Origin of the sequence: Alteribacillus bidgolensis (assembly GCF_002886255.1) — a bacterium.
In the GTDB taxonomy this organism is placed as follows: Bacteria; Bacillota; Bacilli; order Bacillales; family Marinococcaceae; genus Alteribacillus; species Alteribacillus bidgolensis.
Window position 1 is genome coordinate 3,518,286 of sequence record NZ_KZ614149.1, and the last position, 824,526, is coordinate 4,342,811.

The window sequence follows — 824,526 nt, forward strand, 5'->3', positions numbered from 1 at the left end:
TTACAAGAATGTAGAGAAATCATCCAGAATTTACCAGAGTTAAAGGCTAAATTCGACGCTTTTGAAAAGAAACCTCAAAAGCTCCTGTTGTTAAACAAACATCATATCTCCTCAGAGAAATATAAAAGACTATCCACAATCACACCCTATGAGAAATTTTATAACCGAGTGATCATTGCGAATTACGGGTATGAATTGAGGGGTTACCGGATTCCATGGCAATTGTTCGGAACAGGTCACGTTTCGGTTTCTAAAAAAGCGATCGAGCAGGCAGGACTATTTTCAGAATACCCAGGATATGGATGGGATGACTTAGAAATGGGCTACCGTCTTTACAAGAACGGAGCTGTTTTCACCAGTGACGAACGTTTAGTCAGCTATCATCAAGAACATCCGATAGCCAAAACGATTCGGGATGAATCGAAGGAAAATTATTTCAGATTCCAGGAAACGTATAAAGAGATTGGTCAAATGATTATCAGCCTAACTTTTTTACCTGTACCATTTAACCTCCATAAAACGAATCAAATCTTAATCAATTATCATGCACTTTGTAAACAATTCCCTGATTCCTACAAATCTATCAAACAATATTTTCATCGTATGTTGCGTAAAATTGGCAGGCTATATAGTCAGAATAAATCGATTACACATCTCTCTGACAAAAAAATAAACAAAGATGCTCTTTCCAATGAAAAACAACAATTAAGGAAACTCAAACGATATCAGATGTTTCTTAAGTGCTTTGAAACCCTTGAAAGATTATAAACAAAAAACGAAAGGTAGTGGTGTGTTTTGAAAATAACGTTTGCAGCAATCACCCTCAATAAAGGAGGGGCACAAAGAATGCTTGTGGAGCTTGCTAATGGTCTTTCCCAAAAAGGACATGATGTAGCAGTCGTAATGCCGCCACAAGGGGCTATTGAATATCCGTTACAAGTTAGAGTAATCCGGACAAAAGGACAGAATATTACTATAAATGATATACCGAGGAGTAACGTCATCGTTTCCAATTTTTATACGTTGACCTCCGTATGTGAACAGGCCAGCCGTGCTGGTAAAGGGACACATGTGAGGATCAGCCTTTGCTATGAACCTGTATTCCTGCCAGATCATGAAGCTTCTTTCAAGAGCTATCATAGGAGTAAAAATCTTGTCGTCCTTTCCAATTGGCAGCAACAACTTATTAAATTGAACCATGGAATTGAAGGATCAATCGTACCTGTAGGTATCAGCGGAAGCTTTAGAAATCTAGGTAATAGAAGATCAAACAAAAATTTGGAAGTGAGCGCGATCGTAAGAATTCAAGAGGGTGGATATTCATGGCATAGGGAACAGGAATATCTCATTGAAACATTCACAGCATTAAAGAAGAAATATCCACGAGTGACCTTCAATTTGATTTCTCCCCCTAATGAAGTCAAATCCTCTCCGACTCTTCAGCAATACCATTTAAAGCACTCATTCCAATCATTAAGGCCTCGTGATGATGTGCAGCTTAACCGATTCCTGAGTAAGACAGATATATTTGTGAGCTCATCATCCATTGATACAGCTTCATTGCCTGGTCTTGAAGCGATGAAATGCGGAGCAGCATTAGCAACCGTATATTCAGGTGGAAATATGGACTACTGCCGTCATGGAGAAAACTGTTTATTATCCTATCGCCATGAAAATAAGTTATTTGAACACATTTCGACTCTCATTAATAACCCACAGCTTCGTCACAAGATTGCAATAAAAGGAGAAAAGGAAGCAGCCAAATGGACATGGAATAGAAGTGTAAACCTTTTCGAGCTAGCAATCAAAAGATTCATGAACAGGAGGTAACAGCATGATAAGTGTTCCGCATGGTGGAACACTTATAAATAAATTCAATCATCTTACCCATAAGGAAGAATTAGAAACTTGAAGAAAATAAACTCACGACAGGCTACTTTCTTATCCCTTTTAAAAAGTACTCCCTTATTCAATTTTAAATTGTTTAAGAATTTATCTACTAAGAAAGGATGAAAACAAATTGACAACCCACCTAAAAAGTAATATCCAACCCTTCTTTGTAAATTCAATAGCAAAAAGTGGTACTCACTTAGTAAGACCCCTACTAGAAGGTATTCCATCACTTAAGCACTTTGCCTTCATTTACCCTGGCAAACTACAACAACTTTCTGAACATAAATTAATTCTATCAAAAATGCCAAGTAATCACTTTGCAAACGGTCATATTTTCTATTCAAAGGAATATGAAAATATGTTACACACGCTGAACCTAAAACAAATCTTCTTATATCGGGATCCGAGAGACATTGTTGTATCTTATGCCTATTTCTATATGAAATTAAAAAATACCCCACCCCATCGGTTCTTTATTGAAAATAATATGAATGTTAAACAACGTTTATTAGCATTTATAAATGGATTTAAGACAGACTATGTATACAGGGGTGACATTAATTCGTGGTATCGAAATTTCATCGAATGGAAATATGCAGATCATGTTCTTCCTATAACCTATGAAAGTCTCGTTAAGTCTAAACAATCGCAAAGGAAAGTGTTAGCTGAAATAATCAGGTACCTAGAAATAGAAAATAATCCAGAAAGAATTAATTTATTAATAAAAAATATGCAAGAAAATGTTGATCCTATTAAGTCCGTAACTTTTCGAAAGGGACAATCAGGTAACTGGAAAGAAGAATTTGATGAAAAAATAAAAAAACATTTTAAAAGAGTTGCTGGTAAACTGTTGATTGAATTGGGCTATGAAAAGGACTATAACTGGTAAAGATAGATTTATCTTCTTGATTAAATGTAAAAGGTATCTAGGAAGTTAGTTCAAAACAAAATCGCTAAATTCTGTCAAATTAGAGTAAAAAACCCAAAATGACTAGATTTTGACGTTTATAAGAATTACCTTTATCCTCCCTGGTTGTCCTACAATACCATCTGGAGGATATCGTGTTTTCTATGAATACTCAAGTGAACTAGTAAAACAGCCACTATTATCTAGACAGATGGCAATTTCCCTCCTACTCTAAAATAACATAGCAACGTGTTATTATTGTTTGTCCGACAATATTTTTCTTCCCCCTATAAGAAAAATGAACTATAAAGGCAAGCTAATCTAAAAAGTCCAAGGGTTAGGTTCAGTTGCTGCTGCACAATACTGGTTGCAATCAGCACAATCAATTATCAATCAAAATGCTGATGCTATTCTTTTTCCTAAACCCCTCATTTAATCCATTTAATTAGAATGTATTATCCTTCTATCAGGAAATATTCTTTTCATAATTGCTTTGAAACTATTGTTATTTTCAATCAAAAATTTAACAGTATTTCTTTCATAAAAAATATCCGTCATGTAGGAAAAACATACATTTTTGATATTTTGTACTCAAGTATAATCGAAAGATATTGTCTTTTCATATAATATATTAATTCTATTAAGAAAAGGGGGGATATTTAATGGCGAAAGAATTGGTAAACTATCAATCCAGTGTCCCTACAAACTTCAACGATTCTATAAGCAGAAGTGTGTCAGAGACTCCCATTTCAGTAGCACTTTTTGGAATGACTACTTTCACGAGTAATACAAACGTGGTTTTATTTGGTTCAGTCGGTTTAAGATCAACATTGGGTACTCCAGAGGTCTTGTTTAAAGTCATACGGGATACAGCCGTTATTGGTAGCACTCTGTCTTCACCCATAGCTGCAGGAGAGTTCTTTAACGTCCCAATCAGTTTTGTCGATCTAAATGTTCCACCAGGATTCCATAGATATACGCTGACAGCAGAATTGACAACCAGCTCAGTTACTACTAACGCCGACATTGTGGGACCTGTGACTTTTACAGGCTTGGCAATTACAACTTAATGCCAAAAGGTGTAAGCGTCAAATAATCCCCACCTTTAAAAGAGATGGGGATTATCTTTGTGTGCCCGGCATGCGCACACGCTTTAGGGTTCAAGTCCCGAACGGTGAAGGTCGTTGTAACCGCTAGCCAAAGGCAAGGGTGTCTATCGCGTGGTGGAATCTGAAGTTTGTCTTGTTTGCGGTTACAAAATACAAACAAGGCAGGCGAGAAAGGATCGAGTTCGAATCCTTCCTGCACAATCACTGCCAATCCGTCTATGACTTCCGTAAATCGGTGCTTCCCCCGTGCCAAGAAGACACGCTCGACAGCCGCTTCGTTTAACATGAGGCTTTTAATACCTTGATAACGTCCGATAATAAGACGGGGGCAAAGCCAGGTCTCACCTCGATGGTGGCTGATCCTACATGGATAGGTAAGGATCCATTAGAAGGAGAAAAGGCTTCGTTTACCTCGACAGCCATCCAAGTGGAAGCAGAAGAATATCGTGCGCTTCTTTTCTTATATTCGTTAATTTCCTTAGCCAGTACCGCATTTGAGGAACAGAAATGTCATTTTGCATCGTACACCATTTTGGGACACTTAGCCCGCTTACTTGAAAGTCGGCAATACGCTTCTCCCACACCTTTATCCGCTCAGCTGGGCTTATCGCAAAACCTCCTCTTTAGATCTTGAGGAGATTATCCCATAATCTATAAGCAATAAGAAGGTGTGCTCTATTTTGATGCTTCGAATAATTTCACAAAGATTATGCGATTAACAATTTTAATGGAATAAGCATAAAAAGACCGACATATATTGCGTATCGTCGGTTTTTCTTTATACTTTAGGAAAGTTTAACTTTGCTAAAAGATCAAAGTATAAGAAAAAAACTACGGCTTCCGCCATTTGGACTTGGCGGTAAGCCAAGTTTTTCTAATGCAAAAACATACTATCAGTTATACAGCTAGGCCTGTTCTACATTCTCTAAGTTTTGGATCAGCCCTTTGTTGTGCAAATTAGTCTTTTTGATCTTCTAGCTGACGATAGAAAGTCAAAATGTCCTTTAACGAAGTTTCAAATGAAATGCCGGGAACCCATCCCAATGCTTTCATTTTTGAAACATCTACTCGGATCGGGGCCTCTTTCGTGTTAGATTTGTTTACAGTAACAGGGACTTCTTTGGGGGATAACGATTGATACTTAGAAACCAATTGGCCAAGTGAATGACTTTTCCCCGATGCAATTTTATAAATTTCATTATTGTTTCCGTATTTAAAAAGGGTTTCATATGCTTTTACTGCATCTCTAACATCAAGAAAATCTCTATGAATGCAAGGATCACTGATTGTAATCGGTTTCGCTGGCATTTCATTTTCTGTTTTAACAATTTCTTGTGCGATGAGTGAACAAACGCCTTTGGAATGCCCAGGTCCAATAAGATTATTAGGATGAGCAATAATAATATCCAAATTATATAATTTGGACCAAGACTCTGAAACTAGACTTTGAAGCGTTTTACTTAAACTATAAGGATGGGGAGGGTATTTATCTTGTAGAATATCGTATTGAAGAGCAGAACCAACAATAACAACTTTACAAGATGGATGTTCCGTTCGTAAGGCATCAAGCAAATATAATGAAGACATCACGTTTGCTTCCATTATCATAATTGGATTAACCCATGATTCCTTTACATGATTTTGACCAGCTAAATGCAGGATATATTCAGGCTTTACCTTATAAATCAATTCCTTAACACTTGTTTGATTTGTTAGATCACAACACTCTACTTTTACATTGTTTATTTTTGCATTGTTTTTGTTTCTTACAACGGCAATAACATCGATTCCTTGCTTTGAAAAATGATTACACGCATGTTGACCTGTAAAACCATTAGCTCCTGTAATGAGTAATTTAGATTTACTTTTCATGGGCGATCCATCCAGGCTTTGAGGTTTGTAATCATTTTTTCATAACTTGGAACAAAATATGAAAAATCCTTTCTGGTATTAATTAACGTTCGGTCTAATACAATTTCGTGATCTGGAATAATGGTCACATCATTTTTATAAAAAATATTTTGAATGAGTTTTAATAGATCATATTTAGAAATCTTACTGGGAGAGACAAGATGATATAAACCAGACACTTTATTTTTAATCATTTCTTCAATGGCTATAGCAAGTTCTAAGGTTGTAACTCCATTCCACATTACATTTTTATACCCTTTAATTGTTCCTTTTTGTTTCATAAACCAAAGAAATAAGCCAATCCCATTCTCTTTCAATTCTGGTCCTATAATGGAAGTCCGGATAGTTAAATGTTTCTCACTTTTTACTTCTCCAAGTGCCTTCGTAATAGCATAAGCAGAGGTACCATCAGGTCTATCATTTTCTTTATAACCGCCGCGATCTCCTGAAAAAACACAGTCAGTGCTTATGTGGATTAATTTACTTCGGTATTGATCTGCTTTTTTTGCAAGTAGATGTGGAAAGATACTATTAATATAAAAGGATGCTTCTCTATTTTTGCTTGCATCATCATTTAATAAACCAACACAATTAATAATAATATCTGGTTTTATTGATTCAATGACTGTGTCTAGTGCCTCGAGATCCCAAACATCCAAGATTATACTTCTATTATCAGAAGGGTTTCTCGAAGTGTAATGTACTTCATAGTTTTGTTGCTGAAAGTAATCTGTGATCATATGACCTGCCATGCCTTTACCGCCAATGATCAATAGATTCACTAGATAAACCCTCCCTTTTTTAACATATCTTTAATGTCATTTTTAGTCATTAAGGAATGATTTGAATTGTAATTATCCAGGTTAATAGGAGGGTAGCTAGAGTAATGATCGTTTAATCCGTCAATATTTATAGCTGGTAAAATGACATAATATTCCTTATCATAAATGACTGTTTTATTACTTTCATATTCGGTTAATAAAATTTCATGTAACTTTTCACCAGGGCGAGTGCCGAGTTCTTCGATGATGACATTTGGTTTTCCTGAGTCTTCTATTAATATATTGGCTAGGTCCAAAATTTTGCATGTTGGCATTTTCATGACAAAAATTTCGCCGCCTATACTTTCATAGGATGCTTTAAATAATAGTTTAATTGCATCCTCTAGTGTTAAAAAGAATCTTGTCATTCGTTTATCTGTTATTCCGATTTTAGATTTTTTTTGTATTTGGTCTTTAAAAACGTGAATTACACTTCCATTTGTCCCTAGAACATTTCCCCCACGTACACAAATAAATTTTGTATCTTCCGTTAACGTATTTGCATGAATGATTAAACGTTCACCTAGTGCTTTTGTAAAACCATAGAAGTTTGTAGGGTTGGCTGCTTTGTCTGTTGAAATGTAAATGACTTTTTTAATATTACGTTCAATAGAAGCCTCAATAACATTTTGAGTACCATTAACATTCGTTTTTAAACCTTCATAAGGTTGGTCTTCACAAACAGGAACGTGTTTTAATGCAGCAAGATGAAAAAGATAATCTGCTCCTTTACAAGCTTCACTCAATGCTGATTTATCGCGAATATCCCCTATAATAAAGGATAGTTTTTTGTTATTATCAAATTTGTGCTTCATTTCCACTTGAGTAAATTCATTTCTTGAAAAGATACGAATTTCTTTTGGATTTTTATCCAAAAGTTGTTTAACTAATTCGTACCCCCATGAACCAGTTCCACCAGTTATTAAGATGGTCTTATTACAAAACAAAATTTGCACCCCCTAGAATAAACTTAACGACTTTGTCTGAAACATTTGTGTCAGTATATCCATCCGGACATACCCATGTTTTTGAATGGTTTGTCATAACTTTTACAGAGTCAAGAATATTTGACTTATTTATCCCTGATAACATATTGCTGCCGCAATCAATAGTTTCAGGTCTTTCAGTTGTTGTTCGGACAGTGACTGTAGGAACATGAAATATACAACATTCTTCTTGAACTGTTCCGCTGTCGGTCAGCACACAATATGAAAACTGTTCTAGCTTAACGAAGTCAAAAAAGCCGAATGGTTCATAAAATTCAATGAGAGGATGTAACTCTACATCATTCATTTGTTTCATCCTGGATTTTGTTCTTGGGTGTAAACTGCAGACAACTCTTTTATTAAAGGTTTCAGCGACAGCATTTAATCCATTAGTAATCTCTATTAGATTTTTCATTTCATCAACATTCTCTGCTCGATGGATAGTAACTAGAAAATAATCATGCGGTTTCAGATTAATTTTTTTTAAAATGCCACTTTCGTTTATTTCTTTTTTATAGTGTTCAAGCACTTCATATATAGGATTACCAGATAGCATGATACGATTATTGGCGATTCCTTCTTGAAGCAAATGTTCCTTGCTATTTGGGGTATAAGGGAGGTTGAAGCTTGAAACGGCATCAACAATACGCCGGTTTTTTTCCTCTGGCACCCGCCAATCAAAACAGCGATTACCTGCCTCCATGTGAACAACTGGGATCCCCATTCGTTCTGCTAATATTGCTCCTAATGCACTGTTTGTATCCCCTAACACTAATACTTTGTCAGGCTTCTCTTTTAATAAAATTTTTTCTAATTCTAAAAACATTCTTGAAAGCTGTTCACCTAGGGACTGCTGCTTATCAAATAATATATAATCTGGTTTTCTAAGCCGGAGTTGATCAAAAAATACATCATTTAGGGTGGATGTAAAATTTTGTCCAGTATGAACGATAATGTGTTTGTTAGATGAATGATCGAGTTGCTTCATAATTAAACTAAGTCGAATAATCTCAGGTCTAGTACCTAAAATTGTCATAACTTTCATTGTATTACCCCTCCATAAAGTTGAGGCTTTATAAATAAGATATGAAATGAAAAATAATTTGTCCTAGACCGATGACTTAACAAAGACAGAAAAGTGGCTTTTATCCTAATGGAAAAAGGTAATCCAATATGAGGGGAAGGGGGTTGGAATGTACACTAGGGCGAGTGAGAAAGCAAGGTGTAAAGAGTTTGGCGCTGACGAGAAATACCAAAGGTGAGGAGTTTTAATACTACCTATCAAAAAACTTCTTACAAAAAGGCCAAGCTTAATAGCTCAAGCGTGAAATTGCCTCATTTCTAGAAGTTAAAGAGAAACTAGAATTAATAATTTTAATTTTAATAAATGTATTTAAGCTGTACTAGAAACTCATATCGTTTTTCCACTTTTGACAAGCGTCGGATGTTTATATGTGTTTGTTTTTCTGACTTATTATAAGATATATGTCAATTTTATAAGAGGTGAGTTTTTTTAGTTGGCTAAACAAAACGATCCAATCGTTGAACAGTTTGTTCAACAAGATAATAGTACAGAAAACTTAGCTGTGGTGATTATTTTAAAAGATGACTGCAAAACAGTTGATATTTCTCAGCTATGTTCTTTAGAAGAGACAGACGAACCAAAATATCATTTGAAGGAGATAAAACAAATAACCGGAAAATTTTGCAAAGGAACATTAAAAAAGCTTATCGACCACCCAATCGTGAAACATGTTCATCACGATTATGAGGTTCATATAAATTTAAATATAGCCACGGTTGCTATCGGAGCCAAAAATGCCAATAACAGGCATAATTTAACCGGAAATGGTGTTACTGTTGCAGTTATTGACTCTGGTATTTACCGGCATTACGATTTAATTTATCCAACCAATAGAATTATAGGTTTCAGAGACTTTGTTAATGGACGGACCGTTCCATATGATGACAACGGCCATGGGACTCATGTGGCAGGTGCCATAGCAGGAAACGGGGCTGCTCGAGCGGACATTTTAGCGTGATCCGGTGATTTAAAAAACAATAGGGGGTAACAAATGACAGAAATACAATTAGTATAAGTGATGATGTTCCTGCTCCATATACAAGTAGTAAACCAACCGTTAATGGTTTTATAAAACCAGATGTAGCTGTTCCTGGTACGAATATCGTATCTCTGATATTACCTAATTCAACGTTAGCTAATGAACTGCCAAACAATCGAGTCGGGAACAACTATTTCACCTTAACAGGAACATCGATGGCAACAGGCATTGCTTCAGGAGTTATCGCGATCATTTTGCAAGCATATCCGACGTATTCCGGATATAGTAAAAGTTCGTCTGATAGAAGCGAGCCACTATTTTGCCGTGGACTTCCCAGGATACTGATTGATAATGAAACTAATAACAATGACCAGGCACTACCATTCCTTATAGCAGATAAACCTGGCAGCCACTGTTGCAGTGGTTAGGCGACAGCTTTATCAATTTTATTCATGTTTCTACTGTCCCCGTCAGCTCAGTCATAATATAAACCAAGTTCACTCGCTTAACGGCAAAATTCAGTATAGGGATTGAGGTGGTGTGGCTAACAAGCAGATCATGACTCATGTATATAAGACTTCAGATTTCTTCTCCTAGTGACCTAGGGATAAACGCGTCGTTCTTTTTCTATATAATTTTTTTTGAATAAATGGAGCAGTGTAGTGCCAGCAGTTTTAGGAATATGCATGAAGATCGCAAGTTTATCAGCTGGATTATTTATCTTATTACCCATATTTCAGCCCCTTATTTAATTATTTTTATGATAACCATCATAAGGCTCGTTAAAATGAGATGCTAAATCGATTGAAGTACCAAGTGTCATCATGCTTTCTTCTTTTAATGTAAGCATTCCGTTGATGTAACACTCCGTCCTTTAGTACGTATTTCTCGACTTTTTTGGGGTCTTCTTTTTTGATTAAGTTTTTACATTTTTTTATGCGGCTTTGATTAAAGTGGGAATAGGCCATTCTCAATAAATTATAATTAATATGATGACTGCTTAATTGGTAGGGGTGTGATTGTCTAAATAAGTGTAAAATTGTAACACTTGGGAGAACGCTGCATCGATAACCAAATAACCATAGTTTAATGGAAAGTTCAATATCTTCAAATCCCCACCTTTTAAACCCCGTGTCAAACCCGCCAACGTTATTGAAAATTGACTGTGAAATTATAAAACACCCACCTGGCAGTATAGCTGTATCGGAGATGTTTTGACATTTTCCCTTCCAATATACACCAAGGTTTGATTTGAGGGACTGGCCGTAACCTATAGAAGAAGGATTATTCACATCGGCAATAGCTGGACAAATTGCATCTGTTTTACCGTCTCTTAAAGGTTTTAATAATTTATCGATCCAATAATCTTTGAAAAATAAATGAGCGTCACAAAAAGCGAAATACTTACCCTTGGCGTTTTTTGCTCCAAGGTTTCTAGCGTTTGCTGCTCCGATTCCTTCTGTTCGTATAAGCTTAATGTGATTGCGTTTAGAATAAGTTTTAATAAAATTACAACATCCATCATTTGAGCCATCATCTACTACAATTACTTCATAGTGGTAATTGGAGTGGGTTACGAATAAGGAATCCAGTGTTTTTTTAACATTATCGCCTTCATTTTTAGCAGGGAAAATAATGGAGACTTCTGGAGAGGCTGATTTCATAAATAACTCGCTCCTTTATACTACATAACATTCCTACATATGATATGTAGTGTTATACGGAATGTGTACGGGAGATAAAAAGACCAAGCATTTTGGCTAACCATGCTTGGCTTATAAGATAAGAGCTTTAAATATAGTTATTCTTTTTTAAGAATTTCATGATTTGTTGAGTGGATTCATTAACACTCTGTTTGTCTGTTTCTACAATGATTTCTGGTTGATCTGGTTCTTCATATGGGGAGTGAATGCCGGTAAATTGGCCTATTTCGCCATTTCTTGCCTTTTTATATAAACCTTTTGGATCTCGTTTTTCACATTCTGAAAGGTCGCATTTTACATATATCTCGATAAACTCATCTTTCTCTAAAAGCGCTCTTACCATATTTCGGTCTGTTTGATAAGGTGATATAAAAGAAACGAGTGTAAGAATTCCCGCATCAACAAATAACTTGGATACTTCTCCGATTCTTCGAATGTTTTCTTTTCTATCTTCAGGCCGAAAACTCAAATCTTTATTAAGACCGTATCTTATATTATCTCCATCTAAACGATAAGACAGCACACCAGCATCGAATAATTTTTTTTCAACTTCCACAGCTAAAGTAGACTTTCCTGAACCGGAAAGCCCTGTAAACCATAGAACAGCACTTTTGTTTTTAGTTAATGTTTGACGATTCTTTTTTTGCACGTGTCCGGAATGCCACGTAATGTTTTTTGATTTCATATATAAAAATCCCTTTCTTCTTATATCCAAGTTACATATACAACAAGAATAGTAGTAACCATCACCAAAAAACTGAGAGGAATACCGACTTTTATATAATCTTTAAAAGTGTAGCCCCCGGGTCCATAAACGATTAAATTAGTTTGGTAACCAATAGGGGTTATAAAACTGGCTGAAGCAGCAATGGTTACAATCACTGCTAACGAAAATGGATCTATTTGAACTTGATTAGAAATTTCTATAATTATAGGGAACATTATCACAGCAGCTGCATTATTTGTAATAAACTCTGTAAAGATGTTAGTAATGATATAAACAGTAACTAACATGGCAATTACACCGAAAGGTTCGATGAGTAGAACAAGTTTGTTTGCGATCCATTGAGCTGTACCGGTAGTAGATAGAGCGGTTCCGATTCCTAGCGAACATGCAATTATCATTAAAACGTTAAATTGAATATATTGTTTTACTTCGGAAGGTGTTATGATTCGAAAGAGTAATAATAATGTTGTAGTTATTAATACAGCTGTAAACATAGAGACTACATGGAAGGACACTAGAGAGAGCATGATGAAAAAAATAGAAATAGAAATCCAGCCTTTTTTTCTGTCGCTTTTAGTGTAAACGTTTTGAGAAACATGGGTCATTACATAAAAATCATGCTCAATTCCACTTTTCTGAAAATCAGGACCGGTTATTAATAGAAGGGTGTCTCCCGGTTTCAAGACAATGTCTCCGATTTTACTTTTTATCCGTTCATTACTCCGATGTACAGCAATAACTGCACAATCATATTTAGCTCTGAATTGAGTGTCTTTAATTTTTTTGTGTAAGAGCGAAGAGTGATGAGAAACAACCGCTTCGACAAGTTTTGTTTTGTTCGTTTTTAATTCATCTAGCGGAGGGCAGGTGTTTGTCTCGAGATGAATGCCTTTTATATTTTGGATTTCTGAAATAGTAGAAAGGTCCCCGGTGAAAATAAGGCGATCACCTGGTTTTATAATAGTAGTACTTTTTATAGGAGTAATTCTTTCATTGCCACGTATAATCGAAATAAAATAGATACCTTTTAAGTTTCGTAGACCAGCTTCGTTGATCGTACAATGGGTAAGGGGGCAACCTTTATCGATTAACACTTCACCAAGGTATTCACGATATTTTTCTTTAACCATTTCTGTCATCACTTTATGATTTGGTAAAATGCGGTGTCCGATCGTAATGAGATAAATAATACCTAAGATAGTAATCGGTAATCCGATTATACTTAGAGTGAAAATAGAAAACCCTTGCCATCCCTCTTTTAGCATTAATTCGTTCACAATTAAGTTTGTAGATGTTCCAATTAAAGTTATAGTTCCCCCTAATATCGTTGCATAGGATAACGGTATTAAAAATTTAGACGGTGAGATTTTGTTCGCTTCACACCAATTTCGAATAACGGGAGTTAATGTAATGACAATAGGTGTGTTATTTAAAAAAGCTGAAAATCCGGAAAATGGTATAATCATTTTTAACAATGCTTTTTGGGTAGAGTCATGAGAATTTAATAGGTTAGTAATAAGGCGGTCTATGATTCCGCTTTTTTTTATGGTACCTGCAATAATAAACAGCATTGCAATCGTTAGCATTGCTTGATTAGAAAACCCTTGTGCAGCTTCTTGTGGTGTTATGATCCCAGTTATAGTAAAAAAAGTTAGCGTCAAAAAAATAATAAGAGCAGGTCTTGCTATCTCGAAAAATAATCCACACATCATACATCCGACTGTAAATAAGACAAAAACCATTTCCCATGTCATGACAAACCAGATCCTTTTTCTAGAACAATGGAAGTGAGCGTCATTTTTTCTTTAATCCTTTAATAAGGATCTCTGCTACTTCTGGCCGGGTAAACTCTTTAGGTGGTTTTTGACCTTGTCGTAATATTTCCCTTACTTTCGTTCCGCTCAAATGCATATGATTTTCTGATTTGTGCGGGCATGTTTTGGAAGTACCCATGTTTTCGCAACTCTTACAATAAAAAGCATGCTCAAACTTTAAAATGGATATATCAATTTCATCGGATGAAAATGTATCAAAAATTTGTTGAGCTTCATACGTTCCATAATAATCTCCCACTCCTGCATGATCTCTTCCAACAATAAAATGGGTGCATCCATAATTTTTTCTTACGAGAGCATGGAAAATGGCTTCTCTTGGTCCGGCATATCTCATTGCAGCTGGAAAAATCGCCAGCCGAACTCTATTTTTAGGATAATAATTATTTAGAAGGGTATGGTAACTTTCCATACGAATATTAGCCGGTATGTCATCTTTCTTTGTTTCCCCCACTAAAGGGTGAACGAACAAGCCATCTACCATTTCTAAAGCAGATTTTTGTATATACTCATGTGCTCGATGAATAGGATTTCGGGTCTGAAAACCAACAATGGTTTTCCAACCTAAGTTATTAAATATATTTCTTGTCTCTATAGGGTCAAGCGAATATTCGTTAAAAGGTTGATGTGACGGACGGTTTAAAAGAATGATGGGACCGGCAAGATATACATCCCCTTTTTCGTACAGTTTTTTAACGCCGGGATGTTTTTTGTCTGTAGTACCGTAGACATGTTTTGCTTCCATTTCTTTATTATATTTATATTTTTCTTTAAAGTGAAAAATAGCATAGATAGTTCCGTCCTCACCTCTCAAAACTATATCATTTCCAGGTCTATAACGATCAGCTTCTGCTTTTGAAACGGCTAGTGTAATAGGGAGGCTCCAAACTAAACCATTAGACAGTCTCATGTCTTTTAATACACTCATATAGTCTTTTTTATTCATAAACCCATCTAAAGGACTATAGGCTCCATTTGCAATTAATTCAAGATCCGATAACGTTTCCTTTGAGATGGTTATAGTTTCCATGTTTTTTGTTTTGTTCAACCATTCTTTTTTTTCATGATTTTCTGCAATTTGCTGTATTAAAATGCCGCCATGTGGAGGAATCATCTTTTCACTTCCTTTCCATTCACAAAATTTTTTTAATTCAGTACTTAGAAAGCTGACCATTTCTTTTGGTGTTATACTTTTGTTGTTTTCTCCTAACTCATAGGCCAATTGAAGAACTTTTAATAATTGATATTCATCAAAATTTCTAAATGAATTTTTCATTTTTTTTACCTCAACTTCATACAAAGCACTACACTATGTTATGCAATTCATATAATTGAGCCACGGCTATAATGGACATTGTTATAGTCTTGTTAATAGCCGGGTTTTAACGAAAGATGGGACAGCTCCTCAAAAAATTCACATAACGTTTATTAAAAAAGTGTATACATGTAACATTTTTTTGAATTTTTACGACAGAGAAAGTAGAAGAAATTTCATTAAATTCCACTTTTTATGAATTTGTGTTCCCAGTATTACAAGAAATGAGGAGGGGTTTTTATCGATAAAAAGAAAATAATACAATTGGCAGCATTAGCAGCTGCCGTTGCAGGCGCGGGACTGCTTTATTTGTCGGACGCTAATGGTTCTGCTGATGACACAGATGCAGTAAGTGCAGAAGAAACCGTACAGGAGGGTACACTGGTCGTCAGGGGAGAAGGGAACGTCAGTGTGACACCGGACTTGGCTCATATTCGTTTGGGAGCAGAAGCAGCCGATTCCTCAGCAGATAAAGCGCAAAGTAAAGTGAGTGAGCAAATGAATGGGGTCCGAGAGCAGCTTAAGGATTTTGGTGTGGAGGAAGAAAATATACAGACTGCTAATGTTGGTGTTTATCCTTATCGTGAGCCAGGCCAAGAAGGTGAGGAACAGTTCCGTGCCCAGCATATTCTTGAGGTGGAATATGAAGAAATTGATAATGTTGGGGAGTTGCTGGATGCAGTGGCCAAGGCAGGAGCCAATCGGATAGAGCAAACGCGTTTTGCCTTGCAAGATGAATCGGAGGCAGAACAGCAAGCATTACAAAAAGCTATTGAAAAAACGAAAGGAAAAGCAGCAGCGATGGCAGAAAGTGCTGGAAAAGAAAGCGGGGAAGTACTGCAGATTGCTGAAGGGGATGCCCAGATCCAATTTCCAATGCAAGAAGTTGCAGAAGAACAGTCAGCTGCACAAGATACTGCTGAGCCAAATGGCACTTCGGTGGAAGCGGGAGAAGTAGAAGTGGTGCAGTATGTTGATGTTGTCTATCAATTAAAATAAGTTAATAAACATGTTGGTCAGCCCAAAAGTTCATGGAGAAGGACAAGATAACGCAATGATCCGACCTGTCTTTTGTCCAGGTGGTTATTGAGTGGTTGAATTAATTGTAACCGGTCATGCCTTTGTAGATTATGCTGTAGTAGGCATATGTCAGCAAAGGAGGAAAGTATGTGGCTATTGTTCGAAGAGGAACGTATTTTGTATATACGATTCAGTCGGGAGATACCTTATACAGCATAGCGAACAGGTTAGGTAGCAATGTTTCTGATATTACTCTTATAAATGTCCTATATCCGCCTTTTACGGACCCTGGTTTAATATTTTCCGGACAGCGGATTATTGTTCCTTATCCATACAACCCGCGCAGCCAGGTCGTTTATTTCGTGCAGCCCGGAGATACACTACAGTCCATCGGGCGCAGTTTTGTAATGCCAGTCAACCAGCTTATTGAAGCTAATCCGCAGATCGAAAGTCCGGAATTATTACAGGCATTTGATATGGTTGAAATACCGGCGAGGGTGTACGTCGTTGAATCTGGTGATTCTTTAGCCAGTATAAGCAGGAAACTTGATGTATCCGCGCAAACAATCATTGCTATGAATCAAGGAAGGACAGGATTTTCACCTGATGTTATCTATTCAGGATATGGCTTGTTGGTTCCTTAAGGATGAAAACAAACGGATTAATATCTTGAGTAATTAATCAAACGTTTGATTAATATACGTAATGAAAAATGGGCAGCCAATCGTTTTAAGGTGTTTAAATAGGTGATACTGTCACCTGTTTTTAATCCGCAAACGGGTCAGATTGTTGAGGAGACAGTAAGATTCAGAATACTAATTAAAGATTGTTTGTGAAGTATTACACTTAAACTCCCTCAGGTATATTCAAATTTCTGACAAATGCTCGCGTATTCGCAGGATTTCAAACCAATTTTCAGGTCAATAACGGACAAATGTTTAGGATGATTAAACTGATCGATTTCCCCAATTTCGGAAATGATTGTTGCTGCAATCTTTCCACCAATAATGGGGATGTGTTAAGGGAAGGGAAACGTTCAGCCTTTATGCGCTATCACTATCATGTTCAGAGCGGTGAAGAAAAGCCGAAAACAGAGGAAGCCCTTACGATGGCTTTTCTGCTGTTTAATTATGTGCACCGGCAATAATGGAATAGAAAACTGTTACTAAAATCGTTTAAACAGCACCCGGGTGTGTTTTCACGGTCATCAATTCCGCTGTCGTCTTGAAAAAGCGTTTGTGGAGGTTGAAAGGACGTCTTGCTGCTAAAATAAATACATGGCTGTCCGCCCCTCTCCACTGCAATCAGGGATATCGAAGTCTTTATATCTCCAGCAAATCCGATTTAAAATAGTGGTAGTTGACGTGATTCAGCATATTGACCCCGAAAAAGTTTTTCAGCGCCACCGCTGCACCGCCTAGAGCGCAGGCGTTATCTCCTAAAAAGGAAGCGCGGATCTGAAGGTAATTGTTGAATTTTGACGTCAATTTCCGTTCCAGGTTATTGATGAAATCCGTGTGGCCATTGATAAACGCTCCGTTTAAAATAATTTTTTCCGGGTTAAAAATGTTGATAATGTTGTTCAGTCCAATCGATAAATAATCCAAATAGTAATCCAGCACTTCACTGTCTACGCCTTCTTCTAGTATTTGCTGAATGGATTCCTGAGGAGATAACTCAGGGTACTTTTCGTTTAATTGTTTTTTTAAAGCCTTTTCCGAAGCATAGAGTTCCCAGCATCCTTTATTGCCGCAAGGGCAGGGGATGCCTTTTGGCTCCACGATCATATGGCCGATTTCTCCGGCAAATCCCTGGTACCCGCGGTAGATGTTATGATTATTTATGATGCCAAGGCCTATCCCGGAATACAGCGTGATGCAGAATAAATCTGGAATATGTTCATAGTACACCTGTTCGGCAAACACGCATAAATTGGCATTATTGTCTACATATACGGGCTTATTATAGGTTTCTTTTAACACGTTTTCTACATGAAGGCGGGACCACTGCTGCTTTGGTGTATAAATAATTTCATTTTCATTGCTGACAATACCATGAACCCCTACTCCGATTCCGATCAGCCCAATTGGCTTGTATTGTTCGTTAAATTGGGTGATGGCAGGGGTAAGATGATTCATGAGTTGTTCCATGACTTCCTCGAAATCTATAGTCTCTAATGGGACCCAGGTTTTGTGGAACAATTCTCCCTTTAAGTCGCAAAAAGCTAATAGAATGCTGTGTTCGTCAATATCGATCCCTACGCTATAACCGGCTCCGCCGTTAATTTCCAATAGAATCGGTTTTCGTCCGCGAGACACTGATTCTCCTTCCGTTTTTTCTATCACAATATTTTCATTAATCAGCTCATTCACCTGAACAGAAATAGTAGCTTTATTTAACCCGGTATTGCGGGATAAGTCACTTCTTGATAAGGAAATATTTTTTATAATTTCCTCTATTAATATTCTGCGGTTCAATTGTTTAATGTAACTCGCATCTCCTGTATCCACGATCTCTTCCTCCTCATTCATAAAATGTCAGCCTTATTATAAACAAAAACTGGGACTTTGCTATAAAAAATTTTAAAAACGTCTTGAAAAATGAAACGCTTACATATAGTATAAAATTAATAATTTGTTTAGTAAACAAATAAATTATAGAGAAACTAGATTTTTCCTTTTAAAGTTACGGGAGGTATCCGTATTTATGAAAACGTTTATTTCAGAAGACTTTCTGCTGGAAGGAGAAACGGCGAAAGAACTTTATCACAATTATGCGAAACAGATGCCGATCATTGATTACCACAATCATTTAGTGCCGGAAGAAATTCTTGAAGATAAAAATTATAAGGATATTGCAGAAATTTGGCTTGCCGGTGATCATTACAAATGGCGTGCGATGAGAGCAAACGGGATTCATGAATCTTTCATAACAGGAGATAAAACCAATTACGAAAAATTTGAAGCCTGGGCTGCTACCGTTCCGAAACTTCTCGGCAATCCGCTGTATCACTGGACGCATTTAGAGCTGCAGCGGTATTTCGGGATAGACGAGCTTCTGGATGAAACGACAGCACCGGCTATCTGGAAAGAAGCCAATGATAAGCTGCAGCAGTCCGATTTTTCCGTACGTTCGCTGCTGAAACGGGACAACGTTACGTTTGTCGGCACTACTGACGACCCGGCCGATGACCTTGCGGCTCATAAGCAGCTGCATGAGGAAGGGTTTGATGTCACGGTGTCTCCATCGTTCCGGCCGGATAAGGGATTGAAGATCGAAAAAGCTGGGTTTGGAGAATGGCGGAAAGCGTTGGAACACGCAGCCGGTTTTTCCATTGAAACGTATGACGATCTGTTGAAAGCCTTTTCGAAACGAGTGAACTATTTTGATGCGCTCGGCTGCCGGAGTGCAGACCACGGTATCACGGCCATGTTTTATGAACCGGCGGCAAAAGCTGATGCAGAATACGTGTTTGAAAAGAGGCTGAACGAAGAAGAACTCACTACAAAAGAAATCGGGCAATACAAGACTTATACGCTGTTTAGTCTGGCGGAAATGTATGCTGAGAAAGGCTGGGTGATGCAGCTTCATATCGGCGCATTGCGGAATAATAATACAAAGATGTTTGAAAAACTCGGGCCTGACAGCGGGTTTGACTCGATCGGGGATGATCTGCTTGCCAGACCGCTTTCTCGTTTTCTCGATTCATTAGAGAAAAAGAATGTTCTTCCTAAAACAGTGCTCTACAGCCTGGATGCCCGTGATAATTATATCCTCGCAACAGCGGCAGGTAATTATCAAAACGATGAAGTCCCCGGGAAGATACAGTTTGGCACAGCCTGGTGGTTTAACGATCATATCGACGGGATGGAAAATCAGATGAAAATTCTCGCCAATACTGGTCTAATCAGTAACTTCATCGGAATGCTGACTGATTCGAGAAGCTTTTTATCTTTCTCCCGGCATGAGTACTTCCGAAGAATATTATGTAATCTGCTCGGCGGCTGGGTTGATCGGGGAAGAGCTCCGAAAGATATGGAACTGCTGAAAAAATACGTTCAGGATATTTGTTATTACAACGCCAAACGTTATTTCAAATGTTGAACGATAAAGGAGGAACAAAAGATGGAAATGAGTTTCCGCTGGTACGGGGAGTATGATCCGGTAACGCTGGAGCAGATCCAGCAGATTCCCGGAATGACTGGTATCGTCTCCGTCGTATATGACATTCCGGCAGGGGAAGTCTGGCCGCTTGAACGGATAGAACGGTTAAAACAAACCATTGAAAATCAGGGATTGAAACTGAATGTAATTGAAAGTGTTCCAGTTCATGAAGAAATAAAAATGGGAGCGGCGTCTCAGGACAAATGGATAGAAAACTATAAAGAAACCCTTCGAAATCTCTCGAGGGCAGGAATCCGCACCGTCTGCTATAATTTCATGCCTGTCTTTGACTGGACACGCTCGGAGCTGGATGCTGTGCTTCCGGACGGCTCGAATTCATTAAAATACGACGAAGAAACGGTGCAGTATATTGATCCGTTAAGTGGGGAGCTGATGCTTCCAGGATGGGATCTCTCCTATCAGATCGAGGATTTAAGAAAAATCATGGACACTTATCAGTTTATCTCTGAACAGCAGCTCATGGATAATCTTATCTATTTCCTGGAACAGGTAGTACCTGTGGCAGAAGAAGAAGACGTCCTGCTGGCCATCCATCCTGATGATCCGCCCTGGCCGATCTTTGGACTGCCCCGGGTGGTGACCAACAAAGAAAACGTGGAGTATATGCTTCATCGGGTGGACAGCCCGAATAACGGAATCACATTTTGTACCGGTTCCTACGGGGCTGACCCAGAAAATGATTTACCCGGCATTATCGAGTCAGCAAAAGGGCGTATCTATTTCGTCCATGCGAGGAATGTGAAATGGACCGGACCGCGGTCATTTCAGGAAACCTCTCATTCTATCAAAGATGGCTCTCTTGATCTGACGGCCGTGCTGCAAAAATTGCATGATGTCGGGTTTTCCGGGCCGATTCGGCCGGACCATGGCCGGATGATTTGGGGAGAAACCGGTCGTCCTGGATATGGGTTATACGATAGGGCCCTAGGTGCAGCGTATTTAAACGGTATTATCGATACACTAGAAGAAAAGTCAGGAGAATAAAAGTATGCAGTTACCATTTCATGTAGATTTGAAAAATAAAACAGCAGTTGTTACAGGCGGCAGCGGGGTACTCGGCTCCGTGTTCAGTGAAGCGCTGGCAGCCGCTGGTGCCAAGGTTGTCGTCCTTGCCCGAAATAAGGAAAAGGTGGATGACGTCACGGGGCGTATTATACAGCAAGGGGGGGAGTGTCTAGGATACAGTGTGGATGTATTGGATAAGAAGGCATTGGAAGAAGTCCATCAGGAAGTCAAAGAAAGATTCGGTCCGTGTCAGATTTTAATCAATGGAGCCGGCGGCAATCATCCAAAAGCAACAACCACGAGTGAACGATTCTCGTTGGAGGATCTTCAGGATGAAAACAATCAGACCTTTTTTGACCTGGAGCCTGAAGCGGTCGAAAAACTTTTTCAGCTTAATTATCTGGGCACCTTAATACCAACCCAGGTGTTTTCCCGCGATATGGTAAAGGAAGAGGAGTCTTCGATTATCAATATTTCATCGATGAACGCCGTCCGGCCATTAACGAAAATACCAGCATATAGTGGTGCCAAGTCAGCGATCAGCAATTTTACCCAATGGCTGGCGGTTCATTTTTCGAACACAGGGGTGCGGGTGAATGCGATGGCACCGGGATTTTTCCAAACCGAACAGAACAGGGACTTATTATTTGATGAAAATGGAGAATTCAGTGCCAGAGCCAATAAAATCCTCTCACAAACGCCAATGGAACGTTTTGGAAAACCGGAAGAACTCATCGGAACGCTGCTCTGGCTTGTGGATCATCACTTTTCCGGTTTTGTCAACGGCATTGTCGTTCCGGTTGATGGTGGATTCTCAGCATATTCTGGAGTGTAAGCCAATATAAAAATAAATTTTATGAAAAGGGTTTCAATGATAAAGGAGAGAGTAAAATGAAAAAGTATATGAAAGCGTTAGGAATTGGAAGCTTGTTACTGTTTGCTGCAGCCTGTGGAAATGGAGAAGAGCAATCATCAGGGGATAACAGTACGTCCGGCGGTTCTTCCGATGGAGAAAGCGCAGCTCAACAAGAAGAATCACATGACCTCAGACTGGCCCACAATTTGGGGGAAGACCATCCGGTGCATAAAGGTCTGGTAGATTTTAAAGAACGTGTAGAGGAAAAGTCAGACGGTAATATGACGGTTAAAATCTTTCCGAACGGAACCCTGGGATCGGAAAATGAAGTACTAGAACAGGTGCAGAACGGCGGTATTGATATGACGAAGGTTTCGGCAGGAGCACTGGAAAACTTTGCTTCGGAGTACGCCGTCTTTAGTCTTCCTTATGTATTTGAAGACGAAGATCATTTCTTTGAAAGCATGGAGTCCGACGCTGTGCAGGAATTGTATGAAGGTACGGAAGAAGAAGGATTTATCGGAGTAACGTACTATGATTCCGGGGCACGCAGTTTCTATACCCAGGATACACCGATTGAACATCCGGATGATCTCAAAGGGATGAAAATCCGCGTGATGAATAGTGAAACCCAGATCGATATGGTCGAAACGATGGGCGGTTCTCCAACACCGATGCCATACGGAGACATTTACACCGGCCTGCAGCAGGGTGTTATTGACGGGGCGGAAAGCAACCCGACGGCTTTGACGACCGGCAATCACGGCGAAGTGGCCAAAGCATTCTCGTATGACCAGCATACACGTATCCCGGATATCGCTGTGATGAGTGCAGACACATGGAATACCCTTTCTGAAAATCAGCAGGAAATCATTAAGACTTCTGCAGAAGAATCGACAGAAACCCAAAAAGAAATCTGGTCGGAAGCAGTGGAAGAAGCAAAAACAGAAGCCAAAGAAATGGGCGTCGAGTTCTATGAGGTCGATAAGGAACCTTTCCGCGAAGCGGTAGAACCAATGATTGAAGATTACCGGGAAGACGAAGCGATTGCTGACCTGCTTGATGAGTTTGAATCCTTGCGTTAGTTTTTTTCAGAATTCATTGTCCACGGCTGTACGGCTGAGGCAATAAATTTTCACTCCTTAACAGAAAAGGGATGACTCATGCTATATCCAATACCAACACCCAAAAGGGATAGAAGCCAATTATCAGGTTTCTGGAAAGCGTCTGTAGATCTGAAACACGGCCTGCCCAAATTTTGGGAAGTTCCCGTACCATCAAGCATTAATGAATTTCTACCGGAAGAAATTCCTCAGGATTTTATCGGCGATGTTTGGTATGAAACGGAATTTTATTTCCCCTTCCTGGATTGAAGAAGATAATCAAGTGTTTGCGTATCGGGGGAGCTGCTTACGGGCTGAATGGAAGGAAATTGGGAAGTCACAAAGGCGGCTATCTCCCGTTTGAATTTGAAATAAGCCATCTGCTGAAACGTACTGAAAAAACCTGCCATCATCAAAGTGATCAATGAATTGGACTGGACCTCGCTTTCTCCTGGAGAAGTCGTGGAAGAGAATGGGCGGAAAATGTTGAAACAGCACCACGATTTGATGAAGCCCCTGCTGTAGGGATGCTTGGCCAGGCCGTTCTGGCTGTTGGAGAATTGGATGGCGTGTTTGCGGAAGATAAAGTGAATGAACAGACGCTGGCTCATCATAAAATAAAGCCATCATGAAAAAGTTGATCAGCCGGGATGAAAATCCCCCGATTGTCGTCATGTGGTGTGTTGCGAATGAGGCTTCAACCATGGAAGAAAACGCACATGCGTATTTCAAAGAACTGATTGAAGAAACGAGAAAATGGGATGACCGTCCGCTTATGAATGTCAATCTAATACTGATTGAGCCGCAAAAATGCTTTGTATCTTCTTTAGTAGATGTGATGTGATCGGGTGTATTTTGGATGGTATTCCAATCAGGGGAATTTGGATAAAGGAAAACGTGTGTTAAGAGATCATTTACTGTCATGGAAGCAGTATCACCATAAGCCGGTCATGATGAAAGAATATGGAGTGGATACAATCCCCAGGGCATGCATAAATATCCTCCTGTCATGTTCTCTGAAGAATTTCAGGTTGAATTTTTACGAGCCTATCATGAAATATTTGATACATTAGGCTGGCTTATAGGAGAACATGTATGGAATTTTGCTGATTTTATGACAAAGGAAGGAATAATAAGAGTGGACGGAAACAAAAAGAGCATTTCACCAGAGACGGGATCCTAAAAGTGCTGCATATTATTTAAAACAGCGCTGGAATAATCAGGAGAAGGAGGGCATTTATGCTGAATAAAATGAAAACCCTCATCAGCAGAATTGTGATGATTGTTGCTTCTATACTAACCGTAATTATGGTAGCGGGAGCATTTTGGCAGGTATTCAGCCGGTACGTGCTGGGAGATCCCAGTGTATATACGGAAGAGCTTCTTAAGTTTCTTTTGATTTGGGTTGCTCTGCTGGGAGCAGCGTATGCGTTTAGCGTGAATGAACATTTAGCGATTGTGTTTCTGAAAAATAAATTGAAAGATAAAAAAGCATTAACCCTGCAATGGTTGATAGACGGTTTGGTAATAGCTTTTTGTATAGCCGTCCTTATTATTGGAGGCTGGGATTTATCAAATTCAACGATGGGGCAGTTGACACCTATTCTTAATATCTCAATGGGATGGGTGTACATGATTCTGCCAATATCGGGATGTCTCATCATCTTTTTTCAGCTTATCAATATCAGTGAACGGAAAAAGGAGCTAAAAAACCGCGAACAGAGTGCTCAAACAGAAGGAGAAGTCATTAGAGAGTAGGTGAAGAAAGTATGGCGTTTCAAGCCGCAATAGTATTATTTGCAACATTTTTTATGTTGTTAGGTATTGGTGTTCCTATTTCCGTTTGTATAGGGATTGCCTCACTGACGGCAGCATTGCTTGCTGTTCCGCTTGATATTATTTTATTTACAGCTGCCCAGAATATGGTCGGCGGCATCAATAGTTTTGCCCTGCTGGCGGTGATCTTTTTTATTTTGGCCGGCAGTATTATGAATAACGGCGGGATAGCGATCCGCCTGATTAATCTGGCAAAATTAATAGCAGGACGGTTGCCGGGGTCGCTTGCTCATACTAATGTGGTAGGGAATATGTTATTTGGATCCATTTCAGGATCGGCGGTGGCGGCAGCTGCTGCAATCGGCAGTGTCATGTCTCCGCTTCAGGCTCAGGAAGGATACAAACGAAGTTATTCAGCGGCAGTAAACATTGCTTCTTCCCCTACCGGCTTTTTGATACCCCCGAGTGGAGCACTAATTATCTATTCCCTTGTGAGCGGCGGAACATCGATTGCTGCGCTCTTTATTGCCGGATATCTTCCTGGAATTCTGATGGGGCTGTCGATCATGGTAGTCGCTTACTTCATTGCAAAAAAAGAACAGTATCCAGTAGCGGATCCTATTCCATTTAAAGTAAAGATCAAAGTGATTCTGGATGCGATTCCAAGCCTGATGCTGATTGTGATTGTTATTGGAGGTATCGTGGCAGGTATTTTCACAGCGACAGAAGGGGCTGCAGTTGCTGTCATCTATGCTACGCTGCTTGCCTTGATTTACCGCTCCATCAGCTGGCACGACATTCCAAAGATTTTAACAGAATCGATCACGATGACCGGGATTGTCCTGTTTTTGGTAGGGGCTTCTTCTGTCATGTCGTGGTCGATGACGATTACCGGCATCCCCGGAGAAATCAGTAACGCGATTCTAAGCATATCGGATAATAAGATTATCGTATTGTTTATGATGATGGTCATTCTTTTAGTCATTGGAACGTTTATGGATATCACCCCGGCTGTACTGATCTTCACACCGATCTTTCTGCCGATTGCGACGCAGATGGGAGTAGATCCGGTACACTTCGGAATTATCCTCATCTTTAACCTGGCGATCGGGATTATGACACCACCGGTTGGAAGTGCGCTGTTTATCGGAAGCAGTGTCGGAAAAGTTTCCATAGAGGAGGTCATTCCTACCTTGGTGAAATTCTTCGCTGCCCTTATTATTGCGTTATTCCTGGTCGTCTATATTCCGCAGATCAGCCTGTTTCTGCCGCAATTGCTTAATTTATTGTAAAGGAGTAGGAAAGCATGAATATGGATGCTTATCGTTTTCGCTGGGTGGAGGGAAGACCTTCCTCCATCCATCTAATCAATGCAGCAGAAGATACAGAAATCCGGATATGGATTCTGGAAGAAAATATTTTTCGAATATATATAAAAGGCATCAATGAAAAACCTCTGCCGACCTGGACGGTGGCCCCGGGGATGGAGGATGTGCCGTATGAAGGGCGGAACCGGCTGGACCTTTCTCCGTTCACGTGTCCCGCCTATTCTGTAAATAAAATAAATGAGCAAGAGTTTGAACTCTTTACTTCCAAGTTAAAACTATATATTTTTATGGATTCCCTAAAGTTCATCTGGTATGAAAAGCAGAATGGAGACTGGAAAGAAATAGCGAGAGACCGGGATACACAAAGCTATAACCTGGATGGAACCCTGGGAAGAGGGCGGTTTCATTATATGAAACGATGCAGGGAAGAAATGTTTTTCGGCTTGGGGGAAAAGGCCGGACCGTTAAACCGGCATGGTCACCGGTACCGCATGCAAAACATGGACCCGATGGGGTATGATCCTTATTTAACCGATCCATTGTATAAACATATTCCCTTTTTCATGACGAGGACAAAAAACAGGCAGTGGTACGGGATGTTTTATGACAATTTGTCTACGAGCGTCTTTGATATGGGAAAGGAACTGGATAACTATCATGGCTTTTACCGTTACTATCATGCTGAATCCGGGCCGCTTGATTACTATATGATCAGCGGAAAGGATGCTGCGGAGGTTGTGGAAACGTATTCCTGGTTAACGGGGAAAACAGCGTTTTTCCCGAAATGGAGCCTGGGTTATTCTGGATCGACGATGACCTACACCGATGCTCCGGACGCCCAGGTTCAGATGAATCAGTTTATTCAGGATTGTGAAGACTACGAAATTCCATGCCATTCTTTTCAGTTATCCTCCGGTTATACATCGATCGAGAGCAAACGTTATGTGTTCAACTGGAATACGACCAAATTTCCTGAACCCAAGCGTTTCACCACGTATTACAAAGAGCACGGGGTGAACCTATGTGCCAACATTAAACCGTGTCTGCTGAAGGATCACCCGATGTATGAGGAATTGAAAGAGAAGGGGTATTTTATTAAGAACCGTACTGGGGAGGAAGAAGAACTGGTTCAGTTCTGGGACGATCTCGGAGCCTATATCGATTTCACCAACCCGGGAGCGGTCGAATGGTGGAAGGAAAAAGTAAAAGAGAAGCTCCTTTCCTATGGCATTGATTCTACTTGGAACGATAATAATGAATTTGAAATATGGGACGGGGAGGCAAAACTACATGGGTTCGGTAGCGGATTAAACATGGAGGACTGCCGTCCGGTACTTTCCCTTCTTATGACGAAAACGTCGCTGGATGCACAGAAAGAATTTCAACCCTCGGTGCGTCCGTATGCAATTACGAGATCAGGCGGCCCCGGTCTGCAGCGATACGCCCAGACCTGGTCAGGCGACAACTATACGAGCTGGGACACGTTGAAGTACAACGTATTAACCGGTATTGGACTAAGCCTGTCCGGCGTTTATAACTTCGGACATGATGTCGGCGGTTTTGCGGGTGGGGCCCCGGAACCGGAACTGTTCATCCGCTGGATTCAGAACGGCATCGTTCATCCGAGATTCACTATTCATTCCTGGAATGACGACGGTTCCGTCAACGTACCGTGGATGTATCCGGACCACATCAAGCCGATCAAACGTCTGATGGATTTCCGGGAAACCATTACTCCATATTTGTATCAGCTCATGAAAGACGCACACGATCAGTATAAACCGATGATCCAGCCGATGTTTTATTACTTTGGTCATGACGAGAAAACATTGGAAGAATCGTACCAGTTTATGCTAGGAGAACAGGTCCTTGTTGCCCCCGTCGTGGAAAAAGGGGTACGGGAAATTGACGTCTACCTTCCTAACAATGTGAAAGGCTGGTATGACTGGCATACCGGAGTATTCTATACCGGCGGCCAGGCGATTACAGCAGCGGCTCCGATGGACCGAGTGCCATTGTTTGTGCAGGCTGGTTCTATTATTCCGATTGATGATAAAGAAGATAAAATGGAGAAGGGAGAACAGCGCGGCTATCTTTGCTTTCCTCTGCAGGAGGAAGGTAGTGTCCAGTTCAGCCATTACGAAGATGATGGAGTGTCCATTGATTATAAAGAGGGTATCTATACGGTTAATGAGATGGAACTCCGGACTAACGCTGGCGGCTTAGAAATAAATATAGCAAGCACCGGTTCCTACATCCTGCCTTATAAGGAGATTACGCTCTACTTTCCAAAGGCACTGGACGACGGGTTGATCATCAACGATCAGACGTGGACATCCTCTTCTTCAGAATATACGATAGACATTAAATGATGGGAAAGGGCATTATGATTAGTTCATAGTGCCCTTTCTATTAGGATGAAAATGGAGAAAGAACTGTTAAGCTGTCTTAAAGACCAAACAGATCCTTGTATTTAGAGAAAAAGCCTGTTTAAGCGGGATATCCAATTATCCTCAGGCGAAAAGATTATATGCATTCTACACTGGCTTGGGAGGTTCTATTTATTCGAGGTGTTTCTACGACAAATGGCAGAATAAATTTTTTCCTGGGAAATGTTGTCGAATAAAAAGGGGAAACACTGCTATTTCCGGTTTAACGGTCAAAGTGGAAGCCTCCAGGTGGAGGAAGGACGCCCTATGAAAGTTTTTATCGTAATTGGAAGACTTGTCATTGGAGGGTAGCTGGAGAGTCTTCTTTGGAAGACCATTTGGATAGATGAAAAACGAATTTTCGTGAAGGGGAAGGGCTGGTTGCAAAGGCTTTTGTTACCACTATTTTTTGTTGTGGAGGCGGTGCCTGTAATAGAAGCTTTCGACAGCAGGCTGCGTTTAGATCATAATGTGTTATTTACCATAATCTATTATTCTGATTCCCCTTTGTTTAGTTTTTGTTAAGGGTGTTTTTGCTCAAACTTTATTTCAAAGCAACACATTAAAATTCAAGCATAACTGATGTTATGTTCGGTTTTCATGATAAAATACAACACTTGATAAATATTCACGTGTGACATGAAAAGGTACGAATCGTTGCCGTATCCCAGCGTAGGAAATGTCAAGTAATGGGTATACAAATCGGGCGCTTATCGATTATAACAAAAGGAATTATTTAGCTGGTAACAATGCAAAGAGGTGATAGTCGGGGGATATTTTACAAATGGTTTTTGGGTTCATACTTGCATAAGTAGTAAGCACTCTTAGACATCTAACGGGTAATTATAGTCGATTTTGTTTTACTCTAAGGTGAATGAGGTCACTTGTAGTAGAAAAAGGATAGGATAAGCCGATGTCTCTGCTTACCTATCCTTTTTCTTGTGACTTTAAAGTGTTTTAATTATTGTCTTGACTTTCAATAAAATTTTCACGGTGCACTTGTTATTTTTCACTAAACAAAATTTGAAGGCCTATGATGGTAAATAATCCTCCTTGAATAATATTCATACGTCTGGAAACTCCAGGGTTTTCCAACACGAAACGGCTTGCTTTGTTGGCTGTGAAACTAACGATAGAAAAAATGACAAGAGCCTGAACAAGAAAAACAAGTCCAAGTATCAACATTTGCACTGTTACAGAACCAGCTGCAGGGCTTGTGAACTGAGGAAGCAGAGCTAGAAAAAACAGAGATACCTTGGGATTGAGCAAGTTCATAATAATGCCTTTTTTGTATAGTGCCAGGTATTGAAGAGGGCTTGTTCCGTTAGATAAACCAGTTTTTGATCTATCTCGAAAAGCAAGCCATGCTAAGTATAGAAGATAAGCGGCTCCCGCATATTTGACGATTGAAAATGCAATAGAAGATTGATAGATAATAGCAGAAATTCCAGCCGCAGCTGCTGTAATATGCACAAGCAAACCGGAGCAGAGACCAAGCGCAGTGGCAATTCCTGCTTGTTTATTTTGAGAGATGCTTTGCGCAATAACAAATAAAATGTCAGGTCCTGGGGAGAGCGTCAGCACCACTGCAGTTCCTATAAACGCTAGTATGACAAGAGGGTCCATGTGCACCATTCCTTTACAAGCGATTAATTTCTAAATAAAAGTATACAAGAGAAAGTGAACGTACGAAAAGCAGCATCTAATATGATGAGGCGAAACGTTTTATTAAGAAACTATAGAGGATCGCTTTTGTAAAAAGTGACGTACGTAATCACTAAATTGACTGATCGAATCTTTAGCAAAACGCTGTACTCTCGAAGCTACCCAAAGCGGTCGCTGAATGTGGATGCCGCTGACGTCCACTTCATAAAGAAGGCCTGCTTTAAGTTCTTGTCTTACCGCAAGACGTGATACATAACCATAACCAAGACCAGACTGGACAGCACTTTTTATGGCTTGCGTCGTGCTTAATTCTAGTGTGTTTTCTAATTGGTTAAGATTTATTTTTTCAAATAGATGGTTTTCAACAATCTGCCGGCTCGCTGAAGTGCTTTCCCGATGAATCATCCGGTCGTTCAAAAGCTCTCTTGGCACAATATGTTTTTTCTCTGCCCATCGATGGTTAGGGGGTACGATCAAAACAATATTGTCGCTTGCAATAACTTTTTTATCAAATTCGGGATTATGTACTTCTCCTTCAACAAAAGCAAGGTCGATATTTTCTTCTTCGAGATCTGCCAGTACAGCAGGAGTGTTACTGATTGACAAATGTATTTGAAAAGAGGGACTCTCCTGTTGAAAAGCGCTGATAATTTCCGGAAGGACATATTCGCCGAGAGTATAAGACGAACCTATCTTTAAGGATTGCGTTTGGATCCCGCGCAACATTTCAATAGCTGCTACCGACTGTTCATATTCTTTTACGATAAATTTAGCATGATCATACAATCTTTCACCTGCGGGGGTCAGTACGACAGTACTATGTTCACGATCAAAAAGGAGGGTGGAATAATGTTCTTCCAGCTGTCTAATTTTTTTTGTAACAGCCGGCTGTGATAAATAAGCTCTTTTTGCGGCGGCGCTTATGCTTCCTTCTTCTATGACGTAACAAAAAAGCTGGAACGTTTGAATGCGCATAGATAACATCTTCCTTTACATTTGAAAAATCATACTAGCTCCTATAACAATGACTACAGTCGCAAGCAGTCTTGTAATGGTGGTTCCTTTCATTTTTTTTGAAAGAATTGCACCAGCCTGGGCACCTGCAAGCACCCCTGCTCCACTCCAGAGAACGATATTCCAATCCACTGCATTGTTTACAATACCAGGTATAAGACCGCTGAGAGAATATAAAGCAAGAGCAAAAATCGAAGTAGCGGTTGCTGCTTTTAATGACAACCCAAAGCCATAAACCAAAATAGGAACGAGAAGCCAGCCGCCGCCAATACCAAAGAACGAAGAAATAACACCAAGCATACTGCCAATACCTAACAGTACAGGCAGTTTTATCGTTTGATCTTCATTTAATTCTTTTTCATTTAAAGTATAACTGTTCTCTGCTGTTGCTGCTACTTCATCTTTTGCCTGAGGTGTTTTTTTTAAAATTAAGTATAAACCGAGGCCGATTAAAAGACATGCAAATAAGGCGTAAAAAACAGCTTCAGAACTAAATCGAACGAGTCTTTCTCCTAACAGGGTTCCAGGGAAGGCCCCGGCGGCGAGAAGTAAACCGGTTCGAAGCAAAACCCGGTGTTGTTTTAAAAATACGGGCAAGCCAGCAGCAGCGTTTAGGAAAACAATAGCCAGGCCGGTGGCAGCTGCTGCTTCTGGAGAAATATCATAAAACATTACCAAAACAGGGACGAACAAAAATCCGCCGCCTGCACCAATAATGGTTCCATAAGTGCTCGCAGTAAAACCAAGTAAAATAAGAGCTGTAATAACCATTTGTGTAACCTCCTAGCTAATTTCATTTATATCATGGAGGAAGCCGATAAAGTGGTAATAAGACAAATATGAATAGTCTATAACTGATTGTTATAACATCGATGGTAAAAAGCTTATCATTTAATATCTTGGCCTTTATTTATCTGAAAATTACTTAAAAAATATTGACTAAATTATTTAACTATTATAATATCTACTAAAGTTCAAAATAAGAATATATTTTTCTCAATGTGAACCAACTAAGAGGAGGGAAATATTTTGTCTGAAATAGTGAGTAATGAAAAGTTAGTGCGAGAATTAGAAGAAAAAGCAAAATTTATTCGCCTGGAGACAGTCCGTCTTATTGATATAGCAAAGAGCGGGCATTATACCAGCGTTTTTTCATGCGCAGAACTGTTTTCGGTATTGTATTATCATGTAATGTCCGTGGATCCGAACAACCCTGATTGGGAAGATCGCGATAGATTTGTACTAAGTAAAGGCCATGCAGCCGTAGGTTTGTATCCTGTACTGGCTGATCATGGCTTCTTTCCCAAAGAATGGCTAGACAGCTACACGAGAGTTGGAAGCGCATTCGGCGATCATCCGGATATGAGAAAAATCCCTGGGATTGATTTTAGTTCAGGTTCTTTAGGCCAGGGGCTCTCGGTATCGACTGGTATGGCTATTGGAGGCAATATGAGCAATAAAGATTATAAAGTATATTGTATGCTCGGTGATGGTGAATTAAATGAAGGACAAATCTGGGAAGCTATTTTATCAGCAGCCAACTTGAAATTAAATAATCTGGTTGCCATTGTAGACCGGAATCAAATGTCACTAGACGGTTTCACAGAAGACATCATGCCAGTAAATCCGATTGACCAAAAATTTGAAGCATTTGGCTGGGAAACTCGTCATGTTGATGGGCATAATTTGACCGAATTAGTGGAGTTGTTTGATGAAATATCATCCACGAAAAGAGAAAAACCTCTCGTTATCATTGCTGATACGCTGAAAGGTAAAGGCGTTGAAGGAATGGAGTTAAATAACGATTGGCACTTAGGTTACCTGGCGGAAAAAGATCGAAAAAAAGTAGAGGAGGAAATCCATCGTGGTCTACAATCCCGTACATGAAAAATTTGATAATAGTTTGGAAGAAGGTTCATGGAATATTAGCATTGCAAACGGTGAAGGGAGCTCGGCAGTAAGCGGAAAAGTATTGGCCGATATACGTAATGAACGGGATGACATAGTAGTCTTTACTGCAGACGTCATGTATTCCAATCGATTAGCCGATTTTGCAAAAGCTCATCCAGAGTCGTTTATCAATTTTGGTATCTCCGAGCAGCATATGGTCTCAGCAGCTGCAGGTATAGCTACGACAGGGAAAATTCCTTATATCGGAACCTTCGCTTCGTTCCTGTCACTGCTTAGTTGTGAACAAATCCGCACATCTGTTGCTTACCCAAACCTGCCTGTACGTTTAATCGGTCATCACTCCGGTATGACAATGGGCTTCTATGGTACTTCTCATCATGCATTAGAAGACCTTTCTATTCTTCGTTCGATGGCAGAAATGACGATCATTTGTCCAACAGACCCTGCGCAAGTGGAGGCGGCGATTAGGTCTACGGTTGATCATCCAGGCCCGATATATTTCCGGATGGGACGCGGAAGAGATAAACAGGTGTATGAAAACGTATCGGAGGCTTTCGAACTTGGGAAAGCCAATGAACTTCGTGACGGAAAAGATGTCAGCGTCATTACAAATGGTTTGACATTGAGGTCGGTCGTTGACGCAGCTGCTCAATTAGAAGAAGAAGGTATTAGTGTAAATGTTATTGATATGCATACGATAAAACCGTTTGATGATGAAGCTGTTAAACAGGCCGTTGCAAAAACAGGAAAAATTATGACCGTAGAAGAACATTCTGTTATCGGAGGAATAGGTAGTTGTGCAGCTGAAGTGATAGCTGACAACAATTTAAATTGTGAATTTTCGCGTCATGGAATTTACGATGAATATGTACTAATTGGTCCGCCAGCTGCTTTATATAATCATTATGACCTTGATGCAGAGGGTGTTGCTAAAAGAATACGCGAATTTGTAATCGGTTCTAATAAAGAATAAGTGAGAAGCAGGTTATGTTCTTACAGGAAAATTTTGTCATTGGCGGATGATTATTTGGAAAAACAATGAGCAGGTAATGGACAATAGTGGCATAATCGGCCACTGCGTGTGGCCGATATTGTAGTTATGATAAACTTGTGGCAAATGCAAAAATAAATCATTTTGAACTGCAAAAATAAAAATAGGTTCAGGAGGATGCCATGAATGGATTCTAGCATTGAAGAGACGACTACAGAAAGTAAGCAAAGCAAAACGGTAGGAGTACTGGAAAAAGCGATATTAGTGATTGAGGCACTTGAAGATACGAAAGATGGTATTGGTTTAACAGAAGTGGCCCGGCGTACAGGTGTAAATAAAACTAGTTGTTATCGAATTTTACACACATTAATGGGAGATAACATGGTTGAATACGGTGAGCGTCAAGGCACTTACCGCCTAGGTGTTCGTATGCTTGAGCTTGGGGGCGCAGTACAAAGAAGAATCAATTTGCGGCAGCTTGCACTTCCTGTGATAACGGATTTAACACAAAAAATAGAAGAGACCAGCTTTTTATGCTTGTTAAATAAAGACAGGGCAGTATGTATTGAACGCATAGAAGGTGAACATGTTCAAGTGTTAGCAATGCGAGTTGGAGATTCCTGGCCGCTTTATCAAGGAGCTGCTCCTCGAGCGATATTAGCTAATCTCGAAGATAAAAAGATAGAAAGTATATTGTCAGAAAAATCAATTGAACCAATCACATCTAAAACGCCTACAGATCCGAATATGTATTGGAATATGGTCGAAGATATAAGAGAAACAGGATATTCTATTAGCCGAGAGGACGTTACACTTGGAGTAGCTGCTTTAGGAGCACCTGTTTTTGATCACAATGGAAACATCGTGGCAGCAGTTAGTGTCAGCAGCACTGTTCATAGAATATCAAAAGAAAGTGAAAAAGATATTTCCGAACATGTCATAGGTGCAGCGAATGAAGTTTCCCGGCGAATGGGGTGGACAGGTAATAATAAATAAAAAGAAATTAAAGTTCATTGGTTTTCGCGCATGTTTGCATCGTAAGAGGATATCTCAACAAACGGACTTTTGAGGCATCCTCTTATATTTATACAATAGTACGAACAAACCTCTTTATATACTCTCTTACGTTTCAACACGTTTTTATGTTAGTTGTTGCCAAGTAAAACTGAATCAATTTTCTAAAAATTGTTGACTGCATAAAGCAGCTATTATAAACTTTCATTAAAGTTCAAATTGAGAAATAATGGTTCTTTATTTGAACTGTTTAAATTTACAGCTTAAAATACTTCATTACACGAAATATTCATAGTTGCCTAAGATAGCAGTTTATTCATTAGGGGAGGGATATAATGTCCATGGCAAAATTGCCTTTTAACATAGGTATTCACCCTATTAATTGGGTCGGGGAAGATGTACGGGAACACGGAGATCATTACACATATGAACAGGTAATGGAGGAGATCGCACAATTAGGATTTAAAGGAACCGAAGTGGGTCGGAAATTTCCCACTAACGAAAAAGATTTAAGAAAAGCTCTGGACCGTTACAGATTACAATTGACCACGCAATGGAAATCCGTTCTCTTTTCTGACCCGGATCAACATGAAAGAGAATGGAAATCGTACCGGGAACATGTTGAATTTTTGAAAAGGTTCAATTGTAAAGTAGTTAGTACGGCAGAAATTGGCGGGTCTATACTTAATCAAGATCCACGCCGCGGTCAGGATGAAACGTTTGTAAAAAGGTTAGATGATGACGGGTGGAAATACCTGGTCGAAGGGTTAAATAAAGCAGGAGAAATTTGCCGGGAACATGGCATGCATTTGGTGTATCACCATCATGCAGGTACAGTCGTTGAGCAGCCAGAGGAAATAGATCGTTTAATGGAAATGACGGATAAAGAAGCTGTCTCTCTTCTTTATGATACAGGCCACGGCTATTATGGAGGGAATGATCCATTACAATTATTGAAAAAACATTTTGATCGTATCAAATATATTCATTTAAAAGATGTCAGACAAGACATTTTAGGTAGGGCAAGACAGGAAAAATACAGTATCAGACAATGTATTAGAGAAGGAATCTTCACAGTGCCGGGTGAGGGTTGCCTAGACTTTGCACCAATTATTAACTATTTAATTGAAAACGATTATTCTGGCTGGGCTTTAATAGAAGGTGAACAAGATCCAGAAGTTTATAATCCGTATGAATATGCAAAACGTTCAAAAGCTTTTCTTGAAAAACTAGCAGGGGTTTGTTTGTAAAGGTAACAAAGATAATTAGCGGCAAAAGAGAAAGCGCTTACCTAATAACTCGAAATTTATATTATGCCCAAAGTATGTCAATCTAGCACAGCCTTTCTTTATCCAGAATTTTCCTCCATCGGAGGAGGTCCACTTTTGAATGGAACAATTAAAACAGGGATATGCCTCTGGTCTTTGCCTATTGAGGGGCCGTATGTATGTGAATTGGCTTTTGATTTAGGATTTGAAGGGATTCAATTAGAATTAGGAACGTATGAAAGGGGATTTCCTTTATAGAAAAAATATGTACAAGATGCATATCTGGAAATAGGGAAAGCATACAACATTGAATTTTCTTTCCATTGCAGTTAGAGAGTTGGATCACTACGGAATGACCCGGCCCGGCCGATCTCAGGAAAAGCAAATTTCAAAACAAGGGATCAAGAAAGCTATTGAAACAGCACGAGACATGCATATTCCGGTCGTTATGCTAGAAAGCTTTATGGATGGCGAGGTAAAAAACGAAACAGATTTTCAAAATGTGGCGGCTTGTCTTAGAGAGGCCTGTGATTTGGCAGAAAACTATAACGTTATCATTGGGACAGAGAATGTTCTGAGAATGTTCTATCTATTGATGAAACAAAAAGGTTATTTCAAGACGTAAACAGATCGAACTTAAAGTTATATTTCGATACACAGAACTATTATTTATTTAAAGGGTATGATACAGGAATTACACCCTTACTTTTGTGAAGTACATGCGAAAGACGGTTAGAAAAACTTGGCTTACGCCAAGTCCTAAATGGCGGATGCCCTAGTTTTTCTTATAACTTTGATCCTTTAACAAAATTAAACTTTCCTAAAGTGCAAAGATAACATTAGCAGCTGCCTTTTAGGAGAAGGAAATTCGTCATTTCATTCCTCCATGAAAGAACTGATAAAAAGCGATATACGGGTTGGATTAATATAGAAAATTATTATGATTTACTTCCTTTAAGATTAGAACATGATGATGAATTAACATTGATTAAAAAGGATCTAGACACTCTTAAAAGTGCTATCCTGTCAAATTCCAACAAAGGGGCGTGGTGAGTGACATGAAAGAATCTATTAATTGTGCCATCTTGGGATTAGGGAGACTTGGATATTGGCATGCATGTAACTTAGCAAAAATAAAGGGAGCAAATCTTACATGTGTTGTTGATCCTCTAGAAGGCAGAGCGGAGCAGGCGGCGCGAGAACTCGGAGCAGAGAAGTGGTCTCAAGACGTAGAAGACATCATTAAAGATGACAATATCGAAGCGGTCGTCATCGTCACTCCTACTAGTACACATGCTGAACTTCTCACTAAAATGGCTGATGCTAAAAAACATATTTTTGTAGAAAAGCCATTAACACAATATGTAAGTGAAGCTGATCAAGTCATTGACGTTATAAGAAAGAATCAGGTTTTCTGTCAAGTAGGATTTATGCGCAGGTTTGATCCAGATTATGCGGAAGCAAAAAGAAGGATACAAAATGGTGATATTGGACAGCCCTTATATTTTAAAGGAGTTAGTCGGGATGGAAATATCCCGCCAGTAGAGTTTCTAAAAAACAGCGGTGGTATTTTCCTTGATTTAGCTATTCATGAATATGACATTGCTAGATATTTATTAGATCAAGAAATCAGCGAAATTCATTCAACTGGAAGCGTCTTGTTACATTCTTTTATGAAAGATTTAAATGATGCCGATTCGGCCAATTCTTATTTGACTTTTGATCAAGGTGCTGCCGGAGATATTGAAGCGAGCTGGATTGCCCATAATGTATATGATGTTAGAGGTGAAGTGATAGGAAGCGAAGGGGCGATACAAATTGGGTCGATGAGACGCCGCAACATTAATATATTAAATAAATCAGGGAGCAGGCATGAGTTAATATCAGATTTTCCTGCGAAATTTAAGGATGCTTATTATTTAGAAGTAGAACATTTTATAGATTCCCTGCGTAAAAGCAAAGCGCCTTTATGTAATGAAATAGATGGAAGGATTGCGCTTGAAGCAGCTGCAGCAGCAACAAAATCTTTTCATACAAATAAACCAGTTAAGCTGCAAGCTATTTATTCATAGCATTTGATGGCAATTTACAAGGAATATACAATCTACCCGTTATTTTCTGAGATGAAAGGAGAGTATGTGATTGAAAACTCGAAGAACCATTCGATGTGCATTAATTGGCGTAGGGAGACTGGGGTACGTGCATGCAAAAAACTTAGTTTATAACGTTGAAGATGCAGAACTAGTTTATATCGTCACTTCTAGAGAAGAAAGTGCAAGAAGAGCAGCTGCAGAGTTAGGAGTAGAAAAGTGGACAACAGATGTAAAAGAAGTGTTTGAGGACGCGTCTATTGATGCAGTCATAATAGCAACACCTACGAATACACATACACAGTTATTGAAAGACGCTGCACTTCACAAGAAACATATATTCGTAGATAAACCTTTAACGGAAACAGTAGAAGAAGCGAAGACAGTAAATGAAATAATCAAACAAAATAATGTAAAGTGTATGGTTGGATTTATGAGACGATTTGATCCGGATTATGCAGAAGCGAAGAAAGTTATTGAATCCGGGGCGATAGGCAGACCGCTGAAATATATAGGAATTAGCCGTGATCCTGGCTCTCCTCCGGAAGAGTTTATAAAAAATAGCGGTGGTATTTTTCTTGACCTATGTATACATGAATATGACATTGCTCAATATTTATTAGGAGCAAAAGCGAAAGCTGTCTCTTCTTTTGGTAAAACACTTCTCCATCCATTTATGGATAAATATAATGATGTTGACCAGTCTATAAGTTATTTAGAATTCGATAATGGATCAGTCGCTTCGGTTGAAGGCAGTCGTAATTCTTCTTATGGGTATGACATCAGAGGAGAAGTGATAGGCACGGAAGGGACAATTCAAATAGGCTCATTAAAAGAAAAACAAGTGAAAACACTAAATCAAACAGGTTCTTACCATCAAAATGTCCCTGACTTTCAAGATAAATTTGAAGATGCTTTTAGGTTAGAAATGATACATTTTATAGATTGCATGAAAAACGACCAGAAACCACTTATTACGGAAATAGATGGAAAACAAAACATGGAGGTTGCGGCAGCAGCTAAAAAATCTTTTGAAAAGTCAGAAAAACAAGTAGTGGGTTAAATAAAGAAATTAAAGAAAACTTGGCTAGCGCTAAGCCTTTAGGTAAAGGCAATTGCCTAGTTGCACTTATACTGATTTCTCAAAATTTTAACGATGGCGATGATTCATCCATGCTAAAATTTTATACTTATCAGTGTAAAAAAAGGGAAAGCTGTCCTTATTCGTTTAAAATCAACGTTTGGACAGCTTTTGCTTTCGATTGAACATAAAAAAGTTGTTAATCTTTACTTGATTTATATATAGTAAGAAACTATACTGTGGGTAAGCGCTTTCCCTATGAAAAGGGAGGAGATACATAGAGAAAGCATAACGGAACCACAAGAGGTATGGGCTATTGGCGATGCCTATTCACGTCCAGAATTTGAAGACATTCAAGATGCAGAAACTGGTGCTGCAATGGTACGATTTGAAAATAATGCGATCGGTATTTTTGTAGCTGGAAGAAATAGCACTCACGGATATCATATAGAAACAGAAATTATCGGCACAAAAGGAAGTATACGAATTGGCACGCTGCCTGAACGAAACCAAATTGTGTTGATTCAAGAAAATGGAGCTGTAAAAGAATGTTACGATGGCTTCCGGGAAAGATTCGAACAAGCGTTTTCAAGTGAAGTGGAAGAATTTGCACAATGTATTTTAGAAGGAAGAAAACCTGATGTGACGGTCCAAGATGGAGTAGAATCAACAAGATTAGGCTATGCTTGTAAAAAATCGTTTGAAACAAGACAGCTTATTAATATACAAGCGGAACAATTGGTAAATAATTAAAATAGGTTCTATTATATATTAAGTTCTGGTGAACGAAAGTGAATAGCAAGAGAGGCGTTTCACATGGAAAATAGCAAAAGTGAGGCAAAAAGTATGAAAGTTACCATATATGATATAGCAAAAAAAGCCGGAGTGTCTATTGCCACTGTCTCTAAAGTAATAAACAATACTGGCAGTATGCGGGAATCTACACGGCAGAGGGTACTAGAAATAATGCAGCAGCTAAACTATCAACCTAGTGTAATGGCGTCAGCATTAATGGGTAAGAAAACGGAAACAATTGGATTACTAGTTCCTGATATATCCAACCCTCTTTTTTCTGAAATGGCTCGTACGATTGAAGATCGTGCCCATGACCAAGGCATGAGTGTGATAATGTGCAGCACAGACGATAACCCAGAGAAAGAAAAAAAATACGTAGAATTATTGCAGCGAAAGCAAGTAGATGGATTTATCGTAGGTGCAAGTTTTCATGATAAAAGTTTGCTGCAAGAACTGATTGATAATAACATTCCGCTGGTTATGCTGACACAGGATGAACCCTCTCTTGATGTATCAAAAGTTACTGTTGATGATTTTAAAGGTGGATATGAGGCAACTTCGCATCTTCTTTTCAATGGACACCAGAACATTGCAATTATTGCCGAATATGCATATAGCAGCAACTTGCGTATTAATGGCTATAGAGCTGCACATGAAGTGTATGGAGCTGTAAGTAAAGAGGAATATATTTATCGTACAACGGCGTCCATATTAAATGGCAAGAAATATTTCGATAAATTATTTAGCAGACAGGATGTTGAACTGCCTACAGCCATCTTTGCTTGTAACGATCAACTGGCAATAGGTGCTATTCAAGCTGCAAAAGAAAAAGGGCTTCAAATTCCAAATGATGTATCCATTGTTGGATTTGATGATACGATTTTAGCGACAACTACTGTTCCGGGCTTAACAACGATTGCTCAACCTATTAAAACGATGGGTGAAAAAATAGTAGATGTACTCATAAAAGAAATTAAGGCAGGTAAATCATTAAAAGAGCGGTTCTTGTATAATCCCGAGTTGATTGTTCGAGGCACCACTAATGTATTTAACGAAGGAACAGTGGATAAACAGTAATTCAAATACTAGTTTTGATAAAATGTGTAAGCAGAAAATGATCCTTATCTTCATGCCAAGCAGTTGAAAACAGTAGACCAATTACAACAAACTGACAAGACACCATAGAGATGTTAGTTGTTACTTATTAAGTTTTACTTATACAAAGCATAAAAAAATGGAACTGGGATATAAGCCAGTTCCATTTTTGGATGGATTAGAAATTTAATTTGGCACTTTTCTTATGCTTGTTGAGGGAATGCTTCCCAAGCTGCTTCAAACGTTCTTTGACTTCTTCTTGGGAAAGTTCATGTTCTTCTACATAGCGGTTTCTTGGATGAACTCGGCATTCATGGGTGCAGCCGCGCAAGTATTTATGCTCATTTTCCTCTGAACAAATAATTTGCTTGTTACAATCAGGGTTTGAGCAATTGACGTAACGTTCACACGGTTCTCCGTCAAAATGATCGCGGCCGACTACGACATGATCGACTTGGTTTATAGGAACACTGATACGTTCATCGAACACGTAGCATTTTCCGTCCCAGAGTTCCCCTTTTACTTCTTCATCTTTTCCATAAGTGACAATGCCGCCGTGCAGTTGACGAACATTTTCAAACCCTTCTTCTTTTAACCAGCCTGAAAACTTTTCACAACGAATGCCGCCTGTGCAGTACGTTAAAATTTGTTTTCCTTCTAATTTATCTTTGTTTTCTTTTACCCAATCAGGCAGTTCGCGGAAGCTGTTAATGTCAGGGCGTATCGCACCGCGAAAATGGCCAAGATCATATTCATAATCATTACGGGCATCCAAGATAATAGTCTCATCTTGCTGCATTGCTTCATAAAATTCTTTTGGCTCCAAATACTCTCCGGTTTGCTCGTTAGGATTAATGTCTTCATTAAGCCGTAACGAAACAATTTCGTCACGATGACGGACGTGCATTTTTTTGAAGGCATGCTCTTCTGCATCATCTATTTTAAATTCTATATCAGCAAAACGGGGATCTTTTTTCAGATCTTCCATATATTTGTTGGTCTGCGCCACCGTACCTGAGACGGTTCCGTTAATACCTTCAGAAGCAATCAAAATCCGGCCTCTTAACCCGAGGTTTTTACAATACTCTAAATGCTCTGCAGTCAATGTTTCAGGGTCCTCTATAGGGACGTACTTGTAATAAAGTAATACACGATAATTTTTTTCCATTTTTATCACCTATTGTTTAATATTTGCAAGATATCAACCGTATAGGCGCATACGACTCTTTCTTACAATGTACTATTGTAACCGATTCGTACAAAATAAGAAAGGGGAGGTCTTTATGGAGAAGTTAAATCTTGGAAAATACAATTTCTTTATTATACGTTGGGATGGACAGGAAATTGGAGAGCCAGCTTAAAAAGGAGAGGGTTAGGATCATAAAAGTAACAAAGTGGCGCATAAAGAGAAGAAAGAGCGGCATAAATCAGGAAAATAAGAGTGTATGTAAATAAATGTAGAAAATAATACTGAAAATAAACGATCTGGTATGATAAAAACATAAAAAATTGCTTATTAAAAGGGGATTTACATGAAGGAATGGATAAATGAATTGAATAGCTTTTTTTCTGCCAATCAAGTGCTGACAGAACCAGCCGATCGATACAGCTATAGTTTTGATGGCTCATTTGGAGAATATCTTCCCGACGCTGTAGTGCAAGTCAAAACAAAAGAAGAGGTTGTCCACGTCATGAAAACAGCAAACCGGTATAAAGTACCGGTAACTCCCAGGGGACAGGGTACCTGTTTAAGCGGCGGACCTCTTCCAGTTAAAGGCGGAATTGTACTGGATACTTCTCAGTGGCCGGCAAGTATTGATGTTACACCGGATGACTTGATTGCAGTAGTGTCTCCAGGAGTATTGACGGCATCTATTAATCAAGAAGTGGAAAAGTATGGGCTTACGTACCCGCCTGATCCAAGCAGTGCCCATGTCTCAACGATTGGAGGCAATCTTGCTGAAAATTCAGGCGGTCCGCGCGGCCTGAAATATGGAGTTACCAAAGATTATGTTATTGGTTTAGAGCTAGTGACACCAGAAGGGGAAATCATAAAAACAGGCGGCAGGACCATTAAAAACGTAACAGGCTTTGACCTGACCAAACTCGTGATTGGGTCAGAAGGGACGCTGGGGGTTATTACCAAAGCTACATTAAAGCTCGTGCCAAAGCCACCTGCAGTTCAAACGTTAATGGCAGTCTTTGATGAGGTAGAGCTTTCTGGCAAAGCCATTTCAAAAACACTGACCTCTGGCATTCTTCCTTCTAAAATGGAATTTATGGATCAAGCCTCGGTACAAGCGGTGGAAAATTACAAGCCATCTGGCCTTCCTGTTGATGCTGCAGCTTTATTAATGATAGAACTTGATGGCCGCGCAGAAGCGATAAAAGCTGAAGTAATTCAGGTGGAGAAAATAATGAAGGAACTTGGTGCAAAAGATATTGTGGTGCCAAAAAATGAAGAAGAAGCAGCAAAGATCTGGCAGGCTAGAAAACAGGTGTCACCAGCTATAGCGAAAATAAAACCGACAAAAGTTTCGGAAGATGCCACTGTCCCGCGCAGCAAAATTGCAGAAATGATGGAAAGACTAAAGGTTATAAAAGAAAAATATAATATTGAACTCGTAGTATTCGGCCATGCCGGGGACGGGAATTTACATCCTAATATCATGTGTGATAAACGTAATGAAGAGGAGATGATAAGAGTTGAACAAGCTGTTGGAGAGATTTTTGAGGCAGCGGTAGAACTGGGCGGAACGTTGTCTGGTGAGCATGGTATCGGTACAATGAAAGCGCCTTTTATGGAACAAGAACTAGGATCAGCAGGACTTGATATGATGAAAAGAATTAAAGACAGCTGGGATCCAAATGGCATCATGAATCCAGGCAAAATGTTTCCGGAACGTGACCAGAAGTTGGTGCTGCGAAATGAATGATTTAAAAACACTTCAAGAAAAATTGCAATACGATAAAACATTTGATTGTGTTCAATGCGGCTACTGTCTGCCTGCTTGTCCAACCTATGAAACAATGGAAAAAGAAACCCATTCACCGAGAGGGAGAATTAATCTGGTTAAAATGGCTGCTGAAGGTAAAACTTCTCTAGAGGATTTAGAAGAACCCATTGAAAAGTGTTTGGGATGTATGGCATGCACAACTGTTTGTCCAACAAACGTGCAGTACGGAGCTATTTTAGAAGGGGCAAAAGAAACTCTAGAGGACAATAAAGAAAAGTCAAAGAGAAGCGAGAAAACAGAAGAATTTTTGTTCCGATCATTCTTCCCTTCCTCTAAATGGATGAATAGGTTAGGAAATGCCACCTGGCTTTACCAGGCAACAGGCTTGCAAAAAGTCGCTCGTTCTCTGTGTTTGACTGCGATGGCTCCATTACACTTAGGGGAATTTGAAAAAGTTATCCCTTCGCAGCCTTCCCCGTCTAAAAGAAAAAAACGGTTGCAGCGTGTGGAACCAGAAGGAACCCCTGCTGCGAAAATCGCCTTTTTTACCGGTTGCGTGATGGACAGCGTCTTTTTTGAAATTAATCAACAAACAATAGAATTAATGAAGCTTTCAGGTGCGGAAGTTATATTGCCAGAACATCAGACATGCTGTGGTGCTCTACATGCTCATTCGGGCAAGGTTGGATTATCGAAAGAACTTGCGATGGAAAATATTAAAGCTTTTGAAGATGAGAATATTGATTATATTGTGAACAACGCCGGGGGATGCGGTGCTCGTTTGATAGAATACGATCACTTATTTGAAGAAGGCACAAAGTGGCATCGACGTGCAAAAGCTTTTACCGAAAAAGTAAAAGACATATCTGAAGTGTTGGTGGAACTTGATGCATTGGAGTTTTCTGCACCTGTAGAAAAATTAGTAACCTATCAACCTTCTTGTCACATGACAAACGTGCAGCGCGTAACGAAGCCGCCTCGTCAATTAATAGAACAGGTGCCGGGGGTTAAGCTGCGTGAAATGAATAACCCTGATTTCTGCTGCGGTTCGGCGGGTGTTTATAATATTGTAAATTACGAAGATTCCATGGAAATTTTAAATAAAAAAATGGAAGATGTGAATAAAACGAATCCAGAAGTGATTGTTACGACAAATCCTGGCTGTTTACTGCAAATGAAACTAGGAGTAGAGCGAGAAGGAAAAAGCGGCGAGGTTCAGGCCTTTCATCTAGTAGAATTATTGATGGAAGCTTCTCCTCGCCCTAAGAAATAAAACGTTTTGATAAGAAAAGACAGCCTGTCTGATAGGTCTTGGCAAATAAATTAATCAAGAATGCGGGCTGCGATTTCTTCTCCAATTGGGATAGAAGCCGTTGCAGCTGGAGACGGAGCATTACAGACATGAAGGCTTCGTTTACCCTGGATAACATGAAAATCATCTACTAAACTGCCATCTGCTTTCAAAGCTTGTGCTCGTACTCCAGCGGGCCCTGGCTCTACATCTTCTCCGGTAATGTCAGGAATGAGTTTTTGCATACTTTGAACAAATTTTTTTTTGCTGAGGGAGCGGATCATTTCATTCGTTCCTTCTTTTGCATACTTTCTTGCCAGCTTCCAGAAACCGCTGTATTTCATGACTTCCATGAAGTCTTTAGCATGAAAATCTGTTTTGCGGTACCCTTCGCGTTTGAAACCTAGGACAGCATTAGGCCCTGCTTCTACTTCACCATTTATCATTCGTGTAAAATGAACCCCTAAAAAAGGAAAATCAGGGTTAGGTACGGGATACACCAGGTTATTAACGAGGTGTCGTTTTTCTTTTTTCAGCTTAAAATATTCCCCGCGAAACGGGATAATCTTCATGTCTGTATGGTATCCCGCCATTTTTGCGATACGATCACTATGTAACCCTGCACAGTTAATGAGTATTTTTGCCTCAAAAGTGCCGCGGTTCGTCTCGATAAACGTACTTTCGGTTTTTTCAGTAATTTTCTGAACTTCTGTGTTAAGGCGCAAATCTCCGCCGCTTTCTTCAATAAGAGAAGCAAACGTTTCAGCTGCCTTCTTGAAATTAACAATCCCTGCGGCTGGTACATGAATGGCTTCTACTCCAGCCACATAAGGTTCTTTTTCCTTTAACTCTTCTTTTGATAACTTTTGAACCCGCAATTCATTGTCCAATCCGCGTTGATAAAGGTTGTTCAATAAAGGTCGTTCCATATCGTTTGCTGCTACAATGACTTTTCCGCAAATGTCATGTTCAATGTTATGTTTTTGACAAAAAGAAACGATAGATTTGTTTCCGGCTCTAGCAAATCTAGCTTTATAGCTGCCAGGCTTATAATAAATACCAGAATGAATGACTCCGCTGTTGTGGCCGGTTTGGTGTGCTGACCAATTGGATTCTTTTTCGATAACTAAAATAGAGCATCCCGGTTGACGCCGTGTAAGTGCATAACCTGCAGAAAGACCAACAATTCCTCCTCCGATAATGGCGTAATCGTACATATTATTCCTCCTGTCGTACTAGTATGATGATAGAACGGTTAACGTAAATGTATGCTCTTTATGGGCATCTGTCAACGTAACAAAAAATCTTTCATAAAAATTTGACAACGCTTACATAATATAGTAACCTATCAATAGGTTAATAATTCCGTGATGGAGATTAGGAGATCCACGCCAAATTTTTAGGGATTGCTTACTGGAGCAATTTGTGCCTAAAAGATTGGTGTGGATTTTTTTGTTCTTTAGAAAAGTTTAACTTTGCTAAAGAATCAAAGTTTAAGAAAAACTACGGCATCCGCCATAAGGAATCGCGGCAAGCCGGGTTTTTCTAATTATTGAGGCCTCAAACAATCTATCCATCTAATCGCTTTAACCAAATACGTATAATAATAGGAGGAACTTTCTATGTCGCCCTTTATTGGTGAGCTGATTGGAACGATGATTCTAATCATTTTCGGAGGCGGAGTTGTTGCCGGTGTTGTTTTAAAAGGGTCCAAGGCAGAAGGTGCAGGATGGGTTGTTATAACAATAGGCTGGGGTCTTGCCGTTACAATGGGAGTATATGCTGTAGGTAATTTTAGCGGAGCGCATATTAACCCGGCAGTAACACTTGGCTTAGCAGCTTCCGGTGATTTTCCATGGTCTGATGTGCCCTATTATATTACCGCACAAATGATAGGAGCTTTTATTGGTGCATGCATTGTTTTTTTCCACTATTTAGCTCAGTGGAGAAAAACAGAAGATCAAGGAGCAAAATTAGCAGTATTCTCTACCGATCCTGCTGTGAGAAGTTATTCGGCGAATCTTGTAAGTGAAATAATAGGAACGTTTATTCTTGTACTTGGACTAGCATTTATCGGTGCAAATGAATTTACAGAAGGATTGAATCCGTTAATTGTCGGGCTGTTAATCGTTGCTATCGGGATGTCGCTTGGAGGTACGACTGGATATGCTATTAATCCGGCTCGGGACCTTGGGCCGAGAATTGCTCATTTTTTACTTCCAATTCCGGGAAAAGGGACATCGGACTGGAAATATGCGTGGGTGCCGATCGTTGGACCTTTAATTGGAGGTATATACGGGGGAATGTTTCATAAAGCCGTCTTTTTAGGGGAAATAGGATCGATGTTTTGGCCAATGAGTGTTTTTATAATTATTCTTTTCATTTATGCTCAAATGCAAAACGCACGCGAGTATAATGAAGCTAACGTAATAAACCAAAAAGAACACATCAATGCAGAAAAGTCTGTGTAGTACGATATTAACGGGTGAGGTGGTTGAAGATGGAAAAGTATATTATGGCTCTGGATCAAGGAACGACAAGCTCTCGGGCAATTCTTTTTAATCAGGGTGGAGAGATTGTGAAAGTTGCACAAAAGGAATTTACGCAGCATTTTCCTAAACCAGGCTGGGTAGAGCATGATGCGAGTGAAATTTGGGGGAGCATTTTAGCAGTTGTTGCGACCGCCCTGGCTGAAGCTGATATTAAACCGGAACAAATTGCTGGCATCGGAATAACCAATCAACGTGAAACGACAGTGGTTTGGGATAAAAATACAGGGAAGCCCGTTTATAACGCGATTGTCTGGCAGTCGAGACAAACGGCAGATATTTGCGAAGAATTAAAAGGTCAGGGGCTGAATAATACATTTAAAGAGAAAACGGGACTTCTTATTGATGCTTACTTTTCCGGTACCAAAGTGAAATGGATATTAGATAATGTGGATGGGCTCCGTGAAAAAGCAGAGCGCGGTGACCTGCTTTTTGGCACAATCGATACGTGGTTGATATGGAAGCTGTCCGGAGGAGAAGTTCATGTTACAGACTATTCGAATGCTTCTAGAACACTGATGTATAACATACATGAATTAAAGTGGGATGAAGAGCTATTAGACATTTTAGGTGTTCCAAAAAACATGCTTCCTGAAGTGCGTCCTTCTTCTGAAGTGTATGCGAACACAGCAGGATATCACTTTTTTGGAGAAAATATTCCGATTGCTGGGGCTGCAGGTGATCAGCAGTCTGCCTTGTTTGGGCAGGCATGTTTTGAAAAAGGGATGGCTAAAAACACATACGGTACAGGCTGCTTTATGCTGATGAACACTGGCCAGGAAGCAATTGTTTCAGACCATGGACTGCTCACAACATTAGCTTGGGGTATAGATGGGAAAGTTGACTATGCCCTTGAAGGAAGTATTTTTGTCGCCGGCTCAGCAATCCAATGGCTGCGCGATGGCCTGCGAATGTTTCATGATGCAGCTGATTCTGAGAAATATGCCAATCGGGTTTCTTCGACAGATGGGGCATATGTAGTTCCTGCATTTGTAGGGCTGGGAACGCCTTATTGGGATTCAGATGTTCGCGGAGCTGTTTTTGGGATTACTCGTGGTACAGAGAAAGAACACTTTGTCAGAGCAACGCTTGAGTCATTGGCATATCAGTCAAAAGATGTGCTCGATGCAATGATTGCTGATTCCAACATCGATTTAAAGACGCTCCGTGTCGATGGCGGTGCGGTCAAAAATAATTTTCTCATGCAATTTCAAGGAGATTTATTAAATGTGCCGGTAGAACGGCCGGTAGTTAATGAAACAACTGCTCTAGGTGCCGCTTATTTGGCAGGTTTAGCCGTTGGCTATTGGAAAGATCGAGCGGAAATTGCAACTCAATGGAAAGTAGAAAAAACATTTTCGCCTCAAATGGGTGACGAACAGCGAAAAAAATTGTATAATGGATGGAAGAAGGCAGTTAAAGCTGCTATGGTATTTAAATAAAAGAGATTATAAACAAGTTAATAGATGGTTGGAGACAAGGAGAAACCAGAAAACCCTTTCCAGATGAGAAGGGGATTTTCTGGTTTCTTTTTTTACTTTATTGAAAGCATATTTTGTCTAACGGAATAAGACTAAACTAGCTAAATGTTTATGTAATAAAAAGGAGGCATCTTAAAGATGAATACTTTTTCAAATAAGCATCGACAAAAGGTAACAGAACAATTAACATGTGAAGAATTTGATGTATTAGTTATTGGCGGGGGGATTACTGGGAGCGGAATTGCACTTGATGCTGCTACAAGGGGGATGAAAACAGCACTTGTTGAAATGCAGGATTTTGCAGCCGGCACTTCTAGCCGCTCGACGAAACTTGTACACGGGGGACTTAGGTATTTAAAACAATTTGAAGTGAAGATGGTGGCAGAAGTGGGGAAAGAACGAGCCGTTGTGTATGAAAATGCTCCTCATGTTACTGTACCAGAATGGATGATGCTGCCTCTTCATAAAAACGGAAATTTTGGTCCGCTTTCGACTTCCATTGGTCTTCGAATATATGATTTTCTGGCTGGAGTAAAGCGAAGCGAACGAAGAAAAATGCTTAACAGAGAAGAAACATTAAAAAAAGCTCCTTTATTAAAAAAAGAAAAGTTGCTTGGCAGCGGATATTACGTGGAATACAGAACAGATGATGCTAGACTAACGATAGAAGCAGCAAAAGAAGCGGTTCAAAACGGTGCTTCTTTAATAAATTATACAAAAGTCACTGATTTTTTATATGAGGACGGCAAAGCAGCCGGTGTAGTGGTAGAGGATCTATGGACAGGTGAGACTTATCAGATAAGAGCACGTAAAATTATTAACGCAGCGGGTCCATGGGTAGACACTTTACGTTCAAAAGATGGAGCTAAACATGGAAAACACCTTCGGTTAACTAAAGGAATTCATTTAGTGTTTGATCAAAGCGTCTTTCCTCTAAATCAGGCTGTTTATTTTGATACACCGGACGGCCGCATGGTATTTGCGATCCCAAGAGATGGAAAGACTTATGCCGGTACGACTGACACAGTATATGAAGGGGATCCTGCCCATCCTAAAATGACAGTAGAGGACCGGCAGTATGTATTAGATTCCATAAACTATATGTTTCCAGATGTCAAAATTTCGGTAGAGGATGTAGAATCGAGCTGGGCTGGACTGCGTCCGCTTATTTATGAAGAAGGAAAGGATCCTTCAGAAATATCCCGAAAAGATGAAGTATGGGAACACGATTCTGGTATTTTGACCATCGCCGGTGGAAAACTTACCGGTTACCGAAAGATGGCAGAAATTGTGGTTGATAAAGTTTCTAAGAAGTTAAAAGAAGAATATGGTATCGTTTATCAACCCTGTCAGACAAAGCAATGGCCGCTTTCTGGAGGGAATGTAGGCGGTTCAAGTAATTTTAAATCATTCGTCGAAGAAAAAATAAAAGCGGGCCTTCAGATTGGGCTGTCTGAACAGGAAGCTGAATCGTTAGCAAAAATGTACGGTTCTAATGTAGATGTCTTATTTGATCATGTGGCAAAAAGCAAACAGGGAGCGGGTACGTCACCTCTTGCCCCTTCTATTTATGCTCAAGTAATGTATGCTATAGAAGAAGAAATGGCAGGAACCCTGGCAGATTTCTTTGTTAGAAGAACGGGAGCTCTGTTTTTTAATATTCAGTGGGTACAGCAATGTAAAGACGAAGTGCAGAAATTGATGGGTGAGGAACTAGAGTGGAGTGAAGAACAAAGCGAAAAATACCGAACAGAACTAGAAAATGCCTTACAGGATGCGGTGAAACCTTTAAATGAAGAGGTTAAATTAACGTCGTAGAAAAAACGGAAAGGGAGGAGGCTATTTACATGCATTTTGGAGGACAATCAATCCTGCCTGCAGCCCGTTCGATAAAAGAAGTAGAACGGCTGATGGAAAGTGATTTTGAGTATATTGTTTTACTGCATACTCATATTGGCCAGCTTAGCAGTTTAGTAAAAGAATTGAAACGAAATCATAAAAAAGTACTTTTGCATGCTGATATGGTGCAAGGATTGAGAAACGATGAGTATGCGGCACAATTTCTGTCTCAAACGATCAGGCCCGCGGGTTTGATTTCTACTCGAAATAATGTCGTAGCAGCAGCAAAGCAGGCTGGACTGCTAGCTATACAGCGTTTATTTTTATTAGATTCAATGGCCCTTGAAACGAGTTATCGGCTGATGCAAAAGAATAAACCAGATTATATTGAAGTACTCCCCGGCATTTTACCAGCTCGAATCATACATGAAGTGCAAAGTGAAACAGGAGTTCCTCTTATCGCAGGCGGACTTATACGGAATAAAGAGGATGTAAAAACTGCTTTTGAAGGAGGAGTAGTCAGTATTACAACTTCTCGCAGCGAATTGTGGAAAGAAGGAAAAAAGAGTAAGCAATAGGATCAGCGGAACAAGCTCCTGGTAAATTTATCGTTCTTAGGCGAAAAGACTCCCACTTCAAGAAGCGACAGCGGGAGATGAATCGCCTTCGGACAAGATATGGCTTTAGCTATATCCATTGTCGACTATCCCTACTGTCTTCTTGTTAAGAAGGGGAAAATATTTTAAACAGTTATCTCCCACTTCAAACAGACCAAGGTTGTAAGTTGGAGTAGTTCAAACAATCAGCTGTCTATGCAAAAAGAAGCTGGATTTGATGGAGGCGAACTGCACGGTGCAAATGGCTATCTTCTTGATCAATTTTTATCCGAAACAGTAAACGTTCGAAATGATGAGTACGGAGGGTCTGATGAAAAGAGGCTGCGATTTATATTAGAGCTGATTAGGGATGTTCGAACGGCAATAAAAGACCGGTATGATTCTTGGGCTTCGTGTTTCTCAGTTAAAAGCGACCAACCCGCATTTCCGCTGGTCTGGAGGAGAAAAAGATGCTGAGACTATTTTTAGTGCACTAGGAAATTCCGACGTTGATTATATACACTTGTCTGATGACGATGCAGCTACATCTGGTTTTGGGGAAGGGACTATGACAATGAGTAAAGCTGTAAAAAAATTTACAGATGTGTCTGTGATTGCATGCGGAAGTCTCAGCAATCCTGAAAAAGCGGCTTCCCTTATTGATCAACAAGCTGCAGACTTTGTTGCGATTGCCCGCCAGGCTCTAGCGAACCCAGATACTCCTAATCGAGTACGTAAAAATAGGAATCTAGATGATTTTGACAAAGAAAAGATTATCCTTCCGAAAGCTTACGTAAAGGACTTTGAATTAGAACAAGAACTGGTAAGAGAGGATTAATATTTAACATAACATAAACTTTGTCCACTGATGGGCAAAGTTTTTACTTTCTAAATAATGTTATAATGGACGGACATTATATTTGAAGGTTGTGTGAACCGGGAAATAAGTGAGGGATCGGCATGGTTAAATCTGTAGATAGAGCATTGACGATTATTAAACTGGTCAGTACAAAAAAAGATGGGTACGGGGTTACGGAATTAGCCAGTCAACTAGAATTAAACAAAAGTTCTATATTTCGTTTACTTTCTACATTAATGGAGCACGGATTTATTGAACAGGATGCAAAAACGAAAAAGTACCGTTTAGGATACCAATATTTAGAATTAAGCTCAAAGCTGCTTGATTCCATTGATATTCGTAAAGAAGCAGCACCTTATCTTAAAGAGCTTGAAGAATTAACGAATGAAGTGATTCACTTGGTTATTTATTCGCAAAAAGAAGCTGTCTACATTGAAAAACTGGAAGGAAATGAAACGCTTCGCATGCACTCACAGGTTGGTAAAAGGGCACCGATGCACTGTACAAGTGCCGGAAAAACGATTTTAGCTTATTTACCAGAAGGGGAAGTCAGAGAAATTATTGATCAGAAAGGACTGCCTCCCCATACAGATAAAACGATAACGGAACCTGATAAATTAATGGAAAACATTAAAGAAATTCGAGACCGTGGATATGGGATCGAAAAAGAAGAAAATGAAGTAGGCATTACATGTATTGCCGTTCCCATATTTAATTTCCGAGGCGAAATTGTAGGTGCTATTAGTATTTCCGGTCCTTCCATTCGAATGGGGGAAGAGAGGATGAATGATTTAAAAAATAAATTTTTGGAAATTGGCAGTCGAGTCTCGCGTCGACTGGGTTATGGCGGTAATAGTGGAGAAGAAGTTTAATATAACTTGTTCTCCATTTTTTTATACTTTGAATCAATTTCATAAGTGCTATTTTGATTATCAAAAACGAACATTATATCGATTGTAGCGGAAGGCGGCGACTCCCTCCGGAAAGGTTGAGCTGAAGACCTCGCAGGCAGCTTGCTAGTTTTTCTAAAAAAATGTCTGAACAATTGAAAAAGTAATAAGGGCATGATAAAATATAAACAAACAGAAACAACGTTTCATAATAAGCAACAATATGAGAGGAGCAATAACAATGAGTAATTATGTGAAAACAGGCAATTTACAAGTAGCATCTGAACTGTATGAATTTATTAATCAAGAAGCTATACCAGATACAGGTATAACAAGTGAAAAGTTCTGGCAGGGTCTGGATAATATTATTCATGAGCTGGCACCTGAAAATAAAGAATTATTAGAAACACGTGATGAAATCCAGGAAAAAATCCATAGCTGGCATAAGGAACATAAAGGTTCATTTGATTTCAATCAGTATAAAAATTTTTTAAAGGAAATAAATTATTTAGAACCAAAAGTAGAGGACTTTCAAGTATCAACCCAAAATGTGGATGATGAAATTGCCCGGCAGGCAGGTCCGCAGCTAGTAGTTCCGATGAGTAACGCAAGATATGCATTAAATGCAGCGAATGGAAGATGGGGAAGTTTGTATGATGCATTATATGGAACAGATGCGATCAGTGAAGAAGGCGGTGCGGAAAAGACTAGTGCATATAATCCAACCCGTGGTCAAAAAGTTATAGAATATGCAAAAAACTTTCTTGATGAAATTATTCCATTAGAGCAAGGGTCTCATAAAGAAGTGGTGAGTTATACCATAGATAACGGTGCCCTTAAAGTAACGCTTGAAAGCGGGGCTGCTTCAAGTCTTAAAGATGCTTCCAAATTTGCAGGTTACCAAGGAAGCAAAGAACAACCTACAGCCGTTTTGGTACAAAACAACGACCTTCATTTTGAAATTCAAATTGATCCAGAACATGCAATAGGAAAAACCGATCCGGCAGGTGTTAAAGATATTTTATTTGAATCCGCTGTCACATCTATTATGGATTGTGAAGATTCCGTTGCAGCTGTTGATGCCGAAGATAAAGTGCTTGTCTATCGAAACTGGCTCGGGTTGATGAAAGGTGACCTAACGGAAATTTTCCAAAAAGGGGCGAAAACCGTAACTCGGTCCCTCAACCCAGATCGTACGTACCAATCCTCAAGTGGAGAAGAACTAACACTGCCGGGAAGGTCCCATATGCTGATTCGAAATGTCGGCCATTTAATGACCATCAATGCTGTTTTAGATAAAAACGGTGATGAAGTACCTGAAGGGATTTTAGACGGAGCAATCACAAGTTTAATTGCTAAACATGATCTCTTAGGAAATGGAAAGTATAAAAACTCCGCTAAAGGTTCCGTATATATCGTTAAGCCAAAAATGCATGGATCAGAAGAAGTCGCTTTTGCTAACAAGTTGTTTAATAAAATAGAAGATTTGTTAGGGCTTGAACGTCATACCTTAAAAATCGGGGTCATGGATGAAGAGCGGAGAACGTCCTTGAACCTAAAAGCGTGTATTCGAGAAGTAAAAGAGAGAATTATATTTATTAATACAGGGTTCTTGGACCGTACAGGGGATGAGATTCATACCTCCATGGAAGCTGGTCCAATGATACGAAAAGGGGAAATGAAAACGTCTACTTGGCTCCAGGCGTATGAAAAATCAAATGTATTTAAAGGGTTAGAATCAGGATTGCAAGGCCATGCCCAAATTGGTAAAGGCATGTGGGCTATGCCTGAATTAATGGCAGATATGCTGGCACAAAAAGCAGGCCAATTAAAAGCTGGAGCCAATACAGCGTGGGTGCCTTCACCTACTGCGGCTACTTTGCATGCCCTTCATTATCATCAAGTAGACGTAAAAGAAGTTCAAAAACAATTACTAGAAAGCTCAGAAAATCTTGAAGATGAGATTCTTCAAATCCCTGTGGCTGAAGAACCAAATTGGAGTGCAGAAGAAATTCAGCAAGAACTCGATAATAATGCTCAAGGTATTTTAGGTTATGTTGTGCGTTGGGTGGAAATGGGTATCGGCTGTTCGAAAGTGCCGGACATTAATAATGTTGGCTTGATGGAAGACCGGGCAACCCTTCGTATTTCCAGTCAGCACGTGGCAAGCTGGCTTCATCAGGGTATTTGTACAAAAGATCAAATTCTAGAGACACTGAAGCGGATGGCAAAAGTGGTAGATGAACAAAATAAAGGCGTACCGGGATATAAGCCATTGTCTGAAAACTACGATGAGTCTGTTGCCTTCCAAGCTGCGTGTGACCTCGTCTTTCAAGGTTATGACCAGCCAAGCGGCTATACAGAACCAATTCTTCATCAACGCCGCATCGAAGCTAAAAAGAAAATACCAGCACAGAAATAATGCAGGCAAAGCTGCTCCGCTTTTAAACGGGGCAGCTTTTTCACCTTGTTAGGTATTGTCATCAGTTTAAGCTAAACTGCGGCATTTAACGTATAAGACGTGGTGTTATTAGGAAGTTTTTTTACAAGGTGATATGCCGAGTTTTTCTAAACATTTATAGTGATTGTGCAGGAAAAGTGATTTAAATGAAGAAACAATAACTTTAAAAGGGTGTGGTGATAATTAATACCAATGGTTTCATATATGCTGCTGATATGACAAACCAATTGGCCGAAGAATTACCCGAAAAGTTATGGGACAAGCCATTAATTGCTGAATTGGGAACGATTCGAAAATGGTTTATGCACATGATTCGAGTCAGAGGCGTCTACGCTGGTTCTCTTATGACAGGTAAAGTAGAATTTCCAGGACATTTAGTGCCAGGAGATGCATCTATCATTCTTGAATTAAGACGAAGCACAGAAGAATTATCCTGGGCGTTTGAAGAAACACAGAAGCACCGAATCCTTATGTATCAGGAATATATTACACCGGAGGAATTGCTTCACATAGCCATTCAGCATGAAGGCATCCATCAAGGGCAATACTATATAGCATTTCAACAAGCTGGGATTAAATTACCTGAACAGTGGCGAAGAGATTGGAACATGTGAATACTTCAGTGGATAACTATCATTTTTTAAAAGTCTAAAAATGAATAGTTTGTTTCTTAGTTTCTTATAAATGTTTTTTACATTAATAAGAAGCTTTTTTTATACTTTAAGAATGTTTAACTTTGCTAACGGAAAAAAGTATTAGAAAAGACGAAGGCTTGTAACGTACAGGATGTGTGCGTTTTTAGAAGAGGAAATCCGAACTTTTCTCATTTTCCTATTGAAAACGATCCCAAACATTGATACTATGAAAACACTTACATATTAGACATCTGATGACCTAATGTGTTGTATAGTGAAAAGGAGTGGAACAATTGAGTACAGGAGCCTTGTCATTTTTAGCCATAATACCTATCATAACAGTATTATTTTTTCTCGTATTTCTTCGCTGGCCGGCAAAAAAGGCGATGCCGATTGCTTTTCTTGTAACTGTATTGGTTGCTTATTTTGTTTGGGAAGTACCTGTTAATCAGATTGCTGGGGCTAGTTTGCAAGGAATTACTACTGCCTTGGAAGTTCTCTTTATTGTGTTCGGCGCAATATTAATGCTGAATACGTTGAAAGAAAGCGGCGCGATACAAACTATTCGTCAAGGGTTTACTGATATTAGTCCAGATCGAAGAATTCAAGCCATTATTATTTGCTGGTTATTTGGCTCTTTTATTGAAGGTGCATCTGGTTGGGGCACACCGGCTGCTATTATAGCTCCTTTATTAGTTGCCGTTGGATTTCCAGCGATGGGAGCTGTAATGGTTGCCTTAATTATTCAATCAGCACCCGTTTCGTTTGGAGCGGTGGGAACACCGATATTAATAGGAGTGCAGTCGGGCCTTGCGGGCTCTTCTGCTGTAGAAGAAACAGCAGCCTCAATAGGAATGACATTAGACCAATATGTTCGCATGATTGGCGGAGAAGTAGCCATTTTTCATGGAATTGTCGGTTTATTTATTCCGCTGTTTATGGTAACCATGCTGACGTTCTTTTTTGGGGAAAATCGTTCGATTAAAGAAGGTCTGGCCGTTTGGAAGTTTGCATTATTTGCGGGGCTGTCGTTTACGATCCCTTTTACTTTAGTAGCTAATTTACTGGGTCCTGAGTTCCCTGCGATGTTTGGTGGATTGATAGGACTTGCAATTGTCGTGCCTGCTGCTAAAAAAGGCCTGTTTATGCCGAAAAAAGATTGGGATTTTGCAGCGTCTTCCACATGGGATCCGGCATGGACTGGAAATCTGAAAATTGAACCAGCTCAAACCTTGCAGCCGGTATCCCCAGTAAAAGCCTGGATTCCTTATATTATTGTAGGGGTATTGCTTGTGATCACGCGTTTAGAGTCGCTTCCATTTGGAGCATGGCTTAAAGCATTTGTCATAAAAGCAGAAAAAGTATTTGGAAGCTCAATTTCAATTGAAAGCACCCCTTTATTTTTACCCGGGTTTATATTATTAATAGTTTCTGTATTATCTGCGTTTTTATATAAAATGAATCGTTCCACATACGGAAGGGCCTGGAAAGAGTCAGGAAAAACAATTTTGGCAGCGTCACCTGCACTGCTTTTTTCTGTACCAATGGTTCAAGTTTTTATTAATTCCGACGCTAACAATGGCGGTTTTGAAAGCATGCCGCTTGTGCTTGCAGAAAGTGTTTCGGGGCTTGCAGGAAGCAATTGGCCAGCAGTTGCACCGGCCATTGGAGCATTAGGTGCTTTTGTAGCAGGAAGTAATACAATTAGCAACATGATGTTTTCTTTATTCCAATTTGGAACGGCGCAGAATGTCGGCATTAATCCATCGATTGTCGTTGCTCTTCAAGCAGTGGGCGGTGCTGCTGGGAATATGATTTGTGTGCACAACGTTGTAGCGGCTTCGGCTGCTGCAGGATTAATTGGAAAAGAAGGAGAACTAATTAGAAAGACTTTCATACCAACTGTTTACTATGTGTTCTTCGCTGGAGGGGCAGGATATATATTCATTCACGGTCTTGGCTTCAACATTGGAACAGTGATGGCTGCCATTATCGCCGTATTGTTCCTTTATGCTTGCTATCAAGGACAGCTTCAAAATAAAGCAGAGCAGCAGTTTTACAAATGGAACCGAAGTGCCTAAGGAGGCGGATGATTAATGAAAGTATCTCTATTTATTACATGTCTTGGCGATGTGTTTTATCCAGGTGTCGGAAAAGACATGGTTGAGCTGTTAGAAAGACATGGGTGTGAAATAGATTTTCCCGAAAATCAGACTTGCTGCGGGCAGCCCGCATACAACAGCGGCTACCATAAAGATACAAAGAAAGCCGCAAAGCATATGATAAAAACGTTTGAACATGCTAATGCCGTCGTCACTCCTTCCGGTTCATGCGCTGCGATGCTTAAAGAGTATCCACAACTATTGAAGGATGAACCGAAATGGGATGAAAGAGCTGAAGCCCTGGCAGAAAAAACGTATGAGCTAACACAGTTTTTATATAGAGTGCTTCATGTCACGGATACTGGAGCATCTCTAGTGGCAAAAGCGACGTATCATACATCCTGCCACATGACTAGGCTGCTTGGAGAAAAGGAAGCGCCATTTCAGCTCCTATCAAACGTTAAAGGACTTCAATTGAAAGATCTCCCGAACAAACAAAACTGCTGTGGTTTTGGCGGAACCTTTGCAGTAAAAATGACCTCCATCTCAGAACAGATGGTAGATGAGAAAGTAGATCACGTTGAAGAAACGGAAGCTGATATTTTAATAGGAGCAGACAGCGGCTGCTTAATGAACATTGGCGGACGTATTAACCGGAAAAATAAACCTATTAAAGTAATGCACATTGCCCAAGTACTGAACAGCAGGGAAGCCTAAAAAGGAGGAATCGGCTATGCCAATGAAAATTGGGGAACGTTCTTTTGAGAGCCGTGTGAATAAAGGACTTGGCGACTCTTATATGAGAGAAACTGTCCGAGAAGCTCAAGGCAGGCTTCATACAAATAAAGCAAAAGCAGAGGAAGACTTAGGCCAGTGGGAAGAGTGGAGGACTCATTCAGAGGAAATTCGTTCACACACCCTCGAAAACCTCGATTTTTATTTAGAACAGCTTAGTGAAAATGTTGTAAAAAACGGGGGACATGTGTTTTTTGCTCAAACCGCAGAAGAAGCGAATGAATACGTGAAAGAAGTAGCAGCTAAAAAAGAAGCAAAGAAAATCATTAAATCAAAATCGATGGTGACAGAAGAAATCAGCATGAATGATGCGTTAGAAAAAGCAGGCTGTGAAGTGATTGAATCCGACCTCGGGGAGTATATTCTGCAAATCGATGATCACGATCCGCCTTCTCACATCGTCGCCCCAGCTCTGCATAAAAACAAAGAACAAATTCGGGAAACGTTTGAACGGTTAAAAGGGTACGATAAAACTTCTAAACCCGAAGAGTTAACGCAGTTTGCGCGTGAACGGCTCCGCCAGGAATTTTTAGAAGCAGATATCGGTATCACCGGCTGTAACTTTGCTGTGGCAGAATCGGGAAGTGTTTCGCTTGTTACCAATGAAGGAAATGCCCGTCTTGCTACAACGATCCCGAAAACGCAAATTAGCGTAATGGGTATGGAAAGAATTGTTCCTACATGGGAAGAGCTCGATGTTTTGGTTAGTATGCTGTGCAGAAGCGCTGTCGGCCAGAAACTGACAAGCTATGTAACGGGTCTTAGCGGACCTCGTGAAGAAGGCGACCTGGATGGACCAGAAGAATTCCATCTCGTTATTGTGGATAACGGACGTTCCAACATTCTCGGGACTGCATTCCAATCAGCGCTTCACTGCATACGTTGTGCAGCCTGTATCAATGTGTGCCCGGTATACCGCCATGTCGGAGGCCATTCTTACGGCTCTATATATCCAGGGCCAATCGGAGCAGTACTCTCTCCATTACTTGAAGGCTATGAAGACCATAAAGATTTACCGTACGCATCAAGTCTTTGTGCAGCCTGTACAGATGCTTGTCCGGTAAAAATTCCACTTCATGAACTGCTGATTGAACATCGCAAAGTCATTGCCGAAGAAGAAAAGAAAACATCTATTGGTGAAAGTTACGCGATGAAAGGTTTCGGGTTAGCCGCAAGTTCGCCGGGACTGTTCCAGATGGCTGCAAAAACGGCGCCTTACATGTTATCGCCATTTTCAAAAGACGGATTCATAGAAAAAGGCCCTGGACCGCTCGGTGGATGGACGGACGTACGAAGCTTTCCTGCTCCAGAGAAAGAGCGTTTCCGTGATTGGTTTAAAAACAGAAAGAAGGAGGATTCTTGATGAGACAGGGAACAATACAAAATAAAGAGTCCTTTTTAAATAATATTGCTGAAAAACTTGGACGTGAACGAAGAACCTCCGGTGTGGAGCGGCCCTTTTATCAAAAACAGCCTCAATGGGATATTATGGCTGATTATACAACCGATCAACTTGTTAATGTGTTAAAAGAGCAATGTACAGCGATTCACACGGATGTTAGAGAAACAAATATAGACGGCCTGCCTGCTGTAATTGATAATGTGATGAAAGAGTATGGGGCCAAAAAAGCTTCTATTTGGGACGATCCTCGTTTTGTAGAGTTCGGATTGACGCCTTTTATAGAAAGGCCGGATGTAAGCATCTGGGGCTCGGCGCCTGATGAAGATGATATTAAAATCACAGAGCAGGCTGATATCGGAATTACATTTTCTGATTATACGCTGGCAGAATCAGGAACAGTCGTTTTAATGAACGGAGGCGGAAAAGGGCAATCTGTCAGTCTGTTACCTACCTTCTATATTGCTTTGATTCCATTAAGCACGATCGTGCCGCGCATGAGCCAAGTAAGCAAGAAAATTCATGAAGAAGCCCAAGCTGGTAATCGAGTCCCTTCCTGTATAAACTTTATATCTGGTCCAAGTAATAGTGCGGACATTGAACTGAACCTGGTGGTGGGAGTACACGGTCCGGTAAGAGCTTGTTATATTTTAATCGATGACAGGTAATAGAAGAAAATCGAGCGGCTCTTGTGGTATAATGATAGCTCAAAAGGCAATGAAGGAGACTCCCGCATGAGCTTTAAACAAATTGAATCTAAAAAAATCTCGGAAATAGTCCGAGAGCAAATAGAAGAAATGATTAAACGAGGTGATGTGCAGCCTGGGGAAAAACTGGATTCTGTCGTTCAGCTTGCGGATCAATTTCAAGTGAGCAGGTCAGCTGTCCGCGAAGCGTTGAGCGCACTTCGGGCTGTCGGGATCGTAACAATTAAGCAAGGGGAAGGCACGTTTGTAAACAATTATGATTTTTCCAGCGTACTTGATCCGATGAAACCTGAACGGATTATTTCGAAAAAAGAAATGCTTGAATTGTTTGAAATAAGAAAAATTATGGAAGTAGGTGCCGCAGAGCTTGCTGCCGTAAAAAGAACGGAAGAGCACCTGAAAAACATAGGTAACGCTTTACAAGACATGCTGCGTGCTTCAGGAGAAGACAATGTAGGAGAAGCATCAGATGTTGCTTTTCATTTAGCTATAGCGGAAGCCTCTAAAAATAATTTAATGTTAGACGTGATGAATCAGCTGTCAGATACATTGCGAAAATCAATGTTTGAAAGCAGGAGGGTTTGGCTGTTTTCGGAAAAGCAAACACTTAAACGACTGTATGAAGAGCATGAGCTTATCTATTTGGCTATTAAAGCAGAAGATGCTGGCCAGGCAAGAACAGCAATGCTTAAACATTTAACCAATGTCGAACAAACGTTAATTAAAGGATTAGAAAGCTAAAGGTGCCCGTAGATGGGCATCTTTTTTTTGGAAATGAAGCCCATATCTAAGTCCTTGTAACCCCCTGTAAAGAGAATTAATGGTAATACTTTACATTTTCATCATCTCTGTTCTTCGTTTGGCCGATTCCTTCTTCAGCCATTTTCTGCCGGAATTTTTCATATAAAAATAATGCGAGCATGTCGAAACGCTCTTGTTCTGAAAGATTATCTATCATCTGAATCATATCTTTTCTGCTAAAGGACTGCATAATCCCTTCAATAATAATTAATGCGTCCTCTTCATCTCCAGTGAGTTTATTTTTATATAATTCGTACAGGTTATCTACAAATTCCATAGTATCGATCCTTTCTCTTTTTTTAGACGTATATGTAGCATAAGTGGAATTTACATGTTTTATTCTTAAAAAAACTCACATGCTATAAGAGAGGTGAAAAAAATGAAAAAACAATCAAAAAAGAAATTTAAATTTCCAACACAGGCTAATACTACAGGTGAAATTGGTGCTCATACTAGTTTGAAAATGAACAAACCTTTTGATACGGAAGACAATTTTGCAGGTGATTCTGTGGGTGAGCATAAACAATTAGAAGCAGCCAATGAAGATTTTGCTGAAAAGGAGATCTCTCAAACGTTTAATAACTCATAATAAAGAGCCGTCCTTTCTTGAGAAGAAAGGACGGCAAATAAATAATTCACTTATTTAACAATTTATCAAGTGAATCGATATTTTCTCTCATTAAAGAAAAATAATCTACCTTCTCTGACGTTTCATGCAAGCTCTCTAAATTATTCAAATAGACGGGCTTGGCCCCTATCTCTTCTGCAAAAGCTTCGGCTGTTCCAATGTTGAAGCTTTTTTCGAAGGCAACATATTGAATATTCTCTGTCTTGGCTTTTTCAATTAGTATTTGCATTCGTTTCTGGGATGGTTCGTTTGAAGATACCGTTTCTGTTATCGGAATTTCATCAAAATCATATCTCTCTGCCCAATAGGTATATCCTGGATGGGCAACAAATACAGAATGTTTATTGGTGTCTTTTAGGGCCTCTTCAAACTCTTTATCAAGTTCCTGCAAGTCTTTTTCTAGCTGTTCCGTGTTTTCTTCAAAGTCAGACTTGTGTTCAGGATCCAGCTCTATTAAAACGTCTTTAATATGGTGAGCTATTTCTTCTGCTTTTACCGGATCGATCCAAACATGGGGATTCTTTGGGCTGTGCGTATGTGCTTCTGATGTTTCATCTTCATGATGAGAATGTTCATGTGTATAGGTTTTATCCCCGTGAGTGTGACTGTGGGAATGAGATGCTGCAGTTTCCCACTCGTACTGCTGATATTCCACTTTTTCAATGTCTTCTGCCACGTCGACAGTTGTCACGTCTTCGTTTTTTAATAATGGCAAAATCGTATCGTTTAAGCCTTCCATACTTCCAGTTGTATAAAGAAACCCGTCTGTTTCTGCTTTCCTTCGCTCATTAATTGTGCCACTGACTTTCCTTCATGGGCCCCTTCTGCAATATAAGAACTGATAAGGGCGATTGCTTCTGGATAATTCAATTTTATTCCTCGTTCTTTACGCTGTTTAGCCAATTCACCCGCCATAAAAGTCAGGAGCTTTTCTTGTTCAATCGGAGATAGTTTCACAGGCTGCACCTCTTTTATCTATAAATAGAAATTGTTAGTGTACCTTACATGAAATGTGAGGATCCATAATGATGTATTTCTTTTATTGATTATTTATTTCCTTCATATGGAAGTAGAAACTTAAACTCGAAAATCATCGTTAATATTTCTTACAATTTTGCTGAAAACACTATCGTTATTCATTAACGTTAATAACACAAACAGCGAAGGGGGAGCACAATGAAATATTTATCGCACAAGCCAACATTGTATTTATTTACTTTGGCATTATTTTTTATAATGCTTGCTGCTTGTTCAGAAGGCGGAGGAGAATCGGTTACGGATGCTGATGAAGTGACTGGAGCAACGGGTGTAGCTTCTGAAGGAGAAACTGGGGGCGCAGAAGAATCAGAAGAAATTGAAGTAAGATGAGGATCAAATTCCTGTTGGTATCCTTCATTCTTTAAGTGGAACGATGGCTATGAGTGAGACATCAGTAAGAGATGCTGAATTACTGGCCATTGAAGAAATAAATGAAAATGGTGGTGTATTAGGAAAAGAATTGGTTCCTATTATAGAAGACGGTGCTTCGGATGAACCAACTTTTTCAGAAAAAGCTTCCAAGCTGCTACAGCAAGATGAAGTTCATGTAATATTTGGAGGTTGGACTTCATCAAGCCGAAAAGCGATGCTTCCTGGCATTCAACCAAATATTGTAAAAGACATCCAAGACGTTATTTTAAATATTAAAGAAACAACAAACACTTCCATGATACTTGTTGAACAAAACATGTCGTTTGCAAAAAAAGCAGGTGATTATTTTTATGTAATGGATCGAGGAAAAATAGTGTATGAAGGTGCTGAATTAATAGAAGAAGAGGTAAAGCAATTTTTAAGTATTTAATAAAACCAGACATGAGCGATTAGGGCTCATGTTGTTTTTTTGCCTTAAAAATTGTATATAGTAAATGGAAAAAGTGGGAAAATTAAAAGCTTCTACGTATATGGAAATTCCAGGAGATCCTATTTTAATAAAAAAATATTGGAACAAACGGATAAATAATGAAATAAATCAGTCTGGCCAGAATTACCGGCAGACTGGTATTTTTTATACCAATATGTGCAGTTTATAAAATAATAAGTTTATAAGTTGCACAATATTTACGGAAATTCTATAAACTTTTTTGTTTATAAAGTTTATAGAAAGATATCTTTGTATTTCTTGTTATATCTATTGATTTCTTATTTGTTTGAATTTTTGGCTTTGGTTAGATATATGATAAAGTTCATAAACAGAAAAGTTGATAGGGGGATGACGATGAAAGAAAAGGCGTTTAATGATATTCAGCAAACACAAACACAATTTGTAGAAAAGATTGCTGATAATATGCATTCCTTTGGCGTATCCACAACGGTGGGCAGAGTATTAGGTATTATTTATATGAATCGTGAACCTATGACGCTTGATGAACTTTCAAAAGAAACAGGGATGAGCAAAACGAGAATGAGTCAAGTTGTTCGTGAAATGATTGATCTGAATATAGCAGAGCGTGTTTTTCAAGCAGGAGTTCGCAAAGATTTATATCAGGTGGAACAAGATTATTATCAAACGTTTATCTCCCTATTCACGTCAAATTGGAGAAAAGCGATAAATAAAAGCAAGTATTTTGAACAAAGATTAAGAGCAAGATTAGAAACGATTCAAAAAGAAGAAGAACTGACGGAGGAAGCGGAAGAACAGGTGAATGAGCTTCTTCATGAAATACATCAATGGATTGAATATTATGACTGGATTCAACGGCTTATAGAATTCTTTGAGAGCGGAGAAATATTCAATCATGTTCCTAAAAATCCGAAGGAGGAAAAGTAAATGAATAAAAATGTTATTATTTCATGCGCTGTAACTGGCGCTGGAGATACAGCTTCAAAAAATCCGGAGGTGCCGGTAACACCAAAAGAGATTGCTGATTCTGCCATAAAAGCAGCCAAAGCGGGGGCAGCTGTTGCCCATATTCATGTACGTGACCCTAAAACCGGCCAGCTCAGCCATGACGTAAGCTTATTTCAAGAAGTTGTCGAACGCATTCGCGAATCAGATACGGATGTCATTATTAATATTACAGCCGGTGGCGGCGGAGATTGGATTCCAAGTGATGAAGATCCCACAAGAGGCGGAGAAGGAACAGATATTCAAACCCCTGAAGAGCGTCATGAACCGGTTGGACTGCTCCTCCCTGAAATTTGCACTCTAGATTGCGGAAGTGTGAATTTTGGAGACCAGATTTACATTAGCCCAGCTGACTGGCTGAGAAAACAAGCCGAATTAATTAAAAAAAGCGGAGTTAAACCAGAACTTGAATGCTTTGATACGGGACATATCCGGTTTGCTAATCAATTAATAAAAGAAGAATTAGTTGAAGAACAGCCATTATTCCAATTTTGTTTGGGGATACCGTGGGGAGCAGCAGCAGATGCCGAAACCATTTCATACATGAAACAACGTATCCCAGAAGACAGTAATTGGGCAGCTTTTGGAATAGGTGCTATGCAAATGCCTATTGCCGCAGAGTCCGTACTTCAAGGTGGAAACGTTAGAATAGGTCTAGAAGATAATCTATATTTGAAAAAAGGTGTATTAGCAACAAATGAACATCTGACAGATAAAGCAGTAAACATCGTGCAAAGTCTAGGAGCAAATGTACTAACTCCCCGAGAAGCGCGTGAAAAATTAAAATTAAGAAAACCATAGTTAAATTTAAAATAAGATATAGACTGTTTATCATTCCGTATATGATCAGTCTTCAAATATCCATTTATAGGAAAAAATGTAATTATTTATATAAAAACTGGAGGAAAGCAACCATGTCGACACAAAAACAACAAACAGTGGCAGTAGTGGGAACTGGTGTTATCGGCGCAGGCTGGATTACAAGGTTTTTAGCTCAAGGGTTTGATGTAATAGCCACAGACCCTGTAGACGGAGCAGAAGCTCAAATGAGAAAAAAGGTTAAACAAGCATGGCCTTATATGGAACAAAGAGGTCTGGCTGCGGGAGCTTCAATGGAACGGCTGTCTTTTACAAATAATTTGCAAGAAGCTGTTCAAAATGTTTGTTTGATCCAAGAAAATGTCCCAGAAAGAGAAGAACTTAAGAGAAAAGTGTTGGCAGAAATCGACAAACATGCTGATACAGACGCTATTATAGCTTCTAGCACTTCCGGTATTACACCGTCAGTATTACAGCAAAACTGCAGCAATCCTGAAAGAGTAATAGTAGCCCATCCTTTTCATCCGGTTTACCTGCTTCCTCTGGTTGAGATTGTAGGTGGTACAGCTACAAGCCAAGAGAGCATTTCTCAAGCTGAAGCGATCTATAAAAAGGTTGAAATGAAGCCGCTTCTAATCGAGCGGGAGATTGAAGGCCACGTAGCGGACCGCTTGATGGAAGCTTTATGGCGGGAAGCCTTGCATCTTGTTAATGACGGAGTAGCTACAACCGAAGAGGTCGATGCAGCGATCACTTATGGAGCTGGACTGCGCTGGGCACAAATGGGACCATTTTTAACTTTTCATCTAGCAGGTGGAGAGCAAGGCATGCGCCACATGCTGCATCAATTTGGTCCGGCATTAAAACTGCCCTGGACAAAACTAGAAGCCCCCGAATTAACGTATGAGTTAAAAGAGCGTGTGATTGAAGGATGTGAGACGAGTGCTGGAAATCATTCTGTTGAAGAACTAGAAGCTAAGCGAAATGAATTTTTAGTACGGCTGCTTGATTTAGTAGAAGAATATTGGCCAGAACCACAAAGCATAATGGGAAACAAAAAGGAGCTTTCTAATGGTTGATTTCACAAAACCCATTACCTCAGAAACTATTCAACGTGAATGGGTAGACTATAACGGACATATGAACGATGCCGCATATGCCAGCGTATTCAGCTTAGCTGTTGATAAATTGATGGAATTAATCGGTTTGGATGAAGCCGGAAGAGAGCACTTCCAATATACGGTATATACGCTTGAGACTCATTTATGTTATTTGAAAGAAGCCTATGAAGGTGAAGAGCTAGATATCACTTTTCAACTGCTTGACTATGATGCAAAGCGAATGCACGTATTTTTCTTCATGACAAATACTAACGGAGAAGAATTGGCAGTAAGTGAACAAATGCTAATGGGCATTGATATCAAGGAAGAGAGGCCTGCTCCATTCCCTGAAGAGGTGTATGACGTAATAAAGGCTGCGAGTAAACAACAAGAAAACTGGTCTGTCCCTGATCGAGCAGGAAGAAAAATTGGAATTAGGAAAAAATAAATTATAGGAAAGAAGCATTCAAAGGAGAATGGTTCATGAGTAAAATCAACGTACAAGAATTAACGAAAATATTTGGCTCCTCTCCAAAAGAAGGGCTGAACTATTTAGAGCAAGGAGAAACGAAAGATAAGATTCTTGAAAAAACAGGCATGACAGTCGGTGTTAATCGAGCTTCCTTTTCTGTAGAAGCCGGAGAAATCTTTGTCATTATGGGACTTTCCGGGAGCGGAAAATCAACATTAATTCGATTAATCAATCGTTTGATTGATCCTACTGATGGCAAAGTGCTAATCGATGATGAAGATATTACAAAGATGGACAAGCAAACATTAACAGAGACGAGAAGAGAGAAATTGGGGATGGTCTTTCAAAAGTTCGGCCTTTTCCCTTTTCGAACAGTACTTGCCAATGTGGCATACGGGCTTGAAATTCAAGGTGTTGAAAAAAGTAAACGAGAGGAACAAGCACGTCGTGCCATTGAAGATGTTGGCTTGAAAGGCTATGAAAATAGTTATCCAGATCAATTAAGCGGTGGAATGCAGCAGCGGGTTGGGTTGGCCAGAGCACTGGCAAATGACACAGACATTCTATTAATGGACGAAGCATTTAGTGCACTCGACCCTCTCATTCGTCAAGAAATGCAAGATGAATTGCTAGATTTACAAAACAAATTAAACAAAACTGTTCTTTTTATCACTCATGATTTGGATGAAGCTTTAAAACTTGGAGACCGAATCGCAATTATGAAAGACGGACGGATTGTACAAGTTGGCACGGCAGAACAAATTTTAGAACATCCAGCAGACGATTATGTATCGAATTTTGTGAAAGATGTTGACCGTTCGAAAGTGCTTACCGCTGCTCACGTGATGAAAAAACCAGCCGTTTTAGCCGCTTATAAAGACGGGCCTAGAGTAGCTGTAAGAAAGATGGAAGAAGCAGGTGTATCTAGTATTTTTGTAGTCGATAAAACAAAACGTCTTATAGGATTATTAACGATTGATGATGCTATTAAAGCATATAAAAATGATATATCTATGGAAGAGGTTCTACGTACTGACTATCATTCTACTAGACCAGATACTCCTCTTCACGAATTGATTGCTTATGCAGCTGATACAAAATACCCTATTACAGTTACAGAAGAGGGCAGGTTAACAGGAATTATCTCACGCGTTTCTATTCTATCAGGTCTCGTGTTAGGTAAGGAGAAAGAAGAGGTGACCACCGTATGAAAAACTTGCACCTCCCTTTAGAAGATTGGACTAATTCATTTGTAAATGAATGGCTGCTCCCAGAACTCGGTGATTTCTTCAATCAATTGAGTGACGGTATTGAGTTGATAGTAGATGGGGTCACGGATGGATTGCTTATTGTTCCACCTTTTCTTCTAACATTCATTGTCGTGGTTTTATCTTTTTGGTTAGCAGGCAAAGGGGTAGGGTTATTCTCACTTGCAGGATGTATCTATTTAGGTGCGGTGGATTTATGGCCCGAAGCCATGCAGACGGTAGCAATTGTTATAGTTGCGACCCTGTTGTCAGTCATTATTGGCGTACCGTTAGGTATTATAAGTGCCAAGAATAGATTTATGAATCAATTAACTCGGCCGGTACTTGATTTTATGCAGACTCTGCCAAGTTTCGTTTACCTGATTCCAGCTATTTTGTTATTCGGTCTCGGCGGTGTTCCGGCAGTTATTTCTACTTTTATCTTTGCAACCCCGCCAGCTGTAAGAATGACTAATTTAGGGATTAGACAAGTTCCAGAAGATATTGTGGAAGCTTCGAAAGCATTTGGCTCTACTACGTGGCAGATGTTGTTTAAAGTGGAACTTCCAATGTCTCTTCAAACCATTATGGCTGGCGTAAATCAAACCATCATGCTGGCCCTTTCCATGGCTGTTATTTCCTCCATGATTGGAGCACCAGGACTTGGCTCAACCGTTCTATCAGGTATATCGAACGTTAATGTAGGACTAGGTTTAACTGGCGGTTTAGGAATAGTCGTATTAGCGATTATTATTGACCGGCTTACCCAAGGGATCGGCGATAAACTTTAAAATCAATAGAGGAGTGTATGTTTTATGAAAAAAATAGGTATTAGTATACTAGCAGCTATAAGTATCACTGCACTAGCAGCATGCGGGGATTCACAAGAGCAAGAAGCAAGCGGAGAAAATGAAGGATCTTCCGGCAGTGGAGAAACGATTAATATGGGTGTCACGCCGTGGAGCAGTACCGTTCCTCCAACAGAAGTGGCTACTCTTATTCTTGAGGATATGGGATATGAAGTAGAAAAAACGGAAGCTGACGTAGGGGGAGTATTTACCGGTCTTTCTAGAGGAGACCTTGATGTATTTATGGATGGCTGGTTTCCAATGCACAAAAATTATATAGAACAATTTGGAGACAGTATTGACGAAACAGCTGTAAGTTACCCAGAAGCCGAAATTGGCTGGGTTGTCCCATCTTATATGGAAGAAATTGATTCTATAGAAGATTTAAAAGGGAACGAAGATAAGTTTGATAATGAGATGTATAGTATTGAAGAGGGGGCAGAAGCAACAGAAACCTCTCGTGAAATGACAGAAGGCTATGACTTAGATATGGAAGTAGTAGCTTCCAGTGAGGGAGGAATGCTTGCCGAGGCTTCCCGTAAAATTCAAAATGAAGAACCAGTAGTGTTTTACGGCTGGCGTCCGCACCCTATGTTTAATGATTATGATTTAAAAGTGCTTGAAGATCCTCAGAAATTCTTTGAGACTTCGGAAGTACGTGTTATTACAAATAGTAACTTGCAAGAAGAAGCACCAGAAGCGTATGAATTTTTAAGCAACTGGAGCATTAGTATTGAAGATGTGGAAGAAATGATTGTAGAAATTGATGAAAATGATCGAGACCCAGAAGAAGTGGCTCAAGAGTGGATTGACGATCATCAAGAAGAAGTCAATGAGATGAAGAGTGATTAAACCAACTTCATACGAAAAATTATGAAAGGGCAGGGGGAAACCTGCTCTTTTTTACTTTAGTAAAATTTATTTTATTAAGCAAAACTTTGGCCTTGGCTAATCACTATATTGATACGGAAAAAGTAAGCGTTGTGTATATGGATATCATATATAACTAAAACAATTATCGTATATGAAAGCTTTCGATTAATTGTAATTTTTATTAAAAATCCTTTTAAATCAAGGGTTACACAAATAATGACTTAATATCTCTCAAATAAAAATACACAATCATTTTACTGCTTAAAAGCATTTAAGCTTTAAATGAGATTCTTGAGTGAATATTTAAACAGCTATAACATTACAATTAACCACCGATTATTGATTCAATAATAAGGAGGCGAATATAACAAAGCCGGTTAAATGAATAAAATTTTATTGATAAATCCTGTTATGGATTTATCCGCACACAGACTATTCATGGTTAAACATAAATTTTCATAATATTACCATTTTACGGATTTTTAAGGTTCAGCTGGTGTGCTGGAAAATTAGCTATCAATAAATCTTAAGAAAAAGGAAGGTGGCACTTAAACGATGTTAGATAAATTTCCTATGCAGCAAATCTTAAATGAAGAAGGAAAAGTCAATCTAGACGCTAAGATAGACAAGATATCGATTGAACAAATAAAACATTTTTATTATCTCATGCTAAGAGCTCGTCTACTGGACAAAAAATCAGTGAAACTGCAGCGTCAGGGCCGGATTGGAACGTATGTGCAATATGAAGGCCAGGAAGCAGCACAAGTTGGCAGTGCTGCGGCATTAGAAAAAGGCGACTGGATGTTTCCGACATATCGGGATCATGCCGCAACCTTAACGTTTGGTCATTCCATGAGAAATCTTCTGTTAAATTGGCGGGGGCGAATTGAAGGAGGACTTCCTCCTGAAGGAGTCAATATTTTTCCGCCTGCTATTCCAATTGCTTCTCAGCTTCCACAAGCGGCCGGCGCTGCATGGGCCGAGAAAAAACGAGGCCGTGATCGTGTTTCCCTTGTTTATTTTGGAGACGGTGCAACATCGGAGGGCGATTTTCATGAAGGGTTGAATTTTGCGAGCGTTTTCCAAGTGCCGACAGTATTTTTTAACCAAAATAATGGGTTTGCGATCAGTGTGCCGATGGAAAAGCAAATGAATACCAAGACGATTGCCCAAAAAGGACTGGGCTATGATATGGAATGTGCCCGTGTAGATGGAAATGATATATTGGCTGTATATTTTGCAGTTAAAGAAGCGGTCGAACGTGCTCGTAATGGCGAGGGGCCGACGTTACTAGAAGCGGTGACTTGGCGTTACGGAGCACATACAACGGCAGATGATCCTTCAAAATACCGGGATCAATCAGAAAGTGAGAAGAGACGGGAGACAACAGATCCACTTCTTAGGCTGGAACGATATTTGAATAATGAAGGTGAATGGGATGACGCCTGGGCGGCAGCGTTGCAAGAAGATATTAATAAAGAAATCGAAACAGCCTTGGAAGAAATGGAAAATTATCCAGAGCCTGATATGAGTCAATTATTTGATCATGTGTTTGATGTGCCGACTTGGACGATACAAGAACAAATTGATGAACATCTAGCGGTGAAAGGAAGGAAATCCTAATGACAACATCTGTTCAAATGAAAAAACTGACCATGATTCAAGGTATTAATGATGCCATGTGGACAATGCTTGCTGAAGATGAAAATGTGTTAGTGATGGGGCAGGATGTCGGCGTGAACGGCGGGGTGTTTCGAGCGACGGAAGGTCTCTATGAGGAGTTTGGAAAAGAACGGATTATTGATACACCGCTTGCTGAATCCGGTATTATTGGAACCTCCATTGGTCTTGCGGTTAACGGTTTTAAGCCAATTGCGGAAATGCAGTTTTTTGGTTTCATTTATCCGGCTTTTAATCAGATAATGACCCACGCGACCCGGATACGCCAGCGTTCCATGGGACGTTATACCGCTCCGATTGTTATTCGTGCTCCATACGGTGCAGGGGTGAAAGCGCCAGAAATTCATTCTGATAGTGTGGAAGCTTTGTTTACGCATATGCCGGGTATTAAAGTAGTCGTCCCATCAAATGCGTATGATGCAAAAGGGCTTCTCATTGAAAGTATTAACGATCCGAACCCTGTTTTATTTTTAGAGCCCATGCGTTGTTACCGATCTTCTCGAGTAGAGGTGCCGGAAGAAAAATATACAATTAAACTCGGAAAAGCTGCAGTGCGAAAAGAAGGGGAGGATATCTCTGTTTTCACGTGGGGAGCGATGACGATTGAAACGATGAAGGCAGTAGAGCAAATCGAAAAGGAACAAAATGTCTCATGTGAAGTCATTGACTTGCGGACTTTGTATCCAATGGATAAAGACACCATTGCAGCCTCCGTCCAAAAAACAGGAAGAGCTCTCATTGTTCATGAAGCCCCGGCTACTGGAGGTGTTAGCGGTGAAGTTATGTCTGTAATTAATGATACGTCGTTTTTATATCTGCGTTCCCCAGTGGAAAGGGTATGCGGATTTGACATACCGGTACCTGTTTATTCATTGGAAAATGAGTATATACCAAGCCCGGAAAAGATAAAAAACGCCATACAGCGGAGTATATCGTTTTGAAGTATACCTATTTAATGGAAAGGAGACGTCCCGATGATAGAAGTAAAACTTCATGATATTGGTGAGGGTATGCATGAAGCTGAAATTTTAAATTACTATGTGCAGCCGGGCGATACCGTAAAAAATGATGAACCGCTTGTAGAGGTTCAAACAGATAAAATGAGTGCTGAATTGTCAGCACCAAAAGCAGGTAAAGTGGATGAAATATTGGCAAAAGTAGGAGATGTAGTCGAAGTTGGAGACACCATTCTTCTTATTAATGATGGTCATAAAAGCGGGCAAGAATCAACAGCAGAATATACCCAGTCAAAAGCAGAAGCCCCTTCTCCAACTGGTGAAGCTGCTGTTTCCAGTCCTGTTGCAACAGTAACACCACCTCGGCGAAAGAGAGTAATCGCTGCACCATACACAAGAAAAATTGCCCGAGATAACGACGTCGATATTGAACAAATTAAAGGCAGCGGGCCGGCGGGCAGAGTTGTTGAGGATGATGTCTATGCATATATTAGTTTGCAGGAGCATGGTGATGACAGCAATGATACTTCTGATATTAAAGCGCCGGTGCCAGAATCGGCAGCTATGCGAAGTACAGAAGAAGAGGCCGGTTCTTTCTTTGTCCTGCCTTTTTTCATTTATGTTAACGAAGTAGACATGACCAAGATTTTAGAAATAAAGGATAAATTATATAATCAGTATAATTTGGAAATAACCGTTCAGGCGTTTTTAATAAAAGCTTTGCGAGAAGCTCTCCGCCACTACCAGTCTTTAAATAGTGGAGAAGAAAGATGCCATTTGGGGCTGGTTACAGTTGAGAACGGGATGAGAGTTCCAGTATTGGAAGATGTACAAAACCTGTCTATTTCTCAGATCGATGACACACTAAAAACTGTAACAGAGCAAGCAAAACAAGGGGAAGAGAATCAAGAAGGAAAGATTACCTTTGCTATAAGCAATACAGACCCTGAGAAACCCCCGGTTCGTCTAACACCGATCGGCTATTCAAAAGGAAACATGATGACTTTTCACCGAATAAAAGAAAAGCCGGCCGTTTATCAAAAGGAAATTCATATCCGCCAGCTGATGGACGTTTCGCTTACTTGTGACAGACGTGTAACGACAGGAGCTGAAGCAAGTGCATTCATGAATTATTTCATTCAATTAATAGAAGAACCGAACCTTTTGTTTGTGGAGCTGATATAAATGGTGGTGGGAGATTTTGCTCACGAAATAGAAGTTGTCGTTATTGGAGGTGGTCCTGGAGGCTATCATGCGGCTATCCGTGCTGCTCAGCTAGGTAAAGAAGTAGCGATTATTGAACAGAACAAGACAGGTGGAATGTGTTTAAATGACAGCTGTATACCCTCTAAGCTTTTTACTGAAGCAGCAGGGAGGATACAAAAAGCGAAAGAGATGGAGTTTTTCGGTATTCATGTAAATGGAGAGCCTTCCATTGACTTGAAAGCACTCCAAGCACGTAAAGAAAAAGTTATAGGTTCTCTTCATCAGGGAGTAGAAGCGTTATTGAAAAAATATAAAATTCAGCGTATCCAAGGTACTGCTTCTTTTATATCCGATACGGAAATAGGCGTTGAACGACAGGACGCCTTTGATAAATATAAGTTCGAGCAGGCAATTATTGCTGCAGGAGCATCTTATAAGCTTCCCGAAGAAATACCAGCTAACAACGAGAGAATAATATTTGGTGCTTCCCTATATCGATTAGAAGAAATCCCAAAACATCTTATAGTATATGGATCGGATTATATCACGTTAGAAGCAGCATCTGTATTTGCCAGTTTTGGATCTAAAATAACGATTATTCTGGATCAAGAGAAGCGTGATTTTTCTTTTGACGTAAGTATTAATAAAGAACTTTCTCGTTTGTTGAAAAAGAGAAAAATTAAGGTTTACAAAGAAGCTAAAATCACGGATGTGAATACGTTAGAACAAGCGGTTTACGTGACCGTCGTAACTTCTAAAGGGGAAACGGCAATAGAAGCATCGCATCTTTTCACAGCTGGTAAACAGTCAGCTAATACAAACATGCTGCAACTAGAAGCATGTGGAGTTGAAAAAACGGAAGATGGGTTTATACCTATAACGAATACGACCCAAACGAGCCAATCACACATATATGCTGTCGGCGATGTCACAGCATCAGCGTCTCTAGCCGTGGAAGCAATCAAGCAGGGGAAAGTAGCTGGTGAACAGGCAGCAGGAAAAAATAGTGAATGGGAGCCGGGACTTTGTCCGGTTGTTGTTCATACGGTAAAACCGATTGCAGTTGTTGGTCTGACGGAAGAAGAAGCACTTCAGGAAGGACATGATATTTTAATAAGTCAATTTCCTCTTCGTGCGAATGGCTATGCAGCCCTGTCCAATGAAACAGAAGGTCTTGTAAAAATAATTAGTGAAAAAGAAACAGAAGTGATCTTAGGATATCATGCTATTGGGTATGGGGCAGCACAAATGATAACCGCCGCCGTTCAAGTTCTTGAGATGGGAGGGCGCATGGAAGATGTAACATATCCCTATTATCCTCACCCAAGTATTAATGAAGCATGGTTAGAAGCAGCAGAAGGACTTCTCGGGAAAGCAGTGCATCAACCTTAGAAAAGGGGTGGAAAAGTGGTTGCAAAAGGAGAACTTGTAAAAGAAACAATAGAAATAGAAGGAGTAACAAGAAATTATTTATATTATGTTCCTTCCTCCCTTCAAGACGAGGCATTAGTACCGCTGCTATTCAGTTTTCATGGAGCAGGCAGTGATGCAAACTATCACAGCAGATTAACGAACTTTCATAAGTTAGCAGAATCAGAACAATTTATTGTTATTTATCCTGAATCAAAACAAATAAAGAATGGGGATCCTCGTTCAAAACAATGGAATGAAGGGAAAGAAGGAAACTTAGCGTATCAAACGGGTTCAAAAGATGTTCAGTTCATCAAAGAATTGTTACATCAATGGAATATCACGTATAACATTGCTTCTGATCAAGTATATGCAACTGGTTTTTCGAATGGAGCCAGCTTTAGTTTAAGGCTGGCACTAGAGATGCCAGGCACATTTTCGGCTGTGGGAGCTGTCGCTGGTCCGCTGCCGAAAGTTTATAAGAAGAAGGAGACGGGTGTACTGCCGCCATTAGTATTTGTGATGGGAAATGAGGACCCAGTTGTGCCATATGCGGAGGAAGACGCAAAAGGGGAAGTATCTTATGAAGTGGACGGATTGTTGGGAGCGAAGTCTACGGTAGAATGGTGGACCTATCAATCTGCTTCCTCCTGGGAAATAAAAAATGAACGATTATCTCCTATTTCTCTTCATGACTCTACACGTGTGGAAAGAAGTCTTTACGTAGCAGAAAAGGAGGTTATGACAGCAGTTCTTTACACGGTGAAAGGGGGAGGACATACTTGGCCGGGCGGTCCGAAAGTGCAAGTTCCAGCGTTCGGTAGGGTGAGCAGACAAATAGATACTAGCAAATTGCTGTGGGACTCGTTTCAATTATTAAATCAACAGAAATCAACTTTATTAGGAGACGAATAATGACAGAATGAAGATTTTTTATTTTCATATTCAATTACAATAATTATAATTTTTAAAATATATTGACAAAAACACCGAACGTTGTTATATTTAGAAGGATTAAGTGTATACATTAATTGAATTTTCTGATTATTTTATTGCTCAGTTACTTGTCAGGAGGGATGTCATGTGAAGTAGGACATATTTAATCTGTTTAATGGAAGGTACATACAACAAGGAATAACAATAAAAGTTAAAACAGGGTCATTACGTCTAGTCAATATACAAAAGAAATAGAAAAATGTGATGGATGCAAAAAAATATCACAATAACGGACGGAAAGGAGCAAAACACTTGATATTTCCAGAAGAAATAAATGTTCGAGACGTAACGTTAAGAGATGGTTTGCAAAATGAAAATTATCATTTGAGTACTGAAAATAAATTACGTTGGCTAGATCGTATTATTAATGCAGGATTTTCTTGTATTGAAGTCACTTCTTTTGTACATCCAAAATGGGTGCCGGCTCTTCGTGATGCTGATGAACTAGCAAGACAACTCCCGATGTTAGAGGGGGTGGAGTATGAAGCGTTGATTCCTAATCAAAAAGGTCTTGAGCGATTTATGAATACAGGTATCGGTACCGCTAAATTTTTTCTATCGGCAAGTAATGCTCATAACAAAGCGAACCTTAATAAAACTACGGATGAATCTTTAAATGCAGTAGGGGATTTAATACAGCAGGCCCGTAAAGACAAGAGAAAAATAGTCGGTGGAATTGCTACAGCATTTACGTGTCCTTATTCCGGAAACGTACCTTATTCAGAGGTAGAAAGAATTGCAGAACGACTGATTGACAGCGGGGTCGATGAATTGGGACTTGGCGATACAATAGGGACAGCTGCTCCTAAAAGGGTGTATGAATATTGCAGCAAGTTAGCCGATAAATTTCCTGATGCTCTAATCAGCCTGCACCTGCACGACACCTATGGGTATGGTTTAACAAATGTTTTAGCAGGCATGCAAGCTGGAGTTAGATTGTATGATGTAGCACAGGCGGGTTTAGGAGGTTGTCCATATGCCCCGGGGTCGCCAGGGAATATTAAAGCAAGCCAAGTGTTAGAATTTTTGGAACGGCAAGATATCAACTTTGAGATCAAACTAGATGATGTAAAAACGTTTGATAGAGAATTTCCAGAAGTACTATACAAAAAACAGAATAAGGTCCAGAGTTAAATTTTGCTCAATTATGTATACAATTTCTTAATATTTAGAATAAATAAGATTCAAGTAATATAGTTTAATTCAATCGATGCCTCTACTTATAGTGATAGGGGCATAAAAAACAAATATTTGTAAGCGTTGCCAATACGGAAACATGAAGAGGTGGGAAAATGAAAAAATATTTAATGGTGTCCTTAGCTGTTGTTTTTTTACTTGCAGGATGCGGAGAAGAAGAAAGTGCTGGAGGCTCTGATGAAACCACTGGAAAATCTGACGATACGGTACATCTGACTTTTGCTACAACAAATGATGATTCAGGAATCACGGCCGCTATGAGAGAACATTTTGATGAACGTATTACTGAATTAAGCGACGGTTCTATTGAAGTAGAATATTTTATGGGAGGGCAATTAGGAGGCGAAAATGAACAGTTAAGCCAAATGGAAGCTGGAGAAATTGATCTAGGAATGGGGGTGCTGCATGCAGACTCTTATTATCCCGAGTACAATGCCATTAATGTTCCATTTCTGTTCAAGGACTTCGAAGCTATGCAGAAGTTTATCGATGATGACATGAGACAGCAGATTAATGAAAAGGCTATAGAAGAAGGCGGGATACGGACGTTAGGTATGCAAAGCTATGGTGGGCGCTGGGTCACTTCAAATAAACCATTTTCTAATCCTGAAGAATTAGAAGGGTTAAAAATAAGAATGCCTGAATTTGAAACATGGGTTCCTGTATTTGAAGAGCTGGGTGCCCTTCCAACCCCAATATCTGCAAGCGAAATTGTGTCAGCATTGCAAACAGGTACAGTCGATCTCCCAAGAAAATACACTTAATAATATTGTAGGCAGACAGATGTGGGAATATCAGGATTATGCAATTGATGTAGGTCACATCGAGGCGGTGTATGAGTTTTTAGTAAGTGAAAAAACATGGCAGGAGAATTTAAATGAAAGTCAACAAAATGCTTTAGAGGAAGCTGTTCAAGACACAGTAGATTATTTAGCAGATATAGTTGACGAAGAAAACAAAGAATTTGTAAAAACAATAGAAGAGGAAGGTATGGAAATAATTGAAGTGGACAAAGAAGAATTTCGACAAGCTGCTATGCCTGCTACAGATGAAATTGTGGAAACAATGTTAGCCCCAGGGTTAGAGGAAGATATTGAAGAAGCCAACCAAGACTAATTATTATTTCAATCTGTTTTGTTTTTCCGTACGCTTCTTGGGTTTGTAATAGAGGATAAAAGAGTACAAGCCCAAGAAAGACTCTTTTTCCTTTACATAAACAGATTAAAACAGGGGTTGATAAAGTGGTTCGTAAAAATTATAAACGTTTGTACGCAAACGCTAATAAGGCTATTGAACATTTTTCGACTTGGATGTTAATTGGTTTATTTATAGCAGTTCTTTTACAAGTATTTTTTCGTTATGTATTAAACTCTCCCTTAACATGGACGGAAGAAGCAGCGCGGTATTTAAACATTTGGATTGTATTATTCGGAACAGCTGTTGCCGTTTGTGAAAGGGATAATTTACGGGTCGATTTAGTCGATATAGCAGTAAAGAAATGGCCGTATAAAGCCCAGGTTATATTTTATTTCGTTACTACACTGCTTTGTCTGCTAGTTGTGATTAGCTTTATTAAAGGAGGTTATGAAACAACGAAAGATCAATGGACCATTAGTATGAACGTTCTTCCATTTCCGCAAGGATTGTTATTTTTGGGAATGCTTATAGCAGCTAGTTTTATGTTCTGGTTTTTTCTGCATCAATTAATAGAGCATCTTAAAGCATTAATAAAAAGAGATGCAGGGGGAATAGTAAAATGACGATGATCATCATGATAATAACGTTAATCGTTTGTCTTTTGGTAGGTATTCCAGCAGCATTTTCAATAGGATTATCCACTCTTTTATATTTTGTAATAGAACGAGGATTTTTTAACGTTCCAGATTTAATGGTAGTCAACCGAACGATTTTTGGGATGGATTCCTTTGTTTTACTCGCATTACCTCTTTTTATTATAGTAGGAAAAGTCATGAATGAATCAGGTGTAACGAATCGTCTTTTTGATTTCGCCTCGTCTTTAGTAGGTCATTTCAGGGGAGGCCTGGGACAAGTAAATGTTGCTGCGAGTATGATTTTTTCAGGAATGAGCGGTTCTGCTACAGCCGATGCAGCAGGGTTGGGAGCTGTTGAGATTAAAGCAATGAAAGATGCTAAATACCCGGCAAGGTTTGCTTGCAGTATTACCGCGGCATCTGCTGTTATGGGTCCAATAATACCGCCAAGTGTTGCACTGGTGATGTATGCCATATTTGCAAATGTGTCTTTAAACCAATTATTAATAGCAGGTATCCTTCCAGGGTTATTAATGGGTATCATGTTAGCAATATTCGTAGCATATGAAGCAGTGAAAAATAACTACCCTTCTGAAAAAAGGGCCACATTAAAAACGATACTGCTTACTGGTAAGAAATCCATTCTTCCTTTACTGACACCAATCATATTAGTAGGCGGCATTTTAAGTGGAATTTTCACAGCCACTGAGGCAGCCGCGATTGGATCACTATATGCTATTATTCTAGCTACTGTCGTTTATCGAACCATTTCGTTTCGCAAGCTGTATAATATTTTTAAAAGTTCGATGCGAGACAGTGCGGTAGTGATGATATTAATTGCAGTTTCAAATGTGTTTGCATGGATTCTGATACGGGAGCAAGTTCCTAATTATTTTACCGATTTGGTTGTTGCTATTAGTGAAAACTATTATATAGTAATGGGACTTCTTGTTATTTTTTTAAGTTTAATGTCGATGTTTTTATCAACTATTGTGAGTATTTCCATTGCAACTCCAGTAGTGGTTCCTCTAGTACTTGAAGTCGGCGGGGACCCGCTTCATTTTGGTATTGTTATGGTATTAACCTTGATTATAGGTGAACTCACTCCTCCAGTCGGTATGGTGCTTTTTGCTATTAAAAGAGTAGGAGATATTGAATTTGTTGAATTAATAAAAGGAGTTGTACCTTATTTAATCGCATTATATTTGGTTGTCATATTAATTATAATCTTTCCGCAGATTGTGGTATTTTTACCAAACGCGTTCTTATAGCTTTAGGTGACAATGGATTTTTATATCTAATTAAACCTCCATTTTATCAAAAAACTTGTCCTTTCTAATCAAAAAACATACAAAATTATCTGAATTATGTTAGAATGATTTCTAAGCTTCAGTTCAGAAAATTTAGAAACATAAAGTGGAGGGAGATAGGTTATGTCTATGAGAGAGAAGGCATTGGCTATGCATAAGGAGAATCCCGGGAAAATCGGGACGTATTCAACAGTAGAGGTGAAAAGTAAAGAAGACTTGGGATTGGCTTACTCTCCTGGTGTTGCTGAACCTTGTAAGGAAATCGAGGAAGACCTACACCAAGTATACGATTATACGAGCAAAGGCAATCTAGTAGCAGTAGTAAGCAATGGTTCTGCAGTGTTAGGGCTAGGAAACATAGGTCCAGAAGCTTCGCTGCCTGTTATGGAAGGAAAAGCGATTTTATTTAAGGAATTTGCAGAGATCGATGCATTTCCTCTCAGTATTAATAAGAAAGATACAGAAGGATTTGTAGAAACGGTAAAAGCATTGGAACCTACCTTTGGCGGTATCAATTTGGAAGACATAAAAGCACCAGATTGCTTTATTATTGAAAACGCTTTACGTGAAGCTCTAAATATTCCCGTTTTTCATGATGATCAGCACGGAACAGCTATCGTAACACTTGCTGGATTAATAAATGCATTCAAATTGGTGGATAAAACAGTGATAGACAGCCGCATCGTTATTAACGGAGCAGGTGCAGCGGGTGTAGCGGTAACAAAACTGCTGCTGTCCCTAGGAGCAACAGATGTAGTGTTATGTGATTCTAAAGGAGCAATTTATGAAGGACGAACAGAAAGAATGAATGATATAAAAACAGAATTATCTCTTGTCACAAATCGTGAAAAAGTAAAAGGAACACTCGATGAGGTTATGAAAGGAGCAGACGTTGTCATCGGAGTTTCTGCCCCTGACAGCATTACAAAAGAGATGGTTCAGTCAATGAATACAGATCCAATTATTTTTGCCATGGCTAATCCTATACCAGAAATTATGCCTGAAGAAGCGAAGGAAGCCGGGGTAAAGGTTATTGGGACGGGCCGCTCTGATTTCCCTAATCAAGTGAACAATGTGCTTGCTTTTCCTGGCGTTTTCCGAGGTGCTCTAAACGTTAGAGCCTCTGAAATCAATGAAGAAATGAAAATAGCAGCAGCTAACGCCATTGCAAATTTAATTACAGAAGACGAGCTGACTCCAGATTATGTTATTCCTAACCCATTAGATCCTAGGGTCGTTCAAGCAGTATCAAGTGCTGTTGCAGAAGCGGCTATAGAGACAGGTGTCGCAAAACAACCTGTAAATCAAGAAGTGGTTGAATCTTCTAAAGTATAAAGAAACAGAAGGCGCAGTAAGCGAAATGATGGTGCCTTCTTATTTCAACATAGCAATGCCGAATATTTGAATTGGGTTCTCTTTGGTGATAGAATACTAATGTCATTATGCTAAGCCTAGCAGCTCAGAGAAAGAGCAAAAGCCTCCTAAGCTCATAAGATAGCTTTAGGAGGCCTTTTTTGATGTTTTATAGCATTTTGCAAACATGTGATTTCTTGCAGTTATAGTATTTTAAATGTTCCACTTTTCTTTGGTGTGACTTCTTCCGTTTGCAATTTCGTTTGCAGTTTCTTTACCAGATAAAAGTCCTTCCAGTTTATCAGCAGCTTTTTGTTGAAGACTTGGTGGCGTGTGAGTATTTATCAAGTGTAATCTGAATAGAAGCGTGGTCTTTTTCATTTGATACTCATATAAATCAAAGGTAGAGGAAGCAACATTAAATTTTACTACATTATAAATCCAGTCTTTTAGAAAGCCCCCATATTGCATTTTAAAAGGTTCTATAAATGTATCATCATGGAGTTTCTAAAGCATCTCGCCAAACCATTTCCTGCTGCTTTTTCACTTCCGTACCCGGAAGACCATTTTTGCTTTCACTTTCCGTTTTTTCATCATACCCGATATCAACAATAATAGCGTGTTTCGTTCCCCTTTTACGGATATGCCCTTCATTAGATATCCTCCTTCAATATTAAAGAATCATAAAGAGACTTTTTAATTTTTGGGATTGTTAATGTTCTAAACGTTTCGAAGCCAAATCGTATTCAACCTGAAATGTCTCAGCAATACGAAGAGCAGCATAATCAAATAGTCGTGGTAAGGGATGTTTCTTGAGCATAAAAGTTGGTACGTAAAAATGTTGAGTAAAATGATCTGTTTGCCAATCCTGGTAATCAATAAAAGGCTGCGGTAAATTGGTGTGATTTCTAGCGTTTGGAGAACGTGACTATTCTCGCTGTGCATTTGGACCGTTTAAGGACCAAGACGTTGTCGAAACTTTCTTTGTGATGTACGCATTAAGACAAACAAATAACCCAATATATGTACCAAAAAAGCACTGTATTTACAGTGCTTTAGGGATTAACTATTTTCTTAACGCGGGTAAAAGGTTTCGTTTACTTCCCATGATTCAACCATTTGTCTGGCTGCCATAGGATTATATCCCATACCCATAAGATACGTAATTGCAGCAACTTCTCGTAAAGCGTGCTTATAAGAAGTATACTGGGCTTCTTTTAATCCGTATTGGACAACAGGTTCCACTGTATTTAAAACCATGTGTTTTAATTGGTGAGGATTATGATAAGGATTCTGGTCCATGTGATGGGGGTTTTGGTTCATGTGATAAGGGTTTTGATCCATGTGATAAGGGCTTCGGGAGAAGGAATTCATTAAAGTCACTCCTTATTATTTTTAAAACCAATCTCACTATATGAATTATTAGACATTTGAACACGGCAAACGCCTAAATAAAACGCCAAGAGTACAAAACTACCTTAAATATTACACATTCAGATGATAAAGCGAAACGAATGGGGGAGATCAGAGGGCAAAACAAGGGAGAAGTGGCATGGGCTTCGAGGAGTTTCTTAATAACACCGATATTCAGTATAAAAACGAATATACGCTGTTCAAGTTGAGCAAGGAATGAGCGTTTTATTAGATTACTTGGTTGGAGTGAATAAGTATACTTCCGAGTTAAGGAGAGTGAAGCAAAGTGAATATGCAAATAGAGTGGCAAAAGAAAGTGATTGGAAGAGTTCGTATTATTAGAGAAAAAAGAAGTTATTAAAACTGGAAGTAAAAAACAGGCAAAATAAATAAGGCTCCTCTCTCAGGACGGCTCGTACAGGCAAAACGAGTATACCACAGGGAGGGGCTCCCTTCACGATTCTAGAATTAGGACCGAAATAATTTATAAAAAAGCAAGCAAACTAGGGTTGCGTGAAACCTTTAGAGATCATAAGGGAAAACTTAGAACAAAAAACAGTAAGTAGACCAAGCCATAAATAATCTTTCTGACATGGTAGTGGTAGGTTGCTTCTGGAATACCCACGACGAGGAGAATATCTTTTAATCGGAATCCCTCTTCTTTGAGTTCGAATGCCACCTTTGCTTGTGCTTTTCGTGGAAGGCATCCGGATTCTCTCGAAAAGCTCTCATTTTTTTTAGGTAGGCTATTTTCTAGTCGCAATAATTCATTCTCGCGTTCTAGTTCTTCTTCACGTGTTAACTTCTTCTCTTCTTTTTTCTTTGGTTTATTGGTGTTTTTAGACATAGAAGGTCGCCCCTTTAATCTTGGTTTCAGGCCTTCTATCCCTTTTGTTTTATAGGCTCTTATCCAATCTTGTATTGGTGTTTGAGAGGGCATATTGTATTTTTTCGCTAATGATTTATATCCAAGATTTCCATTTAAATATTCGGTAACAAGCTTTATTTTAAACTCTTCACTATATTTGGCCATAAAAACACCCCCGAAAGTTAGATTTTCTACTCTAACTTTTGGGGGTCGGCACCGATATAGTCCTGCTCTTCTTTTGTACATATAAAATTTACATGCTGAAATAGGGGAACAGAAAACGGGGCAGAATTTCATCATATCTGACCTCTTTAACGTAACAACTTTGAATTTAACATGTAAACTAAATCATAAGTATTGATACTGTCAGATCTTTGTTATCTAAAACCTCATGTTTGCAATGATCCACAGTCTTTGTTTACCCAATGTTTGACAATTCTCTAAACCATTGATAAATTAATAGTCATGAAGGATAAGCCCTAGTAGCTCAGAGGAAGAGCAACAGCCTCCTAAGCTGTAGGTCACAGGTTCGAATCCTGTCTAGGGCGCCACTTTCAAAATTATATATTCCAAATTGGGGTTGAATGAGGCAGGATTTATTTTTCTGCTTTTTTTACTAAAATGAGATGCAGCCCGACAAACTCAATTTTTCTGATTGGTTTTATTTTGTTTAGATTTTTTAGAAGTTTCATTACCACTTGCAAATTCATAAGAAGCTTCAAACTCTGTTTCTGAGATCTTATGTCCTTTCACAGTCTTATATTCCACGCCCCGATAGCCGGTATCATTTTTTTTATTCATCTTTGAAACCTCCTTGTCTTTGAATATCTTTATGTTTTTCCTTTGTTTGATTTTTATGCGTTCTTAAAAAGAGTCCATCAGAGCAAGTAAAGACCAAAAGAGTGTTTGACATTAATCATTATTTGCTTTTAAATCCAATGTCTGTATTATCGTAAAAACGGGAATACTATAACGGGTGATACATATGAAAGCAAATGAAAACGATTATCATAAATACAGCGAAGCAATTGATAAAATTCAAGAAGGCAATAACGCCATGATCGAACTGTTTAATGAACTTGAAGATGATGATCCATTAATTCATTTTGGTGAAGATGTAATGGAAAACATCGAGAAAGCCAAGAAAAAATTCGGCGATGATGTTGTCGATGAAAAAATCAATACCGTTGTGCGTGAAATGTTGTCCTGGTTAGATTTAAACGATGTAGAATGAATAAGTAACCAAAGCTACATAATTTAGAAAATTCCTCACCATTCCTCTATGTTTGGCCCCGACTCTCTTCTTTTTTAACAAATCTTTGTATAAATCTTAAAGAAATATTCTTTTTCATTAATGGAAAAAATAGTACGATAAGATATAGCTTAATGAAACGAATCGAAGCCGAAGCTGTTTTTTTATTTGTTTAAAGACTGCAGATGGAACAGTAATTAAATATAAAGACAACAATATAGTTAATCAAAAGGGTACATAAACAAGGCGGTCTTATTATTCAAGAATGGAGCGGCATGTTAAAGAAGTGGATAAGAATAAATTAGTATTAGGCCAAAAAAATCTGGCCTTATTAAGGTCAGATTTTTTTGGATTTCGCTATTTTCCCTGAAAATTAGGTTTTCGCTTTTCTTTAAAAGCCTCTAATGCCTCCCGGCGGTCTTCAGTAGGGATGATGACTTCATAGGCTTTCGATTCAATCGCCATACCAGAATGAATGTCAACATTACTGCCGTGATGAATAGCATGTTTTGCCTGTATAACTGCCAGCGGACCGTTTTTCATTATTTCATTGGCTAAGTTTAAAGCGGTATCCATTAATTGATCAGCAGGCACGGCTTTATTCACAATCCCCAGTGCTTGGGACTCTAATGCATCAATCCGACGTGCAGTGAGAATAAGCTCTTTTGCTTTTGAAGGGCCGATTAAGTTAGTCAATCGCTGAGTTCCCCCAGCACCTGGAATGATAGCCATACTTACTTCGGGAAGCCCCATTGTAGCTGTTTCTGCTGCAAAACGAAAGTCACAAGCAAGAGCCAGCTCAAAACCGCCTCCGAGAGCATATCCTTTTATAGCCGCAATCGTAGGTTGAGGAATTTCTTCAATCAACGTGAATACCTTTCGGATTTTATTTACATTACGCCGTACTTCTTTCTCACTTAGTGTGCGTCTTTCCTTTAAATCAGCACCTGCGCTGAATGCTTTTTCTCCAGCACCCGTAACAATGACAGCACGAACATCTTTGTCTAGCTGAATCGCTTCGGCTTTTTCTTCAAGTTGAACAAGCGTATCGTAATTAAAACAATTCAACTGCTCTGGACGATTAATTGTAATAGTAGCAAGATGCCCGCTTTTTTCAAGCAAAACGTTACTCATTATGCAGCCTCCCCAATTTATTTGTCTAACGGGACGAAATAATCGCTTTTGCGATAAGCTAAAGCTTCCATTGTTGCAATTAATTCCCCATTGCTTTCCACATTTATTTTATACCATCCCATTTTGTGATTTTTCTTTTCTTCTACTGCTGTTGCTCGAAGACGCGAGCTTTTTTGGCCAGCAGCCATATAGTTGACAGTAGTAGAGAGCCCCACCGCTGTTTTTCCATAAGAATTGCACGCCGCTGCAAAAACGTAATCAGCAATAGCAAATGTGACAGCTCCGTGTACTGTTCCGTGTGAATTGATCATGTTATCCGTTACATTTAATTCTGCAACAGCTGTCCCTTCCCCAATTTCAAGTAATTTAATTCCCAAAAACTGAGCGTAAGGTTCATTTTCCATTACTTTAAAAATGTGCTCTTTGTACTGATGGTGAAGCTCCACTTCGTTAACTGCTGACTTCAAACAAACCCCTCCTCATATTATCTAGTGTCTAAGCAAATAGAATATAGAAGAAACTTTCGTATTATAAATATAACAAAAAAACAAAAGTCGTTTCAATATTGTTATATAAATATTAATTTAAAAATGAAAAAGGTTATCAATACCGTAATAAAAAAAACAATTACATAATAAAGCATGACGAAAAATAAATTTGATGGAAAATATGTGTTATACTAACAAGAGTTTGTTAACATTTTCTTTATGGGTATATGTTTTAACTTTTCTTTATTATCTCAAGTTTTTTCATAGTGATTTATTATGATAAAAGGAGATTTGATAAGAAATGAAGGATGGACTAGAAATAGGGAAGACAGAGACTTTTATGGTGACTGTAACAGAAGATATGTTTGCCCAATTTGAAGGGGAAATAATTCATCCTGCATATTCCACAGTTTCAATGGTTTATCATATGGAACTAATATCTAGAAAATTAATTTTACCTTATTTGGAGTCAAATGAGGAAGCCATGGGTGCTGCTGTTTAAGTTAAACACTCTGCCCCGTCTCCACTTGGTTCGACAATTACTGTAACGGCAGCTGTTAAAAAAGTACTTCCGCGTTCCATTGTTACTGGGGTTACACTTAGGAATGGATGGGGAATTATTGGCGAAGGAGAAGTAAAGCAAGCTGTTTTACCCAAGTCTTATATTAGAAAACAATTATCTTTATTGGAAAGCTAAATAGCAAAGCAGGTAAATGATGAAGGAAAAAACTTGTAATACCCCCTTTGTTGTGATATTATCTAAATTAGAATTTATTTATCGTTTAACGAATTCTTTTTTGTATACATTGTCAGATAATTATAAAAATAAAAGAGGGGGATAAAACATTTGAAAAAAATTATACAGTCTCAAACCCTTCAAAACCAAGCTTATGATTATTTATTTAATAAAATTGTCAGCGGGGAGCTCCCTCCTGGTGAACGATTAATCGAAGAAAAGATCGCTAAAGAAACAGAGATCAGCCGAAGTCCGATTCGTGAGGCAATAAGAAGATTAACTAGTGAGGGATTGGTTTCCGTAAATCCTAGAGGCGGTGTACGGGTATATCAGGCATTACACTCAGATTTCAAATATCTGTACGAATGCCGCAAAAGTTTAGAACCGACAGCTGCTTCGTTAGCAGCTAAACGCATGAATGAGGTAAAAAAAGCAGAGTTAAATAAATTAGTGAGTGAGAACATGATGGCACTTGAGGATGAAGATTATAAACAGTTGAAAATAGTAAGCAGCAGATTTCATGAATTAATTTTAGAAGGAAGTGGAAACCCTTACTTAATTAAATTGATGAAACAGTTGAATTCGCTGCTAATGTTTTATCGAAATAAAATAGTTGATATAAGTCAAAGATTGGAAAAAGGAAGTATTGAACACCAAGATATTTGGAGAGCCATTCAAAAAGGCGATGAGGAAGACGCTGAAAAAAGAATGAGGGAGCATATCGAAATCGATTATCAGTTCTATATATCTAAATATGGAGAAAATGATAAAGGAATGAAAACTTTATTTTAAATAGAGGGGGCTTATTATAAATTATTAACATTAAGAGACCAAGGTGTAACATTAAGGTAATAACATGGGTGAAGTGGATGAGAATACCATGAACATTTTTATTATGAAATACTTGAAAGATGCATATTATTTTAAACTTAAAACCAGGCGGGATTTAAAGCTAGTAGACGAACAAATCCCGCCAAATCATTTAAATAATGAAACAATTGTAAGCGCTTGGTTTAAAATGTATACAATGTCTGAAAATTCAAAAAGGAGTTGTTATTATGGTTAAGCCATTAGAAGGAATTAGAATATTAGAATTAGGTACACTAGTTGCTGCGCCATTTGCAGGCAAAATCTTTGCTGAATTTGGTGGAGAAGTTATTAAAGTCGAAGATCCAAAAAAAGGAGATCTTTACGTAACTGGCGTGTATTACACGATGACAATACATCTTTATGGTGGCGTGTTCAGGGAAGGAATAAGAAATCGGTAACTATTGACCTTCGCACCGAAGAGGGGCAAGAGCAAATTAAAGAATTAGTAAAGGAAACAGATATCGTCATCGAAAATTTTCGACCAGGAACCTTAGAAAGATGGAACATTGGTTATGAAGATTTAAAAGCAATAAATCCTAGTATAATTATGACAAGAATATCAGGTTATGGCCAAACAGGACCTTATAGAGATAAAGCAGGTTTTGGCAGTGTTGGGGAATCGATTGGCGGTTTGCGGTACTTAACTGGAGAACCTGATCAACCGCCAGTAAGAGTCGGGGTCCCTCTAGGTGATTCTCTAGCTGCTTTGTATGCAGTGAGCGGAACATTAATGGCCTTGAGAAGTAGAGATAGAGATCCTATGAGAAAGGGACAATATGTAGATGTAGCCCTTCATGAATCTGTCTTTTCACTTCTAGAGGGAATGCTGCCGGAGTATGACCTTAAAGGATTGGTGAGAGAACGAACAGGTTCCATTTTACCTGGAATTGCGCCTTCAAATACGTATGAGTGTGCGGATGGGAAATATTTGGTTATTGCAGGGAATGGGGATAGTATTTTTAAACGTCTTATGCGTGCTATAGAAAGGCCAGACCTTGCGGATGACCCTCAATATGCTACAAATCAGGGGCGAGCAGAAAAAGTAGAGTATTTGGATCAAGTAATCGGAGAGTGGACCAAGAAATACCCACTAAAAGAAGCCCAAAAAATACTGGACGAAGCAAGAATTCCAGTAGGTCCTATCTACAGTATTCAAGACATTGCGCATGATGAACATTATCAAGCTCGAGATATGTTAGTTAAGGCTCAATTGCCTGATGGAGCAGAAGTAATGGTGCCAGGAGTAGTGCCAAAGCTTTCAGAAACACCTGGAAGTATTGAATGGGTAGGTCCAGAATTAGGTCAGCATAATGAAGAGATTCTGAAAAAGAAAAACTATTCTGAGAGTTAAAAAGTAAGTCAATATACTTCACATTATCGAATGACCAGTCCTTGAAATAAATCCTCTAAAGAATGTCTGGATACATTCTTTAGAGGCAGGTAGATGGTTACTTTTAATGAAGATATATAAAAATGTAAGCTTAAAAAAATACATTGATTGGTTTACTGGCGTGAGTCACATTAAAAAGTGTTAGAAGGTTATCTATTGAAACTAAAAATGAAAACGTTTACCAATGGCTTGATTTTATGAGATAAAAGTATTAGCCAGACGTAATGACTAATTAAAAGAAAGGGATTTCCAGTGATAGCATTAGTTGGTTTTGTTACGTTTATATTGATTATTACTTTACTGCTGGTCTTTAAAGTTTCTCCTGTACCGGTTTTTATTGTTGTTCCAGCTCTTGGTGCTTTAATGATAGGGGTTAGTCCTGTAGAAATTGGAAGTTTTATTGGAGACGGCATATTACAAGTTATGGATGTTGGAACTCTGTTTATTTTTGCGATGCTGTACTTTGGCATTATGTCTGATGCTGGCTTGTTTGATCCTTTAACAGGTAAGTTAAAAGATATGGCTGGAAGTAATATAGTTTTAGTGACAATTGTAACTGTCTTCATTGCAATGGTCTCACATTTGGATGGGACAGGAGCATCGACCCTTCTAGTTACTATTCCAGCACTTTTGCCTGTCTATAAAAAATTACAGATGAATCCACTAATATTGCTTTTAATAGTCGTCATGAGTGCTGGTGTTATGAATCTCATCCCGTGGGGCGGGCCACTAGCGCGAGTGGCCGTAGTATTAGATATCGATCCGAGTGCTTTATGGGTCCCTCTTATTCCCGTTCAGATTATTGGGATAGCGGCTGTCTTATTAACAGCTATATACCTAGGTAAGAAAGAAAAAAAGAGAATTAAAAATTATTCCATAGAACACCCGAGTGAGGCATCAGAAGCCAACTTAGAATTGGCATCTTCTGTAGAGCAGGAAGCAGAGGTATCAGGTGATGCAGATTTAAAAAGACCTGGCCTTTGGTGGTTCAATCTGATTCTAACTATTGCTACTATTGTTACATTAATTTTTACTGAAATCGAAATAAGTGCGGTTTTTATGATTGTTTTTGCACTGGCTCTCGTTATTAATTACCCTAACGGAAAATTGCAAATGGAGCGGATGCGTGCACATGCTTCTGAAGCGTTTACTCTCGTTACTATTTTAATTGCAGCAGGAGCTTTTTTAGGAATTGTATCCGAAAGTGGAATGGTGGAAGACATGACTACAGGGCTTATTTCTGTTATCCCTGAAGCAATCGGGCCTTTTATACATCTCATTATAGGGGTTATATCCGTTCCTTTATTAATGGTTTTACCACCTGATGCATATCTTTTTGCCTTTGTATCTTTACTAGTAGAAATTGGTGCTGAACACGGTGTGCCTGCAACATCTGTAGCCTATGCATCAGCGGTCGGAGCAACTATTTCTGGATATATAAGTCCTCTTGTTCCAGCAACTTATCTAGCCATTGGTTTAGCAAAAACGGATTTAGCTACCCATATTAAGTTTTCCATTTTTCCTATGTGGCTCCTTAGTATATTATTATTAGCGGCTTGTATTCTGCTTGGTTTAGTTACGATATAGTACACAATTTTCATAAAAAATATTAAAGAAAAGGAGAATGTCACATGTTGTATAAGTTTAATGAAAGTTACCCAAAAGTAGATTCTACTACCTATATAGCTCCAGGTGCTCATCTTATTGGAAATATTGAACTTGAACAGGAGACCTCCGTTTGGTTTAATACTGTTTTAAGAGGTGACAATGATAAAATTAAAATTGGAAAGGGATCAAACGTTCAAGACGGAACTATCGTACATGTTGATGAAGGCTACCCAGTCACAGTCGGGGAATATGTAACCGTAGGACATAATGTTACTTTACATGGCTGTACGGTAAAGGACGGGGCATTAATTGGTATGGGAGCAACTATTTTAAATGGAGCAGTTATTGGAGAAGGAGCTTTAGTTGCTGCAGGCGCATTAGTGCCAGAAGGGAAAGTTATCGAACCAGGAATGCTGGTGGCGGGTGTTCCAGCTAAAGAGATAAAGAAATTGTCTCCTGAAAACATTGAGAAATCTAAAGAAGGGGCTCTTCATTATATCAACAATGGATCAATGTTTAGAAAAGAGGGGCTTGATACAAACGAAGTGTCTTAATTGATATCTGCCAAATCCTTACCTGGCAGCTTAATAAAATATTTGGTAAAGCTCTTAGGTAACTTCTACGTTAGATTTATTTGCTTCTATGCCTGGAACAGGATGTTCGAGAATCTAGCAGATTGGCAAAATGCAGGTATTGGAAGTGATAATATCGATAATATAGGTTCATCTTCTGTCTCACTGCACTCCCGCTGCCCTATTTTAAACAGCAGGTTGATGCAGTGAGCTCAAACTCCTTATATTAGGGTACTAAAAAACCTGCTGGAAAAATGTTTCCAAACAGGTTTCTGTTTTTTTAGCCTGTCTTCTTATCGAGTTCTGCTTCATCTGCTTTGGCTTCAGAAATGTTTTTCTCTTCTTTTTTCCCGATAAGAATGAAACATAAAACAATTCCTATTCCCATACCCCAGGCTGGTCCTTGAAAAGCGGTTAACATACCAATAATTAAAACAACACCACGAGAAGTATTATTTTCCACCATCGACATCGCAACGTATGCACAGGCAAAACCCGTGAGTAACAACGTAACAGAGAGAGCGACAGGGAATAAAGGCATAATGATTCCGATTATAGGAAGGAGTAATCCTAATGGAATGGCCATTAAATAAAAATTGAAAGGCCCCGTAAAAATAGAATCCATTACATGCCTGCCTTTTTTGTAACGTTCTATGAGAAATACCTGTACCCCTGTCCATATTGGTCCGTGTACCCAAAGAAGCGGCCCAGCCGTCAACAGTTGAGCAAGGTTTCTAAGAGCAAGCGTATAATGACTGCGGGTAGGATTGATATCAATCTTTTCGTCTTTTCTCGCACTGTCTGCATCTTTGAGCAGAGTATGTGCCACCAATAGGTCGCCGAATGCTAGTACATAAATCATTAAACTAATAGGAATGGCAGCGATGAAAATATCCCACGAAGGTAAGCCAATAGACCATACAGATAAGGATGCCAGAGTTTCGCCAATTGGCGGAACAAAGAATCCCCAAGATATGTCGAAACGTACTTCTCCACTTATGAAACCTGCAATACCTCCGCCGGCTAACGCTACGAGAAGGGCATTAGCGGTTGCAGATAACTTCATTTTATTACTAGGCAATTTGGAAAATGGGATGGAAAACATTAGTATAAGCACTATGACCCAGGCAGTGATCAATGAAAAAGGCATTTTAGGAAGTCTATCCAGTTCTGATTGAAAAGCTGCAATAGCTGCCCCCATAATAACCCCTGCTTTTAATGAATTTGGAACGAGGCGATTAAACTTTTCTCCCAGTTTTGTAATGCCAAAGAAAAAGAAAAGAACAGCTACGATTAAGGTGACAGCAAACATTGCATGTATAGCTTCTGTTCCCGGTGTAAACGCATTCATAAAAACGATTGTTAAAGGAAGCCCTGAGGTTATTGCTCCAGCGGCATACACATCACCAAATAAAAAGGTTTGAGCCAGTACCCAAAACAACATGACTAAACTGACAGTCCATGCCACTTCAAAAGACACCTCGAAAAACTGCATCATTAAAGGAGTGACAGACCCACAAGTGGCTAAGAGAAGCAGACCGCCTTGAATATGCTGGCTGGGTGTGATGTTAATGTGGGCCCCTGGTAATCTCATGGTGAAGGGGCCCCATTTTATCCCAGGATGGATATCACCATATTGCCTTTCTTTTTTCATAAAATAAAAATCCTCCTTTTGTAATAATTTTTTGAAAATTTATTTTAGGCTGTCCTAAGAGAGCAGCGAAAATTATCTAGCAACTGGAATTTACGAGACTTCTGCGGTCGTCGGCTAAGAAAAGGAACTTCTACGAAGAAATAAGGAACTTCTACTAAAACCGCATACGTCCTGTGTACAACGTAGAAGCCGCCGCATCCTGCGGAAGTCTGTCCTGTGACCAACGCCGACACTAGAACGTCCGGTTCGTCGAAGCGACAGTGTGAAGATCCGCAGTGAAGGATTTGCTTAAACGAACGTCCAAGCGCGGCAAAGAAGACACTACGAGAACAAGCAAAGAGAGTTGGATTAGATATCGAACTTATGCTCTGAGGGTGAAAACGTGTATATTCCAGTTGCGTTTGCTGATCACTGACTTATGGGACAGCCCTTAAAACTGTTTCAAGAGCTTGAAGCAAATAAACTAGTACTATGTCCGGGATGTAATTTCGCAGATGGGTCAATGAATGCTTTAGCATGGTTTACAGCTGTTGGAGCTTCTCCAAAACCAGTAGCAATTAATTTTACTTTTCCTTCATAGGTACAAACATCACCAGCTGCATAAATTCCCGGTATATTAGTTTCCATCTTGGGGTTAACAACAATAGCATTTTTGTTAATGTCTAGTCCCCATGTTTTTAACGGCCCTAAAGAAGTAACAAATCCGAAATTCACAATAAGGTCGTCAACGTCTACTAGATAGGTAGAGTCTCCTTTTACTTCTTTGATCAGGACTTGTTCAATATAATCTTCTCCTATAATTTGACCGACTTCATAAGGGGTTTTCATCTCTACTGAAGATTCTTTTAAAAGCTCTAAACTATGCTCGTGTGCACGAAACGCTGAACGTCGATGGATGAGGGTTACTTCTTTAGCAATTGGTTCAAGGGCCAGAGACCAATCTACTGCAGAATCTCCTCCTCCGCACACTAAAACGCGGCGTCCTTTAAATTTATCAAGGTCTTTAACAAAATAATGCAAAGAGCGTTCTTCAAACTGTTCAGCTCTATCAACTTTTAATTTGCGTGGTTGAAAGGCGCCTGCTCCTGCGGTAATAATGATACTGCGGGAATAATGAGTATCACTAGGTGTGGAGATCTTAAAAGTGCCGTCATCTAAACGAACAACATTTTCTACAGATTCATTTAAGCAGATTTCAGGTGAAAAAGCTTGAGCTTGCTCATGAAGCTGACTCACTAAATCCTGTGCTTTAATTTTTGGAAAACCAGCTACATCATAAATATATTTATCAGGATATAGTGCAGATAGCTGCCCGCCAACTTCTGGCATGCTGTCAATCAATTTTACGGAAGCTTGCCTCATCCCTGCATAAAATGCAGTGAATAGACCTACTGGCCCAGCACCAATAATGGTCATGTCAAATACTTTGTTTTCACTCATTTTTCAACACTCCTGATTTAATCAAATTTCAACGGGTCACCATCGAAAGCTTCATTTGCTTGCTTTATAGAGTCTGTTGGACAGCCCTCCATGGCGTCTTCTAAATCATCTAGAAGTTCCTCGTCTACTGGTTTATTTCCTTGATTGTCATCTCCGATATAAAAGGACAGCCCCTCATCATCATAATCAAATACTTCAGGTGCGGCAGCGCCGCATGCTCCGCAGGCAATGCAAGTGTCTTGATCTACGATAGTATATACAGCCATTATTAAACCTCCTAAATATAACGTTTAAAAAACGACATGTTTTTATATGTTATATAAAGGATACGAAAATATATAACCGATGTCAATATGAAAACGTAATCATTTTAGTTTTATACGAAAAAAATAGCCGCTTTTTATAAAGCAGCCTGAAAGAAACGTATTATGCTATTAGAATGTGTGTATTTCTCTAAAAAGAGAGATGATTTGAAACGGTGCGTGCTTCGTTCATCATGCGTTGAAATAATTCTGAAACAGTTGGAAGGTCTTCGATCAAACTCGATACTTGGCCTGCATTGACGTGACCTTCTGTTAGTTTGCCTTCGATCGCACCTTTGATGTGGCAGCTTTCATCTGTTTTTTGATCATATTCCTCTGCAGATATTTTATTTTTCTCCCATTCGAGTAGTTGATTTGCATAGGTGGTTTTTAGAAGGCGTCGAATTTTTTTATAGGGTCTTCCTGTAATTACTGTTCCACTTGCATCACTTTTGCATATTGCCTGTTTGTAATTTGAATGCACATTCGCGTCTTCTGTAGCAATTAAACGAGTTCCTAACTGGACTCCTTGAGCCCCTAAACTTAAAGCAGCTAAAAGACCACGGCCGTCTCCAATGCCGCCTGCTGCAACAACTGGGGCTTTTACAACCGATGCTACTTGAGGAATTAAAGTAAACGTTGTTAGTTCGTCATTAGCATTTATACCTGCTGCTTCAAACCCCTCTGCAATAATGACATCAGCGCCGGCTTTTTCAGCTTTTAAAGCTTGAGAAGGATTAGATACGACACACATGACAATAATATTTTCTTTTTTTAACATTTCAATATAAGGAGAAGGATTGCCAGCAGATAAAGAAACGACAGGGACGTGGTGTTTTGCAGCTATAGATAAGATTTTTTGAACATCTGGATGCACAGAAAGCGGGACATTGATAGAAAAAGGTTTATGTGTTTGAGATCGCACTTCTTTTACCATTTTTTCAAAAACTGAAGGAGAGAGAGTTCCTGCCCCCAGTGTTCCAAGACCTCCTGCTTCTGAAACAGAAACGGCAAGATCTGGATGACTGACATTTCCCATCCCGCCTTGCAAAAACGGAACATCGATATTTAATAACTTCATTAAATCATTCATATATAAGCACCACCGTTTGAAATGTGTTATATTAAAAAGTATAACATGATAAGATAAGGAGGGGAATAAATGATTTATCGGTATAAGGATCATTCACCAACCATTCATGAATCGGTTTACGTAGCGGATGGAGCTAGAGTAATAGGAGATGTGGAAATAGGAGCTGAATCCAGCATCTGGTTTAACGTTGTTCTTCGCGGAGATGAAGCGCCAATTAAAATAGGTAAGCGATGTAATATTCAAGACAATACGGTTTGTCATTTATATGACCAGTATCCTCTATCTCTTGAAGATGAGGTATCCATTGGGCATAGTGCTATTGTTCATGGGTGTGCATTAAAAAAGGGGGTTTTGGTAGGCATGGGTGCTGTTGTATTAGACGGTGCAGAAATAGGAGAGTATTCTATTATAGGAGCCAATGCTCTCATTCCTTCTGGAAAAGTTATCCCACCTCGTTCATTAGTGCTTGGTTCTCCGGGAAAAGTGGTGCGTAGTCTAACAGATAAAGATCTCGCTCTTATTGAGGAGACAATTGAAACGTATGTTCAAAAAGGCCGGGAATTTCAGCATACAGAAATATTAGAACAAATAAGTAGATAAATATAAAGAAGAAGGTGCAGCTGTGTATTGCCGCACCTTCTTCTTTATACTATCCGTAAGGCAGTTTACGTGCATTTACGCTCTGTCTTCGCCTTTAAGCCTCGCCGGCAAGCCGATATTTTCTATGGTAAGCTCCCGCGCTCTTTTTATGATTTATCTGTCGATTGATTATGAATTAAAGGGTGATTTAAAAAATCATAACCATTATCTTTCTGAACATCAGGATTGCCTTGTTCAAACACAGATTCGAAGAAACGGTTAGCAGGTTTTGCCAGCGTTTTATAATAATCAGCGAATAGAGCAGCAGCCGAGTCACCCAGCCAGTTTTTAGGCAGTAATTCTTGGGGAAGACCGGGATCCACAAATAAAAATTTACGATACTGGTGTACGAGCATGGTCCGTTCAACAAAACAACTGCCGTCAGTCATATCTCCTTTTTCAATTTTACTTTTATCAATGATATATTTCTGGCTGTAATCTTGAATGAACTGAGAGTATAATTCGTTGATTTCATCTAAATCCCAGCAATTCTCCACTAAACTTTGATGGTCTTTCATTCCTTCGTGAGAGGCCCGAAAATAATTAACATAATCTTCAATTTCATATTTTTGAATTAAGTTGTTGATTTGTTCATCGAGTGGATTTGGAGTAATCCAGCAGCTATTAGAGAGTAAACCAAACCCGCTCCAGACAAGCTCTTTTCTTAATTCATCCCGTATATGGCGTTTTTCTTCCGGAATCGTATAAACAAGAATCCGCCATTCCCCGTCCCAAGAAGGGGATTCTATTTTATAAATTCGTTCGGCAGCTTCATCCATTCGTTTACGTCCGCGCTCTGTTAAAGAATAATAACTTTTGTTTCCCTTTTTTTCTGACTGGAGCCACCCTTGTTTGCTCATTCGGGAAATAGCGGCACGCACTGATTGTTCATTGTGCCCAAATTCTTGGAGAAGGCGGATCAAACTGCCAATCCATATTACATTTCCGTAGTGGCGGATGTAATCTCCGTATAAAGTGAAAATCATTGAACGAGTATTAAATGTTTTCTCCATTGTTTATCCAATCCTTTGTCGTCTATTTTTTTATACTTTAGGAAAACTTTAATTTTGATAAAGGATCAAAGTATAAGTAAAACTACGACTTCCGCCACTTGGACTTGGCGGAAAGTCTAGTTTTTTCAATTGTAGCAAATTTTTACATTCAATAAATACACTAATATTGTTTGTTGAATATTTTACAACAAAACGAAAAAACGTCATACCATTTTATGTTTTTAAAAAAGAAATGAAACAAAAAAAGCGAAGGATTTGGTAGTCCTTCGCTTTCAATAATGTATTATGATGAAGCAGATAATGAAGCGGAAGAGCGATTATCAATAATACGTTTTGCTTTTCCTTCCGAACGCGGCAGCTCTTGAGGCTGTTTCAAGCAAACTTCCATGGTAACGAGAGCTTCTGTTTTTAGAACTCCTTGAATCTTTCTTATTAAGTCTTTTGCAGACTGATGTTCCAAATCTTTTTCAGGCAATGTTTTCAAAAATGCTTCACTTACTTCCACATGTAATTGTGCGTGATCCATTACTCCTTTTTTCAAAAGATGAATTTGATAATTTGTTCCTATTTCTTCCATTTGTAAAATGCAGCGTTCTATTTCAGAAGGGAACACGTTGACACCGCGAAGAATAATCATATCATCGATTCGGCCTTTGATTCTGCTCATTTTGGTTGTTGTCCTTCCGCAACCGCAAGTCTCCCGAGTAATAGAAGCAATATCTCCTGTACGGTAACGAATGATGGGTAAAGCTTCCTTCGTGAGACTGGTAAAGACAATTTCACCATCTGTTCCCTCTGGCACAGGCATTAAAGTGTCAGGGTCAATAATTTCAACGTAGAAATGATCTTCAGCTATATGAAGCCCATCCTGGCAGTCCTTGCACTCCATTGCAACACCTGGCCCCATTACTTCACTAAGTCCATATATATCCATAGCTTTTATATTAAATAACTTCTCAATAGTGTCTCTCATTTCTTCAGTCCAAGGTTCTGCCCCAAGAATAGCATATTCAATAGAAGTAGAAGCTGGGTCAATGCCAATGTTTTTCATCGTTTCGCCTACATTTAATATATAAGAAGGTGTTCCACAAATAATGCGAGGTTTAAAATCTTGTATAAGTGTAATTTGCCTCGATGTATTTCCACCGGAAATCGGAACCGTTACACAGCCTAATCGTTCAGAACCGTGATGAATACCCAGTCCTCCAGTAAACAAACCATATCCGTACGCATTATGCAACACATCTCCTTTTCGACCGCCAGCCATATAAATGGCACGTGCCACTATATCAGCCCAATTGTCTATATCATTTTGAGTGTAAGCAACTACTGTTGGTTTACCGCTAGTACCAGAAGAACCATGCAGACGAACTACATTTTCCATTGGAGTGGCAATTAAGTTATATGGATAGTTTTCGCGCAGATTATGTTTTTTCGTAAAGGGAAGGCGGCTTACATCATTCCAACTTTGAATATTATCTGGCGTGATCCCTTGTTTTTTAAATTCCTCCTGGTAAAAAGGAACATTAGAATAAACACGTTTAATTGTTTGTTTTAAGCGTTTCCATTGTAAGTCTCTCATTTGCGAACGATCTAGTGTTTCCTCTGAAACAAAAGTAGTCATTCAAAATCCCCTTTCATAATAAAAATTAAACGAAAATAATTTTTTTGTAATATTTGAAACGGTGATAATACATTCAAAATAACGGTATTTGAAAACGCTGTCAATAGACAAGGAGAAATTTTAAAAGTTAATAAATTCCTGTTTATGCTGATTTGAAAGCAAATAAGCTTATTGAGAAATAATTAAATAAAAATTTTCCCATTGATATTTATATAACATTTATATATAATGACGTTAAATAAACGTAATAAGAGGTGTCGCGATGTATAACTTTGTGGAACACGGTGGAAAAGTGACCGAAAATACTGCCAACGAAGATCCTATTCTATATGAGCAATTCATGGCCCGCATTGAAGCGGGAGAAAAAATTGAAGCAGATGACTGGATGCCGGAAGAATATCGGCAAACTTTAATTAAACTTATTTCCATGCATGGAATAAGCGAAATAATGGGAGCGCTCCCAGAAAAAGAATGGACACCAAAAGCTCCTACATTAAAAAGAAAACTTGGAATAATGGCTAAAGTACAAGATGAGATGGGACACGGCCAACTGCTTTTACGAGTGGCTGAAGATCTATTGAAACCTTATGGAAAACAAAGAGAAGATTTAATGCATGATTTATTAAAAGGAGATTTAAAGTTTCATAATGTGTTTCATATGAATACAAAAACATGGGCTGATGCAGGAGTGGTTGGCTGGTTAGTAGATGGAGCAGCAATTATTTCGCAAACAAATATGTTAGATGCATCTTATGGTCCTTATCAACGGGCGCTTCAGCGCATTTGTGCCGAGGAGGTTTTCCACGCACAGCACGGGGAAGCAATTATTATGGCATTAGCTGAAGGAACTGAAGAACAAAGAAATATGCTGCAGGAGGCTGTCAATCGTTGGTGGCCGGCGCTATTAATGTTTTTCGGTCCTGGTTCAGCTTCTACTACAGGTTCTTCTAAGCAGGAAGTTACAACGAAGTATAAAATCCGCAAAAGTTCAAATGAAGAGCTGCGTCAGGCTTTTCTTGATAAATATCTACCTCGTGTATTCTCTTTAGGACTAACTGTACCAGATGACACGCTCCATTATAACGAGGAAGAAAAGCACTGGGTCTACCAGCAGCCTGATTGGAATGAATTTAAGCAAATCATTGGCAACAATGGGCCGCGTTCAAAAGAGCGTTTGCGTTTAAGGGAAATTGCTTATGAAAACAACCGATGGGTGAGACAGGCACTAGCACCTTCTCCAGCTTACTCATAAATGAAATCAATAGAGAGGAGAGAAAAGACAATGGGAGAAAAGCATGATGGTTCAGAATTTTATCAAGAGTATGAAGTATTCAGTAAAAAAAGTGACAAGGCTCCTCTTCAACACCAATTCAGTCTGTTAGCTCCGAATGAGGATATGGCACTTAGCATGGCCCAAGAAAATTTTATGCGCAGAGAAAATGTTGTTGATGTGTGGGTTGTACCACGCACTAACATTAGATCGATGACAAGTAAAGAGCGTCAACAATTGACCAAGCGATTAGATAACAAAGACTATCGCACGACGAAAGGATATGGTTACTTAAGAAAAAAATGGCGTGATAAAGAACAAGACATGTTAGATGAAAAAGAAATTTTATCTTGGAAAGAGGTGAAAAAAGGATGACAAAAATCGAATCAGCAAAACAAGCAAAGCAGGACTCTTCTTATTGTGAAGCACTTACTGAATTGCTATATCAATTAGCTGATGATGATTTTATTGTTTCGTTTCGGGGATCAGAATGGCTTGGATTAGCCCCTCATATTGAAGAAGACGTCTCCTTTTCTTCCATTACTCAAAACACGATGGGGCATGCCGTTTTATATTATCAGTTACTAGAAGAGCTTGGGGAAGGGGAAGCTGATGTATTGGCCCATGAGCGTCCTCCTGAAAAACGCCGTAATGCTATTTATTTAGAAAGGCAAAATGGAGATGGCTCTTATTTGGATGAACCTTATTACGATTGGGCGTTGACTGTCATTCGTCAATATTTATATGAAACGTTTAAAAAAGTGAAACTAGAAGCTCTCACAAAGAGTTCTTATGAGCCGCTGGCAGATACCGCTCAAAAAGTTTTAATGGAGCAGACTTATCATCTTGCTCATTGGAAAACGTGGGTTTGGCAGCTGCAAAATTCAACCGAGGAAGCAAAAACACGTCTTCAGTCACGATTGAAAGAAGCGTGGGGGGAATTTTTGGACGTTCTAGAACTTGGACCAAAAGCGAACGACATGGAAAAACATCAATTGATCGTTGCAGAAAGTGATCTTCAAAAGAAATGGCTTGAAGAGATAAAAGAAACGTTAGTGGTGATTCCAGCTGAACCACTTCAAAAAAATAATGGAAGCGGCAGAAACGGTGAACACACACAAGACCTAACACAAGCTTTAGCGACACTTAGTGAAGTCTATGATCAAGATAAAAATGCAGTCTGGTAAGTCTTTTTAAAAGGAGATATAAACATGAAACAAGATCACAAACAAATAGAGTTAGAGACTGTATTAAAAAAAGTAGACGATCCAGAACTTCCTTCTGTCAGTGTAGTGGACCTTGGTATGGTACATGAGGTGAAAACAGACAACAAGCATGTCTCTATCACAATGATACCTACTTTCGCAGGTTGTCCAGCTCTAGATATTATCGAGACAAACGTCAAAGAAGCGGTAGAACAAGTAGATTGGGTAGAAAGCTGCGATGTCACTTTTTCATTTCGGCATAAGTGGTCTACAACTGCTATTACAGCTGAAGGAAAGAAGCAGTTAAAAAAGCACGGTGTTGCTCCGCCGCCTGAAAGTTATCAGCCAGGTGAAGAGTGGTCTGTCGATTGTCCATATTGTGGATCTCTTTATACATCGATGGAAAATGTATTTGGTCCGACTGCCTGCCGCAGTATATTGTATTGCCGTTCTTGTAGAAATCCGTTTGAAGCCATGAAACCTGTGATCGATTATTCTGCCGTTTAATTTTAATAAAGGAGTGTTTAAAAATGGTTAAGCTAATTGCTTTGTACAAACAACCGAAAGACAAAGAGGCATTTGATGAGCATTATTTCAATACCCATACACCGATTACTAAGAAGATTCCTGGTTTAAGGGATATCAAAGTAACTAAAATTGTCGGTTCACCGATGGGCGAGAGTGAGTATTACTTGATGTGTGAAATGTTTTATGATGATCACGATGCGCTGCAAACAGCAATGAAAACGGATGAAGGCAAGGCCTCGGGAAAAGATGTGATGGAATTTGCTGGTGATATTGTATCGCTTATGATCGGTGAGGAAGTTCATGAATAAAGAACATATTAAAGTGTATTCAGACGGAAATACAGGAGTCATTGAGCTTCACCGTCCAAAAGCAGCGAATGCACTAAATCGGCGGATGGTTGATGAGATTGTAGAGCAAATGGAGGCCTTTGATCGTGATAAAACCATCCGAGTCATAGTAGTAAAAGGGAATTCTAAAGCATTTGCTGCAGGTGCTGATATTGAAGAAATGATGGAAGATTCGCCATTATCTTTAGAATTCACGAATCCTTTTGCAGTATGGGATAAGATGATGTTAATTAAAAAGCCGATGATTGCTGCCGTTAACGGTTTCGCATTAGGCGGGGGGTTTGAACTTGCGCTTCATTGTGATCTGATTGTAGCTGCAGAAGATGCAAAATTCGGATTTCCTGAAGTAAATCTTGGTGTCATGCCAGGAGCTGGAGGCACTCAGCTTTTAACAAAGGCGATGGGCAGGGCGAAAGCTTTAGAATGGATTTGGTTAGGTCAGCCGATGGATGCACAAGAAGCTAAGCATTACGGAGTTATTAATAGGGTGGTTGCTCCTGAATTAGTAGAAGAAGAAGCTTTAAGGCTTGCTGAACAGCTTTCAGAACAAGCTCCTGTTTCCTTGCGTTTAATTAAAGAAGCAGTGCATGAGGCAGTAAATACACCTCTGCAGGACGGTCTGACGTTGGAACGCAAAAACTTTTACCTGGCATTTGCTTCACAGGATCAAAAAGAAGGAATGAAAGCATTTACGGAAAAACGACGTCCTTCTTTTAAAGGAGTGTAAGTATGGGAGAAGCGTATCAGACTATTAAAGCAGAACAAGAAAAGGGAATATCAACAATTGTTTTGAATCGCCCATCAGCTTATAACGCCTTTACTCCTGAGATGAACAAAGAAATGATTGACGCATTGCGTAAGGCTAGTAAAGATGATGAAACAAGATGCATTGTCATAACAGGAGAGGGGAAAGCATTTTGCTCGGGAGAAGATCTTGCAGGAGTAGATGAAGATACAAATCACGCTGATTTTCTTCGAAACCGCTATCATCCTATGATGAAAGCTATGAAACAGACGACAAAACCGATTGTAGCAGCTGTTAATGGAACTGCTGCAGGGGCAGGGATGAGCTTAGCTTTAGCAGCTGACTTTCGTCTTGTTCAGCCTGAAACTAAATTTATAAGTGCTTTTATAAATATTGGGTTAGTTCCAGATTCCGGTTTCATGTACAATCTTCCCCGTTTAATTGGGTACGCGAAAGCTATAGAAACAGCTGTTCTTGGAAAACCGATTACGGGAGATGAAGCTTATCAGTTAGGACTTGCTACGGAAGTGATTGAAAGAGAGGAATGGAAAGAGAAAGTAAACCAATTTGCTGATGCACTGGCTGACATGCCAACGAAATCTATTACTCTCATTAAACGGTGCATGATGGATGGCATGCATCAGTCATACGAAGAAGCGCTTGAAAAAGAAGCTCAGGCACAGCGTATTGCCGGCTTGTCTTGTGACCATAAAGAAGGACTGCAAGCTTTTAAAGAAAAACGAAAACCAATATTTATTGGAAACTAATGAAGGAGTGAAAATTTATGGATAATACGATGACAAAGGAAGTAATAACAGAAGCAGGAACAATGAAAAGAGACCATTATGCCATGGTTATTAACGGTGAGCGTGTTGAAAGCAGCTCTAAAGAAACATTTGAAACGTTTAATCCAGCTAAAGGGGAAACGCTGGCAACTATTGCAAAAGCAACACAAGAAGATACAGAAAAAGCTGTGCAAGCAGCAAGACAAGCATTTGATCATGGAAAGTGGCGCAAATATCCGGTTGGAAAGCGTGCACGTGTATTAAATAATATTGCTTCTATTATGAGAGAAAGATTTAAAGATCTTGTTGAAATGGAAGTTTTAAATAGCGGTAAATCTGTGGGAGCTGCTCAGGCGCAAATCAATCAATCTATTGAAGACTTTGAATTTTATGCGGGTGCGATAGTTGGCCATAGAGGTACTGTTAATAACATGCCGAACGGATTCTTTAATTATACTCACAAAGAACCAGTGGGTGTGTGTGCTCAAATTATTCCTTGGAACTACCCAATGATGATGGCAGCTTGGAAAATAGCACCGGCCATTGCAGCAGGCTGCTCGGTTATTATTAAGCCCGCAAGTCTCACGCCAATCACCGCTATACTTCTTAATGAAATTTGTCACGAAGCAGGGGTGCCAGAAGGTGTAGTAAATACTGTGCCTGGTTCAGGAAGAGTTATCGGAGATTATCTTGTGGAGCATAAAGATATTAATAAAGTAGCTTTTACAGGATCTACTCCGACTGGAAAGGATATTATGGGGAAAGCTTCTGATTCTCTAAAGAGGCTGACGCTTGAGCTTGGAGGCAAATCTCCAAATATTATCTTTGACGACGCGGACATTGATGCAGCCGTGGCGGGATCCCTCTTTGGTATTTACTTTAATACCGGCCAATCTTGTGAAGCGCGTTCACGTATGTTTGTTCATGAATCCATTTATGATGAGTTTATGGAGAAATTCATTGAAAAAACAGAAAAGCTTCAATTGGGTGACCCGTTCGACAAAGGCACACACCTAGGTTCTATCATTAGCCGTGAACAACTTGAGATTATTGACAGCTACGTCCAATCAGCCAAAGAAGCAGGAGCTACTATTGAAACAGGTGGAAAAGAAAAAACGATTGAAGGGTTTGAAAATGGACATTGGTACGAGCCTACTGTGATTACAAATGTGACACCTGATATGAAAGCGGTTCAAGAAGAAATCTTCGGTCCGGTTGTGGTTGTAGAGAAATTCACAGAGGAAAAAGACGTTATCCAACGTGCTAATGATACAGAATACGGTTTAGGTTCAGCAGTATGGACAACAAACCATGCTACTGCGACACGCGTTGCTCATCAAATTGAAGCAGGAATTGTAATGGTAAACTGCCCATTTTCCGCATTCCCTGGGACCCCATTTGGAGGATACAAACAGTCCGGTTTTGGCAGAGAACTATGCGTGGAAACGCTAGATCTTTATATGGAAGATAAAAGTGTTCTTTCCTACTATGGACCAAAGCCAATAAATCCATTTGGAGTATAAGAAGAAAGGAAGATCGGCCATGACTTTACAAAATGTTACGGTCGCCGGAGCTGGCGTAATGGGGCGAGGCATCGCATATGTCTCGGCCCTTGCCGGTTTCCATACGACCTTAGTAGATGTATCGAACGAACAGTTGGAATCGGCGTATGAGTATACTAAAAAAACAACCCAAAAAGGAATAAAAAGAGAAAAATTAACAGAAGAACAGGCAGAACAATTGCTTCAAAACCTGCATACATCGACAGAATTGAATACAACAGTAAAAACAGCTGATTTATTTATAGAAGCAGTCCCAGAAAAACGCGATTTAAAGAAAACAGTAATGGAAACCGCGGATAACCATGCACCGGAACATACCATATTTGCTTCTAATACATCTACAATGAGCCCGACAGAACTTGCTTCGTATACGAAGCGATCCCCTCAAGTAGCCATTATGCACTTTTTTAATCCAGTCCACCGTATGCCGTTAGTAGAAATAGTGAAAGGGTTAGATACAAGTAATGAAACGGTATCTATTATAAAAGATGCTTCTATTAAAATGGGAAAAGAAACCGTTGAAGTGAATGAATTTCCAGGATTTGTTACTAGTCGGATTAGTGCTCTAGTGGGAAATGAAGCGCTCTACATGCTTCAAGAGGGGGTAGCGTCAGCAGAAGATATCGACAAAGCAGTCCGGCTAGGTCTAAATTATCCTATGGGCCCTTTGGAATTGGCTGATCTAGTAGGATTAGATGCTCGTTTAAATAATTTAAAATATTTACATGAAACATTAGGTGAAAAATACCGGCCGGCCCCTTTACTTGAGCAGCTTGTGAAGGCTGGAAGACTTGGGAAAAAAAGCAATCATGGTATTTATAAGTACGAATAGTAAAGAAAGGAGTGAAGAATGGTGGAAGAAGTTGTCATTATTGATGCCGTAAGAACTCCTATCGGGCGTTATAATGGTGCGCTGAAAAGTGTTCGCCCAGATGATTTAGGAGCGGTGGTACTTCGAGCATTAAGAGAACGAAATCCTAATCTACCAGTAAGTAATGTAGAGGAAGTCGTTTTCGGGAATGCTAACGGTGCTGGCGAAGATAACCGGAATGTCGCACGCATGTCCACACTTCTGGCCGGTTTTCCTGTTGAGGTTGCAGGGACAACCATTAATCGGCTATGTGGTTCAGGTTTAGATGCAGTTGCTTATGCAGCTAGAGCGATTGCTTTAGGTCAAGGTGATGTCATGATAGCCGGAGGAACAGAAAGCATGACAAGAGCACCGTATGTGATGGGAAAACCAGATCAGGCTTTTAAACGCGGCAATCAACAACTGCAAGATACAACCATTGGATGGCGGTTTACCCATCCGCAGATGGAAGAAATGTACGGAACGGATTCTATGCCAGAGACTGCTCAAAACGTAGCAGAAGAATATAAAATTTCTCGTGAAGCTCAAGATGAGTTTGCTTACCAAAGCCAAATGAGAGCGAAAACAGCGATGGAAAGCGGTCGTTTACAAGACGAAATTGTTCCAGTAACGATAGAAGATCGTAAAAAGGGTTCTTATGAAGTAAAAGAGGACGAACATCCAAGGCCAAATACTACAATAGAAAAACTAAATAAATTACCTTCGTTATTCCAAAATGGCAGTGTTACTGCTGGGAATGCATCAGGGGTTAATGACGGAGCTTCAGCAGTCTTGTTAATGAGCCGCAAAAAAGCAGAAGAACTGGGCCTTAGTCCATTAGCAGTCTATGTAACCTCGGCTGCAGCTGGTGTGGAACCGCGGATAATGGGTGTTGGCCCTATTAGAGCAACACAAAAAGCATTGGAACGGGCTCATTTAACAATTGAAGATATGGATCTAGTTGAATTAAATGAAGCTTTTGCTGCTCAGTCCTTAGCGTGTATCCGTGATTTGAACTTGAACCAAGATATCGTTAATGTAAATGGTGGAGCCATTGCTTATGGTCATCCTCTAGGAGCCAGCGGTGCGAGAATTTTGACTACTCTAGTACATGAAATGAATAAAAGAGGCAGCAAACGAGGTTTAGCTACCATGTGTATTGGGGTAGGACAAGGTATTTCGATGATTGTAGAAAACGTTAAGTGAAAGTTAAAAATTTGGTCACACTAACCTCTATTTATATTTTAAAAAAAGAGAAGCTAGTAAAAACTCAATCTAATAAAACACATTTGAAAATGCTAATCCTTAAGGTTAATCTTACCTTAAGGATCTTTTTGTTTAATGGAAAAGAAAAAATTTGTTGTATAGGAAGTAAAATGATAGAAGGGGGGGAACTGATGGAAAAGCGATTTAACGATGTTCAGATTGAGTGTGTAACAGGAGATATAGCAAACCAGACTGATATATCAGCTGTCGTTAATGCTGCCAACGCTGTATTAAAAAGCGGCGGTGGAGTTGCAGGTGCATTGCATCGTGCAGCAGGACCGGAGTTAGCAGAAGCAGGTAAACCGATAGCCCCTATTCAACCAGGACAAGCCGTTATCACCCAGGCGTTTGCTCTGCCTAATGACTATGTTATCCATTGTCTTGGACCAGTTTACGGGGTGGATAAACCTGAATCTTCTCTACTTCGACAATGCTGCCAACATGCGATTCGTTTAGCAGAAGAAAATAAAATAAGAAACATTGCTTTCCCATCTATTTCTACTGGCGCGTTTGGCTATCCAATGGAAGAAGCTGCAGAAATAGCGGTTGATGAAGTTGTAAAGCAAACCAAACATTTACGGTTTGCCCTTTTTAGTGAAAAAGATGAAGAAATATTTTAAAAAACAATTTATCGTATTATTTCATAGACAAAATTAGAAGAAGTGCTGAAAAACAGGTAATAGACTTGTTTTTGGTCTATAAATTTTCCTCTTACGGACATGAGTTCAAATAATTATGATATTCATGTCCTTGAATATTCAAAGCGGAATGGGAGCTGAGAGCCATTACAGCAGCACTTTTAGAGGAAGTTCTCATCAGTATTGTCTTGTTTATCGACGTTACTTTATGTTGGTTTGGAATTCGTAAAAGAAGTATGAGGTGTTTTTTAACAGGTTTTCTATTGATAACTGCGTTTTTGATTTGGTTTATCCGAGAATAGATGGATTAACAGAAGGATTAAGACACATGTGAATGACAGGAGGCAGAGATATGGAGCAAATGATAGCAGGCAAAACATTAAAAGACTGGCTGGAAGCTTACCCTTTGTTAGAAAGCTTAATGGAGACAAAAGAAATTTTTTGGAAAAATGAACAAAAGCTCTCATTTGCTCAAGGAAACAAAACATTACCCCTTTCTTTAAACGATATTAATGAAGCCAAAGAGCGTTTCCAACGTTTTGCTCCCTACGTAAAAGAGATGTTTCCCGAGACTGTACAAACGGAAGGAATCATAGAATCACCCCTGCGCTATATACCAACAATGAAAGGTCAGCTTGAAGCATGCTATAGAAAGAATCTAACAGGAGAGCTGCTTTTAAAATGTGATCATGAGTTGGCTGCTGCGGGTTCTATTAAAGCACGGGGCGGGTTTCATGAAGTGTTGAAGCATGCAGAATTTCTTGCTATAAAACATGGTCTAGTTACAAAAACTGATAATTATCGAGTATTTGCTGATAGTGAGTTTAAAGACGTCTTTAATAACTACTCGATTGTTGTTGGTTCAACAGGAAACTTAGGGCTTAGCATTGGGATCATCGGAACCGCACTAGGATTTCGTGTTACCGTTCATATGTCTTCGGATGCAAGACAATGGAAAAAAGATTTATTGAGAGAAAAAGGTGCCGTTGTCATTGAACATACTAAAGATTATGGTTTGGCTGTCTCAGAAGGACGAAAAGAAGCAGAGAAAGATCCTTCTAGTTATTTTATCGATGATGAACATTCGTTAGATTTGTTTTTAGGTTATGCTGTTGCAGCCAAACGTTTAAAAGATCAGTTAGATGAAAACGGTATTGTTATTAATGAAAAACGTCCCTTGTTTGTTTATTTACCTTGCGGAGTCGGAGGAGGACCTGGTGGAGTGGCCCTTGGCTTGAAACTCTTGTTTCAGGATAATGTTTACTGTTTTTTCGCTGAGCCAACTCATTCTCCGTCTATGTTAATTGGCATGATGACCGGGGAACATGATCGTCTTTCTGTCCAAGATTTTGGAATAGATAATAAAACAGCAGCGGATGGACTGGCTGTCGGAAGGCCTTCTGCTTTTGTCGGCCGTTTAATGACTCCTTTTATCGATGGCATTTATACCGTAAGTGATTCTGGTCTCTTCAAGCTCCTGACATGTCTGGCTGATTCGGAAAACATTTACCTTGAGCCATCAGCGCTCGCAGGAATGCCTGGTCCCTTTCGCCTTTTCCATCAGAAAGGCTTTCCTATGAAAAATGCTGTTCATGTTGTTTGGGCAACAGGAGGCAGTATGGTACCTAAAAAAGAAATGCAGGAGTATTATCAACGAGGAAAGAGTCATATTGAAGAATAAACGAAGGTGAGTATCGTGAAAAATATTATAGCAATTGGTATTGGAGCAGCCATAGGTACATATTTGCGTTATTTTTTAAACCTCCAAACCCTCTTTGTTGGATACCCAATTGGCACTTTGATAGAAAATTTGGCGGGAAGCCTTTTGTTAGGGTTATTGTCAGGATATTTTGCAGCGATCATACCAAAGGATTGGGTAAAGGCAGGACTTGGAGTCGGCTTTTGCGGAGGCTTTACTACCTTTTCTACTTTCGCTTCAGATACGGTATGGTTGTTTCTTGATCAAAATCTTTGGCAGTCGCTTTTATATGTGATAACAACAATTACTGGCGGAGTTCTATTAGCTTTCCTAGGCTTTGCTCTAGGTCAAAAAACTGGTAATAAAAAGGTACTGGAGAAAAGAATGGGGGAGCAGCAATGATTAGCATTTACTTAACGATTGGGGGAGCTTCTGGTGCCATTTGCCGATATTTACTAGGAAAGTTTATGACGAAATTTCAATCGAATATATCCTTTCCTATTGGTATGGTAACCGTAAATATTATTGGCTCATTAGGTCTTGGGTTGTTTTTTGGTCTTGTTTACGGAGAAATTCCTTTAGGGGCTTATGAAGAGCCGCTATTTGCTTTATTCGGTATTGGATTTTTTGGTGCGTTTACGACGTTTTCCACTTTTAGTATGGAAACTATTCAATTGCTTGAAAAAAGGAAATATAAACCGTTGATATATTATGTGTTCCTCTCATTCACAGGGTCCCTCATTTTTTTCATCATCGGACTTTCATTCTCCCTTACTATATAGCTGCAGAGCACGATTGAAAACGTGCTCTGCAGCTTTTCCAGCCATTTATCAAAGGCCTATACAACAGGCTGGTTGATTTTCTTCCCTTACTCTCATTGGAGGGGTATTGTGTACATATGAGGGGGCAGGGTTTAAAGCAGGGATTTGTCCCATTGGCTGAGGCTCAGAATCATATTTTTCTTTAGGAACGTAGAAGGAACGACAGCGATGCTGTTCTAACTCTTCAATTGCAGTCATCCACTGGTTTTGATGCATCGTATCACGGGCAATCAAAAAGGAAAACATATCTTTTACACCATCGTCTGCTGATTCATATAAACGGGTTACTTGAAGGCGACCTTGTGATTCAGCGTTTAAGTTAGCCCGGAAAACAACCAATAAAATAAGGTTCCACTTGCAATCGTGTACCTTGCATTCCCTGTGCTGTCATTAGGCTGAGCCCCTAAACCAGACACGATCATCACATGCTGAGGATTCATTCCGCCCATGACAGCTCCTAGCAAGGGGTCTTGGGCTGCTTTTTCTTGTGTTTCAACAGGTGCGTTGTCCAGTAATTGGGCAATCATCGTAGCTAGCATTTCTACATGAGCCAATTCTTCTGTTCCTATATCTAACAGCATGTCCCCGGTATTTTTCATTTCCTTGGCAATTCCAGCCTTGAAAAAGATATTGCATTGCCACTGTAATTTCCCCGAATTGTCCACCCAGCATCTCTTGAAGCTTTTTAGCGTATACAGGATCGGGATGATCTGGTTTGGCGTTGTATTAAAGATCTTTTATATGGTAAAAAATAAATTTCCCCTCCCTGGTCTTTTTACGAATAAGCTTTTGTGTTTTTATCCAAAATGGCATTGGCCACGTATTTATGGAAGAACCATTCTCCTGCACCTATCAAAAGGGCAGATATGAATGCTAAGAAAAATGGAACAGCTTCGTTTAAGACAAGCGGGCCGATTAACCAGATAACCAGCGTACATAAACCGATATCTGCAATGGTAGACACCCAATTGTTGGTGGCTCTTAATATAAACATATCTCCAACAATATAAGCAGCACCAACCACAATGAAGGACAATCCTATCGTGTTCCAAGCTGGATAACCATTGGCCAAAGATAAAACAACAAGAAGTACAAATAAAACAAGAGCTGTTTTAATGATTAATGCTGTTACATGGTTCATATCCCCACTCCTTTCTTTTATCAAGACATCTTTAGGATTTGAATTATTCTTTCACATATCCAAGAAAAAAAAGGAACCTCTATAATCGTCTTCTGATTTTAAAACTTATCCCTTTTTAATAACGAAATCTTAGCGAAAAGCCAAGTTTTCTAACGTAAGACGTATAAAATTATTCTTCTACAGCAAACTATTGGCAGAAACCGGGGAGGTCTTTACTGTGAGAAGAATAAATCAAATAAAGCGATCTCCTAAATCCGCACGCAGTTATCTCAATAGAAATAAATGGTCAAACACCTTGTTTCAATCAACTCTCCAAACGTTAGAGAATTGTGCTGATCTAAAACAATACAGTTTAATAAATAAGGACCTTCAATTTTTGTATTTTGAACATTTAATTGACGAAGATGCGTTAGAACGTGAAATATTAGCACGGTTGGAATTGGTGTCTAAAGATCAAATACTGACCTACTTACAAAATGCTCAATTTGAACATATAGAAACAAGTGAAAATCTCGTTGAAAAAATTATGGAAGGGTATGTGGCGGTGTTTTATAGAAATGGAAGAGCATGGGTTACCGATATGTACGGGCCTGAAGTTCGTTCCATTAGACCTTCCGAAACAGAAACCACCATTGTTGGTAATCACGATGCGTTTATAGAATCGCTTTATACTAACCTTTCCCTTGTCCGAAGAAGATTAAAAACCCCTAAATTAAAAGTTTTACTGTTTGAGGTTGGAGAGATTTCACGCAGCGAAATTGCTCTGTTATACATTGATGGGTTAGTCGATGAGGATTTACTGCAAACGTTAGTCGATAAAATTAAAGACGTTGAAATAGATATTGTTATTGATTCTCCTATGTTTGTGCAGCTGATAGATGATCATCCATATTCTTTTTTTCCACAATATTTATCTACAGAACGACCTGATATTGTAATATCCAATTTAAGTCAAGGAAAGATTGCAGGATTTGTAGAAAACAGCCCGGTTTCATTTCTTTCTCCGACGAATTTTTTTGATTTTTTTCATTCACCAGACGACATGAGTCAGCGCTGGCTGGTTGGTTCTGCTACCAGGTTAATGAGATTTCTTGCGTTTTTTATCACCCTGACGTTTACTGCTTTTTATGTTGCTGTTACAACTTTTCATTATGAAATGATTCCAGAGAGTCTGTTGATTTCTTTGGCAGAGTCACGAAATCGAGTGCCGTTTTCTCCCTTAATTGAAGCGCTGATGATGGAAGTGACAATAGAATTATTAAGAGAAGCAGGGGCAAGGCTGCCTACAAAAATAGGTCAAACTATTGGGATTGTTGGGGGTATTGTAATTGGGCAGGCTGCTGTACAGGCTGGATTAGTAAGTAATACATTAATTATTGCGGTTGCGATCTCGGCCATTGCTTCTTTCGTTATGCCAAGTTATATGCTTAGCGCTGCCTTAAGAGTTGCCAGGTTTGGATTCATTTTGTTAGCCGGAGTACTAGGTAATTTTGGGCTCGTTCTTGGTATCACTTTATTACTTATTCATTTAAGTACTTTAAGTAATATCTCCACACCGTATTTCAATCCGCTTGTACCGCTGCACCCTAAAGATTTAGCGAGTGCTGTTCTTCGTCTGCCGTATTGGCAGTACAGCGAAAGGACGACACAAGCACTTACTCGGAATAAGAGAAATAATAAAACGTCAGGAAGAAGATACGTATGAAGAGCTATGAAACGGAAAAACTGCACCCCATTCATTTGATATTTCTCACTTATATGCTCCAATCTTCAGTGATTTTATTCAGCATGCCAAGATATGTAGCAGAGATTATCGGTACAAACGGATGGGTTATTCTTCTTCTTTTCAGCGGTGTGGTGATGTTTAATATTTTTCTTATTCAGCTTGTTTATAAAAAAGGAGAGGGAAAGACTGTATTTGACATTATAAACCGGAGCTTGCCGACTTTTTTTACATACACGCTATATGCATTGATAGCGATTGTTTGGGCTCTTGTTGCAGTTGTTATTGCTAAACAATACATTTTTATTATTCAAATCATTTCTTTCCCGACCACTCCATCTTATTATTTATTAAGCATGTTTATGGTGCTTCCATTTCTTTTACTGCTGCATCCTGTTTATAAAATGGTTAGGGTGTCGTCTGTATTTTTTATTTTAGCGGGAATTACCATATTATTAACTGTATTTGTATGGCCTGAATTTTCCTTTGAACGGCTGACAACTTTTTTCTTTAAGGAGGCCGATAATCCATGGAATTGGAATGAGTTGTTGAATATTTACAGCGGTTTTTTAGGGTATGAAGTTTGTCTTCTCTTAATCCCTTACATTACAAAACATTCTCACTTGTTCCGTTCCTTTTATTTGGGTAATGGTTTTACTACATTTGTTTATGTTTACACCGTTGTTTTATGTTTAGGTTTTTACAGTTTTGAGCAAATAAAACATGTATTGTATCCCACTTTGCATTTTTTTAGTTACATTGAATTTCCATTTTTAATTAGAGTAGAAAATTTAGTTTACAGCTTGTTTTTAGTAAAAGCATTAGTAACGGTAACTTTCTTTTACTGGATGAGCAGTGAAGCTGTTCAACAAATTATTAAAGTGAACAAGCCCTCTTACTTGCATATTAGTATTATCGTTATGTCTATTCTTTTGACCGCACCATTTAATACCAGGCAGGAAATGGAGAAAGTGATATCCTTTACAGGTAAGGCTGAAATGGCAATAGCCTTTTTCCTTCCATTATTGCTTCTATTATTACTGAGAAGAAAAAGGAAGGTGCTGGTATGAGGAAATATGTAAGTTTTCTCATAATGGGGCTTATGCTCGGGTGCAGTGATCAGCATATTGTAGAGGACGTTGGTTTCGTTCAAGTACTCGGTTTGGATCTAATGAAAGAAGAAGAGGAGGATAAATTTTTAATATCTGCGATCGTTCCGCAAATTGAACCAGATGCTGAAAATGAACGAGAATTCTTAACAACTGTTTCGGACAGTGATAAAGACGCGATGTTAAGTTTATCCCGGCAATCGAACCGAGAAATTGAAAATGGCCAGCTGCGAAATGTTCTTTTCGGAAAAGAAGCGGCTGTAAATGGTATAGCTGAACAAATTAAAACAATGAACCGTGATCCCATATTCGGAACGAGGGTTAAAGTAAGTATCGTAAATGGCCAGGCATACAAATTATTAAGTGAACCGTATACTCAGCACCCCCAGGTTAGTGTATACTTAGATGCTCTTATTGAAAAAGAATCGAAGCTTCATATGACGCCTGAAACGAGGTTACATCAATTTACAAGAGACCTGTTTGAAGATGGAATCGACCCTATAGCCCCCATTATTAAAATGGGTGACGACAAAATAGCCTTAGATGGGATAGCGCTGTTTAATGATGATAAGTATGTAGACAAAATAGATCCGATCGACGCAAGAATATTTTTCTTTCTTCATGGAAATTTTAGTGCAGGTTCGGTGCACTTAACAGTAGAAGAAAAAGAAAAGAAAGAGAGTGCGCAATTATTATTTGATTCGATACGAAATAAGCGAAAAGTAACAGTACAAACGGGGGGGAATACCAATGATATAAAGATAGATGTGGAAATTTTTATTAAGGGAGCGCTTTTGGAATATAATGGCCCTCTAGATATAACGAAAAACCAAGATTTACGAACGCTTGAGAAGCAATTAGGGAAATCAGTGGAAAAAAGAGCAAAAGAGGTGATTGAAACATTACAAGCTAAACAGGTGGACAGCCTCGGGCTAGGAAAAAAAGTTAGAAATAGTCTTTCTTATCAGGAATGGAGCGGTTTGGATTGGCAGGAGGTTTATCCAAACATTGATATTCAACCACATGTGAAAGCAGAAATTAATGATATCGGTGTCTACAGTTAATAAACGTTTATACCAATTTTCTAATCTGCCTAGTAATAGTAGTCGTTTCACCACACTAGGTTCCTTTCATTTCCATATAATTTATAGAAATGACAATAAGGAGGGTGAGATGGTGAAGCAAAACCCTAAATTAAAACAAATGTTAGTAAGAAGATTGCTCAAAAAACATGGTGTCGACTATAAGTCGATGGACTTGTCAAAAAAGGAAAAAGAAGAACTGAGAGAAGTAATAAAAGAAATAGAAGAAAATGTAGAAAACTTTTTACAAAAGCAATATACAACAACCCAAATCGAAAATAATGAAGCAACGGAAAAATAAAATTAAACGAATTTAATTGGAAGGGCGTCTATTCTTGATAGTCTTTTAAGCATAGAATACAGAAGAAGGGAGGGACCTGAAAAATGGCAAGAAGAAATTCAGAAAGACGCTGGGATTTGCTTGATCCTACGGTAAATCATGAGGATTGTAATTCGACTAGAAGAAGGAGAACAAAGTAACAAAACGGTACAACTCTCTGAAGAATATATTAAAATTATCGATTCATGTGACGTGACAGTAGAGATGACAGAATTAAAGGCAGCATTAAGCCTCCAGGCTGGTTTGCAGACTGTTATTTTAATATTGGTAACTATTTACGATTGGAGATTCTGAAAAAGCAGACCGCTTTACATAAGAGCTAATTCAAACAGCTAAAATAAAACAATTGACGTATCAGAACATTTTAGTGGAAAATAGTCGAGAAGTAACTATAGAAAAAGTAGACACTCAGCTAGCAGCGAATATTCAGTTGTTGTTGCAGCTGTTAATTGCTGTGGTTATCGTTGTTGACATCTTCTAAGGAGGGATTTGGCGGAAATGAATAAGAACCTTAAAAAACACGAAGGTTCTGTATTGATTTCCGCCACTTTTTTGCAGGGCAAAAAATGCGATTTCATGCAGCGTTTCATGTAAAATATTTTATTGCATGGATTTAAGAGAAGAAAGGTTTTATGCCATCATGGTTTTTGAAATGTTTATAGTGTTTACTGTGTTATTCCTTGGCAGCTTTTTTCAAGGGGCAAGCGGTTTTGGTTTTGGACTATTTGCTATGAGTTTTCTTCCGTTCTTATTCACCTTGAAAGACAGCACACTGCTCGTTGTATCTTTAGCGTTAGTAACGTCACTAAGTATTTTTATTAAGGTATATAAGCATATTCATTATCGTAAGCTTTTTTTTCTATTAAGTGCTGCCTCTCTAGGGCGTGTAGGTGCTTTTTTTATTCTTCATAACTTTGGAGAAATGGATATTTTAAAAAAAGTACTAGGTTTCGTTTTAATTGGAATGGTGATATACATACTAATGCAAAAACAAAAAGATGAGGCAAAGGAGAAAGAGAATGCGATTTTTCCTATTGTATTAGGATTTTTAGGAGGGTTGATAGGCGGAGTATTTGTGGTAGGAGGTCCGTTTTTTGTTTTTTATTTTATGGTGGCCTGTAAAGACAAATACGCGTATTCTGCTAACTTACAGGCAACGTTTGTAGTTACTAGTATCGTTACCGTTGTGATGCACGGGGTAAGTGGTGACTTTAGCAGTGAATTTCTGCTATATTTTCTCGTAGGATTTGTCAGCGTTCTTGCCGGAACTCGATTAGGAATGCATTGGTTTGATCGTTTATCACAAGTCCATATTAAAAACATTGCAAGTTTGATTGTCACCTTTGCTGGTTTAAATTTAATTTTCTTTTCTTAGTTGGAAGGGTGTGATTGAAATGGCTGAAAAAGATAAACAAACAGTAGATTCTCTATACATACAGCAGCACCTTGCCAATGAAAGAACATATTTAGCTTGGATTCGTACATCGATTGCGATTATGGGGGTAGGTTTTTTTGCTACGAGTCTTCATTTTACAACTCCTTTAAGCAACTACTACGAAGAATTTATGGCAATTTTAATTAGTATCATTGCCTTTCTTATTAATGCGGTCATTATTACGGTTTCTACTTACATTTATTTAAAAAACAGAAAAACGATAAATACGGGGGAATATCGCGCATCCAACATTGCAATTATTTTTACAAGTATATTAATGACACTTATTTTAGCACTATTGTTGACGTATTTTCTGACCTTCAATTGAAAGAGTACTTTTCCCTTCAAGACAAAATTTATTTACACAAAAAGCATGCCCCTGAAATTTAATAGCGGGCATGCTTCATAATGCTTGTACATTTTTAAAATGTTGTCAAAGTAAAACGGCAGCATTTGCCAATTTTTTGCATTTTACCAGTCATAGTAATTGACAATACCGTCGTAGACAGCATCAGCTGCTTTTTCTTCATAGTTTGGCTGTTTCATCCGTTCTGCGTCTTGTGTGTTAGTGAGAAAACCTAGTTCGATCAACGTACTTGGCATCGTTGTGTTTTTAATGACATAAAATCCTGCTTCGGCTACTCGTCTATCATTCATCTTGGTTTGCGACACTAGTTCATCCTGAATAGATTCAGCCAATGCCTTGCTTTCTGCTGCTTTGGAATCGTTATTATAAAATGTTTCAGCTCCTTCAGCTGCTGGGCTGGCTGCATTTGCATGAATGCTTACGAATGAATCGGCATCAGCTTCTTCTGCTATTTCTACTCGCTCACTTAGCTCTAAAAATGTATCATCGTGTCGGGTCATCACAACATTGACATCATCTTTTTCTAATCTTTCTTCCACTTCAAGTGCTACATCTAATACGATTTCCTTTTCAACAAGTCCATTAGCAGAAGCACCATTGTCATGGCCTCCGTGTCCAGCGTCAATAACGATGGTTTTATCAGTAAGGGTGCTTTCACCTGGTACTTTTTCTTGAAGGTAATAACGGTGAACATATCCTTGTTCCCCATTATAATCAACTAACGCCCAGTCCGCGTTAACATGTTCATAAACATCTATGATATCGCCTGCATCAAGTTTTCCGATTTTGTCACTATCTGCATCAGCCGCTGACCTGATATTTAAGTCAGACACCATTGCTTTCGCTTCAGCGATAATTTGATTATCGTGTGATGAGGAAGACTGGTCTCCTGACTCCTCTGATTGATCTGTCTCTTCTGGTTCATCGGTTTCATCTGGCTCTTCTGATTTGACGTCATCGGCTTTTTCTATGTAGCTATGATAAACATATAACCATTCATTATTGTGTTCTGTTTTAAGCCATTCGCCGTTTTTTTCATAAATATCAATCGTTGTGCCATCTTCAAACTCTGTGACTGTATTATAGTCCATTCCTGGACCGCTTCGTGCATTCAACGTGTCCTCAACATTCACTTCTCCTTCAAAAAGAATATTATCATCTTGTAATTCTTCTTTTGAAGGTTGTTCTTCTACTTGTTCTTTCTCACCAAGATTTTCTTCCATTGCTCTTGCCAAATAGGCTGAAACTTCTGCCCTTGTAGCATTTTCATTTGGTCTGAAGTTATTTTCGTCTTCAATTATTCCATTTTCTGCTAATGTGGCTATGTATCCTTTTGCCCAAAACTCAGCCGAAATATCTTCAAACTGTACGTCTCTGTCGTTGTTCTCTGCTTCTTCGCCGAAAAAGGCTCGTCCTATAATTGCTGCAACTTGAGCACGTTCAATATTTCCATTTGGATCAAAACGACCATCTTTTTTTCCAGTGAACACTTCTAGTTCAGCAGCTCGTTCAATATGTTTAAATGCCCAAAATTCTGTGTTCACATCTGAAAATGTCGGCGAATCTGGAGTGCGGATGGTACCTGAGCTCAAAGCATTGGACATCATTTTCGCTGCTTGAGCACGAGCAACTTCTTCTTCTGGACCAAAATCTCCTGACTCACGTCCATCTACTATACCTTCTTCAGCTAGATAAGAAATTTCTTCTTTAGCCCAGTAGTCTGCTCCCACATCATTAAAGGCTTCAGCGTGATCTATGTTTGCTGTAGATAAAAAGGAAACGGAAACTACGGCCGTTAAAATTGAATATGTAATTTTTTTCCTCAAAACGACAAAATCCTCCCCTCATTCTCTTTCATTGAAAAATTACGGCAATATTCTCCATTTTTTTCACCTGTGCCTAGGATACCATGTGATAGTTTTATAGACTAGATATTCTGAAACTTTTACATAAATTGAGCAAAAAATAACATAATTTTTATAGGAAATGTTATGTTTTACCTCTATTTACAAAAATAGGTAGTTTCCTGTGTTTAAGGTTATTAGATAAAAGGTAATGCCGTTCATAAAAAGAGTAGAAAGGCGTGTGTAACGGTCATGCAAGCTGTAACTTTTCAAAGTAAAAATAACATGAAGGTAAAGCAAGTAGAAGATCCTTCTATTCAAGAAAAAGACGATATGATAGTGAGGATTACTGCTAGTGGAATATGTGGATCTGATTTACATTTATACAAAGGCGGCATACCTTTGCCGGATTATATAGTGGGGCATGAACCAATGGGCATTGTAGAAGAAACTGGACCTGAGGTCAAAAATATAAAGAAAGGCGACCGTGTTGTTATTCCTTTTAATATTAGCTGTGGGGAGTGTCATTACTGCAAAAACCAAATGAAAAGCCAATGCGATAACTCCAACCCTCATGCGGATAACGGCGGTTTATTCGGATATTCCAAACAGATGGGTGACTATCCAGGCGGACAAGCAGAATATTTAAGAGTACCTTTTGCTGAATTTACCTCATTTGTTGTTTGAGAAAGCAGTGAACTAGAAGATGAAAGTCTATTATTCTTATCTGATGTGATTCGAACACAGCGGGGTAAAACAAGGTGACACAGTGGTTGTGCTCGGCTGCGGGCCAATTGGATTAATGGCTCAAAATTTGCATGGGTGAAAGGCGCAGCTAGAGTTATCGCCGTAGATCAAGTACCTCATAGGCTTGAGCATGCTAAGCCAATAACGTAGAAACGTACAATTTTGGTGAACATGACGAAATAGGATCTCTTTTGCATGAAAATACGAAAGGAGGAGCAGACGTCGTCATTGACTGTGTAGGAATGGACGGAACTGTCCCTCCGAGTAAAAAGCACGGTTCTGAAGGAGACAATCAATTTGGTACGATCAGTCCAATTGTCACTGCCTCTCAGGCCGTTGGCAAATTTGGGACCGTACAATTAACCGGTGTGTACGGGACGGAAGCGAACAACTTTCCTCTTGGTGACTTTCTTTACAAGAAATGTTTCTTTAAAAATGGGGCAAGCCCCTGTCATTCACTTGATGAAATTGTATGAGATGGTGGAAAATAAAGAATTCGACCCAACAGATATCATTACTCACAAAATGCCGCTTGCAGAGGCAGATGAAGCGTACCGCATTTTTGACAAAAAGAAGACGGTAATATAAAAGTGGTGTTAAAACCGTAATAAAAGAGAAGGGAAGCCGCAAATGGTTTCCCTTCAGGCATGTTAAAATGCTTATTCCTGCTCTGAACGTTTAGGTTTTTTATCCCAAGCTTCGATATTATTTAAACCTGGAATGCTGTCCTTATAAAAAACAGGATCTTTCCCTAACTTACGCTGTTGTTGATAATCTTCAAGGGCAGAGACAGCAATTTTGGTGAGCAAGGCTGCAGCTATGAGGTTTACTAATGCCATGGATCCCATGAATACATCAGCAAGGGCCCATATGATTTCTAGTTCACTCATCGCACCTACCATTACCATGATTAAAAAAGCGACCCGGAATGCTTGAACATAGGCAGGATTTTCAGAGATAAATTCAATATTTGCTTCCCCGTAATAATAATTTCCGAGAAGGGAACTAAAGGCAAAAAAGAAAATAGCGATCGTAACGAATACTTGTGCCCAGTCTCCTAAATGAGTATTTAAGGCAAGCTGTGTCAATTGTATTCCATCCGATTCACTTGACGTATGGACGCCGGCTAAAATAATAAGAAACGCAGTCGAGCTGCAAATAATTAACGTATCTGTAAAAACACCAAGTGTCTGAACCAGGCCTTGTTTTACGGGATGACTAACATGAGCAGTAGCAGCAGCATTTGGTGCACTACCCATACCGGCTTCATTAGAAAACAATCCTCGCTGAACACCATTCATAATCGCTGCTCCTAAGCCGCCCCCAGCAATTTCTTGTAATCCAAAAGCATTACTAACAATGAGAGAAAAGACTTCAGGTAAAGCCCCGATATTAAAAAACATCACTACCAATGAGACGATGATATAAATAATAGCAAAAAACGGAACAACAAATTCAGATACTACCGCAATACGGCGTATACCACCAAAAATAATGATACCAATCAAAACAGCAATAGTACTCCCAACCCAAAAAGGACTAATATCATAAGCGCCAGTAAAGGCTTGAGAAATAGTATTGGTTTGTACGGCGTTAAATATTAAACCAAAGCATAAAGTAATAAGAATGGCAAATAATACCCCCATCCAGCGCATGCCGAGTGCTTTTTCCATATAGTAAGCCGGTCCGCCGCGGAAGCCGTCCTTATCTTTCACTTTATACATTTGAGCGAGTGTACTTTCCACAAAGCCAGTAGCTGCACCTACTAGGGCAATCATCCACATCCAAAAAATTGCTCCAGGCCCTCCAGCAGTGATAGCTAAAGCCACCCCCGCTAAATTTCCTGTTCCTACGCGGGCTGCTGTACTAATAGTAAAAGCTTGAAATGGAGTAGTGCCTTTCTTTTTTTTGAAATCGGTGCGGTCCGTTCCTTGAACCAAAAGCATTACCATTTCTTTTACCATTCTGAATTGAACAAAACGCGTTTTTACTGTGAAAAATACACCCAAAAACAATAACAATCCAACAAGAATGTACGTCCATAAGATTTTATTACTAAGATCTACAACGTCACCAAGCCATGTATCCATGGTCAGCCAAGTGTCCACAAAATCACTCCTTAAAAAAAGCCTAGTTTAAAAAATATAAAGGAAAGGGTATACAATTGAAAGAATGAAAAAAGTGCGTGTGAAAATCAAGTGCAAATATGATTTTCCTATTAAGATTTGGTAATTAAAAGGTTTTATCAATTGCGGATGAGTATTAACAAACTTTTCACATTTATCTTTTCATACCCTTCCTTTTTCTGAGGCATACTAAACTTCAAAAGAAAAGGAGGGAATGAATTTGGAAAAGCCTAAACCAGATGATCGTTCTAACAACGCAGAAAGAATTGAAAATAATATTGGGCACACGCTGCAAAATATGAATGAGGCGAGAGACTTTGAAAAAGCTCACGCTGAGGAACTGAGTCAAGAAGATAAGCAGCAGATTGAAGAGAAAAACCAACGTCGTGAAAGAGCAATAGAAGGCATGCGTGAAGAAATCAAAGATGAAGTAAACGATCAGCAGAACAACTCGTAAAAACGGACAGGCATAAAGGTGTATATCACCTTTATGCCTGTATATGTTTTTTATTTTTGGATCTATTTATCTTTGCAAAAAAACCTTTTATTAATATCTGCCCTCGAGGTAATCAAGGCCTTCTATTATGGGAGTACTTAGGTATTCTCTTCATCCAAATCTTCTTTTTTTATTATTGTTCCATCTCTATAGCTGAATCATTTAAATATTATCTTCATAAATCCACTTATTTGTATTTCTTGTCGGGAATCGTTTATAATAGCTTAATTATAAATATAAAACCTCCCTTAGACTTCATCTTTTGTCTACTAGAACCCTCCACGTTCAACTATTCAGCTGTACAATTAACTTAATAATTCTATATGGGGGTGGGGAAAATATATAAGTTATTAATTTCTGACCGTGATAAGCAAGAAGTTCTAGGAATTCAATGGTTTATTTCCAAATATTCTTTACCCATCTCAACTATTCGAACAGCCTACCATTTATCGGATTTGTTAGATGATCTAGAGAACTCTGTACCTGACATTGTATGTATTGAATTAGATATGATTGGAGAAGACAAATGGGAAATATTTAAATTTCACATTAACAGATATACAAAGCAGGTTATTGCACTTACTGCAGAGCCGACTTTTGAGCGAGCTATGCAGGCAATGGATCTTCAAGCATTAGATCTGTGGGTGAAGCCGCTTGCTCCGCCTAGTGTTAAACATTCCTTGCAGCAAGCTATAAGAAATCTTTCTAATTACTCTAAAGAGGTACATTCCGAATTAACAAAGCCATCGGTGGACTATGAATCATTGTTTATTGAAGATCGCAATCCTTATCCCTACCCTGTTTATTTATTGAAAACAGAGTATGTAAATGATTTAACCTATTTACGTAAATTTATAGAACAATTTGATTTTTACTTTGAACCATCAGTTTTCTCGACAAGTGATCGGATTGTACTTGTATTTCATCACGAGTTTACGGAGACAGTCACGCAGGCTCAGCGCTTTTTGCGGGAATGGGAGCTAAAGGCAGGAAGTCCGTTAGCTATTGTTGTACATTCGCAAAGTGGTGAAGAATCGCTTCACCAGATTTATTTAAAGCTGCGAAAAGTAATGGAAACTACTTTTTTTACTGGGTATCAACAGGTATTTGAGACAAAACGTTTTCATACTTGGAAAGATATGGACCCCTTTTTAACAATGGAAGATCAAAGAAAATGGGTTTATATGTTAGAAGAAGCGAGAGGAAATGATATTAAAAAGTGGATGTACGAAGAGTTTTTTGATTTGGCGCCGCCATACCCCGAGCCCGGATTGCTGCGAACACGTTTAACAAGTATTCTTGCACAAATACGGCGGTTTATGAATCGAAATGGAATGAATAGTAAAGATCGTGAAGAATACTACAAGAATGTGTTTGATAAAATTTTATATAGTCCTGTGCTCTACCGTATTGTTCAGGACATTATTCTTTTTTCAAACTACCTTGTCCAGTCTATGGAGGAACAGCCTTCTCAAGTGAAGGGAGATGCAGTAGAAGCAGCGGTTTCGTATATGGAGAAAAATTTCACTGATTCAAAATTGGATTTAAAGACAGTGGCTGCTTATGTAGGGCGGAGTCCTTCCTATCTCAGTCATTTACTTTCAAATAAATATAACCGCTCTTTCCGTGACCTTCTGTTATCCATGCGTATTCAAAAAGCAAAAGAGCTCCTTTCCTCGGATGAAAGTGTTCAAAATATTGCTCGCTCTATAGGCTTCAACAACCCAAATTATTTCAGTCGCGTGTTTAAAGAATACACCGGACAAACACCGAGAGAATATAGGCGTTTCCATTAGTTTTTTAAAAGTGAAAATGAGAAGAAAAAAGAAACCCCGTGACATCATTTAAAGGTGTTACGGGGGAATTTTAGGCCTCTTTAACGCCAGAAAATGCAGGTTTAGGTACATCATATTAGGATAAACAAAATTTTATGTCTTATGGAATTCGTGACTGGACAGGTTTTAATAAACACATCAAATGGGCGCCTAAGTATATGATCGCCCGCTAATATTCAGCGGCAAATAAATAAAGAAATTTCTGAATATTAATTGACAGCGCGAAAGACAAACGGTATATTTTATTTAAGGAATATATTAAGAATTAATCCTTAAATAATTCGGTTAATTTTCCTTGTAAAGGAGGTGTATATAGGTGTGAAAAAAATTAAGTATTCTGTTGCGTTGGAACAACAGGCTGGAAAGGGTCCAAATTGATACATTCGTTCATTCTAAAACAAAATAGGGGGGATAAAACAATTGACTAACCAATTAAAAAGATCTTTAGGGTTATGGGCTGCAGTTGCAGCTGCTGTTGGAATTGTAGTTAGTTCAAGTGCCATGGTGTCGTTAGGAGAGGGTTTTGGTATTGGCGGTCAAGGATTTATATTTGCTATGGTTTTTGCACTGGTATTAAACCTTTGTGTCGCATTTACCTTTGCTGAGCTTTCAGGAATTCTTCCTCGTGCTGGGGGTTTAAACCGATACACTCTTCCTGCAATGGGATCATTTATAGGGATGATTGCTGTTATTAGTGGTTATGTACTTGTAACGATATTTGCTGGAAGTGCAGAAGCTGGAATAGCAGGGCTTGTATTTAGTGAAGTGTTTTCAATAGAAATTAATTCTACCATTATCTCCATTAGTGCTGTTGTTATTTTAGGTTTGGTTAACATATTCGGAGTTAAATTTTTTAGTTGGACGCAAATAGTATTAACAACTCTTTTAATCGCTTCAACAGTAATTCTTGGGATTATAGGACTAACAGGTATAGGGTCTGGAGAACCGTTGTCATATTCACTGGATTTCAATCCTATGGGCTGGGGAGTATTAAGTTTGACTGCACTGGCATTTTGGCTTTTTGTAGGAATCGAATTTGTAACTCCGCTGGCCGAAGAAATAAAAAAGCCAAAAGTTTATATACCACTATCAATGGTTTTAGGATTGGGGATTATTTTTGCTGCAGATTTGCTTTTTGGATTTGCTGCCATTAAGTACGTATCATTAAATAATTTAGCAGAGTCTGCATCCCCTCACGTAGTTGCGGCTGAAGCTATTTTAGGACAAACAGGGTTGATGTGGATGGGGATCGTCACGGTTCTTGCCACAGCAAGTACTTTAAATACCCTTATTAGTGCAATATCGCGTATGCTTTTTGCGATGGGGCAAGAAGGAGAAATGCCAAAAGTTTTTAGCAGCCTTAACCGGTGGGGTGCTCCTTGGGCAGCTATCTTTTTCCTATGCATTCTTTTTGTTTCATTCTTACTTATAGGGATAACTAACAGTTCTTCCATAACAACCTTCATTTTAGCTGGGTGCTTGTGCTGGATGATTGCGTATATAGTTGCTCACTTGAACGTAATCATATTGCGATTTAAATATCCAAATGTAAAAAGAGGATTCAAATCTCCTTTTGGAATTACTTTTCAGGTTCTCGGTATAACAGGGATGCTTTATATTATCTTTAACATATTTCCCGATCCTGAAATAAAAGCTCAAATTTATAAGTATACAATTGTATTTTTAGCTATAACAGTAATTTATGCTATATGGTGGATAAAGTTTGTAATGAAAAAAAAGTTGTTCGAGACCATCCCTTTAGAAGATTTACTGGATGAATCTTCCACAGAGATTGAAAACGAGTCTCCAGATGCTAAAGAGAACTTTAATATTTAAAAGATCAACGCTTATTTTTTTATTTCAAAATTTTTAAAAATAACAACATTTTTCATTGACAGAAGTCAAAAAATTCTGTATATATTAATTTAGGAATATATCCTTAATAGTTCCTTTTATAAAATTTAATTATTATTTACTCAAAATTTGGGAGGTCTGAATTATGGCTGTCTATCAAACATCTTTACAAATTGAAAACTTAAATGGATTAGATAAGAAATATTACTTACATCCAACAACTGTACCAAAAAAGTTTATCGAAGAAGGACCGAAAATTACTTTCCATAAAGGAGATGGAGTCTATGTCACCGACGTAAAAGATGACACTTATATCGACGGCGTTTCGATGCTTTGGAATGTTAACTTAGGGCATGGGCAGAAGGAACTGGCAAAGGCCGCATATGAGCAGATGAATACTCTTGCTTACAGCTCATCGTTCTATGGTTATTCTAATGAAAAAGCTGTACGCTTGGCCGAAAAAGTAGTCTCCTTAGCTCCTGGTGATTTAAGTGCAGTTTTTTTCACATCTGGAGGTTCAGAATCAAATGATACGGCCTTTAAACTAGCACGATTTTATTGGCATTTGAACGGACGCAAAAATAAGAAAAAAATTATTTCGATCAACCGTAGTTACCATGGTGCAACGATAGCTGCAGGATCAGCTACTGGTATAGATGCTTTCCACAACTTTGCTGGCTCAAAAGATATAGACATTATACAAGCTAAATCACATTTGACTAATTGTGAGTTAGGCGATAAAAGTGATCCGAATTATGAAGGGTGTATTCGTGACATCATCGAAAAAGAGGGGGCAGAGTCGATTGCTGCAATTATAGTAGAACCTGTACAAGGGGCTGGTGGGATTCATATTTCACCAGAAGGTTATTTAAGAGCAGTAAAAGACCTCTGTGAAGAAAACGAGATTTTAATGATTTCTGATGAGGTTATTTGTGGATTTGGCCGTACGGGAAAGATGTTTGGAATTGATAACTGGGAAGTTGTACCTGACATTATGAGCGTGGCAAAAGGTATTACAAGTGGATATGCTCAGTTGGGCGGAGTTTTAATTAATAAAGATATCAGGGACACAGTCATTCAATATGATCAAATTTTAGGGCATGGATTTACTTATAGCGGTCATCCAACAGCTTGTGCAGTTGGTTTGAAAAATATCGAGATACTCGAACGGGATAACATTCTTAATAACGTAAACAACATGGAAAAGGAACTTATGAAAGGATTTGATTACTTATCAGATAAACACCCCCATGTAGCTAAAACAAGAACGTTAGGATTGCTTGCCGGGTTTGATTTACAAGCGGACAGGGATACAGATAAACCATTCGATGAATCAATTAGAGCAGCTTCCTTTATTGTTGAGGAATGTTTCAAACGCAAATTAATATTAAGAGCAGCTGATTTTGAAAAAGGAAAAAATATTGTTGCGATAGCTCCGCCGCTTATTGTTAATAAAGAAGAAATAGAGGAAATGATCAACATTATAGATGCAACACTTACTGATTTTAAGAAAACTCTTATTAAATAAAAGGTAAGATTATACGGATTTTCCTAGGAGGATTGTGAATGACAAACCAAATGCTTGAATTAAGTAGTAAGGTAAATAAGTTCTTAGAGGGATCAAAAAAAATGTATATTAATGGAGAGCTTGTCAAGTCCACATCTTTGCAAACATTTAACACTATTAATCCGGCCACTGGTGAAGTATTAGCATCGGTTTATGAAGCAGGGAGAAAAGATGTAGATTATGCAGTATGTGCAGCTAAAGGTGCTTTTGAAAATGGACCCTGGGCAAAGATGAGTGCCGCAGAAAGAGCAAAGTATATATTTAAATTAGCTGATCTTATTGAAGAACATCAAGAAGAGTTGGCTCAGTTAGATACACTGGATAACGGCAAGCCAATTAGTGAAATGAGAGCGGCTGATTTACCAAATACGATTGAACAATTTCGTTATTTTGCAGGGTGGGCAACGAAAAATATGGGACAAACGATACCAGTATCTCCTTCATTTTTTAATTATACCCGCCATGAGCCTGTAGGAGTTGTAGGGGCCATCATTCCCTGGAATTTCCCGATCATGATGGTTGGGTGGAAAGTGGCTCCAGCATTGGCTGCTGGTTGTACCGTCGTGTTAAAACCAGCTGAACAAACACCATTATCTGCTCTATATTTTGCAGAATTAGTTGAAAAGGCTGGTTTTCCGAAAGGAGTGGTAAATGTTGTACCGGGGCACGGAGAAATTACTGGCAACACACTTGTAGAACATCCAGATGTAAACAAAATTTCTTTTACCGGCTCAACTTCTGTAGGGAAAAAGATAATGAAACAAGCTGCTGACTCAATGAAACGATTAACACTTGAGCTTGGTGGAAAATCTCCCAATATCGTCCTTCCGGATGCAGACCTTTCAAAGACCATTCCTGGTGTTTTCGCAGGTATCATGACTAATCAGGGAGAAATTTGCAGTGCGGGATCCAGAGTCTATGTCCAAAAGGACCAGCTTGCGGAAGTGGTTTCCGGCTTAGTATCTTACGCTCAGCAAGTTAAACTGGGCAATGGGTTAGAGCAGGATACGGAAATGGGGCCTCTAGTTTCTGAAGATCAACAAAAGAGGGTATTAAACTACATTAGTAACGGAATAGAAGAAGGGGCAAAAGTGTTAGTTGGTGGTGGAAAAACGGATAAAGGATTTTTTGTAGAGCCAACGGTGTTTGTTGATGTAGAAGAAGATATGACGATTGCTCGAGAAGAAATATTTGGCCCGGTAGTTGTGGTAATGGCTTACGAAACAGTAGATGAAGTTATTGAACGAGCAAATAATTCTCCATATGGGTTAGGGGCAGGAATCTGGACAGAAAATATTAGAAATGCTCATAATATTGCTAATCGGTTGAAATCAGGAAGCGTGTGGATTAATTGTTATGATTTAGTAGACCCTGCGTCTCCTTTTGGTGGCTACAAAGAGTCCGGATTTGGAAGAGATATGGGTTCTTATGCATTAGAGAACTATACCGAAGTAAAAAGCGTTTGGGTGAATTTAGATTAATCATAAATCCTGAGAACATAATTGAATAACATAAAGGCAGGAAATCACAAAATTATCTAGAGTGTCAGAAAATGTAATGGGATGGAAGGAGATGGTAGTATTAAGTTTGCGATGTTTGTGGTTGATAGAGAAGAATAGGAATAGCTGTAATGGATGTCGGATTACCCCAAAGACGCATTAAATGAAAGCATTTTTTGTTAAAAGTAACGAAATGTTATAAAGAGATTAGTTTTTCAAGTGATAAATAAATGTCAGCTGAAACGCCAATTGTGGTGAAACAGCATATCTTTAACACCTAGCTTAAAGGATAAAGACGGATATCGTCTGTAAAAAAAACAGCGATATCCAGTTATTTTCCTCAATAGCATCAAATCGAACAGGAAGCCTTAACCATATATTTTAAGAATTAATTTAATATATCAGAAAAATCTTAATATTTATACTTTTTCTATCAATTACTAATTTTGTTTGATGATTAATCCCATAAAAATGAGCGTTCACCTTAGAATAATTATAAAGTGAACAAAATTAGATGGATATTACTGGGAATTTATTCGACGTCACAGAGATAGGTCTGTATATTCTATTTAAGGAATATATTAAGAATTACTCCTTAAATAGTTGTTTGAACATACGAATTAAGAAAATGTATAAGAGGAGGGAAAAGGTATGAATCCTTTAAAAGCATTGAGTGTTATTGTTGTTCTAGCGTCTGTTATGATATTAGGTCCTTTGCTGACAGGATCGAATATAACTATTTTCTATCTACCTTTAAATATATTTATTTTATGGATCTTATATTTAATTGTTATCCCTATCATTTGGTATTTAGTAAAGAAAGTAAAAATAGAATCGTAAGGTTTGCAATATCGAAATTAACTGAATAATAGATATTTTATTGGAAGAAAATTTAGATTATTTACAACAAAATGCTAGAAAGGATTTTGGTCCTTGCCTTTACTTTAAATTATTACTATTAGAGACTAAAGAGACTTTTGTTTCGTAAGTAAACTGAAAGTATGATATTCCTTTATAAAAGGAGGAAGCTGATGAATACAATATTGATAGTGGTTATAGTTTATTTATTAGCTATGGTTGTGATTGGGTTTTTGTACAGTAAAAAAGCTTCACAAGATGGTGAAAGTTTTTTAGTTGCCAATAGAAACATGGGATCATTCCTAGGTGGAGGTTCTCTGGCATCTACATACGCCAGTACTTCGAGCTTCTTAGGAACATTAGGAGCAATGTATGCGTTTGGAGTGGCTTTTGGTTTATGGCAAAATGCCGGGGTTCTGATTGGGTTTACCTTGGCAACTATATTTATAGCTCCCAAGTTCAGGGCTTATGGGTCACTTAGTTTTTCGCAATTTTTTGAATTAAGGTATAACAAAAAAGTACGATTTGTAAGTGCTATCGTTACTATAGTTGCTATGTTTGTCTATATAATGGCTCAATTACAAGGCGGAGCGTATGCTATACAGTATGTACTGGGAATAAACTATTGGGTAGGTGTACTTTTAATTGGAGCGGTGTTTATTTTGTATGTAGTATTAGGAGGAAGTCATTCGTCCATTATTGCAAGTTTTACCCAGTTTGTAATGATGATGATCGCAATGCTTACAGTTACTGCTGTAACCATTATAGTAGAGCCATGGGGTAATACTACTTCTCTGGCACTTGAAAATGATCCGGTAATGTTGAATTTATGGGGGAATGAAGGACCGTTTTATTCAATAAGTATATTTTTTATGATGATCTTAGGAGCAATGAGTGCCCCGCAAGTCTACCTTATGTATATGTTTTCTAAATCTAATAAAGTTGCACAAAAGAACTCTGCATTGGCTACCACCTATCTTAGTATTTTCTATTTCATTTTGTTATTGGTAGGAGTTTTTATTATCGGGAATTTCCCTAATTTAGAAAATCCAGATATGGGTTATTTTCATACACTTGACATGCTGCCAACAGTAGTAGCCGGAGTGTTTGTGGCAGCTGTTTTAGCTGCAGCTATGTCATCAACAGATGCAATGTTACTCAATGCTACTTCAGCTATCACTAATGATTTATATAGTATTATTTCAGGAAAAACTCTATCTAATAATGTAGTAGTTTTTGTTAATAGAATAGTTGCTTCCATTATAGGGATAATTGCCATTTTAGTAACGTTAAATCCACCCAATTTAATCTTATTAGTAATGGCTCTGGCACAATCTTTAATGATAGGTGCTTTCTTGATTCCTCTTGTCCTTGGTTTATGGTGGAAAAAAGCTACAGCAAAGGCCGCATTGGCAGGAATGATAGGTGGTTTTAGTGTGGCAGTTATTGCTCAATTCATTCCACTCCCCACCCCTTTTATAGGCGGACCTTTAGGCGCTTTAACTTCATTAATTCTTATGGTAATCGTTAGTCATAAAGAAAGAAAAAGTGTTTATCAGGACGCTGATATTGCACAATAAGTGCTTAATAGAATAACAAGGAGTTTTACGAATGCATCTAAAAACGAGTCGAGGGCTAGTTTTGCATAGCTTCTCTTCGACTCGTTTTGATTACTATTAGTGTTAGACGGGTAATACAGTTATATTTGTTAATAGTTAAGTTAGTCTATATATTTTTCTTGGGCGGCCTTTCGATGTCGGGACTTCTTCACCGACAATTTCTGCCAACCCTTCCTGAATTAAGCCATTTAAAATTCTTCTTGCATTACGTTGTGTCATGTTGAGCCAAGTGGAGAGTTGGGAGGCGGTAATACTATGATTTTCTGTCTTTTCTTGGACAGATAAAATTTTGTTATAGGAAGTAACGGCTACACCGCACCGCTTGAGTTTTTCAATCACCTCTGGGTCCTCTGTTCGAAAGCTGAACGAAATATTTTGTTCTTGTTTTAAAGGTCCTTCAATAGTCCCCTGCTCATCTCCGAGGAATATACAGGAATCTCCATAGTTCTCTGCATAATGAAGAGCAAGGGTTGCTTTGTTATCCGCGGATAGAGCTGTATCTCCATATCCTATACCAATATGGACGTTAAGATTAGTCAAAGATGAAATCTTCTCCATGAGTGGTTTACCCATTTGTCCTTTATTTTGAAAGCTTGACCTTGTAGAAAAGACCATAAATTGCCCCATTCCATTGGAATGGTAGGTTCCCGATATCAATTCAGCAAAATTCAGAATCTCTGCTTTTAATTTCAAATGTAATCGGTGGACTTCATATGAAATGGAATGATCATCCACTTTTTCTTCGAGTTTAGTTAAGTTGACATGCATAATAGCTATTTGCAATTGTTTAAAATGTTGTGTTTGAAATTCTAAATAAGCCTTGTCTAAGGTTTCTTTTATATTTTGTTTGGATGGAATTATTCGGAATACGGGAATGTTTTTTCTTTGCAGCTCATCATATACGGATTGAATGCTGGTAACGCAAATATCTATTTTTTTATTGGAATAGAGTTGTTCATGGTAGAAAACAATTTCGCCGGTAGTTTTTATCTCATTTTTTAATTCATAAGAATAAATTTGTTTACAAGAAATATCCAATTCTTTATATATATCATATAAAACATTTATATTTACGGAATCGTAACTGATTCTTTCTAAATTATACTGATGGTTATAGCTTATTTTAAGCATCATTTCTTTTATACTTGAACGATCAATCGATAAATGGAAAAAGAGTTGTGTTTCATTACTATTTATTGCACGGATATAAGGAGCAAGCCCTGAGAAAATCCATACATCTACTAAGTGTGCATTTTTTTTAATAATTTCTAATGTCTCCTCTTCACTTTCGTAGGGAAAGGCGTGAAGGTGAAATGTAGATTCCAATTCTTTTGTGACGTTACAGATTCTTTTTACTGAATTCTCCGGTCCTACAATACCAGCTTGTACCTTCATAATTATCCTCCATTCAAGTCACCTACTTCAAATTTAATCGGTATTTATTCCGGGGTCTTCCTTTTTTTTCCGATGGTTCGGAACCAATTACTAAGGCTAATTCAGCTTCAACCAATTCTGATAGAATGCGCCTTGCATTTCTTTCTGTCATTTGCATCCATGTAGATATATCTAAAGAGGTAATGGATTCATTATTTAACTGTTTTTGAAGGGTCATGATTTTATGAAAAGTAGAAAGAGTAACGTTACATTTTCTCAGCTTCTTCATAATATCTTCATTCGTTGATTTCTCTTCAAATATGAGGTCCTCCGGATTGTTTAAAGGGCCGTCTACTCTTCCATTAGAGTCGACTATAAAAGCAGAAAACGGTCCATAGTTTTGGCTGTAGTATAATGCAGAACGTGCATTTTCTTCTGCATTCAAAGTAGATTCTCCATATCCAATTCCTATGTTCATAGGTAAATTTATCAATAATGCGCATTTATTTAGAAGCTCTTCGATCCGGTATTGTTTTTCACTTAGTGATCCACGGGTTGAAAACGCAATAAATGTCCCCATTCCCACAGGGACAAAAGAACCTGAAATATCCTCTGCAAAACTTAAAACCAAATCTTCGAGCTTTAATTCCAATCTATTTGTATCATAATTCATTTCTTGATAATTCATCTGTTTTTTCTTCTTTTTGACTTTGATAAAAAGGATAGCAATTTGTGATTTTTTAGAATGATCAGCATCCCATTTTTGCAAGGCTGCTTGTAAATTTTCTCGAATGTTCGTTCGGCTGGGGAGGATCCGATACACTGGAATATTTTTTCTTTTTAGTTCCTCGTAAATGAACCGAAGAGCGGTTACACAAATATCTACCTTGTTTGATTGGTACATGTTCTCATGGAATAACAAATATTCCTCAAGGGGGGTACTAGATGAATATTCTTTTATTCCTAAGTGGTCTGTAGGCAATCCCAAATCTTTATAGGTTTCGATAACATTCTTTTCCGTTAAAAAATCAATGCTTAACCGACTTAGATTTTTTTGGTCGTTATACCCTATTTCCATTAGCGTTTTAATGAGACTAAATCCATCTGTTAAAAGATAAAAAAAAGGCTGTTTTGATTTGCTTTCTTCGGCAAATGGATACAGACCTGGGCCGGAAAAAATCCAAACGTCTACGTATTCATAATTGTCGTTAATAATCGACGTGGTTTCAGAAGGTTTTTTATAAATAAAAGGAACAGCTAATATTGTTTGTTTAAATTCATCGTTAATTATTTTAATTATGGAATCAACTATATCCTGCGGGCCTACAATTCCTGCTCTCATTTTTTATTTTTGCCCCCTTTTCTAATTTAAAAACTTAAATATGTACAAATGTATAGACCACGATAACGGACCATTATAACTCAGTATACCGGATTATTTTTAGACAAGTAAAGGTTTGGAAGTGCTTTGTACTTTTCTAAAAGCGATTAGAAAAAATGAAATTGTAAAATAATTTTTGAAAAAACCTTGCTATTCAGACAATTCATCATATATAATATCTTTAAAGGAATATATCCATAAATATTCCTTAAATGAAAAAGAGAGAGGTGTTGGATATGAAAGTTGACGTAGAGACGTTTAAGCAAGCTATGGGGCGCTTAGCGACTGGTGTTTCAGTTATTACCACGAAAAGTAACGATAAACAGAATTTCGGACTAACGGCTAGTTCAGTTACGTCCCTGACAGCAGAGCCGCCAATGCTCCTTGTTTGTGTTCATAAAGATACTGGCACGAGAGATGCAATTACTGAATCAGGATACTTTACCGTTCACGTACTTGGAGAAGATCAGGAAGATCTTGCTATACGATTTGCAAAACCTAATCCAGATAAATTCGCTGGGCTGCATATAAAGGAGGGGGAATTTGGTACTCCCTTACTAACTGACTATTTCGTTAGAGTTGAATGTAAAGTTGAACAAGAAGCAGTTGGTGGAACTCATTCTGTTTTCATGGGTGAAATGCTCAAAATAGATATTCAAGAAAAAGAACCATTACTTTATTTTAAGGGAGAGTTTGGGGAGTTTGTTTCAACTAAATAATCTAAAGGAGGAATACTTATGGCATTGATGACAGGAGAAGAATATAAAAAGTCATTAAATGATGGAAGAGAAGTCTATATTGACGGGGAAAAGGTTAAAAATGTGGCTGATCACCGCTCTTTTAAGCCTATAGTTGAAGCAAAAGCTAGAATGTATGATCTCGGCCATAAGCCTGAGTTTAAAGATAATACAACTACGACCCTTCCAGACGGGGAAGAAATCTGCCTCGCTTATAAGCTGCCAAAAGATAAAGAAGATTTAACAGCTATTCGAACATATGTAGATACAATCCTTGATGATTTGGGCGGTGTTGTTTATCGTGTCGGTGATGAGACCATTGGTGAGATGTGGTCCTTATACGATGCCCAGGATAAGCTCAACGAAAATGATCCCGCCTACGCAAAAAACATTAAGTATCATGTTGATCGAGTAGCAAGAGAAGATTTATTTCACGTCTCTGCTAATACAGATCCAAAGGGAGACAGAAGTAAGCTCTTTAGTGGTAAAGATGGAGGTACATTGTTACACGTAGTGGAAGAAAATGATAAGGGAATTGTTGTAAAAGGAGCCAAATTTGAAACAGCAGCTGCATACGCTCATCAAGCTTTTGTAAAGCCTACCATATTGGATTGGCAAGCTGGAGAAGAAGGTATGGCACCATTTGCTTGTGGTTTTATTTGTGACATGGGAGCTCCTGGACTAAAACACATTTGTCGGAGTCCTCTAGATACGGAAAAAAATGAAACGGATTACCCGATTTCAACAAAGTTTGACGAAATCGATACCTTGCTTATTTTTGATAACGTTCTTATTCCTTGGGAGAATGTCTTATTTCATCGTTCGTTAGAATCGGCCGCTTATATTCGTAATACGCTTCATCGTTATTCTGCGTTTAATTATGTACTCCGCGTGCTGCGTAGAGCAGACTATTTACTTGGAACAGCACTGTTAAATGTTGAACAAACCGGTCTTACAAAGTTGCAGGCTGTTAAGGAGAAAATATCCGAATTAATTAGTTATCGAGAAGGAATAAATGCACATTTAACTGCTGCAGTCGCCAATGCCGAACGTAGTCCTGGAGATTTAATGATGCCAAATCAATCGCTTCTCTATACTGGACGAATTTACGCTCTATCGCATTTTCCTGCGATGGCACATTTAACAAGGGAACTTGTTGGAGGACAGTTAGCTGTAACACCAGACTCTGTAACACTTTCGGATCCTGCTATAAAGGGTTACATTGATAAATATTATTCAGTTGGTGAAGAGTGGAGTGCTGAAGAAAGAGGGAAATTGTTGTACTTTGCTCGTGATCTTTTGAATTCTTCTTATGCTGGTCATAGAACGACGTTTGAATTGTTTGCCCAAAGTCCTCCGTTTGCTCAACAGATGGCAGCTTTTAGTAGTTTTGATATGGAACCACAGCGTGAAATGGTTAAAAAAGCAGCCAATTTAAAAACATTGGTTAGTCAAAAGAATTAATGTTTGTGGCCAAGGAGTGAAAGAGAATGAAAGTCCATACGCCCCACAACCTAGATATTTGTGCTTCGGTACTTACTATTGGAGCTTTGGACGGTGTTCATAGAGGACATCAGGCGTTGCTCTCAAAAGCAAAAATAAGAGCTGAAGAATTAGATGTACCTTTCGTTGTATATACCTTTGATCCCCCGCCAAAAGTTTTTTTTAGAAATTGTCTCTTGCTAACTACATTAGAAGAAAAATTAGAACGACTTGAAAATATGGGGGCTGACCATGTTATCGTAGGTTCATTTAATGAGTTGTTTGCAAAACAAGATATTCCGGTATTTATAAAAGAACTAAAAGAAATTTGTCCAATTGAAATTTGGGAAGGTCCTAATTTTCTTTTTGGAAAAAATAGAAAGGGAACTATCCAAACGCTTAGTCAACATTTCAACGTCAAAATTCAACCACCTGTTATATGTGAAAAAGGAGAGGTTATCTCCTCATCTCGTATCCGTCAGCTTTACAAGGAGAAAAACAGCACTCAAGCTAATCATTTACTTGGTTGGAAGAATTCACTTATAGAAATTTAAAATTATATTGTTTTGAATATTCTTAAAAAAGGGAGCGGATATACAATGGAAATTAAAAGATATCGTAAGTTTAAAACGAATAACTTTTATCCATCCGATATGGGAGAAGAATCTCATCATGTGAATAATGAATTTAGTATGGTAGTCCGTGCTGGGAATCACATTTTTATGCGAGGTCAAACAGCCTTTGACTTAAAAGGAAACTTTCATGGAGAGAATGATGTAACGGCACAGATGGAAAATGCCTGCTGTTGTGTAAAACAATTACTTGAAGAAGCCGGTGGGAAAATGGAGGATGTGTGTAAAATCACAACTTATCTCACCGACCGTTCCTATCGTAAGGAAGCTTATGCGGTTATTGCAAAACATTTTAAAGGGATTTATCCAGTTAGTACAGGTCTCGTTGTTCAGGGGCTGGCTCTTCCGGAGATGCTTGTGGAAATAGACGTAGAAGCGGTTATCAGTGATAGTTAAATAACATTATAGGAGAGGAGAAAATGTATGGATATAACAAGCACCTTTTCAGTAGCCGGAAGATGTGAAAGAACGGGGCAATTAGGACTTATAGTTACTTCTAGCAGTCCTGCTGTTGGAGCAAGGTGTGCACATATCAAACACAAAACAGGGATTGTTTTGAGTCAAAATGTAACGGATCCACGACTTGCAACTATTGGCCTTATGGTTATGGAACAAGGATTTACGGCAAATGAAGCCGTAAAAACGATGAAAGCGGCCTCTGAATATTTACAGTATCGTCAGCTGGCAGCGGTTGACACTAAAGGCAACTCTTCTGTATTTACAGGGGAGCAAGCTTTAGGAACAAATGGAGAGTTCGCTGCTCCTAATGTGGCTTGTGTTGGAAATCTTTTAAGTGATGAAATGATTCCTAAAGCCATGGGTGAGTATTATTTAGCTCATTCTGATTTAAATCTAGAAGATAGACTATATGGTGCAATGGAAAAAGGATTTCAAATGGGTGGAGAAATGGATGATGAGCGAAGCATCGCTCTGTTAACGTACACGGACGAACCTTTTCCTTTTATCGACCTGAGAGTTGATTACAGCTTAGACCCTTTGAGTGATCTAAAACAAATACTTGAGGTTTACAAACCTCAAGCCAATGATTATAAAGTTAGAGCACTTAATCCAACACAAGCTCCTTCCTACGGTGTTAAAGGGGATGAATAATTTGGAGCATGTAGATCTCAAAGGAATTAATATAAAGAGATTAATGAAAGATATAGATGATTATGCGTGCTATGGATTAAATGCACAAAACGGTATTACACGCCCTAGTTTTTCGGAAGAGGATATAAAAGTTAGGAAAAAGTTCATTCGTGAACTTAAAGCCTTAGGCCTTGAAGTAAAGGTTGATGGTGCTGCCAATATTTGGGCTAAGAAAAAAGGAAATGGAAACAAAAAAGGATCTATAGTAATCGGCTCTCATCTCGACTCGGTCCCAAACGGTGGGAAATTTGATGGACCTTTAGGCGTTCTAATGGCAAAAGAACTTTTAGTCACTTTAGAAGAACAACACATTCTTTTAGATCATGATTTAGAAATTGTCTCTTTCACTGCGGAAGAATCTAATGACTTTAACTTGTCTACCTTTGGAAGCCGGTCTTTTTCAGGAAAACTTGACGTTAATGATTTAAAACAAACTAAAGACAGCTCAGGCATAAAGGTTGTCGAAGCATTAAAAAGGGTAGGCGGTGACATTGAGGCCTATTCTGCAATGTACAAACAACATGATGAAAAGAAAGCGTTTATAGAGCTCCACATTGAACAAGGAAAACAACTCGAAGAAAAAAACACATCTATAGCTTCTGTTGCACGTATTGCTGGTATCTACAGAAACAAATTGACTGTAACAGGAGAAGCTAATCATTCTGGTGCCACAAAAATGAACACACGCATAGATGCGCTTACTGCAGCATCAGAAATGATCCTTCAGGTTGAGGAAGTCTCTCATAAGAACATAAAAGAAGTTGTTGGTACGGTTGGTAAACTAGAGGTTTCCCCAAATGCAACAAATATCATTCCTGGGCAAGTAGAGTTTACTTTGGAAATTCGAGGAAAAGGCAGTGAGAGTTCCTTTCGTAAAGTAATAGCCGATATTTTAAATCGTTGTAAAGAAATAGCAGTGAACAGAAGAGCTGATTTACAACAAGAGATCATTATGGATCAGTCTCCTATTCTTTTAGATAGAGACTTAGTAAATATATTAAATCGCTCAGCTGCGAATATAAATGAACCATGTCTTTCACTTACCAGCATGGCAGTTCATGATGCAGCACATATGGCAGCAGTAACTAAATCAGCTATGCTGTTTGTTAAAAGTGTAGATGGAAAAAGTCACTGTCCAGAAGAGTACAGTACTCCGGAAGATATTGCAATAGCGGGAAAAGTACTATTAAATTCTATCATTGATATAGATAAATTTTTAAAATAAAAGATTTGTCCTTTCATATATACCTCACTATTTATTAGGAAAAACGTCAAAAAAAATATTATTGTCATACAGAAACCATAGGTATTTAAAAAATACATTATGGTTTCTGCTTTTTGAAAATGAAACAATTCTTTGGCCTAGAAGATTGGATGAATTAAGGGGGAAAATAATGAAGAGTATAGAGGTAGATGCAGAAAAAAACACACGCTTGGAGAAAGACTTTTTAGGAGTTAAAGAAGTTCCTGAGCATGCTTATTACGGTATTCAGACCTTGCGTGCCGTTGAAAACTTTCCAATCACAGGTTATCGGATTCATGAAGAGTTAATTAAAGCATTTGCTATGATAAAAAAAGCAGCAGCTCTTGCTAATAGGGATGCCGGTCGGCTTTACAAAGACCACTGCAATGTAATTGTCGAAGCAGCAGATGAGATAATAGAGGGGAAAAGGAGCGATCAATTCATTGTGGATCCAATTCAAGGTGGTGCAGGAACATCAATAAACATGAATGTGAATGAGGTGATAGCTAATAGAGCACTCGAAATACTTGGGCACAAAAAAGGAGACTATGTCCATCTTAGTCCAAACAGTCATGTTAATATGTCCCAATCAACAAACGATGCATTCCCAACTGCTATTCACATCGCCTCTTTAAAACTATTAAAAAAACTTCTAACAACGTTAAGGGTCATGCAAGACATTCTTCTTCAAAAAGCTGTTCAGTTTGATGATGTGATTAAATTAGGACGTACACATTTACAAGATGCTGTGCCAATTCGTCTTGGACAAGAATTTAAAGCATATAGTAAGGCGTTAACACGTGACATTGAACGTATACAACAATCTTGTCAACATCTATATGAAGTAAATATGGGTGCCACTGCAGTGGGAACAGGATTGAATGCAGATCCCTATTACTGTGAAGCAATTATTAAACATTTAGGGCACATTAGTAAGTTGCCGCTTAGAAGAGCAGAACACCTCGTAGATGCGACACAAAATACTGATGCCTATACAGAAGTATCAGCTGCATTAAAAGTTTGCATGATTAATATGTCGAAAATGTCAAATGATTTACGTCTGATGGCTTCTGGTCCTCGTGCAGGGCTGGCTGAAATTTTTTTACCGGATCGTCAGCCTGGCTCGTCAATAATGCCTGGGAAGGTTAACCCAGTTCTTCCTGAAATGATAAATCAAGTTTCATTTCAAGTGATAGGTAACGATCATACCATTTGTTTAGCTTCTGAGTCTGGTTAATTCGAACTCAATGTCATGGAACCTATAATTGTTTTTAATTTACTTCAATCGATTAGTATAATGAATAATGCATGTAAGTCCTTCACGGAAAACTGTTTAAAAGGTATTGAAGCAAATAAGGAACGCTTAAAAGAGTATGTAGAAAAAAGTGTAGGAATTATTACAGCAATAAATCCTCATATTGGTTATGAAATGACATCACGTATCGCACGTGAAGCTATCTTAACAGGAAAAACAGTTCGTGAATTATGCTTACAGTTTGACATACTAACAGACTCCGAATTAAATCTTATACTAAATCCTTATGAAATGACATATCCTGGAATCGCAGGAAAAACACAAATGCAATGTTAGAGCACTTAACAATTAAACAACATATATATGAGCGATATATTTCGCTCATTTTTTTTATCTGCAACCTGTTGAGTAATTAACCTAGATTCCATATAATTTTATCTTTTCTAAATTTTGTTCTATAAAATAAAAGCGCTTTCGAATATTTTTTTATAGATATTGCATATTTTTATAGAAAATCGAAAGTTAATCATCTATTTTTTCGTTGTATCCGTTGATACCATTTAATTAATCCAAAAACGAAGAAAGGATGAATGAAATGACAAAAACAAAATACAAGCAAGTGAAACAATACACGGGATCAGATTTGAACACAAAAGGCTGGCTTCAGGAGGCAGCTCTGCGGATGTTGAACAATAACCTTCATCCAGACGTGGCAGAAAATCCAGAAGATCTCGTCGTATACGGGGGGATTGGGAAAGCTGCTCGTAATTGGGAATGTTACGAGGCGATTGTTGATACGTTGAAAACACTTGAAGATGACGAAACATTACTGGTTCAATCCGGAAAGCCCGTTGCAGTCTTTCCTTCCCATAAAGATGCCCCTAAGGTGTTGATTGCAAATTCTAATCTTGTACCGGCTTGGGCAAACTGGGAGCATTTCCATGAGCTTGATCAGAACGGCTTGATGATGTATGGACAAATGACGGCAGGAAGCTGGATTTACATTGGAAGTCAGGGGATTGTCCAAGGAACCTATGAAACGTTTGCAGAGTGTGCAAAACAGCATTTTGGTTCAGACATGAAAGGGTCAATTACGGTAACTGCAGGGCTTGGCGGCATGGGTGGAGCTCAGCCATTGGCCGTAACAATGAATGGCGGAGTGTGTATTGCAATTGAAATTGATCAACACCGAATCGATCGTCGTATCGAAACTAAATATCTAGACGTTTCGACAGATAGTTTAGAAGAAGCGGTGCGTTTAGCGAAAGAAGCAAAAGAGAATAAGCAGGCTCTTTCTATTGGATTATTGGGAAATGCAGCAGAAATTTTGCCAAAAATGAATGAATTAGGATTTATACCTGAAGTTTTAACGGACCAAACGTCCTCACATGATCCGCTCAATGGCTATGTTCCCGCGGGTATGGATTTGCAAACGGCCATTGAGCTTCGTGCTAAAGATCCAGATCGCTATATAAAGCTTTCGAAACAAACAATTGCATCTCATGTACAGGCTATGCTTGTTTTGCAAAAACAAGGAGCCGTTACATTTGATTACGGAAATAACATACGCCAGGTTGCTAAAGATGAAGGCGTTGAGAATGCTTTTAATTTTCCTGGGTTTGTGCCAGCTTATATTAGGCCGCAGTTTTGCGAAGGAAAAGGTCCATTTCGCTGGGTAGCGTTATCAGGAGATCCAGAAGATATTTATAAAACGGATGAAGTTATCTTAAGAGAATTTAGTGAAAATGAACATTTATGCAATTGGATACGTATGGCTCAAGAAAAAATTAGTTTTCAAGGACTTCCTTCCCGCATTTGCTGGCTTGGTTATGGAGAACGGGCTAAGTTTGGAAAAATCATTAATGATATGGTCGCCAGCGGGGAATTAAAGGCGCCGATTGTCATTGGGCGTGATCATCTTGATTCAGGATCTGTGGCATCTCCAAACCGGGAAACAGAATCCATGAAAGATGGCAGTGATGCAGTTAGTGATTGGCCAATTCTTAATGCGCTTATCAACAGCGTAGGCGGCGCAAGCTGGGTTAGTGTCCACCATGGCGGAGGTGTTGGCATGGGTTACTCCCTTCATGCTGGAATGGTAATCGTAGCAGATGGAACGAAAGATGCAGAAAAGCGCCTTCAACGAGTTTTAACAACAGATCCGGGAATGGGTGTGGTTCGGCATGTGGATGCTGGTTATGAACTTGCCGAAAAGACAGCTCAAAATAAAGGGATTCAAGTACCAATGCTTCGTAAATAAAAAGAGGAGGGGTAGTGCATGACACAAAAAATGTTTATTACAAACGCTGCACAATTGATTACGATGGCTGGCAGCACGGATGGTCCAGCTACGAGAGAAGCTATGTCTCAATTAAACTTGATTGAAGATGGAAGCCTTTTTATGGAAGACGGTAAAATCGTTGAAGCGGGTCCTGATAAGGAAATTCGTGAAAAATACCAAGAGCATTTTCAGTCTGCTGAACAAATAGATGCGACGGGAAAGATAGTTGCTCCAGGACTAGTTGATCCCCATACCCACCTTGTTCACGCCGGAACGAGAGAAAATGAATACGCCATGCGTCTAAAAGGACGAACGTACATGGATATCATGCAGGCGGGCGGCGGTATTCACGCAACTACTCGAGCAACTCAGCAGGCTAGCCATGAGCAGTTGTATGATGAATCAAAAAAAAGATTGAATCAATTTCTTCTGCATGGTGTAACTACAGTGGAAGCAAAGAGTGGTTACGGATTAACGCTTGAACACGAGCTCAAACAGCTGGAAGTGGCAGAACAGCTAAATAATGACCATCCGGTTGATCTTGTTTCGACCTTTATGGGTGCTCATGCTATTCCAATGGACGAAAAAAATAACCCTGATAAGTTTGTTGATCGTGTGATTCAAGAGATGCTTCCGGAAGTAGCTGATAAAAAGCTGGCTGTATTCAATGATGTCTTTTGTGAAAGAGGCGTTTTTACTCCGGAACAATCGAGAAGAGTCTTAGAAGCTGGAAAAGAATACGGGCTGATACCAAAAATTCACGCAGACGAAATTGAACCATATGAAGGAGCAGAATTAGCGGCATCAATAGGAGCTATATCTGCGGATCATCTACTAAAAGCTTCAGAGAATGGGATAAAGAAAATGGCTGAGGCAGGGGTAGTTGGTGTGCTATTGCCCGGAACAGCATTTTTCTTGATGGCTGAATTTGCCGAAGCAAGAAAAATGATTGATGCCGGTGTAGCAGTGGCTTTATCCACCGATGCAAATCCGGGATCTTCTCCAACGATTTCACTTCCATTCATTATGAATTTAGGCTGCTTAAAAATGGGTATGACACCGGAGGAAGTATTGACAGCGACTACCATTAATGCCGCTCACGCAATTGGGTGCGCATCAGAAGTCGGAAGTCTTGAATCGGGAAAAAAAGCGGATGTCACCATTTTTGATGTGCCAAACTATCTCACATTATCGTATAAATATGGAATGAATCACGTGGATACGGTTGTAAAAGCTGGGATTCCGTTAGTAAGAGGAGGGCAGTTGCAATGAGCAGCTACCCGTATCCAATGTTAGACAAACCGAGTATGATCTGGTCTCGTCAAACGGATAAAAGTAAAGATATAAAAGTACATGAATGGATTGAAACGGCAGGGGAAGCCGAACCTAATTGGGAAGATTATGACGTGACTATTCTAGGAGTCCCTCTTTCAAAATCATCCATCAGTACTTCTGCTGCTAGTGAAAACCCGGAAGCAATGAGGCAGGCGTGGAAGGCATTTAGTACCTATAACTTGGATGAAGAAATCGACTTGGCTCAGCTAAAGGCTATCGACCTTGGAAATGTAAAGCAACATGTGACTAATATTGAATATACACATCAACAAATCCAAGACGCTATGGTCGCTATGCGAACGAACCATCCACATACATTGCCAATTTCAATGGGCGGCGATCATTCCATTACAGCGATGCTGGTCAAGGGCTGGAAGCAAGCCCATCCGAATGAAAATATTGGGATACTGCAGTTAGACACGCACTTTGATTTGAGAGACCCTAAATTAATCGGCCCAGCGAACGGCACACCAATACGCAACCTGATTGAAAGTGAAACCATTCAGGGAAACCACGTCCATAATATCGGATTGCATGGTTTTTTTAACGCTAAGGAACTTAAGGATTTCGCAGACAAAGCTGGACTTCACTATACAACGATGAAACAGGCAAGAAAAAAGGGAATTTCTAATGCTATCAATTATGCTTTACATCAATTGGAAGAAGAAGTAGATACCATTTATTTGACTGTAGATATGGATGTGTTAGATATCGTACATGGCCCGGCAGCTCCAGCAGCAACACCGGGAGGAATGTACTCAGAGGAATTGTTTGAAGCTGTTCAAATTGCCGGACAACACATCAAAGTAAAGGCTATGGATATTGTTTGTTTAGACCCGAGAAAAGACGTTGGAGAACAATCAGTCAAAAGCGCTGTCCATACTATGCTGTCTTTTTTAACGGGATATTGTAAAAGGTGAGGGATAATTAAGATCCCTCTCCTATTAAAAATATTTCTATATGGGGAGGCATTTATATGGAAAATCATCAAAAGAAGTCCCCGGCTGAGTACCAAGAACAGCAATGGACGAGCAATTTATTAAAATTTATTGTTTTTAGTCTAATCGGTATTTTTACTTTTTTTATTCCAATTAAGGTAAATGGAACTACTTCTATTGCTCTCGATCATTTCGTTACCTATATTCAAACGACATTTACTGCTTTTGTTCCATACTATGTATTACTAGTTATTATTTCTGGAGCGGTCTATCCTTTTATTAATCATTCATGGAATAAAGATTTGGCTAATATAATTTTATCCATTTTTAAAATTTTCGGGGCTGTCGTTGCTGTTATGCTTGTTTTCCAATTTGGTCCTCATTGGCTGTTCGACCCGAGTATGGGACCATTTCTTTTTGAAAATCTTGTCATACCGGTTGGTTTACTGGTGCCAATTGGTTCTGTTTTTCTTGCTTTATTGGTTGGATATGGGTTGTTAGAATTTATAGGAGTTGTTTTGCAGCCTGTAATGCGACCGATTTGGAAAACGCCCGGACGGTCTGCCATTGATGCTGTGGCCTCATTTGTGGGCAGTTACTCGATTGGTTTATTAATTACAAACCGAGTTTTCAAAGAAGGAAAATACACGATAAAGGAAGCGACAATTATTGCAACCGGTTTTTCCACCGTTTCAGCAACATTTATGATTGTTGTGGCAAAAACACTTGGTTTAATGGAAATTTGGAACACTTATTTCTGGGTGACCTTATTCGTAACCTTTCTTGTAACCGCTATCACTGTTAGGATCTGGCCGTTAAGTAAAGAGAGTGATCAATATATCAATAACCGGGAAGGCCGTCCTGAGAACATCATTGAAAAGAATCGTCTAAAAGCTGCCTGGTTTCAAGCTATGAAAGCAGCAGAATGTTCTCCATCGCTTCTAAAAAACGTTTGGCTTAATTTAAAGGATGGATTGATTATGACAATGGCTATTTTACCATCCATTCTGTCGGTTGGGCTGCTTGGATTAGTACTTGCTGAATACACTCCTATGTTTGATATCTTGGGTTACATTTTTTATCCATTTACTTGGATGATGCAGGTTCCTGATCCATTGCTTGCAGCTAAGGCATCGGCAGTCTCCATTGCCGAAATGTTTCTCCCGGCTCTTCTGGTTACAGAAGCACCAATGATTACAAAATTTGTAATTGGTACGTTGTCAGTTTCAGCTATTTTGTTTTTCTCAGCGTTAATACCATGTATTTTATCTACGGATATCCCAATAAGTATTCCGAAATTAATTGTGATTTGGATTGAACGTGTGGTATTAACGATTATAATCACAACTCCTCTGGCTTATTTATTACTTTAAAGCTAAAGTTGCGACCAAAAATGAAATCAGGGAAACGATAAAAGGGGTAATAGTATGAACGCAGTAAGTGTCAAAAGTACGGCTGAACAGACAGATCTACTATCAGCAACACAGCATGAAATAAAACATGCTTTATCAAAGCTTGGTTATAAAGAAGAAGTATATGAACTGCTTAAAGAACCTGTTCGCACATTGACCGTTCGGATACCGATAAGAATGGACGATGGCAGTGTCCAAGTTTTTACCGGATATCGTTCTCAGCATAATGACGCAGTTGGTCCAACGAAAGGCGGTGTTCGATTCCATCCCTCTGTAACGGAAAATGAAGTAAAAGCTTTATCAATTTGGATGAGTTTAAAGTGCGGCATTGTCGATGTGCCTTTTGGCGGAGGTAAAGGTGGAATAGTTTGTGATCCTAGGGCGATGTCTTTTTTAGAAACGGAGCGGTTAAGTAGAGGGTACGTGCGGGCAATAAGTCAAATCGTAGGACCGACAAAAGATATTCCAGCCCCTGATGTATTTACGAATTCGCAGATTATGGCTTGGATGACGGATGAATACAGCCGGATTCGTGAATTTGACTCACCTGGTTTTATTACCGGAAAACCAATTGTTCTTGGTGGTTCAAATGGCCGTGAAACGGCGACAGCCATGGGAGTAGCCATTTGCGTTGAAGAAGCAGCGAAGAAAAAAAAGCTTGACTTAGATGGTGCAAGGGTGATTATTCAAGGATTTGGTAACGCAGGAGGCTTTTTAGCGCAAATTCTTAACGAACGAGGCGCCCTAATTGTGGGAATATCTGACGCAGATGGCGCATTATATGATAAAGACGGGCTGGATATTGACTATTTACTCGAACGGCGTGATTCTTTCGGAACAGTAACCAATTTATTTTCGAACACAATTACAAATGAAGAACTGCTCGAATGTGAATGTGATATTTTAGTGCCGGCAGCTATTTCAAATCAAATCACCGAAAAGAATGCATCAAACATTAAAGCTGAAATTGTCGTTGAAGCCGCCAATGGTCCGACAACATTAGAAGCTACGAAAATTTTAACAAAACGAGATGTGCTGCTTGTCCCAGATATCCTGGCTAGCTCCGGGGGTGTCACTGTTTCCTATTTTGAATGGGTGCAAAATAATTTAGGGTACTACTGGTCTGAGGAGGAAGTATTAGAAAAACTGAAAAAGAAAATCGTTACTGCTTTTCATAATGTCATTGATACAGCAAAACTTCATCATGTGGATAATCGTCTAGCCGCTTATATCGTTGGTATCCGAAAAATGGCGGAAGCTTCAACATTTCGCGGATGGGTGTAAAAAAGGGGGAAAAAGAGATGAGCAGCTATCGAACAGTCCAAAGTGAATACCAAGGAAAAGTAGAAAAAGTTTTCGTTAATCGAGGAGGATTCGTTCATGAATGGGAACCTCTTTTTTCTATTAAAACTGCTCACGGTTCAGTCAAAAAGGTAGAAATAAGCAGCTGCGGAATAGTTGAAAAAGTGAACGTACGTACCGGAGACATCGTAGTAGCGGATATGACATTAGCTATACTAAAAGAAGATCAATTACCTAGCGGCAGTGATTAACGCACGGAATATCCAGGTATTAAACCACAAAAAAATGTATTGACATGGTTTTGAAAAAACGCTTACAATTACTATTAGTTAAAAGCTGTTAGTTATTAGTTATTAGATTTGTCTGAAGTTATCAGACCGAGATGGAAAAGAGTGTTAATAATGTCCTTAAGTAAGGATTCTCGTATTGGGAGAAGTGCTATTCTCCTAGTGCTCAGCGATGACAAGAGCGAAGAATTAGAAAAGATAAAGCAATTAGATTGGAAATGCTGTACAGGAAAAGTTGGCTCGATGGAAGCTCATAAAGTGGTAGCAGCTATCGAGACAGCAGCGAAGAAGAATGAAATTGTAGAAACCGGTCTTTATCGTGAAAGTCATGCATTGTACCATGCCATTATCGAATCACTGCATGGTGTAACCCGAGGGCAGGTTCAATTAGGATCAATGCTGCGTACAGTGGGACTAAGCTTTGCCATTGTCCGGGGTACACCCTATGAAAATAAGAACGAAGGAGAATGGATTGCTGTTTCCTTATATGGCACGATCGGTGCACCAGTAAAAGGGGCCGAGCATGAAACAATTGGATTAGGTGTTAATCACATTTAAATAAACTGCCCACAGTTATTAGTAGAGTTTAGGGGGCTATATCATTGCAACCGTTAACGTTGCATTGATATAGCCCCCTTTTTATTGGCACTTTAACCAAGTAAAGAAACTAGAGGAGTGAGAAACATGGTGACATTAACAGGGCATTCACTTAATTTTACTGAAATGAAACAAGTATTGTTTGAGGGGGAGAAAGTTAAAGCTGCAAAGGAAAGCATAGAGGATGTGAAAAAGAGTCGTGAAGCTGTAGAATCTATCGTGGAGAATCAAGAAATTATTTATGGTATTACGACTGGTTTTGGAAAATTCAGCGATGTGCTAATTCAAAAGGGGGATGTGGAAGTACTCCAAAAAAACTTGATTCATTCGCATGCGTGCGGAGTTGGTGAAGCTTTTCCAGAAACCGTTTCACGAGCCATGCTAGTGTTAAGGGCTAATGCCCTCCTGAAAGGGTATTCTGGTGTGCGTCCGCTTATTATTGATCGTCTGCTAGAGCTTGTAAACAAACAAATTCACCCAGTCATTCCTCAGCAAGGGTCTCTTGGGGCAAGCGGAGACTTGGCGCCATTGTCTCATTTAGCCTTAGTCCTTCTCGGGGAAGGAGAAGTGTTTTATAAAGAGGAGAAAGTACCTGCCATACATGCTTTAACACAGGAGAAAATTAAGCCTATTACTTTAACAGCTAAAGAGGGTTTGGCACTTATTAACGGTACACAGGCGATGACAGCAATGGGAATTATTTCCTATTTAGAAGCAGAAAACCTTGCCTATCAATCAGAAATTATTGCTGCAACCACAATAGAAGGGTTGTGCGGTATAATGGATGCGTTTGATGAAGAAATTCATATGGCACGCGGCTACCAAGAACAAGTAGAGGTAGCAGAACGAATTCGAAAATACTTGAAAGACAGCCAATTAACAACAAAACAAGGAGAGTTGCGTGTCCAAGATGCATATTCTCTCCGTTGCATCCCGCAAGTGCACGGGGCGACATGGCAAACGCTTCATTATGTTAAAGAAAAGCTTAAAATTGAAATGAACGCAGCGACAGATAACCCGCTTATCTTTAATAATGGAGAGAAAGTAATTTCCGGTGGGAACTTTCATGGCCAGCCCATTGCATTAGCAATGGATTTCATGGGAATTGCCATGGCGGAGCTGGCTAACATTTCCGAGCGCCGAATTGAACGGCTTGTTAATCCTCAGCTGAATGATTTGCCTCCGTTTTTAAGCCCGGAACCAGGATTGCAATCTGGTGCCATGATTATGCAGTACGTGGCAGCATCACTTGTTTCAGAAAATAAGACACTGACTCATCCGGCAAGTGTTGACTCCATTCCTTCTTCTGCAAATCAAGAAGATCATGTCAGCATGGGAACAATCGCTTCGAGGCATACAGCAAAGGTAATTGAAAATGCATCCCGAGTGTTAGCGATTGAAGCAATCTGCAGTATGCAGGCAGCTGAGTATCGCGGAAAGAACAAAATGGCACCTATGACAAGAGCATTTTTGGAAGCAGGCCGGACAATTGTTCCGTTTATTGAATCTGACCGGATGTTTTATAAAGATATAGAAGCTATGTACAGATGGATAAAAAAAATTCCAATAACATCTGTTGGAATGGAAAATGAAACGGTGCATTCTTAAATTTCACAGGTGAAAGGAGAGGGTTATTTGTTTAATGCAGTAGTGATATCTGTTTTAGTTATGGTGATTTTAAGTTTGTTGCGGCTAAACGTTGTGTTAGCGATACTGTTTGCAGCCCTTTCAGCAGGGGCTGCTGCTGGGTTATCATTTTCGGAAACGATTGAAATGCTCGTTTCTGGAATGGGTGGACAGGCTAACACCGCCTTAAGCTACATTTTACTTGGAGCATTTGCTGTTATGATCGGTTACTCTGGAATAACAGGATTTCTCGTTAAACACTTAATTAATATTTTAAAAGGGAAAAAAGCCGTGTTACTACTAACTATTGCAGGTGTGGCATGTTTGTCGCAAAACGTCGTTCCTGTACACATTGCTTTTATTCCTATTTTGATCCCGCCGCTCCTGCACTTATTTGATACTATGAAGCTGGATCGCAGAGCTGTAGCGACCGCTTTAACTTTCGGCTTAAAAGCGCCATATGTCATGATTCCTGCGGGTTTCGGTTTGATTTTTCATGGAATTATTAGAGACGAAATGAATGCGAATGGCATGTCAATCAATCTTGGGCAAATCCCAATTGCATTGCTTTTACCAGGCATTGGAATGTTATGTGGTCTATTGTTTGCTATATTTATAACCTTTCGAAAAGATCGAGAAACATCAGTCCAGCAGATGAGAGATATATCAGCAGCAGAAGAGACTGCCGCAACGACAGAAAAGAAAATGATATTTACAATGTCTCACTTTTTCACCATAGTTGCTATTATTTCTGCTCTTGCCGTGCAGTTAGCTACAGACTCACTAATTTTGGGAGCGCTTACTGGTATTATTCTAATGTTAGTATTCAGGATCGTTCCGTTTAAAGAAGGAGAAAACATAGTTAACGACGGCATTAAAATGATGGGGATGATTGCGTTTGTAATGCTGGTTGCTTCTGGGTATGCTACCGTTTTGCAAGATATCGGGGCTGTAGAGGAGTTAGTCGAAACATCTTCAACTATTGTCGGTGATAGCAAATTTTTGGGAGCTGTTGCAATGCTTTTTGTTGGAATGATAATAACGATGGGAATTGGCTCATCTTTTGGAACCATTCCTATTCTCGCTGCGCTGTTTGTACCTCTTTGTAGTGCGCTAGGCTTTTCTCCGCTAGCAACGGCTGCATTAATTGGTACAGCGGGAGCAGTTGGTGATGCAGGCTCTCCAGCTTCTGACAGCACCCTTGGGCCAACATCTGGTTTGAATGCAGATGGGAAGCACAATCACATTTGGGACACGTGTGTTCCAACATTTTTACATTTTAATATTCCTCTCTTAATTTTTGGATTAATCGCTGCATTAATTTTATAACGATCTTCCTTTTAGGCCAGCGAAATATTAAGAATCAATACACTCAACTCTAGTTAATAGAGCTGTCATTGTAATGTGTTAAAAAAAGGATGCTTTCCTATAGGAGCAGCATCCTTTTTTTATAGGATAAGAAAGTATAAAATGTTGCGCATTGATGTCTAGCTTCAGCGCCCAGCCTTTCGGAGGCCCGCGGCGATTTAAGAAACGTTTGCTATAATCGCGAACATCGTGTTCGCACCGGAAAAGTCAGCCCATCCTGTGCAAGCCAGTTCGGCGTTCTTACAGGACGTGAGTAACTTAGCCGAACGTCTTAAAAACAAGAGCGCTTGCGCTTTTCTTATTTGTACGAGCAGCTAACAAACAAAATGAGAAGATTGATTCGATTAGACAAAGAAATACATAGATTTGTCTTAAATTGAAACCTTTATTTTTTCTTTTTCGTAACAAATGAATAAGATGTTGAATGAAGGCAGGTGAGAAGAAAAAAGGGTAAGGGACTAGAGGCGAAATTCCCTTATGCATTTATTTTATTTTTACCAATTGATTGGTTATGTACAGAAAGTCATGTTTACCCTTAACTTTAATTAAAGGAGGAATAGAGATGATTGAAGGTTTATTTATGATTATTTTGTTTATTCTTATTTTCTTAGCCGTTATCGCGGGGGTCGTGACATTTATTATCTTTCGAATTCGCTATAAAACAGCAAGTTCAAATGAAGCGCTGATAGTCACCGGTCCAAATTTAGGAGATCCCGAAAAAGAGAAAAATGTGTTTGAAGATCAAAATGGGCGTTCTGTGAAAATTATTCGCGGCGGAGGGTATCGTCTTCGTATGTTTCAAACGGCTACACCGATTGATTTAACATCTTTCCAGCTGCAAGTAGACTCAGAGAAGGCGTATACAAAAGAAGGTATTCCTGTACGAGTGGCTAGTACGGCTGTCATCAGTATAGGCAGCGAATTAGAGATAATGGCAAACTTTGCAGAGAAATTTTTAGGGAAAAAACAAAATGAACGAGAATCTGAGTTAAATGATGTGTTAAATGGTCATTTGCGTTCCATTATTGCTTCCCTTCCGATTGAGAAAATTTATAATGACTTTAAAGAAGTCAATACACAAGTAAAGAAAATCGCTGAAGCGGATCTGAAAGGGATGGGCTTTGAAATTACGTCATTTGCCTTAAATGATGTAGAAGATGTGGATAAAGAAAACGGCTATATTGATGCGCTAGGGCGCCCTCACATTGCTGACGTACAGAAAAAGGCTAATATGGCAGAGTCCGATGCAAAGAAAGAAACACGTATTTATCAAGCAAAAAATGATCAGGAAGCACAAGATGAAGAAAATCGCCGGTTAACAGCCATCGCCGCTTCCAAAAAAGAAAAAGATATTAAAGAAGCTGAATTCCAAAAAGAAACAAACCGAGCGGAAGCGAATGCAGCCCAGGCCGGTGAGCTTGAAAAACAAAAATTAGCTCAGCAGGTGAAAGAAGAAGAACTCCAAGTACAATACATAGAAAGACAGCGGGCTGTCGAGCTAGAAGAAGAGGAAAATAAACGTCGGCGTTCCATCGCTGATGCACAAGCTTATGAAACAACGAAAAAAGCCCAGGCCGAAGCAGATAAAGAACGCATAAAAGGGGAATCTGAAGCAGAAGTGATACGCCAGCGTGGTATTGCAGAAGCAGAATCTAAAGAACGTATGGCAAAAGCAATGGAGCAATACGGGGAAGCTGCTATAGTGGAAATGCTATTAAACGTGCTGCCTGATTATGCGGAGAAAGTTTCTGCACCGCTTTCACAAATTAAGGATATGAAAGTTATTGATATGGGTGGAAGTCATTCTCAAGGCGGATCTTCAAAAATAGCAAATAATGTCACTTCAACGATGCTTGGTATTCAAGAGTCTTTGAAGGAAGCAACCGGTATGGACTTGAAGGCTATGTTAGAAAGCTATGTTTCGCGAGGAAACATCGATAATGTTGGTTCTTCCAATGAAGCGTATGACCAAGGAGTAGCCGCAACCAGGGAAGAGGATGAAGAAATAAAAAAGACAGAGGAAGATAATATAGTAGATGATTCTAAAAACGAAAACACAAATTCGGATAAAAACTAAATGACACTACTTCAAATAGGGTTCTTCAATCAATGGGTGCAATTTTAGAATAAAAAATTGCACCCTGTTTTCATGTGGGTTTAAACAATGGAAAGTGATGAGTATATGAGTTTTATCGTTACTAGGCGAGAAGACTCCTACTTCAAGGAGCGTTAGCGAGTAAGTGGGAGATAAATCGCCTTCGGACAAGAGATGGCTTTAGCTATCTCTATTGTCTGATAATTCCCTCCGTCTCCTTGTTAAGACAGCCAAAATATTTTGAATAGAAAAGAGAATATATGCCCTTTTTCGTGCCAATGTCTTATAATAAGAGTAGCTTCATGGGGAGAGGTGGGGGAAATGGTGGTTCACAAAGCATATAAACTCCGGATCTATCCAACCAAAAAACAGGAAGTACTTATTGCGAAAACCATTGGTTGTAGTCGTTTTGTGTTCTATCATTTCCTTGCTAAATGGAGAGGCACGTATCAAGAAACAGGCAAGGGATTAACGTATAACGCTTGTTCCAAACAGTTAACACAACTCAAGAAAGAATGGATTTGGTTAAAAGAAGTGGACAGCGTTGCTATTCAATCTTCTCTTAAAAAACCTTGCCGATTCATATACGCGATTCTTCAAGAAAGAGAACAAAGCACCACGATTTAAGTCGAAAAAGAACAGAATGCAATCTTATACGACGAAACAAACAAATTGATATTCTTCCCTTAATGGGTTACCGCTGTATTGGCATAGACTGGAGGGGCTTTGGTAATTCAGATAAACCAATAAACGGCTATACTTATAACAGACTGGCTAATGATATTCGTATCATAGTGGGTACGCTTCAATTAGACAATTTTACGCTCCTAGGCCACTCTACCGGGCAGCACAAGGATATTAAATAAATCCGCAAATATTATGATCAGCGAGAAAATTGTCGGAACAAGCAAAAATTTTGTCGTTTTGCTCGAACATCTACATTTTATCAGCGAACAGCTTTTTTAACTCATCCAAATGCTTATAAACATCGGTTTCCAAACTGCGTCTATAAAGCACAGCTGCTGGATGATAAATCGGAAGAACAGCATACGTTTTCGTTGAAAAACAATAGGTATTTTTCTCCCAATCATCCAAGCAGCGGACAGCAGTCTCAACAGGAACCCCAGTCACTTCATCCATTCGTGGAGAGTTTCCCAACAAACGCCAATACGCGATGCGCCCCATTGGTACAATGATTGGAGGATTTGTCCATTTTATCTCCGCATCAAGAATAGGTGCATGGGCTGCAATTTCTTTTTGATTTGGGGTGCGATTATATTTACGAGCTTCTTTTCCACGACGCTTTTCCCATTTATAAGGCCGGCTGCGAACGGCACTTGTAATGTAAATATCTTTTCGCGATAAACCGAGATACTTAAGGTATTGATTAAAATGCTTCCCCGCTCTTCCGCTAAAAGGAATACCGTTGTTTATTTCTGTTTCCCCTGGAGCTTCACCAACAAACATGACGGCAGGATGCTGGGGCCCTTTTCCGTATACAAATCCTTCACAATCAAAAGGTTCTATTCGCTTTTGGCATTGTTTTATAAGGTCTTCCGATAACATGGACATCTCCTCTAGTTATTATCTTTAAGGATAGAAAGCAGTTGATCTATTGGCTGGTTTCCTCTCACTTTCTCCATTTCCCGAAAAGGACAGCCATTTATGAGAAGCCTTTCTAGCACGTGTTCCATCGTAAATTGTGTTCGCTCTAAAGAATCAGATACTTCTTCCCAAAAAAGCGGACAGGCTATCAAGGGTTCTGTTTTTCCTCTCAAGGAATACGGTGCAATAATTGTTTTTCCCTGTCTATGTTGAGGGACATCAATATAAAGTTTGCTGCCGCGGTTTTTCTTAAGTCGTTCCTGGGTGAAGAGTTCAGGAGATTTTTTTGTTAAAAAAGCTCCAAATGAAGTTGTTATTTTATTTGTATCATTCCATGTATATGTTTCTTCTGGCAGTGGTAAATAAACTTGCAGGCCTTTATTACCTGAAAACTTCACAAATGAAAATAAACCACATTCATCACAAAGCTCTTTTAACAATAATGCCCCTTTGATGGCAAGTTGAAAATAATCCGGGTCTGGCGGGTCGAGGTCAAAAACAATTTCATCCACATACTTTGTATGATAGCGCTGAAATGGTATATGCCATTCTAAAGCAAGTTGATTAGCCAGCCACAAAAAAGTCTCTACTTTATTACATAAAACATATTGATTATCGTCAAGTTTAACGGTCTCCACAAAGTCAGGAGCATAATCTGGACAATCCTTTTGAAAGAACCCTTCTTCTTTGATTCCATGAGGAAAACGAATAACAGTCAAAGGACGGTCATTTAAAAAAGGAAGAGCAAAAGGAGCGATGTTTCTTGCATAATGAAGAAAATCAATCTTTTTTACGCCTTTGTCAGGCCAAAGAGGTTTGTCAGGATGAGTAATACTGACCGTTTTCGGAAAGCGTAAGTCAGAAAGATACAGCCGTTCTTTCGTGCACTTAGAAACTGGTGATTCTAAAAGAATCCGGGAAAAACGTGGTTCACGCAGTTCTTGTTCTTTTCTGGTGGTGTAGGTTGCTTCTACGACGATAGAAGGGTCTATATAATACATTTTTTTCGATACATCCCAATCGCCATTTTGTTTAATGGTTTCTGTAACGGCTTCTTTTTCATGAGATGAAAAGCCATGTGCACATTTCCCTATTGGAAGTATCTCTTCATCGTCGAAAACACCTAAATGAAAGTAATCATTGGCAGGATCATACGCAGTTATAAAGCAAGGTGTTACAAATGGCGTTTTATATTTTAACCATTGACTGGTACGCCCTTTTTCATAATGAGAGGTTATGTTTTTCATCACGATTCCTTCACTTCGGCAAGTCTTAATTTCCTCGATGATGTTAGAAATATCATTATATGAGGGGAGAAATTGAACGCGCTCTGTGCATTGAGGATCTGGATTTAGGGGGAGGTCTGCATGTATCATCCATTCTTTTAATGCCTTTTTTCGGTCTAGCCAGTTTTTCTCCAACAAGCTTTCTCCATTTATTTTGAGACAATCAAAAGCAAGAAAACAAACAGGACGTTGTTTAGCTTCTTTGTATATAGAATTAGTTGAACGCAAACGATGGCGCCTTTGCAGCATGTAAAAATCCGCTTTTCCCCAGTTGTCCAAAACAGTAAGTTCCCCATCAAGCTCTATGGTCTTATTCACTGGAAAAAATTGTTCTGCTGTTTCAACAATTTCAGGAAATCTGTCTTCTAATGCATGGCCATTTTTACTGCTAAGTACAAGTTTTTTGCCATCCCAAGATAACAAGGCACGGTAACCATCGTATTTTATTTCATAACGCCAATTTTTCCCTTTTAGTATTTCATTTGTACGTGATGGTTTCATCCAGGCCATTGAACGATTCTTTCCCTTCTTCTTTTTAATCTGACATTTAGTATGAATGAGAAAGGCTTCTCTCATGCACAATATAAAGAAAAGAACCTGCAAATTAAAAAGGAGGAAATCGGAGATGCATACGATGTGGAAAGGGAGTATACAATTTGGCTTGGTCAGTATTCCTATTAAAATGCATGCCGCTACAGAAGACAAAGATGTTTCTTTTCGAACACTTCATGAAAAATGTAAAACACCGATAAGATACGAAAAAGTTTGCCCTGTTTGTGAAGAAAAAGTGGAAAAAGACGACCTTGTGAAAGGATATGAGACAACAAGCGGAGGTTTTGTCATTGTTAGTCAGGAAGAAATCGAATCCCTGCGAAAAGAAACGAATGAAAAAGCCGTAGAAATACTGGATTTTATCGATATAGATGAGATAGATCCGATCTATTTTAATCGGAGCTATTACCTTGGACCAAATGAAGGCGGATCAAAAGCTTATTCTCTTTTAAGAAAAGCTCTAGAAGACTCCAGAAAAGTAGGCGTTGCCAAGATTATGATCCGTTCTAAAGAACAATTGGCTTTATTGCGTGTTTACAATAATACACTCCTTATGGAAACGTTACATTATCCCGATGAAATAAGAAATGCAGCTGATGTACCGAATGTACCGGAGGCAGAAAATGTGGAAGAAAAAGAGCTTGAAACGGCCAAATTGCTCATTGATCAACTGACAGCCGCGTTTAAACCAGAAAAATATGAGGATGAGTACCGTCAAAAACTGCTCAATCTAATTGAGGCAAAAGAAAATGGAGAAGAGGTGGTTGAAACAAAAGAGGAACCTAGAAAAGATAATGTTACTAATTTAATGGAAGCACTGCAGGCTTCTGTAGATAAAAATAAGAAGAAAACAACCGATAAAAAGACAAAAAAAGCACCGGCTGCCAAAAAACGACAAACGGCTCCGAAGAAAAAAGCAACATAGGATGACAATTAATACTAAAAAACTTGGCAGCAAGCCAAGTTTTTTAATAGGCAAAGACTTTTGTCTTCCTTGCTTGATGGGCACAAACACCGGGGAAATTGTAGTATGTCTCTTCATATCAGTGGTTTTGAGGAAAAACAAGACTCCATCATTTAATATTTCAAGTTAGGGCCTAAGTCATAAATTGGCCACAAACTTGAAATTCAACGTTTCATTTTGCTCGAATTCGTTAATTTATAAAAATGTAACATCAAAAATAATTACAATCTTCGAAAGGAGATGGCAGACATGGCAAAAAGAGATAATCGTAAAATGAGTTTAGAAGAAGCAGGTCGTAAAGGCGGAAGAACGACAGCTAAACAGCATGATAGAGAATTTTATCAAGATATCGGCCAAAAAGGCGGAGAAACCACTTCTAATGAACATGACAAAGAATTCTATCAAGACATCGGTCAAAAAGGTGGAGAAACCACTTCTAGTGAACACGACAAAGAATTCTATCAAGACATCGGCCAAAAAGGCGGAGAGACGACTTCTAGTGAGCACGACAAAGAATTCTATCAAGACATCGGCCAAAAAGGTGGAGAAACCACTTCTGAGAAACATGACAAAGAGTTCTATCAAGACATTGGTCAAAAAGGCGGAGAAACCACTTCAGAGGAACATGGAGAAGAATTTTATGAAGATATCGGTCAAAAAGGCGGAGAAGCTCGCAGCAGACAACGCAGAAAATAGAATTCAATCTGTTCGAAAGCCGCGTAAAGAAAGGAGAGGTTTTTATGCAAACTATTCAAAAGCATATGACAACCTTTGCCGAATGCTGCAGCCCTTCTGATGATCTCTATACTTTGGCTAAAAAGATGAAAGAAAATGAGATTGGTTTTCTTCCTATTGTCAAAGACGATCATTTAGTTGGATGTGTAACAGACAGAGATGTGGTTATCGATGGACTTGCAAAAGAAGTGCAGCCTAATGAAGTTACCGCAGAAAACATCATGCAGGAAAAAGTCATTACTGGTTACCCTGATATGTCGGTCGATGAAGCCTCTAGGTTAATGCAAGATCATCAAATTCAGCGGTTAGTAGTCACAGAAGATCAAAAAGTGAAAGGTGTCGTTTCTATTGGGGATCTGGCGGTCTCAAAAAATGCTGATCAAGCAGCAGGGAACACACTAAGCGAAATTTCAAAACCACATCCATCATAAAAAATCAACAGCATCCATAAAGCAAGAAATATCCACGCTAATGAATGATCCCTTTATGGATGCTTTGATTTCCTTTATACCAAAATAAAATAATGAATGCAAGAAAACCACCAAAAAATGGGTGGTTTTTCTTTTTCTACATAAGGAAAGAGCAATTTTGCTAAAGGGGAAAGTATAAGGAAATTACGGCTTCCTCCATTTGGACTTGTTCTAAACTATCATAGTTAAATTAGGTGAAATCGACGTTTTTAAGGTGAAGTTTCCCGCAGGTATTGACGTTATAGTTGACGAAGATATTAGGGGGGGTATAAAGAAATGAATGACTAGAAATTAACTTGGAGTTTTTTAAATTTTTAGAAAGAGGTGAGAGCTGGCAATGGAGCAGCTGAAACGGGAGACGTGGAAGCGCTTTGTTCAAGAAGGGACACTTGATACGTCCAGGATGGAAAAAAGAATTGCAGAATCCTGGTTTCATTGTCGTCAAACCGGAGTAGATCCTTATAATGGAAAAGGAGTGCTGCTTTTAAATGGAAGAGAATTAGAAGAGAGAAAACAAAAAAATTCACGCTTGATTCAAGTAGCAATGCCCTTTTTACAAAATCTTGCAAAAATGTATGAACAGTTAAATGTCGTTTTATTACTTGCCGATCGTGATGGTTATGTGCTGCGTATGATGGGAAATACATCCGCATATCAAATCGCCAAGGACATTAATTTTACCGAGGGTGTAAAATGGACGGAAGAAGAAGTAGGAACAAACGCTATTGGTACAGCCATTAGTACTACAGAACCTATTACGATTACAGGTGTCGAACATTACTCTGTTGCTTCTCAAAATTGGAGCTGTTCTGCCTCACCTATCTATGATGAAGACGGAGAACTTCTTGGAGTGTTAGATATTTCTAGTCCGTTTTCAAAAGACACATATGAACACATATTGGGTACAGTCGTCGCTGCTGCTTATGCTATTGAAAACAAATGGAAAAAGCAAATGAAAGAAGAAGAAGTAGAATTGTTATCTTGGGCTTTAGAATCCCCTGCATCAACTCCATATATATTATGTAATCGTAAACATAAAATTGTATACATTCATTCAGACCTTAAAGATTACCCTGTTCAGGTCGGTAAGACTTTACAAGAATATTCTTCCCAAGGCATTATTCATGCATCAAAAACACCAATTTTATCAAAAGGAACAGAAGACATGATCGGTTATAATCTTCAAATCCAAGCACCAAAGCAGTCTGTTCAGAAACATTCTATAACAAATGAATCTGTTTCGTTTGAATATCCAGGTGTAAAAGGCAAAAGCCTAGCGTTTCAAAAAACAATCCATGAAGCAAAGAAGGCTTCGAGAACAGATGTCACAGTTCATTTGCATGGAGAAACCGGAACAGGAAAAGAAATGTTAGCTCAATCAATTCATCAAAATAGTACACGAAAAAAGGGCCGATTTATTGCTGTAAACTGTGGTGCTATACCTGAAAACCTTTTAGAAAGTGAACTTTTTGGATATGCGGATGGTGCCTTTACTGGCGCCCGCCGAAGTGGAAAGGAAGGAAAAATAAAACAAGCGGATGGAGGAACTTTGTTTTTAGATGAGATTGGTGAAATTCCACCATCTATGCAAATTACACTTTTACGTGCTCTCCAAGAAAAACAAGTAGCACCGATAGGAGGAGATCAAACTGTCTCGGTGGATTTTCGTTTAATCACTGCGACAAACAAAGACTTACGAAAGTTAGTGAAGGAATTAGAGAAGATCTATTTTATCGTTTGTATGTGTTCCCAATTGAAATTCCATCATTACGTAAGAGGTCCAATGACATACCTTTTTTCGTTCAACATTTTTGCAAAAAGACAAGTTTCCCAAATAAATGGCCAAAAGAGTTGTTGGAAATTTTAATGAATTACTCATGGCCTGGAAATATCCGAGAGTTATTTAATGTCCTTGAAAGAGCACAAACGATATATTGTGACAGATACCCGTCCGCGTCCGAACTTCACTCTCTTCTCACTTCTGCTTCTCTTGAAAAAAGAAATATTGATGAGAAATCTGAATTTTCCTATCGAGAAGAAATAGAGAAAGATACATTGAAAAAGGCCCTTCAAGAAACCGGCGGGAAAGCTGCTCAAGCTGCAAAATTATTAAATATACCGAGAAGTACATTTTATCGGAAAATAAAAAAATATAAACTTTAAAGGATATGAGACAAAACGAGAAAATATGAGACACAATCTTAATTTGTCTCACTCATGTTTTAGATAAAAACAGAAGCTTGTCCAAAAACGCTTAATTGTAAGCGTTTTCTTTTTTGGCATAAGTTTTGCAAATATTTATGTGTAGAAAATTTGAAGGAGGGTTTTTATATGGGTGTTTCTGAAGTCCAGCAAACGAACCTCACATCAGAAAAAGCAAAGTGGATGTATCAAAAAATGGCAGAAATTCGCAGATTTGAAGATCAGGTGCACGAAACGTTCAGTAAAGGAGTGCTGCCCGGTTTTGTCCATTTATATGCTGGAGAAGAAGCGGTGGCAGTTGGGGTATGTGCTCATCTCGATGATATAGACAGCATAACAAGCACGCATCGCGGGCATGGCCATTGTATTGCAAAAGGCTGTGATCTAAAAGGAATGATGGCAGAGTTATATGGCAAATCCACTGGATTGTGCCGAGGGAAAGGCGGGTCCATGCATATTGCGGACATCGAAAAAGGGATGCTTGGGGCAAACGGAATTGTCGGAGGAGGATTTCCACTTGCTACAGGTGCAGCGTTAACAGCAAAACTAAAAAAATCAGGTGCAGTAGCTGTTTGCTTTTTCGGAGACGGAGCCAATAATCACGGTACATTCCATGAGGGTATTAACATGGCTGCGATTTGGGATTTACCAGTGGTTTTTGTAGCCGAAAATAATGGGTACGCAGAAGCTACACCATTTGAATATGCTTCAAGCTGTGAAAATATTGCCGAACGTGCTGCTTCCTATGGGATTCCTGGAGAAACAGTAGATGGAAAAGATACTATGGCAGTGTATGAAGCCGCAGAAAGAGCAATCGAAAGAGCAAGAGCTGGGAAAGGTCCTTCCCTAATTGAATGTAAAACATACCGAAATTATGGGCATTTTGAAGGGGACGCTCAAACGTACAAACCCGAACCAGAAAAAAAGGAACATTTAACAGAGCTGGATGCAATTATACTTTTTCGTCAATTTGTACTTAAGAATGGATTGGCAAGTGAGGATGATCTTCATACAGTCGATGAAAATGTAAAAAAAGAAATAGAAGAGGCGGTTTCTTTTGCAGAAGAAAGTCCAATGCCGGAAGTGAAAGAACTGACAACAGATGTCTACGTTTCTTATAAAGAATAAGGAGGGGTAATAATGGGTAGAGTTATTACGTTTTCAGATGCATTAAATGAAGCAATGAAGCAAGCGATGCGTAAGAATGAGGATGTCATTTTATTAGGAGAAGATATAGCTGGCGGCGCTGAAGTAGATCATTTGCAGAACGAAGATGCTTGGGGCGGAGTAATGGGTGTAACAAAAGGACTTATTCAAGAGTTTGGAAAAGACAGGGTCTTGGATACTCCGATAGCAGAAGCAGGTTATGTAGGAGCTGCTGTTAGCGCCGCGGCAACGGGAATGCGTCCAATTGCAGAATTGATGTTTAACGACTTTATAGGAAGCTGTTTAGATGAAGTGATGAATCAAGGAGCGAAACTTCGTTACATGTTTGGCGGCAAAGCAAAAATCCCATTAACCATCCGTACGATGCACGGAGCTGGTTTTAGAGCGGCGGCCCAGCATTCACAAAGCTTATATGGATTGTTTACTGCAATCCCGGGTGTAAAAGTAGTGGTCCCATCTACTCCAGCTGATGCAAAAGGGATGTTGATCGCTGCCATTGAAGATGATGATTTAACTGTATTTTTTGAAGATAAAACTTTATATAACACGAAAGGAGAAGTAGAGGAAGAATACTACACTATTCCAATTGGAAAAGCAGATATTAAACGGCAAGGAGAAGATTTAACGATAGTAGCAATAGGTAAACAGGTTCATACGGCTCTAGATGCCGCTGATCAATTAGCTAAAAAAGGGATTGAAACGGAAGTGGTTGATCCACGCAGTCTATCCCCTCTTGATGAAGAAACGATTTTGCAATCAGTGATGAAAACGAGCAGACTTATCGTTATTGATGAAGCAAATCCAAGATGCAATGCAGCCACTGACATATCTGCCATGGTAGCTGACAAAGGTTTTGATTACCTCGATGCCCCTATTAAGATGATTACCGCTCCTCATTGCCCCGTTCCATTTTCTCCGGTCCTAGAAGATGTTTATCTGCCAACACCAGAGAAAGTGGTGGAAGTGGTATCTGAGTTAATTGATGATGACTCCAGCGTAGCAATGTAGAAAAGAAAGAGGACCTGTCTGGCACGGGAAAGACAAGTCCTCTACATATAAAAAGGAGGGTGAGACGGTATGGCTGAACAAATTGTGATGCCGAAATTCGGGATGAGTATGGAAGAAGGAACCGTAGTGGAATGGTTAAAAAGAAAAGATGAACCCGTAAAAAAAGGAGAACCAATTGTAACGATAAGTTCTGACAAAATAACAAATGAAGTAGAAGCGCCTGTTGAAGGTTATTTAATCAAAGTAACGGCGAAAGAAGATGAAGTGGTTAAAGTAGGGAAACCAGTAGGTTATATTGGGGAAAAAGGAGAAGCAGTAGAAAGCACAACATTGGAAAAGGATGTATCAGATAAAGGAAGCAACTCGTCTTCCCAATCCAGCTCTTCAACTGCTGTTAAAGCTCCGCCTTCTGTTCCTGCTGTGAAAAAAACCATTAAAATATCGCCCGCGGCCAAGAAACTAGCAAAAGCGAAAGGAATTCCAATAGAAAATGTAACTGGCACCGGGCCAAATGGACGAATTACAAAACAAGATATAGAAAAGCAGGCGGAGCACACTTCTGGTGAAAACGAAAAAGAAGAGATGATAAAAAACGATCTGTCTGTGAAAGAAGAGATGAACACACAGCCAGTAAAAGGTATGCGCAAAGTGATTGCTGAACGTATGCATAGCAGCCTTCAACAAAGCGCACAGCTTACGATTATGAAAAAAGCGGATATAACTGAACTTCTTCATCTCCAAAAACAAGTTCGTGAAGAGCTTAAAGAAAGCGGCGTTGAATCAAAACTAACTTTAACTGCTTTTGTTGCTAAGGCTGTAACGGAAGCATTAAAGAACCATCCTTTCATAAACAGCTCATTTGAGAACGAGACGATAACTTTATATAGCTCTATCCATTTAGGGATTGCTACTTCATTGGATGACGGGCTGGTTGTTCCAGTCCTTAAAAATGCAGATGAAAAATCTGTCGGTGATTTAAACCAATGCATCCAATTGTTGAGCAGTAAAGCTAGACAAGGGGAGTTGACAGCAGATGAAATGAAAGGATCTACATTCACTATTACAAACCTGGGAGCAGCCGGAGTAGAATTTTTTACTCCTATACTTAATCCGCCGGAAGCAGGAATTCTTGGTGTGGGGATGGCTCAAGAAGCAGCAAAGTTTGAAAATGGAACAGCTGTACCACGACAATATTTGCCACTCAGCCTTACATTTGATCACCGAGTAGTTGATGGAGAACCAGCGAGCCGCTTCTTAAATAATATAGCTTCCCTATTAGAGAAACCGTATCAGCTTTTACTATAGATAAAGTATAGGAGGGAAACCCGTGGGGACGGAAGACAGCGTAGAGACATTGGTAATAGGCGCCGGGCCAGGCGGTTATGTGGCAGCTATCAGGGCTGCCCAGCTTGGTCAAAAAGTTATGATTACAGATAAAAGTAAATTGGGCGGGGTTTGCTTGAATGCAGGCTGTATACCGTCAAAAGCATTAATAGAAGCAGGTCAAAAATACAAAATACCAGAAACCTCTCATACGATGGGGATTCGATTTAAAAAACCAGAGTTAAATGTTAAAGAATTACGTGGCTGGAAAAATAGTATTGTTAAGAGATTGACTGATGGAGTGAGCGGGCTTTTAAAAGCAAATAATGTAATGATAACTCCAGGAAAAGTTTCTTTTGTCAATGAAAATACGGTTCTTATAAAAAATGAACAGGGGCAATCAAAGGTTAAGTTTAATTCGTGTATTATTGCAACAGGTTCAAGGCCGGTAGAAATTCCAACGATTCCAAATGGAAAAAGGATAATCACTTCTGATAAAGCTCTAGATTTTAACGAGCTGCCCTCAAAAATGAACATTGTCGGTGGAGGCTATATTGGAATTGAGCTTGGTACAGTGTTTTCTAACTTTGGAGTGGAAGTAACCATTATCGAAGCAGGAGAAAGGATTCTTCCAGGTTTCTCTGAGGATATGGCAGCCCTTGTAAGTAAAAAGTTAATAGACCGTCCAAATGTAACAATAATGACAAATACTGCAGTCGAAAGTGCAATAGAAAATGATGAAGACGTTCAAGTTACAGTTTCTGCAAATGATACAACGCACGTATTAGATGGAGAGTATTTACTTGTCACGGTAGGAAGAAAGCCCAACAGTGATACACTAGAGTTACAAAATGCCGGTATTGAACGGGATAAAAAAGGCTTTATCCCTGTAAACCAACAATGCCAAACAAATCAAAAACATATTTTTGCTATCGGTGATCTAACTGAAGGTCCTGCTTTAGCTCATAAAGCTTCTCTTCAAGGAAAAATAGCTGTAGAAGCGATTAATGGAGAAATGAATGATTTTACGGATTATCATATCCCAGCCATCGTTTTTTCCGAGCCGCAATTAGCTGTAGTGGGTCTTACTGGACCGCAGGCAGAGGAGAAAGGGTATAATATTGAAACCGTCTCGTTTCCTTTTACAGCAAATGGAAGAGCAATGACCACAAAAGAAGAGGAAGGCTTTACACGTTTAATAATTGATAAGGAGGACGGCACGCTTCTTGGAGCTGAAACAGCTGGTCCTAATGCTTCTGAGTTAATAAATAAACTAACCGTCAGTATTCAGGCTGGATTGACTGCTGAAGATTTATCGCTTACTGTTCATGCTCATCCTACTCTTGGAGAGACTATAATGGAGGCGGGAGATAAAGCTCTTGGGACACCCGTTCATATTATATAATGCAATCTTTCACGTTGCAGCTGGATGAAGTGATCGGCTGCATGTAGAAAAGAAATTATAAAATGGATAAAACAGTAAAAAAACGTCGCAGCTTTTTTAGCTGCGACACTTTTTACTCCAGCGTTCGGTTGTTTTCATCTACTTCAAATGTCGTTTCCGGCTCCGGATTTTCTCCTGCTTGTAAAATGCCGTCTCCTCCACAAACACTGCATGAATACTTCCATTGTTCATCGTCCATCAAAAGGCCTGTGCCATCACATGCTTTACATACACTTTGGTTTAAATCCATTGCTGTTCGCTCCTTTAAGGGAGTACTAACCTATGCATTTCTTATTTGCTTGTCTTTGACCCAATTAATAAGTCCTCCTGTTAACATGATTTCCACTTGACGGTCAGATAATGCATGGAGCATCTTGATTTCTTTATTTTTATCTTTGAGAGAAGCTTTAAGCTCATTTCCTTTTTTGATATTTTCTCTTAAGTTTTTCATTACAATAATGTCTCCCGGGTCAAACTGGTTATAATCATCTTCATTTGCAAATGTCAGTGGAAGAATACCGAAATTTACAAGGTTTTGCCAGTGAATTCGTGCAAAGTCTTTAACAAAAACAACACGAAGACCTAAATAACGCGGGGCCAGGGCAGCATGTTCACGGCTTGATCCTTGGCCGTAGTTGGATCCTCCTACAATAGCATGGCCGGATTTTTCTTTTAGGCTCAGGGAACGGTTGTAATAATCTTCGTCTAAAATTTCGAAGGCAAACTTGCTGATTTCAGGTAAATTGCTTCGGTACGGTAGAACTCTGGCTCCGCCAGCTAAAATTTCATCAGTAGAGAAGTTGTCTCCTACTTTTAAAAGAACGGGAACTTCTATCTCATCTGGGAGCGGTTCCATATCAGGAAGAGAAGCAATATTGGGTCCTTTATGCAATTCTGTTTTTTTCGCTTCCTCTAAAGGCAGCGGTTCTTCAAGCAGACGGAAATCAACGGTTGGTTTATCAGGGTCTTTCACATCTGGATATTTCATATCAAGCGTACGCGGATCCGTGATTTTTCCTTTTAAAGCAGATGCGGCGGCTACCTCAGGACTGCAAAGAAACACACTGTCTTCTCTTGTACCGGAGCGCCCTGGAAAGTTACGAGGTGTCGTACGTAAACTATTTCTTCCTGTAGCTGGTGCCTGCCCCATTCCTATACAGCCGTTACAGCCCGCCTGATGAAGTCTGGCACCAGAAGATAACAGGCTGGCAATATGTCCATTTTCTACTAGGTCTGTAAGCATTTGTCTAGATGTAGGGTTAATATCAAATGACACGCCGCTTGCGATTTGCTGTCCTTTTACGATTTCTGCTGCGACAGCGAAATCACGGTAACCTGGGTTAGCAGAAGATCCAACATAAGATTGGTAAATGTCTTCTCCAGCTACCTCATCAATCGCTACTACATTTCCTGGGCTGGAAGGTTTAGCAATGAGCGGAACCAGTTCAGAAAGATTAACCTCTTCATTAATATCATAGGAAGCGTCTTTGTCAGCAGTTATTTCATACCAGTCATCTTCTCGGCCTTGGCTTTTGAGGAAACGTTTAATTTCCTGATCGGAAGGAAATACACTCGCAGTGGCACCTAGTTCTGCGCCCATGTTCGCAATGACATGACGGTCCATAGCGCTTAATTCTTCTAAGCCTGGTCCATAGTATTCCATGACCTTTCCTACACCACCTTTTACATCATGGCGGCGGAGCAATTCTAAAATGATATCTTTAGCGCTTACCCAATCTGGAAGTTTTCCTGTGAGTTTTATCCCCCATATTTGCGGCATTTTTACATAGAATGGTTCTCCGGCTATAGCCATTGCCACATCAATACCTCCTGCACCCATTGCAAGCATTCCCATGCAGCCGTTCGCGCAAGTATGACTATCAGAGCCAAGCAGTGTTCTTCCTGGCTTGGCGAGCCTTTGCATATGGACAGGATGACTGACGCCGTTACCCGGCCGGCTGAAATGAAGACCAAACCGTTTAGCGGCGCTTTCTAAAAACAAATGATCATCAGGGTTTTTGCTGTCTTCTTGAATGACATTGTGATCGACATATTGAGCGGAAGCTTCTGTTTTAGCCCGTTCAATTTCCATCGCTTCAAGTTCAAGCATTACCATAGTCCCTGTGGCATCTTGCGTTAGTGTTTGATCAATAGAAAGTCCAATTTCTTCTCCAGGTGTCAATTTGCCAGAAACTAAATGTTCATTAATGAGTTTTTGAGATACATTTAAAGCCATGAAGTGATCCCCCTTTTATGAGATTAGCAAAACTTGGCTTACCGCCAAGTCTAAATGGCGGAAGTCGTAGTTTTGTTTATACTTTGCTCCTTTAAAAACTTTAAATTTACCTAAAGTATAAAAAACACATACCAATTTATTTAACTTATTCCTTTTGCAAGGATAGAATAAACAAAGAAATGGTTTCACAAGTAAATCGTAAATAAAAATGTTACAATAAAATCATGAAACGTTGTCTTTATTAATACGTACAAACATAGAGATTTAATACAAATAAGAAAATGGAGGAAATCAAAGTGGGCAGAAGAATTTTACTATTTATCTTAACCAACATTCTCGTTATTACTACAATTACGATTGTGTTTACGCTCTTACGTATGGCTGGTGTAGATATTTCTACGTACACAGCTGACGGCGGCATAAATTATCTGGCTCTTTTTATCATTAGTGCAGTGATTGGTTTCTCGGGTTCCTTTATATCACTGGCTTTGTCAAGATTCATGGCTAAAAAAATGATGGGTGTCCGCGTCATTGATCCGGGCAATAGTACAGGAGCAGAACGCCAGCTTGTCGAAAAAGTTCACCGTCTCTCTAGAAATGCTGGTCTGATGTACATGCCGGAAGTAGGTATTTATAACTCAAGAGAAGTAAATGCTTTTGCAACCGGTCCGTCTAAAAAGCGTTCCTTAGTAGCTGTGTCCACCGGCTTACTAAATTCAATGGACGAAGATGCGGTTGAAGGTGTACTAGCTCATGAAGTTGCTCACGTTTCTAATGGTGATATGGTTACCATGACGCTTCTGCAAGGTGTAGTAAATACTTTTGTCGTTTTCTTTGCACGTATTGCTGCAGCGATCGTTTCCCGCTTTGTGCAAAATGATGCAATGCGAGTATTTGTACACTTTGGCGCTATTATTGTGTTCCAAATTTTGTTTTCTATTCTTGGAAGCATAGCAGTTATGGGATTCTCCAGATATAGAGAATACCACGCTGACCGCGGCGGGGCAGATCTTGCTGGTAAAGATAAAATGACACATGCCTTACAGTCTCTTAAAGCACATGTAAATAAGGTTGATAATAGCCAGACTTCCATGCAGACATTAAAAATAAACAATAAATCTTCTATGGCTATGTTATTTTCATCTCATCCGCCGTTAGAAGAACGTATTCGACGTTTGCAGGAAAGATAATATATAGGGGGATCTCTCGTAAGTCGGCAATAACCGATTTTAGGGAATCCCTTTTTTCATTAAAACGGTGTTAAATTTGCCCTTTATGTTCTTTGTACAGGCTCATCCTTCATATTTTAAAGGGGACTATGAATATGAAGGAGGGCCTTCATTGAAAAATAATTGGGAAAGGGCGGCTCGGGAAGAACACTTATTTTGGCTTCAGATCCTTGGTGACCATGCTCGTTTCATCCACGATACACTAGCGCCTTCAGAAACAGATTATATTGCAGCAGCACAAGGGTATGCCGACTTATTTGATCAGCTGTTAGAAAGAGTCAGGAATGGTGGAAACTCTTTAGAAGAATTAACAGTTCGTGCAGAGCAGGCAGCAAAAGATATTCGGTTTTTAAAACTGCAAATTATCCGAACACAATTGACCGGCAGAATTAAAATTGAACTGACTCCTACATTTATTAATCACATGGTAAATGAAGTGGAAGAGTATTTACGTATTCTCGCTTTTTTAATAAGAAAAGAAGTGCCACCTGTTTGCCACCCGCTTCACCATCATCTTATCTGGCTTATTGATGCAGCTGGGCATGCCGGGGCAATTACAGATTCGCTGGATAAAGTGGAAACCGCATTAAAAGAACGCTCGAAGATGTTTGAAAAAGATTTTGATCACTTTTATTTAAAAGCAGTGGAAATGGCAGGATATTTGCGTTCCAACGTAGATAACTTCCCGGCTCTGCAACGTATGAATCATCAAGTAAGTTTAGAACTCCATATTTTCAGCTGCTTTTTAAATGAATTGGAAGAAATGGGATTGACCAGGGAAATGCTGGGAACTCTGACTCCTCTGATGGCAGATCATATGGCCAGGGAAGAATGCTACTATTTAATGAAGGTAGCTGAATCTGCACATTTACAAGAACCAGATTGTGATCCGGCAAAACCAAGAGTAGAATCATAAATATTTTTTCTCCCTTTTTAGGGAGATTTTTTTGTACTTTAGGAACGTTTAACTTTGTTAAAGGAACAAAGTATAAGCAAAACTACGACTTCCGCCATTTGGACTTGGCGGTAAGCTGAGTTTTTCTAATTCTCATCTGGAAATTGTTTTACCTTTGGAGTAAAATGTAGGCACTCGAAATAAAAATATAGCACGAATGAGGGAGAATGATGGAGGAGAAACAACAGGCATGGGGAGTCGCTGCAGCAAGTCTTGCCTACTTGTTCTGGGGCTTCCTCCCTTTGTATTGGAAACTGGTAGGTCATGTTCCACCAGAAGAGGTTCTGGCCCACAGAATAATATGGTCCGTAGGATTTATGGTAATTGTTTTATTTCTGTTGGGACGTTTGCAAGGAGTTTGGAAAGAAATAAAGGCAACCTTTTCTTCAAAAAAGTCAAGCCTTGCTATAACACTAGCAGCGATACTTATCAGCTTAAATTGGTTTATTTTTATATTTGCGGTTAACAGTGACCGTGTGATCGAAGTTAGTCTAGGTTATTATATTAATCCTCTTATTAATGTACTGCTTGGCACCCTCTTTTTAAAAGAAAAATTATCAAAAGCTGAAGGGGCAGCATTTCTGTTAGCGGCAGCCGGGGTTTTATTATTAACATTTTATTATGGCTACATTCCTTGGGCGGCGCTAAGTCTTGCTTTATTGTTTGGGATGTATGGTTTAATTAAAAAGACTGCTGCTGTGGGGGCATGGGCTGGATTAACGATTGAAACGCTCCTTATGACGCCGTTTGCATTATTATTTTTGTTTTTTATAAGAAATGGAGAAACCCCATTTTTTTATGGCAGCTTGGAAACGGCTTTATTGTTAATAGGAGCTGGAGCAGCAACGGCTATTCCATTACTGTTATTTGCAGCAGGGGCGAAGCATATTTCTTTTTCTTTAATAGGTTTTCTTCAATATTTTGCTCCAACCATTATGCTCATATTAGGGGTCTTTCTTTTTCATGAACCATTTAGCCGTCAACAGTTGATTTCCTTTATTATTGTCTGGATCGGCCTTATTATCTTTACCGTCTCGCGCTCGAATACGACATTGCGAAATCGAAAAGAAAAGCTTGCCGATCAAAAAGCAGGTGCTGGTTAATAAGGTGAAATGTTTGAAACGGTAAGGTTTCTTTCCTCGTAGAGATAACAAATAGAATAAAGAGGAGGGAACCTGCATGCAAGCAGCTGATGAAATATATTTCTCTGATAATTTTTTCTCTGCTGGCATCACAGATATTTTTGATAAAAACGAATATAAAATTGGACAGCTTGATTTAAAAAGTGCGTTTACTTCAAGTGTTGATGTAATAGATCCAAGTGGAAGTATTCGTTTACATGCTGCATTTCCTTTGTTTTCACGTCGCTGGGTCCTAAAAAATAAAGAAGATGAACGGATTGGGGATCTGAGCAGCACTTTTTCCTTTTTTGCAAAAAGATTTAAATATGATGCGGTAGGACGCGGCGTTTACCGTGTGGAATCGGAAGCTTTTTCTCATGAATTTACAATGACAGAAGAAAGGGGAAATAATAAAATAGCTGTTTTTGAAAAAATTAGCGGTTTTATGGGAGCTCCAGCTTATAAATTAGTCAATTATTCAGAGGTATTAAGCAATGATGAACTCATTGCTGTAGTTATGGGAGTACGAATGATACTTAAAAAACGACGAAATAATAACGCTGTCCCTCCTCCCGGTCAGTAATAATGTTTATGTACTGCTGTCCCTTGAGTAAGTCAGGGGATGGCTTTTTTGAATCTGGTTTTTCAGACAACCTGCTTCAGTCTGTGCAAATGAGGCTATAGCATAAACAAAAAGTCATAAGTGTATAAAAATGGTTCAAAAATACACCAATCTAACAAATATCTTCTCGCATGTAATTCAAATGTCAAATACTTCTATTCAAAAAAGTCGGACAGGCCCAAAAGATATTCATAAAAGATAAAAATATAATCATTAAACAGAAAAAGCAGTACATAAAAGCTTCTAATCAAAGCAATTTCCCCAAATCAAGAACAATCCCACCCCTATTACTCAGCATAGGTAAATGTGACTTCCTCTTTCAAGGCGCTTGCGCTTTTGTTATGAGATAGGAAAGTATAAAATTTTGCACTTTGCTGTCTAGCTTCAGCGCCAGCCTCTCGGAGGCCCGTGGCGATTTAAGAAACGTTTGCTAAAATCGCGAACATCGTGTTCGAACCGCAAAAGTCAGTACATCCTTAGGAACCTTCTGCTAAAAACGCACACGTCCTGTGTGCAACGCAGAAGTCACCACATCCAGTGGAAGTAAGAGCGCCTTAACGGCCTGGAGAACATTTACCTGTCAAGGCTGATAAGGGCGCTTGGACTTTTCTTATGAAAACGAAATCTTTGAAGGTTTTATGAATAATTTGTGTTCATTTTGAAACATTTCCGTGAGCGTTATATGAAAAGTGACTGTCCAACCCCTGTTTACCAAGTCAATTTGCTACGATATTCGTAAAGATAGAAGTGTGATAAAAATCACCTGGGAAGGAGTGTGTCATAGGGTGAAAAACATATTACGAGTGAAGCGCTGGGCAATACTGCCTGCTTTTACTCTTTTGTTATTAGTAAGCGGCTGTGCTGAATTAACCGTTTTAGATCCAAAAGGGCCGGTAGGGGAAAGCCAAAAAGAACTAATTGTTTTTTCCATCATTCTCATGTTGTTAATAGTAGCAGTAGTTTTTATTGCGTTTACCTATATGATTGTTAAGTATAGAGAGCGGCCTGGACGTGATGAAAAGGATTATGATCCTGATCATCATGGAAATACAAAACTAGAAATTGTATGGACAGTGATTCCATTAATTATTGTTACTGCATTATCGATTCCTACAGTGACGACAATCTATGAATTGGAAGAACCACCTGAAAGTTCAAGTGATAAAGATCCGCTTGTTGTATACGCAACGGCAGCTGATTGGAAATGGTTTTTCAGCTATCCAGAAGAAGGTATTGAAACGGTGAACTATCTTCATATTCCTACTGATCGAGCGGTAGAATTCCGTCTGTCTTCTGCTGATTCTATGGCTTCTATTTGGATACCTGCTCTTGGGGGACAGAAATATAACATGGCAGGAATGGAAAATACCTTGTACCTTCAAGCGGATGAAGAAGGAACATATCAAGGCAGGAACTCTAATTATAACGGTTCAGGTTTTGCGGAGCAGACGTTTGAGGTACACGCTGAAAGTGAGGAAGACTTTGAGAGCTGGGCAGAAGAAGTGCAGAATGAAGCACCGCAATTAACTCAAGAAGAATATGATTCTCTTCTTACTCCTGGACTATTAGAAGAAATGGAGTTCTCTTCGACTCATCTGGATTACGTGGATCATGGAACAAATGAGGGACGCGACTATTTAATAGAACGACATAAAGGTGCTTTTGAAGAGCCTTTGCATCTTAAAGGCGGAAGAGGTGTCGAGGATGAATAACCTGGGCATTGTGAAAGTTGGTGAGATAACGTGGAATTTATAGATTTTTTGTTAGAAGATTTCTTTGTGACCGGTCAGCCATTAATATATGGGGCAATGGTTTCTATTGTTCTAGTATCTATTGCGATAGTATTTGTTTTAACCTATTTTAAAAAGTGGGGATGGCTTTGGCGTGAATGGATAACAACCGTTGATCATAAAAAAATTGGGATTATGTATATCATTGCAGCTTTAGCAATGCTTTTCCGAGGCGGGGTAGACGCACTTTTAATGAGAACACAGCTGACGCTCCCTGGAATGGAGTTTCTCGATTCGCAGCACTATAACGAAATTTTCACGACACACGGTACTATAATGATAATTTTTATGGCGATGCCGTTTTTAATTGGGCTGATGAACTATATTGTTCCATTGCAAATTGGAGCAAGGGATGTAGCTTTTCCATTTTTAAACGCCCTTAGTTTCTGGTCTTTTGCTTTTGGAGCAATGATATTTAATCTCTCTTTTGTCATCGGAGGTTCTCCCGATGCAGGGTGGACCAGCTATACGCCTATGGCAGGAGCAGCTCTGAATCCTGGGCCAGCTCAAAACTATTATTTAATAGGTTTGCAGGTTGCAGGGATAGGAACGTTAGCAACTGGTATTAACTTTATGGTCACGATTTTAAAAATGCGTGCACCAGGTATGAACATGATGAGACTTCCTATTTTTACATGGTCTACGTTTATTACATCTTTTATTATCGTGTTTGCATTTCCTATCTTAACTGTAGCGCTTGCACTCATGACGATTGACCGTATATTTGGGTCTCATTTCTTTACTTTGACAGGTGAAGGAATGCCAATGATGTGGGCTAACCTCTTTTGGCTTTGGGGCCACCCGGAAGTATACATTGTAATTCTTCCAGCATTCGGTATATTTTCTGAGGTGATTTCTACATTTGCCCGTAAGCAGTTATTTGGTTACAAGGCAATGGTATATTCCATGGTTGTTATCGCAGGTCTCAGTTTTATTGTTTGGGTCCACCATTTCTTTACAATGGGTGCAGGAGGCGGAGTGAACTCATTTTTCTCCATCACTACCATGCTTATTGCTGTACCTACTGGTGTTAAGATATTCAACTGGCTCGGTACGATGTATAAAGGACGCATACGATTTGATACGCCGATGCTTTGGTCGCTTGCGTTTATACCTTGTTTTGTTATTGGCGGTGTAACAGGCGTAATGCTGGCTATGGCAGCGGCAGACTATCAATACCATAATACGTACTTCTTAGTCGCACACTTCCATTACGTATTAATTGCAGGAACAGTATTTGGATGTTTTGCAGGGCTGACTTTCTGGTATCCAAAAATGTTTGGCCACAAAATGAATGAGAAACTGGGTAAAATAAGCTTTTGGCTCTTTGTTATCGGGTTTAATGTATGTTTCTTCCCAATGTATTTCCTTGGATTTGCAGGAATGCCAAGACGTACGTATACCATTGAACCAGAGTGGATGCCATTAAACGTAACCGCATCTATTGGCGCAGTTCTTATGGCTATTGGTTTTGCCGTATTCGTTTATAATATTTATTACAGTTTCCGCTACAGCAAACGAGAAACCCATGGAGATACATGGGACGGCAGAGCGCTGGAATGGGCTACTACGACACCTGTCCCATTTTATAACTTTGCGACCGTACCTAAAGTAGAAGGACCGGAAGCTTATTGGATATTAAAAGAAAAAGGCGGGACCACTTATGAAAAAGACAAAGTAGAGCCTATTCATATGCCGAGCGATTCGGGCATCCCGTTTATCATGATGGCATTTATGTTCGTTGCAAGCTTTGGTTTGATTTGGGAATGGATGTGGATGGCCATTCCAGGCATAATTGGAGTTCTTGTTTGTATGGTTATCCGATCCTTTGATTATGATGATGGTTTTTACGTATCGGTTAAAGAAATTAAAAGAATAGAAGAGAAGGCAAGGGAGGGAGAACAATGAGTGCACACACAGATTTAAATACTGGACCTCTGGAATATCGGTCGCATGAAGGGCGCATGACTATTTTAGGGTTTTGGATTTTTCTTGGAGCAGAAGTAGTATTGTTCTCTACTCTTTTTGCTACTTACGCTGTGTTATTCGGAAAAACAGCTGATGCTCCTGTTCCGGCAGAGCTGTTTGAACTGCCAATGGTTTTAATTATGACCTTTTTGCTTTTAACAAGCAGTTTCACATGCGGTATAGCTATTCATCATATGAGACGCGGATCTTTAAAAGGGCTGTTTGTCTGGCTTGGCATAACATTAGCTCTTGGACTCGGGTTTCTTGGATTTGAAATATATGAATTTGTTCATTATGCGCATGAAGGTGCATCACTTCCATCAAGCGCTTTCTGGTCTGCCTTTTTTGTATTAACCGGAACACATGGTTTACACGTGCTTTTAGGGATCGGCTGGGCTGTTCTTATTTTAATTCAGCTTCGTCAGCGCGGCCTTACGCCGGTAACGTCCAGAAAAGTATTTGTTGTTGGGTTATACTGGCATTTTCTTGATGTAATTTGGATCTTTATTTTTACAAGTGTTTATCTGATTGGGATGGTGGTATAAATGAGTGAACTTACCAAACGCTTCCCTAAACAGCATATTATTGGATTTGCAGCTTCTATTATTTTAACAGTAGCAGCCGCATGGGCAGCTGTTAGTTCTGATCTTCCAACACCATGGGTCATCACTTCAATTATGGTGTTGGCTGTTATTCAGGCAGGTATCCAGCTTTTTATGTTCATGCATATGACAGAAAGCGATGGCATTATACAGACCGGCAATATGCTTCATGGTTTCTTTATTGCTGCAGTTATAGTGGCAGGGTCTATTTGGACGATGTCATTTGGTTTTACCCATGATCATGATGACGGCGGTAATAGTGGCAATAATACTGAAACAGAACAACACGAGCATATGGGTCATTAAAAAAATCCCCGTGTAGGCTAAGCTTCACGGGGATTTTTCCTATTTCATTTGAGAACGCAGCTCAGATCGGAAGGAAGGTAATTTTTTCGTATCTAGTTCTTTAAAGAAATTAATCAAAAGCATAATAAGCGCAACATCTGCTAGTAGTAAACTTCCGTAAAAAGCTATAATAGAAGTAGGAGCATTAAGCACGGTAATAGAGGTGAAATGGCTAAGAAAGTAATCCCACATTCCGAGCATCAGCGCTCCTTGTAAAATGGCAAGGCCCCACATGCGGCGGCGAGCAAAAAATAATGGACTTACCGTAGCAAACAACATAAAAATCAATAAAATATCCATTTTTTAACACCTCTTTAAAAGTAAACGGTTTCAATAGTTTGTTGCTATTATTGTAACAAATCATTCACAAAAAAGACATAAATAATTCAATAAATAAACAAATCTTTTTTAGACGAAAAGCAGGGTAAGATGATATGCAGTGGAAAGGAATACAGTGTTTTAAAACAACTAGATACCTAATTTGCACTCCCTATACAAGACTTTTGTCTGAAATTATCTGTGACAAATATACTAATAAATGCTAGAATTTTTTCTATATGAATTATTAATTAGGAGGTGCTTACTTCATGTCATCTCTGAAATCAAGAGCGGCAGCAAATCTACAGAAAAAAGCCGAAAATAGGGCAAAAGAATTAAGAGACTTGATTGAAACAGGAAAGCTTAAAGAAAACCCAGGAGTAGTTAGAGAAAAGTTAGATGAATTTTTAGAGGATGACGAATATTTGCTTATCGTAGACAAAAATGGATGGAGTCATTTACATACGAATCGATTGCGAGAGGGTCACACTTTTAATGATGAAGTTGGTTTGAAAGCAGCACGAACTACAGAAGCTTTACTTCAATTATATCCCCGAAACACTGGAGAATTACTAATTGATGCGTCTTGTCCAATCGGCTCAAGCCCTGATGGGGAGTCATTTAATTTAAGAGTTGGAAGAGTGGCACATAAAAAACTGCTCGGTCCTGTTATATTCAGTTTAGCCTTTCTGCCTGTTCTTTTGTTTTTTTCGCTGCAAATTCTTTTATCCGGATCTAATGCATTGTGGTGGGCAGGTCTGATTACTATTATTCTTGCAGGAGGATTAGGGTTTTATTTCCACCGAATTCTCACATCTTCCCTACGACAGTGGTATACCGTTACAAGGGCAACATCAGCTGGAAAATTAAACGAACAGGTAAAAAATCAATCAAGAAGTGAATTTCATCAAATTGGCTTTGAGATTAACAAAATGGTAATCGGTATAAGAAATATGATAAAAGAAATTGATCATGCTGCACATTCTGTCAAAGAAATTAGTAATACACAAGAAAAAGAAACGATGGAACTTTCAGCAGGGTTTGAACAAACGGCCTCTGGGATGCAGGAATTTCAAGCTGGAGCGGAAAATCAAATGTCTTCCCTTCAAACAGCCCAAATTACCATGCAGGAAATGATGGGAAACATCACCAATATGAAAAACGGAATTCTTGAAGCAGTAGATCAATCGGAGGAATCAAGCAGGGAAGCAGAGAAAGGCAAATTTGCAGTTGATTCCTCAGAAGAAAAAATGAACCACATTCAAGAAACAGTAGAAAATTCAACAATAAAAATTAAATTTGTTACTGCAGATGCGGATGAAATGATAAAAAAAGTGTCTTAATATTACAGATATTGCGGAACAAACCAACTTACTTGCTTTAAATGCGTCTATTGAAGCGGCTAGAGCAGGGGAGACAGGAAAGGGATTTGCAGTTGTAGCTTCGGAAGTAAGAAAATTGGCGGAAGATACTAATACATTTGCCAATGATATTTTGAAAACGCTGACAAATACTAGAGAAGAGCTTGGAAGTGCCGTTTCGCAATGATAGTGCAGACGTTATTGCAGAAGGTGTAACTATAGTACAGCAAGCTGGAGATTCCATTAGAAAACTATATGATTCTGCTGCTAACACAAGGACAGCAGTACAGGACAATATGAAAATTGCAGACAAATTAATGACAAATGGAGAAGAAGTAAGTGGTATTATGGCGGATATAAATAAAATTGCAGAAGAGTTTACAGATACAGTCACACAAAATGTAAGCAGTATGGAGCAACAAGTTGCAGGTGTACAGCAAATTACGTCTGATGCTGCTAAGCTATCACAAGAAGCTAATCAATTAAACAAAATTGTAAGCCGTTTTCATTTAGATAAAGAAGAATAATTTGACTTAAAAAGAAGCCTCCATTCATGTAGTGGAGGCTGTAATGATGTAATACTCACTGTGCAGTACATCTTATTATCTTAAAACATTTCCCCCGGAGATTTTTACGGATTCACCTACAATATTTGAAGCAGCGTCAGTTAATAAGTAAGCAATAGTATGAGCAACTTCTTTTGGATCGGTTAATCGTCCGGATGGAATGCTGTTTTTGGAGATTTCGAGCTGGTCTTCAAATGAACGGTTCTCTCGGATTGCTTTATTTTTTATAGCGGCTTGCCCCATCTCCGTTTCAACATAACCAGGACATACAGCATTGACACGAACGCCATGAGTAATGGCTTCGACTGCCATGGAGTGAGTGAAGCCAATCAAGGCGAATTTTGATGCAGCATATGCTGTATTTCCACGGGTTCCCCGTAAACCTGATAAGGAGGAAACATTAACAATAGCTCCTTCTTTCTTTTCTCTCATCTTTTCATAAACGAGCTGACTAAGTAAAACAGCAGATGTGTAATTTATATGCATAATGTTCTCCATTTCCTGTTGGGTGAGGTTTTCAACGGTACCACCGCCAATCACCCCTGCAGAATTTACCAATAATGAAATAAAACCGTTAGCGTCACAAGCAGTCTCAACAAGTTTTTTTCTATCGTTTTCATTTCCAATATCTGCAGCAAACGGAAACATGCGGGCATCGGGAACGTTTTTTTCTACGTCGTTTTTTAATTGCTTTAACTTTTCTTCTCTACGACCAGTGATAGTAACAGAAGCTCCCATCGAAGCGAGCACCACCGCAGTTTCATATCCAATGCCGCCTGTTGCTCCTGTGATTAGTGCATGTTTTCCTTTTAAAGCATCGTTTGCAAATACGGGCATAACATTAACTCCCTTCCGCTTTTTAATTTATGTTTTAGGAAAGTAACAAATGACTAAGATCTTGCCATTTGGAGTTAGCAAAAAGCCAAGTTTTTCTCATTATTTAAGAATGTTTAATTTTTACAGGATTAAAGTATATGTAAAACTACGGCTTTCAACATAAGGAGTCGGTGGTCTTCTAATAAAAAGTTAATATAATAAATGCGAAAAGTAAAACAGCAAGGAACATTATGAGAACGTTTATCAGCTTAATAAACAAAATATTCCATTTATCTGGCGTTAGTTTTTAATAAAACAATATAAAAGCTCAGCTTTTAGAAAATTCGATAAATGGCGAGCCTGCCATACTATCTTTATGTATAGTAATAGTATAATAACGCCACATCCCGTGGCAAGGCTGGTATTCTTACCCCTGGCGTCTTTTTTTCATACGGTTTACCAAAAATTATATTTCCCTAACAGTACTAAAAAAGACATGGGGTTATTATCTCTATGTCTTCAAATATTCTACCAGCTGGCCTTTTTGACTCCTGGAACTTGTCCTTTATGAGCAAGCTCACGAAATGCTATACGAGAAAGGTTAAACGTGCGCATATAACCACGTGGTCTTCCAGTCAATCCGCAGCGGTTATGAAGACGGGTTGGAGAAGAGTCGCGTGGAAGCTTGCGAAAAGCTTCATAGTCGCCTTTTTCTTTCAACTCCCTGCGCAGATCAGCGTATTTTTCAACTAGTTCTTGCCGTTTTTGTTCTTTGGCTACTTTTGCTGCCCGTGCCAATATAATTTCCTCCTTTCTTACATATCTTAATGATTTATAGAAAATCGTAATCAATACGATTAATGATAGGTGAAATATCATAACATAATATTACTTAATAGTAAACAATTGAAAGAGATGCTGTAGTAGAAAAAAGGAGAGGTTATTCCCCTCCCTCTAACTGTTTTCGTTCATTGAAAAATACTTTATAACCATTCTGAACAAACAAAATAACCGTGAGAGCAACGGCCCCAGCTACACCGAGAAGAATAGCTATTTGATATTCTATGGCAGTAATTGGGTTTACTCCGGCTAGTATTTGTCCTGTCATCATCCCCGGTAAAAAGACGATCCCTGTTCCGACCATCGAATTAATGGTGGGAAGTATAGCTGAATCAAATGCTTGGTTTACCATTTTTCGAGTTGCTTCCTTAGGAGTAGCTCCTAGCATTAAGGCTGCTTCTACACGAGAGCGCTGGTCTTTCATATTTTCCATTAGTGTTTGTACACCTAAAGTAATACCTGTCATTGAATTTCCTATAATCATCCCCGCTATCGGGATGAAATATCGCGGTTCATACCAGGGGGAGAATTGGATAACAACGAAATTAAAGTAAATTAAACTTGAAAGTGTGCCTGCAGCCATAGAAACAGCAATAATTTTTTTCATTTTTTTGTTTAAGTCAATACGGATGCGCTTATATATGTTCCAAATCGCAAAGGTAACCATAATTAATACGACCGTAATCGTCAGAAGCGGGTGAGGGTTGTCGAATAAATACATCAATATGTATCCTACAATCAGCAACTGAAAAGTCATCCGCAGTGTAGATATTAATATTTCTTTATTTCTTGGAATTTTTCTTAGTTTTACAATGATTAGTAAAAGGATAATAAAGACATATGCAGAAAGGAGCTGCCATAGAGTTAGGTCGATAATGTTATCGTTCACGTTTAACACTTCCTTTTATGGAAAACGGGGTAATGTCCACTATATTGTCGGCAAATGCCTTTGCTATCGCTTTTGAATGAGTTACAAAAACAACGGTTTTTTCATGCTTTCTAGCATGTTCAATAAACCGTTCCATCACCTCATGTTCTAAATTTTCATCGAGTGCTGAAGTAGGTTCGTCTAATAAAAAAACAGAGGAATCTAAAAGTATCATTCGAGAAAGAGCGAGTCGCTGCTGTTCCCCTCCTGAAAGAGTTTCTGCTTTATCTTCTAAGTTTTTGTTTAAATAAAAATAATTCATCGCCTCTATTAATTTTTCCTCATTTACTAAAGTTTTATCGGCAAATATAAGTCCAGCTTCCAAATTATCTTGTACTGTTTCGCCAAAAAGTACAGGTGATTGCGACAGCATAGATATATCTCGTCTTAATTCAACAGGATCTAACTCCTCCACGGGTGTTTCGTTATAAAAAATGGTCCCGCTTGTAGAGGAAATCATATTGTTCATTAATTTTAACAAGGTCGACTTTCCCGTGCCGCTTTCGCCAACAAGACAGGTAATTTGTTTCTTATTGATAGTGAGTTTGTTCAATTTTAAAATATCTTTATAGACCACATCCTGAAAAGTAAACAACGTTGTATCCTCCTCTCTTAATATATTTTCTCTTTATATAGTATCGCCATAAATGCTTTTATACAAAAGAGACGTCCCGTTACTATCGATATGATAAATAATGGAAGGGAGAGATGACTGTATGAGTATACTGCAAGATAAGTTTGTGAAAAACACGATTATTGATGCAATAGGTATTGAATTTGTGGAGATCAATGAGAATAATGTGGTTGCAACCATGCCGGTTCATGATGCATCTCGTCAGCCTATGGGAATGCTTCATGGAGGTGCTTCGGTTGTGCTTGCAGAAAGTGTAGCAAGTATAGGGGCATGGAATCTTGTTGACCAAGAGACTGAGTATGTAGTAGGCCTTGAAATTAATGCAAATCACATTCGAGGGAAAAAAGCGGGGAAGTGACAGCTGTTGGAAAGCCGGTACATAAAGGCAGAACGACAATGGTGTGGGAGGTAAAAATAACAGATGAAAGGGACAAGCTGATTTGTATCTCACGCTGCACGATTGCTGTTCGTAAACAGGCCGATATGTAAGTCGTTTCCCTTTTATTTTCAAAATAATCAGACATATAATATAAGAAACCGTCCTAGGAGGTATAAAATATATGCCAGAAAAAAACAAGGAACAAATTATACAGCTGCTCACTTTGGTAAATGGGAAGATTTAAAAGACTATAAGATAGAAGAACCAGTGAAAGCGAGAGGAAAAGCTTTTTTGAATGACATTTTAGGTCTGAACGGGATGGAAGTTTCTATGAATTCATTTCCTCTGCAGACCTTTATGCCTTTTCACCATAAACTTGGTGAAAATGAAGAACTTTATATTTTTGTCAAAGGTCAAGGGCAGTACCAGGTAGATGAAGAGATTTTTGATGTAGAAGAAGGGACGGTTGTGAGAGTAGCTCCAGCCGGAGTAAGAATTTTTAGAAACAATTCTGATGAAAATTTATATTTTATTTATGTACAGGCAAAAGAAAATTCCTTGCAGCATAATAATATTTCGGATGGAATTGTTGTCGAAAAACCAGTGGAATGGTAGGAGTGGTTTAATAGAGTAGTCCTGCTGGGAATATAAAAAAAGACAACTCTGTAAGGAGAGTGTGACTCATGATTGAAATTGCAAGAGGAGAAGGAGAATTTTATATTTTGAAAAATGGTGAGAAAAAAGCGGAAATCACTTTTTCTCATGACAACAATAGCAATATTGTCATTGAACATACGTATGTTGCCGAAGAATTAGGAGGCCAGGGCATAGGAAAGCAGCTGGTAGCAAAAGTGGTGGAAAAAGCAAGAGCGGAAAATAAAAAAATTATCCCTCAATGTGACTATGCAGAAAAACAATTAAAGAAAAACGAAGAATACCGTGATGTTCTCGTTTCAACCTAAACAAATGATTAGGCAAAAGAATTACCTGTTTCTTCAGTTCTGCATATTTTCTGATTTATATTAAGAATATAGAAGAGCGCGGCTTTATAGGCCGCGCATGTTTATTTAATACTTTAAGAGTGTTTAAATTTTTTAAAGGAACAAAGTATAAGTAAAACGACGACTTCCGCCATATGGACTTGGCGGTAAGCCAAGTTTTTCTAACTACTTGATATTATTGTTATACCACTCTGCTGCACCTTGTACTTCCTCTAAAGTGAGCTGGTGACCACTTTGTTCCCATTGAACGTTTACTTCAGCGCCAGCGCCTTTTAACAGTCTGCTAAGTTCCTCTGTTTCTTCTGGCGGGCAGATAGGATCATTTGCTCCAGCTCCTATAAAGATACTTTTACCTTTTAAATCAGGAAGCCCAATCCCTTTACGGGGAACCATAGGATGATGGAGCAATGCTCCTTTTAGAGAATCTTTATAATGAAACAACAAACTGCCGGCAATATTTGCTCCATTAGAATAACCGACAGCAACAACGTTTTGACGGTCAAATTCGTATTTTTCGGCACTATCATTTATAAATTCATAAAGCTCGTTTGTACGGTATATAAGGTCTTCTTCATCGAAAACCCCTTCTGCTAAACGTCGGAAAAAACGCGGCATGCCGTTTTCCGAGACGTTGCCTCTTACACTCAACACACTAGCTTCGTCGTCAATCATACGCCCGACCTCAAGTAAATCTTCTTCTGTTCCGCCGGTGCCGTGCAAAAGTAATAGTACGGAAGCGTGTTTGTTTTTCCCTTCTTTATAAATATGCTTCATCTTAGAGTCCTCCTTTCTTATCGTATAAAGCGAATATAAATATTCCTCACTCACCACCCATTGGAAACAGATGATTCAGCGCTTGAACATTTCAATTGTTCTTTCAAACGATCAAAACTGCAGAAATCAGCACCCTATATTCAGAAATTCAGAATTTCTTCAATAGGTTTATTCAGGCTTATAATCCAGCGGTTTTAATTTTGCTTCAATTTGTTCGCGCTGCGGCTCAAGGTAAGGGGGGAGCGCTAATGATTCTCCTAGGTGATCTAGATCCTCATCTCCATCAAACCCGGGTCCGTCTGTTGCGATTTCGAATAATATTCCGTTTGGCTCCCTGAAATAAAGGGACCGGAAATAATACCGCTCGACAAAACCGGAATTAGGCAGTCCGATATAACTAATATGCTGAATCCACTTTTCTAGTTCGTCTAAGTCCTCTACACGAAAGGCAACATGATGCACACCGCCCCGGCCTTGACGTTCAAATGGAAGATCTGGATGTTCTTCTAAATGGATTTCTGCCCCGCTTCCTCCTTCACCGGTTTCAAACACGATAATGTCTGATTGTCCTTCTTGGTCAGACGAGTACCTATCCTTTTTCCGAAAACCCATCACGTCAGTTAATACTTTAGTAGTAGGCGCAGCATCTCTAACTGTTAACTTTATAGGACCGAGCCCGGTCACACCATGTCTTTGCGGAACAGGAGCTTTTTCCCAAGGGATGCCTCCAGGAACGCCCTCATTGTTTTCGTCTGATACGAGAATTAAGCGCTGGCCTTCAAAATCTTTAAATGCAATTGTATCTCTGCCGCCGCGTTCTGCAACCTCGTCATGCTCTACGCCGTGTTCTTCGAATCTTTTCTTCCAATAAAGCAGGGCCTCATTGTCCTGTACTCTTAAAGAAGTAGCAGAAATACTGCTTGCTCCAGGATGATTTGGAGCGGCCATCGGTATTTCAAAAAAAGTCAGCTCTGTACCAGGATTGCCGCGTTCATCTCCGTAAAATAAGTGATAGACAGAAGTATCGTCTTGATTGACTGTTTTTTTAACGAGCCGAAGCCCCATAATTTTTGTATAAAAATCAAGATTATTTTTTGCATTAGCTGTGATAGCTGATAAATGATGAATGCCTTTTAAATTCATTATAATTCCTCCACTTTTTCATTTTGCTGCTGAAGCTTTTTTAATAAGTTCAACAGTTGTTTTTGTTCTTCTTTTTCAAGCCCTTGAAATTGAGAAGCTTGAAATTGTTCTTGATGCGGAACTACTTCTTCGAATAAAGAATTACCTGCATCTGTTAAGGATATAACCTTCTTTTTCCAAACCTGCTCCCGCTGGACCCAGCCCAGTTCTTCCATGCGCCGTAGGATCTGGGTTATATTCCCTTTTGTAACAAAAAGTTTAGCTGCCAATTCATTTTGGGTTAATGGCTGATAGGTTCCAACTTGGACGAGCACATCAAATTGGGCAGCACTCAGCTCCCATCTTTTTAAATGCTTATTCGACCGGCGTATACTCTGGTTATAAAAACGAGATAAACGAAACCAGAGAAGAAGGGCCAGCCGCTCGTCGTGCTTGGATAAAGACGGGATATTTTTAAATTGTGACATCATTTATCCATCCCTTTTCCAATCTATTTCCTTATCAGTTTATCCCTAAACTGATAAAGATGCAAAAGATTTAATTTAAAAAAACAGGGTCATAAGACTTATAAATGCAAATCAACAGCTGAAAATATTTTTATTTTTAATAAAAAAGAAACAAGTAAAAAGCTTGTTATAAAAGGAATTTCATCACTAATTTAATAAGAGAAGTTATTAATTAATTATGCCTAATTTACAGCATAATTATTGACTTTCACTTTGCTAATGACATACAGTAGTTGATGAAAATGATATTCGTTATCAATTAACGTCAGCCTTTTAGGAGGGCGTTTTTTAAAATCGAATTATTGATAATGATTATCACTATTGAATAAATAATGAAAAGGGGCTGCATAATGGTTTTGTTAAAAACAAAAGAAACAAAAACAGAGGAAAATATAGACTCCTTTTTTATACAAACAGCTGCAAAAACAAATCAACCGTTTCAAGAAATGATGTTCAGCACAATAAGAATGCTTATGGACACGATGGATAAAACAGAAAAGCCTTATTCTGGAAAAACACCTCTACAAATAAAAGAGATGCTTGAGCAGCCTGACCTCTATTCCTATCGTGGAGAAACATGGGAAACAGTACTCGAAGATGTGAGAAGGTATGCAGTCGAACCAGCCATTAAAGTGCAGCACCCTGCGTGTATGGCTCATTTACAGTGCCCGGTTGTGAACCCTTCCATCGCAGCAGAGCTTATTTTAAGTACGTTGAATCAATCTATGGATTCCTGGGATCAGAGTCCTGCCGCCACTTATTTAGAAGATAGACTTGTGAAATGGATGATAGAGCTTGCTGGTCTTCCAGAAACAGGAGACGGTGTGTTCACAAGTGGAGGCACACAGTCGAATTATATGGGGCTGCAGCTGGCGAGAGACACCTGGTGCCAGAGAATACTCGGCCATTCTGTTCAAGCAAATGGAATGCCGCCAGAAGCTGAACGTTTCCGGATACTTTGTTCTGAAGATGCTCATTTTACGGTGAAAAAATCGGCTGTTCAGTTAGGTCTTGGCGAACAAGCAGTCACTACAATAAAAACAAATAATAATAAAGAAATAGACGGTCAAAGCTGCCTGAGCACTGTAAAAGAATTGAAAAAGGAGGGATTGCTTCCAATTGCCATTGTGGCAACAGCAGGTACAACTGATTTTGGAAGTATTGATTCCTTAATGGAGATTGCTGATATAGCTGAAGCAGAGGGCATGTGGTATCACATAGATGCGGCCTATGGAGGCGGGCTTTTATTTAGTGAAAAACATAAAAAACGGTTAGCAGGAATCGAACGAGCAGATTCCGTTACGATAGATTTTCATAAAATGCTTTTTCAGCCAGTCAGCTGCGGTATCTTTCTTGTTAAAGAAGCTGGCAGCTTAACGATAAACAGCCAAAAGGCTGATTATTTAAGTCCAACAGAAGATGAGGAGTGCGGTATGCTGCACCTTGTTGACAAATCTGTTCAAACGTCGAGAAGGTTTGATGCATTAAAACTTTGGATGACCTTGAGGCAAATAGGGATTGGAACTGTAGGGGAGTGGCTCGAAAATATTATAGAGGTGACAAACGAATTACATGCAGAAATGACACGTCATGAAGCTTTTGAAACAGTATTGAAACCATCTATCAGTACTCTTGTTTTTCGTTATATTCCCCAGAATGATATGCCGGAAATCATAGTGGACCAATTAAATCGAAGCATCAAAAATGAGTTGTTTTATGAAGGACAAGCAGTGCTTTCTAAAACAAAATTACAAAGTAAACAGTTCTTAAAAATAACATTATTACATCCTGATACTAATTTTCACAAAGGAAAGCAAGTATTAGAAGCTATTATCCAAAAAGGCAAAACGTTAGAAGAAAAATGGAGAGGAGAAGAGATATATGGATAGTGGAAAGGCAGCAGAGCAAAAATCTATCGAATGCTTTTTAAATTGCTATGTTAGAGAAACTGGCGAAGGAAAAATGGAAGACGGAATATTACATCTGCCGCTTAAGGAACAAGGAGCAGAAATAAAAGCAAAGCTGCATTATACATCTCTAACAGGCCGGCATCTCTACTCTTTCCCATTGTTTTACCGCATGAGAAATCAACCGGACTGGATAGAAGCAGACCTTGTCACACTGGTCAGCTTGTTATCGAAAGAGCTGTCTCTCACATATAAAGGGCAGTCTATTCACATGCAGGAAATGATGAGGAGAGTGCTGTTTAGTACTGAAAATATGACATTGTTTTTGGAAAAAAGACAAGAAGAAAGCAGTCAGCTTTATGATCCTTTCAGAAGCTTTCTTGAATCTGAACAATCATTACTTTACGGGCACTTACTTCATCCAACACCGAAAAGCCGGCAGGGAATGAATGAAAAAGAAACAAATCAATATTCACCGGAAACACAGGGACAATTTCATTTACGTTATTTTTTAATTCATGAATCCATAGCTGAACTAGGAGGAGAAGAGGCAGAACAAGCTGTTTTATCTCTGTTAACAGAAGAAGAAAAGCAAGCAGCTGGCAGAAAATCTGGTTTTCAGCTTTTCCCAGTCCATCCCCTCCAGGCAGAGCAGCTGCTGGAAACCTCTCCCATCCAAGAATTAATGCAAGAGGAGCTGCTTTTTGATCTTGGAATTATGGGCCAAAAGGTTTCAGCGACTTCTTCGATTCGAACGGTCTATAATGAAAACTTGGATTATATGTTTAAGTTTTCTATACCGGTTAAAGTAACAAATTCCTTACGTGTAAATAAGAAAATTGAGTTAGAGAGAGGGCTGACCGTAAATAAAATTCTTGATAGTAAGATAGGCAAGCAGTTAAATGAATTTTTCCCTGGCTTTTTTGTAACGCGTGATCCTGCCTACTTAGCATTAAAAGGGGAAAAAGAGAGTGGGTTAGAGGTTGTTATTCGGGAAAATCCTTTCAAAAAAGAAAAAGCTGCAGAAACCACATTAATAGCAGGACTATGTCAAGACGCTTTACCAGGTGAAAAACCACATATACAAAGAATCATGGAAGAACTCGCAGAACAAGAAAATAGAAATGTGGAAGAAGTCAGCATCGATTGGTTTAAGAAATATTTAAATATATCTCTGCAGCCTTTATTGTGGCTTTACTTAACGCATGGTATTGCATTGGAAGCACATCAGCAAAATTCCGTTTTAAAAATGAACAAAGGCTATCCAGAATCTTTTTATTACAGAGATAACCAGGGTTATTATTTTGCGTCATCCAAACAGGACTATTTGCAGCAGTTTGTACCAAACTTGAAGGAAAAAAGCGACACAGTCTGCGAGGATAGTCTTGTCGATGAGCGGCTGCGTTATTATTTCTTTTTTAACCATATTTTTGGTTTGATTAATGCATTTGGCTGCAGCGGATTAGTACAGGAAGAAAAGCTATTGCAGATGGTCAAAGAAGAATTGAAAAACTTTATTCCAGTCTCATCTCACTCAAAATCAAATATATTAAACACATTACTTGATCAAGAAGCGCTTCCATGCAAAGCGAATTTGCTGACACGCTTCCATGATATGGATGAATTGGTCGGTACATTAGAGACACAATCTGTGTACACTGAAGTGAAAAATCCGCTCGTTCATAAGGAGGTTAGAGCTGTTGATTACTCACATGAAACAAACGTCGTATAAAAATGAGCTGGCGGATGGACAATCTGTTGAGTTTCGGCCGTTTCAGCGAAGAGAAGACGAAGAACGTCTATTTCAATGGATGCATAAAGAGCATGTTATCCCTTATTGGCAGCTGAATCTCACAAGAGAAGCTTTTCGCTCTCACATTGACAAGGCGGTAAGAGATACTCATCAGCAATTGTGGATCGGATTGGTAAACGGCATCCCTATGAGTTATTGGGAGACGTACGACGTAAAAGATGATGTAGTAGGCCGCCATTATAAATATCAGCTTGACGATCAAGGAGTTCATTTATTATTTGGACCAGAGTCATTTTTAGGAAAAGGACTGGCTGCCCCGCTGGTTAAAGAAATGCTTTCACTTATCTATGACCACTCGAAGGCAGTAAAAATTGTAGCAGAGCCTGACATTAGAAACCACAAAATGATTCATGTTTTTCAAAAGTGTGGTTTTCAGCCAGTTAAACCTATAAATCTGCCTGATAAAATCGGCCTTTTGATGGTTCATTACAGAGAAAAAGGAGGGGAAATGCTTGAGCGCTGAGCAACCAGAGTTACTCGATGTAATAGGGGTAGGCATTGGTCCGTTTAATTTAGGGATGGCTGCCCTTTTAGATAAGATGCCGAATACGAAAGCTATGTTTTTTGACCAAAAGCCGGAATTTAATTGGCATCCGGGAATGTTAATGGAAGGCACCACGCTTCAAGTTCCATTTATGGCTGACTTAGTAACGATGGCAGATCCTAAAAGTCCGTACAGCTTTTTAGAGTATTTAAATCAACACAACCGGCTTTATTCCTTTTATTTTTATGAAAGGTTCCATATTCCACGCCGGGAGTATAACCATTATTGCCAATGGGTGGCCAAGCAGCTCCCGTATTGCCAATTTAACAGCAGGGTAGAGCGAATAGAAGGAGAGCCGGGAAGTTGGGCGGTTTATGTGCGTAGTGTCGATAGCGGATCCTTAGAAAAATATAATGCGAAAAATCTCGTTATGGGAGTGGGCACAGTACCTGTTGTTCCAAACATAGAAGGGTTGGAACCTTCTGAAAATATATTTCACACAGCAGAATTTATGAGTAAAAAAGAAGTTTGGAAAAATGCACCTGTTGTCACGGTTATCGGTTCTGGACAAAGCGCAGGCGAAGTATTTTATGAGCTCTTAAGCAGCAAGTCATCCTCTCAGCAAATAAATTGGGTGACGCGTTCACGGGGATTTTTTCCAATGGAATATTCCAAGCTTGGTTTAGAGCACTTCTCCCCTGATTATAGCAATTACTTTCATTCATTGCCGCAGGATAAAAAAGATAATCTGCTTCCTAAACAGGATCTCCTATATAAAGGAATGAGCACCGATACGATTGCTGCTATTTATGATCTTATGTATGAACGATCCATTGGAGGAGAAAAGCTCAACTTACTGTTAAAACCGTTAAGTGAGCTAGAGAGAGGAACAATAAAGGGAGATCGTTATACGCTTACTTTCCGCCAATGGGAGAAGAACAAATCATTTGATCTTGATACCGATGCAGTCATTATGGGAACAGGCTATAAGCCAACTGTTCCGCAATGTTTAGAAGGAGCCGGCCCCTTAATTGAATGGGATGAAAAAGGGAGATTTAAAGTGAAGAAACATTATGAAGTGTCTTTAAAGCCGACAGCTGCTGGCGGTGGACGGCTTTTTGTTCAAAACGGAGAAGTTCATACCCATGGACCTGGTGCTCCAGACCTTGGATTAGGGGCCCATCGTAATGCGGTAATTATTAATGAAATCACAGGTGAAAATATTTATCCCGTACAGGAAACCAATGTATTTCAGCAGTTCGGATAATTACATAAGAAGGGATGAAAAAAAATGAAGTATGCCGAAGAATTATCACAAACATTAACACCTGAAATGTGGGAAAAAGCTAACCGTTTACTTACTGCTAAAATGCTGCAGGAGTTTATGTATGAAGATATGATAGAGCCTGAACCTGCAGCTGTAGAAGGAGATTATACGGTTTACAGCTTAGAGCTCGATGAGGGTATTGTTTACACTTTTCATGCAAAGAAGCGTTTGTTTGACAGTTATTCTGTGAATGCTGAATCAGTAATGAAACAAGAAAACGGCAGACAAGCTCCATTGAATGCCAAAAGCTTTCTTCTCGAACTTCAATCTCTATTAAACATGGAAAGTACCACTGTCGGCCATTTAATAAAAGAATACGAGCAGACCTTATTAGCGGATTGTCATTTAATGAAGAAAGATACAACGGCCGAAGAATTAACTCATCTGGATTATGCTGAACTTGAAGGCGAAATGTCCGGACATCCTTGGATTACTTATAACAAAGGCAGATTAGGGTTTAACTATGAAGATTATCTTCGTTATGCACCAGAGAAGAAGCAAGCAGTTACTCTTTATTGGATCGCTGTCCATGAGGATATAGCAGAAGGTCACCATCTTCAAACTATTGATTTTTCTTTCTTAAAAGAAGAAATGGGCTCTTCGCTGTGGAAGAGAGCAAATGATAAGTTAAAACAGGAAGCTCGGGAAGGGCAGGAACAATTCTATTACCTTCCTGTTCATCCCTGGCAGTGGGAAAATGTTATTATACAGCGGTTTGCTGAAGAATTGGCTCAAAAGAAAATTATTCCGCTAGGGGAAGGAAATGACCAGTATCTGCCGCAGCAGTCCATCCGTACGTTTGTAAATCAAACGCATCGATCCAAATATCATGTGAAGCTGCCAATGAGTATATTAAACACCCTGGTTTACAGGGGACTTCCTGGAGAACGTACAGTAATAGCCCCTCGGGTTACAAGCTTTATTAAAGGTATATGGGAAAACGATGAATATTTAAAAGACACATGTAAGCTGGATTTGCTTGGAGAAGAAGCGAGTGTTCACGTGTATCATCCGGCCTATGACAACGTAGTAGGCGTGCCTTATCAGTATAAAGAAATGCTCGGTGCTATTTGGCGGGAAAGTGTTTACAATGTACTTGAAGTGAATGAAAAGCCTGTGACGCTTGCAGCACTTTTGCATGAAGACTGGAATGGCGACACATTAGTTGAACACTGGATAAAACAATCCGGTCTCACCGCAAATGAATGGATAAAACAGTTAAACGCCGCGATTTTACCGCCGCTGCTTCATTATTTATATCAGTACGGCACTGTGTTTTCCCCACATGGTCAAAATACCATTATTGTACTTGAAAACGGGAAACCAAAACGATTAATCATGAAAGACTTTGTGGATGATGTAAATATTAGTGATCAGCCTCTGCAGGAACTTCAGCAATTAGAACCAGAGTTAAAAGAAGTACTGAGAAGTGAGCCGCCAGAAGGTCTTACTCAATTTATTTTTACTGGCTTATTTATTTGTCATTATCGTTATCTAGCTGATTTATTAGATAGAAAAGGTTTGCTAAATGAGAATGAATTTTGGAAAGCAGTACGACAGCAAATTATTAATTATCAACACCAATTCCCTCATCTTCAAAAACGTTTTGACATCTTTGATCTTTTTAAGCCGAGAATGACAAAGCTGTGCTTAAATCGTAATCGAATGATGGCTGAAGGATACAGCGATAGTGATGACAGGCCGCACGCGTCTGAGTATGGATTAGTCCCTAATGCTTTGGCAGAGAGCCGCTCAGAAAATCCAGTATAAAAATAAAATAGAGCTGCTTATTACTCTGAATAAACATGAAAAATACAGAAAGAAGCTGTTTCAAAAAGGTTTTTTTCAGCTGAAATACACTTCGCTTTCACCCTCAGGGTACAAGTGCGAACATCTACTCAAACTCTCTTTGATTGTTCTCGTAGTGTCTTCTTTGCCGCGGGCAACGCTTCAGCTTCCTCGTGAGCAAAGACCGCTCACTGCGAGATCTTCAGCTGCTGCTTTTCCGGAGGGAGTCTACGTGTATTTCAGCTGAAATTAATTAAAAAATTTAGCCGACTCAACTTGAACATGTACCTGTTAAGTAGGCACTAATAAAACACTGTCAATCAAATTCTGAGTAGTAAGGACAAATTCATGTGCTAAAATGCCCCATTTCTTAGTTAAGGCGTTCAAGACGACGATCGGGTCATGCCCTGTTAGCTACACGCTTGATGTAAGAAGGATTTGTGAATTGGAATCCCTAGACACTGTGCAGCAGGGTCCCTTTTCCAAATCCTTTTTCTTTTAATTGGGCTAACACGTTATAGACGAGAGACATCCCATTCATTTTCAGACACACAAAAAACCCCTAAAGTTAGTCGATGGAAACTGTCGTAATTATAGAATACAGGCAGTTTCTTTTTCGTGTCTACTTTATGGGTATAATATCAACTTATGAGACAGCTCCTCTTTTTTTTCATGGCCTGTTATGCCGCTATTTTTCATTGGGAAAACGGAACTCATCGGTAGCAGCGTCAAGCTGGTTCGCTGAAGCGGCTACTTTACTAGAAGCTTTTTTAATGGCCTCCACAGATTGTAATAGTTTCTCTAGTTCTTTTTCAATGCTGTCATTTTGATTTTTTGTTTGATTCATAGCATGCAAGATATCATCAAAGTGTTTATCTGTGAATTCAACGCTTTCTGATCCCTTTATGTTCTTTGTTTGAAAAGTACGTTTTTTGCTGCTGTTTAGAAAAAGGTGATAACATTTTCATTGATTTCCTCCAGCCTCTTTTTATTATAAACAAATGTATATTACTAATAACTTCGGTCTATAAAAAATTTTTGAAGTAGATTCCATAATTCGGCCAAAATCCTTACTCTTATTATAAAAAAATTGTAGAATAAAAGAGTTGGCAACAAAGGGGATTATAATATGAAAGCGTACTTGTTTTTACTAATTACTGCTGTTATCTTTTCAGGTAATATTATTGTAGGAAAGGCAATCAATGACCTTCCTCCTTATACGATTGCATTTTTTCGGGTCTTTATTGCACTTTTAGTTGTCCTTCCGATAGGCTGGAGGCAAGCCAAACAGTATCGGCCTGTTTTTCAAGAAGAGTGGAAGCCGCTGTTAGGACTGACCCTCACAGGAGTGGCTTTTTTTAATTCGTTTATTTATGCATCTTTGCAATTTACAAGTTCAACGAATGTAGCGATTATGGAATCTGCCATTCCAGTAGTGACCATTATATTTAGTATGCTATTTTTAAAAGAAAAATTGTTTGGTGTTCAATGCCTAGGTGTGATTTTATCAGTTGGTGGTGCTATTTGGGTGATAACAGAAGGGTCATGGCAGGTAATTCGTGACCTTGCATTTAATATAGGGGACATTATAATGATTGCGGCTGTTCTGACGTGGGTCGCTTATTCTATTTTAGTTAAGTTTCATATGATGAAGTTTCCGATATACGGAAGCTTATTGGTCATGCTTGCAGCTGCCAATGTTGTACTGCTTCCAATTGCTTCCATTGAGTGGATAATAGGTGGATTTCCGGCAGTTTTTCAACTCAATCATTCATTAGGTCTATTATATTTGGGCATCTTTCCTTCTGTTATTGCGTTAATACTATGGAATAAAGGAGTTGAAGAAGTCGGTCCATCACAGGCGTCCGTATTTCTTAATTTACTGCCTGTTTTCACTATTATAGGATCGCTCCTTTTTCTTGGCGAAAAAATTACGATCATTCAAGTGCTCGGCGCTCTCGTGGTGATCAGCGGTGTATTACTTACTACCAAAACGAAAAAAGGGAGGGCTGCAAAAAAAGACAGTTGTCGTAAAAAAGTGACAACTGTTCTTGCCTGTACTTTAGGAAAGTTTTGCTTGTTAAAGGATCAAAGTATAAGTAAAACTACGACTTCCGCCATAGGACTCGGCGGCAAGTCGAGTTTTTCTAATAGCTTAGTTTGAATCTCTTTAGGAAGAAATAAATTCACCGCCATTAATGTGAATAGATTGACCAGTCATATAGGAAGATTCCTCAGAAGCAAGAAATACATATGCACCAGCATGCTCAGATGGTTGTCCGGGCCGGCCCATTGGACTGGTTGTACCAAAATTTGCTACTCCTTCTGCCGGGAAGGTGGAAGGAATTAATGGAGTCCAAACAGGACCGGGAGCCACCATGTTGATGCGAATACCTTGCTTTGCGAGCGGTTCTGCAAGGCTTCTTGTGAAAGCCACAATAGCTCCTTTCGTTGCTGAGTAGTCGATAAGACTTGGATGGCCGCGATAGGCATTAATCGATGTCGTGTTAATAATTGAACTGCCTTCTTTTAGATGAGGAATAGCTGCTTTTGTAACGTGAAAGTAGGAATAAAAGTTTGTTTGAAATGTTTCTTCCAATTGTTCGGCTGAAACCCCAAAAATGTCATCTCTTACATACTGTATAGCTGCATTGTTCACTACAATATCTAACTGTCCAAATTCATCTACGGATTTTTGTACAATATCTTTACAAAAAGCTTCTTTTTTTAGATCTCCAGAAAGAAGTAAGCACTTAACCCCTTCTGCTTCCACCAGTTCTTTCGTTTCTTTAGCATCTTCGTGTTCGTCCAAGTAAGCAATTGCAACGTTAGCACCTTCTTTAGCATAAACCATAGAAACAGCACGCCCGATCCCGCTGTCTCCGCCTGTGATTAATGCAGTTCGTCCTTTTAATTTATCGCTGCCTGTGTACTCTTTTGGCTGAACTGGCAGATGATTCATTTCAGATTCAATACCAGGTTGTCTTGGTTGTGTCTGCGGGGGCTGACCATCTGTTTGTCGTTGTCTGATATCCATGTTTGCTTCCTCCTTTAGGTATCCTGAAAAATGAAACTGTTTTATTTGTTCCACATCATAAGGAAACATAAACAAGAAAATGAAACAAAGCTGGACTCGTTAGGACGAGGTTCCAGCTCTGTTTATGGAATCAGAAGCAAGCAGCATAATGGTCATATCGTCCATTGGCGGATTGTGAAGCCCAGCTCTGACATCCCTGTAATAACGCTGTAGCGGATTTTGGCTGGATAAGCTTTTTGCACCAGCTATTCTCATCGCTAAATCAACCATGGTAATGGCATCATTTACAACGCTGTATTTTACTGCTCCAAGCTCTGGTTTCATTTCTTGTCTTTTTTCGTTAGATGATTCATCCCATTTTTTTGCTACACTGTAAAGGAAGTGACTGCTTTTTTGAGCAAGTAGTTCGATTTCTCCAATTTTCTGTCTTACGTTAGGCAAATCTGATATTGTGCCTTTAATACTGTTGGGAGAATATTCTGTGGCAAATTGAATAGCGTATTCTTGTGCTGCTTTTGCGATTCCAAGATAACAGGCAGGTATGTGAAGCAGCCATCCTGCTGCTGGTTTATCTCCTGGCGCCAGATAAGATACAAGATAGTGTTTTGGAATACATACATTTTTTAACACAAGGTCATTACTGCCTGTTCCTCTCATGGCAATGGAGTCCCATGTTTCTTCAATAGTAAGTCCTTCATTTTCACGAGGAATGAGAAAGTTCGCCACTTTGTCTTCTTTTGGGATGGTGGCGCTTACGACAAAATAGTCAAGCACTGGAGCCATTGTAGTAAATGTCTTACGTCCGTTGATTTTCCACTGATCTGAACTAAATACAGCAGTTGTTTCAGGTTTTCCACCTCGTGTAGGGCTGCCTGTTGCCGGTTCTGTTGCAGTATTGTTTAGCAAAGCGCCACGTTGAAGGGCTTCATTGCAAAAGTACTCATAAAGATCTTCTGGCCAGTTCTTTTGTTCTCCAATGTTTTTCACAATCCCCATATGCCATCCAATGGATAATGCAGTAGATCCATCAGCTTTCCCAATTATTTCTTGTAATTTCACCAGTTCTAAAAGTGATATTTCTTTTCCCCCATAATCTTTAGGGATAGTTAAAGCTGTATAACCGATATCTTTTAAATCCTGAATATTTTCTACAGGAAAAGATCCTTCTTTATCATGTATATAAGCTCGCTCTTTAAAAGGATGAACTGCTTGTTCAAGAGCTGTCAGCCGTTCTTCCATATTGTTTAGATTAAATAGGTCCATGTTTTCACTCCTTTGACTGCGACCATTCTTATTTTATACCACCACAGCAAAAGAAGTCACTCAAATAAAATGAATTGGACGATGACAAATAAAATGTATATCTCTTTAGGAAGAAGATTCTTGTATTTCTTCTTCTAATGAATTCCAGCCTTTGGCTACATCTTCATGTTGGACCATGAGAAAATAGGCTGCAATTAAAATAGCAAAACCGGTAACGATGGAAAAATCCAGGAAATAGCCTGCAGTATTATTTTTCAATTGCTACATTTTTCATTACATCGCGGATTCAGCTACGTTTGTACTTGGTATGCAAACCTCGCGTGGTTCTTTAAAGCCGGAAACAAGAGTGAAATTTATTTAGGGAATTATACTTTTTGCTACAGCAGTTATACTCCTTTATTCGGGGGGATTGCAAGCATTAGAAAACACGATGATTGTTGCAGCTTTCCCTTTTTCTATAATAACGCTGTTTATGATTTATGCCCTTTTTAAAGCTATGAAAGAAGAAAAATCATATTTCAAAAAGCCTCCTAAAAGAGCTAGTATAGAGCTGGTCCTTTATATACGGGCCGTTTTTTTATTTTTTTAATAATTTGGAAACGAAAAGGAGAGTAGTACATACAAACCATTCATTTTATTTCCGTTTGTTAGGACGATTTTATTTGTTTTTTTAAATGTGTAAAAATTGGGTTTATAACGAACGAAAAGGGGGATGGGAATAAGGGAAGGAGGTGACTCGAATGGAAAAAGCGATTTGGAAACAAGTGGTGATCTGGATGATGGCGGGGATGTTTTTTTCTGTCGTTATTGAGAATGCAGAGGCTTACCAAGGTGCTCTAAAAAAAGAGGACAGAGGAGCTTCTGTTAAGGAGCTCCAAGAAGTATTAATCAACATGGGATATTTACATAGTAATGCTACTGGATATTATGGACCGCTGACAGACGAAGCTGTTCAACAATTTCAAAATGACTTTGGTCTTGGGGTTGATGGCATTAGTGGAGCAAACACATTGAGAAAGGTAGAAGACGTGAAACGAATAGCCCAAACAGTACACGGCGAAGCAAGGGGCGAATCTTTTGAAGGCCAGGTGGCAGTAGCAGCTGTGATTCGAAACCGTCTCAACTCTCCACAATTTCCGGAAACGGTAGAAGAAGTGATAACCGAAAGAAATGCTTTTACTGCTGTACAGGATGGTCAGTATTATCTTGAACCGAATACAGCTGCTTATCAGGCCGTAAGAGAAGCATGGCGAGGACGTGATCCATCCCAAGGCTCCCATTATTATTATAATCCAGTTATTGCTACCTCAGATTGGATTTTAACGAGAACAACCAAACTGCAAATCGGCAAACATGTTTTTGCAAATTAATCAAGGGAAGAGATAAGCGGAGCATTCACCTCGATTCCTTCCTTCAATTTAAAAATCCGTTTGTTGGAATAGGAGGAAAGGTATTGGATGTTAAACGACTGCACCGCTTTTACAGCTTTAAAGAAGAAAAAGCGCTGGCATTAAACCAGCGCTTTTTACTGTTCGCAGAAAGCAGAAAAACTTCTAAGAAGGCCGTGTTACTTCGTTTTTAAGAAGTATAACTCGAGGATAAGGATATTCTTCTTCCTCTCCGGCGAAAGGGTAATCGGTAAATTCTACACAGACAGTTCTTTCGTACTCTGCTATAACTCTGCATTCTTTTTGGTCATAAATCAATAATTCACCTTTTTCAAACCAGGATTCTTCTTTATTACTTTCCATTTTAAAGACCCCCTTCACGTATTAAGTAATTTAAATCAAGTTCAAACAGAAATCAAGCGCCTCGTCTATTTCTATATCAAAATGCCAATTAGACATACTTAGAACACTTTTTTTATTTTACGTGCTCAGAATAAAAGATGCAATTGATTAAAAGTGAGCCTGTGTAGTAAAAAATCATCATTTTCTTCTATGCAAGAATGAGTGCGAAAGTTGCAGAATATTCAGGGTTACTCCAGGGAAGGGAGTTTGTAAAGTCTTTACGAACAAAGGTGGTGAAACACAATTTCTGAAGAAGATTCCAAAATAAATAAACAAAAAATAATAGCAGGTGCTGCTGCAGGCATTAGTGTTACAGGAGGAGCTTTATATGTCATGAAAAAAAATGGATTCTCTAAATTAAAAGCCAAAAAAGAAAAAGCAAAAGAAGCAGCCAAAGAAGAAGCTTTAGAACAAGTAGAGGAATCACAGAAGTTAAAAAACGCAGCGGCAGCAACTGTCATAGCTAAAAAGTTTTATGACGTATTTGAAAAAATTCGTAAAGCAAAAGAACACGTGAAAGAAAATTTAAAAAAGGCCAGAGAGCATTTGAAAGATAAAGGACAGCAAGCAAAAGAAAACCTCCAGCAGCTTAAGGGTGAAGTAAAAGAAAAAGGAGAAGAAGCAAAAGAAGAAATCAAAGAAAATATCGGAGGAGATAATGATGACAGTGGTATAAAGAAACCGTCTGATATAAAAGGCCCCGTTGATGTGAAAGGTGCGACAGACATTAAAGGTGCAAATGATTTTAAAAAAGTAACGTAAAGGAGTTGATTTAAAGTGGCAGCTATTCAAAAGAGTACCGATTCTTCCAGCTTAGCAGAAGTGATTGACCGTATTCTGGATAAAGGAATTGTTATTGATTTATACGCAAGGGTTTCCCTCGTTGGAATTGAGCTGATTACGGTTGAAGCACGCGTAGTCATTGCAAGCGTAGATACGTGGTTAAGATATGCAGAAGCAGTTGGCCTTTTAAGAGATGAAGTGCAGGGTGAAATAGATGACGAGTCAAGTGCTAATGAAAGAGGCCAGCAGCAGTTGAATTTTGCATAGTTGGAGGAGGAGACTCTGAAATAGTGTTTTCAGAGTCTCTGGTTCTTACAAATGTAGAGGTGAAAAAACATGAAAATGGAAGAAATAATCTCAACAGTTAACGAGTTTTTTTCTAAGCATGTTCAACCGCCTTTTCGCATTACCTCTGTAGTTAAACAAGAAAATGGATGGGATGTTGAACTAGAAGTAATAGAAGAAAAAGAATATATGAAAGCTTACGCCAAAGACCAACTGCTTGGAGTGTATGAAGCTAAGCTAGACCAAGACATGGAAGTGATTTCTTTTGAGCGGGTCAGCCTGCGTCCTAGAAGTGCACCGCTAGATAAAAATGAAGGGGGGTAAACGTCATGGCAGTTAATAACACAACAACAAAAACAAAAGAACAAACAGATGAGGAAAAGAATGAATTTCAGAAGTCATCTGCTTTTACAGAAAATCAAAAAGAGAACGATTCTTCAAAACAAGAAGAACATTTTATAAAAACAAAAGAAAAAGCAGAGTTACTCTCGCGGACAAAAAAATATATAGAAGCCGGTTTTCCTGTTCACTTCACCGGACCGTCCGGGGTTGGGAAAACATCAATGGCACTCGAATTAGCCCGTCAATTTGATCAGCCTGTTATGCTTCTGCATGGCAACCATGAGCTTTCTAACACGGATTTGTTGGGTGGTTTCACTGGTTATACATCTAAAAAGATGATAGATAATTATGTTAGAACGGTATATAAAAAAGAAGAAAACCTTACAGAGCAATGGAGTCCCGGTCGATTAATGGAAGCTGTTAAAAAAGGATATACCGTTGTGTATGATGAGTTCACTCGCTCTAAACCAGAGACAAACAATTTATTTCTTTCTGTGTTAGAAGAAGGAGTATTGCCTTTGTACGGAATGAAACAAAAGAATTCATTTATCCGGGTCCATCCTAATTTCATGGTGATTTTCACGAGCAATCCGAAAGAATTCGCTGGTGTTTATCATACTCAAGATGCATTGATGGATAGATTGATCACCATTCCTATAGAAAATGAGGATGAAAAAACGGAAACGCGGGTGCTTGCAAAAAAAACGAATATAACATCAAGAGAGGCGGGTATTATTATAACGTTTATTTCCCGCATCAGAAAAACGTGCGAAGAAAAAAAAGAACAAGGACCAAGTTTTCGAACAGCAGTCATGATCGCGGAAATTTGTAGGAAAAACAATATTTCTATAAATAATGAGAATAAAACATTTGCCGATGTGTGCTCGGATATGATCAGCGCTTATATCATGAAGTGCAAAGGATACGAAAATCAGAATAAAACGGAACGATTAATCAAACAAGAGCTCAAGAAAACGGAATAAGGAGTGAAGTAGAATGGCTGAAGAACTTGGATGTTACCTTTTTTGTGCAATACAAACAGAGGGAAATCAAACCTTTGGCAGTGCTGCTCTAGTTGGGGAAGAAAGGAAAGTATATACCGTCCACTATAAAAATTACGCGATGGTCGTGGCTGATGCTCCTATCCAAGTGTACGAACCAAGTCGTAAAAATGCAAAAGCTCATCAGGAGACGATAGCAAAAGTAATGGAAGAGTTTACGGTTGTTCCGATGAGTTTTGGCACCGTATTAAAAACGAACGAAGACGTTTACCTTTTACTAGAGCAGCTAGAGGAGCAATTAAAAGAGATCTTTCCAAAAGTAAACAACAAAATAGAAGTCGGTTTAAAAGTAATTGGAAAAAAAGAATGGCTATATCAAGAAGCCAATCAGCAATCTGATATAAAAAAATTAAAAGAAAAAACGAAATCAAAACAAGAAAGTTATTATGATCAAATTCAGATTGGAGAGCGTGCGGAGTATTTTGTAAGAGGACTGCATGAAAAAATAGAGAACGAAATCTTTTCTCCATTGGAGGAAATCGCAGAGGCTTCAGTTAGCAACGAAGTGATTAGTGAGCGAATGCTTTTAAATGCTTCTTTTCTCATTGATCTAGAGAAAGAAGAAAAGTTTGATGAACTAGTTAATGAACTGTACGAAAAATGGCGGGATAAAACAGAATTTAAATATACTGGCCCTTGGCCTGCTTACAACTTTATAGATATTAAGCTAAAAGCGAAGAGCGCTACATGATACACAAATTATTTACGTGGCCGCTTGATACTGTTATAACCGTAGGGGAAAAAGTGAAAGAAGAAATGGACAAGGAACTTTACGACCTTGATCATATCCAGAAAAAACTTGCTCATGTGCAGATGTTATATGAAATGGGAGATATAACGGAAGAAGAATTTGATGAACAAGAAGAAGAGCTACTTGCACGCTTTCGAATAGCTAAAGAAAAAGAGCAGGAGGAAATCGAGGATTAGAAAGGAGTAAGAGAAATGAATGTATCTGCCCAAACGAATACCTTGATTTATTTATATGCGTTTATACCAAGTAAAGAGTATGAGCAGACAGAGCTTAATTCCTTAGAAGGAATAGAAGCTCCTTATGAAGTGGAATTTATATCATTTCCAGAGATGACGGCAGTTGTGACAAAAGTGCCGGAAGAAGAGTATTCGGAAGCCAATTTACAAAAAAATGTAGAAAACCTCCGCTGGCTGCAGAAAAAAGCATATCATCACCACAACCTGATGAATCAACTACATACACACTTCACCGTTCTGCCTTTAAAATTTGGTACGATTCATGAGACAAAAAGCCGATTGGAAAAAGTAGTTGAGAATCAGGAGAATAACATTCTAACTATGCTCAAACGTTTGAAAAATAAGGAAGAATGGAGTGTGAAAATCTATGCAGATAAAGATCAATTTGTTTCCTCCTTTATGGAAAACAATAGCGACGTAAAAAAGAAAAAAGCAGAAATAAATCAACTGTCTCCAGGAAAGCAATTTTTTGCTAAAAAGAAAATGAATCAATGGATCGATGAAAAAGCCGAAGAAGATATGATCACACTTTGTGAGGAGTTTCATGAGAAGCTAGAACAATACAGCATGGATACGGAGTTAAAAAAGAACTGGGAAAAGAAAATAACCGGCAGAAAGGAAGAAATGTGCTGGAACAGTGTTTATCTTGTAGAAAAAAATCAAAAGGAGCAGTTTTTAGATTGTCTCCAATCAAAAAAAGAAGAAGCAGAAAATGGTAATATAGGGCTTTTCTACGAAATAACCGGCCCTTGGCCTGCTTACCACTTTTCACAGTTTATGGAACGAGGTGAAAGCCATGCAGCAAGAGAGCCTGGAAAATAAAGATGTATCGCTGCTGGATATTTTAGATGCTGTGCTTGATAAAGGGGTTGTTATACGCGGAGATCTTACCATTTCCATTGCTGATATTGATTTAGTTTATTTAGATTTACGTATTTTACTTGCATCTGTAGAGAAGGTAAAAGAATCAGGAGCAAGGGTATATCCGTCTTAATAGAAAGGAGGCAATTTTAAAGTGGATAAAACAAAATCACTTTCTTCCATGCAAACGCACGAGCCGCAAGGGCGCATTTCTCTTGACCCGGGAAAAGCAGAAGAAGGGTTGTCACAGATTGTATTAACTGTTATTGAATTACTGAGGCAGCTAGTAGAAAAGCAAGCAATGAGAAGAGTGGAAGGGGGAGATTTAACAGAAGAACAAATAGAACAGTTAGGAACAGCTTTAATGAAATTAGAGGAAAAAATGGAAGAAATGAAAGAAATGTTCAATCTTGATGATGAAGATTTAAATATAGACTTAGGACCACTTGGAAATTTACTATAAAAAAGTGTTAAGAAGGAGGCTTCCGCATGCCTGTAGAACATCCAGTAGAATCAAATAGTTTAGTAGATGTGTTAGAGACAGTACTAGATAAAGGGGTCGTTATTGCAGGGGATATTAAAATTAATTTAGCCGATGTAGAGTTGTTAACGATAAAAATAAGGCTTATTGTTGCTTCTGTTGATAAAGCAAAAGAAATCGGCATGGATTGGTGGGAAAACGATCCGCACTATTCTTCTCACGCTAATAAAATACAAGAAGAAAATCAGTCTTTGCAAGAGAGAGTAAAACAGCTAGAAGAGCGTCTGAAAAATGAATCTTCCATAGCTGCAGAAGAAAGAGGAAACTCCACATGATTCATCAATTTATGCAAGACATCGGACAGCTGATAAAGGACTTAGAAAAAGAAGGTCAGTCTTCAGTCAGCAGAATGTACGAAGAAACGACAAAAGATAATAAGCCGGTGAGAAGATATGAATATCATTTCACAAGTAAAACTTTAAAGAATGATGATCCTAACTCTAAATAGAAAGGCGTGGGAATTAAAAATTGAAAAAAGACCTGGCGGCGTTAAAGATTAACCAGCTGACTTATCTTAAAAAGACATAAGTCAGCTGGTTATTTTATTTGGGATAATAAGTATATATTAAGTTTTTAAAATGTGGGATGCAGGTTAAAAGATAGAACCGAAAATTCAGCGTATGTATTGGGAAGAATCAGCTTTTAATCAGGAAGACTAGCATTTAACATCATGCTCATTTCTTAAACTTATCCCTGAACTTGTACTATTTAGGTCTTTATTCTAAATAGATAGTCAAACAATGGTCAAAACTATTTTATTATAATATTGGTTTATATGGTTTTTTTAAAAAAGAGGTGAGAAAATAGGGGTGCTCTCCAAAAATAAATCATTCCCCAGTAAAAAAGCAGTACATCGTCTTTTAAAGAGACTTAAGAGAAAAAAGAAGGTGATGGAAATACGTTCAATGACTGCATATGGAATTACTGTAGCTGGAGCATCCTTTTGGGGTCTAACCGGCCTTTTTGTACAAAACCTTTATATTTTTGGTCTTTCTCCAATCCAGGTAGTCACCGTGCGAATGGTGCTCTCCACGATTATAATGTTCACCCTAGTCGGCATCATCCGGCCCTATCTTTTAAAAATATTTATTCGAGACATTCCTCATTTTGTTGGTCTTGGTGTTGTAAGCATTGCGTTGTTTAACTGGTGTTATTTTACGGTAATGGAGCAGTCTTCTCTTTCTATTGCGGTCGTGCTGCTTTACACCAGCCCAGTATTTGTAGCTCTCATATCAAGGTTTATATTCAAGGAGCCCCTAACTCTTAATAAAATCTCAGCAATTATACTTACACTAGCTGGCTGCAGCCTTGTTGCGGGTTTGCTGCCAGGAGGGGCAATGAATATAACGTTAACTGTATTAATGATAGGAGTGGCTTCTGGATTTTTTTGTGCGCTGTATAGTGTTATCGGAAAATTTGTGAGCAGAAAATATCATTCCGTTACCATTACGGCTTATTCTATGTTTTGCGGGAGTATCTTTCTATTACCGATTAGTGATTTGGAAAAAAACATAGAGCCGTTTACTCATCCAATGGCATGGGTCTACGCTGTGGGAAGTGTGATCATTTCAACTATTTTAGCTTATGTGTTATATACTGCGGGCTTAAAGTATATCGAATCCAGCCACGCCGCGATCTTATCTACCGTAGAACCAATTGTAGCTATCATGGTAGGAATTACGGTCTTTAACGACGTCCTGACGATTTGGCAAAGTCTTGGGATAATGCTGGTATTCTCTTCTATTTTGTTAGCTGTATTTTCGAGAAAAAAGAAATTTATTGCAAAGAAGCCAAGAAAAAAATTGTTACCTGTTTTTCATTCTAAAAAATAAAGCCAAGGTACCCTACAGCAGTTTATTAGTATCGAACGATAAAAAGTGATCGATTATAAATGAACGATACGATAAAAGAATTCCGCTTGGAAAACGGTATTCTTTTATATTTTGTTAAACTGTATAAAAACTACTACTGTTTTCACCATGAAACTTGACAAAAAAGCGGGGCAAACGTCATGCAGGGGGTTAAGTTCTTAACATATACGATGTATGTGTTTTTATATGTCATTCATATTTTTATAGAAAATGATTATTTACTTTACGGAATAGGCTTGCTTGGTATTGCTGCTATGTTTATTTCATTTTATGGAGCAAACCGGACTTATCGGGTGTTAGCCGCTGTATTTTTTAGTGTTTCTGTTTTCTTGTTTTTGGTGCATGACCTTCCGGTAAAAGATATTCCATTTTATTTCACCTCAATGGGGTTATTACTTTCGTTATTATACATGATTCCGCTAATAAATCATTTTATGATTGTCGGCAGGTATGAACGGTCTTTATATCGTCTATTACAATCAAATACTGCTGATTTAGCTCAGTTTTATCGTAGAACATCTTTTACGCATTATGTATTGGGGCTGTTTATCTTTCTTTCAGCCATTCCTATTGTGTACCGGTTTGTTGAGAAGCGTTTAACTGGCTTCTCACAGGATGTATTCCATCGTTTTGCAACGCAGTCAATGCTTCGCTCGTTTGCCAGCGTGAATGTATGGAGTCCGATTGAAGTTTATATTGCGCTGGTGCTTGGCATTACAAGTGTTTCTTATTTAAGCATCCTGCCTTGGCTCTTTGGTTTCTCGATTCTTATGTTGATGCTTGATTGGATTCTGGCAGGAAAGTACCATAAGTATTCGTTTGTGAATGAAACTGGTCCTAAACAATTTATCACTAAAAAAGAAGGACGTAAATTGGTAACAATGGTGCTCTTTTTTGTGTTGTTTATTAGTGCGGCATCTATGGTGCATTTGCTTATAGGTATTGATTTTTTCGAAGCTATTATTATTGTTATCTTACCTTACACTTTTATATGGGCTGCAGCTATTAAACGAATGATAACTTTTAGACGCTATAACATTCTTACATGGCCCAGGCAGATTAATACCATGCAAAATTTTATGCTGCTTTTTTTAACTTTAGGGCTTTTTAATGCAATTGTAGAACAAACGAATTTTTTTGCAGCTGTTCGCGAGTCTATGGCGGGGATAGGAGGAACTCCTATTTTGTTATTTTTATTATTACAGCTTAGTGCTCTTGGGTTAGCGTGTACGGGAGTACATCCGCTTGTTACAATTAGTATGCAGGGACTGTTTGTAGAACCATTTTTACAAGAGATAAACCCGCTTAGCATAGCTATTGTGATGATTACTGCTACGCTTGCAAATGATGCAGCAGGAACATTTAACGTACCGATTACTATGATGAGCCAGTATATGAAACGACAACCTTACCAGCTTACACTTTGGAATTTGCCGTTTGCTTTAATATTTGGGGGCACAGGAGTAGTAATTGCTTATCTCCTGTTATAAATGATGTGAAGGTATTTAGGGTTTGAGTGTGGAATATAAATTATAAGCGGAAGACATCGTTTTACGTATACTTTGATCCTTCAATAAACTTAAACTTTCTAAAGGTATTAAAAACTTGGCTGGCCGCCAAGTCCAAATGGCGGAAGCCTTAGTTTTTTCTTTTATTCCTTTAAGGAAAATAAAAAATTTAAAGTATAAAGAAAGAAGGGTAATAAAATGGGTTTCTCTATGGAAATGAACTGGGAAATTATTACTCAAAAAAAAGCAGAACGCTTAGGGGAACGCTCTTTTCGTTTAATAAAAGAAGGGTATCACATGTTTCCGCTCGACACTAAATTACCAATTCAAACGACCGAAGAAAAAGCCCCTTTTGGGAAAGCGATTATTACAAAGATGGAGTGGGGGACAGGTTGTACGACTCTCCACTATGAGCTTGTTTCGTTGAGCTCTGTTAATTAATGGCAGTATGCTCTCACAAGTGGTTGAAAAATCGAAAGAGCTGCCCTCATAAGTATACTTCTTTTGGGATAGCTCTTTCTCTAGAAACAATTCTAAACAAACACCATTTCCTTTGTTTCTCCACGCATGCTTCGAACTTCATCAGGATTAGCAATGACTGTCGGCTGAAAATCAATAAGTATAGCCGATCGTTCTCCTGGACCGTCTGCATCTCCTTTTTCAACCTCACCGACATAATGTGTAACTAAGGGATCATACACACCGTAAGATTCTAAAGGGTTTTCTAAATAAAAAGAAGTCGTTATATCTTTTTCATCCAAGCCCTCCGGCATTTTGCCGCGCTGAGAAGGATTAGAAATAGCATTCATCCCGCCCAAGATATTTCGTCTTCTGATTAAGTGAGCAAAAGTAAAGGGTTCGCCGTCTTGATGAAGGTTGTTTGGTGATGATATTGCCACATCTCCCTCTTTTTCTACTTGCAGTTTCACAAAGTGGACTCCCGCATGGACGGGCATTAACGCATCTTCTCTCATCCAAAACGTTTCTTTAAAATCAAAACGAATAATTTTTTCAAGCAGTCGATTGGCCATTGTCTCCTTTGTCAGTGAAGGAAAACGCCGATATTCTCCGGTATATTCAGGGTTGAAGCTGCCTTGAAAATATTCGTAATAGGCTTTTCCGTCCACTTCGGATTCAGGCAGCCATTGAATTTGATATGTTTTAGGCATGACTACAGCCCTGGCATAACGCCTGTAACGATTTAAATGAGGGGCATATTCATCAGGCGGCAGGTTGTCAAAAGCGCTTGTTAACTTTTCTAGATCTGTTTCTATTCCTTCATATTTAATCATATTTATTAAGTCATAATAGGCAAAGCCAGTTTCCTTTAATTGGCTCACAAGTATTACCTCCAACTGAAATATAACTCATTGACACTATAAAAGTTTATCACGTTTCCTAGAATAGCAAAATGATCTATAATGATGGAAGGAACATTCGTTCTTATTGTAAACTGAATAAAGAATCAAGGAGCGAAGAAAATGCCTGTTATTTTAGCCGAAAAACCGAGTCAGGCAAAAGCTTATGCAGAAGCTTTTCCAAAAGGAAGTAAGAAAGAAGGATTTATAATCATTCCAGCTTGTTCTGTTTTTCCAAATGGCGCCCTGCTGACATGGGGAGTTGGTCATTTAGTGGAATTAAGGTCTCCGGCAGAGTACGAATCTTCCTGGAAACGCTGGAATCTTTCTCAGCTTCCTATGATACCAAACACTTTCAAATTTAAGCCTAGCTATAAAACGAGAAAACAGTTCCAGATCGTTCGAAGGCTGCTCCAAGAAACCAATGAAATTATCATTGCTACTGATTGCGACCGAGAAGGCGAAAATATTGCAAGGAGCATTATATATCATGCGGGGGCAGGGAACAAACCGACCCGGCGCCTTTGGATTAACAGTTTGGAAAAAGATGAAGTGAAAAAAGGATTTGAACAGCTCCATCAGGCCGATCAATATGTAACCCTGTATGAAGAAGCTCAAGCCAGGCAGATTTCAGACTGGGTAGTTGGTATGAATGCCAGCCGTTTATACACATTGCTTTTGCAGAAAAAGGGAATACAACAAGTTTTTAGTGTTGGGAGAGTGCAGACACCCACTTTGAAACTTATTCACGAACGTCAAAAAGAAATTGAAGAGTTCACACCAGAGCCATTTTTTGAAGTGAAAGCTCAATTTAAAACAGATAAGGGCTCATACGAAGGGAAAACCAAAAAACGTTACAAAACAAACGAGGAAGCCAAAAATGTATTAGACAAACATGGAATTGCCTCCAAAGACAGAGGTGAAGTGAAGGAAGTAAACGTTTCACAAAAACGGGTGAAACCTCCCAAGCTTCATTCCCTTTCAACACTCCAGACTTTGGCTAATAAGAAATATAAATACAGTCCTTCTAAAACATTGGAGATAGTGCAATCCCTTTATGACCAGCCGTTAAAACTTGTCACTTATCCAAGGACAGACACACAGCATATTACTAAAAACGAATTCGCATATATTCAAAAAAATCTTTGCTCTTATCAAAAGTTAACCGGTTATATGTTTGAACCTTCGTCCCTTCAGCCCAAAAAAAGATACGTAGACGACAGCAAAGTTAAAGAACACTATGCTATTATTCCAACGAAAAAAGTTCCAACCGAAACGGCTATTCAAAAGTTGCGCACAGATCAAAAAAATATTTATTTTGAAATCGTAAAAAGCGTATTGGCCATGTTTCATTACGATTATGAATTTGAAGAAACAAATGTGATAACCGATGTAAAAGGATTGAATTTTTATAGTAAAGGTAAAGTTGAAAAAGCAAGAGGCTGGAAAGAGCTGTTTGACAGCGGAGTTACTAAACAAAAACAAGGAAAACAGCAGCTTCCAGAACTTCCGCCAGTACACAAAGGCTTACAGGCTGACGCTTTTATCCATATAAAAAAAGAGATGACAAAACCACCTAAACCATACACAGAAGGACAACTTATAAACATGATGAAAACGTGCGGACAGGTGATTGAAGATGATGAAGAAACTAAAGCTGTTTTAAAGGAAGCAGAAGGACTCGGGACAGAAGCGACACGAAGCGGAATTATTAAAACACTCATTCGCCAAGAGTATATTGAGGTGAAAAAGAACATCGTTTCTGTGACCAAAAAAGGAGAAATACTTTGCAAGGCAGTAGAAGGTACACTTTTGTCCAAACCGGAAATGACAGCAAAGTGGGAAATGTTTCTAAAAAAAATAGGACAGGGGGAGGCCCAAAAACAAACATTTATTAGTAATACTGCTGCTTTTACAAAAAAGCTTGTCGACTCCGCACCATTAGAAGTAGATAGTTTAAAAGTCAGTGCAGAAGGTTTGCCTGCGCAAAAAAGAAATTTTAGAAAAAAGACCGCAAATGGTCCAATTGCTCTATGTCCCGCCTGTAAAAAAGGAAACATTGTGCATCGCCAATCATTTTATGGTTGTACGGAGTATAAAAATGGATGCAGACAAACATTTAATAAAACCATATTAGGGAAGGGCATCACGCCTTCGCAAATCAAGCAGCTGTGCGAGAAAGGAGAAACTCGTCTAATAAAAGGATTTAAAGGAAAAAAACTATTTGATGCTAAACTTGTTTTAAAACATAACAAGGTAGAATTTTCTTTCCCGAGCTCCACATAATAAGAAATCATAAGAGTGGATGATAGGGAGGATATTATGAATTTTATTTGGGAGTCAGTCGTGCTTGTATTAGGTGGCTTGCTGCTTTTAAGAGTAGCTGGCAGAAAATCAATCAGTCAAATGACAGTAGCTCAAACCGTCATTATGATTTCTATTGGATCACTGATTATTCAGCCTATAGTAGAAACTTCCATCTGGAAGACGATCGTTTCTTCGGCTATCTTTATTGGTTTTTTGCTTCTCATGGAGTACTTGCAGGTGAAATGTAATGCGATTGAAAAGCTTTTGACTGGAAAATCCAAAGTAGTGATTAGAGATGGTCAAATTCAGTATGATCAGCTAAAACAGCTTCGATTTACAGTAGATCAATTAGAATTGAGATTAAGGCAGCAAGGGATAACTAACCCAGCTGATTTGAAAACAGCAACATTAGAATCAAACGGACAGCTAGGTTTTGAATGGATGCCTAAAAAACGGCCTGTAACAGTCGGAGATCTTGAACAGCTTTTGGGTAAATCGTTAACAGAGGTTGAAGATCCGCAAAATGTATTTACAGAAGCAGCGACCAAGCATCATCCTGTTTCAAATAACAAGCAATTCAAATAAGGGAGGACCATAAAAGGTCTCTCCCTATATTTGTTATACGGTTACCCCTTGAGGAGCATTCATATGAAGCGGCGGTAAAACAAGCCAGCCTTTTTCTTTGTTCATTCGCAGTACCTTCGCACCTGCTTGTGCTTTATTCGTGTGATATTGACCGAATAACATAGCAATGTCTTCACGGGTACTTTCGCCAATGATTTGGCTGCAGCCAACTAAACCAGTCGCTATATCTCTGGCAATCAATGCTGATATTTCCGGATCGTTAAAACGCGCTCCTATCGGTATATCTTCCGGGTGAGAGTAAGCTCTTTCCGGAGGAGAAGGAGGCAGCCCAACACCGTTTTCTTTTAACACTTGTTCAATTTCCATTTCTTCCCGTCTTGCGCCATCTACCATGTCTTCAAGCAATTTAAACAAATCAGCGTCTCCTGCGTGGTTCATATAGGTCTGATAGCTAGAAATAGCGCCCTTAAGTCCAGTTAAATAGGTCCACAAACTGAAGACTTCCCCGTAATGCATCGGTTCTTCGTGTTGGTTTCCACTTAATATACCCATGATCATCCTCCTCAATGAGATCATTATAGGTCTCCTTTTAAAATTTCAGGTCAACTGAAATGGGGTGTTGAACCGACATTAATTAGGTTATGTAGATCACTCATAAATATAAAAGGAGATAGGTGGTATGAAAACCAATAGAAAAAGCATTGTAGTTACTGTAAAGAAGTATAATTTAGAATACAGAATAAAAAATTAATGGTAAGCAAAATTTTTATAACACTAGTTCTGTTTTTTCGTTATAATAAAAATACAAATTGTTTTCTAGGGTTCCGCTTATTTAGGCCTGGTCCGAGAGAAAACACACAGTACAAACTGTGGCACGGAGGGAAAAAAGCCCGGGAGATCTTCTGAAAAATGAGGACTCTCGGGCTTCTTTTGAGGTGAATTGTATAATGAATATGGATTGGTTAAAGGTCGTTACGGCTGCTGTATTTGAAGTCATGTGGGTAATTGGTTTAAAGTACGCTTCTACTGTTTTAGAGTGGGGAGGAACACTCTTTGCAATGTATGTCAGCTTTTATTTATTAGTAATGGCTGGAAAAAATATACCTGTCGGCACCGCTTATGCTGTGTTTGTTGGACTAGGAACAGCAGGAACCATTCTAGCTGATATTATTTTTTTTGGGAAACCTGTAAAGATAATGAAAATAATATTAATCCTTGTTCTGTTAATTGGGGTTATCGGCCTCAAATTGGCAGCTGATGATACTGCGCAGGAGCAGAAGGGGGTTCGAATGTAATGGCATGGTTTTACCTAATAATTGCTGGATTATTTGAGATGACAGGGGTTACCATGATTAATAAGTTACATACCGAAAAAAGTAAAACAGCTTTTGTTTTGATGACAGCGGGGTTTGGTTTAAGTTTTTTATTTCTGTCTTTAGCTATGGAAACCCTGTCAATGGGGACAGCCTATGCGGTATGGACAGGAATAGGAGCAGCGGGGGGAGCACTTGCAGGAATTGTTTGGTACGGTGAACCTAAAAGTTTATTAAGATTAAGTTGTATAGCATTAATCGTATCAGCAGTAATTGGATTAAAGCTTATATCATAACACTTGTGAAAAAAGTGATACTTCTTTAACAATAGGGGTAATCCCTTGCAGAGGGTTTTTTAGTTCTATATGCTGAGAAGAGAAGATGAAGTAAAAAACATGTAATACTTAAATTTTTTAAAAAGGAGAAATGAGCACGATGGAAAGCATTTTTTACGAATCTCACGCAGGTTCATGGTTTTTCCTTATTTTGTTTTTTGTTATTAGCTATTTTTTCACAAAACAAAAGATCACATTGATGCTGCAGCGCTTGTTCGCACTAATCATGATAATAACAGGTATTGGAACTCTCTTCTTTTACAATTTTCCGCTTCTTTATATTTTAAAAGGAGTGCTTGCCATTATACTTATTGCCGTGATGGAAATGCTGGTTGCTCGTAAGAAGAGAAATGAACCTCAAGGCGGTTTGTGGGCTGCTTGTATTATTTTAATTATTGTTGTATTACTTCTAGGCTTTAACGTTATTGGATAATAAAAAGCCAGAGCCCCAGGTTTTTACAACCTATGCTCTGGCTTTTCTGCACTATAGGAATATTTAACTTTTTAAAGTATCAAAGTATAAGCAAAACTACGAGTTCTGTAATTTGGACTTGGCGTTTTCTAATACCGTCAAGGATGCTGTCCTTCCTCTTGGTTATGATCTTTCAAAGTCCCCGTTTTTACCGCCGGTTTTCTTTAACAAGTAAGTTGGACCGATAATCATGCCCTTATCTACTGCTTTACACATATCGTAAATCGTGAGTGCTGCAGTTGAAGCGGCTGTGAGAGCTTCCATTTCAACCCCTGTGTTCCCTTTTACTTTTACTTCAGATGTAATGAGAATGGTATATTTTTCATCCTCCGAAATAGACCATTCAAATTGAATATCCACTCCATTTAAGGAAAGCGGGTGACACATTGGTATAATATCTGATGTTTTTTTGGCTCCCATAATTCCTGCTACCTGAGAAACTGCAAACACGTCCCCCTTTTTGTTTTTGCCTTCCTGAATCTGGTCGTACACTGCTTTGGTCACTGTGATACTAGATCTTGCTATTGCTATTCGTGCTGTTTCTTTTTTTTCTGTAATATCAACCATTTTGGCACGGCCTTGTTCATTAAAATGAGTAAACTCCGACACATTTACCATTCCTTTTTACATGAAAATTTTTACCTGCTGAGTTTTTAATGCGGTAAATAAATGAGCTGGAACAAAAATAGGAAAGCGAATATATAAACAAGCGGGTGAACAGTCTTTCCCTTCCCTTTAACTAATTTAATCAGTGGATGAGAAATAAATCCAAAAGCGATTCCAGTAGCAATGCTTGAAGTTAATGGCATGCTTAAAATTACTAAAAAGGCAGGAAAAGCTTCATCAAATGCTTGCCATTTGATTTGTGAGACGGATCCAAGCATCAGGCTCCCTACAATAATTAGGACAGGAGAAGTGATAGCAGGAAGTCCTGAAACAGCACTAACTGCAGGTCCAAAAAAGATCGCCAGGATAAACAGTACTGCAACAGTTATGGTTGTAAGTCCTGTTCTTCCGCCTGCTGCTACTCCTGAAGAGGACTCAATATAAGCACTGGTCGGACTTGTCCCAAAAATAGAACCGACTGTTTTTGCAACCGAGTCAGCTAATAAAGCCTGCCGTACTCTTGGCATTTTATTTCCTTTCATCAATCCTGCTTGCTCTGCAACACCGATCATTGTACCAGTGGTGTCAAAAATAGTAACAAGTAAAAAAGAAAATACTACAGCGTATAGACCGTATTGAAAAACATCGATAAAAGCTTCCAGTGGAGACCCGAATATAAACCATTCTGGATTAGGCGGAGCCGAGGCGAAGCCATCTTCAAAACTCAAGTGGCCGGTAAAAAATGCAATAATACCGGTAATAACCATCCCTAAAAATAAGGCACTATTTACATTCATGGCCATGAAAACAATAGTAATACCAAGCCCGATTAATGTAAGAATCACTTGAGGAGACTGCAGATCACCTAGACCTACTAAATTTTCTGGATGAGCTACAATCAGCCCGCTCATTCTTAAGCCGATAAAGGCAATAAATAACCCGATGCCAGCTGTTATGCCATATTTTAAGTTGGAGGGAATGGATTCAATTAATTTTTCCCGAAAAGGAGTCAAGGAAAGTATGACAAATAACACTCCAGACACAAAAACAGCCCCAAATGCTGCTTCGTATCCGATTTGGTCATTTGCTCCGACTACAGAGTAAGCAAAATAAGCATTTAATCCCATCCCTGGTGCTACCGCGATTGGATAATTAGCAAAAACAGCCATCCATAATGTCCCAACAACCGTAGCTATAATGGTTGCCATAAAGACATGTTGAAAAGGAACGCCTGCATCGGAAAGAATGATCGGATTAACAACTACAATGTAAGCCATTGTTAAAAATGTTGTTATTCCGGCGAGCAGCTCTGTTTTTGTGTTTGTATTGTTTGCCTGTAGTTTAAATAGTTTCTCTAACATAAATAATCACCCTAAAAACGAACTTTAAAAAAACCATGTTTAATAATATTCGTTTTTAGGGTTTTTTACAAGGGCTGCATCAAGAACTTTTTAAGAGCGGACTCGTTGTAATATATTTCTTTGTTCAAACAATTTAAGTAACGCATATGCAAGAATACCTCCAGCGAATGCACTCAATAAAAAGGAAGGTACAAATGCAAATAAAGCAGTTGCTTCCCCGAGCAGAATGCGGGCAATAGGATATGTAAGCAGAGCTCCAATAATTCCTGTACCAATAACTTCTCCTGCTGTACTAATGTTTAATTTTTTTGTGTATTTATACAAAATGCCGGCAAATAGAGCTCCTACCATACTTCCAGGAAAAGCAAAGATGGAGCCTGTCCCAAACATATTCCGAAGAAGGGAGGTGCCAAATGCTTGAATGACGGCGTAGCCAGGCCCAAGCAGAACGGCAGAGATTACATTGACAAAGTGCTGAACGGGAAAAATCCTAGCGAACCCTATTGGGATAGAAACAAAAGGACTTGTAACGGTAGCAATCGCAATTAATAAAGCAGTATAAGATAACTTTTTTGTGTGATTCATGTGCGGTCCCTCCTTCTTTAACTATCTCAAGAAAAAAGCTATTATTCAACAAACATTAGGCTTTTTCAGAGGAAGAGAGAACAAACACAAGCATAATTGGAAACAGATATCCGATCACAGATTGAATGGTAGCTACAAGCTGGGAATAACCGACAGGGGTAATATCACCGTAGCCGACAGCTGCCATCGTAATTACACTAAAATATATCGATTTCCAGACAAATGTGATTATTGTAAGGTCTTTGTGCTGTTCATAGTGATCAATAACATGTCCCAATTCAGTCACTTCTAAAACCATGTAAATGACAGCAAAACTAACAGAAACGTTTATAAAAAACATGGAAAGGACTAAAAGAGCAGTCCACTTGTTTTTAAAAAAACTCATGTTTATCCTCCCCATAAATAAGACTTGATTATTTTATGGTTTTTACATGGAAATAATGAGTCGCACTAAGCGTATATTCAGATTTTTTTTCTAGCATGTGTTACCATGAAAGTAACATAATATAAGGTCAACACAGTTTTTTGTAACTAATGGAACAAAAGGAGCACATATTAATGGAGTATGTAAGGCCCATAAAAGAAATAGAAGTGATTTTTTTAATGAAACGTGAGTTAAAAAAACAATCTTCGAGAAATTATTTGCTGTTTGTTATGGAGATTAACACAGGGTTAAGAATTAGTGAAATTCTTAGTCTCTCCATTAAAGACGTGTATCAAAACAGAGAACCAGTGGATTTTTTAAAATTAAAAAGAGAAGATGTGTATCTTAATGCGCAAGTGAAGCGTGCCCTGAGATGGTTTGGGAAAAAACATCCATTTAGTAATCCAGAGAGTTATTTGTTCCTATCTTCTCGAGGGAAAACAGCGATCAGCAGGCAGCAGGCTTATCGCATTATTAACCGGGCAGCAGAAAATGTGGGTTTGTCAGAAAAAATCGGTCCCCACACCTTACGAAAGACGTTTGGTTACCATGCCTATAAGAAGGGGATTGCTGTTTCTCTAATACAAAGACGCTTTTGTCATCACACGCCAGCTGAAACGCTAAGATACATCGGGATAAATAAAGAACAAGTAAAACCTCAGCTGGATATAAATTTATAGAGAGGGGGAACCAGCGTGTTTGTCGGCAGTTTTGATATCGATTCCTTTGTCTTACTAGCCGCTTTGCTTTTGATTGTCGGCGTCAGTGTCACAAAATTTTCATCACGTCTTGGTATGCCCTCCTTGGTGCTGTTTATTTTAGTAGGAATGTTAATTGGAAGCGATGGATTAGGAATTATTTATTTTGATAACGCAGAACAAGCTCAATTAGTAGGTATTATTGCGTTAGTTATTATTTTGTTTGAAGGTGGTACACAGACAAAATGGCCAACCATCCGGCCGGTTATGTGGCCGTCTATATCACTGGCTACAATCGGAGTATTAATAACTTCCTTGATTGTTGGTTTTGCCGCTCGATTTGTTGTCGATCTAACTTGGCTTGAAGCCCTTTTACTTGGAGCCATTGTCGGTTCAACAGATGCTGCAGCTGTATTTGCCTCGCTTAAAGAACGTAATATCAGCACAAAAGTTGGGGCAACAATGGAAGCTGAATCAGGCACAAATGATCCAATGGCTGTCTTTTTGACTTTAATCTTTATCGAATTGATCACTGTTAATCAGCCTAATTATTTACTTTTGTTTGGCTCCTTTTTTTGGCAGATGGGGCTGGGTTTATTAATTGGGCTTGCACTTGGTAAAATTGCCTCTATCTCCATTAATCATATTAACTTGGATTCGAGTGGACTTTATCCTATCTTTGCCCTTTCGTTTGCACTATTAACATACAGCACAGCTTCCTTAATAAATGCCAGCGGTTTTTTGGCTGTATATGTTGCTGCTCTGGTTATTGGGAATTCAGAGCTGACGTATCGACATTCGATTTTTCGTTTCAATGAAGGTTTTGCATGGATGGCACAAATATTAATGTTTATTATTCTTGGTTTGCTTGCTTTTCCAGAACAAATTCTATCTGTCCCTGTAATTATAAACGGCATGCTGTTATCTGCCGTTCTTATTTTAATAGCACGTCCGGCCGCAACATTTTTATCAACCATTGCAATGAACTACTCGCTAAAAGAAAAAACATTTTTGGCTTGGGCAGGCCTGCGAGGAGCAGTGCCTATTGTACTGGCTACATTTGCTATTGTGGCAGAAGTAGAAAAGGGACAAATGATCTTTAATATTGTATTTTTTATTGTACTAACTTCTGCTCTTATTCAAGGTTCGTCGCTTTCGTTTATGGCAAAAAAGCTTGGATTGTCTGGTCCGAAAAAAGAAACGCCGCATCATTCCCTTGAATTAATTTCCATAGGCAAAGCAAATGCTGAAATTATAGAATTTAAAACGGATGAAAATACGCCTATTGTCGGGAAGAAACTTCAGGATATTGAGTTTCCAAATACAGTACTGATAAGTGCAATTGTTAGGGACGAAAATTTAGTTACTCCTTATGGAGAGACTGAAATTAAAGAAGATGACTTCTTGTATATTCTTGTTTCACGCAAACAAAAAAACAAGCTCCGTCGGATGTTAAAGCGTGAACATTAAACGATTAACCTACTGGCGCAGGTGGTGTGATAAAATAAAGGCGGCAATATTTTTAAAGGCTTAGTGTTTGAGGGGTAACAGCATAAGATAAACCACGACACGACATTCGCCTTAGGCACTTGGCGACGAGCCGAGTTTTTCTAATGGATTTAATTAAAGGTGGTTTTGTATGACTGTACTTTTTGACGTTTTAATACCGATTGCTCTTATCTTTTTAACAGGTTTTTATCTGCAAAAAAAACAGATGATAGATGTGCGTTCCGTCTCATCTGTTGCTCTTTATATTTTAACACCTGCTCTTGTTTTTCGAACATTTTATACAACAGAACCTGATGGGGACTTATTTAAAATTGCTGTTTTTTCTGTGTTGTTCTTATTAATTATGCTTCTCGTTAATCGATTATTTGCTTACTTTTTTAAGTGGAATTCCAAAGAATCAAGCGGTATGGGACTTGCTGTGACTTTTATGAATGCTGGGAATTACGGTGCACCGTTGATTTTATTCGCTTTCGGTGAAACAGCTTTTGCATATTCCGTAGTATTTATGGTTATTCAATCGCTCTTAATGAGTACAGCTGGAGTATATTTGGCGAATCGAAGCAGTTTAACAGCAGCTGATGCTTTCCGGGTTGTGTTAAAGATGCCTGTTTTTTATGCATTAATACTTGGAGTGTTGTTTCAAGCTTTACATATAGACATAAAAGAAACGTATATGGATGCGGTTAGTATGGTGGCGGAAGCTGCTATTCCTGTTGTAATGGTGGTTCTTGGGATGCAGCTGTCAAAAATATCAATTTCTTCGCTGGACTGGAAACTAGTCAGTATAGGTACCTTGTTAAGGCTTGTGATTTCCCCTTTAATAGCTTTTGGGCTTACTGTTTTGCTTCAAACAAACAGCACGTTAAGCATTGTATTGATTGTTTCTACTGCCATGCCGACAGCAGCGACCATAGCGATGATTGCTGTTCAATTTGATTCCAGTCCACAGCTGGTATCAAGTATTACATTAGTGACAACACTTTTAAGTGTGCCGTCTTTGTGGATTTTGCTTACAATCATTGGAGTGTAAAAGAAGTGTCATAGGTGTTAAACGAAATATAATTTTCAAACTGGTACAATAATTACTAGAAATACTATGGAAAGAAGGGAACAATATTGAAAAAGATAAGCGGCATCTTTCTATTAAGTCTTCTATTAACGGCTTGTGGTCAAACGGAGGAAAAGGACGGACAAACGAGTGATAACAATGATCCTGAACAACCAATAGAAGTAGAAATGGAAATGGCAGAAAAAGCAGAACAAGGGGAAGAAGTAGAAATAGGGGCTTTTGTTACTCAAGGAGAAGAAAAAGTGACAGATGCTAATGAAGTGCTTTTTGAAATATGGAAAGAAGGCGACAAGGCGGAGAGCGAAGAATTTTTGGCTGAAGAACCTGAAGATGAAAAATATTCGATTACACACACCTTTGAAGAGGAAGGTATTTACCATGTTACTGCGCATGTGACAGCTCGAGGAATGCACAGCATGCCAACGGAGGAAATTACAGTAGGTCAGTCCGTTGAAAAAACGGAAGATAATGGTGAGGAAACAGATATTCATGCTGGTCATCAACATGGTTCTCCGGTAACAGCAGATTTGCAATCTCCATCTGAATTAAAAGCAGGAGAAGAAATGGAGATATCGTTTCAAGTTGCTGAAGAAGGAGAGCCGATACGTAATGCTAGAGTAAGGCTTGAGATATGGCAAAAAGGAGACGAGACGCGGGAGTGGGTTGATGCTGAGGAAGAAAGTGGTTTATACATTGCTTCTCATACCTTCGAAGAATCAGGGGATTATATGATGACCGTTCACATTGAAGATGAGGAAGATTTGCACGAACACGTAGATAAAATGGTATCGGTAAAATAAGATAGAAGATCTTATCAAGAGGCTGGCTCCATCGTGTAAAGAAGCCAGCCCTGCTTTTGAATAGTTATTCTCCTCTTTTTCTCCGTTCTGTAATAGGTTCTGCTCCAATGCCCCAGTTGTCTGTTTCTACTTCATCAATCACGACCACAGTAGTGTTAGGATTTTTACCAAGTACGTCTTGTAACAACTTGGTACTCCCAGCAATGAGCTCCTTTTTTTGTTCAGCAGTTACTGGCTCTTGTTCTTTTGTAATTTTAATATTAATGTATGGCATACATATTCTCCTTTCTATCATTTCAGTGAAGGGTAAGAAACTTTTGATTTCATCTGTTTTTTTGCAGTCCTTGTGCTATCCCAAGACACCCCATTCCAGTTAAAAGTACAGCACCTGCAAAGTAAAAAGAGGAAGATAGAGCTGCTGTTGCCGATATGAGTAAGCCGGCAGCAATGGGTCCGATCATTTGGCCAAGGCTGTAAATGAAAGTAAATCCTCCAATTATATTATTACTTTGTCCCGCAGCAGCATTCCTCGCTTCTGCCATAGTTAGTGTCACAATCCCCATAAAGGTTGCTCCAAAGAGAAAAGAGCCAACTAATGCTCCGAAACCATTAAAGAAAATCACAGGGAAAAGAACACCTGATATTTGCAGAAAAAAAGCAGCCTGCAGTGCAGCAAGGTTTCCAATTTTAGAAGCAACTCCAGACCATATAACGCATGAGGGAGCAGCAGCCGCACCGACTAAAACCCAGCTTAAAGAAGGGTTCGATTGAAGCATCGGAATTTCAGCTGCAAAAGCGACCAAATAAGTCCCGCTGATTATGTAACCGATTCCTTCGAGTCCATAAGCGGCGCAAAGCCACGGTAATATCGTTTTCGTTTTTGACTGTACTAGATTATTTTCTGCGTTTTTTATTTCAATGCTCTCTTTTTCAGGTGCTTCAGAAAGTCTTTTCCAGGTAAATAATCCTAGAATAGTGGATAGTATTCCAAGAGCAATCCAAATCCCTGCCCAGTCAAATGAAATGGATAATAGCGGTACAAGAAGTCCAGTTGAAAATATACCTAATCCTACTCCTCCAAATAGGTATCCTGTCCAAGAAGCATGTCCTGCGCTGACTAGGTAATCTATAACAATACTTGAAACAAGAACAAAAACAATACCGCTTGTTACCCCAGATAAAAAGCGTAAAAGATGCCAGATTAACTCATTTACAACAACTCCCATCAAGAAAGTAGAAGCTATGTTCAAGATCAAATGAAAATATGCATAATAGGCTTTTCCTTTTTTCCATGCCATTTTTCCTGCTAGAAGAGCACCTACAAGATAGCCAAAGTAATTGCTAGAAGCCAAGTATCCGGCTGTTTCATTATTTAAATGTGTTGCTTCTACCATTAATGGCAGGATGGGAGTGTAAGCGAATCTGCCAATACCCATTACGACAAACAGAGCTGCCATTCCTGCTGTTAATATAAGTATTGCATATTTTTTTGAAGGAAGTACTTGTATCATAAATAACACGTCCTTGCTTTAACTTCCTATATTTTACCACAGTTGCCGTTAAAATCACTTTTCTTAGTTTGACAGATTCGGCATGTTTGTTTTAAAATTTAGAAAAATACTAAATACAACCACTAGGGGTGCCTTAAAGAAAGGCTGAGATTAAAGTGAACCTTTAAAACCCTCAGAACCTGAACTGGATTATTCCAGCGGAGGAAAGTGGAGCGAAATGGACATAACAGACAAAGCTGACCAGACCGCTTTCCACTTTCAGGAAAGCGGTCTTTTTAAATGAAGAGGAGGTATTATGAAACCGTTCTTACACGTTATTTCTACTGGAAATCAATCCCTAGAAAGGTGGTTGGATATAACCGCCAACGTTCATTCGTACGTAGATTTCATTCACATTCGTGAAAAGCTGTGGGATGAAAAAAAAATGGACGCTGCAATATTGGGATTATTAAACGCAGAAGTACCTCCTCATAAAATTATTCTTAATAATCGGCCGGAGTTGATAGCTTCGTATGGTTTAGGAGGCGTTCATTTTCCTGAAAACGTACCTATTCATAAAACTGTTGAAGATAAATGGTTAACAGGCTGTTCTATTCACAGCAAAGAAAGCGCTGTAAAAAAAGAAATGGATGGTGCAGACTATTTATTTTTTGGACATGTTTTTGAAACAAACAGTAAACAAAATACTCTTCCAAGAGGTTTAAAATCGCTGCAGCAGGTTGTAAGTTCAGTAAAATGTCCGGTTATAGCGATAGGAGGAATCACTTCTGAAAGAGTGAAGGATTGTGTTTCTCACGGAGCCAAAGGTATTGCTGTAATGTCTGGCATCTATGGAGCAGCCCAACCAATCGAGAAGGCAAAAGCTTATCAAAAAGCGTTAAAAGAGGAGGCATTACATGAATAAAGCATATGATGTGCTGATTATTGGCGGCGGTGTCAATGGCTGCTCTATCGCTTATCAAATGTCCAAAAGAGGTTATAGAGCAGCTGTGCTTGAAAAAACTAGAGTTGGTGCAGAAGCATCCAGCGCAGCTGCTGGAATGCTTGGGGCACAGGTTGAAATCAAAGAAAACGGTCCTTTTTTTGATTTTGCGAGAAAAAGCAGAGATATGTTCTCTGAATTGGTACCTGAATTAGAAGAAACGTCTGGAATTCCCGTGTCTTATGTACGGAATGGAATGCTGAAAGTGGCTCAGGCTGATACGGAAGTAAATCATCTTTTAGACATGCTCGCTTTTCAAAAAAAGGCGGGAGAACGAGCAGAGTGGAGGGATCCGAATGAAATCTCTGTCCAGGAGCCTAACATAAAGGGTGATATAAAAGGAGCCCTTTATATTCCTGGAGATGGCCAGGTGAAAGCTAAAGAATTAACCCAGGCCTATGCACGCGGAGCAAACCTATTAGGAGCAGATATATACGAATTTACTCCTGTCACAGGATTGTTGGAGGAAAATGGAAGAATAAATGGGGTGACGACGCCTTCTGGCTGTTTTTATGCCGAACATGTAGTGCTTGCTGGCGGGGCCTCGACTGATTTAATTCCAACTGCACAAACGTATATCCCTTCTATGATTCCAGTAAAAGGCGAGTGTATATCAGTCAAACCTGCAAAACCAATAATGAAAGCAACCATTCATGCTTCTGATCTTTACCTTGTTCCAAAGCCCGGCGGAACCATTATTATAGGTGCAACCGAACAAAATGGCCGAATGGATAAACCGGTTAGTGCAGGAGCTGTTCAGGAACTTCTTTCTAAAGCAATCCGGCTTGTCCCTGACCTTCAGAACGCTGAATGGATAGAGGCATGGAGCGGTGTGCGGCCGCAAACGATTGACGGTATGCCGTATTTGGGCGCTGTTTCCATAAAAGGATTGTGGATGGCAGCTGGCCACTACCGTAACGGTATATTGTTATCTGCATTAACTGGGGAATGGATGGCAGATTTGATAGAAGGTACTGCTGAAAATGAGGAATGGATCAGGGCATTTGATCCATTGCGTTTAAAAGAAGGAAAGGAGGATCTAGTTGAAACTAATCATTAACGGCACGACAAAAGAAATACCTGATAATAATTCCACTGTGACATTACTGCTCAGCCATCTACAAATCGGTCAAAAAAAAGCTGTAGTAGAAAGAAATGGAAATATTTTAGTCAAAGAACAACATGACAATGAACCCGTGAAGGACGGGGATAAATTTGAAATAGTTCATTTCGTTGGAGGAGGATAATACGATGTTAAATATCGGTCCATATACTTTTCAGTCGAGGTTATTTCTAGGAACCGGAAAATATGCTAGCGGGGAAGTGCAAAAGCAGGCGGTAGAGGCTTCTGAAACGGGAGTGCTTACGTTTGCCGTAAGACGAATGAATATATTTGATGACAGTCAGCCAGACCCATTTGAAAGCATGGATCTCAGCGGGTTTAAACTGCTGCCAAATACTGCAGGTGCAAAAACAGCAGAAGAAGCTGTACGAATTGCAAAAATGGCTCAAGCAGCTAATATGTGTGACATGATTAAAGTAGAAGTTATTGGGTGTGACAAGACGCTTTTACCTGACCCGATAGAAACGATAAAAGCTACAGAAATGCTGCTTGACGAAGGTTTTATTGTTCTTCCTTATACGTCTGATGATGTTGTACTGGCCAGACGTCTGCAGGAGCTTGGCATTCATGCCGTTATGCCTGGCGCCTCCCCAATAGGTACTGGGCTTGGGATTATAAATCCATATAATTTATCTCACATTATCGAACAAGCTGAAGTTCCTGTTATTGTCGATGCTGGGATTGGCAGCCCTAAAGATGCCTCTTACGCAATGGAACTAGGAGCTGACGGGGTACTATTAAACACTGCAGTGTCTGGAGCTGGAGATCCTTTGAAAATGGCGGAAGCAATGAAATATGCAGTGGAAGCTGGCCGTTTAGGATTTGAAGCGGAACGTATTGAAAAGAAAATGTATGCCCAAGCAAGCAGTCCGGTTGAAGGAATGAGCAAGCTTTGATGGAGAGCCGTTATTCCAGGCAAGAACTCTTTTATGGAATCGGTAAAACTGGCCAGCAGCTCTTAAATACCAAGCACGCAGTCATTGTTGGAGCCGGAGCACTAGGAAGTTCAGCCGCAGAAACACTAGTACGAGCAGGAGTTGGGAAAATTACGATTATTGATCGTGATTTCGTTGAATACAGCAACTTGAACCGTCAGCAGCTTTATACTGAACAAGATGCAAGAGTAAAACTGCCAAAAGCAGAAGCAGCTAAAAATAGATTGCAAGCAATAAATACGGAAACAGAGATAATAAGTGTTACAGGAGAGGCTGACTTTTTTGTATTAGAGCAAGCACTTCCAGCAGATTTGTTTATTGATGCGCTGGACAATTTTGATACGAGAATGCTTATTAATGATTTTTGTCAAAAACATGGCCTGCCATGGATATACGGAGCTTGTGTGGGCAGCTATGGCATTACTTTTACTATTCTGCCTCAAAACACCCCTTGCCTTCATTGTTTAATGGAAGATATTCCACTTGATGGGGAAACGTGTGATACAGCAGGGATTATTGCGCCGGCCGTACAAATGGTCAGTTCGCATCAATCCACAGAAGCGCTGAAAATTTTAACAGAAAACTGGTCTGCCTTACGAATGAAATTATTATCATTTAACCTTTGGAACAATGAATCTTCTGCTATTGATGTTAAGTTGTTAAAAAAAGAGGACTGTCCATCTTGCGGTAAAGAAGCCTCATATCCATTTTTGGAATACAAAAACCGTGCAAAAACAGAGGTGTTATGCGGGCGTAATGCCGTACAAGTCCGGCCGGCAGAACAGCAATACCTGGCATTACCTGATTTAAAAAAGAGATATTCAAAAGCCATTCAACAAGAAAATAAACATCTTATTGTCCTAAATCTTGAGGGCAAACGATTTGTTATTTTTCAGGACGGCAGAACGATCATACACGGAGAAAACGATAAATCCAGAGCTCGGGTCTTGTATCAAAGATATATAGGTGGATGATTTTGTAATATCGATGCATGGAGCTGTTCCAAGTTAGGTTGAACAGCTCTTTTTAGGTATAGACCGACACTTTTTGTCTTCAACGGATCTAGTTAATTAGTTCTGCAACGTAATCGCAAGTTTTAAAACACAGGCCACAAGGAAGGACATTCTCTATTTTTTAATTGCTAAGCGGATTGTGAGAATATAGTTAAAATTGATAAAAGGGTACAATGAGAATGGAGAGAAAGTATTAGAAGGAGTATATTCTTTTAACAGTGTAATATTTGCGAAATACAGCAGAACATGATACCTTTTCTATGGTCCCATATTTTAAAGCTTAAATATGAAAAAACGTCTTTACGGCGTTCATATAGAATCAATTTTAGTAATAGAAACTATTTCAAGAGTGGAGGTAGTAACGTGAATATTATCGTTGCTGGCGGAGATGGATTTTGTGGATGGCCCACGGCCTTGTATTTATCAAAACAAGGGCATGATGTGTCAATTATTGACAATCTGGTAAGAAGAAAATATGACGATGAGTTAAGGTCAAACTCAATTACTCCAATTGCTTCATTAGAAGAGCGTGTTCAAAAATGGAAAGAACTAACTGGTAATGAAATCCGTACATACGAAGGCGATCTCAACCATTACGACTTCTTAAAGGAAGTACTTAAGCGCGAGAAGCCAGAGGCATTCGTCCATTTTGCCGAGCAGCGTTCAGCTCCTTACTCCATGATTGACCGTGAACATGCTATATATACCCAAGTTAATAATGTTGTAGGCACCTTAAACGTTTTATATGGCATCAAAGAAGTAGTTCCTGACTGTCATTTGATTAAACTGGGGACAATGGGAGAGTACGGAACTCCAAATATTCCAATTGAAGAGGGTTATTTAGAAGTGGAGCATAAAGGGCGTAAAGATGTCCTACCTTACCCAAAACAGCCAGGCTCTTTTTACCACCTTTCCAAAGTGCACGACAGCCATAATATAATGTTTACATGTAAAATTTGGGGGATACGAGCAACAGATTTAAACCAGGGAATTGTTTACGGTCTTGATACCGATGAAACACAAATGGATCCAGTTTTAGCTAACCGTCTCGACTATGATGGGGTGTTTGGAACAGCTTTAAACCGTTTTATTATTCAGTCTACGATTGGACATGATCTCACTGTATATGGAGAAGGCGGACAAACTCGTGGCTTCCTTAATATAAGAGATACCGTTAGATGCATTGAAATCGCAGCAGAAAACCCTGCTGATAAAGGAGAATTCCGCGTATTTAACCAATTCACAGAAGAGTTCACTGTTTTAGATCTTGCCAATAAGGTTCAAAAAGTTGCAAAAGAAGAAGGTTATACCATAGATGTGGCGCATTTGGAAAACCCTCGGGTAGAGCTTGAAAATCATTTCTATGAAGCAGTTAATACCAAGCTGAGAGATCTTGGACTTGAACCTCATCTTTTAACTGATGAAGTTATTCGTGAAATTTTAAAAACGGTAGTGAACCATAAAGACCGGGTTATTAAAGAAAATGTATTACCAAACGTTACGTGGAAATAAAGCAAAGCCATCGCACTAGGCAGTAAGGATTGAAATATCCAAAAAAGCTTGGCCTGCTGCTGAATCCTTATGCGAATGCAGTTATTTTGTAATAAGGGAACAGGGAGTGTACTCATTGTGAAAATTGCTATTGTAACGGAAACGTTTCTTCCCTCTACGGATGGAATAGTTACTAGGCTTACAGCATGTATAAGATGGCTGCTTCAAGACGGGCATGATGTCAGAATTATTGCGCCGGATCTTGGTGTATATGAATTTGAAGGAGCGGAAGTTAAAGGGGTGCCAGCGAGCACTCTTCCTTTTTATCGCTCTAAACAGTTTGCTCTTCCGAACCCGATTGTAAGAAAATATCTGAAAGAATATGAACCTGATGTTGTCCATGTAGTAAACCCTGCTATTCTTGGTTTTTCTGGTGTAAGAGCCGCAAAAAAGCTTGAGTATCCATTAGTAGCATCTTATCATACGAATGTAGCTCAATATTTAGATTACTATAACCTCTCCCTATTTAAAGGTTTAATATGGTGGTATTTTCGAAAACTCCACAATGAAGCGGATTTGAATTTATGTACCTCTAATACAGTGCAACAGGAACTTACAGAACGTAATTTCTATAACGTGCATGTCTGGCAGCGAGGCGTTGATACGGAAATGTTTCATCCGCAAAACTATGATTCCTCGATTCGTGAGAAGCTTACAGACGGACAGCCGGATCGAAAGCTTCTTCTGTATGTAGGAAGACTTGCCGCAGAAAAGGAAATTGAAAAGCTTAAACACGTATTAGATACGTCTGAAGAATTTACTCTTGCTATTGTAGGAGACGGACCGCACCGAGAAGCGTTGGAAAAACATTTTGAAGGGACAAAAACTGTTTTTACCGGCTATATGCATGGAGATCAATTAGCCAAAGCTTTTGCCTCTGCTGATGTGTTTGTTTTTCCATCTACGACAGAAACACTTGGACTCGTTATTTTAGAGGCTATGGCTTCTGGTCTTCCTTTAGTTGCTGCGAAAAGCGGGCCGACTTGTGAACAGATCGAAGACGGCAGGACAGGTTTGTTGTATGATCCGCATAAAGAAGGAGATTTCACGGAAACTATCCGTTGTTTTGAAGATGAAATGCTGCGTAAAAGGCTTGCGAGAAATGCAAGAGAAGATATTAAGGCGTTAGGCTGGTCTGGAGCAGCAAAGCAGCTGCTTACACTCTATGAGGAAACTGCAGGAATAAACGTGGAAAGCCAAAAAACCCAACAACTGACATAGCAAAGGTACAGCTGTCAAAACAGAAGGGATAACATGAAAAGAAATAAAATAATGCGTGGACCTTTTCAATTCATGCAGTTTAGTGTGATCGGTCTTACAAACGCAGGTGTGGATATAGGCACTTTAAATCTTCTGCTTATTTTGTTTCCAACAGATGACCGAGGAATGCTGGCTCTTTTTAATACAATTGCTTATTCATTAGCCGTAGCGAACAGCTATTATTGGAATGCTCATATTACATTTCGCCATTCTGCGGAAGGCAACAATCGACAGAGGCTGGCCTTTATTGTTCAGGGCGTAGTAAGCTTAGGCGTAAATAATTTTGTTTTCCTTGGAGTTAACCAGCTGTTCCAGGTTCTTGAAATTCCTCGCTGGGTCCGTTACAATACAGCAAAAGGATTAGCAATGTTTTTATCTTTTACTGCAAGTTTTTTTATGATGAAATTTTTCGTCTTTAAAGAAACAAAGGAAAAGAATAGAGGAAAGATATAGGCCCCTCATGACAGAGAGGGCCTTTTTGTTAGCTCTATGTAAGTGAAGGGAAAGAGGCTCAAGATTTTCACGACGAAGCAATTCCATAATTCGTTTCCGCACCGAATCTGGAGCTTGTTCCCATTCGTATTTTCGATTTTCTGTCATTCCCATATGGCCAAGTTCTGATTCATACATAAGGTAAACATTTTGAATTCGATAATGAAGAGAAGCTTGGTATGCTTCTTTAATCCCAATTCTGTTAGTTGCAGCTCTCCCTCATTTGTTAATGTAATAAGCTTATTTTTTTGCAGAAGAGCAAGCATTCGCGATAATTTTCGATTAGGGTTTTTTGGGAGTAAAGCAAAATCCATAAAAAACACCTGTTGTAAAAAAATCATTTTCACAACAGGTGTTCTTCATTTGAAGGGATTTAGGAACAGCCCTTTCTATTTTTCTATTCTGTTAGGGAATCATAAATCATGTCCATATTCCATTCCATCATTTTAATGTACGTATCGCCATCTTCCCCCGGTTCATCGAGTGAATCAGTAAAAATTTCTCCGGCGATGGGAACATCGGTTTCTCTAGAGACTTGCTCCATACTGCGTGGATCGATACTTGTTTCGACAAAGAGAGCTTTCACGTCTTTTTCTTGAATTAGATCAACAATGCTTCGAATTTGATCTGGACTTCCTTCGTTTTCTGCGTTAATTTCCCAAATGTAGCCTGCTTCAAAATCATACGCATCAGAAAAATATTTGAAAGCCCCTTCGCTTGTTACTAAAAAGCGCTCTTCTTCAGGAATTTGATTGAATTTCTCCACAGCTTTTTCGTGTAACTGTTCTAATTCTTCGATGTATGCCTCCGCATTTTCCTCATATCGTTCGGCATGATCAGGATCGATTTCGATTAGAGCATCCCGTGCATTTTCAGCGTATTTTATACCATTACGTACATCCAGCCATGCATGTGGATCTTCTTCTCCTTTATTTCCTTCTGATGTTAAATACTTTACTTCAACACCTTTGCTCATTTCAAATACAGGTGCATCTTTTCCATCTTTTCCTGTTGTAGAAAGAAGTTTTTCAAACCAACCATTTCCAGTTTCTAAATTTAACCCGTTATAAAAGATGATATCAGCATCGGTTGCTTTTTGTACATCTTGAGGCAGCGGTTCATATTCATGAGGATCAGCGCCAATTGGTGCAATACTGTGTACCTCGACTTGGTCCCCGCCGACATTTTTTACAATGTCATATAGAATCGAATACGTTGTTACAACTTCCACTTTTTCTTGAGACTCTGTTTGTTTAGTTTCTTGAGATTTTTCGTCATTTCCACATGCAGCAAGAATCACCAAAAATAAGCTAAAGAATATGAATGAAAAGGTTTTTCTCAATGCTGACTCCTCCTAGGTTGTTATAAAATGTTGTCAACTTTCGCAGGAAGCCCTGGAAGTTTTGACGGACATAGAATCCGTTATTTCCCCAAATGCCTTCCTTTCAGGGGTCCTTGTGGGCACCTGTTCCGTTATTGATTTCAAATCGTGTCATTTAAGCCGATGCAGAACAGAATAACGGAACTCATGTCCGTTCCAATCCCGTCCTTGTAAAAGGCAATTGTTGCGAAAGTTGAATAATATATTAATCTGCTAGCGCAGCTCGATTTCTTTTTACCTTAATCCACCGCCACACAAGGCCATGTTTTGGTGAAAAGAAGAAAGCAATCGTGAACAGCAGCGTTGCCGTGAGTACAATCGTTGCACCCGACGATAAGTTATATATAAAGCTTAAGTACAGGCCGATGACCGAGGAAACAACCCCGACTCCTGCCGAAAGAAAAATCATGATCCATAAACGATTGGTCAATAGATATGCTGTAGCGGCTGGTGTGATCAGCATCGCCACCACTAAAACAATCCCAACGGTTTGTAAAGAAGCAACCGTAACCATGGTTAGAAGTGTCATTAACGCATAATGAATCATCTTCGTGGAAAGACCATACGCCTGTGCCATCGTTGGATCAAATGATGTGATAAGCAGTTCTTTGTAAAAAAGGTAAATGGTTATAAGAACGATGCATCCAATGATTAAGGTCAGCCACATATCGGATGGTTTTACTGCTAAGACGTTGCCAAACAAAATGTGATAAAGATCGGTGCTGCTTTTCATCATGGTGATTAAAATAATTCCAAGTGCAAATGCAGCGGTAAATAGAATCCCAATCGATGTGTCATGTTTAATACGGCTATTTTGGCTGACAAACCCGATTCCGATGGCTGTTAAAACACCGGTTAATACCGCACCGAAAAAGAAGTTAATCCCGAGCATATAAGATATCGCAACCCCTGGTAAAACAGCATGAGAGATGGCTTCGCCCATTAACGCCATGCCGCGTAATATAATGAAGCAGCCGATGACACCGCAAATAATCCCGACCATAATCGATGTTAATAACGCTTTTTGCAAGAATTCATACTGTCCAATGGTTTCTATAAAGTCGATCATACGTTGATCCCCACTTCATTTAGGAATGAAAATTGATCTTTATACGCTTTTGCCATCACTTCAGGACGGAACACACTTTCCACTTCTCCGCATTCAATTAATTCTTTATTAATTAACACCAGTTGATCGAAATAAGAATGCGCTTTGCTTAAATCGTGATGGACGACAAATACGGTTTTTCCTTCATCACGCAGCTCTTTTAAAACGTTGATAATCGTCTTTTCACTCGAAACGTCTACACCAACAAAGGGTTCATCAAGGAAAAACAGTTCTGATTTTTGCGCCAGTGCTCGAGCTAAAAAGACTCGCTGCTGTTGTCCGCCAGACAACTCCCCAATTTGCCGATGAGCGAAATTCTCCATATGAACTTGTTCTAAGCATTCATAGGCCCATTCTTTTTCCTTCTTTTTTGGACGTTTTAATAGGCCTAACTTCGGATAGGTACCAATAAGGACTGCATCAAGAACCGTAATCGGAAAATCCCAATCAATGTCATTACGTTGTGGAACATACGCCACTTTTTTTCTTATTTCATGGATTTGCTTTCCGCATATTCTGATGTTTCCTTTATCGATCGGAATAAGGCTCAGCAATGCTTTTAATAATGTTGATTTTCCTGCTCCATTCGGGCCAATAATACCAACTAGGTTGCCTTTTTCAATCGTAAAATTAACGTTTGTAATCGCCTCATTTCCGTAATAGGATACGTGCAAATCGCTTACTGACAAGGCAATATTCATAGGTGTCACCCTTTCTGGAATACATCCGTTCGTTGAAAGAAGCAAATGTTTGTTTTAGTTATAAAAGTTTCCCTAGGGAAACTTTTAAGCAAAAAGAGGTGGAATAATTAACGCAATAGCATCCATAAAGATAAGTTGTAAAATAAATTACTTTCTCTCTATTACGTTAATCATTCCATGTCAATCCATTGAAATGGAATAAAAATTCAGTACTATCCTATATTAAGTAGGTATCTATGAAAATAGGTATCTGTTTCCCTATAGAATAATATATGCCTAAACCTAAAAAAGTTTACCCTATACAAAATATAGACTGAAAAATTTTTTTTGTCAAATTTTTATTGAGAACTTTTGAAAGAAAACATCTAATGGCATAAAAGCCTTTACCTGAATATACTTGAGGCAAAAAAGAAAGAAAAGAAAAATCTAGTTCCAGTCTAATCTTAAAAACGCTGCTTCTATCAGCGTCTGCATTATCTGCATCCTAGAGGGCTTACTATTTTCGCATATGTTTTATGTCAATTTATGTTATTTGGGCAAATGAAGTGCTTGATTTTTACAACTTTTTAAAATGAACTTTGTCTTAGTGAATAAATGTTTACCATAGGCAAAAAATACCGCAAAAGAAAAACCAGTTTTAACCTGGTGCTAATAAGTTTCCCTAAGGAAAGAATAGATCAAATATAAATAAACGTCAATCATTTTTTACTTTCAAGCAATGATTTTTTTAACCTTTTGAAAAATTTAATGTTTGTTAAAGGATCAAAATATAAGGAAAACTGTGACTTCCGCTATTTGCATGGCGGCAAGACATTTTTTTCCAATAGTGTCGAGTCGATCACTTCAGCTTTTGTTACAAGGACATACCATGCATGATGTGGTGTTTTTATGATGACTTGCACAATATGCTTTTACTCGCTATTTTCAGATTTTTGAACCCCCCTTTTTCAGTTTCAATTAATTCTATGCTCTTACATAAAAAATATTTTAAAATGACAGTTCTTTTAAATAAAAAAGATAGTAAAATCAAAGGGAAATAGAAAAGTGCTATAGAAAGTAATAAATAGAGGGAAAATGACCCTATAGATATCTTCCGCTCGGCGGGAAAAGGGGGAATTGCTTAATGAATCGTGAGCCTGTTCATTTATATCTTTCCCGCTACAAAGACCACATTAAATATTTGCGGGACACGGGTCAGGAAACTCCTGGCTGGAGAGATTTGAGAGAAGAGGAGCTTCCAGACTTTTTGGCAATTAAAGATTCAATTGTAGAAATACAAGGGGATACACCAGTTAGAGATTACGAAAAAGAGGGTACTTGGAAAAGAGGAAGCATGCTGCACATGCGAATAGTATTGTTAGATGGAACGAAGTATGCCATGCATGGTTATTATGTAGAGGAGAAACATGATTGGTATCCTAATGAAAACCCAGTTATTCATAAAAGCAGTAAATGCGGATTTTGCCAATCCATCATCGGATTGGGAGGAGAAGGAAATGTGAAAGAAGAATTTTGTATGCTCCCGCTGCCTGAGAAAAAGTATTTATTTGAAGAAGTATTAAAAAGACATAAGAAAGAATTGTATTAGAAGAAAATCGCAACTTCAACCTTTCTTAAAAAATTATTTTCAAAAGACTACTACCTATAAGGTGCACATCGTAGTCTTTTTATTTTGTACTTTAGAAATATTTAACTTTGTTAAAGGATCAAAGTATAAGCAAAACTATGTCTTCCGCCGTAAGGATATGGAGGCAAGCCGAGTTTTTCTAATCAAAGGAGAGAAATAATGAAAATAGTTATAGCACCTGATTCATTTAAGGAAAGTATGACGGCTCTTGAAGCTGCACAAAGCATTGAGAAAGGGTTCAAAGATTTCTTAGGCGAAAAAATCACAGCTGCGTTAATTCCGATGGCAGATGGAGGAGAGGGAACGACTCGTTCAATGGCAGATGCCTTAAACGGAACGATACATACAAAAACCGTCACGGGTCCAAATGGTAACAAAGTACAAGCAGACTATGCGATTCTCGAAGAAAAAAATACAGCTGTTATGGAAATGGCAGAGGCTTCTGGGATCGGATTGACAGCTAAGGAAAAACGAAATCCTCTAAAAGCTACTACTTACGGCACAGGAGAACTTATCAAAGCTGCACTTGATCATGGCGTAGACAAAATTATCCTAGGAATAGGAGGAAGTGCAACAAATGACGGTGGAGCAGGGATGGTGCAAGCTCTTGGCGGAAAGCTATTGGATGCTGATAATAATGAATTAGAAGCTGGAGGAAGCGCACTTTCTCAATTAAGAAAAATTGATGTGTCTGATTTCGATAAGCGTCTTGCAAAGACAAGCATTGTTACCGCGTGTGATGTAAATAATCCTCTTACGGGTCCAAACGGAGCTAGTGCTGTTTATGGCCCTCAAAAAGGAGCCGATGAGAAAATGGTGGCATTATTGGATGATGCATTGCATCACTTTGCAGAGGTTATTCGCTCTGATATTGGCAGAGATGTGGAGAATCTTCCTGGAGCTGGGGCAGCAGGGGGCCTCGGGGCTGGGTTGACTGCTTTTTTAAATGCTTCTCTTGAACCTGGAATAGACATTGTTCTGAAAGAAACAAACTTTTATGAGAAAGTAAAAGGGGCCGAGCTTATTATTACAGGAGAGGGAAAAATAGACCATCAAACAGTTTATGGAAAAACCCCGATTGGAGTAGCGAAAGCTTCTGCTAAAAGCACAAACGCCCCTGTCATTGCATTGTGCGGACAACTAGGACAAGGATATGAAGCCGTTTTTTCACATGGCATTACGGCTGCCTTTAGTATTATGCCAGGACCGGAAAGTGCAGAGGCAGCAATGGCTAATGGGAAAGAGTATATATCTAAACTTGCTAGAAATATAGCAGCGGTTAAATTTTCTGATCGTTAAAAATGAGGCTGATCTTCCTCGTCCCTATAGAATTGGTATTCCTTTAAGATGTCTATGCGGATAAAGTATTGTTAGCATCTTGAGAAAAACTTGCCGTTCCTGTTTTTGGGCGGCAAGTTTTAATACTATCAATTAACATAATCATAAATACAGATATACAACCGTATTTGTCTTGCTTTCTTTCCACTGGGGAAGTTTGGTATCATAAGGCGCTCTGTCAAGTCAGAAATGGAACGTTTTTATTACAATATAGGAGATAATAAGTGCGAAATGGATTCTTTGAAACGTATCCATAACGAACGTTTTTTATATTCAGTGAATGTTAGTTCTCTTGAATGTTCCATATCCTGTTCAAAAATTAAAGCTAGTCGTTCTACGGTTGGTCTATGATACAAAAAGACATTAACTTCAAAGTTCAGCCGAAAACTTCTAACATCAATGTTAGCAGTACCGACAGAACCCACTTTGCCATCCACTACAATCGTTTTTGCATGAATAAATCCATTTTCATAAATGAAGACCCTTGCTCCTGTCTTTAACAAATCACCTATATGAGAGAGCGTAGCCCAGTAAACGAAAGGATGGTCTGGTTTATTAGGAATCATTATTCGAACGTCTTTTCCAGATAAGGCTGCAATCCGCAATGCATCCATTAAACTCTGGTCTGGAATAAAATAAGGAGTTTGAATATATACCGATTCTTTTGTAGAGGTAATCATTTTAATATAGCCATTTTTAATCTGTTCCCATTCTGAATCAGGGCCGCTGGATACAATTTGAGCAGCCATATCGCCCGCTGCTTCCATGAACGGAAAATACCGTTCATCATAGTGAATATAATGATGATGAGTTGCTTGATTCCAGTCTAAGATAAATCTAGTTTGTATAGCTTTTACTCCTTGGCCTCTCATACGAAGGTGGGTATCTCTCCAATAACCAAACTTTGGATTAAGACCAAGGTATTCATCCCCTACATTAAAACCTCCGACATATCCGATTTTTCCATCAATAATGACTAATTTCCGGTGGTTGCGGTAATTTAATCGAAGGTTAATAAAAGGAATGCGTTTGGGAAAGAAAATTTCCACTTCTCCGCCCGCCTCTTTAAGGGATCGAAAGACTTTTTTAGAAAGGCTTCTAGATCCCATTTCATCGTACAATACTCGAACTTTAACGCCTTCTTTTGCTTTTTTTGTTAAAGCCTGTAATAACCTGGATCCGAGATTATCGAATCGAAAAATATAATATTGAAGGTGGATATGATCTTTTGCATTTTCGATATCGTTTATCAGCTGATCAAACTTTTCTTTTCCGTCTGTAAATAAATCAACTTCATTATCTTGTGTAAGAAGGGCGTCATTGTTAACAAGCTGCATGTATATAAGATCTCTGTATTCACGGGAGTCAGGGTCAGAAAAATGAAAACGCTGATCACGAAGAGATTCAATTTGTTCTTTTATCAAGTCTTCAATACCGATTTTTTTAATGTCTTCCCAATCGAACAGCCTTTTTCTGCTCATGTTTTGCCCAAATACTAAATACAGGATAAATCCAAGAAAAGGGATAAAAAACAAAACCATAAGCCAGGCCCATGTTGATGTAGCATCTCTTCGTTCTAAAAAAATAATGATTCCTGCAAATATGAAATTTATAAAAAACAGAAAACTAATTAAAACTGAGATTACGTCCATTTCGTTCCCTGCCTAACTGTCATGAATAAAGGGACAACAAAAGATGGTTCATGACAAATTTTTCCCTGATTAATAAATGTACTGATTTTCTCAGTATAACAAAAAAGATATTTTTAGTCTTTTCATTTGTCCACCTATCATTTACTTTGTATGATGGTATAAAATAAAGGAAGTAATCATGTATAAGACATTATAAATAAAAGGTATAATATACGTTTGGGAAGAAAGGGGTTCGTCAACTAGATGAATAGAGAATATCTAGGAGTGGACGTTGGAGGAACGTTATCTAAAATAGTATATACGACAGGTGATTATTGGGAATATAAAAAAATGCCGACAACTCAAATCAATGCAGTCGATCATTGGATTAATAGTCATTTCAATAACCCTGTTATACATATTACGGGAGGAAAAGCGGGATTGTTCACCCAAAAATCAGCGCTGCCTGTAAAAAAAATAAATGAATTTGAGGCTACTTGTGAAGGGGTAAGATGGCTTTTAGAAGAAAAAGGTCTGCTTTCACGAACAGGATCTCGATTTATGGTTACTAATGTCGGTACAGGAACTTCTATTCATTTTGTGAACGGTGATTCGTATGAACGAATAGGCGGAAGCGGTGTGGGCGGCGGCACCCTGCTCGGGCTTTCTTATTTGTTAACCGGAGAAGATAATTATGATGAAATTTTGACATTAGGTCAAAATGGAAAAGGCGAAAACTTAAATATAACAGTTGGCGATATATATTCTCATGAAGTACCGCCGATTTCCGGGGATTTAACCGCCAGTAATTTTGGTAACGTTTCCCGAATGAAAGAAGAGTCTTTTTCAAAGGAAGATTATATTTCTGCAGTCGTTCGTATGATCGGAGAAACCATTACAACCATGGGTGTTCAAGCAGCTGAAAGATTAAAAACAGACTCAGTAGTGTATATCGGATCGACTTTTTCTCATCACGACACACTGAAAGATATAATTAAGGGCTACACTGAATTAAGAGGAAAAAAAGCATTTTTCCTCGAGCATGGAGAATACAGCGGTGCGATAGGGGCCTTTCTAAATAAGGGATTAAAAAAAGCAATTTTATAAACTTTTCATGTAAAAGTAAGGTTTTAGAGCAGGAGATGAATGCATTGAGTAATATTGATGATTATAAACAAGTATTTTTAGAGTCCATTTATTCGCTTGAAAATATATCAAAATATCTACAGCCAAAGATGCCGCTGTTAAGTGAACTGCAGTTAACTTCACGCCAAGAAACGATAATGATTTTATTTATTCGAAACGAAAATATTACTTTAAGTGAATTGTCAGAGCGGCTCGGGATTTCCAAGAGTGCGATCAGCCAGGCATTGAATAAACTTGAAAAAGACAATTTGCTTATTCGTTCTATTAATGAACAAAATCGTCGCGAAATTACAATGACCCTTGGAGAAACAGGCAAGGAACTTAAGGAGCAATTTGAAGCCTTTGAAGCTTCTATTATTAAAGATTATATTTCCCAGCTTCAATTAGAAGAATTAAAACAAGTTAGAGATGTTATTAAGAAACTTGAAGGCATTATTCAGCACGGTGAAGAAAACAATGAATAAAAATCTTTGGAAAGCTGCTTCCTTAAAAGATGGGGGGAGCTTTTCTTTTGTTAAGAGTTGAAATTTTTAACGGAATTGCTTCTTTTTTTGGAATATGAAAATAAGGTGAACAAAATTTCCAACCCTTGACGGTATTATATATTTGATTTAAATTATTAAATAGTTAAGTTTTTAAACTGTTTCGTTTTATAAATTGTTTATTGGATATAAACAAACAACAGGAAGAGGGGGACGGGATGGAAAAAGAAGAATTATTAAAGTCCATTAATAATGCTTTATTTGATTTATCTTTAAACATTCACGAAGAATTTGGAGGCGTTTATCAAGATATACCAGAGCGTTACCGCTTTGTTATCATACTTATTTCTAAATATAAAACACTATACGTAAAAGATCTCGCTGACCTGCTTCATGTCTCCTCTAGTTCGGTGAGTCAGCTGTTATCAAAAATGGAAAAAGAAAGGTATATCGTAAGGGAATTAGATCCCGGGAAAAGGCGGCAGACTTTTGTCAAACTAGGAGTGGAAGGAGAAAAGATACTTAGGAAAATGACAGAAACCCGAAATAAAATTTCTTCAAAATATCTTATCAAGTTATCGTATAATGATTTAGTTTCTTTCCATCAAATTGCTTTGAGAATTAAAGAAATCGTTGAGTCGGAAAGGGAGGCAGCTGAATGAAGCTCACAAATTTGTCGATCAGACGACCAAAATTAACGATAGTAGGCATGATTTTATTTATTTTATTAGGAGGAGTTTCATTAACGAATCTGCCTCTTCAGTTGTTTCCTGAGATAAACCCTCCGGTAGGAGCCGTGGTGACAAGTTATCCTGGAGCGAGTCCGGAAGAAGTGGAAGATAAAGTAACAGAGCCTTTAGAAGAACAATTGTCTACACTGTCTGGTCTTAGCAATATGACATCCACTTCTGAAGAAGGGATGACACTCGTTTTACTTGAGTTTTCATGGGATTCAACCATTGATGAAGTGGAACAGGATATTATTACATCAATGAATCAAGCAGTGCTGCCAGATGACGCGAATGACCCGAGTTTTTTAAAGTTTGACCCGTCTATGATGGGCATGGCACAAATGGCTATAACTTCAGATAATCAGGACATTCAAGATTTTCAGGGAGATGTAGAGGGGTTTCAGGCAGAACTTGAAAGAATAGATGGGGTTGCAAATGTTGATACGTCCGGAGAGGTAACGGAACAATTTGAAATCAATCTGGACCAAGAAGAACTTGAAAGCAATCAATTGTCGCAAGAGGATGTCGTAAATGTTGTGCAATCTCATGATATTACGCTTCCCGGCGGAACAATTGAAACCGGGGATCGAAGTTTAACCACGCGTGTATTAAATACATTAGCTGGAGAAGAAGATTTATCAGAACTAGTGATAGGAGCGGATCCGCAAAACGGTGAAGAGCTTCTTTTATCAGATGTGGCAGAAATTGAATTAACGACAGCTGAGCAAACAGCTATTACAAGAGCCAATAAGGAGCCTGCTTTACAGATGACGGTTATGAAAGAGACAGATGCTAATACAGCACAGGTCTCGAAGGCTTTTAATGAAGAGATGGAATCTTTGCTTGATGAAGAAGAATATGAAGATTTGACAGCAATCTCTTTTTACGATGAAGGGGAATTTATCCAAGAATCTATAGATAGTGTTTCTATGGCATTAATTCTTGGCGGCGTGTTTGCTATGATTGTTCTGTTTTTCTTTTTAAGAAACTTAAAAACACCTCTTATCATAGGCATTGCGATACCTTTTTCTGTAATTGTCACGTTTGGATTCTTATATTTTACGGATGTCAGCTTAAACCTTATGACACTGGGTGGTTTAGCCCTTGGTATTGGGATGCTTGTTGACAACGCTATTGTGGTTATAGAAAATATATACCGCCATTTATCCATGGGGAAAACCTCCAGGCAAGCTGCAGCAGAAGGAACAAAAGAAGTAGGAGGAGCTATTACTGCATCTACTTTAACGACAGTGTCTGTTTTCTTGCCTATTGTGTTTATCAGCGGTATTGTTGGCAATATTTTTACCGAATTTGCACTTGCGGTTGCATTCAGTTTGCTTGCTTCATTGCTGGTCGCCTTAACAGTTGTTCCGATGATGTCAAGCCGAATGCTCACGCCTCCAGAAGAAGACAAGGAAGGAAAAAGACAAAATTCTTCCTTTATAAAAGGATTAGAACGCTCTATTAAATGGGTGTTAGGCCATCGATTTATTACTTTATTTATTACATTTCTTTTGCTGGCTGGCGGTGGTGCTGGTCTCACAGCAACAGGCATTAACTTTTTACCGGCAACCGATGATGGATATTTTACAGTAGATGTCGAAATGGATTACGGAACGAATCTGGATAGGACGACAGAAGTAATCGAAGATATTGAAAATATACTTGATGATGAATCGGTTGTAGCAGATTACATGTCCGTTATCGGTTCCTCCGAAGAATCGGCTGGTATGGGCGGACCTTCTGGGTCACATGAAGCTCAAATGTTTGTAACGATGACCGATTTAGAAAACAGAGATCAAAGCACAATCGACTTTGTCGAAGAAATTGAAAGTGAAGTTACAAGTGTGGACGCTGATGCTGACATTTCATTATCGACTCAGGCAGCAGTTGGCGGTGGTGAAGCAAATACGGTTGTCTTTTCCGTCAGTGATAATAACACGGAGGAACTAGATGAAGCGGTAACGGCTATAGAAGATGATTTAAACGATGAGGATGATGTTAGAGAAGTAGAAACATCTGCTGATGAAAGAGCACCTGAAATGCAAGTTCGTGTAGATCAAGATGCAGCTCGTGATAACGGGTTAGTTCCAGCGCAAATTGCAGACATTGTTCACAATGTAACACGCGGGGAAACAGCCACTTCTATACAAACGGACCGTAATGACAACTATGATGTGATTGTAAAGTATTCTGAAGAGTCTCTTGAGAATCAAGAAGATCTAGAAAACCTTCTTATTCCTAATGGGGAGGGAGAATACATTGCGCTTGATGATTTGGCTGCGATCGAAGAGGGAGAAGGCCCGGCTGTAATTAACCGATTGGATCAGGAGCGAAGTGTAGAGTTTACAGTAACATACAGTAGTGATACAAATTTAAATGACATGTCTTTGTTGATTGAAGACATTATTGAGGATGCTGATTTAGCAGACAGCACCAGCTACGCTTTTTCTGGGGAGCAAGAATTGCTTGACGATGCAATTGACAGCCTTGTATTTGCGTTTCTGTTAGCATTGTTATTTATCTATCTGGTGATGGCAGGTCAATTTGAATCTTTTAAGTATCCGTTTGTCGTTATGTTCAGCGTGCCGCTTGTCGTTATAGGGGTGATGCTTGCCCTAACTATTACACAAACGCCGCTTAGTGTAACGGTCTTTATCGGTTTGATCGTGCTGGCTGGTATTGTGGTGAACAATGCGATCGTGCTGGTTGATTATATTAACCAAATGAAAGAAAAAGGAATGCCTGCAAGAGAAGCCATTATTGAAGGGGTAAAACAGCGTACCCGCCCAATTTTAATGACAGCTGTCACTACGATTTTAGGGGTTGTTCCGTTGGCTCTTGGCCTTGGAGAAGGCACAGAAATTCAGCAGCCAATGGGGATCGCTGTGATAGGCGGACTAATCAGCAGTACATTCCTTACATTGTTTGTCATTCCTGTGGTTTATAGTTTCTTTGATAAAGAGACAAGAAATATGAATAAACGATATGTAACGCCTGAAGGCAGGGTTGTATATTCCTATGAACTTGAACACTATTTCCAGGAAAGTGCTGCTCAAGAAGAAAATATGCTTCCGGAAAGCACCGATAACGAACCGGGATCAGGTAAAAACATTCACAGTACAGATCAAAATGAACATTTATCAAAAGATGATATTATTTATCTGTTAGAACGTATTCTTCAGCATTCAAAAGGAAAGTCCAATAATGAAGAACAAGAAAACAAAGAAGATAGAGACAAAAAGAATGAGTAACAAGTAGAAGCTGTTATTTGACACTGTCATCGGTGTCAAGTAACATGGAAATAACTTAAAACAAATGATCCACTAGGGGCGCTGTGATAGCTGAGATGATGCAAATTGTTTTTGAAGCATCGGTCCCTTTGAACCTGATATGGGTAATACCATCGTAGGAAAGTGGAGCGAAGACTTGTAATGTGGTATTAATATGTCGACCGCTCTCTTTTCGGAGAGCGGTTTTTATACTATCGGAAAGTTTAACTTTGCTAAGTATAAGTTAAAGAATAAGGCTTCCACAATTTGGACTTGGCGGCAAGCCGAGTAACTCTGTTGTAAAAATGGTGATGTTAATCAGGATAAGCAAATCAACGGCACACGTGCAATTGCCGCACTGCCATAGGCTGCGGCGTTTTAGGCGGTTTTTTTACAAAGGTAGACAGGCAAAGTTTTTCAACTTGATGAGGAGGTAATAATATGAGAAGAGTACCAAGTGCTTTATCAATTGCTGGGACAGATCCAACCGGCGGAGCAGGAATACATGCTGATTTAAAAACATTTCAGGAATGCAAAGCCTATGGTATGGCCGTGGTCACTTCAGTTGTAGCTCAAAATACAAAAGGGGTCCAGGATGTTTGGCATGTCCCGCTTGAAATGGTGGAAAAACAAATGAAAGCAGTTTTAGAAGATATTCGGCCAAATGCTGTGAAGACGGGCATGATTGCTACACCGGAAATGATTGAGAAAGTGGCTGATTTGTTAGACGGACAAGATATCCCTCTCGTAATCGATCCGGTTATGGTGGCAACAAGCGGTGACTCACTAATGGAACAGGAATCAACATCGTTAATGAAAAATCGTTTAATGCCTCTTGCTCATGTGGTTACGCCTAACATAGCAGAAGCTGAAACACTGACAGGATTAAGCATTAAAACCCAGAAGGAAGCAGAACAAGCAGCTAAAATGCTTGTAGATGATATGGGTGCGTCAGCAGCAGTTGTTAAAGGAGGGCACTTTACAGGTGATGCCACTGATATTTTATACGTTAACGGGCAAATCGATTATTTAACAGCCCCTCGAACTGATACAAACCATACCCATGGTACAGGCTGCAGTCTTTCCGCTTCTATTGCAGCTGAATTGGCAAGAGGAAACACTATTAAAGAAGCTGTCACAAACAGTAAAACGTTTATTTCTCAAGCCATTCACGACACACTGGGTATTGGTAAAGGAAACGGACCCGTAAATCATTGGGCTTCTCGATTAAAAAAGGATGATATTTTAGTTTAAGGAGGAGCTGACGTGAGAAGTAAAGAAGCAAGTAAACTTTTAGAACAAGTAAGAGAGCAAAAACCATTAATTCATAACATTACAAATGTGGTTGTTACCAATTTTACTGCAAACGGCATTCTATCTATGGGTGCTGCCCCCGTAATGGCGAATGCTGTGCAGGAAGCAGCTGATATGGCTTCAGCTGCGGATGCGCTCGTTTTGAACATTGGCACCTTAAATGATGCACAAATAGAAGCAATGATGCTAGCAGGAAAGGCCGCAAATGAAAAAGGAATCCCCATTGTGCTTGATCCTGTAGGAGCTGGAGCGACGGCTTACAGAACAGAAACGGCTCGTAAGCTTCTAGAGCAGCTAGATATTACGCTGCTCAGAGGTAATGCGGCGGAAGTGTCTGAGATAGCAGGTTTAGAGAGTGATATTCGCGGCGTAGATGCTTCAGGTGGAGAAAAAAATATGGAAGCTATTGCCTCTCATGCGGCCAAGACCCTAAATATTGCTGTAGCAGTGACAGGAGCCAAAGATGCTGTAGCTGATAACAAATGTTTATACTCGATTAATAATGGTCATTCCATGCTGACAAGGATTACAGGTACTGGATGTTTAGCTAGTGCGGTCATTGCAGCCTTTCTGACTGTAACAGAAAAAACCGCCTCAGGAGCCGCTGCAGCATTAGGTTATTACGGTATTGCAGCAGAAAGAGCAGAAGGATTTGCATCAATGCAAGGTCCTGGAACCTTTCAGATCGAATTACTTAATGCCCTTTACCACGTTGGAGAAATGGATTTCAAACAACAACTCAATATTGAAAAAGAAATATTAGATCGCGGGGGTTCAACTCATGAATAAAGAAAATCTTTTGCTTTATTTTATTATGGGAAGTAATAATACATCACAACCCCCTTCACAAGTTTTGAAAAAAGCAATCAACGGAGGCATTACATGCTTTCAATTTAGAGAAAAAGGCTCCGGTGCGTTAAAGGGAAAGGAAAAAGAAACACTGGCAAGAGAACTGCAATCCATCTGCTGCAAACACAAAATACCGTTTATTGTAAATGATGATACAGAACTTGCTATTTCTTTACATGCAGATGGTATTCACGTGGGACAAGATGATGAGTCTATCCAGGAATTAAAGAAGAAATGTCCATCTTCTATGATTATTGGTGTCTCTGCTAAGACGATAGAAGAAGCGGAAGAGGCAGAAAGGCAAGGGGCTGATTATATTGGAACCGGGCCGATGTTTATGACGACGACTAAAGAGGATGCCGAATTACCTATTGGACCCGAGGGCATATGGGCGTTGAGAAAACAAGGCATACAGCTGCCAATCGTCGGCATTGGCGGCATCAATGAAACCAATGCTGTGGAAGTAATTGAGGCAGGTGCGGACGGGGTTTCCTTTATATCTGCTATCAGCCAGGCTGATGATCCAGAAAAAGCAGCCAGCACATTAAAAGACAGGTTAACCTAAAGGAAAATTTTCGCCACACTGTTACCGGTAAACAGGATTAAACCACGGTTTCCACCATGAGGATTGGTGAAAACTGTGGGTTTTTTATTCTAAGAGTAAGAATCCTGCTGCTTGAGATGTAAAACTAAGAAATTTTTAATAAACGTTCGACTTATAGAAACAAACACTGAAATAGAGAACGTATTAATTCCTCTCGCGGCGTTTTGCCAATGTTAGCACCATAATATTAGGAATGAAAAGATACAACAGTATGATTTTGACTGCTTTTCTCCGCTAATTCTATAACTTTAATAACGCGGGCTGCTTCGTGTGCAGTTACAGGTGGTTGATGACCTTCTAAAATAGCATCACGAAATTTGATATAGTATTGTTCGTATGCTCCTTTTACACTTGGTATGTTTCTATTTCCATTTTCATCTGTCAGGATGGCCTGATTATCTTTTAAATCTTCTCCCCATCCTTTATCTCCAGGTTTTCCGCCAATCTTCAACATGTCTTCCTGGGAATCCAGTCCATACTTAACGAAGCTTCCTTTTGTACCATGAACAATGTATCGGGGGCTGTCACCAATTGCCATCGATCCTGAACGAAGGATCACACGTTTATTTTCATATCCTAAAATAACATGAAAATAATCTGCGGTTTTTCCGCCTTCACGCTGCACCTGGATATCTCCGAAAATCGTCCCGGGTTCTCCGAATAACAAAAGAGCTTGATCAACCAAGTGGGAACCAAGGTCATACCAAGTTCCTGAACCAGGAAGATTCTGTTCCCTCCATCTATCCCTTACGTCAGGACGGAAACGGTTCCACACCGCTTCGTATGTATGTACCCTTCCAAGCTCTCCGTTTTCCATACATTCTTTTAATGTTAGAAAATCATTGTCCCAGCGTCGATTATGGTAGACGCTTAAAAAAAGTCCTCTCTCTTCGGCAATGACGGTTAGTTCTTCTGCTTCTTGTAAGTTCGGTACAAATGGTTTTTCCAACACGACATGCTTGTTGTGCTCTAGTGCTTCTTTTGCCAGTTGATAATGAGTAGTATTTGGCGTAGTTATAATAACAGCATCTAGTTCAGAATGCCGGCACACGTCTTCTGCACTGCTCATTACTTCAGCTTCCGGAAGCTGGCCTTTTACCTTGTCAGGATTAGAAGAGGCAACGTGGGTAATTTCTATATTTTTTACAGTATCAATTACAGGAGCATGAAAGGTAGCCCCAGAAAAGCCAAAACCTATCAATCCTGTTCTAATATAAGACATATGATCACTCCTCTTGTGGTGGCATACATTATCTCTTGGTTCTTACTTCGTGAACGTATTGGTTTTTCCTTCTTCTCGAGCGCTGCTAAAAATGTGGTTTGCTGTCAAGTCTATAACTTTTAGACAAAAATTCTTCTCCATTCCTATTTTTCAGCACTGCAGAGGAGGACAGTTGACAATGAAACTATGCCACGCAGAACTAAACTACTTGATCACTCCTAGACACTAACACTTATCCCAGAAGTTATCATTTCTAACATAATAAAATAAAAAACTATGTCATGTTTCCTTCCTAACTTGTAGAATATCTTTTTTAAATAAGAAACAATGAAAATTAAGAATGTGAAAATAGAGATGGAACGTTCTGCTGGAGGGAGAAAAATGAGAAAGAAACTAATTATTATAGGAAACGGTATGAGCGGATTGCGTTTCATAGAAACGATCATTTCTCACGATAGTGACTCTTTTTCTATAAGATCTTTTGGTGAGGAACCAACGCTTCATTATAATCGTGTCAAACTTTCTTCTTATTTACAAAATGAAACAAATGAAACTTCTTTGTTTTCTCATACAGATGCGTGGTATAAGGAGAACCGCGTACACATGCATGTAAATGAACAAATTATTCGGATAGATACAGATAAAAAACTCGTTTATACGAATAGAAATGAAACATTTCCGTATGATCAATTAGTTTTAGCAACAGGTTCAAACCCAGTTCAATTAAATATCCCGGGACATGATAAAAAAGGAGTATATACTTTTAGAACTTTGCAAGACGCAAAGGACCTTAAAGCTCTGGCTGCAAAAGCACAACGAGGTATTATAGTAGGTGCTGGATTTTTAGGATTAGAAGCAGCTTATGGTCTTTCTAAAGCAGGGATGGACGTAAACGTCATTCAAAGAGGCGATACTTTATTGACTCCCCAGCTAGATGGCACTGCTTCTCTATATTTACAGAGGGAATTAGAAAAGCGTGGTATCTCTTTTTATTTCGATCAATCACTTGAAAGTATAAAAGGGAAGAAACGAGTAGAACGCGGGATCCTGCAAGATGGTACGGAAATTGATACTGACCTGGTACTCTTTACGGTTGGCATTAAGCCGAATATAGAAGTTGCTAAAGAAAGCGGGATTAAGACAAACCGCGGCATAGAAGTTAATGATTATATGCAGACAAGTGCAGCGGATGTGTATGCAATAGGAGAATGTATCGAACATAACGGTATTTCTTATGGACTTGTTCCGCCAGTATATGAACAGGCTGAAATTGCTGCAAGTCATATTTGTGATAAGCAGAAAACAGCTTATAACGGCTCACCGTCCTACAGCCATTTAAAAATTGCTGGTATTGATTTGTTCACTGCTGGCAGCATCGAGGAATCCGAACAAACAGATAGTATTGTGCATGCGGACAGCACGAAGCCGCTATATAAAAAATTGGTACTCCAAGATGATGTGATTAAAGGAGCTATTTTATTTGGTGAAACTTCTTCAGCAGATGATATTTCAAAACGAATTATTATTCAAAAAGCCTTATCTTTTCAAGAAAAAAACCAGCTGCTTTCCGATAAAAATATGAATGAGGAATTGATTGATTCTTCTCCAGAAACTATTGTTTGTAAATGCAATCAAGTAAACAAGCAAACTATTCTTCAACATATAGCAGCAACAAAAGACCCAAGCCCGAGTACTATACAGGCTTCAACGAAAGCTTCTTCCTCATGCGGCGGCTGTTCAGGGGACGTTTCAGGTCTGCTTCGTGTTTTTGATCAATGTAAGCACCAAGCACGGAAAGAAACGATGTGCTCTTGTACTTCCTTAGAGGACGAAGAGGTACGGGAATTAATATATAAAGGAATTTGGAAAGATATATCAGATATAATATCTTCGGTTGAATGGAGGACAGAAGGATGCGATACTTGTTTGCCGGCCCTTCACTATTATTTGTCTGTACATGGACAGACAGAGCTGACTTCACCTCCGTGGATTCATAAAGAAGAGACCGGCGCTGTAACTATTGAATCCCTGCCCATAAAAGAAGATGTAACACCAATAGTATTAAGTACCTGGATACGTTTGGCCGATATTATGTCTTTTTCTTCCTTGAAAATGACTGGAGACCGCAGAGTAATGCTGACCGATGTATCCATGAATGATGCAGAAATGGTTTGTGAAGCGACTTCCACACCGATGGCTGCACATCCATCAGCACAATTAGAACCGTTTTCCTTAAAAGTGCCTGATGGAAAAAGCGAGCTGGAAGAATTGGAACATTTCTTATTTCCGTTATCGTTTCCCGCCCCATTTTCTATAGAAACAACAAAAACGTACCCTGCTTCCGTAAAACGTAACGGATTCACCCTTGTCAGAAGCGGGGATACGTGGGAAATGCACGTTAGTGGAAGTGAGGATCGTCTTATTTTATATGTGTTTTCAAGCGCAGATCTAAAGGAAATAACAGCAACCATCATACAGTATTACCGGGAAAGTGCTCATTACAAAGAAGCATTTGCAGATTGGATGATAAGGATGTCACCGCCTGTTATTCGAGAAATTCTTTTATCAGAAGAAGAGAGGGAAGGATTACTCTATCGGATGGAAAAACAAGTGAGTGATGTATGGAAAATGAAAAAAGAGATGATTACCCTTTAGCGAACACAGCAGGTTAGGAGGAACCTTTATGAATGAAAGCATGCTTGCCAGCTTTCGGGAACGTCAAAAAACAGCAGCAGAAGAAACGGTTTATGAAACACAATGTCCTTTTTGCAGTATGCAATGCAAAAAGAAAGTCATAGAGGAAAAAAGTTCAGGACGATACCGTTATAAAACCATTGGTATGGATAATCCAACAACCAAGGGGCGTCTATGCGTTAAAGGCAAAAATGCCTATCAGCATGCCATTCATCCAGAACGTATTACTTCCCCGTTAATTAAGGAGAATGGAGACTTTCGAAAGGCTAGTTGGGAAGAAGCGTTAAACGTCATCCAACAGAATGTAAATGCCCTTCAAACAGAGCATGGATCTGACTCCGTTTCTGTTTACGGCGGAGGCTCTTTAACGAATGAAGAAGCTTATTTGCTCGGAAAATTTGCCCGTGTTGGTCTTGGTACAAAATATATTGATTATAATGGCCGTTTTTGCATGTCTTCTGCTGCTTCAGCTAGTATGAAAACATTTGGTTTAGACAGAGGACTTACTAATCGGTTAGAGGAAATTCCTGAGACAAAATGTATTATACTTGCCGGTACAAATGTAGCCGAATGCCAGCCCACATTCGTTCCTTATCTAGAACAAGCGAAAGAAAATGGTGCTTTTCTAATTGTAATTGATCCACGAGAAACAGATACAACAGCATTGGCAGATCTGCATCTCAAAATAAAACCAGGTAATGATCGACAGCTTGCTCAGCTGCTTGAAAAAATGGTGATAGAAGAACAGTTACAAGATGAAACATTTTGTGAAGAAAGGACGAGCGGTTATACCGAGCTAGTGGAAAGCTTAAGAGAAATATCTGTTGAAGAAGTATGTGAAGATATAGGGCTCACAGTTCAGGATATTCATGAAGCGGCTGTTCGATTTGGCAGTGCAAATACGGGTATGATTTTTACAGCCAGAGGGGTAGAGCAGCAAACGGATGGACATGAATCGGTACGCCATTTTCTTAACCTTTTGCTTCTAACTGGAAAAATAGGTAAACGAGCCTGCGGGTACGGGGCTATCACTGGTCAGGCCAATGGGCAGGGTGGACGTGAACATGGTCAAAAAGCCGATCAGCTTCCTGGCTACAGGTCTATAGAAAACAAAGAAGATCGAGAATATATTGCTCATGTATGGGGAGTGAAAGAGCAAGAGCTTCCTGAAAAAGGAATATCGGCGTATGAAATGATGGAACGAATGGAACAAGGAGAGATTAAAGGGTTATTTCTTATAGGCTCAAACCCTGTTATTTCGAATCCAAACGCAAACCTTGTTCGTCGAGCTCTTTCTTCCCTTTCTTTTATGGCAGCTGCTGAAATGTTTATGACAGAGTCTGCTTCGTATGCAGATGTGATTTTGCCTACAACATCATATTTAGAAGATGAAGGAACATTAACGAATATGGAAGGTCGTGTAACCTTACGTGAAGCTTCTCGTAAACCGGTCGGCGAAACCAAACATGACTGGCAGATTATATCTGAAATAGCAGCAGTTTTAGGCAAAGAGAAATATTTTAATTATAGATCACCAGAAGAAGTGTTTAATGAATTGCGGCTGGCTTCTAAAGGTGGAAAAGCGGATTACTATGGAATAACGTACGAACGGATTCGAAAAGAATCAGGAGTCTTTTGGCCTTGTTCGAGTGAAGAAACCGTAGGGGAGCCTATTTTGTTTTCACGTTCCTTTGCAACAGAAGACGGAAAAGCTAGATTATTTTATAACAAGCCATCTCTGGAAATAAAAGAATCTGTAAATGAAACATACCCGCTTTATATGACAACGGGAAGAACGATGAATCACTATTTAAGCGGGGCTCAAACGCAGAAAAGTTCTCGTCTATTGGCACGAGAATTTGAATCGTTTGTGTATGTTCACCCGGACACAGCTCGTTCTTATGGAATCCGGCCCGGTGAGTTAACCGTTATCTCGTCGGAACGAGGAGAAACACTGCTTCGCTGCAGTTATTCTAAACATATAAGAAAAGATACATTGTTTGCTCCTATGCACTGGGGTGGGGAACAAAATATCAACAACCTCATAGATGGAAAGCTCGATCCTGTCTGCCGGATGCCTGGATTTAAACGAGCTGCTGTATCCGTACGTCCCTATCAAAAAAACAGCTAACTAAAAGTCAAGTGAAAGTGAAAAATAACTTTTGATTGTATTATACTTTATTAGACGAGACAAATCAGCTTCTATAATAGGAAGCTGATTTCCATTTTTTTGATCCCCGTTAGCAAATTGAATCAAACTGAGGGAGTTTAGTTCTTAAGGTTTCCAGATTGATAAATACTTGGGTTACCCCTGTGTAAGCAGCTACGGGGCATCAAACCAATCGTTGGGTACGATAGTTGCGGCTGTTTTTTCTCTAATACCCGGGATAGATTGGATGGTTCTATTCTAACTCATTATGGGTATGGGTTAACTGAAATACCGAACCCGAGGTTGTCCTTGATTTTTAAAAGTAACCCCATCACTCTCCTTTAGACACACCAATACCAACTACAGGAGTTATTTCCTCTTTCTTTATTTTATTGGCTGCTTTCTCTGCTCTCTTTGACTTTTCATTGCATTGCATCTCATGCAACTCCCAACCAGCTCAAAAGACCAGAAGGGAGGGGGACAGTTTTTATAATACGGAATAGCTGCCCAAGGGGGGGCGTCCTCTGCTAGCTACCCTGATTATCTGAAAAAAGATAACCTAGATCTATGATAGATCTGGCTATCCTTATAATAGGGGGTTGTCCCATAAGTCAGTTCTTGGCAAACGTTAAGGAAACTTTAAAGGGTCATTTATAGTATGTTGATCACGATAAGAACGAAAGAATACAATATTGTGATCAGCAGTATAAACGTCCATTTGTAAAATATAAGAATCTCTCATTTCCAAATAATAATAAATGCCATCTTCGTTAAGCTGGTAAAAAGTAAAGGACATGCCCAAAAATGTTTTTTCCGTTTTTTTGACCTCATTGTGGCTTTGAATATATTCTGCCAATTGTCCAACTGTAGCGGTAGACGTTCCAGTAATATCGTATAATTGCTCTTTGAACAGCGCACTTGCTTGTTGAAACGTGATTTTTGTTTTCTCCATAAAATTCCTAAAATATCCAGCCATCGTTTTCCTCCTCTTTTATTAATATTTGTTTCTTTAAATAAATTTATTCTTCACATAGCCGTACCATAACTTGAAGACATGAAAAATTTGCCGCTTTTTCTGTCCGTTTTTTCTCCTTTCCCCACCATATTAAAAAAGTGTGTAAGATTACATTACATATATGAAGTCAAGTCAAAATAGCTCCCTTATAATGCTCCTCAGTGTGAATAAAAGAAAAACAGAGAGAGGGGAAAGGTATTGGATAGTGTACAGCCAGCCAAAGTAGTTGAAAACATGATACAAGCAGGAAAGACTAAAGCAAATCTCTCCATTAAGCATTTATTAATCAGGGGAGGGTTGGCAGGTGCCTTTTTAGGGTACGCAACGACACTGGCGTTCACGGCTAATCTTCAAACTGGTATTGATATGATGGGAGCTATCCTTTTTCCCGTAGGATTTGTAATGATTATTTTATTAGGGCTTGAACTTGTGACAGGGAATTTTGCATTACTTCCTGCTGCCAAATTAAATGGACAAGTCTCAACAGCCGGGATGCTACACAATTGGTTTTGGGTGATCATAGGGCATTTGATCGGAAGCATTTTTTATGCGCTTTTGTTTGTAGCAGCCACTACTCAGTTTGGAACAGCTGGTCCAAGTGCCATGTCAGAGCTGCTCATTGCTGTTGCAGAGACAAAAACAATCGGCTACGCAGCACTCGGCGGAGCTGGGTTAGGAATTTATTAAAGCTATTTTATGTAACTGGATGGTAGCTTTAGGGGCAATCATGGCAATGACTTCTAAGTCAACAATCGGAAAAATTGCAGCAATGTGGCTGCCAATTTTAATATTTTTTGGACAAGGGTTTGAACACGCAGTCGTTAATATGTTTGTAATCCCAGCTGGAATGATGCTTGGAGCAGAAGTCACCATAGCTGACTGGTGGTTGTGGAATCAAATACCAGTTCTGCTTGGAAACCTAGTAAGTGCTTTTCTATTGGCAGGAGCCGCCCTTTATTTCACACATGGAAAAAAAGAAACCGGCAAGGAAGCTGCTTTACAAAATTTAAAGAAAGCGCAGTAAATAATTTAGAGGAAACAAAAACCAAATGAAAGAGCAGGAAATGATAAAAAGCATTACAGATATTATTTTACACTGATAGGAAAGTATAAAATTTTAGCATGAATGAATCAGTGACGTCGTCAAAGTTTTAAGGAAATCAGTATAAGTGCAACTAGGCAATCGCCTTCACCTAAAGGCTTGGCGCTAGCCAAGTTTTCTTTAGAAACGAAGGAAAAAATGTGTTAGGTTATCTAACACGAAAGCCCACGTGTTAACTTGTTTAACTTACAATGTAATCAAGATAAAGATAATAAATTTTTCAGCAAAAGGTGGAGAGACGAATGAAGAGTAACAAAGGGAAAATCTACTTTGTGGGTGCAGGTCCCGGAGATCAAGAATTGATTACAGTGAGAGGCTTGAAAGCACTGCAAAAAGCAGAAGTCATCATTTACGATCGTCTCGTTCATCCGTCTCTATTATTGGAAGCAAAACATAATGCAAAGTTAATATATTGCGGCAAGCAGCCTTGTAAGCATACACTTCGTCAAAGTGATATTCAAAAAGAATTAATCATACAAGCCAAAAAAGGAAATAAAGTTGTACGACTAAAAGGCGGGGATCCGGCAGTTTTCGGGAGAGTGGGAGAAGAAGCAGAAGCAGTAAGCGGGCACAGAATCCCCTATGAAATTATTCCGGGAATTACAGCTGGGAGTGCTGCTTCTATCTATTCAGGAGTTCCATTAACACACAGAGAGTATTCTCGGTCCTTTGCAGTAGTAACCGGACACAGTAAAAATAAAGATGGGAAGCCGGATATCGCATGGGGAGATTTAGCAAAGGGGGTTGACACCATTGTCTTTTACATGGGAATAAAAAATCTTCCCTATATAGCAAAACAGCTCATTAAAGAAGGCAAAGACCGCAGTACTAGCACGCTTGTTACAGAATGGGGAACTTACGGCAGGCAGCGATCGATAACAGGTCCTTTAGAGCACATACCGGCTATGGCAGAAAAAAAAGAGATGAGTAACCCAGCGGTAATTGTTGTGGGAGATGTGACTAAACTTCATGATTCGCTCCAATGGGTGAGAGAAAAGGAGTTAAGCGGAAAAGGTGTTATAACCTTATCCAGTGACAATACAGATCAGGATTTTGCTGATGATTTAAAAGAAGCTGGAGCAGAAGTTTATAACATAAAAGCAGAAGATTGCCACTTATCAAATAATATGGCAGAAATAATAAACCGTTTAATTACAGAAGGGCACGCAACCAGTGTGTTGCTTCGTACGGAAACTTCCGCCAGTTTGCTCTGCAAAATGCTTGAAGACGTGAAAGAGCAAACAGCAGATGCTCTGCCTGAACTTTCATTTATTTGTATAGGATCAAAGACAGCTCAAATGATTAAGGAACATGGTTATGTGCCAAATGCTATACTGCGGGTACTTTCAAATACAGAGACCATAATAGAAGCTTTAGGCGAAAAGCAGATACAAAATATTGGATAAATCCTAAAAGGAGTGGATATAAAAATGACCAAAGAAAAATTAGTTTTAATAGGAAACGGTATGGCTGGTATACGAACTATAGAGGAAATTTTAAAAAGAGATCCTGATCGGTTTGAAATTACTGTATTTGGAAAAGAATCTCATCCTAACTACAACAGAATCGCCCTGTCATCCGTTCTTCAAGGTGACAGCAGCGTAGAAGATATTATATTAAATGATTATGATTGGTATGAAAATAACGGTATTAAATTATACACTGGCGATCCGGTTGTAAAAGTAGATAAACGAAGAAAAAAGATTCATAGCAAAAACGGAATCGTATGTGAGTATGATCATTTGATTTTTGCGACGGGCTCTAATCCATTTATGCTCCCATTACCTGGTGCGGATAAAGAGGGAGTTATAGCCTTCCGCGATATTAAAGACTGTGAAACAATGATAGAAACTTCCAAGCATTATAAAAAGGCAGCAGTAATAGGTGGCGGTCTTTTAGGTCTGGAAGCAGCTAGAGGGTTATTAAACTTAAATATGGAAACAGAAGTCATTCACATTTTTGATTATTTAATGGAGCGTCAGTTAGATGCACCGGCTTCTGATATGCTGCGCCGGGATCTTGAAGAGCAAGGCATGCGCTTCCATATGAGTAAGCAAACAGAAATGATAAAAGGTAAAGACAGAGTAGAAGGCTTAAAGTTTAAAGATGGTTCTTTCCTAGAAGCAGACCTGGTTGTTATGGCTGTTGGAATTAAGCCAAATATAGAGTTAGCTAGTGATACGGGTCTTAAAACAGAGCGGGCCATTGTTGTCAATGATTATATGGAAACAAGCGCAAAAGATATTTATGCTGTTGGAGAATGTGCGGAGCATAACGGTATCGCTTACGGTTTAGTAGCACCGTTATATGAACAAGGAAAAGTATTGGCTGATCACTTATGCAGCAAAGAGACTGAAGGTTATCATGGATCTTTAATGTATACTAAGCTGAAAGTTTCCGGAGTTGACCTTTTCTCAGCCGGCCAGTTTCAAGATGAAGAAGATACTCGTGCCATAAGGGTACATGATGAGTTTGAAGGGATTTATAAAAAAGTAGTTGTGAAAGACAATAAAGTAGTTGGATCTGTTCTATATGGCGATACTTCCGACTCTCCGCGCCTGCTTGACATGATGAAAAAAGGGCAGGATATTTCGGATATGAACAAAGCGGTTATTCTGCCTTCTGAGGATGAGAATAGTTCAGGAGAAAGTCCAGTGATTTCTATGGAAGATGATGAACAGATTTGTGATTGTAATGGTGTTTGTAAAGGAGAAATTGTAGAAGCAATTAACAACGATGGACTTTCTACTGTTGCCGACGTGACAAAGCACACAAATGCAGGTCGTTCATGTGGCGGATGTAAACCGCTTGTTTCTGATTTATTATCCGCAACCCTTGGCGATGAAGCAGTAAGCAATCAAAAGGAGCCTATGTGTGGTTGCACAGACCTCTCTCATGATGAAGTATCAGAAGCTATTAAGGAAAAGCAATTATCTTTCACTAGAGAAGTAATGAATGTGCTTGGCTGGGAATCAGAAGAGGGCTGCTCTAAATGCCGGCCAGCTATCAACTATTATCTTGGGCTTAATAAGCCGGAAGAGTATGAAGATGATCATACGTCCCGCTTTATAAACGAAAGAGTACATGCAAACATTCAAAATGATGGTACCTATTCGGTTGTCCCTCGTATGTACGGCGGGGTGACTGATCCTGATCAACTTCGTAAAATCGCGGACACTGCTGATAAATATGAAGTGCCGATGCTGAAAGTGACAGGCGGACAACGTATCGATATGCTTGGTGTAAATAAAGAAGATTTACCTTCAATTTGGAAAGATCTTGGTATGAATTCAGGCTATGCGTATGCAAAATCAATCAGAACCGTAAAAACATGTGTTGGGGAAGACTTCTGCCGCTTTGGGACCCAGGATTCTATCGGAATGGGTATTCAAATTGAAAAGAAGTTTGAACGCTTGAATACGCCTCATAAAGTGAAAATGGCAGTATCAGCCTGTCCGAGAAATTGTGCTGAATCTGGAATCAAAGATATTGGTATTGTCGGTGTCGAAGGAGCTTGGGAAATGTATGTTGGCGGTAATGGCGGTGTTGATTTAAGAGGTGGAGACTTATTCTGCAAAATCGAAACTGGAGAAGAGTTGTTGGACACTATGAGCGCCTTTTTACAATATTACCGTGAGGATGCACGCTATCTTGAAAGAACTTCGCATTGGGTAGAACGTGTGGGACTTGACCATATTCGATCTGTAATATTAGAGGACGAAGAAAAACGCAAACAGCTCATTGAAAATATGGAAAGAGCTCTGCGTGCGCGTCCAAAAGATCCATGGGCGGAAGTGACCGAAAACGAAGCGAAGCAAAAAGAATTGTATGAGAAAAAACAATTGGAAGTTATTCAATAATTTTTGATTAGAAAAGGGGAATAAAAAAAATGCAATCTACCAAAGATGAGAAGCAAGTGATGATTTGTCGTATCGATGATTTAGTAGAAGGTGTTCCAAAAGAAGTCATCGTTAATGGTGAATCGATTGCTGTATTCAAAACAAATAAAGGTAAGGTTAACGCATTGAAAAACAGCTGTCCCCATAAAGAGGGTCCTCTCTCTCAAGGGATAGTTAGTGGTGATCACGTGTTTTGTCCGCTTCACGATTGGAAAATAAGCGTAGAAACAGGTTTGGTGGAAGCACCTGATGAAGGCTGCGTGAAAAAATTCCAAACAGAAGTGAAAAACGAAGAAATCTATCTCGTTTTATAACTTACCTATGAAACTGTCATTCGTGTATCACGAATGGCAGTTTTTTGTGGGGGGCGAGTTTCTAGGTCTTGAGCGGCATTTAGACGATTGACTTAACGAAGAAGTGGGAAAGTTTACTACTGATATATGCTTTTTTTGGTGTGAGGTTTTTTCATTAAGATGCAAGGGGAAACTTTTAATATTGCTTCAGGGAGAAGGGAAGGTAATATGACATTTGATTCGCTTGCATTAGTTCTTGTATATCTGTTCGTGCAGTTATTTGCCAATAAAATTATTTCGTCTTCCGCAATCGGCCGATTCAAGTGGCTTTCTTTTTCAGGCGGGGTTGCCGTTTCTTATGTATTTGTATATGTACTTCCATCCTTACATAAAGAGCAAGAAGGTTTTTCCGAAACAAAAGGGCTGACGATGGAATCGGAATTATATATTTTGGGGCTCTTTGGGCTGCTTATTTTCTATGGAGTACATAAAGCAGCAGAAAGAGCAGCTAGGGAACATGAACAAGGAGAAGGTCACTTTTTCTGGATTCAAGTGGTTTTTTTTGCGCTGTATAATATGCTTATTTCCTATATTATTTTTGCTTCTGATATAGAAGGTATTGAAGCCGTGTTTTATGGTGTTGCGGTTGGATTTCATTTTATGGCTGTTTCTCACGATATGTGGAGGGAAGACAGCAAACGGTACGAGTCACTAGGAAGGTACCTGCTTGCTGTCGGAATTGTGGCCGGCTGGGTAACAGGGGTGTTTGCTCCGCTCCCTTCATTTGTTCTAGCTATTGTGTTTGCATTTATTTCCGGGGCAATGGTGTTGAATGTTTTGAAAAAAGAACTGCCATCTGAGGAAAATGCACATTTTAAAACATTTTTGGCAGGATCTCTTGGTTATACACTCATTACCTTAGCATTAAAATACTTTTTTAACTGGTAAAAGGACATTATAAGGCATCCAAAGCTTGTTCAATGTCCTGCCATATATCTTTTTCTGCTTCAAGTCCTGCCGACAGCCGTAATAAGCGATCACTAATCCCCATTTTGTTTCTCGTGTCGTAAGGGACAACAGCATGGGTCATCGTGGCAGGGTGTTGAATTAACGTTTCTGCATCTCCTAAACTAACCGCAATTCGAATCATTTCAAGACGATTCATAAACGACTGAGCTGCTGCTTTGTTTCCTTTTAGTTCAAAACTTATTAATCCTCCGAAATGATCCATTTGCAAAGCTGCTAATGAATGTTGAGGAAAGTCCGGGTCGCCGGGATAGTAAACTTTTTCGATTTTTGGATGCTGTTTTAATCGTTCACTGAGTAATTTGGCGTTATCAGAGTGACGATTCATCCGTAAAGACAAGGTTTTTATACCTCGCAAAAGCAGCCAAGCATCAAATGGTCCAAGGATACCTCCCATGTCTTTTTGAGAGGAACGCCTTACAAGAGATATAAAATCTGCGCTACCTGCTGCAAGGCCGGCGATTACATCTCCATGACCCCCGATGTATTTTGTGGCACTGTGTAAAACGACATCTGCTCCTAATTCCAGCGGCCTTTGTAGAACAGGGGAAGAAAAAGTGTTGTCCACGATATAGAAGAGGTTGTGCTGCTTGGCAATGTTACTAATCATTTGCAAATCAACTAATTTCATCGTTGGATTAATGGGTGTTTCTACGTAAATAGCTTTTGTTTGCGGTCGTAATAATGATTCAATGGTTTCTTTCTTATCCATATTGACAAGACTAAAATCAATATTAAATCGTTCTTTTAACATTTGAAGGAGACCAAAGGTACAACCATATATACCTTCTGAAACAAGAATATGGTCACCCGTTTTTACAACCGAGGTCAACACAGCAGAAACGGCGGCCATCCCGGAACTAAATGCTATTCCCTCTTCCCCGTTTTCAAGGTCAGCTATTTTATATTCTAGTTCCTGAACAGTAGGGTTTCCTAATCTGGAGTAAACAAAGCCGTCTTCTTCTCCGGCAAACCTTCTTTCTCCTTCCTCAGCAGATGTAAACGAAAAAGTAGAAGTTTGAAATATTGGTGGTATGAGACTACCGAGGTATGACCGGCAAGAATAATTTCCGTGAATCAGGCGGGTATCGATATTTTTATTCATTATCGTCGTTCCCCTTTTTATTAAGATAAGGCTTCTATATATGTATATAAAAAGGCCTCCGTTACATGCACATCAGTGTGCGAAAGGCAACGGAGGACCAAAAAATGATTAAGCAGCAGAATGGACGCTGCGCCCATCATAGAAAAACTGAGGCCTATATTTTGAAATAAGGATAACGACAAAGATGGTTATAAGCATTTCAGGAACGAGATAAGAAGCATTATATACTGCTGAATACGTTACAACCGGTACACCGTCTGGAGCATATTCACCAAACCATACTAACCCTGCACTGAAATGGTCGATAAAACGAAGAAGCGTACCAAAAGCAACCCCAATAATGATCAGGAAAACGGGCACTTCATGTTTAAAGTTATTTCTGCTGACAAATAAACCAGCCAGCCCAAGAACGGCATAAGCAATCGGATATTCGAGTATAAATTGTATAGGATGGACAATGATGGCGCCGAAAAGAATTTGAAGGATTCCAGTTAAAAAACCGGTCATCATCCCTGCTTTCCATCCTCGGCGAAAAGCAATAATAAATATGGGGACCATAACTAGTGAAATGGATCCTCCCATCGCCCATGGAGCACTAAATTCAATATAGCTTAAAATAATTGACAGTCCTGCCATAAAAGCAATTTCTAACATAATCAGCAAACGATTATTCTGCATAACTCAAAAAATCCCCTTTCGCTGCCACTGGGGGAAGAGGGGATGGTGTTTACAGACAACAACCTGTAAGTAAGAATGCTTGTCACACCACTTCCCTACGCTGGTCTCAGCCAGATCAGGTTCTAAGAGTTGAGACAATCGTCTCTCTCAGTCAATGACACCCCTAGTGAACATATAGAATTTCTTTTAATGTAGCATATATTAAAATGTTTGCAAACGAATGAGATGTTTATATATTCCATTTGCAAATAAATATATTATTCGCAAAATTATATTTTTTCTTTTATAATCGAATTGTTAAAACATAAAAACGTATGAATAAGGGAAGGTGGTGAGATTAATTCTGTAAGCGGTATCAGAAAAAGATATAAAAAGACAGTTGAAAAGGAGTGTGAACGGTTATGCCAGCTATTGTTTTAGCAATTATCGGGTTAATTGTGTTTGCTCTTGGTTATCGTTATTATTCTAAGTTTATAGCAGAGCGTATTTACAGGCTGGATCCTAATTATCAAACACCAGCCTATCAATTCCGGGATGGTGTGGATTTTGTACCGACAAACAAATGGGTGCTCTGGGGCCACCACTTTACTTCTGTTGCTGGAGCAGCGCCCATTGTAGGACCGGCAGTAGCTGTTTATTGGGGATGGCTGCCAGCCTTTTTATGGGTCGTATTAGGGACCGTTTTTGCAGCTGGTGTCCATGATTTTGGGACGCTTGTCCTTTCTGTTCGCAATAAAGGGCAATCGATTGGAACCCTGGCGGAACGTATTATTGGAAGGCGTGCAAAACTGTTATTTTTGTTTATTATTCTAATTTTGGTTCTCATGGTCAACGCAGTATTTGCCTGGGTTATTTCGAATTTATTCATAACATTTCCAGCAAGCGTCCTGGCGGTGTTTATTCAGATACCGCTTGCGATTTGGATCGGTTATACGGTTAATAAAAAAGGAAAAAATATGCTTATGCCATCTCTTGTAGCACTGGCTGTAATGTATGCAGCAGCAGTTATTGCCAGCACTACTCCTGCTTTACAAATCGATTTGGTATCTTATTTTGGTGGAGAAGAAGCAACCGGCTTGTTCGGTTTAGATGCAGTTTCATCGGCATTTTTAATTTGGATTGCTGTCCTCATGATTTATGTTTATATTGCTTCGATTCTTCCGGTTTGGAAGCTTCTCCAGCCGCGTGATTATATTAATTCGCATCAGCTGGTGGTAGGGCTTGCTATTTTGTACCTTGGTTTATTTTTCACGTGGCCGACTCCTGAGGTAACAGCGCCGGCTACACGAGAGGTCACAGACGTCTCTTGGTTCCCGCTTCTCTTTATTACCATAGCCTGTGGGGCAATTTCCGGGTTTCATGGTCTGGTTTCTTCTGGAACCTCATCGAAACAGTTGAATAAAGAAACGGATGCACGTTTTGTTGGTTATTTTGGTGCAGTCGGAGAAGGAACTCTAGCACTTGTAACCATTTTAGCAGTGACCACCTTCTTTGCTTCACAAAGTGATTTTCTATCCAGCTATGAAAGTTTTAATACAGCAAATGCGGATGGACTTGCCCATTTTGTTGGAGGTGCGGGGCAGCTCGCAACCGGGCTTGGTTTACCAGCAGGCGTAGCGGAAACAATTGTAGCAGTAATCGTTGTTAGCTTTGCTGCGACGACACTTGATACCTCTGTACGTTTAATGAGGTATATTATCTCAGAACTCGGACAGGAGTATAGTGCACCTGGCCTTACGAAAAAGCATGTAGCAACAAGTATTGCAGTAGGAGCAAGTGCACTGCTTGTATTACTTCCTGGAGACCGTGGTTTTGGCTCGGGAGGATATTTACTCTGGCCATTATTCGGTACGTCAAATCAGCTCCTTGCGGGTATAAGTTTGCTGCTTATTTCCATTTGGCTTAGAAGAAAAGGACGAAATTTCTTGTTCACCTTTATACCAATGATCTTCTTGCTTTTTATGACGATGTGGGCAATGACAAGTCAGGTCATTTTCCAGTGGTCTTGGTTAGGCGACGGAGATGCACAGATTCTTTTATTTGTGCTAGGAGCTATTATATTAGCATTCACTGTATGGATTTTGCTTGAAGCTATAGCGCTGTTCCGAAGAGAACCACCAAATACTGATCCGGACAATGATTAATAGAATCTTTACGTGGCAAAATAAATTCAATAACAGGGGCTTATCGTGTGGGCAAATCTGTTCACCGGCAAGCCCCTTCACTATCTGTCAATATAGATCGGAGGGAGAGAAATGGCCGATAAGAAGATGAGCTTAAAGAAGCTGATGGAATTTTATGATGAAGTGCTGCGGCTCCCCCATCGTGCCGAAATCAAACGTGAAATACGGGATGAAGACGATCTTTTTTTACTGTTATGCTTTTCAGAATTACTCGGCCTGCCGAATCCAGTTTCTTACTATACATTGGAATTATATCCAGAAATGGTGGAAAGGTTTCACGAATGGCACCTGCGAATGGGAATGGATAAATCTCCGCTAAACGGTATACGCTGCTGCTAATAGAAGAGGTGCCAGCGGTGTTTTTTATACTTTAGGAAACTTAAATTTGCTAAAGGATCAAAGTATAAGTAAAACTACGTCTTCCGCCACAGGAGTCAGCGGCAAGCCAAGTTTTTTAGCAAACAGGTTTTGAAAGGAATGAAATAATGGAGAAACTGTTGAATTATGAGATTTTGTTTTTTGGTGGAAAGGGGGGTGTAGGAAAATCGACTTCTTCTTCTGCTTTTGCTCTCACTGCTGCAGAAAAAGGGAAGCGAACCTTGCTCGTATCAACCGATCCTGCTCATAACCTAAGTGATTTGTTCGATACAGACATTGGCGATAAAAGAAAACAGCTCACCGAAAATCTGTGGGGCATGGAAATTAGCTCCGAGAAAGAATCCAAGCGCTACATTAATCAAGTGAAAGACAATTTAAAAGGGCTTGTGAAGTCCCACATGGCTGAAGAAGTCAATAGACAGATTGATATGGCTGCTGTGTCTCCTGGTGCAGAAGAAGCGGCATTGTTTGACAAGCTGGTTCAGATAGTGTTAGAAGAAAAAGAACATTTTGATATCATAGTATTTGACACAGCACCTACTGGTCATACGGTGCGGCTATTGTCCCTGCCTGAAATGATGGAAGCATGGATAGAAGGGATGCTGAAGAGAAGACAGTCGATTAATGAAAATTATTCACAATGGTTAAATGACGGAGAACCAGTGGATGATCCGATTTACAGAGTGCTTATGAATAGAAAAGATAGGTTTTCCGAGGCGCGAAAAGTGTTGATTAATAACAAACGAACTGCATACATATACGTGCTGATACCGGAAAAGCTCCCAGTTGCAGAAACGAAGCGAGCTTTACAGATGCTAGAACAGGCCAAGTTAAAGGTGGATACATTAATTGTAAATAAATGTTTACCAGAACATGCTGGAGACAGTATGTTTATTGAGAAACGAAAAAAACAAGAACGCTCTTATATTCAACAGATTAAAGAAGAGTTTCCTAACCAGAAAAAAATATTTTTGCCTTTGCTAGAAGAAGATATTACATCTAGGAAGGCTCTTGGAGATATAAAGGAAGAATATCTTTTTCCTTCATTACGAGTTTAACGGTATAAAGTATGAGAGTACATAGTCTAAGACATTATTAATGCTATCCCAAAAAGAAAAGATAAGAAAATACAAAAAGTTTGGCGTTTTCGATGGTCAACCCCAGCGCCCAGCCGCTCAGGCATAAACGAGGTAAATCAGTTGGGCATTATCACAGATTGTGAGGTTTTAGCTGACTCTCTCTCACCTTGGGCTGCAGGCGAACCGGAGTCGAAAGGTCTAAACCTGCTTTCACTTTTTATACAAAGTATACACGTGAATTATATTGCTTCACAAAGAGAATTAGGTGAAATGAGTATCCTGAAGAAGAGCAAATGAAAAGTTGAAAGTGTTATGCAGAGGGCAATCCAGCCTCTTCTTTTTTATAGCTTCAATCATTCTAATTTGCTGACCTTCCATCTCTATTGGGGCAAACTTCCAGTTTCCAAATGAAATGTTTTCCCCTTCTTGAACTTCTGGCTTTTCAAAAAGTATAAGGCCTCCAATAGTGTCTATAGGTCCATCCTCAAGGTCAATTCCTAATAATTCATTTACTTCTTCAATAAGTACTTTTCCATCAAGCATAAAATTTGTTCCAGCATCGTTTAACTTTTGGATTAAAGTAACTTACCCAAAGTAAGTGCTGCAAAAAGGAAAAAGACCGTCTCTCTAACTTTAATAGAGAGGCGATCTTTGAATAGAGTGTCATTACAGCTCCAAAATTTCTTTGATATCTTCTTCAGAAAGAGAAGACAAACTTGTTTCTCCAGATTGAATAACTTGGTCGAACAAAGCTTTTTTCTTGTCTTGCAAAGCTTGAATTTTTTCTTCGATAGTACCTTGAGAAATCATTTTAACAACTTGAACTGCACGTTTTTGCCCGATACGGTGAGCACGGTCTGCAGCTTGGTTTTCAACGGCAGGGTTCCACCATAAGTCAAAGAGAACGACGGTGTCTGCCCCTGTTAAATTAAGTCCTGTGCCGCCAGCTTTTAATGAAATAAGGAAAGCTTCTTTTTCGCCTTCATTAAACTTATCCGACATCTGTACTCTTTCTTGACTTGGTGTTTTTCCGTCCAGATAAAAATAAGACAATCCTTCTTTTTTGAAGGCTTCACAAATAAACGAGAGCATGCTCGTAAATTGTGAGAACACAAGTACCCGCTGTCCGTTTTCACGGGCGTCTTTCATAAAGTTCATTAATTCTTCGAGTTTTCCAGAGCCGCCTCCATATTCTTCTAAGAACATACCGGGGTGACAGCACAATTGACGAAGTCTGGTTAAGTTAGAAAGGATGTTCATGCGATTTTGCTGGAACGTTCCGGTTTTCAGCTGCACTGCAGTTTCCTCTTTAATACGGTTTAAGTAAGCAACATATGTTTCTCGCTGCTTTTTAGTTAGATCACAATGGATGGTTGTTTCAATTTTATCTGGAAGCTCGGTTAGAACTTCTTTTTTAGTACGACGTAAAATAAAAGGAGAAACGCGGTGTCTAACACTGTCTGCTGGTAATGTTTTGAAAGACTGTACATCTGGGAATAAACCTGGCATCAAAATTACAAACAAGGACCATAATTCGTCAATTTTATTTTCAATAGGTGTTCCACTTAACGCAAAAGCTTTTTCGGTTTGAAGTTTTCTTACTGCTCGAAACGTTTTAGAAGTATAGTTCTTTAAGGCTTGAGCCTCATCTAAGATTATCCCGTGAAAAGCAATACCTTCATAAAGTTCGACATCTCTTCGAACCAAAGGATATGAAGTAATAAATACATCCGTGTTTTCCGTTTTTTCAATTTGTTGTTTTCGTTCTGCTTTAGACCCATAGATGATTTGAACCTTAAGCGTTGGAGCGAAAGTTTTCGCTTCTTTCTCCCAATTGTAAACCAATGAAGACGGGGCTACTACTAAAAATGGCGGGGCGTCAGAACGTTGTTTTCTTTCAGACAATATATAGGTTAAAGTCTGTAACGTTTTACCAAGTCCCATGTCATCTGCCAAAATACCACCGAATCCATAAGCAGTTAGAGCTTTAAACCAATGGAAGCCTTTTTCCTGATAATCTCGAAGGGTACCCTGAATTTCTTCAGGAATAGATGCTTCAAATTTCTCAGGAGAGCGTATATCATTTAATAACTTTTGGACACTTTCATCTTTATGCCATTGTCTACCCGTGTTTAAATATTTATCTACTTGAAACGCCTTATACGCAGGAAGCCGAAGTGTATTATTTTCCAAATCTTCTGGAGCCGCACCTGTATCATTCAGCATTTCCTTAATGCCATTTAGTATCTCGTTGTCTAAGGAAACAAAACGTCCATCACCTGTTTTGTGATACCGTTTCTTTTCTTTTAATGAAGTCATCAGTTTATATAAATCCTCTTCATTTAAATCATCGGTTTGAAAGGAAATATCAAGCCAGCCTAAAGACTCGTCTAATGAAGAATCGATGGAAAAAGAAGACGCAGGAACGAGCAATTTTTCTACGTCTCTGCTCATAAACACATCGGCAATTTCTTTAAGTTCCGGCAAAATGCTGGTGAGAAAGTAAAAAATAGAGTCTTCATCTGTTAATGACAATGCTTCACCATTCCAATGAAATCCAGCTGATTCAATTAACTGAAGCAATTCCTCTTCTTTTTTCGTTTCGCGAACAATTAAAGCATTATCTTCAGCGATGTTTCTTTCTTCTGTAACAGCATGAAGAGAGTGGGGTCCATAAGAAAACAAAGGTTCTGCTAATAATGCGTTATCTTTTTTGTCTAAATAAATTTTCTTTTGCAAAGAATGCTCTTCTACATGTTGTTCTACATCTGTTCCCATGTTCAGTCTTCCTTGTTCTTTTAAAGAACTCACCACATTAGAGTACACTTGCTCTAACTCCGTCTTTTCTAAAGGAAGCCGGCCTTTAGGTGTGTCCATCAGCATGTGGAATAAAAGCTTTGTAGAGTGGTCTTTTTCATCAGATGTTTCATAAAGCCGGTCATTCCAAATGTAGTATGGTGTAAGACTGACTTTTTTCGGCGGGTATTCAAAAGACGAATATGATAAGAAAAAATTATTTCCTTCCCTGTTCAATTCAAATGTCCCCGGCCAATGCTGTTTAATGACTAATGGAACGGGGCTGCCTACTGCAGGATTTATATAAACATTCACGCAGTCTGTTAACGCTTGAATCATTTGTTCTGCAGCAACAGGAGGAATCGTTATTTCTGACTGAGATTTTTTTTCCGGATAAAAAAAGCTAGTTTGCCGGCCGGTCCATTTTTGATTTCGAATGACTTCTTCAAGCTGTCTTAAGGCATTAAGATCTGCTTCTTCGAAATAGTGATACGTAGGGTCAAACGTAAATTTTTTTGTGAAAGGGAGCAATGATCGCTGCCTCATCGCTGATAATAAAGCTTCGATATCTTTGACGACGTATAATTTATCCGTTCCTATTTTTAGTTCAATAGAAAAAAATTGTTCTTGCGGCTGGTAATAATCCGTATGAAAAGTAAGCATATATTCTGCTTGTAACGCTTCTCCAACGGATTCTACAGTCTGCATGCGGCCGGCAAAATAATCAACAAACAGCTTTCTTAATGAGGCTGTTTTCTCTGTTTCCGTTTCCTGTGATTTATGAAATCTCTTCTGCACTCTCCGTTCTCTCTTTTTATTCTTTTGAGGAGTATCAAGAGCAGGAGATAGTGAAATGAGTACAGCCGTAATATGTTTACATATTTCCATGCCGCCTGTATGGGCAGGACAGGTACATGAATATTCCTGTAATTCTCCATCTTCATGAAACAGCAGATGGACATTGTATGGAAGGGAGCCTGATACAGTGGCCTTTATTTTTGTGAAAGATCCTGCCGTATTGTGAGACAAATCCTCTACCCTGTTTTGTTCCCAGTAGGATAAGCCTCTTGAGTAGATAGTACTGCCAGCTAGAGCGCGAATCTTTGGTTTTGTTAAATAGCGCAAGGTTGATCCTCCTTCGCATTTTATGCATAACCATTATTTTATCATAATTATCTTTTATTTATCGTTGGAAAGTTTTAATACAAATGATAGTGTTTGTGGAGTGAACATTTGTAAATATGGGATAGAAGGAAAATAGCGCATAAAGATAGAAAAAATAAATAATAGAAAGCAGAAAGCTGTTGATATATTAATGAAGGTGGGTTTAACCATGACTGAAAAACAGGACATCATCGAAAAAGCGAAGCAAAAAGCATGGGAATTTTTTAAAGGTACAGACCCAGCCCATGATTACTGGCACACTCACCGAGTAGCGGTCTGGGCGGTAGAACTGGCAGAAGAAGAGGGAGCGGATGTATACATTTGTGAACTCACGGCATGGCTTCATGATCTCGCAGATAAAAAGTTAAATCACTCCGAAGCAGAAGCGATTAATCATGTGAAGGATTGGCTGCAAACATATCTTGAAGATGATAAAGAAATTGAACAAATTATAGATATTATCAAAACAATGTCTTATGGAAATGGAGACAATTCTTCTATGAGCACTCTTGAAGGAAAAATTGTCCAAGATGCGGATAGGCTTGATGCAATAGGTGCTATAGGTATTGCACGAGCATTTGCTTATGCAGGTGCAATAGGTGAACAATTACATATACCAGCCTCTCCTGATCAAGAAAAACGCCATACAGCGATTGAACATTTTTATGATAAACTGCTTCGATTAAAATCTTTAATGAATACAAACACAGCCATTGATATTGCTAACAAAAGACAACGTTATATGGTGAGCTATCTCGAACAATTTTACAGTGAGTGGGAAGGCAAACTTTAAGCCCCCCGGTAGAGACTCCGAGAAAAGAGTCTCTTTTTTTTATTTTGTTAATTGTAGAATTTCCTTTGGGGTGTGCAGCATGTGATCGGGGTTTGATTTTTCAGGCTGAACAGCTCCCCAGCAAGCTAAAGCGAAGGCGATACCAGCAGAATGAGCGCATTTTTCGTCGTGCAGTGTATCCCCTATATATACTGCTTTTTCTGCTGTTTCTCCGCTTTTGTTTAAATAAGCCATTAACGGATCAGGCTCTGGTTTATGTTTATCGGTATCATCGGCGCAAATAATGGTATCAGCGTAAGGATGAAGGTCAAATCGTTCTACTTCCTCCTTGAATTCCTTTTTTGTTTTGGAGGTGACAATCCCGATACAGTACTTTTCATTTTTCAGCTTCTCTAATGTATCATAAATGCCTGGAAAGACTCTTACAAGCTTACGGTTAGATTCCATATAATGAAGCCATTCTTCCCGAACTTTTCGTTGTTTTTCATTTACTCCAAGCACTTCTAATGCATCATCTCCAGGAATACCCAATACTGGCTTTAACTCTTCTATCGAATAGTCATCTCCAACCCCATTTTTAAGGGCACTTTTCAGAGATTTTAGTATTGCCTCTTCTGTATCTATAAGTGTTCCATCTACATCAAAAATGAAAGATTGGTACATAAATAACCTCCTTGCTGCTAATGAAATCCTCTTTATTAATTTCCCAAAAATAGCAGGACCTAACCAGAAGAAAGAAAGGTTGTTATAATTTGTGAAACAAAATGAAAATTGGAGTATATGAGAGAAAAAACTACAAATGAAAGAGAATTTATCCAATGATGAACGCTTACATGCTGTTTGGTAAGATCCAATATTTATGGTAAAATCCGTTTGTTCACAACGCCGGCTTTTGGAGGGCAAAAGCCACTATACAAGACGAGAGGGTGCGGGCAATTAAAGACAGAACGGAGCTGGTTCCCACCCAACAAAAATAAGTAGAAAGAAGGGGAAAAGAGAAAGTGAATACCGCAAAATTAAAAAATGAATGGTTTGGAAATATCCGTGGTGATGTACTCGCGGGTATGGTTGTTGCCTTGGCATTGATTCCTGAAGCAATCGCTTTTTCCATTATTGCAGGATTAGATCCTATGGTTGGATTGTATGCATCGTTTTGTATCGCTGTGGTGATTGCGTTTGTAGGCGGCCGTCCTGGTATGATTTCTGCAGCAACAGGAGCAATGGCGTTATTGATGGTTACCCTCGTTGCAAATCATGGACTGGAATACTTGTTAGCCGCAACTATATTAACTGGTATTATTCAAATCGTTTTTGGATTTAGTAAATTATCGCGGCTGATGAAATTTATTCCAAGGTCAGTAATGGTGGGATTTGTAAATGCCCTTGCGATTCTTATTTTCATGTCGCAAATGGAGCACTTTGAGGGCGAAGGCTGGATGATGTATAGTTTAGTCGCTTTAACCCTGTTTATTATTTACTTGCTGCCAAAACTTACGAAGGCTGTCCCTTCTACGTTGGTTGCTATTATTATCGTAAGTGCGCTTGCTATTTTCATTGGTGCAGATGTACGTACGGTAGGTGATATGGGGGCGCTTCCTGATACATTGCCTGTTTTTCTTTTGCCGGAAATTCCGCTAACATTCGAAACATTGATGATTGTGTTTCCTTATGCGCTGGCTTTATCGGTTGTTGGTTTACTTGAATCTTTATTAACTTCGTCTATTGTGGATGACATGACTGATACTGAAAGTAATAAGGATAAAGAATGCCGAGGCCAAGGATACGCCAATGTTGTTACTGGATTCTTTGGCGGTATGGCCGGGTGCGCGATGATTGGACAATCAGTTATTAATGTCAAATCAGGTGGTAAGGGCCGGTTATCATCATTGGTGGCTGGAGTATTTTTAATGTTTCTAATTCTTGTTTTAGGTAATTTAGTGGTACAGATACCAATGGCAGCTCTTGCCGGCGTTATGATTATGGTATCTATTAGTACCTTTGATTGGAACTCTATAAAAATGTTAACAAAAGTGCCAAAAAGTGATTCTACCGTTATGGTCGTGACGGTTGCTACCGTAGTTATTACCCATGATTTATCAAAAGGTGTGCTGGCTGGAGTTATTTTAAGTGCTATCTTCTTTGCAGCGAAAATTTCTAAAGTGAAAGTATCCGAAGCTGCTGGTAAATCAGCTGGACAAAAAATCTATCAAGTGGATGGGCAATTGTTTTTTGCTTCGGTAACCGATTTTGTTAAAAGCTTTCAATACAACGATGAAGGTGTGAAAAAGGTAGAGATTGATCTTTCAAACGCTCACATTTGGGATGATTCAGCTGTAGAAGCAATAGAGAAAGTAAAAGACAAGTTTGAACAGAAAGATGTTGAAGTAACTTTGAGCGGATTAAACAAAGAAAGTTCTAAGCTCATGAATAAATTAGAAGGCTTGTCCTCAGGTCATTAAAGTGGTAAATAAACGCGGCATGTCGATTTTGGGCATGCCGTAGTTTTTTATTTGAGATAAAAAAATTTTTATATATTAGCATTTTTTATATTTAACCCAAGGGCCTAGTTTTTATAGGACACTATCAGAATTGATAGATTCTTTTGATAGATAGTAGAATAGCAACTAACCTCTAGCTTTTGAGGTGCGTCAAATAGTGAATTTCTTTAATAGAAAAAAACGTTATAATAAGAAAATAAGTGTATGAAAAAAAGGGGAGAAGAGAATGTATCAAAAAGTATTGCTAGCCGCAGACGGATCAGAACATTCCCGTCGTTCAGCCGATCATGCTATTGCATTAGTAAAAGGAGAAGAAAAAGCTCATATCGATATTGTCTATGTTGTTGACGGAGATAAATCAAAAGCAGATGTTTTGCACTATGGAAACACGGAGCTTATTCAATCAAAACGAAAAGAAAAATTGGAACCGATTGAAAAAAAGCTTAAAGAAAACAACGTTCCATATGATATTCATTTAAAGCACGGTGAACCAGGTCCGGCGATTGTTAAATTTGCCAATGACGGAGACTATGACTGTGTTGTGTTAGGAAGCCGCGGTTTGAATCAATTGCAGACGATGGTACTTGGAAGTGTAAGTCATAAAGTAGCTAAACGAGTACATTGTCCAGTTATGATTATTAAATAAATTTTGATATAGAGAGAGGGTGTCCATTTCGGACACCCTCTTTTTGGTTTAATCTTTTATCGGTTCATTATTCACACGTTCATGAGGCATAAGCAATCGTTTCGGAGGACATTTTTTCTTTGTTAATTCGGAAACGATAAAGATTGTGATAAACGCAGCGATCATAGCCAGCGTACGGAATGGAAAGAGCACCAAGCCGTCTTCTACCATAGGATATGGCAGAAAATAAGGCAGATTTATCGCTGGCTCTCCGCCTCCAAGCCGAAGGAATACTGCCACGGCGAATCCGGCAAGCGAACCATAAAAGTTCGCATTTCTGTAAAACAGAGCCATCGTTAATTGGGGGAAGAGCACACAATAAACGAGATCTGACGCCAAGTACCAGAGTGTATATACACTTCCTACATTTAATGCAATAATCATGGCTGCTACACCAATAAGAATAATGGTACGTTTAATTACTTTTTTAAGTTCATCTTGACTGGCATTTGGTTTTATCAAAGGTCGATATATATTCCAAGAAGCCATAGAAGAAGCGGACAAGATGGAGGAGTCCATCGATGACATAACTGCCGCAGCCAATGCGCCTAAACCAAGAGCCGCTATAATTTCAGGCGTCAAAAAGCGCAGCACCTGCGGAAGTACCATCGCAGCTGTTTCAGGAGCTTCTGTTCCAAAAGCTGCCCAGTCCGCATTGTGGCCAATAATACCAACTAATACAGCAGGAAATGCAGCAATTAAACAAATAATACCTGCCAAAATAGAAAGCCACATTGCCGTGTTTTCATTTTTAGCTGAAAGGACACGCTGAAAGTAAACTTGCCAGGCAATACCTCCAAAGATAAGAAGCAAGGCATAATCCCACCAGTTCCAGAACCAATTTCCCCAATCCGGATGATTCCAGCCGTCAAGAGGCGGGAAAAGACTAGCATACGTGTCAAAGTCAGCTTGATAGTTCTCCCAGTTTACACTTAAGCTTCCCACATTTCCAAATGCAAACGGAAGCACTAAAAATAAACCGACTAAGAGAATAGCCATTTGGAAAACATCTGTATAAGCAACCGCCCACATGCCGCCAAACACGGTATAAGCTATAGCGATAATTGCTGAAATAATGATAGAGGTAGTAAAGTCTAATCCTAAAATGGTACCAAAAGTTGTACCGAGTGCTGTTAAAATTGCACCGCTCCAAAATAATTCACCGAGAAGCGCAGGAATATATAAAATTCCGGCCATCTTTCTACCAAAACGCTGTTCAAGTGGATCAATAATGGTCATAAATTCATAACGGCGCATTTTTCTAGCATAAAAAATACCGCCGATTATCAAACTGAGTGCATAACCCCACGGAGCTTGCGCCCAGACAAGGCCATCAGAATAGGTGAATTCGGCCGTTCCGTTAATATAACCGCCGCCAACCCACGTTGCAGCCATGGTAAACATAGCGACACCAAGTGGTATACTCCGCTTAGCTACCATCATATCGCTTAATGATTCTGATTTTTTTGCGGCAAAAAAGGCACCTACGTAATAAATGAGGGCATAAAAGAACAACATAGAAATAAAGCCGCCCCAGGCGATATCACTATCCGTCATCCCAACGTAGATAACCACTCCTAATATTAATATTGCAAACCCTATGGTTTTTAACAATTTAGTACTTTTTTCTGTCACAAGCATCACTCCTAGATGTCTAATTACTGAATTTTACCAATATTATGAAATCTATATTGTGCGCATGTATCCCTCAACTCTACAAAGATTGCCGCTTAATTCCTTGCAGATTTGGATACATGTTATTTTTGAAATTCAAAAAATGAAAAAGTTATTCGCCTTCCTCTTCAATTGGAATTAAGTCAAAAATTTCACCTGACTCAATTTTTTCTGTTAATTTGTCGAGCCATTTGTAATAAGTTTTTGATTTTTCAAGCGTCTGAAAAGTTTCTTTTGCTTCTTCTTTTATTTCATCTGAAATACTTGTGTCTTCTATTAGTTGAGAAAGTTGAGATTGTGCTTCTTTAATAGAAGTGAGATTCAATTTGACTTCCCGTTCCCATTTTTGTGTGAAAAAATTAGTGAAAAACTGGAAAAAGTCTTTTTCTGCTACATACGTCTGTTTTCTTTTTCCTCTTCTAAAGGTTTTCTTGACAACATTAAATTCTTGCAGTTTTTTTACGCCTGTACTCATACTTGGCTTACTCATACCAAGCTTTTCCCGCATTTCATCTAATGTCATATCTCCTTCAAGGTATATGGTCCCGTAAAGCGTTCCGACGCTTCTAGTTACACCGTAAAGGTCCATCGTTTCGGCGATAGAATCCACAACGAGATCTTTAGCATTATTAATGGAGTCAAGAGCATCTTTATTATGGGAATCTTCCACTTAAATCCTCCTTTCATTTAAAAAATTAAATTCGTTTATTTTTTTCTTTACAGTTTTCTATCATAACGTAATAAAAAAAGTTGTCAAAGAAAAAATTTCTTTTATAAATATTCTTTCCCTAATATGACGGGAGGGAGAACAATTTTTAAAAGATTTATTTTTTAATTTTTCTTTGACAATAAAAAATAGAGCTGTTAGATTAAAGTTGTTCGAAACGTTAAATTTTTTTTAAACAAATTAAACATTTTTAATTTATAGAGGAGGGGTTTATTTGACACTGAAAAGAATGTACATTGACGGCGCCTGGACAGAGGCAAAGTCAAAAGAAGTAAGAACGATTATTAACCCTTATAATCAAGAAAATGTGGCAGAGGCTGCGGAAGGAAACCGTGAAGATGCAAAAGCAGCTATTCAGGCTGCTCGTACTGCTTTTGATGAAGGCAGCTGGGCAGAAACACCAGCAAATGAGAGAGGAGAGCTCGTTCAAAAGGTTGCCGATTTCATCCGTCGAGACAAAGAAGAGCTAGCTGAATTAGAATCGTTGGATACTGGCAAGACATTAGAAGAAAGCAGAGCTGATATGGATGACATCGCAAATGTCTTTCAATATTTTGCTGGTCTTGCAGATAAAGACGGCGGCGAAATGATCGCTTCTCCCATTCCAGATTCAGAAAGTAAAGTAGTACGTGAACCTGTAGGTGTCTGCGGACAAATTACTCCTTGGAATTACCCATTGCTTCAAGCAGCGTGGAAAATTGCACCGGCTTTGGCAGCTGGAAATACAATTGTTGTAAAACCAAGTGAAATTACGCCGCTTACGACAGTTAAAGTGTTTGAACTTATCGAAGAAGCAGGATTTCCAAAAGGTGTAGCCAACCTGGTACTCGGTAAAGGGGCAGACGCTGGGGCAGAATTATCCGAAAGCGTAGATGTAGACCTGGTGTCCTTTACTGGAGGAATTGAAACAGGAAAGAAAATTATGCAGGCAGCAAGCATTAATATGAAAAAAATCGCGCTTGAGCTTGGCGGAAAGAATCCTAATATCGTGTTTGCAGATGCTGATTTTGAAACAGCAGTAGATCAAGCGATGAATGCCGTATTCTTCCATGCTGGTCAAGTATGCTCTGCCGGAGCACGCTTAATTATAGAAGAAAGTATCCATGATGAATTTGTGGAAGAACTCGTAAAACGAACAAAAAATATTAAACTTGGAAATGGCTTTGATGAAAGCACGCATTCTGGTCCGCTTATTTCTGCAGAGCATCGTGATAAAGTAGAGAAGTATGTAGAAATTGGCCAGCAAGAAGGTGCCAAACTGGAAATCGGCGGTAAACGTCCAGAAGATCCTGAACTGCAAAATGGGTTCTTCTTCCTTCCAACCATCTTTACGAACTGCAGGTCAGACATGAGGATCGTTCAGGAAGAAGTATTTGGTCCAGTATTAACAATTGAAACTTTTAGTAGTAAAGAAGAAGCTGTTGCTATAGCGAACGATTCTATTTATGGCCTGGCCGGCGCTGTTTTCACAACAGATATTGCTAAAGCAGAAGAGACTGCTTCAAAACTTCGCATGGGAACAGTATGGATTAATGATTTCCACCCATACTTCGCTCAAGCTCCATGGGGTGGATACAAGCAGTCAGGAATAGGCAGAGAACTTGGTCATATTGGTTTAGAAGAATATACAGAAGTTAAACACGTATTCCGTAATAAAAAACCAGAACCTATTCACTGGTTTAAATAAATCATTACTTGCAAAATAGTCACAATCACACAAATCACAAAATAACTTTAAAAATAGGAGGATGGCATTATGAGCCTTAATATGAAAGTAGAACACATGTTAAACTATCACACATTTGAAATTCCAACTGCTATCAAGCATGGAATCGGTGCAATTAAACACATTGGAGAAGAAGTGAAAACCCTTGGAGCTAACAAAGTTCTTCTCGTTACGGATCCTGGAATTTACAATGCAGGAGTTACTAATCCAGTTGTTGAAAACCTTGAAAAAGCAGGTGTTGAAGTAGTTGTCTTTAATAAAGTAGAGCCAAACCCTCCTGTACGTTTGATCGGAGAAGGCTCTAAAGTTTATAAAGATGAAGGATGTAACGGACTTGTAGCTGTTGGCGGCGGAAGTTCTATGGACACAGCAAAAGCAATTGGTGTGGAAGCAACACACGAAGGCACTGTCCTTGATTATGAAGCAGCAGAAGGGAAGAAGCCGCTTGAAAATCGTATTCCACCGCTTACTACAATCCCTACTACTGCAGGAACGGGCTCTGAAGTAACGCAGTGGGCGGTTATCACTGATGAAGAGCGTGAGTTTAAATTTAATACAGGCGGTCCTCTTATTGCAGCGCACCTTACTATTATTGATCCCGAACTTCATGTATCCATGCCTCCGCATGTAACAGCTATGACCGGTATCGACGCTATTGCACACGCAGTAGAGTGCTATACCATGAAGTTTGCACAGCCTGTTACAGACGCTGTAGCCCTAATGGCTATGGAATATGCTGCTAAATATATCCGCCGTGCATATGCTGATGGAACAGACCTTGAAGCACGCTACGGAATGGCTCAAGCAGCTATGCTTGCCGGACTTTCTTATGGAAGTGAATCTGCTGGTGCAGCCCACGCAATGAGTCAAACGCTTGGCGGAATCATCCCAGTTGCACACGGCCAATGTGTTGCTACTATGATGGGTCCTGTGATGGAGTATAACTGGAAAGGTGCACCAGAACGCTTCGCACGTGTGGCTAAAGCGTTTGGTATTGATACCTTCCACATGACAACAGAAGAAGCAGCAAAAGCAGCCGTAAACTGGATGTACGATCTTGTAGAAGATCTAGATATCCCTAACCTCGAAGAACAAGGAGTAAGCAGTGATATGGTAGAGCGTCTTGCAAAAGAAGCTCAAAACGATCCGCAGACTGAAGGAAACCCTCGTGACCTTAAGGTTGCAGATTACGAATGGATTTACAAGCGCTGCTTTAACCTCGTACCAAAAACAGTTTAATAAATTCCAAAGAGACCCTCTTCCAATAATGTTGGGAGAGGGTCTCTTTAGTGTAAGAAAGTAAACTATTAGTAAAATAACGACATTTTAACATACAGGATGTACTAGTGACGTTGATGCCTTTGCTGCATGAAAGTGGTATTTTTAGGCGGTTTCCTTTTCATAGTGACATGCTGTGTTTTTCTATACATACATTATGGCGATGGAGATCTTTCGCCGCCGCGAAGAAGGAAATCAACAAAACTTCCTGCAATCATACCAAAAAAGATATCTGTGATATCTAATACATCTCCTGCTATGCCGTACAATAATCCAATGCCGCCAAAGATTATTGTATAACGTACTCTCATTAATGTATTAAAATAAGGAAAAGATGCTTGCAAGCTTTCTAAAAAGAATGGAGAGAAATAAACGGCTACGATAATGACCACAACAATAATAAACAATACTTCCATTGCTTATGCCCCCCATAAAATATAAATAACGTGCAGTAGCGTTACTCTTTCTATTACCTTTCTTGCTCATATTTAAACGGCCCAAAGCATTAGTCGGCTTTGGGCTATTATATGACAAATCCATGTTTATTATCCTTTGTTTTCGTCTGCTATAGGTTTCCTTGTTATTTTAAAGAGAAAAGCAATACCAATTGTTATGAGAAGTGCAGCAGTAAGTCCTGTAAGTGTACTTCCCGTTGCACCAAGAATGAGATAGCCAGCAAATGCACCTACAGCAGAGAAAAAAGCATAAGGCAGCTGAGTGATTACGTGATCAATATGATGACTTCCTGCCCCTGTTGATGACAAAATAGTGGTGTCAGAAATAGGCGAACAATGATCGCCTAAAATAGAACCCGCCAGAACGGCTGCAAGCATAGGCAGGATTAAAGAGATATCCAAAGCCGCTGCTATTTCACCAGCAATGGGAAGTAAGATAGAAAATGTCCCCCACGACGTTCCAGTAGAAAATGCCATAAATCCTGCTAGTAAAAACAGAAGTGCTGGAAGCAAGAATAAAGGAATGGTTCCATCGATAAAGTCGGCTAAATATTGGCCGGTTCCTAACTGATCAATAATGCTAACAATAATCCACGCAAGAATTAAAATATAAATAGCAGGAAGCATTGATTGCATCCCCGCAAAAACGGTTTTGATAAAACCAGTAACAGCAGGCCTCTTTGTCAAAGTAAGCAGCACAGTCACCCCAAGTCCAATTAAACCGCCGTAAACAAGGGAACTTGCTACGTCCGTTTCAGCAAAAACCGATAAGGCTGTTACTTCATCAGCAGCTTGTGCACCCGTTACAATCATAAATACAACCGTACTGGCAATGAGAACGAGTATAGGAATTATTAAATCACGAACTTTTCCTTTATGCTCGTCTAGATGCTGAGATTGTTCACCAGGTACACCAGTACGATCAGGGTCAAGCACTTGATGATGCATGATGGCACGTTTTTCATGGGTACGCATCGGACCAAAGTCAAGTTTCCAGACGATGGCTAGAAAAACGAATAAAAGAGCAGTCATAGCATAAAAATTCATAGGCACCATGTAGAGAAATGCCTGAAGGCCTCCGTATTGTGTTTGGTTATGACTGCTGAGAATGTCCGCAATGATGGTAATAATGTAGGCTCCCCAGCTCGATAGGGGCGCGATTACACAAATCGGTGCAGCGACAGAGTCAACAATATATGCAAGCTTTGCTCTAGAGATGTGGTGCCTGTCTGTTAGCGGCCGGCTTACTTGACCGACTGTTAAACTGTTAAAGTAATCATCAATAAAAACAAGGATACCAAATAGCAAGGTCACAAGCTGTGCTCCTATCCTCGTTTTTACTCGTTTTAACGCCCACTCCCCAAATGCACGGCTTCCGCCCGAAAAACTTATGAGAGCTGCCATGATGCCGAGAATAAGTAAAAAGAAAATAATATATAATTCCCAGTCATTGATAGAACCATCTGCTACAAAAATGCCGGCAAATATTTCCCAAATGAGGACAGCTCCTTCGGTGATTGACCAATCGCTAAGAACTAAAGCACCGATAATAATCCCAACACCCAGGGAAGGAAGAACTTTTCTTGTCGCAACAATCATTAATAAAGCAAGAATAGGGGGGAGCAGCGACAGAATAGACGGCTCGTTCATTACAACTATTCTCCTTTCTATTTCATTGTACTTTAAGAATGTTTTACTTTGTTAAAGGATCAAAATATAAGCAAAACTACGACTTCCGCCATAGGACTCGGCGGTAAGTCGAGTTTTTCTAATTATTCTAAAGCTTATGCAAAAAAACCTGCTCGGATTCCATTACCAAGCAGGTAGAACGGTCATCCCGTTTTATAGTAGTCCTCCACGAAAAGCATCGTGGCAGTCCCGCACTTATTCAATGCAGGCTCAGCCGGCTTCGGCAAATGAACCTTTTTGTCTCCAGTCGATACAACCCTTCTCCCAGAGCATACTTTTTTCATTTCGCGCCTCTACCTCACCAGCGGGATGAGGTTTTCTATTCTATTTCTTCGTATGCTGTTTCTAAAAGATCAAAATTTGTAACGTCAGAATTCATCCGCTCAAGTGTTCATGTAAAAAGAAACGTATATAATAACTGCGTTCATATAAATCTTCTCCTGTTGACAAATAAAACCAATTTACAGGAGTGTAATACTTTTGGGTTGTAGTTCACAAAGCAGAAGTCATTTCGTCATGTATGTTTGTTTAGTAAAATATTTCCACGCGGTTGGCTTTTTTGAGGACCACGAGAAATTATATCAACAGCCTTCGCTTATGGCAACTGATTTTTTTCACTGCTTTTGATAGTAAGGTTAGATGATTTTAAAATAAAATTTTCAATCGCATAGGCGACCCCGTCAATGTCATGGTGAGTTGTTGCATGGGTAGCTACTCGTTTTACATCTTCCTCGGCATTGCCCATGGCAATACTGGTCGCTGCAGCATTGAAAAGTGGAAGGTCATTATAATTATCACCGATCGCAAAAGTAGAGGATATATCTAGCCCTGCATGATTTGCAATGTGAAGAAGTCCTTTTCCTTTCTGTGTATTCGGATGCATAATCTCAAGGTTATCACGTCCTGAGGAAGTAATAAGCACATTATGCTTATCTCCCCAGGATTTCCGGCATATATCCAGCTTCTGTTCAAGCATTGATACTATAAGAAACTTATAAACGGTAAGGTCATAATCAACAATCATACTTGAAGAGTGCAGCTCTTTCATATTGGCTTGCCTGTGATGACCATCTGCTCTTCGGCGAATGGCTTCTTTTATTTCTTCTCCGCCTTCTTTGTCCTGTGTATATATGTTCAAGTCATTCATAAAAAACTCTCGGGATTTTGTCGGGGAAAATAAACCCTTGTCAGTGTAAATGTGAAAGTAATATTCATTGTCATTAAGCCACTCTACCAAGTTAATTGCTTCTTGCTGACCCATATAGGATTCTTGAATCGGTTCTCCTTCCCAATACACTCTGGCTCCATTTAAAGAAACAATTCCATCCGGCGTAACGTTTACAGATCCAAGTAAGCGTTCTACGTCTGGCAGTCCTCGTCCCGTTGCAATAATAAGTTTATGTCCTTCTGCTTGAAGCAATTTTAGTGCTTGTGCATTTTTCTCTGAAACAAATCCTTCGGAATGTAAAAGGGTTCCGTCCATATCAATTGCTACTGCGTTCATAGTTGTCACCTCAGTATAAACTATATTAAAAAACATCTTTTTAGCTGCATAAAATAAGCAGTGGCTGGATTCTTAATGAGAATAGCTAGTATGCACACGCATTTCAATTCTCATTTACAATAGGGTAACACGAAATGCACAAGAAAAGGTAGTTTCATACGTTTTAGAGTATTAAGATATTTTTATATTGCACCTTCTAATTCATTCATACATGGTGAAAATGGGGGTGCATTTCAATATGTTTAATAATAACCATAATAAAAATAACTCATCTTTGCCCCCATACACGGTAGCTGATTTATTAAATGGACATAATTTAGATATTATCGGAGCAGTCTTACTTGTTACAGGGAAACTTAAAGTGAACACGGTTAAAAATATACCGAGGAGAACCTACGGTGGAAGTTCACCTTATAGGAGATTATAAGAACGGGTCTAGTAACAAAGCGAAGAAAATGGCGAAATGACGGTTGTGATGTGATGGCAGCGGTTAAGTAGATAAAAGAGAGGATGATTTTTATAGAATGTTTGAGAATAACAACTCTTCATTTGATGGAGTGACTTTCAATAATGCAATAATATGGGCGGTATTTATAGCTTTGCTTTTATTTGGAGCTGTAGAGACCAGAGAAGGGACCGTTATTCCTGAAGTTATGGGTGGAATTAATTAAAAAACACGACTAAAACGCTATATTCGTTTAGTCGTGTTTTTTTACCGGAAGATTTTATTGTTTCATTAAGATTTTCAGTGATAAGGACTTCCGAGTATAAAGAAATTTATTATTTCATATAAGAGTTTTCGTAGAAGGTGAGTTGTGGGTATTTATCTTTTGTCATATTCATTTGGAATTCATTATCGAATAAAGCAACCATTCTTCCATCTCTGTCTACAGCCAGGTTTTTCTGGCGTTTTTTAAAGGTTTCTAATTCGTCCGGATCTCCATTGACCCACCGTGCAATCGAAAAAGGCAGTTTTTCGAGGCGAATATCTGCATTATACTCATTTTTTAAGCGATATTCCATCACTTCAAATTGCAGAACCCCTACGACACCTATTATTTGCTGTTCAGGATATTTGTTATACGTTTGAAATAACTGAACAGCACCTTCTTCAGTCAGCTGCTGTAAGCCTTTTTCAAATGATTTGTGCTTCATGGCATCTTTCACTGAAATAGCTGCAAAATGTTCTGGAGAGAAGTGAGGCATTTCATCAAATTGAAAATCACTGCTGTCAGCTAATGTGTCTCCAATTCGAAAGGTGCCTGGGTCATATAATCCAATAATATCTCCGGCATAGGCTTCTTTTACAATATTTCGGTCCTGGGCTAAAAATTGAGTAGGCTGCGCTAAACGCATTGATTTGCTAAGGCGGACATGGTTTACGTACATTCCTTGCGTATACTTACCAGAAGTTATACGTAAAAAAGCTATGCGATCACGGTGTTTTGGATTCATGTTCGCTTGAATCTTAAATACAAAACCCGAAAAGTTGTCTTGTGCCGGTGCAATATATCCTTGATCACTATCACGGCCAACAGGTGCAGGAGCCAGGTTCAAAAAGTGTTCGAGAAAGTTCTGCACCCCGAAATTAGATATAGCACTCCCAAAAAATACAGGAGTTAATTCGCCGCTCTTAATTTTACGTTCATCGTAAGGGTCGCCAGCTACGTCCAAGAGTTCCATTTCTTCTCTGAATTGAGCAAGCAGAGAAGCATCAATCATTTCATCAAGCATCGGGTCATCCGGACCGCTCGTTTGTTTGATCTCCACATGAGAAGGATTGTCTGCATTATAAAGTTCTACTTTTTTGGAATGACGGTCATATATACCATAAAAGTCCATTCCCATACCAATAGGCCAGTTCATTGGGTATGAGCGAATGCCGAGCAGGTTTTCCATTTCTTCCATGAGTTCAAATGGATCTCTTCCTTGCCGGTCGAGTTTATTGATAAATGTAAAAATAGGAATACCCCGCATACTGCAGACTTTAAACAATTTTTTGGTCTGGGCCTCGACCCCTTTTGCTGCGTCAATCAACATCGTAGCAGAGTCAGCGGCTGTCAGCGTACGATAGGTATCTTCACTAAAATCTTCGTGTCCAGGAGTGTCTAGTATATTAATTTGATGATCTTTATAGTGAAATTCCATAACAGAGCTGGTAACAGAAATACCGCGCTGTTTTTCAATTTCCATCCAGTCACTGGTTGCATGCTTTGTATTTTTCTTTCCCTTTACAGTACCAGCTTCTCGAATGGCTCCTCCAAAATAAAGAAGTTTCTCGGTTAAAGTGGTCTTCCCCGCGTCAGGGTGAGAAATAATAGCAAACGTTTTTCGAGATTGTATTTCTTCCTCTAGCTTACTCATCTATATAAACCCTTTCTCCTTCATAATCAAATAACTCAACCCTTTCATCATAAACGATCCATTAATTTTACACAAATAAATCTGTCAGCAAGAGCCAACAGATTTGGTTGATTTATCGTTTTAGGCGAGAAGACCCCCTCTTCCATTTTGTACAGGGCGTAGCCCAAAAATAAGGGGGAGATGAATCACCTTTTTGCGTAGCAAAACAAGCTTCGTATGGTATCATATTCCTGTACAGATTGCTCTTTGAAAACGGAGGATATGAGGTTCTGACAGGAAATTCGTCTGTCAGGTGAAATCTTCAACGTTCAACCGCCCCTCTCTGCTGAAAAGCGAAATCCAAGCAGTAGGCAGGAAGGTTGAGTTCAACGTACGAACGATGAGTATTAACCGCAGGGACTGCGGAGTTAGCCTGCTAAAATAACTTTCGATTACGAGAGTGTTCGCAGGAATCTACCACTTCAAGCGTTAGCTAAGTGGTGGTAGTTCAAGAAGTGTATTCTGAATGGTGTAAAAGAGCTTGTTCTAATGTTAAAAACTTAGCAATGTGTTTAAAAGAAATCCCTAACTGAACAATCGTTTGTGAAAGTTCCGGTCTCATACCGGATATACTCGCGTCAATACCCAATAGCTGTAATGCATCGATTAATTGGTTTAAATGCTGTGCAAACCATGTATTAATTGTATTAATACCAGAGAGATCAATAATAATATAGGATAATTCTAATTCCGTAGCTCTTTCTAAGGTTCTTTTTTGTAAAAACTCAGAACGCTCATCATCCATATCCCCAATTAGCGGAAGGACGGCTGTTCCTTGTTTTATTGGAACAACAGGTACAGAAATTTCCTGCATCTGAGATTTAGCATGTTCTAATTCAACAATATGCTGGTGTAAAAAAGTATGGCTGAAAGCATAAGTAGCTTGATCAAGAAGGGATTCAAATTTACTGTAAATATAAAAAGCATCGTGAAGAGGGAGATTATCTTCTAAGCAGTGCTGTTCAATAACTTCTGTTAAGATTTCTCTGTAAAATGGAAAGACAAGTAGTGCCGTAGAAAGGATTACATTGTGCTTTATACAATAATCAGCTGCTTTTTCTCCCCATGTTCTAATTTGAGATATTAAACTTCCTGATTCTGCAAGCTGATTTATGACTCCTGCGCCTATCGTAGCAAAAAGTTCCTCTCTTAGTTTAGTAATATAATCGTTGTTTTTTGCAAACCTGAAGCGAGAATCGTTATTTTGCAAATTATCCATTTTCTCGCTTAATATCGTTTTGTTTTTTAAGAGAAATTCTCCGATATTTTGTATGGTTTGCGGATTCTCGTTGTCCATTAAAATTCAACCCCTCGTTCTTTCTAAATGTTATGTATATAAAGATACAGGTATAAATCTTAAAAATAATACCCTTTTTGGTAAACATCCAAACTTATTATTCCTCTTTTCTTTTAAAAAAATTTAACACAATATGGGAAAATTTTAAAAAAATATAGGAATTACCAAATTTAGCTTTAAGAGGAAAAGACATGTGGTAAAGTGAAACTAAAGCAAGAGATGAACACAAAATGTTCATACTCTTCCATCTATAAAGGAGGAATTATAATGAGTAAAAAATTTCTTTATACTTTATTGTCTGGGATATTAGCAACAAGTGTTCTAGCGGCTTGCGGTGACGTGGAAGAGGATCCTGCGATGGAAGAAGACGGCGGCATGGAAGAAGACGCTGGAATAGAATAAAAAAATACAATGACGAAAGCGCTGATGGAAGCAGCGCTTTTTTTTTACACTGTTAGTTAGGTGTTTGCTTTTTAAAGCGATAACCCAAGAAAAGTAAAAAGCTCATCAGTAATCAAGCAAGACTTTATTACGTATACTTTCCGTATTTATTACATCTTTGTAACAATAAGAGAGTAAAAAGACCTAAATATTGAACGATTTAACGCAACTTTAGATGTGTAATGTCATAAATAAAAGTATTTTTGTAATTAAATATTGAAAAGAATTAAAAGTGAAATAAGCATATCGTTTCAATGAAGTAATTAACATATGGTACCAACAATTTCCCTCCCCCCTTTCGAAGTTTCATAGTTATGGCATAATAAGTGGCGGAGGTGTTAAATATGAAAAAAATCGTTTTATCACTTGCCGTATTAATTGCTTTCCCAGCGGCAGTGAATGCTCATGAAAGTCAACCAGTTGAGTCTGGAGAACTCTTTTCAAAATTAGCTGAACAGAGTAACTTGACGGAAAACGAGTTATTTCAAGCTATTCCGGAATTAGAAGAGTTGGATGTATATAATATAATAGAACAATACACTAATCCGGGGGAAGTAACGGAACAACCTGATGAAGGTCAAGCGGCAGAGGAAGAAGAAACAACACCAGCTGCTGAACAAACAGCAGAGGAAGAAGAAACAACACCAGCTGCTGAACAAGCGGCAGAGGAAGAAGAAACAACTCCAACTGCTGAAGAACAAGCTCCAGCTGCAGAGCAGCAAGCTCCTGCGAATGAAGATACAGCAACTGAACAAGAAACAGTAAATGACGAAGAAGTTGCAAGTGAAAGTGAATTTGAACAAGAAGTCATTCGTTTGACAAATGAGGAAAGAGAAAAGCAAGGTCTGCAGCCTCTTGAACCATATAGTGAGCTTTCTGATGTGGCAAGAGACAAGTCTGAAGACATGAGAGATGCTGGATACTTTTCTCACAACAGTCCGAATTACGGCAGCCCATTTGACATGATGGATACTTATGGTATCGAGTATCAAGGTGCTGGTGAAAACATTGCTGCTGGTCAGCAATCTCCTGAGCAAGTTGTAGAAGGCTGGATGAACTCAGAAGGTCACCGTGAAAACATTTTAAATGGCAGCTTCACTCACATCGGTGTCGGACATGCTGAAGGCGGAAGCTATGGTAATTATTGGACACAAATGTTTGTTACAAAATAAAGAGTTCGATTGACGAAGGTCTTCAAGAGCAGCAAACGGTTCAAAAGTTTGCTGCTCTTTCTTTGTACTTTAGAAATGTTTAACTTTGTGAAGGAACAAAGAATAGCTATAGGACACGGCAGTAAGCCGAGTTTTTCCAAGGTTTAAAGCAGAAGAATTGAAACAATGGAAAAATCATGAGAGGATAGATTGCGGACAGTTTGCGGATAAATAGCATAAGGAGTGAAAAACACCATGACTACTATTGAACTAATGAAAGAACGTCATTCCATTCGTAAATACGACAGCGAATATAAAATCCCAGAAGAAGATTTGCATGAAATAATAGAAGCCGCATCACAAGCGCCTTCTTCCTGGAACCTTCAACATTGGAGGTTTTTAGCTGTTCAATCGGATGAGAAAAAACAGGAGCTTTTGCCGATTGCTTATAATCAGCAGCAAGTCCAGGATAGCTCCGTTACCATCGCCATATTAGGAGACAAAGAGGCTAATCAATCTGCTGATACGGTCTTTGATGAGTCTGTAAAAAGCGGAGTGATAACAGACGAGGTTAAAAATCAAATTGTGGCAAATATTCATGGTGCTTATGAGCAAGAAGGGTTTGCGCATAAAGAGGCTTTAATTAATGCTTCATTAGCTGCTATGCAGTTAATGCTTGCTGCCAAAGAAAAGGGATATGATTCTGTTCCAATGGGTGGTTTCGATAAAGAAAAATTAATGGAGGCATTTAACATTCCGGACCGCTATATTCCTATAATGCTTATCTCATTAGGCAAAGGACACGGAACAACACGTGAATCATTCCGTTTTCCCGTTGAGGATGTCCTAATAAAAGAATCATTTTAAAATAAGGAAAACAAGAACCCTCCTGTTATGATAACTAGGAGGGTTTTTGTTACACACGGTTAGGAAAAGTTTTAATAGGTTGGCATTTGAGGTGCAATGTTTTTAAATCATAACGGCAGTACATAAAGGAAAATAGCAAAGAAATGCATAATAGATCCTCCAAGTACAAATACATGCCATACTGCATGATGATAAGGGAAGTGTCTCCACATATAAAAAATTGTGCCAATCGTATACAGCAAACCGCCGCCTACGAGAAAACCAATCCCTCCAGCTGGAAGAGCGGAAGTTAATGGCTGCCAAGCAAAGATAATAATCCATCCCATAAGAATGTAAAAGAGAGTAGATAGAAACATAAATTTTTTTACGAAAAAGGCTTTGAAGCCAACACCAAAAATCGCAAGGCCCCACACAATCCCAAATAACGTCCAGCTTAAAGCTCCCTCTATAACGTGAAACAAAAAAGGAGTGTAAGTACCAGCTATAAATAAATAAATAGAAGCGTGATCAAAGATTTCAAATAGGTCTTTAACTTTCCCTTTCTTAAAACTGTGCAGCAGTGTTGAGGAAACATAAAGTAATAACATAGTAGCTCCATAAATGGAGACGCTTAGTATATGGAACGAAGTGCCATGAATGCTTGCGAATACTACAAGAAGGGTGATAGCTGCAATGCTTAAAACTATACCAACAGCGTGTGTAGCAGCATTTGCTATTTCTTCTCGCCGGGAAAACGTGTGGACTGCTGCCATAACATATTTCTTCCTTTCCTACATTTCTTACTTCGGGCCCATTATTTGACCGAAGATCCGCCGGGCAATGGAAAAGCCTCATTTATACCAGTTTGCTTATGGATGATCAACAGTTAAGATAGCGGATGCAATTTTTCAGCTTCCATATCCGTTTACATCCATTTTTCGCCCCAACCTTGAATAGATTCAATAACAGGAGCCAAGTCTTTTCCTTTTAGGGTCAGACTATATTCAATACGTACTGGTTTTTCAGGGAAAACAGTGCGTTCTACAATATTGTTTTCCTCTAATTCCTTTATGCGTTCTGTTAATATTCTATCGCTCATTTCAGGAATTTGTGCTTTTATATCCTTAAATCGTTTAGGTCCGCCTAATAGTACGCGAATGATGAGGCCAGTCCATTTCTTACCAAGCAGTTCGACAGCTGCTTCGTATTTGGGACACATCTTTGTATAATCCATTATCCTCACCTCTTTATTGTTTTATTCTAACATATCTTGAATGTTTATCGTAATAGTAAGCAGGGAAGCATAAGGACAGTACTTGACAAAAGTAAGTAAAAAAAATAAAATTTATTATAGTTACTTTAAAAAAATAAGTTAATGAGGTGTTTGTATGGGAAAGATTTTAATTCCATATTATAGTGCTTATGGACATATTTTTGAAATGGCGAAAAAAGTAGCGGAGGGCGCAGAGCAGGCTGGAGCAGAAGTGAAAATCGTAAAAGTTCCTGAATTTGAAGCGGCGCGGCAAGCTATGTCAGGTCAAGATCCTTACGTTCAAGCACAGGATGCTCAAAAAGATATCCCCGAAGCGACCCATGATGATTTAACGTGGGCTGACGGTATTATTTGGGGTGTTCCAACCCGCTATGGAACAATGCCTGCCCAAATGAAACAATTCCTTGATACAGCTGGTGCGTTATGGATGAATGGGGAACTTGAAGGAAAAGCAACAGCAGTCTTTACAAGTACCGGTTCTATACATGGAGGACAAGAGGCAACAGCTCTTACTACTTTAGTTCCGCTTCTTCATTTCGGCCTTATATATGTTGGACTTCCTTATGGGGAAAACCAAGAAATGCTTACGACAGACGGCATTGGCGGTTCTCCATATGCTGCATCTACAGTTGCAGGACCGGATGGGTCAAACCAGCCAGATGAGAGAGAATTTACTATGGCAGGACGTCTTGGTGCACGTGTAGCAGACGTTGCAAGTAAACTTAGTCAATAATAGAAAATGAAAAAACCTGCTTCTAGGTAGTAGACTATCATCCTAGAAGCAGGTTTTTTTCATTTTATACGTTGCTTTATCATTTAGCACCGGCTGGATAGTCTTCGCTTTTTTTATTTTGCAAAGACATGGTTTCCGATGACTGAAGTTGTTTCTCTCGTAGCGATCCAGTGGTTAGAAGCGATAGCGGGATTATAGAAGAAAAGGGAACCACTGCCTTGTCCTTCAAAAGCTAGTGCCTCTCTAACCGCTTTTTTAGATTCCTCATCTGCAGGCTGGTTAATCGATCCATCTGAAACCGGGCTGAATGAAGGGTGGCCTGTTGGTGATACTTCATATATAACTTTCTTAATGCTGTCTGGAAATTCATCACTTTTTACACGATTTAATACTACTGTAGCTACCGCTACTTTTCCTGCATACGATTCACCCTCGGCTTCTGCACTTACAATTCTCTCTAGTAAATTCCTCTCATGAGGATAAATACCTTCTGGGATTTGCAAATATTCTCCCTCATTTACATGCAAAGTGTTTTTTTCATTGACTTCTTTTAGCTCTATGACAGAAACCCCGTGTTCCATTCCGATAGACCAAAGAGTTTCACCACTTTTAACTGTATATGCTTCAGAAACTTCAGCTGCTGCACTGAATGAAATAAAGGCAGCAAAAGCAGCACCTGCTATTTTTAACTGTTTAAACACCCAAATTCCCTCCTAGTTGAATTTTTCACAACGTAAGAGTACCAAGAGGGAGTAATGAATTGTTTAGGAAATAGAATCCAATTGCGATTAAGCTGAATAAAACCTCTATAGATCAAGGGTTAACAATAATATTAAAAAAGTATTACAAATATTATAATGATGTAATATATCCTAGGTCTTTGATATTATTAAAGTATTATGAAGAATATACACATATTTTCCATGAGAAATTTTGCAAATTATCATAATCAATCTTATGATCCTGAAAGGAAGGTTGAAGCTCAGAATGAAGTATGATAAATGTATTGTTAAAAAGCCACAAGATTATCACGCAGCGAGAAAAAAGATTAAAAATTGGCTTCAACCTCTGCAAAGCGACCAACAATTTTTCTTTGAGGTTGCTGTCAATGAAGCACTAAATAACACAGTTCATCACGGGAGAAATGAAGAAGAGATTTATACAAGTATATCTTTTGAATCAGATGGAACGAAAATAATTGTATCTATTGAGGACCGTGGAAGCGGGTTGACAAAGGAAGCGGAAACACTGTACAGACAGGCTTCTGAGGAAGTGTTTAAAAGAACTGCTAATACGCTTAAACAATCCGGCCGCGGTTTAGCTATTATGAAAGAGTGCAGTGATAATATGATTTTAGAGGAAAACGGCCGCCGTGTAACGCTTATAAAATATATTTAAAAGAGCAGCTGTTTAATGAAAACAGCTGCTCTTTAGCATAGCGCAATTTATTCCATTGCTTCATAATCATCAGGGTTATTAGCAGAAATAGGTTCCGTGCTGTCCATATGGCCGAATAAAGAAGATTCCTCTTCTCCTTCAATAAGAATTTTCGTTTCCTCATAACCAAACTGCTCCATAGTTAAAGCAATTTGTTCGGTAATTGCCATTTCAGCACTTGAGCCTGCATTAACATCCAACAAAGATTCCGAAAAAGAAACTTCTGCTGTACCGTCTTGCACCTCTACTGATTGAACCTGCACCTCTTCTCCTTCAAAAGGGCCAACTAGTTCCTCGTGCTCTGGTCCATTTATCCATGCTTGAAGAGCAGCTGCCGGAATACCCTCTTCAGAGTCTGCTTCTACTTCTTGCTGCTCTTTATACGTTTCAAGCAGCTGCTCATCTGAAAAGTACAATGTTACCGTTTCAGTGATAGTTTCTTCTGATGCATTTGTTTCTTCACTTTCTTTTTCATTTGCTTCTTCAGTTTCTTCTACTTCTTCAGTTTCTTCTGTGTCTTCTACCGTGGTTTCATCCTTCTCGTCTTGGCTGTCTTCAACTGCTTCTCCCTGTTCTTCAGATTCATTTTTATCCTCTTCAGTGCCGGCGCCTGTTTCTAAGTCTTCTTCTGTTTCTTCTCCTTGGCCGCACGCTGACAGCACCCCAAAGCTTATTAGAACGATAAGTACAAAGTACAATAGACGTGTCATGATTTTCCCCTTTCTAATTGAATCAGTCTACCTTAATAGTCGCTATGTAGAAAAAAACAGTTACAAAAAGTGTAAAAAAAGTAGAAAAAGTTGTCAAAGGGCTTTCTTCCTCTATCTTTCTTACTTTCAATCAGTCTAAAAAAATTAAATTTTTCTGAAAAATACCATTGACGAAAGGATGTTTCTGTTATACAATACATTTAAATAATTAAACTGTAATAATACAGTACAGAAAGGGTGCATTGGATATGAAAAGAATAGAGCGGAAAAACATGGTATCGTTTATTTCTAAAGTAAAGGGAATGGAAGAAAAATACTTATCCACGATGACAGATGAAGATATTGAACACATTTATGAACAAACGTATTTAAAACATGAAACAACTGAATAATATAATTAAATAGGAATATGAACTTGTATTTAAAAAGAGTAAAGGCGCCTTAGAAAAGTAATAAACTTTTGCGGCGTCTTTATTTTTTTGTACTTGAATGAATTTCATAATTCATTTCTATATCATTAAAAACGAACATTTTATAAAATACCCTCGTTATCGTAGTGTCTTCTTTGCCGCGGACTTGGCTTCAGCCTCCTCGGCAGCAAGCTGCCTGCGGGGTCTTCAGCTCAAGCTTATCCCGCAGGAGTCGTCGCCTTCCACTACAATCGATATATCGATATAATGTTCGTTTTTGATAATCAAAATAGCACTTATGAAATTGATTCACTTTAGAAAAGTTTCACTGTTATAAAACGAAAAAGCATAAGAAAAGGCTAAGGGGCTTCTGTCATTTCCAGACAGCTCCTTTCTAACACTAGGTAGGAATGGAATAAATGTAATTGAACATGATAAGCTAAATTCGGCTTTGAGCTAGAGAATACAATATTTTTAGGCATTTTACATAAATTCATATAATTTTTTTGAAGGAAGATTTATTAAAAAATGATATAATACGGTGGTAATGATGTGGCGGTGATAGGATGAAAAAATTATCGAACAAAGGACTGCTGGCTTTTATAGTGACTCTTGTCATTTTGTATGGAGTACTATACTGGGTGTATGCGTTATTCTTTTAAAATCGACGGAAAGCTCAACGGTTTTACCGTAAGGGCTTTTCTTTTTGTACTTTAGGAATGTTTAACTTTGTTAAAGAATCAAAGTATATTGCCATTTGGGCTTGGCGGCAAGCCAAGTTTTTCTAACCTTGCATAGGGCTTTACACATTAATATTAAATTACGTCCGTGAATTTGTAACACATTCGAAAGAATGAACGACTAAAAATATGGGAGTGTTAATCGTGCAAGATGAATTTGAACGGTTATATGAAAACTATCACCACTCTCTTTTTCAATATTTATTTTATATGGTTAGAGACAAAGAAGCAGCTGAAGAACTCGTTCAGGAAGTTTATATTAAAGTATTTCACTCCTTTCAGACATTTGAAGGGAAAAGCAGTGAAAAAACATGGTTGTATTCTATAGCACGTCACGTAGGAATTGATTGGATTCGGAAGCAGAATCGAAAAAAGCGAAAATGGCTAGGGTTGATTGGGCCGCTTTCCAAAGAGGACATAAGGGATCCGTCTCCTTTACCGGATGAAATTGTTTCAACAAAAGATGAAGTGAAAATCGTGTATGAAGCAATGGAAGACTGTACTCCCGACCAGCGCCAAGTGCTAGTACTTCGTTATGTCGAATCACTTTCCATAAGAGAAGCAGCTGAAATATTAGGCTGGTCTGAAAGTAAGGTGAAAACAACGCAGCACCGGGCTGTTAAAAAATTAAAAGACATCCTCTCACAAAATAAGGAAATAACAGAAAGGAGGGCAGAACAGTGAAAAAACGTTATTCTCGTTCATCGGATGAACTGGTAAAACAAAATCTTCAACAATTACCGCAGATCTGTGATAACCGGACAAAGGAAGAAGTATATCAAAATATAGTAAAGAAAACGGGAAAATACGGTAATAAAAGGTGGCCAACGAAATGGGTTATTCCAACACTTTCAACTGCTGCGGCATTACTATTGCTTTTGGTTCTTTTACCCAATATGCTATCCAGTCCGAAGCAATATACTGCCGATGAAGATTCAGCCTCTATAGAGAATCGCCAAGCTGGGGAAAACAGTACAGAAAACATCACGGAACAAGAAGAAACGGATAATAGTTTGGAAAACCCAGAACGTTCTAAACAGGAAGAAAATGACATTACGATTTCCGAACAGGATGAAGAGTCAGCTGATGAGACAGCTGATAAGACAGCTGAAGAGACACAAACACATGAAGAACCAGCAGTAGACGCTGAAGATGAGGATCCTATATATGATAATTATGTTACTGCGTTGACAGAAGATGATATTGAGCAGGGAGAAAAAGCTGTAACTATCCCGCTTCAAGATGTTGAGACTTCCGTTATCGTTCCTTTAACTTTTGTGATTAGTGAAAGTCAGGAGCCGCTTGAAGCATTTGAAGAATTGACAGAAGAATTTACAGGGGAAGACGTTGGATTAGATCCTTCTGCCCTCCAACATATAGATTGGACTTTTGCGGGGGAAGAGGGATCTCCTTTAGAAGCAGAATTTGAAGAAGATCTTTCGGAAGCAAGCAGCAACGAAAGCGAAATGATTGTGAGAAGTTTAGAAGAAAGTATGCGTTATTTAGGGGAAAAGGAAGTTATCCTTGAGCAAAATGGTGAAGAGGGTGTTGAATTAGGAAACTATGGTGTTTTAAACCGCTATAGAATAGATCAGGAAAACCGGGGATATTACGTATATACTACAAACGAAAACAGGTCTTTTCTCGTTAGCGGCAGCGGAGCCAATATTTCTTCCACGAATGAGAACGGTGAATTATTAACATTTCATGAAACCCTGGAGCATATGAAATCTACGGGGGAAAATAGCAGTGTAAATGCTTCTATACCGGAAGATATGGTGATAAAAGAGGTACAAGAAGAACAAGACCTTGCGCGAGTGGTTTTTTCTAAGGACAGCCATCTTTCAGAAAACAACAATGGAAGATTAATGGTGGAAGCTGTCCTTTTTGCAGCAGCAGACTTTGGATTTGAACGGGTATCCTTTGAAGGGGAGAATCTTGGAGAAGCAGAAGGATATAAGCTGCATGCCCCAATAGATGTTCCAGTTGCTCCAAATCAAATCAAAAAATAAACAACTTTTTTTAAAGCATTTTTATGGCAGAATTACCGGCATTAGGATCTAATGATTTAAGAACTTTAATATTGTATAAACACCAAAAGGTATGTTGGAGGGTGAGTCACCTTGGATTATAATGATCAAGTTAAAAATAGATTAAAGCGGATTGAAGGACAAGTTCGCGGTGTTCTCAAAATGATGGATGAAGGGAAAGAGTGCCAGGATATTGTTAGTCAAATGTCTGCCATAAGAAGTGCTCTAGATCGTACAATCGGGGTTGTGGTTAGTGAAAATCTTGAACAATGTGTCCGTCAACAAATACAACGTGGAGAAGATACGGAAGATACGATTAAAGAAGCAGTTAGTTTGTTAGTAAAAAGCAGGTAAAATTTGTGGCATTAACAGAATTGATGATATAAAAACGGTAGAATAGAACTGACCCTTTTTGGATAAAGGCAGTTTTATTTTTGTCGAAAAATTTTTCTTCCTAGATTCCTTGATTTTACAACGTTCGCTAGAATATTCTGATATATTGATAATGAATGCTTGATTAGATTAAGGAAGAATAAGGTGATGTAATGAATCAAGTCATTAAAAGAAAAAATGATATTAATGAAATGTTGAAAGCCTTTGATTCAATTGCTGATTACGATGAGCATGGACAGAAATATTATTTTGTGTTTCAGGATAAAAAACGCGGCGGCCAATGGACATTAATGAAAACAGGAAATAAATGGTCCATTCATGGCAAAGGGAAAGATTATTGTGATGCTGAAGAAATATTTCTAACTTCAGAAGAAGTGGTTCGTTTTATATGGAAAAACCGATCAGCTGTCAACCAAAAACGAAAAATGCTTTATAAAAAGGAGCCTGTTAGAACATAAAAGGCTCCTTACATTTTCTTATGCTTTAGGAATGTTTAACTTTGATACAGGATCAAAGTATAAGCAAATACGACTTCCGTCATTTGGACTTGGCGTAAGCTGATTTTTATTTAAAAAAGCCTGGAGATTATACCTGCAATAACAAGAAAAAGAAAGATCCAGCCAATTAAACGGAAAATGGTACGTGTTGGAATAATGCGGCGTTTTCTCCATCGGTTTGGGTTGAATGTAACTTCTCTATTCTTAGCGGGTTCGAAGGTGTGCATGTAAAATGGGCGAGCTTTTTTTAGAAACAGGGGAGCAATAACGGCTCCTGCGATAAGTCCGAAAAGATGCGCTATGATGTTAATTCCAGGATTAATAAAAGTCATGATTACCCCAATGACCAATATAACAGTAATGATTTGAGCATTAGCTGCATCGATTAAATCTTTACGATTAATAACCATGTAGAGGTAAACACCGAAAAGACCGAAAATAGCTCCTGAGGCACCGAGATGTGTATAAAACGGTCCTGTTAATAAAAATGTGGCTATGTTAGCTAATATCCCTGTAGCTATATAAACAGTTATAAATTTTGGTTTTCCAAGCATTTTTTCTAAAGCAGGACCAAATAAAATTAATGAAAAAGAGTTAAATAAAACATGCCCAGTTCCCTGGTGTAGAAAAATTGGAGTAATAAGCCGCCAATATTCCCCTGCAGCAACAGCCCCATTATTTCCTACTCCCCATTGCATAATAGTTCTTCCAAATGGTATTAATCCATTTGTCCATAAGGATAGGTTTATCCATAAAAAAAGCAAAAAATGTATAACGATAAGTCCGCTTATTATAGGATAATTTTTTCTGAAAGAATAAAAGGTTTCATTTCTTATAAACATGTTCCCTCTCCTTTTGCAACAACACAGCAAAAGACCGAGTTGTTGCTGACCATGTGATACTATATAATTTTACCATATGGAAAAAGAGAACGACTAATGACAGCCTGTTGAAAAAGGATGAAATAGAGATAAATGATTTATGGCATAGGATTAGATATAGTTAAATTAAAAAGAATAGAACGTCTTTTAGATAAAAATACTCGTTTTGAAGAAAGGGTTTTTACCCCTAAAGAGCGAGAGCGATTAAGAGAGTATAAAGGTCAAAGAAGGATTGAATTTGCAGGAGGACGATATGCGGCAAAAGAAGCGTTTGCTAAAGCCGCAGGTACTGGAATATCTCGGGAATTTGGGTTTCAAGATATAGAAGTAGACTCTGATAAATCAGGGAAACCCCTCATTAAAGCAGAAGGCACTACAATGAAAATTCATGTTTCTATTACTCATTGTGAAGAATACGCTGCAGCGCAGGTCATTTTGGAAAGTTGATGAATTCGGGACATGTTACGGCTTGTTTGCATATCTTAGTTGTTTTGTTCATAGAAATATATTGCGGTTAGGAGGGACCTGCCATGCAAGTGGTCACCGGTGATGAAATGAGGCAGGTGGATCGCTGTGCCATTGAAGAAATAGGAATGAAAGAAGAGGTGTTAATGGAAAATGCCGGCAGAGCTGCAGCCCAAGAAGTGGAAAGGCTGTATACTCATTTAGATCAAAAGAAGATCGCAGTTCTGGTTGGTAAAGGGAATAATGGCGGTGATGGCTTTGTAATAGCGAGGACTCTTTTAGAAAAAGGACGAGATGTGGATGTGTGGCTTCTGGCAGAAGAGGAACAATGGAAGGGAGCGGCCCTCTACCATAAGCATTTATTTGAATCCTGCGGTTTTGAAGGGTACAGGTGGAAATCAGCCGAAACCCTTTTAGAAAAGAACTACGATTTATTTATTGATTCTATGCTTGGCACTGGCATAACTGGTGAATTGCGTTCTCCTTATAAAGAATCAGCAGCATGTTTAAATGAAGCAGCAGGAGATATCATATCGATTGATATTCCAAGCGGGGTACCGACGGGAGAAGAAGAAGTTCCTAAAAGTGCAGTGCAAGCAGATATTACAATTACGCTGCAATCCCCTAAATGCAGTGCATATCTTTTCCCGGCAAGAGCTCATTATGGAGAGATAAAAGTAGTGGATATCGGACTGCCTAATGCCGCATGGAAATCAATTAATGTGTCAAGAAAAGTGTGGACGAAGTCTGACGTTCAAAAAACACTGCCAGAACGAAAGGTTTCTGCTAATAAAGGGGACCATGGAAAAGGCCTGCTTGTTGGAGGGTCATTACAAATGCCAGGAGCGCTTAGCATGTCAGCATCTGCTTGTATTTACAGCGGGGCTGGGTTGTTAACGACTGCTCTTCCATCTAGTATCCTTTCTATTGTTTCCAATAACGTACCAGAAACAATGTTTTTACTGCTGCCTGAAAAAGACGGGGGGATTGCCGGGGAGCTTATAGGTAAGGATTTCTCATTTGAGAATTACGATGCGGTAGCAGCAGGACCCGGGCTTGGAAGAGAAAAAGGTACTAAAAACCTCGTTCGAAAGTTGATTTCAGAAGTGGAAACACCTCTTCTGCTAGATGCAGATGCTCTATATTATTTGCCAGAATTGGCTCAAGAAATGAAAAGACGTCAGGAACCACTCATCTTATCCCCACATCCGGGAGAGATGGGCCGCCTCACTGGATTGTCAGCTAGTGAAGTTAATAAACGGCGTTTTGAAATATCCCGCCATTATGCACAAGAATATGGTTGTTATCTGATATTAAAAGGTCCGTATACCATTGTCACTACCCCTCAAGGAGGACAATATATAAACCAAACGGGTAATGAAGCATTGGCAAGAGGCGGGACGGGTGATATTTTAACCGGGATAGCATTAGGGATGCTTTTGCAAAACGAGTCTATATCTTCATCTCTTTGCAATGCAGTATACGCCCATGGGCTGACATCTGATTTAGCTGTGCAACAGAAATATACTTCTACTTCAATGGCGTCGTCTGATTTGATTCATCATCTGCCGCTTGCATTTCGTACCATAGTTTCTTCTTTGTAAAGGTTCCCTCCTTTGTCGTTATCTTAAGGACAAAGGAGAAATGATAACGTGCGCAGACTATTTCTGTTAATTGTTATGTTTATCGCGTTGCTTGGGTTAATTACAGCGTGCGGTGAAAAGTCGCAAGAAGAAGTTGTACAGGACCTTGACAAAAAACTTCAAGACATGGATGGATACAAAGGAAAAGCATCAATGACTCTAGAAACTGGCGAGGAAGCCCGCACCTATAATGTAGACATTTGGCACATGCAGAATGAAAAAAATAAATATTACAAAGTACATTTAAAAAATGACAACGAAGAACAAAATCAAATGATTATTAGAAATGATGATGGAGTATTTGTATTAACGCCAGCTCTTAATAAAAGTTTTCGCTTTCAAAGTGACTGGCCTAATAACAATAGCCAAGTTTACCTTTATGAATCCCTTATCTCTGATATATTGATGGATGCTGAACGTACTTTCGCTATTCACGAAGGTACCTACGTATTTGAAACAAAAACGAACTATCAAAATAAAAACCTTCACCATCAGGAAATTGTACTAGATGCCAAATCACTAGAACCTCGTACTGTTAAGATTTATGATGCTGATTATAAATTACTAGTTTCTGTAGAATTTACAGAATTTGATGAAAATGCTTCTTTTGATGACAATGACTTTGATACAGATAAAAATATGACAGCCGCTGCCTTAGAAGAAGAAGAAATTCCTGCGTCTGCAGAAGAAGATGATAACGAAAACCAAGAAAATAATTCCTTTGAAGTTGTGTATCCATCATATCAACCACAAGGCTCTTCTTTAGAAGATACGGAAGAATCAATGACGGATACGGGGCAGAAAGTTGTGTTATCCTATAGTGGAGATCAGTCCTTTACCATTGTGGAACGTTCTGAGCAAGCCTTACAGGCAGCTGCGAATGTGGATGTAGGTGCAGGACAGCCTGTTGACTTAGGTTTTACAGTGGGAGCACAAACCGAAGGTTCACTCACATGGCATCATAATGGTGTAGAATACTTGCTTGCTTCTAATGACTTAAGTCAAGAGGAAATGATGGCAATCGCACGTTCGATGGATTATTCTGGACAAAACCTCAAATAAAAATTTTAGTGCCTCAAAAGAATCAGCTCTCTTTTGAGGTTTTCTTTTGTGCTACAATAACGGATAGAAAATAGCAGGATATGACAGCATAGGAGAAGATAGGATGGCTTTTAAACAAACATCGTATAGAGATACATGGGCAGAGGTTAATCTAAATCATATTAAGTCAAATGTAGAAAAAGCAAAAGCACATTTTAAGCAGAAGATGCATTTGATGGCCGTTGTGAAAGCTGATGGGTATGGGCATGGTGCTGTGAAAACTGCAGAAGCCGCTCTTCAAGCTGGGGCAGCATTTTTAGGTGTTGCTCTTTTAGAAGAAGCAATTGAGCTCAGAGAGACAGGAATAGAAGCTCCTATATTAGTTTTAGGACGAACCCGCCCGGAAGACTCACAGCTCGCAGCCGAGCAAGATATTCGTTTAACAGTATTTCAAGAGAGCTGGCTGGTTGAAGCCGAGAAGCATTTATCTTCAAAAAACAAGCTGCACATTCATATTAAAGTAGATACAGGCATGGGGCGTATAGGGATTGTTTCAAAGGAAGATTTAGTTTCATTTGCAAACGTGCTGAAAAGTTGTGAAAAAATAGAAACGGAAGGCCTTTTTACACACTTTGCCACTGCGGACGAAAAAAATTCTTCTTATTTCCAAAAACAATATCATCGATTTCTTAATATGCTGGAAGCGGCAGCAGACAATATCGGGGACCTTTCCTATATTCATTGTGGAAACAGTGCAGCAGGCCTTCGTTTTCCTGATAAGTGTTTTAATATGTTTCGTTTTGGAATATCAATGTATGGACTGACTCCTTCAGAGGAAATCTTAGATGAAATTCCTTTCCCTTTAAAACAGGCTTTTTCGCTGCATAGCCGTATCGTTCAAATAAAAAAACTATTACCTGGCGAAAGCATCAGCTACGGAGCAACGTACACAACGATAGATGAAGAATGGATAGCAACCATCCCGATTGGTTATGCTGATGGCTGGTATAGGTACCACTCAACCTATGGAGGAGAAGTCTTGGTTAATGGCCAAAGAGCACCGATCGTGGGAAGAATATGCATGGATCAAATGATGATTAAGCTTCCAGAATATACTCCAATTGGAACAAAGGTTTCGTTAATTGGTGAACAAGACAATGAGTCTATAACTGTTTTAGAAGCAGCAAACCGGATTCACACGATTACTTATGAAATACCATGTATGATTAGTAAAAGAGTCCCCCGTATATATGTAGGTGGTTGATTGCTGAAAAACGAATCAAACGCAGTTTTTTTACTGTTAAGGAATTTTGCTGGCTGGCGCCTCTGCGAGAATGGATCCGTCTTCTAAGCGCCCTGCGTGGAGAGACGCAGACACCGTTCCGTGTTTTGCAGAACCTGTCACAGGTAACCAGGGGCGTTTGTGCTTTTATAATAGGTTACAAGAAATGGTTTTAAAATTCATCTTAAACGTACTTTGCAAAATGTATAACTAAATGCTATGATTGAATAAAATGAACAGAGACAGTAAGGCGTATGCTGGAGGTGTGTGGAGTGTCTCAGAAGAGCACAAAGCAAATTAATGTCAGTCTTCCCGAGTATTTACTGCGTGAACTAGACGGAATAATTGAAAATGATGAAGTGGACCGCAACGACTTTATCCATCAAGCTACAGAATTTTATCTTAAAGAGCGCCAAAAAAAGAGAGTACGGGAATCTATGCAGCAAGGTTATATGGAAATGGCCAGCATCAATTTGCATATAGCAGCCGAATCTTTTCTGGCAGAAGAAGAAGCAGAACATTCACTTGATAACAGACTAGTAAGCGGAGTGTGATCGATCTCCCCCTATAAGCTGAACATTGGTTCGTCTCAATTATACCCTTCCGTGCTATTATTTCTATTTTATTTAATGTTTTTTACTAAATGAAATACGGGCTGAAAAGTTGCTGCTTACATGTAGCAGCTTTTTTTGTAACGTCTAATATTAAAAGTTATGTCTTTAGCAGGCTGATTTTGGTCACTCTGTTTTAAAAGGTGGAGTATGAGAAAAAGTGAAAAAAAATTTATTATTATATGATTTGTTTGCGCCTAAATGGAAGACGTGAAATAATATAAACAAGTATGTGTATATATTTTTTACCATTTTATAATCTTTTAAACTACTTGTTGAAAAAACATAAATAGTCTTTGGAGGAATTGTTTATGCAGCCATCCATTATAGAAATGATTTATAGTCAACGTCAGGAAATCATTGATCGCTGGAAAGAAGAAATTCGGCATTTTAGTGATAATGAATTTACCCGCAGCTTACCCGCAGAAGTGTATAATGAAACGAATGTAGAATTCGTCCGTTTAATTATAGATACACTGGAATTAGAACAGAGCGAAGCTAAAGAGAAACTTCGTCAGTTTGCAGAACGCTTCATTAATACTGGATGGCCGCTCAGTTACTTTACTCAAGGGATGCAGGCTTTTCGTCGAGTGCTGCTGGAAACAATGACCTCCCAAGAAACTATTAATTCAAAAAAAGTATTCGAGACGTTTTATGAAGTAGAAAGCTGGATCGATGGCATTATTAACCAACTTGTAGATGAGTATTCAGGTTCATGGGAAAATACGCTGCATCTTCAAAAGCTGGCATTAAAAGAACTATCGGCCCCGTTAATTCCTGTATTTGAGAAAATTAGTGTAATGCCTCTTATTGGTACCATTGATACGGAAAGAGCAAAGCTCATTATGGAAAATCTGCTTGAAGGCATTATCGAGCATCGATCTCAAGTTGTTTTAATTGATATTACGGGTGTTCCTGTAGTAGATACAATGGTTGCTCATCATATTATTCAAGCATCAGAAGCTGTCAGACTGGTTGGTGCTGAGTGTATTCTTGTAGGTATTCGCCCTGAAATTGCTCAAACCATCGTAAATCTAGGCATCGATCTTGGTAAGTTCCCGACAAGAAGCACCCTTCGAAAAGGGATTGAAACAGGTTTGGAATTGACCCAGCGGAAAATCGTAAATATCTCTAGTGACGATTTTAGATAAATGCAGTAAATAGATCGGAGGGTAATAGTGTGCGCATTCCAATCTTAAAACTACATGATTATTTATTAATATCTGTGCAAGTAGAATTAGATGATCAAACGGCCCTTCAGTTTCAAGAAGATCTTTTAAATAAGATTCATCAAGAAGGCTCTTCCGGTGTGGTCATTGATCTTACTTCCGTAGAAATGATTGATTCTTTTATAGCAAAGGTATTAGGAGACGTAGTAGAAATGTCCAATTTGATGGGAGCAAAAGTTGTTTTGACTGGTATTCAGCCTGCCGTTGCTATCACCTTAATTGATATGGGTATTATGCTTGACGAGGTGCCTACTGCTCTTGATCTAGAACAAGGTCTGGATAAACTTCAACAGGAATTGGAGGGATAAAAAATGAGTGTCCAATCCAATGTTGAAGTCCGTACGGAATGGGGAATCGTTTCTGCTCGTCAAGCTGGAAGAAATTTAGCAAAAGAAATAGGTTTTAGCAGTGTAGATCAAGCTAGAATAACGACTGCCATTTCGGAGTTGGCAAGAAACATTTACCTATACGCTGAAAAAGGTGAAATAATTATTGAGGCCGTCGAAGAAATGCAATCGACTGGTGTGAAACATGGAATAAAAATAACCGCTAAAGATAAAGGTCCTGGTATTAAAAACATTCGCCAGGTAATGGAGGACGGTTTTACGACTTCAGGTGGTTTAGGAGCAGGACTGCCAGGTGTAAAAAGACTGATGGACGAGTTTGATATTGATTCTATTGCAGGTGAAGGTACGGAGATAACGACGATAAAATGGAACAGCTAAAGGAGGTTGAAGGTTGGCAGATTCTTTTAGCTTAATGCAGGAACAATATGCCAAAATATTACAAACATATTTACAGGAAAAAAATGAAACAGGCCTATATCACGCACAGCAATTTAGTAAAAAAGTACTTGAACATCAAATTTCTCCGGAAGAAGTAGTCAGTCTTCATCTAGATGCAATAGAAAAATTCTTTCCGGATCTTCCTCAAGGGGCACGGGATTCCTTTGAATTTCTTTTAGAAGTAATGATGGGATATGGGATGGCTTATAGGGAACATCAAAGCCTAAGAGATAAACAGAAAGAGTTAGAAACGGAAATAAATGTAGCGGCGAATATGCAGCAGACATTTTTACCTAAAGAAATCCCGAGTGTAGACTCCCTTGATGTTGGTGTGATTAGTGTGCCTGCTTCAAAAATGAGTGGAGATTATTACCATTTTGTTAAAGATGAAAATAATTGTATAGGTGTAGCTATCGCTGACATTATAGGTAAAGGGGTACCGGCTGCATTATGTATGTCTATGATTAAATATGCGATGGATAGTCTGCCGGAACAAAGGCTTCAGCCAGGTGCTCTTTTAGAAAACCTTAACCGTGTTGTCGAACAAAATGTGGCTTCTAATATGTTTATTACGATGATGTATGGCTCGTATGATCCGCGTGTCCATCATTTTTATTATTCAGGAGCAGGTCATGAGCCTGGTTTTTATTATAATTATAAGACAGACAGCTTTGAAGAACTTTATGCAAAAGGATTGGTTCTGGGTATTACAAGGGATACTACTTTTCGTGAATACCATAAAAAAGTTGAACCGGGAGATTTTATTGTGCTGCTCTCTGATGGCGTAACGGAATGCCGTACGGATGAGGGTTTTATTGAAAGAGAAGAACTTACTCGGTTTATTCATCAGTATAAGCATCTACCTGCCCAAGAAATAGTTAATAATGTCTTCTACCAATTGGAAAAACTGCAAGGTTTTCAACTTCGTGATGATTTGTCCTTAATAATTTTGAGAAGAAAGGTTTAAGTTTATACTTATTTGGGAAAGTACAAACAATGAATCAATAATAAAAAAACGAAGCGGCCCCAGGCCGTCTTCTTTTTTACCACCGTTAAAAAATTGAGGTTTTCAACTCTGTTATAAGCGCATTTCTGGCTCTAAGATTTGGCTGAAGACCAAGTTTTCTAAATATGTACTTCAACTCAAGATAATGTTTGCATAGGAGGCATTAAAATGAATCTTGACATCAGAACAGAAGAAAAAGACCACCGTAATATTCTTTACGTGGGTGGCGAGATTGATGCCTATACAGCTTCACAATTAAGGGAGGCTCTGCTTCCTTTAACCGAGAAAGACGGAACAAATGTCATCGTTGATTTGTCAGGAGTTGATTATATAGACAGTACTGGGTTAGGCATTTTTATCGGAGCATTAAAATCTTCGAACAGCAATAATACTACACTCAAGCTCATCGGTTTGAATTCCAGGGTGAAACGGTTGTTCTCTATTACAGGATTAGATGAAGTGATGGACATCGATGAAGAAAGAGAGGAGGCCAAGTGATGAGTGATAAGGCTAAAGATTATATTGAAATGAAACTGCCGGCAAAAGCAGAATACGTGGGAGTCGTGAGGTTAACCGTCTCGGGAGTTGCTAACCGGGTCGGTTATTCCTATGATGATATTGAAGATTTGAAGATTGCAGTGGCTGAAGCGTGTACCAATGTTGTAGACCACGCATACAAACAAAATGGTTTGATGGCTTTGGGGTGCAGTATTTACAAAGACAAAATAGAAATTGTTGTTTCAGATAATGGACAAAGTTTTAATTTCGATGATTTGAAAAAGGGACTTGGCCCAGTAGACGGGACAAAGCCGATAGGAGAGCTAGAAGAAGGGGGGCTAGGACTTTTTCTTATTAATTCTCTGATGGACAAAGTGGAAATCAATAGAGAATCTGGCGTTGCAATTGTGATGACAAAGTTTCTGCAAAGAGATGAGGTGGAGCAGGATGCCAATGGAGTCCCAGCACCAACAAACGCACAAAAGCAATAAGGAAGAAGAGAGCCAGGTATATGAATGGATAAAGCAATTCCAGCAAGATCCTTCAGAAGACATTCAAACGAAGTTAGTGAAACATTACGAGCCGTTGGTGCAGTCTTTGGCACGAAAGTTTTCAAGAGGACAAGACCATGATGATGACTTGTACCAAGTGGGTATGATTGGTCTGCTGGCTGCTTTAAGAAGGTTTGATGACTCCTTTAAGCGCAGCTTTGAATCTTTTGCAGTGCCTACAATAGTTGGGGAAATAAAAAGATTTATAAGAGATAAAACGTGGAGTGTGCATGTCCCTAGGCGTATAAAAGAATTGGGCCCTCGTATTAAAAAAGCTGTAGAAGAGCTGACTAATGAACTTCAGCGTTCCCCCCAAGTAGAAGAAATTGCTTCTTATTTGGAAGTGAGTGAAGAAGAAGTTTTAGAGACAATGGAAATGGGTAAAAGTTACCAAGCTCTCTCTGTGGACCGGTCTATTGAAGCAGACCAAGAAGGCAGCGCTGTTACACTTCTTGACCTAGTTGGGGCCACAGAAGAAGGATATGAAAAAACGGATCAGCACATGCTATTAGAAAAAGCATTCGGTATTTTAACAGATCGAGAAAAAGAAATATTGCAATGCACTTATTTTGACAATTTAAGTCAGAAAGAAACAGGCGATAAGCTGGGTATATCTCAAATGCATGTATCCCGCTTGCAGCGCAGAGCTTTGCAGAAATTACGGGAATCTATAAGAGTGGAGCCATCGGAGTGTCTTTAAATGATTGAAAATAAAACACATTCCAAAGTTGATATTGCAGCTTTTCAACAGGAGAAAAAGGGGAATTATCGATGCGGGGACGCTTATGTTACTGTGGAAACGGATGATTATTTTATCTGCGCTTTGGCAGATGGTTTAGGAAGCGGTGAAGGAGCGTATCGTTCCGCTAAAAAGGCAATGGATATTATTGAACAATATCATCATGAGAACGTGCCCAGTATGTTAGAGAAATGCAATCGGGCTTTAATACAGGAACGAGGTGTAGTAATTACCATACTAAAAGCCTGTTTTTCTGTAAACGAAATAGTATACGGAAACATTGGTAATATAGGAACTTATTTAATTTCTGACAAGGGAGAAGCTTCGCGCCCGATTCCTGCACCAGGATATATGTCAGGTCGTAAATTTCAGTACAGATTAGCTCATTTCCCGTTTCGCAAAGGTTTTCAATTTTTATTACATTCGGATGGCATTACGATTTCGCAGGCCGACCAGCAATGGATTAAAACGTCTAGGTCTCCTGAATGCTCTATACAACACTTGTCAAAAAAAGCTAAAAATTATGATGATGACACAACAATAATAGCTGGATTTATCACGTAAGAGCCCATACTAGAGGCTCTTATTTTATTTTATACTTTAGGAGTCTTTAACTTTGTTAAAGAGAAAAACTACGACCTTCGCCATCTAATATCCTGCTTATAGTTGAGCCTGTCTTGGAAATATGCGTATGATATAGTGAAAAGGAATTTATGCAAACTGATTTAACTCATACATAGAAAATACAAAAAGGAGTTCGTTGTGTAATGGAAGTAAAAGCTAAGAATGAAGAAGTTCTCATTGAAAATATAACAAAAGATCTAAAATTAAAAACAAGATCTGTTAAAAATATTATACATTTACTCGAGGAAGGTAATACCGTTCCGTTTATTGCACGGTACAGAAAAGAACAAAGCGGTGGTGCTGATGAAGTACAAATTCGTGCTGTTCAAGAATCTTGGGAATATGGAAAACAATTAAATGTAAGAAAACAAGAAGTACTGCGTCTGATTGATGAGCAGGGAAAATTGACAGAAGCATTAGCCTTATCAATTGAGTCTGCAAATAAATTACAAGAAGTAGAAGATTTGTACCGGCCGTATCGTCAAAAACGAAGAACAAGAGCAACAACTGCCAAAGAAAAAGGGTTAGGACCGCTGGCCTCCCATATTTTTTCTCAGCCTCGAGAAGGAGACATAGAAGCGGAAGCAAACAGCTATGTGTCAGAGGAAAAAGAGGTTGAAACGAGGGATCAGGCCTTACAAGGTGCAATGGATATTATTGCTGAATGGATAGCAGACGACCCGGATGTTAGAAAAAAAATTAGAACAATGACATTTCAAAACGGTTATATCATATCTGCAAAGAAGAAAAATCAAGTAGATGCTCAAGATATTTACGAAATGTATTATGAATTTGAAGAACCGCTTAAAAACATTCCTTCTCACCGAGTTCTTGCGATGAATCGCGGAGAAAAAGAAGGTATACTAAAAATTTCAATCCAAACAAAAGAGGATCCAATACATTCCTTCCTTGAAAAGCATGTTATTAAACGGTTTGGTTCTCCATCAGTATCTTACTTAGAAAAAGCATACGAAGACGCATATAAACGATTGGTTGCTCCAGCTATCGAAAGGGAACTTCGTAAGGAATTGACAGAAAAAGCGGAGGAACAGGCTATTCATATTTTTTCCGAAAATCTTAGGAATCTGCTGCTGCAGCCTCCTGTTAAGGGGAAAGTCGTTCTTGGAGTGGACCCGGCTTACCGTACAGGCTGTAAGCTTGCTGTTATTAATGAAACAGGAAAATTGCTTTATACAGATGTGATGTATCCAGTACCTCCCAAAAAAGAGGTAGAAAAATCAAAAGCTTTAATAAAAAAGCTGCTGGAAAAATACTCGATTGAAATAATTGTCATAGGAAATGGAACAGCGTCTAGAGAAACGGAAGAATTTATCGCCGAAGTTATTCCTGAGCTTACAGAAGACGTCTCATATCTTATTATAAGTGAAGCGGGAGCCAGTGTATATTCTGCATCGACTTTAGGACGTGAAGAATTTCCCGATTTAGAGGTAGAAGAAAGAAGTGCCGTTTCTATTGCAAGGCGTCTTCAAGATCCATTAGCTGAGTTGGTGAAAATTGATCCAAAGTCGGTGGGGGTAGGGCAGTATCAACACGATGTATCTCAATCGAAACTAAATGATTCATTAAGATTTGTAGTAGAAACAGCAGTGAACCAAGTGGGGGTCAATGTAAACAGTGCATCGTCAAGCTTGTTGCAGTATGTAGCTGGATTATCAAAAGCAGTAGCAAATAACATCATAAAAGCAAGAGACGAACAGGGGATGTTTTATTCACGTAAAGAACTTCAAAAAGTTCCGCGACTAGGAGCAAAAACGTATGAGCAGGCAGCTGGATTTTTACGGATTCCTGACGGCAAAGAACCGTTAGATCGAACAGCAATTCATCCAGAAAGTTATGATGCAGCACTGAAGCTTTTAGACATAATCGGTGCCGAAGCAAATGAAGCTGGTGATCCATCCATTACAGAAAAGTTAGAGAAAATAAATATAGAAGGTACTGCTGAAAAACTAAACGTAGGGGTGCCGACTCTCCGAGACATTGTGGAAGATTTAAAACGGCCGAATAGAGATCCAAGAGACAAATTACCGCTTCCGGTTCTAAAAAAGGGAATTATGAAAATGGACGACTTGGAAAAGGGAATGGAACTTCAAGGAACGGTTAGAAATGTTGTTGATTTTGGAGCATTTATTGACATAGGTGTTAAACAAGACGGACTTGTGCATATTTCTAAGATGGCTTCACGTTTTATCAAACATCCAATGGAAGAAGTTGCTGTTGGTGATGTAGTAAATGTATGGGTAGATGATGTTGATGTGAAAAAGGGAAGAATTGATTTAACGATGATTCAGCCGGAAAAACAAACAACGTAATTTAATAAAAAATTGGCTTGCCGCCAAGTCTAAATGGCGGCAAGCCTTAGTCTTTATTGAAAATTAATGTATTCTCATTCTTTTGATGGTATATCGTTACATACATGTTGATAAAAAAACTGGCCGGGAAATATTAACGGCCAGCTTTTTTTTGTTTTAATTGGTAATCGAACCAGCATTGGTTGAGTACCCGGATCTCCTGACGGTTTTTTTCAAGAAATGCTTTTTCGAGCTGCCGCATGAACCAGCCAGGCATTCCGCATGACCTCCTGTATGGTTTATAAAATTCAAGCGAAAAAATTTATCGTTTGGTAACATTAGTATATGCCTTACAGTTTGTCAGAGTTTACAAAAAAGGGGCAAGTTTTAGAAATGCAGGACAAGGAATTGAACCAGATCACAAAAGAAATTTCTCAAACGTTTTTCGGGAAGCCTTTTAAGCATAAAGCATTGTTTAATAAACGCTTACGAACAACAGGAGGGCGTTATTTATTAACTTCCCATAATATTGAGATCAATCCTAAACATTACGAATGGTTTGGAAAAGAAGAATTGATTTCAATAATTAAACATGAACTTTGCCATTACCATTTACATATTGAAGGAAAAGGGTATAAGCACCGGGATCAAGACTTTAAACGTTTGTTAAAGAAAGTCGGCGGGTCAAGACATTGTCAGGGAATACCAGGAACGAAAAATAGAAACAAAAAAGTCCACTTTTATCAGTGTATGGCTTGTAGTGCGCAGTATAGAAGATACCGAAAAATGGATACATCTAAGTACTTGTGTGGAAAATGTAAGGGGGAAATAAAAAAAATATAAGAATCCGCTTGACCATTTTTTGCTGCCTGTGTTACATTATAAAAGTCGCTTGAGACGACAGATCTTAAACCACGGAACACTCGCGTTAAAAAAAAGAAAAAACTTATTGACACGGTGTAAATGATTCGTTACAATATACATTGTCGCTGAAAAACAGCGAGATAAAAAACACAAACTTAATAAAAAATATTCCACAGTAGCTCAGTGGTAGAGCTATCGGCTGTTAACCGATCGGTCGCAGGTTCGAATCCTGCCTGTGGAGCCATTAGGAGAAGTACCCAAGTGGCTGAAGGGGCTCCCCTGCTAAGGGAGTAGGTCGTGCGAGCGGCGCGAGGGTTCAAATCCCTCCTTCTCCGCCATGAATATTTCGGCCCGTTGGTCAAGTGGTTAAGACACCGCCCTTTCACGGCGGTAACAGGGGTTCGAATCCCCTACGGGTCACCAATTTCGGAGGGTTAGCTCAGCTGGGAGAGCATCTGCCTTACAAGCAGGGGGTCGGCGGTTCGATCCCGTCACCCTCCACCACTTCCATTGATAACAATGATTCTAGCGGATTTGACATGAATGAAGTAAAGTAATGTAATCAAAAAAGATATCCTAACAAAGAGTCGCCCCTTGATCCAATCACCTTTTTGAATAATAACCAAGAAGGTCGAGGAAGCAAGGGAGAGAAGGAAGGAGCGTACAAAAGTACGTGACTGACAGAACGACAGCAGCTGACGAAGAGATTCGCAGATTATTATTCAAAAAATGGGCCTGTGGTGTAGCGGTTAACATGCCTGCCTGTCACGCAGGAGATCGCGGGTTCGATTCCCGTCAGGCCCGCCACTTTATAATAAAATAATAACAAATATTGATGGGCCATAGCCAAGCGGTAAGGCATCGGATTTTGATTCCGTGATGCGCTGGTTCGAATCCAGCTGGCCCAGCCATCAACACGCGGGTGTGGCGGAATTGGCAGACGCGCTAGACTTAGGATCTAGTGTCTCTGACGTGGGGGTTCAAGTCCCTCCACCCGCACCATTTTATTTTGAAAAACAATTGGTCTGCGCGGTCGTGGCGGAATGGCAGACGCGCTAGGTTGAGGGCCTAGTGGGAGTTAATCCCGTGGAGGTTCAAGTCCTCTCGACCGCACCATAAATATGCGCCCGTAGCTCAATTGGATAGAGCGTCTGACTACGGATCAGAAGGTTAGGGGTTCGACTCCTCTCGGGCGCGCCATTTAAAAATATTTAATAACAATGAAATTCATTATTGCATAACAGAATTTTAAGTAGTATAATAGATAATTAGTTCCTTCGAAATTATTGACACAAGAATTAATGAATATAGTATCTAGTCTTTATTAAGTAAACGGGAAGTAGCTCAGCTTGGCAGAGCACTTGGTTTGGGACCAAGGGGTCGCAGGTTCGAATCCTGTCTTCCCGACCATTACACGCGGGTGTAGTTTAGTGGTAAAACCTCAGCCTTCCAAGCTGATGTCGTGGGTTCGATTCCCATCACCCGCTCCATTTTATTTCTTCTATAATTAAATATGGAGCAATAGTTCTTTTTTTATGCTTCAATGCAAAAAAAGAAATAATTTGGGCCTGTAGCTCAGTTGGTCAGAGCGCACGCCTGATAAGCGTGAGGTCGGTGGTTCAAGTCCACTCAGGCCCACCACAAAAAAGTGATAAAAAGTTGTTGACATTGTTTTAGCAACTTGTTATGATAATACTTGTCGCTTTGAAAGAGAGCGCTAAGTTGTCCTTTGAAAATTGAATGAAAGTCAAGCGTCTGTTAATTTCTTTAATTGTTATGTAAGATACAGCTTGTATCAGACGAACCAATTTATTGGAGAGTTTGATCCTGGCTCAGGACGAACGCTGGCGGCGTGCCTAATACATGCAAGTCGAGCGCGGGAAGCAGGCAGATCCCTTCGGGGTGACGCATGTGGAACGAGCGGCGGACGGGTGAGTAACACGTGGGCAACCTGCCTTGCAGACTGGGATAACCCCGGGAAACCGGAGCTAATACCGGATGACCAATCAAATCGCATGATTTGATTGTAAAAGTAGGGACTTGTTCCTTACACTGCAAGATGGGCCCGCGGCGCATTAGCTAGTTGGTGAGGTAAGAGCTTACCAAGGCAACGATGCGTAGCCGACCTGAGAGGGTGATCGGCCACACTGGGACTGAGACACGGCCCAGACTCCTACGGGAGGCAGCAGTAGGGAATCATCCGCAATGGGCGAAAGCCTGACGGTGCAACGCCGCGTGAGTGAAGAAGGTTTTCGGATCGTAAAGCTCTGTTATCTGGGAAGAACAAGTACCGGTCGAATAGGCCGGCACCTTGACGGTACCCGATCAGAAAGCCCCGGCTAACTACGTGCCAGCAGCCGCGGTAATACGTAGGGGGCAAGCGTTGTCCGGAATTATTGGGCGTAAAGGGCGCGCAGGCGGTTTCCTAAGTCTGATGTGAAAGCCCACGGCTCAACCGTGGAGGGTCATTGGAAACTGGGGAACTTGAGTACAGGAGAGGAGAGCGGAATTCCACGTGTAGCGGTGAAATGCGTAGAGATGTGGAGGAACACCAGTGGCGAAGGCGGCTCTCTGGCCTGTAACTGACGCTGAGGCGCGAAAGCGTGGGGAGCGAACAGGATTAGATACCCTGGTAGTCCACGCCGTAAACGTTGAGTGCTAGGTGTTAGGGGTTTCGACGCCCTTAGTGCCGCAGCAAACGCATTAAGCACTCCGCCTGGGGAGTACGACCGCAAGGTTGAAACTCAAAGGAATTGACGGGGGCCCGCACAAGCGGTGGAGCATGTGGTTTAATTCGACGCAACGCGAAGAACCTTACCAGGTCTTGACATCTTCTGCCACTTCCAGAGATGGAAGGTTCCCCTTCGGGGGACAGAATGACAGGTGGTGCATGGTTGTCGTCAGCTCGTGTCGTGAGATGTTGGGTTAAGTCCCGCAACGAGCGCAACCCTTAACCTTAGTTGCCAGCATTCAGTTGGGCACTCTAGGGTGACTGCCGGTGACAAACCGGAGGAAGGTGGGGATGACGTCAAATCATCATGCCCCTTATGACCTGGGCTACACACGTGCTACAATGGATGGTACAGAGGGACGCGAAGCCGCGAGGTGAAGCGAATCTCAAAAAGCCATTCTCAGTTCGGATTGCAGGCTGCAACTCGCCTGCATGAAGCCGGAATCGCTAGTAATCGCGGATCAGCATGCCGCGGTGAATACGTTCCCGGGCCTTGTACACACCGCCCGTCACACCACGAGAGCTTGCAACACCCGAAGTCGGTGAGGTAACCCTATGGGAGCCAGCCGCCGAAGGTGGGGCAGGTGATTGGGGTGAAGTCGTAACAAGGTATCCCTACCGGAAGGTGGGGATGGATCACCTCCTTTCTACGGAGTATTTTCCGAGTCGAGCTCCGCTGGATCTCATGATCCAGGGAGCGGACGCTGTGACTTTCATTCAATTTTGAGAGGAGAACTCTCAATGAATGATCTTCGGCTAAGTACGTCACGTCCTGTGACAACGCCGAAGGCAGGACATCCTGTCCGTTGTTCCTTGAAAACTGGATAACGAATGCAAGAGCCAAAGAATACACCGGAGTTTCATCAAGGTGGTCAGTACATGACCATGATTGTGAGACTTTCGAGGCGTGTTTTAGAATGATACAACTACCTTTGTAAGGTTAAGCTAGAAAGGGCGCACGGTGAATGCCTTGGCACTAGGAGCCGAAGAAGGACGCGACGAACGGCGAAACGCCCCGTGGAGCTGTAAGTAAGCTTTGATCCGGGGATATCCGAATGGGGAAACCCACCATCCATAATGGGATGGTATCCGCACCTGAATCTATAGGGTGTGAGAAGGCAGACCCGGGGAACTGAAACATCTTAGTACCCGGAGGAAGAGAAAGCAAATGCGATTTCCTGAGTAGCGGCGAGCGAAACGGAATCAGCCCAAACCAGGGTGCTTGCACCCTGGGGTTGTAGGACACTCCATCGGAGTTACCAAGAAACAGCGTAGGCGAAGCGGCCTGGAACGGCCCGCGAGACACGGTAAGAGCCCGGTAGTCGAAACGCTGTTTCCTCCGGAGTGGATCCTGAGTACGGCGGGGCACGGGAAACCCCGCCGGAATCCGGGAGGACCATCTCCCAAGGCTAAATACTCCCTAGTGACCGATAGCGAACCAGTACCGTGAGGGAAAGGTGAAAAGCACCCCGGAAGGGGAGTGAAAGAGATCCTGAAACCGTGTGCCTACAAGTAGTCGAAGCCCGTTTATGGGTGACGGCGTGCCTTTTGTATAATGAACCGGCGAGTTGCGATCGTATGCAAGGTTAAGCGGAAGACGCGGAGCCGAAGCGAAAGCGAGTCTGAACAGGGCGTACAGTATGCGGTCGCAGACCCGAAACCGTGTGATCTACCCATGTCCAGGGTGAAGGCAGGGTAACACCTGCTGGAGGCCCGAACCCACGCAAGTTGAAAATTGCGGGGATGAGGTGTGGGTAGTGGTGAAATGCCAATCGAACTCGGAGATAGCTGGTTCTCCCCGAAATAGCTTTAGGGCTAGCCTCGGATAAAAGAGTCCTGGAGGTAGAGCACTGATTGGACTAGGGGTCCCTACAGGATTACCGAATTCAGTCAAACTCCGAATGCCAGCGACTTGTTATCCGGGAGTCAGACTGCGAGTGCTAAGATCCGTAGTCGAGAGGGAAACAGCCCAGACCACCAGCTAAGGTCCCTAAGTATACGTTAAGTGGAAAAGGATGTGGAGTTGCTTAGACAACTAGGATGTTGGCTTAGAAGCAGCCATCATTGAAAGAGTGCGTAATAGCTCACTAGTCGAGTGACTCTGCGCCGAAAATGTACCGGGGCTAAACGTATCACCGAAGCTGTGGATGCACACCATCGGGTGTGCGTGGTAGGGGAGCGTTCAAAGGGCGGAGAAGCCGGATCGTGAGGACCGGTGGAGCGCTTTGAAGTGAGAATGCCGGTATGAGTAACGAAAAGAAGGGTGAGAATCCCTTCCGTCGAAAACCCAAGGTTTCCTGAGGAAGGTTCGTCCGCTCAGGGTTAGTCGGGCCCTAAGCCGAGGCCGAAAGGCGTAGGCGATGGAAAACAGGTTGAAATTCCTGTACCACCTCCTTCCCGTTTGAGTGACGGGGGGACGCAGGAAGGTAGGGTAAGCGCGCTGCTGGAATAGCGCGTCCAAACCGTAAGGCCGATGAACAGGCAAATCCGTTCATCATTAGGCGAAGCGGTGATGGCGAGGGAAATAATAGTACCGAAGTTCCTGATCCTACACTGCCAAGAAAAGCCTCTAGCAAGGGAAGAGGTGCCCGTACCGCAAACCGACACAGGTAGGTGGGATGAGAATTCTAAGACGCTCGGGAGAACTCTCGTTAAGGAACTCGGCAAAATGACCCCGTAACTTCGGGAGAAGGGGTGCTCTCTAGGGTGAATAGCCTTGGAGAGCCGCAGTGAATAGGCCCAAGCGACTGTTTATCAAAAACACAGGTCTCTGCGAAGCCGCAAGGCGAAGTATAGGGGCTGACACCTGCCCGGTGCTGGAAGGTTAAGAGGAGGGGTTATCCCTTTTGGGAGAAGCTCCGAATTGAAGCCCCAGTAAACGGCGGCCGTAACTATAACGGTCCTAAGGTAGCGAAATTCCTTGTCGGGTAAGTTCCGACCCGCACGAAAGGTGCAACGACTTGGGCACTGTCTCAACGAGAGACCCGGTGAAATTATAATACCTGTGAAGATGCAGGTTACCCGCGACAGGACGGAAAGACCCCATGGAGCTTTACTGCAGCTTGATATTGGATTTTGGTACAGCTTGTACAGGATAGGTAGGAGCCTTGGAAACCGGACCGCCAGGTTCGGTGGAGGCGTCGGTGGGATACTACCCTCGCTGTACGGAAATTCTAACCTCGGACCGTAACCCGGTCCAGGGACAGTGTCAGGTAGGCAGTTTGACTGGGGCGGTCGCCTCCCAAACAGTAACGGAGGCGCCCAAAGGTTCCCTCAGAATGGTTGGAAATCATTCGCAGAGTGCAAAGGCAAAAGGGAGCTTGACTGCGAGACCTACAAGTCGAGCAGGGACGAAAGTCGGGCTTAGTGATCCGGCGGTACCGTATGGAAGGGCCGTCGCTCAACGGATAAAAGCTACCCTGGGGATAACAGGCTTATCTCCCCCAAGAGTCCACATCGACGGGGAGGTTTGGCACCTCGATGTCGGCTCGTCGCATCCTGGGGCTGAAGTAGGTCCCAAGGGTTGGGCTGTTCGCCCATTAAAGCGGCACGCGAGCTGGGTTCAGAACGTCGTGAGACAGTTCGGTCCCTATCCGTCGCGGGCGCAGGAAATTTGAGAGGAGCTGTCCTTAGTACGAGAGGACCGGGATGGACACACCGCTGGTGTACCAGTTGTTCCGCCAGGAGCATGGCTGGGTAGCTACGTGTGGACGGGATAAGTGCTGAAAGCATCTAAGCATGAAGCCCCCCTCAAGATGAGATTTCCCATAGCGCCAAGCTAGTAAGACCCCTTGCAGATGACAAGGTTGATAGGTCTGAGGTGGAAGCGTGGTGACACGTGGAGCTGACAGATACTAATCGGTCGAGGGCTTATCCAAAACAAAGGTAAGCGCCTCGTAGAGCGGCTCATGTATTTCGTTGTGCAGTTTTGAGGGAGCAATTCCCTATCAAGAAAAGGATCGTTGAGATGTTGTCTCCTATGAGACGATGATCAAACGACTCCACCCAAAGTCTGGTGACGATAGCGAAGAGGTTCCACCCGTTCCCATGCCGAACACGGAAGTTAAGCTCTTCAGCGCCGATGATAATGAAGGGGCAACCCTTTGTGAAAGTAGGACGCTGCCAGGCCATAATGAAAGCTGTCAGAATAGAATTCTGGCAGCTTTTTTGTATTGTTTAAGAAGGTGATCAAATGCAGTGCGTCTGGCTTCAGCGATGTGCCTCTTATTACATCATCACTATAAATCAATTAGAGCAGGAATCAACCACTCCTGCCCCCCATTTATTAGAGTGGTTTCATTTACATGGCGGAAAGCCGAGTTTTTCTTATGTTCTGTTATAATATGTTGGTAACTAATAGTGAAAATGTGGTAGTTTATCTTTTACATAATCAAGAAAAATAGGGTGAAAAATACTAGGACAGCAAGGTTTCACTTTATGGAGGGAAAAAGATGAATGAACCGGCACATCAAAAAAAGCGATTAAGTGTCATGGCAGGCGCTGCATTTTTAATGGCAACCTCTGCTATTGGATCGGGGTTTTTAACACAAACTGCTGTTTTTACATAGGAATTACTAGCTAGTTTTGCGTTCGTTATTTTAGCTTCTATCGTATTAGATATTGGAGCTCAAATGAACATTTGGCTATTATTGCTGTATCTAAAATGAAAGGACAGGACATAGCGAATGCCGTTTTACCTGGTCTAGGTCATGTTGTCGCTTTTTTTATTGTACTGGGAGGTCTTGCCTTTAATATTGGAAATGTAGCCGGAGGCGGATTGGGATTCAATGCACTTACTGGTATTTCAACAACAATCGGCTCAATTATTACAGCAATAATTTGTATTATTATTTTTATTGTAAAAGAAGCTGGCACCGCTATGGACCGGATTGTTAGAGTGTTGGTAGCATTAATGATTTTTTTAACAGCATACGTCATGCTAGTTAGTTCGCCTCCTTATATTGAAGCGTTATTACGTACTGCGGCCCCGGCTGAAATAGATATTATGACTATCATAACAGTGGTAGGCGGAACAGTTGGCGGGTATATTACTTTTGCTGGAGGACACAGGATGCTAGATGCTGGTATAGCAGGGAAAGAAAACTTACGGCATGTTACTAACACTTCTATTACAGGAATTATTGTAGCTTCTATCATGAGGGTGCTTCTTTTTCTAGCTGTATTAGGTGTCGTTTCAGGTGATGTTACCTTAAACCCGGATAATCCAACTGCTACGGTGTTTTTAACAGCAGCAGGAGAATTGGTCTTCGGTTGTTTGGGCTTGTCCTTTGGGCGGCAGGTATTACTTCAGTAGTAGGCACTGCCTATACCTCTGTATCTTTTTTAACGTCCTTTCATCCAAGTATCGAGAAGAATAAAAGATATTGGACGATTGGTTTTATTGTATTTTCTACTTTTGTGTTTGCGGTAGTTGGGGAACCAGTATTTTTATTAATTTTTGCTGGAGCATTTAATGGTTTAATATTACCATTAACTTTAGGTTCTGTGTTGTTAGCAGCTCACTATAAAGAGATTGTGAAAGATTATACTCATCCGCTATGGATGACTGTATTCGGAGGAATAGTAGCCATTGGGACTGCGGTACTGGGGATACGCACATTACTGACTCAGCTGCAGAACTTTTTTTAAGGAAGAGGAGATATATGTATGCATCCTATACGAATGGAAGCAATGGGAGATAGCGGTTTAAGAGTTGTGTTTGGAACTTCTATCTCTAAAAAAATAAATCAGAGAATTAGAGCTTTCTCTATGCTTTTAGAGGGAAATAAAATAAACGGAATTTCAGAATGGGTGCCGTCTTATACGGCTGTGACAATTCATTTTGATCCTGCGCTACTTACTTTTGACACCTTAAAAAAACAAGTGATGCAATTGTGTAATGACGCCAAACAGATAGACATTCCACCTGCAAACGTGTATGAAATCCCTGTTTGTTATGGAGGAGAGTTTGGCCCTGATTTAGTTAAAGTAGCTTCTCATAATCAATTAGAGATTAATGAGGTAATAGACCTTCATACAGCGAGGGATTATCTTATATACTTGCTTGGATTTACCCCTGGGTTTCCTTATTTGGGCGGTATGGATGAAACGCTTTCTACTCCAAGGCTGACTACTCCACGATCATTAGTAAAAGCGGGATCGGTTGGAATAGCCGGGGATCAGACAGGGGTTTATTCTTTAGACAGCCCAGGAGGCTGGAATATTATTGGCCGGTCCCCCGTCAAACTGTTTGATGTAACGAAAGAAAGTCCAGTGTTATTAGAAGCAGGGCATTATATACGGTTTTTTTCCATAACTGATACAATGTATGAAAAAATAGAGAGACAAATAAAAGAAGGTACATATGAGGTGAAAATGGTGAAGGAGGAAGATGTATGAGCCTTAAAGTGGATTTAAATTCCGATCTTGGGGAGAGCTTTGGTGCTTATAAAATCGGTGAAGATGAAAAGGTGCTAGAGCTGATTACTTCTGCTAACATTGCCTGCGGTTATCATGCTGGAGATCATAATGTGATGGCCAAAACGGTGGCAATCGCTAAAAAATCAGGAACAGCAATCGGGGCTCATCCAGGTTTTCCTGATTTAGCTGGTTTTGGAAGAAGAAAGATGCAGCTGGACGCCGAGGAAATTCACAAACTTGTTATTTATCAGGTAGGAGCCCTTTATGGGTTCTGCCGGGCAGAAGAGATTTCCATGCAGCATGTAAAACCGCATGGTGCTTTATTTAATATGGCTAGTTCTGATTTTGAAATGGCCCAAGCAATTGCTGAAGCCGTATATGACATAGATCCTGGTCTTATTTTATTTGGACTATCAGAAAGTGAATTAATAAAAGCTGGAGAAAAAATAGGGCTGAAGACAGCCAATGAAGTGTTTGCGGACCGTACTTATCAACCTGATGGAACGCTCACACCAAGAAGCTTTCCAGATGCTGTCATACATAACGCTGAAGAAGCTTCAGAAAATGTATTGCAAATGATTAAAAATCACCAAATACGGGCTGTTGATGGCACCGTATTAAATAAAAAAGTGGACACCATCTGTGTGCATGGAGATAATCCAGAATCCTTACTTTTTGTGCAGCAATTAAGGTCGGTATTAGAAGACAATAAAATTATTATAGAAGCTGTGGGGAACTAATAATGATTAAAGAAACGCTTTGCTATGTAAAAAAACCAGGTATGTTTACAACAGTTCAAGATTTAGGACGATTTGGTTTTCAAAGTCAAGGTATTCCGCCTGCAGGAGTGATGGATTACTATGCATTTACGATTGCAAATATGCTTACAGGAAATCACTTACGTGAAGCAGTTCTTGAAATAACGATGACAGGACCGCTACTCTCTTTTGCTTCACAAGCAGTCATAGCAATAACAGGAGGGGATCTGCAGCCAGAATTAAACAGAGAAACGGTTCCAATGTGGAAAACCTTTACGGTACAAAATGGAGATGAATTATCGTTCAAAGGACCAAAACAAGGTGCTCGTGCCTATTTGGCTGTTAGCGGAGGAATTAATGGGGAACAAGTTTTAAAAAGTAAATCAACGTATGTAAAAGCAAAATTAGGCGGGTTTGAAGGTCGGGCTTTACAAAAAGGAGATAAGCTCACGTTTACAGTTCCCTGCAATTCTTTGTCAACTAGAAAAGGCGTACATTCCGAATTAATTCCCTCTTATCCAAGTATTCAAGAACTTCGAGTACTAGAGGGACAGGAATATACTGCTTTCGAAAAAAGTGCAATTCAGTCTTTTTTTACATCGGCTTTTACTGTTACAAATGAATCAGATAGAATGGGAATTAGATTATCGGGCCCTAATGTCACCCAAAAAAATAAAGCAGATATTCTTTCAGATGCGGTAACGTTTGGTACGATACAAGTAGCTTCTAATGGGCAGCCGATGATTTTAATGGCAGACAGGCAAACAACAGGAGGTTATACTAGAATAGCTAATATTATAACGGTAGACCTCCCAAAAGCAGCACAAGTATTGCCCGGGCAAAAAATTACATTTAAAAAAGTAAGTTTGCAAGAAGCGCATTCATTGTTTCTAAAAGAAAGAAAACAATTTGCCAGCTTAGCGTTTGCGCTCGAACACAAGCCATAACAACACGAAAATGGGATAGACACATAGGAGTGGATGAGAGATGAAAAAACGTTTTAATACAAAGGCCGTACATTTTCAAATGGATGATGGAGAGAAAAACAAAAGTAAAACAAAACCGATTTATCAAACGTCTGCATTTTCTTTTAAAGATTTAGATGACATGGAACAATATTTTCACGGTGAAAAGGATCACTTGTATTCAAGGTACAGCAATCCTAATACCGATGATCTTGGCTTTGGGGTTGCGCAATTAGAAGAAGCACCAGCAGGTATAGCCACTTCTTCTGGAATGTCCGCTATATTAACAGGGGTGTTATCTATAGCATCACCAGGGGAGCACATTATTGTGCCCCAAGATCTTTATGGTGGAACATATCAATTATTTCAACAAGAGCTTCAAGAATGGGGGGTTGAAGTATCGGTTGCCTCTTTCAAAAATTTGAATGACATAGAAGCAGCAATCCAAAAGAACACAAAACTTTTATATGCAGAAGCTGTTACCAATCCGCTCCTTCGAGTGGAAAATATAGAGAAGCTGCTAGAACTGGGGGAAAAACATGGACTGCGTGTGATGATTGATAATACGTTTGCCACACCTTATTTTTGCCAGCCTTATCTTCAAGGCGCAGATTTGGTGGTCCATAGTGCGACGAAATATATTGGCGGCCATAGTGATGTGACAGCAGGCGTACTAATTGGGGATACTAATTTAATAGCAAAAGCGAAGAAAAAGATGATTAACATTGGAGCTAATTTAAGTCCTTTCGAAGGATGGCTTGCCTGCAGAGGACTAAAAACGTTAAGTGTCAGAATGGCAAAACAAGCTGAAAATGCTGCAAAACTAGCAGAATGGTTTCGTGAGAGTACAAACGTTTCCGTTGTTTATTACCCAGAAGGTCTTTCCTCTAAAGGCAATGGCGCAATGGTTAGTGTAGATTTAGGAGAGGGGTATGACGTCCATACATTCTTCCGTTCCCTTGGCTGGATAAAAATCGTTCCAACTCTTGCAGGAGTGGAAACGACCGTCTCATATCCGTTAAATACATCTCACCGCACTGTCCCTGAATCAATTAGAAGCGAGCTCGGTATCTCGCAAGGAACAGCTAGAATTTCCGTTGGAATAGAAGATGCAGATGATATTATAGATGGATTTTCTGAAGCATTATCACTAGCAAAGATATAAAAAACCAAAAGCAGCACACCCACTAAAGATGGAAGTGCTGCTTTTTCTTTGTCTAGAATATTGAAGATCTTTTACTAAAACCGCGAACGCCCTTTTTGCTAAAGGAATAAAGGATAAGAAAAGACTAAGGCTTCCGCCATAAGGACTTCGCGTCAATTCAAGTTTTTCTAACAAAGCTTGTCTATGATTTGTTTAAATAGTTGATCAAATCCTGGTAAATACTTATATTATCGGTAAGAAGAAAAATCGGCAGGAAAACAAAGGTTGCAATTACCGCAAAGTTTGCTAATAGAGCCGAACGCAAGTATTTCCAGGCAGTCATGAAACGCCCTCCTTTAAAGTCTGAATATTCTTTATTATAATGTAACATATTTGTCACATCTTAACAATGAAAAAATATTTTTTTGGGTTGCATCCTTCATACGGCTGTGATATATTTATATACGTGGCGTTAAGAGATAAACATTATATTCCTTTTCATATCGCGGGGTAGAGCAGTCTGGTAGCTCGTCGGGCTCATAACCCGGAGGTCGAAGGTTCAAATCCTTCCCCCGCAACCAATTTAAATTAATACGATATAAGCACATAAAGCCTGACGAAGGCTTTTTTTTTGTACTTTTTGGAAGTTTAACTTTGTTAAAGGATCAAAGTATAAGTAAAACTACGACTTTCGCTATAAGGGCCCGGCGGCAAGCCGAGTATTGCAAATATGTGATAAATAATCATTATTGTCAATCAAAAAGAATGGTCAATAAATGATTTATTTAAACGAATGCGTTAAACTGTAAGAAACAAATATCTGTAAGGGTGAGGTTCTGTGCCAAAGGATGAATTTGAATGGATTCGTCAACATACGCCCCAACGCCATTTTCAAAAGAGTCTCATAGAAGGAATTGGAGATGACGCGGCTGTTTTTGCTTCAGAAACGGAGTATAATCAGCTTCTTTGTGTAGATACCATGATAGAAAATGTTCATTTTAAGAAAAAAACGATGAGTCCCGAGGATATTGGATATAAAGCATTAGCAGTTAACCTTAGTGATATTGCTGCTATGGGTGGAATTCCTGTATTTTATATGGTTTCCATAGCTGTGCCGGGTACTTGGTCCGATGATGAACTAAAAGGGATTTACAACGGAATAACGGATTTAGGAGCTTTTTATCAAATAGATATGATAGGAGGGGATACAGTTTCTTCTCCACATGAGCTTATGATATCAGTAACAGTATATGGGAAAGTCGAACACAATGCTTCATTATTAAGGGGTAATGCCAAACCGGGTGATTATGTTTTTCTTACGAGTGCAACCGGTCGATCAGCAGCAGGGCTGGATATACTTCTGAACAAGGGACGTCTTTCAGATTTTAATGAAAAAGAAAAAGTATTAATAAATCATCACCAGCGCCCAAAACCTAAAATAATTGCTGGACGTACGGCTTTAAAACTTCAAGCTCGAATTGCGTTGAACGATATTAGTGATGGTCTTGCCAGTGAAACCTTTGAGATTGCTGAAGCTAGCGGTACATCCATAGAGCTGTTCAAAAACCAAATTCCTGTTGCAGAAGAGCTTCTTTTATTTTCAGAAAATAAGTATTGGCAGTGGATTTTATACGGTGGAGAAGATTTTGAAATCGTTGGAACGGTAAGCGAGAGCGATTGGTTAAAATTGCAGGAAGCCATGAAGCGAGAAGGCATTGTACTTTATAAGATAGGCCGTGTGAAAGAAGGCCATCCTTCTGTTACGTTAATTGATGGTGAAAAAAAAGAATCTTTACAAAAGCAAGGATATAATCACTTTAGGTAAGAAATACCTACCTAAGGCCTACGAGAAAGTCAGGTGAATGGTGTATGCAGCTGGAAATCTTAAGTACTTCTCCGGATGAAACAATGAACATAGCTCAATATATTGGCCACTGTTTACAAAAAGGAGACGTACTTACCTTAGATGGTGAACTAGGTGCCGGGAAAACTCATTTTACAAAAGGGATTGCTTTAGCATTAGAAATAAAGGAAGTTGTGAACAGTCCTACCTTTACGATCATAAAAGAATATACAGGGGTTCTTCCTCTTTATCATATGGATGTGTATCGGTTAGAAGAAGAGGAAGCGGAAGAATTAGGAATAGAAGAATACTTAGAAGGAGAAGGGGTCTGTGTCATTGAATGGGCAGACAAAATCAAAAATCTGCTTCCTATTGATAGGTTAGAAATAACGATAAAAAGAATGAGCGAAACGGATAGAAGTATTCATTTGAATGCTGTTGGAAAAAGGTTTAACGGACTATGCAAGGAGCTGCAAAAAAATGAAAATTTTAGCGATTGATACTTCTACTCACGTCATGGGTGCTGCTTTGGCGGAAGATGATAAACTTCTAGGGGAGTATATAACGAATTTCAAAAAGAACCACTCTCTTCGGCTGATGCCGGCCATTGATCATTTAATGAACGAGCTTGAAATAGAACCGAAAGAACTGGACGCCATAGCAGTAGCAAAAGGGCCAGGTTCATATACAGGCGTCCGCATAGGGGTGACCACGGCAAAATCGATGGCGTGGGCATTAAATATACCTATATACGGAATTTCTAGTCTTCAAATGATTGCACAAAACGGTAAGTATTTTTCAGGATATATTTGTCCTTTTATGGATGCAAGAAGAGGACAAGTGTATACGGGTTTATACACATCAGATAATGGTTGTGTGACAGAAGTTGAACAAGATAGAATTATTATACTTGAAGACTGGATTGATTTGTTAAAAGAAAAACAGGAGTCTGTCTTGTTTTTAAGTCAAGAGTGGGATAAACATAAAGAATCTATACAGGAAAAGCTGAGCCGCCAAGTAGTATACGGAGAATTTTCGGATATGCTCCCAAAACCAAGTAAATTACTCGAGGTTGTTTTAAATCAAGGAGAATCTATCTCTTCGCATGAACTTGTTCCTGAATACACCCAATTAACTGAAGCTGAAAAAAACTGGCTTGCATCGAATAAAGGAAAGAAAAACGATGGGTAATTTTCCAACTATTCGATTTATGGAGGAAAAGGACCTTGAGGGGGTTCTCCGGGTAGAGCATAATGCTTTTCAAATTCCTTGGACAAGATATGCCTTTGTCAATGAATTAACGAATAACCAATTTGCTCATTACTTGGTAGCTGAATGGGAAGAAGAAATTATAGGCTATTGCGGGGTATGGATCATAATAGATGAGGCGCATATTACAAATATTGCTGTTCACTCTTCTTATAGAGGGAGAAAAATTGGAGAGACTTTACTTATTAATGCATTAGAAATGGCATTTACGTATGGCGCAAAAACAATGTCACTTGAAGTAAGAGTAAGTAATATGGCTGCTCAGTCCCTATACAAAAAACTTGGTTTTCAGGCTGGTGGAATTCGAAAAAGCTATTATACAGATAATTATGAAGATGCTCTCGTAATGTGGGTGAATATAGATGAATATAAACAATCAGAAGAAAGAAAATGAAATTATTTTAGCTGTTGAAACAAGCTGTGATGAAACCGCAGCAGCCGTAGTACAAGGAGGAGCACACATTTTATCGAATGTGGTCGCCTCTCAAATAGAAAGTCATAAACGGTTTGGCGGAGTAGTTCCTGAACTTGCTTCTCGTCATCATACTGAAAATATCACGTGGACTATAGAAGAAGCAATGGAGAAGGCGGAAGTTACTTTCGATGATCTAGATGCCGTAGCCGTGACAGAAGGGCCTGGTTTGGTTGGTGCTCTGTTAGTGGGGGTGAATGCTGCTAAAGCAGTAGCTTATGCTCGTCGTCTTCCTCTTTTGCCGGTACATCATATTTCAGGACATATTCAAGCGGCGCGCCTCGAGCGGCCTTGGCGTTATCCGGCACTAGCCCTAGTCGTGTCCGGCGGCCATACAGAACTCGTACTGCTTAGAGATGAAGGGGAATATGAAGTGATTGGTCAAACGAGAGATGATGCAGCGGGAGAGGCTTATGATAAGGTAGCACGTACATTAGAACTCCCATATCCCGGCGGCCCTCATATTGACAAACTGGCTGCAGAAGGGACTCCAAATATAGAATTGCCGATTGCCTGGCTTGAACCCGATTCTTATGATTTTAGTTTTAGCGGTTTAAAATCTGCGGTGATCAATACGCTTCATAATGCAAAACAGCGCGGAGAAACGATACGGTCTGAAGATTTAGCCGCTAGTTTTCAGCAAAGCGTGATTACAGTATTAACGGAAAAAACAAAACGCGCAGCAGACCATTATAAAGTAGAACAAATAGTGTTAGCAGGCGGAGTGGCTGCTAACAAGGGTCTCCGTACAGCAATGTCCAATACGTTTGCTTCTTCTTCAGTGGAATTAACGATTCCACCGTTCTCTCTTTGTACAGATAATGCAGCAATGATTGGCGCAGCAGCTCATGTACAGTGGAAAAAAAATATAACTGCTGGCTGGGATTTAAACGGCGTACCAGGCTTGGCCTTAATATAGGCCAAGCTTTTTTACACTGATAGGAAAGTATAAAATTTTAGCATGGATGTATCATCGGCGTAGCCAAAATTTTGAGGAAATCAGTATAAGTGCAACTAGGCAATCTCCTTCACCTAAGGCTTGGCGCTAGCCAAGTTTTCTTTATTCTTTAAGAAAGTTTAATTTTGTTAAAGGAACAAAGTATAATAATGATGAAGGCTTTTGTCCATTGGACTTAGCGAAAGTCCAATTTTTCTAAAACGGTTAGAAAACCATACATTTTATTGGAAAAGAGATAAGTAAAACGAAGACATCCCCATCATGATGGAAAGAAAACTCATCGATTCTCGGCCAAAAGAGGCAGCAGCCCTATAAACGACAACTTTACCCATGACGATTAGGGTAGTTATGCACATGGGGATAAATAGTTGTGGATAATGTGGAGAAGTATTTTGCAGGCTAAAACCGTAAATAATGATGTTGTTAACAATGATATTGGTTGTGGATAAGTGAAGTAAGTTGTGTACAAACGTAAAAAGACCTGTGTAAATAGTTATATATATGTTGATAAGTCTGTTGATAGTGTGGATAGTTGAAATATTCTGAAAGAAAGGAATCAAAATGATTAGAAAAACAATATTTTTTCTGTGGATAATTTTAATAGTGATTGTTTCTTTTCCTTTTCTTAGTGAAGCAAAAGAAGAGGAGAACACTCATGTTGTCCTCGTTTTGGTTCCGGGGCTTTCTTCAGAGGGATTTTTTGAGCTTATGGAACAAGAAGATGACAAATTGTGGATAAATGCATCTGCAATTATGTTAAACCGCGTAACAGAAGGACGTATTTCTCCACTCAGTGAAACATTAACGTTAAGTTCTGGTATGCCTGCCACAAGCAGTAATAAAATGTTTCATCCGCTTGAAGTTCAATTTCCCATCAATACCTTTGAAAATCAATATACCCTTCCCGCCTTTAAACAATATAAAAATGAAAATAAGCAAACAACACATCAAGCAGAAATAGGAATGCTAGGTGAAATATTACAGACAAATAATGTACATTCGAGTTTTATAGGCCATAGTGATTTTTATCAGGAGACCTTTTCTTTTGCTCCTTTTTTTACGGTGGATAAACTTGGGGAAACAGCGGGGAACCGAGAAGCGGGGGTGAAAAAGGAAGAGGAGGCTCCGGGTGGTTATGTGATGGATGTGGAACAAATTGTGGAGCAAATAAAAAAAGTACAGCAACAATACGCCTCCACGTGGACAGTGGTGGAATGGGGCGATATTTATCGTCAAAACCACCCTTCATCTCCCTCATCCAAGAAAGAAAAAGAAGTTTTTGGTGAACTACGTCAATTCATTACAGAATTAAGAACTAGTGATCACCCTATTTTTCTCTTAGGGATGGCGCCGCCTTCTAAAAGTATTGAACAAGGATTAAAAATGGTACCGTTTGTCAAATGGGATCAACATTTACCTGTATCTTCTGCATTTTATTCTCCAACGGTAAAACAACAATATCTTGGCAGCAGTTTAGATGTAGCACCTAGCTTCTTAAAAACTTTTGGTCTAGAAGCGCCGAGAAAGTGGAATGGAAATTATTTAATTAGTGAAGAAAAACAGGGTATAGCGCATGAAATGAAAAAAGAAACGGCTGGTGCTGCGCATATTCATGTTACGCGTGCTTCTGTTCTGTCTACTTATATTACGTTATTGGTCATCCTGTTAGTGGCAGGCTTTTTATATTGGAAGGGGAATAAACAAAACAGCACTGCAGCGACTTTTGTTTTGAAAAGCGCAGTGCTGGCAGGAATGATATCACCGATTTCGTTTACATTAGCTCCATTAATATTTGGAAGGGGAGTTGTTTCTGTCCCATTATACTTTGCTGCTGTAAGCTTTTTTTCTATAGGAAGCGGTGCACTCGCGGCAAGGTGGGGCAAACAAAGAACTGTTTGGATTGTATCACTTGCAATGCTAGCTGTTTTGAGTCTCGATCTTTTTTTAGGCGCCCCGTTGATTCAGCGCTCTTATCTTGGCTATGACCCTTTAATTGGAGCGCGTTATGGGGGGATAGGAAACGAACTGGGCGGTTTTTTTACTGCAGCCGCTATTTTATTTTTGGAGCCGTTTTGGAAGGAAAGAAGCAAGATTATATGGGTCTGGATTCTAGTTTTTTTAATCATCTTAGGGGCCTCTATTTTTGGGAAAAACGCAGGGGTGATGCTGGCCTCAGGTTTGATGTTTTTTACGCTGGTTTTAAAAACGACAACTAGCACTAAGTTTCATCCTAAACGGTTAATACTTAATGGTGTATGTGTATTTTTGGGACTGTTAGGATTATTATGGGTGTTTCAGCAGTTCGGTGAAATGTCCCACATAGGCGGGGCATTTCAATTGATGCTGCAAGGAGAGTGGGGAGAAATTTTATCTATCATTTCAAGAAAAATGCAAATGAATGTGAAAATTATAATGCATTCCAATTGGACAAAATTGTTATTAACCAGCTATGTGATAGCTGCTCTATATCTATTATTTGAGTCCGCACAGACGTTACAGCCATCTCAACAAGATGTACTCCGGGCAGGAGCAATGGGGTCTGTCTTTTTGCTGCTATTAAATGACTCTGGTGCAGTAGCTGCTTCTACATCTATGTTTTTTTTACTATGCGCTCGCTATGTTTGGTCCTTTGATAAAAGCCAGCATAAATAAAAAAGAAGGAAACCGCTGCTATACTGCGGTTTTCCTTCCTTTTAATTAAGCTTCTTCGAGTTGAAGAACTTCCCAACGATTCATTTTTTCATCAAGAGATGTTTTCACATCACTGATTTGCTGCTGAATCTCTCCTGCTTTTTCATGGCTTTCATACACTTCGGGCTTGAGCATTTCTTCTTCAAGCGCTTCAATGGATGCTTCTAACTGCTCGATTTCCTGTTCGATTTTGTCGATTTCTCTTTTTCGCTTGCGGGCTTCTTTTTTGGCTTCTTTATCTTGAATAAATGCTTCCTTGTCTTGCCCTTCATTAGAATAGAGTTTATCCTTGCCGCTTTTTGCTTCCCTTTCCGCACGGAGTTGTTGACGCTGCTGTTCTTCATCTTTTTTCATTAGATAATAGTCATAGTCACCAAGGTATTCTTGAAGGCCGTCTTCTGTTAGTTCTACGATCTTTGTTGCCATTCGATTTAGGAAGTAACGGTCGTGGGAAACAAATAATAAGGTTCCTGGATAATCTAAAAGAGCAGACTCTAACACTTCTTTGCTATCTAGATCAAGGTGGTTAGTCGGTTCGTCAAAAATAAGGAAATTTGCTTTTTTCATCATCAATTTAGCTAGGGCAAGACGAGACTTTTCTCCACCGCTTAACTCTGATACGTGTTTATAGACATCATCGCCGCTGAAAAGAAAATTTCCAAGTACGGTGCGAATTTCTTTTTCTGGAGTAAGCGGGTAGTCATCCCAAAGTTCATGCAGGACATCTTTATTAGAATGAAGATCCGCTTGTTCTTGATCATAATAGCCAACTGTAACCTTGCTGCCGAATTGAATGTTTCCGTGAAGAGCGGCGATTTTACCAGCAATTGTTTTTAAAAGAGTCGATTTTCCAATACCATTAGGGCCAATGAGTGCAATACTTTCTTGTTTTTTTACATCTAAATTCATGTTGGTAATAATTGGCGGTTCGTCTTTGTAGGAAACGCTCAAATCAGAAATGTTCAATACTTCATTTCCGCTTTGGCGCTCAATATCAAACGAGAAATTTGCCGATTTTTGTGCGCCTTGGGGCTTGTCCATCAACTCCATCTTTTCGAGCTTTTTACGTCGGCTTTGAGCCCGCTTAGATGTAGAAGCACGAACAATGTTCCGCTGAATAAAATCTTCTAGTTCTTTCACTTCTTTTTGCTGCTTTTCAAAGGCCTTTAGGTCTTGCTCATAACGATTGGCTTTTTCTTCGAGGTAGCTGCTGTAATTGCCATGAAACACTGATGCTTTCGTGCGTGCTACTTCATAGACTTTTGATACGATTTTGTCTAAAAAATACCGGTCGTGGGATACGATTAGCACTGCACCGTTGTAATTGGATAAATAATTTTCGAGCCAGCCGAGTGTATCAATGTCAAGATGGTTTGTCGGCTCATCTAATATCAACAGTTCCGGCTTTGATAAAAGAAGTTTCCCTAATGCAAGTCTTGTCTTTTGGCCTCCACTTAAAGAAGCGATAGATGTGTCATAGTCAAAATTTCCAAATTTCAACCCTGAGAGAACACTGCGGATATCAGCTTCATATTGATATCCGCCTTTTTCTCTAAAAGAATGCTGGAGCACATCGTATTCTGCTAGTATTTTCTCATAAGCTGTTTCATCACTATAAACAGAAGGGTCAGCCATTTTTTCTTCTAATTGACGTAAATTCTGCTCCATTTTTTTAACTTCTGTAAATACAGTAAGCATTTCATCCCAAATGGAACGATCAGATTGGAGACCGCTGTGCTGATCAAGGTAGCCAAGCCGGAGACCTTTTGGAGTAATAATCTCTCCTGAATCGTTAGAAAGCTTTCCGGCCATTATTTTAAGAAGGGTAGATTTTCCGGCTCCATTACGCCCGACAAGGGCAACCCTTTCATTAGATTTTATTTCAAGTTTTACACTATCTAAAATAGTTTCTGCACCATATGATTTGGTTATATTAGAACATTGAAGAACTATCATATAAGTTCATCCTTTATTATTAAGGTTTATCTATATCAAGTCTATCTTAAATTTAATAAAAACGCGATGATAGGCTGTTAAAGGAATGATTATTTCCTATGGCAGAAAAGTGAACAATACATTCAATATAGATCTCCCTATTACATTCGAGCAATTATTAGTGTACAATAGGAAAGAAGCAAAAGCAGGTCCAACCCCTTTAGCTAAGCATTACATTACTTCTTCGTCGTTGCAGGTGATATACTTAAGATGATGAACAATGAAGAACTTGTTGGAGGCTGCTATGAACATAGATCAACAAAAAATACCACAGGCAACTGCGAAACGATTGCCGCTTTATTACAGGTTTTTAGAAAATTTACATGCATCCGGTAAACAACGCGTATCCTCCACAGAGCTTAGTGAAGCAGTTAAAGTAGACTCGGCTACGATCCGCCGCGATTTTTCTTACTTCGGAGCTTTAGGAAAAAAAGGATATGGATATAATGTAGATTATTTGCTGTCTTTTTTTCGAAAGACACTCGATCAGGACGAAGTGACGAAAGTCTTTCTGGTTGGTGTCGGTAATTTGGGAACTGCTTTGCTTAAATATAATTTTTCAAAAAGTGATAACACACAGATAGTATCCGCTTTTGACGTAAGAAAAGACATTATCGGCGAAGAGATTAGCGGTGTAGAAATATATCATTTAGATAACATCAAACAGGTGAAAGAAAAGAATGACGCTTCTGTTGCTATATTAACTGTACCTGCTGCAGTTGCACAGCAGACAGCAGATACGCTTGTGGAAGCAGGGATAAAAGGAATATTAAATTTTACTCCTGCACGCATAACTGTTCCGGATCATATAAGAGTACATCATATTGATTTGTCTGTTGAATTACAAACGCTTGTATATTTTTTGAAAAACTATCCTTTAAGTTAGAGGTATATTATTTTAGATGGAGGTGGCTCACATGCCTTTAGGTCCAGGGAGTATTGCATTAATTGTGCTGGTGGCACTTCTTATTTTTGGTCCAAAAAAATTGCCGGAGCTTGGACGAGCAGCAGGTAATACGCTGCGAGAATTTAAACATGCTACCAAAGGACTTGCAGATGACGACGATGATTCCAAAAATAAAAACAAACAAAATTCGAGTGGAGACAAGTAAGGAATAGGACGGGTACATCATGGCTCAGAACGATATGTCCATTTATGAGCACATTGGAGAATTACGCAAAAGGATATTAATCGTGGGAGGTTTTTTTCTTGCTGCCATGATTTTTGGTCTGTTTCTTTCTCCGGTGCTTATTACTTATTTGCAAAATATACCGGAAGCAGAAAGCTTTCCGATGAATGTGTTTAAATTAACGGATTCTCTGAAGCTGTATATGAATTTTTCTTTTTTTATTGGATTAATTTTAATTTTTCCTTTACTTTTGTATCAACTCTGGGCTTTTGTGGCACCTGGGTTATTAGAAAAAGAAAAGAAAGTGACGCTTGCTTACATTCCGATAGCAACAATACTGTTTTTTGGCGGGTTGGCTTTTGCTTATTTTATTCTGTTTCCAAATGTCATTCACTTTTTAAGCAACCTATCTGATAGGCTTAATTTGACCGAACAGTACGGTGTTAATGATTATTTTGCTTTTTTGTTTCAGCTTACCATTCCATTTGGGTTTTTGTTTCAACTTCCGGTCGTCGTTATGTTTCTGACGCGATTGGGATTGGTGACACCAGCATGGCTGCGAAAAGTCAGGAAATTTGCTTATTTTGCATTGTTGATATTAGCTGGTTTCATCACACCGCCGGAAATTGTCTCCCATTTAATGGTAACGGCTCCTCTTTTCCTCTTGTATGAAGTAAGTATCACTATTTCAAGATTTTCATATAAAAAAGTATTAAAAGCCGAACAAGAAAAAATGGAACAATGGGCAAAAGAAGATAAGGAACGCAATATAAAATAACTAAGAAACTGCCTGGGACGTATCAGAAAGCGATCCAGGCAGTTTTATTGTATAGCCAGCGCCCTTTTCTGCTCACGCGTAAAAGAACGGTACTCTTCTAAAGAAGCGCGAGCGTAGGGGCAGAGTACGAAAAGTTTTGCAGGCGGCGTCGGCTGCGTAAGGCCTATGCTTTTCTTTGTACTTCAGGAACCTTGTTAAAGGATCAAAGTCTAAGAAAAAGAAAACTACGGCTCCGCCTTTTGGATTTGGCGGCAAGCCAAGTTTTTCTAACCGCTCAGACGTTTGAGCTGTTCTTATTGGATGGTGGACTCAATGAAGAAGTTACCAAGAAAATGGTTAATTGTTATCTCATTGCTTATGGGAACCTTTACAATGATCTTAAACAATAGCATGTTAAATCCAGTCCTCCCTCGATTTATGGACATATTTGAGGTAAATGCAGTTGCCGTTGGGTGGGTCATTACTATTTTTATGGTAGCAATGGGAGTGACAATGCCCCTTACAGGCTTTCTTGGCGATAAATTTGGGAAGAAAAAAGTTTATATAACAGGTCTTTGTATATTTACGGCAGGATCTTTTTTGGGAAGTTTGTCCTGGGACCTTGAAGCGTTAATTTTTTTTCGCGGTATTCAAGGGGTAGGTGGAGGATTAATGATGCCTCTGTCTATGGCATTAATATTTGAGGCTTTTCCACGAAATGAGCGGGGAATGGCGACAGGAGTATGGGGAATTGCAGCAATGCTTGCCCCAACAGTGGGCCCTACTGCCGGTGGGTTGATTGTTGAAATGGCAAGCTGGCATTACTTATTTTTAGTTAACATTCCGTTTGGAATCACAGCGATCTTTTTTGCGAAAATATTCTTAATAGATACGAAGACAAATCCGAATATCCGCTTTGATAAATGGGGTTTTTTATTTGTTACAGGAGGAGTTGGCCTCCTTTTATTTGCCTTAGGGAATATTTCCTCCTATGAACACTTACAATCACCGTTAAACATTAGTTATATCATATCAGGGATAATATGTTTATTTATTTTTATACAGATTGAAAAGCGAGTGGCTTACCCTCTACTAGATTTATCTATATTTCGTATAAGTGCGTATTCATTAAGTATGTATATTACAGGTTTATCTAGCGTTGGTTTGTTTGCTGGAATCTTTTTAATTCCTCTGCTCGTACAGAATGTATATGGTTATGATGCGGTGATGACAGGATTGATTTTTTTACCGACGGCTTTAATGAGCGGTATTTTTATTAATCTTGGCGGACGTTTGTTAGATAAAGGAAAGGCTGCACTTGTTGTGACCGCAGGAACAACGATATTAGCTGCGGGTACTATCGCGCTTGCTTTTCTTTCCTTGGAGTCGGCCTTAATTTGGGTGTTTATATGGATGGCTGTACGGGGAATTGGAATGGGACTTTGCAGTATCCCAGCTTCTACGGCTGGGATTAATTCTATACCGGAAGCGTTTGTTTCTAGAGGTTCGGCTATGAACAGCGTATTTCGACAAATGAGTAATGCCCTTGGTATTGTTTTTGTATCGATCTATTTTGAGGTAAGGCGTTCCCAAGTGTTCGCTAACAACAGCGGTTCTAGTGAATCTGCAAGCCTTCAAGCTATTACAGAAAGCTTTGCCGTCCTTGGAACTATTACATTATTATCTATACCTGCTGCTAATGTATTAGGGAAGAAAGCCAAGCAATCTCAGAAAGAAAGAGATAAAGAAGAACAAAAAGTGTAATCAGAAAAACTCCGCTTTCGCAACGTCCTGTGGGTGCTGGACGTTGAATGGTATAGTTTTGGCTTAGAAATGACATCTCGTTTATCGATCTTTACACGAACAAATTTGCTCTTTACGGAAAGAATGGAGGCGATCATTTTGCATTCAATTGCCTTCACTTCAAATAATCGATACACTTACACCATATCCTGGGGTCCTTGCTTTATGACAAATCCGAATGATATAAGATCCCTTTTTGATGGCCTCGGCTAGGTGGGGAACCGCTCCATAATAGTTTGGCTTTTCACACCTCTCATCTGTGTTTTATTACATGCTTAACCTATAACAGTGCAAAAAAAGCTTGGCATAAACGCCAAGCTTTCCTTATTTCTTTTCTTTTCCATCTTTAGTTTTCATTCTGAAAAAACGGATACCTACCATAATGTCGATAGCAGCAACGCCTGCAAAAAAGAAGGCCCAAAAATCCCAGGACGACGTATTTACGTTTTGAATAGCCAGATAAATAAACAGCCCGGCAAGAGCAAAATATATCATCCCCATTGTGTTTGGAGAAAAATTCATAAAGGCCATCCTCCTAAGATGAATTGCATCTGTTCGAGTTCTTCCTGCATTTCTTGCAGCTTATCCCCTAATAGCACTTGTATAATGACAGCATAACCATTCATGGCTACGTGGGCGATAATAGGTACTATAATTCGTCCTGTTTTGACATATAAAAATGAGAAAGTAATACCTACAGCGGTATAAATTAAAATGTGTGTAAAATCAAGGTGCACAACCGCGAAAATAACAGAACTTAATAATGCAGAAATAACAAAGTTAAAACGTTTATAGAATGCCCCAAAAATTACTTTTCTAAATACGATTTCCTCTAAGATAGGACCAATGATAGCAACCACGATGGCAAATATAGGAACCATCTTTACCATTTCTAGTATATCTTGAGTATTTTCTGAACCAGGTTCAATACCAAATGCGTATGTTTCAATCATAATCGCTAGATATTGAGCAATAAATGCCAAGAAAATCCCAAAGATAGACCACTTCACTGCATGTCCTGCCGTCGTGCGTTCTAACCTTGGATGTTTGTAACGGCGTTCTGGCAGGAGTAAAAATAAGATGAGTATTAATGTAACAATAAAACTCCACATGCTCCAGGCCGCAAAACTTTCGTTTAGATCTAATCCTCTTCCATACAGAAAAGGCACGCCAAAAATTCCGGAAACATGCATTAATATGTAAACAATAAGTATAGCCCAATAACGACTGTTCACCTTAGTTCAACTCCTCTATTAAGCATATGCCCGTATTGTATCATAATGCGAATAGAAACGAGAGCCATAAGGTATGTGAAGTTATTGTGACAAGAGGATGGTTAAAACTTGAATAGAAAGGGAAATCTGTCTGAGGGGTGAATTCCTTAAAAGAAGTAAAAGGGCGTTAAAATATCAATTAGAAAAAAGAGTTTGGATGAATGAATAAACATTTTAGAAAAAATTTGTCTTTTCTCTTGCAAAAACGAAGGGAAATGATTATCATAATAATTGGTATTAGCACTCGCTTAACTTGAGTGCTAATAATATCAAAAAATGTCGGTAATCCTTGCTGCCGCTGTTTGCAGCAGTTGCCGAGCAAATCCTAAAGGAGGGTGTTTACCTTGTTAAAGCCTCTTGGTGATCGACTCGTAATCGAGCAAGTCCAAACTGAAGAAAAAACAAAAAGCGGAATCGTGCTTCCGGATTCTGCGCAGGAAAAGCCTCAAGAAGGTAAAGTTGTCGCAGTTGGGAACGGACGCGTCTCAGACAATGGAGAGCGCATTGCACTGGAAGTAAAAGAAGGAGATTCTGTTATTTTCTCTAAATATGCAGGAACAGAAGTGAAGTACGAAGGAAACGATTATCTTATCCTTCGCGAAAGTGACGTACTCGCTGTCATTGGTTAATAACAGGGTCTAAAAACCCTACATATTACATTTATTCAGGAGGTTGAAACGATGGCTAAAGATATTAAATTCCGTGAAGACGCCCGCCGTGCAATGCTGCGTGGGGTAGATGAGCTTGCTAACGCTGTAAAAGTAACATTAGGGCCAAAAGGCCGCAACGTTGTATTGGAGAAAAAATTTGGTTCTCCGCTTATTACAAATGACGGTGTTACAATTGCTAAAGAAATTGAGCTGGAAGACAACTTTGAAAACATGGGTGCTCAGCTCGTATCTGAAGTAGCCAGCAAAACAAATGATATCGCTGGTGACGGTACAACAACAGCGACTGTTTTGGCTCAAGCTATGATTCAAGAAGGCTTGAAAAACGTAACTTCCGGTGCGAACCCAATGGGAATCCGCAAAGGGATTGAAAAAGCTACGGAAGTGGCAGTAGAAGAATTGAAAAAGATTTCTAAGCCGATCGAAAGCAGCGAATCTATCGCACAAGTTGCATCTGTTTCCGCATCTAGTGATGAAGTAGGCCAAATCATTTCTGAAGCAATGAATCGTGTAGGAAATGACGGCGTTATCACAGTAGAAGAGTCCCGAGGTCTTGAAACTGAACTTGAAGTTGTAGAAGGTATGCAGTTCGATCGTGGATACGCGTCTCCTTACATGGTAACGGACTCCGATAAAATGGTTGCTGAACTAGAAGATCCATATATTCTTATTACTGATAAGAAGATCACCAATATCCAAGAAGTTCTTCCGCTTCTTGAGCAAGTGGTACAGCAAAATAAGCCAATTTTGATCATCGCTGAAGACGTAGAAGGCGAAGCACTTGCTACACTAGTTGTGAACAAACTTCGCGGTACGTTCAATGCTGTAGCAGTAAAAGCACCAGGCTTTGGCGACCGTCGTAAAGCAATGCTTGAAGACATCGCTCTTCTAACAGGCGGCGAAGTAATCACTGAAGATCTTGGTCTTGATCTGAAATCTGCTACAATTGACCAGCTCGGCCGTGCAGGAAAAGTAGTTGTAAACAAAGATGACACTACGATTGTTGAAGGCTCCGGTAAGCCAGAAGACATTTCCGGTCGTGTGAACCAAATTAAAGCACAAATCGAAGAAACAACTTCTGAATTTGACCGTGAAAAACTGCAAGAGCGTCTTGCTAAGCTTGCAGGCGGTGTAGCTGTTGTTAAAGTCGGCGCTGCTTCTGAAACAGAAATGAAAGAACGCAAGCTTCGCATCGAAGACGCACTGAACTCTACTCGCGCTGCAGTAGAAGAAGGTATCGTATCCGGTGGTGGTACAGCTCTTATGAATGTTTATAAAGCTGTGCAGGCTATCTCTGTTGATGGAGATGAAGCAACAGGCAGAAACATCGTTCTACGCGCATTAGAAGAGCCGCTTCGTCAAATCTCCCATAATGCAGGACTTGAAGGCTCCGTTGTAGTTGAACGCATGAAAGGTGAAAAAGTAGGAACCGGATTTAACGCTGCTACTGGTGAATGGGTAGACATGGTTGAAGCAGGTATTGTTGACCCTACAAAAGTTACTCGTTCTGCATTGCAGCACGCTTCTTCCGTATCCGCTATGTTCCTCACAACCGAAGCTGTTATCGCTGACCAGCCTGAAGAAAACGAAGGCGGCGGTGCCGGCGGCGGAATGCCAGACATGGGCGGAATGGGAGGAATGGGCGGCATGATGTAACTTCCACATGGATGTGGTGGCTTAGGCGTTGCAACAGGACGTTGCGGGTTTAGCCTAAGTTCCTTAATCTAGGATGTTGGTCACTCGGACGTCGCGGTCTTAGTCCGAGATCTGCTCAAAAACCCCATGATAATAAGGTTTGAAGGCCCTTGTACTCCTTGAAAAGCGTTCAGGGGTAACAAACGGGTAACATATTCTTAAATAAGGGCTTAAAATCAGAGGTTTTCCATGAGTTCTTTGAACTTTTGGGAAGCCTCTTTTTTTTCATCTCTTTTGTTATATGCAGGTAAACATTTTTTGTAGTGGACTCATCCTCATGCCCTAATCGTTTCATAATTTGTGGAAGACTTACTTCTGCCTCGGCAAAAATAGAAGTATGAGTATGTCGTAACGAGTGCGGAGTAAGTTCGGTATTTAATCCCGCTAGTTTTAACAATCTTGCCATAATATGTTAAAATAAAGGAAAAGAAATGAATGATAAGTATACCCTGAGTGTAATCACTCAGGTTTTTAATAGAAATATTTACTACGTATTTATTCATATCATTGGTAATTGTAATACTTATACAGAAGCCATCTTAGAAAATTAAAAGGTACAACAGAAACGGAATAAAAAAACATAATACGTAAACCTAACAGTTTTTTGACGAAATTAAAATAACACTCTTTGGAACACGAAGAAAAAAGCGCAATAGAACTCTTTTCCCATGTCCAAAAAGACCGTCACTAACCGATCAAAGCAGCACATAAGGGTAAAAAGTACTTGGTGAATTTAATGTTATAAAATAAGGTAAATAGTAGCTTTTTAAATGCCAATTCTTTCATTAATTTTTTTTTCTATTAATTCTATCATTGTCATAATAGTAACGTTGTTCCGTTTATGAGAAGGATAGACAAAATAAAAATTTCGTTTGACAGGCAGTTCTAAAAGAATTTTTATCCTTTTCTGTTTATTAGCATTTTGAGCCGCAATATGCGATACAAAGGAATACCCTAATCCTGATTCTACCATTGTTATAACACTTTCGGTACTATGGACAGTAGTTAAGCAATGCAACTCGTTCACTGAACCTCCCCATTCAGATATTCCTTTTTGAACGGCTTTCCATGTACCTGAACGTTCACTTCTGAAAATGAAAGGAAGATCTCTTATATCTTCAAAATCTTCAATTTCTTCACTGTTATTTGGTCCAATTAAAGTTAATTTATCTTGAGCAATACATTCATGGTTTAATTCTTTATTTGCAATTTGACAACCTATAATACCAATATCTAATTGCTCATTTTGTATAAGATTTAAAATATTTTCAGAGTCACCTACCTTAAGAGAGATTTCTACATGCGGGTTGGAATCTATATATGTTTTCAATAAAGGAGGGACAATATATGTGCCGGGAATTGTGCTTGCTCCAATGCGAAGAAGCCCCGTTACGTTATTTTGGAATACCCGACATTCTTCCTCTAACAATTTCCAATCACGTAATAGTTTTTGCCCTTTTTTATAAGCAACTCGTCCTGCTTCTGTAGGTTCTAATGAGGTTCGATTTAAAAGTGTGGATCCTAAGTCTTTTTCTAAAGTTTTTAATTGTTTAGTGACGCCAGGTTGACTAATATTCAATATGTCAGCAACAGCCGAAAAACTTTTATAATCTATAATGAGTAAAAAGGTTTCAACTCTTTTTAAGTTCATTTTTATCGATCCTCTCCGTGTACAAACTTTTGAAAGGTAATAGCTCAGAAAATATTAATCATGATTACTTTCAGTTATCATAAATATATCTAATTGTGAAAAAAAAGTAAACATAAGGTTTAAAATAAAAATGAATTGTTATACCATCAAAAGTTGTTGAGCAAACCAATTATAACCAGGGAAATCGCTGCTTCTGAAGGAAGAGAAGAAATGATTGCCTATGATATTTCTTTAAGAGTGTCTCTACGCTTAGGGGATTTAAGTATTTTTATTCTGAAAAGCCTTTTAGTTAATTTATCCATACAAATTGTAATCATGATTATATAATGGTATTGTTAAATATAACACTATTAAACAAAGGAAAGTTACAACGTTTTCTAGGTTTTATTACCGAAGAGCAAAAAAGGGGAGAAGATGCAAGGGAATTACCAGCTGTCCATAAACTTAAAAGAGATAAAAGATTCATGAATTTAGTAAACGAAAAGAGATTCCGCCTAGTAAATTAACACAATGGATTCAAGAAGAAATTGATTTAATAAGGGAGAAAATACGTAGCAATAAATACGAAGATAAAGTTGAAAAAACTCTTTTAAAAGAGGAAATTTTTGCGAAATTGGAAATAAGAGCTGATGAATTTATTTCATACCGATTGAAACGAGTGATAAACGCTACTGGTATCATACTACATACAAATCTAGGAAGGGCAAGATTAAGTGAAGACGCCATTAAGCAAGTAGTATTAACTGCTAGAAATTATTCTAATTTAGAATATAATATTGAACAAGGCCAGCGTGGTTCAAGACATGATATTATTGAATCCATATTAAAAGAAATTACCGGAGCAGAAGGGGCAATGGTAGTTAACAATAATGTGGCTGCAGTTTATCTTATTTTAAGGACATTAGCAAAAGGAAAAGAAGTAATTGTGTCTAGAGGAGAGCTCGTGGAGATTGGAGGATCTTTTAGGGTTTCTTCGATTATGGAAGAGAGTGATGCAAAGCTCGTTGAGGTAGGTACAACAAATAAAACCTATTTATCTGATTATGAACATGCTATAAATGAAGGAACATCTCTTTTAATGAAAGTACATACAAGCAATTTTAAAACTATTGGTTTTACAAAGTCAGTGAAAACAAAAGAGTTATCTGATCTCTCTTCTAAGTATAATAATGTGTTCGTTTATGAAGATCTAGGAAGCGGGGCTTTGTATGATTTTCATAAGGATGAAATTGGTGATGAACCAACTGTTGATAAAGTTTTAAAACGGGAGTAGACATGGTCTCTTTTAGTGGTGATAAATTGTTAGGGGGGCCTCAAGCAGGAATTATTGTTGGAAAAAAGAGTTGTTAAATAAATTAAAAAAACATCAGCTTGCAAGAGTATTGCGAGTGGATAAAATGACGCTGGCTGCTCTTGAGGCTACAGTAAAATCGTACATTCAAGGAAACCATAAACAAATACCGACGATTGGAGATTTAATAACGCCCCTTTCAAAAATAAAAGAGAAAGTAGAGATCTTTATTTCGCAAATTGATACCGAGGCACTTATTAGCTGGAAGTGGGAAATAAGAAAAGACACGACACAAATTGGTGGAGGTACAATGCCTGGTGTGGAAATCCCTACTTTTGCAGTAGCTTTGACTCATTCAAGGTATACTTCAAATAGGGTCTTTGAACTATTGCGCGTGGGGCACCCTTCAATCATTACACGCCTAAAAAAGAAAATGTACTTATTGATTTTCGTACAGTGACTGCTGAAGAAATTCCACTAATAATAAATAAGCTAAAAGAAATAAAGTAAATTAAAGCGCTAACAAAAAAGTTAGCGCTTTGTTATACTTCGATTTTTTTACCTATTCTCAAGTGGAGTGTATGTTTTATTTACCGCTCCAATATATTCTGCACGGGGACGAATTAAGCGATTATTATCATATTGTTCCAAAATATGTGCAATCCAGCCGGATGTTCTGCTAATTGCAAAGATAGGAGTAAATAGGTCATGTTTTATTCCTAGACTATGATAAACAGAAGCTGAATAAAAATCAACATTTGGTAAAAGTCCTTTTTCTCTAGTAACAATTTTTTCGATTTCGAGTGACATTTCATACCATTTTCTTTCGCCAGTGATTAATGTTAGTTGTTTAGACATTTCTTTTAGATGCTTTGCCCGCGGGTCACCCTGTTTATAAACTCTGTGACCGAATCCCATGATTTTTTGTTTATTATCTATTGTTTTACGAATATAAGGTTCTACATTTTCCACCTCGCCAATTTGCATTAACATCTCCATAACAGCTGTGTTAGCTCCGCCATGTAAAGGACCTTTTAAGGCACCAATTGCTGCTGTAACACCGGAATACAAGTCTGATAAAGTCGCTACGCAAACACGGGAGGTAAATGTCGATGCATTTAATTCATGGTCGGCATGAATTATGAGAGCCTTGTTTACAGCTTCAACTGAAATTTTCTCAGGTTCATTTCCGGTTAACATGTATAGAAAATTGGCCGCGTAATTAAGGTCTTCTCTAGGCTCAAGGGGATCTTTATTCTGTCTAATTCGTGCAAAAGCAGCTACTATGGTCGGGATTTTTGCTTGTATTCTGATAGCCTTTCTATAATTGGCTTCCTTAATTAATTTATCAGCTTCAGTGTCAAAAAAGGATAAATAGGAAATCCACGTACGAAGAGCAGCCATGGGATGTAAATCCTTAAGAGGAGAAGATTTCATTTGGTCTAAAAATGTTTTAGGTAGCGCACTGTTGTAGGAAAGTTGTTTTTTTAAGTCATTTAGTTCAGTTTTTTTGGGAAGTCTTCCATTCCATAATAGATAAATTACTTCTTCAAAACTAGCATTTTCAGTAAGATCATCAATATTATATCCCTGGTACCTCAATTGATCATCAATGATGGAACTTACACATGATGTTGTTGCTACAATTCCTTCTAGCCCCTTTGTTTTTAACATACAAATCGCCCCTTTCACTTTTTAATTCTGAGAACTAATCATGATTATAACATAAACATGATAATTTTAAAATTAAAGAAAAAATTTTTTTTCTATTTAGAAAATAATTTCACTTTAATATATAATATAAATACAGATACTTAATAAGTTTCAGTTTATGAAAGGGAATAAAAAGGTCATGATATTTCTCCGATCTAAATTAACAAAAAAATTTTTTATATTGTCGCTTGTTGGGAGTATTGTCTCCTTAACCCTCATATTTACTATAGCAACCTTTGTATTAAATCATTCAATTCGAGAAAGAATAGACGAACGTAATGAACTAATGGCTAAGACTCTTGCAAGCCATACAGATGCAGCGTTCCAACAAATAGTGAGTGAAATCAATAATGTCTCTCCAAATGAATTGAACAGTGAGAAAGAAGTTGAAGATTTACATGAGGAATTAAGCGAATTGGTATTAGAGAATATTTTTTTTTCTTACGTACAAGTCTTCAATGAAGACGGAAAAAGGCTTATTTCAGTGCCTGAAAACTATTTTTTTCGAGATGAAGATTTAGATAAAATTAGAAAGCGCCTTCATTGGAGTAAAACGTATTACATCTCTGATTTAATTACACTGCAAAATGGCACACAAACTATTGCGGTATCCGTTCCTATTCTTAATAGTGATGGAGAATTTAAAGGTGGAGTCAGTGCACTTATAGATTTGGAAAGTTTGTCAACTGCATTGAGCCAAGTACAAATTGGTCAAGAAGGAATAAATGCTTTGATTGATAGGAATGGCCGGGTTATTGCCCATACGGACGATAGTTATATTGGAAAATATTTGAAAAATCATCAAATAAATGATTTTTTGAATAGAAGTCGTATTGGAAATTGGGAGGGGATCATATTTGCTCAAAAGATGCTTTTAGCATATCGACCTATTTTATCAAGCGACTTTGGATTAATCGTTGGAGAGACTGAGAAACAGGCTATTGTTCCGATAGTCACTGTACAAAAAGTTTTAATAGAAGGGTTTCTGGTCGTCTCCCTAATGGCAATTTTATTTACTATATTTGGTACTATCAGTGTAGTTAAACCTATCCATAATCTTATCAATCAAGCAAAAGAATATAAAGATGGCAAAAGAAGAGGTTTTAATCTCATTAACACAAATGACGACTTACAAGACTTATCTGTTACTATGGACAGTATGGCAAACGAACTCATTAACAAAAGAAAAAGACTAGCTAACATTCTAGAATCAATTCCTTATGCGGTGATTACGACAAACCAAACGGGCAAGATCTTAACTTTTAATAAAGGTGCAGAAAAGTTATTGAAATGTAACAGAAAAGAAGCGGTGGGGAAACTTTTATTTAATTTCCAGCTTGAATGTAACAAACAAGAAGAAAGTGTTTCTTGGGAAAAGCTTTTAGAAGGAAGGGAATTTAATGAAGTTGAAGCTTCTTTAATAGATATAGAGGAAAAAGAACATGAGGTACGGATTTACTCTGCCGAGTTTAAAGATGAAATTAGGAAGAAAGCGGGTACTCTGTTAATCATACGTGATGTAAGTGAAATGAAAAAATTAGAAAACTATGCAAAACAAAGTGAAAGGTTAGCTTCTTTAGGACAACTAACATCTGGAATTGCTCACGAAGTAAAAAATCCCTTAAGTATTATTCAAGCAGCTGCTGAAGGCATTCAATACGAAACAATGGATAAAAAATTAAACAAGGATTTCATAAAAGAATTAAGCGACGATATTCTTGAAACTACAGAACGCATGAACATGCTTTTAACAGATTTTTTGAAAATGGCCAAGGATGACAGTGAAGTTGTAAAAGACAGAATTAATCTAGTTTGGATTTTCGATGAACTATTATCATTATTAAGAAAAAAATTTGACGAACAACAAATTACAGTGATATCAGAATACCGAAAGTATGATTCTGCTTATGTCCTATCTAATGAGAGCAAATTAGGACAAGTTTTCTTAAATATAATTTTAAATAGCTTACAGGCAATGGAATCAGGCGGTGAACTGTCTATTGATATAGAAGATCAAGGTATAAGTTGGGAAATAGAAATTAGAGACACAGGGTATGGAATTCCCTCTTCAAAGGTTGATTGGATATTTAACCCTTTTTATACTACCAAAAAAGAAGGAACAGGTTTGGGACTATCAATTGCTTATGAAATTATTACACAACAAGATGGAGAGATTAGTGTTAAAAGTAAGGAAGGGGAAGGGACGACAATTTATATCTCTTTACCGAAATCTCTGGAGGAAGGGGAAGATTCTGGTGAGATCCATATTACTGGTTGACGATGAACATAAATTATTAAAAATATTCCAAGTATCCTTAAAAAAGCGAGGATATACAGTTTTTACTGCAGCTAATGGGCAAGAAGCCCGAAATAAGATAAGAGAGTTAGAAGTTGATATTATTTTTCTTGATCTAAAGCTTCCAGATTGCAGCGGGGTAGATTTATTAAGAGAATTTACTTCCCTCTATCCAAAGAAAATATATATACTGATGACGGCTTATGCTAACGTTGAAAATGCAGTAACGGCAATGAAAGCTGGAGCTTTTGATTACATCATTAAACCGGTAAGAATGGAGCAGATCTCAGTAGTTATAGAAAAAGCGTTAGAATGGCTAAAAGTAAAAGAAGAAAATGATACATTAAAGGAAAGATTAAAACAAACTACGATGGTAGATGAGATATTTGGAGCTAGTTCTATTATGAAAAAAGTATTTAAGTTGGTTGAACGAGTTTCCACAACAGATGCGAATGTTTTAATTCAAGGAGAAAGCGGGACAGGAAAGAGTTTAATTGCAAAATCCATTCATAATTTAAGTGAACGAAGCAAATCACCATTTATCCCAGTAAACTGTGCGTCTATTCCTGAACAGTTATTAGAAACCGAGCTATTTGGACACAAAAAAGGGGCGTTCACCGGAGCCCAAAGCAACCGAAAAGGAAAGTTTGAAGCAGCTAATGGGGGTACGATTTTTTTAGATGAGATAGGAGAGATATCCCCGGCATTTCAAGCTAAACTGCTGCAGATAACACAGGACAAAACCTATATGCCTGTTGGCAGTGATGAAGTTAAACATATTGATGTTAGAATCATTACAGCTACTAACCGAGATTTAAGGAAAATGGTAGAAAGTGAATTATTTCGAGAAGATCTGTATTACCGGTTAAATATTGTAGATATCTGTATCCCTCCTTTACGGAAGAGCAAAGACGACATCCCCTTGTTGCTTGAAAAGTTTCTAGAGGGATTCAGAAAAAAAGATGGTCGTAATTATACAATTGATAGAGATGCTTTAAACATTTTAAAAAATTATAATTGGCCTGGAAATGTGAGGGAGTTAAAAAATGCAGTCGAAAGAGCTGTTGTCCTGTGTCAAGGCACCACATTATATATTGATGATTTTCCAGAGAAGATAAAAGAATCTAAAGAAAACGTGGATATAAAAGAAATAAACATTGAAAATGATAAACCTCTTCCTGAGAAATTAGAGTCTATAGAAAAACAGTTGATCCTTAAAGCCTTGGATGATGCAACAGGTCAACCTGCGACAGCTGCAAAGAAATTAGGAATTTCTCGTCAAACCTTGTTATATAAAATGAATAAATATTTCCAAAAAGAGTAGGGAGAATCAGTATTTTTATGATTGTCCCTTTTTGTAAAAAAAATTTTACGTTATCAGTAAACTTTTTTACAATTTCAATTCAAAATTAGAAATGAAAAGGCTTTAAGGATGGCATGATATTTGCAATAAATATAGTGAGAGGGGAAGTCATGAAGAATAAAACATGTAAGAACTATAAGAAGAAAACACTTATTTTATTTCTTTTGTTTCTTTTTTTATTGTTTGGGTGTATGAATGGACATTCAAATAATGAATTAGAAAAACAACCGACAAGTAAAGGTAAATTAACTATTGGAGCAAAGGATTTTACAGAACAGTCCCTTCTCTTAACTATCACTTCTGTATATTTAAGAGAAAATGGATATGAAGTCGAAACAGTTAGTAATATGTCAAGTCCTGATCTTCGTTCCGCTCTCGTAGATGACAATATAGATTTTTACTGGGAATACACAGGAACTGCTCTTACGCTTCATTTAAATGAAAAAGGGGAGAATGATCCAGAGACAGCTTATAAAAAAGTAAAAGGATTAGACAAAGAAAATGACATTGTTTGGCTTGAAAAATCTGAGTTTAATAATACCTACGCTATTCTAGTGAGAGAGGAGTTTTCTAAAAAGCATGGAATTACTACAGTTTCAGATTTAGCAGACTACATTAAAAATGGAGGTGAATTAAAATTGGCCTCTGAAAAAGAATTTTACAAGCGAGAAGATGGGCTCAAGAGACTGGAAGAAGCCTACGATTTTGACTTATCATCTGACCAAGTTATTGGGCTAGATTATAATTTAACGTACAAGGCTCTGGAGGACAAACGCGCAGATGCTATCGTTGGTTTTGTTACTGATGGAAGTATTCATAACTTAAATATTGTTGCGTTAGAGGATGACCAATCATTTTTTCCAGCTTATAACGTAGCTCCGGTCGTAAGAAAAGAAGTGATCGAAAAGTTTAACGATTTGCCCGAACTCTTAAACAACATTGCTGAACGTTTAGATAATGAAACAATCAGGACCCTTAATTATCAAGTGGATATCGAACATGCAAACACGCTTGAAGTCAGTAGGAACTGGTTAAAGGAAGAAGAGTTAATTGATTAAAAAAGACAGGGAGGGCTTTATGATGAATAGAATGACAACTTTTATTCTGGAAGAGCAATATAAAGAAACTCAACCGATAGTCCAAGAAACGCTGAAAAAAGCAATTATAGATATTGTCGGAAGTATAATAGCAGGCTCTCAAACAAAAGAATTTAAAAGTGCTAAAGACTATGCTTTTGAACTCTGGAAAAAAGGGGATTGCTCCGTCTATTTATCATCTGAAAAATTAAATTCAGTTGGAGCAGCATTTATGAATGCAACAATGGCTGGTGCTCTCAGATTCGACGATAGTCATTCTTTAATCAATGGTCCCCTTGGTTCTATTATTTTCCCCGCCATTTTTGCTATCTCAGAAGATAGAGAGGTAAGTGGTGAAACCTTTTTATCCGCTTTGCTGATAGGATACGAGGTAGGAATTCGGTCGGAGATGATCGGTAATCATTCGGGTTCAAATATTCATCAACATTGTTCTTGGGCCGCCATGGGAGCTGGAGCAGGGGGGAGCCGGGTCATAGGGTTGCCTGAAGATAAAATAGAGTATGTTTTAGGATCTACTGAACATTATATAACCTATTCTCCTTTAATGACTTCTATTGATTGTTCCATTGATCAATCTGATGTAGCTGCCTGGGGTAGTATGGCCGGCGTTAACTCATCGTATCTTACCGAAAAGGGAATTGAACGTAAGGGAGAACATTTTTCAAATTCTAATTTAACTATTAGTCCTGATATACAAGATATAGGAAGAGAGTATTTAATTAAGGACCTTCAATTTAAACTAAATATGTGTCAACGAGGTTCAAAACATTTAGGATTAGTCAAACCTTTCAGAGAGGTATCGAATTTTGAAATTAGACAGAAATTTCTTTCTTTGACTGAACCAATTATAGGCAGGAAGAATAGTGAACAAATAATTGAAATGATCATTCAACTAGAGAACATCAAAAATATGAGAGAATTTGCAACAGCGATTAATAATTTGTTTTTAAAAGAAGTAGTTTAAAAATTAATCTATATTTATAGAAACCTTGAACCATTTCTTTATCGTTTTTATTAACAGTACAGAATATTGAAAATTTTTGATGTGAAACTATATTATCATAAGGTTCTCTAACTCTAGGAAAATAGGGGCAGGTGGGATATACAGCAATTTTTTTATCATAAATTAAGTAACTAGATGATTAGCATATAGATAAAGAAGCTGGTTTTTTAATGGAAAATGTTAAGGAGATTTATCTGTATCGGAAAGTTCACTGAGAGTATTGGAATTCCTACCTTACTATTTCACCGGCTGTTGAGATGATCATGCTATTGAAGAACGCGGCTTTGTCATTGGTTCATCGATGACATGGGAGGACAATAGTCCGGGTGACGAATTAAATCCTACAGGTGTGGGAGAATCAAAAAGCAGAGCGGAATTTTGCTTTTAAGCGTTGAATATCTTAGTTCACGCACTTAACTTTTTGTTTCTATCCGTTTTGGCTGCTGAGCATTACTTTCGGTTTAACTCCACTTTGGGGATTGGCTTGCATTAAAAAGTACTGAAGTCCTGCACTCGAGCGAATAAGGATATATTTCTAATCTTTCAGCTCTAAGAGGGAGACTTTTTTCTCTGGTGATCGCTTGAGGTGAGCAGCATTACTTTATCATGGACCAGTGGAAAAATTCTATATAGGGAAAAGTAGGGGCTGTTTCGAGGGCCCTATCTAAAACGCAAAAGAAACCAACCGTGATTATCTCTCCTTACGGTTGGTTTCTTCATGTTTATAGGGGCTTTTGGGACAGCCCCTTTATTTACGGATACGTGAGGTAATTGGAGAGCCCCGGGGTAAGTTACCTCCAATTTATTTCAAAGGGATTTTTCAAAGGGATCCACAGAAGGAATTTACTGTTTATTCCTATTTTGGAATGTGATAAATGTCGAATGATTCTTTAGTCTTTATCTTTCTATTTCTAATAATAAATCACCCGTTTCAATAGTTTCTCCCCCGGAGACATATATTTCTTTAATTATTCCATTAACAGGAGCTTGTACAGTTGTTTCCATTTTCATAGCCTCTGTGATCATAAGGTGATCGCCTTTTTTGACTTTCTCACCTTTCTCGACGAGCTTTTTCACAACGGTTCCCGGCATAGACGCACCAATCTGGTTAGGATTTGTTTTATCTACTTTCGGCCGGTCAGATGCCGCTGTTTTTACGTTTTGGTCTTTAATGATTACTTCACGAGGCTGACCGTTTAATTCAAAGTATACTATACGATTTCCATTATCCTGTGGTTTAGAAATCGAAACAAGTTTGACAATTAACGTTTTCCCCTGCTCAATTTCAATTTCAATTTCTTCTCCTAAGCGGAGACCGTAAAAGAAAGTCGGTGTATCAAGAACGGATACATCACCAAATTGCTGGCGGAACCGCTCAAAGTCCATAAACACTTTTGGATAGAGAGCATAAGAGATTATATCATGGCTCGTTACTTGGCGGTCAAGCTTATGATATAAATTTTCTTTCACTTCCTGGAAATTCACCGGCTCCAACCGTTCGCCTGGACGGTGGGTGATGGCTTCTTTCCCTTTTAGGATGATTTGCTGAAGTTCTTTCGGGAAGCCCTGGTAAGGTTGTCCAAGAAAGCCATGGAAGAACTCTACAACCGAATCCGGGAAGTCAAGGTTTTCTCCTTTTTCGTAAATATCATCTTCTGTCAAATCATTTTGTACCATGTAAAGGGCCATATCACCGACTACTTTGGATGATGGTGTTACTTTTACTACATCTCCAAACATGTCATTTACACGGCGGTACATCTTTTTCACTTCATTCCAGCGGCCTTTCAATCCTACAGCTTTTGCCTGCTGCTGCAGGTTGCTGTACTGTCCGCCCGGCATTTCATGTTCATATACTTCTGTATGCGGGGCGTTCATGCCGCTTTCAAAGCCTTGATAATATTTACGGGTATACTCCCAATATTCACTAAGCGCCTCAAGTGCTTTTACATCAATATTCGGCTGCCGTTCTGTTCCCTTTAAGGCATAATAAAGACTGTTTGCACTAGGCTGGGAAGTCAGCCCTGCCATAGAGCTTGCCGCCACATCAACGATATCTACGCCAGCTTCCACTGCACGTGCGTAAGTTAAAATGCCGTTGCCGCTCGTATCATGGGTATGCAGGTGGATTGGAATATCAATCGTTTCGTTCAATTCAGAAATGAGCTGATAAGCAGCTTCCGGCTTAAGCAGTCCTGCCATATCTTTAATACCCAGGATATGAGCACCTGCTTCTTCTAATTGTTTGGCCAGGTTTTTATAGTAATTTAGGTCATATTTGTCACGTTTAGGATCAAGAATATCCCCTGTATAGCACATCGAAGCTTCTGCAATTTTGTTTTGTTCGCGGACTTCATTGATAGCAAGCTTCATGCCTTCCACCCAGTTAAGGGAGTCAAAGATACGGAACACGTCTATACCTGCTATAGCAGATTTTTCAACAAATTCTTTGATCACATTATCAGGGTAGTTTTTATAGCCGACCGCATTCGATGCACGCAGCAGCATCTGGAAGAGCATGTTCGGCATTTTTTCTCTTAATACTAACAAACGCTCCCAAGGGTCTTCATGTAAAAATCTCATCGACACATCGAATGTAGCCCCGCCCCACATTTCAGAAGAGAATAGATTTGGGAGCAGCCGTGATGTCGGCTCTGCGATTTTCTTTAAATCATGAGTCCGGAACCGAGTAGCAAGCAGAGATTGGTGGGCATCACGGAACGTAGTGTCCGTGAGCAATACTTCTTTTTGATTCTTTACCCATTCGGCTAAACCTTCCGGGCCTTTTTCGTCTAATATCTGCTTCGTTCCGTTAGAAAACGGTTCACTATGTTTAATTTTAGGAACTTCAGGCTTTTCAAATACCGGTTTTTTCTCTTGTTCAAGGCCTGGATAGCCATTAATAATGGTTTCACCGATAAAAGTGAGCAATTTTGTCCCGCGGTCTTTTCGTTTCGGGAACACAAATAATTCAGGTGTAGAATCAATAAAGGATGTATTATACTCCCCTGTTAAAAACTGTTCATGCTGAACGACATTTTCTAAAAATGCGATGTTTGTCTTAATACCGCGAATACGGAATTCCTGAAGGTTCCGAAGCATTTTAGCTGCGGCACCCTCAAAAGTAAGCGACCACGTAGATACCTTAACAAGCAGTGAGTCATAGTGAGGTGTAATGACAGCACCCTGGAAACCATTACCAGCATCGAGGCGTACGCCAAAACCGCCGCTTGATCTATAAGCCATAATTTTTCCTGTGTCCGGGAAGAAATTGTTAGCCGGATCTTCCGTCGTGACACGAGATTGAATCGCATAACCATTGGTAGTGATCTTTTCCTGGCTCGGAATGCCGATTTCGGGACCGTGCAATGATTTACCAGCTGCAATAAACAGCTGTGTCTGCACAATGTCCACCCCTGTAACCATTTCTGTTATTGTGTGTTCTACCTGTACGCGCGGGTTTACTTCAATGAAATAAAATTCACCGTCAGGATTAACGAGGAATTCAACCGTTCCCGCATTCACGTAATTAATATTCTCCGCCAGTTTTAACGCTGCATTACAAATGTTTTCCCGAAGTTCCTGACTTAAAGACACGCTTGGAGCAATTTCAACGACCTTCTGGTGACGGCGCTGTACAGAGCAGTCTCTGTCATAAAGGTGCACGATGTTGCCTTCTTTGTCCCCAAGCACCTGCACTTCAATATGCTTTGGATTTTCAATGAACTTTTCCACGTACACTTCATCGCTGCCAAAGGAAGATTTCGCCTCAGAGCGTGCACGGTCATACGCTTCTTCTAACGCTTCAGGGCTGCGTACGATCCGCATCCCGCGTCCGCCTCCGCCAAGAGCGGCTTTAATAATAAATGGAAATCCATGTTCATCAGCAAATTTTTTGACTTCATGGATGCCGGAAACCGGTCCGTCACTTCCTGGAATAACAGGAAGTCCGGCTCTAATAGCCGTTTCTCTTGCTCGTACCTTATCCCCGAACATATGTAGATGTTCGGTACCAGGGCCGATGAAGATAATGCCTTCTTCTTTACATCTTTGTGCAAATTCAAGGTTTTCTGATAAAAAACCATAGCCTGGATGAATTGCATCTACGTCATTGCTTTTTGCTGTTTCTATAATGCTTTCAATATCAAGATACGCATCAATCGGTTTTTTTCCTTCGCCAATTAAGTAAGCTTCATCTGCTTTGTACCGGTGAAACGCACTGGAGTCTTCTCTTGAATACACCGCAACGGTTCGAATATGCAATTCGGTGCATGCTCGGAAAATACGGATGGCAATTTCTCCTCTGTTAGCAACTAAAAGTTTTTGAATTTTATTAGTCTCCATTAAAACCACTCCCTACTATATTTTTAAGGTTATTTCACTAAAAAAAAATAAAATTTTAACCTATATAACAAAAAATTATGCTATACTAAACTTATCGTAATCACATTTTAATCATGATTAGAGGTGAATTGAGTGAAAAAGGCCAAAAACAAAGAAATCCAGACCATCCGAATGATGGTATATTTCATAGATGCCACTTCCGAAATTATTGAACAAGAAGGAATGGATAAAATCACCATTCGAAAAGTTGCTGACTTAGCCGGCTTTAATAGTGCAACCATTTATAATTACTTTGAAGAACTCTCCCATTTAATATTTTTTGCATCGATGCGTTACGTGAAAAAATATATTAATGCTTTACCTGAATATCTTGCTTCCACTGAAGATCCTTTGGAACAGTATCTAAAAATTTGGGAGTGTTTTTCTAGGTTCTCTTTTAGTGATCCCCACATTTATTATGCAGTGTTTTCTTCAAACTTAGGTTACCCCGCTGAAAAACTTTTAAAGGATTACTATGGAATGTTTCCAACAGACCTTGTCGAAGTTCCAGCGGAGTTAAGAGAAATGCTCTTAGAATCTAATGTTACAAAAAGAGACTTTATTGCACTTAAGCCATGTATCGAAAAAGGCTACATTAAATCTGAAGATGCCAGTCAAATTAGTGAGATTCATTTTCTTATATGGCAAGGTATGCATACTATGTTTCTAAATAAAAGATGTGAATATACAGTGGAAGAAGCAACAGAAATAACTGTAAATCACATACGTGCTACAATGCAGAAGCCATAATTGCTAAGAAAATGAAAGTTATTACATAATTTCTTTATGATCCTTCTCCTTGATATTGGACACATTTCGTTTTGGATAGTTTTGTATTTTTTTATGCTCCAAAATTAATCCTTTTAAAAGGGAATAGCACATTACTGACATAATAATAGCAAAGGGAAACGCAGCTGCAATAGAAGCAGATTGTAAGGTCTCCAGGCTACCACTTAAAAGTAAAACAATTGATACAAGTGATAGTAAACACCCCCAAGTGAGCTTGATCTTCCATGAAGGATTAAGGTTACCTTTAGAGCTGAATACCGATAAAATAAAAGTTGAAGAATCGGCTGATGTTACAAAAAAGCTAACTACTAGTATGACAGCAATAAAACTTAAAGTGGTGCTAAAAGGGAAATATTGAAAAAATACAAACAAGGCTTCAGTAACGTCAGTTTGGGCTGCATCTGATAAGGCTGTGTTGCCCATATTGTGTACAAGGTGCAAGCTTGAACCTCCAAAAACGGAAAACCATGCAAAGGTGCCTATAGTAGGGATAAATAAGACTCCTAGAATAAACTCTTTGATAGTTCTGCCTTTCGAGACTTTTGCAATAAAACTACCAACAAATGGAGCCCATGCTATCCACCATGCCCAGTAAAATAAGGTCCACCCTGCAATCCAGGAATTATCACCAAAAGGGCGGATTCTTAAGCTCATGTAAAGTACATCATCTAAATAACTTCCAGTTGTAGTAGTAAATACTTTGAAGATTTCGGAAGTGGGTCCTAAAAACAATAAGAGCATCATAATCCCAAATGCTAGTAAAATATTAAAATTTGAAAGAATTTTCATGCCCCTGTTAATACCAATGAGCGCAGATCCTGCAAAAAGTACTGTAACAATTAAAATGATAAAAATTTGCGTACTAACTACATTTGGAACATCAAATAAATGGCTTAACCCTCCAGCTATTTGCATAGTTCCAAGCCCTAAGGAGGTGGCAATGCCAAAAACTGTGGCAAAGATTGCTAAAACGTCAACTCCTTTCCCAATAGGTCCATAAATTCGATTCCCGATAATTGGATAAAAAGTAGAACTGATTAGCCCTGGAAGATCCTTTCTATATTGGAAAAAGGCTAAACTTAATCCAATAAGGGTGTATACAGCCCAGGGGTGCAACCCCCAATGAAAATAAGTATAGGTCATTGCGGTATTTGCAGCATTAGCAGTAGCCGCTTCTCCAAATGGCGGGGTCATATAATGAAATAATGGCTCAGCTACTCCCCAGAAAACCAGTCCAATCCCCATCCCTGCACTAAATAACATCGATATCCAAGATAATTTACTATAAACAGGTCTGTCAGTGTCTTTCCCTAATCGAATTTTTCCATACTTTGAGAAAATGAGCAAAAAAGCCATAATCAAAAAAACAAGAGTAGCTGTTAAATAAAACCACCCAAAATATTCCACAGTATTGGCTAGAAAGTAGTTAACCCACATTTCTAACAATTCATTAAAAAAAGCTCCAAATATTACAAACAGGACAACAAGAAACAGAGAAACACTTAGTACAATATTGTTTTGAATGAACCTCATGTAATCCTCCTCAATCGTTTTTTTGTTTAAGTGTTTTTATTAGAGTTAGTTCCCCCCCTTTTTTTGAAAGCGTTATCTCTTATTGAGAACGATAATAACATAATCATGATTAAAAAACAAAATTTATTGAAAATTATAAAGCATTATCACTAAAAAACTATTTACAATTTCAAGGTTTATAAATATAATGTAATCAATCACTTAAAAATAATCATGATTAATTATAGTTCATAAGGGAGGTAAGGAATGAAATTAGAAGTAGGAAATTTTCAAGTGAAAAGCGTTATTTTTGGCAGTCAAACTTCTTTTAATAATGGTGTATTAACCATTAATAAAGAAGAAGCTTTAGAGGTTGTTTATGAAGATGAAAGAATCATTTCAGCTGATATTGTCATTGCAAGACCTGGTGATTCAACTAGAATCACTCCCGTTAAAGAAGCAGTAGAACCTAGGTATAAAGTTTCTGGTGGAGTGTTGTTTCCAGGAGTAACGAACAAACTTATGCAAGTTGGAAGTGGGAGAACTCATGCCTTAAAAGGAACCAGTGTACTAGCAGTGGGAAAACATTGGGGGGGATTTCAAGACGGTCTCATTGATATGAGCGGTCCAGGATCTAAACAGACTATGTTTTCTGAATTATTAAATATTTGCTTGGTAGCTGATACAAATGAAGATTTCGAAAAAAATGAACAGCAGAAAAAAAATGAAGCATTACGTTGGGGAGCTATGAGGTTAGCTGAGTATTTGGGGAGTTGCGTGAAAGACTTAGAACCTGAAGATATGGATGTATATCACCACCATCCTCTTGATGAACAAACGGAGGAGATACAAAACCTTCCGGGAGTTGTATATGTTCTTCAACTACAATCCCAAATGCTTGACACGGGTTACAATGCCATGGTGTATGGCTGGGATGTTAGTCGTATGTTACCAACATTCATGTCACCTAATGAATTGCTGGATGGAGCTGTAGTTTCAGGAAGTTTTATGCCTGCTTCATCAAAAATATCTACGTATCAACATGTCAATAATCTTGTTTTGAAACAATTAATGAATGAACACGGAGAAACAATCAATTTTTTAGGTGTCATTGTCTCGAACTTGAATACTCAATTAGATGAGAAGGAGCGTGCTGCTCTGCAAGTTCAAAACCTAGCTACTTTACTAGGCGCACAAGGAGCGATCATCTCTGAAGAAGGATATGGTAACCCAGATATTGATTTCATTTTAACTTACAATAATTTAGAAAATGCTGGCATTAAAGTCGTAGGGATTACAAATGAATGTACGGGTAACGATGGAAAATCCCAACCGCTCGTTGATTTATCTGAAAAAGCAAATGCTATTGTATCAACGGGTAACGTTTCAGAACACCTTAAATTAGGGCCGATGGAAAAGGTTATTGGAGAGCTTGAAGCCGTGGCTAGAGATGGTAATTCGGGTGGATGGGCTGAATCGATAAAAGAAGATGGCTCCATTGAGATAGAAAACAACGGTATGTTCTGTGCGGACTCGGCTACAGGGAACCATTTTAAAACAGTTGTTGAGTATTAAGAGGGAAGGGGGAGAAAACTTGAAAAAAGCGATCCATTATATTAACCAATTTTTTGGGCAAATAGGTGGGGAAGACCAAGCAGACTTTGAACCAACGATTCAAGAAGGAACAGTTGGCCCTGCTTTATTGCTGAATAATTTATTAGGGTCCGAAGCTGAAGTCACACATACGGTGATTTGCGGTGACAATTTTATGGGCTCAAGGACAGAAGAAGCTATTGAAAGAATTTTAGATTTTTTAGAAGATAAACAGTTTGATATCTTCTTTGCCGGTCCAGCTTTCATGGCAGGACGTTATGGAGTGGCATGTGGTGAAATATGTAAAGCGGTAAGAGATAGATTTGATGTTCCTGTCATTAGCAGTATGTATGTTGAGAACCCAGGGGTGGATATGTTTCATAAAGATGTCTATATTTTCCCTGGTGGAAACAGTGCAGTATCGATGAGACAAGATGTTCCTAAAATGGCTCAATTTGCAAAGAAGCTTTTACTGGGAGAGGGCTTACAATCAGCAGAAGAGGAAGGGTATGTTCCATGTGGTATTCGTTTGGAATCATTTAAAGAACCGCCTATCCCCGCGGCTGATCGAGCTGTTGACATGCTGCTTAAAAAGCTCAATGGGGAGGAGTTTGAAACAGAAATGCCTATGCCTGTCATACAAAAGGTTCCAATTGCTCCCCCTGTTGAAGATGTAACGGAAGCGACGATTGCACTTATTACCTCTGGTGGAATCGTACCGTTAGGGAATCCGGACAAAATACAATCGGCCTCAGCAACAAAATGGGGAAAATACGACATTGACTTTGTTGAGACGTTAGAATCAGGCCAATGGGAAACCGTTCACGGAGGGTTTGACCCTACGGCAGCAAATACAGACCCAAATATTATCGTACCAGTTGATGTCTTACGGTCATTAGAGCAGGAACAAAAAATTGGCAAACTTCATCGTTACTTGTATTCAACTGTCGGTACAGGGACAACGCAGGCAGAAGCGACTCGAATGGGAAAAGAGATTGCTCAAGACCTTCATGAAGCGGAAATTTCTGCAGTGATTTTAACATCCACCTGAGGAACGTGTACTCGTTGCGGGGCAACGATAACGAAGGAAATTGAAAGAACAGGTATTCCAGTCGTTCAAATGGCTAATTTAGTCTCTATTGCTAAAACGGTAGGATCCAACCGTATAGTACCAACTATTTCAATTCCTCATCCGCTAGGGGATCCTACCACATCTGTTGAGGAACAGTGGAAACTGAGAAAACATCGAGTTGAGGTTGCAGTGGACGCGTTAGCAAATGATATTCAAGAAGCAACCATCGTGGAAGTAAAGGTTTAAGTTCAAATTCAGTATTTTAATTCTATTAAAGGAGGATTGTAAATGATAAAAGATAAAAAAGTGTTTGTTCTTGGAGAAAGAGATGGAGTGCCTGCTCCGGCGATTGAAGAGTGTATGAAAGCAGCAGGGGCTGAAATTATTTATAAAGATACTCAGTGCTTTGTTTGAACAGCTGCCGGTGCAATGGACCAGGTGGTCCAAGAAGAGGTAAAGAAAGCAACAGAAAAGTATGGTAGTGAAAATGTTTATGTCATTTTAGGGTCCCCAGATGAGGACAGTGCCGAAATTTTTGCTGAGACGGTTACGGCCGGAGATCCAACATATGCGGGACCGCTAGCTGGTGTAGCCTTAGGTCTTCCAGTCTATCATATTCTCGAAGATGAGATTAAGGAATTAATTCCGGAAGATGTTTACCAGGATCAAATAGGATTAATGGAATTGTCCTTAAATAAAGATGAAATCATTGATGCAATGAAAAATGCAAGACAAATTTCTGTAGAATAAGGGGGAGCCTATGAGTAGTAATAAGGTTTATGACGTGATTATTGCTGGAGCAGGTCCGGCTGGTATGACAGCAGCTGTCTATACATCGAGGGCAAAAATGGAAACATTAATGGTAGAAAAAGGCCTTCCTGGAGGGCAGATGACAAAAACAGAAGATATAGAGAACTATCCTGGATTTGAAGCAATTTTAGGCCCCGACTTATCGAATAAAATGTATGAACATTCTACCAAATTCGGGGCCGAATATATGCAAGGAAATATACAAGAAATAAGAGATGACTATCCCTTTAAAACAGTGATTGTAGATGATATGGAATATAAAACAAAATCAGTAATTATTGGTACAGGAGCTAAACACCGTTCTCTGGGTGTTCCAGGCGAAGAGGAGCTTTCAGGTTTTGGAGTTTCGTATTGTGCCGTATGTGATGGGGCATTTTTTACTGATCAAGAATTAGTTGTTGTGGGCGGGGGAGACTCGGCTGTTGAGGAAGCAATATTTTTAACTAGATTTGCGACAAAGGTTACCATTATTCACCGTCGAGATGAACTTCGGGCGCAAAAAATTATCCAAAAGCGAGCTTTTGAGAATGAAAAAATAAATTTTATTTGGAATCATACTGTAGAGGAAATATTAGGTGACGGAATGGTCTCAGGAGTTCGTATAAAAGATAAATTAACTGGTGATATTAGTGATTTTCCTTGTGCAGGAGTGTTTATTTACATTGGAATGGATCCTCTCAGCGAGTGTGTAAAAAATGTAGGAATAACCAATGAAAATGGATACATTGAAGTTGATGAAGACATGAAAACCAGGGTAAAAGGAATTTTCTCCGCAGGTGACGTGAATGAAAAAATGCTTCGTCAAATTATCACAGCAACTGGAGATGGCAGTAATGCAGCACTATCAGCCCAGCAATACGTAGAAAGTTTAGAAGAAGAATTAAAAGAAATGAATATGGAGGTGTAATATGACAGCGCCCGTTATTAAAGGATCTTCCTTTGTTATTACTCATACGCCAAGCCTGGTTCGTCATGGATCAAAACCAGTAAGAGAAATTGAGAAAAACCCTGAAGTCTTGGATCAAATATTAGGTGGGTTACGTAGTTTTCAAGAGGCGGTAGCTTACCCGCCAAACCAAGTATTTATCGGGAATCTGAGACCTGAATTACTAAAAGACTATGAAAGGCCATGGACGAATACTCAGCTTCAAGGTGCTGAACGATTCAGTCCCTGGGGAGAAATACTCCCGGAGGATGAATTTTATGGATGGCTGAAAATAGCTGATTCCTATAATTTGATCTCCCTAGAAGAAAATTTTTTACAAGAAAATGTGAAGGGTGCACTAGAAAACCATCCCTTGATATCTAAGGAAGACATCGAGTCATTAGGTACAGGCGTTTCACTGCACGAAATTGAAGAGAAGCTTGCAAACGATAACGCTTTACCATTGCATATCAAGAAAGATCAGCTTATCGGTGTAATGGAAGCGGGACATGATGAAGACAAGTTTCTTTCCGCTCATATTTTATTAGAGAATCTAAGTAATAAAGCATCGGGTATTGTAGCGATGCGCCATGCTCTAACGAATTTTGATATTTCACCTGAACAAATTGATTATGTAATTGGTTGTGATGAGGAAGCTGTGGGAGATCGTTATCAGCGAGGCGGCGGAAATATGGCCAAGTCAATTGCCGAGCATGCAGGATGTACCAATGCCTCTGGCTCAGATATCAAATCATTTTGTTGCGCTCCAGCCCATGCGATTAGTATTGCAGCAAGCCTTGTGCAAGCTGGTACTCATAAGGAAGTATTAGTAGTAGGTGGTGGTTGCTTAGCTAAACTTGGGATGAAATTTGCTGGAAATCTTTCAAAACAAATGCCGATCACGGAAGATCAAATGGGAGCTATAGCAATATTAATTGGACAAGATGATGGAGAAAACCCCCAAATTCGAATGGATGCTTTTGGAAAGCACGATATCTCTGCTGGATCTTCAGCCCAAGCTATTTATCAAACATTGGTGGTTAATCCTCTTGAAAAAATAGGTAAGAAAATTACTGATATTGATAAATATGCTGTTGAGCTTCATAACCCTGATGTGACGGAACCTAATGGAAATGGAAATGTTCCAAGGGGAAATTATCGTACAATTGCTGGTATGGCCGTACTACGAAAAGAAATGGATAAAACGGAAATGAATTCTTTTGAAGAGGAACGTGGAATGATAGGATTTTCCCCAACTCAAGGACACATTGCTTCAGCTATACCGTTTATTGGTCATGCAAGAGATATGATGAATAAAGGAGAAATAAATAATGCCATGTTTGTGGGAAAAGGGAGCCTTTTCTTAGGGAAAATGACAACGCTTTCTGATGGAATGTCTTTTATAATAGAAAAAAACAAAGGAGCTGAATAATCATGCAGGATGTAAATAAAAGAAATTTTGAAGAAGAGGTTCTTCAAGCTGAAAATCCAGTAATAGTAGACTTCTGGGGCCCCAGTTGTCAACCGTGTCTTAAGTTAATGCCGGATGTTGAAGATTTGGCTGAGGAGTATGGAGACCAAGTGAAGATGGTTAAGCTCAATAGCGCAGAAAACAGAAAAGTTTGTATTAATCACCGTGTAATGGGATTACCTACTTTTCTATTATTTAAAGATGGGAAAGAGGTTAATCGAATCTCTGGTGGTGAGCTGACTAAGGAAGATATAAAAAATTTAATCGATGAAAGCCTTGAAGTATCTCAATAATTTGAAAGGGTGAAGAAAGATGGATTTAGCTAATAAAAAAGTATTTGTCCTTGGAGAAAGGGATGGAGTGCCTGCTCCAGCGATTGAAGAGTGTATGAACGCAGCAGGGGCTGAAATTATTTATAAAGATACGCAGTGCTTTGTTTGAACAGCTGCCGGTGCAATGGACCAGGTGGTCCAAGAAGAGGTAAAGAAAGCAACAGAAAAGTATGGTAGTGAAAATGTTTATGTCATTTTAGGATCCCCAGATGAGGATAGTGCCGAAATTTTTGCTGAGACGGTTACGGCCGGAGATCCAACATATGCGGGACCGCTAGCTGGTGTAGCCTTAGGTCTTCCAGTCTATCATATTCTCGAAGATGAGATTAAGGAATTAATTCCGGAAGATGTTTACCAGGATCAAATAGGATTAATGGAATTGTCCTTAAATAAAGATGAAATCATTGATGCAATGAAGAGTGCTCGAGCAAGTCAAATTGTGTAAGCCCCTTGATGACAATCGATGCGATGTGCGTACGTTATGGAAAAGTCCCTTATTAAAAGGGACTTTTTCCAAACAAAAACAACAAATACAAGAAGCTATTACCAATTAAAGATACATGAACGGAAACTTTAGTTTATATCTATTGGTTAGCAAAAGAGAAATATATTGAAAAAGATTTTGTAGATATATGGAAACAAGAAATCAACCGTAGAGGTGAAAGAATTGAATTTATCTGAAACGAGTAACTTCCCATAGCTAAAAAAGACGTTAAGTTAAAAACTCTAAGATTTAAGGGGGGCAGTATAGTTGAATAATTTTATAGATGAAGCATTACAAGCTCATCGTGAAAACCATGGCAAACTTGAAATCACACCGAAAATAAAAGTTAGAAATCCTAAAGATTTAAGCTTGGCTTATTCTCCGGGAGTGGCAGAACCATGTAAGGAAATACAAAAAGATAAGAGTGCTGTTTTTGAATATACCATGAAAGGAAATATGGTTGCTGTGATATCCGACGGGACAGCAGTCCTTGGTTTAGGCAATATTGGAGCTGAAGCATCGATACCTGTTATGGAGGGGAAAGCAGTCTTATTTAAAAGTTTTGCTGGAGTGGACGCGTTTCCACTTTCTTTAAATACAACGAGCATAAACAAAATAGTGGAAACTGTGAAATTGCTTGAACCAAACTTTGGGGGGATTAATCTCGAAGATATTTCAGCTCCTAACTGTTTTATTATAGAAGAGCGGCTTAAACAGGAGACAAATATCCCCATTTTCCATGACGATCAGCATGGAACCGCAATTGTTACGGTAGCTGGTTTATTAAATGCATTAAAATTAGTCAATAAACCGATAACCGATATAAAGGTAGTGGTAAATGGTGCAGGAGCAGCTGGGATTGCTAATATAAAGTTGCTAAATAAAATAGGAATAGAGAATCTCTTTTTATGTGATTCTAAAGGAATTATTTATGAGGGTAGACCTTTTGGAATGAGTGAGTCCAAAGAGAAGGCGTCGAAAATTACTAACCCTGAAAAGGTTCAAGGAACATTGAAAGATGTTTTAAAAGAAGCTGATGTCTTTATAGGAGTTTCAGCAGCAGGGACATTAAGTAAGGAGATGGTGAGAAGCATGAATGAGAATGCAATCATTTTTGCTATGGCAAACCCAGATCCTGAAATAATGCCTGATGAGGCTAAAGAAGCTGGTGCACGAATAGTAGGCACAGGACGATCGGACTTTCCCAATCAAGTGAATAATGTATTGGCGTTCCCGGGTATATTCCGTGGAGCTCTTGATGTTCATGCTACCGAGATCAATGAAGAAATGAAACTTGCAGCAGCTTATACTATTGCTTCGCTTATACCAGAAGAGGAATTATCAGAGGAATATGTAATTCCAGGTCCTTTTGACCCCCGAGTTGCACCGAATGTAGCAGCTGCAGTTGCCCAGGAGGCTATAGCAACAGGAGTTGCAAGAAGAGAAGTGGAGCCTTACAAGGTCAAAGAAAAAACAGAGAGACTATCTTTGATTAGAAAAGAGGAACTAATATTTTAAAGTAGTATATTTTGACAACAAAAATAAACAAAAACAAGTGTTTACCCATTGAAAATTATGAGGAGTAAAGAACTTTTTTCTTAAGGAGTTCGCCTAAAGAGTATTAAATAACAAAGTCATATGGCAATAGAAATCTTTTATCTAATCTTGAAATGAATTTATAAATCACGTGTTGAACTTGGTATTCGGATCGGGGGGACAGTGAATGAGTAAAGCAAGGTTTAAACTTAATAGTTTTGAATATGGGGAAAGTTTTGGAGTGCAGAAGGTAACCATATGTGGAACTCTCTTTCTCTCGGAATCTATAAAAACGCGAATTTATGAGGTGTACCAATTAAGAGATTTTAATAATAAGATTTCTTCTTCGGATCCCCGTACTCTTACGTTTAATGAAGTAGAAAAGTTATCTAATAAATATTATATTGACAAAATTTCATAACAAGTCCAATAATCCCCGTCTTTTAGTTAGATGGGGATTTTAATATGTATCTTATTTTGAACGCTGGGACACCTGGGTTTTTCGGTGAATTAATTTAGAACTTAACACTTCCAATATTCCCTGCTCTAACCCCCATTTAAAAGCTTTCTAGTAACGACAATACAGGACGGTTGATTTAACCTTTCGATGCATTACGAAGTCACTGAAGAAAGCATTGTTAGGAAACTAAAACGACAAAGTTTGTATAACGAAATAGATACAAGTAGCAGGAGAGATGTTCATAAAGAACCCAAAAGCTTTCAACTTGTTCATAAGAAAATATTTATGAACTAACCACATAGTTTTTAACATATCGCTCCAATTAATGCATATGGGTTATGCGCTAAAAACGTGGGAATTAGTAGATATATACATTTTTTTAAATGGAGTTTGGAGAGATGATGGAAGAGATAAAGAGATAAAGTGGCGGGATTGCGTGGGAATCGAACCCACCGGAGACTGCACGAGCCTCCCTGGAGGTTTTGAAGACCTAGAGGGACACCAGTTCCCTATCCAATCCCGTAGGTATTATTTATATTTTTATTATAAATAGATGTGTTATAAATTTCAAGTATTAAATAATCAAAATTATATAATAATCTAACGTTATAAACTTACATAGTAGGAAATGAATTTTTTAATAAAAAAATTTATTTATAAATAATCATGATTATATTGTGATTTAGATTATTTAATGTTATTCTCGATATAACAATTAGTTATTTATTAAATCCACTATTTCAAATTAAGAAAGGAGAACATTATGAAGAATTCTGTTTTATTTGTATCTTTGCTTTTAGTCATGGTTACATCTGCATCCTGTAGCAATAAAGCTGATGGAACTTCAAAAGAAAACTCAGAGCTTACTATTTTTGCTGCTGCTCAACTTCAAGATGTTTTTAAAGAATTAAGTGACGTATTTGAAGAGAAGACAGACAGTAATGTCAAGATTAGTTTTGCGGGGAGTCAAGTTGTGAGAACTCAAATTGAACAAGGAGCACAAGCGGATATATTTGCTTCGGCTAATTTATCCCATATGGAGGCTCTACAAGATCGAGGTCTTGTTAGTGATGATGTTATTTTTTCACATAATTTTCTTACGGTTCTTCTCCCAGAAGAAAATCCTGCAGGGATTGAAAGGTTAGAAGAATTAGGGGAGAAAAGCTACCGTTTGGTTTTAGGAGTTGAAGATGTACCTATAGGTATTTACGCGAGACAATTTTTAGATAAAGCAAATGATCGCTACGGCTCTCAATATAAGGAGCAAGTTTTAGCAAATACATCTTCTCTAGAAACAAATACAAGACAAGTTTCAGGAAAGATTGCATTAGGAGAAGGAGATATTGGAATTACTTATGTAACTGATGTCATTCCAAGTATTCAAGATCAAGTAACTACAATAGATATTCCTGATGAACTGAATGTAAAATCTAATAACACAATTGCAATTACTACTGATACCAATCAACCTGAGTTAGCACAACAATGGATTGATTTTATTATGTCAGAAGAAGGTCAAGACATTCTAGCGGATCATAAGTTTACTACAGTCAAGTAGATAGGAAGTGTGTGCTAATGTTGAAAATTTATCGCATGATGGAAATTTCTATATTCTCTTTAATTGTAGCGATTACATTTAGCTTTCTCTTTTTTCCTTTAATTATTGTTTTTTTCGATATGTCTCTTGGTGAAATGATAAGTTATTTGCATACCCCTTTAGCAATTGAATCATTAAAGCTTAGTGTATATTCAACTTCTATATCATTGGTATTAATTTTACTTTTTGGAACTCCTTTAGCATATTTTCTAGCAAAAAACGATTTTAAAGGAAAACAGGTCATAGACGTGCTGATTCAACTTCCGATTGTTATCCCCCCTGCAGTTGCTGGAGTTGGATTATTAATGGTCTTTGGTCGTGTTGGGCTTCTTGGCCCATGGCTAAATTCATTTGGAATTCAAATCGGTTTTACAATGAATGCTGTTATTATGGCTCAAGCCTTTATTTCTGCTCCTTTTTATATTATGGCAGCAAGGACTGCTTTTTCTAGTGTCGATCAAAATATAGAATCAGTATCAAGAACACTTGGCAGTTCACGTTTACGAACGTTTTTTAAAGTAATTCTTCCATTATCACTACCCGGACTGTTGACAGGGGCGGCATTAAGCTGGGGACGTGCTCTAGGAGAATTTGGCGCAACTATTATGTTTGCAGGGAATTTACCTGGAGTAACTCAAACAATGCCTTTGGCAATTTTTGCAGCAATGGAATCAGATATGAAGATTGCAGTTGCTATTTCTGCTTTACTTATAGGTGTAGCATTTTGTCTGCTACTGAGTGTTAAATTAATTGAATATTATCCAAATTTCAAAGTATATCTTCGAAAAAGAAAGGGGAATAAGAAATGGTTAGCTGTCAAATCAAAAAGAGCCTCGGAAACTTTGAATTAAATGTTGATTTTACAATGGAGAATGAAACTTTAGTTATTGTTGGGCATAGTGGTTGTGGAAAGAGTACGACACTGAGAGCTTTATCAGGTTTACTTACTCCTGATGAAGGGGTGATTGAAGTCGAGGGACAGGTCTTCTTTAACAAAGAGAAGAAAATTAATGTTTCCCCGGAATATAGAGAAATAGGCTTTCTTTTTCAAAATTATGCCTTATTTCCACATATGACAATATTTGAAAATGTTGCTTATGGCTTAGCTGCTCGTAAACTATTAAAACCTGAAATTGAACGTCGAGTTATAGAGCAATTAGAACAATTAAATATTCTTGCTTATGCTGATAATATACCAGCCGAATTGTCTGGAGGACAGCAACAACGGGTGGCTTTGGCAAGAGCACTTGTTCTAAAACCAAAGTTATTACTACTTGATGAGCCTTTAAGTGCACTTGATGTGACAACCAGGGACCGCGTTCGTCGTGAATTGAAAAAAACATTGGCTGAATTAAAAATACCAGCAATTGTTGTCACACACGACTATGAGGATGCAATTAGCTTAGGACATCGAATTATGGTAATGGATGGCGGTAGAGTTATCCAGGAAGGGACTCCACAAGAATTAATTATTCAACCTCGTTCTGAATTTGTTGCTGATTTTAGCGGGACGAATTATTTTGACGCTACATATCTTGGTCAAACAAATGGAATTGGCCAGTATAGGTTGTCTAATGGGAATGCAATAATACAAACGCAGAATGTAGATAAAAAAGGGAAGGAAGTTTCAATATTAATACACCCTTGGGACATACGGATAACTAAAGAAAAGCCTGTTGGAAAATTTGTTAATGTAATACCTAGTAAAGTTACTCGAATACTATCCTATGGAAATAGATTTAGAGTGGACATAGAAGGAACCATACCGTTAATGACTGAAATTGCAAGAGACCAGATGAATATTCTGTCAGATTTAGACGAAGGGCAAAGTATTTATGCAATTATAGAAAACGAAGCAGTCCAAGTTTTCTCTCATTCGGAGGAGGAAGCGTATGCATAAGCAATATGGAATACTTATTGATTTGCGGCGCTGTGCAGGGTGTCATGCTTGCACCGTCGCTTGTAAATCGGAGCATGATGTACCACTTGGCTCCTTTCGAACTAGAGTAGAGTCGATCGAAACTGGACACTACCCGACCGTAAAGCGTCATTTTATCCCAATGATGTGTAATCAATGTACAGATGCTCCATGCATTTCAGCATGCCCAACCAATTCCATTCAACGTGATGAAATGGGTATTATTACAATTAATCAGGAATCGTGTGTGGGAGCAGCAGATTGTGTACCAGCTTGTCCTTATGAGGCTATTTTCCTTCATCCACAAACAAATATAGCAAGTAAGTGTGATTTTTGTAAGGAACGTTTAATAGAAGGAGAAGAGCCGGCTTGTGTCAGTACATGTCCAACAGATGCTTTCGTGTTTGGTGACATTAATAATCCCTCATCAAAAATCGCTTCTATGATTAAGGACAATGATGTACTTAGATTACAAGAAGAAGCAGCAACAGAGCCGAATGTGTTTTATCTTCAGTTGGATAAATTAACAGAATCGTTACTCAATGGAATTAACAACGGCAAGGAAAGGAAGGAGAGACATGGAACAAAAAAAGAAACGAATTCCCACGATGTGTATTAATTGCAGTACGATTTGTGGATTACTTGCCCATGTCGAGAATGGGAAAGTAATAAAGTTAGAGGGAAATCCAAATGACCCCAATTCTCGTGGTCATATATGTGCGAAAGGCCATGCTGCTAGAAACATGCTTTATGACCCATCGCGTATCCTTCATCCTTTAAAGCGTGTTGGAAAGCGTGGGGAAGGAAAATGGAAACGAATTAGCTGGGAGGAAGCGATTGAGGAGGTTGTTAGCCATCTAAAGCCGCTTCGTGCAAAAGGGAAGCCAGAACAATTAGTACTGCAATATGGACGTGATTGTACAAATGGTATATTAGATCGATTTACAGATGCATTTGGAACACCGAACAAAGTTGGTCATCGTGGACTTTGTTCCCTAAATAAACGAATGGCTATTAAAGCAACAATTGGTGATACCGATTGGGATACGAATGATGTCGCACATACGAGGTATATTTTAAATTTTGGCAGTAATCTATATGAGGCTCACCAAGGTCACGTCCCTTTTTTACAACGTGTAGTTGAAGGCCGAATTGAAAATGGAGCAAAACTAGTAACCTTTGATGTGCGTTTATCGAATACAGCAGCACGATCGGATGAGTGGGTACCGATTTTCCCCGGAACGGATGGTTTAGTTGCACTAGCAATGGGTCATGTAATCATGGAGGAAGGACTTTATGACAAAGTATTCTTGGATACATGGACGAATTATTCTTCGAAAGAGTTGAAGAAATATTTAGAACAATTTACTCCAGAACAGGCTGCAAAGGAAAGCGGGGTGCCGGTCTCAACAATTCGTCGTATTGCAATTGAATTTGCAAAGGCTTCTCCGCGTTGTACAACTGTTTCAAACAGGGGCTCTCAAGCACATAGTAATGGATTTCATAACGAAAGAGCAATTATTTTATTAAATGCAATTGTCGGTAACGTTGGGAAAAAGGGTGGCTGGTGTTATATTGCTGGAAAGCTTGATGATAGTGTTGTTCCTCAGCCCAAACCTTCTCCACCTAAACCAAGTGTCAAAACTGAACTTTCACATCCATCAGCGTACCCTTTTGTAAATAAGATATATCCACGTGCGGTTTCATCGACCATTTACCCATATATAGCCGAAAGCAAGGTCCAAGTTGGAGCATTAATGACATACTATGTAAATGCTCCGATGAGTTGGCCTGAAGGTTCGACAACTGTTAAGGAAATATATTTAGATGAAGAAAAAATTCCGTTTCATGTGGCAATTGATGCGTTTTATAGTGAGTCCGCCCATTTAGCGGATATTATCCTTCCAGATGCCACGTTTCTTGAAAAGTGGGATCTTGATGCTAGAAATTCCTATGAGCTCATTCCTTATGTGGGTCTTCGTCAACCTGTTGTCCAACCGAGAGGCCAATCCCGGGATATCAGAGATATTTTAAAAGAAATTGCTCATGGAATAGGGGATGGAATGGATGCATACTTTCAATATTGTTCAGCGGAGGAATACATTCATGAATGGGCTAAAAGTGTACCTGGCGGCGTACAATCTCTAAAGGAGAACGGATTCTATTGGGATAGTAGTAAGCAACCAAACTATGAACCTTTTTTACAAGTTTTACCTAAAAGTAAATGGAAGGATGCTTTGATAGAAAAGGATACAGGGATTATCAAAACAAGAGATGGGGTTTCTATCGGAATTCTGTTAAATGGCAAAGCTTATCGAGGATTTGCGACAGAAACAAGAAAGTTCCAAATATATTTACCTGATTTAGAGAGGTTCAATCAAAATCATGAAATGGAGGCAGATCCGTTGCCAACGTATGTTCCAATTAAAAATAGAGAATTGAAAGAAAATGAATTCATCTTAACTACATTTAAATGGAACGTACATACACAATCAAGGACAATGAATCAAAAATGGCTGGCAGAGATTGTTCATGATAACCCAATGTGGATAAATCCAGCCACCGCTGCTTCCTTCCATATAAAAGATGGAGACATAGTAGAAGTATCTAGTAATATAGCAAAGATGAACATAAAAGTGCACCTTACCGAGGGAATTCATCCGAAGGTTGTTGCCATTTCAGCAAGTATGGGACATTTTAAGTACGGACCGATAGCATCAGGCCAGGATATAGACAAAGGAGCACAAGAAGGAGTTAATCCAAAGTATGATGATAATGATATAAATGATAATAAGTGGTGGGATGAAATAGGATATAATCCGAATCCTCTAATTCCTAGTAAGACAGATCCAGTTGGCGGAGGACAATCATGGAACGATACCATTGTTACGATAAAAAAGCAGCAGGTATGATAAAATGTTTGAACAATTAAGCTTCTATTGGAAATTATTTATTTCCTTTGTTAAGCCTGGTTTATTAGGTTTTGGGGGAGGGCCTGCCTCGATCCCGTTTATTGAAAAAGAAGTGTGTGATAAAAACAACTGGATGACACATGAAGAATTTTTCGAAGCACTTGCTTTAGGTAACTCGTTGCCAGGTCCTATCACAACAAAATTGGCGGCAATTGTTGGCTACAAGGTCGGGGGCATCACAGGAATGACAGTAGCAATAACCGGGATGGTTGTTCCTACTGCAATACTTGTTGTTCTTTTGACAAACCTTTATATGAAGTATAAAAATATTCCTAAAATAGAAGGAATCATTCATGTATTAAAAGTAGTTGTAGTTGTTCTTTTGTTACAGGTAACATGGGAGTTAGGTAAGAATGGAATTACAGATAAATTAACTATTTGTATTTTTATTGCAGCGACTATAGCGATATTTACTTTTAAATTACACCCTTTATTAGTTATAGTCTTGGCAATAGTCTTTGCTTTAATCTTTTTGTAGAATAAGAGATTTTTTCGGTCCCTATGTCAAGAAAGCAGACACCTAAATAACAAAATTTAGAACAAAAAAGACTTGTTTGGCCTACCCTAGGCACTCAAATTTAAGCAGATAACGAGTAAACTGTTTCGCATACTGTACAGGGATCATGTAGCCAATAAAACTGTGCATTCTCTTTCGGTTATAGAAGAACTCGATGTATCGACACAGCGGAAATAATTCTACGTAAAATCAATTTTTCTATGGATGATCATACTACATAGCCAGCCACGCATCAAAATGTAGCACCGCAACAGCAACAAACGGAATCATTGAAAGAACAGTCAACAGAGGCTCAGTTCTAAGTTGTCATGTGGCTCAATTTTCGATTAATATATACACTCCGAACATTTTCGTTACGAATTTAAAGCTGAGTATAGAGAAAGTGAAGCTTCTCTATTTGGTTCAGAATTTGGTAAGAGGTATGAAGAGGCACAAAATGAACCTTGGAAGAAACAGGAGCATATGACCAAGCTTTTTACTTTGTTTGAGTCTTTTTCGCTGTATCCATACTTATAAAGAGAGTTTGTATTTATGAATTTATTTGATATTCTGATAGTTAATCAAGATCGTCATAACATAACTGGCAGGTACTCTTATATTGAAGGTTTACCCACTTTTGGCCCTATATATGATAATGGTGCTTCTCTTGGATAGCAATTATCTGAACAGGTATTATCAGAGAAATTAACATTCGAAAGCAAAAATTTTTAGATACAAGGGTGAAGGTAGGTATTGATAATAAAGAATGTTCTAGAATAAATGCTGCACAAGAAAGTGAAAGGTTTTTTTAAGATGAAAATTTCCAATAAAAAAATTAGATATAACTCACATGAGAGGTTGGGGATTTTCATTTCAATGACTATTAGATAAAGTCTCCTTCCTCACCATTATGTTTAGTTAAGGATAAAGCTTTTGTCATTTTATATGATACCGGTTGATAGGGAGTGGTTTTTTGACACTAAACAATTTTGTATCGGGAAAAATCTTTTTGAATGAATATGTTCATCGTTTAGAGCAGAACGGGGCAGTTTTTAACATACCCTATTGGGGGGCTATGCCTAATCATTATAATACGCTTCATCATAAACATTCTTTTTTTGAAGTGTGTTATGTCGTAGAAGGGGAAGGGACTTATATCGATGGGGACGACGTATACCCGCTTAAAAGAAATACAATATTTCTTTCTAGACCAGGTGTTTCGCATCAAATTAAAAGTGAGCAAGGATTATTTCTTGTATATGTCGCATTTCAATTGGTTGAATCAGAATCAAGTGATGAATGGATCACGATCATAGAGAACGCCAAGCATTGTCCAAAAATAATCTTTGAAGTAAATGAGGACACGGTTCCTGTACTTCTATGGAAATCTTTACTCATCCAAGCGTCAGAGCCGAAACATGATTTGTTAAAAGAGGCACTAACAAACTTAGCAGGGAGCCTCATTTTTTCTATTATTCATTCTTTTGTGCCTATTTCTAAGAAGGAGGAATCGGTACATTTGCCTGCACCTTCTTCCCAATTTCTTAAACAGGTCATCATTTATATTCGTGATAATCTATCGGATTCATTAAAAATGACCGATATAGCCGACCATTTCCATGTATCTAGGAGGCATTTGTCTCGTCTATTTGTATCTGAGATAGGGATGAGTTACTCTGATTTTGTACAAAATGAAAGGATAGAGAGGGCGGCAACGCTGCTTAAATCAACAAGCTTATCCATTAGTGAAATTGCTGAAGAAAGCGGTTTCTCTGAGGTTCATTATTTTACTCGTGTATTTACTTCTAAAATGCGTAATCCTCCAGGGCGTTTCCGTTCACTTTACTCCAACTTAAAAACGAAGGACTTCACAGAGTATTGATTCTTTTATCAATTTTTTAATGACGTAATGTTTTAAGGGATTAGTAAATGATAATTTAGTCTTCATAGTATAAGTCGTTACTATAAAAATGAAGAGCGATTATTCATGTGCAGTGACTTTGTAATTGATTTCACATTTTTTTAATTTATTGAAAATACTTTGCGTCATGGCCTCAAAATCCAAAACAGAGTCATAATAATTCAAATACAAACGTTTCTTATTCTCTTACAATTCAGGTATAAGTTAATAAAAAACTTTTTTTATACCTGAAAGAAAACGATTACAAGGGCCTTTTTCGAGCTAAGAAAAGAAAAAGGATGATCGTTGTGTTAGGGAAATGAACTTATCTTACGGAGGGATGGCCATGATGAAATCGGGTCTAGTCACTGATATTTTAGATTATATGACCTTTAAAGAAATGCTCGATACTGTGTCGACCAAGGAATCGAAACATTAGAGTTGGGTTGTGGGAATTGGTCAAGCGCACCGCATGTTGATTTAGATGGTTTGTTAGAGAGTGCACCGAAACGTCAGGCATTTTTAGATGAAATCCAAAAGAGAGGACTGGAAATCGCAGCTTTAAACTGTTCGGGTAATCAATTGGAACCTACAGAACGTGGAGAAGCTCACAAAGCAGTCGTTGAGAAAACTTTTAAGTTGACAGGTCTATTAGGAGTTGAAACGGTCGTTATGATGTCTGGGTGCCCTAGCGGCGGGCCGGATGATGTGACACCGAACTGGATTACTCATCCAATATTGCCCCCGCACTTTGAGGCACTAGATTGGCAATGGAATGAAGTCGCTTTTCCTTATTGGGAGAAGGCTGTTAAAGTTGCGAAAGAGTATGGTGTTAAAAAAATCGCGATTGAAAATCTAGGGTTTAATTTAGTTCATAATCCTGAAACACTTTTTAAATTAAGAAATGAAATCGGTAACATGGTCGGGATGAATTTTGATCCAAGTCATTTATTTTGGATGGGTGGAGATCCTATTGCAGCTGCAAGAGAATTAGGTCATGCGATGTATCATGTCCATGCGAAAGATGTAAGAATCGAAAGAGGAGTAAATGATATTCATGGTCTTATTGACGTGAAGCCTATGGAAAGGTTTGCCACCCGCTCATGGAACTATGCAGCGCTCGGGCATGGTCATGATATTGGCTTTTGGAAAGAATTTCTTACAGTCGTTAAGATGAGTGGTTATGAGGGACCAATTGTTCTTGAAATGGAAGATTTAACTATGGATCCTTATACTGGTGTGGAAAAATCAATGAATGTTTTGAAAGAATCCTTACCTAGAACTTTTAAAGAACGAGAACTAATTACAAAATAAAAATCTTTAGATTGAAAATTTGAAATGTTTAAAAAACTATAAATTTGCTCATATGAAGAAAGGGAGGAGTTTACTATGCTAAATGGGGAAAGATTGATTTCAAGACCAATACGTTGGGCCATGGTTGGAGGCGGGCGTACTGGTCAAGTGGGGTACAAACATCGCACTGGAGCACTTCGGGATAACACTGCTTTTGAATTAGTGGCAGGTGCGTTTGATATAGACGCTGAAAGGGGAAAGGATTTTGGTGTTAATATCGGTGTTCCTGAGAATCGATGCTATCCTGATTACCAGACTATGTTTGCTGAAGAAGCGGATAGGGAGGATGGTATTGATGTTGTCTCCATCGCTACTCCTAATGCAACGCATTATGACATTTGCAAAGCTGCATTAGAGGCTGACCTGCATGTTATTTGTGAAAAACCATTGTTTTTTACTACTGAAGAAGCACAGTTTATCAAGGAGTTAGCAGAGGAAAAAGGAAAAATTGTAGGTGTGACATATGGTTTTTCCGGCCATCAGCTGCTCCTGCAAATGCGTGCAATGATTGAGCAAGGAAAAATAGGCGATGTACGTGTAGTGGATTTACAATATACCCATGGTTTCTGTGCAACAGATGAGGGAGATCAAAAAAATGATGCACAAAAATGGCGCGTTGACCCGAAAGTTGCGGGACCTAGTTTTGTTTTAGGGGATCTGTCCACTCACACATATTACATGTCTCAGTTAATTTTACCTCATATGAAAATTAAAAAATTATTATGCGACCGTCAAAGTTTTGTTGGAAGCCGTGCACCATTAGAGGACAATGCACACGTTCTGATGCATTATGATAATGGAGCAGTCGGAACGATGTGGACTTCATCGATTAATGCTGGATGCATGGATGCTCAAAGAATCCGTATTGTCGGATCAAAGGCAAGTTTAGAGTGGTGGGATAGCAGACCGAATGAATTAAGATATGAAGTTCAAGGGGAACCTGTACAAACAATGATACGTGCTATGCCATATCTAGATGAGAGCTGTAATGCAGATGAAAGATTAGGCGCATTACATGCTGAAGGGTTATCTGAGTCTTGGGCCAATATTTATCTCAAGTTTGCTATGGCCATTGATGCTAAAGATCGTGGTGATAAGGAAACATTGAAAAATTTGGTGTATCCTGATATTGACACTGGGTTAGAGGGTGTTCGCTGGGTTGAAAATTGTGTACGTTCTGCTGATCAAGGAGCAGTATGGGTAGATTTTGAATAGTACTTTATGAAAAATAAATGATAAGGCTGTCTTTTATGCTTAAGGGCAGCCTGACTTCCATTGATCAGCCATAATACAAAATTGGCCAAAAAGCAATGAACTTGCTGCAAATGATTAATAAGGAGAAGATAGAAAATCATTCTTGTGTAATGAAATATTATCCTATGATTCTAGTATATTCCATATCATATAATTTCTGTAAGAATGATGGTATTAATTTGTCCTATGTCTTTAAAATACAAAATGATGTCTCGATAATTCAAATACAAATTGTCTTTTATTTCTTACAATTTAAATATATCTAAGAAAAGGAAATGAGTTAGCAAGAAAGTGTTTATACAATAAGTTAAAGAAATATATACAGTATCACATACCTTTTCGTCTCCCTCATTTCGTTCTTAAATAGGTAAGTTATGTAATTCAACTTAGTTTATTTTAGACAAAAGGCTTTTTTATAACAGAAAAAGGAAAACGATTTCATTTGATGGTTGGCAATAGAAAGAAGTCGTTTGGTCTTATTTGGAAGAGGGCCTTATGACAGTGAAAGAACATGGTGGGGATAAAAGTGGATCCCAATTATATATTCCACCCTTAATGAGGAGCCAGACGAATATAGGGGATTCCGTTAAAGGCGCGAACAACGTATTCGTAACTAAGAAGGGACCTCAGTTTAAGTACGTACCCGAAGTAGGGCCTAGATGACCTATATTGTGTAGTTCTAACCCCGTATTGAATACTTTATTTTGGATGGGAGGTGAACCTATTACGGCAACAAGAGAATTAGACAAGACTATGTATCACATTCCCAGCAAAAGATGAGAGAATTGATAGAGGGAGCAAAGATTACACGGCCCGAAGCTGATGGAGATTTTTGCAACTCGTTCATGTAACGAGGTAGCTATTAGTGTTTTAGGATTAGGAGAATAAGGGAATGATAGCGCTTAAAAATAAAAAAATTATATACACTAACGACATATTTTTTTAGAGGCTTTTGAAAACGATTGCAAAAGCTTACCTGTTCTTAATTAGCGCTCAAGTTAATTTAGTACCCGTATGAAAGTCAAACGGAGCAGTCGTAAGAAATGGTTACTGCCCGCTGGTGAAATGCTCAAGGGTGCATAAAGATGTGCTCTTCCCCTTTTCTACTATGTGTACGAAAATAACTTTTCATTTAATAAAGGAGGAATGAATTTATGAAACTAAATAGCCAACTATATTATATTTTATTTATATCAGCAGTAGCTTCTTTAGGTGGACTTCTGTTTGGTTATGATACAGCGGTTGTTGCAGGGGCAGAACAATCCGTACAATTATACCTAGTGGACAGTTTAGGGTTAAGTTCATTTATTCATGGTCTTACTGTATCTAGTGCATTGGCAGGATGTATTATAGGGGCAATAATATCTGGAGTGTTGTCCAATTCAATAGGACGACGTAATACATTAGTTATTGCAGCTGTTTTATTTTTTCTTTCGGCACTAGGTTCAGCTTACCCAGAGTTAATATTCTTCACTGCAAGTGAACCTAGTTTAGCATTGTTGGTCACTTTTAATATTTATAGAATAATAGGTGGTATTGGAGTAGGTTTAGCTTCAGCCATAGCACCTGTCTATATAAGTGAAATGAGTCCTCCGAATATCAGAGGAAAAATGGTCGTTACTTATAATATGGCTGTTGTGTTTGGTCAAACTGTTGTATACGTTGTCACTTGGTTCATCGTACTAGGTAAATCTAGTGATTGGATTAATGATATGGGCTGGAGATATATGTTTGCTTCCGAAATGATCCCAGCTGCATTATTTTTCTTCCTTCTATTATTTATCCCGGAAACACCTAGATATATGGCCCTTAAACAGGACTATGGTAATGCATATAACTTATTGGAAAAGATAAATGGGTCTAAACAAGTAGCTAGTGAGACCCTTCAACAAATCAAACATTCTTTAAACACTTCAACAGAAAAAGTGAGCATCTTTTATTATGGAAAGCTAGTTTTGTTTGTAGGTTTTCTAGTAGCTATTTTGCAACAATTTATAGGCATAAATATTATTCTATATTATGCACCGCGGATCTTTGAAAACCTTGGTGCTGATCCGTCAACATCCATGTTACAAACGATATTTATTGGAGCTATAGGTGTTGCTGTTTCATTCCTATCTATAAGGTTAGTTGAAGCAAAGGGAAGAAAATTCTTGCTGCTTTTTGGTTCTGCAGGATGTGCGATTTGTTTAACTGCAGTAGCGACACTTTTCTATTTAGGTATCCAAGGAATTAGTACACTAATCTTTATTTTAGGATTTGTAGCTATATTCCAGATGACTTGGGGACCTGTTACCTGGGTTTTACTCTCAGAGTTGTTCCCTAATAAGATTAGAGGGCAAGCTGTTGCTATTGCTGTTACATTAATGTGGGGCGCTAATTTAACAGCTTCATCTACATTTCCTCCACTAAATGATGCTTTAGGTGCAGGAGCTTTTATCATTTACGGCCTTATTAGTACTTTTGCCTTTTTCTTTGTATTAAAATTTGTTCCAGAAACAAAAAATAAATCACTTGAAGAAATTGAAGAGATATGGCTCGCTGGAAAAAAAGTTGAACCAGAAATAACAGATATGGTTTCTGAAAAAAAGTTGAATTAGAAATGCGGAGAAAACAAGAGAATGATTAAGAAAATTTTAAAGAGGGAGTTATTATTCATGACATTAAGAATTGGTGTCATAGGAACAGGTGCGATTGGACAAGAACATGTTCATAGAATTACACATTCACTACAAGGGGCAGAAATTGTTGCGGTCACTGATGTAAATAAAGAGCAAGCAATCAAAGTTGTGAAAAAGCAAAATATCAATGCTAAAGTTTATGAAAGCGGAAACGAATTAATTCAATCGAGTGATGTTGAGGCTATTATGGTCACGTCATGGGGACCGACTCACGAAGAATTTGTCTTAGCGGCCATTGATGCGGGAAAGCCGGTTTTCTGTGAAAAACCACTTGCAACGACGGCTGAAGGATGTAAACGAATTGTTGATGCGGAGGTTACACACGGAAAACAGTTGGTACAAGTAGGTTTTATGCGCCGCTTTGACCATAGTTATCGACAATTGAAAAAAGTCATCGATGAAGGAAAGATCGGTGATCCGTTAATGGTAAATTGCGCACATCGTGCTCCAGCAGCACCAGGTTTTAAAGGAGACATGGCGTTAACAGACTCGCTCGTTCATGAAATGGATGTGCTGAGATGGTTACTTGATGATGATTATGTATCTGCTCAAGTTCTCTTGCCAAGAAGAACGCGCTTTGCAGATGAAGGACTCCAAGATCCACATATTATGTTACTAGAAACGAAACAAGGCATTCGAATTAGCGTAGAAAGCTTTGTTAATTGTCAATATGGCTATGATATTCAATGTCAAGTTGTGGGAGAAACAGGAACAGCTAATTTACCAGAGCCATCAAGTGTACCTGTACGTAGTGACGCAAAACTTTCGAATGAAATTTTAGTAGACTGGAAAGATCGCTTTATTGATGCTTTTAATGTTGAGTTTCAAGAGTGGATTGATTCAACGAAAAAAGGAGAAGTAAATGGTCCGTCAGCTTGGGATGGTTATGTTGCAGCCGTAACTTCGGATGCTTGTGTTGAAGCAAAAAGAACAGGGCAGATTGAGCCGATCTCGATGCCTAAGCGTCCAGCGTTTTATGATAGAGGACAAAAAGTTAAATTATAGTTTAATATCTCGATTAAATATCAACTTTTTATATTACATGTTGATGAAAAATTGATTTCTAGGGGCCATCCTAAACGAAGGAATGGTCCCTTTGTTTGTTCGTCAAGGGTTAGGGATCGATAAAATGTAACGACAAAGGAACACACCCTGTAGCAAACAAAACAAGAAGCATCCATTTTTGAATTGCTTAAAATTTCATGTTTCCAGTTTCTGATATTTATTACTGATAATTTATTTGAAATTATATAGTTAATAATATATGATAAGGTATATGAATTGTTAGAATATTATTTAAATGGTTACATTAAGGCTTCGTAAGTTAGGTGAAAGTATTAAAGGGGGGATAAAAATTATTTGTGTATTCCACTAATTTTAGATGCAGATGATGTCTTCTAAAGCCTATTAAATTTACCTAAAAAGGCAATGACATCTAGAGATAAACGGATGAGTAATGAGTAATCAAAAAGCAAACCTAATAATGAAAGGTGATAGAAAATAACGGTTATTTAATTTAATAAAGAGAGTATTAAATAGAAGGGGGGGACTTCATGATTAAACAGTTATTTCATAAACAAAAAAGACTTAAATTAGCTTCGGCAGGAAATAGGTTTTTTAGGTTCACATCAGTGATAGAGAAAAAGCAACGTAATTTCATGCTGCTCTTATAAACGCATGTCTAAGATATGATTGGAGGGAAAATATGAGGAAATTTGTGTGTTTAGCAATCGCTGGACTTATGGTGCTTCCCGTTATGGGAGTACAGGCAAATGATTCATCGTCCTTTAGCCGGCCACATCAAGAAGATCGTCACGAGGCTGCTGAGAAGTCTGAGAGAGTAGGCGAAGTTGAGGTCATACGGGACGAGTACGGTGTTCCTCATCTTTATGCTAAAAACAAAGAGGATTTGTATAAGGCATATGGGTATGTGATGGCGAAGGATCGCCTCTTTCAGTTAGAAATGTTTAAGCGCGGGAATGAAGGAACAGCGTCAGAAATTTTTGGTGATGAATACTTTTTCAGGGATCAACAAAGCAGGCGGGATGGCTATACGGATGCAGAAGTTAAGGATATGATTGCGGACTTGGAACCGAAAACAAGAGAGATTATTGAACAATTTGCTGACGGAATTACAATGTACATACAAGAAGCTTTACAAGCCCCCGACGAGAAGTTATCTAAAGAGTTTCATGACTATAACTTTTCACCTGAAGATTGGACTGCTGTTGATGTAGTGCGCGTCTATATGGCTTCCATGACTTATTTCATGGATAGTCACCAAGAGTTAACAAATGCCGAGATTTTAAAGGCATTGGAAAATGAATATGGAAAAGAACAAGCGAAAAAAATGTTTGATGATTTAATTTGGGAAAACGATCCAAAAGCACCTACTAGTATCCAAGACAGTAAAGAGAATGCAGAAAACAATGGGACTTATAGTTCCATGCAGGAGATTTCATCGGGAGTAATAAGCGCTGCGGAAGATGTGGGGAAAGAAAGAAAAGACTTTGTGGAATCATCAGAAAAGCTTGGTCTGCCTCTGAAAATTGGCAGTAATGCGGCAATTGTAAGCCCTGACAAATCAGCAACAGACAATGCTGTATTATTCAGCGGGCCTCAAGTCGGTTTCGTTGCGCCTGGGTTTTTGTATGAAGTAGGCTTGCATGCTCCAGGATTTGATATGGAAGGCTCCGGTTTTATAGGCTACCCTTTTATTATGTTTGGTGCGAATAATTTCTTTGCTTTCAGTTCAACGGCAGGTTATGGGAACGTAACCGACATATTTGAAGAACAATTAAACCCGGAAAATCCTCACCAGTACCGTTATAATGGTAAGTGGAGGGATATGGAAAAAAGAACGGAAACCTTTTATGTCCAAAAAGACAACGGGGAAAAGAAAAAGGTAGAAGAGAGCTTTTATCGTACCGTTCACGGGCCCGTTGTTAGTATAGACGAGGAAAATAACGTTGCATACAGTAAATCATATTCCTTTCGCGGTACTGAAACACAAAGTATAGAGGCGTTTATGAAGGCTAATTGGGCAAAAAATATACATCAGTTTGAAGAGGCAGCTAGTCAATTTACGATGTCTTTAAATTGGTATTACGCCGATAAAAGAGGAAACATTGGTTACTATCATGTCGGGAAATACCCGAAAAGAAATGATGAAATTGATCCAAGATTCCCGACACCAGGAACCGGTGACTATGAGTGGGAAGGTTTTTTGCCATTCCACGAAAACCCACAGGTCGTCAATCCTGACAGCGGATATGTGGTGAATTGGAATAATAAACCTTCCAAAAACTGGACAAATGGAGAATTAAGCTTTAATTGGGGACAAGATAATCGAGTTCAGCAGTTTATCAAGGGCATGGAAACAAGAGATGAAGTCAAATTGGAGGACTTAAATGAAATTAACTACACAGCTAGTTTTGCTCAGCTTCGTACCCACTACTTTAAGCCATTATTAATAGAAACACTGGAGAACCACGAAGATGAACAAGAACACTATTCCTACTTGAAAGAAGAACTGGAAAAGTGGAACAACCTAGAAGAGGATGTAAACAAGGATGGGGAGTACGACGCAGGTATTGCTACGTTCTTTAATGAATGGTGGGAGCTTGTTCACGATAAAATATTTGAAGACGAATTAGGACACATGAATGAATTAACAAAAGAAATCACTGATCATCGTTATGGGGCTACATTAGCTTATAAGGTCCTAAATGAAGAGGAAACGAATGTTGACTGGGCAGATAAAGATCCTGAACAAATTATTCTAGAAAGTGCTGACCAGGCTTTTGACAAAATGCAGCAAGAAAAAGGATCGACCGTGGAGGATTGGCGTTCTTCAATTCGTACCATGACATTTGGGGAAGAATCTTTAATTGGTATTCCGCATGGGTTAGGAGATGAAACACCTATAATTAGTATGAACCGAGGCAGCGAAAACCATTATATCGAAATGAAACCGAGGGCTCCACAAGGGTACAATGTCACCCCTCCAGGTCAAATAGGTTTTGTCAAAAAAGATGGAACACTCAGTCAACATTATAATGATCAACTAGAACTTTATGAAAACTGGGAGTTCAAAAAATATTTATTTAACAGGAAGGATATCAAAAAAGCCGCTTCTACTACAGAAAAAATATATGTTCGCCCTGAGAATTAAAGGTAAGTTTTGAGATTTATTTCCTAATCCTCATGGTTTATTCCTGGGCTTAAAGCCGGGCCCATTCCCTTTTTACTTACCCGTCCGGGTCCCATATCGGTTTAGGGGATGAAAATCATCCAAAGCGGAAGAGGTGTTAGGGTATTGCAACGATTCTTTTTTTCGTTCCATAAAATATTTAATTTAAATTTAAAACCATCACATTTGATGGTTTTTTCTTTTTGCTTTTTTCAATTATGATAAGGGTAATGTTGAGGAGAAATGAGCTGTAGATACCTATAATGAATCCGGAACATGTAAGAGGCATCATCCCCTTATTCGTCAGTTTCAAAAGATATCTATGTTTAATTACAAAGCGTCTGATATTATGCAAGGGATAGATGTAAATTATAAGAATATAATTGATTTATTGTTTCATTTTAACAACTACTCTTCCTTTTTCCATAGCTACGGGTCAACCAAGACCCGGGGCCGGCTACGGCAAAATTTTTTCGTGAACTGATGAAGCTTTAGCCTAATATTACGAAGGAGTGTTACCCGGAACAAGGAAAGGACTTTTTTATTCTGTATTAATATATGGAAAAGAATAAGGGTCTTTCAATTACATCGCCTAAATAATAACATATGAAGGCTTTTTGGTATAGTTTAGCAGCGTCGATTGCGATAATGAGCACTTGTTCAAAGTCCCCCCACACGCAACTGATCTCTAAACTGACATTCTTAATGTGGTATTTCATGCGTCCCATGCGACTTCAACCTCCTATTCATTAGTGGGTAGTGATGAGATTTTATATCGAATAGGAACTTGACAAAAGTAATTTGGCACCTTATTATATGTGTATAAACTATTAGGTTTTAGAAAGGAACACCATAATGGATTTTAACCTGCAAGACTTACCAAGCACCAAAATTTTATCCGAATACGCTGAACAAATCGCAGAAGTAGATGTATTGTCTGTAGAGTTATGCCTCACTTTTCTTGCAACAGCACGCAAATTATCGGATTCTTATCAGTTTTATTTTTCTAAGCATGGGTTATCGGAAGGTAAATTTACTATTCTTATGCTGCTTTACCGGGATTCAAATAAAGCGCTTTTTCCATCTGAACTGGCTGAAAGAGCCGGGGTGACAAGAGGGACGGTCACAGGACTGCTGGATGGATTGGAAAAGAGCAACTGGGTGAAAAGGCAGCACAATGTTGAGGATCGGCGCAAGCTTTCCATTGTACTAACCGATGAAGGGAAGCAGCGATTAGAGAAGATGCTTCCAGACCATTATTTTAAAACAAACGCATTGATGAAGAATTTAAGTGATAAGGAGAAAGAGCTGTTTAAAGCTCTGCTTCATAAAATTTATGAAGGCACTTCGGTGCTGTATGAATAAAGGGAGGAATGTAATAATGGCTGCCAATGCATACTTTGAAGAAAAAATTAAGTCAACGTTTAGCCCTATGGATTACATGATGCAGGCAAAAGAATCCCCTGAAAAATTTTACCTGGTTGATGTACGCAACGGTCTGCCTCATCTTAAAAAAGAAAAGATAGAAGGGGCCGTAGAAATACCACAAGCAGAACTGGAGAACCGTCTAAATGAATTGCCGAAAGATAAAACATTGGTTCTGTATTGTTGGGATGTTTGGTGCAATACAGCAGCAAAAGCTGCATTAACGTTAATAGACAAAGGGTTTGACGTAAAGGAACTAGCTGGCGGGATCGCTGCATGGAACAAGATGGAGTTTCCAACAGAAACCGTGGAAGGCGTTACGAAATAAAAAATTGCAGGTAGATGAGATAAAGACATTCTGGCTGACGGAGTGTCTTTATCTCATTGTTTATGGTCCTTCCTTTTCACTAAATAATAGTTTCGTTATAACTTTTCATAATGAATGGTTATTATTTACGTTATACTTGACCGTTTTTTTTAGCGCCTATCCCCCACAAGTTTTAAAGGGGATGCAGCGCTGACTTTTTGCTTTAATACGCCTTTTTTCCAGAAACCCATATTATTAACACACCAGGAGAGGAAACTAACATTATCGATATTAAAACAGGATTGAAACAACACTTCAATACTCCGATATATATACGGGCGCGCATCTGGTATGAATGGGCGCTCTATTTTATAGTCACATATAAATTTGTTCTGACTTTTCTACACTGATTAGAGCCATGGAAAAAGGGACTTTTTAACCCTCTTTCCACACAATTTTCCGATTATCTTAAATAAAGATCTTTTTTAGTATGAAAAGGACCGGTTATGAATTGCTAAACTTAGAATCATACATACCTGTCAAGGTAATAATTAATGCGACATCATCTCATGGGCAATATCATGTCCATCCATTTCTGAAGGGTAGTAAGTAGGCCAGTTTACCACTTCATCCAATAAAGCTTCGCGGTCGTCACCCCAATACAGGTGGTAGTGATCAGCTTCATTCGGATAGATACTATGATCACTAAATTGAATATACTGAGGAACTCCTTCAGCTTCTTCTTCTAGTTTAAATATGTATCTTACTCCTCTATTTCCCGCATCATATGTTAGAATTTCGTACCCATCATAGATATACTCACCAGAAGATTCCTTTCCATTTTTGAAGAAGGTAACAGTATTGTCTTGAATCACGATACGGTTAACATCGGTTTGATATCCTTCGTTATAATACTCCTTGTATTCTTCAGCTGTCTTGTCTCCTTCGTGTTCCGCTTTATGGTCAAACACCTCGTCGAGCGTACCATCCTGTAGATATGGATATACAGACTGCCAGTCTCCTTCCCAATCGGAGAGGGAACGATCCTTCACTTGGCTGTCTTCAAAATAGCCGTCATAAATTTGTTCTGTTTCTTCATCGTCTGCATGGCTATGATCATGCTCATGCTCATGATTGTGATCGTCTTCACTTTCATGTGTATGACTTTCAGACGTTTGCTCCTGCGTTTCAGAAGAGTCTTCTGAAACAGATGAGGATGTTTCATGATCATTTGACTCATCTTCGGTTGAATCTGACGTCTGACACCCAACTACTAGTAGTGAACTGATAGCTAATATGCTTACCCCTTTTGCAAATGAAATCTTCATCTGTGACACCCCTTTAATCGTAATGATTACGATTAAATATTATATATGTACCTTGTGAGAACGTCAAGTGAAAATTACCAATTTTTCTTCTCGGATGGGGAGAACGTTGGTCCCGTTCTTTACAAATCGTCACTTTTTTCTTTTTCTTTCTAGCTATAAAAACGTTAAAATAATAATATTCCTGAAAGAATTCGGAGGTATGTATGATTGTCCACTACCATCTTGGTTCCATTACTCTAATTATCTTCCTTTTTATCATTGTCAATCACTTGTATACACGGCAAAAGAAGAGAACAGCGGTTATTCTCCACCAAGTACTTCGGTTCATGTATTTGTTTGCTGCCCTGACTGGTCTCATGCTGCTTGGAATACTGCCCGTGTACCTGGGAGGCTTATTTAAGGCGTTTTTAGGCCTTGGCAGTATTGGATTAATAGAAATTTACTTTGTTCACAAATTAAAAAACGACGCCCCTAAATACTTACACGTGATTCTTATTGTCTTTTTGTCCATTACAGTAATCATGGGATTAGTTCTCCCTCAAGGCATCTCCATTTTATTCTAGAGCCGCTTGTAAAACTGTTTCAATTGGTTTCGTGATTTCATTTGAATCTTTCCCATTCGAAAGTGTAAATTTTAGAGGGACATTTCACTTTCATCTATAATCACTGCCAACATGTTGCTGCATAACCAACTTCCCCTTCTGCAGCGCCTCCTGCCCCGGCTGCTGCTGAGGGGCGAGCTCCTATATTGCCTGCGAATAATCCAGTAACCGCACTCCATTTTCACTGCCAACACCAACAATACAACAGCATTAGCTAATACCGGTTAGCTGCATTACTTCACTTGAACATTGATTCTTGTGCTGTCTTGTAGTTTTCATTTGGGACGATTACGTTTCTCTTCACAGGAATTGTTCTTTTACGTCACTTCACGGTGTTTAAAGAATGGAGGAATGCGGCATTAATGGCCAGTTTGTGAATATTATGAAGCAGCAGATAAATAAATGGATGTTTTTATGTTACATTTGATATGCAAATACGGTGTTACACTCTTCCCCATATTACACAACATTTTTCTCATGCTCTTCATTGCCGATACACTTTAAGCTATTCATTGAAACGATGTATTATCTGGAAGACATTGCATAACATTCAATTCGATTTAAGTACTCTATCAAAAATGTTAACGTACATATTTTTACCGGCTGTGATTTTTTCAAACATTTACCAGAATGAAATGGAGGGGAGCCTGCTATTACAGGTCGGAGGGTTTCTAGCATTGCAGTTAGTGATACTTGCTGTTATCGCCCATATCGTAGAAAAAATATTAAAAATGGACCGAAAACTTACCTCTACATTTAAAAACAGCCTTGTATTAAACAACTCTGGAAACTTTGGCCTTCCTGTCAGCCAATTAGTTTTTCATAGCAATCCAATTGGGGCTTCTATTCAAATTATTGTGATGATGTTCCAAAACATTGTGACCTATACATATGGTTTAATGAATGCCGCATCAGCGAAACAAGCAGATTTAAGTGCATTAAAGGAACTTTTTAAGACACCTATCTTATATATTAGGGTTCATATTTAATCGTTTTGATATTTCTATACCTTCTTTTCTATGGTCCCCTCTTGAAAATGCAGCAAATGCTTTTCTAGCGTTTGCTCTGCTGACGCTTGGAGCACAAGTTGCTTATCCCGCCCTTAAAAATTTCACCTTCATTTTTCATCTCAGTGTGTTGGGGCGGCTTGTTTTTTCACCAATCCTAGCATTGGCTATATTATTAATCCTAGGCATGGATGGCACGATTGCTCAAGCTTTATTTATCGCAAGCTTTTTCCCTATGTCCCGGAACAGTGCGTTGTTTGCATTAATCTATGACAATTATCCCGATTATGCAGGGCAGGGAGTCCTTGTTTCTACCTTGTTAAGCAGTATTACTGTAACTATTGTGGTTTATTTAGCAGAAGTTATTTTCTAGGGAAGTTTAATCATTTTACCTTTTTATAGGTATAATACTTATATGCTTTGTACCGGATCAGAGTCCACTGACGTAAACGTTCACCCCGGCCGGATACAAAAAATAATGAATCTACTCAAAAGGGTATACTGTTAATGTGTGTAATTTTATCAAAATAATTGCGTTAGCAAAATGCTGACATTCTGCTAACGCAGTGAAGTAATTAAATTTACAAGAAAGGTCTTACATATGAACTTAAGTAGGTGATTTTTGTGTTCTTTCACTTTTTATCAACCAGTTATGTTGAACTAATTCTGTTATAGAAAGTAACAAGGAAGTTAAAAGAGCCCCAAAAAAAGTAACCGTAGCTGTAGCAAAAAATAATGAAACTACATATACGAGAATGGTTGCCGCAATGAAATCAAGAACGGTGCTAAACCAAAATGTTCCTTTTTTCAATATAAACAGTTCCATCATGTGAGCAGAAACAGCCAGAATAAGACCAACAACAATCGGCTGCCATAAATTTGCGTAGTTTACATTTGGAAATATAAAAGCGGCTATAGCTACTGTAATGGGACAAACAAATAGTTTAACGATCAATCCAAGCAATATAATTTCCTCCTTTCAACCCTTTAATATGTCCATAAGTAATTTCTACATACATAATGAAGATACATACTTCAACAAACTCAACTCCAAAAAAAAATAGGTCTTCTATACGGCCATTAAATCCCCGTATCATAGTCAAACGATTTAAGAAGGTGGAAGAAGTTGAATAAACTATAATTATTATTTAAGAAGCAACGTAGCGAAAAGGGTATGAAGAGGAATTTTTTCTCCTAGAAAGTATTAGCGTTACAAGTGGAAATGGGAGAGTTAGCAAATGCATGGAGAGGGCTTTGAGTAAGGATTAAGAGGTCGAGAACATTAGAGTAGAATATGGGATACGCTGCAGACACAAAACGCTTATCGAATCAAACAAAACCTGCTCCCTGACAAGAAATATGTACATTGTTTATCTTTTGTCAAGAGGTTGATAGGCCCGCTGTCAGCCCTTCTTGCTTCTTATTAGTATAGCCGTACAATATAATTGCTGACAGCGGCAGCATGCCGAAGGTTTCACGCATTACTTGTATTGGACAGCCCAACTTCTTCTGTATATTATCGTATTTGCGCGATTAGTTTTTTTAGTCTCTTTTTGTTAATTCGGCATATGATTATCGCAAGTCTTTTCGAACATTGTATAGGGTCGTTATCATTCTATTTAGAGAAAAATCCTTTAAACGCAAAGGCTACATTTTGTGGTCGTTCAGCTAATCGACGCATAAAATAACCATACCAATCATTACCGAACGGTACGTAAGTTCTAAAACGATACCCTTCATTGACCAGTTGTTCTTGAAGTTCATTGCGAAAACCATATAGCATTTGAAATTCAAACAAATCTTTTGGAATGTTATGAATATCGACAAATTCTTTTACTTTTTCAATAATATAATGGTCATGTGTTGCAATAGCTGTATAACTACCATTTAAAAGATGTTTTTCAATAAGTGCTAGAAAATTAGCATTGATGTCTTCTTTATCTTGAAAGGCCACTTCTGCACTTTCTTTGTAAGCCCCTTTTACAAGCCGTAAAGGCACGCCTTTTAAATGTTCTAGATCAGTTTCTGCACGATGTAAATACGCTTGAAGAACGGTACCGACGTTATCATAATCTTCATGCAATTCTTTTAGCAGATTAAGTGTTTGCTGATAATGACTGTAATCTTCCATATCAATGTTCACAAAGTTACGATGTTTTTCAGCTGTTGAAAGAATGTTTCTCATGTTGTCTAAACATAATTTTTCGTCAATGTCTAGTCCGAGTTGAGTCAGCTTTAATGATAAATGACAATCAACCCCATACTCTGCCATGGCGTTTATCGTTTCCATACAGCAGTCAGCGGCTTCTTCTGCTTCTTTGCTTTCCGTTACAAATTCACCAAGGTGATCAACGGTACACATTAATCCTCTTTCATTTAAGGACTTGACGGTTTTCATGGCACTATCGATGGTTACTCCAGCAACAACTTTAGAAGCTCCTAGTTTAAGCCCCCATTTTTTTGCTCCGCGATTTAACGTTTTATTCTTTGATAAAAAGAGGAAAAAGTCTCTGCTTACTTGTTTCATTGTGTGAAATCCCCCCTAAGTTTAAAAGTAGAAAGAGCCAGCCCGCTTAATGAGCCAGCTCTTATTGTAATCTTCCTAGTATTAAAACTGATCAGATACTGTTTTAGGCTGCATAAATTGAAGGAGATAATCAGGTCCACCGGCTTTGGAATCGGTACCGGACATGTTAAAACCACCAAAAGGCTGGTATCCGACGATTGCACCTGTGCAGCCGCGGTTAAAGTACAGATTGCCGACATGGAACTCTTCACGTGCTTGTTCGAGGTGTGCACGGTTGTTGGAAATAACACCGCCTGTTAATCCATATTCAGTGTTGTTTGCAATATCAAGGGCTTCTTGGAAGTTTTTCGCTTTCGTAAAAGCGACGACAGGGCCGAAGATTTCCTCTTGCATGAGGCGAGCTTCAGGATCTACATCAGCAATTACGGTCGGACGAATAAAGTAACCTTCAGTATTGTCTCCTTTTCCGCCTGCGACAAGTTTTCCTTCTTCATTACCGATATCGATATAGCTCATAATTTTATCAAAAGCCGCTTGGTCATTTACTGGACCCATAAAGTTTTCGTGGTCTTCGGGAGTACCAACTGTAAGCTCGTCTGCTCTTTTAGCTACTTTATCTAACACTTCATCATAAACGTCTTCATGGATGACAGCTCGGGAGCAAGCGGAACATTTTTGCCCAGAGAACCCGAAAGCTGAGTAAATGATGGATTCAACAGCAACTTCGATATTAGAGTCAGAGTCAACAACAATCGTATCCTTACCGCCCATTTCAATTGCTACTCGTTTTAACCAGATTTGGCCAGGTTGTACTTTTGCTGCCCGTTCATATATTCTAACCCCAACATCTTTTGATCCGGTAAAGTTGACGAAGCTTGTTTTCGGGTGATCAACAAGGTAATCACCAATTTCTGAACCGCTTCCTGGAATGAAGTTCACGACACCTGCCGGCATGCCCGCTTCTTCAAGAACTTCCATAAATTTATATGCTACGACAGGGGTTGTACTTGCTGGCTTAAGCAATACGGTATTTCCACATACCATAGGGCCTACTGTTGTTCCAGCCATAATAGCAAAGGCAAAGTTCCACGGAGAAATGGTTACTCCTACACCTAATGGAAGATACGTGTAACGGTTTTCCTCCAATTGTTCACGGCTGTTAATTGTCACACCGTCTTTGAAACGAATGATCTGCCGGCCGTAATATTCCATAAAGTCGATCGCTTCTGCCGTATCCGCATCTGCTTCTTTCCATGGCTTTCCTGCTTCATAAGCAAGGTAAGAAGAAAATTCATGTTTTCTGCGACGCACAATTCCAGCTGCACGGAAAAGAACATTAGCACGTGCTTCGGGCTTCCACTTTTTCCACTCTTTAAATGCTTTTTGTGCTTGTTGCATAGCTTGTTCAGCATGTTCTTTTGTCGCTTTTGACACGTAACCGACGATTTCTTTTTTATTCGATGGATTTTCAGAAACAATTTTATCGTCGGTCATCACACGTTCTCCACCAATAATCAGCGGATATTCTTTACCGAGTTCACCTTTCACGAGTTCAAGTGCTTGTTTAAATTCTCTACGATTCTCTTCCTTTGTAAAGTCTGTAAAAGGTTCATGTTTATAATCCCAAACCATTAATGATCGCTCCTTTTTATAAAATATTTATTTTCGCACATATTTAAAATGCAAACTCTGTGCCAACTTTTTTAAGTGACACATAAAAGATTATTATTGGTGTTATTCAAGGTTGTGAGAAATTTATAACGAAAAGATGTAAATATAGATATATAGATAGCAAAAAATTTTGCAGTAAATATGCAAAATTTAGTGGAAGTTAGAGGAGTAAATATAAAAACATTTGGTCGAAGCCTTTATGGTGAAAATATTAAAAGAAAAAATAACAAAAAGGGCTGCCTGTTTAACAAAGTTAGGCAGCCTTGTAACGACATCATTTAGTTATATTTGAATTATGGTCTTTTTATATTAAACTTCTCCATTCTATACTGTAAACTTTGTCGACTGATCCCCAATTCTTTTGCAGCACGGTTTACATTATAATGATATTTTTCTAGCGTTTGGATAATAAAATTCTGTTCAATATCGTACAATCGGTCGCGTAGTGACTCTCCTTCTAAAAGAGGTGTTAACTGGTTGTTGGCAGACACTTGATGATCCGTGTTTGTTTCATTTTTTGTTTTATTCTGAAAATGTACAGGTAAATGGGAAGGGGTAAGTGCTTCTTCCTCAAACATAAAATTCATAGCCCCTTCAATCACGTGTTCTAATTCTCTAACATTTCCCGGCCAATCGTAGGAATAAAAAAGATCGAAAACCTCATTAGAGACCTCAGCAACGTTCATCTGGAACAGCTGATTGTATTTTTTTATAAATGTCTCAACGAGCAGCGGAATATCACTCTTACGCTCACGTAATGGCGGGACAAAGAGAGTAACGACACTTAACCTATAATACAGGTCTTTTCGTAAACGATTGTTTGTAATGGCTTCAATTGGATCTTCATTAATAGTTGCCAAGATTCTAACATCAATAGGGCGTTCTTTATGATCGCCAATACGTGTAATCTTTTTTTCTTGGATCGCACGAAGCAGTTTCGCTTGAAGGGAAGTAGGTAAAGAATTAATTTCATCGAGCATGAGTGTTCCGCCTTCGGCTTCTTCAAAAAGACCAGGGCGTTCTATTGCTCCTGTAAATGCTCCTTTCACCGTTCCAAACAAAATACCCTCGATTAAACTTTCCGGAAGAGCGGCACAGTTTTGAGAGATATAAGGACCGCTGCCTCTCGAGCTTCCGGAATGAATACTCTGTACAAACAGCTCTTTTCCTGTTCCTGTTTCGCCTACAATTAAAACGGAAGACGACGTACGTGTAGCACGTTTAGCATTTTCAATGATGCTTTTCATTTCCGGGGAAGTTCCAATAATGCTATCAAACCTATATCGAGTATTTCCTTGACGATTGAGATTATCACGTATTAAGCGTTCAATCTTGGTCACATCTTTTGCAATCTCCGCAGCTGCGATGACTTTACCGTCGTAATGAATAGGGAAAATATGATTAACTGTTGTAATCTCTTCTCCTTTGTAATTAAGATAAGTTTGTTTTTTATTTTTAGTCGTTTTCCCGTGGTGAATCGCTTGAAGCAAGCGGCTATCTCGTTCATCGTGAAATTGGAATAAATCCGTAATTTTTTTGTCAGATAAATCATCTAAAGTCATCGATTCAATGGATTTCATTTTTTCGTTATAAATGATGGGCGTTTCATTTAAATCAATCACTCGGATGCCTTGATCTACTTGATCGAACATAAATTGATCGATGAAACGTTGTTGTTCATTTGTTAGGCTTTGAATTTTTTCCATCGTCTAACCCCCCATATAACGTTTTACGTATGAATTAAACATACCATAATTATGTGGTTATTTGTAATAATAGTTCAAAAAGTGCAAAATTTTGCTGTAATAACGAAAAAAAATATGCGGTAAAGAATACATAGTTTCAACATGAACATAAAGAGAAAGTAAAAAATGTTAAGAAATCTTGTTTAGATGATTTGGCACCGATATTGCATTTTAATAATTTCTAAACAATAGAGGGGGGTTACATGATGGAACATTCACTTACAGCCGCCACGTGGTTTTGGTTATTAATTCCAATGCCATTACTTATTGTATTTTCTTTAGTATCCTATATTACAACAAAGAAGAAGGGGGAATAGTACGTGTCTATACCTACGTTGTTGACATTTATCATTTATCTAATAGGAATGCTATTTATTGGTTTTATCTTTTACCGATTGACTACAAATCTATCAGATTATGTCCTTGGGGGCCGTAAACTTGGCGGGGGTGTTGCTGCATTAAGTGCGGGAGCATCCGATATGAGTAGTTGGTTGTTACTTGGTTTACCTGGTGCTATTTTTATGTATGGAATGAGTGAAATTTGGATTGCAATTGGACTTGCCATTGGTGCTTATTTGAATTGGCAGTATGTCGCTCGTCCATTACGTCGCTATACGGAAACAGCGAATGACTCCATTACCATTCCTGATTTTCTCGAAAATCGTTTTCGTGATCGAACAAAAGTTTTACGAATCGTTTCTGCCATCTTTATTTTGATATTCTTTGCTTTTTATACGTCTTCCGGTTTAGTTGGCGGGGCTCGTTTATTTGAATCGTCCTTTGGACTCCCATATGAAAATGCACTTTGGGTTGGAGCGGTTATTATTATTTCATATACCTTTCTTGGCGGATTTCTTGCCGTTAGTTGGACGGATTTTTTTCAAGGGATCCTGATGTTTCTAGCCTTAATTGTTGTTCCTGTCATCGCGATTAGTGAAATCGGTGGTTGGCAGCAAACGGTTCAATATGCTGGTGAGGTAGATCCTACGCATTTAGATGTATTTGCCGGCATGAATGTTATTGCTATTATCTCATTACTAGCATGGGGGTTAGGTTATTTTGGACAACCCCATATTATTACAAGATTTATGGCGATTCGTTCGGAAAAAGAAATTCCAAAAGCTCGTCTTGTCGGAATGACTTGGATGGTTCTCGGTCTTTTAGGAGCAATCTTCACAGGTTTTATTGGTATTGCTTACTTTACAGGTGGTGGACCCGGGACAGAGATTGCAGAGGGTTCAGAAGAGACCGTATTTATTATTTTTACACAAATTCTTTTTAATCCATGGGTAGCTGGATTTTTATTGGCAGCCATTTTAGCAGCTATCATGAGTACGATTGACTCCCAGCTTCTCGTTTCTTCTAGTGCTTTAGCAGAGGATTTTTATAAGGGTTTATTGAGGCCTTCGGCAACGGAACGTGAATTAGTATGGGTAGGTCGATTTGGAGTATTAGGAATTGCTCTTATTGCGATACTTCTGGCTTATAGCCCTGATAGCACGATTCTTGACTTGGTTGGTTATGCATGGGCCGGCTTTGGAGCAGCGTTTGGGCCTGTTATTATCTTTTCTCTCTTTTGGAGACGGATGACAAGGTGGGGAGCCCTTGCTGGGATGGTTGTTGGCGGGGTTACCATGATACTCTGGGCTCAATTCGAAGGAGGATTGTTCGACTTGTATGAAATCCTTCCAGGCTTTGTTTTTGGAATGGCTGCTATTGTAGTTGTGAGTTTAATAGATAAAGAACCAAACCAAGATATTCTTGACGATTATGATACCGTGCATGAGAAAATTTAATAAGTAAATGAATTTTAAATATAAAATAGGAAGAGGTCAATGGGAGCAGCAGTTGTGGAGAAGGGTGAAAAAGCAACGTGTTGGCATTAACAAAACATATGAATGAAAGCAGTAAATTTTTAAAGTTGGATATAGGAGGTTTTTTGGTGAGAAGTTATCGAACTATCCAATCTATCACAAATGGGATTGTAGAGAAAGTTTTTGTGAGTCAAGATTCATTTGTTTATGAATGGGAACCTTTATTTATTATTAAAACATCTAACGATACGTTATTAAAAATACAGGTAGGGGTTAGTGGAACCATTTCAAAGGTTTGTGTTCATCCTGGAGATGAGGTTTTTACAGATTTATCGTTAGCTGTACTAAAAGAAGATCTTCTTCCCACGGGTAGTGACTAGTTTACATTCCAAAGCAGGTTAGATTCATGCCGTATTTATTTTGAATACGTTCTTCGTTATAATAAGCGTCAATGGCTCGTGCATCTCTTCAAAGGTTTGTGGAGAACCGAAACACGGCAGTTTGCACTTGAAATGCCCAAAGAAATATTCGATACATGCGTTGTCCCAGCAGTTGCTTCTGCAAGACATGGATTGGGTCATGCCCATATTAGCTACATGCTTGATGTAAGATGGATTTGTGAATTGGAATCTCTGGTCACTGTGCAGCAGGGTTCCTTTTCCAAATCCTTTTTCTTTTAATTGGGCTAAAACGTTATAGACAAAAGACATCCCCTGGTGATACTGAAGCGCATAGGCTACAATCTTTTGGTTATATAAATCGTTCACTGCACACAAATAAATCCACCTCGAAAAAGGTTTGTGAATCTTGATATAAGTAATGTCCCTCCCGGTTTGCTTGCTTCAAATTCTCGATCTAATATGTTGTCTATCGTCCCATGCGGCTGATAAGGACGACGGTATTTCTTTTGCCGGATGACACAAGTTATTCCATATTTCCTCATAGTTCGGGCAATACACTTGTGGCAATGCCATACTCCCGGTAAAGGGGGCTGCTTTAATGCGCCACTTCCCATAGGTTCCTTTTGATTGTTCAAATACCTTGGATATTAAATCATAAAGTTCTTCGTCTTGTAGGTGTTTTAAACGATACTCCTGTTCGTTTTTCCATTTATAATATCCCGAACGAGAACCAAAAATATAATTCGTTAACATGGTAATTGAGAATTTCTTTTCATTTTCCAACACAAAAGCAAATTCTTCGTCTTTTGTTAACACCCCCTTTTCTGTGCGTTGAGCTTTTTTAAATACGCCACTTCTATTTTTAAGCGTTCATTTTCTTCTTCCAACGTTAACGGCTTTTTACGCAGTCTGCCTTTGTTTCCGCCACGTGCCAAGCCACGGCGCTTCTAAACTAGAAAAACCTTCTTTTTTATATTTTCGCACCCATTCATTTACTAATTTTTTATTATAAATGTTGAACTCCTTTGCGATATCTGTACCTCCAAAGCCTTTATAATACAAATCAATAGCTTGTTTTTTAAGCTTAACCGTATAAACAAATCCTTTCTTTCGTTTTTCAGATACACAAAAAACCCCCTAAAGTTAGTCGAATGGAAACTGTCGTAATTGTAGAATACAGGCAGTTTCTTTTTCGTGCTACGTTAGGGGTACAATATCAAAGTCGGTTTTCACCGACTTATGGGAAATTAGAAGGTTATACAACAAGGGGTGTTAGGTCACGGAGGATCTCTTTCCAGCCTAAAGAGCTCTCTTGACCTCCCACATAAAAGCCAAGAATTTCACGATAGCCATCTTCCGTCACACCGATGACGAGATAGACCACTTCATTGGCGACATCATCGCGGCGTAGTTTGAGATACATTCCATTCAGGTCCAGGACGGAATATCGCTTTTGCAGCGGACGTTGCTGCCAACGTTCGATATCTTTAGCGACGACGTCCGTGATGCGGCTGATCGTTGAGGCGGAATAAGAATGACCAAGAATCTTTTCAATAAAATGACCGATTTCTCAAGTGCTCACGCCTTTTTGATACATCGTAATGATTGTTTCTCCTAGCCATTGTTCGCGGCGTTGATACGGAGAAAAGACTTCCGTTTGAAACGCATTGTTGCGATCTCTTGGCACTTCCAGTTCTTCCAAATTTTTTTGTACCCAAAACACATAATTTTTAAACATTCAATGTATTTTGACTATTCAGTCTTAATTAATGCAGCACTAGTGACTTAAATACCTTTTTTCAAAACAGCCGGAAATCAAACCACATAAATGAAAAACCGTCTGCAACGAGTGGAATATCTAAAATAATTCTGCATGTTTGGCAGAACACTGTACAAAAAGAAGAAAGATTAGTTTATGATTTTTTTGATCCACTGTCCTTTTCTCTAGGACTGCATTTATTTGTAAGACAAAAAAATAAATTTACAATAGTACATTGACTTATATATTTATTTGTCTTACAATTTAAATTATCAAACAAATAAAAAATTGTTGCAATTCAATCAAAAAGAGGATAGGCTCGTTTGAATGTAAAGGCTAAACTATAAAAATGAAGGCTTTGAAAGCGGAAACATTGATGAATTAAGTAAGAGTTTACTTTGAGTGGTACTAAAACAGACTGATCCCTCCTCTAAAGAACAAACAAAATATAATGATGGAAAGGATTTAGTAGAATGACGAACAGACAGTCTCCTACAGGAATATCAGGATTTCCAGTTTCGCCGTTTGATGAAAACGGAAACATTGATGAAAAAGCATTAACCGTAAATATCGAATTTCTACTTGATGAAGGTTTAGAATCTATTTTTATTGCCTGCGGTGCTGGTGAATTTCATAATCTCAGCAATGAAGAATTCGAAAGCGTGGTTAAATTAGCCTCTTCTGTTGTTGAGGGTAAAGTGCCGTTTTATACCGGAGTGGGTGGGAATTTAACAGAAGCACTAGAAAAAGCAAAGATTTCAGAAAAATATGGTGCTGATGGATACTTGATACTTCCGCCATACTTAATCGAAGGCGAACAAGAAGGAATTTACGAATATTACAGAGCCATCGTAACAAGCACCGACTTAAATGCTATTCTCTATCAAAGGGCAAATGCGGTATTGCAGCTGGAAACATTGAAAAGATTACTAGACTTCCCACAGGTTGTTGGATTAAAAGATGGTATTGGAAACATGGAGATGAACATTGAATTCACTCAGGAAATTGGTGCCCGTCTTGGATGGCTAAATGGTATGCCGATGGCAGAGGTGACGATGCCAGCTTATCTTTCACTCGGATATAAATGCTATTCATCAGCGATTTCCAATTACATTCCGCATATTTCAAGAAAGTTTTACGATGCCCTTCTTAACGATGATAGTCAGACCGTAAATGAAATCTTTGAAAATGTTATTTTGCCAATCAATCGTATTAGAAGAAAAAGAAAAGGATATGCGGTAGCATTAATAAAAGCCGGAATGGAAATTGTAGGTCTTCCAGTAACAAACACGGTAAGACCACCTGTTACACCAGTGGAAAAAGAGCATTATGAAGAATTGAAACAAATTTTAACTCGTGCTCTTGAAAAATATCCATCAAATAAAGTATCTATTTAATTCTATATTTGGAGGGATTTATCATGGCAGTTCAAACAGAAACAAGCAACAAATTCTTGAACTACATAAATGGAGAATGGGTTGCTTCTAACACAAACGAGGTATTGACAAATACGAACCCAGCCAATACAGATGATGTAGTAGGACAAGTACAAAAATCTTCGAGAGATGATCTTGAACAAGCAGTAGCAGCTGCAAAATCTGCAAAAAAAGAATGGAACAACTTAGCGGGTGCTGCAAGAGGCCAATATCTATTTAAAGCAGCAGACATTCTTGAAAGTCGTATAGAAGACATTGCAGAATGCATGACAAGGGAAATGGGTAAAACTTTCCCAGAAGCAAAAGGAGAAACAGCTCGAGGTGTAGCTATTCTTCGTTACTATGCAGGTGAAGGTATGAGAAAAGTTGGAGATGTTATCCCTTCCACTGATAGTGATGCGTTAATGTTCACAACAAGAGCTCCTTTAGGAGTCGTTGGTGTTGTCACTCCTTGGAACTTCCCAGTGGCGATTCCAATATGGAAAACAGCCCCTGCCTTGATTTATGGAAATACGGTAGTTCTTAAACCGGCTTCAGAGGCAGCTGTAACATGTGCCAAGATCTTCGAATGTTTTGCAGAAGCAGGAATTCCAGCTGGTGTTGTAAATATGGTTACCGGCCCAGGATCTGTCATTGGACAAGGTCTTGCAGAGCATCCTGATGTGAATGGAATCACCTTTACTGGTTCTAATACAGTAGGTAAGCAAATTGGACAGGCTGCTCTTGCACGCGGTGCAAAGTATCAGCTCGAAATGGGCGGTAAAAACCCTGTTATTGTCGCAAATGATGCTGACATTGACCTTGCTGTTGAAGCAACCATCAGCGGCGGACTTCGTTCCACTGGCCAAAAATGCACAGCAACAAGCCGTGTAATCGTACAAAGCGACGTGTATGATAAGTTTAAAGAAAAGCTTGTTGCTAAAGTGAAAGAAATTAGTGTAGGCAACGGATTAAACGATGGTATCTGGATGGGGCCAAGCGCAAGCGAATCTCAGCTAAATACAGTACTTTCCTACATTGAAAAAGGAAAAGAAGAAGGCACTCTTCTTTGCGGCGGTGATAGATTATCTGGTGAAGAACATAATAAAGGTTATTTCGTGGAACCAACTGTATTTGAAGATATCAAATCAGAAGCTTCTATTGCTCAAGAAGAAATCTTTGGTCCAGTTCTCGCTCTTATGAAAGTGGATACCGTTGAAGCAGCTTTAGAACTTGCAAATGACGTAGAGTACGGGTTAAGTGCGTCTATTTTCACTACAAACATTCAAAAGATGCTTTCCTTTATTAACGAAATGGACGCCGGTCTTGTTCGTATTAATGCTGAAAGTGCTGGAGTGGAACTGCAGGCACCATTTGGAGGGATGAAACAATCAAGCTCTCATTCCCGTGAACAAGGGGAAGCGGCAAAAGAATTCTTTACCTCTATTAAAACAGTGTTTGTTAAGTAATAAGGGGGGACTCCCCCTATCATTTAAATTATTAGATGTAAGGGAAAAAACCTTTTATGAAAGCGTTTTTTTGAATCATTTTTCAATATACGTTTCATAATTTTTGAAAAAATGTAAGGGTTAACATTTAAAAAATAAAAAAAGAAGAGGTGTTGACATGAAGAAATTATTGATGGTGTTAATAATCGCATTTCTAGGTGCAATACTGGCTGCATGCGGATCTGGTTCTGAAGAATCTTCTGGAGGTGGACAATCATCACAAGCCAATGAACAAGATGGCGGTGAAGAAGCCAGCGTTGATTTAAATAGAATTCGAGTCCTTATCGGTTCTTCCTCAACAGGCGGAGATACCTATCAAAATGCTGATGCTGTAAGCAGATATACGGAAGAAGTTTTAGATACCAATATGAAAGTAGACGCTGTAGGTGCACTCCGCGCATTTGACGAATTGGGTAAGGCAAAAGATGATGGCAGTACGATTATGTTTTTCCACGACATGGCTTATTTAGGTGTAGAATATGGAAGCTTTGACGAAAAAGATGAACTTGAAAACTGGACAATTGGGCCAATGGTATCCATAAATCCAGGGAACGCATTTTTAACAAGTGCTGATGCTCCATATGAAACGATGGCTGAGTCTGCTGAATGGCTAGAAGAAAATCCAGATGAAACCATCACAGTAGCAGTTGAGGCCGGCGGTGTATCAGAAGTTACATTTGACGCTTATTATTTATGGGTAGAACAGGAATTTGGTACTGAAGTATCCGAACGTATTCACGCTTACGTAACAGGATCTCAGGAGGACAAAGACCAAGCATTATGGGATGGAAATGCTGACATAATCCATGGATCTATTGGTGCGAATAAGCAATACACAGAAGATGGGGTAGACGACAAGATTAAAATGAAGTTTTTGGGTGTTTCAGCTAGTGAAAGAGTAGAAGGTTTTGACGTTCCTACATTTAATGAGCAAGGAATTACAGTAGATGGCGAGGAGTTTGTTTTTGACAAAGAATTTTTCTTCTTAATGCCAAAAGACGTAGATTCTAATTTTGCAGCTGCACTAGATCAAGCAGTAGAGGAAGTTGTAGAAAACCCAGATTACGAAGAGGATTTAAACACAAACACTTACATTGTTAACCATAGGCCGGCAGAAGAAGCAGAAGAATATTTATTTGAAAAGAGAGAAAAAATTCGTTCCGTTATTGAACAGGCACCAGACTTAAATGAAATCGCAAAATAAGTTATTGGAACATGGGTCTGTCTTAAAAGGTTAATTGGGTCATCCAGCAACTGGGATATAGCGGGAAAGGCGGTACTGTTAAGATTCCTCAGTGAACGATTTTGCTCACGAGAAGCTTAACACCTCCCGCGGATAGCGAATATATTCCACTTGTGTTGGCCGAGAATTGACTAATGGGACAGTCCCTCCATTTTCAAAGGAGGAAGGTGAGGGATGTGAGTGATCTCTTAACTATTGAATTATCATACAACAACTATCATCTCCTTTTCCCGAGAATTATTATAAGTATTCTTATCATTTTAGGCATTGTTCTTTTAATCACGAACATCATAAAAAGAGTAAAAAATGGGAACTTAACAAGCTTTAGCTTTACGTTTTTTGTAGATAATTATGATAAAGTGAAGCTTTTTGGAACCGCTGTATTATTAATAGTATATGCTGGAACGCTTGAAATAATTGGTTTTATACCAGCTAGTGTTCTCTTTATGTTTTTAGTCACACTCTTATATATCGGAAATATAAGAAAAAAGTCTATTATGATTTCCGTATCAAACTCGCTGGCTACCACAATCATTGTTTGGTATGTGTTTGGACAGTTGTTTGATATTACTTTGCCATAAAGGGGGGACACCAATGTCAATCTTTGAAATACTAACCCCGTTGTCTGTCTTACTTTGTTTTTTAGGTGTTTTTATAGGGATCGTTATGGGTGCCATACCCGGGATGACTGCTACGATGGCCATTGCTATCTTTATGCCCCTTACATATGCCCTGGACATGATTGACTCCATTGGTCTACTAATTGGTTTGTACGTTGGAGGAATTAGTGGTGGTTTAGTACCCGCTGTTTTATTAAATATTCCAGGTACTCCTTCCTCTTTATGTACAACATTTGACGGATACCCGATGACCAAAAAAGGAGAAGGGGAAAAAGCGTTAAAAGTAGGAATCACAGCCTCAATTATAGGTGGTTTTTTCAGTTTAACTATTTTATATTTCTTTGCCCCGGTACTAGCTTCTGTAGCAATTGATTTCTCTTCGGTGGAAAAATTCTTAATTATTGTGTTTGCTTTAACAGTTATTGCTTCGATATCAAAAGGAAGCTTACTCGGCGGAATTTTCAGTGGACTTCTTGGTATGTTTATCAGTCTTATAGGTACATTTACCGATAATAATCAAATGCGGCTTGTGCCCCCAGGCTTAGAAGATCAATTGGTCTACGGTTTTTCTCTTTTGCCCGTGTTGATTGGTTTATTTGCAATCGGACAAATCTTACAAGAGTCAGAAGAAGGGATGAAAGCAGCTTCTCATCAGAAGATTGACCTTCATAAAGGAAACAAGAATACTCGATTTAGTTTTAAACTTTTTAAAAATCAAAAAATCAATGTTCTTCGTTCTTCTATTATCGGAACTTTTGTAGGGATGCTGCCGGGAGTAGGTGGAAGTGCGGCTTCTATCACAGCTTATTCTCAAACCAAAAACTTCTCCAAAAACCCAGAGAAGCTTGGAACAGGAGAACCGGAAGGACTGGTATCTAGTGAGTCTGCGAATAATGGTTTGATTGGCGGGGCCTTGATTCCGCTTCTTTCTTTAGGGATACCTGGAGACAGTACGACAGCTATCTTGATAGGAGCATTTTTATTACAGGGAATTGAAATTGGGCCACTATTTATTACGTCCAACCAAGATCTATGGAGTGGGATTGTTTTCGCGCTGGTTATTGCAAATATCGTTATGTTTATTTTGATGTTTTTCTCCATCAAATACTTTGCGAAAATCGTGTTCATCCCAAAGTATATCATTTTTCCGATTATCGTTGTAGCTTGTGTTGTTGGGTCCTATGCTATCAACAACGGTGTTATGTTTGATGTTTGGACCCTTTTGTTATTTGGTTTATTAGGTTACATTTTCCCTAAAATCGGTGTCCAGATTCCGTCTTTCTTAATTGGTTTTATATTAGGAACGGAAGCAGAAAAATATTTTGTTGATAGCTTAAAAGGAAGCGGCGGCGACTTAACAATCTTTTTCACAAAAGGACCTATTGCCATAGTTTTGTGGATCTTGATTATCGGATCTGTAACTTATGCCATTATCGACAGTCGCAGAACGAAAAAGGCGGCTGAACAAAACGTATCCTAAAACCATGTGATTCCAAAAAATAGCGAATATAAAGTAGGAGAGGTTAGTTATGCAATCTCATATGAAAACAAAGAACGAAACACCAACACTAGTTGATCTTTCTGTTTATACAGTCGCCGGAAATGATAGCATGCTGCTTAATTTAAGCGGTGCTCATGGCCCGTTTTTCACAAGAAATGTTGTTATTTTAAAGGATAACAGCGGGAACATTGGGGTTGGTGAGGTTCCTGGTGGTGAAGGCATCCGAAAAACATTAGAGGATGCAAAAGCATTGTTAGTGGGCGAATCAATCGGTAACTATAAAAACATTCTAAAAAAGGTAAGAGAAGCATTTGCAAACCGTGATGCTTCAGGGCGTGGATACCAGACCTTTGATTTGCGAATCACGATTCATGCAGTCACTGCATTGGAGGCTGCATTGTTGGATCTACTTGGAAAATATCTCAACGTTCCTGTTGCTGCACTGCTTGGTAACGGTCAAGAGAGATCGGAAGTGGAAACGCTTGGTTATTTGTTCTATATCGGCGATCGTAACAAAACGGATTTACCGTATGTAAGTGACCTAAACGCAGATAATGATTGGTTCCGTCTGCGGCATGAAGAGGCCTTAACTCCTGAAGCTGTTGTTCGATTGGCTGAAGCTGCGTATGATCGTTACGGGTTCCGTGATTTCAAGCTCAAAGGTGGAGTACTTCGCGGAAAAGAAGAAATCGAAGCAGTGACTGCGTTATCTGAAAGATTTCCTGATGCACGCATCACCTTAGATCCAAATGGTGCATGGTCTTTAGAAGAAGCAATTAAACTTTGTAAAGACCAGCACAACGTGTTGGCATACGCAGAAGACCCGTGCGGAGCAGAAAATGGTTTTTCTGCTCGTGAAGTAATGAATGAATTTAGAAAAGCAACCGGCCTGCCAACAGCAACCAACATGATTGCGACCGATTGGCGCCAAATGGGACATGCCGTGCAACTGCAGGCTGTAGACATACCACTGGCTGACCCGCACTTTTGGACCATGGAAGGTTCCGTTCGTGTTGCTCAAATGTGTAATGATTGGGGACTAACATGGGGATCTCATTCTAATAATCACTTTGACATTTCACTTGCGATGTTTACACACGTCGCTGCTGCGGCACCTGGAGACATCACTGCTATTGACACTCACTGGATTTGGCAGGACGGCCAGCGCTTAACCAAAGAGCCATTAAAAATTGAAGACGGTAAAATTAAAGTGCCGGAAAAACCTGGTCTTGGCGTTGAAGTAGATATGGAGCAAATCGAAGCTGCTCATAACGTGTATAAGAAGGAAGGGCTTGGAGCAAGAGATGACTCCGTCGCAATGCAATACCTTATTCCGAACTGGACATTTGATAATAAACGTCCGTGTCTCGTGAGATAAAAGGATTTCTATTTCCCCTTTTAAAAAACAATGTTTGGTAGAAGCAGCTGTCTCACTAGACCTAGTGATAGCTCCTGCAGGTAAGGATGGATAATGACAAAAGGAGGGTGATCCGATGTTGGAAAATACAAACAGCCCCCGGTATATTAAACTAAATGACAAAGACAATGTCGCTATAATTGTTAATGCTGGCGGGTTGTCGGAAGGTACACTTTTTCCTTGCGGCCTTACATTAACCGAGCGTGTACCGGAAGGACATAAAGTTGCTTTAACAAATCTGGAAAAAGATGAACCTATTGTACGATACGGTGAAGTGATTGGATTTGCTCATAGTACAATAGAAGAAGGCAGCTGGGTGAAGGAATCTTTAGTCGTTATGAACACTCCGCCCCAATTAGATGACCTGCCAATTGCTAATAAAGTGCCGGAACCAGCCGAACCGCTTGAAGGTTATACTTTTGAAGGGTATCGTAATGAAGATGGTACAGCTGGAACCAAAAATGTATTAGGCATTACCACAAGTGTTCAATGCGTGGCCGGTGTATTAGATTTTGCTGTAAAACGAATTAAAGAAGAAATACTTCCGAAATATCCGAATGTTGATGATGTCGTTCCCCTAAATCATAATTATGGATGCGGAGTTGCTATAAATGCACCCGAAGCTGAAATTCCGATTCGAACCGTTCAAAATATGGCCATTCATCCTAACTTTGGCGGGGAAGTCCTAGTAGTTGGATTAGGGTGTGAAAAACTTGTTCCGACCAGGTTAACCCCTGATGGAAGTACGGAAGATATTGTATCCTTGCAGGATCAAATTGGCTTTTCAAATATGATTAAATCTATTATGGAAATGGCTGATGAAAGACTTGCTAGATTAAATAAACGTGAACGGGTCACTTGCCCTGTTTCAGATTTAGTCATTGGAATGCAGTGCGGAGGAAGTGACGCATTTTCAGGAGTAACAGCAAATCCAGCATTGGGATATGCTGCAGATCTCTTGGTGCGTGCAGGTGCCACCGTTTTATTTTCTGAAGTGACAGAAGTCCGGGATGCCATCCACTTGTTAACTCCAAGAGCGGTAAATGAGAACGTTGGGAAGGCTCTGATAGAGGAGATGAGATGGTACGATAATTATTTACAAAAAGGAGAAGCAGATAGAAGCGCTAACCCATCCCCCGGAAATAAGTTAGGCGGCCTTACAAATGTTGTAGAAAAATCTCTTGGATCCATCGCTAAATCCGGAAACAGTCCCATTGTGGACGTATTATCCCCAGGACAGAGAGCGACGAAGAAAGGGTTGAATTTCGCAGCAACGCCAGCTAGTGATTTTGTTTGCGGAACACTGCAATTAGCGTCAGGTATGCATCTACAGGTATTTACGACTGGACGAGGAACTCCTTATAGTTTGTCCATGGCTCCTGTGGTTAAAGTATCAACTAGAAACGCATTAACCGAGCAATGGCATGACTTAATTGATGTAAATGCAGGTACCATTGCCACAGGTGAGGCAACTATTGAAGAAGTGGGCTGGGAAATATTTAATTACATCATAGACGTAGCCAGCGGCCGCAAGCATACATGGGCGGATTATTGGGGTATCCACAACGATCTCAGCTTATTTAATCCAGCTCCTGTAACCTAAAGCCCTTTTAGTTGCTGCAGTTGTCATTGGTTAAAAAATAAATCCGAGCAAATTGAATCGTAGAATGATATAATGGAAGTTAAAATTATTGGGGTATGCAGTTAACAAGTGGCAGAAATCTGAATGAGAGGGATAAGGGAGTCGTAATGGGAAGGAAATTACCAGCGTACTCCCCTTGTTTACATTGTAAGGAAGTTGATATACAGTATAAAAACAACTACGGCATTCATACAATACTAACTAATGAAGCCCTTGTTTGAAATGGTGCGTCTACATTGTAACAATCCAATTGTTTATAGTGAGAATCTATAACATATATTAACCACATTCAGATTTTTGAGTTTCTGCAGCTTTTTTTGTGTTATACGTAGAGGGAAACATGTCGTTTTGATGGAATGAAATTGCCTTAGAAAAGCCATGACACAACTATTTTATTAAAAAAACAACTTGGAATGTTAGGAGGAAAGGATATGACTAATAAAGAGATGATGATGGATATGAAATCTCTTAGTCGAAAATCCCTTTCAAAACAAGTGATAGATGAAATTATAAATTTGCTTGTCACAGAAAAACTTAAACCTGGGGACAAAATCCCAACAGAACTAGAACTTATGGAGATTTGTAATGTTAGCAGGCCGGTCATTCGTGAAGCTTTAACTTCATTGGAAGTTTTAGGAATTGTTAATCGTGGAACTCGTAACGGCACGTTTTTTTCTGATAAAATAGGCAGTCAGCCTTTTGCGATGATGTTAGCTTTGTCTGCTGGTGACGTGCGCTCTATTATTGAGATAAGAATAGCTTTGGAACTTGGTTTAGTTACATTAGCGGCAGAGAAAATTACGGAACAAGAGCTTGAAAAATTATGGGGAACGATAGAAGAAATGAAATCCTTGCCAACTGACGATTCTTCAAAAGTTGATAAACAATTTCATAAAATAATCGCTCATAGTGCTCAAAATCCCCTATTTGAAGGGATAATTGATCCATTACAAAACTTTCATGACAAAGTATTAGATGAAATTCCTTTGGAAGATAGGGAATTAGAAAAAACAGTGAAATATCATATTGACATCTACCATGCATTAAAGAAAAGAGATCCTATAGAGGCTTATACTAGCATGTATCGTCACCTTGATTTTGTACGAAATAAAGCACTTAAAAATATTGAATAATATGGAAGATAATAATAATGAAATTACTATTTATTCCTGAGAATACATTACATCCACCCTCTCCGAATTAATGAGTGGATGTTTTTATTTGCACTTTATCTATCTAGTTGCATGCTATGCCTATACCAGAATAATGCTTTTTAAACGAAATTCAAATAATCAGCGTACAGATGAATTATTAAAGGAATGGAATGATTGGTTGTCAGAGGGAAGACGATGTCCGGATATGAGCTATTTAAAAGATCGCAATCGGCAAGTGATTTTTTTATTTGTTGAGAAAAAACTTATAGAAACAAGGAACCAAACCATATCACTTCACCTTGGAAACACTTTTCATTCCTTTATTGCTTGGATCCCTTTTTTAGTTATGGTGGTTCCGGCTCTGCCTTTTCCAACTTCAACTAAATGATCTTCTTCCATTTTTTTAAGGTGATTTCTCAATTCCTGTTCTGAAATAAAAAGATGATTTGTAAAAGCTTTTTCAGCTATTTTTTTCCTTCCCATTCTTTCTTTACGAAGATATGCTTGATAAAGCACCTCTAAAATAAAATATATTTTTTCTCCGAATTGTTTTGGTTCCATGTTATTTTCAACTGGCGCAGCAGGTTCTTCAACTGAATCTATCCATTCTTTGTAAATGGGTAAGTCTTTGCATTCGATAAAATTCTTTCCGAAGTTCATAATATAATTAGCGCAATTTTCTAATTCTCTAATATTTCCTTCCCACTTATGATTTATTAAAAAATTAGATGCTTCTTCACTTAATGTAAAATCATGTCCTTGCGTAAAAAAAGAGAACAGAGGAAGAATGTCTTCCTTTCTTTCGCGAAGAGGCGGTATATCTAATGGTAATACGTTTAATCGAAAGTACAAATCTTTACGGAAGGTCCCTCTTAATACCTCATTTTTTAAATTTCTATTAGTAGCAGCAATGACTCGTATATCTATTGGGATAATGGAGTCTCCGCCTACTCTCATGACCTCTTTTTCCTGAAGTACCCTTAATAATCTTGATTGCAGGGCCATTGGCATTTCACCAATTTCATCTAAGAATATCGTTCCTAAATGTGCTTGTTCAAACAATCCCGGCTTGCCGCCCTTTTTAGCTCCTGTAAATGCTCCTTCTACATATCCAAATAATTCGCTTTCTAGTAATTGTTCTGGGAGTGCTGCACAGTTAAATGCTACAAATGAATACTGTCTTCTAGGTGAGTGGTTATGAATGGCTTGAGCAAACAATTCTTTTCCTGTCCCGCTTTCTCCTTTAATTAATAAAGAAGCGTCCGAATGAGACATTCTTTGTGCGATATCTTTCGTTTTTATTATGGATGGAGAATTTCCGAGTATATTGAAAAAATGATACTTTGCAGCAAACCCTTTGCCCGCTACTTTCGTACGCAGTCGGTGCTGTCGTTTTTCTGTTTCCTGAAACGGTACAAGAGTAGCGATAGCTCCGGTTGTTTCTTCGTCTACTTTTATAGCGTTCATTGTTAGTACCGTAGACGTTTGGCCAATTTGCATGATTTCTTCAACTGTGTCCTGTTCCTCCGTTAAAATGGTTCCAAATTGGATATTTGGAAGAACATCCTGGAAGTGGTGGCCAATTACTTCTTCTGCTTTACGATTAATCAGCTGCTCAGCGGCGTCATTATAGGTAGTAACGATGCCGGAAGAATTAACAGCTATAATTCCGTTTTGTACGATCTGAAGAAATAAATCTAATTGATTTTCGAGATAATCCTTTTTATCTAATATTCTCTCTAGCCCATAACTAATCGGTATGATATTAGAAAAATGCCGTTTAATCTTCCCTTCAAATTTATGGTGGTCTATGTCCAATTTTGCGATAATATCCATATAAGTTGTCATGTCCAAAATTCGGTTTCCAATATTAATGATTTCTTTATTTTCCAGGTTCGGGTCTGGTTCTTCATTAGGGCTGATGATCAAATCAACGTCTGGAAACGGACTCATTCCTTTATAGGCGGGAATTAGATTAATCTGTCTTACATCAAGTTGATGAATGGTAGAAATGGTCTCTAGTGACATCTCAAGAGTTGCGTTATATAAAATGGCATTTGTTCCTTTACGTAAATTCTTTATCTTTTTCAGCCCGGTCTCACTTAACGTTCTTTTGGCGATAATAACAGCAGCATTTACATTTTTTATATAACGACGGACTTTTTCAAACACCTTATAATTAGGAATTAATAGTAAGTCCCCCTCAATTCCCTCATAAATTGTTTCATCCTCAAAACAATAAAGGCTGGTTGTTATGTCTTTGCCAAACATGTTGGTCACTTCTTCATGAAAGGAAAGCATTGTATTTTTATAAAGAGAAACAATCGTTAAATTTTTATTCATGCTCATATTTTGCTCCCCCTCTTTTAATTAGTTCGAATTTTATAAAAAAAATGAATAGAAAGCAATAAAAATTCAACAAAAAAACCAAATTTAATTGGTTAATGTGAGTTTTATTTAACCAATTAAACCAATTAATTTTTTGATTTGCATTCAGAGATGTATCTTTTTATTTTTTATTTTTAACTATAACGCAAGGGTTCTCTGTTTATTTTATATAAATAAATTACATTTGGCATGGATATTGCAATAATACTATCGCAGATAACAATAAGGAGCTGAAACCATGAGCACACTACTTGCCAAAGCTATGAATCTACAAGATGAATTATCTAAATGGAGACGCCATCTACATCAATACCCGGAACTGGGATTTGAAGAATTTAATACGAGTGACTTTATTAAAGAAAGGCTGAAAGAGTTTGGAATTACAGAAATTACAAAAATGGTTGGAACTGGCTTGATGGTTTTTCTAAGAGGAAAAAGACCTGGACCGACCGTTATGTTAAGAGCAGATATAGACGCATTGCCTATTCAAGATGAAAAAACAGTAGAGTATGCCTCAAAGATTAATAATGTAGCCCATTTATGCGGCCATGACGCTCATACTGCTATGATGCTTGGGGCTGTGAAAATATTAAAAGATATGGAAATAGAAACAGGAAATATCCAGGTAATCTTTCAACCGGCTGAAGAAGGATTAAGCGGCGCCAAAAAAATGATTGAAGAGGATGTGCTTAATATCCATGGTGTAGACGCTGCTGCTGCTTTACATGTTCAACCAACTTTGCCTACTGGTGAAATATCTGTATGCCCTAATTCTAGTACAGCTAATTCTGATCGATTTGTTATAAAAGTGATAGGCAAAGGCGGCCATGCCGCTCATCCCCATGTAACTGTCGACTCTGTGGCCGTAGCGGCTGAGCTGATTTCTTCGATCCAGCATATTGTCAGTAGAAAAATTAATCCACTGGAAAACGCCGTTATATCAATAGGGAAAATCAGCGGTGGATCCGCTAGAAACGTCATAGCCCCTTCCGTTTCCTTGGTGGGTACTGTCCGAACATTTAAAAAAGAGGTGCAAGTGAATGTAAAAGAAGAAATGGAACGAATTATTTCAGGGATATGCCAAGCATTTGGAGCAGACTACCAATTTGATTATGAAAGAGGGTATCCTTCTGTAGATAATGATGAAGCAATGATTACTATTTTTAAATCGACCGCTGCAAATATTTTAGGAGAAGATAAATTATCCGTCGTTCCTCCGTCAATGGGTGGGGAAGACTTTTCATATTATACTAAAAAAGTTCCTAGTTTGTTTTTTAGGTTGGGAGTCCGTCCTAAAAACAAAGAAACGATGTATTCTCACCATCACCCGTTATTTGATATTGATGAGACGGCTATGCCTTATGGGACAGCGCTTTTATCTCAATTCGCACTTGATTTTCTACATCATAAAAAGGTATTAAAAGAAACTGTTTCATCTAAATAATAAAGCTTCTGTAATTTTTGTAATTTTTATTATAAAATGAAAACTACATTTCTATAAGGAGGGGTCTTGATTGAGCAATTACATTAGGCGAAGAATAATTCAGCTGCTCCCTGTTATGTTTATCATTGTATTTATTGTTTATTGCCTGGTTTATCTTGCTGGTGATCCCGTTCTGCTCATGCTGCCTGAGAATGCTACTGAAGAAGACATTGCCCGCATGAGAGCTGCATTAAACCTGGATCAGCCGTTCTATATTCAATTTTTCACTTACATATCGAATGTCATTCAGGGGGATTTTGGCGACTCATTTCGATATAATCAACCAGCCTTGGGTTTAGTCTTAGAACGTCTGCCCGCTACGATTGAGTTAGCTGTTGCATCTATGATTGTAGCTATTGGTATTGCTATTCCACTCGGGGTATGGTCAGCTCTTAAACGAAACTCTATCACAGATGTGTTCATAACTGGCGGCACTGTATTAGGCCAGGCGATGCCAAACTTCTGGCTGGGTATCATGCTTATTTTGATTTTTGCAGTTAACTTGCAAATTTTGCCCGTCTCAGGAACAGGTAGTTACGCGCATTTAGTATTGCCTGCCATCACTTTAGGAACAGGGATAGCAGCTCAAATTGCACGTTTAACACGTTCGAGCATGTTAGAAACGCTAAATCAGGACTATATACGTACTGCTAAAAGCAATGGAATTAATCGGTTTTCAATTGTTTATTTTCACGCTTTTCGGAATTCTCTGATTCCTGTGGTTACCATTACAGCAATGCAGACAAACGCTTTGATTGGCGGTGCTTTAGTAACAGAAATGATTTTTGCCTGGCCAGGTCTTGGGCAATTATTAATTCAAGCTATTCATGCCAGAGATATGGCTATTGTGCAAGCATCCGTCTTCATCATTGCCATTATCGTTATATTGATGAATTTTATTGCTGACATTTTATATAAAGTCCTCGACCCAAGAATTGATTATAAGTAAGGAGGTAAGGTGATATGGGTTTACCTATCAAGAATAAGCAACCAGAAACTATTGCCAGCCCATCCAAACGTAAGAGCCAGTCTTCATTTAGAAGGTGGATTAAGCTGTTGATGCAAAGCAAAACAGGGACAGTTGGGCTGTTTATTGTTCTTAGTGTTTTTTTAGTAGCTGTGTTTGCTCCGTGGATTGCACCCCATAACCCATCAGAAAATAACCTGGCTTCTATGCTGCAGCCTCCTTTTTGGATGGAAGGTGGATCAACGGATCATATTTTAGGCACAGACAACCTAGGAAGAGACATTTTTAGCAGGATTGTCTATGGTGCACAAGTGTCTTTGCTTGTTGGCATAACTGCAGTGTTAATTGCCGGCGCAATCGGTCTGGTGGCTGGTATTGTGGCAGGATATTATGGAGGTTTTATAGATAATGTCATTATGCGGTTTGTAGATGCTTTTTTAGCAATACCAAGCATCCTCATGACACTAGTCATTCTCGGAATTGTTGGTCCTGGCATGCTTACTTTGATCCTTGTACTAGGTATAACAAATTGGGTCAATTACGCCCGTATTGTAAGAGGGGAAGTTCTATCTGTTAAGGAAAGGGATTTTGTAAAAGCGGCAAACATGATGGGGGTCAATGACAAAACGATTATGTATCGTCATTTAGCGCCTAATATATTTTCTTCTTTTATTGTTATTTCTACTTTAAGTGTTGCTACGACGATTATTTCTGAAGCTGCCCTTAGTTTTTTAGGAATGGGAATACAACCTCCGCAAATCTCCTGGGGAAGTATGCTTAGTACCGGTCGGGATTATTTAGCTGATAGCTGGTGGGTGGCAACATTTCCTGGAATTGCGATTACGATAACCACCTTGGGAATTATTTTTCTTGGAGATTGGCTTCGTGATGTACTGGATCCAAAAACGAATATAGGACGGAAAGGTGGATAATCCAATGGCAAATGATCAAACACTGTTAGAAGTAGAACACCTGCAGACGCACTTTTTTACAGAAAACGGAGTCATCCCTTCTATTAATGATATTTCTTTTTCGTTAAATAAAGGGGAAATCGTTGCCTTAGTTGGCGAATCCGGTTCTGGCAAAAGCGTAACCTCCATGTCTATTATGGGTCTTATTGAGGATCCCGGAAAAATCGTCAATGGCAATATTATATTTGATAACCAGGACTTAACTTCACTAACGCATAAAAAATATCAGAAGATTAGAAGAAATGATATGTCGATGGTTTTTCAAGAACCATTGACAGCTTTAAATCCTGTTTTCTCCATAGGATTTCAATTAATTGAAACGATAAAAGTTCAACAAAAGACAAATAAGAAGAAAGCAAAGGAAATTGCATTTGAATGGCTCGAAAAAGTTCGAATTCCCAATCCGGATAAAGTTTTCGCTTCGTATCCGCATGAATTAAGCGGAGGCATGCGTCAACGAGTGATGATCGCTATGGCTCTTTCCTCCCGCCCTCGATTATTAATTGCAGACGAACCAACGACAGCGCTCGACGTTACTATTCAAAAACAAATACTACGTTTGATGAAAAATCTAACAAAAGAATTAGATACAGCTATTCTATTTATAACACATGACCTTGGTATCGTTGCTGAAATGGTTGATCGTGTCATGGTTATGTACGGGGGTGAAATTGTAGAGAAAAGTGATGTTAAACAGCTGTTTCATGCGCCGAAACATCCATATACGGAAGGGCTATTAAAAAGTACTCCAAAGATCAACCAATGGGGTGAAAAATTACACGCCATCAGCGGCACCGTTCCTACACCATCTAATCTGCCAAAAGGATGTAAATTTCACCCCAGGTGCCCTAAAGCATTTGATCGATGTGAAACGGAACATCCTCCATTAATTGATCACAAGGATGGAAGTCAAGTTCGTTGTTTATTATATGAAAGATAGAAAGGTTGGTGGTCCAATGGCTTCTGAAAATTCTCCTCTATTAGAAATCAGTGAAATTAAAAAATATTTTGATGTATCTAAAGGGATCTTCAAGAAAAAAAAGCAGTATTTAAAAGCAGTAGATCGGGTGAATTTAACTCTTAATAAAGGAGAAACCGTTGGCATTGTAGGGGAATCAGGATGCGGTAAATCTACTCTTGCAAATATTGTCATGGGGGCGCTGCCTCCTGATGAAGGGAAAATTATTTTTGATAACACCGATATTTATTCTCTTTCTAAAAAAGAATTAAAAGAGAAGCGAAGAGGTTTTCAAATGGTCTTTCAGGATCCTTCTTCTTCCTTAAATCCAAGGATGACTGTTTTTGATATCATCGCAGAGCCGCTAAAGTCTTTCAATATAGTGAAAGGGAAGCAATTAATAGAGGAAGTAGAAAAGCTTTTATCGATCGTGGGTCTCGACATTAGTTATAAAGAGCGTTATGCGCATGAGTTCAGCGGCGGGCAGCGTCAACGTATTGTTATTGCAAGAGCATTGGCTTTAAAACCTAAATTGATAGTTTGTGATGAACCTGTCTCTGCTTTAGATGTTTCAATCCAAGCTCAGATATTAAATCTGCTTCGTGAATTGCAAGATAAATATCATTTGGCGTACTTGTTTATCGGCCATGGCCTTCCGTCTGTTCATTATATTAGTGATCGTATTGCTGTTATGTACTTGGGAGAGATAGTAGAAACCGGCAAAAAAGATATTATTTTTGAAAGACCAGCTCACCCATACACGAGAGCTCTTCTGTCGTCTGTGCCAGTTCCAGATCCAGACTATCAAACGGAAAATAAACTAGAAGAGGCTGAGATACTAGGGGATTTACCCAATCCTATCGATCCGCCTTCAGGATGTAAATTCCATACGCGCTGCCCTGTTGCTCAAGATATTTGTAAACAAAAGCCGCCAGTTTTGTTATCTATTGGAGATAACCAACAAACAGCCTGCCATTTCCCAATAACGAAAAGCATGGAAGAAACAAACGTGTATAAAGCATCCATTAATTAGAAAGGAGCAAAACATGAAAAGAACACAAACACTGAATTCTTCTATGGCAGCGGAATTAGAAAAAACATTTGCAAACAACAATTATCATGGAACAACGGAAGCAGGACTACCTTTTCATACAGAAACAGGAAGTATACCCATTTTGGTTTCAGCTCCCCATGCTACGAAACATAAAAGAAATGACTCTATTAAAGAACAGGATAATTACACAGGAGCAATTGCTTTGCTTTTGCATCAATTTACAGATTGTCATCTTATTTACGCTACTAAATTAGGTAAGGAAGATCCAAATTATACGAAAGGTGGTGGTTTATATAAAAAGAAAGTCGTTGATATGATTAATAGTTTTAATATTAAATATTTAATCGATCTGCATGGGGCGTCTGAAAAAAGGCCATTTAGTATCGACATGGGGACTTGCTATGGCAAAACAATGAAAGATGACACACTTTGTATCATTAAAAATGCCTTGGTTTCTTCATCTATGCAAGGTGTCAAACAGAATCATCATTTTCCAGCTGCTAATCCAAATACAGTTACCCATTACGCAAATGCTCGAACAGGAGTTGAATCCGTTCAACTTGAAATCAATAAAGTTTATCGTGATCCAATACGTAAGGAAGATTTATTTTTAAGATGTGTCAATGGTTTGAGACAAATGATTGTAAATCTATCAACATAAGAGAAGGAAATGCTTTTTATGAAAAAGGTAATGGGTGTGTTTATTGCTTGTTTTCTTATGATGGCAGCTATGACGTTTACTATCGCTTGGATTGCCGAAGAAGCAAAAACCCATTACAGCGAAGAAATCTCACCAGTAAATAATTAAAAAAGGGGTCTGATTGTATGAAACAAAAAATATTTTTCATGTTCATTTTCTTATTATTCACCATTATGATAAGCGGTTGTGTGACTGCCAATCAAAGCTCTGGGGATGAGTCTGAACAAGAATTTTCACCCGAAGAACAAGAAAATCAACCATCCAATTCAGCCCAATCGGATGATGATACCCTAACCATTGCTGTAGGAGTTGATATGGATACATTTGATATTCATGATCACAACAATACACTAACAGAAGCTATGCACATAAATATGTTCAATTATTTATTTATGAGAAACGATGAAACCGGCGAGATCGAACCGGATTTAGTGGATAAATATGAGAATAAAGATGATTTAACTTGGAATATGACATTAAAAGAAGGCGTTACATTTCATAATGGCGATGAACTTACTGCTGAAGATGTGAAATATACATTAGAACGCGTTATAAAAGATGAGAGTTTAACGGAGCACGCCCAATATAACCAAATAGATGAAATCAATATTATTGATGATCATGAATTTGAAATTGTGACGCACGAACCGGAACCAGTATTGTTAAACCGTCTTTCCCGAATTGGTTCTAGCATCCTTCCAAAGGATTATATTGAGGAAAACGGCTGGGACCATTTTCTTGAAGAACCAATTGGAACAGGACCATTTCAGTTTGAAGAGTGGAACCGTGACAGCCAAGTTGTCTTCTCTCGTTATGATGAATATTTTGAAGGTGCTGTAGAGGATTGGGAACAATTAGTTTTCCAAGTTATTCCTGAAACATCTACAGCTGTTGGTGAATTGCTGACAGGCGGTGTCGATATTGTTTTTGATGTACCTGACAACGAATGGGAACGTATCAATGGAAATGAAGGTACTTCTGTTGTTACTGGTCCTTCTCAACGAGTAGGTTTGCTTGGAATCCGTCATACAGAAGATTATCCAACTTCAGATCCGCTCGTTCGGGAGGCTATTGAGCTGGCTATTGACAACGAAGCTTTAGTGGAACATGTATTAGGCGGGGCCGGTGTGCCTACAAGAACAAGGGTAACTCCAGGTAACTTTGGAGCTAATAAAGAATTGTTTAACACCTCTTTATACGATCCAGAGAAAGCAAAAGAACTTCTTGAAGAAGCAGGATATGAAGATGGTTTAGAGCTAACACTTCATGCTCCTATCGGCCGGTATACAAAAGGAGAAGACATGAGCGAAACAGTAGCTGCAATGCTTGGAGAAGTAGGGATTACCGTTAACGTTGATTTCATGGAATTCAATGATTTCTTAGCAACACGCAGAGCCGGGGAAAATGAAGATATGTTTTTTGCCGCCTTTGGAAATTCCTTATTTGACGGCGACGTTGCCTTAGACGTATACAGATCCGAGCGATCTGAAGGAGAATTAGATTATGAAAATGAGGACGTCGATCGTTTGTTAGAAGAAGCGTCTTCTGAAATGGATCCAGATGTTCGTGAAGAAAAATTCAAAGAAATTCAAGAAATTGTAGCAGAAGAACGACCACATGTATTCCTTTACTTGCAAGATAACGCCTTCGGGGTAACAGATGGAATTGACTTCAGACCGAGACAAGACGAAATGTTTTATGCTCCTGATATAACCAAACAATAAACAAAAAGTTGGAGGCTGTTGGACAGCAGTCTCCCTCTTTCTTATTAAAACTGGAAAGGAGAAAAACGATGAAAAACGACTACGCTGTTAGCAGTGCTCACCCATTGGCTACAGAAGCGGGAATAGACATTTTAAAAAGTGGTGGAAATGCTATAGATGCTGCAATTAGTGTAGCTTATACTCTTGGAGTAGTAGAACCGTACGCCTCAGGGCTTGGCGGAGGCGGCGTAATGATGATCTTAAAAAAGAATTGGGAAGAACCTGTAGTTTACGACTATCGTGACAAAGCTCCCCTATATAAAGAGAAAATCACCTCTGAAGCTGCTGTTCCCGGTTTGGTTAAAGGAATGGAAATACTACGGAAAAATTATGCTTCTTTGTCTATTGAAAGAATTATGAAATCAGCTATGGAGTTAGCTGAAAATGGCTTTCCTATTCTTGATATTTTTCAGAACAACCTAAGAAAAGCAGAACACCTAAACAAAAAAGAACTTACACACTTTTATATGGATGGGAAGCCAATAAATAAAGGTAATATTCTTTTCCAAAAAAAGTTAGCATCTACTCTTCGTATTATTTGCACAGAAGGAGAAGAATCGTTTTACATTGGAAGATTAGGAACGGAACTAACCCAAGCTGCTCCACAACTAACAGAAGAAGATTTGCAAAATTACAGCGTTAAAGTTAGTAAACCAGTTAAAGGTTATTTTCATGAGCAATCTATTTTTTCGCCTCCTCCGCCATTATCTGGTCCCGTTTTATTGCAAATTTTAAAAATGGCAGACTATTTTAACCTAGATGAATTAAACAAAACAGACTACATGGATTATCTAGCCAGAATTGTCGCTGTCGTTTCAGAAAATTATAAAGCATGTTCAGGGGATCCTGACTTTGTATCCATTCCTTCTCATTGCTGGCTGGATGAAGAAAATATGTCTTCCCTTTATGAGAGAATAAACAATCAATTACAGACAACTCCTTTTTCTTTACAAGGAGATATTAATGATTTTAATAGCACTACTCATTTTTCTGTTATGGACAGCGAAGGAACCGTTATTGCTGCTACTCATACCATTAGTGATTTTTTTGGCTGCGGCAAATACATAAATGGATTCTTTTTAAACAATCAATTAAGAAACTTTAATGATGATGGCATTACTCCTAATTGCTATGAACCGGGAAAAAGAACACACAGTTTTATTTCACCAGCCATTATTCGGAATGAAGAGAATGATATGGTACTTTCCTTAGGATCTTCAGGCGGCAACCGAATTCCGATGATCTTAACTCACTTTCTTATTCAACTCATTAAAAAAGAAAGGCCGATTCAGGACATTTTACATGATCAACGATTCTTCTATAAAGATGGAGAGCTTTTATTTGAAGAGCCACTCAGTAAAGAGCAGCTGTTTGCCTTTTCCAAAAAATATGCAAAAGTTCAAGTGTTAAATAACAGCCTGTATTTTGGTGGTTTGCATATGCTTTTAAAGCAAAATGGAACGATAACAGGGGGCGCAGATCCAAGAAGAAAAGGCAGTGTTAAATTTGGAAATAGCATTACACCTTATACTTTGGAGGAAAACTAACAAAATCGGAAACTTATGGTTTTCCAATCGTTTTTTCATAGAGTTACATTCTTGAATGAATTTTATAATCCATTTCTATATCATTATAAACGAACTTTTATAAAATCTCCTCGTTATCGTTCGATTTCTGCTTCAGGCGGACGCTTTCCGCAGGAGTCGCCGCTTTCGCTGCAAAATCGATATCATGTTCGTTTTAATCAAAATAGCACTTATGAAATTGATTCTCTTCATAAATAAATATTGAGTTTTCTTTCAAGGAGGAAGCAGTAATGACTGTTACTAGTGGTAAATCATCTTCATTATCTTCGTTTCAGACCACACAAGCACGTTTAGAAACAGCAATCGATAAACTTGGTTACCCACAAGAGATGTTTGAATTGCTAAAGGAACCGATCAGGGTAATTACAGTTCGTATTCCAGTACGAATGGATAACGGCAAAACTCAAGTCTTTACAGGATTTCGCTCTCAGCATAACGACGCAGTTGGCCCGACAAAAGGCGGCGTTCGTTTTCATCCCTCTGTATCCGAAGAAGAAGTGAAATCGCTCTCCCTCTGGATGAGCCTAAAATGCGGTATTGCTGACCTGCCATATGGAGGAGGAAAGGGAGGAATTATTTGTGATCCCCGGCAAATGTCATTTAGAGAACTAGAACAATTAAGTCGCGGGTATGTCCGGATGATCAGCCAAATTGTCGGCCCGACAAAAGACATCCCCGCCCCAGACATGTATACTAACTCTCAAATTATGGCCTGGATGATGGATGAGTACAGCCGTATCCGTGAGTTTGATTCTCCCGGCTTTATAACGGGAAAACCCCTCATGCTCGGCGGCTCTCACGGCCGAGAAACGGCAACGGCCAAAGGAGTACTCATGTGTATCGATGAAGCAGTAAACGTTTTAAATACAAAGATTGAAAATTCTCGCGTCATCATACAAGGCTTTGGAAACGCCGGCAGTTACATAGCAAAGTTTTAGTTTTTATATGACAAGGGAGCAGCAGTAGTCGGAATTAGTGATGTTCTAGGGGCTTTATATAATCCAGACGGTCTATCGATTCCAGAACTGAGTGATCGAAGAGACAGCTTTGGAATGGTGACGAACCAATTTAAAAACACAATTACGAACGAAGAATTACTGGAAAAAGAATGCGATATACTTATTCCAGCAGCTATTTCTAATCAAATCACTGCCCGTAATGCAGACCGTATTCAAGCAAGAGTAGTAGTTGAAGCGGCTAATGGTCCGACCACTCCGGAAGCCACTGACATTTTAACCGAAAAAGATGTTCTGTTAATTCCTGATGTTTTGGCAAGTTCCGGTGGTGTAATTGTTTCCTACTTTGAATGGGTGCAGAATAACCAGGGATATTATTGGTCCGAAGAAGAGGTTGAGCAGAACCTCCACCGCAAAATGGTTCAGTCATTTCATCAAGTATATGAGACATCCTCTCGTTATAAAACAGACATGCGAACAGCTTCCTATATTGCAGGAACAAGAAAAATGGCGGAGGCTGCCCTTTTTCGCGGGTGGGTGTAATTTAACTTTTTTTATAGGAGGGAAGTTAAACAGTTCATCGCACTACTTCAACCTGTGAAAACAAAATCAGATTAAGAAAATTACTCTTATGGGTGACCAATGAGGCTGTCTCAAAAGATTAGTTTAGGTTATGAAAACCATTTGTTGAGACTGACTTATGGGACAGCTCCATTGACCCGCTTTTTGCCCATTATAAATAGTTATTATAAGATTTCCAGATAAACCTTCCAGCAAAGTATGAAAATGTGTTCAAAGAAGTTCTTTTAGTACATTCGTTGATTTATGAAAAGCAGTCAGCGGGTCCATCGTGTAGTCTTCTAACTCCAGGCTGACAGGACCGTCATAACCATTCATCCGGAGAACGGTAAAAAATTCTTTCCACCATATCACATCGTGGCATATCCTATTGCTGCAAAATTCCATGATCTATTCGAAAAGGAATGAACCGATTTCGTATCAAGAGAGCCTTCCGTTTCTAAAATGCCCTTTTCAAGTCGCGTGTCTTTGGCATGAACATGATAGATGGCATTTCCTAAAGAACGTACAGCCATGATGGGGTCTCCTCCCATCCAGAATAGGTGGCTTGGATCAAAATTCATTCCAACCATTTCACCTACGTGATCTCTTAAACGCATTAATGTTTCTCTGTTATAAACGAGCTGAGAGCCATGGTTTTCCAATGCGATTTTTTCAATTCCATGGTTCTTTGCCTCTTGAACAGTCTTTTCCCAATAGGGAAGCGCCACTTCTTCCCATTGCCAGTTTAAGATTTCGGAGTTGATGGGAGGCAAGCTGGTTGTGATCCAATTGGGCGTTGTTTCACCAGGACCTCCTCTAGGAAGCCCTAACATCATTATTATAGTACTTATGCATAGAAGTTCTGCAAGACGGAATTTTTTTCTACACCTAGCTGGTGGTGTCTCCCACTATCGTTTGGAGCTAATTGATTGCCAGAACAATTTAGAGCTTCCATTTTTAATCCACGTTTTTTTAACTCATCTAGAAAGCGCTCTCTTTGAATGGAGCTGTTAAGCAGTTCATCTACATTAAGATGCGGTGCCTCAGACCAATTACCAGTTGCAAATTCTAAAACTTCGCAGCCGGCGGCTTCAGCTGTATTTATCATTTTTTCAAATGACATGTAATCTAAACTAGTAACCAAACTCATCCGTATTGTTAAAACTCCTTATATATTTAAATTGTAACTTTCAATCCTGAATCTATTGACTGGTGGCAAGCTTTAAGTACTTTCATATTATTTATGCTGCTAGATGTTGAATAAGAAGGTTCGGTTTCTGTCATGACACAGTCAGAGAAATGTTCTACTCCCATTGTATATTGGTTTTCAACGATAATTTCCTTTCGAAAACGAATAACTTTTTTGACCATGCTCTATCTTCTTGCAAGTATGGTGTGAAATTACCAATTGTTCTGGAATGTCTCCATCGGAATACCTCATGTGTATACAAATACGTGAAGCAAGGCAGTTATTAATGGAAACAGGCCTTTCCGTTAAACGTATCAGCCAACGTCTTGTATTTTCTTCAGCTGGATATTTCAGTCGTACCTTTCGTTCGTCATGGAGGTATCTCCCTATCAATTCAGAAAGGATAAAAAAATACATAGTATAAATCTATTTCTTATAAAAACAAGCCCTATTGAACCAGTTCAAACATAATTTAAGGTTAAGATTGGTATGAAAGAAGAACCATTTGATACTGTTAACCGCTTAACTAAAACGTTTATAAAGCAGAGCTAGTGTTATTCATCCCTTTCATAGAATTATTGGAAAGTATTTGTTAGAAAAGTGTTGCAACTTTTTGAAAATATATGCTACTATTAACTCACATTTAGTGAAAGCGCTTTACCTATCTTAGAGTGCTTGTCTTCGTAGAATCAACTTCATTTTAAAAGAAGGAGGGTTGAATCTTTCATTTATTTTATTATGAAAGCGCTATTTTATTATAAATGCTTTTAAAAAAGGTAGTCTATTAAGAATTTTCCTTCCTATTATTTTTTGGAATTTTTAATTTTTTTAGTTTTTGAGAAAGCGCTTATCTTGTTTACTGTTGATATTTTTAAGGGGGAAAGTTAAGTGAAAAAATTTAAATGGTTAGGTGTATCTTTTCTATCATCTTTACTGATTGCAGCAGGTTGTGGGGGAGACGATGATTCTGGAGCTTCCGGTGAAAGTGAGTCTGGATCAACAGAAAGTGAATCCATTTCCGTTGCCATGGTGGCAGGTGCTGAATCGAGCTCGTTAAAACAGCTCGTTCCGGAATTTGAAGAGGAAACAGGTATTGAAGTGGAATGGAATGAATTCGATTACAATACGCTTTATGAGCGAATCTATAACGACTTGCGGACAGGCACTGGAACATACGATGTTATTTTTGCCGATGATCCTTGGATGCCGATGTTTGCAGGGGGCGGATTTTTAACACCGCTTGATGAACTAGGCTATGAATTAGATGAAGATTTTGCAAAGATGTCGCGTGAGGTAAGTATGTGGCCGGCACCGAGCGGACCACGTCTTCCAGATTCCGATCCGGATGAAGAACCGCGTGCTTACGGTATACCGCAAGTAGGTAATGTGCAGTTGTTCTTTTATAGAAATGATATTTTAAATGAAGCTCCAGAAACTTGGTCAGATTTAGAAGCAGCAATTGAAGAACATCAGAACGAAGTAGATTATGGTTTTGTACATCGTGGGGCCCGTGGAAACGCAATTGCAACCAACTTTAATGCGTTCCTTTGGTCACATGGAGCAGATTTCTTTGATGAAGATTGGAATGTGACACTAGATAGTCCAGAAGCAATTGAGGCCCTTGAATTTTATATTGGTATGACAGAGCATGCCCCAGATGGCATTGCTAACTATAATGCCGATGAGATAGGCCGCGTAATGAGTAAAGGAGAAGGGCTAGCATCGATTGTATGGCCGGTGTGGGGAGAAACAATGGAAGATCCTGAAAAATCCGATGTGGTTGGAGATATTGGATACTCTCTTGTACCACGTGCAGAAAACGGCGATTTCTCACCTATGATTGGAAACTGGATTTTAGGTATTCCGCAAGCTTCTGAAAACAAGGAAGCTGCATTAGAATTTATGACTTGGGCTTCCTCTGAAGAAAGTCAAAAACAAATGACAAAAGATGGTGGGCTTCCTAGTCGTACTAGTGTCTTGACAGATCCTGAACTAACAGAAGAAAAACCATATCTTGAAGCAGTGAATGAAGGCCTTGAAAACGCTAATTTCCGTCCGCGTACTCCGCTTTACTCTGAGATTGAAAATATTTATGGCACATATCTAAATCAAGCGCTAACTGGAGACTTAACACCAGAAGAAGCGTTGACGGGAGCAGCAGAAGAAATTGAAGCACTTATGGAAGACAATGGTTACTAATACTAATAAGTTGTGGCGCAGAGTCCCTTGGACTCTGTGCTCTCCCGATATATTTAATACAAACATAGGGAGTGTAAAACGATGAGTAATAATACAAATCAAGCAGCTTCTGACTTGCAGCGAAATGAATTACCGGCAAAAAAGCCGAAAAAAAGTAAAACGTTACAGCAAAGTGATAAAAAGCTTCCTTTTCTATTGTTAACACCGACATTTATTTTATTGGCTGCTGTTACTATTTTTCCGATATTATACGCATTATATGTTTCAGTGATGAGCTTTGATACATTTGGGAATTCTTCCGGATTCACCGGTTTAAAAAATTACATGGATATATTTGCAAGCAGTACGTTTTGGAATGCAATCTTTATTACCCTTCTTTATACTGGTCTTGCCGTATCCATTGAAATCTTTCTTGGATTTAATCTAGCTCTTATGGTATCGAAAGACGGTAAAGCAATGACATACCTGCGCTGGCTGCTGATTATACCAATGATGTTATCACCACTTGTTGTAGCCGTTGTTTACCTATTGATGATGAATACGGATATGGGAATTCTCAATTATATGCTGCAAAGCATTGGTCTTCCGAAAATTAACTTTTTAGGAGAGCCAACTACCGCTTTTCTATCATTAATATTTGTCGATGTTTGGCAATGGATGCCAATGTGTTTTTTAATTATTCTTGCTGGTCTTCAGGCTCTGCCGAGAGATCCGTTTGAAGCAGCAGAAATTGACGGTGCTTCTAAACTTCAGGTTGTTCGTTTTGTTACACTGCCAATGTTAAAACCGATTTTAGTGGTGGCGCTTGTTATCCGGACAATGGATGCTCTTCGTACATTTGACCAAGTATTTGTCCTGACGCAGGGCGGCCCAGGCCGAGCGACAGAAACGATAAGTTTTCTCATGTATCGTGCCTCGATGAAAAATTCAGATTTTGGATTTGCCTCCGCAGGGTTATTCATTGTTTTAATTATTACAATTATTATTTCGACAATGTTAATTCGGTTTATGAATCGATCTCAGAGTGCTTAACTGATAAGGGGTGAGATAGTGATGGATGCTTCTGTAAAGTCATTTAAACGAAAAGAACTCGGTATGAAAATTTTCCGTGCTTGCTTTTTGACGGTGACAGTTTTATTTGTTTTATTCCCTCTCTATTGGATGTTTATTACTAGTTTAAAAGGTGAAAGAGAATTGTTTGCAAATGTGCAGACATTTTTCCCAAGAGAGATTACTTGGCAGTACTATTTTGATCCGGTAAACGGAATTTTTGGTGCAAACAGTCCATTTTTAAGTTTCTTTATAAATAGTATGATTGTTTCTTTTGTTTCTATGGTTCTTTGTCTTGTTATTGGATCGTACGCTGCCTACGCATTAGCTAGATTTAAAATGAAAAACAACAGGAATGAAAAGTTGTCCTTTTTAATTTTAACAGCAAGAATGCTGCCGCCTATTGTTGTAGTTATTCCGATGTATCTCATTATGCAGAATATTGGCTTGCTCAATACTCTCTGGTCCATGTTAATTGTTTATATCGGGTTTAATTTGCCATTTGTTATATGGATGCTAAAAGCTTTCTTTGAGGAAATCCCTGTGGAGTTGGAAGAGTCCGCTATGGTAGACGGATCCTCAAGAATGAGAGCTTACCACAGTATTATTTTACCGCTTGTCATTCCAGGATTTGTGGCGACATCGATTTTTACAGTTATTCTAACATGGAACGAATTCTTATTTGCCATGTTTTTGCTGAATTCTACAGACAAAATGACGCTGCCAGCTGGTATTTCCACTTTTATTACGCAGTATCAAACGAACTGGGGAGCGCTCTGTGCTGCGGCAACCGTTTCGGTTATACCTGTGCTTTTCTTCTCGCTTTTAGTCCAAAAACATCTGGTTAAGGGAATGACGCTCGGAGCAGTAAAAGGATAACGTGGGAAAGTACAATTAATAAAGAGAGGGGTTCGAATGATGGACAAAGCAGTTGTTGCTATTGTTGGGGCCGGGAAAATTGGACAGATCCATATAGATAATATTCTTGGCATGAACAATGTTGAATTGAAAACAATACTCGATGTATACACCGATCACCTGCAAGGGACAGCATATGAAAAAGCCGTTCCTATCATCACGAATAACCCTGAAGATATCACAAATGATCCGGAAATCGACGGGGTGCTTATTTGTACAAGCACAGATACCCACGCAGCATTCATCGAGCAGTTTGCAAATGCAGGAAAACATATTTTCTGTGAGAAGCCGATCAGTTTTAAGACAGAAGAGACAAAAAAAGCACTTGACGCAGTCGAAAAAGCAGGAGTAAAGTTTCAAATCGGGTTTAACCGCCGGTTTGACCGTCATTTCCGAAAAGTTCAGGAAACGGTCAGAGAGGGGGAAATCGGAAATCCTCATATTATTAAAATCACCTCACGAGACCCGCAGCCTCCTCCAGAAGAATATGTTAAACGATCTGGCGGAATGTTTATGGATATGACCATTCATGACTTTGACATGATTCGTTATCTTTCTGGCAGTGAAGTGAAAGAAGTTTCAGTAAAATCTGCTAATCTTGTAGATGATCGTTTTGAAAGAAATAATGATGTTGATACAGCAATTATAACGATAACGTTTGAAGATGGTTCGCTAGGTGTGATTGACAACAGCAGACAAGCCGTTTATGGATATGATCAGCGTATTGAAGTGTTTGGCAGTAAGGGATCAGCTGAAGCGGAAAATGAACGGCCAACCAATGTAAGGATTAATACGAAAGAGGCCATCACTGTGGATCATCCGAAATATTTCTTTTTAGAGCGATATAATGATGCATATATTGAAGAAATTAAACAGTTTGCTATAGCTATATTGGAAAACAGCCCCATTGCTTGCAGCGGTGAAGACGGATTAAAAGCAGAGCTGCTTGCCAGGGCTGCCCAGCTTTCATTAGAAGAAAATCGCTCTGTGCCTCTAACTGAACTAATTGCAAAAGCTTAATAGAATTATAGAATATAAGATAAACTGGAGGGGAGACATATATGAAAGTGAGAATTGGACTTATCGGAGCAGGTTGGATGGGGAAAGCCCATTCCAATGCTTTCCGCCACGCATCGATGCTGTTTGGGCCTGAAGCAGGAGAACCAGTATTTGAAATCGTCCAGGACATTGATGCTGAAGCAGCAAAAGCAGCCTGTCATAACATTGGTTTTTCACGTTGGACAGAAAACTGGGAAGATGTAGTCAGAGACGAGAATGTAGATATGGTTGATATAGCAACGCCAAACGCTTTTCATTATGATGTCGCAAGAGCAGCATTAGAAAACGGCAAGCATGTTTACTGTGAGAAACCTCTTACTATTTCTCCGAAGCAATCAAAAGAACTTGCAATCTTGGCAAAAGAAAAAGGTGTAGTCAACTATGTCGGATTTAATAATGTCATGAACCCGGCAAATAATTATATTAAAGAATTGATTGATTCTGGAAAATTAGGAGAAATAAAAAGATTTTCCGGCACTTATGATCAAGATGCTCTGCTAGATGAAACTATTCCAATTTCCTGGCGTCATATTAACAAATTTTCAGGATCCGGCTCATTAGGAGATCTTGGTTCTCATTTGTTGAGTGTGGCTCAGTATTGGTTTGGTGATGCAAAAAAAGTTAATGCAGTTTCTGAAACCATTATTAAAGAACGTCCAAAAGCACCAGATTCCCTCGAAAAAGGAAAGGTTGAAAACGATGACTTTTTCTTTTCTATGATTAAATATGAGAACGGAGTCATCGGAACAATCGGATCAAGCCGAGTAGCTCCGGGAAGAAAAAATCACCTAACGTATGAGATCCAAGGAACACAGGGTACTGCTTACTATTCATTAGAAAACTTAAGTGAAGTTCATGTATATTTTCACTCTGATGAGAGTGCAGATCGAGGATTCAGGAAGGTGCTGCTAGGAACAGATCATCAAGGATATAGTGCTTTTTATCCACAGTCCGGCATTGCCATTGGGTTTAATGATTTAAAAGTAATAGAAGTTCATGAAATCTTTACGGCGCTGAAAGAAGGAAAGGTTTATACATGTGACTTTGAATTCGGCTGGAAAGTGGATCGTACGATTGATGCGATTCTGCGGTCTGCTGCTGTAGAACAATGGGTTCCTGTTGAGTAATCAATAGATTGGACTAATAAAATGGATAAATAATCTCTATTTTATTTATGGAAAATATCTAAGCAGCCCCAGCTAACTACCGGGATTTAATTTTAATAACTTAAGTGTTAAATTTTAATAAAGTCAAAAATAAAGGTATAATAGTAGACACTGAAAAACAATAAATAAGTGGTAGTCATTCAAACTATTTAAGTGAAAAATAGTTTGAGTTAGCAATTGTTTTTAAGGAAGCATGGAGGTAAATTGTATTTTCATATAAGTGTGGGGTGAGCGGAATGCAGAATACAACAAATATGGATGCGGTTAATTATGAAAACAACCATATATGATGTTGCAAAGGCATCAGGAGTATCTATTGCAACAGTTTCCAAAGTTATTAATAATTCAGGGCGTATTGGTGAAAAAACAAAGAAAAAAGTATTAGAAACCATAAATGAACTAAATTATCACCCGAACATGATAGCGACAGCTTTGACTGGAAAATCTACTTTTAGTATAGGCCTTCTCATCCCGGATTTAGCGAATCCTTTTTTTGCAGAATTAGCAAGGAGTGTCGAAGACCGTGCTCATGAATTAGGATATAATCTTGTAATCTGCAGCACAGATTATAACCCAGCTAAAGAAATGAAGTATATTGATTTATTAAAAAGAAAGAATGTCGATGGAATTATTTTTGCGTCCGGCTTTGAGCAGCTAGATAAAATTGAGGAATTAAATGAGTCTCTTCCCATTGCAGTAGTAGCACGAGACTTTCCTTCTTCTAATGTGAATACTGTCTCTTTTGATGACTATTTAGGAGGATTTAAAGCGACTTCCCATTTAATTGAACTGGGCCATGAAAAAATAGCGTTAATAGGACGCGATGTATGGAGCAACCGAGAGAGAAAACGTGGGTATGAAGATGCCATGCACAAAAATGATTTGAACTATAAGTTTCGTTTTGAGTATATCGAAGAATCTAATGTAGAATGGGGAAAATACATGGCTGGAAAGTACATGACCTCGGAAGATCCACCAACCGCTATTGTGGCTTGTAACGATCTGCTGGCATCAGGTTCCATTCAGGCTGTTAAAGAATACGGGCTGTCTGTTCCGGATGATGTTTCTGTAGTGGGATTTGACAATACGATTATTGCAACTCTAACAGATCCTCTCCTGACAACGATTGCTCAACCGATTAAAAGCATGGGCAAACATGTCATGGATTTAATGAGTAACGAAATTGAAAATAATGTCACGGATAAGTCAAGAATTACTCTTATCCCTAAGCTTGTAACTAGAGGTTCAACCAAGCAAGTAAAAAAACGAATCGTTCAATCGTAAAATGAGAGCCTGCACTTTGTTTTTGTGTAAGGCTCTTATCTTGCTTATCTGGATATGAAAAATGTCGAACTCTTATACCTTTTTATCTAGCTTATACCCTGGGATGAAACCCAGGGTATAAAAAACTATGAATATTGTTTTTTGTTAATGAGTTCTTCTGTTAAGCGTTCAAGCATGAAACGACTGGATTCTTCTGCGCGGTGTTCCTCTCCAAACACGGCTGATGTAACAATACCATCGAAGTTGATGTCACGAAGTTTATTAAATAATGTATCCCATGGGATATCGCCTTTCCCGATATCTAAGTGCTGGTGAACGGTCGCATGAACACCAGGAGGATTCACGACATAACGCAGGCATGAAGACGCTTTATGGTTAAAGGTATCCGCTATATTGATATGGCGCAATTTTTCTCCTGCGTAATCAAGCATTGCAGGAATATCGCCTTTTCCGTCATCATAGAAAAACGTATGCGGTACAGAATAGAAGTAACCGATCCAGTCCTTATCGAAGGCGCGAAGCATATCTACTGCCTCATAATTATTTTCAATAAAGTCATATGGGTGGGCTTGGATGTGTAAATTTAGTCCTTCTTTTTCAAAGAAAGGGATCAGTTCGTCCATGGATTTCACAAATTGCTGCTCACACTTGTATGGCATGTCATTTTGACCTGTGAATTCAGAGTTTACGACGTCTACCTCTAATTCCACGGCGATCTCAATTGCACGTTTCCAATTACGTACAGCAGCCTGGCGATCGTCTTCTTCTGGGCCTGCCCAGTGCTGCATGGGAAGGATAGAAGAAAGTTCAACACCAGCGTCTTTACATGCTTGTTTTAGTTCTTTAATGCGCGCTTTATCAACACGCGGGTATTTATAAAAAGGCAAAAAGTCATCGCGCGGGGAAAGCTCAATGTACTTATATCCCATTTCAGCGACCTTATCAACCATTTTAGGGAGCGGTAAATGTCTAAACATATGTGGATCGAGTGTTAATCTCATTAGATAATTCCTCCTTTAATAGAATAGATTAGGTGCTATTACGAATAGGTAATCTGTGGTAAATACACGAAAGTATCAAATCGTTTTTAATTTCTAGCGCAAGCGCCAAGCCTGTTTTTCTCGGGCGCTTACGCTTTTCTTATTACCAGCGAGCTGTAAGCATTTTCTTGCGGGTATAGAATTCGACGCCGTCTGTTCCGTTGGCATGGAGATCTCCATAGAAGGAATTCTTCCAGCCAGAGAATGGGAAAAATGCCATAGGTGCCGGTACACCAAGGTTAACCCCTAGCATTCCTGCATCGATCGTTTGACGGAATTGACGTACGGCGCTGCCGCTGTCTGTGTAGATACAAGCACCATTTGCAAACTCAGACTCGTTAGTAAGAGCAATAGCCTCATCAAGTGTGTCTACACGTACAACAGAAAGTACAGGGGCGAAAATTTCATCTTTCCAGATTGTCATATCGGTTGTTACGTTATCAAAGACAACTGGGCCAATGAAATAACCTTCATCTAAGTTAACAGTTCTTTCTCTTCCGTCGTATGCCAGCGTTGCACCTTCTTCTTGTCCTGTTTTAATGTAGTTTTCTGTTTTTTCTTTATGAGATTGGCGAATAACCGGGCCGAGGAATACTCCATCATCAAGGCCATTTCCGATCGTAATATTGTCAACTTCTTTTTTCAGCTTATCAACAAATTCATCAGCTACGTCTCCAACTGTTACTACAACAGCAGCTGCCATACATCTTTCACCTGCAGACCCATAAGCAGCACTTACTACTTGAGATACTGCGTTTTCAATATCAGCATCAGGCATAACGATGGAGTGGTTCTTTGCTCCAGCTAGTGCTTGTACACGTTTGCCGTTTTGAGCGCCTGTTTTGTACACGTACTCTGCAACAGGTTGAGAACCAACAAAAGAAATTCCTTTTACTTCTGGATTTTCAAGAAGTCCGTTTACTACGTCATGTGCACCGTGAACAACGTTAAGTACACCATCAGGAAGTCCAGCTTCTGTAAATAGTTCTGCAAGGCGGTTAGCTAAAATAGGTGTACGTTCAGATGGTTTCATTACAAAAGTGTTACCGCATGCAATAGCTAACGGGAACATCCAGCAAGGAACCATCATTGGGAAGTTAAATGGAGTAATACCTCCAATCACCCCAACTGGGTAACGATACATGCCGGATTCAATTCCTGAAGCAATATCAGGAAGCTGTTTGCCCATCATTAAAGAAGGCGCCCCTGCTGCAAACTCAACACATTCGATGCCGCGTTGCACTTCACCGTATGCTTCGTTAAAACTTTTTCCATTCTCAAGTGTTACTAGACGTGCAAGCTCATCCCAGTTTTCGACCAAAAGCTGCTGATACTTGAAAAGAATACGAGCACGCTTTGGTACTGCTGTATTACTCCATGTTTTAAATGCCTCTTGTGCACTTTTTACTGCTTTATCTAAATCTTCACGGCTTGAAATCGGCACCTGTGCAATAGTTTCACCAGTTGCAGGGTTAGGTACTTCCTCAGACTTGCCAGATGTTGCTTCTACCCATTGTCCTCCAACGTAATTTTTAAGATGTTGAACTGCTTCTGTCGTATTTGCCATTTTCATAACCCCTCTCTTTGAAATGTATTAATTCATGTCAGGTTAAGTGAAAGTAACCTGACATTTCTACCAACCTGGGAAATCGATTAATACACCTATTGAATGAAATCGATTTCAAACGCTGTTAAAAAAATCTACGTGAGTTAGTGTAAGTGATTTTACGTTGTTTGTAAACGCTTTTTTTAAAATTTTTCTGAATAAAGAATCGGATGAGGCCTTGAAAATCTCTTGTCCTCAAGGCTTTTCATTGGATCATTAAACAGAAATATTTTTTTTGAAACTCTCATGCGAATGTGGAAAGGATTCAGATTTTCCGCCGCAGGAATCACGAATAATCAGATTATCTTTCATCACAAAAGAGTGCTTATTTATTTTTTCTTTATTGATCATTTGCAATAAGAGATTCATTGCTTTTTGGCCAATATTATATTTTGGTTGGTCAATAGAACTTAGGTGAGGTTCTATTACCGTGGACATCTTTAAGTTATCAAAACCAACAATGGCAACATCTTCAGGAACACGAAGGCCGCTGTCTTTCACTGCCTTTATCGCCCCCATTGCCATTTCATCGTTATAAACGAACACACCTGTAGGAGGAGTTTCCAAAGCAAGCAGTTTCATCATTTGGTTATAGCCTGATTCACTTGATTCAATTGTCAAGTCCCCTTCTTGAATATAAGAGGGATCAACGTCTAAATCATTACTCATCATTGCTTGCCGGAATCCGCGCAAACGATCTCGGCCTAAAATAACGTTCATTGGACCGCAAATGTGAGCAATTTTTGTATGACCAAGTTGAATTAAATGTTCCGTTGCTTTTCTTGCGGCACTAATGTTGTCTATGGATACGGTCGGAACGTTTAAGCCATCAATATATTCACAAGCAAGAACAATCGGGAAGTGTTCGGACAGTTCTTCCAGCCTTTCTTTTTCGAGTCTTGCGGTGAGAAGTACCATCCCGTCAACTTGTTTTTGCAGCAGTAAATTGACATAATCACTTTCTCGTTCCAGATTATTTTCTGTATCCCCTAAAATGACTTGATAGCCTTCTTTAATCGCAACATGTTCGATTCCTCGTAACACTTCAGAAAAGAAGGCGCTTGTAATATCAGGAACGACGGCAAGAATCGTTTTCGTTTCCCTGGTCCGGAATTGTCTTGCAACGCTATGCGGCTGGTAGTTCACTTGATTAATAACCTCTAATACTTTGTCTCTTGTTTTTTTACTAACCAGATCCGGGTTGCTGAGGACCCGGGATACTGTAGCGGGCGAAACATTAGCTATTTTTGCTACATCACTCATTTTCATAGTCTATTCCTACTTTCTCTTTCCCTGCGATTTGTTTTCATTTCTAGATAAAAGAAGTATTATATGCTATCTTAATCATTATTGAAAGAAATTTCAAGAAAAATGTAATCGCTTTCTATGTTGACGTTATTAGTTTTCCTTGTAAAAAACTGTTTAAACGAGCAAAAAGAAAGGTTTATTCATAAAATCATAGCTGAAAATTTGAAAATTTGATCAGGTTCTTATACTATTTGAAAGTGCAAGGAAAAATCTGAATGAGGAGGAAAGAAGATGTTGAAAAAAGTTCAAATCGGAAATTCAGACTTACACGTAAATCCTATCGGACTGGGAACTAATGCAGTTGGCGGGCACAACTTGTACAATGATCTCAGTGAAGAAGCCGGAAAAGATCTTGTTCGTACAGCCATTGATAATGGTATTGATTTTTTTGATACGGCGTTTATATACGGGCCGGAACGCTCTGAGGAGTTAGTTGGAGAAGTCATTAAAGAATCTGGAAAAAGAAATGAAATCGTTTTAGCTACCAAAGGTGCGCAAAAATTCGTAGATGGTGAAGAGGTCATCGACAATTCTCCAGAATTTTTACGTCAAGCTTTCGAAGACAGCCTTGATCGCTTACAAACAGATTATATTGATCTTTATTATATTCACTTCCCAGATGAAGAAACACCAAAAGATAAGGCTGTTGCGGCATTACAGGAATTAAAAGAAGAAGGGAAAATTAAAAGTATCGGTGTCTCCAACCTTACGTTTGAACAATTAAAAGAAGCAAACAAAGATGGTTACGTGGACGTTTACCAGGGAAATTATAATCTCGTGCAGCGAGAAGCTGAAGAAGAGTTTCTTCCGTACTGCGCCGAACACCATATTTCTTTTATTCCATTCTTTCCCCTGGCATCTGGACTTTTAGCCGGGAAGTATACGAGTGATATGAAGTTTGACGATCTTCGCGCCGATTTTCCGCATCTTCAAGGGGAAGAATTTAAGAAAAACTTGGAAAAAGTAGGGAAGCTTCGACCGATTGCAAAAGATAAAGGAGTAGATGTAGTACATGTTGTACTGGCATGGTACTTATCACGTGAAGCTATAGATGTGATCATTCCTGGAGCGAAGCGTTCTGAGCAGGTTCTTGATAACTTAAAGACATTGGACGTGACTTTAACAGATAATGAAATCGATCACATCGATCGAATCTTCCAATGACAATATATGCATTTCAGAACCGGTTGTTTATCTTAAAGCAGCCGGTTTTTTTGTCCCTACTTTCGACATTTTTCAAAAAATCCTCCCCCCTTTCTAAAAACTCTCAAACCACTAATAACAATAGAAATTGCGCCAATTTCCGAAATGCAAAAATAAAAATTTCTGAATAATAGCGTTTACATTTTCAAAACTTTATTGTAAAGTGTTTTACATAATTAGATGAGCAGGCATTGAAAGAACAGGAGCAAATTGTAAACGATTGCAGTAATCGAATAACTTTTCCAATAGGGAGGCTTTGCAAAATTGTTTTTAGCTACTAAAAACTTGTAGTTGTAAGTTAACTTATATCAGTATTTTTTAAAAATAATATGTAAACGGTTTCGAATCTCAAATGCGTTTTTTTAGAGGAGTGGGATTATGTCAATAAATAAACTGCCTGTAGACAACTGGGAGAAGGTAGATGTTTCTCACATTCCGAATTCGGATCGCCCTGTGTCCCAACACGAACTACACGGAAAGGGTCGATTCTTCGGATTGTTTGGTGGAGAACATGTCGCCGGGACGGAGTTTGTGATTGGTGCAACCTTTGTAATGTGGGGAGTATCAGCATTTGACGTTATTGTCGGGCTGATTTTAGGGAACTTGCTTGCAGTGCTGACATGGGCTTTACTAACCGCCCCTATTGCAGTGCAAACCCGCTTGACGTTGTATACGTACCTTGAAAAAATTTCTGGAGCTTCCATTCAAAAAATTTATAACGCCGTTAATGGTATATTCTTTTGTATTATTGCTGGGGCGATGGTGACCGTCTCGGCTTCAGCTATACGGGAAATATTAAATATCCCCGTACAAACGACTTGGTATCCAACTAGTGTTTCGTTTGTAGCACTTGTATTAGTTATTGGAGCTATCGTAGCCATCGTGGCGGCATACGGATTCGATTCCGTAACACGTTTCTCTTCCATTTGTGCACCGTGGCTTGGAGTTATCTTTGTAAGCGGCGCACTGGTGGGACTTTATCACCTTGTTACTACTTCTTCTAGTGTGACTGGAATTACTTCATTCTCAGATTTTATGGTGTTGGCAAATGAAAGTATATGGATAGCGAATCCAAATAGTTCATTTACGATCTTCCATGTTATGGCTTTTGCATGGATTTGCAACCTAGCCATGCACGGCGGCATGAGTGACATGGCCATTTTTAGATATGCAAAGAAAGCAAGCTATGGTTATATTTCAGCAGTAGGAATGTTCTTTGGCCACTATATTGCATGGATTTGTGCTGGGATTATGGGCGCGGCAGCAGCTGTCATTCTATCGACGAGCTTAACAGAGCTTGATGCAGGAGCAGTGGCTTATCAAGTACTAGGTACTACTGGGGTGGTGGCGGTAATTATTGCTGGTTGGACAACCTCAAACCCAACGATATATCGCGCCGGTCTCGCTTTTCAAACCATTTTTAGTAAATACTCTGTTAAAACGGTGACACTAGCTACTGGAATTCTCGTTACACTGATTGCGTGTTTCCCCTTTGCATTCACAAATTTACTGGGCATCCTCGGATTTATGGGGATGATCTTACTTCCGATCGGAGCGATCATCGTGACCGAACATTGGATTTTACCGAAGATGGGTTACACACGATACTGGGCTCACTATAAGGGGTTAAAATTGAACCCAGCAGCCCTTTACAGCTGGTTAATCAGTGGCGGTTTTGTAATTCTCATGTCACTTACTGGCTGGATTCATCTGTTCTTCCTTGCGGTTCCAACGTGGATTATTGCTTCTGTAACGTACGTATTCTTTGCGGGTAGGTTTGGAGCAAAAGAGCCATATCCAGAAGAAAAAGCAAAGGATCGATTGATACAAGAGGCGTTAAAGCAAGAAGCCGATAGTGCTGCATTAGCAGAAAGAGAATCACGCTGTCAAGAAGGTCCTACAAAGTTTTTGAACATCTATAATATTGTGGCCGGACTGGGAATAGTATCACTTTTAATTAGTTCCTTTATGGTATTTATTGGTACAATGGATTTGAGTATGTATAAATACGTAGCGTTTATTTCAACAATAATGTACTTCATTTTTGCATCATTTGGTCAAAAAATGAAAAAAAGTGTGCAATAAAATACCAAAAGTTTTGCAAATCTTAAAAACTAATATTGACTGAAACCGCTTCACATATTATTCTAAAGACAGGAGGATTATTCTGTTGGACAATGGTGTGTATAGACAATATAAAAATGTGTCTTGGAAAAGTGACTGCCAATGCCTCTATGCACACCTTTTTTTATTTATCTGAATGAAATCGATTTCAATTCTTCATTTTACATAAGGAGGTTTTAATCTATGAGTAAATTGCTAAAAAAACCAGTAAATGAGCAATTGGAAGATGGCGTATCCCTTGTGCACGAAGTGACATCAGAAAACTCTGACCTTAAATATGTCAGCTTTAAAATGGTTGACCTTGAAGCTGGCGGGGCGTACAAAGAGAAATTAGGTAAACTAGAGGTTTGTGTGGTAGCCGTTACGGGAAAAATTACGGTTTCTGATGACCAGGAAATGTTTGAAAAGATTGGTACTCGTGATTCGGTGTTTGAAAAGAAGCCGACAGACAGTGTTTATATTTCAAATGACCAATCGTTTGAAGTGAAGGCAGAGTCAAAGGCCCGTATAGCTCTTTGCTATTCTCCATCGGATGAACAGCTGCCAACAAAACTCATTAAAGCAGAGGATATTGGTGTAGAGTATCGCGGAAAAGGAAATAACAAGCGGATGGTTCATAACATTTTGCCGGACGATAATCCGGCTGCGAACAGTCTCCTTGTTGTAGAGGTTTTTACAGAAAGCGGTAACTGGTCAAGCTATCCGCCGCATAAACACGATCGTGACAAACTTCCAGAAGAATCGATGCTCGAAGAAACGTATTATCATGAACAGGATCCTGGTCAAGGATTTGTTTTCCAGAGAGTATACACAGATGATCGTTCTTTAGACGAAACGATGACGGTTGAAAACGGCGATATGGTTATTGTGCCGAAAGGCTATCATCCAGTAGGGGTGCCAGAAGGATACACTTCGTATTACTTGAATGTTATGGCAGGCCCCGAACGTATCTGGAAGTTCCATAACGATCCCGATCACGAATGGATTATTAAGTAATCACATGCACATGCGGGCGGAGATGCTGCTTCGCTCGTTCTTACTAAAAGGATTCAAAACAAGAAAGGAGAGACCTCATTCAAAATGAATATTTCATTTCAAACAGATAAAGAATTCGATGTAATTGGTTTTGGCAGAGCATGTATCGACCTTAACGCAGTGGAATATAACCGCCCGATGGAAGAAACGATAACCTTCCAAAAATATGTGGGTGGATCTCCTGCTAACATTGCTATAGGGAGCTCTAAGTTAGGGTTAAAAGCAGGATTTATCGGGAAAATTCCTGACGATCAGCATGGTCGTTTCATTGAGCAGTATTTGAGCGAAAAAGGAATCGACACGTCCAATCTGGTCGTTGATAGAGAAGGCCGTAAAACAGGGTTGGCGTTTACTGAAATTTTAAGCCCGGAAGAGTGCAGCATCCTCATGTATCGTGAAAACGTAGCGGACCTTTATTTAGAGCCGACCGAAGTCCACGAATACTACATTACACGTGCGAAGATTCTATTAATCTCTGGAACGGCACTTGCACAAAGCCCGTCTAGAGAAGCAACTTTAAAGGCAATTAATCTAGCAAAAAAGAACAACATTAAAGTTGTGTTTGAATTGGACTATCGCCCGTATACATGGAAGTCTTTAGAAGAAACAGCCGTTTATTATTCTTTAGTAGCTGAAAAAGCAGATATCGTGGTTGGAACTCGTGATGAATATGACGTAATGGAGAACCTTTCCAATGAAGGGGATAATCAAGCAACCGTTGATTATTTATTCCAGCATGAGCCAGAATTAGTGGTTATAAAGCACGGAGTCGACGGATCATATGCTTACACACGTTCTGGAGAAACATTTAGAGGCAGGGCTTACAAAACGGAAGTATTAAAGACGTTTGGAGCAGGAGACTCTTATGCATCTGCTTTCCTTTATGCTCTTGTCACGGGAAAAGATATTGAAACAGCATTGAAATACGGCGGTGCTTCTGCATCTATCGTAGTGAGTAAGCATAGTTCTTCGGAAGCGATGCCGACAGTAGCAGAAATTGAAAAGTTGATACAGGATGACAATACCTATTAAGGGGGGATGAGCCATGGGAACGATTCGATTAACCACAGCACAGGCGATGATTAAATTTTTAAACCAGCAGTACGTTCATATTGATGGGGAGGAGTTCCCGTTTGTGGAAGGAATCTTTAATATTTTCGGTCACGGAAACGTGCTTGGAATAGGACAAGCGCTAGAACAAGATTCCGGTCATTTAAAAGTAATCCAGGGAAAAAACGAACAGGGAATGGCCCATGCAGCGATTGCCTACAGTAAACAAAAGCTTCGCAAGAAAATTTATGCGCTAACCACCTCCAGTGGTCCAGGGTCCGCAAACCTTACGACAGCAGCAGCAACGGCACTCGCAAACAATATTCCATTATTGCTTCTTCCAGCTGATACGTATGCAACCCGTCAGCCAGATCCAGTGCTGCAGCAAGTAGAACAAGAGCACAGCATGGCGATCACCACAAACGATGCGCTAAAGCCAGTATCCCGCTATTGGGACCGTGTTCAGCGTCCGGAACAATTAATGACGAGTTTGATCCGTGCATTTGAAGTGATGACAGACCCAGCTAAAGCGGGTCCTGCGACAGTCTGTATTTCCCAGGACGTGGAAGGAGAAGCGTTTGACTTTGAGGAAGAATTTTTCCAAAAGCGCGTCCATTATATTGATCGTAAAATTCCCAGCGAGCGGGAGCTTAATGGAGCAGCAGAAAAAATTAAAAAAAGCAAGAAACCGCTTATCGTTGTCGGTGGCGGCGTAAAATATTCCGAAGCACGTGAAGCTCTTATGAACTTTTCTCTGCAATACAATATCCCGCTTGCCGAAACACAAGCAGGAAAATCAGCTGTTGAGCATTCGTTTATTAATAATCTTGGCGGGCTCGGCATCACAGGGACACAAGCTGCCAATAAAGCGGCGCAAGAAGCAGATTTGGTCATAGGGATCGGCACACGTTATACCGATTTTGCCACATCATCGAAAACGGTGTTTAACTTTGAAAAAGCTGAATTTCTCAATTTAAATGTCAGCCGTATGCAGGCATATAAGCTCGATGCCTTTCAAGTGGTTGCTGATGCCCGTACTACCTTAGAGAAGCTTACTCCAAAGCTTGAAGGGTACCAAAGCGAGCACGGATCTTCTATTGTAGAGAAAAAGGAAGAATGGAAGAAGGAACGCGATCGTCTGCGTTCGGTTGCATTCGATAGAAATGATTTTGATCCGGAAATCAAAAATCATTTTTCACAAGAAACGATGAACGAATATGCAGATACTTTAGAAACAGAATTTCCACAAACCAATGCGCTTTTGACAGCAAATGAAGCAGTGGATGAAGATGCAGTAGTAGTTTGTGCTGCCGGGTCGCTGCCTGGAGATTTGCAGCGATTGTGGGAGACGAACACACCGAATACGTATCATTTAGAGTATGGATATTCGTGTATGGGATACGAAATCTCCGGAACGTTAGGAGTAAAACTCGCTGAACCGGACAAAGAAGTATACGCTGCAGTAGGGGATGGAAGCTTTTTGATGCTTCATTCAGAACTTGTGACAGCCCTTCAATATAAGGAGAAAATTAACATTCTTCTCTTTGATAACTCGGGATATGGATGCATTAATAACCTGCAAATGGACCATGGAAGCGGAAGTTACGAATGTGAATTCCGTACAGCAGAAAATAAAGTGCTTAACATTGACTATGCCAGGGTAGCAGAAGGATACGGGGCAAAGGTTTACCGGGCCAACACGGAAGAAGAATTAAAAGCAGCGATTGCCGATGCAAAAAAGCAAGATTGTTCCACGTTGATTGAAATGAAAGTACTTCCAAAGACCATGACAGACGGTTACGAAGGAAGCTGGTGGAACCTTGGAGTAGCAGAAGTAGCGGAAAATGAAAGTATCCGGGATGCTTTTGCATTTAAAGAAAAAATGCTTGAAACAGCGAAAAAATATTAAGAAAGGAGGAGCTTAATGAGTCATCAAGATATCCAATGGGGAATCGCACCAATTGGCTGGAGAAATGACGATATACCTGAAATCGGAAAAGATAACACATTGTCGCATTTATTAGGAGATATTTGCATTTCCGGATTTGACGGGACAGAAGTTGGTGGATTCTTTCCGGAGCCTGACGTATTAAACAAAGAACTGCGCCTTCGTAATTTAAAAATTGCAGGCAAATGGTTCTCGAGTTTTATCGTGCAAGATGGGGTAGAAAAGGCCGCAAAAGCGTTTCAAGAACACTGTGCTTACCTACAAAAAGTGGGTGCGGCTGTAGCAGTTGTATCAGAACAGTCATACAGCATACAAAAACTGAAGAAAAATGTTTTTGAAGAAAAGCCCGAATTCACTGATCAAGAATGGGACAAACTGACGAGCGGACTTAATACGCTGGGGGAAATCGCTAATGAGCATGGATTAAAACTTGTATTTCATCACCATATGGGAACAGGCGTCCAAACGCTCGAGGAAGTTGATCGGCTCATGGAGAGAACCGACCCCGCAAAAGTTCACCTGTTGTACGATACAGGCCATATTTACGTATCTGATGAAGAATATATGCCGCTTCTTCGAAAGCATATGGACCGCGTTGCCCATGTTCATTTCAAAGATGTACGTAACCACATCATGAAGGAATGTGAAAAAGACGGAAAGTGTTTCCTCGATTCATTTTTAGAGGGGATGTTTACTGTACCTGGCGATGGAGACTTGGATTTTACAGAAGTGTACGATGAATTATTAAAACATGATTACAAGGGCTGGGTTGTCATCGAAGCAGAGCAAGACCCAGCAATAGCTCATCCGCTTGAATATGCATTGATTGCAAGGGAGTATTTAGACAACAATCTTTTGAATAAATAATTGCAGAGTTGCTTAAGGGAATGTTTAGCTTCTCTGCTTCACTCAAATGAAAGCGAGGGATTTTGATGACACTAGGATTTGGAGTAGTAGGAACTGGAGCGATTGGCCGCGAACATATTAAACGTATTACGAAAACGCTTACGGGTGCAGATATTGTTGCGGTAACAGATGTGAACCAAGAATTAGCTGAAAAGACAATCGGCGATTTAGATTTAAATGCAAACGTTTATGAAGATGATTCTGCCCTCCTGCAGGATGACAATGTCCAGGCCGTCCTTGTGACAAGTTGGGGACCTGCTCATGAAAGTACCGTGCTTAAAGCAATTGAAGCAGGAAAATTTGTATTCGTAGAAAAACCGTTGGCAACAACAGCAGAAGGTTGTATGCGTATTGTGGAAGCAGAGCAAAAGCACGGAAAACGTCTCGTACAAGTCGGTTTTATGCGTCGTTATGATAACGGTTACCGGCAAATGAAGCAGGCGATTGAAAACAATTTTATCGGAGAACCACTTATGGTCCGCTGTGCCCATCGTAATCCGGAAGTAGGAGAGCGGTACACGCTTGATATGGCCATTTTAGATACTCTCATTCATGAAATCGATACGCTTCACTGGCTCGTAGGAGATGATTATAAATCTATTCAAGTGACGTATCCAAAGAAAACAAGCAAAGCATTAGAGCATTTAAGAGATCCTCAAATTGTGACATTAGAAACAAAAAGCGGAATAATCATTCATGCAGAAATTTTTGTAAATTGTCAGTTTGGTTATGATATCCAATGTGAAGTGATTGGAGAAGAAGGAATCGTGAAGCTTCCAGAAGTACCGACACTGGAATATCGAAAGGACGGTGTACTTGGATCAGGTATCCTTCAAGACTGGCAAAATCGATTTAACGATGCCTTTAATAACGAGTTTCAAGACTTTATCGACTCGGTTAGGCACAAAGGGGAACCACAAGGACCATCATCTTGGGATGGATACATTGCAGCAGTTACAGGAGATGCCGGCGTAAAGGCACAGAAATCTGAGAAAGTGGAACCAATTGAACTTCCAGACCGTCCGGAATTTTATCAACAAAAGAAATCGGAGGAAATCGTATGAAACTTTGCTATAACCAGGCGACAACTCTTGAAAACTCCAACCTGGAAAAAGACTTAGAGCTATGTGAAAAGCATGGTTACGATTATATTGAAATTCGCACAATGGATAAGCTTCCAGAGTATTTAGAGAGCCATTCTATTGATGATTTGGCAACATTTTTTCAAAATAACCATATTAAGCCACTCGCAATGAATGCTCTTGTTTTCTTTAATAATCGCACAAAAGAAGATCACCAAGCAAATATTCAAGAGTTTAAAGACACATTGGAGAAAGCGAAGAAAATTGGTGCGGAATATATTGTTGCAGTACCGCTCGTTACAGAAGAAAAAATTTTAAAAGAAGATATTAAGCAAAGTGCGGTCGAGGTGTTAACGGAACTTTCTGCCCTTGCTGAAGCTTATGATATTAAGGTGGCGCTGGAGTTTGTCGGTCACCCGCAATGTACGATTAACACATTCGGGCAAGCGTACGATATTGTTGAAACCGTGAACCGAAGTAACGTAGGACTTGTTCTTGACTGCTTCCATTTTCACGCAATGGGCTCTGATATGGAAGATTTAAAAAAGGCAAATGCGGATAAAATCTTTATTCTTCATATTGATGATACAGAAGATTTTCCAATCGGCTTTTTGACTGATGAAGATCGTGTTTGGCCGGGTCAAGGGGCAATTGATCTGGAAGGAATTATTTCAACTGTTAAAGAAAAAGGATTTGATGGTGCGGTATCTGTTGAGTTATTCCGTCCGGAATATTACAAACTGGATCCAGATGAAGTGATTAAGACTGCAAAAGATACTTCGTTAGAAGTTTTAAATAGGCTTCACGCAATTGTATAAAGAAAACGCATTCTAAAAATGTACGTTTATTACACTTGCCACTTGGCGTTTTGTCAAGTGGTTCTTTTATTATAGCGCAATTTTTCTGAGAAACAAAAGAAGACTGCGTTAAATGGTAACACAGTCTTCTTTTAAGAACTATTATTGAGTTGAAAGATGACCATTAACAAGCCAGCCCCCATCTACCTTCAGAATGACACCTGTCACGTAATCAGAATCCTCTGAGGCAAGAAACGTAGCAGGACCAGCCATATCTTCTGCATTAGCTAGTCGTCCGAGAGGGATACGATCTTCTAGTTGTGCCGGATCATGAACCCCTTTTTCCACTAAGTTATCGAAAATCGGTGTGCGGACGTATCCGGGGCTAATAGCGTTCACTTGTATATTGTACTTGCCCCATTCTAATGCCAGCGTTTCTGTTAATTGGCGAACGGCACCTTTACTAGCAGCATAGGCTGCACGTTGCGGTATGCCGGCGTGCGCCGCAATCGAAGTGATGTTAATTATTTTACCGCCGGTGATTTGTTTTATCATTTGTTTACCGACTAGCCTGGACATAAGAAATGTGCCGGTTGAGTTAACATCAATGCATCTATTCCAGCTGTCCAAACTTAACGATTCAGATGGAGAGACCATAGTCATTCCGGCTGCGTTCACCAGAATATCTACACTGCCAAAACGATCTTTTGTCGTTTGGACGATTTGCTCGGCCTCTTTTTCTTTTGAAACGTCTCCAGCAATGTAATCTGTTGAGGCGCCTAGCTCGTTTAGTTCTTTTGTTTTTTCTTTTAGAGATGCTTCTGTTCTTGCTGTGATCATAACGGAAGCACCTTCTTTAGTAAAAGCGGTGGCGATAGCACCACCGATTCCGCTGCTTCCGCCGGTTATAAGAGCGGCTTTATTTTTTAGTCTCATATATTATATTTGACTCCTCTCTTAATTGAAGCCACCTTCAAATAACAATCGCTATAGTTTCCCTGTTAAAAATTGGGCTTCACCGTTTCCGAAGCTCCAATCTGCATCGCTGTTTTCTGTAATATTTACCATAACGTCTTCTGGTGAAATTCCACATTCTTTTTCTAAACTCTCGACAATTAAACGGTAAAGATTCTCTTTCTTTTCTTTCGTTCTTGTCTTACTGACAACGCTGATTACAATAACATTGTTTGTTCGCGTTAGACCAAGCCCGGTGTCTTCAATTATCATTTCATTTGGTTTGTGCTGATGCACTATTTGATAACGATCAGACTCGGGTACATCAAATGCTTCAACCATTGCATGATGAGCAGCATCTAGCATCTTTTTCAGTTCTTTGTCACTGCGGCCTTCTATTACATCAAATCTTAATAATGGCATATGGTTTCATCCTCCTAAAAAGTTATGCCTTTTCTGCGATACGTAAAAGGACATTGTTTTTTTCTAAATAATTTAAAAATGCATCAGACAGATTACTGTCTGTTACAATACAATCCACTGATTCAAGAGAAGTATAGGTGATCAACGCATGTTTATCAAATTTGGTTCTATCTGCTAAGACATTGACTTCAGCGCTTTTTTTGACGACTTCTTTTTTTATCTCATTTTCCAACGGAGACGCATGCGTTACCCCGTTATCCATGGAGATGCCAGTAGTAGCCATAAATGCTTTATTTATGTTGTATGAAGTGAGAACATTGGTATTTTGTAAGCTGATAAATGAATTTGTGGCAGAATCAAACAGACCGCCGGTTGTAATAATGGTAATATTCGGCTCTTGTTTGGCGTGCACAATAAAGTCAAGATTATTGGTTAGAACTGTTACCTTCTTTCCTCGTAAGTATTCTGCCATGTATACGGTAGTGGTGCCGCTGTCTACGAAAATAATATCATCATCTTCCACCATTTCTGAGCCAGCTTTAGCAATGCGGTGTTTAGCCGTTTCGTTTACAATTTGTCTTTCTTCATACTGTGCCAGTTGAGAGTCGTGAATGGATACGCCTCCGTGCACTTTTTTTAACTGCCCATCATTAACGAGCTTTTGGATATCCCGGCGAATAGTATTCACAGAAACATTAAATGTTTCCGACAGATGATCAAACGAGACAACCTGGTTTCTTTCAACATATCTTCGTATTTCTTCAATACGCTGCGTTTTGATCAATTAAGACCCTTCCTAACTAACTAATTTCTGCTCGTCTTTTTATATTATCAATAGATTATCTAAAAATTATTAAATATGGAACAGGATATATATATGGATTACTCATCACTATTATATCATAAAACAAAATTTTATACATTTATTTATCAAAAAATAATCAAAAGATATCAAAAAGATGATAAAATACAGATAAATAATAATGAGGAGTGGTAATAACGATGTTAGTCTCGATGAAAAAAATGTTACAAGAAGCAAAGCGAGAAGGGTATGCAATAGGACAGTACAACATTAATAATTTAGAGTTTATTCCAGCTTTTCTGCGCGTGGCAGAAGAGGAAAAATCACCTATGATAATCGCTGCCTCTGACCGTATGGTAGATTTTCTCGGGGGATTTAAAAATATCGCAGGGATGGTTCAAACTCTTTATGAAGACATGGAGATTAAAGTACCTATTGCTCTTCATCTTGATCATGGTCAAAGTGTGGCACGCTGTAAACAGGCAATTGATGCTGGGTTTAGTTCTGTCATGATTGATGGATCCCATCATCCTATTGATGAAAATATCAAAATGACGCAGGAAGTGGCTGCTTATGCTAAGCCGTACGGCGTGTCAGTAGAAGCAGAAGTTGGAACTGTCGGAGGGCAAGAGGATGGTCTTGTTGGCGGAGTGCAATATGCGGATGTACACGAATGTATTAGGTTAGTACAAGAAGCAGAAATTGATGCGCTCGCCGCAGCTCTTGGATCGGTTCACGGACCATATCAGGGAGATCCGAATCTTGGTTTTGAACAGATGGAGGAAATCTCTCGCCAAACGCAAGTCCCCCTTGTATTACACGGAGGAACTGGTATCCCAACACACCAAATTCAAAGAGCGATCTCTTTGGGGCATGCAAAAATTAACGTAAATACGGAAAGTATTCAAGCATGGACGAAAGCTGTCCGAAAAAAGCTTTCAGAAGACGAAAAAGTTTATGAACCACGACTTATCTTGCTTCCAGCAATTGAAGCCGTAGAGAAATCCGTGAAAGAGAAAATACATGAATTTGGAACGAATGGTAAAGCGTAGTACTATTTCTTAATTATAAAGTTCGTATTGCATTGAATAAAATGTTCTAAGAAGTTTAGCGTTGTAACAGGACGTAATGCTTCACGATGTGTGGCTTCTACGTTTAACTTGCACAGGACGTGCTGACTTTTGCATTGTGATCACAACGTTTAAGAAGTTAGCAGAAGTTTCTTAGAGCGGTTGCTGGCATTAGCCGATATTGCACGTCCTATGCGTTGACGTGTACGTTCTTAGTAGAAGTTCATTTATTTTAGCGCCGAACTGCCTTTTTTGGAGTGCTTAATGTTTTTTCGCAAAGAAATATTTGTAAAAGATTTGAAAACGTGAAAAAAGTTACTTTCGGAAGCTGGCTTGGCAGTGTTTTAATGAAAAACAAATGAGTAATCTCTTAACAAACGCTAGTTGTAATCGTATAAACAAGGAGGGGTTTTTTGACATTAATAAATTTCGTATCAGGGAAAATCATTTTGAACCAAATGGTTAATCGCATAGATCAAAACGGAGCCGCCTTCAAGATTCACTATTGGGGGGCGATGCCTGAACATTATAATACGCTTCGACATAAACATTCTTTTTTTGAAGTGTGTTACGTTTTAGAGGGAGAAGGGGTTTATTTAGACGGCAACCATACTTATCCGCTGCAAGGAAATACGATGTTTATATCTAGGCCAAATGTTTCGCATCAATTAAAAAGTGAAAAAGGATTGTTTCTCATACACGTTGCATTTGAATTAATAGAATCTGAATCGAGTCAAGAATGGATAAATATTATAGAAGATGCCAAGCAATGTCCGAAAGTAATCGTACAGATAAATGAGGAATATATTGCTGCTATGTTGTGGAAATCCTTGTTCATCCAAGCGACAAAGGCAGAACATCCTTTTTTTGAAGAAACACTGACAAACCTGGCTGGGAATCTTATTATTTCGTTGTTAGAAACCTTTGTGCCCCTTTCTCAAAAGGGGAAACAAAAGAGCCTTATTGCCCCATCTTCTTCTCCACTCCTTAAACAAGTAAAACTCCATATTCGCGATAATCTTTCAGGTTCTTTAAAACTAACGGATGTAGCGAGTCATTTCCATGTATCCAGCCGGCATTTATCTCGTATATTTGTATCTGAGCTAGGTGTTAGTTACTCAGAATTTGTTCAAAATGAAAGAATACAAAAAGCCGCATCACTGCTTAAAACAACCGATTTATCTATTAGTGACATCGCCTTTGAAAGCGGTTTCTCATCCGTTCATTATTTTACTCGTGTGTTCGCCTCTATTATGCGTGATCCTCCTGGGCGTTTCCGTTCACTCTATACAAATTTAAAAACAACTGAATTTACAGATTATTAATTGTTACCATTTATACAGTTGAAATGGTTTTTTGTTCATTAAAGTCCAGCAATAACGGTAGAAACAAAACTATTTTTATGAAAAGTCTTCAGAATATAAATCGATTGGTGATTTAATGTTGTCTGATCGTAACGGAAGACGCAAGGCTATCATTCATCTTGCTATTATCTTTTTTGTTGCCACACTCGGGTGTACTTTAGCACCAAATGCTATCATTATGGTTATTTTTCGTTTCATGTTGGGGTTAGCAGTAGGGGGGCGCATCAGTTACGGTACCGACTTTTTTAGCGGAAATAGCTCCTGCAGAACGAAGAGGGCGTATGGTTACTCAAAACGAATTAATGATTGTTACCGGACAGTTATTAGTCTTTACGCTTAATGCCGTTATTGGGAACACAATGGAAAGACCACGCTGGTATGCATCTAAAGGTGAATTTGGAGACGCTTTCAACATTTTAAAAAAAGTACGTGAAGAAAAATAGGCTAAGACAGAACTTGATGAAATCGAAACCAACATTGCCGAAGAGTCCAAAATTAAAAAAGCAAGCTTTAAAGACTTAACTGTTCCTTGGATACGCCGCATCGTTTTTCTAGGAATTGGAATCGCTGTCGTCCAGCAAATTACAGGTGTTAACTCAATTATGTATTATGGTACAAAAATTTTAATAGATTCTGGCTTCGAAACGAATGCCGGACTAATTGCAAATGTTTCCAATGGTATCATTTCGGTATTAGTTACTTTCGTTGGTATCTGGCTTCTTGGAAAGGTAGGCCGCCGTCCAATGTTGTTGACTGGTCAAGTAGGTGTGACTACTGCACTTCCTTTTGTTGTGATGGCATTGACCGTTACTTTTCTTGCTTTTATGCAGGAAGCCATTGCACCAGTGACATGGCTGATGCTTAAATATTCCCATTGCAGTTGCGGGGAATGGGGATGAATGTAAGTGTATTTTGTCTTCGGACTGTTAATTTTCTTATAGTTTGGTATGTCCAGTGGCGCTCAGCAGTCTTGGTTTTACTACAACGTTCTTTATTTTTGTAAGGCTTAACGTTTTGGCAATTGCTTTTGTGATGAAATTTTTGCCAGAAACGAAAGGACGTACGTTGGAGCAGTTAGAACAATATTTCCGTTCGTATGATGAACAAGCACTTCGATCAACTGCTAGAAAAGCAAATTAAAGTCCCAAAGATATATCATAAATAATCGATAGTTATATATTTTTGAAAGCATCTTCATATGAAGATCGAGACGGATGAAAGTTTAGTACTTTATGAAAGAAGGAAATTTGTCGTTTAATCAATAAGGCCATTACTTGTCCATTCGTGTATTTTGAGACAAGTAATGGCTTTTATTGTAACAACTGTATTATCTTTTTTCTCTCACAATAGTAAGAGGTTTCTGTTGATGTAAATGATTGGTTGTCCTCTTCCATCCCAAAAAAACGGCTAGATATGATAATATGAAAGGTAGTGAAACGATGCAGCTGATTATTGGAGGAATTCTACAGTGAATGAAAATCGTTCTGCCTTGCAAACTGTTATTGAAAATATAGAACGCGTTGTAGTGGGAAAACGCGAAGAAATAGAACTAAGTTTAACTGCTTTATTAGCCAAGGGCCATGTTTTACTTGAAGATGTACCAGGGGTTGGGAAAACAATGATGGTTCGAGCGATTGCTCGTTCCATTGGAGCAGAGTTTAATAGAATACAGTTTACACCTGATTTACTTCCTTCTGACGTAACTGGTGTCTCTATTTATAATCAGAAGACACTTGCCTTTGAATTTCGTGAAGGTCCAATCATGGGAAACGTCGTACTTGCAGATGAAATCAATCGTACTTCTCCAAAGACACAAGCTGCTTTATTGGAAGCATTGGAAGAAAAAAGTGTGACGATTGACGGAACAACTCGTCCTCTCCAGGATCCATTTTTTGTAATGGCCACACAAAATCCTATTGAATACGGAGGGACATATCCGCTTCCAGAAGCCCAGCTTGATCGTTTTCTATTAAAATTAAAAATGGGCTATCCAAGTTATGAGGAAGAATTAGAAGTACTAAATCGTGTAGCTGAAAAACATCCAATTGAGGATTTAACAGAAGTGCTTTCGCTTGAAGAAGTCCTTGCTATGCATAAGGAAGTTACACAAGTGTATGTAGATGCTTCAATCAAACATTATATTATAGCTATCATTAACGAAACGAGAACACACAGGGATATTCATTTAGGTGTCAGTCCACGTGGGTCGATTGCATTAATGAAAACAGCTCAGGCATACGCTTTTCTTCAAGGAAGAGAATACGTTATTCCAGATGACGTGAAGTATTTATCACCTTTTGTTCTCTCGCACCGCCTTATTTTGAGACCCGATCTGCAAATGGTGGAAAAATCAGGTGAAGACGTCATCGGTGAAGTTCTTAACACTTTACGAGTTCCCTTATCTAAAAAGGAAGCGGTGCGTTAAAACATGAAGTTATGGGGGGCGGTTATAAAAGCCATAAAGCTTCTGTCCATATTCGTAATGGCAGGGGCTTTGTATGCTTATGCGATGTTTCAGGGAGGATATGTGAGCTGGTTTTTGTTTTATAGTGTTATAGTGATTGTTTTATTTAACGCTGTTTTTATTCTATATCCGCTTCGCTTTATAGAGGTGGAACGGCGGATAGATAGAAGGCTGCTTTCTTATAATGAAACAGTGAAAGTGGACCTGGTGTTAAAAAAGAAAATACCGTTTCCTCTCCTTTTTTTGAGTGTTTATGATGAGGTTCCATATGGTTTAAGAGGGCAAGGCCAAACCTCAGGTACGGTCTTTTTCTTTGCAGCAGCAAAAAAACTAAGTTATACGTATGAGGTTCGGGCAAACAGACGGGGTGAATACCATTTTTCTCCTATTTATCTGCAGGCAGGGGATTTATTTGGCTTTTTTCAAAAAGAACGAACAGTAGTTTTACCTGTCACGTTAACAGTTTTTCCGAGACTTCTGCCGTTACGAAGATGGAATACTGCTCAACGAGATGAACAGTATAGCACTCTTTCTGTTTCCTCAAAGTCAATAGAGGAGGCATTTTCAGTTGCTGGGGTAAGGGAGTATATACCGGGCGATAAAATGACAAGTATTGATTGGAAAATGTCGGCAAGAGCCGCAAAATTAGTTACAAAAGAATTCGAGTCACAAGAGGGAAAAGGATTTCTAATGGTACTTGAAAATGACAAGACAGATCATTGGACAGAACCTTTTGAAAGAGCCGTAGAATTTGCAGTTTCTTTTATTGATTACTGCTATAAGCAAGAGATACCTGTTGGTTTTACACTTTCGGCTCGGAGCGAAATACTGATCGAAGAAGAAACAAAACAAAGCCATTTTCAGCAGATTTATAAGGAATTGGCTAAAGTGAAAAAAGAAAAAATTTCTCCCAATACTACCAGTGCTGCTAAGCGGTTTTCAGGCCGTTCTATTGTCTGGATTTCTCCAGGGTTAACACTTCAGACATTAGATGTGCTCCAGCGAATAGCTAGTCCTGGCAAAAAGCTTGTCGTTTTTTATATTCCGAATGAAACAAATAACAGCTTGGAGAAAGAACGTCTTTATCATTTGCAAAGGCAAAAGGTCAATGCTTTTGCTATTCAGTTAAAGGAATCTTCGTTTGAAGTCACTTCTTAAAAAGGGGGAAACCATATTGGAAAGCTCAAAGCGAACACCGCGTCTGTTTCTTCTATATATGCTTGGCTATTTGTTATTAATGGAGTGGCTGATTCCTTTGCCAGAAGTAACAAAAACGGCATTTGTTCCTGTATTTATGGCTGTCGCTGCTTTCTTTTTTCTAATTATGTTTTTAGGGTTTCCTTGGTGGGGAACATTACTGCTTATATTTGCAGGGATATTGTTCGGTCTTCATACGATATTTTTTGATTCCGCTTTTTTAGGAAGAGGATGGTGGAACACGCTTATTACCGATATTGGTCATAATGTCGGTTTTATGTTTGGCGGGCAGTGGCATGGTTTGAGTGATTTGTTTCGCAGTCTATTATTTCTGGTTTTATTAGCAATCATGAGTTATTTAATTTATTTTTGGGTCGTACATGCACGGCGTATTCTATTCTTTTTCGTTTTCACGGTGATTTATATAGGAGTAATGGATACGTTTCTCCCATACGATGGGAGCCGTGCAGTAATACGAATATTTATCATTGGCTTTGTGTTGATGGCGCTGCTTCAATGGGACAGACTGGCTGCATTTTTTCCCGGTGCGAAGCGAAGGTCTTTATGGCTGCGCTGGTTTTTTCTTTCCATGGTTGTTTTAGTCATTGCAGCTGGGGTGGGGATGGCTGCTCCTAAAGCTGACCCGCAATGGCCGGATCCTGTTCCATTTCTTGAATCTAAGACAGTTTTAGATGGAGAAAACGAATTAGGAAACAATAACGCACGGAGGATTGGATACGGTGACAATGACGAACGTCTTGGCGGCGGTTTTGAAATGGATGAATCTGTTATTTTTACAGCAAAAGGTGAAAGAAGCGGGTATTGGAGAGGTGAATCCAAAAACGAATATACGGGGCATGGCTGGAATTCCGATACCCCTGAAGATTCTGCCGATCGGAGTACGTTTTTTGAAGACACGGTCCAAACAGAAGCTCAAACAGTTGAAGTAGAAATGGCAGATAACAGGGCATTTGACTTTGCTTTTTATCCAGGAGCTTTTCATTCTTTAGATATTCCGGGTGAGAATAATGTTCAAACTCAGGTGGACAGATATTCTGGTAAAGCCAATATCCTAGTCAATGAAGAGTCTTATGAAACGGATGCTTATATTTTAACTTATGAAGATCCTGAATTTCCTATAGACAAAATGCAAAATGGTTCAAGTGAAGATCCAGAAGAAATTACAGAATACTACCTATCGTTACCGGAGGACCTGCCTTCTTCTATTCATGAGTTAGCGGAACAATTAACAGAGGATGAAGATAACCGCTATGATAAGGTTCGGGCTGTAGAAGATTATCTTCACGGACCTGAATTTGTGTATGATACGTCTAATATTGCTGTACCCGAAGAAGGTCAGGATTACGTAGAACAATTTTTATTTAAAACCCAAAGGGGTTACTGCGATAATTTCTCTACCAGCATGGCTGTCATGCTGCGCACCCTTGATATTCCAACAAGATGGGTGAAAGGATTTACAGAAGGAGAAGAGTTAAACAGTGGTAATGAAGAAACACTTTATGAAGTGACAAACGCCAATGCCCATTCTTGGGTAGAAGTGTACTTTCCAGATGTAGGCTGGGTGCCTTTTGAGCCAACACGCGGCTTTACTTTTGAATTTGATTATACTAGAGAAAATACAGAAGCTGACAATGACCAAGAGGAAGAAAAAGAAGAAGAGGAAGAGCAAGAAGAGGAGGAAGAAACAGAAGAAAATAATGAAGAAGAGGAAGAAGATGTGTCGTCTGCTGGCTCAAGCATGCCGGTTTGGCCTTTTTTGGCGGGCGGTGTTTTCGTAGTAAGCATGGTGTTTATCTTCCGTTTTTATTTAATGAAAAGGATTCTTCTTTATCGATTTAAAAATGCAAGGGATACCTCTGCATTCACCAATGCTTTTCACTCTCTTTTATGGCTGCTTGGCTATGCAGGATTTAAAAAAGAAGATAGTGAAACGCTGCGGGAATATGCATGTCGAATTGATAAATTATTTGAAACAAATGACATGTCTTACCTCACATATGAATATGAAAAAATTCATTATGGAATGCAATCTCAGGCAGTGAAGACATCTTCTTCTTTGTCCGCTTGGGAAAACATGGTGAATCGAATAAAAGCTTGACCGCCCTAAGTGCTACTGCTAGAATGATAGGCATGTTTTAGTCGCATATATCTCTTCGTATATCCTAGGGGGATGGGCCTGGGAGTCTCTACCTGGTCACCGTAAATGACTGGATGACGAAGGCAGTTCTTGTATTGGATGATATCTATAAAGGTATCAATCTTTGTTCCCGGACCTGCCTTCGTTTCCCTAAGAAACAAAGGCAGGCCCGGGTTATTTTATATAAAAACATATTGAATACAGCAGTATTTAATGTACAGGACTGTTGTTTAACGGTTTCGTTTATAAGGCAACCAGCGGCGTTTTTATAACAATTATCGCTTATCAGAAGAATAGGGAAATACCACTTTTTCTATATTATAGGTTTCAATTTAAATATGTTGTTTACACTTTTAAATATAATATGACTTTAATTGAGGTGGAATAGACATGGAACAAGACAATGAAATGATTGTTGTCCTCGATTTTGGAGGCCAGTATAATCAATTAATTACACGCAGAATCAGAGACTTGGGGGTCTACAGTGAACTCCACCCAAATTCTATCAGTGCTGAAAAAATAAAAGAGTTAAATCCTGCAGGTGTTATTTTTTCTGGTGGGCCTAACAGCGCTTATACAGAGGGAGCTCCTTCCTGTGACCCGGAAATTTTTAATTTAGGAGTTCCGATTCTAGGTATTTGTTATGGAATGCAGCTTTTAACCCACCACTTTGGCGGTAAAGTAGAGGCTGCTAATCATAGGGAATATGGGAAAGCAGTCATTAAAGTTGAAAATGATTCTGCTTTATACCATGATCTTCCGGAAGAGCAATCCGTTTGGATGAGTCACGGCGATCTTATTGTTGCTCCTCCTGAAGGATTTGAAATTGATGCTGTCAATCCGTCATGCCCGGTCGCTGGCATGAGTGATAAAAATAGAAAAATGTACGGTGTTCAATTTCATCCAGAAGTTCGTCACACTCAATTTGGAGATGACCTATTAAAAAACTTTGCATTCGAAATTTGCCGCTGTGCTGGCAATTGGACGATGAGTAACTTTGTCGATGAACAGGTAGATATTATTCGCGAACAAGTAGCAGATAAAAATGTTTTGTGTGCATTAAGCGGCGGCGTTGATTCATCAGTAGTAGCTGCTTTGATACATAAAGCAATTGGAGACCAGCTTACCTGCATGTTCATTGATCACGGCTTGCTTCGTAAGAATGAAGCGGATAGTGTAATGAAAACATTCGGTGAAGACTTCAACATGAATTTGGTGAAAATTGATGCACAGGACCGATTTTTAAATAAACTTGAAGGGGTATCAGATCCTGAACAAAAACGGAAAATCATTGGGAATGAATTCATTTATTTATTTGAAGAAGAAGCCGGCAAGTTGACTGATATGGACTTTTTAGCACAAGGGACTTTGTACACAGATATTATCGAAAGCGGCACAGATACAGCACAAACCATTAAATCCCATCATAACGTTGGCGGTTTGCCTGAAGATATGAATTTTGATTTGATTGAGCCGTTGAACAGTTTATTTAAAGACGAAGTTCGGAAACTGGGAACAGAGCTTGGTGTACCAGATGAAATTGTATGGCGTCAGCCTTTTCCAGGTCCAGGATTAGGTATTAGAGTACTTGGTGAAATCACAGAAGAAAAGCTTGAGATTGTTAGAGAATCAGATGCAATTTTGCGTGAAGAAATCAAAAATGCCGGGTTGGACCGAGAAATTTGGCAATATTTCACGGCTTTGCCTGATATGAGAAGTGTTGGAGTCATGGGTGATGCCAGAACCTATGACTATACAGTCGGAATCCGAGCGGTTACTTCTATCGACGGAATGACATCAGATTGGGCGCGCATCCCTTATGATGTATTGGAAAAAATCTCTACACGAATTGTAAATGAAGTTCAGCACGTTAACCGGGTTGTGTATGATATTACTTCTAAGCCGCCTTCGACGATTGAATGGGAGTAAAATATTCTATAAGCCGAATGAAATCGCTAAATAATCTATCAACGTTCGGTTATTGGTTGACTTATGAAAAATCAGTTGCTAAACTATGGATAGGTAATAAGTAATATAAGCTTTTTCGTATAATCGCGAGGATAGGGCTCGTGAGTCTCTACAGGCTACCGTAAATAGCTTGACTACGAAAAATCTGCGGCTTGAAATGTATGAAAACGAGAAAATCCGTTCATTATATTCCAAGGGTTGATTTTTTGTATTAAAGAAGCTCCGGGTAGTTCGTGCTGCCTGGAGTTTTTTTGATGTGAATTATTATTCGCAGATTGTATTACAGAGACCAATATGAAATGGAGGAGCTTATTGTGAATCGCTATTTTGAGTTTGAAAAATGGAAGACCAATTTCCGTCAGGAAAGCGTTGCTGGATTAACGACATTTTTGTCTATGGCTTATATTTTGTTTGTAAACCCCCTTATTTTATCTGATGCGGGAATGGATCAAGGGGCGGTTTTTACAGCAACTGCTCTTTCCGCTGCAATTGGTACGATTATTATGGGACTTATTGCTAGATATCCTATTGCACTAGCACCAGGGATGGGGCTGAATGCATTTTTTGCTTATACAGTCGTTCTAGGAATTGGCATTGAATGGCAGCTAGCCTTATTTGGTGTATTACTTTCAGGTATTATATTTATTTTAATTACGTTATTTGGTATCCGAGAAAAGATTATTAATGCTATACCCGCACAGTTAAAATATGCTGCAGCTGCTGGTATAGGTTTATTTATTGCTTTTATAGGGCTGCAAAACGCGGGAGTAGTTGTACCGGATGAAGAAACAGCGGTAACCCTTGGTAATATGACCAGTCCTGCTACCATCCTCGCTTGTTTTGGACTAGTTGTTACGGCAATATTAATGGTACTGGGCATCAAGGGCGGTATTTTTTACGGAATGGTCATTACTGCTGCTGCAGGTATGATAACTGGTTTAATTGGGTTGCCAGAAGGTATTATAGGATCAGTCCCAAGTTTAGCTCCAACGTTTGGATCTGCTTTTTCAATTCTTGGAGAAATGGAATGGACAAGTCAGTTACTTGTACAAATGTTAATTGTCGTATTAACTTTTCTGTTTGTTGACTTCTTTGATACCGCAGGTACACTGTATGCGGTGGCAAATCAAGCTGGTTTTGTGAAAGACAATAAACTGCCGCGTGCTGGAAGAGCATTGCTGGCCGATTCGTCAGCCACTTCTATTGGTGCAATTCTCGGTACTTCTACAACGACGGCTTATATTGAATCTTCCTCAGGTGTTGCAGCGGGCGGGAGAACAGGTTTTGCATCTATTGTAACAGCTGCATTGTTTCTTCTTGCTATGTTTTTTTCACCGCTTTTAATTGTCGTTACAGAAGAAGTGACAGCTCCGGCACTTATAATTGTAGGGGTGTTAATGGCTTCGTCTTTAAGACTGATTGAATGGAATAAGCTTGAGATCGCTCTGCCTGCCTTTTTAACAGTAGTCGCTATGCCTTTGACATACAGCATTGCAACAGGTATTGCACTCGGTTTTATTTTCTATCCGATAACGATGCTTCTTAAAGGCAAAAGTCGTGAAATTCATCCTGTAATGTATGTATTGTTCTTTGTTTTTATAGCGTATTTTGCATTTTTAGGAGAATAGAAAAGCTCTGTTGTATGCCTTTATATGCAAAAACACATGGCCAGTTATAAAAATGGTCATGTGTTTTTTTGCTGCTCATAAGTCAGTTAATATACTTGCTTTCATCTTGGAGTCTCACGTATTTCAGATGCTAGATGACCATCTATCCTAAACAAATCTTTTTTTTTTGAAATTATCATCTTTCTAATTCTGCAAAATTGTTACATATTGAATGAATTTCTTCATTCATTTCTATATCATTATAAACGATCATTATATAAAATGTCCTCGTTATCGTTCGATTTTCGCTACAGGCGGACGCTTTCACTCTCTGGGCACAAGCGCGACATCTACTCCAACTCACTTTGTTCGTTATCGTAGTGTTTTCTTTGCCGCGGGCTTGGCTTCAGCCTCCTCGGCAGCAAGCTGCCTGCGGTGTCTTCAGTTCAAGCTTATCCCGCAGGAGTCGCCGCCTTCCGCTACAATCAATCGATATAATGTTCGTTTTTGATAATCAAAATAGTACTTATGAAATTGATTCATATTATATAATCCACTCTAAACTTTTTGGGAGACTTCCTTTACATGATGACAAGACGATTTTTATAATGGGTTGATACTTACAGAAACAAGAATAAAGACGGAGTGCGGTCGGTGGAAAATAGAGGTAGAATTAAAGTAAATATTCAGGTAAGGAGGAATTGTTGTGAAAAAACAAGTACGGTTAATTCCTTATCGTGTCGAAGAAGTGTTGAATGCATCTGAAGAAAAAATTCCTAAAGGCGTTGAAATGATACGAGCCCCTAAACTTTGGAAGGAAGGTTATAAAGGAGAAGGAAACGTTATTGCGGTTATAGACACAGGCTGCCAGCCGGACCATCCCGATTTAAAAGATCGAATTATTGGCGGAAGAAATTTTACTGATGATTACAATAGTGATCCTGAAAATTTTTCAGATAACCAAGGCCATGGGACTCATGTAGCTGGTACTATTGGTGCTACTTTAGATGATTCAGGAGTCGTCGGTGTTGCACCTCAAGTGAATCTTCTTATTTTAAAAGCTCTTTCTGGAGAAGGGTATGGATCATATCAAGGCATAATAGATTCTATTCATTATGCAATAGACTGGCGAGGAGATAATGGAGAAAGGGTCCGTGTCATTTCTATGTCACTAGGCGGGCCGAACGATATTCATGAAATGCATGATGCGATCAAAAGGGCAGTTGAAAACAACATCCTGGTTGTCTGCGCAGCTGGCAATGAAGGAGACCAGGATGAAAGTACAGAAGAAATTGCTTATCCTGGATATTACAAAGAAGTAGTGCAGGTAGGGGCCGTTGATTTTGATCGAAATTTAGCTGAATTTACTAATTTCAACGATGAAATTGACCTGGTAGCCCCAGGGGTTAATATTCTTTCCACTTATCCGGATAATAAATTTGCGAGACTGTCAGGTACATCAATGGCTACTCCTCACGTGGCAGGGGCAGCCGCCCTTATTATTAATCAATGCGAAGATGATTTTAACAGGGAGTTAACGGAGCCGCAAATCTATTCACAAGTCGTGAAAAGAACCGAATCTTTAGGGAACAGCAGGAGCATGGAAGGAAATGGTTTAATTGTGCTGACAAATTACGTTACAAGCTCTGAAGATAAGAAAAGACGTCAAAAGAAATATGCTTCAAAAAAATCATAAAGTTCTTTGTCTGAAAAGAGAATATATAAAAGCGCAGCCTCTTTTACAGGGGTTTGCGCTTTCCTATATTTTCCGACTTTCTGGATCAAAGGTGAAACCTTCGCCCGCTACTTCTTTTACGTCATGAACAGCTACGAAAGCGTATGGGTCCACGTCATTAATAATGGATTTTAGCTGAATCAGTTGATTTCGATTGACCACACAATACAACACATTACGTTCATCACGTGTGAAGCTCCCTCTTCCGGTTAATACCGTCGATCCTCGGTGCATGCGTTTAATAATGGCGTCAGATATAGCATCGGTATAATTGGAAATAATCATAGCAGATTTTCCGGCATTTGCCCCTTCGATAATAAAGTCAATAACACGAGTTGCAATAAAGACAGCAACAAGAGTATACATAGCTTCAGGTAGTGTTAAATGAATTAAGGAAAATGAAATAACAAAGGCGTCAAACATAAACATAAATGTACCGATCCCTATCCCGAAATATTTCTCCGCCAGCCGGGCGAGAATATCTACGCCGCCTGTTGTACCGCCTGCACGAAATATGATCCCAAGTCCAGTTCCAGCAAAAACCCCGGCAAATAAAGAAACAAGTATCATATCGTTTTGAAGAGCTACATTCATATGCCAATATTTTTCAAAAAAATGAAGCGAGCCGGAAAGCATCAATGTGCCAAACACGCTGTATATAAAAACTTTTCGACCTAGAAGCTTGTAGCCTACAAAAAACAAAGGAATGTTTAACACAAGGTTCGAAATCGAAGGTTCAATTGTAAACAAATAATAAATGACGAGAGTGAGACCAGTAAAACCACCGTGAGCCAGCCCATTTTGCAAATTAAAATGAATAAGGCCAAAACCGAAAACTATTGTACCTAGAAATATAATCAATATATTGGTTAAGCGAATGCCTTCAAATAGATTTTTCAATCGGGTATCCTCCTATTCTCTGTCATTATAAACCTTAAAAAAGCTGTTATACACACAACCAGAAAAAACTAGCAGCCAATAAAAGAGCTTCTCTTTTCAGTATGGCCAATTGTAAACGAAAAAGCCATTTATCGACGCAGTGATTATTGGAAAGAGTGAGAAGGAAATAATTAAAAGGAATATAAATGATTTTGTAGAAGGTTGTCAGAGTAATACGACTATTGAGGAGGAACCACTATAATGACCAGTTTTCAAGCAATGATGGTAGAAGAGACAGGCAATAAGGAAGTAGAAAAACGTATCCGTACGCTTACATTAGATGATCTGCCAGAAGGAGATGTTCTCGTAAAAGTTCACTACTCCAGTGTGAATTTCAAAGACGGTATGGCTTCTATGGCAAACGGAAACATTGTAAATGAATACCCGATGGTTCCTGGTATAGACTTAGCAGGGGTAGTAGAAGATTCGTCAGATACTCGCTTTTCTAACGGTGATAAAGTCATCGTAACAAGTTATGAATTAGGAGTTTCTCATTATGGAGGTTTTGCTGAATATGCAAGAGTTCCGGCAGAGTGGGTTGTACCGCTGCCTGAAGGTTTAGATTTAAAAGAAGCTATGATCTACGGTACAGCTGGTTTTACAGCTGGTTTATCTGTTATACGGCTTGAGGAGGAAGGAATTACTCCAGAAAGCGGCACTGTACTTGTAACAGGAGCTACAGGCGGAGTAGGAAGCATGGCAGTTGCAATGCTTGCTCACCTAGGATACAACGTGGTAGCAAGTACTGGTAAATCCTCTGAACATAATTATTTAAAAGAGTTGGGGGCAAAAGAAATTCTTTCACGAGAAGACGTGCAGCCGGAGAAAATCCGTCCGCTTGATAAACAACGCTGGGCTGGAGTTGTTGATCCAGTAGGAGGTGAAACACTGGCATATGCGTTAAGCACGCTTGCCTATGGCGGTGCTGCTGCGGTAAGTGGGTTAACCGGGGGGACAAAGATTCCAGCCACAGTGTTCCCATTTATTTTAAGAGGTGTGAACCTTGTAGGTATTGATTCTGTCTATTGCCCAATGGATAGAAGAAAGCAAGTCTGGAATCGTCTTGCATCAGATTTAAAAGTCAAAAATTTACTCGAAACGATAGCAAGTGAGATTACAATAGAGGAGCTTCCGGAAACATTAGAACAAATTCTTCAAGCGCAAGTGCGGGGGAGAAAGATCGTCCGTTTATAAAAATATAGAAAAGAGGAGGTGCTTCATAAAGGCAAAGGAGCAGCCTCTTCTGTTTTTGGCATTGCATTTTATTTCAAATAGACTTAATGAAAATATACTAGGAACATAAATGATCTCTCGCATATTAAAGCAGGGCCTTGTCATTAAGATATCGGTGAAGAAGATAACTCATATTGGCATCTTTCTCTTTTCTAATCTACCCATTGATTAAAATCTTGGTGCATGTCATTCGTTTATCAGAGTTAAAATCCACTTTTCATCATTTCGAAAGTGAGTATGCTAACCTCAAAAGCTTAAATAATTTTTCTGAATTTTCTATCATTTAGATTGTCGTTAGATAAAAGTCAAAAAAGAAGGAATAAACTTTATTCTCTAGAAGCTAGGTGAGGAAAAACTTATACTGTTACCGACAAAATTTTTAATATTCACAGTGTAATAAAAGGGGTATGGTTACGTATGAATGTATTTTCTAAGAAAAGATTGCTGGCTTCTAACGATAATTTAGCTCTAACTGAATCTCTCAACCCAGGAATTTTGGCAGATAGACTGGCTTCCTTAGCAGAAATAGGGAAAACAGAAGATGGTGGAGTTACACGCTATGTCTACACTGAAGAAGAAGCGGATGCCAAAAAGTTGTTTCGTTCCTGGATGGAAAACGCGGGACTAAAAGTAAGGGAAGATGCAGTTGGAAATATGTATGGGAGATTAGAAGGAAAAGAGCCTGAACTTCCTGCACTGCTTACCGGGTCGCATTTAGACACAGTACCTAATGGAGGTGCTTTTGATGGATCGTTAGGATGTGTCAGCTCGTTAATGGCTATCGAAGCAATTATTCAAGAACATGGACAATTGAGAAGATCGCTTGAATTAGTAGTGTTTGCTGATGAAGAAGGGGCTCGGTTTGGAAGTGGATTGTTTGGAAGCCGGGCTGCCATGGGAGAAGTAAGTAAGGAGGATTTGTTTCAGCTTCGAGATGAAAATGGAGTTACAGCAGCAGAAGCAATGAAAAGACAAGGCTACGCGCCAAATAAGCTGAAAAAATGTGTATACCCGAAAGAGGAAATTCACGCATTTTTAGAACTTCATATAGAACAAGGCAAAAGCTTAGAACAACAACAGAAAAATATAGGCATTGTCAACGGAATTGCAGGCCCTTCTTGGCTTGAGGTGATTTTTGAAGGAGAAACAGATCATGCAGGTAATACACCTATGGACATGCGGTCTGATGCTGCAGCTGGAGCGGCTGATTTAGTTTTGTCGATTGAAAATATTCCCCGGGAAATAAGCTCGACTGCTGTCGCTACAGTAGGAAAATTGCAGCTTTTTCCCAATGGATCGAATGTTATCGCAGGAAAAGCAGAGATGACAGTCGATGTTAGAGATATAGATGAAGAAGTACGCGACAATATGTTAATTGAAATAAAGAGAGAAGCAGAACGGATTGCGGAAAAAAGGGGTTTGAAAACGGAAACGAAGATTCAGATTAAAATACCGCCTGTCCCGGTTCCTAAGTGGATCCAGCAACATGCACAAGAAGCAGCAGAAAAATTGAAGCTATCCTATAATTATTTACCAAGCGGGGCAGGCCATGATGCGATGATTGCAGGTAAATACGTACCTTCTGGGCTCATATTTGTGCCGAGCTATCAAGGGAAAAGTCATTCACCGGAAGAATTCACCTCATTGAAAGATTGTTTTAACGGAGTATTGGCACTAAAAGAAATAGCAGAAAATATTGGAAACGATAATGGGCAGAGTTAAGGATTTAACTCCTTGAAAATAGAGTATTATTTAGCAGCAAAGGAAAAACTATACTTGACGATTATAGAGAAGGTGAAACAATGCCATTTATACAGCATGTAGAAACAGCAGATGCTCCTTACCGAGTAACACAGCAAGAAACGGTAGAAGTGGTTCGTGAATTATTCGGTAATTCTTTTTCAGATATAGATCGTTTATTAAAAGTATTCGGGAATGGTCAAATTGAAAGTCGTTTTTTGGCTGCGCCGCTGTCTTGGTTTCAACAAAATCACGATTTTGAAGAGAAAAACCAGCTATATATAAAACAGGCACTTACGTTAGGAAGCGAGGCCGTAATGAGGTGTTTGCAAGAAACAAACACGTCAAAAGAAGAAATCGATGCCTTTTTCTTTATTTCAAGTTCAGGAATGGCAACACCGACGATAGATGCACGGATTATGAATGAATTAAATTTCCCTTCTCATATAAAAAGAATTCCAATTTGGGGACTGGGGTGTGCTGGAGGAGCTTCAGCCTTGAGTCGTGCCCATGAATATTTACTTGCTTATCCTTCTGCTAAAGTACTTGTACTTTGTCTTGAATTGTGCAGTCTTACTTTTCAACGCGATGACACATCTAAAAGTAATTTAATCGGCACCTCACTATTTGCAGACGGTGCTGCATGTGTCCTTATGACAGGGGAGAAAGTAAAACATAAAAACACTTGCCCGCGCACGATAGATACGATGTCTACTTTGATGCCATATTCGGAAGATGTGATGGGATGGGATATTAAAAATGAAGGACTTCATGTTATTTTCTCAAGAGATATACCAGCTATTATTGAAGAATGGTTAAAACCGAACGTAACTGCTTTTTTAAAAAAGCTAGATAAGTCATCAGCAGATATCGACCATTTTGTTGCTCATCCAGGCGGTAAAAAAGTTCTTCAAGCTTACGAAAGAGCACTGGGTTTTTCAGAAGAAAAAACAGAACCGGCTAGGGAAGTTTTAGCTGTACAGGGAAATATGTCCTCTCCAACTGTCTTGTATGTTTTGAAAAAAATAATGCAAAAAAAGCCTTCATATGGAGAAAATGGTATAGTGACAGCTCTAGGTCCTGGATTTAGTTCAGAATTGCTATGGCTAGAATGGGGAGAAAAAGAATGACGTTTTTTATCATTTTGGTATCAGTTGTTGTATTGCAGCGACTAGCAGAAATTATATACGCCCGTCGAAATGAAAAAAAAATGAAGGCAAAAGGTGCTATAGAAATCGGAGCTTCTCATTATAAATGGATTGTTTTGTTACATATTTTTTTCTTCTTTTCTTTAATTATTGAAGTGACAGAAAGACAATTTGCGCTTAGTCCAGGCTGGCAGGTGTTTTTACTGCTTTTTATTGTTGTGCAAATTCTTAGAATCTGGACGCTGACTTCACTGGGAGAATTTTGGAACACGAAAATAATCGTCCTTCCTGGGGCAAAGAAAGTAAACAAAGGTCCATACAGCTGGATTTCACACCCCAATTATGCCATTGTTGTGCTTGAAGTTATCCTATTACCTCTAATATACGGTGCTTGGATCACAGCACTTATTTTCTCAGCTGCAAATGCCATTATTTTACTTCTCATACGAATTCCTGCTGAAGATAGAGCACTCGAACAATTAAAAAAAATGACGAATGATTAGTACTTCCCACACTATCTAAAACGTGATATATTTTTTTCGACTTTATGATGAATGCGCTTTTAGCGGGGAAGGAAGCGGTATAATATGCTCGATGTTCTCCTTGAAAATGCTTGGACAATGCTCCTTATTATTTTTACTATTAACATTGTCTATGTCACCTTATTTACGCTGCGTATGATTTTTACTTTAAAAGGACAGCGTTATTTTGCTGGTGCGGTTGGTATGACAGAAATTGTGGTATATGTTCTCGGTCTCGGCCTTGTACTTGATAACCTTGATAATATTTTAAATGTAGCGGCGTACGCTATTGGTTTTGGGACGGGAGTCGTGGTAGGGATGAAAATTGAGGAGAAGCTGGCATTAGGGTATATTACAGTAAACGTCATTACAAAAGAATACGAACCCGATATTCCAAATGCTCTCCGTGATAAAGGATATGGGGTAACTAACTGGGTAGCATACGGCAGAGAAGGTGAACGCTTAATGATGCAGATTTTAACCTCAAGAAGGTCAGAAACGGATTTATATAACATTGTGAAAAAACTAGATCCTAAAGCTTTTATTATTTCTCACGAACCAAAAGCCTTTTTCGGAGGTTTCTGGGTAAAAGGAGTAAGGCGTTAATTATATAGAAGGAGATGGAACAGTGCCCAAAAAAACAAAGAGGAAAAAATTCGAAGTGAAAGATGGGGAAACGATTGATGAATGTTTGAAAAGAATAGATGAAGAAGGTTATGTACCTGTTCGCCGCATGGAAAAACCTGTATTCGAGGAAGTGAGGAAAAACGGAAAAACAGAAAAAATTCCTATTAAACAACAAATATTATTTGAAACTAAGCTTAAATAACCGAACATTAAACTTTCCGCGGGTTTAAATGTTCGATTTTTGTTTGACAGATTTCGTGACAACTTGTTAAGCTATACATGTAATCAAACGGATGAACGAAATAAACCTCATATAATGTCAAGAATAAGGCTCGACAAGTTTCTACCCGGCGACCGTAAATTGCCGGACTATGAGGGAAAGGTATGCAAGCACCGGAACATGGGACAGCTGGAGGCAGCGCCTGTTCACCATGTCCATAACCCCGGCAGCTGGCAGCTTTCTCTCATAGTATAGAGAACTGTCAAACCGGGGTTTTCTAATGTGCGATTTAAAGGAGAGGAAATAATGGAACCGCAAGTAGGAGTAATCATGGGAAGCACTTCTGATTGGGATACGATGAAACATGCTTGTGAAGTGCTTGAAGAATTATCTATACCTTATGAAAAAAAAGTAGTTTCGGCTCACCGTACGCCAGACCTTATGTTTGAATACGCTGAGAAGGCTCGGCAAAAAGGATTAAAAACGATCATCGCCGGTGCAGGAGGGGCTGCACACCTTCCTGGTATGGTAGCTGCTAAAACCACCCTTCCGGTTATTGGGGTTCCTGTGCAGTCCAAGGCTTTAAATGGCATGGATTCTCTATTGTCTATTGCTCAAATGCCAGGAGGCGTTCCGGTCGCTACCGTGGCAATCGGTAAAGCGGGAGCTGTAAATGCAGGACTGCTTGCCGCAGAATTTCTGGCAGCTTTCGATCTTGAACTTGCTGACCAACTCGAACAAAGAAGAGAAGGCCTTCGTCAAAAAGTGATAGAAACGGGGGATTTATCGTGAGTCGCATTCTTTCTCCAGGAAAAACAATTGGTATATTAGGAGGCGGCCAGCTTGGACGGATGATGGCAATTGCTGCAAAAGCGATGGGTTTTCGAATTGCTGTTTTAGAACCAAAATCAGATTCTCCTGCTGGACAAACCGCTGATATAGAAGTAGAGGCAGCCTATGACGACAGAGAAGGTGCCAAAGAACTTGCAAAACATTGTGATGTCCTTACCTATGAATTTGAAAACATTGATGCTCCCACTGCGGCATTTCTAGAAGAAACACTTTACCTTCCGCAGGGCGGCAGCCTGCTCTACACGACGCAGCACCGAATACGAGAAAAAAACGCGATTGAAGAAGCTGGCGTGCATGTATCGCCTTATCGTTCGGTGGATTCAAAAGAGTCTTTAGGACTTGCACTAGAAGAGCTTGGAAGGCCTGCTGTATTAAAAACGTGTCAAGGCGGCTACGACGGAAAAGGACAAGTTGTGATTAAAGAAAACACTAATGCAGATCAAGCATTCGAAACCCTTAATGGAAACGAAAAAGATCTAGTTTTAGAAGCCTGGGTTCCTTTCGAAAAAGAAATTTCTGTGATTGTGACAAGAAGTACAAACGGTGAAATTTCGACATTTCCTGTCGGGGAAAATATTCACGAGAACAACATTTTGCATCAAACAATTGTGCCGGCAAGAATCACGTCAGATACAGAAAGAAAGGCAAGAGACATCGCGTATCAATTAGCTGAGAAACTCGAACTTACAGGTACTCTGGCTGTAGAAATGTTCGTATTAGAAGATGGGAACATTTATGTTAATGAATTAGCTCCGCGTCCGCACAATTCCGGTCATTACACGATTGAAGCATGTGAAACGTCTCAATTTGAACAGCACATCCGGGCTATTTGCGGATGGCCGTTAGGGTCAACCAACTTACTAAGGCCAGTAGTAATGACTAACTTGCTCGGACAACATCTGTCCCATGTTTACGACAATGTGGAAAGCTTCAGTAAAAACGGACATCTTCATGTGTACGGAAAAGATGAAGCGAAACACGGACGGAAAATGGGACATTGGACAGTACTTGGCAGCGACATAGAAGAAGCTCTTGCCAAAACTAACTATGTTTGGGAAAAACAAACATCTTTTATAAATAAATAATAATAAAAGAAAAAAGAGATAGAGAGTGGAGGAAATCTCATGATCGAACGGTATACACGCCCTGAAATGGGATCCATTTGGACAGAAAAGAATCGTTTTAATGCTTGGCTGGAAGTAGAAATCTCTGCATGTGAGGCTTGGGCAGAACTTGGAGATATCCCAAAGGACGATGTGAAAAAAATTCGTAAGAATGCAAGCTTTGATGTGGAGCGTATTAAAGAGATTGAAGCGGAAACTCGTCACGATGTGGTAGCTTTTACTCGTGCTGTTTCAGAAACTCTCGGTGAAGAAAGAAAATGGGTGCATTATGGACTGACCTCAACAGATGTGGTCGACACTGCCCTTTCTTATTTACTGAAACAAGCGAATGATATTTTGGAAAAAGACCTTGAACGTTTCCTTTCTATCTTGAAAGATAAAGCACTGGAACATAAATATACGGTGATGATGGGAAGGACACATGGTGTTCATGCTGAACCGACCACCTTTGGTCTGAAACTTGCGCTTTGGTATCAAGAGATGAAAAGAAATCTAGATAGATTTAAAGCGGCGGCAGAAGGTGTCAGAGTTGGAAAGCTCTCGGGTGCAGTAGGAACATTTGCTAATATTCCTCCGTTTATAGAGTCTTACGTATGTGAAAAGCTTGGACTTGAAACAGCTGAAGTCTCCACGCAAACACTGCAGCGAGACAGGCACGCTCATTATATGAGTACAATCGCACTTGTCGCCACCTCTATTGAAAAAATGGCGGTAGAAATCAGAGGGCTGCAAAAAAGTGAAACGAGAGAAGTAGAAGAGTTTTTCGCGAAAGGACAAAAAGGATCGTCCGCCATGCCGCATAAACGAAACCCAATTGGATCTGAAAACATGACAGGCCTTTCAAGAGTTATCCGCGGACATATGATGACAGCTTATGAAAATGTACCGCTCTGGCATGAACGCGATATTTCTCACTCCTCAGCAGAACGAATCATTTTACCTGATGCAACCATAGCACTCAATTACATGCTCAACCGTTTTGGAAATATCGTGAACAACCTGACTGTATTCCCAGAGAATATGAAAGCTAATATGGAAAGGACATTCGGCCTCACTTATTCTCAACGTGTTCTTCTCACTCTTATTAATAAAGGAATGGTGCGAGAAGAAGCATATGACCTTGTTCAGCCCAAAGCCATGGAAGCTTGGGAAAAAGGAATTCCATTCCGAACATTAGTAGAACAAGAGCCCCGCATCACAGAAACGCTGACAGCAGAAGAAATTGATGATTGTTTTGACTATAATCATCACCTGCAGCGAGTAGACGAGATTTTTACCAGAGCAGGTTTAGAATAAAACGGGGCCTAAAACCCCCTTCCAGATTTTAAGAAAAAACAAGGAGGCGCTCTCCGGTGCAAAAAGAGAAGCTGTTGTATGAAGGAAAAGCGAAGAAGCTTTACCAAACGAATGAAAAAGAGGTTTTGTGGGTTGAGTACAAAGATGACGCCACTGCTTTTAATGGGGAGAAAAAAGAAGTTCTTCATGGAAAAGGAAAACTGAACAATGAAATCTCATCCTTGCTTTTTCAAAAATTAGCAGACACAGGAATTCGCAGTCATTTTGTTAAAAAATTATCTGCTACCGAACAACTTGTAAAACAAACAACCATTGTTCCTTTAGAAGTTGTGGTCAGAAACATCGTAGCCGGCAGTCTCCATAAAAGGACCGGCATAGAAGAAGGAACTGAGCTCAACCAGGCTATTGTTGAATTTTATTATAAAGACGACGATCTTGGTGATCCACTTATTAACAATGATCACATTCGCATCCTTCAAGCAGCAGAACCTGAACAGGTCCATAACATGAGAGAACAAGCTTTAGCAGTTAATAAATCATTAAAAAAACATTTTGACGACTGCGGCCTGCTGCTAGTAGATTTTAAGCTTGAATTTGGAACGACTGCTGATGGAGAACTTCTGCTAGCAGATGAAATTTCTCCTGATACATGTCGTTTATGGGATAAAGAAACGAGAGAAAAGTTCGATAAAGATTTATTCCGTTTTGGCCTAGGTTCATTGCAGGACGGCTATACCGAAATATTAAAAAGACTGGGAGGGGCTGTACATGGTTAAAGTCCAAGTATATGTAACGTTAAAAGAAGGGGTGCTCGATCCGCAGGGAAGCGCCATTACGAACTCTCTTCACACAATGAATTATAATGAAGTAAAAAGTGTTCAGACCGGAAAATATATTGAGCTCGAAGTTGAAAAAACAGATGACTTGGAAGAACGTGTAAAAGAAATGTGTGAAAAGCTTCTCTCCAATCCAGTGATTGAAGATTATACGTATACCATCGGGGAGGCTGTTTCCTAATGAAGTTTGCAGTCATTGTCTTTCCTGGATCAAATTGTGACGACGATATGGTCTATGCTGTTCAAGAAGGTCTGCAAGAAGAGGTAGATAAAGTATGGTACACCGAAGAAAGTGTAGCCGATTATGACGCTATTTTACTGCCTGGCGGTTTTTCTTATGGTGATTATTTGCGCTCAGGAGCAATTGCAAGATTTGCTCCAGTAATGGAAAGTGTAATCGAAGAAGCACAAAAAGGAAAACCTGTATTAGGTGTGTGCAATGGATTTCAGGTTCTCCTTGAAGCAGGACTTCTTCCAGGGGCGATGCAAAGAAATAAAGACTTGAAATTTATCTGCCGTCCGGTGGAATTAAAAGTAGATAACAACGAAACTGGTTTTACCAAAAGCTACGAAAAAGGTGAATCTATCATAGTTCCGGTTGCTCATGGAGAAGGTAACTATTATTGCGATAACAAAACATTACAGCATTTAAAAGAAAATAATCAAATTGTCTTCACTTACCAAGATGATATAAATGGTTCCGTAGAAGGCATAGCAGGCATTGTGAATGAAAAAGGAAATGTTCTCGGTATGATGCCTCATCCGGAGCGTGCTACGACTAGTTTATTAGGAAGCAGCGATGGCTTAAAGCTTTTTCAATCGATCTTGAACCACTGGAGGGAATCTCATGTCCTTACTTCTTGAACCAACTCCCGAGAAAATTAAAGAAGACAAAATTTATCAGGAAATGGGCTTAACAGACGAAGAGTTTGAACTGGCTGAGAAAATTCTTGGACGTCAGCCAAACTACACAGAAACAGGCTTATTTTCGGTTATGTGGTCGGAACATTGCAGCTATAAACACTCGAAAGTACTTCTAAAAAAATTTCCTGTCAAAGGAGAAAAAGTGCTGCAAGGTCCGGGTGAAGGAGCAGGAATTATAGATATTGGAGACGAGCAGGCGGTCGTTTTCAAAATAGAAAGCCATAATCATCCTTCTGCCATTGAACCTTACCAAGGGGCAGCTACAGGAGTTGGCGGTATTTTGCGTGATGTTTTCTCCATGGGAGCAAAGCCGGTAGCACTTCTAAACTCTTTGCGCTTTGGAGAACTCACTTCTCCTCGCGTCCGTTATTTGTTTGAAGAAGTAGTAGCTGGCATTGCAGGTTACGGCAACTGTGTCGGCGTACCGACCGTAGGCGGTGAAGTTCAGTTTGACCCATGTTATGAAGGAAATCCTCTCGTTAACGCAATGTGTGTAGGACTGATTGACCATAAAGATATTCAAAAAGGGCAAGCCAAAGGTGTTGGCAATACCGTGATGTATGTGGGGGCAAGTACCGGAAAAGACGGGATTCACGGAGCTACTTTTGCTTCTGAGGAATTAAGTGATGAATCAGAAAGCAAACGACCTTCCGTTCAAGTAGGTGACCCATTTATGGAAAAGCTTCTGCTCGAAGCTTGTTTAGAGCTGGTTCAATCTGACGCTCTTATTGGTATTCAGGATATGGGAGCTGCCGGATTAACATCTTCTTCAGCAGAAATGGCAAGTAAAGCCGGTTCTGGTATTGAAATGGATTTAGACAAAGTACCTCAGCGAGAAAAGGACATGACACCTTATGAGATGATGCTTTCAGAATCTCAAGAACGCATGCTGCTTGTTGTTGAAAAAGGCCGCGAACAAGAAATGAAAGACATTTGTGACAAGTGGGGGCTGCTTTCTGCAGAGGTAGGTCATGTCATTGATGACAAACGCCTTCGTTTACTACATGAAGGAAATGTCGTAGCCGATGTACCTGTAGATGCACTAGCAGAAGAAGCACCAGTTTATCATCCGCCTTCTAAAGAACATTCTGCCTTTCAGGTAAATCAGCAGGTTAAAGAAACCGTATTTCACATTGACGATATAAAACAAACACTGCTTGACTTATTAAAACAACCAACCATCGCAAGCAAAGAGTGGGTATATGATCAATATGATTATATGGTACAAACAAATACGGTCGTGCAGCCTGGTTCTGATGCAGCAGTTCTGCGAGTTCGCGGGAAAAACAAAGCACTTGCGATGACTACCGATTCTAACAGCCGTTTTATTTATCTGGACCCAGAAGCTGGAGGCAAAATTGCAGTAGCTGAAGCAGCTAGAAACATTGTTTGCTCTGGAGGGGTACCACTAGGTCTAACTGACTGCCTGAATTATGGAAGTCCAGAAAATCCAGAAATTTACTGGCAGCTTGAAAAATCTACAGATGGTATGAGTGCTGCATGTGAGCAGCTGCAAACTCCTGTCATTGGCGGAAACGTATCTCTTTATAACGAAACAAAAGAAGGAGCTATTTATCCAACTCCTGTTGTAGGTATGGTTGGTCTCATTGAAGATCTAGACCACATCACTACTCAATCTTTTAAAAATGCAGACGACATTATTTATTTAATAGGAGAGACCAAACCTGAATTTGGAGGCAGTGAGCTGCAAAAACTTTTAGAGGGCGATATCTCAGGGAAAGTTCCAGAAATTAATCTTGAGACGGAAAAAGAGCGTCAGCACAAACTTTTAGAAGCTATTAGAAATCAGCTTGTTTCATCGGCGCATGATGTGGCCGAGGGCGGTCTTGCTGTAGCCGCATCAGAAAGCCTGATTGGCACAGGGCTGGGGGCAGCATTAACAATTGATGTTGATACCGCAGCAGAGCTTTTCTCAGAAACACAGTCGCGTTTTCTTGTTTCCGTACCAAAGGTTAAAAAAGAAGAATTTGAAAAGATTATCCCGGAAGCCCGTGCTATTGGAACAGTGACAAATGAGGAGAAGCTTGAGATTTATAGTCGATCAGGAGAAACCGTGCTTCAGGCGGCAGCAGATGAATTAGAAAGCGCCTGGAAAGGAGCTATTCCATGCTTGGTGAAATCAAAGGACTAAACGAAGAATGTGGAGTTTTTGCTGTTTGGGGACACAAGGATGCTGCACAAATAACGTATTACGGATTGCACAGTCTTCAGCACCGTGGACAAGAAGGGGCAGGAATTGTAGTAAGTGACGGAGATCAGTTATCTATTCATAAAGGCCTTGGACTTGTAACAGAAGCTTTTAAAGAAGGAGAACTTGATCAATTGAATGGCAATGCTTCCATTGGTCACGTACGGTATGCGACAGCTGGAGGCGGGGGGTTGAATAATTGTCAGCCTCTCTTGTTCCGTTCACAAACCGACAGCCTTGCGGTTGCTCATAATGGTAATATCGTTAATGCTAATGGAGTAAAGCACCAGCTTGAAAACCAGGGCAGTATTTTTCAATCTACTTCAGACACCGAAGTCCTTGCTCACCTTATTAAGCGCAGTGTATATCCACGCCTTGAGGATAAAATGACAAATGCATTATCTATGCTTAAAGGAGCCTATGCATTTGCAGTGATGACAGAAGACAAACTGATGGTAGCTCAGGACCCGAACGGATTACGACCGCTTTCCATTGGCCGCCTAGGTGATGCATATGTAGTAGCTTCTGAAACATGTGCATTTGATGTGGTAGGAGCAGAATATGAACGGGAAGTGCAGCCGGGTGAAATCATTACGTTTGATGAAAACGGCATGCATTCTGAATTGTTCTCCAATGCAGCTCCGCGACGGCTTTGCAGTATGGAATATGTTTATTTTTCTCGTCCTGATTCCAACCTTGATCAAATCAATGTTCATACCGCACGTAAAAATCTTGGAAAACAATTGGCAGAAGAGTCACCTGTTGAGGCTGATATCGTCACGGGTGTACCGGATTCTTCCATTTCTGCAGCAATCGGTTATGCAGAACAAACCGGAATTCCTTATGAATTAGGAATGATTAAAAATAGGTACGTTGGCCGCACATTTATTCAACCGTCTCAAGAGCTGCGCGAACAAGGTGTAAAAATGAAGCTATCACCTGTACGTGGAGTGGTAGAAGGAAAGCGTGTTGTTATGGTAGATGACTCCATCGTAAGAGGCACGACCAGCCGCCGTATCGTAGGAATGTTAAAAGATGCTGGAGCATTAGAGGTGCACGTGCGGATTAGTTCTCCGCCTATTACCCATCCATGTTTTTACGGAATTGATACGTCTACAAAGTCAGAACTTATTGCAGCAAACCACACGACCGAAGAAATGCGGGAAAAAATGGGTGCAGACTCGCTTTCCTTTATTAGTATTGACGGTATGTTAAAAGGAATTGGCCGAAAACATTATGATTCCAACTGTGGTCAGTGCTTGGCTTGCTTTACAGGTAATTATCCGACAGAAATTTACCAAGACACTCTTCACCCCCATGATAAAATCACGAACGGTTAAGAGATTAGAGCAATAACGAGGAGGCTCACTTTCATGTCTGAGGCATATAAAAAAGCCGGTGTCAACGTAGAGGCTGGCTATGAAGCAGTAGAACGAATGAAAAAACACACCAACCGTACCCTTCGTCCGGAAGTGTTAGGGGGACTGGGGGGATTTGGCGCCATGTTCGACTTTTCCTCCCTTCCTTATAAAGAACCGGTACTTATTTCAGGTACAGACGGGGTTGGTACAAAGCTTATGCTCGCCTTTGCCATAAACAAGCATGATACGATTGGAAAAGATGCGGTGGCCATGTGCGTAAATGACATTGCAGTCCAAGGAGCAGAGCCTCTTTATTTTCTTGATTATCTTGCGTGCGGGAAAGCAGATCCTGTGAAAATTGAAGCAATTGTAAAAGGGGTCGCTGATGGCTGTGAAGAAGCAGGCTGTGCATTGATTGGCGGTGAAACGGCAGAGATGCCGGGAATGTATGAAGAAGAAGAATATGATCTAGCTGGTTTTACCGTTGGAGCGGCTGAAAAGAGCTCTATTATTACAGGAGAAAGCATTAAGCCTGGTGATAAATTAATTGGACTGCCTTCCTCTGGCATTCACAGCAACGGCTTTTCTCTTGTACGAAAAGTACTGATTGAAAAGGCAGGATTAGACTTAAACGAAACGTATCCGCCGTTTGATCGTCCATTGGGAGAAATTCTGTTAGAACCCACCCGTATATATGTAAAGGCAATAAAAACGTTAAGAGAAAGCGTGGAAGTAAAAGGGATGGCTCATATAACAGGAGGAGGATTTTACGAAAATATTCCTCGTATGCTTCCAGACGGTCTCGGAGCCTCTGTAAACCCAGCCAATTGGGATTTGCCGCCAATCTTTTCATTTATTGAGAAACACGGAAACCTTTCTTTGGCTGATATGTACGGTACTTTCAATATGGGAGTCGGTTTAGCAGCAGCGGTCGATGAAGATCAAGCAGAAAAAGCAGTCACTGCGTTACAAGAAAATGGGGAAGAAGCAGCAATCATTGGTTCTATTACAGAGACAGGGGAGCTTACGATTGAGAGGGGGAGCTTCTCATGAAACTTGCCGTTTTTGCATCAGGCAGCGGATCAAACTTTCAAGCAATAGCTGATGCGGTTCAAGAAGGAAGAGTTCAAGCAGAGATAGCATTGCTTGTTTGTGATAAACCAGGGGCATATGCAGAAAAAAGAGCTAAAGCATTAGGTATTCCCGTTTTTTCCTTTCTTCCTAAAGAGTATTCCGGTAAGGTTGCCTTTGAAAAAGAAATCGTTAATCGGCTTCAACAAGAAGAAATTGATATAATAATATTGGCTGGATATATGAGGTTAATTGGTTCAACTCTGCTGCACGCCTACGATAAGCGTATTTTTAATATTCATCCCTCGCTTCTACCCGCTTTTCCTGGGAAGGATGCAATAGGCCAGGCTTGGCAAGCAGGCGTGAAAGTTACGGGTGTTACGATTCATATGGTAGATGAAGGAATGGATACAGGTCCTATCATTTCACAGGAAGCCATATCAGTTAAAGCGACGGACTCCCTCGAATCATTGACAAAGGCTATTCAAGCAGTAGAACACCGTTTATATCCAGACACTATTCAATGTTTAATTGAGAAACGAACTTCAGAAGGGAGCCAAAATCAAAATGAGCATCAAACGAGCATTAATTAGTGTTTCAAATAAAGAAGGAATCCTTCCTTTTGCAAAGCAGCTTGAAGAACAAGGTGTGGAAGTAATTTCTACAGGCGGGACAAGCCGTGTGTTGAAAGAAGGCGGTGTTAATGTTACCGGCATTTCGGAAGTTACTGGGTTTCCAGAAATTCTTGATGGCAGAGTAAAAACATTACATCCGAATATTCATAGCGGCCTCCTTGCTATGCGTGAAAAAGAAGAGCACATTGCTGAATTGGAAGAACAAGGAATTGCTCCGATAGATCTTGTAGTCGTAAACCTTTACCCATTCAAGCAAACAATTGAAAAGCCGAACACAGAGTTTGAAGAGGCTATTGAAAACATTGATATTGGCGGTCCAAGCATGCTCCGCGCCGCTGCAAAAAACTATAAGCATGTTACTGTAATAACCGATCCAGAAGATTATGAAACCGTGTTAACAGAATGGCGCACCGATGGAGATGTTTCAACCGAAACGAAAAAGCGCTTGGCTGCTAAAGTGTTTCGTCACACTGCTTCATACGACGCGCTTATTGCTAATTACTTAACGGAACAATCAGGAGAGCTGTACCCTGAAACATATACGGTTACCTATGAGAAAAAACAAGATTTGCGTTACGGAGAAAACCCGCACCAGAAAGCGGCCTTTTATCGTGAGCCAATCGGTCCGTTGAGTTCAGTTGCTAATGCGATTCAGCTGCATGGAAAAGAACTTTCGTACAATAACATAAATGATGCTGAAGCTGCTCTTTCCATCGTTAAAGAATTCGGTCAGCCGGCAGCCGTTGCTATCAAACATATGAATCCTTGCGGCGTTGGTGTAGGAGAAAATATTTTTGAGGCGTATGAAAAAGCATTTGAAGCAGATCCGGTTTCTATTTTTGGAGGCATTGTTGCTCTGAATCGGGAAGTGGACAAAGATACGGCTCAGAAGATGAAAGAAATTTTCCTTGAAATTATTATTGCTCCAGCTTTTACACAAGAAGCGTTGGATATATTGACAGAAAAGAAAAACCTTCGCTTGTTAACAGTTAACCTGGATGAGGAACCGCAAAAGCGCTCAAAAATCACTTCTGTGCATGGAGGAGCTCTTATTCAAGAAGAAGACCGAGAAGGATTTTTAGATGCAGACGTACGGGTGGTAACTGAACGTGAACCTACAGAACAGGAATGGCAGGATCTAAAACTGGCCTGGAAAGTTGTAAAACATGTGAAATCAAATGCCATCCTTCTTACAAAAGATGATATGACGATTGGTGTGGGGGCAGGACAGATGAACCGTGTAGGTGCTGCGAAAATTGCTATAGAACAAGCCGGCGATAAAGCAAGTGGAAGTGCTATGGGATCAGATGCCTTTTTCCCAATGAAAGATACAGTAGAAGAAGCTGGAAAAGCAGGTATCAGTGCTATCATTCAGCCTGGCGGCTCGATACGGGATGAAGAATCGATTGAAAAGGCAAATGAATTAGGTATCACAATGGTCTTCACCGGAATGCGCCATTTTAAACATTAATTGGGGTGTTACAGTTCAAAGGAGGATCCTTTTAAAATGAAAGTGCTGGTAATTGGAAGCGGGGGCAGAGAACACGTAATAGCTAAAAAATTAGCTGAAAGTCCTAAAGTGGAACAAGTGTATGCTGCCCCTGGAAATCCAGGAATGCAAAATGCTGCAGAATGTATCGATATAAAAGAAGAGGATCACGAAGGGTTGATCCGCTTTGTAAAAGAAAAGGAAATGGCATTTACTGTCGTAGGCCCCGAAGCTCCTCTACTTGCTGGAGTAGTAAATCATTTCGAAGAAGCTGGACTTAAAGTATTCGGACCTACACAAGAAGCAGCTCTTATTGAAGGCAGTAAATCATATGCAAAATCGTTGATGCACCGTTATGAAATCCCGACTGGATCTTATGAAGTATTTTCTGATTATGAGGAAGCCGCAGCATACATTGAAAAAAAGGGCGTTCCGATTGTCATTAAAGCGGACGGATTAGCAGCTGGGAAAGGTGTTACGGTTGCTTTCTCGAAGCAGGAAGCATTAGCAGCTTTGAGGGACATTTTAGAAGATAATAAGTTTGGAGATGCAGGTTCAGAAGTGGTGCTAGAAGAATACCTTGACGGAGAAGAACTTTCATTGATGGCATTTGTTCATGGTGAAACTGTTGTTCCTATGGTAGGGGCACAGGACCATAAACGCGCTTATAATGACGATCAGGGTCCTAATACCGGTGGAATGGGTGCCTACAGCCCGGTACCACAATTCACCTCTGATGATATTGACCGCGCAGTACGTGAAGTCTTGCAGCCTGCAGCATCAGGTTTAGTAAAAGAAGGACGTTCTTTTACAGGAATTTTGTATGCTGGGCTCATGATGACAGAGAACGGACCAAAAGTTATTGAATTTAATGCTCGTTTTGGGGACCCTGAAGCCCAAGTTGTGCTTCCTAGGTTAAAATCTGACTTGTCTTCTGTCATTCTTGAGTTGTTAAACGGTGGCGTTCCGGAACTTGAGTGGTCTAATGATGCTGTTTTAGGAGTAGTGGCAGCTTCGAAAGGATATCCAGGGTCTTATGAAAAATATAAGCCATTAAATGCGCTGCCTTCTTCGGAACACCTTTATTTTGCAGGGGTGGAAAAAGAAGGAAATCAGCTATTAACAGCAGGCGGACGCGTACTGTTAATAGCAGAAAAAGCTTCTAAACTGAAACAAGCAAGAGATACCGTCTATCAAAAGCTCGAAAAGCTTGATACCGAATATCTTTTTTATCGAACAGATATAGGAGACAAAGCTATTTTTCGAGACAATTCCTAACTAAGTAGTACAAGACCATTAACAATATCTTTTATTTCAAAAACCGGTTTGGCATACGAGAAATTCCACGTGCCGAACGGTTTTTTTAATGTTTAACTTTGTTAAAGGATCAAAGTATAAGCAAAACTACGACTTCCGCCATAAGGACTCGGCGGTAAGCCAAGTTTTCTATTCAAATGATGTAAGCACAATTGTTTTGTAAGATTATCTCTTAAATCAATAGGAAATAACCAGTATGACTTGGTACACTATCATCATACTGTTTACATAAGCTTGCGTTTACAGCTCATTTATCTGCGGGTCAGGTGTTGAAGATCCGGTTTCATCAGTATGGTTCTTTTGAGCAGAGACACTGTCAGTAATCATTTTAGTCAGCGGACAAAAACGTGTAATGCCCTCCGCTACTTTCATAGCTCCCATCATGGCATACAGAAGGTGTCTGCCGTTTCGGCGGTATTTAGTTAATTCTGCAGTAGAACATGCTAAAATGGTTAAACCGCAAGTGATCCGGACCATTGCATTTAATGTACCTATATTAGGTTTCATACTTATATCCTCCTTAATAAAATCTTTGAAATCTTGTCACTTACTTTCATGGAGTAATGAGTGAAATTGTGATAAGATAGGGAAACATTAACGCAAACACTGTTGATGATTTAAAAAAATTGTCTGTTTATTTACGGCAATAAGATGAACATTTGAAAGAACTATACGCTGAAGGACAAAAGAAAGCAGGTGACGATTATGGCAACACAGCTATTTCGTTGGAATAAACAAACGTTGAGACGCCAGCTTTCCGTTATACGCGGTGAATTGGCACCAACCATTGTACTAAAAGACGCAACTTATTTGAGCAGCTCACGAAAATCATGGCTGGAGGGCCATATCTGGATATACGAAGATAGAATCGTTTATACTGGGATAGATTGGCCCGCGAAAACGGAAGGGACAGAAATAATTGATTGCCGAGGCAAACATGTTGTACCCGGTTATATTGAGCCCCATGCTCATCCGTTCCAGTTATATAATCCCCATACGCTTGCTGAATATGCATCGGTGCGGGGAACAACTACACTGATTAATGACAACATGTTCTTTTTTTTAAATATCGAAAAAAGGAAAGCGCTTTCACTTATTGAAGAACTGGATCAATTACCAACTTCGATGTTTTGGTGGGGGAGATATGATGCCCAAACAGAACTAGAGGAAGAAGATGCTTTGTTTTCTCCTTCGAACATGAAGGCATGGCTTGAGCATCCTCTTGTTGTTCAAGGGGGGGAATTGACATCTTGGCCCAAAGTGATGACAGGGGATGAAACGGTTCTGCATTGGATGCAGCATACCAAAGAACTAAATAAACCTATTGAAGGACATTTGCCAGGTGCTTCTTATCGAACGCTTACACAGATGGCTCTTTTAGGCGTGAATGGGGATCATGAAGCTATGGATGGGGAAGAAGCGTTGAGAAGATTAGATGCTGGAATGACAACGTCACTACGTTATTCTTCCATTCGCCCTGATTTGCCGAAAATGCTGGATGAATTACTTGAAGCTGGTATCACGGAATTCCGTCGTTTTACGTTTAACACAGACGGATCCACCCCCTCATTCTACAAGCAGGGGGTTATCGAAAAATCGATAGCTATTGCTTTAGAAAAAGGGGTTCCTGTCATAGATGCTTATGAAATGGGAAGTTATAATTCAGCTAAACACTACGGATTAGACGATTATATTGGAATGATCGCGCCGGGGCGCATCGCTCATCTTAATATATTAGAGGATGTTTATAATCCTGTTCCGGAAGCTGTATTGGCTAAAGGGCAGTGGGTGTTTAAAGACGGACAGAGCTGTTATCCTGATCGGCATTTTTCCTGGGAAGACTATGGAGTGCATCCTTTTATGATTGATTGGGAATTAACCGATGATGATCTGCACTTTTCCATGCCAATGGGAATTGAACTAGTGAACTCTGTAATTTTAAAGCCTTATCAAATAAGTGTAGATGTCACAAACGAGCACCTTTCCGAAGCCCATGACGAATGTTTCTTTGTAATGCTCGACCGTCACGGGAAGTGGCGGATTAATACGGTCATAAAGGGGTTTGGCACTACACTTGGAGGGCTTGCCACTACATTTTCCAATACGGGTGATATCGTATTAATAGGCAAAAATAAAGCTGACATGCGAAGAGCGTTTGAAAAATTAAAACAGCATGATGGCGGAATTTTTATGGTGGAAAATAGCTCTGTCATAGAAAGTATTCCCTTGAAACTATTTGGTTCTATGTCATTAGATCCAATGGAAGAATTGATCAATAAACATGAGAGCCTGGAACTTGCTTTGAAACAAAAAGGCTATCCTCATGAAGACCCGATATACAGCATGCTTTTCTTTTCTTCAACTCACCTTCCTTATATAAGGGTGACACAAAAAGGAATTTTTGATGTTCATAAGAAAACGGTACTCTTTCCTTCGATTATGCGTTAAACTGTAAAAGTGCAGTCATTTAAAATAGGAGTGTATACGGGGCAGCAGCTAATTAATCCGAGGCAGTGCTGAAACTGGATATTAATGTAAAAAAGGATTTGGGGATATGAATAAGTGGATTTTAACCTCATGTTCTCTTTGTTTTCTTCTTCTTTCTGCTTGTTTCGGAGGTGATGAAGAAGTTAAGACACAGCCAGGTGAACAAAGTCAAGTCGAAGAAACGGATGCAAAACAAGAAGAGCGGGAGAATATTATACAAGAAGAATCGGAAGCATCAAATGAAGACGATGACGAACAAGTATACGAAGAAATGCATCCATTAACCGGAGAGATGACAGAAGAAATATCGCCCTACAGGCCGATTGCCGTAATGGTGAATAATCACCCGGCTGCTAGGCCGCAAAGCAGTTTGAGTAAAGCTGACATTGTATACGAAGTATTAACCGAAGGAGACGTAACTAGATTTTTAGCAATATATCAAAGTGAACAGCCTGAAAAAATAGGCCCTGTACGAAGTGCTCGCGGCTATTTTATTGATTTGGCTCAAGGTTACGATTCGTTTTTTGTAACTCATGGATGGAGTCCGGAAGCCGAACAAATCCTACAAAATGGAACTGCTCCGTTTTTGAATGGATTATTTCATGATGGTACTCTTTTCCAACGTTCATCCGACCGTCAGCCGCCTCACAACTCATACATTACCTTTGATAACATTCTAAAGGGATTAGGAAATAAAGGATATGAACTAGAAAAGGAAGTAGAGCCAAATACATTTGAAGAAGAAGCGATCTCGTCTTTTGAAGGACAAGAGGCAAAAGAGGTAGAGGTTTGGTATCGTGATAAATACTCTGTTCAGTTTGAATACAATGAAGGAGAAGAGACATACGAACGTTCTAGTGATCACGAGCCAACCTTAGATGAAAAGAAGAATTTAAGGGTTTCTCCTGAAAATGTTCTCCTTATCGAAGCCCCTCATCAAGTAGTAGACGATAAAGGGCGCCGGCAAATAAACTTTGACGCTGGCGGGGAAGGTCTTTTACTTCAAAAAGGAGAACTTTTACAAGTAAAATGGAAAAATAAAGACGGCCGTATTCTTCCTGAAAAAGAGGGAGAAGACATAGCGTTTGTGCCAGGGCAAACATGGATCAATGTTGTGCCAACTGCATCTGCTCTTGATGATATAGTAAATGAATTACAAGATTAATACATTGCTGTATGAAGAGTACTTGTTTGGAAATGAGGTGTAGCATAATTGCAAATCGATAAGTTAAGAGGTAAAGAATTAGACCAATTATTTAAAGCAATCTTGTCCCTTCGTGATTTAGAAGAGTGCTATGAATTCTTTGATGATCTTTGCACCATCAATGAAATACAATCACTTGCACAGCGCCTTGAAGTAGCACGTATGCTGCAGCATGGCCATACCTATCATAAAATTGAAACAGAAACCGGGGCAAGTACAGCAACGATTTCGAGGGTTAAACGTTGCTTGAATTATGGAAATGAAAGCTACCAGATGACTTTAGACCGCGTACGAGAAGAAGAACAAGGAGAAAAGGAAAATCAGAAATAACACAATGTAAGAAGTTTTTACAACGCTAACTACTCTTTTGGTGACAGGGGCGGCCAAAAGGGTAGTTTTTGTTTACTCCATAGGATGGAGCGTGATTATTGAGTGTATAAATGCAAAAGGCTTCGCTTTTATCCATAAAACGAGCTAGTATAGAAAATAAGTTATCAAGAACAGGGGGCAGACATGACAGATTTCATTGGAAATAGTGTACGTTCCTTTGTTGAACGATTTGGTCTTCATTGGTGTAAACAAAACAATAATCTTAAGCACGCTCTTTATGCTCTATATGGAAAAGAGAGACAAGACATAAATGTACTTATCAATATGCTTGAAGAAGGAATGGTTGATTCTCTGCAAGAATTGAATTCTATAGAGGAATACAAAAAGTACGTTACATGGCTTCAAGATAAAAAAAACGTTTCTGAACAGATGGCAAAATGGGCTGTCCATACCTGGACTAAAGCCATTCTTGACCGTTCCTTTTTGAAAGAGGCACCACCGCCCCCGTCCTATGTTTCCTTTCCCTATTTATATTCCGAGTTATATAAGATGAAATATTCTTCTACTAATTCACAGAAGATGGATTCTAAACATGCAGAACAACGAAGCCTTACCAAACCTTTGCAGCAAAGCAAGGAACAAACTTTATCTACACCTCCCCCTGTTGAAACAAGAAGATCGGTTTGGTGGACAAAAAAATTAATATTACTTGTAATTGCATGTATGATAGTGATTCTTATATATGCAGGTTTCATGTCATTATCTTCAGACAGTCAAACGGAAGTTACGATGTCAGAAGCAGAAAGCCCGTCAAAAGAGGATTGGATAGATTGGCTGGAGGATAAAATCAAAATGAAAATAGACTAATAATCCCAGGTTGTGAAAGCATAGAAAAGGGGGGCAATGATCAGCATTTATTGACCAAATACGGATATAGTGACACTCAATCTGTTATAGAAGATCGTTTTTACAGAGGAACAACCGGCACTTCAGGACAAGAAGTTAGAACCTCCTCTTCAAGCTTTTGAGGAGAATGTATAATGTTTGCTATAATCAATCGTTGAGAAGAGTATTTGTATTTTTAATTTGGAGGAGCAGAAATGCTTTCATATACAGAATGGAAACATGTATTTAAACTTGATCCAGCAAAAGAATTGAGTGATGAAGATTTAGAAGCAATTTGTGAATCAGGAACAGATGCTATTATTATCGGTGGCAGCGATAATGTTACGCTAGACAACACAATTTCTCTTTTAGCGAGAGTGCGGCGTTATTCGGTAGCTTGTGCGCTTGAAGTTTCAACTTTGGATTCTATCACGCCGGGTTTTGATTATTTTTTTATTCCTACCGTGCTGAACGCGGGTGATCCTCGCTGGATTACCGGAATGCACAGACAAGCCTTAAAAGAATACGGTACAATGATGAATTGGGAAGAAATTGTGACGGAAGGTTATTGTATACTTAACAGTGATGCAAAGGTTTCATCTCTAACAGAAGCCGATACAGCACTTAATCAAGAAGATGTAGAGGCGGCTGCAATGCTTGCTGACCGTCTGTTTCATCTTCCTGTGTTTTATTTGGAATACAGTGGCGTTTACGGTGATCCAGCTATCGTTAAAGCTTGTGCTGACACTCTTAAAGATGCGAGACTATTCTATGGCGGCGGTATCAAAACGACTGAGCAGGCAGCAGAAATGGCAGCTTTTGCTGACACCGTAGTTGTAGGAAATATAGTATATGAAGATGTGAAAGCTGCCCTGAAAACTGTAAAAGCAGTAAAAAACAATGGAAGCGATGACGGAAAAAACGTATAATATATTCGAACATATGTTTGAGGTGGTGTACCCATGCAACGACAAATTGTAGAAAAGATGCTCGGCGGAATGAATCCAGAACAAAAAGAAGCAGTACAGCACACAGAAGGCCCTCTACTAGTGATGGCAGGAGCAGGGAGCGGAAAAACCCGTGTGCTCACTCATCGGATTGCTTATTTGATACGTGAAAAAGGGGTGCCTCCGTATGCCATTTTGGCCATCACGTTTACGAATAAAGCAGCCCGTGAAATGAAAGAGCGCGTGGCTAATTTGGTCGGACCGGTGGCCGAAGACATTTGGATGTCGACTTTTCACTCCATGTGTGTAAGGATATTGCGTCGTGATATTGACAGAATCGGCTATAACCGAAACTTTTCGATTCTTGATAGCTCTGATCAATTGTCTGTCATTAAACAAATTTTAAAAGACCAAAATATTGATTCTAAAAAATATGACCCGCGCAGTATGCTTGGAATGATTTCATCTGCTAAAAATGTGCTGGATACACCGGAAAAATTTGCAGAAAAAGCATATGGACCTGTTGAAGAAACAGCGGCAGACGTTTATAAAGAATATCAACGCCGCCTGCGAACCAATCATGCTCTTGATTTTGATGATTTAATTATGATGACCATTAAGTTATTCAAGCAGGTGCCGGAAGTTTTATCTTTCTATCAACGAAAATTTCAATATATTCACGTCGATGAATATCAAGATACAAACAGAGCTCAGTATGTCCTCGTTAACTTACTAGCTGAGAATCACCGGAATTTATGCGTAGTGGGGGACTCAGATCAATCGATTTATAAATGGCGCGGAGCTGATATTGAAAATATCCTTTCTTTTGAAAACGATTATGAAGAATGCAGGTCGATTCTTTTAGAACAAAACTACCGATCCACTAAGAAAATTTTGCTAGCTGCCAATGAAGTCATTAAAAATAACAGCGGACGTAAACCTAAAAACCTTTGGACTGAAAATGATGATGGGAAAAATATACACTACTTTCAAGCTGCGGATGAACGGGATGAATCGGTGTATGTCGTGGAAAAAATAAAAGAAGCGGTGCAAAACGGAGACTACGATTATTCTGATATTGCCGTTTTATACCGTACCAATGCCCAGTCCCGTGTCATGGAGGAAATGTTTTTAAAATCCAATATAAACTACAATATGATCGGCGGTACGAAGTTCTATGATAGAAAAGAAATTAAAGATGTGCTTGCCTATTTACGAGTGGTTGCTAATCCAGATGACGATATCAGTCTTGGCCGCATTATAAATGTACCAAAACGAGGAATCGGTGCAACGACTGTAGATAAAATTGCTGCTTATGCCAACAACCAAGGAATATCTATGTTTGCAGCTCTACAGGAAGCCGATCAAATTGGCTTAAGTGCACGTCCAACCAAAAAATTGCTGGAGTTTTCGGAGCAGCTTGGCAACTGGATCCAATTGCAAGATTATTTATCGGTCACTGAGCTAGTTGATGAATTACTTGAAAAAACAGGTTACCGCGATGCTTTAAAAGAAGACAAATCTCTAGAATCTCAGAGCAGACTAGAAAATATTGATGAGTTTATATCCGTAACGAAAGACTTTGAGAAGAAAAACGAAGACAAATCTTTAATCGCGTTCTTGACTGATCTTGCGCTTGTTTCTGATATTAATCAGGAGGAAGAAGACGATGAAAGCGCAGTTGTGATGATGACACTGCACTCAGCAAAAGGGCTTGAGTTTCCTGTAGTGTTTTTAATTGGAATGGAGGAAGGCGTATTTCCGCACAGCCGCTCTTTATTTGAAAATGAAGAAATGGAAGAAGAAAGACGACTCGCGTATGTAGGTATTACGAGAGCAGAGGAAGAACTGCATCTTACACATGCTCATATGCGCCAATTGTATGGCCGGACGCAGGCAAATCCAATGTCGCGTTTCATTCAAGAACTTCCGCAGGATGTTATTGATGGAATGGAGAAAGAAAACAAACCGGATTGGATAAAGACAAGCATAGGAGGAGCGAATAGCGGAGTTTCTCCATTTGAACGAAAGCGGAAAGCAGCAGTTGCTCCTGCGAAAGGAAGAACCATATCAGCGTCGACTGGCGGAAGCAGTTTCGACTGGCAGGTTGGCGATAAAGCGGAGCATAAAAAATGGGGTACAGGAACTGTAGTTAGTATCAAAGGAGAAGGGGAAGATGTTGAACTCGACGTAGCGTTTCCTACAGAAGGGGTTAAACGTCTCTACGCTAAATTTGCTCCGATTTCAAAAGCCTAACGCAGAGTTAGAAAGGAAGGCAGTCAATGAATCGAAAAGATGCAGAGGAGCAGGTCGAAAAGCTCCGGCAATTATTAGATAAATATGGCTATCATTATTATGTGCTGGATAATCCGCTTGTCCCAGATTCTGAGTACGACGAAAAAATGCAAAAACTCATGACATTAGAAGAAGAATTTCCAGATCTTCAAAGTAATGATTCACCTACGGTTCGTGTAGGAGGACCACCTTTAGAAGCATTTGAGAAAGTACAGCATGAAATCCCAATGATGAGCCTTGGCAATGCTTTCAACGAACAGGATTTATATGATTTTGATCGAAGAGTTCGACAAGTAACAGGAGATGACGTTCAATATACATGTGAGTTAAAAATAGACGGTCTTGCTGTTTCGTTGTCGTATGAAAATGGAAGCTTTGTCCGCGGAGCAACACGAGGAGACGGTACAACAGGAGAAGACATTACGAGTAATTTAAAAACAGTAGGCTCGATTCCGCTTCGGCTGCGAAAACCAGCTGACATTGAAGTGCGTGGAGAAGTATTTATGCCAAAACACTCCTTTGAAAGATTAAACGAGGCAAAAGAAAATGCGGGAGAAATGTTGTTTGCCAATCCACGAAACGCGGCAGCAGGTTCCTTACGTCAGCTTGATCCTAAAATTGCTGCTAGCAGAAATCTGGATATTTTCTTATATGCAATAGCTGATGATAAAGGGATAGGATTAGAAACTCATTTCGAAGCTATTACTTATATGAAGGAGTTAGGATTTAAAACAAATCCGGAAAGCAAACATTGCAGCAGTATAGAAGAAGTTCTTGAATATGTGAACAGCTGGGTAAACCGCCGTAACGATTTACGTTATGAAATCGATGGGATTGTTATAAAAGTAGATGATCTAAAGCAGCAGCAAGACCTTGGCTTTACAGCCAAAAACCCTCGCTGGGCTATTGCGTATAAATTTCCCGCCGAAGAAAAAGTGACTACACTGACAGGCATTACTCTTTCCGTCGGACGAACTGGGGTTGTTACTCCTACCGCACAATTGAAAGCAGTAAAAGTTGCTGGAACGACAGTACAGCGGGCTTCACTTCATAATGAAGACCTCATTCGCGAGAAAGATATTAAAATAGGCGACCAAGTCGTTATCAAAAAAGCAGGAGACATTATTCCTGAAGTAGTTAGAGTGTTAGACGATCTGCGTGAAGGAAATGAAAAGGACTTTGAAATGCCTACAGAATGTCCTGCATGCGGAAGTGAACTTGTTCGGCTTGAGGAAGAAGTAGCACTTCGCTGCATCAATCCACAATGTCCTGCTCAAATGCAGGAAGCGTTGATTCATTTTGTCTCTAGAGATGCTATGAACATCGACGGGCTGGGTGAGAAAGTTATTCAGCAGCTTTTCAGCCACAATCTTGTAGCAGGAATTGCTGATTTGTATAAGCTTGAAAAAGAAGAGCTTCTTAAGCTTGAACGAATGGGAGAGAAATCTGTCCAAAACTTGTTAAATGCCATTGAAGCGTCTAAAGAAAATTCTTTGGAAAAGTTAATATTTGGTCTTGGCATTCGGTTTGTCGGTTCGAAAGCAGCAAGAACCCTAGCTGAACATTTTGAAACGATGGAACATCTGCAAACAGCTTCTTCTGATGATTTGCTTGCTATTTATGAAGTTGGTGAAAAAATGGCAGATTCTATTGTCAGTTATTTTGAAAAACCGGAAGCTGCAGTGTTAATAAATGAACTAAAAGAACTCGGTGTTAATATGACTTATAAAGGACCGAAAAAAGCAGCGACTGCAGTTGATTCTATTTTTTATGGGAAAACTGTTGTTTTGACTGGTTCCTTAGAGAACGTAACGAGAAAGGAAGCAAAACAAAAAATAGAATCATTTGGCGGAAAAGTCACAGGAAGTGTCAGTAAAAACACAGACTTGCTTATTGCTGGTGAAGATGCAGGATCAAAGTTAACCAAAGCCCAAGAAATTGGAGTAGAAATATGGGGAGAAGACCAATTTTTAGAAGAAGTTGATTCGTAAGTTCACATTCTCGAAATAAAAGTACAATGTTAAGGAGAGAGGATGAAACCTTTCTCCTTGTCTCTTTTAAAATACTATTTTTTTCACTTGAGAATCTTTGTCAGTCGTTCTATGATGGAATTTGAGCTAGTTGAAAAATAGATATTGTATTACATAGATAAACGTATGACAGGAAAAAAGTTCCCGGGGAAATGAGGAGATAGAAACATGTGGAAGAATACGGGAATGATTGCGTTATCCTCTCTTCTTTTATTATCAGGTTGTCTGCCCGGTTTAGAACCTGATGATGAAGGAGTGGATATCGATCAAGATGATGAGGAAGAAGCGGACGTAGAAGTAAGTCCTGAAATACCAAGTTTGGATAATTACTACCGCAGTATTTTACAGGATGGACAGTTTATACACGGTGTAACAAGGGGATTCAATACGGATATTGTTTATAACCGAATGGATTTAGAGAGAATGGAAGTGGGCATGCAAGAGATTGCCTCTGAAGAATTTAACCAGAACGAATATTTCTTTCGAGAAGGGCAGTTTATCAATAGAAATGAATTGAACAGCTGGCTTATGAGAGAAAAAGAAGGTAGTGAAGAGGAAGAAGGGAATCCAGACGGACTAAATCCTCCGCTTGGGAGCGGAGAAAGCTTTGAAGAGCAGGAGAGTTCGCAGCCAAGGGTCCTCTCTAATATTCTTGAACATAATTACGTATTTGAAAACGAAGAAGGAAACCTTCAAGTGGGAGGACTCGTAATAGGTCTGTCCATGAATAGTGTTTATTATTTCAGGGAGCAAAATAGTGATGGCACATATGGTCCGTGGCTAAATGAGACAATAAATGAACAAACCAGTTTAGAGGAAGGCAAAAACTTAGCTAATGAAGTTCTTGAGAGATTGAGAAATGAAGAAAGAGCGGAGGGAGCATTGTCTAGTGTTCCGATTATGTTTGCTATTTTTCGTGAAGCTCCTCGCGATTCCACGGTTCCCGGTGAATTTATTGCGACAGCAGTGGCTCCACCTGAAGAAGGAATAGGTGATTGGCAATCTTTAAATGAAAAACATTATCTCTTTCCATCTAATAATGCAGATGAGGAACAAAGAGACGATGCCGAAGCTTTTAATCAGTTCAGAAATGATGTTAATCAATTTTTCGAAAACTATGTCGGGGTAGTCGGAGAAGGATATTACCAAAATGATGAATTAAGAAGCCTCTCCATCGAAATACCGATAACGTTTTACAGTAAAACAGAAATCATTGCTTTGACTCAGCATGTTACTGACCGATTAGAGCAACGCTTTCCAGATGAATTAGAAATAGAAGTGAAAATTTCATCCACAGGCGGAGAAGAAGCACTGGTTGTAAAAGAGCCAGGTAAAGATCCATTTATCCATGTGTATTAATCAACAACTTAATGGGCAATGGCGCTGATACGTTGCCCGTCTTTTTCTTATTTGGTATCATCTATATATTGTGAAAGAACGAATTAGGTGGAGGTGACCGGAATGGCCCGTATTACAAAAGATCAAGTGAAACACGTAGCTCATCTTGCTCGTCTGTCTGTAACAGAAGAAGAAGTGGACACTTTCACAGAACAGCTTGATGCTATTATCGGATTTGCAGAGCAGCTTAATGAGCTTGAGACGGATGGGGTGGAACCTACCACTCATGTGCTTGATATTCATAATGTATTACGTGAAGATGAGCAACGCCCTTCATTAGATCGTGAAGAAGCGTTAAAAAATGCACCCGACCAAGAAGATGGACAGGTAAAAGTGCCGTCAGTGCTAGAGTAAAGGAGGGAACGATAGATGTCTATTTTAGAAGAAAGCTTTTCATCGATACATAAAAAGCTTCACAATAAAGAAATAAAGGTATCAGATCTAGTGGATGCATCTTACTCGCGAATTAAGGAAGTAGACGATAAGGTACAAGCATTTTTGACATTGGATGAAGAGGGAGCTAGAGAACAAGCAAAAAAATTAGATGAAGCACTAGAAAGCGATGATACGAGAGGTCTTTTGTTTGGACTGCCCGCAGGAATAAAAGATAACATCGTAACAAATGGACTTCGTACTACTTGTGCAAGTCAGCTGTTATCCAATTTTGAACCAGTTCATAATGCTACCGTTATAAATGGGTTGGAGAACGCAGAATCGGTTACAATAGGCAAATTGAACATGGATGAATTTGCGATGGGATCTTCTAATGAAAATTCCGGTTTTCAAACGACTCGCAACCCTTGGAATATAGAATATGTTCCTGGAGGATCAAGCGGCGGTTCTGCAGCTTCAGTGGCAGCAGGAGAAGTAACTTTTGCTCTTGGTTCTGATACAGGCGGATCGATTCGTCAGCCAGCTTCATACTGCGGTGTCGTAGGCTTAAAGCCAACATACGGCCGTGTATCCCGTTTTGGACTTGTTGCCTTTGCCTCCTCTCTTGACCAAATTGGTCCTTTAACACGTACTGTAGAGGATAATGCGCTTGTCCTTGGAGAAATTGCAGGGCATTGTAAAAAAGATTCCACATCTGCAGACGTTTCTGTACCGGATTATCTTTCGTCCCTAATAGGTGATGTAAAAGGACTGCGAATTGCTGTACCGAAAGAATATCTTGGAGAAGGGGTCAATGAGGACGTAAGACAGCGCGTACTTGAGGCTCTTAAAGTATTAGAAGAACAAGGAGCAACTTGGGAAGAAGTATCCTTGCCACATTCTCAGTATGCTGTAGCCGCTTATTATCTACTTGCTTCGTCTGAGGCATCTGCTAACCTGGCTCGTTTTGACGGGGTTCGTTACGGAGTTCGTGCAAAAAATCCAAATAATTTGATTGATATGTATAAAGAAACACGCAGTAACGGTTTCGGTGACGAAGTAAAACGCCGTATTATGTTAGGAACATTTGCTCTAAGCTCCGGGTATTATGATGCATATTACAAAAAAGCTCAAAAAGTACGTACATTGATTAAACAGGATTTTGATAAAATTTGGGAAGACTATGATGTTGTGATCGGACCAACTGCTCCAACAACTGCCTTTAAAGTAGGCGAAAAAATTGACGATCCATTAACGATGTATGCAAATGATATTTTAACTATTCCGGTTAACTTGGCAGGGGTTCCTGCAATATCAGTTCCTTGCGGTTTTTCAGAAGGATTGCCAGTTGGTCTGCAAATCATTGCTAAACCATTTGAAGAAGGAACAGTATATCGAGTGGCACACGCTTATGAACAAGCGACGGATCATCATAAAGTAAAGCCGGAACTGTAAGGGGGGAAAAGAAGATGAAATTTGATACGGTAATTGGACTAGAAGTCCACTCAGAATTAAAAACAAACACAAAAATCTTTTGTAATTGCTCAACTGAATTTGGAGCACCACCAAACACACATACTTGTCCAGTATGTCTCGGTCATCCTGGTGTATTGCCTGTGTTAAACAAACGAGCAGTAGAATATGCGATGAAAGCAGCTCTTGCACTAAATTGTGAAATTGCGGAAGAAACGAAGTTTGACCGTAAAAACTACTTTTATCCTGACAACCCGAAAGCATACCAAATTTCTCAGTTTGACAAACCAATTGGAGAAAATGGCTGGATTGAGATTGAAGTAGAGGGCTATAAGAAAAAGATTGGGATTACCCGCATCCATATGGAAGAAGACGCTGGAAAACTGACACATGATGAGTATGGAGCTCATTCCCTCGTTGATTTTAACAGGGTTGGTACACCTTTAATTGAAATCGTATCGGAACCGGACATTGAAACACCAGAAGAAGCCTATGCATATTTAGAAAAATTAAAAGCTATTTTGCAGTATACGGAAGTGTCAGACTGTAAAATGGAAGAAGGTTCGCTGCGCTGTGATGCTAATATTTCATTGAAGCCGGCAGGGCAGGAAGAGTTTGGTACGAAAACAGAGCTTAAAAACTTGAACTCTTTTGCTAACGTCCAAAAAGGACTTGCTTTTGAAGAAAAGCGCCAAGAACAAGAATTACTTTCCGGCGGAGAAATTCTTCAAGAGACCCGGCGCTGGGATGACGCGAAAAAAGAAACGATTCTTATGCGTGTAAAAGAAGGATCAGATGACTACAGATATTTCCCAGAACCAGACCTTGTGTCTCTTTACATTGATGAAGACTGGAAAGCTAAAATCAAGGAAGATATTCCAGAGCTCCCAGATGCACGAAAAGCTCGTTATATTGAAGAATATGGATTGCCTGAATATGATGCGGGAGTCATTACGCAATCCAAAAATATGTCTGATTTCTTCCAGGAGACGATTAATCAAGGAGCAGATGCAAAGCAGGCTGCTAATTGGCTGATGGGTGAAGTGAATGGTTATTTGAATTCGGAAGGCTTAGAATTAAACGATGTCGCTCTCTCGCCGGAAAGTCTTGCAAAGCTGATCAACTTAATCGAAAAAGGAACCATTTCAAGTAAAATCGCCAAAAAAGTTTTCGCTGATGTTATGAAAGAAGGCGGAGATCCAGAACAAATTGTAAAAGACAAAGGGCTTGTACAAATTTCAGATGAAGGCGAATTGAAAAAAATCGTGGATGGTATCCTTGATAATAATGCACAGTCCATTGAAGACTATAAAAACGGAAAAGACAAAGCGCTCGGTTTCTTAGTTGGCCAAGTTATGAAAGAAACAAAAGGGAAAGCTAACCCGCAGATGGTTAATAAGCTGATCGTAGAAGGAATGGACGAACGTTAATAATTGAAAGAAACATACCCCCTTTGCTCCAGAGGAGTGAGGGGGTATTTTAAGTTTCAATAGTGACAGACTCGGTGTGATATTCTCCGTTATGATAAATAAGTGCATTTAATTGTTTATTAAACCCAGCTCCCCCGTCTATTCCAATTTTGTCTGGCTGAAACCACACTTCTGCGTCTTCTTGAAGTGTCATCGTAGGGGTATGTCCAAAAATAACTTTTTTTGTGGTAGAGACGGTATTTTCTAAGAAAGGGGATCGGATCCATAACAACTCTTCTTCAGGTGTTTCTTTCCAATTTTCCAGAGAAGGGTTAATCCCGGCATGGACAAGAATATGTTCATTCGTTTCTATATAGTTTTCAAGATTCTTTATAAATTGATAATGTTCAGCGAATTCTTTTGTTATCCATTTATGGATTTCGTCAAACGAATCCTTTAACACCCGGTTTCCCGCATAACTTTTTAAGGTTTCTCTTCCGCCATTTTGTATCCATAACGATACATCAATGTCGTCTGCATTTTCAAAGGCATCAAGCATCATACGCTCATGATTTCCTTTTAGAAATACAACATGCTCTCCTGCAATTTGTTGGAGTTGAAGCAAATAACGAATAAGCTGATTGGATTGAGGGCCGCGGTCGATGTAATCCCCCAAAAGATAAAGCTGGTCTTTTTTAGGGTCATAGTTTAATTGACTCAGAAGAGAAGTGAAAGCTTTAAATTGGCCATGAATATCAGAAATAAAAATTTCCCGCATAATAATGTCAATTCCCCCTTACTCTGTCTATACACGTAAACATTCCCTTTTGAACGAGGAAAAAAACGCAAATTCCTGCTGTTGTATGTAAAGCGGCAAGCAGTATGACTTATACACGACAAACTGTTCTAAAAGAAAGATCTTCTAAGAAAATATGCATATTACAGAGGTGCTTTTAGATAGTTTGATTAGAAACGTCTTATGTGATAACCAAGGTATATATTAAAGAAAGTGAGGCTGTCTCAAAAGTTATGAAATCATCTAACAACTGAATATGCTAGACTCGTGCGGGAAATATGGCAGTGGGAAGACCCCGAAGTGAGTATATTTCAGGTTCGTTTGCTGAGAATTGACTTATAGGAAAGCTCCTAAAAAAAGAGGCCTGGTATAATAACCAGGCCCACGAGGAGGAAGTCTTTCCATTTATCAAAAATGGAAACAAAAGAAGACAAGGGGGCAAAGCTTTCTTTTGTTTCACCTGTTAAGCAAATAGCGCAACATTTGTATATTGTTCCAACTGATATTTCATATATTCAAAATCCCGGTTTGTGGCATTTTCCAACATATCAACAAGCAGTCCAAAAGATATAGGTTCTGTATCTAAGGTGTCTTTAAGAACAGATCTATCTGCACTCCAAATGAGAGACATCATTTCAATAAAAGGAATTTTCCCCTTTATATGTGGAGCTTTGTAATAAACAAAATCCCGCAAAGCGCACAAATCATCCCTGTTGAAAACATTTTCATATTTTTCTAGAAATAAACAAACAAACGCTTCGACTTCCCTGCTTGGATTCATTGTGATCCTCCTCTCACCGAGACAATTTTTATATTGAACAAACATATGGACTCAGGGATAAGCCTGGTCTTTCTCATACTGCTAGAAAAGCATAAAATTCAGCGGGTAACAGTATAAGACAAACATGGTTTTCACTCACAGAATTGACGAAAAAAACCATGTCTTTCTAAAAAAGAATCCCCTGCGAATAAGACAAGGGTTAAAAAAGGGGGTAGCTTGGTTGTGGTGTAAAGATTGTCCAAAAAAATGAATAGTTATTAATAAGCGTGTGGCAAGGATACATCTAAAGTACTTACATCACCAGTAGATGCTAGTACGGCTAAAATAAAAACTATCATACTCAAAGCTTGTAATTTTCTCACAATAATTCCTCCCCACTGATTTTTTTTATTATTGATTTCATCCTGGGTATATTGTTACACAAATTGAAAAAAAACACATCTGCCTTTATAAGGTATGAGAGTAAATGAGGGCTTTTAAAGTAAAAATTTCATGGTAATATACTAATTAAGAGAACTATAGTACTCTGTAGTTGGAGGGAAAATAATGGAAGGATCCTCACTAGGGATCAAGTTAAAAGATTTAAGAGAATACTACAATGTCAGTCAAAGAGAGCTGGCCAAAAATATATGTTCACAAAAGGCGGTTTCAAAAATTGAAAGAGGAGAAACACAGCCTACAGCAGACATATTGCAGCAGTTGGGATTAAGACTGGGGGTGGACATCAGTTATTTTTTTGAGGAACAAGAAGCTCCAAGATTTAATTATATACAAGAAACGAAAGATAAGATAGAGGATTTGGTTAGTAAATGGAAATATAAAGAAGCTGTTGAAATTATTAAAGAAGAACTAAAAAATCCTTTGTTTCGAAAGGCTACTCATCGAAAGTTTTTATTATGGAAAAAAAGTGTTTGTCATTTCAACCTCACCCAAGAAAAAGAAGACGCTATAGAGTTACTGAAAGTGGCAATGGACATAGAAACTCATTCTAAAAAAACAATTACAAATGATGATATAGGGATTTATATTAGCCTTGGAAATATGTATTCAGACACGCAAAAGTATGAACAAGCGTTATATTATTACGAGCAAGCAAAAAAAATGGCAAAGAAATTACCGGTTCATGGAAGTGCACCGCCAATTTATAAGCTTTATTATAATCTTAGCATTGTGTATTTTCGATTGCATAATTTTGAAGAAGCGGTAAAAGTTGCTGATGAAGGTATTAATTTTATTTTCAAAAAGGACTCTTTATACCTTCTAGGAGAACTATATTATCAAAAAGGAATTTATCTCTTTTATTCTGGAAAAAAACGTGAAGCCCTTCAAAATATGAAAAAAGCTTTGTTTGTGTTTGAAGAAAAAGGTCAAGACCGTTTTTATAAATTTGTGGAAACAAATTATTTAGGTTTTCAAAGGGCTGCTAGAGATAATGTTTAGTTCCATACTAATATCGGCTTATTAGAAAACATTTTGAATATGATATAGTATAAAAAACAAGATGGAATATATATAATTAGGAGAACAAACATGAAACATGCACGTATCATTTATAACCCGACATCGGGTCGAGAACAAATGAAAAAGCAGCTGCCATATATTTTAGACCGCCTGGAAATGGAAGGGTATGAAACCTCTGCTCACATGACCAAAAGAGAAGGATGCGCGAGAAAAGAAGCAAGAAGAGCCGGAATATCCGGCTTTGACATGGTCGTGGCAGCCGGTGGGGACGGCACTATTTTTGAAGTAGTAAATGGCTTGGCAGACCTTGAAACACGTCCGAAGCTAGGGTTAATTCCAGCAGGGACGACCAATGATTTGGCGAGAGCTCTTGGGATTAGCGGAAATAATATTGAACAAGTCTGTGACGTGCTTTGTTCAGGGAAAAGCCGCCCTATTGATATTGGAAAAGTGAACGACCAATATTTTATTAATATTGCAGCGGGCGGTAAACTGACCGAGTTAACATATGATACTCCAAGCAAGCTGAAAACCATGATGGGGCAGCTCGCTTATTACGTAAAAGGGTTTGAAAAGCTGCGGTCTTTGAAACCGAAATATGTAAAAATGGAGTATGATGGCAAGTTATATGAAGGGCAAATTATGATGTTTCTTATTTCTAATACAAATTCGGTAGGGGGGTTTGAGAAACTACTTCCGAATGCTAAATATAACGATGGTATGTTTGACATGATTATTATTAAAAAAACGAACCTGCCGGAACTTGTCCGTATCGGTACACAAGCGTTAAATGGAGAACACCTTCACCATGAAAAAGTAATATATGTACAAGCAAACAGAATTAAAATCGATGTCGAAGGAGACATGCAGCTCAATTTAGACGGAGAGTACGGGGGGAAACTTCCAGCGGAATTTGTTAACCTTCACCATCATGTTGAAATGTTTTGTCCATAAAACGGATCAGGCTGTTATAACCTGATCCGACTTCTGTCATTTTTTCCATTCATGTTTTAACAGACCGTAAATATTTATATCACGGCGTACACCTTTAACGAGCATACACTGTCTTAATGTACCTTCGTATGTCATGCCTAATTTATCCATTACACGCATGGAATTTTTATTTTCTGTATAGCACCGTGCTTCAATTCGAACAAGACCCATTCGTTCAAAGCCGAAGGAAACAAGTTTCGATGCCGCTTCAGGTATGATCCCCTGCCCCCAATAGTATGGTGAGAGAACATAGCCAATCTCTGCAGCGGCATGCCCCTGTTCCCACCACACATAATCAATTGTTCCAACCAATTCAGCTGATTCTTTCCGTTCTATTCCGAATGGAGCGATGCTACCCTGCTTGTATTTTTCAAATGCAATATCTAAAAATTGCTGTGTGTCGTCGGTTGATCGGTGTGTATCCCACAGGACATGCTCACTGACTTCGGGTCTAGAGGCATAGTCAAATACAGCGTATAAGTCCTCCTGATGCAGCCTTCTTAAACGTAATCGCTCCGTTTCTAAAAAAGGAAACGGATAAAATACGCCAGATGCTTTCATGGACATAAGGAATCCCTCCCTTCAAACTACAAAGGGATTCGTGAAATTAAGTGGTAATTCCTTCCTATTTTTTATCTTTTTTCGTTTTGTTTCCTTAATTGAGATGTGAAATTCTTGATATGCTGAAACGCAATTTAACCATCAACTTACATTTGTGGACGTTCAGCCTATTTTGTTTACAAAAGAAAGTGGAAAAAGTTTTGTGAGACGTTTTTATACTAGTCTCTCGTCCTTTTTAGTCACTGCCTGACAATAGCATGTCATCTTCAATCATAGCGAGGAGCGTTTTCCGAAGAAATTTTTTACTCGTGGTAACATTAACATTTTTAATAATGCCGCTCACCCCAATTATTACTTCTGACACTTCTCCGTTCTCCTTTTGAATGGAAAAAACAAGGGTTCCCATTCATAGTGATGACCATGGGCCAGTCGAAATCGATACAATTCAATAACCGAAAAGCTTGCAAAATCTATTGCAGGCTTTTTTGAATAAAGTTTGATTAAAATTTTTTCCGTTAGCTAAAAATAAAGGATGTTCTTTTTTGAAATTATAAATTTTTGTAATTAAAAAAAACCTTTTATTATAGGGGCATTTTAACGGAATAACGAAAAAGAGCCCAATTTCTCTGTATTAAAATAAAGAAATTGGGCTCTTTTTAATATTCGATTTTCCTTACCGTTGTAAATCCTATTTTCTGACGCTCCACCAAATTAGCAAATACGAAACATTTATGAAAGGAAAATAAATTTACCTTTATAAGCTATTTCTGACAAACCATCAATATAAGGGAGGGCTTATAATCATTCTAACCCTCTTTCCTTTGCGTGTGAACAAAAAAATTTCTCTTGCGTAAAAGTTCTCTGTCGACTTGTTACTGACATGAACTCGTAATAAATCGACTGAAGCAAAGACACCGTTAACACCAGAGTAATTATTTTAGATCAAGTAACTTTTGTAAACAAAATGAAAAATTCCCTATATAATGTAAATTTATATGGTAAAATAATGTAAATAGGGCTTGATTATTAGAGGTGACTTCATGGACTATATTGCTCACATAAGAAATATAGATAAAGTACAGGCAGGTTCAAGAACTTTTTAATGGGAGTCAGTCAGCTGTCAACCCTTTTGGAAGGAGATAGGAGGTGAACGTTTAGACTATCTTGTAGGATTACTCCATGATGATGGAAAATTAAGTGGTTCCTTTCGCGATTATTTTTCAGAATATGACAAAAATTCTGATTATAACCTAAAAAGAGTAAGTGTGGACCATTCGACAGTTGGCGGAAAATTGTTATTTAAACAATTTCATCAGAGAAATTAGGGTGAACCAACTTTAAAAAAGGAGCTGAAAAACATGAAGGTCACAGCAACAAAGGTTTTATCTATAGTTCTTATCATTTTTTTAATCGGAAGTGTATCCCCTCTGCAAACTTTAGCGAAAAATCAACAAACAGAGACAGAGGAAGTAGCAGAAGGCACAGATGGTATGGTTTCCACCTCTCATCCATTAGCAACAGAAATTGGGGCAGAAATTTTAAAAAAGGGTGGAAATGCGGTTGACGCTTCTGTGGCTGTTCAGTTTGCATTAAATGTGGTAGAGCCGTATATGTCAGGGATTGGCGGCGGAGGGTTTATGATGGTTTATGATGCTGACACAGAGGACATATCCATTATAAACAGCCGCGAACGCGCACCTGAGGGTGCCAAACCGGATATGTTTTTAGACGAAGATGGTAAAATTATTCCATTTTCAGTTCGGTCGACAAGCGGTGATGCAGTAGGTGTTCCGGGTACATTGAAAGGATTGGAGGAGGCGCTGGACAAATGGGGCACGCGCCCTATACAGCAGCTCATCACCCCCGCCGTGAAATTAGCGGAAAAAGGATTCGAAGTGGACAGACAGTTAGTACAAGCCATTGAAGAAAATGAAGGAAAACTATCAAAAAGTGCGGCTGCTGACGTTTTTCTTCCCGATGGAAAACCGCTGGAAGAAGGAACAATATTTAAGCAAGAAGATTTAGCTCATACGTTAAAATTAATTCGTTCTGATGGATCCGACGTTTTGTATGATGGAAAAATCGGCAAAGCATTGGCAGAAACCGTTCAGGACTTCGAAGGAAGTATGGCAGAGAAAGATCTTCAAAACTACGACGTTACAGTGGATGATGCTGTATATGGAGACTATAAAGGGTATGAAATTGCAAGCATGCCTCCTCCAAGCTCTGGCGGTTTGTTTCTCCTGCAAATGATTAAAATGTTAGAAGACTTTGATATTAGTCAGTATGATAGCCGCTCTGTTGAAAAATATCATCTATTATCTGAGGTGATGAGGCTTGCTTATGCGGACCGGGCAGCTTTTGCAGGTGATCCAGAATTTGTAGATGTACCAATGGAAGGACTCCTGCATCCGGATTATATTCAAGAAAGAAAAGGCTTATTGTCTGTGGATGAAATAAATGAAAATGTCAAAGCAGGGGATCCGTGGAAGTATGAAGATGCGGAACAAACGAAAGAAGTAGTAGAACAAGAAGATGACAAAGAAATTGGTGAAACCACACACTTTACGGTAGCCGACAAATGGGGGAATGTGGTCTCCTATACAACGACGATTGAACAAGTATTTGGCACCGGTATAATGGTTCCAGAATATGGGTTTATGTTAAATAATGAGTTGACTGATTTTGATGCCAGGCCAGGCGGTGCTAATGAAGTACAGCCAAACAAACGGCCGCTGAGCTCAATGACGCCGACCATCGTGTTAGAAGATGGAAAGCCAGTGTTAACCTTAGGGTCACCAGGCGGACCGACAATCATTGCTTCTGTGCTGCAAACATTTTTAAATATCATAGAGTATGATATGGATTTAAAAGAAGCTATAGAAGAACCGAGAATTTATAACTCGCATACTTCCTTGACCAGATGGGAAGAAGGAGTGCCGGAAGAGGTCAGAGAAGATTTAGTAGAAATGGGACACCGTTATGAAAACAGCCCGCGATCCATTGGAAACGTCCAAAGTATTTTAATAGATCATGAAAACGGAACGTACTATGGAGCAGCTGATTCACGCAGGGAAGGAGCTGCAATGGGGGTATCGAGCAACGGAAACGGATTGAAACTCAGTCTTAAATTGAAATTGAAATAAAAATTTAAGGAGAAGGAGCCTATAGGTGGAAAATGGCTCCTTCTCTTTCATGCCGTGCCCCTATTTTAAGTCTTGAGAGCTTGAAAGGCTAGGTGTGAAATGGTATCCAGACACTTACTTGGAGATGTTTTTACTAGATAGGATTATGCCTCTTGGGATACTTGGGGAGAAGAAAGCTCATTATTAACCCTTGGTTAGAAAAAATGTTCCAAAATAATAAACGATTTAATTGTGAGCAGGGTATAAAAATTAGCCAGGAAAATTTCCGATGAATATGCTCGTGCTTTAAATTATGGTGTTTCCGTTTTAAAGATAGATGATCAACGATACAACAAAACGAATCAAGAAGAAGAGTATCGAGAAACGTTTTCGAAAAGAAATGATTGATTTGTCCGTAAAGAGTATTTTATCTTGAAGTTAAGTCTTCAATAAAAGAACGCTTTAATGGAATTTAAATGGAATAAGAATAAAGCCAGAAAACCACTAAAATTAGTGGTTTTCTGGCTTTTTTATGACATCAGTCCATGTTAACGACTTCTCAAGCTTAAAATAGTGAATGTCCGATTGAGTACAAACGATATGGAATTGTTGATCTTTATTAGAAATGGAAAATAATTGAAAAAGAGTTGACTTTAAACACTGCTCTTTTTTGAGGTTTCAATATGTGTTCGTAAAGCTTATGGTTGTACATGTACATTGGTTACTTTTCCATAATGCGGACATAGGACTTCGTGTGTTCTTTGAAACATTACTCATTCCTCCTTAGAAAGTTATTTTTATTTATATCCAGCCTCGGAAACGACTGGCTTCAGCCATTTTTCTGGTACCTGCGATATAGGCAGCTGTACGCATGTCAGATTTGTAACGTGATGCTGTTTCATACACTTTATGAAAAGAATGTACCATTTTAGTATGCAGCTTATGGTCCACTTCTTCTTCTGACCAGTAATATCCCTGGTTGTTTTGTACCCATTCGAAGTAAGAAACAATTACACCCCCTGAGCTGGCTAACAAATCCGGGATTAATAAAATATTGTTATCGGTTAGAATTTTAGTAGCTTTTGAAGTTGTTGGTCCATTTGCAGCTTCTACCACTATTTTTGCTTTAATACGGCCGGCATTTCGTTCGGTGATTTGATTAGCAATAGCAGCTGGGATAAGAATGTCACACTCTTTTTCCATGAGTTCTTCATTCGTAATCGTATTCTTAAATTGATTGGTTACCATTCCAAAACTGTCTCTGCGTTCGTTCAATGTAGAGATATCAAGTCCGTCCGGATCATACAAAGCACCCAGCACATCGCTGATCCCAACCACTTGTGCACCTTTGTCGTACAAAAACTTGGCAATGAAGCTTCCTGCATTCCCAAAACCTTGAATAATGACCCGAGCGTCCTCCAATTTTTTGTTTAATACGTTGACTGCTTCTTCTATACATATGAGCACGCCTCTCGCTGTTGCTGTTTCCCGGCCCTGAGATCCACCGAGTACAACTGGTTTCCCGGTGATAAATCCAGGTGAATCAAATTCTTTGATGCGGCTGTATTCATCCATCATCCAGGCCATAATTTGGGAGTTCGTATACACATCAGGGGCGGGAATGTCTTTGGTTGGTCCGACAATTTGGCTGATCATTCGAACATATCCTCGACTTAAACGTTCGAGTTCTGCAAATGACATTTGCCGGGGGTCGCAAATGACTCCGCCTTTACCTCCGCCATATGGTAAATTGTTAATTCCGCATTTTAGACTCATCCAAAGAGAAAGAGATTTTACTTCTTCCTCAGAAACGGAAGGGTGAAAACGAACACCGCCTTTCGTTGGGCCAACCGCATCATTGTGCTGCGCTCGAAACCCTGTAAAAACCTGCGTACGTCCGTTGTCCATACGTACTGGAATACGGACTGTCATCATTCTAACGGGCTCTTTTAGTAATGCAAACATTTCATCCGGGTAACCGAGTTTGTTGGTTGCATTTTTCATCGTAGCTTGCGCTGATTGTAATAAAGAAGTGGCTGACGACTTTTGTTCGGTAATGGTAGTCATAAAATGCTGCCTCCTTAATTAAAAACTTACTACTCTCTTATTCAAGAATTGTGCCAAGTTAGAAATATATAAAATCCCCATTAAAAGCCTATGGGAAGAAAATAATTTTTGCTTTTATGAAATGAAACTGGTATTATGAAGAAAAATTTTTAAAGAAAAGAAAAATAATTTTTTATATTTTATAAGGGTGATATCAATGACAGATATAGAAAAAACCCAACAAGGAATTATTTATGAAAAATTAATGGATGAGATTGATACTGGAGTACACGCAGTAGATTCAACAGGAAAAACAATTATTTATAATGTCAAAATGTCAGAAATTGAAAATATGAATGCACAAGAAGTCTTGAACAAACATATATCAGAAGTGTTTAAATTTAACGAAGGACAGGAAAGTACACTTGAAAATGCTCTTTCAAAGGGAATTGAATCGAGAAACGTTAAACAGACGTATTTGAATAACAAAGGTATAGAAATTACAACTATTAATAACACCTTTCCTGTGAAACAAAACGGTACCATTGTTGGAGCACTAGAGGTAACAAAAGACATTACAAAACTTGAGAGAATGGTACAAGAAAATATGAAGAGGGGACATCGCAAGTATTCATTTGACAGCATTATCGGCAGAAGCTCCGAAATTAAAGAAGTTATTGATCAAGCCAAGCGAGCCACTAGGACGAGTTCTTCTATTCTGATAATTGGGGAGACGGGGACGGGAAAAGAAATTTTTGCCCAAAGTATCCACAATGGAAGCAGTCGTTCCTCTGGCCCTTTTATTAGTCAAAACTGTGCTGCCTTGCCCGACAGCTTAATTGAAGGTATTTTATTTGGTACAAAAAAAGGCGCATTTACGGGTTCTGAAGACCGCCCAGGGTTATTTGAACAAGCGGAAGGGGGAACGCTGCTTCTTGATGAGATTAATTCGCTCAGCCCTAATTTACAGTCGAAATTACTTCGAGCTATTCAAGAAAAAACTATTCGAAGAGTCGGGGACACAAAAGAAAGGGAAACGGATATCCGTCTGATCGCAACAATGAATGAAGATCCCATTGATGCTGTGACAGAAGGGCGTCTCCGAAAGGACTTGTATTACCGGCTTAGCGTTGTATCGTTATTCATACCGCCTCTGCGTGATAGAAAAGACGATATGAAAGAACTAGTTGATTTTTTTATGAATTCATACAATGAACTGTTTCAATTAAATGTAAAAGAGATAAGTGACGGGGTTCAGCGCTTTTTCCAGGAATATCACTGGCCGGGTAATGTTCGAGAGGTAGAACACGTTATTGAAGGAGCAATGAACTTGATAACCGATGAAGAGAAAATAGAAGAAAAACACCTTCCGCGGCATTTACGTAAAAGACTGGTAGTGGAAGAAAATAACAATCCTCAAAAAAATTCAAAGGACTTAATGGAGATACACATAGAAAATTGTTCATTGAAGGAATATTTATTTGATAAAGAAAAAGCTTATGTAAAAAAAGTTCTGGAACAAAACGATTACCATATAAAAAAAACAGCTGATACACTTGGTCTAAGCAGGCAAAGTTTGCAATACCGCCTTAAAAAATTGGGAATCAAAAAAATAAGAGTGTAATAAAATCATCCTGTACAAGGATGATTTTTTCTTGTTCTACTTTTGGAAAGTTTAACTTTGTTAAAGGAACAAAGTATAAGAAAAACTACGACTTCCGCCATAAGGACTTGGCGGTAAGCCAAGTTTTCCTAATATTAGAGAATAAATTTATTGGGATGATAATAAAAGTACAACGACACCTTTAAGGGAAAAACGCAAAATAATTTTTAAAATAAAGAAAAATTTTAATCATAAGAAAAATAATTTTTCATACCCAATCGAAAAGGAACTGTTTATACGCAATTTTTACATTGGCATGGATATTGCATTTATATAGTTTGAAATTTTAAAAAAGAGAGAAGGAGATAAGTCATGACGTTAATAACACCTACTCATTCGATTATTAAACATACAGAAAAATATGGTGCAAGAAACTATCATCCTTTACCGATAGTTATATCAAAGGCAGAGGGTGTTTGGGTAGAAGATCCTGAAGGTAGAAGGTATATTGACATGTTAAGTGCATACTCTGCATTAAACCAAGGTCATCGCCACCCCAAAATTATTCAGGCTTTAAAAGATCAGGCTGACAAAGTAACGCTGACATCCCGGGCATTCCACAATGACCAATTGGGCACATTTTATGAAAAAGTCTGCAGCCTGACTAATAAAGAAATGGTGCTGCCGATGAACACGGGGGCTGAAGCGGTGGAAACAGCTATTAAAGCCATTCGCCGTTGGGGATATGATAACAAAAATATTAAAGAAGGAATGGCAGAAATTATTGCTTGTGAAGGGAATTTCCATGGAAGAACAATGTCAGCCGTTTCTTTGTCATCAGAAGAAGAATATAAACGCGGCTTCGGCCCGATGCTTCCGGGAATTAAGATTGTTCCTTACGGTGATATTGATGCTTTAAAAGCAGCCATTACACCGAACACAGCCGGATTTTTGCTGGAACCTATTCAGGGAGAAGCAGGAATTGTTATTCCTCAGGACGGTTTCCTGAAAGAAGCAAAAGAGGTGTGCGAGGAAAATAGCGTGCTGTTTGCAGCTGATGAAATTCAAAGCGGCCTTGGACGTACAGGAAAAACATTTGCGTGTGACTGGGAAGAGGTAGAACCGGATATGTATATTCTCGGTAAAGCTCTTGGGGGCGGAGTTTTTCCGATTTCCTGTCTAGCTGCAAATGCAAACATCCTTAGTGTATTTAATCCTGGTTCTCATGGGTCTACTTTTGGAGGTAATCCGCTTGGGGCAGCTGTTTCTGTCGCAGCACTGGATGTGTTGGAAGAAGAAAATTTGGTAGAGCGTTCTCAAAAACTTGGAAACTACTTTAAAGCGAGAATTAGCGACATCGATAACCCGAAAATTAAAGAAATCCGAGGGAAAGGTCTCTTTATCGGAGTAGAGCTTACAGAAGCGGCTCGTCCTTATTGTGAAAAACTAAAGGAAAAAGGATTGCTTTGTAAAGAAACGCATGAAACCGTCATTCGTTTTGCGCCGCCTCTTGTCATTTCGGAAGAGGACTTAGAATGGGCAATTGAAAAAATTGAAGAAGTACTAAGCGCCTAATAAAGAGAGGAGAATAATTATGTATACAGCTTATAGACATGAACCATTTACAGACTTTACAAAAGAAGATAACATCAAAGATTTCCAAAACGCATTAGAAAAAGTAGAAGGGTACCTTGGAGAAGATTATCCGCTTCTCATTGATGGTGAAAAACTTACTACCGATGACAAGCTGGTTTCTTACAACCCAGCTGATAAAGAAAAAGTCATTGGAAATGTTTCAAAAGCAACACCGGAATTAGTCGACAAAGCATTTGATGCGGCAAGCCGAGCATTTGAAACGTGGAGACATACTAATCCTTCAGCAAGAGCGGAAATTTTATTCCGTGGTGCTGCAATTATGCGCCGCCGCAAACACGAACTATCTGCATTACTCGTTAAAGAGGCAGGAAAGCCTTGGAAAGAAGCAGATGCGGATATCGCTGAAGCTATCGACTTTCTCGAATACTACGCTCGTCAAATGATTGAATTAAAAGCAGGGAAGCCAATCAACAGCCGTGACGGAGAATACAACCAATTTATGTACCAGCCAATGGGTGTAGCAGTTACTATTCCACCTTGGAATTTTGCTGGAGCAATTATGGCAGGAACTACGGTAGCACCACTTGTTACAGGAAACACTGTACTTCTAAAACCTGCTGAACCGACACCAGTTATTGCTGCTAAATTTGTAGAGATTCTTGAAGAAGCAGGTACACCAAAAGGCGTTATTAACTTCGTCCCTGGCGACCCTTCTAAAATCGGTGATTATTTAGTAGATCATCCAAAAACTTCTATCATCACTTTCACAGGTTCAAGGGCAACCGGTCTTCGCGTGTTCCAGCGCGCAGCTGTTGTTCAGGAAGGCCAGTACCATTTAAAACGAGTTCTTGCAGAAATGGGAGGCAAAGATACCGTCGTTGTAGACAATGAAGCAAATCTTGATACTGCAGCAGAAGCGATTATCACCTCTGCATTTGGTTTCTCAGGGCAAAAATGTTCTGCTGGTTCTCGAGCTGTTGTACATGAAGATGTGTATGATGAAGTGCTGAAACGAGTGGAAGCACGCACAAAAGAACTAACATTAGGTGATCCTGTTTGTAAAGATAACTATATGGGCCCCGTTATTAACCAAAAAGCATTTGACAAAATTACTAGTTACATCGAAATCGGCAAAGAAGAAGGCCGTCTCGTTACAGGCGGTGATGCAGACAGCTCAAAAGGATATTTCATTCAGCCAACTGTATTTGCAGATGTTGATCCAAAAGCTCGTATTATGCAAGAAGAAATTTTTGGGCCAGTAGTGGCTTTTTCGAAAGCTAAAGATTATGATGAAGCGCTTGAAATTGCAAATAACACAGAATACGGTTTAACAGGTGCTGTGATTTCTAACAACAGCGAAAACCTTGAAAAGGCAAAACATTATTTCCATGTCGGCAATTTATATTTCAACCGAAACTGCACAGGTGCTATTGTCGGATACCATCCGTTTGGCGGCTTTAAAATGTCGGGAACCGATGCAAAAGCTGGCGGACCGGATTATCTTCTTCAATACATGCAGCCGAAGACGATCAGCCAAATGCTGTAATAGGTAAAAATAATGATAAAGATTTTCCAAAACTGCCTCTACTTACATTGAGTGCAGTTTTGGGATTTCTTTTGATAAATTAATTTGAAGCCGCATACAGACCCGGTCACATAAACCACTGATATTCCTTTTTTGCACATGAGAGAATTAGCTATAGCAAGGGCGTTGAGAAAAAGCGACATTTAAGGTAAGATTTTTTCGTGCCATAGGAAAGATTATCCCAAAAGGAGGGGGGTTTTGGTTTAAGGAGCAAAAAATCTTTTATTCTTACAACTAATTATAGTAAGGATAGGAGAACAATCATATACAAACAACCAGTACTCATCACTAGAAAAGAGGTAAAAGATAACCTTAAGTTGTATGACAGGGAGGATAAGTATGAGCATGCCGAAAAATATTTCTATAATTGGAGTTCCAATGGATTTAGGACAAATTCGCAGAGGAGTAGACATGGGACCTAGTGCTGTGCGCTATGCAGGGCTTTCTGAGCAGGTGGAGGAATTAGGATATAAGGTAAACGATAAAGGAAACATTCCTGTTGAAAGGCCGGCCTCAAGTTTGCAGGGAGAAGGGTTAACTAATCTGCAGGCAATAATTCAAGCTAGTACTCACCTAGCCGCTGTCTTCTCAGAAATAAAACAGGCTGGAGATTTTCCACTTGTATTAGGAGGGGATCATAGCGTAAGTATAGGTTCAGTGGCAGCCGCTGGGATGCATGACGAAAATCTGGGATTAATTTGGTATGATGCGCATCCTGATTTAAATACGGAGGAAACCTCCCCTTCAGGAAATATTCATGGGATGCCGCTAGCGGTAAGTTTAGGTATAGGAAATCAACAACTAACAAGCATAGGGCAGAAATTACCGAAAGTGAAACCTGAAAATATTGTAATCGTAGGGGCTCGTTCTATTGATGAAGGAGAAAAAGAATGTATTAAAAAACATGGTATTAAAACTTTTACTATGCACGATATCGATAGACTTGGCATGACCCGAGTAATGGAAAAAACGATCGAATATTTAAAAAATAAAACGAGTAATGTTCATTTAAGCTTTGACTTGGATTCAATTGACCCCCAAGATGCTCCAGGAGTAGGTACTCCTGTATTAGGCGGTATTTCATACAGAGAAAGTCATTTAGCTTTCGAAATGCTCTCAGAAGCGGATATTATTACCTCGGCAGATATAGTAGAAGTAAATCCTATATTGGATCAAAAAAATCAAACGGCTCATGTTGCTGTAGAACTCATAACATCCTTGTTTGGAAAAAAACTGCTTTATTCCCCTTCGCCTGAAGATAAAAAAATAATGGGGGTGGAGTATGGGAATTGAGAAGCCTAAGGAAAAACATAATAAGGTTTATTCCATGAGAAATATATTACAATGTGTTATCCCCTCCTTAGCAGGGATTATATTATTTATGGTGCCTATTGGTGTGGAAGGTGAGATTACGATACCAGTTGCCTATTTGGCAGATCGTTTAACGACATTGTTAGAGACAGCAATCCCATTTATTGTAGTTTCTCTTTTGTTTATTACAACAGCAGGGGCAATTTTACGCCCGAAATTTCTCGTACATACTCCTTTTTTAAGAGCCCTTTTTTATATAAGCCCAACCTGGGTTGTTATCAGGGCTGTCGGTCTGGTATATGGAGTATTAACATTATTTAAAGTAGGACCAGAGATGGTGTGGTCCGTAAATACGGGTGGTTTGTTATTTTATGATTTGATCCCTCTTTTATTCTCCATTTTTTTGTTTGCAGGTTTATTTCTGCCTTTGTTATTAAATTATGGTTTGCTGGAATTTTCAGGAACATTATTAAAGAAGGTAATGCGCCCGGTGTTTACCCTTCCAGGCCGTTCTTCTATAGACTGTATTACATCTTGGCTCGGGGATGGAACGATTGGAGTTTTGTTAACAAGCAAGCAATATGAAGAGGGATACTATTCACAAAGAGAAGCAACTGTTATTGGCACTACATTTTCCGTTGTATCAATTACATTCACAATTGTTGTCTTAAGCTATATGGAACTTGACCAATATTTTTTCCAATACTATGCAACTATCTTTCTTACGGGATTTATACTGGCCATTGTTCTTCCACGTATTCCTCCGCTTTCCCTTAAATCTAAAAGGTACGCGGATGGAAAAGAGAATCATGGGGAAAAAGATTTCGTTTCATATGGACCATCTTTATTAAAAAGAGGGTTTTATCAAGCGGTAAAACGTGCTTCTGACAGCAATAGTGTAAGCGCTTTTTTGAAAAACGGGGCTAAAAATGTAATGGAGATGTGGCTTGGTGTCCTTCCGGTTGTTATGGCCATAGGCACTACTGCGCTGGTTATTGCTGAGTATACTCCTATGTTTGAGTATCTAGGAATGCCTTTAATTCCTATTTTGAATGTTATGCAGATACCAGAAGCAGCTGAAGCAGCTCAAACATTAGTTATCGGTTTTGCAGATATGCTATTGCCCGCGATTATTGGCAGTGGTATTGAAAGTGAGTTAACTAAATTTGTTATAGCCTGCATTTCAGTGACACAACTTGTTTATTTATCAGAAGTAGGCGGCTTATTACTTGCCTCTAAAATACCTATTCGTTTTTTAGATTTAGTGCTTATATTTTTTGAGCGCACATTAATAGGTCTGCCAATTATCGTAGCCGCCGCTCATATCATTTTTTAGTTGTTTAGAAAAGAAATATATTCAGGTAAAGGATAAGTTGATTAAAAAACGGAGACAAAAACCGGTTTAATTTTCTACTTTTTGAATAAGTGTTACGATTTATGGTGGAAAAAAATTATATTTAATACTAGCCGGCTTTTGTTTATAATGAATCTAGGTCACTGTTCATGTTTATAACTACTTGTTGTCATATTGTATGTGTGATTTGGACGTTTTCATAATCAACTAGGAGGTTATTATCTTGTTAATACAAAGTGATACCACTTCTCGCCTTAATAACATAAAAGAAAAAGTAGAAAATAATGTTAGGCTATCCATGGAAGACGGCTTGTTTCTATATAACTCAGAGGACTTGTTAACCATTGGCGAGCTGGCTAATCAAGCTAACTTAAAAAAGAATGGCAAAAAAACATATTTCGTGGAAAATATGAGTCTATACTTCACCAATGTATGTGAAGCCACTTGTGCTTTTTGCCACTTCAAAAGAAAACCAGGTGAAGACGGAGCATATACAAATTCTCCTATGGAAATGGTAGAACAAGTAAAAGAACGTATTACACCTAATGTAAAGGAATTTCATATCACTGGCGGCCATAACACGGAAGTTCCTTTTGATTATTATGTGGATTCTATAAGGACGTTAAAAGAACACTTCCCGGATGTGACCATAAAGGCTTATACAGGGGCTGAAATTGAATTTTTCTCTAGACAAAGCGGTCTTAGTTATAAAGAGGTACTTAACAAGCTGAAAGACGCCGGCCTTTCATCGCTAACAGGCGGGGGAGCAGAAATTTTATCAGAAAGATACCGGAAAAAAATGAGTGTAAATAAAGCAACAACCGAACAATGGCTAGACGTACATCGCAGCGCTCATTCTTTAGGTATCCCTACCCATGCAACCATGCTTTACGGATCGATTGAAACGCTCGAAGAAAGACTTCAGCATATGATTTATTTGCGTGAGCTTCAAGATGAAACAAACGGCTTTTTAGTATTTATTCCACTGGCTGTTCAGCCGAAAAGCACCAATTCAAAAATAACAAAAAGAACAAGTGCCGTAGAAGACTTAAAGACAATAGCTATCAGTCGTTTGATGCTGGATAATTTTCAACACATAAAGTCCTATTTTATTACATTAGGTACACAAGTAGCACAGCTGGCATTAAACTTTGGGGCGTCAGATATCCATGGAACGCTCATCGAGGAACGAATTAGTCATTCCGCTGGCGCTTTGTCTCCAAAAGGTTTAACAAGAGATGAATTAGTATACCTAGTAAAAGAAGCAAATCGTATTCCAGTAGAAAGAGATACACTTTATAACGAATTAAAAACATACTAAACAAAAGAAAGATGGAGCCATTCTTGAAGTGAAATGGCTCCATTTTATTATCGTTTGAACGAACCCTGGATCTCTTGTGCAGCTTCTTTTTCGTAACTAGTTTTTTTGGTTAGTTTGAACTTTCATATGTACCCGTGCTGCTGTCAAAGGAATCTTCCCAATGGTTATTGTTTTCCTCTTCCTGATTTTTATATGTCCCTTCAAACCCATTTTTGTTCAAATGAAGCGTTTCTATCTTCCGTTTGAGTATTTTCTCGTTCTGTAGCGGAGAAAGAGAATTCTGACGGCTCTAGAGAATGGTCCTCTTTTTCGTTGCTGTCGTCTAAGCTGGGTGTTGGATGAAAAAGACGGTTCCACAGTTGACCGAAAGATCCAAATTCAAAACCAAAGCTGTTCCAATGGTTAGAAAAGGATGCCTCTTCAGAATCGGATTTTTCTGTATTGCCGGTTGATTTCCATTTTTGATCGAAATCTTTAAGTTTTTCTTCTTCTGATCGAGTATCTTCTTCAGATTTTTCCGCTTCTTCTTGTGCTTCTTTCCACGTTTTCTCCCATTCTTCTTGGGTCATGTTTTCTTCTGTTTCATGGTTCTCTTTAGGTTGTTCCCAAAAAGAATGTTCAGAAGCAGCTCCTAATTGGAGAGGAACAAGTAAGCTTGTACTAACAATAATGATTGCAGCTTTTTTCAATACGTGATGTCCTTTCACACCATATTCTTAAGAACATAGTAGCATAGAACATGCATCGTTCCTATTCATTTTAGGAATGTTAAAAAGGAATTTTGCAGAATGACTATAAAATCTTCATAATATAATAGGAACTAAAGGATTTCGTAGGTAATTTAAAAGATAAGGGGGGGATAAGATGGAACATGCTTTAACCGGCGCAACGTGGTTTTGGCTTCTGGTACCAATGCCATTACTCATTATTTTATCTATTATTACTTACTTTACGGAAAAGGGGAATAAACAGTGAATGCTCCGACGCTGATTACATTTTTAATTTACTTAATTGGAATGTTTTCCATTGGTCTTATTTTTTACAAATTAACGAATAACCTATCTGATTATGTTTTAGGGGGAAGAAAACTTGGCGGAGCTGTCGCAGCATTAAGTGCTGGAGCTTCAGATATGAGCAGCTGGCTGATTCTTGCTTTGCCAGGAGCTATGTACATTGGCGGGATGAGTGAAATTTGGCTTCCGATCGGACTTGCTGTGGGTGCCTATTTAAATTGGCAGTTTATGGCGAAGCGATTACGCCGTTATACAGAAATCTCTAACAATTCCATTACCATCCCGGATTTTTTGGAGAATCGTTTTAGAGATCAGTCTAAAGTGTTAAGAATTGTATCTGCTGTTTTTATTTTATTATTTTTTGCTTTTTACACATCTTCTGGTCTTGTGGGCGGGGCAACGTTATTTGTGCAATCATTTGGCTGGGAGTACACAACAGCTCTTTGGATTGGCGTTGCTATTATTATTACGTATACGTTTCTTGGCGGCTTTTTGGCCGTCAGCTGGACCGACTTTTTCCAAGGTATTATTATGTTTTTAGCGCTAATTGTCGTACCGATAGTCGCCATTACCGAAATGGGCGGCTGGGGCAATATGATTGCAGCTGCAGGAGAAGTAGATGCTGCTTACTTGGACGCATTTGCTGGTACATCTGCGATTGGGATTATTTCTCTATTAGCCTGGGGACTAGGATATTTTGGACAGCCTCATATCATTACAAGGTTTATGGCTATTCGTTCAGAACAAGAAGTTCCAAAAGCACGTTTGATCGGTATTACATGGATGGTGTTGTCTTTGTTTGGCGCCATATTCACTGGGTTTGTCGGTATCGCATACTTTGCAGGAGCAGGACCGGGAAATGCGCTAGCTGAAGGAGCTCATGAAACGGTCTTCATTGCTTTCACTCAGCTGCTTTTTAATCCTTGGATTGCTGGATTCCTATTAGCTGCTATATTAGCTGCTATTATGAGTACAATTGATTCACAGCTTTTGGTGTCATCGAGCGCTTTGGCCGAAGACTTTTATAAAGGATTGTTTCGTCCAAGTGCAAAAGAGCAGGAACTTGTGTGGATTGGTCGTGTCGGAGTATTGTTGATTGCGTTAATTGCCACATTATTAGCTTACAACCCTAACAGTACAGTCCTGGAGCTGGTGGAATATGCCTGGGCTGGATTTGGGGCAGTATTTGGACCGGTTATTCTTCTGTCGCTGTTTTGGAGGAGAACAACAAAGTGGGGGGCGCTTGCTGGTATGGTTGCCGGGGGACTAACGGTTATTCTTTGGGCTATTCCAGAAGGCGGTTTGTTCGATTTATATGAACTCGTTCCAGGGTTTTTAGCCGGCGGATTAGCTGTTATTCTTGTCAGTTATATCGATCAGGAACCCGTTTATGAAATTACGGAGGAATTTGATAAAGTAAAGGGATAACAGACGTTTAAAACGCGCTCACAGGAAAAAACTCCTGTTAGCGCGTTTTGAACATTGGTATGCGTTTCAGGGCTCGTACTTTTCTTATGTAGAATTTCTAGTAGCCTCTTCTTATATTAAAAATGGACCAAATACCTGTTGTGATGGAGACAATAATACTACCAATGATAAACCAATGCATGATCAATCCAAACCCCTTTCTTCAAGCTTCACAACTCTTTACTATTTAAAAGAATAGTATGGTTTCTGAAAAAAATCAATGAAAAAAGAAAGAACGTTTACATTTAAAATACTTCGTTTTTAATGTTCCTGCTTTAGACTAAAATATGTAGGTCCTCTTTAGAAAAAAAATCCTATTTACAGATTAAGCTTTAATAAGATTAAAAACTTACATATTGTAAAGGACGTATAGAAAAAGGGTGTTCTATAAGCAGATAATGCTTTTTAGAACACCCTTTGTCACTGTGGTCAAGTTTGCGTCCTTTCTTCTTCCTGCAGCGCTTTACGTTCTTCTTCAGAATATACTCTAGAACGAGTTAAAAACCGTTTACCTTCCGGACCTTCAAGAGAGAACATGCCGCCGCGTCCATCTACCACGTCAATAATGAGCTGCGTATGCTTCCAGTATTCGTATTGGTCTTTTGAAATATAAAAGGGCATGCCGCCAATCTGGCCTAAATACATATCACTGCTGCCTACTTTAAAATCTCCTTCCGGAAAACACATTGGAGAACTTCCGTCACAACAGCCCCCTGATTGGTGAAACATCAATGGGCCATGCCGCTCTTTTAATTTTTCAATCAATTCAAGGGCTCCATCGGTGGCCGTTACTTTTTTTACTTTCAAAGAAAGTCACCCTTTCCTTAAATAATCATAGGCGCGCCCTGATGAATGTGCTGGTAGTTACAGAAATTCTGCGCTGTTTTGTCAGAACCTGGGCGCTGACAATGGTTTAGTATTATTAATAGTATTATCCCTATACCCGCTAAGATGAATGGTGTAACTGAAAAAGCAGGCGAGGGCAGTTAATAACTGCACCGGCCTGCAAATAATTTTAAAAGAAACCTAGAGCATTGTCGCTGTAGCTGATCAGCAAGTTTTTCGTTTGCTGGTAATGATCAAGCATCATTTTGTGGTTTTCTCGGCCGATACCTGATTTTTTGTAGCCGCCAAAGGCTGCATGAGCTGGATAATCATGATAACAATTGGTCCAAACGCGGCCGGCTTCAATTTCGCGGCCGAAGCGGTAAGCTGTATTAATATCGCGGGTCCAAATTCCAGCTCCTAATCCGTAAAGTGTATCGTTTGCAACAGACAAAGCTTCTTCTTTTGTTTTAAAGGTTGCCACAGAGAGGACGGGGCCGAAAATCTCTTCTTGGAAGACACGCATTTTATTGGAGCCTTTAAAAATAGTCGGCTGTACATAATATCCATTGGCAAGTTCTCCGTTTAGTGCGTTTTTGCCGCCGCCGGCCAGAACTTCGGCTCCTTCTTGTTTCCCTATATCAAGATAAGACATAATTTTTTCCATCTGTTCTTGAGAGGCCTGCGCACCCATCATCGTATCGGTATCAAGCGGGTGTCCGGTTTTTATTGATTCAACCCGCTGCAGCGCTCGTTCCATAAAGCGATCGTAAATCGATTCATGAATAAGAGCGCGGGAAGGACATGTACAAACTTCCCCTTGGTTTAAAGCAAACATGACGAAACCTTCAATTGCTTTATCAAGAAACTTATCGTCTTCTCTCATCACATCTTCAAAAAAGATGTTCGGAGATTTACCGCCAAGCTCTAAAGTGACAGGAATGATATTCTCGGAAGCATACTGCATGATCAAACGGCCGGTTGTTGTTTCTCCGGTAAACGCTACTTTGGAAATGCGGCTGTTTGAAGCAAGCGGCTTCCCGGCTTCTACACCAAAACCATTTACTATATTTAACACACCAGGCGGGAGAAGGTCTTTAATAAGGTCAAGCAGGACATGAATGGAAGCAGGTGTTTGTTCTGCCGGCTTTAAAACGATGCAGTTACCAGCTGCAAGTGCAGGAGCAATCTTCCATGTGGCCATTAACAGCGGGAAGTTCCATGGAATAATCTGCCCAACAACGCCAAGAGGCTCATGAAAATGATAAGCAACCGTATCATCGCTAATTTGACTTATCGTACCTTCCTGTGTACGAATGACACCGGCAAAATATCGGAAATGATCAACAGCAAGCGGAATATCTGCATTTAATGTTTCACGAACAGCTTTTCCGTTTTCCCACGTTTCCGCAACAGCCAGCATTTCTAAATTTTCTTCGATACGATCAGCTATTTTATTTAAAATATTGCCGCGTTCAGCAGGAGATGTTCTGCCCCAAGCGTCTTTCGCTTGATGCGCAGCATCAATAGCGAGTTCCACGTCTTCTTCGGTAGAACGAGACATTTGACAAAAAACTTCCCCAGTGACAGGCGTAACGTTATCGAAATATTCGCCTTTTACAGGTGCTTTGTATTCGCCTCCGATAAAATTGTCGTATCGATCTTTAAAATTTACAAGACTTCCAGATGTATTAGGTGCATCATAACGCATATAATTCTATCCCCTTTCTGTTTGTAGAAAAGTTGTTTGGAAGAAAAAGCACCAAACCTGCTAGATTGATAGACTTTAGACCTTCAACCCTCCTTCCATTTTATTTGAAATCGTTTACACTTCATTATTTTACCATTACTGGTGAAAAATTTAAAATAATTTATTTATATACGTCGTAATGATTCGTAATTTAGTATTCCATCCAAATTTTTCACATTCATAATTGTCGAATTGAACTAATTATTTAACTAATCATTCAATTAGACCAGGGAAAGCATTTGAAATATTATAAACGTTTTCATTTGAAGGGAAGAATGTTTTTTCATATACTATAAGGAACCCTATCTAACAACTAGGACAACGATAGACAGCGAAGAAGGAGTACCATTAAAATGCTAAAAAGTATTTTGCAAGTGGTTTTTTTTATTGCGGTAGGTGCACTGATTTTCAATGATTTTTTCCCGCATACTCCCTTTGCAGTTAATATATCTACTACAGCCATTTTATTCATTATGGTTGTGACAATCATTGCTTCTGTTGCAGTTCCTTCGATTCGACGTACGTTCAGCCCGTGGTCAAGCTTTCGTTTTAAATTAATATTAACCATTTATGTTGTCGCGCTTATTACAGGATTTACGCTTATTGGAGGATCATCAACCGCAGGGTTTGACTTGTATAGTCCATTATTCATTGTACTCGTTTTACTGCAGACATTCTTATTGATTAACGAATATCGACGACTAAATAGGAAGCAATAGGATGGAGGTGTATTTTTGAAATATACGTTTGAACGGTTGCAAAAGCAGCACTGGCCTGAAGTAAAAGAAATTTATGAAATGGGAATAGAAACAGAAATTGCTACATTTGAAACGAAAGCTCCATCGTGGGAAATCTGGTCAGCAACTCATGATCTCATCTGCCGCCTTGTTGCCCTAGAAGTAGAAACCAATGAAGTGCTTGGATGGGCCGCTATTTCACCGGTTTCCAACCGGGCGGTATATGATGGTGTAGGGGAAACGAGTATATACATAAGAGGCGATATCCGCGGTCAGGGACTCGGGACAGCTTTATTAAAAGAGTTAATAGCCGTAACAGAAAAAGAAGGCTACTGGATGCTTCAAGCTGGCATTTTTCCAGAAAACCGAAACAGCATCAAAATTCACGAAGGGGCAGGATTTCGAAAAGTCGGCACACGTGAGCGGATCGGACAGTTGAATGGCGTTTGGCGAGATGTCGAATTGTTCGAAAGACGAAGTGATGTAGCAGGGGTATAACCGATAAACGGTTGTACCCTCTTTTTTTGTTTTGGTTTAGCTTGGCGTTGTCAGCAGCTAGAGGGGTAATCAGCGAAAAAATTGTCGGAATGAGCGAAAAATTTGTCACTTCAATCGAAAATTTAAATTTTATCATCGAAAAGGAAAATCGCTCTCTCGTATCGAATGAAACATCCAAGTAGAAAGAGAAGTGATAGATTGATCATTAAACCCCGAACTATGCCCCTCCAACTCCAAAAAACTGAAAGCACTGGAAAGAAGGCTGTCACCAGAACACCCTAAACGTTTCGTAATAGAAAAAGATGCAGCCAAATGGTTCGCTGGTTATAAAGGCGAACAATCCATTGACTATCCACTAACTTTTCTCCCCTCAAACAAATTCTATATTCGCCACGGTCTTAGATTGTTCGATGGCTCCCATTATTTTCAGATCGACACATTAATATTATCCTGGGATTTTTTTCTTATTTTAGAGGTGAAAATATCTCCGGAACATTAATTTTTGATTCCGATTTTACCAGTTTATAAGAAAGAATGGAGAGAAGGAAGAAGCATTTCTGTATCCACTTATCCAGGTCAGCCGGCATCAAGTCCAGCTTTCCACTTGCCTTCAGCTCTCTGTGCCGATTGAAGCGTTAGTTGTTATTGGCAACAATCATGCTAGTTTAAAACGAACAGGATAGAAAATGTATGAAAACGTGATACATGGTTCGCTTCTTCATGATAAAATCAACCATCTCCAGAGTCACTACCCCAAATCGTTTGACAGGTGCTCACAAGGTTAGAAAACAAGATATATTAAAACAATATGGAATCCCTCCGTCCAAGGTTATAAAGGGAGTACAATGTCCAGAATGCTTCCGTTTCCCCATGCAGCGCCAGCATGGCAGCTGGCAATGCCCCTTGTGCAGTCACCGCTCTAAAACCGCACACCTTCAAGCTCTCCGTGATTATTTCCTTCTTTTTTCTTCGGTAATATCAAACAGAGAAGCAAGAGTGTTTCTACATGCTTCGTCTCCACACACTGAAAAAGGTTTCTGCAATCGCACGGTTCTACTCGACTCGGTGCCTCGAACAGAGGAGCGAAATATTTATTGAGGTTCGCTGATAAAGCTGCTTTTTTCAATTGAAGCGATAAATTTTTCGCTGATAACCGCAGCAAATTCGCTGACAAACTCCAGCACAAGTTTAAAAACCCATTTTTGTGATACAATGGCTCATATCTTAAAAGTACGGAAAAAGAAAGGATCAGCATTAATGAAAAAGAAACAAGCGGTCCAAGCACCGGTTCAAAAAAATGATTTGATAACGGCAGAATTTGAAGACCTCACTCATGACGGGGCGGGAGTCGCCAAGATCGACGGCTATCCGCTGTTTGTTCCATATGGCATCCCAGGCGAAAAAGCAGAAATTAAAGTGATAAAAACGAAAAAGAATTACGGATTTGGAAGATTGATGGAACGAATCGAGGAAAGCGACGACCGGACTGATCCGCCTTGTCCGATTTATTATCAGTGCGGCGGCTGCCAGATCCAGCATATGACGTATGATGCCCAGCTTCGTTACAAGCAAAAGCAAGTCCAGGACGCTGTGACACGAATTGGCGGACTGGAAAATGTAACGGTTCATCCGACTATAGGAATGAAAGACCCATGGCGCTATCGCAACAAAGCACAGGTGCCGATCGGAACAAGAGAAGACGGCCATTTAAAGGCCGGTTTCTATCAAAAACGCTCGCACCGCATTATTGACATGGAAGCCTGTATCATCCAGCAGAAAGAAAACGACGACCCGGTGCAAGCCATAAAGGAAATGGCCGATAAATATAACATTAAAGCGTACGACGAAGAAAAACACCGCGGCACGCTCCGCCACGTCGTCACCCGTTATGCGAAAAATACCGATCAGCTCATGATTGTACTGGTGACAAACGGTCCGGACCTTCCGCATAAAAAAAATTTAATAGAAGATATTCGTCACGGCATTCCAAACGTCGCTTCGATTGTGCAAAACATCAATAACAAACGAACCAATGTGATATTTGGCGACAAAACCATCGTATTATGGGGCGAAGAATATATTTATGACACCATCGGCGATGTCAAATTCGCGATATCGGCACGTTCGTTTTACCAAGTAAACCCTGCGCAGACGAAAGTCCTCTATGACAAAGCACTTGAATATGCAGAACTTCGTGGAAATGAAACCGTCATTGATGCATATTGCGGTATCGGCACGATTTCTCTGTTTCTAGCTCAAAAAGCAAAACATGTTTACGGCGTAGAAATTGTGCCAGAAGCAGTATCCGATGCCAAACGGAATGCTCGTTTGAATAAAATAGATAATGTCGATTTTGCTGTCGGAGAAGCAGAAGAAGTGATTCCCTGGTGGCATAAAGCACACGGCATCCAGCCCAATGTCATCGTCGTTGACCCGCCCCGCAAAGGCTGCGACGAAACACTATTAGACACTATGCTCTCCATGAAACCCGAACGTATTGTTTACGTGTCCTGCAACCCCGCAACTTTGGCCAGGGATTTGAAGCTATTAGAAAAAGGCGGTTATGAAACGAAGGAAGTACAGCCCGTTGACATGTTTCCGCAGACTACACATGTGGAGTGTGTGACGTGGTTAGAGAGAAAGTTATAGGCTCAACGATAAACTCTTCCGATTGAGTGAAATCTGAAGAGATTTTTTGGGCAGAACCTATTGAAAAGTTTCTGCTTTTCAGATTTTGTAATTAATTACGGTGAACCGTACCATAAATAAATGAGGTTTATATCATTATATGTTTGTGCAATAAAATATGGGGAAAGTGAGGATTCAACAACTTTCTCCATAGTAGAGCAGATTGAGTAACAATAACAATTAATAAAAGCTTTTTAATATTTATTCATTTTATGGTGGTTAAACCAATGATATATTTTTGAGAATATTAGGATTGATCCCTGTCATATAAATTTTCATATAACAATAGTGATCTTATTATACCTGATTGAGAATAACTTGGCATTCCAATCCCTCTTGGTCGACCTTTGCTGTACAATAATTCAGGTAAGAGACCACAAAAGGCACTGTTATTGTAATTATGGTTAAAGTACTTCCAAGCTTGGTTTACATCATTATTAATTAAAAATGCTTCACCCAACCAGAAGGTGGGCCCGGTCCACGGCTTTAAATCCCCTTCTTCTGTTGTTAAACTCTCATGTCTCCAAATACCTCCAATAAATGGGTCTTCTAATCTTTGCTGAATGGCTTTTAGCGTTGGTTTTAACCATTCTTTTGGAAATATTGGAAATTCGGAAAAGAATAATGTAACAGATGCATCTAATAACTTTGTTTCCATAGACCGAGTTACAATTCCGTTATGGACGTTATGTTTGGAGATGGCCAGTAATAGTTCATTTGCTCCCTGTCTAAATTGATTGGCTTTCTCATTTTCATAGATTGCTTCAGCCATTTCAGCACCCCTAATTAATCCGAATGCGGAAATAGCAGAGGTCCATGTCATATGTTCGAATGTTTCCCCTAAATGCGGCCCAAAAGTTTCCCAAATCCCTGCATCTGGGAAGATAAGCCCACTTGAATCGCGGTTCTTCAAAATCCATTCGGCCGAATGGTTTATAATTGGCCAGAGATCAAGTATGATTGTATCTTCTTTTACTAAGGACCAAACTTGCCATATTCCATATAAAATGAGTCCTGTAGTGTCATTTTCAAATGCATGTTCGTTCGGTAAACGTGTAACAACATTATATGCAAAATAATAATTTCCATCTGGACGCTCGATTAAATAACTAAGCGTTGCATATAAAGCCCTTACCGCATCTTCTAGGTGACCCGCTAGTGCTAAAGTAGATGTAATCCATAAACTATCACGAATCCATACATTGCCTTGGTAAGGTTTAAATCCGATGATAATAGGAGTTCCGTCTTTCTGCAGGCTCATTTTTGTTAACGTGTTACTAACTCTCCAAAAATATTCTAGCTCAGGCGTGAGCGTATCGATCTCAACTGTTTTATTGTGCCAGGCTTGCCATACTTTCAATGTTTGATGTTCACTTTGATTAATGAGGGCCAATGTTTTCTCTAATTCTTGAAGGGCCTCCTCTTTAGAAGTCCCTGCTGCAAATACTTGATAGACGGGCTTACTATATTCTGGACCTGAGATCGTTTGAGCAGGAATTTTAAAGACTAAAGGAACCGGAAGCAAACTATGTTCAAAGATGGTTACCTGACCTCCAGTTACAGCTTTAGAAATATCCCCTGTTATTCCTTCAGAAGACGGAGAAACAGTCGTTGCCAGCCATTGATTTTCGGAAATTCGAGAAATAAAGGTGTTATTAATTCTTTGTACAATGTTTTGTAGATGTATAACAGGATAGATTGATGCTTCTGAAGGATTGTTGCGTCGAGTCTTGATTTCAATGGAGCGTATGAAAGAATTCATGTTAGGAGGAGCCCATGTTTTTGTCCTGACTACAGTATTCCCTTTATGAGAGACTACTTCATATATTCCGTAACCATTTAAATATTGAGTACTATTTAGTGAAATAATTTCCCCGATTTGTCCCAACTTCGCTTGTACGATGCCGTATGGATCATACCAAACTTTCTCATTATGATCTTTAACTAGTACATATGAACCTGGGTAATCTAAAAGTGAACTTGACATGTCAAAGTTTTTAAAAAAAAGCTGACTTATTTTATCAATTGGACGACAGCCTTTATCATATTGTTGTAGCCAAGCTAATACATTGCCATTAGAAACAGGAGCATGATTATCTTGGTTTTTACCAATAAAATAATTCATTCATTCAACCCTTCAATGAGGAAAATTAGGCCGCCAATAAATAATAATATTATAGCTTAGTGAATTTTATGTTTTGATTAGATGAAGAATGAGAAGAAGACGGTCTTTTTGTAGAATCTCAATGCAAAAGAGAAATGCTCCAAGTTATTAAGCAGACTAGAGATAAATTAGCGTGTTTAGAAAATATATTCTTTAATTGATAGGTTTATAGCTTAAAAACCTCATTTGAAAAAATCGCGGAGAACCGTATCATAAGTGACGGTGAGGCAGAAAATTGAAGTGGTGCTTGAAATACCTTATTTTTATACCAATTGTATTTGATATATTAGATGTATTTGAAAATATAGGAATTATAAATATAATTAAACATTATCCTGTAAGGTTGAATAACTTATCAGAACTTATTAATATCATTACTATGATAAAGTTGACATTTGTAAATCTAGTCTTTGTAACTTTAATTGTAGGTTTTGCATTAACTATTTATTTAAAAGTAATAAAAAAATATGTTATCAATTATTAATTTCCTTTTATCCATTCCAAATGGAAAACCGTAACATAAATAAATGAGTTTTTTATAAAACTATACTGTAAAAGGTATGGTTTTTCTTTGTATGCTTGATTTAAATGATAGATTAATGTTGGTATAATAAAAACTTGAATTCAGCACCAACCATAGCAGGTTTCTAAGTCCCCAAAAAATAGGCATTAATGATACTACACCAAATTTTGCTTGCTGGAGAATAGTAATGGTCGATACTTTTATGATGCTCTAAATAAAAGAACTAAAGAGACTAGATAGTTCGTATAAATGGGACTTAAAGTAGCATGATCTAGAGGATATGAATGATATTTTAATGAAGGCAAAGATCTCATTCAACGAAATATGAAATGGAATGCCCGTAAAACAACTTTCAAAATTTGTAAACTATTATATAATAGTAGATATTTTTGATATTTTAATCTATAACTAAGAGTGATACACTATAATTAGGTTATGATGATACGGAAAAGGTGTTCTTAGATTGCGCCTGGGCTTGTAATGCTTGAATAGGAGCGCCTACATCCATTCTGCAAATCTAGGGAATAAGGATATGGTAAAAATGAGTAACAGACAAACTAATACAGATGTTATCTTAATTGGTGCCGGAGTGATGAGTGCTACTTTGGGGACACTGCTGAAAGAATTAGCACCAGACTGGAATATTACAGTGTTTGAGAAACTCCAAGACGCAGGAGAGGAAAGCTCTAACGAATGGAATAATGCGGGAACAGGGCACGCTGCACTGTGCGAGCTTAACTATACCGACGAAAAACCGGATGGTTCTGTAGATATTAGCAAAGCTGTAAAAATTAATGAACAGTTTCAGCTTTCAAGACAGTTCTGGTCTTATCTTGTAAACAGCATGCTGATCCGTAATCCGCAGGACTTTATCATGTCATTGCCTCATTTGAGTTACGTACATGGGGAACAAAATGTACAGTTTTTGAAAAATCGTTACGAAGCCCTATCAAGCAACCCTCTGTTCCAAGGGATGGAATTTTCCGATGATCCGGGAAAACTGATGAAATGGATTCCGCTTATGTTGAAAGATCGAACTTTAAATGAACCTATTGCGGCAACAAAAATTGATTCTGGAACGGATGTCAACTTTGGCGCGTTAACGCGTATGTTGTTTGATCACTTAAAGAGTAATAATGTTGATATAAATTACAGACATAGTGTTAATGACATTAAACGTACAAGCGACGGGTCCTGGGAATTGAAAGTGAAAAATCTCGATAGCGGTACGGTCGAACGCCATACTGCAAAATTCGTCTTTATCGGCGCCGGGGGAGGAAGTTTGCATTTACTGCAAAAATCCGGTATTCCTGAGGGAAAACATATTGGAGGATTCCCGGTAAGCGGACTATTTATGGCGTGTAACAACCCGGATATTGTTGAACAGCATCATGCAAAAGTATACGGTAAAGCTAAAGTTGGCGCTCCGCCAATGTCTGTCCCGCACCTTGACACAAGATATATCGACAACAAAAAATCGCTGCTATTTGGACCGTTTGCCGGCTTTTCACCAAAGTTTTTAAAAACTGGTTCAATGTTCGATTTGGCAACTTCCGTAAAGCCGGATAATCTCGTAACAATGCTGGCCTCAGGCGCAAAAAACATTCCATTGACAAAATACCTCATTCAGCAGGTTATGTTATCGAAAGAACAGCGCATGGAAGAGTTACGTGAGTTTATCCCGAACGCCAAAAGCGAGGACTGGGATTTAGTTGTAGCTGGCCAACGTGTGCAAGTGATTAAAGATACTGAAGCTGGCGGTAAAGGAACACTTCAATTTGGTACGGAAATGATTACGGACGCTGATGGCTCGATTGCAGCATTACTAGGCGCTTCTCCAGGTGCTTCTACTGCCGTTCACGTTATGCTAGAGCTTATAAAAAAATGCTTCCCGCAGCATATAGAAGAGTGGCAGCCGAAAATAAAAGAAATGATACCTTCTTATGGTGTGTCACTAGCGGAAAACCCAGAGCTTTTCCACGAAATTCATGTTGCAACAGCAAAGGCGCTTCGTCTAAACGAAGACTCGCAGAACGAAGATAATGAATCGGATGTAGAAACAAAGATATTAGAAAAAGTGTAAGCCATCTTTTTATCATTGGACAAATGTTTCTTGATGAACAGATGTAAAGGGTAATGAATGAAAAAGCAGAGAAAATAAAATTCACGTAAAAAAGTAAATAGATATAGAACCTTTGATCTAGCTAAGGATTGAGGGTTCTTTTTGTAATTCCAGTGATAGAGGCTGCTGTGTATCGTATTATAAGCAATCAAATATTTAGATATAACTGGACACTGACATCAAATGTATTTGTGAGCACTCACTTAAAAAGTGTAGAATGTGTGGCGTGATGAGAAAAGAATTGTAGATCAACAATAAAAACGGTGAAAATATAAATAAGAATTTTATAACACAAACAAGGAAGCATCAATAAAACGGAAACGGATCCTTCCTTGTTCTTTCTATAATTAAGAGAAAACGGCCGCAGCAGGTTCACTCCCCAAAAGCTTCCGGCAGCATTTTAAACCCGTCAACCTCCGCATCCTCTTCCACTTCAATCATAATACAGCGTTTCCCTTGATAGTTAACCTGCCTCACGTATTGCAGATCCTGGGGGCTGATCGAGATGTTAGCGATTTTTGTGTTGATTTTTATCGACTTTGAATTGTATTTGGGGACAATGCTGCTTGCTTTCAGCTCGTAGGTTTCGTCAGTGGTGGCTTGCTGGAAAGCAGTTTTTACTTTTTCAGCATCGACTTGTTCCCCGCTCTGGTTTAGAACTCGCTCTACGTCTTTGTAGTCGAGTTTTGGTGGTTCGTCCTCTTCATTTTCTTCCACAACACGGTTGATTTCTCCATACACATTGGCGAGGGTGGAGGGGTTGAGTTGGTCTCCTACGACATCTTTGATAACTTCCTCGAACACCGCTTTGTCTTCTTTCGCTGTCATGATGTCTTCTCCGTTCAATACATTTTCAATAAACCAGTAGTCAGGCTCATTGGCTTTACCTGCCGCATAAAGAACGTGATTTACATCAGAGGCGCCATCCGAAATGGAGGGGAAGAGAAATCCTGACATTGGGTTTTTGAGATCAATGACCGGGTCTGCCTCGATCTTGTATTTGAATTCCTTCTCGATATAGTCGAACTGTATTTCTTTTTTCGGCTCTTCTGTCTTGTTGATGCTGCAAAGAATAAAGGGGTTGGAGTAAACAGCGTCCCGTTCACTTTCCTCGGCTTCTTCGTTCTGTTGTTTCGTTGGTTTCAAGTACTCGGCGCGAATGAAAGAGATGACAATATCCTTTTCGTACGGATGTTCCTTGATCATTTTTTCTGTCATCAGCAGCATTTGTTCCTTCCAGGCCTCGATGTCACTGCTTAGTAATCCTTTGTGAAGGATAAGCTGACTGTGGTTTTCTGCATCACGCTGAAATTTTAGTTCAAATATTTTTTCATCCAGCTGACCTGTCAACACTTTCTTGAAGTTGTTCATGAAAAGCTCCTGCTGATCTCTGTCAAGCATTTCGAACGGTTGACTTTGGTGATGGTAAATGTCTGTTGTTTCTTTCATGATGTATACGTTGAAAATGTCGGAGATTCTTAGTAAATCATTGTCTACTTTCAATTGTCTGCGTATGGCCGCTATGTCTTTTTTATCCATCTATCGTTCACTCCTGAGCTGCTTAGGGTATAAACTTTCATTCTATGAATTTCTATTTTAACACAAGGTTCCTTTCATTAAGCAGATTATAGAGACTGGATGTTCCTTTTTAAACTATCTTGGGGGCAGCAATAGACATATAGCGAGAAAAGCGAAATGTCGCAGTTAGCTGCTCACGAGGAGGTTGAACCGTCGTTTGTGGAAGTGAGTCCAGTTATTGGGACAGCCCCGTAAAGAAATATTATAGTCAAGGGCATCGGTAAAGGATGCAATTTGAGACATTACTGTTCTGATGGGGATAGCGAAATACCAATCAGTGAAGTAGTGATATCTTCGGACAACATCAACCTTTTATACCAGACTATCCATGAACTGGAATGAGAGCGGTGTATATGAATATGACATGGTGCAGTATAATCGGGAATGAAAAACAGAAGGCAAGCGGCTCCATATCGGTGACAGCGTGATAAATGCAAAAGCACATGACGAAAAACCTTAAACTTCTTAGTCATATCGGTTATTACATAAAGATGAGTCGAACTAAAAATGGTTCTAAAAAGTATAATTTGTATTGTATTGATTTAGCAACCGGTAAAGAAGAACAGATCAATTTAATTTCACTGTAAAGTGGGTTTGCTAAAGCATCAAAGTATAAGAAAAACTTCGACTTACGCCATAAGGACCTGGCGTCAAGTCGAGTTTTTCTAATTATTTTGCTTGTGGCAGACGGACATTATATTAGTAAAAGCACGGAAAAAAAGAAAATTTTTAATTATTTGGGGACTTATCAAGGCGCTCCTCTGGAAAATTAGTATGTGATCATTGCGTTAATCGCCGACGAAGGATTTGCCGGAGAATGATGATGGAGTATTTTCCGCTTTTTTCCTAACATGACCTAACTTTTCGTTGGGTTGTTTATAAAAATGGACATAGCAGACACCAAATAATACAGCAGATTTATTAGTTAAGACATGGTGAAAAAGGATTTATCGCATCTTAAATGACACCACAAATTGCCTTTAGAACTGGTTTTTCTTCTATTCCTCCCCCTTACAGAAGGTTAAGTTATCTTCTCATTATAAAAAATGAGAGGCTAATAACCATCGCCGTTTTCACGTTACAATATTCAAGGCAAACTCAAGGTCAGCTTCGAGGTGTGATTTCATTAAATCACTGGCTTGTTCTGGTTTATGGTTTGCGATCGCTTCACAAATATCGCCGTGTTCTTCTACGAGGAATGGACGTTTATGGCTTACTACAGCGCGACTAAACAAGTAGATAATAGCTTGCATATGTTCAAAGTTTTTAATCATAATCGGGTTTCTGGATTCACGGACGATCAGGTCATGAAACTGCTTATTGTAATAGATAATCTCTTCTATATCCTTGTTGGTTTTCGCATAATGAACGCAGGCTCGTAATTGTTCGATATGGTCATCGATCATGTAACGCGCTGCTTTCTTTGCGGAAAAGCTTTCAATTAAGATACGCATTTCAAATAAGTGACGTATATCTGTTTCGGTTGGTTTAAATACTTTTTTATTTTTTATTAATCCTTCCTGCTCAAGTCTTCTAATGGCCTCCCGGATCGGGGTACGGCTTACACCGATGCTCTCTGCAAGAGTCATTTCGGTCAGCTTTGTCCCGCCTTCGTATTCTCCATTCAATATTTTATCTCTTATTTGTTTATATGCATATAATTGTGACGTTTTCTTTTCATTTTTATTCATACTGATTCTCCTGTTCCTATGATAAACAATCAAAACTGCTGTTCATGCAGGGGTTTATACAGCATCCAGCCTTCGTCCGGGTACACTCGCCGTCGCTATAATATTACGTGCTGTGGGGTTGCGGCATAGCAGCTTCTGTGTGTTGATGTGTACGTTTTAAGTAGATATCTTTTTACTTTAGCCGAATTGCATTTTTCAGGTGTTAGCGCTTTTCTTATTATACATGAACAATCACCATTTCGTACAATCTGAAATAAAATGTATACAAATTAATATAAAAATGTATACAAAATAAAATGATTGTATTATAATCTTATGCAGAACAACTTGAAAACAGTTACAAAAGGAGTTTTTGATATGCAGGTAGGATTTATTGGTCTCGGTATTATGGGAAAACCGATGGCTTTGAATCTATTAAAAGCAGGGTTTTCTCTGAAAGCGTTTGATATTAGTGAAGAGGCAAAAAATGAGGTGAAAAAAGAAGGAGCTCAAGTCGTAGAAAATGCCAGCGATGTAACAGAAGAAAGCGATATTGTTATTACGATGCTGCCCAATGCGGCCATTATCAATCAGGTGCTTAACGAACAGCTTCTGCCGTATTTACACAAAGAAACAATAGTTGTTGATATGAGTTCTGTTTCACCCGTGGAATCCAAACACTGGGCAGAACAATTGGCTGAAAAGAATGTAGACTTTATTGACGCGCCGGTGAGCGGAGGAGAGCCAAAAGCAATAGATGGAACCCTTTCCATCATGGCAGGCGGAAGCGAATTTGCATTTGAAAAAGCACTGCCTGTGCTCAAAGCAATGGGACAAGACGTAGTCCGTGTCGGAGAAGCCGGGGCTGGTTCTACAACAAAACTTGCCAACCAAATTCTTGTAAACGTTACAATGGCAGCGATGTCTGAAGCTGTACTTCTTGCTTCTAAAGCAGGGGTTGATATTGAAAAAATGTATGAGGCCATTCGCGGTGGTCTGGCTGGAAGCAATGTTCTTGATGCCAAGATTCCGATGATTCTTGAGCGGAATTTTGAAGCTGGTGGACGCATTGATATTAATTTAAAAGATTTAACAAATGTACTTGCAACCGGAAAAGAAATTGGTGCGCCGCTCCCGCTTACATCAGATGTCGCGGAAATGTTCCAGTCGCTCACATCACACGGTAAACAGACGATTGATCATTGTGGTGTTCTCCAATACTATGAATCTTTATCGAATTATCAAGTACCAAAAGGTGGGAAGCAGAATGTCTAATGTAAAAGAAATTGTCGATTCTTTACAGGAGTATTCTACAGAAATAATTAATGAATGCTTTGAAAGCCGATTTAAAAATTTTCATCATAAAATTATCGCGCTCGATGATGACCCAACCGGCGTACAAACCGTCCATGACATTCCGGTGTTCACTGATTGGACAGAAGAAACGATCGAGCAGGCATTTGATGATCCAAGGCAGCTCGTTTTTATTTTAACGAATTCGCGTTCTTTTTCAGAAGAAGAAACAAAAAAGGTGCATACGGATATTGCTGAAAGGATCGCACGTGTGTCAAAGAAAAAGGAAATGCCATTTCTTCTTATAAGCCGAGGCGATTCAACAATGCGCGGCCACTATCCGCTTGAAACGGAAGTACTGAAAGATACGCTTGAACGGAAAAGAGGGGACGTGATTGATGGTGAAATCATCATTCCATTTTTCCGTCAGGGAGGCCGACTGACAATCGGTGACGTTCATTATATCCAGCAGGCGGAGACATATACGCCAATTGGAGAAACAGAATTTGCTAAAGATCGTATGTTTGGTTTTCAAAGCAGCAATCTCGCTGCCTACGTGGAAGAAAAAACAGCCGGTCAGTTTCCAAAAGACAATGTACAAAGTGTAACGCTCGAAGAATTGAGAAATCTTGACCTAGATGCTATAGAATCAAAACTTATAGGTTTGCAACATTTTCAAAAGCTGATTGTCAATGCTGTTACCGATGAAGACATCCGGGTTTTCTGCATTGCTTTGTATGGTGCGCTTTCGAAAGGGAAGAACTTCCTTTACCGGACTGCAGCAACATTTACAAAAGAAGTCGCCAATATTTCATCAAAGCCTTACCTAAAGGCCGGTGATCTATATGAAAAGCGAAGTGCAAATGGCGGATTAATTATCGTTGGATCGCATGTCCAGAAATCTACTGATCAGCTGAACGAATTAAAACAGTTGAAGGATATTGAGTTTATCGAATTCTACTGTCCTGCAGTAAAAGAAGATGATGCATTCCAGAGAGAGACTGAACGAGTGCAAAAGTTAATTAACGAAAAAATAGCAGTCGGAACAACAGTCTGTGTCTACACATCGAGAGAACGTCTCGATTTAGGTGAAGATCGAAGGGAAGGAGAGCTTGCGCTATCCGTGAAAATATCAAATTCTGTGACGCAATTTGTCAAGAAGTGTAAGCATGAACCGAAATTTGTTATTGCAAAAGGCGGTATAACATCAAGTGACGTTGGTACGAATGGATTAGAAGTTAAAAAAGCAGAAGTTCTCGGGCAAATTGCACCAGGTATACCAGTTTGGCAAACAGGAAACGACAGCCAGTTCCCTGGCATCCCGTATATCATTTTCCCTGGTAATGTTGGAGGCAAAGAAACGTTAAAAGAAGTAGTCACCATTTTAGAAGAACAGTAATCGGAGGTCTATACTATGGAAGGAAATATGTTAATTCTCGTCTTTATTCTTTCACTCGCTGCACTCTTTTATATGATACTAAAGCTGAAAGTAGATCCTTTTATTTCTTTAATCGTAATTGCTTTTCTCACCTCACTTGTTCTAGGATTTACGCCGGAAGACATTCCGGCACTCATCACCGAAGGTTTTGGAAGCACGCTTGTTGGTGTCGGGATCTTAATCGGTCTCGGCGTAGTTTTTGGACAATTGCTTGGAGCCTCAGGAGCAATAGAAAAAATAGCAGAAGCAGTTCTTAAAGTCTTTGGAATCAAACGCTCCCCTGCTGGTCTTTCCATTACGGGGATAGCTGTATCAATCCCTGTTTTCTTTGACGCTGCCTTTGTCATCCTTAGTGGTTTGGTTAAAAGTTTAACGAAAAAAACCGGTATATCTATTGTATCGTTTGTAACCGCTTTAGGTGTCGGTCTCATTGTATCTCACAGCATGATCGCACCGACACCAGGTCCATTGATTGTTGCTGAGAACACTGGATCGGAGCTTGGACTATTTATCGTATACGGGCTTATCTGTGCTATTCCGGCTACTCTTGTCGGCGGATATATTTATGGTATGGCAATCGGTAAAAGAATTAAACCATCAATGGAAGACATAGAAGCACAGCTGCCGGAAAAAAAAGATGCTCCTCGTAAAGAAATTTCAACTGGATTATCGTTTTTATTATTGGTATTGCCGATTTTTCTCATCTTGTTAAACACTGTTGCGGGACTTTGGGTTAACGGAGGTCCAGCTGCAAGTGTCCTCGGGTTTATTGGGGATAAAAACGTTGCTCTTCTCATCAGTGTCATTGTGGCAATTATTGTTCTGCGTCCTTATATTAGTACACCTTATTCTCAGCTTTATTCCGAAGCGATCAGCTCCGGGGGGATGATTATTCTTATTACTGGTGCTGGTGGTGCATTTGGAGCAGTCATTAATGAGAGCGGCATAGGAGATTATCTTGTTGAAACGATGCAGAGCTGGAGTATTCCGGTCGTTTTGTTAGTGTTTATTTTCTCTCAAATACTCCGGGCTTCTCTAGGATCGGCGACCGTTGCTTTAGTAACGACATCAACTATCATGGGACCAATGGCTGCTGATCTCGGCATTTCTCCTATTTTAATGGGGCTTGCTATTTGTGCTCGTGCTACCGGTCTTTCGCTTCCGAATGACTCTGGATTCTGGGTAGTCAATAAATTTGGAAGACTGACGATTCCACAAACGATACAGGCCTGGTCAATTGGTGGTTTTGTTGCTGGTGTAACCGCTCTCTTTATGGTCTTTCTGCTCAGCTTGTTCAGCGGAGTGCTGCCAGGTTTATAAGAATCCAATGAAAAACCCGAACGACAGGTATAGAGTGACCTAATTAAATGAGACACAGGAAAAAACACCCCCAATGTCGTATGTACAATTATCGACATAATTGGAGGTGTTTTTCCTTATGGGGAAAAAGAATTTCTATCCAGAAGAAATAAAGAGATCTTGGCCGCAGCCTGCTTTACTTGTTATTTTAAGTTCTAAAGTGAAATTGAAGAAAACACGAACATTAAATAAATATATTAATGAAATGTCCGTATTTTATTTTACATACATTTATTTATAACGCAACCCTATTCTGTATTTTTTTCTGTATTGGATCTGAAAAAATCGACGGGAATGTGTGTGGATGTACCTACATCAAACAACCCGGTATCCGTTAATTTTAGTTCTGGTATAACGGGCAGTGTTAAAAAGGACAAGGTTAAAAATGGATTGAATGTTTGTGAACATCCTATATCTAATAGAGATTCGTTTAATTGGTGGAGAAGATTGTTCACCTCGTCACTATCTTTATCAGATATCAGTCCTGCTACGTTTAAGGAAAGGGCTGCAATCACTTCATTATCTTTTACAACAGCCAGCCCGCCCTGCATGTTTTTTATGGCGTGTACAGCTGTTATCATATCCGGGTTATTGGTTCCCGCAACAACGAGATTATGGGAATCATGCGCTACGGTAGATGCTATTGCACCTTCTTTTATTCCGAATCCTTTTATAATCCCTAGCCCAATATTGCCGGTTCTAGAGTGCCTTTCCACAACAGCTAACTTTAATTGATCGTGTTCAACAGAGGGGATAAATGCACCATCTTTCACAGTGACATTTTCCACTAGTTTATTGGTGACCAAACTATTTGGAGATACACCGATAATATGAGCTTTCTTCCCATCCATTGGAATATTCAAGTCTTCTTCTCGCATGTTCGGCACGTTGACCGTATTCGTTAGTTGAGAAGGTGGTTGTATGGATGGAAGTGTCTCGCCAACAAATTTTCCGTCTTTTGCAGTAAGGTTTCCGAATTTGTAAACTTCATGGATTGAAACAGAGGCTAAGTCGTCGAGCAACAGAAAGTTGGCAGCATATCCTGGTGCAATCGCACCATTATTTTTCAATCCATAACACTCGGCTGCATTCAGTGAAGCCATCTGTATAGCTAATAATGGATCAAGCCCTTGCTTGATAGAGAGGCGAACATTGTGATCGATGCTGCCTTCTTCTAATAAATCATCTAAATGTTTGTCATCTGTACAAAAGAGGAAACGACGGGAATTTTTGTGATTTACGAGTGGCACAATAGACGTGAGATCTTTTGCAGCAGATCCTTCTCGAATGAGAACATACATTCCACGTCTTAAACGGTCTAATGCTTCGGAAGCTGTGTTAGCTTCATGGTCAGTACCTATTCCAGCAGAAGCATACACATTGAGAGCACCGGCATGAAGACCGGCTGCGTGTCCGTCTATCAAGCTGCTGTATTTTGAAGTGGTGATCAGTTTATCAATCATCGTATTCTCTGCATTTAAAACAGACGGATAATCCATAACTTCAGCAAGTCCAAGCACCCGTTTGTGATCAAAAAAAGCAGTCAGATCTTCGGCGTTTAACTGGGCTCCATTGTTTTCAAACGGTGTCGCTGGAACACAGGAGGGCAGCATGACATGAATATCCATCGGTAGATTTTCTGAGTCATCTATCATGAATTGGATGCCGTCTTTTCCTGCCACGTTTGCTATTTCATGCGGGTCCGTAATAATAGTGGTGACACCGTGGGGAAGTACGGCTTTTGCGAACTCAGCGGGGGTTACCATGGACGATTCAATATGAACATGGCCGTCTATAAAGGAAGGACACACATACCGGTTGTTTGCATCAATTACTTTTTTACCTTCAAATTGACCAATGCCTGCGATATATTCATCGGCAATTGCAATATCTCCCTCAATAACTTCAAGGTTAAACACATCTATAATCCGTCCATTTTTTATGACAATGTCAGCTGGAGTCCTTTGACTTGCCACAGCAATACGCTTTTTTAAAACACTTTTATCAATCGACATTGGTTTTCCCCCTTTTTATAATTTAGGAAAGTTTAAATTTGCTAAAGATATATTGTCATTTTGTGGCGGCAAGCCGAGTTTTTCTAAATACTAAAAAAACCCCAGGTATCCTGGAGTTTGACGTACGATGAGGAAGGCGACACATTTTACAGGTGTAACATACTGTGTGTTAATATCCCCTTCTCGTAGTCAAACTATTTACGGTAGTTTGGTAGAAACGATTGGACCATATTTCCAACATTATACGAGCAATTCATGAATGATTTTATTTAAATATGGTTTCATATTGTAAGGACCTCTTCTTAAAGTGTCAATATACAGAGGACAATAGGTGAATTTTCACAATTGCTGTACCTTTCAGAATGATAGAGCCACATATTCATAAGCTTGGGTAAGCAGGCCGGGTAATGTTTATATTCAAGAAATTTGGAAGGATTAGCTAGTTTTAGATAGGATGAATACCGGCCATGATGGGGGTCCATGAACATTTTACGCAAATTTACCAAAGAGACTAATTAACATGACTTGATACAATCGTTTTGTTGGGTTGAACAAATTGCAGGAGAGCTTGAACAATCTAAAGATATAATTAAAAAACGGCAGCTGTCATAAGAACTATTATTTTGTATAACGGTTTGCATAACTAGACGCAACGAATGAATCTGGCTTCACTCGAGCTTTCATCCCATAAACTTTAAGACGGGCCATCATTTCTTCCACATAAATTTTTGTTTTATTACGTTGTCCCTTTCCAACATCTAGGTGCCCTTCGAATGTAAAGGAGCTTCCTTCATCAATATAAGGCATGATAATTTGTAATAATTTTTGTTTTCGTTTAGCTGTGAATAGTTGAGCTACTTCTTCCGTTAAAAGGGTCTCTGTCGATACTTTTTCATGTAAATGTTCGATTCGTCTTTTCACTTCATGCTTTTTTAAACAAGCCCATACACCATGACCTTCACGACGTATGACAATGCCGGTAACAAAACGTGTAAATTTCCTGTGTACTTGTGAGTCGGTGCCAATCATTAATCTGTACTGTGCTTGCGGGTTTTGCTTCATGAAGGTTTCTATATGATGATAAACGTCTGCAAAGGACATATTTTTATTCGATAAGTTATGAAAACGGAATTGACTTCTCATTTTTTTCCCCCTTATATATAGATATAATGTTAGAAGGAAAAACAGACCATCTATTATGACCTCTTTTGGCTATTTTTAATATTTCAAAATGAATACTACGTCCAGCAGCGTGTAGCTTTGCCTCACCACCAGCTTTATGAAGAAGATTGAAAACGTTTTTGTATGTGTAGCTTTTTTAACGAGATCATTAAAATGAATTTCATAATTCATTTCTATATTATTATAAACGAACATTATATAAAATTACCTCGTTATCGTTCGCTTTCCGCTACAATCGATATAATGTTCGTTTTGGATAATCAAAATAGCACTTATGAAATTGATTCTAGACATATAATCTAATGAAGAAACGGAGTTAAATCTAAAATTTTATGAGTTAATGAAATTATGGTTGATTAATCAATAATTTTGTTTAAAATAGAAAATAAGAAACTGAAAATTCTAAAATAAACAAAAATGTTTCTCGTTGTGAATTAAATACTTTGTTAATAAATCTGCCATTCATGTTGATAGTTATATTACAGAAGTGATAAATTATTTTCGATCAACCTGATTGCTGCAGAAGTGGAGACAACAAGGATAATGCAAACAATTAGTAATTTAGAACAAGTAACTCATCTTTCCGAAGAACAGTGCAATATTATTGAAAATATGGCAGCGAATATGCAAGTGATGGCTGATATTTCGCGGGCAGATATGTTTATTGACTGTCTTTCCCCGGAGAAAAGCGCTGCTATAGTGGTAGCCGAAGCCTCACCTTCAACATCACCTTCTTTATACAAAGAAAGTGTATTAGGTGAGATAGCTTTTGAAGAAACAGAGCCTGGCGTTTTATTTAGCTTAAAAAATGGCAAATCGATCATCGGATCAAGAGGGATCTCTCAGGAAAATATCGTTATGCAGCAAGATATTGTTCCAATTACTGATCCTTCTGGTATAACAATTGCTGTTTTGATTAAGGAACATGATATTTCAGGTACGATCAGGAATGAACACAAAATGAAATCGCTTCTGAAATCCACAGATAAGGGTCAAAAGCAGGAAATAAAACAATCATTGATCATTCAAGAGTTACATCACAGAGTCAAAAATAATTTGCAGGTTATTTCAAGCATGCTTCGTTTGCAGATGAGGCGGTCTGCTTCAGATGAAGTGGTATGAGTATTTAGTGACAGCTTAAATAGAATTGCAAGCATGGGAAAGGTTCATGATTACTTGGCGAAAAATGGATTTGAAGAAGTAGATGTCACTTTTGTAATGGAGCAAATTGGGACATTACTGGTTTCTTCATCCACCACTAGTGAACAAAGTATAGAAATATCTGTGAAAGGAAAGCCGCTTTTTTTACCTTCAGATAAAGCAACATCCGTTGCATTGGTAGTAAATGAATTAATTCAAAATGGTATCAAGCATGCCTTTCACACAACCGCTGTTGGAAAAATTGAAATAACGACGAACATAAGAAAACAGATGGTCAATATTATCGTATCGGATAATGGTGACGGTATGGATCATAGTGTCTATGCTCAAAACTCATCTTCCTTAGGTCTTCATCTTGTTGAAATGCTAGTAGAAGAAGAGCTGGAAGGTATTCTTTCTGTTTTTCACTCGAATCGGGGGACAAACGTTTCTCTAACATTTCCGATTACAAATTAGGTGATGGAATGAAACAATCAAAGATTATGGTTGTAGACGACGAACCTATTACAAGATTTGATATAAAAGAAATATTAAAAGAAAAGAATTATCAAGTAGTAGGAGAAGCTAAAAATGGTGAAGAAGCCATCAAAGAGGCCTATGAACTTGATCCTGACCTTATTCTTATGGATATAAAAATGCCAAAGGTTGACGGTATTAAAGCTTCATCTATTATCAAAGAGTTTTCAAGTTGTTCGATTCTCCTCCTGACAGCTTATAGTGATGATGAATATATCGACCAGGCAAAAAAGGCTGGGATTAATGCTTATGTTGTTAAGCCAGTGAATGAAAAAGAATTAAACCCTGCGGTGGAAATAGCATTACAGCAACGTGCAAACCACTTAAAAATGCATAAAAAAATAGGAAAGTTAGAAGAGAAAATAAAAGAGCGTAAAATAATAGAAAAAGCAAAAGGGTATTTGATGGACCAACAAGGGTTTACAGAGGAAAATGCTTATCGAAACATGCAAAAGGAAAGTATGGAACATCATATTCCTCTTATAGAAATTGCAAATAGAATCTTAGCTTCACATTCCAAGTAAATAAAACCAAAGCAATGGCGCTTTGAATTAACATCTACTTTTTAATAAAAGAGTAGATATTAATTCAGAGCGCTTTTTTATACTTTAGAATGTTTAACTTTGTTAAAGGATCAAAGTATAAGCAAAACTACGACTTCCGCCACTGGACTCGGCGGCAAGCCGAGTTTTTCTAATAAGGTAAGAAAGTATAAAAGTTTGGCGTTTTACATGTCTAGCTTCAGCGCCCAGCCGCTCGAGGTTCAATAACCTCCAGTCATAAAAGTCAAAAAACGACTTTTTGCCTGGAGAACATTGACTTGTCGTGGGCTCCCAGGATGGGAGTCAGTTCGGCGTTGTCACAGGACGTGACGCTCTTAGCCGAACTTCCTTTTTTCAGGGCGCTTGAGCTTTTCTTATTTGTACCAGGAGGTGAGAAATGATTGAAAATTGGATAACGAGTATCGGACTTGATGTTGGGACGAGTACAACCAAATTTATTGTTAGCCGTCTGCTTATTGAGAATCGAGGAAATTCATTTACTTTGCCAACTTGTCAGATAATGGATCGTTCTGTTATATATGCCAGCCAAATTTACAAAACTCCCTTAATAAATGAATACGAAATAGATATTAACCATTTATCTGACATTTTATCATTTGAGTACAAGCAGGCCGGTCTTATGTTTGAAAATGTACAAGCAGGGGCTGTCATTATAACAGGAGAAACGGCACAGAAACAAAATGCCCAAACCATTATTAATTACTTAGCTGAGCGTGCCGGTGATTTTGTTGTAGCTACGGCAGGAGCCGATTTAGAAGGTATTCTTGCAGGGAAAGGTTCCGGAGCTAAGAAAAGGTCTGAAGAAACAGAGGGGGTAGTAGCCAATATAGACATTGGCGGAGGAACCGCAAATGCAGCGTTATTTCAAAATGGGAAAGCTATTCGGACATTAACTTTTCACGTTGGCGGCAGATTAATCCGGTTAACAGAACGGGGGGAGATTGAATATATTTCTCATTTCATTCGCCCTTGGCTTCAATCTAACCACTTTGATTTTCAAGTAGGTCATACAGTGAGTTTCGAATTGCTGAAAGAAGTGTGTCTTTATATGAGTAAAAGCATGCTTTCATATTTTATGGGCGGCCCAAACACAAGTGCAGAGAAGTTATTGTTCTCTTCTATTTCCAGCCCTCTGCCGCAGCTTAAACAAATAATATTTTCAGGAAATATAGGCAAAATGATTCATGAAAAAGAACCAGCCTCTTTAAAAGAGGTTGCCAAGTTTGGCGATATAGGACCAATGCTTGCATACACGTTAAACCTTATCTTAAAAGACTCGTCTCTTCTCGTAAAACTAGCAAAGGAAACATCTAGAGCCACTGTCATTGGAGCAGGAATGCAAAATACTGAACTAAGCGGAGCTACCATATTTGTAAATGAACAACTTCTTCCCCTTAAAAACATACCGATTTTGAATGTATCTATTGATAGTAAAAAGTGGGAACCTAAAGTTTTTAAAGTGGAAGTAGAAAAAGTTATGAATCAAGCAAAACAATTATTTGTGGAAACAAAAGACCCGCCATTTGCCCTTGGATTATCAGGTTTAGAATACTGCAGCTATAAAATGCTTCAATCCATTGCAGCTGATATCTGTACACCATTTAGAAAATACTTTCCATATTCAAACTGTATGGTGGTTATTTGTGAGAATGATATGGCAAAAGCACTGGGACAAGCTCTGAAAATCTATAGTCCAGAAGGTATGCAAATAATGAGCATCGACCAGGTTGATTTTACTTATGGAGATTATATTGATTTAGGCTTACCAGCTGCAGGGGAAGCCATTTCTATTACTGTAAAAACATTAGCATTTGGATAATAGGAGAGGGTTATATGTATAAAAAGAAAACATTGCTCGGAATAACCTATGAGTTTCACAGCTTAAAAGAAATCATGGCAAAGGCAAACGAAGAAAAGTCAGGGGACGAGCTTGCCGGAATAAGCGCGGAGAACATGAAAGAAAGAATGGCTGCAAGGGTTGTATTAGCAGAAACAACTCTTTCAGACATTAGGAGTTATCCCGTTGTTGCATTAGAAAAAGATGATGTTTCAAAACTAATCGAAGAGAATGTCAATGAAGAAATCTACGGTGTTATTAAAAATTGGACGGTTGCTGATTTAAGGGAATATATCTTAGATGATAAGCATTTGAGCAAGGAGTTACTTCAAATTGGCACCGGTTTGACGAGTGAAATGATTGCAGCAGTTACTAAAATAATGTCTAATTTAGATCTCATCCAGGCGGCTTCGAAAATAACAGTCATTACTCATTGTCAAACCAAAATCGGACAAAAAGGAGTGCTTGCCTCAAGAGCACAGCCAAATCACCCATCTGATCATTTAGCTGGGATACGCGCATCTCTTTTTGAAGCGTTAAGTTATGGAATCGGTGATGCTGTTATTGGTATAAATCCTGTCATTGAAACAACAGATAATATTTATGCGTTGTTAAACGAGACAAAAGATGCTATCGACCGTTTTAATATTCCGACCCAAAATTGTGTGTTATCTCATATCTCCAGTCAAATGAGAGCAATCGAAAGAGGAGCGCCGGCTGATATGATTTTTCAAAGTCTGGCCGGTACACAAACAGGTAACGAATCATTTGGAATATCTATTTCCATGCTTGAAGAAGCTGCTTCTCTCATTTTTGAAAAAGGCACAGCAGAAGGGCCAAACCGCTGGTACTTTGAGACCGGTCAGGGGTCAGAGTTATCAGCAGATGCTCATTTTGATGTTGATCAATTAACATTGGAGTCCAGGTGCTATGGACTTGCAAAACATTTTAACCCTTTTATTGTTAATACAGTTGTTGGGTTTATTGGTCCTGAATATCTGTACGACAGTAAACAAGTTTTACGTGCAGGCCTTGAAGATCATTTTATGGGTAAAATGCATGGTCTGCCAATGGGGGTTGATGTATGCTATACGAATCATATGAGTGCCGACCAAAATGATATGGATAATTTAAGTACATTATTAAGTAATGCAGGAGTTAATTTTGTGATAGGGGTACCAATGGCAGATGATTGTATGCTTAATTATCAGTCCTTAAGCTTCCATGATATTGCTACGCTGCGAAACGTTTTAGGAGTAAGTGCAGCTCCTGAATTTGCAGATTGGTTAGAAAAGCAAGGGTTATCTGTTTCAGGACAGTTAACGAAACAAGCCGGCGATCCATCACTTTTTCTGTAATTTCATGTAAGTAAAATTTGGTCATTAAGACTCGGCGATAAGAGAGACTAAATAAGGGGGCAATTTTGATGACTGATAAAAACACTGCTAATCATCTCAAGTCGCTCAAGAAATACACTCCGGCAAGAATTGGAGTCGGAAGAACAGGGACAAGACCTCTGACAAAGGATTTTTTATCTTTTCGTACAGATCATGCTGCAGCGGTGGATGCTGTCTATGGAGAGGTTTCTTCTAAATTGATAAAAGAATTGGACTTGTTTTCCGTTGAGACATGTTACGAAACAAAGGATCACTACTTAAAGAGGCCTGATAAAGGAAGAATACTATCAGAAGAAGCAAAAACGATAATAAAAGAAAAATGTACTCTCAATCCACAAGTGCAAATTGTTGTTTCTGATGGGTTAAGTGCTAGTGCTATCGATGAAAATATTTTAGATGTTTACCCTGCGTTATTAGATTCTCTGTCTATGTATGGATTAAATATAGGAACACCATTCTTTGTGAAAGGTGGGAGAGTAGCGTGTATGGATGATATTGGTGAAATTTTAGCGCCTGAAGCTTTTATTCTCTTAATTGGAGAGCGTCCTGGACTTGTTTGTGCCCACTCTCTTAGTGCTTATATGTGTTATCAGCCTAAAAAAGGAATGAAAGAATCGGATCGAATGGTTATCTCTAATATTCATCGCAGCGGCACACCGGCTATTGAAGCGGCAGCTCACATGGGTACATTAATTAGCAAAATGCTGGATCAAAAAAAGAGTGGAGTAGATCTTGTAGTATAAAAAGTCACAGCAAATTATATTTGATAAGGAGGAAGCGTGAATGGTAATGATAGGTGAAATTGTTATTTACATTATTATGGCCTGTGCAGTCATTGGCGCCATTGCATCCATTAAAAATAGTGATGAAGGATTAGGGAAGCAGTTCATGGAAGGATTGCATGCAGTTGGGCATATTTTTGTGCCGGCTGCTGGGATCATGGCTTCCATTCCTTATCTATCATGGTTTATAGATAAAGTTTTTGGACCATTCTTTGCTTCGATCGGTGCAGATCCGGCTATTGCAGCTACTTCTATACTAGCAACAGATATGGGAGGTTATCAGCTAGCTGAAGCACTAGCTGGTTCGTATGAAGGCTGGATCATGGCAATGATTGTAGGTTTTATGGCTGGTGCTACCATCGTATTTTCTGTTCCAATGGGGCTGGCAATGCTCGATAAAAGGGATCATAAGTACATGGCGCTCGGTATTATGTCTGGAATATTAACGATTCCAATCGGGGCTTTTATTTCTAGCGTTATTACGTTATTAACAAACTCCGAAGTTCGTGAAGTCATCTCAACTACTACGGGTTCTACATATGAATTTGCAATAAGTTATTTAAGTATTTTTGCAAATTTATCACCTCTAATTATCTTTGTCGTTTTATTAGCTGCCGGCCTGTATTTCATGCCGGATTTGATGATAAACGGCTTTATGTGGTTTGGCCGAATCATGGACGCAGCCATAAAACTCGTTTTAGTATTCTCTATTGTAGAAGTATTCACTGGCTTGTTTTCAAATGTATTAGGAAGCTGGGGATTCGACCCAATTATGGCCGATACCGAAGATCAATTCAGAGCATTAGAAACAGCTGGTTATATTGGAATTATGCTTGCAGGTGCTTTTCCGATGGTTTATTTGCTTCAAAAGTATGCAGGAAACAAGCTGGAATCTATAGGAAGTAAAATCGGTTTAAGCAAAGAAGGAAGTGCAGGGCTGATTGCCACAATTGCTAATATTTTGGCAATGTTCAAATTGGTTCGTAACATGCGGCCGAAAGATAAAGTGATAAATATTTCTTTTGCGGTATGTGCTGCCTTTTTATTAGGAGATCATTTATCTTTTACAGCTAACTTTCAACCAACGCTCATATTGCCAATTATTATTGGAAAACTAGCAGCAGGTGTGATTGGAATTGGGCTGGCTTACTGGCTATCTGTTCCAAAAGCTTTAGAATTAGAAAGAAAAGACCGGGAAGCAGGGATTATTGGTGAAAATGAATACGTAAATGTGGAAGAAAAAGAAGAGACTAAAAAAGTTGGATAAAGAGACTGTGTGTTTTTATTCTAACCACCCGAGAGAATATCACGGGTGGTTTATGCTTTTGAACGATGTAGAAGGCACAACCATCAAGATCAGTGGTGATATGCAAAGGAAAAAAGCAGTGTGGATAAGAATCGGGGGTTATGTTGAATAGGAGTTACTGCAACGACGGTGTACCTCCATAGATAAGAATCACATTTGGGAAAAAGATAGGTTGTTCTTCTATTTAATTATTAAAACAGCGCAATGAGCTCTTTTAGCTACTTTATGACTTACACTGCCTAGAACCAATTCTTGAAAACGATTTAGACCTCTGCTGCCTAACACTACTACATCAAAGTCTTTTTCATTTGCATGATTTACGATGGTTGGTCCAGGTTCTCCTCGTAAATACTCCACCTCATAGCTTATATCAGCTGTCTTTACTTTTTCTTCCGTAGGCCTAACTTTTTCTTTTCGTTTTTGTTGAGCACCAGTTGTGTTCCAGTTTTCTAATACTTCTGTTTTCGAGCTATCCACAACATATATAACATGAATGACAGACTCTGGATTGCATTTTGCAAGGTCAATCGCTTTTTCGGCAGCACGAATTGCGTGGTCAGATCCGTCTGTGGCTAATAAAATTTTTTTAAACATTGGTTTACCTCCATCCTAATGGCTGCTTAATTTATGTCGTAATTTCTCCACTAAAAGTGCACTAGCTTCATTCAGCCCAGAAATTTCAACTATTATGCCGTTTTCTTCAAATTTGGCAATGATTTTTTCCATAGCTTCTACGGCAGAATCATCCCAGATGTGGGCATGCGTTAGATCAATTTCCACTTCTTTAATATCTTCTTTAAAATCAAAACCAGCAATGGAATCAGTGACAGAAGCAAAGAACAATTGACCTTTAATGAAATAAGTCCTCTTTTCTTTTTTATCATCGAGCTTGCTTTCTATACTTATTTTTGAAATTTTAGAGACGAAGAAGATAGCACTTAAAAGAATACCAGCAAATACACCTTTAGAAAGATCGTGAGTCACCACGACAACAATCACGGTAACCACCATAACAATCGCATCGGTTCCAGGTACAATAAACAATGTTCGAATTGAATTCCAGTCAAAAGTACTGATGGAGACCATAATCATTACGCCAGCTAATACTGCCATCGGAATTTGCACGACAATGTTACCTAAAAGTATGATCAAAAGAATAAGGACAACACCGGCAGTAAGGGCAGATAACCTCCCTTTTCCCCCTGACTTTACATTAATCACGGATTGTCCAATCATTGCACAGCCGGCCATTCCTCCAAAACATCCAGCAACAATGTTTGCAATCCCTTGTCCTCTGCTTTCTCTGTTTTTATTACTGTCTGTATCAGTCATATCATCAACAATAGCTGCTGTGAGGAGGGATTCAAGCAGGCCAACCACTGTTAGGGCAAGAGCATAGGGAAAGATGATGGTCAGGGTTTCATAGGAAAACGGGACTTGAGGTAAAAGAAAAACAGGTAATGTCTGCTCTAAGTTTCCCATATCACCAACAGTAAAAACATTTAACCCAGCAGCCATCGAAAAAGCAGTTACGACGATAATGGCTGTCAATGTTGATGGAATAGCTTTAGATAGGTAAGGAAACAGATAAATAATAGCCAGTGTAACAGCAGCCAATCCCCACACTACCCAGCCTTGTCCAGTTAAATGGGGAATTTGCGATGTGAAAATAAGAATGGCTAATGCATTTACAAACCCTACCATAACGGAACGTGGAATAAATTTCATATAACGAGCGATTTTTAAATAACCAAAAACTATTTGCAAGATTCCAGTAAGTATAGTTGCAGCGAATAAATATTCGAGTCCGTGTTGTGCAACAAGGTCAATGAATAGTAAAGCCATTGCCCCCGTAGCTGCTGAAATCATTCCTGGTCTGCCGCCGACAAAAGCAATCAATACTGGGATTATAAAGGAAGCGTATAAACCAACCATTGGGTCTACCCCGGCAATAATGGAGAACGCAATGGCTTCAGGAATTAAAGCAAGCGCAACAACAATGCCAGCTAGCATATCTCCCTTTATATTACCGAACCAATCTGCTTTCAATGTATTCACATGAATCATCCTTTATAAGAAAACATCTCTTGTTTTAGTTTCTTATAACATTTACGATTTTATTGCAGTTAAAAGGTGGAAGGTGTATGGAACATTTTCTCTAAAGCATTTAATAATCATGAAGACATAAATCAAACACAACATATTGACAGCACAAAAGCGGTATGTAAAATAAAAGTAGGATATTTAGCACTCAGATGGATAGAGTGCTAAAAATAATTCCGTATTTTGAAAGGAGATAAGATGATGGCAACAAAACAATTTCAAGCGGAGTCGAAACGTTTATTAGAAATGATGATTAACTCCATATATTCTCAAAAAGAGATTTTTTTACGAGAATTAATATCAAACGCTAGTGATGCAATTGATAAAATGTATTACAAAGCTTTAACTGATGATTCCCTCACTTTTAATAAGGATGACTACTACATAAAAGTGAGCGCAGATAAGGATAATCGAACCTTAAAAATTGAGGACACCGGTATTGGAATGACCGAAGAAGAGCTGGAATCCAATCTTGGAGTCATTGCAAAAAGCGGCTCACTCGCATTCAAAAACGAAAATGAAATAAAAGATGGCCATGATATTATAGGTCAATTCGGTGTCGGATTTTATTCCGCATTTATGGTAGCAGACGTAGTCACCGTTTACACAAAATCAGCTAATAGCGATCAGGCTTATAAATGGGAGTCTAATGGTGCTGATGGATATACGATTGAACCGGCAGACAAAGAGAAAGTCGGTACAGAGGTTTTCATTAAATTAAGAGAAAACACAGAAGATGAAAACTATGACGAGTATTTAGAAGAACATCGATTAAATTCCATTATTAAAAAATACTCTGATTACATCCGCTACCCTATCAAAATGGACGTTACTGTACAAAAACCAAAAGATGATGATGAAGAGGAAACTGCAGAGGTAAAAGAAGAACAAACCGTCAACAGCATGGTTCCGATTTGGAGAAAAAATAAAAATGAGCTGACTACCGAAGATTATGAAGCTTTTTATTCTGAAAAACATTACGGTTTTGATAAGCCGTTGACTCATATTCATCTAAGTGTGGATGGGGCTGTGCGCTATCAAGCGATTTTATTCATCCCGGAAAATACGCCTTTTGATTACTATACGAAAGAATATGAAAAAGGTCTCGAACTGTATTCCAATGGTGTTTTGATCATGGAAAAATGTTCGGACCTGCTGCCTGATTATTTCGGTTTCGTTAAAGGGATTGTTGATTCCGAAGACTTATCATTAAATATTTCCCGAGAAATGCTGCAGCATGACAGACAGTTGAAGCTGATTGCTAAAAATATTAAAAATAAAATAAAGAGCCAGTTGAAAACACTCTTAAAAGATGAACGCGAAAAATATGAGAAATTCTATCAATCCTTTGGCCGACAATTAAAATTCGGTGTTCATATAGATTTTGGAACCCATAAAGACGACTTAAAAGATCTGCTTCTTTTCTATTCATCTAAAGAAAAGAAATTAGTTACTTTATCCGAATATGTTTCAAGAATGCCAGAAGATCAGCAGTACATTTACTACGCTGCTGGGGATTCATATGACAGAATTGAAAAGCTTCCGCAAACGGAAATGGTACTAGACAAAGGATATGAGATCTTATATTTCACCGAGGATATAGACGAATTTGCGATTAAAACATTAATGAGTTATGATGACAAACAATTTAAGTCTGTAGCGAGCGGCGATTTAGGTATTGAGTCAGAAGAAGACCAGGAAAAAGAGGAAGAAGAGAAGAAGGACAACAAAGAACTATTTGAAGAAATCAAGAATATCTTATCCGATAAAGTGAAAGATGTCCGTGCGTCGAAAAGGATGAAAACCCACCCAGTTTGCTTAGCAGCCGATGGAGAAGTTTCGATTGAAATGGAAAAGATCCTTCAGCAAATGCCTGACAATCAAAATATTAAAGCAGATAAGGTATTAGAAATTAACATTAACCACAATGTATACCAATCCTTAAAAAATGCGTACGATCAGGATAAAGAAAAATTAAAACTGTACACCAACCTTTTGTATAACCAGGCTCTTCTAATTGAAGGTCTACAAGTTGAAGATCCTGTCGCATTTACAAATGATATGTGCAAAGTGATGGCGTAAAGAACAAAAGCGCAAGCAGAAAAAATATAATTTCTTAGATAACGATGAAAGCCTCCTTTCCGACTAGTCGGTAGGAGGCTGCTTTTTTATATACTACTAAAACCCAAGGCTCGCCTTTTTTATTTATTAAACGAACCGTATTTGGTTTCTGCGAATAAACGGTGCTTTCCATACAAAAACTAAAACCATCATAGCGAATGAGAAAAGGAGCATGGGAATGGCAGATAATAAAAAACAGAAACCCGATAATCAATTTAAAGAAAATAAAAATCATGGAGAGCACCGAAATGGCCGATTAAGCCAATTTAAAAATCATAGTGCTCATGGTGGAGAAGTACCGAACGAATATATAAACAAAGAGGAATAATAAAGAGTGGTGTGATGTGTTTAAACCTCACACCACTGGCTTTTATTTCACTAAGTCTTGTTTAAGAAAGTGAAATAGATCAAAAGGATGGGTGAAGATAGCATCAGGTTCAGCAGTATATTCTGAAGACTGGTATTCTGGCAGCCATTTAGCACCTGCCGTCGTCACATTTGCCCGCCGTCCGGCATGAATATCTCCGTCACTGTCTCCTATATACATAGACTGGTTTCTTCGCATATTCATTTTTTGTAAAGCCTTTAAAATACCTTCTGGGTTCGGTTTATCATATTCTGTGTCATAACCAGTGATCATAACATCAAAAAGATTGTTCATTTTCAGTCTTTCTAAAGATGTCTCAAAGCTTCTTCTTGATTTTCCAGTAACTACGCCTAATTTCATTCCGTGATTTTTCAGCTTGAAAAGCATGTCTTCTATTTCTTTGTTCCTGTCCACTAAGTGGGAATGATGGGTTTCATATACTTCATAATAATATTCTATCGCTTTTTCCACTTGATCACTGTTCAAGTGTTCCTTAATAATCTCTGGTTCCGGAGGTCCAAACAAGTTTTTAACTTCCTCATCAGATAGGCTTTTGTTATCAAATTCTTGAAAAACATGTTTAAAACCAGCATAATTCACGGGCAGCGTGTTGGCTAATGTGCCGTCAAAATCAAAAATGATAGCCTTCATCTTATCAACTGCCTTTCATTATTCATATAAATAATCCGAGCCAAACAGCAGCGGTCATTGCTAATAACAGTAATATTTTTTCATATGCTGAGACTTGCATGAAGTCATTTATATCCATTTTTACAATGATAAAAGCAGAGACACATACGATCAGAAGCAGTCCAAGTGCAGCAGGAAGTCGGTCAAATCCAAGCCAAAACACGCATATAGCAGCCAAAAAATAGTACATTAAAGCTGGAATACGAATGAAGGAGGAACCGAATTTTTGTTCACTCCAAACCACACTCGTTTGTTTCATTGGTGTTGCGTTTTTATCCGCATTTATATCTGGAATGTGATGCACCATAACCCAGGCAATACATATGAGGGCGTTGATGACGGCATTTTGGAATGCCCATTCTGGAGTATTGTCTAATGTTAACCATGCACCGGCTAGTCCAAGGAATAAAACAGACGGAAAGGTGCACAGACATTCTCCAGTAAAAGGACGGTAGCTTAACCGTAAGGGCGGTAAGGAATAAGTGATTGCTCCCCATAATCCAACCGCTAACAAAACAGCCAGCCGATAAAAATCAAAAATGATAAAAATAAGTAAAACAAAAACGAGTGTAATCACCAGCCATATTCCAAACGTGCGCATTTTTTCTATAGTAATAAATCCTTTTTGAATGACACGGCTGCCACCTGATAATATCGCGGGGCTATGTATATCCGTTCCCGATAAATGATCAACATAATCATTAAGAATATGTGTCAGTACGCCGTGTATCAAAAAGGCACTGAACAAGAGAAGACAAAAGAGAGGAAGCAGCTCTTCTGCGGAAATAGGATAATATAAAAATAAAGGAAGCATAGAAGAAATAATAGCAGCCACACTTGAAGAAATAACCGCTATCGAACGCAGCAGCAGCCATCCACCTTTAAGAGGGGAATTTTTTCCGATACTATCCACTTCCTATCTTCAAATAAACATATATTCTCACAAAAACGCGGTTTATTTATTGTCTCATGAAACCTTTTGATGGCACAGCCTTTTTATAAATTTTATAAATGAGAAAGGGGCTGTCCCAAAAGGTTTTTTCCAGCCGAAATACACTTCGCTTTCACCCTCAGGACACAAGTGCGACCTCTACTCAAACTCTCTTTGATCGTTCTCGTAGTGTCTTCTTTGCCGTAGGCAACACTTCAGCTTCCTCGTGAGCAAAGACCGCTCACTGCGGAATTTTCAGCTGCCCGTTTGACGAACCCGACGTTCTAATGTCGGCGTTGGTCACAGGACGGACTTCCGCAGGATGTGGTGGCTTCTACGTTGCACACAGGACGTGTGCGGTTTTAGTAGTTCCTTATTTCTTCGTAGAAGATCCTTTTTCTGAGCCGACGACCGCTGGAGTCAACGTGTATTTCAGCTGGAGTTAATTAGGAAATTTAGCCGACCCAACTTATGGGACAACCCCCTTATGCAATATATTTGATCTTTTAACATATTTAAACTGGCCTAAAGTATTCAGTAAAACTTTGCTTGCCGCCAAGTCCAAAATGGGGGGGATCGTAGTTTTGCTTATACTTTGATCCTTTAACAAAGTTAAACATTCCTAAAGCATAAAAAAAGAGTGTCTTTAGATTTATCCCTAAAGACACTCCATATTTTTAACTGCTAGGAAAGTATAAGTTTTTTTAGAAAACAGGTGTAAATGCCGCCGTTGCCACAGGACGTGACGTTTTTAGGCGGTTTCGACAAGTTGAGTTTTTCTAATAGGTTTACTATTCCGGTTACATTTCCTTATTATATAACTCCTTGCTCAAGCATGGCATCGGCTACTTTTAAAAAGCCTGCAATATTAGCTCCCACCACAAGATTGTCAGGATGGCCGTAATTTTCTGCAGCTTCTACGCTGTTTCGATAAATAGTGGTCATAATTTCTTTTAACTTAGAATCTACTTCTTCAAATGACCAGGAAAGTCTCATGCTGTTTTGCGCCATTTCTAAAGCTGAAACAGCTACACCACCAGCATTTACAGCTTTTGCCGGTCCAAAGAGTACACCATTATTTTGGAAGACTTCAATAGCTTGTAAGGTTGATGGCATATTTGCTCCTTCTCCTACAGCTTTGACACTGTTCGCCACTAATACTTTCGCTGCTTCGACATCAATCTCGTTTTGAGTGGCACATGGAAGAGCAATATCACAAGGGGTAAGCCAAATATCAGAGCAACCTTCATGGTATTGTGCGTCAGGGTGTTCATCGACATATGCTGATATTCTTTTTCTTTCGACTTCTTTTAACCGCCGAACAGTTTCGACATTGATACCGTTTTTATCATAAATATACCCGTTAGAATCACTGCACGCTACTAGAGTAGCTCCCAATTGTGCTGCTTTTTCCATAGCATAGATAGAAACATTCCCCGAACCTGAAACAACGACAGTACTGCCGTTAAAACTAAGTCCTTTATCTTTTAACATTTCTTCAACAAAATAAACAGTTCCATATCCAGTTGCTTCAGTTCGGGTTAAACTTCCGCCATATCCAATTCCTTTCCCTGTTAAAATTCCGGCTTCATAACCTTTTTGAATTTTTTTATATTGTCCGAACATGTATCCAATTTCTCTGGCACCAACTCCAATGTCACCAGCTGGCACATCTATATCTGAACCGATATGTTTAGACAGTTCTGTCATAAAGCTTTGCGTAAACCTCATCACTTCACCATCTGATTTTCCTTTCGGATCAAAGTCTGCACCGCCTTTTCCTCCGCCGATAGGAAGTCCGGTAAGTGAATTTTTGAATATTTGTTCAAACCCTAAAAACTTAACAATACTGGCATTAACGGAAGGGTGAAATCTTAGGCCGCCTTTGTAGGGGCCAATCGCGCTATTAAATTGTACGCGAAAACCGCGGTTAACCCTCACTTTCCCTTCATCATCTACCCAAGGAACACTAAAGGAAATAACTCTCTCTGGTTCTGAAATTCGTTCAAGGATGCCATTTTCCATGTATTTAGGATGTTTCGCAAATGCTGGAACCAAAGATTCAAATATTTCTTTAACCGCCTGGTGAAACTCGTATTCATTGGGGTTTCGTTGTTTAATTGTTTCAAACACTTGACTTATGTAAGTTTCAGCTGATTGTGTATCTGGAGTAGTTTGATTAACAACTGTTGGCATTCTCCCATCCCTCCGCATTTTTTCAACGATTGATTCTTTATATAAAAAAAATTTTGTTATGGAGTATTTTATAATTATTAGCTGAAAAGAAACAATATAAATTATAGATAGGTTTCATGCGGTTATGAGATGAATGAATCGAAGAAACGGCTGAAAGGGGAGAATTATTTATTCATTTTTAAGGTTGAATAGGTAGAGGAAAAGGATCTGGACTTGTACTTTTTATTCACTTCCTTCATTCTTTTCTTTCTGTCTATCTCAGACATATCAGGTTTTACATAATCTTCACGGAGTACTCTTTTTTGCCAAGTGTTCCAGTTTTGTTCAGTCATTTACGCTCACCTTTTTAACTATTATTAATTTTCGTACTTTTGATTAGAAAATTTGATATAATAACGAATCGATTGTCTGTTAAGAAAATATGTTTGTTAAACGGTTGATTTACGTGTATTTTATTATGTAGCCATTCATCTAATCAATATGAATAACAGATAACAATGATATCGTATTGAGATGATTAAAGGAGAGAAGAACTTGTGGAATTAAGACAATTAAAGTATTTTATGGAAGTTGCCAAACGTGAGCATATGACAGAGGCAGCTGAAAATCTGCATGTTGCACAATCCGCCGTAAGCCGTCAAATATACAATCTCGAATCAGAACTGGGGGTAGACCTGTTTGTGAGGCAAGGACGAAGAGTCCGTTTAACACCAATAGGGAGAATGTTTTTAGAGAGCTCCACTCAAGCTATGATTATGCTTGAAAATGCCAAGCGCGAAGTAAAGGAACATTTAGATCCGGCAAGAGGTACCATCAGGATTACGTATCCAATCAGTATGGCTGCTTATACGCTCCCAACAGTTATTTCTTCTTTTCGCGAACAATATCCAGATGCTAGATTTCAGCTGAAACAAAATATATATTATGATGTCATAGAAGAAGTGGTGAATGGCGAATACAACATGGGATTGCTTGCTCCAGTGCCCAATAACAATAAAAAGGTAGAAGGTCACACATTATTTACAGAAAATGTGATTGCGCTTTTACCAAAAAATCATGATCTGGCTGACAAAGACAATTTGCAGTTGACACAATTAAAAGAAGAGCCATTTATATTGCTTCCTGAAGGGATGTATTTTCGTGAGATGGTTATAGAAGCCTGCTTAGAACAGGGGTTTCATCCAGAAGTAGCTTTTGAAGGTGATGATGTGGATGCTTTAAAAGGGTTGGTTTCAGCGGGACTGGGCATTGCTTTAATTCCTGAAATAACTTTGGTTGATACTACGCCGCGTTTTACGGTAAAAAAACCTATTATAAATCCAGGTGTCACCCGAAGCGTTGGTGTTATTGTTCCTAAAGAACGACAGCTTCTTCCTACGGAACGCTTATTTTTTGATTTTCTTAAGGAGTTTTTTTCCAGAATGGAAGAATATTAGAAACAATTCTTCAAAGGATATATATACATATATACTTTTCTGAAATAACTTTATGTGATAAGGAAATGGATTATTTTACTGAATGCTGTTCATAAGGGATAACAAATAAACCATCATTTTCTAACCATTCCGCAAAAAGAACCGTTTCTATATTAGCTGCTCCTTGCTGTTCTAGTTGGTTTTTCAGCCATTCTTTATCTTTTTTAATTTCTTGTAAGTTAGCATGAAGTAATTCTCCGTCTCTTATCAAAGTCACTGGCAAATAAACGGAATGCGGGGGGAGATTTAAATCATGCAACGTCGTTTTTTGATATGGGGACTTTTTTAATATACTTATGGCACCGTTTGGTTCAATAAATGCATAGGCTACTTCTCGAATAGAAAATACTTCACTTTGTCGAAGCAAACTTTGTAATTGATTGATGTTCATACGATTATTCTTTAACTGATCATAGTCAATTTTCCCGTTTCGAATAACCATAGAAGGTTTCCCATCAAACATGTGACGAAACGGCAAAAATTTCTGTGATAAGTATTCTACTACAAATAATAATCCTCCCCATAAAACCATTGTATATATAACATGTAAAATGGGGGTGTTTTTTTGGTAAACAGCATTGCCTAATAACTCACTCAAAACAATAGCTGCAATAAAAGTAAACGGTGTAATTTGATTTATTAATTTTTTTCCAACAATTTTTATTAAAAGAAAAAGAACGAAGAATCCAGTGATAAGCTTTAATGTGATGGGTAAAAGCTCTATAGAAAATCCCTCCCAATTTACGTTTTTTAAAAGTATTTTCCATATTCATAATTTCCAATTTTATACTGACAAATACATCGAATGAAAAGGTAACCAGTCTATCATTAAAGCAAGACGAATTCAGCTACACATATTTAATTATAAAGAAAAAGGCAGAAAGCCCCTTCCGATAGCTGCTATTCTATCGTGAAAGAGGCTTTTACTTTAGTTAAACAGCTGATTCATTTTCTTCTGCTGCTTCTGTTTGCTTTTTCTTTCTACTCCATTTTCCAAAACCAGTACCAGCAGCGGTAAACAGCCGATAAACAGCAGGAATAAGCAGTAAAGTGATAAGTGAAGCAAAAAGCAGGCCGGAAATAATGACAGTTGCCATTGGGGCTTGATAGTTACCGGCTGTACCTGAAGCCAGTGCGAGCGGAAGCATACCGCCAGCAGTAGTTAAGGTAGTCATTAAAATAGGTCGGATCCGGTTTCTGCCAGCTTCAATAAGTGCTTCTCTCACACTATATTCCTGCCGGCGAAGCTGATTGGTTCTATCAATAAGCAAAATAGCGTTGTTTAATACAATTCCGATAAGCATGATGACACCCATACCAGACATTATGCTAAGTTCGCGCTGCGTGATTAACAATCCTAATACAGCCCCAACGAAAGTCATTGGAATGACTGACATAACAATAATAGGATGGATAAGGTGGTTAAATTGAACAGCCATTACTAAATATACTAAAAAGATGGCAATTCCAAGCACAAACAGCATTTCCTGTATAAGTTCCTGCTGCTGCTCAAGATCTCCGGCAGCGGAAATACTATAACCAGCTGGTGTGTCAAAGTCATTAATTATTTGTTGTACATCTCTATTAATCGTTCCAAGGTCAGTTTCTTCTATATCAGCCGTCACCGATAAAGAGCGTTCCCCGTTGACATGGGAAATCTCATTCGGTCTCTCGATACGTGTTAACTGCACAAAACGAGATAAACTTTCCTCTCCTTCACCGGTTGAAACGTCTAAATCAAGCAGACCAGAAGCTGAATTGATTTGTTCGTCCCATTGGGCGGTTAAAGGGATATTTTCTTTATCAATAGTCATTTCACCAAGCGGCATCATGAAGAACGCCTGCTCCATAAACTGTCTAATTTGAGTTTGGGATAGACCAGCTTCTTCTATTTCTTCCTCATTTAATTCAATCATTAGCTCTGGTGAAGTTCGTTCCATTGAATTCGTTACACCGACCACACCATCGGTTTCTTCTAACTCTTTTATGAAATCATCCGCTATTGTTTGCAATTTCTCAAAATCTTCTCCCTTAATGTTCACCTGTACGGGTGCCCCTGCCTCACCGGACATAACATCTTGCACATTTTCTATAGGATGGGAGTCTTCGAGTTCGCGTAAGGAGCGTAAGATTTCCTCATTTACTTCCTTTTGATCTCTAGTAATTTCATCATCTTTGGTCATATTAATTATCGTATAAAAGACACTGCCGTTATCGAGAACATAACTCGATTCGACGTCTTCGATAGAACTAAGGGTGTCATTTAGACTAGAAACAATCTCTTTTTTATTATCTGGTGTAACCCCTGTTTCTAAGTCCACCATCAGTTCTGCATAACGGTTAAACATATCCGGCATTATGGTCATAGGAATTTTTTGCACAAACATAAGCGACCCGGCAAACATGAAGACAAATACTCCAATAACTGCTGCACTGTACCGTTTTTTCTTCACGATTCGTGAAATCAAATCACTGTACCCATTTAATAAAATTCCGTCTTGTTTCTTCCTTTTTCTTTTTTGAAGTTTAAGGAATTTTTCAGAAAGCGAAGGAATTAAAGTAAAAGATACGAGAACCGAACTAATAAGAGTTATAGCTACAACAGCGGAGAGCATGATCATAAACTGTCCCATCTCACCGCCAATTAGGCCTATTGGAAGGAAAACAACAATGGTTGTTAACATCGAAGCGATAACGGCAGTCGCAACTTCTTTTGTTCCTTCTATAACAGCCTCAAGCGGCGGCAGCCCCAGCTCTTTCTTTCGGTAAATCGATTCTAAAATAACAATCGACGAGTCGACCATCATTCCTATGCCCAGACCAAGACCAATTAACGTTAATATGTTAATACTGTAGTCAAACATCCACATTGCAGCAAAGGTAAGCAAAATAGAGGTTGGAATCGAGATACCAACGATAAAGGTAGCCCGGACGTTACGTAAAAACAGGAAAAGCATAACTATAGCAATGATACCGCCAAGAAGAACATTATTTGTGACACCATCAATGGAATTTTGCACATAATCTGCCTGTGCCACTACCTCATGTATGTCAAAATCATTAACGAGTCCTTCCTCTCTAATGTTTTGAATTTCTTCTCTTACAGCATCTGCCATATCTATTTGAGTAACATCAGAGGCACGCCCTACTTGCGCGAACACAAAGTCTTTTGATCCATTTTTCCAGACAAAAGAAGAGTTATCCATCTGATCTAGCGATATTTCTGCAATTTCCTTTAATTCAATGAATTCGTCTTGCACAGGAATTTTAATATTTTCCACATCTTCAATAGATTCTAATGTTGTATTCCAGCGTAGGGAAGGAGAGTCGTTATCTTCATTTAGCTGGCCTAATGCAGCAGCATGGTTTGTTTGTTGAATAGCGTCTGTCACCTGTAACACATCAAGTCCCATGTTTTTGATTTCTTCTTGATTGAATTCTATATTCATTTGTTGTTCAGTTGTCCCGCCAAGATCCACTTCTCGTACTTCGGGCAGTTCTTCTAGTCTTGGCTTAAGCACATCTTTTACAAAATTAGTCATTTCATCCATATCACCGCCAGAGACATCCATGTAAAACTCGTAATCTTGAGTTGTACCGTATTGTAAAGCTTCTGTGTTATTGATATCTTGGTTTTTAGAAGCTGAAGCATTTACAATGGATTCTACTTCCTGGAAACTGTCATCGCCGCTGCCTTCTTCAAAGGTTATTTGAAAGGTAGTTCGGCCAATTGTTGTGGTGGAATGAATGTCTTCTAGGCCATCTATTCCTTGTAATTTTTGTTCTAATGGCGAAGTAATGGTTCGTTCCATTTCAATCGCAGGCAAATCTTCAGCACGGATTTCTACATAAGCACCATCCATTTTGATATCTGGCAGCAATTCTTTGTTTAGTTCAAAAACAGCGTAACTTCCAATCATTACTGCTAAAACAGCCATTAATCCAATTAAAATTTTACGTTTTACAATAAATCTCAACCATCGCATAAAAACTCCCCCTTTTTTCTACTCCGATCACATTTCTTATCATATCTCTTTATGAAAAATTTGGTATTAAGCTGTAGATGTATTTTGTCTCAGTCTTAAGACCTACATAAGAAATTTTTTACAATTTATTTTTTTACAATTAAAAAATAAACTTCGTCATGTATAAACGGTTACTTCCAGGCACTGGTATAATTTTCAGAAAAGTGGGTAAAAAGTGTTGACAAAAATGTAAGCGTTTTATAACATGAATAGTAACAATAGAAAATGAATATTGATGGATTGTTAGAATACGACTCCATTCCATACCAGAATGGAATCTCGGATCTAAAAGCCAGTCCACCTTCCTTTTAATGCAAATAATTGTATTAATGTTTAGGGAGAGGACTGGCTTTTTGTGTGTTTTTAAAGGAAATGCATTAGTTAGACGAAAATAGGGAGGAAGGTAATAATGGATTTTCAATTTTCGGAAGAACAAAAAATGGTGCGGAATATGCTTAGAAATTTTGTGGATAAAGAAATTATTCCAAATATGAAGGAATGGGATGAAAAGGGACATTTTGAACCATCCATTTTTAAGCGTTTAGCAGAACTTGGCATGATGGGCACTTGTATACCTGAGAAGTACGGAGGCAGTGGAATGGATTATAATACGCTTGCAATTGCTTGTGAGGAATTAGAACGAGGGGACACAGCTTATCGTACAGCAATTTCGGTCCATACTGGATTGAACAGCATGACCTTGCTGCAGTGGGGAAATGAAGAACAAAAACAGCGAATTCTCACTCCACAGGCAAAAGGAGAAAAAGTAGGAGCGTTTGGGTTAACAGAACCAAACGCAGGGTCCGATGTAGCCGCAATGAATTCAACTGCTGAAAAAAAAGGAGACTATTATATTCTAAATGGTTCCAAAACATGGATTTCTTTATGCGATCATGCGGATCATTTTTTAGTATTTGCTTATACAGATAAAAAGAAAAAACATAGGGGCATATCAGCATTTGTGGTGGAACGTGATAGAGAAGGTTTTTCTTCTAAAGCAATTAAAGGGAAATTAGGTATTCGCGGGGGCAATACAGGTGAAATATTCTTTGATAATGTGAAAATACCTAAGGAGAACTTAATTGGGGAAGAAGGAGAAGGTTTTAAAATTGCCATGTCAGCGCTTGACAATGGAAGATTTACCGTGGCTGCAGGCGCTTGCGGTTTGATTATGGCTTGTCTTGAAGCTAGTGTGAAATATTGTCATGAGCGTAAAACGTTTGGAAAAGAAATCGGAAAGCATCAGCTCGTTCAACAAATGATCGCAAAAATGGAAGCTGGACTTCAAATGAGCCGTCTGCTTGTTTATAAGGCTGGAGAATTAAAAAATGCCGGCAAACGAAATACCCGCGAAACGTCGTTAGCAAAGTGGCAGGCGTGTGATTTTGCTAATGAAGCTGCTAATGATGCAGTACAAATTCATGGAGCTTATGGATATTCCAATGAGTATCCTGTGGAACGTTATCTTCGAAATTCAAAAGCACCGGTTATCTATGAAGGAACCCGCGAGATTCATACAGTGATGCAAGCTCGTTATGTATTAGAATATAACGAAGATAAGCCATTAAGAAAAATGCTTCCGCCCTGGCCTTTTGAAGAAGAAAAAACAGAAATAAAATCTTAAGATGGGGGAGTTTCATTTGAATCAACCGCTGGCAGGAATAAAAATCTTAGACTTATCCCGTGTATTAGCTGGACCACTGGGATCGATGCAGTTAGCTGATCTCGGAGCAGAAGTTATTCGGATCGAAGCCCCTGAAGGAAAAGACGATATAAGGCATTGGTGGCCGTTTGTGAATGAAGAGAGCACTTACTATTTATGTGCGAATCGTAATAAAAAGTCAGTAACAATTAATTTGAAAAAAGAAGAAGGAAAAGCACTATTTAAAAAAATGGCGGCTGAAGCTGATGTTATTATCGAAAATTTCAAAACTGGGACGCTTGAGCGCTTAGGACTTGATTATAATACATTGAAAAGCCTAAAGGAAGACATTATTCTTTGTTCGGTAACTGGGTATGGTCAAACAGGACCATATAAAGATCTGCCCGGCTATGATCCGGTTATTCAAGCTGTAGGAGGCCTGATGGATATTACCGGCCATCCTGATTCCGAGGAAACGAGGGTAGGTACTCCGGTCGTTGATATCATGACCTCTCATTATGTGGCCATAAGTATTCTTGCAGCGTTAAGAAAACGGGATGTGAGCGGGGAAGGGGAGCGTATTGATTTATCTTTATTAGATATACAAGTAGCTTCTCTTGGAAATATTGCAAGCAGTTATTTGTTAACGGGACACATTTCTAAAAGAATGGGAAATGCTCACGGAAACATTACACCATATGAGACTTTTCAATGTGCTGATAAACCAATTATGGTGGCGGCAGGAAATGATCGTATGTTTTATAAACTAGCTGAAATAATGGAACGGGGAGAATGGAAAGAGGATGCACGGTTTAAAACGAATGCGGACCGGATTAAAAATCGAGAACAATTAAGAAATCTGCTTGAAGCAGAGTTTTTAAAAAAAGACGCAGATCAATGGGAAGAACTTTTATCTTCTGCTATGATTCCGTGTGGTCCGGTTAATAATGTCGAGCAGGTTTTTAATCACCCGCAGATAAAAGCACGGGAAATGGTGCAAAAAAGGAGACACCCTACTCTTGGGGAAATAAAAACGGTTCGAAATCCTATTAAATTTACAAACACAAAGGTAGAAGAAAAATCCCATCCTCCTATACTAGGAGAGCATACTGTTGACATATTAATGGATTATGGGCTGTCTGAAAACGAAATAAAGGAGCTAAAGGAAAATGGAGTGATTTAACTGATAAAAGCCGACGAGTCCTATCCATGAAACAGCGAACCATTGTATAATAATAGAGGAAGCTGGAATGATGGGAGGACTACAATGGCTATTTCTCATACTTGTTTTATTGCTGGGCATGCCAGACTTCCGCAAGGGATGGCAGCTCAAAGCATTTTTAACTCGCTTACGATAACTGCAGAAGTGGACCGTAAATATGGAGTAATAATCGAAGCATCCTGTACACTAGCAACTGATCATGGCCGTCAGTACATTCATGAAATATTAAAAGGAATCAGCATTAAAGATGGTGTGGAAGAAGCGGAAAAATTAATCGAAACACATTATAGAGGAAAAGCCACAAATGCATTAGTAGCTGCCCTAAAAGACTTATACAGGCAATACGTAACAGCGGTCGATGAAGAAAAATCAAATAAAACCATGTAAAAAAACCCCTTTAGCAAACAGGCTAAGGGGTTTTCACCATTGATTGGAACAGGTTCTGTCGATCGTCCATGTGGATAACCGTGCGGATGTTGGTGAATAAAATTTGGGGATTCGCTCTGTTATATATATAGGTAGTCTATCTACTGGTGAAGTGTTTTATCCAAGCTATTGTTCCGGCAACATGGGTACATGGCCGTTTCCATCTGTTTGTGGATCAGGCTCACTCTCAACGAAGCTAGTATCTCCAGCTACTTGTAAATCTTCGTGTTTTCCGTCTATTCCACTATCGAGCACAGCGACTTTTACATTGCTGCCCTTATTCCACCATTTCCATACACTTTAGAAACGCCAAGTCTATCTAATCCCCATGTTATCTCTTGCCTCAACGCTTCCATTTCTTCATTTTCTTCAATGAATTGAACCTTAGTGTTATTTTCAAAGGCATTTGCAGCTTGTTTACTTGTGTACGATTTCTCCGTTTGCTTGCTTCACTTCTTGAAATTCTTTTTCTCCAATAGCTGTGTTCCAATTTGATTACAGATATTGCAGAGCAAACTAACTTACTTGCATTAAATGCGGCGATTGAAGCTGCCAGGGCTGATAAGAGCGGAAAAGGCTTTACCGTGGTTGCTGAAAAAGTCAGGAAACTGTCAGATGAATCGAAGACTTCCGCTGATTTGATTACCGAAGTTCAAACCTCGCCTTCTGAGGCTGTTCAATCAATGAATGACGGAACTAGTGAGATGCAAGTTGGGATAAATGATTCAAGCAGCGGGAAGTGTCTTTGAAGGAAGCATTACAGCAGTGGATAATACAGCAGAAAAAATTAAAAGTGTTTCCTCTGCTTCCAAACAGCTTTCAACCGGTACAGCTAAAATTCAATCATCTATTGACCATTTAGCTGAAGCCTCAAAGACCTCCACAGATTATTCTCAACATTTATAAAAATAGCAGGCTGCCTATGAAGGAACCTGCTATTTTTATATTTAATTTTATATTTAATTTAACGCATCCACCACTTTTTCTGCAGTACTTCTGCTTGATTGTGGATTTTGACCGGTAACAAGGTTTCCATCTGCAACGGAAAAATCGGACCATTTGTCTCCGCGCTCAAAATTTGCCCCTTTTTCACGCAGCTCGGTTTCAAGCATAAATGGCATATGCATATCTAGCTGCATTTCCTTTTCTTCTTCATCTGTAAAGGCAGATATCGTCTTTCCTTTCACAAGCGGTGTGCCGTCAGCATACGTTGCGTTGACAAGCCCCGCCGGTCCATGACAAACAGCACTGATGACTTTGTTATTTTCTGCAAAATGCTTTAATACGGTTTGCAGTGTTTGGTTATCTGGAAAATCGAACATCGTTCCATGTCCGCCAGGGAGGAAAATGGCATCAAAATCTTCTGTGTCATTTTCGCTCAACACGGCTGTATTTTTTAGTTCTTCTTCTGCTGTTTTCCATTCAGGGCGTTCTTCAATGCTGTTTGGGTCAAGCGGAACTTCCCCGCCTTCAATGCTTGTGACCTTTACGTCATAGCCATTGTCTTTAAAAACATTATACGGAACAGCAAATTCTTCAAGCCAAAGCCCCGTTTTGTGGTCATCTGTAATTGTTGTATGATTTGTTACAACCATGAGAATGTGTTTTGACAAAATAAAAACCTCCCCTTCATTTTCTACAAAACTCATCTTAATATGATGCACTACCGACTGTAAAAAATTCTGCTTATAGACGTTACGTTATCATTGCAAAAAGAATGAATGTCGAAAATGACTGTATGAATAAAAAAAGCGGAAACATTGAAGGTTAACGTTCCCGCAGAATTAGCTGATCCATTTATGTTTTTATCCAGCGATTGCCCGGACGGCAAAATATAAAATAGAAGGACACAATAAACAACCAAGTCCGGTGTAAAATGTGGCTGTCATTGCTCCGTATGGCACTAACTTGGGGTCTGTCGCCGCAAGCCCTCCGGCTACACCGCTTGTTGTTCCCATCAGACCACCGTAAACTAGAGCAGAACGCGGGTTATCAAGGCCGATATATTTTGCAACGAATGGGGTGCCGATCATCACTAGGATTGATTTAACTAGTCCTGCAGCAATACTTAAAGCAATAACCTCTGAACTAGCACCGACTGCCCCTCCGACTACAGGTCCTACAATATAAGTCGCTGCTCCCCCTCCAATCGTGGTAAGACTTGCTGCATCAGTATAACCAAACGAAAAAGCGACGATGACACCAATGATGAAAGAAACAAAAATGCCCATAAATAGGGAAAGAATACCGGTAAAACCTGCTTTCTTTATTTCTTCAATGCTTGCCCCAAAGGCAGTGGCGACAATGGCAAGGTCGCGAAGCATGGCGCCGCCCATTAAACCTATTCCTGAAAACATTTGAAGATCAGCTATCCCATTTTCTCCTCCTGTACTGACTCCGCCAATATAAGCCAGCACAAGCCCAAGAATGATCGCTATAGCTGAACCGTGCAATCGTCCTTTGGTAAATTTATCTGACAGAAAATACGAAAAGTACATCGTTATCCCAACAACAGCAAAGGCAGTGACTAAACTATTATCCTCAAACATAGCGAAAATGGTATCTTGCATAACGTTTTCCTCCTAGTTAATTGGCTTTATCCATTTTATTTTCATTCAAAAGTGCTTCCGGTTTGCCTTTTCCTATGTTAGAAAGAACAGGTACAAGAGCAAAGCTAGCCACAACAGCAAGCACTCCAGCTAGAATAGCCATAGGCCCGCCTTCTAGCGCACCAGCAACATTTTGCTGCGCAGACATAGCAACAACAATAGGTATATACATCGCACTCCAAAAAGATAAACCTTCCTGAGATTTTTCTTTAAGTTTATTCTTTTGTTTTAAACGGTCTACTAATAATACCAGCATGATCATAGCTATCCCTACCCCGCCAACATTTGCATCAATCCCCAAGACTGTACCTAATAAATCACCCATCATTACACCAGTTAACAGACAAATAGCTAATAATGCCACCCCGTAAACAACCACTTTATCCTCTCCTTTATCGTTTGGAATACCGAGTATTAATAAAAAATTTTATGGAAGAACGAAAATCAAAATACAAACACCTCCTTAAATCGGAAAACGCTTTCAAAATCATGTAAAAAATATACTGTCGACTATAGACTATGTTTTTTATAATAGAGAGTAAGTAAACAGAATGCAACCACTATTTAAAATTTTCTAAAAATAATTGAATAGTAACAAGTTTTAAGATATAATGTAATCGACAGTCGACAGGAGAGTGAAACATATGTCTAGTATTGATTTGTCTAATAACGCATTATCAAACAAAATAGCAGATCATATATCGAAGCAGATCATATCCGGAGACCTTAAAGCTGGAGAGAAAATAGTAGAAAATTTTTATGCAGAAGAATATGGCACAAGTAGAGCACCGGTAAGGGAAGCTATATTTTTATTAACTATTGAAGGGCTTGTGGAAAGAATTCCAAGAAAAGGAGCTGTCGTAAGAGGATATACGGAATCGGAGATTTATGACCTGTTAGAAATAAGAATTAACTTAGAATCTTTGGCAATGAAAAGAATTATCGAAAACGGTATAGACCAAAACGAACTTGCCGAGATGAAAAAAATTCTTACTCAGATGAAAAATATAAATGATAAAGAGCATTACACGCAATTAAATCATTCGTTTCATATGTGTTTGCTTAGGATGAGTGAAAGCGATATCATTAAAAATACTTATGCCCGTTTGGAACATCCGCTGCTTACGGTGCAAAACCTTTCGTTTTCTATGGAGGGAAATATTGAAAAATCCATTCAAGAACATGAAAAACTGATTGAATGGTTGGAAAAGAATAAGTTAGAAAAAGCAGCAAGTTTATTAAATACACACAATCAATATGTCATAGAAAGTATTAAAAAAAGGTTGTTAGAGAAGTAGTAATGGGGACTGTAGCCCCCATTACATTAAATAAATATTTGGTCGACTATCGACTAAAATAACCATTATATTAAGGGAGGTGAGTGTTTTGTGAGTATTGCCTTTTTATGTCCAGGCCAGGGATCCCAGCAGCCTGGTATGCTTCATCAGCTACCTAATCATCCGCAGGTCCAAAAAACAATGAACGATGCGGAAGATCTTCTAAAAAAAGATGTGTTTTCGTTAGATACTGAAAAAGAATTTCAGTCAACAGCAGCCGTTCAGATCTCGCTTTTTCTTTGGAGCATCGCAATGTATCGAGTGTTTCAAGCTGAAGGAGTCAAGCCCGATATGGCTGCAGGTCATTCTGTTGGTGCTTTCAGTGCAGCGGTTATTGCCGAATCGTTATCCTTTAAAGAAGCTTTAGAGCTTGTAAGAAACAGGGGGAAGTGGATGGAGGAGGCACATCCATCTGGCTATGGAATGGGTGTCGTTACAGGGCTTTCTTACAATCAAATAAAAAGGCTGTTGAAAAAGCAAGATCCCAACAAAACAGTTTATTTAGCTAACCTTAATGCCGATGATCAATTTACGATATCAGGCTCTGAAAAAGCACTGGACGACTTTTTGAAATCAGCTTCAAATGAGGGAGCAAGAAAAGCAGAACTGCTGGATGTTACGGTTCCATCTCATTGTAAGTTAATGAGGGCTGTGACAGAAAAAATGAGACAATATCTAAATGAAATATCTTTTCTTCCGCCAAAAATTCCTTATGCAGGCAATGCAAAAGCAAGAGCTTTTTTCGATGCAGAAAGTATAAAAGAGGACCTTGCTGAAAGTATATCCAAACCTGTTTACTGGAATGAAACTGTTCATCTCTATTATGAAAGAGGAGCGCGGCTGTTTGTTGAACTTTCTCCGCAAGCCGTTCTTTCTGACTTGGTAAATAAGACATTTTCCGAGGCCCGCGCTATATCAGTAAGCAATGGTTTAGAAAACTGTCTTTTGCTAATGGAGAGATATAACTGGAAGTCATAAAGAGTAGAAACATGAAAGGGGAGGTATATTTATGAATCCTATACAGGTACAAAAAGAGAAAACTCGTTCTTGGACTACTAGAAGAGATGCAAAGCGTGAAAGAAAAGATGGGCTTTCAGGCATAACAGATGGAAAAGTAATTCCGACCGAAAACATTGTAGATGTGCTCGAAACCTTAATTAAACCGGGTGATAGGGTAGTGTTGGAGGGGGACAATCAGAAGCAGGCGTCCTTTTTATCACAAGCTCTTTCTAGGGTTAATCCAGAAAAAATCAAACGTTTACACATGATAATGTCGAGTGTCTCGCGACCGGAGCATTTAGATCTTTTCGAGAAGAACATAGCAGAAAGGGTAGATTTTGCATTCTCTGGTCCGCAAAGCCTTCGTGTAGCTCAGATGCTGGAAGATGAAAAACTGATCATCGGCGGTATTCATACTTATATTGAACTCTACGGAAGATTGTTTATTGATCTCATTCCTAAAGTGGCACTTGTAGCAGCGGATAAAGCAGACAGTCAAGGCAATCTATATACAGGGGCTAATACGGAGGAAACCCCAACGCTTGTAGAAGCAGCTGCTTTTAGAGACGGTATCGTCATTGCTCAAGTTAATGAAATAACAGAAGAATTACCACGAGTAGATATTCCGGGATCTTGGGTGGATTATATTGTAGAAGCAGATAAGCCATATCAATTGGAGCCTTTATTTACAAGAGATCCCCGTCATATTTCAGAGATTCAAATATTAATGGCAATGATGACAATTAGAGGGGTGTATGAAAAACATAAAGTTCAGTCTTTAAACCATGGGATTGGCTTTAATACGGCAGCTATTGAACTATTACTCCCTACCTTTGCTGAAAAACTAGGATTAAAAGGTGAGATATGCAAGCATTGGGCCCTTAATCCTCATCCGTCCTTAATTCCTGCCATTGAAAGCGGCTGGATTGAAAGCATTCACTGCTTTGGTGGAGAAGTCGGAATGGAAAAATATATTGAAGCAAGGCCTGATGTCTTTTTCACAGGTCCTGATGGAAGTCTTCGTTCGAATCGTACATTGTCCCAGCTAGCCGGTCAATATGCTGTTGATCTCTTTGTTGGTTCTACGCTTCAGATGGACCGCGACGGCAATTCATCCACTGTCACTTCCGGCAGATTAGCAGGGTTTGGCGGAGCCCCTAACATGGGACATGATCCAGGCGGAAGACGCCACTCTACACCTGCATGGCTAAACATGATAAATTCCGATGAGCCGCTAGCAAGAGGAAAGAAATTAGTTGTTCAAATGGTAGAAACATTCCAATCCGGCAATCAGCCTGTATTTGTTGAATCTCTTGACGCGGTTGAAGTTGGAAAAGAAGCTAAATTAGATACTGCCCCTGTCATGATTTATGGATCGGATGTGACTCATTTAGTAACCGAAGAAGGAATTGCTTATCTTTATAAAACAGACAGTATGGAAGAAAAACGGGCAGCGATTGCTTCTGTAGCAGGGGTAACACCTATTGGATTGGAACGGAATGCCAAACGGGCAGAACAGCTTAGAAGAGATGGGATTATTGCTTTGCCCGAAGATTTAAAGATACGTAGAACAGACGCTAAGCGTTCGTTATTGGCAGCAAAAAGTGTTGAAGAGTTAGTAGACTGGTCCGGCGGATTATATGAGCCCCCGGCGAAATTTAGAAGTTGGTAGGAGGGAAGTTCATTGAAGTGGGAAGAAGTATCAGCCTGCAGCGAGGAATTAGCAGAAACAGCTGCTGTTTCTTTAATAGAAGAAGCAGCATTAACCCCAAAACCAGGGCTTGTAGATAAAAATAACACCGGGGCTCATACCGACCTTGATTATAACCTCATGGCATTATCTGCTGTATCCTTAAAATCTACCTTTAAAGACATAGCTAAAATGTCTTTTAACCAGCCTATTGATCAGTCCTTAAGGGAAAAAATTGCTGTAATTGGGCGACACGGAGAAAAAGCAATGCTTCAAGCAACAGGAGGAGTCAACACGCATAAAGGAGCAATTTGGGCGCTTGGATTACTTACTGCAGCAGCAGCTTCACTAAATAAAAGTTCAATGAGCGCAGAAGACATTGCTCTTACGGCAGGGGAACTTGCTCAATTTCAAGACAGAAAAGCTTCTTATCAAGAAACCAACGGCTCAAGGGTAAAACAATATTACGGCACATGCGGGGCAAAAGAAGAAGCACAGCAGGGATTTCCGCATGTAACTTTGCTCGCTCTCCCCGTTTTGTATGAAAGAAGGAGAAAACAAATCCATGAAGATGAGGCAAGGCTTGATGCTCTTCTTTCTGTTATGTCTTCGCTCGATGATAGCTGTCTTCTTCACCGCGGAGGAAAAGTCGCCTTACGAACAGCAAAAAGAAAATCTCTTTCTATTTTAAAAGCAGGAGGGGTATCTACCTTTGAAGGTTATATTATGCTTCAAGAACTTGATACAGAGTTAATAAAGAAAAATGCTTCACCTGGAGGAAGCGCTGATATGTTAGCAGCCGCTTTATTTTTGGATCATCTAATTACATCACCGCTTCATTTGTCTAACGTTGTGAAAAAAGAAATGACCATTTAAAGGGGGAGACTATAACGTGGACACTTTAACGTTTGAATTTAAAACAACCGAACCCATTCAAAACAGGGCTCATGTAGGAGTTGTCGGTTCAGGGGATTTAGAGATACTAATGGAGCCTGTAAACGAACCTTATACTAAGGTAGAAATCAGAACAAATATCCAAGGATTTGAAAAAATGTGGAGACTAGTGCTAGAACGATTTATACAGGAGAATGATATTTCAGCATTTATAAAGGTGAATGATTTCGGAGCTACGCCAGGTGTAGTCCGGCTTCGACTAGAACAAGCATTGGAGGTGAGTCAGAGTGAAGTTAAACATTAAAGAGAGTTTGGCTGAATTAAATGCTCGTGAGCGCGTGAAAGCGTTAGTCGACAAAGGCAGTTTCCATGAATTTCTCGGTCCATTTGACGGAAAAGAATCCCCGCATTTGGCCGCACAGGGAGTAGTACCGCAAAGTGATGATGGAGTGGTAGCAGGTAAAGGAACAATAGATGGGCTCTCGTGTGTAATGATAGCGATGGAAGGGGATTTTCAAGGCGGAGGTATAGGAGAAGTGGCAGGTTCTAAAATAGCTGCTGCCCTTGAACTTGCTCTAAAAGATAATAAAAACGGAACACCTACACACGCGGTTATTATTTTTGATACAGGAGGAGTCCGCCTCCAAGAAGCAAACTATGGACTGCTAACGATAGCTGAGATCCATGCTGCGATCACAGCTCTTAGAGAATACAGCCCTGTAATCGGTGTAATTCCTGGTAAAATCGGTGCTTTTGGAGGCATGGCTATTAGTGCTGGCTTGTGCAGTACATTAATTATGACAAAGGAAGGCAGACTTTGTCTTAATGGTCCGGAAGTTATTGAACAAGAAGCTGGGATAGCAGAATTTGATTCCAAGGATCGTTTACTGGTTTGGCGGACAATTGGCGGCATGCAGCGTACCACGACAGGATTTGCAGACGTTTTAACAGAGGATGAGGCAACGATCATTAAGGAACATATAAGTGATGTATTTTCTAAAAAACAGATAGACGTTCCAAGAAGTGCTAACGTAGAAAAATTTCTTTCCATAGTAAATACAATCGACCCGTCCTTTAAATATACTCCAGAAGGTTTTCAACATGTTGCAGCAGAAACAAAAAATAAGTGTAATAATCACAAAGTAGGTCAGCAAGGCACGAAGAAAAGCAGAGGAGAAATTTGGTTTGAAGCCTTTACAGGAAAATCGGCAATAGATATGCATGAAGTTCCGTCCGTGCTGTGCGGAGAAGGCACCATTAATAACGAGAAAGCAAGCTTTTTATCTGTTGTACCTGATGAAGAAGGAAGGTTTCCAAGAGCTAGAAATGGAGAAGTGGGACTAGAACAAGGCTGGATGCTGGCAAAGTATGTGCGTGAAATTATGGAAGAAGATAAAGGCAGTGACAAGAGGCCGATTGTAGCAATTGTTGATGTTCCAAGCCAGGCATACGGATATAATGAAGAATTGGCTGGCATTTATCTTTCCTGTGCCGCAGCTGTAGACGCATACGCTGCAGCTAGAAGGGCGGGTCATCCTGTTATCGCACTGATTGTTGGAAAGGCTATTTCCGGTGCATTTTTGTCTCATGGCCTTCAAGCGAATCGGATTCTCGCACTTGATGATGAAAATGTTCAGGTGCAAGTAATGTCCAAACAGTCGGCTGCCAGAATTACCTTGCGTACGATAGAGCAGGTCGAAGAAGCAGCCAAAAAAGTACCAGCAACAGCTTACGATGTGCGCTCCTTTGCAGCTCTTGGTGGATTACAAGAGCTGATTCAAGACATTGAACCGGAACAGCCAGAAAAAGAAGACGTTGCATCCGTAGAAAAAACACTGAGAAAAACAGTAAATGATATTAAAAAAAGCAATGCCGGTTTAGAGCATAGATTAAACACACCTGAAGCGCTGTCTGGAGGAAGAAAAGCATCCATTGAAGTAAGAAAATTAATGGAGGAACAATGGAAATAAAACCTCATGATTTATTACAGTTCACTACTAAAAATGATTTGCGAATGGAAGAGAATCCTCCTGAATGGGCCATTGATGCCATTGGACATATGCCGTATGTTGTAGTCAGACGAGCGCCTATCGTTCATAACCACATCCCCGTTGGAATAAGAGGAAAAGAACGGGGACATAGGTTAGCAGCAGAAATTCCCCTTGAAAAAATAAAAGCACGCTGCTCACCAGAATTTATTGTAGAAAATCGTTTGTGGAAGCATTTAAAAAAGGAAAGACGTCTTTTGCCAGTGTTAAACGCCCTAAACTCTATTCAGGATGTCTTTCAATCTTATCAATTAAAGTGGGGAATAACGGGCAGCGCGGGATATGAGCTTGTAACAGAGGTACCAGCTGTGTCTCCATCAAGTGATTTAGACATTATTATTCGTACGGATGGAATAACTGAGAAAACGGCTCGTGATTTATATAAAGATCTTAATTATTTTACCTTTCGAATAGATGTCCACGTAGAGGGGGCATACGGTGCTTTCGCCTTAAGTGAATATGTAAATAAAATGGGCAAAATTATGCTTCGAACAAAAAACGGTCCTTTTCTTGCAGCAGATCCTTGGAAAGGCGAATGAACATTAAAAAAGGCAGATAAGATTTTACCAAAAAGGTACATTGGTGACCTGGGGGGGCCAATGAAATCAACTCTTATACAATAAAAAGACTTGGCGTAAAGCCATGTCTTTTTATACTTTAGAAATGTTTAGCTTTGTTAAAGGATCAAGTTTAAGAAAAACGACGACTTCCGCCATTTGGACTTGGCGGTAAGTCGAGTCTTACTAACACTGATAGGAAAGTATAAAATTTCAGCATGGATGAATCATCGACGTCGTCAAAATTTTGAGGAATTCAGTATAAGTGCAACTAGGCAATCGCCTTAACCTAAAGGCTTGGCGCTAGCCAAGTTTTCTTTATTACATATCTTTAGCAAGCCGTATACCGTTGAACTGCCAGCGTTTATCAGGATGAAAGAAATTCCGGTACGATAGGCGGGCGTGGCCTTCTGGAGTTGCACACGAACCTCCGCGCAGCACCATTTGGCTGCTCAAAAACTTTGCATTGTATTCGCCAAGTGCACCATCGGGCCGAGCACTTTCTTTTCCGGTTTAAATAAAATAGTTTGTGCAAACGCGTGCATAAAATTTAACTCTATCTCCCTCACTGGTAACTATTTATTGAATAGATAATAGTCACGTTCGGCACTTAAATCTATGAATAAATAATAGGTAAATAGCACCGATCTTCTACAATTTTGTAACCATTTGCAAAAAAATGACTATCGTTTTCATTTCTTTATTGACAGGGTTTATAGGAAAAAAATCCTTCTTTCAACAGAGCTGCGAAGGAAATTGACTAGTAAAGTTTGTAAAGCTAGAGTTGTAATTGACGAAATTGTTACAAATTACAAAAAAGGAGAGTGTGGAATGAAAGAGAAATCGTTTGCGCTTCACAAAGCAATAGTTTCTGTTGCTTTAGTGTTGTCATTGGTGTCAACGGGGGTAACACCAAGTGCATTAGCTGTCACACAGCCGCATCCAGATGAACCTCTAAACAAAGAGGAAGCCAAGGAAATGTTGGCGGTAGAGTCAGTGGAAGAACTGGATAATGGAATAAAACTGAATCTTGATCAAGATCAAGTTGCATTTGTGCGATTGTTTGATAAAGATTTAGTTAAGGTGTCCGTCCTTGAAGAAGGCCGGGAAGAGAGCTATTCTCCAGGTATTGCCAAGAAAGATTGGGAAACACCAGATTTTAAGTTAGAAGAGAAGGATAGAACCCTTTCTCTTAAAACCGACGAAATTACCATTCTTGTAAATCAAGAACCATTTGGTATTAAGATGCTTGATAAAGAAGGTAATGTCATTAACGAGGATGCCATGTCAAATGGTGGATCCGGATATGCGGACGACAAACCATACGTTTTCAAAGAAACAGATGAAAATGAAAACTTTTATGGATTTGGTGAGCAGTCTGGAGAGTTAAACAAGCGGGGCGACAGCCTGGGTATGTGGAATACAGATGCTTATGGTTATGCAACCGATACAAAGTATCTTTACACAGCCATTCCGTTTTTTATCGGATTGAAAAACGAAAAGGCATACGGTATTTTCTTTGATAATACGCATCGCACCTATTTTGAAATGGCCAGTGAAAGCGATGATTATTATTACTTTTATGCTGATGGCGGAGAGTTAACTTATTACATGATGTATGGCCCAGAAATCCAGGATGTGCTCGACCGTTATTCCGAGCTGACTGGTAAAATCGACAAGCCGGCAAAGTGGACGCTCGGTCTTCATCAGAGTAAGTGGGGTTACACAGCAGAAGAGATTGACGATATTGCAAGCACCTACCGGGAAAAAGAGATACCGATCGATACGATGCACTTTGATATCGATTATATGAGAGAATATCGTGTCTTTACATGGGCGGATGATTATGCGGATCCTGAGCTTCATAATAGCCTTGATAGTATGAATTTTCATAAGATTGCCATTAATGATCCGGCAGTTAAACGTGATGAAGATTATGCTATTTATCAAGAAGGCACAGAGAATGATCACTGGGCGAAAAACCCTGACGGTTCTACCTATTTCGGAGAGGTTTGGCCTGGAGAATCAGCCTTTCCGGATTTTTCAAAAGCAGATACACGTAAATGGTGGGCAGAAAACCATGATATCCTATTCGATAAAGGAATCGATGGCATTTGGAATGACATGAATGAACCGGCTGTTTTTGACGGCCCTTTTAAAACAATGCCATTAGACACAGAGTTTGGTGAAGGGGACGACATCAAGCTGCACAGTGAATATCATAACCTTTACGGCCATGATGAAGCGGAAGCGACCTATGATGCATTTAAGATGCACAAACCAAATGAGCGTCCGTTTGTTTTAACTCGTGATATGTATGCTGGTACACAACGCTATGCTGCCCTTTGGACAGGGGATAATTTAAGCCGCTGGGATCACCTGCAAATGTCCATCCCAATGAATAACAATGTTGGACTATCCGGTCAGCCTTTTGTTGGTAATGATATAGGCGGATTCGGCGGACGTCCTGACGCTGAGTTGTTTGCCCGTTGGATCGAGGTTGGAGCATTCCTTCCTTTCTCACGCATCCACTATGATTCTGATAAGAAAACAGACGTGAAACAAGGGCAGGAGCCATGGGCATTTGGTCCGGAAGTAGAAGAAATCAGCAAAAAATATATTGAACTGCGCTACGAGTTGATGCCTTACTTGTACAATGCATTTAATGAAGCAGCAGAATCTGCAAGCCCGGTTCAACAGCCGCTTGTATACCAATTCCAGGAAGATGAAAAAACATATGACATCAATGATCAGTTTATGTTTGGGGAATCAATGATGATTGCTCCGGTAGTCGAAGAAGGGGCTATTTCAAGAGAGCTTTATCTTCCAGAAGGGGAAACATGGGTTGATTTCTGGACAGGAGAAGAATTTGAAGGAAATCAAACCATTACAAGAGAAGCTGATCTTGACACTATGCCAATTTACGTAAAGAAAGACTCTATCATTCCAAGCCGAGAGGTTCAGCAATATACAGATGAAAAGCCGCTCGAAAATCTAATTCTTGATACGTATTTAGATGATGAAACTTCTTATTCTTTTTATGAAGATGATGGAGCAACCGAGAATTATAAAGACGGAGATTACAATATTACTAACTTTACTATCGAACAGAAAAATAAAAATATGATTGAATTTTCTCGTGATCTCGAAGTTCAAAACTATGATTCTCACATTTCTTCCTATACTTTAAAGCTGCATGATCAATCAGCACCTTCAAAGATACAAGCAGCAAGCAGTAAGTATAAAGAAGTAAACAGCGTGGAAGAAGCGAAAGATACTCAAGAATCCTATTTCTTTGATGAGGAAGAAGAAGTACTGTATGTAAATGTTCCAGCTGATGAGAAGAAAAAGGTGCAAATAAAATTTAGTGGTAAGTAAACAAAGGAAAAGAAACCTGTTGTGATTATCATGTCACAGCAGGTTTTCTTCAAGAAAAATAGAATTTCAAGCAAACGCGGCTAACAGGAGGCGATCTTGTTAGCCTTTTCTAGAAGGGAGCTATCATGAAAAAAAAGATTCTTATGCTTTCACTTTTCATTCCAATTCTTATTTTCGGCCTATATAACCTTTTTACATTTAATAAGAATGAGGAAAATATTTTAAGTAGAGAGATTACAGCCTTGCAGACTCCAAAAGCAAGGTATTCTCCAGATGAAAAAGTTCCTATTACAGCCAACTTGAAGGAAAAAGTGGAAGGGCAGTTAGAGGTAAACTATTACCATCTTGGCGATCTTATAGACGAAGAAACAGTGCCTATACAGCAAAGCAAGGAAGCAAGTTGGGAGTGGTCGCCTCCTTCTGAAGACCATAAAGGATATTTAGTAGAAGTAAAACTTATTCAAAATGACCAGGTAACAGAAGAGGAAACCATAGCTGTTGATGTGTCTTCATCTTGGGATAAATTCCCTCGTTATGGGTATCTTGGAGATTTTCATTCCATGTCAGAAAATGAAATGCAAGAAGTGATCGATCGTTTAAATCGGCACCATATCAATGGAATACAATTTTATGACTGGCATGATACACACCATCAGCCTTTAAAAATGGAAAATGGGGAGCCGGCAGAGACGTGGCTGGACATTGCTAATAGAGAGGTATCTCTGGAGACCATTCGAAACTATATAGACCGCGCTCATGAAAGAAATATGAATGCAATGTCCTATAACCTATTGTACGGCGCTCTCGGGCAAGCTGAAGAGGATGGTGTAAAGACAGAATGGAGGCTGTTTAAGGACCAGGAACAGGGAGAACACGATTACCACCCTCTTCCGGAAGAATGGAAAAGTGATGTTTTTCTTGTGGATCCAGGCAATGAAGAATGGCAGCAATACATTAATGAAGAAATGGAAAACGTATTTGCACACCTTCCTTTTAATGGCTGGCACATAGATCAGTTAGGCGACCGTGGTGACGTGTACAATGTTGAGGGTGAACAAATAAGCCTAAAAGAATCTTATCTTCCTTTTTTATATAGAGCATCAGAACAAACAGGCAAAGAAATGGTTATGAACGGAGTGAACCAATATGGACAAGCAGAAATTGCTCAGTCGTCAGTTCCTTTTTTATATACGGAAGTATGGGAACCATACAATGGTTATGAAGATTTGAAAAATATTATTGATGAAAACTATCGTTTCAGCAATGGCGAGAAAAATACAGTTCTTGCCGCTTATATGAACTATGACCTTGCCGATGAAAATGGAAAGTTCAATACACCCGGAGTTCTTATGACGGATGCGGTTATTTTCGCTTCGGGCGGAGTGCATATAGAATTAGGGGAACATCTCCTATCGAAAGAGTACTTTCCCCATAAAAATCTTCAAATAACAGAAACGCTTGAAACATCGTTAACAAATTATTATGATTTTATTGTTGCTTATGAAAATGTATTAAGAGATGAACTATTCGAGAAAGATGTGGAAGTGGATGCGAGAGATCAAACCAATATAAGTCATAATCCTGAACAAGGTGCTTTGTGGACTTTTTCAAAAGGTAATGAAAACAAAACGGTGGTTCACCTGCTGAATTTTGAAAATGCATCGCACCTGGAATGGAACGATTCGAATGGCGAGCAGAATGAACCTGCTTTAAAAGAAGACGTACCGTTAACACTTAATATGGAGGAAGATGTAAAGCGGATATGGACAGCCTCGCCTGATATTCAGGGTGGAAAACCAATAGATCTTGAATTCTATCAAGAAAACGATGAAGTAAGCGTCCAGCTGCCTCACTTAAAATACTGGTCCATGCTTGTAGTGGAACATTAACTGGTGTTTACAACTGTTAAGGTTGCAATAAAGATCAAATCGCGTGTTGCGGTTTGATCTTTGTTATATAATGGAACCGCTCTGATTAACGTTAAGGGAGGAGATCCACGCCGAACACATTTTTTAAATATAAAATTATACAGCTTTTTCTTCTTGGACAGTTACACTGCTTTGTGGTTTATATTCTGGCAGCGGATCTCGGAACGATTTTGTTAAGTAAACCAGATATAAAAGGCCTGCAGCTACCCAAATAGATCCCCCTATGAGCGTTGGAATATCTAATAAGACAACCAAATAAATAATAAATCCTGCACCAATGATCGGACAGATAAGATTGGGAAGTGAGTAGCCAAGTGAATGATTTTCTTTGTTTTTAAACTACAAGCTGATAACGCATAAATTAACAAAGAAAAACGCATTCAATGCTCCAAAATTAACGAAGCGGATGGCATCATTGACGCTTATAAATATAGCAAGTAAGGAGACAATGGAAGCGAATAATATATTAAGGATAGGTGTTTTATATTTTGGGTGAACATAACCAAATAGTTTTTTTGGTAAGATAGAGTCTCTCCCATCACATATAACAAGCGTGAAACACTTATTATCGAAGCGGGCCCCTGCGTAAAAATAGCTGCAATAAGGACTGTCATAAATACTGCTTGAAACAGGCTTCTTCCAACTACCCCCATTAATTCTAGTGGGCAGAATCAGGGTTTTGAAATGTAAATGCCGGAAAAGATAGTTCAATAAAATAAGACATGGTAACATGCAGAACGCCGACAATTCCTATCATAATAAAGATCGCTTTTGGAATCGTCTTTGTTGCTTTTTTTGTTTTTTCCGATAAAGTCGTCATTGTATCAAATCCTAAGAAAGAAAACACGACAATTGAGGCTCCAGCAAGAGCGATCGGAAGGGATAAATCTACATGTAAAAATGGTTCTGGAGAGACCAGGCTGCCTGCTTTTTCTCCTGTAAAGAGAGCGTAGGCAAGAAAACCAGTAAATCCGATAATAAATATGATATGCAGCGATACAAACAGGCTGCTTATATTTGCCGAAGAGTTAACTCCGATGATAGCAATCACTGAAAGCAGACAGATCAAACCGATTATCTAAACATAAGCATAGCCTTTTCCTGTTATTTAGAGTAACTAACCTTTGGATCAGTCTGTGCCTTTAATTTTTAGCCGATTCTTTTCTCAAAAGGTACCTCTGAATCTTACCGCTTAGTGTTTTAGGAAGACTTTCAACAAATTCTACTTCCCTTGGATACTGGTGTTTGGATAATTTCCCCTTTACAAAATTACTTAATTCTTTCGCTAGCTCATCAGACCCCTGAAAAGACGGATTCAAAACGACAAATGCTTTTACTATTTCACCTTTTGCGCTATCAGGTTTACCTACGACAGCAGCTTCGTCCACTGCTGGGTGTTCAATAAGACTGCTCTCTATTCGAGGAAATGACGGTGGAAGAAAACCGAAATGCACTTCTTGAAAACTTTAAAGCCATAGGTGGAGAACCCGAAAATGTGGCAAAGGTTGAAGATTTGTCGATTCCAGTTAATGGTACAGACATTGATATTCGCATTTATACTCCTGAAGGTGAAGGTCCGTTTCCTGTATTCGTTTACTATCCTGGCGGAGGCTGGGTAACAGGAGATTTAGAAGTTGCAGATTCTACTTTACGCGCTGTTACGAATGTTTCTGAATGTTGTGGTTGTATCCGGTTCATTACAGACTTGCCCCTGAACACAAGTTTCCTGCTGCACCTGAAGATTGCTATGCAGCTGCAAAATGGGTATCAGAAAATATTTCTAAGTACAATGGAGATCCAGAACGCTTAGCAGTAGGTGGAGACAGTGCCGGTGGCAACCTGGCTGCAGTAGTACCTTTGATGGCTAAAGAACGTGGAGGCCCATCTATCGCTTATCAGTATTTAATCTATCCTGTAACTGATTTTACTTTTGATACGGGATCATATAGGGAAAATGGAGAAGGTCACTTTTTGGAAACAGCAGGCATGCATTGGTTTTCTGATCATTATATTGACAAAGAAGATAGAACAAACCCTTATGCTGCACCGCTTCGTACTGAGAACGTAAGCAACCTTCCCCCTGCACTAGTAATTACTGCAGAATACGGTGTGTTACGAGATGAGGGCGAGGAATATGCTGACCGTTTAAAAGAAGAAGGGGTTCCTGTTGAACGAACACGATATAATGGTCAGATTCACGGATTTTTCTGGATGTCTGAAATTATGGATGATGCGAGAAAGTCAATTGAACAAGTCGGAAACTCCTTAAAGAAAAATCTTTCGTACAAGCATTCTAGTTAATAATTTATAAAATCCAATTGATAAAGAGCCGTTCCAAAGGGGGCGGCTCTTTTAAGTAATAAGAAGAATAATGGCCGATAGATTGTAAATGGAGTTTTTTTACATCTAAACGAAGAAAAGATTGAGTAATGAATAAAAGGTTGTTATAATAAAACAAACAACTGTTTGAAATTTAAGGGAAGGCGGTTGTCATGTTGAATGAAGTAAAAAAACGTTCCTTTAATACAAAAAAATCAAGCGAAAAATTTACGAAAATAGTAAGTGCAGCTGCGAAAATTTTTAGAATTAAAGGATATAAAGAAGCGACACTTGAAGATATTGCGAATGAAGTGGGAATGCTAAAAGGAAGTCTTTATTACTACATCAGCAAAAAAGACGATCTATTGTATGAGGTAGTACAAAGACCTTTATATGAAATGACCTTAAATCTAAAAAATATAGCAGAATCAAAATCCAGTCCTACTGAAAAATTAGAACGGGCTCTAAAAAATCATGTGGATAGTTTTGAAAAATATCAATCAGAACTTTTTGTTTGGATTTCCATAGAGTGGATTCATTCTGATTTTGGCGGGGAAATTGCCGATTTAGGTAATGAATATGATCGTTTATTTAGAAAAATCATTTTAGAAGGCGTCGAAACGAATAACTTTCGAAATGATTTAGATCCTAAATTAATGGTTTTCGCTATTTTTGGAATATACAACTATATGCAGCGTTGGTATTCTACGGAGAGCCACTATTCCATGGATGAAATAGGAAAACAATTTGAAAAGTTTGTGCGGCAAGCTGTCGCTAATTTGGAAAAGTAATAGGCTTCACGTACTTTTTTTCATATACTTATCAATAAAAATACTCTGCTAACACGAAAATGCTTCACAGTAGTTGGAGCATTTTTATTTTCCCTCCTGTTCATTGAAGAACCTGTTTCACTTAATTTCTACTTATAATTTAAAACAAACAATTGTTTGAAATTAAAGTTTTATCATTAAAAACGTTTTAGTTACGCATTAGTTTATTTTATTCGACCACATAAACTATGACACGTGGGACCGTGAACTTGTTGGCTACAAAGTGTAAGAAATAGCTGGTGAAGGGATAGGGGAGTAATGTAATGAATCTTTTTCAATTAATAAAATATTTGGAGTGGATGATATGAAAATAATAGGGCTATCTGGAACCATTATAGGTTCAAAAACGTCGGCAGTCATAAACCCATATACTAGAGGAAGTTAAAAAAGCAGAGACATCGATCGAAACTGAATGTATTGATTTAAAAGAATATAGTTTAAAATTTTGTGATGGCTTATAATGAAGACACGAGAAAAGTAATTGAAAAAATGTCTTCTGCAGATATATATTATTGGAACACCTATTTTTAATGCATCAATGTCTGGCGCATTAAAAAACTGGACCTCATTCCTCCTTTTGTCTTTAATAAAAAAGTAATGGGTTTTGTGGTAACTGGAGAGTGAACATTATTTTGTCATTGAGAATCAACTCAAAACCATTGCCGGATATTATCAAGCTTATGTAGCAACAAATAATATGCTTATTGTAATGAGATCATTGATAAGGAAACATCGGAGAAAATAACAGAACTTGCTAATGAATTAGCATTTATGGGTAAAAACTTAACCAAAATTACAATTTCTTAAAGAATGTGAGAATCATCCGTACTGCTGAGCATAATGACCTGGAACTAGAAATTAGACTGTTTGAGGGGGTACAATAATATGGAAGAATCTCCCTCAAACAGCCTTGAATTAAAAAAGAAATATTTATTTTTTAAAACGTGTATGAATGTTATTATGCTTGTACGTACCATTTTGAAATTCCACTAATTCAAATGAAAGGCCCAAGTATCGTCTTTCAAACAGATCTGAAAAGTGCTGTTTCATTTCTTCAAAAATGGCATCGCAAGCTTCTGTTTTTTCTGCTTGAGACCGACCTGTACCGATTTTTAATTGAGCATGTACGAAAGCGTCATCCTCCGTACCATCTGCAATCACGTAATCTTGAAGTTCAATGGCTCTTGAACGGATGCCCCCGATTGGAAAGACATCACTTCGTTCGATTAATATCTTATTGATTTTCTTTAACAGATTTTTTATCTCACCATCTTCTCTTAAATTATTAGTATATTCCACTATGAAATGAGGCATGTGAACTCCTCCTTTTTATGAGTTTTGGAACTGTTTATCACTAATAATGTAATTTTTTAATGCACCGATGCCTTCAATTTCAGTAACCACTTCGTCTCCAGCGTTTACTTTTTCAAGTCCTTCTGGCGTACCAGTAAGTATGACATCGTTAGGATTTAAAGTCATAAAATGGCTTAAGTATTCAATTAAATCTGGAATGGAAAAAATCATGTCTTTTGTGGTACCTTGCTGGGTTACTTTACCGTTAACTATTGTTTTTAGTGACAGATTCATGGGATCTTTGATGTCGTTCCGATCAACAAACCAAGGTCCAATTGGTGTGCAGGTATCTCGATTTTTTACACGAAGATTTGGACGGTAATAATTTTCGAGATAGTCTCGAATCGCATAGTCATTGGCAACAGTATAGCCAGCAACGTACTCATAGGCATCTTCTTTTTTTACATTTTTAGCTGTTTTACCGATAATAACTCCAAGTTCACATTCATAGTGCATATTCGTTGCTTCTTCAGGCCGTTTGGTAGAAGCATTGTGCCCAATAAAGGTGTTAGGCCCTTTTAAAAAAACTAATGGTTCTTTTGGTGCGCTGAAAGATAACTCTTTGGCATGGTCGGCGTAATTTAATCCTAAGGCAAAAACGGTTTGAGGTTGAACGGGCGGTAACCACTCCACTTCTTCCTCTGAAAACAAGCGGCCGTCGGTTAGTCTTACTTTCCCTTTATGTTCATATGCTTCGTGAATGGCGCCGCCAACTGCTACGCGTGCTCGTTTCATTATAATTCCTCCTTTTTATCTTATAAATATCTCTTTCGTTAAATGAATGTATGAAAGATATTATTCTGTCACTACGCTGTTTTCTAGCTTTCCAATCCCTTCAATTTCCACTCTAACCTGGTCGCCTTCTTTAAGGAGTGGGGGATTTTCCGGTGTTCCGACTAAGAGAACATCTCCTTTGAATAAAGTCATAAATTCGGTAACATCTTCAATAAGCGTACCAATATTTCGAACAAGGTTTTCTGTTGAGTTTGTTTGTTTCAATTCATTATTAACATATACTTTCACTTCCAGATTATCTGCATTGGAAAGTTGATCTGATTCGACAACCCACGGACCAATTGGGCAAAAGCCATCCCTTGCTTTTTGTTTAACAGCAGGTCGATGTACACTTTCATGTGGAATACTTATATCATTTACAATAGTAAATCCTTGTATATATTCAGATGCTGAACTTGCGTTTACACGTGTGGCTGTCTTCTTGAAAACGATACCAAGAGCTGCCCCTGTTTGTAATTCTTTCACGTCACTTGGCAGTGGAATATTAGATTGATGAGGGGTGAGAGTATTTAAAGGCTTAATATATAAAATCGGAGCTTTTGGTGGTGCTTTATAAGGATCGTTGTGCAAAAGGTCTCCCATTTTCTCTAGTTCCCCTTTATAGTTTAAAGCTGCGCCATAAACGGCAGCATTTACAGGAACGCTCCAATTCAAATCATTCGCTGAATAGGATTTATCATGATATGCAACATTGTTTGTTTGAGGATCAACTTCTATTTCAACAGGTTGATATAGATTATTAAATAACCCTCTTGCTTTAATCATATCCATAACACTCCTTCTCATTTGTTTGTGAAATTATATATATTATTATATATGATTTATATTAAAGGTTCAATAAAGTAATGACGAAAAAGAATGTACTAAATAATAAAGCCTGTGCTATTCTTTAGCATAGGCTTTACTTTACGAGTTTGGACAGCTCCTTTGAAAAGTTATTTTCGGTTTTCATAAGCCAGCAGTGTGTTTAACTTATGCTGCCGTGCATATGCTTCTAAAGACGCTTTGGAATCATGATTTTTTAGCAGTTCAATCATTTTATCATGTTCTTTAACGGAATCAGGAGCGCGCATTGGAAAAAATGCGAAGCCAGAGGTTCTGACAGTATCAAGTTTTTCCCAAGATTTTTCAATATCACTTATTAATAATTTGTTTGGGCAATGCGAATAAATCGCAAAGTGAAAGTTCTTGTTTAATTGACTGAATGTATTTAAATCATATTGAGTTAATACTTTTTTCATTTCTTCATTAATATCAACTAATTCATTTATATGTTCTTCAGTCATATGTTCTACACTTAGTGCAGTAGCATACCCTTCTAAAATTGCAAGCAGTTCCAGCGTCTGCTTGTACACCTTTTCATCAATGGAAAGAACAACCGCCCCAGCATTAGGTTTGTATTCGATAAGTCTATCAGCCTCAAGCCGGCGGATAGCTTCTCGAACAGGAATGTGGCTGGATCCGACCTCCTTTGCGATTTGATCTAGAATGATGCGTTGTCCTGGTGAATACGTACCATCTAAAATCCGGCCTCTAATGACATTATATGCATGTTTGCTTTTATTCATCTTTTTCTGTTCCATAAAAAATATTATATATATTATTGTATACGATAGCAAGTGGTTTAATCTGTTATGTAGTCAAGTAAGCGTTTTTAAATAAATCTAACAAACGTTGAGCTGCTTTCGTTAAACTGCGGTCTTTTTTCCAAATAATAGCTGGTTCAGCTGCAATAGAGGCGTCTTCGAGTTCAAGAATTCTAAGATTTTCATAAGGGAAAGCATACAAAGTCGATCTTGGAACAATGGTTGCACCAACCCCTGTAGAAGCAAGCGAAAGGAGCATGGTAGCATCTGGACATTCACAAATAACATTCGGCTCAAAACCATGATTTCTGCATTCATTTACGATTAATTCAAATTGACCTGTTCCACTAATTCTGTGAAGAAGCATTAACGGAATATGTTTTAATTCCTTCATGGAGATCCTTTGCACTTCTGGTTCAATACTGTTCCAACTTTCCGGAAGAACAAGAACATAAGATTCAGAAGGAAGACGAAGCGTAGAAAATTCTTCTAGATCAACTGGAAGGCGAACGAATGCCAACTCAATTTCACGGTTTCTTATACTCTCTTCAAGATAAAAAGTATCACCTTCTCTAAGCAGAAAAGAGATTTTTGAATGCTGCTGGCGCAATTTTTTCATCTGTTCAGGTAAGAAAGAAAAGCACGATTTGTTAGACCCTATTGCAAGAACACCTCTAATGCCTTCATTTGTTTCTTGTACTTCCAAAATGGTCTCTTCAAGCTCATGCATTATGTTTTTTGCCTTTTTATACAATACACGGCCAGCTTCCGTTAATTCAATGGTACGTCCATTCCTTTCAAACAACTCAATGTTTAACTCTTCTTCCATCTTTTTTAATTGTTGACTGAGTGGAGGCTGGGCCATATGAAGTTTTTTGGCTGCTTTTGTGATCTGTCCTTCATCTGCAACTGTACAAAAATAACGCAGCTGTTTTATGTCCATTTTATACCCCCTGGTGAACTTTCTTTATTGAATTGTATATGAAAAAGATATATAAAATCAATATTTTTAATATTTTTAATATGTTAGAAAGCATGATACATTTGACTTAGAAATTAGTTAGACAATTTCCATATTTCGAAAAAGATATACATCATTACATGGAAATTTTTTTATGAAATAAGAAAGTATAAACTTTTGCGCTTTGATGTCTAGCTTCAGCGCCCAGCCTCTCGGGGGCCCTCCACGAGGCGGGTCAGTTCGACGTCACAGGACGTGACGTTTTTAGTCGAACATCCTTAAGGACCCTTCTGCTAAATACGCACACGTCCTGTGTGCAACGCAGAAGTCACCACATCCTGTGGAAGTAAGAGCGCCTTTATTGCCTGGAGAACATTTACCTGTTAAGGCTGACCAGGGCGCTTGCGCTTTTCTTATTTTGAAAGAAAGCATTATCAAAAAGATTGGAGGTAACATTTATGAGCACTCGTTTAATGGATGTAAATAATGCTGGGAAAGAAGCGATTTCTTCCATTTCAGACATTCAGCTTTATATTGATGGAGAATTTGTCCATGCAGATAGTAAGGAAACATTCGAAAACATCAGTCCCTTCACGAATGAACCAATCAACAGGGTCGCCTCTGGAGATACGGAGGATATTGATCAAGCAGTCAAAGCGGCAAGAAAAGCGTTTAAGGGAGAATGGGGAAACTTAAAGGTTAAAGAACGTTTGGCGTATATTAATAAGATTGCCGATTTAATTGATGAACATATCGATGAAATCGCTCCGTTAGAATCCTATGATACCGGACTTCCGATTAGTCAAACGAAAAAAATGGTGGCCCGTTCGGCTCATAACTTCCGCTTTTATGCAGAAATGGTGTCGAGCCGTTTAGTGGGAGATGTGTATCAAGTAGACGACGAGTTTTTGAATTATACGATTCATAAACCAGTCGGCATCGCAGGTTTAATTACCCCATGGAATGCACCGTTTATGCTGGAAACGTGGAAAATCGCACCGGCGTTGGCGACAGGAAACACAGTCATTTTGAAACCGGCAGAATGGTCGCCGTTAACCGCGAATCGTCTGGCGGAGATTATTGATAAAGCAGGGCTGCCGGACGGTGTGTTTAATGTGGTGCACGGGTACGGCGAAAAAGCAGGAGCTGCATTGGTTGCCCATCCGGATGTGGAATTGATTTCTTTTACGGGAGAAACGACAACCGGTTCCGAAATTATGAAAAATGGCGCGGACTCGCTGAAACGATTCTCGATGGAATTGGGTGGGAAGTCACCGATCATCGTGTTTGACGATGCAGATCTAGATCGTGCGCTTGATGCAGCGACGTGGGGCATCTTCTCTTTTAACGGGGAACGCTGTACAGCAAATTCTCGCTTGTACCTTCATGAAAGCGTTGCCGACACCTTTGTCGAACGATTGAAAGAAAGAGTGCAAAACATTATCGTAGGAGATCCGATGAGAGAACAGACCCAAGTCGGTCCGCTGATTCATAAGAAGCATTATGACAACGTCAAGGGGTACTTGGAACTAGCGAAAGAAGAAGGCTGTGAGGTGATCAGCGGCGATATTCCAGAGGACATGAGCCGCGGAAACTTTATCGCCCCGACCATCTTATTGAATGCTCATAATAACATGCGGGTGATCCAAGAAGAAATCTTCGGTCCAGTGATCGCTGTCATGACTTTTAAAGAGGAAGAAGAAGTCATTGAACTGGCCAATGATGTTCGGTATGGCTTGGCTGGTTATGTGTGGACGAAAGACATCCAGCGCGGCCACCGTGTCGCTCAAGCTGTAGACTCCGGCATGTTGTGGGTGAATTCTCAAAATGTCCGTGATTTGCGTACGCCATTTGGCGGCTCGAAACACAGCGGTATTGGGCGAGAAGGCGGTTACTATGCGTTTGAATTTTACACCGAAATTCAAGTTATTCATGTAGCGTTAGGGCAGCACCATATACCTCAATTCGGAAAAAAATAAATTATACTTTTATTTAAGGAGGAATTAAAATGCCTGCTAAAACAGGAGCAGAGTACAAAGAAAGACTTCGGAAGGCAAAAAATAATGTGTACATTCATGGAGAGCGTGTCGAAGATCCAACGACTCACCCAGGTTTTAAAAATGTTATTAATTCCATGGCAAACCTTTATGACCTTCAGTATGAGCAGCCGGAAAAAATGCTTTACACTTCACCTACATCCGGAGATAAAGTAGGAATGACATTTTTGCGTCCCGAATCAAAAGAAGATTTGGTGAAACGCAGAGAAGCGATTCAAACCTGGGCTCGGACATCCGGAGGCATGATGGGGCGTTCTCCTGATTATTTAAACGCTGAAGTGATGGCAATGGGAGTAGCAACAGATCTTTTTGCAGAAGATGATCCGATGTTTGCAGAAAATGCGAAAAATTATTACGAATACGCGCGCGAAAATGACATTAGTTTAACGCATACTTTAATTCACCCTCAGGTGAACCGTCAAAAAGCGCAGCACGAACAAAAAGACGCCAATGTTGCATTGCACCTCGTCGAAAAAAGAACAGATGGAATCATTGTAGACGGAGCACGTCTTTTGGCTACGCAAGGCGGTATTACAGATGAAATTCTCGTATTTCCATCAACCGTAAAACAAGCTGGTGAATTAGATGATCCGTATTCCCTAGCGTTTGTCGTACCAAATAATACCCCTGGGTTGAAGTATATTAGCCGCGAGTCCTTTGATTATGGAAAAAATGAATGGGATCATCCAATGAGCAGCCGGTTCGAAGAAGGAGACGCGATTGTTTATTTTGATAACGTTTTCGTGCCTTGGGAAAAAGTATTTGTTTGTGGAAACTCTTCTATTTGTAACCGGACCTTCCTTGAGACAAACGCCGTTGTGCATATGTCTCATCAAGTAGTAGCTAAAAATGTTGTTAAAACAGAGTTCATTCTTGGCGTTATCTTAAGCGTTATGGATGCGATTGGAATCGACCAATTCCAGCACGTAAAAGATAAAGGAACAGAAGTCATGCTCGTCTTGGAATCTATGAAATCTCATTTATTCAAGGCTGAACAAAATGCTTCATTAGACAAATGGGGTACGATGACACCAGACTTTGAAGCTCTAAATGCAGCAAGGAACTGGTATCCAAGAATTTACCCGCGTCTAGTTGAAATATTAAGAATTCTAGGAGCGTCTGGATTAATGGGCATTCCAACAGAAGCAGATTTTCAGCATGAAGAACTTGGCCCAATTGTAAACCGAGCACTTCAAGCGAAAAACCTCGAAGGATATGACAGAGTACAATTGTTCCGGTTGGCATGGGACCTGACATTGAGCGCGTTTGGAAGCCGTCAAATGCACTATGAATACTACTTCTTTGGTGATCCGATTAAAATGGGCATGACGTACTTTGATCAATTTGATAAAGAGCCGCATAAACAATATGTGCAAGATTTCTTAAAACAAATTAAATCATCAAAACCGAATTTTTCAAATGTTTAAAGGAGGTATAAATTATGAATTTTGATATTATTCGCACAGGCCGTGCCGTACTGCATGTCACAGACCTTGACAAGTCGAGAGCATTTTACGATGCTCTTGGCTTCATTGAAACCGAATCCGATGAAGAAAACATTTTCTTCCGCGGATTAGAAGAACACAATCACCATAGCCTTTGGCTGAAGAAAAAGCCGGAGCCAGCTGTGGAAGTAATCAGTTACAAAGTGAGAGCAGAAGAAGATCTCGAAAAACTAGAATCGTTTTTTACCAAACAGGGACGTAAGGTGACGTGGCTCGAAAAAGGAAGCCAAAAAGCCCTCGGGAAGTCCTTGCGCGTCCAAGATTTATCTGGACTTCCAGCAGAGTTCTATGCCGAAATGGAAACGGTGGATCGGATGCTCCAGCGTTACGACTTATATAAAGGCGCCAAAGTCCAGCGAATTGACCATTTTAACTGCATGGTGCCGGATGTAGAAAAAGCCTATAACTATTATATTGATGAGCTTGGCTTTGCGTGTTCGGAATACACGGCCGGGGAAGAAGAAAAAATTTGGGCGGCGTGGCTGCACCGCAAACCAAGTGTGCACGATGTCGCATTCATGAACGGCCCAGGTCCACGTCTTCATCACGTCGGTTTTTGGTTGAACGACCCAATGAGCTTAATTAACGGCTGTGACGTCTTGGCTTCGATGGGGTACGCTCCAAACATTGAACGCGGCCCGGGACGACATGGATTGTCCAATGCCTTCTTCCTCTATTTGAGAGATCCGGACGGTCACCGGATTGAGCTGTATAACGGGGACTATCTCACAAGTGATCCGGACTTCAAGCCGGTCCGCTGGGATCTTGATGATCCGATGCGGCAGACATTCTGGGGCCATGAAGCACCAGACAGCTGGTTTGAAGAAGCATCCGAAGTGCTCGATGTTCATACTGGAAAGAAAATCGATCTGAAAGAGCCGACATTGAAAAAACGAAAACCAACGTTTGTCATATAAAGCATCATCTTCTAAGGAAGCGGAGGATAACCATGCTCAAAACAGAAATCGAAAAAAGAAAAAAACTATTTATTAATGGAGAATGGCGAGAAGCAGGGGAACACATACCCCTGTATTCTCCCTATAATCAAGAAGTATTAACGGAAATTCCAAAAGCTTCTATCGAGGAAACAGACGCAGCGATTGAAGCCGCTGTTCAAGCCCAGACGAAAATGAAAAAGCTAACGGCTCATGAACGAAGTGAGATCCTTTTTCAACTTGTCCGGCTTTTGCAAGACAACCATGAAAAAGCAGCTGCACTCATCGCTCAGGAAGCAGCAAAGCCAATTGCCACAGCTAGAGGCGAAGTAGACCGGACGATCCAGACTTATAAGTTTGCTGCGATGGAAGCCAATCAATTATATGGGGAGACGCTCCCGATGGATGCGGCACCAGGCGGTCAAAACCGGCTCGGCTATACGGTACATGAACCTCTTGGCGTTATTGGGGCAATTACTCCTTTTAATTTTCCAATGAATTTGGTGGCTCACAAAGTAGGTCCAGCTATTGCCACAGGCAATACGATTGTGTTAAAACCAGCCTCCCAAACACCGTTATCAGCATTCTTTCTCGCCGAATTGTTACAAGAAGCCGGACTCCCTGAGGGGGCATTAAATGTGGTGACCGGAAGCGGCCGTGTTGTAGGAGACCGGATTGTAAAAGATGAACGGGTGAACATGATTACGTTTACGGGAAGTCCAGAAGTCGGCAAAGAAATTCGCAGCAAAGCCGGTTTGAAGAAAGCGACCTTAGAACTCGGTTCAAATGCAGCTGTAATTGTCGATGAAGATGTCGATCTTAATGCAATCATTTCTCGCTGTGTACAAGGTGCTTTTGCCTTCCAAGGTCAGGTTTGTATATCGCTTCAGCGTGTGTATGTACATGAAAACGTCTACGAATCCTTTGTTGAGAAATTTGTAGAAGAAACAAAGAAATTGGTAACCGGAGATCCGTTAGATGAAAAAACAAATGTCTCGGCCATGATCTCAGAAAGGGATGTGGAGCGTGCTTTAGCCTGGATTAAGGAAGCTAAAGAGAGTGGAGCTGTTGTGAAAACAGGCGGAGAGCGAGAAGGCAGCATTGTTCTTCCTACGGTACTTCTAAATGCAGCAGACGATCAGAAAGTTTCATGCCAAGAAGTTTTCGCTCCAATTGTGGTGATTAATCCAGTATCGTCTATTGACAAAGCGATTGGTGAAGTCAATCATTCACGCTATGGTCTGCAAGCAGGCATTTATACGAAAGACATTCAAAAGGCTATGAATGCGTCCGAACAGCTTGAAGTCGGCGGAGTAATGATTAATGACATTCCGACGTTCCGAGTGGACCATATGCCTTATGGGGGCGTGAAAGAAAGCGGAACGGGGCGCGAAGGTATTAAGTATGCGGTAAAAGAAATGACAGAGTTAAAATTAGTTGTTGTAAATAACAATCAATAAATTTTAAGTTGTAGAGGTGATAATTATGGATGATCGTATGTTCAGAACAGCGATGGGGAAATTTGCGACAGGCGTAACTGTGATTACAACAGAGGTAGATGGAGAAGTACACGGCATGACTGCCAATGCTTTCATGTCGGTGTCGTTAGATCCTAAACTTGTCCTCATTTCCGTTGGAGATAAAGCCCGGATGCATGACTTAATTAAACGTGCTGATAAATTTGCTGTAAATATATTGTCAGAAGAGCAGAAAGAGATGTCAATGATTTTTGCCGGACAAATCAAAGAAGAAAGAAATGTAGCCTTTGAAGATTTTGAAGGAACGCCGATTATAAAAGATTCCCTCGTTAATTTGGCCTGTAACGTATATGATACGCACGAAGCTGGGGACCACACCTTATTTGTCGGTGAAGTGTTAAATTTAAATGTTCAAGACGGAGAACCGCTTGCTTTCTTTGAAGGGAAATATAAACAGATCAGCTAAGGGAAAGAAAATGGAGTAGGAGGGGCAGTGATGAAGACCATTCAACTAGGTTATCCAATAACTGATGCCTTAAAAAACAAAAGTGAACCTTGCGTTATGGCTTTGGGCTTTTTCGATGGCGTGCATTTAGGTCATCAGCAAATTATTAAAACAGCAAAAACCATTGCAGCTGAAAAAAATTTGAAGCTGGCGGTCATGACCTTTTTCCCGCACCCAAGCGCAGTGATTAAAAAAGGAAATCAAGTGACAAAATACATTACTCCATTGTCTGTGAAAAAAGAGATATTTGAAAAAATGGGTGTAGACTTGCTATATGTGGTGGATTTTAATATGGACGTTGCCAAAATTCCTCATGACCAATTCGTTAACGAATACCTTGACGGTTTACAATGCAAGCATGCAGTAGGCGGGTTTGATTATACGTATGGATTTAAGGGAAAAGGGAATATGGCTCAATTAAATATTGATGCTAATGGACGCTTCGGAGTGACCACAGTAGAAAAGCTGGAAAAAAAACATCATAAAGTAAGCTCTACTTTGCTGCGCGAACTCATATCTTCGGGCCGAGTGGAAGATATTCCAACCTATCTTGGAAGCCGGTATGCACTTCAAGGAATACTACAGAGAAGAGCAAATAACTATATTCTCTATATTGACTCAGATTATTTTCTACCCTGCCCAGGAAGCTATGAAGTTACGTTGAAAAATGGAGTACTTGTAACCAAGGGGCTCTGTGAAATTAAATCAAGCGACCAGCCTGGAGAACTTCACATTAGAATGTTTTATGGCCAGCCATTTGAAAATACGCTGCCCGTTCAATTACAATGGGAAAACTTCATCGCTGATTACGAAATGGATGCTTTCCATGCGCAAGCTCGTTTTGATGAAATGGAAGTAAGCATGTAATTCTCCCTCCTCCTTCAATCTGTTATGCACCCTTGTTGCCTCTTAATAGAGAGCAACAAGGTTTTTTACTTTTGACTAATTTGAGTGGAAGATATTATAATATCAATACTCCTTAAAATAAAAGAAAAAGAGGGAAAAGACATGCTGCAAAAACTTTTATCATCAACTACGCAAAAAGGTATTAATTTGAAAGCGCTATATAATTGTGTAAGAAATGAACCAGAATTAACAAAAGCTGAAATTGCTCAAAGTACCGGTTTAAAACTAAGCACTTGTGCAAGGCTGCTAGAAGAATTAATAGAACAGGGTCTATTATATGAAAGCGGAGAAGCCGAATCTAGTGGAGGAAGAAAACCTAAAAAGTATTCCATACAGCCAGATGTAAATTACTTAGTCGGCATTGACATATCACGAACATTTTCAAAAGTAGTACTCATGGGATTAGATTTAAAGATTATTGCAGAAGAACGATTTGACATGAATGATTCAAGTACGCCGGATGTGATGATAGAGCAGTTTACTCAAGTCATTCACTCAATGTTAGATAGAAATAATATTCCTGATGCCTCTTTGTTGGGAATTGGGGTCAGCGCTATTGGTCCGCTCGATACAAAGCAGGGTGTTATAAAAAATCCCCTCCATTTCCCGGCGCCAAAATGGGAGGATGTACCAATAAAAGAAATGCTAAAGAAGCATTTTGATACAAACATTGAATTAGACTATGGTGAAAATACCGCTTTAGATGCAGAACGCCGTCTCGGGGCTGCTAGGGATGACAAGAATGTTATTTACATTAATAAAGGAGCAGGCATCCGACTTGCTATTATGTTGAATCGGGAAATTCTTCGTTCTACTGGCGGTGATAAAGTAGGTGCGTTTGGGCAGGGGCACATGGTGGTAGATATTCACGGGAAGAAATGTGTTTGCGGAAACTATGGATGCATGAATACTTATTCCACCATTCCAGCTCTTCTCACCGAAGCAAAGAGCCGCCTAAAGAGAGGCCATTCTTCCATTCTGAGCGAAACAGTAGATGATTTTTCTACATTGACGTTTCTTCAACTCGTTTCTGCTCTTAAGCAAGGTGATGATTTCAGTGAACAAGTAGTAAAAGATGTTGCTTATTATTCAGCAGCTGGCCTTGCTAATATGGTAATTATTTTCCATCCAAGTATAATTATTCTAAGTGGACCGATGTATAGAGAGATGAAGCTTTATTATCAAACGGTAGTAGAGATGACGGAAGCAAGGTACAAAAAGCTGTTTCCTCAGTTAAATGTGGCTTTCAGCCAGGGGGAACTAGGAGAAAATGCTGCCGCTATAGGAGCAGGGAGCCTTGTACTAGATTCATTGTTATCTTTTTAAAATATATAATTCTTCTTACGTATGGGAGTATACTATTTTTATGAAACTGCAAAAGAACTTAAGCCAACAATGGTATACTTCTCCCTCTCATTTTCTTCTTTCTTCAGAGAAACAATCCTTCCTAAAAATAACCAAAATGAACCAAAGATGAAGAAAAAGTGTAAATATTATGTTCGAAATTAAAAAAACCCCCTTTATATTGAAATCTTTTGACTAAATTGAATTAAAGATATATAATACTAATGGAATAGATTTATGAAACCGCTTTTATATTTTAATGTTGGTAGTGAACGTCTATCAATGATAGGGTCAGATGAAAGTAAAGATGGAACGTAATTTTCTTAATGTGTATTATAGCCTTAGGTTCAAGATTAATATAATCAAATTGATATAAAGAGGAAGATTTTTATATTAAAATCAATTGATATAAAAAACTATATTTAATTTCAATAAAACTTTTGACTATTTTGATTTAAAGATTTATAATAGTAAGAAAATAAAACGTTTTTATGATTGCAGTTAATTTCAATTTCTATACGAAATATTAAGGAATGAAGCGAAACAAAAAATAATTAGTCAGAATATAAATTATATTTATAATTTTTGTTCAAATATATTTCAATACAGCAAAAGATATTATTTGATTATTGGGTCAAAATTTCAATAAGTAAGGGGGAATACAGTGCTGAAATTATTAAGAAAATAGCTTATAACTAGTATTGAAAATAGTTCTTAAATGAAAATTCAGTCGTTTAAGAGATTAATATTACTCAGAAGAACAATCAAAAATAAAGGGAAAAAAGGGGAGTTGATTATGAAATTGAAGTATAACCGAACTAATTTCTTTAGAGCGCTAGGTTTATTAGTTTTCTTACTATTGGGTGCTTGTGGGAACGGAGGGGAAACCAATTCAGCTAGTGAAACACAGAGTTCTGGAGGAGGAAGCTATAGCATCGCTACGCTGCCAGAAACAACAGCTTTTTATGAAACAGGTTCTGGTATTTCCAGTGTAGTGGGTGAACATTCATCTGTAAATATGTCTGTGAGTCCGTATGCAGGTATTATGAGTTGGATACCTCTTCTTCAGGAGGGGGAAGTTGATTTTGGCCTTTCGCAATATGCAACACTTTCTTACAATTATGAAGGTCATGAACCAAAAGAGTATGAGGAGAAAAAAAACCTTAGGACAGTAATGTATGGAAACAATGCAGTTTTGACTGGAATTGCCGTTAGGGAAGACGCAGGGATTGAAAGTATTAGTGACTTGAAGGGTAAAAAAGTAGCTTCAGATTTTCCTGGAGATGATGGGGTAGGGGCACTTGTAGAAGTTGTATTACAATCAGTTGGTCTTAGCTGGGACGATGTAGAGAAAGTCCCTGTTTCAAATGCTCCGGCAGGTTTAGAGGCATTACGTAATGGGGAAGTAGATGCAGCATTTGCAGGTACTCCAACACAGGGAAGCATCTTAGAGATTGACGAAGTTGCAGGAATTAAGGCCCTCAATTTTGGGGAAGTACCCCCAGAAGAATTTGATGAATTTCCGGAAGAACTACATGAGCTAATGAATACTTATAATCCAGGTTTAGAACCTGTACTTTTTGAAGGCGGGTTTATCGAAGAAGAAAAAATAATTTATCAATACCCTATTATTTTAGCGACTGCCACGCACGTACCAGAGGGTGCGGTTTATGAAATAACAAAAGCACTTTGGGAAAATGATAAGGAGTTACACTCTTATGGTAACTGGTTGAAAGAATGGAACTCTGAAACAATGTTTAATCCATATCCCCCTGCCCCATATCATGACGGAGCAATAAAGTTCTTTAAAGAAGAGGGGGTATGGACTGAAGAAGCAGAGGAATACCACCAAGATTTATTACAAGAATAGGTATATTGGAGGGTAAACAATGAGTGAAAATGTTTCGGTGTCTCGGTTTCGGAAATTAAATGGCTCTGTCCTTTATCTATGGCAGAGTCTCCTCATTCTTATTCCTGTAAGCGGTATACTTTTTATTTTCTCCGTATATCGATATTTTAATTTATCGTTATATAGTGAACAATATGCCGGGTTGATTTTAGGTTTAATATTGGCCGCTATTTTTATAGGTACACCAGCAACAAAAAAAGCCCAACGTGATCGAGTCCCTTGGTATGATTGGGTTTTATCTGTAATTGGTTTTATAGCAGGGTTATACATAGCGTTATATTATCCTGACGTTTTGCTAGCTTTTACTAATATAACAACGGAACGTTTGGTTTTGGGGACGATGGCAGTGCTTTTGATTTTAGAAGCTTTACGACGAATACAGGGCTGGACTTTTGTCATTGTCGTTTTATGTTTCTTAATGTATGCCTTTGTTGCACCATTTATGCCGGGTCCTTTCGAAGGGCGCGCAGTCTCATTTAATCAGTTGGTGAATTATTTGTACCTTGATACAAATAGTATACTAGAGTTACTGTCCTTAGCAGCAACAATGGGCCTTGCCTTTGTAATGTTCGGACAAGTGCTAATTAATTTTAAAGGAGGAGAGATTTTTAACAATATTGCATTAACACTATTTGGGCGTTATCGAGGTGGGCCTGCAAAGGCATCGGTGATTGGTTCAAGTATGGTTGGCAGCATTACGGGTGGTCCTGTGGCAAATGTTATGTTAACAGGAAATATGAGTATACCATTGATGGTTAGAAATGGATACACACGTGTACAAGCGGGTGCAATAGAATCAGTAGCCTCAACTGGCGGGACAATTTTGCCGCCGCTAATGGGAATTGTTGCGTTTATTATCGCTGAAAGACTGGGTGTTCCTTATAGGGAGGTAGCAGTAGCTGCTATAGTTCCAGCCTTACTATATTATATTTGTGTGTACATTCGAGTCGATTTAATAGCAGCTGAAAAAAATCTCGGAAGTATGATTAAGGCAGAGTTGCCTGCAAAAAAAGATGTCCTTTTAAAAAGCATGTTGATTGTCCCGATTTTTATATTTCTAGTGTACCTTTTATTTATAGAAGGAAGATCTCCCGAAGTTGCAGGTATTTCGTCGGCTGTTTTTGCACTTGCATTTTTATTGATACAAAAAGAAACTAGAAGAAATATTATGAAGAGAATCCAACGGGTGTTATTGGATACTGGTGAAGTTATATTAGAAGTTGGTATTGTTTTAGCCGCTGCTGGTTTAGTCGTCGGTATTATTGGTGTAACTGGTTTGGGTTTTAACCTAGTTTCTGCATTAGCACAATTGGGTCAATATGGTTTATTCCCTTTATTGCTTGGAAGTGCTGTTGTTTCTGTTATCTTAGGTATGGGTTTACCAGCGATTGCAGCATACTCTATTGTAGCAGTTTTAGTAGCCCCAACACTTGTTGAATTAGGTGCGGTACCAATGGCCGCTCATCTATTTGTATTTTTCTTTGCAATAGTTTCGAATTTTACTCCTCCGATTGCATTTGCAAGCATTGCTGCAGCATCTATTGCTAAGGATAACCCACATAAAATAAGTTTTGAATCTATGAAATTCGGTTTCATGGCTTATCTTATTCCGTTTTTGTTTGTGTATAACCCTGTTTTATTACTAAGTACCAACGTAGATTATTCATATTTCACCATTGCCACTTCTATTATTACAACCTTAATAGGGTGTTATTTATTATCGATCAGTGTAACTGGATACTTGTTTAAACCTTTGTCATTTATTCATAGGGTAATATTTGTGATAAGCGTAGTTTTACTGTTTTTTCCTGTCCAGCAAAATGCAGGTGGGCTTCTCAATTGGGCAGGGTTAACCATTGGTGCTGCTTTATTTATACAGCAATTGGTAGTAAAAAAAAGAAATAATATAATCAAATACAATGAGAATCAGCAAAGGGTATCCAGTTAAATCTGTGCTTTATTTTGATTTAGTAATAAGAAAGGTTTGTTGACATTACTCGCATATCTACAAGGTTACAAGCCTTTTTAAAAGCAAAACTAAATACTTTGGGGAAATATGAGAATGTTCAGTCAAACATCCTGGGTGAACTCTATGAAGGGGGTGCTTTACTAGTGAGACCGAACGTCATTTATATGGTACTTGATGATGTAGGCTTTTCTGATTTAGGTTGCTATGGCTCTGAAATTGCCACACCTAATATAGATAACATGGCTAAAAATGGTTTGCGATACAATAATTTTAATGCAACGCCAATGTGTTCCCCTACTAGAGCTTCTTTGCTGTCAGGACGAAATCATCATTCCATTGGTATGGGGTCCATCGCAGACGTAGATTTTGGTGACGACTTTCCCAATATTAGGGGGAGAATTAATGACAGTGCAGCAACTATTAGTGAAGTTCTAAGAGAACATTATTACAGTACATTTTGTGTGGGGAAATGGCATTTAACTCCTGCGAATGAAGTAACACCAGCAGGTCCATTTTAAAATTGGCCTTTAGGGAAGGGATTTGAAAAGTATTATGGATTTTTGAATGGGTCAACTGACCAATATGTACCCGATTTAGTTCGTGACAATCAATTCATAGATCCACCAAAGGCAGAAAATTATCATCTATCCGAGGACTTGATAGAAACTGTAATAGAATATATAGGTAACCATTTGTCCATTATACCTGAGAATCCTTTTTTTCTAAGCCTGTCATTTGGCGCCCAACATGATCCTCATCAAGTACCGAAAGAGTATATAAAAAAATATGAAGGCATTTATGATAATGGATGGGATTACATTCGGAAAAAAAGATTTGAGCGTCAAAAGGAATTAAATATTATTCCAATGGAAGCAGAGTTAGCTCCTCGAAATCCTGGAGTAAGAAGTTGGGATTCACTGTCATTTGAAGAGAAAGAAGTATTTGCAAAATTTCAAGAAGTTTATGCTGGATTTTTGACTCATACTGATGAACAAATAGGAGTGTTGATGAGATCATTAGAAGAAATGGGTGTATTGGATAATACAGTGTTTATATTTCTATCTGATAACGGAGCCAGTCCAGCTGGGGGATTTAATGGGTCCATTAATCGATCAAAAGTAGACAATGGAATGGAAGAAAAAGTTGAAGAGTTATATGATTCTATTGATGAAATGGGAGGAACTAGTACACAAAGTAATTATCCGCGCGGATGGGCTCAAGTCAGTAATACACCTTTCAAGTACTATAAAAAGAACACTTATTTTGGAGGTGCTAGAGTCCCGCTAATTATTCAATGGCCAGATGGGATCAAGAAAAAAGGCGAGATTAGGGATCAATATCATCACGTAATTGATGTGACACCAACTATACTAGATATTTTGGATATAAAAATGCCCGACGTTTATAAAGGGGTTACCCAGCTGCCTTTGCATGGTAAAAGTATGTTCTACACCTTTAATGATAATGCACCGTCTGCAAGGAAGACACAGTACTTTGAATTATTGGGAGACAGGGCTATATATCATGAAGGGTGGAAAGCTGTTACCCTTCATAAAACAGGAACATCTTTTGATCAAGATAAGTGGGAACTTTATAATGTTGAAGATGACTTTTCCGAATTTCATGATTTATCTGACCAATATCCTCAAATGGTAAAAAAACTTAAAGAAAAATGGTTGGAAGAGGCGGAGCAATTTTCAGTATTGCGATTAAATCCAGCTGTTGCGCCTTCCATTACAAATAGTTCATATAAAATCACCGTATCTATTTATAGAGAAAGAAAAGAGGATGAAGGTGTTTTAGTTGCTTTAGGAAACTTTTTAAGTGGATACACCTTTTTTATATTAAATAATCGTTTGTACTTCGAGTACAATTATTTCAGTAAAGCTTATACAATACAGTCAGATACTGAAATTCCAAATGGATGTGTAAACGTTGCGTTTAAATTTAAAAAAGAAACTTCAAATTCAGGTCAAGGTGATTTATATATCAATGACAATTAAATCGGGAAAGGTACAGTAGAGAATACTCATCCAGCTGTGATATCCAATGAAGGTTTGGATATAGGAAAAGATTGTTTAAAACCAGTAAGCAAAAAATATGCACTTAAAGGTGAGTTTTCTTTCAATGGGAAGATTGAAAAAAGTAGTATACGAGATTTTAACTTCATAACATCAAAAAAATACATTGTCGGAGTGACTTGACTGGTTACATCGGATTTAGAATGTTGGTTACTGAATATAGGGGCTTTTGAAACATGAATGTGATGGATTAAAATAAGTTTCTGTCAGATTATATCTGAAATAATATATTTTTTGATATATGTTAAAAACCATAGAAAAAGGAGGAGGACACGATAATGGCAACAGCAGATAAGGTTTTTGTAAATGGAAAGATTTATTGTATTGAACCAAGAAATAAATGCGTTGAAGCTGTAGCTATTAAAGACGGTAAATACCTTGCAGTAGGAACTGAAAAAGAGATGGAGGATTTTGTTTCTTCTGTGACAGAAGTCGTTGATCTAGAAGGAAAAACTGTTTTACCAGGTTTTCATGATATGCATACACATGCTATTAATGGTGCTTATAAACAGATTTTTGAATGCAGTTTACCTGAAGGTCAAGGTATTACTCTTGATTTGATACTTAATGTGATCAGAGAATATGTAAAAGACCATCCCGATTTCAAATGGATTACTGGTGGAAACTGGCCTTTTCATCTTCTCTCCCAACTTCACAAAGAATTGTTAGACCAAATTGATTCCACTCGTCCCATTATATTAATTGATTTCAGTACTCACAACGCTTGGGTGAATAGTAAGACGCTTGAAATTGCTGGTATTGATTCAACAACCCCTGACCCTGAAGGCGGACAAATAATCAAAGATGATCAAGGAGAGCCGACAGGGGTTCTGCTTGAGAATGCCCTTAACCTTATACAACCTCATATTCCTGAGAGGAAGAAAGAAGATATCTATAAAGCAGGGGAATGGCTTTCTGAATATTTAAACTCCTTTGGGATAACGGCTATAAAAGATCCAGCAGTATATGAAGAATTGTTAGACGTATATGTATCACTTGCAAAACGTAACAAGCTTCATTTTCGATTAGCTACGCACTTATTGTGGAAATGCGACTACGGTAATGCTATTCCATATGAACAACAGATTGAGCTTGTATACAATCGAGATAAGTATAAGCACGATCGAATTAATACGAATTACGCAAAAATGTTTCTTGATGGAGTTCCTGCATTTAAAACAGGGGCTTTTCTTGAACCTTATGCTGGAGATAAAAAGGAAAATTATGATTGGAAAAAGATGTTGTTAGTCGACCCTGAAGAACTTAAAGAGGATCTAGTAAAACTGGATAAGGAAGGAGTAACAGTTAAAATGCATGCGACAGGGGACGCTGCAGTAAGAATTGGACTTGATGCAATTCAGGCTGCCCGTGAGCAAAATGGTTATAGCGGACTTTTGCATGAAATTGCTCATAACGGCTGGGTACACAGAGAAGATATCGTTCGGTTCAAAAAATTACATGCGGTGGCTGAGTTCTCTCCAATGTTTTGGTATCCATCAGTATTTCACAAACAAAAGGAAACTATTCTTGGAAAAGAACGGGCTGACAGGACATATCCAATTCGAAGTATTCAACAAACAGGAGCAAATGTTGTTCGCGGATCAGATTGGCCAATTGTTCCAACCCCTGATCCTTGGGTTGCTTTAGAAACTATGGTAACAAGGCAAAATCCTTATATCGATAGTTCTGAAATATTAAATCCTGATGAAAAGCTTAAACTAGAAGAGGCAATTGAGTTATTTACTATAAACGCTGCTAAGACAATGTCCTTGGAGCATGTTGCTGGTTCAATAGAAACTGGGAAATTTGCTGATATGATCGTTATTGATCGTGATTTGTTTAATATCTCGTCAAAAGACATAAGTAATGTAAAAGTTCTCGAAACATTGGTTGAAGGAGAAGTTGTCTATGAATCAAAAGGAGAAAAAAGCCTGGAAGCTTAAATATAAAATGCATATTATGTTTTTTGCAATGGAAGCTTTATGAGGCGAATAATTAGGTGAGAGTTTTCTAGTTATCTGGAAGTGTCAATCTGTGATAACAAATTTTAAGAAAAATCACACTCTTTTTAATAGAAATGAAGCAGTACAACTACAAGTAGAGGTGGAAAATGAATGGCAAGAGTATACAAGATTAGCAGGAAACGTATTGCTAGACTCCTAACTTTTGAGGAAGAGATATTTGAAAAAGCAAATCCTAAGTCAAGGGAAATTTATGAAAGGGCAAAAGACTCACTTGTACGTGGAGTCCCTATGCATTGGATGGATAATTGGCCTTCGCCATTTCCAATTTATTACGAGGAGGCTCAAGGAGCAAATCTAAATGATATAGATGGTCACAAATATGTTGATTTTTGTTTAGGTGATACTGGTGCAATGTTCGGGCACGGCAATGAAGAAGTCTCCGAAGCTATTAGACAACAGGTTGGTAATGGAAGTACAGTGATGTTCCCCTCGGAGGATGCTGCTATAGTTGGAGAGAGTTTACAGGAGAAGTTTGAACTTCCTTATTGGCAGCTAGCTACCTCAGCAACTGATGCGAATCGTTTTGCTATTCGTCTTAGTAGAATTGTGACCGGAAGAGAAAAAATTTTAGTTTTTAATGGGAAATATCACGGTTCCCTTGATGAAACACAAGTTTCAATTGATAACGAAGGAAGGATGATTCCACAGCCGCGCGTGTTTCCGAATGCAGTTGACTTCGACCGGACCACTGAAGTGATCGAATTTAACGACATTGAGGCCTTGGAAAGGGCATTGGAATCAAGGAACGTTGCATGTGTACTGGCTGAACCAGTTATGACCAATATTGGAATGGTCCCTCCAAAAACAGGGTTCCATGAGGCTTTACGTGAGATCACCCGACGTACGGGTACTTTATTGGTTATTGATGAGACACACACGATCTCTACCGGGTCCCGAGGTTATACAGGAGAGTATGGGTTAGAACCTGATTTATTTGTTCTTGGAAAAGCGATTGCAGGGGGAATCCCGGCAGCGGTTTATGGGATGACGGCTGAAGTAGCTGAGGTAATGCATAAGCATACAAAAAAGGAGGGTCGTGCTATAAGTCATTGTGGCTTTGGTGGGACACTGGCTGGTAATGTTCTAACGCTTAATGCCATTCGTGCCACACTTGAAAAAGTGATGACAGTGGATAACTATGCCCATATGATTTTGATGGCTAAAAGATTTGAACAAGGGGTTAACGACGTGATTAAAGAAAAACAACTCCCCTGGCACGTAACACGAATTGGCGCACGAGTGGAGTATATGTTTGGGAAAACGCAACCAAAAAATGGTGGCGAGGCTAAAAACATGCGCAATGCCGAGCTAGAGGCTGCCATCCATCTTTTTCTTCTGAACAGAGGAATATTGTTAACCCCGTTCCACAGCATGGCACTCATGTGCCCATATACTCGCACAGAAGACGTTGATCGTCATACCGAAGTATTTCGTGAGTGTATTCAGCACATTGTTTAATATTATTACGAAAAGATCTATCTTTATCTTTATTAAAAGGGAAGGTGTTTGCTAGTGAAAGTAGTATTAATTACTGGTTGCAGCAGTGGTTTCGGGCTTCTTAGTGCACTGGCATTTGGTAGGAAAGGTTACCGAGTATACGCTACGATGCGGAATTTATCAAAATCGGAGGAATTGAAAGCTGCCATCGATTCCGAAAAACTTCCAATTACAGTTCTGCAGCTGGATGTCTCGGATGATGAGTCCGTAAAAAAGGCAGTCTTACAAGTACTTGCCAAGGAAGGCCGTATTGACGTTGTTGTCAACAATGCAGGTGTTGGGTGTCTTGGTTCGGTTGAATGTTTAAATAACGAATTATTACGTTCAGCATTTGAAACTAATTTTTTTGGTGTTTTTCGTGTCATCAGGTCCGTACTCCCGGCAATGAGAGAGCAGAAATCAGGTGTTATCGTAAATGTGTCATCAATCGACGGTAGAATTCCTGGAAAACCAATTAATTGGGGGTACGCTGCAACAAAACATGCACTCGGAGTAATGAGTGACGCTCTTGCTGGAAGCGGAGCCGTTTGGTATTAAGGTTAGACAACTTGAACCAGGTTTTTTTGCCACGAAAATCTTTGCAAACAGAGAAATAATTGAGAAAAGTACCATGAAAAATAGTAGTAATACCGGTGCTTCCCCGTACCAAACGTTTGAAGAAGCAGTAAGGGCCTTAACTACAGCGAATGTAGCCGAAGCAGCTGATCCACAAATCGTTGCGGATGCTATTGTTAAGGCTGCTGAAGCGAAAAAAACGTTTCCAGTTCATAGACCTGTAGGAGAGGATGCAGAATTGGTAATAAAAGAAGCTGAGGTAATGAATGAGGAGGAACAAGCTGCATCCTGGAAACGTATGGTTGGAATATAAGTGACTGGTCTATTTTTGTAACTTCATCAAGTATAACATTGATAGTTGACCTTATAAGAAAAGTCAAGGCTTTCGCCAAAAAGATTCGGTATTAAATTTTTGAATAATTCAGAATTATTTTTATGGAGGTTTTTATGCGATTTAAAAATAAGGTGGTCTTAGTGACGGGGGCAGCTCGAGGAATTGGCAGGGGAATTGCGGAAAGGTTTACTAAAGAGGGGGCATCCGTCGCTATAAATGATGTTAATACAGATCTCCTCCAAGAAACAGTAACCAGGCTCAATCAAAAAGGTGGAAAAGTGATGGCTGTAGCAGGAGACGTATCCAATGAGGAAGCTGTAGCAGAAATGTTGGACATGATAGTTGATGAGTTTGGGACTGTAGACATCTTAGTTAATAATGCGGGTATCTCGCCCAGGAAAAATGGTCAGAAAGTGGAAGTGGAAAATTTAACTTCAGAAGCATGGGATCAGGTAATGGCTGTTAATTTACGCAGCCAATTCTTAACTAGTCGTGCCGTTATTACTGGAATGAAAAGAAATAATTGGGGGAGGATCATTAATGTCTCTTCCCAAGCGGCTCGAATACGTCCCGCTGATTTTTGCGGGGCAGAATATATAGCTTCAAAAGCAGGTGTTTTGGGGCTGACGAGATGTCTAGCGGTTGAACTGTCTCGTTACGGAATTAATGTCAATTCTGTTTGTCCCGGTCTCACTGAATCAGATATGTTATCGGATGTCAAGAATAATCAAACATCGCAATACACGGAGAATGTTCCCGTAGGACGATTGGGGACCCCTAAAGATCTTGCACATGCCGTTTTGTTTTTGGCAGATCCTTATTCCGATTTCATTACTGGAACGGCATTGGACGTAAACGGCGGATATTTTATGGTTTAAAAAAGAAATTGCAGCAGATGGTTAATTAATGGACAATCTCGTTATCTTACTTATTTAATGTATACATCAAAATATCCTAATTTTCTGTGGACTGGCAGATAGTAAGTCCTGATTCTAATTGTTATATATTTAATCAAAATGGAATAAAGACGAATTTTATGTAAATTTAATTATCTTTATTTATAACTTAATACCCTTAAAATAAAATACTTTTGAATAAATTGATATAAAGTTTTATAATTTAAAGTATAAATAAAAGAAAGAATAAACATTAAGACCATTTTGAAAACGCTTAGATTTTGCAGGGGATTGAATTATTAAGGAGGTATCTTGAAGTGACAGTTGATACAGAACAAATATATTACAAGTTATTCATTAACGGTAAGTGGCAAGAGACAGAAATTGATTCATATATCGATGTGATCAATCCGGCTACTAACAAGAGTATTGGAAAGGTAACTCAGGGGAAAGCGAAAGAAGCTGCATTAGCGGCTGACGCTGCAGTAGAAGCATTTAAAACATGGTCAAAAACACCTGCTAGAGAAAGAGCTAATTTGTTATGGAAACTGTATGATAAAGTATTTGAAAACAAAGAGGAACTGGCTAAGGTGATTACAAAGGAATCAGGAAAACCTATTAAACAGGCTAGGATGGAAGTGTTAAATGGGGCAGAGTACATTCGTTGGAATGCAGAAGAAGCACGTCGAATATACGGAACTATAATGGAAGCAGCTGATCCAAAAAAGCGTCTCCAACTGAAGAAGGAAGCAGTAGGCCCGGTTGCAGCCATAACCCCCTGGAATTTTCCATTTAGCATGGTAACAAGAAAATTAAGTCCTGCATTAGCTGCAGGGTGTACGGTTGTGTTAAAACCGGCCGAGGATACACCGATTTCTGCGATTAAATTTTTTGAGCTAGCTGAACAAGTTGGATTTCCAAAAGGAGTTATGAATCTAGTAATTGGTGAACCAGAACCGATTGGAGATACGTGGTTATCCGATAAACGGATACGTAAGATTACCTTTACAGGGTCAACAGCAATAGGGAAAATGCTCTACCAAAAAGCGGCCGAACAAGTAAAACGGGTGTCCATGGAACTTGGAGGACATGCCCCAATAATCGTTTTCGATGATTGTAATCTCGACCAGGCCGTCCAACAAATCGCAAGAAGTAAATTTAATAATTCTGGGCAAACTTGTATTTCCCCGAACCGTATTTATGTACATGAATCTATCATCGATCAGTTTACTAAGAAATTTGAGCTATTTGTAAAAAGATTGAAAGTTGGGAACGGCTTGAAAGATGAAACGGATATCGGCCCGGTCATTAATAGAGCTGGGCTGGATAAAGTAGAAAGCCATGTAAAAGATGCGCTCGACAAAGGCGCTACATTTGATGTGGGAGGCAAGAAATACGAAAAAGATAGTTGTGAAAATGGGTTTTTCTACTCGCCGACTGTACTTAAAAATGTAAATGAATCAATGAAAATAGCAAATGAAGAAACATTCGGTCCGGTTGCTCCAATTTTCTCATTTTCTTCAGATGAGGAAGTGATTTATAAAGCAAACAACACCGACTACGGGCTTGCAGCTTACATTTTCACAACGAACTTGTCTCGTTCGCACGTGGTGTCTGAAGCGCTTAATTACGGAATGGTCGGGGTAAACGATACGGTTCTGGCTCAAGTAGAAGGAGCATTCGGCGGCGTGAAAGAAAGTGGTGTAGGAAGTGAAGGGGGTCCGGAAACTTTGGCAGATTTTCTAGACACGAAATTCATTTCTACTATTATATAAAGTTAGTAAAACTCGGCATACCGCCGAGTCCTATGATGAAAACCATATAAGCTCCGCCACCGTCAAAAACCTTTATCTTTTGACGGTGTAAAAAAGATATAAAACAAGGAATTTTTAAAGGAGGACAGGCTCATGGCTATTAATGTTAAAAACAATCAGAATCTTGTGGACCAATTAATTGAATGGGATCAAAAACACTTTTTGCATCCAACTTCATCCGTGCGGGCTCATCAACAAAATGGACCGGAGCATATTTTTATGGAAGGTAACGGAGTGCGCGTTAAAGACATTTACGGTAATGAATATATAGATGGGTTATCGGCATTATGGAATGTGAACCTTGGTTATGGCAGGACTGATTTAGGGGAAGCAGCCAAAAAACAAATGGAAACACTGCCATTTTCGTCCTCTTTCAATAATTATTCAAATGAGCAGGCAATTAAGCTGGCTCACAAAATTTCTAAACTAGCACCGGGAGATTTAAATGTGTCTTTTTTTACTTCAGGTGGTTCGGAATCCAATGAGTCAGTATTTAAAATTATTCGTCATTATTGGAAGCTAAAAGGCCAGGAGAAACGAACTAAAATTATAAGCCTGGGTCGCGCATATCACGGGGTTACTATGGGGGCTTCCAGTGCTACTGGAATGGACACCTTCCGGACATTTTCTACAGCTCACTCACCTGACTTTATTCAAGCGATGCCTTATTTAACAGATTGTGAAAAAGGGAAAAAAAACGATTTGAATTTCGAACATTCTATTCGTGGCATTATTGAGAGGGAAGGAGAAGACAAAATCGCAGCAGTTATTTTAGAGCCGATCCAAGGAGCAGGCGGTGTAAATGTCCCTCCAGGTGGCTACCTGCAAGCCGTGCGAGACCTATGCAATGAATACGGAATATTTATGATTGCTGACGAAGTTATTTGTGGTTTTGGACGTACCGGAAAAATGTTCGGTGTTGAAAACTGGAATGTTGTTCCTGATTTTATGACGGTTGCGAAAGGGATTACGAGTGGGTACATTCCACTTGGTGCGGTAATAATGAAAGATTCATTCAGAGACGAGTTAGCTTCTTTAACAGACAACATTTTATTTCATGGTTTCACATACAGCGGACATCCGACTTCCTGCGCTGTCGCTTTAAAAACATTGGAAGTGCTTGAGAATGAAAATATCATCTCTCACGTAAAAGATATGGAAGCTGTAGTACTCGAAAGGTTTGAAACATTGAAAAATAGACATTTCAATGTGACAAATGACCGTTGTGTTGGACTTTTAGGTGCGTTTGACGTTTTAAAAGATCCTTCCTCAAATACACGCTTTGCTCCCGAGCAAAATGCAGCTATGGTAGTAGCTCGGGGATGCAATAAGCGTGGGCTTATTGTCCGGCCGGTTATGTACAAAGGAGCCAACTCTGTGGTGTTTGCACCTCCGCTTGTCGCTAATAAATCTGATATAAACGAAGCGATGAATATTTTCTCTGAAGCATTAAAGGAGTTTGAGAAAAAGGTGAAATAAATAGAGGATGCTGCAAAAATGTCCAGCGAAAAAACCAACTTTGTAAAACAAATAATGTGAGCTAAGAAGAGAGGGGATGTGAAAAACTGAAATTGATTTTATTTCCATTTTTGAGTAATTAATGTGGTTTATCTCTTGATAATTTATATAAATGGGGGAAAAGAATGCAGGCAAAATATTATGATGTGATTATTGTAGGTGGAGGTTTGGCCGGATTAACTGCTTCTCGAGAGCTCTACCGAATGGGTTATAAAGTACTTATTTTAGAAGCTAGAAATCGACTAGGAGGGCGGGCTTGGACAGATGATCGTTTAGGGACAAGACTTGAACTAGGAGGTGGTTGGATCCATTGGGTTCAGCCCCATATTTGGTCTGAGGTTACACGGTATAATCTAAAGGTTTCTTCAAGCCCAGCTCCTTATACAGCATATTGGCGAAAGGGATCTGAAGTTCTTTCTGGTCACCCGTTAGAATTGGGGGAAAAAATGAAGGAAGGTTTAGAGAAATTATTAAATCATACTCGTGATTACTTACCCAGGCCTTATGATCCCCATTATAATTTTAAAGTATATGAAATAGACCATTTAAGTTTATTATCTAAATTAGACGAACTGCATTTATCTGATGAAGAATATCAGTTACTTCTCGGCAGATTAACTACTATGTTTAATGGAGCAATAGAGAAAGCTGCCTATACACAGTTAATGAAATGGTTTGCTCTTTCTTCTTATGAGTTAAAAACAATGGCTGAAATGTCTAATACTTATAAATTAAAAGATGGAACAACAGCTCTTGTAGAAGCAATTTCTCAAGATGCCCCTGTAGATAAAAAGCTATGTACTCCAGTGGACCGATTAGAAAAATTAAACGGACAAATTAAAATAACAACTAGAGATAAGAAAGTCTATTGTGCAAAATCCGTTGTAGTTACTGCTCCATTTAAAGCATTAGGCAATATTAAATTCCACCCGCCTTTATCAAATCAAAAACAACAAATAACCAAAGATGGTCAAATTTCTCAAGGAATTAAGGTATGGGCCAAAGTAGAAGGTCCGCTAGAGCCGTACATTGCTTTTGGACAAGCTAATGAAGTTTTTACTTTTTCAAAATACGAAGGATTAATAGACGGTGATAGTTTGGTTGTAGCCTCAGGACCAAACGCTGCACGAATTGATCCAACTAATACCAAAGAAGTAGAAAAAGCCCTGAAACAATGGTTTTCTAACATAAAAGTAAAGGAATCTACAGGGCATAACTGGATAGATGATGAATTTTCACAAGAAACTTGGACAATGTTGAAAACCAATCAATTTTCTCGTTATCATAAAAGACTGCAGGAATCAGAGCATGGAATTTTTCTATCGGGATCAAATTATGCAAGTGGATGGGGCGGTTTTATGGATGGAGCTATTGAAGAGGGTATGAAAGTTAGTCATAGAGTAAATAAACATTTATTAAAAGCAGCTTATTGATAGTCATTTTTGAATTTAGATAAAATGATTTCATTTTTAAAAAATACAAAACCAAAGGGAGGCGAATTTTATGTCCAATTTTAAAAAACCAACAATAATGGATGGTTTACTGCCCTTGATCGTCTTAGTCACGGCTGCTCTTTTATCCATATTAGTTTGGGACACTAATATGTTAGTACCCTTGCTATTAAGTATAATAACAGCCTCCGTTATTGCTGTTCGTTTAGGACATAAATGGGTAGATATAGAAAGTTATATGATTAATGGAGTAAAAATGATTTTATCCGTCATATTTATCTTAATGACAGTAGGAGCTCTCGTCGGTACGTGGATTTTAAGCGGCACTATTCCTACTCTTATCTATTACGGTTTAAATATTATTAACCCTTCCGTGTTTTTACCATTAGTAGCATTATTTTCTGGGATTTTAACTTTGGTTTTAGGTAATTCGTTTATTACAGTAGGAACAGTAGGTATTGCATTTATGGCGATAGGCCACGGAATGGGTTTTCCAGCTGAACTAGTTGCAGCAGCGATAGTTACTGGCGGCCTTATGGGTGATAAATTGTCGCCTTTATGTGATACAACGGTAACGGCGCCAGCCATTGTAGATACAGATATTTATAGTCATATTAAACATATGCTTTGGGATACGATACCAGCTTATATTATCTCTATCATTATATTTTGGTTTCTAGGTATTCAATATGCCGGTGGTGAGGTTAATTTACAACAAATTGACGAAACATTATTAAATTTAGGACAAATATTTAATATCAATCCAATTTTATTTATTTTACCTGTAGTCACCTTATTTATGATTGTAAAAAAGTTTCCGGTTGTACCGACGCTAATATTTTTAACTCTTTTAGGCGGGGCGGCTGCATTTATTTTTCAAGGCAGCTCAGTTACTACTATCGTTCAAACTATGACAAATGGTTATATAGCTGATACCGGTGTAGAATTATTAGATTCACTGTTAACACAGGGCGGCATTACTTCAATGTCGGGGATTATACTTCTAGTAACACTTGCCACAGCATTAGGTGGAATTTTTGAAGGGGCTGGACTATTTGATGTGCTGTTAGCCAAATTAATTGAGAAAGCACAATCAATTGGTGCTTTAATTTCAACGACTATTTTTTCTGGATTATTAATAGGATTTTCTAGTGGGGCCTTGTATTTAGCAGTTATTTTACCTGGAAGAGCGTTAGTTGGAACTTATAAGGAGAGAGGTTTAGATACAAAAAACTTGTCACGTTGTCTAGAAACTGTAGGGTCAGTCGGAATTTATTTGGTTCCGTGGAGTGTTCCTGTACTCTTTGTATCTTCAGTCTTGGGTGTTAACCCGTACTCCTTTATTCCGTATTTGTTTTTTGCCTTTTTAGTTCCATTCATTAATATTTTATATGGGTTTACTGGGTTCACTATTGCAAAAAAAGATTATCCGGAGACGCTTGATTCAAATAAATCTGCTTATTCACGTGATAATAAAGCAATTAATATGTAATAGTGCTGTTTAACTACAAAGCAGAGTTGTTAGATAGTATAGATGTTTAAAGGAGGTTTTTGACTGAAATGAAAAAAAGTATTATAATGAAATCAATTGAAAGTATTATTTAAATATATAGTGTTAACAGATTTTTTCATTTTTATTGCCATTAATAGTATATTATTTTATATATTATGGAGGGTCTATTAATGATTGATTGGAAAGTAACTATGCTTGGAACAGGGAGTCCTCGCCCAGATGTGGAACGATCAGCCCCGTCTCAAGTCATTCATTTCGGGGATCTGCCAGTGCTTATAGACTGCGGTGAAGGGACAACAGCGCAATTACAGCGAGCTGGTATTCCGCCTCAATCGATTACGACTTTATTTATAACCCATCTTCATTCCGATCATATCCTTGGCTACGGCCAATTTTTATTAGGCGGCTGGGGGCTTGGCCGCCGAAAATTGAGAGTTATTGGACCAAAAGGAATGAAGCACTATCACGAAACGATGCTATCATTGTTTAAAGATGATATTGACTACCGTGTAGAACTCGGTCGTTCACCAAAAGGAGTGCGCGAAGAGGTAGAGATTATTGAAATAGACGAACCAGGAGAAATTGATTTAAAAATAGATGACCTTCCAGTGCGAGTCTACACGGCAGAGATGATTCATAATGTACCGACATACGCTCTTCGTTTTGAGGGAGAAGACCATGTTATTGTTCATTCCGGAGACACGGCACCAACGGAAAATATTGTCGAGCTAGCAAAAGATGCGGATATCTTAATACAAGATGCATGCCTAGCTGTAAATGAAACATATAAAAATATTACAGATCCCGAATTACAAGAAATTTGGGATAACTTACAAAAAGAACATTGTACACCTCAGCAAGCAGCTGACATTGCTGAGCGTGGTGGAGTGAAAAAATTAGTGCTAACTCATTTTCTGCCAAATATCGATGAAGAAAGAGCATATCGGGAAGCGGCGGCCGAGTTTAAAGGAGAAACCATCGTAGCCAAAGACTTGCAGACTATCAATACAGCTTTAAAAACAGTAAATTAAAAAGAACAACTCAATGTAACAAAAAAGCTTCCTTTGTCGGAAGCTTTTTTCGTTACAAGTTAGATTCGTTCACATCCAATGAATGAATTTTTGGTAGTTTCTACATTTTAAAAATATATTTTGACTAAAATGAATAAAAGATTTATAATCTAATTAATCGAATTTTGTAAATGTTTATTGATTATTGAAACCGTTTTCCGTAAAAAGTAATCAGATAGACTTATTCGTATTGTTCATAAAAAATTTTTTCGTTTAAAAATCATATATTATTTTATATATTAATGGAGGTTGTAAAATGACTGAATGGAAAGTAACCATGCTTGGTACAGGAAGTCCTCGCCCAGATTTGGAACGATCGGCTCCGTCTCAAGTCATTCATTTCGGAGATCTGCCAGTATTAATAGACTGCGGAGAAGGGACAACGGCTCAATTGCAGCGAGCTGGTATTCCGCCTCAATCGATTACGAATCTATTTATGACCCATCTTCATTCTGATCACATTCTAGGATATGGACAATTTTTATTAGGGGGCTGGGGGCTTGGCCGTAGAAAATTACGAATTATCGGTCCAAAAGGAATGAAGCATTACCATGATACGATGCTCTCTTTGTTTAAAGATGACATTGATTATCGTGTGAAGCTCGGTCGTTCACCAAAGGGGGTCCGTGAAAACGTAGAGATTATTGAAATGGAAGGGCCAGGTGAACTTGATTTGAAATCGAACGAAATTCCTGCACGTGTTTTTATTGCCGAGATGGTTCATAATGTTCCAACTTTTGGTCTTCGCTTTGAAGGAGAAAATCAGGTTATCGTTCACTCTGGAGATACAGCACCAACAGAGAATATTGTAGAACTAGCACAAGACGCCGATATTTTAATACAAGATGCAGCACTCGCGGTGAACGAAACGTATAAAAATCCATCAGACCCAGAATTAAAAGAGATTTGGGATAACTTGCAAAAAGAACACTGTACTCCTCAGCAAGCGGCTGATATCGCTAAGCGTGCAGGGGCGAAAAAACTGATTTTAACTCATTTTCTCCCAAATATTGATAAAGATAGGGCCTATGAAGAAGCATCAGCTGTATTTGATGGAGACATTGTGATTGGAGAAGATTTTCAAGTCATAGACCTTACTTTAACGATGCAAGGATAATGAGAGATACCACCTAAGGAGTGAAACACAATGAAGGAGAAACGACTACTTTTTAGACTCCTTTTTATGATAATAACTGCCGCGGCTGTGCTGATAGTTACCTCCTGCGGTGTCAAACAAATAGGAGTAGAGCAGACAGAACAGCCGAATAATTCAAGTATAGACAATCTAAAAGAAGCGTCTGCTTCCAAGAGCGGTGACCCAAACTCTCTTAATATGGGTGCACACCAGCCGGGCATTGCATATCATAGTGCAGCCTCCGGTATTGCCAGTGTTGTAAGCGAATACTCTAATACAAAGTTAACCGTTAAACCATTTTCAGGGCCAAATGCTTGGATGCCGTTACTAAATAATGGAGAAATTGATTTAGGGATACTTTCTTATCCCGATGCAGGCTGGGCTCTTAAAGGAGAGAATGGGTATCCAGAGAAAAATTCGAATCTTCGCATATTAATGAATGGAAATAACATTGTCACATCTGGTCTTACGGTGAGGACAGGCTCTGGAATTAAGGAAGTGGAAGACCTGGAAGGCAAAAGAGTAGCTTCTGATTATTCAGGAAATCAAATCCTGTCTAACATTTTGAAGGCCCAACTTGCTTCTGCCGGATTGACTGTGGATGATGTAGAGAAAGTACCGGTAACGGATGTTGGTTCAGGTCTTAATGCATTACGGGAAAAGAGAGTAGATGCCGTGTTTACAGGGACTCCTACTGTCGCTGCATTTACGGAAATGGACACAACAACTGATATTGATGCATTGAATTGGGCTGGTGTATCTCCTGATGAGATTGAACATTTTCCGCAAGATATTGTGGACGAAATGAATGAATTTGTACCAGGGGTTCAGCCGGAAACATTTGATGGTGGTATTTTAAATAGTAAAAAAACATTGGTTAGTTATCCCATTGTATTAGGTGCTTCTGCTCAATTATCGGAAGACGCTGCGTATGAAGTTGTCAAAACCTTATGGAACAATTATGAATCATTGCACTCTCAGTTTTCATGGCTTGAAACGTGGGAACCAGAACAAATGTTTAATGAAGATCCGCCTGCTCCGTATCACCCTGGAGCTGTGAAGTTCTTTAAAGAACAAGAGGTATGGACAGATAAAGTGGAACAAAGACAGAAAGAATTATTAGAGAAGGTTGAATAACTTTATTTGTACTGTTAGGGATATTTTTTGGCAAACCTTTAACTTAGTTTTAGGCGGCTTCCTTTTAAAGGCGATAAGCCGAGTTTTGCTAAACATCACCAAATCAAAGACCAAGCGAAAGGAAGAGCAGGGTACCTAACGCAGATGCTTTGTTTGATTATTTAAATCAAGGGAGGGAAAGAGATGCCGAAAGTAAATGTGAAAGACCAAGAGACAGGACGTTTTAGACAATTAGAAGGAGCTTCCTTAATCATTTGGCAAGCCATTTTATTCTTGATACCTGTATTTGGAATCCTTTATGTCATGAGCGTTTATCAATGGTTCGGAATTGCTCTTTTCCTAGAGCAGTATACAGGTTTATTTTTAGGATTGATTCTTGCTGGTGTATTTCTCGGAGCCCCTGGTTATGCGAAAGCCTCACGTACGACTATTCCTTGGTTCGACTGGATGTTGGCGGCAGCAGGATTGGCTGCAGGGTTGTATATCTCCATTTTCTATCCAACGATTGTAGTCGAGTTTGGCTACGTAACAACAGACCGAATTATTTTCTCCGTTTTAGGTATCATTTTTATTCTGGAAGCGCTTAGAAGACTGTTTGGATGGTCATTAGTGCTTGTTGTAGTGGCCTTTTTTGTATACGCTTTCTTCCCGTCGGTATTCCCTGGGATGTTACAAGGAGAACGCGGGTCTTTAGATCAATTGTTTAACTATTTGTATCTGGATTCTAGTAGTCTTTTGTATATGCTGAATATTGCATCTACAATCGCATTGGCATTTATTTTCTTTGGTCAGATTTTGTTGAAATTTGGCGGCGGTGATATTTTTAATAATTTAGCTTTCTCCATTTTCGGACGTTTTCGAGGAGGACCGGCAAAAGCTTCTGTCGTTGGTTCTAGCTTTGTAGGCAGTGTATCGGGCGGTCCAGTATCGAATGTTATGTTAACGGGCAGCATGACCATTCCTTTAATGATTAAAAATGGGTACAGCCGCAAACAAGCTGGAGCTATCGAATCAGTATCCTCCACTGGAGGAATGATCATGCCGCCAGTGATGGGGATTGCAGCGTTCATTGTAGCTGAGACGCTTGGTGTGCCTTACGCAGAAGTTATGGTAGCTGCGATTGTCCCGGCATTTCTATACTATTTATGCTTATTTATGCAAGTAGACTTAGAAGCTGCCAAAAAAGGGATACTGGGTATGAAAAAAGAAGATCTGCCGCAATTGAAAAAAGTATTAGCTACAGGCTGGGTCATTATTCCAATTTTTGGAGCATTGCTGTACTTTTTATTCATCGCAGGCTTCACACCGACAATGAGCGGAGTGTATACAGCATTCTTAGCGTTTCCCATTCTTCTTATTCAAAAAGCACAACGGGAACGTATATTTTCAAAATTGATCGAAGCATTTATTGAAACAGGAAAAAATTTATTGAACATCGGTGTTATTTTAGCAGCGGCTGGTTTGGTCATTGGTATTGTCGGAATTACAGGACTTGGATTTAACTTGGCACTTACTTTAATAGAAATAGGTCAATCTAATTTAGTTATTCTATTATTAACGAGTGCTTTCGTGTCTATTATATTAGGCATGGGTATGCCGGCTGTGGCTGCTTATGCACTAGTGGCAACGTTAATTGCACCGGCTTTAGTAGAATTGGGTATTCATCCAATGGCTGCTCACTTGTTCGTTTTTTACTTTGCTAATATGTCTAACTTTACTCCTCCAATAGCAGTAGCCAGCTTTGCTGCAGCTACTATTGCAAAAGCAAACCCTTATAAAATTGGGTTCTCGGCAATGAGATTTGGAGTAGCTGGTTTGTTTATACCGTTTCTATTCGTCTATTCCCCCGATATTCTACTGGGGATAGGTCAAAATGTGAACGAAATCATTCGCTGGACGACCATTCTATCTACGATTGCAGGTGCTATCGTATTATCTATCAGTTTAACTGGATACCTTTTCCGTCCTATGTCATTAAGCATGCGTCTGTTATTTGTCTTATCTGCATTAATGCTATTGCTGCCGGTATACGCAGAACCAATCACGTGGGCGGTTAACGCAGCAGGTCTTGTGTTGTTTAGTATTTTGACATTAATAGAATTTAAGTTTCGCACAAAAAGCAGCGGCAGCTGGCCAGAACCGGCTGATGAAAAAGTAAATGCTTTTTAAATATTTAGGATTAATTTTATAAAAAGGCCAGGAGAAACAAATAGTAGACTGGCCTTTAAAATCTATTAAGAAAAGTTCGCTTTTAAAAATATATGATTTTATATATTTTTTAGTCTAGGAAAACATTTATTACCTCATTCATGAAGAAGGAGTAATTATATGCAATTAAAAATCAATAAAACACTAGGTGTTATGTTGGCAGGAGTTTTACTTAGTTTAACAGCTTGCGGGGAAGAGAGTGAAAGTACGGTTAATGGTGATAATTCAGCCAGTGGGGGAGTGAATATAGCTACACATCCATCTGGCCAAGCTTATAACGGAGCCGGAACTGGTATCGCGGATGTAATAAAAGACAATTCTGACATGCAAGTATCTGTAAAACCGTATTCTGGTCCTGCTTCATGGATGTCGATTTTTAATGAACAACAAGAAGTGAATGCAGGTTTTCTTTCTTTGCCTGATGCTGTGTGGGCATACAATGGAGAAAGCGTTTTTGACGAAAGTGAAAATGTTCGAGCACTTGTAAAAGGAAATTTCAATGTTGCAGGGGGCTACACGGTAGAAGAAGACTCTGGGATAGATAGTTTGACAGATTTAGAAGGGAGAAAAGTGGCGGCAGATTATCCAGGGAACAATATTATCAGCGTAATATTCGAAGCGCAGTTAAACTCGGTGGATATGACCTTTGATGACTTAGATCAAGTACCTATTTCAGACCCTAATACTGGTCTTCAAGCGTTAAGAGAGGGAAGAGTTGAGGCAACATTTACCGGGTCTCCGGAAGCGGCAGGAACATTAGAATTGGATTCTGCAATATCTATTAAGTCACTAAATTTTGGAGATTATACATCTTCAGAAATAGACAGCATTCCTGAAGAGGAGATAAATGAGTTACAATCCTTAATTCCAGGAGCAGAGGTTATCCCTTATAAAGGCGGTTTCGTACCAGAAGAAACATCTTTAATTTCATATCCGACTGCCTTTATCGGTCATGCTGAACAACTTTCAGAAGATGACGCGTATAACATTGTTAAATCACTTTGGGAAAATTACGAAGAGTTACACCCATTGCATCCTTGGCTTGATTCATGGAAACAAGAAACGATGTTTGATCCTGATATAGAAGTTCCTTACCATCCAGGCGCTGTCGAATTTTATAAAGAGATTGGTGTATGGAATGAGGAAGCTGAAGAAAATCAAGAGCAGCTCCTTAATGAATAGTAACCAATTGAATAGATAAGGAGTTGATAAAATGGAACCGAATGAAAAGTCCAGATTTAGACAACTTTCGGGCTATCAGTTAAAAGTTTGGAATGCCTTTCTTTTTCTTCTTCCATTGACAGGAATATGTTACATCTTATCTCTTTATAATTTTTTTAACATCATGATTTATAGAGAACAATATTTTGGTTTATTTCTAGCTTTTGTCTTGTTTACCGTATACCTTGGAGTTCCAGCAACAAAAAATAAGAAAAATAAGTATAAGGTTCCTTGGTATGACGGGATAGCTGCAGTTTTAGGGCTTGTTACGGGGGGATATATAGCCATATACTACCCTGTCATTTTAACAAGTTTTGGAATTGTTTCTACCGAAAGATTAATATTAAGTGCGGTTGCTGTGATTTTGATACTAGAAGCATTAAGAAGGATATTTGGATGGGTTCTCACAGGGATCGTTATGTTTGTAATAGCTTATGGGTTTACAGCCCCCTATTTTCCCGGAGCTTTAAAGGGAGAGAGTACGTCTTCAGGACAACTATTGAACTATCTGTATCTTGACGCTAACAGCCTCCTGTACATGTTGAATATTGCGTCAACAATGGCACTTGCCTTTATATTTCTTGGGCATGTCCTGATTCAATTTAAAGGAGGAGACATGTTTAACGATTTAGCAATCTCTTTGTTTGGTCGATTTAGAGGGGGACCAGCAAAAATATCAGTGGTAGGATCCAGTTTTGTCGGCAGTATGACCGGAGGACCTGTATCTAATGTGCTGCTGACTGGAAATATGACTATACCCTTAATGAAAAGAAGCGGATACTCCAAGTCTGAGTCAGGTGCTATAGAATCCGTAGCTTCCACGGGCGGTTTGATCATTCCTCCTGTCATGGGAATAGCCGCTTTTCTCATTGCAGAAAACCTGGGGATTTCTTATATGGAAGTTGCTATAGCAGCGATTGTGCCGGCTGTATTGTATTATACTTGTTTATTTACTCAAGTTGACTTAAGAGCAGGGAAGAGAGGGTTAGCAGCTCTTCCAAAAAATGCAACTCCGCAACTCGGCAAAGTATTAAAGACTGCTTGGATTCTACTTCCTATTTTTGCTGTCTTGATTACTTTATTATTTATATGGAGATTCCCGCCATCCACTGGAGCCATCTACACTGCAATCCTTGCCTTTGTTCTATTTACACTTCAAAAGCAGGGAAGAGAACACTTTTTTTCAAAAGTTAAAGGTTCTTTTATAGATACTGGGAAGACATTACTTGAAATAGGCATAGTATTAGCTGCAGCAGGTTTGATCGTTGGTGTAGTTGGTGTAACGGGTTTGGGATTCAATTTAGCTCAATCGTTAACCCAAGTAGGGGAACACGGTTTATTTATCTTATTGATAGCTAGTGCCGCTATTTCCATTGTTCTTGGGATGGGAATGCCGGCCGTAGCAGCTTATTCGATGGTAGCTGTTTTAATTGCTCCATCATTAATAGAATTAGGCGTTCCACCTATTGCTGCGCATATGTTCGTTTTCTACTATTCCATTCTTTCTAGCTTTACACCGCCGATTGCTGTGGCTTGTTTCGCTGCTTCTTCCATAGCGAAAGAAAATCCTCATAAAATTGGATTTGATGCAGTGAAGCTAGGTATAGTTGCTTACATTGTTCCATTCTTATTTGTATATTCGCCTTCTCTATTATTAGGAAGTGAAGCGGCGCAATCTATACCTTTTATTACTGTATCTGTTTTAAGTGTGGTTTTCGGATGTATTTTACTATCAACAGGAATAGTAGGGTATTTATTCGATCACTTACACATTTGGAAAAGGACGCTGGTTATCGTATTAGCTGTATGTTTGTTTTTCCCTGTCGATGAAACGGCGGCATTTACGCAAATTGTAAATGTAATGGGAGGTCTTTTAGGAATAGCTTTCCTTTTCGTGGAATGGGTGAAAAGAAAGAATAATAATGTGATTATTCAGGAGAAGAACGTCGAGAAAAGTAATTAAATCATGGCATTCTCGTTATATACTAATTTTCTATGGAAAGAAGGATTAACTATGTATGTTAAATTACTTGGAACAGGGAGTCCAAAACCAAACAAAGATAGATCTGGTCCGGCACAGGTAGTGACCGTTGATGAGACACCAGTATTGGTAGATTGCGGGGAAGGAACGACTCGTCAATTATTAGAATCCAATATAAATCCAGTGGATATTAAACACATTTTGTTTACTCATTTGCATTCTGATCATGTGTTTGGGTACGGGCATTTTCTATTAGGAGGATGGTCGTTGGGAAGGAAAGAATTGACCATTGCAGGTCCCGCTGGCTTAAAGGCTTTTCACGAAAAAATTCTGGATATGTTTAAGGAAGATATTGATTATCGTGTTTCTACTCTTGGCATCTCTGAGAAGGGTTTATTGGATGTAAACATTATAGAATTACCTGATTCAGGAGGAGAGGTGACTCTTCCTGATGTAAACGTTGATATCACCTCTGCCCCTGTTGTACATAACGTGAAAACGTTTGGATTTAGATTTCAAAAAGGTGAGGAGTCTATTGTTATTTCAGGAGACACTGCTCCGGTAGATAGTATTGTTCAATTAGCTAAAGATGCAGATATTTTAATCCAAGATGCAGCAATTGCATCTTCTGTCGCTAATAACAAAAATTCTGATCCAAATATTCTAAAAATATGGGACATTTTAAAGAAAGAACACTGTACGCCTCAGCAAGCAGGAGAAATTGCCCAAGAAGCTGGAGTGAAACGTTTAGTGTTAACACATTTACTTCCTAATACAGATGAGGAAGAGGCTTATCAAGAAGCTAGTAAACATTTTGATGGGGAAGTTATTGTTGGGGAAGATTTAAAGACTATTGCCATCGAACGAGTTAGATAGTTTGTTTAGAAAATCAATCAGCATCAGTAGAAGGAAAAAATGAAAAATGCAGAGTGTTCTCATGTTTATAAGGAGACTCTGCTTTTTTACTGCTTATCGAATTATACTTTTAAAAATTGTGGATAACTATATTAATATTATATGGTCTGCATCTAGCTTTAGCACCCAGCCGCTTGGTCCTGTTGCAACACAAAAGTAAGCACCTCTTGAACGTACTTCCAAAGGATATGGTGACTTCACACAGGACGTGTGCGTACTCATTAGAAGGTCTTTAACCTTAGCCGAACTTCCTCTTTCAGGGCGTTTGTGCTTTTGTCTCTAATCTTAAATAATAATTTTTGTCAAAAAGTTAATTAGTATAGCAATGTATCCGCTTACATTAATTTGCTAAAATTTATATTAAATTCAGAATAGAAAAACCAATAGACAAGTAAAGGATTCGGTGAGGTGAGCTTAATGAAAGTGATGGATGAGTTACAGCAGTTAAAAGATAATTGGAAAGAAGGTTATTTTCCGCAGTGGCTTATTATGGATCCAGAAATATATAAATTAGAACAAGATAAGATTTTTGGAAAAACATGGCTGTTTTTAGGGCATGAATCGGAGATAAAAGAACCGGGTGATTATGTTACAAGAATGATGGCAGACGATCCGATTATCCTTATGAAAAACAAAAAAGGAGAAATAAAAGGTTTTTTAAATTCTTGCTCTCATCGAGGAACGCGTTTATGTACTGAAGACTACGGTAATAAAAAAGCGCATACATGTCCGTATCATGGCTGGACGTATAATCTAGAAGGCGATTTGATTGGTGCGCGGGGTAGTAGACGGAACAGTTGGTCCTATTCACACCTTGCTTGACTTTAGTTTACAAGAAGTTATTGATTATGTAACGGTTGGGGATTTCTATATGACGACCTTCTTTGGGGTGATGAATCAAAACAGCTGGGATTCTATTAGTGAAGATAATCAAGAAGCTTTAGACGCGATAAAAGGAGAACATATGGTTCAAGTGGCTGGAGAAGTTATCGATGACAGATCAGCAGAAGCTGTAGAAGCAGCAGGAGAGGCAGGTGCAGAATTTTATGAGTTAAGTAACGAAGAACGAGAAGAATGGGAGCAATATATGCAGCCAGCAATTGAAAGTTGGATAGAAGATAAAGAAGAAAAAGGACTTCCAGGACAAGAAATTTATGATAGAGCTGTGGAATTAAGCAATGAGTAACGTACGAATCTTTAAACAATTACGATATTGTTCTATAATAGTTACTTGAAAAAAGGTATTAGAATGGGGACAGTTTATTTTTGATCTCTTATTTGCCAGCTATACGAATCTAAAAAGAAGAGACAGGGTAATATCCTGTCTTTTTCTTGTACTTAAAGAATGTTTAACTTTGTTAAAGGATCAAACTATAAGTAAAACTTCAACTTCCGCCATTTGAACTTTGCGGTAAGCTGAGCTTTTACTAATTTTACATTACGGTCAATTATAAAAGGAAGGTGAAGAGGATGGCGTTTCATCAAAATGTATTTGACTCATTGTCAGAAAAAGACGGAAAGATATACTTAGATGGCGAACGGATGATACTAACCTCCTCCTCTGTTTTTGGAACACTCCGAAAGGACCTTATGGAAAATATCGGGGAAAACCGAGTGAAGGGATTTCTTATTCGTTATGGTTGGAACTTAGGGGCAAACGATGCAAAAAAAGTACTGAAAAAGAACTTCTCTTCAATAGAGGAGATATTGAAACAGGGTCCCATTTTGCATATGATGAAAGGCTATACAAAAGTAAAGACATCCAGCCTGGACATTAAATATAATTCCGATGGCACGGTAGATGGCGTTCATGTTGAGGGAGCCTGGACTGATTCTTATGAAGCAGAGGAGCATTTACGTCAGTTTGGGATTGCAGAAGATTCGGTCTGCCATACGTTAATTGGCTATGCAAGTGGTTATTATTCAGAAATTTGCCAGCATACTGTCCTTTTTAAAGAAGTGTCTTGTAAAGGAACGGGGGATCGTTCGTGTTATTATATTGGAAAAACATTATCAAATTGGGGTGAAGAGATTGAAAAAGAAGTTGAGTATTATAAAAATGCTACGATTGTAAAAGAATTGGAAAGTACGTATGAAAAACTGCTTGAGGAACGAAACAATCTATCTAAAACATTTGCTGTACATAAGAGAGTTACAGAGGAGCTTACAAGCGGGAATGATTTACAGTCGATTGCTGATGTTGTGTTCGAAGAGACTGAAATTCCTATAACCATACAGGATTTAAAATTTCAGCTTTTAGCATTTGCTGGCTTACCCCCTGAACGGTATGAAGAACTGGAGTTGGATTTTAAATCAAAGTTTGAACAAGAATTTAATAATCATGGATATTTTTCTATAACAAAAAGGGTATCCAGCCCTTCGCACCATCGTATTATTACGCCAATTATTCTCGAGAAAAAGCGTGTTGGATACTGTTCCTTTATTTATGGTAACCAGGATAAAGAAGCATTCGAAGTGGATCAAATGATATTAGAAAGAACGGCAACGGTTTGTTCTCTTTATATGTTAAATGAAAAAAATGCATTTGAAGCAACCGAACGTATGAAGGGACATTTTTTAGAGCAAATACTTAATGGGGATTTATTATCTAAGAAAGAAATTTTAAAACGCGGAAGTTACGTTAATATTAATCTTGAAAGACCTTATTATATTGCTGTTTTAAAATATAATAATAAATACGAAAGTTCAAAAAATGAGTTGTTATTTCATGAAGAATTAATGGAAGCTGTCCTGCAGTATTTTAAAAAACGCACAAATATATTAATTGGACAACGAAGTGGAAACATTATTTTGCTTATTCAAATCGATTCGTTGGACAAAGACGTTGCACCATTATGTAAACATCTTATGCATTCTTTAGAAGATAATTTTCCTGGAAGAACATTTAAAGCAGGAATAAGCACGTTAGCTCAACAAATTCAGCAGGCATCGGAACACTATGATGAAGCGGTAACATCTTTACAGATGGCCACTTCCTCTAATAGTCTTATTCAATTTGAAGATTTAGGTGTTGTAGGCATCATGATTCACTCTAAAAATAAAGAATCCGTAAAGCAAAAAGCAAAACAACTACTAGGAACGTTGTATGAAGATAAAGTAAATCACGCAGACTTCATTAAAACCCTCTATGTATTTCTATCTAATGGAGGAAACCTTGAAAAGTCAATGGAAGAACTTGCTTTATCGATGAGCGGTCTGCGCTATAGGATTAGAAAATTAGAAAAAATGCTTGGACAAGACCTTCGGGATCCAGCATCTGGGTATCAACTTTTATTAACGTTACAAGTATTGATTAGTGAAGGTGAAATTAAAATAGAATAGCGATTAAATAACCCCCGCCTGCGTACATGATTTGTGGTACTGGCGGGTTTTGCTTTTGTGACAAACAAAAAGTGTTTAAAAAATTAATTTTTTTGAACATTTACTGTCGTAGATTATTGAACATCTATTCGATAGGATAAATATAAAGATTTTGAATATTTGGGGAAGGAGGAAGGTAATGGAGGTTGTTTATCTTAATTGCCCGTCCGAGGGTTCTATTTCAAATGTTGAATCTCATGTTATGGCTATAGGATTTTTTGATGGTATTCATTTAGGTCATCAATATTTACTGGAACATGCAAAGCGGCTGGCAAAACAACAAAATAAAAAATTCACAGCGATGACGTTTTTTCCCCATCCAAACGAAGTTGTTAAAGGAGAGAAGAACCGAAAGTACTTGACACCTTGGTCTCTGAAAGTGAAGAAAATGGCCAGTATCGGTTGCGAAAAGTTATTTGTAGTGAATTTTGATAAACCTTTTGCCGCGCTTTCACCGTACCAATTTATTAACCAATATATATTGAATCTTCAAGCAGCACATGTTGTAGTCGGATTTGATTTCACTTTTGGTTTCATGGCAAAAGGGGATACAGACTACTTGCAAAAGGAAGGCTTAAAAAATGGTTTCGGTGTCACTGTTATCTCCAAAAAAACATACAACGCAGCAAAAATAAGTTCTACATTAATAAGAAATTTAGTAACGAATGGTGAGGTTCACCTGATTCCCTACTATTTAGGAACCCATTACGAGACGGCCGGGAACATATATAGTGTGAGAACGAATCGGTTTGGAACAAAGTCAATGAAGATAGCCATCGATCAAAAGTATTTATTACCAAAACCAGGACTTTATCAAATTGAAATTCAAGATGATCAGGGTGAATATCCAGGAAATTTGCGATGTCTTGAAAACGGAAAAACTGAAATCGTTTTAAAAAGAGAAAAACCGATTGGAAGCAGACTAACTGTTAAATTTTTAAATAAGGTATCAACTGTTCGTATGGCTTCTGTGTAAATTTTTCATAGATACATTATTAAAATATGGAGGTTTTAATTATGATGAATGGTAAAGAGTATTTAGAAAGTCTAAGGGATGGAAGAGTTGTTTACTTAAATGGTGAAAAAATAGATGATGTAACTACTCATCCTGCTTATCGAAATGCAGCAAGGTCCGTTTCTCAGTTGTATGATGCTTTGCATGACCCAGAAAAAGCTCCTATTCTCACAACGGAAACCGAAGACGGCTACTCTACTCATAAGTTCTTTAAAGCGTCTACAAGTGTAGAGGAATTGCTGGGTGCAAGAGATGCCATGGCAGAATGGACAAAGCTCAGTTACGGATTTATGGGAAGAACCCCCGATTACAAGGCTGCATTTACAGCGTCTTTAGGACCATACGCTGATTTTTATAAAGGATTTGAAGACAATGCAAGAAGATGGTATAAGAAGGCTCAAAGAGAGGTACCTTTCTGTAACCATACTATTATTAACCCTCAACTGGATCGAGATCAGCCTCTTCATAAAAATAAAGATGTATTTGTACGTGCTGTTGAAGAAAAGGATGATGGCGTAATTGTAAGCGGTGCCAAAATGGTAGGAACATCTGCGGCGTTAACGCACTATAACTTTGTAGCCAATTATTCACCTGAAGATTTAGGTGAAGGCGATAAAAGTCATGCGTTGATATTCTTTGTCCCAATGAATGCTCCAGGATTAAAAATTGTAAGCCGCCAATCTTATGAAGAAATGGCTACCAAATTAGGAACTCCTTTTGATTACCCATTGTCAAGCCGATTTGATGAAAATGACGCAGTGATTGTGCTAGATAACGTATTTATTCCATGGGAAGACATTTTAACGTATAACAATGTTGACATTGCTAATGGTTTTAGACCAAAAACAGGTTGGCTTAATCGTTACACGTTCCAAGGGTGTACTCGTTTTGCGGTTAAATTGGATTTCATGGCTGGTTTACTGCTTAAAGCTACCGAAATGGCAGGAACAAGTAAATTTAGAGGGGTTCAAGCTAATATAGGCGAAGTGATTTCTTGGAGAAACATGTTCTGGGCTATTTCTACTGCTATGGCAACGAATCCTGAAAAAGGAGCGAATGGCTGTTTATTGCCAAATGCTACCTATGCTACAGCATATCGTACGTTTGCCCCGATGGTTTGGCCTAAAATAAAGCAGATTTTTGAACAAGTAGTTGCAGGTGGGCTAATACAGCTGCCATCGAGTGCGAAAGACTTTCAGAATCCTGAAATCCGTCCTTATTTAGACACTTATTATAAAGGTTCTGGTGGTGTTACCGCCGAAGAGCGAGTGAAAGTAATGAAATTAATTTGGGATGCTATTGGTACCGAATTTGGCGGACGCAACGAATTATATGAAATAAATTATGCCGGAAACCATGAAGCAATACGACTAGATGCACTTAAATTTGCAGACATTTCAGGACAAACAGATAAGTATAAAGATTTCGTTGATCAAGCATTAAGTGATTATGATCTTTCCGGGTGGACTTCTGATAAATGGATTAATCCTGAAAAAAAAGAGACTGAAAAAGCAATATATTAATTTAAGCTATTAAAGGGTTTACGGCTTTTCGTTGTAAACCCTTAAGTTGGAAAATGATCTCGTTCATAGGGCATTAATTATATTTGAAATAATATATCATATAATATATAATTTAAGAAAGGAATATTTAGAAAATTGTTTATGCATGTGAGGTTGAAATTTTACTTAACACTGATGTTGGTGTTAAACACGCGCATGTTGACTGTCAAATCTAGAAAAAAGGAGAGGGAATTATGGCCAACCAAGTATCTGATAAACAGGTTCAGTTGGAAGAACAGGTGAAAGATATAAAGTTGTATATCGATGGATCATTTGGTGATGCAAAAAGCAATGAAACATTCGAAAACATCAGTCCCTTCACGAATGAACCAATCAACAGGGTCGCCTCTGGAGATACGGAGGATATTGATCAAGCAGTCAAAGCGGCAAGAAAAGCGTTTAAGGGAGAATGGGGAAACTTAAAGGTTAAAGAACGTTTGGCGTATATTAATAAGATTGCCGATTTAATTGATGAACATATCGATGAAATCGCTCCGTTAGAATCCTATGATACCGGACTTCCGATTAGTCAAACGAAAAAAATGGTGGCCCGTTCGGCTCATAACTTCCGCTTTTATGCAGAAATGGTGTCGAGCCGTTTAGTGGGAGATGTGTATCAAGTAGACGACGAGTTTTTGAATTATACGATTCATAAACCAGTCGGCATCGCAGGTTTAATTACCCCATGGAATGCACCGTTTATGCTGGAAACGTGGAAAATCGCACCGGCGTTGGCGACAGGAAACACAGTCATTTTGAAACCGGCAGAATGGTCGCCGTTAACCGCGAATCGTCTGGCGGAGATTATTGATAAAGCAGGGCTGCCGGACGGTGTGTTTAATGTGGTGCACGGGTACGGCGAAAAAGCAGGAGCTGCATTGGTTGCCCATCCGGATGTGGAATTGATTTCTTTTACGGGAGAAACGACAACCGGTTCCGAAATTATGAAAAATGGCGCGGACTCGCTGAAACGATTCTCGATGGAATTGGGTGGGAAGTCACCGATCATCGTGTTTGACGATGCAGATCTAGATCGTGCGCTTGATGCAGCGACGTGGGGCATCTTCTCTTTTAACGGGGAACGCTGTACAGCAAATTCTCGCTTGTACCTTCATGAAAGCGTTGCCGACACCTTTGTCGAACGATTGAAAGAAAGAGTGCAAAACATTATCGTAGGAGATCCGATGAGAGAACAGACCCAAGTCGGTCCGCTGATTCATAAGAAGCATTATGACAACGTCAAGGGGTACTTGGAACTAGCGAAAGAAGAAGGCTGTGAGGTGATCAGCGGCGATATTCCAGAGGACATGAGCCGCGGAAACTTTATCGCCCCGACCATCTTATTGAATGCTCATAATAACATGCGGGTGATCCAAGAAGAAATCTTCGGTCCAGTGATCGCTGTCATGACTTTTAAAGAGGAAGAAGAAGTCATTGAACTGGCCAATGATGTTCGGTATGGCTTGGCTGGTTATGTGTGGACGAAAGACATCCAGCGCGGCCACCGTGTCGCTCAAGCTGTAGACTCCGGCATGTTGTGGGTGAATTCTCAAAATGTCCGTGATTTGCGTACGCCATTTGGCGGTTCGAAACACAGCGGTATTGGGCGAGAAGGCGGTTACTATGCGTTTGAATTTTACACCGAAATTCAAGTTATTCATGTAGCGTTAGGACAGCACCAAATACCTCAATTCGGTAAATAAAAAATTAATAATAAGGAGAAATTGATAATGAATTTTGATATTATTCGCACTGGCCGCGCTGTGCTGCACGTAACAGATTTAGATAAGTCAAGAGCATTTTACGATGCTCTTGGCTTCATTGAAACCGAATTCGATCAAGAAAACATTTTCTTCCGCGGATTAGAAGAACACAATCACCATAGTCTTTGGCTGAAGAAAAAGCCGGAGCCGGCCGTCGAAGTGATCAGTTACAAAGTGAGAGCGGAAGATGATCTCGAAAAACTAGAATCGTTTTTTACCAAACAGGGACGTAAGGTGACGTGGCTCGAAAAAGGAAGCCAAAAAGCCCTCGGGAAGTCCTTGCGCGTCCAAGATTTATCTGGACTTCCAGTAGAGTTCTATGCCGAAATGGAAACGGTGGATCGGATGCTCCAGCGTTACGACTTATATAAAGGCGCCAAAGTCCAGCGAATTGACCATTTTAACTGCATGGTGCCGGATGTAGAAAAAGCCTATAACTATTATATTGATGAGCTCGGCTTTGCGTGTTCGGAATACACGGCCGGGGAAGAAGAAAAAATTTGGGCGGCGTGGCTGCACCGCAAACCAAGTGTGCACGATGTCGCATTCATGAACGGCCCAGGTCCACGTCTTCATCACGTCGGTTTTTGGTTGAACGACCCAATGAGCTTAATTAACGGCTGTGACGTCTTGGCTTCGATGGGGTACGCTCCAAACATTGAACGCGGCCCGGGACGACATGGATTGTCCAATGCCTTCTTCCTCTATTTGAGAGATCCGGACGGTCACCGGATTGAGCTGTATAACGGGGACTATCTCACAAGTGATCCGGACTTCAAGCCGGTCCGCTGGGATCTTGATGATCCGATGCGGCAGACATTCTGGGGCCATGAAGCACCAGACAGCTGGTTTGAAGAAGCATCCGAAGTGCTCGATGTTCATACTGGAAAGAAAATCGATCTGAAAGAGCCGACATTGAAAAAACGAAAGCCAACGTTTGTCATATAAGCCTTATTTTCTAAGAATGTAAATTTTTTTCAAGAGGTGATAATCATGGATGATCGTATGTTTAGAATAGCGATGGGGAAATTTGCGACAGGCGTAACCGTGATTACAACGGAGGTGGACGGAGAAGTACACGGCATGACTGCCAATGCTTTCATGTCGGTGTCGTTGGATCCAAAACTTGTCCTCATTTCCGTCGGAGATAAAGCCCGCATGCATGACTTAATTAAACGTGCTGATAAATTTGCGGTAAATATATTGTCAGAAGAGCAGAAAGAGATGTCAATGATTTTTGCCGGACAAATCAAAGAAGAAAGAAACGTAGCTTTTGAAGATTTTGAAGGAACGCCGATCATAAAAGATTCCATCGTTAATCTGGCCTGTAACGTGTATGATGCGCACGAAGCTGGGGACCACACCTTATTTGTCGGCGAGGTATTAAATTTAAATGTTCAAGACGGAGAACCGCTTGCTTTCTTTGAAGGAAAATACAAAGAAATAAGCTAAGCTATAACGACAGGTTAGACTGAAACATGAGGGAAAACAGTCAGAATGACTAGAAACTATTTAAAAAATGGTTCTCAACTATTTCTTGCTAGATTAAGGGAGGATTTATTACTAAAGTAAAATCTCTCCCTTTTCTTTTTATTTACCTATATTATGAAAACGCTTAATATAAATGGTCAATTAAAGGAGTGAAAAGCATGTTTAATATAAAAGTTCTGAAATATGCTGCTATGGCTGCTGCAAGTGTATTTATACTCAGTGCTTGTTCAGAGGAATCTAATTCTAAAAGTTCTTCCGAAACATCCGGGGAATCACAAGAATTTGCCTTTTCACATTTTTTTCCTTCCAATAGTCCGATGGAAACAGATATTGTCCAAGGGTTTGTAACGGGGGTTAAAGAAGCGACGGAAGGAGAAGTTGACATTACATCTTATCCGGGGAACCAACTTGCTGATCCAGATGGACACTTTGAAGCAGCTGCTACAGGTGTGGCAGACATGGGTTATGGTGTACATAGTTATACACCCGGACAGTTCCCTCTTACCTCGGTTATGGAGCTTCCTTTCTTGAGTGAAACGTCTTCAGAAGGTTCGCAGATGATATGGGATTTATATGAAGAATTTCCAGAAATGCAAGACGAATATGCCGATGTGATGCCGATATGGCTTTCAACATCTGAACCTGCACAAATTTACACAGTTGGCAAGCAAGTAAAAAGCCCTGAAGATTTGGAAGGAATGAGAGTACGTTCTCCTTCCCCAGAGGTTAATGCATGGCTTGAAGAATTAGGTGCTGTTCCTGTTTCTATGCCGATGAGTGATGTGTATGAAGCGCTCGAACGTGGAGTAGTAGATGGCACCGTCGGCCCTACTCATACTTTGCTGGACTATAGCTTAAAAGATGTTATTGACTATGTAACGGTTGGTAATTTCTATATGACAACGTTTTATGGGGCAATGAACCAATCCAGCTGGGATTCCATTAGTGAAGAAAACCAGGAAGCGATTGGCGAAATCAAGGGAGAAAATATGGTTCAATTGATCGGCGAGGTTCATGATGCTCAAGCAAAAAAAGCAGAGCAGGCAGCCAAAGAGGCTGGAGTGGAATTTTATGAAATAAGTAAAGAGGAACAAGAAGAATGGGAGAGATACATGCAGCCAGCTATTGAAGCCTGGATTGAAGATAAAGAAAGCAAAAGGCTCCCAGGGCAAGAAATTTATGACAGAGCCGTTGAATTAAGCAATGAATAAATAATAAGTTAACCTATAGAAAATAGCCGAGAAATCTGCTGCTGATGAATCGGCTTTTTTCACTGTTCATACAAAACGTTATTGGTTAATAGTTTAAGTAAAGCTGCGACTTACAACGTCGCTATCACAATGTATAAGAAATTTCGAAAGGCAGTATAAGAGCAGCTCCGTCATACGATAGAAGGACTCGTCGATAAGCCGAGTTTTTCTAAGGCGGTTTCCTTTACCAGGCAGTAAGCGCTGAATTTTTAGAACCATTGATCTAACGAATCGGTTGAATGAAAGGGGAGCACTGGCATTGGGAGAGCCTGCCGATGAAATATATTCATTTAATAAAGAATGGAAGAAAAATTATTCCTTGATGACGTTCATCTTTTTTTGCAGTGGATTATTTATTGTATCCAACCCTATTTGCAACAATTCCGTTAAATTCCGTGTTTATGGCTGAATTTGACATTACAGCGGAACGTGCCGCACTGATCACCAGTGTTTGTTCATTTTGCTATGCATTGGGAACACACGTGTTTGCACCGCTTTCCGAACGAATAGGGAGAAAAAAAGATTGTCTTTGGCTTATTGTTATTGACGGTATTATCACCGATTATTGGAATGCTTTCAAGTTATGGAGCAATTGTTGTATTACGGGGCATTCAGGGATTTGTTGCAGCTTCGTTTGCCCCCACTGCACTTACTTTCTTAACGGAGCTTTACCCGCCCAAAAAGCGAGCTGCGTCAATTGGATTTATTAGCGCTGCATTTTTAATGGCAGGCATCATAGGGCAAGTGTACAGTAGTGTGGTGAATGAAGCGTTTGGTTGGAACTATGTCTTTTATTTATTCGGCTTCATTTATTTAGGTCTAGGAGCAGCGTTTATCGCTGCTATTCCAAATGATTCGAAATGTACTAGTTCTGTAAGACGTTCTGTATTTAAAACGTTTACCACTGTCTTAACAAAACCGTTTTTTATCTGTAATTATTTTATCACCATATTACTTTTGTTGAGCTTTGTGGGTATGTATACAGCGCTTGAGAGCAAACGTATTTCTTGGAATTCGAACAAATTGCTCGTTCGCTCTGCAGGTATTATCGGGATGTTGTTTGCACCATTTGGCAGTCGTTTGGCAAGAAAATTTGGGGCATTTGTTATGATTCGAATCGGTCTATCTTTTGCAGGAATTGGTTTGTTTTTTATTGGGCTTACAATAAATATGACAATGATGATTGTCATGAGTATTGTCTTTACAGCCGGAATCTCAGTGACTGTGCCTTCTGTTATTTCACTGATTAGTATTTATGGTGGCAAAGAGAGAGCAACAGCAATGTCCTTATATTCTTTTTTCCTGTTTGTCGGATCGACTATTGGTCCGATGTTTGCCATTTATTTAATGAAGACAGTGACGTATGGATGGATATTTATCATCTTGTCTATATTTCTAGGGGTTGGTTTTTTCGTTACATTTTTCATCTCAAAAAAGGGTCACAGTTAGTATGGTGAATATTAACACGATAACAACATTAGAAGCAGGAATAATTTATACTTGAAATCATATATGAAAATATATATAATAAAATGTAATACAAGATATATATTATAAGCGATTAAATGATTGCTTAAATTAGAGGGAGGATATATTAATGAGTAGAAACTATGAAGATATTAAGAAAAGATTAAGAGGTTCCATTGCACCGGTTGTTACTCCGTTTAAGGCTAATCACGAGGTAGATTATGAGAAACAGTCAGAATTGATTGAATTTCAATTGGAAAATGGAACGCACGCTATTTCTGTTACCGGTACTTCAGGGGAACCAAGCTCCCTTACGACAGAAGAACGTGTGAAAGTGATGGAAAATGCGATCAAAACGATTAACGGCAGAGTCCCATTCGCACCAGGAACTGGTTCAACCAATCACGATGAAACAATGTATTTAACGAAAAAAGCTGAAGAAATGGGCGCCGATGCTGCAATGGTTATAGTGCCTTACTACAACAAACCAAATCAGCAAGCGTTATACAAACATTTCAAAACAGTTGCTGATTCTGTAGATATTCCAATTATTATTTACAATATCCCTGGGCGTACTGCACAAAATTTGGAAGTTACAACAATGGCACGCCTAGTCAAAGATTGCCCGAATATAGTAGGGGCGAAAGAGTCCAATAAAGATTTTGAACATGTAAACAGAGTGTTACTTTATTGTGGAAGAGATTTTCTATTGTACTCCGGTATTGAATTACTTTGTTACCCAATGCTTGCAATTGGAGGAGCAGGATCAATAAGTGCTACCGCTAACGTAGAACCAAAGAAAGTAGCCGAGCTTCATGATGCTTGGGAAACAGGAGATGTCAAGAAAGCGCAGGACCTTCACTTTGAACTTATGAAGTTAAACGATGTATTATTCAAAGATACGAATCCAGCCCCTGTGAAAGCAGCACTTGGTATGATGGGGAAAATTGAACCAGTATTACGATTGCCTATGGATCTGCCATCCGAGGAGCTTCAAAATGAAATTCGTGAGACATTAAAAGAATATAACATCCATCCACAGTATACTTAAGCGCGTTTGATTAAATGAAGGTGGGAGAAATGATTAAGGGCCTTAAATCTTTCTCCCTATTCATTTTATCTATAGCATGAAAGCGCTTAATTAATCTGTGATGATAAAGGAGGAACAACATGATTAAGTTAACAAAGAAGCTTTCACAAACATCTGTTTTAGCTGCTGCAAGTGTAATTATGCTTGGTGCGTGTGCTGATGACTCCACTTCTGACAGCTCTTCTGGGGCCTCTGAATCATCCGGTGAAGCACAAGAATTTGATTTTTCGCATATGTTTCCTTCTAATCACGTCATGGAAACAGAGGTTGTTCAAGAGTTTAAAGCGTTAACAGAAGATGCAACCAATTCGGAAGTTCAAATTATATCTTATCCAGGGGCGCAGCTGGCTGAGCCAGATGCTCAATATGAAACAGCGGCAACGGGAGTGGCCGATATCGGGTTTAGCGTTCATAGTTATACACCTGGACAATTTCCACTTACTTCTGTCATGGAACTTCCCTTTATGAGTGAAACAGGGGTAGAGGGTTCCCAGATTTTGTGGGATTTGTATGAAGAATTTCCGGAACTGCAAAAGGAATATGAAGACACGGTCCCTTTATGGACTGCAACATCTGAGCCTGGTCAGATTTTCACGGTTGATAAACAAGTGAAAAGTGTCGAAGATTTGGAAGGGATGAGAATACGTTCCCCATCCCCTGAGGTAAATAGGTGGCTTGAAGAAATGGGAGCTACCCCAGTATCGATGTCGATGAATGAAACCTACGAAGCACTTGAACGTGGAGTAGTTGATGGAACGGTAGGACCATTTCACACCTTATTAGATTATAGTTTGCACGAAGTAATTGATTATGTCACTGTTGGTAATTTTTATATGACAACGTTCTTTGCAGTAATGAATCAAAACAGCTGGGATTCTATTAGTGAAGAGAACCAATCAGCCATGGAAGAAATAAATGGAGAACATATGTCACAAGTGGTTGGAGAAACCATGGATAAAAGAGCAGAAGAAGCCATTCAGGCAGCTGAAGAAGCCGGAGCAGAGTTTTATGAACTAAGTGCTGAAGACAACGAAAAGTGGAGCGAATATTTACAACCTGCGATTGATGCTTGGATCGAAGATAAAGAAGAAAAAGGGCTGCCGGGTCAAGACATCTATGACAGAGCTGTTGAATTAAGCTCTGAATAACAGGAGTTTTTATATGAAACGATTTATTAGCAGATTAGAAGAAGCGGTAAATGTTGTTAATCTCATTTTGCATCATATCGCTAACATTGTTTTATGTTTCGTTATGCTCTTAATTACTTTTGATGTGATTGGCCGTTTCTTTTTCAACCAGCCGATTACAGGGTCATTTGAATTAACAGAATTAGGTTCAGCGATATTGGTGTTTTTTACATTCGCTATTACTCATAAATACAAAGAGCACATTGCGATTGGGTTTGCTGTAGACAAGATGCCGCATAGAGTAAGACATATTATAGAAGGTTGTATTGAATGGTTTATTTTTGTCGTAATTGCTTTTATGAGTTGGCACATTTTAAACGAAGCTATACGTACGATGGGGCGGAATGTGACAACTAGTGATTTGAGTCTGCCAGTTTATCCATTTATTATAATAGCTTCTATCGGTTCTTTCGTCTTTGCATTGATAGCTTTAACCAGCGGGCTCAAACATTTTGTGAAGGCGGTGGAAAAAACATGAGCCCAGAAACGATAGGTATTTTAGGAATTGTCGTACTATTGATTCTTTTTTTGCTGAAGGTGCCTGTAAGTATTTCATTAATTTTTATTGGAACAATTGGTTTTGGTATGATTAGAGGTTTAGATACAGGATTAGTCCAATTGGGCAACACACCGTTTGGAACTGCTAGTTCCTATTCACTCAGTGTGATTCCCTTGTTTATATTAATGGGGATGATTCTATCCTACAGTGGCTTTGGACAAGATTTATTTCGAGCTGTTGATTCATGGTTAGGACATGTGAAAGGCGGAATGGCTCTTACAACAATTGGAACAAGTGCTATATTTTCATCTATTTCTGGTTCCGTAAATGCCACCACCGCGACTATGGCTCGTATTACTCTGCCAGAGATGAAAAAATACAATTATAGCCCCACGTTATCAACTGCTTGTGTAGCCGCAGGCGGTACATTAGGAATTTTAATTCCTCCTAGTGTCATTTTAATTCTCTACGGGATTTTAACGATGGAACCAATAGGTCAATTATTAATTGCGGGTCTTATTCCTGGTATTGTTCAAATGCTTCTCTTTATGATAGTAATATTTTTATGGGTAAGAAAAGATCCCGCAGCTGGTCCTTCATCGGAAAAGTCAGATTGGGGAACAAAACTAAAATCTTTATCAAAAGTATGGCCATTTGTGTTGTTGTTTGTTCTAACAATCGGAGGAATTTATCTTGGGGTATTTACTCCTACGGAAGCAGGGGCTATTGGATCTTTTGGTTCTTTGGTGCTAGCTCTTATTACTAGAAGGTTAAACGGTAAGAAATTCATTAAAGCACTTAGTGAGTCCACTCGTTTATCTGCAATGATATTCCTCATTTTAATTGGAGCAGATATTTTTAGTCAATTTTTATCTATTAGCAGGATTCCAAGGCAGATTACTATGTTTGTCAACGGGCTTGATTGGTCCCCGTTTATGATTATGGGGATGATTCTGCTTGTTTATTTTATTCTTGGATTATTCTTAGAAGGTATTGCCATCTTAGTATTGACTCTCCCAGTTATATACCCTCTCGTTACTCAGTTAGGGTTTGATGGTGTTTGGTTCGGGGTCATTATGGTGATGGTAATGAACATAGGTTTAATTACTCCGCCGCTTGGTATTAGTGTTTATATCATTAGCGGTGTAGTAAAGGATATTCCAATTGAGAGAATATTTAAAGGTGTCATGCCCATGTTAGCTGCTATGGTGTTTGCTATTATCTTATTCACAGCGTTTCCTGAGCTGATTACCATTTTGCCTGAATTAATGAGAGGTTAAAAAAAGAGGGTTATCTTCATTTGGAGATAACCCTCTTTTTTTCGCAGGCAGGAAATATTTGATGATGTCCGGCTGCAGCTCCAGCCGCTCGGTACACACGATAGAGAGCAATTTTTGCTGAACCCCCGAACTTTTCTTATGATGACTTATTGTTTTTGTCGAATGATTAATAAAAATTAGGTAGAATAATTATTGATTGATATGTTGGGTCTATGTATATGTATTTTTTTCAACAATGAAAAAAGAGGAGGAACATAATGTCCATGACGACTGCAAACAAAATTAAAAAAAGTGCTTTACATCTTTTTGTTGAAAAGGGGTATGACGGTACTTCTCTAACAGATATAGGTGATGAAGTGGGTATAAAAAAGCAATCTATATACGCACATTACAAAAACAAAGATGATCTTTTTTTACAAGTAATGGAAAAAGTAATTAATGAAGAAATCTCATTTTTAGGTGATTATTTTGGAAAGCAGAAAGATAAAACGATAAATAACATTTTGTATTACTTTATTCTTCAATTAAAAGAGAGGTATCAATCAGTAGGAGAAAGAAACATTAAATTTCTGCTTAAAATGATGTTTATCCCCCCTAGACACTTAGAAGAAAGAGTGATTTCAAGTGCCTTTAATTATTATGATAGTTTACAAACATACATAAAAGAAGCATTTGAGAATCATGAAGATGAATTAGAAGTCAATGCGGAAGAAGGTACTATATCTTTTATGAATTTTATTGATGGGCTGCTTGTTGAATTAATTTATGTCAATGTTGACCAATTTGAAAAAAGATTCTCTATTTCTTGGAAAATTTATTGGCGAGGAATAGAAAAACAAATGTAAATTTCTATTGTAAATTTTCTGATTTTTCCTTATAATAAAACTGACGAACGTTCGTCAGTTTTATTATTTTAAGGGAGGCATACCTGTCATGAATGAAAATGTAGTTAAAAAAGCAAACAATGCAGATCATTTAAAAAAAGCGGATCAACAATATTACTTTCACCCGACAACTCCGCTAAAACTGCAGCAGCAAAGCGGACCGGGTTTAATTATTAAAGAAGGGCAAGGGATCAATGTAACAGATGTTCAAGAGGATGTTTATATTGATGGAGTTTCTTCTTTGTGGAACGTAAATATTGGGTACGGTCGTCAAGAAATGGCAGAAGCAGCTAAACAACAAATCCTGAATCTCTCCTATAGTTCTTCCTTTTTTAATAACTCTAACGATAAGGTGATTCAACTATCGGAAAAGCTTGCAGAATTAACACCTGGTGATCTTAATGTAAGTTTTTTCACCTCTGGCGGATCGGAATCTAATGAAACGGCATTTAAAATGGTAAGGCATTATTGGAAATTGAAAGGGAACCCAGAGCGGACGAAAATAATTGCTCTTGATTTAAGCTATCATGGGGTAACAATGGGGGCTACAAGTGCCACAGGAGTTCGAGAATTTGATAGTATGATCACTTCTTCAGCACCGGGATTTCTTCATGCAAAGCCGTACCTGACAGATTGTGAAAAGGGAGATACGTCTCACCTTGATTATGAAACTAGCATTAGAGGTATTGTTGAAAAAGAAGGTCCAGAAACAATAGCAGCTGTCATTTTAGAACCTGTTCAAGGCGTGGGAGGAATAAACATTCCCCCAGAAGGCTACTTAAAAGCTGTTCGAGAGTTATGTGATGAACACGGCATTTTTATGATTACCGATGAAGTAATATGTGGTTTTGGAAGAACCGGAAAAATGTTTGGGGTAGATAATTGGGAAATTGTACCTGACGTAATGACTGTCGCTAAAGGAATAACTAGCGGGTATATGCAGCTGGGTGCTGTCCTTCTAAAAACAGACCTAAGAGATGAACTTGCAGAAATGTCAGAAGATGTATTTTTTCACGGGTTTACCTACAGCGGGCACCCAACTGCTTGTGCGGTTGCATTAAAAAATTTAGAAATCATAGAAAAAGAGGACTTAGTTGGTAACGCGAAGCGAATGGGTGCGGAATTACACAAGGGCTTAAAGTATTTAGAAGAGAAACATAAAGTGACGGCAAAAGCTAGAACAATAGGTTTACTAGGAGCTATTGAATTGTTTGCAGACCGGGAAAACGAGAATGGTTTCGATCCATCTTTGCATGCTGCACAGCAGGTAGTAGAAGAGTGCTTAAATCGAAATCTTCTATTAAGACCTCTTGCTTTTGGTGGTATTAATGCAGTGGCTCTTGCTCCACCTTTAATAGTTAATAAAAAAGATATTGAAACAATAATAGAAAGGCTTTCAGAAGCTATAAAAGCATTTGAAAACAAAGCGTTTTAGAAGATTGTAAAAATCGGAAGGGACGTGATGACAATAAAAACCGGGTTTTTATGTGATGAAAGTTATTTTTGGCACGACACTGGAAATGGTGCATTGTTTCTTCCGCCTGGAGGATGGATAGAAGCAGATGAACATGGTGAAAGTCCTAAAAGTAAGCGACGTGTAAAGAATCTATTAGAACGAAGCGGGTTTATTCATGAGTTAAGAGTGATGACTCCCCGTGCAGCGACTCGGGAGGAGATTGAGTTAAATCATATTCCAGCTTATGTAGATAAAGTAAAACAATTAAGTGATACAACGGGTGGAGATGCTGGAGAATTAGCCATTGTAGGAAGAGGCTCTTATGAAATCGCTCTTTTATCTGCTGGTGGTGCGATTACGAGTGTTGATGCGGTAATGGATGGAAAGGTTCAAAATGTATACGCCCTTACAAGACCGCCAGGACATCATGCAGAAAAAGAAAAAGGAATAGGTTTTTGCTTGTTTAATAATGCAGCAGTTGCTGCTCGTTATGCGCAAGAAAAATATAGGCTGAAGCGTATTATGATTTTAGACTGGGATGTTCATCACGGTAATGGGACAGAAAGTGCATTTTACTACGATCCTAACGTTATGTTTGTTTCTATTCATCAAGAGTTTAACTTTCCGCCTGATAGAGGCGCTGCAGAAGATATAGGTGAAAAGGCAGGAAAAGGATATAACGTCAATATTCCATTACCGGCTGGAACTGGAAATGCTGGATATTTATACGCCTTGGAGCAAGCTGTTGGTCCAATTGCTGATCAGTTTAAACCAGAGCTCGTTATCGTATCAGCCGGACAGGATGCAAGTGTATTTGATCCTCTTGGACAAATGATAGTTACAGCAGAAGGGTATGGCAAAATGACTTCTGTCGTAATGGATATAGCGGAACGTCATTGTGAAGGTCGTTTAGTTGTTTGTCATGAAGGTGGCTATAGTCCTGCTTATGTACCATTTTGTACGTTAAGAATAATTGAATCGTTAAGTGGATTACAAAGCAAGGTGAAAGAAGATCCATTTTACGAAGCAATCAAGGGGCTGCCTTCAAATGTCTTGGCTGAACACCAAATAGAAGCAGTTAAACAGGTTGTCAATATCCATTCTCAAAATGTTCTGTATTAAGTGCAGTCTGCTTTACGAATTTTATTAAAGGAGAATAATGATGAGTGAAACATACAAATTATTTATTGACGGAAAATGGACAGAATCATTGTCTGGCAAAACATTTGAGTCGCTTAACCCCGCAACTGGAAAAGTCAATGGTACAGTAGCGGAAGGAGGAGGAGAAGACGTTGATTTAGCGATAAAAGCAGCAAGAAAAGCTTTTGAATCCGGGCCATGGGCTGACATGGCACCAAGTGATAGAGGGCGTTTATTAAATAAGGCAGCTCAAGAATTGTGGAGAAAAGCGGACTATTTAGCTGAAGTAGAATCCAGAGACAATGGTTTGCCTATTAATGAAACGAAATATATTGCAATCCCCGTTATGATTGATGTACTAGAGTTCTATGCCGGTCTTGCAAATAAAGTTCAAGGAGATACATTAGCTTCCCCTGCTGGAAGATTTAACTATACATTAAAAGAGCCGTTAGGTGTAATAGGAGCCATTGTACCATGGAATTTTCCTCTTATGCTGACGATGTGGAAATTAGCTCCAGCCTTGGCGGCAGGCAATACAATTGTTATTAAACCTGCAGAGCAAACACCTATCAGTATTTTAGAAATGGTTAAAATTTTTCAAGAAGCTGGTATTCCAGATGGTGTTATTAATGTTGTACCTGGGTTTGGAAAAGACGCAGGAGATGCCCTTTCTTCTCATCCTGGGATTGATAAGATTGCCTTTACAGGATCCACGTCCACTGGAAAGTTGATTATGCAAGCTGCTAGTAAGAATTTGAAACCCGTAAGTTTAGAGCTTGGAGGGAAAGCTCCAAACATTATATTTGATGATGCTAATATTGAAAACGCTGTCAATGGTTCCATGTTTGGCATTTATTTTGCGCAAGGTCAAGTCTGTGCTTCGGGCTCTAGGGTGTTTGTACAAGATAGTATATATGATGATTTTATGGATTCTTTCGTTAGAAAAGCAAAGAAAATTAAGGTTGGAAACCCATTAGAACAAACAACGCAAATGGGGCCGCAAGTTTCACTAGAACAATTAGAACGTATTGAACACTACGTGGCTGCTGGGTTAGAAGAAGGGGCTAACTTAGTTATTGGAGGGGAAAGATTTAAGACAGAAAACGATGGCTATTTTTTCACTCCAACTGTCTTTGAAAACGTGACTAATGATATGACAATTGCTCAAGAAGAAATTTTTGGTCCGGTTCTTTCGGTTATTCGCTTTAGAGACGAAGAAGATGCTTTGAAAAAAGCTAATGATACGTTATATGGCCTGACATCGGGACTGTGGACAGAAAATTTAAAAAGAGCACACCGAATGGTAAAAGGCCTAAAAGCAGGAACGGTGTACGTGAATACGTTTAGTATGCTTGATAGCGCTGCACCATTTGGTGGAACGAAACAGAGCGGGTTTGGAAGAGAACTAGGGATACAAGCAATGGATATGTATACGGAAACGAAAAATGTTTGGGTAGATTTAAATGACGAACATTTCAATTGGTATGGGGTTTAATCGTTAAATGTTCCGAAAATAAAAGAACGTAGGTATCAAGCAGTTTTGGCTTGGTGCTTACGTGACTTCATCTATAACTATACATTTATTTAGGGGGGATCGCTGAAATATGAGTATGAAAGAAAATGATTTCATCAGTATAGGCGAACTTTCGGTTGGATTTAGTGAAATATGATGGAGCCACAGATAAGTTAGTAGATAAAGACTTTATGCTTTATTATGAGGGAAACAAAATATCTAAAATATTGATTGTAGATATCGAAACGCATAAAGTGGACAGTGGAGGATGAGAATATCAAGGAAAGATTCATTTGAGCATACACAGCGGTCATGCTCAGAAAAGATATTTATTTTATACTTTAGAAATGTTTAAAACTATGTTAAAGGATCAAAGTATAAGCAAAACTGCGGATTCCGCCTTTTGGACTTTGCGGCAAGCCAAGTTTTTCTAATTGATTTCATTGTTTCATATGGTGATACGAAATCCATATCTATTGTCCTTGACCTTCACCAAAACATTGCTACCGTCATTACCAGCAAGCTTCCAGTTAAAGAAGGCACATCAATACCAATGCTTCAACGAGCTGAACAAGGTATGCCGCTTTCTTCTGTCCATGCTTCATTTGAACACGTATCTATTGACAATCCAATTTCGGATGTTACACCCCAGCAAAAGAAGACAAAAGAATTAATCGGAAAGCGAGTTCAATTTGTTTATAGCCGTAAAGATGTCTATTACAAACTAGATAATAATCTGTATTTGTTTGTATGGCTGGAAAAGGTTATTCCTACAACAGGTATTGTTGTTGAGGATTTTGATGCCATGCGATCCTATGGGAAAACCTATGGCTATTATGGTTATACAACTGGTCGTGTTTCAAACTTTCCTATTGGCTCTTATGTCAAAATTCTTAATGAATAGGCACCAAACACGTTATTTTAAATGGTTATATTTCTAAAGAGAGGTTTTTTATTAGGTAAAGATTTTTGTAATATTCAGTTAATAAGTCTTTGATTATCGTGGAGGCAATTATGAGAAATAGACAGTCTTCTTATAATTGGTTTGGATTGATGGAGACCAATCCACGTTTAATCTAATCAAAGCTATGAAGAACATTATTACAAGAATAATAGTAAGGTCATGACAGGTAGGAACGAGGCATCGTCATTTCACCACACTTTTAAATGGAACAATTAAAATTGTGTTTTTTAAAGGGGAGTAATGAGATGAATATTGGGTTTTTATATATTATCATAGTTATGATATTTCTAGGAATCAGTATCCCGGTTGGAGATTATGCTATGGAAACGATTCCTGTTTGGTTGTTCACCGCTTTAACATTGACTGTTTCAAGTATCATATTATTACCAGCAGCAAAGATTTATGACAAGGTGGAATGGAAAAACCTTGGCGTTAAAAATTACTATGGAATTTTTATGCAGGCTCTTTTCACTTGTGTCCTTTACACCGTATTTCTTTTATACGGACTTAGTTATACAAATGTCATTGCAGCTGGAGTGATTAATAGTATGGTTCCAGCTATTGTATTGCTTCTTTCCTTTTTATTATTAGGGGAACGTTTAAATATTCGGAAAATAATTGCGATTTCATTAGCTGTGTTTGCTGTTTTAATTATGGAAGTAGTCGGGGTTAGAGCGGTTGGAGAAGCAAGCTGGCTGGGGAACATTTTCATGATTCTAGCAGTAACCTCACTCGCGATGTTTTATGTTTATGCAAAAAAATTCGCAGTGCAAATCCCGCCGCTTACTATGTCTGCTGGCTTATGTGTTATGGGATTATTTATGACATTGCCTATGGCTGTTTTTGAATCATTAACGTTCGATTGGGAAAGTATAACGGCTATTACGTGGGCAACCATTGTGGCATATGCTTTTTCTGGCTGGGTGCTGGCATATACTTTTACGTATTTAGGAATGCCCAAAGTTCCCGCTAGTACTGTTGGGATGGCCACAGCAATAATACCAATTACGGCAACTGTTTTTGCTGTCTCTTTTCTTGGAGAAACATTAAGAGTGGTTGACGGCGTTGCTTTAGTCCTGGTCATTATTTCAATATTCATAGCAGAGTCCAAAGATAATACTGATAATGCTTTAGAAAATTCTAGAATGGAAGAAATATCATATAACTCAGAAGAGCAGGTCAACGAAACGAAATAAAAACATTTATCTGTTGTTGACTTACGGTTTATCCGTGTAAATAGGTATTTGTACAGCGGTATGGCTATATCTCATACACATTCTCTTTTCATACGTTTTTAGTATTTTATGAAAGTAGTGCCCCCATCTCATATAAGATGACTATCGAAGCAATCGATTTAAATATGATACAATATTAAGACATTTTGAAAATATTTTTTAATGAATCTATCAGTTATAAAAATATAAAGAGGTGGAGAGAGAAATGAAGTACGGGTTTGCAAAACGCGTCAACCATATGCAATCGTCAGCTGTACGTGATATTTTGAAAGTTGTCAATAAAGGGGACGTTATTTCGTTTGCAGGCGGACTTCCGGATGAGAAGTTATTTCCCGTGCAGGAAGTAAGAAAGGCGTTTGATCAAGCACTATTGTCTAATCCGAAAGTATTGCAATATGGGGAAACAGAAGGGGTGCCGGCCTTAAGAGAACAATTGACAGTACGGATGAAAGTAAAAGGTATTTACCGAGATCCGGAACATGTACTGGTAACATCTGGGTCACAGCAGGCAATTGACTTGTTCGCAAGAGTGATGTTTAATCCCGGTGATATTATTTTAACTGAGAATCCTACGTATCTAGCGGCTCTTCAAGTGTTTCAATCATATGAAGTAAACATTGTGCCGGTAGATTCAGATGAAGACGGGATGGTACAAGGAGACTTAGAAGAAAAAATCCAACGTTTAAAACCAAAGTGTATTTATGTTGTACCTACTTATTCGAATCCTGGCGGGAAAGTGTGGTCATTAGAACGCAGAAAGCAGCTTCTAAAGCTCGCAAAAAAATACCACACTATCATTTTTGAAGATGATCCATATGGTGACATTCAATTTGATCAAAGTGAAAATATTCCGCCTCTAGCGTCAATGGATGACAATAAGTACGTTGTCTACACGAGTACTTTTTCAAAAACTGTTGTACCTGCGCTGCGTACGGGATGGATTGCCGGTCCTTATCAAATTATTCGAATGATGGCCCAAGCCAAACAAGCTACAGATCTGCATACCAATTCATTATCCCAGCATGCCTTGATTCACTTAATGCGTGAATTTGACCTTGATGGGCATATCCGTACCCTGAGACAAGCATATAAAGAAAGAATGCTGGTGATGAAAGGTATTTTCGATAAAGGTGAAGATCTTCCTATCCAGTACACAGAGCCAAAAGGCGGTATGTTTTTCTGGGTATCGATGCCGGAATCTGTTAATACGACTGCTCTATTAAACGAAGCGGTGGAAAATGGCGTGGCATTCGTTCCTGGGGCACCGTTTTACGTCAATACCCCCGCTCAAAATACATTGCGTTTGAATTTCACCAATGCGGAACCCGAAGAGATTGAAACAGGAATGAAACGTTTAGTGGAAGTGATGAATCAGTCTTCTGTAAGTATGTAGGGAGAAAAGAGGAAAAGATTTCTGTGACACAATCTTTGCTGAAATTACACAAATCGATCATTAATTAATGCAAACAACCCTCCTAATTGATTTAATAGGAGGGTTGTTTGCTTTTATGGAGCAATTCTTTCAAATAGTATTCTCCTGCAGGGTTACGCTGCTGCAACAACTCCACAGTCAGTTTGACGTCATCAAGTGCCCGGTGCGTTTGGTGCTGAGTAATACGGTGGTGACGGCATAAATCAAGCAGTTTTCTCGTGGAAAACCCATAGCTTTTCCAGTGAATATCGTTAACAGAACAATGCCAAGGAACGACTTTTGATGCCGGAAAGTAACGCTGAATAAAGCCGCTGTCAAAACTAGCATTGTGTGCAATGATGATATCAGCTTCAGCAAATATTTGATCCAATTTCTTCTTATTTATCCTTTTACCATCAACTTTTTTATCCGTGATACCGTGAATGCGAGTGACGGCTGCTGGGATGGGAAAGCTTGGTTCGTTTAATTCATTAATCTCTTCAATAATCTCCATTATTTCCCCGGAAATGGTGTCGAACCTGCAGAACATAACGCCAATTTCTACGATTTCATCTTTCACTTTGGATAATCCTGTAGTTTCTACGTCTACAATTGCCGCTTTTATGCCGCGATCTATTTCTAAGGTAATTTCCTCTGAAAGCCATAGTGCATATGTATTCTTGTATGTATTTTTTTTGATCAATGTACTGTTGGCGAGGTACCATTTCAATGCTTTTTTGTCACATTTCAATCTTTTTTCAACCTGGTTTTCTTCGATTCCAGGGTTTTCACTAATACACAAAACCAGTCTATTGCGGGCTTTTTCCATTTCATCAATTCGTTTTAATACAGCAGCTTTCGTTGTTGGATGATATGCACCAGCTGCAAAAGCATTTTCTACGACAGTGCGTGCTTTTTTAAACTGATCCATCATGGCATAGAATTGAATAAGTGCATCCCGGCATGGAATAGACCGGGGAATATTTTCGATTTGATAAAAAACTTCTGAAAGCTGATCCATTCCTCGTTTGCAAAGTTCGATTCCTCTATTTATATCTTCGACCGATAATGCTTTAAGACGATATGTTTCAATTTCCTCATTTAATCTTTCAAATTCTCTCATGGCTGCAGCCACTTTTGTTCATCCTTCCAATCATTGCCTAGATAAATTATATTTTACAGGATTTAAACTAAATGACAACATTAGCGATCTTAGTGAATATACAAAAAGGGTCGGCTGAGATGTATATTTCTGCCGATCCTTTGTTATTAATTTATCGCAATTTCAGAGACAGTTTCGAAGGAGCGAAGACGTTTTTCATGGTCGTAAATTTGAGCATTGACCATGATTTCATCTGCTTGTGTCTCATCTAGAAATTCCTGCATTTTCTTCTTAACAGTTGCTGTGCCGCCAAATATAGAAGAACCAAGCTGCTGCTGCAAAAGTATTTTTTCATGTTCTGTAACAAAGTTATCGATATTTTCAACGGGCGGCTGCAGCGGTAATTCTGTGTTGCGGACAAGGTTTAAAAATTGCTGCTGAATAGTAGTTCCAAGATACTCTGCTTCATCATCCGTTTCAGCTGCAACAACATTTAACCCGACCATTGCATATGGCTCTTCAAGCACATCGGACGGCTGGAAGGAGCGGCGGTACAAGTCAAGTGCAGGCAGGGTATTGTCAGGTGAAAAATGACTGGCAAAAGCAAAAGGCAGTCCAAGTTGACCAGCGAGCTGTGCGCTAAAACCGCTTGAACCAAGAAGCCAGATCGGAACGTTTAATCCCTGTCCGGGGATAGCTCGTACACGTTTTCCGTTTGCATTAGAAAAATAGCTGCGCAGCTCATCTAAAAGCTGTGGAAAATCATGACCGTCGCTGCCAGTGTGACGTCTTAAAGCATGGGCTGTTAATTGATCGGTACCTGGGGCGCGTCCAAGGCCAAGGTCAATACGTCCTGGATAGAGTGTTTCTAAAGTTCCAAATTGCTCTGCGATGATAAGAGGGGAATGATTTGGGAGCATTATTCCTCCTGAACCCACCCGAATTTTTGAGGTTCCCCCTGCCACGTGTCCGATAAGAACTGATGTCGCAGAACTCCCAATAAAAGGGATATTATGATGTTCAGCCATCCAATAGCGATGGTATCCCCACTTTTCTGCATGCTGTGCAAGCTCAAGTGTATTTTTATAAGAGTCTGAGACAGTTCCTTCTTTTAGGATAGGAGATAGGTCAAGGACAGATAGCTTTATATCACTTAGTTGCTTATGTTCAGACATTGTTTCATCTTCTTTCTATTAAAAATTTAAAGCCAATATTATTTTACCAACTTTGTTTCGTGTTCCAAAATAAAATGATTTGAAAACAGTTTATTTAAAAATGAGCGCGGGTACGAGCATAAAAGGAAATGTTTATTATATATTGTCAAAAGGAGGAACTATAAGTGAGAGAGCCGTATAATGAGTCGAAAAATAGGAAACAAGAGCAGTTGGAAAAATATAAAACAAATGATAAAGATAAAAAATTGACGACTAATCAAGGTTTAAAAGTGTCAAAAGATGAATTTTCGCTGAAAGCAGGCGAACGCGGACCGACACTAATGGAAGATTTTCATTTTCGCGAAAAAATGACTCATTTTGACCATGAACGAATACCAGAGAGAATTGTGCACGCACGGGGATATTCTGCTCATGGGGAATTTCAAGTGTATGAGTCAATGAAAGAGTACACGAAGGCCGATTTTTTAAACGATCCATCGAAAAAAACTCCTGTGTTTGTACGTTATTCTACCGTCGCAGGCTCTAAAGGTTCTTCGGAAACCGTTCGTGATGTTCGAGGATTTGCTACAAAATTTTATACGGATGAAGGAAACTTTGATTTAGTCGGAAACAACATACCTGTATTTTTTATACAAGATGCCATGAAGTTTCCGGATTTAGTGCATGCATTAAAACCGGAACCACACGATGGCATGCCACAAGCTGCTACTGCTCATGATACCTTTTGGGATTTTATAGCGAATAACCAAGAATCTGCTCATATGGTAATGTGGGCGATGTCTGATCGGGCAATTCCGCGAAGCTTTCGTATGATGGAGGGATTTGGCGTTCATACTTTCCGTCTTGTCAACGATAAGGGACAAGCTCATTTCGTTAAATTTCATTGGAAGCCTGCTCTTGGAACCCATTCTCTAGTATGGGATGAAGCTCAAAAATTATCAGGAAAAGATGCAGACTTTCACCGGCACGATTTAGCGGAAGCCATCGATAATGGGGATTATCCTGAATTTGAATTAGGCGTCCAAGTCATAAAAGAAGATGATGAATTTATGTTCGATTTTGATATCCTTGACCCTACAAAAATATGGCCGGAAGAAGATGTACCTGTAAAAATAATAGGAAAACTGACATTGAATAGAAATGTGGATAACGTTTTTGCAGAAAATGAACAAGTAGCCTTTCATCCTGGTCATGTTGTACCAGGTATTGATTTTACCAATGATCCGCTGCTTCAAGTCCGTTTATTTTCCTATACCGATACCCAATTGATCCGTCTTGGCGGTCCGAACTTTCACGAATTACCGATCAACCGTCCGGTTTGTCCGTTCCATAACAATCAGCGAGATGGGTATATGCGTCAAACAATAAACACCGGTCAAGTAAGCTATCATAAAAACTCTCTAGCTGGCAACACCCCAGAACCTGCTGCTGAGTCAGAAGGCGGTTATACTCATTACCAGGAAAAAATAGAAGGACGCAAAGTCAGGGCTAGAAGTGAAAGCTTTAAAGACCATTTCTCTCAAGCAGCGATGTTCTGGAACAGCATGAGTGAGCCCGAAAAGCAGCATATTATCGAAGCATTTAGTTTTGAACTTGGAAAAGTAAAAAGTAAATCTGTTCAGCAGCAAGTCGTTGATATGTTTGCGAACGTAAGCCTGGATTTAACCAGAGGATTTGCAGAAGCCATCGGAGCTGCTCCTCCTCAACAAGGAGGTTCGGATGTCACCAAATCGTCTCCTGCACTGAGCCAGGAAAATACAAAGAAAAAGCCAGATACACGTAAAGTTGGTGTGATTATCGGCGATCATTTTAATGGTGAAGAAGTTAATGGAGTTCTTGCAAGATTGAAAGCCGAAGGGATCAATCCGGAAATAGTAAGTGATACATTGAACGCCCGTAAAGCAGACAACGGCTCCGAGTTAGAAGTAGACCATACCTTCTTAACCGGTGAGTCTGTATTGTTTGATGCTATATATGTTGTCAGCGGCGGTAAAGACGAAAGCAGTGCATTTACGCCGGACGCCTTGTACTTTGTAAAAGAAGCTTTCGCTCATTATAAACCAATTGGGGCAACACACAGTGGAAAGGAATTGCTAGTAGAAGCAGGCATCACAAATACTCCGGGTGTAGTAACTGGAGAGGATTTGACAACCTTCACGAAAGATTTTACAGCCGCCATTGCAGCGCATCGTCACTGGGATCGTCAGGTGGTTTAGTAAACCGTTCGACCTGATATGGCTCTTTATCATTTTCTTCTCACCTCTATGGCTAAATCACCAAAAAGGGTATGTTCGGTACACATGTTACACAAGGAAGAGAGCGGTCCCTCGTCTTTTGGGACTGCTCACTTTTCTAAGAAACTTCCGTGTGTATTTTTTTCCGATAAACCATTTTACTTACCGTAATACTTACCTCATACAATCCAAGCAGCGGAATAATAACAAGCACATCAGATATAAAATCAGGCGGTGTGATAAGGACCGAGAGAACGATGAGACCAAAATAGGAAAATTTTCTTGCTTTCGTCAGTTTATATGGATCAATAATACCGAGTCTTGTTAAAAACATAATGACGGCTGGCATTTCGAATAAAAATCCAAACGGTAGTGTGAGGTGAAGCATAAATGTAAAGTATTTCTCGACAGTGAAATACGTTTCAAAATCACTGCCTGCAAGCCCTTCTAAAAAGGAAATAACTAATGGGAATAACACAAAATAGCCAAATGAAATGCCGACAAGAAACAAAAGAAACAAAGCTGGGATAAAAGCGAGAGTTGCTTTTTGTTCGACTTTTGTTAAAGCAGGCTGTACAAATTTCCACACTTGCAGTGCAGCAATTGGAAAGGTCACTGCAATAGCCGAAGTTCCTGCAATCATCATGTATACCCAAAGAATATCTCCTGGGCCGAGAAGAGCAAGTTTATCATCAAGATCTTTTACGAGATATTGATATATATCTTTAACGAATACAAACGAGACAACAAAAGAAAAAATAAAAGCGAGCAGTGTAATGATGATTCTTTTCCGAAGTTCACTAAGGTGATCGACAATATTCATTTCACTATTCATTCTATGTAAACTCCTTTCATGAAAAATGCAAAGATGTAAGCAAGCAATACACCTGCCTACATCTTTGATCGCATCAGCTTCCTGTCTTTTCCTCCGATTTATCTACTGCTTGCAAATTTCTATCTAATTTCTTTTCTTTTTCTTGCTCGTCGCCATTTACAAGATCATTGGTTGCTTTTTTAAATTCTTTTAATGTACTTCCGAAAGCTCGTCCGATTTCTGGGAGTTTGGAGGGTCCGAAAATAATTAACGCAATTACAAGAACAAGAATTAATCCTGGGATACCGATATTTTGCAGCATCTGTTAAACCTCCTTTGCTTCTTTTTATAAAATAGGCATGCCGTGACGGTGGAACGCTGCTGCTTCGAGTGTGGACATTCCTTTGCGTTCCGCAAATTCAACCAGTTTATCATCTACTTGTGGTGCATAAGCAGCAGGAGGAGCAGCATGTCCCATTTGACGCTGGCGTCCGGAATTTTTACGTGCAAACGGTCCCCAAATTGCAAATGTAATCCCAGGGCTTTGAATGTTCACAAAGAAAGTTTGACCGTTAGTCGAGAAAGTTGGCCCAGCAAGTTCAGAATTGTTTAAGCGATTTTCTGCGAAAGTATATGCCTCACCTTCTGGTGTCAAACCAACGATTCGATCGACTCCGCCTCCATCTTCAGCAATCCACAGGTCTCCCCATGGCGTAATACAGATGTTATCCGGCATTTCTAAATCGTTTGAATCAGTGGATTCATAAAAAAGTTCGAGTGTGTTGGTAGCAGGAATATAGCGGTATACTCGTCCAAGGTTTTTATCACCTGCAGAAGTGTCATCAAACCAGAACACGCCGCCAGCAAAATAAGCACCTTCTAAACGGCTGAACTGAATACAGTCTTTTGCGATCGCGTCATCGCTAGGTTTTTCCGGGTCAACATCTTTCCAAACAATTGAAAAGTTCTGGCCGCTGTCAAAGTTTCCAGCAGAAGTAGAGGAACTTTCTTCAAGCGCAGCTGCCTGAAGAGTACCGCCTTTTTGAAGTGCACCAACTTTCTGGCTTCGGTCATTTGGAATAAAACGATAAAAGAAACTTGGGCTCGAATCTTCGGTTAAGTAAACAATTCCTGTTTCCGGGTCCGTTGCTGTAGCTTCATGAGAAAAAGCACCCATATCTCTAATTGGTGTTTTAGAAATATTTCCTTCTGGATCATCCGGATCTACTTCAAATACATATCCATGACCGCGGTTTAATGTTTCTTCACAGGTAAGCCATGTTCCCCATGGCGTAGCACCGCCTGCACAGTTACGGATAGTTCCGGCAGAAGTGATATATTCATCTTCGAGTTCACGATTTGGTCCGACAACAAGAGCTGTGGTACCGCCAGTTTCATTTTTGTTGTATGGATTTTTTCCTTCTACAGGGTAGGAGGTGTTCCCGCTTAGTTCATGATTTCGGATGAGAACGGTTGAATTTTGTTTTCCTGGAAAAGCTGCCATTCCATCAAACATTGCTGGAATAGGACGACCATCAGAAAGTTTTCCGCCTTCTTCAGAAATAATTCGATATTGAAACCCTTTTGGAAGATCTAAAATGCCGCCGGGGTCTTTCACAAGCGGTCCATAGCCAGCAGTAGAAGCGATGCTGGATTTAGCAAATGCCGTTTGTTTGCCCCCCAAAGTAAATAGGCCAGTTGATCCCAACGTAACAGCAAGTGTACTCATCCCTCCTGCTTTAATAAAATCACGGCGATTCATGTTTTTGTCCACGACAAGAATTCCTCCTAAATCTAAATAGATTTTAGAGTGCCAGCACTGAAGCAGCCTCTACATTAAAAGCTACTAGAGGAATGTTGATTAATAGTATATTTAATGTAAAAACTTACCTAAACATGGAATATGGTTCAAAAGTTATAATAACTACATTGAAATAAACGAATGATTTCAATTATGTAACCTATAAATAGGTGCAAATAAATAGGTTGTTTCTATTAAAAGAGACAAATAATTTTGCCAACCTTCTATTGGAGGAAAATATGTAAAAATTTCATTAATAAAAAACGTAGAAAAACTCGGCTGCCGCCGAACCTTATAGCGAAAGCCGTAGTTTTACTTATAATTCTTTAAATAAAATTAAACTTCTTAAAAAATAAAAAAAGACTCATCCTTTTTTACCGTTATTAGGCGAGAAGACTCCCGCTTCAAGGAGCGTTAGCGAATAAGTGGGAGATGAAACGCCTTCGGACAAGAGATGGCTTTAGCTATCTCTATTGTCCGACTATCCCCTCCGTCTCCTTGTTAAGAAAGCCAAAATATTTCAAATAGAAAAGAGAATGTACGTTCCCTTTTGAGTGCCAATGTCTTATAATAACGTGGTATGGAAAACAGGTAGTAGCTGTTGCGAAAAATTTTCCTTCCAGTCAATTGTGTTCAAGTGGTTACAAAAATAAAGACGTTAAACACCTCGCTTTACGTGAGTGGGAATGTCCTACATGTCATACCCAGCACGATAGAGATAGGAACGCAAGTATCAATCTTCGCAAGGAAGCATTGCGATTAACCGGAGGGACTGCGGGGATAGCCTAATAAATTAGAAGCCATTAGGTTTCTGTACTTAGGAATCCCCCACCTCTTAGCATAAGCGTAGGTGGGGGTAGTTCAAAAGGACAAGTCTTGCTGTTTATTAAAATTTGCTTTTCGTGCCGCCGCTGTATGCATGGGGATACATATGGGTATTTTGAGTCTGATGGGAGGAAAACGTATTATATACCGTATTTTGTTTTTCTTCATCGGCTTCGACCAAAACGAGAATGTGGTTGTTTTTTAAATAATCCTCATAGTCTTTCGCGTGTTCTTCTGGAATGCCGGCACCAACAAATGCTCCGACAAGACCGCCGCCCCCAGCGCCAACGCCGGCTCCGGCTAATGCAGAAGCAATTGGTCCAGCCCCTGCTATAGGTCCAATCCCAGGTATAGCTAATAAGCTTAAACCAACAACTGCGCCTAGTACGCTGCCGCTTCCTGCACCTAATCCGGCACCTTTACCAACACTTTTGCTTTTTCCGGTTTTGGTGCTGTCATCTACTGACGTGGTACCTGTTTTGTTTTCTAGCGCGTCAAGGTCATTTTGATTTTTAGAGAAAACCGATATGTCTTCTGTCTTATAACCTTCCGCTTTTAAAGCATCGATGGCGTTAACAGCATCTACTTGATCTTTAAAAACACCGCCGACAATTTTTTTGTGCATCAATGATACCTCCTTTTTCATACAGGTATTTCATTCATGCTGATTCCCAGATCAGTGTCTTTTTAAAACCTGTTTATTGAGTATCCATACGAAGTTTATTGTTCGCAGGAAGGACATGCGTTGCCAGAAAAAAATGAAAATAATATTCTCCATACGCTAAAACTGCTGCAGAAATAAAAGCTGCTAATGCTGCTGGTGTGCCTGGCTCAAAGACAGCCATGCCGACAAACCAAATAATAAGAAATGCAAGTACAAAATCAGCTATAACGGCAGGCATGTTTTTAATTTTTGGCATAATAAACAGATCTCCTGGATAAGAAACGGCACCAATAACGACTGTTAAAAGAAGAACTTTCCAAAATGCAACCCCGAAACCGATGGTAAGAATAAGAAAAAGGCCAACGAGTGTCATTATTCCTTTAAATGCTAATGCTTTCGCGTGTTCCAAATGATCCCCTCCTCTCTTGTGGTTGAGCTATTATCTTCTTTATTTTTTCAAAAAATATTCTTTTCATTCCTATTGCCACAGAAAAGGCTTAGTTAAACAAACTAGCAAATAAAAACGGACAATCGGGAAGAATGACCCGCTTGTCCGTTTCTTTGCTTTTATTAATTTTTTCTACTAAATTTTTTGGTTCTGATTCTTTTAGGGTTCAGTCCGTGTCCTAAGGATCCGTAAGATTTGCTGGTATGAGGATCAACGAGCTGATTTTGGTCAAAATAAACACGCGGTGTTTTCCAAAGGGCTTTTAAGGCCTCACTCATAGGCATTTCATGATAACGATCCGGCCACATTTTTTTGATTTGTTCTTTTACAAGCGGATAATATTTTGAGCTCATGCCTGGAAATAAATGATGCTCCGTGTGGTAAGAAAAATTAAAATGGAGTACATCAACCCATTTTGGTACCGTGACCGTTAAGCTATTGGCTAAAGGATCGTTGACTGGAACTAAAGGATTCAGCCGGTGATTTGTCGAAATATATGCCATAACAATAAAGTTGGCAATTAATAGTGGAATGAAAAAGGCAAAGATCCACTTTTCAAAACCCATAATAAACGATAATCCAATCCAGCTTGCCCATGGGACCACGGTTTGCAAAAGCACTTCAGGTTGTTTTTTCGGTTTAAACTCTTTAATATATATCACTAACATTTTTAGTGAATGCGCAGTAAACTGAATGCTTAAAGAAGCAAAGGCAAAAAAAGCTCGGACAGACAGCGGGAGGCGGTACACGGAACGAAATACTTTCATTTTTGAAATTTTCTCGAGTGTAGGCCATGCATCCGGGTCATGTTCATCGTGCTGTGTATGAACGTGGTGGGTTAAATTGTGCCACTTGCGCCAGATTTTGGGACTGACACTTAAAGGCCAAAAAGCTATAGCACCTAAAATATCACGTAGCCACGCTTTTCGAATTACCGTTCCGTGCAGGATTTCGTGTCCTAAAAATCCTAGTGCTGCAAAACTTGCTCCAATGATAAAGGAAAAAATAATATTAACGAGCGGGTGGATGTTAAACAGCCCAATCATCAAAAAACAAATAGCAACAACAATCAAATATGCTAAACCGCCAAGCAGGCGGGCAGGTGCAGGTTTAAATGCTTCTTTCGGTAAATGTTTCTTTACATGTTTTGCATATACCGCAAATTTCTCGAGTTCATTCACGAGGATGCTCCCTTCATGACGTTTTATAAAAAAGGGTCGAAATTCATTTCCATAAAAACGTTTTCGACTCATTAAGCGTACACTGGCTCGCTATACACGTCAATGGATATTACTACCTGGTCTTAAAGCTTACTTCTAAAAAGCTTATAAATCAATGTATTGAAAGCTCTTGAAAAAGGGAAAAAATTTAGAAACGAAAAGGGAGGAGTCGAATATATGACGAAACCTTTCATTCAAAACCATCATTTAAATGTTATTAAAAACAAAGGCCGCCATATTCAGTACTGTTTTCATGATATAGAGGATGCAGGTGTTCTTCAGGTTGTCAAAGGACAAGCAGCTGATCAAGTGAAACAAGCTTTTTCTGAATTGAAAAATGAAGAAGCAGAAGTAATCGATCCGCTTTCTGACGTGAAAACAAGCATTGAAGTTGAAGCATTTATCGGATCTATTTATCCATATGTAAAGCCATTTCCCGCTGTTGATCACACACAGATTAAGCAGCTGTTTCCAAACAATAAAAAAATACAGCTTCCTAATTTAGAGAACACCGATTTTTCCTATCTTACCTATCTTGGCTGGAATGACCCTGGCCAACGTAAAAAATATATAGTATATGAATTTGACGGGAAATTAGTGGGTATTGAAGGGAGATATACTCCTCCAACACAAAGGAACTACTGCTATTTCTGCAATGAATTAACTCCTGTTCACCTTGTAAGCATACGAACAGATGAAACATCAACCGGTAATCCTGATTACTACCGGTCTATCGGGCAGTATATATGTAAGGATAGTGATGAGTGCAATAAAAACATAACCGATGTAACTGCACTGCAGTCTTTTATCCAAAAAGTACTATAAAAAAAATCCATATAAGCATGGAGAAGCGGACAAACGAGATTTTTCTTTGTCCGCTTTTTCTATTCCTTGAACTTTTTCTTTAGCGAAAAAAGGGTGTTAACTTTTCTGTCAAAAAACATTTTTTTCTTCCTGCTTTTTGCAACAATGAAAGCAAAGAGAGGATTTTATTTTGCTAGGGAGTGGGAGAGTTATGACAGAGAAAAAAGTTCAAGGTCAAACTTCGGCATTAGTTCTATCTACATTAGCAATGATCATTTCATTTGCTGTATGGTCTGTCATTGCACCAATAGCTACAGATTTACAAAAAATATATCAGTTAAGTGAAATAGAAAAAAGCCTTCTTGTTGTCACGCCTGTTGTGCTGGGGTCAATTATGCGGGTTCCGATGGGGATTTTAACCGATCGCTTTGGAGGAAGAAAAATATACACCCTTACGATGTTAGCTTTGGTATTTCCTATGACAGCGGCAGGATTTGTACATTCATATTCGCTCCTCTTATTTTTGACATTCTTAATCGGTATGGCAGGCACTACTTTTGCGATTGCCGTTACTTATGTTACGAGATGGTTCCCGCCAGAAAAGCAAGGGCTGGCTCTTGGGATTACGGGGATGGGAAACCTCGGGACAGCGGTAGCAAGTTTTACTGTACCTTCTATGTATACCTATTTAGGTCTAAGCTGGGTATTTTGGATTTTAGCCATTGCGATAGGGGTTATGGGACTCATTTTTTGGATGGGTACAAAAGAATTACCTAAACCAAAAGAAGTAAAAACGTTGAAACATTCCTTATCTGTCGTTAAACATAAACAAACATGGGTGTTATCGCTGTTTTATTTTCTAACATTCGGTGGATTTATCGCTTTCAGCTTGTATTTGCCGGCTATTTTACAAGAAACATATCAATTTTCAGCAGTTCACGCAGGGTTGATCGTTGCCGGATTTGTGGTAGTAGCCACATGTATCCGACCATTAGGTGGATACCTTGGCGATAAATTTAAACCGCTAAGAGTATTAAGATGGCTCTTCATTGGAATTGTCATTTGCGCGTGTGCTATGACAATCACCGAAGGAACATTCACCTTTTTCGGGATAAGCTGTGCAGTCATGGCCGCTTTACTTGGAGCTGGAAACGGAGCTGTATTTAAGCTTGTTCCAGAAGTTTCTCCTAATAATACAGGTGCGGTAACAGGAATAGTCAGTGCTATCGGCGGGGTAGGCGGATTCTTTCCTCCGGTTGCGCTAGGAGTAATAAAAGGATTTACCGGAGGATATGGTTTAGGCTTTCTTTTACTCGCTGTTTTCACGGCCGGTTGTTTGGTAGTGATCAGTAATTTATATAGAAATAGTTTAAAAGAAGGGGACGCACTGTACCAATAAAATCTATAAGGTATGTTTTACTTTTGAAAAAATAAAAGGGAAGTGCCGCGGTCCAATCATCTTTCATAAGATGGTTGGGCCATTTTAATTTTTTTGTTGAGAATTTAGAATAAATCTGCGAACAGGACACTTCATCAAGCAGCAGAAGTATTGATTGAAGCGCAGTGTCCTATTCTTCGTAAATCGAAACAAGCTCTATCCTTTCATCCGTGTCTCTTTTAAATGATTTATAATGTCTTTTATTATTTTTATTCCGTTTTCCATTTGAGCGCAGCTCGGGTAGGCAAAGGAAAAACGAACGGACGTACTTTTTTCATCGTGATATATAGATCCTGGGTTAATAAGCACACCTTGTTTAAAAGCGGCAGCAAACAACTTTTTTGATTCAATGGAGTAGAAGTGAACATAAATGAAGAACCCGCCTTCTGGAATTTCCCAATATGCTTCTTCTTTAAAGTTTTGGTGTAATAGGTCTAATAAATAGTTTCTTTTTTGAAGCAGTTTGTGACGGATTTGATGCATATGCTCCTCGTACAGTCCCGACGTAAGCAGGTGTTCGGCTATAACCTGGGACACAGCGCTTGTGCCGTAATCCATTTGCATTCGAATATCTGCCAGTCGTTTTACGACATCCTCTGGGCCTGTCATCCAGCCAATTCTAAGGCCTGGGTCCACCGTTTTAGAAAAACTGCCGATATGCAGCACGTGTCCTTGTGTATCTAACGCTTTAAGAGCAGGCGGCGGAGGTGTTTCGAGCCAAAGATCATGATATATATCATCTTCAATAACAGGCAGATGAAATTCATTACAGGTGCAGAGTAAAGCTTTTCTTCTACCTAATGTCATAGTTGTCCCGGTTGGATTATGAAAGGTCGGGTTTGTATATAGTATAGATTTATTTTTTCTCCAAGGCTGCTCTTCTAGAAGTTTTGTTTGAAGCCCGGATTCGTCCATTTCAATTCCCTGCAGATGCATGCCGGCTGACCGAAACACAGGAAGTGAATATAAATAAGATGGCTGTTCTAAAAAAACGGTAGAGTCAGGCTGGAGTACGCCTAAAGAAATCAGCTGAAGTGCTTGTAATGATCCCGAAACAATTAATATGGAGTCCGGACCAGCTGTAATTCCACGGCTAGCAAGATAGTCGCTAACCGCTTTTCGTAATGAATAATTTCCTCTTCCATCGCCGTATCCGAAATAACCTATTTGGTTACCAGCTTTTTTAAAAACCTCACCAAGTGCGTTTGCAGGATGAAATTCCGACCCCATCTCTCCTTTACTAAGCGGCAAAAAGGAATGTTCTGTTTCTGCTTGGTTTATTTTTTGAACCAAGAGATCATTGGATGGATGTATTGACCATCGAACTTGTTCATTCCAGGCAGGTGTACTTGCAGCCATCGACTGCCACGCATTTAAAACGACTTTTGTGGAGCTTCCCACTTTCCCTTCTACTACTCCTTGTGCTTTTAATTCATCTAATGCTGCAATAATGGTACTGCGGTTCACTTTGAATGCAGCAGCCAGTGCTCGCTGGGAAGGGAGCCGGCTTCCCGGAGGCCATTCTCCATTTTGGATTTTCTCTTTTATAGATTCTTGTATGATAATATGTTTCGGTTTTTGTGTTCTATGACCCATAGTGTACCCCTTCGATTGGTTGGTTTTAAAAAATGAGAATTGGTTGGAGCTATTCGCAGCTTTTTTATTTACCATAAATTATATCAATATTTATGGTGAAAGGAAGAAGGAAATTGCGTCACAACGTTATGTTTGCTTATAGCTTGGCTGTCTTTCTATGGGCGTCTGCCTTTCCGGGTATTCGAGTTGGCTTAGAATCATACGGCCCTTTTCATCTCGCTTTATTACGTATGCTCATTGGTTCTCTAGGATTGTTAATTTTTGCGGTGGTCGTCAAAATGAGATGGCCTGATAAAAGAGATATTCCTGTGATTTTACTTTTCGGTTTTTTCGGCTTTACGGTTTATCATACTTTATTAAGTGTCGGAGAACGAACCGTAGATGCAGGAGCGGCCAGTTTGATTGTATCGACAACTCCGATATTGTCTGCCTTATTAGCCGCATTCTTTTTAAAAGAAAGGTTTCATCAAACAGGGTGGATTGGTTCGATTACTGCTTTCCTTGGGGTTGCTCTTATATCGTTAGGGGCAGGTGGAGAAATCCATTTTGAGATTGGTGCACTCTTCATATTAATAGGAGCTTTAGGAGAAAGCATCTATTTTGTTTTTCAAGTACCGTATTTACAAAAATATGGCTTCTTGCCGTTTACCACCTATACGATCTTATCTGGTACGCTGTTCATGCTGTTGTTTTCTCCAGGGTTATGGACAGCTGTCCAACAATCATCGCCTGAAAGTACGCTTACTGTTATCTATTTAGGGTTGCTGCCTACAGTGATTCCTTATTTTGCGATTGCGTATGCCACATCCAAACACGGGGCATCTGAAGCTACAAGTTCACTATACTTAACCCCAGTTTTAGCCATCTTCATTTCATGGCTATGGCTTGGTGAGGTTCCAGCTATTTTGTCTATTATTGGCGGTGCATTTGCATTAATAGGAGTGTCTATGACGACATGGACAACTTCGAAACACTCGCCTTTACAAAGCAAGAATAAAGGAGAACTATTAAGATGAGAAGAAGGTTCCAGCAGTCTTATCGTCGTACTAATAGACAGGATTCGTATGTAAAAAGAATAATGAACCAATAAGGAAGGTGTTTGAAAATGAAAGCAGCATTTATTCTATTTGATCAATTAACGTCTTTAGATTTCATTGGATTTTATGATGGTTTTACCAGACTAAAAACGATGAATTATAAAAGCGACTTAAGTTGGGATCTTTGCGCATTAAATGAGGAAATAACAGATGATCGAGGTATAACCTTCAAAATAAATAAGCTGGGACCGGATCTTTCCGAGTATGATCTAATTTTTATCCCTGGAGGCATGGGAACGAGAAGGCTGAGAAATGATGAGGAATTTATTGAATGGTTAAAAACAGCAGAAAACGTTCCGTATAAATTGTCAGTTTGCACGGGGGCTTTGCTTCTGGGCGCTGCGGGCTTCTTAAAAGAAAAAGCAGCAACTACACATCCTAACGCGTATGAACTTTTAAAATCATATACAAACCAAGTGAAAGAGGATCGAATAGTAAAAGACGGTAACATTATTACTGGGGGTGGTGTTGCTGCTTCTGTTGATCTCGGTCTTTATGCATGCGAATTCTTCTCCGGAAGCGAGGCAGCACTGAAAATAAAAAAACAAATGGACTATCCTTACTACGAATAATACTAACTTTCGCTTTATTCCTACAGCAAAACATTTCTTAAACATAAAAAATCAAAATAAACTTATTAAAGTCAGGTTGTATTCTTACCTGACTTTTTTCTCTGTTGGGAAATATAACAACCGTACTAAGCAAAAACTTTGGCAAGTCGGAGAACTTTCTATCATTTCGAAGCTGGTTGCCCAAGTTTCTTCCTTTCAAGCTTTTATTGATTCATTAGTCAACATACCAGGCCCGGCATTATTAGGGTTATCTCTTGGCGTTACGATCATATGCGGTCTTACAGGTTCTGCTTCCGGGGGTCTTGCCGCATAACGGTTATGTAGTGACAACCGTACGCGCAATCTGTGGTGAAACACATAGGCGTTGGTATAAACCTATCTTTCTAGTAAGTGTAATCCTTCCTATGATTGCTATGATATTGGCCGCTGTTCTTTACTCTATATTTTAATTTTAAATAAGAAAGAGGGCAGGCTGTAAGAAGTTTTGATTTAAGGAAAGTATGGCTTAGGTCGTTCTTCCTATTGGATAAATCTAAGACGTATGTAACAATTTATATAACAATTGTTTAAATTCCCTATAAACAAGGGAAAGGGAACATGGATAAAAAGGGGAATTCTATCTTATGGGGAAATGAAAAATTGCTGCGAAAAACAGGTAAAGGGGGAGTCATTTACTAAGAATTTGGAAAGAAGGAGCGCATGTTAATGTCATCATCACTTCGAGAAGAACTCCACTCACTCATCGATAGCCTTCCCGAAGAAAGCCTGTTAGAAATCTATATTAGCTTATGGCAATACAAAGAAGAAGAAGAAAAAGAATTGAACGAAGAAGCAAAAAAAGAAGTACAAGAATCGAGATATGAGAGAAGAATACGTACGGACAAAGGGGTGTGATCTCTTTGTCCTTTTTTATACTTTAGGAATAATTTAACTTTGTTAATGGATCAAAGTATAAGCAAAACTACGACTTCCGCCATTGGATTTGGCGGCAAACCGAGTCTTTCTATCTGTTTTTAAATATACTCCTGCCGAATTTACAATAGTAGATTCTCTTCTGTCTTTAAAGTTATATGTTTGAATATAATGATAAAAAGAGGCTTGCCCATACTGCTTCGGATAAAAATACATAAAGTAATATAGAAAGGGAGGTGAATTCATTGAGTGATTTCCGTGATAGAAAAGATGATGATTTTATAAATGTAAGAAATCGAAATGATAATGATAATTTCTTAAAAGATAAAAATTTAAATAGGAATGAAGCAAAAGCTAGTATCGAAAAAAGCGGTAATGCGAATGTAGATGTTCATGTAGACGCTGAATCTTTCTCTAAAAGCCGTAACCGAGCTTTGGCAGATGCTGATGCACACCAGAAACAATCCCAAGACCAAGATCAAAAAAATGATGACGGCCGTAAAAGACGTAACTTTTAAAAGGGACCTAATGTCCCTTCTTTTTCTATGAGGAGGTATATGAATGAAAGAAGACCAGTTGGTTAATAGTATATCACGTGTGAATAAAAGCGGTAATTCAGATGTTGATGTAACAGTAAACATTGATACATCAGCTCTTGCCTATGCTTATGCTTGTATGATGTACGCAGAAGGAAAATTAAATAAAAACCAATTTGAAAAAATGGTTAATGAAATGGATAAATTATATCAAAGAGAAGAATACAAAGAGAGGTTTGGAGAGAAACATCATAAAAAAGAACAGCCCCGACGGCAAATTCCTTGGTTATTTACCTAATCACCGTAATACGACACCAATCTATTATTTTAAATAAATACCCCATGCTTTTCTGTTCAAAAAATGGGAAACAGCATCTATGTTATTCACAGAAAAAGACTCCAGATTGCTGGAGCTTTTTTTTGTTACATCCTTCATCGTAACGGATCCGCAGTACGGTTTAAAAATAGGTAAAAACGTTAAGATAACATCCCTTACCATTTGAAACTATTAACATAATGTACTAAGTAAGGAGGTGATACTGTATGTCAAGTAACTTTGTTTTCATCTGCAAAAAGCACAAAAAGTTTAATAAAAAGAACAATGATATGAAAAAGAAGAATCTTAGGAAAAAGAAGAGGAAGAAAAATAATAAAAAGCAATGTTTTGTTGATTGCTGCAAAAACATAGAAAGTTTAATAAAAAGAAGAATAACAATAATATGAAACATTTTGGAAAAAATAATTTCAAGAAAAAGAAAAAGAAGAATAATAATATGAAGCATTTTAAGATAAATAATTTCAAGAAAGGAAAGAAAAATAATAAAAAGAAAGTAGTTTGTTATATCTAGGGCAACCTTCTAACTAACAAGAGTGGCCGCTCTTAAGTTAAATCGAATAAGTTTATTTGATGCCATCATAAAAACTTTTATTGAATATATGTTGACCAAGGGAGTACTCTCCTATCTCTATTTGATATATAAGGGGGAGTATTCCCTTATTATGTTGAAAACTTCACCAGAATAGCTGAGTTGGATAATGGAGGTTTCATATTTTTAGGTAGTTTTTAGATTAAACACAAAGATAATTTAAGACAGCCAGATCTATCCCAGGCATCTATCCAATTTTCAATTAGGCCATCAAAAAATCCCATAATACCAGCCCCTGTAACAGCTCCTGCATAAACAGACTGCCTAAAATCCACTTATTTAGAAAGACGAGACCGCTTGGTGTGATCACAATAGGATAGAGCAGTCAGTAGAAATATTGGAGATGCAAAATCTAATATGGTGTTCAAACCAAAGTTGGTAATGATAAGGCTCACTAATACTAATATATATACCCAGGTAGAATAGGATACTTTAGAGTACGTTCTCGAAATTATGAAATCCCTCCTTTTATTTGTTTGGTATTCACTAAGTTAAATCAATTTGACTTATAATAAACATATGTTTATTATATGAACAAAAGTTAAGTAGTTATGTGTTGAGGCGATGCTTATGAATAAAAAAGAACAATTAATATTAGAATTGATAAGAAAAAATCCATATATTTCTCAAAATGAACTAGCAGACGCACTTCAACTGTCAAGGTCCGCCGTGGCAGGGTACATCTCCTCCTTAACAAAACAGGGGAAGATTATTGGAAGGGCTTATGTGTTACCAGAAAGTGGTCGTATTACTTGTATTGGAGGGGCGAACGTTGATCGCAAGTCAAAATTAAAGAGTTCTATACAATATGGTACATCGAATCCGGTGACTGTTTCTCAGGCATGTGGCGGTGTCGCAAGGAATATCGCTGAAAACCTTGGGCGCCTTGACATTTATACTTCACTGTTAACAGTGGTCGGTAATGATCAAGAAGGTGAATGGCTGCTTGAGACGACCAATCCATATGTAAATCTAAGTCAAACGATGAGGATACCACAAATGAATACCGGTACGTACACTGCGGTATTGAACGACAAAGGAGAGATGCTCATCGCACTATCTGATATGGAAATATGTGATACAGTGGGTCACGAATTTATTGATAAGCGGTGGAACCATATAGCTTCCTCGTCTATTGTTTTACTTGATACAAATTTCCCTGATGATGTCCTAAAAACAGTGATTGAACATTGTCATCAGGAGAAAATCCCGCTTTGCATCGCTCCAGTTTCTTCACCTAAGGTAAAAAAACTACCTGAAGTTCTAAATGGGGTCACCTGGTTTATAGTCAATGTTGATGAAGCAATGGCGCTAACAGGGTCAGCATCTGATGATTTACAGGGAGCCAGTGACCGAATGATGGACTGTGGTGTCAAAAACGTAATTATTACCCATGGGAAGAACGGAATTTTTTATAAAACCGAACGAGGGGATCAAGGAATAATTCCCGCATCGAAAACGAATGTAGTGGATGTAACAGGGGCAGGCGATTCGTTTGTTTCAGGATTTTTATACGGTATGAACAAAGGTACTTCATTTAAAAAGGCATGTAAGTTAGGTATGGCGTGCTCAATGATCACTTTGCAAACGAAAGAAACAGTTAATACAAAGCTTCATGTGGATTTGTTGGATGAAACATATAATCGATTTTTTACCGAGGAGGAAACGGAAAAATGAATTTCAAAGAAGATGTTCTTGTATTCTCAGAGGAATTGAGGGACGCTATACAAAAAAATAAGCCTATTGTAGCGCTTGAATCGACAATTATTTCACATGGTATGCCCTACCCGCAAAATGTTGAGACGGCATTGGATGTGGAAGAACTTATCCGTGACAATGGTGCAGTCCCCGCAACAATTGCAATAATAAATGGTGAAATAAAAATAGGTTTGACAGAGGATGAAATTGAATTTTTAGGTCAAAGTAATAAAGTAGAGAAGGTGAGCCGAAGAGATTTACCGTACGTCATTTCAGCAAAAAAACATGGGGCAACAACGGTTGCAGGAACAATGATTTGTGCAAGTATGGCGGATATTAAAGTTTTCGCAACAGGAGGGATTGGCGGCGTTCATCGCGGTGCACAGAAAACGATGGATATTTCTGCTGACCTCGAGGAGCTTGCGAAAACTAATGTAGCTGTAGTCTGTGCAGGTGTTAAGTCCATTTTAGATTTAGGCCTGACACTTGAATATCTTGAAACAAATGGTGTACCGGTAATTGGTCATAACACGGATATATTACCAGCTTTTTATACAAGAACGAGTCCTTTCAAGGTGGATTACCGTCTGGATTCACCTGAAGAAATCGCAAATTTTATTGATACGAAACAGAAAATCGGTTTAAGTGGCGGTGTGGTAGTTGCCAATCCAATCCCGGAAAAAGATGCAATGGATGAAACGTATATTAGCTCCATTATTGATAATGCAGTGAAGGAAGCTGAAGAAAATAATATTTTAGGAAAAGAGGCAACACCGTTTATTTTAGACAAAATCAAAACTCTAACTGAAGGAAAAAGCCTCAAGGCAAACATCGGACTTGTAAAGCACAATGCGGTTATTGGCGCTAAAATTGCTGCTAATTGCAAGCACGGATATAAAAATTAACAAGAGAAAATAATATTAAAACAAACCTAGAGAAACAAAATTGGATGCTCGCATCATTTCTTATCTAAGTAATAATTGTAGCAAGAACCTTCTCATAGGTTAATAAAATGACCTATGAGGAGTTTTTTTAGTACACATTAGGCATAAAAAATACACACAAGTTCTTTTATCTTTTAAACTTGTATTGTCCATAAACAAGAAAAAGATAAAGGAGATACGAGGGGAGGCAAGTACCAAGTGATCATTGCCAATGGTGAAACTGGGGAAACGTTTTATACCCTGCAGAATCGTTCCGTTTCTACGGTTAAGCATTACTTAAGAAGAAAAGGGTACAAGGTCGAAAAAGTGGCTATGGATATGAGTTGCGCCTTTAAGTCTGCCGTCCGGAAAGCGCTGGACAAGCCCATTATTGTGGCGGATCGGTTTCAATTCTGCCGCTATATCTATTAGGCACTCAAACGGGTTAGAAGGTTTGCTGCAGACACATTGTCAATGGATATAACAAGATATAGTAAAGATTAAATCTATTAAACCAATGTCCTAGTTCTTTAAAAAAGAGCTTTATCTTTATTAAAGTAAAGAGCACGATTTTGGACAATAAATATAACGTTTTATAGCATGGAACAGAAGAATATAGCTAGTTGAATATTGAAATGACTTGCTTGAACACATTCTATTCTCTTAAAAAGTTGCTTGAAATGAGAGGTTATATTGGTAAACCACTGCATCATCCTATAGAAACTTCCAAATACTGTACTGGCCTTTAGAAGAGGTCATTTTTTATTGTCAAATTTTTTTGATTTGAACAGTTTGTGTTTACTTTTTTTAAAATCATAAACACTTTGTGTTCTAGAAGAAATGCCAGTTATTTATTAAGTTATATATATAGGAAAAAATGAAAGCGCGAACAACAAAAATTTTCTCAACAAAATCTAGAAGCAGAAGAGATTTAACATTGTAGATATTAATTTCCTTTACGACAGTAGAATCCTTGTTAGAAACTCATGAAGCGGGAAATAATTGATCATCATACGGAGATTGCTGAATTTCTAGTAACAGGGAAAATTACTGAAGCATAGCAGCTCTTAATTACTATTTACAAGAAGCATGTGAATATTGCTTTGAAGGTAAGACTTTAAATACAGGGAGAGATGAACATGTCTAAACAGAAAATTAAATGTGCCATCATTGGGTCGGGTAATATAGGCACCGATACTAATGCTTAAACTCCTTAGGAGCGATAAGCTTGAATTAACGGCTATGATTGGGATTGACCGTAATTCTAAAGGCTTGGCACTAGCAAAGGAGTACGGGCTTAAACCAATTTATAACGGAATTGACGGACTGTTAGAGGCACCAGAATTAACAGAAATTGTATACGAAGCTGCTTCAGCAAAGGCTCATGCTTATAACGCTCCAATTTTAAGGGATTTAGGGAAGAAGGCGATTGACTTGACTCCTGCTGCTGTCGGACCTTATTTGGTTCCCTCTGTGAACCTGCAAGAAGAGGAAATAGCTCTGCACCACCTGTAGCATAGACTAAAATATCTTCTTTTAATGTTTCAGCAGATTCTTCTGTCTGTACATGGATGGTGTTTCTCATTAAAATGGGAGGCTCTGCTGGATTTAACGTAATTATAGCCTTCGACTCCGCGTACGGACGCAATATAAAAGAGTTAAGTAAACATTTTTGGGTAATCTGTATTGATATGGTTGGACATGGATATACGGAAAAGCCGGACCGCCCTTATGGAATTGATTTTTTATAGCGACCATTTACTGGATGTAATAAAAGCATTAGACTTATCAAAAGTTTTCTTGGGGAATCCCTCGGTGGCTGGGTAGCCGCATGGTTTGCCGCTGAACATCCAGTATGTAAGGTCCATGGTCTTAAATACTCCTGGAAACGTAAATAACGATCCTAAAATAATGGCTAGCCTAAAAGAATCCACGATAAAAGCTGTTGTAGAAGCAAATTATGAAAATGTTAAGAAGCGTTTGGAGTGGCTGATGTATGATAAAAGCTAAGTAACAGAAGAACTCATTGAAGTCCGTTATAAAATCTATACACAGCCAGAGTATCAAAAAGCAGTTTATAATATTGTTTATCTGCAGGATCCAGAAGCTCGCAATAAATATATTTGGCATCCGTCTTGGTGTAATAAAATCCAAACTCCAACATTGTTGGCCTGGACTGATCATGATCCTACTTCAACTGTGGAAGCAGCAAAACCTATTCAAGAGATGATTCCTGGAAGTAAGCTGACAGTGATTGAAAACGCTGGACATTGGCCGCAATGGGAACAGGTCGATGCTTTTAATAAAGTTTTAATAGATTTTTTCGTCAACCAGTAAAATAAATATTCAGATTGTTTGAAGGAGGAAAGAGATTGCAGACTCCAAATAATGCGGACACGATTGCAGATAACGCTCCCTCTGGTTCGTTTATGATAGGAGAGACGAAAGTAGACCCTAAGCAAGTAGATCTAAAACAGATCCGGATGCAGTTGTTCAAAAATGGTCATGTACTTGGGGATCCAGCGGCTTGTGTCGCATGGTTGGCTAACAAACTTGGTGAGTATAATGTAAGCTTGAAATCAGGAGAAGTCATTCTTTCGGGAGCTTTATCGTCTGCTATTGAGATTCAAAAAGGCGATAAAATTTCTGCCTCATTTACTCATCTAGGTGAAATAGAATCTAAAGTTGAATAAGTTATTTTCCACCAAGCCTTTTAATTGTGATTAAAAGGCTTGGAAAACACACCTAATGTAGAGGCATATTTTGTCTATTTTTAAACTAAAAACAGGTAAAGAGCAACCCTTCTGGCCTCTTGGACCTTACAAATTAAGAATATTTCACCTTGTTCAACTATATTTTATGGAAAAATGATGAAGGATATTGATCAGGGAACTGGCTAATATTTTAGCAGAGATAAATTTTGTCTATTGTTTACCATAGAAAGCCTTGTTCTTCACTACAGGAATTTAGATTTCTGTTCGCTTTAGTAAAATGAGTAATTAATGATGGTTATGGTCTCCATGAGGATGTTCCGTTTTTTGCTGCAATGCATTTAATTCTTCTTCAGAGGGATTTCCGACAATTACTTGTTTAGTAGGCATAACGTGTAAATCACGAGCCCTAACATCTGCTTTAATATAATATAAGCCGTCTTCGTTAAACGTTTTTTCTGCAAAATAAATTCCGTTCCCCTCATGTTTGGCTTTTACCACTTCATGATCTTCATGGGTCTCTTTTTTCCATATTTCAAACTGGATAGCAGCTGCATCATCTACTTTTTTACCTTCTTGCGTCAGTTGAATTTTTATAACTTGTTCTTTATTCAGCGAAGTACTTTTAGGTAAGATCATGTCAACCTCTAGAGGTTGTGATTGCTTATATAAATTACCTGTACTAGTGTCTACTGTACATGCTGACAATAAGAGTAAAAAAATAAAGATAGAAAAGAAATGAAATACTATTTTCACTTTCGTTACTCCCCAATTCTTAATTTTCAATCGATAAACACTCCATTATGCGTTTAAAAACTTCTTTAATTTTGGTGTTCTTTTAATGAGCAGGAAATCAATCATCCAAACGAAAATAAGTGATATTCCAACTAAAGGGAATAATACCCCAAGTAATAAAAGGATGAAGGTTAAGGACTTCATTGTTTTGTTAGCTGGAGCTTTTGGAGCTCCCAACTCTCCGTTCGGCTTTCGTTTCCACCATAAGTAAAAGCCACTTACAACAACTCCTACGATCCCTATACAAATAATAAGCCCAGCGAGTTGATTTATAAGTCCAAATTGTGATCCTTTGTGCAAAGTAATCCCCATAGCAATCATCTTCCCTGCTGGACCATAGTCTTGAAAACGGTAATCAGCTAAAACGGCCCCTGTATACTGATCAATATGGATAGTGGCTTCGTCTTCCGCTTTTGGAGGAAATACAGATAACGTATACACTCCATCGGCTTCTTTAGGGAAAAATACATCGTAGCTCGGATAAACGTTCCTTTCTTTTGCAATAGCAACAACATCATCAATAGACAATCTTTCATATTCCTGTATGGCAGAGGAAGGAACATCTAAATTTTCAGCTGCCCATGAAACATCTGCTACATCCTCCGTTTTAACATCAGAGGTTGGAGCTTCTCCGATCCAAATAGAAGGGGGATAGCCTACTCCAGTATTAGTCGCCAGATGTTGAACGCCATTTCCCCAGAGACCAGACCAAGGTAATCCAGTGATGATTAAAAAGAACATCCCTGCCGATATCCAAAAAGCTGGAACCGCGTGTAGATCTCGCCTTAAAACGTTTTTTCCTTTCGAAAATCTCGGGAGCAGAGTACCCCATAATTTCTCGTTCCTTTTAGGCCGCCATAAGTAAATACCAGTGACAATAAGAATCAGTGCCCAGCATGCAGCTAATTCAACCATTCTATCCCCTGTTGTTCCGGCCATTAGTTCTCCATGAATTTCTTCTATTTTATTCATTAAACGTTCTTCATCATGAAGTTCGCCAACAATTTCTCCCGTATAAGGATTTACAAAAACCGTTAGGGAAGAAGAATCATTAATAATTCCTACTTCTGCTGAGCGATGCGTATCTTCTCCAGGTCGGTATCGATCTACGTTTGCTTCAGGATATCTATCCATCACCGTTTCAATCTGTTTAGAAGGGGATATGACTTGCCCCTGTGCTTCCACTTGATAAAAATCCTGATACATAAATTGTTCAATTTCAGATTTAAATAAATAAATGCCACCTGTGATAGCCAATATAAGAAGAAAAGGCATAAAAATTAATCCAGCATAAAAGTGCCAACGCCAAACGGCTTTATATAAATCCTTGGTTTTCATAGCATTTGTTGGTACATCATTATGTTTTTCATTCCGTGCTGTAGTCATCTGTTCAGCTTTTCCTCCTCTTGATAGTCAAATGATTACGATGAATTTGTTAACTTTTTTAGGTCCTCCACAATGGGATCCGTATCATTTTCTAGACCGTCGTACATGCTGATAACATTTCCTTCTGGATCAATTAGAAAAAAGCCCGTCGCATGAATAATGTCATCCTGTTCTGGATCTTTTTTTACGCACTTTGAAAGAGATCCCGTGCAAGCTGCTAGATTTCTTTTCCCTTCTTTTTACTAACCATAAATAGCTTCTGGAAAATATATTTGATAGAGGTACTACCCCAACCATCGCTTCATCACTGGAACTCTCTTCATAACTAACCAATCCAACAGAAAAACAACCAACAAGGAAATCCCGACTAATGGAAAGAATATGCCAAGGGCAATAACGATCAATGCAACCCCTTTAACAACTTGAAGTCACTAGGAAGTTTGGGTGCACCTAATTTTCCGTTCGGTTTGCGTTTCTTCCACATGATAAGTCCACTCAATGGAATAATGATTAAAGCAAGGACCAAGAGGAGATTAAACATTTGATTGATAAACCCAAATTCACCTTGGTGAAAAGCAATACCAAGAGAAATAATCTTTCCCATGATTCCATAATCTTTCCATCCTAAATGGGCTAAAACTTGTCCATCATATTGATCAATGTGCAACGTTTGTTGAGTCCAAGGTTTAGAAGCTGGATCTAGATATACGGTATAAACCCCCGTTTTGTCTTCAGGGAAGGCAATTTTATACCCTGGATGTACATTTTTAGACTCGGCAACTTGCATGATCTTTTCAATGGAAATCGGTGTTATCCCGCTGGCACCAGACTCGGGCACAGGTAAGTTCTCCGCGGCCCAGGGAACGTCTGCCACGTCTTTAGTAGGGACGGCAGACTCTGGAAAGGCATATTTTTCCCAAGGCTGATCACCTTCTGGACTACCGGTTCCGGTTTCATCGACAACGCTTTTTGCCATATTGCCCCAAACATCCGTCCACATAAGTCCAGATAACAGGACAATGGCAATAAACAATGAAAACCAAAAAGCTGTCACGGCATGTATTTCACGCCAAAAAACGCGTTTCCCTTTAGAAAATCGAGGAAAAAGTATCCCGAATAACGATTTATTTTTGCGGGGCCACCATAAATAAATTCCTGTAATGATCAAGATCATTCCCCAGCAAGCGGTTAGTTCCACCCATCGATTGCCGAGAGTTCCACCCCAAAAGATTCCATTATGCATGTCTTTAATCGTACTCATTAAGGTCTCGTCATCTTTAAGAGTACCGACAACATCGCTGCTGTAGGGGTTGACGAAAATGGTTATTGCTTCTCCGTTATTTGATATTCCTACTTCTGTTGTCCTATTTGCTGCAGGAGAAGGAGTATAACTCGTTATTTCTGCATTTGGATAGGCGTTTTTCACTTCATTCACTTGTACCGTTGGATCGACTTTTTGTTGTCCTTCTTGTATGTAATAAAGATCCTGATACATGAAAGATTCTATTTGCGGTTTGAAAAGGTAAATACCTCCTGTAATCGCAAGAAAAATGATAAAAGGGGCAAAAATAATCCCTGCATAAAAGTGCCATCTCCAAGTTGCTTTGTACAAATCATTCTGTTTTAAATTCTCATTGGTATGTTCTGGTTTACTAGAGGCGGTTTGTTGTTCTTTTTTAACGGTATTCATCATTTCGTTCCTTTCCGTTCTTATTTATGATTGTTACAACATCCTGAATAACCTTGCATTTTTTGATAGACGACCTCCATGGCATCTTCAAAACGATAAATGTCACCGCCAAACCCCTTAATAAATTTCTCAGCATGTTCTCTTTGTTCAAATGTAAGTACCTGCGGTTGACAACAGGCGACATTTAAACTGGTATCCATGACATACCAAGTTAAAGAAGCACTTATCGTAGTGTTAACAAAAAAATCATGGCAAATCGCTTGTAGTACTTCTTCACCAATTTGACGGTGTCGAAGTAGTCCACAGTGAGCACAACATGCAGTTTCAACCTTGTCATTTGGCAATATTAAACGATAGGCTATCTTAGTGTTGTTCGGTTTATGGCAGTATACACAGTGGCTTTGGTATGAGAATGTTTGCTTATTATTTTCAACAAGGGAAATTCCTCCAAAGTTTTTAGCAACGAGTCCCTCTTCTACTAAAGGTTTAATATCTCGATAAATCGTCATTTCCGAGACATTAAAATATTCGCTTAGCTCATTAATTTTCAACGTCTTTTTCTCTTTAATCAACTTTTGAATCTGCTTTTGTCTTTCAACCGGAAGCACCGTCTTCACCTCTTTGTTAGATTATGATACTATTTGATAAAAACAACAAACTACAACACGAATTTTATCATTTTTATTGGAATTTTAAACAGTGATACTACGTAAAGTTATGAAAAGATTGTGATAAAATGTTATAAATCACATAATTAAACATAAATATGTATTGTCAGAATGAGAAAAGCTGCATCATTTGCAGACAAAAACAGCCCACCTTATATGAAAACGGTAAGGAATCGAACGTACCTGTTGACCATATTCGTCCTGGGGATGTCGTGGTTCTTAGGGCGGACGAAAAAGTTCCGGTTGATGGACAAGTCATAAAAGGGACGATTGATGAATCTTTGTTACCGGAGAAAGTATGCCCGTTGAAAAAATACAGGAAATGCAGTATATGCAGGGACCATGAATCGAAAGGAATATTGAATGTTAAAGTAACGAAAAGAAAGACGGAAACAACGTTGTCCCAAATTATTCGCATTGTAGAAGAAGCGCAATTATCGAAGGCGCCGATTCAGCATATAGCGGATAAAATTACGGAAGTTTTCGTACCCATTGTGATTACCATAGCCATGGTAACATTTGCAGTGTTATATTATTTTTCAACCAGGTTATGTATATGGAGCTTTGGAAAAAGCTATTGCAGTCTTAATCATTGCCTGTCCTTGCGCTCTTGGATTGGCCACCCCTACTTCTGTTATGGTTGGAAGTGGGCGAGCCTCACAGTTAGGACTTCTTTTCAAAGAAGGAAGGTTTCTTGAGTTGTTAGGTGAAACCAGCATCGTGGCCCTGGATAAAACAGGAACGATTACAAAAGGGGAACCACGGGTAACCGACATTTACGTTAAACATATTAGAGAAAATGCATTCTTAGAAGTCGTGGGTGCAGTGGAAAACACTCAACCCACCCTTTAGCCAGGGCGATAGTAAAGGAGGTAAAAAAACAGGTAAATACTCTTCCAAGCGCCACTGACATACTGTCCTTTCCGGGATATGGTGTCCAAGCATCGATAAACGGCAAAAAAACGGTTATTACCAATCCAAAGTATTATAAAAATAATCATATTTTTATCCAAAAGCGAAAAGAATGGTTAAAGAATGGGAGCGGGAAGGAAAAACGGTGATGATAGCATTCTATTAATTCCCGTTTTGCTGGGATTATTGCAGTCTCCGATGAAATAAAAAGATCATCAACAAAAGCAGTTTCTTGTTTGAAACAGATGGGGATAGAAGTAATAATGTTGACAGGAGACAATAAAAATACTGCAGCAACTGTCGCGGAAAATTCGGGTATAAAAAAACAATATGCAGAGGTTACGCCACAGGAAGATCATACAACAATTCCAACAAAAAGGTAATAGAATTGTGATGGCAGGGGATGGTATTTAATGATGCACCGGCGTTGACGGTGGCAAAAGTGGGGATTGCGATAGGAACTGGTTCCGATGTGGCTATTGAATCAGGGGATATAACAATCATAAAAAGTGATTTAAATCGTGTGATGGATGCGATCTCCATTAGTAAAAAAACAACGAGAAATATAAAACAAAATTTTCTTTGGGCATTTTTATATAATGTTCTTATGATACCCATTGCAATGCTTGGTTTTTTTGGCTCCATGGTTGGCTGGTGCAGCAATGGCTTTGAGCTTAGTGTCCGTTGTATTAAATTCCCTTCGATTGAAGAAAATTAAAATATAATTATTTAGACAGAATTATGGTTAAATGATCTTCCATTAAAGGTGGCGATTATGAAGTAATAAAGCCTAATTTCTCAGGATTTTAAAGGAGAAATTAGGCTTTTTTGAGTTATCTTAGTGTTTTAGTAAGTTATTAGGTTTTCTTCACATTCTCCAACTTTTTTTGATGTTTCGTATCCGCCTAACGGCTTGACATTCGTGTTCAGAAAAATCATTTGTTGTCAAACCAAGAAAGGAGTTGATTCCGAAATGGAAATTGTTCTATGAAGTCAGCGAATGTAGAGACTATCGTAAAGAGTTGACGGGAGAGAGGATGAAAATGAATAAACATTAACGTTTATCCGTCTTTAAAGCTTATTAGTTTGGTCGGAGCTCTTACTATTCGGGCTAACCATCCGAATTGGGAAACTACTATCTTCATTTAGTCTCTTTTTTATACGGAAATCGTACATGTTTGTCGTTCGTTTTCCTTTAGTCACAGGTTTGGGCTGACGTTGTTTTATTAAATCTAAAGTCCATGATGTTTTATTGAAGTTGTGATGGGGTATTAATTTTGCTACTATTTTTAAAGACGACGATTTTCCACGGAAAGGGTTGTTGTTTCATGAAGAAACATTACCACCTTCAAATATTAGCAGCCTTACTCATTTTCACAGGAGGACTTTTTTTAGTGTCTATGTTTACAAGTAACAACACAGAAAAAGACCAAACACAACCTCAAAAACCTGAGTTAGAACCGGTTGATTCAAACGTACTAATGGGATATGTACAGGATTTTCGAGATCCAGCATCAATTGATTATTCGAAGTTATCACATATTATTTTTTCATTTGCCCATCCAGAAAAAGATGGGAGTCTCCTTATGGAAGATGATAAGGTATCAAATCTTAGCAAAATGGTACAAAAAGCACGCCAAGAAGATACAAAGGTGATGCTTGCTGTAGGTGGTGCGGAACATTTGAAAGGCGGAGAAACTTATGACTATTTTAAAACTGCGATAGCAAATCCAACTTCTCGTACAAAGCTTATTAACGAGCTCATTAAAATAACGAATGAAGAGAATCTTGATGGGATTGATATTGATTTTGAGCATCCTCGTTCAAAAGAGGACGCGCTATATTTAGCTGATTTTACACAAGCATTAGGGGAAAAGCTTCACTCAAATGACAAAGAGCTATCTATAGCCGTCCATTCGAAGGTTAATAGTGAAACAGGAAAAGAAGTACAATCAGTTGTCTATAATCCATCTATGTTTCATTATGTTGACCATGTTAATGTTATGGCTTATGACGGTCAATGGGACGGGGAGTATAATGCTGCAAATTTATCACCCTATTCATTCACTGAGAATATCGTAAACTATTGGTCCAATTTATTTGACAAACATGGGATTTCAAAGCAAAAGTTAGTATTAGGAGTACCTTTTTATGCACAACCAGAAGACTTAGCGGATAAGCAAGTATCATATGATGCTATCATTAATCATGATCCTGAAAATGCAGAACGGGATAGAGTTAACTTAAACGGGACGACCTATCATTATAATGGAGAAACAACAGTGATAAAGAAAACCAAACTTGCTCTTATTAACGGATTTGGCGGGATGGTGCTTTGGGAGTTGGGACATGATGCTGATGGTGCGCATAGTTTAACAAGCGCAATTTTTGATGTTCAAAGAAAAAGGACTGAAAGGCCAGAATAATATCCTGGACTAACCTAAAATAATGGGACAATATAAAACACCTTCGAAATGGTACAATCAATGAAGTACTTTCTCGGAGGTGTTTTTGCATGGGCAAAAACGTTTATTCTAAAGAAATAAAGTGGGCGGTTGTTCAAGACAAACGGAGTGGAAAACGGACAAACCAGGAAATAATGGAGAAGTATGAAATAAAAATGTATCTCAAATGAAAACATGGATGAAGTGGTACAAAACGGGAGAAATGTATCGTTTTGATCAACCCATAGGAAAACAATATATGTATGGCCATGGACCAGAGGGTAAGACAGAAGAAGAGCGTACAAATTGTCAGCTCACCCATTTGAAGACGGAGAATGAGATCTTAAAAAAGTATTTAAAAGGAGTGGATAAAAGAATAGATCTGAATCTAGTTGGAAAGCTACGCAGAAAATACACGGTAACAAAGTAATTGAACGTATTAAAGGTACCCCTTTCCACTTATTATCGTTGGGTTAAAGAAGAGACGGTAACATATAAGAATAAGTATGAAGATTTGATTATAGAGGTCTGTAAATCAACAAATTACCGAAATGGCATCGAAAGATACGAGCTATTTTAAAACGTCAACATCAAGTAAAGTTAAATCGGAATACCGTGCAAAAAATGATGCAAAAGCACCATCTCCAATGCAAGGTAAAACCAAAACGGAAGTGGAAATCTCAAGGGGAAAGTGAGGTTATAGCGCCTAACGTATTAAACCGTGATTTTCGTGCTGCGAAACCGAACGAAAAATGGGTTACTGACAATACGTATATTCAATATGGCAGTGAAACGTTGTACCTCTCGACCATTATGGATTTATATAATAATGAGGTTGTATCCTATAAGTTGTATTCGCATCAGCAGATATCGTTAGTGAAGGAGACATTAGAGGAAGCATTAAAGAAGAGAAATCATCCAGAGGGTATTATTGTTCATACCGATCAAGGGAGTGTATACACGTCCTATGCCTACCAAAGTTATTTGAAGGAACATCACTTCATCGTAAATATGTCCAGGCATGGAAACTGTTGGGATAACGTGGTAATTGAATCCTTCCATTCCCATTTGAAAACAGAAGAATTTCAGTATTGTACGTATCATTCCTTAGATAATAAGAAGTTGTTTCTAGAATTAGAAAATATATTCAACACTATAATGAAGAGCGAATACAAGAAAAACTAGGCTGCCTTACTCCAAAAGAGTTTGGAGTCAAAGCAGCCTAGCAGGTGTTTTATATCTGTCATTTAGCTATGGCAGTTTATCCCATAATGCTTCTTTTTATTCTTCACTCGTCTGTAAACTATGAGTGTCCTATGTTCTCTCATGTGTTTTATAGAATATTTTAATGAGTTCATTTCTCTCTAGCTCCTTATCCAGTGCAGCACTGCTGATTCTTGTTTATATGGCTATTGTAAAGCTAGTGGTAGAAAAACTTCGTGTTCACAACGCAAAAGTCAATGGATAAGTTCTACAAGAAGGAATAAAAAGAGCAAAAATGAAATATTTTCTGTGAAACGGGGATATTCCATCTTCCTCCTCCACTTCTAATGCAATAACTCTTTTCTTCTTCATTTAAATGTTTTTATTTAATGATCCAAATTTTTCCCGATTGTTCTGCGAATTCTGTAACAAAGTGCGTGGGAGCATACAAGAGAAAAAATAGCGTTAATTTCGTTTTACAGATAACTCTCATTGAAACTTATTTCTTCTAGTTGCTTTTACTGCTTTCCCTACACAGCCTACTACACCTAAAATACACACGCCAATTATTGTTATGATAATAATCAGGGTTTTCCTTCTCTTTTCTGTTCCCATTTGGACAGCCCTTAGCATTTCATTTTTTCGTTCATCTAAGTATAAGGTTGAGAAATTCCGTAAAAGCCCGAGAGTATTTTTTGTATCCCATAATCCGCCTCGTCGTCCATCAGCAACTCCATTAATGGAACCGTCTTTTTTATTTAAGTCGAGGGCTTGAATCCCGCCGAAGTAGACAGATACATTCCTTGTTTCCAAATCGTATCCTTTTTTTACAACATCTACCAATGTTTCTTCAGTAAAATCGTCCTCTACATACAGGATTTTATTTTCTCCATAGAACCGTTTAGCTTTAACAGCATCTTCAAGTGATTCATCAAAATAGAAATGTCTGGCTAACACTTGTGCCATCACAGAAGGAATTCGGTTTCCTCCAGGACTTCCGATTCCAATAACTCTCTCATCATTGGTATATATTGTCGGAGCTGTTAAACTTCTTGAGCGCTTGCCAGGTTCATAACGGTTTGGTGATTCGCTGTTATTACTGAAATTTTCAAGGGAATTATTCATAAAAAAACCAGCTGTATACTTTCCTGAACCAAAGAAATTACTTAATGTATGGGTTGCAGATACGACCATTCCATCTGGATCTATAATGACAAAATGTGTCGTGTCTGTATGTTCGTCGTCGACATGTTCCTCATCATTCCCTGCTTCTCGAGAAGGATCGGAAGGAGAAATTTGGTCGGCCAGGTTATCGATATGTTCAGCGCTGGTGAGCTGATCGATATCCATATCAGTAAAGGATGGATCACCGATTTCTGTTATTCGGTCATTTTTTGTTATTTTAGAAATCTCCGTCATTAAGTGGATAAATTCTCCTTTGTTTTCCTTTGTTTCAGCTATATTTAATTTTTCAGCAAGCAGTAATGACTGAACGATTGACACTCCGGCAAGAGGCGGACTGGCAGAAAAAATGGTTCCGTCCTTGAGTTCTCCTTTCACAGGATATGTGACCTCAACTTCATATTCTTTCAGCTCTTCTTCGTCGAGGTATGGAACAGCTTCCGTTACTTGCTTACTGATTTCACCGTCATAAAAAGCGCTCGGACCGTTTTCTTTGATTTCAGTTAAGGTTTTGGCTAGTTCCTCCTGTTTTAACGTCTCTCCTGGCTCAATCGCTTCCCCATCAGGAAAGAAATGCGGCATAGCTTCTACCGGCAGGCGATAAGAAGCGGCCGTAAGACGTTCCCATAATAGGTGATCCACTTCAAATCCATCTTTAGCTAGCAAAATTGCAGGGGAAACAAGCTGATCGAACGGGGTTAACCCATAATCCTGATGGATATGTTCCAGCCCTTTAACGAGACTGGGGACACCGGATACTTTGTTACCCTGGTCTTCATCCGAAGGAGCGGTTACCCGGTAGTCATAAACAATCGGTTCGTTTTCATCGGGCGGTAGAAGCAACATTTCCCCACCCCCGCCAATGCCGGATCCAAACGGTTCTACCACTCCCAGCGCATAAGAAACGGCAATGGCAGCATCAACGGCATTGCCTCCGTTTTCCAGTACCTCCATACCCACTTCCACTGCCTCAGGGTGGGAAGCACTTACGCCATAATTGTCATATGTATCATCAGAAATAGTCTGAGTATTTTCCTCACTAAATACGGAACTTGGCCCTAGAAAAAAAACAATTATAATCAAACAAAACGAGAGTAAGTTTTTTAGCAAGGAACCGTTCACCTCCCACCAAGAAAAAATCACCAAGAAGTCACATTATCAAATAAAACTGGGGATCCGAACAAGGTACATTCTTATAGATTTAGTGAAAACGAATACATTTTTTTGTGATATTTAAAAATCACAAAAAAATGATACCTGGAGACCTGACAGAAGTCGCTGAGGATTCCGGTAAAAAAGTGCATTAATCCACGTCAATCCACGTCCATAGGTTTGACATAATATTAACACTTTTTAAGTAAACATCAATCTTTCCCTCCATGATTTTCTATACTCTAGAGACGATTTTATAGGTGTTTGGGCTGGTGTTAAGGTATTATTTCCTACAGAAAAGCCGTTTAAGAGGTGTCTAAATGCATAAATTAATCAAATAAAGGAAACTTTTGTAAAAATAACAGGAAGACAAACTCATTTTTTTGAAATAATGTTAAATTCTAAACATTATGGTGAGAAAGTATTATGGGGATAAATCCTTTTTGGGTTGTAACCTAATAGGCGTGTCGTACTAAAAAGATCTTTTCTGTCACGAAAATGTAAAAAATGTATTGTAAACAACTTAAACATAAATATCACACAGCTTTTGTAAAGTATTTAAAATTTATTATCTTAATATTAATCGTTTTGTAATATTAAGATAATAGTGTTGTAGTATAGTCGGTTCCGGCGGCAGTTGATAGATTGATTGATATGGGGGTTATTGTTCTTATGGGGGTATGGTGCCTGGAATGATTGCAAATATCAATCAAAAACAAGGGTCCCTACAACTGCCAGCTCATTATTTCTCAACCATTGGCTTAATTACTTTACCTACTATGAATTGAGGAGGAATAGAAATGGAAGCTATTTTATACCATCAAAAAATACAACAAACACAACCCAAACGGACTTTTAGCCAATGGGTTTTAAAAAACAATAAATGTCACAAGAAAAAGACACCTGCTGATACTTTAATGGGATTAATCCTTAATAAATTTGGTGTTATGTAACCATGAATAACGATAATCGTTTCTATATTATTATGATAAGTATGATTCTCCTTATTTTCTTAATCGTTACCATTAAAGAAAGCGGCGTTATGGATGATCGGCTGACATATGAGAATGATGATTTTACCCTGAATAATACAAAACCATGGGGTAAACAGGAGGGCCCGTATGGTGTAACTTCTGATAGTACCATTGCTACTGAGGTAGGAATGAACGTACTAGAACAAGGCGGCAATGCTGTTGATGCTGCTATCGCAGTAGGGTTTGCTTTAGGTGTTGTTGAACCGCATGGATCGGGAATTGGCGGAGGAGGAACGATGTTAATTCACTCCGGCAGAGGCCAAGAACCAGTCGTTTATGATTATCGTGAAACTGCACCGGATAAAGTACCGTCAAGTGGTAGCGGGGTGCCAGGCTTTGTTAAAGGAATGTACAAAGTACATGAAGATTTCGGTACCACCAATATGGAACAGCTAATTCAGCCTTCCATTAATTTGGCTAAAAATGGGATAACTGTTTCAGAAACACTTCACGAAAGTTTGGAAGTCTCTGCTGATCGCTTACCCGATTTAAACCATTACTTTCCCGGTGGAGAACCCATTGAAGAGGGAGAACTATTAACACAAAAACAACTGGCGGAGACGTTAAAAGAAATCCAGACAGAAGGACCAGATGCCTTCTATAACGGAGACATTGCAACTGAAATTAACGATGAAGAAGAGGAATTAGATAAGAAAAATTTGAAATCGTACAATGTGGAAGTTAAACAGCCTTTAAAAGGTGAATTCGGTGGCTATGATGTGTTAGCTCCGCCCCCGCCTTCTGGAGGTGTCATGTTAATTCAAACTTTAGAAATGGCCGAGTCACTCCAAATCGAAGACACTAAAAATAACCCTTTAGATTTTTCGGCAACGATGGGGATGATTAGTAGAAGAAGTTATCATGATCGTTTACAAAAGGTTGGAGATCCTCACTACACAGATGTCCCAATCAAGGAAATGATTTCACAAGATCATATCAAGGATCTCGCGTCTAGTATTAATAGTTTGAATAAGTCTGAAAATTTTCGAACGAATTTGGATTCAGACGCCGATATAGAAGATCATGGAAATACCACGCATTTTGTAGTAGTTGATAAAAATGGGATGATGGTCTCCGTCACAAATACTCTCAGTGACTTTTTTGGATCGGGAGAGTATGTGAATGGCTTTTTCTTAAATAATCAATTAAAAAACTTTAGTAATAACAAACATTCTCCAAATCGGCCGGAACCAGGTAAACGTCCATTTAGTTATACGTCACCGACAATATTAGCTAAAAACGGAAAGCCCGTCATCGGTATTGGAAGCGCTGGAGGAAGAAGAATTACGTCAATGGTTGCTCAACAGCTAGTGAAAATGATTAAATTTAATGAACCTATTCAAGCAGCCGTAGAAGAGCCTAGAACGTTTTTGGAATTTAATCAGGACGTTTTAAAAGCAGAGAAAGATTTTGTATTTTTAAAGGATCCTGAAAATCTGGGGATTGATGTTGAATTTTATGATAACTCGTATTACTTTGGGAATGTCCAGGGATTGGTTATCGATTATAGAAACAATAAAATGCATGGAATTAGTGATCCACGTAGACAGGGAAGTTGGATGTCAAAGTGATCTATAAAGGCTTCTTCCTTCATTTAAGAATTAGATGTTAACGATTTATTTTCAAAAAAGTGGGGCTATCTCATAAACTTGAGAAGCCCCACTTTTTTATTCTTCAATTACTTTTTAATCTAGCCCTTTTAAACTTTCTTTAGATTATCCGTTCTTTTTTTCCGCTCAAAAAATTCCTTACCTTATTTTTTCTTCCTGAGGTCTTTCATAAGTTCTGCTTCCCTCATATCGCGGGGGCCAATATGAGCTTGTGGTTAGGTCGATAACGGCTACGCCATAAGACTGGGTGGCAACAATAATTTGATTGTTGCCGATATACACCGCAGGGATCAAACTGGATCCTTCAAAGAACATCAGGTCTCCGCGTTCAATTTCCTCTCTGGATATTTCAGTCCCTTCCTGCCATTGCTCTTTTCCATAGCGCGGCAAATCAATATTCAAGCCTTTTTTGTATACATACTGGACGAAGCCGCCCGTGTCAAAACCTTCTTCCGGTGAAGCTCCTCCGAGCTCATACTCCGTACCAAGAAGCTGAGAGGCTTCCAATATCGCTTCATTATCATATGGAATGGTTAAATCATTAAAGCGTTTTACTCCGGTAAAATGCTCCTTCCAATACCCATTCATATACGAAATGGTTGTTTCTCCTTCTTCTCCCGTGGCATGGATGACGTGATCATCCCCGAGGTAAATGGCGGTATGAGAGATTCCTTCCTGCCATGTTCCGGAAAAATAGAGAACATCTCCCGGTTTGATATGATTATCGAGTTCCATAGAATTTATATCTGTCCCGGCCTCTAAGATGGTTTCGCCAACCTCCCATTGTTTGTAACTGATCCGCGGCAGATATACCCCCAATGCATTTTGAAATACGGTTTGAATAAAAAAGGAACAATCAAACCCCTCGAGGGTACTGCCTGTCATAACATACGGGGTTCCCATATACTTCACTGCTTCTTGTATCAACGGATTTTCATGATCTTGATAGGTGGCTGGATTGGATTTTTTCAATAATTCATCTGTATAGCGGACAGCCCCAGCATACCTTTCATCATAATACGTGTGATAATCTAAATGCCGTTCTTTCACTCCGGAGGAGGATGCGATAATAAACTGGCGGTCTCCCGTGTAAATACCGGCAATCAATCCTTGACTGCCTTCAAAAAAGACGACATCTCCTGGCTGCAGCTCGTCCTGACTGATTTTTTCTCCGGCATCATACAATCCGCCAGGCTGTTTAGACAGCCAGCTCCCGGTTGCCTCTTGATACACATAGTGTACGAAGGTGCCCGTACTAAATCCGTCTTCAGGGTCCTCGCCCTTCTCATTATAAGGACTTCCAATGAGAGCTTTTGCCTCCTTGACAATGTCATTGTCCGGTGGCTCCGGTTGCAGACTTTCTTCTGTGTATCGTTTGGCACCAACATACGCGTTAGACCAGTAATCGCTCGTCTCCATGTTTCTTTCGGAAATACCTTCGCTTGTTACGATAATGAACCGGCCGTTATCGATATATATCCCCGACATCAAGTAGGTGCCTTGAAAAAACACGACATCCCCGGGCTGTGAATGCTCCTGTTCGACACTCTCGCCAAGGAGCCATTGATCACTGGCAGACCGCGGCAGTGAAAGGTTCTTTGATTCGGTATAAATAAATTGTACAAGTTCTGAGGTAATAAAATCTTCATGATTTTCTCCGACACTTTCAAGTGCTAAATAAGCAGCAGAATCAATATTAGAAAAAGCAGGTGATGAATCGTCCAACGCACGAGCAAGGAAGACAGAAAACTGAGCACGTGTGGTATTACCATTCGGCCGGAAAGTATTACCTTTCTCATACCCTGTTGTCACACGGGCTTTTGCAATATTTGCAATGTCTTGATAAAAAACATAATCTTCATTGATATCCGCAAAATAAACTTGTCCATTTGAGAAGTCAAAAGAGCGATTCAAAACTGCTGCCATCTGTCCTCTTGTCAGGGTATCATTCGGCATAAACGCTCCATCTCGCCCTGTAATGATGCCTTCATCCTGAACGGTTGCAGCCATTTTATAAGCATGAAAGTTTTCATCAATATCTGAAAAATCAGATGGCGGCCGGTCAGTTGTGTCTAAACCTAATGCTTCAACAATCATGGAAGCTGCCTGGCTGCGAATAACAGATTCATTCGGTCGAAAAGTACCATCATCGTAACCTGAAATAATGCCTTTTTCTGCTAAAAATTCAATTTCCTCCTCTGCCCAAAAGTCTTCTGTTACATCAGAAAAAGGGTTCGAACCTGCTGATGTAACAGGCATATATATGAAAATAACCAAAAAAAAAGAAAATAAATACTTTCCAACTTTCATAGATTCCTCCATTTTCAATTCATGATTGATTTGAGCCCCTGTTACTATCCCTTTTATCTTTTAATTTTTCGATTTTTTTATTCAGATACTAATGCCATTTTTTATGATAGAGGTGATATTAAAACAAAGAGGGTTTAATAAGACATAAGACTGTTGAGTAGAAACTTTATTATATTTCTTTTTTTCCATCTATAATTTCTGCATGAATGTTTCTAACTTTTTTATTTAAAGAAAACATGTTTTCTTCCGCTTGACCGGCACTTTCTGCCTTAAATACTTTATATTCGCGCTTCCCCTTATATGTATAATTTACCTTGTATATATTTGCTTCATGTTTTTTCTGGTTTTTATTGCTAAACCTTTTCTCCTCATCCAACTTTTATCCTCCTCTTTTATTCTTATATTCGTTTCGGCAGCATGTACATTTACTTTCTCCTTTGTTAGCAGCAACGTTTCATATTGTTATATTGTACCATTACTTTAATCTTACCTGAAAATACTTTGTAGTACAAACGTTTTGTTATAAATATCATAAAAATGTATTTTTTGGACAATATAGGTTGAAATCCTTAATAAAATAGTCCGTATACATAATCATTTAGTTGCATCGAATACGTTTTCGGTAATTTATAGGTGTTTAAATCTACGTTTTTTTCACACTATCCCATTTAAGAAAATAAATAAGCCATTCGATTCATTTTTGATATTTTTGGAAGGTATTTCTATTTTATGTTTGAATTTAGTTACATAATTCTACTAATAAATGGGAGGAATAAACATGATGAGGAAAACGAAAGAAACCGGTATCGTCACAGTATTGTTTTTATTTCTGTTGGCAACGGCATCCTTATCCGAGTCAGTAATGGCCCATGGTAAAGAAGATTCTGAACTTTTAAAAATCGAAAGTTTAACAGGACACAAAGAGATGGCTAGCTTTTTAGAGGACGTTGATCGAAAAGCAGAACACATTTCTGTAGAAGTAATCGGAGAATCTGTAAAAGGACGTGAACTTCATCTTGTGAAGGTTGGAAATGATCTTGAGGACACAAATAAACCAACCGTATTATTTTTAACTCAACAGCATGGTAATGAACCACTAGTTACGGAATCTGCTCTGGAGGTTATTAGCCAATTATCAAATGACAGTAATGAAGTAAGTAATTTGATGGACCAGGTAAACATTCTTATTGTCCCACGGTTAAATCCTGATGGCGCAGAAGGAGATGTAGATTGGGATACTTCTAATTTGTACAGAAACGGTGTACAAACTCGAAATAATGCTAATGGTATTAATATAAATCGAACCCATAACTCATTATCCCAACCTGAATCAAGGGCGCTGCACGAAAATGTCCTTCAACAATATGACATTGATTACGCCATTGATTTTCACCACCAAATTGCCAATCGAGCCACTGACGATGGAGAGCTTGTTTCTGGAGCAATGCTTTACCCGACAAATGACGATGTAACAGAAGAAGTGCTAGAAAATTCTAAAAAAATCGGAGCTGTTTTGTATGAAGCAATAGAACCTAAAGATTACAGTAATTTAGCATACTACGATAGCGACAACACGTATACTTCTATTGCCAGAAATAACCTTGCAGCGAATTACGGCATTCCAACGCTTCTTTATGAAGGTAGAGGATTATCTGATTCGCTGAATAAAGTTTCGATTTTAGAGCAGAAATATAGTGACGTTCAAATTGAACAAGCAGTAGAAGCTATGATGGCCGTTATAGAAGCAGCAGCTGACGATTCTATTGAAACGGCTGATACAAGTATTTGGGAATCTTTGCCTGAACAACATACTATAGAATCTACAGAATGTGAATAGTTGCCTGGTAAAATTATAAAGGTCAGAAAGACGGGAAGCGTCAACCCGATTTCTGGCCTTCCTTGTTGTCTGTTTTCGATATAGCTTCAAAGTTGAAATTATCATTATAATATAGTAAACTTTCTTATCCTTCTCTAGATCAGGATAGGATTCAGCATGTCAGCAGCTTTTCTCCTCTCCTTATTCTTGTACCATTTTTCCATTTCATCAGTAATCACAAAAATTGTATAGGTTTCTCATTTATTCATGTCTTTCCATTGTAAAGTGAGAAGTTATAGGTGAATTCACTACCCACAAAAGAAACTCATTGTATATAATATGAAAGTATTTAACCTGATTTTCCACTAACGAAGTAACTAATACGAAAACGCTTTAAAAAGGGAGAAGACAAGATATTATGATGAAAAAATGCTGAACAATATTACTAATTCATTAGGAGGGCATTACTCTTGGCAGATAAATACAAGAACTATGAAGAATTGGCTGACAATGAGGTTGAAGGAGAAGATTATGAAATTATAACCTCTCCCAATGTTCTTATTCTTGCTATACATGGAGGCGGGATTGAACCTGGAACCTCTGAATTAACAGAGTATGTGGGGAAAATTAATAATTTTTCATACTATCGATTTGATGGAATCAAATCAACTGGAAATTATGACCTTCATATTACGGCGACCCGTTTTGATGAACCGAAAGCTGTTAATATGGTATCATTCAGCTCTCGCACCGTTGCATTACACGGTTATGCAGAAACGGATATAAAGCATACGTATGTTGGAGGATTAGATGAAGAATTGATAAGACTCGTTAAAGAAGAATTAAAAAGTTCGGGGTTTTCGGTTAGTGAAGCGCCTGATAATGCCGACGGAACGGATCCTGATAACATTTGTAACAGGAATTCAATTGGAAAGGGAGTTCAAATAGAAATAAGCACAGCGCAGAGGCAAGCTTTTTTTAAAAACGGTGATCTTTCCAGGTCGAATCGGGTCAATACAGTACAAGAATTTTATGATTATGCTTATGCTCTAAGCAGGGCAATCAACAGAGTGTGATAAGGCCGTATCTTCTCAAAGAAGATACGGTGATATTTTTATACTTTAGAAATGTTTAACTTTGTTAAAGGATCAAAGTATAAGCAAAACTACGACTTCCGCCATTTGGACTTGGCGGTAAGCCAAGTTTTTTTAATGCTTTAGGAACGTTTTCTCTATAATAGATCATTTTTCACTCACCCATGTGCTTTGCCGTTAGTAACAGCTTTGTTATCGTTTAGATTATTTAAGCGTATCGTTATAAGACTCAGTAGCTTCCTTTAGGCCGTCAATAAATTGATCATAGACGTCAGTGGTGTTTTCACGGTTTTTTCGCGACCAGTCATCGTTTTCAAAAAAAGTTTTACGTAATCCTGCAGTTAATTCTAACTGGACACCCTTTTTTAGCTGATTATCGTTAACGATGTTTTTTTTGCTCATTCCTGCTATTTCATCTGGTGCATTTTCAACATGAAAGCCACGCTTTTGAAGAGAGTGTCGTATCTTTTCCTTATAATCTCGATTTCGCCCGCCTAAATAAGCAATGGAATCGTCTTCATGATATCCATGAATGGTTAAAACGCTTACAGAATTTTGTGCCATTTCTCGTCCTATCGGTTCATCAAAGTCCTTAGAGTTAATATGCAAGATTAAGTTGTTCGATGGCTTTATCCCTTCAAATAAATAATAGGAGTAATTTACTTGTTGGGCCACCCCTTTTGCCACTTCGGAAGTTCCCGGTTCAATCCCGCCGCCGTGGATAGCGAGAACGGATATATCGCTGTTCAGTTCTTCGTAGTTTATTTCATAATCTTCATTCAACACTTCATGTTCTGCTAAGTCTTCGTAAGAATCGTAGTAATCGGTGCTTGCTTCGGATAAAAAGCTAAATGGTATCAACAATAAAGAAGCAGTAATGAAAAGAGAGCACCGCCATTTTTTTGTACTATTCATGTCAAACATCCTTTTTTCTAGAATATGCTGGCTTTTATGAAATTGGAATAGTTATATAACATAAAAGAGTGATTTTTCTGAAATATCAGTTAATTTATTAGGAGAAACTATTATAAATACAAAGGATTATTTTAGGTTTATAGTTTTAGTTTATAAGATTTATTTATTATGTTCTTTTAGGTTTTCCTTCAAAAAATCAGGATTTATTGTCCAATTCATATCTTTCTTTAGTATAGTTCTATCTTATCGTTATGGTATGAAGAGCGTGATTCATATATTCTTTAGGAATTTATGGATGTATGATTTTATTCGAGGTCATTTAAAAATTTAGAAATAAAAAAAAGGAGTGGTATGCATGCAAAAGTTCCTCGCCTTCATCATCGTTCTGTTGATGTTATTTACGACCGATACCACGTTTGCTCAGGAAGAAGAGGATGCTGCGGCAAAGTTGGCTATTGAAATGGTCGGCCCAAATAACCAACATTTTATTACGTCAGAACTTGTCCAGTATATATTTGAGGAATCCAAAGGCATATATCTCCCTCGCTTCGCTCAAAAACAAAAAGAGTTGGGAACGGAAGTAGAAAGGGATGATTTACAGGCCGGAGATGTTGTTTTTTTCCAGGGCTCATCGTTAATGTCCGGTGTCTATATCGAGAACGGACGTTTTGTCATTGTTACTAGTGATGGCATCACAGAACGAAATCTTGACACAAGTAAATACTGGTCCGATGTTTACGTTGGGGCCAAGCGGTATTCGGAGGAAGATTTCACTGTTGATGATCCTGCCGCGCAATTGGCTCTTGATCGTGTCGGAGAAAATCATGAAGATTTTATTACCTCAGAGCTTGTACAATTTATTTATACCGAATCAAAGAATCTTTCACTGCCGCGGTCTGCCAGTGATCAATGGCTCCTTGGCGAGAGTGTCGAACAGGAGCATTTACAGCCCGGGGATGTCGTGTTTTTTCAAGGCACCTACTTGATGTCGGGGATATATATCGATAACGGCCGGTTCATTATCGTAACAAGCGAAGGTATTTCCGAAAGAAACATGGAGACGAGCGATTACTGGTCTAACGCGTATGTTGGTGCCAAACGATACACAGAAGAAAGTCTGCAACCGGAGCCACCGGACAATGACATTGTCAAGGAGGCAAAAGCTCTCATTGGAAGTCCTTATAATGAGAAGGGCGAGGACCCTGAAGACGGATTTAGTACGGGCACCTTCGTACACTATGTGTATCAAGAGGCAACCGGGAGCTGGCTGTCTAAACAGCCTGGCGGATTGTATGATGCCGGAGAAAAAATCAGTCAGGACGAGCTGCAGCCAGGAGATGTCGTCTTTTTTGAAGGCAGTCAAGGATTGATTGCCGGTATTTACACGGGAGACCGCCAGTTTATTATCGCATCCTCCTCCGGAGTGAAAGAACGGCATTTAGATTATCACACGTATTATGATGAAAGGTATGCTGGGGCTGTCCGCTATACAGATGAATTATTGAAAAAATCCAATCCAGCCACCTATCAAGATCATGAAAATCCGTTGATACAAGAAGCAGTGAAGTATATGGGAACCCCGTATGTTATGACAGGCAGTACCCTCGAGGGGTTTGATTGTTCCTTTTTTATTCAAACCGTATTTCAAAATGCATTGGGGGTATATCTGCCGCGGATCAGTTACAAACAATGGGAGGTTGGCGAAACCATCTTAGAGGCCGGGACAGATATAAATTCTATGGAACTCGATAATCATATCAAACCGGGAGATGTTCTCTATTTTTCCGGAACATGGCAGGAAGGAATCTCTCATACCGCCATTTACCTCGGGGATGATCACGTCATCCATGCCACGGGAGAAGAAGGAGAAACAACCATTTCGTATATGAATGGGTATTGGAAGGAGCATTTTACCGGAGTAAAACGCTTTAATGATTTAACCATTCCATATGATAATGAAGCGATATTGGAAGCCTCTCAGCTTCTTGGTACGGAGTATGAGCTCGGAGGAGCTTCACCGGAAGAAGGTTTTGACACGGGCGGCTTCGTCCAGTATGTATACAAAAAAGGCTTGAATATTGATTTGCCGCGCTATGGAAAAGAGCAATGGCAGGAAGGGACTGAAATATCCAGAGAGGAAATTGAACGCGGAGACCTGATGTTCTTTGAAGGATCCAGTTTGATCCCTGCGGTGTATATCGGCAACAATCAAATTATTGTTGCCACCCAGTCTTATGGCATAGCCGTTATCGACCTAACCACAAGCTCATATTGGCCCCCGCGATATGAGGGAAGCAGAACTTATGAAAGACCTCAGGAAGAAAACAGGGAAGCACAGCTTGCTGAAGCATACAATGGCGACGCATATGAAGGAACCTCTACTGAATTTATTCATCAGCTCTTTGAAGAAGGTTCCGGTATTACCTTGCCGACAACTATGGAATCACTTCGCCAAAGCGGAGAGGAGATTCATATCGAAGAGCTCGAGCGTGGAGACCTGATGTTCTTTGCCGGAGAAAATAACGGAGAAACTCCAGAGCTCACTGCTATTTACCTTGGAGAAGGCAAGTTTGCTTCCGTGATAGATGGAAAAGTGGATATCACTGATATGAATACAGATCAATACTGGATTGAGCGATTAATAGCTGGAAGGCGAATGACAGAATAACCGCTCCTCAAATGTAGATCAATAATCGTAATTTTAAGACAACCCTCTTTTAATGTTCACTATCTAGGTAAAAGAAACCAACCGTGATCATCTTTCCTCTTCACGGTTGGTTTTTTTATGTATAAAGTTTTGGAAATACATTCTGCATATGCAACATTACTATATTAAATTTTTGTAAAAAAGTTTATTTAATATTTATGCTGAGCAAAATGGAATGGTTATATAGAACTACAAAAGTAATGTCGCGTGTAAAAGAAACGAAAAATTTTATAAGAAAGGTTAACTTGTCAAAGTTTTATACGAATACAATTATAATGCATGATTTCTGTCGGAATATAATAAAATCCGCGTGTACACTGAATAGAACAATAGGAACCCATTTGTTAATTTTATATTAAATTGTAATCTTTTTGTAATATAAAGCGTATCGGAAATACCCAATTGTTAATAATTTTCAGAAAACTTTATTCTGTAAGAAAGTCTGATTAAGTAATGTAGAGAGTTCAGTTACTATTCATGTGTAAGATCTTTTTACGCAGTTCACGAATATTTTGAAAGGAGCTCTGTTGATGGCTAAAGAGGAGGAGAAACTTTTGCGAAAGAAATTTGAGGTGAACATTCGATGATTCTAATGATTGTAATGATTGCATTGTTTGTCGCCGTTGTTTTAACGCTTGGAATCATTGAAAAGAGAAGGCATTTACGTAACATTGATTCGATTCCAATTCGCGTTAATATTAATGGAATCAGAGGTAAATCTACGGTTACGCGTCTTACTACAGGGGTGCTGAAAGAGGCAGATAAGAAAACAGTAGGAAAAACAACAGGAACTTCTGCCAGAATGATTTATTGGTTTCAAGATGAGGAGAAACCGATTAAGCGTCGTCCTGAAGGGCCGAACATTCGTGAACAAAAAGAGGTAGTAAAAGAAGCGGCTGATCTGGAAACAGAAGCACTGGTTAGTGAGTGTATGGCTGTAAACCCTGATTACCAGGTGATTTTCCAGGAAGAAATGCTTCAAGCTAATATTGGAGTTATCGTAAATGTTCTGGAAGATCATATGGACGTGATGGGTCCTACCCTTGATGAAGTAGCAGAAGCATTCACAGCAACAATTCCTTATAATGGTCATCTCATCGTGTCGGAGAGTCCATATGTCGATTATTACAGAGAGATAGCTGAAAAAAGAAATACAAAGGTTATTGTTGCTGATGAATCTAAAATATCAGAGGAGTTTTTAAGAAAGTTTGATTTCATGGTGTTTCCACAAAATGCAGCTTTAGCGATGGCAGTAGCAGAGGCGCTTGGCATCGATGAAGAGACTGCAAAACAAGGAATGTTAAACGCACCGCCAGACCCAGGAGCAATGAGAATCAGCCAGTTTGGAGACCTTAAGCAGCCATCTTATTTTGTTAATGGATTTGCTGCTAATGACGCATCTTCTACTCTGAATATTTGGGAACGGATCAAGCAGCTCGGCTACCCTACACACAATTCTGTTGTAATTATGAATTGTCGTGAGGATCGCGTAGATCGAACAGAACAATTTGCTATTGATGTGTTGCCTTATATTGAGACGAAGGCATTGGTATTAATCGGAGAAACAACTGGTCCCATCGTAGACGAATATGAGGCCGGGAATATTCCAACAAAAAAATTGTTAAATCTTGAACACTATGAAACCGATGAAATTTTCAATAACCTCCACCCATACCTGGAAGATACGGTTCTGTATGGAGTGGGTAACATTCATGGTGCGGGAGAACCACTAATTGAACGATTTGAAGAAGAAAAACAGAAACGAATTGCATTTGTCAGCTAGGTAGGAGGAAAAACATTGTTTGGAGCAGATTTATATATATCACTAGTCGTAGGAATTGTTTTAAGTCTAATATATGCAGAAAAAACAGGCGTACTGCCTGCCGGGCTCATTGTACCCGGGTATCTTGCTTTAATTTTTGATCAATTTGTATTCATAGGAATCGTATTACTTATTAGCTTTCTCACGTATTTTATCGTCGTTTATGCCATAGGAAAAATGACGATTTTATATGGGCGGCGGAAATTCGCGGCAATGCTAACAACAGGAATTATTTTAAAAACGGTATGTGATTTCTTTTATCCCGTTTTTCCTTTTGAAATACATGAATTACGAGGGATAGGCGTAATTGTTCCTGGTTTGATTGCAAACACAATACAAAAGCAGGGGGTCGTCCCTACTGTGGGAAGTACTTTATTACTGAGCGGTATTACGTTTGGAATCATGGCCGTTTACTATATGTTTTAGGGTGAAGTCAATGACAAAAAAATTATCTTTTCAAGAAAAGTTTCTAAAGTTTATTAAAAAACATAAGAAAGTCAAAACGAAACATACAATGTTGGCTACTATTCTTATGCTTATATTTATCTTTGTATTTACATCACCAATGTTAGATTCACAAGAAAGTGTATTAGCCGACGAAGAAAACGATTCATTACTTACAGCATCGATGGTTGGTGACATGATGTTTGGCAGATATGTAAAAGAAGTAACCGACCAACATGGTTATGATTATTTATTTGAACATGTCAAACCGCTATTTCAACAATCGGACTACGTCACTGGAAACTTTTACAATCCTGTTCTGCTTGGAGAAGATGAACCAGAAGCAGAAAAAGAAATTGTATTTGAAACGGATGAAAAAGCCGTTGAAGCTTTAGAAAAAAATCACTTTACAAATGTTAACTTGGCGAATAAGCATATGTTTGATTATGGCCAAAAAGGGATTGTAGATACTGTCCAGACACTTGAATCTAATAATATAGGTTTTGCCGGTGCTGGAGAGACCCTGGAACAAGCAGAAAAAATACACTATGAAGAAAAAAACGGGTTAAAAGTAGCAACTTTAGGGTTCAGTGATGTTTTTGCAGAAGGGGATATTGCAAATGAAGGTAGAGGAGGTATTTTACCTGCTGATCCAAGTTTATTTATCCCTTTAGTAAAAGAAGCAGACAAAAATGCAGATCTTGTTGTTGTTCATATGCATTGGGGACAAGAATATGATAGCAACACCCATCCGCGTCAAAGAGAAATGGCGAAAGGGATTGCGGACGCTGGTGCGGATATTATCATGGGCCATCACCCACACGTTTTGTTATCAGCAGATGTGTACAATGATACGTTAATCATGTATAGCTTAGGTAATTTCATTTTTGATCAAGGCTGGTCCCGAACGAGAAATACTGTGGCTGCTAATTATCAACTTTCAAAAGATGGCCAGGCAAAGCTTGTTTTTCATCCATATCGAATTTATGAGGGGCAACCTAAGCCTCTAGGAGGGCCGTTAGCTGCATATCATGAAAACCAGATTTTCAGTCAGCTCACAAAAGAGACGTCATCTGATGCGAATTGGTATGAAGAAGATGGAAAGCTGATTTTTGAAGTAGATCATTCTGAAGTAGTTGAAGGAAAGACAACAAATAAACAAGGAACTAACGAACAGCAGCCGACTAACGAACAGCAGCCGACTAACGAACAGCAGCCAACTAACGAACAGCAGCCGACTAACGAACAGCAGCCAACTAACGAACAGCAGCCGACTAACGAACAGCAGCCGACTAACGAACAGCAGCCAACTAACGAACAGCAGCCGACTAACGAACAGCAGCCGACTAACGAACAGCAGCCGACTAACGAACAGCAGCCGACTAATGAACAGCAGCCAACTAATGAACAGCAGCCAACTAATGAACAACAACCAACTAACGAACAATAAAAACTGAATACCATCCTGGCAAGCGGTAATTTTACGGCTTTACTGTTGAAGTGGAACGTGAGATGCTAATAATACGGGGGTGATAATTGTGAAAATAATTAAAGCTTTGATGCCGTTTGCTTTTTTAGGGGGAATGATCATGTTAATGGATGTCCTTAAACATGAACAAACATTAGATATTGTAGAACGAGCAGTAATGGAAGAACAGCTACAGCAAATTGAAGAACAAGAGGTAAAATCAGTCAATGAGTGAACGGAATGTGAGCATATCACCTCAGGATTAAAAACAAAGAAGAGCCAGAAATTGATGAATGGGATGGAGTGCTAAACAAAACCGAAAAAACGAAAAGACAGTAATGGATAAAACGATTACTGTCTTTTTCTTTTTGTCTCAATGCTGTCCTTTATATATCATTTATCTTAACATCTATGACTCATACATCCGGGTGTGAGGGGGCTGCTTGATTGAGCTTTTTTCAAAACACTAACAATAATTATTTTTATACTTTATTTCCCCTGTTTTTCAATTGTAACAAGTCATAAAATTTTGTATTACACCTATTTTAAATAGACCTTTAACCTTTTTTTATTTGGTAAGGTATTCTGTGGCTGTGTATAAATTTTTCATACACCCACTGAGATGGAGGTGAACTATTCTTGTTAAAAAAGTTACTTTCGTTATGTTTGATTTTAAATGGATTTGTTCTAGGGCCAAGTTCAGTATCAAGTGAAGAAAGTGCCCAGACTAATTCAGATGATACATATGACAATTATGGCGTAAGTGCTTCCCACCCTGAGGCAGTGGAAGTGGGTATGGAAGTCCTTGAAAATGGCGGCAATGCCGTTGATGCTGCCATTGCCGTTTCCTATGCGCTGGGAGTGGTAGAACCGTTTGGATCCGGCATTGGCGGGGGCGGGGAAATGTTGCTTCTACCGCCAGACGAAAAAGAACCGATAGTTTATGACTACCGGGTAACCGCTCCTTCGGATGAAGAGCAGGGTGATAAAGTATCCGGTGTCCCCAGTCTCGTAAAAGGACTGGAAAAAATCCATCAGGATCATGGGTTAACCCCGTTTGAGCACCTTGTTTCCCCTGCCATTTCTCTTGCCGAAGATGGATTTGAAGTGGATTACCTATTATGGGAACGTCTTACGGCCGCTTCTTTCCGTCTGCCGGTCAAAGATATGCCGCATTTCTTTCCTGATGGAGAAGCAATTGAGCCAGGAGAGACGTTAAAGCAGCAGGAACTAGCCGAAACTTTGACAAAAATTAAAGAAAACGGTCCGAGCGCTTTTTATGATGGTGAAATCAGTAAGCAAGTAACGGAAGCTGTTCCGTATCTGGATGAAGAAGAGCTGGAAGGATATGAAGTTAACATCACAGAGCCGGTGAAAGGTGAATTACAAGAAGGGACCATTTATTCTGGCAGTCCGCCGCTTGCCGGAGTATCAGTCGTTCAGTCGTTACTGCTTGCTGAAAAATTAAATATAGCTGAAACAAAAGGGGAGGAAGGTCAATTCACCCACTTAATGACAGAAATCTCAAAAGCAACAAAACATGATCGAATAACAAAAGTCGGTGATCCGAGTTTTTCTGATGTGGACGTGGATGAGCTTACCAGCGATGAACATATCGACAATCTGGCTGAGCAAATCTCTCCTTCAAATCCATCCCGGGAAACAGGGAATGATGAGGAACATGTCGACGACGAACATACAGACACGACACATTTCGTCATTGTAGATCCGGATGGAATGGTCGTATCTGCAACCAATACGCTAAGTAATTTTTTCGGTTCAGGAGAGTATACAGCTGGTTTTTTTATGAATAATTCCATTGAATATTTCAGTGAAAACAGCGAATCACCGAACCGTTATGAACCTGGCAAGCGCTCAAGAAGTTTAACAGCTCCATCAATATATATGAATGATGACAGAGTTATGGGGATCGGAAGCCCCGGAGGAAACCGAATTCCACCTGTTATGGCACAAGTGTTAGCCAGGCATTTCTATTTTGATGAATCACTGGAGGACGCTGTAGAAGCTAAGCGGTTCTTTGGACAAGATGAAAACCTGTATATAGAGGACGGTTTTAATGATGAAACGCTGGTAGATGTGATAAAAAAAGGGTACCAGCATGAAACAAGGACTTTGCCGGTCTACTTCGGAGGGATTCAAGCCCTCGACTTAAATAAAGAAGACGGTACGATTAATGGAATTGCTGATGAACGACGAGAAGGATTTTGGGATGCAAAAAATAAAGATAAATGGAAAGATTATGTAGAAATTGCACTTGGGCTTTTCTTCATATTGGGGGTTATTTTTCCGTTACTTCATTTAGTCCATTGTTTACCCTGGTTTCGAACAAAAGATGAAGGGGTGCAGCGAAAACTGGAAAAAGAAAAGGGAATTAGTATACTAGTCCCCTGTTACAATGAAGAAGGAATTATTGAGACGTCCCTTGAAAATATGAAATCATTATCGTATTCAAAGTTTGAGGTTGTTTATATCAATGACGGTTCAACGGATCGAACCATGTATCTTTTGAACAAGTTTTTAAAGTTGAAACCGAGTTCTAGATCTCCGCTCAAAAAATTAAAGCATAAATGGGTGAAAAATGTTTATCAATCTGAGCTGTATCCGCATATATACGTTATAGATAAATCAAATGGAGGAAAAGCGGATGCGTTAAATGCGGGTATTGAATACGCTGGCGAGAGTTTGGTTGTCACGTTGGACGCTGATACCGTTTTGACAGAACGTGCCTTGCCAAAGGTTAATGAAACATTTGAAGATAAAGATGTTGTTGCTGCAGGTGGAATGGTGCATGTATTGCAAACCAAAACATCTAAACCTTTGAGCCGTCTGTCTTTACTTCATACAAACATACTATTACGTTTACAGATGTTTGATTTTCTAAAAGCATTCTATATTACAAAAATATCATTGGCACGCTTTCATGCTTTAGCGATCATATCAGGAGCGTTCGGTATTTTTAGAAAACAAGCACTTATTGACGTAGGAGGGTATCGATCAACGGTAGGAGAAGACATTGACATTACATTAAAGATGCATGAGTACATATCCAAACATGTCAACAAAAAAGTTGTTCATATAAAGGAAGCCATTTCTTATACAGAGCTGCCTGAAACCTTTAAGGATTTTTTCAAACAACGCGTACGCTGGCAAAAAGCGTACATTGATTGTGTCGTCCATTTTGGGTCTTTCTTTTCGAAAACTTTATTTACGAAAGCAGTCTCGTTTTTCTATATCATGGAATCATTTTTAATAGGGATCGTCTCTGCTTTTGTTATGACAGTCTTTTTTGTATTTTACGCTATCTATAATCCGCCTGATTCCTATTTATACTATACTTTATTCTATTTGTCCTACCTTTTTGTATTTGGTGCTGTGTATGATTTAGCAGCGATTGGGTTGAATAGGTATTACGGATTTAAGTTTCAAAAGAAGGATATGTATTCATTATTTACAACCATTCTTTTAGATGTGTTTGTCTATCGTTTTGTTCTTATGTATGTGGTAATATACGGAACGATTAATTATTTCTTTAACAAAGATTGGAATAAAGTTTCTCGAACAGGCAGAGATTATAAAACGGATTCTGAACGTGCAGCATAGTTTGGTAGCTATTTATTTGTAACAACAAAATGCTCAATTCTTTTTGGGATTTTACGGCATTAATGTTTCTCTAGTTGGGATAGATGAGAAATGAAATGCTAGGAGGTACCATAATGGAAACGGAAAAGAGAAAGAAAATAGTACTTTTTATTATAGTAACAATTGGAGTATTAGTTATGGGTGGAGGGGGTTACATCTGGCAAGCAGTAGCCTCAACTACAGCAAATATTCAAGAAGATCTTGACCGCGTGAAATCTGAGAAACGGCTAGAAGAAATTAATTTCAAAGATGGTGATCCCATTTCTGTCTTACTAATGGGGGTTGATGATCTACAAAGTCGTGAAGACCTCCGCCGGGCTGATACATTAGTTTTATTAACGATTAATCCGCATACCGAATCAGTAAAAATGGTAAGCATTCCTCGGGATACGTATACTGACATAAGAGGTAATAGAACGAAAGAGAAAATTAGCCACGCCCATGCCATTGGTGGTAGTCAAACAATGATTAGTACTGTCGAAAACTTCTTAGATGTCCCTGTTGATTATTTTGTAAAGGTCAATATGGATAGTTTTATAGATGCTGTTGATGCAGTGGGAGGGATAGAAGTAAATAATGATCTCGATTTCACTTTTCATGATGTGCATTATCCGAAAGGTACACTCTCTTTGGATGGTGAAAAAGCATTGGGCTATGCTCGCATGAGGCATGAAGATCCACAAGGTGACTTTGGCCGTCAACAGCGGCAGCGTCAAGTAATTGAAGCTGTCATTAACAAGGGGGCAAGCATATCCTCTATTACGAAATTTAACGATATTTTTGAAGTCGTTGAAGACAATGTGAAAACGAATTTAACGTTAGATGACATGTGGAATATTCAATCCACATATAAAAACGCCATCAATAATGTCGAACAGCACCACATTAAAGGTGAAGGCAAGAAAGTGGATGGAAAATACAATTATGTACCAGATGAAGAAGAACTTCATACACTGTCTCAAAAACTAAGAAACCACTTGGAGCTTGACAAATAAAAATATGAGTAAATGATAATTATGTGTATGCAGCTAACCAATCATTCACGTTCTATGAAAGGATCTAGCGGAATGATTTATATTGGTGACACCAGTAAAAAAAGAATGGCTCTTACCTTTGACGATGGACCAGAAGACATCTATACTCCGCACATTTTAGAGATATTAAGGGAAAAAAGTGTGAAGGCCACCTTCTTTGTTATTGGCAAGGAAGCCAGGGCTTATTCTAAACTATTGAAACAAATTTATAAAGAAGGCCATGCAATTGGTAACCATAGCTGGGATCATAGCAAGTTACCTGGTCTTACAGACAAGCAATTGATTGAAAGCATCCAATCTACAACGATGGAAATTGAGAAAATTACAGGGGCCGACACGGATTTGTTCCGACCGCCGTATGGTTCTATCAACGATCAACAGGTAACGCTGCTTCATGAGCATGGGTACCGATTAATTATGTGGGGAATCGATACCATTGATTGGAGTGGTTCATCTGCAAAAACGATTCTATCTAGAGTGATCGAACAAGCGACTCCTGGGGGTATCGTCCTTCAACATACCATTCGTGTGCCGGAAAAATTAGATGAAACGATTAAGGCGCTGCCTCATATCATTAACCAATTGCGTTTAAAAGGTTTTGAGCTTGTCACTGTTCCGATACTCTTAGACAAAATAGAATGAAGAAAAGATATATAGTTTACGAAGGAGCGGAAAAAGAGGTCAGGATTTTGTTATTCGAAAAACGTTTGGATAAAGTTTTTACACGAAATTTGCCGATACATCTCGCGATTTTTTCGTAAGATGTATCGGCTTTTCTTTTGCATTTTTTGTTTGTTCAATTAATACTACATAGTACCTTTAGGTTAGAGAGAAGCGCTGAAATCCGAAGGAGAAGGCTGAATCAAAAGGTAGGATAGTAAGACAGGCGGTGACCGAACTTGTCAATGAGTATTTTCTTATTCGCAGGCATGGAGGTGGAACGTATGTAGTGGAATATAAAATTCCACAGGGGAAAAAATTAAATAGCTTTAGTGAGGAGATGCGTTTGAGAGGAATGCTGCCCGGCTCGAAGCTTTGCGAGAAAAAATCGTGCTAAGTCCTTCAGCGAATATGGCGGCTGAATTAAAATCAGAAGGAAAGCTGCTTTTTTAAAACGTTTACGGCTACCAGATCTTAAACCTATGGCGATTGAAACGAGTATGCTGCCGATTGACAGATTCCCCAATCTTGAAAACAGGGACTTTTAATATGAATCCCTTTATGAAATTCTGGAAGAAGAATACAATACTAAAATGACAAAAGCTCAAGCCATCAAACCCCCTTACCGAACCTTTTGCGGAATTTAAATAGAGATGGTTTAGTACATGCCTCTAAAATATGCTGGCTTTCGCCATTAAAACTTGGCGAAAGCCAATGTAAGTTATGATTTGTCCTTCGTGATATTTAAATGTTCTTGGAGTTTCTTCGAAATAGATTCAAGTTTATCTTTGTCGGGTTTATAATAATATGTTTGATCAATCTCGGTGGATTCTCCTTCTAATTGATGCTGCTCTATATTATGACGTGCACTTTTATAATTGGATTGAAGATCCCACGCTTCTTTAAAAGTAATGTTCGTTTTAACATGTTCTTCCACAATTTCAAACATATCATCCACTTTTGTAAGAGAAGAGATGCTTGCGCTTTGTTGGATTACTGCTTCTAGGACTTGCTGTTGTCTAAGCTGCCGGCCAAAGTCGCCGCGCGGATCCTCGTGACGCATACGCGCATAACCTAGTGCTTCTTCTCCGTTTAATTGCAGCTTACCTTCAGGGTAATGATGATCCCAAAACGTAAAATCCAAATCATTCTCTACTTCTACTCCTCCCAGGGCGTCTACAACGTTTGTAAAACTTTCCATGTTTACTTTCAACACATAATCAACAGGCACATCGAGCAAGTTCTCAACGGTACGTATCGTTGCTTCCGACCCGCCAAAGGTATAAGCATGGTTGATTTTATCTTTTTTCCCTTTACCTGCTATCGTTGTAAGGGTGTCACGAGGAATACTAATCATGTTGATAGATTCGTCTCCTGGACTTAAGGTCAATAAAATAAGGGAGTCCGTACGTTCTTCCCCGTCATCAACACCCATTAATAAAACAGAGACAGGCTCTCCATCTTTTAAGTTAATAGGAGCTGGACGCTTATCTGATTGTTCCCAATCCACATCATCGTTCATGTTTGCTAATGTGGTAGATGTCATTTGTAAGAAGTAATTGCCTATACCTAAAGTTGTGACTGCCGCTAAGGTGAAGAAGATAAGAAAAACTCTCTTTATCTTTACTGTATTCAAGCTTACTCACCTAAAGTTATTAAGATTTTTATTTCTTCTGATAGAAACATAACTATGCTACTGGACCAATATTATCTTGATAATTACGCCCGGTACGTTCTACTTTATTCCAATCTTTATTAAAGAAATATGCAACGCTTCCATAAAGGACGAAGTATATTGTTACAAATCGATAGATGAAAATGTCAAAGAAGATAGTCAATAGTAAATAAACTTTCTCCTTCTTCTTATGAAAAGTGAATCCATAATATTTTCCCATCCTTACTGCCATTAGATTGTAAGCTAAACTAAAGATAAAAATGTAACCCGCATAAAACAATATAAAAAAAGCATAGGAGGAAGGAGGGTTTATTATGGCATTGATAATAACAATAATGGTAGTAATATATGTAGCCATTGTACCTGCTACAAATGATTCAACAACGTAGAAAAATGAAACAGCTTTAGAAATTAATGTTTTTCCAAAAAAAGATCGGAAATGGAAAAGGCAGTCAATGAAGGCTTTTTGCCAGCGTACACGCTGTTTAAATAAATCCTTCCAGCATTCAGGAAGCTCCGTATAACCAACTGCTTCTGGTAAAAAGATAATTTTTTTGTTTTTATATTTGGATATATATCGGTGGATACTCAGCGTAATATCTATATCCTCTCCAATGGTTTTGCGGTATCCACCGGCATTTAATAACACTTCTTTTCTAAAAATGCCAAACGCTCCAGAAATAACGGCAAGAGACCGAAAGCGCGCCAGAGACACTTTATTAATATAGAAAGCTTTTAAAAAATCCAGTGTCTGTACACGAACAAGCATATTTGTACGCAATAGGGATAAATAATGTAGAGGTTTAGAGGTTTTGGTTTGAAGAACATGAACCATCCCCCCCGCAGCCACTATATCCTTATCTTCAAATGTATCGTTAACTACAGATAATGCTTCATCCGTTAAAATGGTATCTGCGTCTAAAGTGACGACCAGGTCTTTTTTAGAGAATTCAATGCCGGCATTTAAGGCATCAGCTTTACCTCCATTTTCTTTATCTAAGACATAAATGTGAGGATAACGTTTAGATTGGTACAAATTATTTACTTTTTCATGTGACAGTTTTTTGAGTGGAGAAGTAGTATAGGATCGCAAATCTAATAATTGATGCAAGGAAGATAATGTCTGATCCGTTGAGCCGTCATTAATATAAATAACCTCAAATGCCGAATAAGATAAGGATTTCATGCTATGAACCGAAGTCTCAACAATATTCTGTTCGTTGTAGCAGGGGACCAGTATACTAATTCCCTTTTTCTTTTCTATACGAATTCTTTTTCCTTCATCCTGATCTTTAAACCAGGGCAGACAGTGCAGTAAGTGAAGGGAAGGAAAAAAGATACATAGACAAAACAAAACGACCAAAAAGATTGTCACGGTGCTCCACTCCTTCCTCGTACTTTTATCCAGCCAATATAGTTTTTACACGCAAGTGCAATGATTACATGAAAAATTGTTTTTTGAAAGAGAAAGGACCGAAAAACATGCCTAATACCTACATGACATGGAAAAAAATAGTTATTCATAATGAGGTTGTACTATCAAAACTCGAATAATACTTGCAAAACACTGATAAGATTCTATTACTATGGATTAAAATATAGTAAATCAATGCCTGTGTAGTCGAAGACAGAAAGACTTTTTAACAGATTTTTTTATTCAAAATACCTTCTGTAAAAATTTATTACAAACATGACTTTTGATTAATTTTTTGTAAATAACACTTTATTGTATTTTTTCTATGGTAGGATGATCATTGATGTCGAAATTTGTAAAACGGTGGTGATTAGTTTTGTTTAAAATTATGATGTCATTAAGTTTATTATTGAATCTTTTTTCTTCCGGGGAAGCCGCTCAACCAGAGGAAGAAAATAATGAATCTGAGGTAAGTTCCGAAACTTCTTCGGACAATTACGGAGTAACTGCTTCTCATCCTCTTGCGGTGGAAGTGGGGATGGAGGTACTTGAAAACGGAGGAAATGCTGCTGATGCAGCAGTTGCTGTTTCATATGCACTCAATGTTGTTGAGCCGTTCGGTTCTGGAATTGGCGGAGGAGGACAAGCATTACTTTTACCGCCTGATAAGGAAGAGCCTATGGTTTATGACTATAAAGTAGCTGCCCCTTCTAAAGAAGATTGGGATGGTGATGTTACAGGAGTTCCAGGCTTTGTGAAGGGGATGGACACCATACATAAGGAACATGGTGCTAAATCTTTTGAGGAATTAATCTCCCCTGCTATTGAGCTGGCAGAAGATGGTTTTGAAGTGGATCCAGTTTTAGCTGAACGCCTGGATGGAGCAAAATCGAGGCTTTCTGTTGATGACTTGTCCCATTTATATCCGAATGGAGAGCCTATCGAAGCTGGAGAAACCCTAAAACAATCAGATTTAGCTGAAACGTTAACAAAAATCCGAGATGATGGACCAAGTGCTTTTTACGAAGGGGAAATTGGTGAAAATTTTGCAGAAGCTGTTCCCAATGTAAAGGAGTCAGACCTAGAAGACTATGAGGTTACAGAACCAGTACCTGTGAAGGGTGAACTGAATGAGGGAACCATTTATTCTGCCAGCCCTCCTCTTTCAGGCGTACCGTTCGTCCAATCGTTAAAGTTAGCTGAATATATGGATATTGAAGAAACCAAAGATAATGAAAGTGAATTTGCTCATGTCATGTCTGAAATATCAAGGGTTACAAACAATGACAAAATAAATAAGATCGGCGATCCATCAAGCAAGGAAATAGACGAGGAAGAGCTCGTAAGTGATGAGTATATTGAAGAATTAGCTGATGAAATATCACCTGATGAGCCATCCACAGAAACAGCAGCTGATGATGAAAATGCAGGTGACGACCATACGGATACGACTCATTTTGTCGTTGTAGACAAAGATGGAATGATGGTATCAGCAACAAATACATTGAGTAACTTTTTCGGAACTGGAGAATATGTAGATGGCTACTTTATAAATAATGCCGATAAATACTTTAGTAAACTAAGTAATTCACCAAATAGCTACAAACCAGGTAAACGATCCAGAAGCTCCACTGCACCGAGTATTTTTATGAATGAGGATAGAACCATAGGTATAGGAACTCCAGGTGGCGGACGAATTCCAAGTGTTATGGCGCAAGTGTTAACGAGACATTTTTATTTTGACGAATCACTAGAAGAAGCAGTAGAGGCCTTGCGTTTTTATGGACGGGATGGAACATTCTATGCAGAACCTGGTTTTTCTGAAGAAGTGCTAGAAGATATGGAAGAGCGTGGCTATGGTATAAGAGTCAATCATCACACCATGTTTTTTGGCGGTATTCAAGCCTTGGAAGTAGATGCAGATGAAGGTACTGTAAATGGAATTGCAGATGAACGTCGAGGCGGTTCCTGGGACTCGAGTAATAAAGAGGAAGAATAAATGATGGATTGTCTAAAATCGATGGGGCTGCATGTTTGCAGCCCTTCCTTTTATATAAAGATACAAAAATACGATTGGTGGTGGGGATGATTAACTGAGATGCCTGATGTAATAACTGCTGATCAACCCACAGAGTCCCTTGATCCGGCCTCTAACCATTTATCGATGTTCACATAAGGTTTATACTGCTAAGCCTTAAAAGCCGCTGATGCCCTAAAATCGATTGCTCGAAACGAACAAATAAAAACATACATTCAGCAATCTCGTGATTTATATCCGTTATTTTTAAGAGCAGCGAAGCGGTTTATCGCCGGAGAAACAAGAGAAGAAGGGGTCAATAAAGCAAAAGTGTTAAGTAAGAAGGGTTACCGAATTTCATTGGAGTACATCGGCGAAAATACTCAAACGGTGCAAGGCTGTAAAGAAGCAAAACAAGAATTTCTGGCATTAATCAAGGACTTGAGTGAACATCAAAGGGATGCAACGATATCGCTCGATCTGTCTCATATCGGATTATCAATTGATTCCGATTTGGCGTTAAACCATTTACACCAAATAGCAGGGGAAGCAAAAAAATATGGACATACCGTTATAATCAGCATGGAGGAATCAGAGAAAACCGATCAAATCCTTGATATGTATAAAAAAACAACGATGGAATACCCGAATGTCGGTATAACAATTCAAGCTCATCTATATCGTTCCCAAGAAGATATTCAAAAACTACTGAACTATCCTGGGAAAATCCGCCTGGTAAAAGGAGCATACCAGGAAGATCCCGATATTGCCATGCCTCGCTCTAAAGCGTTAACTGAACGATACCTGCATTTTATAAACACTATCGTAGATGCCAGGCATTCCCTTTCTATTGCCAGCCATGACGAAACAGTGCTGGATAATGTGGTTCAAAAGGAGTTTTTCAACCAGGCCAATGTAGAAATCGAAATGCTTTATGGAATTCGCCCCGATCTTCTACGGTCTTTAAAAGAAAAAGGCGCTCAAACGAAGGTTTATTTAACATATGGTTCTGAATGGTATCTGTATTTATGTCATCGAATAGCAGAATATCCACCGAATGTGTATACCATGATCTCTGATATGGTCCATCCAGGTGAATTTGAAAGGAATACGTATTAAACAGTAAGGAGATACGGGGTGATCCATTGAGTGAAAGTATTAGAGCTTCTATGAAAATCACATTGGCTATGATGATTGTCGGTAGTTCTGTTGTGGCTGGTAAAATACTTGTTGAAAGTGTTCCTGTGTTTTTAGCTTCAGAACTGAGGTTTTTGATCGCCGCACTTATTCTGGTCCCATTGCTGATCAAATGGGAAGGAATCCCTTCCTTGAATAAAGAAGATATATGTCTTCTCTTTCTGCAGGCGCTTTGCGGTGTTTTTTTATTTAGTATATGTATGCTGTACGGTCTCCAATATACAACCGCATTGGAAAGTGGAATAATCACCAGTACGCTTCCGGCAGCTGTTGCCGGCATTGCCTTTTTTATACTACGGGAAAAGCCGACCAGAAGTAAAGCAATCGGTATATTTTTGGCGGTTATTGGGACTTTGGTTATTAACATTACGGGGACATTTTCTCATGTGGAACGTGGCGAAGCACCATTAATAGGAAACATGTTGATCATGGGGGCCGTTATAGGAGAAGCATTGTTTATTATCTTAGGCAAATCGATATCCATAAGAGTCACACCACTTACTATATCTACAATAGTTAGTGTATGTGGAGTTATTTTTTTTCTGCCTCCTGCTGTATATGAAGCTGCAACGGTTCTGTTAACAAATGTATCCATCTTTGATTGGGGGATTATCTTATATTTCGGAGCAGTAGTTACAGTTATAGCATTTGTCCTGATGTATCAGGGAATCGCCTGTAAGTGCCGTATTATTCTCATCCATTATATTAGAGGAACCGCTAACATGGTTTCATATCATAGGGATGATGTTCGTGTTATCAGCTATATACTTGACGTCCATTGACTCTAAAACAGAAAGAAAAAAGAATGTTCCAGTATAAGGGATAAAGGATTTAAGGTACAAATAGTTTTCCGATACTTAATGAATGATTGGTTTGTAATTGTATAAAAGGTTAGCGATTATCATTAACTCTACAATGGCGCCTTATTAAGAATATAAAAACGGTATCCTTACGAAAGATCTTGTCTAAAACCCACTGTATGATCTTCTAAATTCTCCCATTTAACTAAATGTAAATATTCACCTTTCAATCAGAAAAGCTGAAAAAAATGGAGAAGAGCTGAAACAAGAGAACCCATTTATCAATGTCGGGGCACCAGTCCTGTGCGAATCGTTAGTGAAGCTGTTTATTATCCCAATGGCGTGTAGGGTGTATGATCAACAAAGATGATTTCCTTTGGTAATTGAAATCTCGCACTCTTGGGCGTAACCTTTTATGGCTTCTTTTATATCATTATATTCGTCAATGGTATTTTCGCTTTTGGCGAGGCGGTTATCTAATGTAGTTATTGCAATATCGCTTTTTTGATAACACATTCGATCTCTTCGTGTCCATATGGTAATGTTAGCAATGAACAAAGCTGCAAGTACGATAAAGAAAAACAAACCAAATGGGTGAAAGTATCCCCAATGCATCAAACATAACTCTATTTTCATTGTTATTTTTATTAAGAGAGCTAATATCACAGCTGTATTTACTGTAATAAAAGATCTCCAGAATGGCAATAGTGCAATTTCCAGAAGAAACGCTGATAAAAAGGTAAATTCCATGCCGCCAAACGTATATCATGGAATCTTTGGCGGCTTATGAACTAAAAAACTCCCACCTCATAGTCAAGTAGAGGCAGGAGTTGATGATATAGGTTCTAGTGTAATAAAAAGACTATAGCTTTACATGTGAACTATAACAAATGAATAAGTGCTCCGCCAAGAGCCCCTGTTACAACTACAATCCAAGGAGGCAGTTTCCAAAAAGCAAGCATACTATACAGTACGGCTGCAAACGCAAAATCGATCGGGTCTAATATCGAGCTGGTCCATATAGGGTGATAAAAAGCCGATATTAAAATTCCGACAACACCAGCATTTACCCCCATTAATGCACCTTTAATTTTCGGATGGCTGCGTAAAGCATCCCAAAAAGGCAAGGTGCCCAGGATTAGCAGAAAAGCGGGCAAAAAGATGGCAGCTGTAGCTAATAATCCACCTTGCCACCCATTGATCACAGCTCCTAAATAGGCAGCAAAAGTAAATAGCGGCCCGGGTATCGCTTGTGCTGCCCCGTAACCAGCAAGGAATGATTCTTCACTTAACCAGCCAGTAGGCACAAATTCACGTTCAAGCAAGGGTAAAACAACATGTCCGCCGCCAAACACGAGGGATCCAGAACGGTAAAAGCTATCGAACATAGCCACCCAATTTAATGAAGTGATCTCACGAAGGAAGGGAAGAATGATTAATAAACTAAAAAATATCACTAAACAAGTCGAGCCAAAACGTTTAGAAATCGGAAAGTTAAAATGTGTATTTCCATCGAGCTCCTGATGTTTAAAAAGCACATAACCAATCAATGCTGACATTAAGATCACGCCAACTTGTGTAAAAGCTGTTTGCCATAATAAAGTGACTATAAGAGCAAATAATGCAATCGTTTTTCGCTGTACATCAGGGGTGAGCTTTTTTGCCATGTTAACTATGGCGTGGAGAACGACAGCAACAGCAACAATCTTTAACCCTTGAATCCAGCCGAGTGTATTGACATCCATTCCTTGTAGTATGAGTGCAAAAATAACTAAAGCGATAACAGAGGGGAATGTAAATCCTATAAAGGCTAAAATTCCACCTAAGACACCAGCACGCATCACCCCGATACCTATTCCAACTTGACTGCTTGCAGGCCCCGGTAGAAATTGACACAGAGCAACCAGGTCAGCATAACTTTTTTCATCCATCCATTTACGTCTTCTTATGTATTCTTCATGAAAGTAACCTAAATGTGCAATCGGTCCACCAAATGAAGTAAGTCCAAGTCTGGTAGATATGATTAGGATTTCTAGCAGCGTTTTCAGTTTGTTTTCTTTCTTTTCATTCATAGAATCAATCACCTCATTGTTCTCAGTCTTTAATTTCTTTGAATAATTCATAGGCTTGCGCCCGGGCCTGTCCCAAAATCTCTTCACCTTTCGCAGTTGCTGTATAATATTTTCTTATTTTTCCTTCCACGTTTCGTTCTTCTTTTTGTAATAGACCATCTGACTCCATGTTGTGAAGGATTGGATATAAAGTTCCTGCACTAATTTCATATCCATGTTCTTTTAGCTCTTCATGCATCCACGTACCATAAATAGGATGTTCTTTCGCATGGTGAAGAATATGTATTTGTATAAAGCCTAAGAACAACTTTCGTAGTATTCTATCTTCCAATCTAATCATCACTCCTTTTTTATTGAAAGCCAATATAGAATTTCGATATTGGTTTTCGATATTTAGAGACTAGCACATTTCATTTTGAAGTCCAATTATTTTACCTGAAAATTTACAATACCTTAATATTATAAAGACAGGGAATAAAACTTAGATATGGAAAGGATAATGATGAAAGCTATTGATTTACCGTTTGAGGCTGAAAAAGCAGCAAGATCGCACATTATAACTTATATAGTATAGTAGTGTAATCTATCAAGCTATGATTAACATATGATAGCTTGAGGTGATAACTATGGGAAAATATTATCAAAGCCCATTTCTTTTTGGCGGGAAACTAGGAATGTATAAAACGTTATATAAAGCGCCAACTTTAAAAAAGCACCTTCCTATTACAAAAAAATTCACCTATAAAAATGTAATAGAAATGACTAAGAAATATCCAACCGTTTATATTAAACCTCAAAAGAGTTCAAAAGGCAGGGGTATTTATCGGATTAAAAGATTAAAAAATAAATATGAGTGTCGTTCAACAAAGGGGACAAAAACGTTTAAGAAACTCCTTCGTCTTTATCAATATATTGAAAACAAGTCTAAAAAGAAGAAAAAGAGAATCATTCAGCAAGGTATTTCACTAGATCAAGTAAAGGGCCGTCCTTACGATATTAGAGCGCTTGTTCAAAAGAAACCTAATAGTAAGTGGGTATTTACAGGAATGAACAGCAGAGTAGGGAAGAAGAATAAAATTGTTACCAATCTCAGTCGCGGCGGGAAGATCTATTTGATGGGAGATCTGTTCAAAAAGTTGGGTCTTCGCCGATCAGAACGAAAAAAACGATATAAAGAATTGAAAAGAACTGCATTAAATACGGCAAAGTTTTTAAGTTCCAAGAAACCAAACATCCATGTCTTGGGTATTGATTTCGCTTATGATAATAAAGGTAATTTATGGATTTTGGAAATTAACTCTAGACCACAATATCGTATGTTAAAAAAAGTGGCTCCCTCCATGTATAAACGAATGCGTAAATACGCGAGAAATTACCGTAAAGCGCAAGAATAAAAACAAAGTGAAAAATTATAATCGAGATCTAGCAGCAAGTAAGAAATCTCGATTCTTTTTAAATGGGGAAAAAAAACCTTGAAGTAAAAGATATGGTAAAGAATTCGGAATGTATGAATTTCAAAATTATCTAAAGGGAGAGTCCTGGTTAAGGACGCTTCCCTATTTTGGCATGCCTGGAGGATAGTAATATGGAGGAACTTTTAACCAGCCTCTTTTTCGAAGTAATACTTTCGTATTAGTCCCAAAAACTAACATTTCTGTATACAGCTCTGTCCAAATCATCCCTACATCTGTTCTAATGCTCTGACTATTAGCCAGGGCACACTCGGTTGCGGCGGTGGCAATTTTTAAAGATACCCCGTTTGCAATCTCTTCATCTGTTAGTTTGACACCTAATGGAATGTCATTTGGATCTGATACCGGTTTTTTCTGTTCGCGGGGCGGCAAGGAAACCCCCTCTTTTTCCAAAAACTTTGATAACCTTTCCGATTGGCTTTTACATAATTTTTGGGCATCCACTAATAAATCTTTTACGTCATTGTCTGAAGTTGTATTGAGTCCTATTTCTTCATAATTTATTGATTCATTAATAACAGTTAGGTATGTCCAAATGCTCATTACTTCACCAACATGTAATGGAGCTTTAGGCTCTTGGTCAACTACAGTTTTCAACGTATTCCAAACCGCTTCGAAAGGATTAGGCACGTTTTTCACCTCCCGCTTTCTAGTCATTTCCAAAAAAACATAATAAAAAACATGTACACTTAACCTGTTTCTTATCCTTCTCTTAAAATTTTTTTGTAATAAAAAAGGAGGTTTTCTCAAAATGGAGAACCTCCTTTGCTGATGCCTTAATTTGGCTTTTTTTCTTTCTTTTTCTGCTTTTGTTTTTCATGGGCTCTGCGGTGAGCTCTATGGCGGTCTTCTTCCACTTCATCAGATACTGATTTTCCTTGAGGTACCGCAGCGGTATCGATTTCTTTTAAGCCTTCTTGATTTTTCTCATATACGAAAGAGGCTCTTGTAGAAATATCTGCCCCTTTATTGGACACAAAGGGAAGGACACGGTAATCGGTCCTCCATTGATCTGAAGTAACATGGCAGCGAACGTAACCGCGGTAATCATTAAAGAATTTTATATGTTCGTTTTGTTCCAGAATTCGATCGGTATCAGCACGTTTATCTGCTCCATTACCACCAGAGGTGATGGAAGTTCCTACAAATTCTGCTCCAAAGATGCTGGAATCTGGATCATCAAAATCTTCAATTAGATTGGAGGCCCAGTTAGCATGCACATCGCCAGTTAAAACGATAAAATTATTAATGTCTTTATTGTTTACAAAGTCAGTCAATCTATTTCGGGCAGGCGTGTACCCGTCCCAGCTGTCCATGCTGAACAATGGCTCGTCCGAACTTGGGCCATAGTTACGTTTTGCAAAGAATATTTGCTGAGCCAAAACGTTCCAATTCGATGCTGCATTGTCGAGATGGTTGAGCAGCCACTCTTCTTGTTTATCTCCTAGAAGGGTGCGAGACGGATCCAGGGATTCCGATGATTGAGGAGAACTTGTATCTCCATTGGCCTGGTCTGAACGGTACTGGCGGGTATCCAATACAAAGAAATCAGCTAGATCTCCATAAGAGAAGCTGCGGTATAACTGCATATCGCTTTCTTCTGGCATAGAGGATTTACGCAGCGGCATATGTTCATAATACGCCTGGTAAGCAGCAATACGTCGTTTTACAAATTCTTCAACAGACTGATCATTTTCAGGAATGCTATCTGCATAGTTGTTTTCTACTTCATGATCATCCCAGGTGACGACCCATGGAAATGCAGCATGAGCAGATTGCAGATCTTGATCGGATCGATATTGGGCATGACGGTTGCGGTAATCTTCAAGCGTCATTATTTCTGGTCCGCTGTGGCTTCGAACATTACCCGTGCCAGATACGTATTCATTTGGTCCATATTCATAAATGTAGTCTCCAAGATGGAAGACAAGATCGAGATCTTCTTTTGCCATATGTTTATAAGCGGTATAGTAGCCGTGTTCATATTGCTGACAGGAAGCAAAAGCAAATGTAAGACTAGATACATGGGAACGGCTTTCAGGTAATGTTTTTGTTTTTCCAACTGGACTATATTCATTTCCTGTTTTGAAACGGTAAAAATAAACCGTATCAGCCGAAAGTCCTTCTACTTCCACATGAACAGAATGAGCTAAAGCAGGGCTCGCTGTTTCTGTTCCACGTTTTACGACATTGCGAAAGTTCTCATCTTTTGCTAATTCCCATTGAACAGGAACGTTTCGATCAGGGGCTCCGCCGCCGTTGAGTGGATCGGGGGCGACTCTAGTCCACAAAACGATACTATCAGCAAGCGGATCCCCGGAAGCCACTCCCAAAGAAAATGGATAATCTTCAAATTTAACATTAGCTTCCGTTTCTGCTTGAACATTCACTCCACCCATCGATTGAGCAATTACCATCGCCAAAGAAATACTAGCAATTTTTCCAGCTCCTTGAATGAATCCGCGCCGGTCAACACCTTCCCGCAAGGTTTTCTCATTGAGCCGCTGAATTAATTCTTCAATGGAATTTTCTTTTGACATACTTCTTACCCCTTTCAGAATCTAATGTTCGGAACCGACTCTTAGTATAGGATGTATTTGTTAATAGGCTGTTAAGGAATGTAAAACGAAAAAAAATGTTAGGAGGAAAGGAGAATTTTTAAAATTAGGAAAATGGAGATAGGGAATGATTTTGTAAATGTAAAAAAATGTTTTTTATAGTCGGAAGAAACAACATGTATATAAATTAATAGATTGATATGATTAGGCCAAATTTCTTTTTGGTTTTACACTTCCTAAACGAAAACATAATATTTCTCTTCTTAGGCGGTCCTCATAACCTGTCTTTTTTAAACTTTAGAAATGTTTAACTTTGTTAAAGGATAAAAGTATAAACAAAACTACGGATTCGGCAATTTGTACTTGGTGGCAAACCGAGTTTTTCTAAAATTTCACTTATAAATACCGTGTTGCTAGAATGATTAGAACATATATTAAATATGATAAATCTACTAATGGAGAGGAGGACATAAATGTTAAGTGAGTCAGATTCTAGCAGACCAATCATTGGAATATTGTGCAGACGCAGTGTTATAAATAAGTTAAAGAGGCAAAAGGCTTCCTTTCGCCCAAAACTTATCCATAAAGCTGGTTTGGAAGTTCGTTCAAAACTCTACTTCTTTGGTGCTAAAGATGTAAATAGGAAAGACAAACGAATATTAGGGACATACTTTCATGAAAAAGAAAAGAAATGGAAACAAAAATATTTCTCCCTGCCCCACGTTCTCTTGAGAATGGGAGGACAATTTTATCAAACTACCGTTTCTGCCTTTTTTAAAAAGCAGAACACAAAAGTACTGAATAAATTTAAAAGTTTCGATAAATGGGAGCATTTCAACGTGTTGCAAAGTAATCCACAACTCAGTGCACACCTTCCAGATACTAAACATATTTCATTAAACAAAAAGAAGGAGCTCTTTACGTTTATCGATCGGCATGGAAGTGTCTACGTGAAAGCAGCATTTGGTTTTCAAAGCAAAAACATTATGAAAATCACCAAAAGAAAAAATGGAAAATATAGTTATAAATATCACATTTCTACATTCAAAAAAGGGATTGTTAGTAAAACGCAGCTGCTGAAAAAAATGAAAAGATTTTTCAAAAACAAAACAATAATAATACAAAAAACAATTCCATTATTAGAATATAATAAATATGATATTGATTTAAGAACGGAATTAAATAGAAACGAAGCTGGAGATATTAAAGTGGCTGGATATTGTATAAGAAAAAGTAAAAAGGGTAACTTTACGACAAGAAAATCTGGTAAGCATAAACTAAAAAAATACTTTCGCCGCACATTAAAGTATTCCAAAAAGGAGATCAACAGCTTATTAAGACAAATTAAACAATTAACGTTAAAAACGTATCGAGAGATAGAATCAAAATACGGTCCCATAGGTGAAATGGGGATAGATTTAGGATTAGATAAAAATGGTAAATTATGGATAATTGAATGTAACCTATGCAGCGGAAAACGCACGCTTTATAAGACATATGGGGCTGAACGTGTTAAACAATCTTACGTGGATATTTTTAAGTACGGGATTAGTTTATTGTAACGTTTCTTACAAAGATTATATAGAGAGGAAGGGAATGAAAATGAAAAATAGCAGAAGAATAGGAATTATTCTTCCTAGTGAAAAATATGAAAAGCTTTCAAAAAAACCTGATCCAGATATAAAGAAAATGGTATCGTTATATGAAAAAGCTGCCATGAAGCATAATAGTTCCCTTTGCTTTTTTCGAATACATGATTTAAAGCGGGGTAAAAAGGTAATAAAAGGTTTTGTAAAAGCAAATCAAGGATATAAGTTACGAAAAGTACCGATTCCACCGGTTATCTACAAACGTATTGGCCATTCCCGCCATGATCTGCCGCTGCTCCAATCTCTTAGGGGCGAAGGAAAAATATTGTTTAATTTTTATAAAAACAATCATAAATATAATATGTGGAAAATAGTTAAATTAAATAAGTTCCTTGCCAAACATCAGCCCGATACTAAAATGGCTAATAAAAGAACCGTAAGAGAAATGCTTAAAAAGTATAAAAGCTTGATGATAAAGCCTAACCGAGGTGAAGTAGGGCGAGGAATTATGAAAATACAACAGAAGGCTAGCGGAAAGTGGTGTTTATATTATAAAAACAATAATAAATGGAAAAAAAAGTATTTTAAAAATAAACTGCCAAAACTATTATTAAATAGAATAAAGAAACCCCATTTAGTTCAAGAAACCATAGATCTCGCTGCCTACCACGGAAAGCCTTTCGATTTAAGGGTCTCTGTGCAAAAGAATCAATTAAGAAAATGGCAGGTTTCCGCTATTTTTGTCAAAGTTGCAAAAGATGGTCAGTTTCTGACGAATATGGGGCAAGGGGCAACTGCATATACTTTGCAGCAAATTTTAAAAAGTCACCCATCGCTTACCCTTGAAAAAATAGAAAAAAAAATTAAGACGTTTGCTATAAAGCTTGCAAAACACATTGCTTCCCATAAAAAAAACATGGCTGATTTTGGTTTTGACATCGGTGTATCAAAACAGGGGATTCCTTATTTAATTGAGGTGAACCATATCTCTGATTATCCTGCTTTCTCTATTAAAAATGGGAAACTTTTAAATAGAGAGTGGAAGAAAGTATTTACAACACCTATTGATTATGCGTGTTCATTTTTATCGTAGTATTTTTCTAAAGAAATCGGAAAAACATGGTGATCTGAAAAGGAGGACACAGCATGAAAACAATGAGAAACAGATGTTTCAAGGCGCTAACTATCCACCTTTCCATTGGGGCAGCATACGCCTACAATCGTGTACACGAATACGATTCGTAATACGATGGGCTGGTCAACGGCAGTGATCACTTCAGCCTTTACGATTATGATGGCCCTTGCCGGTTTTTCAGCCGCTTTCTTTGGGAATTTTGTAGAAAGAAACGGTCCTAGAAAATTAGCCATTTATGAAGCGGTTCTTTTTGAAGCCGGACAACCAGGAGCCGGTATGGCAGTTACGGTCGATTCTCCCGTTCTTTTTCTGCTTACAGCCTTAATGACAATCGCTTTCATATTATCTCTCTTGATCATGGAAAAAGAGTATAAACAATGAAATGAAAGTGCTGCATAATAGAGTATAAAAAGAATAGATAAATAATATAAACAGCTTATCCTGTTAAAACATAATCTCATGGAGAAGCTGTTTCATTTTTCTATATCTCTTCAAAAAAAATGAATGATTTCCTCAGGATTATACCCTTTAAATAACAGCTCCTTATCATTAAAAACCATGATAACGGGAAATGTTTCAATGCCTAACTCTTCTTTGTAATCTACCACATGATTTTCTGGATAAGGCGTTGATCTTCCAACGGTGTCTTCGCTTATTTCTGAAATAATATCTTCTAAATCAAAAGCAGGTGGTTCCCCTTCTTCATACATGATGACAATGTTTAGCTTGTCATCAAGATGGGACAAGATGCCAGCGTATTTTTCTTCATACTTTAGGTATGTTTAACTTTGTTAGGGGAACAAAGTATAAGAAAAACTATGACTTCCGCCATAAGGACTCGGCGGCAAGCAGTTTTTCTAATAAGACATATCTAATAAATGATTTCTTCTGCTTCCCCTTTAAAATCCTGCTCCTCCAGGCAGGTTTATTAACCTTTTGTCCTTCTTTAATTTCACTCAATGACGTGCTGTTTCCGTTTTCATCTTCTATAACCGTTTTATCGGTGACTTGTGGAGAAATGCCGTAGCCTTCATCCGTTGTAACGGGTCCGGCATCTCGTTTTACCCACTCTGAAATATCAACTGTTATTCTGTTTTCTTCCGTTTTAACAGCATCGACCTTTCCAATCATTTGATCATCTTTATACCGGTCGGCATGTTGTTCGTCTTCCTTACCGCAAGCCGCTGCTGTAAGGAAAAGTAGTACCGTAACGACGAGAATCATAGTTTTATGCATAACATCGCCTCCGGATGTTATAGACAAATGGATATGCAAATAGTTACAAATTTATGGGGGGCGTTCTGAGCCTTCTTTCCTTTTTTTCAAATGTTTAATCTTCTTGTTTGTCACCTCAGCTTGGAAAGCGTATAATTTTCTATTAGCTTCACGAAACATTTTGAAAGATTTTACATAGAAAGAGGCGGCCTGCCTATGGCACAAAGTTACAGTAAAGTATTAATCGCAGCTTTATTGCTTTCTGGATCTTTCGTGGCGGTACTGAATCAGACATTAATGATAACTGCGATTCCGCCAATTATGGAAGAAATGAATATTTCTGCTAATACTGGTCAGTGGCTGACAACGGTCTTTATGCTCGTAAACGGCATCATGGTACCCATTACAGCTTTTTTAATTGAAAGATTTACAACAAGGCAGCTGTTTATTACAGCAATGGGTGTGTTTGCAGTTGGAACCTTGATCGGCGGAATTGCCACTAATTTTCCAGTGCTCATATTAGGCAGAATCATTCAGTCTGCCGGTGCAGGGGTTATGATACCTTTAATGCAAACGGTGTTCTTGCTTATATTCCCGGTTGAAAAACGTGGGACAGCCATGGGATACATCGGTCTGGTCATTTCATTTGCACCAGCGATTGGTCCAACGTTATCAGGCTGGGTAACCGAAACGTATGAATGGCGCTATTTGTTCTGGTTTATTTTACCTTTATCCTTTATCATGATTATCATTGCTTATTTCATCATGAGAAACGTAACGGAGTTAAAACACCCGAAGGTCGATCCTCGATCCATTCTGTTATCTTCATTTGGTTTTGGAGGTCTTCTTTATGGGTTTACAAGTGCCGGGAACAACGGCTGGGGGAGCCCGGTGACAATTAGCGTACTTTTAATCGGCTCGGCTGCAATTGTCCTTTTTGTTAGACGTCAATTACGCATGCAGCATCCTATGCTTGAATTTCGCGTATTTAAACAGCGCATTTTTACGATGTCAACGATTATCGGAATGGTTGGTTTTATGGGTCTGATCGGCCTGGAGACATTAATCCCGCTATTTATGCAGAATATGCGCGGTTTCACGGCGATGGAATCCGGCCTCGTTTTATTTCCGGGCGCGCTTTTAGCAGGGCTTATGGCTCCGATTACAGGCCGCATATTCGACAAAATCGGTGCTCGTTTTTTGGGTATTTCTGGGCTGATTATTATGTCCGTTTCTACGTTTGCTTTTGTCCTTGTGGATAATTCAACAAGCCTTGTTTATTTGATGGTAGCTTATGCTGTTCGGATGTTCGGTTTTTCAATGGTAATGATGCCGGTCAACACTGCAGGGCTGAATGAAATGCCGCCAAAGCTTATTCCGCATGGCGCTGCTATGACGAATACAATGCGCCAAATGGCAGCCTCTGTCGGAACAGCGGTACTTGTTACCACCATGACGACAACCGAGAAAGTCGCACAATCGCATGCGGGAGTTGAACATCCCGATATTTTAGGTGTGAAAATCGCATTTTTTCTCATTTTCATTTTGTCTCTCGGCGCATTAGCCATATCCTTTTTTATTCGAAAAACATCTCCTCCTACTGATGAAGAATGGGACGCGAGACAAAACAGTGGTTAAAAAGTTTACAAGTTTCAGCATCCAATACGATTGGGTGCTTTATTTTTTTGAATCTAGCAAGACAATCTTTCTTCCACTATAATAAAAAAACGATAATTAGTATGAGGAATGGAGGCAGTTTCTATGAACAAGATTGAAAAGTGGGTAGAAAAAAGAGAGACTAAGCAGTATCCTGCAAAGACATTACACGACATTGATCCCGCAACAACCGCTCTTGTTGTCATTGACATGGTAAACGGGTTTGCGAAACAAGGAACTTTGTATCATCAGAATATAGAGAATCTCATAGAGCCTATTCGCCAAACGATGAAGGGGGCTAAAGCGATGGGTATTCCGATTATCGGTTTTGGAGATGCCCATGAAAAGAATTCGGTAGAGTTTCATATTTTCCCAGAACATTGTTTGGAAAAGACAGAGGAGTCTGCATTTGTACCAGAACTGCAAGAAATAGGCACAGACGTGTGGATTCCGAAAAAGTCCACGAATAGTTTTCTCGAAGAGCAGTTTCAGGAGTGGCTGAAAGAGAATAAGCAAATTGGTACCTTTATCGTAGCAGGAGATTGCACAGATATTTGTATTCTGCAATTTGTGCTAAGCATGACTGCATTTTTTACCAAAGAAGGACAAGAAAAACGAGTTATTGTTCCTGTGAACCTCGTCGATACATTTTCTCACGAAGACCATCCATCCGAAGCGGTCAACTTGTTTTCTTTCTATTTAATGGAGCAAGCCGGAGCGGAGCTAGTTGAAATGAAAAACATATAACGGGGGCTGTATGATAATAACAAGATATTTAACAAAAGGGAGCCACCCCAAATCTGGACGGCTCCCTTTGCATTAGCACCTTTAGAATAAGTTAATTCATAGCTGTGACTGTAAATTTCAACTAGGTTTCCAAATGGGTCTTCGCAATATACCATTCAAAACACTTTTCACCAGGGTAATATTCACGAACCGGTATACGCTGCTTTCCCCTATGAGCTTTAATTTTTCAAGATTAGGGTTCAACTTTCTTATCTGGGATAAATGAGTTTCCAACAAAAATACCTTCTCGTTTAGTGATATAGACCAAGAAATACGGAGACTTCATTTTAGGTAGAGAGTCTTTTAAAAAAAATATTAAAAATATCAGAAAATTGCATATAGTGAAATTTTTTGATTGAGTACTAAAATTTTATCCAATATACTTTAGCTATATTTAAATTTAAAGGGGGAGAAAAAAATAATGCAAAACGAAAGGGGAAATTTGTCACAGGTATTACGGAAGATTTATAGGTACTAGAACAGGAAATATAAAAAAACAATGAACAAATGGAAGTTAAAGGAGGAATTTAATTGGCAATTAGAACTGGTCAGGATTATATTAATGGATTAAAAACAAGACAGCCAGAAGTATGGTTGGAAGGTAGAAGGATTACTGATTTGGTAAATGAGCCAAATTTCAAACAGCCGATTCAAGAAATAGCTAAACTTTATGATATGCAGCACGATCCTAACTATAAAGATAAAATAACTGGAATTTGTGAAGACACAGGAGAAAGAGTTTCTAATGCTTTCATCGTACCAAAAAGCTATGAAGATTTAATGAAACGAAGAGCTTTGTATGAAACATGGGCAGAAGCAACCTTTGGACTGATGGGAAGATCACCTGATTTTCTTAACGTAACAGTTACTTCAATGGCTAGTAACGCAAAATTTTTTGAAAGGTATAATCAAAGCTGGGCAGAAAATATTGTGAACTATTATAAACATGTCCGTGATAATGATTTATTTCTAACACACGCCCTTATCAATCCACAAAATGACCGAAGTAAGGCGGCTCATGAACAAAAAGATAAATTCACACACTTAGGGGCTGTCGAAGAAACATCAGAAGGAATTATCGTTCGTGGAGCGAAAATGCTTGCAACTTTTGCTCCAATAGCTGATGAGGTTATTATATATCCATTCCCGGGCTTTAAACCAGGAGATGAAAGGTATACTTTGTCATTTGCCGTTCCTATTGATACACCGGGACTTCGTATTGTATGCCGAGAACCGGCACAGAATGGCAAACGTCCAGTATTTGATCATCCATTAGCATCAAGATTTGAAGAAATGGATGCGGTTCTTATTTTCAATGATGTACTTGTACCTTGGAATCGTGTATTTGTCCACAATAATTTGGAAGCAGGGAATACAGTATACGCTCAAACTGGATTGAGCCAAAATACTCACCAAAACGGTGTAAGAGGACTAACAAAACTTAGGTTTGCTCAACAAGTTGCTTCTAGGGTAGCAGATTCAATCGGTGTAGATGGTTTCTTAAATGTACAAACACAATTGGGCGAGTTGGTACAGTCTGTGGAAACAATTAGAGCTTTGCTGCGCACAGCGGAAAATGAATATAGCATTAACGAGAATGGGGAAGCGGTGCCATCCTTTACTTCATTAGAAACAATCCGCGGCATTTTACCGAAAGCATACCCTCGAGCGATCGAGATTATCCAAACGATTGGTGCCGGCGGTCTGCTTTTATCACCAACAGGCTGCGATTTAGAACATCCAGAACTAAGCGGGGATATTGCTAAGTACTATGGAGGCCGTGAAGGTGTTGAGGCATATGATAGAGTTCGCTTGTTTAAATTAGCTTGGGATTTATCAGGAGAAGCCTTCGGACAGCGTTTGGTTCAATATGAACGTTATTATTCCGGTGACCCTGTCAGAAAATTAGGAATGTTCTACAGTAATTATAAGAAAAAGGCTTCATTCACCATGGTAGACAGAGCTTTAGAGCAAAATGAAACAGAGAAGAATGTGTCCATGAATTAAATGAACATCTCTAGTTTGGATCAGTTAAAAAATAAATCATGAACAATATCACAATGATCAGGTTGTTTAACTTATAACAGCTTATAAGGGACTAGGGGGTAAGGTGGTGTGATCTCATCCGTACGTAAAGTAGCACAAATACTCAATTGTTTTACGGAAGATGAACCGGCTTTAAGAAACCTGGATATTGCAAAGAAACTAGATATGAGTACAAGTACAGTATACCGTTTGGTTCAGTCTTTATGCAATGAAGGGATGTTAATCAAAGATAGTACCAACAGATACAGATTAGGGTGGAAGCTGCTTGAATTAGGCAATATGGTTATGTATCAACAAGATATTTATAACGAAGCAGTTCCGAGGATTGAAGAACTGACAAGAAAATTCAAAGGCATCGTGCATATCGGCATGCTGGATGAAAATGGAGATTTTATCTTTGTTTTAAAAGTGGCCGCAAGAGATGCTCTTCAAGTTCCTACCTTTATTGGAGAAAGAAAACCGACCTATTGTTTTAGTACCGGAAAAATTTTATTGTCCTCTAATCCGTCATTGATGGAAAAGTTTACTACAAATGATTTGTTAAAACGAGGTCCAAACACGATTGAGACAGTGGAAGGGCTCCAAGTAGAACTTAATCAGGTTAGGGACAATGGTTTTGCAGTAAGCAACAATGAAAATGAGTTTGGTGTTCATGGCATCGCAGCTCCGATCAAATCTTATAGCGGTAAAAATATTGCTGCACTCAACATGGTAGGGCCCATCTCTTATATTCAGGGCCACGAAAAGAAAAACATGATCAAACATGTAACAAAAGTGGCAGACAGTATTTCAAAAGACTTAGGCTATATTTTTGAAGAATAAATGAAAAGGAGAGATTAAAATGGCTTTAAAATCTGAAAACAGTGGACTGAATGCAAGATCATTTAACTTAATAAAAACTATTGAGGAAAATAAAGATTTACTTAAACCACCTGTCAACAACAAAGTGATGTGGGAAGATTCTGAGTTTATTGCAATGATTTTGGGCGGACCTAACAAAAGACGTGATTTCCACGTAGACCCTTCTGATGAATTCTTTTATCAAGTAAAAGGAAATTGTTATGTAGAATGCATTAACGAACAGGGAGAAAGAGAAGTCGTAACTGTAGGAGAAGGAGAAGTATTTATGCTGCCGGCCATGGTACCGCACTCCCCTCATCGCCCGGCGAATACTTACGGAATTGTCCTTGAGCGAAAAAGAGGGAAAGGAGAATTAGAAGATTTCGTTTGGTTCTGTGATGAGTGTGATCATGAAATGCACCGGGTAACTGTTCAACTTTCCAATATTGAAACGCAAGTGAAGGGTGCTATTGAACAATTTAATGGAAGTGAAGAATTAAGAACATGTAATAATTGCGGCCATAAAATGCCTCCGGAAGCTGAGGAATGGAAATGAGAATAGATTTTCATACTCACATCATTCCTCAGGATATTCCAAATTTCACAGAAAAATATGGTCAAGACAGATGGCCTCTTCTTCATCAGACTTGTACATGCGGCGCGAACATTATGGTAGGAGGCAAAGTGTTCAGAGAAGTGACAGATCAAGTGTGGGATCCTAATAAGCGAATCAAAGACATGGATAGAGAGGGAGTAGACATGCAGGTGCTCTCTCCTATCCCCGTCACCTTTTCGTATTGGGCTCCAGCCGCAGAAGCTTTAGAAATGGCTCGGCTGCAAAATGATTTTATCGCAGACACTGTAAACAATTATCCGAAACGTTTTTTGGGATTTGGGACTATACCAATGCAGGATACAGACCTTGCGATTCAAGAAATGGAACGTTGTATTCATGAACTGAACTTATCTGGAATTGAAATAGGAACGAATGTCAACGGGAATAATTTGGATTCGAAAGAGTTTACTTCTTTTTTTGAAATGGCAGAAAAGTGGGAGGTTCCATTATTTATTCACCCGTGGGAAACCATGGCAAGGGATAGAACGCCACGCCATAATTTTATGTACACCGTAGGAATGCCAAGCGAGACTGCTTTGGCTGCTGCGAGTCTGATATGGAGCGGGGTTATTGAGAAGTATCCTAAATTAAAAATTTGTTTTTCTCACGGTGGAGGATCGTTTCCTTATATTATTCCGCGTCTGGATCAAGGATGGAAAGTATGGCCGCATTTACGCCTAACCAGTCACCCGCCTAGCCATTATATAAATAATCTGTATTTTGATTCCCTAAACTATGATCCTTTAAACCTGCAATTTCTAATTGATAGATTTGGTCACGACAGAATTATGTTGGGATCTGATTATCCCTTTTTATTAAGAGAAATATCTCCAGGAAAAATCATTGATGAAATGAGAGGTTTAACAGCTGAACAACAGAGGTTCATGTTAGGAGAGAATGCATTGCAATTTTTAAATGTAAAGGAGAAAAAGATAATCAATGAGTCCACAAGTAACGTCTCCCGAGCAAAAACTCCAAGCCCTGGGAATTAAGCTGAGCGATGTACGTCCTGCAGCGGGCAACTATATCAGTCATCGTATAGTTGGTAATTTGATATTTACATCAGGGCAAGGAGTAGACAATTATCACGGGAAACTTGGAAAAGATTTAACATTAGAAGATGGTTATCAAGCTTCTCGGCAATCCGTGATTAATTTAGTAAGTGTTTTAAAGGCAGAACTAGGAGAGCTTGATAAAGTAAAAAAGATAGTTAAAATACTAGGGTTTGTTAATAGTACAGAAGACTTTACCGGCCAGCCTAAAGTAATGAATGGGGCTTCTGATCTTTTGGTGGAAGTATTCGGTGAACGGGGGAAACATGCGCGTTCTGCTGTCGGTATGGCGCAGCTGCCTAATAATACAGCAGTAGAAATCGAAATGATTGTGGAAATTGAAGAGTAAGGTTCAGGTTTAGTCTGAGCGTTGCACAAGGGAGGCAAATATAGTGCATGTAGAAGAGATACCTAAGAAGAAAGTGGAGGCTATTAATTGTCTTCATTTTATAGACGGAAACTTTGTTTCCTCTGATACAACATTTAACAATATTAATCCGGCCACAGAAGAAGTATTAGGAACCGTTGAGGAGGGGGGGAAGAAAGAAGTTGATTTAGCAGTGCAGGCAGCAAGAAAAGCATTAAACGGAGAATGGAAAACGATCACCACAAGGGAACGATCGAATATACTGCGGCGCATCGGTGATTTGATTACAGAGAGGATAGAAGAGCTGGCCGTGTTAGAATCGCTGGACACAGGTAAACCATATGAAATTGCAATCGAAATGGATATTAAAAGAGCAGCTCATAACTTTTATTTCTTTGCGGACTATTTAACCTCTATGGGAACAGAAGCATACCAGCAAGACCAGCAGGCACTGCATTATTCGATCCGCCGTCCAGTAGGAGTCGTAGGTATGATCAATCCTTGGAACCTGCCGCTGCTTCTATTAACTTGGAAATTAGCTCCGTGCCTTGCTACAGGAAACACAGCGGTAATGAAACCAGCAGAATGGACACCAATGACAGCAACTGTACTGGCAGAGATTTGTAAGGAAGCAGGAGTGCCTGATGGAGTAGTGAACCTGGTACATGGGTTTGGCGTAGACTCTGCAGGAGCGGCTATCACAGAACATCCCGATGTCGATGCGGTAACTTTTACAGGGGAAACGAAAACAGGTACGGCGATTATGAAAGCTGCTGCTCCAACGTTGAAAAAACTTTCTTTTGAATTAGGCGGGAAGAATCCCAATATTATATTCGCTGACTCTGATATAGATGAAGTTATTGAAACTACATTAAAGTCGAGCTTTATGAATCAAGGAGAAGTTTGTTTATGCGGGTCTAGAATATATGTAGAAGAAAAGCTGTTTGACGAATTTCTGGATAAATTCACTACAGCGACGAAAAAATTGAAGGTTGGAGATCCTTTTGAATCTGGCATTAAAGTTGGTTCTGTCGTAAGTAAAGAACATTACGAAAAAGTAATGAGCTATATTCAAATAGCCAAAGAAGAAGGTGGAGAAATTCTTACAGGCGGGGACCGGCCGGCCCATATGGAAAAAGGATTCTATATTAATCCAACCATTATTACTGGTTTAACAAAGGACTCCCGTTGTATTAGAGAAGAAATTTTTGGCCCAGTCGTTACAGTGGTTCCTTTTAAGAAGGAAGAAGAAGTAATCCAGCAGGCAAATGATACCCACTACGGTTTAGGGGCTACTATTTGGACAAACAACTTAAGAAGAGCCCACCGTGTTGCACAACAAATTGAAGCTGGGATCATCTGGGTTAATACCTGGTATTTAAGAGACTTAAGAACACCATTTGGCGGTATGAAGCAAAGCGGTATTGGAAGAGAAGGCGGAGCTCACAGCTTTGAATTCTACAGTGAACTGTCAAACGTTACGATAAAAATTTGATATTACGGAGGGTCTCTAGAGTGAACGAAAAGGTCATACCACTATCAGAGCACTTAACGGAAGCGGAAGAAACCGGTCAAGGGGTCGAGCCGTTAACTTCATTAAATCCTGAACTGGGTATCAAACAAGCATATCAAATTCAATTAACTAACATTCAAAACAAAGTAACAGCCGGGGACAAAATAGTAGGTAAAAAAATCGGCTTGACGTCAAAAGCAATGCAAGATCTTCTAGGAGTAGGCGAACCGGATTACGGTCATTTGCTAAACAGCATGCAAGTAGAAAATAAAGGATCAGTAACAAAAGAAAAGGTTCTTCAGCCAAAGGTAGAAGGAGAGATTGCGTTTGTTTTAAAAGAAGAGTTGAGAGGACCTGATGTTACAACAGAAGATGTACTCAAAGCAACAGACTATATTGTTCCAGCGTTAGAAATAGTAGACAGCCGGATCAGTGATTGGAAAATTACACTAGCAGATACGATTGCTGATAACGCCTCATCCGGTTTATTTGTTTTAGGTGACAAGAAAGTGAATATAAAAGATATAGACTTAAAAAATGAAGAAATGATCTTGTACAAAAATAGTGTAGAAGTTAATAAAGGCAAAGGATCAGCAGCTCTTGAAGATCCCGCGTATTGTGTAGCTTGGCTTGCAAATAAACTTTTCGAGTATGATATTACTTTAAAAGCAGGAGAAGTAATTCTTTCTGGAGCATTATCAGCGGCGGTCGATGCTTCATCAAGAGATACATTTAAGGCATCTTTTCCTGTATTGGGAGAAGTGGAAGTGAGTTTTAAATAAAGGAGTCGTTTTACACTATGAAAAAATTAAAAGCAGGGATTATAGGTTCCGGGAATATCGGGACAGACCTTATGATGAAAGTGGAAAGCTCTCAGTTTTTAGAAATGTCAGCTATGATAGGGATAGATCCAAATTCAGACGGCCTGCGTCATGCTAAGAAACGCGGTCACTCTATTTTTGATAATGGGATTGATGGATTTTTAGAAGAGTCGAATTTGGCAGACATTCTTTTTGATGCTACATCTGCCAAAGCTCATTATTATCATGCACAATCTTTAGAAAAAATACAAAAACAAGTAATCGATTTAACTCCTGCTGCTATTGGTCCATTCGTTGTGCCTACCGTTAATCTTGAAGAGCACGTAACTAAATCGAATATTAACATGATTACGTGTGGAGGCCAAGCTACAATTCCTATCGTTCATGCTATTAATTCTGTTTGCCAAGTAGACTATGCAGAAATTGTTGCTACTATTGCAAGTGAAAGTGCGGGGCCGGGTACAAGAGCAAATATTGATGAGTTTACCTATACTACTGCCCAAGGGATCGAAAAAGTTGGCGGCGCGAAAAAAGGAAAAGCAATTATTATCCTTAATCCGGCAGATCCTCCCATTATTATGAGAGATACCGTCCAATGCATTGCTCCAGGGGCAAATGAACGTCAAGATGAATTAATTGAAGCTATTCAAAAGAGAGTACGACAAGTTCAAAATTATGTCCCTGGCTATACCTTGAGAACAAACCCAATATTTGATGGCGATCAAATCACCGTGTTTATTGAGGTAAAAGGTGCTGCAGACTATCTCCCTTCTTATGCTGGTAATTTGGATATTATGACGGCCTCTGCAGTAAAAGTAGGAGAAGAATTAGCAAAGCATCAATTAAGTTTTTCAGAAAATTTATAATAATATAAATTGTTGAGAAAGAGGAAGGAGTATTTCATTGATAAATAAAGAAACAGTAGTAACTGAAGTTGCTCTGCGCGATGGGAGTCATGCAATCAGCCACAGCTTTACTGTTGATCAAGTAACCCAGGTGGTTAAAGCTTTAGATGATGCTAATGTCCCTTTTATTGAAGTTTCTCATGGAGATGGATTAGGGGGCTCATCCATTCAATATGGGTTTTCTAAAACGGATGAGATGAAACTGATTGAAGCCTCAGTTGGTTCGACAAAAAATTCAGCTATATCTGTCCTGCTATTACCGGGTATCGGAACGGTGAAAGAATTAAAAGAAGCACATCAACTGGGAGCTAAAATGGTCCGTGTAGCAACTCATGTAACAGAAGCAGATGTTAGTAAACAACACATTTCTTTAGGTAAAGAATTAGGCATGGAAACAGTTGGCTTTCTCATGATGTCTCATATGGTTCCGGCAGAAAAGCTCTTAGAACAGGCTCAGCTTATGGAAAGCTATGGAGCCGACACTGTTTATGTTGTAGACTCTGCAGGAGCGTTATTACCTCATGAAGTAAGAACAAGAATTAAACTTCTAAAGGAAAATCTAACAGTAAATGTAGGATTTCATGCTCACAACAACTTATCTTTAGCAATGGCAAATACTTTAGCAGCAATAGAAGAAGGAGCAACGAGAATTGATGGCAGTGTCCGGTGTCTAGGAGCCGGTGCTGGAAATACACAAACAGAAGTACTAGTGTCCGTGCTAGAACGGATGAACATACAAACCGGGATTGATGTTTACAAAATGATGGACTTAGCTGAGGAGTTAGTAGCTCCAATTTTACCAGAGCCTCAAGAAATTACAAAAGGGAGTTTAGTTTTAGGGTACGCAGGCGTTTATTCTAGTTTTCTGCTTCATGCTTATCGTGCTGCAGAAAAATATCATTTGGATCCAAGAGATATATTAATAGAATTAGGAAATAGAAAAGTAGTGGGCGGTCAAGAAGACATGATCATCGACGTTGCGAGTGAACTTGCAGGGTATAAAATTTCATAATAAAACAGAGGTGAAGGGGTTGGATTTAAAAGAAATTGCAGAAAAAATAGATCTTCATCAGCAGAATGGTATGAAAATGGGCAAAATTACCAATGACTATCCCGAATTAACAGTAGAAGAAGCTTATGAAATCCAAAGACTAACTATTCAAAAAAATATTGAGAGAAATGATCCTCTTATTGGGTGGAAAATGGGACTAACGAGTAAGGCGAAACAAATTTCGATGAATGTAGAAGAACCTATTTATGGAAGACTTACAGAATCAATGGAATTAAATGAACCTGTCCTGCACGTCAAGAACCTCATTCATCCCAAAGTAGAGCCGGAGTTTGCTTTTTTCATTAATAAGGAACTCAAAGGAAGTAACGTAAAACCAAGAGATGTATGGGCTGCTGCAGAAGGAGTATATCTTGCTTTAGAAGTAATTGACAGCCGCTATGAAAATTTTAAATTCACTTTGCCAGATGTGGTAGCAGACAATGCTTCTTCCACTAAATTTGTCTTAGGCACTCAAGTCTTTTCTCCAGCATATACCCCTTGGGACAAAGTAAAAGTTACTATGCTTAAAAACGGGGAAAAAGTCCAATCTGGATATGGAAATGCTGTATTAAATCATCCAGTGCATTCTGTAGTAGAGCTGACGAAAATGATTAATAGGGATAATTTAACCATAAAACCTGGAATGCTGGTTCTTGTAGGTGGTATTACGGAAGCAGTGAGTGTAAGGGCAGGAGACATGTTAAATGTGGATTATGAAGGGCTGGATTCACTGGATTTAGAGGTGAAGGAATAGAACAGGAGGCAGGGTTGTGCCGATAGCTCATATTCATATTTTAGAAGGCAGGGATAGAAGCCAGAAGAAGAAACTCATTGAAGAGGTAACAAAGGCTATTAGTTCCAGTCTTCAATCTGAAAGAGGAAAAATAAAAGTTTTATTACATGAAGTTTCGGAAGACAATTGGGCTACAGCTGGGGTGACGAAAAGAGAAGAAAAAATTGTTGACTAAATCAGCAGAAAAAGAGGAGGAAAGGAGACAGCAGACATGAAAGTACACGACAACAACACACCAGATTTGCATGGATCTGTTGTTGCCATAGGTGCCTTCGACGGAATGCATCTAGGTCATCAGGCTGTCATACGTGAGACTGTTAATCTCGGCGAAATCTATAATATTCCTAGTGTAGTTTACACTTTTGATACGCCTCCCCGGGCTTACTTTCAAAATTCGACTATTTTAATGAATGCCAAAGAGAAATTGGAAATGGTTAAGAAACTTGGTGCTAAACAAGTAGTTATTGCTAGTTTCAATAAAGATTATGTTCAGAAAAGTGCGGAAAGTTTTATAAAAGAATTAAATAAAATGCATCCTAAAGAAATTTTGGTAGGAAACGACTTTCGTTTTGGTAAGGGAAGAAGTGGAAATGTTCAACTTCTCAAGAAATATTTTAACGTAAGAATTATTGAGCCAGTAAGGTGTACTAGAGGGGAGGTTATCTCTTCCACTAGAATCCGAAAGTTAATTGCACTAGGAGATACCCAAGGCGTTGGGGCTCTCTTAGGAGAAAAAGAGGGGGTTAAATGATGAATTTCTTAAAAGTATATTGGAAGAGTATAAGTTTGACAATAGGTCTAGCAGCATTGCTGACTGCTTGCGGGGGTGGTGACGAGACTACAGAATCAGCATCAGACCCCCAGTCTGCCGAAGGAGAAGCAGAAGAAACGGCAGAAGGCCAAGCCGATGCTGAACATGAATTTAAACTGGGGTTAATTACACCACCTGCGCATATGTGGCACAAAGCGGCAGAGAAGTTTAAGGAAGAGTTAGAAGCAAACTCTAATGGAAGAATGGCATTGGAAATTTATCCTTCTGGCCAAGTTGGAAATGAAAACGATATGCTTCAGCAAATTGAATCTGGCTCATTAGATTTTGGTTTTATAACTGCTGCAGAAATTAGTTCTCGTGAAGAAGCTTTTTCTGCTTGGTTTACCCCATACCTCTTTAAAACAATTAATGATGCTCATGAAGCACGTGAATCGGATGTAGCTAAGGAAATGCTTGGGACACTTGAGCAATATGGTATGACTGGTTTAGATTATTTGTTTGCTGGACAGCGCGTCTTATTATTTAAAGATAAGGAAGTAAAGCAGCCTGAAGATATGGAAGGATTGGTACTTCGCGTAACACCTAGCCCGCCAATGCTGGAATTTTATAATTCAACTGGCACTTCCACGGAAGGGATTCCTTTGCCTGAAGTTTATTCCGCTGTTCAAACCGGGGTTATTGACGGAATGGATATGGACTTAGATGCTACGATTACAAATAAATTTTTCGAAGTAGTCGATTACGGGGCTGTTACAAACCATATGGTATGGCCATCAGTAGCAGTCGTTAATTCAAACACTTTTTCATCTTTGCCTGAAGAAGATCAACAGATTATAGAGGGTGCTTTAGAAACTACTGCTGATTATGCCGTAGAAACCAGATCAGCTCAGGAAGAAGAATTTAAACAAACACTTACTGATGAGGGCATGACCATTTATGAACTAGATAAAAGTGTCTTTGAAGAACAAATTGAGAGCTTTGATGAAAAATATAAAGAAAAAGATCCATTAATTGAAGAGTTCATTACTACATTCCGTGAATAGGACTGGGAGGGAGAAACTATTGAATACTATAAGTAACGGCTTAGCAATAATAGAAAAATATCTTGCAATAGTGTTAATGGTTACGATGACAGCAGTAATGGCTTTAGCAGTGTTGTTCCGTTACTTCTTAAACTCTCCATTGTCATGGGCTGGAGAAGCAGCAGTATTTCTATTAACGTGGATCAGTTTTATAGGAGGAAGTCTTGGGCTTAAATATAAAGCTCAAGCTTCTGTTACTTTTTTGTTAGATATAACTTCTGCGAAAACGAGGAAAATTCTTTTGGTTGTAGGTTATCTAATAATCTTAATTTTTATGGGTATTGTGCTCTATTATAGTTACACTTGGTTGTTTTCTTCAAGTTCTTTATGGCAAAAATCAAATAACTTACAAATACCTATGTGGATACCTTATAGTGCTGTCCCCATTGGATTAAGCTTTGCTGCAGTTCATATTCTGTCAAACTTGTCGGATTTATTTAGAAAGGAGGAGAGCAAATGACGGCTTTAGTAATTGTTTTATTTTTTGTCTTTTTACTAATGGGAATTCCTATCTCGTTAGTACTTGGAATGATGACTATATTATATTTTTTTACTTTAGGTAATACGCAGTTATTAACTTCTATGCCGCAGCAGCTTTTTTCTAGTTTAGATAACTATGGACTGCTTGCTATTCCTCTTTTTATGCTCGCAGGTGAATTAATGAACGGGGGCGGTATTACTACAAAATTGGTAAATTTTGCCAGGGTGTTATTGGGACATTTCCGCGGAGGATTAGCGTACGTGACGGTCATTGCTAATATGTTCCTGGCTTCTATATTAGGATCTGCTAACGCACAGGCTGCTATGATGAGTAAAACAATGGTTCCCGAAATGGAAAAGGAAGGATATGAAAGAAAGTTTTCAGCGGCTCTAACCCTTTCTTCTTCTATTGTAGCACCTATAATCCCGCCAAGCATGATTTTTATTATCTATGGCACATTATCAGGTGCTTCTATTGGCGGATTGTTTATGGCAGGGATTATCCCGGGGCTTATCTATGGCACAGCTTTTGTAGGATTAATAGCGTTTATGGGATATAAATATAATTTCCCAAAAAGTGAACGAGAACCATTCAGGGAAGTAGTGAAGAGTACATTGTCTGTGTTTCCTGCTTTGCTCGTTCCATTTGTCATTATAGCAGGCATATTAAGTGGGGTATTTACAGCTACTGAGTCTGCAGCTGTAGCTTGTGTTATTGCTTTCCTTGTAGGGCATTTTGTTTACAAGGAATTAAATTTTAAGAGTCTCCCTTCTATTTTTTTTAACACGGTGATAAGTACTGCCACCGTTACCTTTCTCATTGCTATGGCTGGAGCTTTCGGATGGATGATTGCTTTTGAGCAAATCCCGCAAGCAATAGCGAACGGAATGCTTTCATTGTCAGAAAACCCACTTGTATTTTTGTTTTTAGTTAATATTTTTCTATTGATATTAGGAGCAGTGCTGGATGGAATTGCAGCTTTAATCATTTTAGTTCCAGTCTTCATGCCGCTCTTGATGACTTATGGGGTGGACCCCGTTCACTTTGGGGTAATTATCTGTATAAACTTAACAATAGGTTTATTGACTCCTCCTATTGGCACAGGTCTATTCATCGTATCTTCCATTGCCGAAGTGAAATTTGAAAGCCTCATTAAGAGTGTTTTTCCTTTTTTAATCATGGGAATCATTGTTCTTTTTGTTATCACGTACTGGGAAGACGCTGTATTGCTAATTCCCCGGCTGGTAGGACTTTAAACAATAGTATGTAAGGAAATTGGAAACTTCCTGTATTATCAAAAATGCATCAATTGTTAAGGAGCCATAGAAAATAAGGAAGTTGTATGAAACATACTTGAGCCCTTACAGGGTGATAAATTAGAAAAGGAAGGTGCTTTCTAACATGAATAGTGGACCTACGCTAGCCCCTTGTAAACTAATAAGCATCTTCAGAATAAGTTAATTCATAGCTGTGGCTGTATATTTCAACTAGGTTTCCAAATGGGTCTTTGCAATATACCATTCGGAAAGGCTTTTCACCAGTGTAGTATTCACGAACTGGCATACGCTGCTTTCCCCCGTGGGCTTTAATTTTTTCTACGAGCCCTTCAAGGTCCGGATCTTGTACACAATAATGGAAAATACCTGTCTTCCAGTACTCAAAATTGTTTTCTGGTGTTTCGTTATTTGGGAACTCAAACAGCTCAATTCCTATTTTATCCGAAGTAGAGAGGTGGGCAATACGAAACTTTCCCCACCCCGTACCAATACATCCTTGCACATTATACCAATAGGGCTGTCATCCTCTAGCACTTCGGAAGGTTCCATTATTATATACCAACCCATTACTTCCGTATAGAATTCTACTGCTTTATCCACATCGGGCACCGAAAGGCCGATGTGAGAAAAAGCACGTGGATACGACGCAATAAATGATTCCTCCTTCTATATGTAATGTGGACAAATTATAATATATTTAACATGGATTTGATAAGTAAAAGGTTTGTGGTTTTGCAGGAAGAATTGTATCGTGTGAAATGTGAAAAATGAAGAAATATTTACGATGGTTTTTAAATAAGAAAAAGAGAAAGGCTGTCATAGATTTGATAGATATAAAACACAACAGTATAAACCTTTGCTGAACTCTCAACGCATTAGTTGGGAGTTCTGTTTAAAAAAACACTTTGTTCCATCCATGACACAATTTGTCTTATGTGAGTGGCACAAACTGTATCATTACGGATTATAATGAGTAGTTAATTCCCGAAATGACAGCTTCGTCTCTTTTGGCATTTTTTTTGCATTAATAAAGGGTGATGTGTTTTATACCATCGTCCTTTGGAGGGGATACGTATGAAAGCTGCGGTTATGGAACAGTAAAAAAAGCCATTTGTGGTTAAGTAAGTGGAGGACCCAGCAGTGTACGCCAACGGTGCAATTGTACGTGTTAAAGCTAACGGCATAGGCGTTCGGATTGGCATGGCTGGATGAGCGATCTAAGCTGGGTTGATGTGAATCTCGAATTGCCATGGGTGTTAGGGCACGAATTTACTGATGTCGAAGAGGAAGTCGGCAAAGAAGTTAAAAATTTCAAAAAAGGCGACCGCGTTATTGTTCCTTTCAGCCAGGGGGGCGGTTCGTGTGAGCAATGTTTGTCTGGGCATCACACTATTTGTGACAACCTTGAGATGATGGGTTTTTCGTACTGGGGAGGTTTTGGTAAATACACAGCTATACCTAATGCAGACTTGAATATGGTACATCTGCCTGAATCCGTTGGTTTTGAAGAAGAAGCAAGTGTCGGGTGCCGTTTTATGACCTCTTTCCAAGCTGTAACCGAGCAGGCAAAAGTAAAGCCTGGTGAATGGGCAGCTGTTTATGGCGTCGGCGTCGTTGGTTTGGCTGCGGCACACATTGCTAATGCAGCAAGAGCTAATGTAATAGTTGTCGATATTAGCCAGGAAAAGCTTGATTTAGCTAAAAAGGCAGGGGCTGCAGTAACGATAACAGTAAAGAAACGAACCCGTGGGAAGCAATACATGAAATAACAAAAGGGGGAGCGCATGTATCTATTGATGCACTTGGCATTGCTGAAACGGCTGGTAATTCCATTAGGTCTCATCGAAAACGAGGACGGCATATCCAAATCGGCTTAACCACCAGTGAAGAAAAAGGAATTATTGCCATTCCCGCAGACTTGATTACAATGAAAGAACTGCAGTTTATCGGTCATTCGGTAGAACTATCCTTCCATGCTTGAAAACAGGAAAGCTTACCCCTGGCAAACTTGTGACAAACCATGTATCAATAGAAGAAGTGAGCAGTGTTATTGAAGGAATGGGAACTTATAACAATGTAGGTGTTACTGTAGTTAATAAATGATAGCGCTCACTTATGTTTATACTTATTAAAATCAAGGAGGAGGAGTAAACATGGAAAAAACAGTAGATTTGTATCCTAAAGTAGCCAAATTTTTGGAGGGACAGAAAAAACTATTTATTAATGGTAAATGGGTTGATTCGGCAAACGGAAAGACGTTTGAAAGTAGAAATCCTGCTACCGGGGAAGTATTGATTACAGTTAGTGAAGCGGAAGCAGAAGATGTTAACCGTACGGTCGATGCTGCCCGGGCAGCTTTTGATAATGGGGCCTGGTCTAGAACAACTGCTGCTGAACGCAGCCGTCTCATTTATAAACTTGCTGATCTAATGGAAGAAAATAAAGAAGAACTAGCACAAATAGAGACGTTGGACAACGGGAAACCGATTAAAGAAACACGCATGGGCGATATTCCGATGGCGATAGAGCACTTCCGTTATTTTGCAGGCTGGTCCACTAAAATTGTAGGGCAAACCATTCCGGTTTCAGGTAATTATTTTAATTACACGAAACACGAGCCTGTAGGAGTGGTTGGCCAAATTATTCCGTGGAACTTTCCTCTTCTTATGGCAGCCTGGAAGTTAGGTGCAGCACTTGCTACGGGGTGTACCGTTGTATTAAAGCCTGCAGAACAAACTCCGTTATCTGCTCTTTATCTAGCGGAGCTAACGCAAGAAGCTGGTTTTCCTGAAGGGGTTATTAATATTATTCCTGGATTTGGACCGACTGCTGGTGAACCACTCGTAAACCATGAAAAAATTAACAAAGTAGCGTTTACTGGGTCCACTGAAATTGGGAAACAAATTATGCGTCAGGCGTCTGACACGGTAAAACGAGTGACTCTTGAGCTTGGTGGAAAGTCTCCGAACATTATACTTCCAGATGCCGATATGTCAAAAGCCATTCCAGGGGCGCTTGCTGGGATCATGTTTAATCAGGGGCAGGTTTGCAGCGCAGGTTCTCGTGTGTTTGTTCAAAAGAAAGCCTATGACAACTTTGTTGCTGACATGGTGTCTCATTCGCAAAGCATTAAACAAGGACCCGGTCTCGACTCAAATACGCAAATGGGCCCTCTGGTATCTGACGTTCAGCAAAACCGTGTGATGAAATATATTCAGCGAGGACAAGACGAAGGAGCAGAAATGTTAACGGGTGGGAAAAATCCTTTTAATAATGGATATTTTGTAGAACCAACGGTATTTGCGGCAGTAGATGATAATATGACGATTGCCAAAGAAGAAATTTTCGGACCAGTTGTAGCTGCAATGCCGTTTGAAGACTTAGATGAAGTCATTGAACGAGCAAACAATTTAAATTATGGTCTTGCAGCTGGATTGTGGACGGAAAATGTGAAAAATGCTCATTATGTGGCGGATAATCTGCAAGCAGGAACTGTCTGGGTCAACTGCTATAACGTATTCGATGCAGCTTCGCCATTTGGTGGATTCAAGCAATCTGGAAGCGGCCGTGAAATGGGATCCTATGCTCTTGACAACTATACAGAAGTAAAAAGTGTCTGGATTAATATGAATTAAACACAGCTAGAGAATCGTGCAGAGTGCCCTCCAAGGGCACTCTGTTTTTATGTAAGGAATAAAATGTTAACAAGCCTAGAAGAATGAGAGAAAGTATACATTAGAAAAAATGCCGCTCTGCTATCTTAAGTAGAGGTAATAGCTGAAAGGATAAATACTTGGTGCATGATTGCTCATTTCGAAATAAAAGGACAGGATTACATACGGTATTATATTGGGTATTGAAAATTGTTTTTAATAATTTTTCAAAATGTTATAATAAATCTGACATAGTTAAGTTATTTACTTTACAATCTTGGTGGGAGGGAAAAAATGAACGAAAAAGCTTGGGAAAATTTTATCTTAAAAAACCAAGTATCCAAAGACATTCCAGATGAAATTGTTATGTCATGGAAGCGAAGCGTTCGTGCCGGTATTCAACCGGAATTAAAGAAAGCACCTCAAATTTTTAACCCTCATGACATACAAAAGATTGCCTCCACTAACTTATTACACCATATCTTTTCTCAATTAAGCGGCGAAATGGATAAGTATTTTAACAAATACGATTGTTCTTTAAGCCTCTCAGATGAAAAAGGATGCATTATTGCTTCTTTTGTTGAAGGCACATTAAAGGAAAAACTGCAAGAAGTAAGGTTTTATGAAGGGGGCCATTGGCATGAATCAAAGTCAGGGACAAATGCCATCGGTACCGCTTTAACGACAGATAAAGAAATAGTTGTTAAAGGCCCTGAGCACTTTTGTCAAAATTGGCATCCCTTTTCTTGTGCCGGCATACCGATTCGCCATCCAATGAGTCAAAAAACTGCCGGGATACTAGATTTAACTACTCTAAAAGAACGATTTCCAGAAAATGCTTTAAGTCTTACAGCTGTATTTGTTCAATCGATTGAAGCGCTTTGGCATGCGACTCTTCTTCAAGATATTGAATTCATACGACAAGAATTCAACAAGTATATAAAAAGTATAGAACATGATCATGTTATTGCAGTTGACAGCTCTGGAAATATAGTAGATACATGTATGAAGGGGCCGTATCGAGAAAAGGAGCAGCCTGTGAATGTAAAATTGGATCAACTAGAGAAAGGAATCTATGAAGGAGACATCCAACTAGAAAATGGGGCTGCTGCAGAAGGACGAGTCATCCCTGTAAAACGAAATAACCGGACGATTGGCGGAGTCATCCATTTAAGGAAAGGAAATCGTTCAAAGACGTTCAAGCAAGAAAAAACAAATGAAGATAGCTTCTCATCCTATTCTTGTATGATTGGTAACAGTGAGAGCTGGCAGCAAGTCATCGCAGGCGCAAAACGAGTGGCATCTAGAAATATGTCTGTTTTAATTACAGGGAAAAGCGGGACAGGCAAGGAATTAATGGCTCGGGCTATTCATGAGTCAAGTGCTCGAAAAAACAATGCTTTTTTGGCTGTTAATTGTGCAGGTCTCAATCACGAACTCGCAGCAAGTGAACTTTTTGGATATGCACCCGGTGCCTTTACCGGTGCTTTGAAAACCGGTAAAAAGGGTTGGTTTGAAGCAGCTGACGGAGGTACCCTGTTTCTAGATGAAATCAGTGAAATGCCTCCGTCCATTCAAGCGATGATGCTTCGAGTAATACAGGAAAAACAGGTTCTGCGAATTGGTGAACATACTCCTAGATCGGTAGACGTTCGAATTATTGCTGCTAGTAACAGAAATTTAAAAGAATGGATACAAGCTGGCAAGTTTCGCGCTGATCTTTATTTTCGCTTGAACGTTGGGCGGATACACCTCCCTTGCCTTTGTGAAAGAAATGGTGATATTGAACTGTTAGCAGAGCACTTTCTAAAAAACATCGATGGGCATTTTCAAATAGACCAATCTGCTTGGGAAGTTTTTAATCAATACAGCTGGCCGGGCAACGTCCGTGAGCTGCAAAATGTTTTGGAATATGCGGCGTTGTATGCGAGAGACGAAATCATTACAGCAAGTGATTTACCTGCAGATTTATTCGAACATGAAAACAATAAAAAATATACTATTCGCCTTGTACCGGATAAAAAAGACAAGCAAATAAATGAAGGAGAGAGTGAAGAAGATGACCTCCTTAAAACAATTAAGGCTTGTCGATACAACATGACTCAGGCCTCTAAAGCTTTAGGAATATCGAGAAGTACTCTTTATCGTAAAATGAAAAAATATGAAATAAACATATAATCCATTTTAAGAAATCTTACATCTACTGAGATACACAAAAACAAATCCCAAAATAACGTTTTCATCTAACGTGTAACCCTGGATAAAAAAATAGGGAGCGGCAGTGATCATTTCAGGTCCTGCCTTTTTTATTGTCAGTTCATATAATAGATATAGACAATTCTTTCATATTTTACTTTCGACTTTGCGATGTCTAGTAATACCGAATGTGAATCAATTCCGGAAGACGTGATTTACAAGGAACCAAATGGTAGAATGTTCAGGTGATGAGTAAAACGTATATTACGTATAATACAACGATGCAGACAATATTTAAAGAATCCTAGGGCTGGAGAAACAGATATATTTTTATGACTTTAGTGGTACACAATGGAAAAGCAAAAGCAGCAGAGCTTCCTAGGTCAGTTAAACCAAAATGTAATGCACCGGGGTAAAATCAATAGGATTGAGTATGATGAGGGGGAGAAAGATTGACAAAGTATATAACAATATTGGTTATTGCTTTAGTTCTGTTGTTAATTGTGCCATCTATATTAGACATTACAGCTGGAGAAACATATTATTCCTCTATTGTTGGTGGTTTTATAAGTGGTTCTCTTACACTAGCAGGGGTTTATATAACAGTTTTACATTACAAAGAAAAGGATTTTTCTGAATTGCTTCCAGAAAAAATAGCATTGTTAACCGATTTGATAGAAGAATTAAGAGTTCACACTATTAACCTTCAAAGGAATGCGGATGACATGAACTATAATCAAAAACGTGTTCTTGCATTAAAAAAAGATATAAAAGAACATTTTTTGGAGCAATCCTTGTGTATAAGCGGGAATTGTTATGAAGAAATTGTTAAGTGCAATACAGAATCCTTTAAACTTTTGACAATGTTAAATCAATGGATAGATATGAATTATAATAAAATGTCTCAATTATCCGAAGAAAACATTGTAAAATATACAGAATCTGTTAAAAACTTAGAAAAAAGTTATACTAAAATTTGCGAAATGAAAGAAAGAGTTCTTGAACAATATAAAAAAATAAACAAAATGTAGTACTGTTTTCTTTAATTTAAAGGTATACCAGTCTCTTTAAGGATTTAACGTTTATCCTGTGGATTCTGGTGTTCTTTTTTTGCTTAGAAAATATTTACATTTGTAGAACCAATACGATGGAAAAAATTCCTATTTTGTTGTTGCAAAGATACAGAGCTTTATTCCAAGTAGGTATTTTAAGTCATAGAGATGGATCGGAATTCATAAAAAGCTATTTCCCCTTTTTCTTGAAGTTATATAAATAATGACACTATGAAGCACATTAGAATTTTTTATTTCTAAAAGGGGCTGGCCCGAGGATTATGAAAGTAACCATCCATGTTGAGAACGCATAGACAGGAGAAATTTTCGACACAATCGTCTACCCTGAGGCGTTTGAAGAAGAATAAAAGCCAACTAAACATGAACCCCAAATAGATGACGCATTGCCCGAGACACTTTATCCGGGTTTATCATTTCTCGATTTCATTATTGGACAATCTAATGAATTACGGTACAATAAGGTTTGAAACTGGTTTCAATTTATTAATTTTGAAATTTTGGAGTGTTCAGCTGTGCCGACTATATCCGACGTAGCAAAATTATCAGGCTTATCTAAAAGTACGGTATCAAGAGTCATAAATAATTATCCGCACGTTTCTAAAGAGAAGCGTGAATTGGTAGAAAAAGCAATGAAGGAACTGTCTTATACACCAAGCCCCACTGCAAGAAGAATGAGAGGGCAGGTAACAACAACGATCGGCGTGATCATACCGCGAATCACGAACCCTTTTTTCTCTTATTTAGTGAATGCTATTGAACAAACAGCATATAAAAACGGCCACCAAGTTATCATTTTTCAAAGCAATGAAAACAAAGAGAAGGAAATTGATTTTCTCAACCTGTTAAAGACAAATCAAGTAGATGGGGTTATTATGACGGCTATTGAAAATGATTGGGAGGTCGTCAGGTCTTTTCAAGAGTTTGGACCGATCCTGTTATGTAACGAGTATCTAAACAATGCTGATGTTCCTACGGTTCGACTGGACCAAATAAAAGGCGCTTACATTGGCACAAAGCACCTGCTTGAAAAAGGGCATACAAAAATTGCTTACTGCACGGGGGGATTATTTGCTGTAGATGGAAAGGACTGCGACCGAAATCAAGGGTTTCAAAAGGCAATGCAAGAAGGTGGACTAACTGTCAACCCGCCATGGGTTTTTGTCAATAAGCACACAATGGAAGATGGCAAGGCAGTGATGAGGCAGATTCTAGATATGAAAGAGAGACCGACAGCTGTCTTTACAGGAAGTGATGAGGTTGCCGGCGGCATTATAGTTGAAGCAAAAGAGAGTGGATTAAATATTCCTGAAGATATAGCTGTGATTGGGTTTGATGATCAGCCGCTGGCAGAGCTTGTCGCCCCCAAACTAACAACTATTCGCCAGCCAGTTAACGATATGGGGCAAAAAGCCGTTCAAATAATGATTAAAATGCTAAACCATGAAAAATTAGAGCAAATGGAATATGAGCTGCCTATTGAATTAATATGCCGGCAGTCAACTTAAAAAAAGTATTGAAACCGATACCAATATCATTTATACTACTCATTATATAGACAAAGGAAAGTTATCAAAGGCAATTTATGCATATACTTTTCGACAATTTACTACTAGATTCAGTAGTTTTCTTTTTCATTTAATTGAAACCGATTCCAGTATTCGGATAAATTACACATAGTGAGGAGTGTCATAAGAGTGAGGAAACACAAAGGTTTCACGATGGTACTGTTAACTTTTCTTTTCCTTGGAATCTTTTTAAGTGCATGTATGTCCGATGATTCTGAAAATCAACATGCCGAGGGGAAAATTTCGATTGATATCTATCAAGGGAAAGTAGAATTTCGCGATCAATTTATTAAACTTGCTGAAAAATATGAAGAAGAAAATCCGGATGTAAGTATTAGTGTTACAGCTGTTGGGGGAGGAACGGATTATTTTACTTCCCTGCGATCGCGGTTTTCAGCGGGAGATGAACCAGAAATCTTCAGCGTTGCCGGGCCGTCAGAAGCGGAGGATTTTAAACAGTATTTATCAGATTTGTCTGATACTAAAGCAGCAAGTTTAGCTTTAGAAGGTACTCTCGATGGATTAATGGAGGGAGAACAAGTTTATGGTCTGCCTTTTAATCAAGAAGGCTACGGATTGATTTACAATAAAAAAATGTTTGAGGAAGCGGGTATTGATGCTGAAAAAATACTTACTTATGAAGATTTAGAAGAAGCTGTTCAAAAACTGGACAGCCAAAAAGATGAGCTGGGTATAGAAGAGGTGTTTGCGCTTCCGGCAAATGAAGAGTGGGTGATTAGTAATCACTTGGCAAATACGTTTATTGCACCAGAATTCAATAATAGCGTGATGGAAGCGTATGAAAGCGGTACGGTGCCCTTTGAAAAAAGCGAAGAGCTCAAAAGAATATTAGATCTTCAAAATACGTACTCTATTCAACCAACGTTAAGCATGGACTATTCGCAGCAGGTAGAGCAATATTTTACGCTTGAAAAAGTGGCAATCATCCAGCAAGGCAATTGGATTTACCCTACCGTTGCACAAATGGATCAGACATTTGCGGAAGATAACTTAGGCATTCTGCCAATCCCAGTTGAAGGCCATGAAGGAAAGCTTCCTGTTGGTGTGCCGAACTACTGGGTTGTAAATGACAATAAAGACGACGAAGTGGTGGAAGCTTCTAAAGATTTCTTGAATTGGATGTACACATCGGAAGAAGGTAAAGAAATAGTACTGAATGATTTAAATTTCATTCCAGCTTATGAAGGTTTTGATACTTCTGAAATTGCAGATCCTCTGTCTAGAGAAATTTACGAATATTCTTCTAAAGGATATACAATTGACTGGGTGTTTGTAGGCTTTCCTACTCCTTGGACTGATTCCTTAGGCGCGAATATGCAGGAATATATAGACGGAGGGAAAACGTGGGAAGAAGTGATTGAAGATTCCCGCAGAGAATGGGAAGGCATGAGACAGTAATCGATTAGAACTACAGCTCATTTTGTTGGCAGATGTCCTAATACAAATTAACTTGTTCTTACGCTTGAAAAGGAGGTATGTTCATGAAAAGCCGGGAATTTTCCTATTGGTTATTTCTAACACCGGTTATTTTAAGTTTGACCCTAGTTGTCATTATACCGCTGCTGTTTGGGTTATATTATTCTTTTACAGATTGGAATGGATTAACAGTAAGTACTTTTATTGGTCTGGATCATTATATGCGTGTATTTGAAGATCAACGATTCATCAGTTCCCTTTGGTTCACGATTAAATTTTCCGTGGTCACCGTTATTTTACTTAATATATTGGGTTTAGGACTGGCTTTACTAGTAACTAAACAATTAAAATCAAGTCATTTGCTTCGAACGATTTTCTTTATGCCTAACTTGATAGGCGGCCTTATTCTGGGTTTTATTTGGCAGTTCATTTTTATTAGCGTGTTTTCAGATATAGGGAGTATTTTCGGGGCTGAAAGCCTGCAAGGATGGCTGTCGTCTCCTGCTACAGGTTTTTGGGGGCTTGTTATATTAACGTCCTGGCAGATGGCTGGTTACATTATGATTATCTACATCGCTTACTTGCAAAATATTCCGAGCGAATTATTAGAAGCAGCAGAGGTGGATGGGGCGAATGCGTTTCAACGATTTCGCCATGTTCTTTTTCCATTAGTTGCTCCGGCTTTTACCGTAAGCATGTTTTTAACACTGTCCACAGCTTTTAAAATTTATGATCAAAACTTATCTTTAACCGATGGAGGTCCGTACAATTCTACGGAAATGGTCGCAATGAATATTGTAAATACAGCTTTCACCTATAACGAAATGGCATACGGCCAGGCGAAAGCTATTATATTTTTCATTTTTGTGGCAGCCATCGCTATTACTCAGGTTTATTACAATAAAAAAAGGGAGGTCGAGCTATGATGAAGGGCCGAAAAAGAAGGCTGTATGTTCTGGAAATACTCGGTATTTTACTCGGATTGCTATGGCTCTCCCCATTTTATCTAATAGCAGTAAATGCTTTTAAGACAAATAGAGACATTTTTGCAGATGTGCTGGGTTTTCCTTCAAATCCGACCATTCAGAACTTTATTCAAGCATTCATTGATTTGCAGTTTTTACAATCACTGTTTAACTCATTGATTATTACTGTAGCAAGTATTGGAATTATCGTTTTTTTCTCATCCATGGCAGCATATGCTCTGGCACGCAATAAATCAAAACTCAGCAGCGTTATTTTATTAATCTTTGTTGCTGCGATGCTTATTCCTTTTCAGGCAGTAATGATTCCGCTCGTTGCTCTTTTTGGGAAGGCGGAAATGTTAAATATGGTCGGCCTTATCTTCATGTATTTAGGGTTTGGTTCAAGCCTGGCTATATTTTTGTACCACGGGGCAATGACCAGTATTCCCAGTACGTTGGATGAAGCTGCCATTATCGACGGGGCGAATAAATTTCAAACGTTCTGGTTTATCATTTTCCCTTTATTGAAACCGATCTCAGTAACGGTAGGAATATTAAATGTGATCTGGATCTGGAATGACTTTTTATTACCTTCCTTAATTTTAAGTGATTCGGAAGCAACGATTCCTTTACGAATGTTTTATTTCTTTGGGCAGTACACAAAACAGTGGCATTTAGCCTTAGCAGGGCTGACCATCGTTATTATTCCTGTTATCGTTTTCTATTTCATTGCTCAAAAACAGATTATAAAAGGGGTATCCGAAGGAGCAGTAAAATAAAAAACGAAAGGAAGTCTATTAAAGGGGGACTGCAAAGGTGACGATGAATGGCTTTTACCGTGTCAGTGAATGGATAATGAGACTTTCTGTAGTGAATCTGTTATGGATTGTTTTTAACCTTCCACTTGTATTGATTATTTTAAATGTCATGCAAGTCGATCAGCCTGGAGTGAAGTTTTTTTCTATTATAGTGCTGACCATTCTTGCACCATTTTTATTTTTTCCCGCAACAGCCGCTATGTTTTCTTCGGTGAGAGACTGGACGTTAAGTAGGGACGCTGTGAGTCTATCAAAAAACTATTGGTTTTATTACAAGGAAAACTACCGCAATAGTCTGCTTGGAGGAGCGGTGTTAACCCTTATTTGGTTCGTCTGGGCAGTAGACTCTTATTATTTTAGTCAAGCGAATATGGTGTTGATGTTTTCCTTCATCGCTTTAGGGGTAATTCTTTTCGTTTTCACCATAAACTTTTTTTCCGTATTGGTTCATTATCAGATAAACGTCAGATCCCTCTTAAAACAAGCATTTCTATTTACATTTGCAAGTCCATTATTAAGCAGCGTAATAAGCTTTAGCAGCTTTCTAATAATATATGTAAGCATGAATGGGCTGCAGCTGATTGTTCCATTGTTTAGCGGAACATTAATAGCATTTATATCATTTTCAGCATTTTATCGATTTTATGTGAAATATCAGTCTATACATTCAGCATAGGAAAGGAGTTTTAAACCATGTATTCAAAGTGGTGGCATCAATCTGTAGTGTATCAAATTTATCCAAGGAGTTTTTACGATTCTAATAATGACGGGGTAGGAGACTTACGAGGAGTAATAGAAAAGCTGGATTATTTTAAAGAATTAGGAATTGACGTCATTTGGTTAAGCCCTGTGTATAAATCACCAATGGATGATAATGGGTACGATATATCAGACTATAAAGGCATTGCAGAACAGTTTGGTTCGATGGAAGACATGGATGTATTGATCCAGGAAGCTGATAAAATAGGGATAAAAATAGTAATGGACTTAGTTATTAATCATACCTCCGATGAACATGCATGGTTTATGGAATCAAAAAGCAGCAGAGAAAATCCAAAGAGAGACTGGTATATTTGGCGGGATGGCAAAGAAAACGGTGAGCCGCCGAATAATTTACGGTCGATTTTTGGAGGGGCCTGCTGGGAGTATGATGAAACGACACAGCAATATTTTTTCCACTCGTTTTCGAAAAGACAACCTGATTTAAATTGGGAAAATCCAGACGTCCGCAATGAATTATACAAAATGGTCAATTGGTGGCTCGACAAAGGAATCGGCGGATTTAGAGTGGATGCGATAACTTTCATAAAGAAACCGGACGAGTTTAAAGACCTGCCAGCCGACGCGTACGATGGAAGAGTGCTTGTAAAACCAAACCACCCCGGCATTGGAAAATATCTTTCTGAGTTGAATCAGGAAACATTTTCGAAATATGATATCTTTACCGTAGCAGAAGCACCGGGAGTTACATTAGATGAATTGCCAACGTTTGTGGGAGAAGACGGCTATTTTGATATGTTAATACAGTTTGACCATGTGGATTTAGATTTAGGGGAAGAAGGAAAATGGTATAAACCAAAGAAGTGGGATTTAATAGATTTCAAGAAAGCTATTTCAAACAACCAAAAAGCCATTCAAGATAACGGATGGACCGCTTTGTACCTTGAAAATCATGATCAGCCCCGTTCGATAGACAGGTTTATTCCTGAAGAGGATAGAGGACCTGCAGCCGGTAAAATGTTAGCAACGTTATATTTCTTTTTGAAAGGGACTCCGTTTATTTATCAAGGTCAGGAAATAGGGATGACAAATGTTAAATATTCTTCTATTTCCGAGTACGATGATATTGCATCGATTGATCAATACCAATCCGCTTTAGAGGAAGGATATACAGAGCAAGAAGCCTTATCATATATACATAAGCGGAGCCGCGATAATTCCAGGACCCCAATGCAATGGAATGACCAAATAAATGGGGGCTTTACAAAAGGAGAGCCCTGGTTAAAAACCAACTCAAATTATTCATTTGTTAATGTGAATAACAACTTAAAGGATACCCAATCGCTGTTTTATTATTATAAGAAATTAATTAACTTAAGAAAAAATAGTTCATATGCTGATATTTTTACGTATGGAGAATTCAAAGAAGTGATGGAAGAGCATCCTCAAGTTTTTGCTTATACAAGAACGCTGCAGGATAAAGAAGTGCTTGTAGTGGCTAGTTTTTCAAACGAAGAAGTAAGCATACCATTGGAAAAAGAAGCACGCGGGGTTATTATTTCAAACTATGAAGACAGTACAGAAAACCTCCGTTCATTCATTCTTCGACCGTATGAAAGTGTCGTATATGATATTAAATAAACAACAAAGCATTAAGGGGCTGTCCCAAAAGAGCAGCCCCTTCCTTTTTATTCAATCATAAATACTAAAAAAGAAATCATCCTTCTAATGAAATGGTAAGTACCAACACAAACCAATATACATAAAGGTCTTATTTTTAAAGGTTATAACATGGGTCAACTTATTCTTCCAATGGATTTTAGCACCTCATTCCCCCATATGTCACGGAGGTAATTGACAATAAAGAAGAAATGATACAAACCGAGTTTTTCTAACTGAAAAATTTTATTGTTTCGGTTTAAGATAAAATGCGGTTATTGTCAAAAAAAAGAGAAAAATATGTTTTTTCTGAATTTTTTACCTAAATTTAACCTTCCAAGCGTATAATAAAAGACACGTTTGTTTATTTAGAAATATAGTTAAGGAAATGTAGATAATGGAAAAAGGCAGGCTGTATCTACATTACGCGAGGGAGGGTTTACAAAATGGATGAGAAAGAAAAGTCTGTTTTGGAGAATGCTGCGACAGAGGAAGAAAATGTTGACTCGCAAGAAAAACCAGCGGAGAAACGAGTAAAAACGTCGATGGGCTTAGAAGAGAACGTGGCTGGGCTGTTATGTTATTTATTGGGACTCATTACGGGTATTGTTTTTTTAGTTTTAGAAAAGGATAGCCGCTTTGTACGTTTTCATGCGCTGCAATCAATTTTTATTTCAGGAACTTTAGTGGTGTTGAACATCGTCCTCACAGCGATACCTGTTTTAGGATGGCTTCTTGGATTATTTTTATCTCTTATCGGCTTTGTTTTGTGGATTGTATTAATGGTGAAAGCTTATCAAGGAAAGTGGTTTAAACTGTCTATTTTTGGTGATATGGCTGAAAAGCAGTTAGATCAAATGAAAAAATAAAAAGAACGACCAAAAAGCCCTATAAACTTCAACCGTATATAGGACTTAATGAAGATCGGACCGGCAGCGTGTTTTCAAGCTGCTGGCTTTTTTTGTTTTGTTTTTATTTTTTTCGCATAATAACTGTGTAAAAGCATGCCGGTAATAATGACAATCAATCCAACAGAAGCTGTGGCGTTTGGTAACGGGACAGATAAAAGTAAAACTTCTCCGATTACGACAAATAATACTTGTGTTGACTGGGTTGCTTCTACTGCTGCCAGTTTGCTTTGGTGTTTACGTACGCTGTCTGTTGCAATAAAAAATAGAGAAGTAGCTATCACACCAGAGCATATGGCAACAATGAAAGCCTGAAAAATTTGGTCTGTGGAAGGTCCGCCGGATTTTATAAAACCAAATATACAAATGATGAACCAAACAGGAAGAGTGGCTAGGGTCATCCCTAGAACTCGTTGAAACGTATCTAATCTCCCTCCGCATACTTCCATCATTTTTCGGTTGCCTAATGGATAAGCAAAGGCTGCTATTAATACCGGCATGATTCCAATAATAATATCTTTCACAGCCAAAGTGTTTGCACTTTGCATTTGAATTATAGCGACACCGCTTAAAATAATAAATGAGATACAAAGAGCCCTTATTGGTATTTTTACGTTGTTAAAAAATAAAGGGCTGATTAAGACACCAGCTACAATTGTTGTTTGCCAGGTACCAGCAACGAGCCAGCCCGGTCCGTATGATGCTGCATATGTAAGCGGTGCATAAAACAATACAAAGCCTACAAAACTCCACCAAAACCATTGAATCGGTTGTTTTTTCATTTCTTGAATAACTTGTTTTAAGTTATGGCGAAAAAGTACAATAAGAAATAAAAAAGGGAGCATGAAAAGAAATCTAAGCGAAGAACTCCACACCCAGCTTCCCCCTGAAAGTTCCATCGAACGATTCAAAATAAATGTAACTGCGAAAAACATGGAAGCTATAATTCCAATAAATATTTCTTTCATGAAAAGACCCTTTCTCTCATCCTATGATTGGTATAGTATAGTTTATTAATAATTAATTATATTATACCGTTTTAAGTAGAGAAAAACTACATCTTATAAGGAGTTATTAAATATGAGTAACGCAGAAACATTAGCGAAACAAGTTGGTTCTACACTAAGAAAAATAAGACAGGAACGAGGGATGAGTTTACAAGAACTGGCCGATCGGATTGAAGTAAGTAAGTTGACATTAGGAAAGATTGAAAGAGGAGAAGCAAATCCTTCTCTCACTGTTATTTGGAAAATAGCCAATGGGCTGTCCATTCCCATTTCGGTATTACTTAGTGAAGAACAACATGTTAAAATCTCACGAAAAAACACGGGGAATAAAGTAGTTAGCGCTAACGAGGCATGCACTCTTGAACCGATGTTTAATGTTTCACATTACGGGTCGATCGAAATGCACAGAGCTTATTTAAAGCCAAACAGTGAATACTTTCCAGGATCCCATCAATCAGGGGTAGTAGAGTATGTAACTGTAATGGAGGGGGAAGTAAAGATCAATATAGAAGGTGAAATGTTTTATCTTAATCAACATGATTCTATAAAATTTAATGGAGATAGAGAGCATGCATATATTAACTCAACGGCTTCGACTGCTGTTTTGCACTTTGTAATGACATATGCCAATGCATGATACTGTGAAGCAAAGCCGGCTTGTGACATTGTTTTTACAAGTAAGAGTTATGTTTGGTCATTCTCGTATTATTACGGTGATAAATGGGTATGGAACCAATCTAAATGGCAAATTCTTATCCTCTTCTGAATGGAGCAGCCAAAACTTATTCAATTTTTACATGAACTTCTGAGATAGCATTATAACCATACCCCTTTTTATTCCAAACCGGTTTTGTCGGCTGGATCCTTCCTGCAGAATCTGAAGCTCGTATCCATATGTTGTATTCTCCTTTTTTGTCTGCCTGCCACAAATACTGCCAAGTTACCCATGAATAAGGTCCAGCTAATGATTTATTCAAAAGTGTCGGGCGCCAGGTTTTACCTTGATCGAAACTAATCACTACTTCGGTAATATTTCCACGGCCAGTCCACGCAGTTCCTTTGATCAATTGATTTCCTTTATTCCGTATTGTTTGATCAAGCGGTTGTTGAATAATAGAATTCACATTCATGTACGTAACAGGGATGTTTCTATTTTCTTTATTTTTGAAGTAATATACATAATCGATTGTTTGAAAAGGTCCATGAAATGGACTGTCTGTTACTGTTATCCTCTTCAGCCATTTTACTGAAGCCATTCCATACCATTGTGGTACGACAAGACGGAGGGGAAACCCGTGTTTAAATTTAAGCGGCTGATCATTATATTGATAAGCGACAAGTACATCTGGGTGTAAGGCATTTTGGAGCGGTAGGCTTCTTGCAAATGGAACAATTTTATTATCTTTTTGTTTTCCCGCATCAAAGCCTTCAAATACAATCTCTTGTCCTTCTTCTTGAACTTCCGTGAATGACAAAAGATGAAATAAAGGAATCCCTTTCCAACGGCCGTGGGTGATGGCTCCATCTTCCCATTGCTCTCCGTAAATCCTGGGTTTAAATTTCGCTCGTTTATTACCAGCACACTCCATTACCATTTCAATTGTTTTAGCAGGCATCTTTAAAAGATCAAAATAGTGAAAGGTTAAAGGTTTATTTACTCGTCCGTTTATCAATAAAGTAAAATTTTTAGGTGTTATGACAGGAAAAGAGAAATGATTCCGTCGATATACGTACTCAGAAGAAATAAAATCGGGTTGTAAAAAATGTACAGGGGATTCCTGATTTTCCGGGCTTAAGCTTTTTGTAATAAGATAGGGTCTGTTTTTATAATAATTAATCAGCATTCCCTCCCTTACGTTTATAAAATAGTTTATTTTACCTGTAAGGGTGGTATGCTGATTAGTATATGTCATTTCTATCGTTTGCTCTGTGATTTATCTTCGGAGTACTGTCTTTGCGGATTCATATGAGTGAGAGACTCAGTAACAGCTTCTTCAGCCTTGTGGGCGTTCTGGTCATCTTTTTTAGCTTGTTTTTCTATCTGCTCTGCTTCATGCGGCGTTGTATTTTCAAACATGTGCACACCTCCTTTTACATCAAAACAAGAATCAACCAACCTTCCATGCAGGAAAGAAGAAAGTGTATAGAATGAAAAGCTTAGCTCTCCTCTAGACTATCCAAAGAAACTTCGAGTTCATTGTCTGGTTCGTCAAGGGCATAAATTCTCGCGGTATGCTTTTGTTTGTCTACATGCTGAATATAAATCGGGGTTCCATCATACGTAACATGTGCCATAACTGGTGATTCTGAAATTTCCTGGGCGCGCATGACGTTCACTTGATTTTCCTCCTTGTTTATACTTTAGGAAAGTTTCACTTTGTTAAAGGATCAAAGGATAAGCAAAACTATGACTTCCGCCATTTGGACTTGGCGGCAAACCGAGTTTTTCTAAACAAATCAGTTCTCAGTATGCGCGGAAAGTTGCTGTTGTATTCGGATTTTTTAGCACCTTTATTTTTTTCAATAATATAATAAAGGTGTGATTAACTTCTGATGGAAAGAGGGAACATATCCATAAAGATATGAAAAAGGAGGTAGAGAATGTGGGACTGCAACAAGGAGATATAGCACCTGATTTTGTACTGCCGTCAACAGACAAGCATGATATCTCCTTGTCTGATTACAAAGGAAAAAAGAATGTTTTGATCGTGTTCTTTCCTTTAGATTTCACACCTGGCTGAATTAAAGAGTTAACCTCTTGGAAAGAGGAATATAAAAGGTTAAAGGAAAGAGATACAGAAATTTTAGGCATTAGTGTCGATCATATTTATTCACAAAATGTGTTCGAAGCAAGTCTTGGAACCCTTCCGTATCCTTTATTAGCTGATTGGCACAAAACAACGGTAAAAAAATACGACGTTTTTAATCAAGAAGACGAAATTGCGATCCGTTCCTGCTTCTTAATTGATAAAAATGGAATAATTATTTATGTCAATACTGCATTTGATGCAAACAACAAAGATAATTATGAAGAAATCATTTCAGCATGCAGGAAATAGATGGTAAAAAGAATGCTGATGGTCATATAAACGGCAATTTCCTCACCTATGCTATAAGTGAGGAAATTTGTCTTTTATATTATACTTTAGAAATGTTTAACTTTGTTAAAGAATCAAAGGATAAGCAAAACTGCGACTTCCGCCATAAGGACTCGGCGGCAAGCCGTGTTTTTTTAAAGTCCCAGCTTTAAAACCTTCTACAATTAAGCTATAAGAGTTTGTACTAATTTTTCGACAAAATAATCAGAAATATCCTCTGGTGTGTTTGCACTATCCGGTTGATACCACTGCTGAATCCAATTTAATGAGCCTAAAATCATTAACCGGGACAACTTAATATTTATGTTTTTAAAATCTCCGTTATTCACACCTTCTTCAAGAATTTTATCGATACAATTCGCGTAATAGGAACGTTGACTTACAACTTTTTCTAAATTTTGCCCCGAAAAGGTACTTTCCGGTTTATCAATTAAGCTGAAGATTACATTTTCTTCTGTTGATAAATGAATATGAGAGCGGATCACAGATTCTATTTTATGAATACTGGATTGATTGCTTTCTAATATCTCTGTGATTTTTTGATTGCTAGTATCTAAAATAATTTTATGGCATTGGAAGAGCAAGTCCTCTTTGTTTTTAAAGTAGTGGTATAACGATCCCTTTGTCATTAATAATTGAGCTGCAATTTCTTCCATCGTTGTACCGTGCAGCCCTTTTTCTTGCAAAATAGTAGCGGCAGATCGAATAATATCTTCTTTTTTCCTTTGAAGTTTTTGTTCGCGCAATGACATTCGTTTTCACCTCTTACCCCACTCGTTAGATTGAGTTCATTCTTTTTAGTAGTAGTAATATCTTACCACAAACATAAATAGAAGAAATCTTGGTCTAAATAGACAGTTAAAGGTTGCATATAACTTTTCAGGTGAGTTTATTCTTATGGGATATGGATAAGGGGGAATGCTTATTAGAAACGTAAACAACGGATTCAACATTAGAAAATCAAAAGGAATTTTTTTTCTTCATTAATGAAAAATGGTGGGATTTGAGAATTAACTGTTGAAAATCAATCATAAATCCATTGTGCATTAAAATATCTAAGCCCAATAAGCCATTATGATGTTTTGGCAGGATGCCTACGTCAATTTTGTGATTGGTTAAAACATATGGACCGATACGTATTTCATCCATTACTTTTGTATAAAAAGGGGCAGATCCTCCAATTCCATATGCCTCATAAACAGGATCACCGTTTTCATAAATGACTCCGATTTTTTCAAGCACATCTGGGGTTAAAATAGTATGAGAAGAGCCTGTATCGATAATAACATTGTCAATGTGGAGAAGGGATCTTCTATAAATGACAGTGATAGATACAGTCAGCAATTCTCCGTCAAATTGCAGGTTCATTGCACGCGTTCTACCTTTCTAAATGGATCTCGTCTTATATGAATAATACATTCTTCGTTAGATGTATGATAAACAATGGTACCCGGCTCAGCGCGGAAAAGTTCTTTGTTTGCTTCATTATCTGGAATAGAGCGTATAGGCGATACTTCGTGGACGATTTTTTTATCGTATTCTTCGGTATAGTCTAAAATAGACACCAATACAAATTGGTCAGGAAACAAATCTCTCACTTTTTGCCATTTCATAGAGAGACACCTCCTTTTCTTCTATTATAAAGGAAATAAACACATAAATCATGCTGCTCTTTATTACTAGAGAGAATTACAGGAGGATCACAAGTCGAATGATTCGAATGAAGAAATAGAGTACAGTATATTAGAAAGGGAGAATGTAAAAGGAGTGGTACGATGATGAAATACCGGACGCTTGGAAAAACGGGAATGAACGTTTCAGTTATAGGTCTTGGAACATGGCAGTTTGGAGGCGAATGGGGAAGAGAATATAACCAGTCAGAAGTAGATGCCATTTTTGATAAAGCAAGAGAAACAGGTATTAATTTCATTGATACTGCAGAATGTTACGGTGACCACCTTTCTGAGAAATTTATCGGAAAAGCGATTGAAAAAGATCGTGATCAATGGGTGCTTGCAACGAAGTTCGGTCATAAATTTCATAGTTTATACGACAGAACCCGTCATTACAAAGCGGACGAAGTACTTGAGCAGCTGGACGCCTCTTTACGCGCCCTGCGTACAGATTATATTGACTTGTATCAATTTCATTCAGGTGTAGGAGAAGAGTTTAATAATGATGACCTGTGGACCATGCTAGACAAGCAGGTACAGGCCGGGAAAATTAAGCATGTTGGATTATCTATTAAGAAAAACGATGATATTTATCAAACAAGGCAAGCTTCTCAAATAGGAGCGGAAACCATCCAAGTGGTGTATAACCGGCTTGATCGGACACCTGAAGAAGAAGTATTTCCGTCTTGTGAAGAACAAAATCTAGGAGTGCTTGCTCGCGTTCCGCTTGCCAGCGGCTACCTGAGCGGGAAATATAAGCCAGGTGCGGTGTTTTCAGAAAATGATGTGCGTCATAGACACGATCAAGAAGAAACGAGAAGAAAATTAGAAGTCGTATCAGAACTCCAGAAAAATGAAGTACCAGAAGACGTTCCCATGGCGCAATGGGCACTGGCCTGGTGTCTGAAACACTCTGCAGTTACATCTGTTATTCCAGGGTGTAAAAATGCGAAACAAGTTGAATCAAACGCAAAAGCTGCGGAGCTTGTCATGGTCAATGATAATCATACACAAAGTGTTATAAAATAATCGAACAGCTGCTGCCCCTTTTTTAGGAAGAGGCAGTTTTGTTTAGTTTAAGAAAATATATTACGAATCCTGGTTTATTGTGCAGTCATGCAAAGACTGGACTGTGGTATCTCGAATATGAAAAAGCTGACACCGCCTAATGAAAGAAGATATTTTTTAATCATTCAATTATGAATTATTAATTCTAAATTGAATTAATTACTGATATAGGTTTATTCCATATTTTGATGCAGCTATGAATCATCATTCATTAGGTGTGGAATGGCGTACTTGCATAAATAGATAGATTCAAACCCTTGAAAAAAGAGAATGGCAACTTTAATCTGAGATCAACAGTTTGGCATATTTATTGCAATTATTTAATTGTAATCATAAAAACTAAAATATTGAAAGCGATTACAAAAATAGAGACAAAAAAGGAGAGAATTATTTTTATGCACGTATGCAGCGTTATGAAGAATCAGGAAACCCAGAAGATAAACCAGCAGAGACAATCATAGAAAAAGTAAAGAATGGTGAATTAGGGTTGCAAAACAGGAAAAGGTTTCTACGTGTATTCCTAAATAATAACTAGGAGAGTGAGGCAAATGAAGTTTAATTATATATTACTAGAAAGAGAAGAACAGGTAGCGTTTATTATCATTAACCGACCGGAAGTGCGAATGCATTAAATAAAGATACATTAGATGAAATACTCGCTGCTCTTGAACAAGTAAGACAAGATGAGGAAGCAGGATGTGTTGTATTTACAGGCAGTGGAGAAAAGTCTTTTGCGGCGGGGGCTGATATTTTCCAGCTTGAGAAAAAATCCAGCATAGACATATTGCACTCAAATGGCATGCAGGAAGTTTATGATAAAATTGAAAGTTTTGAAAAACCTACGATCGCCATGGTTAATGGCTTAGCACTGGGGGGAGGTTGTGAACTTGCTATGTCCTGCGAGATTGCATCGAAAAATGCCAAACTCGGTCTTCCCGAGCTGAATTTAGCTATTATTCCAGGAGCGGGCGGAACGAAAAGATTAGCTAGATTAATCGGAAAAGGAAAAGCAATGGAGTGGATTCTTTCCGGTAAAATTGTCCTGCCTGAAGAAGCATACCAATTTGGATTAGTTAGTGAGGTGGCAGAACTCGATGAATTACTCACAAAAACGAAAGAATGGGCTGGCTCCATTTTGGCTAAAGGACCATTGGCCGTTCGACTAGCAAAGCTTTCTGTCAATCTGGGATATGAAACGGATATGAAAACAGGTCTTGCCATTGAAAAACTATCCCAAGCAGTACTGTTTGATTCAGATGATAAAACAGAAGGAACTAGAGCATTTTTAGAAAAAAGAGAGCCATCGTTCGTTTAAAGGCTGTTAACAAAAATGAAAGCAGCCTGGTGGTTAAGAAGCAGCTTCATGGAAAGGTATTTTCTTTCTCAACTGCAGATGAGCAAAGACTGGCTCTGTTGGAAAAAAGAAAAAGGAAGTACAAGGTTGTCCACAATAACGGACAACCTTTTTAATACTTACGGGATCAAGGTATATTGGGGCTGATAAGGGCGCTTGCGCTTTTCTTAGAACATTGTAAAAAATTGCTGTAAGAAGGAGAATTATTATGAAAGCGAGAATGAATTAGTAATGAAAGCGCTTAAAAATTATTCAGCTTACTTTTGACTAGAAAGGAAGAGGTCATTGATCACGAAGTTTATAGCTCCTGAAATTATCTTTGGTGAAGAGGCTATACAGCAAACAGGCGAGAGTTTTCTCCGCCTCGGTGCTCAAAGAGTACTAATCGTAAGTGATCCAGGCGTAGCTGAAGCAGGCTGGACAGAAAAAGCAATACATAGTCTTACTGAAGCTTCGTTAACTTATATATCCTACTTTGAAGCGACGACAAATCCGCAAGTTAAGGAAGTAGAAAAAGGAGCACAAATCTATATAGAGAATGAATGTGAGGCTGTACTTGGAGTAGGCGGGGGAAGTGCACTTGATGTGGCCAAAGCGATAGCTGTATTAGTTAACAATGGAGGGAGAATAGAAGATTATGAAGGCATTGATAAAATAAATAAGCCTCTTCCTCCAACTATAATGATTTCCACTACATCCGGCTCCGGCTCAGAGGTATCTCAATTTGCCATTATTTTAGACCCAGCCAGAAAAAAGAAAATGACGATTGTTTCAAAATCACTTGTGCCGGATATTGCCATCGTTGATCCCTTTACTTTAATGACAAAGGATAGCTTATTAACAGCTGCCACTGGTCTAGATGTGTTAACTCATGCAATTGAGGCTTATGTAAGTGTAGCAGCGACTCCGTTAACAGATGTACAAGCCATCCGTTCAATGGAATTGGCAGAACGTTACTTGCGCCCTTCTGTAGCTTCAAAAACAAATTTGGAAGCAAAAAAAGCAATGGCTATGTCAAGTTTGCAGGCAGGGTTAGCTTTTTCGAATGCCATACTTGGGGCAGTTCATGCAATGTCACATGCAATCGGAGGGCAGTATGAGCTTTCACATGGGGAAATAAACAGCATTTTACTGCCTCATGTCATGGAGTTCAATTTTATTGCTGCACCAGAACGGTTCGCACATATTGGAACTATTTTTTGTAAACAAGAGTACAGCGATAGACGAATAGATTATGGACGTACTGCAATTGCAGCTATTAGGAATTTAGCAGATGATATAGGAGCACCTAAAACTCTACGTGAAGCTGGCTTGAAAAAACCTGATTATGAGCTTATGGCTGACATTGCTCTTAATGACGCATGTATGGTAACAAATCCAAGAGATGTTACAAAGAAAGACATCGAACAATTATTACAAAATGCTTATTAAAAAGGAGAAGAAGCATGTTTCACGAAAAGGAAGCAGTCATTGAGAAGCTGACTGGTGTAAAGTCTTCCAAAAAGAGTTATTATACAGAGCTTAAAAGAACGATTGCAGAACTAGAAAGAAAAAATAAAAAATTAGAAGTTTTGAGCGACATCGCAAAAGGGTTTCATGTACACCGGCCTATACAGGAATCACTTGAACGGGTTATAAGCCAATTATATGATATGTATCCTATGCAGCGGATCAGTCTTTCCTTGTTAATAGACGGAGAACTTCAACTGCAAAGTATGTATCCTGATATTTTAGCACCATTTCCGGCGGGTACTATTTTTCCAAAGGAAGAATCCCTATATTGGAAAGCTGCGGAGAGAGATATTATTGTTATTCACGAATTTGATGAATCAACGATTCATTTTAAAGAAGAAATAGCCCTAGCTAGGATTAACATTTACCATCTCTGTATTGTTCCTTTGATTGTGAAAGAAGAATTGGTAGGAGTTCTTTCCTTTGGCAGTGAAGATAGAATAAACTATGACATATCTGATATAGAGTTTTTAAGACAGCTTTCTGATCATTTAGCGGTCCTGGTCGAAAATGCAAGGTTATATCAAGCGGTGCTGCAAGGAAGGGATGAATGGGAGCAAACATTTCAAGCTGTAGCTGACATTTTAATATTAACGGATCGAAATCAACGGATTGTACGATGCAATAAAGCTGCTAATGATTTTTTTCATGTAGAGGAATTGATTGGGAGTTCGTTCCACGAATTGATATGCAGGGAATCTCACCATCCCTGTCCTTTTGAAGATAGCTTTTATACGAACGAAATGAAAAACTATCAGTTAACGATACAACCAGAAAGAGTTTGCGATATCCAAACATTTCCCGTAATCGACGAAAAACAAACAAGCATTGGAATGGTTATTTACATAAAAGATGTTACAGAAAAAATAAGAACACAGGCACAATTAGAGCATTCTGGAAAACTGGCAGCCATCGGAGAAATGGCAGCTGGGGTTGCACATGAATTAAATAGTCCGCTTACAGCTATTTTAGGAAATACACAATTACTGAAACGTTCAATGGGACAAGAAAATGCAAACTATAATTTAGTCGAGGGTATTGAGAGAAGTGGGAATCGCTGCAAAACAACCATTAAAAATTTATTATCTTTTTCTAGACCTGAAAAAAATGAAACAACACAGTGTTCATTTCAACAAGCAGCAGAAGATGTTTTAAGTTTAATTGGTTTTCAAATTGAAAGAGAACAAATTACGATTAATAAAGAATTCGCTCCTGACCTGCCTTCTATTAAAGGCAATCCGCATCAAATAGAACAGGTTTTAATTAATTTATTATTAAACGCCAAAGATGCTCTTTTGAGTAAAAAAGAAAGTAAAAAAATCATAACAATAGAGACAGGTATAATGGAGCATGCTCAGGAAAAAGGGAATTACATTTCTGTTAAAGATAATGGAATTGGAATGGAAGAAAACGTTATGAAGAATATATTCAAACCTTTTTATTCGACGAAATATAAACAAAGAGGCACCGGGCTTGGACTTTCAGTCAGCCTAGATATTTCTAAATCGCATAATGGCACAATATTAGTGAGCAGCAAAAAAGGAAGCGGCAGTGAGTTTACCCTTTGGCTTCCACAAGAAGGGGGTAGTCCATGAATATACTTACGATTGATGATGATAGAGAAATATTAGATTTTTTTCATCATTTATTTCATCAAAAAGGTCACCAGTTATACTTTGCGCATGATAAAAGCTCAACAGAGAAGGCAATCAAGCGTACTTCCCTGGAAATTGCGTTTATTGATTTGAAGCTTCCTGATGTATCTGGTTTACAATTACTAAAAAAAGTAAAACAAGCACATCCAGCATGCAAAGTAGTGATGATGACTGGATACAGCACGGTACAGACCGCTGTAGAAGCAATTAAGCTTGGAGCGGAAGATTATATTGAAAAGCCTTTTGAAGACATAACACTTATAGAAAAAGTGATTCAGCCTGAAAAAGATCAACAGGACATTGACTCTTACATTCAACTTGCAAAAAATTCTGGATTAATAGTTGGAAAAAGCCAGTCCATGAAAGAGGTTGTACGCATTGCCTCAAAGTTTGCAACAAAAAACCTCAACATATTGATTGATGGAGAAACGGGGACTGGTAAAGAAGTGATGGCAAGATATATACATGAAGCTTCTAGTAAGAAACAGAATGAAGGACCTTTCCTTGCTTTAAATTGCGGCGCTGTCGCAGAACAAATATTAGAGAGTGAACTATTTGGTCATGAAAGCGGAGCATTTACAGGAGCTGCTAAAACCCGTAAAGGATATTTCGAACTTGCTTCTAATGGAACACTGCTTCTTGATGAAATTGGAGAAGCCAGTATGCCCATTCAAGTTAAATTGCTAAGGGTCTTAGAATCTAGAGAATTTATGAGAGTCGGCGGGGAAAAAATCCTGCGCACAGGCGCACGTATTTTAGCTGCAACGAACCGTAATTTACGAAGAGAAGTAGAAAAAAACAGGTTCAGGGAGGACTTGTTATTTAGACTTGAAGCTGTAACGATAACCATACCGCCTTTGCGGGAGAGGAAAGAAGATTTGTTAGAGATTTCCTATTTTATTTTGAATAAAGAAGGCCTCTCTCATCTTACATTAAGTGAAGAGGCTTTGGAGCTATTGTATGAACATGAATGGCCTGGAAATATTAGGGAACTGACAAATGTATTGCTAAGAGGATCAGCAGAATTAGAGGATAATGCTAATGTTATTCTTCCTAATCATTTATATATTCCTTTAAATGTCTCAAAAGTAAAGGGTCAAAACAATTTTATAGAAACAGACAGTGGACCAATTTCTGCTCAGTGGAAGGCCGAAATATTGAAAAGTATAGACAGAGGAGATTCCTTGAATTTATCTCATGTTATGGAAGATATGAAAAAAGCGGAATTGCAGGTGAGCAGAGAAATTGCAAAAAAAGCACTTCGTACCGCTAATGGCAGCCAAAAAGAAGCAGCTGAAAAATTGGGAGTGAATCCAAGAAAATTAAGGTATATATTGAACGAAAAGAATTAAGCTGAAAATGGACGTTTTCGGCACAGAAAGGAGCAGTCACTGGGCTTTCGACTGCTCCTCATTGGCATTTTTAAAAGAATCCAAGTTTATTTTCACTGTAACTGACGAGTAAATTTTTCGTTTGTTGGTAATGGGAAAGCATCATTTGATGGTTTTCTCTGCCAATGCCGGACTTTTTGTATCCTCCAAATGCAGCATGAGCGGGGTAATCGTGATAACAATTTGTCCAGACTCTTCCGGCTTGAATGTTTCGGCCAAAGCGGTATGCTTGGTTAATATTTCTGGTCCATACCCCTGCCCCGAGACCGTACAATGTGTTGTTAGCCATTTCTAAAGCTTGCTGGGCAGTATCGAAAGTGGTTACAGAAACAACCGGTCCAAATATCTCTTCCTGAAAAATCCGCATACGGTTATTACCTTTAAAAATAGTCGGCTGAATGTAATAACCGTTCTCTAACTCTCCGCTCTTTATTTGTTTCTCTCCACCTATAAGACATTCTGCCCCTTCTTTTTTGCCGATATCGAGATAAGACATGATTTTCTCCATTTGTTCTTGAGAAGTCTGAGCTCCCATCATTGTTTCCGTGTCAAGAGGATGACCAGTCTTAATAGCTTCTACCCGAGCAAGGGCTTTTTCCATAAAATCGTCATAGATGGAAGACTGTATTAATGCACGGGAAGGACAAGTACATACTTCTCCTTGATTTAAGGCAAACATGACAAATCCTTCTACAGCTTTATCTAGATAGGCATCATCGTTTTCCATTACATCATCAAAAAATATGTTCGGAGATTTTCCACCCAATTCTAATGTGACGGGAATAATATTTTCTGATGCGTATTGCATGATCAACCTTCCCGTAGTGGTTTCTCCGGTAAAGGCTACTTTTTGAATTCTGCTGCTTGAAGCTAATGGTTTACCTGCTTCGACTCCAAAACCGTTAACAATATTCAAGACTCCTGGAGGGAGAAGGTCTGCTATAACTTCCAGCCAAATCATAATAGAAGCAGGAGTCTGCTCAGCTGGTTTTAATACAATGGTATTTCCTGCTGCAAGAGCAGGAGCAATTTTCCATGAAGCCATAAGCAAGGGGAAATTCCATGGTATAATTTGGCCGACAACGCCAAGCGGCTCGTGAAAATGATAAGCAACAGTGTCGTCAGATATTTGAGAAAGTGAACCTTCTTGTGATCGAATTGCACTAGCAAAATATCGGAAATGGTCGATCGCTAAAGGAATGTCAGCGTTCAAAGTTTCCCGTATAGCTTTGCCGTTGTCCCACGTTTCAGCTAAAGCAAGTTCTTCTTTATGGTCTTCCATTCTATCAGCAATTTTAAGAAGGAGATTTGCACGTTCTGTTGGTGAGTGTGCAGCCCAAACATTTTTGACATTATGCGCAGCATCTAAGGCTCGTTCAATATCTTCTTTGGAAGAACGAGCAATTTCACAAAAAGCTTCTCCTGTAACCGGCGTGACATTTTCAAAATAATCCCCTTTTACTGGAGGTTTCCATTCACCATTTATAAAGTTTTCATATTTTGATTGAAATGAAATTAGAGCATTTTTTGTATTTGGACTAGCGTAAAGCATAAGTATATGACTCCTTTCTTAGGGGAAGGGTGCACGAAAAGTTTTGCCCTTTATAAGCTCATTAATCTTGGTTTACTTTTAAAACAATTCTGCCATTGATATCTCCTTTTTCCATTTGATCAAATACATCATTTATGTCATCTAACTCTTTTGTCTCAATCATTGTTTTTATCTTGCCGTCAGCTGCTAAATCTAAGCATTCTCTAAGATCCTTACGCGTACCAACAATTGAACCTTTCACGGACACGCCATTGAGAACGGTATCAAAAATAGGTATAGGAAGCTCATCATTAGGAAGTCCGACTACGACCAGGCTTCCTCCACGCTTTACTGATTGATAGGCCTGTTCAAAAGCCTTTTTTGTGACAGCCACGCTAATAGCAGCTTGTACACCGCCCAGTCGATCATGTATAGCTGCAGCAGGATCTTCATTCATTCCGTTAACTGTTTCATCAGCACCTAAATCTTTAGCAAGCTGCAGTTTTTCATCACGAATATCAACAGCCACAACCTTAAGTCCCATTGCTTTTGCATATTGAACAGCAACATGGCCCAGACCTCCAATACCATAAACAGCTACCCAATCTCCAGGTTTAGCTTCAGAAACCTTCAAAGCTTTGTAAGTAGTAACTCCCGCGCAAAATAATGGAGCAGCTTCATCAAAGGATAATGAATCAGGAATTTTAGCTGTGTAAGCAGCAGGTGCTTTGCAGTATTCAGCATAGGCGCCGTCAACAGAGTAACCTGCATTCAGTTGATCCGGACAAAGCGTTTCTCTTCCTGACAAGCAATATTCACATTCGCCGCAAGCTGAATAAAGCCACGGAATCCCGACTCTATCTCCTGTTTTTAATGACGTGACACCTTCTCCAACTTTTTCTACTACACCAACTCCTTCATGACCTGGAATAAGCGGAAGTGTTGGTTTTACCGGCCAGTCGCCGTGTGCGGCATGTAAATCGGTATGGCATACCCCGCAAGAATGAATCTTAACTAAAATTTCTCCATGCCCTACATCTGGAATTGGCACATCCTTAATCTCTAGTTTTTGATAAAACTCATTTACAATAGCAGCTTTCATCGTTTGGATTCCTCCTTTTATTGTTGTACACACTTTTAAAATGCAAGGTTTGTGCCAAAAATCTAACATAAGATACGGTTTTAAAGATGCGGTTACGGTCCCTAATTTTTTGGATAAATGCCTGCCTTTATAAAAAATAAGTTAGGAAAACTGCCAACAAAATGTCGGCATTACGTTCCGAAAAAACGGCACCTATCACTTGAATAAACTATTGCACATATGTGCGATGGTTGCACAAATTAAAATAATTTTATTAATAGGATTGACTGTTTAAAAAAGAATGATTTAATATATTGAACAAGGAAGCACATATGATTAAATAAAAGCACATATGTGCAAGAGGCAAGTTGAAGGAGGGAGTTTGTGGATTGGAATGAAGAAAGACGTTTAATCAAGGTCGCCAAAATGTATTATGAGGAAAATCTTACTCAAAATGAAATCGCTAACAAACTAGGGATATACCGCACAACCATTACTCGTTTACTGCAGCGGGCCCGAGAGAAAAAAATTGTTCAAATTTCAATTAAGGGCGATTATAGTGAACAGGTCGCTTTAGAAACGGAGCTTGCAAATTATTTTAATTTGAAAGAAGCAATCGTAGTTCCTGCTTTTGAAAATCAGAGCTCCAAAGAAAAAAGATCAGCACTAGGAAAAGCTGCTGTCGCGTTTCTTAATAACATTATTAAAGACGGAGATGTGATCGGTTTCGCGTGGGGAAGTACATTGGGAAGCATGGTTGATCAGCTAGAACGTTATAAGAAAAGAGAAGTAGATTTTGTTCCGCTTGTTGGAGGTCCGGGAAAAATGCCAGTCGACCAACATGTTAATACGATCGTTTATACACACGCAAAAGCGTACAGCGGAAAAGCTCATTTCCTTGATGCTGCAGCTATTGTGCCATCCGTTCAAAGTAGAAATGAGATTTTTGAATCCGATTACTTTCAGGATATTTTATCGTTATGGGAACGTTTAACGATAGCAATTGTTGGTATTGGAGCCCCGCTTAGTTCTTCAAATCTAGTATTTTCCGGGTTTTTGGGAGATAAAGATGTCGAAACGTTGAGAGCGCTTCAACCGATTGGAGATATTTGCTCAAGATTCTATAACATTCATGGAGAAAAACTAAGCAGTGATATAGATGATCGAACGATTGCTATTGATTTGGAACAGTTAGAAAAAATGAATTATTCCATTGGTGTTGCTGAATCTGCTGAAAAAGTGGAATCTATCGCGGGAGCATTAAGAGGAGAATATATTTCCCATTTAATTACGAATGATTTGACCGCACAAGCTATTTTAGATTATGTGAAAAGGGAGGGAGATAGATGATTTTAGTATTACTTGCAATTGTGGCCGTTATGTTTATTCTACAATGCATTCTTGGCTTTTGGCAGGTGAAAAATTTTAATTTACATTATGCTGAATTGAGAAAGCATGGAAAAGTAGCTATAGGAAGGTCTAAAGGCCTCATAAGAACCGGCGTAGTCTTACTGATTAGTATTGATAATAATACTCGTATTAAACAAGTTAGAAAAATGCAGGGAGTTACGGTATTCGCGAGGTTTAAGAATATGAAAAGCCTTGAGGGAAGTCACTTGTTAAAACCAGATAATAAGGCATTGAATCAGATGGACCGTTTTACTAAAAAGGCGTATGAAGATGCTCAGCATGTGTATCGTATTATACAGGCTGGCGGTGAAGTTCCGAAGCCGAAAAGTCCTTTAGAGAAATTATTTAGTGTGATGCAAAAGAAAAAAGGTGAGGTGAGCAGTTCATAATGGATTATCTAGTTAATATAGCAGAAGGATTTATTGGATTATTTGAACGAGGCGCCGAAACATTTATGGGATTTGTTACAGATATTATTCCTTTGTTAATTATGCTTCTTGTCGCTATGAACGGCCTCGTTCAATTAATTGGACAAGAAAGAATTGAAAAACTAGCAATGAAGTCATCCGGGAATATTTTTACAAGATATTTGGTGCTGCCAACATTAGGAACTTTCTTTCTATTAAACCCGATGACCTTATCCCTCGGCCGGTTTCTGCCTGAAAAATATAAACCGGGATATTACGCGTCGGCTAGTTATTCCTGTCACTCTATGAACGGACTGTTTCCACACGTCAACCCAGCCGAATTATTTGTATTTTTAGGGGTTGCAGCTGGGATTGAGCAGCTTGGATTTTCTCAAGCGGATTTAGCACTTCGTTACTTTTTGGTCGGTTTAGTTATGAACATGTTTCGCGGCTGGATTACGGATATTTGTGTCCATTACGTAGAAAAACAACAAAAGACGAAATTAAAAACAACAGTATCTGAATCGGTTAAAGGGGGAAGTGTCAATGCCTAAGGAAGAGTATTCTACTGTAAAAGTGGAGAGAGGTTCAGGTGGTTTTGGCGGACCGTTACAAATAGCTCCAAATGAAAAAAGAAATAAGATCGTTAACATTACAGGAGGTCCTATTTCTTCAGTTGCCGAGCGTATTGCTGACTTGACGGGCGGAGAAATTGTTAATGGCTTTAAAACAACTGTTCCAGAAGAGGAAATGGCTTGTGTCATCATAGATTGCGGTGGGACGCTTAGAGCAGGTTTATATCCTAAAAAGCAGATTCCTACTATTAATATAATGTCGACTGGACCGAGTGGTCCATTAGCAAAATTTATAACTGAAGATATTTACGTTTCGGGTGTTAAACCGGAGAATGTCCAAACAACAGAGGGGAATAATGATCAAATAAACAAAGCTGAGCCTAAAGATGAAGTAGAAGAAGTTCAACAAGCACCCCAGAAAAGCTATGATACTTCAAAAAAAGTAAGTGAACAATCTTCCGAAAACCTCATGACGAAAATTGGAAAGACAATGGGGAATGTGGTAGGCGTACTTTACCAAGCTGGACGGGATACAATCGACACTGTCATAAAGACTATTCTGCCTTTTATGGCGTTTGTATCGATGCTTATCGGTCTTATTTTAGAAACAGGGATCGGAGATGTTTTTGCGAATATATTGTCACCGCTTTCCGGAAGTATATGGGGTCTATTGCTCTTATCAGCAATTGTATCCTTTCCACTCTTATCTCCATTCCTTGGGCCGGGAGCGGTTATCGCACAAGTCATTGGAAGCTTGATTGGTGTGGAGATTGGAAGAGGCAATATCCCGCCGCAATTTGCTTTGCCAGCTGTATTTGCGATCAACTCCCAAGCAGCAGCTGATTTTGTTCCTGTAGGCCTTGGGTTAGCAGAAGCAGAACCGGAAACCGTAGAAGTTGGAGTTCCTGCTGTGTTATACGGAAGGTTTCTTACTGGGGCACCGACTGTTTTTGTTGCATGGTTAGCAAGCTTTGGTATGTATGAATAAAAGTTTTAAGGAGGATCATGATGGCACAAATTTACAAAACTACCGTAACAGAACTAGGTCCAATGGTAACCGAGTTTTTAAATGAAAAAATCATTATTCTATTTAAAGGAGACGCTCCTGAAGAACTAGCTGAATATTGCGTACTTCATGAAGTTAATCAGTTAGATGAAGAAATTAAAGAAAACGATGTATTTATGATAAATGAAGAAGAATATGTGATCACGGGAGTAGGAAGCGCTGTTAATAAAAACTTAGAACAGCTTGGTCATATAACTTTAAAATTTGACGGGAGTACAGAACCGGAACTGCCAGGTACGCTTTCCTTAGAAGAAAAAGAGATACCAGAAATAAAACTGGGAGATAATCTTCAAATCATACGCTAATGTTATAGGAGGTATAAACATGTCTTTAAAAGAAAAAGTGGCTATTGTAGCTGGAGGCGGACAAAACCTCGGTGAACATATCAGCTATCGATTAGCGCGCGAAGGATACGGAGTGGCAGTAACTGATATTAATGAGGAGAATGCAGTATCGGTTGCTAGTGATATAGAAAAAGAGACAGACCAAAATGTGATTGGTTTTAAAGTGGATGTAACGGATGAAGAAAGTGTTTCCGAAATGGTGACGCGGGTTAAGGAAGAGTTTGGAAGAATTGACTTACTTGTTTTCAATGCAGGTGTAGCAAAAAGTACTAAAATCACTAATTTTGAACTGAATGATTGGAAAATAATGGTAGATGTCAATCTAACGGGCTACTTTTTATGTGCCCGTGAAGTTTCAAAAGTAATGATTGACCAAGGGGAAGGGAGCATTATTCAAATTAACTCTAAATCAGGAAAAGTAGGGAGCAAACATAATGCTGGCTATTCATCCTCAAAGTTCGGAGGAGTAGGCCTCACTCAAAGTTTGGCTCTTGATCTTGCTGAACACGGAGTTAGAGTGAATAGTATTATGCCAGGTAATTTATTAAAATCACCGATGTTCCAAAGCCTTATTCCTTCTTATGCCAAAAAGCTGAATATTAGTGAAGATGAAGTTGAACAAGTGTACATTGACAAAGTACCTATGAAAAGAGGATGTACGTATGAAGATGTTGCCAATGCTATTGTTTTCTATGCATCCGATCAAGCTTCTTACATGACTGGACAGTCTATTAATGTGACAGGCGGACAAGTGATGCACTAATATAAAGATAGAGCTTTAAGTTAAAACAGGCGAAAGGAATATAAAGGAATGAAAATTTTAATCGATTCTGCCAATATAGAGAAGATTAATAGGTTAAGCGAAATTTACTATGTACATGGGATAACCACAAACCCTTCTATACTGGCAAAAGAAGAAAGTTACCCTGAAAAATCTCTTAGCCAGATTAGTAATGTAATAGATGAAAAGATGGAATTTCATATCCAGGTTTTAGCAGAAACTGCTGAAGATATGTTAAAAGAAGCAAATCATATTCTAAATACGTATGGAAGATCCGTTTATATAAAGGTACCGGTATCCGAAGAGGGTTTTAAAGCTATAAAATGGCTGGCGAAAGACGGGGTGAAAACAACAGCTACCGCAGTGTTTTCCGTACAGCAAGGCATTTTAGCGGCTTTGGCAGGGGCTCACTATATAGCCCCTTATGTTAACCGCATTGACAATTTCAATGGAAACGGCATTAAATTAATACAACGTTTAAGTGAATTATTTGAGAAAAAACAAATCAAAACAAAGATTTTAGCAGCAAGCTTTAAAAATACAAAACAAATAGAGGATGCTTTTTTGGCAGGAGCTCATACTGTGACTGTGCCACCTGACTTACTGGATAAAATGGGGAGCCACAAAGGGACAGACGAAGGAATCAAAGGGTTCATTCATGACTATGAGGCAGTCTTTAAATAAAAAGATGCTAATCTTACATGAATTATAAGAAAGTAGTGATTAGACGAAATGAAAGCTGTCATATTTGATTTTGACGGATTGATTATGGATACGGAAACTCCTCAATATGAAGTCCTTCAAGAAATATTTTATGAATATAACAGTAACTTGCCGCTATCTGTTTGGCAAAAAGAGATTGGCACATCTACAGATTTTTGTCCTTTTCGTTATTTAGAATCTAAAACGAAAAAAAAGTTTGATAAGGAAAACCTTCAAAAAGCACTGGATCGACGTTTTCAACAACGTTTAGCGAAAGAGGCGGCAAGACCTGGAGTCAAAAATTACTTGAATGAAGCGAAAAGACTTGGTTTGCACATTGGATTAGCCTCTAGCTCTAATTATCAGTGGGTTTCCACTCATTTAAAAAACTTAGGATTGTTTCCATTTTTTAAATGTATTAAAACTTCTGATGATGTGGAAAACGTAAAACCTGATCCCTCTTTATATTTAGAAGCTGCCAAGTGTTTACAGGTTGATCCTAAAGAATGCATCGTTTTTGAAGATTCAGCGAATGGAGCATTAGCTGCTAAAAAAGCAGGGATGTCATGTGTTATTATACCTAATAAAGTGACAAATGAACTTGAATTTTGCAATGTAGAACGAAGATTGCTGACGATGGAAGAATGTACGTTAAATCAAATAATAGATGAAATAGAAACAAAAAAGTAACCAATGACGAAGGAAGCTGCCCAACTCTTTACTGTGGGCGGCTTTTTTTACAACACACTAATTAAAACGACGAGACTCGTTTTGAAAGGCATTGGTAATAATCCCCTATTCTGCCTATTTTACTTCTGTGAAAACCCTCCTCTTATGAAACCCTCCTTTTATCAAATAAGAAATGTTAATATATGCATTAAGAATACTTTTTTTATACTTTAGGTATGTGAATGAATTTCAATAATACATTTCTATATCATTATAAACGAACATTTTATAAAATTCCCTCGTTATTATTCGATTTTAGCTTCAGGCGGACGCTTTCACCCTCGGGGCACAAGCGCGACATCTACTCCAACTCACTTTGTTCGTTATCGTAGTGTTTGCCGCGGGCTTGGCTTCAGCCTCCTCGGCAGCAAGCTGCCTGCGGGGTCTTTAGCTCAAGCTTATCCCGCAGGAGTCGTGGCCTTCCGCCATAAGGACTCGGCGGTAAACCGAGTTTTTCTAATAGAAAGGGGTGATATCTATGACTACTTTTAAAAAGAACACGTTGATTGCTATAGGAAGTGTTTCTGTCTTTTTGGGAGTGGTCGGTATTATTTTGCCTCTGCTCCCAACAACTCCTTTTCTTCTGCTTGCAGCATATTGCTATGCTAGATCGTCGAAAAGATTGTACGAAAAACTATTAAACACTAAAGTACTGGGACCTTATATTAAAAATTACCGTGCTGGAAAAGGAATTCCCATGAAAACAAAAATTATTGCTATAGCAGTTTTATGGACCAGCTCTTTCTACTCGATTTTCTTTATCGTTCCGCTCATAATTGTGAAAATTTTGTTAGTGATGGTAGTGATGTATATCTCGTATTATATTATGTCGTTGAAAACGTATCGAAATTATGAGAAATTATGAGAATAGACGTATTATTTCTAAAAACAAAAAGTTTATTTAATATAAAGATCTCCGCCTGAATAAGTTGAAATGAAGACGTTTTTAAAAGTATAGAACTGCTTTAATAACGGGCGGAGGTGTGAGGGAAAATGAAAGCAGCGGTATTAGGAGCTGGACTTATGGGAAAGGAAGTGGCAAGAGATTTATTAACGAATCCAGCTGTTACAAAAGTAGCTCTTGCAGATGTAGAGAAGAAAAAAGCTGATGCTGCAATTGCTCCGTTAAAAGATAGCCGCCTAACTTCAGTTTATATGGATGCTACGGATGAAAAACAGCTAGCTGACTTTATAAAAAATTTTGATGTGGTAGTAAACGCGTTATTTTATACTTTCAATGAAACGGTGGCTAAAACAGCTATAAAAACAGGCGTACATGCATGTGACTTAGGCGGTCATATTGGGGAGGCAACTGATCATATTCTAGAATGGAAACAAGAAGCAATAGAGGCTGGGATTACCTATATTCCTGATTTAGGTGTGGCTCCTGGAATGATAAATATATTGACGGGTTACGGAGCCGGAAAGCTTGACGAGGTAGAAAACATTTACTTGCGTGTTGGCGGACTGCCATTACGACCTGAACCTCCATTTGGGTATAATCATGTGTTTTCTATAGAGGGGGTATTTGATCATTACACAGACCCTTCTCTCATTATTCGAAATGGTGAACTGACATATGTTAAGCCTTTGTCAGAAATAGAGCCGATTTATTTTGAAGGTTTCGGACCGTTAGAAGCATTTCATACATCAGGCGGTACTTCTACGCTTCCCAAAACGTTTCCTTACGTAAAAAATTTAGATTATAAAACAGTCCGATATCCAGGACATGCGGAAAAGTTTAAACTTTTCGTCGACTTGAAAATGACTGATCGAACGTATGAGGTAGACGTTGGAGGAAAAAAAGTAAAGCCAAGAGAAGTGCTTCGTGAAGTATTGGCCCCGGTTGTTGATTTAAAAGACAAAGATGATGTTGTGCTGCTCCGAGTACGAACAGAAGGTATAAAAGATGACAAAAATACAGCCTATGAATTTGAAATGAAAACTGTAAAAGACAGGTCTTTAAATGTCACTGCCATGGCCCGTGCTACAGCTTATACGATTTCCATTGCAGCCCAGATGATGGGAAGCGGTTTAATAAAAAAAAGAGGCATCTTTTGTCCAGAGGAAATAGTACCAGGCAAAGAATACATCGAAGAAATGGCAAAAAGGGGAGTTGTCATTAAAGAAACAACCAATTAGGGAGGGGAAATTCATGAAAGCAGGCCCTGTTTATCAAAATTATATTAATGGCGAATGGAGAAGCGTACAAGGAGAATCGGAGAAAGTAATTAACCCGGCAAATGAGAAAGTACTGGCTGAGGTTAACCTGTCCTCTCCTTCAGATGTGGATGAAGCCGTAAATGCAGCTAAACGTGCACAATTATTTTGGAAAACCGTTCCTGCACCGGAAAAAGGTGAACTGCTTTTTGAAATATCACAAAAATTGAGAGAACAAAAAGAAGAGCTCTCTCAGATTCTAACCGCAGAAAATGGTAAACCAATTCAAGAAGCACGCGGCGAAGTGCAAGAAGCAATTGATATGGGTTTTTATATGGCAGGAGAAGGCCGCCGATTATTCGGGCAGACTGTTCCAGCTGAACTTCCGAACAAGCACGCGATGAGTATTCGAAGTCCTGTTGGAATTGCTGGTTTAATAACCCCATGGAATTTTCCGATTGCGATTGCCAGCTGGAAAATGTTCCCTGCCATCATAAGCGGCAACACGGTAGTGTGGAAGCCTGCCATAGAGACTCCAGGGATGGCAGATGCCTTTGTTCGAATTCTAGATGAATGCGGTCTGCCTGCAGGTGTTGTTAACCTCGTACACGGTGCAGGAGAAACCGTTGGAAGTGCCATCGTAGAGCACGATCAGATCGATATTGTATCCTTTACTGGTTCTACAAAAACGGGTCGTCTGATAGCTAGTAAAGCCGGCAGTATGCTGAAAAAAGTATCCCTGGAAATGGGCGGGAAAAATGCAATTACTGTAATGGATAGTGCAGATATTGACTTGGCAGTGGACGGTATTTTATGGAGCAGTTTTGGAACAAGCGGACAGCGCTGTACTGCTGCGAGCCGTATTATTGTTCACCAGGATATAAAAACAGAACTAGAAAAAGTTCTCATAAAACGAACAAAAGAGTTAACAATTGGAGATGGAGTGAAAGAAGATACAGATGTTGGCCCTGTTATCAGCCGCCAGGCATTAGAAAGTATTCATGAATACGTTAAAATGGGCAGAAAAGAAGGGGAACTTCTGTGCGGCGGCCGTATTATAAGCGGAGGACAGCAAGGTAAAGGTAATTACTATGAACCGACTATAATAACAAACGTTCAACCTAGTGCAAGAATTGCCCAGGAAGAAGTTTTTGGGCCGGTTATTGCTATCATACCTGTAGAAAGTTTTGATGAAGCAATGCGGGTTAACAATGATTCAGCTTATGGATTATCAAGTTCCATTTTTACAAAGGATGCAAATGAAGTATTTCGGGCCATGCATGAAATGGATACGGGAATTGTCTATGTAAACGCGGGGACAACCGGGGCTGAAATCCATCTGCCATTCGGAGGAACAAAGAAAACAGGTAACGGTCACCGTGATTCCGGAACCGCTTCATTAGATGTGTTTACAGAATGGAAAAGTGTATACGTAGATTACAGCGGTAAACTTCAGCGCGCTCAAATAGATAATAATTAGCAGTTGAAATCAGGGTTTCTCAAAAGTGTCAATGCTTGCGGGAAACCCTTCTTGTATTCAGTCAACTCTTTGTACATACATCTGATTGATGAAATTATAGAAAAAGTATGATATGTTTGGGAGAAGAAATAGGAGGGATAGTAATGGAAAACCTCGATTACTTGATTATTGATGGCAAAAAAAGAATATCGATTCAGCCGCAAAGAATGGCAGTTTACCTCCAAAGCAAGATTGTAGAAACGGTAGATAAAAATAGAGACGTTTATTATCTTTTCTTCTATAAAGACGAATATCTTACTGCTTTAAAAGCAGCTAGTGTACGACGGCGTTCTCACTTAGAAAAAGCTTTTAAACATGGAATGACATTTCCTTCTGCCCACCCTTTTTGCCACACGGTTTTATCTTCTGAAGGAACTTTTCAAAAACGAAGCTTCAATCAGATGCACACAAAAGTGCAAAAACAGTATACCCCTCATGAAACCGCCCTTATTCTAACTTTCTTCGATGCGTTTATCCCAAAGAGAAAACTTTTTAAAGACATTCAAGCCTACTTTTATCAATACCGCCGTAATGGCCAATTATTTGCTGCTTACCGTATTTTGCGTATATTGTTGGATTTTACGCCAAAGCACAGCTGGGTAAAGCAAACAGCAAATGAATTAGGATATGCAAAATTCAAAATGATGTATCAAGAGATGGCCGGCACTTTATGGGAGAAAGACCCTTTATTTGTGGAAAAAGCTTTGTTTGCCCGTCGGAAAAAACATCCGGAAAGAGCCGAGGAGCTTATCGATTTTCTTAATAAAGAGGAGCGTTGGATAGATGCTCTGGCTTTACTCATGAATCAGCTTATCCAAACTTCATCTGCTGCTTATTACAATCAGCTCCAGCAATTACTTAATAACCATTACTCCCATACCGATATTCTTTTTATCTTGGAAGATTTATATCAGCGTATCCCGAATTTAGAACTACTTCAATATGAGTTACTCCATTTTTATCTAAAGTACCATCACCTTAATTCATCCATTCAATTAATGAACAAACACCAAATGTCTCTTAAAGATGAACAATGGTCGACGTTAGAAACAATGTTAGAAAACATGGATGTGGTTTCAGCGGACATTCAAGTTGAAGAGCTCAACTCCTACCTTGCTTCTCTTTTTAAAACACAACCAAGAAAAGCAGAGACAATTCTTCAAAAGTGCGTCACTCAATTAATGGAAAATCGTGACCTATCTTATATTTCAAATTGGCTTGCTCCTATTAAAGAAAATTATTCCCAATCGTTAGTTGTAAAACGTATAGAACAAATGAAACAGCTCAGTGATGATCCCGATAAGCAGCGGCAGTTAGGTGAGTTATATTATCATTTTGACCAGCTTGATCAGGCAATTGAGTGTTTCAGCTGGGAAATGGAGATGGACAAATCTGATCCTCTTCCTGTACGCTGGCTTTCAAAAATATATTTAGAAGCAGGGAAAAAAGAGGAGTCAAAAGCATATCAGCAGCTTTATCGAGATATGCAAAAAAAGGCAAACGCATAACAGACTGTTCTAAAACTCGCCAAAAGGCGGGTTTTTTTATTTAAACAAGAAGGGTATTGATCTTTCCTTCTTAACTAAAAACTCTTTACATATTGGAAAAAAATGATTAAAATTATCTGTATTAATACAAATAATACAGATGAGACAAAAATATAACAAAGGAGGGGATGTTTTGTTTGAATTAGATGTGCGAACCCGAAAGCCAATATATGAGCAGCTCATTGATAACATTAAAGAACTGATTGTTTCTAAAGTATTGAGCCCAGATGAAAAACTGCCTTCTGTTCGTATGCTTTCTAAAGAATTAACGATAAATCCAAATACAATACAAAAAGCCTATCGGGAACTAGAAAGAGAAGGCTATTTATACTCAGCAAACAGAAAGGGGTATTTTGTGGCTCCCATTGAATGGATCTCAAATGATAAAAAATTAGAAGAATTAAAGAGACAGTTTCAAGCTTTGTTGAAAGAAGCTATTTATTTCGGCCTGACGAAAGAAGAACTAGAGCGTTGGTTTGAGGAAGTGCAAGAGGGGGGAGAACAAGGTGATACACGTTGAAGGAGTAACGAAAAAATTTGAAAAAGAAACAGCAGTAGCTACGATTGAATTATCTGTCAAGACAGGGTCTATATATGGTCTGCTTGGTTCCAATGGAGCTGGAAAAACGACATTGTTAAAAATATTGGCAGGCATTTATCGACCTGATCATGGAAATGTTCACATTGAAAAACAATCAATTTATGAAAATGTATCTTTAAAACAAAAAGTAGTATTTATTCCAGACAGCCTTTATTTTTTTCCACAGGCTACAATACATCAAATGGCAGATTATTACAGATCATTTTATCCAGGATGGAATCAGGAGCGGTATGAAACATTACAGCAAGTATTCAATATAGATCCACATCGAAAAATACAACGATTATCAAAAGGGATGCAGCGCCAAGTTGCCTTTTGGTTATCTCTATCCTGTATGCCCAATGTTTTGATACTCGATGAGCCAATTGATGGACTTGACCCTGTCATGCGCCAGAAAATTAAAAATTTATTGTTTCAGGATGTAGCAGAAAGAGATTTAACGGTAATTATATCTTCTCATAATCTAAGAGAAATTGAAGATATTTGTGATCATGTTGGCATTATGCATAAAGGAAAATTAGTCATTGAAAAAGAGTTAGACGATTTGAAAACAGATACACATAAAATTCAGGTCGCTTTTTCATCACCAGAACAAGAAACAAGCATGCTGAAACAGTTGAATATTCTTCATCAAGAAAAAAGAGGAAGTGTAAATCTTTTAATTGGAAAAGGCCAAAAACAACACATAGAAGAAATTGTTCGATCTTCCCAGCCTTTAGTATTTGATATGCTGCCGCTTACGTTAGAAGAAATTTTTATTTATGAGATGGGAGGGGTCGGCTATGAAATTGAAAACATCCTTATTTAACCCAGGTATACAAAAACAAAATATGAAACAACACGGGTGGATTAGTCTTATTTACCTCATAGGCCTGTTATTTTCTGTTCCATTGCAAATGGTATTGTATGCTGCAGATGAAAATCGTACCCAATATCAACATGTCGAACATTTATTTAATATCGGATTTCCTTTGCAATTACTAATGTCGTTCATTATACCGATCATAGCAGGTATTTTTCTGTTTCGATACTTACAGACGAAGTCCGCAGCCGACATGATACACAGCTTGCCGATAAAAAGAGGTACTTTATATGTCAATCATGTGATCAGCGGTGCGGTTATGTTGATGATACCTGTATGGTTAACAGCAATCGCTGCTTCGATGGCAGTTAATGCTTATTCTGTATTTGAATTTATTTCTGTTGCTGACGTATGGATCTGGACCATTGTTATGACGATCATGTCATTATTTTATTTTTGTTTTTCGGTATTCATCGGCATGATGACGGGAATGTCTGTGGCTCAAGGCATTCTAACTTTTATTATTTTGATGCTTCCGGCAGGTTTGTTTGTATTAATCAGTACTAATCTCAATTATTATTTGTATGGTTTTTCTAATGAATATTATACAGGAGAAACCATTACCAGGTGGGCACCAATTGTTATGATGAGTGAGTTTAATCATACGCCGGATATACCAGTCGGGAGAGTACTGATTTACTTGTTTTTAACTGTGCTGTTTGGTGCAGTTGGCTATATCCTATACAAAATCCGGCAAATCGAAACAGCTGGTCAAGCGATTACCTTTCAGCCGCTTCGTCCCATTTTTAAATACGGAGTAACCATTTGTACGATGCTCTTGGGAGGCGTATATTTTGAACAATACGGAACAATAGAATGGCTGGTATTTGGTTATATATTCGCCTCTCTCCTCGGTTACCTTATCGCAGAAATGATTCTTCAAAAGACGTGGAGAATTTGGAATGGTAAGACGTTTATTCATTACGCTGGTTATGCTGGTATGATGGTCATATTAGCATTTGTCATAAATATGGATGTTCTAGGGTATGAGTCCAACGTTCCAGATGATAATCAAATCGAAAGTGTTTACTTTGGCAATGATGTGTATCCATTGACAAATAGTGAGAATACTGACATTTATATTTCGGATGAGAGTTATATTAAAAATGTGAAAGAATTACATGAATATATTGTTCAAACAAAGCCAGAACAGGTGGATGCCCATACTCCATATGGAAACAACCGGTACGTGATAGCCTATCAGCTGGAAAACGGCTCAACGCTTGTACGTCAATATGAGCTGCCGATCGAGGCAGTGGAGGAAAAATTGGCTGGTATTATGGAATCAGAACCATATAAACGAATGCAATATCACGTTAATGATCTTGATCAAGAGCTTGATAACATCGTCATTACAGCAAGCGGGCCTATACAAAAGAACGTTACAATATCGAACACAGAAGAAATACAAGAACTTCAGCAAATATTAAAATATGAAATTTCTTCAATGAAACTAAATGAAATGACCGCAGCTGGTATGAACTGGGGACATATCTTGTTAGAGCCAGCGGCACAAGAAGAGAATCCATTACTAAATCAACCACAACCTGACATTCCATGGAAAAAATCGTTTCATGAATTAGAACAGTGGCTGGATGAAAAAGGATATTTAGAACAGGCACGAGTAATGCCAGAGGACATTAATGCACTAGAAATATTGCGGGTGCCTGGTGGGACGCGCGGTATAACATATCCCGACCAAGTATTTAGAGAACAAAACGAACAAGGCATGGAACAATTAGTTAAAGTAAAAGATACAGAGGTAATAGAAGAGGCATTAGAACAATACAGAAACATTGGGGAAGGGGAATATTTTGTTCGGTTCCTTACCAATAACCGTAGAACAGAATTGTACGGTGTTTTTCCTGAAAACCAGGTACCAGACAAGATTATATCAGCGTATAACAACGAATAAATAAAAAACTCGCCGAAATGGCGAGTTTTTCTTATTCCCGTTTGAATCCTTCTTTCTCCAAGTAATCTGCTGCTTCCGGATAAGAGTTGAAGGTACCATCAAGGTCGGTGTCTGCATACACATTCCACTCATCTCCTTCCTTAAGAAGGACGAGTACTTGGTCATTGTCATTAATCCATTCTTCTAAATACATCTCCTGGTCTGAATCATCGGCAGAAAGAGAGGTAATAGAAGCATCAATAATAGAGCGAAGTTCCTCTTCAGAAAAGTTCCGTATGTTTACGAGCCCTTTTTCATCAGAGTCGTATTCTTCAAGCAAACCGGCATAAACAAAGCCATTACCATTTGGATGCAAATGATAAACAACATTCTTTTTATCATAAACACTATCTTCATACTGAAAATTCAATCGTCCCAGTGACACTTCTTTTCTTGTCAATTCTGGAAAAGTTTCTATAATTTTTATTTTCTCTTCAAATGTCAGCATATATCCTCCACAAGTTTATGATATCTAAGTATTTATTATAGCATGGTTCAAGCCAATACGAAAAATGGCGTGCTTTCCTTCAGGGCCTAAAAACGTAATCTAGGATGTATAAGAACAGGACTTATGATATAGTGAGTAAAAATGACATAAGGACGGAGTTAAGGTGGGAATCATTGGCCGTATGCCCATTCGCGGCAAGATTACATTTTTGGTTTTTAGTATTGTATTATTTACTTTTATAATGATAGGCATTATTTTGCTTGGTTATGCATCAGACGTAAAAGAAGAAGAGTTAACACAACGAGCAATGATTACTTCTCAAAATTTAGCTCAAAATCAAACCGTAAAAGACTCAGTAACAGAGCTAGATGGTGCTGATCAGATACAGCCGATAGCTGAACGAATTCGTAAATTGAACGAAATCGACTATGTCGTTGTTTTAAATATGAATAAAATTCGTTTATCGCATCCAATCCCGGATAGACTTTATTCTTATTTTAACAGTGATGATGCAGAAGCGGCTTTTTCGGAGCATGTTTATACAACTAAAGCAAAAGCAAATGACGATATTACAGTAAGAGCATTTGTACCCATTATGAATGATAATCAGGAACAAGTGGGTGTCGTAGTAAGCGGTAATATTTTGCCATCAACTATATCACTTATTGAAGAATTCCGTAATCCTGCCTTACTTATTTTTATCATTACGATTTTATTTGGAACGTGGGGAGCATGGCTTTTAGCGTCTCATATTAAAAATCAGACGTTTGAGATGGAGCCAGAAGATTTAGCTCGGGTTTTAGTGGAACGGACAGCCACTTTTCACGCCATCCATGAAGGGGTCATTGCCATCGACGAACAAGAAAAAATAACGGTCATGAACCATGCTGCCAAAAAGATGCTTAGTGTTGCAGGAGAGCCTATCGGTCGTCCCATTCAAGAAGTTATTCCCGATACAAGACTTCCAGAAGTGTTGGAGATGAATAGAGCTGTTTATCAAAAAGAGTTTTACGTACAGAACAGAGCTATTTTAAGTAACCGTATTCCAATAAAAGTGAATAATAAAACCGTAGGGGCTGTAGCTATTTTTCAAGATAAAACAGAAGTGAACCGGCTAGCCGAAGAACTAACTGGAGTAAAAACGTTTGTGGATGCTCTTCGAGTTCAAAATCATGAATATTCAAATAAACTTCATACCATTGCTGGCTTGATTCAAATGGATGAAGGAAAAAAAGCACTTGAATTTATTTATGATGTAACAAATAGTGAAAACAATTTTATAAAAAGAGTAAGTGATCAAATTCATGATGATAGCATCACCGGGCTATTAATAGGAAAATCAAGTAGAGGAAGAGAGCTTGGGGTTGAGCTGACCTTGAGCAGACAATCTTATTTTAATCAATACCCGGAAGGAATCCATTCCAACGATTTAGTAGTTATTCTTGGAAATTTAATTGATAACAGTTTTGATGCGATGAAATATAAAGAAGGTAACGACAAAAAGGTTTTTGTCCATATTCTAGAAAGCGAACAAGCCTTAATGATAAGAGTAGAGGATAATGGCACTGGAATAAAAGAAACCGTATTAAAGCATATATTTGAAAGAGGATATTCTACGAAAGGCAGTGAAGGACGGGGTATTGGCATGTTTTTGGTTAAGTCTATTGTAGACAGAATAGATGGACAAATAGATATTTCTTCTGATAAGGAGAGCACAGAAATGATGATTATACTCCCCATGAAAAGAAAGGAGGGCACGTAGGATGAAACAACCTAAAACAGACATTCAAATCCTGTTGATTGAAGATGATCCGATGGTACAGGAAGTCAATAAAATGTTTATCGAAAAAGTGGAAGGTTTCACAGTAGCTGGAGTAGCAGCAGATGGCCAAAAAGGCAGGAAACTTGTGAACGAAATCGAACCTGACCTCGTGCTGCTCGATGTTTACATGCCTAATGAAGACGGCATAGAATGTATTCAACATTTACGAGAAGCAAGAATTGATATCGATATCATAGCTGTTACAGCTGCAAATGATACGGCAACCATTCAAGACTTACTAAGAGCAGGTGTCATCGACTATATTGTAAAACCGTTTACGTTTGAACGAATGAAAAGGGCATTAACTCAATATCGGCAGCGGAGTGCACAATTTCTCAATCGGGAAGAGATGTCCCAAAATGAGCTTGATGAGATGATTTTGTCTGGAGAAAATCAAGAGCAGCACCAAGATGAACTTCCAAAAGGTTTACAAAAAAAGACCCTAGAGCAAGTCGTTGATTTTCTTAATAAAATGGAAACACCTTTATCAGCAGAGGATATTGGTCAGGAGATCGGGCTTGCACGGGTAACCGTAAGAAGGTATTTAAATTATCTTGAAACTATAGGAAAAGTAAAAATTGAATTAACCTATGGACAAATTGGACGACCAATTCAATTGTATAAAAGGATAGACAACTCAGAGGAGTCAGGTTAATGAAAAATTTAATTACCATTGCCGCCTTTATCGTAATTGGTTTAATGACATCTTTGTATATTGGTTTTGGTTATGAGGAAAATCAAAACATCGCAGCTGAAGATGAAGAAGTGAAAGGTTTAAATGAAAAAGTCACTCTGAAATTTAGTTATGTAACAGCAGAAAACACACCAAAAGGGAAAGCTGCTCGTTATTTTGCCCAGGCAGTGAAGGAAAAAACAAATGGATGGGTAGAAGTGGAAGTCTATCCGAATGGGATGCTGTACGAAGCGCAAGAAGAATTTGAAGCTTTACTCAATAATCAAGTACATTTTATTGCACCGGCTTTTTCTGAAATAGCTGTTCATGACAATAAATGGATGGTAATGGATCTTCCATTTGCTTTTAAGGATGAAAAAATGGTAAAGGAAGCTTTTCAAGGAAAAATCGGTGATTTATTATTTGAGAGTATTGAAAACTCTCATTATAAAGGACTTGCCTTTTGGGATAACGGTTTTAAACATATTACGAACAATAGTCACCCCATTACAGACCCTAAAGATTTGAAAGGGCTTACGATGAGGGTGATGCCAAGTAAGGTCTTGTCAGAAACGTATCATACCGTTGATGCTGATCCAAAAACCTATCCATTTAATCGAGTCTATTCTTTGCTCAGCGATGGGAAGATAGATGGAACAGAAAATACACTTTCTAACATTTATTCTAAAGGTTTTTATGAGCAGCAGCGTTATATGACAATGAGCCGCCATAATTATTTAGGGTATGCTGTACTTACGAACAAGTCTATGTGGAACACGCTGCCGGTCGAACACCAGCAAGCTATAGAGGACGCAATGGAAGAAACGACAGAATGGATGCGGACACATGCTAAAGGTATTAATAACGAAATGTTAGAGAGAATGCAAACACAGAATGTGATGGAAATACATGAATTAACTGCTGAAGAAAAGGAAAAATGGAGAAAGACGTTAAAACCGGTTTATAAACAATATGAGGATAACATCGGACAAGAACTATTAGAAGAATTAAGGAAATTACAAAAAAAATATGGTATGTCCTGATCCAGCACCCTTTTTTCGATTATAGGGTGCTGATTTATGTTCGTGAACAAAAAGAACAAAAAGATATTTAAGACCAAATACTGAAACAATTATGTAAACGCTTCATAATTTAAAAAGTGAAAATATTCTATATAATACAGGGGGAAAAAATCATGGAAAAATATTTAAAACGTACGCTTTTATCTGCAGTTAGCGGTGCTGGTATTTTATTTGCTGCAGCTTGCGGCGGGTCTGATGAAAGCGGAGCAGAAGGTGAAGCAGATGGAAGTGCAGATGGAGAAGAGCAAGCTTCCGAAGAAGGAATCTCTTATGATGACTATCCTTCTACTGTCAAAATTGGTACAGCATCACAAGGCGGTACTTACTATATTTATGGCGGCGGAATTGGTTCATTATTGGAAAGCGAATTAGATATTACAGCAAACGTAGAAGTAACTGGTGGTCCGGTTCATAATATGCAGTTAACAAATGGAAAAGACCAAGATATCGGTCTTGTAACACTTGGACCAGGATATGAAGGAGTAACAGGAACAGGGGAATGGACAGAAGGGAATAAAATGGAAGATGTTCGTGTAACCTTCCCAATGTATACAACTCCGTTTCATTGGTGGTCTCTTGAAGGTAGTGGGGTAGAAAGCATTGATGATATGGATGGTATGAAAGTTGGTGTTGGACCTGCTGGTGGAACGTCCGGAACATATTTACCGCTAATTCACGACGCGCTTGAATTGAATATTGATCCCGTACAAGCCGGAGCTAGTGATATGGTAAGTCAACAAATGGATGGACAGCTTGATGTAATAGGATTTGCGGCTGGTATTCCAATCTCTGCAGTAAGTGAGGTAGAGGCTCAGCGTGATATTAATTTCTTTGGTATTGACGGGGAACAGCGTGAAAAAATTATCGAGGAATATCCGTATTTCTTTGAATACACTATTCCAGCAGACACCTACAATCAGCTCGATGAAGATTTAGAAACGATTGCTATGTTTAACTTTGGAATTGTGCATAAGGAAGCAAATGAAGAATTCGTGTACGACTTAGTAAAAGCATACCATGAAAACCAAGAAAAATTGATGGATACTCATTCCGCTGCAGAAGAAGCTGAAATCGAAGCTATCCTTCAAAATGATGTAATGCCATTGCACCCTGGTGCAATTAAATTTTACGAAGAAGAGGGTATTGACCTGCCAGAAGATGTATACCCGCCTGAATGGGAAGAGTAATAAATAAAAGCGGGGCGGGCCTGTTAAAAAGGCCTGCCTATTATTAAAAGGTATTTCAGTCTTCAATAGGATGTTGAACCATACGATACGCAGGTTATTTTCGTATTGAAGGCTGAAAAAGCTGTCGTCTCGTACAATAGAAAGGAGCAAAAAATATGGCAAAGAAAGACCAACGTTCACCAGATGAAAACGAATCGTTATTATCAGACGATCAAGCCAAACAAATAGAAGAGGCAGCAGATGGGGGAGCGAATACACGTGAGTTGTCGGGAGTTGTCAAAATTGCGTTTACAACGATAGCAGTAGCTGCTGTTATTTTTCATTTATATATTTTAAATTTAAGTCCCATGGAGCCATGGGTATTTCGGACAATTCATTTAGCATTCGGTGCGATACTAGGATTTATATTATATAGAGGCTGGAATACAACATCGAATAAAATTCATGCAGTAGACTGGTTATTAATCGCTGCTACTCTTTGGGTAACGTATTATATTACAACGAATGTTTCTTCTTTGTTGTTTAGAGTAGGGGTAATGCCCGAAATGCTGGACACGGTCACAGCAGTCATAGGGTTAGTCATCGTTCTTGAGTTAACCCGGCGTACCAGCGGCTGGACACTGCCTATTTTAGCTGGTGTTTTTATCGCTTATGTATTTTTGGGACCTTGGCTTCCTGGTTTATTAAATCACAGTGGATATGGATTTGACCGGTTTGTTACGTATATATTCGCTGTAGATGGCGTGTTTGGTGTCACACTCGATGTATCATCGAAATATATTTTATTATTTATTGTTTTTGGTGCTTTTTTACAAATGTCAGGAGTCGGTCGTTACTTTATTGACTTTTCGTTTTCTCTGGCTGGGGGAATGCGCGGCGGTCCGGCTAAAGTGTCCGTTCTTTCAAGTGGTTTAATGGGAATGATGAATGGTACGTCTGCCGGAAATGCTGTAGCAACGGGATCCCTTACTATTCCGTTAATGAAGCGAGTAGGCTATAATGGACGATTTGCGGCAGCCACAGAAGCAACTGCATCAGCTGGCGGACAAATTATGATTCCTATTATGGGAGCTGGTGCTTTTATTATGGCAGAAGTTACCGGAATCCCTTATGCTGAAATCATTGTTGCCGCTACAATACCTGCTTTTTTATATTTTATATCTGTCTATTTTATGGTTGATTTTCAAGCTCTGAAAAGTGGGATGAAAGGTATTAAGCGGAAAGATTTGCCTTCTTTAAGAGCAATTGTAAAACAAGCCTATTTGTTTCTGCCGGTTGTGCTTCTCATTTATTTGCTTGTTAATGGTTATTCCGTTATTCGATCAGGTACAGCTGCTATTATTGCTTGTTTTGTGATAAGCTGGTTCACTAAAACGAATAAAATGGGCATTCGCCGACTTATAGGCGCATTTGATCTAGGAATGAGAAACACTATTCAATTATTGGCGGTTTGTGCTTGTGCTGGAATAATTGTTGGTGTTATTGCGTTAACTGGGGTAGGAATGAGATTTAGTTCAATGCTGCTTGGAGTGGCGGATACGAATCAGTTCCTTGCGCTTGTCTTTGCTATGTTTATTTCCATCTTACTTGGAATGGGAATGCCTACCACTGCTGCGTATGCTGTAGCTGCGTCTGTTGTTGCTCCAGGTCTGATTGAAATAGGGTTTGAACCATTATTTGCTCATATGTTTGTCTTTTATTTTGCAGTGATGTCCGCTATCACGCCTCCTGTTGCCTTGGCAGCTTATGCAGCAGCAGGTGTGGCAGGTGAAGATCCTTTCAAAACAGGAGTTCAAGCATTTAAACTTGGAATAGCAGCATTTATTGTACCGTATATGTTTATTTATAGTCCTTCCCTCTTTATGATCGGAGACGCGGGAACAATTATACTCGCAGCTGTTACAGCAGCAGCAGGAATTTATTTCTTATCGGCTTCTGTTCAAGGCTGGTTTTCAAAAGGCCGGGCAGGCTGGATTGTCCGACTCCTTTTACTTGGAGCAGCGATCTCGTTAATAAACACAAATATCTGGTTTGACCTTCTAGCTGTAGGCTTTGCGATATTGGCCTTTATTCTGCAAAAAATAGCAGCTGTTGAAAAAAAGACAGAAGAACATCCAGGCATACCATCTTAATACACCGTTGTTTGCAAAACTATAACAACAGATGATTGTCAGGAGGATCCTTTTGAAAGGGATTCTCCTTTTTCAATTTGCCGAGATTTAGGTGCAGTTCACTATTAATTATGGGATGGCTTTCTTTGTTACACAGACAATACGTCAAGCGGACTATTTTCTTTGGTGATGTCTTGGAGTTCAAAAGCCGGAATGGGGAACATTGGAAACCCTGCATACCCAGGTGAGATGTCATATTCATTAAAGTAGATAACCAACGTTTTATCGGCAATATAGTATTTTTGGTTTGGAGAAATTCCAGGAAATCCATTCAAAAGAGGTATATCCCTTCGTTTAATTTGCTCCTCAATAATGGCGTTAATTCGTGCTTCATAGTCACTTCCTTGTTTAAATAAATCCTTTAATTGGTAAATTTCTCCCGATTGAACATCGGCAGTCAGCGAATCCATAAATTCGACTGGATGTGCAAGCGAAGGCATATTAGCAAAAAGCGTGAATGTGAAACTTACAATGCCGCGCTGATTGTTTTTCATTTCGTAATTTCCAATAATCTCTGTCACGCCTGGTTCATAATACCCAAGCTCTTTCACTTGTAAAAACATCCCATCCATCTTGGTAAATATGGTGTCATTTAATTTATGCTGATGCATTGGGTTTAACAGCATTAACTGCGGGTAAAAAATCGAAATGTTCGGTGCCATAATGGAATAGGAATGAACAGGGACCGGCAGACGGTATCGTTCCATTTTAATCAACCCTTGCCAATATAAATTTATACAGTAGCCTATTCTCTCTACGGCAATAATGGAACAAATTTGTCAATGAGGATAAAAAAAAACCATGCTGTACATATTAGTAATGGTTAAGTATTTTGACTTTTATATAGAAAGAAGGGAATAAGTTGAGAAAAAAAGTTTGTATGCTTTTATCATGTATCTTAATCACAACAATCTTTACAGGTTGTAATACGGATAATCAGGGCGCTGGCGGACAGAGAAATAATGAATATGAACAAATAGGTTTTACTCCAGGAGATGGTACAGAAAATGCAGAAAGACAACAAAATAATAATCGTTTCCCATTTAATCTTTTTCCTGGAGGGGAGGAAGACGGAGATGGCGGCGAAACACCAATGCTGCCTGTACCAAACCCTGATTTAGAGATTGAAGATCCAGAAGTGGAAGTGCCGGATGCAGAAGAGTTTAACGTTCCAGAAGAATCAGAACAAGAGCAAGCAGATCAATCTGCTGAACAGCCTGACGAATCTCAAGAGAAAGAAGACCCTTCTGATAAAGGGGATGCTGCATCAGGTGTAATTGAATTAACCAATCAAGAACGAGAAAAAAATGGATTGTCAGCTCTGAAAGCAGATTCAGAAGTTGCAGAGGTGGCACAAGCTAAATCGGAAGACATGGCAAAAAACAATTATTTTGCACATAATTCACCGACCTATGGAAGTCCGTTTAATATGTTAAATGACTTCGGAGTTGACTATACTGCTGCAGCTGAAAATATTGCTGCCGGTCAAGGGTCTGCAGAAGAAGTCGTTCAAGCTTGGATGAATAGTGAGGGCCACCGTAAAAATATTTTAAATAAAGAGGTAACGCATATCGGTGTAGGATATGTAGAAGAAGGAAATCACTGGACGCAAATGTTTATTGGAAAGTAATTACAATAAATTTAACCGCCTGTAATAGGGCGGTTTTTTTATTTTACTTAAGGAAAGTTTAACTTTTTAAAGGATCAAAGTATAAGTAAATCTAAAACTTCAGCTATCGGCAAGCCGATTTTTTATAATTAATTGTATATAGGAGGGACAGTTACTTCAGGTTCTTCTTTTAAGGAAATATGAATTTCCAGCTTTTCATTAATAGAGGCAAAAAAGACGTTACTCACATCATCGACTCCTTGAATTTTTAGTTGATGTCTAAGCCAAATTTCATCAACATTAAATTTTTGTAAAACCCCTGGATACATTTGGCCTTCCATAATGACAGGAAAAGCAATGGAGGCAGTTTTAGTCGTTAAATTCATGTCTTCTAAGGTGACTGTGTTTTTTAATGGCTGTTTTAAAACACTCACATTTCCATTTGCTTCTACAACTGCTGTTTTTACTTGGCTAATGTCAAATATATCTTTTTCACGTAAAGCTTCAAGAATGTTATCAATAGAATATCGTATTTTTTTAAGGTTCTTACGAAGAATTTTACCATCTTGAATAACAATAGTAGGCTTGAAAGTAATGTATTTTCCAATTTTACGATTTGATATTTTTAATCTTGCTACCAAACGCTGAAGAACACCTATGAACACAACAGCAGCTACTGTTGGCAGATGTTGAACGTCTGGATCTGCAATATCAGCCCCCACGACTGAACCAAGTGTTATCACGATTAAAAAATCAAATACGGGAAGTTCTCCTATTGCTCGTTTCCCCATAAATATAGTCATGCATAACAACAAAGGTAAGATAGTAATGATTCGTCCCGTAACAATAAATATATCCATTAAGTTACTCACAAATGTTTTACCCCTTTATGTCATAGATGGTAAATTCTTCACTTATTTTCTTACAAAACGCAGCATTTATACGTAGTACTAAAAACAGTAATGTAATAATTTTGTATTATAACTCAAGTCTTATTTTCATATTATGTTTGGGTAATGAAAGAGGAAGGAATAGACATAAATAAGCATATATTTAAGGGAAGGGAGGAATTAATATGAAATCAAAGAAAACAATCGCAGGTTTTATTATTGGTATCGTTATTGGTTTAGGAATATTCATTAATTCTGTACAAGCAGGCGAAAAAACGAATGCAAATCCTCAATGGCTGCCTTATACGATACAATATGCAGTAGATTATATGCTTAACGAGAGAATATTCGAAGTCCAAGAAAAGGACGATTGGAATTTCGTTTTGAATACACCAACAGGAGAAAAAAAACTAAAAAATAATGGACGCACACTATCAACGGAGGTTGGTGAGTTATTTGAGCAGGAAGGAGACACTAGTTATTTAGACAAATATAATGATAAAAAACTAACACTTAGAATAAGCAATCCTGATGTTTTGAGTTTAGATAAAAGGAATGCCGGGGAAATCACTCTAGCAGGTGATAAAATAAAAAGCATTAATGTTAAGGCATACGCTCAAAAAGAAGGGGCAGCTGTTTTATACCTTGACCGTGTTAAAGACGGTAAGGTGACTACGTTGGCTCAAACGGAAATCGAAATAAAATAAAAAATATTGGGGTTGTCCCATAAATCGGGTCGGCTAAGAGAAAGGATCTTCTACGAAGAAATAAGGAACTTCTACTAAAACCGCACACGTCCTGTGTGCAACGTAGAAGCTACTGCATCCTGCGGGAAGTCCGTTCTATGACAACGCCGGCATTAGAACGTCCGGTTGGTCAAAGTAACAGTGAAGATCCCGCAGTGACGGCCTTTGCTCACGAGGAAGCTGAAGCGTTGCCCGCGGCAAAGGAGACACTACGAAAACGACCAAAAGAGAGTTTGAGTAGATGTTGCACTTGTGCCCTGAGGGTGAAAGCGAAGTATATTTCAGCAGAAGCGCCTTTCATTCACTTTATAATTTTGCGAATTTACTGCTTTGACCGCAAACTTTGTGAAGTTCCTCCAGCTGGCGGTTAATATAATCTTTATCCCAAGATAAAAGAGACTCTTGATCGATTCCTTCCATTACATATTCCGTGAATTTATAGACAACATTTTTAATTATGTCCGAATTGTTTGCTGCTATAACACACAGTGCTTTTAGACCTGCTGATAATACAGAAGTATCTTGAAAGCCATTTGGCGGATATAATAAAAGCATTTATAAAGATAGTCAGAAAAATCCGGTTTTTCCATTATTACTCTTAATTTTTATCAAATGCACGAGGCAAGTGTTTGCTTCCAAAGTGGGATAATACTTTTCCAAGATTTTCAATACAATTTTACAACTGTATTTGGATCATTTATTCCTGAAGAAACGCCCGAAGAGCAATTTCTGTAATTTTCGTTACCGCTATTTCCACTGTATCCTTGGAAGATCTCTCTGGTCCGATGGAAAAAAATTCATGATAGGTTTGGGATTATTAGGTGTCTCTAGTTCCCACTTTGAAAGAAATGTTCCCCTTTTTCTATGTAATCATTTATATTGGCGTTGATGCGCACAATACAATCATCTTTTTGGGTTTGTTTAACTATTCCATTAATATCAATGTTTTGAATATAGCCAGAGTGTTCAGCATGAATAATACGAGGATTTATGTGATTAATATCTTCACTTTCCCAATCATCCATGGATCATCAGCTTCTATTTCTGTCTCTTTCTTAAATTCCTTGTCTATTTTCTCAATCGTATTTCGTGTTATATAGTGCAGAAGACTGCTCACTTGAATCCAGCTTGACACATGGTGAATGAAGTACACAAAAACAAATGTACAAATGATGGCAAATAAGACGGCAAAAGAAAGAGCAATGAAATGAGTAACCGTTTCGGTTTCTCTTATGAGAAGCAGTAAAAGAATCGAATAAATAATACCAGCAATAAAAAATCCTAAAACACGCTGTGTGTTAAGGTCACTAATGAAATTTTGCAAGGTGCGAGGTGAAAATTCAGATATATAAGTGGTTAAAACAATCAAAAGGTTAAAACAATCAAAATGGTGGATAACGTAATTGTCGTCATGGTAAGTAAGGCTGCTGAAATAGAACCTAAAATATTTTGAGCCAAATCAATATCCATAAACAAGGAATCAGGAATGAAACGATGAAGATATTCCACACTCATAATGTGAGTGTCTATTTCTATACTTGCAATAGCTAACAAGAGGGCAGCTAAACCATATAAAGAAGGAATGTATAAAAAATTAGAGCGGATACGTAGCAGCATATTTTTAAGTGACATTATTTCCCTCCTCAAAGCTTTCCCTAGTTTTACAAGAAATGATTTATTCGTACTTTTATTTTCTGAATAATTTTATAGTGTTTGAAGAAAATACAGGTAATGAAAGGATAGAGGAGGGAAAGTAAGTTGAAATATAATAATGGTTTTAAACTTGCAATGTTGTTAGTTATGGCAGCCTTTTTTGTGATTCCGGCAAACATCGGCCTAGCTCAGCCGGAGTATGCTAAATGGGGTCAAGCAGCGGTCAACGAGGTGAAATCAGAGTATCCTGATTATGAACTAAAGGACTATTCATATGACGGTAAAGTTGTTATTTCCGATGAAAGAGAACAATTTACGTTTACGATGACTCTTGAAAAGAATGGAGAATCACAAAAAGTAAAAGCATATGTGTTAACGAATCCACAAACAGAAGAACAAATAGAAGTTTCTCTTGAAGAAATAGAATAATGATGAAAAGAGTACGGGCAGTCTAGAAAGAAGGACTGCTCGTTTTTTTCATTCGTTCCGAATAGGACCGGTATGTGGTAAATAAAATAAAAAAAAGGAATGGTATAACCTGCGCGGGAGGGGAAGCAATTGTTTACATATAAACATTTTCTATACAATGCACAAAGTAAGATCGAAAGCATGCTTCATAATGTTCATTCAAAAAAACGATGGAAAGAAATAATAATAGAAAAGGAAGATGTGCAATGGGTCAAGGATCAAATAAAAAAGAATGGAAATCAAAACGATAAAGTTCCTGCTTCTGTATTACCTGATGAGCGAGTAATAGTAGAACGTATTAAGGAAAAAACAACAAAACAGAACAGAAATAATGTCACAAGAACAGAAGCATACAAAGAGGTATTTTTGAAACATCCGGAACTCCATTGGGCATTTTTGGCTCACATGGTATCTAGAAACGGCGGATGGTGTATGACAGACCTTAAAGGCGACTTGCTGCCTTATTTGTTAAATAGTAAAGAGCGGGAGCATTTATATGAATTCTTTGAAAGAGTAAATGCTTTAATATTTCAAGACGCCTATCCTCAACTGCTCTTATATGAAGAAAGTAAAAACCAAAAGAAAAACTTGTTTCACCTATTGCCAGTCTTTTGCGTTTCTGCATTTATGCGTCCTTTTTGGAATCATTTTTTAGAAAACCAAAATTCTGCGTTACTTACTGTCGCATTAATAATAAATGAGCAGCATTATATTGAGGACAGAGTCATTCAGCGTGAATATTTTCAGAAATATGTCCTTCAAACGTTGAAATTCAAGGGTCAGGAAGCTATTCAATTAACACAAGTTGTATTTCCGTACGCTATATCTAAATTCCCCTGGCAATCGAATAAATATAGATTGGCCGGGTTAATTATTGAAAATTTCGAAAATGTGAATGAACGAATAGCAGTCGGGAAAAAATTGTATGCCATCTTGTTTGGAATCGAAGAGGTGTATGCCGGGGCATGTTCCTTTGCTAAAGGACACCGGCACACAGGATCCCGCTCCGATTATTGGGAATATATGTTTTCAAGCAGTGAAGAATATATGCATAGGAGTTATGGAAAAGAAAGGATAATTGCTTGCAAATTGATCGAAGGAGCGCCGCTATTTTACAGTCCAGCTTTAACTGAAGCCTGGGAAGACAAGCCAGTGGAACCACCTGACATTTTTGAATGGTTCAAAGATTTTTCTGTTTTTGATTATTTGCAGACTTACTCTGTTCCCACTATTTTTGATATGACGAGCGAATATTGTTTTGGACTAAATAAAATGGAACTTGCCGTGTTAACAAAAGGTGCCATGAAACATCAGGGGCGAGGCTGACTTGTATCGCTGCATATACACCCTTTATTAAATTATTATTATCTTAGAGAGGACTTTATTTGCTATGACACTTTATTTACTTATAAATGGCAGTTATATTTGGAATACCCATTGTTAGAACAACTTGGTTTTCCGTCAAGTGAAGACGACGGAAGCTTTATTGCTTAGCAATATTAAGGAACGGGAAAGCTCCCGTTCCATCTCGTTTAATCTTTATTCCGTTTGTTCCTCTATTACACCGCATGCTAAACGATCTCCTGCGTCTCCGGATGGCTGGGATTCGTAGTCATCGGCCTCTTCATGTATAACTAATGCTGTGGCGTCTTCATCTAATAAGGAATTCTCTTGTCCGGAGGCAAACGTTACATCTTCAACAGTAAATTCTTCAGAGACTTGTCCGTTTTCATTTGTTGTTATATTTGGTAAATCTCCTGCATGTGGTCCGTCTTCTGAGTCAAAGCCATGATCGGAATCGTCTGGATTAAAATGACCGCCTGCTGACTCAAAATCAGGTGCTTCACATTTGCCTGTCTCGTGAATGTGAAATCCATGTTCACTATCTTCTGGAAGGCCGGACGCTTCAAGCTGTATTTTAATTCCCTCATCGGTTTCTTCTAAGTTAGCGGTGCCGATCTCATTTTCTTCACCGTTCATCAATGAAACCGTAATGGGGTCTTGATTTGCTGCTTCTTCTTGTTCTGTGCTTTCATTTTCCGTCCCCTCTGATGTTTCTTCCTCTGTTCCATCGGTGTCTTCGTCTTCTTCTAACTCAGGAGAATCTGGATTTTCGTCGGTGTCTGGTTCATCCGTAATATCTTCTTGTCCGCAAGCGTAAAGTCCGAATGATACAAAAAATAATACAATAATAAGTATGCTCCTCTGTTTGATCATAGAAATACATCCTCCTCTAAACTTTTCCATATTCTGTTACCTTTTCTCCTTTATGTTAAACGTGGTATGGAAAAGTTAAGAAGAAGGTCGGAGAAAGTTATATAATGCAAAAATCATGGTTTTATATATCTCATGATTAAAAAAATGAAGCGGTTGGCTCCAAAATAGTAAGAGTATTGTTTACCGTATCAAGGTTTGCCATAGCACCTATAGGCACAGCAGCTTTGAATAATCCGTGAGCAGTTGTTAATCCTGTCATCAAAGGTTTATCCAGTGGAACAAGGAAATTTTCAATTACTTCTTCATATGATTCTCCATACGAAACAGGACATCCTGTGCACTCTCCCATTATAATACCAAGGCAATCGTCAAATTTCCCTGCCATTTCAAGATGTTTTAAATATCGATACACTGTATTCGATTGGTTCATGGGTATCTTCTAAAACGATAATTTTGCCAGCTGTATCGATTTCAAATGGCGTGCCCAGCATTCCAACGAATGAAGTTAGGGTGCCGCCAACAATGGGGGCAGTGACATTTCCCAGAACACGGCTGACCAGTGGAATATCGGGCGGGTTTTCTATTTGCCTGGGGGATTCTAATGTAGACACAGCGGAATAAAATTGGTCAAAATTGTAGGCTGGGGCAGTTAGGCTGAAATCGACCAGCATAAAACTCTGAAAGGTAACAAGATCTCCAAATTGGTATAAAGCATTTAATAAAGTTGTTATGTCACTGTACCCTGTGACTATTTTAGGGTTATTGCGAATTAATTGAAAATCAAGATATGGGAGAATCCCAGCCACTCCAACCCCGCCCCGCGAAGGAAGAATCATTTTTACTTCATCTTCTGCAATCATTCGCATAAAATCAAACGCGCGCTCCTCACCTGATCCGGCAAGAAAACCGTCACGCGCATATACATAATCTTCCAATATGACATTAAACCCCAACTCACGCAATATCTCAATTCTAGGATTTGCAGCAGCTGGATCAATGGGACTTCCTAGAGTAACGATTCCAATTGTGTCACCCGCTTGAAGAAGCGGAGGTTTATTCGCCAATTTTCATCCCTGCCTTTTTGCCAATACATTTAATAGATGTATATGGAAAAAAAGGTAGAATCATCACAGGATCAATAAACTTCCTATAATTATTTAAATACAGCCTGGCAAGCCAGACGATAATTAGCATCAATTTCTTTTCCTAACTTTTTTTTCTCTGCTTCATTAACGGAAGTTAACATGCTATTACCTTTCAATAATTTAACACGACATTTACCACACGTCCCTTTTTTACACTTATAGTCAAGCTCAAATTCTTGATTTAAAGCACTATTAAGAACGGTGTTATTACGGTCCGGTTTAATCTTAAATGTATTTTGATGCTGCTGGATTTCAATAAAATTTTCTGAAGTTTGAGCGGGAACAGAAGAACTTTCAAATTTCCTATTAAAAGCAGAACTGCCTGGTTTCAAGGAACCAATTGTCAATTTATTTGTCACAGATAGTCACCTTTCCTAATTATATATTTGCATTTAATATTCAGAATGTATATTGACCTAAGGCTGTTTTTCACTTACAATTATGATAATGAGAATCGTTATCATAAAAAGTGATTGATATACTGGAAAAGGAGAGGTATCAGCATGAAAAACCAGATTAATGGCTATGATGATATGTATACCGTCCTTGCGAATGAAAGAAAAGTTGGAGGTGTAATTGAAAGTGAGTACCTCCGTCTCTCAAGCGGCGATGAATTTTATAACGTAGTTATAACAAAAGTTGAGTTAATAGGGTCTGCATTATGTTCCATTGGATGTGTGACCGAGAATGGACAAAAGCTTATTGTAAATGCTAAAGACATTAGTATGATTCATCAGCCAGAACATAAGAAAATATTCGAAATACGTAATCAAACATTTAAACATACAAAGATGAAGGAAAAATTAAAATATTTAAAACGTCTTTTTGAGTTAAATGAAGGAAGTTACAACCCGTTTTTCAAAGAGGAAGCTGCAATGATTATTGAAGATATTGGCTTAAGTAATGCTAAGCAAGAAATTGACGTGAGTGTTATATATCCAGAAGAAAAAGTTTATACCATAGCATAAAGAATATGTTGATTCATATAGAAGAAGCAGGGTCAGTTCTCTCTTAAAAGAAGCTGACCCTGTTTTTGTTTTACTTGTCCAACGCTTCTGTCGAAGCCTTAAGCTCTTTACTTTTCAACATCTTCAAGTGTACAAATAGCTGTTGGGCGCTTAATTCGTAACGCAATAGCTTCATACACCCTAAATAGGTAGTTCATATTTTCTTCGTCTAAGAATGAAGTGTCAAAATCACTAGCTATAGCAAGATCGAGATTTTGCTTTCCAGTATCGACTACCACTCCGCGGCTGCCTCTGATCATTGGAGATTGAAAAACACCTGCTGTCATCAGTTCACGGACATGTTCAATTTCTAATACATGCGTGTCTTGGTGAACACGGTGAATAAGAGCGTATAATTCTGGTGAAAGAACCAGAGCAAAAGGACCGGTATGCCCCATTTTTAACAATTTATTTCTTGCTTCCACGACATCCGTAAAAGCATTTCCCGATTTCATCCAGTCACTGCGAATATGAGACAGTTTGCCTTTTATATTCATGATCCCTTTAAGATCAAATTCTTTTGAGCCATTAAAGATGAGATCATCCTCTAGTAGAGCACATTGCTGTGCTGCATTAGCGGAAGCAGAATAATCAATGGGACTGTTCAATGTTTTAGCTTGTTGAATATCACGCCAAAACAGAATAAAGTCTTTATATAAAAGCGGAATCGTAAGGTTGACTCGGCGGGTTGGATTGGATAGCTCAGAATCTGCCCCGTGAAAACTCATTCCGCCTCTGCCAGGGGCTTCATAGATGTCTGTAGGAACAGATTGCATCCCTTCTCCAAGTGGACCGTAAATATCGATAAAACGTCTGCCGACCAGCTGTTTTTTCGCATGTTCGAATACTGTTTGATCTAGTTCATTCCACTCACTATTATTTAATGGTGAATCAGCATATAGATTTGTTTTGTCCATGATAGAGACCTCCCTTTATTTCTTTAGGCTTCCGACAGTTAATTGTTTTCTTTTCGTAAATTCATTGATGTTCTTATTGGCTGGAGCTTCACTTTTTGAAGATGTATACGCGTCAATTTTTAAATTTTCATCAATATCTTCTTTCTCATCGGTTGGTACGGAAGCGTTATATTGAAGTGTTCCCTTGAAATCTTCATTCAACTGTTCTAATAATTGTTTCGTTTCCTCGTAATCAGCTGCTGTCATATCTCGTAATGAACGAATAGGCTCTTCTAGTTCAGTGTCTTTAAATGTATAAAGAGAGAGATCCAAGTGTTCTAGAAAGTTATGTAATCCGAATTTTTCTAAGCTGATATCTTGGAGTAGATGGACAAACTCACTACTGTCAGGTGAAATAGGGGATTCATTTTCATTAATAGAATTTAGGGCTGGCAGTAAATGATCTAAACGATCATGCCGATGGTCTTCTTCTTCATAAATATGATGCCAGTACAGCCGTTCATGATCATCCTTGGCATTTTCAATAACAGGAGTGATGATACCTTTGAATTCATTTAATGCTTGACGGTTTCGTTTAAAGATATTTTCTAATTGCGAAAAAGATAATGTCACCATAACACCTCCAATTTTTAAAATTCAGCATTTTTATCATTGTACCCAAAAATTATTAGTTAAAACAAGTTTATTTGAAATAATTAGAGTAATTAACCCTAAAAAATATTCTCGTTAAAAGAGGAATGGTAAATTATGCTATAGAATATTTTTACAGATAAAACCACTTGCCTTGCTGCCAAGCTTAAGAGAATTAACTACGAAATGAAACAGAAATGGGGGAATACGATTATGGGATTGGACGAACAAACCAAATATGTACTCGATCAGATGGGAAAAACTGGTGGTTATGAAATGCACGCGCTTTCACCAGAGCGGGCAAGAGAAGCTTTTGTAAAAATATTTGCCCGGCAGGAAGAAGCGGTGTCAGTTGGTAATGTCGAAAACTTTTCAATTGTAGGACCAGATGGCAGCATTCCCGTTAGAGTTTATTATCCTGAAGTCGAGTGTGATACTTATCCCGTCTCGTATACTATCATGGAGGGGGTTAGGTTGTTGGAAGTATTGAGAGTCATGATGGTATATGCCGGGCTATTACAAATACAGCGGAATGTGTCACTATTTCAGTAGATTATAAATTGGCTCCGGAATATAAATTTCCTGCTGCTGTGGAGGATGCTTATGCAGCGGCAGAATATGTCTATCGGTTTGCGGAAGATTTTAATGCTGACAAATCCAAAATTGCAGTAGGCGGAGATAGTGCAGGTGGAAATTTAGCAGTAATCGTCACGCATCTTGCTAAAGACAAGGGCACTCCGCTGTTGCTTATCAATTACTGTTATATCCAAGCATGGGGGTATCAAACATACCTTCTGTTTCCATGAAAGAAAACTCACAAGGCTACTTTTTGACAGCGGGGATGATGACGTGGTTTCGAAACCATTACTTAAACGGAAAACAAGATAAACAAAATCCAATGGTGTCTCCTATGAATAACAAGGATTTTTCCGGGATTCCGCCTACATTTTATTGTCACAGCTGAATACGATCCGCTGTGTGATGAAGGAGAACAATATGCAAAAGTGTTAGAAGAAGCTGAAGCGAATGTCGAATGTGTACGCTATGATGGGACGGTTCACGGTTTTATGAGCATGGCTTCCACTCTTGATATAGGAAAAAGAGCAATAGAAAGAGCTTCTCTTACTTTGAAAAAAGAATTAAAATAATGTTAGAAAAACTTGGCTTACCTCCAAGTCCAAATGGCGGAAGACGTAGTTTTACTTTTTGATCCTTTAAAATGCTAAACATTTCTAAATTATAAAAAAGGTCCGGAAAACTTTTTCCGAACCTTCTTCATAAGGGAGAATGAGTTCTTCTAATACTTTGAGTATGGATAAGTTCATTCGGCAGATAGTATAAGCAGCCAAAGCTTGCCAATCAGTGAGTTTTCTTTATACTATCATAGATTGGAAAGAGGAAGATAGTATAAGGGCAACTACGCTTCTGTCATCGCCTAAGGGCTCGCCAATCAGCGAGTTTTCTTTACAATGAGTCGAAGTCATTGTCGGCATCGACGAGGTTATAATCAGTGACTGTTGTTTCAAAGAAGTCAGCTTTTCCGGTGGTGTTGTCGTTATAAACAGAGATCCAGCGCATTGGATTGCGGCGGTATCCTTCAAATACTGGGTCAAAACCTAATTCACGTACACGCTTGTTTGTCATAAATTTAATATAGCTTTCTAGTTCACCAGCATGGATGCCGTCAATATTGTTTCCTATAATGTAATTGCCCCACTTGATTTCCAATTCGGCAGCTTTTTTAAAGCAATCATGTACAAAAGCTGCAAATTCTTCTGTATCTAGTTCTGGGTTTTCTTGCAGGGTTTCTTTTAAAATATTAGTAAAGAGGCTTACATGAAGTTGTTCATCTCGATTGATGAAATTTATCATTTTTGCAGTACCCAGCATTTTTTCATTTCGAGCAAGATTATAAAAGAATGCAAAACCGGAATAGAAAAACAACCCTTCTAAAATGACGTCATAAATAATGGCTCGGACAAAATTTTCTTTTGTAGGAAGTTCAATAAAAGCATTGTAGCCATCTGCAATAAACTTGTTACGCTCAAGCAGTACCTCATCTGTTTTCCAGTATTCAAAAATTTCATCTTGAGTTTGGCTGTCGGTCACACTAGATAATACATAAGTATACGATTCATTATGAATGACTTCTTGAAAAGCAAGCACAGACATTAATGCAGAAAGGCTTGAATCTGTAAGATAATCTGAAACTTTAGAGGAAAAATCCGTCTGGACACTGTCGAGAAAAGCCAGCAAACCAATAATTTTATTAAAAGCTTCCCGTTCTTCTTCACTCAAGCTTTTATATTGGTTCCTATCGTTTATTAAACTGACTTCATCTGGTATCCAAAAGTTTCGCAGCATGTTTTTATACATAGGATATGTCCATTTCCTGGTGGTATCATCCCAATTTAAAACATTAGAACTTTCTCCATTAATAATTCCGGTTGATTTGTTCGGGGCATTAGTATCATATAATTTTCGCATTTTTAACATTGTCATTGTTGTGCTATGCTCCTTTGCAAATGGTATTGGAAAGAGCAGGGGAAAATCCCTGCATTAACTCGAACAGCTCTCACAGTCTTCGATAACTGAAGATGTCGTACGAGTATAATAGGTAGTTTTTAATCCCGATTTCCAGGCTTCTAGGTGCATTTCCAAGAAATCTTTTGCTTTAATGCTTCGAGGAATATATAGATTAAAACTAATTGATTGATCAATATGTTTTTGGCGAGCAGCATTTTGTTTAATGCTCCACAATTGATCCAGGTTAAAAGCAGATTTATAGTACCAGATAGTTTTAGCACTGATATCAGGGGCGGTAACTGGCGACCGAAAGCCTTTCTTTTCTTCGACATGTTCTTGGCGGAAAATCGGATCTATGCTGGCAGTAGAACCGGCAATAAGGGATGTAGTAGCGTTCGGTGCCACAGCCATTAAATACCCATTTCGAAGACCATAGTGCTGAATTGATTCAGAAAGGTTTTTCCACTCTTCCTCATCCCAATAAATATGCCCCTCCTTATCTACTGTGCTGTATTTTCTTTTCAGATAGGTGCCGTTTTCCCATTCACTTCCCTTAAAAAGAGGATAAGCTCCTTTTTCCTGTGCTAAGTTACAAGATGCTTTTAAGGTGAGGTATGCAATCTTTTCATAAAGCTGATCTGCATAGGAGACAGCTTCTTCTGATTCCCATCGTATCCCTTTTAAGGCCAGAAGGTGGTGCCACCCAAACGTGCCAAGACCAATAGCTCGGTATTTTTTATTTGTTTGGCGGGCCTGGAGCACTTCAATTGTGTTCAAATCTATCACATTATCCAACATTCGTACTTGAATGGGAACTAATCGTTCAAGCACATTATCATTTACTGCTTTCGCTAGAGAAATAGAAGAGAGGTTGCAAACAACCATATCTCCCGGTATTTTTTCTGTAATGATTGTTCCTTCTTCTGTTAAACGTTCTTCTTTTATTGTGGTTGCACTCATATTCTGCATGATTTCTGTACAAAGGTTAGAGCTGTATATGATGCCTTCATGTTTATTAGGGTTGTTCCGATTTACAGTATCTCTGTAAAACATATACGGTGTACCTGTTTGAAGCTGCGATTTCATGATCCTTTTCATGATTTCTATGGCAGGTACTCTTTCCTTGGAAAGGTGAGGATGATCGATACATGCCTGGTATTTATCACGAAATGTCCCTTTTCCAGGTTTTTCATCATAAAAATCCTCCAAAGACCAGCCCATAACAGTACGAATTTCATGAGGGTCAAACAGATACCAGTCTTCACGATTTTCAGCTTTTTCCATAAATAAATCCGGTATACATGCTCCGGTGAAAATATCATGTGTACGAAGACGTTCGTCACCAGTATTTAGCTTGGCATCAAGAAATTCAAAAATATCTTTATGCCACACGTCTAAATAAACTGCAAAAGCTCCTTGTCTTTGTCCGAGCTGGTCAACAGAGACAGCGGTATTGTTTAATTGTTTCATCCATCCCATAATACCGCCGGCTACACCTGTGTACCCTTTAATGTCCGAACCTCGGCTCCTTAATTTTCCGAAATAGATACCGACCCCGCCGCCATTTTTAGAAAGATTAGCTACATCTGTATTGGAATCAAAAATACCGCGCAAACTGTCGTTTACGGTATCAATAAAGCAGGAACTCAGCTGTCCAGTATTTTTTCCAGCGTTAGATAGAGTCGGTGTAGCAGCCGTCATATAAAGGTTAGATAATGCCCAATATGCCTCTTTGATTAAGGAAAGCCTAGTTGACTTAGGTTCATTTATCATGAGTTTCATAGCAATGATCATAAATCTTTCCTGAGGCAATTCAAAGACATTTTTGCTTTTGTCCATTGCTAAATATTTATGAGCCAGGGTAAGTATCCCTACGTAACTGAAAAGCTTGTCTTTTTCGGGGTCGATACATTTTTCTAGTTCTAAAATTTCTTCTTTTGAATAATCGCGCAAAAGTGCTTGGTCATAAACACCAATAGAGCCGAGAACTTTTAACAATCCATAAAATGATCCATATTTTTCGTCCGTGTCATAAGCTCTATTTTTCGAAGCTTCTTTATAAAGTTTTTTTAAATAAATGGCTGCAGCTACATAAGTCCAGTCAGGTTCATTTCTGTCAATTCTTTCTGAGGCGTGCAGGGCTAAAAGGTTGGTGATTTGCTCAGATGAATAGTTTTCTTTATGTTTGATACTTTCGGTTACTTCTTGTTTGTATTCATCAATCGATAGATGAGGATAATCATGAGTAACCTCATCTATAAAACGGCTTAAACGTAATTGGTCAAACGAAAGTTGTCTGTTGCCATTGTCTTTTGTGATAGTGGTCAATGTCATACCTCCTGCCCAATCTGCATTAAAATAATCATTTACTTTATTTGCAGTTTATGGGACTCTCGAATTTCTTCTGCTGCTTGTACCATATTTTTCAAAGATTTCACTGTTTCTTCTTTGTTTCTAGTTTTTAAACCGCAATCTGGATTGATCCAGAATAAAGAAGCAGGCAGAACCCGTAAGGCTCGTTCAATCATTTCTTTCATTTCTCCTACTGAGGGAATTCTTGGACTATGAATATCGTAAATACCTAGACCAATTTCTTTTTCGTAAATCGCGGTTTCAAACGCTTCTATCAACTCTCCATGACTTCTTGATGTTTCAATAGAAATAACATCAGCATCAAGGGCTCTAATGGCCTCAATCATGTCATGAAACTCGCTGTAGCACATATGGGTGTGGATTTGTGTAGAAGGCTTCACATTAGATGTTGCTAAACGAAAAGCATGCACAGCCCAATTCAAATATCGATCCCATTCCTCCCGTTTTAAAGGCAATCCTTCCCTTAAAGCAGGTTCATCCACTTGAATCATTTCTATGCCTGCCGATTCGAGGGCTTTTATTTCATAACTTAATGCTAAGGCAATTTGATAAGCTACTTCTTCACGTGGAATATCATCTCTTTCAAAAGACCAATTTAGAATAGTAACTGGACCAGTCAGCATACCTTTTACCGGTTTTTCTGTTAAGGATTGAGCGAAGCGGGTTTCTTCCACGGTCATTGGATGTTCAAATGCTACATCATCATAAATAATTGGCGGTTTGACACAGCGAGAACCATAAGACTGGACCCAGCCGTTTTCAGTAAAAGCAAATCCATTTAATTTTTCACCGAAAAACTCCACCATATCATTTCGTTCAAACTCTCCATGTACAAGAACATCGAGCCCAATTTCCTCTTGAATATCAATCCATTCTTTGATTTTGTTTTGAATAAAAGTTTGATATTCGTTAATTGATTTTTCCCCTTTCCGAAAAGCTCGTCTTTCCAATCTCACCTCTTTGGTTTGCGGGAAGCTGCCAATAGTAGTAGTTGGAAGTAAAGGAAGCTTCCATTTATTATCCTGGTGAGTTTTACGTTCGGAGAAAGGCAGGCTGCGCTTAGATGGAAGTTTATTCTTCTCTCCTGTTATTTTCTCTGACTGCTGCCGAAAGGTTTCAGCGAAACGTTGGAATACCTTTTGATTTTTTTCCAACCATTTTTCATCAGGTTTTTTGTTCAACATATTAGTTAATGAATTTATTTCTTCTAATTTTTCATCCGCAAAAGAAAGACTATCTTTTAAAACAGGTGAAAGTTTTCTTTCACTGTTTGTTGAAACCGGAACATGAAGGAGACTGCTTGAAGGCTGCAGAAAATGGTTTCCTTCAGGGAGATAACTGGTGATTAACTCAAGTTCGCTATGTTTTTTCTGTAAATCGGCACGCCATACATTACGGCCATCAATCAAACCAACTCCCAGAGATTTATTTGCAGGAAATCCTTCCGTTTTCAGTGCTTGTATATTTTTCTCCCAGCCGTGAACAAAATCAAGGCCGATTCCATCAACAGGCAATGATACTAGTTTGGTATAGTGGTCTGCAGCTTCGAAATAGGTTTGAAGCATAATAGAAATATTGGGCACTTCTCGTTGAAATGTTTCATAAACTTTTTGAACAAAGAAATAATCTTCGATAGGAAATGAAGCGTTTAAAGAAGGCTCATCGATTTGTATCCAAGCTGCTCCTGCCTCTTCCAGTTCTTGAAGAATTTTAACGTATAATGGGACAAATTTTTGGAGCAAAGATCCAAAGCTTTCTTTTTTATACCCTTTTGAGAGTTTGAGAAAAGTTATTGGTCCAATAAGTACGGGTTTACCTTCTATACCTAACTCTTCCTTCACTTCTAAATAAGCTTTTAGCGGTTTATTTTCTGTTAAGGTTGGGATGGTCTCGTTAAGTTCAGGCACAATATAATGGTAATTTGTATTGAACCACTTGGTCATTTCACAAGCGGGAGCCTCTGCTGTACCTCGTGCCATTGCAAAATAAGTAGATAATGAAATTTTCTTATCGGTTGAGTGAAATCTCCTCGGAATGATTCCGAACATTACAGCTGTATCTAGCATGTGGTCATAAAAGGTAAAATCGCCAACTGGTATGCTTTGAATACCTTTGGCTTTTTGTTTTTTTAAATGATTTAAACGAAGATGTTTCATTTCTTTTAAAAATGTTTCTTCATCTAGTTCATTTTTCCATAAACGCTCTAATAGTTTTTTCCACTCTCTGTTTTCTCCGAGTCTTGGATAACCTAAATTACTGCTTGTCCATGTAATTCCCATCATTGCTTCCTCCTCAAATCTCTGCTTGAAATAAGATTACTTCATAAAAAAAGGATATTTTTACGATGCGCAGATGGGAGAACGCATGTAAAAATACCCTGGCTGTAAATAATATAACGCAGGAGCACCTCCCTATCTCCCGTAGGTTAAACGGTGCTGTTAAAACAGGCAGGTCTCCTGGCTTCAGTATCTTTGCCATAATAGCCTTCCCGATCTTTATCAGTGGCTGGTTATTATGACTCCTCTGTTACAGTGGCGGGACCGCGTCGGACTTTCACCGGACTTCCCTTTTAAATCTTAGAAAATTCTAAGATACCTGTTTCCGTTATATGGCTTTGTTATTGTAGAAAAACTATATATCTTGTCACGGGTTACTGTCAAGTATGTTTAAATATTAGGAGGAAAAGTTAAACCATATGTATGAGGTGAAAAATATGTCTTTTGAACCGATAGGTGCTGAATATTTCAATCAGTCCACCTTAGAAATGGCCAAAAGTCTTGTCGGCCAAATTTTAGTGAAAGAAACAGAAAGAGGATTAGCGGCAGGACGTATTGTGGAAACCGAAGCTTACATGGGACCTGATGACAGGGCCGCACATAGTTATCGAAACAGACGGACAAAACGAACAGAGGTTATGTTTAGTACACCTGGTCATGTGTACACGTATGAGATGCATACCCATTGTTTAGTTAATGTAGTGTGTGAAAAAACCGGGATACCGCAGGCTGTATTGATAAGAGCTGTAGAACCCGTTGAAGGCATCGAGCTCATGTATGAGCGGAGGGGAAATAAAAAAGAAAAAGATTTAACAAATGGTCCAGGAAAACTAACAAAAGCACTTGGAATTATAAAAGCTGATTATGGCCGGCGTTTTTATGAAAAGCCTTTATATATAGCAGAAGGCCAAGCACCATCATCTATTACGAGCGGCCCGCGGATAGGAATAGATAACTCAGGAGAAGCCAAAGATTATCCATGGAGATTTTGGGAAACGGGTAATCCATTTGTATCAAGATAAACTTGTTAACTTATTACCAAACATCTCCTTTGACAATAATAAATGTGCCTTGTATCCTAGTTAAACGTAGAAAACCTACTAAAACGATAAAATTTGAGGTGATTATAAATGCAAGCCCATGTTCCGCCTGTTTCAGAACAAAAAGGGGCGGAAAAAAGCAGCAGCTCGTTAAAGCAGGCTCAAATGCCGCTTGTAATAGGAGGTTTAATTGCTGCAGCAATTCTCTTTATTTTCCTGTCGTTAACCCAGAACATCGTGCAGCCATTGATGCTGATTATAGGTCTTTTATTAGGATACACTTTGTTTCATGCTCGCTTTGGCTTTACTTCAGCTTTTCGACGGTTTATGTCGGTAGGTAATGGTCAAGCGTTAAGGTCGCATATGGTAATGCTTGCAGCCGCAGTCACTCTGTTTGCTCCGATCTTAGCAACAGGTTTCACTTTCTTTGGCGGGACAGCAGAAGGCTACGTTGCCCCCGTAGGAGTGAGTCTTTTTGTTGGTGCGTTTATGTTCGGGGTCGGTATGCAGCTTGGAGGCGGCTGTGCTTCAGGAACACTTTATGCTGTTGGCGGTGGAAGGTCGGTAATGTTTATCACTTTGCTGTTCTTCATCATAGGTGCTACTATTGGGGCTTATCATTTTGATTTTTGGACAAATGATTTGCCAGCTTTTGAGCCAATTTCTTTAGCAACTTCCACAGGACTTGGATATGTTGGAGCCTGGTTTGTTTCTATTCTATTTTTCGGGCTCATTTTTATTATTACGCTTCGGATGGAAAAGAAAAAGAATCCGCCAAAAATGGCAGCTTTACCTTCCGCAAAAGGGTGGAAACGAATTTTTCGAGGATCATGGCCCTTAATAACAGCTGCAATAATGCTCGCCGTTTTAAACGCTTTAACCTTAACGACTCGCGGCCAGCCGTGGGGAATTACGTCCGCATTTACTCTGTGGGGATCAAAAGCAGCTGAAGCTGCTGGAATTGATGTATCCAGCTGGGGATATTGGCAAGCAAATGCAGATCAGCTGCAGGCTTCTATTTTTGCAGACTCGACTACAGTCTTAAATTTTGGTGTTATTTTAGGAGCTTTTCTTGCCTCAGCTGCAGGCGGACTTTTTAGGTTTAATAATATTACGCGGAAAAATGCTGCTGCTTCTATCATTGGCGGTTTACTGATGGGATATGGAGCCCGTCTTGCCTTTGGTTGTAATATCGGTGCATACTTTGGAGGAATTGCATCCTTTAGTCTACACGGTTATATTTGGGGTGTGCTTGCCCTTGCTGGAACATTTTTAGCGCTGTTCTTACGCCCGCTATTAGGTCTTTCGGTACCTAAATCTAAAGATTCGTTCTGTTAAAATAAAAAACAGCCTTGGGGGTACAGTTCAATTCACTCCTCAGGCTGTTTTTTCTATAGAAACTTATTTGTTTCTTCTAAAACCTCACTTATGCTGCGTTCTTGAATCACTAAATCAGCGTGATCGTCAAGTTCAGTAGTCGTTTTATTAATTATAACAAGTTTTGCTCCGTTTTCTTTTGCTTCAGCTGGAAACGCTGAAGCTGGTGCTACAGATAAACTTGAACCCAGCACAATGAATAAATCGGCCTTTGCTGTTTCTTGCTGAGCAAATTGTATTGCTTTTTCTGGAAGCATTTCTCCAAATAAAACGACATTAGGACGAAAAAAGCCGCCGCATTTGGGGCACGTTGTATTATTTTCGAGGTAAGCCTCACTAGATATTTGATAACCGCAATCATGACAGCGAAGTTCAGCAATAGATCCATGAAGCTCTGCCATATTTCTACTGCCGGCTTTTGAGTGAAGATCGTCAACATTTTGTGTAATAAGACTTTGCAGGAGTCCGTGATGTTCCCAGTCTGCCAGTGTATAGTGGCCGTTATTGGGCTTTACTTCTTCTAGAGACTTTATTCTTAATTGATAAAAAGAAAAGAAAGCTTCCCGGTTGTATTGCAAGGCTTCGGTACTTGCTAAAGCGATAGGATCACGATCTTTCCATATCCCTTTGTTAGAACGAAAGTCAGGCACCCCGCTTTCAGTGGACATTCCTGCCCCTGTCATAACCACAGTGTAGTTCGCATTTTTTATCCAATCTGCTAATTTTTCCACCTTATCACCTCTAACTGGCCTTAACTGGGAGGATTGTTAATTTCCCATCCCATTTTCTGCTTGTTCTATTTCTTTTTGCAATTCATCTAAAATCTCAGCACTATCTTGACCTACTTCTTCTTTGTAAGTATCAAAAACTTGTTTACTTCTTTCTTGAAAAGCATCTCTTTCTTCATCTGAAAGCTCGGTGATTTCTACTTCATTGTCTGAGTAAATTGACTCCAGTGCTTCTTCATTCCGTTTTTCTTGAATCTTAAAACACTCTTCTGCAAGTTCTTCAATCGTTTCATCAACTTTATCTTGAATGTCTTCTGGCAAACTTTCATAATAATCAGGATTAACTGCGGTCGTCGTAGCGTACAACGCATGTCTTGAGTCACTCAAGTCATTCTGGACTTCATGAAAGTTCATTTCTTCTACAGCAAAAAAGGATTCTCTTGTCCAACAATCATATTAAGCTGCAGCCCGCTGTACACTTCCTAATATGCCATGGGGGTTGAATTAGCCCCATATGCTTAAGCATAAGCAATCTCTCCTTATCTCCTTTCTTCCATTGTCTACCCAAATAAATGTTTGCTTAATCTTAAAATTTTTTCCGTGTAAATATGTACTAATAATGATTTTTGGAAAAAGAGGGCTTAGTGCTTGCAGAGATATATTTATCCCCTGCTAAGAAGAGAAGCTTTCTACTAGACTATGCTAAGTTTCCGTACTTGCCGTAATTAGAATGAAAACAGAAAGGAATTTTTAACGCCATTAGAAAAACTCGGCTTGCCGCCGAGTACTTATCAAGGGAGCTGTAGTTTTGCTTATACTTTGATCCTTTAACAAATTTAAACGTTCCAAAAGTAAAAAAAGAGCTATCCGTTAATAGGATAGCTCTTGTATTAAAAATAATTATACTAATTAGGAATAAAAAGGAGAAAGGTTGGTGCGGCTGAGAGGATTCGAACCTCCAAGGGTGTAATGCCCACACGGACCTGAACCGTGCGCGTCTGCCAGTTCCGCCACAACCGCAAGCCAAATTATATTATAAAAGGATAATCCCAACATTGCAAGAGTAATTTCAGGAAAATTAAGTGAAACCAAAAGAAATGGAATGGTAAAATAAAAATATCTTAGACTCAGAGAGAAAGTAGTGTACATACATGAGATCGTCAAATGGGGATCGTTCAAAAATAGATATTACATACGAAGTAATTATGGTCCTTTTGGCCGCTGCTTCTATAGGAACGTTATGGTATGACACAGGGGTGGACAGTTATCTGATTTGGGGAACTTGGGGAGTATTCTTTCTTGACTTTTTATACCGGCTGGTAACGAGTAAAAACAAATGGAAATTTGTAAAAGCAAATCCATTTATTGTTATAGCAGTCATACCGCTTGATGCTGTCTTCCAAGTGGCAAGAGCAGCTAGAATACTCCATTTATTAAGACTAAAAACTATAACAAAATATTATACGATGCCGTTTGTGCGTTTTTTAAAACAACAAAATCTCGCTGTTATTGTATCTTTGTCTTCTGTATTTCTTTTTATCGTTATTATTCCTCTTTATTATTTAGAACCAGAAATTGACGGTTATATAGAAGCATTTTGGAGCGGATTGCTGTCTTTTGTATTATTTGGAAGGTCTAATTTTGAACCAATAACGATGACATGGCATATTATTTTAGTTCTTCTCAGCATTCTCGGGGTAGTTTTTTATGGCCTTATGATTAGTACAATTTTTGATATTTTTTATCAATCGAACTATGCACAGAAGCTTTTACAAAAGTGGAAAAAACATTCTAAATTATAATGGAGATTCATAAGCTGAGTTAAAACGGATAAAGGCAGGTGCCAGCATGAAAGAATTTACTCAGCGGAAGTTTTACCGACCTTATATCAGTCCGTTTGATCCTTGTCCGCCGATCAGGGTAAAGTCTTATGAAACTCCTCCAGAACTCTATTTAGGCTTTCAGCCGCCCGGCCTTCCGCAGTATAATCCTCAGCAGGCCTTATTTTGCGGGACCCTTTGGCCTGTTTTATTTTCTCCGTATGAAAAATCTTATACTCGGGGGGATGAAACATGAGCCAAAAGCAGCTTCCGAAAGAATTTTATCCATTAATGGAAGAACTTCAAGCGGTCGATTTTGTATTAGTGGAATTAACTTTGTATTTGGATACTCATCCAAATGATACAGCTGCCATTCAGCAATTTAACGAGATGGCCTATTACCGTCATCAATTAGTACCGCAAATTGAACAGTATTATGGTCCTTTGCAGCAATTCGGAAACAGCTACAGCGGTTATCCTTGGAACTGGAACCAATCACCATGGCCGTGGCAACTATAGAAGGAGGAGGCTGCTTATGTGGATTTATGAAAAAAAGCTGCAATATCCAGTTAGAGTGAGTACATGTAATCCGATGCTGGCAAAGTATTTAATTGAACAGTATGGCGGTGCAGATGGAGAACTAGCTGCTGCGCTCCGTTATTTAAATCAACGATATAGTATTCCGGATGAAGTTATTGGATTACTTACTGATATTGGTACCGAAGAGTTTGCCCATTTAGAAATGATTGCTACGATGGTATATAAATTAACAAAAGATGCTACTCCGGACCAAATGAAAGCTGCTGGACTCGGGGCTCACTATGCTGACCATGACAAAGCTCTTTTTTACCATAATGCAGCCGGAGTTCCATGGACGGCTACCTATATTCAAGCAAAAGGGGATCCTATTGCTGACTTATATGAAGACATCGCTGCTGAAGAAAAGGCACGTGCTACTTACCAATGGCTTATTGATATGTCCGATGATCCTGATTTAAATGATGGCTTGAGATTTTTAAGAGAAAGAGAAGTCGTTCATTCCCAGCGTTTTAGAGAAGCAGTTGAAATATTAAAAGAAGAAAGAGATAAACAGAAATTTTTTTAAATTAGAAAAAGCAGACACATGAAAAGTTGTCTGCTTTTATTCCGTATGAACCTCAAAATTCTTTAAGTGTAAAAGTCGATCATCTTGTTCTCCTGGAGTACCGCGGCCATCTCTATTATTTGTAATAACATACATATTATCATTTTCAATATATACATCTCGAAGGCGCCCTTCCCCTGAGAAGACAATCTCCATTTCTTCTTTCTCCAAGTTAAATCGCATGAGTTGATTTCCTCTCAATCCTGTAACGTATAGGTTTCCATTATGAAAGGATATGCCGGACGGGGCCCACGTGTTGTTTCCTGAATGAAAAAGTGGAGACTGCATGGCAGTGTTCGTTGCATCACCTGTTATCGCAAGCCATCCATAATTTTGGCCAGCTTCTATCCTATTGATTTCATCATGTCCAGAAGGGCCGTGTTCCGAGCTGTACAACCTTTCATTTTCATCCCAAGCCAGCCCTTGAGGGTTACGGTGTCCATAAGAAAAAACATAGGAATCTTCCAATGGATTATCTTCTGGAACCCGGCCGTTTAAATCGATTCGAAGTATGCTCCCAGCAAGGATTTCAGACTGCTGTGCTTCGTTTTTCATATTTGCATCTCCTGTGGTTGCATAAAGCATGCCATCTGGTCCAAGCTTCAAGCGGCCGCCATTGTGAATGTCAGCGCCTGGTATGTTTTCTAATAAAGGTTTTTGTTCTCTCCAATTGTCTCCTTGTTTTTTAATTACCGCGATTCGGTTAAAGAGAGAATTATTATTACGATAAGTATGATAAACATAAGCGGTTTGGTTTTCTTTAAAATTCTCATCAAGTACAAAGCCAAGCAGACCGCCTTCTCCTTGGCTGGCTACCTCTTCTTCAAGTTCTACTTGCTGACGGTTTAACGATCCATCTTTATCGATAAAAGCAATATGACCTTCTCTTTCTGTTATAAAAAAGCCATCTTCATAGGGTTGAATCGTCCAAGGAACGTTCAGATCGGCTGCGACTGTTTCTACATATAAATCATCCCTTTCCGTTGTTTTCTCTGTGTTCGTGCCGGGAATTTCTTGTGAAGAATCATATTCTTTTTTGGGATCAAAAATACAGCCTGAAAGTTCAAATGACGTAAGCAGAAAAAGAATAATTAAAAACCATGATATTTTACATTGTAAAAATCATCTTTCCTCCAATCCTTGATTAGATTTTATTTCTAATTCCCCTTATTCCCGGTTTAGGTTGGACTTAACCTAAAGTATTTTTATGAGTTATAATAAATATACAAGTTTTAGAATCGTTTTTATTGCAGGAGGAAGTTTATGATAGCTGAAGCGGAAAAATATTTGAAAGAATACTTTGGGTATGTTCAATTTCGCCGTGGACAGAAAAACATTATAGAAAAAGTGTTTGAAAAGCAGCGTGTTCTAGGAGTCATGCCAACTGGGGGAGGAAAATCTTTATGTTATCAAATCCCGTCACTCCTACTAGACGGATTAACCGTAGTAATTTCACCGTTAATCTCTTTGATGAAAGATCAGGTCGATGAAATAAACGAGGCAGGAATACCAGCCACTTACATAAATAGTTCTTTAACCTATGAAGAAACAGAACAATGCATGAAAGATTTGCAAAATGGAGAATATCGCTTGCTTTATTTAGCACCGGAAAGGTTAGAACACCAAGCTTTTTTACATAAAATAAAAAAAGTGCCTATTTCTTTGATTGCCATTGATGAAGCACATTGCCTTTCCCAATGGGGGCATGATTTTCGTCCAAGCTATCTTACTATCCCGCGTTTTTTGGATTTTGCTGGCAGAAATATATCCGTACTGGCTCTTACAGCTACAGCAACGCCGCAAGTTTCTGCAGATATAAGCAGGGCTCTTTCCATATCTGAAGATAATGTGATACTTACTGGTTTTAAAAGAGAAAACTTAACTTTTTCTGTTATTAAAGGACAGGATCGTGACAGTTATCTTACAGATTACATCAAAAAACACCGTGAACAAGCAGGGATAGTTTATGCAGCGACAAGAAAAGAAGTGGAACGGCTCCATCATAAGTTTACAAATGAAAACATAAAAGCAGAAAAATATCATGGAGGAATGACTGCTGAAAACAGAGCTGTCGGCCAAGAGCGGTTTGTTTATGACGAGTCTAATGTAATGGTAGCAACAACTGCGTTTGGAATGGGAATTAATAAATCAAATGTTCGCTTTGTGCTGCATGCACAGATGCCAAGAAATATTGAATCTTATTACCAAGAGGCAGGCAGAGCAGGAAGAGACGGATCAGAAAGTGATTGTATATTATTTTTTTCTCCAAAAGATATCCATACTCATCAATATTTAATTGAACAGTCTCGTTTGGATGAACCGCGTAAAGAGATGGAATATAATAAATTAAGGCAGATGGTTAATTATTGTCATACGGAAGATTGCTTGCAAAACTATATTTTAAAATATTTTGGAGAAGAGCCTAAAGATACTTGTGGGACATGTCTTCATTGTACGGATGATCGATCGCTAAAGGATGCAACAACAGAAGCACAAATGGTGTTTTCTTGTGTGAAACGAATGAGAGAAAGGTACGGGAAAACATTGGTTTCTCAAGTTCTTACCGGTTCATCTAATCAAAAACTCCGTCAATTAAGACTAGATACTTTGTCAACCTATGGATTGTTAAAAGACCAATCACAAAAACAAGTAAATGAGTTTATTGACTTTTTACTAGCTCACCAATACCTTCAGCTCATAGAAGGAGCTTATCCAGTTCTTAAGCTGACTAATCGTGCTCTCCATGTTTTAAAAGGGAAGCAGAAAGTGAAGAAAAAAGAAACATTAAAAGCGAAAAATGTGGACAAAGAAAATCCATTGTTTGAGGAATTGAGAAAAGAGCGAGCAGTTATAGCCAAACAGCAAGGAATAGCTCCTTATATGGTATTTTCTGATCGTACCCTCTTGGATATATGTGCCTATCTTCCTGCTGATAAGACCCAATTACTCCAAATAAAAGGAGTAGGGAAACAAAAACTAGAATCGTATGGAGAAGTTTTTTTAGATATAATACATAGTCATAAAATAGAGTAATAAACTCATTATCAATTTCTTAGCATCTTGCATGAATGGATATGCTGAATGAAAAAAGCCAAAGAAAGCGGATTAAATGTAGAAGACGTACGGAAATTCTTCATTCAATGGAATGAAGACGTCATAACATAAAGGCCCGCAAGAGCAGGGGTCTTTTTTGTACTTTAGGAGAGTTTAACTTTATGAAAGGAATAAAGTATAAGAAAAACGATGGCATCCGCCATAAGGACTTGGCGGCAAGCCAAGTTTTTCTAATTGTCTGTTTGGCGCATCGCTAAAAATGTCACGACCTGCGGCATTGTCAGCGGTAGCAAATCCAATGCGTCGACATGTATGTTCTTAGGAGAAGTTTTTTGTTTGAACTCCCTCTTTTAAGTAATTGTACTTTTTCTTAATGTCCGGAAAAAGTAAAAAGAACTCTCCGGAGAGAGTTCTTTGGTTATTGGTTTTACATTACTGTTTAGTTACATTTGCAGCTTGTGGGCCGCGGTCGCCTTCAACGATTTCAAAGTTAACTTGCTGACCTTCTTCTAATGTTTTGAACCCTTCTTCTTGAATAGCAGAGAAGTGAACAAATACATCGTCTGCGCCTTCACGCTCAATAAATCCAAAACCTTTTTCTGCATTAAACCATTTAACTGTTCCTTGTTCCATGTGATCCTCCTGTGTGCGAGATTTACGCACGAAATAAATTACTTATCTTGCTAAACACTATGATCAAAGCGACCTCTGACCCTAGGTTACAAAATAGCAATTACATCTTATCATGTACTGAAAAGAATTGCAACTCCTTAAGCAAACAAAATGTTATTTTTAATATTAAATGAACTTAGAATATGCAAAAAACGTTTATTATGGGGAGCAATAGAGGAATAACGATAATATACAAATTAGTTATAAATCAAATAATTAAGGAAAAAGGTGATGAAAAATGGAACCAATGTTTACTTCCCATGCTGCGGCCAAGGGCGGAAGAGAAGGACACGTGAAATCTGATGATGGAATCATTGATTTAAATCTCGAAATGCCAGGTTCAGGTTCTTCAGAAAAAGGAACCAATCCAGAACAATTATTTGCAGCAGGCTATGCTGCATGTTTTGATGGAGCGCTAAACCTTGTGGCTAAAAATCAGAATAAAGAAATTGACTCAAAGGTAAACGGTGCCGTCGGTTTATTGAAAGATCAAGAAGATAATGGATTTAAAATAGCTGTCAGGCTAGACGTAGAAGTAAACGGTGTCGGCCAAGAGGAAGCAGAGGAGCTGACAACAGCTGCCCATCAAGTATGTCCATACTCCAAAGCTACAAGAGGAAACATTGAAGTAAGCATCAATACAAAGGCCATATAATACAAGAATCAAGCTGTCCTAAAATCAATTTCTAGGACAGCTTTTCAGTGTGTTGAATGTACAAATAACGTACTTTTGTGGTTTTCCTTAGTAAAAGAATTTATTATCATGAGTAATTTAATGGGAGAAAATTTCAATCACCAAGTTTTTGCTTTAAAGGATAGAATGTTAAGCTTTGAATGAGAAGGGAAAACATAATCATCATAAATGCCCATGAGAGCAAATTGTCATGGCCGCCCGATTCTCCGGATATCCCTAGTAACAATGCAAGAGACATCGTTCCTTTAATTCCGCCCCATGTTAGTAACAAAATATCTGTGTTTGTATAGTTTTGCCGCCAACGCGGAACTGTTTTCAAAATAGGAAAAAGTGTACAGGCCCGCACAATAATCGATAACAAAAAACCAATTATTGTAAAAAGAAGACCGTCTATCGTGACAAAATCTAAACTTTCTATTCCAATCATAATAAAAATTATTGACAATAAGACAGGTTCTATTGTGCCCCAAAAACTTTTTAAATCTCTTCGCAATACTTCTTCTTTTTTATTTCCTGAAAGTTCTTTTGATAAAAGAAGACCGCTAACAACCGTAGCAAGGACTCCGGAAACACCTAACGCTTCACCAAGATAAAAACTTCCGTAAGCAAGCATCAGACTAAGCCAGACTTTGTAAGCGTGATGGTCCACTGAGTGAATTCCTTTTGAAATACTATAACCAATAATAAAACCTATCAGCACCCCGCCAACAGAAGTATAAACAAATTCCCAAGTGAATGAACCAAGATGAAGAGATTTCTCCCCAAAATAATATCCGGTAATCAAACTAAAAATAACAATGCTTGTACCGTCATTAATTAAAGATTCTCCCTCTACAGCTTCAGCTAAGTGATGTTTGTCTTTACTTTTACTTAGTATGGAAACAACTGTGACAGGATCTGTTGGTATTAATAAAGCAGCTATAACCATTGCCCCTGAAAGAGATAAACCTACAAGAGGCTGGCCAACAGTATACAATGAAAAACCGAGTAGAATAGCAGAAAGAAAAATACCTCCAGTGCCAAGCGTAATGATTAAACCTGCTTTTTTTCTAATTTGATCAAGTGGGAACTGATAAGCCGATATGAACAATAAAGCAGGCAAAATCCAATCGAAAATGAAGCTTCTCGTTAAATCAATAGTCGAGAAAAATGGAAAGAATGCTAAAATAATTCCAGCTGCTATCAATATAATTGGGGCTGGAAACTTTTTTTGATTTTTATCGAGAGAAAAAACAAAAAAGCCAATTAATGTAATAATAAATAATTTATTCGGGTCCATCACTGCCACCCTTTCTTGATTACAACAGAAAGTATATTATTAATCTCTGGCTGGCCTATTTTTAAAAGAAATGCTTTAAGAAAAAAGCATGCTTGCAGCAGAGTATCTAATATGTTAAAGCGATTAGAAGGCAATCGGGAGATTTAATAAAGCTATCTAAATAATAGCCTGAATAAAGGAAAATGAAACATATCATCTTGATAGAACGGTTTAACAGCGAGGATAAAAGCAGGTAGTAAATGGAAACAAATGGAAGTTATTTACAGTAAATCATTGTGAAACGCATAAAATTTTATTGGTTAAACAGTGCAGGTAAAATGACTATATTTACCATAAGTATTCGATCGGCTGCAAACCAAAATAAGCTGTCCCTTAAGTTTTTGGGACAGCTTCATACTATGAGGCATTTTTCTTTTTATTACGATACCCTTGCCAAATAGGCACAGTAAAGGATAAGAAGGCAGCAATAAGCATGCCGAGTGCAATCGGTTTATTTATAAAAATACTTAAATCATTATTAGACATTGTCATAGCCTGTCTAAAGGACTCTTCCATCATTCCTCCAAGGATAAAGGCAAGAATAAAAGGTGCAGGCGGGAATTTAAACAAACGCATTAAATATCCAATAACACCAAAAATTACGAGTAGATAAAGATCAAACGTATTAAAACTAATTGAATACACACCAATCATGCTAAACATAATGACTAGTGAAATTAACAGCGGTCTGGGTATAGCAAGGATTTTGGCAATGTAAGGAATTAATGGCAGGTTTAAAATTAATAAAAATAAATTCCCGACATACATGCTCACAATCACACCCCAAAATAACTGAGGCTGTTCACTCATTAATAGGGGACCAGGCTGGACATCTAATACTAATAAAGCACCAAGTAAAACAGCGGTCGTACCAGACCCAGGAATCCCTAGACTTAAAAGTGGAACAAATGCACCACTTGTGGCTGCGTTATTAGCTGTTTCTGGTGCAGCTACACCGCGTACAGCTCCTTTTCCAAACTCCTCGGGTTTTTTAGCCAGCTTTTTCTCTGTAATATATCCAATAAAAGAGGCAATGGTAGCACCTGCTCCAGGTAGTACGCCAAGAATAAAACCTAGTACTGATTGTCGTCCCATAGGACCGCTCATATCTTTCAAATCGTTTTTAGACAATTTTAAACTGCCAAGCGATTTACGATCCTTTGACGTTTGATTGCGATTAATAATCAAAGAACAAACTTCAGCAAGAGCAAACAAACCAAGTGCAACAACTAAAAAGTCAATGCCTTCAAGTAAATTAGGATTATTAAATGTAAATCTAGTAGTTCCTGTTTGACTGTCAATACCTATGGTTACAGCCATTATGCCAAGAACAGCAGAAATCAATGATTTAACCGTTGATCCGTCTGACAAGCTGGAAATGGCAGTTAAGCCGAGCACCATTAATGCAAAGTATTCGGGCGGCCCAAACACGATAGCTACACTCGACAAAACAGGTGCGAAAAGCATTAACAATATTACACTGACTGTACCCCCAAAAAAAGACGCAATGGCGGCAACAGCCAGTGCTTTTCCAGCTTCTCCACGCTGGGCCATTGGATAGCCGTCAAACGACGTAGCAACTGTTCCGGAAATACCTGGTGCGTTTAATAGAATGGAAGAAGTTGATCCGCCAAATACAGCGCCGTAGTAGACTCCAGCCATTAAAACTAAAGCGACAGTTGGATCCATATTATAGGTTAATGGAATCATGATGGCAATGGCACTGATCGGGCCA

The 824,526-nt window shown here is 38.8% G+C and carries 742 protein-coding genes, 16 tRNA genes, 3 rRNA genes, 33 pseudogenes and 10 riboswitches (1 of these 804 cut by a window edge); of the genes and pseudogenes, 581 read left to right on the plus strand and 213 right to left on the minus strand.

What is annotated here, in order from left to right; genetic code table 11:
• The 3 genes from CEF16_RS17480 to CEF16_RS17490 form a co-directional block, all read left to right on the plus strand.
• Nucleotides 1-768: the 3' portion of a glycosyltransferase family 2 protein gene (locus CEF16_RS17480; RefSeq protein WP_091584130.1), read on the plus strand. 441 nt of this gene lie to the left of the window's left edge; only the last 768 of its 1,209 coding nucleotides appear in the window; its start codon lies beyond the left edge, outside the window; the stop codon is at nucleotides 766-768.
• Between the two features lie 78 nt (nucleotides 769-846).
• Entirely contained in the window at nucleotides 847-1,830 is a 984-nt protein-coding gene (locus CEF16_RS17485) for a glycosyltransferase family 4 protein (protein ID WP_091584133.1), read from the plus strand.
• A 190-nt stretch (nucleotides 1,831-2,020) separates the two neighbouring features.
• On the plus strand, nucleotides 2,021-2,782 hold the full coding sequence (locus CEF16_RS17490) for a sulfotransferase domain-containing protein (RefSeq protein WP_170032052.1): 762 nt from the start codon (nucleotides 2,021-2,023) through the stop codon (nucleotides 2,780-2,782).
• Between the two features lie 703 nt (nucleotides 2,783-3,485).
• Here CEF16_RS17490 and CEF16_RS23375 read toward each other — a convergent pair.
• Both CEF16_RS23375 and tnpB read right to left on the minus strand, forming a co-directional pair.
• A complete protein-coding gene (locus CEF16_RS23375; protein WP_139185938.1) occupies nucleotides 3,486-3,827 on the minus strand; it encodes a hypothetical protein in 342 nt (113 codons plus the stop codon).
• Between the two features lie 32 nt (nucleotides 3,828-3,859).
• Nucleotides 3,860-4,195, minus strand: a complete 336-nt coding sequence (tnpB, locus tag CEF16_RS25395) for an IS66 family insertion sequence element accessory protein TnpB (protein ID WP_091584141.1) — start codon at nucleotides 4,193-4,195, stop codon at nucleotides 3,860-3,862.
• 15 nt (nucleotides 4,196-4,210) lie between these two features.
• Between tnpB and CEF16_RS17505 the strand changes: the two genes are divergently transcribed.
• Nucleotides 4,211-4,543, plus strand: coding sequence for a hypothetical protein (locus CEF16_RS17505; RefSeq protein ID WP_139185939.1), 333 nt, complete (start codon nucleotides 4,211-4,213; stop codon nucleotides 4,541-4,543).
• Nucleotides 4,544-4,866: 323 nt separating this feature from the next.
• Here CEF16_RS17505 and CEF16_RS17510 read toward each other — a convergent pair whose 3' ends face one another.
• From CEF16_RS17510 to wecB, 4 genes are read right to left on the minus strand one after another with little or no spacing between them, the layout of a single operon-like run.
• Complete coding sequence (locus tag CEF16_RS17510) at nucleotides 4,867-5,781, minus strand: NAD-dependent epimerase/dehydratase family protein (RefSeq protein WP_091584146.1); 915 nt, start codon at nucleotides 5,779-5,781, stop codon at nucleotides 4,867-4,869.
• A complete protein-coding gene (locus CEF16_RS17515) occupies nucleotides 5,778-6,602 on the minus strand; it encodes a dTDP-4-dehydrorhamnose reductase family protein (protein ID WP_091584148.1) in 825 nt (274 codons plus the stop codon). Before CEF16_RS17515 ends, CEF16_RS17510 begins: the two co-directional genes overlap by 4 nt.
• On the minus strand, nucleotides 6,602-7,588 hold the full coding sequence (locus CEF16_RS17520) for a polysaccharide biosynthesis protein (protein WP_091584150.1): 987 nt from the start codon (nucleotides 7,586-7,588) through the stop codon (nucleotides 6,602-6,604). Before CEF16_RS17520 ends, CEF16_RS17515 begins: the two co-directional genes overlap by 1 nt.
• On the minus strand, nucleotides 7,578-8,672 hold the full coding sequence (gene wecB / locus CEF16_RS17525) for a non-hydrolyzing UDP-N-acetylglucosamine 2-epimerase (protein WP_091584153.1): 1,095 nt from the start codon (nucleotides 8,670-8,672) through the stop codon (nucleotides 7,578-7,580). Before wecB ends, CEF16_RS17520 begins: the two co-directional genes overlap by 11 nt.
• A 472-nt stretch (nucleotides 8,673-9,144) precedes the next feature.
• Here wecB and CEF16_RS17530 point away from each other — a divergent pair, with 472 nt between their 5' ends.
• Both CEF16_RS17530 and CEF16_RS25400 read left to right on the plus strand, forming a co-directional pair.
• Nucleotides 9,145-9,669, plus strand: a complete 525-nt coding sequence (locus CEF16_RS17530) for a S8 family serine peptidase (protein ID WP_091584156.1) — start codon at nucleotides 9,145-9,147, stop codon at nucleotides 9,667-9,669.
• 53 nt (nucleotides 9,670-9,722) lie between these two features.
• A complete protein-coding gene (locus CEF16_RS25400) occupies nucleotides 9,723-10,118 on the plus strand; it encodes a S8 family serine peptidase (protein ID WP_367888736.1) in 396 nt (131 codons plus the stop codon).
• Nucleotides 10,119-10,291: 173 nt separating this feature from the next.
• Here CEF16_RS25400 and CEF16_RS24960 read toward each other — a convergent pair whose 3' ends face one another.
• The 5 genes from CEF16_RS24960 to sat form a co-directional block, all read right to left on the minus strand.
• Nucleotides 10,292-10,423 (minus strand): hypothetical protein, encoded by a 132-nt coding sequence (locus CEF16_RS24960; RefSeq protein WP_281259186.1) that lies wholly within the window; start codon nucleotides 10,421-10,423, stop codon nucleotides 10,292-10,294.
• 49 nt (nucleotides 10,424-10,472) lie between these two features.
• Nucleotides 10,473-11,354 carry a glycosyltransferase family 2 protein gene (locus CEF16_RS17540; protein WP_091584161.1) on the minus strand — a complete coding sequence of 294 codons (882 nt, stop codon included), beginning with the start codon at nucleotides 11,352-11,354 and terminating at the stop codon, nucleotides 10,473-10,475.
• A gap of 127 nt (nucleotides 11,355-11,481) precedes the next feature.
• Nucleotides 11,482-12,078, minus strand: a complete 597-nt coding sequence (cysC, locus tag CEF16_RS17545; protein ID WP_091584164.1) for an adenylyl-sulfate kinase — start codon at nucleotides 12,076-12,078, stop codon at nucleotides 11,482-11,484.
• Nucleotides 12,079-12,098: 20 nt separating this feature from the next.
• Nucleotides 12,099-13,874: an SLC13 family permease gene (locus tag CEF16_RS17550; RefSeq protein WP_091584167.1), complete on the minus strand. Its 1,776-nt coding sequence runs from the start codon at nucleotides 13,872-13,874 to the stop codon at nucleotides 12,099-12,101.
• A 40-nt stretch (nucleotides 13,875-13,914) separates the two neighbouring features.
• Nucleotides 13,915-15,228, minus strand: coding sequence for a sulfate adenylyltransferase (gene sat, locus CEF16_RS17555; RefSeq protein ID WP_483860544.1), 1,314 nt, complete (start codon nucleotides 15,226-15,228; stop codon nucleotides 13,915-13,917).
• Nucleotides 15,229-15,531: 303 nt separating this feature from the next.
• Here sat and CEF16_RS17560 point away from each other — a divergent pair, with 303 nt between their 5' ends.
• Both CEF16_RS17560 and CEF16_RS17565 read left to right on the plus strand, forming a co-directional pair.
• Entirely contained in the window at nucleotides 15,532-16,266 is a 735-nt protein-coding gene (locus CEF16_RS17560) for an SIMPL domain-containing protein (RefSeq protein ID WP_170032055.1), read from the plus strand.
• A gap of 170 nt (nucleotides 16,267-16,436) precedes the next feature.
• Nucleotides 16,437-16,931: a LysM peptidoglycan-binding domain-containing protein gene (locus CEF16_RS17565; protein WP_091584173.1), complete on the plus strand. Its 495-nt coding sequence runs from the start codon at nucleotides 16,437-16,439 to the stop codon at nucleotides 16,929-16,931.
• A gap of 678 nt (nucleotides 16,932-17,609) precedes the next feature.
• On the opposite strand, the gene CEF16_RS17570 is transcribed toward CEF16_RS17565, so the two are convergent.
• Complete coding sequence (locus tag CEF16_RS17570) at nucleotides 17,610-18,797, minus strand: ROK family transcriptional regulator (RefSeq protein ID WP_170032058.1); 1,188 nt, start codon at nucleotides 18,795-18,797, stop codon at nucleotides 17,610-17,612.
• 196 nt (nucleotides 18,798-18,993) lie between these two features.
• Between CEF16_RS17570 and uxaC the strand changes: the two genes are divergently transcribed.
• From uxaC to CEF16_RS17590, 4 genes are read left to right on the plus strand one after another with little or no spacing between them, the layout of a single operon-like run.
• Entirely contained in the window at nucleotides 18,994-20,391 is a 1,398-nt protein-coding gene (gene uxaC, locus CEF16_RS17575; protein ID WP_091584178.1) for a glucuronate isomerase, read from the plus strand.
• 21 nt (nucleotides 20,392-20,412) lie between these two features.
• Nucleotides 20,413-21,456: a mannonate dehydratase gene (gene uxuA / locus CEF16_RS17580; RefSeq protein ID WP_091584181.1), complete on the plus strand. Its 1,044-nt coding sequence runs from the start codon at nucleotides 20,413-20,415 to the stop codon at nucleotides 21,454-21,456.
• Nucleotides 21,457-21,460: 4 nt separating this feature from the next.
• Entirely contained in the window at nucleotides 21,461-22,312 is an 852-nt protein-coding gene (locus CEF16_RS17585; protein ID WP_091584183.1) for an SDR family oxidoreductase, read from the plus strand.
• Between the two features lie 56 nt (nucleotides 22,313-22,368).
• On the plus strand, nucleotides 22,369-23,418 hold the full coding sequence (locus CEF16_RS17590) for a TRAP transporter substrate-binding protein (RefSeq protein ID WP_091584186.1): 1,050 nt from the start codon (nucleotides 22,369-22,371) through the stop codon (nucleotides 23,416-23,418).
• Between the two features lie 266 nt (nucleotides 23,419-23,684).
• Here the strand turns inward: CEF16_RS17590 and CEF16_RS17600 are convergent, their stop codons facing one another.
• The gene (locus CEF16_RS17600; protein ID WP_139185940.1) at nucleotides 23,685-24,050 is read right to left on the minus strand and encodes a hypothetical protein; all 366 of its coding nucleotides are present in this window, start codon (nucleotides 24,048-24,050) and stop codon (nucleotides 23,685-23,687) included.
• Nucleotides 24,051-24,064: 14 nt separating this feature from the next.
• Here CEF16_RS17600 and CEF16_RS23385 point away from each other — a divergent pair, with 14 nt between their 5' ends.
• The 5 genes from CEF16_RS23385 (at nucleotide 24,065) to CEF16_RS17620 (ending at nucleotide 28,912) form a co-directional block, all read left to right on the plus strand.
• A complete protein-coding gene (locus CEF16_RS23385; protein ID WP_139185941.1) occupies nucleotides 24,065-24,280 on the plus strand; it encodes a glycoside hydrolase family 2 TIM barrel-domain containing protein in 216 nt (71 codons plus the stop codon).
• Between the two features lie 144 nt (nucleotides 24,281-24,424).
• Nucleotides 24,425-24,619 carry a glycoside hydrolase family 2 TIM barrel-domain containing protein gene (locus tag CEF16_RS17605; RefSeq protein ID WP_091584195.1) on the plus strand — a complete coding sequence of 65 codons (195 nt, stop codon included), beginning with the start codon at nucleotides 24,425-24,427 and terminating at the stop codon, nucleotides 24,617-24,619.
• A gap of 56 nt (nucleotides 24,620-24,675) precedes the next feature.
• Nucleotides 24,676-25,194, plus strand: a complete 519-nt coding sequence (locus CEF16_RS17610; RefSeq protein WP_175488349.1) for a TRAP transporter small permease — start codon at nucleotides 24,676-24,678, stop codon at nucleotides 25,192-25,194.
• An 11-nt stretch (nucleotides 25,195-25,205) separates the two neighbouring features.
• Complete coding sequence (locus CEF16_RS17615) at nucleotides 25,206-26,504, plus strand: TRAP transporter large permease (protein WP_091584197.1); 1,299 nt, start codon at nucleotides 25,206-25,208, stop codon at nucleotides 26,502-26,504.
• Between the two features lie 14 nt (nucleotides 26,505-26,518).
• Entirely contained in the window at nucleotides 26,519-28,912 is a 2,394-nt protein-coding gene (locus CEF16_RS17620; protein WP_091584200.1) for a glycoside hydrolase family 31 protein, read from the plus strand.
• 1,059 nt (nucleotides 28,913-29,971) lie between these two features.
• Here CEF16_RS17620 and CEF16_RS17625 read toward each other — a convergent pair.
• The 3 genes from CEF16_RS17625 to CEF16_RS17635 all read right to left on the minus strand — a co-directional run bounded on the left by CEF16_RS17625 (nucleotide 29,972) and on the right by CEF16_RS17635 (nucleotide 32,419).
• Complete coding sequence (locus CEF16_RS17625; protein ID WP_091584203.1) at nucleotides 29,972-30,595, minus strand: LysE family translocator; 624 nt, start codon at nucleotides 30,593-30,595, stop codon at nucleotides 29,972-29,974.
• Between the two features lie 102 nt (nucleotides 30,596-30,697).
• Nucleotides 30,698-31,609 carry a LysR family transcriptional regulator gene (locus tag CEF16_RS17630; protein ID WP_170032061.1) on the minus strand — a complete coding sequence of 304 codons (912 nt, stop codon included), beginning with the start codon at nucleotides 31,607-31,609 and terminating at the stop codon, nucleotides 30,698-30,700.
• Nucleotides 31,610-31,624: 15 nt separating this feature from the next.
• Nucleotides 31,625-32,419 carry a sulfite exporter TauE/SafE family protein gene (locus CEF16_RS17635; RefSeq protein WP_091584208.1) on the minus strand — a complete coding sequence of 265 codons (795 nt, stop codon included), beginning with the start codon at nucleotides 32,417-32,419 and terminating at the stop codon, nucleotides 31,625-31,627.
• A 258-nt stretch (nucleotides 32,420-32,677) separates the two neighbouring features.
• On the opposite strand from CEF16_RS17635, the gene CEF16_RS17640 reads away from it, so the two are divergent.
• The 10 genes from CEF16_RS17640 (at nucleotide 32,678) to CEF16_RS17680 (ending at nucleotide 41,875) form a co-directional block, all read left to right on the plus strand.
• Nucleotides 32,678-33,535, plus strand: coding sequence for a transketolase (locus CEF16_RS17640; protein WP_245917913.1), 858 nt, complete (start codon nucleotides 32,678-32,680; stop codon nucleotides 33,533-33,535).
• On the plus strand, nucleotides 33,513-34,532 hold the full coding sequence (locus tag CEF16_RS17645) for a transketolase family protein (RefSeq protein ID WP_091584217.1): 1,020 nt from the start codon (nucleotides 33,513-33,515) through the stop codon (nucleotides 34,530-34,532). The genes CEF16_RS17640 and CEF16_RS17645 overlap by 23 nt, the downstream gene beginning before the upstream one ends.
• Before the next feature lie 204 nt (nucleotides 34,533-34,736).
• Entirely contained in the window at nucleotides 34,737-35,546 is an 810-nt protein-coding gene (locus CEF16_RS17650) for an IclR family transcriptional regulator (RefSeq protein WP_091584221.1), read from the plus strand.
• Nucleotides 35,547-35,905: 359 nt separating this feature from the next.
• Entirely contained in the window at nucleotides 35,906-36,814 is a 909-nt protein-coding gene (gene iolE / locus CEF16_RS17655) for a myo-inosose-2 dehydratase (protein ID WP_091584804.1), read from the plus strand.
• A gap of 135 nt (nucleotides 36,815-36,949) precedes the next feature.
• Entirely contained in the window at nucleotides 36,950-37,090 is a 141-nt protein-coding gene (locus tag CEF16_RS23880) for a hypothetical protein (protein WP_170032064.1), read from the plus strand.
• A gap of 49 nt (nucleotides 37,091-37,139) precedes the next feature.
• Nucleotides 37,140-37,457 (plus strand): TIM barrel protein, encoded by a 318-nt coding sequence (locus CEF16_RS17660; RefSeq protein ID WP_091584226.1) that lies wholly within the window; start codon nucleotides 37,140-37,142, stop codon nucleotides 37,455-37,457.
• Between the two features lie 433 nt (nucleotides 37,458-37,890).
• Nucleotides 37,891-38,904, plus strand: a complete 1,014-nt coding sequence (locus CEF16_RS17665; RefSeq protein ID WP_091584231.1) for a Gfo/Idh/MocA family oxidoreductase — start codon at nucleotides 37,891-37,893, stop codon at nucleotides 38,902-38,904.
• A 70-nt stretch (nucleotides 38,905-38,974) separates the two neighbouring features.
• Entirely contained in the window at nucleotides 38,975-39,985 is a 1,011-nt protein-coding gene (locus CEF16_RS17670; protein WP_091584236.1) for a Gfo/Idh/MocA family oxidoreductase, read from the plus strand.
• A 276-nt stretch (nucleotides 39,986-40,261) separates the two neighbouring features.
• Entirely contained in the window at nucleotides 40,262-40,756 is a 495-nt protein-coding gene (locus CEF16_RS17675; RefSeq protein ID WP_175488350.1) for a Gfo/Idh/MocA family oxidoreductase, read from the plus strand.
• Nucleotides 40,757-40,819: 63 nt separating this feature from the next.
• Nucleotides 40,820-41,875, plus strand: a complete 1,056-nt coding sequence (locus CEF16_RS17680; RefSeq protein WP_425427998.1) for a LacI family DNA-binding transcriptional regulator — start codon at nucleotides 40,820-40,822, stop codon at nucleotides 41,873-41,875.
• A gap of 196 nt (nucleotides 41,876-42,071) precedes the next feature.
• Here the strand turns inward: CEF16_RS17680 and trhO are convergent, their stop codons facing one another.
• Nucleotides 42,072-43,061 (minus strand): oxygen-dependent tRNA uridine(34) hydroxylase TrhO, encoded by a 990-nt coding sequence (gene trhO / locus CEF16_RS17685; protein WP_091584241.1) that lies wholly within the window; start codon nucleotides 43,059-43,061, stop codon nucleotides 42,072-42,074.
• A 364-nt stretch (nucleotides 43,062-43,425) separates the two neighbouring features.
• On the opposite strand from trhO, the gene CEF16_RS17690 reads away from it, so the two are divergent.
• Both CEF16_RS17690 and CEF16_RS17695 read left to right on the plus strand, forming a co-directional pair.
• Complete coding sequence (locus CEF16_RS17690; RefSeq protein WP_091584246.1) at nucleotides 43,426-44,829, plus strand: FAD-binding oxidoreductase; 1,404 nt, start codon at nucleotides 43,426-43,428, stop codon at nucleotides 44,827-44,829.
• The gene (locus CEF16_RS17695) at nucleotides 44,822-46,123 is read left to right on the plus strand and encodes a (Fe-S)-binding protein (protein ID WP_091584251.1); all 1,302 of its coding nucleotides are present in this window, start codon (nucleotides 44,822-44,824) and stop codon (nucleotides 46,121-46,123) included. The genes CEF16_RS17690 and CEF16_RS17695 overlap by 8 nt, the downstream gene beginning before the upstream one ends.
• A gap of 50 nt (nucleotides 46,124-46,173) precedes the next feature.
• Here CEF16_RS17695 and lhgO read toward each other — a convergent pair whose 3' ends face one another.
• Nucleotides 46,174-47,358, minus strand: a complete 1,185-nt coding sequence (gene lhgO / locus CEF16_RS17700; RefSeq protein WP_091584254.1) for an L-2-hydroxyglutarate oxidase — start codon at nucleotides 47,356-47,358, stop codon at nucleotides 46,174-46,176.
• A 405-nt stretch (nucleotides 47,359-47,763) separates the two neighbouring features.
• Here lhgO and CEF16_RS17705 point away from each other — a divergent pair, with 405 nt between their 5' ends.
• The 14 genes from CEF16_RS17705 (at nucleotide 47,764) to CEF16_RS17770 (ending at nucleotide 63,195) form a co-directional block, all read left to right on the plus strand.
• The gene (locus CEF16_RS17705) at nucleotides 47,764-48,612 is read left to right on the plus strand and encodes an MIP/aquaporin family protein (protein WP_091584259.1); all 849 of its coding nucleotides are present in this window, start codon (nucleotides 47,764-47,766) and stop codon (nucleotides 48,610-48,612) included.
• Nucleotides 48,613-48,641: 29 nt separating this feature from the next.
• A complete protein-coding gene (gene glpK / locus CEF16_RS17710) occupies nucleotides 48,642-50,132 on the plus strand; it encodes a glycerol kinase GlpK (protein WP_091584262.1) in 1,491 nt (496 codons plus the stop codon).
• A 177-nt stretch (nucleotides 50,133-50,309) separates the two neighbouring features.
• Nucleotides 50,310-51,989, plus strand: coding sequence for a glycerol-3-phosphate dehydrogenase/oxidase (locus CEF16_RS17715; protein ID WP_091584265.1), 1,680 nt, complete (start codon nucleotides 50,310-50,312; stop codon nucleotides 51,987-51,989).
• A gap of 29 nt (nucleotides 51,990-52,018) precedes the next feature.
• Entirely contained in the window at nucleotides 52,019-52,588 is a 570-nt protein-coding gene (locus CEF16_RS17720; protein WP_091584268.1) for a glycerol-3-phosphate responsive antiterminator, read from the plus strand.
• A 234-nt stretch (nucleotides 52,589-52,822) separates the two neighbouring features.
• Nucleotides 52,823-53,083, plus strand: coding sequence for an oxidoreductase (locus tag CEF16_RS25405; RefSeq protein WP_091584270.1), 261 nt, complete (start codon nucleotides 52,823-52,825; stop codon nucleotides 53,081-53,083).
• Complete coding sequence (locus CEF16_RS17730) at nucleotides 53,004-53,444, plus strand: oxidoreductase (RefSeq protein ID WP_091584274.1); 441 nt, start codon at nucleotides 53,004-53,006, stop codon at nucleotides 53,442-53,444. Before CEF16_RS25405 ends, CEF16_RS17730 begins: the two co-directional genes overlap by 80 nt.
• Nucleotides 53,445-53,566: 122 nt before the next feature.
• Nucleotides 53,567-54,337 (plus strand): IclR family transcriptional regulator, encoded by a 771-nt coding sequence (locus CEF16_RS17735; RefSeq protein ID WP_091584277.1) that lies wholly within the window; start codon nucleotides 53,567-53,569, stop codon nucleotides 54,335-54,337.
• A gap of 259 nt (nucleotides 54,338-54,596) precedes the next feature.
• Nucleotides 54,597-56,777: a malate synthase G gene (locus CEF16_RS17740; protein WP_091584279.1), complete on the plus strand. Its 2,181-nt coding sequence runs from the start codon at nucleotides 54,597-54,599 to the stop codon at nucleotides 56,775-56,777.
• A gap of 215 nt (nucleotides 56,778-56,992) precedes the next feature.
• Nucleotides 56,993-57,430, plus strand: coding sequence for a DinB family protein (locus CEF16_RS17745; RefSeq protein WP_245917914.1), 438 nt, complete (start codon nucleotides 56,993-56,995; stop codon nucleotides 57,428-57,430).
• 314 nt (nucleotides 57,431-57,744) lie between these two features.
• A complete protein-coding gene (locus CEF16_RS17750; RefSeq protein WP_091584282.1) occupies nucleotides 57,745-59,532 on the plus strand; it encodes an L-lactate permease in 1,788 nt (595 codons plus the stop codon).
• Nucleotides 59,533-59,547: 15 nt separating this feature from the next.
• Nucleotides 59,548-60,270 (plus strand): (Fe-S)-binding protein, encoded by a 723-nt coding sequence (locus CEF16_RS17755; protein WP_091584284.1) that lies wholly within the window; start codon nucleotides 59,548-59,550, stop codon nucleotides 60,268-60,270.
• 16 nt (nucleotides 60,271-60,286) lie between these two features.
• Complete coding sequence (locus tag CEF16_RS17760; RefSeq protein WP_091584287.1) at nucleotides 60,287-61,711, plus strand: LutB/LldF family L-lactate oxidation iron-sulfur protein; 1,425 nt, start codon at nucleotides 60,287-60,289, stop codon at nucleotides 61,709-61,711.
• Entirely contained in the window at nucleotides 61,711-62,415 is a 705-nt protein-coding gene (locus CEF16_RS17765; protein ID WP_091584290.1) for a LutC/YkgG family protein, read from the plus strand. The genes CEF16_RS17760 and CEF16_RS17765 overlap by 1 nt, the downstream gene beginning before the upstream one ends.
• Nucleotides 62,416-62,481: 66 nt before the next feature.
• The gene (locus CEF16_RS17770) at nucleotides 62,482-63,195 is read left to right on the plus strand and encodes a FadR/GntR family transcriptional regulator (protein WP_091584292.1); all 714 of its coding nucleotides are present in this window, start codon (nucleotides 62,482-62,484) and stop codon (nucleotides 63,193-63,195) included.
• A gap of 76 nt (nucleotides 63,196-63,271) precedes the next feature.
• Here the strand turns inward: CEF16_RS17770 and CEF16_RS17775 are convergent, their stop codons facing one another.
• Complete coding sequence (locus CEF16_RS17775; RefSeq protein WP_091584295.1) at nucleotides 63,272-63,532, minus strand: DUF6154 family protein; 261 nt, start codon at nucleotides 63,530-63,532, stop codon at nucleotides 63,272-63,274.
• Between the two features lie 102 nt (nucleotides 63,533-63,634).
• On the opposite strand from CEF16_RS17775, the gene CEF16_RS17780 reads away from it, so the two are divergent.
• Nucleotides 63,635-63,844: a hypothetical protein gene (locus CEF16_RS17780; protein ID WP_091584296.1), complete on the plus strand. Its 210-nt coding sequence runs from the start codon at nucleotides 63,635-63,637 to the stop codon at nucleotides 63,842-63,844.
• Between the two features lie 46 nt (nucleotides 63,845-63,890).
• Here CEF16_RS17780 and CEF16_RS17785 read toward each other — a convergent pair whose 3' ends face one another.
• Nucleotides 63,891-64,622 (minus strand): metal ABC transporter solute-binding protein, Zn/Mn family, encoded by a 732-nt coding sequence (locus CEF16_RS17785; RefSeq protein WP_091584299.1) that lies wholly within the window; start codon nucleotides 64,620-64,622, stop codon nucleotides 63,891-63,893.
• A 23-nt stretch (nucleotides 64,623-64,645) separates the two neighbouring features.
• Nucleotides 64,646-64,840 (minus strand): annotated as a pseudogene (gene ureA, locus CEF16_RS17790) (urease subunit gamma); the annotation flags it as partial.
• A 219-nt stretch (nucleotides 64,841-65,059) separates the two neighbouring features.
• Here ureA and CEF16_RS17795 point away from each other — a divergent pair.
• From CEF16_RS17795 to CEF16_RS17890, 20 genes and pseudogenes are all read left to right on the plus strand, one after another.
• Nucleotides 65,060-65,251, plus strand: a complete 192-nt coding sequence (locus CEF16_RS17795) for a hypothetical protein (RefSeq protein ID WP_091584304.1) — start codon at nucleotides 65,060-65,062, stop codon at nucleotides 65,249-65,251.
• A 1-nt stretch (nucleotide 65,252) separates the two neighbouring features.
• A pseudogene (locus CEF16_RS17800) lies at nucleotides 65,253-65,523 on the plus strand (transporter substrate-binding protein); the annotation flags it as partial.
• Nucleotides 65,524-66,137: 614 nt separating this feature from the next.
• Nucleotides 66,138-66,689, plus strand: a complete 552-nt coding sequence (locus CEF16_RS17805; RefSeq protein WP_091584307.1) for a GbsR/MarR family transcriptional regulator — start codon at nucleotides 66,138-66,140, stop codon at nucleotides 66,687-66,689.
• Nucleotides 66,690-67,568, plus strand: coding sequence for a beta-keto acid cleavage family enzyme (locus CEF16_RS17810; RefSeq protein ID WP_091584310.1), 879 nt, complete (start codon nucleotides 66,690-66,692; stop codon nucleotides 67,566-67,568).
• Between the two features lie 113 nt (nucleotides 67,569-67,681).
• The gene (locus CEF16_RS17815) at nucleotides 67,682-68,665 is read left to right on the plus strand and encodes a 3-hydroxyacyl-CoA dehydrogenase NAD-binding domain-containing protein (RefSeq protein WP_091584313.1); all 984 of its coding nucleotides are present in this window, start codon (nucleotides 67,682-67,684) and stop codon (nucleotides 68,663-68,665) included.
• On the plus strand, nucleotides 68,658-69,134 hold the full coding sequence (locus tag CEF16_RS17820) for a thioesterase family protein (RefSeq protein ID WP_091584315.1): 477 nt from the start codon (nucleotides 68,658-68,660) through the stop codon (nucleotides 69,132-69,134). The genes CEF16_RS17815 and CEF16_RS17820 overlap by 8 nt, the downstream gene beginning before the upstream one ends.
• A gap of 35 nt (nucleotides 69,135-69,169) precedes the next feature.
• On the plus strand, nucleotides 69,170-70,369 hold the full coding sequence (locus tag CEF16_RS17825; RefSeq protein WP_091584318.1) for a quaternary amine ABC transporter ATP-binding protein: 1,200 nt from the start codon (nucleotides 69,170-69,172) through the stop codon (nucleotides 70,367-70,369).
• The gene (locus CEF16_RS17830; RefSeq protein ID WP_091584321.1) at nucleotides 70,366-71,196 is read left to right on the plus strand and encodes an ABC transporter permease; all 831 of its coding nucleotides are present in this window, start codon (nucleotides 70,366-70,368) and stop codon (nucleotides 71,194-71,196) included. Before CEF16_RS17825 ends, CEF16_RS17830 begins: the two co-directional genes overlap by 4 nt.
• 24 nt (nucleotides 71,197-71,220) lie before the next feature.
• On the plus strand, nucleotides 71,221-72,105 hold the full coding sequence (locus CEF16_RS17835) for a glycine betaine ABC transporter substrate-binding protein (RefSeq protein ID WP_091584323.1): 885 nt from the start codon (nucleotides 71,221-71,223) through the stop codon (nucleotides 72,103-72,105).
• 576 nt (nucleotides 72,106-72,681) lie between these two features.
• Nucleotides 72,682-73,749 (plus strand): pyruvate dehydrogenase (acetyl-transferring) E1 component subunit alpha, encoded by a 1,068-nt coding sequence (gene pdhA, locus CEF16_RS17840; RefSeq protein WP_091584326.1) that lies wholly within the window; start codon nucleotides 72,682-72,684, stop codon nucleotides 73,747-73,749.
• Nucleotides 73,749-74,747, plus strand: a complete 999-nt coding sequence (locus CEF16_RS17845) for an alpha-ketoacid dehydrogenase subunit beta (protein ID WP_091584329.1) — start codon at nucleotides 73,749-73,751, stop codon at nucleotides 74,745-74,747. The genes pdhA and CEF16_RS17845 overlap by 1 nt, the downstream gene beginning before the upstream one ends.
• A 33-nt stretch (nucleotides 74,748-74,780) precedes the next feature.
• The gene (locus CEF16_RS17850) at nucleotides 74,781-75,947 is read left to right on the plus strand and encodes a dihydrolipoamide acetyltransferase family protein (RefSeq protein WP_091584332.1); all 1,167 of its coding nucleotides are present in this window, start codon (nucleotides 74,781-74,783) and stop codon (nucleotides 75,945-75,947) included.
• Nucleotides 75,948-77,360, plus strand: a complete 1,413-nt coding sequence (locus CEF16_RS17855; RefSeq protein WP_091584335.1) for a dihydrolipoyl dehydrogenase family protein — start codon at nucleotides 75,948-75,950, stop codon at nucleotides 77,358-77,360. It begins immediately after the preceding gene.
• Between the two features lie 15 nt (nucleotides 77,361-77,375).
• On the plus strand, nucleotides 77,376-78,293 hold the full coding sequence (locus CEF16_RS17860) for a CE1 family esterase (RefSeq protein WP_091584337.1): 918 nt from the start codon (nucleotides 77,376-77,378) through the stop codon (nucleotides 78,291-78,293).
• A 333-nt stretch (nucleotides 78,294-78,626) separates the two neighbouring features.
• On the plus strand, nucleotides 78,627-79,508 hold the full coding sequence (locus CEF16_RS17865) for a hydroxymethylglutaryl-CoA lyase (RefSeq protein WP_170032067.1): 882 nt from the start codon (nucleotides 78,627-78,629) through the stop codon (nucleotides 79,506-79,508).
• 158 nt (nucleotides 79,509-79,666) lie between these two features.
• Nucleotides 79,667-80,335, plus strand: coding sequence for a TRAP transporter substrate-binding protein (locus CEF16_RS24965; protein WP_091584342.1), 669 nt, complete (start codon nucleotides 79,667-79,669; stop codon nucleotides 80,333-80,335).
• Between the two features lie 19 nt (nucleotides 80,336-80,354).
• A complete protein-coding gene (locus CEF16_RS24970; RefSeq protein ID WP_091584345.1) occupies nucleotides 80,355-80,687 on the plus strand; it encodes a type 2 periplasmic-binding domain-containing protein in 333 nt (110 codons plus the stop codon).
• Between the two features lie 125 nt (nucleotides 80,688-80,812).
• The gene (locus CEF16_RS17880) at nucleotides 80,813-81,331 is read left to right on the plus strand and encodes a TRAP transporter small permease (RefSeq protein WP_091584348.1); all 519 of its coding nucleotides are present in this window, start codon (nucleotides 80,813-80,815) and stop codon (nucleotides 81,329-81,331) included.
• Entirely contained in the window at nucleotides 81,328-82,614 is a 1,287-nt protein-coding gene (locus CEF16_RS17885; RefSeq protein ID WP_091584350.1) for a TRAP transporter large permease, read from the plus strand. Before CEF16_RS17880 ends, CEF16_RS17885 begins: the two co-directional genes overlap by 4 nt.
• A gap of 162 nt (nucleotides 82,615-82,776) precedes the next feature.
• Nucleotides 82,777-83,988, plus strand: a complete 1,212-nt coding sequence (locus tag CEF16_RS17890; protein WP_091584352.1) for an NAD(P)-dependent malic enzyme — start codon at nucleotides 82,777-82,779, stop codon at nucleotides 83,986-83,988.
• Between the two features lie 231 nt (nucleotides 83,989-84,219).
• On the opposite strand, the gene CEF16_RS17895 is transcribed toward CEF16_RS17890, so the two are convergent.
• The 3 genes from CEF16_RS17895 to CEF16_RS17905 all read right to left on the minus strand — a co-directional run bounded on the left by CEF16_RS17895 (nucleotide 84,220) and on the right by CEF16_RS17905 (nucleotide 86,452).
• Entirely contained in the window at nucleotides 84,220-84,477 is a 258-nt protein-coding gene (locus CEF16_RS17895; RefSeq protein WP_091584354.1) for a hypothetical protein, read from the minus strand.
• A gap of 603 nt (nucleotides 84,478-85,080) precedes the next feature.
• Nucleotides 85,081-85,380: a hypothetical protein gene (locus CEF16_RS17900; protein ID WP_425427999.1), complete on the minus strand. Its 300-nt coding sequence runs from the start codon at nucleotides 85,378-85,380 to the stop codon at nucleotides 85,081-85,083.
• Between the two features lie 568 nt (nucleotides 85,381-85,948).
• A complete protein-coding gene (locus tag CEF16_RS17905; RefSeq protein WP_170032070.1) occupies nucleotides 85,949-86,452 on the minus strand; it encodes a helix-turn-helix domain-containing protein in 504 nt (167 codons plus the stop codon).
• A 311-nt stretch (nucleotides 86,453-86,763) separates the two neighbouring features.
• Here CEF16_RS17905 and CEF16_RS17910 point away from each other — a divergent pair.
• Nucleotides 86,764-86,838: transfer RNA gene (locus tag CEF16_RS17910), tRNA-Arg, on the plus strand.
• Nucleotides 86,839-86,929: 91 nt separating this feature from the next.
• Here the strand turns inward: CEF16_RS17910 and CEF16_RS23885 are convergent.
• The gene (locus CEF16_RS23885) at nucleotides 86,930-87,088 is read right to left on the minus strand and encodes a hypothetical protein (RefSeq protein ID WP_170032073.1); all 159 of its coding nucleotides are present in this window, start codon (nucleotides 87,086-87,088) and stop codon (nucleotides 86,930-86,932) included.
• A 184-nt stretch (nucleotides 87,089-87,272) separates the two neighbouring features.
• Here CEF16_RS23885 and CEF16_RS17915 point away from each other — a divergent pair, with 184 nt between their 5' ends.
• Entirely contained in the window at nucleotides 87,273-87,521 is a 249-nt protein-coding gene (locus CEF16_RS17915) for a hypothetical protein (RefSeq protein WP_091584360.1), read from the plus strand.
• Nucleotides 87,522-87,896: 375 nt separating this feature from the next.
• Here the strand turns inward: CEF16_RS17915 and CEF16_RS17920 are convergent, their stop codons facing one another.
• A complete protein-coding gene (locus CEF16_RS17920; RefSeq protein ID WP_091584362.1) occupies nucleotides 87,897-88,673 on the minus strand; it encodes an enoyl-CoA hydratase-related protein in 777 nt (258 codons plus the stop codon).
• A 17-nt stretch (nucleotides 88,674-88,690) separates the two neighbouring features.
• Complete coding sequence (locus CEF16_RS17925; protein WP_245917915.1) at nucleotides 88,691-89,140, minus strand: PaaI family thioesterase; 450 nt, start codon at nucleotides 89,138-89,140, stop codon at nucleotides 88,691-88,693.
• 382 nt (nucleotides 89,141-89,522) lie between these two features.
• Between CEF16_RS17925 and CEF16_RS25410 the strand changes: the two are divergent.
• The 5 genes and pseudogenes from CEF16_RS25410 (at nucleotide 89,523) to CEF16_RS17955 (ending at nucleotide 94,319) form a co-directional block, all read left to right on the plus strand.
• A pseudogene (locus CEF16_RS25410) lies at nucleotides 89,523-89,858 on the plus strand (thioesterase family protein).
• Nucleotides 89,859-90,008: 150 nt separating this feature from the next.
• Complete coding sequence (locus CEF16_RS17935) at nucleotides 90,009-90,689, plus strand: GntR family transcriptional regulator (protein WP_091584364.1); 681 nt, start codon at nucleotides 90,009-90,011, stop codon at nucleotides 90,687-90,689.
• A 266-nt stretch (nucleotides 90,690-90,955) separates the two neighbouring features.
• A pseudogene (locus CEF16_RS17945) lies at nucleotides 90,956-92,118 on the plus strand (CaiB/BaiF CoA transferase family protein).
• A gap of 291 nt (nucleotides 92,119-92,409) precedes the next feature.
• On the plus strand, nucleotides 92,410-93,744 hold the full coding sequence (locus CEF16_RS17950; protein WP_170032076.1) for a CitMHS family transporter: 1,335 nt from the start codon (nucleotides 92,410-92,412) through the stop codon (nucleotides 93,742-93,744).
• 44 nt (nucleotides 93,745-93,788) lie between these two features.
• Entirely contained in the window at nucleotides 93,789-94,319 is a 531-nt protein-coding gene (locus CEF16_RS17955) for a gamma carbonic anhydrase family protein (protein WP_175488351.1), read from the plus strand.
• A 298-nt stretch (nucleotides 94,320-94,617) separates the two neighbouring features.
• Here CEF16_RS17955 and CEF16_RS17960 read toward each other — a convergent pair whose 3' ends face one another.
• From CEF16_RS17960 to CEF16_RS17975, 4 genes are all read right to left on the minus strand, one after another.
• Nucleotides 94,618-95,991, minus strand: a complete 1,374-nt coding sequence (locus CEF16_RS17960; RefSeq protein WP_175488352.1) for a hypothetical protein — start codon at nucleotides 95,989-95,991, stop codon at nucleotides 94,618-94,620.
• A gap of 441 nt (nucleotides 95,992-96,432) precedes the next feature.
• Nucleotides 96,433-97,431, minus strand: a complete 999-nt coding sequence (locus CEF16_RS17965) for an NAD(P)/FAD-dependent oxidoreductase (protein WP_091584370.1) — start codon at nucleotides 97,429-97,431, stop codon at nucleotides 96,433-96,435.
• 17 nt (nucleotides 97,432-97,448) lie between these two features.
• Entirely contained in the window at nucleotides 97,449-97,697 is a 249-nt protein-coding gene (locus CEF16_RS17970; protein ID WP_091584373.1) for a ferredoxin, read from the minus strand.
• A 187-nt stretch (nucleotides 97,698-97,884) separates the two neighbouring features.
• Nucleotides 97,885-98,826: an NAD(P)H-dependent flavin oxidoreductase gene (locus CEF16_RS17975; protein WP_091584376.1), complete on the minus strand. Its 942-nt coding sequence runs from the start codon at nucleotides 98,824-98,826 to the stop codon at nucleotides 97,885-97,887.
• A 69-nt stretch (nucleotides 98,827-98,895) separates the two neighbouring features.
• On the opposite strand from CEF16_RS17975, the gene CEF16_RS17980 reads away from it, so the two are divergent.
• The gene (locus CEF16_RS17980) at nucleotides 98,896-99,426 is read left to right on the plus strand and encodes a gamma carbonic anhydrase family protein (RefSeq protein ID WP_091584379.1); all 531 of its coding nucleotides are present in this window, start codon (nucleotides 98,896-98,898) and stop codon (nucleotides 99,424-99,426) included.
• 146 nt (nucleotides 99,427-99,572) lie between these two features.
• On the opposite strand, the gene paaX is transcribed toward CEF16_RS17980, so the two are convergent.
• Together paaX and paaK are read right to left on the minus strand one after the other, a co-directional pair.
• Nucleotides 99,573-100,478: a phenylacetic acid degradation operon negative regulatory protein PaaX gene (gene paaX / locus CEF16_RS17985; protein WP_091584382.1), complete on the minus strand. Its 906-nt coding sequence runs from the start codon at nucleotides 100,476-100,478 to the stop codon at nucleotides 99,573-99,575.
• Between the two features lie 283 nt (nucleotides 100,479-100,761).
• A complete protein-coding gene (gene paaK, locus CEF16_RS17990) occupies nucleotides 100,762-102,102 on the minus strand; it encodes a phenylacetate--CoA ligase PaaK (RefSeq protein ID WP_091584384.1) in 1,341 nt (446 codons plus the stop codon).
• Between the two features lie 340 nt (nucleotides 102,103-102,442).
• Between paaK and paaA the strand changes: the two genes are divergently transcribed.
• From paaA to crcB, 14 genes are all read left to right on the plus strand, one after another.
• On the plus strand, nucleotides 102,443-103,354 hold the full coding sequence (gene paaA, locus CEF16_RS17995) for a 1,2-phenylacetyl-CoA epoxidase subunit PaaA (RefSeq protein WP_425428031.1): 912 nt from the start codon (nucleotides 102,443-102,445) through the stop codon (nucleotides 103,352-103,354).
• A 30-nt stretch (nucleotides 103,355-103,384) separates the two neighbouring features.
• Nucleotides 103,385-103,747 (plus strand): 1,2-phenylacetyl-CoA epoxidase subunit PaaB, encoded by a 363-nt coding sequence (gene paaB, locus CEF16_RS18000; RefSeq protein WP_091584390.1) that lies wholly within the window; start codon nucleotides 103,385-103,387, stop codon nucleotides 103,745-103,747.
• A complete protein-coding gene (gene paaC / locus CEF16_RS18005) occupies nucleotides 103,744-104,559 on the plus strand; it encodes a 1,2-phenylacetyl-CoA epoxidase subunit PaaC (RefSeq protein WP_091584393.1) in 816 nt (271 codons plus the stop codon). Before paaB ends, paaC begins: the two co-directional genes overlap by 4 nt.
• Nucleotides 104,560-104,583: 24 nt before the next feature.
• Nucleotides 104,584-105,084, plus strand: coding sequence for a 1,2-phenylacetyl-CoA epoxidase subunit PaaD (gene paaD, locus CEF16_RS18010; protein WP_091584395.1), 501 nt, complete (start codon nucleotides 104,584-104,586; stop codon nucleotides 105,082-105,084).
• A 23-nt stretch (nucleotides 105,085-105,107) separates the two neighbouring features.
• Nucleotides 105,108-105,413, plus strand: a complete 306-nt coding sequence (locus CEF16_RS18015) for an EthD family reductase (protein ID WP_091584398.1) — start codon at nucleotides 105,108-105,110, stop codon at nucleotides 105,411-105,413.
• Nucleotides 105,406-106,179 carry an enoyl-CoA hydratase-related protein gene (locus CEF16_RS18020; protein ID WP_091584401.1) on the plus strand — a complete coding sequence of 258 codons (774 nt, stop codon included), beginning with the start codon at nucleotides 105,406-105,408 and terminating at the stop codon, nucleotides 106,177-106,179. The genes CEF16_RS18015 and CEF16_RS18020 overlap by 8 nt, the downstream gene beginning before the upstream one ends.
• A 2-nt stretch (nucleotides 106,180-106,181) precedes the next feature.
• Complete coding sequence (locus CEF16_RS18025) at nucleotides 106,182-106,964, plus strand: enoyl-CoA hydratase/isomerase family protein (RefSeq protein WP_091584403.1); 783 nt, start codon at nucleotides 106,182-106,184, stop codon at nucleotides 106,962-106,964.
• A 17-nt stretch (nucleotides 106,965-106,981) separates the two neighbouring features.
• The gene (locus CEF16_RS18030; protein WP_175488353.1) at nucleotides 106,982-108,505 is read left to right on the plus strand and encodes an aldehyde dehydrogenase family protein; all 1,524 of its coding nucleotides are present in this window, start codon (nucleotides 106,982-106,984) and stop codon (nucleotides 108,503-108,505) included.
• Between the two features lie 19 nt (nucleotides 108,506-108,524).
• Nucleotides 108,525-109,376, plus strand: coding sequence for a 3-hydroxyacyl-CoA dehydrogenase (locus CEF16_RS18035; protein ID WP_091584406.1), 852 nt, complete (start codon nucleotides 108,525-108,527; stop codon nucleotides 109,374-109,376).
• Nucleotides 109,377-109,394: 18 nt separating this feature from the next.
• Nucleotides 109,395-110,600 (plus strand): acetyl-CoA C-acyltransferase, encoded by a 1,206-nt coding sequence (locus CEF16_RS18040; RefSeq protein ID WP_091584408.1) that lies wholly within the window; start codon nucleotides 109,395-109,397, stop codon nucleotides 110,598-110,600.
• A 191-nt stretch (nucleotides 110,601-110,791) separates the two neighbouring features.
• A complete protein-coding gene (locus tag CEF16_RS18045) occupies nucleotides 110,792-111,280 on the plus strand; it encodes a macro domain-containing protein (RefSeq protein ID WP_091584818.1) in 489 nt (162 codons plus the stop codon).
• Between the two features lie 379 nt (nucleotides 111,281-111,659).
• Complete coding sequence (locus tag CEF16_RS18050; RefSeq protein WP_175488356.1) at nucleotides 111,660-112,979, plus strand: D-serine ammonia-lyase; 1,320 nt, start codon at nucleotides 111,660-111,662, stop codon at nucleotides 112,977-112,979.
• Between the two features lie 15 nt (nucleotides 112,980-112,994).
• A complete protein-coding gene (locus CEF16_RS18055) occupies nucleotides 112,995-113,399 on the plus strand; it encodes a fluoride efflux transporter FluC (RefSeq protein ID WP_091584414.1) in 405 nt (134 codons plus the stop codon).
• Nucleotides 113,396-113,779 (plus strand): fluoride efflux transporter CrcB, encoded by a 384-nt coding sequence (gene crcB / locus CEF16_RS18060; RefSeq protein ID WP_091584418.1) that lies wholly within the window; start codon nucleotides 113,396-113,398, stop codon nucleotides 113,777-113,779. The genes CEF16_RS18055 and crcB overlap by 4 nt, the downstream gene beginning before the upstream one ends.
• Before the next feature lie 48 nt (nucleotides 113,780-113,827).
• Here the strand turns inward: crcB and CEF16_RS18065 are convergent.
• Nucleotides 113,828-114,571, minus strand: a pseudogene (locus CEF16_RS18065) (manganese catalase family protein).
• A 22-nt stretch (nucleotides 114,572-114,593) separates the two neighbouring features.
• Complete coding sequence (locus tag CEF16_RS18070) at nucleotides 114,594-114,959, minus strand: DUF2512 family protein (protein WP_091584420.1); 366 nt, start codon at nucleotides 114,957-114,959, stop codon at nucleotides 114,594-114,596.
• A gap of 217 nt (nucleotides 114,960-115,176) precedes the next feature.
• Between CEF16_RS18070 and CEF16_RS18075 the strand changes: the two genes are divergently transcribed.
• The 8 genes from CEF16_RS18075 to CEF16_RS18110 all read left to right on the plus strand — a co-directional run bounded on the left by CEF16_RS18075 (nucleotide 115,177) and on the right by CEF16_RS18110 (nucleotide 120,976).
• Nucleotides 115,177-116,664 carry a spore germination protein gene (locus tag CEF16_RS18075; protein WP_245917916.1) on the plus strand — a complete coding sequence of 496 codons (1,488 nt, stop codon included), beginning with the start codon at nucleotides 115,177-115,179 and terminating at the stop codon, nucleotides 116,662-116,664.
• Entirely contained in the window at nucleotides 116,661-117,752 is a 1,092-nt protein-coding gene (locus CEF16_RS18080; protein WP_091584423.1) for a GerAB/ArcD/ProY family transporter, read from the plus strand. The genes CEF16_RS18075 and CEF16_RS18080 overlap by 4 nt, the downstream gene beginning before the upstream one ends.
• Nucleotides 117,749-118,855, plus strand: a complete 1,107-nt coding sequence (locus tag CEF16_RS18085) for a Ger(x)C family spore germination protein (protein ID WP_091584426.1) — start codon at nucleotides 117,749-117,751, stop codon at nucleotides 118,853-118,855. Before CEF16_RS18080 ends, CEF16_RS18085 begins: the two co-directional genes overlap by 4 nt.
• Before the next feature lie 109 nt (nucleotides 118,856-118,964).
• Nucleotides 118,965-119,174 (plus strand): thioredoxin domain-containing protein, encoded by a 210-nt coding sequence (locus CEF16_RS18090; RefSeq protein WP_091584428.1) that lies wholly within the window; start codon nucleotides 118,965-118,967, stop codon nucleotides 119,172-119,174.
• A 138-nt stretch (nucleotides 119,175-119,312) separates the two neighbouring features.
• Nucleotides 119,313-119,507 (plus strand): spore coat protein, encoded by a 195-nt coding sequence (locus CEF16_RS18095; RefSeq protein WP_091584431.1) that lies wholly within the window; start codon nucleotides 119,313-119,315, stop codon nucleotides 119,505-119,507.
• 73 nt (nucleotides 119,508-119,580) lie between these two features.
• Entirely contained in the window at nucleotides 119,581-119,694 is a 114-nt protein-coding gene (locus CEF16_RS25415; protein ID WP_425428000.1) for a spore coat protein, read from the plus strand.
• Nucleotides 119,695-119,853: 159 nt separating this feature from the next.
• A complete protein-coding gene (locus CEF16_RS18105) occupies nucleotides 119,854-120,588 on the plus strand; it encodes a sulfite exporter TauE/SafE family protein (protein ID WP_091584822.1) in 735 nt (244 codons plus the stop codon).
• A gap of 19 nt (nucleotides 120,589-120,607) precedes the next feature.
• Nucleotides 120,608-120,976, plus strand: a complete 369-nt coding sequence (locus tag CEF16_RS18110) for a YidH family protein (RefSeq protein ID WP_091584437.1) — start codon at nucleotides 120,608-120,610, stop codon at nucleotides 120,974-120,976.
• A 143-nt stretch (nucleotides 120,977-121,119) separates the two neighbouring features.
• Here the strand turns inward: CEF16_RS18110 and CEF16_RS18115 are convergent, their stop codons facing one another.
• Nucleotides 121,120-122,841: an N-acetylmuramoyl-L-alanine amidase gene (locus tag CEF16_RS18115; protein ID WP_091584440.1), complete on the minus strand. Its 1,722-nt coding sequence runs from the start codon at nucleotides 122,839-122,841 to the stop codon at nucleotides 121,120-121,122.
• A gap of 270 nt (nucleotides 122,842-123,111) precedes the next feature.
• On the opposite strand from CEF16_RS18115, the pseudogene CEF16_RS18120 reads away from it, so the two are divergent.
• A pseudogene (locus CEF16_RS18120) lies at nucleotides 123,112-124,214 on the plus strand (alcohol dehydrogenase catalytic domain-containing protein).
• Nucleotides 124,215-124,265: 51 nt separating this feature from the next.
• Here the strand turns inward: CEF16_RS18120 and CEF16_RS18125 are convergent.
• A complete protein-coding gene (locus tag CEF16_RS18125) occupies nucleotides 124,266-125,696 on the minus strand; it encodes an alanine/glycine:cation symporter family protein (protein WP_091584824.1) in 1,431 nt (476 codons plus the stop codon).
• A gap of 256 nt (nucleotides 125,697-125,952) precedes the next feature.
• Between CEF16_RS18125 and tlp the strand changes: the two genes are divergently transcribed.
• The 7 genes from tlp to CEF16_RS18160 all read left to right on the plus strand — a co-directional run bounded on the left by tlp (nucleotide 125,953) and on the right by CEF16_RS18160 (nucleotide 135,421).
• A complete protein-coding gene (tlp, locus tag CEF16_RS18130) occupies nucleotides 125,953-126,189 on the plus strand; it encodes a small acid-soluble spore protein Tlp (RefSeq protein WP_175488354.1) in 237 nt (78 codons plus the stop codon).
• A 368-nt stretch (nucleotides 126,190-126,557) separates the two neighbouring features.
• On the plus strand, nucleotides 126,558-128,024 hold the full coding sequence (locus CEF16_RS18135) for a response regulator transcription factor (protein WP_170032082.1): 1,467 nt from the start codon (nucleotides 126,558-126,560) through the stop codon (nucleotides 128,022-128,024).
• 459 nt (nucleotides 128,025-128,483) lie between these two features.
• Nucleotides 128,484-129,899, plus strand: coding sequence for an APC family permease (locus CEF16_RS18140; protein ID WP_170032085.1), 1,416 nt, complete (start codon nucleotides 128,484-128,486; stop codon nucleotides 129,897-129,899).
• A gap of 163 nt (nucleotides 129,900-130,062) precedes the next feature.
• Nucleotides 130,063-131,445, plus strand: coding sequence for an aminotransferase family protein (locus CEF16_RS18145; RefSeq protein ID WP_091584451.1), 1,383 nt, complete (start codon nucleotides 130,063-130,065; stop codon nucleotides 131,443-131,445).
• Between the two features lie 38 nt (nucleotides 131,446-131,483).
• Nucleotides 131,484-132,965: an aldehyde dehydrogenase family protein gene (locus tag CEF16_RS18150; protein WP_091584454.1), complete on the plus strand. Its 1,482-nt coding sequence runs from the start codon at nucleotides 131,484-131,486 to the stop codon at nucleotides 132,963-132,965.
• A gap of 669 nt (nucleotides 132,966-133,634) precedes the next feature.
• Entirely contained in the window at nucleotides 133,635-133,823 is a 189-nt protein-coding gene (locus CEF16_RS18155) for a hypothetical protein (RefSeq protein WP_091584457.1), read from the plus strand.
• 191 nt (nucleotides 133,824-134,014) lie between these two features.
• The gene (locus CEF16_RS18160) at nucleotides 134,015-135,421 is read left to right on the plus strand and encodes a sodium:solute symporter family protein (protein WP_170032088.1); all 1,407 of its coding nucleotides are present in this window, start codon (nucleotides 134,015-134,017) and stop codon (nucleotides 135,419-135,421) included.
• 135 nt (nucleotides 135,422-135,556) lie between these two features.
• On the opposite strand, the gene CEF16_RS18165 is transcribed toward CEF16_RS18160, so the two are convergent.
• Nucleotides 135,557-136,855 (minus strand): helix-turn-helix domain-containing protein, encoded by a 1,299-nt coding sequence (locus CEF16_RS18165; RefSeq protein ID WP_091584463.1) that lies wholly within the window; start codon nucleotides 136,853-136,855, stop codon nucleotides 135,557-135,559.
• Nucleotides 136,856-136,877: 22 nt separating this feature from the next.
• Nucleotides 136,878-138,176, minus strand: a complete 1,299-nt coding sequence (locus CEF16_RS18170) for a hypothetical protein (protein WP_091584466.1) — start codon at nucleotides 138,174-138,176, stop codon at nucleotides 136,878-136,880.
• Between the two features lie 275 nt (nucleotides 138,177-138,451).
• Here CEF16_RS18170 and CEF16_RS18175 point away from each other — a divergent pair, with 275 nt between their 5' ends.
• The 19 genes and pseudogenes from CEF16_RS18175 to CEF16_RS18265 all read left to right on the plus strand — a co-directional run.
• On the plus strand, nucleotides 138,452-138,934 hold the full coding sequence (locus CEF16_RS18175) for a flavin reductase family protein (protein ID WP_170032091.1): 483 nt from the start codon (nucleotides 138,452-138,454) through the stop codon (nucleotides 138,932-138,934).
• Nucleotides 138,935-138,952: 18 nt separating this feature from the next.
• Entirely contained in the window at nucleotides 138,953-140,416 is a 1,464-nt protein-coding gene (locus CEF16_RS18180) for a 4-hydroxyphenylacetate 3-hydroxylase family protein (RefSeq protein ID WP_091584473.1), read from the plus strand.
• 26 nt (nucleotides 140,417-140,442) lie between these two features.
• Nucleotides 140,443-140,988 carry an FAD synthetase gene (locus CEF16_RS18185; protein ID WP_091584475.1) on the plus strand — a complete coding sequence of 182 codons (546 nt, stop codon included), beginning with the start codon at nucleotides 140,443-140,445 and terminating at the stop codon, nucleotides 140,986-140,988.
• Between the two features lie 45 nt (nucleotides 140,989-141,033).
• Entirely contained in the window at nucleotides 141,034-141,462 is a 429-nt protein-coding gene (locus tag CEF16_RS18190) for a RidA family protein (protein ID WP_091584478.1), read from the plus strand.
• Nucleotides 141,463-141,489: 27 nt separating this feature from the next.
• Nucleotides 141,490-142,176, plus strand: a complete 687-nt coding sequence (locus tag CEF16_RS18195) for a DUF1028 domain-containing protein (protein ID WP_091584480.1) — start codon at nucleotides 141,490-141,492, stop codon at nucleotides 142,174-142,176.
• Nucleotide 142,177: 1 nt separating this feature from the next.
• Entirely contained in the window at nucleotides 142,178-143,440 is a 1,263-nt protein-coding gene (locus CEF16_RS18200) for a M20 family metallo-hydrolase (RefSeq protein ID WP_245917917.1), read from the plus strand.
• Nucleotides 143,441-143,609: 169 nt separating this feature from the next.
• A pseudogene (gene aspA, locus CEF16_RS18205) lies at nucleotides 143,610-145,049 on the plus strand (aspartate ammonia-lyase).
• Nucleotides 145,050-145,308: 259 nt separating this feature from the next.
• Nucleotides 145,309-146,973, plus strand: a complete 1,665-nt coding sequence (hutU, locus tag CEF16_RS18210) for a urocanate hydratase (protein WP_091584484.1) — start codon at nucleotides 145,309-145,311, stop codon at nucleotides 146,971-146,973.
• An 18-nt stretch (nucleotides 146,974-146,991) separates the two neighbouring features.
• Nucleotides 146,992-148,266, plus strand: coding sequence for an imidazolonepropionase (gene hutI, locus CEF16_RS18215; protein ID WP_091584487.1), 1,275 nt, complete (start codon nucleotides 146,992-146,994; stop codon nucleotides 148,264-148,266).
• Nucleotides 148,263-149,249 carry an agmatinase family protein gene (locus CEF16_RS18220; protein ID WP_091584491.1) on the plus strand — a complete coding sequence of 329 codons (987 nt, stop codon included), beginning with the start codon at nucleotides 148,263-148,265 and terminating at the stop codon, nucleotides 149,247-149,249. The genes hutI and CEF16_RS18220 overlap by 4 nt, the downstream gene beginning before the upstream one ends.
• 56 nt (nucleotides 149,250-149,305) lie before the next feature.
• Entirely contained in the window at nucleotides 149,306-150,640 is a 1,335-nt protein-coding gene (locus tag CEF16_RS18225; RefSeq protein WP_091584494.1) for a YjiH family protein, read from the plus strand.
• A 54-nt stretch (nucleotides 150,641-150,694) separates the two neighbouring features.
• Nucleotides 150,695-151,963, plus strand: a complete 1,269-nt coding sequence (locus CEF16_RS18230; protein WP_091584497.1) for a Glu/Leu/Phe/Val family dehydrogenase — start codon at nucleotides 150,695-150,697, stop codon at nucleotides 151,961-151,963.
• A 17-nt stretch (nucleotides 151,964-151,980) separates the two neighbouring features.
• On the plus strand, nucleotides 151,981-152,232 hold the full coding sequence (locus CEF16_RS18235; RefSeq protein WP_091584500.1) for a biotin/lipoyl attachment domain-containing protein: 252 nt from the start codon (nucleotides 151,981-151,983) through the stop codon (nucleotides 152,230-152,232).
• Between the two features lie 150 nt (nucleotides 152,233-152,382).
• Nucleotides 152,383-152,826 carry a histidine utilization transcription antiterminator HutP gene (hutP, locus tag CEF16_RS18240; RefSeq protein ID WP_091584503.1) on the plus strand — a complete coding sequence of 148 codons (444 nt, stop codon included), beginning with the start codon at nucleotides 152,383-152,385 and terminating at the stop codon, nucleotides 152,824-152,826.
• A gap of 126 nt (nucleotides 152,827-152,952) precedes the next feature.
• Nucleotides 152,953-154,473, plus strand: coding sequence for a histidine ammonia-lyase (gene hutH / locus CEF16_RS18245; protein ID WP_091584506.1), 1,521 nt, complete (start codon nucleotides 152,953-152,955; stop codon nucleotides 154,471-154,473).
• A 27-nt stretch (nucleotides 154,474-154,500) separates the two neighbouring features.
• Entirely contained in the window at nucleotides 154,501-155,820 is a 1,320-nt protein-coding gene (locus CEF16_RS18250; protein WP_091584509.1) for a Na+/H+ antiporter family protein, read from the plus strand.
• Nucleotides 155,821-156,421: 601 nt separating this feature from the next.
• Nucleotides 156,422-157,936 (plus strand): flotillin family protein, encoded by a 1,515-nt coding sequence (locus CEF16_RS18255; protein ID WP_091584512.1) that lies wholly within the window; start codon nucleotides 156,422-156,424, stop codon nucleotides 157,934-157,936.
• 339 nt (nucleotides 157,937-158,275) lie between these two features.
• A pseudogene (locus CEF16_RS18260) lies at nucleotides 158,276-158,627 on the plus strand (helix-turn-helix domain-containing protein); the annotation flags it as partial.
• Nucleotides 158,623-158,799 (plus strand): annotated as a pseudogene (locus CEF16_RS18265) (alpha/beta fold hydrolase); the annotation flags it as partial. The pseudogenes CEF16_RS18260 and CEF16_RS18265, both read left to right, overlap by 5 nt.
• 91 nt (nucleotides 158,800-158,890) lie before the next feature.
• On the opposite strand, the gene CEF16_RS18270 reads toward CEF16_RS18265, so the two are convergent.
• Together CEF16_RS18270 and ligD are read right to left on the minus strand one after the other, a co-directional pair.
• Nucleotides 158,891-159,520 carry a uracil-DNA glycosylase gene (locus CEF16_RS18270; RefSeq protein ID WP_091584517.1) on the minus strand — a complete coding sequence of 210 codons (630 nt, stop codon included), beginning with the start codon at nucleotides 159,518-159,520 and terminating at the stop codon, nucleotides 158,891-158,893.
• Nucleotides 159,521-159,531: 11 nt separating this feature from the next.
• Entirely contained in the window at nucleotides 159,532-161,355 is a 1,824-nt protein-coding gene (gene ligD, locus CEF16_RS18275; protein ID WP_170032094.1) for a DNA ligase D, read from the minus strand.
• Nucleotides 161,356-161,470: 115 nt separating this feature from the next.
• On the opposite strand from ligD, the gene ku reads away from it, so the two are divergent.
• From ku to lpdA, 9 genes are all read left to right on the plus strand, one after another.
• Nucleotides 161,471-162,322, plus strand: a complete 852-nt coding sequence (ku, locus tag CEF16_RS18280; RefSeq protein ID WP_091584522.1) for a non-homologous end joining protein Ku — start codon at nucleotides 161,471-161,473, stop codon at nucleotides 162,320-162,322.
• A 288-nt stretch (nucleotides 162,323-162,610) separates the two neighbouring features.
• Nucleotides 162,611-163,057 (plus strand): general stress protein, encoded by a 447-nt coding sequence (locus CEF16_RS18285; RefSeq protein WP_096241761.1) that lies wholly within the window; start codon nucleotides 162,611-162,613, stop codon nucleotides 163,055-163,057.
• Nucleotides 163,058-163,101: 44 nt separating this feature from the next.
• On the plus strand, nucleotides 163,102-163,527 hold the full coding sequence (locus CEF16_RS18290; protein ID WP_091584526.1) for a CBS domain-containing protein: 426 nt from the start codon (nucleotides 163,102-163,104) through the stop codon (nucleotides 163,525-163,527).
• Between the two features lie 376 nt (nucleotides 163,528-163,903).
• The gene (locus CEF16_RS18295) at nucleotides 163,904-165,433 is read left to right on the plus strand and encodes a sigma-54-dependent Fis family transcriptional regulator (RefSeq protein WP_245917918.1); all 1,530 of its coding nucleotides are present in this window, start codon (nucleotides 163,904-163,906) and stop codon (nucleotides 165,431-165,433) included.
• Complete coding sequence (locus tag CEF16_RS24555; RefSeq protein WP_483860548.1) at nucleotides 165,355-165,729, plus strand: helix-turn-helix domain-containing protein; 375 nt, start codon at nucleotides 165,355-165,357, stop codon at nucleotides 165,727-165,729. The genes CEF16_RS18295 and CEF16_RS24555 overlap by 79 nt, the downstream gene beginning before the upstream one ends.
• Before the next feature lie 168 nt (nucleotides 165,730-165,897).
• Nucleotides 165,898-166,896, plus strand: coding sequence for a thiamine pyrophosphate-dependent dehydrogenase E1 component subunit alpha (locus CEF16_RS18300; protein ID WP_091584528.1), 999 nt, complete (start codon nucleotides 165,898-165,900; stop codon nucleotides 166,894-166,896).
• A gap of 12 nt (nucleotides 166,897-166,908) precedes the next feature.
• Nucleotides 166,909-167,943 carry an alpha-ketoacid dehydrogenase subunit beta gene (locus CEF16_RS18305; protein ID WP_091584530.1) on the plus strand — a complete coding sequence of 345 codons (1,035 nt, stop codon included), beginning with the start codon at nucleotides 166,909-166,911 and terminating at the stop codon, nucleotides 167,941-167,943.
• A 69-nt stretch (nucleotides 167,944-168,012) separates the two neighbouring features.
• The gene (locus tag CEF16_RS18310; protein ID WP_091584532.1) at nucleotides 168,013-169,248 is read left to right on the plus strand and encodes a dihydrolipoamide acetyltransferase family protein; all 1,236 of its coding nucleotides are present in this window, start codon (nucleotides 168,013-168,015) and stop codon (nucleotides 169,246-169,248) included.
• Between the two features lie 22 nt (nucleotides 169,249-169,270).
• Nucleotides 169,271-170,671: a dihydrolipoyl dehydrogenase gene (lpdA, locus tag CEF16_RS18315; protein WP_091584534.1), complete on the plus strand. Its 1,401-nt coding sequence runs from the start codon at nucleotides 169,271-169,273 to the stop codon at nucleotides 170,669-170,671.
• Between the two features lie 112 nt (nucleotides 170,672-170,783).
• On the opposite strand, the gene CEF16_RS23890 is transcribed toward lpdA, so the two are convergent.
• Both CEF16_RS23890 and CEF16_RS18320 read right to left on the minus strand, forming a co-directional pair.
• Nucleotides 170,784-170,960: a hypothetical protein gene (locus CEF16_RS23890; protein WP_170032096.1), complete on the minus strand. Its 177-nt coding sequence runs from the start codon at nucleotides 170,958-170,960 to the stop codon at nucleotides 170,784-170,786.
• Between the two features lie 30 nt (nucleotides 170,961-170,990).
• Nucleotides 170,991-172,946, minus strand: a complete 1,956-nt coding sequence (locus tag CEF16_RS18320; protein WP_091584536.1) for an aconitate hydratase — start codon at nucleotides 172,944-172,946, stop codon at nucleotides 170,991-170,993.
• Between the two features lie 296 nt (nucleotides 172,947-173,242).
• Between CEF16_RS18320 and htpX the strand changes: the two genes are divergently transcribed.
• The 8 genes from htpX to qoxD all read left to right on the plus strand — a co-directional run bounded on the left by htpX (nucleotide 173,243) and on the right by qoxD (nucleotide 181,539).
• Entirely contained in the window at nucleotides 173,243-174,136 is an 894-nt protein-coding gene (gene htpX / locus CEF16_RS18325; RefSeq protein WP_091584538.1) for a protease HtpX, read from the plus strand.
• 151 nt (nucleotides 174,137-174,287) lie between these two features.
• Nucleotides 174,288-175,091, plus strand: coding sequence for a DUF2935 domain-containing protein (locus CEF16_RS18330; protein WP_245917920.1), 804 nt, complete (start codon nucleotides 174,288-174,290; stop codon nucleotides 175,089-175,091).
• 209 nt (nucleotides 175,092-175,300) lie between these two features.
• Nucleotides 175,301-176,233 (plus strand): EamA family transporter RarD, encoded by a 933-nt coding sequence (gene rarD, locus CEF16_RS18335; RefSeq protein ID WP_091584542.1) that lies wholly within the window; start codon nucleotides 175,301-175,303, stop codon nucleotides 176,231-176,233.
• A gap of 76 nt (nucleotides 176,234-176,309) precedes the next feature.
• Nucleotides 176,310-176,834 carry an LURP-one-related/scramblase family protein gene (locus CEF16_RS18340; RefSeq protein WP_091584544.1) on the plus strand — a complete coding sequence of 175 codons (525 nt, stop codon included), beginning with the start codon at nucleotides 176,310-176,312 and terminating at the stop codon, nucleotides 176,832-176,834.
• 824 nt (nucleotides 176,835-177,658) lie between these two features.
• Entirely contained in the window at nucleotides 177,659-178,585 is a 927-nt protein-coding gene (qoxA, locus tag CEF16_RS18345; RefSeq protein ID WP_091584546.1) for a cytochrome aa3 quinol oxidase subunit II, read from the plus strand.
• A gap of 96 nt (nucleotides 178,586-178,681) precedes the next feature.
• Entirely contained in the window at nucleotides 178,682-180,571 is a 1,890-nt protein-coding gene (qoxB, locus tag CEF16_RS18350) for a cytochrome aa3 quinol oxidase subunit I (protein ID WP_091584825.1), read from the plus strand.
• On the plus strand, nucleotides 180,568-181,176 hold the full coding sequence (qoxC, locus tag CEF16_RS18355) for a cytochrome aa3 quinol oxidase subunit III (protein WP_091584548.1): 609 nt from the start codon (nucleotides 180,568-180,570) through the stop codon (nucleotides 181,174-181,176). Before qoxB ends, qoxC begins: the two co-directional genes overlap by 4 nt.
• The gene (gene qoxD, locus CEF16_RS18360) at nucleotides 181,177-181,539 is read left to right on the plus strand and encodes a cytochrome aa3 quinol oxidase subunit IV (RefSeq protein ID WP_091584550.1); all 363 of its coding nucleotides are present in this window, start codon (nucleotides 181,177-181,179) and stop codon (nucleotides 181,537-181,539) included.
• A gap of 39 nt (nucleotides 181,540-181,578) precedes the next feature.
• On the opposite strand, the gene CEF16_RS18365 is transcribed toward qoxD, so the two are convergent.
• Nucleotides 181,579-181,878 (minus strand): hypothetical protein, encoded by a 300-nt coding sequence (locus CEF16_RS18365; RefSeq protein ID WP_091584552.1) that lies wholly within the window; start codon nucleotides 181,876-181,878, stop codon nucleotides 181,579-181,581.
• A 287-nt stretch (nucleotides 181,879-182,165) separates the two neighbouring features.
• Here CEF16_RS18365 and CEF16_RS24975 point away from each other — a divergent pair, with 287 nt between their 5' ends.
• From CEF16_RS24975 to CEF16_RS18380, 3 genes and pseudogenes are all read left to right on the plus strand, one after another.
• A complete protein-coding gene (locus CEF16_RS24975; protein WP_091584554.1) occupies nucleotides 182,166-183,239 on the plus strand; it encodes a methyl-accepting chemotaxis protein in 1,074 nt (357 codons plus the stop codon).
• A pseudogene (locus CEF16_RS25420) lies at nucleotides 183,238-183,367 on the plus strand (methyl-accepting chemotaxis protein); the annotation flags it as partial. The gene CEF16_RS24975 and the pseudogene CEF16_RS25420, both read left to right, overlap by 2 nt.
• 60 nt (nucleotides 183,368-183,427) lie before the next feature.
• Nucleotides 183,428-183,784 carry a methyl-accepting chemotaxis protein gene (locus CEF16_RS18380; protein ID WP_091584558.1) on the plus strand — a complete coding sequence of 119 codons (357 nt, stop codon included), beginning with the start codon at nucleotides 183,428-183,430 and terminating at the stop codon, nucleotides 183,782-183,784.
• 75 nt (nucleotides 183,785-183,859) lie between these two features.
• Here the strand turns inward: CEF16_RS18380 and CEF16_RS18385 are convergent, their stop codons facing one another.
• The 4 genes from CEF16_RS18385 to CEF16_RS18400 form a co-directional block, all read right to left on the minus strand.
• Entirely contained in the window at nucleotides 183,860-184,660 is an 801-nt protein-coding gene (locus CEF16_RS18385; protein ID WP_091584560.1) for an SDR family NAD(P)-dependent oxidoreductase, read from the minus strand.
• Between the two features lie 507 nt (nucleotides 184,661-185,167).
• Nucleotides 185,168-185,437 (minus strand): 30S ribosomal protein S14, encoded by a 270-nt coding sequence (rpsN, locus tag CEF16_RS18390; RefSeq protein ID WP_091584562.1) that lies wholly within the window; start codon nucleotides 185,435-185,437, stop codon nucleotides 185,168-185,170.
• A gap of 142 nt (nucleotides 185,438-185,579) precedes the next feature.
• The gene (locus CEF16_RS18395; RefSeq protein ID WP_091584564.1) at nucleotides 185,580-186,368 is read right to left on the minus strand and encodes an ABC transporter permease; all 789 of its coding nucleotides are present in this window, start codon (nucleotides 186,366-186,368) and stop codon (nucleotides 185,580-185,582) included.
• Entirely contained in the window at nucleotides 186,358-187,002 is a 645-nt protein-coding gene (locus CEF16_RS18400; RefSeq protein ID WP_091584566.1) for an ABC transporter ATP-binding protein, read from the minus strand. Before CEF16_RS18400 ends, CEF16_RS18395 begins: the two co-directional genes overlap by 11 nt.
• A 121-nt stretch (nucleotides 187,003-187,123) precedes the next feature.
• On the opposite strand from CEF16_RS18400, the pseudogene CEF16_RS18405 reads away from it, so the two are divergent.
• From CEF16_RS18405 to CEF16_RS18415, 3 genes and pseudogenes are all read left to right on the plus strand, one after another.
• Nucleotides 187,124-187,530, plus strand: a pseudogene (locus CEF16_RS18405) (PaaI family thioesterase).
• Nucleotides 187,531-187,597: 67 nt separating this feature from the next.
• Nucleotides 187,598-188,035 (plus strand): cupin domain-containing protein, encoded by a 438-nt coding sequence (locus tag CEF16_RS18410; protein WP_091584827.1) that lies wholly within the window; start codon nucleotides 187,598-187,600, stop codon nucleotides 188,033-188,035.
• A gap of 68 nt (nucleotides 188,036-188,103) precedes the next feature.
• Nucleotides 188,104-188,382 carry a GNAT family N-acetyltransferase gene (locus tag CEF16_RS18415; protein ID WP_245917921.1) on the plus strand — a complete coding sequence of 93 codons (279 nt, stop codon included), beginning with the start codon at nucleotides 188,104-188,106 and terminating at the stop codon, nucleotides 188,380-188,382.
• A 204-nt stretch (nucleotides 188,383-188,586) separates the two neighbouring features.
• Here CEF16_RS18415 and CEF16_RS18420 read toward each other — a convergent pair whose 3' ends face one another.
• From CEF16_RS18420 to CEF16_RS18430, 3 genes are all read right to left on the minus strand, one after another.
• Nucleotides 188,587-189,195: an alpha/beta hydrolase gene (locus CEF16_RS18420; RefSeq protein ID WP_091584568.1), complete on the minus strand. Its 609-nt coding sequence runs from the start codon at nucleotides 189,193-189,195 to the stop codon at nucleotides 188,587-188,589.
• A 168-nt stretch (nucleotides 189,196-189,363) separates the two neighbouring features.
• Nucleotides 189,364-190,338, minus strand: coding sequence for a ring-cleaving dioxygenase (locus CEF16_RS18425; protein WP_091584570.1), 975 nt, complete (start codon nucleotides 190,336-190,338; stop codon nucleotides 189,364-189,366).
• Nucleotides 190,338-190,805 carry a MarR family winged helix-turn-helix transcriptional regulator gene (locus CEF16_RS18430; protein ID WP_091584572.1) on the minus strand — a complete coding sequence of 156 codons (468 nt, stop codon included), beginning with the start codon at nucleotides 190,803-190,805 and terminating at the stop codon, nucleotides 190,338-190,340. The genes CEF16_RS18425 and CEF16_RS18430 overlap by 1 nt, the downstream gene beginning before the upstream one ends.
• Nucleotides 190,806-191,194: 389 nt before the next feature.
• Between CEF16_RS18430 and CEF16_RS18435 the strand changes: the two genes are divergently transcribed.
• From CEF16_RS18435 to CEF16_RS18455, 5 genes are read left to right on the plus strand one after another with little or no spacing between them, the layout of a single operon-like run.
• Complete coding sequence (locus CEF16_RS18435) at nucleotides 191,195-192,733, plus strand: pyridoxal phosphate-dependent decarboxylase family protein (protein WP_170032099.1); 1,539 nt, start codon at nucleotides 191,195-191,197, stop codon at nucleotides 192,731-192,733.
• Nucleotides 192,726-194,483: an IucA/IucC family protein gene (locus CEF16_RS18440; protein WP_091584576.1), complete on the plus strand. Its 1,758-nt coding sequence runs from the start codon at nucleotides 192,726-192,728 to the stop codon at nucleotides 194,481-194,483. Before CEF16_RS18435 ends, CEF16_RS18440 begins: the two co-directional genes overlap by 8 nt.
• Complete coding sequence (locus CEF16_RS18445; RefSeq protein WP_245917922.1) at nucleotides 194,452-195,027, plus strand: GNAT family N-acetyltransferase; 576 nt, start codon at nucleotides 194,452-194,454, stop codon at nucleotides 195,025-195,027. Before CEF16_RS18440 ends, CEF16_RS18445 begins: the two co-directional genes overlap by 32 nt.
• On the plus strand, nucleotides 195,017-196,315 hold the full coding sequence (locus CEF16_RS18450) for a lysine N(6)-hydroxylase/L-ornithine N(5)-oxygenase family protein (RefSeq protein WP_281259188.1): 1,299 nt from the start codon (nucleotides 195,017-195,019) through the stop codon (nucleotides 196,313-196,315). Before CEF16_RS18445 ends, CEF16_RS18450 begins: the two co-directional genes overlap by 11 nt.
• 24 nt (nucleotides 196,316-196,339) lie before the next feature.
• Nucleotides 196,340-198,145 (plus strand): IucA/IucC family protein, encoded by a 1,806-nt coding sequence (locus tag CEF16_RS18455; protein WP_091584578.1) that lies wholly within the window; start codon nucleotides 196,340-196,342, stop codon nucleotides 198,143-198,145.
• Nucleotides 198,146-198,851: 706 nt separating this feature from the next.
• Here the strand turns inward: CEF16_RS18455 and CEF16_RS23895 are convergent.
• Nucleotides 198,852-199,010 carry a hypothetical protein gene (locus CEF16_RS23895; protein ID WP_170032102.1) on the minus strand — a complete coding sequence of 53 codons (159 nt, stop codon included), beginning with the start codon at nucleotides 199,008-199,010 and terminating at the stop codon, nucleotides 198,852-198,854.
• Between the two features lie 282 nt (nucleotides 199,011-199,292).
• Here CEF16_RS23895 and CEF16_RS18465 point away from each other — a divergent pair, with 282 nt between their 5' ends.
• Entirely contained in the window at nucleotides 199,293-200,327 is a 1,035-nt protein-coding gene (locus CEF16_RS18465; RefSeq protein WP_091584582.1) for a DMT family transporter, read from the plus strand.
• A 6-nt stretch (nucleotides 200,328-200,333) separates the two neighbouring features.
• Here the strand turns inward: CEF16_RS18465 and CEF16_RS18470 are convergent, their stop codons facing one another.
• The 3 genes from CEF16_RS18470 to CEF16_RS23900 all read right to left on the minus strand — a co-directional run bounded on the left by CEF16_RS18470 (nucleotide 200,334) and on the right by CEF16_RS23900 (nucleotide 202,721).
• The gene (locus CEF16_RS18470) at nucleotides 200,334-201,200 is read right to left on the minus strand and encodes an SDR family oxidoreductase (protein WP_091584584.1); all 867 of its coding nucleotides are present in this window, start codon (nucleotides 201,198-201,200) and stop codon (nucleotides 200,334-200,336) included.
• Nucleotides 201,201-201,299: 99 nt separating this feature from the next.
• Complete coding sequence (locus CEF16_RS18475; protein ID WP_091584586.1) at nucleotides 201,300-202,463, minus strand: acyl-CoA dehydrogenase family protein; 1,164 nt, start codon at nucleotides 202,461-202,463, stop codon at nucleotides 201,300-201,302.
• 105 nt (nucleotides 202,464-202,568) lie between these two features.
• A complete protein-coding gene (locus CEF16_RS23900) occupies nucleotides 202,569-202,721 on the minus strand; it encodes a hypothetical protein (protein ID WP_170032105.1) in 153 nt (50 codons plus the stop codon).
• On the opposite strand from CEF16_RS23900, the pseudogene CEF16_RS23395 reads away from it, so the two are divergent.
• From CEF16_RS23395 to CEF16_RS24980, 3 genes and pseudogenes are all read left to right on the plus strand, one after another.
• A pseudogene (locus CEF16_RS23395) lies at nucleotides 202,721-203,052 on the plus strand (BCCT family transporter); the annotation flags it as partial. The gene CEF16_RS23900 and the pseudogene CEF16_RS23395 overlap by 1 nt on opposite strands.
• Nucleotides 203,053-203,203: 151 nt before the next feature.
• Nucleotides 203,204-203,833, plus strand: a complete 630-nt coding sequence (locus CEF16_RS18485) for a cell wall hydrolase (RefSeq protein ID WP_091584590.1) — start codon at nucleotides 203,204-203,206, stop codon at nucleotides 203,831-203,833.
• Between the two features lie 83 nt (nucleotides 203,834-203,916).
• Nucleotides 203,917-204,045 (plus strand): hypothetical protein, encoded by a 129-nt coding sequence (locus CEF16_RS24980; RefSeq protein ID WP_281259189.1) that lies wholly within the window; start codon nucleotides 203,917-203,919, stop codon nucleotides 204,043-204,045.
• Here the strand turns inward: CEF16_RS24980 and CEF16_RS18490 are convergent.
• On the minus strand, nucleotides 204,017-204,214 hold the full coding sequence (locus tag CEF16_RS18490) for a hypothetical protein (RefSeq protein WP_091584592.1): 198 nt from the start codon (nucleotides 204,212-204,214) through the stop codon (nucleotides 204,017-204,019). The two genes, CEF16_RS24980 and CEF16_RS18490, sit on opposite strands and share 29 nt — an antisense overlap.
• Before the next feature lie 372 nt (nucleotides 204,215-204,586).
• Here CEF16_RS18490 and CEF16_RS18495 point away from each other — a divergent pair, with 372 nt between their 5' ends.
• From CEF16_RS18495 to CEF16_RS18555, 14 genes are all read left to right on the plus strand, one after another.
• On the plus strand, nucleotides 204,587-205,015 hold the full coding sequence (locus tag CEF16_RS18495; RefSeq protein WP_091584594.1) for a hypothetical protein: 429 nt from the start codon (nucleotides 204,587-204,589) through the stop codon (nucleotides 205,013-205,015).
• Between the two features lie 15 nt (nucleotides 205,016-205,030).
• Nucleotides 205,031-205,303 (plus strand): gas vesicle structural protein GvpA, encoded by a 273-nt coding sequence (gene gvpA / locus CEF16_RS18500; RefSeq protein WP_245917923.1) that lies wholly within the window; start codon nucleotides 205,031-205,033, stop codon nucleotides 205,301-205,303.
• Between the two features lie 69 nt (nucleotides 205,304-205,372).
• Nucleotides 205,373-205,645 (plus strand): gas vesicle protein GvpO, encoded by a 273-nt coding sequence (gene gvpO, locus CEF16_RS18505; protein ID WP_091584596.1) that lies wholly within the window; start codon nucleotides 205,373-205,375, stop codon nucleotides 205,643-205,645.
• A gap of 5 nt (nucleotides 205,646-205,650) precedes the next feature.
• A complete protein-coding gene (gene gvpN / locus CEF16_RS18510) occupies nucleotides 205,651-206,646 on the plus strand; it encodes a gas vesicle protein GvpN (protein WP_091584599.1) in 996 nt (331 codons plus the stop codon).
• A gap of 13 nt (nucleotides 206,647-206,659) precedes the next feature.
• A complete protein-coding gene (locus CEF16_RS18515) occupies nucleotides 206,660-207,415 on the plus strand; it encodes a GvpL/GvpF family gas vesicle protein (RefSeq protein ID WP_091584601.1) in 756 nt (251 codons plus the stop codon).
• Nucleotides 207,412-207,651 carry a gas vesicle protein GvpG gene (locus tag CEF16_RS18520; RefSeq protein ID WP_091584602.1) on the plus strand — a complete coding sequence of 80 codons (240 nt, stop codon included), beginning with the start codon at nucleotides 207,412-207,414 and terminating at the stop codon, nucleotides 207,649-207,651. The genes CEF16_RS18515 and CEF16_RS18520 overlap by 4 nt, the downstream gene beginning before the upstream one ends.
• A 15-nt stretch (nucleotides 207,652-207,666) precedes the next feature.
• Nucleotides 207,667-208,533, plus strand: a complete 867-nt coding sequence (locus CEF16_RS18525) for a GvpL/GvpF family gas vesicle protein (RefSeq protein ID WP_091584604.1) — start codon at nucleotides 207,667-207,669, stop codon at nucleotides 208,531-208,533.
• Entirely contained in the window at nucleotides 208,508-208,705 is a 198-nt protein-coding gene (locus CEF16_RS18530) for a gas vesicle protein (protein WP_091584606.1), read from the plus strand. Before CEF16_RS18525 ends, CEF16_RS18530 begins: the two co-directional genes overlap by 26 nt.
• A gap of 48 nt (nucleotides 208,706-208,753) precedes the next feature.
• Nucleotides 208,754-209,035, plus strand: coding sequence for a gas vesicle protein K (locus CEF16_RS18535; RefSeq protein WP_091584835.1), 282 nt, complete (start codon nucleotides 208,754-208,756; stop codon nucleotides 209,033-209,035).
• Between the two features lie 26 nt (nucleotides 209,036-209,061).
• On the plus strand, nucleotides 209,062-209,388 hold the full coding sequence (locus tag CEF16_RS18540; protein ID WP_091584607.1) for a gas vesicle protein: 327 nt from the start codon (nucleotides 209,062-209,064) through the stop codon (nucleotides 209,386-209,388).
• Nucleotides 209,385-209,561 carry a hypothetical protein gene (locus CEF16_RS23905; RefSeq protein ID WP_170032108.1) on the plus strand — a complete coding sequence of 59 codons (177 nt, stop codon included), beginning with the start codon at nucleotides 209,385-209,387 and terminating at the stop codon, nucleotides 209,559-209,561. Before CEF16_RS18540 ends, CEF16_RS23905 begins: the two co-directional genes overlap by 4 nt.
• A 442-nt stretch (nucleotides 209,562-210,003) precedes the next feature.
• Nucleotides 210,004-210,945, plus strand: coding sequence for a DMT family transporter (locus CEF16_RS18545; protein ID WP_091584837.1), 942 nt, complete (start codon nucleotides 210,004-210,006; stop codon nucleotides 210,943-210,945).
• A gap of 179 nt (nucleotides 210,946-211,124) precedes the next feature.
• A complete protein-coding gene (locus CEF16_RS18550) occupies nucleotides 211,125-212,474 on the plus strand; it encodes a hypothetical protein (RefSeq protein ID WP_139185944.1) in 1,350 nt (449 codons plus the stop codon).
• Nucleotides 212,475-212,690: 216 nt separating this feature from the next.
• Nucleotides 212,691-212,933: a DUF2584 family protein gene (locus tag CEF16_RS18555; RefSeq protein ID WP_091584611.1), complete on the plus strand. Its 243-nt coding sequence runs from the start codon at nucleotides 212,691-212,693 to the stop codon at nucleotides 212,931-212,933.
• 92 nt (nucleotides 212,934-213,025) lie between these two features.
• Here the strand turns inward: CEF16_RS18555 and CEF16_RS18560 are convergent, their stop codons facing one another.
• Complete coding sequence (locus CEF16_RS18560) at nucleotides 213,026-213,832, minus strand: 2OG-Fe dioxygenase family protein (RefSeq protein ID WP_091584613.1); 807 nt, start codon at nucleotides 213,830-213,832, stop codon at nucleotides 213,026-213,028.
• Between the two features lie 141 nt (nucleotides 213,833-213,973).
• On the opposite strand from CEF16_RS18560, the gene CEF16_RS18565 reads away from it, so the two are divergent.
• Together CEF16_RS18565 and CEF16_RS18570 are read left to right on the plus strand one after the other, a co-directional pair.
• The gene (locus CEF16_RS18565; RefSeq protein WP_091584615.1) at nucleotides 213,974-216,136 is read left to right on the plus strand and encodes a type IA DNA topoisomerase; all 2,163 of its coding nucleotides are present in this window, start codon (nucleotides 213,974-213,976) and stop codon (nucleotides 216,134-216,136) included.
• Between the two features lie 36 nt (nucleotides 216,137-216,172).
• Nucleotides 216,173-216,742, plus strand: a complete 570-nt coding sequence (locus tag CEF16_RS18570; RefSeq protein ID WP_091584617.1) for a DUF421 domain-containing protein — start codon at nucleotides 216,173-216,175, stop codon at nucleotides 216,740-216,742.
• 33 nt (nucleotides 216,743-216,775) lie between these two features.
• On the opposite strand, the gene CEF16_RS18575 is transcribed toward CEF16_RS18570, so the two are convergent.
• Nucleotides 216,776-217,294, minus strand: coding sequence for a DUF3231 family protein (locus CEF16_RS18575; protein WP_091584619.1), 519 nt, complete (start codon nucleotides 217,292-217,294; stop codon nucleotides 216,776-216,778).
• A gap of 253 nt (nucleotides 217,295-217,547) precedes the next feature.
• A riboswitch (guanidine-I (ykkC/yxkD leader) is annotated at nucleotides 217,548-217,641 on the plus strand.
• Between the two features lie 48 nt (nucleotides 217,642-217,689).
• On the opposite strand from CEF16_RS18575, the gene CEF16_RS18580 reads away from it, so the two are divergent.
• From CEF16_RS18580 to CEF16_RS18590, 3 genes are all read left to right on the plus strand, one after another.
• Nucleotides 217,690-218,037, plus strand: a complete 348-nt coding sequence (locus CEF16_RS18580; protein WP_091584621.1) for a DMT family transporter — start codon at nucleotides 217,690-217,692, stop codon at nucleotides 218,035-218,037.
• The gene (locus CEF16_RS18585) at nucleotides 218,037-218,351 is read left to right on the plus strand and encodes a DMT family transporter (protein WP_091584623.1); all 315 of its coding nucleotides are present in this window, start codon (nucleotides 218,037-218,039) and stop codon (nucleotides 218,349-218,351) included. The genes CEF16_RS18580 and CEF16_RS18585 overlap by 1 nt, the downstream gene beginning before the upstream one ends.
• A gap of 139 nt (nucleotides 218,352-218,490) precedes the next feature.
• Nucleotides 218,491-218,823: a DUF1516 family protein gene (locus CEF16_RS18590; RefSeq protein WP_091584625.1), complete on the plus strand. Its 333-nt coding sequence runs from the start codon at nucleotides 218,491-218,493 to the stop codon at nucleotides 218,821-218,823.
• Between the two features lie 162 nt (nucleotides 218,824-218,985).
• Here the strand turns inward: CEF16_RS18590 and moaC are convergent, their stop codons facing one another.
• The 4 genes from moaC to CEF16_RS18610 all read right to left on the minus strand — a co-directional run bounded on the left by moaC (nucleotide 218,986) and on the right by CEF16_RS18610 (nucleotide 221,799).
• Complete coding sequence (gene moaC / locus CEF16_RS18595; protein ID WP_091584626.1) at nucleotides 218,986-219,471, minus strand: cyclic pyranopterin monophosphate synthase MoaC; 486 nt, start codon at nucleotides 219,469-219,471, stop codon at nucleotides 218,986-218,988.
• 44 nt (nucleotides 219,472-219,515) lie between these two features.
• Nucleotides 219,516-220,829 carry an NCS2 family permease gene (locus tag CEF16_RS18600; RefSeq protein WP_091584628.1) on the minus strand — a complete coding sequence of 438 codons (1,314 nt, stop codon included), beginning with the start codon at nucleotides 220,827-220,829 and terminating at the stop codon, nucleotides 219,516-219,518.
• Nucleotides 220,830-220,919: 90 nt separating this feature from the next.
• The gene (gene thiW / locus CEF16_RS18605; protein ID WP_091584630.1) at nucleotides 220,920-221,414 is read right to left on the minus strand and encodes an energy coupling factor transporter S component ThiW; all 495 of its coding nucleotides are present in this window, start codon (nucleotides 221,412-221,414) and stop codon (nucleotides 220,920-220,922) included.
• 55 nt (nucleotides 221,415-221,469) lie between these two features.
• Nucleotides 221,470-221,799: an ion channel gene (locus tag CEF16_RS18610; RefSeq protein WP_170032111.1), complete on the minus strand. Its 330-nt coding sequence runs from the start codon at nucleotides 221,797-221,799 to the stop codon at nucleotides 221,470-221,472.
• Nucleotides 221,800-221,972: 173 nt separating this feature from the next.
• On the opposite strand from CEF16_RS18610, the gene CEF16_RS18615 reads away from it, so the two are divergent.
• The 4 genes from CEF16_RS18615 (at nucleotide 221,973) to CEF16_RS18630 (ending at nucleotide 225,914) form a co-directional block, all read left to right on the plus strand.
• Nucleotides 221,973-222,518, plus strand: a complete 546-nt coding sequence (locus CEF16_RS18615; protein ID WP_091584634.1) for a tyrosine-type recombinase/integrase — start codon at nucleotides 221,973-221,975, stop codon at nucleotides 222,516-222,518.
• 15 nt (nucleotides 222,519-222,533) lie between these two features.
• Nucleotides 222,534-224,006 carry a potassium/proton antiporter gene (locus CEF16_RS18620; protein ID WP_091584636.1) on the plus strand — a complete coding sequence of 491 codons (1,473 nt, stop codon included), beginning with the start codon at nucleotides 222,534-222,536 and terminating at the stop codon, nucleotides 224,004-224,006.
• Between the two features lie 169 nt (nucleotides 224,007-224,175).
• A complete protein-coding gene (locus tag CEF16_RS18625; RefSeq protein ID WP_091584638.1) occupies nucleotides 224,176-225,075 on the plus strand; it encodes an AEC family transporter in 900 nt (299 codons plus the stop codon).
• Between the two features lie 86 nt (nucleotides 225,076-225,161).
• Nucleotides 225,162-225,914, plus strand: coding sequence for a FixH family protein (locus tag CEF16_RS18630; protein ID WP_091584640.1), 753 nt, complete (start codon nucleotides 225,162-225,164; stop codon nucleotides 225,912-225,914).
• A 64-nt stretch (nucleotides 225,915-225,978) separates the two neighbouring features.
• Here CEF16_RS18630 and CEF16_RS18635 read toward each other — a convergent pair whose 3' ends face one another.
• Nucleotides 225,979-226,188, minus strand: a complete 210-nt coding sequence (locus CEF16_RS18635; protein WP_091584642.1) for a 2-hydroxymuconate tautomerase family protein — start codon at nucleotides 226,186-226,188, stop codon at nucleotides 225,979-225,981.
• 49 nt (nucleotides 226,189-226,237) lie between these two features.
• A complete protein-coding gene (locus tag CEF16_RS18640) occupies nucleotides 226,238-227,425 on the minus strand; it encodes a YbfB/YjiJ family MFS transporter (RefSeq protein WP_096241762.1) in 1,188 nt (395 codons plus the stop codon).
• Between the two features lie 114 nt (nucleotides 227,426-227,539).
• Nucleotides 227,540-227,648: riboswitch (TPP riboswitch) on the plus strand.
• Between the two features lie 72 nt (nucleotides 227,649-227,720).
• Here CEF16_RS18640 and CEF16_RS18645 point away from each other — a divergent pair.
• The 8 genes from CEF16_RS18645 to CEF16_RS18680 all read left to right on the plus strand — a co-directional run bounded on the left by CEF16_RS18645 (nucleotide 227,721) and on the right by CEF16_RS18680 (nucleotide 234,742).
• The gene (locus CEF16_RS18645; RefSeq protein WP_091584645.1) at nucleotides 227,721-228,329 is read left to right on the plus strand and encodes a thiamine phosphate synthase; all 609 of its coding nucleotides are present in this window, start codon (nucleotides 227,721-227,723) and stop codon (nucleotides 228,327-228,329) included.
• On the plus strand, nucleotides 228,322-229,467 hold the full coding sequence (gene thiO / locus CEF16_RS18650; RefSeq protein ID WP_091584647.1) for a glycine oxidase ThiO: 1,146 nt from the start codon (nucleotides 228,322-228,324) through the stop codon (nucleotides 229,465-229,467). The genes CEF16_RS18645 and thiO overlap by 8 nt, the downstream gene beginning before the upstream one ends.
• Entirely contained in the window at nucleotides 229,451-229,654 is a 204-nt protein-coding gene (thiS, locus tag CEF16_RS18655) for a sulfur carrier protein ThiS (protein WP_091584649.1), read from the plus strand. Before thiO ends, thiS begins: the two co-directional genes overlap by 17 nt.
• Before the next feature lie 4 nt (nucleotides 229,655-229,658).
• On the plus strand, nucleotides 229,659-230,426 hold the full coding sequence (locus tag CEF16_RS18660) for a thiazole synthase (protein WP_091584652.1): 768 nt from the start codon (nucleotides 229,659-229,661) through the stop codon (nucleotides 230,424-230,426).
• Nucleotides 230,426-231,439: a ThiF family adenylyltransferase gene (locus CEF16_RS18665; protein WP_091584654.1), complete on the plus strand. Its 1,014-nt coding sequence runs from the start codon at nucleotides 230,426-230,428 to the stop codon at nucleotides 231,437-231,439. The genes CEF16_RS18660 and CEF16_RS18665 overlap by 1 nt, the downstream gene beginning before the upstream one ends.
• A 402-nt stretch (nucleotides 231,440-231,841) precedes the next feature.
• A complete protein-coding gene (locus CEF16_RS18670) occupies nucleotides 231,842-232,990 on the plus strand; it encodes an NAD-dependent epimerase/dehydratase family protein (RefSeq protein ID WP_091584656.1) in 1,149 nt (382 codons plus the stop codon).
• 117 nt (nucleotides 232,991-233,107) lie between these two features.
• Entirely contained in the window at nucleotides 233,108-234,250 is a 1,143-nt protein-coding gene (locus CEF16_RS18675; protein WP_091584658.1) for a glycosyltransferase family 4 protein, read from the plus strand.
• 33 nt (nucleotides 234,251-234,283) lie between these two features.
• A complete protein-coding gene (locus tag CEF16_RS18680; protein ID WP_091584660.1) occupies nucleotides 234,284-234,742 on the plus strand; it encodes a GtrA family protein in 459 nt (152 codons plus the stop codon).
• Between the two features lie 436 nt (nucleotides 234,743-235,178).
• Here the strand turns inward: CEF16_RS18680 and CEF16_RS18690 are convergent, their stop codons facing one another.
• The 3 genes from CEF16_RS18690 to CEF16_RS18700 all read right to left on the minus strand — a co-directional run bounded on the left by CEF16_RS18690 (nucleotide 235,179) and on the right by CEF16_RS18700 (nucleotide 237,971).
• The gene (locus tag CEF16_RS18690; protein ID WP_091584664.1) at nucleotides 235,179-236,123 is read right to left on the minus strand and encodes a metal ABC transporter substrate-binding protein; all 945 of its coding nucleotides are present in this window, start codon (nucleotides 236,121-236,123) and stop codon (nucleotides 235,179-235,181) included.
• A 244-nt stretch (nucleotides 236,124-236,367) separates the two neighbouring features.
• A complete protein-coding gene (locus CEF16_RS18695) occupies nucleotides 236,368-237,231 on the minus strand; it encodes a metal ABC transporter permease (RefSeq protein ID WP_091584666.1) in 864 nt (287 codons plus the stop codon).
• Nucleotides 237,228-237,971, minus strand: coding sequence for a metal ABC transporter ATP-binding protein (locus CEF16_RS18700; protein WP_091584668.1), 744 nt, complete (start codon nucleotides 237,969-237,971; stop codon nucleotides 237,228-237,230). The genes CEF16_RS18695 and CEF16_RS18700 overlap by 4 nt, the downstream gene beginning before the upstream one ends.
• Nucleotides 237,972-239,094: 1,123 nt before the next feature.
• Here CEF16_RS18700 and CEF16_RS18705 point away from each other — a divergent pair.
• Nucleotides 239,095-239,559 (plus strand): hypothetical protein, encoded by a 465-nt coding sequence (locus CEF16_RS18705; RefSeq protein ID WP_091584670.1) that lies wholly within the window; start codon nucleotides 239,095-239,097, stop codon nucleotides 239,557-239,559.
• A gap of 198 nt (nucleotides 239,560-239,757) precedes the next feature.
• Nucleotides 239,758-240,897, plus strand: coding sequence for a glycerate kinase (locus tag CEF16_RS18710; RefSeq protein ID WP_091584672.1), 1,140 nt, complete (start codon nucleotides 239,758-239,760; stop codon nucleotides 240,895-240,897).
• 242 nt (nucleotides 240,898-241,139) lie between these two features.
• Here CEF16_RS18710 and cls read toward each other — a convergent pair whose 3' ends face one another.
• A complete protein-coding gene (cls, locus tag CEF16_RS18715) occupies nucleotides 241,140-242,588 on the minus strand; it encodes a cardiolipin synthase (protein WP_091584675.1) in 1,449 nt (482 codons plus the stop codon).
• A gap of 243 nt (nucleotides 242,589-242,831) precedes the next feature.
• Between cls and coaW the strand changes: the two genes are divergently transcribed.
• The 7 genes from coaW (at nucleotide 242,832) to thiE (ending at nucleotide 250,926) form a co-directional block, all read left to right on the plus strand.
• Nucleotides 242,832-243,674, plus strand: a complete 843-nt coding sequence (gene coaW, locus CEF16_RS18720) for a type II pantothenate kinase (protein ID WP_091584677.1) — start codon at nucleotides 242,832-242,834, stop codon at nucleotides 243,672-243,674.
• A gap of 44 nt (nucleotides 243,675-243,718) precedes the next feature.
• The gene (locus CEF16_RS18725) at nucleotides 243,719-244,177 is read left to right on the plus strand and encodes a MarR family winged helix-turn-helix transcriptional regulator (RefSeq protein ID WP_170032130.1); all 459 of its coding nucleotides are present in this window, start codon (nucleotides 243,719-243,721) and stop codon (nucleotides 244,175-244,177) included.
• A gap of 236 nt (nucleotides 244,178-244,413) precedes the next feature.
• A complete protein-coding gene (locus CEF16_RS18730) occupies nucleotides 244,414-244,857 on the plus strand; it encodes a MarR family transcriptional regulator (protein WP_091584681.1) in 444 nt (147 codons plus the stop codon).
• Nucleotides 244,854-248,180 carry an efflux RND transporter permease subunit gene (locus tag CEF16_RS18735; protein ID WP_091584683.1) on the plus strand — a complete coding sequence of 1,109 codons (3,327 nt, stop codon included), beginning with the start codon at nucleotides 244,854-244,856 and terminating at the stop codon, nucleotides 248,178-248,180. Before CEF16_RS18730 ends, CEF16_RS18735 begins: the two co-directional genes overlap by 4 nt.
• 64 nt (nucleotides 248,181-248,244) lie before the next feature.
• A riboswitch (TPP riboswitch) is annotated at nucleotides 248,245-248,358 on the plus strand.
• A 281-nt stretch (nucleotides 248,359-248,639) separates the two neighbouring features.
• Nucleotides 248,640-249,452, plus strand: a complete 813-nt coding sequence (gene thiD / locus CEF16_RS18740; RefSeq protein WP_091584685.1) for a bifunctional hydroxymethylpyrimidine kinase/phosphomethylpyrimidine kinase — start codon at nucleotides 248,640-248,642, stop codon at nucleotides 249,450-249,452.
• Nucleotides 249,453-249,464: 12 nt separating this feature from the next.
• The gene (gene thiM, locus CEF16_RS18745) at nucleotides 249,465-250,301 is read left to right on the plus strand and encodes a hydroxyethylthiazole kinase (RefSeq protein ID WP_091584687.1); all 837 of its coding nucleotides are present in this window, start codon (nucleotides 249,465-249,467) and stop codon (nucleotides 250,299-250,301) included.
• Nucleotides 250,294-250,926 carry a thiamine phosphate synthase gene (gene thiE / locus CEF16_RS18750; protein WP_091584689.1) on the plus strand — a complete coding sequence of 211 codons (633 nt, stop codon included), beginning with the start codon at nucleotides 250,294-250,296 and terminating at the stop codon, nucleotides 250,924-250,926. Before thiM ends, thiE begins: the two co-directional genes overlap by 8 nt.
• Nucleotides 250,927-251,152: 226 nt before the next feature.
• Here thiE and CEF16_RS18755 read toward each other — a convergent pair whose 3' ends face one another.
• Nucleotides 251,153-252,187: an oxidoreductase gene (locus tag CEF16_RS18755; RefSeq protein ID WP_091584691.1), complete on the minus strand. Its 1,035-nt coding sequence runs from the start codon at nucleotides 252,185-252,187 to the stop codon at nucleotides 251,153-251,155.
• Nucleotides 252,188-252,568: 381 nt separating this feature from the next.
• Between CEF16_RS18755 and CEF16_RS18760 the strand changes: the two genes are divergently transcribed.
• Nucleotides 252,569-254,842 carry an FAD-dependent oxidoreductase gene (locus tag CEF16_RS18760; protein ID WP_170032133.1) on the plus strand — a complete coding sequence of 758 codons (2,274 nt, stop codon included), beginning with the start codon at nucleotides 252,569-252,571 and terminating at the stop codon, nucleotides 254,840-254,842.
• A 28-nt stretch (nucleotides 254,843-254,870) separates the two neighbouring features.
• The gene (gene nasC / locus CEF16_RS18765) at nucleotides 254,871-257,012 is read left to right on the plus strand and encodes an assimilatory nitrate reductase catalytic subunit NasC (RefSeq protein WP_091584695.1); all 2,142 of its coding nucleotides are present in this window, start codon (nucleotides 254,871-254,873) and stop codon (nucleotides 257,010-257,012) included.
• Nucleotides 257,013-257,658: 646 nt separating this feature from the next.
• On the opposite strand, the gene CEF16_RS18770 is transcribed toward nasC, so the two are convergent.
• Entirely contained in the window at nucleotides 257,659-258,006 is a 348-nt protein-coding gene (locus CEF16_RS18770; protein ID WP_091584698.1) for a hypothetical protein, read from the minus strand.
• Between the two features lie 237 nt (nucleotides 258,007-258,243).
• Here CEF16_RS18770 and CEF16_RS24985 point away from each other — a divergent pair, with 237 nt between their 5' ends.
• The 6 genes from CEF16_RS24985 (at nucleotide 258,244) to CEF16_RS18795 (ending at nucleotide 264,287) form a co-directional block, all read left to right on the plus strand.
• Nucleotides 258,244-258,732, plus strand: coding sequence for a formate/nitrite transporter family protein (locus tag CEF16_RS24985; RefSeq protein WP_281259190.1), 489 nt, complete (start codon nucleotides 258,244-258,246; stop codon nucleotides 258,730-258,732).
• Between the two features lie 46 nt (nucleotides 258,733-258,778).
• The gene (locus tag CEF16_RS24990) at nucleotides 258,779-259,069 is read left to right on the plus strand and encodes a formate/nitrite transporter family protein (RefSeq protein WP_281259191.1); all 291 of its coding nucleotides are present in this window, start codon (nucleotides 258,779-258,781) and stop codon (nucleotides 259,067-259,069) included.
• A 320-nt stretch (nucleotides 259,070-259,389) separates the two neighbouring features.
• Nucleotides 259,390-260,553: a uroporphyrinogen-III C-methyltransferase gene (gene cobA, locus CEF16_RS18780; protein ID WP_091584702.1), complete on the plus strand. Its 1,164-nt coding sequence runs from the start codon at nucleotides 259,390-259,392 to the stop codon at nucleotides 260,551-260,553.
• A 24-nt stretch (nucleotides 260,554-260,577) separates the two neighbouring features.
• Nucleotides 260,578-263,007, plus strand: coding sequence for a nitrite reductase large subunit NirB (gene nirB, locus CEF16_RS18785; RefSeq protein WP_091584704.1), 2,430 nt, complete (start codon nucleotides 260,578-260,580; stop codon nucleotides 263,005-263,007).
• Between the two features lie 29 nt (nucleotides 263,008-263,036).
• Nucleotides 263,037-263,360, plus strand: a complete 324-nt coding sequence (nirD, locus tag CEF16_RS18790) for a nitrite reductase small subunit NirD (protein WP_091584706.1) — start codon at nucleotides 263,037-263,039, stop codon at nucleotides 263,358-263,360.
• Between the two features lie 207 nt (nucleotides 263,361-263,567).
• Nucleotides 263,568-264,287, plus strand: a complete 720-nt coding sequence (locus tag CEF16_RS18795) for a hypothetical protein (RefSeq protein ID WP_091584839.1) — start codon at nucleotides 263,568-263,570, stop codon at nucleotides 264,285-264,287.
• Nucleotides 264,288-264,294: 7 nt separating this feature from the next.
• Here CEF16_RS18795 and megL read toward each other — a convergent pair whose 3' ends face one another.
• Entirely contained in the window at nucleotides 264,295-265,470 is a 1,176-nt protein-coding gene (megL, locus tag CEF16_RS18800; protein ID WP_091584708.1) for a methionine gamma-lyase, read from the minus strand.
• Nucleotides 265,471-265,578: 108 nt separating this feature from the next.
• Nucleotides 265,579-266,148 carry an energy-coupled thiamine transporter ThiT gene (gene thiT, locus CEF16_RS18805; RefSeq protein WP_091584710.1) on the minus strand — a complete coding sequence of 190 codons (570 nt, stop codon included), beginning with the start codon at nucleotides 266,146-266,148 and terminating at the stop codon, nucleotides 265,579-265,581.
• A 75-nt stretch (nucleotides 266,149-266,223) separates the two neighbouring features.
• Nucleotides 266,224-266,323: riboswitch (TPP riboswitch) on the minus strand.
• A gap of 226 nt (nucleotides 266,324-266,549) precedes the next feature.
• On the opposite strand from thiT, the gene CEF16_RS18810 reads away from it, so the two are divergent.
• The 3 genes from CEF16_RS18810 to CEF16_RS18820 all read left to right on the plus strand — a co-directional run bounded on the left by CEF16_RS18810 (nucleotide 266,550) and on the right by CEF16_RS18820 (nucleotide 269,767).
• Nucleotides 266,550-268,292, plus strand: coding sequence for a carbon starvation CstA family protein (locus CEF16_RS18810; protein ID WP_091584712.1), 1,743 nt, complete (start codon nucleotides 266,550-266,552; stop codon nucleotides 268,290-268,292).
• Between the two features lie 111 nt (nucleotides 268,293-268,403).
• Complete coding sequence (locus CEF16_RS18815; RefSeq protein WP_175488355.1) at nucleotides 268,404-268,670, plus strand: cory-CC-star protein; 267 nt, start codon at nucleotides 268,404-268,406, stop codon at nucleotides 268,668-268,670.
• A 146-nt stretch (nucleotides 268,671-268,816) separates the two neighbouring features.
• Complete coding sequence (locus CEF16_RS18820; RefSeq protein ID WP_091584714.1) at nucleotides 268,817-269,767, plus strand: ArsA family ATPase; 951 nt, start codon at nucleotides 268,817-268,819, stop codon at nucleotides 269,765-269,767.
• A gap of 282 nt (nucleotides 269,768-270,049) precedes the next feature.
• Here the strand turns inward: CEF16_RS18820 and CEF16_RS18825 are convergent, their stop codons facing one another.
• Nucleotides 270,050-270,331, minus strand: a complete 282-nt coding sequence (locus tag CEF16_RS18825) for an HlyC/CorC family transporter associated domain-containing protein (RefSeq protein ID WP_091584716.1) — start codon at nucleotides 270,329-270,331, stop codon at nucleotides 270,050-270,052.
• Between the two features lie 123 nt (nucleotides 270,332-270,454).
• Nucleotides 270,455-273,709 carry a DEAD/DEAH box helicase gene (locus CEF16_RS18830; protein WP_091584718.1) on the minus strand — a complete coding sequence of 1,085 codons (3,255 nt, stop codon included), beginning with the start codon at nucleotides 273,707-273,709 and terminating at the stop codon, nucleotides 270,455-270,457.
• A gap of 208 nt (nucleotides 273,710-273,917) precedes the next feature.
• Between CEF16_RS18830 and CEF16_RS18835 the strand changes: the two genes are divergently transcribed.
• Nucleotides 273,918-274,541 carry an HD domain-containing protein gene (locus CEF16_RS18835; RefSeq protein WP_091584720.1) on the plus strand — a complete coding sequence of 208 codons (624 nt, stop codon included), beginning with the start codon at nucleotides 273,918-273,920 and terminating at the stop codon, nucleotides 274,539-274,541.
• 39 nt (nucleotides 274,542-274,580) lie between these two features.
• On the opposite strand, the gene CEF16_RS18840 is transcribed toward CEF16_RS18835, so the two are convergent.
• On the minus strand, nucleotides 274,581-275,204 hold the full coding sequence (locus CEF16_RS18840) for an HAD family hydrolase (RefSeq protein WP_091584722.1): 624 nt from the start codon (nucleotides 275,202-275,204) through the stop codon (nucleotides 274,581-274,583).
• A 338-nt stretch (nucleotides 275,205-275,542) separates the two neighbouring features.
• On the opposite strand from CEF16_RS18840, the gene CEF16_RS18845 reads away from it, so the two are divergent.
• Both CEF16_RS18845 and CEF16_RS18850 read left to right on the plus strand, forming a co-directional pair.
• Nucleotides 275,543-277,000: a SulP family inorganic anion transporter gene (locus CEF16_RS18845; RefSeq protein WP_091584724.1), complete on the plus strand. Its 1,458-nt coding sequence runs from the start codon at nucleotides 275,543-275,545 to the stop codon at nucleotides 276,998-277,000.
• Nucleotides 277,001-277,265: 265 nt separating this feature from the next.
• Nucleotides 277,266-277,685, plus strand: a complete 420-nt coding sequence (locus CEF16_RS18850) for a universal stress protein (RefSeq protein ID WP_091584726.1) — start codon at nucleotides 277,266-277,268, stop codon at nucleotides 277,683-277,685.
• A gap of 48 nt (nucleotides 277,686-277,733) precedes the next feature.
• Here the strand turns inward: CEF16_RS18850 and CEF16_RS18855 are convergent, their stop codons facing one another.
• Both CEF16_RS18855 and cudC read right to left on the minus strand, forming a co-directional pair.
• Nucleotides 277,734-279,365, minus strand: coding sequence for a high affinity choline transporter 1 (locus tag CEF16_RS18855; protein WP_091584728.1), 1,632 nt, complete (start codon nucleotides 279,363-279,365; stop codon nucleotides 277,734-277,736).
• Nucleotides 279,366-279,510: 145 nt separating this feature from the next.
• Nucleotides 279,511-280,068 carry a choline uptake/conversion transcriptional regulator CudC gene (cudC, locus tag CEF16_RS18860; protein WP_091584730.1) on the minus strand — a complete coding sequence of 186 codons (558 nt, stop codon included), beginning with the start codon at nucleotides 280,066-280,068 and terminating at the stop codon, nucleotides 279,511-279,513.
• Nucleotides 280,069-280,354: 286 nt separating this feature from the next.
• Here cudC and betB point away from each other — a divergent pair, with 286 nt between their 5' ends.
• On the plus strand, nucleotides 280,355-281,812 hold the full coding sequence (gene betB / locus CEF16_RS18865; protein WP_091584843.1) for a betaine-aldehyde dehydrogenase: 1,458 nt from the start codon (nucleotides 280,355-280,357) through the stop codon (nucleotides 281,810-281,812).
• A gap of 69 nt (nucleotides 281,813-281,881) precedes the next feature.
• Complete coding sequence (gbsB, locus tag CEF16_RS18870; protein ID WP_091584732.1) at nucleotides 281,882-283,090, plus strand: choline dehydrogenase; 1,209 nt, start codon at nucleotides 281,882-281,884, stop codon at nucleotides 283,088-283,090.
• Nucleotides 283,091-283,284: 194 nt separating this feature from the next.
• Here gbsB and CEF16_RS18875 read toward each other — a convergent pair whose 3' ends face one another.
• The 3 genes from CEF16_RS18875 to CEF16_RS18885 all read right to left on the minus strand — a co-directional run bounded on the left by CEF16_RS18875 (nucleotide 283,285) and on the right by CEF16_RS18885 (nucleotide 286,777).
• The gene (locus CEF16_RS18875; protein WP_091584734.1) at nucleotides 283,285-283,545 is read right to left on the minus strand and encodes a hypothetical protein; all 261 of its coding nucleotides are present in this window, start codon (nucleotides 283,543-283,545) and stop codon (nucleotides 283,285-283,287) included.
• A 129-nt stretch (nucleotides 283,546-283,674) separates the two neighbouring features.
• Entirely contained in the window at nucleotides 283,675-285,234 is a 1,560-nt protein-coding gene (locus tag CEF16_RS18880) for a Na+/H+ antiporter NhaC family protein (RefSeq protein ID WP_091584735.1), read from the minus strand.
• Nucleotides 285,235-285,424: 190 nt separating this feature from the next.
• Nucleotides 285,425-285,577: riboswitch (Lysine riboswitch) on the minus strand.
• A 291-nt stretch (nucleotides 285,578-285,868) separates the two neighbouring features.
• Entirely contained in the window at nucleotides 285,869-286,777 is a 909-nt protein-coding gene (locus CEF16_RS18885) for a Cof-type HAD-IIB family hydrolase (RefSeq protein WP_170032136.1), read from the minus strand.
• Nucleotides 286,778-287,301: 524 nt separating this feature from the next.
• Here CEF16_RS18885 and CEF16_RS23910 point away from each other — a divergent pair.
• Nucleotides 287,302-287,448, plus strand: a complete 147-nt coding sequence (locus tag CEF16_RS23910; RefSeq protein WP_170032139.1) for a hypothetical protein — start codon at nucleotides 287,302-287,304, stop codon at nucleotides 287,446-287,448.
• A gap of 109 nt (nucleotides 287,449-287,557) precedes the next feature.
• Here CEF16_RS23910 and CEF16_RS18890 read toward each other — a convergent pair whose 3' ends face one another.
• Both CEF16_RS18890 and CEF16_RS18895 read right to left on the minus strand, forming a co-directional pair.
• Nucleotides 287,558-289,141 carry a peptide chain release factor 3 gene (locus CEF16_RS18890; protein ID WP_091584740.1) on the minus strand — a complete coding sequence of 528 codons (1,584 nt, stop codon included), beginning with the start codon at nucleotides 289,139-289,141 and terminating at the stop codon, nucleotides 287,558-287,560.
• A 487-nt stretch (nucleotides 289,142-289,628) separates the two neighbouring features.
• Complete coding sequence (locus CEF16_RS18895; RefSeq protein ID WP_091584742.1) at nucleotides 289,629-290,477, minus strand: STAS domain-containing protein; 849 nt, start codon at nucleotides 290,475-290,477, stop codon at nucleotides 289,629-289,631.
• A 267-nt stretch (nucleotides 290,478-290,744) separates the two neighbouring features.
• Here CEF16_RS18895 and CEF16_RS24995 point away from each other — a divergent pair, with 267 nt between their 5' ends.
• The 3 genes from CEF16_RS24995 (at nucleotide 290,745) to CEF16_RS18905 (ending at nucleotide 292,936) form a co-directional block, all read left to right on the plus strand.
• On the plus strand, nucleotides 290,745-290,879 hold the full coding sequence (locus tag CEF16_RS24995) for a hypothetical protein (RefSeq protein WP_281259192.1): 135 nt from the start codon (nucleotides 290,745-290,747) through the stop codon (nucleotides 290,877-290,879).
• 383 nt (nucleotides 290,880-291,262) lie between these two features.
• Nucleotides 291,263-292,090 carry a CAP domain-containing protein gene (locus CEF16_RS25135; RefSeq protein ID WP_091584744.1) on the plus strand — a complete coding sequence of 276 codons (828 nt, stop codon included), beginning with the start codon at nucleotides 291,263-291,265 and terminating at the stop codon, nucleotides 292,088-292,090.
• A 234-nt stretch (nucleotides 292,091-292,324) separates the two neighbouring features.
• Nucleotides 292,325-292,936, plus strand: coding sequence for a nitroreductase family protein (locus tag CEF16_RS18905; RefSeq protein ID WP_091584746.1), 612 nt, complete (start codon nucleotides 292,325-292,327; stop codon nucleotides 292,934-292,936).
• A gap of 107 nt (nucleotides 292,937-293,043) precedes the next feature.
• On the opposite strand, the gene trhA is transcribed toward CEF16_RS18905, so the two are convergent.
• The gene (trhA, locus tag CEF16_RS18910) at nucleotides 293,044-293,688 is read right to left on the minus strand and encodes a PAQR family membrane homeostasis protein TrhA (RefSeq protein ID WP_091584748.1); all 645 of its coding nucleotides are present in this window, start codon (nucleotides 293,686-293,688) and stop codon (nucleotides 293,044-293,046) included.
• A gap of 152 nt (nucleotides 293,689-293,840) precedes the next feature.
• A complete protein-coding gene (locus CEF16_RS18915) occupies nucleotides 293,841-294,149 on the minus strand; it encodes a winged helix-turn-helix transcriptional regulator (RefSeq protein ID WP_091584750.1) in 309 nt (102 codons plus the stop codon).
• Nucleotides 294,150-294,303: 154 nt separating this feature from the next.
• On the opposite strand from CEF16_RS18915, the gene wrbA reads away from it, so the two are divergent.
• The gene (gene wrbA, locus CEF16_RS18920) at nucleotides 294,304-294,921 is read left to right on the plus strand and encodes an NAD(P)H:quinone oxidoreductase (protein ID WP_091584752.1); all 618 of its coding nucleotides are present in this window, start codon (nucleotides 294,304-294,306) and stop codon (nucleotides 294,919-294,921) included.
• Between the two features lie 113 nt (nucleotides 294,922-295,034).
• Here wrbA and CEF16_RS18925 read toward each other — a convergent pair whose 3' ends face one another.
• Nucleotides 295,035-295,622 (minus strand): cell wall hydrolase, encoded by a 588-nt coding sequence (locus CEF16_RS18925; RefSeq protein WP_091584754.1) that lies wholly within the window; start codon nucleotides 295,620-295,622, stop codon nucleotides 295,035-295,037.
• Nucleotides 295,623-295,908: 286 nt separating this feature from the next.
• On the opposite strand from CEF16_RS18925, the gene CEF16_RS18930 reads away from it, so the two are divergent.
• Nucleotides 295,909-296,319 (plus strand): ATP-binding protein, encoded by a 411-nt coding sequence (locus CEF16_RS18930; protein ID WP_170032141.1) that lies wholly within the window; start codon nucleotides 295,909-295,911, stop codon nucleotides 296,317-296,319.
• 47 nt (nucleotides 296,320-296,366) lie between these two features.
• On the opposite strand, the gene CEF16_RS18935 is transcribed toward CEF16_RS18930, so the two are convergent.
• Nucleotides 296,367-297,068 (minus strand): GerMN domain-containing protein, encoded by a 702-nt coding sequence (locus CEF16_RS18935; protein ID WP_091584758.1) that lies wholly within the window; start codon nucleotides 297,066-297,068, stop codon nucleotides 296,367-296,369.
• Nucleotides 297,069-297,316: 248 nt separating this feature from the next.
• Between CEF16_RS18935 and CEF16_RS18940 the strand changes: the two genes are divergently transcribed.
• The 5 genes from CEF16_RS18940 to CEF16_RS18960 all read left to right on the plus strand — a co-directional run bounded on the left by CEF16_RS18940 (nucleotide 297,317) and on the right by CEF16_RS18960 (nucleotide 301,099).
• Entirely contained in the window at nucleotides 297,317-297,460 is a 144-nt protein-coding gene (locus CEF16_RS18940; protein ID WP_091584760.1) for a BH0509 family protein, read from the plus strand.
• 902 nt (nucleotides 297,461-298,362) lie between these two features.
• Nucleotides 298,363-298,902 (plus strand): RNA polymerase sigma factor SigX, encoded by a 540-nt coding sequence (locus tag CEF16_RS18945; protein WP_091584763.1) that lies wholly within the window; start codon nucleotides 298,363-298,365, stop codon nucleotides 298,900-298,902.
• Entirely contained in the window at nucleotides 298,899-300,230 is a 1,332-nt protein-coding gene (locus CEF16_RS18950; RefSeq protein ID WP_091584765.1) for a hypothetical protein, read from the plus strand. The genes CEF16_RS18945 and CEF16_RS18950 overlap by 4 nt, the downstream gene beginning before the upstream one ends.
• 111 nt (nucleotides 300,231-300,341) lie before the next feature.
• Complete coding sequence (locus CEF16_RS18955) at nucleotides 300,342-300,602, plus strand: metal-sensitive transcriptional regulator (RefSeq protein ID WP_091584767.1); 261 nt, start codon at nucleotides 300,342-300,344, stop codon at nucleotides 300,600-300,602.
• 191 nt (nucleotides 300,603-300,793) lie between these two features.
• The gene (locus CEF16_RS18960) at nucleotides 300,794-301,099 is read left to right on the plus strand and encodes a hypothetical protein (protein ID WP_091584769.1); all 306 of its coding nucleotides are present in this window, start codon (nucleotides 300,794-300,796) and stop codon (nucleotides 301,097-301,099) included.
• Nucleotides 301,100-301,209: 110 nt separating this feature from the next.
• On the opposite strand, the gene CEF16_RS18965 is transcribed toward CEF16_RS18960, so the two are convergent.
• Nucleotides 301,210-301,980 (minus strand): rhomboid family intramembrane serine protease, encoded by a 771-nt coding sequence (locus tag CEF16_RS18965; RefSeq protein ID WP_091584771.1) that lies wholly within the window; start codon nucleotides 301,978-301,980, stop codon nucleotides 301,210-301,212.
• A gap of 132 nt (nucleotides 301,981-302,112) precedes the next feature.
• Between CEF16_RS18965 and acpS the strand changes: the two genes are divergently transcribed.
• The 14 genes from acpS to CEF16_RS19035 all read left to right on the plus strand — a co-directional run bounded on the left by acpS (nucleotide 302,113) and on the right by CEF16_RS19035 (nucleotide 314,823).
• The gene (acpS, locus tag CEF16_RS18970) at nucleotides 302,113-302,466 is read left to right on the plus strand and encodes a holo-ACP synthase (RefSeq protein WP_091584773.1); all 354 of its coding nucleotides are present in this window, start codon (nucleotides 302,113-302,115) and stop codon (nucleotides 302,464-302,466) included.
• Nucleotides 302,467-302,549: 83 nt separating this feature from the next.
• A complete protein-coding gene (locus CEF16_RS18975) occupies nucleotides 302,550-304,088 on the plus strand; it encodes an NAD(P)H-hydrate dehydratase (RefSeq protein WP_091584775.1) in 1,539 nt (512 codons plus the stop codon).
• A 48-nt stretch (nucleotides 304,089-304,136) separates the two neighbouring features.
• Nucleotides 304,137-305,189, plus strand: a complete 1,053-nt coding sequence (locus CEF16_RS18980; RefSeq protein ID WP_091584776.1) for a LolA family protein — start codon at nucleotides 304,137-304,139, stop codon at nucleotides 305,187-305,189.
• Between the two features lie 103 nt (nucleotides 305,190-305,292).
• Complete coding sequence (gene alr / locus CEF16_RS18985; RefSeq protein ID WP_091584778.1) at nucleotides 305,293-306,432, plus strand: alanine racemase; 1,140 nt, start codon at nucleotides 305,293-305,295, stop codon at nucleotides 306,430-306,432.
• 290 nt (nucleotides 306,433-306,722) lie between these two features.
• Nucleotides 306,723-307,004 (plus strand): antitoxin, encoded by a 282-nt coding sequence (locus CEF16_RS18990; protein WP_091584780.1) that lies wholly within the window; start codon nucleotides 306,723-306,725, stop codon nucleotides 307,002-307,004.
• 368 nt (nucleotides 307,005-307,372) lie between these two features.
• Entirely contained in the window at nucleotides 307,373-308,212 is an 840-nt protein-coding gene (locus CEF16_RS18995; protein ID WP_091584782.1) for an RsbT co-antagonist protein RsbRA, read from the plus strand.
• A 29-nt stretch (nucleotides 308,213-308,241) separates the two neighbouring features.
• On the plus strand, nucleotides 308,242-308,598 hold the full coding sequence (locus CEF16_RS19000; RefSeq protein ID WP_091273721.1) for an STAS domain-containing protein: 357 nt from the start codon (nucleotides 308,242-308,244) through the stop codon (nucleotides 308,596-308,598).
• A gap of 3 nt (nucleotides 308,599-308,601) precedes the next feature.
• Nucleotides 308,602-309,015: an anti-sigma regulatory factor gene (locus CEF16_RS19005; protein ID WP_091584784.1), complete on the plus strand. Its 414-nt coding sequence runs from the start codon at nucleotides 308,602-308,604 to the stop codon at nucleotides 309,013-309,015.
• Nucleotides 309,016-309,049: 34 nt separating this feature from the next.
• Nucleotides 309,050-310,042, plus strand: a complete 993-nt coding sequence (locus CEF16_RS19010) for a PP2C family protein-serine/threonine phosphatase (RefSeq protein WP_091584845.1) — start codon at nucleotides 309,050-309,052, stop codon at nucleotides 310,040-310,042.
• 207 nt (nucleotides 310,043-310,249) lie between these two features.
• Nucleotides 310,250-310,579, plus strand: coding sequence for an STAS domain-containing protein (locus tag CEF16_RS19015; protein ID WP_091584786.1), 330 nt, complete (start codon nucleotides 310,250-310,252; stop codon nucleotides 310,577-310,579).
• Nucleotides 310,579-311,070, plus strand: a complete 492-nt coding sequence (gene rsbW / locus CEF16_RS19020) for an anti-sigma B factor RsbW (RefSeq protein ID WP_091584788.1) — start codon at nucleotides 310,579-310,581, stop codon at nucleotides 311,068-311,070. The genes CEF16_RS19015 and rsbW overlap by 1 nt, the downstream gene beginning before the upstream one ends.
• Complete coding sequence (gene sigB / locus CEF16_RS19025; RefSeq protein WP_425428032.1) at nucleotides 311,033-311,830, plus strand: RNA polymerase sigma factor SigB; 798 nt, start codon at nucleotides 311,033-311,035, stop codon at nucleotides 311,828-311,830. The genes rsbW and sigB overlap by 38 nt, the downstream gene beginning before the upstream one ends.
• Nucleotides 311,831-312,433, plus strand: coding sequence for a PP2C family serine/threonine-protein phosphatase (locus CEF16_RS19030; RefSeq protein WP_091584792.1), 603 nt, complete (start codon nucleotides 311,831-311,833; stop codon nucleotides 312,431-312,433).
• Nucleotides 312,434-312,636: 203 nt separating this feature from the next.
• A complete protein-coding gene (locus tag CEF16_RS19035) occupies nucleotides 312,637-314,823 on the plus strand; it encodes a Tex family protein (RefSeq protein ID WP_091584794.1) in 2,187 nt (728 codons plus the stop codon).
• Between the two features lie 133 nt (nucleotides 314,824-314,956).
• On the opposite strand, the gene cmpA is transcribed toward CEF16_RS19035, so the two are convergent.
• Nucleotides 314,957-315,079, minus strand: a complete 123-nt coding sequence (gene cmpA / locus CEF16_RS19040; RefSeq protein ID WP_091584796.1) for a cortex morphogenetic protein CmpA — start codon at nucleotides 315,077-315,079, stop codon at nucleotides 314,957-314,959.
• Between the two features lie 116 nt (nucleotides 315,080-315,195).
• Here cmpA and CEF16_RS19045 point away from each other — a divergent pair, with 116 nt between their 5' ends.
• From CEF16_RS19045 to CEF16_RS19145, 22 genes and pseudogenes are all read left to right on the plus strand, one after another.
• The gene (locus tag CEF16_RS19045) at nucleotides 315,196-315,645 is read left to right on the plus strand and encodes a SprT family protein (RefSeq protein ID WP_091584798.1); all 450 of its coding nucleotides are present in this window, start codon (nucleotides 315,196-315,198) and stop codon (nucleotides 315,643-315,645) included.
• 190 nt (nucleotides 315,646-315,835) lie between these two features.
• Nucleotides 315,836-315,910: transfer RNA gene (locus CEF16_RS19050), tRNA-Asn, on the plus strand.
• Nucleotides 315,911-315,913: 3 nt separating this feature from the next.
• Nucleotides 315,914-316,004 (plus strand) — tRNA-Ser (locus CEF16_RS19055).
• Nucleotides 316,005-316,014: 10 nt separating this feature from the next.
• Nucleotides 316,015-316,089, plus strand: a tRNA-Glu gene (locus tag CEF16_RS19060).
• Nucleotides 316,090-316,094: 5 nt separating this feature from the next.
• Nucleotides 316,095-316,170: transfer RNA gene (locus CEF16_RS19065), tRNA-Val, on the plus strand.
• A gap of 227 nt (nucleotides 316,171-316,397) precedes the next feature.
• A tRNA-Asp gene (locus CEF16_RS19070) sits at nucleotides 316,398-316,473 on the plus strand.
• Between the two features lie 29 nt (nucleotides 316,474-316,502).
• Nucleotides 316,503-316,577: transfer RNA gene (locus CEF16_RS19075), tRNA-Gln, on the plus strand.
• Between the two features lie 7 nt (nucleotides 316,578-316,584).
• Nucleotides 316,585-316,668, plus strand: a tRNA-Leu gene (locus CEF16_RS19080).
• Nucleotides 316,669-316,695: 27 nt separating this feature from the next.
• A tRNA-Leu gene (locus CEF16_RS19085) sits at nucleotides 316,696-316,782 on the plus strand.
• 7 nt (nucleotides 316,783-316,789) lie between these two features.
• Nucleotides 316,790-316,866 (plus strand) — tRNA-Arg (locus CEF16_RS19090).
• 133 nt (nucleotides 316,867-316,999) lie between these two features.
• Nucleotides 317,000-317,076, plus strand: a tRNA-Pro gene (locus CEF16_RS19095).
• Between the two features lie 6 nt (nucleotides 317,077-317,082).
• Nucleotides 317,083-317,156 (plus strand) — tRNA-Gly (locus CEF16_RS19100).
• Between the two features lie 74 nt (nucleotides 317,157-317,230).
• Nucleotides 317,231-317,307 (plus strand) — tRNA-Ile (locus CEF16_RS19105).
• Nucleotides 317,308-317,475: 168 nt separating this feature from the next.
• A 16S ribosomal RNA gene (locus tag CEF16_RS19110) occupies nucleotides 317,476-319,044 on the plus strand.
• A gap of 291 nt (nucleotides 319,045-319,335) precedes the next feature.
• Nucleotides 319,336-322,275, plus strand: a 23S ribosomal RNA gene (locus CEF16_RS19115).
• A gap of 133 nt (nucleotides 322,276-322,408) precedes the next feature.
• Nucleotides 322,409-322,525, plus strand: a 5S ribosomal RNA gene (rrf, locus tag CEF16_RS19120).
• Together the 16S, 23S and 5S rRNA genes with 12 tRNA genes alongside form the textbook arrangement of a ribosomal RNA operon.
• A 64-nt stretch (nucleotides 322,526-322,589) precedes the next feature.
• On the plus strand, nucleotides 322,590-322,739 hold the full coding sequence (locus CEF16_RS23915; protein ID WP_170032144.1) for a hypothetical protein: 150 nt from the start codon (nucleotides 322,590-322,592) through the stop codon (nucleotides 322,737-322,739).
• A 109-nt stretch (nucleotides 322,740-322,848) separates the two neighbouring features.
• Nucleotides 322,849-324,046, plus strand: a pseudogene (locus CEF16_RS19125) (NRAMP family divalent metal transporter).
• 18 nt (nucleotides 324,047-324,064) lie between these two features.
• Nucleotides 324,065-324,796, plus strand: a complete 732-nt coding sequence (gene pxpB, locus CEF16_RS19130; RefSeq protein ID WP_091585368.1) for a 5-oxoprolinase subunit PxpB — start codon at nucleotides 324,065-324,067, stop codon at nucleotides 324,794-324,796.
• Nucleotides 324,793-325,557, plus strand: coding sequence for a LamB/YcsF family protein (locus tag CEF16_RS19135; RefSeq protein ID WP_091585370.1), 765 nt, complete (start codon nucleotides 324,793-324,795; stop codon nucleotides 325,555-325,557). The genes pxpB and CEF16_RS19135 overlap by 4 nt, the downstream gene beginning before the upstream one ends.
• A gap of 2 nt (nucleotides 325,558-325,559) precedes the next feature.
• Entirely contained in the window at nucleotides 325,560-326,522 is a 963-nt protein-coding gene (locus CEF16_RS19140; protein WP_091585372.1) for a 5-oxoprolinase subunit C family protein, read from the plus strand.
• A gap of 40 nt (nucleotides 326,523-326,562) precedes the next feature.
• The gene (locus CEF16_RS19145) at nucleotides 326,563-327,705 is read left to right on the plus strand and encodes a trans-sulfuration enzyme family protein (protein ID WP_091585377.1); all 1,143 of its coding nucleotides are present in this window, start codon (nucleotides 326,563-326,565) and stop codon (nucleotides 327,703-327,705) included.
• Between the two features lie 181 nt (nucleotides 327,706-327,886).
• Here the strand turns inward: CEF16_RS19145 and CEF16_RS23920 are convergent, their stop codons facing one another.
• Nucleotides 327,887-328,027 carry a hypothetical protein gene (locus CEF16_RS23920; RefSeq protein WP_170032147.1) on the minus strand — a complete coding sequence of 47 codons (141 nt, stop codon included), beginning with the start codon at nucleotides 328,025-328,027 and terminating at the stop codon, nucleotides 327,887-327,889.
• A gap of 161 nt (nucleotides 328,028-328,188) precedes the next feature.
• On the opposite strand from CEF16_RS23920, the gene CEF16_RS19150 reads away from it, so the two are divergent.
• The 7 genes from CEF16_RS19150 (at nucleotide 328,189) to CEF16_RS19180 (ending at nucleotide 334,878) form a co-directional block, all read left to right on the plus strand.
• A tRNA-Met gene (locus tag CEF16_RS19150) sits at nucleotides 328,189-328,265 on the plus strand.
• Nucleotides 328,266-328,522: 257 nt separating this feature from the next.
• Entirely contained in the window at nucleotides 328,523-329,509 is a 987-nt protein-coding gene (gene thiL / locus CEF16_RS19155; RefSeq protein ID WP_091585378.1) for a thiamine-phosphate kinase, read from the plus strand.
• A 44-nt stretch (nucleotides 329,510-329,553) separates the two neighbouring features.
• Complete coding sequence (gene tsaE, locus CEF16_RS19160; RefSeq protein ID WP_091585379.1) at nucleotides 329,554-330,027, plus strand: tRNA (adenosine(37)-N6)-threonylcarbamoyltransferase complex ATPase subunit type 1 TsaE; 474 nt, start codon at nucleotides 329,554-329,556, stop codon at nucleotides 330,025-330,027.
• Nucleotides 330,008-330,718 carry a tRNA (adenosine(37)-N6)-threonylcarbamoyltransferase complex dimerization subunit type 1 TsaB gene (gene tsaB / locus CEF16_RS19165; RefSeq protein WP_091585380.1) on the plus strand — a complete coding sequence of 237 codons (711 nt, stop codon included), beginning with the start codon at nucleotides 330,008-330,010 and terminating at the stop codon, nucleotides 330,716-330,718. The genes tsaE and tsaB overlap by 20 nt, the downstream gene beginning before the upstream one ends.
• Nucleotides 330,711-331,190, plus strand: coding sequence for a ribosomal protein S18-alanine N-acetyltransferase (gene rimI, locus CEF16_RS19170; RefSeq protein ID WP_091585382.1), 480 nt, complete (start codon nucleotides 330,711-330,713; stop codon nucleotides 331,188-331,190). The genes tsaB and rimI overlap by 8 nt, the downstream gene beginning before the upstream one ends.
• Nucleotides 331,159-332,187 (plus strand): tRNA (adenosine(37)-N6)-threonylcarbamoyltransferase complex transferase subunit TsaD, encoded by a 1,029-nt coding sequence (gene tsaD / locus CEF16_RS19175; protein ID WP_091585384.1) that lies wholly within the window; start codon nucleotides 331,159-331,161, stop codon nucleotides 332,185-332,187. The genes rimI and tsaD overlap by 32 nt, the downstream gene beginning before the upstream one ends.
• A 600-nt stretch (nucleotides 332,188-332,787) precedes the next feature.
• Nucleotides 332,788-334,878, plus strand: a complete 2,091-nt coding sequence (locus CEF16_RS19180) for a hypothetical protein (RefSeq protein WP_091585386.1) — start codon at nucleotides 332,788-332,790, stop codon at nucleotides 334,876-334,878.
• Between the two features lie 45 nt (nucleotides 334,879-334,923).
• Here the strand turns inward: CEF16_RS19180 and CEF16_RS19185 are convergent, their stop codons facing one another.
• A complete protein-coding gene (locus CEF16_RS19185; protein ID WP_091585388.1) occupies nucleotides 334,924-336,873 on the minus strand; it encodes an ABC-F family ATP-binding cassette domain-containing protein in 1,950 nt (649 codons plus the stop codon).
• 283 nt (nucleotides 336,874-337,156) lie between these two features.
• Between CEF16_RS19185 and CEF16_RS19190 the strand changes: the two genes are divergently transcribed.
• The 4 genes from CEF16_RS19190 to CEF16_RS19205 all read left to right on the plus strand — a co-directional run bounded on the left by CEF16_RS19190 (nucleotide 337,157) and on the right by CEF16_RS19205 (nucleotide 340,563).
• Nucleotides 337,157-337,798 carry a redox-sensing transcriptional repressor Rex gene (locus tag CEF16_RS19190; RefSeq protein WP_091585390.1) on the plus strand — a complete coding sequence of 214 codons (642 nt, stop codon included), beginning with the start codon at nucleotides 337,157-337,159 and terminating at the stop codon, nucleotides 337,796-337,798.
• 31 nt (nucleotides 337,799-337,829) lie between these two features.
• The gene (locus CEF16_RS19195; protein ID WP_091585394.1) at nucleotides 337,830-338,024 is read left to right on the plus strand and encodes a twin-arginine translocase TatA/TatE family subunit; all 195 of its coding nucleotides are present in this window, start codon (nucleotides 337,830-337,832) and stop codon (nucleotides 338,022-338,024) included.
• Nucleotides 338,025-338,043: 19 nt separating this feature from the next.
• The gene (gene tatC / locus CEF16_RS19200; RefSeq protein ID WP_091585396.1) at nucleotides 338,044-338,820 is read left to right on the plus strand and encodes a twin-arginine translocase subunit TatC; all 777 of its coding nucleotides are present in this window, start codon (nucleotides 338,044-338,046) and stop codon (nucleotides 338,818-338,820) included.
• A 312-nt stretch (nucleotides 338,821-339,132) separates the two neighbouring features.
• Entirely contained in the window at nucleotides 339,133-340,563 is a 1,431-nt protein-coding gene (locus CEF16_RS19205; RefSeq protein WP_091585398.1) for an MDR family MFS transporter, read from the plus strand.
• A gap of 363 nt (nucleotides 340,564-340,926) precedes the next feature.
• Here the strand turns inward: CEF16_RS19205 and CEF16_RS19210 are convergent, their stop codons facing one another.
• Both CEF16_RS19210 and CEF16_RS19215 read right to left on the minus strand, forming a co-directional pair.
• A complete protein-coding gene (locus CEF16_RS19210; RefSeq protein WP_091585401.1) occupies nucleotides 340,927-341,124 on the minus strand; it encodes a YdiK family protein in 198 nt (65 codons plus the stop codon).
• The gene (locus tag CEF16_RS19215) at nucleotides 341,121-341,837 is read right to left on the minus strand and encodes a CPBP family intramembrane glutamic endopeptidase (RefSeq protein WP_091585402.1); all 717 of its coding nucleotides are present in this window, start codon (nucleotides 341,835-341,837) and stop codon (nucleotides 341,121-341,123) included. The genes CEF16_RS19210 and CEF16_RS19215 overlap by 4 nt, the downstream gene beginning before the upstream one ends.
• A gap of 383 nt (nucleotides 341,838-342,220) precedes the next feature.
• On the opposite strand from CEF16_RS19215, the gene groES reads away from it, so the two are divergent.
• Nucleotides 342,221-342,505, plus strand: a complete 285-nt coding sequence (gene groES, locus CEF16_RS19220; RefSeq protein WP_091585404.1) for a co-chaperone GroES — start codon at nucleotides 342,221-342,223, stop codon at nucleotides 342,503-342,505.
• 51 nt (nucleotides 342,506-342,556) lie between these two features.
• Nucleotides 342,557-344,200 carry a chaperonin GroEL gene (groL, locus tag CEF16_RS19225; RefSeq protein ID WP_091585406.1) on the plus strand — a complete coding sequence of 548 codons (1,644 nt, stop codon included), beginning with the start codon at nucleotides 342,557-342,559 and terminating at the stop codon, nucleotides 344,198-344,200.
• Between the two features lie 215 nt (nucleotides 344,201-344,415).
• On the opposite strand, the pseudogene CEF16_RS19230 reads toward groL, so the two are convergent.
• Nucleotides 344,416-344,645 (minus strand): annotated as a pseudogene (locus CEF16_RS19230) (tyrosine-type recombinase/integrase); the annotation flags it as partial.
• Between the two features lie 360 nt (nucleotides 344,646-345,005).
• On the minus strand, nucleotides 345,006-345,890 hold the full coding sequence (locus CEF16_RS19235; RefSeq protein ID WP_091585408.1) for a selenium metabolism-associated LysR family transcriptional regulator: 885 nt from the start codon (nucleotides 345,888-345,890) through the stop codon (nucleotides 345,006-345,008).
• 535 nt (nucleotides 345,891-346,425) lie between these two features.
• On the opposite strand from CEF16_RS19235, the pseudogene selA reads away from it, so the two are divergent.
• Nucleotides 346,426-347,641: pseudogene (gene selA / locus CEF16_RS19240) on the plus strand (L-seryl-tRNA(Sec) selenium transferase).
• Nucleotides 347,642-347,739: 98 nt separating this feature from the next.
• On the opposite strand, the gene citZ reads toward selA, so the two are convergent.
• Nucleotides 347,740-348,855, minus strand: a complete 1,116-nt coding sequence (citZ, locus tag CEF16_RS19245) for a citrate synthase (RefSeq protein WP_091585413.1) — start codon at nucleotides 348,853-348,855, stop codon at nucleotides 347,740-347,742.
• A gap of 157 nt (nucleotides 348,856-349,012) precedes the next feature.
• On the opposite strand from citZ, the gene CEF16_RS19250 reads away from it, so the two are divergent.
• The 4 genes from CEF16_RS19250 (at nucleotide 349,013) to CEF16_RS19265 (ending at nucleotide 354,614) form a co-directional block, all read left to right on the plus strand.
• Nucleotides 349,013-351,172 (plus strand): sensor histidine kinase, encoded by a 2,160-nt coding sequence (locus tag CEF16_RS19250; protein WP_091585414.1) that lies wholly within the window; start codon nucleotides 349,013-349,015, stop codon nucleotides 351,170-351,172.
• Nucleotides 351,150-352,514: a sigma-54-dependent transcriptional regulator gene (locus tag CEF16_RS19255; RefSeq protein WP_091585415.1), complete on the plus strand. Its 1,365-nt coding sequence runs from the start codon at nucleotides 351,150-351,152 to the stop codon at nucleotides 352,512-352,514. Before CEF16_RS19250 ends, CEF16_RS19255 begins: the two co-directional genes overlap by 23 nt.
• A 149-nt stretch (nucleotides 352,515-352,663) precedes the next feature.
• Nucleotides 352,664-353,611 (plus strand): ABC transporter substrate-binding protein, encoded by a 948-nt coding sequence (locus CEF16_RS19260; protein ID WP_170032150.1) that lies wholly within the window; start codon nucleotides 352,664-352,666, stop codon nucleotides 353,609-353,611.
• Between the two features lie 19 nt (nucleotides 353,612-353,630).
• Nucleotides 353,631-354,614 carry an MmgE/PrpD family protein gene (locus tag CEF16_RS19265; RefSeq protein ID WP_139185959.1) on the plus strand — a complete coding sequence of 328 codons (984 nt, stop codon included), beginning with the start codon at nucleotides 353,631-353,633 and terminating at the stop codon, nucleotides 354,612-354,614.
• Between the two features lie 936 nt (nucleotides 354,615-355,550).
• Here CEF16_RS19265 and pyc read toward each other — a convergent pair.
• Nucleotides 355,551-358,997: a pyruvate carboxylase gene (gene pyc / locus CEF16_RS19270; RefSeq protein ID WP_091585421.1), complete on the minus strand. Its 3,447-nt coding sequence runs from the start codon at nucleotides 358,995-358,997 to the stop codon at nucleotides 355,551-355,553.
• Between the two features lie 132 nt (nucleotides 358,998-359,129).
• Here pyc and CEF16_RS19275 point away from each other — a divergent pair, with 132 nt between their 5' ends.
• Nucleotides 359,130-359,786 (plus strand): TetR/AcrR family transcriptional regulator, encoded by a 657-nt coding sequence (locus CEF16_RS19275; RefSeq protein WP_091585423.1) that lies wholly within the window; start codon nucleotides 359,130-359,132, stop codon nucleotides 359,784-359,786.
• Nucleotides 359,787-359,807: 21 nt separating this feature from the next.
• Here CEF16_RS19275 and CEF16_RS19280 read toward each other — a convergent pair whose 3' ends face one another.
• Nucleotides 359,808-361,358, minus strand: coding sequence for a glycine betaine uptake BCCT transporter (locus CEF16_RS19280; protein ID WP_091585425.1), 1,551 nt, complete (start codon nucleotides 361,356-361,358; stop codon nucleotides 359,808-359,810).
• 246 nt (nucleotides 361,359-361,604) lie between these two features.
• On the opposite strand from CEF16_RS19280, the gene CEF16_RS19285 reads away from it, so the two are divergent.
• The 9 genes from CEF16_RS19285 (at nucleotide 361,605) to CEF16_RS19325 (ending at nucleotide 369,981) form a co-directional block, all read left to right on the plus strand.
• Nucleotides 361,605-362,912 carry a glycine/sarcosine/betaine reductase component B subunit gene (locus tag CEF16_RS19285; RefSeq protein ID WP_091585426.1) on the plus strand — a complete coding sequence of 436 codons (1,308 nt, stop codon included), beginning with the start codon at nucleotides 361,605-361,607 and terminating at the stop codon, nucleotides 362,910-362,912.
• A gap of 19 nt (nucleotides 362,913-362,931) precedes the next feature.
• Nucleotides 362,932-364,248, plus strand: a complete 1,317-nt coding sequence (locus tag CEF16_RS19290; RefSeq protein WP_091585427.1) for a glycine/betaine/sarcosine/D-proline family reductase selenoprotein B — start codon at nucleotides 362,932-362,934, stop codon at nucleotides 364,246-364,248.
• Between the two features lie 42 nt (nucleotides 364,249-364,290).
• Nucleotides 364,291-364,752, plus strand: coding sequence for a glycine/sarcosine/betaine reductase complex selenoprotein A (gene grdA, locus CEF16_RS19295; protein ID WP_091585428.1), 462 nt, complete (start codon nucleotides 364,291-364,293; stop codon nucleotides 364,750-364,752).
• Between the two features lie 10 nt (nucleotides 364,753-364,762).
• Nucleotides 364,763-365,719 carry a thioredoxin-disulfide reductase gene (gene trxB, locus CEF16_RS19300; protein ID WP_091585429.1) on the plus strand — a complete coding sequence of 319 codons (957 nt, stop codon included), beginning with the start codon at nucleotides 364,763-364,765 and terminating at the stop codon, nucleotides 365,717-365,719.
• A 1-nt stretch (nucleotide 365,720) separates the two neighbouring features.
• Nucleotides 365,721-367,169 carry a glycine/sarcosine/betaine reductase complex component C subunit beta gene (gene grdC, locus CEF16_RS19305; RefSeq protein ID WP_091585430.1) on the plus strand — a complete coding sequence of 483 codons (1,449 nt, stop codon included), beginning with the start codon at nucleotides 365,721-365,723 and terminating at the stop codon, nucleotides 367,167-367,169.
• Nucleotides 367,170-367,171: 2 nt separating this feature from the next.
• Nucleotides 367,172-367,501 carry a thioredoxin family protein gene (locus tag CEF16_RS19310; RefSeq protein ID WP_091585431.1) on the plus strand — a complete coding sequence of 110 codons (330 nt, stop codon included), beginning with the start codon at nucleotides 367,172-367,174 and terminating at the stop codon, nucleotides 367,499-367,501.
• Nucleotides 367,502-367,520: 19 nt separating this feature from the next.
• Nucleotides 367,521-367,985 carry a glycine/sarcosine/betaine reductase complex selenoprotein A gene (gene grdA / locus CEF16_RS19315; RefSeq protein ID WP_091585433.1) on the plus strand — a complete coding sequence of 155 codons (465 nt, stop codon included), beginning with the start codon at nucleotides 367,521-367,523 and terminating at the stop codon, nucleotides 367,983-367,985.
• 306 nt (nucleotides 367,986-368,291) lie between these two features.
• Nucleotides 368,292-369,542 carry an NADP-dependent malic enzyme gene (gene ystJ, locus CEF16_RS19320; RefSeq protein ID WP_091585435.1) on the plus strand — a complete coding sequence of 417 codons (1,251 nt, stop codon included), beginning with the start codon at nucleotides 368,292-368,294 and terminating at the stop codon, nucleotides 369,540-369,542.
• Between the two features lie 205 nt (nucleotides 369,543-369,747).
• Nucleotides 369,748-369,981, plus strand: coding sequence for a hypothetical protein (locus CEF16_RS19325; RefSeq protein ID WP_091585436.1), 234 nt, complete (start codon nucleotides 369,748-369,750; stop codon nucleotides 369,979-369,981).
• A gap of 463 nt (nucleotides 369,982-370,444) precedes the next feature.
• Here the strand turns inward: CEF16_RS19325 and CEF16_RS23925 are convergent.
• Nucleotides 370,445-370,541 (minus strand) — tRNA-Sec (locus CEF16_RS23925).
• 242 nt (nucleotides 370,542-370,783) lie between these two features.
• On the opposite strand from CEF16_RS23925, the gene modA reads away from it, so the two are divergent.
• The 14 genes and pseudogenes from modA to CEF16_RS19395 all read left to right on the plus strand — a co-directional run bounded on the left by modA (nucleotide 370,784) and on the right by CEF16_RS19395 (nucleotide 390,136).
• Nucleotides 370,784-371,578 (plus strand): molybdate ABC transporter substrate-binding protein, encoded by a 795-nt coding sequence (modA, locus tag CEF16_RS19330; RefSeq protein WP_091585438.1) that lies wholly within the window; start codon nucleotides 370,784-370,786, stop codon nucleotides 371,576-371,578.
• Between the two features lie 17 nt (nucleotides 371,579-371,595).
• Nucleotides 371,596-372,468, plus strand: coding sequence for an ABC transporter permease (locus tag CEF16_RS19335; RefSeq protein ID WP_170032168.1), 873 nt, complete (start codon nucleotides 371,596-371,598; stop codon nucleotides 372,466-372,468).
• Complete coding sequence (locus tag CEF16_RS19340; protein ID WP_091585440.1) at nucleotides 372,423-373,517, plus strand: ABC transporter ATP-binding protein; 1,095 nt, start codon at nucleotides 372,423-372,425, stop codon at nucleotides 373,515-373,517. Before CEF16_RS19335 ends, CEF16_RS19340 begins: the two co-directional genes overlap by 46 nt.
• Complete coding sequence (locus CEF16_RS19345) at nucleotides 373,510-374,154, plus strand: 4Fe-4S dicluster domain-containing protein (protein ID WP_091585442.1); 645 nt, start codon at nucleotides 373,510-373,512, stop codon at nucleotides 374,152-374,154. The genes CEF16_RS19340 and CEF16_RS19345 overlap by 8 nt, the downstream gene beginning before the upstream one ends.
• On the plus strand, nucleotides 374,114-376,447 hold the full coding sequence (locus CEF16_RS19350) for a molybdopterin-containing oxidoreductase family protein (RefSeq protein WP_170032171.1): 2,334 nt from the start codon (nucleotides 374,114-374,116) through the stop codon (nucleotides 376,445-376,447). Before CEF16_RS19345 ends, CEF16_RS19350 begins: the two co-directional genes overlap by 41 nt.
• A 4-nt stretch (nucleotides 376,448-376,451) precedes the next feature.
• Entirely contained in the window at nucleotides 376,452-376,985 is a 534-nt protein-coding gene (locus CEF16_RS19355; RefSeq protein ID WP_091585446.1) for a chromate transporter, read from the plus strand.
• A 991-nt stretch (nucleotides 376,986-377,976) separates the two neighbouring features.
• On the plus strand, nucleotides 377,977-378,885 hold the full coding sequence (locus CEF16_RS19360; protein WP_091585448.1) for an AraC family transcriptional regulator: 909 nt from the start codon (nucleotides 377,977-377,979) through the stop codon (nucleotides 378,883-378,885).
• Between the two features lie 367 nt (nucleotides 378,886-379,252).
• A pseudogene (locus tag CEF16_RS19365) lies at nucleotides 379,253-380,217 on the plus strand (sugar phosphate isomerase/epimerase family protein).
• A 75-nt stretch (nucleotides 380,218-380,292) separates the two neighbouring features.
• A complete protein-coding gene (locus tag CEF16_RS19370; protein WP_091585450.1) occupies nucleotides 380,293-381,471 on the plus strand; it encodes a Gfo/Idh/MocA family protein in 1,179 nt (392 codons plus the stop codon).
• Nucleotides 381,472-382,664: 1,193 nt separating this feature from the next.
• Nucleotides 382,665-384,110, plus strand: a complete 1,446-nt coding sequence (locus CEF16_RS19375; RefSeq protein ID WP_091585459.1) for a sugar porter family MFS transporter — start codon at nucleotides 382,665-382,667, stop codon at nucleotides 384,108-384,110.
• Between the two features lie 57 nt (nucleotides 384,111-384,167).
• Nucleotides 384,168-385,196 carry a bifunctional inositol 2-dehydrogenase/D-chiro-inositol 1-dehydrogenase gene (gene iolG, locus CEF16_RS19380; RefSeq protein ID WP_091585460.1) on the plus strand — a complete coding sequence of 343 codons (1,029 nt, stop codon included), beginning with the start codon at nucleotides 384,168-384,170 and terminating at the stop codon, nucleotides 385,194-385,196.
• Between the two features lie 700 nt (nucleotides 385,197-385,896).
• On the plus strand, nucleotides 385,897-388,365 hold the full coding sequence (locus CEF16_RS19385; protein WP_091585462.1) for a penicillin acylase family protein: 2,469 nt from the start codon (nucleotides 385,897-385,899) through the stop codon (nucleotides 388,363-388,365).
• An 873-nt stretch (nucleotides 388,366-389,238) separates the two neighbouring features.
• Nucleotides 389,239-389,748, plus strand: a complete 510-nt coding sequence (locus tag CEF16_RS19390; RefSeq protein ID WP_091585463.1) for a MarR family winged helix-turn-helix transcriptional regulator — start codon at nucleotides 389,239-389,241, stop codon at nucleotides 389,746-389,748.
• A gap of 16 nt (nucleotides 389,749-389,764) precedes the next feature.
• Nucleotides 389,765-390,136, plus strand: coding sequence for a rhodanese-like domain-containing protein (locus CEF16_RS19395; protein WP_091585464.1), 372 nt, complete (start codon nucleotides 389,765-389,767; stop codon nucleotides 390,134-390,136).
• Between the two features lie 530 nt (nucleotides 390,137-390,666).
• On the opposite strand, the gene CEF16_RS19400 is transcribed toward CEF16_RS19395, so the two are convergent.
• A complete protein-coding gene (locus tag CEF16_RS19400; RefSeq protein ID WP_091585471.1) occupies nucleotides 390,667-391,443 on the minus strand; it encodes a metal-binding protein ZinT in 777 nt (258 codons plus the stop codon).
• 203 nt (nucleotides 391,444-391,646) lie between these two features.
• Here CEF16_RS19400 and CEF16_RS19405 point away from each other — a divergent pair, with 203 nt between their 5' ends.
• From CEF16_RS19405 to CEF16_RS23400, 3 genes are all read left to right on the plus strand, one after another.
• A complete protein-coding gene (locus tag CEF16_RS19405; RefSeq protein ID WP_091585472.1) occupies nucleotides 391,647-392,006 on the plus strand; it encodes a DUF1516 family protein in 360 nt (119 codons plus the stop codon).
• Nucleotides 392,007-392,473: 467 nt separating this feature from the next.
• Complete coding sequence (locus CEF16_RS23930) at nucleotides 392,474-393,034, plus strand: AEC family transporter (RefSeq protein ID WP_281259194.1); 561 nt, start codon at nucleotides 392,474-392,476, stop codon at nucleotides 393,032-393,034.
• Nucleotides 393,035-393,050: 16 nt separating this feature from the next.
• Entirely contained in the window at nucleotides 393,051-393,425 is a 375-nt protein-coding gene (locus CEF16_RS23400) for an AEC family transporter (protein ID WP_245918012.1), read from the plus strand.
• A gap of 234 nt (nucleotides 393,426-393,659) precedes the next feature.
• On the opposite strand, the gene CEF16_RS19425 is transcribed toward CEF16_RS23400, so the two are convergent.
• The 4 genes from CEF16_RS19425 to CEF16_RS19440 form a co-directional block, all read right to left on the minus strand.
• Complete coding sequence (locus CEF16_RS19425; protein ID WP_091585481.1) at nucleotides 393,660-394,016, minus strand: DUF2512 family protein; 357 nt, start codon at nucleotides 394,014-394,016, stop codon at nucleotides 393,660-393,662.
• 651 nt (nucleotides 394,017-394,667) lie between these two features.
• Nucleotides 394,668-395,579 carry a proline dehydrogenase family protein gene (locus CEF16_RS19430; protein WP_091585483.1) on the minus strand — a complete coding sequence of 304 codons (912 nt, stop codon included), beginning with the start codon at nucleotides 395,577-395,579 and terminating at the stop codon, nucleotides 394,668-394,670.
• 81 nt (nucleotides 395,580-395,660) lie between these two features.
• Nucleotides 395,661-397,211 carry an L-glutamate gamma-semialdehyde dehydrogenase gene (gene pruA / locus CEF16_RS19435; protein ID WP_091585485.1) on the minus strand — a complete coding sequence of 517 codons (1,551 nt, stop codon included), beginning with the start codon at nucleotides 397,209-397,211 and terminating at the stop codon, nucleotides 395,661-395,663.
• A 332-nt stretch (nucleotides 397,212-397,543) separates the two neighbouring features.
• Nucleotides 397,544-398,956: a sigma-54 interaction domain-containing protein gene (locus tag CEF16_RS19440; protein ID WP_091585487.1), complete on the minus strand. Its 1,413-nt coding sequence runs from the start codon at nucleotides 398,954-398,956 to the stop codon at nucleotides 397,544-397,546.
• 359 nt (nucleotides 398,957-399,315) lie between these two features.
• Here CEF16_RS19440 and putP (CEF16_RS19445) point away from each other — a divergent pair, with 359 nt between their 5' ends.
• On the plus strand, nucleotides 399,316-400,791 hold the full coding sequence (gene putP / locus CEF16_RS19445; protein ID WP_091585489.1) for a sodium/proline symporter PutP: 1,476 nt from the start codon (nucleotides 399,316-399,318) through the stop codon (nucleotides 400,789-400,791).
• A 146-nt stretch (nucleotides 400,792-400,937) separates the two neighbouring features.
• Nucleotides 400,938-401,189 carry a biotin/lipoyl attachment domain-containing protein gene (locus CEF16_RS19450; protein WP_139185961.1) on the plus strand — a complete coding sequence of 84 codons (252 nt, stop codon included), beginning with the start codon at nucleotides 400,938-400,940 and terminating at the stop codon, nucleotides 401,187-401,189.
• Between the two features lie 24 nt (nucleotides 401,190-401,213).
• Here the strand turns inward: CEF16_RS19450 and CEF16_RS19455 are convergent, their stop codons facing one another.
• From CEF16_RS19455 to CEF16_RS19470, 4 genes and pseudogenes are all read right to left on the minus strand, one after another.
• Nucleotides 401,214-401,630: a DDE-type integrase/transposase/recombinase gene (locus tag CEF16_RS19455; RefSeq protein ID WP_091585493.1), complete on the minus strand. Its 417-nt coding sequence runs from the start codon at nucleotides 401,628-401,630 to the stop codon at nucleotides 401,214-401,216.
• A gap of 21 nt (nucleotides 401,631-401,651) precedes the next feature.
• A complete protein-coding gene (locus tag CEF16_RS19460) occupies nucleotides 401,652-402,026 on the minus strand; it encodes a hypothetical protein (RefSeq protein WP_091585501.1) in 375 nt (124 codons plus the stop codon).
• Nucleotides 402,027-402,110: 84 nt separating this feature from the next.
• Nucleotides 402,111-402,278, minus strand: a complete 168-nt coding sequence (locus tag CEF16_RS25430; protein ID WP_091585503.1) for a terminase gpP N-terminus-related DNA-binding protein — start codon at nucleotides 402,276-402,278, stop codon at nucleotides 402,111-402,113.
• Nucleotides 402,279-402,483: 205 nt separating this feature from the next.
• Nucleotides 402,484-402,912, minus strand: a pseudogene (locus CEF16_RS19470) (IS256 family transposase); the annotation flags it as partial.
• A 530-nt stretch (nucleotides 402,913-403,442) separates the two neighbouring features.
• On the opposite strand from CEF16_RS19470, the gene kdgD reads away from it, so the two are divergent.
• From kdgD to CEF16_RS19510, 8 genes are all read left to right on the plus strand, one after another.
• Nucleotides 403,443-404,366: a 5-dehydro-4-deoxyglucarate dehydratase gene (gene kdgD / locus CEF16_RS19475; protein WP_091585504.1), complete on the plus strand. Its 924-nt coding sequence runs from the start codon at nucleotides 403,443-403,445 to the stop codon at nucleotides 404,364-404,366.
• A 23-nt stretch (nucleotides 404,367-404,389) separates the two neighbouring features.
• On the plus strand, nucleotides 404,390-405,853 hold the full coding sequence (gucD, locus tag CEF16_RS19480) for an alpha-ketoglutaric semialdehyde dehydrogenase GucD (protein ID WP_091585505.1): 1,464 nt from the start codon (nucleotides 404,390-404,392) through the stop codon (nucleotides 405,851-405,853).
• Between the two features lie 157 nt (nucleotides 405,854-406,010).
• Entirely contained in the window at nucleotides 406,011-407,096 is a 1,086-nt protein-coding gene (locus tag CEF16_RS19485) for a tripartite tricarboxylate transporter substrate-binding protein (protein WP_091585506.1), read from the plus strand.
• 215 nt (nucleotides 407,097-407,311) lie between these two features.
• A complete protein-coding gene (locus CEF16_RS19490) occupies nucleotides 407,312-407,716 on the plus strand; it encodes a tripartite tricarboxylate transporter TctB family protein (protein WP_170032177.1) in 405 nt (134 codons plus the stop codon).
• 13 nt (nucleotides 407,717-407,729) lie between these two features.
• Nucleotides 407,730-409,235, plus strand: coding sequence for a tripartite tricarboxylate transporter permease (locus CEF16_RS19495; RefSeq protein WP_091585511.1), 1,506 nt, complete (start codon nucleotides 407,730-407,732; stop codon nucleotides 409,233-409,235).
• Between the two features lie 49 nt (nucleotides 409,236-409,284).
• Nucleotides 409,285-410,634: a glucarate dehydratase gene (gudD, locus tag CEF16_RS19500; protein ID WP_091585516.1), complete on the plus strand. Its 1,350-nt coding sequence runs from the start codon at nucleotides 409,285-409,287 to the stop codon at nucleotides 410,632-410,634.
• 115 nt (nucleotides 410,635-410,749) lie between these two features.
• Nucleotides 410,750-412,276, plus strand: coding sequence for a galactarate dehydratase (gene garD, locus CEF16_RS19505; protein WP_091585517.1), 1,527 nt, complete (start codon nucleotides 410,750-410,752; stop codon nucleotides 412,274-412,276).
• A gap of 470 nt (nucleotides 412,277-412,746) precedes the next feature.
• Nucleotides 412,747-413,448 (plus strand): FadR/GntR family transcriptional regulator, encoded by a 702-nt coding sequence (locus CEF16_RS19510; protein WP_091585518.1) that lies wholly within the window; start codon nucleotides 412,747-412,749, stop codon nucleotides 413,446-413,448.
• 333 nt (nucleotides 413,449-413,781) lie between these two features.
• Here CEF16_RS19510 and CEF16_RS19515 read toward each other — a convergent pair whose 3' ends face one another.
• Nucleotides 413,782-415,818 (minus strand): sigma-54 interaction domain-containing protein, encoded by a 2,037-nt coding sequence (locus CEF16_RS19515; protein ID WP_091585519.1) that lies wholly within the window; start codon nucleotides 415,816-415,818, stop codon nucleotides 413,782-413,784.
• Between the two features lie 277 nt (nucleotides 415,819-416,095).
• On the opposite strand from CEF16_RS19515, the gene CEF16_RS19520 reads away from it, so the two are divergent.
• The 11 genes and pseudogenes from CEF16_RS19520 to CEF16_RS19560 all read left to right on the plus strand — a co-directional run bounded on the left by CEF16_RS19520 (nucleotide 416,096) and on the right by CEF16_RS19560 (nucleotide 426,838).
• Entirely contained in the window at nucleotides 416,096-417,301 is a 1,206-nt protein-coding gene (locus CEF16_RS19520; protein ID WP_091585520.1) for a M20 metallopeptidase family protein, read from the plus strand.
• Between the two features lie 70 nt (nucleotides 417,302-417,371).
• On the plus strand, nucleotides 417,372-418,289 hold the full coding sequence (locus CEF16_RS19525) for an ABC transporter permease (RefSeq protein WP_091585521.1): 918 nt from the start codon (nucleotides 417,372-417,374) through the stop codon (nucleotides 418,287-418,289).
• A 14-nt stretch (nucleotides 418,290-418,303) separates the two neighbouring features.
• Nucleotides 418,304-419,239 (plus strand): ABC transporter permease, encoded by a 936-nt coding sequence (locus CEF16_RS19530; protein ID WP_091585522.1) that lies wholly within the window; start codon nucleotides 418,304-418,306, stop codon nucleotides 419,237-419,239.
• A 4-nt stretch (nucleotides 419,240-419,243) separates the two neighbouring features.
• Nucleotides 419,244-420,218, plus strand: a complete 975-nt coding sequence (locus CEF16_RS19535; protein WP_091585523.1) for an ABC transporter ATP-binding protein — start codon at nucleotides 419,244-419,246, stop codon at nucleotides 420,216-420,218.
• A 16-nt stretch (nucleotides 420,219-420,234) separates the two neighbouring features.
• Nucleotides 420,235-421,269 (plus strand): ABC transporter ATP-binding protein, encoded by a 1,035-nt coding sequence (locus tag CEF16_RS19540; RefSeq protein WP_091585783.1) that lies wholly within the window; start codon nucleotides 420,235-420,237, stop codon nucleotides 421,267-421,269.
• 13 nt (nucleotides 421,270-421,282) lie between these two features.
• A complete protein-coding gene (locus tag CEF16_RS19545; protein ID WP_091585525.1) occupies nucleotides 421,283-421,951 on the plus strand; it encodes a hypothetical protein in 669 nt (222 codons plus the stop codon).
• Nucleotides 421,952-421,969: 18 nt separating this feature from the next.
• The gene (locus tag CEF16_RS25000; RefSeq protein ID WP_281259195.1) at nucleotides 421,970-422,098 is read left to right on the plus strand and encodes a hypothetical protein; all 129 of its coding nucleotides are present in this window, start codon (nucleotides 421,970-421,972) and stop codon (nucleotides 422,096-422,098) included.
• A 17-nt stretch (nucleotides 422,099-422,115) separates the two neighbouring features.
• Complete coding sequence (locus tag CEF16_RS19550; protein WP_245917927.1) at nucleotides 422,116-423,714, plus strand: ABC transporter substrate-binding protein; 1,599 nt, start codon at nucleotides 422,116-422,118, stop codon at nucleotides 423,712-423,714.
• Nucleotides 423,715-423,782: 68 nt separating this feature from the next.
• Nucleotides 423,783-425,300, plus strand: coding sequence for a gamma-glutamyltransferase family protein (locus CEF16_RS19555; protein WP_091585527.1), 1,518 nt, complete (start codon nucleotides 423,783-423,785; stop codon nucleotides 425,298-425,300).
• A 51-nt stretch (nucleotides 425,301-425,351) separates the two neighbouring features.
• Nucleotides 425,352-425,537 carry a hypothetical protein gene (locus CEF16_RS23405; RefSeq protein WP_139185962.1) on the plus strand — a complete coding sequence of 62 codons (186 nt, stop codon included), beginning with the start codon at nucleotides 425,352-425,354 and terminating at the stop codon, nucleotides 425,535-425,537.
• Between the two features lie 32 nt (nucleotides 425,538-425,569).
• A pseudogene (locus tag CEF16_RS19560) lies at nucleotides 425,570-426,838 on the plus strand (Glu/Leu/Phe/Val family dehydrogenase).
• A 249-nt stretch (nucleotides 426,839-427,087) separates the two neighbouring features.
• Here CEF16_RS19560 and CEF16_RS25140 read toward each other — a convergent pair.
• Together CEF16_RS25140 and CEF16_RS19570 are read right to left on the minus strand one after the other, a co-directional pair.
• Nucleotides 427,088-428,012, minus strand: a pseudogene (locus tag CEF16_RS25140) (sugar phosphate isomerase/epimerase family protein).
• Nucleotides 428,013-428,032: 20 nt separating this feature from the next.
• Complete coding sequence (locus tag CEF16_RS19570; protein WP_091585529.1) at nucleotides 428,033-428,227, minus strand: hypothetical protein; 195 nt, start codon at nucleotides 428,225-428,227, stop codon at nucleotides 428,033-428,035.
• 47 nt (nucleotides 428,228-428,274) lie between these two features.
• Here CEF16_RS19570 and CEF16_RS25435 point away from each other — a divergent pair, with 47 nt between their 5' ends.
• From CEF16_RS25435 to CEF16_RS19605, 7 genes are all read left to right on the plus strand, one after another.
• Entirely contained in the window at nucleotides 428,275-428,469 is a 195-nt protein-coding gene (locus CEF16_RS25435; protein WP_091585531.1) for a helix-turn-helix domain-containing protein, read from the plus strand.
• Between the two features lie 464 nt (nucleotides 428,470-428,933).
• On the plus strand, nucleotides 428,934-430,244 hold the full coding sequence (locus CEF16_RS19580) for an extracellular solute-binding protein (protein ID WP_091585533.1): 1,311 nt from the start codon (nucleotides 428,934-428,936) through the stop codon (nucleotides 430,242-430,244).
• Between the two features lie 81 nt (nucleotides 430,245-430,325).
• Complete coding sequence (locus tag CEF16_RS19585; protein ID WP_091585535.1) at nucleotides 430,326-431,276, plus strand: carbohydrate ABC transporter permease; 951 nt, start codon at nucleotides 430,326-430,328, stop codon at nucleotides 431,274-431,276.
• A 21-nt stretch (nucleotides 431,277-431,297) separates the two neighbouring features.
• Nucleotides 431,298-432,173: a carbohydrate ABC transporter permease gene (locus CEF16_RS19590; RefSeq protein WP_091585537.1), complete on the plus strand. Its 876-nt coding sequence runs from the start codon at nucleotides 431,298-431,300 to the stop codon at nucleotides 432,171-432,173.
• Between the two features lie 39 nt (nucleotides 432,174-432,212).
• Nucleotides 432,213-433,232 (plus strand): inositol 2-dehydrogenase, encoded by a 1,020-nt coding sequence (iolG, locus tag CEF16_RS19595; RefSeq protein WP_091585539.1) that lies wholly within the window; start codon nucleotides 432,213-432,215, stop codon nucleotides 433,230-433,232.
• 41 nt (nucleotides 433,233-433,273) lie between these two features.
• Complete coding sequence (locus tag CEF16_RS19600) at nucleotides 433,274-434,398, plus strand: Gfo/Idh/MocA family protein (RefSeq protein ID WP_096241763.1); 1,125 nt, start codon at nucleotides 433,274-433,276, stop codon at nucleotides 434,396-434,398.
• A gap of 309 nt (nucleotides 434,399-434,707) precedes the next feature.
• Nucleotides 434,708-435,721 (plus strand): LacI family DNA-binding transcriptional regulator, encoded by a 1,014-nt coding sequence (locus CEF16_RS19605; RefSeq protein WP_091585543.1) that lies wholly within the window; start codon nucleotides 434,708-434,710, stop codon nucleotides 435,719-435,721.
• Between the two features lie 125 nt (nucleotides 435,722-435,846).
• Here the strand turns inward: CEF16_RS19605 and CEF16_RS19610 are convergent, their stop codons facing one another.
• The 3 genes from CEF16_RS19610 to CEF16_RS19620 all read right to left on the minus strand — a co-directional run bounded on the left by CEF16_RS19610 (nucleotide 435,847) and on the right by CEF16_RS19620 (nucleotide 439,636).
• Nucleotides 435,847-436,722, minus strand: a complete 876-nt coding sequence (locus tag CEF16_RS19610; protein WP_091585545.1) for a sugar phosphate isomerase/epimerase family protein — start codon at nucleotides 436,720-436,722, stop codon at nucleotides 435,847-435,849.
• A gap of 142 nt (nucleotides 436,723-436,864) precedes the next feature.
• Nucleotides 436,865-438,328 carry a CoA-acylating methylmalonate-semialdehyde dehydrogenase gene (locus tag CEF16_RS19615; RefSeq protein WP_091585547.1) on the minus strand — a complete coding sequence of 488 codons (1,464 nt, stop codon included), beginning with the start codon at nucleotides 438,326-438,328 and terminating at the stop codon, nucleotides 436,865-436,867.
• A 255-nt stretch (nucleotides 438,329-438,583) separates the two neighbouring features.
• On the minus strand, nucleotides 438,584-439,636 hold the full coding sequence (locus tag CEF16_RS19620; protein WP_091585549.1) for a LacI family DNA-binding transcriptional regulator: 1,053 nt from the start codon (nucleotides 439,634-439,636) through the stop codon (nucleotides 438,584-438,586).
• Between the two features lie 270 nt (nucleotides 439,637-439,906).
• Here CEF16_RS19620 and CEF16_RS19625 point away from each other — a divergent pair, with 270 nt between their 5' ends.
• The 8 genes from CEF16_RS19625 to iolI all read left to right on the plus strand — a co-directional run bounded on the left by CEF16_RS19625 (nucleotide 439,907) and on the right by iolI (nucleotide 449,841).
• Entirely contained in the window at nucleotides 439,907-440,839 is a 933-nt protein-coding gene (locus CEF16_RS19625) for an aldo/keto reductase (RefSeq protein ID WP_091585551.1), read from the plus strand.
• A 417-nt stretch (nucleotides 440,840-441,256) separates the two neighbouring features.
• Nucleotides 441,257-442,963 carry a purine-cytosine permease family protein gene (locus CEF16_RS19630; RefSeq protein WP_091585553.1) on the plus strand — a complete coding sequence of 569 codons (1,707 nt, stop codon included), beginning with the start codon at nucleotides 441,257-441,259 and terminating at the stop codon, nucleotides 442,961-442,963.
• Between the two features lie 222 nt (nucleotides 442,964-443,185).
• Nucleotides 443,186-443,998, plus strand: a complete 813-nt coding sequence (gene iolB / locus CEF16_RS19635) for a 5-deoxy-glucuronate isomerase (protein ID WP_091585555.1) — start codon at nucleotides 443,186-443,188, stop codon at nucleotides 443,996-443,998.
• Between the two features lie 84 nt (nucleotides 443,999-444,082).
• Complete coding sequence (gene iolC, locus CEF16_RS19640; protein WP_091585557.1) at nucleotides 444,083-445,069, plus strand: 5-dehydro-2-deoxygluconokinase; 987 nt, start codon at nucleotides 444,083-444,085, stop codon at nucleotides 445,067-445,069.
• A 13-nt stretch (nucleotides 445,070-445,082) separates the two neighbouring features.
• Nucleotides 445,083-446,996, plus strand: a complete 1,914-nt coding sequence (gene iolD, locus CEF16_RS19645) for a 3D-(3,5/4)-trihydroxycyclohexane-1,2-dione acylhydrolase (decyclizing) (protein ID WP_091585559.1) — start codon at nucleotides 445,083-445,085, stop codon at nucleotides 446,994-446,996.
• 15 nt (nucleotides 446,997-447,011) lie between these two features.
• Entirely contained in the window at nucleotides 447,012-447,902 is an 891-nt protein-coding gene (gene iolE / locus CEF16_RS19650; RefSeq protein WP_091585561.1) for a myo-inosose-2 dehydratase, read from the plus strand.
• Nucleotides 447,903-447,967: 65 nt separating this feature from the next.
• A complete protein-coding gene (gene iolG / locus CEF16_RS19655; protein ID WP_091585563.1) occupies nucleotides 447,968-449,005 on the plus strand; it encodes a bifunctional inositol 2-dehydrogenase/D-chiro-inositol 1-dehydrogenase in 1,038 nt (345 codons plus the stop codon).
• A complete protein-coding gene (iolI, locus tag CEF16_RS19660; RefSeq protein ID WP_091585565.1) occupies nucleotides 449,002-449,841 on the plus strand; it encodes a 2-keto-myo-inositol isomerase in 840 nt (279 codons plus the stop codon). The genes iolG (CEF16_RS19655) and iolI overlap by 4 nt, the downstream gene beginning before the upstream one ends.
• A gap of 141 nt (nucleotides 449,842-449,982) precedes the next feature.
• Here iolI and CEF16_RS19665 read toward each other — a convergent pair whose 3' ends face one another.
• The 3 genes from CEF16_RS19665 to CEF16_RS19675 are packed head-to-tail and all read right to left on the minus strand — an operon-like array spanning nucleotide 449,983 to nucleotide 451,981.
• Nucleotides 449,983-450,756 carry an SDR family NAD(P)-dependent oxidoreductase gene (locus CEF16_RS19665; RefSeq protein ID WP_091585567.1) on the minus strand — a complete coding sequence of 258 codons (774 nt, stop codon included), beginning with the start codon at nucleotides 450,754-450,756 and terminating at the stop codon, nucleotides 449,983-449,985.
• A gap of 51 nt (nucleotides 450,757-450,807) precedes the next feature.
• Nucleotides 450,808-451,197: a tautomerase family protein gene (locus CEF16_RS19670; RefSeq protein ID WP_091585569.1), complete on the minus strand. Its 390-nt coding sequence runs from the start codon at nucleotides 451,195-451,197 to the stop codon at nucleotides 450,808-450,810.
• Nucleotides 451,198-451,219: 22 nt separating this feature from the next.
• Entirely contained in the window at nucleotides 451,220-451,981 is a 762-nt protein-coding gene (locus CEF16_RS19675) for a DeoR/GlpR family DNA-binding transcription regulator (protein ID WP_091585571.1), read from the minus strand.
• 218 nt (nucleotides 451,982-452,199) lie between these two features.
• Between CEF16_RS19675 and fba the strand changes: the two genes are divergently transcribed.
• The 9 genes and pseudogenes from fba to CEF16_RS19720 all read left to right on the plus strand — a co-directional run bounded on the left by fba (nucleotide 452,200) and on the right by CEF16_RS19720 (nucleotide 465,523).
• A complete protein-coding gene (fba, locus tag CEF16_RS19680) occupies nucleotides 452,200-453,051 on the plus strand; it encodes a class II fructose-1,6-bisphosphate aldolase (RefSeq protein ID WP_091585573.1) in 852 nt (283 codons plus the stop codon).
• A 431-nt stretch (nucleotides 453,052-453,482) separates the two neighbouring features.
• Nucleotides 453,483-454,394: an AraC family transcriptional regulator gene (locus CEF16_RS19685; protein ID WP_091585575.1), complete on the plus strand. Its 912-nt coding sequence runs from the start codon at nucleotides 453,483-453,485 to the stop codon at nucleotides 454,392-454,394.
• 118 nt (nucleotides 454,395-454,512) lie between these two features.
• Nucleotides 454,513-455,573 (plus strand): annotated as a pseudogene (locus CEF16_RS19690) (MFS transporter); the annotation flags it as partial.
• 328 nt (nucleotides 455,574-455,901) lie between these two features.
• Complete coding sequence (locus CEF16_RS19695) at nucleotides 455,902-456,858, plus strand: AAA family ATPase (RefSeq protein ID WP_091585577.1); 957 nt, start codon at nucleotides 455,902-455,904, stop codon at nucleotides 456,856-456,858.
• A 3-nt stretch (nucleotides 456,859-456,861) separates the two neighbouring features.
• The gene (locus CEF16_RS19700) at nucleotides 456,862-458,055 is read left to right on the plus strand and encodes a DUF58 domain-containing protein (RefSeq protein ID WP_091585579.1); all 1,194 of its coding nucleotides are present in this window, start codon (nucleotides 456,862-456,864) and stop codon (nucleotides 458,053-458,055) included.
• Between the two features lie 16 nt (nucleotides 458,056-458,071).
• Entirely contained in the window at nucleotides 458,072-460,213 is a 2,142-nt protein-coding gene (locus CEF16_RS19705; protein ID WP_091585581.1) for a transglutaminase TgpA family protein, read from the plus strand.
• A 35-nt stretch (nucleotides 460,214-460,248) separates the two neighbouring features.
• A riboswitch (purine riboswitch) is annotated at nucleotides 460,249-460,350 on the plus strand.
• A gap of 292 nt (nucleotides 460,351-460,642) precedes the next feature.
• On the plus strand, nucleotides 460,643-462,181 hold the full coding sequence (guaA, locus tag CEF16_RS19710; protein ID WP_091585583.1) for a glutamine-hydrolyzing GMP synthase: 1,539 nt from the start codon (nucleotides 460,643-460,645) through the stop codon (nucleotides 462,179-462,181).
• 95 nt (nucleotides 462,182-462,276) lie between these two features.
• A riboswitch (purine riboswitch) is annotated at nucleotides 462,277-462,377 on the plus strand.
• 157 nt (nucleotides 462,378-462,534) lie between these two features.
• On the plus strand, nucleotides 462,535-463,848 hold the full coding sequence (locus tag CEF16_RS19715) for an NCS2 family permease (protein WP_170032183.1): 1,314 nt from the start codon (nucleotides 462,535-462,537) through the stop codon (nucleotides 463,846-463,848).
• Nucleotides 463,849-464,533: 685 nt separating this feature from the next.
• Complete coding sequence (locus tag CEF16_RS19720) at nucleotides 464,534-465,523, plus strand: S8 family peptidase (protein WP_245917931.1); 990 nt, start codon at nucleotides 464,534-464,536, stop codon at nucleotides 465,521-465,523.
• Between the two features lie 63 nt (nucleotides 465,524-465,586).
• Here CEF16_RS19720 and CEF16_RS19725 read toward each other — a convergent pair whose 3' ends face one another.
• Nucleotides 465,587-466,462, minus strand: a complete 876-nt coding sequence (locus CEF16_RS19725) for a YitT family protein (RefSeq protein ID WP_091585584.1) — start codon at nucleotides 466,460-466,462, stop codon at nucleotides 465,587-465,589.
• Nucleotides 466,463-466,702: 240 nt separating this feature from the next.
• On the opposite strand from CEF16_RS19725, the gene CEF16_RS19730 reads away from it, so the two are divergent.
• The 18 genes from CEF16_RS19730 (at nucleotide 466,703) to purD (ending at nucleotide 485,065) form a co-directional block, all read left to right on the plus strand.
• Nucleotides 466,703-467,695, plus strand: a complete 993-nt coding sequence (locus CEF16_RS19730; RefSeq protein ID WP_091585586.1) for an NADPH:quinone oxidoreductase family protein — start codon at nucleotides 466,703-466,705, stop codon at nucleotides 467,693-467,695.
• A gap of 456 nt (nucleotides 467,696-468,151) precedes the next feature.
• Nucleotides 468,152-469,456 (plus strand): Zn-dependent hydrolase, encoded by a 1,305-nt coding sequence (locus CEF16_RS19735; RefSeq protein ID WP_091585588.1) that lies wholly within the window; start codon nucleotides 468,152-468,154, stop codon nucleotides 469,454-469,456.
• Nucleotides 469,457-469,536: 80 nt separating this feature from the next.
• Nucleotides 469,537-470,604: a type III polyketide synthase gene (locus tag CEF16_RS19740; RefSeq protein WP_091585590.1), complete on the plus strand. Its 1,068-nt coding sequence runs from the start codon at nucleotides 469,537-469,539 to the stop codon at nucleotides 470,602-470,604.
• Nucleotides 470,601-471,125 carry an isoprenylcysteine carboxyl methyltransferase family protein gene (locus tag CEF16_RS19745; RefSeq protein WP_091585592.1) on the plus strand — a complete coding sequence of 175 codons (525 nt, stop codon included), beginning with the start codon at nucleotides 470,601-470,603 and terminating at the stop codon, nucleotides 471,123-471,125. Before CEF16_RS19740 ends, CEF16_RS19745 begins: the two co-directional genes overlap by 4 nt.
• Before the next feature lie 84 nt (nucleotides 471,126-471,209).
• On the plus strand, nucleotides 471,210-471,749 hold the full coding sequence (locus CEF16_RS19750) for a DUF2179 domain-containing protein (RefSeq protein WP_091585594.1): 540 nt from the start codon (nucleotides 471,210-471,212) through the stop codon (nucleotides 471,747-471,749).
• A gap of 22 nt (nucleotides 471,750-471,771) precedes the next feature.
• A complete protein-coding gene (locus tag CEF16_RS19755) occupies nucleotides 471,772-471,972 on the plus strand; it encodes an NETI motif-containing protein (protein ID WP_091585596.1) in 201 nt (66 codons plus the stop codon).
• An 87-nt stretch (nucleotides 471,973-472,059) separates the two neighbouring features.
• A riboswitch (purine riboswitch) is annotated at nucleotides 472,060-472,162 on the plus strand.
• A 134-nt stretch (nucleotides 472,163-472,296) separates the two neighbouring features.
• Nucleotides 472,297-472,782 carry a 5-(carboxyamino)imidazole ribonucleotide mutase gene (gene purE / locus CEF16_RS19760; RefSeq protein WP_091585598.1) on the plus strand — a complete coding sequence of 162 codons (486 nt, stop codon included), beginning with the start codon at nucleotides 472,297-472,299 and terminating at the stop codon, nucleotides 472,780-472,782.
• On the plus strand, nucleotides 472,779-473,927 hold the full coding sequence (gene purK / locus CEF16_RS19765; RefSeq protein ID WP_091585599.1) for a 5-(carboxyamino)imidazole ribonucleotide synthase: 1,149 nt from the start codon (nucleotides 472,779-472,781) through the stop codon (nucleotides 473,925-473,927). Before purE ends, purK begins: the two co-directional genes overlap by 4 nt.
• A 39-nt stretch (nucleotides 473,928-473,966) precedes the next feature.
• Nucleotides 473,967-475,262 (plus strand): adenylosuccinate lyase, encoded by a 1,296-nt coding sequence (gene purB / locus CEF16_RS19770; protein WP_091585601.1) that lies wholly within the window; start codon nucleotides 473,967-473,969, stop codon nucleotides 475,260-475,262.
• A 56-nt stretch (nucleotides 475,263-475,318) separates the two neighbouring features.
• A complete protein-coding gene (gene purC / locus CEF16_RS19775; RefSeq protein ID WP_091585603.1) occupies nucleotides 475,319-476,038 on the plus strand; it encodes a phosphoribosylaminoimidazolesuccinocarboxamide synthase in 720 nt (239 codons plus the stop codon).
• Nucleotides 476,031-476,279, plus strand: a complete 249-nt coding sequence (gene purS / locus CEF16_RS19780) for a phosphoribosylformylglycinamidine synthase subunit PurS (RefSeq protein WP_091585605.1) — start codon at nucleotides 476,031-476,033, stop codon at nucleotides 476,277-476,279. The genes purC and purS overlap by 8 nt, the downstream gene beginning before the upstream one ends.
• Nucleotides 476,279-476,962, plus strand: a complete 684-nt coding sequence (purQ, locus tag CEF16_RS19785) for a phosphoribosylformylglycinamidine synthase subunit PurQ (protein ID WP_091585607.1) — start codon at nucleotides 476,279-476,281, stop codon at nucleotides 476,960-476,962. The genes purS and purQ overlap by 1 nt, the downstream gene beginning before the upstream one ends.
• Nucleotides 476,946-479,174, plus strand: a complete 2,229-nt coding sequence (gene purL, locus CEF16_RS19790; RefSeq protein ID WP_091585609.1) for a phosphoribosylformylglycinamidine synthase subunit PurL — start codon at nucleotides 476,946-476,948, stop codon at nucleotides 479,172-479,174. Before purQ ends, purL begins: the two co-directional genes overlap by 17 nt.
• Nucleotides 479,150-480,571 carry an amidophosphoribosyltransferase gene (purF, locus tag CEF16_RS19795; protein WP_091585611.1) on the plus strand — a complete coding sequence of 474 codons (1,422 nt, stop codon included), beginning with the start codon at nucleotides 479,150-479,152 and terminating at the stop codon, nucleotides 480,569-480,571. The genes purL and purF overlap by 25 nt, the downstream gene beginning before the upstream one ends.
• A gap of 33 nt (nucleotides 480,572-480,604) precedes the next feature.
• A complete protein-coding gene (purM, locus tag CEF16_RS19800; RefSeq protein WP_091585612.1) occupies nucleotides 480,605-481,645 on the plus strand; it encodes a phosphoribosylformylglycinamidine cyclo-ligase in 1,041 nt (346 codons plus the stop codon).
• Nucleotides 481,642-482,256 (plus strand): phosphoribosylglycinamide formyltransferase, encoded by a 615-nt coding sequence (purN, locus tag CEF16_RS19805; RefSeq protein ID WP_091585614.1) that lies wholly within the window; start codon nucleotides 481,642-481,644, stop codon nucleotides 482,254-482,256. Before purM ends, purN begins: the two co-directional genes overlap by 4 nt.
• Nucleotides 482,231-483,769, plus strand: coding sequence for a bifunctional phosphoribosylaminoimidazolecarboxamide formyltransferase/IMP cyclohydrolase (gene purH / locus CEF16_RS19810; protein ID WP_091585616.1), 1,539 nt, complete (start codon nucleotides 482,231-482,233; stop codon nucleotides 483,767-483,769). The genes purN and purH overlap by 26 nt, the downstream gene beginning before the upstream one ends.
• A 36-nt stretch (nucleotides 483,770-483,805) precedes the next feature.
• The gene (gene purD, locus CEF16_RS19815; protein WP_091585618.1) at nucleotides 483,806-485,065 is read left to right on the plus strand and encodes a phosphoribosylamine--glycine ligase; all 1,260 of its coding nucleotides are present in this window, start codon (nucleotides 483,806-483,808) and stop codon (nucleotides 485,063-485,065) included.
• A 279-nt stretch (nucleotides 485,066-485,344) separates the two neighbouring features.
• Here the strand turns inward: purD and CEF16_RS19820 are convergent, their stop codons facing one another.
• The gene (locus tag CEF16_RS19820; RefSeq protein ID WP_091585620.1) at nucleotides 485,345-485,611 is read right to left on the minus strand and encodes a YgaP family membrane protein; all 267 of its coding nucleotides are present in this window, start codon (nucleotides 485,609-485,611) and stop codon (nucleotides 485,345-485,347) included.
• 198 nt (nucleotides 485,612-485,809) lie between these two features.
• Between CEF16_RS19820 and CEF16_RS19825 the strand changes: the two genes are divergently transcribed.
• From CEF16_RS19825 to gatB, 11 genes are all read left to right on the plus strand, one after another.
• Nucleotides 485,810-487,552, plus strand: coding sequence for an adenine deaminase C-terminal domain-containing protein (locus CEF16_RS19825; protein ID WP_091585622.1), 1,743 nt, complete (start codon nucleotides 485,810-485,812; stop codon nucleotides 487,550-487,552).
• A 106-nt stretch (nucleotides 487,553-487,658) separates the two neighbouring features.
• Nucleotides 487,659-488,756, plus strand: a complete 1,098-nt coding sequence (locus CEF16_RS19830) for a DUF3048 domain-containing protein (RefSeq protein ID WP_091585624.1) — start codon at nucleotides 487,659-487,661, stop codon at nucleotides 488,754-488,756.
• Between the two features lie 48 nt (nucleotides 488,757-488,804).
• Complete coding sequence (locus CEF16_RS19835; protein ID WP_091585626.1) at nucleotides 488,805-489,125, plus strand: YerC/YecD family TrpR-related protein; 321 nt, start codon at nucleotides 488,805-488,807, stop codon at nucleotides 489,123-489,125.
• 183 nt (nucleotides 489,126-489,308) lie between these two features.
• A complete protein-coding gene (locus CEF16_RS19840; protein ID WP_091585628.1) occupies nucleotides 489,309-489,992 on the plus strand; it encodes a hypothetical protein in 684 nt (227 codons plus the stop codon).
• Between the two features lie 233 nt (nucleotides 489,993-490,225).
• Nucleotides 490,226-490,939, plus strand: a complete 714-nt coding sequence (pcrB, locus tag CEF16_RS19845) for a heptaprenylglyceryl phosphate synthase (protein WP_091585630.1) — start codon at nucleotides 490,226-490,228, stop codon at nucleotides 490,937-490,939.
• Between the two features lie 33 nt (nucleotides 490,940-490,972).
• Nucleotides 490,973-493,213 carry a DNA helicase PcrA gene (gene pcrA / locus CEF16_RS19850; protein WP_091585632.1) on the plus strand — a complete coding sequence of 747 codons (2,241 nt, stop codon included), beginning with the start codon at nucleotides 490,973-490,975 and terminating at the stop codon, nucleotides 493,211-493,213.
• A 26-nt stretch (nucleotides 493,214-493,239) separates the two neighbouring features.
• Nucleotides 493,240-495,243, plus strand: a complete 2,004-nt coding sequence (ligA, locus tag CEF16_RS19855) for an NAD-dependent DNA ligase LigA (RefSeq protein WP_091585634.1) — start codon at nucleotides 493,240-493,242, stop codon at nucleotides 495,241-495,243.
• Between the two features lie 207 nt (nucleotides 495,244-495,450).
• Nucleotides 495,451-496,641 carry a CamS family sex pheromone protein gene (locus CEF16_RS19860; protein WP_091585636.1) on the plus strand — a complete coding sequence of 397 codons (1,191 nt, stop codon included), beginning with the start codon at nucleotides 495,451-495,453 and terminating at the stop codon, nucleotides 496,639-496,641.
• 102 nt (nucleotides 496,642-496,743) lie between these two features.
• Complete coding sequence (gene gatC, locus CEF16_RS19865) at nucleotides 496,744-497,034, plus strand: Asp-tRNA(Asn)/Glu-tRNA(Gln) amidotransferase subunit GatC (RefSeq protein ID WP_091585638.1); 291 nt, start codon at nucleotides 496,744-496,746, stop codon at nucleotides 497,032-497,034.
• A gap of 15 nt (nucleotides 497,035-497,049) precedes the next feature.
• Nucleotides 497,050-498,507, plus strand: a complete 1,458-nt coding sequence (gene gatA, locus CEF16_RS19870; protein ID WP_091585640.1) for an Asp-tRNA(Asn)/Glu-tRNA(Gln) amidotransferase subunit GatA — start codon at nucleotides 497,050-497,052, stop codon at nucleotides 498,505-498,507.
• 14 nt (nucleotides 498,508-498,521) lie between these two features.
• Nucleotides 498,522-499,955, plus strand: coding sequence for an Asp-tRNA(Asn)/Glu-tRNA(Gln) amidotransferase subunit GatB (gatB, locus tag CEF16_RS19875; RefSeq protein ID WP_091585642.1), 1,434 nt, complete (start codon nucleotides 498,522-498,524; stop codon nucleotides 499,953-499,955).
• Between the two features lie 49 nt (nucleotides 499,956-500,004).
• Here gatB and CEF16_RS19880 read toward each other — a convergent pair whose 3' ends face one another.
• The gene (locus CEF16_RS19880) at nucleotides 500,005-500,712 is read right to left on the minus strand and encodes a metallophosphoesterase family protein (protein ID WP_091585644.1); all 708 of its coding nucleotides are present in this window, start codon (nucleotides 500,710-500,712) and stop codon (nucleotides 500,005-500,007) included.
• Nucleotides 500,713-501,193: 481 nt separating this feature from the next.
• Entirely contained in the window at nucleotides 501,194-501,511 is a 318-nt protein-coding gene (locus CEF16_RS19885; protein WP_091585646.1) for a hypothetical protein, read from the minus strand.
• 546 nt (nucleotides 501,512-502,057) lie between these two features.
• Here CEF16_RS19885 and CEF16_RS19890 point away from each other — a divergent pair.
• Together CEF16_RS19890 and CEF16_RS19895 are read left to right on the plus strand one after the other, a co-directional pair.
• Entirely contained in the window at nucleotides 502,058-502,951 is an 894-nt protein-coding gene (locus CEF16_RS19890) for a helix-turn-helix domain-containing protein (RefSeq protein ID WP_091585648.1), read from the plus strand.
• A 90-nt stretch (nucleotides 502,952-503,041) separates the two neighbouring features.
• Entirely contained in the window at nucleotides 503,042-503,926 is an 885-nt protein-coding gene (locus tag CEF16_RS19895) for a diacylglycerol kinase (RefSeq protein WP_091585651.1), read from the plus strand.
• A gap of 36 nt (nucleotides 503,927-503,962) precedes the next feature.
• On the opposite strand, the gene CEF16_RS19900 is transcribed toward CEF16_RS19895, so the two are convergent.
• Complete coding sequence (locus CEF16_RS19900) at nucleotides 503,963-504,532, minus strand: GNAT family N-acetyltransferase (RefSeq protein WP_245917933.1); 570 nt, start codon at nucleotides 504,530-504,532, stop codon at nucleotides 503,963-503,965.
• Nucleotides 504,533-504,761: 229 nt separating this feature from the next.
• Nucleotides 504,762-504,890, minus strand: a complete 129-nt coding sequence (locus CEF16_RS25005; protein WP_281259196.1) for a biotin/lipoyl attachment domain-containing protein — start codon at nucleotides 504,888-504,890, stop codon at nucleotides 504,762-504,764.
• Nucleotides 504,891-505,884: 994 nt separating this feature from the next.
• Between CEF16_RS25005 and ggt (CEF16_RS19905) the strand changes: the two genes are divergently transcribed.
• Nucleotides 505,885-507,672, plus strand: coding sequence for a gamma-glutamyltransferase (ggt, locus tag CEF16_RS19905; protein ID WP_091585653.1), 1,788 nt, complete (start codon nucleotides 505,885-505,887; stop codon nucleotides 507,670-507,672).
• A 780-nt stretch (nucleotides 507,673-508,452) separates the two neighbouring features.
• Here the strand turns inward: ggt (CEF16_RS19905) and CEF16_RS19910 are convergent.
• Nucleotides 508,453-509,655, minus strand: a complete 1,203-nt coding sequence (locus tag CEF16_RS19910) for a Glu/Leu/Phe/Val family dehydrogenase (RefSeq protein WP_245918014.1) — start codon at nucleotides 509,653-509,655, stop codon at nucleotides 508,453-508,455.
• 259 nt (nucleotides 509,656-509,914) lie between these two features.
• Between CEF16_RS19910 and CEF16_RS19915 the strand changes: the two genes are divergently transcribed.
• The 6 genes from CEF16_RS19915 (at nucleotide 509,915) to mqnE (ending at nucleotide 518,467) form a co-directional block, all read left to right on the plus strand.
• A complete protein-coding gene (locus CEF16_RS19915; RefSeq protein ID WP_091585657.1) occupies nucleotides 509,915-511,321 on the plus strand; it encodes a sigma-54 interaction domain-containing protein in 1,407 nt (468 codons plus the stop codon).
• Between the two features lie 351 nt (nucleotides 511,322-511,672).
• On the plus strand, nucleotides 511,673-512,875 hold the full coding sequence (locus CEF16_RS19920; RefSeq protein WP_091585659.1) for an ornithine--oxo-acid transaminase: 1,203 nt from the start codon (nucleotides 511,673-511,675) through the stop codon (nucleotides 512,873-512,875).
• A gap of 19 nt (nucleotides 512,876-512,894) precedes the next feature.
• Nucleotides 512,895-514,442, plus strand: a complete 1,548-nt coding sequence (gene pruA / locus CEF16_RS19925) for an L-glutamate gamma-semialdehyde dehydrogenase (protein WP_091585661.1) — start codon at nucleotides 512,895-512,897, stop codon at nucleotides 514,440-514,442.
• A 384-nt stretch (nucleotides 514,443-514,826) separates the two neighbouring features.
• A complete protein-coding gene (rocF, locus tag CEF16_RS19930) occupies nucleotides 514,827-515,774 on the plus strand; it encodes an arginase (RefSeq protein WP_091585793.1) in 948 nt (315 codons plus the stop codon).
• Nucleotides 515,764-517,128, plus strand: a complete 1,365-nt coding sequence (locus CEF16_RS19935; protein WP_091585663.1) for a YjiH family protein — start codon at nucleotides 515,764-515,766, stop codon at nucleotides 517,126-517,128. The genes rocF and CEF16_RS19935 overlap by 11 nt, the downstream gene beginning before the upstream one ends.
• A gap of 235 nt (nucleotides 517,129-517,363) precedes the next feature.
• Complete coding sequence (mqnE, locus tag CEF16_RS19940; protein ID WP_091585665.1) at nucleotides 517,364-518,467, plus strand: aminofutalosine synthase MqnE; 1,104 nt, start codon at nucleotides 517,364-517,366, stop codon at nucleotides 518,465-518,467.
• Nucleotides 518,468-518,667: 200 nt separating this feature from the next.
• Here the strand turns inward: mqnE and CEF16_RS19945 are convergent, their stop codons facing one another.
• Nucleotides 518,668-519,156 (minus strand): hypothetical protein, encoded by a 489-nt coding sequence (locus tag CEF16_RS19945; RefSeq protein WP_091585667.1) that lies wholly within the window; start codon nucleotides 519,154-519,156, stop codon nucleotides 518,668-518,670.
• Between the two features lie 282 nt (nucleotides 519,157-519,438).
• Here CEF16_RS19945 and putP (CEF16_RS19950) point away from each other — a divergent pair, with 282 nt between their 5' ends.
• Entirely contained in the window at nucleotides 519,439-520,908 is a 1,470-nt protein-coding gene (gene putP, locus CEF16_RS19950; protein ID WP_091585669.1) for a sodium/proline symporter PutP, read from the plus strand.
• Nucleotides 520,909-521,376: 468 nt separating this feature from the next.
• Here the strand turns inward: putP (CEF16_RS19950) and CEF16_RS19955 are convergent, their stop codons facing one another.
• Nucleotides 521,377-521,754, minus strand: coding sequence for a DUF779 domain-containing protein (locus tag CEF16_RS19955; protein ID WP_091585671.1), 378 nt, complete (start codon nucleotides 521,752-521,754; stop codon nucleotides 521,377-521,379).
• Between the two features lie 208 nt (nucleotides 521,755-521,962).
• Entirely contained in the window at nucleotides 521,963-523,483 is a 1,521-nt protein-coding gene (gene adh / locus CEF16_RS19960; RefSeq protein WP_091585673.1) for an aldehyde dehydrogenase, read from the minus strand.
• A 392-nt stretch (nucleotides 523,484-523,875) separates the two neighbouring features.
• On the opposite strand from adh, the gene CEF16_RS19965 reads away from it, so the two are divergent.
• The 3 genes from CEF16_RS19965 (at nucleotide 523,876) to CEF16_RS25440 (ending at nucleotide 525,256) form a co-directional block, all read left to right on the plus strand.
• Nucleotides 523,876-524,241, plus strand: coding sequence for a hypothetical protein (locus CEF16_RS19965; RefSeq protein ID WP_091585675.1), 366 nt, complete (start codon nucleotides 523,876-523,878; stop codon nucleotides 524,239-524,241).
• A 15-nt stretch (nucleotides 524,242-524,256) separates the two neighbouring features.
• The gene (locus CEF16_RS19970; protein WP_091585677.1) at nucleotides 524,257-524,757 is read left to right on the plus strand and encodes a GNAT family N-acetyltransferase; all 501 of its coding nucleotides are present in this window, start codon (nucleotides 524,257-524,259) and stop codon (nucleotides 524,755-524,757) included.
• 292 nt (nucleotides 524,758-525,049) lie between these two features.
• Nucleotides 525,050-525,256: a nuclease-related domain-containing protein gene (locus CEF16_RS25440; protein WP_367888742.1), complete on the plus strand. Its 207-nt coding sequence runs from the start codon at nucleotides 525,050-525,052 to the stop codon at nucleotides 525,254-525,256.
• Between the two features lie 299 nt (nucleotides 525,257-525,555).
• Here CEF16_RS25440 and CEF16_RS25010 read toward each other — a convergent pair whose 3' ends face one another.
• Entirely contained in the window at nucleotides 525,556-525,690 is a 135-nt protein-coding gene (locus CEF16_RS25010; protein WP_281259197.1) for a hypothetical protein, read from the minus strand.
• A gap of 324 nt (nucleotides 525,691-526,014) precedes the next feature.
• Between CEF16_RS25010 and rlmD the strand changes: the two genes are divergently transcribed.
• On the plus strand, nucleotides 526,015-527,406 hold the full coding sequence (gene rlmD / locus CEF16_RS19985) for a 23S rRNA (uracil(1939)-C(5))-methyltransferase RlmD (RefSeq protein ID WP_091585683.1): 1,392 nt from the start codon (nucleotides 526,015-526,017) through the stop codon (nucleotides 527,404-527,406).
• A 286-nt stretch (nucleotides 527,407-527,692) separates the two neighbouring features.
• On the opposite strand, the gene CEF16_RS19990 is transcribed toward rlmD, so the two are convergent.
• Nucleotides 527,693-529,570 carry a glycoside hydrolase family 15 protein gene (locus CEF16_RS19990; protein ID WP_091585685.1) on the minus strand — a complete coding sequence of 626 codons (1,878 nt, stop codon included), beginning with the start codon at nucleotides 529,568-529,570 and terminating at the stop codon, nucleotides 527,693-527,695.
• Nucleotides 529,571-530,673: 1,103 nt separating this feature from the next.
• On the opposite strand from CEF16_RS19990, the gene CEF16_RS20000 reads away from it, so the two are divergent.
• The gene (locus tag CEF16_RS20000; RefSeq protein ID WP_091585795.1) at nucleotides 530,674-532,215 is read left to right on the plus strand and encodes a malate:quinone oxidoreductase; all 1,542 of its coding nucleotides are present in this window, start codon (nucleotides 530,674-530,676) and stop codon (nucleotides 532,213-532,215) included.
• A gap of 411 nt (nucleotides 532,216-532,626) precedes the next feature.
• On the opposite strand, the gene CEF16_RS20005 is transcribed toward CEF16_RS20000, so the two are convergent.
• Nucleotides 532,627-533,793: a DUF4317 domain-containing protein gene (locus CEF16_RS20005; protein ID WP_091585689.1), complete on the minus strand. Its 1,167-nt coding sequence runs from the start codon at nucleotides 533,791-533,793 to the stop codon at nucleotides 532,627-532,629.
• Between the two features lie 1,112 nt (nucleotides 533,794-534,905).
• Nucleotides 534,906-535,523, minus strand: a complete 618-nt coding sequence (locus CEF16_RS20010) for a GntR family transcriptional regulator (protein WP_091585691.1) — start codon at nucleotides 535,521-535,523, stop codon at nucleotides 534,906-534,908.
• Nucleotides 535,524-535,838: 315 nt separating this feature from the next.
• Between CEF16_RS20010 and garR the strand changes: the two genes are divergently transcribed.
• From garR to CEF16_RS23935, 4 genes are all read left to right on the plus strand, one after another.
• Nucleotides 535,839-536,777, plus strand: coding sequence for a 2-hydroxy-3-oxopropionate reductase (gene garR, locus CEF16_RS20015; RefSeq protein ID WP_091585693.1), 939 nt, complete (start codon nucleotides 535,839-535,841; stop codon nucleotides 536,775-536,777).
• Nucleotides 536,770-538,194: a four-carbon acid sugar kinase family protein gene (locus CEF16_RS20020; protein WP_091585695.1), complete on the plus strand. Its 1,425-nt coding sequence runs from the start codon at nucleotides 536,770-536,772 to the stop codon at nucleotides 538,192-538,194. The genes garR and CEF16_RS20020 overlap by 8 nt, the downstream gene beginning before the upstream one ends.
• A 15-nt stretch (nucleotides 538,195-538,209) precedes the next feature.
• The gene (locus tag CEF16_RS20025; protein WP_245917935.1) at nucleotides 538,210-539,553 is read left to right on the plus strand and encodes a GntP family permease; all 1,344 of its coding nucleotides are present in this window, start codon (nucleotides 538,210-538,212) and stop codon (nucleotides 539,551-539,553) included.
• A gap of 118 nt (nucleotides 539,554-539,671) precedes the next feature.
• Nucleotides 539,672-539,833, plus strand: a complete 162-nt coding sequence (locus tag CEF16_RS23935; RefSeq protein WP_170032186.1) for a hypothetical protein — start codon at nucleotides 539,672-539,674, stop codon at nucleotides 539,831-539,833.
• Nucleotides 539,834-539,840: 7 nt separating this feature from the next.
• Here CEF16_RS23935 and ade read toward each other — a convergent pair whose 3' ends face one another.
• A complete protein-coding gene (gene ade, locus CEF16_RS20030; protein WP_091585697.1) occupies nucleotides 539,841-541,607 on the minus strand; it encodes an adenine deaminase in 1,767 nt (588 codons plus the stop codon).
• A gap of 166 nt (nucleotides 541,608-541,773) precedes the next feature.
• A riboswitch (purine riboswitch) is annotated at nucleotides 541,774-541,875 on the minus strand.
• A 350-nt stretch (nucleotides 541,876-542,225) separates the two neighbouring features.
• The gene (locus CEF16_RS20035) at nucleotides 542,226-542,750 is read right to left on the minus strand and encodes a ribonuclease H-like YkuK family protein (protein ID WP_091585699.1); all 525 of its coding nucleotides are present in this window, start codon (nucleotides 542,748-542,750) and stop codon (nucleotides 542,226-542,228) included.
• A gap of 582 nt (nucleotides 542,751-543,332) precedes the next feature.
• Between CEF16_RS20035 and CEF16_RS20040 the strand changes: the two genes are divergently transcribed.
• The 7 genes from CEF16_RS20040 to eutH all read left to right on the plus strand — a co-directional run bounded on the left by CEF16_RS20040 (nucleotide 543,333) and on the right by eutH (nucleotide 550,312).
• A complete protein-coding gene (locus tag CEF16_RS20040) occupies nucleotides 543,333-543,911 on the plus strand; it encodes a histidine kinase N-terminal domain-containing protein (RefSeq protein ID WP_091585701.1) in 579 nt (192 codons plus the stop codon).
• Nucleotides 543,912-543,944: 33 nt separating this feature from the next.
• On the plus strand, nucleotides 543,945-544,406 hold the full coding sequence (locus tag CEF16_RS20045) for a sensor histidine kinase (RefSeq protein ID WP_091585703.1): 462 nt from the start codon (nucleotides 543,945-543,947) through the stop codon (nucleotides 544,404-544,406).
• A gap of 8 nt (nucleotides 544,407-544,414) precedes the next feature.
• Nucleotides 544,415-544,990 carry an ANTAR domain-containing response regulator gene (locus CEF16_RS20050; protein ID WP_091585706.1) on the plus strand — a complete coding sequence of 192 codons (576 nt, stop codon included), beginning with the start codon at nucleotides 544,415-544,417 and terminating at the stop codon, nucleotides 544,988-544,990.
• Between the two features lie 415 nt (nucleotides 544,991-545,405).
• Nucleotides 545,406-546,848 carry an ethanolamine ammonia-lyase reactivating factor EutA gene (locus tag CEF16_RS20055; RefSeq protein WP_091585708.1) on the plus strand — a complete coding sequence of 481 codons (1,443 nt, stop codon included), beginning with the start codon at nucleotides 545,406-545,408 and terminating at the stop codon, nucleotides 546,846-546,848.
• A gap of 14 nt (nucleotides 546,849-546,862) precedes the next feature.
• Nucleotides 546,863-548,224 carry an ethanolamine ammonia-lyase subunit EutB gene (locus tag CEF16_RS20060; RefSeq protein ID WP_091585710.1) on the plus strand — a complete coding sequence of 454 codons (1,362 nt, stop codon included), beginning with the start codon at nucleotides 546,863-546,865 and terminating at the stop codon, nucleotides 548,222-548,224.
• A gap of 68 nt (nucleotides 548,225-548,292) precedes the next feature.
• Nucleotides 548,293-549,006, plus strand: coding sequence for an ethanolamine ammonia-lyase subunit EutC (gene eutC, locus CEF16_RS20065; RefSeq protein WP_091585713.1), 714 nt, complete (start codon nucleotides 548,293-548,295; stop codon nucleotides 549,004-549,006).
• Between the two features lie 40 nt (nucleotides 549,007-549,046).
• Entirely contained in the window at nucleotides 549,047-550,312 is a 1,266-nt protein-coding gene (gene eutH, locus CEF16_RS20070; RefSeq protein WP_091585715.1) for an ethanolamine utilization protein EutH, read from the plus strand.
• Between the two features lie 219 nt (nucleotides 550,313-550,531).
• On the opposite strand, the gene CEF16_RS20075 is transcribed toward eutH, so the two are convergent.
• Together CEF16_RS20075 and CEF16_RS20080 are read right to left on the minus strand one after the other, a co-directional pair.
• Nucleotides 550,532-550,945: a universal stress protein gene (locus CEF16_RS20075; protein ID WP_091585717.1), complete on the minus strand. Its 414-nt coding sequence runs from the start codon at nucleotides 550,943-550,945 to the stop codon at nucleotides 550,532-550,534.
• A 15-nt stretch (nucleotides 550,946-550,960) separates the two neighbouring features.
• Entirely contained in the window at nucleotides 550,961-552,418 is a 1,458-nt protein-coding gene (locus CEF16_RS20080) for a SulP family inorganic anion transporter (RefSeq protein ID WP_091585719.1), read from the minus strand.
• Between the two features lie 237 nt (nucleotides 552,419-552,655).
• Here CEF16_RS20080 and htpG point away from each other — a divergent pair, with 237 nt between their 5' ends.
• A complete protein-coding gene (htpG, locus tag CEF16_RS20085; protein ID WP_091585721.1) occupies nucleotides 552,656-554,536 on the plus strand; it encodes a molecular chaperone HtpG in 1,881 nt (626 codons plus the stop codon).
• 217 nt (nucleotides 554,537-554,753) lie between these two features.
• Nucleotides 554,754-554,903, plus strand: coding sequence for a hypothetical protein (locus CEF16_RS23940; RefSeq protein WP_170032189.1), 150 nt, complete (start codon nucleotides 554,754-554,756; stop codon nucleotides 554,901-554,903).
• A 42-nt stretch (nucleotides 554,904-554,945) separates the two neighbouring features.
• Here CEF16_RS23940 and CEF16_RS20090 read toward each other — a convergent pair whose 3' ends face one another.
• The 4 genes from CEF16_RS20090 to CEF16_RS23945 all read right to left on the minus strand — a co-directional run bounded on the left by CEF16_RS20090 (nucleotide 554,946) and on the right by CEF16_RS23945 (nucleotide 559,091).
• Nucleotides 554,946-555,593, minus strand: coding sequence for an HAD family hydrolase (locus CEF16_RS20090; protein WP_091585723.1), 648 nt, complete (start codon nucleotides 555,591-555,593; stop codon nucleotides 554,946-554,948).
• Nucleotides 555,594-555,615: 22 nt separating this feature from the next.
• Nucleotides 555,616-556,545, minus strand: coding sequence for a prenyltransferase (locus CEF16_RS20095; RefSeq protein ID WP_245917936.1), 930 nt, complete (start codon nucleotides 556,543-556,545; stop codon nucleotides 555,616-555,618).
• Between the two features lie 831 nt (nucleotides 556,546-557,376).
• Nucleotides 557,377-558,759: an NADP-specific glutamate dehydrogenase gene (gene gdhA, locus CEF16_RS20100; RefSeq protein WP_091585725.1), complete on the minus strand. Its 1,383-nt coding sequence runs from the start codon at nucleotides 558,757-558,759 to the stop codon at nucleotides 557,377-557,379.
• Nucleotides 558,760-558,923: 164 nt separating this feature from the next.
• Nucleotides 558,924-559,091 (minus strand): hypothetical protein, encoded by a 168-nt coding sequence (locus tag CEF16_RS23945; RefSeq protein WP_170032192.1) that lies wholly within the window; start codon nucleotides 559,089-559,091, stop codon nucleotides 558,924-558,926.
• Between the two features lie 204 nt (nucleotides 559,092-559,295).
• Here CEF16_RS23945 and gltC point away from each other — a divergent pair, with 204 nt between their 5' ends.
• Nucleotides 559,296-560,195: a glutamate biosynthesis transcriptional regulator GltC gene (gltC, locus tag CEF16_RS20105; protein WP_091585727.1), complete on the plus strand. Its 900-nt coding sequence runs from the start codon at nucleotides 559,296-559,298 to the stop codon at nucleotides 560,193-560,195.
• A 70-nt stretch (nucleotides 560,196-560,265) separates the two neighbouring features.
• Here gltC and CEF16_RS20110 read toward each other — a convergent pair whose 3' ends face one another.
• Nucleotides 560,266-560,958, minus strand: coding sequence for a DUF421 domain-containing protein (locus tag CEF16_RS20110; RefSeq protein WP_091585729.1), 693 nt, complete (start codon nucleotides 560,956-560,958; stop codon nucleotides 560,266-560,268).
• A 208-nt stretch (nucleotides 560,959-561,166) separates the two neighbouring features.
• Nucleotides 561,167-564,220: an efflux RND transporter permease subunit gene (locus CEF16_RS20115; RefSeq protein ID WP_091585731.1), complete on the minus strand. Its 3,054-nt coding sequence runs from the start codon at nucleotides 564,218-564,220 to the stop codon at nucleotides 561,167-561,169.
• Nucleotides 564,221-564,668: 448 nt separating this feature from the next.
• On the opposite strand from CEF16_RS20115, the gene CEF16_RS20120 reads away from it, so the two are divergent.
• The 3 genes from CEF16_RS20120 to CEF16_RS20130 all read left to right on the plus strand — a co-directional run bounded on the left by CEF16_RS20120 (nucleotide 564,669) and on the right by CEF16_RS20130 (nucleotide 567,510).
• Nucleotides 564,669-565,883 (plus strand): acyl-CoA dehydrogenase family protein, encoded by a 1,215-nt coding sequence (locus tag CEF16_RS20120; protein WP_091585733.1) that lies wholly within the window; start codon nucleotides 564,669-564,671, stop codon nucleotides 565,881-565,883.
• Nucleotides 565,884-565,899: 16 nt separating this feature from the next.
• Nucleotides 565,900-567,084: a CaiB/BaiF CoA transferase family protein gene (locus CEF16_RS20125; protein WP_175488358.1), complete on the plus strand. Its 1,185-nt coding sequence runs from the start codon at nucleotides 565,900-565,902 to the stop codon at nucleotides 567,082-567,084.
• 84 nt (nucleotides 567,085-567,168) lie between these two features.
• Nucleotides 567,169-567,510 (plus strand): DUF3870 domain-containing protein, encoded by a 342-nt coding sequence (locus CEF16_RS20130; RefSeq protein WP_091585737.1) that lies wholly within the window; start codon nucleotides 567,169-567,171, stop codon nucleotides 567,508-567,510.
• A 163-nt stretch (nucleotides 567,511-567,673) separates the two neighbouring features.
• Here CEF16_RS20130 and CEF16_RS24585 read toward each other — a convergent pair.
• Nucleotides 567,674-567,831, minus strand: a pseudogene (locus CEF16_RS24585) (S8 family serine peptidase); the annotation flags it as partial.
• A 209-nt stretch (nucleotides 567,832-568,040) separates the two neighbouring features.
• Between CEF16_RS24585 and CEF16_RS20135 the strand changes: the two are divergent.
• Nucleotides 568,041-568,298: a methyl-accepting chemotaxis protein gene (locus CEF16_RS20135; protein WP_281259199.1), complete on the plus strand. Its 258-nt coding sequence runs from the start codon at nucleotides 568,041-568,043 to the stop codon at nucleotides 568,296-568,298.
• A 16-nt stretch (nucleotides 568,299-568,314) separates the two neighbouring features.
• Nucleotides 568,315-568,455 carry a hypothetical protein gene (locus tag CEF16_RS23950; protein WP_175488359.1) on the plus strand — a complete coding sequence of 47 codons (141 nt, stop codon included), beginning with the start codon at nucleotides 568,315-568,317 and terminating at the stop codon, nucleotides 568,453-568,455.
• Between the two features lie 53 nt (nucleotides 568,456-568,508).
• On the opposite strand, the gene CEF16_RS20145 is transcribed toward CEF16_RS23950, so the two are convergent.
• From CEF16_RS20145 to madL, 3 genes are all read right to left on the minus strand, one after another.
• Complete coding sequence (locus CEF16_RS20145) at nucleotides 568,509-569,162, minus strand: type 1 glutamine amidotransferase domain-containing protein (protein ID WP_091585741.1); 654 nt, start codon at nucleotides 569,160-569,162, stop codon at nucleotides 568,509-568,511.
• A gap of 192 nt (nucleotides 569,163-569,354) precedes the next feature.
• Nucleotides 569,355-570,119, minus strand: a complete 765-nt coding sequence (gene madM / locus CEF16_RS20150; RefSeq protein ID WP_091585743.1) for a malonate transporter subunit MadM — start codon at nucleotides 570,117-570,119, stop codon at nucleotides 569,355-569,357.
• A 16-nt stretch (nucleotides 570,120-570,135) separates the two neighbouring features.
• Entirely contained in the window at nucleotides 570,136-570,537 is a 402-nt protein-coding gene (gene madL / locus CEF16_RS20155) for a malonate transporter subunit MadL (RefSeq protein ID WP_091585745.1), read from the minus strand.
• A gap of 265 nt (nucleotides 570,538-570,802) precedes the next feature.
• Here madL and CEF16_RS20160 point away from each other — a divergent pair, with 265 nt between their 5' ends.
• The 7 genes from CEF16_RS20160 to CEF16_RS20190 all read left to right on the plus strand — a co-directional run bounded on the left by CEF16_RS20160 (nucleotide 570,803) and on the right by CEF16_RS20190 (nucleotide 577,665).
• On the plus strand, nucleotides 570,803-571,456 hold the full coding sequence (locus tag CEF16_RS20160; protein WP_091585747.1) for a GntR family transcriptional regulator: 654 nt from the start codon (nucleotides 570,803-570,805) through the stop codon (nucleotides 571,454-571,456).
• Nucleotides 571,457-571,546: 90 nt separating this feature from the next.
• Complete coding sequence (locus CEF16_RS20165; protein ID WP_091585748.1) at nucleotides 571,547-572,473, plus strand: ACP S-malonyltransferase; 927 nt, start codon at nucleotides 571,547-571,549, stop codon at nucleotides 572,471-572,473.
• Nucleotides 572,474-572,504: 31 nt separating this feature from the next.
• Nucleotides 572,505-574,166: a malonate decarboxylase subunit alpha gene (mdcA, locus tag CEF16_RS20170; RefSeq protein ID WP_091585750.1), complete on the plus strand. Its 1,662-nt coding sequence runs from the start codon at nucleotides 572,505-572,507 to the stop codon at nucleotides 574,164-574,166.
• A 12-nt stretch (nucleotides 574,167-574,178) separates the two neighbouring features.
• Complete coding sequence (locus CEF16_RS20175; protein WP_091585752.1) at nucleotides 574,179-575,060, plus strand: triphosphoribosyl-dephospho-CoA synthase; 882 nt, start codon at nucleotides 574,179-574,181, stop codon at nucleotides 575,058-575,060.
• 16 nt (nucleotides 575,061-575,076) lie between these two features.
• A complete protein-coding gene (locus CEF16_RS20180; protein WP_091585754.1) occupies nucleotides 575,077-575,382 on the plus strand; it encodes a malonate decarboxylase subunit delta in 306 nt (101 codons plus the stop codon).
• Complete coding sequence (locus CEF16_RS20185) at nucleotides 575,366-577,048, plus strand: biotin-independent malonate decarboxylase subunit beta (protein ID WP_091585756.1); 1,683 nt, start codon at nucleotides 575,366-575,368, stop codon at nucleotides 577,046-577,048. The genes CEF16_RS20180 and CEF16_RS20185 overlap by 17 nt, the downstream gene beginning before the upstream one ends.
• Entirely contained in the window at nucleotides 577,039-577,665 is a 627-nt protein-coding gene (locus CEF16_RS20190) for a malonate decarboxylase holo-ACP synthase (RefSeq protein WP_091585758.1), read from the plus strand. Before CEF16_RS20185 ends, CEF16_RS20190 begins: the two co-directional genes overlap by 10 nt.
• Nucleotides 577,666-578,004: 339 nt before the next feature.
• On the opposite strand, the pseudogene CEF16_RS24590 reads toward CEF16_RS20190, so the two are convergent.
• Nucleotides 578,005-578,172: pseudogene (locus CEF16_RS24590) on the minus strand (ergothioneine biosynthesis protein EgtB); the annotation flags it as partial.
• 342 nt (nucleotides 578,173-578,514) lie between these two features.
• Here CEF16_RS24590 and CEF16_RS20200 point away from each other — a divergent pair.
• The gene (locus CEF16_RS20200; RefSeq protein WP_091585760.1) at nucleotides 578,515-581,061 is read left to right on the plus strand and encodes a glycoside hydrolase family 31 protein; all 2,547 of its coding nucleotides are present in this window, start codon (nucleotides 578,515-578,517) and stop codon (nucleotides 581,059-581,061) included.
• Nucleotides 581,062-581,186: 125 nt separating this feature from the next.
• Nucleotides 581,187-582,950 carry a glycoside hydrolase family 66 protein gene (locus CEF16_RS20205; protein WP_091585762.1) on the plus strand — a complete coding sequence of 588 codons (1,764 nt, stop codon included), beginning with the start codon at nucleotides 581,187-581,189 and terminating at the stop codon, nucleotides 582,948-582,950.
• Nucleotides 582,951-583,085: 135 nt separating this feature from the next.
• Here CEF16_RS20205 and CEF16_RS23955 read toward each other — a convergent pair whose 3' ends face one another.
• The 3 genes and pseudogenes from CEF16_RS23955 to CEF16_RS20215 all read right to left on the minus strand — a co-directional run.
• Nucleotides 583,086-583,244, minus strand: coding sequence for a hypothetical protein (locus tag CEF16_RS23955; RefSeq protein ID WP_170032195.1), 159 nt, complete (start codon nucleotides 583,242-583,244; stop codon nucleotides 583,086-583,088).
• Between the two features lie 403 nt (nucleotides 583,245-583,647).
• Nucleotides 583,648-584,058 (minus strand): amino acid permease, encoded by a 411-nt coding sequence (locus CEF16_RS20210; RefSeq protein WP_170032198.1) that lies wholly within the window; start codon nucleotides 584,056-584,058, stop codon nucleotides 583,648-583,650.
• Between the two features lie 73 nt (nucleotides 584,059-584,131).
• A pseudogene (locus CEF16_RS20215) lies at nucleotides 584,132-584,407 on the minus strand (AMP-binding enzyme); the annotation flags it as partial.
• Nucleotides 584,408-584,663: 256 nt separating this feature from the next.
• On the opposite strand from CEF16_RS20215, the gene CEF16_RS20220 reads away from it, so the two are divergent.
• Entirely contained in the window at nucleotides 584,664-585,290 is a 627-nt protein-coding gene (locus CEF16_RS20220; protein ID WP_091585768.1) for an alpha/beta hydrolase, read from the plus strand.
• 191 nt (nucleotides 585,291-585,481) lie between these two features.
• Nucleotides 585,482-586,099, plus strand: a complete 618-nt coding sequence (locus CEF16_RS20225) for a TetR/AcrR family transcriptional regulator (RefSeq protein ID WP_091585770.1) — start codon at nucleotides 585,482-585,484, stop codon at nucleotides 586,097-586,099.
• Nucleotides 586,100-587,068: 969 nt separating this feature from the next.
• Here CEF16_RS20225 and CEF16_RS20235 read toward each other — a convergent pair.
• The 5 genes from CEF16_RS20235 to CEF16_RS20255 form a co-directional block, all read right to left on the minus strand.
• A complete protein-coding gene (locus CEF16_RS20235) occupies nucleotides 587,069-587,452 on the minus strand; it encodes a 5-carboxymethyl-2-hydroxymuconate Delta-isomerase (RefSeq protein WP_091585772.1) in 384 nt (127 codons plus the stop codon).
• 15 nt (nucleotides 587,453-587,467) lie between these two features.
• Nucleotides 587,468-588,226 carry a fumarylacetoacetate hydrolase family protein gene (locus tag CEF16_RS20240; protein ID WP_091585774.1) on the minus strand — a complete coding sequence of 253 codons (759 nt, stop codon included), beginning with the start codon at nucleotides 588,224-588,226 and terminating at the stop codon, nucleotides 587,468-587,470.
• A gap of 60 nt (nucleotides 588,227-588,286) precedes the next feature.
• Nucleotides 588,287-589,051 (minus strand): fumarylacetoacetate hydrolase family protein, encoded by a 765-nt coding sequence (locus tag CEF16_RS20245; protein WP_091585801.1) that lies wholly within the window; start codon nucleotides 589,049-589,051, stop codon nucleotides 588,287-588,289.
• 170 nt (nucleotides 589,052-589,221) lie between these two features.
• Nucleotides 589,222-589,854 (minus strand): GntR family transcriptional regulator, encoded by a 633-nt coding sequence (locus tag CEF16_RS20250; protein WP_245917937.1) that lies wholly within the window; start codon nucleotides 589,852-589,854, stop codon nucleotides 589,222-589,224.
• 64 nt (nucleotides 589,855-589,918) lie between these two features.
• Nucleotides 589,919-590,815 carry a LysR family transcriptional regulator gene (locus CEF16_RS20255; RefSeq protein ID WP_091585778.1) on the minus strand — a complete coding sequence of 299 codons (897 nt, stop codon included), beginning with the start codon at nucleotides 590,813-590,815 and terminating at the stop codon, nucleotides 589,919-589,921.
• Between the two features lie 476 nt (nucleotides 590,816-591,291).
• On the opposite strand from CEF16_RS20255, the gene hpaE (CEF16_RS20260) reads away from it, so the two are divergent.
• From hpaE (CEF16_RS20260) to CEF16_RS20495, 48 genes and pseudogenes are all read left to right on the plus strand, one after another.
• The gene (hpaE, locus tag CEF16_RS20260; protein WP_096241765.1) at nucleotides 591,292-592,812 is read left to right on the plus strand and encodes a 5-carboxymethyl-2-hydroxymuconate semialdehyde dehydrogenase; all 1,521 of its coding nucleotides are present in this window, start codon (nucleotides 591,292-591,294) and stop codon (nucleotides 592,810-592,812) included.
• Between the two features lie 29 nt (nucleotides 592,813-592,841).
• Nucleotides 592,842-594,317 (plus strand): 4-hydroxyphenylacetate 3-monooxygenase, oxygenase component, encoded by a 1,476-nt coding sequence (gene hpaB / locus CEF16_RS20265; protein WP_091588514.1) that lies wholly within the window; start codon nucleotides 592,842-592,844, stop codon nucleotides 594,315-594,317.
• Nucleotides 594,318-594,331: 14 nt separating this feature from the next.
• The gene (hpaD, locus tag CEF16_RS20270; protein ID WP_096241766.1) at nucleotides 594,332-595,312 is read left to right on the plus strand and encodes a 3,4-dihydroxyphenylacetate 2,3-dioxygenase; all 981 of its coding nucleotides are present in this window, start codon (nucleotides 594,332-594,334) and stop codon (nucleotides 595,310-595,312) included.
• Between the two features lie 32 nt (nucleotides 595,313-595,344).
• Nucleotides 595,345-596,790, plus strand: coding sequence for an aldehyde dehydrogenase family protein (locus CEF16_RS20275; RefSeq protein ID WP_091588025.1), 1,446 nt, complete (start codon nucleotides 595,345-595,347; stop codon nucleotides 596,788-596,790).
• 25 nt (nucleotides 596,791-596,815) lie between these two features.
• On the plus strand, nucleotides 596,816-597,274 hold the full coding sequence (locus CEF16_RS20280) for a flavin reductase family protein (RefSeq protein WP_091588023.1): 459 nt from the start codon (nucleotides 596,816-596,818) through the stop codon (nucleotides 597,272-597,274).
• A 30-nt stretch (nucleotides 597,275-597,304) separates the two neighbouring features.
• The gene (locus tag CEF16_RS20285) at nucleotides 597,305-598,180 is read left to right on the plus strand and encodes an FAD synthetase family protein (protein WP_091588021.1); all 876 of its coding nucleotides are present in this window, start codon (nucleotides 597,305-597,307) and stop codon (nucleotides 598,178-598,180) included.
• Between the two features lie 141 nt (nucleotides 598,181-598,321).
• The gene (locus CEF16_RS20290) at nucleotides 598,322-599,545 is read left to right on the plus strand and encodes an ROK family transcriptional regulator (protein WP_091588020.1); all 1,224 of its coding nucleotides are present in this window, start codon (nucleotides 598,322-598,324) and stop codon (nucleotides 599,543-599,545) included.
• 814 nt (nucleotides 599,546-600,359) lie between these two features.
• A complete protein-coding gene (locus tag CEF16_RS20295; RefSeq protein WP_170032201.1) occupies nucleotides 600,360-601,433 on the plus strand; it encodes a TAXI family TRAP transporter solute-binding subunit in 1,074 nt (357 codons plus the stop codon).
• 19 nt (nucleotides 601,434-601,452) lie between these two features.
• Nucleotides 601,453-603,420 (plus strand): TRAP transporter permease, encoded by a 1,968-nt coding sequence (locus CEF16_RS20300; RefSeq protein WP_091588016.1) that lies wholly within the window; start codon nucleotides 601,453-601,455, stop codon nucleotides 603,418-603,420.
• Between the two features lie 164 nt (nucleotides 603,421-603,584).
• Nucleotides 603,585-605,444 (plus strand): annotated as a pseudogene (locus CEF16_RS20310) (sulfatase family protein).
• A gap of 356 nt (nucleotides 605,445-605,800) precedes the next feature.
• A complete protein-coding gene (locus CEF16_RS20315; RefSeq protein WP_091588011.1) occupies nucleotides 605,801-607,465 on the plus strand; it encodes an amidohydrolase in 1,665 nt (554 codons plus the stop codon).
• Nucleotides 607,466-607,636: 171 nt separating this feature from the next.
• Nucleotides 607,637-609,004: an aspartate aminotransferase family protein gene (locus CEF16_RS20320; protein ID WP_091588010.1), complete on the plus strand. Its 1,368-nt coding sequence runs from the start codon at nucleotides 607,637-607,639 to the stop codon at nucleotides 609,002-609,004.
• Nucleotides 609,005-609,058: 54 nt separating this feature from the next.
• On the plus strand, nucleotides 609,059-609,580 hold the full coding sequence (locus CEF16_RS20325) for an SDR family NAD(P)-dependent oxidoreductase (protein ID WP_170032203.1): 522 nt from the start codon (nucleotides 609,059-609,061) through the stop codon (nucleotides 609,578-609,580).
• Nucleotides 609,552-609,911, plus strand: coding sequence for a Rossmann-fold NAD(P)-binding domain-containing protein (locus tag CEF16_RS20330; protein ID WP_091588007.1), 360 nt, complete (start codon nucleotides 609,552-609,554; stop codon nucleotides 609,909-609,911). The genes CEF16_RS20325 and CEF16_RS20330 overlap by 29 nt, the downstream gene beginning before the upstream one ends.
• Nucleotides 609,912-610,045: 134 nt before the next feature.
• A complete protein-coding gene (locus CEF16_RS20335; protein WP_170032206.1) occupies nucleotides 610,046-610,810 on the plus strand; it encodes an SDR family NAD(P)-dependent oxidoreductase in 765 nt (254 codons plus the stop codon).
• Between the two features lie 335 nt (nucleotides 610,811-611,145).
• Nucleotides 611,146-612,603: an NAD-dependent succinate-semialdehyde dehydrogenase gene (locus tag CEF16_RS20340; RefSeq protein ID WP_245917938.1), complete on the plus strand. Its 1,458-nt coding sequence runs from the start codon at nucleotides 611,146-611,148 to the stop codon at nucleotides 612,601-612,603.
• Nucleotides 612,604-612,735: 132 nt separating this feature from the next.
• On the plus strand, nucleotides 612,736-614,121 hold the full coding sequence (locus CEF16_RS20345) for an aminotransferase family protein (RefSeq protein ID WP_091588003.1): 1,386 nt from the start codon (nucleotides 612,736-612,738) through the stop codon (nucleotides 614,119-614,121).
• A 164-nt stretch (nucleotides 614,122-614,285) separates the two neighbouring features.
• A complete protein-coding gene (locus tag CEF16_RS20350; protein ID WP_091588001.1) occupies nucleotides 614,286-615,593 on the plus strand; it encodes a flavin monoamine oxidase family protein in 1,308 nt (435 codons plus the stop codon).
• A 70-nt stretch (nucleotides 615,594-615,663) separates the two neighbouring features.
• A complete protein-coding gene (nhaC, locus tag CEF16_RS20355; protein WP_091588000.1) occupies nucleotides 615,664-617,103 on the plus strand; it encodes a Na+/H+ antiporter NhaC in 1,440 nt (479 codons plus the stop codon).
• Nucleotides 617,104-617,294: 191 nt separating this feature from the next.
• The gene (locus tag CEF16_RS20360; RefSeq protein WP_170032209.1) at nucleotides 617,295-618,155 is read left to right on the plus strand and encodes an MBL fold metallo-hydrolase; all 861 of its coding nucleotides are present in this window, start codon (nucleotides 617,295-617,297) and stop codon (nucleotides 618,153-618,155) included.
• Between the two features lie 295 nt (nucleotides 618,156-618,450).
• Nucleotides 618,451-619,311, plus strand: a complete 861-nt coding sequence (locus CEF16_RS20365) for an MBL fold metallo-hydrolase (protein WP_091587996.1) — start codon at nucleotides 618,451-618,453, stop codon at nucleotides 619,309-619,311.
• 30 nt (nucleotides 619,312-619,341) lie between these two features.
• On the plus strand, nucleotides 619,342-620,466 hold the full coding sequence (locus CEF16_RS20370; protein ID WP_091587995.1) for a TAXI family TRAP transporter solute-binding subunit: 1,125 nt from the start codon (nucleotides 619,342-619,344) through the stop codon (nucleotides 620,464-620,466).
• 183 nt (nucleotides 620,467-620,649) lie between these two features.
• The gene (locus tag CEF16_RS20375) at nucleotides 620,650-622,635 is read left to right on the plus strand and encodes a TRAP transporter permease (RefSeq protein ID WP_091587993.1); all 1,986 of its coding nucleotides are present in this window, start codon (nucleotides 620,650-620,652) and stop codon (nucleotides 622,633-622,635) included.
• A gap of 159 nt (nucleotides 622,636-622,794) precedes the next feature.
• Nucleotides 622,795-623,856 carry a TAXI family TRAP transporter solute-binding subunit gene (locus CEF16_RS20380; RefSeq protein ID WP_091587991.1) on the plus strand — a complete coding sequence of 354 codons (1,062 nt, stop codon included), beginning with the start codon at nucleotides 622,795-622,797 and terminating at the stop codon, nucleotides 623,854-623,856.
• A gap of 31 nt (nucleotides 623,857-623,887) precedes the next feature.
• Complete coding sequence (locus CEF16_RS20385; RefSeq protein WP_091587990.1) at nucleotides 623,888-625,858, plus strand: TRAP transporter permease; 1,971 nt, start codon at nucleotides 623,888-623,890, stop codon at nucleotides 625,856-625,858.
• 51 nt (nucleotides 625,859-625,909) lie between these two features.
• Nucleotides 625,910-626,752, plus strand: coding sequence for an MBL fold metallo-hydrolase (locus CEF16_RS20390; RefSeq protein ID WP_170032212.1), 843 nt, complete (start codon nucleotides 625,910-625,912; stop codon nucleotides 626,750-626,752).
• Nucleotides 626,753-627,208: 456 nt separating this feature from the next.
• Entirely contained in the window at nucleotides 627,209-627,613 is a 405-nt protein-coding gene (locus tag CEF16_RS20395) for an aromatic ring-hydroxylating oxygenase subunit alpha (RefSeq protein WP_091587986.1), read from the plus strand.
• Nucleotides 627,564-627,977, plus strand: a complete 414-nt coding sequence (locus tag CEF16_RS20400; RefSeq protein ID WP_245918016.1) for a type 2 periplasmic-binding domain-containing protein — start codon at nucleotides 627,564-627,566, stop codon at nucleotides 627,975-627,977. Before CEF16_RS20395 ends, CEF16_RS20400 begins: the two co-directional genes overlap by 50 nt.
• A 284-nt stretch (nucleotides 627,978-628,261) precedes the next feature.
• Entirely contained in the window at nucleotides 628,262-630,133 is a 1,872-nt protein-coding gene (locus CEF16_RS20405; RefSeq protein ID WP_091587983.1) for a XylR N-terminal domain-containing protein, read from the plus strand.
• A gap of 178 nt (nucleotides 630,134-630,311) precedes the next feature.
• Complete coding sequence (locus CEF16_RS20410; RefSeq protein ID WP_091587981.1) at nucleotides 630,312-631,148, plus strand: FAD synthetase family protein; 837 nt, start codon at nucleotides 630,312-630,314, stop codon at nucleotides 631,146-631,148.
• Nucleotides 631,149-631,189: 41 nt separating this feature from the next.
• Entirely contained in the window at nucleotides 631,190-632,710 is a 1,521-nt protein-coding gene (locus CEF16_RS20415; RefSeq protein WP_091587980.1) for a 4-hydroxyphenylacetate 3-hydroxylase family protein, read from the plus strand.
• A 233-nt stretch (nucleotides 632,711-632,943) separates the two neighbouring features.
• The gene (gene hpaE, locus CEF16_RS20420) at nucleotides 632,944-634,452 is read left to right on the plus strand and encodes a 5-carboxymethyl-2-hydroxymuconate semialdehyde dehydrogenase (RefSeq protein ID WP_211295872.1); all 1,509 of its coding nucleotides are present in this window, start codon (nucleotides 632,944-632,946) and stop codon (nucleotides 634,450-634,452) included.
• A gap of 27 nt (nucleotides 634,453-634,479) precedes the next feature.
• Nucleotides 634,480-635,460 carry a 3,4-dihydroxyphenylacetate 2,3-dioxygenase gene (hpaD, locus tag CEF16_RS20425; RefSeq protein WP_096241767.1) on the plus strand — a complete coding sequence of 327 codons (981 nt, stop codon included), beginning with the start codon at nucleotides 634,480-634,482 and terminating at the stop codon, nucleotides 635,458-635,460.
• A gap of 45 nt (nucleotides 635,461-635,505) precedes the next feature.
• Nucleotides 635,506-635,964, plus strand: a complete 459-nt coding sequence (locus CEF16_RS20430) for a flavin reductase family protein (RefSeq protein ID WP_091587634.1) — start codon at nucleotides 635,506-635,508, stop codon at nucleotides 635,962-635,964.
• Nucleotides 635,965-636,161: 197 nt separating this feature from the next.
• Nucleotides 636,162-637,214: a TRAP transporter substrate-binding protein gene (locus CEF16_RS20435; protein ID WP_245917939.1), complete on the plus strand. Its 1,053-nt coding sequence runs from the start codon at nucleotides 636,162-636,164 to the stop codon at nucleotides 637,212-637,214.
• A gap of 561 nt (nucleotides 637,215-637,775) precedes the next feature.
• Nucleotides 637,776-638,702 (plus strand): MFS transporter, encoded by a 927-nt coding sequence (locus CEF16_RS20440; RefSeq protein ID WP_091587632.1) that lies wholly within the window; start codon nucleotides 637,776-637,778, stop codon nucleotides 638,700-638,702.
• 148 nt (nucleotides 638,703-638,850) lie between these two features.
• On the plus strand, nucleotides 638,851-639,771 hold the full coding sequence (hpaI, locus tag CEF16_RS20445; RefSeq protein ID WP_091587630.1) for a 2,4-dihydroxyhept-2-ene-1,7-dioic acid aldolase: 921 nt from the start codon (nucleotides 638,851-638,853) through the stop codon (nucleotides 639,769-639,771).
• A 119-nt stretch (nucleotides 639,772-639,890) separates the two neighbouring features.
• The gene (locus tag CEF16_RS20450) at nucleotides 639,891-640,958 is read left to right on the plus strand and encodes a TRAP transporter substrate-binding protein (RefSeq protein WP_091587628.1); all 1,068 of its coding nucleotides are present in this window, start codon (nucleotides 639,891-639,893) and stop codon (nucleotides 640,956-640,958) included.
• Nucleotides 640,959-640,971: 13 nt separating this feature from the next.
• Nucleotides 640,972-641,475: a TRAP transporter small permease gene (locus CEF16_RS20455; RefSeq protein WP_096241768.1), complete on the plus strand. Its 504-nt coding sequence runs from the start codon at nucleotides 640,972-640,974 to the stop codon at nucleotides 641,473-641,475.
• The gene (locus CEF16_RS20460; protein WP_091587626.1) at nucleotides 641,472-642,776 is read left to right on the plus strand and encodes a TRAP transporter large permease; all 1,305 of its coding nucleotides are present in this window, start codon (nucleotides 641,472-641,474) and stop codon (nucleotides 642,774-642,776) included. The genes CEF16_RS20455 and CEF16_RS20460 overlap by 4 nt, the downstream gene beginning before the upstream one ends.
• A gap of 257 nt (nucleotides 642,777-643,033) precedes the next feature.
• A complete protein-coding gene (locus CEF16_RS20465) occupies nucleotides 643,034-643,621 on the plus strand; it encodes a TetR/AcrR family transcriptional regulator (RefSeq protein ID WP_091587625.1) in 588 nt (195 codons plus the stop codon).
• Between the two features lie 88 nt (nucleotides 643,622-643,709).
• Nucleotides 643,710-645,095 carry an aminotransferase family protein gene (locus CEF16_RS20470; RefSeq protein WP_091587623.1) on the plus strand — a complete coding sequence of 462 codons (1,386 nt, stop codon included), beginning with the start codon at nucleotides 643,710-643,712 and terminating at the stop codon, nucleotides 645,093-645,095.
• A gap of 27 nt (nucleotides 645,096-645,122) precedes the next feature.
• The gene (locus tag CEF16_RS20475) at nucleotides 645,123-646,238 is read left to right on the plus strand and encodes a class II histone deacetylase (RefSeq protein ID WP_091587622.1); all 1,116 of its coding nucleotides are present in this window, start codon (nucleotides 645,123-645,125) and stop codon (nucleotides 646,236-646,238) included.
• Nucleotides 646,239-646,278: 40 nt separating this feature from the next.
• Nucleotides 646,279-647,751, plus strand: a complete 1,473-nt coding sequence (locus CEF16_RS20480) for an aldehyde dehydrogenase family protein (protein ID WP_091587620.1) — start codon at nucleotides 646,279-646,281, stop codon at nucleotides 647,749-647,751.
• Between the two features lie 155 nt (nucleotides 647,752-647,906).
• The gene (locus CEF16_RS25015) at nucleotides 647,907-648,041 is read left to right on the plus strand and encodes a hypothetical protein (RefSeq protein ID WP_281259201.1); all 135 of its coding nucleotides are present in this window, start codon (nucleotides 647,907-647,909) and stop codon (nucleotides 648,039-648,041) included.
• Between the two features lie 131 nt (nucleotides 648,042-648,172).
• Complete coding sequence (locus CEF16_RS20485; protein ID WP_091587619.1) at nucleotides 648,173-648,673, plus strand: MoaF C-terminal domain-containing protein; 501 nt, start codon at nucleotides 648,173-648,175, stop codon at nucleotides 648,671-648,673.
• 305 nt (nucleotides 648,674-648,978) lie between these two features.
• Complete coding sequence (locus tag CEF16_RS20490; protein WP_170032218.1) at nucleotides 648,979-649,929, plus strand: DMT family transporter; 951 nt, start codon at nucleotides 648,979-648,981, stop codon at nucleotides 649,927-649,929.
• 244 nt (nucleotides 649,930-650,173) lie between these two features.
• A complete protein-coding gene (locus CEF16_RS20495; protein ID WP_091587616.1) occupies nucleotides 650,174-651,361 on the plus strand; it encodes an aminotransferase-like domain-containing protein in 1,188 nt (395 codons plus the stop codon).
• Between the two features lie 91 nt (nucleotides 651,362-651,452).
• On the opposite strand, the gene CEF16_RS20500 is transcribed toward CEF16_RS20495, so the two are convergent.
• Nucleotides 651,453-652,514, minus strand: coding sequence for an exonuclease domain-containing protein (locus CEF16_RS20500; RefSeq protein WP_091587614.1), 1,062 nt, complete (start codon nucleotides 652,512-652,514; stop codon nucleotides 651,453-651,455).
• Nucleotides 652,515-652,648: 134 nt separating this feature from the next.
• Nucleotides 652,649-653,656 (minus strand): LLM class flavin-dependent oxidoreductase, encoded by a 1,008-nt coding sequence (locus tag CEF16_RS20505; RefSeq protein WP_091587613.1) that lies wholly within the window; start codon nucleotides 653,654-653,656, stop codon nucleotides 652,649-652,651.
• Nucleotides 653,657-653,820: 164 nt separating this feature from the next.
• Here CEF16_RS20505 and CEF16_RS20510 point away from each other — a divergent pair, with 164 nt between their 5' ends.
• Complete coding sequence (locus tag CEF16_RS20510) at nucleotides 653,821-655,872, plus strand: catalase (protein ID WP_091587611.1); 2,052 nt, start codon at nucleotides 653,821-653,823, stop codon at nucleotides 655,870-655,872.
• 136 nt (nucleotides 655,873-656,008) lie between these two features.
• Here CEF16_RS20510 and tatC (CEF16_RS20515) read toward each other — a convergent pair whose 3' ends face one another.
• The 3 genes from tatC (CEF16_RS20515) to CEF16_RS20525 form a co-directional block, all read right to left on the minus strand.
• Entirely contained in the window at nucleotides 656,009-656,725 is a 717-nt protein-coding gene (gene tatC / locus CEF16_RS20515; RefSeq protein WP_091587610.1) for a twin-arginine translocase subunit TatC, read from the minus strand.
• A gap of 73 nt (nucleotides 656,726-656,798) precedes the next feature.
• A complete protein-coding gene (locus tag CEF16_RS20520) occupies nucleotides 656,799-657,026 on the minus strand; it encodes a twin-arginine translocase TatA/TatE family subunit (protein ID WP_091587608.1) in 228 nt (75 codons plus the stop codon).
• Nucleotides 657,027-657,050: 24 nt separating this feature from the next.
• A complete protein-coding gene (locus CEF16_RS20525; protein ID WP_245917940.1) occupies nucleotides 657,051-658,478 on the minus strand; it encodes an alkaline phosphatase PhoX in 1,428 nt (475 codons plus the stop codon).
• A gap of 603 nt (nucleotides 658,479-659,081) precedes the next feature.
• On the opposite strand from CEF16_RS20525, the pseudogene CEF16_RS20530 reads away from it, so the two are divergent.
• Nucleotides 659,082-659,294 (plus strand): annotated as a pseudogene (locus CEF16_RS20530) (zinc ribbon domain-containing protein); the annotation flags it as partial.
• Between the two features lie 97 nt (nucleotides 659,295-659,391).
• Here the strand turns inward: CEF16_RS20530 and CEF16_RS20535 are convergent.
• The 3 genes from CEF16_RS20535 to desB all read right to left on the minus strand — a co-directional run bounded on the left by CEF16_RS20535 (nucleotide 659,392) and on the right by desB (nucleotide 661,623).
• On the minus strand, nucleotides 659,392-659,955 hold the full coding sequence (locus CEF16_RS20535) for a general stress protein (RefSeq protein WP_091587605.1): 564 nt from the start codon (nucleotides 659,953-659,955) through the stop codon (nucleotides 659,392-659,394).
• Nucleotides 659,956-660,028: 73 nt separating this feature from the next.
• Entirely contained in the window at nucleotides 660,029-660,403 is a 375-nt protein-coding gene (locus CEF16_RS20540; protein WP_091587603.1) for a DUF2512 family protein, read from the minus strand.
• 161 nt (nucleotides 660,404-660,564) lie between these two features.
• Nucleotides 660,565-661,623 carry a Delta(10) desaturase DesB gene (desB, locus tag CEF16_RS20545; protein ID WP_245917941.1) on the minus strand — a complete coding sequence of 353 codons (1,059 nt, stop codon included), beginning with the start codon at nucleotides 661,621-661,623 and terminating at the stop codon, nucleotides 660,565-660,567.
• Nucleotides 661,624-661,839: 216 nt separating this feature from the next.
• On the opposite strand from desB, the gene CEF16_RS20550 reads away from it, so the two are divergent.
• Nucleotides 661,840-662,487, plus strand: a complete 648-nt coding sequence (locus CEF16_RS20550; protein ID WP_091587600.1) for a FusB/FusC family EF-G-binding protein — start codon at nucleotides 661,840-661,842, stop codon at nucleotides 662,485-662,487.
• A gap of 190 nt (nucleotides 662,488-662,677) precedes the next feature.
• A complete protein-coding gene (locus CEF16_RS20555; RefSeq protein ID WP_091587599.1) occupies nucleotides 662,678-663,865 on the plus strand; it encodes an MFS transporter in 1,188 nt (395 codons plus the stop codon).
• Nucleotides 663,866-664,060: 195 nt separating this feature from the next.
• Here the strand turns inward: CEF16_RS20555 and CEF16_RS20560 are convergent, their stop codons facing one another.
• Nucleotides 664,061-665,500, minus strand: coding sequence for an aminotransferase-like domain-containing protein (locus tag CEF16_RS20560; protein WP_091587597.1), 1,440 nt, complete (start codon nucleotides 665,498-665,500; stop codon nucleotides 664,061-664,063).
• A 113-nt stretch (nucleotides 665,501-665,613) separates the two neighbouring features.
• On the opposite strand from CEF16_RS20560, the gene CEF16_RS20565 reads away from it, so the two are divergent.
• The 5 genes from CEF16_RS20565 to CEF16_RS20595 all read left to right on the plus strand — a co-directional run bounded on the left by CEF16_RS20565 (nucleotide 665,614) and on the right by CEF16_RS20595 (nucleotide 668,915).
• The gene (locus CEF16_RS20565) at nucleotides 665,614-666,516 is read left to right on the plus strand and encodes a DMT family transporter (RefSeq protein WP_245917942.1); all 903 of its coding nucleotides are present in this window, start codon (nucleotides 665,614-665,616) and stop codon (nucleotides 666,514-666,516) included.
• Between the two features lie 89 nt (nucleotides 666,517-666,605).
• Nucleotides 666,606-667,169: a DJ-1/PfpI family protein gene (locus CEF16_RS20570; protein WP_091587594.1), complete on the plus strand. Its 564-nt coding sequence runs from the start codon at nucleotides 666,606-666,608 to the stop codon at nucleotides 667,167-667,169.
• A 705-nt stretch (nucleotides 667,170-667,874) separates the two neighbouring features.
• Nucleotides 667,875-668,063, plus strand: coding sequence for a hypothetical protein (locus CEF16_RS20580; RefSeq protein WP_091587592.1), 189 nt, complete (start codon nucleotides 667,875-667,877; stop codon nucleotides 668,061-668,063).
• 263 nt (nucleotides 668,064-668,326) lie between these two features.
• Nucleotides 668,327-668,599, plus strand: coding sequence for a hypothetical protein (locus tag CEF16_RS20590; RefSeq protein WP_091587589.1), 273 nt, complete (start codon nucleotides 668,327-668,329; stop codon nucleotides 668,597-668,599).
• A gap of 43 nt (nucleotides 668,600-668,642) precedes the next feature.
• Nucleotides 668,643-668,915 carry a hypothetical protein gene (locus CEF16_RS20595; RefSeq protein WP_091587587.1) on the plus strand — a complete coding sequence of 91 codons (273 nt, stop codon included), beginning with the start codon at nucleotides 668,643-668,645 and terminating at the stop codon, nucleotides 668,913-668,915.
• Between the two features lie 903 nt (nucleotides 668,916-669,818).
• Here the strand turns inward: CEF16_RS20595 and CEF16_RS25445 are convergent.
• On the minus strand, nucleotides 669,819-669,998 hold the full coding sequence (locus CEF16_RS25445; RefSeq protein WP_139186008.1) for a branched-chain amino acid transport system II carrier protein: 180 nt from the start codon (nucleotides 669,996-669,998) through the stop codon (nucleotides 669,819-669,821).
• 115 nt (nucleotides 669,999-670,113) lie between these two features.
• Between CEF16_RS25445 and CEF16_RS20605 the strand changes: the two genes are divergently transcribed.
• The 6 genes and pseudogenes from CEF16_RS20605 (at nucleotide 670,114) to CEF16_RS20630 (ending at nucleotide 674,857) form a co-directional block, all read left to right on the plus strand.
• Complete coding sequence (locus CEF16_RS20605; protein ID WP_091587584.1) at nucleotides 670,114-671,220, plus strand: carbohydrate kinase; 1,107 nt, start codon at nucleotides 670,114-670,116, stop codon at nucleotides 671,218-671,220.
• Nucleotides 671,217-672,146 carry a pseudouridine-5'-phosphate glycosidase gene (locus tag CEF16_RS20610; RefSeq protein WP_091587582.1) on the plus strand — a complete coding sequence of 310 codons (930 nt, stop codon included), beginning with the start codon at nucleotides 671,217-671,219 and terminating at the stop codon, nucleotides 672,144-672,146. The genes CEF16_RS20605 and CEF16_RS20610 overlap by 4 nt, the downstream gene beginning before the upstream one ends.
• 207 nt (nucleotides 672,147-672,353) lie before the next feature.
• Nucleotides 672,354-672,593: pseudogene (locus tag CEF16_RS20615) on the plus strand (transposase); the annotation flags it as partial.
• 771 nt (nucleotides 672,594-673,364) lie between these two features.
• Nucleotides 673,365-673,679 (plus strand): hypothetical protein, encoded by a 315-nt coding sequence (locus tag CEF16_RS20620; protein ID WP_342750508.1) that lies wholly within the window; start codon nucleotides 673,365-673,367, stop codon nucleotides 673,677-673,679.
• 651 nt (nucleotides 673,680-674,330) lie between these two features.
• Complete coding sequence (locus CEF16_RS23960; RefSeq protein WP_245917943.1) at nucleotides 674,331-674,501, plus strand: alpha/beta fold hydrolase; 171 nt, start codon at nucleotides 674,331-674,333, stop codon at nucleotides 674,499-674,501.
• A gap of 35 nt (nucleotides 674,502-674,536) precedes the next feature.
• The gene (locus tag CEF16_RS20630; protein ID WP_091587578.1) at nucleotides 674,537-674,857 is read left to right on the plus strand and encodes a fumarylacetoacetate hydrolase family protein; all 321 of its coding nucleotides are present in this window, start codon (nucleotides 674,537-674,539) and stop codon (nucleotides 674,855-674,857) included.
• A gap of 306 nt (nucleotides 674,858-675,163) precedes the next feature.
• Here CEF16_RS20630 and CEF16_RS20635 read toward each other — a convergent pair whose 3' ends face one another.
• The 4 genes from CEF16_RS20635 to CEF16_RS20650 all read right to left on the minus strand — a co-directional run bounded on the left by CEF16_RS20635 (nucleotide 675,164) and on the right by CEF16_RS20650 (nucleotide 679,354).
• On the minus strand, nucleotides 675,164-675,631 hold the full coding sequence (locus CEF16_RS20635; protein ID WP_245917944.1) for a FixH family protein: 468 nt from the start codon (nucleotides 675,629-675,631) through the stop codon (nucleotides 675,164-675,166).
• Nucleotides 675,632-675,676: 45 nt separating this feature from the next.
• Entirely contained in the window at nucleotides 675,677-677,056 is a 1,380-nt protein-coding gene (locus tag CEF16_RS20640) for a PepSY-associated TM helix domain-containing protein (protein WP_091587576.1), read from the minus strand.
• Between the two features lie 400 nt (nucleotides 677,057-677,456).
• Nucleotides 677,457-678,749 carry a PepSY-associated TM helix domain-containing protein gene (locus CEF16_RS20645; RefSeq protein ID WP_245917945.1) on the minus strand — a complete coding sequence of 431 codons (1,293 nt, stop codon included), beginning with the start codon at nucleotides 678,747-678,749 and terminating at the stop codon, nucleotides 677,457-677,459.
• Nucleotides 678,750-678,766: 17 nt separating this feature from the next.
• Nucleotides 678,767-679,354, minus strand: a complete 588-nt coding sequence (locus CEF16_RS20650; RefSeq protein WP_091587574.1) for a DeoR family transcriptional regulator — start codon at nucleotides 679,352-679,354, stop codon at nucleotides 678,767-678,769.
• Nucleotides 679,355-679,512: 158 nt separating this feature from the next.
• Here CEF16_RS20650 and CEF16_RS25450 point away from each other — a divergent pair.
• From CEF16_RS25450 to CEF16_RS20680, 7 genes and pseudogenes are all read left to right on the plus strand, one after another.
• A pseudogene (locus CEF16_RS25450) lies at nucleotides 679,513-679,779 on the plus strand (P-type ATPase actuator domain-containing protein); the annotation flags it as partial.
• Between the two features lie 199 nt (nucleotides 679,780-679,978).
• On the plus strand, nucleotides 679,979-680,266 hold the full coding sequence (locus CEF16_RS25020; protein ID WP_281259202.1) for a P-type ATPase actuator domain-containing protein: 288 nt from the start codon (nucleotides 679,979-679,981) through the stop codon (nucleotides 680,264-680,266).
• Nucleotides 680,267-680,529: 263 nt separating this feature from the next.
• Nucleotides 680,530-680,709, plus strand: a complete 180-nt coding sequence (locus CEF16_RS20660) for an HAD family hydrolase (RefSeq protein WP_245918018.1) — start codon at nucleotides 680,530-680,532, stop codon at nucleotides 680,707-680,709.
• A 20-nt stretch (nucleotides 680,710-680,729) separates the two neighbouring features.
• Nucleotides 680,730-681,044 carry a hypothetical protein gene (locus CEF16_RS20665; protein ID WP_091587568.1) on the plus strand — a complete coding sequence of 105 codons (315 nt, stop codon included), beginning with the start codon at nucleotides 680,730-680,732 and terminating at the stop codon, nucleotides 681,042-681,044.
• Nucleotides 681,045-681,726: 682 nt separating this feature from the next.
• Nucleotides 681,727-682,752: a glycosyl hydrolase family 18 protein gene (locus CEF16_RS20670; RefSeq protein ID WP_342750506.1), complete on the plus strand. Its 1,026-nt coding sequence runs from the start codon at nucleotides 681,727-681,729 to the stop codon at nucleotides 682,750-682,752.
• Between the two features lie 205 nt (nucleotides 682,753-682,957).
• On the plus strand, nucleotides 682,958-683,200 hold the full coding sequence (locus tag CEF16_RS20675; protein ID WP_091587565.1) for a hypothetical protein: 243 nt from the start codon (nucleotides 682,958-682,960) through the stop codon (nucleotides 683,198-683,200).
• Nucleotides 683,201-683,334: 134 nt separating this feature from the next.
• On the plus strand, nucleotides 683,335-683,955 hold the full coding sequence (locus CEF16_RS20680; RefSeq protein ID WP_281259220.1) for an IS3 family transposase: 621 nt from the start codon (nucleotides 683,335-683,337) through the stop codon (nucleotides 683,953-683,955).
• 507 nt (nucleotides 683,956-684,462) lie between these two features.
• Here CEF16_RS20680 and CEF16_RS20685 read toward each other — a convergent pair.
• Nucleotides 684,463-686,265 (minus strand): gamma-glutamyltransferase family protein, encoded by a 1,803-nt coding sequence (locus CEF16_RS20685; RefSeq protein WP_091587561.1) that lies wholly within the window; start codon nucleotides 686,263-686,265, stop codon nucleotides 684,463-684,465.
• 842 nt (nucleotides 686,266-687,107) lie between these two features.
• Here CEF16_RS20685 and CEF16_RS23965 point away from each other — a divergent pair.
• Both CEF16_RS23965 and ggt (CEF16_RS20690) read left to right on the plus strand, forming a co-directional pair.
• Nucleotides 687,108-687,260, plus strand: a complete 153-nt coding sequence (locus CEF16_RS23965; RefSeq protein WP_170032224.1) for a hypothetical protein — start codon at nucleotides 687,108-687,110, stop codon at nucleotides 687,258-687,260.
• Between the two features lie 2 nt (nucleotides 687,261-687,262).
• Nucleotides 687,263-688,912, plus strand: coding sequence for a gamma-glutamyltransferase (ggt, locus tag CEF16_RS20690; protein WP_091587559.1), 1,650 nt, complete (start codon nucleotides 687,263-687,265; stop codon nucleotides 688,910-688,912).
• 177 nt (nucleotides 688,913-689,089) lie between these two features.
• Here ggt (CEF16_RS20690) and CEF16_RS20695 read toward each other — a convergent pair whose 3' ends face one another.
• Together CEF16_RS20695 and CEF16_RS20700 are read right to left on the minus strand one after the other, a co-directional pair.
• Nucleotides 689,090-691,261: an NlpC/P60 family protein gene (locus CEF16_RS20695; RefSeq protein WP_170032227.1), complete on the minus strand. Its 2,172-nt coding sequence runs from the start codon at nucleotides 691,259-691,261 to the stop codon at nucleotides 689,090-689,092.
• A 169-nt stretch (nucleotides 691,262-691,430) separates the two neighbouring features.
• The gene (locus tag CEF16_RS20700) at nucleotides 691,431-691,637 is read right to left on the minus strand and encodes a hypothetical protein (protein WP_091588467.1); all 207 of its coding nucleotides are present in this window, start codon (nucleotides 691,635-691,637) and stop codon (nucleotides 691,431-691,433) included.
• 402 nt (nucleotides 691,638-692,039) lie between these two features.
• Here CEF16_RS20700 and CEF16_RS20705 point away from each other — a divergent pair, with 402 nt between their 5' ends.
• Both CEF16_RS20705 and CEF16_RS20710 read left to right on the plus strand, forming a co-directional pair.
• Entirely contained in the window at nucleotides 692,040-693,098 is a 1,059-nt protein-coding gene (locus CEF16_RS20705) for a M14 family zinc carboxypeptidase (RefSeq protein ID WP_170032230.1), read from the plus strand.
• Between the two features lie 449 nt (nucleotides 693,099-693,547).
• Nucleotides 693,548-694,153 (plus strand): poly-gamma-glutamate hydrolase family protein, encoded by a 606-nt coding sequence (locus tag CEF16_RS20710; protein WP_091588463.1) that lies wholly within the window; start codon nucleotides 693,548-693,550, stop codon nucleotides 694,151-694,153.
• Between the two features lie 222 nt (nucleotides 694,154-694,375).
• Here the strand turns inward: CEF16_RS20710 and CEF16_RS20715 are convergent, their stop codons facing one another.
• Nucleotides 694,376-695,086, minus strand: coding sequence for a poly-gamma-glutamate hydrolase family protein (locus CEF16_RS20715; protein WP_091588462.1), 711 nt, complete (start codon nucleotides 695,084-695,086; stop codon nucleotides 694,376-694,378).
• A gap of 355 nt (nucleotides 695,087-695,441) precedes the next feature.
• Here CEF16_RS20715 and CEF16_RS20720 point away from each other — a divergent pair, with 355 nt between their 5' ends.
• From CEF16_RS20720 to CEF16_RS20750, 8 genes are all read left to right on the plus strand, one after another.
• The gene (locus tag CEF16_RS20720; RefSeq protein WP_096241770.1) at nucleotides 695,442-697,754 is read left to right on the plus strand and encodes an NlpC/P60 family protein; all 2,313 of its coding nucleotides are present in this window, start codon (nucleotides 695,442-695,444) and stop codon (nucleotides 697,752-697,754) included.
• Between the two features lie 622 nt (nucleotides 697,755-698,376).
• Entirely contained in the window at nucleotides 698,377-699,576 is a 1,200-nt protein-coding gene (pgsB, locus tag CEF16_RS20725; RefSeq protein ID WP_245917947.1) for a poly-gamma-glutamate synthase PgsB, read from the plus strand.
• Nucleotides 699,577-699,591: 15 nt separating this feature from the next.
• Nucleotides 699,592-700,041 carry a poly-gamma-glutamate biosynthesis protein PgsC gene (pgsC, locus tag CEF16_RS20730; RefSeq protein ID WP_091585805.1) on the plus strand — a complete coding sequence of 150 codons (450 nt, stop codon included), beginning with the start codon at nucleotides 699,592-699,594 and terminating at the stop codon, nucleotides 700,039-700,041.
• 10 nt (nucleotides 700,042-700,051) lie between these two features.
• On the plus strand, nucleotides 700,052-701,509 hold the full coding sequence (locus CEF16_RS25025) for a CapA family protein (protein WP_096241771.1): 1,458 nt from the start codon (nucleotides 700,052-700,054) through the stop codon (nucleotides 701,507-701,509).
• An 88-nt stretch (nucleotides 701,510-701,597) separates the two neighbouring features.
• A complete protein-coding gene (locus CEF16_RS23975) occupies nucleotides 701,598-701,762 on the plus strand; it encodes a hypothetical protein (protein ID WP_170032233.1) in 165 nt (54 codons plus the stop codon).
• 404 nt (nucleotides 701,763-702,166) lie between these two features.
• Nucleotides 702,167-705,148: a gamma-glutamyltransferase gene (locus CEF16_RS20740; RefSeq protein WP_091585809.1), complete on the plus strand. Its 2,982-nt coding sequence runs from the start codon at nucleotides 702,167-702,169 to the stop codon at nucleotides 705,146-705,148.
• Between the two features lie 113 nt (nucleotides 705,149-705,261).
• Complete coding sequence (locus tag CEF16_RS20745; protein WP_091585811.1) at nucleotides 705,262-706,182, plus strand: LCP family glycopolymer transferase; 921 nt, start codon at nucleotides 705,262-705,264, stop codon at nucleotides 706,180-706,182.
• Nucleotides 706,183-706,254: 72 nt separating this feature from the next.
• Nucleotides 706,255-706,863 (plus strand): polysaccharide deacetylase family protein, encoded by a 609-nt coding sequence (locus CEF16_RS20750; RefSeq protein WP_170032236.1) that lies wholly within the window; start codon nucleotides 706,255-706,257, stop codon nucleotides 706,861-706,863.
• A gap of 739 nt (nucleotides 706,864-707,602) precedes the next feature.
• Here the strand turns inward: CEF16_RS20750 and CEF16_RS20755 are convergent.
• Complete coding sequence (locus CEF16_RS20755; protein ID WP_091585815.1) at nucleotides 707,603-708,517, minus strand: LCP family glycopolymer transferase; 915 nt, start codon at nucleotides 708,515-708,517, stop codon at nucleotides 707,603-707,605.
• Between the two features lie 52 nt (nucleotides 708,518-708,569).
• The gene (locus CEF16_RS20760) at nucleotides 708,570-709,931 is read right to left on the minus strand and encodes a glycosyltransferase family 2 protein (RefSeq protein ID WP_170032239.1); all 1,362 of its coding nucleotides are present in this window, start codon (nucleotides 709,929-709,931) and stop codon (nucleotides 708,570-708,572) included.
• A gap of 415 nt (nucleotides 709,932-710,346) precedes the next feature.
• On the opposite strand from CEF16_RS20760, the gene CEF16_RS20765 reads away from it, so the two are divergent.
• From CEF16_RS20765 to CEF16_RS25530, 4 genes and pseudogenes are all read left to right on the plus strand, one after another.
• Entirely contained in the window at nucleotides 710,347-711,969 is a 1,623-nt protein-coding gene (locus CEF16_RS20765; protein WP_091585818.1) for a gamma-glutamyltransferase family protein, read from the plus strand.
• A 222-nt stretch (nucleotides 711,970-712,191) separates the two neighbouring features.
• Nucleotides 712,192-713,106: a proline dehydrogenase family protein gene (locus CEF16_RS20770; RefSeq protein WP_091585820.1), complete on the plus strand. Its 915-nt coding sequence runs from the start codon at nucleotides 712,192-712,194 to the stop codon at nucleotides 713,104-713,106.
• 71 nt (nucleotides 713,107-713,177) lie between these two features.
• Nucleotides 713,178-713,489, plus strand: a pseudogene (locus tag CEF16_RS25525) (EamA family transporter); the annotation flags it as partial.
• A 397-nt stretch (nucleotides 713,490-713,886) separates the two neighbouring features.
• Nucleotides 713,887-714,003 carry a hypothetical protein gene (locus CEF16_RS25530; protein WP_437438230.1) on the plus strand — a complete coding sequence of 39 codons (117 nt, stop codon included), beginning with the start codon at nucleotides 713,887-713,889 and terminating at the stop codon, nucleotides 714,001-714,003.
• A gap of 338 nt (nucleotides 714,004-714,341) precedes the next feature.
• Here the strand turns inward: CEF16_RS25530 and CEF16_RS20780 are convergent, their stop codons facing one another.
• The 3 genes from CEF16_RS20780 to CEF16_RS20790 form a co-directional block, all read right to left on the minus strand.
• Nucleotides 714,342-714,734: a hypothetical protein gene (locus tag CEF16_RS20780; RefSeq protein ID WP_091585822.1), complete on the minus strand. Its 393-nt coding sequence runs from the start codon at nucleotides 714,732-714,734 to the stop codon at nucleotides 714,342-714,344.
• Nucleotides 714,735-714,865: 131 nt separating this feature from the next.
• Nucleotides 714,866-716,056, minus strand: coding sequence for a chromate transporter (locus CEF16_RS20785; protein WP_091585824.1), 1,191 nt, complete (start codon nucleotides 716,054-716,056; stop codon nucleotides 714,866-714,868).
• 22 nt (nucleotides 716,057-716,078) lie between these two features.
• The gene (locus CEF16_RS20790) at nucleotides 716,079-716,387 is read right to left on the minus strand and encodes a PadR family transcriptional regulator (RefSeq protein ID WP_091585826.1); all 309 of its coding nucleotides are present in this window, start codon (nucleotides 716,385-716,387) and stop codon (nucleotides 716,079-716,081) included.
• Between the two features lie 295 nt (nucleotides 716,388-716,682).
• Here CEF16_RS20790 and CEF16_RS20795 point away from each other — a divergent pair, with 295 nt between their 5' ends.
• Nucleotides 716,683-717,450, plus strand: a complete 768-nt coding sequence (locus CEF16_RS20795; protein WP_091585828.1) for a YheC/YheD family protein — start codon at nucleotides 716,683-716,685, stop codon at nucleotides 717,448-717,450.
• 162 nt (nucleotides 717,451-717,612) lie between these two features.
• Here the strand turns inward: CEF16_RS20795 and CEF16_RS20800 are convergent, their stop codons facing one another.
• Both CEF16_RS20800 and CEF16_RS20805 read right to left on the minus strand, forming a co-directional pair.
• The gene (locus CEF16_RS20800; RefSeq protein ID WP_091586247.1) at nucleotides 717,613-718,158 is read right to left on the minus strand and encodes a DUF3231 family protein; all 546 of its coding nucleotides are present in this window, start codon (nucleotides 718,156-718,158) and stop codon (nucleotides 717,613-717,615) included.
• Nucleotides 718,159-718,304: 146 nt separating this feature from the next.
• Nucleotides 718,305-720,068, minus strand: a complete 1,764-nt coding sequence (locus CEF16_RS20805; RefSeq protein ID WP_091585829.1) for an alkaline phosphatase D family protein — start codon at nucleotides 720,066-720,068, stop codon at nucleotides 718,305-718,307.
• Between the two features lie 491 nt (nucleotides 720,069-720,559).
• On the opposite strand from CEF16_RS20805, the gene CEF16_RS20810 reads away from it, so the two are divergent.
• The 3 genes from CEF16_RS20810 to CEF16_RS20820 all read left to right on the plus strand — a co-directional run bounded on the left by CEF16_RS20810 (nucleotide 720,560) and on the right by CEF16_RS20820 (nucleotide 723,191).
• On the plus strand, nucleotides 720,560-721,648 hold the full coding sequence (locus tag CEF16_RS20810) for a YheC/YheD family protein (RefSeq protein ID WP_091585831.1): 1,089 nt from the start codon (nucleotides 720,560-720,562) through the stop codon (nucleotides 721,646-721,648).
• A gap of 352 nt (nucleotides 721,649-722,000) precedes the next feature.
• Nucleotides 722,001-722,768 (plus strand): YheC/YheD family protein, encoded by a 768-nt coding sequence (locus tag CEF16_RS23980; protein WP_170032245.1) that lies wholly within the window; start codon nucleotides 722,001-722,003, stop codon nucleotides 722,766-722,768.
• Nucleotides 722,769-722,897: 129 nt separating this feature from the next.
• On the plus strand, nucleotides 722,898-723,191 hold the full coding sequence (locus CEF16_RS20820) for a hypothetical protein (RefSeq protein ID WP_096241772.1): 294 nt from the start codon (nucleotides 722,898-722,900) through the stop codon (nucleotides 723,189-723,191).
• A 110-nt stretch (nucleotides 723,192-723,301) separates the two neighbouring features.
• Here the strand turns inward: CEF16_RS20820 and CEF16_RS20825 are convergent, their stop codons facing one another.
• Together CEF16_RS20825 and CEF16_RS20830 are read right to left on the minus strand one after the other, a co-directional pair.
• The gene (locus tag CEF16_RS20825; protein WP_091585837.1) at nucleotides 723,302-723,556 is read right to left on the minus strand and encodes a hypothetical protein; all 255 of its coding nucleotides are present in this window, start codon (nucleotides 723,554-723,556) and stop codon (nucleotides 723,302-723,304) included.
• A gap of 70 nt (nucleotides 723,557-723,626) precedes the next feature.
• Complete coding sequence (locus CEF16_RS20830; protein WP_091585839.1) at nucleotides 723,627-724,046, minus strand: hypothetical protein; 420 nt, start codon at nucleotides 724,044-724,046, stop codon at nucleotides 723,627-723,629.
• Between the two features lie 195 nt (nucleotides 724,047-724,241).
• Between CEF16_RS20830 and CEF16_RS20835 the strand changes: the two genes are divergently transcribed.
• The gene (locus CEF16_RS20835) at nucleotides 724,242-725,663 is read left to right on the plus strand and encodes an MDR family MFS transporter (RefSeq protein WP_091585841.1); all 1,422 of its coding nucleotides are present in this window, start codon (nucleotides 724,242-724,244) and stop codon (nucleotides 725,661-725,663) included.
• A 123-nt stretch (nucleotides 725,664-725,786) separates the two neighbouring features.
• Entirely contained in the window at nucleotides 725,787-726,428 is a 642-nt protein-coding gene (locus CEF16_RS20840; RefSeq protein WP_170032248.1) for a cysteine hydrolase family protein, read from the plus strand.
• Here the strand turns inward: CEF16_RS20840 and CEF16_RS25460 are convergent.
• A pseudogene (locus CEF16_RS25460) lies at nucleotides 726,377-726,654 on the minus strand (hypothetical protein); the annotation flags it as partial. The gene CEF16_RS20840 and the pseudogene CEF16_RS25460 sit on opposite strands and share 52 nt — an antisense overlap.
• 344 nt (nucleotides 726,655-726,998) lie before the next feature.
• Between CEF16_RS25460 and CEF16_RS20850 the strand changes: the two are divergent.
• The 15 genes from CEF16_RS20850 (at nucleotide 726,999) to CEF16_RS20920 (ending at nucleotide 740,062) form a co-directional block, all read left to right on the plus strand.
• Complete coding sequence (locus tag CEF16_RS20850; protein WP_091585846.1) at nucleotides 726,999-728,474, plus strand: 4-hydroxyphenylacetate 3-hydroxylase family protein; 1,476 nt, start codon at nucleotides 726,999-727,001, stop codon at nucleotides 728,472-728,474.
• Between the two features lie 108 nt (nucleotides 728,475-728,582).
• The gene (locus CEF16_RS20855; RefSeq protein WP_091585848.1) at nucleotides 728,583-729,335 is read left to right on the plus strand and encodes an IclR family transcriptional regulator; all 753 of its coding nucleotides are present in this window, start codon (nucleotides 728,583-728,585) and stop codon (nucleotides 729,333-729,335) included.
• Nucleotides 729,336-729,354: 19 nt separating this feature from the next.
• On the plus strand, nucleotides 729,355-729,909 hold the full coding sequence (locus CEF16_RS20860; protein ID WP_091585850.1) for a 3-hydroxyanthranilate 3,4-dioxygenase: 555 nt from the start codon (nucleotides 729,355-729,357) through the stop codon (nucleotides 729,907-729,909).
• Nucleotides 729,900-730,961, plus strand: coding sequence for an amidohydrolase family protein (locus CEF16_RS20865; RefSeq protein WP_091585852.1), 1,062 nt, complete (start codon nucleotides 729,900-729,902; stop codon nucleotides 730,959-730,961). Before CEF16_RS20860 ends, CEF16_RS20865 begins: the two co-directional genes overlap by 10 nt.
• Nucleotides 730,909-731,370, plus strand: coding sequence for a RidA family protein (locus CEF16_RS20870; protein ID WP_091585854.1), 462 nt, complete (start codon nucleotides 730,909-730,911; stop codon nucleotides 731,368-731,370). Before CEF16_RS20865 ends, CEF16_RS20870 begins: the two co-directional genes overlap by 53 nt.
• A gap of 43 nt (nucleotides 731,371-731,413) precedes the next feature.
• Complete coding sequence (locus CEF16_RS20875) at nucleotides 731,414-732,883, plus strand: aldehyde dehydrogenase (protein WP_091585856.1); 1,470 nt, start codon at nucleotides 731,414-731,416, stop codon at nucleotides 732,881-732,883.
• A 20-nt stretch (nucleotides 732,884-732,903) separates the two neighbouring features.
• A complete protein-coding gene (locus CEF16_RS20880; protein WP_091585858.1) occupies nucleotides 732,904-733,683 on the plus strand; it encodes a 2-keto-4-pentenoate hydratase in 780 nt (259 codons plus the stop codon).
• Between the two features lie 17 nt (nucleotides 733,684-733,700).
• Nucleotides 733,701-734,588: an acetaldehyde dehydrogenase (acetylating) gene (locus tag CEF16_RS20885; RefSeq protein ID WP_091585860.1), complete on the plus strand. Its 888-nt coding sequence runs from the start codon at nucleotides 733,701-733,703 to the stop codon at nucleotides 734,586-734,588.
• A gap of 40 nt (nucleotides 734,589-734,628) precedes the next feature.
• On the plus strand, nucleotides 734,629-735,639 hold the full coding sequence (gene dmpG / locus CEF16_RS20890; RefSeq protein WP_425428034.1) for a 4-hydroxy-2-oxovalerate aldolase: 1,011 nt from the start codon (nucleotides 734,629-734,631) through the stop codon (nucleotides 735,637-735,639).
• A gap of 10 nt (nucleotides 735,640-735,649) precedes the next feature.
• Nucleotides 735,650-736,432 (plus strand): 2-keto-4-pentenoate hydratase, encoded by a 783-nt coding sequence (locus tag CEF16_RS20895; RefSeq protein WP_245918019.1) that lies wholly within the window; start codon nucleotides 735,650-735,652, stop codon nucleotides 736,430-736,432.
• A gap of 16 nt (nucleotides 736,433-736,448) precedes the next feature.
• Nucleotides 736,449-736,646, plus strand: coding sequence for a tautomerase family protein (locus CEF16_RS20900; protein ID WP_091585864.1), 198 nt, complete (start codon nucleotides 736,449-736,451; stop codon nucleotides 736,644-736,646).
• A 36-nt stretch (nucleotides 736,647-736,682) separates the two neighbouring features.
• The gene (locus CEF16_RS20905; protein WP_091585866.1) at nucleotides 736,683-737,222 is read left to right on the plus strand and encodes an FAD synthetase; all 540 of its coding nucleotides are present in this window, start codon (nucleotides 736,683-736,685) and stop codon (nucleotides 737,220-737,222) included.
• Nucleotides 737,219-738,286 carry a TRAP transporter substrate-binding protein gene (locus tag CEF16_RS20910; protein ID WP_245917948.1) on the plus strand — a complete coding sequence of 356 codons (1,068 nt, stop codon included), beginning with the start codon at nucleotides 737,219-737,221 and terminating at the stop codon, nucleotides 738,284-738,286. Before CEF16_RS20905 ends, CEF16_RS20910 begins: the two co-directional genes overlap by 4 nt.
• 19 nt (nucleotides 738,287-738,305) lie before the next feature.
• Complete coding sequence (locus CEF16_RS20915; protein ID WP_091585870.1) at nucleotides 738,306-738,785, plus strand: TRAP transporter small permease; 480 nt, start codon at nucleotides 738,306-738,308, stop codon at nucleotides 738,783-738,785.
• Nucleotides 738,782-740,062, plus strand: a complete 1,281-nt coding sequence (locus CEF16_RS20920; protein WP_091585872.1) for a TRAP transporter large permease — start codon at nucleotides 738,782-738,784, stop codon at nucleotides 740,060-740,062. The genes CEF16_RS20915 and CEF16_RS20920 overlap by 4 nt, the downstream gene beginning before the upstream one ends.
• Before the next feature lie 178 nt (nucleotides 740,063-740,240).
• Here the strand turns inward: CEF16_RS20920 and CEF16_RS20925 are convergent.
• Nucleotides 740,241-740,734 (minus strand): annotated as a pseudogene (locus tag CEF16_RS20925) (lactoylglutathione lyase family protein).
• Nucleotides 740,735-741,291: 557 nt separating this feature from the next.
• On the opposite strand from CEF16_RS20925, the pseudogene CEF16_RS20930 reads away from it, so the two are divergent.
• The 11 genes and pseudogenes from CEF16_RS20930 (at nucleotide 741,292) to CEF16_RS20980 (ending at nucleotide 755,038) form a co-directional block, all read left to right on the plus strand.
• Nucleotides 741,292-742,064 (plus strand): annotated as a pseudogene (locus tag CEF16_RS20930) (zinc-binding dehydrogenase).
• Nucleotides 742,065-742,236: 172 nt separating this feature from the next.
• Nucleotides 742,237-743,718: an aldehyde dehydrogenase family protein gene (locus tag CEF16_RS20935; protein WP_091585874.1), complete on the plus strand. Its 1,482-nt coding sequence runs from the start codon at nucleotides 742,237-742,239 to the stop codon at nucleotides 743,716-743,718.
• A 312-nt stretch (nucleotides 743,719-744,030) separates the two neighbouring features.
• Entirely contained in the window at nucleotides 744,031-745,914 is a 1,884-nt protein-coding gene (locus tag CEF16_RS20940) for a sigma-54-dependent Fis family transcriptional regulator (RefSeq protein ID WP_091585876.1), read from the plus strand.
• Between the two features lie 470 nt (nucleotides 745,915-746,384).
• On the plus strand, nucleotides 746,385-746,963 hold the full coding sequence (locus CEF16_RS20945; protein ID WP_091585878.1) for a hypothetical protein: 579 nt from the start codon (nucleotides 746,385-746,387) through the stop codon (nucleotides 746,961-746,963).
• A gap of 554 nt (nucleotides 746,964-747,517) precedes the next feature.
• Nucleotides 747,518-748,510 carry a LacI family DNA-binding transcriptional regulator gene (locus tag CEF16_RS20950; RefSeq protein WP_091585880.1) on the plus strand — a complete coding sequence of 331 codons (993 nt, stop codon included), beginning with the start codon at nucleotides 747,518-747,520 and terminating at the stop codon, nucleotides 748,508-748,510.
• A 189-nt stretch (nucleotides 748,511-748,699) separates the two neighbouring features.
• Nucleotides 748,700-749,989 carry an ABC transporter substrate-binding protein gene (locus CEF16_RS20955; RefSeq protein WP_091585882.1) on the plus strand — a complete coding sequence of 430 codons (1,290 nt, stop codon included), beginning with the start codon at nucleotides 748,700-748,702 and terminating at the stop codon, nucleotides 749,987-749,989.
• 83 nt (nucleotides 749,990-750,072) lie between these two features.
• A complete protein-coding gene (locus CEF16_RS20960) occupies nucleotides 750,073-750,933 on the plus strand; it encodes a carbohydrate ABC transporter permease (protein ID WP_091585884.1) in 861 nt (286 codons plus the stop codon).
• Entirely contained in the window at nucleotides 750,933-751,751 is an 819-nt protein-coding gene (locus CEF16_RS20965; protein WP_091586252.1) for a carbohydrate ABC transporter permease, read from the plus strand. Before CEF16_RS20960 ends, CEF16_RS20965 begins: the two co-directional genes overlap by 1 nt.
• Before the next feature lie 43 nt (nucleotides 751,752-751,794).
• Entirely contained in the window at nucleotides 751,795-752,466 is a 672-nt protein-coding gene (locus tag CEF16_RS20970; RefSeq protein WP_245918020.1) for a YesL family protein, read from the plus strand.
• Between the two features lie 17 nt (nucleotides 752,467-752,483).
• Nucleotides 752,484-754,151 (plus strand): glycoside hydrolase family 13 protein, encoded by a 1,668-nt coding sequence (locus tag CEF16_RS20975; RefSeq protein WP_091585888.1) that lies wholly within the window; start codon nucleotides 752,484-752,486, stop codon nucleotides 754,149-754,151.
• A 464-nt stretch (nucleotides 754,152-754,615) separates the two neighbouring features.
• A complete protein-coding gene (locus CEF16_RS20980) occupies nucleotides 754,616-755,038 on the plus strand; it encodes a DUF4870 domain-containing protein (RefSeq protein ID WP_170032251.1) in 423 nt (140 codons plus the stop codon).
• A 74-nt stretch (nucleotides 755,039-755,112) separates the two neighbouring features.
• Here the strand turns inward: CEF16_RS20980 and CEF16_RS20985 are convergent, their stop codons facing one another.
• Entirely contained in the window at nucleotides 755,113-756,045 is a 933-nt protein-coding gene (locus tag CEF16_RS20985) for a DMT family transporter (protein WP_091585890.1), read from the minus strand.
• A gap of 112 nt (nucleotides 756,046-756,157) precedes the next feature.
• Between CEF16_RS20985 and CEF16_RS20990 the strand changes: the two genes are divergently transcribed.
• The gene (locus CEF16_RS20990) at nucleotides 756,158-756,721 is read left to right on the plus strand and encodes a helix-turn-helix domain-containing protein (RefSeq protein WP_091585892.1); all 564 of its coding nucleotides are present in this window, start codon (nucleotides 756,158-756,160) and stop codon (nucleotides 756,719-756,721) included.
• 145 nt (nucleotides 756,722-756,866) lie between these two features.
• Here the strand turns inward: CEF16_RS20990 and CEF16_RS20995 are convergent, their stop codons facing one another.
• From CEF16_RS20995 to CEF16_RS21000, 3 genes are all read right to left on the minus strand, one after another.
• The gene (locus tag CEF16_RS20995) at nucleotides 756,867-757,928 is read right to left on the minus strand and encodes a sulfite oxidase (RefSeq protein ID WP_175488362.1); all 1,062 of its coding nucleotides are present in this window, start codon (nucleotides 757,926-757,928) and stop codon (nucleotides 756,867-756,869) included.
• A gap of 71 nt (nucleotides 757,929-757,999) precedes the next feature.
• Nucleotides 758,000-758,161, minus strand: coding sequence for a hypothetical protein (locus CEF16_RS23985; RefSeq protein ID WP_170032254.1), 162 nt, complete (start codon nucleotides 758,159-758,161; stop codon nucleotides 758,000-758,002).
• A gap of 80 nt (nucleotides 758,162-758,241) precedes the next feature.
• Nucleotides 758,242-758,421 (minus strand): small acid-soluble spore protein H, encoded by a 180-nt coding sequence (locus CEF16_RS21000; RefSeq protein WP_091585894.1) that lies wholly within the window; start codon nucleotides 758,419-758,421, stop codon nucleotides 758,242-758,244.
• A gap of 266 nt (nucleotides 758,422-758,687) precedes the next feature.
• Here CEF16_RS21000 and CEF16_RS21010 point away from each other — a divergent pair, with 266 nt between their 5' ends.
• Nucleotides 758,688-759,143, plus strand: coding sequence for a redoxin domain-containing protein (locus CEF16_RS21010; protein ID WP_342750491.1), 456 nt, complete (start codon nucleotides 758,688-758,690; stop codon nucleotides 759,141-759,143).
• A gap of 203 nt (nucleotides 759,144-759,346) precedes the next feature.
• Here the strand turns inward: CEF16_RS21010 and CEF16_RS21020 are convergent, their stop codons facing one another.
• The 3 genes from CEF16_RS21020 to CEF16_RS21030 all read right to left on the minus strand — a co-directional run bounded on the left by CEF16_RS21020 (nucleotide 759,347) and on the right by CEF16_RS21030 (nucleotide 760,795).
• On the minus strand, nucleotides 759,347-759,934 hold the full coding sequence (locus CEF16_RS21020; RefSeq protein WP_091585902.1) for a TetR/AcrR family transcriptional regulator: 588 nt from the start codon (nucleotides 759,932-759,934) through the stop codon (nucleotides 759,347-759,349).
• A gap of 208 nt (nucleotides 759,935-760,142) precedes the next feature.
• A complete protein-coding gene (locus CEF16_RS21025; protein ID WP_091585904.1) occupies nucleotides 760,143-760,550 on the minus strand; it encodes a retropepsin-like aspartic protease in 408 nt (135 codons plus the stop codon).
• Entirely contained in the window at nucleotides 760,547-760,795 is a 249-nt protein-coding gene (locus CEF16_RS21030; RefSeq protein ID WP_091585906.1) for a hypothetical protein, read from the minus strand. Before CEF16_RS21030 ends, CEF16_RS21025 begins: the two co-directional genes overlap by 4 nt.
• Nucleotides 760,796-760,960: 165 nt before the next feature.
• On the opposite strand from CEF16_RS21030, the gene CEF16_RS21035 reads away from it, so the two are divergent.
• From CEF16_RS21035 to CEF16_RS21060, 5 genes are all read left to right on the plus strand, one after another.
• Complete coding sequence (locus CEF16_RS21035) at nucleotides 760,961-761,884, plus strand: aldo/keto reductase (protein ID WP_091586258.1); 924 nt, start codon at nucleotides 760,961-760,963, stop codon at nucleotides 761,882-761,884.
• A 691-nt stretch (nucleotides 761,885-762,575) separates the two neighbouring features.
• A complete protein-coding gene (locus CEF16_RS21045) occupies nucleotides 762,576-763,238 on the plus strand; it encodes an enoyl-CoA hydratase/isomerase family protein (RefSeq protein ID WP_342750507.1) in 663 nt (220 codons plus the stop codon).
• Nucleotides 763,239-763,562: 324 nt separating this feature from the next.
• Nucleotides 763,563-764,708 (plus strand): iron-containing alcohol dehydrogenase, encoded by a 1,146-nt coding sequence (locus CEF16_RS21050; protein WP_091585908.1) that lies wholly within the window; start codon nucleotides 763,563-763,565, stop codon nucleotides 764,706-764,708.
• 14 nt (nucleotides 764,709-764,722) lie between these two features.
• On the plus strand, nucleotides 764,723-766,384 hold the full coding sequence (locus CEF16_RS21055; protein WP_170032257.1) for an ATP-binding protein: 1,662 nt from the start codon (nucleotides 764,723-764,725) through the stop codon (nucleotides 766,382-766,384).
• Nucleotides 766,381-767,796, plus strand: coding sequence for a sigma-54-dependent transcriptional regulator (locus tag CEF16_RS21060; protein ID WP_091585912.1), 1,416 nt, complete (start codon nucleotides 766,381-766,383; stop codon nucleotides 767,794-767,796). Before CEF16_RS21055 ends, CEF16_RS21060 begins: the two co-directional genes overlap by 4 nt.
• A gap of 70 nt (nucleotides 767,797-767,866) precedes the next feature.
• On the opposite strand, the gene exaC is transcribed toward CEF16_RS21060, so the two are convergent.
• Nucleotides 767,867-769,387, minus strand: a complete 1,521-nt coding sequence (gene exaC, locus CEF16_RS21065; RefSeq protein ID WP_091585914.1) for an acetaldehyde dehydrogenase ExaC — start codon at nucleotides 769,385-769,387, stop codon at nucleotides 767,867-767,869.
• Nucleotides 769,388-769,448: 61 nt separating this feature from the next.
• Nucleotides 769,449-770,468, minus strand: a complete 1,020-nt coding sequence (adhP, locus tag CEF16_RS21070) for an alcohol dehydrogenase AdhP (RefSeq protein ID WP_091585916.1) — start codon at nucleotides 770,466-770,468, stop codon at nucleotides 769,449-769,451.
• Nucleotides 770,469-770,831: 363 nt separating this feature from the next.
• Between adhP and CEF16_RS21075 the strand changes: the two genes are divergently transcribed.
• From CEF16_RS21075 to CEF16_RS21145, 15 genes are all read left to right on the plus strand, one after another.
• Nucleotides 770,832-771,797 (plus strand): sugar-binding transcriptional regulator, encoded by a 966-nt coding sequence (locus CEF16_RS21075; RefSeq protein ID WP_211295873.1) that lies wholly within the window; start codon nucleotides 770,832-770,834, stop codon nucleotides 771,795-771,797.
• Nucleotides 771,794-772,246: a transcriptional regulator GutM gene (locus CEF16_RS21080; RefSeq protein WP_091585918.1), complete on the plus strand. Its 453-nt coding sequence runs from the start codon at nucleotides 771,794-771,796 to the stop codon at nucleotides 772,244-772,246. The genes CEF16_RS21075 and CEF16_RS21080 overlap by 4 nt, the downstream gene beginning before the upstream one ends.
• Nucleotides 772,246-772,818, plus strand: coding sequence for a PTS glucitol/sorbitol transporter subunit IIC (gene srlA, locus CEF16_RS21085; RefSeq protein WP_091585920.1), 573 nt, complete (start codon nucleotides 772,246-772,248; stop codon nucleotides 772,816-772,818). The genes CEF16_RS21080 and srlA overlap by 1 nt, the downstream gene beginning before the upstream one ends.
• Nucleotides 772,811-773,827, plus strand: a complete 1,017-nt coding sequence (gene srlE, locus CEF16_RS21090; RefSeq protein ID WP_091585922.1) for a PTS glucitol/sorbitol transporter subunit IIB — start codon at nucleotides 772,811-772,813, stop codon at nucleotides 773,825-773,827. The genes srlA and srlE overlap by 8 nt, the downstream gene beginning before the upstream one ends.
• A gap of 17 nt (nucleotides 773,828-773,844) precedes the next feature.
• Nucleotides 773,845-774,210 (plus strand): PTS glucitol/sorbitol transporter subunit IIA, encoded by a 366-nt coding sequence (locus CEF16_RS21095; protein ID WP_342750492.1) that lies wholly within the window; start codon nucleotides 773,845-773,847, stop codon nucleotides 774,208-774,210.
• A 19-nt stretch (nucleotides 774,211-774,229) separates the two neighbouring features.
• Entirely contained in the window at nucleotides 774,230-775,012 is a 783-nt protein-coding gene (gene srlD / locus CEF16_RS21100) for a sorbitol-6-phosphate dehydrogenase (protein WP_091585926.1), read from the plus strand.
• A gap of 48 nt (nucleotides 775,013-775,060) precedes the next feature.
• Nucleotides 775,061-775,714, plus strand: coding sequence for a transaldolase family protein (locus tag CEF16_RS21105; RefSeq protein ID WP_091585928.1), 654 nt, complete (start codon nucleotides 775,061-775,063; stop codon nucleotides 775,712-775,714).
• 48 nt (nucleotides 775,715-775,762) lie between these two features.
• Nucleotides 775,763-776,422 carry an HAD family hydrolase gene (locus tag CEF16_RS21110; protein ID WP_091585930.1) on the plus strand — a complete coding sequence of 220 codons (660 nt, stop codon included), beginning with the start codon at nucleotides 775,763-775,765 and terminating at the stop codon, nucleotides 776,420-776,422.
• Between the two features lie 517 nt (nucleotides 776,423-776,939).
• Nucleotides 776,940-777,326 carry a YbaN family protein gene (locus CEF16_RS21115; protein WP_091585932.1) on the plus strand — a complete coding sequence of 129 codons (387 nt, stop codon included), beginning with the start codon at nucleotides 776,940-776,942 and terminating at the stop codon, nucleotides 777,324-777,326.
• A gap of 128 nt (nucleotides 777,327-777,454) precedes the next feature.
• The gene (locus CEF16_RS21120; protein WP_091585934.1) at nucleotides 777,455-778,603 is read left to right on the plus strand and encodes a saccharopine dehydrogenase family protein; all 1,149 of its coding nucleotides are present in this window, start codon (nucleotides 777,455-777,457) and stop codon (nucleotides 778,601-778,603) included.
• Between the two features lie 13 nt (nucleotides 778,604-778,616).
• Entirely contained in the window at nucleotides 778,617-780,101 is a 1,485-nt protein-coding gene (locus CEF16_RS21125; RefSeq protein WP_091585936.1) for an aldehyde dehydrogenase family protein, read from the plus strand.
• A gap of 143 nt (nucleotides 780,102-780,244) precedes the next feature.
• A complete protein-coding gene (locus CEF16_RS21130) occupies nucleotides 780,245-781,648 on the plus strand; it encodes a hypothetical protein (protein WP_091585938.1) in 1,404 nt (467 codons plus the stop codon).
• Between the two features lie 172 nt (nucleotides 781,649-781,820).
• Nucleotides 781,821-782,207 (plus strand): GntR family transcriptional regulator, encoded by a 387-nt coding sequence (locus tag CEF16_RS21135; protein ID WP_091585941.1) that lies wholly within the window; start codon nucleotides 781,821-781,823, stop codon nucleotides 782,205-782,207.
• Nucleotides 782,194-783,096, plus strand: coding sequence for an ABC transporter ATP-binding protein (locus CEF16_RS21140; RefSeq protein ID WP_091585943.1), 903 nt, complete (start codon nucleotides 782,194-782,196; stop codon nucleotides 783,094-783,096). Before CEF16_RS21135 ends, CEF16_RS21140 begins: the two co-directional genes overlap by 14 nt.
• Entirely contained in the window at nucleotides 783,071-785,065 is a 1,995-nt protein-coding gene (locus CEF16_RS21145) for a DUF6449 domain-containing protein (RefSeq protein WP_091585945.1), read from the plus strand. The genes CEF16_RS21140 and CEF16_RS21145 overlap by 26 nt, the downstream gene beginning before the upstream one ends.
• Before the next feature lie 31 nt (nucleotides 785,066-785,096).
• Here CEF16_RS21145 and CEF16_RS21150 read toward each other — a convergent pair whose 3' ends face one another.
• Nucleotides 785,097-785,552 carry a hypothetical protein gene (locus tag CEF16_RS21150; protein ID WP_091585947.1) on the minus strand — a complete coding sequence of 152 codons (456 nt, stop codon included), beginning with the start codon at nucleotides 785,550-785,552 and terminating at the stop codon, nucleotides 785,097-785,099.
• 163 nt (nucleotides 785,553-785,715) lie between these two features.
• Here CEF16_RS21150 and CEF16_RS21155 point away from each other — a divergent pair, with 163 nt between their 5' ends.
• The 5 genes from CEF16_RS21155 (at nucleotide 785,716) to CEF16_RS21175 (ending at nucleotide 792,448) form a co-directional block, all read left to right on the plus strand.
• Entirely contained in the window at nucleotides 785,716-787,314 is a 1,599-nt protein-coding gene (locus CEF16_RS21155; protein ID WP_091585949.1) for an ATP-binding protein, read from the plus strand.
• A gap of 1 nt (nucleotide 787,315) precedes the next feature.
• Nucleotides 787,316-788,029, plus strand: a complete 714-nt coding sequence (locus CEF16_RS21160; protein WP_091585950.1) for a response regulator — start codon at nucleotides 787,316-787,318, stop codon at nucleotides 788,027-788,029.
• The gene (locus CEF16_RS21165) at nucleotides 788,029-789,090 is read left to right on the plus strand and encodes a TRAP transporter substrate-binding protein (RefSeq protein WP_091585952.1); all 1,062 of its coding nucleotides are present in this window, start codon (nucleotides 788,029-788,031) and stop codon (nucleotides 789,088-789,090) included. The genes CEF16_RS21160 and CEF16_RS21165 overlap by 1 nt, the downstream gene beginning before the upstream one ends.
• A gap of 152 nt (nucleotides 789,091-789,242) precedes the next feature.
• Nucleotides 789,243-790,316, plus strand: coding sequence for a TAXI family TRAP transporter solute-binding subunit (locus CEF16_RS21170; protein WP_091585953.1), 1,074 nt, complete (start codon nucleotides 789,243-789,245; stop codon nucleotides 790,314-790,316).
• A 155-nt stretch (nucleotides 790,317-790,471) separates the two neighbouring features.
• Complete coding sequence (locus CEF16_RS21175; RefSeq protein ID WP_091585955.1) at nucleotides 790,472-792,448, plus strand: TRAP transporter permease; 1,977 nt, start codon at nucleotides 790,472-790,474, stop codon at nucleotides 792,446-792,448.
• Nucleotides 792,449-792,576: 128 nt separating this feature from the next.
• Here the strand turns inward: CEF16_RS21175 and CEF16_RS21180 are convergent, their stop codons facing one another.
• On the minus strand, nucleotides 792,577-793,194 hold the full coding sequence (locus CEF16_RS21180) for an RsiV family protein (RefSeq protein ID WP_091585957.1): 618 nt from the start codon (nucleotides 793,192-793,194) through the stop codon (nucleotides 792,577-792,579).
• A 155-nt stretch (nucleotides 793,195-793,349) separates the two neighbouring features.
• Between CEF16_RS21180 and CEF16_RS21185 the strand changes: the two genes are divergently transcribed.
• Nucleotides 793,350-794,117 carry a CAP domain-containing protein gene (locus CEF16_RS21185; protein WP_245917950.1) on the plus strand — a complete coding sequence of 256 codons (768 nt, stop codon included), beginning with the start codon at nucleotides 793,350-793,352 and terminating at the stop codon, nucleotides 794,115-794,117.
• 128 nt (nucleotides 794,118-794,245) lie between these two features.
• Here the strand turns inward: CEF16_RS21185 and CEF16_RS21190 are convergent, their stop codons facing one another.
• Nucleotides 794,246-794,968 (minus strand): DUF421 domain-containing protein, encoded by a 723-nt coding sequence (locus CEF16_RS21190; RefSeq protein WP_245917951.1) that lies wholly within the window; start codon nucleotides 794,966-794,968, stop codon nucleotides 794,246-794,248.
• 203 nt (nucleotides 794,969-795,171) lie between these two features.
• On the opposite strand from CEF16_RS21190, the gene CEF16_RS21195 reads away from it, so the two are divergent.
• A complete protein-coding gene (locus tag CEF16_RS21195) occupies nucleotides 795,172-795,693 on the plus strand; it encodes a hypothetical protein (RefSeq protein WP_091585959.1) in 522 nt (173 codons plus the stop codon).
• A 345-nt stretch (nucleotides 795,694-796,038) separates the two neighbouring features.
• On the opposite strand, the gene CEF16_RS24145 is transcribed toward CEF16_RS21195, so the two are convergent.
• The 4 genes from CEF16_RS24145 to CEF16_RS21215 all read right to left on the minus strand — a co-directional run bounded on the left by CEF16_RS24145 (nucleotide 796,039) and on the right by CEF16_RS21215 (nucleotide 797,364).
• Nucleotides 796,039-796,287, minus strand: coding sequence for a hypothetical protein (locus CEF16_RS24145; RefSeq protein ID WP_091585961.1), 249 nt, complete (start codon nucleotides 796,285-796,287; stop codon nucleotides 796,039-796,041).
• A gap of 272 nt (nucleotides 796,288-796,559) precedes the next feature.
• Nucleotides 796,560-796,757: a DUF2254 family protein gene (locus tag CEF16_RS25030; RefSeq protein WP_091585963.1), complete on the minus strand. Its 198-nt coding sequence runs from the start codon at nucleotides 796,755-796,757 to the stop codon at nucleotides 796,560-796,562.
• Entirely contained in the window at nucleotides 796,721-797,101 is a 381-nt protein-coding gene (locus CEF16_RS25035; protein ID WP_170032259.1) for a DUF2254 family protein, read from the minus strand. The genes CEF16_RS25030 and CEF16_RS25035 overlap by 37 nt, the downstream gene beginning before the upstream one ends.
• Nucleotides 797,098-797,364: a DUF2254 family protein gene (locus CEF16_RS21215; RefSeq protein WP_091585966.1), complete on the minus strand. Its 267-nt coding sequence runs from the start codon at nucleotides 797,362-797,364 to the stop codon at nucleotides 797,098-797,100. The genes CEF16_RS25035 and CEF16_RS21215 overlap by 4 nt, the downstream gene beginning before the upstream one ends.
• A 126-nt stretch (nucleotides 797,365-797,490) precedes the next feature.
• Between CEF16_RS21215 and CEF16_RS21220 the strand changes: the two genes are divergently transcribed.
• Nucleotides 797,491-797,814, plus strand: a complete 324-nt coding sequence (locus CEF16_RS21220) for a DUF3889 domain-containing protein (protein ID WP_091585968.1) — start codon at nucleotides 797,491-797,493, stop codon at nucleotides 797,812-797,814.
• Between the two features lie 129 nt (nucleotides 797,815-797,943).
• A complete protein-coding gene (locus CEF16_RS21225) occupies nucleotides 797,944-799,179 on the plus strand; it encodes a DUF2515 family protein (protein ID WP_091585970.1) in 1,236 nt (411 codons plus the stop codon).
• Nucleotides 799,180-799,392: 213 nt separating this feature from the next.
• On the opposite strand, the gene CEF16_RS21230 is transcribed toward CEF16_RS21225, so the two are convergent.
• From CEF16_RS21230 to CEF16_RS21240, 3 genes and pseudogenes are all read right to left on the minus strand, one after another.
• Nucleotides 799,393-800,070 (minus strand): superoxide dismutase family protein, encoded by a 678-nt coding sequence (locus CEF16_RS21230; protein ID WP_091585972.1) that lies wholly within the window; start codon nucleotides 800,068-800,070, stop codon nucleotides 799,393-799,395.
• Nucleotides 800,071-800,206: 136 nt separating this feature from the next.
• Nucleotides 800,207-801,134, minus strand: a pseudogene (locus CEF16_RS21235) (S66 peptidase family protein).
• A gap of 89 nt (nucleotides 801,135-801,223) precedes the next feature.
• Complete coding sequence (locus tag CEF16_RS21240) at nucleotides 801,224-801,574, minus strand: 2Fe-2S iron-sulfur cluster-binding protein (protein WP_091585974.1); 351 nt, start codon at nucleotides 801,572-801,574, stop codon at nucleotides 801,224-801,226.
• A 144-nt stretch (nucleotides 801,575-801,718) separates the two neighbouring features.
• On the opposite strand from CEF16_RS21240, the gene CEF16_RS21245 reads away from it, so the two are divergent.
• Complete coding sequence (locus CEF16_RS21245; protein ID WP_091585977.1) at nucleotides 801,719-802,183, plus strand: hypothetical protein; 465 nt, start codon at nucleotides 801,719-801,721, stop codon at nucleotides 802,181-802,183.
• 107 nt (nucleotides 802,184-802,290) lie between these two features.
• Here the strand turns inward: CEF16_RS21245 and CEF16_RS21250 are convergent, their stop codons facing one another.
• Both CEF16_RS21250 and CEF16_RS21255 read right to left on the minus strand, forming a co-directional pair.
• Nucleotides 802,291-803,139: a family 1 encapsulin nanocompartment shell protein gene (locus CEF16_RS21250; RefSeq protein ID WP_091585979.1), complete on the minus strand. Its 849-nt coding sequence runs from the start codon at nucleotides 803,137-803,139 to the stop codon at nucleotides 802,291-802,293.
• A 15-nt stretch (nucleotides 803,140-803,154) separates the two neighbouring features.
• Nucleotides 803,155-803,754, minus strand: a complete 600-nt coding sequence (locus CEF16_RS21255; RefSeq protein ID WP_245917952.1) for an IMEF encapsulin system ferritin-like cargo protein — start codon at nucleotides 803,752-803,754, stop codon at nucleotides 803,155-803,157.
• Nucleotides 803,755-803,955: 201 nt separating this feature from the next.
• Between CEF16_RS21255 and CEF16_RS21260 the strand changes: the two genes are divergently transcribed.
• The 3 genes and pseudogenes from CEF16_RS21260 to CEF16_RS25045 all read left to right on the plus strand — a co-directional run bounded on the left by CEF16_RS21260 (nucleotide 803,956) and on the right by CEF16_RS25045 (nucleotide 804,917).
• Nucleotides 803,956-804,321, plus strand: coding sequence for a hypothetical protein (locus CEF16_RS21260; RefSeq protein WP_139185967.1), 366 nt, complete (start codon nucleotides 803,956-803,958; stop codon nucleotides 804,319-804,321).
• A pseudogene (locus CEF16_RS25465) lies at nucleotides 804,285-804,733 on the plus strand (alpha/beta hydrolase fold domain-containing protein). Before CEF16_RS21260 ends, CEF16_RS25465 begins: the two are co-directional and overlap by 37 nt.
• Entirely contained in the window at nucleotides 804,720-804,917 is a 198-nt protein-coding gene (locus tag CEF16_RS25045; RefSeq protein ID WP_281259222.1) for an alpha/beta hydrolase, read from the plus strand. Before CEF16_RS25465 ends, CEF16_RS25045 begins: the two are co-directional and overlap by 14 nt.
• 316 nt (nucleotides 804,918-805,233) lie before the next feature.
• On the opposite strand, the gene CEF16_RS21270 is transcribed toward CEF16_RS25045, so the two are convergent.
• Genes CEF16_RS21270 through metE form a run of 3 tightly spaced genes read right to left on the minus strand, consistent with a single transcriptional unit; the run spans nucleotide 805,234 to nucleotide 810,947 of the window.
• Entirely contained in the window at nucleotides 805,234-806,271 is a 1,038-nt protein-coding gene (locus CEF16_RS21270; protein WP_091585985.1) for a ribonucleotide-diphosphate reductase subunit beta, read from the minus strand.
• Between the two features lie 57 nt (nucleotides 806,272-806,328).
• Nucleotides 806,329-808,629 (minus strand): ribonucleoside-diphosphate reductase subunit alpha, encoded by a 2,301-nt coding sequence (locus CEF16_RS21275; protein ID WP_091585987.1) that lies wholly within the window; start codon nucleotides 808,627-808,629, stop codon nucleotides 806,329-806,331.
• 32 nt (nucleotides 808,630-808,661) lie between these two features.
• The gene (gene metE, locus CEF16_RS21280; protein WP_091585989.1) at nucleotides 808,662-810,947 is read right to left on the minus strand and encodes a 5-methyltetrahydropteroyltriglutamate--homocysteine S-methyltransferase; all 2,286 of its coding nucleotides are present in this window, start codon (nucleotides 810,945-810,947) and stop codon (nucleotides 808,662-808,664) included.
• A gap of 150 nt (nucleotides 810,948-811,097) precedes the next feature.
• Nucleotides 811,098-811,282: riboswitch (cobalamin riboswitch) on the minus strand.
• An 81-nt stretch (nucleotides 811,283-811,363) separates the two neighbouring features.
• Here metE and CEF16_RS21285 point away from each other — a divergent pair.
• Both CEF16_RS21285 and CEF16_RS21290 read left to right on the plus strand, forming a co-directional pair.
• A complete protein-coding gene (locus CEF16_RS21285; RefSeq protein WP_245917953.1) occupies nucleotides 811,364-811,966 on the plus strand; it encodes a DNA-3-methyladenine glycosylase in 603 nt (200 codons plus the stop codon).
• 108 nt (nucleotides 811,967-812,074) lie between these two features.
• Entirely contained in the window at nucleotides 812,075-813,322 is a 1,248-nt protein-coding gene (locus CEF16_RS21290; protein ID WP_091585991.1) for a YeeE/YedE family protein, read from the plus strand.
• Between the two features lie 53 nt (nucleotides 813,323-813,375).
• Here CEF16_RS21290 and CEF16_RS21295 read toward each other — a convergent pair whose 3' ends face one another.
• The 3 genes from CEF16_RS21295 to CEF16_RS21305 all read right to left on the minus strand — a co-directional run bounded on the left by CEF16_RS21295 (nucleotide 813,376) and on the right by CEF16_RS21305 (nucleotide 815,109).
• The gene (locus CEF16_RS21295) at nucleotides 813,376-814,092 is read right to left on the minus strand and encodes an NAD-dependent protein deacylase (protein WP_091585993.1); all 717 of its coding nucleotides are present in this window, start codon (nucleotides 814,090-814,092) and stop codon (nucleotides 813,376-813,378) included.
• A gap of 36 nt (nucleotides 814,093-814,128) precedes the next feature.
• Complete coding sequence (locus CEF16_RS21300) at nucleotides 814,129-814,503, minus strand: type 2 periplasmic-binding domain-containing protein (protein ID WP_091585995.1); 375 nt, start codon at nucleotides 814,501-814,503, stop codon at nucleotides 814,129-814,131.
• 518 nt (nucleotides 814,504-815,021) lie between these two features.
• Nucleotides 815,022-815,109: transfer RNA gene (locus tag CEF16_RS21305), tRNA-Leu, on the minus strand.
• Nucleotides 815,110-815,240: 131 nt separating this feature from the next.
• Between CEF16_RS21305 and CEF16_RS21310 the strand changes: the two genes are divergently transcribed.
• Genes CEF16_RS21310 through CEF16_RS21325 form a run of 4 tightly spaced genes read left to right on the plus strand, consistent with a single transcriptional unit; the run spans nucleotide 815,241 to nucleotide 817,014 of the window.
• Nucleotides 815,241-815,891, plus strand: a complete 651-nt coding sequence (locus CEF16_RS21310) for a hypothetical protein (RefSeq protein WP_175488363.1) — start codon at nucleotides 815,241-815,243, stop codon at nucleotides 815,889-815,891.
• A gap of 46 nt (nucleotides 815,892-815,937) precedes the next feature.
• Entirely contained in the window at nucleotides 815,938-816,165 is a 228-nt protein-coding gene (locus CEF16_RS21315; RefSeq protein ID WP_091585997.1) for a spore coat associated protein CotJA, read from the plus strand.
• Entirely contained in the window at nucleotides 816,162-816,428 is a 267-nt protein-coding gene (locus tag CEF16_RS21320; RefSeq protein ID WP_091585999.1) for a spore coat protein CotJB, read from the plus strand. Before CEF16_RS21315 ends, CEF16_RS21320 begins: the two co-directional genes overlap by 4 nt.
• Nucleotides 816,429-816,444: 16 nt before the next feature.
• Nucleotides 816,445-817,014, plus strand: a complete 570-nt coding sequence (locus tag CEF16_RS21325) for a manganese catalase family protein (RefSeq protein ID WP_091586001.1) — start codon at nucleotides 816,445-816,447, stop codon at nucleotides 817,012-817,014.
• A gap of 36 nt (nucleotides 817,015-817,050) precedes the next feature.
• Here the strand turns inward: CEF16_RS21325 and CEF16_RS21330 are convergent, their stop codons facing one another.
• Nucleotides 817,051-818,160 carry a PQQ-dependent sugar dehydrogenase gene (locus tag CEF16_RS21330; protein ID WP_091586003.1) on the minus strand — a complete coding sequence of 370 codons (1,110 nt, stop codon included), beginning with the start codon at nucleotides 818,158-818,160 and terminating at the stop codon, nucleotides 817,051-817,053.
• 156 nt (nucleotides 818,161-818,316) lie between these two features.
• Between CEF16_RS21330 and recQ the strand changes: the two genes are divergently transcribed.
• Nucleotides 818,317-820,086, plus strand: a complete 1,770-nt coding sequence (recQ, locus tag CEF16_RS21335) for a DNA helicase RecQ (RefSeq protein WP_091586005.1) — start codon at nucleotides 818,317-818,319, stop codon at nucleotides 820,084-820,086.
• A 453-nt stretch (nucleotides 820,087-820,539) separates the two neighbouring features.
• Here recQ and CEF16_RS21340 read toward each other — a convergent pair whose 3' ends face one another.
• The gene (locus CEF16_RS21340) at nucleotides 820,540-820,740 is read right to left on the minus strand and encodes a cold-shock protein (RefSeq protein ID WP_091586007.1); all 201 of its coding nucleotides are present in this window, start codon (nucleotides 820,738-820,740) and stop codon (nucleotides 820,540-820,542) included.
• Nucleotides 820,741-821,017: 277 nt separating this feature from the next.
• Here CEF16_RS21340 and CEF16_RS21345 point away from each other — a divergent pair, with 277 nt between their 5' ends.
• On the plus strand, nucleotides 821,018-821,434 hold the full coding sequence (locus tag CEF16_RS21345; RefSeq protein ID WP_091586009.1) for an organic hydroperoxide resistance protein: 417 nt from the start codon (nucleotides 821,018-821,020) through the stop codon (nucleotides 821,432-821,434).
• Nucleotides 821,435-821,567: 133 nt separating this feature from the next.
• On the opposite strand, the gene CEF16_RS21350 is transcribed toward CEF16_RS21345, so the two are convergent.
• Together CEF16_RS21350 and CEF16_RS21355 are read right to left on the minus strand one after the other, a co-directional pair.
• Nucleotides 821,568-822,752: a cation:proton antiporter gene (locus tag CEF16_RS21350; protein WP_091586011.1), complete on the minus strand. Its 1,185-nt coding sequence runs from the start codon at nucleotides 822,750-822,752 to the stop codon at nucleotides 821,568-821,570.
• 396 nt (nucleotides 822,753-823,148) lie between these two features.
• Nucleotides 823,149-824,526 (minus strand): tripartite tricarboxylate transporter permease (locus tag CEF16_RS21355; protein WP_096241776.1); only part of this gene is annotated, 1,378 nt, incomplete at its 5' end.

Excerpts from the sequence above, each read along its gene's own strand:
- htpG (WP_091585721.1), top strand. The coding sequence starts at position 552,656 with ATGGCAACAAAACAATTTCAAGCGGAGTCGAAACGTTTATTAGAAATG.
- ggt (WP_091585653.1), top strand. The coding sequence starts at position 505,885 with ATGAAGGTCACAGCAACAAAGGTTTTATCTATAGTTCTTATCATTTTT.
- purM (WP_091585612.1), top strand. The coding sequence starts at position 480,605 with ATGTCTGAGGCATATAAAAAAGCCGGTGTCAACGTAGAGGCTGGCTAT.
- CEF16_RS18705 (WP_091584670.1), top strand. The coding sequence starts at position 239,095 with ATGAATCGTGAGCCTGTTCATTTATATCTTTCCCGCTACAAAGACCAC.
- CEF16_RS18290 (WP_091584526.1), top strand. The coding sequence starts at position 163,102 with ATGCAAACTATTCAAAAGCATATGACAACCTTTGCCGAATGCTGCAGC.
- CEF16_RS17510 (WP_091584146.1), bottom strand. The coding sequence starts at position 5,781 with ATGAAAAGTAAATCTAAATTACTCATTACAGGAGCTAATGGTTTTACA.
- CEF16_RS20695 (WP_170032227.1), bottom strand. The coding sequence starts at position 691,261 with ATGAAAGTTGGAAAGTATTTATTTTCTTTTTTTTTGGTTATTTTCATA.
- metE (WP_091585989.1), bottom strand. The coding sequence starts at position 810,947 with ATGGGAATTACATGGACAAGCAGTAATTTAGGTTATCCAAGACTCGGA.
- lhgO (WP_091584254.1), bottom strand. The coding sequence starts at position 47,358 with ATGTACGATTACGCCATTATCGGAGGAGGAATTGTTGGTCTTTCTGCA.
- CEF16_RS19895 (WP_091585651.1), top strand. The coding sequence starts at position 503,042 with ATGAAACATGCACGTATCATTTATAACCCGACATCGGGTCGAGAACAA.
- CEF16_RS18735 (WP_091584683.1), top strand. The coding sequence starts at position 244,854 with ATGAAGCTCACAAATTTGTCGATCAGACGACCAAAATTAACGATAGTA.
- CEF16_RS20560 (WP_091587597.1), bottom strand. The coding sequence starts at position 665,500 with ATGGGTCATAGAACACAAAAACCGAAACATATTATCATACAAGAATCT.
- CEF16_RS18940 (WP_091584760.1), top strand. The coding sequence starts at position 297,317 with ATGAAAAGAATAGAGCGGAAAAACATGGTATCGTTTATTTCTAAAGTA.
- CEF16_RS18300 (WP_091584528.1), top strand. The coding sequence starts at position 165,898 with ATGGGTGTTTCTGAAGTCCAGCAAACGAACCTCACATCAGAAAAAGCA.
- CEF16_RS21350 (WP_091586011.1), bottom strand. The coding sequence starts at position 822,752 with ATGGACCCGAATAAATTATTTATTATTACATTAATTGGCTTTTTTGTT.
- CEF16_RS17720 (WP_091584268.1), top strand. The coding sequence starts at position 52,019 with ATGCATTTTGGAGGACAATCAATCCTGCCTGCAGCCCGTTCGATAAAA.
- CEF16_RS20480 (WP_091587620.1), top strand. The coding sequence starts at position 646,279 with ATGAGTGAAACATACAAATTATTTATTGACGGAAAATGGACAGAATCA.
- CEF16_RS19375 (WP_091585459.1), top strand. The coding sequence starts at position 382,665 with ATGAAACTAAATAGCCAACTATATTATATTTTATTTATATCAGCAGTA.
- CEF16_RS17815 (WP_091584313.1), top strand. The coding sequence starts at position 67,682 with ATGTCGACACAAAAACAACAAACAGTGGCAGTAGTGGGAACTGGTGTT.
- CEF16_RS20285 (WP_091588021.1), top strand. The coding sequence starts at position 597,305 with ATGAAGACCATTCAACTAGGTTATCCAATAACTGATGCCTTAAAAAAC.
- ku (WP_091584522.1), top strand. The coding sequence starts at position 161,471 with ATGCATACGATGTGGAAAGGGAGTATACAATTTGGCTTGGTCAGTATT.
- srlA (WP_091585920.1), top strand. The coding sequence starts at position 772,246 with ATGGATTATCTAGTTAATATAGCAGAAGGATTTATTGGATTATTTGAA.
- CEF16_RS19485 (WP_091585506.1), top strand. The coding sequence starts at position 406,011 with ATGAAGAAATTATTGATGGTGTTAATAATCGCATTTCTAGGTGCAATA.
- CEF16_RS20080 (WP_091585719.1), bottom strand. The coding sequence starts at position 552,418 with ATGATTCATGTGAATACATTGAAAGCAGATTGGTTCGGTAATATAAAG.
- CEF16_RS18320 (WP_091584536.1), bottom strand. The coding sequence starts at position 172,946 with ATGGCTTTAAATGTATCTCAAAAACTCATTAATGAACATTTAGTTTCT.
- CEF16_RS20055 (WP_091585708.1), top strand. The coding sequence starts at position 545,406 with ATGATTGAAAATTGGATAACGAGTATCGGACTTGATGTTGGGACGAGT.
- CEF16_RS21020 (WP_091585902.1), bottom strand. The coding sequence starts at position 759,934 with ATGTCATTGCGCGAACAAAAACTTCAAAGGAAAAAAGAAGATATTATT.
- CEF16_RS18185 (WP_091584475.1), top strand. The coding sequence starts at position 140,443 with ATGAAAGTCCATACGCCCCACAACCTAGATATTTGTGCTTCGGTACTT.
- CEF16_RS21255 (WP_245917952.1), bottom strand. The coding sequence starts at position 803,754 with ATGGTGACATTATCTTTTTCGCAATTAGAAAATATCTTTAAACGAAAC.
- CEF16_RS23940 (WP_170032189.1), top strand. The coding sequence starts at position 554,754 with ATGGCAGATAATAAAAAACAGAAACCCGATAATCAATTTAAAGAAAAT.
- gvpO (WP_091584596.1), top strand. The coding sequence starts at position 205,373 with ATGAAAATGGAAGAAATAATCTCAACAGTTAACGAGTTTTTTTCTAAG.
- CEF16_RS18760 (WP_170032133.1), top strand. The coding sequence starts at position 252,569 with ATGAGAAAGAAACTAATTATTATAGGAAACGGTATGAGCGGATTGCGT.
- rsbW (WP_091584788.1), top strand. The coding sequence starts at position 310,579 with ATGAGTGATAAGGCTAAAGATTATATTGAAATGAAACTGCCGGCAAAA.
- CEF16_RS20490 (WP_170032218.1), top strand. The coding sequence starts at position 648,979 with ATGAATATTGGGTTTTTATATATTATCATAGTTATGATATTTCTAGGA.
- CEF16_RS18285 (WP_096241761.1), top strand. The coding sequence starts at position 162,611 with ATGGCAAAAAGAGATAATCGTAAAATGAGTTTAGAAGAAGCAGGTCGT.
- CEF16_RS18555 (WP_091584611.1), top strand. The coding sequence starts at position 212,691 with ATGGGTTTCTCTATGGAAATGAACTGGGAAATTATTACTCAAAAAAAA.
- CEF16_RS23910 (WP_170032139.1), top strand. The coding sequence starts at position 287,302 with ATGTTTGAGAATAACAACTCTTCATTTGATGGAGTGACTTTCAATAAT.
- CEF16_RS19520 (WP_091585520.1), top strand. The coding sequence starts at position 416,096 with ATGAGCACACTACTTGCCAAAGCTATGAATCTACAAGATGAATTATCT.
- CEF16_RS18110 (WP_091584437.1), top strand. The coding sequence starts at position 120,608 with ATGGCTGAAAAAGATAAACAAACAGTAGATTCTCTATACATACAGCAG.
- CEF16_RS25030 (WP_091585963.1), bottom strand. The coding sequence starts at position 796,757 with ATGGATGATTGGGAAAGTGAAGATATTAATCACATAAATCCTCGTATT.
- tatC (WP_091587610.1), bottom strand. The coding sequence starts at position 656,725 with ATGAATAGTGAAATGAATATTGTCGATCACCTTAGTGAACTTCGGAAA.
- CEF16_RS19535 (WP_091585523.1), top strand. The coding sequence starts at position 419,244 with ATGGCAAATGATCAAACACTGTTAGAAGTAGAACACCTGCAGACGCAC.
- CEF16_RS18125 (WP_091584824.1), bottom strand. The coding sequence starts at position 125,696 with ATGGATACATGGCTTGGTGACGTTGTAGATCTTAGTAATAAAATCTTA.
- CEF16_RS19250 (WP_091585414.1), top strand. The coding sequence starts at position 349,013 with ATGAAAGGGAATAAAAAGGTCATGATATTTCTCCGATCTAAATTAACA.
- CEF16_RS20050 (WP_091585706.1), top strand. The coding sequence starts at position 544,415 with ATGAAACAATCAAAGATTATGGTTGTAGACGACGAACCTATTACAAGA.
- CEF16_RS17810 (WP_091584310.1), top strand. The coding sequence starts at position 66,690 with ATGAATAAAAATGTTATTATTTCATGCGCTGTAACTGGCGCTGGAGAT.
- CEF16_RS19555 (WP_091585527.1), top strand. The coding sequence starts at position 423,783 with ATGAAAAACGACTACGCTGTTAGCAGTGCTCACCCATTGGCTACAGAA.
- purD (WP_091585618.1), top strand. The coding sequence starts at position 483,806 with ATGAAAGTGCTGGTAATTGGAAGCGGGGGCAGAGAACACGTAATAGCT.
- CEF16_RS20235 (WP_091585772.1), bottom strand. The coding sequence starts at position 587,452 with ATGCCTCATTTCATAGTGGAATATACTAATAATTTAAGAGAAGATGGT.
- CEF16_RS25405 (WP_091584270.1), top strand. The coding sequence starts at position 52,823 with ATGCAAAAAGAAGCTGGATTTGATGGAGGCGAACTGCACGGTGCAAAT.
- CEF16_RS19340 (WP_091585440.1), top strand. The coding sequence starts at position 372,423 with ATGGTTAGCTGTCAAATCAAAAAGAGCCTCGGAAACTTTGAATTAAAT.
- gvpN (WP_091584599.1), top strand. The coding sequence starts at position 205,651 with ATGGCAGTTAATAACACAACAACAAAAACAAAAGAACAAACAGATGAG.
- CEF16_RS18645 (WP_091584645.1), top strand. The coding sequence starts at position 227,721 with ATGAAACCGTTCTTACACGTTATTTCTACTGGAAATCAATCCCTAGAA.
- CEF16_RS18050 (WP_175488356.1), top strand. The coding sequence starts at position 111,660 with ATGATAGCAGGCAAAACATTAAAAGACTGGCTGGAAGCTTACCCTTTG.
- CEF16_RS19205 (WP_091585398.1), top strand. The coding sequence starts at position 339,133 with ATGAAGAAGTTACCAAGAAAATGGTTAATTGTTATCTCATTGCTTATG.
- CEF16_RS21060 (WP_091585912.1), top strand. The coding sequence starts at position 766,381 with ATGAATATACTTACGATTGATGATGATAGAGAAATATTAGATTTTTTT.
- CEF16_RS18535 (WP_091584835.1), top strand. The coding sequence starts at position 208,754 with ATGCAAACGCACGAGCCGCAAGGGCGCATTTCTCTTGACCCGGGAAAA.
- CEF16_RS19590 (WP_091585537.1), top strand. The coding sequence starts at position 431,298 with ATGGATGCTTCTGTAAAGTCATTTAAACGAAAAGAACTCGGTATGAAA.
- purS (WP_091585605.1), top strand. The coding sequence starts at position 476,031 with ATGGTTAAAGTCCAAGTATATGTAACGTTAAAAGAAGGGGTGCTCGAT.
- CEF16_RS18415 (WP_245917921.1), top strand. The coding sequence starts at position 188,104 with ATGATTGAAATTGCAAGAGGAGAAGGAGAATTTTATATTTTGAAAAAT.
- CEF16_RS20745 (WP_091585811.1), top strand. The coding sequence starts at position 705,262 with ATGGAAACGGAAAAGAGAAAGAAAATAGTACTTTTTATTATAGTAACA.
- CEF16_RS17785 (WP_091584299.1), bottom strand. The coding sequence starts at position 64,622 with ATGGAAGGCTTAAACGATACGATTTTGCCATTATTAAAAAACGAAGAC.
- CEF16_RS18455 (WP_091584578.1), top strand. The coding sequence starts at position 196,340 with ATGAAGTATGCCGAAGAATTATCACAAACATTAACACCTGAAATGTGG.
- CEF16_RS23375 (WP_139185938.1), bottom strand. The coding sequence starts at position 3,827 with ATGTCGGCGTTAGTAGTAACTGAGCTGGTTGTCAATTCTGCTGTCAGC.
- tsaB (WP_091585380.1), top strand. The coding sequence starts at position 330,008 with ATGAAAATTTTAGCGATTGATACTTCTACTCACGTCATGGGTGCTGCT.
- CEF16_RS21195 (WP_091585959.1), top strand. The coding sequence starts at position 795,172 with ATGAAATCAAAGAAAACAATCGCAGGTTTTATTATTGGTATCGTTATT.
- CEF16_RS17540 (WP_091584161.1), bottom strand. The coding sequence starts at position 11,354 with ATGAAATCAGCCTCTCCAGAAGTCTCCATTATTTTCCCTGCTAAAAAT.
- iolE (WP_091585561.1), top strand. The coding sequence starts at position 447,012 with ATGAGTCATCAAGATATCCAATGGGGAATCGCACCAATTGGCTGGAGA.
- CEF16_RS17605 (WP_091584195.1), top strand. The coding sequence starts at position 24,425 with ATGCATAAATATCCTCCTGTCATGTTCTCTGAAGAATTTCAGGTTGAA.
- trxB (WP_091585429.1), top strand. The coding sequence starts at position 364,763 with ATGAGTAGTAATAAGGTTTATGACGTGATTATTGCTGGAGCAGGTCCG.
- CEF16_RS18815 (WP_175488355.1), top strand. The coding sequence starts at position 268,404 with ATGGCCGATAAGAAGATGAGCTTAAAGAAGCTGATGGAATTTTATGAT.
- eutH (WP_091585715.1), top strand. The coding sequence starts at position 549,047 with ATGGTAATGATAGGTGAAATTGTTATTTACATTATTATGGCCTGTGCA.
- ligD (WP_170032094.1), bottom strand. The coding sequence starts at position 161,355 with ATGGCCTGGATGAAACCATCACGTACAAATGAAATACTAAAAGGGAAA.
- CEF16_RS21120 (WP_091585934.1), top strand. The coding sequence starts at position 777,455 with ATGAAAGCAGCGGTATTAGGAGCTGGACTTATGGGAAAGGAAGTGGCA.
- CEF16_RS17920 (WP_091584362.1), bottom strand. The coding sequence starts at position 88,673 with ATGAGTAACGTTTTGCTTGAAAAAAGCGGGCATCTTGCTACTATTACA.
- CEF16_RS20255 (WP_091585778.1), bottom strand. The coding sequence starts at position 590,815 with ATGGACATAAAACAGCTGCGTTATTTTTGTACAGTTGCAGATGAAGGA.
- CEF16_RS18340 (WP_091584544.1), top strand. The coding sequence starts at position 176,310 with ATGCAAGCAGCTGATGAAATATATTTCTCTGATAATTTTTTCTCTGCT.
- CEF16_RS20555 (WP_091587599.1), top strand. The coding sequence starts at position 662,678 with ATGACAGAGAAAAAAGTTCAAGGTCAAACTTCGGCATTAGTTCTATCT.
- CEF16_RS18425 (WP_091584570.1), bottom strand. The coding sequence starts at position 190,338 with ATGAATTTAAAAGGCATTCATCATTTATCAGCTATCACAGCTAATGCA.
- CEF16_RS18145 (WP_091584451.1), top strand. The coding sequence starts at position 130,063 with ATGGCTGTCTATCAAACATCTTTACAAATTGAAAACTTAAATGGATTA.
- CEF16_RS19750 (WP_091585594.1), top strand. The coding sequence starts at position 471,210 with ATGCTCGATGTTCTCCTTGAAAATGCTTGGACAATGCTCCTTATTATT.
- CEF16_RS17975 (WP_091584376.1), bottom strand. The coding sequence starts at position 98,826 with ATGAATGATTTAATGAAGTTATTAAATATCGATGTTCCGTTTTTGCAA.
- CEF16_RS19280 (WP_091585425.1), bottom strand. The coding sequence starts at position 361,358 with ATGAGGTTCATTCAAAACAATATTGTACTAAGTGTTTCTCTGTTTCTT.
- CEF16_RS19610 (WP_091585545.1), bottom strand. The coding sequence starts at position 436,722 with ATGAGATTAACACTCGATCCACATATGTTTAGACATTTACCGCTCCCT.
- CEF16_RS19735 (WP_091585588.1), top strand. The coding sequence starts at position 468,152 with ATGAATGTATTTTCTAAGAAAAGATTGCTGGCTTCTAACGATAATTTA.
- CEF16_RS25025 (WP_096241771.1), top strand. The coding sequence starts at position 700,052 with ATGACAAAAAAATTATCTTTTCAAGAAAAGTTTCTAAAGTTTATTAAA.
- CEF16_RS19515 (WP_091585519.1), bottom strand. The coding sequence starts at position 415,818 with ATGAGCATGAATAAAAATTTAACGATTGTTTCTCTTTATAAAAATACA.
- CEF16_RS24995 (WP_281259192.1), top strand. The coding sequence starts at position 290,745 with ATGAGTAAAAAATTTCTTTATACTTTATTGTCTGGGATATTAGCAACA.
- CEF16_RS20910 (WP_245917948.1), top strand. The coding sequence starts at position 737,219 with ATGATGAATTTCTTAAAAGTATATTGGAAGAGTATAAGTTTGACAATA.
- crcB (WP_091584418.1), top strand. The coding sequence starts at position 113,396 with ATGATTAGCATTTACTTAACGATTGGGGGAGCTTCTGGTGCCATTTGC.
- CEF16_RS19325 (WP_091585436.1), top strand. The coding sequence starts at position 369,748 with ATGAGTAAAGCAAGGTTTAAACTTAATAGTTTTGAATATGGGGAAAGT.
- CEF16_RS17755 (WP_091584284.1), top strand. The coding sequence starts at position 59,548 with ATGAAAGTATCTCTATTTATTACATGTCTTGGCGATGTGTTTTATCCA.
- CEF16_RS17760 (WP_091584287.1), top strand. The coding sequence starts at position 60,287 with ATGCCAATGAAAATTGGGGAACGTTCTTTTGAGAGCCGTGTGAATAAA.
- betB (WP_091584843.1), top strand. The coding sequence starts at position 280,355 with ATGTACATTGACGGCGCCTGGACAGAGGCAAAGTCAAAAGAAGTAAGA.
- CEF16_RS21275 (WP_091585987.1), bottom strand. The coding sequence starts at position 808,629 with ATGACATTGACCACTATCACAAAAGACAATGGCAACAGACAACTTTCG.
- CEF16_RS18700 (WP_091584668.1), bottom strand. The coding sequence starts at position 237,971 with ATGAATATTGCCTTGTCAGTAAGCGATTTGCACGTATCCTATTACGGA.
- paaB (WP_091584390.1), top strand. The coding sequence starts at position 103,385 with ATGGGAGAAAAGCATGATGGTTCAGAATTTTATCAAGAGTATGAAGTA.
- purQ (WP_091585607.1), top strand. The coding sequence starts at position 476,279 with ATGAAGTTTGCAGTCATTGTCTTTCCTGGATCAAATTGTGACGACGAT.
- CEF16_RS21290 (WP_091585991.1), top strand. The coding sequence starts at position 812,075 with ATGCAAGCCCATGTTCCGCCTGTTTCAGAACAAAAAGGGGCGGAAAAA.
- CEF16_RS17620 (WP_091584200.1), top strand. The coding sequence starts at position 26,519 with ATGAATATGGATGCTTATCGTTTTCGCTGGGTGGAGGGAAGACCTTCC.
- garR (WP_091585693.1), top strand. The coding sequence starts at position 535,839 with ATGCAGAACAACTTGAAAACAGTTACAAAAGGAGTTTTTGATATGCAG.
- CEF16_RS18525 (WP_091584604.1), top strand. The coding sequence starts at position 207,667 with ATGAATGTATCTGCCCAAACGAATACCTTGATTTATTTATATGCGTTT.
- sat (WP_483860544.1), bottom strand. The coding sequence starts at position 15,228 with ATGAAAAATTCATTTAGAAATTTTGATGAATATCAATTATTAAAAGTT.
- CEF16_RS20605 (WP_091587584.1), top strand. The coding sequence starts at position 670,114 with ATGAATAAAAAAGAACAATTAATATTAGAATTGATAAGAAAAAATCCA.
- CEF16_RS19620 (WP_091585549.1), bottom strand. The coding sequence starts at position 439,636 with ATGAAAATGAGTGATGTAGCAAAAATAGCTAATGTTTCGCCCGCTACA.
- exaC (WP_091585914.1), bottom strand. The coding sequence starts at position 769,387 with ATGCTTTACGCTAGTCCAAATACAAAAAATGCTCTAATTTCATTTCAA.
- CEF16_RS19665 (WP_091585567.1), bottom strand. The coding sequence starts at position 450,756 with ATGAGACTAAAAAATAAAGCCGCTCTTATAACCGGCGGAAGCAGCGGA.
- paaX (WP_091584382.1), bottom strand. The coding sequence starts at position 100,478 with ATGGAGAAAACATTTAATACTCGTTCAATGATTTTCACTTTATACGGA.
- CEF16_RS20250 (WP_245917937.1), bottom strand. The coding sequence starts at position 589,854 with ATGAATAAAAGCAAACATGCATATAATGTCATTAGAGGCCGGATTTTA.
- CEF16_RS19235 (WP_091585408.1), bottom strand. The coding sequence starts at position 345,890 with ATGAACTTAAAAAGAGTTGAAACCTTTTTACTCATTATAGATTATAAA.
- CEF16_RS18635 (WP_091584642.1), bottom strand. The coding sequence starts at position 226,188 with ATGCCATACATTAATATTAAAATTACAAAAGAACAAGAGCCAGTAACT.
- CEF16_RS18960 (WP_091584769.1), top strand. The coding sequence starts at position 300,794 with ATGAATCAAGTCATTAAAAGAAAAAATGATATTAATGAAATGTTGAAA.
- guaA (WP_091585583.1), top strand. The coding sequence starts at position 460,643 with ATGGAACAAGACAATGAAATGATTGTTGTCCTCGATTTTGGAGGCCAG.
- CEF16_RS20010 (WP_091585691.1), bottom strand. The coding sequence starts at position 535,523 with ATGAATAAAAATGAAAAGAAAACGTCACAATTATATGCATATAAACAA.
- CEF16_RS21180 (WP_091585957.1), bottom strand. The coding sequence starts at position 793,194 with ATGGAACGATACCGTCTGCCGGTCCCTGTTCATTCCTATTCCATTATG.
- coaW (WP_091584677.1), top strand. The coding sequence starts at position 242,832 with ATGAATAGAGAATATCTAGGAGTGGACGTTGGAGGAACGTTATCTAAA.
- thiD (WP_091584685.1), top strand. The coding sequence starts at position 248,640 with ATGAGAAGAGTACCAAGTGCTTTATCAATTGCTGGGACAGATCCAACC.
- CEF16_RS20675 (WP_091587565.1), top strand. The coding sequence starts at position 682,958 with ATGAAAACATGGATGAAGTGGTACAAAACGGGAGAAATGTATCGTTTT.
- grdC (WP_091585430.1), top strand. The coding sequence starts at position 365,721 with ATGACAGCGCCCGTTATTAAAGGATCTTCCTTTGTTATTACTCATACG.
- CEF16_RS19600 (WP_096241763.1), top strand. The coding sequence starts at position 433,274 with ATGAAAGTGAGAATTGGACTTATCGGAGCAGGTTGGATGGGGAAAGCC.
- CEF16_RS19900 (WP_245917933.1), bottom strand. The coding sequence starts at position 504,532 with ATGTCCATGAAAGCATCTGGCGTATTTTATCCGTTTCCTTTTTTAGAA.
- CEF16_RS23935 (WP_170032186.1), top strand. The coding sequence starts at position 539,672 with ATGGGGAAAAAGAATTTCTATCCAGAAGAAATAAAGAGATCTTGGCCG.
- CEF16_RS17895 (WP_091584354.1), bottom strand. The coding sequence starts at position 84,477 with ATGCAATATGGGGGCTTTCTAAAAGACTGGATTTATAATGTAGTAAAA.
- CEF16_RS21110 (WP_091585930.1), top strand. The coding sequence starts at position 775,763 with ATGAAAGCTGTCATATTTGATTTTGACGGATTGATTATGGATACGGAA.
- modA (WP_091585438.1), top strand. The coding sequence starts at position 370,784 with ATGAAGAATTCTGTTTTATTTGTATCTTTGCTTTTAGTCATGGTTACA.
- CEF16_RS19885 (WP_091585646.1), bottom strand. The coding sequence starts at position 501,511 with ATGAATCCAAGCAGGGAAGTCGAAGCGTTTGTTTGTTTATTTCTAGAA.
- CEF16_RS25000 (WP_281259195.1), top strand. The coding sequence starts at position 421,970 with ATGAAAAAGGTAATGGGTGTGTTTATTGCTTGTTTTCTTATGATGGCA.
- rlmD (WP_091585683.1), top strand. The coding sequence starts at position 526,015 with ATGAAAAAGAAACAAGCGGTCCAAGCACCGGTTCAAAAAAATGATTTG.
- CEF16_RS20985 (WP_091585890.1), bottom strand. The coding sequence starts at position 756,045 with ATGAAAGAAATATTTATTGGAATTATAGCTTCCATGTTTTTCGCAGTT.
- CEF16_RS19210 (WP_091585401.1), bottom strand. The coding sequence starts at position 341,124 with ATGAATTTTTCTCCAAACACAATGGGGATGATATATTTTGCTCTTGCC.
- CEF16_RS20035 (WP_091585699.1), bottom strand. The coding sequence starts at position 542,750 with ATGAGAAGTCAATTCCGTTTTCATAACTTATCGAATAAAAATATGTCC.
- CEF16_RS20360 (WP_170032209.1), top strand. The coding sequence starts at position 617,295 with ATGATTGATTGGAAAGTAACTATGCTTGGAACAGGGAGTCCTCGCCCA.
- CEF16_RS24975 (WP_091584554.1), top strand. The coding sequence starts at position 182,166 with ATGTCATCTCTGAAATCAAGAGCGGCAGCAAATCTACAGAAAAAAGCC.
- CEF16_RS19310 (WP_091585431.1), top strand. The coding sequence starts at position 367,172 with ATGCAGGATGTAAATAAAAGAAATTTTGAAGAAGAGGTTCTTCAAGCT.
- CEF16_RS17890 (WP_091584352.1), top strand. The coding sequence starts at position 82,777 with ATGTCTATGAGAGAGAAGGCATTGGCTATGCATAAGGAGAATCCCGGG.
- CEF16_RS18840 (WP_091584722.1), bottom strand. The coding sequence starts at position 275,204 with ATGTACCAATCTTTCATTTTTGATGTAGATGGAACACTTATAGATACA.
- CEF16_RS17825 (WP_091584318.1), top strand. The coding sequence starts at position 69,170 with ATGAGTAAAATCAACGTACAAGAATTAACGAAAATATTTGGCTCCTCT.
- uxaC (WP_091584178.1), top strand. The coding sequence starts at position 18,994 with ATGAAAACGTTTATTTCAGAAGACTTTCTGCTGGAAGGAGAAACGGCG.
- purB (WP_091585601.1), top strand. The coding sequence starts at position 473,967 with ATGATCGAACGGTATACACGCCCTGAAATGGGATCCATTTGGACAGAA.
- eutC (WP_091585713.1), top strand. The coding sequence starts at position 548,293 with ATGACTGATAAAAACACTGCTAATCATCTCAAGTCGCTCAAGAAATAC.
- iolD (WP_091585559.1), top strand. The coding sequence starts at position 445,083 with ATGGGAACGATTCGATTAACCACAGCACAGGCGATGATTAAATTTTTA.
- CEF16_RS18070 (WP_091584420.1), bottom strand. The coding sequence starts at position 114,959 with ATGAACCATGTAACAGCATTAATCATTAAAACAGCTCTTGTTTTATTT.
- CEF16_RS17805 (WP_091584307.1), top strand. The coding sequence starts at position 66,138 with ATGAAAGAAAAGGCGTTTAATGATATTCAGCAAACACAAACACAATTT.
- CEF16_RS20975 (WP_091585888.1), top strand. The coding sequence starts at position 752,484 with ATGTATTCAAAGTGGTGGCATCAATCTGTAGTGTATCAAATTTATCCA.
- CEF16_RS17625 (WP_091584203.1), bottom strand. The coding sequence starts at position 30,595 with ATGGACCCTCTTGTCATACTAGCGTTTATAGGAACTGCAGTGGTGCTG.
- CEF16_RS18150 (WP_091584454.1), top strand. The coding sequence starts at position 131,484 with ATGACAAACCAAATGCTTGAATTAAGTAGTAAGGTAAATAAGTTCTTA.
- cysC (WP_091584164.1), bottom strand. The coding sequence starts at position 12,078 with ATGAAATCAAAAAACATTACGTGGCATTCCGGACACGTGCAAAAAAAG.
- CEF16_RS21160 (WP_091585950.1), top strand. The coding sequence starts at position 787,316 with ATGAAACAACCTAAAACAGACATTCAAATCCTGTTGATTGAAGATGAT.
- CEF16_RS20835 (WP_091585841.1), top strand. The coding sequence starts at position 724,242 with ATGGCACAAAGTTACAGTAAAGTATTAATCGCAGCTTTATTGCTTTCT.
- CEF16_RS17850 (WP_091584332.1), top strand. The coding sequence starts at position 74,781 with ATGATAGAAGTAAAACTTCATGATATTGGTGAGGGTATGCATGAAGCT.
- hutI (WP_091584487.1), top strand. The coding sequence starts at position 146,992 with ATGACACAAAAAATGTTTATTACAAACGCTGCACAATTGATTACGATG.
- CEF16_RS20940 (WP_091585876.1), top strand. The coding sequence starts at position 744,031 with ATGAACGAAAAAGCTTGGGAAAATTTTATCTTAAAAAACCAAGTATCC.
- CEF16_RS18495 (WP_091584594.1), top strand. The coding sequence starts at position 204,587 with ATGAAAAAAAATGGATTCTCTAAATTAAAAGCCAAAAAAGAAAAAGCA.
- sigB (WP_425428032.1), top strand. The coding sequence starts at position 311,033 with ATGGAGTCCCAGCACCAACAAACGCACAAAAGCAATAAGGAAGAAGAG.
- CEF16_RS19015 (WP_091584786.1), top strand. The coding sequence starts at position 310,250 with ATGAATCTTGACATCAGAACAGAAGAAAAAGACCACCGTAATATTCTT.
- CEF16_RS21170 (WP_091585953.1), top strand. The coding sequence starts at position 789,243 with ATGGAAAAATATTTAAAACGTACGCTTTTATCTGCAGTTAGCGGTGCT.
- CEF16_RS19670 (WP_091585569.1), bottom strand. The coding sequence starts at position 451,197 with ATGCCATTATTAAGATTTGATGTAATAGAAGGCCGCAGTGACAAAGAA.
- CEF16_RS23920 (WP_170032147.1), bottom strand. The coding sequence starts at position 328,027 with ATGACTGCCTGGAAATACTTGCGTTCGGCTCTATTAGCAAACTTTGCG.
- CEF16_RS18770 (WP_091584698.1), bottom strand. The coding sequence starts at position 258,006 with ATGGCTGGATATTTTAGGAATTTTATGGAGAAAACAAAAATCACGTTT.
- CEF16_RS17970 (WP_091584373.1), bottom strand. The coding sequence starts at position 97,697 with ATGGCTGTATATACTATCGTAGATCAAGACACTTGCATTGCCTGCGGA.
- CEF16_RS20295 (WP_170032201.1), top strand. The coding sequence starts at position 600,360 with ATGAAATTGAAGTATAACCGAACTAATTTCTTTAGAGCGCTAGGTTTA.
- nhaC (WP_091588000.1), top strand. The coding sequence starts at position 615,664 with ATGTCCAATTTTAAAAAACCAACAATAATGGATGGTTTACTGCCCTTG.
- CEF16_RS18575 (WP_091584619.1), bottom strand. The coding sequence starts at position 217,294 with ATGGGTATATTAAGTGGAAACCAACACGAAGAACCGATGCATTACGGG.
- CEF16_RS17770 (WP_091584292.1), top strand. The coding sequence starts at position 62,482 with ATGAGCTTTAAACAAATTGAATCTAAAAAAATCTCGGAAATAGTCCGA.
- CEF16_RS18880 (WP_091584735.1), bottom strand. The coding sequence starts at position 285,234 with ATGAACGAGCCGTCTATTCTGTCGCTGCTCCCCCCTATTCTTGCTTTA.
- CEF16_RS19570 (WP_091585529.1), bottom strand. The coding sequence starts at position 428,227 with ATGGTCAAAAAAGTTATTCGTTTTCGAAAGGAAATTATCGTTGAAAAC.
- CEF16_RS24970 (WP_091584345.1), top strand. The coding sequence starts at position 80,355 with ATGTGGGAATATCAGGATTATGCAATTGATGTAGGTCACATCGAGGCG.
- thiT (WP_091584710.1), bottom strand. The coding sequence starts at position 266,148 with ATGCAGAATAATCGTTTGCTGATTATGTTAGAAATTGCTTTTATGGCA.
- CEF16_RS24990 (WP_281259191.1), top strand. The coding sequence starts at position 258,779 with ATGACTTCTAAGTCAACAATCGGAAAAATTGCAGCAATGTGGCTGCCA.
- CEF16_RS18045 (WP_091584818.1), top strand. The coding sequence starts at position 110,792 with ATGGAAAAGCGATTTAACGATGTTCAGATTGAGTGTGTAACAGGAGAT.
- iolG (WP_091585460.1), top strand. The coding sequence starts at position 384,168 with ATGACATTAAGAATTGGTGTCATAGGAACAGGTGCGATTGGACAAGAA.
- CEF16_RS17955 (WP_175488351.1), top strand. The coding sequence starts at position 93,789 with ATGTTGTATAAGTTTAATGAAAGTTACCCAAAAGTAGATTCTACTACC.
- CEF16_RS18080 (WP_091584423.1), top strand. The coding sequence starts at position 116,661 with ATGAAGAGCTATGAAACGGAAAAACTGCACCCCATTCATTTGATATTT.
- CEF16_RS17485 (WP_091584133.1), top strand. The coding sequence starts at position 847 with ATGCTTGTGGAGCTTGCTAATGGTCTTTCCCAAAAAGGACATGATGTA.
- trhO (WP_091584241.1), bottom strand. The coding sequence starts at position 43,061 with ATGGAAAAAAATTATCGTGTATTACTTTATTACAAGTACGTCCCTATA.
- CEF16_RS19630 (WP_091585553.1), top strand. The coding sequence starts at position 441,257 with ATGTCAATAAATAAACTGCCTGTAGACAACTGGGAGAAGGTAGATGTT.
- CEF16_RS20780 (WP_091585822.1), bottom strand. The coding sequence starts at position 714,734 with ATGGAATTTACCTTTTTATCAGCGTTTCTTCTGGAAATTGCACTATTG.
- CEF16_RS19335 (WP_170032168.1), top strand. The coding sequence starts at position 371,596 with ATGTTGAAAATTTATCGCATGATGGAAATTTCTATATTCTCTTTAATT.
- CEF16_RS18885 (WP_170032136.1), bottom strand. The coding sequence starts at position 286,777 with ATGAACGCAGTAGCAATTGATATGGACGGAACCCTTTTACATTCCGAA.
- alr (WP_091584778.1), top strand. The coding sequence starts at position 305,293 with ATGGCTTTTAAACAAACATCGTATAGAGATACATGGGCAGAGGTTAAT.
- CEF16_RS20965 (WP_091586252.1), top strand. The coding sequence starts at position 750,933 with ATGAAGGGCCGAAAAAGAAGGCTGTATGTTCTGGAAATACTCGGTATT.
- CEF16_RS20405 (WP_091587983.1), top strand. The coding sequence starts at position 628,262 with ATGGCGTTTCATCAAAATGTATTTGACTCATTGTCAGAAAAAGACGGA.
- CEF16_RS19010 (WP_091584845.1), top strand. The coding sequence starts at position 309,050 with ATGCAGGAACAATATGCCAAAATATTACAAACATATTTACAGGAAAAA.
- CEF16_RS20245 (WP_091585801.1), bottom strand. The coding sequence starts at position 589,051 with ATGATTAAAGCAAGAGGGTTATTTAATAATCTATATCAACCTGTTGAA.
- CEF16_RS17630 (WP_170032061.1), bottom strand. The coding sequence starts at position 31,609 with ATGCGCATTCAAACGTTCCAGCTTTTTTGTTACGTCATAGAAGAAGGA.
- CEF16_RS19495 (WP_091585511.1), top strand. The coding sequence starts at position 407,730 with ATGTCAATCTTTGAAATACTAACCCCGTTGTCTGTCTTACTTTGTTTT.
- cobA (WP_091584702.1), top strand. The coding sequence starts at position 259,390 with ATGAAGAGTAACAAAGGGAAAATCTACTTTGTGGGTGCAGGTCCCGGA.
- iolE (WP_091584804.1), top strand. The coding sequence starts at position 35,906 with ATGGCAAAATTGCCTTTTAACATAGGTATTCACCCTATTAATTGGGTC.
- iolB (WP_091585555.1), top strand. The coding sequence starts at position 443,186 with ATGAGTAAATTGCTAAAAAAACCAGTAAATGAGCAATTGGAAGATGGC.
- ligA (WP_091585634.1), top strand. The coding sequence starts at position 493,240 with ATGAATCGAAAAGATGCAGAGGAGCAGGTCGAAAAGCTCCGGCAATTA.
- CEF16_RS17845 (WP_091584329.1), top strand. The coding sequence starts at position 73,749 with ATGACAACATCTGTTCAAATGAAAAAACTGACCATGATTCAAGGTATT.
- gatA (WP_091585640.1), top strand. The coding sequence starts at position 497,050 with ATGTCTATTTTAGAAGAAAGCTTTTCATCGATACATAAAAAGCTTCAC.
- CEF16_RS19860 (WP_091585636.1), top strand. The coding sequence starts at position 495,451 with ATGTGGAAGAATACGGGAATGATTGCGTTATCCTCTCTTCTTTTATTA.
- CEF16_RS18475 (WP_091584586.1), bottom strand. The coding sequence starts at position 202,463 with ATGGACCTATTTAATCTAAACAATATGGAAGAACGGCTGACAGCTCTT.
- CEF16_RS18610 (WP_170032111.1), bottom strand. The coding sequence starts at position 221,799 with ATGAGTTTTTTTAAAAACAAGTGGACTGCTCTTTTAGTCCTTTCCATG.
- CEF16_RS20190 (WP_091585758.1), top strand. The coding sequence starts at position 577,039 with ATGGAAATAAAACCTCATGATTTATTACAGTTCACTACTAAAAATGAT.
- CEF16_RS24960 (WP_281259186.1), bottom strand. The coding sequence starts at position 10,423 with ATGGGTAATAAGATAAATAATCCAGCTGATAAACTTGCGATCTTCATG.
- CEF16_RS19350 (WP_170032171.1), top strand. The coding sequence starts at position 374,114 with ATGGAACAAAAAAAGAAACGAATTCCCACGATGTGTATTAATTGCAGT.
- CEF16_RS23930 (WP_281259194.1), top strand. The coding sequence starts at position 392,474 with ATGCAAATACGGTGTTACACTCTTCCCCATATTACACAACATTTTTCT.
- CEF16_RS19820 (WP_091585620.1), bottom strand. The coding sequence starts at position 485,611 with ATGAAACCTAATATAGGTACATTAAATGCAATGGTCCGGATCACTTGC.
- CEF16_RS21030 (WP_091585906.1), bottom strand. The coding sequence starts at position 760,795 with ATGAAATGGCAAAAAGTGAGAGATTTGTTTCCTGACCAATTTGTATTG.
- CEF16_RS19550 (WP_245917927.1), top strand. The coding sequence starts at position 422,116 with ATGAAACAAAAAATATTTTTCATGTTCATTTTCTTATTATTCACCATT.
- CEF16_RS18565 (WP_091584615.1), top strand. The coding sequence starts at position 213,974 with ATGCCTGTTATTTTAGCCGAAAAACCGAGTCAGGCAAAAGCTTATGCA.
- CEF16_RS21310 (WP_175488363.1), top strand. The coding sequence starts at position 815,241 with ATGAGATCGTCAAATGGGGATCGTTCAAAAATAGATATTACATACGAA.
- mdcA (WP_091585750.1), top strand. The coding sequence starts at position 572,505 with ATGAATCCTATACAGGTACAAAAAGAGAAAACTCGTTCTTGGACTACT.
- CEF16_RS18855 (WP_091584728.1), bottom strand. The coding sequence starts at position 279,365 with ATGCTTGTGACAGAAAAAAGTACTAAATTGTTAAAAACCATAGGGTTT.
- CEF16_RS20860 (WP_091585850.1), top strand. The coding sequence starts at position 729,355 with ATGGCTTTAAAATCTGAAAACAGTGGACTGAATGCAAGATCATTTAAC.
- CEF16_RS21300 (WP_091585995.1), bottom strand. The coding sequence starts at position 814,503 with ATGAACTTTCATGAAGTCCAGAATGACTTGAGTGACTCAAGACATGCG.
- groL (WP_091585406.1), top strand. The coding sequence starts at position 342,557 with ATGGCTAAAGATATTAAATTCCGTGAAGACGCCCGCCGTGCAATGCTG.
- adh (WP_091585673.1), bottom strand. The coding sequence starts at position 523,483 with ATGCGTTATGATGCACCTAATACATCTGGAAGTCTTGTAAATTTTAAA.
- thiO (WP_091584647.1), top strand. The coding sequence starts at position 228,322 with ATGAATAAAGCATATGATGTGCTGATTATTGGCGGCGGTGTCAATGGC.
- CEF16_RS21315 (WP_091585997.1), top strand. The coding sequence starts at position 815,938 with ATGAAAGAATTTACTCAGCGGAAGTTTTACCGACCTTATATCAGTCCG.
- CEF16_RS20160 (WP_091585747.1), top strand. The coding sequence starts at position 570,803 with ATGTCTAGTATTGATTTGTCTAATAACGCATTATCAAACAAAATAGCA.
- CEF16_RS18570 (WP_091584617.1), top strand. The coding sequence starts at position 216,173 with ATGAATTTTATTTGGGAGTCAGTCGTGCTTGTATTAGGTGGCTTGCTG.
- CEF16_RS20090 (WP_091585723.1), bottom strand. The coding sequence starts at position 555,593 with ATGAAGGCTATCATTTTTGATTTTGACGGCACATTAGCCAACACGCTG.
- CEF16_RS20020 (WP_091585695.1), top strand. The coding sequence starts at position 536,770 with ATGTCTAATGTAAAAGAAATTGTCGATTCTTTACAGGAGTATTCTACA.
- gatB (WP_091585642.1), top strand. The coding sequence starts at position 498,522 with ATGAAATTTGATACGGTAATTGGACTAGAAGTCCACTCAGAATTAAAA.
- CEF16_RS20280 (WP_091588023.1), top strand. The coding sequence starts at position 596,816 with ATGGATGATCGTATGTTCAGAACAGCGATGGGGAAATTTGCGACAGGC.
- CEF16_RS21245 (WP_091585977.1), top strand. The coding sequence starts at position 801,719 with ATGAAAAACCAGATTAATGGCTATGATGATATGTATACCGTCCTTGCG.
- CEF16_RS23915 (WP_170032144.1), top strand. The coding sequence starts at position 322,590 with ATGCAGTGCGTCTGGCTTCAGCGATGTGCCTCTTATTACATCATCACT.
- CEF16_RS18195 (WP_091584480.1), top strand. The coding sequence starts at position 141,490 with ATGGATATAACAAGCACCTTTTCAGTAGCCGGAAGATGTGAAAGAACG.
- CEF16_RS18030 (WP_175488353.1), top strand. The coding sequence starts at position 106,982 with ATGGATAATACGATGACAAAGGAAGTAATAACAGAAGCAGGAACAATG.
- CEF16_RS21320 (WP_091585999.1), top strand. The coding sequence starts at position 816,162 with ATGAGCCAAAAGCAGCTTCCGAAAGAATTTTATCCATTAATGGAAGAA.
- CEF16_RS21150 (WP_091585947.1), bottom strand. The coding sequence starts at position 785,552 with ATGCTGACATTTGAAGAGAAAATAAAAATTATAGAAACTTTTCCAGAA.
- nasC (WP_091584695.1), top strand. The coding sequence starts at position 254,871 with ATGAATGAAAGCATGCTTGCCAGCTTTCGGGAACGTCAAAAAACAGCA.
- CEF16_RS20060 (WP_091585710.1), top strand. The coding sequence starts at position 546,863 with ATGTATAAAAAGAAAACATTGCTCGGAATAACCTATGAGTTTCACAGC.
- hutH (WP_091584506.1), top strand. The coding sequence starts at position 152,953 with ATGGTGACATTAACAGGGCATTCACTTAATTTTACTGAAATGAAACAA.
- CEF16_RS20645 (WP_245917945.1), bottom strand. The coding sequence starts at position 678,749 with ATGATGAATACCGTTAAAAAAGAACAACAAACCGCCTCTAGTAAACCA.
- tatC (WP_091585396.1), top strand. The coding sequence starts at position 338,044 with ATGGCTCAGAACGATATGTCCATTTATGAGCACATTGGAGAATTACGC.
- CEF16_RS17900 (WP_425427999.1), bottom strand. The coding sequence starts at position 85,380 with ATGAATTCCTTCTCCCGAAGCCCTTATCACATGGATCAAAACCCTTAT.
- CEF16_RS21055 (WP_170032257.1), top strand. The coding sequence starts at position 764,723 with ATGTTTCACGAAAAGGAAGCAGTCATTGAGAAGCTGACTGGTGTAAAG.
- CEF16_RS19190 (WP_091585390.1), top strand. The coding sequence starts at position 337,157 with ATGAACATAGATCAACAAAAAATACCACAGGCAACTGCGAAACGATTG.
- CEF16_RS18975 (WP_091584775.1), top strand. The coding sequence starts at position 302,550 with ATGCAAGTGGTCACCGGTGATGAAATGAGGCAGGTGGATCGCTGTGCC.
- CEF16_RS20375 (WP_091587993.1), top strand. The coding sequence starts at position 620,650 with ATGCCGAAAGTAAATGTGAAAGACCAAGAGACAGGACGTTTTAGACAA.
- CEF16_RS20580 (WP_091587592.1), top strand. The coding sequence starts at position 667,875 with ATGTCATCATCACTTCGAGAAGAACTCCACTCACTCATCGATAGCCTT.
- CEF16_RS19840 (WP_091585628.1), top strand. The coding sequence starts at position 489,309 with ATGACAGATTTCATTGGAAATAGTGTACGTTCCTTTGTTGAACGATTT.
- tnpB (WP_091584141.1), bottom strand. The coding sequence starts at position 4,195 with ATGTTAAACGAAGCGGCTGTCGAGCGTGTCTTCTTGGCACGGGGGAAG.
- CEF16_RS18225 (WP_091584494.1), top strand. The coding sequence starts at position 149,306 with ATGGAAAATCATCAAAAGAAGTCCCCGGCTGAGTACCAAGAACAGCAA.
- CEF16_RS18090 (WP_091584428.1), top strand. The coding sequence starts at position 118,965 with ATGGTGAAGCAAAACCCTAAATTAAAACAAATGTTAGTAAGAAGATTG.
- CEF16_RS18680 (WP_091584660.1), top strand. The coding sequence starts at position 234,284 with ATGAAAAGAAATAAAATAATGCGTGGACCTTTTCAATTCATGCAGTTT.
- hpaI (WP_091587630.1), top strand. The coding sequence starts at position 638,851 with ATGAGTAGAAACTATGAAGATATTAAGAAAAGATTAAGAGGTTCCATT.
- CEF16_RS18015 (WP_091584398.1), top strand. The coding sequence starts at position 105,108 with ATGGTTAAGCTAATTGCTTTGTACAAACAACCGAAAGACAAAGAGGCA.
- CEF16_RS18580 (WP_091584621.1), top strand. The coding sequence starts at position 217,690 with ATGAATATGGATTGGTTAAAGGTCGTTACGGCTGCTGTATTTGAAGTC.
- purN (WP_091585614.1), top strand. The coding sequence starts at position 481,642 with ATGAAACTTGCCGTTTTTGCATCAGGCAGCGGATCAAACTTTCAAGCA.
- thiW (WP_091584630.1), bottom strand. The coding sequence starts at position 221,414 with ATGAATCACACAAAAAAGTTATCTTATACTGCTTTATTAATTGCGATT.
- CEF16_RS20390 (WP_170032212.1), top strand. The coding sequence starts at position 625,910 with ATGTATGTTAAATTACTTGGAACAGGGAGTCCAAAACCAAACAAAGAT.
- rarD (WP_091584542.1), top strand. The coding sequence starts at position 175,301 with ATGGAGGAGAAACAACAGGCATGGGGAGTCGCTGCAGCAAGTCTTGCC.
- pgsB (WP_245917947.1), top strand. The coding sequence starts at position 698,377 with ATGATTCTAATGATTGTAATGATTGCATTGTTTGTCGCCGTTGTTTTA.
- CEF16_RS18890 (WP_091584740.1), bottom strand. The coding sequence starts at position 289,141 with ATGAGTAAGCTAGAGGAAGAAATACAATCTCGAAAAACGTTTGCTATT.
- CEF16_RS18755 (WP_091584691.1), bottom strand. The coding sequence starts at position 252,187 with ATGTCTTATATTAGAACAGGATTGATAGGTTTTGGCTTTTCTGGGGCT.
- CEF16_RS18825 (WP_091584716.1), bottom strand. The coding sequence starts at position 270,331 with ATGCTTGATGGAAAAGTACTTATTGAAGAAGTAAATGAATTATTAGGA.
- CEF16_RS19005 (WP_091584784.1), top strand. The coding sequence starts at position 308,602 with ATGAGTGTCCAATCCAATGTTGAAGTCCGTACGGAATGGGGAATCGTT.
- CEF16_RS20905 (WP_091585866.1), top strand. The coding sequence starts at position 736,683 with ATGAAAGTACACGACAACAACACACCAGATTTGCATGGATCTGTTGTT.
- purE (WP_091585598.1), top strand. The coding sequence starts at position 472,297 with ATGGAACCGCAAGTAGGAGTAATCATGGGAAGCACTTCTGATTGGGAT.
- CEF16_RS20130 (WP_091585737.1), top strand. The coding sequence starts at position 567,169 with ATGGCTATTTCTCATACTTGTTTTATTGCTGGGCATGCCAGACTTCCG.
- CEF16_RS18540 (WP_091584607.1), top strand. The coding sequence starts at position 209,062 with ATGCCTGTAGAACATCCAGTAGAATCAAATAGTTTAGTAGATGTGTTA.
- CEF16_RS18305 (WP_091584530.1), top strand. The coding sequence starts at position 166,909 with ATGGGTAGAGTTATTACGTTTTCAGATGCATTAAATGAAGCAATGAAG.
- hpaE (WP_096241765.1), top strand. The coding sequence starts at position 591,292 with ATGAGCACTCGTTTAATGGATGTAAATAATGCTGGGAAAGAAGCGATT.
- CEF16_RS23985 (WP_170032254.1), bottom strand. The coding sequence starts at position 758,161 with ATGTTTGAAAATACAACGCCGCATGAAGCAGAGCAGATAGAAAAACAA.
- CEF16_RS18420 (WP_091584568.1), bottom strand. The coding sequence starts at position 189,195 with ATGAAGCATATTTATAAAGAAGGGAAAAACAAACACGCTTCCGTACTA.
- iolG (WP_091585563.1), top strand. The coding sequence starts at position 447,968 with ATGACACTAGGATTTGGAGTAGTAGGAACTGGAGCGATTGGCCGCGAA.
- CEF16_RS18640 (WP_096241762.1), bottom strand. The coding sequence starts at position 227,425 with ATGATACAAGTACTTCCTTCAAAAAAATATGCAATACTTATATTAACA.
- cmpA (WP_091584796.1), bottom strand. The coding sequence starts at position 315,079 with ATGCCTGGCTGGTTCATGCGGCAGCTCGAAAAAGCATTTCTTGAAAAA.
- CEF16_RS18180 (WP_091584473.1), top strand. The coding sequence starts at position 138,953 with ATGGCATTGATGACAGGAGAAGAATATAAAAAGTCATTAAATGATGGA.
- CEF16_RS24965 (WP_091584342.1), top strand. The coding sequence starts at position 79,667 with ATGAAAAAATATTTAATGGTGTCCTTAGCTGTTGTTTTTTTACTTGCA.
- CEF16_RS21215 (WP_091585966.1), bottom strand. The coding sequence starts at position 797,364 with ATGTCACTTAAAAATATGCTGCTACGTATCCGCTCTAATTTTTTATAC.
- hutP (WP_091584503.1), top strand. The coding sequence starts at position 152,383 with ATGTCCTTAAGTAAGGATTCTCGTATTGGGAGAAGTGCTATTCTCCTA.
- paaA (WP_425428031.1), top strand. The coding sequence starts at position 102,443 with ATGGCCCGCATTGAAGCGGGAGAAAAAATTGAAGCAGATGACTGGATG.
- CEF16_RS18190 (WP_091584478.1), top strand. The coding sequence starts at position 141,034 with ATGGAAATTAAAAGATATCGTAAGTTTAAAACGAATAACTTTTATCCA.
- CEF16_RS18430 (WP_091584572.1), bottom strand. The coding sequence starts at position 190,805 with ATGTCACAATTTAAAAATATCCCGTCTTTATCCAAGCACGACGAGCGG.
- megL (WP_091584708.1), bottom strand. The coding sequence starts at position 265,470 with ATGAATAAAAATATCGATACCCGCCTGATTCACGGAAATTATTCTTGC.
- CEF16_RS21080 (WP_091585918.1), top strand. The coding sequence starts at position 771,794 with ATGATTTTAGTATTACTTGCAATTGTGGCCGTTATGTTTATTCTACAA.
- iolC (WP_091585557.1), top strand. The coding sequence starts at position 444,083 with ATGAATATTTCATTTCAAACAGATAAAGAATTCGATGTAATTGGTTTT.
- cls (WP_091584675.1), bottom strand. The coding sequence starts at position 242,588 with ATGGACGTAATCTCAGTTTTAATTAGTTTTCTGTTTTTTATAAATTTC.
- CEF16_RS17635 (WP_091584208.1), bottom strand. The coding sequence starts at position 32,419 with ATGGTTATTACAGCTCTTATTTTACTTGGTTTTACTGCGAGCACTTAT.
- CEF16_RS19890 (WP_091585648.1), top strand. The coding sequence starts at position 502,058 with ATGGAAGGATCCTCACTAGGGATCAAGTTAAAAGATTTAAGAGAATAC.
- CEF16_RS20715 (WP_091588462.1), bottom strand. The coding sequence starts at position 695,086 with ATGAATAGTACAAAAAAATGGCGGTGCTCTCTTTTCATTACTGCTTCT.
- CEF16_RS18530 (WP_091584606.1), top strand. The coding sequence starts at position 208,508 with ATGCAGCAAGAGAGCCTGGAAAATAAAGATGTATCGCTGCTGGATATT.
- CEF16_RS20570 (WP_091587594.1), top strand. The coding sequence starts at position 666,606 with ATGAAAGCAGCATTTATTCTATTTGATCAATTAACGTCTTTAGATTTC.
- CEF16_RS19385 (WP_091585462.1), top strand. The coding sequence starts at position 385,897 with ATGAGGAAATTTGTGTGTTTAGCAATCGCTGGACTTATGGTGCTTCCC.
- CEF16_RS20595 (WP_091587587.1), top strand. The coding sequence starts at position 668,643 with ATGAAAGAAGACCAGTTGGTTAATAGTATATCACGTGTGAATAAAAGC.
- CEF16_RS20395 (WP_091587986.1), top strand. The coding sequence starts at position 627,209 with ATGAAAGTGATGGATGAGTTACAGCAGTTAAAAGATAATTGGAAAGAA.
- CEF16_RS18255 (WP_091584512.1), top strand. The coding sequence starts at position 156,422 with ATGATTGAAGGTTTATTTATGATTATTTTGTTTATTCTTATTTTCTTA.
- CEF16_RS19345 (WP_091585442.1), top strand. The coding sequence starts at position 373,510 with ATGCATAAGCAATATGGAATACTTATTGATTTGCGGCGCTGTGCAGGG.
- hpaE (WP_211295872.1), top strand. The coding sequence starts at position 632,944 with ATGGCCAACCAAGTATCTGATAAACAGGTTCAGTTGGAAGAACAGGTG.
- gatC (WP_091585638.1), top strand. The coding sequence starts at position 496,744 with ATGGCCCGTATTACAAAAGATCAAGTGAAACACGTAGCTCATCTTGCT.
- CEF16_RS20995 (WP_175488362.1), bottom strand. The coding sequence starts at position 757,928 with ATGCTGATTAATTATTATAAAAACAGACCCTATCTTATTACAAAAAGC.
- CEF16_RS19730 (WP_091585586.1), top strand. The coding sequence starts at position 466,703 with ATGACCAGTTTTCAAGCAATGATGGTAGAAGAGACAGGCAATAAGGAA.
- CEF16_RS19915 (WP_091585657.1), top strand. The coding sequence starts at position 509,915 with ATGACAGATATAGAAAAAACCCAACAAGGAATTATTTATGAAAAATTA.
- srlD (WP_091585926.1), top strand. The coding sequence starts at position 774,230 with ATGTCTTTAAAAGAAAAAGTGGCTATTGTAGCTGGAGGCGGACAAAAC.
- CEF16_RS20705 (WP_170032230.1), top strand. The coding sequence starts at position 692,040 with ATGATGAGGAAAACGAAAGAAACCGGTATCGTCACAGTATTGTTTTTA.
- CEF16_RS20505 (WP_091587613.1), bottom strand. The coding sequence starts at position 653,656 with ATGTCTGAACATAAGCAACTAAGTGATATAAAGCTATCTGTCCTTGAC.
- CEF16_RS20840 (WP_170032248.1), top strand. The coding sequence starts at position 725,787 with ATGAACAAGATTGAAAAGTGGGTAGAAAAAAGAGAGACTAAGCAGTAT.
- CEF16_RS17980 (WP_091584379.1), top strand. The coding sequence starts at position 98,896 with ATGATTTATCGGTATAAGGATCATTCACCAACCATTCATGAATCGGTT.
- CEF16_RS19145 (WP_091585377.1), top strand. The coding sequence starts at position 326,563 with ATGAAAAAACGTTTTAATACAAAGGCCGTACATTTTCAAATGGATGAT.
- trhA (WP_091584748.1), bottom strand. The coding sequence starts at position 293,688 with ATGGCAGCAGTCCACACGTTTTCCCGGCGAGAAGAAATAGCAAATGCT.
- CEF16_RS19585 (WP_091585535.1), top strand. The coding sequence starts at position 430,326 with ATGAGTAATAATACAAATCAAGCAGCTTCTGACTTGCAGCGAAATGAA.
- CEF16_RS18895 (WP_091584742.1), bottom strand. The coding sequence starts at position 290,477 with ATGGACAACGAGAATCCGCAAACCATACAAAATATCGGAGAATTTCTC.
- CEF16_RS18850 (WP_091584726.1), top strand. The coding sequence starts at position 277,266 with ATGTATCAAAAAGTATTGCTAGCCGCAGACGGATCAGAACATTCCCGT.
- CEF16_RS18585 (WP_091584623.1), top strand. The coding sequence starts at position 218,037 with ATGGCATGGTTTTACCTAATAATTGCTGGATTATTTGAGATGACAGGG.
- CEF16_RS20885 (WP_091585860.1), top strand. The coding sequence starts at position 733,701 with ATGAAAAAATTAAAAGCAGGGATTATAGGTTCCGGGAATATCGGGACA.
- CEF16_RS20430 (WP_091587634.1), top strand. The coding sequence starts at position 635,506 with ATGGATGATCGTATGTTTAGAATAGCGATGGGGAAATTTGCGACAGGC.
- CEF16_RS19965 (WP_091585675.1), top strand. The coding sequence starts at position 523,876 with ATGCTAAAAAGTATTTTGCAAGTGGTTTTTTTTATTGCGGTAGGTGCA.
- CEF16_RS20935 (WP_091585874.1), top strand. The coding sequence starts at position 742,237 with ATGGAAAAAACAGTAGATTTGTATCCTAAAGTAGCCAAATTTTTGGAG.
- CEF16_RS19400 (WP_091585471.1), bottom strand. The coding sequence starts at position 391,443 with ATGAAGATTTCATTTGCAAAAGGGGTAAGCATATTAGCTATCAGTTCA.
- CEF16_RS20785 (WP_091585824.1), bottom strand. The coding sequence starts at position 716,056 with ATGAATGAAAAGAAAGAAAACAAACTGAAAACGCTGCTAGAAATCCTA.
- CEF16_RS17915 (WP_091584360.1), top strand. The coding sequence starts at position 87,273 with ATGAAAGCAAATGAAAACGATTATCATAAATACAGCGAAGCAATTGAT.
- CEF16_RS20670 (WP_342750506.1), top strand. The coding sequence starts at position 681,727 with ATGTTTACAAGTAACAACACAGAAAAAGACCAAACACAACCTCAAAAA.
- CEF16_RS19625 (WP_091585551.1), top strand. The coding sequence starts at position 439,907 with ATGTTGAAAAAAGTTCAAATCGGAAATTCAGACTTACACGTAAATCCT.
- hpaB (WP_091588514.1), top strand. The coding sequence starts at position 592,842 with ATGCCTGCTAAAACAGGAGCAGAGTACAAAGAAAGACTTCGGAAGGCA.
- CEF16_RS20380 (WP_091587991.1), top strand. The coding sequence starts at position 622,795 with ATGCAATTAAAAATCAATAAAACACTAGGTGTTATGTTGGCAGGAGTT.
- CEF16_RS20025 (WP_245917935.1), top strand. The coding sequence starts at position 538,210 with ATGGAAGGAAATATGTTAATTCTCGTCTTTATTCTTTCACTCGCTGCA.
- CEF16_RS20240 (WP_091585774.1), bottom strand. The coding sequence starts at position 588,226 with ATGAAACGAGCACGCGTAGCAGTTGGCGGCGCCATTCACGAAGCATAT.
- CEF16_RS18035 (WP_091584406.1), top strand. The coding sequence starts at position 108,525 with ATGACTTTACAAAATGTTACGGTCGCCGGAGCTGGCGTAATGGGGCGA.
- CEF16_RS17835 (WP_091584323.1), top strand. The coding sequence starts at position 71,221 with ATGAAAAAAATAGGTATTAGTATACTAGCAGCTATAAGTATCACTGCA.
- CEF16_RS20220 (WP_091585768.1), top strand. The coding sequence starts at position 584,664 with ATGTTGTGGTTGTATCCGGTTCATTACAGACTTGCCCCTGAACACAAG.
- CEF16_RS21325 (WP_091586001.1), top strand. The coding sequence starts at position 816,445 with ATGTGGATTTATGAAAAAAAGCTGCAATATCCAGTTAGAGTGAGTACA.
- CEF16_RS20225 (WP_091585770.1), top strand. The coding sequence starts at position 585,482 with ATGTTGAATGAAGTAAAAAAACGTTCCTTTAATACAAAAAAATCAAGC.
- CEF16_RS20200 (WP_091585760.1), top strand. The coding sequence starts at position 578,515 with ATGAAAGAGAAATCGTTTGCGCTTCACAAAGCAATAGTTTCTGTTGCT.
- CEF16_RS20450 (WP_091587628.1), top strand. The coding sequence starts at position 639,891 with ATGATTAAGTTAACAAAGAAGCTTTCACAAACATCTGTTTTAGCTGCT.
- CEF16_RS19185 (WP_091585388.1), bottom strand. The coding sequence starts at position 336,873 with ATGATAGTTCTTCAATGTTCTAATATAACCAAATCATATGGTGCAGAA.
- CEF16_RS19510 (WP_091585518.1), top strand. The coding sequence starts at position 412,747 with ATGACTAATAAAGAGATGATGATGGATATGAAATCTCTTAGTCGAAAA.
- CEF16_RS20920 (WP_091585872.1), top strand. The coding sequence starts at position 738,782 with ATGACGGCTTTAGTAATTGTTTTATTTTTTGTCTTTTTACTAATGGGA.
- CEF16_RS20495 (WP_091587616.1), top strand. The coding sequence starts at position 650,174 with ATGAAGTACGGGTTTGCAAAACGCGTCAACCATATGCAATCGTCAGCT.
- CEF16_RS17705 (WP_091584259.1), top strand. The coding sequence starts at position 47,764 with ATGTCGCCCTTTATTGGTGAGCTGATTGGAACGATGATTCTAATCATT.
- CEF16_RS18995 (WP_091584782.1), top strand. The coding sequence starts at position 307,373 with ATGCAGCCATCCATTATAGAAATGATTTATAGTCAACGTCAGGAAATC.
- CEF16_RS19700 (WP_091585579.1), top strand. The coding sequence starts at position 456,862 with ATGAAGTTATGGGGGGCGGTTATAAAAGCCATAAAGCTTCTGTCCATA.
- CEF16_RS23885 (WP_170032073.1), bottom strand. The coding sequence starts at position 87,088 with ATGAATAAAAAAAATGATACCGGCTATCGGGGCGTGGAATATAAGACT.
- CEF16_RS18310 (WP_091584532.1), top strand. The coding sequence starts at position 168,013 with ATGGCTGAACAAATTGTGATGCCGAAATTCGGGATGAGTATGGAAGAA.
- CEF16_RS20005 (WP_091585689.1), bottom strand. The coding sequence starts at position 533,793 with ATGGATAAAAAAGACATAGCGGCCATACGCAGACAATTGAAAGTAGAC.
- tsaE (WP_091585379.1), top strand. The coding sequence starts at position 329,554 with ATGCAGCTGGAAATCTTAAGTACTTCTCCGGATGAAACAATGAACATA.
- CEF16_RS21250 (WP_091585979.1), bottom strand. The coding sequence starts at position 803,139 with ATGGACAAAACAAATCTATATGCTGATTCACCATTAAATAATAGTGAG.
- pcrA (WP_091585632.1), top strand. The coding sequence starts at position 490,973 with ATGCAACGACAAATTGTAGAAAAGATGCTCGGCGGAATGAATCCAGAA.
- CEF16_RS18485 (WP_091584590.1), top strand. The coding sequence starts at position 203,204 with ATGGAAAAAGCGATTTGGAAACAAGTGGTGATCTGGATGATGGCGGGG.
- pyc (WP_091585421.1), bottom strand. The coding sequence starts at position 358,997 with ATGGAGACTAATAAAATTCAAAAACTTTTAGTTGCTAACAGAGGAGAA.
- CEF16_RS21145 (WP_091585945.1), top strand. The coding sequence starts at position 783,071 with ATGAAATTGAAAACATCCTTATTTAACCCAGGTATACAAAAACAAAAT.
- wrbA (WP_091584752.1), top strand. The coding sequence starts at position 294,304 with ATGGGAAAGATTTTAATTCCATATTATAGTGCTTATGGACATATTTTT.
- CEF16_RS19135 (WP_091585370.1), top strand. The coding sequence starts at position 324,793 with ATGAGCCTTAAAGTGGATTTAAATTCCGATCTTGGGGAGAGCTTTGGT.
- CEF16_RS18590 (WP_091584625.1), top strand. The coding sequence starts at position 218,491 with ATGGAAAGCATTTTTTACGAATCTCACGCAGGTTCATGGTTTTTCCTT.
- CEF16_RS19140 (WP_091585372.1), top strand. The coding sequence starts at position 325,560 with ATGATTAAAGAAACGCTTTGCTATGTAAAAAAACCAGGTATGTTTACA.
- CEF16_RS18520 (WP_091584602.1), top strand. The coding sequence starts at position 207,412 with ATGATACACAAATTATTTACGTGGCCGCTTGATACTGTTATAACCGTA.
- CEF16_RS21260 (WP_139185967.1), top strand. The coding sequence starts at position 803,956 with ATGAAACAGAAATGGGGGAATACGATTATGGGATTGGACGAACAAACC.
- CEF16_RS21345 (WP_091586009.1), top strand. The coding sequence starts at position 821,018 with ATGGAACCAATGTTTACTTCCCATGCTGCGGCCAAGGGCGGAAGAGAA.
- CEF16_RS18905 (WP_091584746.1), top strand. The coding sequence starts at position 292,325 with ATGACTACTATTGAACTAATGAAAGAACGTCATTCCATTCGTAAATAC.
- CEF16_RS18465 (WP_091584582.1), top strand. The coding sequence starts at position 199,293 with ATGAAAGCGTACTTGTTTTTACTAATTACTGCTGTTATCTTTTCAGGT.
- nirB (WP_091584704.1), top strand. The coding sequence starts at position 260,578 with ATGACCAAAGAAAAATTAGTTTTAATAGGAAACGGTATGGCTGGTATA.
- CEF16_RS20415 (WP_091587980.1), top strand. The coding sequence starts at position 631,190 with ATGATGAATGGTAAAGAGTATTTAGAAAGTCTAAGGGATGGAAGAGTT.
- gucD (WP_091585505.1), top strand. The coding sequence starts at position 404,390 with ATGGCAGTTCAAACAGAAACAAGCAACAAATTCTTGAACTACATAAAT.
- CEF16_RS19180 (WP_091585386.1), top strand. The coding sequence starts at position 332,788 with ATGATTAGAAAAACAATATTTTTTCTGTGGATAATTTTAATAGTGATT.
- CEF16_RS20550 (WP_091587600.1), top strand. The coding sequence starts at position 661,840 with ATGACGAAACCTTTCATTCAAAACCATCATTTAAATGTTATTAAAAAC.
- hpaD (WP_096241766.1), top strand. The coding sequence starts at position 594,332 with ATGAATTTTGATATTATTCGCACAGGCCGTGCCGTACTGCATGTCACA.
- adhP (WP_091585916.1), bottom strand. The coding sequence starts at position 770,468 with ATGAAAGCTGCTATTGTAAATGAGTTTTATCAAAAACTAGAGATTAAG.
- CEF16_RS18915 (WP_091584750.1), bottom strand. The coding sequence starts at position 294,149 with ATGGATTATACAAAGATGTGTCCCAAATACGAAGCAGCTGTCGAACTG.
- recQ (WP_091586005.1), top strand. The coding sequence starts at position 818,317 with ATGATAGCTGAAGCGGAAAAATATTTGAAAGAATACTTTGGGTATGTT.
- CEF16_RS18625 (WP_091584638.1), top strand. The coding sequence starts at position 224,176 with ATGACTGTACTTTTTGACGTTTTAATACCGATTGCTCTTATCTTTTTA.
- CEF16_RS18020 (WP_091584401.1), top strand. The coding sequence starts at position 105,406 with ATGAATAAAGAACATATTAAAGTGTATTCAGACGGAAATACAGGAGTC.
- CEF16_RS18935 (WP_091584758.1), bottom strand. The coding sequence starts at position 297,068 with ATGACACGTCTATTGTACTTTGTACTTATCGTTCTAATAAGCTTTGGG.
- CEF16_RS17715 (WP_091584265.1), top strand. The coding sequence starts at position 50,310 with ATGAATACTTTTTCAAATAAGCATCGACAAAAGGTAACAGAACAATTA.
- CEF16_RS19935 (WP_091585663.1), top strand. The coding sequence starts at position 515,764 with ATGGGAATTGAGAAGCCTAAGGAAAAACATAATAAGGTTTATTCCATG.
- qoxD (WP_091584550.1), top strand. The coding sequence starts at position 181,177 with ATGAGTGAACTTACCAAACGCTTCCCTAAACAGCATATTATTGGATTT.
- CEF16_RS20720 (WP_096241770.1), top strand. The coding sequence starts at position 695,442 with ATGCAAAAGTTCCTCGCCTTCATCATCGTTCTGTTGATGTTATTTACG.
- uxuA (WP_091584181.1), top strand. The coding sequence starts at position 20,413 with ATGGAAATGAGTTTCCGCTGGTACGGGGAGTATGATCCGGTAACGCTG.
- CEF16_RS18795 (WP_091584839.1), top strand. The coding sequence starts at position 263,568 with ATGACATTTGATTCGCTTGCATTAGTTCTTGTATATCTGTTCGTGCAG.
- ade (WP_091585697.1), bottom strand. The coding sequence starts at position 541,607 with ATGTCGATTGATAAAAGTGTTTTAAAAAAGCGTATTGCTGTGGCAAGT.
- CEF16_RS18515 (WP_091584601.1), top strand. The coding sequence starts at position 206,660 with ATGGCTGAAGAACTTGGATGTTACCTTTTTTGTGCAATACAAACAGAG.
- CEF16_RS20300 (WP_091588016.1), top strand. The coding sequence starts at position 601,453 with ATGAGTGAAAATGTTTCGGTGTCTCGGTTTCGGAAATTAAATGGCTCT.
- CEF16_RS19395 (WP_091585464.1), top strand. The coding sequence starts at position 389,765 with ATGGCTGCCAATGCATACTTTGAAGAAAAAATTAAGTCAACGTTTAGC.
- CEF16_RS17820 (WP_091584315.1), top strand. The coding sequence starts at position 68,658 with ATGGTTGATTTCACAAAACCCATTACCTCAGAAACTATTCAACGTGAA.
- CEF16_RS20435 (WP_245917939.1), top strand. The coding sequence starts at position 636,162 with ATGTTTAATATAAAAGTTCTGAAATATGCTGCTATGGCTGCTGCAAGT.
- rocF (WP_091585793.1), top strand. The coding sequence starts at position 514,827 with ATGCCGAAAAATATTTCTATAATTGGAGTTCCAATGGATTTAGGACAA.
- CEF16_RS20640 (WP_091587576.1), bottom strand. The coding sequence starts at position 677,056 with ATGACTACAGCACGGAATGAAAAACATAATGATGTACCAACAAATGCT.
- CEF16_RS20045 (WP_091585703.1), top strand. The coding sequence starts at position 543,945 with ATGGGAAAGGTTCATGATTACTTGGCGAAAAATGGATTTGAAGAAGTA.
- CEF16_RS20410 (WP_091587981.1), top strand. The coding sequence starts at position 630,312 with ATGGAGGTTGTTTATCTTAATTGCCCGTCCGAGGGTTCTATTTCAAAT.
- CEF16_RS20465 (WP_091587625.1), top strand. The coding sequence starts at position 643,034 with ATGTCCATGACGACTGCAAACAAAATTAAAAAAAGTGCTTTACATCTT.
- CEF16_RS21340 (WP_091586007.1), bottom strand. The coding sequence starts at position 820,740 with ATGGAACAAGGAACAGTTAAATGGTTTAATGCAGAAAAAGGTTTTGGA.
- CEF16_RS17690 (WP_091584246.1), top strand. The coding sequence starts at position 43,426 with ATGAAGGAATGGATAAATGAATTGAATAGCTTTTTTTCTGCCAATCAA.
- CEF16_RS20320 (WP_091588010.1), top strand. The coding sequence starts at position 607,637 with ATGGCAAGAGTATACAAGATTAGCAGGAAACGTATTGCTAGACTCCTA.
- CEF16_RS18170 (WP_091584466.1), bottom strand. The coding sequence starts at position 138,176 with ATGAGAGCAGGAATTGTAGGCCCGCAGGATATAGTTGATTCCATAATT.
- glpK (WP_091584262.1), top strand. The coding sequence starts at position 48,642 with ATGGAAAAGTATATTATGGCTCTGGATCAAGGAACGACAAGCTCTCGG.
- CEF16_RS24145 (WP_091585961.1), bottom strand. The coding sequence starts at position 796,287 with ATGCTTTTATTATATCCGCCAAATGGCTTTCAAGATACTTCTGTATTA.
- CEF16_RS17600 (WP_139185940.1), bottom strand. The coding sequence starts at position 24,050 with ATGATGAGCCAGCGTCTGTTCATTCACTTTATCTTCCGCAAACACGCC.
- CEF16_RS21025 (WP_091585904.1), bottom strand. The coding sequence starts at position 760,550 with ATGAACCTGCAATTTGACGGAGAATTGCTGACTGTATCTATCACTGTC.
- CEF16_RS19035 (WP_091584794.1), top strand. The coding sequence starts at position 312,637 with ATGGAAGTAAAAGCTAAGAATGAAGAAGTTCTCATTGAAAATATAACA.
- CEF16_RS20315 (WP_091588011.1), top strand. The coding sequence starts at position 605,801 with ATGGCAACAGCAGATAAGGTTTTTGTAAATGGAAAGATTTATTGTATT.
- CEF16_RS17665 (WP_091584231.1), top strand. The coding sequence starts at position 37,891 with ATGAAAGAATCTATTAATTGTGCCATCTTGGGATTAGGGAGACTTGGA.
- CEF16_RS20620 (WP_342750508.1), top strand. The coding sequence starts at position 673,365 with ATGCTTAAACTCCTTAGGAGCGATAAGCTTGAATTAACGGCTATGATT.
- CEF16_RS18220 (WP_091584491.1), top strand. The coding sequence starts at position 148,263 with ATGAGCAGCTACCCGTATCCAATGTTAGACAAACCGAGTATGATCTGG.
- CEF16_RS21105 (WP_091585928.1), top strand. The coding sequence starts at position 775,061 with ATGAAAATTTTAATCGATTCTGCCAATATAGAGAAGATTAATAGGTTA.
- CEF16_RS19530 (WP_091585522.1), top strand. The coding sequence starts at position 418,304 with ATGGGTTTACCTATCAAGAATAAGCAACCAGAAACTATTGCCAGCCCA.
- CEF16_RS18965 (WP_091584771.1), bottom strand. The coding sequence starts at position 301,980 with ATGTTTATAAGAAATGAAACCTTTTATTCTTTCAGAAAAAATTATCCT.
- CEF16_RS18600 (WP_091584628.1), bottom strand. The coding sequence starts at position 220,829 with ATGTTAGAGAAACTATTTAAACTACAGGCAAACAATACAAACACAAAA.
- CEF16_RS18160 (WP_170032088.1), top strand. The coding sequence starts at position 134,015 with ATGAATACAATATTGATAGTGGTTATAGTTTATTTATTAGCTATGGTT.
- CEF16_RS21270 (WP_091585985.1), bottom strand. The coding sequence starts at position 806,271 with ATGACAATGTTAAAAATGCGAAAATTATATGATACTAATGCCCCGAAC.
- CEF16_RS20750 (WP_170032236.1), top strand. The coding sequence starts at position 706,255 with ATGATTTATATTGGTGACACCAGTAAAAAAAGAATGGCTCTTACCTTT.
- CEF16_RS19920 (WP_091585659.1), top strand. The coding sequence starts at position 511,673 with ATGACGTTAATAACACCTACTCATTCGATTATTAAACATACAGAAAAA.
- CEF16_RS21115 (WP_091585932.1), top strand. The coding sequence starts at position 776,940 with ATGACTACTTTTAAAAAGAACACGTTGATTGCTATAGGAAGTGTTTCT.
- CEF16_RS19370 (WP_091585450.1), top strand. The coding sequence starts at position 380,293 with ATGCTAAATGGGGAAAGATTGATTTCAAGACCAATACGTTGGGCCATG.
- CEF16_RS19540 (WP_091585783.1), top strand. The coding sequence starts at position 420,235 with ATGGCTTCTGAAAATTCTCCTCTATTAGAAATCAGTGAAATTAAAAAA.
- CEF16_RS18545 (WP_091584837.1), top strand. The coding sequence starts at position 210,004 with ATGGAAATACGTTCAATGACTGCATATGGAATTACTGTAGCTGGAGCA.
- paaK (WP_091584384.1), bottom strand. The coding sequence starts at position 102,102 with ATGACTACTTTTGTTTCAGAGGAAACACTAGATCGTTCGCAAATGAGA.
- CEF16_RS18230 (WP_091584497.1), top strand. The coding sequence starts at position 150,695 with ATGAACGCAGTAAGTGTCAAAAGTACGGCTGAACAGACAGATCTACTA.
- CEF16_RS20475 (WP_091587622.1), top strand. The coding sequence starts at position 645,123 with ATGACAATAAAAACCGGGTTTTTATGTGATGAAAGTTATTTTTGGCAC.
- CEF16_RS20350 (WP_091588001.1), top strand. The coding sequence starts at position 614,286 with ATGCAGGCAAAATATTATGATGTGATTATTGTAGGTGGAGGTTTGGCC.
- CEF16_RS17615 (WP_091584197.1), top strand. The coding sequence starts at position 25,206 with ATGGCGTTTCAAGCCGCAATAGTATTATTTGCAACATTTTTTATGTTG.
- CEF16_RS18440 (WP_091584576.1), top strand. The coding sequence starts at position 192,726 with ATGGATAGTGGAAAGGCAGCAGAGCAAAAATCTATCGAATGCTTTTTA.
- CEF16_RS21125 (WP_091585936.1), top strand. The coding sequence starts at position 778,617 with ATGAAAGCAGGCCCTGTTTATCAAAATTATATTAATGGCGAATGGAGA.
- CEF16_RS18295 (WP_245917918.1), top strand. The coding sequence starts at position 163,904 with ATGGAGCAGCTGAAACGGGAGACGTGGAAGCGCTTTGTTCAAGAAGGG.
- hutU (WP_091584484.1), top strand. The coding sequence starts at position 145,309 with ATGACAAAAACAAAATACAAGCAAGTGAAACAATACACGGGATCAGAT.
- pdhA (WP_091584326.1), top strand. The coding sequence starts at position 72,682 with ATGTTAGATAAATTTCCTATGCAGCAAATCTTAAATGAAGAAGGAAAA.
- CEF16_RS18470 (WP_091584584.1), bottom strand. The coding sequence starts at position 201,200 with ATGGATATCAGACAACGACAAACAGATGGTCAGCCCCCGCAGACACAA.
- CEF16_RS17735 (WP_091584277.1), top strand. The coding sequence starts at position 53,567 with ATGGTTAAATCTGTAGATAGAGCATTGACGATTATTAAACTGGTCAGT.
- CEF16_RS19285 (WP_091585426.1), top strand. The coding sequence starts at position 361,605 with ATGAAATTAGAAGTAGGAAATTTTCAAGTGAAAAGCGTTATTTTTGGC.
- CEF16_RS18660 (WP_091584652.1), top strand. The coding sequence starts at position 229,659 with ATGTTAAATATCGGTCCATATACTTTTCAGTCGAGGTTATTTCTAGGA.
- CEF16_RS19825 (WP_091585622.1), top strand. The coding sequence starts at position 485,810 with ATGGCAACACAGCTATTTCGTTGGAATAAACAAACGTTGAGACGCCAG.
- iolI (WP_091585565.1), top strand. The coding sequence starts at position 449,002 with ATGAAACTTTGCTATAACCAGGCGACAACTCTTGAAAACTCCAACCTG.
- CEF16_RS21035 (WP_091586258.1), top strand. The coding sequence starts at position 760,961 with ATGAAATACCGGACGCTTGGAAAAACGGGAATGAACGTTTCAGTTATA.
- thiE (WP_091584689.1), top strand. The coding sequence starts at position 250,294 with ATGAATAAAGAAAATCTTTTGCTTTATTTTATTATGGGAAGTAATAAT.
- CEF16_RS18085 (WP_091584426.1), top strand. The coding sequence starts at position 117,749 with ATGAGGAAATATGTAAGTTTTCTCATAATGGGGCTTATGCTCGGGTGC.
- CEF16_RS20120 (WP_091585733.1), top strand. The coding sequence starts at position 564,669 with ATGGATTTTCAATTTTCGGAAGAACAAAAAATGGTGCGGAATATGCTT.
- CEF16_RS20830 (WP_091585839.1), bottom strand. The coding sequence starts at position 724,046 with ATGCATAAAACTATGATTCTCGTCGTTACGGTACTACTTTTCCTTACA.
- CEF16_RS17780 (WP_091584296.1), top strand. The coding sequence starts at position 63,635 with ATGAAAAAACAATCAAAAAAGAAATTTAAATTTCCAACACAGGCTAAT.
- rimI (WP_091585382.1), top strand. The coding sequence starts at position 330,711 with ATGGGTAATTTTCCAACTATTCGATTTATGGAGGAAAAGGACCTTGAG.
- CEF16_RS21165 (WP_091585952.1), top strand. The coding sequence starts at position 788,029 with ATGAAAAATTTAATTACCATTGCCGCCTTTATCGTAATTGGTTTAATG.
- CEF16_RS19440 (WP_091585487.1), bottom strand. The coding sequence starts at position 398,956 with ATGGAAAAAATTCAAAGCCTAACAAATGAACAACAACGTTTCATCGAT.
- CEF16_RS20115 (WP_091585731.1), bottom strand. The coding sequence starts at position 564,220 with ATGCGATGGTTGAGATTTATTGTAAAACGTAAAATTTTAATTGGATTA.
- CEF16_RS19990 (WP_091585685.1), bottom strand. The coding sequence starts at position 529,570 with ATGAATTATTTTATTGGTAAAAACCAAGATAATCATGCTCCTGTTTCT.
- purL (WP_091585609.1), top strand. The coding sequence starts at position 476,946 with ATGTCCTTACTTCTTGAACCAACTCCCGAGAAAATTAAAGAAGACAAA.
- CEF16_RS19430 (WP_091585483.1), bottom strand. The coding sequence starts at position 395,579 with ATGAAACAAGTAAGCAGAGACTTTTTCCTCTTTTTATCAAAGAATAAA.
- purF (WP_091585611.1), top strand. The coding sequence starts at position 479,150 with ATGCTTGGTGAAATCAAAGGACTAAACGAAGAATGTGGAGTTTTTGCT.
- CEF16_RS17740 (WP_091584279.1), top strand. The coding sequence starts at position 54,597 with ATGAGTAATTATGTGAAAACAGGCAATTTACAAGTAGCATCTGAACTG.
- gbsB (WP_091584732.1), top strand. The coding sequence starts at position 281,882 with ATGAGCCTTAATATGAAAGTAGAACACATGTTAAACTATCACACATTT.
- CEF16_RS20290 (WP_091588020.1), top strand. The coding sequence starts at position 598,322 with ATGCTGCAAAAACTTTTATCATCAACTACGCAAAAAGGTATTAATTTG.
- CEF16_RS18155 (WP_091584457.1), top strand. The coding sequence starts at position 133,635 with ATGAATCCTTTAAAAGCATTGAGTGTTATTGTTGTTCTAGCGTCTGTT.
- CEF16_RS18025 (WP_091584403.1), top strand. The coding sequence starts at position 106,182 with ATGGGAGAAGCGTATCAGACTATTAAAGCAGAACAAGAAAAGGGAATA.
- CEF16_RS17680 (WP_425427998.1), top strand. The coding sequence starts at position 40,820 with ATGGAAAATAGCAAAAGTGAGGCAAAAAGTATGAAAGTTACCATATAT.
- CEF16_RS23890 (WP_170032096.1), bottom strand. The coding sequence starts at position 170,960 with ATGGATTTAAACCAAAGTGTATGTAAAGCATGTGATGGCACAGGCCTT.
- CEF16_RS20385 (WP_091587990.1), top strand. The coding sequence starts at position 623,888 with ATGGAACCGAATGAAAAGTCCAGATTTAGACAACTTTCGGGCTATCAG.
- CEF16_RS17905 (WP_170032070.1), bottom strand. The coding sequence starts at position 86,452 with ATGGCCAAATATAGTGAAGAGTTTAAAATAAAGCTTGTTACCGAATAT.
- CEF16_RS20520 (WP_091587608.1), bottom strand. The coding sequence starts at position 657,026 with ATGCTGCAAAATATCGGTATCCCAGGATTAATTCTTGTTCTTGTAATT.
- CEF16_RS20665 (WP_091587568.1), top strand. The coding sequence starts at position 680,730 with ATGGTATTTAATGATGCACCGGCGTTGACGGTGGCAAAAGTGGGGATT.
- CEF16_RS20205 (WP_091585762.1), top strand. The coding sequence starts at position 581,187 with ATGAAAAAAAAGATTCTTATGCTTTCACTTTTCATTCCAATTCTTATT.
- CEF16_RS23965 (WP_170032224.1), top strand. The coding sequence starts at position 687,108 with ATGGAAGCTATTTTATACCATCAAAAAATACAACAAACACAACCCAAA.
- CEF16_RS17885 (WP_091584350.1), top strand. The coding sequence starts at position 81,328 with ATGACGATGATCATCATGATAATAACGTTAATCGTTTGTCTTTTGGTA.
- CEF16_RS17775 (WP_091584295.1), bottom strand. The coding sequence starts at position 63,532 with ATGGAATTTGTAGATAACCTGTACGAATTATATAAAAATAAACTCACT.
- CEF16_RS21285 (WP_245917953.1), top strand. The coding sequence starts at position 811,364 with ATGTATGAGGTGAAAAATATGTCTTTTGAACCGATAGGTGCTGAATAT.
- CEF16_RS18490 (WP_091584592.1), bottom strand. The coding sequence starts at position 204,214 with ATGGAAAGTAATAAAGAAGAATCCTGGTTTGAAAAAGGTGAATTATTG.
- CEF16_RS20610 (WP_091587582.1), top strand. The coding sequence starts at position 671,217 with ATGAATTTCAAAGAAGATGTTCTTGTATTCTCAGAGGAATTGAGGGAC.
- CEF16_RS21175 (WP_091585955.1), top strand. The coding sequence starts at position 790,472 with ATGGCAAAGAAAGACCAACGTTCACCAGATGAAAACGAATCGTTATTA.
- paaD (WP_091584395.1), top strand. The coding sequence starts at position 104,584 with ATGAAACAAGATCACAAACAAATAGAGTTAGAGACTGTATTAAAAAAA.
- kdgD (WP_091585504.1), top strand. The coding sequence starts at position 403,443 with ATGACGAACAGACAGTCTCCTACAGGAATATCAGGATTTCCAGTTTCG.
- CEF16_RS18615 (WP_091584634.1), top strand. The coding sequence starts at position 221,973 with ATGGAGTATGTAAGGCCCATAAAAGAAATAGAAGTGATTTTTTTAATG.
- CEF16_RS23905 (WP_170032108.1), top strand. The coding sequence starts at position 209,385 with ATGATTCATCAATTTATGCAAGACATCGGACAGCTGATAAAGGACTTA.
- CEF16_RS20970 (WP_245918020.1), top strand. The coding sequence starts at position 751,795 with ATGAATGGCTTTTACCGTGTCAGTGAATGGATAATGAGACTTTCTGTA.
- CEF16_RS17590 (WP_091584186.1), top strand. The coding sequence starts at position 22,369 with ATGAAAAAGTATATGAAAGCGTTAGGAATTGGAAGCTTGTTACTGTTT.
- CEF16_RS19605 (WP_091585543.1), top strand. The coding sequence starts at position 434,708 with ATGAAAACAACCATATATGATGTTGCAAAGGCATCAGGAGTATCTATT.
- qoxB (WP_091584825.1), top strand. The coding sequence starts at position 178,682 with ATGGTTTCTATTGTTCTAGTATCTATTGCGATAGTATTTGTTTTAACC.
- CEF16_RS17795 (WP_091584304.1), top strand. The coding sequence starts at position 65,060 with ATGAAATATTTATCGCACAAGCCAACATTGTATTTATTTACTTTGGCA.
- pruA (WP_091585485.1), bottom strand. The coding sequence starts at position 397,211 with ATGGTTTGGGATTATAAACATGAACCTTTTACAGACTTTACAAAGGAA.
- CEF16_RS20535 (WP_091587605.1), bottom strand. The coding sequence starts at position 659,955 with ATGCACAAAAAAATTGTCGGCGGTGTTTTTAAAGATCAAGTAGATGCT.
- CEF16_RS18835 (WP_091584720.1), top strand. The coding sequence starts at position 273,918 with ATGACTGAAAAACAGGACATCATCGAAAAAGCGAAGCAAAAAGCATGG.
- gdhA (WP_091585725.1), bottom strand. The coding sequence starts at position 558,759 with ATGCCAACAGTTGTTAATCAAACTACTCCAGATACACAATCAGCTGAA.
- CEF16_RS17765 (WP_091584290.1), top strand. The coding sequence starts at position 61,711 with ATGAGACAGGGAACAATACAAAATAAAGAGTCCTTTTTAAATAATATT.
- CEF16_RS18105 (WP_091584822.1), top strand. The coding sequence starts at position 119,854 with ATGGTTTTTGAAATGTTTATAGTGTTTACTGTGTTATTCCTTGGCAGC.
- CEF16_RS17585 (WP_091584183.1), top strand. The coding sequence starts at position 21,461 with ATGCAGTTACCATTTCATGTAGATTTGAAAAATAAAACAGCAGTTGTT.
- CEF16_RS17960 (WP_175488352.1), bottom strand. The coding sequence starts at position 95,991 with ATGAAAAAAGAAAGGCAATATGGTGATATCCATCCTGGGATAAAATGG.
- pruA (WP_091585661.1), top strand. The coding sequence starts at position 512,895 with ATGTATACAGCTTATAGACATGAACCATTTACAGACTTTACAAAAGAA.
- CEF16_RS20335 (WP_170032206.1), top strand. The coding sequence starts at position 610,046 with ATGCGATTTAAAAATAAGGTGGTCTTAGTGACGGGGGCAGCTCGAGGA.
- CEF16_RS20870 (WP_091585854.1), top strand. The coding sequence starts at position 730,909 with ATGAGTCCACAAGTAACGTCTCCCGAGCAAAAACTCCAAGCCCTGGGA.
- CEF16_RS21230 (WP_091585972.1), bottom strand. The coding sequence starts at position 800,070 with ATGATCAAACAGAGGAGCATACTTATTATTGTATTATTTTTTGTATCA.
- CEF16_RS19830 (WP_091585624.1), top strand. The coding sequence starts at position 487,659 with ATGAATAAGTGGATTTTAACCTCATGTTCTCTTTGTTTTCTTCTTCTT.
- CEF16_RS18235 (WP_091584500.1), top strand. The coding sequence starts at position 151,981 with ATGAGCAGCTATCGAACAGTCCAAAGTGAATACCAAGGAAAAGTAGAA.
- CEF16_RS18730 (WP_091584681.1), top strand. The coding sequence starts at position 244,414 with ATGGAAAAAGAAGAATTATTAAAGTCCATTAATAATGCTTTATTTGAT.
- CEF16_RS17695 (WP_091584251.1), top strand. The coding sequence starts at position 44,822 with ATGAATGATTTAAAAACACTTCAAGAAAAATTGCAATACGATAAAACA.
- CEF16_RS19265 (WP_139185959.1), top strand. The coding sequence starts at position 353,631 with ATGATGAATAGAATGACAACTTTTATTCTGGAAGAGCAATATAAAGAA.
- pcrB (WP_091585630.1), top strand. The coding sequence starts at position 490,226 with ATGCTTTCATATACAGAATGGAAACATGTATTTAAACTTGATCCAGCA.
- paaC (WP_091584393.1), top strand. The coding sequence starts at position 103,744 with ATGACAAAAATCGAATCAGCAAAACAAGCAAAGCAGGACTCTTCTTAT.
- CEF16_RS21095 (WP_342750492.1), top strand. The coding sequence starts at position 773,845 with ATGATGGCACAAATTTACAAAACTACCGTAACAGAACTAGGTCCAATG.
- CEF16_RS20455 (WP_096241768.1), top strand. The coding sequence starts at position 640,972 with ATGAAACGATTTATTAGCAGATTAGAAGAAGCGGTAAATGTTGTTAAT.
- wecB (WP_091584153.1), bottom strand. The coding sequence starts at position 8,672 with ATGAAAGTTATGACAATTTTAGGTACTAGACCTGAGATTATTCGACTT.
- CEF16_RS20370 (WP_091587995.1), top strand. The coding sequence starts at position 619,342 with ATGAAGGAGAAACGACTACTTTTTAGACTCCTTTTTATGATAATAACT.
- CEF16_RS20345 (WP_091588003.1), top strand. The coding sequence starts at position 612,736 with ATGGCTATTAATGTTAAAAACAATCAGAATCTTGTGGACCAATTAATT.
- CEF16_RS20865 (WP_091585852.1), top strand. The coding sequence starts at position 729,900 with ATGGAAATGAGAATAGATTTTCATACTCACATCATTCCTCAGGATATT.
- CEF16_RS19390 (WP_091585463.1), top strand. The coding sequence starts at position 389,239 with ATGGATTTTAACCTGCAAGACTTACCAAGCACCAAAATTTTATCCGAA.
- CEF16_RS17650 (WP_091584221.1), top strand. The coding sequence starts at position 34,737 with ATGGATTCTAGCATTGAAGAGACGACTACAGAAAGTAAGCAAAGCAAA.
- CEF16_RS18820 (WP_091584714.1), top strand. The coding sequence starts at position 268,817 with ATGGAGAAACTGTTGAATTATGAGATTTTGTTTTTTGGTGGAAAGGGG.
- CEF16_RS20470 (WP_091587623.1), top strand. The coding sequence starts at position 643,710 with ATGAATGAAAATGTAGTTAAAAAAGCAAACAATGCAGATCATTTAAAA.
- CEF16_RS18385 (WP_091584560.1), bottom strand. The coding sequence starts at position 184,660 with ATGCCCGTATTTGCAAACGATGCTTTAAAAGGAAAACATGCACTAATC.
- CEF16_RS18810 (WP_091584712.1), top strand. The coding sequence starts at position 266,550 with ATGCCAGCTATTGTTTTAGCAATTATCGGGTTAATTGTGTTTGCTCTT.
- CEF16_RS18435 (WP_170032099.1), top strand. The coding sequence starts at position 191,195 with ATGGTTTTGTTAAAAACAAAAGAAACAAAAACAGAGGAAAATATAGAC.
- CEF16_RS23945 (WP_170032192.1), bottom strand. The coding sequence starts at position 559,091 with ATGACTGAACAAAACTGGAACACTTGGCAAAAAAGAGTACTCCGTGAA.
- CEF16_RS20075 (WP_091585717.1), bottom strand. The coding sequence starts at position 550,945 with ATGTTTAAAAAAATTTTATTAGCCACAGACGGATCTGACCACGCAATT.
- CEF16_RS19910 (WP_245918014.1), bottom strand. The coding sequence starts at position 509,655 with ATGAAAAATGCAACCAACAAACTCGGTTACCCGGATGAAATGTTTGCA.
- CEF16_RS25135 (WP_091584744.1), top strand. The coding sequence starts at position 291,263 with ATGAAAAAAATCGTTTTATCACTTGCCGTATTAATTGCTTTCCCAGCG.
- CEF16_RS23385 (WP_139185941.1), top strand. The coding sequence starts at position 24,065 with ATGAAAAAGTTGATCAGCCGGGATGAAAATCCCCCGATTGTCGTCATG.
- iolG (WP_091585539.1), top strand. The coding sequence starts at position 432,213 with ATGGACAAAGCAGTTGTTGCTATTGTTGGGGCCGGGAAAATTGGACAG.
- ggt (WP_091587559.1), top strand. The coding sequence starts at position 687,263 with ATGAATAACGATAATCGTTTCTATATTATTATGATAAGTATGATTCTC.
- CEF16_RS20040 (WP_091585701.1), top strand. The coding sequence starts at position 543,333 with ATGCAAACAATTAGTAATTTAGAACAAGTAACTCATCTTTCCGAAGAA.
- CEF16_RS18930 (WP_170032141.1), top strand. The coding sequence starts at position 295,909 with ATGAAGTATGATAAATGTATTGTTAAAAAGCCACAAGATTATCACGCA.
- nirD (WP_091584706.1), top strand. The coding sequence starts at position 263,037 with ATGCAATCTACCAAAGATGAGAAGCAAGTGATGATTTGTCGTATCGAT.
- tsaD (WP_091585384.1), top strand. The coding sequence starts at position 331,159 with ATGAATATAAACAATCAGAAGAAAGAAAATGAAATTATTTTAGCTGTT.
- CEF16_RS18040 (WP_091584408.1), top strand. The coding sequence starts at position 109,395 with ATGGTGGAAGAAGTTGTCATTATTGATGCCGTAAGAACTCCTATCGGG.
- CEF16_RS17855 (WP_091584335.1), top strand. The coding sequence starts at position 75,948 with ATGGTGGTGGGAGATTTTGCTCACGAAATAGAAGTTGTCGTTATTGGA.
- CEF16_RS17550 (WP_091584167.1), bottom strand. The coding sequence starts at position 13,874 with ATGACATGGGAAATGGTTTTTGTCTTATTTACAGTCGGATGTATGATG.
- CEF16_RS20805 (WP_091585829.1), bottom strand. The coding sequence starts at position 720,068 with ATGTCAAAAGAAAATTCCATTGAAGAATTAATTCAGCGGCTCAATGAG.
- srlE (WP_091585922.1), top strand. The coding sequence starts at position 772,811 with ATGCCTAAGGAAGAGTATTCTACTGTAAAAGTGGAGAGAGGTTCAGGT.
- CEF16_RS19615 (WP_091585547.1), bottom strand. The coding sequence starts at position 438,328 with ATGGCAAATACGACAGAAGCAGTTCAACATCTTAAAAATTACGTTGGA.
- CEF16_RS17610 (WP_175488349.1), top strand. The coding sequence starts at position 24,676 with ATGCTGAATAAAATGAAAACCCTCATCAGCAGAATTGTGATGATTGTT.
- CEF16_RS18550 (WP_139185944.1), top strand. The coding sequence starts at position 211,125 with ATGCAGGGGGTTAAGTTCTTAACATATACGATGTATGTGTTTTTATAT.
- CEF16_RS17675 (WP_175488350.1), top strand. The coding sequence starts at position 40,262 with ATGAAAAGGGAGGAGATACATAGAGAAAGCATAACGGAACCACAAGAG.
- CEF16_RS19880 (WP_091585644.1), bottom strand. The coding sequence starts at position 500,712 with ATGCGGGAAATTTTTATTTCTGATATTCATGGCCAATTTAAAGCTTTC.
- CEF16_RS20980 (WP_170032251.1), top strand. The coding sequence starts at position 754,616 with ATGGATGAGAAAGAAAAGTCTGTTTTGGAGAATGCTGCGACAGAGGAA.
- CEF16_RS19355 (WP_091585446.1), top strand. The coding sequence starts at position 376,452 with ATGTTTGAACAATTAAGCTTCTATTGGAAATTATTTATTTCCTTTGTT.
- CEF16_RS18695 (WP_091584666.1), bottom strand. The coding sequence starts at position 237,231 with ATGATCGACTTTATAGAAACCATTGGACAGTATGAATTCTTGCAAAAA.
- CEF16_RS18095 (WP_091584431.1), top strand. The coding sequence starts at position 119,313 with ATGAGGATTGTAATTCGACTAGAAGAAGGAGAACAAAGTAACAAAACG.
- CEF16_RS19195 (WP_091585394.1), top strand. The coding sequence starts at position 337,830 with ATGCCTTTAGGTCCAGGGAGTATTGCATTAATTGTGCTGGTGGCACTT.
- CEF16_RS20460 (WP_091587626.1), top strand. The coding sequence starts at position 641,472 with ATGAGCCCAGAAACGATAGGTATTTTAGGAATTGTCGTACTATTGATT.
- CEF16_RS19545 (WP_091585525.1), top strand. The coding sequence starts at position 421,283 with ATGAAAAGAACACAAACACTGAATTCTTCTATGGCAGCGGAATTAGAA.
- CEF16_RS18175 (WP_170032091.1), top strand. The coding sequence starts at position 138,452 with ATGAAAGTTGACGTAGAGACGTTTAAGCAAGCTATGGGGCGCTTAGCG.
- CEF16_RS20000 (WP_091585795.1), top strand. The coding sequence starts at position 530,674 with ATGAGTAACAGACAAACTAATACAGATGTTATCTTAATTGGTGCCGGA.
- CEF16_RS25435 (WP_091585531.1), top strand. The coding sequence starts at position 428,275 with ATGTCTCCATCGGAATACCTCATGTGTATACAAATACGTGAAGCAAGG.
- CEF16_RS18365 (WP_091584552.1), bottom strand. The coding sequence starts at position 181,878 with ATGGATATTTTATTGATTTTTATGTTGTTTGCTACGGTAAGTCCATTA.
- fba (WP_091585573.1), top strand. The coding sequence starts at position 452,200 with ATGTTAGTCTCGATGAAAAAAATGTTACAAGAAGCAAAGCGAGAAGGG.
- CEF16_RS23895 (WP_170032102.1), bottom strand. The coding sequence starts at position 199,010 with ATGAATCAAACAAAAAATCAAAATGACAGCATTGAAAAAGAACTAGAG.
- madM (WP_091585743.1), bottom strand. The coding sequence starts at position 570,119 with ATGCAAGATACCATTTTCGCTATGTTTGAGGATAATAGTTTAGTCACT.
- CEF16_RS19260 (WP_170032150.1), top strand. The coding sequence starts at position 352,664 with ATGAAGAATAAAACATGTAAGAACTATAAGAAGAAAACACTTATTTTA.
- CEF16_RS20795 (WP_091585828.1), top strand. The coding sequence starts at position 716,683 with ATGGGAAAATATTATCAAAGCCCATTTCTTTTTGGCGGGAAACTAGGA.
- CEF16_RS18875 (WP_091584734.1), bottom strand. The coding sequence starts at position 283,545 with ATGGAAGTATTGTTTATTATTGTTGTGGTCATTATCGTAGCCGTTTAT.
- acpS (WP_091584773.1), top strand. The coding sequence starts at position 302,113 with ATGATTTATGGCATAGGATTAGATATAGTTAAATTAAAAAGAATAGAA.
- CEF16_RS20990 (WP_091585892.1), top strand. The coding sequence starts at position 756,158 with ATGAGTAACGCAGAAACATTAGCGAAACAAGTTGGTTCTACACTAAGA.
- CEF16_RS20960 (WP_091585884.1), top strand. The coding sequence starts at position 750,073 with ATGAAAAGCCGGGAATTTTCCTATTGGTTATTTCTAACACCGGTTATT.
- CEF16_RS17730 (WP_091584274.1), top strand. The coding sequence starts at position 53,004 with ATGATTCTTGGGCTTCGTGTTTCTCAGTTAAAAGCGACCAACCCGCAT.
- CEF16_RS19405 (WP_091585472.1), top strand. The coding sequence starts at position 391,647 with ATGATTGTCCACTACCATCTTGGTTCCATTACTCTAATTATCTTCCTT.
- CEF16_RS18270 (WP_091584517.1), bottom strand. The coding sequence starts at position 159,520 with ATGTTATCGGAAGACCTTATAAAACAATGCCAAAAGCGAATAGAACCT.
- purH (WP_091585616.1), top strand. The coding sequence starts at position 482,231 with ATGAGCATCAAACGAGCATTAATTAGTGTTTCAAATAAAGAAGGAATC.
- CEF16_RS19745 (WP_091585592.1), top strand. The coding sequence starts at position 470,601 with ATGACGTTTTTTATCATTTTGGTATCAGTTGTTGTATTGCAGCGACTA.
- CEF16_RS20275 (WP_091588025.1), top strand. The coding sequence starts at position 595,345 with ATGCTCAAAACAGAAATCGAAAAAAGAAAAAAACTATTTATTAATGGA.
- CEF16_RS17965 (WP_091584370.1), bottom strand. The coding sequence starts at position 97,431 with ATGAGTGAAAACAAAGTATTTGACATGACCATTATTGGTGCTGGGCCA.
- CEF16_RS19030 (WP_091584792.1), top strand. The coding sequence starts at position 311,831 with ATGATTGAAAATAAAACACATTCCAAAGTTGATATTGCAGCTTTTCAA.
- qoxC (WP_091584548.1), top strand. The coding sequence starts at position 180,568 with ATGAGTGCACACACAGATTTAAATACTGGACCTCTGGAATATCGGTCG.
- citZ (WP_091585413.1), bottom strand. The coding sequence starts at position 348,855 with ATGTTAAAAACAAAGGGGCTAGAAGGAATTGTAGCAACAACATCATGT.
- hpaD (WP_096241767.1), top strand. The coding sequence starts at position 634,480 with ATGAATTTTGATATTATTCGCACTGGCCGCGCTGTGCTGCACGTAACA.
- garD (WP_091585517.1), top strand. The coding sequence starts at position 410,750 with ATGTTGGAAAATACAAACAGCCCCCGGTATATTAAACTAAATGACAAA.
- CEF16_RS20365 (WP_091587996.1), top strand. The coding sequence starts at position 618,451 with ATGACTGAATGGAAAGTAACCATGCTTGGTACAGGAAGTCCTCGCCCA.
- CEF16_RS19045 (WP_091584798.1), top strand. The coding sequence starts at position 315,196 with ATGCAGGACAAGGAATTGAACCAGATCACAAAAGAAATTTCTCAAACG.
- pxpB (WP_091585368.1), top strand. The coding sequence starts at position 324,065 with ATGCATCCTATACGAATGGAAGCAATGGGAGATAGCGGTTTAAGAGTT.
- CEF16_RS18665 (WP_091584654.1), top strand. The coding sequence starts at position 230,426 with ATGGAGAGCCGTTATTCCAGGCAAGAACTCTTTTATGGAATCGGTAAA.
- CEF16_RS18710 (WP_091584672.1), top strand. The coding sequence starts at position 239,758 with ATGAAAATAGTTATAGCACCTGATTCATTTAAGGAAAGTATGACGGCT.
- gudD (WP_091585516.1), top strand. The coding sequence starts at position 409,285 with ATGCAATCTCATATGAAAACAAAGAACGAAACACCAACACTAGTTGAT.
- CEF16_RS21130 (WP_091585938.1), top strand. The coding sequence starts at position 780,245 with ATGGAAAACCTCGATTACTTGATTATTGATGGCAAAAAAAGAATATCG.
- CEF16_RS19740 (WP_091585590.1), top strand. The coding sequence starts at position 469,537 with ATGCCATTTATACAGCATGTAGAAACAGCAGATGCTCCTTACCGAGTA.
- CEF16_RS20810 (WP_091585831.1), top strand. The coding sequence starts at position 720,560 with ATGTTAAGTGAGTCAGATTCTAGCAGACCAATCATTGGAATATTGTGC.
- CEF16_RS18165 (WP_091584463.1), bottom strand. The coding sequence starts at position 136,855 with ATGAAGGTACAAGCTGGTATTGTAGGACCGGAGAATTCAGTAAAAAGA.
- CEF16_RS17830 (WP_091584321.1), top strand. The coding sequence starts at position 70,366 with ATGAAAAACTTGCACCTCCCTTTAGAAGATTGGACTAATTCATTTGTA.